Source organism: Paenarthrobacter ureafaciens (genome assembly GCF_004028095.1).
Classification (GTDB): Bacteria; Actinomycetota; Actinomycetes; order Actinomycetales; family Micrococcaceae; genus Arthrobacter; species Arthrobacter ureafaciens.
Genome location: NZ_SBHM01000006.1, coordinates 1 through 688,108, shown reverse-complemented (window position 1 = coordinate 688,108; position 688,108 = coordinate 1). Strand labels below are relative to the sequence as shown.

606 protein-coding genes, 16 tRNA genes, 2 other RNA genes, 3 pseudogenes and 3 riboswitches are annotated in these 688,108 nt (G+C 63.5%); of the genes and pseudogenes, 397 read left to right on the top strand and 230 right to left on the bottom strand.

All coding sequences use genetic code 11. The annotated features are described in order from the left end of the window. Window positions 1-76 precede the first annotated feature (76 nt). Entirely contained in the window at window positions 77-988 is a 912-nt protein-coding gene (locus tag AUR_RS04220) for a YflT domain-containing protein (RefSeq protein ID WP_241650857.1), read from the top strand. Window positions 989-1,080: 92 nt separating this feature from the next. Here AUR_RS04220 and AUR_RS04215 read toward each other — a convergent pair whose 3' ends face one another. Next, window positions 1,081-2,658, bottom strand: a complete 1,578-nt coding sequence (locus AUR_RS04215; RefSeq protein WP_062099262.1) for an aminopeptidase P family protein — start codon at window positions 2,656-2,658, stop codon at window positions 1,081-1,083. A gap of 149 nt (window positions 2,659-2,807) precedes the next feature. Between AUR_RS04215 and AUR_RS04210 the strand changes: the two genes are divergently transcribed. Next, a complete protein-coding gene (locus tag AUR_RS04210) occupies window positions 2,808-3,653 on the top strand; it encodes a PHP domain-containing protein (RefSeq protein WP_062097339.1) in 846 nt (281 codons plus the stop codon). Continuing rightward, the gene (locus tag AUR_RS04205) at window positions 3,653-4,261 is read left to right on the top strand and encodes a MarC family protein (protein ID WP_021471793.1); all 609 of its coding nucleotides are present in this window, start codon (window positions 3,653-3,655) and stop codon (window positions 4,259-4,261) included. The genes AUR_RS04210 and AUR_RS04205 overlap by 1 nt, the downstream gene beginning before the upstream one ends. Here the strand turns inward: AUR_RS04205 and AUR_RS04200 are convergent. The 3 genes from AUR_RS04200 to AUR_RS04190 form a co-directional block, all read right to left on the bottom strand. Continuing rightward, window positions 4,199-5,161 carry a DNA-methyltransferase gene (locus tag AUR_RS04200; protein ID WP_241650856.1) on the bottom strand — a complete coding sequence of 321 codons (963 nt, stop codon included), beginning with the start codon at window positions 5,159-5,161 and terminating at the stop codon, window positions 4,199-4,201. The genes AUR_RS04205 and AUR_RS04200 overlap by 63 nt on opposite strands. Before the next feature lie 10 nt (window positions 5,162-5,171). Then, window positions 5,172-6,851, bottom strand: coding sequence for a DEAD/DEAH box helicase (locus tag AUR_RS04195; RefSeq protein WP_062097337.1), 1,680 nt, complete (start codon window positions 6,849-6,851; stop codon window positions 5,172-5,174). Between the two features lie 315 nt (window positions 6,852-7,166). Next, entirely contained in the window at window positions 7,167-8,624 is a 1,458-nt protein-coding gene (locus AUR_RS04190) for an RNB domain-containing ribonuclease (RefSeq protein WP_062097335.1), read from the bottom strand. 41 nt (window positions 8,625-8,665) lie between these two features. Here AUR_RS04190 and AUR_RS04185 point away from each other — a divergent pair, with 41 nt between their 5' ends. Next, complete coding sequence (locus AUR_RS04185; RefSeq protein WP_062097334.1) at window positions 8,666-9,331, top strand: ferritin-like fold-containing protein; 666 nt, start codon at window positions 8,666-8,668, stop codon at window positions 9,329-9,331. On the opposite strand, the gene thiE is transcribed toward AUR_RS04185, so the two are convergent. Continuing rightward, window positions 9,328-9,990, bottom strand: coding sequence for a thiamine phosphate synthase (gene thiE, locus AUR_RS04180; RefSeq protein ID WP_062097332.1), 663 nt, complete (start codon window positions 9,988-9,990; stop codon window positions 9,328-9,330). The two genes, AUR_RS04185 and thiE, sit on opposite strands and share 4 nt — an antisense overlap. Before the next feature lie 27 nt (window positions 9,991-10,017). Further along, window positions 10,018-10,135, top strand: a riboswitch (TPP riboswitch). Between thiE and thiO the strand changes: the two genes are divergently transcribed. The 3 genes from thiO to AUR_RS04165 all read left to right on the top strand — a co-directional run bounded on the left by thiO (window position 10,128) and on the right by AUR_RS04165 (window position 12,420). Continuing rightward, window positions 10,128-11,387: a glycine oxidase ThiO gene (gene thiO / locus AUR_RS04175; protein ID WP_062097330.1), complete on the top strand. Its 1,260-nt coding sequence runs from the start codon at window positions 10,128-10,130 to the stop codon at window positions 11,385-11,387. Its footprint overlaps the riboswitch before it by 8 nt. Continuing rightward, window positions 11,384-11,620: a sulfur carrier protein ThiS gene (gene thiS, locus AUR_RS04170; protein ID WP_021471800.1), complete on the top strand. Its 237-nt coding sequence runs from the start codon at window positions 11,384-11,386 to the stop codon at window positions 11,618-11,620. The genes thiO and thiS overlap by 4 nt, the downstream gene beginning before the upstream one ends. Window positions 11,621-11,622: 2 nt before the next feature. Beyond that, window positions 11,623-12,420, top strand: coding sequence for a thiazole synthase (locus AUR_RS04165; RefSeq protein WP_021471801.1), 798 nt, complete (start codon window positions 11,623-11,625; stop codon window positions 12,418-12,420). A 103-nt stretch (window positions 12,421-12,523) separates the two neighbouring features. Here AUR_RS04165 and AUR_RS04160 read toward each other — a convergent pair whose 3' ends face one another. From AUR_RS04160 to AUR_RS04150, 3 genes are read right to left on the bottom strand one after another with little or no spacing between them, the layout of a single operon-like run. Continuing rightward, window positions 12,524-12,826: a hypothetical protein gene (locus AUR_RS04160; RefSeq protein ID WP_062097328.1), complete on the bottom strand. Its 303-nt coding sequence runs from the start codon at window positions 12,824-12,826 to the stop codon at window positions 12,524-12,526. 31 nt (window positions 12,827-12,857) lie between these two features. Next, window positions 12,858-13,082 carry a DUF3107 domain-containing protein gene (locus AUR_RS04155; RefSeq protein ID WP_021471803.1) on the bottom strand — a complete coding sequence of 75 codons (225 nt, stop codon included), beginning with the start codon at window positions 13,080-13,082 and terminating at the stop codon, window positions 12,858-12,860. A gap of 51 nt (window positions 13,083-13,133) precedes the next feature. Then, window positions 13,134-13,865: a TetR/AcrR family transcriptional regulator gene (locus AUR_RS04150; RefSeq protein ID WP_031216330.1), complete on the bottom strand. Its 732-nt coding sequence runs from the start codon at window positions 13,863-13,865 to the stop codon at window positions 13,134-13,136. A 6-nt stretch (window positions 13,866-13,871) separates the two neighbouring features. Between AUR_RS04150 and moeB the strand changes: the two genes are divergently transcribed. After that, a complete protein-coding gene (gene moeB / locus AUR_RS04145) occupies window positions 13,872-15,071 on the top strand; it encodes a molybdopterin-synthase adenylyltransferase MoeB (protein WP_062097326.1) in 1,200 nt (399 codons plus the stop codon). A gap of 68 nt (window positions 15,072-15,139) precedes the next feature. On the opposite strand, the gene AUR_RS04140 is transcribed toward moeB, so the two are convergent. Further along, on the bottom strand, window positions 15,140-16,459 hold the full coding sequence (locus AUR_RS04140; protein ID WP_062097324.1) for a glutamyl-tRNA reductase: 1,320 nt from the start codon (window positions 16,457-16,459) through the stop codon (window positions 15,140-15,142). 159 nt (window positions 16,460-16,618) lie between these two features. On the opposite strand from AUR_RS04140, the gene hemE reads away from it, so the two are divergent. The 10 genes from hemE to AUR_RS04090 all read left to right on the top strand — a co-directional run bounded on the left by hemE (window position 16,619) and on the right by AUR_RS04090 (window position 27,899). Then, the gene (gene hemE / locus AUR_RS04135; RefSeq protein WP_062099261.1) at window positions 16,619-17,734 is read left to right on the top strand and encodes a uroporphyrinogen decarboxylase; all 1,116 of its coding nucleotides are present in this window, start codon (window positions 16,619-16,621) and stop codon (window positions 17,732-17,734) included. Between the two features lie 5 nt (window positions 17,735-17,739). Then, window positions 17,740-19,203, top strand: coding sequence for a protoporphyrinogen oxidase (gene hemG / locus AUR_RS04130; RefSeq protein WP_263884684.1), 1,464 nt, complete (start codon window positions 17,740-17,742; stop codon window positions 19,201-19,203). 72 nt (window positions 19,204-19,275) lie between these two features. Continuing rightward, entirely contained in the window at window positions 19,276-19,977 is a 702-nt protein-coding gene (gene hemQ / locus AUR_RS04125) for a hydrogen peroxide-dependent heme synthase (protein WP_021471809.1), read from the top strand. Further along, a complete protein-coding gene (locus tag AUR_RS04120) occupies window positions 19,974-21,197 on the top strand; it encodes a ferrochelatase (protein WP_021471810.1) in 1,224 nt (407 codons plus the stop codon). Before hemQ ends, AUR_RS04120 begins: the two co-directional genes overlap by 4 nt. After that, entirely contained in the window at window positions 21,194-22,189 is a 996-nt protein-coding gene (gene hemC / locus AUR_RS04115) for a hydroxymethylbilane synthase (RefSeq protein WP_021471811.1), read from the top strand. Before AUR_RS04120 ends, hemC begins: the two co-directional genes overlap by 4 nt. After that, the gene (locus tag AUR_RS04110; protein WP_062097319.1) at window positions 22,176-23,054 is read left to right on the top strand and encodes a uroporphyrinogen-III synthase; all 879 of its coding nucleotides are present in this window, start codon (window positions 22,176-22,178) and stop codon (window positions 23,052-23,054) included. Before hemC ends, AUR_RS04110 begins: the two co-directional genes overlap by 14 nt. Beyond that, window positions 23,051-24,031 (top strand): porphobilinogen synthase, encoded by a 981-nt coding sequence (gene hemB, locus AUR_RS04105; protein WP_021471813.1) that lies wholly within the window; start codon window positions 23,051-23,053, stop codon window positions 24,029-24,031. Before AUR_RS04110 ends, hemB begins: the two co-directional genes overlap by 4 nt. Continuing rightward, window positions 24,031-25,110 carry an LLM class flavin-dependent oxidoreductase gene (locus AUR_RS04100; protein ID WP_062097317.1) on the top strand — a complete coding sequence of 360 codons (1,080 nt, stop codon included), beginning with the start codon at window positions 24,031-24,033 and terminating at the stop codon, window positions 25,108-25,110. The genes hemB and AUR_RS04100 overlap by 1 nt, the downstream gene beginning before the upstream one ends. A gap of 44 nt (window positions 25,111-25,154) precedes the next feature. After that, entirely contained in the window at window positions 25,155-26,474 is a 1,320-nt protein-coding gene (hemL, locus tag AUR_RS04095; RefSeq protein WP_062097315.1) for a glutamate-1-semialdehyde 2,1-aminomutase, read from the top strand. A 114-nt stretch (window positions 26,475-26,588) separates the two neighbouring features. Beyond that, window positions 26,589-27,899: a glycoside hydrolase family 3 N-terminal domain-containing protein gene (locus AUR_RS04090; protein ID WP_128397050.1), complete on the top strand. Its 1,311-nt coding sequence runs from the start codon at window positions 26,589-26,591 to the stop codon at window positions 27,897-27,899. Between the two features lie 164 nt (window positions 27,900-28,063). Here AUR_RS04090 and AUR_RS04085 read toward each other — a convergent pair whose 3' ends face one another. From AUR_RS04085 to AUR_RS04070, 4 genes are all read right to left on the bottom strand, one after another. Then, window positions 28,064-28,801 carry an amino acid ABC transporter ATP-binding protein gene (locus AUR_RS04085; protein ID WP_021471818.1) on the bottom strand — a complete coding sequence of 246 codons (738 nt, stop codon included), beginning with the start codon at window positions 28,799-28,801 and terminating at the stop codon, window positions 28,064-28,066. Continuing rightward, window positions 28,798-29,562, bottom strand: a complete 765-nt coding sequence (locus tag AUR_RS04080; RefSeq protein ID WP_021471819.1) for an amino acid ABC transporter permease — start codon at window positions 29,560-29,562, stop codon at window positions 28,798-28,800. Before AUR_RS04080 ends, AUR_RS04085 begins: the two co-directional genes overlap by 4 nt. Before the next feature lie 12 nt (window positions 29,563-29,574). After that, window positions 29,575-30,525 (bottom strand): ABC transporter substrate-binding protein, encoded by a 951-nt coding sequence (locus AUR_RS04075; protein WP_021471820.1) that lies wholly within the window; start codon window positions 30,523-30,525, stop codon window positions 29,575-29,577. Window positions 30,526-30,849: 324 nt separating this feature from the next. After that, window positions 30,850-31,560: a 3'-5' exonuclease gene (locus AUR_RS04070; RefSeq protein ID WP_062097311.1), complete on the bottom strand. Its 711-nt coding sequence runs from the start codon at window positions 31,558-31,560 to the stop codon at window positions 30,850-30,852. Window positions 31,561-31,624: 64 nt separating this feature from the next. Between AUR_RS04070 and AUR_RS04065 the strand changes: the two genes are divergently transcribed. From AUR_RS04065 to AUR_RS04055, 3 genes are read left to right on the top strand one after another with little or no spacing between them, the layout of a single operon-like run. Continuing rightward, complete coding sequence (locus tag AUR_RS04065) at window positions 31,625-32,041, top strand: MGMT family protein (protein WP_031216334.1); 417 nt, start codon at window positions 31,625-31,627, stop codon at window positions 32,039-32,041. Continuing rightward, complete coding sequence (locus AUR_RS04060; RefSeq protein ID WP_062097309.1) at window positions 32,038-35,418, top strand: ATP-dependent helicase; 3,381 nt, start codon at window positions 32,038-32,040, stop codon at window positions 35,416-35,418. The genes AUR_RS04065 and AUR_RS04060 overlap by 4 nt, the downstream gene beginning before the upstream one ends. Next, window positions 35,415-38,918 (top strand): ATP-dependent helicase, encoded by a 3,504-nt coding sequence (locus AUR_RS04055; protein WP_062097307.1) that lies wholly within the window; start codon window positions 35,415-35,417, stop codon window positions 38,916-38,918. Before AUR_RS04060 ends, AUR_RS04055 begins: the two co-directional genes overlap by 4 nt. A gap of 15 nt (window positions 38,919-38,933) precedes the next feature. Here AUR_RS04055 and AUR_RS04050 read toward each other — a convergent pair whose 3' ends face one another. Next, window positions 38,934-40,178 (bottom strand): macrolide 2'-phosphotransferase, encoded by a 1,245-nt coding sequence (locus AUR_RS04050; RefSeq protein WP_225740011.1) that lies wholly within the window; start codon window positions 40,176-40,178, stop codon window positions 38,934-38,936. 171 nt (window positions 40,179-40,349) lie between these two features. Here AUR_RS04050 and nudC point away from each other — a divergent pair, with 171 nt between their 5' ends. Genes nudC through AUR_RS04035 form a run of 3 tightly spaced genes read left to right on the top strand, consistent with a single transcriptional unit; the run spans window position 40,350 to window position 44,031 of the window. Then, a complete protein-coding gene (gene nudC / locus AUR_RS04045) occupies window positions 40,350-41,336 on the top strand; it encodes an NAD(+) diphosphatase (protein WP_031216337.1) in 987 nt (328 codons plus the stop codon). A gap of 8 nt (window positions 41,337-41,344) precedes the next feature. Further along, window positions 41,345-43,465, top strand: coding sequence for an ATP-dependent DNA helicase UvrD2 (locus AUR_RS04040; protein WP_031216339.1), 2,121 nt, complete (start codon window positions 41,345-41,347; stop codon window positions 43,463-43,465). Then, window positions 43,465-44,031, top strand: coding sequence for a M48 metallopeptidase family protein (locus tag AUR_RS04035; RefSeq protein ID WP_021471828.1), 567 nt, complete (start codon window positions 43,465-43,467; stop codon window positions 44,029-44,031). The genes AUR_RS04040 and AUR_RS04035 overlap by 1 nt, the downstream gene beginning before the upstream one ends. Before the next feature lie 99 nt (window positions 44,032-44,130). Here AUR_RS04035 and AUR_RS04030 read toward each other — a convergent pair whose 3' ends face one another. Further along, complete coding sequence (locus AUR_RS04030) at window positions 44,131-45,558, bottom strand: zinc-dependent metalloprotease (RefSeq protein WP_021471829.1); 1,428 nt, start codon at window positions 45,556-45,558, stop codon at window positions 44,131-44,133. A gap of 212 nt (window positions 45,559-45,770) precedes the next feature. Here AUR_RS04030 and AUR_RS04025 point away from each other — a divergent pair, with 212 nt between their 5' ends. The 5 genes from AUR_RS04025 (at window position 45,771) to AUR_RS04005 (ending at window position 51,522) form a co-directional block, all read left to right on the top strand. After that, window positions 45,771-46,910, top strand: coding sequence for a YlbL family protein (locus AUR_RS04025; protein WP_021471830.1), 1,140 nt, complete (start codon window positions 45,771-45,773; stop codon window positions 46,908-46,910). Window positions 46,911-47,036: 126 nt separating this feature from the next. Beyond that, complete coding sequence (locus AUR_RS04020) at window positions 47,037-50,018, top strand: UPF0182 family membrane protein (protein ID WP_062097304.1); 2,982 nt, start codon at window positions 47,037-47,039, stop codon at window positions 50,016-50,018. Between the two features lie 195 nt (window positions 50,019-50,213). Further along, window positions 50,214-50,287: transfer RNA gene (locus AUR_RS04015), tRNA-Met, on the top strand. 226 nt (window positions 50,288-50,513) lie between these two features. Further along, window positions 50,514-50,587: transfer RNA gene (locus AUR_RS04010), tRNA-Met, on the top strand. A gap of 128 nt (window positions 50,588-50,715) precedes the next feature. After that, a complete protein-coding gene (locus AUR_RS04005; RefSeq protein ID WP_062097302.1) occupies window positions 50,716-51,522 on the top strand; it encodes a GntR family transcriptional regulator in 807 nt (268 codons plus the stop codon). A 110-nt stretch (window positions 51,523-51,632) separates the two neighbouring features. On the opposite strand, the gene AUR_RS04000 is transcribed toward AUR_RS04005, so the two are convergent. After that, the gene (locus AUR_RS04000) at window positions 51,633-52,421 is read right to left on the bottom strand and encodes a PspA/IM30 family protein (protein WP_062097300.1); all 789 of its coding nucleotides are present in this window, start codon (window positions 52,419-52,421) and stop codon (window positions 51,633-51,635) included. A gap of 122 nt (window positions 52,422-52,543) precedes the next feature. Next, window positions 52,544-54,586, bottom strand: a complete 2,043-nt coding sequence (locus AUR_RS03995) for a TPM domain-containing protein (protein WP_206616217.1) — start codon at window positions 54,584-54,586, stop codon at window positions 52,544-52,546. Between the two features lie 333 nt (window positions 54,587-54,919). On the opposite strand from AUR_RS03995, the gene AUR_RS03990 reads away from it, so the two are divergent. The 5 genes from AUR_RS03990 to AUR_RS03970 all read left to right on the top strand — a co-directional run bounded on the left by AUR_RS03990 (window position 54,920) and on the right by AUR_RS03970 (window position 60,039). Next, window positions 54,920-56,608, top strand: coding sequence for a S1C family serine protease (locus AUR_RS03990; RefSeq protein ID WP_062097296.1), 1,689 nt, complete (start codon window positions 54,920-54,922; stop codon window positions 56,606-56,608). A gap of 268 nt (window positions 56,609-56,876) precedes the next feature. Next, window positions 56,877-57,680, top strand: coding sequence for an electron transfer flavoprotein subunit beta/FixA family protein (locus AUR_RS03985; RefSeq protein ID WP_021471836.1), 804 nt, complete (start codon window positions 56,877-56,879; stop codon window positions 57,678-57,680). 13 nt (window positions 57,681-57,693) lie between these two features. Then, on the top strand, window positions 57,694-58,647 hold the full coding sequence (locus tag AUR_RS03980; RefSeq protein ID WP_062097294.1) for an electron transfer flavoprotein subunit alpha/FixB family protein: 954 nt from the start codon (window positions 57,694-57,696) through the stop codon (window positions 58,645-58,647). Window positions 58,648-58,651: 4 nt separating this feature from the next. Then, the gene (locus tag AUR_RS03975) at window positions 58,652-59,431 is read left to right on the top strand and encodes a PIG-L deacetylase family protein (RefSeq protein WP_021471838.1); all 780 of its coding nucleotides are present in this window, start codon (window positions 58,652-58,654) and stop codon (window positions 59,429-59,431) included. Window positions 59,432-59,505: 74 nt separating this feature from the next. Continuing rightward, window positions 59,506-60,039 carry a gluconokinase gene (locus tag AUR_RS03970; protein ID WP_021471839.1) on the top strand — a complete coding sequence of 178 codons (534 nt, stop codon included), beginning with the start codon at window positions 59,506-59,508 and terminating at the stop codon, window positions 60,037-60,039. Window positions 60,040-60,058: 19 nt separating this feature from the next. On the opposite strand, the gene AUR_RS03965 is transcribed toward AUR_RS03970, so the two are convergent. The 4 genes from AUR_RS03965 to AUR_RS03950 form a co-directional block, all read right to left on the bottom strand. Beyond that, a complete protein-coding gene (locus tag AUR_RS03965) occupies window positions 60,059-60,883 on the bottom strand; it encodes an anti-sigma factor (protein ID WP_021471840.1) in 825 nt (274 codons plus the stop codon). Between the two features lie 34 nt (window positions 60,884-60,917). After that, window positions 60,918-61,520, bottom strand: a complete 603-nt coding sequence (sigK, locus tag AUR_RS03960; RefSeq protein ID WP_031216344.1) for an ECF RNA polymerase sigma factor SigK — start codon at window positions 61,518-61,520, stop codon at window positions 60,918-60,920. A gap of 177 nt (window positions 61,521-61,697) precedes the next feature. Continuing rightward, window positions 61,698-62,165, bottom strand: coding sequence for a tRNA (cytidine(34)-2'-O)-methyltransferase (locus tag AUR_RS03955; protein WP_021471842.1), 468 nt, complete (start codon window positions 62,163-62,165; stop codon window positions 61,698-61,700). Between the two features lie 35 nt (window positions 62,166-62,200). Beyond that, a complete protein-coding gene (locus AUR_RS03950; RefSeq protein ID WP_062097292.1) occupies window positions 62,201-63,139 on the bottom strand; it encodes a J domain-containing protein in 939 nt (312 codons plus the stop codon). A gap of 164 nt (window positions 63,140-63,303) precedes the next feature. Between AUR_RS03950 and AUR_RS03945 the strand changes: the two genes are divergently transcribed. Beyond that, complete coding sequence (locus tag AUR_RS03945) at window positions 63,304-63,975, top strand: hypothetical protein (RefSeq protein ID WP_062097290.1); 672 nt, start codon at window positions 63,304-63,306, stop codon at window positions 63,973-63,975. 12 nt (window positions 63,976-63,987) lie between these two features. Here the strand turns inward: AUR_RS03945 and AUR_RS03940 are convergent, their stop codons facing one another. Continuing rightward, window positions 63,988-64,404 (bottom strand): hypothetical protein, encoded by a 417-nt coding sequence (locus AUR_RS03940; RefSeq protein ID WP_062097288.1) that lies wholly within the window; start codon window positions 64,402-64,404, stop codon window positions 63,988-63,990. Between the two features lie 93 nt (window positions 64,405-64,497). On the opposite strand from AUR_RS03940, the gene AUR_RS03935 reads away from it, so the two are divergent. After that, on the top strand, window positions 64,498-65,166 hold the full coding sequence (locus tag AUR_RS03935) for a helix-turn-helix transcriptional regulator (RefSeq protein ID WP_062097286.1): 669 nt from the start codon (window positions 64,498-64,500) through the stop codon (window positions 65,164-65,166). 9 nt (window positions 65,167-65,175) lie between these two features. Beyond that, a complete protein-coding gene (locus AUR_RS03930; protein WP_062097283.1) occupies window positions 65,176-66,402 on the top strand; it encodes a cysteine desulfurase family protein in 1,227 nt (408 codons plus the stop codon). A gap of 36 nt (window positions 66,403-66,438) precedes the next feature. On the opposite strand, the gene AUR_RS03925 is transcribed toward AUR_RS03930, so the two are convergent. Then, window positions 66,439-67,692, bottom strand: a complete 1,254-nt coding sequence (locus AUR_RS03925) for an NAD(P)/FAD-dependent oxidoreductase (protein ID WP_021471848.1) — start codon at window positions 67,690-67,692, stop codon at window positions 66,439-66,441. 176 nt (window positions 67,693-67,868) lie between these two features. Between AUR_RS03925 and mnmA the strand changes: the two genes are divergently transcribed. Beyond that, window positions 67,869-68,990 carry a tRNA 2-thiouridine(34) synthase MnmA gene (gene mnmA, locus AUR_RS03920; protein ID WP_021471849.1) on the top strand — a complete coding sequence of 374 codons (1,122 nt, stop codon included), beginning with the start codon at window positions 67,869-67,871 and terminating at the stop codon, window positions 68,988-68,990. Between the two features lie 82 nt (window positions 68,991-69,072). Then, the gene (locus AUR_RS03915; protein ID WP_062097281.1) at window positions 69,073-70,704 is read left to right on the top strand and encodes a gluzincin family metallopeptidase; all 1,632 of its coding nucleotides are present in this window, start codon (window positions 69,073-69,075) and stop codon (window positions 70,702-70,704) included. Between the two features lie 74 nt (window positions 70,705-70,778). Here AUR_RS03915 and AUR_RS03910 read toward each other — a convergent pair whose 3' ends face one another. Next, window positions 70,779-71,606, bottom strand: a complete 828-nt coding sequence (locus AUR_RS03910; protein ID WP_021471851.1) for a caspase family protein — start codon at window positions 71,604-71,606, stop codon at window positions 70,779-70,781. A 204-nt stretch (window positions 71,607-71,810) separates the two neighbouring features. Between AUR_RS03910 and AUR_RS03905 the strand changes: the two genes are divergently transcribed. The 6 genes from AUR_RS03905 to AUR_RS03880 all read left to right on the top strand — a co-directional run bounded on the left by AUR_RS03905 (window position 71,811) and on the right by AUR_RS03880 (window position 78,854). Further along, the gene (locus tag AUR_RS03905) at window positions 71,811-73,439 is read left to right on the top strand and encodes an ABC transporter substrate-binding protein (RefSeq protein ID WP_062097280.1); all 1,629 of its coding nucleotides are present in this window, start codon (window positions 71,811-71,813) and stop codon (window positions 73,437-73,439) included. Window positions 73,440-73,575: 136 nt separating this feature from the next. Next, entirely contained in the window at window positions 73,576-74,667 is a 1,092-nt protein-coding gene (locus AUR_RS03900; RefSeq protein ID WP_062097278.1) for an ABC transporter permease, read from the top strand. 44 nt (window positions 74,668-74,711) lie between these two features. Beyond that, window positions 74,712-75,680 carry an ABC transporter permease gene (locus AUR_RS03895; RefSeq protein ID WP_021471854.1) on the top strand — a complete coding sequence of 323 codons (969 nt, stop codon included), beginning with the start codon at window positions 74,712-74,714 and terminating at the stop codon, window positions 75,678-75,680. After that, window positions 75,677-77,395 carry an ABC transporter ATP-binding protein gene (locus AUR_RS03890; protein ID WP_021471855.1) on the top strand — a complete coding sequence of 573 codons (1,719 nt, stop codon included), beginning with the start codon at window positions 75,677-75,679 and terminating at the stop codon, window positions 77,393-77,395. The genes AUR_RS03895 and AUR_RS03890 overlap by 4 nt, the downstream gene beginning before the upstream one ends. 41 nt (window positions 77,396-77,436) lie before the next feature. Continuing rightward, on the top strand, window positions 77,437-77,826 hold the full coding sequence (locus AUR_RS03885) for a chorismate mutase (RefSeq protein WP_021471856.1): 390 nt from the start codon (window positions 77,437-77,439) through the stop codon (window positions 77,824-77,826). Window positions 77,827-77,828: 2 nt separating this feature from the next. Then, window positions 77,829-78,854 carry a uroporphyrinogen decarboxylase/cobalamine-independent methonine synthase family protein gene (locus AUR_RS03880; RefSeq protein WP_062097276.1) on the top strand — a complete coding sequence of 342 codons (1,026 nt, stop codon included), beginning with the start codon at window positions 77,829-77,831 and terminating at the stop codon, window positions 78,852-78,854. A gap of 80 nt (window positions 78,855-78,934) precedes the next feature. On the opposite strand, the gene AUR_RS03875 is transcribed toward AUR_RS03880, so the two are convergent. The 6 genes from AUR_RS03875 to AUR_RS03850 are packed head-to-tail and all read right to left on the bottom strand — an operon-like array spanning window position 78,935 to window position 85,163. Continuing rightward, a complete protein-coding gene (locus AUR_RS03875; RefSeq protein WP_062097274.1) occupies window positions 78,935-79,639 on the bottom strand; it encodes a DUF4166 domain-containing protein in 705 nt (234 codons plus the stop codon). Between the two features lie 17 nt (window positions 79,640-79,656). After that, a complete protein-coding gene (locus tag AUR_RS03870; RefSeq protein WP_062097272.1) occupies window positions 79,657-80,949 on the bottom strand; it encodes a DUF58 domain-containing protein in 1,293 nt (430 codons plus the stop codon). Between the two features lie 14 nt (window positions 80,950-80,963). Further along, window positions 80,964-82,028 carry an AAA family ATPase gene (locus AUR_RS03865; protein WP_082694393.1) on the bottom strand — a complete coding sequence of 355 codons (1,065 nt, stop codon included), beginning with the start codon at window positions 82,026-82,028 and terminating at the stop codon, window positions 80,964-80,966. Then, window positions 82,025-83,242 (bottom strand): DUF4350 domain-containing protein, encoded by a 1,218-nt coding sequence (locus tag AUR_RS03860; RefSeq protein ID WP_128397048.1) that lies wholly within the window; start codon window positions 83,240-83,242, stop codon window positions 82,025-82,027. Before AUR_RS03860 ends, AUR_RS03865 begins: the two co-directional genes overlap by 4 nt. Continuing rightward, the gene (locus AUR_RS03855) at window positions 83,239-83,931 is read right to left on the bottom strand and encodes a DUF4129 domain-containing protein (protein WP_062099259.1); all 693 of its coding nucleotides are present in this window, start codon (window positions 83,929-83,931) and stop codon (window positions 83,239-83,241) included. Before AUR_RS03855 ends, AUR_RS03860 begins: the two co-directional genes overlap by 4 nt. Beyond that, a complete protein-coding gene (locus AUR_RS03850) occupies window positions 83,928-85,163 on the bottom strand; it encodes a DUF7847 domain-containing protein (protein ID WP_241650855.1) in 1,236 nt (411 codons plus the stop codon). Before AUR_RS03850 ends, AUR_RS03855 begins: the two co-directional genes overlap by 4 nt. A gap of 223 nt (window positions 85,164-85,386) precedes the next feature. On the opposite strand from AUR_RS03850, the gene mtrA reads away from it, so the two are divergent. The 7 genes and pseudogenes from mtrA (at window position 85,387) to secA (ending at window position 95,967) form a co-directional block, all read left to right on the top strand. Next, entirely contained in the window at window positions 85,387-86,061 is a 675-nt protein-coding gene (mtrA, locus tag AUR_RS03845) for an MtrAB system response regulator MtrA (RefSeq protein WP_021471864.1), read from the top strand. Between the two features lie 148 nt (window positions 86,062-86,209). Beyond that, window positions 86,210-87,961 (top strand): annotated as a pseudogene (gene mtrB / locus AUR_RS03840) (MtrAB system histidine kinase MtrB); the annotation flags it as partial. Between the two features lie 164 nt (window positions 87,962-88,125). After that, window positions 88,126-89,844 carry an LpqB family beta-propeller domain-containing protein gene (locus AUR_RS03835; protein ID WP_263884665.1) on the top strand — a complete coding sequence of 573 codons (1,719 nt, stop codon included), beginning with the start codon at window positions 88,126-88,128 and terminating at the stop codon, window positions 89,842-89,844. Between the two features lie 437 nt (window positions 89,845-90,281). Beyond that, window positions 90,282-90,956: a ComF family protein gene (locus tag AUR_RS03830; RefSeq protein ID WP_241650853.1), complete on the top strand. Its 675-nt coding sequence runs from the start codon at window positions 90,282-90,284 to the stop codon at window positions 90,954-90,956. Window positions 90,957-91,133: 177 nt separating this feature from the next. Then, window positions 91,134-91,862 carry a ribosome hibernation-promoting factor, HPF/YfiA family gene (gene hpf, locus AUR_RS03825; protein ID WP_021471868.1) on the top strand — a complete coding sequence of 243 codons (729 nt, stop codon included), beginning with the start codon at window positions 91,134-91,136 and terminating at the stop codon, window positions 91,860-91,862. A 31-nt stretch (window positions 91,863-91,893) separates the two neighbouring features. Beyond that, complete coding sequence (locus AUR_RS03820; protein WP_062097268.1) at window positions 91,894-93,183, top strand: winged helix-turn-helix domain-containing protein; 1,290 nt, start codon at window positions 91,894-91,896, stop codon at window positions 93,181-93,183. A gap of 42 nt (window positions 93,184-93,225) precedes the next feature. After that, window positions 93,226-95,967: a preprotein translocase subunit SecA gene (secA, locus tag AUR_RS03815; protein WP_021471870.1), complete on the top strand. Its 2,742-nt coding sequence runs from the start codon at window positions 93,226-93,228 to the stop codon at window positions 95,965-95,967. 81 nt (window positions 95,968-96,048) lie between these two features. On the opposite strand, the gene AUR_RS03810 is transcribed toward secA, so the two are convergent. Both AUR_RS03810 and AUR_RS03805 read right to left on the bottom strand, forming a co-directional pair. Beyond that, a complete protein-coding gene (locus tag AUR_RS03810; protein ID WP_062097266.1) occupies window positions 96,049-96,471 on the bottom strand; it encodes an Rv3235 family protein in 423 nt (140 codons plus the stop codon). Window positions 96,472-96,611: 140 nt separating this feature from the next. Further along, window positions 96,612-97,289 (bottom strand): LysM peptidoglycan-binding domain-containing protein, encoded by a 678-nt coding sequence (locus tag AUR_RS03805; RefSeq protein ID WP_241650852.1) that lies wholly within the window; start codon window positions 97,287-97,289, stop codon window positions 96,612-96,614. A 173-nt stretch (window positions 97,290-97,462) separates the two neighbouring features. Here AUR_RS03805 and AUR_RS03800 point away from each other — a divergent pair, with 173 nt between their 5' ends. After that, window positions 97,463-98,029, top strand: a complete 567-nt coding sequence (locus tag AUR_RS03800) for a hypothetical protein (protein WP_031216357.1) — start codon at window positions 97,463-97,465, stop codon at window positions 98,027-98,029. A gap of 23 nt (window positions 98,030-98,052) precedes the next feature. On the opposite strand, the gene AUR_RS03795 is transcribed toward AUR_RS03800, so the two are convergent. Then, a complete protein-coding gene (locus AUR_RS03795) occupies window positions 98,053-98,268 on the bottom strand; it encodes a helix-turn-helix domain-containing protein (RefSeq protein ID WP_021471874.1) in 216 nt (71 codons plus the stop codon). A gap of 151 nt (window positions 98,269-98,419) precedes the next feature. Between AUR_RS03795 and AUR_RS03790 the strand changes: the two genes are divergently transcribed. From AUR_RS03790 to AUR_RS03775, 4 genes are read left to right on the top strand one after another with little or no spacing between them, the layout of a single operon-like run. Beyond that, entirely contained in the window at window positions 98,420-99,064 is a 645-nt protein-coding gene (locus tag AUR_RS03790; protein ID WP_062097262.1) for a CpaB family protein, read from the top strand. Next, window positions 99,061-100,359 carry a CpaE/TadZ family protein gene (locus AUR_RS03785; protein ID WP_062097260.1) on the top strand — a complete coding sequence of 433 codons (1,299 nt, stop codon included), beginning with the start codon at window positions 99,061-99,063 and terminating at the stop codon, window positions 100,357-100,359. Before AUR_RS03790 ends, AUR_RS03785 begins: the two co-directional genes overlap by 4 nt. Window positions 100,360-100,416: 57 nt before the next feature. Further along, complete coding sequence (locus AUR_RS03780; RefSeq protein ID WP_062097259.1) at window positions 100,417-105,273, top strand: NAD-glutamate dehydrogenase; 4,857 nt, start codon at window positions 100,417-100,419, stop codon at window positions 105,271-105,273. Window positions 105,274-105,303: 30 nt separating this feature from the next. Beyond that, on the top strand, window positions 105,304-106,773 hold the full coding sequence (locus AUR_RS03775) for a sensor histidine kinase (protein WP_021471878.1): 1,470 nt from the start codon (window positions 105,304-105,306) through the stop codon (window positions 106,771-106,773). A 116-nt stretch (window positions 106,774-106,889) separates the two neighbouring features. Here the strand turns inward: AUR_RS03775 and AUR_RS03770 are convergent, their stop codons facing one another. Then, complete coding sequence (locus AUR_RS03770) at window positions 106,890-107,138, bottom strand: WhiB family transcriptional regulator (protein WP_003804966.1); 249 nt, start codon at window positions 107,136-107,138, stop codon at window positions 106,890-106,892. Between the two features lie 237 nt (window positions 107,139-107,375). Here AUR_RS03770 and AUR_RS03765 point away from each other — a divergent pair, with 237 nt between their 5' ends. Further along, window positions 107,376-107,885, top strand: a complete 510-nt coding sequence (locus tag AUR_RS03765) for a hypothetical protein (RefSeq protein ID WP_031216359.1) — start codon at window positions 107,376-107,378, stop codon at window positions 107,883-107,885. 21 nt (window positions 107,886-107,906) lie between these two features. Here the strand turns inward: AUR_RS03765 and AUR_RS03760 are convergent, their stop codons facing one another. Next, complete coding sequence (locus tag AUR_RS03760; RefSeq protein WP_062097257.1) at window positions 107,907-112,106, bottom strand: FtsK/SpoIIIE domain-containing protein; 4,200 nt, start codon at window positions 112,104-112,106, stop codon at window positions 107,907-107,909. A gap of 177 nt (window positions 112,107-112,283) precedes the next feature. Here AUR_RS03760 and AUR_RS03755 point away from each other — a divergent pair, with 177 nt between their 5' ends. From AUR_RS03755 to AUR_RS03710, 10 genes are all read left to right on the top strand, one after another. Then, window positions 112,284-112,901 carry an acyltransferase gene (locus AUR_RS03755; RefSeq protein ID WP_062099255.1) on the top strand — a complete coding sequence of 206 codons (618 nt, stop codon included), beginning with the start codon at window positions 112,284-112,286 and terminating at the stop codon, window positions 112,899-112,901. Further along, window positions 112,898-113,989: a DegT/DnrJ/EryC1/StrS family aminotransferase gene (locus tag AUR_RS03750; protein WP_021471882.1), complete on the top strand. Its 1,092-nt coding sequence runs from the start codon at window positions 112,898-112,900 to the stop codon at window positions 113,987-113,989. Before AUR_RS03755 ends, AUR_RS03750 begins: the two co-directional genes overlap by 4 nt. Then, window positions 113,989-114,975, top strand: coding sequence for a Gfo/Idh/MocA family protein (locus AUR_RS03745; protein ID WP_021471883.1), 987 nt, complete (start codon window positions 113,989-113,991; stop codon window positions 114,973-114,975). The genes AUR_RS03750 and AUR_RS03745 overlap by 1 nt, the downstream gene beginning before the upstream one ends. A gap of 183 nt (window positions 114,976-115,158) precedes the next feature. Continuing rightward, on the top strand, window positions 115,159-116,343 hold the full coding sequence (glf, locus tag AUR_RS03740) for a UDP-galactopyranose mutase (RefSeq protein ID WP_062097255.1): 1,185 nt from the start codon (window positions 115,159-115,161) through the stop codon (window positions 116,341-116,343). Beyond that, complete coding sequence (locus AUR_RS03735) at window positions 116,340-118,352, top strand: glycosyltransferase (RefSeq protein ID WP_062097253.1); 2,013 nt, start codon at window positions 116,340-116,342, stop codon at window positions 118,350-118,352. The genes glf and AUR_RS03735 overlap by 4 nt, the downstream gene beginning before the upstream one ends. Window positions 118,353-118,354: 2 nt before the next feature. Further along, window positions 118,355-119,212 (top strand): ABC transporter permease, encoded by an 858-nt coding sequence (locus AUR_RS03730; RefSeq protein WP_021471886.1) that lies wholly within the window; start codon window positions 118,355-118,357, stop codon window positions 119,210-119,212. Next, window positions 119,213-119,944 (top strand): ABC transporter ATP-binding protein, encoded by a 732-nt coding sequence (locus tag AUR_RS03725; RefSeq protein ID WP_021471887.1) that lies wholly within the window; start codon window positions 119,213-119,215, stop codon window positions 119,942-119,944. 73 nt (window positions 119,945-120,017) lie between these two features. After that, on the top strand, window positions 120,018-122,129 hold the full coding sequence (locus tag AUR_RS03720) for a DUF6541 family protein (RefSeq protein WP_062097251.1): 2,112 nt from the start codon (window positions 120,018-120,020) through the stop codon (window positions 122,127-122,129). Between the two features lie 2 nt (window positions 122,130-122,131). After that, window positions 122,132-122,617, top strand: coding sequence for a GtrA family protein (locus AUR_RS03715; RefSeq protein ID WP_062097249.1), 486 nt, complete (start codon window positions 122,132-122,134; stop codon window positions 122,615-122,617). A gap of 3 nt (window positions 122,618-122,620) precedes the next feature. Continuing rightward, complete coding sequence (locus tag AUR_RS03710; protein ID WP_021471890.1) at window positions 122,621-123,577, top strand: glycosyltransferase family 2 protein; 957 nt, start codon at window positions 122,621-122,623, stop codon at window positions 123,575-123,577. A 120-nt stretch (window positions 123,578-123,697) separates the two neighbouring features. Here the strand turns inward: AUR_RS03710 and AUR_RS03705 are convergent, their stop codons facing one another. Further along, window positions 123,698-126,997, bottom strand: coding sequence for a chitobiase/beta-hexosaminidase C-terminal domain-containing protein (locus AUR_RS03705; RefSeq protein WP_241650851.1), 3,300 nt, complete (start codon window positions 126,995-126,997; stop codon window positions 123,698-123,700). A 367-nt stretch (window positions 126,998-127,364) separates the two neighbouring features. On the opposite strand from AUR_RS03705, the gene AUR_RS03700 reads away from it, so the two are divergent. Beyond that, complete coding sequence (locus AUR_RS03700) at window positions 127,365-128,141, top strand: hypothetical protein (RefSeq protein ID WP_164888653.1); 777 nt, start codon at window positions 127,365-127,367, stop codon at window positions 128,139-128,141. Window positions 128,142-128,329: 188 nt separating this feature from the next. Continuing rightward, a complete protein-coding gene (locus tag AUR_RS03695) occupies window positions 128,330-128,767 on the top strand; it encodes a hypothetical protein (protein ID WP_241650850.1) in 438 nt (145 codons plus the stop codon). 71 nt (window positions 128,768-128,838) lie between these two features. Here AUR_RS03695 and AUR_RS03690 read toward each other — a convergent pair whose 3' ends face one another. Together AUR_RS03690 and AUR_RS03685 are read right to left on the bottom strand one after the other, a co-directional pair. Then, window positions 128,839-130,185, bottom strand: coding sequence for a neutral/alkaline non-lysosomal ceramidase N-terminal domain-containing protein (locus tag AUR_RS03690; protein ID WP_021471894.1), 1,347 nt, complete (start codon window positions 130,183-130,185; stop codon window positions 128,839-128,841). A 237-nt stretch (window positions 130,186-130,422) separates the two neighbouring features. Continuing rightward, window positions 130,423-133,146, bottom strand: coding sequence for a GH25 family lysozyme (locus AUR_RS03685; protein WP_321171910.1), 2,724 nt, complete (start codon window positions 133,144-133,146; stop codon window positions 130,423-130,425). A 285-nt stretch (window positions 133,147-133,431) separates the two neighbouring features. Here AUR_RS03685 and AUR_RS03680 point away from each other — a divergent pair, with 285 nt between their 5' ends. The 14 genes from AUR_RS03680 to AUR_RS03615 all read left to right on the top strand — a co-directional run bounded on the left by AUR_RS03680 (window position 133,432) and on the right by AUR_RS03615 (window position 144,924). Continuing rightward, the gene (locus AUR_RS03680; RefSeq protein ID WP_062097243.1) at window positions 133,432-134,655 is read left to right on the top strand and encodes a TadA family conjugal transfer-associated ATPase; all 1,224 of its coding nucleotides are present in this window, start codon (window positions 133,432-133,434) and stop codon (window positions 134,653-134,655) included. Then, on the top strand, window positions 134,655-135,512 hold the full coding sequence (locus AUR_RS03675; protein WP_021471897.1) for a type II secretion system F family protein: 858 nt from the start codon (window positions 134,655-134,657) through the stop codon (window positions 135,510-135,512). The genes AUR_RS03680 and AUR_RS03675 overlap by 1 nt, the downstream gene beginning before the upstream one ends. Continuing rightward, complete coding sequence (locus AUR_RS03670; RefSeq protein WP_062097241.1) at window positions 135,509-136,450, top strand: type II secretion system F family protein; 942 nt, start codon at window positions 135,509-135,511, stop codon at window positions 136,448-136,450. The genes AUR_RS03675 and AUR_RS03670 overlap by 4 nt, the downstream gene beginning before the upstream one ends. 134 nt (window positions 136,451-136,584) lie before the next feature. Next, a complete protein-coding gene (locus tag AUR_RS03665) occupies window positions 136,585-136,773 on the top strand; it encodes a hypothetical protein (RefSeq protein WP_031216367.1) in 189 nt (62 codons plus the stop codon). Further along, a complete protein-coding gene (locus tag AUR_RS03660; RefSeq protein ID WP_062097239.1) occupies window positions 136,773-137,216 on the top strand; it encodes a TadE/TadG family type IV pilus assembly protein in 444 nt (147 codons plus the stop codon). The genes AUR_RS03665 and AUR_RS03660 overlap by 1 nt, the downstream gene beginning before the upstream one ends. Then, on the top strand, window positions 137,200-137,628 hold the full coding sequence (locus AUR_RS03655; protein ID WP_128397047.1) for a hypothetical protein: 429 nt from the start codon (window positions 137,200-137,202) through the stop codon (window positions 137,626-137,628). Before AUR_RS03660 ends, AUR_RS03655 begins: the two co-directional genes overlap by 17 nt. After that, window positions 137,625-138,074, top strand: a complete 450-nt coding sequence (locus AUR_RS03650) for a pilus assembly protein TadG-related protein (protein WP_062097235.1) — start codon at window positions 137,625-137,627, stop codon at window positions 138,072-138,074. The genes AUR_RS03655 and AUR_RS03650 overlap by 4 nt, the downstream gene beginning before the upstream one ends. Window positions 138,075-138,141: 67 nt before the next feature. Beyond that, complete coding sequence (gene prfB / locus AUR_RS03645) at window positions 138,142-139,257, top strand: peptide chain release factor 2 (RefSeq protein ID WP_031216370.1); 1,116 nt, start codon at window positions 138,142-138,144, stop codon at window positions 139,255-139,257. Window positions 139,258-139,483: 226 nt separating this feature from the next. Then, window positions 139,484-140,248, top strand: a complete 765-nt coding sequence (gene ftsE, locus AUR_RS03640; RefSeq protein WP_031216372.1) for a cell division ATP-binding protein FtsE — start codon at window positions 139,484-139,486, stop codon at window positions 140,246-140,248. Beyond that, window positions 140,245-141,159: a permease-like cell division protein FtsX gene (gene ftsX, locus AUR_RS03635; protein WP_021471905.1), complete on the top strand. Its 915-nt coding sequence runs from the start codon at window positions 140,245-140,247 to the stop codon at window positions 141,157-141,159. The genes ftsE and ftsX overlap by 4 nt, the downstream gene beginning before the upstream one ends. Before the next feature lie 50 nt (window positions 141,160-141,209). Continuing rightward, window positions 141,210-142,622 carry a M23 family metallopeptidase gene (locus tag AUR_RS03630; RefSeq protein WP_043426089.1) on the top strand — a complete coding sequence of 471 codons (1,413 nt, stop codon included), beginning with the start codon at window positions 141,210-141,212 and terminating at the stop codon, window positions 142,620-142,622. Window positions 142,623-142,721: 99 nt separating this feature from the next. After that, the gene (gene smpB, locus AUR_RS03625) at window positions 142,722-143,195 is read left to right on the top strand and encodes an SsrA-binding protein SmpB (RefSeq protein ID WP_031216076.1); all 474 of its coding nucleotides are present in this window, start codon (window positions 142,722-142,724) and stop codon (window positions 143,193-143,195) included. Window positions 143,196-143,304: 109 nt separating this feature from the next. Further along, window positions 143,305-143,673, top strand: a transfer-messenger RNA (tmRNA) gene (ssrA, locus tag AUR_RS03620). Window positions 143,674-143,919: 246 nt separating this feature from the next. Beyond that, a complete protein-coding gene (locus AUR_RS03615; protein ID WP_082694403.1) occupies window positions 143,920-144,924 on the top strand; it encodes a S1C family serine protease in 1,005 nt (334 codons plus the stop codon). Between the two features lie 45 nt (window positions 144,925-144,969). Here AUR_RS03615 and AUR_RS03610 read toward each other — a convergent pair whose 3' ends face one another. Continuing rightward, entirely contained in the window at window positions 144,970-145,299 is a 330-nt protein-coding gene (locus AUR_RS03610; RefSeq protein ID WP_062099247.1) for a hypothetical protein, read from the bottom strand. Between the two features lie 69 nt (window positions 145,300-145,368). Here AUR_RS03610 and AUR_RS03605 point away from each other — a divergent pair, with 69 nt between their 5' ends. Further along, on the top strand, window positions 145,369-146,835 hold the full coding sequence (locus tag AUR_RS03605; protein WP_062097233.1) for an MFS transporter: 1,467 nt from the start codon (window positions 145,369-145,371) through the stop codon (window positions 146,833-146,835). A gap of 18 nt (window positions 146,836-146,853) precedes the next feature. Here the strand turns inward: AUR_RS03605 and AUR_RS03600 are convergent, their stop codons facing one another. From AUR_RS03600 to AUR_RS03570, 7 genes are all read right to left on the bottom strand, one after another. Then, window positions 146,854-147,564 carry a metal-dependent transcriptional regulator gene (locus AUR_RS03600; protein WP_021471045.1) on the bottom strand — a complete coding sequence of 237 codons (711 nt, stop codon included), beginning with the start codon at window positions 147,562-147,564 and terminating at the stop codon, window positions 146,854-146,856. A 26-nt stretch (window positions 147,565-147,590) separates the two neighbouring features. Beyond that, window positions 147,591-148,394 (bottom strand): class I SAM-dependent methyltransferase, encoded by an 804-nt coding sequence (locus tag AUR_RS03595; RefSeq protein WP_241650859.1) that lies wholly within the window; start codon window positions 148,392-148,394, stop codon window positions 147,591-147,593. 118 nt (window positions 148,395-148,512) lie between these two features. Next, window positions 148,513-149,922, bottom strand: coding sequence for an aminotransferase class V-fold PLP-dependent enzyme (locus AUR_RS03590; protein WP_062097231.1), 1,410 nt, complete (start codon window positions 149,920-149,922; stop codon window positions 148,513-148,515). Between the two features lie 31 nt (window positions 149,923-149,953). Then, window positions 149,954-150,067, bottom strand: a riboswitch (SAM riboswitch). A gap of 181 nt (window positions 150,068-150,248) precedes the next feature. Beyond that, complete coding sequence (gene hisN / locus AUR_RS03585; protein WP_021471042.1) at window positions 150,249-151,061, bottom strand: histidinol-phosphatase; 813 nt, start codon at window positions 151,059-151,061, stop codon at window positions 150,249-150,251. A gap of 56 nt (window positions 151,062-151,117) precedes the next feature. Then, window positions 151,118-152,233, bottom strand: coding sequence for a ribosome small subunit-dependent GTPase A (rsgA, locus tag AUR_RS03580; protein WP_062097229.1), 1,116 nt, complete (start codon window positions 152,231-152,233; stop codon window positions 151,118-151,120). Between the two features lie 2 nt (window positions 152,234-152,235). Beyond that, the gene (gene aroA, locus AUR_RS03575; RefSeq protein ID WP_062097227.1) at window positions 152,236-153,633 is read right to left on the bottom strand and encodes a 3-phosphoshikimate 1-carboxyvinyltransferase; all 1,398 of its coding nucleotides are present in this window, start codon (window positions 153,631-153,633) and stop codon (window positions 152,236-152,238) included. Between the two features lie 6 nt (window positions 153,634-153,639). Then, window positions 153,640-154,155: a DoxX family membrane protein gene (locus AUR_RS03570; protein WP_021471039.1), complete on the bottom strand. Its 516-nt coding sequence runs from the start codon at window positions 154,153-154,155 to the stop codon at window positions 153,640-153,642. A gap of 179 nt (window positions 154,156-154,334) precedes the next feature. Here AUR_RS03570 and AUR_RS03565 point away from each other — a divergent pair, with 179 nt between their 5' ends. After that, complete coding sequence (locus AUR_RS03565) at window positions 154,335-155,126, top strand: sigma-70 family RNA polymerase sigma factor (RefSeq protein WP_062097225.1); 792 nt, start codon at window positions 154,335-154,337, stop codon at window positions 155,124-155,126. Beyond that, window positions 155,123-155,383 carry a mycothiol system anti-sigma-R factor gene (rsrA, locus tag AUR_RS03560; protein ID WP_021471037.1) on the top strand — a complete coding sequence of 87 codons (261 nt, stop codon included), beginning with the start codon at window positions 155,123-155,125 and terminating at the stop codon, window positions 155,381-155,383. Before AUR_RS03565 ends, rsrA begins: the two co-directional genes overlap by 4 nt. A gap of 104 nt (window positions 155,384-155,487) precedes the next feature. On the opposite strand, the gene AUR_RS20805 is transcribed toward rsrA, so the two are convergent. The 5 genes from AUR_RS20805 to AUR_RS03540 all read right to left on the bottom strand — a co-directional run bounded on the left by AUR_RS20805 (window position 155,488) and on the right by AUR_RS03540 (window position 161,760). Next, on the bottom strand, window positions 155,488-155,562 hold the full coding sequence (locus AUR_RS20805) for a 50S ribosomal protein bL37 (RefSeq protein ID WP_369299106.1): 75 nt from the start codon (window positions 155,560-155,562) through the stop codon (window positions 155,488-155,490). 90 nt (window positions 155,563-155,652) lie between these two features. After that, window positions 155,653-156,279 carry a PadR family transcriptional regulator gene (locus AUR_RS03555; protein WP_062097223.1) on the bottom strand — a complete coding sequence of 209 codons (627 nt, stop codon included), beginning with the start codon at window positions 156,277-156,279 and terminating at the stop codon, window positions 155,653-155,655. Continuing rightward, complete coding sequence (locus tag AUR_RS03550) at window positions 156,279-157,127, bottom strand: DUF4097 family beta strand repeat-containing protein (protein ID WP_062097221.1); 849 nt, start codon at window positions 157,125-157,127, stop codon at window positions 156,279-156,281. Before AUR_RS03550 ends, AUR_RS03555 begins: the two co-directional genes overlap by 1 nt. A gap of 97 nt (window positions 157,128-157,224) precedes the next feature. Continuing rightward, a complete protein-coding gene (locus AUR_RS03545) occupies window positions 157,225-157,824 on the bottom strand; it encodes a GDSL-type esterase/lipase family protein (protein WP_021471034.1) in 600 nt (199 codons plus the stop codon). Window positions 157,825-157,959: 135 nt separating this feature from the next. After that, window positions 157,960-161,760, bottom strand: a complete 3,801-nt coding sequence (locus tag AUR_RS03540) for a multifunctional oxoglutarate decarboxylase/oxoglutarate dehydrogenase thiamine pyrophosphate-binding subunit/dihydrolipoyllysine-residue succinyltransferase subunit (RefSeq protein WP_062097215.1) — start codon at window positions 161,758-161,760, stop codon at window positions 157,960-157,962. A gap of 478 nt (window positions 161,761-162,238) precedes the next feature. Between AUR_RS03540 and AUR_RS03535 the strand changes: the two genes are divergently transcribed. The 5 genes from AUR_RS03535 to AUR_RS03515 all read left to right on the top strand — a co-directional run bounded on the left by AUR_RS03535 (window position 162,239) and on the right by AUR_RS03515 (window position 167,569). Further along, on the top strand, window positions 162,239-163,591 hold the full coding sequence (locus tag AUR_RS03535) for a hemolysin family protein (RefSeq protein ID WP_062097213.1): 1,353 nt from the start codon (window positions 162,239-162,241) through the stop codon (window positions 163,589-163,591). Further along, window positions 163,588-164,661 (top strand): hemolysin family protein, encoded by a 1,074-nt coding sequence (locus tag AUR_RS03530; RefSeq protein WP_021471031.1) that lies wholly within the window; start codon window positions 163,588-163,590, stop codon window positions 164,659-164,661. The genes AUR_RS03535 and AUR_RS03530 overlap by 4 nt, the downstream gene beginning before the upstream one ends. A gap of 90 nt (window positions 164,662-164,751) precedes the next feature. Then, window positions 164,752-165,750, top strand: coding sequence for a metal ABC transporter solute-binding protein, Zn/Mn family (locus AUR_RS03525; protein ID WP_062097212.1), 999 nt, complete (start codon window positions 164,752-164,754; stop codon window positions 165,748-165,750). A 95-nt stretch (window positions 165,751-165,845) separates the two neighbouring features. Further along, a complete protein-coding gene (locus tag AUR_RS03520) occupies window positions 165,846-166,679 on the top strand; it encodes a metal ABC transporter ATP-binding protein (RefSeq protein WP_170828549.1) in 834 nt (277 codons plus the stop codon). Continuing rightward, window positions 166,679-167,569, top strand: a complete 891-nt coding sequence (locus AUR_RS03515) for a metal ABC transporter permease (protein WP_062097210.1) — start codon at window positions 166,679-166,681, stop codon at window positions 167,567-167,569. The genes AUR_RS03520 and AUR_RS03515 overlap by 1 nt, the downstream gene beginning before the upstream one ends. A 73-nt stretch (window positions 167,570-167,642) precedes the next feature. On the opposite strand, the gene AUR_RS03510 is transcribed toward AUR_RS03515, so the two are convergent. Continuing rightward, complete coding sequence (locus AUR_RS03510; RefSeq protein WP_062097209.1) at window positions 167,643-168,110, bottom strand: Fur family transcriptional regulator; 468 nt, start codon at window positions 168,108-168,110, stop codon at window positions 167,643-167,645. A 92-nt stretch (window positions 168,111-168,202) separates the two neighbouring features. Here AUR_RS03510 and AUR_RS03505 point away from each other — a divergent pair, with 92 nt between their 5' ends. Next, on the top strand, window positions 168,203-168,874 hold the full coding sequence (locus tag AUR_RS03505; protein ID WP_062097207.1) for an MBL fold metallo-hydrolase: 672 nt from the start codon (window positions 168,203-168,205) through the stop codon (window positions 168,872-168,874). Here the strand turns inward: AUR_RS03505 and AUR_RS03500 are convergent. After that, the gene (locus tag AUR_RS03500; RefSeq protein ID WP_062097205.1) at window positions 168,871-169,953 is read right to left on the bottom strand and encodes a PLP-dependent cysteine synthase family protein; all 1,083 of its coding nucleotides are present in this window, start codon (window positions 169,951-169,953) and stop codon (window positions 168,871-168,873) included. The genes AUR_RS03505 and AUR_RS03500 overlap by 4 nt on opposite strands. A gap of 107 nt (window positions 169,954-170,060) precedes the next feature. Here AUR_RS03500 and AUR_RS03495 point away from each other — a divergent pair, with 107 nt between their 5' ends. Genes AUR_RS03495 through AUR_RS03485 form a run of 3 tightly spaced genes read left to right on the top strand, consistent with a single transcriptional unit; the run spans window position 170,061 to window position 172,530 of the window. After that, entirely contained in the window at window positions 170,061-170,954 is an 894-nt protein-coding gene (locus AUR_RS03495) for a sulfurtransferase (RefSeq protein WP_062099243.1), read from the top strand. Next, window positions 170,951-172,105: an NAD(P)-dependent alcohol dehydrogenase gene (locus tag AUR_RS03490; protein ID WP_062097203.1), complete on the top strand. Its 1,155-nt coding sequence runs from the start codon at window positions 170,951-170,953 to the stop codon at window positions 172,103-172,105. The genes AUR_RS03495 and AUR_RS03490 overlap by 4 nt, the downstream gene beginning before the upstream one ends. Next, window positions 172,102-172,530, top strand: a complete 429-nt coding sequence (locus tag AUR_RS03485; RefSeq protein WP_062097201.1) for an HIT family protein — start codon at window positions 172,102-172,104, stop codon at window positions 172,528-172,530. Before AUR_RS03490 ends, AUR_RS03485 begins: the two co-directional genes overlap by 4 nt. A gap of 9 nt (window positions 172,531-172,539) precedes the next feature. Here the strand turns inward: AUR_RS03485 and hrpA are convergent, their stop codons facing one another. The 3 genes from hrpA to AUR_RS20230 form a co-directional block, all read right to left on the bottom strand. Then, complete coding sequence (gene hrpA, locus AUR_RS03480) at window positions 172,540-176,523, bottom strand: ATP-dependent RNA helicase HrpA (protein WP_062097199.1); 3,984 nt, start codon at window positions 176,521-176,523, stop codon at window positions 172,540-172,542. A 13-nt stretch (window positions 176,524-176,536) separates the two neighbouring features. Next, on the bottom strand, window positions 176,537-177,529 hold the full coding sequence (locus AUR_RS03475; protein ID WP_062097197.1) for a helix-turn-helix transcriptional regulator: 993 nt from the start codon (window positions 177,527-177,529) through the stop codon (window positions 176,537-176,539). Between the two features lie 165 nt (window positions 177,530-177,694). Further along, window positions 177,695-177,865 (bottom strand): hypothetical protein, encoded by a 171-nt coding sequence (locus tag AUR_RS20230; RefSeq protein ID WP_164888656.1) that lies wholly within the window; start codon window positions 177,863-177,865, stop codon window positions 177,695-177,697. Between the two features lie 81 nt (window positions 177,866-177,946). Here AUR_RS20230 and AUR_RS03470 point away from each other — a divergent pair, with 81 nt between their 5' ends. Continuing rightward, window positions 177,947-178,915 (top strand): GlxA family transcriptional regulator, encoded by a 969-nt coding sequence (locus tag AUR_RS03470; RefSeq protein ID WP_021471018.1) that lies wholly within the window; start codon window positions 177,947-177,949, stop codon window positions 178,913-178,915. A 37-nt stretch (window positions 178,916-178,952) separates the two neighbouring features. On the opposite strand, the gene AUR_RS03465 is transcribed toward AUR_RS03470, so the two are convergent. The 6 genes from AUR_RS03465 to AUR_RS03440 all read right to left on the bottom strand — a co-directional run bounded on the left by AUR_RS03465 (window position 178,953) and on the right by AUR_RS03440 (window position 183,582). Then, window positions 178,953-179,255: a protealysin inhibitor emfourin gene (locus AUR_RS03465; protein ID WP_062097195.1), complete on the bottom strand. Its 303-nt coding sequence runs from the start codon at window positions 179,253-179,255 to the stop codon at window positions 178,953-178,955. A gap of 77 nt (window positions 179,256-179,332) precedes the next feature. Next, window positions 179,333-180,376 (bottom strand): M4 family metallopeptidase, encoded by a 1,044-nt coding sequence (locus tag AUR_RS03460; RefSeq protein ID WP_241650848.1) that lies wholly within the window; start codon window positions 180,374-180,376, stop codon window positions 179,333-179,335. A gap of 198 nt (window positions 180,377-180,574) precedes the next feature. Next, window positions 180,575-180,647, bottom strand: a tRNA-Arg gene (locus tag AUR_RS03455). Window positions 180,648-180,728: 81 nt separating this feature from the next. After that, window positions 180,729-182,228, bottom strand: coding sequence for an FAD-dependent oxidoreductase (locus AUR_RS03450; RefSeq protein WP_062097193.1), 1,500 nt, complete (start codon window positions 182,226-182,228; stop codon window positions 180,729-180,731). Beyond that, window positions 182,225-183,097, bottom strand: a complete 873-nt coding sequence (locus AUR_RS03445) for an FAD:protein FMN transferase (protein WP_128397046.1) — start codon at window positions 183,095-183,097, stop codon at window positions 182,225-182,227. Before AUR_RS03445 ends, AUR_RS03450 begins: the two co-directional genes overlap by 4 nt. A gap of 5 nt (window positions 183,098-183,102) precedes the next feature. Further along, window positions 183,103-183,582, bottom strand: coding sequence for an FMN-binding protein (locus tag AUR_RS03440; protein WP_062097189.1), 480 nt, complete (start codon window positions 183,580-183,582; stop codon window positions 183,103-183,105). 223 nt (window positions 183,583-183,805) lie between these two features. Between AUR_RS03440 and argS the strand changes: the two genes are divergently transcribed. The 25 genes from argS to AUR_RS03315 all read left to right on the top strand — a co-directional run bounded on the left by argS (window position 183,806) and on the right by AUR_RS03315 (window position 211,228). Then, on the top strand, window positions 183,806-185,455 hold the full coding sequence (gene argS / locus AUR_RS03435; protein ID WP_062097182.1) for an arginine--tRNA ligase: 1,650 nt from the start codon (window positions 183,806-183,808) through the stop codon (window positions 185,453-185,455). 3 nt (window positions 185,456-185,458) lie between these two features. Next, the gene (gene lysA, locus AUR_RS03430; protein ID WP_128397045.1) at window positions 185,459-186,931 is read left to right on the top strand and encodes a diaminopimelate decarboxylase; all 1,473 of its coding nucleotides are present in this window, start codon (window positions 185,459-185,461) and stop codon (window positions 186,929-186,931) included. Continuing rightward, entirely contained in the window at window positions 186,924-188,240 is a 1,317-nt protein-coding gene (locus AUR_RS03425; RefSeq protein WP_021471010.1) for a homoserine dehydrogenase, read from the top strand. Before lysA ends, AUR_RS03425 begins: the two co-directional genes overlap by 8 nt. Beyond that, the gene (gene thrC, locus AUR_RS03420; RefSeq protein ID WP_062097178.1) at window positions 188,241-189,344 is read left to right on the top strand and encodes a threonine synthase; all 1,104 of its coding nucleotides are present in this window, start codon (window positions 188,241-188,243) and stop codon (window positions 189,342-189,344) included. Window positions 189,345-189,346: 2 nt separating this feature from the next. Beyond that, window positions 189,347-190,321 (top strand): homoserine kinase, encoded by a 975-nt coding sequence (gene thrB / locus AUR_RS03415; RefSeq protein WP_021471008.1) that lies wholly within the window; start codon window positions 189,347-189,349, stop codon window positions 190,319-190,321. 309 nt (window positions 190,322-190,630) lie between these two features. Next, entirely contained in the window at window positions 190,631-192,760 is a 2,130-nt protein-coding gene (gene rho, locus AUR_RS03410) for a transcription termination factor Rho (protein WP_062097176.1), read from the top strand. Between the two features lie 211 nt (window positions 192,761-192,971). Further along, on the top strand, window positions 192,972-194,045 hold the full coding sequence (gene prfA, locus AUR_RS03405) for a peptide chain release factor 1 (RefSeq protein ID WP_021471006.1): 1,074 nt from the start codon (window positions 192,972-192,974) through the stop codon (window positions 194,043-194,045). 19 nt (window positions 194,046-194,064) lie between these two features. After that, a complete protein-coding gene (gene prmC / locus AUR_RS03400) occupies window positions 194,065-194,937 on the top strand; it encodes a peptide chain release factor N(5)-glutamine methyltransferase (RefSeq protein ID WP_062097174.1) in 873 nt (290 codons plus the stop codon). Window positions 194,938-194,949: 12 nt separating this feature from the next. Beyond that, window positions 194,950-195,840 (top strand): L-threonylcarbamoyladenylate synthase, encoded by an 891-nt coding sequence (locus tag AUR_RS03395; protein ID WP_082694395.1) that lies wholly within the window; start codon window positions 194,950-194,952, stop codon window positions 195,838-195,840. After that, window positions 195,837-196,622, top strand: coding sequence for a WecB/TagA/CpsF family glycosyltransferase (locus AUR_RS03390; protein WP_062097172.1), 786 nt, complete (start codon window positions 195,837-195,839; stop codon window positions 196,620-196,622). Before AUR_RS03395 ends, AUR_RS03390 begins: the two co-directional genes overlap by 4 nt. Further along, window positions 196,622-197,587, top strand: coding sequence for a glycosyltransferase (locus AUR_RS03385; RefSeq protein WP_062097170.1), 966 nt, complete (start codon window positions 196,622-196,624; stop codon window positions 197,585-197,587). The genes AUR_RS03390 and AUR_RS03385 overlap by 1 nt, the downstream gene beginning before the upstream one ends. A 245-nt stretch (window positions 197,588-197,832) precedes the next feature. After that, window positions 197,833-198,945, top strand: a complete 1,113-nt coding sequence (locus tag AUR_RS03380) for an MraY family glycosyltransferase (protein ID WP_062097168.1) — start codon at window positions 197,833-197,835, stop codon at window positions 198,943-198,945. Between the two features lie 119 nt (window positions 198,946-199,064). Further along, on the top strand, window positions 199,065-199,556 hold the full coding sequence (locus tag AUR_RS03375; protein WP_062097166.1) for a Cg1360 family ATP-synthase-associated protein: 492 nt from the start codon (window positions 199,065-199,067) through the stop codon (window positions 199,554-199,556). Then, window positions 199,543-199,878 (top strand): hypothetical protein, encoded by a 336-nt coding sequence (locus AUR_RS03370; RefSeq protein ID WP_021470999.1) that lies wholly within the window; start codon window positions 199,543-199,545, stop codon window positions 199,876-199,878. Before AUR_RS03375 ends, AUR_RS03370 begins: the two co-directional genes overlap by 14 nt. An 81-nt stretch (window positions 199,879-199,959) precedes the next feature. Beyond that, window positions 199,960-200,760 (top strand): F0F1 ATP synthase subunit A, encoded by an 801-nt coding sequence (atpB, locus tag AUR_RS03365; protein ID WP_021470998.1) that lies wholly within the window; start codon window positions 199,960-199,962, stop codon window positions 200,758-200,760. Between the two features lie 78 nt (window positions 200,761-200,838). Next, window positions 200,839-201,042, top strand: coding sequence for an ATP synthase F0 subunit C (atpE, locus tag AUR_RS03360; RefSeq protein WP_009356484.1), 204 nt, complete (start codon window positions 200,839-200,841; stop codon window positions 201,040-201,042). 53 nt (window positions 201,043-201,095) lie between these two features. Then, on the top strand, window positions 201,096-201,650 hold the full coding sequence (locus AUR_RS03355) for a F0F1 ATP synthase subunit B (RefSeq protein WP_021470997.1): 555 nt from the start codon (window positions 201,096-201,098) through the stop codon (window positions 201,648-201,650). Continuing rightward, window positions 201,650-202,477, top strand: coding sequence for a F0F1 ATP synthase subunit delta (locus tag AUR_RS03350; protein WP_021470996.1), 828 nt, complete (start codon window positions 201,650-201,652; stop codon window positions 202,475-202,477). Before AUR_RS03355 ends, AUR_RS03350 begins: the two co-directional genes overlap by 1 nt. 83 nt (window positions 202,478-202,560) lie before the next feature. Beyond that, window positions 202,561-204,198: a F0F1 ATP synthase subunit alpha gene (gene atpA, locus AUR_RS03345; protein ID WP_021470995.1), complete on the top strand. Its 1,638-nt coding sequence runs from the start codon at window positions 202,561-202,563 to the stop codon at window positions 204,196-204,198. Between the two features lie 76 nt (window positions 204,199-204,274). Continuing rightward, window positions 204,275-205,165, top strand: coding sequence for a F0F1 ATP synthase subunit gamma (locus AUR_RS03340; protein WP_021470994.1), 891 nt, complete (start codon window positions 204,275-204,277; stop codon window positions 205,163-205,165). Window positions 205,166-205,247: 82 nt separating this feature from the next. Beyond that, on the top strand, window positions 205,248-206,699 hold the full coding sequence (atpD, locus tag AUR_RS03335; RefSeq protein WP_021470993.1) for a F0F1 ATP synthase subunit beta: 1,452 nt from the start codon (window positions 205,248-205,250) through the stop codon (window positions 206,697-206,699). Between the two features lies 1 nt (window position 206,700). Further along, window positions 206,701-206,985: a F0F1 ATP synthase subunit epsilon gene (locus tag AUR_RS03330; protein ID WP_021470992.1), complete on the top strand. Its 285-nt coding sequence runs from the start codon at window positions 206,701-206,703 to the stop codon at window positions 206,983-206,985. 10 nt (window positions 206,986-206,995) lie between these two features. Further along, entirely contained in the window at window positions 206,996-207,427 is a 432-nt protein-coding gene (locus tag AUR_RS03325; protein WP_021470991.1) for a DUF2550 domain-containing protein, read from the top strand. A gap of 4 nt (window positions 207,428-207,431) precedes the next feature. Further along, window positions 207,432-208,730 carry an alpha/beta hydrolase gene (locus tag AUR_RS03320; RefSeq protein WP_062097164.1) on the top strand — a complete coding sequence of 433 codons (1,299 nt, stop codon included), beginning with the start codon at window positions 207,432-207,434 and terminating at the stop codon, window positions 208,728-208,730. After that, window positions 208,712-211,228, top strand: coding sequence for a bifunctional lysylphosphatidylglycerol flippase/synthetase MprF (locus tag AUR_RS03315; protein ID WP_062097162.1), 2,517 nt, complete (start codon window positions 208,712-208,714; stop codon window positions 211,226-211,228). Before AUR_RS03320 ends, AUR_RS03315 begins: the two co-directional genes overlap by 19 nt. A 192-nt stretch (window positions 211,229-211,420) precedes the next feature. Here the strand turns inward: AUR_RS03315 and AUR_RS03310 are convergent, their stop codons facing one another. From AUR_RS03310 to nucS, 3 genes are all read right to left on the bottom strand, one after another. Beyond that, window positions 211,421-211,624, bottom strand: a complete 204-nt coding sequence (locus tag AUR_RS03310; protein ID WP_017199737.1) for a cold-shock protein — start codon at window positions 211,622-211,624, stop codon at window positions 211,421-211,423. Window positions 211,625-211,898: 274 nt separating this feature from the next. Next, on the bottom strand, window positions 211,899-213,143 hold the full coding sequence (locus AUR_RS03305; RefSeq protein ID WP_021470988.1) for an N-acetylglucosamine-6-phosphate deacetylase: 1,245 nt from the start codon (window positions 213,141-213,143) through the stop codon (window positions 211,899-211,901). Window positions 213,144-213,188: 45 nt separating this feature from the next. Further along, complete coding sequence (gene nucS, locus AUR_RS03300) at window positions 213,189-213,884, bottom strand: endonuclease NucS (protein WP_062097160.1); 696 nt, start codon at window positions 213,882-213,884, stop codon at window positions 213,189-213,191. 48 nt (window positions 213,885-213,932) lie between these two features. Between nucS and AUR_RS03295 the strand changes: the two genes are divergently transcribed. After that, window positions 213,933-214,265 (top strand): hypothetical protein, encoded by a 333-nt coding sequence (locus AUR_RS03295; protein ID WP_021470986.1) that lies wholly within the window; start codon window positions 213,933-213,935, stop codon window positions 214,263-214,265. Between the two features lie 19 nt (window positions 214,266-214,284). Further along, entirely contained in the window at window positions 214,285-215,079 is a 795-nt protein-coding gene (locus AUR_RS03290) for an alpha/beta hydrolase (protein WP_062097158.1), read from the top strand. 31 nt (window positions 215,080-215,110) lie between these two features. Here AUR_RS03290 and AUR_RS03285 read toward each other — a convergent pair whose 3' ends face one another. Continuing rightward, complete coding sequence (locus tag AUR_RS03285; RefSeq protein WP_062097156.1) at window positions 215,111-216,403, bottom strand: AI-2E family transporter; 1,293 nt, start codon at window positions 216,401-216,403, stop codon at window positions 215,111-215,113. 218 nt (window positions 216,404-216,621) lie between these two features. Here AUR_RS03285 and AUR_RS03280 point away from each other — a divergent pair, with 218 nt between their 5' ends. The 8 genes from AUR_RS03280 to AUR_RS03245 all read left to right on the top strand — a co-directional run bounded on the left by AUR_RS03280 (window position 216,622) and on the right by AUR_RS03245 (window position 226,060). Next, complete coding sequence (locus AUR_RS03280; protein ID WP_021470983.1) at window positions 216,622-218,373, top strand: DUF8094 domain-containing protein; 1,752 nt, start codon at window positions 216,622-216,624, stop codon at window positions 218,371-218,373. Window positions 218,374-218,409: 36 nt separating this feature from the next. Further along, entirely contained in the window at window positions 218,410-219,396 is a 987-nt protein-coding gene (locus AUR_RS03275) for a tetratricopeptide repeat protein (protein WP_021470982.1), read from the top strand. Continuing rightward, entirely contained in the window at window positions 219,396-220,496 is a 1,101-nt protein-coding gene (locus AUR_RS03270; protein ID WP_021470981.1) for an NADH:flavin oxidoreductase/NADH oxidase, read from the top strand. The genes AUR_RS03275 and AUR_RS03270 overlap by 1 nt, the downstream gene beginning before the upstream one ends. A 39-nt stretch (window positions 220,497-220,535) precedes the next feature. Then, window positions 220,536-221,402: an ABC transporter ATP-binding protein gene (locus AUR_RS03265; RefSeq protein ID WP_021470980.1), complete on the top strand. Its 867-nt coding sequence runs from the start codon at window positions 220,536-220,538 to the stop codon at window positions 221,400-221,402. Continuing rightward, window positions 221,384-222,955: a hypothetical protein gene (locus AUR_RS03260; protein WP_062097153.1), complete on the top strand. Its 1,572-nt coding sequence runs from the start codon at window positions 221,384-221,386 to the stop codon at window positions 222,953-222,955. The genes AUR_RS03265 and AUR_RS03260 overlap by 19 nt, the downstream gene beginning before the upstream one ends. A gap of 99 nt (window positions 222,956-223,054) precedes the next feature. After that, window positions 223,055-223,837: a glucosamine-6-phosphate deaminase gene (gene nagB / locus AUR_RS03255; RefSeq protein WP_062097151.1), complete on the top strand. Its 783-nt coding sequence runs from the start codon at window positions 223,055-223,057 to the stop codon at window positions 223,835-223,837. 8 nt (window positions 223,838-223,845) lie between these two features. Beyond that, window positions 223,846-224,172 (top strand): DUF3039 domain-containing protein, encoded by a 327-nt coding sequence (locus tag AUR_RS03250; RefSeq protein WP_062097149.1) that lies wholly within the window; start codon window positions 223,846-223,848, stop codon window positions 224,170-224,172. 115 nt (window positions 224,173-224,287) lie between these two features. Next, window positions 224,288-226,060: a DEAD/DEAH box helicase gene (locus AUR_RS03245; RefSeq protein ID WP_062097147.1), complete on the top strand. Its 1,773-nt coding sequence runs from the start codon at window positions 224,288-224,290 to the stop codon at window positions 226,058-226,060. Between the two features lie 231 nt (window positions 226,061-226,291). Here AUR_RS03245 and AUR_RS03240 read toward each other — a convergent pair whose 3' ends face one another. Then, window positions 226,292-226,918 (bottom strand): isochorismatase family protein, encoded by a 627-nt coding sequence (locus AUR_RS03240; protein ID WP_021470975.1) that lies wholly within the window; start codon window positions 226,916-226,918, stop codon window positions 226,292-226,294. Further along, window positions 226,918-228,273 (bottom strand): nicotinate phosphoribosyltransferase, encoded by a 1,356-nt coding sequence (locus AUR_RS03235; RefSeq protein ID WP_375338535.1) that lies wholly within the window; start codon window positions 228,271-228,273, stop codon window positions 226,918-226,920. Before AUR_RS03235 ends, AUR_RS03240 begins: the two co-directional genes overlap by 1 nt. 11 nt (window positions 228,274-228,284) lie before the next feature. Here AUR_RS03235 and clpS point away from each other — a divergent pair, with 11 nt between their 5' ends. From clpS to rdgB, 6 genes are all read left to right on the top strand, one after another. After that, window positions 228,285-228,647 carry an ATP-dependent Clp protease adapter ClpS gene (gene clpS / locus AUR_RS03230; protein WP_021470973.1) on the top strand — a complete coding sequence of 121 codons (363 nt, stop codon included), beginning with the start codon at window positions 228,285-228,287 and terminating at the stop codon, window positions 228,645-228,647. Further along, entirely contained in the window at window positions 228,640-229,206 is a 567-nt protein-coding gene (locus tag AUR_RS03225) for a DUF2017 domain-containing protein (RefSeq protein WP_021470972.1), read from the top strand. The genes clpS and AUR_RS03225 overlap by 8 nt, the downstream gene beginning before the upstream one ends. A 106-nt stretch (window positions 229,207-229,312) precedes the next feature. Continuing rightward, window positions 229,313-230,308: a glutamate racemase gene (gene murI, locus AUR_RS03220; RefSeq protein ID WP_021470971.1), complete on the top strand. Its 996-nt coding sequence runs from the start codon at window positions 229,313-229,315 to the stop codon at window positions 230,306-230,308. Next, on the top strand, window positions 230,305-231,102 hold the full coding sequence (locus AUR_RS03215) for an MBL fold metallo-hydrolase (protein WP_021470970.1): 798 nt from the start codon (window positions 230,305-230,307) through the stop codon (window positions 231,100-231,102). Before murI ends, AUR_RS03215 begins: the two co-directional genes overlap by 4 nt. 42 nt (window positions 231,103-231,144) lie before the next feature. Then, a complete protein-coding gene (gene rph / locus AUR_RS03210) occupies window positions 231,145-231,903 on the top strand; it encodes a ribonuclease PH (protein ID WP_021470969.1) in 759 nt (252 codons plus the stop codon). Next, window positions 231,900-232,562: an RdgB/HAM1 family non-canonical purine NTP pyrophosphatase gene (gene rdgB, locus AUR_RS03205; protein WP_021470968.1), complete on the top strand. Its 663-nt coding sequence runs from the start codon at window positions 231,900-231,902 to the stop codon at window positions 232,560-232,562. The genes rph and rdgB overlap by 4 nt, the downstream gene beginning before the upstream one ends. 103 nt (window positions 232,563-232,665) lie before the next feature. On the opposite strand, the gene AUR_RS03200 is transcribed toward rdgB, so the two are convergent. Beyond that, on the bottom strand, window positions 232,666-233,430 hold the full coding sequence (locus AUR_RS03200) for a DedA family protein (protein ID WP_031216061.1): 765 nt from the start codon (window positions 233,428-233,430) through the stop codon (window positions 232,666-232,668). A gap of 128 nt (window positions 233,431-233,558) precedes the next feature. Here AUR_RS03200 and AUR_RS03195 point away from each other — a divergent pair, with 128 nt between their 5' ends. The 5 genes from AUR_RS03195 to AUR_RS03175 all read left to right on the top strand — a co-directional run bounded on the left by AUR_RS03195 (window position 233,559) and on the right by AUR_RS03175 (window position 237,343). Further along, window positions 233,559-233,960: a GntR family transcriptional regulator gene (locus AUR_RS03195; RefSeq protein WP_031216060.1), complete on the top strand. Its 402-nt coding sequence runs from the start codon at window positions 233,559-233,561 to the stop codon at window positions 233,958-233,960. A gap of 5 nt (window positions 233,961-233,965) precedes the next feature. Further along, the gene (locus tag AUR_RS03190) at window positions 233,966-234,892 is read left to right on the top strand and encodes an ABC transporter ATP-binding protein (protein ID WP_043427314.1); all 927 of its coding nucleotides are present in this window, start codon (window positions 233,966-233,968) and stop codon (window positions 234,890-234,892) included. After that, window positions 234,889-235,575 (top strand): hypothetical protein, encoded by a 687-nt coding sequence (locus AUR_RS03185; protein ID WP_021470964.1) that lies wholly within the window; start codon window positions 234,889-234,891, stop codon window positions 235,573-235,575. The genes AUR_RS03190 and AUR_RS03185 overlap by 4 nt, the downstream gene beginning before the upstream one ends. A 108-nt stretch (window positions 235,576-235,683) precedes the next feature. Continuing rightward, the gene (locus tag AUR_RS03180) at window positions 235,684-236,697 is read left to right on the top strand and encodes a 3'-5' exonuclease (protein ID WP_069695139.1); all 1,014 of its coding nucleotides are present in this window, start codon (window positions 235,684-235,686) and stop codon (window positions 236,695-236,697) included. A 76-nt stretch (window positions 236,698-236,773) separates the two neighbouring features. Then, window positions 236,774-237,343: a DUF4395 domain-containing protein gene (locus AUR_RS03175; protein ID WP_082694397.1), complete on the top strand. Its 570-nt coding sequence runs from the start codon at window positions 236,774-236,776 to the stop codon at window positions 237,341-237,343. On the opposite strand, the gene AUR_RS03170 is transcribed toward AUR_RS03175, so the two are convergent. After that, the gene (locus AUR_RS03170; protein WP_062097141.1) at window positions 237,333-238,391 is read right to left on the bottom strand and encodes an ADP-ribosylglycohydrolase family protein; all 1,059 of its coding nucleotides are present in this window, start codon (window positions 238,389-238,391) and stop codon (window positions 237,333-237,335) included. The genes AUR_RS03175 and AUR_RS03170 overlap by 11 nt on opposite strands. An 80-nt stretch (window positions 238,392-238,471) precedes the next feature. Between AUR_RS03170 and AUR_RS03165 the strand changes: the two genes are divergently transcribed. The 6 genes from AUR_RS03165 to AUR_RS03140 all read left to right on the top strand — a co-directional run bounded on the left by AUR_RS03165 (window position 238,472) and on the right by AUR_RS03140 (window position 245,979). Beyond that, window positions 238,472-238,828: a YidH family protein gene (locus AUR_RS03165; RefSeq protein ID WP_021470960.1), complete on the top strand. Its 357-nt coding sequence runs from the start codon at window positions 238,472-238,474 to the stop codon at window positions 238,826-238,828. Between the two features lie 2 nt (window positions 238,829-238,830). Further along, complete coding sequence (locus AUR_RS03160) at window positions 238,831-239,190, top strand: DUF202 domain-containing protein (RefSeq protein WP_021470959.1); 360 nt, start codon at window positions 238,831-238,833, stop codon at window positions 239,188-239,190. Between the two features lie 105 nt (window positions 239,191-239,295). Then, window positions 239,296-240,201, top strand: a complete 906-nt coding sequence (locus AUR_RS03155; protein ID WP_062097139.1) for an MIP/aquaporin family protein — start codon at window positions 239,296-239,298, stop codon at window positions 240,199-240,201. Between the two features lie 68 nt (window positions 240,202-240,269). Continuing rightward, the gene (locus AUR_RS03150) at window positions 240,270-241,442 is read left to right on the top strand and encodes an exonuclease SbcCD subunit D (protein ID WP_062097137.1); all 1,173 of its coding nucleotides are present in this window, start codon (window positions 240,270-240,272) and stop codon (window positions 241,440-241,442) included. Further along, the gene (locus AUR_RS03145) at window positions 241,439-244,528 is read left to right on the top strand and encodes an AAA family ATPase (protein WP_062097135.1); all 3,090 of its coding nucleotides are present in this window, start codon (window positions 241,439-241,441) and stop codon (window positions 244,526-244,528) included. The genes AUR_RS03150 and AUR_RS03145 overlap by 4 nt, the downstream gene beginning before the upstream one ends. Window positions 244,529-244,614: 86 nt before the next feature. After that, on the top strand, window positions 244,615-245,979 hold the full coding sequence (locus AUR_RS03140; protein ID WP_062097132.1) for an MFS transporter: 1,365 nt from the start codon (window positions 244,615-244,617) through the stop codon (window positions 245,977-245,979). Between the two features lie 21 nt (window positions 245,980-246,000). Here the strand turns inward: AUR_RS03140 and AUR_RS03135 are convergent, their stop codons facing one another. Continuing rightward, a complete protein-coding gene (locus AUR_RS03135) occupies window positions 246,001-246,738 on the bottom strand; it encodes an IclR family transcriptional regulator (protein ID WP_062097131.1) in 738 nt (245 codons plus the stop codon). 125 nt (window positions 246,739-246,863) lie between these two features. On the opposite strand from AUR_RS03135, the gene AUR_RS03130 reads away from it, so the two are divergent. After that, on the top strand, window positions 246,864-248,198 hold the full coding sequence (locus tag AUR_RS03130; protein ID WP_021470953.1) for an MFS transporter: 1,335 nt from the start codon (window positions 246,864-246,866) through the stop codon (window positions 248,196-248,198). Window positions 248,199-248,273: 75 nt separating this feature from the next. Here the strand turns inward: AUR_RS03130 and AUR_RS03125 are convergent, their stop codons facing one another. Further along, a complete protein-coding gene (locus tag AUR_RS03125; RefSeq protein ID WP_128397043.1) occupies window positions 248,274-248,930 on the bottom strand; it encodes a phosphoribosyltransferase in 657 nt (218 codons plus the stop codon). Between the two features lie 88 nt (window positions 248,931-249,018). Here AUR_RS03125 and AUR_RS03120 point away from each other — a divergent pair, with 88 nt between their 5' ends. Next, window positions 249,019-249,432 carry a MarR family transcriptional regulator gene (locus AUR_RS03120; RefSeq protein ID WP_062099238.1) on the top strand — a complete coding sequence of 138 codons (414 nt, stop codon included), beginning with the start codon at window positions 249,019-249,021 and terminating at the stop codon, window positions 249,430-249,432. A gap of 22 nt (window positions 249,433-249,454) precedes the next feature. Here AUR_RS03120 and AUR_RS03115 read toward each other — a convergent pair whose 3' ends face one another. The 5 genes from AUR_RS03115 to AUR_RS03095 form a co-directional block, all read right to left on the bottom strand. Then, window positions 249,455-250,285 carry an alpha/beta fold hydrolase gene (locus AUR_RS03115; protein ID WP_082694398.1) on the bottom strand — a complete coding sequence of 277 codons (831 nt, stop codon included), beginning with the start codon at window positions 250,283-250,285 and terminating at the stop codon, window positions 249,455-249,457. A 1-nt stretch (window position 250,286) separates the two neighbouring features. Further along, window positions 250,287-250,616, bottom strand: a complete 330-nt coding sequence (locus AUR_RS03110) for a biotin/lipoyl-containing protein (RefSeq protein WP_062097124.1) — start codon at window positions 250,614-250,616, stop codon at window positions 250,287-250,289. Next, window positions 250,609-251,664 (bottom strand): alpha-ketoacid dehydrogenase subunit beta, encoded by a 1,056-nt coding sequence (locus tag AUR_RS03105; RefSeq protein ID WP_062097123.1) that lies wholly within the window; start codon window positions 251,662-251,664, stop codon window positions 250,609-250,611. The genes AUR_RS03110 and AUR_RS03105 overlap by 8 nt, the downstream gene beginning before the upstream one ends. Then, complete coding sequence (locus AUR_RS03100; protein ID WP_062099236.1) at window positions 251,657-252,694, bottom strand: thiamine pyrophosphate-dependent enzyme; 1,038 nt, start codon at window positions 252,692-252,694, stop codon at window positions 251,657-251,659. The genes AUR_RS03105 and AUR_RS03100 overlap by 8 nt, the downstream gene beginning before the upstream one ends. Window positions 252,695-252,848: 154 nt before the next feature. Continuing rightward, on the bottom strand, window positions 252,849-254,246 hold the full coding sequence (locus tag AUR_RS03095; protein WP_062097121.1) for an amino acid permease: 1,398 nt from the start codon (window positions 254,244-254,246) through the stop codon (window positions 252,849-252,851). A 173-nt stretch (window positions 254,247-254,419) separates the two neighbouring features. Between AUR_RS03095 and AUR_RS03090 the strand changes: the two genes are divergently transcribed. From AUR_RS03090 to AUR_RS03065, 6 genes are all read left to right on the top strand, one after another. Continuing rightward, complete coding sequence (locus AUR_RS03090; protein ID WP_021470945.1) at window positions 254,420-254,893, top strand: Lrp/AsnC family transcriptional regulator; 474 nt, start codon at window positions 254,420-254,422, stop codon at window positions 254,891-254,893. A gap of 100 nt (window positions 254,894-254,993) precedes the next feature. Then, window positions 254,994-255,713 (top strand): NUDIX hydrolase, encoded by a 720-nt coding sequence (locus AUR_RS03085; RefSeq protein WP_062097119.1) that lies wholly within the window; start codon window positions 254,994-254,996, stop codon window positions 255,711-255,713. Beyond that, a complete protein-coding gene (gene nadA, locus AUR_RS03080) occupies window positions 255,710-257,017 on the top strand; it encodes a quinolinate synthase NadA (protein WP_062097117.1) in 1,308 nt (435 codons plus the stop codon). Before AUR_RS03085 ends, nadA begins: the two co-directional genes overlap by 4 nt. Window positions 257,018-257,064: 47 nt before the next feature. Then, a complete protein-coding gene (gene nadB / locus AUR_RS03075; protein WP_062097115.1) occupies window positions 257,065-258,765 on the top strand; it encodes an L-aspartate oxidase in 1,701 nt (566 codons plus the stop codon). Then, window positions 258,758-259,654 (top strand): carboxylating nicotinate-nucleotide diphosphorylase, encoded by an 897-nt coding sequence (gene nadC, locus AUR_RS03070; protein ID WP_062097113.1) that lies wholly within the window; start codon window positions 258,758-258,760, stop codon window positions 259,652-259,654. The genes nadB and nadC overlap by 8 nt, the downstream gene beginning before the upstream one ends. Beyond that, window positions 259,651-260,814 (top strand): cysteine desulfurase family protein, encoded by a 1,164-nt coding sequence (locus AUR_RS03065; protein ID WP_021470940.1) that lies wholly within the window; start codon window positions 259,651-259,653, stop codon window positions 260,812-260,814. Before nadC ends, AUR_RS03065 begins: the two co-directional genes overlap by 4 nt. Window positions 260,815-260,878: 64 nt before the next feature. Here the strand turns inward: AUR_RS03065 and AUR_RS03060 are convergent, their stop codons facing one another. Then, window positions 260,879-261,376, bottom strand: coding sequence for a GtrA family protein (locus AUR_RS03060; protein ID WP_062097111.1), 498 nt, complete (start codon window positions 261,374-261,376; stop codon window positions 260,879-260,881). Window positions 261,377-261,393: 17 nt separating this feature from the next. Beyond that, on the bottom strand, window positions 261,394-262,242 hold the full coding sequence (locus AUR_RS03055) for a fumarylacetoacetate hydrolase family protein (protein ID WP_062097109.1): 849 nt from the start codon (window positions 262,240-262,242) through the stop codon (window positions 261,394-261,396). A 102-nt stretch (window positions 262,243-262,344) separates the two neighbouring features. Here AUR_RS03055 and AUR_RS03050 point away from each other — a divergent pair, with 102 nt between their 5' ends. Continuing rightward, window positions 262,345-263,547, top strand: a complete 1,203-nt coding sequence (locus AUR_RS03050) for an SLC13 family permease (RefSeq protein WP_062097108.1) — start codon at window positions 262,345-262,347, stop codon at window positions 263,545-263,547. A gap of 10 nt (window positions 263,548-263,557) precedes the next feature. Here the strand turns inward: AUR_RS03050 and AUR_RS03045 are convergent, their stop codons facing one another. Next, complete coding sequence (locus AUR_RS03045; protein WP_062097107.1) at window positions 263,558-264,229, bottom strand: DUF1684 domain-containing protein; 672 nt, start codon at window positions 264,227-264,229, stop codon at window positions 263,558-263,560. A 146-nt stretch (window positions 264,230-264,375) separates the two neighbouring features. Between AUR_RS03045 and AUR_RS03040 the strand changes: the two genes are divergently transcribed. Further along, the gene (locus AUR_RS03040) at window positions 264,376-265,182 is read left to right on the top strand and encodes a transglutaminase-like domain-containing protein (RefSeq protein WP_021470935.1); all 807 of its coding nucleotides are present in this window, start codon (window positions 264,376-264,378) and stop codon (window positions 265,180-265,182) included. Here the strand turns inward: AUR_RS03040 and AUR_RS03035 are convergent. The 7 genes from AUR_RS03035 to bcp all read right to left on the bottom strand — a co-directional run bounded on the left by AUR_RS03035 (window position 265,179) and on the right by bcp (window position 274,307). Next, entirely contained in the window at window positions 265,179-265,673 is a 495-nt protein-coding gene (locus tag AUR_RS03035; RefSeq protein ID WP_062097106.1) for a MarR family winged helix-turn-helix transcriptional regulator, read from the bottom strand. The genes AUR_RS03040 and AUR_RS03035 overlap by 4 nt on opposite strands. Next, a complete protein-coding gene (locus AUR_RS03030; RefSeq protein WP_021470933.1) occupies window positions 265,673-266,797 on the bottom strand; it encodes an LLM class flavin-dependent oxidoreductase in 1,125 nt (374 codons plus the stop codon). Before AUR_RS03030 ends, AUR_RS03035 begins: the two co-directional genes overlap by 1 nt. A gap of 157 nt (window positions 266,798-266,954) precedes the next feature. Then, entirely contained in the window at window positions 266,955-270,176 is a 3,222-nt protein-coding gene (locus tag AUR_RS03025; RefSeq protein ID WP_062097105.1) for an efflux RND transporter permease subunit, read from the bottom strand. Window positions 270,177-270,245: 69 nt separating this feature from the next. Next, complete coding sequence (locus tag AUR_RS03020) at window positions 270,246-271,751, bottom strand: malate:quinone oxidoreductase (protein ID WP_062097103.1); 1,506 nt, start codon at window positions 271,749-271,751, stop codon at window positions 270,246-270,248. 79 nt (window positions 271,752-271,830) lie between these two features. Beyond that, on the bottom strand, window positions 271,831-273,498 hold the full coding sequence (locus AUR_RS03015) for an ABC transporter substrate-binding protein (protein WP_128397042.1): 1,668 nt from the start codon (window positions 273,496-273,498) through the stop codon (window positions 271,831-271,833). Between the two features lie 194 nt (window positions 273,499-273,692). Beyond that, a tRNA-Leu gene (locus tag AUR_RS03010) sits at window positions 273,693-273,774 on the bottom strand. A gap of 59 nt (window positions 273,775-273,833) precedes the next feature. Next, a complete protein-coding gene (gene bcp, locus AUR_RS03005; protein WP_021470929.1) occupies window positions 273,834-274,307 on the bottom strand; it encodes a thioredoxin-dependent thiol peroxidase in 474 nt (157 codons plus the stop codon). Between the two features lie 86 nt (window positions 274,308-274,393). On the opposite strand from bcp, the gene AUR_RS03000 reads away from it, so the two are divergent. Then, on the top strand, window positions 274,394-274,894 hold the full coding sequence (locus AUR_RS03000) for a MarR family winged helix-turn-helix transcriptional regulator (RefSeq protein WP_241650847.1): 501 nt from the start codon (window positions 274,394-274,396) through the stop codon (window positions 274,892-274,894). Window positions 274,895-274,966: 72 nt separating this feature from the next. Here AUR_RS03000 and AUR_RS02995 read toward each other — a convergent pair. The 4 genes from AUR_RS02995 to AUR_RS02980 form a co-directional block, all read right to left on the bottom strand. Next, window positions 274,967-275,042 (bottom strand) — tRNA-Lys (locus AUR_RS02995). Between the two features lie 246 nt (window positions 275,043-275,288). Then, a tRNA-Lys gene (locus tag AUR_RS02990) sits at window positions 275,289-275,364 on the bottom strand. A gap of 116 nt (window positions 275,365-275,480) precedes the next feature. Then, window positions 275,481-276,635, bottom strand: coding sequence for a PQQ-dependent sugar dehydrogenase (locus AUR_RS02985; RefSeq protein ID WP_062097101.1), 1,155 nt, complete (start codon window positions 276,633-276,635; stop codon window positions 275,481-275,483). A 48-nt stretch (window positions 276,636-276,683) separates the two neighbouring features. Continuing rightward, window positions 276,684-277,634, bottom strand: coding sequence for a sunset domain-containing protein (locus AUR_RS02980; protein ID WP_082694399.1), 951 nt, complete (start codon window positions 277,632-277,634; stop codon window positions 276,684-276,686). A gap of 226 nt (window positions 277,635-277,860) precedes the next feature. Here AUR_RS02980 and ilvD point away from each other — a divergent pair, with 226 nt between their 5' ends. The 8 genes from ilvD to metG all read left to right on the top strand — a co-directional run bounded on the left by ilvD (window position 277,861) and on the right by metG (window position 290,626). Further along, window positions 277,861-279,582 (top strand): dihydroxy-acid dehydratase, encoded by a 1,722-nt coding sequence (gene ilvD / locus AUR_RS02975; RefSeq protein WP_021470925.1) that lies wholly within the window; start codon window positions 277,861-277,863, stop codon window positions 279,580-279,582. Between the two features lie 286 nt (window positions 279,583-279,868). Next, window positions 279,869-281,770, top strand: coding sequence for an acetolactate synthase large subunit (locus AUR_RS02970; protein ID WP_021470924.1), 1,902 nt, complete (start codon window positions 279,869-279,871; stop codon window positions 281,768-281,770). A 3-nt stretch (window positions 281,771-281,773) separates the two neighbouring features. After that, entirely contained in the window at window positions 281,774-282,286 is a 513-nt protein-coding gene (gene ilvN, locus AUR_RS02965) for an acetolactate synthase small subunit (RefSeq protein WP_021470923.1), read from the top strand. A gap of 68 nt (window positions 282,287-282,354) precedes the next feature. Next, window positions 282,355-283,413, top strand: coding sequence for a ketol-acid reductoisomerase (gene ilvC / locus AUR_RS02960; RefSeq protein ID WP_255527674.1), 1,059 nt, complete (start codon window positions 282,355-282,357; stop codon window positions 283,411-283,413). Window positions 283,414-283,661: 248 nt separating this feature from the next. Further along, entirely contained in the window at window positions 283,662-285,257 is a 1,596-nt protein-coding gene (gene serA, locus AUR_RS02955; RefSeq protein ID WP_062097096.1) for a phosphoglycerate dehydrogenase, read from the top strand. Window positions 285,258-285,468: 211 nt separating this feature from the next. Beyond that, window positions 285,469-288,279 (top strand): FtsX-like permease family protein, encoded by a 2,811-nt coding sequence (locus tag AUR_RS02950; protein ID WP_062097094.1) that lies wholly within the window; start codon window positions 285,469-285,471, stop codon window positions 288,277-288,279. Then, on the top strand, window positions 288,276-289,031 hold the full coding sequence (locus tag AUR_RS02945) for an ABC transporter ATP-binding protein (protein WP_021470919.1): 756 nt from the start codon (window positions 288,276-288,278) through the stop codon (window positions 289,029-289,031). The genes AUR_RS02950 and AUR_RS02945 overlap by 4 nt, the downstream gene beginning before the upstream one ends. Window positions 289,032-289,066: 35 nt before the next feature. Beyond that, window positions 289,067-290,626 carry a methionine--tRNA ligase gene (metG, locus tag AUR_RS02940; protein ID WP_062097092.1) on the top strand — a complete coding sequence of 520 codons (1,560 nt, stop codon included), beginning with the start codon at window positions 289,067-289,069 and terminating at the stop codon, window positions 290,624-290,626. Between the two features lie 114 nt (window positions 290,627-290,740). Here the strand turns inward: metG and AUR_RS02935 are convergent, their stop codons facing one another. The 4 genes from AUR_RS02935 to AUR_RS02920 all read right to left on the bottom strand — a co-directional run bounded on the left by AUR_RS02935 (window position 290,741) and on the right by AUR_RS02920 (window position 296,014). Further along, on the bottom strand, window positions 290,741-293,224 hold the full coding sequence (locus tag AUR_RS02935) for an ABC transporter permease (protein ID WP_128397041.1): 2,484 nt from the start codon (window positions 293,222-293,224) through the stop codon (window positions 290,741-290,743). Between the two features lie 2 nt (window positions 293,225-293,226). After that, a complete protein-coding gene (locus AUR_RS02930) occupies window positions 293,227-294,021 on the bottom strand; it encodes an ABC transporter ATP-binding protein (RefSeq protein WP_062097088.1) in 795 nt (264 codons plus the stop codon). Between the two features lie 90 nt (window positions 294,022-294,111). Further along, complete coding sequence (locus AUR_RS02925; RefSeq protein ID WP_062097086.1) at window positions 294,112-294,825, bottom strand: response regulator; 714 nt, start codon at window positions 294,823-294,825, stop codon at window positions 294,112-294,114. A gap of 4 nt (window positions 294,826-294,829) precedes the next feature. Next, complete coding sequence (locus tag AUR_RS02920) at window positions 294,830-296,014, bottom strand: sensor histidine kinase (RefSeq protein WP_062097084.1); 1,185 nt, start codon at window positions 296,012-296,014, stop codon at window positions 294,830-294,832. Window positions 296,015-296,131: 117 nt separating this feature from the next. Between AUR_RS02920 and AUR_RS02915 the strand changes: the two genes are divergently transcribed. From AUR_RS02915 to AUR_RS02870, 10 genes are all read left to right on the top strand, one after another. Next, on the top strand, window positions 296,132-297,184 hold the full coding sequence (locus AUR_RS02915) for a 3-isopropylmalate dehydrogenase (protein ID WP_021470913.1): 1,053 nt from the start codon (window positions 296,132-296,134) through the stop codon (window positions 297,182-297,184). 119 nt (window positions 297,185-297,303) lie between these two features. Next, window positions 297,304-298,416 (top strand): branched-chain amino acid aminotransferase, encoded by a 1,113-nt coding sequence (locus tag AUR_RS02910; protein ID WP_021470912.1) that lies wholly within the window; start codon window positions 297,304-297,306, stop codon window positions 298,414-298,416. A 200-nt stretch (window positions 298,417-298,616) separates the two neighbouring features. Further along, window positions 298,617-299,435, top strand: coding sequence for an MBL fold metallo-hydrolase (locus AUR_RS02905; RefSeq protein ID WP_062097082.1), 819 nt, complete (start codon window positions 298,617-298,619; stop codon window positions 299,433-299,435). A 51-nt stretch (window positions 299,436-299,486) separates the two neighbouring features. Next, window positions 299,487-300,263 carry a fumarylacetoacetate hydrolase family protein gene (locus AUR_RS02900; protein ID WP_021470910.1) on the top strand — a complete coding sequence of 259 codons (777 nt, stop codon included), beginning with the start codon at window positions 299,487-299,489 and terminating at the stop codon, window positions 300,261-300,263. 122 nt (window positions 300,264-300,385) lie between these two features. After that, window positions 300,386-301,906, top strand: a complete 1,521-nt coding sequence (gene gltX / locus AUR_RS02895) for a glutamate--tRNA ligase (RefSeq protein WP_021470909.1) — start codon at window positions 300,386-300,388, stop codon at window positions 301,904-301,906. 12 nt (window positions 301,907-301,918) lie between these two features. Then, window positions 301,919-302,659: an HAD family hydrolase gene (locus AUR_RS02890; RefSeq protein ID WP_021470908.1), complete on the top strand. Its 741-nt coding sequence runs from the start codon at window positions 301,919-301,921 to the stop codon at window positions 302,657-302,659. 126 nt (window positions 302,660-302,785) lie between these two features. Beyond that, window positions 302,786-302,857, top strand: a tRNA-Gln gene (locus AUR_RS02885). A 127-nt stretch (window positions 302,858-302,984) separates the two neighbouring features. Beyond that, window positions 302,985-303,060 (top strand) — tRNA-Glu (locus tag AUR_RS02880). A gap of 202 nt (window positions 303,061-303,262) precedes the next feature. Next, window positions 303,263-304,939: a dynamin family protein gene (locus AUR_RS02875; protein ID WP_082694405.1), complete on the top strand. Its 1,677-nt coding sequence runs from the start codon at window positions 303,263-303,265 to the stop codon at window positions 304,937-304,939. Next, complete coding sequence (locus AUR_RS02870; RefSeq protein WP_062097078.1) at window positions 304,936-306,555, top strand: GTPase; 1,620 nt, start codon at window positions 304,936-304,938, stop codon at window positions 306,553-306,555. Before AUR_RS02875 ends, AUR_RS02870 begins: the two co-directional genes overlap by 4 nt. A gap of 6 nt (window positions 306,556-306,561) precedes the next feature. Here AUR_RS02870 and AUR_RS02865 read toward each other — a convergent pair whose 3' ends face one another. Both AUR_RS02865 and AUR_RS02860 read right to left on the bottom strand, forming a co-directional pair. Next, entirely contained in the window at window positions 306,562-307,098 is a 537-nt protein-coding gene (locus AUR_RS02865; protein ID WP_062097076.1) for a DUF1697 domain-containing protein, read from the bottom strand. Between the two features lie 12 nt (window positions 307,099-307,110). Further along, window positions 307,111-307,830 carry an IclR family transcriptional regulator gene (locus AUR_RS02860; RefSeq protein WP_014922101.1) on the bottom strand — a complete coding sequence of 240 codons (720 nt, stop codon included), beginning with the start codon at window positions 307,828-307,830 and terminating at the stop codon, window positions 307,111-307,113. 113 nt (window positions 307,831-307,943) lie between these two features. Here AUR_RS02860 and leuC point away from each other — a divergent pair, with 113 nt between their 5' ends. From leuC to AUR_RS02830, 6 genes are all read left to right on the top strand, one after another. Further along, on the top strand, window positions 307,944-309,395 hold the full coding sequence (leuC, locus tag AUR_RS02855) for a 3-isopropylmalate dehydratase large subunit (RefSeq protein ID WP_021470835.1): 1,452 nt from the start codon (window positions 307,944-307,946) through the stop codon (window positions 309,393-309,395). Window positions 309,396-309,404: 9 nt separating this feature from the next. Further along, a complete protein-coding gene (gene leuD, locus AUR_RS02850; RefSeq protein WP_021470834.1) occupies window positions 309,405-310,004 on the top strand; it encodes a 3-isopropylmalate dehydratase small subunit in 600 nt (199 codons plus the stop codon). A 215-nt stretch (window positions 310,005-310,219) separates the two neighbouring features. After that, the gene (gene murA / locus AUR_RS02845) at window positions 310,220-311,545 is read left to right on the top strand and encodes a UDP-N-acetylglucosamine 1-carboxyvinyltransferase (RefSeq protein WP_021470833.1); all 1,326 of its coding nucleotides are present in this window, start codon (window positions 310,220-310,222) and stop codon (window positions 311,543-311,545) included. A gap of 12 nt (window positions 311,546-311,557) precedes the next feature. Further along, on the top strand, window positions 311,558-312,376 hold the full coding sequence (locus AUR_RS02840; RefSeq protein WP_021470832.1) for a lysophospholipid acyltransferase family protein: 819 nt from the start codon (window positions 311,558-311,560) through the stop codon (window positions 312,374-312,376). Next, on the top strand, window positions 312,373-313,425 hold the full coding sequence (locus tag AUR_RS02835) for an NAD(P)H-dependent glycerol-3-phosphate dehydrogenase (protein WP_021470831.1): 1,053 nt from the start codon (window positions 312,373-312,375) through the stop codon (window positions 313,423-313,425). The genes AUR_RS02840 and AUR_RS02835 overlap by 4 nt, the downstream gene beginning before the upstream one ends. Beyond that, window positions 313,425-314,564, top strand: coding sequence for a D-alanine--D-alanine ligase family protein (locus tag AUR_RS02830; RefSeq protein WP_021470830.1), 1,140 nt, complete (start codon window positions 313,425-313,427; stop codon window positions 314,562-314,564). The genes AUR_RS02835 and AUR_RS02830 overlap by 1 nt, the downstream gene beginning before the upstream one ends. Window positions 314,565-314,580: 16 nt before the next feature. Here AUR_RS02830 and AUR_RS02825 read toward each other — a convergent pair whose 3' ends face one another. Continuing rightward, window positions 314,581-315,075, bottom strand: a complete 495-nt coding sequence (locus AUR_RS02825; protein ID WP_062097072.1) for a DUF3515 domain-containing protein — start codon at window positions 315,073-315,075, stop codon at window positions 314,581-314,583. Between the two features lie 53 nt (window positions 315,076-315,128). Here AUR_RS02825 and thiL point away from each other — a divergent pair, with 53 nt between their 5' ends. The 4 genes from thiL to rsmD are packed head-to-tail and all read left to right on the top strand — an operon-like array spanning window position 315,129 to window position 320,017. Beyond that, a complete protein-coding gene (gene thiL / locus AUR_RS02820; protein ID WP_021470828.1) occupies window positions 315,129-316,142 on the top strand; it encodes a thiamine-phosphate kinase in 1,014 nt (337 codons plus the stop codon). Window positions 316,143-316,164: 22 nt separating this feature from the next. Continuing rightward, the gene (locus tag AUR_RS02815) at window positions 316,165-317,160 is read left to right on the top strand and encodes a DAK2 domain-containing protein (RefSeq protein WP_021470827.1); all 996 of its coding nucleotides are present in this window, start codon (window positions 316,165-316,167) and stop codon (window positions 317,158-317,160) included. Beyond that, entirely contained in the window at window positions 317,150-319,405 is a 2,256-nt protein-coding gene (locus AUR_RS02810; protein ID WP_062099232.1) for an ATP-dependent DNA helicase RecG, read from the top strand. The genes AUR_RS02815 and AUR_RS02810 overlap by 11 nt, the downstream gene beginning before the upstream one ends. A 45-nt stretch (window positions 319,406-319,450) precedes the next feature. After that, window positions 319,451-320,017 (top strand): 16S rRNA (guanine(966)-N(2))-methyltransferase RsmD, encoded by a 567-nt coding sequence (gene rsmD / locus AUR_RS02805; RefSeq protein ID WP_031216031.1) that lies wholly within the window; start codon window positions 319,451-319,453, stop codon window positions 320,015-320,017. Between the two features lie 29 nt (window positions 320,018-320,046). On the opposite strand, the gene AUR_RS02800 is transcribed toward rsmD, so the two are convergent. Both AUR_RS02800 and AUR_RS02795 read right to left on the bottom strand, forming a co-directional pair. Beyond that, entirely contained in the window at window positions 320,047-320,757 is a 711-nt protein-coding gene (locus AUR_RS02800; RefSeq protein ID WP_241650858.1) for a spermidine synthase, read from the bottom strand. Between the two features lie 77 nt (window positions 320,758-320,834). Then, window positions 320,835-322,076, bottom strand: a complete 1,242-nt coding sequence (locus AUR_RS02795) for an aminotransferase class I/II-fold pyridoxal phosphate-dependent enzyme (protein WP_128397040.1) — start codon at window positions 322,074-322,076, stop codon at window positions 320,835-320,837. A 35-nt stretch (window positions 322,077-322,111) separates the two neighbouring features. On the opposite strand from AUR_RS02795, the gene coaD reads away from it, so the two are divergent. The 9 genes from coaD (at window position 322,112) to AUR_RS02750 (ending at window position 328,757) form a co-directional block, all read left to right on the top strand. Then, entirely contained in the window at window positions 322,112-322,612 is a 501-nt protein-coding gene (coaD, locus tag AUR_RS02790; protein ID WP_021470821.1) for a pantetheine-phosphate adenylyltransferase, read from the top strand. A 166-nt stretch (window positions 322,613-322,778) separates the two neighbouring features. Continuing rightward, complete coding sequence (locus AUR_RS02785) at window positions 322,779-323,306, top strand: YceD family protein (protein ID WP_079941228.1); 528 nt, start codon at window positions 322,779-322,781, stop codon at window positions 323,304-323,306. Between the two features lie 33 nt (window positions 323,307-323,339). Continuing rightward, window positions 323,340-323,543 (top strand): 50S ribosomal protein L32, encoded by a 204-nt coding sequence (gene rpmF / locus AUR_RS02780; protein WP_011775139.1) that lies wholly within the window; start codon window positions 323,340-323,342, stop codon window positions 323,541-323,543. A gap of 23 nt (window positions 323,544-323,566) precedes the next feature. Next, window positions 323,567-324,277, top strand: coding sequence for a ribonuclease III (gene rnc / locus AUR_RS02775; RefSeq protein WP_021470819.1), 711 nt, complete (start codon window positions 323,567-323,569; stop codon window positions 324,275-324,277). Window positions 324,278-324,280: 3 nt separating this feature from the next. After that, entirely contained in the window at window positions 324,281-325,228 is a 948-nt protein-coding gene (mutM, locus tag AUR_RS02770; RefSeq protein ID WP_062097065.1) for a bifunctional DNA-formamidopyrimidine glycosylase/DNA-(apurinic or apyrimidinic site) lyase, read from the top strand. A gap of 79 nt (window positions 325,229-325,307) precedes the next feature. Continuing rightward, entirely contained in the window at window positions 325,308-325,757 is a 450-nt protein-coding gene (locus tag AUR_RS02765; RefSeq protein ID WP_062159930.1) for a hypothetical protein, read from the top strand. Continuing rightward, complete coding sequence (locus AUR_RS02760; protein WP_062097061.1) at window positions 325,754-326,446, top strand: hypothetical protein; 693 nt, start codon at window positions 325,754-325,756, stop codon at window positions 326,444-326,446. The genes AUR_RS02765 and AUR_RS02760 overlap by 4 nt, the downstream gene beginning before the upstream one ends. A gap of 8 nt (window positions 326,447-326,454) precedes the next feature. Next, the gene (locus tag AUR_RS02755; protein ID WP_206616215.1) at window positions 326,455-327,732 is read left to right on the top strand and encodes an MFS transporter; all 1,278 of its coding nucleotides are present in this window, start codon (window positions 326,455-326,457) and stop codon (window positions 327,730-327,732) included. Then, a complete protein-coding gene (locus AUR_RS02750) occupies window positions 327,729-328,757 on the top strand; it encodes a PD40 domain-containing protein (RefSeq protein WP_062097053.1) in 1,029 nt (342 codons plus the stop codon). Before AUR_RS02755 ends, AUR_RS02750 begins: the two co-directional genes overlap by 4 nt. 9 nt (window positions 328,758-328,766) lie before the next feature. On the opposite strand, the pseudogene AUR_RS02745 reads toward AUR_RS02750, so the two are convergent. After that, window positions 328,767-333,655: pseudogene (locus AUR_RS02745) on the bottom strand (DUF4082 domain-containing protein). Between the two features lie 349 nt (window positions 333,656-334,004). Between AUR_RS02745 and smc the strand changes: the two are divergent. Together smc and ftsY are read left to right on the top strand one after the other, a co-directional pair. Continuing rightward, window positions 334,005-337,592, top strand: a complete 3,588-nt coding sequence (gene smc, locus AUR_RS02740) for a chromosome segregation protein SMC (protein WP_197521585.1) — start codon at window positions 334,005-334,007, stop codon at window positions 337,590-337,592. A 20-nt stretch (window positions 337,593-337,612) separates the two neighbouring features. Beyond that, on the top strand, window positions 337,613-338,812 hold the full coding sequence (gene ftsY / locus AUR_RS02735; protein ID WP_062097049.1) for a signal recognition particle-docking protein FtsY: 1,200 nt from the start codon (window positions 337,613-337,615) through the stop codon (window positions 338,810-338,812). Window positions 338,813-338,872: 60 nt separating this feature from the next. Here ftsY and AUR_RS02730 read toward each other — a convergent pair whose 3' ends face one another. After that, a complete protein-coding gene (locus tag AUR_RS02730) occupies window positions 338,873-340,093 on the bottom strand; it encodes an MFS transporter (protein WP_062097047.1) in 1,221 nt (406 codons plus the stop codon). Between the two features lie 247 nt (window positions 340,094-340,340). On the opposite strand from AUR_RS02730, the gene AUR_RS02725 reads away from it, so the two are divergent. Then, window positions 340,341-341,678, top strand: coding sequence for an ammonium transporter (locus AUR_RS02725; RefSeq protein ID WP_062097045.1), 1,338 nt, complete (start codon window positions 340,341-340,343; stop codon window positions 341,676-341,678). Further along, window positions 341,675-342,013 (top strand): P-II family nitrogen regulator, encoded by a 339-nt coding sequence (locus tag AUR_RS02720; RefSeq protein WP_017199639.1) that lies wholly within the window; start codon window positions 341,675-341,677, stop codon window positions 342,011-342,013. The genes AUR_RS02725 and AUR_RS02720 overlap by 4 nt, the downstream gene beginning before the upstream one ends. Window positions 342,014-342,135: 122 nt before the next feature. Here the strand turns inward: AUR_RS02720 and AUR_RS02715 are convergent, their stop codons facing one another. Next, the gene (locus AUR_RS02715) at window positions 342,136-343,590 is read right to left on the bottom strand and encodes a glucose-6-phosphate dehydrogenase (protein WP_062097043.1); all 1,455 of its coding nucleotides are present in this window, start codon (window positions 343,588-343,590) and stop codon (window positions 342,136-342,138) included. 168 nt (window positions 343,591-343,758) lie between these two features. Between AUR_RS02715 and ffh the strand changes: the two genes are divergently transcribed. Further along, complete coding sequence (gene ffh / locus AUR_RS02710) at window positions 343,759-345,336, top strand: signal recognition particle protein (protein WP_021470806.1); 1,578 nt, start codon at window positions 343,759-343,761, stop codon at window positions 345,334-345,336. Window positions 345,337-345,454: 118 nt separating this feature from the next. Then, complete coding sequence (locus tag AUR_RS02705; protein ID WP_062097041.1) at window positions 345,455-346,177, top strand: alpha/beta fold hydrolase; 723 nt, start codon at window positions 345,455-345,457, stop codon at window positions 346,175-346,177. On the opposite strand, the gene thiC is transcribed toward AUR_RS02705, so the two are convergent. Beyond that, window positions 346,164-347,996, bottom strand: coding sequence for a phosphomethylpyrimidine synthase ThiC (gene thiC, locus AUR_RS02700; RefSeq protein WP_128397039.1), 1,833 nt, complete (start codon window positions 347,994-347,996; stop codon window positions 346,164-346,166). The genes AUR_RS02705 and thiC overlap by 14 nt on opposite strands. A gap of 187 nt (window positions 347,997-348,183) precedes the next feature. On the opposite strand from thiC, the gene AUR_RS02695 reads away from it, so the two are divergent. The 17 genes from AUR_RS02695 to AUR_RS02615 all read left to right on the top strand — a co-directional run bounded on the left by AUR_RS02695 (window position 348,184) and on the right by AUR_RS02615 (window position 361,515). Continuing rightward, on the top strand, window positions 348,184-349,266 hold the full coding sequence (locus tag AUR_RS02695) for an amidohydrolase family protein (RefSeq protein ID WP_062097039.1): 1,083 nt from the start codon (window positions 348,184-348,186) through the stop codon (window positions 349,264-349,266). 77 nt (window positions 349,267-349,343) lie between these two features. Beyond that, on the top strand, window positions 349,344-350,216 hold the full coding sequence (locus AUR_RS02690) for a VOC family protein (protein WP_021470802.1): 873 nt from the start codon (window positions 349,344-349,346) through the stop codon (window positions 350,214-350,216). Between the two features lie 120 nt (window positions 350,217-350,336). Next, on the top strand, window positions 350,337-350,777 hold the full coding sequence (locus AUR_RS02685) for a hypothetical protein (RefSeq protein WP_062097037.1): 441 nt from the start codon (window positions 350,337-350,339) through the stop codon (window positions 350,775-350,777). Window positions 350,778-350,967: 190 nt separating this feature from the next. Then, complete coding sequence (gene rpsP / locus AUR_RS02680; protein ID WP_031216024.1) at window positions 350,968-351,378, top strand: 30S ribosomal protein S16; 411 nt, start codon at window positions 350,968-350,970, stop codon at window positions 351,376-351,378. 1 nt (window position 351,379) lies between these two features. Next, window positions 351,380-351,622 (top strand): RNA-binding protein, encoded by a 243-nt coding sequence (locus AUR_RS02675; RefSeq protein ID WP_021470799.1) that lies wholly within the window; start codon window positions 351,380-351,382, stop codon window positions 351,620-351,622. A 127-nt stretch (window positions 351,623-351,749) separates the two neighbouring features. Continuing rightward, window positions 351,750-352,289: a ribosome maturation factor RimM gene (gene rimM, locus AUR_RS02670; RefSeq protein ID WP_021470798.1), complete on the top strand. Its 540-nt coding sequence runs from the start codon at window positions 351,750-351,752 to the stop codon at window positions 352,287-352,289. Beyond that, complete coding sequence (gene trmD / locus AUR_RS02665) at window positions 352,286-353,089, top strand: tRNA (guanosine(37)-N1)-methyltransferase TrmD (RefSeq protein WP_021470797.1); 804 nt, start codon at window positions 352,286-352,288, stop codon at window positions 353,087-353,089. Before rimM ends, trmD begins: the two co-directional genes overlap by 4 nt. 250 nt (window positions 353,090-353,339) lie before the next feature. Then, window positions 353,340-353,693, top strand: a complete 354-nt coding sequence (gene rplS / locus AUR_RS02660) for a 50S ribosomal protein L19 (protein WP_014922079.1) — start codon at window positions 353,340-353,342, stop codon at window positions 353,691-353,693. An 82-nt stretch (window positions 353,694-353,775) separates the two neighbouring features. Further along, complete coding sequence (gene lepB, locus AUR_RS02655) at window positions 353,776-354,450, top strand: signal peptidase I (RefSeq protein WP_021470796.1); 675 nt, start codon at window positions 353,776-353,778, stop codon at window positions 354,448-354,450. Then, entirely contained in the window at window positions 354,451-355,317 is an 867-nt protein-coding gene (gene lepB, locus AUR_RS02650) for a signal peptidase I (RefSeq protein WP_062097035.1), read from the top strand. Beyond that, window positions 355,318-356,088 carry a ribonuclease HII gene (locus AUR_RS02645; protein WP_021470794.1) on the top strand — a complete coding sequence of 257 codons (771 nt, stop codon included), beginning with the start codon at window positions 355,318-355,320 and terminating at the stop codon, window positions 356,086-356,088. It begins immediately after the preceding gene. A gap of 67 nt (window positions 356,089-356,155) precedes the next feature. After that, entirely contained in the window at window positions 356,156-356,491 is a 336-nt protein-coding gene (locus AUR_RS02640) for a DUF2469 domain-containing protein (protein WP_021470793.1), read from the top strand. A gap of 108 nt (window positions 356,492-356,599) precedes the next feature. Then, window positions 356,600-356,965: a YraN family protein gene (locus AUR_RS02635; protein ID WP_170828544.1), complete on the top strand. Its 366-nt coding sequence runs from the start codon at window positions 356,600-356,602 to the stop codon at window positions 356,963-356,965. Next, window positions 356,965-358,506, top strand: a complete 1,542-nt coding sequence (locus AUR_RS02630; protein WP_062097031.1) for a YifB family Mg chelatase-like AAA ATPase — start codon at window positions 356,965-356,967, stop codon at window positions 358,504-358,506. The genes AUR_RS02635 and AUR_RS02630 overlap by 1 nt, the downstream gene beginning before the upstream one ends. Continuing rightward, complete coding sequence (gene dprA, locus AUR_RS02625) at window positions 358,503-359,732, top strand: DNA-processing protein DprA (protein ID WP_062097029.1); 1,230 nt, start codon at window positions 358,503-358,505, stop codon at window positions 359,730-359,732. Before AUR_RS02630 ends, dprA begins: the two co-directional genes overlap by 4 nt. Before the next feature lie 62 nt (window positions 359,733-359,794). Beyond that, complete coding sequence (locus AUR_RS02620) at window positions 359,795-360,721, top strand: tyrosine recombinase XerC (RefSeq protein WP_062097027.1); 927 nt, start codon at window positions 359,795-359,797, stop codon at window positions 360,719-360,721. 290 nt (window positions 360,722-361,011) lie between these two features. After that, a complete protein-coding gene (locus tag AUR_RS02615; protein WP_021474391.1) occupies window positions 361,012-361,515 on the top strand; it encodes a DUF3145 domain-containing protein in 504 nt (167 codons plus the stop codon). A gap of 99 nt (window positions 361,516-361,614) precedes the next feature. Here the strand turns inward: AUR_RS02615 and AUR_RS02610 are convergent, their stop codons facing one another. From AUR_RS02610 to aceE, 6 genes are all read right to left on the bottom strand, one after another. Beyond that, complete coding sequence (locus tag AUR_RS02610; protein WP_062097025.1) at window positions 361,615-362,850, bottom strand: beta-ketoacyl-[acyl-carrier-protein] synthase family protein; 1,236 nt, start codon at window positions 362,848-362,850, stop codon at window positions 361,615-361,617. Between the two features lie 133 nt (window positions 362,851-362,983). After that, a complete protein-coding gene (locus AUR_RS02605; RefSeq protein ID WP_011692310.1) occupies window positions 362,984-363,229 on the bottom strand; it encodes an acyl carrier protein in 246 nt (81 codons plus the stop codon). A gap of 107 nt (window positions 363,230-363,336) precedes the next feature. Beyond that, entirely contained in the window at window positions 363,337-364,398 is a 1,062-nt protein-coding gene (locus tag AUR_RS02600; RefSeq protein ID WP_021474394.1) for a beta-ketoacyl-ACP synthase III, read from the bottom strand. Beyond that, window positions 364,395-365,324 (bottom strand): ACP S-malonyltransferase, encoded by a 930-nt coding sequence (locus AUR_RS02595; RefSeq protein ID WP_206616214.1) that lies wholly within the window; start codon window positions 365,322-365,324, stop codon window positions 364,395-364,397. Before AUR_RS02595 ends, AUR_RS02600 begins: the two co-directional genes overlap by 4 nt. An 88-nt stretch (window positions 365,325-365,412) precedes the next feature. Beyond that, window positions 365,413-366,657: a PucR family transcriptional regulator gene (locus tag AUR_RS02590; protein WP_021474396.1), complete on the bottom strand. Its 1,245-nt coding sequence runs from the start codon at window positions 366,655-366,657 to the stop codon at window positions 365,413-365,415. A gap of 202 nt (window positions 366,658-366,859) precedes the next feature. Beyond that, window positions 366,860-369,640 carry a pyruvate dehydrogenase (acetyl-transferring), homodimeric type gene (gene aceE, locus AUR_RS02585; protein WP_206616218.1) on the bottom strand — a complete coding sequence of 927 codons (2,781 nt, stop codon included), beginning with the start codon at window positions 369,638-369,640 and terminating at the stop codon, window positions 366,860-366,862. 383 nt (window positions 369,641-370,023) lie between these two features. On the opposite strand from aceE, the gene AUR_RS02580 reads away from it, so the two are divergent. The 7 genes from AUR_RS02580 (at window position 370,024) to AUR_RS02550 (ending at window position 374,975) form a co-directional block, all read left to right on the top strand. Further along, window positions 370,024-370,443, top strand: a complete 420-nt coding sequence (locus AUR_RS02580; RefSeq protein ID WP_021474829.1) for a DUF3052 domain-containing protein — start codon at window positions 370,024-370,026, stop codon at window positions 370,441-370,443. Next, window positions 370,440-370,934 (top strand): peroxiredoxin, encoded by a 495-nt coding sequence (locus AUR_RS02575; RefSeq protein WP_062097019.1) that lies wholly within the window; start codon window positions 370,440-370,442, stop codon window positions 370,932-370,934. Before AUR_RS02580 ends, AUR_RS02575 begins: the two co-directional genes overlap by 4 nt. 49 nt (window positions 370,935-370,983) lie before the next feature. After that, the gene (locus AUR_RS02570; protein WP_179014305.1) at window positions 370,984-371,913 is read left to right on the top strand and encodes an NAD-dependent protein deacetylase; all 930 of its coding nucleotides are present in this window, start codon (window positions 370,984-370,986) and stop codon (window positions 371,911-371,913) included. A 54-nt stretch (window positions 371,914-371,967) separates the two neighbouring features. After that, window positions 371,968-372,043: transfer RNA gene (locus tag AUR_RS02565), tRNA-Val, on the top strand. A gap of 93 nt (window positions 372,044-372,136) precedes the next feature. Then, window positions 372,137-372,427 (top strand): hypothetical protein, encoded by a 291-nt coding sequence (locus AUR_RS02560; protein ID WP_062099226.1) that lies wholly within the window; start codon window positions 372,137-372,139, stop codon window positions 372,425-372,427. A gap of 252 nt (window positions 372,428-372,679) precedes the next feature. Then, window positions 372,680-373,474: an IclR family transcriptional regulator gene (locus AUR_RS02555; RefSeq protein ID WP_021470736.1), complete on the top strand. Its 795-nt coding sequence runs from the start codon at window positions 372,680-372,682 to the stop codon at window positions 373,472-373,474. 142 nt (window positions 373,475-373,616) lie between these two features. Further along, on the top strand, window positions 373,617-374,975 hold the full coding sequence (locus AUR_RS02550; RefSeq protein ID WP_043427679.1) for an MFS transporter: 1,359 nt from the start codon (window positions 373,617-373,619) through the stop codon (window positions 374,973-374,975). 270 nt (window positions 374,976-375,245) lie between these two features. Here AUR_RS02550 and AUR_RS02545 read toward each other — a convergent pair whose 3' ends face one another. Further along, window positions 375,246-376,313 carry a D-2-hydroxyacid dehydrogenase gene (locus AUR_RS02545; protein WP_062097015.1) on the bottom strand — a complete coding sequence of 356 codons (1,068 nt, stop codon included), beginning with the start codon at window positions 376,311-376,313 and terminating at the stop codon, window positions 375,246-375,248. A gap of 67 nt (window positions 376,314-376,380) precedes the next feature. On the opposite strand from AUR_RS02545, the gene AUR_RS02540 reads away from it, so the two are divergent. The 3 genes from AUR_RS02540 (at window position 376,381) to AUR_RS02530 (ending at window position 379,227) form a co-directional block, all read left to right on the top strand. Beyond that, entirely contained in the window at window positions 376,381-377,340 is a 960-nt protein-coding gene (locus AUR_RS02540; protein WP_062097013.1) for an NAD(P)-dependent oxidoreductase, read from the top strand. Between the two features lie 67 nt (window positions 377,341-377,407). Further along, window positions 377,408-378,178, top strand: a complete 771-nt coding sequence (locus AUR_RS02535) for an SDR family oxidoreductase (RefSeq protein ID WP_021470732.1) — start codon at window positions 377,408-377,410, stop codon at window positions 378,176-378,178. Continuing rightward, entirely contained in the window at window positions 378,178-379,227 is a 1,050-nt protein-coding gene (locus AUR_RS02530; RefSeq protein WP_062097011.1) for an L-idonate 5-dehydrogenase, read from the top strand. The genes AUR_RS02535 and AUR_RS02530 overlap by 1 nt, the downstream gene beginning before the upstream one ends. Here the strand turns inward: AUR_RS02530 and AUR_RS02525 are convergent. After that, entirely contained in the window at window positions 379,224-379,952 is a 729-nt protein-coding gene (locus AUR_RS02525) for a FadR/GntR family transcriptional regulator (RefSeq protein WP_031215998.1), read from the bottom strand. The two genes, AUR_RS02530 and AUR_RS02525, sit on opposite strands and share 4 nt — an antisense overlap. Window positions 379,953-380,209: 257 nt before the next feature. Here AUR_RS02525 and gndA point away from each other — a divergent pair, with 257 nt between their 5' ends. After that, a complete protein-coding gene (gene gndA, locus AUR_RS02520) occupies window positions 380,210-381,646 on the top strand; it encodes an NADP-dependent phosphogluconate dehydrogenase (protein WP_128397038.1) in 1,437 nt (478 codons plus the stop codon). A 166-nt stretch (window positions 381,647-381,812) separates the two neighbouring features. Here the strand turns inward: gndA and epsC are convergent, their stop codons facing one another. From epsC to msrA, 3 genes are all read right to left on the bottom strand, one after another. After that, the gene (gene epsC / locus AUR_RS02515) at window positions 381,813-382,397 is read right to left on the bottom strand and encodes a serine O-acetyltransferase EpsC (protein ID WP_128397037.1); all 585 of its coding nucleotides are present in this window, start codon (window positions 382,395-382,397) and stop codon (window positions 381,813-381,815) included. A 41-nt stretch (window positions 382,398-382,438) separates the two neighbouring features. Continuing rightward, complete coding sequence (gene cysK, locus AUR_RS02510) at window positions 382,439-383,374, bottom strand: cysteine synthase A (RefSeq protein ID WP_021470727.1); 936 nt, start codon at window positions 383,372-383,374, stop codon at window positions 382,439-382,441. Between the two features lie 67 nt (window positions 383,375-383,441). After that, window positions 383,442-383,966: a peptide-methionine (S)-S-oxide reductase MsrA gene (gene msrA, locus AUR_RS02505; protein ID WP_021470726.1), complete on the bottom strand. Its 525-nt coding sequence runs from the start codon at window positions 383,964-383,966 to the stop codon at window positions 383,442-383,444. 135 nt (window positions 383,967-384,101) lie between these two features. Between msrA and AUR_RS02500 the strand changes: the two genes are divergently transcribed. Further along, entirely contained in the window at window positions 384,102-385,013 is a 912-nt protein-coding gene (locus AUR_RS02500; RefSeq protein ID WP_062097009.1) for a Nif3-like dinuclear metal center hexameric protein, read from the top strand. Window positions 385,014-385,068: 55 nt separating this feature from the next. Continuing rightward, window positions 385,069-385,806: a zinc ribbon domain-containing protein gene (locus AUR_RS02495; RefSeq protein WP_062097007.1), complete on the top strand. Its 738-nt coding sequence runs from the start codon at window positions 385,069-385,071 to the stop codon at window positions 385,804-385,806. Between the two features lie 4 nt (window positions 385,807-385,810). Here AUR_RS02495 and AUR_RS02490 read toward each other — a convergent pair whose 3' ends face one another. Then, window positions 385,811-386,575, bottom strand: coding sequence for a YaaA family protein (locus tag AUR_RS02490; RefSeq protein WP_128397036.1), 765 nt, complete (start codon window positions 386,573-386,575; stop codon window positions 385,811-385,813). Window positions 386,576-386,632: 57 nt separating this feature from the next. On the opposite strand from AUR_RS02490, the gene rnpB reads away from it, so the two are divergent. The 4 genes from rnpB (at window position 386,633) to AUR_RS02470 (ending at window position 390,034) form a co-directional block, all read left to right on the top strand. After that, window positions 386,633-387,018: RNase P RNA component class A (gene rnpB, locus AUR_RS02485), an RNA gene on the top strand. Window positions 387,019-387,332: 314 nt separating this feature from the next. Continuing rightward, window positions 387,333-388,820, top strand: a complete 1,488-nt coding sequence (locus AUR_RS02480) for a glyceraldehyde-3-phosphate dehydrogenase (protein WP_079941273.1) — start codon at window positions 387,333-387,335, stop codon at window positions 388,818-388,820. 73 nt (window positions 388,821-388,893) lie between these two features. Further along, window positions 388,894-389,103, top strand: coding sequence for a hypothetical protein (locus AUR_RS02475; RefSeq protein ID WP_062097005.1), 210 nt, complete (start codon window positions 388,894-388,896; stop codon window positions 389,101-389,103). A 130-nt stretch (window positions 389,104-389,233) separates the two neighbouring features. Beyond that, the gene (locus tag AUR_RS02470) at window positions 389,234-390,034 is read left to right on the top strand and encodes an HNH endonuclease family protein (protein ID WP_021470720.1); all 801 of its coding nucleotides are present in this window, start codon (window positions 389,234-389,236) and stop codon (window positions 390,032-390,034) included. A 28-nt stretch (window positions 390,035-390,062) separates the two neighbouring features. On the opposite strand, the gene AUR_RS02465 is transcribed toward AUR_RS02470, so the two are convergent. From AUR_RS02465 to orn, 4 genes are all read right to left on the bottom strand, one after another. Further along, window positions 390,063-390,899 (bottom strand): acyltransferase domain-containing protein, encoded by an 837-nt coding sequence (locus tag AUR_RS02465; RefSeq protein WP_062097003.1) that lies wholly within the window; start codon window positions 390,897-390,899, stop codon window positions 390,063-390,065. Between the two features lie 2 nt (window positions 390,900-390,901). Then, on the bottom strand, window positions 390,902-391,474 hold the full coding sequence (gene def, locus AUR_RS02460; protein WP_062097001.1) for a peptide deformylase: 573 nt from the start codon (window positions 391,472-391,474) through the stop codon (window positions 390,902-390,904). Window positions 391,475-391,606: 132 nt separating this feature from the next. Further along, a tRNA-His gene (locus tag AUR_RS02455) sits at window positions 391,607-391,682 on the bottom strand. Window positions 391,683-391,813: 131 nt separating this feature from the next. After that, window positions 391,814-392,449 (bottom strand): oligoribonuclease, encoded by a 636-nt coding sequence (gene orn / locus AUR_RS02450; RefSeq protein WP_082694561.1) that lies wholly within the window; start codon window positions 392,447-392,449, stop codon window positions 391,814-391,816. Between the two features lie 147 nt (window positions 392,450-392,596). Between orn and mptB the strand changes: the two genes are divergently transcribed. Next, window positions 392,597-394,153, top strand: a complete 1,557-nt coding sequence (mptB, locus tag AUR_RS02445) for a polyprenol phosphomannose-dependent alpha 1,6 mannosyltransferase MptB (protein WP_179014280.1) — start codon at window positions 392,597-392,599, stop codon at window positions 394,151-394,153. A gap of 52 nt (window positions 394,154-394,205) precedes the next feature. Here mptB and AUR_RS02440 read toward each other — a convergent pair whose 3' ends face one another. Then, the gene (locus AUR_RS02440; protein WP_062096998.1) at window positions 394,206-394,892 is read right to left on the bottom strand and encodes a DNA alkylation repair protein; all 687 of its coding nucleotides are present in this window, start codon (window positions 394,890-394,892) and stop codon (window positions 394,206-394,208) included. 88 nt (window positions 394,893-394,980) lie between these two features. Then, window positions 394,981-395,541: a single-stranded DNA-binding protein gene (locus AUR_RS02435; RefSeq protein WP_021470714.1), complete on the bottom strand. Its 561-nt coding sequence runs from the start codon at window positions 395,539-395,541 to the stop codon at window positions 394,981-394,983. 222 nt (window positions 395,542-395,763) lie between these two features. Between AUR_RS02435 and AUR_RS02430 the strand changes: the two genes are divergently transcribed. The 3 genes from AUR_RS02430 to ettA all read left to right on the top strand — a co-directional run bounded on the left by AUR_RS02430 (window position 395,764) and on the right by ettA (window position 398,174). Beyond that, window positions 395,764-395,839, top strand: a tRNA-Arg gene (locus AUR_RS02430). A 66-nt stretch (window positions 395,840-395,905) separates the two neighbouring features. Next, window positions 395,906-396,415 (top strand): DUF6993 domain-containing protein, encoded by a 510-nt coding sequence (locus AUR_RS20465; protein ID WP_241650845.1) that lies wholly within the window; start codon window positions 395,906-395,908, stop codon window positions 396,413-396,415. A 76-nt stretch (window positions 396,416-396,491) separates the two neighbouring features. Continuing rightward, window positions 396,492-398,174 carry an energy-dependent translational throttle protein EttA gene (ettA, locus tag AUR_RS02420; protein WP_031215996.1) on the top strand — a complete coding sequence of 561 codons (1,683 nt, stop codon included), beginning with the start codon at window positions 396,492-396,494 and terminating at the stop codon, window positions 398,172-398,174. 83 nt (window positions 398,175-398,257) lie between these two features. On the opposite strand, the gene AUR_RS02415 is transcribed toward ettA, so the two are convergent. Further along, window positions 398,258-399,163 carry an acyl-CoA thioesterase gene (locus AUR_RS02415; protein ID WP_021470711.1) on the bottom strand — a complete coding sequence of 302 codons (906 nt, stop codon included), beginning with the start codon at window positions 399,161-399,163 and terminating at the stop codon, window positions 398,258-398,260. Between the two features lie 63 nt (window positions 399,164-399,226). Here AUR_RS02415 and AUR_RS02410 point away from each other — a divergent pair, with 63 nt between their 5' ends. Then, entirely contained in the window at window positions 399,227-399,898 is a 672-nt protein-coding gene (locus AUR_RS02410) for a DUF8185 domain-containing protein (protein WP_021470710.1), read from the top strand. Between the two features lie 42 nt (window positions 399,899-399,940). Here AUR_RS02410 and AUR_RS02405 read toward each other — a convergent pair whose 3' ends face one another. Next, window positions 399,941-400,354 carry a globin gene (locus AUR_RS02405; protein ID WP_082038915.1) on the bottom strand — a complete coding sequence of 138 codons (414 nt, stop codon included), beginning with the start codon at window positions 400,352-400,354 and terminating at the stop codon, window positions 399,941-399,943. Window positions 400,355-400,406: 52 nt separating this feature from the next. Then, window positions 400,407-401,084: a mechanosensitive ion channel family protein gene (locus tag AUR_RS02400; RefSeq protein ID WP_079941275.1), complete on the bottom strand. Its 678-nt coding sequence runs from the start codon at window positions 401,082-401,084 to the stop codon at window positions 400,407-400,409. A 121-nt stretch (window positions 401,085-401,205) separates the two neighbouring features. On the opposite strand from AUR_RS02400, the gene AUR_RS02395 reads away from it, so the two are divergent. Continuing rightward, window positions 401,206-402,231 (top strand): NAD-dependent epimerase/dehydratase family protein, encoded by a 1,026-nt coding sequence (locus AUR_RS02395; RefSeq protein ID WP_062096997.1) that lies wholly within the window; start codon window positions 401,206-401,208, stop codon window positions 402,229-402,231. Here the strand turns inward: AUR_RS02395 and AUR_RS02390 are convergent. Both AUR_RS02390 and pepN read right to left on the bottom strand, forming a co-directional pair. Beyond that, window positions 402,228-402,707 (bottom strand): OsmC family protein, encoded by a 480-nt coding sequence (locus tag AUR_RS02390; protein ID WP_021470706.1) that lies wholly within the window; start codon window positions 402,705-402,707, stop codon window positions 402,228-402,230. The two genes, AUR_RS02395 and AUR_RS02390, sit on opposite strands and share 4 nt — an antisense overlap. A 49-nt stretch (window positions 402,708-402,756) precedes the next feature. Then, window positions 402,757-405,318 (bottom strand): aminopeptidase N, encoded by a 2,562-nt coding sequence (gene pepN, locus AUR_RS02385; protein WP_021470705.1) that lies wholly within the window; start codon window positions 405,316-405,318, stop codon window positions 402,757-402,759. A 154-nt stretch (window positions 405,319-405,472) separates the two neighbouring features. Between pepN and AUR_RS02380 the strand changes: the two genes are divergently transcribed. The 3 genes from AUR_RS02380 (at window position 405,473) to AUR_RS02370 (ending at window position 407,941) form a co-directional block, all read left to right on the top strand. Next, a complete protein-coding gene (locus tag AUR_RS02380) occupies window positions 405,473-406,468 on the top strand; it encodes a hypothetical protein (RefSeq protein ID WP_062096996.1) in 996 nt (331 codons plus the stop codon). Between the two features lie 103 nt (window positions 406,469-406,571). Beyond that, the gene (locus tag AUR_RS02375; RefSeq protein WP_031215995.1) at window positions 406,572-407,054 is read left to right on the top strand and encodes a ribose-5-phosphate isomerase; all 483 of its coding nucleotides are present in this window, start codon (window positions 406,572-406,574) and stop codon (window positions 407,052-407,054) included. Then, window positions 407,054-407,941, top strand: coding sequence for an Fpg/Nei family DNA glycosylase (locus AUR_RS02370; RefSeq protein ID WP_021470702.1), 888 nt, complete (start codon window positions 407,054-407,056; stop codon window positions 407,939-407,941). Before AUR_RS02375 ends, AUR_RS02370 begins: the two co-directional genes overlap by 1 nt. A gap of 88 nt (window positions 407,942-408,029) precedes the next feature. On the opposite strand, the gene AUR_RS02365 is transcribed toward AUR_RS02370, so the two are convergent. Next, a tRNA-Gly gene (locus AUR_RS02365) sits at window positions 408,030-408,103 on the bottom strand. Window positions 408,104-408,230: 127 nt separating this feature from the next. Here AUR_RS02365 and AUR_RS02360 point away from each other — a divergent pair. The 6 genes from AUR_RS02360 to AUR_RS02335 all read left to right on the top strand — a co-directional run bounded on the left by AUR_RS02360 (window position 408,231) and on the right by AUR_RS02335 (window position 413,468). Then, a tRNA-Pro gene (locus AUR_RS02360) sits at window positions 408,231-408,305 on the top strand. 71 nt (window positions 408,306-408,376) lie between these two features. Further along, complete coding sequence (gene tig, locus AUR_RS02355; protein WP_021470701.1) at window positions 408,377-409,753, top strand: trigger factor; 1,377 nt, start codon at window positions 408,377-408,379, stop codon at window positions 409,751-409,753. A 220-nt stretch (window positions 409,754-409,973) separates the two neighbouring features. Further along, window positions 409,974-410,588 (top strand): ATP-dependent Clp protease proteolytic subunit, encoded by a 615-nt coding sequence (locus AUR_RS02350; protein WP_021470700.1) that lies wholly within the window; start codon window positions 409,974-409,976, stop codon window positions 410,586-410,588. A 36-nt stretch (window positions 410,589-410,624) separates the two neighbouring features. Then, complete coding sequence (locus AUR_RS02345) at window positions 410,625-411,284, top strand: ATP-dependent Clp protease proteolytic subunit (protein ID WP_021470699.1); 660 nt, start codon at window positions 410,625-410,627, stop codon at window positions 411,282-411,284. A 182-nt stretch (window positions 411,285-411,466) separates the two neighbouring features. Next, complete coding sequence (gene clpX, locus AUR_RS02340) at window positions 411,467-412,756, top strand: ATP-dependent Clp protease ATP-binding subunit ClpX (RefSeq protein ID WP_021470698.1); 1,290 nt, start codon at window positions 411,467-411,469, stop codon at window positions 412,754-412,756. A gap of 82 nt (window positions 412,757-412,838) precedes the next feature. Further along, the gene (locus AUR_RS02335; protein ID WP_021470697.1) at window positions 412,839-413,468 is read left to right on the top strand and encodes a mycothiol-dependent nitroreductase Rv2466c family protein; all 630 of its coding nucleotides are present in this window, start codon (window positions 412,839-412,841) and stop codon (window positions 413,466-413,468) included. Window positions 413,469-413,493: 25 nt separating this feature from the next. Here the strand turns inward: AUR_RS02335 and AUR_RS02330 are convergent, their stop codons facing one another. Continuing rightward, on the bottom strand, window positions 413,494-414,369 hold the full coding sequence (locus tag AUR_RS02330) for an Fpg/Nei family DNA glycosylase (RefSeq protein WP_021470696.1): 876 nt from the start codon (window positions 414,367-414,369) through the stop codon (window positions 413,494-413,496). Window positions 414,370-414,750: 381 nt separating this feature from the next. Then, a complete protein-coding gene (valS, locus tag AUR_RS02325; RefSeq protein WP_021470695.1) occupies window positions 414,751-417,372 on the bottom strand; it encodes a valine--tRNA ligase in 2,622 nt (873 codons plus the stop codon). Between the two features lie 73 nt (window positions 417,373-417,445). Here valS and AUR_RS02320 point away from each other — a divergent pair, with 73 nt between their 5' ends. Beyond that, window positions 417,446-418,213 carry an SDR family oxidoreductase gene (locus tag AUR_RS02320; RefSeq protein ID WP_062096995.1) on the top strand — a complete coding sequence of 256 codons (768 nt, stop codon included), beginning with the start codon at window positions 417,446-417,448 and terminating at the stop codon, window positions 418,211-418,213. A gap of 15 nt (window positions 418,214-418,228) precedes the next feature. Here the strand turns inward: AUR_RS02320 and AUR_RS02315 are convergent, their stop codons facing one another. Continuing rightward, window positions 418,229-419,254 carry an endonuclease/exonuclease/phosphatase family protein gene (locus AUR_RS02315; protein ID WP_062096993.1) on the bottom strand — a complete coding sequence of 342 codons (1,026 nt, stop codon included), beginning with the start codon at window positions 419,252-419,254 and terminating at the stop codon, window positions 418,229-418,231. Between the two features lie 329 nt (window positions 419,255-419,583). Between AUR_RS02315 and ileS the strand changes: the two genes are divergently transcribed. From ileS to ndk, 4 genes are read left to right on the top strand one after another with little or no spacing between them, the layout of a single operon-like run. Next, the gene (gene ileS, locus AUR_RS02310; protein ID WP_062096986.1) at window positions 419,584-422,883 is read left to right on the top strand and encodes an isoleucine--tRNA ligase; all 3,300 of its coding nucleotides are present in this window, start codon (window positions 419,584-419,586) and stop codon (window positions 422,881-422,883) included. A gap of 3 nt (window positions 422,884-422,886) precedes the next feature. Further along, window positions 422,887-424,248 (top strand): bifunctional folylpolyglutamate synthase/dihydrofolate synthase, encoded by a 1,362-nt coding sequence (locus AUR_RS02305; protein WP_062096983.1) that lies wholly within the window; start codon window positions 422,887-422,889, stop codon window positions 424,246-424,248. Between the two features lie 2 nt (window positions 424,249-424,250). After that, window positions 424,251-424,703, top strand: a complete 453-nt coding sequence (locus tag AUR_RS02300; RefSeq protein ID WP_062096981.1) for a DUF4233 domain-containing protein — start codon at window positions 424,251-424,253, stop codon at window positions 424,701-424,703. A 42-nt stretch (window positions 424,704-424,745) separates the two neighbouring features. Next, window positions 424,746-425,162, top strand: a complete 417-nt coding sequence (gene ndk / locus AUR_RS02295; RefSeq protein WP_021470688.1) for a nucleoside-diphosphate kinase — start codon at window positions 424,746-424,748, stop codon at window positions 425,160-425,162. Window positions 425,163-425,255: 93 nt separating this feature from the next. Here ndk and AUR_RS02290 read toward each other — a convergent pair whose 3' ends face one another. Continuing rightward, the gene (locus AUR_RS02290) at window positions 425,256-425,927 is read right to left on the bottom strand and encodes a vitamin K epoxide reductase family protein (RefSeq protein ID WP_021470687.1); all 672 of its coding nucleotides are present in this window, start codon (window positions 425,925-425,927) and stop codon (window positions 425,256-425,258) included. A gap of 476 nt (window positions 425,928-426,403) precedes the next feature. On the opposite strand from AUR_RS02290, the gene AUR_RS02285 reads away from it, so the two are divergent. From AUR_RS02285 to AUR_RS02225, 13 genes are all read left to right on the top strand, one after another. Next, complete coding sequence (locus tag AUR_RS02285) at window positions 426,404-429,775, top strand: ribonuclease E/G (protein WP_062096980.1); 3,372 nt, start codon at window positions 426,404-426,406, stop codon at window positions 429,773-429,775. A gap of 151 nt (window positions 429,776-429,926) precedes the next feature. Beyond that, window positions 429,927-430,025, top strand: a riboswitch (TPP riboswitch). Continuing rightward, window positions 430,016-431,536 carry a bifunctional hydroxymethylpyrimidine kinase/phosphomethylpyrimidine kinase gene (gene thiD / locus AUR_RS02280; protein ID WP_062096979.1) on the top strand — a complete coding sequence of 507 codons (1,521 nt, stop codon included), beginning with the start codon at window positions 430,016-430,018 and terminating at the stop codon, window positions 431,534-431,536. Its footprint overlaps the riboswitch before it by 10 nt. Window positions 431,537-431,879: 343 nt before the next feature. Then, entirely contained in the window at window positions 431,880-432,188 is a 309-nt protein-coding gene (rplU, locus tag AUR_RS02275; RefSeq protein WP_021470684.1) for a 50S ribosomal protein L21, read from the top strand. Window positions 432,189-432,246: 58 nt separating this feature from the next. Next, window positions 432,247-432,510: a 50S ribosomal protein L27 gene (gene rpmA / locus AUR_RS02270; RefSeq protein WP_021470683.1), complete on the top strand. Its 264-nt coding sequence runs from the start codon at window positions 432,247-432,249 to the stop codon at window positions 432,508-432,510. 133 nt (window positions 432,511-432,643) lie between these two features. After that, window positions 432,644-434,230 (top strand): GTPase ObgE, encoded by a 1,587-nt coding sequence (gene obgE, locus AUR_RS02265; RefSeq protein WP_021470682.1) that lies wholly within the window; start codon window positions 432,644-432,646, stop codon window positions 434,228-434,230. Then, window positions 434,220-435,398 carry a glutamate 5-kinase gene (gene proB / locus AUR_RS02260; RefSeq protein ID WP_021470681.1) on the top strand — a complete coding sequence of 393 codons (1,179 nt, stop codon included), beginning with the start codon at window positions 434,220-434,222 and terminating at the stop codon, window positions 435,396-435,398. Before obgE ends, proB begins: the two co-directional genes overlap by 11 nt. Continuing rightward, entirely contained in the window at window positions 435,395-436,759 is a 1,365-nt protein-coding gene (locus AUR_RS02255; protein ID WP_021470680.1) for a glutamate-5-semialdehyde dehydrogenase, read from the top strand. The genes proB and AUR_RS02255 overlap by 4 nt, the downstream gene beginning before the upstream one ends. An 82-nt stretch (window positions 436,760-436,841) precedes the next feature. Beyond that, complete coding sequence (locus tag AUR_RS02250; protein ID WP_021470679.1) at window positions 436,842-437,078, top strand: hypothetical protein; 237 nt, start codon at window positions 436,842-436,844, stop codon at window positions 437,076-437,078. Between the two features lie 55 nt (window positions 437,079-437,133). Beyond that, a complete protein-coding gene (gene nadD, locus AUR_RS02245; RefSeq protein WP_021470678.1) occupies window positions 437,134-437,757 on the top strand; it encodes a nicotinate-nucleotide adenylyltransferase in 624 nt (207 codons plus the stop codon). Between the two features lie 7 nt (window positions 437,758-437,764). Beyond that, window positions 437,765-439,120, top strand: coding sequence for a hypothetical protein (locus tag AUR_RS02240; protein WP_062096977.1), 1,356 nt, complete (start codon window positions 437,765-437,767; stop codon window positions 439,118-439,120). 60 nt (window positions 439,121-439,180) lie between these two features. Then, complete coding sequence (rsfS, locus tag AUR_RS02235; protein ID WP_062096976.1) at window positions 439,181-439,588, top strand: ribosome silencing factor; 408 nt, start codon at window positions 439,181-439,183, stop codon at window positions 439,586-439,588. A gap of 113 nt (window positions 439,589-439,701) precedes the next feature. Continuing rightward, window positions 439,702-439,774, top strand: a tRNA-Ala gene (locus tag AUR_RS02230). 175 nt (window positions 439,775-439,949) lie between these two features. Further along, window positions 439,950-440,022, top strand: a tRNA-Ala gene (locus tag AUR_RS02225). Window positions 440,023-440,091: 69 nt separating this feature from the next. Here the strand turns inward: AUR_RS02225 and AUR_RS02220 are convergent. Beyond that, window positions 440,092-440,469 carry a cupin domain-containing protein gene (locus AUR_RS02220; RefSeq protein ID WP_031215993.1) on the bottom strand — a complete coding sequence of 126 codons (378 nt, stop codon included), beginning with the start codon at window positions 440,467-440,469 and terminating at the stop codon, window positions 440,092-440,094. Between the two features lie 193 nt (window positions 440,470-440,662). Between AUR_RS02220 and AUR_RS02215 the strand changes: the two genes are divergently transcribed. Next, entirely contained in the window at window positions 440,663-441,841 is a 1,179-nt protein-coding gene (locus AUR_RS02215; RefSeq protein WP_241650844.1) for a class I SAM-dependent methyltransferase, read from the top strand. 179 nt (window positions 441,842-442,020) lie between these two features. Continuing rightward, window positions 442,021-443,271, top strand: a complete 1,251-nt coding sequence (locus tag AUR_RS02210) for an ROK family transcriptional regulator (RefSeq protein WP_031215991.1) — start codon at window positions 442,021-442,023, stop codon at window positions 443,269-443,271. Window positions 443,272-443,293: 22 nt separating this feature from the next. On the opposite strand, the gene AUR_RS02205 is transcribed toward AUR_RS02210, so the two are convergent. Further along, window positions 443,294-443,497 (bottom strand): hypothetical protein, encoded by a 204-nt coding sequence (locus AUR_RS02205; protein ID WP_370583580.1) that lies wholly within the window; start codon window positions 443,495-443,497, stop codon window positions 443,294-443,296. A 152-nt stretch (window positions 443,498-443,649) separates the two neighbouring features. On the opposite strand from AUR_RS02205, the gene AUR_RS02200 reads away from it, so the two are divergent. From AUR_RS02200 to AUR_RS02170, 7 genes are all read left to right on the top strand, one after another. Further along, window positions 443,650-444,657, top strand: a complete 1,008-nt coding sequence (locus AUR_RS02200; RefSeq protein ID WP_062096974.1) for an AAA family ATPase — start codon at window positions 443,650-443,652, stop codon at window positions 444,655-444,657. 11 nt (window positions 444,658-444,668) lie between these two features. Beyond that, entirely contained in the window at window positions 444,669-445,565 is an 897-nt protein-coding gene (locus AUR_RS02195; protein WP_062096973.1) for a DUF58 domain-containing protein, read from the top strand. Beyond that, a complete protein-coding gene (locus AUR_RS02190) occupies window positions 445,555-446,010 on the top strand; it encodes a hypothetical protein (RefSeq protein WP_062096972.1) in 456 nt (151 codons plus the stop codon). Before AUR_RS02195 ends, AUR_RS02190 begins: the two co-directional genes overlap by 11 nt. Beyond that, window positions 446,001-447,002 carry a vWA domain-containing protein gene (locus tag AUR_RS02185; protein ID WP_062096971.1) on the top strand — a complete coding sequence of 334 codons (1,002 nt, stop codon included), beginning with the start codon at window positions 446,001-446,003 and terminating at the stop codon, window positions 447,000-447,002. The genes AUR_RS02190 and AUR_RS02185 overlap by 10 nt, the downstream gene beginning before the upstream one ends. Next, window positions 446,999-447,937: a vWA domain-containing protein gene (locus AUR_RS02180; RefSeq protein ID WP_241650843.1), complete on the top strand. Its 939-nt coding sequence runs from the start codon at window positions 446,999-447,001 to the stop codon at window positions 447,935-447,937. The genes AUR_RS02185 and AUR_RS02180 overlap by 4 nt, the downstream gene beginning before the upstream one ends. Further along, a complete protein-coding gene (locus tag AUR_RS02175) occupies window positions 447,934-448,671 on the top strand; it encodes a hypothetical protein (RefSeq protein ID WP_062096969.1) in 738 nt (245 codons plus the stop codon). The genes AUR_RS02180 and AUR_RS02175 overlap by 4 nt, the downstream gene beginning before the upstream one ends. Window positions 448,672-449,025: 354 nt before the next feature. Then, entirely contained in the window at window positions 449,026-450,015 is a 990-nt protein-coding gene (locus AUR_RS02170; RefSeq protein WP_062096968.1) for a methylenetetrahydrofolate reductase, read from the top strand. Window positions 450,016-450,037: 22 nt separating this feature from the next. On the opposite strand, the gene AUR_RS02165 is transcribed toward AUR_RS02170, so the two are convergent. Both AUR_RS02165 and AUR_RS02160 read right to left on the bottom strand, forming a co-directional pair. After that, on the bottom strand, window positions 450,038-450,541 hold the full coding sequence (locus AUR_RS02165) for a DUF2004 domain-containing protein (RefSeq protein WP_021470664.1): 504 nt from the start codon (window positions 450,539-450,541) through the stop codon (window positions 450,038-450,040). 52 nt (window positions 450,542-450,593) lie between these two features. Then, window positions 450,594-451,559, bottom strand: a complete 966-nt coding sequence (locus tag AUR_RS02160; RefSeq protein WP_021470663.1) for a LysR family transcriptional regulator — start codon at window positions 451,557-451,559, stop codon at window positions 450,594-450,596. 393 nt (window positions 451,560-451,952) lie between these two features. Here AUR_RS02160 and nrdH point away from each other — a divergent pair, with 393 nt between their 5' ends. The 8 genes and pseudogenes from nrdH to AUR_RS20460 form a co-directional block, all read left to right on the top strand. Next, window positions 451,953-452,198, top strand: a complete 246-nt coding sequence (gene nrdH, locus AUR_RS02155) for a glutaredoxin-like protein NrdH (protein WP_031215987.1) — start codon at window positions 451,953-451,955, stop codon at window positions 452,196-452,198. Between the two features lie 61 nt (window positions 452,199-452,259). Next, window positions 452,260-452,730 carry a class Ib ribonucleoside-diphosphate reductase assembly flavoprotein NrdI gene (nrdI, locus tag AUR_RS02150; protein ID WP_021470661.1) on the top strand — a complete coding sequence of 157 codons (471 nt, stop codon included), beginning with the start codon at window positions 452,260-452,262 and terminating at the stop codon, window positions 452,728-452,730. A gap of 11 nt (window positions 452,731-452,741) precedes the next feature. Further along, window positions 452,742-454,883: a class 1b ribonucleoside-diphosphate reductase subunit alpha gene (gene nrdE, locus AUR_RS02145; RefSeq protein ID WP_021470660.1), complete on the top strand. Its 2,142-nt coding sequence runs from the start codon at window positions 452,742-452,744 to the stop codon at window positions 454,881-454,883. 15 nt (window positions 454,884-454,898) lie between these two features. Further along, window positions 454,899-455,693, top strand: a complete 795-nt coding sequence (locus tag AUR_RS02140) for an NUMOD3 domain-containing DNA-binding protein (protein WP_082694562.1) — start codon at window positions 454,899-454,901, stop codon at window positions 455,691-455,693. Then, a complete protein-coding gene (nrdF, locus tag AUR_RS02135) occupies window positions 455,690-456,664 on the top strand; it encodes a class 1b ribonucleoside-diphosphate reductase subunit beta (RefSeq protein WP_062096967.1) in 975 nt (324 codons plus the stop codon). The genes AUR_RS02140 and nrdF overlap by 4 nt, the downstream gene beginning before the upstream one ends. A 7-nt stretch (window positions 456,665-456,671) precedes the next feature. Then, window positions 456,672-457,160 carry a hypothetical protein gene (locus AUR_RS02130; protein ID WP_062096966.1) on the top strand — a complete coding sequence of 163 codons (489 nt, stop codon included), beginning with the start codon at window positions 456,672-456,674 and terminating at the stop codon, window positions 457,158-457,160. After that, window positions 457,144-458,169: a serine/threonine-protein kinase gene (locus AUR_RS02125; protein WP_164888655.1), complete on the top strand. Its 1,026-nt coding sequence runs from the start codon at window positions 457,144-457,146 to the stop codon at window positions 458,167-458,169. Before AUR_RS02130 ends, AUR_RS02125 begins: the two co-directional genes overlap by 17 nt. Before the next feature lie 436 nt (window positions 458,170-458,605). Next, window positions 458,606-458,811: pseudogene (locus AUR_RS20460) on the top strand (IS481 family transposase); the annotation flags it as partial. A gap of 19 nt (window positions 458,812-458,830) precedes the next feature. Here the strand turns inward: AUR_RS20460 and AUR_RS02120 are convergent. From AUR_RS02120 to AUR_RS02085, 8 genes are all read right to left on the bottom strand, one after another. Next, a complete protein-coding gene (locus tag AUR_RS02120; protein WP_128397034.1) occupies window positions 458,831-459,433 on the bottom strand; it encodes a DUF4230 domain-containing protein in 603 nt (200 codons plus the stop codon). Window positions 459,434-459,992: 559 nt separating this feature from the next. Next, window positions 459,993-460,247: a hypothetical protein gene (locus tag AUR_RS02115; RefSeq protein WP_128397033.1), complete on the bottom strand. Its 255-nt coding sequence runs from the start codon at window positions 460,245-460,247 to the stop codon at window positions 459,993-459,995. A gap of 44 nt (window positions 460,248-460,291) precedes the next feature. Further along, window positions 460,292-461,439 (bottom strand): IS3 family transposase gene (locus tag AUR_RS02110; protein ID WP_128397032.1). Its coding sequence is split into 2 segments (ribosomal slippage): window positions 460,292-461,166 and window positions 461,166-461,439, totalling 1,149 coding nucleotides; the frame shifts between segments, so codons are not numbered across the junction. Window positions 461,440-461,481: 42 nt separating this feature from the next. Continuing rightward, on the bottom strand, window positions 461,482-462,306 hold the full coding sequence (locus tag AUR_RS02105; RefSeq protein WP_062096964.1) for a GTP pyrophosphokinase: 825 nt from the start codon (window positions 462,304-462,306) through the stop codon (window positions 461,482-461,484). Beyond that, on the bottom strand, window positions 462,303-465,491 hold the full coding sequence (locus AUR_RS02100; protein WP_062096963.1) for a type I restriction endonuclease subunit R: 3,189 nt from the start codon (window positions 465,489-465,491) through the stop codon (window positions 462,303-462,305). Before AUR_RS02100 ends, AUR_RS02105 begins: the two co-directional genes overlap by 4 nt. 82 nt (window positions 465,492-465,573) lie before the next feature. Then, the gene (locus tag AUR_RS02095) at window positions 465,574-466,725 is read right to left on the bottom strand and encodes a restriction endonuclease subunit S (protein ID WP_062096962.1); all 1,152 of its coding nucleotides are present in this window, start codon (window positions 466,723-466,725) and stop codon (window positions 465,574-465,576) included. Next, on the bottom strand, window positions 466,722-468,350 hold the full coding sequence (locus AUR_RS02090) for a class I SAM-dependent DNA methyltransferase (RefSeq protein ID WP_062096961.1): 1,629 nt from the start codon (window positions 468,348-468,350) through the stop codon (window positions 466,722-466,724). The genes AUR_RS02095 and AUR_RS02090 overlap by 4 nt, the downstream gene beginning before the upstream one ends. Then, window positions 468,350-470,407, bottom strand: coding sequence for a hypothetical protein (locus AUR_RS02085; RefSeq protein ID WP_241650842.1), 2,058 nt, complete (start codon window positions 470,405-470,407; stop codon window positions 468,350-468,352). The genes AUR_RS02090 and AUR_RS02085 overlap by 1 nt, the downstream gene beginning before the upstream one ends. Window positions 470,408-470,636: 229 nt before the next feature. Between AUR_RS02085 and AUR_RS02080 the strand changes: the two genes are divergently transcribed. The 4 genes from AUR_RS02080 (at window position 470,637) to AUR_RS02065 (ending at window position 473,844) form a co-directional block, all read left to right on the top strand. Beyond that, entirely contained in the window at window positions 470,637-471,296 is a 660-nt protein-coding gene (locus tag AUR_RS02080) for a hypothetical protein (protein WP_062096959.1), read from the top strand. Between the two features lie 53 nt (window positions 471,297-471,349). Beyond that, the gene (locus tag AUR_RS02075) at window positions 471,350-471,958 is read left to right on the top strand and encodes a DUF4352 domain-containing protein (RefSeq protein WP_062099218.1); all 609 of its coding nucleotides are present in this window, start codon (window positions 471,350-471,352) and stop codon (window positions 471,956-471,958) included. A 154-nt stretch (window positions 471,959-472,112) separates the two neighbouring features. Continuing rightward, window positions 472,113-473,447, top strand: coding sequence for a hypothetical protein (locus AUR_RS02070; RefSeq protein ID WP_062096958.1), 1,335 nt, complete (start codon window positions 472,113-472,115; stop codon window positions 473,445-473,447). A 55-nt stretch (window positions 473,448-473,502) separates the two neighbouring features. Then, a complete protein-coding gene (locus AUR_RS02065) occupies window positions 473,503-473,844 on the top strand; it encodes a YciI family protein (protein WP_062096957.1) in 342 nt (113 codons plus the stop codon). On the opposite strand, the gene AUR_RS02060 is transcribed toward AUR_RS02065, so the two are convergent. Further along, window positions 473,813-475,150, bottom strand: coding sequence for an HNH endonuclease (locus tag AUR_RS02060; RefSeq protein ID WP_206616213.1), 1,338 nt, complete (start codon window positions 475,148-475,150; stop codon window positions 473,813-473,815). The genes AUR_RS02065 and AUR_RS02060 overlap by 32 nt on opposite strands. A gap of 86 nt (window positions 475,151-475,236) precedes the next feature. Here AUR_RS02060 and AUR_RS02055 point away from each other — a divergent pair, with 86 nt between their 5' ends. Beyond that, window positions 475,237-475,548, top strand: coding sequence for a hypothetical protein (locus tag AUR_RS02055; protein WP_062096956.1), 312 nt, complete (start codon window positions 475,237-475,239; stop codon window positions 475,546-475,548). A 25-nt stretch (window positions 475,549-475,573) separates the two neighbouring features. Here AUR_RS02055 and AUR_RS02050 read toward each other — a convergent pair whose 3' ends face one another. Then, complete coding sequence (locus AUR_RS02050; RefSeq protein WP_062096955.1) at window positions 475,574-476,665, bottom strand: PDDEXK nuclease domain-containing protein; 1,092 nt, start codon at window positions 476,663-476,665, stop codon at window positions 475,574-475,576. A 60-nt stretch (window positions 476,666-476,725) separates the two neighbouring features. Here AUR_RS02050 and AUR_RS02045 point away from each other — a divergent pair, with 60 nt between their 5' ends. After that, window positions 476,726-477,217, top strand: coding sequence for a DNA alkylation repair protein (locus tag AUR_RS02045; RefSeq protein WP_021470654.1), 492 nt, complete (start codon window positions 476,726-476,728; stop codon window positions 477,215-477,217). Window positions 477,218-477,319: 102 nt separating this feature from the next. Then, window positions 477,320-478,831, top strand: a complete 1,512-nt coding sequence (locus tag AUR_RS02040; RefSeq protein ID WP_062096954.1) for an FAD-dependent oxidoreductase — start codon at window positions 477,320-477,322, stop codon at window positions 478,829-478,831. Here the strand turns inward: AUR_RS02040 and AUR_RS02035 are convergent. Further along, window positions 478,828-479,814 carry a hypothetical protein gene (locus AUR_RS02035; protein ID WP_062096953.1) on the bottom strand — a complete coding sequence of 329 codons (987 nt, stop codon included), beginning with the start codon at window positions 479,812-479,814 and terminating at the stop codon, window positions 478,828-478,830. The genes AUR_RS02040 and AUR_RS02035 overlap by 4 nt on opposite strands. A gap of 132 nt (window positions 479,815-479,946) precedes the next feature. Between AUR_RS02035 and AUR_RS02030 the strand changes: the two genes are divergently transcribed. The 3 genes from AUR_RS02030 to AUR_RS02020 all read left to right on the top strand — a co-directional run bounded on the left by AUR_RS02030 (window position 479,947) and on the right by AUR_RS02020 (window position 483,897). Further along, on the top strand, window positions 479,947-480,750 hold the full coding sequence (locus AUR_RS02030; protein ID WP_062096952.1) for a thioesterase family protein: 804 nt from the start codon (window positions 479,947-479,949) through the stop codon (window positions 480,748-480,750). Further along, entirely contained in the window at window positions 480,750-481,508 is a 759-nt protein-coding gene (locus AUR_RS02025) for a lipoate--protein ligase family protein (protein ID WP_062096951.1), read from the top strand. The genes AUR_RS02030 and AUR_RS02025 overlap by 1 nt, the downstream gene beginning before the upstream one ends. A 61-nt stretch (window positions 481,509-481,569) precedes the next feature. Further along, a complete protein-coding gene (locus AUR_RS02020) occupies window positions 481,570-483,897 on the top strand; it encodes an FdhF/YdeP family oxidoreductase (RefSeq protein ID WP_062096950.1) in 2,328 nt (775 codons plus the stop codon). Between the two features lie 6 nt (window positions 483,898-483,903). Here AUR_RS02020 and AUR_RS02015 read toward each other — a convergent pair whose 3' ends face one another. The 3 genes from AUR_RS02015 to AUR_RS02005 form a co-directional block, all read right to left on the bottom strand. Then, complete coding sequence (locus tag AUR_RS02015) at window positions 483,904-484,575, bottom strand: MBL fold metallo-hydrolase (protein ID WP_062096949.1); 672 nt, start codon at window positions 484,573-484,575, stop codon at window positions 483,904-483,906. After that, entirely contained in the window at window positions 484,572-485,657 is a 1,086-nt protein-coding gene (locus AUR_RS02010; RefSeq protein ID WP_062099214.1) for an S-(hydroxymethyl)mycothiol dehydrogenase, read from the bottom strand. Before AUR_RS02010 ends, AUR_RS02015 begins: the two co-directional genes overlap by 4 nt. A gap of 168 nt (window positions 485,658-485,825) precedes the next feature. Further along, window positions 485,826-486,083, bottom strand: coding sequence for a mycoredoxin (locus AUR_RS02005; RefSeq protein WP_062096948.1), 258 nt, complete (start codon window positions 486,081-486,083; stop codon window positions 485,826-485,828). Window positions 486,084-486,246: 163 nt separating this feature from the next. Here AUR_RS02005 and AUR_RS02000 point away from each other — a divergent pair, with 163 nt between their 5' ends. Beyond that, window positions 486,247-487,011, top strand: a complete 765-nt coding sequence (locus AUR_RS02000) for an SOS response-associated peptidase (protein WP_082694547.1) — start codon at window positions 486,247-486,249, stop codon at window positions 487,009-487,011. 28 nt (window positions 487,012-487,039) lie between these two features. Here AUR_RS02000 and AUR_RS01995 read toward each other — a convergent pair whose 3' ends face one another. Both AUR_RS01995 and AUR_RS01990 read right to left on the bottom strand, forming a co-directional pair. Beyond that, window positions 487,040-487,438: a hypothetical protein gene (locus AUR_RS01995; protein WP_062099212.1), complete on the bottom strand. Its 399-nt coding sequence runs from the start codon at window positions 487,436-487,438 to the stop codon at window positions 487,040-487,042. A 46-nt stretch (window positions 487,439-487,484) separates the two neighbouring features. Further along, window positions 487,485-488,024, bottom strand: coding sequence for a TetR/AcrR family transcriptional regulator (locus tag AUR_RS01990; protein WP_062096946.1), 540 nt, complete (start codon window positions 488,022-488,024; stop codon window positions 487,485-487,487). A gap of 58 nt (window positions 488,025-488,082) precedes the next feature. Here AUR_RS01990 and AUR_RS01985 point away from each other — a divergent pair, with 58 nt between their 5' ends. The 7 genes from AUR_RS01985 to pdxS all read left to right on the top strand — a co-directional run bounded on the left by AUR_RS01985 (window position 488,083) and on the right by pdxS (window position 497,635). Continuing rightward, entirely contained in the window at window positions 488,083-489,138 is a 1,056-nt protein-coding gene (locus AUR_RS01985; RefSeq protein ID WP_206616212.1) for an FAD-dependent monooxygenase, read from the top strand. A gap of 89 nt (window positions 489,139-489,227) precedes the next feature. Further along, window positions 489,228-489,596 carry a DUF6504 family protein gene (locus AUR_RS01980; protein WP_062096944.1) on the top strand — a complete coding sequence of 123 codons (369 nt, stop codon included), beginning with the start codon at window positions 489,228-489,230 and terminating at the stop codon, window positions 489,594-489,596. Between the two features lie 3 nt (window positions 489,597-489,599). Beyond that, window positions 489,600-493,127 carry a DNA polymerase III subunit alpha gene (locus AUR_RS01975; protein WP_062096943.1) on the top strand — a complete coding sequence of 1,176 codons (3,528 nt, stop codon included), beginning with the start codon at window positions 489,600-489,602 and terminating at the stop codon, window positions 493,125-493,127. A gap of 131 nt (window positions 493,128-493,258) precedes the next feature. Next, on the top strand, window positions 493,259-495,268 hold the full coding sequence (gene thrS / locus AUR_RS01970; RefSeq protein ID WP_021470639.1) for a threonine--tRNA ligase: 2,010 nt from the start codon (window positions 493,259-493,261) through the stop codon (window positions 495,266-495,268). 19 nt (window positions 495,269-495,287) lie between these two features. Further along, the gene (locus AUR_RS01965) at window positions 495,288-495,866 is read left to right on the top strand and encodes an HIT family protein (RefSeq protein ID WP_062096942.1); all 579 of its coding nucleotides are present in this window, start codon (window positions 495,288-495,290) and stop codon (window positions 495,864-495,866) included. A gap of 4 nt (window positions 495,867-495,870) precedes the next feature. Next, window positions 495,871-496,497, top strand: coding sequence for a phosphatidylinositol phosphate synthase (pgsA, locus tag AUR_RS01960; protein WP_021470637.1), 627 nt, complete (start codon window positions 495,871-495,873; stop codon window positions 496,495-496,497). Between the two features lie 211 nt (window positions 496,498-496,708). After that, window positions 496,709-497,635: a pyridoxal 5'-phosphate synthase lyase subunit PdxS gene (gene pdxS / locus AUR_RS01955; RefSeq protein ID WP_031215979.1), complete on the top strand. Its 927-nt coding sequence runs from the start codon at window positions 496,709-496,711 to the stop codon at window positions 497,633-497,635. Between the two features lie 56 nt (window positions 497,636-497,691). Here pdxS and AUR_RS01950 read toward each other — a convergent pair whose 3' ends face one another. Next, entirely contained in the window at window positions 497,692-499,710 is a 2,019-nt protein-coding gene (locus AUR_RS01950) for a M3 family metallopeptidase (protein ID WP_021470635.1), read from the bottom strand. A gap of 83 nt (window positions 499,711-499,793) precedes the next feature. On the opposite strand from AUR_RS01950, the gene AUR_RS01945 reads away from it, so the two are divergent. After that, window positions 499,794-501,041 carry a CapA family protein gene (locus tag AUR_RS01945; protein WP_062096941.1) on the top strand — a complete coding sequence of 416 codons (1,248 nt, stop codon included), beginning with the start codon at window positions 499,794-499,796 and terminating at the stop codon, window positions 501,039-501,041. A 4-nt stretch (window positions 501,042-501,045) separates the two neighbouring features. On the opposite strand, the gene AUR_RS01940 is transcribed toward AUR_RS01945, so the two are convergent. Together AUR_RS01940 and AUR_RS01935 are read right to left on the bottom strand one after the other, a co-directional pair. Continuing rightward, window positions 501,046-501,777, bottom strand: coding sequence for a type 1 glutamine amidotransferase (locus AUR_RS01940; RefSeq protein ID WP_062096940.1), 732 nt, complete (start codon window positions 501,775-501,777; stop codon window positions 501,046-501,048). Next, a complete protein-coding gene (locus tag AUR_RS01935) occupies window positions 501,774-503,093 on the bottom strand; it encodes a Mur ligase family protein (RefSeq protein ID WP_062096939.1) in 1,320 nt (439 codons plus the stop codon). Before AUR_RS01935 ends, AUR_RS01940 begins: the two co-directional genes overlap by 4 nt. 80 nt (window positions 503,094-503,173) lie before the next feature. On the opposite strand from AUR_RS01935, the gene pdxT reads away from it, so the two are divergent. From pdxT to AUR_RS01890, 9 genes are all read left to right on the top strand, one after another. Then, window positions 503,174-503,875, top strand: a complete 702-nt coding sequence (gene pdxT / locus AUR_RS01930) for a pyridoxal 5'-phosphate synthase glutaminase subunit PdxT (RefSeq protein WP_021470631.1) — start codon at window positions 503,174-503,176, stop codon at window positions 503,873-503,875. Window positions 503,876-503,878: 3 nt separating this feature from the next. Next, window positions 503,879-504,634, top strand: a complete 756-nt coding sequence (locus AUR_RS01925; RefSeq protein WP_021470630.1) for a YebC/PmpR family DNA-binding transcriptional regulator — start codon at window positions 503,879-503,881, stop codon at window positions 504,632-504,634. 64 nt (window positions 504,635-504,698) lie between these two features. Further along, complete coding sequence (ruvC, locus tag AUR_RS01920) at window positions 504,699-505,274, top strand: crossover junction endodeoxyribonuclease RuvC (RefSeq protein WP_031215978.1); 576 nt, start codon at window positions 504,699-504,701, stop codon at window positions 505,272-505,274. 61 nt (window positions 505,275-505,335) lie between these two features. Beyond that, window positions 505,336-505,980 carry a Holliday junction branch migration protein RuvA gene (ruvA, locus tag AUR_RS01915; RefSeq protein WP_021470628.1) on the top strand — a complete coding sequence of 215 codons (645 nt, stop codon included), beginning with the start codon at window positions 505,336-505,338 and terminating at the stop codon, window positions 505,978-505,980. Further along, window positions 505,973-507,049, top strand: a complete 1,077-nt coding sequence (ruvB, locus tag AUR_RS01910) for a Holliday junction branch migration DNA helicase RuvB (protein ID WP_021470627.1) — start codon at window positions 505,973-505,975, stop codon at window positions 507,047-507,049. Before ruvA ends, ruvB begins: the two co-directional genes overlap by 8 nt. A 103-nt stretch (window positions 507,050-507,152) precedes the next feature. Continuing rightward, window positions 507,153-507,536, top strand: a complete 384-nt coding sequence (gene yajC / locus AUR_RS01905; RefSeq protein ID WP_021470626.1) for a preprotein translocase subunit YajC — start codon at window positions 507,153-507,155, stop codon at window positions 507,534-507,536. A 114-nt stretch (window positions 507,537-507,650) separates the two neighbouring features. Further along, window positions 507,651-509,420: a protein translocase subunit SecD gene (secD, locus tag AUR_RS01900; protein WP_031215977.1), complete on the top strand. Its 1,770-nt coding sequence runs from the start codon at window positions 507,651-507,653 to the stop codon at window positions 509,418-509,420. Then, window positions 509,420-510,409 carry a protein translocase subunit SecF gene (secF, locus tag AUR_RS01895; protein WP_021470624.1) on the top strand — a complete coding sequence of 330 codons (990 nt, stop codon included), beginning with the start codon at window positions 509,420-509,422 and terminating at the stop codon, window positions 510,407-510,409. Before secD ends, secF begins: the two co-directional genes overlap by 1 nt. Window positions 510,410-510,566: 157 nt before the next feature. Then, window positions 510,567-512,957 carry a RelA/SpoT family protein gene (locus AUR_RS01890; RefSeq protein WP_031215976.1) on the top strand — a complete coding sequence of 797 codons (2,391 nt, stop codon included), beginning with the start codon at window positions 510,567-510,569 and terminating at the stop codon, window positions 512,955-512,957. Here the strand turns inward: AUR_RS01890 and AUR_RS01885 are convergent. From AUR_RS01885 to AUR_RS01875, 3 genes are all read right to left on the bottom strand, one after another. Further along, complete coding sequence (locus AUR_RS01885) at window positions 512,954-513,553, bottom strand: hypothetical protein (protein WP_062096937.1); 600 nt, start codon at window positions 513,551-513,553, stop codon at window positions 512,954-512,956. The two genes, AUR_RS01890 and AUR_RS01885, sit on opposite strands and share 4 nt — an antisense overlap. 96 nt (window positions 513,554-513,649) lie before the next feature. Next, a complete protein-coding gene (locus AUR_RS01880; protein WP_062096936.1) occupies window positions 513,650-515,140 on the bottom strand; it encodes a DUF349 domain-containing protein in 1,491 nt (496 codons plus the stop codon). Between the two features lie 65 nt (window positions 515,141-515,205). Then, window positions 515,206-516,000, bottom strand: coding sequence for a peptidylprolyl isomerase (locus AUR_RS01875; RefSeq protein ID WP_021470620.1), 795 nt, complete (start codon window positions 515,998-516,000; stop codon window positions 515,206-515,208). A gap of 206 nt (window positions 516,001-516,206) precedes the next feature. On the opposite strand from AUR_RS01875, the gene hisS reads away from it, so the two are divergent. The 3 genes from hisS to AUR_RS01860 all read left to right on the top strand — a co-directional run bounded on the left by hisS (window position 516,207) and on the right by AUR_RS01860 (window position 520,400). Continuing rightward, a complete protein-coding gene (gene hisS / locus AUR_RS01870; RefSeq protein WP_062096935.1) occupies window positions 516,207-517,553 on the top strand; it encodes a histidine--tRNA ligase in 1,347 nt (448 codons plus the stop codon). A 104-nt stretch (window positions 517,554-517,657) separates the two neighbouring features. After that, window positions 517,658-519,451, top strand: a complete 1,794-nt coding sequence (aspS, locus tag AUR_RS01865) for an aspartate--tRNA ligase (RefSeq protein ID WP_062096934.1) — start codon at window positions 517,658-517,660, stop codon at window positions 519,449-519,451. A 133-nt stretch (window positions 519,452-519,584) separates the two neighbouring features. Continuing rightward, on the top strand, window positions 519,585-520,400 hold the full coding sequence (locus AUR_RS01860) for a GNAT family N-acetyltransferase (protein WP_062096933.1): 816 nt from the start codon (window positions 519,585-519,587) through the stop codon (window positions 520,398-520,400). Between the two features lie 5 nt (window positions 520,401-520,405). Here AUR_RS01860 and AUR_RS01855 read toward each other — a convergent pair whose 3' ends face one another. After that, a complete protein-coding gene (locus tag AUR_RS01855) occupies window positions 520,406-521,086 on the bottom strand; it encodes an acVLRF1 family peptidyl-tRNA hydrolase (protein WP_241650841.1) in 681 nt (226 codons plus the stop codon). Between the two features lie 42 nt (window positions 521,087-521,128). On the opposite strand from AUR_RS01855, the gene AUR_RS01850 reads away from it, so the two are divergent. From AUR_RS01850 to nusB, 14 genes are all read left to right on the top strand, one after another. Continuing rightward, complete coding sequence (locus AUR_RS01850) at window positions 521,129-522,628, top strand: replication-associated recombination protein A (RefSeq protein WP_062096932.1); 1,500 nt, start codon at window positions 521,129-521,131, stop codon at window positions 522,626-522,628. Window positions 522,629-522,841: 213 nt separating this feature from the next. Further along, window positions 522,842-523,462: a 30S ribosomal protein S4 gene (gene rpsD / locus AUR_RS01845; protein ID WP_021470614.1), complete on the top strand. Its 621-nt coding sequence runs from the start codon at window positions 522,842-522,844 to the stop codon at window positions 523,460-523,462. A gap of 172 nt (window positions 523,463-523,634) precedes the next feature. Beyond that, a complete protein-coding gene (locus tag AUR_RS01840; RefSeq protein ID WP_021470613.1) occupies window positions 523,635-524,009 on the top strand; it encodes a DUF948 domain-containing protein in 375 nt (124 codons plus the stop codon). Window positions 524,010-524,076: 67 nt separating this feature from the next. After that, window positions 524,077-524,289: a hypothetical protein gene (locus AUR_RS01835; RefSeq protein WP_021470612.1), complete on the top strand. Its 213-nt coding sequence runs from the start codon at window positions 524,077-524,079 to the stop codon at window positions 524,287-524,289. A gap of 113 nt (window positions 524,290-524,402) precedes the next feature. After that, window positions 524,403-527,081, top strand: a complete 2,679-nt coding sequence (gene alaS / locus AUR_RS01830; protein WP_062096931.1) for an alanine--tRNA ligase — start codon at window positions 524,403-524,405, stop codon at window positions 527,079-527,081. Between the two features lie 2 nt (window positions 527,082-527,083). Then, entirely contained in the window at window positions 527,084-527,674 is a 591-nt protein-coding gene (gene ruvX / locus AUR_RS01825) for a Holliday junction resolvase RuvX (protein ID WP_128397031.1), read from the top strand. Further along, window positions 527,671-529,386 (top strand): endolytic transglycosylase MltG, encoded by a 1,716-nt coding sequence (gene mltG / locus AUR_RS01820; protein WP_128397030.1) that lies wholly within the window; start codon window positions 527,671-527,673, stop codon window positions 529,384-529,386. The genes ruvX and mltG overlap by 4 nt, the downstream gene beginning before the upstream one ends. Further along, on the top strand, window positions 529,383-530,237 hold the full coding sequence (locus AUR_RS01815; protein ID WP_062099208.1) for a shikimate dehydrogenase family protein: 855 nt from the start codon (window positions 529,383-529,385) through the stop codon (window positions 530,235-530,237). The genes mltG and AUR_RS01815 overlap by 4 nt, the downstream gene beginning before the upstream one ends. 26 nt (window positions 530,238-530,263) lie before the next feature. Continuing rightward, a complete protein-coding gene (aroC, locus tag AUR_RS01810) occupies window positions 530,264-531,463 on the top strand; it encodes a chorismate synthase (protein WP_021470607.1) in 1,200 nt (399 codons plus the stop codon). An 11-nt stretch (window positions 531,464-531,474) separates the two neighbouring features. Next, a complete protein-coding gene (locus AUR_RS01805) occupies window positions 531,475-532,029 on the top strand; it encodes a shikimate kinase (protein WP_031215973.1) in 555 nt (184 codons plus the stop codon). Next, window positions 532,026-533,117, top strand: a complete 1,092-nt coding sequence (aroB, locus tag AUR_RS01800) for a 3-dehydroquinate synthase (RefSeq protein ID WP_062096928.1) — start codon at window positions 532,026-532,028, stop codon at window positions 533,115-533,117. Before AUR_RS01805 ends, aroB begins: the two co-directional genes overlap by 4 nt. Beyond that, window positions 533,114-533,635, top strand: coding sequence for a tetratricopeptide repeat protein (locus AUR_RS01795; protein ID WP_021470604.1), 522 nt, complete (start codon window positions 533,114-533,116; stop codon window positions 533,633-533,635). Before aroB ends, AUR_RS01795 begins: the two co-directional genes overlap by 4 nt. A 164-nt stretch (window positions 533,636-533,799) precedes the next feature. Next, a complete protein-coding gene (gene efp / locus AUR_RS01790) occupies window positions 533,800-534,363 on the top strand; it encodes an elongation factor P (RefSeq protein ID WP_021470603.1) in 564 nt (187 codons plus the stop codon). Beyond that, window positions 534,363-534,773: a transcription antitermination factor NusB gene (gene nusB / locus AUR_RS01785; RefSeq protein WP_021470602.1), complete on the top strand. Its 411-nt coding sequence runs from the start codon at window positions 534,363-534,365 to the stop codon at window positions 534,771-534,773. Before efp ends, nusB begins: the two co-directional genes overlap by 1 nt. A gap of 82 nt (window positions 534,774-534,855) precedes the next feature. Here nusB and AUR_RS01780 read toward each other — a convergent pair whose 3' ends face one another. Continuing rightward, window positions 534,856-536,109, bottom strand: coding sequence for a PrsW family intramembrane metalloprotease (locus AUR_RS01780; protein ID WP_170828604.1), 1,254 nt, complete (start codon window positions 536,107-536,109; stop codon window positions 534,856-534,858). Window positions 536,110-536,263: 154 nt separating this feature from the next. Between AUR_RS01780 and pyrR the strand changes: the two genes are divergently transcribed. From pyrR to AUR_RS01715, 13 genes are all read left to right on the top strand, one after another. Continuing rightward, window positions 536,264-536,848 (top strand): bifunctional pyr operon transcriptional regulator/uracil phosphoribosyltransferase PyrR, encoded by a 585-nt coding sequence (pyrR, locus tag AUR_RS01775; protein ID WP_062096926.1) that lies wholly within the window; start codon window positions 536,264-536,266, stop codon window positions 536,846-536,848. Next, complete coding sequence (locus tag AUR_RS01770; RefSeq protein ID WP_021470599.1) at window positions 536,845-537,855, top strand: aspartate carbamoyltransferase catalytic subunit; 1,011 nt, start codon at window positions 536,845-536,847, stop codon at window positions 537,853-537,855. The genes pyrR and AUR_RS01770 overlap by 4 nt, the downstream gene beginning before the upstream one ends. Then, window positions 537,855-539,210 carry a dihydroorotase gene (locus AUR_RS01765; protein WP_021470598.1) on the top strand — a complete coding sequence of 452 codons (1,356 nt, stop codon included), beginning with the start codon at window positions 537,855-537,857 and terminating at the stop codon, window positions 539,208-539,210. Before AUR_RS01770 ends, AUR_RS01765 begins: the two co-directional genes overlap by 1 nt. Then, a complete protein-coding gene (locus AUR_RS01760; protein ID WP_021470597.1) occupies window positions 539,210-539,731 on the top strand; it encodes a PH-like domain-containing protein in 522 nt (173 codons plus the stop codon). Before AUR_RS01765 ends, AUR_RS01760 begins: the two co-directional genes overlap by 1 nt. Then, window positions 539,712-540,959 (top strand): glutamine-hydrolyzing carbamoyl-phosphate synthase small subunit, encoded by a 1,248-nt coding sequence (carA, locus tag AUR_RS01755; protein ID WP_031215971.1) that lies wholly within the window; start codon window positions 539,712-539,714, stop codon window positions 540,957-540,959. The genes AUR_RS01760 and carA overlap by 20 nt, the downstream gene beginning before the upstream one ends. Next, a complete protein-coding gene (carB, locus tag AUR_RS01750) occupies window positions 540,959-544,267 on the top strand; it encodes a carbamoyl-phosphate synthase large subunit (RefSeq protein ID WP_062096925.1) in 3,309 nt (1,102 codons plus the stop codon). The genes carA and carB overlap by 1 nt, the downstream gene beginning before the upstream one ends. Continuing rightward, window positions 544,260-545,093, top strand: a complete 834-nt coding sequence (gene pyrF, locus AUR_RS01745) for an orotidine-5'-phosphate decarboxylase (protein ID WP_062096924.1) — start codon at window positions 544,260-544,262, stop codon at window positions 545,091-545,093. Before carB ends, pyrF begins: the two co-directional genes overlap by 8 nt. 70 nt (window positions 545,094-545,163) lie before the next feature. Then, a complete protein-coding gene (gene mihF, locus AUR_RS01740; RefSeq protein ID WP_021470593.1) occupies window positions 545,164-545,490 on the top strand; it encodes an integration host factor, actinobacterial type in 327 nt (108 codons plus the stop codon). A 19-nt stretch (window positions 545,491-545,509) separates the two neighbouring features. Beyond that, on the top strand, window positions 545,510-546,082 hold the full coding sequence (gene gmk / locus AUR_RS01735) for a guanylate kinase (RefSeq protein WP_062096923.1): 573 nt from the start codon (window positions 545,510-545,512) through the stop codon (window positions 546,080-546,082). 39 nt (window positions 546,083-546,121) lie between these two features. Next, window positions 546,122-546,382: a DNA-directed RNA polymerase subunit omega gene (gene rpoZ / locus AUR_RS01730; protein ID WP_062096922.1), complete on the top strand. Its 261-nt coding sequence runs from the start codon at window positions 546,122-546,124 to the stop codon at window positions 546,380-546,382. Between the two features lie 30 nt (window positions 546,383-546,412). Continuing rightward, a complete protein-coding gene (coaBC, locus tag AUR_RS01725; RefSeq protein WP_021470591.1) occupies window positions 546,413-547,666 on the top strand; it encodes a bifunctional phosphopantothenoylcysteine decarboxylase/phosphopantothenate--cysteine ligase CoaBC in 1,254 nt (417 codons plus the stop codon). An 87-nt stretch (window positions 547,667-547,753) separates the two neighbouring features. Continuing rightward, window positions 547,754-548,983 (top strand): methionine adenosyltransferase, encoded by a 1,230-nt coding sequence (metK, locus tag AUR_RS01720; RefSeq protein WP_021470590.1) that lies wholly within the window; start codon window positions 547,754-547,756, stop codon window positions 548,981-548,983. Window positions 548,984-549,152: 169 nt separating this feature from the next. Then, complete coding sequence (locus AUR_RS01715) at window positions 549,153-551,276, top strand: primosomal protein N' (protein WP_062096921.1); 2,124 nt, start codon at window positions 549,153-549,155, stop codon at window positions 551,274-551,276. Between the two features lie 4 nt (window positions 551,277-551,280). Here the strand turns inward: AUR_RS01715 and map are convergent, their stop codons facing one another. From map to AUR_RS01690, 5 genes are read right to left on the bottom strand one after another with little or no spacing between them, the layout of a single operon-like run. Then, window positions 551,281-552,063, bottom strand: a complete 783-nt coding sequence (map, locus tag AUR_RS01710) for a type I methionyl aminopeptidase (RefSeq protein WP_062096920.1) — start codon at window positions 552,061-552,063, stop codon at window positions 551,281-551,283. Further along, a complete protein-coding gene (locus tag AUR_RS01705; protein WP_021470587.1) occupies window positions 552,060-553,169 on the bottom strand; it encodes a glycosyltransferase family 4 protein in 1,110 nt (369 codons plus the stop codon). Before AUR_RS01705 ends, map begins: the two co-directional genes overlap by 4 nt. Beyond that, window positions 553,166-554,110, bottom strand: coding sequence for an alpha/beta fold hydrolase (locus tag AUR_RS01700; protein ID WP_062096918.1), 945 nt, complete (start codon window positions 554,108-554,110; stop codon window positions 553,166-553,168). Before AUR_RS01700 ends, AUR_RS01705 begins: the two co-directional genes overlap by 4 nt. A 10-nt stretch (window positions 554,111-554,120) precedes the next feature. Next, window positions 554,121-555,002: an aldo/keto reductase gene (locus AUR_RS01695; RefSeq protein WP_031215969.1), complete on the bottom strand. Its 882-nt coding sequence runs from the start codon at window positions 555,000-555,002 to the stop codon at window positions 554,121-554,123. Between the two features lie 10 nt (window positions 555,003-555,012). Continuing rightward, a complete protein-coding gene (locus AUR_RS01690; protein ID WP_128397029.1) occupies window positions 555,013-555,999 on the bottom strand; it encodes a sugar-binding transcriptional regulator in 987 nt (328 codons plus the stop codon). Between the two features lie 120 nt (window positions 556,000-556,119). Here AUR_RS01690 and AUR_RS01685 point away from each other — a divergent pair, with 120 nt between their 5' ends. From AUR_RS01685 to holA, 8 genes are all read left to right on the top strand, one after another. Further along, the gene (locus AUR_RS01685; protein WP_062096916.1) at window positions 556,120-557,907 is read left to right on the top strand and encodes a glycerol-3-phosphate dehydrogenase/oxidase; all 1,788 of its coding nucleotides are present in this window, start codon (window positions 556,120-556,122) and stop codon (window positions 557,905-557,907) included. Between the two features lie 92 nt (window positions 557,908-557,999). Then, on the top strand, window positions 558,000-558,752 hold the full coding sequence (locus AUR_RS01680) for an MIP/aquaporin family protein (protein ID WP_021470582.1): 753 nt from the start codon (window positions 558,000-558,002) through the stop codon (window positions 558,750-558,752). Between the two features lie 62 nt (window positions 558,753-558,814). Further along, window positions 558,815-560,329 carry a glycerol kinase GlpK gene (gene glpK / locus AUR_RS01675; RefSeq protein WP_021470581.1) on the top strand — a complete coding sequence of 505 codons (1,515 nt, stop codon included), beginning with the start codon at window positions 558,815-558,817 and terminating at the stop codon, window positions 560,327-560,329. 279 nt (window positions 560,330-560,608) lie between these two features. After that, window positions 560,609-563,137: a leucine--tRNA ligase gene (gene leuS, locus AUR_RS01670; RefSeq protein WP_062096915.1), complete on the top strand. Its 2,529-nt coding sequence runs from the start codon at window positions 560,609-560,611 to the stop codon at window positions 563,135-563,137. 77 nt (window positions 563,138-563,214) lie between these two features. After that, complete coding sequence (locus tag AUR_RS01665) at window positions 563,215-564,198, top strand: DegV family protein (RefSeq protein ID WP_062096914.1); 984 nt, start codon at window positions 563,215-563,217, stop codon at window positions 564,196-564,198. A gap of 64 nt (window positions 564,199-564,262) precedes the next feature. After that, a complete protein-coding gene (locus AUR_RS01660; protein ID WP_062096913.1) occupies window positions 564,263-565,141 on the top strand; it encodes a ComEA family DNA-binding protein in 879 nt (292 codons plus the stop codon). Next, window positions 565,134-566,942: a ComEC/Rec2 family competence protein gene (locus AUR_RS01655; protein ID WP_062096912.1), complete on the top strand. Its 1,809-nt coding sequence runs from the start codon at window positions 565,134-565,136 to the stop codon at window positions 566,940-566,942. Before AUR_RS01660 ends, AUR_RS01655 begins: the two co-directional genes overlap by 8 nt. Next, window positions 566,843-567,877, top strand: coding sequence for a DNA polymerase III subunit delta (gene holA, locus AUR_RS01650; protein ID WP_062096911.1), 1,035 nt, complete (start codon window positions 566,843-566,845; stop codon window positions 567,875-567,877). The genes AUR_RS01655 and holA overlap by 100 nt, the downstream gene beginning before the upstream one ends. A gap of 105 nt (window positions 567,878-567,982) precedes the next feature. Here holA and rpsT read toward each other — a convergent pair whose 3' ends face one another. Together rpsT and AUR_RS01640 are read right to left on the bottom strand one after the other, a co-directional pair. Continuing rightward, entirely contained in the window at window positions 567,983-568,243 is a 261-nt protein-coding gene (gene rpsT, locus AUR_RS01645; protein WP_021470575.1) for a 30S ribosomal protein S20, read from the bottom strand. Between the two features lie 167 nt (window positions 568,244-568,410). Then, a complete protein-coding gene (locus tag AUR_RS01640) occupies window positions 568,411-568,959 on the bottom strand; it encodes a type II toxin-antitoxin system PemK/MazF family toxin (RefSeq protein WP_031215964.1) in 549 nt (182 codons plus the stop codon). Window positions 568,960-569,133: 174 nt separating this feature from the next. On the opposite strand from AUR_RS01640, the gene lepA reads away from it, so the two are divergent. After that, window positions 569,134-570,987, top strand: coding sequence for a translation elongation factor 4 (gene lepA / locus AUR_RS01635; protein ID WP_043426564.1), 1,854 nt, complete (start codon window positions 569,134-569,136; stop codon window positions 570,985-570,987). Then, window positions 570,988-572,217, top strand: a complete 1,230-nt coding sequence (gene hemW, locus AUR_RS01630; protein ID WP_062096910.1) for a radical SAM family heme chaperone HemW — start codon at window positions 570,988-570,990, stop codon at window positions 572,215-572,217. It begins immediately after the preceding gene. A gap of 41 nt (window positions 572,218-572,258) precedes the next feature. Here the strand turns inward: hemW and AUR_RS01625 are convergent, their stop codons facing one another. Both AUR_RS01625 and AUR_RS01620 read right to left on the bottom strand, forming a co-directional pair. After that, window positions 572,259-572,672 (bottom strand): DUF4870 domain-containing protein, encoded by a 414-nt coding sequence (locus AUR_RS01625; RefSeq protein WP_021470571.1) that lies wholly within the window; start codon window positions 572,670-572,672, stop codon window positions 572,259-572,261. Window positions 572,673-572,787: 115 nt separating this feature from the next. Next, window positions 572,788-573,639: a DUF3097 domain-containing protein gene (locus AUR_RS01620; protein WP_031215963.1), complete on the bottom strand. Its 852-nt coding sequence runs from the start codon at window positions 573,637-573,639 to the stop codon at window positions 572,788-572,790. A gap of 216 nt (window positions 573,640-573,855) precedes the next feature. Here AUR_RS01620 and hrcA point away from each other — a divergent pair, with 216 nt between their 5' ends. The 3 genes from hrcA to AUR_RS01605 are packed head-to-tail and all read left to right on the top strand — an operon-like array spanning window position 573,856 to window position 576,819. Continuing rightward, complete coding sequence (gene hrcA / locus AUR_RS01615; RefSeq protein ID WP_062096909.1) at window positions 573,856-574,863, top strand: heat-inducible transcriptional repressor HrcA; 1,008 nt, start codon at window positions 573,856-573,858, stop codon at window positions 574,861-574,863. A gap of 49 nt (window positions 574,864-574,912) precedes the next feature. Continuing rightward, entirely contained in the window at window positions 574,913-576,040 is a 1,128-nt protein-coding gene (gene dnaJ, locus AUR_RS01610) for a molecular chaperone DnaJ (RefSeq protein ID WP_062096908.1), read from the top strand. Window positions 576,041-576,042: 2 nt separating this feature from the next. Continuing rightward, on the top strand, window positions 576,043-576,819 hold the full coding sequence (locus AUR_RS01605) for a 16S rRNA (uracil(1498)-N(3))-methyltransferase (RefSeq protein ID WP_021470567.1): 777 nt from the start codon (window positions 576,043-576,045) through the stop codon (window positions 576,817-576,819). 36 nt (window positions 576,820-576,855) lie between these two features. Here AUR_RS01605 and AUR_RS01600 read toward each other — a convergent pair whose 3' ends face one another. Continuing rightward, the gene (locus tag AUR_RS01600; protein ID WP_021470566.1) at window positions 576,856-577,725 is read right to left on the bottom strand and encodes a GerMN domain-containing protein; all 870 of its coding nucleotides are present in this window, start codon (window positions 577,723-577,725) and stop codon (window positions 576,856-576,858) included. Window positions 577,726-578,149: 424 nt separating this feature from the next. On the opposite strand from AUR_RS01600, the gene AUR_RS01595 reads away from it, so the two are divergent. The 5 genes from AUR_RS01595 (at window position 578,150) to AUR_RS01575 (ending at window position 583,639) form a co-directional block, all read left to right on the top strand. Next, complete coding sequence (locus AUR_RS01595) at window positions 578,150-579,235, top strand: PhoH family protein (protein WP_021470565.1); 1,086 nt, start codon at window positions 578,150-578,152, stop codon at window positions 579,233-579,235. After that, window positions 579,232-579,705: an rRNA maturation RNase YbeY gene (gene ybeY, locus AUR_RS01590; protein WP_021470564.1), complete on the top strand. Its 474-nt coding sequence runs from the start codon at window positions 579,232-579,234 to the stop codon at window positions 579,703-579,705. The genes AUR_RS01595 and ybeY overlap by 4 nt, the downstream gene beginning before the upstream one ends. Further along, complete coding sequence (locus tag AUR_RS01585; protein WP_062096907.1) at window positions 579,702-581,033, top strand: hemolysin family protein; 1,332 nt, start codon at window positions 579,702-579,704, stop codon at window positions 581,031-581,033. The genes ybeY and AUR_RS01585 overlap by 4 nt, the downstream gene beginning before the upstream one ends. Then, a complete protein-coding gene (gene era / locus AUR_RS01580) occupies window positions 581,017-581,979 on the top strand; it encodes a GTPase Era (RefSeq protein WP_062096906.1) in 963 nt (320 codons plus the stop codon). The genes AUR_RS01585 and era overlap by 17 nt, the downstream gene beginning before the upstream one ends. Window positions 581,980-582,175: 196 nt before the next feature. Then, window positions 582,176-583,639, top strand: coding sequence for an LCP family protein (locus AUR_RS01575; RefSeq protein WP_241650840.1), 1,464 nt, complete (start codon window positions 582,176-582,178; stop codon window positions 583,637-583,639). Window positions 583,640-583,704: 65 nt separating this feature from the next. On the opposite strand, the gene AUR_RS01570 is transcribed toward AUR_RS01575, so the two are convergent. Next, window positions 583,705-585,657, bottom strand: a complete 1,953-nt coding sequence (locus AUR_RS01570) for a M13 family metallopeptidase (RefSeq protein WP_031215961.1) — start codon at window positions 585,655-585,657, stop codon at window positions 583,705-583,707. A gap of 252 nt (window positions 585,658-585,909) precedes the next feature. Between AUR_RS01570 and leuA the strand changes: the two genes are divergently transcribed. From leuA to AUR_RS01555, 3 genes are all read left to right on the top strand, one after another. Continuing rightward, window positions 585,910-587,649 (top strand): 2-isopropylmalate synthase, encoded by a 1,740-nt coding sequence (leuA, locus tag AUR_RS01565; RefSeq protein ID WP_021470559.1) that lies wholly within the window; start codon window positions 585,910-585,912, stop codon window positions 587,647-587,649. An 85-nt stretch (window positions 587,650-587,734) separates the two neighbouring features. Further along, entirely contained in the window at window positions 587,735-588,490 is a 756-nt protein-coding gene (gene recO / locus AUR_RS01560) for a DNA repair protein RecO (RefSeq protein WP_021470558.1), read from the top strand. A 2-nt stretch (window positions 588,491-588,492) separates the two neighbouring features. After that, window positions 588,493-589,314 carry an isoprenyl transferase gene (locus AUR_RS01555; protein WP_021470557.1) on the top strand — a complete coding sequence of 274 codons (822 nt, stop codon included), beginning with the start codon at window positions 588,493-588,495 and terminating at the stop codon, window positions 589,312-589,314. Window positions 589,315-589,375: 61 nt separating this feature from the next. On the opposite strand, the gene AUR_RS01550 is transcribed toward AUR_RS01555, so the two are convergent. The 3 genes from AUR_RS01550 to AUR_RS01540 are packed head-to-tail and all read right to left on the bottom strand — an operon-like array spanning window position 589,376 to window position 593,148. Continuing rightward, a complete protein-coding gene (locus AUR_RS01550) occupies window positions 589,376-590,449 on the bottom strand; it encodes an alpha/beta hydrolase (RefSeq protein ID WP_021470556.1) in 1,074 nt (357 codons plus the stop codon). Continuing rightward, on the bottom strand, window positions 590,446-591,462 hold the full coding sequence (locus tag AUR_RS01545; RefSeq protein ID WP_062096904.1) for an alpha/beta hydrolase: 1,017 nt from the start codon (window positions 591,460-591,462) through the stop codon (window positions 590,446-590,448). Before AUR_RS01545 ends, AUR_RS01550 begins: the two co-directional genes overlap by 4 nt. 9 nt (window positions 591,463-591,471) lie before the next feature. After that, on the bottom strand, window positions 591,472-593,148 hold the full coding sequence (locus tag AUR_RS01540; RefSeq protein WP_062096903.1) for an FAD-binding dehydrogenase: 1,677 nt from the start codon (window positions 593,146-593,148) through the stop codon (window positions 591,472-591,474). Between the two features lie 66 nt (window positions 593,149-593,214). Here AUR_RS01540 and AUR_RS01535 point away from each other — a divergent pair, with 66 nt between their 5' ends. Then, window positions 593,215-594,294, top strand: coding sequence for a quinone-dependent dihydroorotate dehydrogenase (locus tag AUR_RS01535; RefSeq protein WP_021470553.1), 1,080 nt, complete (start codon window positions 593,215-593,217; stop codon window positions 594,292-594,294). 97 nt (window positions 594,295-594,391) lie between these two features. Here AUR_RS01535 and AUR_RS01530 read toward each other — a convergent pair whose 3' ends face one another. Then, the gene (locus tag AUR_RS01530) at window positions 594,392-594,985 is read right to left on the bottom strand and encodes a DUF3043 domain-containing protein (protein WP_021470552.1); all 594 of its coding nucleotides are present in this window, start codon (window positions 594,983-594,985) and stop codon (window positions 594,392-594,394) included. Between the two features lie 73 nt (window positions 594,986-595,058). On the opposite strand from AUR_RS01530, the gene AUR_RS01525 reads away from it, so the two are divergent. From AUR_RS01525 to AUR_RS01505, 5 genes are all read left to right on the top strand, one after another. Then, window positions 595,059-596,522 (top strand): dipeptidase, encoded by a 1,464-nt coding sequence (locus AUR_RS01525; protein ID WP_062096902.1) that lies wholly within the window; start codon window positions 595,059-595,061, stop codon window positions 596,520-596,522. Window positions 596,523-596,722: 200 nt separating this feature from the next. Next, on the top strand, window positions 596,723-597,112 hold the full coding sequence (locus AUR_RS01520) for a HesB/IscA family protein (RefSeq protein WP_021470550.1): 390 nt from the start codon (window positions 596,723-596,725) through the stop codon (window positions 597,110-597,112). 184 nt (window positions 597,113-597,296) lie between these two features. Further along, window positions 597,297-598,169 (top strand): aa3-type cytochrome oxidase subunit II, encoded by an 873-nt coding sequence (gene ctaC / locus AUR_RS01515; RefSeq protein WP_062096901.1) that lies wholly within the window; start codon window positions 597,297-597,299, stop codon window positions 598,167-598,169. 9 nt (window positions 598,170-598,178) lie between these two features. Further along, window positions 598,179-599,900, top strand: coding sequence for an aa3-type cytochrome oxidase subunit I (ctaD, locus tag AUR_RS01510; protein ID WP_021470548.1), 1,722 nt, complete (start codon window positions 598,179-598,181; stop codon window positions 599,898-599,900). Beyond that, window positions 599,897-600,298 carry a cytochrome c oxidase subunit 4 gene (locus tag AUR_RS01505; protein ID WP_021470547.1) on the top strand — a complete coding sequence of 134 codons (402 nt, stop codon included), beginning with the start codon at window positions 599,897-599,899 and terminating at the stop codon, window positions 600,296-600,298. The genes ctaD and AUR_RS01505 overlap by 4 nt, the downstream gene beginning before the upstream one ends. 103 nt (window positions 600,299-600,401) lie before the next feature. Here the strand turns inward: AUR_RS01505 and AUR_RS01500 are convergent, their stop codons facing one another. After that, a complete protein-coding gene (locus AUR_RS01500) occupies window positions 600,402-600,686 on the bottom strand; it encodes an HPr family phosphocarrier protein (RefSeq protein ID WP_062096900.1) in 285 nt (94 codons plus the stop codon). A gap of 174 nt (window positions 600,687-600,860) precedes the next feature. Between AUR_RS01500 and AUR_RS01495 the strand changes: the two genes are divergently transcribed. Beyond that, window positions 600,861-601,649 (top strand): GntR family transcriptional regulator, encoded by a 789-nt coding sequence (locus AUR_RS01495; protein WP_021470545.1) that lies wholly within the window; start codon window positions 600,861-600,863, stop codon window positions 601,647-601,649. Between the two features lie 86 nt (window positions 601,650-601,735). Here the strand turns inward: AUR_RS01495 and qcrB are convergent, their stop codons facing one another. The 4 genes from qcrB to ctaE all read right to left on the bottom strand — a co-directional run bounded on the left by qcrB (window position 601,736) and on the right by ctaE (window position 606,070). Next, on the bottom strand, window positions 601,736-603,409 hold the full coding sequence (gene qcrB, locus AUR_RS01490) for a cytochrome bc1 complex cytochrome b subunit (protein WP_021470544.1): 1,674 nt from the start codon (window positions 603,407-603,409) through the stop codon (window positions 601,736-601,738). After that, complete coding sequence (qcrA, locus tag AUR_RS01485; RefSeq protein WP_021470543.1) at window positions 603,387-604,457, bottom strand: cytochrome bc1 complex Rieske iron-sulfur subunit; 1,071 nt, start codon at window positions 604,455-604,457, stop codon at window positions 603,387-603,389. Before qcrA ends, qcrB begins: the two co-directional genes overlap by 23 nt. A 98-nt stretch (window positions 604,458-604,555) precedes the next feature. After that, window positions 604,556-605,344, bottom strand: coding sequence for a cytochrome bc1 complex diheme cytochrome c subunit (gene qcrC / locus AUR_RS01480; RefSeq protein WP_021470542.1), 789 nt, complete (start codon window positions 605,342-605,344; stop codon window positions 604,556-604,558). Between the two features lie 87 nt (window positions 605,345-605,431). Continuing rightward, window positions 605,432-606,070, bottom strand: coding sequence for an aa3-type cytochrome oxidase subunit III (gene ctaE, locus AUR_RS01475; RefSeq protein ID WP_079941267.1), 639 nt, complete (start codon window positions 606,068-606,070; stop codon window positions 605,432-605,434). 148 nt (window positions 606,071-606,218) lie between these two features. On the opposite strand from ctaE, the gene trpD reads away from it, so the two are divergent. Beyond that, a complete protein-coding gene (gene trpD, locus AUR_RS01470; protein WP_062096899.1) occupies window positions 606,219-607,283 on the top strand; it encodes an anthranilate phosphoribosyltransferase in 1,065 nt (354 codons plus the stop codon). A gap of 6 nt (window positions 607,284-607,289) precedes the next feature. Here trpD and AUR_RS01465 read toward each other — a convergent pair whose 3' ends face one another. Continuing rightward, window positions 607,290-607,568 carry an Lrp/AsnC family transcriptional regulator gene (locus AUR_RS01465; protein WP_018777675.1) on the bottom strand — a complete coding sequence of 93 codons (279 nt, stop codon included), beginning with the start codon at window positions 607,566-607,568 and terminating at the stop codon, window positions 607,290-607,292. A gap of 71 nt (window positions 607,569-607,639) precedes the next feature. After that, a complete protein-coding gene (locus tag AUR_RS01460) occupies window positions 607,640-608,029 on the bottom strand; it encodes a DUF3054 domain-containing protein (RefSeq protein WP_021470539.1) in 390 nt (129 codons plus the stop codon). Between the two features lie 216 nt (window positions 608,030-608,245). Between AUR_RS01460 and AUR_RS01455 the strand changes: the two genes are divergently transcribed. Then, on the top strand, window positions 608,246-608,671 hold the full coding sequence (locus tag AUR_RS01455) for a VOC family protein (RefSeq protein WP_021470538.1): 426 nt from the start codon (window positions 608,246-608,248) through the stop codon (window positions 608,669-608,671). 7 nt (window positions 608,672-608,678) lie between these two features. On the opposite strand, the gene AUR_RS01450 is transcribed toward AUR_RS01455, so the two are convergent. Then, complete coding sequence (locus tag AUR_RS01450) at window positions 608,679-609,509, bottom strand: hypothetical protein (protein WP_062096898.1); 831 nt, start codon at window positions 609,507-609,509, stop codon at window positions 608,679-608,681. Window positions 609,510-609,708: 199 nt separating this feature from the next. Here AUR_RS01450 and AUR_RS01445 point away from each other — a divergent pair, with 199 nt between their 5' ends. Beyond that, complete coding sequence (locus AUR_RS01445) at window positions 609,709-610,032, top strand: primase-like DNA-binding domain-containing protein (RefSeq protein ID WP_062096897.1); 324 nt, start codon at window positions 609,709-609,711, stop codon at window positions 610,030-610,032. A gap of 72 nt (window positions 610,033-610,104) precedes the next feature. On the opposite strand, the gene AUR_RS20225 is transcribed toward AUR_RS01445, so the two are convergent. Continuing rightward, window positions 610,105-610,284, bottom strand: a complete 180-nt coding sequence (locus AUR_RS20225; RefSeq protein ID WP_144435035.1) for a hypothetical protein — start codon at window positions 610,282-610,284, stop codon at window positions 610,105-610,107. A 498-nt stretch (window positions 610,285-610,782) separates the two neighbouring features. Between AUR_RS20225 and AUR_RS01435 the strand changes: the two genes are divergently transcribed. Further along, the gene (locus AUR_RS01435; protein WP_062096896.1) at window positions 610,783-611,760 is read left to right on the top strand and encodes an aldo/keto reductase; all 978 of its coding nucleotides are present in this window, start codon (window positions 610,783-610,785) and stop codon (window positions 611,758-611,760) included. A 66-nt stretch (window positions 611,761-611,826) separates the two neighbouring features. On the opposite strand, the gene AUR_RS01430 is transcribed toward AUR_RS01435, so the two are convergent. Then, the gene (locus tag AUR_RS01430) at window positions 611,827-614,220 is read right to left on the bottom strand and encodes an ATP-binding cassette domain-containing protein (protein ID WP_062096895.1); all 2,394 of its coding nucleotides are present in this window, start codon (window positions 614,218-614,220) and stop codon (window positions 611,827-611,829) included. A 215-nt stretch (window positions 614,221-614,435) separates the two neighbouring features. Here AUR_RS01430 and AUR_RS01425 point away from each other — a divergent pair, with 215 nt between their 5' ends. The 3 genes from AUR_RS01425 to AUR_RS01415 are packed head-to-tail and all read left to right on the top strand — an operon-like array spanning window position 614,436 to window position 617,415. Then, window positions 614,436-615,572: a type III polyketide synthase gene (locus AUR_RS01425; protein WP_021470513.1), complete on the top strand. Its 1,137-nt coding sequence runs from the start codon at window positions 614,436-614,438 to the stop codon at window positions 615,570-615,572. Next, on the top strand, window positions 615,569-616,279 hold the full coding sequence (locus tag AUR_RS01420) for a class I SAM-dependent methyltransferase (protein WP_021470512.1): 711 nt from the start codon (window positions 615,569-615,571) through the stop codon (window positions 616,277-616,279). The genes AUR_RS01425 and AUR_RS01420 overlap by 4 nt, the downstream gene beginning before the upstream one ends. Then, on the top strand, window positions 616,276-617,415 hold the full coding sequence (locus AUR_RS01415) for an FAD-dependent oxidoreductase (protein WP_128397027.1): 1,140 nt from the start codon (window positions 616,276-616,278) through the stop codon (window positions 617,413-617,415). The genes AUR_RS01420 and AUR_RS01415 overlap by 4 nt, the downstream gene beginning before the upstream one ends. Before the next feature lie 46 nt (window positions 617,416-617,461). On the opposite strand, the gene AUR_RS01410 is transcribed toward AUR_RS01415, so the two are convergent. Continuing rightward, entirely contained in the window at window positions 617,462-617,875 is a 414-nt protein-coding gene (locus AUR_RS01410; protein WP_062096893.1) for a nuclear transport factor 2 family protein, read from the bottom strand. A 38-nt stretch (window positions 617,876-617,913) separates the two neighbouring features. Between AUR_RS01410 and AUR_RS01405 the strand changes: the two genes are divergently transcribed. Next, window positions 617,914-618,636 carry a peptide deformylase gene (locus AUR_RS01405; RefSeq protein WP_062096892.1) on the top strand — a complete coding sequence of 241 codons (723 nt, stop codon included), beginning with the start codon at window positions 617,914-617,916 and terminating at the stop codon, window positions 618,634-618,636. On the opposite strand, the gene AUR_RS01400 is transcribed toward AUR_RS01405, so the two are convergent. Continuing rightward, window positions 618,633-620,684, bottom strand: a complete 2,052-nt coding sequence (locus tag AUR_RS01400; protein ID WP_062096891.1) for a S9 family peptidase — start codon at window positions 620,682-620,684, stop codon at window positions 618,633-618,635. The two genes, AUR_RS01405 and AUR_RS01400, sit on opposite strands and share 4 nt — an antisense overlap. 68 nt (window positions 620,685-620,752) lie before the next feature. Between AUR_RS01400 and AUR_RS01395 the strand changes: the two genes are divergently transcribed. The 4 genes from AUR_RS01395 (at window position 620,753) to AUR_RS01380 (ending at window position 623,854) form a co-directional block, all read left to right on the top strand. Continuing rightward, a complete protein-coding gene (locus AUR_RS01395; protein WP_062096890.1) occupies window positions 620,753-621,607 on the top strand; it encodes a methyltransferase domain-containing protein in 855 nt (284 codons plus the stop codon). An 80-nt stretch (window positions 621,608-621,687) separates the two neighbouring features. Next, window positions 621,688-622,149, top strand: coding sequence for an NfeD family protein (locus AUR_RS01390; protein WP_031215946.1), 462 nt, complete (start codon window positions 621,688-621,690; stop codon window positions 622,147-622,149). Window positions 622,150-622,231: 82 nt separating this feature from the next. Further along, window positions 622,232-623,203, top strand: a complete 972-nt coding sequence (locus AUR_RS01385) for an SPFH domain-containing protein (protein ID WP_062096889.1) — start codon at window positions 622,232-622,234, stop codon at window positions 623,201-623,203. A 303-nt stretch (window positions 623,204-623,506) separates the two neighbouring features. Next, entirely contained in the window at window positions 623,507-623,854 is a 348-nt protein-coding gene (locus AUR_RS01380) for an RNA polymerase-binding protein RbpA (RefSeq protein ID WP_021470504.1), read from the top strand. A gap of 79 nt (window positions 623,855-623,933) precedes the next feature. On the opposite strand, the gene AUR_RS01375 is transcribed toward AUR_RS01380, so the two are convergent. From AUR_RS01375 to AUR_RS01290, 18 genes are all read right to left on the bottom strand, one after another. Then, window positions 623,934-624,677: a polyprenol monophosphomannose synthase gene (locus AUR_RS01375; RefSeq protein WP_021470503.1), complete on the bottom strand. Its 744-nt coding sequence runs from the start codon at window positions 624,675-624,677 to the stop codon at window positions 623,934-623,936. Between the two features lie 159 nt (window positions 624,678-624,836). Beyond that, window positions 624,837-626,486 (bottom strand): amidohydrolase, encoded by a 1,650-nt coding sequence (locus AUR_RS01370; protein ID WP_062096888.1) that lies wholly within the window; start codon window positions 626,484-626,486, stop codon window positions 624,837-624,839. Window positions 626,487-626,571: 85 nt separating this feature from the next. Continuing rightward, window positions 626,572-629,532: a DEAD/DEAH box helicase gene (locus AUR_RS01365; protein ID WP_062096887.1), complete on the bottom strand. Its 2,961-nt coding sequence runs from the start codon at window positions 629,530-629,532 to the stop codon at window positions 626,572-626,574. Between the two features lie 24 nt (window positions 629,533-629,556). Continuing rightward, window positions 629,557-630,393 carry a twin-arginine translocase subunit TatC gene (gene tatC / locus AUR_RS01360; protein WP_043426327.1) on the bottom strand — a complete coding sequence of 279 codons (837 nt, stop codon included), beginning with the start codon at window positions 630,391-630,393 and terminating at the stop codon, window positions 629,557-629,559. Window positions 630,394-630,399: 6 nt separating this feature from the next. Further along, window positions 630,400-630,669: a Sec-independent protein translocase subunit TatA gene (gene tatA, locus AUR_RS01355; RefSeq protein WP_021470499.1), complete on the bottom strand. Its 270-nt coding sequence runs from the start codon at window positions 630,667-630,669 to the stop codon at window positions 630,400-630,402. A 36-nt stretch (window positions 630,670-630,705) separates the two neighbouring features. Beyond that, the gene (locus tag AUR_RS20455) at window positions 630,706-631,068 is read right to left on the bottom strand and encodes a hypothetical protein (RefSeq protein WP_021470498.1); all 363 of its coding nucleotides are present in this window, start codon (window positions 631,066-631,068) and stop codon (window positions 630,706-630,708) included. A 9-nt stretch (window positions 631,069-631,077) separates the two neighbouring features. Next, window positions 631,078-633,099 carry a helix-turn-helix transcriptional regulator gene (locus AUR_RS01345; protein WP_062159999.1) on the bottom strand — a complete coding sequence of 674 codons (2,022 nt, stop codon included), beginning with the start codon at window positions 633,097-633,099 and terminating at the stop codon, window positions 631,078-631,080. Window positions 633,100-633,192: 93 nt separating this feature from the next. After that, a complete protein-coding gene (locus AUR_RS01340; protein WP_021470496.1) occupies window positions 633,193-633,588 on the bottom strand; it encodes an FKBP-type peptidyl-prolyl cis-trans isomerase in 396 nt (131 codons plus the stop codon). An 85-nt stretch (window positions 633,589-633,673) separates the two neighbouring features. After that, a complete protein-coding gene (locus tag AUR_RS01335; protein ID WP_062096885.1) occupies window positions 633,674-634,600 on the bottom strand; it encodes an FKBP-type peptidyl-prolyl cis-trans isomerase in 927 nt (308 codons plus the stop codon). Between the two features lie 136 nt (window positions 634,601-634,736). Beyond that, complete coding sequence (gene pafA, locus AUR_RS01330) at window positions 634,737-636,101, bottom strand: Pup--protein ligase (protein ID WP_021470494.1); 1,365 nt, start codon at window positions 636,099-636,101, stop codon at window positions 634,737-634,739. 1 nt (window position 636,102) lies between these two features. Next, complete coding sequence (gene prcA, locus AUR_RS01325; protein ID WP_021470493.1) at window positions 636,103-636,810, bottom strand: proteasome subunit alpha; 708 nt, start codon at window positions 636,808-636,810, stop codon at window positions 636,103-636,105. A 1-nt stretch (window position 636,811) separates the two neighbouring features. Continuing rightward, window positions 636,812-637,621, bottom strand: coding sequence for a proteasome subunit beta (gene prcB, locus AUR_RS01320; protein ID WP_021470492.1), 810 nt, complete (start codon window positions 637,619-637,621; stop codon window positions 636,812-636,814). 76 nt (window positions 637,622-637,697) lie between these two features. Continuing rightward, a complete protein-coding gene (locus AUR_RS01315; protein ID WP_062096884.1) occupies window positions 637,698-637,901 on the bottom strand; it encodes a ubiquitin-like protein Pup in 204 nt (67 codons plus the stop codon). A gap of 115 nt (window positions 637,902-638,016) precedes the next feature. Further along, window positions 638,017-639,633 carry a depupylase/deamidase Dop gene (gene dop / locus AUR_RS01310; protein WP_062096883.1) on the bottom strand — a complete coding sequence of 539 codons (1,617 nt, stop codon included), beginning with the start codon at window positions 639,631-639,633 and terminating at the stop codon, window positions 638,017-638,019. Window positions 639,634-639,683: 50 nt separating this feature from the next. After that, the gene (gene arc / locus AUR_RS01305) at window positions 639,684-641,492 is read right to left on the bottom strand and encodes a proteasome ATPase (RefSeq protein WP_082694550.1); all 1,809 of its coding nucleotides are present in this window, start codon (window positions 641,490-641,492) and stop codon (window positions 639,684-639,686) included. A gap of 97 nt (window positions 641,493-641,589) precedes the next feature. Continuing rightward, on the bottom strand, window positions 641,590-642,636 hold the full coding sequence (locus tag AUR_RS01300; protein ID WP_021470488.1) for a tRNA (adenine-N1)-methyltransferase: 1,047 nt from the start codon (window positions 642,634-642,636) through the stop codon (window positions 641,590-641,592). Window positions 642,637-642,747: 111 nt separating this feature from the next. Then, window positions 642,748-643,914 (bottom strand): site-2 protease family protein, encoded by a 1,167-nt coding sequence (locus AUR_RS01295; RefSeq protein ID WP_021470487.1) that lies wholly within the window; start codon window positions 643,912-643,914, stop codon window positions 642,748-642,750. Then, window positions 643,911-644,651, bottom strand: a complete 741-nt coding sequence (locus AUR_RS01290) for an HAD family hydrolase (RefSeq protein ID WP_043427827.1) — start codon at window positions 644,649-644,651, stop codon at window positions 643,911-643,913. Before AUR_RS01290 ends, AUR_RS01295 begins: the two co-directional genes overlap by 4 nt. Before the next feature lie 123 nt (window positions 644,652-644,774). Here AUR_RS01290 and AUR_RS01285 point away from each other — a divergent pair, with 123 nt between their 5' ends. Continuing rightward, window positions 644,775-645,680: a PAC2 family protein gene (locus tag AUR_RS01285; protein WP_021470485.1), complete on the top strand. Its 906-nt coding sequence runs from the start codon at window positions 644,775-644,777 to the stop codon at window positions 645,678-645,680. 69 nt (window positions 645,681-645,749) lie between these two features. Here the strand turns inward: AUR_RS01285 and mshC are convergent, their stop codons facing one another. After that, window positions 645,750-647,033 carry a cysteine--1-D-myo-inosityl 2-amino-2-deoxy-alpha-D-glucopyranoside ligase gene (gene mshC, locus AUR_RS01280; protein WP_062096882.1) on the bottom strand — a complete coding sequence of 428 codons (1,284 nt, stop codon included), beginning with the start codon at window positions 647,031-647,033 and terminating at the stop codon, window positions 645,750-645,752. Between the two features lie 15 nt (window positions 647,034-647,048). Further along, window positions 647,049-647,882, bottom strand: coding sequence for an undecaprenyl-diphosphate phosphatase (locus tag AUR_RS01275; RefSeq protein WP_031215942.1), 834 nt, complete (start codon window positions 647,880-647,882; stop codon window positions 647,049-647,051). A gap of 51 nt (window positions 647,883-647,933) precedes the next feature. On the opposite strand from AUR_RS01275, the gene AUR_RS01270 reads away from it, so the two are divergent. After that, the gene (locus AUR_RS01270) at window positions 647,934-648,860 is read left to right on the top strand and encodes an aldo/keto reductase (RefSeq protein ID WP_062096881.1); all 927 of its coding nucleotides are present in this window, start codon (window positions 647,934-647,936) and stop codon (window positions 648,858-648,860) included. Here the strand turns inward: AUR_RS01270 and rfbA are convergent. Then, window positions 648,857-649,723 (bottom strand): glucose-1-phosphate thymidylyltransferase RfbA, encoded by an 867-nt coding sequence (gene rfbA, locus AUR_RS01265; protein WP_031215941.1) that lies wholly within the window; start codon window positions 649,721-649,723, stop codon window positions 648,857-648,859. The two genes, AUR_RS01270 and rfbA, sit on opposite strands and share 4 nt — an antisense overlap. Window positions 649,724-649,776: 53 nt before the next feature. Between rfbA and rfbB the strand changes: the two genes are divergently transcribed. The 3 genes from rfbB (at window position 649,777) to AUR_RS01250 (ending at window position 655,152) form a co-directional block, all read left to right on the top strand. Beyond that, on the top strand, window positions 649,777-650,775 hold the full coding sequence (gene rfbB, locus AUR_RS01260; RefSeq protein ID WP_031215940.1) for a dTDP-glucose 4,6-dehydratase: 999 nt from the start codon (window positions 649,777-649,779) through the stop codon (window positions 650,773-650,775). Between the two features lie 4 nt (window positions 650,776-650,779). Then, complete coding sequence (locus tag AUR_RS01255) at window positions 650,780-652,201, top strand: sugar nucleotide-binding protein (RefSeq protein ID WP_062096880.1); 1,422 nt, start codon at window positions 650,780-650,782, stop codon at window positions 652,199-652,201. Window positions 652,202-652,404: 203 nt separating this feature from the next. Continuing rightward, window positions 652,405-655,152, top strand: a complete 2,748-nt coding sequence (locus tag AUR_RS01250) for a WecB/TagA/CpsF family glycosyltransferase (protein ID WP_082694552.1) — start codon at window positions 652,405-652,407, stop codon at window positions 655,150-655,152. Here the strand turns inward: AUR_RS01250 and AUR_RS01245 are convergent, their stop codons facing one another. The 13 genes from AUR_RS01245 to AUR_RS01185 form a co-directional block, all read right to left on the bottom strand. Next, window positions 655,153-656,484, bottom strand: a complete 1,332-nt coding sequence (locus tag AUR_RS01245) for a hypothetical protein (protein WP_062096879.1) — start codon at window positions 656,482-656,484, stop codon at window positions 655,153-655,155. Continuing rightward, a complete protein-coding gene (locus tag AUR_RS01240; RefSeq protein WP_241650839.1) occupies window positions 656,481-657,833 on the bottom strand; it encodes an O-antigen ligase family protein in 1,353 nt (450 codons plus the stop codon). Before AUR_RS01240 ends, AUR_RS01245 begins: the two co-directional genes overlap by 4 nt. Next, window positions 657,814-658,533 carry a hypothetical protein gene (locus AUR_RS01235; protein ID WP_062096878.1) on the bottom strand — a complete coding sequence of 240 codons (720 nt, stop codon included), beginning with the start codon at window positions 658,531-658,533 and terminating at the stop codon, window positions 657,814-657,816. Before AUR_RS01235 ends, AUR_RS01240 begins: the two co-directional genes overlap by 20 nt. Window positions 658,534-658,535: 2 nt before the next feature. Then, a complete protein-coding gene (locus AUR_RS01230; RefSeq protein WP_082694553.1) occupies window positions 658,536-659,312 on the bottom strand; it encodes a hypothetical protein in 777 nt (258 codons plus the stop codon). Further along, window positions 659,312-660,478 carry a glycosyltransferase gene (locus AUR_RS01225; RefSeq protein ID WP_062096876.1) on the bottom strand — a complete coding sequence of 389 codons (1,167 nt, stop codon included), beginning with the start codon at window positions 660,476-660,478 and terminating at the stop codon, window positions 659,312-659,314. The genes AUR_RS01230 and AUR_RS01225 overlap by 1 nt, the downstream gene beginning before the upstream one ends. Next, window positions 660,475-661,755 (bottom strand): glycosyltransferase family 4 protein, encoded by a 1,281-nt coding sequence (locus AUR_RS01220; RefSeq protein WP_062096875.1) that lies wholly within the window; start codon window positions 661,753-661,755, stop codon window positions 660,475-660,477. The genes AUR_RS01225 and AUR_RS01220 overlap by 4 nt, the downstream gene beginning before the upstream one ends. Next, window positions 661,752-663,218, bottom strand: coding sequence for an oligosaccharide flippase family protein (locus AUR_RS01215; protein WP_062096874.1), 1,467 nt, complete (start codon window positions 663,216-663,218; stop codon window positions 661,752-661,754). The genes AUR_RS01220 and AUR_RS01215 overlap by 4 nt, the downstream gene beginning before the upstream one ends. Then, window positions 663,215-663,877, bottom strand: a complete 663-nt coding sequence (locus tag AUR_RS01210; RefSeq protein ID WP_021470469.1) for an acetyltransferase — start codon at window positions 663,875-663,877, stop codon at window positions 663,215-663,217. The genes AUR_RS01215 and AUR_RS01210 overlap by 4 nt, the downstream gene beginning before the upstream one ends. Continuing rightward, a complete protein-coding gene (locus AUR_RS01205; RefSeq protein WP_062096872.1) occupies window positions 663,874-665,046 on the bottom strand; it encodes a DegT/DnrJ/EryC1/StrS family aminotransferase in 1,173 nt (390 codons plus the stop codon). The genes AUR_RS01210 and AUR_RS01205 overlap by 4 nt, the downstream gene beginning before the upstream one ends. Then, window positions 665,043-666,062 (bottom strand): NAD-dependent epimerase/dehydratase family protein, encoded by a 1,020-nt coding sequence (locus tag AUR_RS01200; RefSeq protein WP_062096871.1) that lies wholly within the window; start codon window positions 666,060-666,062, stop codon window positions 665,043-665,045. Before AUR_RS01200 ends, AUR_RS01205 begins: the two co-directional genes overlap by 4 nt. Next, window positions 666,059-667,168, bottom strand: a complete 1,110-nt coding sequence (locus tag AUR_RS01195) for a Gfo/Idh/MocA family protein (protein WP_031215933.1) — start codon at window positions 667,166-667,168, stop codon at window positions 666,059-666,061. The genes AUR_RS01200 and AUR_RS01195 overlap by 4 nt, the downstream gene beginning before the upstream one ends. Before the next feature lie 42 nt (window positions 667,169-667,210). Next, complete coding sequence (locus AUR_RS01190; protein ID WP_062099196.1) at window positions 667,211-668,890, bottom strand: sugar transferase; 1,680 nt, start codon at window positions 668,888-668,890, stop codon at window positions 667,211-667,213. Between the two features lie 269 nt (window positions 668,891-669,159). Continuing rightward, window positions 669,160-669,417, bottom strand: coding sequence for a hypothetical protein (locus AUR_RS01185; RefSeq protein ID WP_021470464.1), 258 nt, complete (start codon window positions 669,415-669,417; stop codon window positions 669,160-669,162). 39 nt (window positions 669,418-669,456) lie between these two features. Between AUR_RS01185 and AUR_RS01180 the strand changes: the two genes are divergently transcribed. Further along, window positions 669,457-669,690, top strand: a complete 234-nt coding sequence (locus AUR_RS01180) for a DUF5703 family protein (protein WP_021470463.1) — start codon at window positions 669,457-669,459, stop codon at window positions 669,688-669,690. Between the two features lie 9 nt (window positions 669,691-669,699). Here AUR_RS01180 and AUR_RS01175 read toward each other — a convergent pair whose 3' ends face one another. Together AUR_RS01175 and AUR_RS01170 are read right to left on the bottom strand one after the other, a co-directional pair. After that, the gene (locus AUR_RS01175; RefSeq protein WP_062096870.1) at window positions 669,700-670,860 is read right to left on the bottom strand and encodes an acyl-CoA dehydrogenase family protein; all 1,161 of its coding nucleotides are present in this window, start codon (window positions 670,858-670,860) and stop codon (window positions 669,700-669,702) included. A gap of 35 nt (window positions 670,861-670,895) precedes the next feature. Next, entirely contained in the window at window positions 670,896-672,200 is a 1,305-nt protein-coding gene (locus tag AUR_RS01170; RefSeq protein WP_021470461.1) for a M20/M25/M40 family metallo-hydrolase, read from the bottom strand. 262 nt (window positions 672,201-672,462) lie between these two features. Between AUR_RS01170 and AUR_RS01165 the strand changes: the two genes are divergently transcribed. Further along, window positions 672,463-672,548: transfer RNA gene (locus AUR_RS01165), tRNA-Leu, on the top strand. A 121-nt stretch (window positions 672,549-672,669) separates the two neighbouring features. Here the strand turns inward: AUR_RS01165 and AUR_RS01160 are convergent. Genes AUR_RS01160 through AUR_RS01150 form a run of 3 tightly spaced genes read right to left on the bottom strand, consistent with a single transcriptional unit; the run spans window position 672,670 to window position 676,276 of the window. Continuing rightward, window positions 672,670-673,590 carry a MaoC family dehydratase gene (locus AUR_RS01160; protein ID WP_062096869.1) on the bottom strand — a complete coding sequence of 307 codons (921 nt, stop codon included), beginning with the start codon at window positions 673,588-673,590 and terminating at the stop codon, window positions 672,670-672,672. Further along, window positions 673,587-674,927: a 3-oxoacyl-ACP reductase gene (locus AUR_RS01155; RefSeq protein ID WP_062096868.1), complete on the bottom strand. Its 1,341-nt coding sequence runs from the start codon at window positions 674,925-674,927 to the stop codon at window positions 673,587-673,589. The genes AUR_RS01160 and AUR_RS01155 overlap by 4 nt, the downstream gene beginning before the upstream one ends. A gap of 8 nt (window positions 674,928-674,935) precedes the next feature. After that, the gene (locus AUR_RS01150; RefSeq protein ID WP_062096867.1) at window positions 674,936-676,276 is read right to left on the bottom strand and encodes an acetyl-CoA C-acetyltransferase; all 1,341 of its coding nucleotides are present in this window, start codon (window positions 676,274-676,276) and stop codon (window positions 674,936-674,938) included. Between the two features lie 62 nt (window positions 676,277-676,338). On the opposite strand from AUR_RS01150, the gene AUR_RS01145 reads away from it, so the two are divergent. Both AUR_RS01145 and AUR_RS01140 read left to right on the top strand, forming a co-directional pair. Next, a complete protein-coding gene (locus AUR_RS01145) occupies window positions 676,339-677,031 on the top strand; it encodes a TetR/AcrR family transcriptional regulator (protein ID WP_062096866.1) in 693 nt (230 codons plus the stop codon). 47 nt (window positions 677,032-677,078) lie between these two features. After that, on the top strand, window positions 677,079-679,190 hold the full coding sequence (locus AUR_RS01140; protein ID WP_062096865.1) for an acyl-CoA dehydrogenase family protein: 2,112 nt from the start codon (window positions 677,079-677,081) through the stop codon (window positions 679,188-679,190). Between the two features lie 92 nt (window positions 679,191-679,282). On the opposite strand, the gene glgA is transcribed toward AUR_RS01140, so the two are convergent. After that, window positions 679,283-680,479, bottom strand: coding sequence for a glycogen synthase (gene glgA, locus AUR_RS01135; protein WP_062096864.1), 1,197 nt, complete (start codon window positions 680,477-680,479; stop codon window positions 679,283-679,285). A 93-nt stretch (window positions 680,480-680,572) separates the two neighbouring features. Here glgA and glgC point away from each other — a divergent pair, with 93 nt between their 5' ends. Together glgC and AUR_RS01125 are read left to right on the top strand one after the other, a co-directional pair. Beyond that, a complete protein-coding gene (gene glgC / locus AUR_RS01130) occupies window positions 680,573-681,985 on the top strand; it encodes a glucose-1-phosphate adenylyltransferase (protein ID WP_170828541.1) in 1,413 nt (470 codons plus the stop codon). 66 nt (window positions 681,986-682,051) lie between these two features. After that, entirely contained in the window at window positions 682,052-683,503 is a 1,452-nt protein-coding gene (locus AUR_RS01125; RefSeq protein ID WP_062096863.1) for an SDR family NAD(P)-dependent oxidoreductase, read from the top strand. Window positions 683,504-683,509: 6 nt separating this feature from the next. Here AUR_RS01125 and AUR_RS01120 read toward each other — a convergent pair whose 3' ends face one another. The 3 genes from AUR_RS01120 to AUR_RS01110 form a co-directional block, all read right to left on the bottom strand. After that, window positions 683,510-684,361: a transglutaminase family protein gene (locus AUR_RS01120; protein ID WP_062096862.1), complete on the bottom strand. Its 852-nt coding sequence runs from the start codon at window positions 684,359-684,361 to the stop codon at window positions 683,510-683,512. After that, window positions 684,358-685,284: an alpha-E domain-containing protein gene (locus AUR_RS01115; protein ID WP_021470451.1), complete on the bottom strand. Its 927-nt coding sequence runs from the start codon at window positions 685,282-685,284 to the stop codon at window positions 684,358-684,360. The genes AUR_RS01120 and AUR_RS01115 overlap by 4 nt, the downstream gene beginning before the upstream one ends. 64 nt (window positions 685,285-685,348) lie before the next feature. Then, complete coding sequence (locus AUR_RS01110) at window positions 685,349-686,905, bottom strand: circularly permuted type 2 ATP-grasp protein (protein ID WP_021470450.1); 1,557 nt, start codon at window positions 686,903-686,905, stop codon at window positions 685,349-685,351. A gap of 113 nt (window positions 686,906-687,018) precedes the next feature. Here AUR_RS01110 and AUR_RS01105 point away from each other — a divergent pair. Then, on the top strand, window positions 687,019-688,108 hold a 1,090-nt coding region (locus AUR_RS01105), incomplete at its 3' end, for a M1 family metallopeptidase (RefSeq protein WP_241650838.1).

The following is a 688,108-nucleotide window of genomic DNA, read 5'->3' as shown; positions in this document are numbered from 1 at the left end:
ATTTACAGGCTACCGAGTCTGCTCTCTTTTAGCTGAATTCCAGCTCCTGCACATCTCCATGCGACACAATGGGGCTATGTCTAACATTTTTGGTGGTCCAAAAGCCGTCGAAGAAGCCCGGAGCGTCCCGCAAGGTGACACCGTAGGCTCCTACACTTCCTATTTGGATGCCCAGAAGGCGGTGGACTACCTCGCAGACCAGCAGTTCCCCGTGCAGCTGGTATCCATCGTTGGCAACGACCTCAAAATGGTGGAGCGCGTCACGGGCAGGCTCAGCTACCCGCGGGTTGCCCTGTCAGGTGCCCTGAGCGGCATGTGGTTCGGCCTCTTCGTTGGCGTCATGCTGTCCTTCTTCACGCCGGGCGGCGGTCCGTTCTCCATCATCACCTCGGTGCTCATGGGCGCGGCCTTCTTCATGTTGTTCGGCATTGTTACCTATGCCACCCAGCGGGGTAAGCGTGACTTCACGTCCACCAGCCAGGTGGTGGCCACCAACTATGACGTCATTGTGGCTTTCGAGGCTGCCAACGAGGCCCGGCGCCTGCTCCAGCAGTTGCCCATGAATCCGGCGCAGGCCGCAGGACAGGGACAGGGCTACGCTTCGCGCCAGGAACCGTCCCAGCCGTCCCAGCCGTTCCAGCAGCCGGGCCAGGCCCCGGAACGCCCATCCACCTGGAACGACCCCTATGGCCAGCGCGCCCCGCAGCCCGGGGAACCTGAACCGCGTCCTGCGCAGCCCGCCCCGGCGCCTGCACCGTCATCAGCACGGTTCCCGGACCTGCCGGACGGACGTCCCCAGTACGGCATCAGGGTTCCCGAAGGGCAACCGCAGCAGGGCCAACAGCCCCAGCAGAGCCAGCAGTCCCGGCACAGCCACCAGGGCAGCGATGACAATGGCCGGCATGAGGCAGAGCGGCCGCAGCCAGGCCAGAACCAAGCCGGCCATGAGTCACCTGAAGCCTCCGAGCACGACGCCGGCAGGCAGTAAGCATGCAGGTAGTAGCAGGCGGGCAATATTAAAGCGAAGGGGCCACCGGGATTATCCCGGTGGCCCCTTCGGCTTTCTTCCACGCTGGGGAACTAGCCCTCCTGGTAGATTCCCGCCATCCAGGCCTCGACGTCGTCGGCCTTGCGGGGGAGGGCGGAGCTCAGGTTCACCGGGCCATCCGCCGTCATGAGGATGTCGTCCTCGATCCGTACACCGATGCCGCGGTATTCAGCCGGGATGGCGAGGTCCTCGGCCTTGAAGTACAGGCCGGGTTCGATCGTGAAGACCATGCCCTCGGCGAGCTCACCATCCAGGTAAAGTTCCCGCTTGGCCTGGGCGCAGTCATGGACGTCCAAGCCCAGGTGGTGGCTGGTACCGTGCGGCATCCAGCGGCGGTGCTGCTGGCCTTCGGGACTGATGGCTTCATCCACGGAAACCGGCAGCAGGCCCCACTCGGCCAGGCGCTCGGCGAGCACTGTGGTGGCTGCCGTATGGATCTCGCGGAACTTCACTCCCGGACGGGCAGCGGCGAAACCGGCGTCGGCGGCGTCGAGCACTGCTTCGTAGATCTTCCGCTGGATGTCGGTGAACTTGCCGTTCGCCGGCAGGGTGCGGGTGACATCGGCGGTGTAGAGGGAGTCAGCTTCCACGCCGGCGTCGAGCAGGAGCAGATCGCCGGCGTCGACCGTTCCCGTGTTGCGGTTCCAGTGCAGCACTGTGGCGTTGTTCCCTGAAGCTGCGATGGTGTCGTAGCCCAGTTCGTTGCCTTCTTCGCGCGCCTTGGCAAAGAACGCGCCTTCCACGACGCGTTCGCCGCGTTTGTGGGTCAGGGCGCGGGGAAGTGCACGGACGACGTCGGCGAAACCTTCCACGGTGGCCGCGACGGCGATCCGCATCTGCTCCACCTCCCATTCGTCCTTGATGAGGCGGAGTTCTGAAAGGGCTTCGCTGAGCTTCTCGTCCAAGGCATCGAGCTCGCCCAGGTCAAGGTTCTCGGGGTCCTTGGCCGTGTTGTAGCGGGCCGTGTCCACCAGGGCGTCGATGTTCTCGTCCACCTTGCGCACCAGGCGGATGGAAATGCCGCCGATCTCCGGTGCGCCGACGTTCTTGGTGATGGCCACTTCAAGTTCGGAAATGTGGGCTGTGGGCAGCCCCAAGCGGGCCTCGAACTCGGCGAGCGTCGGCCGGGGGCCGATCCAGAACTCACCGGCACGGGAATCAGCGTAGAACTGTTCGGTGTCCCTGCCCGCCAGCGGACGGAAGTAGAGCGTCGCGGTGTGGTGGCCGCCGTCGTCGCCCTTGCCCTCTGCCACCGGCTCAAGGATGAGGACGGCATCCGGCTCGTGGTCCAGGCCGAGGCCGGTGAGGTGGGCGAAGCCCGAATGCGGGCGGAAGCGGTAGTCGCAGTCGTTGGAGCGGACCTTCAACGGACCGGCCGGGATAACAAGCCGTTCGCCTTTGAACTTCTCGGAAATGGCACGACGGCGGCGGGCGGCGTGGTCCGCGACGGCGTCACGCGCAGGGGTCACCTGCGGGGCCGGCGCCCAATTGCTGGCCATGAACGCCTTGAAGGCATCGGACGTGGGCCGCTGCGAGCGGTTGTTGACGCGCTCTTGCAGTGGCTGGGACTCAGCGGAGTCCATGTGCTGGGAGTTTTTGGCATCATTCACCGTTACATCGTCCCACCAGTTCCAAGAGGAGGCCAACGGCTGCGCCATGGCGCGGCCAACGCCTGTTCCGTGATGCGGCCACCGCCTGTTCCGTGGGGAGGCCCACGGCGCAACACGCTGAACAAGCCGGCATCCCATAGGCTGGGAAAGTGAGGATTGACCTGCATACGCACTCGAATGTTTCCGACGGTACCGAAACCCCGGCCGAGGTGATCCGGTCAGCTGCCAAGGCCGGATTGGACGCCGTGGCACTGACGGATCACGACTCCACCGACGGTTGGGACCAGGCGGCGGAAGCGGCAATCCACCATGGCCTCGCGTTCGTCCCCGGCATGGAAATCTCGTGCCGCACGGACAAAGGCATCAGCGTCCACTTGCTCAGCTATCTCCACGACCCCACCCACCCCGGCCTGTTGGAGGAGATCAATAAGTCCAGGGATGCCAGGCTCACCCGCGCCGAGCGCATGGTCACCCTGCTCTCCGAGGACTACCCCTTGACCTGGGACGACGTCATCCACCATGTAGCTCCGGGCGCAACGGTGGGTCGGCCGCATATCGCCGATGCCCTCGTGGCCGCCGGGGTGGTAGCCGACCGGTCAGAGGCCTTCAACAGCATCCTCACCTCGCATTCGCGCTATTTCATCCAGCACTACGCACCTGACCCGGCACTCGCCGTCGGGCTTGTCAGGGCCGCGGGCGGCGTGCCCGTGTTCGCCCATCCCGTTGCGTCTTCGCGTGGCCGCATCGTGGGGGACAAGACGTACAGGGAGATGATCGACGCCGGGCTGTTGGGCCTGGAAATCGATCACCGCGACAATCCGGAAGAAGGACGGAAGTTCCTCCGCGACCTTGCAGCCGAACACGGCCTGCTGATCACCGGGTCCTCCGACTACCACGGCACCGGCAAACCCAACCTGCTGGGCGAGAACCTCACTGATCCGGCCGTCCTGGAAAGGATCGAGGAGCGGGGCACGGGAAGCATTGTGGTCCGCTGATGGACCTGCAGTTGCTGGCGTCCGTGATCGTCACCTTGTTCGTCATCATGGACCCGCCCGGAACCGTGCCGATCTTCATGTCCCTGACGGCACAGATGAGCGCCAAGGACAGGAACCGTTCAGCCCTGCAGGCGCTGCTGGTGGCCACCGGCGTCATCGTCGTGTTCGCGATCTTCGGCCAGTCCATCCTCAACTACATGCACATTTCCCTGGCTGCTTTGCAGGGAGCGGGAGGACTCCTGCTGGTGCTGATCGCCCTGCAGCTGCTGACCGGCAGCACCAGCGGGGAGGAGAACGCCGCCAAGTACAAGAACGTGGCGTTTGTGCCTTTGGGGACGCCGTTAATGGCTGGCCCCGGCGCCATCGTGGCAGTCATGGTGTTCGTGCAGCAGTCCACTGAGCTGTCCGAATACCTGGCCGTGGGCGCGGGGATTGCTGCCGTGCTCGTTTCGCTCTACCTCGCCATGCGCTTCGCCGGAGTCGTTCAACGCGTGCTGGGCGAGAACGGCGTGGAACTCGTGACGAGGATTGCCGGTCTGCTGCTGTCAGCTATTGCCGTGCAGATGATCGCCGACGCTGTGCAGGCTTTCGTCAAGGGCGCTGCCTGACCCGTCAAGGGAGCCGCCTGATCCGTCTAGGGAAGCAGGAGCGGCGTGGAAGACCGCCTTGGTTCCCAGCCGCTTGCGCATGACCTCGATCGCCTGTTCGTTCTGATCCACGCACACGAACTTCCTACCGAGTTTGCCGGCAACAGCGCCGAGCGTTCCGGAGCCGGCGAAGAAGTCCAGGCACCAGTCACCCTTGCGGCTTGAAGCTGTCACTACCCTGCGGATGAGCCCCTCGGGTTTCTGCGTGGGGTAGCCGGTTTTCTCGCGGCCCGTGGGGGAGACGATGGTGTGCCACCAGACGTCGGTCGGCAACTTGCCGCGCTCGCGTTTTGCGGGCGTCACCAGCCCCGGCGCCATGTACGGCTCCCGGTCCACTTCCTCGTTGTCGAAGTGGTACTTGGCCGGGTTCTTCACGTACACAAGTATGTTGTCGTGTTTGGTGGGCCAGCGGTTTTTGGCCCTTGCGCCGTAGTCGTAGGCCCATATGATCTCGTTGAGGAAGCACTCGCGGCCAAAAATGGCGTCGAGCATGACCTTGGCGTAGTGCACCTCGCGGTAGTCCAGGTGCAGGTACAGTGTGCCGTCATCGGCCAGGAGCCGCCACGCTTCCACCAGCTTTGGTTCCAAGAAGGACCAGTAGTCGCTGAAGGCGTCGTCGTAGCTGTGCAGGGCGCCCTTGATGGTGTCATAGGAACGGCCTTTGAAGCCCACCCGGTCACCGTCACCGTCCGCGTTGCGGACCATGCGCGTTTCCTGGCGCCGCTGGACCCGCCCGGTGTTGAACGGGGGATCCACGTAGATGAGTGTGAAGGCGCCGTCCGGCAGCGTGGGAAGGAACGATGCGTTGTCCGCATGTACCACCAGGTTGCTGCCGTCCGGCGCCCAAACAGTTTCAGCCATCGCCGTCCGGTTAGGCCTCGGTGGTGGCAGGCGTGGTGCCTGCGGCCTCGCCGGAAACTACCTCGCCGTTGCGACGACGGGTGCGGGTGCGGCGGGTACGCGCCGGCTTCTCCGATGCACCCTCGGCGGACTCGCGGGGAGCAGCGGTCGCGGTGCCCTCTGCATCGGAGGTACGACGGCGGCGCGTGCGGTTGCGTCCGCCCTCGCCCTTGGAGCCGGCGGAGTCTGCGGACTTTCCGTCACGGGTGCGGCCACCATCGCGACCGGATCCGCCCTGGCGGCCTCCGCTGCGCGAGCGGGAGTTCTTCTTGCCCGTCTCGCCCAGGTCCTCCAGGACCTCGGCGTCCACGCCTGCCAACATCCGCTTGTTGCGGGGCAACCGCCCCTTGGTGCCCTCGGGGATGTCGAGGTCGGTGTAGAGGTGCGGGGAGGAGGAATAGGTTTCAACCGGTTCGGGGACGTTGAGTCCCAGTGCCTTGTTGATCAGCGCCCAGCGGGGTACGTCGTCCCAGTCCACGAACGTCACGGCCGTACCCTTGTTTCCGGCACGGCCGGTGCGGCCTACGCGGTGCAGGTAGATTTTTTCGTCTTCGACGCACTGGTAGTTGATGACGTGGGTGACGTCCTCGACGTCGATGCCGCGGGCGGCAACGTCGGTTGCGACGAGCACGTCCACCTTGTTGTTGCGGAAGGCACGCAGCGCCTGTTCGCGGGCTCCCTGGCCCAGGTCACCGTGGATGGCCGCTGCTGCGAAGCCGCGGTCCACGAGTTCCTCGGACACCTTCGCGGCGGTGCGCTTGGTCTTGGTGAAGATGATGGTGCGGCCACGGTCCTTGGCCTGCAGGATCCGGGCAACGACTTCAGTCTTGTCCATGCTGTGGGCACGGTAGATGAGCTGGCGGATATCGCGCTTGGTCAGGCCCTCGTCATTGGGGTCCGCAGCGCGGATGTGCGTGGGCTGGGTCATGTACCGGCGGGCCATGGCGATGACCGGGCCGGGCATGGTGGCCGAGAAGAGCAGCGTCTGGCGGACCGGGGGAGTGCCGGCGATGAGGGTCTCGACGTCCGGCAGGAAGCCGAGGTCGAGCATCTCGTCGGCCTCATCGAGGACTACCATCTTGACGTTCTTGAGGCTTAGGTGGCGTTGCTTGTACAGGTCGATCAGGCGTCCGGGGGTGCCCACCACGATCTCCACGCCCTTCTGGAGGGCATCGATCTGCGGTTCGTAGGCACGTCCGCCGTAGATGGTGGCAATGCGGGCGTTGCGCTTGCGCGAAGCCGTCTGGAGGTCGTTGGCCACCTGGACTGCAAGCTCGCGGGTCGGGACGATGATCAGCGCCTGGGGTGCACCCTGGACGGCAAGTTTGGCGTATCCGGCGTCGTCGCGGCCTTCGATCCGCTGGAGTACCGGAATGCCGAAGCCCAGGGTCTTGCCCGTTCCGGTCTTCGCTTGGCCGATGATGTCATGGCCGCCCAGGGCCACGGGAAGCGTCATGGCCTGGATCGGGAACGGGTGCGTAATTCCGGCGTCGGCGAGGGACTCGACGATGTCCGCGCGGACGTCGAAGTCGGCGAAGGACTTCTCTTCGATCTCGTGGGGGGTCTCGTCCGAGGTGATCGTTTCCTCGGGTTCGATGGTCTCGGTTCCGGTGGAGTCCGTCAGGACTTCATGGGTGTGCAATTCACTCACAGGGAGTTTCCTTATTCATTTGGGCAGGCGCTGCATGCTCAACGGCGGCAAAGCTGTACCGGAGCACGAACTGGCGCAAGCATTTCCAGTGGAAGCCGATCGCGGGCTATCTAAGTACTGGCACTGGGGACCAGCGGGCACATCTCAAGATCGCGTAGGGGCGGGCTTGTTGAGTTCAAAAATTAACTGAATCAACGACCGGGCATCCATTACTACTGTCCCAGTCTATCCTGTGCCGGACAAAAACCCCGTTGCGGCCGAAATCCCTGAGGCCCATAGCGGCCCGACACCGCGGATTCCCTGGCCCACTAGGTGTCATTCGGCCAGTTCGAACCTGATCACCCGGCCGGTGATGTCGGCCTTCACCAGGCGCACGCGCACCTGGATTCCGGACACCAGCTCACCATCGCATCGGGCAGTGACGGCAGGTTCGGCGATCTGCACGGTGCCGTAGGGGCCATTGCCGTTGCCGTTCCCGTTGGACGGCTTGGACCCGGAAATCACCACGGCGTCGAATACCTGACCTACGTGGTTTGCCGCGAGCGCGGCTTCCACGGTGTCCAGGGCCATTCGCTCCAAGCGGCCTGCCAATGAGTCGGAAGCAGCCATGATCCCGGGCAGGTCAGGCAGCGCTTCCCGTGCCCACACGGGGATCTCCCGGCCGTTGCTGAGGGCTTCGCAGATCACCAGGACAAAGCGGTCAATGAGCCTGCGGAGTGGAGCAGTGGTGTGCGCGTACGGGGCCCCGATGGCGGACTGGACAACGTTCTCCGGTACCTCACCGTCGAACGGGGTGTAGCCGGCGCCCCGGAACAGCATGCCGGCGGAGTGGAGGATGGCCAATTGCTTCGGATCCGAACCATCGAGGGTCCGGAGGTACTCGCCGTAGCTGATGTCGCCGTCCCACGGTTTTCCGAGGGCCTGGGTTTGGCGCTTGAAGTGCAGTAAGGAGCGCTCATCAGGGGCCGGCATGGTCCGCAGGATGCCCACCTTGCCGTCGAGCATCAATTGGGCCGCAGCCATTCCGGTCATCAGGGACATCTGGGCGTTCCAGTCCTCGATCGGCAGCGAGGGAGCAGCCACGATCCGGTAGTCGCCGTCGGTGACCTGGACGATCTCCTGTTCTGGCATGTTCAGGCTCGCCCCGCCGCGTTTGCGCTCGAGTTCGACCCGCTTCAGGCCCACTTCCTTCAGGAGCATGAGGACCTCGGGGGCGGTTCCCGCATCGATCTGCTTCTGTGCACCCTTGTAGCTGAGCTTTGCACGGCTGCGAACGGTGGCCCGCTCCACGGACATGGAGACCACTTCCGCGTTGTGGTCGAGGTCGAAGTCCCACACGAAGGCGCTGCATTCCTGCTCTGCCAGGAGGCTCCCGGCTTGCTCGCTGATGACCTCCGGATGCAGCGGGACCCTTCCGTCCGGTGCGTAGAACGTTTGCCCGCGCCGCCGCGTTTCGGCGTCCAAGGCTCCGCCGGGGGCCACGAAGGACGGCACGTCGGCAATTGCGTACAGGACCTTGTAACCGGCATCGTTACGCTGAATGAACAGCGCTTGGTCCAGATCGGTGGAAGTCGCGGGGTCTATGGTCACGAACGGCACGTCCAGCAGGCTGCGGGGCGGCAATTGCAGGTTTTGAACCGCCTGGCGCGCTTCATGCTCGGCGTCGGCAGGGTAGTCGCCGGGTAGTTCCAGCTCGCTCCTCAAGGCAGCCAGGGAGGCAGCGAGCCGGTCGGAAGAATCGTCGACGTTGGGCGCTATCCGATGATGTGACACGAAAGTCAGACTAGCCCGAAAACGGCGGATAGTCTTGGACCATGGGCACGTCCACTCCTGGCGGAATTCCCGCGGACGTTCTCCCGGCAGAGCTGCTGGGAGCCATGGCCTATGGCGAATTGTCAGCGTTCGGGCGGTTGTCCGCGGACTCCCGCTTCGCTCCTACCCTCCGGGACCGGGCTACCTTTGCCAAGATCGCGGTCGGTGCATTCGGCAACTATGCGTTGATCAGCGGCCGGCTTACCGAGATGGGGCGGGACCCCGAGGACGCCATGCTTCGCTTCCAGCCGTCATTCGATCACTTCCACGAACGCACCCCGCCAGGGGACTGGTACGAGTCTGTTCTGAAGGCGTACATCATCGACACGGTGTCCTCGGACTTCTACAGGACGGTGTCCGCCTTCCTGGATGCCGGGACACAGCAATTCGTCCGGAAAGTCGCTTCTGCGGACCAAGCCACCGAGGCGTTGCGCATCCTCCTCATGCGGGCCCTGAGGGACGATCCCAGGTTGGCTTCGCGCCTTGCCCTATGGGGCCGAAGGCTGGTGGGTGAGGCCCTCACCCAGGTGCAACGGGTGGCGTTGGAGCACCCGGACCTGCGTGCCGTACTTCATGACGGACAGGCCAAGGCGGAGGTAGGCCGGTTGACGGCGGAACTCGCCGATCACCACGGCCGCCGGATGACGGGCCTCGGACTGGCTGCCTAGGCGTCCAGGGCTTCGAGCAGCGACTTGGCCGCCGCCGTCGGGTCTTCTGCTTCGGTGATGGCGCGGACTACGACGATGCGGCTGGCTCCTGCCGCAACCACCTGCTCCACATTCGAAAGATCGATCCCGCCAATGGCAAACCAGGGAAGGGCGGATCCTGCGCGTTCCACAGCTTCGGCGGCATATGTGACCAAGCCCAGGCCTACTGGCGTCCGGCCCGGTTTGGTGGGTGTGGTCCAGAGGGGACCGACGCAGAAGTAGTCCAGTCCTGCACTGCCCGACGAAGCCGCAATGGCCGCGTCCACCTGATCAGGCCCATGCGTGGAGAGACCTATGGCGGTGGTGTCCCCGAGCAGCTGCCGGGCCACGGGCAGCGGAAGGTCCTTTTGGCCCACGTGGAACACGGGAGCCCCGGAAACACGGGCGATATCAGCCCGGTCGTTGACCGCCCACAGCTTGGAATGCCGGGCGGCAACTTTGTTCAGGACCTCGAGCAGCTCCAGTTCCTCGGCGGCCTCAAGGGTCTTGTCACGGAGCTGGATGATGTCCACGCCGCCTTCGAACGCGGCGTCCACAAAGTCTTCGAAATCGCCTTGCCGCCGGCGGGCATCGGTGCACAGGTAGAGGCGGGCGTCGGTGAGGAGATCAGGCTGGGTCATGGAAACCAGAGTAGTTCCTCTAAACTGGGCACGTACTGCGGGAGCCGTGACAGCGTCATATGACCGTCCGGCTGAGAGGGCTTCAGAGCCGACCGCTTGACCTGATCCGGCTAATACCGGCGTAGGGAAGGAAACCAATGGCAGAAGCCATCGAAGCAGACGTTGCCGTCATCGGCGCAGGCGTAGTCGGCCTGGGCATCGCCCACCGGATCCGGGCCACAGGCCGTTCCGTGGCCCTCATCGATCCGAACCCTGCCAGTGGAGCAACCTTTGCAGCGGCCGGGATGCTGGCCCCCGTGAGCGAACTCCACTACCAGGAAGAAGATCTCCTGGAACTGATGCTCGAATCGTCCAGGCTATGGCCAACGTTCGTGTCCGGATTGTCCGGTACCGGCGTCACCACCGGCTACAGCACGACGTCGACGCTCGCGGTGGGTGCCGACGCCGCCGATCGACGGGCGCTCGCCGATCTGCGCTCCGTGCAACAGGCGGCGGGGCTCACAGTGGAGCCGTTGATGCTGCGGGACGCGCGGCAGCGCGAGCCGCTGCTCAGCCCCGGAATTTCATGCGCTTTCGATATCCCGGCCGACCACCAAGTGGACCCCCGCCGGCTGGCGGAGTGCATACTCGCCGGATTGGCCGCGCACACCCCGTCGGATGCCACATGGGTCCCGGGCGCGAGCAGCGGGTTCCAGCTGGCAGCGGAGGCCCGGCGGCTGCTGTGGGAGGGTGACCGCGTTGTGGGCGCTGAACTCTCCACCGGCCAAGTGGTAGCGGCAAGGGAAACCGTGCTGGCCAATGGCTTGGCGGCTGCGGCGACCGGCGGACTTCCTGAGGACCTGCACCTGCCGCTCAGGCCGGTTTACGGAGACATCCTCAGGCTCCGGGTACCGGAGGACCTGCGGCCGTTGCTGACCTCCACAGTCCGCGGAATGGTGCGGGGAGTGCCGGTATACATCGTGCCCCGCGAGGACGGGACCGTGGTGATCGGGGCAACCCAACGCGAGGACGGGCTCTCGACGGGATCGAATGCGGTGTCTGCCGGCGGCGTGTACCAGCTGCTTCGGGACGCCCAGATCCTGGTCCCCGCAGTCGGTGAGCTGGAGCTCATCGAAGTGACAGCCCGTGCACGGCCGGGCACCCCTGACAACGCTCCGCTCCTGGGGCGGGTGGGCGCGGCGGACGGCGCCCTCCGGGGCCTGATCATAGCCACGGGTTTCTTCCGCCACGGCGTACTCCTGACCCCCATAGCCGCACAGATCGTGGCCGGCTTGCTCGACGGTTCCGCGGATGACCGGTGGGTCCGGTTCCGTCCGGATCGTTTTTCTCCGCAAGGCGCCCTCGCCGGGCGCGGCATTCCAACACCATCCATCGCTTCCACCAAGGAAACAGCATGAACATCACACTCAATGGGGCCCGGCACACCGTGGCCGATGGCGCATCCGTCAGCACCCTGGTCACGTCCGTTACCGGACGCGCCCTCGACCCGAGCGGACAGGCGGCCGACGGCGGCAAGCTGGGTGTCGCCGTCGCGCGCAATGCGGAGGTGGTCCCGCGTAGCCAGTGGGCAGCAACGAACCTCGCCGACGGCGATGAACTCGAACTCGTTACCGCAGTCCAGGGAGGCTGAGCATGACCATCCTCAACACCGAAACGACTACTGACACGCTGGAAATCGACGGTGTCGCCTTCAGTTCGCGGCTCATCATGGGCACCGGTGGCGCCCCGAGCCTGGACGGTTTGGGGGCGGCCCTGGTGGCTTCCGGCACGGAGCTCACCACGGTAGCCATGCGCCGCTACTCGCCGGCCGAGACGGGCTCGCTGTTCCAGTTGCTGGTGGACAACAACATCCGGGTGCTGCCCAACACGGCAGGTTGTTTCACTGCCAAGGACGCTGTCCTTACCGCGGAGCTGGCCCGCGAGGCGCTGGAGACCGATTGGGTGAAGCTGGAAGTCATCGCGGACGAACACACGCTGTTGCCGGACGCGGTTGAACTCGTCGACGCCACTGAACAACTGGTCAATCGGGGTTTCAAAGTCTTCGCATACACCAACGACGACCCCGTGTTGGCACTGCGACTGGAAAACCTCGGCGCCACTGCGGTCATGCCCCTCGGAGCACCGATCGGGACCGGTCTGGGCATCCTCAACCCGCACAACATTGAAGTCATTGTGTCCCGTGCCTCCGTGCCTGTTGTCCTGGACGCAGGCATCGGAACTGCTTCCGATGCGGCACTGGCCATGGAGCTCGGTTGCGACGCTGTCCTCCTGGCCACAGCGGTGACGCGTGCCCAGAACCCTGTCCAGATGGGTGAGGCATTCATGCACGCCGTCAAGGCAGGCAGGCTGGCCAGGCTGGCAGGCCGCATTCCACGGAGGGAACACGCGCTGGCATCATCGGCGATGGAGGGCCGGGCAGAGTTCCTCTGAGCCCGTACCAACCTGCGACGGCAGGTACTGCTGACAACTGTGGCCACCACCCCATGCGGGTGGTGGCCACAGTTCTTAGTCGCCCGGTTGAGCCGGGAAGGTGCTACAGGCGGAGTGCTTTGGTGAGCGCTTCAGTGTCCCGCACGGTCCGGGTCCTGCCAAGGAACACCGCGACGCCTGCCGCAGCTGCCGTGCCAAGGACGATCGGCAAGACCCACGGAATCCAGGTCAGCCCCGGCTGGTAGCCGAAGCCGGCGGCAATGAAGGCGATCCAGCTGAGGGCGCCGACTCCGAGGGATACTCCCGCGGGGACGGCAATGCCGTACTTGCCATGCCGTTTGTCGTTTGCCCACACCAGGAAGCCGGTAGCGACGGTAACGAACACCATCACGACGAGGGAAAGCATGGGGTCTCCTTAGCGTTGCGGGCGTTCTGGATCAGAGTGCGCCGAAGCCCACGCGACGAACTTCCTCCGCGCCGATCTCCACGTAGCCCAGGGCACCGCCCGGAACAATGACCTGACGGCCCTTATCATCGGTGAGGCGCAATTCCGAGCCCTTGGACAGGGCGTCTGAAACAAGCTTGCCTACGGCCTCGGCATCGAGCGAGGATTCGAGCACAATTTCGCGGCCAACGTTCTGAATGCCGATCTTTACTTCCACAACAAGGCCTCCAAGCCAATCAACGTTTTAGGTCAGTCCCTTATTTGTAGCCTAGGACTCTTTGGGGAATCGACTGATTCCGCGCCAAGCTAAACGATAGATCAGATCACTGGCCACATCGAGGTCAAGGTTTCCATCCGTTTCCAGCCAGTACCGGGCGCTGACCTGCGCCATTCCCGCCAGGCCGCGGCCCAGCAACTGAGCTTCAAGGGGCGGCAGCTTGGTGTCTTCGGCGATCACATGGGCTACTGCGTCCGCGAACGTCTTGTTGAACGTTTCCAGGCGTGAGCTGACGTCGGGATCGTTGATGAGGTCCGATTCGAAGACGAGGCGGTGGGCCTGGTCGTCATCGGCAATGAACTTGTAATAGGCGCGCATTACCGCCTTGACGCGTTCCTTGTTGTCCGTGGTGGAGTTCAGCGCGCTGAGCATCAGTTCCGTCAGTGCGGCCAGATGGCTGTCCAGCAACGCCATGTAGAGGTCCCGTTTGGAGGGAAAGTGCTGGTAGAGGACCGGTTTGCTGACGTGGGCGGTTTCGGCGATCTCATCCATGGCTGCTCCATGGAAGCCATTGGAAACGAAAACCTCCAATGCCGCGTTCAGTAATTGTGCCCGGCGCTCGTCCCGCGGCAACCTTGCTGAGCGGGTGGAACCGGACCGTTCCTGCTTTGCTGCCCCATCGTTTGCCCGTGCGCCGTCAGCCACAGTCTGCCGCCTTTCCTTTGCAGTTATGACCACTGTACCGGTGGGTAATATGACCGGGCGGCATCGGCAGGCATACATTGGGGTATGGCCTCAATTCTTGCTGCCCCCACTGCGCCCGCGGTCCTGCCGCCACTCGTTGAACCGGCCGACGGACTGACGCCGGCCGAGGTGGAACGGTACTCCCGGCATCTCATCATTCCCGAAATCGGCGCGGTGGGCCAACGCAGGCTTAAGAATGCGAAAGTCCTTGTCATAGGTGCCGGTGGCCTGGGATCTCCGGCGCTTTTGTACCTGGCCGCGGCCGGCGTCGGGACTCTGGGCATTGTGGACGATGACACCGTTGACTTGAGCAACCTCCAGCGCCAGGTGATCCACGGTGTTCACGATGTGGGCACACCCAAGATCGAGTCCGCGCGCAAGGCCATCGCCGAGCTCAATCCGCTGGTCACCATAGTGCTGCACAACCAGCGGCTGGATGCGTCCAACGCGCTGGAGCTTTTTGCGGGCTATGACCTCATCCTCGACGGTGCGGACAACTTCGCCACGCGCTACCTGGTCAACGATGCCGCAGCGATCCTCGGCAAGCCGTACGTCTGGGGCTCCATCTTCCGTTTTGACGGCCAGGTCAGCGTGTTCTGGGCAGAACACGGCCCCACCTACCGCGACCTGTACCCCGAAGCCCCACCCGCCGGCTCGGTGCCCTCCTGCGGCGAGGGCGGTGTCTTCGGCATGCTGTGCGCCGCAGTGGGCTCGCTGATGGTGACCGAGGCAGTGAAGCTGATTACCGGCGTCGGGCGTTCCCTGCTGGGGCGGGTTGCCCTTTTCGACGCGTTGGGCGGCAGCTGGCGCGAAATCAAGGTGTCCAGGGATCCCGAAGCCCAACCCATCACGGAACTGACGGACTACGAGGCATTCTGCGGGGTTACGCCGCCGGCCCCTACCGACGGCGAACATACCGTCACGGCCAAGGAACTCGCCGCGATGCTGGCCGAACGTGCAGCGGGGCAGCGCGATTTTGACCTGGTGGACGTGAGGGAATCAGGCGAGTACAGCATCGTGAATATCGATGGCTCCGTGTTGATTCCGCAGGGAAGGATCCTGGCCGGTGAGGCTTGGGTTGACCTGCCGCAGAACCGGGACATCGTGTTCCACTGCAAGGCAGGGACGCGTTCGGCCGCAGTGCTGGAGGCCGCACGGAAGGCGGGGTACACGCGGGTCAGCCATCTCGACGGCGGTATCCTCGCCTGGGTGCGGGATGTGGAACCGGAGAAGCCCGTCTACTGACATGTAGGCAGAAACAGCCGCCTACCGGTTGCGGTGGGCGGCAGCAGGGTTCAACTGGCGAACTTGCGCTAGGCGCTTTCGGAGCGAAGTTGCTGGTGGTCTACCGGGCACTCCGCTGCGGGAGCTGCCTGGGGCTGCTCCACCTGGATACCGTAGAGCGCATCCAACGCTGCCACGTAGTCTTCCTGACGGCCGTCGGAGGCCAGTTCGCGGGCACGTACGGTGGGGATGTGCAGCAGCTGCTTCACCATCCGGCGAAGGGCGAATTCGACCTCCTCGGCCGCTGCAGTGCACCCGTGCCGGGCGCGGACTTTTTCCATTTCGGAGTCGAGGACGTTCATGGTGTGGCGTCGCAGGGCAACGATGGCCGAATCCACCGAGCGCGATTCGCGCTCTGATTCGAAAGCCGTGGCGGCGCCGCTGACGATCGCACTGGCCTGGGACAGCGACTCGGCCTGCTCCTGCGGCGCAGCCAGGCGGACTGATTCGAGGGTAAGGAGTTCCACGCCGTCGAGTTCGCCGACGGCGGGATCGAAGTCGTGGGTCAGTGCAAGGTCGATCGCAATCAACGGCTTTCCCGAATTGGTCCTGACGCGGGCGAGATCCTCTGCCTCAACCCGGTTGTCGGAGCCGCTGCAGCCGATCATCACGTCGGCGGCTGCCACGGCCCCGGGAAGCGAATCGGCGTCGAGGGCTGTTCCGCCGCGGGTGGCAACGAATGTTTCCGCGCGGCCGGAGGAGGAATAGACGGAGATGTCCGAGCAGCCCCGTTCGCGCAGCAGGGACATGGTGGCTCCCGCATAGGCGCCGGTACCGAAGATCACTACCTTCTTGGTGGACCAGTCCGGATTGTCCGAAAGATCGGTGGCCAGGTCCAGTGCCACGGAGACAATGGAAAGGCCACGGGAACCCAGTGCCGTCTGCGCGCCAACGTCCTTGGCGGTCTTGGAAGCCGCTTGGAAGAGCCGGACCAGCCCCGGACTTGCGGTGCCTTCCTGCTGTGCGGTGATCAGGGCGCGGCGGACCTGCCCCGCGATCTCACGTTCGCCCACGACGGCGGAATCCAACCCGGCGCTCACTGCGAAGAGGTGGCGTGTTACGTCCGGACCCGCGTGGGTGTTGAAGGAACGCGACACGAGTTGCTCATTGAGTCCACTGAGTTCGCTGATCTGGGAAACCAGGGCGGAGCGGGCGGCTTCGACGTCGGCGCCGTTTGCTGTTTCGCCATAGATCTCGTAGCGGTTGCACGTTGCCAGGACCACGGCTCCGGAGACGACCGGTGAGCCCGTCAGGGCGGTGGAGGCCAGCTCGGAGGAACCGTTGCTCAACTGAGCGACGGTTTCGAGGTCGATGTCGGCGTGTGTAGCCACCAATGAGAAAAGAACCACAGCAAACCAATCATAGCTTTTTCGTAGCGCGGTAGAACAACGTGCCGCCGTGGCAATGACCACCAGCTGGAGTGATCCCTGCCACATGGGTATGGCGGCGGGTGGAACGTGACAGCCTGTCGTTATCTTTTGCACCGGATTTTCGGCACAATCGAAGGCATGACTTCTAGCGCGGCACCCTCCAACAATACGGCCATCAATGCCCCGGCAGGCAAGCTTGGGCCGGGCCACCCCCTCAATGATGGCCGCACTGCGGACTCGCCGCTGATCACCGCCTACCGCGGCGGTACGCCTTCGCGCAGGCCCGTATGGTTCATGCGTCAGGCCGGCCGTTCCCTGCCCGAGTACCTCAAGGTACGTGAGGGCGTTGCCATGCTCGATTCATGCCTGCGTCCTGAACTCGCCGCAGAGATCACGCTGCAGCCCGTGCGTCGCCATGATGTAGACGCCGGTATCTTCTTCTCCGACATCGTCATTCCCCTCAAGCTCGCCGGCGTCGGAGTGGACATCGTTCCAGGTGTCGGGCCGGTGTTGGACAAGCCGGTACGGACCGCCGACGACGTAGCCGCGCTGCCCGAGCTGACCTGGGAAGCGCTGGAGCCCATCCGCGAAGCCGTCCGCCTCACGGTGGCAGAGCTTGGCAAGACTCCGCTCATCGGTTTTGCCGGCGCGCCCTTCACCCTGGCTGCCTACATGGTGGAAGGCCGTCCTTCCCGGGACCATCTGGGCCCCCGGACCATGATGCACGCAGACCCTGAAACCTGGACGGCGTTGGCCAACTGGGCTGCCGACGCCTCGGGCCTGTTCCTGCAGGCTCAGTTGGAAGCCGGCGCGTCGGCCGGCCAGCTCTTCGATTCCTGGGCGGGTTCCCTCGGCCTGGCTGATTACACCAGGTTCGTTGCGTCGGCCTCCTCGCGGGCCCTCAGCCACGTTCGCGGACTGGGTGCGCCGTTGGTGCATTTCGGTACCGGCACCTCCGAGCTCCTGGTGGCCATGCGGGATGTCGGCGTGGATGTCGTCGGCGTCGACTACCGCCTGCCGCTGGACGAGGCCAACCGCCGGTTGGGCGGAAGCGTGCCGTTGCAGGGCAACATCGACCCCGCGCTCCTTTCTGCTCCCTGGGAGGTGTTGGAGGCCCACGTCCGGGAAGTCATCGCAGCCGGTTCCGCGGCACCCGGACATGTAGTGAACCTCGGCCATGGTGTTCCGCCCGAGACGGATCCCACCGTGTTGACCCGGGTTGTTGAACTCATCCACTCCATCCCCTCGGAGTAGTCGTCGTGCGCTCGCGAGGTGCCGCGCCCCAAAGCCCCACGGCGGTGGTTGTAGGCGGCGGCGTCTCAGGCCTGGTGGCCGCCCGCGAACTGGCGATGGCGGGCATCGCCGTGACGGTTCTCGAGGCTTCGGAGTCCTGGGGTGGCTGTGTGGGAAGCCACGTCGTGGCAGGTCTGTCCCTTGACAGTGGGGCTGAGTCATTCGCTACCCGCTCTTCCGCTGTTGCCGACCTGGTCCGGGAGCTGGGAATCGGCGGGCAGATCGTCGCACCGCGGCCCGGGGGTGCATGGGTGCAATTGCCCGAGGGCGCCAGGGAACTTCCGAAAACCGGAATCCTGGGCATCCCGGCCAACCCGTGGGACCCCGAGGTCCGGCGCTCGCTGGGCTTCCTTGGTGCCCTGCGCGCATCCATGGACCGGATCCTGCCGGCCGGGCTCGGCACCTCTGCCGAGCTGACGAGCGTTTCCCAATTGGTCCGGACGAGAATGGGCAAGCGGGTCCTTGAGCGCCTGGTGGAGCCCGTGGTGGGCGGCGTCCATTCGGCCGACCCGGCCCTGTTGGACGTTGACATGGTGGCGCCCGGGCTTCGCGATGGCGTCCGCGCCAACGGCTCGCTTGCCGCTGCCGTCGCAGCACAACGAAAGGCTGCGCGCGGTGCGGGGTCCGCGCCTGCCAAAGCCGGCTCCGCCGTCGCGGGGCTGAAGGGCGGCATGCACACCTTGATCGGAGCCCTGGTCAAGGACCTGCAGGACCGCGGGGTAGTGCTGCTGACCCACCAGCGGGTGGACGGCATACGCAAGGCCGGAACCGGTTGGCAGGTTTCGGCTGGTGATTCCACGTACGACGCCGGGCGGCTGGTGGTTGCGCTCGACGGCCCGGCCGCCGTCGGACTGCTTGCGGACTCGGTGCCGGCGCTGGCTGGACTCCGCCCGGAAGCAGGCCCTCTGGTCAGCCTGGTGACGCTGGTGGTGGATCTTCCCGAACTGGACAGCCGGCCGCGCGGTACCGGAATCCTCGTTGCCCCCCAAACTCCGGGAATCAGGGCCAAGGCCCTGACGCACGCCACTTCCAAGTGGGATTGGCTTGCCGGGGAAGCCGGTCCCGGCACCCACGTGGTCCGCCTTTCCTACGGACGGCTGGTCGGTGTGGATGGCTCTGACGGGCAGGCTGCATCGGTCATGGACGACCAGTCCCTGCTTTCGGCTGCAGTGGAAGACGCCTCGAACCTCCTCACGGTTCCCATCACCCGTGCGGACGTCGTGGATTGGGACGTCGTGCGATGGGAAGGCGCCCTGCCGTTTGCCGCCGTGGGTCACAAACAGCGCGTGGCCGAGGTTCGCCGGGTCTGCGGGGCCGTGGAGGGCCTGGCTGTCGTGGGGGGATGGCTGGCCGGGAACGGCCTTGCTGCCGTGGTTGCCGACACCCGGACCCAAGCGAAGAAGCTGGCCCACGACGCCGCCAATATGTGATTTGCGTCACTTCTACGTCTTGTAGAACTGATCCGTTTCGACTTAGCGGCCAGCACGGGGCAAACTTGAACCATGAGCCACACTTCCGCCGAATCTGTCACTAAAACTGCCGAAAACGAAGAACAGTTTTTTACGCTGTGGACCGTTTTCAAGCGCTCTGCCGACGTCTTGCGCAGCGGCGAAGCTGCCCAGGAATTCGAAGCCCTGACCGGGAAACTGGCTGCCGACGGCGTTACGGTGCGAGGGTGCTATGACGTGTCCGCCATGCGTGCCGACGCTGACATCATGGTGTGGTTGCATGGCTCCAAGCCCGAAGACCTGCAGTCCGCTGTCCGCGCCATCCGCCGGAGCAAGCTCTTCGCAGGAACGGAGATCGTTTGGTCGGCCATGGGCGTCCACCGCGAAGCCGAATTCGCCAAGAATCACGTGCCTGCCTACGCCCGTGGCGTCGAGCCCAGCACCTGGCTCTGCGTTTACCCGTTCGTCCGCTCCTACGAGTGGTACATCCTGCCGGCAGAAGAACGCGGCAAGATGCTGCGGGACCACGGCCTCCTGGGCCGGGACTTCCCCCAGGTCATTTCCAACACCGTGTCATCCTTCGCCTTGGGTGACTGGGAGTGGATCCTCGGCCTCGAGGCACCTGAGCTCGTGGACCTCGTGGACCTGATGCGCCACCTGCGCGCCACCGAGGCCCGCAACCATGTTCGTGAAGAAATTCCGTTCTACACCGGGCGCCGGGTCACCGCCGCTGAGATTGCAGAGGTCCTTGCATGAGCACTTTCCCCATCTCCACTGAACCGAACCAGGTGACCGAGCGCGGCAGGCTGGAGCCGAAGAATTACGACGCCGTGCTGCTGGCCTCCTTCGGTGGTCCGGAAGGCCAGGAAGACGTCATCCCGTTCCTTCGGAATGTGACCAGGGGCCGGGGCATCCCTGACGAACGCCTTGAAGAGGTATCGCACCACTACCGCGCCTTTGGCGGTATCAGCCCCATTAACCAGCAGAACCGTGAGCTCAAAGCCGCCATTGAGGGTGAGCTCGCCCGCCGCGGCATCGAGTTGCCTGTGCTGTGGGGCAACCGTAACTGGGACCCGTACATCGCGCCGGTTTTGCAGGACGCCTACGACGCCGGCCACCGCCGCATCCTGATGCTCACCACCAGCATCTACTCCTGCTACTCCAGCTGCCGCCAGTACCGCGAGGACATCGGCATCGCGCTGACGGAAACGGGTTTGGACGGCAAGCTGGAAGTGGACAAGATCCGCCAATACTTCGACCACCCCGGCGTAGTGCAGCCGTTCCTGGAAGGAACCGCGGCCGGACTGGAAGAGATCCGCGGGAAGCTCGTTGCCGCAGGCGAAACGGACCCGGACTCCAAGATCCGTGTCCTGTTCGCAACCCACTCCATCCCTACCCGGGACGCCGAGGCTGCGGGCCGGTCCGTCGACGAGCCCCGCGAATTCGCCGAAGGTTCCGCCTACGCAGCCCAGCACCTCGCCAACGCCAAAGCCATCATGGACCAGGTGGCACCGGACGTTGCCTGGGACCTCGTGTACCAGTCGCGTTCCGGAGCGCCGCACATTCCGTGGTTGGAACCGGACATCAATGACCACCTTGAAGCGATCGCGCCCGAAGGCGTCCGCGGTGTGGTGATCGTGCCGCTCGGATTCGTGAGCGACCATATGGAGGTCGCCTGGGACCTCGACACCGAGGCGCTGGAGACGTGCGGAAACCTCGGAATCGAAGCTACCCGGGTCCCAACCCCCGGCACCCACGCGGCATTTGTCTCCGGCCTGGTGGACCTGATCTGCGAACGCACCGTGGAGAACAACATCTCCGAGCGGCCGCACGTGACGGACCTCGGCCCGTGGTACGACGTATGCCGCCCGAACTGCTGCGAGAACTTCAGGGGTGCCAAGCCCGTGATAGCCGAGAAAGGCGCCACTGTCGGTAGCGGACATGACCCCTATCCGGTGCCGGAGGGCAGCAAGTGAGCGTCCGCATCGGGACCAGGGCCAGCAAACTGGCCCTCACCCAGACCCAGCAGACGGCGGACCGGTTGGCCGCCGTCGGGGGCTTTCCCGTGGAACTGGTCCACATCAGGACCGAAGGTGATGTCCGGACGGGTTCGCTGTCCCAAATGGGCGGCACGGGCGTGTTCGTTGCAGCGCTCCGTGATTCCTTGCTGGCAGAAACCTGCGACGTCGCCGTGCACTCCTTGAAGGACCTGCCGACAGGCGCCGAACCCGGTCTGACCATCGCGGCAACGCCCAAGCGCGTGGACGTCCGGGATGTATTGTGTGCCCGCGACGGCCTGACCCTGGCCGAACTGCCGGGCGGGGCGAAGATCGGCACGGGCTCCCCGCGCCGCGCGGCTCAACTGCGTGCCGCCCGTCCCGACATCGAGGTCCTGGATATCCGCGGAAACGTCGATACCCGCCTTGGCCGCGTCCCGGGGCTGCCCGGCAACGCTACGGACGACGTCGTGGAGGGCAAGTCCAACGACCTCGACGCCGTAGTCCTGGCCGCCGCCGGCCTTGAGCGCATGGGCCGGCTGGACACCGTCACCGAATACTTCGAAACGTCAGTGATGCTCCCCGCTCCCGGGCAAGGAGCGCTTGCCATCGAATGCCGGACATCCGATGCGCCGCAACGGGACCAGACCGGTGGGGGAGAAGGAGTGCTTGCCCAGGCCCTAAGCGCACTCAACGACGACGACACCCGGCTTGCGGTGACTGCAGAGCGTGCTGTGCTGGCCAGGCTCGAGGCAGGCTGCGCAGCCCCCGTGGGTGCCTACGCGTTCCGGAAAGGCAGCATGCTGCACCTTGAAGCAGTGGTGTGCGCCGTGGATGGGACCCGGACAGTCAGGGAAAAGAAGGCCACGGACGGGCTGACGGAAGTTGGAGCCACCCTGCTCGGCATCGAAGTGGCAGAGCAGTTGCTCGCCGCCGGCGCCGCGGAGATCGCGGACCTTGCCGCTTCCTGACCAGCCGGACTTCCACGCCCTGCAGGGCCGCCGCATCCTGATCACCAGGAGCGCGGACAGGGCCCGGCCCCTTGCTGTCATTCTGCAGGGCAAGGGGGCGGAAGCCTTGGTGCTCCCGCTCATCGACTTTGAGCGGGTCGAGGACCAGGGGCCGATGGACGCCGCTTTGGATGAACTCCAGGGCGGCTCCTTCGATTGGTTGGTCATCAGCAGCGTCACAACCATCCGCGTGCTGATTGAAAAGGCCGCCGAACGGGGAATCCAGCCCCGCCAATTGGTACCCGGGACTACCCGGGTTGCCGCTGTCGGTACTTCATCCCGGAGCGTCCTTGAGGCACTGGGAATCGCCGTGGACCTGGCCCCGGTAGGCCAGCAGTCCGCCGAAGGCCTGGTGTCTCTGTGGCCCGCTGGCGGGGGCCGTGCGTTCCTGCCCCAGGCGGACATCGCCGCACGCACCTTGGCCGAGGGGCTGCACGCTAAAGGTACGGCCGTATCGGTTGTCACCGCCTATCACACGGTCGACTACCCGGCCCGGCCGGAACGGCGCCTTGCCGGTGAACTGCCGCCCGCCGTCGTGGCCTCCGGCCAGGAAGCCGGCCGTGAAGTGACCGTCCAGGATGTGCGCGTCGCGCTCGACCACGGCACGCTCGACGCCGTTGTGGCCGCCTCACCCAGCGGCGCCAAGCGCATCGCCGGCAACCTCCTGCCGCTGGGAAAGTGCCGCCTTGTGGCCATTGGACGCCCCACCGCCGCGGAAGCAGCGCGGCTCGGCCTGACAGTTGCGGCCACAGCCCAGGAACCTACCCCGGACGGCATCGCGACCGCCTTGGAATCCGTATTCGCCAATGAAGGGAACACAAGATGAGCTTTCCGAACCACCGTCCACGCCGCCTGCGCACGACACCGGCCATGCGACGCCTCACCGCAGAGAACCGCCTGGCGCCCGCAGACCTGATCCTGCCCGCCTTCATTCGCGAGGGCCTGACGGAGCCAAGCCCCATCTCTTCCATGCCCGGCGTCGTCCAGCACACCACGGACACGCTCAAGCGTGCGGCTGCGGAGGCTGTGGAACTGGGCGTTGGCGGCATCATGCTGTTCGGAGTTCCCGAGGTTCGCGATGCCCGGGGGACCGCGTCTTTGGATCCCGAGGGCGTCCTGAACAAGGCCATCCGCGATGTCAAAGCAGAAGTGGGTGATCACCTCGTGATCATGGGAGACGTCTGCCTCGACGAATTCACCGACCACGGGCACTGCGGAGTCCTGGACTCCAATGGTTACGTCGACAACGACGCCACCCTGGAAATCTACGGCCAGATGGCCGTGGCCCAAGCCGAGGCGGGTGCCCACGTGCTGGGGCCCTCGGGCATGATGGATGGCCAGATTGCCGTCATCCGCCAGGCCTTGGAGGAATCCGGGCACAAGAACACGGCCGTGCTGGCCTACGCCGCAAAATACGCTTCGGCTTTTTACGGCCCGTTCCGTGAAGCCGTGGATTCCCAGTTGCAGGGCGACCGCCGGACCTACCAGATGGACGCTGCCAACCGCCGCGAAGCGATCCTGGAAGTGGAACTGGACCTCGAAGAGGGGGCTGACATGGTCATGGTCAAGCCCGCCATGAGCTACCTCGACATCCTGGCCGACGTCGCGGCGATGAGTCCGGTCCCGGTCTCCGCCTACCAAATCTCGGGCGAATACGCCATGATCGAAGCGGCTGCCGCGAACGGTTGGATCGATCGTCGGGGTGCCATCACGGAGTCCGTCCTGGGTATCAAACGGGCAGGTGCCGATACCATTCTCACCTACTGGGCCTCCGAACTCGCAGGCTGGCTTAAGGAGTCCTGATGACCCCTGTATCGTCCGATCCCACGGCCCCTGTGGGTCCCGGGGAGATCCTGCTCGGCCTCAATACTTTCGGAGACGCGGGGCTGGATGCCGACGGGAACCCCAAGGAACACGCGCAAGTCCTGCGCGACTTGCTGGAAGAAGCAAAACTGGCGGACGCCGTCGGAATCCACGCCTTTGGTGTCGGGGAGCACCACCGCCGCGATTTTGCGGTATCCGCGCCCGAAGTGTTCCTCGGCGCCGCTGCCGCCGTGACCTCACGGATCCGGCTGGGAACTGCGGTGACGGTCCTGAGCTCCGATGACCCCATCAGGGTTTTCCAGCGCTTCGCTACCGTTGATGCGTTGTCCAACGGGCGTGCCGAGGTGATGCTGGGCAGGGGATCCTTTGTGGAATCCTTCCCCCTTTTTGGCCTGGACCTGGCTGACTACGAGGTGTTGTTCGAGGAGAAACTGGACCTGTTCCACAAGGTCCGGGCCCAGAAGCCCGTTCACTGGGAAGGCCGGACAAGGCCCAACGTCAACGGGCTGCAGGTTTACCCTCGGCTCCAGCACCACCTGTTGCCCGCCTGGATCGGCGTAGGCGGGACACCGGAATCCGTGCTGCGGTGTGCGGAGTACGGATACCCCATTATTTTCGCCATCATCGGGGGAGAGCCCCGACGATTCGCGCCCCTGGTCAATCTCTACCGGGAGGCGATGGGGAAGTACGGGCACCCCATGCGCCAGATCGCCACGCACTCACCGGGCTACATCGCCGAAACTGATGAAGCCGCGCGCGAAGAACTCTTTCCGCATTGGTTGGAGCAGCGCAACCGGATAGGATCCGAGCGCGGCTGGGGTCCGGGTAACCGCGGCGAGTTCGAGGCCATGTGCGGTCTGCAAGGTGCCCTCTACGTGGGCTCACCCGAGACAGTAGCCCGGAAGATAGCCCTCCTCAAACGGAACCTCGGGGTTGACCGCTTCGATCTCAAATACAGCAACGGAACGCTGCCGCACGGGTCCATGATGCGTTGCATCGAGCTCTACGGCACCGAGGTGGCCCCGCGCGTGGCGGAGCTCCTCGCCGAACAGGCCTAAGCAAGCGTCATAGCGGCGCTGGAATCACTGGAAGAATAGGAACCATGACCTCATACACCCCTGTGTCCGACCAACTGTTCGATCGGGCCCAATCCCTGATGCCCGGTGGTGTCAATTCGCCTGTTCGTGCGTTCGGTTCAGTGGGCGGTACACCGAAGTTCATGGTCTCCGCCAAGGGTGCCTACCTCACCGATGCTGACGGCCGCGATTACGTGGACCTCGTCTGCTCCTGGGGCCCGGCCCTCCTGGGCCACGCCCACCCCGCCGTCCTCGAGGCTGTCCACGCGGCAGTTGACCGGGGCCTCTCTTTCGGCGCGTCCACTCCGGACGAAGCCAACCTTGCCGCACTGGTTAAAGAGCGCGTTTCCGCCGTGGAACGGATCCGGATGGTTTCCACTGGCACGGAAGCCACGATGACAGCAGTCCGGCTCGCCCGCGGCTTCACCGGCCGGAACCTCATCATCAAGTTCGCCGGCTGCTACCACGGCCACCTCGACGGTTTGCTTGCGTCCGCAGGTTCGGGCGTTGCCACCCTTGCACTTCCGGGCTCCGCCGGAGTGACGGCAGCGGCGGCCGCCGAAACCATGGTCTTGCCCTACAACGATCTGGCCGCCGTGGAAGAGGCTTTCGCCGCCCACGGCAAGGACATCGCTGCGGTCATCACGGAAGCAGCGCCGGCCAACATGGGCGTTGTCACCCCGGGAGAGGGCTTCAACGCAGGCCTCTCCCGGATCACCAAGGAACACGGCGCACTGCTCATCCTTGACGAGGTGCTGACCGGATTCCGTACGGGCTACGCCGGGTACTGGGGTTTGACCGGTCAGCAGGAAGGCTGGGCTCCGGACCTGCTGACTTTCGGAAAGGTGATTGGCGGTGGAATGCCGACGGCGGCCCTCGGCGGCCGTGCCGACGTCATGGACTACCTGGCCCCGGTGGGACCGGTGTACCAGGCGGGAACGCTGTCCGGGAATCCCGTTGCCATGGCCGCAGGTGTCGCCACCCTGACGCACGCCACGCAGGAGGTCTACGCGCACGTCGATGCCCGGTCCTTGGAACTCTCCGCTGCCCTGTCGTCCGCCTTGGACGCCGAGGGCGTGGACCACTCCATCCAGCGCGCCGGAAACCTGTTCTCGGTGGCCTTTGGCACGTCAGCCAACGGTGTGCACAACTATCAGGACGCCCAGGCCCAGGAAGCATTCCGGTACGCCCCGTTCTTCCACTCCATGCTGGACTCCGGCGTCTACCTTCCGCCGTCCGTCTACGAAGCATGGTTCCTCTCCGCAGCCCACGACGACGCTGCCATGAACCGGATCTACGACGCACTGCCGGCAGCAGCCAAGGCCGCCGCCGGAGCAACCGCCTGAGGGCCGGCGCCAACCACCGGCGCCCCATCGGCTTCCATGATGCTGATGGGGCGCTGTTTGCTTAACGGGGGTAGTGTCGTAGGGAACCCAACCCCAACGAATCCACGGTTTACCATGCGCACCACCACGTCCTTTGCCTTCCCCAGCAAGTCCGTCACGGCTGTCAGCAAGACCGTCATGGCTCTTGGTCTCACCGCAGTTCTGGCAACCGGGTGCTCCAACAGCGGAGCTCCCGGGTCCGCCACCCCGACAGCCCCGCACTCAAGCCCCGCTCCGCCGTCGGCGTCCTCCCCGCCGGCCGCGACGCAAAGTCCTGGCCCCGCCTCAGCCTCAAGGGACGCGGGGCCCAGCTTGAGCGCTGCGCCGCCTACTTCGGCCGCACCTGCTGATACTGCGTCCCAACAATTGTCCCGGCTCAGCCTGGATCAGCGGGTTGGCCAGTTGTTCATGGTCGCGGCCAAGGCAACGGGCGCGGATCCGGGCACCATGACGGCCCTGACTACCTACCACACAGGAAATGTCTATCTGAGCGGCCGCAGCAAAGCAGGCTCCGAGGCAACGGCCAAGGTCGTGGCCTCCCTGACCGGAACCGTCAGCCCGGGCACCACCGGGAACCTTCCGCTGTTCGTCGGGACGGACCAAGAGGGCGGCAACGTGCAGGTCCTTTCCGGTCCCGGATTCACAACCATTCCTGCGGCAACAGCACAGGCCGGGCTGGGCGGAACCCGGTTACGTTCCGAGGCAGCCGTGTGGGGCAAGGAACTGCGGAGCGCAGGTGTCAACGTGAACCTCGCGCCGGTTCTGGACACCGTTGCCAGCCCGGAGTTCGCACCGTCCAACGGCCCTATCGGACGGTTCCAGCGTCAGTACGGCTATTCACCCGGAACGGTGTCCGAACTGGGTAACGCCTTCGCCTTGGGCATGGCCGACGCAGGCGTGGCACCGGTGGTGAAGCATTTCCCGGGCTTGGGGAGGGTAGTGCCCAACACGGACGTCAGCAAGGACGTGCGGGATAAGGAAACAACCCGGACCGATCCCGCCTTGGCGCCTTTCCGTGCGGCTATCAGGAATGGAACCCGCTGGGTCATGCTCTCCAACGCGTACTACGACAAGATTGACCCCGCCACCATTGCTCCGTTCTCGCCCGTGATCACGTCAATGCTCCGCGAGGACCTGGCATTCGACGGGATCATTGTCTCAGATGACCTGTGCAGTGCCGCCCAACTGGAACCCTGGGGGAGTGCTGACCGGGCGCTGAACTTCTTCGGGGCCGGGGGAACCATGATGGTCTGCGCGGACCCTTCCCGGATCCCTGCCATGCACCAGGCCGTCGTCGACAAGGCGCAGTCGGATCCTGCCTTCATGCGGAAGATCGACGATGCAGTCCTGACGATTTTGCGGGTCAAAGCCGCGTCAGCCCTTTAGAGCGGGCGCGTCTTAAAGGCCCATCCCGGTCTTCGTGGAAGCCAGGGGATCCACGGAGACCAGGACCCAAGAGGAAAGCCCCGTTTTGCTCCGCTGGTTAGCGGAACAAAACGGGGCTTTTCACTCAGCGGCGGCCCGGGATGGCGGCCGTGAGGGAACGTGCCTTAGAGGACGTCCGAAAGGAATCCTTGCAGCCGTTCGGTGCGGGGGCTGGTGAACAGTTCCTCCGGAGGACCGGACTCCACCACCACACCGGCGTCCATGAAGGTCACCGTGTCCGAGACGTTCCTTGAGAAACCCATCTCGTGCGTGACCACAACCATGGTCATGCCGCCTTTGGCCAAGTCCGTCATCAGGGCCAGGACGCCCTTGACGAGCTCCGGGTCCAAAGCCGATGTTGCTTCGTCGAAGAACATGACTTCCGGCTTCATGGCCAGTGCGCGGGCAATAGCCACGCGCTGCTGCTGTCCACCGGAGAGATTGGCCGGCCGGACGTCCGCTTTGTGCTTCAGTCCCACCAGATCGAGTTGGGCAAGGGCCTCCTCGCGGGCCTGGTCCTTGGACATGCCGCGCAGCTTGCGCAGGGCCAGCGTCACGTTCTCCGCAACTGTCTTGTGCGGGAACAGGTTGAACTGCTGGAACACCATGCCGATGCGGCGCCGGAGCTCATCCGGGTTGTCCTTCAGTACCGACTTGCCGTCCAGGAGGATGTCCCCCTGGTCGGGTTCGATGAGCCGGTTCATGACTCTGAGGAGGGTGGACTTGCCGGAACCGGAAGGACCGATCACGGATGCCGTGGTGCCCTGCGGAACGTGCAGGTCGATGCCCCTCAGGACATGGTTGCTGCCGAAGGAAAGGTGAATGTTCTTGGCCGTCAATGACCCCGAAGTGAACTCGCTCATGCCTGGGCTCCCTTTCCGACGACTGCCGCGGCATCGTCCGGTTCTTTCTTCTCAGGGCGTCCTGAGCGCATCCTGGCGTCGATCCAGTTCACGAAGTGCGTCAGCGGAATGGTCAACGCGAGGTAGAACACGGCCGCAGCGACGTATGGCGACAGGTTTCCTGTGTTCGCCGCTGCGTCCTTGCCGATCTGGAAGATTTCGCGTTCCGAGGCCAGAAGACCCAAGAGGAACACCAGCGAGGATTCCTTGATCAGTGCAATGAACTGGTTCACCAGCGCCGGAAGCACGCGGCGGATACCTTGGGGTACCACCACGAGCCGCATGGAAGCGCCGTAGCCAAAGCCAAGGGCGCGGGAGGCTTCCAGCTGGCCCTTGTCAACGCTCTGGATGCCCGATCGGAAAATTTCACCGATGTAGGCGCCGGACATCAAGGACAACGCAGCGATTGCCATGGGGTACGGGCTGGTGGAGCCGGTCAGTTCCCGGATGATGGGTCCGAAGCCGAACCCGATCACCAGGATGGTCAGCACCGGGGGCAGGCCGCGGAGGATGTCCGTGTACACACGGGCAATCCACCGGGCCACAGGGTTCCGGGAAATCCCCATCAGTGCAAGGGCCATGCCCAGCACCGTCCCGATGATCCCCGAGATGATTGCCAAAACGAGGGTATTCGGCAGGCCTACGGCGAACATCTTGGGAATGACTTCGCCCATCGCCTCCCAGTCAAGGAAGGTGTCTGCGAGTTGCTTGAGGATATCCATGGAACCCCCGGGTTACTTGGCGGGAATCTGGACGGCCTTGCTGCCCGGCTTCCAGCCCTGCGGGGTCTGCTCGGCCGCCGTCGGACGGTCCTCGTACCATTCGGCAGTGAGCTTGGTCCACGTGCCGTCAGCGATGACAGCGTCCAGGCCGGCGTTCAGCGCGTCGATCAGGGGCTGGTTGTCCTTGTTCACGGCGTACGCGGTGAAGTTCTGGGTGTTGACAACCTTTTCGGCGATCTTGGTGTTGTCGCCTTCCTTTACCTGGCCGGTGGCCTGCTGCGAGGGGGCAACCCAAGCATCGATCTGGCCGTTCTTCACGTTGCCGTAGACAGTGTTGTAGTCAGGGAAACGGACGGGCTCAAGCTTGAGGGTGTTGGTGACGTAGTCATCCTGCACGGTGCCCTGGACGACGCCGATCCGGACGCCTTCCTTGAGGTCGGCGAACCCGGTGACCTTGGCGTCATTCTTGGTCACGACCGCCATGTAGCCGAAGTCGTAGCCATTGGTGAAGCCGACCGTCTTGCGGCGGGCGTCCGTGGTGGAGATCGAGGAGGATCCGACGTCGAACTGCTTGTTCGCTACCTGCGACAGGAGTGCGGAGAAGTCGGTGGAAGCGAACTCGACCTTCAGGCCCAGCTTGTCGCCGACCGCGCGCAGGAGCTCATTGTCATAGCCGGTGAATTTGCCGGAGCCATCGATGAAGATGTTCGGCGGAGCGTCGCTGAGCGTGCCGACGCGGAGGGTACCTTCGGTGATGAGGCCAAGCTTCGACTTATCGATCTGGTCGATCGGAGTGACATCCGCGGTGGTGTATTTGTCCAGCGTCTGCTGGTCGCTGCCCGCGAGTGCATCCGTCGCTGAGCTGCTCGACTCTGAGGTTCCTCCGCCGCAGGCCGCGAGGGAGATCACCAGGGCTGCTGCAACGGGAGCAGCAGCGAGCCACTTGGGCGCTTTGAATTTCATCAAGAAATCACTTTCATCGAAGGTCACGTCAGACGTTTGTGGTGGGCGGGGAACGTAACAGCACCAGGTTTCCGGCTGTCCTAGCAGACTTCGACCCGCCAAACTTAATTATGTCACCAACGCCCGGAGGCCTTTTGAATCGAACAGGTGACCGATGTGGTCTTCAAATGCCGAATTATCGGAGGGCGTGGGGCATACCCAGCCCTCTAGCGTTCCGTCGGTAGCAGGGCTTGGGAAATCAGTGGGCGCATCATGGCCCACAAAGGAGTTCCCTGAATGTATGTGAGTTGCATCGCACTCCGTCGCAGGCCGGCAGGGTGGAGGTCAGAAACCTCCGCGGCTGGCATCCTCCGGAGGGAGCACCGGCCACTGGCCTTCGATGACTGCAGCAGGCTTGCTCCGGCGGAGGTATTCCTGGAAGTCGGCAGCCTGGGAAGCTGCCCAGTCCACCTGCAAATGATGCAACTGGGATGCAGGCATGTGCAACTTGGGAAACTTTCCCGCCATGGCGTCCAGGACGCGAAGGGTGGCCAGCGCATCCGCAGCAGAAGTGTGGGCGTTGTCCAGAAGGACACCGTACTCTTCGCAAAGGGCTGTCAGCGTCCGCTTTCCCTTGCGGTACCGGTCCACCTGCTTGTTCATAATGTAGGGGTCCAGGACAGGGAAACGGGTGAGCTGCGGCACGCCGTGCCTGGCCGACTCTGCCGCAAGCACCGTAAAGTCGTAACTGGCGTTGAAAGCGATGATGGGCGTGCCGTCATCGAAAAGACCCTGGAGGACGCCTGCGACCTCGCGCGTCACGTCAGCCGCCGGACGGCCTTCGGCCCGGGCCTTGGCTGTGGTGACGCCGTGGACCTCGCTTGCTTCCAGGGGAATCTCAACACCGGGGTCAGCGAGCCATTCATGTTCCTGGACCAACTCGCCGCGGGAGTCCACAACCGTGATTGACGCCGTGACTATCCGGGCGGAGCGGGAATTCTTTCCGGTGGTCTCGAGGTCGAAGGCAGCACGGGGAAGGGTATTCCAGGAACTCATGGTTTCAAGCTACCGGCCGGCACCGACACTATTGGGAGCGACACTCTGCAGCTACGCTGATCACATGCGGATGGAGTATGTAACTGCGGTGCTCGCCGTTGTTGACCTCATCCCGTCGGGCGCCGCGGTGTCCTATGGCGACGTTGCGGAGCTCCTTGGCTCCGGCGGACCGAGGCAGGTCGGCTCCGTGATGAGCCACTATGGCAGCGCTGTTCCTTGGTGGCGCGTCCTCCGTGCCAGCGGCGAAGCGCCGCCCGGGCATGAAGCCGAAGCATTGCGGCACTACCTCCAGGAAGAGACGCCGCTCCACGGTGCGTATGACGCTTTCCTGCGAACGGGGGAGGGGCGCTGGAGGGTGGACCTGGTGTCTGCCCGTTGGGCACCTTCGGACGAGGAATTTGACCAACTGGATGTGATCTCCGACCAGTTGGAGCGTCAGCTCCATATTTTGTCAGTGCCCGATGATGAAATGACTGTGTGACCGTAACTGCCGCCAAGAAACGCCAAGCCCCGGCCGCGCTGCGCCTGCTCCCTCCGAAGGAAACGCATTACGCGGCACCCGTGTTGTCGCCGGACCAGGAAGCAGTCGTGACCCTTGGGCAGGGCAGCGGCCCGGTTCTGATCCCTGGCGGGCCGGGCACGGGCAAGTCCACTGTCCTGGTTGAATCGGCCGTACGCCGCGTCACCGGGGGCGGAGTGGATCCGGAGAATATCCTTATCCTTGCCCCGGGCCGCCACGCCGCAGCTGCTTTGCGGGACACCTTCACAGGGCGGTTGGACAGGAGCTTGAGTACGACGCCGGCACGCACCTGGGCGTCGTACGCTTTCGATGTCATCCGGCGTGCCAAGGCAGAAGGCGTCCTGCCGCTGCCGCGGCCACCCAAACTGCTTTCCGGGCCTGAGCAGGACCTCATCATCAAGGAACTGTTGGAGGGCCACACCGCGCCGGGCTTCGAGTTGCCGTGGCCTGAAGACCTGTCGGCGGCTCTGTCCACCCGGGGTTTCCGGCACGAGATCCGTCAATTGTTCGACCGTATTATCGAATCCGGACGCACGGCCGAGGACCTGGTGGCGCTGGCGTGGGAATGCGGGCGGCCGGACTGGATGGCTGCGGCCGAACTCTACCGTGAGTACAGGGACGTCCTGGACCTGCGTATGCCGGAGGCCTTCGATCCCGCCGGAATTCTTACCACGGCCCGCCAGATCTTCCAGGATTCGCCGGCCTTCCTGGCAGCCGAACGGGAACGGCTTCAATTGATCCTGGTTGATGATGCGCAGGAATCAAACCCGGCCATCTTTGAACTGTTGGCAGACATTGCCGAGGGCAAGGACGTCCTGGTCACATACTCGCCGGACACCGTAGTCCAGGGTTTCCGAGGCGCGCGCCCGGACTTGGTGGCGGACCTTCCATCCCTGCTGCGGGGCGGGCGGGAGGAAGATGTCCTCGTCCGCCCGTTGTCAGTCACGCATCGCCACGCCCCGCAGGTCGCCGAGGCGTGGACCAGGGTGGCGTCACGGATTTCGCAACGTGCGGGCGGACAGCTGGCCCGTGTTTTAGCGCAGCCGGAAGTACTAGCGCAGCCGGATGTTCCAGCGCAGCCGGAAACAGGCAAGCCGCGCAACGGCCATTCCGTCCCCGGCGTGCAGGGTACGGCTGAGGGCCACATACTGCCCTCTTCCGTCCACGAGATGCGCTACATAGCGCAGCGCATCCTCCTGGCGCAGCTACGGGAGGGCCGGGAACTCAGCGAGATCGCCGTCATCGTCCGCAACGGTGGCCAGATTTCCCAATTGGAGCGGTACCTGAGCGGCCAGGGAATTCCCGTCCGCGTTCCCGTTGCCGACTCCGCAGTCCGGGACGAGGTAGCAGTTCGGCCCCTGCTGGAGGCTTTCGCGGTCGTCCTCGATCCGGAGAAACTCACACCGGAAACCGCAGTCTCCCTCCTGACCTCGCGGATTGGTGGCGCATCGGCCATTGAACTGCGCAGGCTGCGGCAATCTCTGCGGCGCGAGGAGCTCCAGGGAGGCGGAGGCAGGTCCAGCGATGCCCTCCTGGTAGAAGCGCTCCTGCAGCCTGGTGCCCTTGCAACCCTGGGTATCGAGGGAAGCGTTGCACGGAGGCTTTCCCGAATGCTTGCGGCCGGCTCCGCAGCTGCGAATGAGCCCGGGGCCAATGCCGAGTCGGTCCTCTGGGCGCTGTGGAACGCCACCGGACTGGCGTCACGGTGGGCGGAAGCAGCCCTCGAAGGCGGCAATGCGGGTGCGCGGGCCGACCGCGACCTTGATGCGATGATGGCCCTGTTCCATACGGCCGAACGCTACGTGGACCAGCTGCCGGGCTCCGGGCCCGAGCAATTCCTGGAGTACCTGCTGAACCAGGAACTTCCCATGGACACCCTGGCGGCGCGGGCACAACTGGAAGAGTGCGTCGAACTGATGACGCCCGCCAGCGCGGCAGGCCGGGAGTGGCCCGTCGTCATAGTTGCCGGGCTCCAGGAAGGGGTCTGGCCCAACACCCGGCTTCGCGGTGAGTTGCTGGGAAGCACCCTGTTCGCCGATGCCGTAGAGCATGGCGTGGAATACGCGCTGGGGCGCGGACCACTGAGCCGCCTGAGGGACATCCGTTATGACGAGCTACGTAGTTTTTCCACGGCGGTTTCGCGGGCCCGCGAGGTGCTGATCTGCACGGCAGTATCGTCCGAGGACGAACAGCCCTCCTCATTCCTGGACTATGCGGCACCTTTGCCGCAGGGGGAGTACCAGCGGGAGTACACCCCCGTGGACCGGCCCATGACGCTGCGTGCGTTGGTTGCCGAGCTCCGTCAGCATGCACAGTCCGGAGAGCCGGCAGCTCCGGGAGAACCCGATGTCGCGGCCGTTGCAGCGCGTGTGCTTGCCCGCCTCGCCATGGCCGAACCGCCCGTTCCCGGAGCCCACCCGGACTCCTGGTGGGGGTTGGCGCCCCTGAGTTCGGAGGCCGCCATCGTACCGCCCGGCGGAACGGTCAGCGTGTCGCCGTCCAAGGTGGAGACCGTTCACAAGTCGCCTCTTGATTGGTTTGTCCAGGCCGCCGGCGGAGAAGCAGCAACGGACTTTGCCCGAAGCCTGGGGACCCTGGTCCACGGCATTGCCCAGGAGTTGCCGGAGGCCTCGGGAGCCGAGTATGTTGCCGAACTCGTCAAGCGCTGGCCCACCTTGGGCATGAAGGACAACTGGGAAGGCAAGCTCGATTTCCAGCGTGCTGAACTGATGGTCCGCAAGCTGGCCCAGTACGTAGTGGAGATGCGCAGCGAAGGCCGAAGCCTGTTGGCAGTGGAACACGATTTCGAAGTCCGCCTCCCGGACCTCGAACACGGCGAGTCCGGAACCGACGACGGCGCCCGCCACGCAGTCCTGCGCGGACAGGTGGACCGCTTGGAAATTGATGCCGAAGGGAGATTGGTGATCGTGGACCTCAAAACCGGCAAGCGCCAGCCCGGCAAGGCGGACGTTGCCCGCCACCCGCAGCTCGGGGCTTACCAGGTCGCCGTCCTCGAAGGGGCATTTGAGGATGCCGGCGTGGTTGGACCGAATGTCGACGCCGGCTCCTCCACGGATGCTGCATCCGCCCGCGCCCCGGGGGGCGCCGCCCTCGCCCAGTTGGGAACCAAGACCAAAACGCCCGTCATTCAACAACAGGATGCGCTGGAGGAAGAGGACAATTGGGCTGGGCCCCTTGTCAACGAAGCCGCACGTTTGATGGCAGGAGCAACATTCGAAGCCCGGCACGATCCCGGCAAGAGCGGGTTCGGCGGACACGGCTGCCGCCTGCCCGATGTTTGCCCGTTGTGTGCCAGAGGAAAGCAGGTCACGGAATGACGATCGATCTTCTGGACGGGATGGGCACAACTGCTGCAACCGATCCCCGCTCCCATGAACCGCTCCCGGTCCGGTTTACGCCTTCTGAGCTTGCGGGCATCCTTGGCGAGAAGAACAGGCCAACTCCGGAACAAGCAAGCATCATTGAATCCCCGCTGACTCCCCGGCTGGTCATCGCCGGCGCGGGTTCCGGCAAGACCGCCACCATGGCGGACCGGGTGGTGTGGCTGGTCGCCAACGGCTGGGTGCGTCCTGAAGAGGTTCTGGGGGTTACGTTTACCCGCAAGGCTGCCGGTGAGTTGGCCAGCCGGATCCGGGCCAAGCTCGCTACGCTTCAACGCATTGCTGCCGAAGATGATGGCCGGCTTGGCTTTCCGGAGAGCCTGGCCAACGCCGACGACCTCGAGCCCAAGGTATCCACCTACCACTCTTATGCGAGCAGCATCGTGTCCGATTACGGATTGCGCCTGGGCATCGAACGGGACGTCGTCCTGCTGGGGAGCGCCCAGTCGTGGCAATTGGCCAGCCAGACCGTTGAGGCTTACGACGGTACCTTCGAGCATTTCACGGCCGCTAAGTCCACTCTTGTCAATGGCGTCATCCAGCTCGCGGGTGAATGTGCCGAGCATCTCCGGGAGCCGGACGCGGTGCGGGAATGGATCCTGGAAAAGGTCGGGGTCCTGACCCGGTTGCCTTACGTTGCCGGTTCCAAAAAGAATCCAACCCAAGGCGCCTTGGACATGGCAGCGATGCTGCGCACGCGGGCCAGCGTGGCTGATATGGTGGTCCGCTACCAGGAAGCCAAACGGCAAAGGGGCGTCCTGGACTTCGGGGACCTCGTAGCGCTGGCCGCGCGGATTGCCCACGATATTCCGTTGGCAGCGGCCACTGAACGGGCACGGTACAAGGTGGTCCTCCTTGACGAGTTCCAGGACACCTCACACGCCCAATTGGTGCTCTTCTCCCGGCTTTTCGGGGACGGCCATGCCGTGACTGCCGTGGGCGATCCCAACCAGTCCATTTACGGGTTCCGGGGAGCTTCGGCCGGGCAGTTGTTCCATTTCGTGCACGAGTTCCCGGTCCGCCTCACAGCCCCGGCACGCGGAGAGCCTGGCTTGGCTCCGGCGCCCACCTCCTACCTCACTACTGCGTGGCGGAACGGCCGGAACATCCTCACGGCTGCCAACACCATTGCCGCACCGTTGAATCAGGAAGCCTCCAAAGACGGCCCGGCCGGTGACCGTACCAGATCCGGCGGAGTGCAGGTGCCGCCGTTGGTCCCCAGCCCGGCGGCGGTGGAGGGCGCTGTCGTCATGGGCCGTTTCCAGACGGACGAACAGGAGGCCGCAGCCCTGGCCAGGGATGTCCGCCGGTACCAGCGAACCATCTTTGAGGAGGAGAAAGACGGAACGCCGGTCAGGCCCACCATGGCCGTACTTTGCCGGCGTCGAGCCCAGATGGAGTGCCTGCGCCGGGAGTTCGAGGTCCAGGGCATCGATTACCAGATCGTGGGCCTCGGAGGCCTGCTTGATACGCCGGAGATCGTGGACCTGGTGGCTACGCTCCGCGTACTGGCCGATCCCGGACGCTCCGATGCATTGATGCGGTTGTTGGCGGGGGCACGCTGGCGGATCGGTCCGGCAGACCTCATGGCATTCAGTGACTGGTCACGCTACCTGGCGCGTCGCCGGTCAAGCCCCGGGGTGCAGACGGCCTTCCCTGATGACCATGAGGATCCGCAGGCCGTCGTGGTGGAAAGCGATCTCACGGACTCGGCCAGTCTCGTCGAGGCCCTGGACTACCTGCCTCAGGCCGGGTGGACCTCGGCGCAGGGAAGGACCATCAGCGGGGAGGCCCTGGGCCGCCTCGCAAAGCTGTCCGCGGAGTTGCGTGTGCTGCGCAGCTACATCGGTGACGACCTCACGACGCTTTTGGGTGAGGTGGAACGGGCCATGCTCCTGGACATCGAAGTAGCGGCCAAGCCGGGTGTCAGCATTCATCAGGCCCGGCGCAACCTGGACGCGTTCCAGGACGCCGCCGCAGGATTCCTGCAGACGTCGCAGCGGATCGATCTGCTGGCTTTCCTGTCGTGGTTGGAAGCCGCGGCCTCGGAGGAAGGCGGCTTGGATGCAGCTCCCGTAGAGGCGAACCGGGAAGCGATACAGCTGCTGACAGTCCATGCTTCCAAGGGCCTGGAGTGGGACGTGGTCTTCGTGCCGGGCCTGAATTCCGGGTCTTTCCCCAGCAACCGTGACTCGCGCTGGAGCAGTGGCTCGTCCGCCCTGCCGTGGCCGCTGCGGGGGGACCACGCGGACCTTCCACAGTGGGATCTTGACCAGCCTGACCAGAAGGGATGGCTCGACGCAGAGAAGGCCTTCAAAGCCGACGTTCAACACCATGGCGAGGCCGAGGAGCGGCGCCTCGCCTATGTTGCCTACACGCGGGCAAAGTTTGTGCTGTGGGTCTCAAGCGCCGCCTGGAACGGTTCCAGGGCGGGTATTGCAGAGATGTCGCCCTTCTTATCGGAATTGGCCCAACTCGCAGACCACGGCGCAGCGGGGATCCACCCGGAATCAGTGTCCGAGGAAGCACTGCCGCAGTCGAGTCCGCTGACAACCACAGTTGAGGTAGCGCTCTTTCCTTACGATCCCTTGGAAGGGCCGTCGGATCCCCGTAGTGGCAACCGCCTGCGGCTGGCCCCCGGTCGTCGTGCGGCAATGGACAGGGCAGCGGAACTGGTTCGCGGGTTCATCGGGGATCACGGGTCAGAGCCACCCTTGCCACAGGAAAACACGGCGGCGCACGGGCGGTTCCTGCGCTGGTCGGAAGAAGCTGCACTTCTGCTCGCGCGCCATGGCCGGCACTCTTCGGAGCAAGCCGTCCATCTGCCCAGCCATATCTCGGCCTCGCTGTTTGTCGACTTGGGAACCGATCCCGCGGCAGTTCTGGCACAGTTGCGCAGACCGGTGCCACGGGAACCGGGAATGTCCGCGCGGAAGGGAACTGCCTTCCACGCTTGGGTGGAAGAGTACTTCGGAACCACCGGAATGTTGGACCTCGACGAGGCCCCGGGAGCGGACGCCCACATCGACGACGCCTACGGGCTCAAGGAAATGGCTGAGGCGTTCAAACAGTCTGAGTGGGCACACAGGGCACCTGCCTTCGTGGAAGTACCCGTGGAGACGAAGATCGGGGACGTCGTGGTCCGCGGCAGGATCGATGCCGTCTTCCGCGACGCAGACGGCCGCTGGCATTTGATTGACTGGAAAACGGGTCGGCGCCCCTCAGGAAAGCAATTGGAGGCACGGGCGGTCCAGTTGGCTGTTTACCGCCTGGCCTGGGCGAGGCTCCAGCAGGTTCCGCTGGAGGATGTCAGCGCTGCCTTTTATTACGTCGCTGAGGACGCCGTTGTGCGTCCGCATGACCTCGGAACGGCTGAAGAGCTTGAAGGCATCATCGCCAAGGCCCTGCTCCACAACGGTGGCGGGAGAGGGCAATAATCGTGGCGGTGGGGCTCAGGCCCTGTCCGCTGCGTGCACCGGCGCCAGCTTGACGACGTTGATGGCCGTAGTGGAGGTGTCTTCCTTCTCCGAGGTCCCGGTGGCAGGCCCTGCTGCGACAACGGGGATTGTCCCCGTGGCATCGGGGTCCTGTTCGGACTCGACGTCCCCGGCACCGGATGAAGCGGCCTCTGCTTCGGCGTCAGGGATGGCCGCCACACTCACGGCGGGAAGCGCCGGTCCCTGCAGCTGAGCGGCCCCTGCACCTGTCCCGGCGTCCGCCGGAGCAGCGGCGTCCACGCGCTCGTCCGTGGTGCCTTCCTCGGCGCGGGCTGCTTCATCCTTCCGTGCTTGCTCTTCGATGTCATCGGCGAGCGACCGCAGCATGGATTCGGCTTCCGCCGTCATGTCCTGGTGCCCGACGGCCATCGCCTTGACCAAGTACTGCGCTAGCGCGAATTCGGCCAGGAGAGCTGCCCGCCGAAGCAGGTGGGGATCAGGATTCTCGCGGCGGACCTGCGTGTACCGGGCCAGAACCGCATCAATGAACGATGCCTCATTGGAAGCAACCAACCAGGCGAAGTCGTCGGCGGGGTCGCCGATGCGGAGGTCGGTCCACCCGGTGACAGCAGTGACGGCGTCGTGCTGCACCATGAGGTTGTCTTCGTGGAGATCGCCGTGCACCACCGAGGTATTGAACCGCCACAGTGCCACGTCTTCGAGCGCATGTTCCCAACGCCGCAGGAGGACGGCCGGAATCTTTCCCGTCGTCGCCGCCTGGTCCAGTTCGTTGAGTTTGCGTTGCCGGAACTCATTGGCCGAATAGCTGGGGAGGTCGGCATTGGTGACCAGCGCCAAGGGAAGATCGTGGATCGCCGCAAGTGCCGAACCGATCTCGCGTGCCAGGTCCGGACTGCCTTCGGAGAGTTCCTCGATGGAGAGGGTGGAACCCTGCAAATGGGCATAAACGAAGGTCGTGAGGTCGCCTTGGCGGACCGTCCCTGCCACGGTAGGCACATGGAACGGCAGCTCGGCCCGGATGGCAGGCGCGAAAGCGCGCAGGATCATGAACTCCGTCTCGAGCCGTGTGCTGGCCTCCGGGTGGCGCGGACACCTGACGCGCCAGCGCTTGCCCTCGCCATCCATCAGCAACGCGGAGTCGAAGTCGGCGTCGTCAGGGGAGGGGGCTGTGGCCGTCGGCGCCAGCCCGGGCACCGCCGCGGTTGCAATGGCGGCCAATTCAAGCGGTGTTCTTCTCACGTCTTCAACGGTAGATTGAGTCGCGCCCATGGCCATGATGCACTGCGGCGAGTCTCCAGATCTTCCGGAAATCAAGGACGAATCGGGGCCGTACGGGGCCTCCGTCCGTCGGGCGTCCACATCGGGATGCTTGAAATGTTATTTGTCGGTGCGAGTCAGTACGGTAGATACATGAGCTATACGGAGTCTCCAGCCCTGGCCAACCACCTTATGGACACTGTTCTTCCGGTCCGCCCTGCCCTGGTGGATCGCGGCTCCGCAGCACGGCTCAAGCCGGGAATGGTGGAGGAGCTTATTGCCTCGGGGACGGCCAAGGCCATAGTGATTTCACAACGCCAAGCCTTGGTAAACGGCCAAGGCTTGTGGTTCGGCGATGCCCTCACTCTGTGGCAGGGGTTGAACCAGTCCGGGCCGGGGAACGTCCTCCCGATCTACCTGGGCACCACCTTGGGCCCGTCGTCGGTTCCGGAAGGCACCCCCGTTGTCCTCTTCTCCGTGCGTGAACAGTTGACCCTCGGTTCACTGGCTCCGGCGGATACGCAGTGGGCAGGTTTCCGGGATGTCGCGGGGCGGCTGGATGCAAGCGACACCGCGCTTTTTGTTGAGGCCAGTGCCATCAGCAACTGGCATGCCACGCATACGCATTGTCCGCAGTGCGGCACACCTACCGACGTTGAGGCCGGCGGTTGGGTCAGGCGTTGCCCCGCCGATAACTCGGAACACTACCCGCGCACGGATCCGGCGATCATTGTCACGGTGGTCGGGCCTGATGGCCGCTTGCTCCTGGGCGGTGGCGGTCCGGCGGATGCAAAGAACTATTCAACCTTGGCCGGTTTCGTTGAACCGGGTGAGTCGTTGGAACAGGCAGTCGTCCGGGAGATCGGCGAAGAGGTTGGCGTCCGGGTCACCGCCTGCCAGTACCTGGGTTCGCAGTCATGGCCGTTTCCGGCGTCCTTGATGCTGGGGTTCACTGCCACCACGGACGACGCCGTTGCCCGGCCCGACGGCGTTGAGGTTACCCGCGCCCGGTGGTTCAGTCGCGAAGAACTGCAGGATGCCGTGCTGCGTGGCGAGATCACCATTTCCACGCGGCTGTCCATTGCCCGTTCCCTGATAGAGCACTGGTACGGCGGAGTGATCGAAGACCTCCAACCGTGATCGAAGGAATGACGCCGGCCGACGGGACACTTGAGGACAGAATCCTTGGCGGCCTGGACGAGGAACAACGCGAGGTAGCCAGCACCCTGACGGGGCCGATCTGTGTCCTGGCCGGTGCCGGCACCGGCAAGACCCGTGCCATTACGCACCGCATCGCGTATGGGGTGCATTCGGGCGTGTACTCACCACAGCGGCTGCTGGCTGTCACCTTCACCGCCCGCGCTGCTGCTGAAATGCGCAGCAGGCTCAGGGACCTTGGCGTACCCAACGTGCAGGCACGCACGTTCCACGCTGCGGCGCTGCGGCAGCTTCAGTTCTTCTGGCCACAAGCCATCGGGGGCACGCTGCCCAGCCTCCTCGACCACAAGGCGAACATGATTGCGGAGGCCTCCCGCCGCCTTCGCCTGAGCACCGACCGCGCATCCATCAGGGACCTCGCCGCGGAAATCGAATGGGCGAAGGTCTCCATGCTGACGCCAGCCAATTACCTGGAAAACGCGCAGGGCCGCGGTACTCCTGGCGGCTTGGACCTCACGGCCGTCTCGCGCGTGTTCCAGGCCTATGAGGACATCAAAACGGACCGGAACGTCATTGACTTCGAGGACGTCCTGCTGATTACCGTTGGGATCCTGCAGGAAGATCCCAAGGTGGCCGCTACGGTGCGGGAGCAATACCGCCACTTCGTGGTGGATGAGTACCAGGACGTCTCACCGCTGCAACAACGGCTTCTGGATCTCTGGCTCGGCGAACGCGACGAACTGTGCGTGGTGGGCGATGCCAGCCAGACCATCTACTCCTTCACCGGTGCTTCCCCCCAACACCTCCTGGGTTTCAAGGCGCGGTACCCCAAAGCCACGGTGGTCAAGCTCATCCGCGACTACCGGTCAACGCCCCAAGTGGTCAAGCTGGCCAATGACCTCCTTGGCTCGCGCCGGAGCGGCGGCCCTGCGGCCGATGCAGCCTGGGCGCCGCCGCTCAAACTTGTTGCCCAGCGGCCTGTAGGACCCGATCCCCGGTTCGTGGAGTGCCCTGACGACGAGGCAGAAGCAGCAGTCGTGGCAGGGAAGATCCAGGAGCTGCTCAACGCCGGAGTCAAGGCCAGCGAGATCGCTATCCTGTTCCGGACCAACGGCCAATCCGAAGCCTATGAACAAGCGTTGGCCTCGGCAGGAATCGGCTATCAACTCCGCGGCGGAGAGCGGTTCTTTGCACGCAAGGAAGTCCGTGACGCCATCCTCCAGTTGAGGGCGGCTACCCGGGCAGTGGCGGAGGGCCCGCAGGAGACCCTCGGCCAAGTTGTGCGGGACATCATCGCTTCCCTGGGTTATACGGAGAATGCCCCGCACAGCGGCGGGGCGTTGCGCGAACGGTGGGAGTCCTTGGCGGCGCTGGTGGCATTGGCGGATGAGCTTTCCGCCACCAGGGGAGAGAGCTTCACCCTCGCTGAGTTTGTCAATGAGCTCCAGGAACGTTCCGTGGCCCAACACGCTCCCACGGTGCAGGGCGTTACCCTTGCCTCCCTGCATGCCGCGAAAGGCCTGGAATGGGATGCCGTTTTCCTGGTAGGGCTTAGTGAAGGCCTCATGCCCATTTCTTTTGCCGATTCACCCGAGGACGTGGACGAGGAACGCCGGCTGCTGTATGTCGGGATCACCCGGGCCCGCGAACACCTCAACCTGTCCTGGTCCACTGCCCGGACGCCCGGCGGCAGGGCAAACCGCAAGCCGTCGCGGTTCCTTGACGGCCTTCGTCCTGACTCGGTGGCAACCGCCAACGCCCGGAGCAGCGCCGGTAAGCCGCGGCGAAAAGCGGCTGCCCCGGCGTCGTGCAGGGTTTGCGGCAGCATGCTTGCAACCGGGGCGGAACGGAAGGTCGGACGCTGCAACCAGTGCCCGCCGTCGTACGAGGAACAGACCTTCGAAGCATTGCGCCAGTGGCGCCGCGAGGAGGCACAATCAGCCGATGTGCCTGCATACGTCGTCTTCACCGACGCCACCTTGACAGCTATCGCCGAGGCCCGGCCCGGGTCCTTGGAGCAGTTGGCCGGGCTGGCAGGCGTGGGGCCATCAAAGCTGGAGCGGTATGGGGAAGCAGTACTGCAGGTTATTGAACAGAGTTCCGGACACTGATGGCTGACGACATCCCGCTGCGCACAGAGGAAGGCGCCCCGGTGCTCGTGAGGCGCTCCGCACGTCGGCGAAGGACCGTAGCGGCGTTCTGGGAAGACGGCAATGCAGTGGTGGCCATTCCCGCCTCCTTCAGCAAAGCCCAGGAACGTGAGTGGGTGCGCCGCATGCTGGCCAAGTTGAAGACGCAGGGGGAGCGCCGTGCGGGCGGCTCGGGTAAACGCCGTCCGGCCACCGATGAGGCGCTTGCCCAGCAGGCGGACTATCTATCCCGGACCTACCTGGACGGCAGGGCAGTCCCGACGTCGGTCCGCTGGGTTACCAACCAGAACTCCCGGTGGGGATCGGCGACGCCGGCCGATGGAACCATCCGCCTTTCCCACAAGTTGCAGCCCATGCCCCAGTGGGTCATCGATTACGTCCTTCTTCACGAGCTGGCGCACCTCCTGGTGGCCGGGCACACGGCGGATTTCTGGCGTCTCCTGGAGGCCTATCCGCAAACCCAGCAAGCCAAGGGTTTTCTCGAAGGAGTCGCCTTTGCCACCTCGCGTGGCTTGAACCCGGAGTGATCTAAAGAGCCCCGACGCCGGACAAACAAAAAGCAGTGGCCGCCTACGCAGGGCGGCCACTGCCGTAGCTGTTGGCTCAGGGGTTTCTTCGCGGAGCCGTTACTTCGTTGGTCCGGATTCGGAGTCCGGGTCTCCATCCTCAGGGGCCTTGGGCTCGTCCGGGGCCGCGGCATCATCCGGGGTGTCGTAGCCGCCGCTGAGCAGTTTCTGCAGGGCATCGTCCACTTCGCTGTCGCTTGCCTCAGCAAGCCGGCGCCGTTCGGAGAACCCGTTGGGATCGTCCAGGTCCTCGCCCGTGGGCAGGAGGTCCGGGTGGTGCCAGATGGCGTCCCGGCCCTCTATGCCGCGCTCTTGCTTGAGGGTTGCCCACAGTGTTGCGGCATCCCGAAGACGCCGGGGCCGCAGCTCCAGCCCCACAAGGGAAGAGAAGGCGTGTTCGGCAGGGCCGCCGGTTGCGCGGCGTCGCCGAACCATCTCGCGCAGCGCCGTCGCTGAAGGCAGGACCTTCTCTGTGGCCTCGGCGGTGAGCTCGTCCACCCAGCCCTCGACCAACGCCAGTGCGGTTTCCAGTTTCTCCAGGGCTGCCGTCTGCGCCGGGGTCCGTTCGGGAGTGAAGACGCCTTGCGACAGGGCTTCCTGGATACCCTCCGGGTTGCTCGGATCCAAGTCCCTGGCGAGGTCTTCGACCCGGGACATGTCAATGTGGATGCCGCGGGCGTAGGCCTCGATGGCCCCCAAGAGGTGTCCGCGAAGCCACGGTACCTGGACGAAGAGCCTGGCGTGGGCAGCTTCGCGGACGGCGAGGAATAGCCGGATGTCGTTCTCCGGCAGGCTCAGTCCTTCGCCGAACTTCGCTACGTTGGCAGGCAGGAGCGCCATTTCCAGGTCCGCCAAAGGAACGCCGATGTCCGTTGAGCTGACGACTTCGGCGGAGAGCGCGCCGATTGCCTGTCCAAGCTGCATGCCGAAGATCGCTCCACCCATGTTCTGCAGCATCGAGGAAGCGCCGCCCATCATCGACTTCATTTCCTCGGGCATTTGCTGGCTGAGGGCGTTCGACAGGGCGTTTGCGACGCTGTTGGCAACAGGTTCCGTAAGGCGCTTCCACGTCCCCAACGTCGCCTCGACCCATTCGGCACGGGACCACGCGCGGCCGATCAGTCCGGTTGAGGGAAGGTCGGTCACAGGATCCAGCCACAGTTCCGCCAGTCGAAGGGCTTCATCGATCTCGCGCGCCTGCTGGGAGTTCACCGACGGATCGCCGCCGGCAGCCGCCACCCGCCGGGCATTATCGTGGGCGAGTTGCCAGTTGACAGGACCGTCAGAGGTGGAACTCATCATGGCCTGGACCTGTGCGAACATCTGCTGCAGCAGGTTGGGGTCGTTGGGCAGCCCGGCGGCCTTTGCCAGTTCGGCCGGATCGATGTTTCCCATTCCCTGGCCGCCCATCAGGTTCTGCAGCATTTCCGCTAGCGGATCCTTGGGGGTTTCGTCGTCGTTTGACGGATTGCTGGGGTTTGAAGACATGGTGCCGCCGATCGTCGAACTGGCTGGTGATCACTTTCACCGTACCGCGCGCCGGAGGGGCTGTCTGCCTGCGTGGTGCGCCGTTCGCTGTAGGCAAAGAGGCCTTCCGGGTTTACGAACGCGTAGTGTGGATGCTTGGTATGTTCCCTCTGCCGCCGTAGCGGCAGGAGAGAAAATTGGCCGTCAGGCAGTGGCGGCATAGAGAGGCACCAATGCTTACTTCGCCCAGCCCCGAAGGTTCGGTTGACCCGCGTCAAACGCCCGATGCCGATCCCACGTCCGCGGCGCCCGCGCCTCCGGGCGGCTCCAGCCGATACATGATGATGGTTGTTTCGGGCCTGGTTGCGCTGGGCCTCGGTTTGGGAGCCGCTGCCCTTCCGGTTCCTTACGTGGTGGAGTCCGCAGGCCCGACGTTCAATACCCTTGGCCAGGACGGCGATAAACCTGTCATCACGGTGTCCGGCCATGAAACCTACCCGGCCAAAGGCAACCTCGATCTGACCACTGTCCTGATGGCCGGTGGTCCGAAGAGCCCGGCAAGCATCTACGATCTTTTCCGTGCTTGGCTGGATAAATCGAAGGCTGTCTATCCGGAAGAACTGATTTATCCCAAGGGCACCACCGCGGAACAAACCGTTCAGCAGGGCGAGATCGCCATGGAGACTTCGCAGGAGAATGCTGTTGCTGCGGCACTGCGTGAGCTGGACATTCCCTTTGAGCAACGGTTGACGGTCGCGGGGCTCTCTGATGGGTCTCCTTCATCAGGCAAACTGCAGGAGGGTGATCGCCTCCTTGCCATCAATGGCAAAGCCATCACGTCCATGAGCGTGGTCCAGGCCGAACTCTCCGCCGGGGCCGGGGCGCCGGTGGTCGTCGGGATAGACAGGAACGGATCCACGACGTCGGTCACGGTGACGCCAACCAAGAATGCCAGCGACCGTTACGTCCTGGGAGTTCTGCTGTCCAGCGATTTCACCTTCCCTTTCGACGTGAAGATTTCCCTGGACAACGTGGGTGGCCCCAGCGCGGGCATGATGTTCGCACTGGGCATCGTCGACACCCTTACTCCCGGTGACCTCACCGGCGGCCGGCATGTGGCCGGAACCGGCACCATCACTGCGGACGGGGCTGTTGGGCCCATCGGGGGAGTAGCGCAGAAGATGATCGGGGCCAGGCAGCATGGAGCGACGATGTTCCTCGCCCCCGCAGCGAACTGTGCAGACGTCGTGGGAAACGTCCCGGATGGTCTTCAAGTGGTGAAGGTGGAGACCTTGGCGGATGCCAAGGCCGCCGTGGAGCGGCTCGGCTCGGGCCAGGACACATCGGGCCTCCCCACCTGCGCAAACAACTAGACTGGCCGTGGAACTTAGCTCCGCCGCCACTCGTGGCATATATGACGGCTTCACCTGCACCCAGCTGGGACGGCCGTCGAACACCCGCATACCGACTTTCAACTGACGACCAATGAGGTACAGAGTTTGTCCCGTCCCGCCAGCTCCAGCCCACCCGGAAGATCGCCGCTGAGACGAGGTGCCCTGACCCCGACGCTCATTGTCGTGGCCGTGGCGGTCGTCGGGTTCATTTTCTTCGCCAATGTGTGGACAGATGTCCTGTGGTACCAGCAGTTGGGCTTCTTCGAGGTCTACATCCGCGAGAACCTCGCCAGGATCATCACGTTCATCGTCGGCTTTGCCATGATGTTCGCCGCCGTCTTCTTCGCAATCCGGATCGCCTACCGGTCCAGGCCGGTGTATGCCCCGGATGCCGACGCCCGCGACAACCTCAACCGCTACCAGGCGCAGCTGGAACCTGTGCGCCGGGTCGTCATGGTCGGCCTGCCTATCCTTTTTGGGCTCTTCGCCGGCAGCGCTGCCGCCAGCCAGTGGCAGAAGATTCTTCTGTTCTTCAACCAGGAACCCTTCGGACAGGCGGATCCCCTGTTCAACCTTGACATCAGCTTCTACCTGATGTCATTGCCCTTCCTTGGCTTCGTCACGGGATTCCTGATCAGCATCGCGGTGGTTGCCGGTATTGCCGGCATCCTGACCCATTACCTTTACGGCAGCATCCGGCTCATGGAGCGCGGGGTCTTCACCAGCCGTGCAGCCCAGATCCACATCGCCGTCACCGGCGCACTGTTCCTGCTGCTGCTTGGTGTCAACTTCTGGCTGGACCGTTACACGACGGTTCAGAGTGCCTCCGGCCGCTGGGCCGGTGCGCTCTACACGGACGTCAACGCCGTGGTGCCAACCAAGGCCATCCTGGCCGTGGCGGCAGGCCTGGTAGCTATCCTGTTCATCGTCGCCGCAGTCATCGGCCGTTGGCGCCTGCCGGTCATCGGCACCGCCATGCTGATCATCACCGCGATCCTGGCCGGCGGCGTCTACCCCTGGGTGATCCAGCAGTTCCAGGTACGCCCGTCGGAGAACACGCTGGAACGGGAATTCATTTCCCGCAACATCAATATGACCCGTTCCGCCTACGGTCTGGACAAGATCGAGGTATCGGCCTACAACGCCACGACGACGGCGCAGAGCGGTGCGCTTGCCAAGGACGCCCAAACGGCCGCGAACATCCGCCTCCTGGACCCCAACCTTGTGTCCTCGGCGTTCTCCCAGCTGGAACAGTACCGTCCGTATTACCAGTTCCCGCAGACGTTGAACGTCGACCGTTACACGGTGGACGGAAAGGTTCAGGACACGGTGATTGCCGTGCGCGAACTCAACCCTGATGGTCTGAGCGCCAACCAGCAAACCTGGGTGAACCGGCACATCGTCTACACCCACGGTTACGGCGTAGTAGCGGCCAAGGGCAACAAGTTCACGGTCGACGGCAAGCCGGAGTTCCTGCAGTCCGGTATCCCGTCCAGTGGTGTCCTCGGCAACGACACTTCCTACCAGCCGCGCATCTATTTCGGCGAGAATTCGCCTGAATACTCCATTGTGGGCGCTCCGGAGGGATCACCCCACCGTGAGCAGGACCGGCCGGCCGGGCGTGAAGGCACCGGGGAAACCCAGTACACCTTCACTGGAAACGGCGGACCGAATGTTGGCAACTGGCTTAACCGGATTCTCTACTCCATCAAGTTCCAGTCCTCGGACCTGCTTCTGTCCGACGGCGTCAACGAGAAATCCCAGATCCTGTACGACCGCAACCCGCGCGAACGTGTAGAGAAGCTGGCGCCTTACCTCACGGTGGACGGCAATGCCTACCCGGCTGTGGTGGATGGTCGCGTGAAGTGGATCGTGGACGGTTACACCACGAGCCAGTACTTCCCGTACTCCCAGCCGCAGCAGCTGCAGAACGCCACCGCTGACTCCCAAACGACTGCCGGACGAACGGTTGCCTTGCCAAACAGCTCGGTCAACTACATCCGTAACTCGGTCAAGGCGACTGTTGATGCCTACGACGGCTCGGTGACTCTCTACGCATGGGATGAACAGGATCCGCTCCTGAAGGCATGGCAGAAGGTCTTCCCGACGACGCTGAAGCCGTACACGGAGATGTCCGGTGACCTTATGAGCCACGTCCGCTACCCGGAGGACCTGTTCAAGGTCCAGCGTGAACTCCTGGGCCGTTACCACGTGACCGACGCTGACAGCTTCTACCAGAACAACGATGCCTGGAGCGTTCCGAACGATCCCACGGTCTCGGAGCCGGTCAAGCAGCCGCCGTTCTACATGTCGCTGCAAATGCCCGATCAGGACAAGCCAGCGTTCCAGCTCACCTCGTCCTTCATTCCGCAGACCGTCAACGGAAATGCGAGGAACATCCTGTATGGCTTCCTGGCTGCTGATTCCGACGCCGGCAACGTCAAGGGTGTGAAGGCGGACAGCTACGGCAAGTTGAGGCTGTTGCAACTTCCCACTGACACGCAAGTGCCGGGCCCCGGCCAGGCGCAGAACAAGTTCAACTCCGATCCCACCGTGTCCCAGGCATTGAACCTCCTGCGACAAGGAGCCTCGGATGTATTGAACGGCAACCTGCTGACGCTCCCCGTGGGCGGTGGCCTGCTGTATGTGCAGCCGGTCTACCTGAAGTCGACGGGTGAGACGTCGTACCCGACGCTGCAGCGCGTCCTGGTGGCCTTCGGCGACAAGATCGGCTTCGCGCCAACGCTGGATGAGGCGCTGGACCAATTGTTCGGCGGCAATTCCGGTGCGAAGGCCGGGGACTCCGATAACAATGGCCAGACTCCTGCGACTCCGCCGGGTACCACCACGCCTGAGGCTCCGGCGGACGCCAAGGCCGAACTCAAGGCGGCACTGGATGAAGCCAACAAGGCCATCACGGACGGCCAGGCCGCTCTCGCCAAGGGCGACTTCGCCGCTTACGGAACCCAGCAGACCAAGTTGTCGGAGGCCTTGAAGAAGGCACTCGACGCCGAGGCCAGGCTGGGAGCAACTCCCGCACCTGCGGCGACGCCCAGCGCTACGCCGTCGCCCTCCCCAAGTAGCTAGTCTGTATAGCAAGGCCGGTGCCCGCTCCCACCACGAGCGGGCACCGCTTTTTAAGGAAGCCTGTGCCGATTCTTAAGGAAGCCTGTGCCGAAGCGTTTACAGGAGACTGGCGCTGGGCTCCCGGTCAGGGGAGACGCACATCACGGCTCCAGGATTTGGACTGCCGGTCCGCGGACGGTAATGTTGTTGGTGCGACGCGGGGTGGAGCAGTTCGGTAGCTCGCTGGGCTCATAACCCAGAGGTCACAGGTTCAAATCCTGTCCCCGCAACTGGAGAAGAAAGTCCGGATCAGTTTTACTGATCCGGACTTTCTGTTTTCCCCGGGGGTTTTTTGGACCCCATGTTTGGGGTTAGCGGCCCGCATATTTTCATGAACCCCGAATTATTTTGTGACCGCATATTTTTCGCGGACGCAGATCCGCGACGTGATCTCGGGCACTCCGGGGCTATATGGTCATCAGCACCCTGCCGCTTAGGGTATTGTTGTTTGAGCGACGCGGGGTGGAGCAGTTCGGTAGCTCGCTGGGCTCATAACCCAGAGGTCACAGGTTCAAATCCTGTCCCCGCAACTGGAGAAAAGATCCGGATCAGAAATCACTGGTCCGGATCTTTTGTTTATGCGTATCCAGCACCGTCCTGATGCGGTGCTAGCATCGATTCCCGAACAGCTGGGCGCGCCGATCGCCGGGAAGGGCCAATGGTCGAAGAAGACTTCACACAAAAGCTTGAGGGCCAGGTCCTGGAGCGGAACAGTCCCGTGGCCGTGTACCAACAGGTGGCCGATGTCCTGGCGGACCACGTCAGCCGCCTGGAACCGGGTGCGAGGATTCCCACGGAGGAGTCGCTGATGGAAGAGTACGGAATCAGCCGGACCACCGTTAGGAAGGCCATGGAAACCCTCGTAGCCAAGGGGCTCCTTGTACGCCGCCAGGGCAAGGGAACATTCGTCATGGCGCAGCGCCCTGCCCGCATGCTCAACCGGCTGGCCCCTTTCATGGAGACCTTCACGGCTGCCGGGATGAAAACGGTGAAGGGGTTGATCGAGTACAAGTGGATGGAAAAAGACAACACCGTCCCTGCCAAGCTCGTCTCCGCGGACAACCTTGTCCTGGTCATCCGCCGTTCCTACTCCAGCGGAGGATGGCCCTACGCCATAGCGGAAATCTTCATCCCGTCCCATATCGGCCGGCACATCAGCCTTGCTGACGCAGAACGGAACTCCATCTACCAGGTGATCCAGGACAGGACCTTGAAACCCCTGCAACGGGCCGAGATCACCGTGACCATGCACGCACCGCCCGAGCACCTTGCTGACGCCCTGAATGTGCGGGAGTTCCCGGTAGTGCCGCGGCTTGAGAGGACCACCCTGGGTGCCGATGACGAAGTCCTGGAGTGCACTGTGACGTACTTCCATCCCAACGGTTTTGAGATCCGGGCCGAGGTGGCCACCGAAGCGGCCCCGGCCCGGCCCACGACGGACCCGGCAGCGTTTCCGGTTCCCTGAGCACGCGCGGCGGGTAGGGAGCCCAATCATCCCGGCGTTAAGCAAAACTGGCCGGCCCTTAGAGGACCGGCCAGTTACTCGACTCAGTGATCAGTGACCCGAGGCAGTGATCAGAGCTTGTCGAAATCTGCTTCGTCGATGGTTACACCGCTGGAGGCGGGGGCGCCGCTTCCAATGGCAGGCTTGCTGCCACCGGACTTGAGGGCTGCCAGGCGTGCTTCAATCTCAGTCTGCTCTCCCAGATCTTCGAGCTGGTTGAACTGTGCGTCGAGGCTGGAGGCAGCCAGTTCCTGCTGACCGAGGACCTTGGCCTCCTCGCGGCGGATCTTCTCTTCGAAACGGCCCACTTCGCTGGTGGGGTCCATGATGTCGATGCTCTTGAGGGCGTCGTGGACCTGGGACTGTGCGGCTGCGGTTTTGGAACGGGCTACCAACTCGTTGCGCTTGGCGGTGAGCTGGTTCAGCTTGTTCTTCATCTGGTCAAGGCCGCTCTTGAGCTTGTCCACCACCTCGGTCTGCGAAGCGATGCTCGGCTCCGCTGCCTTGGCCTCGGACTCGGCTGCCATCTGGCGCTGGATGGCAACCTTGGCGAGGTTGTCAAACTTCTCGGCATCCACGGTGTCACCGGAAGCGCGGTATTCGTCGGCCTTGCGGGAGGCGGCCAGCGCCTTGTTGCCCCAGTCCTGGGCGTTCTTGACGTCCTCGTTGTAGTCGGCCTGCAGCATCCGGAGATTGCCGATGGTTTGTGCCACTGCGGACTCGGCCTCGGCAATATTGTTCGTGTAGTCGCGGACCATCTGGTCCAGCATTTTCTGCGGATCCTCAGCCTGGTCCAGCAAAGAGTTGATGTTTGCCTTGGCGAGCTGTGCGATCCGACCGAAAATGGACTGCTTAACCATGGTGTTGCCTTTCGTCCTGCTCAGTGGAAGCCACTGAAATCAGTGATCAGTTGTTGTACCGCTTAGGTGAATGGGGCCAGGGGCCCACCTGGTTCGTGGTGGCGGGAACCAGTTTGTGTTGCCTAGAAGCTGCCGGAGTCGCCTCCGCCGAAGTCGCCTCCGCCGCCCCATCCGCCGCCGGAGTCGCCACCGAAGAAGCCTCCTCCGCCGCCGTCGCTGTGGCCACCGCCCCATCCGCCGCCTCCGCCGTTGAGGATGGAGTTGATCAGGATGCCACCCAGGATGGCGCCGCCAAGTCCGCCGCCGCCTCCGCCGCCTCCGAACATGCCGCCACGGCCGTAGCCCTGGTCGGCGTAGCCGAAGTGGTCGACGTCGGCCTGTGCCAACTGTGCCGCCTGCGCCGCGAGCGAGTGTGCCTGCTGTGCGTAGGTCAGTGCAGTGACGGGATCATTGCGGGAGATGGACAATGCGTAATCCAGGTTCCGTTGGGCCTCTGCCAGCCGGGTGCGTGCCTCGGTGCCGACCCCACCGCGGCGTGCGGTGATGTAGTCGCTGGTTGCACTGATCTGGGCTTGGGCAGCCATGATGGTCTGCTGCAACGAGGACTGTGCGCGGCGCGCCTGTTCCTGTTGGTCCCGGATGCCGGAGAGGGCCTGGTCCAGGGCCTGATGCGCCGTTTCCACCCGCGTCAGGGTTGCGATGGGATCGATCTTTCCGCTGCTGATTTCATTCTTGACCTGCGCCAGGGCTGCTTCAACGCCAGCTACCGGTCCGGCGAGCTCGGGGTGCTGTCCGGACTGGATCATTGCCCTTGCCTGCGCCAGGTCCTGGCTGGTTTCGGCCACGGCGCTTTCGAGCGAGTTCCGGGCTTCGTCCAGGCTGCCGGCGGTCTTGGAGATCGCGTCGATCAGCACGTTGGTCTGATGAAGGCTCTCTTCGGCGGCGCGCACCGCAACAGCAGCAAGGCTGTTTTCGCCGGAAGCGAGTTTCTCCTGGGCTGTTGCCGCCGCGTTCTGGACGAACGCGAGCCGCTCCTTGGCCTGCAGGATGTTGTCGGAAACCTGCGCCGACGCGGAGTCCGCGTACTTTGTCCGAAGAGCCTCGAGAGACTGTTCGGCGCTGGCAATTCGTGCGTCCGCTTCCCGTGCCCCGTTCGTTACTGCCGCGAGTGCCTGGGGAGCGTTCTTCTCCAGTTCGCGAAGTGAATCGAAATCGGCTTTCTGGTCACGGAGGGAGGCCAGCGCGGCCTCGGAACGACGGATGATCTCGCCGAGCCAGCTCCGCTGCTGTTCCTCGGTGTCGGGGATATGGTCGTCGAGCTGCTGCTGCAGCTTGAACGACTCCGTCATGTGGTTCTTGGCTTCCTGCAAGGCCTTGGTGAAGTTGCCGATGGCTGCATCGCCATACTGTGCCTGCGCAAAACCGAGTTCCTGCTCGCTGGACTTGATGGCGTCATCCGCCTCGATCAGCAGCGATCCGCTCTTTTGGCGAAGCTCGGGGATGCTGAGGCCTGCCAAGGGGTCCAGCTGCCCGCTCTGGGGACCATAGCCGGCGTCGGAAGACTGGCCGGCCTTTTTGCGCCGATTCCGCAGGTACAGGTAGGTTCCAGCACCGGCGACGGCCACAGCGCCGACTCCCACCAGGACGCCGGCTCCGCTGTTGCCACTGGGAACGGTGCCGCTTCCGCCGCCGGCGGCGTCGCCGATGGCGGCTGCGGTGTCAATGGCTGCCTGGGCGTAGTCCTTCTTGCCGCCGGCAAGGTTCGCGACAATGGCATTCTGTGTGATGTTGGTGCGCTTGGAGTAGATAGAGCTCTGGGAATTCGGGGCGAAGTAGTACTGGCCGGCAGTCGATATCGCCAGGACGACGTCCGCCTTGCCCATCTGCTTCTTCTCGGCCACGGCCTCGCCCCAGGCCTTGGGATCGGAGGGGTTCTCGAAGGAGTTAACCGTCACCACGTAGAGGTTGTACTTGTGGTCCTTGAGCGTCTTCTGAATGGCGTCCTGGACCTCGCCCTTCCGGCTGCCAAGGACGTTGGCGTCATCGACGATGTTTGTGCCGGATGGAATGGTGACCGGGTCCGCAGCCCAGGCCGAGCCGGCCGGGAGGGCCAGCACTCCAGCCACGCCAATCACGGCGAGTACACGTTTCACTATTGACCGCATGTGCAACCCTTCAGCACGTCTGCGACTGGAACAGGGCGAACCAATCGTCACAGAATGCTCAGCGCCCCCACGCATGGTGTAAAGCCGCAGGTCGCTGTGGCAATTCCTCTTGATTCTATGGTGCACCCCATACCCCGTCCACAGGGCTGAATATGCCACCAGCGAAATACAGGAGAAACCCCGAAGTTCCGCGCGTTGAAGCCTTCAGCGCCGGTGGGGACAGCGTGTTCCCGGGAAGGAAAGTGGCCTTTCAGTAAGCTCCCAGCAAACGTCCGAAATTGTTCCAGTCAACGGGTCCATAGTTGAGGTAGGTCAGAACGAAAGGACACCCCCATGACGGAGAACCCAGCTCAGGGAAATGCACCGGAGAACCGCGAGCCTTCGGCGCCACGGGACGGTACGGGCACTTCCGATGCCAACCCCACCCGGCAGCAACCCGCAGCCGGCTCCGGCTACGGAGCTCCTGCCCAGCCCACTGCCCCCTTGCCGGCGTTCCAGCCGGGCGCCGAGGGAGGCCGCCCCGCCGCCGGCCCGCAGTTCGCCCAGCCCCAATACGGACAGGCTCAGCACGGCCAGCCCCAAACAAGCCAGTCACAGCACAGTCAACCCCAACACGGCCAAGCGCAGCCCGGAGGCTACCAGCATTCGGACCGGGCCCCGTACGGCGGAGGCTACCCAGCTACCGGGCAACGGCCCGAGTACCCCCAGCGCCACCCGTTCTACGGCGCACAGTCCACCGGCGGCCACGACCCAAACAGCAGCCACGCACAGCAGGGCCAAGGCACTTACCACGCCCCTGGCCAGCAGCCCTCCGGGAAAACGAAGGCCAAGCCGGTCTTCGGCGTCGGGACGCTGGTTGCCAGCATCCTGGCAGCGGGCCTCGTGGGCGGCGGAGTGGTGGCTGGTACCAGTGCGCTGATGGATGAGCCTGCCACGGCGTCCTCCAGCAGCGGCCAGTCCAGCACCCTGATCGTGAACAACAAGGACGACGTCAACGTCATTACGGCTGCTGCCGCAAAGGCGTCACCCAGCGTTGTCACCATCAAGGCCACCAGCGGTAATGAAGGTGGCACGGGCTCAGGCATCATCATTGATGACCAGGGCCACATCCTGACCAACACCCATGTGGTGACGCTGGACGGCGCTACGTCCAACGCCGCGATCGAAGTTCGTACCAGTGACGGCAAGGTCATGAAGGCCACGATCGTGGGCACTGACCCGCTGTCCGATCTCGCGGTCATCAAGGTATCCGACGCCTCCGGGCTGGTGCCGGCCACGCTGGGTGATTCCTCCAAGATCAACGTGGGGGACACCGCCGTCGCGATCGGTTCGCCGCTTGGACTCACCGGCACGGTGACCGACGGTATTGTCTCAACGCTCAACCGGACCATCAGCGTTGCCTCTTCCGCCGTTCCCGAGGACGGGCCGGACAACAGCCAGGGCAACGACGAGGGCTTCCAGTTCGCTCCGCCGAACGGCGGCCAGAGCCAGCGCTCGGCGAACGAGGGATCGATTGCCATCAACGTGATCCAGACGGACGCCGCCATCAATCCGGGCAACTCCGGCGGCGCCTTGGTCAACAGCAAGGGCGAGATCATCGGCGTCAACGTCGCCATCGCCTCGGCTGGCAGCGGCAATTCCGATTCTTCGACCGGCAACATCGGTGTTGGGTTCAGTGTGCCGATCAACCACGCGAAGCGGATTGCCCAGGAAATCATCGACAACGGGAAGGCCAGCCACGGACAGTTTGGCGTGTCGGTCAGGTCAAAGTCGTCCACGGGCGGCAATTCCGGTTTCTCGGTGGGCGCAGAAGTCGCTTCAGTGACCGCGGACTCGGCGGCCGCCAAGGCCGGCATCAAGGTAGGGGACGTCGTCACCAAGTTCGGCGACTACGCCATCAGCGACCCCAACCAGCTGACTGCCGCCGTCCGCGAACAGCCGGCCGGTGCCAAGGTCAAGGTCACCATCGAACGCAACGGCCAGTCACAGGAAGTCGACGTTACGCTCGACGCCGCCAAGTAGGCCGGGCCCAACGTAAAGCTGGACCCAACGTAAAGTACGACGGCGGGGGGCACCTGCGGTTGGCAACCAACCCATGGTGCCCTCCCGCTCCGGGCGTCGGCCGCGGGCGAGGACCGATCCTGAAACAGGAGTTAACCCCGCAATGGTTTTTTGCGGGCAATATGCTTAGCTAGGGGGAGCCCACGCGTTTGGGCGTTTCACGGCCACGTTTACTGCGGTTGGCCGTCCACAAGCATGGAAGGCTGCTTCGAAGACAGTGGAAGAGACATTGAAGATTGTCGTTCTGGTCAAGCACGTCCCGGACGCCCAGTTCGACCGGCACATCACAGGACCGGGCAACACCACGGACCGTGACGAAAGTATCTTGTCCGAACTGGATGAATACGCCCTCGAGGCCGCGCTGCAACTTGCTGAGGAACGCGGCGGCGCCAAGGCCGGCAACGAGGTCATCGCACTGAGCATGGGGCCCTCCGGGGCCGTGAACTCCGTCAAGAAGTCGCTGCAGATCGGTGCCTACTCCGGAGTGCACCTGAGCGATGACGCCTTGGCAGGATCCGACGCCGCTGCCACGTCCTTGGCCCTTGCCGCCGCCATCCGCCACATCTCCTCCGACGGACGTCCCGTGGACCTGGTCCTGACGGGCATGGCTTCCACGGACGGGGAGACGTCCTTGGTTCCCGCGCAGCTGGCCGAGCGCCTCGGCCTCCCGCAGCTCACCTTCGCCTCCACATTGGAGGTCAACGGCCGCACTGCCGTGGCACGCCGGGATGCGGGGACGCACTCGGAAACAGTGGAAGCGCAGCTGCCCGCGCTCGTCTCTGTCACCGATCAGATCAACGAGCCCCGGTACCCCAACTTCAAGGGCATCCTGGCCGCCAAGAAGAAGAAGATCGCGTCCCTGACGCTGGCCGACGTTGGAGTTGATGCCTCCCAGGTGGGTCTCGCCGGATCCTGGACCGTGGTGGAAACGGCAGAGGCCCGGCCGCCGCGGACAGCAGGCACCATCATCAATGACGAAGGCGACGCCGGCATCAAGCTGGTCGACTTCCTGGCCGCACAGAAGCTGCTCTAAGAGGACTGCACACATGGCAAACGCACTTGTTTTCATTGACAACCCGGGAGCATCGCTCAAGAAGAGCAGCCTGGAACTCCTGACTCTCGCCCGCCAGCTGGGGGAGACCGCCGTGGCGGTCAACGGTGAACTGAACGACGACGCCGCGGCGACCCTGGGCGCCTATGGCGTCACTGCCGTGTACCAGCCGTCGTCGAACGATCTGGGCGATTACCTTGTGGGGCCCAAGGCCGCTTACCTTGCCGCCGCTGTAGCGGCTTCGGGAGCAACCCGCGTGCTCCTCGAAAACTCGCCGGAGGGCAAGGAGATCTCCGGGCGGCTGGGCATCAAGCTCAGCGCCGGAGTCATCACGGATGTTGTTGGCGTGGAAGCCGATGGGACAGCCCATAAGTCTGTCCTGGCCGGCTCCTACAACACCTCCGCCAAGGCCACGACGCCAGTTGCCGTGCTGACTGTCAAGGCGAACTTGATTGAACCGCAGCCTGCAGATACCGCTACCACGCCGGAGGTTGCCAAGGTGGAAGTTCCGGCCGACGCTACCGCGGCGGCAGCGCGCATCTCATCCCGCGAGGCCAAGCCTGCCTCCGGCCGTCCGGACCTGAGCGAGGCCCGGATCGTGGTGGCAGGTGGCCGCGGTGTTGATGGCGACTTCGGACCGCTGGAGGAACTGGCGGACGTCCTGGGGGCTGCCGTTGGCGCTTCACGAGCCGCAACGGATGCCGGTTGGATCGGCCACGACGCCCAAGTGGGCCAGACCGGCGTCACCGTCTCGCCACAGCTCTACATCTCTGCGGGTATCTCCGGAGCGATCCAGCAGAAGGCCGGCATGCAGACCTCCAAGGTAATCGTGGCCATCAACAAGGATGCCGAATCTCCGGTGTTCGAGATCGCCGACTTCGGGATCGTTGGAGACCTCTTCAAGGTCCTGCCCCAGGCTACAGCCGAGATCAAGAAGCGGAAGGGCTAGTTCCTTGGCTTTTGACGTTTCGTCATCGAAGAGCCCGTTCAATGCCTCCACGGAGCGCGTTGAGCGGGTGCTTTGTTTTACTGCCCACCCGGATGACATCGACTTCGGAGCTGCCGGCACCATTGCTGCCTGGACCGCTGCGGGCGTCCAGGTAAGTTACTGCATCATGACCGACGGTGACGCGGGCGGGTTTGATCCCGTGGACCGTGAGCGCATCATTGGGCTCCGGGCCGAGGAACAACGGCACGCGGCTTCCCTGGTAGGAGTGCAGGATATCCACTACCTGCATGAGCGGGACGGGTACTTGGAGCCGACACACGAGGTCATCAGGCGGGTGGTGGAACTGATCCGCCGGATCCGTCCCCAGATTGTCCTGACGATGCACCCTGAACGGAACTGGGACCGGATCCAGAAGAGCCACCCCGACCATCTGGCAGCGGGCGAGGCCGTGACACGGGCAATCTATCCTGCGGTAGAGAACCCGTTCGCCTACCCGGAACTCGCCGAGGCCGGCCTAGAGGCTTACAAGCTGCCCTGGCTATGGTTCATTTCCAGCCCCGGATCGCTGGAAAACCACTTTGTTGACGTCACGGACCACGTGGACTCGAAGCTGGCGGCCATCCGGATCCATGCGAGCCAGCATCCCGACGTGGCGCACATGGAACGCGTGGTGCGGAACAACCTGATCGCGAACGGAGGACGCGCGGGCTTCCCTGAAGGCCGGAGTGCTGAGGCGTTCCACGTGGTGGCTGTCAACGGAAACAGCACCATAGCAGGGTTCTGATATTGCCCTGATGTAACCCCTGCCATATGCTTGACCTCGGTTAAATCATATTTATTTGAGGAAGGCGGACTTTGATGGCGAAGACTGCACAACAGCCCGTTCTGGTGATCATGGGGGTCTCCGGTTCCGGCAAGTCGACGGTAGCGGGCGTGCTCGCAGGCAAGCTTGGCTGGGACCTGGCCGAGGGCGACGACCTGCATCCGGAAGCAAATGTGGCAAAGATGCACGCGGGACAGGCGCTCACTGACGAGGACCGCTGGCCGTGGCTCGGCACCATCGCGGACTGGATCAAAGCGCACACTGCCGCAGGCACTCCGGCCATCATTACGTGCTCCGCCCTGAAGAAGAAGTACCGGGACGTCCTCCGGGGCGAGGGCGTGGTCTTCGTGTTCCTGCAAGGCAGCAAGGACAGGATCTCGGACCGGCTTGCTTCCCGGCACGGTCATTTCATGCCGACGTCCCTCCTTGAATCGCAGTTCGAAGCGCTCGAAGAACCGACCGAGGACGAGAACTACGTTTCGCTGTGTGTTTCGGCCTCGCCCGCCGAAGAGGCGGACGAGGTCATCGAACGCCTTGGTCTCCACCCGGTTGGCGCCGGCGCGGGCTGACGCGGGCGGGTGCCTGCAATCAAGCGGAGCCGAGCGGTACCACCAGGACCGGGTCGCTGGTGGGGGCCTGCGATCCGCCGGTGGGCTCCACCGTAATTGCCACGGAAGACGCCGCGGAAAGTCCCTTCACCACAGCAGGCTTTGAGAGGGTTTCGGCATCCATGGTGCCTTGCGGGACAGGAGCCGAACCGTCCTTGGGGAGGGTCCACAGCTGATACACCTTGCCTGATGGGGCAGGGGCTACGCCGTCCATAAGGACCACGAAGGAGTCTTTCGCAGACGACGCCGAGATGGTGGCGGTGCCGCCGCCGGGAACGTCGGCCGTCTTCTTCTGCACGTCCTGGGCTTGGAGGACCTGGGCGACGGGATCGTTCTGGCCTGCCATGTAGCCGCCGATGCCGACGCCGGCCACGGCGATGACAGCTGCGGCTGCAGCTCCGATCAACCAGCCACGGGCACCCCCAAGGCGACGTCTTTCGGCGCGTTTGGTCCGTGCTTCGTCAAGATCCGCGACGGCGGCCGGTGCTGCAGGTTTGTCAACCACCACAGCTGCGCCCGGCCCTTGTTCGGCGTCAACTCCCTGGGCGCGGGGCTCGTGGGCGATCTTTTCCATCAAGTCGTGGAACAGGCGGGCCGGGGGCTCTTCTTCGGCGGTAAAACTGATGGCCAATGTTTCCCGGGCCTGCCGGACGCGCTCAAGGAACTCAGGTCCTTCGGGAGCGTCCTTGATGTAGTCATCGATCAAAGCACGTTCGGAATCCGTAACAGCGTCCAAGGCATAGAGTTCTGCCAACTCCAGGACACGGCCTTCGGCCAGGTCGGTTGCGATGTCGTTCGCGAACATTTTGCGGATGAATCCTCCACTGCTTTCGCTCAAGTCAGCCCACCCCCAAGCACGTCTTGAGGCGCAGGAGGCCGTCCCGGATCCGGGACTTGATGGTCGGCACGGCTGCGCCGAGTTTTTCTGCGACTTCCCGATACGTGAGGCCGCCGTAATAGGCCAACCGGACAGACTCCTGCTGGGTTTCGGTCAGTGTTCCCAGGCAGCGGCTCACAGCTTCGGCTTCGAGGTTGGTTCCAACTTCCTCGGCCACGACGTCATGGTCGGGATCCTGGCTTGCCGCACTGTACCTGGCTTCGCGGTCCGAGGCGGCCTGGACTGCCCGGACGCGGTCAATGGCCCGGCGGTGGGCGATGGTCATCAACCAGGCCATGGGGCTTCCCGCCGAGGAATCGAACTTGGCAGCGCCCTGCCACACCTGCATGAAAACTTCCTGGGTGGCATCCTCGCTGAGGTCCGGGTCGATCAGGACGCGTTTGGCCATCCCGTAAACGCGTCGGGAGGTGAGCCGGTAGAAATCCGCAAAGGCCTGCTGGTCGCCGTTGGCAACCAACTCAAGCAAACCGGCCAACTGCGAACCCACGTCAGTTGCCGGGGCGGTTTCAAAAACCGGGGGAGCGGGGTTGTTGGGGGTGTCCATCACGTTCAAGCATATGTTGTCCAAGGGCTGACGTGCAGGCCAACCGGGCCCAGATACTGTCGCTGGAACATTGCGTGGCGGCATGCCCCTCTCCAGCGTACTCACATGCGTCTCCTTCCCGGCCTTCGGCGGCTTTTTCCCGCATCAGGTATTCGGAGCCGCAGCCGGTCCGGATGGCTACAGTTTGGCTCCGGCGAAGCCGTTCTGGCGCCATGCCTCGAACACGGCGATGGACGCTGCGTTGGCCAGGTTGAGCGAGCGCAGGGAAGGAAGCATGGGCAGCCGGACGCGTGCGGTGACGTGCGGGTCCTGCTTCAACCACTCAGGCAAGCCGACGGATTCGGGCCCGAAGAGCAGTACGTCGCCCTCTTGGTACGCGATATCCGTGTAGGTTGTGTCGCCGTCGGACGTGAATGCGAAGACGCGTTGCGGCTGGAGTGCAGCCCAAGCGGCGTCAATGTCCTGATGAACGGTCACGACGGCGAGGTCATGGTAATCGAGGCCGGCACGGCGAAGTTTTGCGTCCGAGAAGTCGAAGCCCAGCGGCTCAACCAGGTGGAGCTCAGCGCCGGTGATGGCGGCAAGGCGGATGGCATTTCCGGTATTGCCGGGAATTTCGGGAGTGTGGAAGAGGATGCGGAACACCGTCCCATCCTAGCGATGCCGGGAGCGGCTGCAGGTCAGTGCATGCCCCGCAGCAAGCGTGCCAGGACCGGCACAACCACGGTGTTCGGCGCCGGCCCGGAACTGAGGAACTGCTTGAGCCCCCGGGCCAGGCCTGCACCGTTGACTATTTCTACTCCGCCTCCGGAACGGGATTTGCCGTAGTGGTCGATCACGGGCTCGTGCAGATTGCCGTCGGGGCTGTGCAGGACAACCCACCCGGTGACGTTGAGCTCGGGAAAAAGGTCCTGCATGTGCCTGACGATGTGGGCCAGTTGCGGGGGAGCGATGGAGCGGCCGCCGTGGCGCAACGATTGGCCGTCCCAGGCATAGGCACCCTTGGGGAGCAGCATCGAGCCGACCAGGGCGAGCCGGTATCCGGACAGCACCGCGTGGTCAATGTGGTTGTTGTCCGACGGGGACCGCAGCCCGTTGATGAGCCTGGCCGCAGGAATAGCTGACAGGACCTGTTTGCTGATGAGCTGGACTGTCCGCGTTTCCCGCTGGATACGGGCTTCTGCCCCGAAGATGCCCCGCCTGCGGGGCATGCCATGCACTTGCTGCACGGCCTCTGCCCGGGAAATGAGGGGAACTTCGTTGGGGTCATCGAACGCGGGAACGTACACCGGGGCGTCCCCGGCGGTGTTGCGGGGGGACTGCGGGCGCCTGACTCCTGCGGAAGTGGCGGACCCGCTGGCAGGTCCCTCGTAAGCTGCTGCTCCGGAACGGCCCGGGGCCGGGGTATTGGCGGCGTACCTGCGGTCGTACTCCGCCCGGCGGCGCGGGTCGATCAGGGTTTCGTAGGCCAAGGTAACCCGGCGGAAGATCTCAGCGTCTCCGCCATGGTCCGGGTGTGCCTTCCTGGCGGCCTTGCGGTAGGCCTGTTTGATCTCCTTGTCCGTCGCGGTGACGGACACGCGAAGGACCTGGTAATGCGAACTGTTGCCCTCGGCCAAGCACAGGCCCTTCTCTAGTCTGGTGCGTCCCTCCTTGCATCCACAGAGGAGGGGCGCGGTTCGGCCAGTTTATCCAGCCAACAGTTGAACGTTCGCAGCGGTGGCTCTGGTTCCCGGCAGGGCGGCTAGACTCAGTCGGGCAGGACAGCGAGTGAGGAGCAACAGTGGTACGCAATGTTCGACGACGGCTGCTTGGCTTGGGTGCCGTGGCATCAGCCGCAGTCCTCGGCGCCTGTAGCGTCAACGTACCTGACCCGGCCGCTCCGAAGCCGTCGCCGGTGGAATCCACGTTATCGACACCGACTATTACGCCCGGCCACGATGCAGCTGCTGTCGCGGCGAAGGATCTGCCGTTGAGCGCCGGGGCCAGCCTGGTACCGGGGGATCCGGTGACCATGGAGTCCAAGTTGCAGGAAGTCCCGGGATGGTCGTTGGTCCATGCAGCAAAGCAGGGCGAGGACGAATATAAGAAGTCCGATGGCTGCGTGGCGGTCACCCGCGTCTCGATCAATCAAGGGCCCCTTGTCGAAGCCGGAAACGACGAGGCCTCCACAAAGGCCGTGTTCCAGTACATGAATCCCGCGATCGACCCCGGCCGGCTGACGCCGGTGACACTTCGTTGGGGGCAGGATACGGACAAGCCGCTGAGGAAAGTGGAACTGCTGGCGCTGGAATCCTCAGCGGCAAATGGTGGTGCTTCCGCAGTGGTTTTGGGTCGGCTGTTCAGCGGCCCGGCCGCGTCCGTTTACGTGTCCATCACGTGCCCCGATGACGCCGCCCTGGCCAAGGCGAGGGCCGACGTCGAATCCGGCGTGGTACTGGTACCACCCGCCTGAGCACCTGCCGGACTACTTCCCGTGCCTTGAAGCAAGCCGGTTCAAGGCCAGGGCGCCAACCAGGAGGCCGAAGTCCCGCAGGGCGACGTCGAAGAAGCTGCCCAACACCAGCAGGTTGACGATGATCCCCAGAAGCCACAAGGCCACAATGACCGAGCCTATCCGTGGCCGCAGGGCGACGATGATGCCGGCAATGATCTCGATGATGCCCACGCCATACATGAAGGTCTGGGCCGGAACCGGGATGACGGTGGTCGCCGCGGGCGCCAGATAGGCGGTCCAGTCCGTGAGCAGGTTGGTGAACTTGTCCAAGCCGAACAGGATGGGCGCCACCGTAAAGATGGTGCGCAGCAAGACGAACGCCTGACGGGATGTGCGGTCCTCCAACACCGTGGTGGTGGAGACGGCGTGTGCAGTTGAAGGTTTCATGGCGATGCTCTCTTTCTATAAATAGGTATCTTGATTTTAGAATCGCCGGGATGATGAATCAACGAATGTTGTTTTTAGAGATAGTCTTGAACCATGAGCAAGCAAAAGGCACCGTGGCTCGCCAGGATTGCGGCGCTGGCTTCCATGGACGACGTGAACCGCCGTGCCCTCTTCAGGTATGTTGGCGACGCGGGCGATGCAGTGGGGCGGGACCAGGCGGCAGAAGTACTGGGTATCCCGCGCAGTACCGCGTCCTTCCACCTGGATCGATTGGTCCGTGACGGAGTGCTGCAGGTTGAGTTCCGGAAAACCTCGGCCAAAAGTGGTCCGGGTTCCGGGCGGCCTTCGAAGTTCTACCGGACGGCCGTGGATGAAGTGGGCGCTTCGGTTCCGGACCGGCACTATGACCTTGCCGGGGACGTCATGGCGCGTGCCATCTCCACATCTCTTGGCAACGGCGGGTCCGTTGCGGAGGCCCTTGAAGCGGCTGCCCACGGCAGGGGACGCGAATCCGGACGGCCCGGAGAATTTTCAGCCGTCCTGGCCGATCTTGGGTACGAACCCGTGGAGGACGGCAGCGGTGGATACAGGCTGCTCAATTGTCCGTTTCACCGGCTGTCCCGCGACCATGCGGAGGTGGTGTGTGCCATGAACGGAGCGTTGCTCAAGGGGGCAGCGGAGTCGTCCGGGCTGCCGGCTGACTCCGTGGTGCCCGATCCGGGGCCCGGCCACTGCTGCGCCCGCATCACCGCAGCTCGATAGAATTGCAGGGTGCCCGTATACCTTGACCACGCCGCCACCACCAGCATGTCGGCCGAAGCGCTCGCCGTCATGACCCGCGAACTTGCCCGGACGGGAAATCCTTCCTCCCTGCACAGTGCGGGACGCCGGGCGCGACGGACGGTGGAAGAGGCCCGTGAAACGCTTGCCGCTGCCGCGGGTGCGCATCCTTCCGAAGTCATCTTCACCTCCGGCGGTACGGAGGCCGACAACCTGGCCGTCAAGGGCTTGTATTGGTCCCGGCGGGACGCGGACCCGAAGCGGACACGGATACTCTGCTCCGCCATCGAGCATCACGCCGTCATGGACGCGGTGGAATGGCTCGAGCGGCACGAAGGTGCCGAGGTTGCCTGGCTTCCTGTTGACGCTCAAGGCGTGGTCCGGTTGGACGCCGTTGAGAGCGAAATTGAGCGTGATCCCGGCTCTGTGGCCTTGGTGACCGTCATGTGGGCCAACAACGAGGTAGGGTCCATCCAGCCCATCCCGGACGTCGTCCGGCTGGCGGCCCGCCACGGAATTCCGGTTCATGCGGATGCCGTGCAGGCTTTCGGCGCCGTGCCTTTGGACTTCCGCTCCTCCGGCCTGGCGGCCATGTCGGTCTCCGGCCACAAGATCGGCGGACCCGTAGGTGTGGGCGCCCTTTTCCTGGGCCGGGCCGTCTCCCTGACGCCCGTGCAGCATGGCGGCGGCCAGGAGCGCGACGTGCGCTCAGGGACGCTGGACACCCCGGCCATTGCGGCCTTCGCTGCTGCCGCTGAGGCCGCCGTCGCCAATCTGGACGGCGAAGCCGGGCGGCTCGGCTCGTTGCGTGACCGCCTCATTGCCGGCGTGCAGAAGGTAATTCCTGAGGCAGTGCTGCGCGGCGCTCCGGCTCAAGGTCGCTTGCCCGGCAATGCCCACTTCACGTTCCCCGGCTGCGAAGGTGATTCGTTGCTGTTCCTGCTTGACCTGGCCGGAGTCGAGTCCTCCACCGGTTCTGCCTGCACCGCGGGAGTTCCCCGGCCCTCCCATGTCCTGCTCGCCATGGGCTTGGACGAAGACACCGCGCGGGGCGCTCAGCGGTTCAGTCTGGGCCATTCGTCCACAGACGCTGACGTGGAAGCCCTATTGAAAGCACTGCCGGATGCGTACGCGCGGGCACGCCAGGCGGGTATGGCCGGCCATGAATCGAGCATCCAGACGGCCGCCACCGAAGCCCGGAACGGTATCCGGGCCTAGCTTGCGCGGTCTGCGGATGGGTTGCGGGACCTCCTGCTATGCAGCAGCCGCAAACTCCTCCAAGGGGTTGGCCGGATCCAGGAGTCGCGATACGTCTACGGGGACGCGCCCTGAAATCAACGCCTTGATCGGTTTCTGGACCCGCCTCTGGTTAACGCTCATCCCTGCCACCACCTGACCCGTGCCGCCCTGGGCGTTCCGGATCCAGAATGCGGTAAAGCTCCCGTCCTCCATTGAGCCCCTGATGGCGGGCTCGATGCCGGTAGTGAGTGACGGAAAACCGGAGTATTCCATGCTGAGGGTGAACTGGTCTGTATAGAAGTACGGGACCGCGTCGAGGACGGCGTCCTGGCCCAGCATGGATTTGGCCGCCACCTTTCCCCCGTTGAGGGCGTTGGCCCAGTGCTCGCTGCGGTGGTGCTCACCGGTAAAGGGGTGCAGCGCATTGGCTACGTCTCCGGCTGCGAGGACGTCCGGTGCGCTGGTGCGCAGTGAGGCATCCACTACGACGCCGTTGCGCACCTCAAGGCCCGCCGCTTCGGCCAGTGCCGTGTCGGGAGCGACGCCGACGGCGATGATCGCCAGGTCCGCTGGAATCTCAGCCCCGGTGTTGGTGGTGACGGACGAGGCGTGCCCGCCGCGTCCTTCGATGGAAACCGCACTGGCCGACAGATGGAATCTGACTCCGTTGTCTTCGTGCAGCCCCCGGAAGTAGGTGCCCAGTTCGGGGCCGATGGCTGTGCTCAGCGGGATGTCCTCCAGGCCAAGCAGGGTGACCTCGTTGCCGTAGCTCCGTGCCGCCGCCGCGAGTTCCATGCCGATCCATCCTGAACCGATCATGACCACCCGCCGTCCGCCTTGCTCCAGGAGCGAACGCAAGCGGATGCTGTCGTCGAAGGTCCGGAACGTCATCACGCCTTCAAGTTCCGAGCCGGGGAGGGGGATGCGCCGGGGTTGGGCTCCTGTTGCCAGCAGCAACTTGGCGTACTGCCGGAGGCTCCCGTCGTCCAGGGCGACCGAGTGCTCCCTGGTATCAATGGCTGTCGCGGAAGTGCCCGTGAGGAGTTCCACGCCGTTTTCCACGTACCACTGCGAGGGCATGACCGGCACCGATTCCTCATCGGCCTTTCCCAGGAGGAACTCTTTGGAGAGCGGAGGGCGGAGGTAGGGAATCCGGGGCTCGGCCGCAAGGAGGGTTATGGGTCCTTCGAACCCTTCAGTGCGCAGTGTCTTGGCGGCGGTAGCGCCAGCCAGGCCTCCGCCGGCTATGACCATTGGTTCAGTTGCCATGTCAACTCCGATTCTAAAACTGGTCTCTTTGACTTTAGAAGCGTCGGGGACGGCAGTCAAGGAAAACTGTCCGCTCAAATGAATCGGCTAGAATAGATGGGCGCGCCGACTGATCTGAGCCGGATCCGTGCCACCAATCCCCATCACAGAAAGCCAGCATGCGAGTACTTGCAGCAATGAGCGGCGGAGTTGACTCCGCTGTAGCAGCCGCCCGGGCAGTTGAGGCCGGGCATGACGTCGTCGGAGTCCATCTGGCGTTGTCGCGCATGCCTGGAACCCTCCGGACGGGAAGCCGTGGCTGCTGCACCATCGAGGACTCCCGCGATGCCTGGCGCGCCTGCGATGTCCTGGGGATCCCGTACTACGTCTGGGACTTCTCGGAACGCTTCAAGGAAGACGTCGTCCAGGACTTCATTGATGAGTATGCGGCAGGTCGGACGCCGAACCCCTGCATGCGCTGCAACGAACGCATCAAGTTCGCTGCGCTCCTTGAAAAGGCCATCGCCCTGGGCTTTGATGCCGTGTGCACCGGCCATTATGCCAAGGTCATTGAGGATGCGGACGGCAACCGGGAGTTGCATCGTGCCGCGGACTGGGCAAAGGACCAGAGCTACGTCCTGGGCGTCCTTACCCATGAGCAGTTGAAGCATTCCATGTTCCCCCTGGCTGACACCCCCTCCAAGGCCGAGGTGCGGGCCGAAGCGGAACGGCGCGGCCTTTCCGTGGCCAACAAGCCGGACAGCCACGATATCTGCTTCATCTCCGACGGCGACACCCGGGGCTGGCTTGCCGAAAAAATCGAGATGACCACCGGAGACATCGTTGATGAAACCGGCAAGAAGGTCGGCGAGCACCCGGGGGCCAACGCCTTCACAGTAGGGCAGCGCCGTGGTTTGAAGCTGGGTACCCCGGCAGCCGACGGCAAGCCACGGTTCGTCCTTGAAATCCGTCCCAAGGAAAACAAGGTTGTGGTTGGCCCGGAGGCGTTGCTGGCCATCGATGAGATCCGGGGGATCAAGGTGTCGTGGGCAGGCCTGCCGATCGCGGAGGTCGCGACAGGCGAGCAGTTCCCGTGCCACGCCCAGGTCAGGGCCCACGGTGATCCGGTTCCGGCAACGGCCCGGGTCGAGTCGGTCCAGGACGATGCCGGTGTTGAACGGACTGAACTTGTGGTCACCTTGACCGATTCCTTGCGCGGAGTCGCGCCCGGGCAGACGGTGGTCCTGTACCAGGGCAGCCGCGTTCTCGGACAGGCAACCATCGACGTCGCCCGCTCACTGCAGAGGGCCGCCCTCTAGCTGGTTGCCTGACAGGCGGGCGGACGCCCATACTTGCCTCAGCAGCGTATCCGCTGCGGTGGGGTCCGCAATGGGGACGGCGATGGCGGTGGCATTTCCGAAGAAGAGCCCTGGTGACATCAAGGCGGGGCAGACGGTCTCAGTGACCGTCCTCGCGGAAGGGCCCATAGGCGCAGCGGGATCGCCGCCGCTGACCGCCCAGGTCAGGATACCCGTAGAACGTCTTCGCCGCGGTCCGACAGGCAATCGCTACGCCGTCCACATCCGTAAATGGCGGGGCACGACCGTTTCCCCGGTGACCCTGACCAGCAAAGGCGATCCATGGCAGCTGTTGTCCGAGCCTCCGCCGTCGGACCTTCGCGAACTCCTGGATGACACCCGCTTCCTGGCCCAGCACGTTTACGGGGTGGCCATGCACACCCTGGATATTTTCGAGACCACCTTGGGCCGTCGCATGCCGTGGAACCCGGAGGGCAGGCTGATCCTCAAGGCCCGGGACCTGGTCACGGCAACAGACACCGGCTACGAGCGCGGGAGCAACACCATCCGCTTCGGTTCCGTTGACCGTATGGGTTACAAGGTGCCCACGGCCCTCTACCGGGACATCGTGGCCCACGAGGTGACCCACGCGATCCTCGACGGGTTCAGGCCGGCCTGGGCGGACCAACTGGCTACGTTGGAGCAGCTGGCCATGCACGAGGCCTTGGCCGACCTGGTGGCAATATTGTCCGTTTTCTCTTCCCGGGACATCGTGTACCGCCAGCTGGAGGCAGCTGCCGGAGGCTTCGAAGCGGGCCAAGCGGTGGATGATGCCTTATTGCTGCGCTCGCTGTTCGACTTTGCCCGTGACCTGTTCGCGCGCGGGCCGTTGCGGGAGCCGTTTGTCGGCGCAGTTCCGGAGAATTGGCAGCAGTTCCCGGAGCCCCATGCGAGGGGAGCCGTCGTAGTGGGGGCCGTGCTCCGTGCCGTGCAGAAATTGTGGTCCGAGCGGAACAACCGTTTCGGGGAAGCGCAGAGCCTGCACCAAAAAGCGGAGTCCGGTTCTATTGTTGCCACGAGGGTATTGCGGATGGTGATCAGGGGGCTCTCCTATATGCCTCCCGTTGACGTCGGGTGGCGTGACCTACTGCGCGGGATCATCGCGGCGGACCTGGACATGGTGCCCGAGGACCCGCATGGTTACCGCGAAGCGCTGCAGGCCGAGTTTTCGGCCATCGGCATCCGGCGGGTGTCGTCGAACAACATCAGCGGCGTGGAGAATTACCAAGGGCTCCGGTATCCCGTCAGGCTTTCCGCGCTGGGCTCCGACCCCCAGGAAGTGCAGCGTTTCGTCTGGGAAAATCCGAGGCTCCTGGACGCGGCCCGCTTGGAGCGCCGAACTCCGTTGAGTTCCACCCGCGTCCGGACATCGGAAAGGGTCTCTCCGGACGGGTTCATTGTCTCCGAAATCGGCGCCTCGTTCATCCAGACTGTGCGGATGAGCAGGCGCGAAGCATTCGTCCGGCTTGGCCTCAAAACGCGCAGGGAGTATGTGGACATCCGCGGGGGAGGGCTGCTGAGGTTCGACGCCGGCGGGCGCCTCGTCTATGCGGCCCTGAAGCCGGTCATGGACAGGGAACGGCAGGGGCTGCTGTTCGGCTCGGACGAGGAACACGACATCGAGGAAGCCGCTTCCTCCGGAGTCAAGGCCAAGTTCCACTCCACTGGAGAGTAGGCGTCACCGGGAAAACAAGCGCTGGACGGACCTTCGTGAACCGATGTCTGCCCTCCTGCGGCCTGCCCCCAACGTCAGCTTCCCCACGCTGCCTTGCGGGCCGCCGTCGTGCCTTCCAGTTGCGCCACCTGGTCAAAGCCCCCCGCTTTCAGCGCTTTGCTGACGAGTTTGAGGAGGTCTGCACGTCCCAGCGAGCCGTCACTCTGGAGCGACCTTGCCAGATGGTAGGTGAAGGCACCGTTATACCGGCCGTCGAAGTAGGCATCGGCGGCTGTTTGGTCGGACCTGCAAGCTGCCATCAGCACGGGTTTTGAGTGCTTGGCCGCCTTGACCATGTCCCTGAGCGTCCGGACGTCGCTGTTTTCCGAGGCGATGACGGCCCTGGGCGTGGGTGCCGGCAGGAAGCGCGGGCGCCTGCCGGGCAGCAGGTCCAGGGACTTAAGCCCGGTTCCGCTGTGACAGGTATCAAGGATGACGTCCATGAGGACCCCATCGGGCAGGCGTTCAAAAATTGCCGACAGTTCATCGTCGGAGATCACTGTGTCAGGATCCCAGGCATCGCCGGCATTGTTGATGTCGTAGCAGGCGAAGGCCTCATCAAGGCGGTCGGGCTCGTCGCCGCTGGTGTCGGGTATCTGGGTTCCATGGCTGGAGAACGTCAAGACGATGTGGTCTGCGGTCCCGTCCACAGCCTTGTCGACCAGTTGCGAGAGTTCGGCCATGACATTCTTCTTGGTGGCTTTCGCATCCCGGAGGACCACGACTTCCTTCGGGGGAAAACCGTACGCGGAGCCCAAAAGGCCGGACAGATCCTCGGCGTCGTTGACGCAGCCTTGGAGCCAGCTTGATTGGGGCAGGAATTTGAACTGGTTGATGCCTACGCAGAGGGCTGCCTTGCTCATGGGCCAAAGATATTCCCGGGGCGGGAGCCAGGCAATGGTCCCCGCCCTTCCACCTGAGCTACTCGCAGGTAAATTTTGTATCTCGAATCACAAAATTGCCGCTTTTTCGGGTGGGAAGTCTGATTGAATCGTGGAATCAAGAGTGCGCTCCGTCACATTCATCCCTTGATGGGGCGCCCAATCCATCGAACAGAAGGTTCACAGATGGCAATGAACAAGAAGGCCCTGCATGGCGTTATCGCGCTCGCGGGCGTTTCCGCGCTCGCACTCACTGCATGCACAGGGCCCTCGGGCGGAGGATCTTCTTCCGCGCCGGCGGCAGCCGGACCCATCGCTTATGGCACTACGGACAAAGTCACCTCCTTGGATCCCGCAGGCTCCTACGACAACGGTTCATTCATGGTGATGAACCAGATCTATTCGTTCCTGCTCAACTCCAAACCCGGCGGGGCGGAGCCCGAGCCGGACCTGGCGGAGTCCTCATCCTTTACGGCGCCCACCGAGTACACCGTCAAGCTCAAGCCCAACCTGAAATGGGCCAACGGGCACACCCTCGACTCGAAGGACGTCAAGTTCTCCTTCGACCGGCAGGTGGCGATTGCCGATCCCGCGGGTCCGTCATCTTTGCTGACCAACATCGAGAGCGTCACGGCCCCCGATGCGAACACCGTGGTCTTCAAACTGAAGCTCGCCAACGACCAGACCTTTGCGCAGATCCTGAGCAGCCCCGCCGCGCCGATTGTGGACGACGAAGTCTTCCCGGCAGACGCTGTGCTTCCGGATGAGGACATTATCAAAGCCAAGGCTTTCCATGGGCAGTACACGATTGACAGCTACAAGAAGAACGAATTGGTGAGTTTCAAGGCTTTCCCGGACTACCAAGGAGTCCTCGGGAAACCGGCCAATGACGAGGCGACCATCAAGTACTACGCCAGCCCCACCAACCTGAAGCTGGATATCCAGCAGGGCAACATCGATGTCGCCTTCCGGAGCCTGAGCGCCACAGACGTCGACGACCTCAAGAAGGACTCCAAGGTCAAGGTAGTCACCGGCCCGGGTGGCGAAATCCGCTACATCACCTTCAACTTCGACACCATGCCTTTCGGCACCAAAGCCGCCGACGCCGACCCCGCCAAGGCCACAGCGGTCCGCCAGGCAATCGCACACCTCGTTGACCGGGAGGCCATTGCCGACCAGGTCTACAAGGGCACCTACCTCCCGCTCTACTCGAACGTCCCCAACGGTTTCCTCGGGGCAAACCAGTCCTTCAAGGATGCTTACGGCGAGGACGGCAAGCCCAGCCTGGACAAGGCCAAGAAGGTGCTTGCCGATGCCGGGATCACCGAGAAGGTGGCACTCAACCTGCAGTACAACCCGGACCACTACGGCGGATCCTCGGGTGACGAATACGCGATGGTCAAGGAACAACTCGAGAAGTCCGGGCTCTTTACCGTCAACCTGCAGTCCACCGAGTGGGTCACGTACAGCAAGGCAAGCCGCGCCGACGAGTACCCCCTGTTCCAGTTCGGCTGGTTCCCCGACTTCAGCGATGCTGACAACTACCTGACGCCGTTCTTCCCCGAGGGCGGGTTCCTCAAGAACCACTACAACAACCCCACGGTGAACGAACTGATCAGCAAGCAGCTCACGGAGGCCGACAAGACAAAGCGCGAGAAGGACATCCAAGAGGTCCAAAACGCTTTGGCGAAGGATATTTCCACGCTGCCACTGCTTCAGGGCGCCCAGGTGGCCATCGCCGGAAGCGGCGTCAACGGCGTCGACAAGACGTTGGACGCTTCCTTCAAGTTCCGCCTCGGAACCGTGTCCAAGTAACCACGCCTCTGCGCTGGGAAGGGGGCGGGACACTTATCCGGTGTCCCGCCCCCTTTGCTGAGCCACCTTCTCCTCGAAGCCCGGCAGGCGCTCCAGCCAAACTCCGCTGAACCAAAGCAGGAATCGCAGGTAGCAAATGACAACACTCGTTGACGTGCCTGACGCCGAACCCGGCGTCGTCACACCCAACAGCAAATCCAGGTCCGGGGGAGGACTTGGCAGATACATCGTGGTCAGGTTCTTCCTGATCATCCCCACGGTCTTCATCCTGGTGACCCTGGTCTTCTTCCTCATGCGGGTCATCGGCGACCCCATCACCGCTGCCCAAGGTGGGCGGCTCCCACCGGACGTCCTCGCACAGCGTATCCATGAGGCCGGCTACGACAGGCCGGTGTTGGTCCAATACTTCGAGTATCTTGGCCAGCTGATCACCGGAAACTTCGGCACTACCATTACCGATCGCCGTCCCGTGGTCGAGGTACTTTTCACCTTCGGCGCGGCCACCTTGGAATTGAGCATCAACGCCCTGGTCGTGGCCCTCGCTGTCGGCATTCCGTTCGGACTCATCGCGGCCCAGCATCGGGACAAGGCTTCGGACGCGGTCCTGCGGCTCTTCGCGATCCTCTGCTACGCCACGCCCGTCTTCTTCTCGGGCCTTCTCCTCAAACTGACGTTTTCGGTATGGCTCGGCTGGTTCCCGGTGGCGGGCAGGGCCTCCACCCGGACCGAGTTGGCCATGAGCAACCTTGCAGCGCCATCGGGCATCTATTGGCTTGATGCGATCAGGAGCGGAAACTTCACGGCACTGGGCGACATCGTTTCCCACGCCGTACTCCCGGCCATCGCCTTGGGTTTGTTGACCGCCGGTGTGTTCCTCCGCCTGGTGCGGACGAACGTCATCGGAACGCTGGGCAAGGACTACGTCGAAGCCGGGCGTTCACGGGGTGTCAGCGAGTACCGACTGGTCACCAAGCACGCCTACAAGCCCGCGTTGATCCCCATCATCACGGTCATGGGCCTGCAGATCGCGCTCATGCTCGGCGGCGCCATCCTCACCGAAACCACCTTCGAGTGGAAGGGCCTCGGGTACCAGCTGGTGCAGTACCTGAACGCCCGCGACTTCGTAGCCGTCCAGGGCATCGTGGTGCTCTTGGCCGTGATCGTTGCCGTCACCAACTTCATTGTCGACATTATTGCGGCCCTCATCGACCCGCGAGTGAGGTACTGACCTTGAGTACTCCTGAACTTACTGCGCCCAAACAACCGCTCCTGATGCGGCTGCCCGTGGTATCCCACCTGCGTAAGAGCGTCGGCCTCCAACGGGGGATGCTGATTGCCGGTGTCATCCTGAGCGGCCTCTTTGTGCTGACCAGCATCTTTGCCCCCTTGCTGGCCCCCTATGGCTATTCGCAACTCAGTGATGATTCCGGTTCGTTCCCCACCCAGCAGGCACCGAGTGCCAAGCACCTGTGGGGCACCACCGTGGGAGGCTATGACGTCCTTTCACGAGTGGTGTGGGGATCGCAGACCGCTGTGACCGTGATCGTGGTCTCCGTAGCGATGTCTCTGTTCCTTGGGGTGGCCCTGGGACTGCTGAGCGGCTACTTCGGAGGCTGGCTGGACAGGATCCTGGTGGTGGTGGCTGACGCCATCTACGCTTTCCCCACGCTCTTGCTGGCCATAGTGGTCTCCATTGTGATCAGCCGTGGCCAGTCCAGCTTCTGGGGCGGCATCTTCTCCTGCGCCTTCGCCATCACGGTGGTGTTCGTACCGCAGTACTTCCGGGTGATCCGGGCCGAAACCATTCGCCTGAAAGCCGAGCCGTTTGTGGAGTCGGCCAAGGTGCTGGGGGCCTCCAGCCTGCGGATCATCAGCCGTCACATCTTCAAGAACGCCACCCGGACGCTGCCGCTCATGTTCACCCTCAATGCCTCGGAGGCGATTCTTACCCTGGCCGGCCTTGGCTTCCTGGGCTTTGGCATCGAACCCACTTCGGCTGCTGAATGGGGCTTCGACCTCAACAAGGCCTTGGCGGACACCTCCTCCGGCATCTGGTGGACGGGTGTCTTCCCAGGCTTGGCCATCGTCCTGACAGTGCTTGGACTGACCCTGGTGGGCGAAAGCATCAATGACCTCAACGACCCCCGGATCCGGAGCCGCAAACGGGCCGGCGCCACCAAACCCAACGGTGCACAGTCCGGCACAACCGGGACCGCACCGGCGGAAGGACCCACGCCATGAGCATCAACCTCGGAGAAGTCCAGGACCACGCACCGCAAAGGGAACCGGTCCTGTCCATTGAGAAACTGCAGGTCACCTTTGCTACGGACGGCGGCGACGTCCGGGCGGTCAAAGATGTGAGCCTGGACGTGAGAGCCGGCGAAGTACTTGCCATTGTGGGCGAGTCAGGATCGGGCAAGACCGTCACGGCCAAGACCATTCTTGGGTTGCTTCCCGAAACAGCCATCAGTTCCGGCGCTGTCCTCATCAAGGGCAACAACGTGATCAGCCTCGGCACATCAGCCCTGCGCCGTATCCGCGGACGCGACGTTGCCATGGTCTTCCAGGAGCCTTCCACGGCACTGAACCCGGTCTTTACGGTGGGGTGGCAGATTGCCGAGGGCATCCGGGCCCACAGTACCGACGGGCACCGGGTTTCCGCCAAGGAAGCAAAGGCGCGTGCCACGGAGGCGCTGCGGAAGGTCGGAATCCCCGACCCGGAGACGAGGGTTGACTACTACCCGCATCAGTTTTCGGGCGGACAGAAGCAGCGTGTGGTCATCGCAGCTGCCCTGGCGTTGAACCCCGGGCTGATCGTGGCGGATGAGCCGACCACCGCGTTGGACGTGACCGTCCAAGCCGAAATCCTGCAGCTCCTGCGCGATCTGCGGGACAACTACGGCACCTCGATCGTCCTCATCACCCACAACATGGGAGTGGTGGCCGATCTCGCCGACCGTGTGGTGGTGATGTACCAAGGGGATGTGGTGGAGGAGGCGCCTTCCAAGGTGCTGTTCGCGGAACCCAAAGAGGAGTACACCCGGAAGCTCCTGGCCGCCGTACCCCACCTCGGGCGGAACTCAGCATCCGAGGGAGCCCGGGGACGCTTGCACCAGGACGGCAAGGTCCTGGTTGAGGCGAAGAACCTGGTGATCGAGTATCCCGGACGGTTTGGCAAGCACGGCTTCAAGGCCGTCGATGACGTCAGCTTCACGGTGTCCGAGAACGAAGTCTTTGGCTTGGTAGGCGAGTCGGGGTCCGGCAAATCCACCATCGGACGGGCCATTGCGGGCCTGACCAGGGTAACCGGGGGCAGCCTGAAGGTTCTCGGCTACGAAATGCTCGACTTCAAGGAGCGCACCTTCCGCCCCCTCAGGAAGGACATCGGCTTCGTCTTCCAGGACCCCGCAGCCTCGTTCAACCCCCACTTGACCATAGGGGAATGCGTCGCGGAACCACTGATGATCCATACCAAGCCAAGCGCTGCCGAGGCGCGCAAGCGGGTAGGCGAGTTGCTCGAATCAGTCCAGTTGCCGGCGTCGTACGCGCAGCGGTACCCGCACGAGTTGTCCGGCGGCCAGCGGCAGCGTGCCTCCCTGGCCCGGTCCCTCGCGCTGAATCCGCGCCTGCTCATTGCCGACGAACCTACCTCGGCCTTGGACGTCTCGGTCCAGGCGAAAGTCCTGGATCTCTTCAAGGACATCCAGGAGGAATACGGGTTCGCCGCGCTGTTCATCAGCCACGACCTGGCAGTGGTTGATATGTTGTCGCATTGGGTGGGGGTGCTTTACAAAGGCAAGCTGGTTGAACAGGGGATTGGCAACCACGTCATGGGCTCGCCGCAGCACGACTACACCAAGCGGCTGATCGCCTCGCTGCCGGTGCCGGACCCGGAGGAACAGGCCCGACGGCGGGAGGCCCACCGCGCGCTGCTGGGCGGAGCGACCCCGGGGTAACAACAACGCGGGGCCAAGTGCCACACCCTAGACTGGGAGGCATGACCGAGCAGAACAATGTCCTTCCTGATGACTCCGAATCCTTCGACCCGGCAGCGAGTTCCCTGTCCGGACAAGTGGACCGGGCCATCATGGACGAACTGTTGTCCATCCGCTCCAGCATCGACAACATCGATGCCACGCTCGTGTTCCTGCTCGCCGAGCGGTTCAAGGCCACCCAGAAGGTAGGCATCCTCAAAGCCACGCATAAGCTGCCGGCGGGTGATCCGGGACGGGAAGCCGCCCAGATCGCCCGCTTGCGGCGCTTGGCCGAGGACGCGCACCTTGATCCGGCGTTCGCCGAGAAGTTCCTCAACTTCATCATCAGCGAGGTCATCAGGCATCACGAGGCCATCGCCGAGAACCACCAGACCACCAATCAGCAGGCCTAGGCGTGGCAGAAGTACAGCAACACCGGACCAGCGCAACCGCACTGGGACCGTGGCCGGCGAACGACCCCGCTGAAGCGCTCCGCACCATCCGCGGAGAACTCGGGGACCCGCACGTGCCGTTCCTCCCCGAATTGCCGGACCGGGGCGTCGGCTCGGACCCTATCGGCCGGACGGGGAGCTTGCTGGTTGAGCTCGCGATCGACATCCAGCCACACGGCTGGCGGCTGGTGGACCGCCCGGGAAAGGACCTCCAGCGGGCGCGGTCGGCGCTGGCCTCCGACGTCAATGTGCTGGCCGACGTGGCGGGGGCCGAAGAGAATCCTGCGTCCGCAATCAAGATCCAGTTCGTGGGGCCGCTGAGCCTGGCAGCCGGACTTTACCTCCACAATGGCGAGCGGGCCCTGTTGGATTTCGGTGCGCGGAGGGATATCGCGGAGTCGCTCGCAGCAGGGGTGGCCGATCACCTTGGACGTATTCGTGCGGCCGTTCCTGGCGCAGAAATCGTGGTCCAACTGGATGAGCCGGACATCGCAGCCGTCATGGGCGGGACCATTCCCACCGCCAGCGGGTACCGAACCCTCAGGTCCATTGACGGCGAAGAAGTCACCGCTGCATGGCGGCTGGTCATCGAGGCGATCAAGGCAGCCGGGGCAGTAGAGACCGTCATTTCGGTGCCGGAGATCGAAGCGCCGTTTGAACGGATCATCACTGCCGGGGCTGACGGGATCGCCGTGCCGCTCAAGGCTTTGACCACACGCCAATGGGAACAGCTGGCCGCTGCCGTCGAAGCCGGGAAACGCCTGTGGGCCGGGGCTCTTGGCACGGAGAAGCCGCTGCCGAGGACGGCCGAAGTGGTGGACAGCATTTGGCGGCCTTGGCATCAGCTGGGTCTCCCGGCCGCCGGATTGTCCGGGATGCGCGTCACGCCCGCCACGGGCCTGGCGCACCTGAAACCTGCCGAAGCGCAGGCGGTCCTCACCAAACTGACACACGTTGCCGACGGACTGGACCAACTGGCCCTCGGCTAGGACGGGAACAACCGGCCCACGGTTTGGGCTGGACCGACTGGCCCGCGGCCAGGTTGTCACCGGCCCGGGATCAGATTCGCTCAGATGCGCTGTTCCCAGCGATCCGGTTCAGCGTACCGGGGCAGCGACTGTCCGGCGGCGCTGCCGGGCAAGTAGGGAACCAGCCGGTAGTCGAACCGGCCGGCGTAAACCAGGACGAGGCCTACCTGGGGTTGGATCACCTTCACCTGGATGCGGTGTTTGCCCTCTTCGGCGTCCCACCACTGTTCGGCATACGCGCGGGCATCCATGGCGCTGGGCAGGGGGATCCGAAGTGGTCCCAGGAACAGGCGGCTGTTTTTCGAAACTCCGCGGAGCTTTCCGTCCGGGGTGGCAGAGACCTCGAGGTCGGTGACAAGCCGCCGGTACCTGCCCACGTGGTCCACCAGCCGGTGGGCCCCGGCTTCAGGGATCGCGCTGGTGGTGTCATGAAACAACCGCGTTCCCGAGGGAAAGAAGATCTCTCGCCGTGCTGTCAGCGCGGCACGGTTGAAGGGGTCCACATGGGCGTGGTTTTCGATCCGGAAGGGAATGCCCTCGCCGTACTCCGGGAAGAACGCTTCCTCGCCGGTAGTCAGCGACAGGAAGGGGCGCAACCATATTTGGCGGCAGCCCACAACATCGAAAACACCCTGTCCTACTCCGTAGTGGCCCGATCCCGCGGAAAGGGAGAAATAGTCCTGAAGCTCCGGAGCCAGCTGTTCGAAGGCATCGCCCAGGGCCAGTTTGTAGATGGGTTGATTCATTGTGCAGTCAGTCCTTCCTAGAGTCGGCCGGCGGCTTTGAGCCGGATGTAGGCATCGGCGAGCATGGGCGGCAGCTCGAGCGGGTGCGCATCAACTACTTCAGCCCCAAGTTGGCGCAGCTGGTTTGAAACGGCAGCCCGTTCCAAGAGGGCCCGTTCAGCTGCGGCGGCGCGGAAAACCTGGCTCGCCGTCGTGCGTTCTTCCTTCATCGCGTCCAAAAGCGGATCACGTACGGATGCCACCACCACCACATGCTGCGTGGCCAGCCGGGCCACCAAGGGCAGGAGGCCCTCCTCGGGGGCACCGCCGTCGAGCGCGGTCAAGAGCACCACCAGGGAGCGATGCGCCGAGACGGCCCGCACCTGGCCGGGTATCTGTTGCCAATCGAGCTCGATGAGTTCGGCGTCCAGCGGTGCCATGGCCTGGACGAGCTGCCCCAACAGGTTCCCCTTCGACGCCGATTCGACCCGGGCGCGCAGCCGCCGGTCATACGCGAGGAAGTCCACCCTGTCGCCGCCCCGTTCAGCCAGGACGGCCAGCAGCAGCGCTGCTTCGATGCCCGTATCAAGCCTGGGCTCATCAGCGATCCGTGCTGCAGCTGTGCGTGAGGTGTCCAGCACGATCACCACCCGCCGGTCCCGCTCCGGACGCCACGTGCGAACCACCACGGAGGTACGCCGGGCTGTGGCCCGCCAATCGATGGATCGGACGTCGTCGCCGCGCACATAGTCCCGGAGGGAGTCGAATTCGGTTCCAGCGCCGCGGATCTGGACGGCTGCCCGGCCGTCCAGCTCCCGAAGTTTGCGGAGTTTGGAGGGCAGATGGCGTTTGGAATGGAACGGCGGAAGGACCCTCAGCTTGCCGGGCAGGGGACGGGTCCGTTGCCGGGCGGCGAGCCCCAAGGGGCCAAGGGAACGGATGGTCACGTGCGGCGATTCCAAGTCTCCCCGCCGGCTCGGGCACAACGTCACGGACATTCGACGGCGTTCAGCCGGCGGAACTGCCAGCGACTGGACGGCATAGGCCGCACCTGCCGAGGGTTGCCAGGCATCCCTGACCACGGCGCGGAGCCTGCGCCGGCTTCCGTTAGTCACCGTCAGCGTGGCAGTGACGCTGCTTTCAAGAGTCACATTGGGTGGCTGGCGCCGCTCCAACGTCACTTTGGCCGGTGACGCAGCCAGGACCAGATCGATGACCAGGAAGAGCAGGAGCGCTCCGGTAACGAGCAGCACTGTTGTCCATGCAGGAAAGAGCACCAAGGGAGCCAGCGCGGCGAACGCCAACAGGACAAAACGGCCCGTGATTGCCATTCAGGACGTCCTGGTCATCGGGGCACCGGCACGGAGGCCAGGATGCTGCCCAACACATCATCGACCTTGATACCGTCCATCTGGGCCTCAGGCCGCAACCCCACACGGTGCCGGAGGCACGGCAGGGACAACGCCTTGACGTCATCCGGCGTGACGAACGTCCGGTTCGACAGCCAAGCCCACGCCTTTGCGGAGTTGAGCAAAGCGGTGGCGCCACGGGGCGAGACGCCCAGCTGGAAGGATGGAGCCGATCGGGTGGCGCGGACAACGTCCACGATGTAGGCGAGGATCTCGGGAGCAACGGAAACCGCCGCCACCGCCTCGCGCGCACGGGCAAGCTCGGCGGCTCCCGCCACCGGACGCACTCCGGCCGCGCCGAGGTCGCGAGGATCAAAGCCCGCCGCGTGCCGGCGAATCACCTCAATTTCCTCCATCCGGTCCGGTAACCGCATGGTGAGTTTCAAAAGGAAACGGTCCAACTGGGCCTCGGGGAGGGGATACGTTCCTTCGTACTCCACCGGGTTCTGGGTGGCAGCCACGATGAAGGGTTCGGGCAACCGCCTGGAGACCCCGTCCACGGAAACCTGCCGTTCTTCCATGGATTCCAGGAGGGAGGCCTGGGTCTTGGGCGGAGTCCTGTTGATCTCGTCGGCGAGGAGGATGTTGGTGAACACCGGACCCTCCCTGAAGGAGAACTCCGAAGAGTGGGAATCGTAGACCAGGGATCCGGTGACATCGCCCGGCATCAGGTCCGGCGTGAACTGGACACGCTTGGTCTCCAGGCTCAAAGCGGTGGAGAGCGCCCTCACCAGCAGGGTCTTGGCCACCCCGGGGACGCCCTCCAGCAAGACGTGGCCGTCACACAGCAGGGCGATGAGCATGCCTGTGACAGTCGGGTCCTGGCCTACGACGGCCTTGCCCACTTCACGACGGACATTCAATAAGGCTTCCCGTGCAGGATCTTCCCGATGGCCTTGGTGCGGGTGCTCCGGGGCGACGGCCGGGGAACCACCCGCTGTAACCGCGTTGTCCGGGTACGCGCCGGTAGTTTCCGCGTAGCTGCTCGGCTGGTTGTTCATCGGCCCATGGCCTCCTGTTCGATTTGTTCCATGCGCTGGGCCCATTGGACCAGGTGTCCTTCAGTCTCCGGATGGGTGCTGAGCAGCAATGCTTGCATCTCCGGTACCGGCCTGCCGAGGCGATACGCCAAGGCATCAACAACCGCATCGGGGGTGGCGTCGGCTCCCAGCTTGAAATGCCTGGCCAGCCTGGTGAGGGTGCCGGCACGCAGGGTGTCCGCAGCGAGCCGCAACGCCCGTGAGTCCTGGTAAAGGCGCGCCCTGCCCTCGGCTGTCTCAGCCGCTTTCACGACGACCGGGAGGGGCTCAAAAACCAAGGGCCCCAACCGGCGTGCCCGCCACGCAATGGCAAGCAACGCCACAAACCCAAGCCACGGTCCGGCAACGGCCACCCACGGGGGAGCGAGCTCGCTGAGGGTTGGGGCCGAACGATCTGCTTGGATATCGGCCACGGAGGGCAAGTACCAGACCAGCTTCTCCGTGGTACCCAGCGTACGAATCGCCAGGGCGGCGTTCCCTTGATCGGCGAGGTGTTGGTTGTCCAGCAGGTCGGTGCTGCCCAAGACCACGAGCCTGCCCCCTTCGACCGCCGCATACAGTCCCGGTCCGCCGTCACGGATCGGATAGCAGACGGCGGGACCGGAATACACTGCGCCCCGCGCTGCGACGGGACCGGCAGCCTGCGCATCTTCCACTCCGCAGGCGGGATTCAACGTCGTTATGTCCTCAGGGACCACGCCGCCCGGACGGATATCGGCATCGAGGGCGCGCAGAACGGTCAGGCGGGGAGAAACCACCGTCATCCGGTTGGCGGAGTCCCGCAGCCCGGACAGCTGTTCGCCGTCGAGGAAACCCCGGGGATCATAGAGCAGCAAGCTTGCGTCCGGATCGCGTTCCAGCGCGGCTGTGGTCTCCTCCAGGGTGTCGGTGCTGGTGACGTCCACCCCGTGCTGGCTGAGGATTTCAGCCACGGCCATGGCACCTCCCGGACCGGGGTTGTTGGCGGACAACCGCCTGGAGTCCTGGGCGGCTGCTTGCCGATCCACCACAAGGTAGGTGACGAGCCCGGCGAAGAGCAAAGCCAGGATGATCCACAGTGCGTTTCTCCGGAACCACTGTCCGGCCCGGGGGTGCCGGTCGCGGTGTTGCGGCTTATTGGGCTCGGTCGCGGGTTCTCCCGTCCGGGCTTCGGCCAGGGTTTCCGTGCGGCTCATCGAGGCACCGCGAATCCTGTGGCCGCAGGTGCGCCAAACTCCGGTGCCATGCCAAGAAGCTCGGAATCAACGGCGCATACGGCCTCAAAATCGGCTCTGTGCGCAGGCATTCCGCCGTAGAGGACGGCGTCGAAGCTTCTTGCCGCATCCGTCAGGCGCAGCCTTGCGATAGGGAAGACCCCGCCCAGTTGCACGGCTGCTTCATCGGCCGTGCGGCCGGGCCTCGCCTCAATGATGTCGCGTTCCTCCGAGGACCGGACCACAGCGCGGAACTGTTCGACGACGGCGGCCCGCCAGTCGCCGTCGTCCGCGGCAGCCGCCGCCCGTTGCCGGTATGCCGCAGCGTCCAACACCGGCTCATCGCCGAAGACGTCGGGAACAGGTTTCCTGCGACGCGCGTTCAGCCTGGGACGGACCACGATGACGGCCACCACAATGAGCGCAATGGCCAGGGCGATGATGACGGGAACGGCGATTCCGTTGCCCGGCGACCCGGAGTCGCTGCCAAGGGAAGCCAGCCAGTCCAGGAAATCCTGCCATACCTGCTCCAGCCAGCTTGGCTGCGCGTCCGGGTATTTGGGCTTGGACAGTTCTTCCTCCGCCCATCGCCGTGCTTCGTTCCGGTCCGGACTCACCGGTGGTTCCAAGACAGCGATTGCACTGGGAATCCGCAGGAAAGCTCCCGTCATGCCGACGGCCACCCGGCACTTCTCCCTCGCGGGGCACCGGGAATCCCGTCAGGGTCGGCGCCGGACTCCATGAGCCTCATCAACTCGACGTCCAGTCCTTCCCGGCGCATCCGCAGGTCCATATAGATCAGGGCGGAGACGGAAGTCTGGAAGGCGAAGGTTATGGAACCTACCAGCGTTGAAACGACCGTGGAGATAATCGTGGTTACCAGCAGGGCCGAACTCATGGAAGCGAAATCCGGATGCGGCGAGACCACCGAGCCGACCGCGCCCGAAGCCAACTGCACCGGGATCTGGACGACGTAGCCGATAACCCCAACCAAGAGGTTCACGACGATCGTGATGCCGAAAATCCGCCACCAGCTGTTCTTGGTCAACTGCCAGGAGCGCAGCAGGCCCTGGTAGATTCCCACCCGCTCAACCACGATCGCCGCCGGTGCGAACATGAGCTTGATGGCGATCCAGAGGTACAGGACAAACGCCCCAAGCCACAAAGGAATGACCAAAGCAAAAGCGGCAGGGCCCAAATTCATCAGCAGCACCACGGCAATGCCGGCGACGGCTGCCATAGCCAGGAGTGCTGCGAAGGTCAGCAGGGCAGCCACGCCCAGCAACGGCCAAATCCGTGGGGCGGCCAGCTTCCACATGGCCTTGAAGCCTGTCCTCCGGTTCAGCACCGACCGGGATACCGGGACCACCAGCACGCCTTGGAGTACTGACCCCAGGAATGCCATGAGCATGGTGATGCCAAGCGCCCCGGCCATCATCCCGATGAAAGGGCCAAGGAGGCCGTCCAGTTCGGCACGTGATTCCACGGTATCCAGCGAATCGACCGCTTGGAGCAAGCCCAAGGAAACGGCCCCCAGAAGGGTCTGGCTGATGGCTTGGACGATCAACGCTGAACCGACCATGGCCGCGGCATTGCGGCGGATGGTCTGGAACGCGCCGTCGAGTATTTCCCCGAACTGCAGCGGACGCAACGGGATGATGCCTGGTTTGGGAGGTGCTACATATAGGGGTTGTCCATAGGGTGGCTGTCCGGGGGGCATGCCCGGCTGCGGCCAACCCGTTGGCGGCTGGGCCGGCCAAGGCTGTTGTCCGGCCGCCGGCTGGTGTGCCGGCGGGGATACCGGGGGAGTGGGCCACACCGGGGTGCCTCCCCACTGCGGCTGGGCACCCCAACCCGGCTGGGCACCGGCAGGTGGCTGCTGGCCGTGCTCTGGTTGTGACACGAATTCCTCCCCATCAGACCCGGCCCGCCGCTTATCGACGTCCCCCAAACGGACCTTCGGACCCCAGCCTATAGTCACGGCGCCATACCTCCTAGCATGACCTTCCGGCCTTTCGTGGCGGCCCTGTTGAAGGCTTTGCAGTACGGTGGAAGAGGCCTGTGGGGCGCCATGCCGTGCGCCCGCCCAGCAGGACAAAGGCATGTGGATAAGGGAACATATAACTATGAAGGCACGCATTCTGGTAGTTGACGACGACGAGGCACTCGCGGAAATGATTGGCATTGTGCTGCGCAACGACGGCTTCGAACCGGTGTTCTGCGCAGACGGCGGCCAGGCCCTCGATGTCTTCCGTTCGTCAAAGCCGGACCTCGTGCTCCTGGACCTGATGCTTCCGGGATCCGACGGCATTGAGGTGTGCCGGCAGATCCGTGGGGAATCGGATGTTCCGATCGTCATGCTCACCGCCAAGTCGGACACCTCGGATGTGGTTCGCGGCCTGGAATCCGGCGCGGATGACTACGTGCCGAAGCCATTCAAACCTGCCGAGCTCGTGGCGCGGGTGCGGGCCCGCCTCCGTCCCGGTGAGCAAAAGGCACCTGAAACGCTGCGGATCGCCGATGTCACCATTGACGTGGCCGGACACATGGTCACCCGCGGTGGTGAGAGGATTTCGCTCACGCCCCTCGAATTCGATCTCCTGGTGGCTTTGGCCCGCAAGCCTTGGCAGGTGTTCACGCGTGAGCTGCTCCTGGAACAGGTCTGGGGTTACAGGCACGCCGCGGACACCCGGTTGGTGAATGTTCATGTCCAGCGTTTGCGCTCCAAGATCGAGCGCGATCCCGAAGCGCCTGAGGTTGTATTGACGGTTCGTGGTGTCGGATATAAAGCAGGTTCCTGAGTCGTCCCCCGGTAAGGCCGGCCAAGAGGAAACCGAACAGCCTCCCGCCGGCACCGGTACACAGCCGGACGTCCCGCCTGCGGAACGTCAGACGTCGGAAGGGGCCTCTTCCTCCAGCCACCGCCAAGAGCGGAACGTGCGGTGGCTGATGTCGCGCGCGCGTATCTGGACGCGCCGTGGCCTCATACTGGTGCTCAGGGTGTCGCGGCTGGTTTCCATCGGCATTCGGCAGATCCGGCCGGGACTGCGCTTCCTCTGGGGCTCACTGCTTAAGAGGTGGCGGCGGTCCCTTGAGTTCAGGACTGTCCTCACCACGTTGCTGCTGGCGGTGACGTCCTTTGCCATCGTCGGGGCATACCTCTCGAACCAGATCGCCAACAACCTCTTCCAGGAACGCCTCGCCCAAGCGGAATCGGAGTCCCGTTACAACGTCAAGCAGGTCCAGGACACTTTCGACGGCGCTCAGGTCACGGATCAGTCCAGCGTCATCACGCTGGTGTACGACACCCTCACTGCGGTGGAAGGCCGGGGTTCGGTCATCCAGCGCCGCTACGTCTTCGAAGCCGTCCCGGAACAGACCAAGCCCCGCAACCGATGGGTCGAGTCACGCGCTTCGGACCAATTGACTGTCCGCGTCATCCCTCCTGAACTCCGCAAAGCGGTGCAGGAAGGAGGGAAGCAACAATTCTGGGCTTCGATGGAGTTCCCGGTGGGCAACGAGGACCGTCCCGGCATCGCCGTGGGCAACAAGGTCACGTTCAACGGGACCATGTACGAGCTCTATCTCATCTATGACCTCAACACGGCGCAGAAGACGTTGGACGAGATCCAGAACGTCCTGCTGGCCGGTGGCGCAGCACTGGTGCTCATGATCGGTGCCGTCGCCTGGTACGTCACCCGGAACGTCGTCAGCCCAGTCAGCCATGCCGCCGTCGTTTCCGAAAAGCTCGCGGCAGGCCAACTGCAGGAGCGGATGGTGGTCAAGGGGGAAGACGAGGTGGCCCGCCTCGGAGCATCCTTCAACCACATGGCTGCGAGCCTGCAGGAGCAGATCACCCAGCTTGCCACTCTCTCCCAGATGCAGCAGCGCTTCGTCTCAGACGTTTCGCACGAATTGAGGACCCCGCTGACCACGGTGCGGATGGCCGCGGAAGTCCTGTACGACGCCCGCGAAGACTTCGATCCCATGAACAAGAGATCGGCCGAGCTCCTCTACAACCAGGTGGAACGATTCCAGTCACTGCTTTCGGACCTGCTGGAGATCTCGCGCTTCGACGCGGGAGCGGCCGTCCTGGACGCCGAGCCGCAGGATATATTCCAAGTCCTGGGCCAAGTTATTGAAGGCGCAGCTCCGGTGGCTGAGGAGTATGGTTCCGAGGTCCTCCTGCACGCCCGTGAGAAGAGCATCATCGTGGAAATGGACTCGAGGCGCATCGACCGTATCCTTCGGAACCTGGTACTGAACGCCCTCGAGCACGGGGAAGGCCGGCCGGTCCACATTTCCGTTGCAGCCAACCAGGATGCTGTGGCCATCGCAGTCCGTGACCACGGAATCGGGATGACCCCCACAGAGGCGGCCCGTGTGTTCGACCGCTTCTGGCGGGCCGACCCCGCCCGCGCCAGGACAACCGGGGGGAGCGGCCTGGGCCTGTCCATCGCCGCCGAGGACACCAAGCTGCACAATGGTTGGTTGCAGGCGTGGGGCCGCAAGGGCGTTGGTTCGAACTTCAGGTTGACCTTGCCGCTGCGGCAGGGAGGGACAATCCTCAAATCACCCCTCCAACTGGAACCCGCGGAATTCGCCGTGAGCGGCATAGAGCCGGGGGCAGTGCTCGAACGGCAAGTGCTGTTGCTCAGCGCAGCAGCGGACGACCCCACGGCCTGGCCGGCTTCGGATGAGTTGGGTGCGCCCCTTGGGGACGCCGGCGTGGTACCTGCCGAACATCAAAACCCGGGTGCGGTTGACGACGCCGGACAGGGCACCCGCGACGACGACGTCGAGGCAGGGAACCATGACGTTCCCGGCGCTGAAGACCGGCCGGAGCAAGGGAAAGGACCGACGTCGTGAATCGCCAACAAGCCCGCAAACGCGCCTTCGTGGCCATGCTGGCGATCCTGATGGTCCTGCTGGCTTCCTGTGCGCAGATTCCCCGGTCCGGACCGGTTGGCAAGAGCAAGGATGAGGGCGCCGGAAACGCCAACGCCCCCGTCTTCTTTCCGGCGGCACCTCGCGCCGGAGCAAGTCCGGAAGCCGTGATCGAGGACTTCTACATGGCGGGCAGCGGCTACGAGGACGACTACCCTGTAGCACGCCAGTACCTCACCCAGGCGCAGTCCGTCACCTGGAAGCCTGACAAACGTGCCTTGGTGTTCCGTGAGGCGCAGGTTGTTAAGACGGCCATTGAAAACGAATACGTCTACCAGCTGGATGTTGCCTATTCCGTGGATGCCGACGGCATAGCAACCCAGTACCCGGCTGGAACCAAGGAATCCATTCCCGTCACCCTGGACCAAGTGGAAGGGGAGTGGCGGATTTCCAAGGTGCCGGACGGGACAGCCATACCCGAGGAAACCTTCAAGGTCATCTACGGTGCCTATCCCATCTACTTCTACGACCCCACCTTCACTTATGCGGTGCCGGACTACCGCTGGTTCATTAAGAAGAAGACCGTCAAGTCGATGACCAGCGCCTTGCTCGCCGGTCCCGCACCCTACTTGCGTGGCGCCGTCGTCAGCGCTTTTCCGTCCGGGATGAAGCTGGCCCGTGAGTCGGTCCCCGTCGTGTCCGGGTCCGCGCAAGTGGACCTCTCGGCGAAGGAGCTTTTTGACGCCTCGGCCGAGGACCGCCAACGCATGCAGAACCAGTTGGCTTTGACATTCAGGAGCCAACCGGACGTGATAAACGTCCAACTGCGTGCAGACCAGGACCTGGTCCGGGTGGACGATGACGGTTCCGTCCTCCCGCCTGTGGTTGACCGAAGCGTTCCCGCCCGCCAAATAGCCATCAACAACGGGGAATTGGTCCGCTACGAGAACAACAGGATCTCACCCTTGCCTGACATTCGGTCGGTGGCGGGCCTGGGGCCGCATGCACCGGCCGAGTCGCCCGTGTCCCAAACCATCGCGTTCCTCAACGGAGACAAGACCACCCTGTACGTCATAGAGCCCGGACAGGAAACGGCCAGGCAACTGACCACCAGGAGCACCCTCACCGGGCCTTCTTTCAGTCCCGGTGATTGGGTTTGGACTGCCGGTCCCGGTGCCAGCGGTGCCACGGAAGTGGTCGCCTTCAAACCCACGGGCATTGCAGCAGGCATGGCTATGCCGTCAGTGACCATGACCCCGGCCTGGTTGTCGGGCAGGACGGTCAAGGACTTCCGTGTTTCCAGGGAAGGAACCCGGGCGCTGGTTATTTCCGAAGCCAACGGAAAGACGGCGGTACAGGTGGCCGGCATAGTGCGCAATTCCGACGGGACTCCGAAGGACCTTACGGTGCCCGTAAACCTGGTCACCTCTTCCGAACCGGACCAGGGCGTGTGGGTCAACGGTTCTTCGGTGGCAGTGATGGCGGGGTCCGCCACGGCAACCGTGGTTCCGGAACTGCTGTCCTTGGCATCAGGGGATCCCCAGCAGCTTGCGCCCTGGGACGGTCTCACGAGCCTGAGCGCCGGCAATGGCCCGGAGCAAATATTCGGCCAATCCGAGGCCGGGGTCTTCCAACGCGTAGGAAACGGTTGGGAGCTACAACTCAAAGGACCTACGGAGCCTTCCTTCCCGGGATGAGGTCCGCCGCTTCAAGGTTATTCACGCTCAAGGTTATTCACATAGCCGCGCGGGTGGCTGCCGACTAAGCCACCCGCGCGTCAGGCTTGGGACATGCTAAACACATACGCCATCCGTGGGCGGTGGCTGCTGTGACGTCCGCGGTCCGCAGTCCCCGCAATCCCCGGAGTCCGGCCACGTCTTTGCTTGCCCGCCGCGACCCTGACCTGGACTCCCGGGATCCCGGAGTTGCCCGCAGGCGCGGCGAATACCGTGCCGTGCGTGCCAGGTGCGCCGCGGCCTTTCAGCGCGCTTGTGGCGAGTTGCTCGTGCTGCTCGTTCCTGTTGAGTGTGTTTGCTGTGGAGTGGAGGACGCCGTCATTTGCGGCGTGTGTGCAAAGAAAATCAGGCTGTTGTGTGCCACGCCTTTCCGTGCGGAGCAACAGGCGCCGGCATTAGTGGACATCGATGGGACCGCGACGTTGGAAGTCGTGGCAGCGGGCCCGTACCGTGAGGAACTCAGCCAGGCGTTGTTGTCGTTCAAACGGCTTGGCCAATGGCGCTTGGCGAATGTCCTGGGCGCGTGCCTGGCACGGGCGGTGGGAGCTGCCGCCGGTGGAAAAGCAAGCTACTGCCTTGTTCCGGTGCCCAGCAGCGGAGCAGCTTTCAGGAAGCGTGGTTTCAGCCCCGTGCAACTCCTCCTGGCCAGTACGCGGCGCCGCCGATTGCTCCCGGACTTTCCGGTAGTGGACGTCCTGCGGAAACGCCCCGAACCTGTGCTGCTTATCCGTAGGGGAGCTTCGCCGCGGAGTATCCACCAGTACCTCGCCGGCGTTCTCGGAAGAAGCGGCGGTATCAGGAAAGCCGGAGGACAGAAGGGCTTGGGGCGCGGAGAACGGGCCAGGAGGGTCGCCGGCTCCATGCAGGTGCCGTCCCGGTCCACGAAGAAGATCAACGGGCAAAAGCTCTTGATCATTGACGATGTTCTGACCACCGGGGCGACGCTCGCCGAATCAGCCAGAGCGCTGTCCGCAGCCGGCGGCATCGTGTGCGGAGCCATCGTGTTGGCGGCCACGAGGCCACCAGCCTACGCCTCCGGGCCGGTCGGCGACGAGTCCCCGGAGTCCTTGTGACCAAATCAAAAAATAAGTTGCCAAAGGATGAATAACTCGTGCCGATGAACTAACGTCGGTTGTGGGTACCAAGAACAGATGTACCTGTCGATAGCGGCTCGGAAAGGGGCTCGACTGTCTGTCAGACCGGCCCCAAGAAGCGTCGTTGTCGTGTCACCTGAGTTATTGGAGGGCACCATGGAGTTCATGATCAGCGGACGAAATCTGACAGTTTCCGACCGCTTCCGCGAATATGCCGGCGAGAAGATCTCAAAGATTGAATCCCTGGGGGACAAGGTCCAGCGGGTTGACGCCAAGGTTTCCAAGGAGACCAATCCCCGGCAGACGCCCGGCCAGCTTACCGTTGAAGTGACAGTCTTGGGCCGAGGCCCTGTTATTCGTGCCGAAGCCACAGCCGCTGACAAATTTGCTGCCTTCGATCTCGCCTACAACAAGCTTCTTGAGCGTCTGCGGCGGGCGAAGGACAGGAAGAAGGTGCACCACGGGCGCCACACGCCCAAGGCCGTTCGCGAAGCAACGGCATCCCTGGAGCCTGCCAGTACAACGGCTCCCATTTACGAGGTGGCCGGTAACAGCGAAACCGCTGCAGCCGAACCCGACGAGCGGTCGCCGTACGAGATCGAAAACGATATTCCCGCCGGTGATTCCCCCGTGCTTATCCGCCGGAAGGTTTTCCCGGCAGCCTCGCTCACGCTCGACGACGCCGTCGACAACATGGAACTCGTGGGTCACAACTTCTACCTGTTCCTTGATAAGGAAACCAACGCACCCTCCGTTGTGTACCGTCGAAGCGGCTGGACCTATGGTGTGATCTCCCTCGATTCCACCTGTGAGCCCGGCCAGGAGGCCGTCGAAGAGAAGATCCACGCGTACCGCTCGGACGACCAAGCAGCAAGCGCACGGTAATCGGCGCGCTGCTTGTAGTGAAAGGACTCCCATGACCGTTTCGCTGAGCCTGTCACAGGCGCGGCGGATGGCTTTGGAGGCCCAAGGATTAGCAAGGGTCCGGCCCACCACCCCCGTAACAGCGAGGGCGGTGGGCCGGACTTTTGCCCAATTGCAGTTGGTGCAGATCGATTCGGTCAATGTCCTTGCCCGCAGTCACTACCTGCCCTTCTTTTCCCGGTTGGGTAACTATGACACCGCGATCCTGCAGACGATGGCAGGGAGGGCGCCTCGAAGAATGATGGAGTACTGGGCCCATGAAGCCAGTTTCATCAGGCCGGAACATTTCCCCGATCTGCTTGCCTGGCAGAAGCGGTACTGGGTGGGCGCCCACTCGTTGGACGAGGAGGTGCGAATTGACATGGAAAACCGCATCCTCGCAGTACTGGCGACGAGCAGGCCGATGACCGCCTCGGAACTGACAGCCAAGTTGGGACATGATGAAGTCCAGGACCGGGCGAACTGGGGTTGGAACTGGAACGTCGTCAAACGCGTTCTTGAACATCTCTTCGAGGAAGGGCGCGTTTCAGCCGCTGCCCGAACCGCCCAGTTTGAACGCCGGTACGCCCTGACGTCCCGTGTGTACCCCGGAGGAACACCGGAGTGGATGGATCCCGACGCATCCATGGACCGCTTGATCGAAGCAGCGGCGAAGGCTCATGGCATTGGTACGGTCCGGTGCTTCGCAGACTACTTTCGTACGCCGACCAAAGCCGGACAGGCCTCCGTGGAACGGCTCCAGAGGGCCGGCCGACTCGAGCGCGTCACCGTGAAGGGCTGGGACCGCGACGTTTTCCGGCATGTTGACGCAAAAATACCGCGCCGGGCAGAAGGGCGCGCGCTCCTCAGTCCCTTCGATTCGCTGGTTTTCGAACGGCGCCGCCTTGAAGAACTCTTCGGCTTCCACTACCGGATCGAGATCTACACGCCTGCGGCCAAGCGGCGTTTCGGCTACTACGTGTTGCCATTCCTACTTCGCGAAGGGATCGTTGCGCGGGTAGACCTGAAGGCTGACCGGCCAGGGGGCAGGCTGTTGGTTCGCTCTGCCCATGCCGAACCCTCGGCGCCCTCGGATACTGCTGAGGAACTGGCAGCAGAGCTGTGCCTCATGGGGGATTGGCTTGGGCTTCAGGAAGTGGTGGTGTCACCTGTCGGAGACTTGGCCCGGACGCTCAACGAGGCCATAGCGGCCCGTCGCCACTCCCAAGATCCGCTCGGCGGGCGCGTCAATCCGCTGACAGGGGAAACAGGCTACGTGGCCTTGGTCTCTCCCGTAGACTGAAACAGCCAGAATTCGGCAGCATGAGACTGGGAGCAATTTCACGTGGCATCACTAATCGAAAAACTTCTCCGCACGGGTGACAAAAAAACCCTGAAGCAACTGCGGAACTATGCCGATTCCATCAATGCCCTTGAAGACTCATTCAAGACGTTCTCAGATGCCGAACTCCGTGAAGAGACCGACCGGCTCCGCGCCCGTCACCAAGACGGAGAAACCCTCAACGATCTTCTCCCCGAGGCCTTCGCTGCAGTTCGGGAGGCTTCGTCCAGGACCCTGGGAATGCGCCACTTCGACGTACAGCTCATGGGTGGCGCCGCACTCCACCTGGGCAACATTGCCGAAATGAAGACCGGTGAAGGTAAAACACTCGTCGCAACGGCGCCTGCCTACCTGAATGCTTTGACCGGCAAGGGCGTCCATGTTGTGACGGTCAACGATTACCTTGCCGAGTACCAATCCGAACTGATGGGCCGCGTCTACCGCTTCCTGGGCCTCACCAGCGGATGCATCCTGTCCAACCAGGATCCGGCCTTGCGCAGGGAACAGTACGCTGCGGACATCACGTACGGCACCAATAACGAGTTCGGATTCGATTACCTGCGCGACAACATGGCCTGGGATGCCAGCGAGCTCGTGCAACGAGGACACCATTTCGCGATTGTTGATGAAGTCGACTCCATCCTGATCGACGAGGCACGTACACCGCTGATCATCTCCGGCCCCGCCCAGGGGGACACCAACCGCTGGTACAGCGAGTTCGCCAAGGTTGTTCTTCGCCTCCAGCCGGACGTTGACTACGAGGTCGACGAAAAGAAGCGCACGGTAGGCGTGCTGGAATCCGGCATCGAAAAAGTCGAGGACTACCTCGGCATCCAGAACCTGTACGAATCAGCCAACACTCCTTTGATCGGTTTCCTCAACAACGCCATCAAGGCCAAGGAGCTTTTCAAGCGGGATAAGGACTACGTCATCCTGGACGGCGAAGTGCTGATCGTTGACGAACATACCGGACGTATCCTCGCCGGGCGCCGCTACAACGAGGGCATGCACCAAGCGATCGAGGCCAAGGAAAACGTCGAGATCAAGGCAGAGAACCAGACTCTCGCCACCGTCACCCTGCAGAACTACTTCCGCATGTATTCCAAGCTGTCCGGCATGACCGGCACGGCTGAGACGGAAGCCGCAGAGTTCATGAGCACCTACAAGCTGGGCGTAGTAGCCATCCCGACCAACCGGGACATGCAGCGCATCGACCAGCCTGACCTCGTCTACAAGAACGAAATCGTGAAGTTCGACGCGGTGGTCAAGGACATCGCCGAGCGGCATGAGAAGGGCCAGCCCGTCCTTGTGGGCACAACCAGCGTGGAGAAGAGCGAATATCTCTCCAAGTTGCTGGGTAAAGAGGGCATCCGCCACGAGGTACTCAATGCAAAGAACCACGCCCGGGAAGCCTCGATCGTGGCACAAGCGGGTCGTAAAGGCGCAGTGACTGTTGCTACCAACATGGCAGGCCGCGGCACGGACATCATGTTGGGCGGAAACGCCGAGTTCACTGCGATTGCCGAGTTGGCCAAGCGCGGACTCGACCCCGAGGAAAACTCGGACGAGTACGAGGCCGCTTGGCCGGAGGCGCTCGCCGCGGCCAAGCAAGCCGTCAAGGATGAGCATGAGGAAGTGTTGGATCTGGGCGGTCTCTACGTCCTGGGCACTGAGCGCCACGAATCCCGCCGCATCGACAACCAGCTTCGCGGACGGTCCGGCCGTCAAGGTGATCCCGGTGAGTCCCGCTTCTACCTCTCCCTGACCGATGACCTCATGAGGCTGTTCAACTCCGGTGCAGCCGAAAGGCTCATGAACAGTTCGGTCCCGGACGACGTTGCCCTGGAATCGAAGCTCGTGTCCCGAGCCATCGCCTCGGCCCAAAGCCAAGTGGAAGCCCGCAACGCGGAACAGCGCAAGAACGTCCTCAAATACGATGATGTCCTGAACCGCCAGCGCGAGGCTATCTACGGTGACCGCCGTCGGATCCTTGAGGGGGACGATCTCCACGAAAAGGTTCAGTTCTTCCTGGAAGACACCATTAACGCCCTGATTGACGCCGCGACTGCCGAAGGTACCGGCGACGATTGGGACTTCAACCAGCTCTGGTCGAACCTTAAGACCCTTTACCCGGCAACGGTCACCGCCCAGGACATCATTGATGAGGCTGGAGGCAAGTCCAAGGTTACGGTCGAGTTCCTGAGGAATGAGATCCTCTCCGACGCGAAGTTGGTCTACCAGGCACGCGAAGAAGCTATCGGCTCTGAAAGCATGCGTGAGCTTGAACGTCGCGTCGTCCTTTCGGTCTTGGGACGGAAGTGGCAAGAGCACCTTTACGAGATGGATTACCTCAAGGAAGGCATCGGCCTGAGGGCGATGGCGCAGAGGGACCCGTTGGTGGAGTATCAGCGCGAGGGCTATGTCATGTTCCAGAGCATGATGGAGGCCATCCGCGAAGAGAGCATTGGGTTCCTCTATAACCTCGAGGTAGAGGTAACCCCGGCGGAAGACGTTGTGGTGGCCGACGACTCTGTTGGTGGCACGCATACCGAGCACCACGAGCCTCAAATCCGGGCAGCAGGCCTCGAAGCGCCTGAGAAGCCGGCTCAGCTGCAGTACACGGCGCCCGGCGAAGACGGAGGAACCCAGACGCGCATTGAGGGAAGGTCTTCAGGCCGTTCGGGAAACCCGGCGAAGGCAGCCACCCAGGAACCGCGGAAGCCCGCTAAGAAGAAGCGGCGTTAGTTCGGTTCGTTCGAATCGTGAGAGTCCGGGATCGTTCAATGCGAGCGATCCCGGACTTCTTCTTGCCTGATCGCGAGCGGTTCATCCAATCTCGAGCGCGGTCACCTGCCACACATCGTCCATCAGTTCCAGCCGGATTGCCAAAGCCCGGCAGCGTTGCTCTTCCGCCACCACGACTGAGGCCTCACAGATGGTGTCGGAAATGCTGCACACACGTACCGAGCGCACCATGGGGCTGAGGTGGATGCGTTGTGATGCGCGCGATTTCGCGGCGTGTTCACGGGTCAAGGCAGCTCTGTGTTGAAGCGAAAAATAGCAGTCATCAGACAAGGAAACTGCCAACTGTTGTATAGGACGCGTTCCGGCAAGCACCTCCACGACTGCCTGGGCTATGCTGCGGGCAACCAACCGGACATCGATACTGTTGCCGCCGGAGCCGCGGACCGGCAGCCTGCGTTTCGGTTTTGGCCTGGCGCCCAGTCGTTGGGTAGTGCTTACGCTCATGGTCCATCCTCAGAAAGTTGCTTGAGGGAGCCGGGCATGGGGTTTGCCTGGCTCCAGTGCTATCTGGGATGACCCTGAAAGGGGTGAAATTGGATCTAAATGCCCCTGAGCGGGCAGATTTGCTGGAGTGGGACGAATGGTCAGGTTCGCGGCGGAGGTTTCAGGACCTGTCCGGGATGGAGGACCGCAGGGTCCTCGCCGATCGTTGTTTTGTTGGCCGCGTACCACTTGGGCCACTCGAGGGCGATATCGAGATCACTGGCGAATGGTCCTGACCTGCTGGCCGCGATGGACCATAGGGTGTCGCCCGGCATGACAACAACGCCTTCATCGTCCGAAGCTCGTGGCGTTGCCACGCGTGCAGAAGACCGACTGAGTAAACCCGGGTCGATGATTGGAGCCTTGGGCTTCCACCCGGGTGTCACGTTCAGGCCTGTCTTCGTCCAAGCGGCATCGGGTGACTGTGCTGTGGACGTGCTTCTCCACCCCGGATCGGGAACAGAAGCGGCGAAGGCCGCGGTGCCTCCTAGAAGATTCACGCTCAGAACGGCTGCTCCGATGCGAATCATGAAAGCAGGGGTGGCTTTGGAGGCGACTCGCGCGGCAGTACTTTGGCCGGTTCGTTTCAAGACATTCGCCATGAGGCCGAGAACAAAGGAAAGTAACCACCAGGACACGACAGCCAGACCCGCGAGGTTCGCGCCGAGGCCGAAGAGCTGGTCAAACGTCAGTGCGTCAATCGGCACCGCTTTTATACGTGGCCAAGGGCCGCCGACAACCACCAAAAGGCAACCGATGAACAAGATGGCAATGGCCAACGCGGCGTCGTTCCGAAGTGGTCTTAGTTCCTGGCTCATCGGACTCGTGCTCCCCACAGCAGTTTGATGTCATTTGATGCAATTAGTTCAGTTTGAACTTCTTTGATGCACTATGTCCAATTGTTACGCGCCGTGGTGTTGCTGCTTGTTTCTTCAGAGCCTAGCCTGAGCAGATGAGATGGGACTCTCTTTTCGGTGACATGGAGGCGCAATTTTTTGCTGACCGCACGTTGGCGCGGGAAGCAGAGGTTGCCGAACGTGCCCGCGTGGAGGTCGCGCAGTTCGAACTCGCCGACAGGCTCCGCGGCGCCCTCGGGCGCGAAGTCTCGATCACGCTAAACAATGGCAGCAAGGAAGCCGGTTCATTGGGGCGGGTCGGGGCGGACTGGTTGGTGCTCAACACTGCCACCCGTCAGTGGCTCATTCCGTTGCATTCCGTGAGCTATTTCGAGAATCTTGGCAGGCTGGCCCGGAAGCCTGTGAATGGGCCCGCTTTGGTATTTCCCTTGGCCAGTGCCCTTCGGGGCCTCGCCCGCGAAAGGCAGAGTGTTGAGGTCCATGTGGCGGCAGGCGCTGCGGGGCGTGTGCTCAGCGGAGTCATCGACAGGGTGGGCAAGGACTTCCTGGAGATCGCTGTCACAGGAGGAGAGGCGCGCCGTGCCACCGCCGTGACTGCTGTAGCTACCGTGGCCTTTAGGTCTCTGCTCGGGGTGCGCTCTGCTTCGCGACGCGAGTATTAGAGGAAGGTGGACCACTGCCGCTTTCAGGCAGATTTGGACCTGGATTTCTCGATCATCCGGCTCGCCTCGGCATAGCGCTCTTCGATGTACTGCTCCAACATCTTTTCTTCGATCCGCCACTGGCCGCGGCCGCCTACTTGTATGGCCTTGAGTTCTCCGCTCCTAACGAGCGCGTAGGCCTGGGGCGAGTTGATCTGGAGTTGTTCGGCAACGTCGGCCAAGGTCAAGAAACGGGGCATGGGACCATTTTGCCATCGAAATGCAGGCTTTGGTGCAGTTATCCACAGTTTCATGCTTTTCATGGCTCTTCGGTTGGGCTTGGTGCTGGAATCCCCGGACAATGAGGTGGCGGAACAGCCGCATGTCACAACTGACGGGGGAGCATGAATGATGGAGCAGGGGTCACCTACCGGAACGGCGCGATTGAAAGCCCCTTCATGGAAGGACCCCAGGCTCCTCATCGGGATTCTGTTGGTCTTGCTGTCCGTGTCAGGAGTCGTGGCCGTTATCGGCTCCGCTGACAAGACCAACAAGCTGTACGCGGCTAAGGAGCCAATCGCTGTGGGCCAGTCCATAAGTGCCGATGACTTCGAAGCGGTTGATGTGCGTTTGGGAGATGTGGAGGCGTTCTACCTAACGGTTTCAGCCGGCCTTGCAGAAGGCGACGTGGCGCTTCAGCGGATCGAAAAGCACCAGTTGGTGCCTCGTCAAAGCCTCGGGCGGGCCGATGCTTTGGACCGCAAACCCGTGGCCATCCCTGTGGAGACAGCGCTGCCGGACCAAGTAGTTCCCGGGGCCAGGGTGGACGTCTGGGTTTCGAAACCGGACTCTGCACGCGGCTTCGACAGGCCGGTCCTGTTGCTCCCCGGGGCGGAAGTGACCGCGGTTGCGCCCGGTTCCAGTGCTTTGGGGGCGTCCAAGTCAACAGTTCTCCTGGTCCTTGTGACAGATCAACAGATGCCCGAGCTGCTGGGCGCGCAGGCTAACGGCGCAAAGGTATCCGCGGTCTGGAACCCTTCAGGCGCTCGGCAATGAGCATTCCGGTAGTCACCTTCGGCCCCGACCAACAGTTCGTGGTGGGTGGGCTTGAGCGATTGCACGGTCCGGTCACCGTCGTTCGGCGCTGCACGGAACTGACGGAGCTGCTCGCAGCATGCGAAAGTGGCTTGGCCATGGCCGCCGTCATTTCGGCCGACACCTCGGACCTCTCGTCCAGCCTCGTGGAGAGATTGGACGCCGTGGGTGTCTCCGTTGTCGTGCTGACAGATGACGCTGAGGAAATGCTCCGACTGGAAGCGATCGGCGTGCTGCCGGAGCGGGCGGACATAGCCGCCGCCGACCTTGCCGACCGCATTTCCCGTGCGGTTGACCGGCAGAGGGAGAGCCCCCGTGCTGCTGCGGGAACGGCTTTCGCCGGGCTCTTCCCGGATGCGGAGGTGCAGCTGCCTGCAGCTGAGGTGGTCCGGGAGGGCGCAGGGCGGGTCATCGCAGTGTGGGGACCGGTGGGAGCGCCAGGGAGGACCACGGTTGCGGTCAATGTCGCTGCCGAACTGGCTGCCCGGGGAAGCTCAGTCATTCTTGCGGATGCGGACAGCTATGGTGCCAGTGCATCAGCCATGCTGGGTCTGCTTGATGAATCTGCTGGGCTTGCCCAGGCGTGCCGCTTGGCAGATCAGGGTGTCCTTGACGTCGCTGGACTCACCCGCATAGCGGAGGTGGTGCATGTGCGGGGTAACAGCTTCCGTCTCCTTGGGGGCGTTACCCGCGCTGATCGATGGACCGAACTCCGGCCTTCTGCCCTGTCAGCCGTAGTGGAGCGGGCCAAGCAGCTTGCGGACGTTGTGGTGGTGGATGTCGGGTTTTGCCTGGAGGCTGACGAGGAATTGAGCTTCGACTCCATGACCCCGCGCAGGAACGGAGCCGCATTGAAAATCATGGAGCTCGCAGACGAGGTCATTGCAGTCGGAGCGGCGGATGCCGTGGGCATCCCGAGGCTCGTCCGAGGACTTGGGGAGCTGAAGGACACCGCTGAACAGGCCAACATTCGGGTGGTCCTCAATAAGGTCAGGCAATCTTCGGTAGGGCGGGGACCAAGGCAACAACTGCTGCAAGCCTGGGAACGGTTCGGGCCGGGCATGGCCATTTCCGCTTACCTGCCCTCAGACCCTGCTGCCTGCGATGCGGCGCTCCTGTCGGGAACGGTGCTCCTGGAGTCCGCCCCCGACTCCGCACTCCGTAAAGCCATTGCGGAGCTGTCCTGTGCAGATATCCAGCATAATCGAGAATCCGCTGGACGAAATACCAGAGCCCTTGGGTTCCTTAAGCGCTAGGCTCATTTTGTGGGCTGCAGAGTCGCAGCAATCAACAGGTGATGGAGGCGTTTGTAGATGTCGTCAGGGTCCAGTGTGGAGGATCGGTCCGATGCAGCAGTTGTCCGCGAAGGTTTCTTCGGTGACTACTACGAGCACCTCGCAGAGGAGGATTCCCGAGGCTACTCTCCTGAGGTCCTGATTGCCCGGGCCAACAAGCACAAGGAGCTGGCGTCCTCCCGCCTGCCAGGAAATGCAGTAGTAGAAGTCGTTGGGGAGGCGGATCGAAGCGTCGTCTACATTGTCACGGACGATATGCCTTTCCTCGTCGACTCGGTCAACGCTGAACTGGTGCGGCAGAACTGCGCCATCCGCCTGGTCATGCACCCCCTGTTCGTGGCTACCCGCAACCGTGAAACCGGGGATCTGGCCAGCGTTTCGCGCGTCCCCTCCAACGTCGGAATCTCCAGCGGCGACACCGCAGCATTGCCCAGCGTGGCGCACTTGCTGGGGAACGGCGACAACGCCTCGCACATGGAATCCTGGATCGCCGTCGAAATTGACCGCGTGAATGACGACGCGCGGAAAGAGCTGGTCGAGGGCCTGCAGCGCGTCTTGGGGGACGTCCGCGCCGCCGTCGAGGACTGGCCGAAGATGCGGAGCAAAGCCCTGGAACTTGCCGAGGCTTTGGGCACCGTTTCGCACCCGGAGCAAATTGCCGAACTCCGCCAGGCCCAGGACCTCCTGCGATGGTTGGACAAGGGCAACTTCACGTTCCTCGGATACCGGGAGTACGACCTCATCAATGAGGACGGCGAGGATGTCCTGGAGCTTCGCGAGGACAGCGGCCTGGGCTTGCTGCGTGCAGGCGACAATACCCGGCAAATCCAACACCTTACCGACGCCGGCCGTAAGCGTGCGCGGGAGAAGCGGGCGCTGGTCATCACCAAAGCCAACTCCCGATCGACCGTTCACCGTCCGGCATACCTTGACTACATTGGCGTGAAGAGCTTCGATGCCGCCGGCAACGTCAACGGCGAGCGCCGCTTCATTGGCCTTTTTGCCACGAGTGCGTATACAGGATCCGTTCGGAACATCCCCATCGTCCGGGACAAGGTGGATGCCGTGCTTCGCAACGCGGGGTTCCCCATTGACTCCCATTCGGGCAAGGACCTCCTGGGCATCCTGGAGACCTACCCGCGCGACGAACTCTTCCAGATCGAGGTTCCCGACCTCGCCGCCACAGCGACGGGAATCCAGCGGCTGCAGGAGCGCCGCAGGACCAAGCTCTTCCTGCGCCCCGACATCTACGGCAGATTCATGTCTGCCGTGGTGTACCTGCCGCGCGACCGCTACACCACCAGCGTCCGCCTCAGGATCGAGCAGGAGCTGCGGGAAACCTTCCAGGCCGAAAGCATTGACTACGAGGCAAGGATCACCGAGTCGGCCCTAGCCCGTGTGTTCTTCCGGATCCGGCTACCCCGAACAGCCGAATTGGCAGAAGTGAACGTTGCGGAGCTGGAACACCGGTTGATGCGCGCCTCCCGTTCATGGAGCGAAGGCATAGCCGAAGTCCTCCGCGAGAACCGGCCCGCAGAAGAAGCGGACGTACTGTCAGGGTTGTGGGCCGAAGCTTTCCCTGCCGGCTACCGCGTGGACTACGAGGTGGAGGACGCCCTCGAGGACATCGAACGCTTCGAGAAGTATGGCGCCCAGGCGGAACGCAACGGGGAAACCAACGCGAACCTGCGTCCGGGTGTCCATGTCTACCTTCCGGAGGGGGCGGGAGAGTCCCTTGAAGAAGACGCCCGCGTCAAGCTGTACCTCATGGAGCCTAAGAGCCTCAGTCAGATCCTTCCTTACTTCCACAACCTGGGCTTGGAAGTGCTCGATGAACGGCCCTTCGAAATCGAAACCGCCGACCACCGCGACTTCTTCCTCTATGACCTTGGCCTGAAGTACCCCACAGGTATTGATCCTCTCGCCACGGGCAACCTCTTGGCTGATTCCTTCGGCGCCGCGGTGACAGGTGCAGTCGAGTCCGACGACTTTGACCGCTTGGTGCTCCGGGAAGGGATGCACTGGCGCCGGGTCACGGTGCTTCGCGCGTATGCCAAATACATGCGCCAAATGGGCAACACGAACTCGTTCGGGTTCATTGCCGACACCTTGTTGTCCAACCCTGAAGTCGCCCGCGGACTGACTGTACTCTTTGCTGCACGGTTCGATCCCGAGGTTTCAGACGACGAACGCGAGGAACGCCAGGCTGCCGCCCGCACCGCCCTCGCCGAAGCAATCGAAGACGTTGCGACGCTGGATGCTGACCGTGTCCTGCGGACCTTCGTCAACCTGATCGAGTCGACGCTTCGCACCAATTACTTCCAGAACAAGGGCTACCTCAGCTTCAAACTTGATCCGACGAGCATCGAGGGATTGCCCTTCCCGCGGCCGATGTACGAAATCTGGGTTTACTCGCCACGGGTCGAAGGTGTCCACCTCCGCTTTGGCAAGGTGGCGCGTGGCGGCCTCCGTTGGTCCGACCGCCGGGAAGATTTCCGAACGGAGATCCTCGGTCTCGTCAAAGCCCAGACCGTAAAGAACGCCGTCATCGTGCCCACGGGTGCAAAGGGAGGATTCTTCGCCAAGAAGCTTCCGAATCCCACCGTGGACCGCGCCGCGTGGATGGCAGAAGGTATCGAAAGCTACAAGACCTTCATCCGTGGGCTGTTGGACATCACCGATAACCTCGTCACCTCGCCTGAAGGCGAAAAGCTCGTTCCGCCGTCGGACGTTGTCCGGCACGACGGCGACGACTCCTACCTGGTGGTCGCTGCGGACAAGGGAACCGCGACGTTTTCCGATACCGCCAACGGGCTGGCGGCAGAGTATGGTTTCTGGCTGGGTGACGCCTTCGCTTCCGGAGGCTCGGTTGGATATGACCACAAAGCCATGGGCATCACCGCCCGCGGCGCCTGGGAGTCCGTCAAGCGGCACTTCAGCGAACTGGACCTGGACACGCAGACCGAAGAGTTCACGGTGGTGGGTGTCGGGGATATGTCGGGCGATGTTTTCGGCAACGGCATGCTCCTTTCCCGGCACATCCGCTTGGTGGCTGCCTTCGACCACCGGCACATCTTCCTTGACCCGACGCCGGATGCGGCGGCTTCATTCGCCGAGCGGCAGCGCCTGTTCGAATTGCCCAGGTCATCGTGGGACGATTACGACCGCGCGCTCATCAGCGAAGGCGGCGGTGTCTTCCCAAGGCAGGCGAAAACGATTCCTGTCTCCGAGCAGGTCCGCCAGTCACTCGGACTGCCCGACGGAACAACCCAGCTGAGCCCGCCCGAGCTGCTCCGCGCCATCCTGTTGGCACCGGCGGATCTGCTGTACAACGGCGGCATCGGCACCTACATCAAGGCGAGCACGGAGACCAACGCGTCCGTAGGGGACAAGGCAAACGATGCCATCCGCGTCGACGGACGGGACCTGCGGGTCAAGGTCGTCGGTGAAGGCGGAAACCTTGGCCTGACGCAGCGTGGCCGCATCGAGGCCGCCTTGCAAGGCGTCATTCTCAATACGGACGCAATCGACAATTCCGCCGGCGTTGACTGCTCCGACCACGAAGTAAACATCAAGATCTTCGTCGACCGGATGGTGTCCGCCGGGAAGTTGGAGGAGTCCGAACGCTCCCGGTTCCTTGCGGACATGACCGAAGAAGTAGGGCGGCTCGTCCTGCAGGACAACATCGACCAAAACATCCTGTTGCTGAACGACCGCACGCGGGTGGCGGAGTGGAGCCCCAGTTACGAACGGCTTATGGACTGGTTGGAGAAGTCGGCCGACCTCAAGCGGGATCTTGAGGCGCTTCCCTCAACGGACACGCTGAGGCAGCGTCTCGACCAGGGACAGGGACTGACTTCTCCCGAGCTTTCGGTCCTTGCTGCTTACGCAAAGATCGAGCTGGCATCCGCGCTGCGTGAGAGCGACCTTTCAGAAGATCCTTGGTTCAAGGACACCATCCGCCAGTACTTCCCCAAGCAACTGCGCGAGCGTTTCGATGCGGAACTGGATACCCATCCTTTGCGTCGGGAAATCATCGCGACTGTGGTGGCAAACGACATCATCAACCTCGGGGGCATCACGTTTGCCTTCCGTGCCATTGAGGAGACGTCCGCCAACGAGGCCGCCGTCGCCAAAGCGTTCGTTGCCCTTCGGGAAATCTATGAGCTCGATTCGATGGTGGACGAGCTGAACGCGTTGCCGGCATCCTTCCCCACGGAGCATTGGAGCGAGATCCACTTGGACATCCGCAGGCTCCTTGACCGGGCCGTTCGCTGGGTGCTGGGGCAAGGTATCGCATCCCAACCGATCGCCGACGTCGTGGATTCCTTCAAACCGATGATGGTGCCGCTGCGTGCCCGGCTCCTGGACTACCTTCGTGGAGACGACAAGGCCCGCGTGGCCGAGTGGTTGGAGAAGGCCCTGTCCTGGGACCTCCCGGACCACCTGGCACACCGTTGGGCGGAACTGTTCGAGAGCTACGCCCTCCTGGATATCTCCCGTATAGCCACCTCGCGTAGCGCCGACGTCGAGGACGTGGCCAATGTCTACTACACGGTGTTCAACCGGTTCCATGTGGACGCCCTGCTGGAGCGCATCAGCGCCTTGCCCCGGGATGACCGCTGGCAGGCCCTGGCGCGGGCTGCGTTGCGGGATGATCTCTATTCCACAGTTGCGGACATGACGACGTCGGTGCTTGAGTCGACGGAAAAGGGCGCCTCTGCGGAGGACCGGCTGAAGGCCTGGGAAGGGCAGAATGCTGAACAACTCGGGCGGGCGAAGACCATGTTCGACGAAGTGAACGCACTCGAGGCCGATGACATGGCCTCACTGTCGGTAGCATTAAGGCTCTTGAGGTCAATCGTCCGACGCTAGCTGTCAGCCGGCGTCGAAAATGGAGGTGCAGTGGCAATCTTTACGGACCCCATCAGGGAACACGCTGATTTCGGGCCTGGAGATGCCGAATGGCTGCACCTCCTGGTCGGTGACTGGCAAATGGTCGCCGACTTGGCATTCGCGGACCTCGCACTGTGGTTTCCGCATCCGGAGCTGGGCTACATTGCCCTCGCCCACGTCCGTCCTTCGACATCGCATACGGTGTTCCATGCGGACTTCGTGGGTGAGGGCATCCGCTCGGATCTGAGGCCCCTCGTTGAGAAGGCCTGGAACAGCCGCTCGATCGAACGCTCCAGCGAGACCAGCTGGAGCAGCGAGATGGCATTGCGGGTAGAAGCGGTTCCCATGGTCCGGAACGGCAGGACACTTGCTGTGGTTACGTCGCACATGGACCTGTCCAGTTCCAGGATGCCTTCCAGGCTTGAGCTGACGTATCGTCAGTGCGCCTACGACCTCCTGAGGATGGGAACCCTGGGTCTTTGGCCGGATTTCGCATCGCCCACCGGGTCACGGCGTGGCGCGCCGCGCGTGGGCGACGGACTCATCCGACTCGACGCGGACGGAGTGGTCCAGTACGCAAGCCCGAACGGAGTCTCCGCCTTCCGTCGTCTCGGAGAAGTGGAGTCCCTGGAGGGAAGGTCGCTGGCCGAGGTCACGGCAGGGCTGCTCAAGGACCGCCGGATGGTGGACGAGACGCTCCCGCTGGTAGTAACCGGCCGGATGCCTTGGCGGAGTGAGATCGAATCCCGGGGCGTCAGCCTGTCCCTCCGGGCTATCCCTTTGCGGGATGAGCAGCATCGCTTTGGTGCCCTGGTCCTGTGCCGGGACGTCTCGGAATTGAGGCGGCGAGAGATGGAACTCGTCACCAAGGATGCCACCATTCGGGAGATCCATCACCGCGTCAAGAACAACCTCCAGACTGTTGCTGCCCTCCTGCGGATGCAGTCCCGGCGGATGGTCAGTGATGAGGCGAAGCAGGGACTTGAGCAAGCCATGAGGCGCGTAGCCACGATTGCGCTTGTCCACGAGACCTTGTCGCAGGGACTGACCCAGAGTGTCGACTTCGACGAACTGATTGGCAGGCAGTTCCGGCTTTCAGCCGAGGTCGCTTCGCCATCGCAACATGTCCGCACGGAGCGTTCAGGCATGTTCGGGGAGCTTCCGAGCGATTTTGCGACGCCGCTGGCGTTGGTGATCAACGAATTGGTCACCAACGCCGTGGAGCACGGGCTGGAGGGCCGAACCGGTACCGTGTGGCTCTTGGCCGACCGCACTCCCGGCGAAGGCAACGATGAGTTCTTGACGGTGACCGTCGCCGACGACGGTGTTGGACTTCCCGAAGGGCAATACACGGAAGGGCTGGGTTTGCAGATTGTTCGGACACTCGTCACGAGCGAGCTTGGCGGCTCTATCCAGTGGAGCCCGCGGGACGGCGGCGGTACCGCCGTCGAGATCGTGTTGAATCTGGCCAGGGGATAACTGACACCGTTTCCCGAAAAGCACTGATTCCCCACCGTGGTGGGCAAGAGCGGATCAAAAAGGCTCAGGCCGCGGACCATTCGGTCCGCGGCCTGAGCCTTACGTATTTCCTGTGCTTATGAGGCGCGGCGGGCGCGGGCGGCGCGTCGCTTGAGCGCGCGGCGCTCGTCTTCGCTCATGCCTCCCCAGACGCCGGCGTCCTGGCCGGACTCCAAGGCCCACTGCAGACACGTGTCCACCACGGGGCACCTGCGGCAAACGCTCTTTGCTTCCTCAATTTGGAGAAGTGCAGGTCCCGTGTTGCCGACTGGGAAGAAGAGCTCCGGGTCCTTGTCGAGGCAGGCTGCGCGATTACGCCAATCCATGCTGATCAGTCACTCCATTCGTGAGAACTAGGGGGCCCCTTGTGAAAACATTCACGAGAGGCTTCAAAGGAAAGGGGCCCGCATGGGCCCCCTTGGTCGTCTGAGTCAAGCGTTTCATGTTAACGCCTTGTAAACAAGGGGTATTCGTCGTTGAAATGCCCGGAATCCGTGAGCGATGCATCACACCAGCCGCCAGTGCCCTCACTGCTAAACGACTATCTCGGGTAGTGTGCCAGTGTGTCAAGACCTCCCGCTAACCCCGCCCAGCCGTCCCCTGACAGCAACGGAAACGAGGACCGGTCAGCTGCGGCTCCCGTAGGCCGTCCCGCTGATGGTTCCCTCCCGAAAACCAAGCGTCCTCCGGGAATCAAGGTGATTTCCGTTGTTGTACTGCTGGAAGCTCTTGCGTTGCTGACTGCAGCTGCGTGGTACGCGTTCGAGTTGCTGACGGGAGCGCCTGTGCTCACCTTCTGGGGAGCAGTGTTCACTTTGGGTCTGCTGCTGGCCTTCTCAGCATGGCTCTTTGCGGTGGGTCATTTCTTGTTCCGCGGCTACCGTTGGACGAGGGCCGCTGCCTTGGTGGCGCAGTTGTTCGTCCTGACCATTGGGTTTCCCACGGCGACGAGCGGCTTGATCCTGCCGGGACTTGCCATGATTCTGCCTGCCCTTGCTGCCATCCTCTTCCTGTTTCAGCCAAACGTTATTTCGTTCGCGTCCCGGACAGGTGGCACCGAAGGCGCCCTCTAGCCAGTGTTCCGGCCCCTCGGGTCAAGCCCGCCCCTCGAAACGCCCGCCGGCGTAGGCCGCTTGAAAGGGTATTTGGCTGGCCCCCTGGATGAGGATGCCGCGGCCGGCAGGGGGAACAGATGACTCAACGTTCAGCCGTACTCCAAAAACATCGCCATCCAAGGGTGTGCGGGGACTGAGGACAAGGCCCGACCTGGTGGCTTGCACAACCTCGGCGAACGGAAGACGGTGCAGGAGCGTTGGGGAAGTGGTAGCTGTCATGACAATCGCGCCTACTGAACCCGCCAAGCCGGCCAAGGACTGGCGCGCTTGGGGGTTCAAGGTGTCGGCGTTGTCCACCAGCAATACGGTGTCCTTATCCAAGGCTCCAAGCGACGCCGCTTCCGCCAGGTCGGTCCAGAATGCGCCATCTCCGACGTTCTCTACCGGGGAGAGCCACGGCACAGCGGAGTTGACCGACATGAGTGTTCGCAATAGTGAGGTCTTGCCGGAGCCCGGCCCGCCAAGGACCAAGGTAATGCCCCCGCGGCGGAGGGGAATAGCCAGTGGCGCGGCGTCGTCACCGCCTACGCCAAACCATGCTGCCGACACCGCGTCACCGCAGGTAGGCGGTTGCTCCGGTAATTCCTTAGTCCCAAGGAAGGCAGGAAGAGGCTGAAGGCGCAGAGGGGCAGGGGATTTTGCAGCCAGGGGGCCGTACGGCCAGTCCTTCCCGCCAGGTGTGTTTTGGAACTGGGCGACGGCACTCTTCCCCTGAACGAAGCTGCCCAGAGCCACCGCGCGTCCCGGGAGGGGATCGACGGGGGGAAGCTTCGGCCAGTGGAAAGTGGATTCTTCGGTGGCGCCGGCCGGAAAGAAAGCACGGTTCGGGATGGTCGCAAAGAACCGCGAACTGACGAGTTCGCGTTCACCGCAAATCAATACCGTCACGCCCAGAGGCGTTCCGTCCCGGACGATGTCGCGTAAGACGTCTTCTGCCCAGGCGTAAGGGCTGTTTCTGATGGCAGAGACCCACGTGCACCATCCAGCGATGATGAGCAGGATTCCCGGGCTCGCAACGGGCCCGTCGCTTGAACTGCGCCGGTCCGCCATGAAGCTCTTTATCCGCTCAAGGACCCGTACAGCGAACGCCAATTGGTGCAGGTGTGCCACCGCGCCGTACCGGTCGGATTCAGGCAGTCCCTGGAACGTGCCAGTGGCGTCGAGGATGTAGCTGTGGACTGTGGGGTCCGTAGTGACGATCCGTGCCGAGACGGCCCTGAATGCTTCAGGCATGCCGCTGCCCGTACTGCCGATCATCGCGAAGTGCCCATGCACTGACGGCGTCCACGACAACAGCTCAACAGTCTGGGACCCGGGACGGTCGACCAGGCCAAGACCGATGCCATGGCCGGTGCCGTGCCCACTGTGAACATCCTTGGGGGCAGCGGTCACGCTGTCACAGGTAGCGGGCCCCGGGTCCCAGGGAATCTCCGCCGGGAGGGGCGGGGCAATGATTCGGCGGGGAGCGCTGCCAGCGCCCATGGTGGTTGCCGCCGCTTGAATCATTGCCACAAACGCCGGCAGACCCTGCTCCGCCAATCTGCCGCGGGGTGCCCGTTGCGGGGTGTTTCGGCCGACTCCCGGATTGTCCGACCCCGAGGCAGCTTCCTCCCAGGCATCCGAATCATCGCCGTCCCGGGTGTCAGGGCCATCGAGAGCGGGCTGCACGCATGTCTCATCCAAGTGACCGCGATGTGCAACCAGAACGGACGCGGATTGGAATTCTTCCGGCGCACCAAAGGCCCTGGCCAGGAACGCCCGACCCGGGAGGCGCACAGGGATCCCGGCAGCGACCCCTGTCTTGATGATGTCTGTTGACTCCGCCTCTGATTGCACCCGAAGGGCAATGCTTGTGGTTACGTTGGCGCGGATGTCGGCCGTCAGTGCCCCTTGGGGGCGCTGCGTGGCCATGACCAGGTGGAGGCCCAAGGAACGGCCGACGGCTGCTATCCGCATCAGCTCCCGGAGGGCTGCGGGCTCTTCATCCACCAGCATCCGGAACTCGTCTATGACCAGTACCAAACGGGGGATCGGTCCAACGGATCCCGAAGCGGGAGGGCGGTAGTCCTTGATATCGGCAACGCCCCCGGCGTGGAATGCTTCTTCGCGGTACCGGATTTCACTGCGCAGCGATTCCAGGACGCGCTTCATGCCCTGACCGCCAAGGTCGGTGACCAACCCGGCGCAATGCGGCAGGCGTTCCAGCGGCCCCAAGCCGGATCCTCCTTTGAAGTCAATGAAGAGGAACACCAATTCCTGGGGTGGGTAATTCATTGCCAGTGAAAGCGACAGGGTCCGCAAGAGTTCGGACTTGCCGGCGCCAGTGGTCCCGGCTACCAGCAAATGGGGACCGTCCATAAGGAAGTCGAAGGCCACCTGACCGTGGCCGTCCTTACCCAGAACGGCTTTCAATGTGCCGGACCCGCTGTTTTTGTGCCATCTCGAGGCAAGGCTGCGTGGACCCCTTGGGACGATCTCCTCCAAGGAACACTCATCCGGCAGCAGGTGCGGGCCGCCCTCGGCTGATGTGGCTTGTCGCGCGGATAACGCCCGGCAGAAGCGGTCAAAGACCGGCTCGGTTACCAGGTCGGGAATGAATCTTTGCCGCGCGCCGGGAGAACCCAGTGTGGCCGATATTCCGGACGGATCCATGTCGATTGTCCACGCACTGGAACCGGCGGGGTGGGCTCTTTCGTGTCTGACCACCTGCCAGTCCGCTCGAACGGCCGCCTCCACCAATGCTTCCACCCCGGAGGAACCGGCGGGAGGGGCGTTGAACACGAAGAGCCTTCCCGGCAGCCTGCCACTGCAGGCATGCAAGCCCGCCAGTGCAGCTTCAGAAGTGGCCGCCACAAGGCAGTCCTTCAGGAACCGGGCAGCAAGAGGCACGTTCGCGCCGCTGCCCAGGATGATCACGGGGACACCAACGGCTGCGGGATACGCGGCAAGCTGCATAAGCATCAAGCGGACCAGACCAGCGAAGTGGAGGGGGTCGCCGGTAACCGGAATCTGCCCCGCGGAAGGAGGCAGAGTCAGGGGAACGCCTGCCAAAGTGGGAGGGCGGAACTGAGGGTCCTCTGGAAGCAGCCGGATGTTGGCCGGAACCGAGGCCAAACCAAGGCGCAGCCAGATACCGGATGTTCTTGGACCGCCGGAACCTGGTTTCGCAACGCGGGCCAGGGCACGGCCTTCACTGTCAGCAGGGGCCGCGGCGCCACAAGCGGAATCGCCGGGACCAGCAGCAGAGGCCGGGGGCCGGGGCGTCTCCAGGAGTATCGCCGTCGCAATCCCGGCAGCGGACGGCGACGAACGATTCCGACGTTTTATGTCCTCACTCACGGCTTGGCCGAGGGCGCGGCGAAACTCGCGGCGGGCTTGTCTTCCGGAGAATGCCGCCACTGACAGGCTGACGGCCGAGATCGCGGTGAAACCCAGGAACATCCATGATCCTGTAGCCAAGGCAAGTCCGACGCCGAGGAGCAAAGGCAGAAGGCCAGTGACAAGGCCCGCCCATCGGTTGCCGCCGCCCGTGGGCCGGTGAACCTCCAATGGCTGGTGCACTGAACAGCCGGCCTCCGTACCGGGCAGTGGCACCGGTGCTTTTGAGGCGAGCAGGGAGAATATCGAATTTCCGCATTGGATGGTTGATGACGTGTTGACGGGGCCGAGGTTCGTGGGTTTCCCGTCGATCATGAGCGATGGTTCCGGGGTGGCCGGGCGGCAATTCGGCTCCGGGGAACGATTCGCCGGCAGGCGGGTCAGCGTCAAGTCCGCAAAAGAGACGTCCAGTGCTGCATGTTCGCGGGAAATGTCAGGATCGGGGACTGAAATGTGGGCCGTGCCGCGGCCTATGAGGTTCCGTCCGCGGAGAACGGGATACATTGCCCCTGCCGCCGGGCCGGAATGCGCCACGAGAAGCATGGCCGGCGGGCTGGCCTGTGCATGACCGCCCTGACCTCCGTCCACAAGGACCGAACCGTTCACCAATGGAGGGACACCAACTACCAAGGTCCTCAAGTCTTCCCCGGCAACATGGATCCTGCCGGTTCCGTGGGTATCGGCGAGCAGCGCCGCCAGCTTCCTTCCCGGCGTCCCCTCCGGAAGGTGGATCGTGAGTTCCTTGGGCGGCCCGTGCGTGGCAGCCAGGGGACCCCGGGCCAAAGTGCACTGCAAGGGCATTGGCCGATCCTTTCGTAGTCCGGAGCAGGTTCGCCTGCTCGTCCCGACGCTACGCGGACAGCCGGCAGGCCACTACGGACGACATCTGCTATGTGGAAAACGAACGGCGGCACCGGCGGAGCTACCTTGATACGAACGCTGTGTACGTCTCCGCTAAGATGAAACTCGTTGTCCCGTGTGCTCAATGAGGAAGGACCTTCACCGGTGATAGTGGTTGCAGAGACCGCCGATGTTTCAGACGAGGCGGTAATTGGTGATGGATCCAAGATCTGGCATCTGGCCCAAGTCCGCGAGAAGGCCGAACTCGGTGCCAACTGCATCGTTGGGCGCGGCGCCTACATTGGTACCGGAGTAAAGATGGGGGATAACTGCAAGGTCCAGAACTATGCGCTGGTTTACGAGCCGGCTGAGCTGGAAGCGGGTGTCTTCATAGGCCCTGCAGTGGTGCTCACCAATGACACCTTTCCGCGCGCAGTCAGCCCGGACGGAAGCCTGAAAAGTGCCCATGACTGGGAACCCGTTGGAGTCACCATCCGTGAGGGTGCCTCCATCGGTGCGCGCGCCGTATGCGTGGCTCCGGTAACCATTGGGCGCTGGGCTACCGTCGCGGCCGGGGCAGTGGTGGCCAAGGATGTCCCCGACTTCGCCCTGATGGTAGGTGTTCCTGCCAGGCGGCGCGGATGGGTTGGCAAGGCCGGCTTCCCGTTGGAACGCCGCGGTGAAAACTGGGTCTGCCCCGAGACCGGCGCCACGTATGTTGAACAGAACGAAACCCTTCGAGAGGTAGAGGCATGAGCCCCGAATTCATTCCCCCGGCCAAACCGATCATCGGTGACGATGAGGCCAAAGCCGTGCAGGCGGTGCTGGCCTCCGGGCAGCTGGCCCAGGGCTCCGAAGTTGCATCCTTCGAGCAGGAGTTTTCCCAGGTTCTCTTGGACGGGCGGGCGGCCGTAGCGGTCAACTCCGGAACTTCCGGCCTGCACTTGGGACTCCTGGCTGCGGGAATTGGTCCCGGTGACGAGGTAATTGTTCCCTCGTTCACGTTTGCGGCCACCGCCAACTCCGTCGCCCTGACCGGAGCTACTCCGGTTTTCGCGGACGTTGACCCTGACTACTACACCCTGGACGCAGCCTCCGTTGAGTCCAAGATCACCGATCGCACGGCGGCAATCATGCCCGTGCACCTCTACGGCCACCCGTTCAACGTTGATGCCATTGGGGCAGTCGCCGAAAAGCATGGAGTAAAGGTATTCGAGGACGCCGCCCAAGCTCACGGGGCATCGGTGAACGGCCGTAAGGTAGGCACCTTCGGTGACTTCGCCATGTTCAGCCTTTACCCCACCAAGAACATGACCTCCGGGGAAGGCGGCATGGTCAGCACAGGCCTGGCCGACGTCGAACGTCGCCTTCGCCTTCTGCGGAACCAGGGCATGGAACGCCAGTATGAAAACGAGCTGGTGGGCTTCAACTGCCGTATGACCAACATCCACGCAGCGATCGGCCGTGTCCAGCTGACCAAGGTTGACGGCTGGACCAAGACCCGGCAGGACAACGCAGCCTTCTTCGACGCCAATATTGAAGGCGTCACCACGCCGAAGGTCGCCGAAGGATACGCGCACGTCTACCACCAGTACACCATCCGGATTGCCGATGACCGCGACGGTTTCGCCAAGGCCCTTCGCGAGGAGTACCAGGTTGGTTGCGGTGTGTACTACCCCATTCCCAACCACCGCCTTGCGCCGTTCCAGACGTCGGACGACCTCCCGGTCACGGAAGAGGCTGCGTCCCACGTGCTCTCGATCCCCGTGCATCCCTCCCTGAGCCAGGATGACCTGGAACGCATCGTTGCTGCCGTCAACGCTGTGGCGAAGGCAGGCAGCTAGTGGCTAATCTTCGCGCAGGCCTCATTGGCTTGGGCATGATGGGCCGCCATCATGCCCGGGTTATCCGCGAGCTCGAAGGCGTCGACCTCGTCGCGGTGGCAGATTCATATGGCGATCCGCACAACGTAGCCGACGGCTTGACAGTCCATGGCTCGGTCGAGGAACTCATTGCGCAGGGGATCGACATGGCAGTTGCCGCCGTCCCCACGATTTTGCATGAGGAAGTTGCCCTGCAGCTGGCTGAGGCCGGAGTCCACTGCCTCGTCGAGAAGCCGATTGCCAATGACTCGGCGTCCGGACGCAGAATTGCTGAAGCGTTCGAGTCCAAGGGCCTCATCGGTGCCGTTGGTCACATCGAACGCTTCAACCCCTCGTTGCAGAGCCTCCGCGAGCGGCTTGAGAACGGTGACCTGGGCGAGGTTTACCAGATCAGCACGCGCCGGCAGGGACCGTTCCCGGCTCGTATTGCGGATGTTGGCGTCGTGAAGGACCTTGCCACCCACGACATCGACCTCACGGCTTGGCTGGCACAGAGCAACTTCGTCAACGTCGTGGCGCACACAACTTCCCGAAGCGGCCGTGACCATGAAGACATGGTGACCGCGATCGGCCACCTCAAGAGCGGAGTGGTCACCAACCACATCGTGAACTGGCTCTCGCCCATGAAGGAGCGCACCACCGTTGTCCTCGGTGAGCGGGGTGCTTTCATTGCCGATACGATCTCGGCAGACCTGACGTTCGTGGAGAACGGCACGTTCCAGACCGACTGGGATTCCATCGCCGCCTTCCGCGGCGTATCGGAAGGTTCGTCCACGCGCTTTGCGCTTGCCAAGCGCGAGCCGCTGAAGATGGAGCATGAAGCGTTCCGGGACGCTGTTCTGGGCAAGTCCCTGAACATCGTGACCATGGCCGAGGGTCTTGAAACCCTTCGCGTCGCGGAGGCCGTTTTGGACTCCGCAAAGTCGGGTACCGTCGTCGCGCTTTAGCGATTATCCCGGGTTCGGGTTGTGGGGGAGGCCGGCTGTTGCCGGCCTCCCTTTCCCGTTCCGGCACTGCGCCCGTGAGCGGCCGGCAGGGCCGCGGATACGGGGAACCCGCGGCTCGTCGGGTAGCCTTGACCAGTAGACGTGGGCACTTCTGTGCCCGCACGCCAATACACAGGAGAGTTTGTGAACGCTGATCTCGTCGTCGTCGGCTCGGGTTTCTTTGGCCTGACCATTGCAGAACGCGCCGCTACCGAGTTGGGGCTGAAGGTCGCGGTTCTTGATCGCCGCCACCATATTGGAGGAAACGCCTACAGCGAGAACGAAGCCAAGACAGGAATTGAGGTCCACCGCTACGGGGCGCACCTCTTCCACACGTCGAATGAGCGCGTTTGGAACTACGTGAACCAGTTCACCAAGTTCACGAAATACCAGCACAAGGTCTACACCAGCCACAAGGGCGAGGTGTACCCCATGCCGATCAACCTCGGCACGATCAACCAGTTCTTCCGCTCGGCAATGAGCCCGGCCGAGGCCAGGGACCTGATCACGGAACAGGCCGGCGAACTCGCAGGCACCGATCCGCAGAACTTGAACGACAAGGGAATCCAGTTGATTGGACGCCCGCTCTATGAGGCGTTCATCAAGCACTACACGGGCAAGCAGTGGCAGACGGATCCGAAGGACCTGCCGGCTGAAATCATTTCCCGGCTGCCCGTGCGCTACAACTACGACAACCGGTACTTCAACGACACCTACGAGGGCCTTCCCGTGGATGGCTACACGGCGTGGATCGAACGAATGGCGGACCACCCGAATATCGAGGTCATCCTGAAAACGGACTTCTTCGATGACGGAGAGTTCGGCCGCTCGTCCGTGCTGGGACAGGTACCGGTCATCTACACCGGCCCCGTGGACCGTTACTTCGACTATGCCGAAGGTGATCTTTCCTGGCGCACTATCGACCTCGAAGAAGAAGTCCTTCCGATCGAGGACTTCCAGGGTTGTGCCGTCATGAACTACCCCGACGCCGATGTCCCCTACACCCGCATCCACGAGTTCCGTCACTTCCACCCGGAGCGTGACTACACCAAGGACGCCACCGTCATCATGCGCGAGTTCTCCCGGTTTGCGGAGAAGGGCGACGAGCCGTACTACCCGGTAAACACTTCCGATGACCGCAGCAAACTGCTGGCCTACCGTGACTTGGCGCGCGGCGAGAAATCAGTGCTGTTCGGCGGCCGCCTGGGCACGTACAAGTATCTGGACATGCACATGGCCATCGGTTCGGCCCTGTCCATGTTCGACAACAAGATCAAGCCGCACTTCAGCGGCGGCGCAAAGTTGGAAAGCGGTGGAGTGGACGCATGACCGCCACGACGAACGAAAGCCAGGAGACGAACATGACGGCGACGCAAGCCGAGGCTGAAGCAGCACCCCGGGAGAGCGATCTTCGCATCGTCCAGCGGGTGGTTTTTCCTGCTAACCGCGACCTCGATACCTTGCCGCTGTACGTGGACCCGGATACCAATAAGATCCGGAAGCAGGAAGAAAACGGTCCAGCCGTCGTGCAGGCCGTGGGCATGGCCCGCAAACTCCACCCGGAAGACATCCTGGACCGCGGCTCGGTCCAGGTCCGCAGGGGCGAGCGACTCTCCTTCGGCTCCTACTTCAATGCCTTCCCGGCAAGCTACTGGCGCAAGTGGACCATAGCCACCAAAACCGTGCTCCACATCGAGACCGAGGGCGAAGGCACAGTCATCGTCTACCGCTCCAACGCCAGGGGCGCTGCCCAGCGCGTTGATTCGATCCTGGTGGAGGGCAACGCTTCGAACGACTTTGAGCTGACCCTCGCACCGTTCGGTGACGGTGGCTGGTACTGGTTCGACCTGATTGCCGGCGGCGACGGGATGACTCTCAAGAAAGCCCACTGGGCCGTTGCTTCCGAAGGCCGGCCGCAGAGTAAGGTCACGCTCGGCGTGACTACCTTCAACCGTGCCGACTACTGCTTGGAAACCATCAAGGCGATTGACGCCGATTCGGGCTTGCGCGGGATCCTCGCTGAGCTGATCATCGTGGACCAGGGCAACAAGAAGGTTGCCGACGAGGATGGCTTCGACTCGGTGGCAGCCTCAATGGGTGACCAGCTGCGCATCATCAACCAAGGCAACCTGGGCGGTTCCGGCGGCTTTGCACGCAACATGTACGAGATGCTCGTCTCGGACAAGAGCGACTACGTCATGCTCCTCGACGATGACATTGAGCTGGAAACCGAAGGCGTCATGCGCGCGGTCGCCTTCGCGGACCTTTGCCGCAAGCCCACGATTGTGGGCGGCCACATGTTCGACATGTACAACAAGTCCGTCCTGCACGCGTACGCCGAGGTAGTGAACTTCTACAGGTTCCTCTGGGGACCGGTGGAGGGCCTGGGCAACCATGATTTCTCGGCTGAAGGGCTCCGCTCGACGCCGCTCCTGCACCGCAGGTGGGATGCGGACTACAACGGCTGGTGGATGTGCCTCATCCCCAAGGCGGTCGTGGAGGAGATCGGCCTTTCGCTGCCGGTATTCATCAAGTGGGACGACGCAGAATATTCGCTGCGTGCCCGTGCCGCTGGGTACCCCACCGTCACGCTTCCCGGTGCTGCCGTGTGGCACGTCTCCTGGGCAGACAAGGACGACTCGGTTGACTGGCAGGCTTATTACCACGAGCGGAACCGCCTGATCGCCGCACTGCTGCACTCTCCTTTCCCCAAGGGTGGACGGATCTTCCGGGAAAGCCTGAACACGGACATTAAGCATCTTGTGTCCATGCAGTACTACCCCGAGCAGGCACGCATCATGGCCCTGCGCGATGTTCTTGAGGGCCCGTCCAAACTGCATGAGCAGTTGCCCACCACCATGCCCAAGCTCAGGACGATGCGTGAAGACTTCGTCGACTCGCAGGTCAAGACCGATCCCGGTGCATTCCCGGAGGTCTTCAGGAAGCGCCCGCCCAAGAAACCCCAGACGTACAAGCAGCCGGGTGCCCTTGGACTTCTTCCATGGGCAGTAAAGACTGTCCTGAAGCAGACCATCGCACCGGTGCGTGAATCGGCACACAGCAATCCTGAGGCACATGTTGCACACCAGGACGGCAAGTGGTGGAGCCTGGCGCACTTGGATAGCGCAGTGGTCTCAAACGCCGATGGAACGGGCGCATCCTGGTACCGGCGCGATCCGAAACTCGTTCGCAAAATGCTCGCCGAAACGGCACAGTTGCACGCGCAGCTCTTCTCCAATTGGGAAACGCTTCGTGGCCAGTACCGCGATGCCTTGCCGGAGATCACCTCCATGGATTCCTGGCGTGAAACATTTGAAGCTTCGGAGCCCAAACAGTAGCAATGGCCGACTCGACTGATACATATGCTGTTCCCGGGGTTGGTGCCGGGCTGCTGGACGTTTTCCGGCGCCGGTACCTCCTCAAACTGATTGTCCGCAAGGAACTCCGGGTCCGATACCGGGGTTCGGTACTGGGGTTGGCCTGGTCCTACGTCAAGCCACTCGTGCAGTATGTGGTGCTCTTCCTGGCATTGGGCATCGTTCTCCGGGTGGGCGACCAGATCCCGAACTATGCGCTGTATATGTTCTCCGGCGTGATTGTGGTCAACTTCTTCACGGAGGCCTTCTCCAACGCAACGCGTTCAATCGTGTGGAACGCGCCGTTGGTGAAGAAGATCTACCTTCCCCGGGAGCTTTTCCCGGTGGCATCAGTGTGGGTTGCAGCGGTGCACTTCCTGCCTCAGTTGGTCGTCCTGCTTGCCGCGGCCCTGCTCAACGGGTGGCGACCCGACGCGGTCCAGCTGTTCGGGGCCGCTCTGGGCTTTGTGATTGTTGCCGTCACGGCTACGGGCCTTGGCTTGCTGGCAGGTGCCATCAACGTTTTCTTCCGTGATGCCGAAAACATCGTCGACATGCTCATGATGGTGGTTACGTGGACTTCTCCGGTCCTTTACGACTGGACCATGATCCGTCGCCTGGCTCCTGACTGGGCGCTGACGATCTACCAGCTGAACCCGGTGACGGTGGCCGTGGAGCTGTTCCACTGGGCATTCTGGTACCCGACGGTGACCAAGCCTGTAGAGCTGCCTCCGCACCTGTTGCTGACCGGCTTCGCCGGTCTTGGCATGGCGGCCCTGTTCCTTATCATCGGCCAGCTGGTGTTCCGCCGGCTTGAGGGCCACTTCGCGCAGGAGGTCTGAGTGGGCGCCGCAATTATCGTCAAGAACCTGAAGAAAACCTTCAATCTGCGGCACTCGCATTCCATGAAAGAGACGCTGGTGTGGCTCGCCAAGGGGCGCAAGGGGGACCTTTCCAAGAAGTTTGACGCCCTTCACGACGTCAGCTTCGAGATCCAGTCCGGCGAGACAGTGGCACTGTTGGGGTTCAATGGTTCAGGCAAGTCCACGCTGCTGAAGCTGATCTCCGGCGTCATCCTTCCGGACAAGGGCACAGTCCGAACGAAGGGAAGGGTCGCGGGCCTCATTGAGGTCGGCGCTGGATTCCACCCTGATTTGTCCGGTCGCGAGAACGTGTTCCTGAATGCAGCCATCCTTGGGATGACCGAAGACGAAATCAACGCCAAGTTTGATGAAATCGTGGCGTTCTCGGAAATTGAACAATTCATCGACACTGAGGTGAAGTTCTACTCCTCGGGTATGTTCCTCCGCCTCGCGTTTGCGGTGGCGGTGCACACCCAGCCGGATATCTTCCTCGTGGACGAAATTCTGGCCGTCGGTGATGAGCCCTTCCAACGCAAGTGCCTGGCCAAGATCAAGCAGTTATCTGATGAGGGACGCACACTGGTGGTGGTGAGCCACGACCTGGATATGATCTCCCGCATTTGTGACAGGGGAGTGGTCCTTTCTTCCGGTACCGTCCAGTTCGAAGGTCCAGCGGACCAGGCCGTGGCCTGGCTGAGGGATCGTAACTAACCGGCCTCCAAACGCCAAAAGTCGTCTGTCAACGGATGGCTAGTGGAAGCATCTAAGAAAGGCGACCGTAGGAATGGGTATCGGCCCGCTGCTGTTGTGTGTACTCCTGATTGTCGTGTTGTGGTGGGGGCCGGGCTGGCTGCTTGGTGAAGCACTGGGAATTCGTCGCACCGTCCTGCCCGTCGTGGCGCCGTTGCTTGGAATGGGGGCCCTGACAGTCATTGGCGTCACCGGCCATTCCCTGGGAATGAGCTGGCAGCTCCTGCCCGTTGCCGGAGTCCTGCTGCTGTTGGCCGTCGTGCTTTTCGCCCTTCGGATCTTCCTGGAGCGAAGATTCCCGGAAAGGTTCGGCACGCACGATCCGGGTCGCGCCGGGCTCTTCGGGAAGCACCACATCGCCGGGGCCTGGTGGATCCTGCTGGCCGGTCTGGTAGCCGGCGGTACCGTTGCCGCGGTCTCATGGACCGTGGGTACGGAAGGCCTCCTGGGCATCAACCAGGACTGGGACATCCCGTGGCACGCGAACATGATTCGTTTGATTTCGGTAAACCATGAATGGGACCCGGGGATTGCCGGCAACTTCGCCTACTACGACACCTCCATACCGGAGGCTCCGATTCGAAGCTATCCCATAGCTTTCCATGCACTGCTTTCTTTGGTATGGCCGTTTACCGGGGTCAGCCTCCCCGTCTTCCTCAATGTGTTCGTCCTGGTCATGATGGCCGTGCAGTTGCCTTTGAGCACGATGGCGCTGACCATGGTGCTGACCCGGCGGCCGATCGCGGTTGCTGCAGCAGGCGCGGTGTCAGGCTGGTTCACCGTCTACCCGTATGACCTCCTGTGGCGTGGGCCGTTGATTCCTTTCTTTGCCGGAATGGTCCTGGCGGGTCCCTTCGCGTTCCTGGCCATCAAGGGCGCCCTTGAGCGCCGCTACTTCTGGATCCCGGGCATCTCCTTCGGGGCCGTGGGCCTCATTGCGGTCCACCCCTCCTTGGCGTTCGTAGTCCTGCCGCTCCTGATTTTCTGGTTCTTGTCAGCCTTGGTCAGGAGAAAGGGCCGGGTTCTGGGGATCACGGTCTACCTGGCCGTCGCCGGGGTGCTGGCTGTTGTGTTGGGCTTGCCCATCATCCAGCAGATGCTCAAGGAGTCCGAACGCGTCTCCAAGATGATGTGGGCCCCGGATACCGACCGTAATGGCGCCATCCAAAACATCATCTTCCTTCACCACGGCTCCATCGCCATGCCCGTCCTGACTGCACTGGTGGCGTTGGGGTGTCTTGCGGTCGTTTTCAGGATCCGCATGTGGTGGTATTTCGGACCCGTTCTTGCTTTCGCTTTCCTTTCGGTTTACACGATGGGTAGCGAGAGCCCCCGCTTCCTGAACCTGACGGCGCCGTTCTATGACGACCAATGGCGGATCTTCGGGATTCTGGTCATGCTGCTGGTTCCTTTGGCGGGGTTGGGTGTTGCCCAGGCCGCGGAGGCAACTGAGTGGGTGGTCCGCAGGGTCCGCGCTCGCCGGCAGTCCCCTGAGGCCGGACGTGATGCTCGACGGCGGCCCAGTCGCCTCGTGGCTGTGGCAGCGGCGTCGGTGGTCCTGCTGGCAGCAGGTATTGCTGCCATTCCATACTTCAAGCAGAATGCCGAACGTATCAATCTCAACACCAAGGTGGACGGTCCCACGTTGAGCGTCGACGAAGTGGATCTGTTGAGCAGGATGGACCAGTACGTGCCGGAAGAGGCCACTGTCCTCAACGACTCCTGCGACGGCTCCGTGTGGATGTACGCCCTCGGAAACCGGATGCCCATGATCCGGCACTTCGAGATCTTGCCAACCAACCGGCAGTTGCTGGTGCTGCAGAAGCTCCCGGAGCTGGCCACGGATGCAGCAGCGCGTGAGGCTGCGGCTGAACTCGGCATCGAATGGGTCTACATTGCCGATGGCCGGATCCGCGCGTGGGATGAGCCCAAAGAGGGTTTGACCCAGCCGGACTCTATTCCGTACCTGCAGCTCGTTGCCCGCGAGGGCAATGCAGCACTGTACAAGATCGACTGGGCCCAGCTGCCCGGTGGCAAAGAAGCCTTCGATGCGGCCGCCAAGGATCGCGTCCAAGTCGATGGCGTTCCGGGAATCCTTGAGAACCGGAACCCTGACGGCATCGCCCCGCTTGGAAGGATCTGCTGACAATGAAGGCTTTCATCACCAAGTTCTTCACCTCCAGCCTGTTCCGGTTCCTGCTGATCGGCGGGCTCAGCTTCCTGGTTGACCTGGGGCTGCTGGCTCTGTGCTTCCAGGTCTTCGGGTGGCCGCTGTGGCTCGCCACAGGCGCAGGTTTCTGGGGAAGTTTCTTCTTCAATTACTTCTTGCAGCGCCACTTCGCCTTCGGCGGAGGCGGGACGGCCTTGGGCGGGGTGCTCCGGTACTCGGTCCTCTTGGTTTTCAACACCCTGGCCGTCATGGGAATCGTTGAGCTTTTCCAGTTCCTGGGAGCCGGCTACGTCATCGGTAAAGTAGTGGCGACCGCTGTCACCATGGGCTGGAACTACTTCATCTACAAGCACTGGATCTTTCCGCACAAGAAGCCTGTGCCGGATGCCGGCCACAAGTCCGGTGGAGTGTCCGAAACCGACGCACCACCACAGAACCTCACACCAAAGAGCAGCGAAGGATAAGCGATGTATCGAGGCGTTCGAATAGCCGCGGTCGTACCGGCCTACAAAGAAGAGAACCACATCGGGCAGGTCATCAAGACCATGCCGGATTTCGTCGATCACATCGTCATTGTCGATGACTGCAGCCCCGACGACACTTCGGGAGCTGCCCGGCGCGCCGATGACGGACGCGTGACGCTCATCCGCCATGAAGTGAACCAGGGTGTTGGCGGGGCTGTCCTGACGGCCCACAAAGCCGCAATGGAATTGGGCTCGGACATCAACGTGGTCATGGCCGGCGACGCGCAGATGGATCCGGAGTACCTGCCCCAGCTGCTGGACCCGGTGGTTGACGGCTACGGGTTCGCCAAGGCCAACCGCTTCTTCTCCGGCGAGTCCTTTGCCGGAATGCCCGGTTACCGGATCTTCGGCAACATCGTGTTGTCCTTTATGACCAAGTTGGCTTCGGGGTACTGGCACATCTTCGACCCCCAGAACGGTTACACGGCTATCCGGACCGAGGTCCTCCGCAGGCTTCCGATGAATAAAGTGGCGGCCCGCTACAGCTTTGAGAACGACCTCCTGATCCACCTCAACATCCTTGATGTCCCGATCGTCGACGTTCCCATCCCGGCTGTGTATGGAAATGAAGTTTCCAGCATCAAGCTGCGGAAGGTCATTCCCGAACTTCTGGCCATGTTGTTCGGCGGCTTCTGGCGCCGTGTCTGGTGGAAGTATATGGTGTGGTCCTTCTCAGCCGTTGCCTTGCTTCTCATCGCAGGCCTGGCGCTGATCGTCATGGGTCTTGGTGTCGGTGCCTGGGTGCTCGCGGCCAGCGTCGGTTCTCCGACGGCGGGGTCGGTGATGCTTGCTGTGGTGCCCTTTGTGCTGGGTGTCCAGATGTTGCTCGTTTCCTTGCAACTGGACATTCAGGCAAGTCCCGACAGGCCAACGATGCATCCCATGAAGGAACGTGCCTGACGCCCTAACAGGCTCCACGACAGCGAAAGGCCCGGACACACTGTGTGTGTCCGGGCCTTTTCCTATCCGCCGGGTAGTCCCCGCCGGGTTACGGATCGGCGGGAACTGCCTGCCAGGGCGTCATGGAAGGGAAGTAAATCCTCCCCAGCCCCAACCGACCTGGCTCCTTGAGAGCCAGCCGGAGGTTCCATTTCCGGGGTAGAGGAAGAGGCTGCCGCCGGAATCACGGGCCAGGACGTCGTTCTTGCCGTCCCCGTTGAAGTCGCCCGGTCCGAGGATCGCCGTCATGGAATTCCAACCGCTTCCCACTTGTACACGGCTAAGCCAGCCTCCGGTGCCGTTGCCCGGGTAGAGCCACAGCAGTCCGGACGTATCCCTTGCGAGGACGTCGGTTTTGCCGTCCCCGTTGAAGTCACCCGTGCTCAGGATGGCTGACATGACGTTCCATCCCGTGCCCACCTGCGAGACAGTACCGAAACCACCGGTGCCGTTCCCCCTATAGAGCCTCAGAATGCCCGACGAGTCCCTGGCCAGCAGGTCGGCCTTCCCATCGCCGCTGAAATCACCGGGAGCGATGATCATGGTCATTCCGTTCCACGCCGTCCCGGCTTGGACGCGTGGCTGCAGACCGCCGCTGCCGTTGCCGGGGTAGAGCCACAGGACGCCGTTGGAATCCCGCGCCAGGATGTCGCTTCGGCCGTCGCCGTTGAAGTCTTTGGTGGGCACAATCGACGTGAGCGAGTTCCAACCGGTCCCGATCGAACGCTGTGTGAGCCAACCGCCGGAGCCGTTTCCGGGGTAGAGCCACAGCGTGCCGCCATTGTCGCGTGCCACGACGTCGTTCTTGGCGTCGCCGTTGTAGTCCTTCCATGTATTGGCGGGAGGCACGGTCACTGTGTAGGCCTGGGTGACGATCGCGGAACTGTTGTTCGCTGGATCAACCGCAAAGTACTTCAGAGTCATCGACGACGTTAGCGTGATGGGGCTGGAGTACTTGTTGGCGGCCGTGGCCGTGGGATTCGTGCCGTTCGTGGTGAAGTAGATGCTCGATCCTGCTTCGTTGGCCGTCAACGTGATCTGCTGGTTTGCCGGGTAGCTTCCAGCAGGTGGGTTGACGGTCACCACGGGAGGCGTGGTATCGAGGACCGTGTAGGTCCGCGTGGCCACCGCTGACGAGTTGCCGAAGGCGTCCACTGCCAAGGCTTTGACCGTTGTGTTCCCGGTGATCGCGAACGGTGCAGTGTAGGCCTTGGTGCTGCCACCTGCCGCCGTTCCTGGGTTGGACCCATCCGTTGTGTAGTAGATGGTGCTGCCGGACTCACCGGCCGTCATGGTGACCAGCTGGCCCGAGGCGTAAGCTCCGTTAGCCGGGGTGATGGTCAACGACGGAGCAGTGTTGTCCAGGACGTAGGCCTGCGTAGCCACTGCTGACGAGTTGCCTGCCGTGTCCCGCGCAAAGTACTTCAGGGTCATGGTGGTCAGGGGGATTGGTCCTGAGTACACGGGACTGGAAGCTGTTGGCGTGCTTCCGTCCGTGGTGACGTAGATGCTCGCGGCTTCGTTGACCGACAGGGTGATGGTCCTGTTTGGACCGTACGTTCCTGCCGAGGGGTCCACCGTGACAACCGGCGCCGCAGTATCCGGCGCGAAGACGGTCACCGTTCGGGTGGCCGTGGAGGTGTTCCCTGCCTGGTCACGGGCTTCGACCGTGAACGTCGCCGGGCCACTCGGAACATCCGTGTACGTCTTGGGCGAGGTGCACTCCGTGAAGGCGTTCGATCCCAGCTTGCACCTGAAGCCTGCCACGTCGCTTGATGTGGAGGCAAAGACGAACGACGGCGAAAGGCCCACCGTTGCTCCCTCTGCCGGCGAGGTGATGCTCACCTGGGGCGCCGTCAGGTCCGCCGTGACCGTCACAGCGGCATCTGCGCTGACGTTGCCGGCCCTGTCCGTCGCCCGGACCCTGATGATGTGCTGGCCGGCAGTGGAGAGGGTCAACGTCTGCGCGTTGGCGCAGGGCGTAAACGTAGTTGTGGAATCGATGGAACAAGTCAGGACGGAGTCAGCTTCCGAGGTGACCCCGAGGACCGGCGATCCATTGACCGTTGCTCCTGCAGCGGGGGATGTGATGACGGGGGCTGCAGGTGCCGCCAGGTCGATGGTGAATGACCTGGAGACCGGCGTCCCCGACGGAGCGGCCCGGACGGAGAACGTGTAGGCGCCTGCCGCCAAGGCGGTAGGGGGCGTAAACGTTCCGTTGGTGCAAACCTGCCAGACCGGGGTGGCAGTGCTCAACTGGAGGCTGCATTCCAGTGCTCCTCCCGGCGGCGTCGAGGCCACAGTGAAGGTAGGCGTGGAGTCGTTGGTGAAGGCCGGGTTCGGTGCCTGGCCGCCGTTTGCGGCGGTCGGACCGCTAACGATGGACGGAACAACGCCGCCAAGGCTCAAGAGCCTGCCTTTTTGGGTCGGCTTGGCCGTCTCCAGCTGACCGGGGTCTTCCATCACCAGCAGCTTCCCGTCACGAATGTGAAGCCCGCCGATCTTGCTGAAGCCCAAAGCCCACTGGTTGTCCACCGTGTCTGTGCTCAGGTCGATCCGGGAGATCGTGTCTTTGCCCGCATCAGCTGTTGTGGTGCCGCCGCCCGTACCGGTGTACAGGACGAGGGGTGACTCCCAGTCGTAGTAGATGGCCGTCGGCTTGCCGACGTTGTACAGCGGCGAGGGGATATAGTTGGTGAGATCCCCGTCATCGGGTGCGGTGAAGACTGTCAGCCCCGAGGTTTCAGCGACATAGACCACGACGTTACCGGCGCTGTTGCGGTGCGTGGCGGCCAGTCCCAAGGCACTTGAGTTAACGGAGGCTATGTTTTCGATACTCGGATGCAGCGCCGTGGGGTCCACGATCTTGAGGATCATCCGGGCGTTGGCGAACGACAGGTAGATATTCCCGTCAGGGCCGTCGCTGGCCGCATTCGGGCGAAGGTCGCCGTCGAAAATGGTCAGGCGGCTGTCGTACTCGAAGACACTGCTTCCGGAGTTCCACGAAGCACGCACCACTTCGGAACTTCCGACGGCGGCATCAGGAATGAAAGCGATCTCGTCACCGCTGCCCGGATTCCCCGGCGTCGGGTCCACCATGGCAGGGGCTCCCGGAAGCTTCGGTCCGTCATCGCTTCCGGCCAGGGTGCCTCCAAGGCAGGTGTTGGTTTCCAATCCGCCCGTAACAGCGCCGGAAGTCTCCGTGACACGGCAAAAACCGGCCCTGGCATCGGAGACCCAGATCCGGCCATCCGGATCGACGATGGATCCGGCTGCCTTGGTGAGGCCTACTGCCAGGGTCTGGCGCGCCTGGTCGGCTGCCGCGGGTCCCGCCCCCGCCAAGCCGGCAAGGCTCGCGGTGGCGAGGCTGGCCGCGGCCACCAGAGCGGTGAGCCTGCGACGGCGGTGCCCGTAGCCGCGGTTGGCCCGATCAGGGCGCGGGAGGGTTTTATGAGAGGTTCTTGAGCGACCGGCGAGTGCAAGACATGCCAAACCAAGCTGAAGAACACTGCGATTGCGCGTGTCCACCGAGGGATCCCCACTTCATTCGGATGCTCCCCAGCTCCGCATGCATTGGTTATTCGCCCCACGCCGTTTCCGGCTGCGTCTTAGTACATCTTCGACTCAATTTTCACATTTGTCACTACCGCATTTTCTGTGGACTTCGGTAAGCCCCGTCACGGCCGCGTCTTGACCCCTCGATGTACCGCCACGCACGATGGAGGTGGAGGTCACAATGCGCCGGCTCATGCCACTAACTGCTCTATCCCTTTTGCTGCTGACAGGCTGTGTGGTCCCGTCGCCGCAGCCATCGGAGAGCCCAACGCCGTCGGGATTCACCCAAGGGGAGACGACGACGCCGCCCGCATCGTCGCCGTCGTCCGTACCGCCCCCCGACGGCGACGGAAGCGACGACGGGCCGGGGGAGGATACTCCGGGCCGGTACGCGTACCGGTGCACCAGCCTCGATTCCTCGCCGGAGGTTCAGCTGTCGAGCCTTGCCGAAGTCTGGGCAGCAACGAACTACACCCGTATGGATTCCTGCGAAGTCACTTATCAAGGGCCGCAGCCGTTTCAACCTACGGAGCGTGAAGCCGAAGCAATCCAGGTGGCTTCCCGGGACGTCGCCGCAGAGGACGAAGTGAACGTGATGCTGCGGGTCCTGGGTCTCTGCACCAGGGTCAGCGACGAAGCCGGACCCGACGGTTTTGCCGGAGCTTCCAGGGAATCGCTGAAGGCTGCGGCCGACTTTTGCCCCGACGCACCGCAGGGCAAAATCATCGCCGCGTGGGCAGAGGGCACTCGTGTGGGGGACGGCAGCCACCGCGTTGGGGAGGGCCTGCAATCCGGCACCTACCAAGTGGTCAAGCCCGGTCCTTCTTCGGGGGAATGCGAGTGGTCGGTGAGGACAGACGCCGGCGCATTGACAGCCAGTGGAGGCTCCACAGACGCGGCGCAAGGGGTGCGGGTGGAGGACGGCCAAAACTTTACTAGTGACAAATGCGGAATTTGGGGGAAGATGTAGGGAGACGCAGCCGGAAACGGCGTGGGGCGAATAACCAATGCATGCGGAGCTGGGGAGCATCCGAATGAAGTGGGGATCCCTCGGTGGACATGCGCAGGCGCAGTGTTCTTCAGCTCGGCGTTGCAACGATTGCTTTGGCCGGTTGCTCAGGAACCAAAATTGATTCGTCCCAAACCTCCGCCCTTGACATGGCACCGGTCGTGGCAGGTGATGACAAAGTTGCCAAGGAGAGACCGGAACCGCTGGTGAGATACCAGTTCACATGCACGGCCGCTGACGGGAGCCTGATCGGCAAGTTCTCCAGCTTGGAAGAGGTGTGGGCGTCTACCCGTTACCTGCGCATCACTGACTGCTTGGTGGCTTACGTCGGTGCTGGGGCCCATGTCCTGACGGCGGAGGAAACTGCGGCAGTTAACGTCGCTGTGGCGGCGGGGGCTCCCGCCGGACAACAGACCGAATTGTGCCTCCGGATCATCCGGGCGTGCACCCGAACTGACCCGCGCACCCTCAATGCGGCACTGGCCGCCTACGGCGTCCCGATAGTGAAAGGTGCCCTGGCCTTGGCTCCTTTGGCGCCGCAGGCTGCCGTCTTTACCAAGTGGCTAAAAGCTGCCGGAGCGAAATAGAGGTAATTCCTGTCAGCGCAAAAGGGCGCGAACCCCTTTCGAGGTGCGCGCCCTTTTAGGCTGCCTGGAATTCAGGCCAATAATGAATTCATTGCATTGATGAGCGTGGTTTCCACCCCGTTGGCTCCTGCCTTGAAATGGGCCAGATGACCGTAAACGGTCATAGAGCCACCGGCAATTCCAGGAAAGTCCGGTTCCCACCCTCCCTCGTAGCTGCCCAAGGGCATAAAGGGCGGAAAGAATTCGTTGCTGGGGATGTAGCAGCAGGACTCGTTGGCATAGCCGCCCACGATGATTCCGTTGGTGCCGCCGTTCCGGCTTCGGAAATAGGCCGCGTAGCCGCTGACCAGTTCTCCACCGATCATGGCGATCTTCAGCTGTGGGCTGCCGTTGAACTTCCACACTTGGAATGGGGACGGGACCGCGGTCTTGTAACTGTTGCTGTCGATGCGGCCGATCATCACCTGCGCGTGGCGCTGATACCACTGGGGCTGCCCGTTCGGGTTGCCCAAACGTGCCACGTAGGCGGCCCTGACTGCGGCCAGGTTCCCCGCCGTCGCGGTGATGTCCAGCGGCAGCTGGACCTCCTGGTACCTGGTCACCATGGGACCGCTGAGGGCCCGGCCTGCCGATTGCATCGCGGAGTTGACGGTAGCGCCCAAAGCGTCGCCGTGCTGGTCCCGCAGTTCCCAGCTGCGGACACCGCCGGGATCCTGGTCCCCGGCCGGCCCCTGGATAAACATGGCGAAGCAGTTGGGGTTGCGGTTCTCGATGTAGTTGCAGGCTCCCGCTGCAAAATCTCCGTCGAAAAGGGTACGCAGGCCGGCGCTGATCGGGTGGCAGCCATAGCTGAATATGACTGCGGCCGGGGTGCCGTTCCCACGCCGGGCGACGAGGACCGGCACTGCCGTTTCAGTGTAGGGGAGGCCCACCCGGTTGGCGGAGAAATTCTGTGTGGAGACCTTGTAGTCGAAGGTCACGGGCGTTTCATCGGCGTCCAGGGCTTCCTGCGCGAGGTCCACGATAGTGTCCTCAAGGTCGTCGCTGTAAGAACGCACCAAGCCAAGGTCCGACAACCCGTAAGCCATGTAGGGGTGCAGGGTATCAATCAGTGCGGGACCGTTGTGGGTATGCGTGGCCTGGATCAGGATGTCGCTGCTGGACCAGTCGGCCAATGCAAGGATCCTGGTCCTGATCCGCTGGTGCATGGCCCGCGGCAGCGCCAGGACATCCAGGCTGATGATGATGTGCGGGTGCGTGTCTTCCCAGATGAGGATGGCCCGTGCGTACAGAGGTTCGAAAGGGGAGCTGCTGGTGGCTTCCCGTCCGCCGTCCGTTGTCCCGTATCCCGCCATGTACGGATTGGTGCTCAGGGACGGCGTTATGTCAGCGCTGGCAGTTCCTATCCTAAACGCCATAAAAATCACTCCTTGATTGCGCGCTGCGGGATGATCTTCGTTTGCCCCCAAACAAAGCCCGTTTCCCGAATGCACTGAACAGCCAAAACGTGAGACCACCTTTATTAGACCACGCAATACCGGAAATTTGGCGGTTGAAAGGAGATTAATGCCGGGCCCTTGGATGGACCCGCTTTAAAAGGCGAAAGGCCCGTCCCTGGAGCTAATCCCGGGACGGGCCTGCACGGAGCGCCGGTGTTACCTGGCCGCAGCGGAGAAGATCGTCAGGCCATTCCAGCCGGTGCCGATTCTGCTGGGTGTTCCCCAGGAACCTTTGGCTCCGACGGGGTAGTACCGCAGTTCGCCGTCGGTGGTGCGGGCGATGATTCCGGTTGAACCGGCGCCGGCAAAGCTGCGGACCCCGCTGTAGCTGGAGATGATGTCCCAGCCCGTCCCCACGACGCGCGGAGCTTCGGCGGCGAAGGCGCCGGCGCCGTTGCTCCGGTACAGCTTAAGGTCCCCGCTGGGGGTCTTGGCCAGGAGATCCACGTTGGAGTCCTTGTCGAAATCCAGTTGTGCGATATCCAGGCCTGACCAGCCGATGCCGATGGAAACGCCCGTGGACACAGTCTTCCCGCCCGGGTTCCTGAAGTAGTGGAGGCGACCGGTCGCGTCGTAGCCGACGATGCCCGGGTAGGGATCGGCCTTCTTCCAACTACCGACGGTCAATGTCCAGTTCTTCCAGTTGCTGCCGAGGGAGATCGGGTCACCGAAACCGCTGCCGTTTCGTCCCGGATAGACGGTCAAACGACCGTCGGACCACTGCGCCACGATGTCCAATGCCCCGTCCTTGTTCCAGTCGGTGACGAAACCGGCTTTGAGGCCGCTCCATCCCGTCCCTATGAGGTCTTGGGGTGACAGCGCCGTGGAGCCGGTTCCTTGGTACCGGTAGAGGTTGGCGTCCGGCCTTACGGCCAGCACGTCTTCCTCGTCGAGGCCCTGGGTTGTCTCAACGTCCAATGCAGCCCCGCTGATGAGGCTCGCATCGTTCCAGCCCAGGCCGATGAGACTGCGGGTGCCCCACGTTCCGGACGACACGGGGTAGTAATAGAGGTCTCCATTGCCGGCACGTGCATGCAGGCCTTGGGAACCCGAACCGCTGAAATTGGTGGCGGAGCTGACAGCGCTCATCCCGGACCAGCCGCTTCCGACGACCCTTGCCGTTTCATTGAGGAAGCCGCCGACTCCGTTGGATCGGTATAGCCGGAGGGCGCCATCGGCAGTACGGGTGACCATGTCCTGGCTGCCGTCGCCGTCGAAATCAAGCTGGTTGAGTTGGTGCCCCCTGAAGCCTGTGCCGATCAGCGTTCCGTTGCCAAGCGCGCCGCCCCGGGTGTTCGAGTAGCGGTAGAGGTTGCCCAGATAGTCTTGGCCGATGACTCCGGGATAGGGGTCCTTCAGGTTCCACCAGCCCACCGTGAGTGACATTTCCTCCCAGCCTGAGCCCACCTGGACTGCTCCATAGAAGCCGCCGCCCGGGGCTCCGCGGAAGACCTTCAACGTCCCGTCGGACCATTGGGACAAGATGTCCTGGACGCCGTCCTGGTCCCAGTCCACGACGTATACGGCTGTTGCATCCGACCATCCCGACCCAATGGTGTACGGGCCGGTGATCTTGCCCGTACCGCTTGCCCTGAATGCGTCAAGCCTTCCTGAGGCGTTTGTGGTCAGGATGTCCGCGCCGGACTTGATGGCGGGGTTGGACGGGTAGGAGACACCTCGGGCGAAAGTCCGCAGTTGATCGTAGCTGCCGTTGAAGATGTTGGAGTCGCCCTCGAAAGGCCCGGTGCTGCTGTATTGCCACATCGTGTAATTGCCCCAGCTCAGCGGCATGGAACCGGGAGAGTTGGTGGGGTTGGACCAGTAGGAGGCAATCCACAGCGGGTAGCTGCCGAAGGTGGAATTGCCAACGCACGTATTCCACCAGTCCGTGGTGCTGTAGATGACCGGAAAACGTCCCGTCAGTGCCTTCACCGTATTGCCGAAGTCCGCTGCCCACTGTCCGAGTTGGGCCTTGGACATGTCATAGCAGGTGTTGCCGAAGTAAAAGCCGTTGATGGTCCGGCCTGCGTAGGGGTTGTACTCGATGTCCAGCACCGGCGGAAGCGTGTAACCGTCGGCCGTCCACCCGCCACCGTTCGCCACGAAGTACCTGGCCTGGTCGGCGCCGGAGGACCAGTTGGGGATCGCGAAGTGGTAGGCGCCCCGGACCATGCCAACGTTGCGGGAACCGTTGTATTGCTGTGCGTAATTCTCGTTGAGGTAGTAGTTGCCTTCTGAAGCTTTGACGTAAGCCCAGCGGGAACCCATGTTCCATTGGCTCTGCCAGTTGACGTTGCCTTGGTGGGCGCTGACGTCCTGGCCTTGCACTCCGATCGTTGGACGCCAATGTCCGGGATCCGGAGCCATGGGGACGATGCTGCCGACTCCCCGTGACCCCGATGGGGTTGACGTGCTGCCCTGTTCCTTCGCCGCTGCCACGCGGGGCGATCGCTGGCCCATCTCCGCGCCTCCGGCGGGAATGGCTGCCCGCATGGCCGCTTTCATGGCTTCAGGGTCCACAGGGCCGCCAGGCTGGCCCGGGTTTACTGCCTGCGTCCTCGCGTCCCGCTTGTGTCTGGCGGCAGAGTCCGGGGCTTCAGCGGCAGAAGGTTCGACGGCGGTGGAAGCCGCCGGTTCTCCGCCGACGCTTGCCCCCGGCCGAGGCGCGGCTTGCTCAGGGCTGCCTGGCCCGATGGGCGGATACTCCTGGTTGACTGCGGCCGACTCCGTGGTCTGCGAGGGGGGAGCAGGCCGGGGGCCCGGCTCAACTGCCTTAACGGGGCCCACGAGGAAGGTCCCGGCCACGATGGCCAAAGCGAGGCCTATCCCGGTCCTGGCCAGAGACCTGCGTGGAAAAGAGCGTACTGAGTTACTCGTCATATCCATTTTTCCGGCCTGTACCGCGGTTCCGCGGTAAGTAGTGGCTTTGCCAACAGGCTCCGGGGCGGGCGCCTGCATAAGGGACCAAAGGCCAGCTCCTATCGGGCATTACCCTAACACTCGGGAAACTGGAGTGACTAGTGGGACTGATGCTGCACATGGGACGGCCGCAGCCACTTATCCACAAGCTCCACCACGCCCCTTTTGAGCCGGTCCGCCGCTGCCCTAGCGTAAATATCTCGAGATACGCCTCTCGTTTATACGTTCCTGGTTGATGGGGGTTCCATGGATGCGCTGCGCATTATTGAAGGTGAGGTCCGCGAGCTCGTCCGGAGGCAGGGGCTGGATCCTTTCGAGGAAGCCGGAGAAGTGCGGCTGCTAGTTGACGCGGCCATCAATGACTATGGCCAAAGATCGCTTCTGGCCCCGTTGCCCCATATGGGTCCTGTGGACGTGGCACGCCGCCACATTTTCGATGCCGTGGCAGGATTCGGGCCGCTCCAACCACTGCTGGACGACTCCAGCGTCGAGGAGATCTGGATCAACGCTCCACACGAAGTCTTCGTTGCACGCAACGGTGAATCCGAACTCACTGATATAAGCCTGACCGGGCAGCAGGTCCGGGACCTTGTGGAGCGGATGCTCAAAACCTCCGGGCGCAGGTTGGACGTGTCCTCGCCTTTTGTTGATGCCGCCCTTCCCGACGGCTCGCGGCTGCACGTGGTCATCCCCGACGTCACCAGGAAGCACTGGGCAGTGAATATCCGGAAATTCATTGCCAAGGCGCGCAGGCTCGAACACCTCGTGGAACTGGGCAGCCTTAATTCCCAAGCGGCCAAGTTCCTCGGAGCAGCTGTAGCGAGCGGACTCAACATCCTCGTCTCAGGGGCCACCCAGGCGGGAAAGACGACGATGCTCAATTGCCTGGCCTCCGGCATCGGTCCCCGTGAGCGGGTGATCACGGTGGAGGAGATCTTTGAGCTTCAACTTCCCCTTCGGGATGTCGTCGCCCTCCAATGCCGGCAGGCGAACCTGGAAGGCGAGGGCGAAATTCCCATGCGGAAGTTGGTCAAGGAAGCCCTGCGGATGCGTCCCGAACGCCTGGTGGTGGGCGAAGTCAGGGAGGCCGAAAGCCTGGACATGTTGATAGCCCTGAATTCCGGCCTTCCCGGAATGTGCACCGTCCATGCCAATTCGGCGCACGATGCCGTGACGAAAATCTGTACCTTGCCACTCCTTGCGGGATCGAACATCTCCAGCGCGTTCGTTGTTCCTACGGTCGCTTCCTGCATTGACCTTGTGGTTCATTGCAGCCGCCACACTACGGGACGCAGGCAAGTGACCGAGATTTTGTCTCTGGGCCGGCGGGTTGAGAACGGCGTGATTGAATCTTCGCCGGTTTTCCAGATGAGCGAGGGACGGTTGCGCCCCAGGGGGACCTCCATGCCCGCGCCGGAAAAGTTCGCGAGAGCAGGCTTCGATGTTGCCGAACTGCTGGAACTGAACTGATGGCGGCGTTGCTGGGGCTGTCATGCGGGGTGGGAGTCTTCCTGATGTGGTGGTCGGCGTGGTCCGTCCCCGGAACCGGAGTAGCCGCCCCCAAGGGGCCGGGTCGATTGGAACTCCTGCTGCTCTCTGCGGGGATTGAGAAGGTTTCGGGAGCAGGCCTCATCATCAGCTGCGCAGGGTTGGGCTTGGTGGTCATGCTCCTGTTCTTCGCAGGGACGGGCTCGCCCGCTGTTGCTGCATGCTTCGGATGTTTTGGCGCATGGCTACCCGTTGCGGTGGTTCGGAGACGGGCCAAGAGGCGGCGATCCAGCCTGCGGCAGGTTTGGCCCGACGTCGTAGACCACCTGCGTTCCGGCATCCGGGCAGGTCTGTCCTTGCCCGACGCCTTGGTTCAACTCGGCTACAAGGGGCCCGAAGAACTACGGCACCTGTTTGTTGATTTCGCCGCAGATTACAGGTCGGGCGGACACTTTGAACCTGCATTGGACAAGCTCAAGGAGCGGCTTGCGGATCCGGTTGCGGACAGGATTGTCGAAGCACTGCGGATGACACGGGAAGTCGGTGGCTCGGACCTGGGCCATATGCTGGGCACCCTTGCTGCTTTCTTGCGCGAAAGCAGCCGGACCCGGGGTGAGCTTGAAGCCAGGCAGTCGTGGACCGTGAACGGAGCAAGGCTCGCCGTGGCGGCTCCTTGGATCGTGCTGGTGGTGATGGCCGGGAGGCCGGAAGCAATGGCGGCGTACAACTCCGGCACCGGAGCCGGAGTGCTTCTGGGCGGACTGGCAGTGTCGGTGGCCTGTTACTCACTCATGCTACGGATCGGTGCCTTGCCAGAAGATGTCAGGGTGCTTCGATGACGGCCGCTTTGGGTCCAGCGGTCGCTCTTGGCTTCCTGTTGGGGGCAGGATCCTGGCTTGTCATGGTGAGGTTGCCTTTCATGCGGAAGCCAACTTTCCAGGACAGGGTGGAGCCGCAACTAAGGGCCCATAATCTCCACTCCCGTCTCCTTCGCCCGATCGGCCGGGATGTTGCACCCTTTGGGCCTTTGGAGCGCATCCTGCGGCCGGTGGTTCGCGAGGGGCTCGGCTTGCTGGCTCGTTTCGATCCCGGCGGGACCGCCCTTGCGCGCAAGCTGGCCCGGGCAGGTGCCGCGAAGTCAGTGGTCGACTTCAGGGCCGAGCAATTGCTGTGGGCGGCCGGCGGAGTCCTGCTTGCGGTGCTCGGGGTCCTGGCGAGCGCGGTTTCCGGAAGGTTCCTCCCCCTCGCAGCGCTGATTGCCGTTGCGGGCAGTGCTGCGGGCGGGTATTTGCTGCGGAGCTTTGTCCTGGACCTGAGGATAAAGAGGCGCGAGGCGGCGTTTTTGGCGGAGTTCCCGGGTGTTGCCGAGCTGTTGGCACTTGCAGTGGCGGCGGGTGAAAGCGCACTCAATGCGATGGAAAGGATCTGCAGGACGTCCAACGGGGAACTCGCCAAGGAGTTCGCTGAGGTGTTGGCCGACGCACGATCCGGCAAACCCTTCACTGAAGCGTTGCAGGCTTTCTCCGCAAGGACCGAGGTGCCGGCGGTAGTCCGCTTTGTGGACGGTCTGGTGGTGGCTGTGGACCGGGGCACGCCTCTGGCCGAGGTTTTGCGGGCCCAAGCGGCCGACGTCCGCGATGCAGCCAAGCGGGAGCTCATGGAGTCGGCCGGGCGCAAGGAAATCGGCATGATGGTCCCCCTGGTCTTTGGCGTCCTGCCCCTGACCGTCATCTTTGCGGCCTTCCCGGCCGTGGTCGCCTTGGACATCAGTCTTTGACGAGGCCCCACGACTCCAGCCGCAGCAAACAGAACTGATCACCATCACAACCAACTCATAGGAGTGACATGAAAAGAATCGAAGAGAACCACGCATCGGACCCTCGTGCACCGTGGACCCCGGCGGCCCGCCTTATGGTTGCGGCTACGACCCTTGGACAAAAGTTGGTCGGGTACGAGGAAGACCATCCCGAACGGGGCGACGTTCCGGGTTGGGTCATGATCACCTTGATGTCAGCGATCTTGGTTGCAGGCCTCCTGGCCTTGGCGTCTCCGGCACTTGAGGGCCTCTTCAACCAGGCCATCGCCAAAGTAGGCAAGTGATGGTTTGGGCGACGGGCGGGTCTCCTCCCACGGACAGCGGAGCGCGGGAACGCGGATCCGCCGTCGTCGACTTTGTCCTTGTGGGGGGAGTGCTGACGCTTCTGTTCATGTCGGTCATCCAACTGATGCTGGTCCTGCATGTCCGAAACCTGCTGATTGACGCTGCTGCCTCGGGGGCCAGATATGGCGCACTGGCGGATCGGACCCCGGCTGACGCCGTAGCCAGGACGAACGAACTGATCGGCACGAGCGTCAACAGCGGGTTCGGATCCGATATCAGTACCAGGGAAGTCGACATTGAGGGTCGGTCCACACTCGAGGTGACCGTCAAGGCTCCATTGCCGATCTTCGGCCTGATCGGTCCTGGCCACGCATTACAGGTCACGGGCCATGCGGTCATCACGGCTCCACGTTCCAAGGCGGGGAATGCTGCGGCTGGTTGAGGATGAGACCGGCAGTGCGGCGGTTGAGTTCCTGCTCTTGTCTGTCATGCTCATGGTTCCTGTTGTCTACTTCATTGTCACCATCGGCCAGATACAGGCGGGCATGTTCGCAGTCGTGGCCGCTGCCGACCAAGCGGCCAAGGTCTTTGTGTCCGAACCGGAGCCCGGGCAGGCGCTGGCAGCTGCCGAGGAAGCGGTGGCCGTCGCGTTGAGCGACTATGGCTACACGGCAGAGGCAGTAACTGTGGATGTCTCGTGCGACAGGCCCCAATGCCCCTCGCCCGGGGCAACGGTGTCCGTTTCAGTCCACCTGTCAGTACATCTGCCCATGGTGCCGTTTGGGGATGTCTTGAAACTCGATGCTGCCCACTTGGATGCCTCTGCAACACAGAAGGCCGGCCGCTTCAGATGAGCCGGCAGGAAACCCATCCCAAAGAGGAGGGGCAGATAGCAGTGCTGTCCATTGGATTTGTCCTCCTGGCGCTGTTGACGGCCTCGGTAGTCATGGCCGTTTCCGCGGTCTATATAGAGCACAAGAAGCTTCTGTCCCTGGCCGACGGTGCCGCGCTCGCAGCGTCGGACACTTTCATGGCCGGAGACATGGAAGGTGGCGCCGCGCCTTCCGTGTCATTGGGCGATGAACGGGTGTCCGCTGCTGTCCAGACGTACTTGGCAGCCAGTGACGCCTATGCCCATCATGACCAGCTGCACATCGAACCGGGGACACGAAGCAGTCCTGGAGGAACTGCGCTGGTGACACTGTCCGCTGTAGCCCATCCGCCGGTGGTCAGCTTCCTGCTTCCTGAAGGCATCTACGTGGAAGCCACGTCAGCCGCGAGGTCACGGTTGACACAATGACGCCCGAACCGGGCCCTTCTTCAACCGCACAAGGCGTGAGCCGCCAATAGCGTAGGCTTGAATGACCATGGCTGAGATTGACTTTCCCGCAGAAATCCGCGCGCTCCGCGCCACTTACAGCTCCATCGAAGACGTCAGCGATGTCGAAGGCCTCAAGGCCGAAATCGCGGAGTTGAGCGAGCAAGCCGGAGCCCCGGACCTATGGGACGATCCCGCGTCAGCCCAGGTAGTGACGTCACGCCTGTCCCATCGCCAGTCCGAGGTGGAACGCCTCAGCAAGCTTGCCGCGAGGATTGACGATCTGGAAGTCCTCGTGGAACTGGGCCAGGACGAGGGCGACGAGGCCTCGATGGCCGAAGCGGAAAAGGAGCTCGAATCCATCCGCAAGGCGCTCGCGGAACTCGAGGTCGTGACACTGCTGTCCGGCGAGTATGACGAACGTGAAGCCGTCGTGACCATCCGTGCAGGAGCGGGCGGTGTGGATGCCGCCGACTTTGCCGAGATGCTGTTGCGCATGTACCTGCGGTGGGCAGAGCGCCATGGCTACCCGACCACTGTCATGGACACCTCCTATGCCGAAGAAGCGGGACTGAAGTCGGCCACGTTCGAAGTGAAGGCTCCATATGCTTTCGGGACCCTGAGCGTCGAGGCAGGCACGCACCGCCTGGTCCGCATCAGCCCCTTTGACAACCAAGGCCGGCGGCAAACGTCATTTGCTGCAGTGGAAGTCATCCCGCTGATTGAGCAGACCGACTCGATCGAGATCCCGGACAATGAGATCCGCGTGGATGTCTTCCGCTCTTCCGGCCCGGGCGGACAGTCCGTCAACACTACCGACTCGGCCGTCAGGCTCACCCACATTCCCACCGGAATTGTGGTGTCCATGCAGAACGAGAAGTCACAGCTGCAAAACCGTGCTGCCGCGCTGAGGGTACTCCAGTCGCGTTTGCTGTTGCTCAAGAAAGAGCAGCAGGACGCCGAGAAGAAGGCCCTGGCCGGCGACGTCAAAGCATCCTGGGGTGACCAGATGCGCTCGTACGTACTGAACCCGTACCAGATGGTGAAGGACCTCCGGACCGAGCACGAGGTAGGAAATACGTCCGCGGTGCTCGACGGCGACATCGATGACTTCATCGATGCAGGCATCCGCTGGCGTACCGGCAACCGCAACGCTGCCGAGTAGGTCCGGTCCCCCCTCGCCCGTAGCAGTGCGGCAAACGGGAATTGTCCGTGATGGGGGAGCGCCCCAGTGGGTGCGGTTTTGGCGACACGCCCCTCAAACCGGCCGAATCGCCACCTGCCCCTGCGTATAGTCGAGAGGCCGGTGCTCTCACTTCCCCCATTCGAAAGCCCGCGCTCCGGCTGTTGGACTGGGCCAAAAAGTCATGTCCGGCGGGGTCAAAAGGGTCATGATCAGATTTGAGAATGTCACCAAGGTCTACGAGCAGAACGCGCGACCGGCGCTCGATGCTGTCAGCCTTGAGATCAACCGCGGTGAGTTTACCTTCCTCGTGGGCGCCTCGGGCTCGGGTAAGTCCACTTTCCTGAGGCTGATCCTGAAGGAAGACAAAGCGACGTCCGGCTCTGTCTACGTGGCCGGCCAGAACGTAGCCAACATTTCAAGCTGGCGCGTCCCCAAGCTTCGCCGCGGCATCGGGGTGGTCTTCCAGGATTTCCGCCTCCTGCCGCAGAAAAACGTCTTTGCCAACGTGGCTTTCGCCATGCAGGTGATCGGCAAGAGCCGCTCCATCATCCGCGAGACAGTCCCGGAAGTCCTCAAGACCGTGGGCCTCGAAGGCAAGGAGCGCCGCATGCCGCATGAACTGTCCGGCGGTGAGCAACAGCGTGTTGCCATTGCCCGGGCGGTCGTCAACCGGCCTGGAATCCTGCTGGCCGATGAGCCCACCGGCAACCTTGACCCCATCACGTCCATGGGCATCATGGGCGTACTGGACAAGATCAACCAGAACGGCACCACCGTGGTCATGGCCACCCACGACGACGACATCGTCAACGAGATGCGCCGCCGCGTGGTGGAACTGCAGAACGGCAAGATCATCCGCGATGAAGCCAAGGCCCTTTACACGTCCATGATTCCCGTGGTGGGGGAGTCGCGGAGGCTCCGCGATGCAAGCGACGAAGAAATCAACCGCGCCCAGGGGGCCCAGCTGTGAGGCTTCTGTTTATCCTCGGGGAAATCGGCAGCGGGTTGCGCCGGAACCTGTCCATGGTGATCTCCGTGGTGCTGGTGACCTTCGTGTCGCTGACGTTCGTGGGAGCAGCCGGGATGCTCCAAATGCAGATCAACCAGATGAAGGGCTACTGGTACGACAAAGTCCAGGTTGCCGTCTTCCTGTGCAACGATGGCTCCACCACCGTTGGTTGCGCCTCCGGACCCGCCACGAAAGAGCAGCAGGACAATATCCGGGCAATGCTCGAGTCGCCGGCCGTAAAGCAGTACGTCAACGACTTCCAATTCGAGTCGCAGGCCGAGGCCTACAAGCACTTCAAAGACCAGTTCTCCAACTCGCCGATCGTGGATTCGGTCACCGAGGACCAGTTGCCGGCTTCGTTCCGGATCAACATGAAGAACCCGGAAAAGTACCAGATCATCAGCGAGACCTTCTCATCCCAGCCGGGCGTCGAGACAGTCAGCGACCAGAGGCAGGTCCTGGAGAGGATCTTCTCCTGGATGAACGGTGCTTCCGTGGTGGCGGTTGGTGTCGCAGCCGTGATGATCTTCTGCGCAGTGCTGCTGATCACCACCACCATCAGGCTTTCGGCGTTCAGCAGGCGGCGGGAAACGGGCATCATGCGGCTTGTGGGCGCGTCGAAGACAGTCATCCAGCTGCCGTTCATCCTGGAAGGGGTGATAGCCGCCGTCGTGGGTGCTGTCCTGGCCTCCCTCACGCTGTGGCTGATGGCGCACTTCTGGCTCAACGGCGATCTCTCCAGGCAGTTCTTGAATACACCGTTCATTTCGTCGACGCAGGTTCTGGTACTGGCACCGGTGCTCATTGCACTTGGCGGCGGCCTTGCCGGGATATCCTCGTTGTTGACCCTCCGGCGCTACTTGAAGGTTTAGCCGTGGATCGAGAACAAACCCCCGACGCCGGCAAACGCAAAGGAACCCCCATGAGCACGATGGACCGGACATCTCTTCGCCGGCGCCTCGCGTCCGGACAAGCAAGGATTCTTGGTGCCGTCGTAGCGGCCGGCCTGGCTGCAAGCCTCCTTTCGGGCGTTCCGGCCGCGCAAGCAGACAATCTGGACGACCAGCAGGCAGCCCTTGAGGCTGAATCTGCCCGGGTACAGGCATCCCTCGAATTCGTCGACGCAAAGATCGCGAAGGCGGCCGGGGATCTGGTGATCTACCAGGGCCGCCTTCCCGGTGCCCAGCAAGCGCTCCTGGAAGCCCAGGGCAGAGTAGCCAGTGCCGTCAAGGAAGTCGAGGCATTGGCGGCCAGGGTTGAGCTGGCGCAGCAGAACAAGGCCAAGATCACCGAGCAGCTTGAGAGCGACAAGCAGAAGATCACCGATACCAAGAAGTTGATCGGGCAGATTGCTTCCCAGGCCTACAAGTCAGGCGGGGTGCCGACCAACATTGCCTTGCTCTTCGGCTCGGATGAATCGGGCAGCCTGACAGAGTCCATGGACCTTGCCGATCAGGCAATGCGCAGCCAGAACGCTGCGATGACCAAGCTGACCCAGCAAAACGCCACCAACGTCAACTCGCAGGCGCGGTTGGCAGCAGTGGAAGCTGAGATTCAGGACCTCAAGGCGAAGGCTGACGCAGCCCTCGAGCGCGAAAAGGCCGCTCGGGACGAAGCGGCCAGCAAGAAGGCCGAGGTCGACAAGCTTATTGAGGACACCACCCGGCTCAACAGCCAGCTCCAAGCAGCCAAGCCCGGCATCGAGGCGGACCTAGCACGGGTCAAGGCCGAGCAGAACACCGTGGCAGCCGAAATCGAGGAGCGCGATCGAAAGTTGCGCGAGGCGTGGGAAGCCGAGCAGCGCCGGCTCGCCGCCGAAGCGGCTGCGGCAGCTGCAGCCGCCGCTGCGGCGCAGGGCAAGCCGGCCCCGCCGGAGCCGGTGTACGTTCCGCCGGTAGGGTCGCCGTCGGCCTTTGGCCTGCGACACCCGTTTGCCAACTACGTGCCCATCACTTCCGGCTTCGGCTGGCGAGCGACCCCGCCGGGTACCATCGACTTCTACGGCACGGGAGGCTACATGCACACGGGCATCGACTTCGGTGCATCGTGTGGCACGCCGGTCTATGCCGCGGCGGCCGGCGAGGTGTTCAACTCCGGGTGGAATTCCGCTGATGGTGGCGGTTGGCGCGTCAAGCTCTCCCATGGGGTTGTTCAGGGAAACTCGTTGACCACCATTTACTACCACAACAGCAGCATCGTGGTGGCAAACGGGCAGCGGGTCTCGCAAGGCCAGCTGATCGCCTACTCGGGAAGCACCGGCAACTCAACCGGCTGCCACGCGCACTTTGAGACGTGGCTGAACGGTGCAGCCGTGGATCCCATGACCCTCCTGTAGCGTCTTTTCCCCTGAGCGAACTGATTCCGCCACGGCACAGAGCCGGCTCATCCCTGGCGTACACTGGGTTGGAATCCGCAACCAGCAAGGAGTTCTACCGTGCCCAAAGAAAGTGGCCGTAAGGTAGTGGCCACCAATCGGAAGGCCCGGCACAACTACCTGATCCTCGATACCTACGAGGCAGGCATTGCCCTGATGGGTACCGAGGTGAAGTCCCTCCGTGAAGGCCATGCCTCCATGGTGGACGGCTTTTGCACCTTCTATAACGATGAGTTGTGGATGGAGGGCATCCACATCCCGGAGTACAACCAGGGGAGCTGGACCAACCACGCCGCGCGCCGGCGTCGTAAGCTCTTGCTGCACCGGGAAGAACTGGACAAGATCTCGCACAAAATCCGCGAGTCCGGGTTCACGGTGGTGCCCCTTCAGTTGTACTTCCTGGATGGGCGGGCAAAAGTGGAAATCGCGATCGCCCGCGGTAAGAAGGACTACGACAAGCGCCAAACGCTGCGGGAGCAGCAGGACAAGCGCGAGTCGTTGCGCGAATTGCGGGAACGTAACCGACGCTCGTAGCGGGTCGCGGAACCCGCGCGGGTTCCCGGGAATGATCTTCGGGGAACATGCGTTATGATTGGTAGTCCGGCGGGAGTGATGAGCAAACGCCGGTTTGGTAACAAAATACGGGGATGATCGGTTTCGACGATGTTAGTCGCGACAGGTGAAGCGGGCCGAGGATGCAGAATTATCTCGTTAACGCTGTCTGCAAACCAATAAGTGCCGAATCTAAGCGCACTGACTTCGCTCTTGCTGCCTAAGCAGTAAGACAGTCCGTCAGCCCGGGGTTGCTATCGCCCCGGTTCCTGGCGTCATTTAGATAGCCACTGCTGTTTGCCTTCGTCATTGGGGTAAACGGGACTTTTAGATGACTGGGCCTGGATCAGCCACCTGTTTGCAGGATGGCTGGGGCCGAGAAAATCCGACGCAAACTGCGCCCGGAGAAGCCCTGACAACACGACATCGGACGGGGGTTCAATTCCCCCCATCTCCACCCTTGAAAGCCCTCGGACACTCGTCCGGGGGCTTTCTTTTGCCCTCCTGCAGCCCGGCGGTGCCGTGCTGGGGAAGCCCGGCGGTGCCGTGCTGGGGAAGCCCGGCGCTGGGGCAGGGGCCACACCGCGGCCGGTACATCGCAGCAGGTTCACCCACGGCGTAGCCGGGACAGGACTAGGGGACCCGGCGCATCGGTTGTAGTGGATAGGCCCGCAGGGGCATCGGCCGGGTGGCAGGAGGCAACATGATGGACGTCGGGCGCGAGTTTGCATTCGAAGACAACAATCCGGGAGCGGGCAACGGGACCGAAACCGACGACGACGACGTCCTGGACGCGTACTCGCAAACGGTCATCCGCGTGGCCGGCTCGGTGACGCCGCATGTGGCCGCCATCGAGATGGTCAGCACCCGGCGCAACGGCCGGGTTCGGGTGGGCAGCGGCTCGGCTGTGGTCTTTACCGTCGACGGCTACCTGCTCACCAACGCCCACGTCGTTGCCGGGACCGAGTCCGGCCGGGCCGTCTTCGCCGACGGCAAGCAAAGCGACGTCCAACTGGTGGGTGCCGATCCGTTGTCCGACCTCGCCGTGGTTCGGGGACTGGGCAGAACCCCGCCTCCCGCTGTGTTGGGGAACGCGGAATTCCTGCGGGTGGGCCAGTTGGTCATCGCCGTCGGTAATCCCTTGGGGCTGTCCGGCTCCGTGACGGCGGGTGTTGTCAGCGGGCTCGGAAGGTCCATTCCAGTGCGTGCAGGGGAGCACAGGCGGGTGATCGAAGATGTGATCCAAACCGACGCAGCACTGAACCCCGGGAACTCCGGGGGAGCGCTGGCTGACACCAAGGGACGCATTGTGGGCATCAATACCGCCGTTGCCGGGCTGGGACTTGGCCTGGCGGTTCCCATTAATAGGACAACCCAGCGGATCATCTCATCACTTCTCAAGGATGGTCGCGTCCACCGGGCCTATCTGGGGCTGGTGAGCACACCCATACCGCTCGACGCGGGCGCGGTGGTGCGCACGGGCCAGAAGGAAGGGCTGCGCGTCGTGGAAGTGATCGCCGGTTCCCCGGCCGAGTTGTCCGGGTTGCAGCCGGGGGATGTGGTTCTCCAAGCCCAAGGACGGGCCGTTTCCAGTGCCGAGAGCCTGCAGAAGCTTCTCTTCGAGGAGGCGATCGGCCAGCCGTTCCCCTTGACGGTTCTGCGGGAGGGAAAACTGGTGGGGCTGGTTGCGGTTCCGTCGGAAATGGGCTGAGGCGGCCTTGGCTTCCCGGTCAGATGCCAGGACGACCGGAAGAGGTTATTGGTCTTCGGCGCGGACGTCCACGACGCCCACGAAGCGGCTGCCGATACCCTCATACTCGGTTCGTACGTCCCCGGCGAACAACTCGGGCAGCTCCCTGCTGCGGTGATGCCCGCAGTAGACGAATGAGAACTCCGGCCACCATTTCTTGGGCCTGACTGCCTCGGAATAGTTGCAGACCGCGCAGTCCAGGTGCACCCACACCGGACGTTTGCCGGTACGGTTTGCGCGGGACTGGACCAACCATGGCGGCGGGTTGTCCTGGAGATCTCGAAGGTCCGATTCCGACAGCCGGGGCGGGATGCCGTGGCGCTGGGCCATTTCCATGGAGATATCAAGGGCCAAAGCGGCATCACGTCTGCTGATCACCACTCAACGATACGGCAAGCGTAGGCTGTGCACATGACGGCTGAAGCGGCCCTGCCACCCAGCACACCCTTGCAGCGGCGGGTCTTGGTGGTGGCGATCGTGGCATCTTTCATCGCCATCCTGGATGGCTTTGTGGTCAATCTCGCGCTGCCGGCGATCGGGCGCGAATTGGGCGGCGGCCTGGTGATCCAACAATGGGTGGTGGATGCCTATCTGCTGACCTTGGGTTCCCTCATCCTTGTTGCCGGTTCGCTGTCGGATCATTTTGGCCGGGCGAGGATCCTCGAATGGGGCCTCGCAGGGTTCGCAGTCACCTCGGTTCTGTGCGGCTTGGCATGGAACGGTGAAATGCTGGTGATCTCCCGCGCCCTGCAGGGGATTGCCGGCGCGCTCCTGGTACCAAGTTCCCTGGCGATGATCGTGACGGTGTTCTCCGGTCCGGCCCAATCCAAGGCCATTGGCCAATGGTCCGGTTGGACGAGTGCGGCGGCGATCGTTGCGCCTTTGATCGGGGGCGTCTCCGTTGACCTGCTGTCCTGGCGTGTCATCTTCTTCATCAACGTCATTCCCGCCGCGGTGATCTGGCCGATGCTGGTGCGGCTGCGAAGTTCCGATGCCGCAAGGGACAAGAGCAAGAAGATCGACTACACAGGAGCTGCCCTGGCGATGGTGGGGCTTGGCGGCCCGGTCTTTGCCTTCATTGAGCAGGGTCGCCTGGGGTGGTCGGCCCCGCAGGTTTGGCTGCCGTTGGTGGTGGGCGCCCTCGCCTTGGTGCTTTTCCTGCTCCATGAGAACAGGACCGCAGAACCCATGCTGCCGCTGCGGCTGTTTGGCATCCGGAATGTCGGCTGGGGCAACCTGGCCACGCTGGCCATCTACGGTGCCATTTCCCTGGGATTCTTCGTCCTGGGCATTTACCTTCAGCAGGTGGGCGGCATGGGTGCCACGACGGCGGGGATCGCCCTGCTGCCCGGAACCGTGATCCTTATGCTGGCTGCCTCGTACTTCGGCGGACTGGCCGGTAAGCACGGGCCCCGGTGGTTCATGACGGCGGGCCCTTTGCTGTGCGGTGCCGGGTTCCTCATGTCGCTGTCCATCCAGGAACCGTTGGATTATTGGACGCAGGTCTTCCCCGGCCAAGTGGTGTTCGGCGTGGGGCTCGCCACCTTGGTTGCACCGCTCACCGCAGCCATTCTCGGTGCTGTGCCAACGGAGGAGGCAGGCATAGGATCTGCCGTCAACAACGCAGTGGCCCGCATAGCCGGCCTCATTTGTATTGCCTTCGCAGGTCTCATCGTCGGTCCCGCTTTCACCAGGGAGGGCCTCTATGCCGCTCTCTGGGTCACAGCGGGACTGTTCTTCCTGGGTGGCCTGGCCTCCGCCGTCGGAATCCGGAACGAAGTACCTCCTGCGGGGGGACAGCCGGCGGATGCTTCGGGCAGCGAAGGCGGAAAAGCGGCCGACGACGGCGGCACGGCCCACCAGCCAGGCTGACCGCCAGGCCCGCTTGAGTCAGCGCGTGAGGACACAGCCTTCGTGGGTGCCGGTGCTCTGGACCCAGAGTGCTGAGGTTACTTCGTCGGCAAGGTCGAATTCGCGCCGGGCGGACCCGCTGCCCACGCGGACCACCAAGGCCCCTCCGAAGGGCTTGCGCCCCACCACTTCCACGCGGGCATCCAGGGAAATGTCCTCGGCGGCCAAGTAGCGCAGCAAATCGGGATTCTCATCGCTGATGCGGGTGATACGGCCGGAATGGCCCTCGTCGAGTTCGATCAGGCGGTAGGCATGCGGCAACTCCACCGATCCGTCCGACGCGGGGATCGGGTCACCATGCGGATCCCGCACGGGATGGCCGAGCTTCGCGGACATCCTTTCGATGAAGGTGTCGGAGACGGCATGCTCCAGCATCTCGGCTTCATCGTGGACCTCGTCCCAGCTATAGCCCAGTTCTTCAACGAGGTACGTCTCAATCAGCCGGTGCCGGCGCACCATGGATAGTGCCAGCCGCATGCCTTCAGGGGTCAACCGAATGGCGCTGTAAGGCTGGTGGTCTACCAGGCCCTGGTCCTTGAGCTTGCGGACCATCTCGGACACCGACGAGTTGGCAACCCCCAACCGCTGGGCAAGTTGCGAGGAAGTGATCGGCTTGTCCTGCCACTCCGTGTAGGAGTAGATGACCTTGACGTAGTCCTCGATCGAGGAGGAGGGCGTGCTGGTCTTCACGTTCCAAGCCTACCGTGGCCGCCGGCTCAGGCCTTGCGGGCCCGCCAGGTGTGCGTCACGTACGGCAAGGCGAGGAGCTCGCCGCGGGCATGGTGCAAGTGCTCGTAGAGGTACCACTCCAGGTTGCCCATCACGTTCTCCCGGGTGGCCTGATTGGCGCGCAGGTAGTAGCTGCGGGACTTGGTCAGTTCCATGATGTCCTCGGGGGACACTGCGTCCTGCCAGCTGGTGACGTGGCTTTCGAGGTTCTCGAACTCCGGGCCCACCACTGGCCGGAACCCCGGCTTATGGACATCACCGGCATGCATGATGCGTGAAAGGCGATGAACCCAGGCCACGGAGGTGTCCAGTTGGTTCCAGATGAGGCCGAGCGTTCCGTGCGGACGGAGGATCCTGGCAATCTCGGTACTTGCCTTGAGCGGATCGCACCAGTGCCAGGCCTGGGCGACACTGACGACGTCGAAAACTGAGTCCGCCAGTCCCGTCACTTCGGCAGTACCTTCAACGGCGTGCGCCTGCGGGCAGTTCTTCCGCAGCTGGTCCAGCATGTCCGCGGAAGGGTCGACGGCGCTGACCTGCAGGCCCCGGTCGAGCAGCAGTGCTGTGAATTTGCCTGTCCCTGCGCCAATATCGGCCGCGGTCCGTGCGTTCGGGGGCAGCAGCCAATCGACGGAATCCGCCGGGTACCCGGGGCGGACCCGATCATAATGTTCGCCGCCGTCCTGGAAGCTCTGCCCCAGTTCCCGACGTCGGTGCGCGTGCAGCTTTGGGCCGCCGGCGCGTCCGGCGCGTCCGGCACCTCCGGAAGAAACCGGCAGGCCGGAGGGCAGTGATCCTCCGGATTCGTTGCTTGAACGCGTGGACACGCGGGGGACTCCTTCAGCGGCAGTAGTCAGGGATACCCAAAGAATCTACCGCAGCAACGTGGCGCCAAGGCCGGGAAGGCTCCTAGTCCACGGTGCAGGGAGCGGCCCCGGCGGTTCCGGGCGTATTGGGCGCCCACTCCGGGTAGCTGCGGTGATCGTTTGCGGGGACCCAACGGCCCTCGTCCACGACGTAATCCCAGCCAAGTCCGGTGGTCTTCAGTTGCCGGATGCCGGCCAGCAGCCTGGCAGCGTCCTCAAGCCGGGAGCCGACGCCGAAGCTGGCGCGCAGTGAACCGGACGGCAAGCCGAGGCGCTTCAGGAGCGGGTGGGCGCAGAAACGGCCATCGCGCAGGCCCACGCCGTGCTCGGCGGCCAGGTAAGCCGCCACCAGTCCCGCGTCGAAGCCTTCAACGGAGAAGTTGACGACGCCGATGGTGTCGGTGGAATCACTGAAGATCCGGTGGACGGTGACCCCTTCAATGGATTCCAAGCCCTCAACCAGGAAGGATCGGATTGCCACCTCATGGTTGTGCCAGTCCTGTTGGTCCAAGCCGGCCAGCACCTGGGTAGCCCGCGCCAAGGTGGCTGCCCCCAGGACGTTGGGGGAGCCGCCCTCGTGCCGGGCCGGACCAGTTGCCCAGCTCACCGAATCCAGGCGCGCTTCACGAACGGCGCCGCCGCCGGCAAGGTGGGGGGTTCCGGCGTCGAGCCAATCGGGACGGCCGACCACGACGCCTGCGCCGAAGGGCGCGTAGAGCTTGTGCCCCGAGAAGACGACGTAGTCCACGTCGCTCTCGGAAATGTTGATGCGCCGGTGCGGGGCGAGCTGGGCTGCATCGACGACGATCCGCGCGTCGAACTCATGCGCCAACGCTGCGAGCTCTGCAATCGGCAGGATTTCGCCGGTGACGTTGGAAGCGCCGGTCACAGCGAGCAGGGATATTCCGCCCTGGCTCAATTCATCGCGCAGGTTGGCGATGGTGGCAGACAACGTGGGGGAGGCGATGACGCTGCGGTGCGGTACGCCCTGCCAGGGAAGCAGGTTGGCGTGGTGCTCAATGTCGAGGTACAGCACTTCACCGGCCGGTGCGCCGTCAAGCTGGGGGAGGCATCCGGCGAGGAGGTTCAGCGAATCGGTGGTGTTGCGGGTGAAGATGACTGAATCATCCGGCCGGCCGCCAACGAAGTCCCGCACGATGTTCCGCGAGTTTTCATAGACGGACGTGCTGATTTGGGATGCGTAACCGGCGCCACGGTGCACACTGGCGTAATAGGGCAGGATTTCATTCAAGTAGGCAGAGACGATGGTCAGTGCCGGGGCCGACGCTCCGTAGTCAAGGTTTGCGTACCTGACGTGGCCCCCTTGGATCAGGGGAGCCTGCAGCTCTGCTCCTGTGACGGCGGCCAGCGGTCGCGCTGCGAGGGCTTCGTGGGCCGCGTGGTCATCTCCGAAAGCGGGCAGGACGGTGGAATCGAACGTAACAGTGCTCATGGGACCTCACTCAAGAAGGACCCCTCCAAGGGATCCGCGCTTGCCGTATCCGTTCCGGACCGGCCTGGTCGTCACCCGGGGCACCCCACCGCGAATGGAGGGTTGCCGGCCAGCAAACCGGGGTTTAGCGCTGGCACTCGTGACCTGTAGAAGAGACTAGGACACCTTCCGTGGACGATTCAAAGCGGGAGGAGTTTGTTAAGCGGTTTGTTACGGAGAGAGCCGAATCCCGTTTTGGTCGAATAATCGACGGCGATGGCACCCTGAAGTGGGTTTGTCGCCGTCGATTATTCGCAGCATTACGGTTCGGCTGTTGCCGGAGCGCGCTAAAGGAGATCGTCGATCTCCGGGTTGAGACGCTTCAGGACCTCTGAGTGGAGGATGGAATTGGTGGCCAGCGCGTTGCCGCCGAAGGGGCCGTCTTCGCCCTCAAGCGAGGTGAACCTGCCGCCGGCCTCCGTGACGATCGGCACCAAGGCAGCCATGTCGTACAGGTTTAGTTCCGGTTCGCAGGCGATGTCCACGGCACCTTCGGCCACCAGGCAGTAGGACCAGAAATCCCCGAAGGCGCGGGTCCGCCAGACGTCGTCAGTGAGGGAAAGGAATTCGTCCAGGTTTCCGCGCTCCTTCCATCCCGAAAGGCTCGAGAAGGACAGTGACGCGTCCGCCAACGAAGAGACATTGGAGACTTTCAAACGGGTGGCCGACGCGAGGGACCGCCCTGTGTAGGCTCCCATGCCCTTGGCGGCCCACCAGCGTTTGCCGAGTGCCGGCGCGCTGACCACACCCACCACGGGCTCGTCCTCGTCAACGAGGGCGATCAAGGTCGCCCACACCGGCACCCCTCGAACAAAGTTCTTCGTCCCGTCGATGGGGTCGATGATCCAGCGCCGCGATCCATGGCCGCTGCTGCCGAACTCTTCGCCCAGCACGGCGTCGCGGGGACGCGAACGCGAGAGCTGGCCGCGGATGGCTTCCTCGGCGGCCTTGTCCGCATCGGTGACCGGCGTCAGGTCGGGTTTGGTTTCGATCTGCAGGTCCAGGGCCTTGAACCGGTCCATGGTCTGGGCGTCCACCGAATCGGCCAGGACGTGGGCCAGCCGCAGGTCATCGTTGTAACTGGAAACGGGTTGGGTCATGCCACCAAACTATCGCGAAACAATCCCTGCACCCGGGAAGTGGTGCTTTTCCCGTCTCAGTTGACGGTGCCGAGTTCCTTGGTTTCCTTCGCCTCCAGGCGTGGGTCCGCTCCGAGGAGCCGGCGCAGGGACGCCAGCCTTGCGGTGCCGGAAGGTCCGGCATGCCCTTCGTTGACCCAGGCGTCCAGTCCGCAGTTGACGGCGTTGGCGTCGTGTTTGCAGCCCCGTTCGCAGTCTTCGGTACCGGGCTCGAGGTCCGGGAAGGAGTGCAGGATCCGGTCCGGGTCGACGTGGGCCAATCCGAAGGAACGGATGCCGGGAGTATCGATGATCCAGCTGCCCGAAGGAGCGTCGGCCAGCTTGAGGGCCAGGGCCGACGATGAAGTATGCCGGCCGCGGCCCGTCACGGCGTTGACTCCGCCGGTTGCCCGTTCCGCGCCCGTCAGCGCATTGACCATGGTGGACTTGCCGACGCCGGAGTGCCCCAGCATGACGGTCACTTTTCCATCGAGGTGGTCCCGCAGGCGGGACACCGCTTCGCTGTCGAGCCGGGCGGACAAGCCGTCGTCCGAGCGGGCATCGATGCCGGATGCCTGTGAATCCGCCGTGCGGCTGATGATGACCGGAAAGTCCAGGCTGAGGTAGTTCGAAAGAAGTTCCGCCGGATCCTTGACGTCCGCCTTGGTGATGAGCAGCAGCGGCTCTATGCCGGCGTCGTAGGCTGCCACCAAGGCGCGGTCGATGAAACCTGTACGCGGCTCCGGGTTGGCCGCGGCCACCACCACTACCAGCTGGTCGGCGTTCGCCACCACTACCCGCTCGATCGGGTCCGTGTCATCGGCGCTGCGACGCAACAGGGTCCGGCGTTCTTCGACGCGGACCAGCCGCGCCAGGGTATCGGGGCTGCCGGAGACATCGCCCACCAAGGCAACGAAATCGCCCGGAACCACCGGCGTGCGGCGGAGTTCGCGGGCCCTGGCTGCAATGACTACGCGTTCGTTGTCAGAGTCCTCGCCCACGATCGCCGTGTAGCGCCCGCGGTCGACCGTGATGATTCGTCCCACCACGGCGTCGTCGTGGCTGGGACGGTCCTTGGTGCGGGGCCTGGAACCCTTCTTGTTCGGACGGATGCGGACATCCGATTCGTCCCAGGAGCGTGCGTCGCGGCCCATGGTCAGCGGTTGCCCCCGGTTGTGCCCGCCTGTGGGAATTCGCCGGAATCGCGGGTAGCCTGCCCGAGCATGGCTGCCCACATGTGCGGGAATTCGGGCATCGTTTTGGAAGTCGTGGCGATGTCTTCCACTTCCACCCCTTCCACGGCGAGCCCGAGGATGGCACCCGCCGTAGCCATGCGGTGGTCCGCATAGCTGTGCACGACGCCGCCGTGCAGGGCAGCCGGACGGATGATGAGACCGTCCGCGGTTTCTTCCGCGTCCCCGCCGAGGCGGTTGATCTCGTTCACCAACGCGGCGAGCCGGTCCGTTTCGTGGCCCCTGAGGTGGGCGATCCCGGTCAGGCGGGAGGGTCCGCTGGCCAAAGCGCACAGGGCGGCAACGGTGGGAGCCAGTTCGCTGGTCTCGTCAAAGTCCGCCCCCTTGATGTCGGGACCGCCCGTGACGGTGAGCGTGCCGTCTTCCAGCGTGACGGTTGCCCCCATGGTGGTGAGGATGCTGCGCCAGAGGTCACCCACCTGGGTTGTCCGGAGGGGCCAGTTGGGGATTCTGACGGTGCCGCGGGTGGCCAGCGCGGCGGCCAGGAAGGGACCGGCGTTGGACAGGTCCTGTTCGATGCGCTGGTCGAAGGCACGGATGGGGCCGGGAGCCACGCGCCAATGGTTGGGCACCGAATCGTCCACGCTGACCCCGACGCTGCGGAGCACGGATACTGTCATGCTGATGTGGTCGAGGCTTGGCACCGGCTTGCCGACATGTTCAAGATGCAGGCCTTCGGTGAAGCGCGCGCCCACCAGCAACAACGCCGATACGAACTGCGACGAGGCACTGGCATCGATCACGAGATGCCCGCCGCGGACTTTGCCGGTGCCTTCCACCGCGAAAGGCAGGGCCGACGGCGTCCTGCCGCCTTCGGCGCGAACCGGAACCCCAAGGGCTACGAGCGCCTCGATGATGGTTCCCATGGGGCGCTTGCGGGCATGGGGGTCGCCGTCGAAGACAGCAGTTCCCCGGCGGAGGGCCGCCACAGGGGGAACAAACCTCATGACCGTTCCGGCAAGGCCGCAGTCGATGGAGGTGTCGGAGGGAGTGTCCGTCGAACTGATGGGGCTGATCTCGAGGTCGGGACCGTAGTCCCCGTCGCCCGGCACCTCGGTGACGGTCGCTCCCAAGTGGCGCAAGGCCTGGACCATCAAGGCGGAGTCCCGCGAGTGCAGGGGAGCCCGCAACCTTGACGGCCCATCAGCCAGGGCCGCCAAGATCAGGAACCTGTTGGTTAAGGACTTGGAGCCCGGTACCGTTACCGTGGCATCGACCGGCTGCTTGGCAAAGGGCGCCGGCCAGAGGGATTGTGCTGCGGCGCTTTCCGTGCCGGTGTTTGCTGCGGTGGTACCAGTCATGCTTCCTTATGCTCCAACTGCGTGGTCGACGGCCTTGCGTACTGCTTTGTCTGCGCGCTTGATCTGCTTCCCGGTGACTTTCTTTGCGTCGGCGGCAAGGTGTTCGGCGCGCCATGCCAGGCTGGGGCGTCCGGCAGTGTCCACGGAAGCGAGCAGCACGCCTCCGGTCAGGGAAATGTTCTTCAGCAGCTGGGCACGGCGTGCGTTACGGCCTTCCTTGGTGCTGATATCCGCTGAGCGCCACTCCACGTAGGTGTTTAGCGCCGAGGTCAAAGCGAGCACGGTGGCAGCGAAACGGGACATTTTTCCCAGGCCGAGGAGGGCACCTGCTCCCAACTGCGCGCCACCGATGACGCGGGCCAGGACTTTCTCGTCTGTCTGGAAAGGCAGGGACTCGGAAGCCCGGCGAAGTACCGGCGATAACTGCCTGGCAGTGTCATCCGCGTTCTTCAGTTTGTCCAGCCCGGTAATGACGAAACTTGATGCGAGCATGGGTCGCGCGAGGAAACGGATTACAGACATGTCTTGCCTCCTGGATGATTGGCCACAGGCGTCGTTTGACGTCGTGTTCAAGGGGTGCAGTCTGCTCTAGTCTTGCACCTTTGCGGAATATTTACCCACCGGTGGCCGTTGTGAACAGAAGGCGCGGTGAAGACCGGGCCGCGGCATGGTGTTGCCGCTTCACGAACGGAGTTGGTTTTTTGACCTTGGTGAGGGACCGCACGGATTTACCAGGGCCCACGTCGCCCGCGCAGCTGGATTCACTGCAGCTGACAGTAGACTTGGCATCGATGAGCACCATTGAACCGGCCGCAGCGGCCACGGACCAGGCAGCCGGCGACGACGCTCAGGCCCCGGCCGCCGTCGATCCTTCCACCGAAACCGCCGAGCAGCGCCGGGCACGCTTTGAGCGCGACGCCATGCAGTATGTGGACCAGCTTTACTCGGCGGCGATGCGCATGGCGCGCAACCCGTCCGATGCCGAGGACCTGGTCCAGGAGGCTTACACCAAGGCCTTCTCTGCGTTCCACCAATACAAGCCGGGCACGAACCTCAAAGCCTGGCTGTACCGGATCCTGACCAATACCTACATCAACCTCTACCGGAAGCGGCAGCGGGAACCCCTGCAGTCCAACTCGGACACGATCGAGGACTGGCAGCTGGCCAAGGCGGAGTCGCACACGTCCGCGGGACTGCGCTCCGCAGAAGCCGAGGCCCTCGACCATCTCCCGGATTCGGACGTCAAGAATGCCTTGCAGTCCATCCCGGAAGAGTTCCGCCTGGCCGTCTACTTCGCGGATGTCGAGGGGTATGCGTACAAGCAGATATCAGAGATCATGAATACCCCGATCGGCACCGTCATGTCGCGCCTGCACCGCGGCAGGAAGATGCTCCGGGACATGCTGGCGGACTACGCCGCCGAACGGGGCTTCCGGGCCCAGACAGAAGACCAGGCCACGGCCGGTAGCAACAATCAGGAGAAAGAGAAATGAGCGACTGCCAGGGATTGGGCGATTGCGACGATACGCGCATGCAGCGTATCTACGAGTACCTCGACGGCGCACTGACCCGTGAGGACCTCGGCGAGATCAAGCAGCACTTGGACGGTTGCGAGGAGTGCTCCGAGCAGTACGATCTCGAGTGCCTCATCCGCACCATGGTCAAGCGCTCCTGCACCGAATCTGCGCCGGAGAACCTCAAGAACTCCATTCTTGACAGGATCCACTCGATCAAGCCCGTGGAGGCCTGAACCGGCCGCAGGTCCGCTGACCAAAGCCGCTTAAACGCGAAAGGCCCTGGAAACCGCATGGTTTCCGGGGCCTTTGCTTTAAGCCTTGACTCCAAGCCTCTGGCTTAGGTGTTGGGGCGCTTGCCGTGGTTTGCGCCGCCGCGCTTACGGTCACGACGCTTACGTGCACGCTTGCTCATAGCTGGCCTCCTTCAATGATTGATTCACAATAAAGCTGCCCTCCAGTTTCGCACATCCGGGCAGGGCCTCGCGAACCGGGAAGTCCGGACTCAGCTTCGAAGCGAGTTCCGGATGGAGATGCGGGCTTGGTCCAGGACAGTCCGGACTGTCTCCAGAGCCATCGGTGACAAGGGATGCGCCGCGCCTTGTTTCCGCAGCTCCATCCGGATGTCATCGCGGAAGGACTGGACCATCAGTTCGGCTTCCTTGAGGATCCGCTGTCCCTCGGGGGAGTAGGCGTACGTGCTTTCGCCGGCGGTCGGGGTGCGTGCAGAGGTTCGCGCAGTGGTTCGTGCCGCCTCGGCAGTAGCGGCAAGATCAGCCCTGAGTCCGCGCATGTTGCTCCGGATATCAGCCCTCAGTCCGTCAGCCAGCCTCCGGACGGAGGCGGAGATGGTCTCCTCGACGTCGGCCAGTTCCTGGCGTCTGCGGTCAAGTTCGGCACGGCCCGCGTCAGTGATGGAGTATGTGGTCCGCCTGCCCTCTGATTCGGTGGCCACCAGGCCTTCCTCCTCCAGCTTGGCCAACCGCGGATAGATGGTTCCGGCGCTGGGTGAATAGGTTCCACCGAACCGTTCGCCGAGTGCCTTGATGAGTTCGTAGCCGTGTTTCGGCGCGGACTCGAGCAGCGCCAGCAGGTAAAGCCTGAGCGCCCCGTGGGCGAAGACCGGAGGCATCAGAGCCCCGTTCCGCCGGACACCGGGCTGTCGGTTTCCGGAGCAGGCGCGGGGGCGTGCATGATGTACGTCTTGCCGGAGACGGTGTTGGTGCGCAACAGCATAAGCTTCTCGTCAGGGCCCACAATGGTATGGACGTTGCTTCCCGGCTGCGCGTACAGGCGGTCATCAATGACCACAGAGCCGCTGGCCGACTTGGCCACGACGTCAAGCCCGACGTCGTGCGGCAGCCGGATGGTGAGGTCACCGGAGACGGAATTGGCCCCGAAATCGTTAGTGAAATCCTGGAGCTCAAAGGTGAGGTCCCCGCTGACGGTGGATGCACGGACGTTCGAGAACGTGCCCGAGGCGGTTACTTCACCGGAAACGCTCTTGGCGGTCAGGACGCCGTCGTGGTTTCTGGCGATGACTTCGCCGCTGACGGTGTTGACGTGCAGTTCTCCATTGGTGCCGTCGGCCATGACCGATCCGGAGACCGTATTGAGCCGGATGCGGCCGCTGATGCCTGCCACCAGTCCGTCACCGCTGACCGTTCCGGCCTCTACGTCCACTCCGGGAGGCAGCGCTACGCCGACTATCACCGAATTGGTGCTGGTGTTGTTGACGGTCCCCATCAGGTTACGGAACCAACCCTGCGGTCCTTGGAGCTGGTGCCTGATCTCCAAGCGGCCGTTGACCAGGGTTATGGTGAGGGGATCCCCGCTGATTTCGCTCACCTCGATCCGGACGAACGGCTGATCGTGGGTCACCACGTCGAAGCGGCCTTTCACGATTCCAAGCTTGAGCGACCGGACGTCGTCCACCTCGATGGTTTGCGGGCCGGTCACGGTCCATAACTCGTCTGACATGATCCCTCCAATTGCGATATATCGCGTTTGATGAAAACACGATATATCGCGATTTGGCGGATGGCAATGGTTGCCGGGGCCGGAGCCGGGAGACCGCCTACTCGGGCTGCGCGATGTTAAGCCACTGGAACCACCCGCGGTGCAACACGAGCCAGGCGATCAATCCATAGCCGGCCTGTCCGGGCGTGCCTCCGTTTGCTGCGAGGTCGGTACGCCATTGCTCATGATTTAGCAGCGGGGAGAACGTGTCCACGTAGTGATGGTTCCGCCGGGTGGTCACGTCAGCGAAGGCGGTGTTCAACTCGGCCAGGCGCTTGTTGCGTGCCGGATCAAGCGTGGGCGGGGGACCAACCACGAAGACTTCCACCCCGCTGTGCGACGCACCGTCAAGGATGTTCGCCAGGTTCAGGCGGCTGCGGGCTGTGGAAAGACCGAACTCAAGGTCCCGTCCCGAGAGGCCGATGACCAGCCGGTTCTCGTGGGTATCGCTGAACCGCCGTCCGGCCTCATCCTGCCACCGCGCCGCCAGGCCCTCAGTGCCCTCCATGGGGCAGGGGAGCGCGAAGGACTCAACCGCAACCGCCTCCTGCGGCGTACGCGCCAGGACCCGGCCCAACCAGCCCAAAGCACGCGGGTCACCGAGCCCCGCCAGCAGTTCGTCTCCCACGGCTGCTATGCGCAGCTTCCTGTCTTCCACGGTTACCTCTTCACACTCGTTACGGTCCATGCCCGGCTTACGACGGCGCCGGTTTGCGAACCGGGTATCTGTCCCATTAAACAGAACTGCCCGGCCTGAGACGCACAAGGCGCCTCGGGCCGGGCAGGTTTCCTTCTACTGACGTTCGAACACTTGCTTGATCAGGGCATCCTGTTCAGCGGCGTGACGCTTCATGGAACCGGCCGCGGTGGAAGCCGATGCCGGACGCGACACCAGGCGGACCTTGCGTTCCAGCTGCGGTGCCAGGTTCAGGCCCATGAACGGCCACGGACCCTGGTTGGCAGGCTCATCCTGTGCCCACACGACATCGGCGTTCGGGTATTTGGCGAGCTCAGCTTCGATCTCAGCCATGGGCAGCGGGTAGAGCTGCTCCACGCGGATGATCGCAGTGGAGGTGTCGCCGGACTTCTGGCGGTTCGACAGGAGGTCGTAGTACAAGCGGCCGGACACCAGGACTACGCGGTCCACATTGGCCGGCTGGAGCTCGTGCTCGCCGATGACCGGCCGGAATGCACCGGTGGTGAAGTCCTCGACGGCGGACGCGGCGCCCTTGAGGCGCAGCAACTGCTTCGGGGTGAAGATGATCAGCGGCTTGCGGGGCCGGCTGTAGGCCTGGCGGCGGAGCAGGTGGAAGTGCGATGCGGACGTCGTCGGATTCGCGACGATCATGTTGTCCTCAGCGCACAGCTGCAGGAAGCGCTCAATACGGGCCGAGGAGTGGTCCGGGCCCTGGCCTTCATAGCCGTGCGGCAGCATCAGGACCAGGGAAGAACGCTGGCCCCACTTCTGCTCTGCCGAGGAGATGAACTCGTCAATGATGGTCTGCGCACCGTTGACGAAGTCGCCGAACTGCGCCTCCCACAGCACCAGGGCATCCGGACGCTCCACGGAGTATCCGTATTCGAAGCCCATGGCTGCGTATTCGGACAGGAGGGAGTCGTAGATCCACAGCTTGGCTTGGTCGTCAGAGAGGTTCGCCAGGGGCAGCCACTCGTTGCCGTTGGCGCGGTCGTGGAAGACTGCGTGGCGCTGGACGAACGTGCCACGGCGCGAGTCCTGGCCGGCCAGGCGGACGGGAACGCCTTCCATGATGAGCGATCCAAAGGCTGCGATCTCGCCAAAGCCCCAATCGATGCCGCCCTCACGGGACATCTGCTCGCGCTTCTCCAGCAGCTGCTTGAGCTTGGAGTGCACGGTGAAGCCATCGGGGATCTCCACGTGGGCCTTGCCGATCCGTGCAAGGGTTTCGGCCGAGATGGCCGTGGACGCGGGGGAGTTGGTGCCAAAGTCCGCCTGCTGGGCAATGGGACGCTCGATGTCCGATACAGCTGCAGAGTCCGCAGTGATGATCGGGATAGGCGAGGTCTGCGCTGCATGCGTCTCCGCGAAGACCCGCTCCAGGCGCTCCTGGTAGTCGCGGAGCAACTGCTCGGCTTCTTCCTCGGTGATGTCGCCACGGCCGATCAGGGATTCGGTGTACAGCTTGCGGACGGAGCGCTTGGCCTCGATGAGGTTGTACATCAGCGGCTGCGTCATCGAGGGGTCGTCGCCCTCGTTGTGCCCACGACGGCGGTAGCAGACCATGTCGATGACGACGTCCTTGTGGAAGCGCTGGCGGAACTGGTACGCCAGCTGCGCCACGCGGACAACAGCCTCGGGATCGTCACCGTTCACGTGGAAGACCGGTGCCTGGATCATCTTCGCGACGTCCGTGGAGTACGTGGACGAGCGCGAGGAGGACGGAGCCGTAGTGAAGCCCACCTGGTTGTTCACGATCACGTGGATCGTGCCGCCGGTGCGGTAGCCGCGGAGCTGGGAGAGGTTGAGGGTCTCAGCAACAACACCCTGGCCTGCAAAGGCGGCGTCGCCGTGGACCATGATGGGCAGGACGGGGAAGGACTCGCCCTGGTCCAGGCGGTCCTGCTTCGCGCGGACAATGCCTTCCAGGACCGGGTCGACGGCTTCAAGGTGGGACGGGTTGGCCGCCAGGTACACCTTGGTCTGCTTGCCGTTGTCCGAGGTGAAGGTGCCTTCGGTACCCAAGTGGTACTTGACGTCGCCGGAACCCTGCACGGAGCGCGGATCCTGGGTGCCTTCGAACTCACGGAACACCTGGGCGTAGGTCTTGCCGGCGATGTTGGTCAGCACGTTCAGGCGGCCGCGGTGCGCCATACCGATGGCCACCTCGTCCAGTCCGTCGTCGGCAGCATCGGAGATGATGGCGTCCAGCAGCGGAATCAGGGACTCGCCGCCTTCAAGCGAGAACCGCTTCTGGCCGACGAACTTGGTCTGCAGGAAGGTTTCGAAAGCCTCTGCGGCATTGAGCTTGGAGACGATGCGCAGCTGTTCTTCGCGGCTGGGCTTGGAGTAGGGGTGCTCCAGTTCGTCCTGGAACCACTTGCGCTCGGCAGGTTCCTGGATGTGCATGTACTCGATGCCGGTGGTGCGGCAGTAAGCGTCGCGAAGGACGCCGAGGATGTCACGGAACTTCAGCTGCGGCTTGCCGCCGAAACCGCCCGTGGGCCATTCGCGGTCCAGGTCCCACAGGGTCAGCCCGTAGGTGAGGACGTCAAGGTCCGGGTGCTTGCGCTGGACGTACTCCAGGGGATCGGTGTCGGCCATCAGGTGGCCGCGGACCCGGTAGGAGTGGATGAGCTGCTGGATCCGGGCAACCTTGTTGATTTCGTCTGCCGGATCAACCTGGAGGTCCGGGCTCCAGCGGACGGGTTCGTACGGAATGCGCAGCGCTTCGAAGATCTCGTCGTAGAAGTTCTGGGCGCCCAGGAGGAGCTGGTGGACCAGCTTGAGGAACTCGCCGCTGCCTGCACCCTGGATGACGCGGTGGTCGTAGGTGGAGGTCAGCGTGAGGATCTTGCTGATGGCGTTCTGGGCGATGATCTTCTCGCTCGCGCCCTGGAACTCGGCCGGGTAGTCGAGCGCGCCGACGCCGATGATCGCAGCCTGGCCCTTGGAGAGGCGGGGAACCGAGTGGACAGTGCCGATGCCGCCGGGATTGGTGAGGGACACGGTGGTGCCGGCGTGGTCGTCGGCGGTGAGCTTGCCGTTCCGGGCACGCTTGATGAGGTCCTCATAGGTGTGCCAGAACTCCGCGAAGTCCATTGTCTCCGCCTTCTTGATGTTGGGAACCATCAGGAGGCGGGTGCCGTCGGGCTTGGGCATGTCAATGGCGATGCCGAAGTTGACGTGGGCGGGCTGGACTGCGCTGGGCTTGCCATCGATTTCGTCGTAGTAGACGTTCATCGACGGGAACTGGGAAAGCGCGCGGACCACGGCGTAGCCAATGAGGTGCGTGAAGGACACCTTGCCGCCGCGGGCGCGGGCAAGGTTGGAGTTGATGACTACGCGGTTGTCAATGAGCAACTTGGCCGGTACTGCCCGCACGCTGGTGGCGGTGGGCACTTCGAGGCTGGTGACCATGTTGGAGGCGATGGCCTTTGCGGGGCCGCGGAGGACTGAAACGACGTCCTCTTCCGGCGCCGTGGGCGCCTTGGTGTTCTTGGGCAGCTGGGCCGGGATCGGCTGTGCCGCGTTGCCGCCGGTGGGCTTCTTTGCCCCGTCCCTGGCAACCGTGGCCGGTTCTTTCTTCGCCGGTGCCGGTGCCGGAGCGGCAGCAGCAGGGGCAGGAGCAGCCTTGGGCGCGGCCGGCGCCGGTGCCGGAGCCGCTGCAGCCGGGGCAACTACGGGAAGTACTTGGGTAGGGGGATTGGCAGCCGTGGCGGCTGCAGAATTTCCGTTGGAAGAAGTGCCCTCGCTGGTATTGAAGGACTCGAAAAGCGGCCACCATTTGGCGTCAACCGAATTCTTGTCCTGCTGGTACCGCTCGTACAGTTCGTCAACGAGCCACTCGTTTCCGCCAAATTCCTCTGGTAGACGGTGGCTGGGCTGCTCTGGCACTTGAAATACGCCTCTTCCATGAGTGTTATTTTCCCGCTGGCCACAGTTGCTGTTCCGCAACGATGTGCCAGGGTCCGCGTCCCGCGAACTCAGACCTTTGCCAGTCTAGTTAGGATCATTGGTTAACTGCCAATAGTGGTGACCTAAATCATGTCGGCTTTCGTGAGCGATGCTCAGGCACCTGTGATTGCGGGAAGGAGCGCGGGTCCCGCGGCTTCCCGGGCTGTAGACTAAAACCCTTATGGACAGTAAATCCAGGTGCCGGCCTGGGTACTGCCGGGGGAGCCTGGACGGCACCTCCGCACACCGTACCCAGCACGCCGGCAGCACCCGTTCACATGCCCATCATGAACCGGCGGCCCCTGCCGGTGGACCCGCAGAGTCGTCTCCTGCTGCGCCCGACCAACCTCCGCCGGACCCTCACCCCGCCAATGCGCTGACCGTATTCAGGTCCGCGCTCCGTGGAGGGATGCGGTAGATGGAATGGATTCTCCTCCTGGCCGGTTTTGCCTTGATCCTGGGGACCGGCTTCTTCGTGGCCGTCGAGTTTTCCCTGGTAGCGCTTGACCAAGCCAGCGTGCAGCGGGCCGTGGACGACGGCGACCACGCCGCCGCAGCCCTTCTTAAATGCCTCAAGTCTCTGTCCACGCAGCTGTCCAGCTGCCAACTGGGCATCACGCTCACCACTTTGCTGACGGGTTTCGTCATGGAGCCTTCCGTGGGTCATCTCCTGAGCGGACCGCTGGCACTGCTGGGCCTGAGCCCGGAAGTCGCTGCCTCCGTAGCGTTGGTTGTGGCCATGGCGCTGGCCACGCTTCTGTCCATGCTCCTGGGTGAGCTAGTGCCCAAGAACATGGCCATAGCCCTCGCGTTTCCTTTGGGCAAGCGCCTTGCCCCTGCGCAACTGGTCTTCACCGCGGTCTTCAAGCCGGCCATTGTGGTGTTGAACGGCTTCTCGAACAAGGTCCTCAACGTCTTCGGCCTGGAAGCGAAGGAGGAGATCTCCGGAGCGCGGACGCCCGCGGAGCTCGCTTCCCTGGTCCGCCGGTCAGCCGAACTGGGAACACTTGACGCAGGTACGGCGAACTTCGTGGCCCGAACGCTGAACTTCTCCGGCAGGACCGCGGCGGATGTCATGACCCCGCGTATCCGGATGGAGACGATCGACGCCGACCAGCCCGTGTCGGACATTCTGGATGCCGCCCGGCGGACCGGCTATTCGCGCTTCCCCGTGATCGGCGATTCAGCGGATGACATCCGTGGGGTTGTCCACATCAAGAAGGCGGTAGCTGTCCCGGCCGACCGCCGCGGCAAACTGGAGGCCGGTGCGATCATGACCGACGTCCTGCGTGTCCCTGAGACCATCCACCTCGACTCCCTGCTGGCCGAACTGCGGGAGGGCAACCTCCAACTTGCGGTGGTCCTTGACGAATACGGCGGCACGGCCGGAATCGCCACCTTGGAGGACCTGGTGGAGGAAATTGTGGGCGAGGTTGCCGATGAACATGACAAGGTTCGTCCGGGATTGCTGCAGAGCGCTTCGGGGGATTGGTATTTTCCCGGTCTCCTGCGGCCGGACGAAGTCTCGGAGCAGATTCCTGGGCTGAAAGTTCCTGACGAATCGGCCTACGAGACCGTTGGCGGCTACGTCATGAGCAAGCTGGGACGCATCGCCACGGTGGGAGACACTGTGGAGGTCGACGGCGGAACGCTGACGGTCACGAGGATGGATGGTCGAAGGATCGACAGGATCTGTTTCCATCACATAGCTGAACCGCAGGACAACCCGGCGGGGACCGACGAGCGCAACCATGAGGCAGGTGCCCTGTGAACGATTGGGTTGGCATCATGTGGCTCGTTGTCCTTCTGATCGGCAACGCCTTCTTTGTCGGCGCCGAGTTCGCCGTCATGTCCGCGCGCCGCAGCCAGATCGAGCCGCTGGCCGAAAGCGGCTCCAAGCGCGCTCAAACTACCCTGCTCGCCATGGAAAACGTGTCTCTCATGCTTGCTTGCGCACAGCTAGGCATCACGGTGTGCTCGCTGTTGATCCTGCAGGTGGCAGAGCCGGCCATCCACCACCTGCTGGCCGGGCCCTTGGAAGTGGTGGGTGTTCCGGTCGAACTGGCCGATGTGATCGCTTTTGGGATCGCCTTGTTGTTCGTGACTTTCCTGCACGTGACCTTCGGCGAAATGGTGCCGAAGAACATTTCGGTGTCCGTGGCGGACAAGGCAGCACTGCTGCTGGCGCCGCCGCTGGTGTTCATCGCCAGGATGGTCAAGCCCGTGATCTGGACCTTGAACTGGCTCGCCAACCACATCCTGCGCCTGATGCGGATCGAGCCCAAGGACGAGGTTTCCTCTTCCTTTACCTTGGAGGAAGTGCAGTCGATCGTGCAGGAGTCCACCAGGCACGGCCTGGTGGATGACCAAGCCGGTTTGCTGACCGGCGCGCTTGAGTTCTCCGAACACACCGCTTCCAGCATCATGGTGCCCCTGGACAAGCTGGTGATGCTCAAGACCTCGTCCACTCCCGTGGAGTTGGAAAAAGCGGTCAGCCGTACCGGCTTCTCGCGCTTCCCGATGGTGGACGACGACGGCGAACTCGCCGGGTACCTGCACGTCAAGGACATCCTGTCCATCCCGGAGGAAGGGCGCAGGCACCCCATTGCCGAGGGGCGCATCCGTTCCTTTGCCAACCTCTCGCCCGATGACGAAATCGAAAGGGCCATGTCCGTGATGCAGCGGACGGGCTCCCATTTGGCCCGCGTGGTTGGCCCCAAGGGGAATATCCAAGGTGTCCTCTTCCTTGAAGATGTCATTGAGCAGCTCGTGGGCGAGATCCGGGACGCTACGCAGGCCACGGGCATCCGGAGGCTGGGCGGACCGCACCCGCAGCAGTAAGGGATTCAGCATCCCTGTTTTCTAAATAGGAATCATTCCTATTAGCAGCTACACTGGACACATCCATTTGTTGTTGTGCCCCATTCTCGAATGAGTAGATCCGAGGTTTCCGTGCGTCGCTACGCCGCCCGTCTGTCCGTTGCCGCTGTTTCCGCCATCGCTGCCCTGGCCCTTGCGTCCTGCTCCGGAAGTACCGGTGCGGGCGGCGGCGGGGAGTCGCCGTCGGCGTCGTCCGGTGTCCTGCACGTGGTGACTTCCACCAATGTCTACGGGGAGATCGTCAAAGCCGTAGGCGGTGACAGGGTGGACGTGAAGGCGATCATCACCAAGACGAGCCAGGACCCCCACTCCTACGAAGCCAGCGCCCAAGACAAGCTGGTGGTCTCCAAGGCGCAGCTCGTCGTGGAAAACGGAGGAGGCTATGACGGATTCCTCCACAAAATCGCCGACGACACCAACATCGGCCACGAAAACATCGTCAGCGCAGTGGAAGTATCCGGGCTGGCTCCCGAAGGGGAGAACCACAGCGAGGACGCACACGCTGAAGACGGCCATGGCCACGACCACGGCGAGTTCAACGAGCACGTTTGGTACAGCCTGGGCGCCATGGGCAAGCTCGCGGACAAGGTGGCGGAGAAGCTCAGTGCCTTGGATGCCGCTTCTGCTCCCACCTTCAAAGACAACGCCGCCGGCTTCAAAACCGGCCTTTCGGAGTTGGCTGGAAAGCTGGAGTCATTGAAAGCCAGTCAACAGGGCGCCCCGGTAGCCATCACGGAGCCCGTTCCCCTGTACCTCCTTGAAGCCGCAGGGCTGGTCAACAAGACGCCCGAGGCCTACAGCTCGGCGGTGGAAGAGGGGACGGATGTGCCCGCTTCCGTCCTGAAGGAAACCACAGACATCGTGGCCGGAGTCCGCCTGCTGGCCTACAACGGCCAAACGGAAGGTCCACAGACCGAGTCCGTGAAGAAGGCTGCCGAAGCTGCGGGCGTGCCGGTGGTTGACTTCACCGAGACCGTTCCCGAGGGCAAGGACTACCTCCAGTGGATGACCGCCAACGTTGAGGCAATGTCGGCCGCACTGGCGAAATAGCATCGCCTAAGATAATCAGGTGGCTGTCCGTCCAGGACAGATGCCGCCAGGCAAACTGCCCACCACTGACTGAGTTGCGCCCACCCAGGATGCGCATGGATCGAGGACAACTTTTGACACCGGTAGTGAGCCTCCGCGAAGCGAGCCTTCAGTTCGGCAAGCGGACACTCTGGAAGGGCCTTGACCTCGACATCAGCCCCGGCGAGTTCTTCGCGGTCCTGGGGCCGAACGGAAGCGGTAAGACCAGCTTCCTCAAGGTCCTCCTCGGACTCCAGGAACTGCAGTCCGGAACGGTGACCCTTGGCGGACGCCCCGTGGAGCGCGGGAGCCGCACCATCGGGTACATTCCGCAGCAAAAATCTTTTGCTGCCGATACCCCGCTACGTGCCAGGGACCTGGTAGCCCTGGGCATCGACGGCCACCGCTGGGGAGTCCGGCTGGGCTCCGGAAAAGTCAATCGGCGCGTTGATGAACTGCTGGAACTCGTCGGGGCCTCCGACTACGCCAAGGTCCCCGTGGGGCAATTGTCCGGCGGGGAGCAGCAGCGCCTGCGCGTTGCCCAGGCGCTGGCCACCGATCCCGCTGTGCTGCTGTGTGATGAGCCGCTGCTCTCGCTGGACCTGAACCACCAGCAGGGCGTGAGTGCCCTTATTAATGAGCAGTGCCACAAGAGGAACAGCGCCGTGGTGTTCGTGACGCACGAAATCAACCCCGTGATCGACTACGTGGATCGTGTCCTCTACCTGGCCGGTGGACGTTTCCGCGTAGGCACCCCGCAGGAAGTCATGACAACCGACGTGCTCTCCGATCTGTACAACAGCCACGTGGAGGTCATCCAGACCAACGGCAGATTCGTCGTCGTCGGGCTTCCGGACGCCACCACGCACTTCCACGACGATGCGCACACAGCTGCCGGGGAGGAGTTCTGATGGACCTCGATGGCATCCTGCAGACCATCTTCAATTTCGAGAATTACGGCGAACTGCTGGCACTGGTCCAGAACTCCATCTGGGCCGGAGCGGTCCTGGGCCTGCTCGGCGGCCTGGTGGGCACGTTCGTGATGAAGCGCGATCTCGCCTTCGCGGTCCACGGCATTTCGGAGTTGTCCTTTGCCGGTGCTGCTTTTGCGTTGCTCATCGGAGCCGACATCATCCTGGGCTCCCTGGTGGGCTCGGTGGCAGCGGCGGTTCTACTGGGCTTCTTGGGCGTCAGGGCCAGGGACAAAAACTCGACCATCGGCGTCATCATGCCGTTCGGCCTGGGCCTGGGAATTCTTTTCCTGGCCCTCTATGAGGGACGTGCCGCCAACAAGTTCGGACTGCTCACGGGCCAGATAGTGTCCGTGGATACCGTCCAGCTCCAGACCCTGGCGGGAACGGCGGTTGTGGTCATGGCTGCCCTGGTTCTGATCTGGCGTCCCCTGGGCTTTGCGAGCGTGGATCCTGAAATGGCAGAGGCCCGCGGAGTCCCGGTGCGCGGGCTCGCCATCGGCTTCATGGTGTTGTTGGGCATCACCGTGGCACTGTCCATCCAGATCGTGGGAGCCTTGCTGGTGCTGGCCCTGCTGATTACGCCGGCGGCCGCAGCGCTGAGGGTAACGACGTCGCCCAAGCTGATTGTCCTCCTGAGTGTCCTCTTCGCACTCACGGCCACGGTGGGCGGAATTCTCCTGGCGCTGGGCAGCCGCATCCCCATCAGCCCTTACGTCACAACCTTGTCATTCCTGATCTACGTGGTGTGCCGGGTGATCGGCCGGGTCCGGGCCAACCGCGGCCTCAACGGCAGGGTGTCGCGGGACCAGCCTGCACGCGCCGTCTAGGTACAGTTTCCCGCCGGACTGGAGTGTCCCGGCAGCCGCGTAGTGACCCGCCGGACTGGAGTGTCCCGCCGGACTAGAGTGTCCCGGCGGCCTTCCGGGCCGTGCATTCCGGGCAGAGCCCGAAAATCTCCACGGTGTGCGCCACTTCGGTGAACCCGTGTTCCGCCGCGGTCCTGGCGGCCCAGGTCTCCACGGCGGGAGCCTCCACCTCCACGGCCTTGCCGCAGTTGCGGCACAGCAGATGGTGATGGTGGCCGGTAACGGCGCAGCGCCGGTATACGGCCTCGCCGTCGCCATTACGGAGCACGTCGATCAGGCCGTCGTCTGCCAGCGACTGCAGGATCCGGTAGGCCGTGGCCAGCGATACCGAGATGCCCTTGTTTTGGAGCAGCCGGTACAGCTCCTGCGTGCTGACGAAGTCATCCAGTTCATCCAAGGCGGCGCTGACGGCGAGTCGCTGCTTGGTGACACGTTGTTCCTTGACGCCCCCGGTAGTGGGTGTTGACCTGCCACCGGTGGCGGATTGGGTGCCCTGTGGCATTGAAAAACTCACTTCCCTGGGGTGCTGGCCAACCCTGATTTTACCGCAGGGGGTGCTTGGAATCGTTCTACGGCCGCCCCTAGGCTGTGACCATGAAGCTCACCAAGTACACCCACGCCTGTGTCCGCCTGGAGAAAGACGGGAACGTCCTGGTCATCGATCCCGGTATTTATTCGGAATCGAAGGAGGCCTTGGAAGGCGCGCAGGCCGTACTGGTCACCCACGAACACCCGGACCACATCGACCAGGCCGTGCTGTTGGAGGCGCTGACGATGAACGAACGCCTGGTGGTCCATGCACCGGAGGGGGTGGCGCGGACCCTCACCAAGGCAGCCGCTGAGGCATCGGTTGACTCCGTAGAGGAGCGCGTTCGGGCCGTGGACCCGGGCTCGGCTGTGGACATTGCCGGGTTTGATGTCAAGACATTCGGGGGGCAGCATGCCCTGATCCACGGGCAGATCCCCGTGGTGGCCAACATCGGCTACCTCATTGACGGCAATGTGTTCCACCCCGGTGATTCCTTCGTGGTGCCGGACGGCATCCAGGTCAAAACCCTCCTCGTTCCGATCCACGCTCCGTGGTCGAAGGTGGGCGAGGTGGTGGACTTTGTCATCTCCGTCCGGGCCCCGCAGGCCTACCCGGTCCATGACGGGTTGCTCAATGAGGTGGGCCGTGGCTTGGTGGAGGGGCATGTGACACGGTTTGGCGCCCGCTACGGCACGACGTATTCCAGCCTCGCGCCCCGGCAGACCGTGGAGATTTAGCCGTTCCACGTCCCGGTGTCGATAAAGTTGTCCAGCACCTGCTCATAACCGGCAGGTTCCAGGCCCTGCCGTGCCAGCCAGCCGGCGTCGTAATAGCTGCCCGCGTACCGCTCACCTGAGTCGCACATCAATGACACGATGCTGCCGCGCCGTCCCTCGGCGACCATCCCGGCGATCAGCTGCCAGACCCCCCACAGGTTGGTTCCCGTGGATGGCCCGGCATGAAGGCCTGCGAGCTTCGCCAGATGCCGCATGGCGGCAATCGAAGCGGCATCCGGTACTTGGATCATGTGGTCGATCACCGCCGGAACAAAGCTGGGTTCCGCGCGCGGACGTCCGATTCCTTCGATCCGTGAGGGCAGCCCGCTGGCGGATCCGCAGTCCCCGTCGAGCCAGGCAGGGTAGAACGCCGAATTCTCCGGATCCACCACGGCAAGCCGTGTGCTGTGCCGGTTATAGCGGAGGTAGCGGCCGATCGTCGCACTGGTTCCTCCCGTGCCGGCGCCCACCACGATCCATTCAGGCACGGGGTGCCGTTCCAGCGCCAGCTGCTGGAAGATCGATTCGGCGATGTTGTTGTTGCCGCGCCAGTCCGTGGCCCGCTCGGCGAAGGTGAACTGGTCCATGTAGTAGCCGCCGGAGGTGCGGGCGGTCTCCTCGGCCACTGCGTAGACTTCCGAGGCGTGATCCACCAACAGGCAGGCACCCCCGAAATCTTCGATCAACGCGATCTTCTCCGGACTGGTGGTTTTAGTCATGACGGCGATGAAGGGCAGGCCGATCAGGCGCGCGAAGTATGCCTCGGACACGGCGGTGCTTCCGCTGGATGCTTCGACGATGGTGGTTCCCTCGGTGATCCAGCCATTGACCAAGCCATAGAGGAACAGCGAGCGTGCCAGGCGGTGCTTCAGGCTGCCGGAGCGGTGCGTGGATTCATCTTTGAGATAGAGGTCCACGCCCCAGTGTTCGGGGAGCGGCACCGCGTAGAGGTGGGTGTCCGCGGAGCGGTTGTTCTCCGCCTCGATCTTCCGGATGGCCTCGTGGGCCCATGCCCTGTCCTGAATGCCTGAATTGCTCACCGGACAAGACTACCGGCGCGGCCCGGCAGGCTCTGGAAGGAGGCAGCCGGGCTGCCGCACTAGGCTGGGTGCGGAGCAACGGCAAGGACGCAAGCAAGGGAGAACTGATGGCCATCCTCATGGACGCAGCCGAAGTGAACAGACGACTCGCGGCGGGGGAGCGGCTTGTGCTGCTGGACGTGCGCTGGGTGCTGGGCCGGACCGACGGGCATGAGGAATATCTGTCCGGGCACCTGCCCGGAGCTGTCTTCGTGGACCTCCCGTCCCAGTTGGCCGACCACGCGAAGCCGGACCGGGGCCGGCACCCCCTTCCGTCCACGGCCCGCTTCCAGGAAGCTGCCCGCAGCTGGGGAATCAACGACGGCGACACAGTGGTCGCGTACGACAACAGCGGCAGCATGGCGGCGGCGCGCGCTTGGTGGATGCTGCGGAATGCGGGCCTTGAGGAGGTGTACCTGCTCGACGGCGGACTGGCCGCCTGGCGCGCGGCAGGTTACCCGGAGGAGACAGGCGAGGTGTCCGCCGCCGTCGGAAACGTCTCTTTGGGCGAGGGCCTCTTGCCCACCATCTCCGAGCGTGAGGCCGCGGCGTGGCACGGTGACCGGATTCTCCTCGATGCCCGCGCCAGTGAACGCTACCGGGGCGAGGTTGAGCCGATCGATCCGCGGGCAGGGCACATTCCCGGCGCTGTCAGCGCACCAACCACCGCCAACGTGGACGACGCCGGACGCTTCCTGCCGGCCGGGGAACTGCGGCGACGCTTCGGCAGCCTGGGTGTCACCGAGGGCGCGAAGGTTGCCGTCTACTGCGGTTCCGGGGTGACGGCAGCGCACGAAATAGCGGCACTGGGCATCGCCGGCTTCGAGGCAGCCCTGTTCCCCGGCTCGTTCTCCCAGTGGTCCAATAACGGAGCGAATCCCGTGGCAGTGGGCGCCGAGCCCTTCGACGGAGCGGGCCCAAGTGGCACTAGCCGCGTTTCCGGGAGTAGCGTCGAACCATGACCCCTGGACGACCTGTACCCCCGCCCCTTGCCAAGCCGATCACCGTCGAGGAAAGCGGGGCCGCGCCGGTAGGCGGGGCCCTGGCAGCCGCGTACGGGGCTACCTCGCCGGAGAGCGGATTGGTACCCCTGACCGTTGCCAGGCGGGCGCCCAAGGACGACGATGTCGAGATCGCCATTGAGTTCTGCGGCCTCTGCCATTCCGACGTCCACGCCACCCGCGCCGAATGGCGGGTGCCGCACTACCCGTTGGTACCAGGCCACGAAATTGTTGGCCGGGTGACCCGGGTGGGTTCCGCCGTGGCTGATTTCGCTCCCGGCGACCGTGTGGGCGTTGGCTGCCTCGTGGACTCCTGCCGGGAATGCGAAAGCTGCCTTGAGGGCCTTGAACAGTATTGCGAACGCGGCAACGTGGGCACTTACGGTGCGAAGGATCCCCGCAACGGCGATGCCGTGACGCAAGGCGGATACTCAACACTGGTAGTGGTTGACCGCCGCTTCGTGCTCCGCATTCCCGAGGCGCTCGACCCCGCCGCAGCCGCCCCCTTGCTGTGCGCCGGCATCACCACCTACTCGCCCTTGCGATACTTCGAGGTGGAAGAGGGCGATTCCGTCGGCGTCGTAGGGCTTGGCGGATTGGGGCACATGGCCGTCAAGATCGCCAAGGCCATGGGCGCCGAGGTCACCGTGTTCACCACCTCGGAATCCAAATTCGAGGCCGCCCGTGAACTCGGGGCGGACCGTGTGGTGCTTTCGAAGGACCCGGAGGCAATGGAGGCCGCCGACAGGAGCATCGACGTCATCATCGACACCGTCGCGGCCCCGCACGACCTCAATCCCTATTTCCGCACCCTGCGCTTGGAGGGAGCACTGTTCCAGCTGGGCCTGCCGGCTGAGGACATGCCTCCCGTCAGCCCCGGCCAGCTCATCCGCCGGCGCCTCGCCTACGCGGGATCCCTCATCGGGGGCATCGCGGAAACCCAGGAGATGCTCGATTTCTGCGCCGAGCATGGCGTGGCCAGTGACATCGAGATCGTTGAAGCCACCGGACTCAACCAGGCATACGACCGCATGGTGGCCGGCGACGTGAAATACCGTTTTGTCCTGGACACCTCCACTCTTCAGGAACCATCGGAAAGGGCTGACGCATGAGCACGCTGTTCACCAGGATCATCAACGGAGAAATCCCCGGGCGTTTCGTGTGGAAGGACAGTGACGTAGTTGCCTTCCTGACCATCGCGCCCATCACCCCCGGCCACACCCTGGTGGTACCGCGGGAAGAAGTGGATTCGTGGACCCATGCAAGCCCCGAACTGCTGGGCAAGGTCATGGACGTGGCCCAGAAGATCGGCAAGGTCCAGGAAGACCTCTACGACGCCAAGCGTGTAGGCGTGCTCATGGAGGGCTTTGAAGTGGACCACCTGCACGTCCACGTCTGGCCGGCATATTCGATGGCCGACTTCGAGGTGCACAATGTGGACCACAACCCGGATCCGGCGGTCATGGACGCAACAGCCGTGAAGCTTCGGGCGGCACTCCGTTCTGCCGGCCATGCCGGGTTCGTGCCGGAGGACTGAGTCCGGCGGCTAGGCCGGTGCCAGGGCCTGGTTCAGGACCGTCCGGATCCGTTTCTCGGAGACCGAGTAGGCGGTCCCCAATTCCACGGCGAACAGGCTCACCCTCAGCTCCTCGATCATCCAGCGCACCCGGGTTAACTCCGGCCCCACCCGACGGCCGGGCGTCAATGCCGCCACGGCGTCGTCGTAATCGTCCTCGAGGCCTTGGATGACTGCCATGTTGAGGGCATCGCGCTGCACATTGCCGGGCAGCTTGTCCAACCGCTTCTCCATGGCCTGCAGGTAGCGGGGCAGCTGGCTCAGCTGGGCGTAGCCCGTCTGTGCCACAAAGCCGGGGTAGACCAACTGCTCCAGTTGGCTCTTCATGTCGTTGAGCGCGCTGATCAACGGCAGGCTGGTACTGGCCTTAAGCTGCTTCTGGATCCTGCGGGTACTGGAGAGGATGCGTTCGACGACGGCCGTCACCGTGAAGACGGTATCGATCAGTTCCGCGCGGACCAGTTCGTACAAGGCATCGAAAGCAGTTCGGTCCCACGGAAGTTCCGCGGGAGTCAGCTTGTCAATGGCGGCCAGGGCGCAGTCGGCGATCAGCGCACTCACGGAACCATGCGGGTTTTGGCTGAACGTCAACTTCTCGGTGTTGCTGAGGTGCTCCAGCACGTATCGGTCCGGGGACGGGATGCGCAGTGCCAGGAGCCGGATGACGCCGCCACGCATGGCAGCTTCCTGTTCCTGCCGGGTTTGGAACACCCGCAAGGCCACCGACTTTCCCTCGTCCACCACTGCCGGGAAGCCGGTCACTGCGTGGCCTTTGACGGTGCGGGTGACCTGCCGTTCAACGGTTCCGAAGTCCCACTCGGTGATACCCGAACGCTCGGCAACTACTCCGTCACCGGCGGCCGCACCTGCCCCTGCATGATTGCCGTGCGGGGTGTTCTCCAGCGGCGTCTCCGGCACCTTCGCTTTGCGGGTGCTGGCGGGCGTGGCTCCAAGTGATTCTGCGATGGCACGCCGGGTTGCCGGCGCCAGGGTCTCCTGCAGTTGGGCAAGGTTTTTGCCCTCGCCCAGCACTTTGCCCCTGCTGTCCACTACCTTGAAGCTCACGCGGAGGTGCTGGGGGACGGCATCCCAGTTCCAGGAACCGGGCGGAATGATGTGGCCACGCAGCCGGCGCAGAACCAGCTCAAGGGATGGCTCAAGTTCGTCCGTGGCGGGATCAAAGTCCTTCTCCAACGCGGCAGTGGCCTGCCGGGCGACATCCGGAGCCGGGACGAAGTTCTTGCGGATCTGCTTGGGAAGGGACTTGATCAAGGCAGTGACCAGGTCCACGCGTTGGCCGGGGATCTGCCAACGGAAGGGGGCATCATCCATTTGGTTCAGGAACAGGACCGGAACCTCGGCGGTGACGCCGTCGGAGGGGTTGGGCGCCGATCCCGGTGCCACAGGGTGGAACTCGTAGCTCAGCGGCAGTTCGAAGCCTTTGTGGCGCCATACCTTGGGATACGCGGATTCGTCGAGGCCCTCGGCGTCCTCGTTCATGAGGAGCGATTCGTCGAAGTCCAACAGCGCGGGATCGGCCTGGCGGGCCTCTTTCCACCACTTGTCGAAATGGCGCTCGGACACAACGTCCGGACCCACCCGGGCATCGTAGAACTCAAAGAGCGTCTGGTCATCCACCAGGATGTCACGCCGCCTCATGCGGGTCTCCAGCTCTTCGACTTCCTGGAGCAGTGCGCGGTTCCGGTGGAAGAACTTGTGGTGGGTCCGCCACTCACCTTCAACCAAGGCGTGACGGATGAACAGCTCGCGCGAGAGTTCGCGGTCAATGCGGCCGTAGTTGACCCTGCGGTCCGGGATGATCGGCACGCCGTAAAGGGTCACTTTTTCATGGGCCAGAACGGCGCCTTGGCGGGATGACCAGTGCGGTTCGCTGTAGGAGCGTTTGACCAGGTGCGGGGCAACGAGCTCTGCCCACAACGGATCGAACTTCGCCGCGACGCGTGCCCATAGCCTGCTGGTCTCCACCAGTTCGGCCGCCATGACGAAAGCCGGCGACTTCTTGAACAAGGCCGATCCCGGGAAGATGGCGAAGCGGGTGCCGCGGGCCCCGGCGTATTCGCGCTTGCGCTCGTCGAGGACGCCGATGTGGCTCAACAGACCCGACAGCAAGCTGATGTGGATATCGTCGTGGTGGCCTACGGGATCGGCCTCGCGTTTGGTGTCGAGGGTGATTCCCAACGGTTTCGCCAACTGGCGAAGCTGGGTGAAGAGGTCTTGCCACTCCCGGACCCGCAGGTAGTTGATGAACTCGGTGCGGCACAACCTGCGGAACTGCGTGGAGGACAACTCCCGCTGCTTTTCCTGCACGTAGTTCCACAGATTCAGGTAGCCGGTGAAGTCGGAGTTCTCGTCACGGAAGCGGGCGTGCTTTTCCGCCGCGAGCTGCTGCTTATCGGTGGGGCGCTCGCGGGGATCCTGGATGGTCAGGGCAGCTGCGAGGATCATGACTTCGCGCACGCATCCACGTTTGCCGGCCTCCACGATCATGCGCCCAAGGCGGGGGTCGACCGGGAGCTGCGCAAGCTTTTGCCCGATGGCCGTCAGGCCGCCGCCATCACGGCCCGGGCCGCGTCCGCCCCGGTTCTTGCCTTGCTTTCCGGCTGACGGGGCCGCAGGTCCCTCGGGCTTGGCAACGCTGAGGGCGCCCAGCTCGCGGAGGAGGGTGACGCCGTCGTTGATTGCCCGCGACTCCGGAGGCTCCACGAACGGGAAGTTCTCCACATCCTTGGGGCTGCGGGCAACGCCCATGGCGGTCATCTGAAGGATGACGGCGGCGAGGTTGGTCCGCAGGATCTCCGGGTCCGTGAACTGCGGACGGGACTCGAAGTCCTCTTCCGAGTAGAGCCGGATGGCAATACCTTCGGACACTCGCCCGCAGCGGCCGGACCGCTGGTTGGCCGAGGCCTGCGAAACACGTTCGATCGGCAGGCGTTGAACCTTGGTCCGGTGCGAATAGCGGGAAACTCGCGCTGTTCCGGTGTCGATGACGTACTTGATGCCGGGGACTGTCAGCGATGTCTCGGCGACGTTCGTGGCCAGGATGATGCGCCGTTTGCCACCGGGGTTGAAAACCCTGTGCTGTTCCTGCAGGCTCAACCGCGCATACAACGGCAGTACTTCCGTCCCGGCAAGGCGGCGGTTGCTTTGGATACGGCCGTTGATGGCCTCGGCGGCATCGCGGATCTCGCGCTCGCCGGAGAAGAAGACCAGGATGTCTCCCGGAGCCTCTTGGGCGAGTTCATCCACGGCGTCGCAGACCGCATCCAGCGGATCCCGGTCCTCTTCGAGTTCGTCGTCCGACTCTTCGGCATCGGGGTTCGCCGGCTGGGACAGGGGACGGTAGCGGATTTCGACCGGATACGTCCGCCCGGAAACCTCGATGATCGGGGCGGGGGCGGTGTCGGTGCCAAAGTGGCTCGCGAAGCGTTCGGGATCGATGGTTGCCGAGGTGATGATGACTTTCAGGTCCGGCCGCTGGGGGAGTATCCGCTTGAGGTAGCCGAGAATGAAGTCGATGTTGAGGCTCCGTTCATGGGCCTCGTCAATGATGATCGTGCTGTATTTGCGCAACAGCTTGTCCCGCTGGATCTCCGCGAGCAGGATGCCGTCGGTCATCAGCTTGACCTTGGTGGCGGCACTGACCTCGCCGGTGAACCGGACCTGGAAGCCCACTTCCTGGCCGATCTCCACGCCGAGTTCGGAAGCGATGCGTTCGGCAACCGTCCTGGCCGCGAGGCGCCTGGGCTGTGTGTGACCGATCAGGCCCTGCTCGCCCAAGCCCAGTTCAAGGCACATTTTGGGGATCTGGGTGGTTTTGCCCGAACCGGTCTCGCCGGCAATGATGGTCACCTGGTTTGCGGCGATGGCCGCCATCAGATCCTCGCGGCGCTCGGATACCGGCAGCTCAGCGGGGTAGGAGATATGAATTGTCATGGCTCAGGCCAGTCTACTGCCGGGGGAGAGTGTCCTCTGCGGCGTCAGTCACGTTCCCGGCCGCTGCTTTGAGCCGGCGGGACAGGCGCAGGGCGAACGATGTGAACTCGACGGGTTCGATGATCTCGAAATCCATGTCCAGGGCTGCCAGCTGGGCTACCGGTGCGGCCAGGTTGTCCCAACCGGCGCGAAGGATGGTGCTGGTGGGACTTTCTGCCGTAAGGGAAGCAAGGTGCGGACCGACGACGGCGGCAACCTCGGCGAGCGGCGCATGCAGCCGCACGACGACGTCGAACCTGTACGGCGAACGGGTGATCGACTGCTGGACATAGGCGGCCAAGTCCTCAGCCGGTAGCGGCCGAGGTTCATAGCGCTTGCGTTCGCTGGGCAGGGAGGCAATGCGGTCTGCACGGAAGGCTCGCCAGTCCTCGCGCCCGACGTCCCAGGCTACGAGGTACCAACGGCGTCCCGTGTCAACCAGCCTGTACGGTTCCACCAAGCGGCTGGACGATTCGCCCTCGGACGTGACGTAGTCAAAGGACACCTGGCGGCGGTCGGCAATCGCCGAGGACAGGACCGTCAACTGCTGGGGGTCCACGGAAGCGGCGTTGCTGGGAAGCGCGGTGACGGCGCCCTTGAGCATGGCGAACCTCGAACGGAGCCGGGAGGGCAACACCTGCTCGAGCTTGGTCAGGGCGCGCACCGAGGCTTCGCCGATGCCGGCCACCGGCCCGGCAGCAACGGAGTTCAGGCCAAGGGCAACCGCCAATGCCTCATTGTCGTCAAGGAGCAGTGGAGGCAGTTGCGCACCGGCGCCGAGTTGGTAGCCGCCCGCGATGCCGGGCGAGGCGTGGATGGGATAGCCGAGGTTCCGCAGCTTCTCGATATCCCGGCGCACGGTACGTTCCGTGACGCCCATGCGCTCAGCCAGCGCCGGCCCGGTCCATTCGCGGCGCACCTGCAACAGGGACAAGAGTTGGAGGAGCCGGGCGGAGGTTTGGATCATGCTCGTGAATCTAGCCGAAGCCGCGCCGGCCCGCACAAGGGCGTCCCACGCTTAGGGGTGCCGCTGGACATAGGAACGCCCGCCTTCCGGAAGTCTGCAGTACTCCGGCCATGGCGGGCGTTGGGTGGATCGGGCTGTGACCTGTTGCCAGGGACGGCCGGCAGGTCAGTAAATCCGCGGGTTCCAGTAGGGGCTGCTGGGAGCGTCGACGGCGCTCCAGGGCTCCTTGGAGTTGACCGGAGGATAGTGTCCGCGGCCGTCCCGGAGCAGCGCGCTGACGGTCGCTGCGACTGCGGTAACGAGGACTACGAAGAGGATGATTCCGAAGATTTCCATGACTCAATCCTGCGCTTGGCGAGGACCAAGAAACAGTGGCAGAAATGCCCCAAAAGAACAAATTTCTGCCACACTGGAAATATGTTGAAATCAGTAGCAGTGATCGTGGTTCCCAACTTTTCACTCTTTGAGTTCGGGACTGCATTCGAGGTCTTCGGCATCGACAGGTCGGACCGCGGAGCGGGGGTCCCGGCGTTTGATTTCAGGGTCTGCGCGCCGGAGCCTGGCGATGTGCGGATGAAATCCGGATTGTCGCTGCACGTCAATCTGGGCTTGGAAGCGGCAGCTGATGCGGACCTCGTGATCATGTCGCCCTTTGGTGCGGACCGCGATGTTCCTGAGTCCGTCCATGAGGCGCTCCGTGCGGCACAGGCACGCGGTGCTTGGGTGATGTCGATCTGCTCGGGGGCGTTCGCCCTGGCCAAAGCGGGTCTCCTGGAAGGACGCCGTTGCACCACGCACTGGCGCTACTCGCAGGAGCTCGCTGCGAAGTACCCAGGGGCCAAGGTGGACGAGAACGTCCTTTACGTCCAGGACGGGAACATCATCACCAGCGCGGGAACGGCCGCCGGCATCGACGCGTGCCTGCACCTGGTCCGGGTGGAGCTGGGCGCCAACGTTGCGGCGGCCATCGCCCGGGACATGGTGGTTCCTCCGCACCGTGACGGCGGCCAGGCGCAGTTCATTGACCGGCCCATGCCCACGTGCGGTTCGGCGCCCATGGAGGCGCTCCTGCGCTGGATGGTGCAACACCTTGACCAGGAGCACAGTGTCAATGACCTCGCGGCACGGCTCCACATGTCACCGCGGACTTTTGCCCGTAAGTTCAGGGCTGAGACAGGTGCCACTCCCGCTGCCTGGCTCAACTCCCAAAGGGTTCTCCGGGCCCAGGAACTGTTGGAGACCACGGAGTTGAATATCGACGAAGTTGCCCGCGAAGCAGGGTTCGGCCATTCCGTCCTGCTGCGGCACCACTTCGCCAAGGTGTTGGACACGAGTCCGCAAAGCTATCGCAGGGCCTTCCGCGGCCAGTTGGCAGGGGTTGTCTAACCCGGGGCCGATCAAAGCGCCCGGCCATTCAACTGATTCAGCGGCGGGTACCCCGGTGCCCCGTGGACTCGGAGCCCTCCGCCTTGGCGCATTCCACCAGTTCCTGCCAGGGGCCGGTGACAGCGCCCTCCGGCAGGGTGGCGCGGTGTTGGCCCGCGCGGATTGAGTACATGAAGCGGTCGGGTTCGTTGCTTGTCAGTGCCCGGCTCTTGGCTTCTTCCCACGGGCAGGCTTCCACGATCGGGAGCCAGCGTTCCTTCTGGTCGGGGGAGGCCGCGTTCACGCTCCAGACGCGGGTCATGGCTGCAATGCCCCCACTGCGTTGGACGGTTATCTTCATGTCCGGCTGATCCTGCTCCACGGTCCGGTGGTTGCCCAGGCAAGACTGCCGCAAGGATGGAAGTCCCGCCGACTGGGCTAAACCCTGACCTTCACAGTGTCCCACGCCTTGCGGACGGCGTCATGCTCCGCCGACCCCGCACCGAACAGTTCCTCCGCCGTTGCCAGCGTGGTCCGTGCGAACTTGCCGAAGGTGCAGGCAGGTGGCAGGGTGCCGCTGGTCAGGGTCCCGTACCAGATCTGGCCCGGAGCCTCCCAGGCGTTGCCGCCGAGCTCCGAAGCGACCACGTAGAACGCCTTGTTGGGAATGCCCGAATTGATGTGAACCCCGCCGTTGTCCGCGCTGGTGCGGACGTAGGTGTCCATGGAATCGGGTTGCGGATCCTTGCCCAGAACGTCGTCATCGTATGCCGTGCCGGGAGCCTTCATGGACCGCAGCGCGACGCCCTGTACGTGGTTGGTGAACAGGCCCTCGCCGATCAACCAGTTGGCTTCCGAAGCGCTTTGCTTCTTGAAGTACTGTTCCACCAGGACCCCGAAGACATCCGACATGGACTCGTTCAGGGCACCGGCCTGGTTGCGGTAGGCCAAACCCGCGGTGAACTGGGTGACGCCGTGGGCCAGTTCGTGTCCGATGACGCTGAGGGACTTGGTGAAACGCTGGAAAACCTCCCCGTCACCGTCGCCGAAAACCATCTGCTGCCCGTCCCAGAAGGCGTTGTCATACAGCCTCCCGTAATGGACAGTGGCGTCCAGTGGGAGCCCTGCGCCGTCGATTGAGTCCCGGCCAAAGACGTCCGCATAAAGGCTGTACGTGCTGCCCAGGCCCTCATAGGCTTCGTCCGCCGCTACATCGCCGGTGGCGGCAGCGCCTTCCTTTCGGACCAGCTTTCCCGGCAGCTGCTCCACCCCTTGGGCATCGTAGATCGTCCGGTGGGGACCACCCGGGCGGGCTTGCCGGGCCGCCGGGCGGGCTGCGGGCGCGGGCGCCGACCTGACTGCCTGCAGCTCCTTGATGTGCAGCAGGGATTCCTTGGCTGCCACAGCTACGGCACGCAGCCGCGGTTCATCCTGGGCCGCAAGGCGCCTAAGCAGGTAAGGAGGGACGATGGAACAGATCACGGTATACCCCTTTGTTGTCAGCGGCCCGCGCGAGGCGGTTGGCTACTGTGATCAGCCTAGGTTCGGGCGCTGACATTTTCTTCGGGTGCGCTCCGGCAAGCCTTGAAGTGATAGCGGCCACCCGGGTTGTCTTCCGCCGGGGATCACCGCGGGAAAAGAAAAAATACCCCGCCAGCTGCACTGGCGGGGTATTGATTGTGCCCTCGATAGGATTCGAACCTACGGCCTTCTGCTCCGGAGGCAGACGCTCTATCCCCTGAGCTACGAGGGCAACCGGGGTTCCCTCCGTTGCCGGTGGGACGTCCTAGAGCTTAGCAGTACGCGCGTCGCAAAGGAAAACCGCCGCCCGGCCTCAGTATCCGGCAAAGGAATCCACGTGGATCTTCCTGGCCCCTGCTGCCCGGGCCACCGCCCGCAGGTCCTGGACGTTCTTCGGGGAGCCGGAAATATAGACGGCGCGGTCCCGGATATCCGGAACCAGCTCCTGAAGGCGCCTTGCGTCGATGCGGGGCGTACCGGCGTCGTCCATGAACTCCGGCGGAGCCGAACCGTCCGCAAGCCGCGCAACCACCCGGGCCCCGGACTTTTCCAACTGTTCACAGGCGGCCAGCTCGGCGCGGCTCCGGGCCAAATACAGCACCACGGTATCCCGCTCCCCGCCGGACGCCAGCTGGGACAGGAAAGGGGTGATCCCGATGCCCGCCGCGATCAGGAGGACCGGGGCTCCCGGGTCGCGCGGCAGCAGGAAATCGCCGCCGACGGCGGTGGCGCCCACCGTGTCGCCGGGCTGCAGGCCCAGCAGCGTCTTCTTGGCCGGGGACAGCGGTTCTCCGGTGCCAACGCCGAACGTTACTTCAGGCGCCCCGGGAGGGCTCGTGATGCTGAAGACCCGACGCATGCCCTTCCCATTGCGGTCCGGATGCGGGAGGTTCAGCTCCATGAACTGGCCTGCGGCGTACCGGACGGGACGTTGCGGCTCGAAACGGAACTCGGTGGTGCCCGGAGTCAGCGGTTTGGAACCCTTGAACACCAGTTCCACGCGGCCCCGCTGGCCGAGGAAGAAAGCTGCGAGGTTACCCAACAGCAGCGCCAGTTCCGGAGAGTTGGCCACGAAACCAAGGTTGTAAGGCACAGCGAAAACAATCCCGACGACGGCGGCGAGGCCGAGTTGCTGCCACCGGCGCGGGGGCAGCGTGAGCGGCTCGGAGAGCATGAAACCGGCAAAGAACAGCAGGGGCCGTTGCGCCAGGGGTTGCCACAACGCCTGACCGACGGTCATGCTGCGGCTCACCAATTCCGCAAACACGACGCCTGTTGCCACCACCATGAAAACGCCGGCCATTAACAATTTCCGGATGCGGTACAGAACAGCCAGGACTCCCGGAACCAAGAGCCAGAGCATCGCCGGGGTTGCCGCCCACCACGTGGCGATATTCAGTCCGGTCAGCCCGGTGAGGAACGCACCTGCGGCTGCCGGGTTGAAGATGTGCCGCCCCCGGAACGCCAGGGCGAACTTGGACGCGCTGGCCAGCACGCAGGCGAGCGCAACACCGGCCATGTCCGTGGGGACGAACGTTGGCCAGAAAAGGAAGTAGATCAGCAGCCCGGTAATGAGGGAGGAATCCGGATGGGCCTTCGTCCGGAAAAGGAGCGCGAGCAGGCGGCTGGAGCCGTAGCTCAGGGCCAGGCACAGCACCAGGTGCACCAGCATCTGCGGAAGGCCGAAGGTCAACCATCCCAGCACGTTCAACAGGAGGCTGTACGCCACCAGGGTTCCCAGGACCCACAGGATCAGGCGGTACATGGTGAAGCGGCCCAGCCAGGTGTCCAAACGGGCCTTCATGGTGTTCATGTGAACAGTCTCCCCTCGAAACCGGGTGAAAACGTGGCACTCCCGGTGGAGAACACACGGAGCCATTCGAAGTCGAAGGAATCCTCGAGTGTGCCCGGTTCCACCATGAAGAGCGCCGTGGCCAGCGCATCAGCCTCCATGGCCGTTGCTGCGATGGTCCAGGAAGCAACGATGGTCCTGATGGGTTGCCCCGTTCTTCCGTCGAGGACGTGGTGCAGTCCGTCCCCCCAAGCCCTGCGGTTGGCAGCCGAGGCGCAAAGGGCGGCATTGTCCAGTTCCACGGTGCCGATCGCCTGCCTGGGGTTGTATGGATGCTCAAGCGCCACTGTCACGGGCCGGCTTCCGCCGTGCAGCATGTCGCCGCTTCCATCGACCAGGAAATCGGTGCGGCCATGAGAACGCAGGACCCCGGCCAGGAGATCAACCAGCTGTCCCTTTCCCGCCGCACCGATATCCAGGATGACCGGTTCCTTGGCGGTCAGCGAGGTTGCATTCCATTCCAGGAGTTCCTCCCAACCACGGGCGGCAACGGGACTCCCGGAAGGAACCAGGCTGTAGCCGGCGCCATAGCCCAGGCGTTCCAGGCTGGGACCGATGAGGGGAGTCATGGCACCGCGGCTGAGACGATAGAGCTCCGAGTACAGGTCACGAAGCCCGGCGGCATGCCGGGGGAGGGCGATGGTGCCGGGGGCCTGTGCGAGTTGCGACACAAGCGAGTCCGCACGGAACCTCGAATATGTCCGGTCATAAACGGCGACGGTTTCCAGTAATTCGTCCCTGAGCTGCTCCGGCAGATGATCCGGCGTAGCAATCTCCCACGAGGTGCCGATCCCCTCAAAGCGGAAAACGCTCCAGCCAGGGTGTGGCATGGCCCCTACTTGGCCTGGGACTTGATTTGCTGGACGGCGTCGTTGAATCCCCCGGAGGTCAGGGACGAACCGGCCACTTTTGAAACGTTGAGCTTGTCAATGTCCTTGCCGACAATCTGAGCGGCAATCCCGCCGGCGAATTCACCCTGGAACTTCCTGGTGTTGGGGTTGGACGGATGCTCCGTGATGTTGACAGCAGAGACTTTGCCTCCTGCAAGGGTCAGCTCCACACCCACCGTTTCCTGTCCGTTGGGGGAGGTGTACGTCCCGTCGGCCTTGTACGTGCCGTCCTTATAGGGTGAACCGGCAGTGCCCGCGGAGCTGCCACCGGAACCCGAAGGAGCTGGCGTGCCGGCCTGTCCGCCGTTCTGGGTGGCCGGAGTCTGGGCGGGCGCTTCGGTGGCCGGGGCGCAGGCCGCTGCCGTGCCTGCGATTGAGATACCGGCCAGGCCGACGTAGATGGTCTTGCGGAGGGGCGTGGTCATGGTCTGCTCATTTCGTGTGGACAAGTTCTGGATTCGCGGGACCGCTCGTGCTGCTGGGTGACCCAAAAGGCCACGTGCCTACGGTTTCAACAACGTCGAAATCAGCGTAATGGTTCACGTTGTGCCGCCGCCCTGAAGGAACTGTGTAGCGGCTGTGCGTCGGGTTGCCCACATAAGCGCCCTCGAATTCCGCGACTTTGCGGGCCCCCGGTAGGCTAGATGCGTGACTCCCGAAGAACTCTCTGCTGCCATATCCACTTGCCTGAAGGACGCTGTTGCCGCCGGTGAAATCGCACTGCCCGAATCCGCCGTCCCCGATGACGTCAGGGTGGAGCGACCCAAGAACCGGGATCACGGAGACTGGGCCACCAACATCGCCCTGCAACTTGCCAAGAAGGCCGGCACGAATCCCCGCGAATTTGCCGGGCTCCTGAGCCGCAGGCTGACTGAGATTCCGGGCGTAACAGCGGTGGAAATCGCGGGCCCGGGGTTCCTGAACATCACAGTGGACGCCGCTGCGGCGGGAGTTTTGGCGAAGGCCATCGTTGAGGCCGGTGCCGAATACGGCACCAACAAGGCGCTCGCAGGCCATGTCATCAACATGGAATTCGTTTCCGCCAACCCCACAGGCCCCCTGCACATCGGGCACACCCGCTGGGCCGCCCTCGGTGATTCGATTGCCCGTGTCCTGCGCGCGTCCGGAGCGGATGTGACGGCTGAGTACTACATCAACGACGCCGGCTCGCAGATGAACGTCTTCGCCCATTCCGTGCTGTCCCGCCTCCACGGCAGGGACGTGCCGGACGGCGGTTACCCGGGCGAGTACATCCGGGAACTTGGCGACGAAGTTCTGAAGGCGCACCCGGGAATCAGGGAGCTCACGGACGAGGCCGCACTGCCCGTTATCCGGGCGGCCGCCTACGAGGCCCAGATGGCTGACATCAAGAGCACCCTTGCCGATTTCGGCGTGGAGTTCGATGTCTACTTCTCCGAGAAGGACCTCCACGACGTCGGTGCGATCGAAGCTGCCGTCGCGCGCCTCCGCGAGCAGGGCCATGTGTTCGACGACGGCGGTGCGGTGTGGCTGCGGACCACTGACTTCGGCGATGATAAGGACCGTGTCATGATCCGCGCCAACGGGGAACCCACGTACTTCGCTGCCGACGCCGCCTACTACCTCTCCAAGAAGGACCGCGGCTTCATTGAGAAGATCTACCTCCTGGGTGCGGACCACCACGGCTACATCAACCGCCTGAAGGCCATTGCCGCCTGCGCAGGGGACAATCCCGACACCAACATCGAGGTCCTGATCGGCCAGTTGGTATCGGTCAACGGCGCCAAGCTGTCCAAGCGTGCAGGCAACATCATCGAACTTAAGGACCTTATTTCCTGGCTTGGAAAGGACGCAGTCCGCTACTCGCTGGCCCGGTTCCCTGCCGATTCGCCGCTGACGCTTGATCCGGAGTTGCTCAAGAAGAACAGCAATGAGAACCCCGTGTTCTACGTCCAGTACGCGCACGCCCGTTCCCGTGGAACAGCCAGGAACGCAGCCGAGGCGGGCGTTGACCGGTCCGTTTTCGATGCCTCGCTGCTGGACCACGCGACCGAGAACGAGTTGCTCTCCTACCTTGGCAGCTACCCTTCGATCGTTGCCAAGGCAGCCGAGTTGCGCGAACCCCACCGCGTAGCACGCCACCTCGAAGTTATTGCCGGCGCCTATCACCGCTGGTACGACGCCTGCCGCGTCTCGCCGCAGGGCGAGGAACCCGTACAGGACGTCAACCGCACCCGTTTGTGGCTCAATGACGCCACGAGCCAGGTGCTGGCCAACGGACTCGAACTGCTGGGCGTTTCGGCGCCGGAACGGATGTAAGCGATGACCACCAAGGCTTCACACGCGTCCCCGCTTGCTCCGGAGTGGCTCGCCGTGCCGGAGGACCTGAACGCCCTGCAGGCACCCCTGTGGGCGGCGGGCGTCGACCGTACTGCGGAAGGCGAGGTTGCCATTGACGGTATTACCGTCAGCGAACTGAAGGAACAGTTCGGCACACCGCTCTTCGTCATGAGCGAAACGGACTTCCGCGTTCGCGCACGCGGGTTCAAGGACGCCTTCGATGCGGCTTTCGCAGACATTTGCGGGGGAGTGGACGTTTACTATGCCGGCAAGTCCTTCCTGTGCACGGCCGTTGCCCAGTGGGTTGCGGAGGAGGGCCTCCGCCTGGATACCTGCTCCGGCGGTGAACTGGCGGTTGCTGCCAGGGCCGGGATTCCCGGCAGCAAGTTGAGCCTGCACGGCAACAACAAATCCGACACCGAGATCAACCGCGCGCTGGACATGAAGGTTGGCCGCATCGTGGTGGACAGCCTCGATGAACTCCAGCGGATCGCGCGGATTGCCTCCGGACGCGGAGAAGCAGCCAAAATCATGCTGCGACTCACTCCCGGGGTGCACGCACACACGCACGAGTTCATTGCCACGGCCCACGAAGACCAGAAATTCGGCTTGTCGATGGCCGGGGACACCACCGGTGAAGCAGGGCTGTCTGCGGCGGAAGAAGCAGTCGCCGCTGCGGACTCCGCTCCCGGCATTGAGCTGCTGGGCCTGCACTGCCACATCGGTTCGCAGATCTTCGAACCGGACGGATTCGCCCTGGCGGCGCAGAAGCTGCTCGCCTTCCAGGCCGCCATGCAGGGCAAGTACGGCATTGTCATGCCTGAACTTGATCTTGGCGGCGGTTACGGAATCGCCTACACGCCCGTGGACACCCCGCGGCCCGCGGCGGAGATCGCAGAGGCAATGGCCGCCGTCGTCCGCGCTACGTGTGCCGAACTCGGCATGGAAGCCCCGCGGATTTCCATCGAGCCTGGCCGGGCCATCGTTGGCAGCACAACCTTCACCCTGTACGAGGTGGGTACGCTCAAAACCGTCCGGGTCGATTCCGGAAACGGCCAGGACGGGGACGGAAACGTTACGTATCCGCGCCGCTATGTGTCGGTGGACGGGGGCATGAGCGACAACCCCCGCCCGGTGCTGTACGACGCGGATTATTCGGCAGTTTTGGCGTCCCGCGGCTCTGTGGAGGAGCCGCAGCTGTCCCGCGTAGTGGGCAAACATTGCGAGAGCGGCGACATAGTTGTTAGAGATGTATATCTGCCCGCGGACGTGGCAGCCGGTGATTTGCTCGCAGTACCGGGTACCGGCGCCTACTGCTGGGCCCTCTCCAGCAACTACAACTACCTTGCCCGGCCGGGCGTCGTCGCAGTGCGCGATGGAGCCGCCAGGCTGATTGTCCGCGGGGAAACCGAAGAAGATCTCTTGAACCGCGACATGGGAGTGGCGAATGTCTGAAGTGCGAAACCTGAAGGTGGCCCTGCTGGGCTGTGGCAACGTGGGGGCCCAGGTCGCGCGGATTCTTATTGACGACGCCGACGCCCTCGCCGCCCGCAGCGGCGCCCGACTGGAACTGTCCGGTATTGCCGTGCGGAACATCGATACCCCGCGCGACGTCGAGTTGCCGAGGGAGCTCTTCACAACCGACGCAGAGACCCTCGTCAAGGACGCGGACCTTGTCATTGAACTCATGGGCGGGATTGAGCCTGCCCGCTCGCTGATCCTGACTGCCGTCCGCAACGGTGCCTGCGTCGTGACCGGCAACAAGGCACTCCTGGCGCAGGACGGACCTACGCTGTACGAAGAAGCGGACAAGGCAGGCGTCCAGCTTTCCTATGAGGCCGCCGTGGCCGGAGCCATCCCCATCCTGCGCCCCATCCGGGACAGCCTTTCCGGCGATCGCATCACGCGCGTCCTGGGCATCGTCAACGGCACCACCAACTTCATCCTGGACCAGATGGACACCACGGGTGCCCAGTTCGCCGACGCCTTGGCCGAGGCCCAGCGCCTTGGCTACGCCGAGGCCGATCCCACGGCCGACGTCGAAGGGCATGACGCTGCCGCGAAGGCCGCGATCCTTGCATCGTTGTCCTTCCACACCCGCTTCTCGCTGGACGACGTCTATTGCGAAGGCATCACCAAGGTCACGGCCTCGGACATCGCCTCCGCCAAGGAAGCCGGCTTTGTCATCAAGCTCCTGGCCATCGCCGAAAAAATCGAGTCCCCGGACAACGGCAGCGGCATCTCAGTGCGCGTGCACCCCACGCTGCTGCCGCGCGAGCATCCGCTGGCAGCCGTCCGCGGTGCCTTCAATGCGGTATTCATCGAGGCTGAAAACGCTGGAGAGCTGATGTTCTACGGCCAGGGGGCGGGCGGAACGCCAACCGCCTCCGCCGTACTGGGCGACCTCGTGTCGGCCGCGCGCCGCCTCGTCCTGGGCGGCCCGGGCCGCACGGAGACGACAACCGGTTACGTCCAGCCCCTTCCCGTGGAAGCCTCGACTACCAGCTATTACATTGGCCTCGACGTCGCCGACCAACCCGGGGTCCTGGCCCGCATCGCCCACATTTTCGCGGAGAACGGCGTCTCCATCGAGATCATGCGCCAGACGATCCACCGGGACGCTTCGTCCGCTGTGGAGTCGGCTGAGCTGAAGATCGTGACGCACCGTGCATCCGAAGCTGCACTTGCAGCAACCGTCGAGGCCGTGAAGGGCCTTGACGTTATCAATTCTGTGACATCCGTACTGCGGGTAGAAGGGGTCTAAGTGGCTCACCAATGGCGCGGAGTAATCCGCGAATACGCTGATCGTTTGCCTGTAACGGAAGCCACGAAGGTCATTACCCTCGGCGAGGGCGGTACGCCGCTTGTCCACGCGCAGAAGCTTTCCGAGCTCACCGGCTCCGAGGTCTACCTCAAGGTCGAAGGCATGAACCCCACCGGCTCCTTCAAGGACCGTGGCATGACCATGGCCATGACGGCTGCGGTAGAGGCCGGGGCCAAGGCCGTTGTGTGTGCTTCCACCGGCAACACCTCCGCTTCGGCAGCTGCCTACGCTACGGCCGCCGGCCTCAAGTGCGCTGTCCTGGTTCCCGAGGGCAAGATTTCCATGGGCAAGCTGAGCCAGGCCATCGCCCACGGTGCCACGCTGCTGCAGGTTGACGGCAACTTTGACAACTGCCTGGACATCGCACGGAAACTGGGCGAGTCCTACCCGGTGTTCCTGGTGAATTCGGTGAACCCTGCCCGTATCCAGGGCCAGAAGACCGGTGCTTTCGAAGTGGTGGACTCCTTGGGCGACGCACCGGACATCCACGTCCTGCCCGTAGGCAACGCCGGCAACATTAGTGCTTACTGGAAGGGCTACAAGGAGTACTCCGCCCCCTTCGAGACCCCCAACGGCACGCTGGCCGCAGTCTCTACCAAGACCCCTGCCATGTGGGGCTTCCAGGCTGCCGGTGCCGCCCCCTTCGTCGCCGGCCATCCCATCACCGAGCCGGACACCATTGCCACGGCCATCCGCATCGGCAATCCGGCCTCGTGGGAAACCGCTGTTGCGGCCCGCGACGAATCGGGCGGCTTGATCGAGGCCGTGACGGACGAGGAAATCCTCGCCGCCCACCGTTGGCTCTCGTCCAAGGAAGGCGTCTTCGTTGAACCCGGCTCGGCCGCAGGCGTCGCCGGCCTGATCAAGAAGCACGCCGCAGGTGAGGTGCCGTCCGGCAACAAGATCGTCATCACCGTCACCGGCCACGGCCTGAAGGACCCGCAGTGGGCCCTGCGTACCGGGGACGGCAGCGATGTCCAGCCGGTCAAGGTGCCCAACGACGTCGTCACTGTTGCAGCAGAACTGGGACTGGAAGAAAAGTAAGAGTGGAAACAACGCAGCCCACCGCGACTGATCGAACAGAGGTCGCGGCCGGCCAGCGCCTGACGGTCAGGGTGCCCGGTACGAGTGCCAACCTTGGCCCCGGCTACGACAGCCTCGGCCTGGCCTTGTCCATCTACGACACCCTGACCGTGGAAACCCTTTCCTCCGGAGAGCTCGAGTTCGAGCTCTCCGGAGAGGGAGCGGAAACACTTCCCCGGGACTCCTCCCACTTGGTGGTCCGCGCCATCGACCTGGCCCTGGACCGGCTCGGGTTCCAGCGCAACGGGTTGAAGATCATTGCCGAGAACGTCAACCCGCATGGCCGTGGCCTGGGTTCTTCCGCCTCCGCCGTGGTTGCTGCCGTGACCGCTGCCAACGCCATGGTTCCGGACGAGGCCCGCCAGGACCGTGACTGGATCCTGCAGTTGACCAGCGAGATTGAAGGCCACCCTGACAACGTCGCACCCGCAATTTTCGGCGGGTTGGCGCTGTCATGGCAGGACAGCGAGCAGTACAGCAGCACGCGCGCGGACGTCGCGGCATCAGTGGTTCCCGTCGTGGCCGTTCCGGATTTTGAGCTCTCCACCGAAACTGCGCGTGGCCTTCTTCCCGCCTCGGTGGGCCACCATGCCGCAGCCATGAACTCGGGACGGGCAGCGTTGCTGGTCCATGCCCTGACCAGCAAGCCGGAGCTGCTGCTCCCGGGTACTGAGGATTACCTCCACCAGAGCTACCGGGCGGAGGCAATGCGTCCGAGCGCCAACCTGATTTCCTCCTTGCGCTCAGCCGGGTTCGCCGCCGTCGTGTCCGGTGCAGGACCCACTGTCATGGTGCTCGCCAACGGCGAGGCCGAGGCCGCAGCAGTCACCGCCCACATCGACGCCTTTACTTCGGCCAACACACCCGACGTTGCTTGGCGCGTGATGACGCTGGCTGTGGACGTTGAAGGTGCTAGAGTGGAAGTGCACCGGCGGTAAAGCCGCGGGCAGTTCCCTGATTTTGGATCTCGGCAGTATCGCCGTACCCTTTCGTCAACTGCACCAACGTCTGGCGGTGCCGTCTCTTTCCGGCCTGTCTCAGGTGCCGCAGAACTCTCTCTGTTCCCTGATTAAGTCAGCCGGTTGTCCGGGCAACTGGATCCAGTGAAGACGATCAGTATCCGGCCCTGTTGGCCACAATCCATCAGGCACGGCCGAAACCATAGGCTGCAGATCTGAACTGCAGCCCGGAACAAATCATCGCGTCCGGCTCTCGCTCCGGACGCCGTCGAGGGGGAAGGATCCTTCGTGACAGAAACCACTGAGCTGGCTTCAGCTGTGGACACCACATCTTCTGCTGCCGAGTCGTCAACGGCCGCAACCACCAAGAGCAGCGGCCTTGCCGGCTTGAAGCTCGCCCAACTCCAGGCTCTTGCCAGCCAGTTGGGCATTTCCGGGGGATCACGGATGCGCAAGGGTGACCTTGTCAACGCAATTTCCGCCCACCGTGCCGGCACGCCAGCCACCAAGGCGCCTGCCAAGGCACCGTCGAAGGGAAGCGCTGCAGCTGCCCCCAAGGAAGCTCCTGCCGTTGAGCAGCAGCCGGAAAAGTCGGCTCCCGCAGTCGAAACCGCCGGCGAAGCAGCTCCCCAGGAAGCACCGCGACGCGGACGTGGACGCAGCCGCCGGGCAAGCAGCGATGGCGTCGTGGCTGCGGCCGAAGCCGCCGCTGCGGCAACGGCAGAGGCTGGATCGGCTCCCGCCGCTGAAGCCGCACGTACCGAAGAAACGGCCGCTCCTGCGGCCGAAACCGCGGAAGCTCCTGCCGAGCGCCGTCAGCCCCGCACCCGCAATCGCCGTCGTGGTGAAGCCGCCGCTGCAGCCGAGGCGGCAGAGGCACCCGCTGCCGAACCGCGTACGGAGCAGCAGGCCGAGCAGCGGTCCGCTGAACAGCGCACTGAGCGTGAAGGCCGCGAAAGCCGCGCCGACCAGCGTGAAGGCCGTGCCGAGCAGCGCGAACAGGCTGAAGCCGGTGAACAGCCGCAGCGTGAACGCCGCGACAACTCCCGCAACCGCCGTGACGACAACGACGGCGAAGACGGCGGCAACCGCCGTAACCGCCGCAACCGTCGCGACCGCAACGAGCAGAACGACCGCCGAGGCCAGGACAGCCGCGACGGCAACAGCCGCAGCGAACGCTTCCGTGACCGCAATGAGCGCCGCCGCGGACGTTCCCAGGGACCGGACGTAGACGACGTCGAGGTCACTGAAGACGACGTGCTGCTGCCCGTCGCAGGCATCCTGGACGTCCTGGAGAACTACGCGTTCATCCGCACCTCCGGCTACCTTCCGGGAGCCAACGATGTTTACGTATCGCTCGCCCAGGTCAAGAAGTACAACCTGCGTAAGGGCGACGCCGTGGTCGGTGCCATCCGTGCGCCGCGCGAAGGCGAAGACCGCAACCAGCAGTCGTCCCGCCAGAAGTTCAACGCCCTGGTCCGGGTCACGTCGGTAAACGGCAAGACTCCCGAGGAGCTCAAGGACCGCGTTGAATTCGCCAAGCTTGTGCCGCTCTACCCCTCGGAGCGACTCCGCCTCGAAACGGACCCGAAGAAGATCGGCCCCCGTGTCATCGACCTCGTGGCTCCCATCGGCAAGGGCCAGCGTGGCCTCATCGTCTCCCCGCCCAAGGCCGGCAAGACGCTGATCCTGCAGTCCATCGCGAATGCCATCACCACCAACAATCCTGAGGTCCACCTCATGATGGTGCTGGTTGACGAACGCCCTGAAGAAGTCACCGACATGCAGCGCACCGTCAAGGGTGAGGTCATTGCCTCCACCTTCGACCGGCCTGCAGACGACCACACCACGGTCGCCGAACTTTCGATCGAACGTGCCAAGCGCCTCGTTGAAATGGGCATGGATGTTGTTGTCCTCCTCGATTCCATGACCCGACTCGGACGTGCGTACAACCTCGCAGCACCGGCCTCCGGACGCATCCTGTCCGGTGGTGTGGATTCCGCAGCCCTGTACCCGCCCAAGCGCTTCTTCGGCGCCGCCCGCAACATCGAAAACGGCGGTTCGCTGACCATCCTGGCAACGGCCCTCGTGGAAACCGGTTCCAAGATGGACGAGGTCATCTTCGAAGAGTTCAAGGGCACGGGCAACATGGAACTGCGCCTGTCCCGCCAGTTGGCTGACAAGCGCATCTTCCCGGCCGTGGACGTCAACGCCTCCGGTACCCGCCGCGAAGAGAACCTGCTCTCCCCGGAAGAGGTCAAGATCATGTGGAAGCTGCGCAGGGTCCTCTCCGGCCTGGAACAGCAGCAGAGCCTTGAACTGCTGACCAACAAGATCCGGGAAACGCAAAGCAACGTCGAGTTCCTCATGCAGGTCCAGAAGACGACGCTTGGAGCGAAGTCGGACAACGACAAATAGCTGCTCCAATGAGCCGCTGATACTGCTGCCCCCGCCCCTTCGCCGGGCGGCTTGCGATCTTCGATCCCAAGCCGCCCGGCTCCGGCAGGCCCGAAGCCACTCCCGGGGCAGCAGAATCAGCGGCTCGTCTGCGTTCGGCCCACCCTCCATGGGCTGTCAGTGACCACACGATGCAGTTATTAGACTTGTACAAGTCGAAAGAGGTTTGAGAATGTTTGAGTCCGTACAGGGACTTCTGGATGAGCATGCTGCCATCCAGGCCCGGTTGAGCGATCCTGCTGTCTACGCCGATCAGTCGCTGGCCCGTAAGTTGGGGCGGCGGTCTGCCCAGCTTCAGGGCATCGTGGAGGCGTACAACAAGTGGCGCGGACTCAATGATGACCTCGAAGCGGCCAAGGAAATGGCTGCCGAGGACCCCGACTTTGCTGCCGAGGTGGACCAGATCGAGGAGCAGATCCCCGCGGCCCAGGAGCGGCTGCGCCGGTTGCTGATTCCCCGCGATCCTGACGACGCCCGCAACGTCATCCTCGAAGTAAAGGGCGGTGAAGGCGGCGACGAGGCAGCGTTGTTCGCCGGGGACCTCCTGCGCATGTACATGCGTTACGCCGAATCCCGAGGCTGGAAGACTGAAATGATTTCCGCCACGGAATCGGACCTGGGCGGCTACAAGGACGTTTCCGTGGCCATCAAGGGCAACTCCAACGATCCCGCTGAGGGTGTCTTTGCCCGCCTCAAGTTCGAGGGCGGCGTCCACCGCGTGCAGCGTGTTCCGGTCACGGAGTCCCAGGGCCGCATCCACACGTCCGCCGCCGGTGTCCTGGTGCTTCCCGAAGTGGACGAGCCCGAGGAAATCGAGATCAACCAAAACGATCTCAAGATCGACGTTTACCGTTCGTCCGGACCGGGTGGACAGTCGGTCAACACCACCGACTCCGCTGTCCGCATCACCCACTTGCCGACGGGCATCGTTGTGGCCATGCAGAACGAGAAATCGCAGTTGCAGAACCGTGAAGCCGCCATGCGCGTGCTCCGTGCCCGCCTCCTGGCCCACCAGCAGGAGCAAATCGACGCTGCCAACTCCGAACAGCGCAAGTCCCAGATCCGCACCATGGACCGTTCCGAGCGCATCCGTACGTATAACTTCCCGGAAAACCGCATTGCCGACCACCGCACCGGCTACAAGGCATACAACCTTGACGCCGTCATGAACGGTGACTTGGAACCGGTCATCCAATCCGCCATTGAGATGGATGAACAGTCGCGCCTGGATGCCATCGGCGAATAGCAGCCGGACGCAGGTAACCATGTCGTTTCACCCTGGCCAGAGCCTCGCGGACGCGGTTCGCGAGGCCACAGCCGTTCTGGCCGATGCCGGAGTCCCCAGTCCGCGCGTCGACGCGGAATTGCTTGCCGACCATCTGCTCGGTGTCGGTTTGGGGCGGCTCCGGGCCATGCTGTTGGGCACCACCCCGGCGCCCGAGGGCTACGCCTCCCTGGTGGCCGAACGTGCCTCGCGCGTCCCGCTGCAGCACATTACCGGCGTCGCCTATTTCCGGCACCTGGAGCTGCACGTCGGCCCCGGCGTATTTGTTCCCCGGCCAGAGACTGAATCCGTGGTGCAGCTGGTCATCGACCGGATCGCCTCACTTGACCGTCCCAAAGTAGCGGACCTCGGCACCGGCTCAGGTGCCATCGCGGGCTCCATTGCACACGAAGTGCCGGGTTCGGAAGTCCATGCGGTGGAGTTCAGCCACTTGGCTTTTGCCTGGGCCGCAAGGAACCTCGCGCCTTTGGGAGTCATCCTCGTTGAAGGAGACCTGCGGGATGCCTTGGTCGAACATGACGGAACCTTTGACGTCGTCGTCTCCAATCCGCCCTACATACCCGCCGAAGCTATCCCGAATGAACCGGAAGTGGCGTTGCACGATCCCCCTGAGGCCCTGTACGGCGGGGGAGCGGACGGCATGGAACTTCCGACGGCGGCAGCGGCCTCGGCGGCCCGCCTGCTGAAACCAGGGGGGTACTTCGTCATGGAACACGCCGAAGTCCAAGCCGGGTGGATAGCCGGCATGTTGGGGCGTGCCGGCAAGTGGCAGGACATCACCACGCACTTCGACCTCAACGGCAAGGAACGGGCCACGAGCGCGGTGCTGGCGAAGACGGCCACCGAAGAGTGAAAGAATAGCGCTGTGACCACAACCTACAATTGCACTTCCGATGACCAGCGGGCTGAGGGACTTCAGCATGCACAGCGTGCCATCAGCGAGAAGAAGTGCATCGTCCTGCCGACCGACACCGTTTACGGGATCGCAGCGGACGCTTTCTCGCCCCTGGCTGTGACCATGTTGCTTGCTTCCAAGGGCCGCAGCCGCCAGATGCCGCCGCCCGTACTGATACCCAGGATCAACGCCTTGGACGGACTGGCCACCGACGTCCCGGCAGACGCCCGTGCGCTGGCGCAGGCTTTTTGGCCTGGCGGACTGACGCTTATCCTGCACGCACAGCCTTCCCTCGATTGGGACCTCGGGGATACCAAGGGCACGGTAGCCCTCAGGATGCCCGATGATGAGCTCGCCCTGAAGTTGCTTGGGCTGACGGGTCCCTTGGCGGTTTCATCGGCCAACCGCACTGGCCAGGAAGCAGCGCAGACGGCTTCCGAGGCACGAATGCAGCTGGCCGAGTCCGTTGAGGTCTACCTTGAAGGCGGCTTCCGGCCCCTCCAAGGCACAGCCGCAGTTCCGTCCACCATCGTGGACGCAACCCGGACGCCGTTCCGGGTGGTGCGCCAAGGCGCCGTCCCGCTGGAAAGCCTCCGGGAGATTGTGCCTTCCGTGCTGGGCTTCGGCGAAACAGCACCTGAGTCGCCTGCCGAAGCAGAAGCCGGGAGTACGGCGCCGGAGGCGGAGCCTGTAAACGCGGCGCCTGCAGATGCAGAGCCCGTAGAAGCAGCGCCTGTGGACGCAAAGCCCGTAGACGCAGCGCCCGTGGACGCAGCGCGGCCGGACGCTGGATCCGCTGAAGCGGACACCGCGAACGTAGCGCCACCGTCCAATGCAGCCGGCGAAGCCAAGTCCGAATGATCCCGGCCCGTCAGCGCGTCCCCGTCCTCGACGTCGACGCAACACCGCTGCGCGCGGATGACGTCGTCCAAGCACTTGAAGGCCTGATCAGTGACGGCACTACGAGCACGGTGCTCGGCCACAACCTGCACAGCGTCACCCTTTTCCACACGCGCCAGGATTTCCGGACGCTCTATGACGGGAGCGCGGTTGTCCTGCTCGACGGAGCGCCCGTGGCGATGCTCTGGGGAGCGGCGCGCCGGCCGCACTTGAAGTCACGTGGACAGCGGAGCATGGACTATCGGCTGGGTTCCATGGATTGGATTCCGGAGCTCGGCAGGGTCAACAACCTTGAACGCGTCGCCGTGGTTGGAGCAGGACGGGATGCCAATACAAAAGCCGTGGCGCGGATCCGTTCGATCATTCCGACGGCGACTGTCGACGGCATGCCCGGGGAGGACTGGGACCATGCCCTCGAAACTGCCGTGGTGGACTGGCTTGGCGATTTCCGTCCCCAGCTGGTGCTCCTCGGGCTGGGGATGCCCCTGCAGGAAAGCGTCCTCAATCGCAGGCTCCACCAGTTGCCCCCCGCCGTGTACTGCGCGGTGGGCGGGGCGATTGAACAGGTGGCGGGTGTTCAAAAGCTCGCGCCGCGCTGGCTGGGCCGCTTGGGGCTCGAGTGGGCGTGGCGGCTCGTCCTGCATCCCGGACGGGTGGCCTACCGCGTATTTGTCGAACCGTGGAAGTTGGCAGGCATCTTGCTGCGCCGCCGCTTCCAACCGTCCCCGAGCGAAGGGAAGTAATGTCTAATCCCGTTGTGGTGGCCGTCGTGGTCACCTATAACCGGCGAGAGCTCCTTGAGACAACGTTGGCGGGTATCGCTGCCGGCACCCAAGTGCCCGACGTCGTCGTCATTGTGGACAATGCTTCGACGGACGGAACCGCAGAATACCTGCGCGCCTACGGCGGGCCCTTGAAGACGGACCTTGTGACGTTGAACAGCAACGTCGGCGGCGCCGGAGGGTTCGTTGTTGGCATGGAGCGCGCCGTCCTCGACCACGCTGCGGACCACGTCTGGATCATGGATGACGACACTGAGCCGCAGGCCAACGCACTCCGGGAAGCCCTGGATGTCTCCGAAGGCTACGGCGCCGCGACGGGAGTACTCCCTGCCTTCATCGCGAGCCGCGTGGTCTGGACCGACGGTCGCGACCATCCCATGAACCGGATGCGGCCCCGCATCGGTGCCAGTGAAGCCGCGCGCGCCGCAGCATCCCGCGTCGGGGCGACGCAGATCCGCAGTGCGTCGTTTGTCTCCGTCTTGATCCGGGCCGAAGAGATCAGGCGGCACGGGCTGCCCATTGCGGACTACTTCATCTGGAATGACGATCTTGAGTTCACGGCGCGCATCTCACGGCACGGCGTGGCCCTCGCCAGCGGCGCGTCCGTGGCCAACCATCACACCAAGGTGTTCGGGGACGCCGGAGCAGATCCAGGTCCCCGCTTCTACTACGAGGTCCGGAACAAGCTGTGGGTCTATACCCGGTCGAATGCCTTGACTCCGTGGGAGAAGGTCTTGTTCACCGGAGCTTCGCTGCGCAACTGGGCACGCACCATCGCGTCATCGCCCAACCGCAGGATGCTGTTGGGCGGGTTCGCCAAGGGCGTTCGCGACAGCTACAGGCCGCCGCGCTCCAACGCGTCGGTGCTTGCGGGAATCTACCCGCTGCGGGACGTCCAACAGGACCTCCAGCGCGGCCCCCGCTAAGGGAACAGCGCCGCGGGCGATCCCCGAAAAGTCACCAGGTTCCGGCTGCGTCACGCCGACGCCCGGAGCCGTTGGCATTAGTATCGTCTACTAGAGTCCACGTAAAACCAGCAACATTCGGCACAGCCGGTGCAGGCATGGCGACGGAGTAGTTCCATTTATCCAAAGACAGCAATCCCCACACCGAGCTGCCCCGAACCCCACCATTTTCCGGCGTCGATGACGCTGCGTTCCGGAGCCGCATCATGATTATGTACCTGCTGATGGCCCTCACGGCTGCCGTGGTGGCCTACGCGGGCACCTGGGGTGCGCGGGTCCTGGGCAATAAGCTTCGCCTGTACCAGCCCATCCGCAGCAGGGACATGCACTCGGCGCTGATCTCCAAGCTGGGGGGCCTGGGGATTTTTGCGGGGTTCTTCGCTGCCCTGGTGGTGGCCGGTAACTCCTTCTTCGTCAAGGACATTTTCCGGCAGAACGATGCCCCGTGGGGGATCCTGGCCGGCGCGGTGGTCATCGTGGCGGTCGGAGTTGCCGATGACATCCTGGACATCCGCTGGTGGATCAAGCTGCTGGGCCAGGCCGCGGCCGCTTTGATCGTGGCCATCTGGGGCGTCCGCATGTCCGTGGTTCCCTTCATTCCGGAACCGGTCTTCATCCAGTCCGAACTCGTCCAGATCGCCCTGACGGCCGGACTGATCGTCACCACCATGAACGCGGTGAATTTCATCGACGGACTGGACGGCCTTGCCGCCGGAGTAGCGACGATCGGCGGGGGCGCCTTCTTCCTCACCGCGTACTGGGTCCACCGGAACAACCCCTCCACCGACAACTCCGATCTGGCAACGCTCCTGATGGCCATCCTGGTGGGCAGCTGCATCGGCTTCCTCCCGCATAACTGGTTCCCGGCGAAGATCTTCATGGGCGACTCCGGGGCGATGCTGATCGGGCTCCTGATGGCCTCTGCCGGCGTCGTGGCCACCGGACAGATCGAGTCCGGCCTCTATGACCGGGCCAACGGTATTCCGACCATCATTCCGATCCTGTTGCCGTTCGCCGTGCTGTCATTGCCGCTGCTTGATTTCGGCATGGCCGTGGTGCGCAGGACGGCCCGCGGCCAATCGCCGTGGTCTGCAGACCGCGGGCACCTCCACCACAAGCTGGTGGACCTCGGCTACTCGCACCGCACCGCCGTCGTGATGCTTTACGTCTGGACCTGCATTCTTGCTTTCGGCGGCGTGGCATTCGCCGTCTTTCCCTGGCAGATCGTCCTGATCGTGGACATCGTTGCGGCCCTGGTCATGGCGGCCATTACCGCGTGGCCCTACTTTACCCGTCATACGGCCCGGCCGGGGGAGTAGTCCATGACGTCCGGTTAGGGCCGAAGTTCTATCTCATGTAGAATTCTTGGTGCGGACAGTCACTCGCCCGTATCCCCGCTTTGAGAATCTGGCTCCCTGCCACAAGGATTGGTTTCCCCATGACATCCAACGCCCGATCCGGACATGCCTCCGGCCGCCGCGGCGATGGAATTTTTGGTGGGATCTCCTCTCTTTGGCTTCGGTTGCTGGTGCTGAGCTCCCTGGCTTCCGGCATCGCTGCCGCCGTGACGTTGGTTGTGGCAGCAATGATCGACGGCGGGCAAGGCGCGCTTTCGACGGCGGCCGGTGCCTTGCTGGTGATGCTCTTCTTCGCCATCAGCCTCCTGATAGGGCACTTCGTCGGCCGCGCAAATCCTTCCGGCGCCATTGGCCTTTTTGTTGCGACGTATTTCGTCAAGGTCGTGGGCTTCGCCGTGGTGCTTTTTGCCCTCGGCAGGCCTGACTGGATCATCGGCCGCTGGTTCCTCATCGGGGCCGTCGTGGGCGTAGTGGCATGGCAGGCTGCAGAACTCTACGGATTCAGCAAGGCACGCCTGCAGATTTTCAACGACCCCACAGAACCGAAGGGCGGCCCGGATGCCACTGCGTAAGCGCAAGCCCTCTCCGGACAACACCTCATCCGTTTCCCATGACGCCGGTGACCCGGCGGAAGCCTCGAACGACGGCGGATACAACGCCGGCATCGCGGTCTTCAGCTACATCATTGGCGGGATCATTGTCTGGAGTTTGATAGGCTGGGGACTGGATAATCTGTGGGGGACCCGCTGGATTGTGCTCCTTGGCGCTCTGCTTGGAGCCGCAGGAGGGTTCTATCTTTCCCATATGCACGGCCTCACCAAGCAACGCACTTCTGCTGGCGAGAGTAGCGCAGACCGCGGTCCGTCCAAGGACGGGAACAGTAATGCCAAATAATTTCACATGGAATGGGGATGCATTGAGTGTGTCCGCTTTCCGCCCAATGCCCAATGATGGACACAGCAGAGAGGAAACGCGTTGATCGCGCTTGCGCTCCCAGCCCAGGATTCGGGGTCCTTCACCCCACCCGGAATCGAAGAAATGCACCTGCCGGCAATCCTGCCTTGGGGTGCTGCGGACGGCTTCTCCAAGCAAATGCTGCTGGTGATCCTGTCGGTCGTCATTATCGCCGCCTTCTTTGTGGCCGCCGCGCGGAAGCAGCAGCTGGTCCCCGGCAAGCTGCAGTTCGCAGGCGAGATGGCCTACGGCTTCGTCCGTAACAGCATCGCCAAGGACATCATCGGCGGCAAAGACTTCATCAAGTACGTGCCCCTGCTGTTCAGCTTGTTCTTCTTCATCCTGGTGAACAACATCTACGGCGCCATTCCCGTCATCCAGCTCCCGAGCTTCTCCCACGTCGGCGGCGCCTACGTCCTCGCGGGCATCGTGTACTTCACCTGGATCATCATCGGCATCAAGAAGAACGGCCTGAAGTACTTCAAGCTTGCGACCGTTCCTTCGGGCGTGCCGTGGTACATCCTCCCGATCGTCGTACCGATCGAAATCATCTCCAACTTCCTGGTCCGCCCGGTAACGCACAGCCTCCGTCTGTTTGCCACCATGCTGGCCGGCCACCTCATCGTCATGCTCGCCGGCTCCGGCATCGAGTTCCTCGTCATGCAGGAGAACATCCTGCTCAAGGGAACCTCGGTCCTGGTGCTCGTCGGCGCGATCGCCATGTACATGCTCGAAGCACTGATCATGGCGCTGCAGGCTTACGTGTTCACCCTGCTGACCGCGATCTACATCGAAGGCGCCCTGCACGCCGACAGCCACTAAGGCACACAGTCTTCCCCTGATGGGGATTGAAGTAAACCAAACAACCTGCCACACGGGTGGCATCTTGAAAGGAAAAAAATGGAAGGCAATCTCAACCTCGTAGGTTACGGTCTGTCCGCAATCGGCGGTGGTATCGGTGTGGGTCTCGTGTTCGCGGCTTACATCAACGGTGTTGCTCGTCAGCCGGAAGCTCAGCGCGTGCTGCAGCCGATCGCATTCCTTGGTCTGGCACTGACCGAAGCTCTTGCCATCCTCGGCCTCGTCTTCGCTTTCGTTCTCTAGTTTCAACTTCAGAACAGCGAATTCCGCAACCGAGTAGATAGGACGGGTGAAATATGAATCAGCTGATCATCTCAGCCGCCACTGAAGGCGAAGAGGCAAACCCGCTCGTTCCCAACGTCTGGGAAATGGGCGTTGTCCTCGTCGGCTTCGCAGTCCTTCTGTTCATCGTGGTCAAGTTCATTGTCCCGATGTTCGAGAAGACGTTCGCTGAGCGCGCCGAAGCGATCGAAGGTGGCATCGCAAAGGCGGAGCAGGCCCAGGCCGAGGCTTCCGCAGCTCTTGAGGAGTACAAGCAGCAGCTCACCGATGCCCGTGCCGAGGCCAACCGCATCCGCGAGGAAGCACGCGCCGAAGGTGCCCAGATCCTGGCGGACCTGAAGGCAAAGGCAGCTGCCGAGTCTGCACGCATTACCGAGCAGGCACACGCAGCCATCGAGTCGGAGCGCGCAGCTGCTGTTGTGTCCCTCCGCTCCGAGGTCGGCACATTGGCTACCACGCTGGCAGGTCGCATTGTTGGTGAAGCACTGACGGATGACGAGCGTGCCGCGCGCGTTGTTGACCGCTTCCTGGCTGATCTGGAGACCCAGAACGCAGGTGCAGCTAGCTAATGGCAGGTATATCGAGCGAATCGCTGACCACGGCGCTGGCGGACTTGGAAGCCAAGCTTCCTCTGGCCTCGCTGCAGTTGGCTAAGGACCTCTTCGGAATCCTGGGAACGGTGGACAGCTCGGCTGGCTTGCGCCGCGCCCTGACTGATCCGTCCCGCAGCGGAGACGAGAAGTCGGCGCTGGTCAAGCAGCTGGTTGGCGGAAAAGTCTCCGCTGATGCTGCTGAGATCGCAGGCGGACTGGCCAGCTCACGCTGGGCATCTGCTCGTGATATCGGCGATGCACTCGAGACGCTTGCCGCCACGGTCGTCATTGCCGTAGCTGAAAAGAAGTCGGCCGTTTCTGCCTCCGGAATCACGGGGCTGGAAGAGCTGGAAAACGATCTGTTTGCCTTCAACCAGGTTGTCGCTTCCAGCCACGAAGTACAACGTGCCTTGTCTGAGCCGCAGGCAACGGACGCAGCCAAGCTCGCACTTGTCGGGAAGCTGCTTCCAGGCATCAGCGAGGAGGCCAAGGTCCTCATCGGCCAGGCCGTTACGGCGCCGCGCGGTGTTAAGCCGAGCAAGCTCGTCGAATCCTTCGCGAAGCTTGCAGCCAAGCGTCAGCAGCGCTGGATTGCAACCGTCAGCGTTACCCGTCCGTTGACGGAAACGCAGGCCAGCCGACTGCAGGCCGGGCTGAACGCGCTGTACGGCCGCGAACTGAAGGTCAACGTCAACGTTGAACCATCGCTGATCGGCGGAATCCGGGTACAGGTGGGAGACGAAGTGCTGGACGCTTCCGTTATCGCCCGCCTGACCGAACTCCGCCGCCAGCTCGCCGGCTAACCAGGCAAAGCACAACTAACTGATATAAAACCCGGTCATCGTGAGCAACGATGATCACGAAAACAGGAGAGCAGGGACTGCAGATGGCCGAATTGACCATCAACGCCGACGACGTCCGTAATGCGTTGAACGAGTTCGCGGCGTCCTACGAACCCGGTAACGCAGAGCGCGTAGAGGTTGGTCGCGTGACCACCGCCAGTGACGGCATCGCCCGTGTTGAGGGTCTTCCCTCGGTCATGGCGAACGAGCTGCTTCGCTTCGAAGACGGCACCCTGGGCCTCGCCCAGAACCTCGACGTCCGCGAAATCGGTGTGATCGTACTCGGTGACTTCACCGGAATTGAAGAAGGCCAGGAAGTTCACCGCACCGGTGAGATCCTGTCCGTGCCCGTTGGCGACGCCTTCCTGGGCCGTGTGGTTGACCCCCTGGGCCAGCCCATTGACGACCTCGGCGAGATCAAGGCCGAAGCCACCCGCGCCCTGGAGCTCCAGGCTCCGGGCGTAACCGAGCGCAAGTCGGTTCACGAACCGATGCAGACCGGCCTCAAGGCTATCGACGCCATGATCCCGATCGGCCGTGGCCAGCGTCAGCTGATCATTGGTGACCGCCAGACCGGCAAGACCGCAATCGCCGTTGACACCATCATCAACCAGAAGGCCAACTGGGCTTCCGGCGATGTCAACAAGCAGGTTCGCTGCGTTTACGTCGGTGTCGGCCAGAAGGCTTCCACCATCGCTGCCGTCCGTCAGACGCTCGAAGACCACGGTGCACTGGAGTACACCACCATCGTGGCTTCCCCGGCATCTGACCCGGCCGGCTTCAAGTACCTGGCACCGTACGCAGGTTCGGCCATTGGCCAGCACTGGATGTACGGCGGCAAGCACGTCCTGGTGATCTTCGATGACCTGTCCAAGCAGGCCGAAGCTTACCGCGCCGTGTCCCTCTTGCTGCGCCGTCCGCCGGGACGTGAAGCATACCCGGGTGACGTCTTCTACTTGCACTCCCGTCTGCTGGAGCGTTGTGCAAAGCTCTCCGACGAGTTGGGCGCAGGCTCCATGACCGGTCTTCCGATCGTCGAGACCAAGGCGAATGACGTTTCCGCCTACATCCCGACCAACGTGATCTCCATCACCGATGGCCAGATCTTCCTCCAGTCGGACCTCTTCAACGCCAACCAGCGTCCCGCTGTTGACGTTGGTGTGTCCGTCTCCCGCGTGGGTGGTTCGGCACAGGTCAAGTCCATGAAGAAGGTCTCCGGTACCTTGAAGCTGGACCTGGCGCAGTACCGCGACATGCAGGCATTCGCCATGTTCGCCTCGGACCTTGACGCTGCTTCCCGTCAGCAGCTGACCCGTGGCGCACGTCTGATGGAGCTCCTCAAGCAGGGCCAGTACTCGCCGTTCCCGGTCGAGGACCAAGTTGTCTCCATCTGGGCCGGTACCAACGGTTACCTGGACGACGTTCCGGTTGAGGACATCAGCCGCTTCGAAGCCGAGTTCCTGGAGCACCTGAGGCACCAGTCCTCCATCCTGACCACGCTGGCCCAGACCAACGTCCTGGATGACGACACCACCGCAGCGCTGAAGGAAGCCATCGTTTCCTTCAAGAAGGGCTTCTTCGGTGAAGGCGACAACCGTCTGGTTGGTGCCGGCCACGAAGAGTACGAAGCGATCTCGGGCGGCGACGTCGACCAGGAAAAGATCGTCAAGCAGAAGCGCTAGTTTCGATGACCTGCTCTGCCGGGGTCCGCAAGGGTCCCGGCAGGGCAGTACGTCGGGAACTTAGGAAAGGATAAGTATGGGAGCCCAGATCCGGGTCTACCGTCAGAAGATCAGCTCGACGACGTCGATGCGCAAGATCTTCAAGGCGATGGAACTGATCGCTACCTCGCGCATTGGCAAGGCCCGTGCCCGCGTAGCAGCTTCACTGCCGTACGCGAACGCCATCACCCGCGCCGTTTCTGCTGTCGCGACTCAGAGCGAAATCGACCACCCGCTGACCACCGAGCCGGAGCAGATCCGTCGGGCCGCAGTCCTGGTTATCACCTCGGACCGTGGCCTTGCAGGATCCTACTCCGCCAGCGTGCTCAAGCAGGCCGAAGGCCTCACCGAGCTGCTTCGCGAAGAAGGCAAGGAAATCAAGTCTTACCTGGTCGGCCGCAAGGCGCAGGCTTACTTCGAATTCCGCAACCGTGAATACGCCCGCGTTTGGACCGGCGGCACGGATGCGCCGGAATTCGGGACCGCCCGTGAAATCGGTGCTGCCCTCCTCGAAGACTTCGCCACCGCGTATGAAGAGGGAGGCGTGGACGAGATCCACGTCGTCTACACCCGCTTCAAGTCCATGGTGACGCAGGAGCCGACGGTCATCCGTCTGCTCCCGCTCGAGGTCGTGGAAGAGGAAGCAGCCTCGGAGTCCGAGCTGCTGCCGCTGTACGAATTTGAACCGGAAACCGAGCAGGTCCTTGATGCCCTGCTTCCGCGTTACATCGAATCCCGCATCTTCGCAGCCATGCTGCAGGCCGCAGCTTCCGAGCTCGCAGCCCGCCAGCGCGCCATGAAGTCGGCCGGTGACAACGCAACGGAACTGATCAAGAAGTACACGCGCCTTCGCAACACGGCCCGTCAGGCCGAAATCACGCAGGAGCTTTCCGAGATCGTGGCCGGCGCAGACGCCCTCGCGTCCTAGCCGGTAGGGATGCGGCCCGAAGCCGCACCTGCACCAAACAGATAAACTTAACCCACGCCATCTACTGAGTGAAGTGAGAGAGATGACTGCCACTGCTACCGAACACGTAGCAACGGCCGGTGCAACCGGTCGTATTGCCCGTGTTATTGGTCCGGTTGTCGACGTCGAATTCCCGGCTGACGCAATCCCCGAGATCTACAACGCGCTGACCACCGAGGTTACCCTCAACGGCCAGACCAAGACCATCACGTTCGAGACCTCCCAGCACCTGGGTGACAACCTCGTCCGCGCCATCTCCCTGCAGGCAACCGACGGCCTCGTCCGCGGCACCACTGTCCAGGACACCGGCGCTCCGATCTCCGTGCCCGTTGGCGACGGAGTCAAGGGCCACATCTTCAACGTCCTCGGCAAGCCGCTTGACGTCGACGAGTCGGAAATCAAGGCGGACGCCTACTGGCCGATCCACCGCAAGGCTCCGAGCTTCGCTTCGCTCGAGGGCTCCACGGAGATGCTCGAAACCGGCATCAAGGTCATCGACCTCCTGACCCCCTACATCAAGGGTGGAAAGATTGGTCTGTTCGGTGGCGCCGGTGTGGGCAAGACCGTTCTGATCCAGGAAATGATCACCCGTGTTGCCCGTAACTTCGGTGGTACCTCGGTATTCGCCGGTGTTGGCGAGCGTACGCGTGAAGGTAACGACCTCTGGGTTGAAATGGAAGAGGCAGGCGTCCTCAAGGACACCGCCCTTGTCTTCGGCCAGATGGATGAGCCGCCGGGAACGCGCTTGAGGGTCGCACTGTCTGCGCTCACGATGGCGGAGTACTTCCGCGATGTCCAGAACCAGGACGTGCTGCTCTTCATCGACAACATCTTCCGCTTCACGCAGGCAGGTTCGGAAGTTTCCACGCTGCTCGGCCGTATGCCGTCCGCCGTGGGCTACCAGCCCAACCTTGCTGACGAGATGGGTCTGCTCCAGGAGCGCATTACGTCCACCAAGGGCCACTCGATCACGTCCATGCAGGCAATTTACGTGCCCGCTGACGACTACACGGACCCGGCTCCGGCAACGACGTTCGCCCACTTGGATGCCACCACGGAACTTTCCCGTGAAATCGCATCCCGTGGCCTGTACCCGGCTGTCGATCCGCTGACGTCCACGTCCCGTATTCTGGACCCGCAGTACATCGGCAAGGACCACTACAACACGGCTGTTCGTGTTAAGCAGATCCTGCAGAAGAACAAGGAACTCCAGGACATCATCGCCATCCTCGGTGTTGACGAACTGTCCGAAGAGGACAAGATCGTCGTGTCGCGTGCACGCCGTATCCAGCAGTTCCTCTCCCAGAACACCTACACCGCCAAGCAGTTCACCGGCGTCGAGGGCTCCACCGTTTCCATCAAGGACACGGTCGAAGGCTTCACCGCCATCTGCGACGGCGAGCTGGACCACATCGCAGAGCAGGCGTTCTTCAACGTCGGCGGCCTGGATGACGTCGAGCGCAACTGGGCCAAGATCCAGGAACAGACCAAGTAATATGGCTGAGCTTGAGGTTGAGATTGTCGCGGAGGACCACTTCGTGTGGTCCGGCGCGGCCAAGATGGTGAAGGCTCGCACCAGCGATGGTGAAATCGGAATCCTGCCGGGCCACTCGCCCCTTCTGGCCATTTTGGCTGAGGGCGAGTTGGCAATCCAGCCGGTTTCCGGTGACCGGATTGCGGTAGTGGTCGACGGCGGGTTCTTCTCCGTCGACAACGATCGTGTGGTCATTGTTGCTGACAACGCCAACTTGGGCGAAGCGGCTACAGCGGGGATCCGATAGCTAGACCTTGATGGACGATTCCCTTATTCCGTTCATCGCCTTGGCAGCGGCGTTTGCGTTGCTTGTTTTTTCACTGTGCCTTTTCGGGGTGCGCCGCTTCAATCTGCGGCGCGCCCTGGGCACGGTCGACGCCTCCATTTGCATTGCTGGAAACAGCTGGCAGATGGGGGTTTGTCGTTATCAGGACATGGAACTCGAGTGGTTCCGTTTAATGTCCCTCAGCGTGGTACCTAAGTACCGTTTCAAGCGCAGCTCGCTTGAGCTTCTTGGCAGGCGCAAGCCCACTGAAGAAGAGCTTGTCCAAGTACAACCCGATGTGGTGGTGGTCGAGCTTCAGTACGAGGGCAAGAAGTTCCTGCTGGCCATGAAGTTCGAAGCCTACGCGGGGCTTTCTTCCTGGCTGGAGGCCGGTCCGGTCATCGGCGTCGGCACCTGGCGATAGAAGCATGGACTTCCTGTCCGACCTCCGCCTCGTGGATGGTCCGTTCTTCTGGTTTGCATGGTTGTGCGGCCTTGCCGGTGGAATAGTCCTCCTGTGGCGCCGGCAACGTACGTGGCCCGTCGTCGTGCTCGGAGCAGCTGTCCTGGCTGTCGTTATCCTGGCCCTGGTGCACTGGGTTCTTGTCGACCTCCTGGCCACCTTCTCCGAAAATCTTCCCTTTGAGGTGCTGGCGTGGTCCGCGCCCGGAGTGGCGGCCGTCTTGCTGTGTGCAGTACGGCTTCGGCATTCTTCGTGGAAAGGACGCGCGGGAAGTGTCCTGGCTGCCTTGGGCGTGATTCTCCTGAGCGCGGTCCAAGTGAATCAATACTTCGGACTCAACAACACGGTGGCCGACCTTTTGGGCACGGCTGTCGCCCGGATCCAGCCGCTGGAAGCCAGCCTGCAACGAGCGCCCGGCAGCGCACCGGGTCCGTCCGTCACCTCGTGGAAGGCCCCCGACGGCATGCCGGAGGGCGGCATACTTCGTCGCGCGAGCATTCCGGGCACCGAGTCAGGCTTCAACGCGCGCGAGGCCTATATCTATCTACCGCCTGCCTACCTGGCGTCACCCCGTCCAAGCCTTCCTGTACTGGTCCTGTTTTCCGGCCAGCCGGGTGGTCCCTCGGATTGGCTGACGGGCGGTCAGCTACGTGCGCAACTGGACAGGTTTGCGGAGCATCACGGCGGTATCGCGCCGGTGACCATAGTTGTTGATCCCAACGGCTCCGGCAATGCCAACACCATGTGCATGGACAGCCGTATTGCCCAAGCCGATACCTACCTTTCCAAGGATGTCCCTGCATGGATCAGTAAAACCTTGGATGTCTCCACGGCTCCCGGGCAGTGGGCTGTGGGAGGCTTCTCCTTCGGCGGAACCTGCGCCGTCCAAATGGGTACAGCCCATCCGGAACTCTTCACCTCCGTGCTCGGTTTTTCAGCCGAGCAGGAACCGGCCCTTGCCAAGGACCGAAACAAGACGATCGCTGACTCGTTCGACGGCGACGCCGCAGCTTTCGAATCCCGGACGCCTTTGGTACTCATGCACGAGCGACAGTACGAAGGCAGCGGTATGTACCTCACCGCCGGTGCCACTGACAACGAATTCCTCGGCTACATGCAGGTGCTTGCGGAGGCTGCCCGTTCCGCGGGCTTCGACGTGGAGGACCACTCCATTGAACACGCCGGGCATTCCTGGGACAGTGTTGTCCGCGGGATGCCAGGTGCGCTCGATTTCCTTGCCGGCCGCTGGGGTCTCACCCCGTGAGCCTGGCAGTCCAGGGTGTCCTTCAACCGGTGATCCGTCAAGCGGTGAGGCATGTGCAGTCCACACCGTTTACCTTGTTCGTCGTGGCTGTCTTCCTCACGGTCGCCGCGTTGTCGGGGAGTATACTTTCCGGGCCGCCGGAGTCTTTGCTGCCGATAGCCGGAGTCACCCTGGAGGGTTTGAAAGCGGGGGAGTGGTGGTCCATCTGGACCTCCCTGCTGTTCACGACGAACGTTCCCGCGTTCATCGTGGCGGTGCTCATGGTGTTGATTTTTCTCGGCTTCTCGGAACGCCATCTAGGCTCCCTGCGGACCGCGGGCCTGTTTTTGGGATGCCAGTTCGCGTGTGTCACGGCCTTCCTGCTGGTGACCCAGGTGGCACAGTACGTCAACGACGGTTGGCTCTCGGCAATGGTGGATCATCGGCTCATTGGTCCGTACGGGGCGGTCCTGGCCACCGGCCTCGCCGCGAGTGCCAAGCTCACGGCGCTCTGGCAGCGCCGTTTTCGCACCGTTGCTTTGTCCTTGACGTTGCTGTTGGTCCTGTACGTGGGGCATCCGGAAACTGTGGTGGGGTTCCTGGGCGCGTTGGTGGGCCTGGTGGTTGCCTGGTGGGCCCAAAGCAATGAGGGCAGCCTCCATTTGCACCGTTCCACCGCACGCGAGGTCAGGACCCTGCTCTCGTTGACCACTGCCATCTTCGCTGTCGGACCCCTTCTGACGACGGTAGCGAAGGGTCCGTCCGGTCCGCTGGCGTTGCTGCGGGACGTTATCCTCAACCCTTTGCCCACGCTGAGCCAATTGGAGACCAATTGTGGAGGGAGCATCGATGTTGCCTGCCTTGAACTGGCCCGGCAGGGGTACACGGGGCCTTTTGGATTGGCTTTGGCGGTGGTTCCCATGGCCTTGCTGCTCATCTGTGCCGACGGCATGCGCAGGGGACGTCGGCTGGCCCTGGGCATAGCCATAGGCGTCCAAGTGGTGGTGGTGGCGCTGTCCACGGTCTACCTCGCACTGTTTGCGAGCATGCCCTTGAACATCGCCCGTCCCCGGACCGGGCTGCTGGGGTCAGCGGTGGCGCACATCGTCCCGCTGGTGTTGGTGCCGTTGATCCTCGCTGTCCTCCTCTTTGCCTACCGTGGCCACTTCCGCGTGGACTCTTCCGTGCGGCTCCGCCGCAGGATCTTCTGGGTGGTGGGCGTCACCGGAGGAGTACTTGTGCTTCTCTACGTCGCGGTATGGTTCGCATCCGGCGGGATGACGCGCGACGGCGGCCTGCTGGGTCTGGGTGCCGAGCTCGCACGTCAGTACCTGCCGGTTCCGCTGCCCGGGGTCTACCGGAGGGTTTTTGCCGAGCGCGATGCCCTGGAAGCTTTCCTGTTCTCGTACTCCGGAACAGTCTTTTGGCTGGTGGCTTTGCTGGGCGTGTGGGTTTTGCTGGTCCGGGGACACCACGCCGGTGGCCTGGACCGGGAGTCCCGGGAACGCGCCAGGAAACTGGTGAAAGCAGGCGGCGACTCCCTGTCATGGATGACCCTGTGGGAGCCCAGGAAGTACTGGTTTACTGACGACGGCCATGGGGCTGTGGCCTTCCAGCAACACGGCAATGTGGCTTTGACCCTGGCTGGGCCCATCGGACGGTCGGAGCACCACAGGGATACAGCCCTCGGTTTCCTGGATTATTGCGCGCAGCACGCGTTGGTCCCTTGCCTCTACTCGTGCACGGAGGAGTTGTGGCCTGTGCTGCGGACCAGGGGTTTCCGGCGTGTGGCGGTAGCCCAGGAGACAAGGCTGAGGATCCGGGGCCTGGAGTTCCGCGGCAAGGAATGGCAGAACGTGCGCACGGCCCTCAACAGGGCGGCCAAGATGGGAATTACTGCGGTATGGGGCAGCTACCCGACCCTGCCGCACGGGCTGCGGGCGCAGGTCGGCGAAGTCTCCGAGGAGTGGGCTGCACAGAAGCGGGTGCCTGAAATGGGCTTCACGCTGGGCAGCCTTGACGAGCTGGACGACCCCGAGGTCCTGTGTTGCGTGGCCGTGGATGAAAACGGCCTGGTGTACGGAGTCACCAGCTGGCTGCCCGTGTACGACGACGGAAGGGTGGTGAGCTGGACCCTGGACTTCATGAGGCGCCGTGGCGATGCCTTCCCGGGAGTCATGGAATTCCTTATCGCCTCGGCCGTGCTGCATCTCAGGGATTCCGTGGAGGTTATTTCGCTGTCAGGTTCTCCACTGGCAAGGGAGAAGGAAGAGATGGACCAGCGGCCGGAAGGGCTGGCCGGAATCCTGGACTTGGTCGGACAGGCTTTGGAACCGGTTTATGGCTTCCGTTCCCTGGCTTCCTTCAAATCACGCTTCCAGCCCGACTATCGCACGCTCTACATGTATTACCAGGACCCGTTGCACCTCCCGGCCATGGGAAGGGCACTAAGCCGCGCTTACCTTCCGGGTTTATCAGTGCGGCACACTGCAAGGCTGTTGCGTACTTTGGTTGGTTGAATTGTCAACACCCATTCCCGGTGCGCAAGCTATTCCACGCAGTTTGTGACCAGGTTTGTTGAGATCGGACATATCCGGCATTAAAGGTGCTGTCTTAAAACAGCTTGGCCCCGGTACGAAACCGGGGCCAATCTGGTGTGAAACTGCGTTCGGCCTGTCCTAAAACGGGCCCCGGCAGATTTCGGTGGCTAATTAGACAACGGTAACGCCGGTTGCCTGCGGGCCCTTGGCGCCCTGGCCGATCTCGAACTGAACGCGCTGGTTCTCATCGAGGGTCTTGAAACCACCGGTCTGGATCTCGGAGTAGTGAACGAAAACGTCGCCATCCGCGTCATCCGGGGTAATGAAGCCGAAGCCCTTTTCAGCGTTGAACCACTTAACGGTTCCCAGTGCCATGTATTTCTCCTCATTATGGAACTTCAGTCCGATACACCTCGTACCGGCTTTGTTACTCCGCGAGAAGATCCGCAAACCGACTGGGGCACAGTTGGATTTGCAGGAGCTTCACGCTCGCAACCCGTCTTGCGAGCATGAAAACCACCTACACAAAGACTGCTACAACACTTTCATGAGCGCTGCCGGAGGTCAACGGTCTTTTAGGCAATTTGGCGAAAATTTTCGGTAAAAAGGAGGTAACGCGACACCCTAATTCGCGGGGCGCCGTTTGGCGTCACGACAACCATTCACCATTACGCATCACGCCGGTCAGGCCCAGTTCCTGGTCTGTCGTCACAACGTCGGCACGGAGCCCCCGCCGGAGACCCCCGATCTCGTCGGAAAGGCCCAGGACGGCGGCAGGTACCGAGGTGGCTGAACACACGGCCTCGGGCAAGCCGACCCCGGCGGCGACAGTCCTTCGCACTACACCCAGCAGGGTAGAGGTTCCGCCGGCGATGGACCCGGTGGCATCCAGCGTGGCAACGCCGTTGGTGACGGTCACCGGGGACGGGCCCAGCATGTAGTTGCCGTCCGCCAGCCCCGCAGCGGCCATGGAGTCGGTGACCAGGAGGATGTTCGGAGCGCCGATCAACTGGAAGACCGTGGCCACCATGGCGGGATCAAGGTGGGTGTCGTCGGCAATGAGTTCCACCACCGCTTTGCCTTCCTGCGCCATCCGCAGGCAGGCGGCCACAGGACCCGGCGCGCGGTGGTGCATCGGAGGCATGCCGTTGAAAAGGTGGGTGACGGTGGGCAGCGAGCTGACGCCGTCGAACCCTGCCGACTCCAGGCCTTCCTTGGCCGCGGCGAGGGAAGCGGCCGCAACGGCGTAGTCGCAGTCGGTGTGACCCAGGGATGGGGTCACCCCGTGGGAAGTCATCAGGTCAACCAAGGCAGCAGCGTCGGGGAGTTCCGGCGCGTAGGTCATGGTGGCGAGCTTGCCGGCGGCAGCGAACACCAGTTCCTCCATCAGGTCCAGGTCCGGATCCAGCAGGTAGTCCGGGTTCTGTGCGCCGCACCTGGCATGCGACAGGAAGGGTCCTTCGAGGTGGATGCCGCCAACAAGACCTTCGTCCGCAAGCTTCACGTAAAGCTCTATGCCGCGCAGCAGATCCTCCCGCGGAGCGGTGACCATGCTGGCCAAGAACGTGGTGGTTCCCGAACGGTGGAGGAAAGCGGCTGCCTTCCGGGCGGACTCTTCCTCGCCCGTGGGAAAGTCCCCGCCGTCTCCGCCATGGCAATGGACATCCACCAGGCCTGGAAGGATCAGGTGGCCGGTTGGCACTCCGTGCCGGATCGCGGTGGCGAAGCCGGGGAAATCCTCGGCGTCGAAGTCGGCGGCGGGTCCGGCGTAAGCGATGCGGTCGCCGTCGATGGCCAGGAGGCCGTCCTCGATGACGGAGCCGTCCGTGACCAAAGTTCCCGCGAGAATCTGGAGGCTGGGCGCGGGAGGGGCAGTGTGCTCTGCGGCAGTCATGCTTTCGATTCTAGTGGCCTGCGGCACAGCACCCGGGAAGGGGCGTCAGAAGAGCCGGGACTCACTGTCATCCACGCCGCGCATGGCGTCATAATCCAGGGTGACGCAATCAATGCCGCGGTCGTTGGCCAGGACCTTGGCTTGGGGCTTGATCTGCTGGGCGGCAAAGATGCCCCGTACGGGAGCAAGAAGCGGATCGCGGTTGAGCAGTTCCAGGTAACGGGTCAACTGTTCCACGCCGTCAATATCGCCGCGGCGCTTCAACTCGATGGCTACCGTGCCTCCGTTGGCGTCCCTGGCAAGGATGTCTACAGGCCCGATTGCCGTGAAGTACTCCCGCCGTATCAATGAATAGCCCGGTCCCAACGTCTCGATCTGCTCGGCGAGCAGGCGCTGGAGGTCGGCTTCGACGCCGTCCTTGATGAGGCCCGGGTCCACTCCCAGTTCGTGGGAGGTGTCATGGAGGTGTTCATAGATGTTGATGATGAGGCGGTCATCGGTTTTAGCGGACTGGACCGTCCACTGCTCCACCACGCCTTCCTCCACCTCGGTCTCTTCCGGGGAGATAACCCGGAGGGTGGCCGGCGGGCTCATCCAGTTCAAGGGCTTGTAGGAGCCGCCATCGGAATGCACCAGGACGGAGCCGTCAGCCTTCACCAGCAGGAGCCTTGTGGCCAGCGGCAGATGGGCCTTAAGGCGGCCAACATAATCAACAGAACAACGGGCTATGACAAGTCGCACCCGCCCCACATTACCGCTTGGGTGCCAGCGGCAGGGCAGAATGGATGCATGCCCCGCTCCAACAGGCCCCGTCGCAACGCGTCCGGCATGCGTTCCAGCAAATGGGCCGGCGAGCCTCCTGATCTGGACCTTGAAAGGGCCCGGGCAGGTATCGCGAGGCGGGAAAGCGCACCCGACGGCGACTGGATGGTCCGGACGATGACCGCCCGGAAAGCGGAGAAACAATACATCTGCCCGGGTTGCTCCACCGCCATCATGCCCGGCATCGCGCACCTGGTGGTGTGGTCGGACAGCCACCTGTTCGGTGAAGCTGCGGGCCTGGCCGAGCGGAGGCATTGGCACACCAATTGCTGGACTACCCGGACCTACCGCTACCGCTGATTCCCTTAGGCTGGATGCCATGACTTTCGATCCCGCCAGCTTCGTCTTCACGCCCCAGGATGCTCCATCGGAAATCCGTGCTTCCACTGTGCTTCCCGCCCGTCGGGAGAATGTGGAGTTCACCACAGAGGACGGAAAAGTCTTGGTTGGGGAGTTGGCGCTGCCGGAGTCCGGGGAGATTGCGGCCACGCTCATAACCCTCCACCCGCTGCCCACCCATGGCGGATTCATGGACTCCCACGTGTACCGCAAAGCCTCCTACCGCTTGCCGGCGCTCTCCGGGGTGGCGGTCCTGCGGTTCAACACGCGCGGCACCAGTTCCCCGCGGGGTACCAGCGACGGCGGGTTCGAAGAGGGGATCGGGGAGCGCTACGACGTCGAAGCCGCGGTCCGCTTCGCCGTGGAGCGCGGGCTGCCGAACCGCTGGTTGGTGGGGTGGTCCTTCGGAACCGAGCTGGCGCTGATGTACGGGGCCGTGGAGCCGGTTGCCTCACAGGTGGAAGGGGCAATCCTGTTGTCGCCGCCCCTGCACCGTGCCACCGATGTGCATCTGAAGGAGTGGGCTGCAGCCGGCAAACCGCTGACGGTGCTTGTCCCGGAGCATGACGATTACCTCCAGCCTGCCGAGGCCGCCCGGCGCTTCAGCCTGGTGCCGCAAGCGCGGCTGGTGGGAGTCGACGGCGCCAAGCACCTCTGGGTCGGAGAGAAGTACGCGGCGCGCGTCCTGGATGAAATCGTCGACGACGTCACGGAAGCGGGTGCGGGCGCGGACGGATTGCCGCGGACCTGGGCGGGGCCGGTAGCGCAGGGTTAGGGCCCGGCAGCGCTCAGCGCGACAGTGCCCGTCAGTGCCGGTCTTGCCGGACGATGAACACTTCCTTGATCAGCAGCATGATGGCCGCCGCTGTCGGGATGGCGATCAGGGCGCCCAGGACGCCCAGGAGGCTGCCGCCGGCGATGACGGAGATCACGGCAACGGCCCCCGGCACGGCTACGGCCCGCTGCATGATGCGCGGGGAGATGAAGTATGCCTCGAACTGCAGGTAGGCAAAGTAGACGATCGCGTAAATCACGGCCGTCTGCCATCCGGCGGTGAGTGCCACCAAGATGACCACGACGGCGGCGATCATGCCGCCGACCAGCGGAATGAACGCCAGCAACGCCACCACAAAGGCCAGCAGGACGCTGAAGGGGATGCCCAGGATAGTCATCACGATGAACGCGAACAGTGCATTCAGGAGTGCGACGCAGGCCTGGCCTATGACGTAGTTGCCCACGGAATCGGTGATGGCCTCCGACAGGGCTTCGACCCGGGGCCGGCGTGAACGCGGAGCCAGGCGGTAGGCCCACCGCTTCATGGAGGGAAGCGCGGCCAGGAAGTAGAGGCTGAGCACCAGGACGATCAGCGTGCCGAACAGGCCGTTGGCCACGGACGAGCCGAAGCCCACTACGCCGCCGAAGATTCCGCCGACTGCCTCGGAGTTTTGGCCGAACTTGTCCAGTTCCGTGGTGATCCTCTCCCGGAGGCCAAACTGGTTGTCCACCGTCCGGAAGAAGTCGGAGTTGAGGAAATCGCGGATCCAGTCGGGAGCCTGGCGCACAATCTCCGATACCTGGCCCACGATGGTGGGGATCAGGGTGGCGAAGAAACCGGCGACGGCGAGGACCAGCACGGATACCGAGATGAGGATTCCGGCAGGGCGGGGAATCTTGCGGGATTCGAGCCAGCGCACCACGGGGTCGAGCCCCAGGGCTATGAACAGTGCGGTGACGATCCACAACAACAACTGCGTCGTATTGCTGGCGATGTAGTACACCAGCAATGCGACCCCGACGCCGGCAGTACCCATGAACCCGACGTACAAGGGATGCTGCGAGGACATCCTGGGGCCGGGGGCCCCGAAGTTGCCTTCGTCCTCTCCCTTTAAGCGCTCCGCGTAGTCATCGGATTCGTCCTCGGGCGGCATTTCGAACCGGACGCGCGTCCGGGCGCCGGGTATGGGCTGGCGCAGCCTACGGCCCAAAGCCGCCCAGCGTCCCGTCCGCACCGGGACCGTCACGGAGGTCCCCTCGGCGGGGGCGTCCACGCCGGGCGTACCGGATCCGTCGACGGGCCGGGGGTCCAAGTGGTCTTTCACGCGGGTCGGGTTCCTTTGCTCGGTAACGACGGTTATGTCATCTCGGCGGCATTTCCGGGCCTAAAAGCAGCCCGGGTACCATGATGATCGCCACACTATCAGGAGCCTGTATTTGCGCTTTGACAGCGCCGTTACGGGGATTCGGGTGTGTCCGGGGCCGAGGCCCGATCTGACTCTTTGATAACAAAACGGTTACCCTTGAAGTTCAACGACCGCTGATGATAGGTGATCCTGTGCGTTTGAAGACTGCAGCCACGCTGGTGCTGCTGGGCCTGCTGACGATGCTGGCCGGCATTGGCCAGCTGACTTTCTGGGCCCCCTCCGAGACCGTGACGGCCTCGGTACCCAGTGACACTAAAGCTGCCCCGTTGACGGTAATCGACCAGAAGTTGATTGCCCTCCACGAGGGTCCGGTGAAGATCAAGATCCAAGGTGAAGGAAACTTCATCGTCGCCACGGGACGGCCCGACGACGTCGAAGCCTGGGTGGGCGAAACCGCCCACAACACCCTCACCGGGGTATCGCAGGACCAGAAGTCGCTGGAAGTCACCGCGGAGGACGGCGAGGCTACGGCCCCCACGCCGGTAGGTTCGGATCTTTGGGTCAACACCGAAGAAGGCAGCGGCGAGCTCGACTACACGTGGAACCCGCCGGCCGGCGGCGAGTGGTCGCTGCTGGTAGCCAGCGACGGAACCAAGCCCGCGCCGTCGTCGATCTCCATGACGTTCCCGAACAACGCCACCACACCGTGGGCTGTTCCGCTCATCGTCCTGGGCATCATCATCATCCTTGTCGGCGCGGCACTGCCGTTTGTCGCCAGGGCACTGGCCGCACGCCGCAAGGACAACGACGACGATGCCCCCCGTGATGGCGGAGAGACCACCGCTCTTCCGGTGCAGTCGCCCGCAGACGGCGCCGACCGCCGTCGTACGCCAGGTACAGAAGGGTCCGCCCTCCGCGTCACTGCCGTTGCCGGCGCCCTCGTGGCCACGCTGGTGGGCGGAACGGCCGTCGCGGCCCAGGCCGTGCCGGCATCGAACCCGGGTTCCCCGAGCGCCCCGGCCGCCGAAGGCGGCGACGCGCAACCCGTCATGCTCGAGTCCCAGCTCCAGCGCATCCTCGAACAGGTGGCCAGCACTGTGGATGCAGCCGATGCCGCCAAGGACGCCGCCAAGCTGGCACCGCGCGTGGACATGATGGAACTCCAGGTCCGCACGGCCAACTACAAGATCCGTTCCGCGGTTTCGGCCTACGAGGCACGCATGCCTGTCCGCGCCACCAAGCTGCAAAGCAGTGTTATCAGCACCAAGCGCGACTGGCCGCGTACGGTCTTCGCACTGACCCAGGGCGACGGCAACGTGGTCCCGCAGGTGCTGACCTTGGTCCAGCTCTCGCCGCGCGAGAACTACAAGCTGTGGGGAACGGCTCCCCTTCAGCCCGGCACCAACTTCCCCTCGTTCCCGGTGCCCCGTGAAGGAACCGCCCCTGCCGCTGCCGATGACAAGACGGGCCTTGCCTACAGCGGCAACGAAGCTTTGGGCATCCTTGGTGAGATGCTGACCACGCCGGACTCGCCCAACCGCAGCAAGCTTGCTGACGGGCAGTCCTCGCCTTACATCGCCGGTGCCCTGACGTACCAGGCGGAGACGGTCAAGAACGGTACCAGCGCCAACTTCAAATTCACCCATACCCCGGTCACCAACCAGACGGTAGTGCTTCGCACGGCCGACGGCGGTGCCCTGGTGGTCGGCCGCCTGGACTTCTCCTTCGAGGGAACTCCCAAGGCCGCCGGTGACAAGCTGATCCTTGAAGACGATTCAGCCGTCTTTGCCGGTGGCAAGGAAACCACGACGGGTATGTCGCTGAACTTCGCAGAGTCGGTGGCGGTCTACATTCCGCCGGCCGGTTCCTCGGATCCGATGAAGCTCGTGGCTGCGACCCGCGGCCTCGTGGGAGCCAGCTTCAAGTAGCCTTCCCACGGCATGGCAGCGGCTAGAGTGGTCGGTATGAGTTCGCCCGGATACCGTCCCACTCCAGCCGCTGCCAGTCAGCTTAACCTTCGTGGCGCCGTCGACCTCTCGTCGTTGCGCCGGCCTCCCGCACCGCCGCAGCCGCCTGTCGCGGCCGCCTCTCCGGAGCCCACGGAGAACGGAGAAGCTGCAGCCGGAGGCCCGTCGCTGCGCGTCGACGCCACGGAAACAAATTTCCAGGACCTGGTGCAGCTGTCCGCCCAGGTGCCTGTGCTCTTCCTTTTGTGGTCGCGCTACGCGGCCGATTCGCCCGGCGTGCTTGCCGCAGCGCAGCGCGTCGTGGAAAGCTTCGGGGGCAGGCTGGTCCTCGCTGCTGCGGACGTAGACACCTTCCCGCAGCTTGCCCAGGCATTTCAGGTACAGGCCGTTCCCACGGCCGTTGCCGTGGTCAAAGGCCAGCCGGTTCCCCTCTTCCAAGGGCCTGCCGACGACGCCCAAATCAAGAGCCTTGTGGAGGAACTCCTCCAAGTGGCAGCCGCCAACGGCGTGAACGGAAGCATCGGCGACGGCACCCAGGGTGCTGAAGCAGAGCCGGAACCCCTTCCGCCGCTGCACCAAGCCGCAATCCACGCGATTGAAGCCGGCGACTACGCCGGTGCAGCCGCGGCCTACAAGCAGGCGCTCCTCGAACAACCGGCTGATGCTGATGCGAAGGCGGGCCTGGCCCAGGTCGAGCTGATGGCCCGACTGGAAAAACTGAGCGCGGCAGATGCCGAAAGCCTCAGGGAACTTGCCGCACAGGAGCCTGATAACGTCCACGCGCAGCTGGGCGTCGCCGATCTTGATGTGTCCGGCGGGCACATCGAGGACGGCTTCAACCGCATCATTGCCTTCATCGGGCGGAACTTTGGCCAGGAAAGGGAAGCAGCCCGTGTTCGGCTCCTTGAGCTGTTCGAGGTAGTGGGTGTATCCGACGAACGTGTTGCCAAGGCGCGGCAAGGGTTGGCGAGGGTGTTGTTCTAGTGCCCTCCGCGCTGTTCAGCCCGCTCCAGCTGCGTTCGCTCACCATCGCGCATCGCGGCTGGGTTTCTCCCATGTGCCAGTACAGCTGCCTGCCGGAGACGGGGGAGGGGGTGCCCAACGACTGGCACCTGATGCATCTTGGTTCCTTTGCGTCCGGAGGTGCGGCCCTGATCATGAGCGAGGCGGCAGCGGTCAACCCCGCCGGACGGATCAGCCCGCGCGATGCCGGCCTGTACTCTGACGAACAGGCGGCTGCGTGGGAGCGTATCGTCGGATTTGTCCATGCCCACGGGGCCGTGGACTGCAAGATCGGCGCACAGCTGGCCCACGCCGGGCGGAAGGCCTCTACTTACTGGCCCTTCTCCGGGAAATCCGGGACCGTTCCTCCTGCAGACGGTGGTTGGCCAACGGTGGGGCCCACAACGGATGCTTTTGACGGCTACGCAGCGCCGGCGGCGATGACGGAAGAAGAAATTCTTGGCGTTGTGGCCGACTTTGCAGCCGCAGCGCAACGAGCGGTGTCGATCGGCTTCGACACCGTTGAGATCCATGGCGCCCACGGCTACCTCCTGCACCAGTTCCAGAGCCCCCTGATCAATACCCGCTCGGACGCGTGGGGCGGGGACGAAGCCGGCCGCAACCGCCTCATGCTCGCCGTGGTGGACGCCGTCCGGGCTGTGATCCCCGATTCGATGCCGTTGCTCCTGCGGATCTCCGCGTCGGATTGGGCCGACGGGGGAGTCGATGTGGAGGCCTCGGTCCGCCTCGCCCGTGCGGCCGCAGAGCGCGGCGTGGACCTTGTTGACGTTTCCAGCGGCGGCGCGGTTGCCCACCAGTCCATCAAGGCCGTGCCCGGCTACCAGGCCGGCTTCGCCGAGCGGGTAAAGCACGACGCCGGTGTTCCCACCGGAGCTGTGGGGCTGCTGACCAGCCCCACCCAGGCAGAAGACATCGTCGCCAACGGGCGGGCCGACGCCGTGTTCATGGCCCGCGCTGCACTACGCGACCCGCACTGGTGGTTGCGCGCTGCATACGAGATCGGGCACGAAATTTCGTGGGTTCCACAATACGAACGGGCCATTCCGCGCCACGGCTTTTAGCTCTGACGGAGGCGGACAGTGCCCGGCTAGGCTGGAGGCATGAGGGAACCAGACCATGAAAACAGCAGCCAGTCCCTGCCCGCTCAGGAGCCGTCGGTAACGGCCCACCCGCAGGAGGTATTCGGGGCGACACAAACTCCCGGGGTCCAGCAGCCTTCTGCGTTGTCCATCCGCGGACTCGCCAAGCGCTTTGGTGACAAAATCGCCGTCGACGGTGTGAGCCTCGAAGTTCCGGCCGGGTCGTTTTATGGAATGGTTGGCCCCAACGGGGCCGGCAAAACCACCACCTTGTCCATGGCCACCGGACTGCTCCGTCCGGATTTCGGCACCGCACTGGTACACGGGGTGGACGTGTGGGCGCGTCCCTTGGAAGCCAAGAAGCTCATGGGAGTGCTGCCGGACGGTGTCCGCTTGTTTGACAGGCTCACCGGCGAACAATTGGTGACCTACGCAGGTCTGCTGCGCGGTATGGACCGGGACGTGGTTAAGTCCCGGGTGGGTGAGCTGCTGGCAGCCTTCGACCTGCAAGCTGATGCGGGTTCGCTGGTGGTGGACTATTCAGCGGGCATGACCAAGAAGATTGCGCTGGCCTCTGCCTTGATCCATGCGCCCCGGCTCCTCGTCTTGGACGAGCCCTTCGAGTCCGTGGACCCTGTTTCCGCGGCCAACATCAGGGGAATCCTGGACGGCTATGTAGCCTCCGGGGGAACCGTCATCGTCTCCAGCCACGTCATGGACCTCGTGCAGCGCATGTGCAGCCACGTAGCCGTGGTTGCCGGTGGCCGGGTCCTGGCTGCCGGTTCCGTGGACGAGGTCCGCGCAGGCTCCACCCTGGAAGAACGCTTTGTCCAGCTTGTGGGTGGCGGTCACCGGACGGAGGGGCTCGAATGGTTGCGCACCTTCTGAGGCTCAAGTGGCGGCTGCTGCTGAACGGCTTTAGACGCAGCCCGCTTCAATTGATTGGTATGGGCCTTGGCCTGCTTTATGCCCTCGGCATGCTGTCGCTCCTTATCGGAGGCCTGATTGCACTTCGCTGGGCTGATGCCGGGATTGCCCACACCGTGGTGGTGTTGGGAGGTGCGGCGGCCATCCTCGGCTGGGGAATCATCCCGCTGGTGGCTTCCGCTGCGGACATGACGCTGGATCCGGCGCGGTTCAGCAGTTACGCCATACCGCCAAGGCAATTGCTCGCGGGCCTGGCATTGGCCGGGTTCATCGGGATACCGGGACTGGCAACACTGTTGGCAGCCCTGGGCACGGTAGGGACATGGTCCCGGAGTTTTCCGGCTGCCGTGGGAGCCTTGATCGGTGCTCTCCTGGGTGCCCTGACGTGCATAGTGCTGTCCAAGGTCGTCACGACGGCGACGGCCGGGCTGGCGTCTTCGCGCCGGTTCAAGGACGTTAGCAGCATCATCGTCTTCATTCCCCTGGTGCTTTTGGGGCCCATCATGATGGGGATCGTGGAGGGCATCCGTGGCAGTGGGGATTACCTGCAGGCACTTGCCCGCTCTGTGTCCTGGACGCCGTTGGGTGCGGCATGGTCCCTTGGCGGCGACCTGGAAGCCGGGAACTTCGCGGCTGCAGGACTTAAGGCCGTCGTTGCCCTGTCCACCCTTGCGTTGTTGCTGTGGTGCTGGCACGTCCTGTTGCAGCGGGCGCTGGTCACGCCTCCGTATTCCGGCGGCTCCGCAAAGAAGGGCGGCAAACTCGGCCTGTTCGGGGTGCTTCCCGGCACGCCCGCCGGAGCGGTGGCCGCGAGGGCACTGGTGTACTGGTTGAAGGACCCGCGATACGCCGGCTCCTTGGTGGTGATACCGCTGCTTCCGGTGATCTTCTTCTTCAGCGGAAGCCAGACGGGCAGCTATGGCATGCTGATGATCCTCGGCCCGCTGACGGCGTTCATGATGGCTTGGTCCATTTCCGCCGATGTCTCCTACGACAACACGGCTTTTGCCTTGCACCTGGCTTCCGGGGTCCGTGGCGTGGATGACCGACTGGGCCGCGCGCTGGCTTGCCTTGTTATTTCCTTGCCCGTAGTCCTGGTCTTCACCATTGGCCCTATCGCCGTCACCGGAGACTGGATCTGGCTCCCGAATCTTCTGGGGCTCGCTTTGGGAACGTTGTTCACCGGCCTTGGATTGTCGTCGGTCATATCTGCCCGCTATAACGTCGCTGTTCCCCTGCCCGGCGACAGCCCGTTCAAGAAGCCGCCCGGCAATGTGGCCCAGACACTCGCGGTGCAGGGCGTGGGCATGCTGGTCCTTGCCGTCCTGCTGCTGCCCGAGTTGGCATTGGTACTGGTTCAAGTCATCGCAGGCGGGCCGGAGGCGGGATGGGTCAACCTTGCCATAGGACCGTTGCTGGGGATCGCCCTCTTCATAACAGGTGTGCGGTTGGGCGGGAGATGGCTGGACGTCCGTGGTCCTGAACTGTTCGCGCAATTGAGCGTGAACCGGTGAGCGCATGTCACAACCCTGCCAGCACCATGATTAGTTATAGGACATGGGATATCCTCGAGAGTAGTTTGTTAGCATCCGCAACCGTTGAAAGGCCCGACGATGGAAGTTGTCATTCTCCCCGGCACCAAACAGATAGGCGCTTTGGCTGCCGACGCCATCGAGGCGCTGGTCAGGAGGAAGCCCAACGCGGTGCTGGGCTTGGCCACGGGATCTTCGCCGCTGCCCATCTACGACGAACTTGCCCGACGCTACGAAGCCGGCAACCTGGACTTCAGCCAGGCCCATGGGTTTGCGTTGGACGAATACGTCGGGCTTGAGGCTGGTCACCCGGAGTCTTACCGCGAGGTTATTCGGCGCGAGTTCACCAACCGCGTGAACATCAAGCCTGAGAATGTCCACAGTCCGGACGGTACCGCGGCGGATCTGGTGGCCGCCTGCCAGGCGTACGAGGATGCCATCAAAGCGGCCGGTGGGGTGGATCTGCAGATATTGGGCGTGGGGACTGACGGCCACATCGGGTTCAACGAGCCCGGCTCCTCGCTTGCCTCGCGCACCCGCATCAAGACCCTCATTGAGCAAACCCGTAAGGACAACGCCAGGTTCTTCAGGAACATCGATGAAGTTCCGCACCATGTGGTCACCCAAGGCCTTGGCACCATCATGGACGCCAAGCATGTGATCCTGGTGGCAACGGGTGCCCAAAAAGCCCAAGCCGTGCGGGATTTCGTCGAGGGGCCGGTGGCGGCGATCTGTGCCGCGTCCGTGCTTCAGATGCACCCCCATGCCACCATCCTGGTTGACGAAGCCGCGGCGTCCTCGCTGAAGTTGGCCGATTACTATCGCCACACCTACGACAACAAGCCGGAGTGGCAGGGGCTTTAGCCGGTAGGATGGATGGCATGACTACGCTTCCTCCGGATCCATTCGAGAACGACCCCATGCGAGAGCTTTCCGGAGCCGGAACGTCCACTGCCACCATTGAGCGCGAGGAAACGCGCCAGGAAGTGGAACCCGGCGATCGTGAGCGGTTTGCGCACTATGTGCGGAAAGAAAAGATCATGGAGTCGGCAATGACCGGCGAGCCCGTCATTGCCCTCTGCGGCAAGGTCTGGACGCCGGGCCGTGATCCCAAGAAGTTCCCTGTCTGCCCGGAATGCAAGGAGATCTATGACGGCCTCCGTCCGGGCAATGACGGCGGCCCGGGCGATTCCAAGTAGTGGCCGGAAAGTCACACCAAGCCCTCTTTGATCACTGCCGCTTAGCGGCTTGCCGCCCCGTTCCGGCCGTGAGGCCGGAAGCGCCGGGCGCTGCCATTTGCCTGGGGGACCTCGCATGACAGAAACACTTTTTGGTGGCCCATCCCTGCCTCCCGCCTATCCGGAACGCGCAGCGTGGGGCACCGCCCCGAAGCTGCGCGCCTGGCAGCAGGAGGCCCTGGACCTCTACATGACCCGCAGCCCCAAGGACTTCCTTGCCGTTGCTACGCCGGGTGCCGGTAAGACGACCTTCGCGCTGCGGATTGCCACCACTTTGCTCGACACCGGCGTGGTCAACCGCGTGACCATCGTGGCGCCGACCGACCACTTGAAGAGGCAGTGGGCAGATGCCGCCGCCCGTGTCGGAATTGCCATTGATCCCAACTTCAAGAATTCCGATGGCCAGCACGGCCGCGGATTCGTTGGTGTTGCCGTGACCTACGCCCAGGTGGCCAGCAAGCCCATGTTGCATCGGGCCAAGACCGAAGCCGCACGCACGCTCGTGATCCTGGACGAGATCCACCACGGTGGCGAAGCGCTGTCCTGGGGTGACGGGCTTCGCGAAGCCTTTGATCCGGCCGCGCGCCGCTTGTCCCTGACGGGTACGCCCTTCCGCTCGGATACTTCCCCGATTCCGTTCGTTGAGTACGCGGAGGACCGGGACGGAATCAGGCGTTCCAAGGCCGACTACACCTACGGGTACGGTGACGCACTCCGCGACCACGTGGTGCGTCCGGTACTCTTCATGGCCTACTCGGGCCAGATGCGCTGGCGCACCAGTGCCGGTGATGAGATGGCGGCCTCGCTCGGCGAAGCGGCGGTCACTAAGGACATCACGTCCCAGGCATGGCGAACAGCACTGAACCCGGCAGGTGAATGGATTCCTGCTGTCCTCGCTGCGGCTGACAAACGCTTGAGCGAGGTCCGCCGGACCGTTCCCGACGCCGGGGCGCTGGTCATTGCCACGGACCACGAGGATGCGCGCGCTTACGCCGGGCAGTTGAAGAAGATCACCGGCGAATCGCCCACGGTGATCCTTTCCGATGATTCCAAGGCATCGAGCAAGATCGAGGAATTCTCCGCAGGAAACCAGCGATGGATGGTTGCGGTCCGCATGGTGTCGGAAGGCGTCGACGTTCCCCGCCTGGCGGTGGGTGTCTATGCGACGTCAACGTCCACGCCGCTCTTTTTCGCCCAGGCAGTAGGTCGCTTCGTGCGTGCCCGCAAGCGGGGCGAGACGGCGTCGGTCTTCCTGCCGTCCGTACCGCCGCTGATGGTCCTCGCGAACTCGATGGAGGCCGAACGGGACCACGCGCTTGACCGGCCGGAGAAGGACGACGACGGCCTTTTCAACCCTGAGGAAAACCTCATGGCGGAGGCCAACCGTGAGGATAAGGCCTCTGACGAACTCACCAAGGGGAAGTTCGAGGCCCTGGACTCCCAGGCCTCGTTTGACCGTGTGCTGTTCGACGGCGGCGAGTTCGGCACCGGGGGAGACATCGGTTCGGACGAGGAGCTCGACTTTCTGGGCATACCGGGGCTCCTCGACGCCGACCAGGTGGGCATGCTCCTCCGCCAGCGCCAGCACGAACAGCAGTCGCGCAGGAATCGGAAGGCTCCGGCAGCGGAAGCAGCCCCCGCCATACCGGATCACCGCATGCTGATGGATCTGCGGAACGAATTGGCCAAGAATGTCTCCGCCTGGTCCGCGCGGACCGGAACCCCCCATGGCGTGGTGCACACAAAGCTGCGGGAATTGTGTGGCGGCCCGGCCGTGGCGCAAGCGAACGAAGAACAGCTTCAGGCTCGCCTGCGCAAGCTCCAGGACTGGTTCATCGGACGCAAGTAGCCCGCCCGGCGCTTCCTCTATCACGTCCCGACGGGTTGGGGCCCTTCCTCTATCACGTCCCGACGTGTTGGGGGGTTTCCTCTATCACTGGTGCCTTCAAGAAAATGAACGAAACGCACCCCAAAAGGGGAGCGTTTCGTCGTCTGACAGCTGATAGGCCGGTGATAGGGCGTTGGGGGAGGTGGGATGTGATGGAGCGTTGGGGGAGGTGGGGTGGGATGTGATAGAGCGTCAGGGGCGTTCGACTTCGACCCCTGCGGCTTCCAGTTCCTCGAAGACCTCCTCCGGGTCCTCGGCTATCCCCGCTGTCAGCTCCGCAATGACCGTGGTGTTGTACCCCGCCTGCACGGCATCCAATGCCGTGGCCCGGACGCAGTAATCGGTGGCCAGTCCTACCACCACCACGTCTTCCACATCGTGGCTTTGCAACCAGTCATCCAGGCCGATCGCGTCCTCATCCAGCACTTCAGTGACCGCCTGTCCCGCTTTCAAGTCACCGGAAGGAACGTCGTCTTCCGGGGCGAGCACTCCCTCGAATCCGGAATAGGCGGCGGTGTACTGCCCCTTCCGGAAATACGCTTGGATGAATTCGGGGTCGAGGTCCTCGTGGATTTCGGCGCCCTTGGTCCGCGCGCGGCAGTGCGGTGGCCAGGAGTCCACCATGTCCGGAGTATCGGAGAAATGGTCGCCGGGCTCGATGTGCCAGTCCTGCGTTGCCACAATGTGGTCGTACTGCTGCTGGTTCGCGTCAAGGTATTCGCTGATGGCGGCCGCCACTGCGGCTCCGCCATTAACAGCCAGTGAGCCGCCCTCGCAGAAGTCGTTCTGGACGTCGACGATGATCAGTGCCTTGGACATCAGTTCTCCTCGTACACGGTGGGGATCGCTGCTTCGCCACGCTGCAGCCGGTTCACGACGGGGGGCAGTTCAGCCATGCTGGCGGCATGGCGCTCCTTGGCCCGGATGACGCCTTCAGGACCTGTCCAGCCGGGGAGGACCTCGCCGTTTTTCACGAACTGCTGCAGGAGCGAACGGTCGTTTCCGTCATCCTCGGGCCTGTGTCCGATGCCCACGACCTCCTGCGTTGCCTTGCCGCGTTCATTGAGTTTGCGCAGCGCATATTTGCGTCCGCCCACGCTGGTCTTGTTCTTGGCGGCTTTCGCAACCGAAATGAACTCGCCGGCGTCGTTGGTGCGGCTGACCAATTTGTAGACCATGCTTGCCGTGGGTGCTCCGGAACCGGTGACCAGCGAGGTGCCCACACCGTAGGAGTCCACGGGTGCGGACTGGAGGGCGGCAATGGCGTACTCGTCCAGATCGGAGGTCACCACGATCCGGGTGTTGACGTTCCCCAGGTCATCCAGCAATTGCCGGACCCACTGGGCCTGCGCCACGAGGTCTCCGGAGTCCAGGCGCACGGCGCCCAGTTTGTCGCCCGCGAGCTCGACGGCGGTGCGGACCGCCGTCTCGACGTCGTAGGTATCCACCAGCAGGGATGTTCCCGGGCCGAAAGCCGCGATCTGGGCCTCGAAGGCCTCCCGCTCGGTGTCGTGAAGAAGCGTGAAGGAGTGGGCCGCCGTGCCCACGGTCTTGATCCCGTAGCGCCTGCCGGCTTCCAGGTTGGAGGTGCTGGCAAAGCCGGCGATGACAGCGGCACGTGCTGCCGCCGTCGCCGATTCCTCCTGGGTGCGCCGGGAGCCCATCTCGATGCACGGGCGGTTCCCGGCCGCCGAGGTCATCCTCGAGGCGGCCGAGGCGATGGCGCTGTCGTGGTTGAGGACCGAGAGGATGTAGGTCTCCAGGATGCAGGCTTCGGCGAACGTTGATTCAACAATGAGGATGGGGGAGTTGGGGAAATAGGCGTCTCCCTCCGCGTAACCCCAGATGTCTCCGCTGAATTTGTAGTTGGCGAGGTAATCCAGTGTTTCCGGGTTGACCACCTTGTTCTTCGCCAGGAATTCAAGCTCGGCGTCCCCGAACCGGAAATTGGCGATCCCCTCGAGCAGGCGTCCGGTCCCGCCGACCACGCCGTACCGGCGTCCGTCGGGGAGGCGGCGGGCGAATGCCTCGAATACCGAACGGCGGTGCGCGGCCCCCGAGTGGAGTGCCGCCTGCAGCATCGTCAGTTCGTAATGGTCTGTGTACAAGGAAGTTGCGGGGTGGTCCCACGACGTGGCTCTACTCACGAAATTCACTCTAGTGCGAGCCGCCATAGAATGGACAGATGAGCCCTAGCGTTGCGTTTGGTACGGATATTGATGAACGGACGGAAGCTTCAGAGCTGGCTGCCACTGATGTCCTGACCGCCCCGGACATCCCCTGGAACCTTGTGATCTGGAACGACCCCGTCAACCTCATGAGCTACGTCAGCTATGTTTTCCAGAGCTACTTTGGCTATTCCGAGTCCAAGGCACACAAACTCATGATGGAAGTTCACCGGAAAGGCCGGTCCATTGTGGCCCACGGGAGCAAGGAGCAGGTTGAGCAGCACGCTGTAGCCATGCATGGCTTCGGCTTGTGGGCCACCGTGGAAAAGGCCGCCAGCGGCAACGAAACACCCGGAAAGGGCGGCCGCCAGAGTGGCTAAGGCATTCAAATACGGACTCAAGGGCATCACCGGCTACCTCGAACCGGCCGAACGGGATCTTCTTCGCGGGCTTCTGGACGACGTCATTTCCATGCTCGAGTCTGAGGCCAAGGAGAATGAAGATCCGTTGGCGGCCATGATCGGCCTGGACATGGACGTGAAGAAGCCTGCCGACCGCGCCCTCCTGCGGCTGCTGCCCAACGTGATGAAGGACGACGACGCCGGCTCGCTCGAATTCCGGCAACTCACCGAGCGCTCGGTGCGGGAAAGCAAAATCGGTGCCCTGCGGGCAACGGCAATGGGGTTGGACAAGGACGACCTCGTCCTGACGCCGGCCGATGCCCAGCGTTGGTCCATGGCGCTGAACGATGTCCGCCTTGTCTTGGCCGAGCGCCTCGACATCCGGGACGAGGCTGACGCCGACCATGTCCACAGCATGCAGGACTGGAGCCAGGCCGAGGATGTTGAGAGCTACCTGGCCTTGGTCTACAACTTCACCACGTGGCTCCAGGAGTCGTTGGTTCAGTCGATGTTGGCCGCGCGGCAGGCGAAGCCCTGAGCCGCGCGGACGGACGCTGCCGCCGCTCCCGTGTGACAAATCAGACACGGGCGGGGAGACGCAGCTAATGGCCGCGCACCAAGGGAAGCCTTATTCTCGAATAATCATGACTTCAGCATCGGGCAACTCAACAGGCGTTTCCACTGAGCTTATGGGCGCGCGTCCGATCGGTGTTTTCGATTCCGGTGTTGGTGGCCTGACGGTGGCCCGCTCCATCATCGACCAGCTCCCCAACGAGTCAATCCTGTACGTGGGGGACACCGCCCATGGACCCTACGGGCCGTTGCCTATTGCCGAGGTCCGGGCCAATGCCCTCGGCGTCATGGACGAACTGGTGGATTCGGGCGTCAAGCTGCTCACCATCGCCTGCAATTCCGCCTCGGCCGCGGTGCTTCGGGACGCCCGGGAGCGCTACACGGCCCGTTACGGAATTCCGGTCATCGAGGTGATCCAACCGGCGGTCCGGCGCGCAGTGTCCGCCACCCGGACCGGGCGCATCGGAGTCATCGGGACATCTGCCACCGTGGGTTCCAGGGCCTACGAGGACACCTTTGCCGCGGCTCCGGACCTTTCGATTACGTCCGTGGCCTGCCCCTCGTTCGTAAACTTCGTCGAGGCGGGAATCACCACGGGCCCGGAGCTCCTGGCGGCAGCAAACGAATATCTGGAACCACTCAAGCAGTCCAACGTGGACACCGTAGTCCTGGGCTGCACGCACTATCCCTTGCTCACCGGCGTGATCTCGTTCGTGATGGGTGAGGACGTCACCCTCGTCTCCAGTGCGGAGGAGACCGCCAAGGACGTCTACCGGGCCCTGGCGAACGGCGGCATCCAGCGGACTGAGGCAAGTGCGCCCAGCCATGAGTTCATTGCCACCGGTGACGCAGCCCAATTCGAGACCCTTGCCCGCAGGTTCCTTGGGCCGGAAGTTCTCTCGGTCAAGCATGTCGACCATGTCTCCGCCCAGTATCCAACAGGTAGCCTTGCCCGTATTACGCCGGAGATGCTTGCAGCGGCCAGGGCCGGGGCGGGCTTGGCCCGCCGGTCCTATTTCGTCCAGCCGGACAACGGTACGCGGGCTGCGACGGAGAGTGGACTATGAAGCTGACGATCGTGGGCTGCACGGGCTCATTCCCGGGACCCGGCTCGCCGGCGTCGTGCTATTTGGTGACCGCCCACGACGGTGAGCGCGAGTGGAAAATTGTCATGGATCTCGGCAGTGGCGCCCTGGGGGCCATCCAGCGGTACACCGACCTGGAGGACATCGACGCCATTTTCCTGACCCACCTGCACCCGGACCACTGCATGGACCTCTGTGGCCTGCATGTTGCTGTCCGATGGAAGCCGGGCGGTTGGGGCCGTGACCGTCTTCCCGTGTGGGGTCCCGCTGCGACGGCGGACCGGATGGCAACCGCGTACGGGCTCGACCTTGATCCCGGTATGCACGAGGAATTCGACTTCACCAACTGGGCGGAGCAAAAGCCCGTGACGGTCGGACCCTTCACCGTGACCCCGTACGGCGTGAACCATCCGGTGGAAGAGTGCTACGCATTGCGTGTCACCGCAACAGAGCCGGGCAAGGACGGCACGCCGGTGACCCGGGTGTTGACGTATTCCGGGGACACCGATTCCTGCCAAGGCCTGGAAGACGCGGCGCAGGGAGCGGACCTTTTCCTGTGCGAAGCGGCCTTCGAGGAAGGCCGCGATGACGCCATCAAGGACGTCCACCTCACCGGGAAGCGTGCCGCGGAGGCTGCGGTGAACGCTGGAGCCAAGCGGCTGCTGCTGACCCACATCCCCGTCTGGACGTCCCAGACGAAAGTGATGGCTGAGGCCAAGCCGGTGTTCAGCGGTGACGTCGCTGTGGCTGTTGCAGGGGTCCACTACACGGTCTAGCCCAACTGGGCCGCAGCCCTGCATCCTCGATAGGCTGGGGGCATGACTTCAGAAGCAACAGCCGCCCCCGTTATCCGTGCCGATGGCAGGACCCCCGATCAACTCCGCCCCATCAGCATCACCAGGGGATGGTCCAAGCAGGCCGAAGGGTCCGCGCTTATCGAGTTCGGCAACACGCGTGTGCTGTGCACTGCTTCCCTCACGGAAGGCGTCCCGCGGTGGCTCAAAGGCGAAGGCCGCGGTTGGGTCACCGCCGAGTACGCGATGCTGCCCCGGGCTACGAACACCCGGTCCGACCGTGAATCCGTCAAGGGCAAGATCGGCGGCCGCACCCATGAGATCTCCCGCTTGATCGGGCGGTCGTTGCGCTCCATCATCGACACCAAGGCCTTGGGCGAGAACACCATTGTCCTTGACTGCGATGTCCTCCAAGCCGACGGCGGAACCCGCACCGCGGCGATCACCGGCGCCTACGTTGCGCTTGCCGAAGCCATCCGCTTCGCCCGGGAGAACAAGCTCATCTCCCGGCACGCAGAACCCCTGGTGGACACCATTGCAGCTGTTTCCGTGGGGATCATCGACGGCGTTCCAATGTTGGATCTTCCCTACGTGGAGGATGTCCGCGCAGAGACGGACATGAACGTAGTGGTCACCGGCTCCGGTAAGTTTGTGGAAGTCCAAGGCACTGCCGAAGGCGCTCCTTTTGACCGTGATGAACTCAATGCCCTTCTGGACCTTGCCTTGATCGGGACGGGCCAGCTGGCAGCCATCCAGCGCGAAACCCTGGCGGAGGCGCCGTGAGCGGCACCAACCCGCAGGACGGTGGCCCGGTGCTGGTTCTGGCCACGCACAACAAGGGCAAACTGAGGGAGCTCAGGGAACTGCTCCGCGGGCAGGTGCCCGGCGTGGACGTGGACACCCAAGTGGTGGATGCAGCTGCCGTAGGTGCCCCTGACGTTGCCGAGACGGGCGTTACCTTCGCGGAGAACTCACTCCTGAAGGCCCGGGCCGTTGCCGAAGCCACCGGACTGGTTGCCATTGCCGACGATTCCGGCCTTGCCGTGGATGTCCTGGGCGGGGCGCCGGGGATCTTCTCTGCGCGCTGGTCGGGCAAGCACGGTGATGACGCTGCGAACCTGCAATTGCTGCTTGCCCAACTCTCCGACGTTCCCGATGCCTCCAGGGGCGCTGCGTTTGTGTGTGCAGCAGCGTTGGCAGTGCCCGGCCCGGCCGGGATCTCCCGTGAAACGGTTGAGTACGGCCAGCTTGAAGGGACCCTGCTTCGCGAACCCCGCGGCGACGGTGGTTTTGGTTACGATCCCATCCTGCAGCCCAAGGGCATGGACCGCAGTTGCGCAGAGCTGGGCTTCGAGGAGAAGAACGCGATCAGCCACAGGGGACAGGCGTTCCGCGCCCTTCTTCCTGCGATCGTTGAGGCCCTCTCCGAACCCCGCGGTTAGTTTCAGGGCATAGACAAGAAAGGCGCCCCTCGGGGCGCCTTTCTCGTCTGTACTGCTCTTGTCTGTGCTGCTCGCTTCTGTGCCGGCGAGGCCTGGCTGCCGCTTAGTGCTCGCCGTGCTTTTCGGGTTCGTGTTCTTCGATGAATTCTTCTACAGGGTCCGTGCCCTCGGCTTCGGCCTTGCGCTTTGCGATGAAGCCACGGCCTACTTCGATGAAGACCGGAATCACCGAAATCAGGACGATGACGATGAAGATGATGTCAAGGTTGTCACTGACCCACGGCACGCGGTCGCCGAGGAGGTAGCCCAGGAGCGTCACGCCACCGCCCCAGAGGACGGCGCCAATGACGTTGAAAAGGAAGAACTTCCGCTTGTCCATCTGGGCCACGCCGACGATCACGGGGACGAAGGTCCGGATGATGGGGACGAAACGGGCCAGGATCAGCGCTTTGCCGCCATGCTTTTCGAAGAAGGCATGGGCGCTTTCGACGTTTTCCTTCTTGAAGAGGCGGGAGTCCGGCCGGTTGAAGATTGCCGGGCCCGCTTTGGAGCCTATGAGGTAACCGGTCTGGTTGCCGACGATCGCGGCCACGATGATCAGACCGGCCAGTGCCCAGATATTGAACTTGATGGTGTCCGTTGCCACGAGGAGACCCGCCGTGAAGAGCATGGAGTCTCCGGGCAGGAAAAACCCGACCAGCAACCCGGTCTCGGCAAAGACAATGCCGCACACCAGCAGCACAACCCACGGGGCAAGTGCGGGGTCGGCAAGGAAGATCTGGGGGTTCAGCCAGTCCGGCAGGAATGACGCCATGGGTGGCCGTACCGGTCCCGCGCCTCCAAAAGTGGATACGGCAAAGTCGCTCATCGCAGTAAAGATCACCCATTAAGCCTACTGGAACTGCGGTGGGCTGTTTTTCAGGAAGCCCTTGACGTGTGGTCTCTCGCTTGTATGGTTAGTTACATGAGTAATGAACCAAAGATGGTGTGCCGCCGGTGATCGACGACAGCAAGCCGATCTTCCTGCAGATCGCGGAACTCATCGAGAACGGGATCGTGGACGGAACCATGCCGGAGGAGTCGCAAGTGCCCTCCACCAACGAGTTCGCGGCCTTCCATCGCATCAACCCGGCCACAGCCGCCAAAGGAGTGAATGTGCTGGTGGACTCCGGGATTCTTTACAAACGCAGGGGGATCGGGATGTTCGTTGCCACAGGGGCCCGCGCGCAACTCATTGCGCGGCGGACCGAAGAGTTCTTTGAGCAGTACGTCAGGCCGCTGACCGTTGAGGCCCGCAAATTGGGCATTTCGGCCGAGCAGCTGAACCACATGATTGAACGCGGCGCCAGGCTGGCTCCTGATGCCGGAAACGACAAGGAAAGGAGCGCGGCCCTGTGAACGAGATGATCGTCGAGGCCCGTAACCTGAGCAAGCGCTATAAAGACGTCAACGCGTTGGAGGACGTCAACCTAAGCCTGGCCGCCAACCGGATCTACGGTCTCCTGGGCCGCAACGGCGCTGGGAAGACCACGCTGATGTCCATCCTGACGGCCCAGGCCTTCGCCACTTCCGGGGATGCGCTGGTTTTTGGAAAAGCGGCTTATGAGAACGACGCCGTACTTTCACGGATCTGCTTCATCCGCGAGTCGCAGAAGTACCCTGATGATTTCCAACCCCGCCATGCGTTCCGTTCCGCTGCGCTGTTCTACAAGAACTGGGACCAAGGCTTTGCGGAGCTGCTGGCCGAAGAGTTCCAGCTCCCGATGAAGCGCCGGATCAAGAAGCTGTCCCGCGGCCAGCTCTCTGCCGTGGGGGTCATCATAGGCCTGGCATCACGGGCGGAGCTCACGTTCTTTGATGAGCCCTACCTCGGCCTCGATGCTGTTGCGCGCCAGCTGTTCTACGACCGGCTGGTACAGGATTACGCGGAATTTCCCCGCACGATCATCCTCTCCTCGCATCTGATCGACGAGGTGGCAAACCTCTTGGAGCACGTGGTGGTCATTGACCGCGGACGGATCATCATGGATGCCGACGCCGACGACATCCGTGGTTCGGCCGTCACCGTGTCCGGGTCCGCGGACAAAGTGGACGCTTTCCTCGCCGGCCGCCCCGTCCTGCACAGGGAAACCTTGGGATCCCTCGCCTCGGTCACCGTGGACCAGGCGCTGGACAGGCAGGCAAGGGCAGAAGCGGAGGAATTGGGGCTCGAATTGTCCCCGGTTTCGCTGCAGCAACTGGTGGTACGCAAGACCATGGCCCGCACGGGATCAACGGCTTCACAGCCCCAATCCGAATTCTCAGATGGCACGATGGAGGCAACCCGATGAGCCGGACAATGGCAGTTGCACGAATGCAACTGATCAACAGATGGACGTTTATCGGCTGGCCCTTGGTGATCCTCGCCTCCTCGTTCCTGATGTCATTGGCCATCTTTGCCCTGATTCCTGTCGACGAGGCAAAGTACGGCGGCGGGAGCCAGGCGCCACTGTGGTACTTCATGGTCCTTGGAATCCAGAGCATGACGCTGGTGTTCCCCTTCTCCCAGGGCCTCAGCATCAGCCGCAAGGCCTTCTACGCCGGTTCCTTGGGCCTGTTTGCAGTGATCGCCCTGGGCATGTCGGTGCTGTACCTCCTTGGCGGGGCTATCGAGAAGGCAACCAATGGATGGGGGGTCTCCGGATACTTCTTCAACATCCCGTGGATCACTGACGGGCCTTGGTACTCCACCGCCGCGTTCTTCTTCGTCGTGATGATGCTGATGTTCATCGTCGGTTTCTGGTTCGCCACGATCTTCAAGCGCTGGGGGACCGCCGGAGTGCTGATCTCCACCTTGGGGACGGCCATGGTGCTCGTGGGCTTCGTGGCCCTGGCTACCGTCCAACAATGGTGGGGCTCGGTTGGTGCGTGGTTCGCCCAGCAAAGTCCGTTGAGCATCAGCGGGTGGACGGCCCTGCTGTGTGTAGTCCTGGCAGCCGGTTCCTACTCCACGCTTCGGCGTGCAACGCCCTAAGCCTCCATCGCGCGCTTGATGTAGCGTTCGCCACACTCGCAGGCTGGAAGGGCCGCCCCGCCGGGAAATCGGCGAAAGGGCGGCCCTTCCCGCCTGTACCCTTGTCCAGTGGCATTGGACTTTACGGCGATCGACTTTGAAACGGCCAACGGCTTCAGGGGCTCTCCCTGTTCGGTCGGGCTCAGCAAAGTCCGCAACGGAGTGGTGGTGGAAGAAGCCTCCTGGTTGATGCGGCCGCCGGAGAACCATGACCACTTCGAGTACCACAACACGCGGATCCACGGCATCCGCGCCGAAGACGTAGCCGGCATGCCCAGGTTCGGTGAGTTGTTCCCGGAGATCGGCGCCTTCATCGGCGATGACATCCTCGCAGCGCATAACGCAGCATTTGATCTGGGTGTCATCCGCTCCGGCCTGGAAGTCTCCGGGTTGCCCGGACCAGCGTACGAGTACGTCTGCACGGTGATGTTGTCCCGCCGGTGCTACTCGCTGGTTTCCAACTCCCTGCCCTACGCTGCCGAAGAGGCCGGCGTTCCATTGGTCAACCACCACGACGCCACTGAGGATGCCCGCGCGTGCGCCGGAATCCTCATCGACATTGCACGGCGCAACAGTGCCAACAGCATCGCCGAACTCTACCTTTCGTTGGGCCTGGCACTCCCGCGGCAACCGGCCTTTGACCCGGCCTTCGGACTGTCCAAAGCCACTGCGTCCGCGCTCGCGGCACGTTTGGTGGGAACCGGGGTGTCAGGGCCGGGCTCGCCAAACCCGCCGGCCAAGCGTGCGTGGTCGCCCTGGCCCGAGGAAGGTCCCAACCCGCTGCCCAACCCCGGTGCTGAACCAGGCCACCCGTTGTTCGGCCAGACAGTGGTCTTCACCGGCGATTTGGCAATGCCCCGCCCCGAGGCGAAGGCACGTGCCGCGGACCTGGGTGCCAGTCCCGAGAGCAGGGTGACTGCCCGCACTACGGTGTTGGTGGTGGGGGACGGTTTCGTCGCCGGGGACCTTCGTGCCGGCAGGCTCACGGGCAAGGCAAAGCGCGTCCTGGAACTCCACGCCAAAGGGCAGCAGATCGAAGTGGTGTCCGAGGGAGAATTCCTCCAAATGGTGGGCGGCAACTAGGCGGCAGGCCCGGGCGGGCATTCATACTGCGCAACATTGCTTCCGGCCCGGCAACCGGCGCTCGTAGCCTTGGGGCATGACCTCCAAGCTACCCGTTGCCGCACCGGATGCGCCCCGTGCTTCCACGAAGTCCGGGCAGGGCACTGTTCAAAGGCGGCTCTTCGACTTTCCGAATCCGGTGAACGAATACGCGGCCCGTATCACTGCCGGGCTGGTGGTGGTGCTGGCCGTCGTGACCCTGGTGTCCGGATGGGGGTGGGGCCTGGTTGCCTTGGCCGTCGGTTTCTGGCTCCGGGTCCTGTTTGGTCCCCGTGTCTCTCCGCTGGCACTGCTCTCCGTGAAGGTCCTCGCGCCGCGCCTGGGCCGCACCAAGCTGGTGCCGGGTCCGCCCAAGCGCTTCGCCCAAGGCATCGGAGCGGCGTTGACGACTGCCGCTGTCGTGCTTTTCTTCCTCGGCGCGCAACCGGCTGCCTGGGTCCTGCTGGCGTTGCTGATTGTTGCGGCATCGCTGGAAGCCTTTGCGGGATTCTGCCTCGGCTGCGCCATATTCGGCTTCCTCCAGCGCCGGGGCCTCATCCCCGAAGACGTGTGCGAAGCGTGCAATAACATCGCCCTTCGGCCCGCGGCGGACGCAGTCAGCCGGTAGTAACCGCCAACAGGCGCTCCGCCATGCCCCGGATAACGTCGGGGGCTTCGAGGGCGTGCATCCAATCGGCCGGCAGGCAGCGTTCGCCGTAGAAGGCACCCAGGAGGTTGCCGGCAATGGAGCCGGTGGAGTCGCTGTCGCCGCTGTGGTTGACGGCCACGGCCACTGCCTCGCGGAAGTGCTCTTCCGGATCGCCGCCCGCAGTGGACAGGACCGCATAGAGCCCGACGGCGAGGGCTTCTTCTGCGATCCAGCCCTCGCCAAGGGCGGTGGTCAGTTCTTCCGGGCCGAGGCCGGGGGCTTCCGTGGAAAGACGGAGGGCGTCCTGGAGCCTGTCCACGAGCTCGGGGGCCTTGAGCGGCAGGCCTTCCACATGACCCAGGGCGTTGGCCGCGGCATCACGGAGTTCCTGTCCGGCCACGAGGTTGTGAATCATGAGGCTGAAGGCGGCGGCGCTCAAGCGGGCCGATGGATGGCCGTGGGTCAGGGATGCCGCGTCCATGCTGAGCTTGGCCACGGCTTCCGGAGCAATGTGGGGTACCAGGCCAAACGGCGCCGACCGCATGACTGTCCCGCACCCTTTCGATTCCGGGTTGATGGGCCGGGCCGCAGTTCCCATTTCACCGGTGGCGAGGCCGCTCAGGCAGGCATTGCCCGGAGCGCGGCGTTGGTGCAGGACGTCCTGCAGGTCGATCCAGCGCGGCTGGGGGACCGGCGCCGAAGGGGAGGCAGCTACCTCCTGGGTTGCCAGCCAGCGCAAATAGGCGAGCCACAAGCAGGCGACCTCATCGGCGGCGACTCCGTCATTGGCCCATTCCAAGGCTTCCACGAGGCCGTCGACCGTGTAGAGCGTCATTTGGGTGTCGTCCGAGAAGTGCGTGCCGCCGTCGAGCTGTCCGAAAGTCTTCAGGCCGCCGTCGCCAAAGCGCGCGCGGATTGCTCCTATGGAGTCGAATTCCACTGCATAGCCAAGGGAATCGCCTAAGGCTCCCCCCAGCAGGGTGGCGTGGACACGGGACTCGAACGAAGGGCCGGCTGCAACACTCATGCCAGTAACTTACCGTGCCCCGTGGTGGCGCGTTGGTATGGTGGGGAAGCTGCGCAGCCTGAGGAAACCTGGAGTACAACGTGCGTGAACCGGATTGGCGACGAACAGGCAAGACGCCTGACTACAGGTTTTCGCTCGCCAACGAGCGCACTTTCCTGGCATGGATCCGGACCTCCCTGGCGCTCTTGGCGGGTGCGGTGGCCATCGACCAACTGGCGCCGAACATCGCACCGCAACCCGTTCGCCTGGTCCTTTGCGTGCTGCTCGCGCTCATAGGAGCCGGCCTGGCGGTCCTGTCCTACCGCCGCTGGAGCCAGATGGAAGCTGCGATGCGCAACGACCAAGCGCTCCCGTTCTCACGCGTCCTCTTGTTCATGACCATCGTGGTGGCCGTGGCAGCGTTCGGCTTCGCCGTCTTGATCCTGGTAGTGCGCTGAGCATGGATGCGGAGGCCGCAGATGTTCGGGACCCCGGCCTGCAGCCGGAACGCACGACCCTTGCCTGGCGGCGGACCTTGTTGTCGCTGGTGGTGGTGGATCTCTTCATCTGGCGGAGCTGGCTGACCAGCGAACCGACGTCCGCCCAGCTTGTGCCCGGCCTGCCCGGGCTCGACTACCAAGGTGTGTGCGCCTTGATGGCCGCCGCGGCCACGATCATCCTGGCGTGCGTCGTGTGGATCCGCTCACGCCAACTCCACACGGGAAATGCCGCGGTGCCGGCGTCTTTGCTTGCGGTGTGCACGGTGGCGGTGGTGGGCCTCGGTGGTACTGCGATCGCGGCCATTGCCGTAGGCGGCTAAGCTCGGAGATAGGCCCCGGGACGCCCGTCATGCCCAGCAACTCCCCAGACTACGTTGGCAAGATACTGAGCGTCTCCATCCCCACAGCGTAAGGACCCTTCAGCCATGACCTCTTCCGTGCAAGCTACCGCCGAGCACCCGCCGGGACTGATTGCGCGGCTCGGGGCTGAGGCATTGGGGACAATGTTCCTGGTCCTCGTGGCAGTGGGCGTCAAGATTTTCTCCACCCAGCAAGGCGGACCCGCGACCGCGTTGGCCATCGGCCTGTCGGTGACCGCAGGCATGATCGCTTTCGGTTACGTCTCGGGCGGCCACTTCAATCCCGCGATTACGCTGGGTAACCTCATAGCCGGCCGTATCCGGGCGGTTGCCGCCCTGGCTTACGTTGTGGCCCAGGTTATCGGCGCCGTGGTTGGTGCAGCCCTGGTCTACTTCGTGGTCCTTGCCTCGCCGGTGCTGGCCGACGCCCGGGCTGCTCTGGGCACGGCCGCGGCCGGCTACGGGGAGCACTCCGCTGCCCAGACCCAGCTGGCCGGCGTGCTGCTGGCGGAAGTAATCGGCACTGCCATCCTGGTGGGCGTCTTCCTGGGTGCAACTGCGGGACGCCGCGCGATTGCAGCCCTCGCACCCATCGCTGTCGGGCTGGCCACCGCGGTGTTGCTGCAGTTCGGCGAGATCGTGGGCAATCTGCCGTTCAACCCGGCCCGTGCCACAGGCCAGGCCTTCTTCAGTCCGTCCTGGGCCCTGGAGGGGCTGTGGTTGTTCTGGGTGGGGCCGTTGCTGGGCGCAGCCCTGGCCGGTTTTGTCTTCCGTGGTTTCAGTAACTTTCCGGCGGCCGCTCCGGTAGCCGGTGATGTGCCGGAGGCCGGCAACGACGGCGGAGCTGCCGCAGCCGGTGCCGTTCAGGCCCCCGCCGTCCCGGCTACTGCCGAGGCGCCCGTTGACAGGAGCCGCACGGCAGACACGGCAGATGAAGCCCGCGACTTTTTTGATGGGAAGAAGGGCCAGTAACGCAACGGGAACGACGACGGGGGGCCCACCTGCCCTTTTTTGTCGGTGCCCGCCGTTAGCTTGAAGATATGCGGTTACTCCACACCTCGGATTGGCATCTCGGCCGGTCCTTCCACGGCGTTGGGATGCTCGATGCCCAGCGCAGCTTCATTGACCAACTCGTCTCCTGCGTTGGCTCGGAGGCCGTGGATATCGTCCTGATCGCCGGTGACGTCTATGACCGCGCCTTGCCCGGACTGGACGTCGTGCAGTTGCTTGACGAGGCTCTGGTCCGCATTACGCAGGCCGGTGCGTCGGTGGTCCTCACCAGCGGCAACCATGACTCCGCCATCCGCTTGGGATTTGCCTCGCGGCTCATGGAACAAGGCGGCGTCCATCTCCGGACGCGCATCGAAGACCTCGATGTTCCCGTGCTGCTTCCCGCAGGGACCAGCGAGGGGAGCGGGCACGTCGCCATCTATGGCATTCCCTATCTGGAACCACGGCTGGTGGCCGAACGGTTGGGCGTTGAAACGGCAAGCCATTTTGCCGTGACCAAGGAAGCCACGGACCGGATCCGGCGGGACGTCGAACGTCGCCGAGAATCCGGACCCGTCCACCCGGTGGTCCTCGCCCACACCTTTGCCAGCGGCGGCATCACCTCGGACAGTGAACGGGACCTGAGCATCGGTGGATTGGGCGCCGTTCCGCTGGACCTCTTCGAGGACTTCACCTACACGGCTTTGGGCCACCTGCATGGCCGCCAGGAACTTGCCCCGAACGTCCGGTACTCGGGTTCCCCTTTGGCATATTCCTTCTCTGAAGCCAAGCACCGCAAGGGAGCCTGGTTGGTTGAGCTGGACAACGCCGGCATGTGTGAGGTTCGCGAGGTGCTGTGGGAAGCGCCGAGGTCCTTGGCGGTCCTGCGGGGCACCCTGAGCGAGCTCCTGGAATCCCGGGATCATGCCTGGGCTGAATCGTCGTTCTGCCAGATCACACTGACCGATGCCCAGCGGCCGGCCCAGGCCATGGAGCAACTACGTACCCGGTTCCCGGACACCCTTGTACTGACCTTTGACCCGCAGGGCGCTGCTGCACAGGAGGAATCCACCTACAGCAGCCGTCTTGCCGCGGCCGCGGATGATCTTGACGTGTGCTGCGGGTTCCTCGAACACGTTCGCGGCCGTGGACCGGAAGGCACCGAGGAAGCTGCCCTCCGGGAGGCCCTCGAAGCTGTCCGGTTGGAGGAGGCGGAACTGTGAGAATCCACCGCTTGGAAATTGAGGCCTTCGGTCCGTTCGCCCAGCCGCAGCACATTGATTTCGACCAACTCGGCGCCCAGGGGCTTTTCCTGCTCAACGGTGCCACGGGGGCAGGCAAAACCAGCGTGTTGGACGCCATCTGTTTTGCCCTCTACGGGTCTGTTCCCGGTGCCCGGCAGGACGGCAAACGGCTGCGCAGCGACCACGCAGCGCCCACAGCCGAGCCCCGGGTGGTCTGTGAGTTCTCCGCCCGCGGCCGCAGGTTCGAAGTCACCCGGTCTCCCGCGTGGGACCGGCCGAGCGCGCGTGGACGCAAGGGCTTCACCACCCAGCAGGCCAAGACGCTCCTCCGGGAACGGGTGGCCGGTGAGTGGGTGGAGAAGTCGTCGCGGAACGACGAAGCCGGCGCCGAGCTTTCAGAGGTCCTGGGAATGGACCGCGAGCAGTTCACCCGGGTTGTCATGCTGCCGCAGGGCGACTTTGCCGCCTTCCTGCGTTCCAAAGCGTCAGACCGCTTGGACCTCCTTCAGAAGCTCTTTGGTACCCACCGCTTTGAGTCGGTCGAGCGGCAGATCCAGCTTCAAGCGGCGGAAGCTGCCCGGGCAGTCGAGGACAATGCCGCTGAGCTGAAGATGTTGCTGGACCGCGTGTCCGCCGAGGCCGCGCACCTGGGGCTGGAAAGCACCGGGCCTGCAGCCACGGGATCCACCGGCACGCCGGGATCCACCGGCACGCCAGGATCCACCGGAACCCCGGGCTCAAGCGTTGCGGTGCCTTCGGAAGAGACCGGACTGGCGCCCGAGGACTGGCTCGGGGCAATAGGTGATGCTATTGCCACGGAGTGTCGTCGACGCAGGGAACAAGCTGACGCAGCCGAGGCCCGCTCGGCCAGGTTGGCAGCCGCGTTGCAGGAAGACCGGGACAAAGCGCAGCGGCACGCGCGGTTGGCTGCTGCCACGCAGCGCAGGGTACTCCTCGAACTGGCAGCCCCGCGCGCACTGGAGGACCGGGACAGGCTCGGCCGGCATCGTCGCGCATCAGTCCTTGGCGGACACCTCGACGCCGTTGAGAATACCGCGCGGAAACACCGGGCCGCCGTCGCGGCCATGGAGTCCCTCCGCGAAAAACTCGCCTCTGCAGGATTTTCCGAAGCCACGCTTGCCGAGGACCTGGAAAAGGTGAAGAAGAACGTGGCCGTGCTGGAAGCGCGGCTTCCGGACGAGCGCCGCTTGGAAGATCTTGGAGTCCGGATTCAGGAGAAACTCCGGGAACAGGCTGCCGCAGGGCTGGCCGTGGAATCCTTGGCACGCTCATTGGAAACCCTCCGCGCCGAAGATGCCGCCCTCCTGGCGGACATGGAGCCGTTGGAGCCCCTCGCGGGCCGGAGGGAGGTTGCTGAGCGTGAAGCGGCAGCCGCGGCGGAGGTAGTGGACCTCGTCGCCCGGTACCAGGCCGCAGCCCGAGACCGGGATGGCTTGGAAGCCCTTCACGCGGACGCGCGAACAAAGACCCAGGATCTCCGCCAAGCATGGCTGGACCTTCGGGAAGAACGGCTCGCCAATGCCGCGGGAGAACTCGCCGCAGCGCTGGCTGACGGTGATCCATGTCCTGTCTGCGGCAGCCAGGACCACCCGCATCCCGCTGAAGCCGCGCGGAGCGCACTCTCCCTTGCCCAGGATGAAGAGACTGCGGCCCTGCACTTTGAAACGAGCGAAAAAGAACTCACAGGCATTGCGGCGAAGCTGACATCTGCCGGGCAATTGCTGGCCGGTTTGGCTGCCCAAGGCGGAGCGGTGGACCCTGCGCTCGCGGAGGAAGCAGCGGCGAACGCAGCGATGGAGCTTGCAAAAGCACGGGATGCGGCCGCCCGCCTTGATTCCCTGCGTTCCCGGCACGCCGGGCTCACGGCGAGGATGGAGAAGCTGCAGGAAGACCACAATGCCGCTGAGGCAACGGCCGGCGAGGCCGCCACTCTGTCGGGTGTTCTTGGGGAACAGCACGCCGAACTCGAAGCGGACTTGTCCGGACTTCGGGCCGGTTTCACCAGCCTGAAAGCGCGCCTCGAAGAGTTGACCGGACAGCATGGGCTGCTGCAGACGGCAGCAGCCGCCGCACGTGAGGTGGACGGGACAGAGCGGGCCGCGAAGGAGGCCTTGGCTGTTTTGGAGAGGGCCTTGCCGGAAGCAGGGTTCAGCACCGCGGATGAAGCCCGCCGGGACGTGCTGTCAGCGTCGGATGTGGTGGGACTGGAGAAGAGTCTTTCGGATTACGACACCGAGGCTGCCCGGCTGGATGAGTTGTTTGCCGCCGAAGACCTTGTCCTCGCTGCCAAGGAAGCCACTATCGGAGAACTGCCGAAGGACCAGGACCAACTCAAGAACTCGACGGCTGAAGCGCTGGCCGCTGCAAAGTCCGCCAAGGATCTTGCCCTTGCGGTCGGTCTGGCGGATAAAGCTGCGCAAACGGTGACCAGTCTGCGCGGACGTTACCTCAATCTCGCCGCGGACGGCAGGGAACCGCGGGAGCGTTCCAGGTTACTCAGTGGATTGGCCGATACCCTCCGCGGCGCCGGTGACAATACCTACCGGATGAGCCTCAACAGTTATGTCCTGGCCGCACGCCTGGAGCAGGTTGCCGCTGCAGCTTCGGAACGGCTTGTTGCCATGAGCGATGGCCGCTACACCCTCCGGCACACTGACGCGAAAGCCGCCCGCGGGGCCAGATCCGGCCTGGGGCTTGAAGTCGTTGACCAGTGGACGGGCCAGCGACGCGACACCTCCACGTTGTCTGGTGGCGAATCGTTCATGGCCTCGTTGTCATTGGCTCTCGGTCTGGCAGATGTGGTCCAACACGAGGCCGGCGGTGTGGACATCGAAACGTTGTTCGTGGACGAAGGCTTTGGAAGCTTGGACGAGCAGGCCCTGGAACAAGTGATGGATGCTCTGGAGGGCCTGCGTGACGGCGGCAGGGTAGTGGGGTTGGTCAGTCACGTTGCCGAGATGAAGCAGCGCATCAGCAGCCAATTGCAGGTGGTGAAGGGCCGAAGTGGCTCCACCGTGCGAGTGGTCGAAGCGATGCCTGTCTGAGGTCCTATCCTATAGAATTGAAAAGTTATACCGGGTCGCGCGCATCGGGAGGAGGGACGATGCGCACACTTAGCGAACCCGGAATAATGAAAGAAACTTCTTTGGCCTCCCAGCCCACGCCTGTCGCGTCGCCCCAAGCCAGCCCACGGCCCAACCCACGTCGGTCCCGGCTCCCCGGGCGTTTCGCCCGTTTGCCCGAACTGGCAGGCGCCGGATTCCTGCCGATCGGCCTCTTTGCCCGCCTCCCGTTGGCAATGCTCACGGTGGGCACCCTGACCCTGGTCACAGCTGTCAGCCACTCCTACGCCATCGGCGGCATGGCAGCCGGGGCGGTCGGCATCGGATCGGCCCTCGGCGCTCCCGTAGTGGGGTCCCTCGCGGACCGCGCAGGCCAGCGCATCGTCCTGCCGACGGCTGCCGTGGTGAATGCACTCGCGGTGGCAGCGGTGATCGCGGCTGCGTATTGGACCCCCTCCTACACTTCGGGCCTTGACGCCCTGGGTGTGCTGGTTGCCGCCTTCATCGCAGGAGCCAGCTCACCGCAAGTGGGGCCCATGGCCCGCGTTCGCTGGATGGCCCTCACCACGCACAACCTGCGGGCGGGGCAGGGCGGCGGCCGGAGCGTAGCGGCCAACCGGGCCGATCTGGATACGGCATTGTCCTACGAAGGGACCGCGGACGAGATCACGTTCGTACTGGGCCCGGCCCTGGTGGGTCTGTTGGCCAGCCTCATCACTCCTTGGCTTCCGCTGGCGCTGGCGGCGCTGTTGACCAGCATCCTGGTCCCTGCGTTCGCTGTCCATCCCAGCCACCTTGCCGTGGTTCCTGCGCCGCGGAACGCTGCCACCGGCGTCGTACGTCCCGAGGACTCCGGAGACCGGAATCGCTGGGCCGCGGCCGTGGTGGCCGTCCCCGTGGTGGCCATGGTTTGCATGGGGACCTTCTTCGGCGCCACCCAAAATGCCCTCAGTGCCTTCTCGGCGGACTACGCCACCGCCGAGCTGGCCGGCCTGCTGTATGCGGTGATGGGCCTCAGTTCCGCGGTGGCGGCGTTGTCCGTTGCTTTCTGGCCGCAGAGGTTTGGTCTGGCGGCCCGCTGGGTGGTGGCAGCCTTTGCCATGTCGGCGTTGTCGCTGCTGCTGGTGGTTCCGGCCGGCATTTGGCCCATGGTGGCTGTCCTGCTGATCCTGGGCATTCCGGTGGGACCGGTGATGGTGACAGTGTTCAGCATCGGCGGCGTGGTGGCTCCCGCCGGACGCATGGCTACTGTCATGACAGCTTTGGCCAGCGGGATCGTCGCCGGTACGGCCCTGGGCGCGTACCTCGCCGGCCAACTGGCTCAGACCCAAGGGGCGGCAGCCGCCTTCACCGTGGCGATGGGTGCGGCCGCCGGCCTGCTCGTCCTCGGACTGGTGACGTGGCTCGTCATGCGCGGACGGCAGCAGGGGTAGCAGGCCACATCGGGGAAGGTCTCAGGCCAGTTGGCTTTCGATCCGTGCGGCGCTTGCTGCCAGCGCCTGGCCTACCCGGTCTGCGTCCTGGTCCATCCGGATGTAAACCACGGCGATGGCTGCGGGCCTGCCCCCGGGGATGTGGATGGGTGCAGCAAGGGACGACACTCCCGCGATGACTTCGTCATGGCTTGCGGCGTAACCCAGTCGCCTGGCTTCCAGCGCTTCAGGACGGTAGGGGACCCCCGGGCCCAGTTGCTGCCAGCGTTCCTCCGTCATGGCGGACTGGATGGCTATCCCGGGTGCTCCCGACGTGATGGGATGCCGGGTGCCGGGATGCTGGGCTACCGCGGGTCCTGAATGTCGTGGTTCCACCGTCAGGAGGGTGACGCATTCCTGGTGGTCCCATACGGCGATGAAGGCCGTCATGTGCAGCGTGTTGGCCAGTTGCGTGAGTTCGGGCAAGGCGGCACCCTGCAGGTTCCGGGAGACTCCCCGCGCCAGGACGGCCAGTCCCGCGCCCGGTTGGACCCTGCCCGATTCGTCACGGACCACCAGCGAGTGGTCTTCCAAGGTGCGCAGGATCCGGTAGGCGATGGAGCGGTGCACGCCCAGCGCCTCGGCCAGTTCGGCAATGCTCAGGGGGCGATCGGCAGCCGCCAGAATCTCCAGTGCGCGGATGCCCCGGGACAGAGTTTGCGACGGCGGGGCCTGGGTGGGTGCCTCCAAAGGGCCTTTGACACCGCTGCTGGAATTCATGGCTCCAATCCTATGTCCACGGGGGGCTGTGCTTTTGATCACAGCGTGTAGTACAGTTTCCTAACTGACCGTTCTGTCGGTAAAGAATGTCGCGCCGAACAGACACCCGCACCTTTGGAGTTTCAATGACCGCAACTTCCTCTGTCGATTCCCTGTCCGGGCCCAGCAGCAAGCGCGAAGAGCGCCGGGTACTGGCGGGAACCCTGGTGGGCACCACCATCGAGTGGTACGACTTCTTCATCTTCGCCCAGCTGACGGCGACGCTGTTGTCGCCGTTGTTCCTGACGCCGCTCGAACAGTCAAACCCCGGCGTGGCGCAGATCCTCTCCTTCGCCACCATTGGCATCAGCTTCCTGTTCCGCCCCCTGGGAGCCACCATTGCCGGCCACCTGGGCGACCGCGTTGGCCGCAAGGCAGTCCTGGTGATGACCTTGGTGATGATGGGAGCCGCTACGGCCCTGATCGGTCTCCTGCCGACCTACGAAACCATCGGATTGTGGGCTCCGATCCTTCTGATCACCCTCCGCGTGGTGCAGGGCTTCTCGGCCGGTGGCGAATGGGGCGGTGCGGCGTTGATGGCTGTTGAGCACGCTCCCATCAACAAGCGCGGCCTCTTTGGCGCCTACCCGCAGATCGGTGTGCCGATCGGCATGATCCTGGCAACGGGCCTGCTGTTCTTCCTGCAGTCGGGAATGTCCAAGCAAGACTTCGCGGCGTGGGGCTGGCGTGTACCCTTCCTGCTCTCCGTCGTCCTGATCGTTGTGGGCTACCTGATCCGTCGGGCTGTCGGCGAAAGCCCCGTCTTCAAGGAAATCGCCCAGCGCAAGGCCGAAAGCAAGGCTCCCCTTGGTGAGCTGTTCCGCCACAACACCAAGGAAGTTGTCTTCGCCGCACTGATCTTCATTGCCAACAACGCCGCGGGCTACCTGCTGATCGCCTTCTTCATCTCTTACGCAACCAAGGCACTGAAGATGCCTGCGCCGCAGATCCTGCTCGCAACCACCGTCGCGTCCTTTGGCTGGCTGATTTTCACCATGGTCGGCGGATGGCTTTCGGACAAGATCGGCCGCGTGAAGACATTCCTGTTCGGCTATGCCCTGGTCTTCGTATGGATGATCCCGCTGTTCGCGCTCATCGATTCCAAGGACATCATTCTCTACGGCGTGGCCCTGTTCGTCCTGACCATCGGCCTTGGCCTGTCCTACGGCCCGATGTCAGCCATGTACGCCGAGATGTTCCCCCCGCAGGTGCGCTACTCCGGTATCTCCATCGGTTATGCACTGGGCGCCATCCTCGGCGGAGCCTTCGCTCCCACCATTGCGCAGGCCTTGCTGGACCAGACCAAATGGTCCGGTTCGGTGGGCATCTACATCATGGTGCTGTGCGTCATCTCCGCCGTGGGCGTGATCCTCGCCAAGGAAACCAAGGGACGTCCGCTCGGTTTCAGCACCCACCACTAAAGAACTCACGCGCACGCCCAGCGGCGCACTGCAGAAGGCTTACGGGTCCGGGGTCCAACCCCGGGCCCGTGGGTTTTAAGCCCGTGGGTCTTTAAGCAGGTCCATGACGTCGGCGTCCGTCAATTGATCGAAGTGCTCGTAGAAGGCCCCGACGGCGTGGAACGTGCCCGGTATATGCAAGCAGAAGACCCAATCACAAACACGGCCCAGCGATGTTGAGGCCTCAAGCGAGGCCACTGGAGCGGCGGCGATGACGGTGGTGGCGCCTGCGGCCCGTACACTCTCGACGGCGGCACGCATGGTTGCGCCGGTGGCCAGGCCGTCGTCCACCAGGATGACGGCCTTGCCCTGCAGATCGTGGTCGATCCCCGGGTACTCCTTGGCCCGCCTGCGCAGTTCGGCCCTTTCCGCAGCCTCCACGTCATCCATGGCAGCTGCACTGATGCCGCGGGACAGAAGAAGCTCCCTCAAGGGCTTGTTGAGGATCCGGACTACCTCGCCCCGGCACCACGCGAGTGCGCCGAAAGCGGTTTCGGCCCGGCCCGGGATGCCCAGTTTGCGGACAAGCACGGCACCGACCGGCACGTAGAGAACAGCTGCAGCTGCGGCGGCCAAGGGGACTCCGCCACGCGCCAGTCCAAGGATGATGGTGTCAGGCCGTTCCCTGAACTGGGGAAGGCCCTCGGCCAGGCGTCGCCCGGCTTCCTCCCTGTCCTTGAAACGCATGCCCATCCGACCCCGTTCCTCCTCAATCCGGCGCTGGTTCCAACCCTACAGTTCAAAGCTTGCCCGGTGGTGCCTCCGCTGCAAGCATTGCCTTGTGAGTAAACCGATCGGGTACTGGGTCAAACGCCTGGATGCAGCACTGGAAGCGCAGTTGGACCACACCTTGGCCAGGGTCCGCTTGAGCCGCCGGCAGTGGCAGGCGCTTAACACGCTAGCGGAAGATCCCCTGCTGCCGGCTGAACTCGAAGAAGCCCTGCGGCCCTTGTGGGGCGGGGATGTACGGCTGCGGGAGCGCGAACTGGCGGCCTTGGTGGGGCACGGGATGATCACCATGGTCGATGACCGGCTCACGCTCAGCGGCAAGGGCAGGGAGACCTACCACCAAGCGCTCCGTTTGGTGGAAGAGACGCGCATTGACCTTTCCATGGGCATCGGCCTGGATGAATACGCCATGGCCGTCAGCGTCCTGGAGCGCATGAGCCGCAACGCGGAGCGACTGTCCAGATAGCCGTGCCTATACGGGTAGCCGGTTACACCGCGAGGAACTCGACGGCGGCTTCCTTGAACGCCCGGCTGGTGACCACGTTCGTGTGCGTGCGCCCGGGAACAACCAGGGTCTCCACCATTGCACCGCGTTTGCCCGCGATCTCCGCCAGCACCGGCATGGTGCCCGCGCGTTCGTCCTTCTCTCCTGCCACCAGGAGCAGCGGCATGTGGGGCGCGGCCTCGGCGGGGTCGAAGGGCTCGCCCTTGATGGCCTCGATGAGGGAAAGCATGGCGAAGAGGTTGTTGCTCGGAATGAGTTGCGCCATTTTCAGCAGCCCGGCCGTCGACTCGTCCTGGATCGGAGTGCCGTCGGCAAGGTATCGCTGCGCGGCTGCAAGATCGAAGGCTGCCAGCGGGTCGGCAGCACTGGGTCCGCCCAGCACCACCCGGTGCACCAGGTCCGGCTGCGTGGCGGCGAACTCCCAGGCCAGCCGCGAACCCAGTGAATACCCGATGATGTCCAGGCCGGAGACCGGGTTGCCGTCCTGCAGGGGCCGCGCACCGGCGTCGTAGACCATCTGCAGGAGGTCGGCACGGATCCTGCTGGGCGTGTAGGAATCAAGGTCCTCGGGGGCGTGGCTCCGGCCATGCCCGGGGAGGTCAACGGTGATGACCCGGCGGCCGGCGCCCTGAAGCGTGGCAATCCAGCCGCTGTCCACCCAGTTCAGCTTGCTGGAGGAGGAAAAGCCGTGGATCAGGAGGACCGGACGCAGTCCGGCGTCATTGGCAGGCTCATGGACTTCCACGAACAATCCGGGATCGGTGCCTTCCACGGTGTGTCTCTGCTGTTCCACGGTGTGCCTGCCGGTCATCATGTCAGTCCTCATCGAGTACGGCGCTCAGGCGGACCCGGCGCTTGGGTGCTTCGTCTTTTGGAACAGTGCCCACGATCCCGGCCGTTTCATCCGGTACCTCGAACACGATCAGCGGTTCGCCGACGTTGATGGTCCCGCCCGGCTCGCCGTGAATACGCACCACTCTACCCGCCTGCGGGCTGGGCAATTCGAGGGAAGACTTCGTCGTTTCGAGCTCCACCAAGGGCTGGTTCCGTTCCACTTGTTGCCCCGGTTCCACCAGCCACTCCAGCACGGTTGCCTCGATGAGACCTTCGCCCAGATCGGGGAGGGGGAAGGAAATTTCAGCCACGGCGGTACTCCAGTACTCGTTGGATCCCATAGAGGATGCGATCGATGTTGGGAATGTATTCGTCCTCCAGGTCTCCGGAGGGGTAGGGCACGTCAAAACCGGTGACGCGTTCCACGGGCGCCTTCAATGTGTCGAAGCACTGCTGCGTGATGAGTTGCGCGACTTCGGCGCCCAGGCCTGAGGTCAGCGGCGCTTCATGGACGACGACGGCGCGACGCGTCTTGGCAACCGAGGCCGCCAACGCCCCGGCGTCGATGGGCTTGAGCCACCGCAGGTCCAGGACTTCGACGTCGATCCCGTCTTCGGCGGCGAGCTCGGCTACCTGCAGGCACCGGGCAACCATGGCGCCCCACGCGACGAGGGTCAGGTGCCTGCCTTCGCGGGCCACCCGCGCCCCGGTGAGGCTGCCGCCGTCGTCGTCAGTTCCCTGTGCCGGGACCGCGGTGGTGACGTCCACCGGGCCTTTTTGCCAGTAGCGCGACTTCGGCTCCATGAAGATGACCGGGTCCGGACGGGAGGCCGCGTATGTGAGGAGGTGGTAGGCCTCATGGGGCGTGGAGGGGGACACCACCTTGAGCCCGGGCACGTGGGCGAACAGCGCCTCAAGGCTTTCCCCATGATGCTCGGGAGCCCGGATCCCGCCGAAGCTGGGAACCCGCAGGGTGATCGGCATGGGCAGCGTTCCGCGGCTGCGGTAGTTCATCCGGCCGATCTGGCAGACGATCTGGTTGATGGCAGGGTAGGCGAAACCGTCGAACTGGACCTCGGGAATCGGGTGGAAACCGGCCATTGCCAACCCCACGGACATGCCGAGGATGCCGGACTCGGCCAGCGGAGTATCGAAGACGCGGTCTTCGCCATGACGGGCTTGCAGTCCGTCGGTGACCCGGAAGACTCCGCCCAGCCGGCCGCAGTCTTCGCCGAAGACAACGGCTTTGGGGTTTTCCGCCAGGATGCGGTCCAGTGCCCGGTTGAGGGCTTGCTGCATGGACAGGTGCTCCACGGTGCTTGCCGCTTCGGGGCTTGTTTCCATCAGCGTCTCAGACATGGTCGGACTCCTTGCGCCAAGCGGCAGCTTGGGATTGAAGGTCGGGGGTGGGCTCCTGGAACACGTAGCTGAACATCTCCGCACCGGGACGCGGCCCCAACGCTTCGATACCGGCCCGGATGGTTTCCTCTTCCCGTTCAGCGCTACGCTGCGCCTCGGTAAAGAAGGGTTCATCGGCCGTGCCGTCAGCCAGCAGGCGCGTGCGGAACCGGACCAGGGGATCCTCCCCGGCGTCGGTGCGTTCCTCGTCCAGGGTGCGGTAGCGGCCGGGATCGTCGGCCGTGGAATGTGGTCCGCGGCGGTAGGTCATGGCTTCGATGAGGACCGGGCCGCTTCCTGCGCGGCAGTGGGCAAGTGCCCACTGCGTGGCATGCAATACGGCCTCGACGTCGTTGCCGTCTACCTGGCGGGACGCCATGCCGTAGCCGGCGGCCCGCGCAGCTACCGAACCTCCGGCTACCTGCCGCTCCGTGGGAACGGAGATGGCCCAGCCGTTGTTCTGCACGAAGAACACCACCGGCACTTTCATGACGGCGGCGAAGTTCATGGCTTCATGGACATCACCTTGCGACGATGCGCCATCTCCGAAGTAGGTAAGCGCAACGCCGCTTTCGCCGGACAGGGTTTGCCCGTGCGCCCAGCCGACCGCGTGCAGCACGGAGCCGGCCACCACGGCCTGGATGGGGGCGAACCGGGATTCCAAGGGGTTGTACATGCCGCCGTGCCACGTGGCCTTGTGGGTGGCCATGTAGTCCACCATGTCCAGGCCCATGGTCCGGGCCACTCCCATTTCGCGGTACGTGGGGAAGACGAAGTCCCGGCTGCGGTCAACGGCATAGGCGCTGCCCACCTGTGCTGCTTCCTGGCCGAGTTGGGGGGCGTAGCCAGGTATGATGCCTTGCCTCTGCCAGGCTATGGCGGCGGTATCAATGTGGCGGACGGCGGCCATGAGTGTGTACAGCTCGCGCAGCTGCTCAGGCGTGGTTGGGCCTGCGTCAGCGTCGGCGGGGAGAACCGAAGTGGATGTCATGGCTGTGACACTAATCACCAGCAGCGCCCATGCGCAATCAGCAACGTCCAAGCCAAACACTTTGTACAAATTGGCAAGAAAAAGAGGCTCCTTGCGATACAAAATGCAAGGAGCCTCTTTGATGTGCTGAGCAAGCGGCTACACCGCCTGTCGGTTACACGGCGCCGTCAGTTTCTTCGGCCCGGGCTTTTCCCGCCTTGGACCGGGCGTTGAGGTAACAACCCAGCGCAATGACCAGGATCAGCGCGGCAGTGCCGAAGAGCTGGGCCGCGCTCTCCGGGTTGGCAAAGCCGACGGCGAAGATAATGCCCAGGAGCACCAGGCCCACGATGGTCAGGACCGGGAAGCCCTGCATGCGCAAAGGCAGCTCAGTTCCCTCACGGTCCGCCCTGCGGCGCAGGATCAGTTGCGAGACGAGGGCAATGCCCCAGACCACCAGGCAGGTGGAACCAACCAGGTTCAGCAACGCAGGCAGGACCAGGTCGGGGAAGAGCAACTCCAGGACGGTGGCAATGAAGCCGAAAGCGACGGAAACTCCGACGGCGGCCACCGGCACCTTGGCCGGGCTAAGCCGGGACAGGAAGCGCGGAGCCTCACCGCGCCTGGACAGCGAGAACACCATGCGGGACGCGCCGTAGAGGTTGGCGTTCAATGCTGAGAGCAGCGCGACGACTGCCACCAGGGTGATGGCTGCACCTGCCCCGGGAATGCCGGCCAGGTCCAGTACTCCGGCGAACGGGGACTTCAGGCCCTCGGACCCCACGGGCAGGATGGCGGCGATGACGAACACGGAGCCGATGTAGAACACCAGGATCCGCCAGACCACCGTGCGGATGGCCTTGCCTACGCTGTGGGCAGGATCTTCGGTTTCTGCTGCAGCCACACTGACGATTTCCGTGCCGCCAAAGGCGAAGATCACCACGAACAATGCCGCCGCAATGCCGCCGATGCCGTTCGGAGCGAAGTCGCCGAATGCTGACAGTCCGGGGGAGGGGGCGCTCGGGAGCAAGCCGAGCAGCAGTGCTGCGCCAATGAGCAGGAAGATCACGATCGCGGCCACCTTGAGGATGGCGAACCAGAATTCGAACTCGCCAAAGTTGCGCACGCCCACAAGATTGATGCCGGTAAAGACCACCATGAAGATCAGGGCCAATGCCCAGACCGGCACCACCGGCCACACGGAGAACAGCAGCCCCGCGGCGCCAAGCGCTTCGGCTGCGATCACCACTACAAGCTGCAGCCACCAGAGCCAGCCGATGGTGCCGCCGGCGGTCTTGCCGAGGGCTTTCTCCGCATACACCGAGAATGCGCCGCTGTTGGGATTCGCGGCTGCCATCTCGCCCAGGGCCCACATGACCAGGATGATCAGTGTTCCGGCAACAAGGTAGGAGATCAGGACGGCCGGGCCTGCCGCTTGGACGCCCGCTCCCGAGCCAAGGAAGAGGCCTGCGCCGATAGCGCTGCCCAGGCCCATCATGGTGAGCTGGCGGGGCTTGAGTGAATGGCCGAGGCCGGAAGTTGGAGCAGGAGCCGTCATGGACTTCATTGTCATACGTGTCTACCTTCTATGGGTTTCATCAGGTTTGGCGTGCTTTCCTCTTGGGATGGCACGCAGGCGTCGACGACGCGGCAAGAGCCGTGGAATAATTCTCGCAGTTTGTAAGATACATCACTTTTTGCCGTAGCGAAGTGATGCGTAATGATTCCCCGGGGACAGGAACTTTGATGCTGGTCGATGATCTTGATGCAAAAATTGTACGTTTCTTCACTGACTCGCCGCGATCTTCCGTGCTGGAAGCGTCAAGGGTTCTGAAGGTAGCGAGGGCCACCGTGCAGTCCCGGATCGACCGGATGATCGAGAACGGCGTCATTGGTTCCTGGGTGCCGCAGCCCGATCCGGCCAACTTCGGCTTCCCCGTCGTGGCCTTTTGTTCGGTGACCATCACCCAGGAAATCGGCCATGACGCGATCATCGAGAGCCTCAGTGCCATTCCGGAGATCATCGAGGTTCACACCGTGACCGGAAACTCGGACCTCATGGTGCGCATAGCGGCCCGTTCCAACCCGGACATGCAGCGGGTGCTCGATGCCATGATCGCCACCAAGTCAGTGGTCCGCTGCTCCTCGGTTATCGTGCTGAACAGCCACATCCAAGGCCGCACCCTGCCGCTGATGGAGGCTGCCGCGAAAGCTATGTGACGCAAGGCATTTTGAGCCTGGGCCGGCGAGTCGTACCATTAGTTCTAGTCAATCTGACTTTAACTAAACGGAGCCCGGCTCCGTACGGCGATGAAGCGAGGTGAACGCCGTGAACGTCAACTCCGCGAACGTCGCCGAACGGCGCCTTGCACCGCCGTCGTTGGCTATTTCAACGGTGATTTTTGCGCTGCGGCCCAGCGAAAAGTCCGGACGCCCCACCCTCTGGCTGCCCCTGGTGCGCCGGATCCGCGAACCCTACAAAGGTCAGTGGGCGCTCCCCGGCGGACCCCTCGCCCACGACGAATCCCTCCAAGATGCGGCCTCGCGGAACCTGCGGGAGACCACAGGCCTGGCTCCGCAGTACCTGGAGCAGTTGTACGCGTTCGGGGGGCTGCACCGGTCTCCGAGCCAACGCGTCGTCTCGATTGTCTACTGGGCGCTGGTCCGCCCGACCGAAGCTGCGCTCGCCGACGAATCGGAAAACGTGCGGTGGTTCCGGGCGGACAGGCTCGGGGAACTGGCCTTCGACCACAACGCGATTGTGGACTACGCCCTGTGGCGCCTTCGCAACAAGATGGCCTACGGCTCCATCGCCTACCACCTGCTGGGCGAGTTCTTCACGCTGGCACAAGTCCGCGAGGTCTACGAGGCCGTCCTGGACCGCCAACTTGATCCGGCCAACTTCCGCCGGCAAATCAAAAGCACACCGGACATTGAAGAGACCGGTGAATACCTGCAGGGCGGGAAACACCGCCCACCCCGCCTCTACCGCTTCACCGGAACGCCCGGCCTTGGGCCAGATAACAGGAGTACACCATGAGCAGCGTCAACACTGCCGTCCAGCTGATCACGCGCGAGGAAGCCGAAAAGGGCTCATCGGGCGCAGGAGCCACTTGCAGCCCGGCGTTGGCGAAGGGTCCCTGGGAGTACGACCTCGCCGAATCCCTGGCCGGTGTCCCCGCATACGGCCCGGGTGCCTCCAGCGCCGACGTCGCCCCCTTGGCAACCCCGCGCCAGGGCCAGCTGCCCGAAGAGTACAAGCTGGCCTCCGAGGCCGAGCTGGACCGGCGGATCCGTGCCGCCAGGGAAGCGCTGGGGGACAGGGCAGTGATCCTGGGCCACTTCTACCAGCGTGACGAAGTGGTTCAGTACGCCGACTTCGTGGGCGACTCCTTCCAGCTGGCCAACGCGGCACTCACCAAGCCGGATGCAGAAGCCATCATCTTCTGTGGCGTTCACTTCATGGCCGAGACCGCGGACATCCTCTCCACGCCTGAACAGGCCGTCATCCTGCCCAATCTTGCTGCCGGTTGCTCCATGGCGGACATGGCGGACGAAGATTCCGTGGAGGAATGCTGGGAACAGCTGGAGGAAATCTTCGGCACCGACACCGACGAACACGGCCGGGTCCCGGTCATCCCTGTGACCTACATGAATTCCTCGGCTGCGCTTAAAGCCTTCTGCGGCCGCAACGGGGGCATCGTCTGCACGTCCTCCAACGCCAAAATCGTGCTGGAGTGGGCCTTCGAGCGGGGTCAGCGTGTCCTGTTCTTCCCGGACCAGCACCTGGGCAGGAACACAGCGAAGGCCCTGGGCGTGCCGCTGGAACAGATGCCCATGTGGAACCCCCGCAAGGAGCTGGGCGGTAACGACGCACAGACGCTCGTGGACTCCCGGGTGATCCTCTGGCACGGTTTCTGCTCCGTGCACAAGCGCTTCAATGTGGCCCAGATCGAGAAGGCGCGCCAGGACTTCCCGGGCGTCAACGTGATTGTCCACCCGGAGTGCCCCATGGAAGTGGTGGACGCCGCCGATTCGGCAGGTTCCACCGACTTCATCAAGAAGGCCATCGCTGCCGCGACCGAACCCACCACGTTCGCGATCGGTACCGAGATCAACATGGTGAACCGGCTCGCAGCGGAAAACCCCCAACACACCATTTTCTGCCTCGACCCCGTCATCTGCCCGTGCTCCACCATGTACCGGATCCACCCCGGCTACCTCGCCTGGGTGCTTGAGGAACTCGTGGCCGGGCGGATCGTCAACCGCATCACCGTGGACGACGCTGTGCAGGACAACGCCAAGATCGCGCTCGAGCGCATGCTGGCAGCCAAGCCGGCCTGACCAGGTGCAGACCACCGGATTCCCGGACTAGCCGAATCGAGACCCGCATGACCTCGAACCCCATCTCCGCCGCGCATCCCGCGGACGCCCGGACGTTGATCGTCCTCGGCAGCGGCATCGCCGGACTCTACGCAGCCCTCCTCGGAGCCGAGGCCGGAGCCCAGGTGACGCTGCTGACCAAAGGCGGGCTGGAGGAAAGCAATACCTGGTTTGCCCAGGGCGGCATCTCAGCCGTCCTGGAGGAGCCTGCCCCCGGAGATACCGTGGCAGCCCACATCGAGGACACCCTCAAGGCCGGTGCCGGGCACTGCGACCCTGAAGCGGTCCGGGTGTTGTGCACCGAGGCGCGGGAAGATATTGCCGGATTGGTCCGGTTCGGCGTGCGCTTCGACAGCGACGACGACGGCGACCCCGCCTTGGGGCTCGAAGCCGCCCACTCCGCGCCGCGCATCCTGCATGCCGGTGGCGACGCGACAGGCGCCCGGGTGGCGGCTGCGCTGATTGGCAGCGTGCTCGAATTCCGGTCTGCCGGGCGGATCCGGGTAGTGAGCCGGGCCCACGCCACCTCCCTGGTCCAAACGGATGGCCGGATCTCCGGTGTGGCCTACGTGCAGGATGGTCAGCCGGTCACCGTCCAAGCCGATGCCGTCCTGCTTGCTACCGGGGGAGCCGGGCAACTGTTCGCCCAGACCACGAATCCGTCCGTGGCTACTGCCGACGGACTTGCGTTGGCGTGGCGGGCCGGAGCAGCCGTGTCCGACCTGGAATTCTTCCAGTTCCACCCCACCTGCCTGGCCCGTCCAGCCGGAGCACCGGGTGGGACGGAGCCGTTGCTGATCTCGGAAGCCGTGCGGGGCGAGGGTGCGCTCCTGCTGGACGCCTTCGGTCAGCGGTTCATGCCTGACTACCATCCCGACGCCGAACTTGCTCCCCGTGACGTTGTCTCCCGCAGCATCGCCCTGCACCTTGCTGCCCTGGGGGACCCCAACGGACACGTGTTCCTTGATGCCACAGTCATCGAAGCCAAACGCGGCAGCGGCTTCCTCGAGAAGCGCTTCCCCACCATCTCCCAACGCACCCGTGAAGCGGGCTTCGATTGGACCAGGGAACCCGTTCCCGTGGCGCCCGCGGCCCACTACTGGATGGGCGGCGTGGTGACGGACCTGCACGGGCAGACCTCTGTTCCCGGTTTGTATGCCGCCGGTGAAGTTGCCTGTACCGGTGTGCAGGGGGCTAATCGCCTGGCAAGTAATTCGTTGCTTGAGGGGCTGGTGTTTGCGCGGCGGGCAGTTAGGGCAGCGGTTGATGCGGTCCCTCTGCGTGCTGGCTCGGCCGCGGGCGGCCTCCCCTTGACGCACGCTGCCGGGACCCCCTCACCCGCGGACGGGGCTCGGCCGCCGTCGGAATATGCGGGGACTGAGCCGTTTTCCCGGGGCGCCTTGCAGCGGCTCATGACGGCCAAGGCCGGGGTTCTTCGCAGCGGAGTGCTGCTGGCCGAGGCGGAGGCCGCCCTGGATGCCTGGGCCGACGGCCCGCTTCCCGCAGCCGGCGTCGCTTCGACCGATGTCCGCGCGCACGAGGATGCCAACCTCCTGTTGGCCGCCCAACTGCTGGTGCGGGCGGCACGGGCACGGCGGCAATCCCTGGGAGCGCACTACCGAAGCGACACAGCGGCCGCACCCGCCGTCGTCGACCATTCTGACAAGCCACACTCCATGAGCCCGAAAGCGAGCCTCGTCCATGACTAACCTCACCCTCCCCGCGGCGGCCGTCCGGGACATCCTGGAGCGTGCCTTCGCCGAGGACGCGCCCAACGGAGACATCACCTCACAGCTGTTGATCCCCGCGGACGCCCGCGCAACCGCAGTCCTCAACGCCCGTGTCCCCGGAGTCTTGAGCGGTGGAACCGTCTTCCGCGACGCGATGAAACTCATCGACCCGGACACTGACGTTCAGCTCCTGCTCGGGGACGGTGACACGTTCGACGCCGGCACCCACCTGGCGCGGGTCAGCGGCAGCGCGCGTTCAGTCCTGATGGCCGAACGGGTGGGACTCAACCTGGTCCAGCGCATGAGCGCAATTGCTACGAAAACCGCCGAATTCGTCCGTCTGGTGGAGGGAACCCGGGCCCGGATCACCGACACCCGCAAGACCACCCCAGGGCTTCGTGTCCTGGAACGGTACGCCGTCCGCTGCGGCGGGGGAGCGAACCACCGTTACAGCCTCTCCGACGCCGTGCTGGCCAAGGACAACCACCTCGCCGTCATGACGGGCGGGGATCCGAAGAAGCTCACCGCACTTCTGGCGGCAGCGAAAGCACAGCTGGGCCACACCACCCACTTCGAAGTGGAGGTAGACCGGGCAGACCAGATTGAGCCCGTCCTGGCAGCGGGTGTGGACACCATCATGCTGGACAACTTCACTCCCGAGGAACTTCGTGCCGGGGTGAAGCAAGTGGACGGACGGGCGATCGTCGAAGCAAGCGGCAACGTCAACCTGCACACGGTGGCGGAAATCGCCGCGACGGGAGTTGACGTCGTCTCGATCGGTGGACTCACGCACAGCGTGGCCGCGCTGGACCTGGGGCTGGATGTCGAGCTGGACATCGCGCCGGGAACCGACCCCGTCCGGCCATGATCTTCCTGGACGCAGCCTCCACCACTCCGGTCCGCCGTGAAGTGTTGGAAGCCATGTGGCCCTATCTCAGCGGCGAATTCGGCAACCCATCCAGCCACCACAGCCTGGGTGAAGCCGCTGCCTCCGCGCTCGCAGACGCCAGGTCCGCCGTTGCGAAGGTCCTTGACTGCCGCGCCGGAGAAATCACCTTCACGTCCGGCGGCACTGAAGCGGACAACCTTGCCGTCAAAGGCATCGCCCTGGCACGGCAGGCAGCAGACCCGTCCCTGAACCGCGTGGTCATCAGCGCCGTCGAACATCCGGCAGTGGAGGAATCGGCGCGCTACTTGGAACGCGTCCACGGTTTCACCGTTGACGTGGTCCCGGTGGACGGCGACGGGCTGGTGACCGTGGAAGCCCTCGGCGCGGTCCTCCGCCGGGAGACGGCTTTGGTCAGCATCATGTACGCCAACAACGAGGTGGGCACTGTCCAACCCGTGGCGGACCTTGCCCGGGCGGCTCACGCGTTACATATCCCGTTCCACACGGACGCCGTCCAGGCCGCGGGCTGGTTGCCCCTCGATGTGAAAGCCCTCGGTGTGGATGCCCTCAGCCTGTCCGGGCATAAGCTCGGTGCGCCCAAGGGTTCGGGCGTGCTTTTCACCAAGGGGCGCTTGCGTCTGGAACCGCTGATCCACGGAGGAGGGCAGGAACGGGGCCGGCGTTCGGGAACCGAGAACGTTGCCGGTGCCGTTGCGGTCGCGACAGCATTGAACCTGAGCCACGCCGAAGCCGCTGCCGCATCTGCGGACGTGGCTGCCCTGCGCGACAACTTCATCGCCGCGGTACGGGAAGCAGTGCCGGGAGCCGTCCTCACCGGCCATCCGTCCCGGCGCCTGCCCTCGGTTGCGTCGTTCTGCTTCCCGGGAACCAGCGGGGAATCCGTGCTCCTGGAGCTTGAACGGCTCGGGGTGGTGTGCTCCAGCGGCTCGGCCTGCGCAGCTGGTTCCGATGCTCCGTCACCGGTGTTGCTGGCACTGGGCATCAGCCCTGAAACGGCACAGACTGCCGTACGCTTCAGTTTTACCTCTGCCGTCACCGCTGCCGAACTGGAGCATGCAGCCGCAGCGGTGGCTGCCGCCGTCGGGCGTGTCCGCAACCTGGTAAACCACCCCAAGTAGGTCGCAATTGTGCACGTTTTGACCCGTCAAAACGTGCACAATTGCGACGCAGTTGGGTGCGCTGCTAGACGTGGCGGGCGCGGCGGAAAATCCAGTGCCGCAGGAGGGTGAACCGGACGGCGGTGGCAACAAAGCCGGAGAGCGTCGTTGTCCAAAGTTCCTCGCTGACGGTCGCCTCGGGCCGGAGGAGATGCAGGATGCCGAGGCTCCCGCCGGTGATGAGCAAGGCTACGAGGATCACAATGACGCCGCTCAAATGGTCATTCGCCCGCCGCTTGCTTCCCGTGATCTTGAAGGTCAGCCTGCGGTTCAGCGCCGTATTCAGGAGCGAGGTGAGGACCAGCGCGATTGCGTTGGCGATCTGCGGATCAACCCAGGGACGCAGCATCGCGTAGATGGCCAGCGAACTCGCGGTGCAAATGATCCCGACGCCGGTGAAGCGGATGAGCTGCCGGATCACCGGGTATCGCAGGAGCCCTTTTCGCCTGTTCAGGCGGTGCCGTACCGCGGGGGTTCCGGAGGTGGCGTGCCGCGGCTCAGTGGTTTCCGCGGCAGTCTCCATGGCTTAAGCCTTGCACACTATGCGTGCGGACCTTCCCATCGTGCGGCGATGACAGGGTTCCGGAGCTCCCCGATGCCCTCCACGCGGCACGCCACCGTATCCCCGGGTTGGATGCGGGCGCACTCTGCCGGGAAACCGGTGAGCACCAGGTCGCCCGGCCGCAATGTCATGAAGGACGTCAGGTAGACCATGATCTCCTCCACCTTCCAACCGAGGTCGGCGGAACTGGCCGGCGTCAGTTGGTTGCCGTTGTGGACGATGCTGATTTCCAGGTCCGAGTCGTCGAGTGCGGTGACGATCCACGGGCCGGCAGGAGTGAAGGTGTCCTGGCTCTTGGCGCTGATCCACAATTCATCGGTCTTCTGGAGGTCGCGGGCGGAAACGTCGTTTCCGATGGTGTAGCCCAGGATTGCCGACCTCGCCGTTTCCAGGGTCAGGCCCCGGGCGGTGGAACCCACGACGACGGTCAGCTCGGCTTCGGGGTCGACGTAGCCCACTGCGGAGCTCAGCTGGATGGCATCGCCTGGCCCGATCACGCTGGAAGCCGCCTTGTGGAATGCCTGCGGAGGCAAGTCCCGGCCGGGCTGGCCCGTGTTGTGGGCCATGCCGAAAACGTTGACAGGGACGGACGGTGCCAGGAAGCGGAATGATGCTTCCTCCACCACTGCGCCCACTTCCCAGCCGGGCCTTCCGGGACTCGCTGCGTTGGCCCTGGATCCCGGGAACGGGGACTGCACCAGCGTCCAGCGCTTTCCTTCGTCGGAGTCGAAGTCGGGCGCATCGTTGGCGGCGAAGAATTGCTCGTCGGGGCTGTTCGGTTCCAAAGGTTGGATGCGGGCGATGCGCCGGGGAAGCGGGGAAGTCATGAAGACATCCTACGTCCTCTGCGGGGCCGGCCCGAACACTCCCCAACGGGACCCGCACGTGGCGCGTAAAGAAGCCGGCAGCACATGGATAGAATCCAGTTCATGCGCCTCGCGATCATAGGGGCGGCCCTGCTGGCAGCCGGAGCAGTGGCCGTAGTAACAGGGATTCTTCCGTGGTCCGAAGTGCAGGTCCTGGTTGCCCGCGTGGGGCCCATCATGGGTTTCGTCGCGGCGATGACCGTGGTCACCGACCTGGCCAGCGATGCCGGTGTTTTCCAATGGGGTGCTGACCGGATCCGTCGATGGGCCAGCGGCCGCAGTTACGTTTTGTGGCTGCTGTTGGCGGCCATGGCCGTCCTGAGCACCATCTTCCTTTCCATCGATACCACGGCGGTGCTGCTGACTCCCGTGGTGGTCACGGTGACGCGGCAGACAGGATTGCCCGTCCTTCCCTTCGCACTGGCGACCGTATGGCTGGCAAACACAGCGAGCTTGCTCCTGCCGGTATCGAACCTGACCAACCTCTTGGCCCAGCACAACCTTGACGGGATCAGTCCTGCCGGGTTCGCAACGCTGATGTGGGCCCCTTCGCTGGCGGCCATCATCATTCCGCTAGCCTTCATCGCAGTAGTCTTCCGGCGTGACCTGCAACGAAGGTATGCCCCTGGTCCAAAGAAGATGATCGACCCCGGTTCCCGGACCTCCATCCCTGGAAAGCACCGGGCGGACCGCATCCTGCTGCCGGGGACGGCCGCGGTACTGGTACTGCTGCTACCGGCTTTGGTGTCGGGGCTTCCAGTGTGGCTCCCGGCTTCCATCGCCGCCGTCGCTCTGCTGGCCCTGTTCGGGTTCCGTCGGCCCCGCTCACTCACCATAAATCTGGTCCCGTGGTCCTTGCTGCTCTTTACCTCAGGGCTGTTCCTGGTGATGGAGGCCGCCCGCTACCTTGGATTGCCCGAGCTGGCAGGCCAAGTGGCCGGCAGGGGTGAGGGTTTTCCCGAACTGCTGCGGCTTGCTGCCACGGGCGCCCTGGCGTCCAACGTCGTGAACAACCTCCCGGCCTACTTGCTGGTGGAACCGCTCGCGGACACACCACTGCGGACGGCGGCCCTGCTCATTGGGGTCAATGCCGGGCCTCTTATTACTCCGTGGGCCTCGTTGGCCACCCTGCTGTGGCATGACCGCCTGCGCAAGATGAACGTGCTGATCAGCTGGCGGGGCTTTGCGCTGTACGGGATGATCGTCGCACCCGTGACCCTGGTGGCCGCAGTGGCCTTGCTGGCCCTCACGGCTCGAGTGGCATGACGTTGAGGGACTAGGCCGGAAGATATAGCTCGCCCACCGGCACTTCCGCCGCCAACCTGTTCGCCGGTCCCGCCAACGGGCAGGCCCACGCTTCGTCATACGCACACGACGGGTTGTAGGCGAAGTTGAAGTCGAGAATGAATTCCTGCTCCACACCAGCGTGGCGGAGTCCGTGAAAGGACCCCTTGATCGTGTCCAGGAGATAGCGTCCAGCGCCGTAGCTGCCCCCTTCCTTGCCGGCAGTGGCATCACGGAACGGCACGAAGATGCCGCCACCGTAGCTGCGCAGCCGCCAAGCCGCCAATGAACCCAGGCCCGGCAACTCGAACGTGCCGATCCGTACAAACGGGACCACGCCGTCCGTTCCCGTGGAGACGTTCATTTCCTCGCCGACGCCTTCCGGCAGCAACGGGGCGTACATCCGGAAGGAGGGATCATAATCGGCGGTCCGTAGCCCGGCGAAGGAAGCTTTCATCGCGTCCGTCAGCGCTGAGGCGGGATGCGTGGCGAACATGCGGTCACGTTCGTGCCGCCAGTGGTTATGGGCATCGAAAGGGTCCGTCGCTGCAAGCTTCCGGACCTCGTCATACAGGGCGAAGGTCCGCAGCCGCCAGTCCACGATGTCCACAGCGGAGATGGTGGAGACGCCGTCGTCGAATTCTTCGTTTTCTTCGGGAGCCATGACCACAGCCTAGCCCCCGCCGACGGCGGTGAAAGCCCGGTGCCCGGTAGGTGCTACTGTCGCTGGAGGCCAACCCGCAGCCCTGCGTTGGCCCCTGACCCCAACAGCGGCACTACACCCAGCCCGCCGCGACCTTCCGGAGACCAATGGAACGCCACGTATCTGCCCAACTCGTCTTCAAGACAGCAGCGAACACCAAAGTTGCCATGGCCATCGCCGTAGCCGCCAACCCTGGCTATGAGTCGCTGAGCGAGACCCTCGCCATCGAATGCGGGGGGACAGAAGTGCCCTACAAGGAATTGCAGGACCATCACGGCGGGCGGTTCCAATACATGGAATTCAGCGAGCCCAGTGAAGTCACGGTGAACTACAGTGCGGACGTGGTTGGCCGGGGAATAGCGGACAGTGCGGACCCGATGGAACTTATCCGCTATGTCCGTCCCAGCCGCTACGCGGAGTCGGACCGTTTGCTGCCCACTTCCTATGCAGAGTTCGGAACGATGCAAGGTGCCGGATTGCTCGAGGCCGTGCGCAACTGGGTGAACGGTGAATTGCGCTACGTCAGCGGGTCCTCGCGGGGCACGGACGGGGCTGTAGAGACCCTGCTCCACAGGCGCGGCGTGTGCCGGGACTTTGCACACCTCGCCATCGCGCTCCTGCGGTCCAAGGACGTGCCTGCACGCCTGGCCGCCGTCTACGCCCCCGGCCTCAGCCCCATGGACTTCCACGCAGTCGCGGAAGCGTACATCGATGGCGCGTGGCACGTGATCGACCCCACAGGGTTGGCTCCGCGCGAAGCCATGCTGCGCATCACCGCCGGAAGGGACTCCTCGGACACCGCGTTCCTTTCAACGGTCGGCGGCAGCCTCACGCTCAAGACCCTGAAGGTCGCCGCAACCGTGGAAGGTGAGCTGCCCGTGGAAGACCCCGGGCAGCTGATAACCCTCGGCTAGGCCAGCGGCCGGGCGCCCGTGCCGGATTGCTGGTGCCCGGCGACGGATGCCCGCAGCTTGTCCGTCAGGCGAAGCAGCTCGCGTTGCTCTTCGGCCGTGAGCGCCGGTGCTACCAACTGGGCGATTTCCCGCACGTGGTCGCGGCCGATCGACTTCTGCAACTCGCGCCCGGCCTCCGTGAGGGACAGCAGGACTCCGCGGCCGTCGTCGGGGGCTGTTGTCCGCTCCACGAGTCCCCGCTTTTCAAGGCGGTCCACCAAGCGGCTCAGGCTCGACTGGCTCAGCAGCACTTTGTCGTTGATCTCGTTCAGCCGCAGTTGGCCCGAAGGGCAGCGCGATAGCGTGAAAAGGACGTCGTACTCGTTGACCGGCAACGACTTGAACGCCGAACCGGCTTGGAGCTTCCGCATCACCGCCACCTGGGAGCGGAAGAGCGACTCCCAGGTTTCGGCGGCAAGTCGGACTGTGGAGGAAGCCGAAGGGCCGGACATCAGGACTCCCGACCAGCGGTTCCGGCGGCAGCGGACTCGCTGACGTTGGCCTCCAGGGCTGCGGCCACGCGGGAGGCGTGCGTCGGGGCGTCCGGAACGTGGGCCGGCTTCAAGGCAGCGTACTCCTTGCGCAGGACCGGAAGGACTTCCTCTCCGAAGAGGTCCAGTTGCTCCAGGACCGTCTTCAACGGCAGGCCGGCGTGGTCGATCAGGAACAGTTGGCGCTGGTAGTCACCGAAGAACTCACGGAACGTCAGGGTCTTCTCAATGACTTCCTGCGGGCTGCCGACGGTCAACGGCGTTTGCGAGGTGAAGTCCTCCAGCGACGGGCCGTGTCCGTACACGGGTGCGTTGTCGAAGTAAGGGCGGAATTCCTTCACCGCGTCTTGCGAGTTCTTCCGCATGAAGAACTGCCCGCCCAGGCCGACGATCGCCTGGTCTGCCTTGCCGTGCCCGTAGTGCTCGTAGCGCTCGCGGTACAGGCCGATCAGCTGCTGGTAGTGCTCTTTGGGCCAGAAGATGTTGTTGGCGAAGAAGCCGTCTCCGAAGTAGGCAGCCACTTCCGCGATCTGCGGCGTGCGGATGGAGCCGTGCCAGACGAAGGGGGCGACGCCGTCGAGCGGGCGCGGTGTAGACGTGAAGTTCTGCAGCGGGGTGCGGAACTTGCCGGACCAGTTCACCGTGTCCTCGTCCCACAGCTTGCGCAGCAGGCTGTAGTTCTCGATCGCCAGTTCGATCCCGTCCTGGATGTTCTTGCCGAACCAGGGGTAGACGGGGGCGGTGTTGCCCCGGCCCAGGACCAGGTCCACCCTGCCGTCTGCCAGGTGCTGCAGCATCGCGAAGTCCTCGGCGATTTTCACCGGGTCATTCGTGGTGATCAGGGTGGTGGCCGTGGAGAGCGTGATGCGTTCGGTCTGGGCCGCGATGTAGGCCAGGGTGGTGGTGGGGGAGGAGGAGAAGAACGGCCGGTTGTGGTGCTCGCCCAACGCGTAGACGTCCATGCCGATTTCTTCGACCTTCTTGGCAATGGCTACGGAGGCCTTGATGCGCTCGTGTTCGGTGGGGGTGCGGCCCGTGGTGGGGTCAGTGGTGATGTCACTGACGCTGAAGACGCCGATCTGCATGGTGTTGCCTTTCTCCCTGCCCGTGGTTCAGGCCTCCGGATTGAGGGGGGCCATATGTCACAGTGTAGCTGAAAATAGATGCATTTGCATGTATCGCTGTGTGTAACAGGGCAGGGCCGGGAAATGTTCCCGGCCCTGAGAGATGGGCAGTGAGGCGCTATTCGGCGGGGTTGTGGGCCGCCCGGCGCCCCGAGATCCGGGGCACGGCCCCCGTGGTCCAGTCGGCGAAGGCATCGCTGCCGCCGTTCCCGGCAGGAACATCGGGCCGGACCTGCAGGGCTTTCTGCAGGTCCTTCTTCTCCCTGCGGCCCTCCACGAGCTTGTACAGGACGGGAACCAGGACCAGCGTCAACGCCGTGGAGGAGATCAGCCCGCCGATCACCACGATCGCCAAAGGCTGGGAGATGAACCCGCCGCCGCCGGTCAAACCCAGCGCCATGGGAGTCAGGGCGAACACGGTGGCCAAGGCCGTCATGAGGATGGGGCGCAGGCGCTGGCGGGCACCATGGGTGATCGCCTCGGCAACGCTCATGCCGGCCCTGCCGTCATGCGGTTTGCGGTACTGGTTGATGAGGTCGATCAGGACGATTGCGTTGGTCACCACGATGCCCACGAGCATCAGCATGCCGATCAGGGACGGCAGTCCCAGGGGAACTCCGGTGAGCAACAGCAGTCCCACCGCGCCGGTGGCCGCGAACGGCACCGAAACGAGCAGGATCAGTGGCTGGATGAGGGACTTGAAGGTGGCCACCATGATCACATAGACGATCGCGATGGCAGCCAGGAGCGCCAGGCCAAGTTGCCGGAAGGACTCCGCCTGCTGGGTGGTGGCACCACCGATAGTGGCTGTGACTCCCGCGGGCAGCTCTACGGAGGCGAGACGTTCCTGGACCGCAGTGCTGACGCTGCCGAGGTTTGAGCCCGACGGCGTCACAGTCACCTTGGCCGTGCGCTGGCCGTTGCTGCTGGTGATGGAAACCGGCGTGTCAACCTGCTCGACGGCGGCTATGGACTCCAGCGCGATTGGACCGCGCGCAGTCGGCAGCTGGAGGGCCCGCACCGCAGCGATGCTGGTGAAGCGTGTTCCCTTGCCGATCCGGACCGGATAGTCATTGGTGTCGATCCGCACTGTTCCGGCCGGGATCGGGCTGACTGTGGACGCCAGGAAGCCACCCACCTGTTCCTCGGTGAGGCCGGCGGCCACGGCCTTTGCCCGATCCACGCGTACCTGGACCACGGCTTGGCTGGCTGCAAGGTTCGTAGCCACTTCGGTGCTGCCCGGAACGCCTTCCATGGCCTTCACCATGGCATCGCTGGCCGTTTGCAGGTCCGCCGAGTTCGCAGCCCTGATGGTGATGTCAACGGTGGAGGATGTGCCGAACCCGCCCTGCTGGGATCCTACGGTGATCTTTCCCGGCAGGCCTTCAAGCTTGCTGCGGACATTGTCCTGGAGTTTTTTCTGGTCCACCTTCTCGTCCGTCACCACGGTAAACGTTGAGTTGGAAGCGCCCGTGGAGGTCAGCGCGGCAAAACCCGTTTGGGCGTTGCCGGAGGTCACCTGGACGTCCTTGATGCCCTCCGTGCCCCTGAGGAGGTCCTCCACCTTGGCAGCTTCCGCGCTGGTGGCGTCCAGGCTGGTACCGGCAGGCAGGACCTGCCGGACGGTCATGCTGTTTTCCCCGGAACGTCCCAGCAGGTCCGTAGCCAGCAGGGGAGAAACAGCCACGGTGGCGACCAGGATCAGTGCCGCGGCGCTCAGTGTGATCACAGGGTGTTTCTGCGTTGTGGCCAGGATCGGCAAGTAACCGCGCTGGAGCCTGCTCTTTTGCTCGGCTTCCCTCGCCCGTGCGGCAATGGTCTTTGCATCGGGGATTGCAGCGCCTGCGGCAGGCGGCGTGCTCTTCGCTGACGGGGACGCCAGGAACCAATAAGCAAGTACGGGGACGATGGTCAGCGAGACCAGCAAGGAAGAAAGCAGCGCGATGGTGACCGTCAAGGCGAAGGGCCGGAACAGCTCGCCCGCCAGGTCTCCGACGAAGGCGATCGGAAGGAACACGGCAACTGTGGTGAGCGTCGAGGCAGTGATGGCTCCGGCCACTTCGCGGATGGAGGTGACGATGGCCGTCAGCTTGTGCTCGCCGTAGCTCAGGTGCCGTTTGATGTTCTCAATCACGACGATCGAGTCGTCCACCACCCGGCCGATCGCGATGGTGAGCGCACCCAGGGTCAGGATGTTCAGTGAATAGCCGGTTGCGGAGATGCCGATGAAGGTGACCAGCAGCGACAACGGAATGGAAACCGCGGTCACCAAGGTGGACCTCACGGACATCAGGAACACCAGGATCACGGCCACCGCAAAACCGAGCCCGAGAAGTCCCTCGGTAGTGAGGTCCTTGATGGACTTCTCGATGAAGGGTGCCTGGTCAAAGACGGGGGTGAAGGCGGCGTTGCTGCCCAGCTCCGCTTCCATGGGCGCCAGGGCCTCACGCACGGCATGGGAGATCGCCACGGTGTCGCCCTCAGGCTTCTTCGTGACCGACAGCGCCAGTGTCGGTTTGCCGTTGGTGCGGGTGATCGAGGTGGCGGGGTCGTCCTCGATGCTGACATCGGCGACGCTTCCGATGGTGGCCGCTCCCTTTGCGCTCTCCAGTGGCAGTGCCTTGATGATCTCCAGGGAATCGACAGGGCTGCCCAGCTGGAGGGACAGCGTCTTGCCCTGGTCCTCGATGGTGCCTACCGGAACCAGGGTCCCGTTGTTCTTCAAGGCCGCGCTGATGGACTGCACCGACGCGCCGGAGCCGGCAAGGTCTGCAGGGCGGGGCTGGACCAGGATGTGCTGGGTCGCTCCGCCCGTTACGTCGGCGCCCCGGACGCCGTCGATTTTCTGCAACCGTGGAACGCTGAGGCGCTGCAGGTCAGCGTTCAGCTCGCTCAGCGGCTTATCCGAAGACACCGCCAGGTACACGATCGGAAAGTCGCTGATGTTGCCGGCGATTGACTGCGGTTCCACATCGGCCGGCAGAACTCGCTTCGCATTGGAGATGGCACGGTCGATCTGGTTGCGTGCCCTGTCCAGGTTGGAACCGTAGGTGAACACCATGGTGATCTGGGAGACACCGTTGCGGGACGTCGACGTCGTCGACTCGAGCCCCTCGACGCTGTTGAGGGCTGTCTCCAGCGGACGGCTGAGCTGCTTGTCCACCACTTCGGGAGAGGCTCCCGGCATGGAGGTAACCACCGTTATCTGCGGGAACTCAATCGACGGAATGAGTTCCTGCTTGAGCGAGCCCATGGTGATCACGCCGAACACCGCTGCAAAGACGGTGATCAGCGCGATCAGGGCCCGGTTTCCCAGGGACAACGTGGCCAAGCGGAACATTGCAAAGTCTCCTGAGATCTACGGAGTATTCGATTGGCGGGAACGGGTTCCCGTGGGGCGGTGCGGAGATCAGCTCCGAAGTGCCGGTGCGCTGTCCAACTGCAGGGACCGCGCGGTGCCCGCCTCAAGTTCTGCGGCAAGCGCCGGGTTGTCGTTCAGCTTTACGCCGTAACCGGGCATCATGTCTTTCAGCTTGGACTGCCAGCCCTTGAAGTTCTTGGGGAAGGACTTCTGGAGCAGCTCGATCATGATCGGTACTGCCGTTGATGCTCCCGGGGAAGCACCCAGCAGGGCGCCGATCGAGCCGTCCCGTGAGGCAATGACTTCCGTGCCGAACTGCAGGATGCCGCCCTTTTGCGGGTGTTTCTTGATGATCTGAACACGCTGGCCGGCCGTGATAAGTTCCCAGTCCCCGCCCGTTGCCTCGGGGTAGTACTCGCGCAGGGCCTCGACCTTGGCGTCGTGGCGCTTGGCTACTTCCTTGATGAGGTATGCCGTGAGGTCCATGTTGTCCTTGGCAACCGCAAGCATGGGAATGATGTTGCCCGGGCGGATGGACAAAGGTAGGTCCAGGTAGCTGCCGGACTTCAGGAAGTTCGTGGAGAAGCCTGCGTACGGTCCGAACAGCAGGGAACGCTGGCCGTTGACGTAGCGGGTGTCCAGGTGGGGAACGGACATGGGCGGCGCGCCCACGGAGGCCTGGCCATAGACCTTGGCATTGTGCCGGGAGGTGATGGAGGAATCGTTGCAGCGGAAGAACTGGCCGGAAACGGGGAATCCGCCGTAGCCCTTGCTCTCCGGGATGCCCGAGGCCTGGAGCAGGTGCAGTGCGCCGCCGCCGGCGCCCACGAAGACGAACTTGGCGTGGATCTTGCCGTGCTCGCCGGATTTGGCGTGCTTAATGGACAGATCCCAGCCACCGCCGGACGCGCGGCTGATGTTGGTGACATCGTGCCCGAAGTTCACTTCGGCACCGCTGCTGCGCAGGTAGCCGGTGAGCTCACGGGTCAATGCACCGAAGTCGACGTCGGTTCCTTCCGCTGCGCGGGTAGCCGCCACGCGCTGCTTCGGGTCGCGGCCCTTGACGATCAGCGGAGCCCACTTGGCGATCTGGGCCTGGTCCTCGCTGTATTCCATGCTGCGGAAGAGGGTGTTGGGCTTGAGTGCTTCGTAGCGTGTCTTCAGGAAGTTGGCGTGGTCATCGCCGATCACGAAGCTCATGTGCGGGACCGTGTTGATGAAGCCCTTGGGCGAGCCGATCACCTTGCTGTCCACCAGGTGGGACCAGAACTGGCGGGACAACTGGAACTGTTCGTTGATGTGGATCGCCTTGGTGGGATCCACGGAGCCGTCCTTGGCTGCGGGGGAGTAGTTCAACTCACACAGGGCGGCGTGGCCGGTGCCTGCGTTGTTCCATGGGCCGGAGCTTTCCAGGCCGGCTTCGCCGAGGCGTTCGAACATGGAGATGGTCCAGGTGGGTTCAAGTTGCTTGATGAACGCACCGAGGGTGGCACTCATGATTCCGCCGCCAATAAGGACGACGTCGGCATGTTGAGTCTTGGAAATGAAGGTCACGATCAATCTCCGTTAGCGGCGGCACTGGCTGTCACAGAATATCCCCGTGCGAGTCCAATACTGAAATTGCAGGGAATCGTCAAGGCTTTAAGCGGACGTTCGTAAAAACTTCATTGAGAACCGGGGAAGCGGGATAGCTTTCCACCTTGTTGGAGAGCGCCAGGGCGGAGATGGGGAAGGCGATCGGAACTGCCGGGACGGAAGCGGCGATCGCGGCATTGATCGACTGGTACTCCGTGTTGCGGCCGTCACCGGAGGGCAAGGCGCGGGCACGTTCGATCTTGTGGAACACGTCTGCGTCGAAGTAGTTGAACTCGGCACGCTGCTCACCGAAGAGCGGACCCAGGAAGTTGTCTGCGTCGGCATAGGAACCGTTCCAGCCGAGAAGATGCAGGGCATGGTCGCCCGGGGACTGGACCTTCTGGAGGTAGCCGTCTTCCCAATCGATCGGGACCGGTTTGACGTTGATGCCCACGGCCACCAGCTGCCGGCTGATCTCTGCATAGATCTTCTCGGGCGTAGGGAGGTAGGCCCGAGTGGCATTGAGCGGATAGTGGAACTTCAAAGGCTCGCCGTCGTAGCCGGCTTTCTTGAGGAGTTCCTTTGCCTTCTCAGGGTTGTAGCCCAGGGAAGGAGCGTTGTTGTTGAAGCCGCTGAGTTTCGGCGGGACGAACTGGGAGGCCTGGGCGGTGTTGTCGATGAAGAAGCGCCGGATCAGCGTCTCTTTGTCGATGGCCATCTCGATTGCCTGCCGGACCTCGAGTTTCTCCAAGGGAGCTACGGCTTGGTTGATTCCCAAATACATCACGGAGAAGGGGTCCCGCTGGATGATCTGGACTCCCTTCTTCACGAGCTGGTCGAACGTCCCGGGGGTCACGAGGTCGTAGGCGTCGATCTTCCCGTCCAGCAGCGCCTGCTGCCGCGTTTCGGCACGGTCATACGGGATGAAGTTGATGGTGGCAATTTGCCCGCGGTTTCCCCAATAGGCCTCATTCGTGGTCAGGGTGACCTTCTGGTCATCCCATGAACCGAACTTAAAGGGGCCCGTGCCAACCGGGTGGGCTGCGTAGGCGGACACCGCCTGACCGTTTCGAACGGTGTCAAGGATGTTGGCTTTCTGTGCTTCCAGGGCCGTTGGCGATGAGATCGCAAAGGCCGGCAACGTCAGGGCCTGGAGGAAACCGGTGAAGGGACGGGTGAGGTTGATCTGGACTTTGTTTGGCGCTTGGACCGCACAGTCCTTGTAGATGGAAAAGACCGGTTCGTCGGAGTAGGCCTTGAAGACGCCCTGGAAGGAGATCCCCGGTGCTTGCTTTCGCAACGCGGCCGGGAACGTGAACCACCGGTTGAAGTTGGCACAGACCGCTGCTGCATCAAACGGGGTGCCGTCGTGGAACCGGACGCCTTCGCGCAGGGTGAAGTCGTAGCTCAGGCCATTGTTGCTGTCCTGCCATTCGGTGGCGAGCAGGGCAGTGGTCTGCCCGGTGGAGCCGTCCACGCCCACCAGTCCTTCAAGGACTTGACGGGTCACCCGGTAGGCCTCGGAATCCGCGGTCATCGCCGGATCCAGGCCCAGAGGCATGGAAGCGGTCCCGAAGTTGAACGTTTCGGTAGGGGCAGCGGGAGTGGAACTGCTGGTGGAAGAGGACGGTGCGGGCCCGGGTGTTCCCGTGCACGCTGCGAGTCCCATCACCAGGAGCAGGGCGCCGCACTGCTTCGCCAGACGCCGCGTCTTGCTGCTTGCCACTCTTGTCCCCTCAAGCTGGTGTGAATTGGTGCCGACTTTGCCGGACAGCATTTCAGTCTAGTTGAACGTCCTGCAGGCAGAATCCGTTGCCAGGCGGCACACGCCCGTGGAACACGTTCCCCGTCTTCTTGAGGAAGGACACCCCAAGCTTTGAAAGCCGGGGGTGTCCTCAGGGAGCCAAAGCTCCAACACTGTGCGCAAGGGGGGACTTGAACCCCCACGCCCGAAGGCACAGGAACCTAAATCCTGCGTGTCTGCCAATTTCACCACTCGCGCTTGCCTGCGGTTCCAGCCCTCAGGGGCAGTACCGGCGGCATCGGGGTCCAGTGTACCTGCTACTGATCGAGTTTGAGGTCCTTGCGCAGCTTGGCCACGTGACCTGTTGCCCGGACGTTGTACTGGGCCAGAGCCACTTTTCCTTCGGGATCCACCACGATCGTGGAACGGATAAGGCCCATGTAGGTTTTCCCGTAGTTCTTCTTCTCGCCCCAGGCTGCGTAGGCCTCCGCAACCGAGTGGTCCTCGTCGGAGAGCAGGGGAAAGGTGAGGCCCTCCGTGTCGGCGAATTTCGCCAGTGCCTTGGCGGAATCCGGGGAGATGCCGAGGACTTCGTAGCCGGCTCCCTGCAGGGACGCGAGGGAATCGCGGAAATCACAGGCCTGTTTGGTGCAACCCGGGGTGGAGGCCGCCGGGTAGAAATACACGATGGTATTCCGGCCGCGGAAGTCCTGCAGGCGTACTTCCTTGCCGTCCTTGTCCTGAAGAATGAAGTCCGGGGCCTGGTCGCCCGGGGTGAGTCGCTCCGCCAAGATTTGCTCCTTGAAATATGTGCGCAATCACCCACTTTAGTGCGGAGAAGCAATGTAAGCATGCTTAGCGCGCATATACTATCGACATGCCTGATATGGAGAGATGGCCCACGACGCGACTACTTTCGACCGCTGCGCGGCTCGTGGAAATCTCATGGAACGAGAAATTGAAGTCGATTGGCCTGACGCACGCCGGCGTTATCGCCATGCAGGTCCTGGCTGCCAAGGGTCCCATCACTCAGGCCGCTTTGGCGGAGGTTGCCAGGGTCAAGGCCCAGACCATGGGTACCACCCTCGCGCGGCTCGAACTGCATGGGCACGTGACGCGCCACCGCAGTGATTCAGACCGCCGGAGCCATGTGGTGACCCTTACGCCCGCCGGTAGCGAGGCGCTGACCGAGGCCGTGAAGTTGGAGCAGGACGTCCTTGCACCGGTTGCGGTTGACACTGCGCGGCTCCGCGACGAACTCCGCATCGTGGTCAGCGGACTCATCGGGGTCCCGTTGGCTGAAGAGGTGGGTATCCGGCCTGCTCATGAAACTGCTGCGCCAGGGGTGGATAAGCCCTCGGGGGAGACCACCGCATAAGACTGGCCCCGTTCCTGCAGGGGCGGGCAAAAGGAAAGGCTCCGGATCGCATCAAGCGATCCGGAGCCTTTTTGGTGCACCCCCCGGGACTCGAACCCGGAACCCATTGATTAAGAGTCAATTGCTCTGCCAGTTGAGCTAGAGGTGCAACTATTGCTTTCAGCCTGGCGGGAATTTCTTCCTCAGCGGCCTCCGCAACGACAGATAACTCTACACCACTTCCAAGGTCGCAATGTCCACTTGTGCCGATCAGTGATGCACTCCACAGTCCGGCGATCGAAGCGGTGCCGGCTCCCGGCTGGGACATGCAAAACAGGGACACGCAAAACAGGGGACAGGCAAAACGGGGACACGCAAAAAGACCCCGAAGCATTGGACGCTTCAGGGTCTTTCTTGGTGCACCCCCCGGGACTCGAACCCGGAACCCATTGATTAAGAGTCAATTGCTCTGCCAGTTGAGCTAGAGGTGCAGCTGTTGTTTTCGATCATTCCGACGAGGTTTATTTCCCCGGCGATCTCCGCAACGACAAGTAACTCTACACGACTTCAGCCGAACTGCAAATTCGCGGACGGCTGGCCCCGGCGCCTACCGTTCCAGCCTCAAAACCAGCGCAAAATCGGGGTTTCTGTTGTTGCTGAGTACCCACAAAGCACCGTCGGGGGCTGCCGCCACGTCCCGCAGCCGCCCGAAGTCTCCTGTGAGAAAGGCCACAGGAGTGCCGGCAGACTCTCCGTCCAGGGGAACGGCCCATAGGCGCTGCCCCCGGAGGGCGCCTGTGTACGCCACGCCGTCCACAATCTCCAAGCCACTGGGTGACGCCTCGCCCGTTGAAGGCCACACGACTTTTGCGTCGAGGAAGCCCTGCCGTCCAGGGGCTCCCGTCACCGTGGGCCACCCATAATTCCCGCCGGGCGTGATGAGGTTGAGTTCATCATCGACGTCCGGCCCGAACTCGCTCGCCCACAGGCGTCCCCCTGAGTCCCAGGCAAGGCCTTGAACGTTGCGGTGCCCGTAGCTGTACACGGGGCTGTCGCCAAAAGGGTTGCCCGGTGCGGGCCGTCCCTCCGGTGTCAGCCGGAGGATCTTGCCGCCCAGTGCCTCCAGGTCCTGGGGCTGCTCCCGTCGCTGCGAATCGCCCGTTCCAACGTAGAGGAGTCCATCAGGGCCGAAGCGGATCCTTCCGCCGTTGTGGGTGGACGCTTTGGGGATCCCGGAAAAGACCACTTCTGCCGGGCCCAGCCTCAGGTCCCCGGACCCGTCCCGGGTCAGCTGCATCCGGGCTATCCGGTTGTCCGAGCTTGAGGTGAAGTACGCATAGAGCCAACGGTCCGTGGCGAAGCCGGGCGAAAGCGCCAGGCCAAGGAGGCCGCCTTCACCACCGGGCACGACGCCGGGAACCTCACCGACAGCGGTGGCCTGCCCGTCCCGGATTGCCTTGACGGTTGCCGAATCGCGTTCAGAGACCACCGCAGTACCGTCCGGGAGGAACACGACCGACCACGGCAGTTGCAGGCCGACGTCGAGCTTCTCTTCAACCTGGACGCCGCGGGGAACGGTGGTTTGGGTCGTTGGCGGCGGGCCGGCGGTCGCAAAAGTCGTGCTGTTTTGGGGAACCGGGCTGCTGCCGGACGTGGACGTTCCGGCCGGACCTGACGGGCTTCCCGTGCAGGAAGAAAGCACCACGGCCAGCGCGCAGAGCACAGGCAGTGCGCGGGTGGCCGGCTTCCTGGTGTTCGTCATGGCGATCGGGAGAACAGCAAACGACGGCGGTTCGGCAGCAGATCCGGCTCAGCGGCGGCTGCGTCGTGGCGGACGGAAGCCTGCCGCCTCAGCGTGGGCGGCTGACTCGAACCAGACGTCCGCAGGGGCGTCGGCGTAATCCGCGGAGTCGTCGTCGTAGTAGGTCATGGTGGCAGCTTCCCCCTTGACCGGGTATCCGTCCGGGGCACTGCCATCAGCTGCCGCGCCGGCGGAACCAGCGCCGTAGGGGTGATCGGCCGCCAAGTGTCCGGACGGCGCCTCGGCCTCCACTGTTTCGGCGGCAGCAGTTTCAGCGCCGGGAAGCGTGGGGGAGTGGGGGTCGGTGTACTCGTGGTGGTGGACCGGTTTTCCCGAGGAATCGGTCCACGAGGATTCCCACTCGTTCTTATCCGCCGCGTCCTGGCCGGTTGAGTCGGCGCGGGTGACGTCGTCTGCTGTCACTTCCCCGGTGCCTCCCACCCGTGCGTTCGTGTCCACTACGGGCTCGTCCACCACCGGCTCATCCAGGACGGGAGCCTCGATGACGGGTTCGTTCCCGACGGTCGCTTCGGTGGTTCCAGTGCGCTCAGTGCCGGCGCCGGCAGGTTCAGCGTCGCTACCCGCTCCGTCCGTACCGGCAGCAGGAGCAGGTTCGCCGTCCGTTGATGAGTGCCTGCCATGCCCGTGCGGTGCTGCGGAAGGGGCAGTCCCGGCCGTGGCGGCGTTGGAGGCGAGGTCCGGATCTTGTTCTTGGACGGCGGCGGGCTCCGGCGCTCCGGGACGGCCGTCTGCGGCGGGCTCCCTGCCCGCGGTGGTAACTCCTGCGAGACCGGCTACTCCCGCTGCCGCGGCAGCGGTCTCCGGAACGGCGGAAGTATTGCCCGGCTCCGTGGCGGCAGGCGGAGCGGCCGCCGGTTTGCGTGTGTTGTTGCGGCTGATAAGCCACCAGGCAACCGCAATCACCAGCACAATAACAATGACCCAAATCAACCAATCCATGGTGACGCCCTTCCGCTTTGGGGGTTTGAAGTCTTTCCAATGAGCCGTGTTTCCGACGTTACGTGCCTGCTCAGGGGCTGTCCAGCATCCGGACCGGGCTGCGGGCGACGAAAGGAAACCATGGGTATTTCCGGTGTTATCCGGACTTTGTGTCTTTTATGGTTTTTTTGATTTTTCCGGGACGGGCAAGGGACTGCGGGCAAGGCTGCCACATAGACTGTGGGGCATGAGCGAGGACACCCGGACTTCCACAGAGAATACGCCTGACATCAAACCCCGTAGCCGGGTTGTCACGGACGGCATTCACGCCGCTCCCGCACGCGGAATGTTCCGCGCCGTGGGCATGGGCGATGACGATTTCGCAAAGCCGCAAATCGGCGTCGCGAGTTCCTGGAACGAAATCACACCCTGCAATCTTTCCCTTAACCGCCTGGCCCAGGGCGCCAAGGAAGGCGTCCACGCCGGCGGGGGATTTCCCATGCAATTCGGCACGATTTCCGTCTCCGACGGTATTTCCATGGGGCATGAGGGCATGCACTTTTCCCTGGTATCGCGGGAAGTCATTGCCGATTCCGTCGAGACGGTGATGCAGGCCGAGCGGATCGACGGTTCCGTGCTCCTTGCCGGTTGCGACAAGTCTCTGCCCGGCATGCTCATGGCAGCCGCCCGCCTGGACCTGGCCAGCGTGTTCCTTTACGCCGGTTCCATCATGCCGGGGTGGGTAAAGCTCGAGGACGGTTCGGAGAAGGAAGTAACCCTCATCGACGCCTTCGAGGCAGTCGGAGCCTGCGCCGCCGGCAAGATGAGCCGTGAGGACCTGGACCGCATCGAAAAAGCCATCTGTCCGGGCGAAGGTGCCTGCGGCGGCATGTACACGGCAAACACCATGGCGTGCATTGGCGAAGCCCTGGGAATGTCGCTTCCGGGTTCCGCAGCTCCGCCTTCGGCAGACCGCCGTCGGGATGATTTTGCCCGGAAGTCCGGCGAGGCGGTGGTCAACCTCCTGCGGCTGGGCATCACGGCGCGGGACATCATGACCAAGAAGGCCTTCGAAAATGCCATTGCGGTGACCATGGCCTTCGGCGGTTCCACCAACGCTGTGCTTCACTTGCTGGCCATTGCCCGCGAGGCCAACGTGGACTTGACGCTTGATGACTTCAACCGGATCGGTGACCGCATACCGCACCTTGGCGACCTGAAGCCGTTCGGCCGGTATGTGATGACCGACGTCGACAAGATCGGCGGGGTTCCGGTCATCATGCGCGCTCTGCTCGACGCCGGACTGCTGCACGGCGATTGCCTCACCGTGACCGGCAAAACGCTTGCCGAAAACCTGGCTGCGATCAACCCGCCGGACCTGGACGGCAAGATCCTGCGGGCGCTGGACAATCCGATCCACAAGACGGGCGGCATCACCATCCTGCACGGCTCGCTGGCTCCCGAGGGTGCAGTGGTCAAGAGCGCAGGCTTCGACGCCGACGTTTTCGAGGGCACCGCCCGGGTGTTCGAGCGCGAGCAGGGCGCCTTGGATGCCTTGGACAATGGCCGCATCCAGAAGGGCGACGTCGTGGTGATCCGCTACGAAGGTCCCAAGGGCGGCCCCGGCATGCGGGAAATGTTGGCCATTACCGGCGCGATCAAGGGTGCCGGGCTCGGCAAGGACGTCCTGCTCCTCACTGACGGCCGCTTCTCCGGCGGGACCACCGGCTTGTGCATCGGCCACGTCGCGCCGGAAGCCGTCGACGGCGGTCCTATCGCCTTCGTCAAGGACGGGGACCGGATCCGTGTGGACATCGCTGCGCGTTCTTTCGACCTCCTGGTTGATGACGCTGAACTCGAAGCCCGCAAAGTGGGCTGGGAGCCGCTGCCTGCCAAGTTCACCAAAGGCGTTCTTGCCAAGTACGCCAAGCTCGTCCACAGCGCCTCCACCGGGGCTTATTGCGGCTGAGTTTCCTGCCGGGCTCCGCGTCCCCTACGAGGGTGGAGTCCGGCAGATGGACATTGTTGTCCAGATATTGAGATACGATGTTGCTTGATTGACACGTATCTCGTTTAGAGGGAACACTGAACGCATGATTTCATTCGTTACCGTTGGCGTCGTCGTCCTTACCAAGCGCGTGGCATAGCCCGACTGGTAACGAACTGTCACGCGCAAACCCCTCGAAGAGCCGTAAGGCTGAGGGGTTTTTTTATTTGCAAGACCCACCAATGAAGATCCACTAAGGAAGAGTCCGATGAGCAAAGGATCGCCGATCAGCCCCTCGCTGATGGCTGCAAAGTCCGCTGGAGCCACCAAGGCTCCGGAAAAGATCGACCGAACGGCTGACACCGTCGTCGACGCTGCTGCACCTCTCTCTCCTGTACTTGGGCCGAACAACGTTGTACCCCCAACGGTGATGACCGGCTCGCAAGCAATTGTCCGCTCGCTCGAAGAACTCGGCGTGGACGATATTTTCGGTTTGCCCGGTGGCGCGATCCTGCCCACCTACGACCCCTTGATGGCCTCCAGCATGAATCACGTCCTGGTCCGTCACGAACAGGGAGCCGGCCACGCCGCGCAAGGCTACGCCATGGTTACCGGACGGGTTGGCGTGTGCATCGCCACCTCGGGCCCCGGTGCCACCAACCTCGTTACCGCCATCATGGATGCCCACATGGACTCCGTGCCGATGGTGGCCATCACCGGCCAGGTCTCCAGTGGAGTCATCGGCACCGACGCCTTCCAGGAAGCCGACATCGTAGGCATCACCATGCCCATCACCAAGCACTCCTTCCTGGTGACGGATCCCAATGACATCCCGCACGTCATGGCTGAAGCCTTCCACCTTGCCTCGACCGGCCGCCCCGGCCCGGTCCTGGTGGACATCGCCAAGGATGCCCAGGTTGGCCAGATGACGTTCTCATGGCCGCCCAAGATCGATCTTCCCGGCTACCGTCCGGTTGTCCGCGGCCACAACAAGCAGGTCCGCGAAGCCGCCAAGCTGATCGCGGCCTCCAGCAAGCCCGTTCTGTACGTCGGCGGCGGCGTGGTCAAGGGCCACGCATCCGCCGAACTCATGGAACTGGCACTGGCCACCGGCGCGCCCGTGGTCACGACGCTCATGGCCCGCGGAGCCTTCCCCGATTCGCACCCGCAGCACGTTGGCATGCCCGGCATGCACGGTGCCGTCTCGGCAGTCACCGCACTGCAGCAGGCTGACCTGCTCATCACGCTCGGTGCGCGGTTCGATGACCGCGTGACCGGTGTACTGAAGACCTTCGCGCCAACCGCCAAGGTGATCCACGCGGACATCGATCCCGCGGAGATCTCCAAGAACCGCACGGCGGACGTGCCGATTGTCGGCTCGGTGAAGGAGATCATCCCCGAACTGACCGAAGCCGTAAAGGCCCGGTTTGAACAAGTCGGTACTCCGGACCTGGGCTCCTGGTGGGCCTTCCTGAACAACCTGCGCGACACCTACCCCCTGGGGTGGACCGAGCCGGAAGATGGACTCACGGCTCCGCAGCGGGTCATCAAGCGCATCGGAGAACTCACCGGTCCTGAGGGAATCTACGTTGCGGGCGTTGGCCAGCACCAGATGTGGGCTGCCCAGTTCATCAAGTACGAACGTCCCCACGCCTGGTTGAACTCGGGCGGCGCAGGAACCATGGGCTACTCCGTTCCCGCCGCCATGGGCGCCAAAGTCGGTGAACCGGACCGGGTTGTCTGGGCGATCGACGGCGACGGCTGCTTCCAGATGACCAACCAGGAACTGGCTACCTGCGCCATCAACAACATCCCCATCAAGGTGGCCATTATCAACAACTCGTCGCTGGGCATGGTGCGCCAGTGGCAGACGCTGTTCTACGAAGGCCGCTACTCCAACACGGACCTGAACACCGGCCACGACACCATCCGGATCCCGGACTTCGTCAAACTCGCTGACGCCTACGGTTGTGCCGCCCTGCGGTGTGAACGCGACGAAGACATCGACGCCACCATCCAGAAGGCCTTGGAAATCAATGACCGCCCGGTGGTGATCGACTTTGTCGTCAGCCCCAACTCAATGGTGTGGCCCATGGTGCCCGCCGGCGTCAGCAATGACCAGATCCAGGTTGCCCGCAACATGACCCCGGAATGGGAAGAGGAAGACTAGGCCATGACCCGTCACACACTGTCCGTTCTGGTAGAAGACAAGCCCGGCGTGCTGACCCGCGTGGCCAGCCTCTTCGCCCGGCGTGCCTTCAACATCAACTCCCTCGCCGTGGGGCCGACTGAGGTCCCGGGCATGTCCCGCATGACGGTCGTCGTCGACGCCGACGGCGACCTGATCGAGCAGGTCACCAAGCAGCTCAACAAGTTGGTCAACGTGATCAAGATTGTTGAACTGACTTCCGAATCTTCCGTACAGCGCGACCACATCCTGGTCAAGGTACGTGCGGATGCCGCGACACGTCTGCAGGTTACCCAGGCTGCAGACCTGTTCCGTGCCGCCGTCGTCGACGTGTCTACAGACTCGTTGGTGATCGAGGCAACCGGTACCCCGGAGAAGCTCGCTGCGCTGCTCTCAGTGCTCGAGCCGTTCGGCATCCGTGAAATTGTGCAGTCCGGCACCTTGGCCGTTGGACGGGGATCCCGCTCCATGAGTGACAGGGCGCTTCGCTCCGCCTAAAGCACAGGCAGGGACTGCTCTTGCATGCCCTGCCCTGCGTTGCGCCCAGTACCGCAGCACCACCTTCAATATCTAGAAACCACTCAAGAGGAGTTACGCAAGTGACTGAAATGTTCTACGACGACGACGCAGACCTGTCGATCATCCAGGGTCGCAAGGTCGCAATCGTCGGTTATGGCTCGCAGGGCCACGCCCACGCGCTTAACCTGCGCGATTCCGGCGTCGAGGTTGTCATCGCGCTTAAGGAAGGCTCCAAGTCGACCGCCAAGGCGCAGGACGCGGGCTTCACCGTCAAGAACGTTGCCGACGCCGCCGAATGGGCAGACGTCATCATGATCCTCGCGCCGGACCAGCACCAGCGCTCGATCTACAACGACTCCATCAAGGACAAGCTGACCGAAGGCAAGGCCCTCGCCTTCGCCCACGGCTTCAACATCCGCTTCGGCTACATCGAGCCCCCCGCAGGCGTTGACGTCATCCTCATCGCTCCGAAGGCACCGGGCCACACGGTCCGCCGCGAATTCGAAGCCGGCCGTGGCATCCCGGACATCATCGCCGTGGAGCAGGACGCTTCCGGTTCCGCTTGGGAACTGGCCAAGTCCTACGCCAAGGCCATTGGCGGTACCCGCGCCGGTGTCATCAAGACGACCTTCACCGAAGAGACCGAAACCGACCTGTTCGGTGAGCAGTCCGTACTCTGCGGCGGCGTTTCCCAGCTCGTCCAGTACGGCTTCGAGACCCTGACCGAAGCCGGCTACCAGCCGCAGATCGCCTACTTCGAGGTCCTGCACGAGCTCAAGCTCATTGTGGACCTCATGTGGGAAGGCGGCATCGCCAAGCAGCGCTGGAGCGTTTCCGACACCGCTGAGTACGGCGACTACGTCTCCGGCCCGCGCGTCATCACCCCCGAGGTGAAGGAAAACATGAAGGCTGTGCTGGCTGACATCCAGTCCGGTGCCTTCGCCAAGCGCTTCATCGACGACCAGGACAACGGTGCCGTCGAATTCAAGGAACTGCGCGCCAAGGCAGAGCAGCACCCGATCGAGGAAGTCGGCCGCGAGCTCCGTTCACTCTTCTCCTGGCAGCAGCAGGACGAGGACTACGTCGAAGGTTCCGCAGCACGCTGATCCTTTGCAGCAATGCCCGTCCGGCACCACAGCCGGGCGGGCATTGCCCGTTTTACGCGTCCTTCGATCCCGTTCCGAGGACTGTGAACTTCTTCACAACCGGCGTGTCCGGCCCGTAACATCCCTGAGCGGGCGCCGGATTAGCCGTTCCGATTCGATATTCTGGGCCTGTCCGGAGTAGTGCCCGGGCCCCGCATCCGCTCCTTGTCCAGTACTGTTCCCAAGTTGTCCAAAGTAAGGTGCCACCCGTGTCAGCCACCAAACCCGTCGTCCTCCTCGCCGAGGAACTTTCGCCCGCCACGATCGAGGCACTGGGCCCGGATTTCGAGATCCGCCAGACAGACGGTGCCGACCGCTCCCAGCTGCTGTCCGCCATTGCCGACGTCGATGCCATCCTGGTGCGTTCGGCCACCCAGGTGGACGCCGAAGCGATCGCCGCAGCGAAGAACCTCAAAGTGATCGCGCGCGCCGGCGTAGGACTGGACAACGTAGACATCAAGTCTGCTACCCAGGCAGGCGTCATGGTGGTCAACGCCCCCACCTCCAACATCGTCTCTGCGGCGGAACTTACGGTGGGCCACATCCTGAGCCTCGCCCGCCACATTCCGCAGGCCAGCAGCGCCCTGAAGAACGGTGAGTGGAAGCGCTCCAAGTACACCGGCATCGAACTGTTCGAGAAGAAGATCGGCATCATCGGCCTCGGCCGCATCGGCGCTTTGGTTGCTGCCCGCCTCCAGGGATTCGACACCGAGATCCTCGCGTACGATCCCTACATCACTTCGGCCCGCGCAGCGCAGCTCGGGGTCAAGCTGGTAACGCTCGACGAACTCCTGGCCAACGCCGACTTCATCACCATCCACATGCCCAAGACCCCGGAGACCGTGGGCATGCTGGGCGCCGACGCGTTCCGGAAGATGAAGGAATCGGCCTACGTCATCAACGTTGCCCGTGGCGGCCTGGTTGACGAAGAAGCACTGTTCACCGCGCTGAAGGAAGGCCAGATCGCCGGCGCCGGCGTCGACGTGTTCGTCAAGGAGCCCAGCACGGACCTGCCGTTCTTCGAATTCGACAACGTGGTGGTCACTCCGCATCTGGGTGCTTCCACGGACGAGGCCCAGGAGAAGGCCGGCGTGTCTGTAGCGAAGTCGGTACGGCTCGCCCTGGCAGGGGAACTCGTTCCGGATGCCGTGAACGTCGCCGGCGGTGTCATTGCCAGCGACATCCGCCCGGGCATCCCGCTGATCGAGAAGCTCGGCCGCATCTTCACTGCCCTCACCCACGCGTCCCTGACGCAGATCGACGTCGAGGTTGCCGGCGAAATCGCCGCCCTGGACGTCAAGGTCCTGGAGCTTGCCGCGTTGAAGGGCGTCTTTGCCGACGTCGTCACGGAGCAGGTGTCCTACGTCAACGCGCCGGTGATTGCTGAGCAGCGCGGTATCAACACGCGCCTCATCACCACCCCCGACGCCGAGGACTACCGCAACGTCCTGACCATCCGCGGTGCGCTCAGCGACGGCTCGCAGATTTCCGTGGCCGGTACCCTGACAGGACCCAAGCAGGTCGAGAAACTGGTGGGCGTCAACGGCTACGACGTCGAAATCCCCATCAGCGAGCACCTCGTGGTGGTTGCCTACGCGGACCGTCCCGGCGTCATCGGCACCATCGGCCACATCCTGGGCATGAACAACATCAACATCGGTGGCATGCAGGTGGCCCGCCAAACCGAAGGCGGCCAGGTGCTGGCGTTGCTGACCATCGACAGCTCCGTGCCGCAGCAGGTACTGGAAGCCATCAAGGCCGGCATCGGCGCGGACATGGTCCGCGAAGTCGACCTGGAGGACTAAGCACGGGCTTAGCCAGATGAATTCGGCGTGCCCGGGAACACACCCCTGACGCGCATGCGTGGCCGGTCTGCTTACAATGGCTGGGTCCGGAATTCGGACCCGGCAGCAGGCCGGCCACTACTTTTTGCACACCAAACCCGCGGCTCCTTTCTGTTTTCGAAGGGTCGCGGTCCATGTGTGCGCGCCCGCAATCAAGGTCTCAGGGAGCCCAATGAACGCCGTCCAAAGGTTCATCAGAAGCCGTGTGCTGCTGCTGACCGCGGCCATTTTGATCGTCGCCATGTGCTTGTCCGTCGTCGTCCAGAGCCAGTCGCAGGCGGCCCTGAACAGGACTGTGGATGAGAACTCGCGGGGTCTTTACGACATCCTGGTCCAGGCAAAGCCGGACCAGGAGGGGGACGGCGAGGGCGGCGCCCTGATCCAACCCGAAATTGCCAACGGCCAGGGTGGCATCAGCTTTGAGCAGCTGGAAAAAATCAGGAACATGGCCAACACGGCAGTTGCCGCACCCATCAGCCTTGTTTCCCGCGTATCGCAGAACCTCGAGGCGCCGCGCCTGAATGCCATGGACTACCTCGGCTACAACTCGGGCCTTGCCGGGGCCATCACGGCAGGCGATCCCTCGGCGATGGACTCCGCCAAATGGCCGGAAGCCGAATCGGTATTGTCGGACACCCCGAAGAAGTACCGCTTGACGGCCACGGCCACCAGCTCTGATGGCGTCAACCAGCAGACACTCTTCAAGACCAGCGCGGAAGGCACCTTGGGCAAGGGCCGCCTGGTTGAGGAAAAGACCACCGGTGGCTCCAACGTCCGCATCGCCGGGCCGGAAGGGGAGACGGGCATCAAGTTCCCGGCCCCCGCGCTCGGCTCGGAGCACAACTTGTTCAACCTCTCGGTGGCCCTTCCCCTGGCCCCCGAGGTGACGGAGTCCGTCGTCGCCGTCGATCCCGCGGCCGAACGGGCGCTGCTTGGGACGGCAGGAGACTTCCTGGCACCGCTTGAAAAGGCCCCGCCGGCCGATGCCCGCAACGCGGGCGCAATCGGACGCCACTTCGAAAGCCTCTTCACCACCGGCTTGAGCATGGAGCAATTGGAGGAAGGCCCGGACTTCCTGGGCGTCAAGCTCAAGTACTGGGCCCCCTTGATGACCCAGTACCAGCAGGCCAAGCGTGACGGCCTGCTGACGGACGAGTCACAGGCGATCCCGTTGATTGTCCGCTCGGGCACGTCCCTGGACCTGCAGTACTCGGTGAAGATCGAGGAAATCGACTCCAACGGCAAGGTCCTTAAGGACGTGGGCACCGTGAGCCGTTCCCTGGACAAGGACTACCTCCCGTTCGTATCGAAGTCCCCGTTCGCCCTGGAATGGCCGGGTTCCACCGATCACAGCAAACTGCTTGGCAGCACCGCTTCCTTCAGCCAGGGCCTCTACAACCCGGCCACCTGGAGCACCGCTTTCGCTGCTGCACCGAAGTACAAGGACGGCGACGACGCCGCCAACGGTGCTTCCGACAAGACCGCCACGCCGGGGGACTGGGTGACGGTCAACCGCCTGCCGGAGAAGTCTTCATTCGGGGCAGCGGTCGACCAGACGCAGCGCAAGCCCGTCGAAGAGCGCGCGTACCGCGAAGACCTGGCGACCGGCAAGAAGCCGGCTACTCCGATGCCCATGGTCTACGGCACCTTCAATCCCGGTGACGTCCAGGCAGCAGCCGGCGACGTGAACAAGCTTCCGCTGGGCGGCTACGATCCGGCACCGATGACCCTCACCAAGGACGCGAACGGAAAAGACGTCGAGGGTACCGTGCTCAAGCCTTCACTGAGTGCCACCGGCCTGGTGAGCCAGTCGGCCGGCGCGATCACCGACTACTACGGCCTTGCCGCCGCACGCGGCTACGACTCCAATGCCAACGTCATCGACGCCATCCGTGTTCGTGCCAATGCCCCGGGAAACTGGAAGCAGGCTCAGCCGGATGTCGAGAAACTGGCTTCGGAGATCCGCGCCCTCGGCCTGGAGGCAACCGTGGTGGCCGGTTCCGCCCGCGAGGACGTCAACATCTTCGTCCCCGGCTACAGCAAGGACGACTCGGGCAAGGAATCGGCCCTCGGGACGGTCCAGCAGTCGTGGGTACGGCAGGATGCCGCCGACGCTGTGTCCGGTTCCCTGACCGGTACCAACATCACCCTGCTCTTCCTGACGTTGCTTGGAGCCACGCTCCTGACCGGCGCCTCGACCGTGAGCTACATCCGCCAGCGCAGAAGCGAAGCAGGAATCCTGCGCGCCATGGGGTGGACGCAGAAACGCATCAGGTCCTGGGTGCTTGAGGAGTTCGCCGTCGGTGCGGCTGCCCTCGCCGCTGCCGGAATCATCCTGAGCTTGCTGAGCTGGAACCTGGCGACGGTCATTGTGTCCGCCACCATGCTGGTCATCTACGCGGCAGCTGCCCTGCTGGCCGCACAGCAGCTGCGTCACCGCGTGGTGATTGACCAGGAGCCGCAGCACGACGACCGCCTCGTGACCGTGGACTCACCCCTGACGTTCGCCAACCGGCAGTTGACCACCAACAAGTTCAACTCAGTCTCGCTGGCAGTGGCAGTGGGAGTGTTCGGCGCAGCCGTCGGCGCGCTGATCGCCCTGCTGATCGACATTCCCCGGGCAGCCGGTGCCAGTGCCCTCAGTGGCCTGGCGGCTGCAAGTGTCGCTCTGCCCAGCGTGATCCTGGCTGTGTTCGGCGTCTTGGTCGGCCTGCTGCTGACACTTGTCACCGGGCGGTTCGAACTCCATGCCAAACGCGAATACCTGGGCACCCTCCGGGCCATGGGCTGGAACCCGGACATGCTGGGCCAGGTCCGCTTCTTCGAAAACGCTTTGGTAGGTACCGTGGCCCTTCCCCTCGGTGTCCTCGGGGCGCTGGGACTGGGGCTGCTCCTGGCCCCGTATGCGGCCCTCTGGGCCGGGCTGGCCGGCCTGCTGGCCGTAATTTGCTGGATTCCGATTGCAACGAAAGTAGTCAAATGACTGACAACCTCAACACCGAGCTGACGGCCACCCCGGAGTCCACGGAAGAGTCGCTGCAGACCCGGGCCAACACCATCGTCAAGGCCACGGACCATGCCACTCCGCTGGAACTGCGCAAGGTGACCATCCACTATGGCGGAGACAAGGGCGGGGCCGAGGAAGTCGACGTCGTCGATGACTTCAACCTGACGCTGCACGCAGGCGAGATGCACTGCATCGCCGGTCGAAGCGGCTCCGGCAAGACCAGCATCCTGACCGTCAGCGCGGGACTCACCCTCCCGACGTCGGGCCAGGTTTTCTGGGAAGGCACGTCGCTGGAATCGATGGGCGACGACGAGATCGCCGACCGCCGCAGGGCGCTCATCGGCTATGTCGACCAGGGCGGTGCCTTGATCGAGGGCATGAGTGCCCTGGAGAACGTGCTGCTTCCCGCCGTACCGGACGGCGAAGTGGAACAACGCACCGAAATGGCCAAGGACCTCCTGGACCTGGTGGGCCTGGGCCGCCGGATGCGCCACCGTCCCGCCCAGCTGTCCGGCGGTGAGCGCCAGCGCGTCGCGATCGCCCGCGCCCTGATCCTGGGCACCCGCGTCCTGGTGGTTGACGAACCGACGGCGAGCCTTGACCGCGCAGCGGCCAACCGCATCATCGGGATCCTGAAGGACACCACCAGTGACGGCATCGCCGTCCTCGTGGCGTCACACGACCACGAGCTGGTCCGGCTCAGCGATACGCTGACCGAGCTTAACTAAGCTTCTTCCGCTGAAAATAAAGGTAACTTCTTAGAGTGACGTCTGCAGAGAAATCCCCGTTCTACATCACCACGGCCATCAGCTACCCCAACGGCGTGCCGCACATCGGCCACGCCTACGAGGTCATTGCCACCGATGCCATGGCGCGGTTCAAGCGTCTGGACGGCCATGAGGTGTTCTTCATGACCGGAACGGACGAGCACGGACTCAAGATGCAGCAGTCCGCGGAGAAGGAAGGCCTGACGGCCAAGGAACTGGCCGACCGGAACTCTGCTGCCTTCAAGCAGATGAGCCAGGACCTCGGCATTTCCTACGACCGGTTCATCCGCACCACCGATCCGGACCACTACGCCGCTTCGCAGGCCATCTGGAAGAAGATGGAAGCCAACGGCGATATCTACCTGTCCAAGTACGAGGGCTGGTACTCCGTCCGCGACGAGGCGTACTACGTCGAGGACGACACCGTGGTCAAGGAAGACGGCCTCCGCTACTCCAAGGAAACGGACACGTTGGTGACGTGGACGGCGGAGGAAAGCTACTTCTTCAGGTTGTCGGCCTACCAGGAGAAGCTGCTCGCCCTCTATGAAGCCCACCCCGACTTCGGCGCGCCGCAGTCCCGGTTCAATGAGGTCATCAGCTTCGTCAAGCGTGGCTTGGAAGACCTCTCCATCAGCCGGACCACCTTCGACTGGGGTGTCCCGGTTCCCGGGGATGAGAAACACGTCATGTACGTGTGGGTGGATGCCCTCACCAACTACCTCACCGGCGCGGGCTACCCGGACACGGAGTCGGAATCGTTCAAGAAGTTCTGGCCGGCGGACGTGCACATCATCGGCAAGGACATCTCCCGGTTCCATGCCATTTACTGGCCGGCATTCCTCATGAGCGCGGGGCTGGAGTTGCCCAAGCGCGTCATGATCCACGGCTTCCTGACCAACAACGGCGTCAAGATGTCCAAGTCCCTCGGCAACGTCGTTGCCCCACGGGACTTCGTGGAGCGTTATGGCTTGGACCAGTGCCGCTTCTTCTTCCTCCGCGAAGTACCGTTCGGTGCCGACGGCAGCTACAACCACGAGGCAATCGTGGGCCGCATGAACTCGGACCTGGCAAACAACTTCGGCAACCTCGCGCAGCGCTCCCTGTCCATGGTGGCCAAGAACTGCGAGGGCAAGGTGCCCGTGCCGGGTGCTTTCACGGCCGAGGACCAAGCCTTGCTCGAACAAGCCGGAAAGTTGCTGGAGACGGCACGCGGCGCGTTTGAGAAGCAGGAGTTCAGCCGCGCCCTCGAAGCCATTTGGATGGTGCTGGGGGATACCAACGCCTACTTTGCCGAGCAGGCGCCCTGGGTGCTGCGGAAGACCGACGTCGAGCGCATGAACACGGTCCTCTACGTCACCTTGGAGGTGGTCCGGATCGTGGCGATCCTCGCCCAGCCGGTCATGCCGTCGTCGTCGGCCAAGTTGCTTGAGGTGCTGGGACAGCCGGAAGGCCCTGCCCGCCTGTTTACCGCGATCGCGGCGCCCATCCAGCCTGGCACGGAGCTTCCCGCACCCGTTCCGGTGTTCCCGCGCTACGAGGAACCCGCCGAAGCCTAGGTGAACGCTCTTTCACCTACCGCCACCACACGGCAAACGCTCTTCCACCTCCCTCCGTTGATCCGGGGAAGATGGAAGAGCGTTTTCGTTTAAGCGTGGTGATGTGACAGAGCGTCAGGCGGTGGCGAGTCCCTCCACCGGGGACAACCGCGCTGCCCGGCGGGCCGGCACTACCGAGGCCAGGAGCCCTGCGACCACGGCGACGCCGAACACGGCCGCCAGCTGTCCCCACGGAACGGAAGGAATGACGTCGGCCATGCCGCCCAGCGTCGCCTGGGCACCGAGCCAGCCGTAGACAATGCCGAGGCCACCACCCAGGACGGCTGCCACGCCGGCCACCAACACGGCTTCGATGGCGAGCATCCCACGGAGCTGGCCCTTGGTCAGGCCGAGCGCCCTAAGCAGCGAGTTTTCCCGGGTGCGTTCCAGGACGGACAGAGACAGCGTGTTGGCGACGCCGATCAGCGCGATCACCACCGCGATCCCCAACAGCCCGGTGACCACCAGGAGCAACACGTCGATGATGCTGTTGAACGTCGCCCGCTCTATGGCCGCGCCGCTGACCGTCCGCTCAGGTACGCCCAAGGCAGCTGCGATGTTCTTTTGGATTGCCTGCACCTGCTCGCCGGACACGGAGTCCGCCACCTTGACCCAGACCATCCCCGGTGCTTCCGTGAGCGGACCGGCGGTGATCGTGGAATCGGCCACGAAGGGCGGGATATGCCGCGTCGTGAGGACCGTAGCGTCGAGGGTTACCGTGCCGGCCGCCGTCGTGATGGACGCCGGGCCGGTGGGCGAGTCCTCGGGCAGGTAGACCTTCGCGGGTGCGGGTCGAAGTTTTTCGTCCCGGAGCACGGCAGAAGCGTCGGCGCTGCCGAGGGCGTAGATGGCGCCGCCGCCGTCGGGCGCCGACCCGTCGGCGAGGCGGCCCACCGGCTGAAGGAGGGCAGCTGCGCTGACACCGTCCAGAGCGCGGATCTTGTCCAGGGCCTGCTGCGCATCGCCGGCATCCGGACCCACGGCGGTAGGGGCGGCCAAGTCCACGGGATACGTCTCGCCCAGGGTGCTGTTGAATGCCTGCCTGGCTGTTGACGCACCGGTCATCATGAGCGACACGAGCGTCACTCCGATCAACAAAGCAGCAGCCGTGGCCGAGGTCCGGGCCGGGTTGCGCGTGGCGTTGACGGCGGCAAGCTTGCCGGGCACCCCGGCCGGCGAAGCCAACCGCCCTGCCCAGGACACCACAGCCGGAATGAAGAGGCTGGAGCAGAGCAAAACTCCAATGAAGGAAGCGGCGCCGCCAAGCAGGGCGACCTCCAAGGAGACCGAGGCGCTCCCAAACGCCAGCAAGGCACTTCCGCCGGCCAGGACCACCGCGCCCAGTACCAACCGCACCTTGCCGCGACGGGTCCGGACAGACGCGTCATCGGCCGGACGCAAGGCAGCAAGAGGTGCGACGGCGGTGGCCGCCTTCGCGGGGACCAGCGCGGCGATGACGGTCAGCAGGGTACCGGCAAGCAGCCCCGCAATAACGGCCGACGGCGGCACGGCCAGCGTGGCGAACGTTTGCCCGGGCTGGGTTGCAGCCCACGCGACGAGGCCGGACATGACCCCTACCGCGGCGGCGACACCGAGCACCGAGGCAAAGAAACCAACCGCCAGTGCTTCCACGATCACCGAGCCGCGGATCTGCGGGCGCCCCGCCCCCAGGCAGCGCAGCAGAGCCAATTCCCTGGTGCGCTGGGCAACCAGCACGGAGAACGTATTGGACACCACCAGCATGGACACTAGGATGGCCACACCGGCAAAGGCGAGCAGGACGATGGTGAGCTGGTCCTGGCCTCCGCTTAACATCGCAACGGTGGCGGTGACCTTTTCCTGTGCCGTTTGCAGGACCGGCCCCTCGGCTCCGGCCGCTTCCATGCGGTGTGTGATGTACTCCTTCGCGGCAGCAACGTCCTCGCCGGGCTTCAGAATGAATTGAACCCCGCTGAATTGGGCCCCGCTATGTCCTGTCCCCGCGCCCAGGACAGCATCGAGGACGGTCCCACCGGCAGTCAGTTGTGCGGCGGAAGAGGCGAAGGGATCATTCGTGGGTTGGACCAGGCCGGAAACCGTGACTATGGCTTTCTCTTCCGGTCCGGAACCCCGCAACTCCATCGTGCTGCCGGGGTCCAGGTTCAGGTGCCGGGCCGTCTTGGCGTCCAAGAGTACGTCGAAGGGTTTCAGGGGCATTGTGCCGGATACCAGCTCGGCCCCTTCAAGTCCGGCGGGCGCCGCGTTCCGCAGCCGGCCGAACTGCTCGCCGTTTGCTTCGAAGGTCACGTAGGTGGACCGTTCGGCATAGCTCTGGTCAACGGCCGGCGACGACGCGGCGGCGTCCACCGCCGCTTTGCTGAACGGGTTCCCGTTCCTGGGCGTCGCCACCAGATCGGCGTTCCGGTAAGCCTCGCCAATGCTCGCCCCGAGCGAGGCATTGGTGCTGGCACCCACCATCAGGGTGGCCGACAGGAACATCACGGACAACATCACGGCCAAGCCGATGGCGATGAAGCGCCGGTAATGGGTCTTGAGTTGGGACAGGGCTACTCGCAGCACGCTCAGGCCCCCAGCTTGCCGAGAGCGGCCAGGACGGAGTCCGCGGTGGGCTGGTGGATCTCGCCCACCAGGCCACCGTCACTCATCAACACCACTCTGTCCGCATAGCTTGCGGCGACGGGGTCGTGGGTCACCATGATGATGCTTTGCCCCATCTCCCGGGTACTGCGCCGCAACAGCGCAAGGACTTCGCCGCCGGCCTTGGAGTCCAGGTTTCCGGTGGGTTCATCGCCGAAAACGACGTCGGGGCGCGTCAAGAGCGCGCGGGCAACGGCGACACGCTGCTGTTGGCCTCCGGACAGCTCGTGGGGCCGGTGCCGCAACCTGTCCTTCAACCCAAGGGTGGCGACGACACTTGCCAACCACCCGGCGTCGACGTCTTTACCGGCCAAGGCGAGCGGGAGGGTGATGTTCTGTTCAGCAGTGAGCGTTGGCACCAGGTTGAATGCCTGGAAAACAAAGCCGATCCGCTCGCGACGGAGGGCAGTCAGTTGTTTGTCGTTGAGCCCGGTCAACTCAGTGCCGCCAAGGAGGATCCGTCCGCTGTCTGCAGAGTCCAATCCGGCGAGGCAGTGCATCAGTGTCGATTTGCCGGACCCGGAAGGGCCCATGATCGCGGTGAACTTGCCAGCGTCGAAGCTGACACTGACGTCCTTCAACGCGATGACCTTGGTATCGGCGCGTCCGTAGCTTTTACTCAGCGAGAAGGCCTCGACGGCGGGACGCCCGGGAGCGGCGTCGGCAGGGGTCGGGTGGTCCGGTGTTGAAGGGTGTGGCATGGACGTGAAAGTTGTCATGCTCCCACGCTATGCAGCAGCTGGTATCCGGCAGATCGGGCCACGGGTCCAAAGGTTGGCACCTGCTCTCATACCGTGGTCTGAGGGGAGTTACAGCCCGGGGGACACCACTCCGGTTTCGTACGCGATCACCACGATCTGGACGCGGTCACGGGCACCAAGCTTGGCGAGGATGTGCCCCACGTGGGTCTTGACGGTCGCCTCCGACAGGAACAATTCCGCCGCGATCTCCGGGTTCGATTTCCCCTGCGCGATCAGGGTGAACACTTCGCGTTCGCGGGCCGTTAGCCGCTCAACAGCCGCCGCGTGCTCGCTTTGCTCCGGGGTTTGCATGCGCAGCAGGGGTGCCACGTGGTCCAGCAGGCGCCGCGTCGTGGAAGGCGCGATGACGGCATCTCCGCGGTAGACGGTGCGGATAGCTTCGAGCAGTTCCTCCGGCGGGGCGTCCTTCAGCAGGAAGCCGCTGGCACCTGCGCGGATGGCGGCCAAGGCATATTCATCAAGGTCGAAGGTTGTGAGGACAACGATCTTGACCTCGGCCCGTTGCGAGCCTTCCGGCTGGGTTGCCGCCTGTTCCAGGATCCTCCTGGTTGCCTCGATCCCGTCCATGCCCGGCATCCGGACGTCCATGAGGACGACGTCGGCCGCCGTGGCGTTCAAGGCCTGGACTGCTTCGATGCCATTGCCCGCTTCGGCCACGACTTCCAAGTCGGGTTGGGAGTTGATGAGCATGCCGAAGCCGCTACGAACCAACTGCTGGTCATCGACGAGTGCTACGCGGATAGGGGGAGAAAGGTGGGGCAAAGGATCAAGCCTCCGAATACGGAATGAAAGCGGACACACGGAATCCGCCGCCCTGCTGCGGGCCGACGGACAAAGAACCATCGTAGAGGGCTATGCGTTCGCCCATCCCCGGAAGGCCGTTGCCGCCTCCCGGCACGGGCGGATCGGCTGCGGCGCCCCGGCCGTCGTCACTGATATCAATCTCCAGTCCGCGGTTTTGCCACGTCAACACCAAGGTTGCGGTGGCGCTGGGGCCTGCGTGCTTAATGACATTGGTCAGGGCTTCCTGGATGGTCCTGTAGGCGGTCAGTTCGGCACCGGCGGGCAACTGCCGGCGCGGTGTTCCGTTCTGTTCGAAGGACACCTGCAGGCCGGCCGCCCTGAAGCCGAGGAGCAGCTCGTCCAGGTCCGAAAGGCGCGGTTGCGGACGAGTGGGGGAGCCGTCGTCGGAACGGAGCACACCAAGGAGCCGCCGCATCTCGGCGAGCGAGTCGCGGCCAGTAGCGGCGATGGTGGCCAGCGCTTCGGTGGCGAGTTCGGGTTTCGTCGCTGCCGCATACCTGGCTCCGTCCGCCTGCGTGATGATCACGGACAGTGAATGGGCAACGATGTCATGCATTTCCCGCGCGATGTGGGAACGCTCATCGGCAGCTGCCAGCTGGCGCTCCTGGTTGTGCTCGATCTCCAGGCGGCGGGTCCTGTCCTCCAACGCCTGCAGTTGCAGCCGCCGCACGCGCGTCAGGTCGCCCAAGGTCCAACTCACCAGCACCAGCATCCAGATCAGTACGGTGTACAAGGCTCCGATGGTAAGGCCCAGGATGCCTGAAGCTGCCGACCCCGAATACTCGCGGGTGGTCAGCATCACGCCTCCCAGCAGCCCCAGCAGCAGCACGACGCGGCTGGCCCACGCCGGTCCGTAGGCCGCGGTCGCATAGATCACCAGCGGCACCGCTATCTGCCCCGCCACCGGCTCGGCCCCCGCCGCCCATTGGACAAGGCAGACCAGAACCACGACGCCCGCCGCCACCTCCGGGCGGGTCCGTCGCCACGCGAGGGGCAACAGGAGGCAGCACGACAACAGGAAGAGGAAGGGTCGTCCGGCGAGCAGATACACAGGGCCGAAGAGGAGGACGAGGATGATGGCGGCAGTGAGGTCCACTGTGAAGCGGTTGGTGCGGAACCATTCGTATATCGCGTGCCTTCTATCCACTCCATGACTCTAAGTGCTGCGCCGGGCCGCACACATCATGCCGTGGTCTGACATCGCGGCTGTTCAAGAAGTGAGACGATTTTGACCAGCATGTGGATTGCTTGGCTAGATAGACCTATGAATGCATCGTCCATCAATCTCGCTGTCATCCCCGGCGACGGCATCGGCCCCGAGGTCATCGCCGAAGCCGTCAAGGTTCTGGAAAAGGCTCTTGCCGCCGAAGGCGTCACCCTTGAGCAGACCCATTACAAACTGGGCGCCCAGCACTGGCTTGAAACAGGAGAGACCCTCCCGGACGAAGTACTCGACGATCTTCGGACACGAGACGCAATCCTTTTCGGCGCCGTCGGTGCAGCCCCGGGGGACACCCGCATTCCCTCAGGCATCATCGAACGCGAAATGCTGCTCAAGCTGCGCTTCAGCCTGGACCACTATGTCAACCTGCGGCCCTCGCGTCTCTACAGCTCCGTGGGCAGTCCGCTGGCCAACCCCGGCGAGATCGACTTCATTGTGGTTCGTGAAGGAACAGAGGGACCGTACGTCGGCAACGGCGGAACCTTGCGCGGCGGAACCGCGCATGAGGTAGCCACCGAAGTGTCGCTGAACACCGCCCATGGGGTGGAGCGGGTGGTCCGTGATGCCTTCCGTCGTGCGAGCGCGCGTCCCCGAAAGCACGTGACATTGGTCCACAAGCACAACGTCCTGGTCTACGCGGGCCACCTCTGGAAGCGCACTGTGGAAGCCGTGGCCAAGGAGTTCCCCGAGGTCACGCATGACTACCTGCACATCGATGCCGCCACGATCTTCATGGTCACGGACCCGTCCCGCTTCGACGTCATCGTCACGGACAACCTGTTCGGCGACATCCTGACCGACCTCGCAGCTGCCGTCACCGGCGGTATCGGCCTGGCGGCATCAGGCAACATCAACATGGACCGCACCGCACCGTCCATGTTCGAACCCGTCCACGGCTCGGCCCCGGACATCGCAGGCCAGCAGAAGGCTGATCCCACTGCTGCGATCCTGTCCGCAGTGCTGTTGTTGGAGCACCTCGGCTACACCGGGGCAGCCCGCAAGATCGAAGCGGCAGTGATTGCCGACGTCGAAGCCCGCACCGGCGAGCCGCGCAGCACCGCTGCGATCGGCGACGCCATTGCGGCAGCACTTTAGGCCCAATACTCAGGCGTAAGCTTGTCTTGAATTATTTACCTGCTTCCCTGGTCCATCGCTGAACCACCCCTTTTGGGGGCCGCGGTTCGCACTGCCAGGTAGCTGACTGTGGAGGAAACATGACTCAGACTGCCCATGGCGTCGAATTCAGCCAGCAGCTTTCGGCCAACCCGAAATCTGCTGAGGAGCGTGCAGCCATCCTGGCAAACCCGGGATTTGGCGACTACTTCACCGACCACACCGCCGTCGTCGACTACAAGGTCGACGCCGAAGGCAATGGCGGTTGGCACAACGCCCGCATTGAACCGTACGGCCCCATCATGCTGGATCCCTCAGCTGCCGTGCTCCACTACGGACAGGAAATCTTCGAAGGGCTCAAGGCGTACCGCCACGCCGACGGTTCGGTCTGGACGTTCCGCCCCGAGGCCAACGCCGCGCGCCTGAACAAGTCCGCCCGCCGCCTGGCCCTGCCCGAGCTGCCTGAGGAGTACTTCCTCGGGGCCATCCGCGAGCTGGTCCAGGCGGACAAGGACTGGGTGCCCTCCGGAGACGGGGAAGCGCTGTACCTGCGTCCGTTCATGATCGCCACGGAGGCTTTCCTGGGTGTCCGGGCAGCCCGTGAGGTCTCCTTCCGCGTGATCGCCTCCCCGGCCGGCAACTACTTCGGCGGGGAGCTGAAGCCGGTGTCGATCTGGATTTCCCGTGAGTACGCCCGCGCCGGCCGTGGCGGAACCGGTTCGGCCAAGTGCGGCGGCAACTACGCTGCCTCATTGATCGCGCAGCAGGAAGCCGAAGCGAACGGGTGCAAGCAGGTATTGTTCCTGGACCACTTCAACGACGACGCCGTGGAAGAACTTGGCGGCATGAACGTCTTCTTCGTGTTCAAGGACGGTTCGCTGGCCACTCCGGCCCTGAGCGGCACCATCCTCGAAGGCGTCACCCGTTCCTCGGTGATCCAGGTGGCGAAGGACATGGGCCGCGAGGTCTCAGAGCGGAAGATCACCCTTGACGAGTGGCGCGACGGTGTTGCTTCCGGCGAGATCACCGAAGTCTTTGCCTGCGGCACCGCAGCCGTGATCACCCCGATCGGTGTCCTCAAGGACGCCACCGAGTTCATCGGTTCCGAGGACGCCAAAGCGGGCGAGACCACCATGGCCATCCGCGAACAGCTCCTGGGAATCCAGACCGGCAAGGTCGAAGACCGCCACGGCTGGCTGACCCGCCTGGTCTAGCAGGTACTGCCGGTACTACCGGTACGGCCGGAATTACGACGACGGCCCCCGCTTGAGGTGACAACGCCTCGCCACGGCGGGGGCCGCCGTCGTCCCCGCGTTCCTCTGTCACGTCCCGACGGTTTTCCCGCGTTCCTCTGTCACCTCCCGACGGATTTTCCCGCGTTCCTCTGTCGCGTCCCGGATGCGAAGATGGACGGGTGACTTCCACTGACCCGGCTTCGACTGACCAGCCCTCCACGCACCCGGCGCCATCCCCGTTGACCCGGAGCAGCGAACTGACGCGCTTCAGGCTGGCGCCCAACCCGGGTCCGATGAGCCTGGACGGAACCAACTCGTACGTGATTGCCGCTGAGGGTTCCGGGCACGTGGCGATCGTTGACCCCGGTCCCGAGGACGAGGAGCACCTGGCAGCGCTTGCAGCTGCGGGCGTTGTGGACGTTGTCCTGATCACTCACCGGCACGCCGACCACACCGAGGCATCGGCACGCTTCCATGAGCTGACAGGCGCGCCGGTCCGCGCGGCCCTTCCCGAGCATTGCCACGGGGGCGAGCCCCTCAGTGATGGCGAGGTCATTTACGGCGGCGGTGTGGAAATCAGGGTCATCGCTACTCCCGGACACACCTCGGATTCACTTTGTTTCCACTTGCCGACGGATGGTCCCACGGGCTCGGTACTTACCGGCGACACCATCCTCGGTCGCGGCACCACCGTCCTGGACTACCCGGACGGCCGGCTGGGGGAGTACCTTGCCAGCCTGGATCGGCTTGAAGCACTGGGCCCGGCCACGCTGCTCCCGGCGCATGGCCCGGTCCTGCCGGCGCTGGACGAGAAATGCCGTGAATACCGGGACCATCGGGAACAGCGCCTGGCGCAGATCAGGGCTGCCCTGATCCAAGTAGGCGGGTCCGCTACCGTCGCCGAGGTCACCGACGTGGTTTACGCCGACGTCGATCCGTCCGTCAGGTGGGCGGCCGAGACCTCCGTTGCTGCGCAGCTGGACTATCTGCGCAGCTGAGCCTGCCCTGACCTGCCGGATCCGGCTGCCCCGGACGGTAGGCTTGTGCCCATGCGTATCGCCCGGTTTGTAGTAGATTCTGATCCCCTTTACGGCGTCGTCGACGGCGAGCCCGGCAGTGAGGAAATTACTGTCATCAACGGCGACCCGTTCTTCAACGGCGTCGAACGTACCCACGTCAAGCACAAGCTTGAAGACGTAAGGCTCCTGGCACCGATCATCCCGCGCAGCAAAGTCATCGGCGTGGGCCGCAACTTCGCCGAGCACGCAGCCGAACTTGGCAACGAAGTTCCCCAGCACCCGCTGCTGTTCCTCAAGCCCAACACCGCCGTGATCGGCCCCAACGATCCGATCGTGCTTCCGGAGTTTTCCGAGGAAGTTTCCTTCGAAGCCGAGCTGTGCGTCGTGATCGGCCGTATTTGCAAGGATGTACCGGAGGAACGCGCAGAGGACGTTATCTTCGGCTACACCTGCGGCAATGACCTTACGGCCCGCGACGTCCAGAAGACCGACCTCCAGTGGGCGAGGGCCAAGGGCTTTGACACTTCCGCTCCGCTGGGTCCATGGATCGAGACCGAACTGGATCCGGACGACCTCGCAGTCCAGGCCCGCCTCAACGGTGAACTCCGGCAGGACGGCAACACCACACAAATGATCCGCGGCGTGCGTGAGCTGGTTTCCATCGTTTCGCAGGCGTTCACACTCCTCCCCGGCGACGTCATCATGACCGGCACGCCCGCGGGGGTCGGCCTCATCTCCGAGGGCGACCGCATCGAGGTCGAGGTCGAAGGCATTGGCCGCTTGTCCAACCCGGTGGTCCGCCGCTAGGCGACCACCACCGTAGGTGGCCACCTCCTGATGGAAGGCCCGACGGCGGCACGCGGCTGTCGTCGTCGGGCGCTTCCTGGCGGGAAACCAGGGCGTCGGCAAGCGGTAAAGTTGGAAGCACTATGACTACTGCTTCTGCGTCGACCCCTGCCTCCAGCGCCATCCCCGCCGTCAATGCCGAGACCCCCGTCCGGGTCCGTTTTTGCCCGTCGCCCACCGGAACGCCCCACGTGGGGCTGATCAGGACGGCCCTCTTCAACTGGGCCTATGCGCGCCACACCGGCGGCAAGCTGATCTTCCGCATCGAGGACACGGACTCAGCCCGTGACAGCGAAGAAAGCTACCACCAGCTGTTGGATGCGCTGAAGTGGCTGGGCATCAACTGGGACGAGGGCGTTGAGGTTGGCGGCCCACACGAGCCGTACCGGCAGTCGCAGCGTGGCGGGATCTACCAGGATGTCATCGCCAAGCTCAAGGCCGGGGGACACGTCTATGAGTCCTACTCCACTCCGGAGGAAATCGAAGCACGCCACCGGGCTGCAGGGCGCGATCCAAAGCTCGGGTATGACGGCTTCGACCGCCACCACACCGAGGAACAGCTGGCCCAGTTCAAGGCGGAGGGCCGTGACGCTGTCCTGCGCTTGAGGATGCCGGACGAGGACATCACCTTTACCGACCTCGTCCGTGGCGAGATCACTTTCAAGGCTGGATCAGTTCCCGACTTTGCTGTGGTGCGGGCCAACGGGGCGCCGCTGTACACCCTGGTCAACCCCGTGGACGACGCACTGATGGGCATCACCCATGTCCTTCGCGGCGAGGACCTCCTTAGCTCGACACCGCGCCAGATCGCCCTGTACCGCGCCCTCTACGCCATTGGGGTGGCAGAGTACATGCCGGAGTTCGGCCACCTTCCGTACGTCATGGGCCAGGGCAACAAGAAGCTTTCCAAGCGCGATCCCGAATCCAGCCTGTTCCTGCACCGCGAACGTGGCTTCATTCCTGAAGGACTCCTGAACTACCTGTCCTTGCTGGGCTGGTCGTTGAGCGCGGACGAGGACATCTTCACGGTGGAACAGCTCGTGGCGAACTTCGACATCCACGACGTCCTGGGCAACCCTGCCCGGTTCGACCTCAAGAAGGCCGAGGCCATCAACGGAACGCACGTGCGCATGCTGGCTCCCGAGGTGTTCGAAGAGCGGCTGGTTCCGTATCTGCGGGCTGCCGGTTTCGTAGGCGAGATCCTGACGCCCAGGCAGGAAGAGATTCTGAGGGAAGCAGCCCCCTTGGTCCAGGAACGTATCGCCCTGCTGGGCGAAGCTCCCGAGATGCTCGCCTTCCTTTTCAAGGCGGACGACGCAATCGACATCGCCGACGACGCCCGGAAGGGCCTTCCGGCCAACCTCGAGGAAGTCCTCGACGCAGCGCTTGCGGCCCTTGAGCCCATCCAGGAGTGGACCGCGGAAAACATCCAGACCGCGTTGAAGCAGGCGTTGGTCGAGGACCTTGGCATCAAGCCGCGTGCAGCCTTCGGTCCTGTGCGCACAGCCATTTCCGGGCGTCGGATCTCGCCGCCGTTGTTCGAGTCCATGGTGATCCTCGGCAAGGATTCCTCACTGGCACGCGTCCGGGCTTTCCGGGGCTAGCAGGGGGCTGACATGGCAATCTCACGTTCCTTCGGCACCATTCGCGGTGTGCTTTTTGACATCGATGACACCCTGGTGGACCTTGAGTACGCCATGACCACGGCCCTGCGCGAGGTCAGCGAACATCTCCTGCCCGGCCTGGACCAGGCCGGGTGGGCGAAGTTCGGCCGGATATTCACTCACGAAACCACGCACTTCTACGACCGGTACCTGGCCGGCGAACTAACCTTCAATGAACAGCGGCTGCTCCGGGGCCGGGCCGCCCTGGGTCATTTCGGGGTGGAACTGGACGAGGGCGAGGCATCGCAGGCCTGGGTAGCTGACTATCATCAGCGCCAGGTTGCCTATGTCCGCGCTTTTTCCGACGTCGCGGGTGTTCTGGACGCCCTGGATGCTGCGGGTGTCCCTTACGGCGCGGTGAGCAACAATGTCCACGATTACCAGCGCGCCAAGCTCGACGGTGCCGGGCTCGATCGCATCAAGATCCTGGTGGGGACGGACACGGTAGGCGCCGCCAAGCCTGAGCCGGCGATTTATCTTGAGGGCGTGCGCCTGCTGGGCAGCACGCCGGGGGAGACCCTGTACGTCGGAGACAACAGGCTGCTCGACGCCGAAGGTGCGACGGCCGCCGGCCTGGTGGGCGTATGGCTCAACCGCACCGGGGAAGTGGTGGAAGACTTTGCCGGACGGCAGGTGGACTCTCTGTCTGCGCTGCTGCTCCAGGCGCCTGCCTTGGAGCCCAACTCGTTGTGACGCAGCTAACGCCTCCGCGATTTGTGCAGGTGAAAAGACTCGGGTAGAGTAATTACTCGTGCTGAGGGGCACGGAGGGAAAATCCAAGGGAAACCGAGGATTGGAGGTCCGGCCCGAAAGTCACTTTGGGATATGGTGTAATTGGCAACACTACGGTTTCTGGTACCGTCATTCTAGGTTCGAGTCCTGGTATCCCAGCTCTGGAATTCATTACGAAAGTATTGAAAAACGCAGAGAATTCAAATCGTTTAGACGATTTGGAAACAAGCTGAATGTATGAAATACTCATTCAGCTTGATCGCCGGAAACGGGGATAATAGTGCAAGGCCCCATCGTATAGCGGCCTAGTACGCCGCCCTCTCACGGCGGTAACGCGGGTTCGAATCCCGCTGGGGTCACCACCGAATTCCCCCGGAACATGGTTCCGGGGGAATTCTTTTTTCCACAACGCACCCTGCTTGCAAGGATGGCAGCCTTCGGGGCTGGCATGATGAAGCAGTGACCGCAGATCAAGAACCCACCTCACCGAGCGCCCTCCCGGCAGGGTCTGCGACGGAGGGACCCGCGGACACCCTCGAGGCAGCCCGGAACGAACTCGCAGTCATGACGCTGCCACTCGCGCTTTCCGACGCCGACGAGGGGCGCCGCTGGATCACGGCAGCCCTCGCGCAACTGGACGATTACGTCCTTCCCCGCTACCGCAGCCTGGACGCGCCGCTTCTCGCCGTCGTCGGCGGTTCCACCGGTGCCGGCAAATCGACGCTCGTTAACGCGCTGGTGGGGTATCCCGTGACACGGTCAGGGGCAATCCGGCCCACAACCCGGCAACCCATCCTGCTGCACCACCCGGCGGATGCTGCGTGGTTCGAAGGCAGCCGGATCCTCCCAGGCCTCGAGCGCATTCGCGGCACTGTGGCCGCACACCCGGTCCCCGCCAGCCAGGCAGGGGCAACCCCGGACGCCTCCGCGATGACTTCCTTGGTACTGCTGGAGCAAGAGCAGGTGCCCCAAGGCGTGGCCCTGCTCGATGCCCCCGATGTCGATTCGATTTCCGATGAGAACCGCCGGCTCGCAGGCCAGTTGCTCGCGGCGGCGGACCTTTGGGTGTTTGTCACCACCGCAAACAGATATGCCGACGCCGTACCTTGGCGTTTGCTGCTGGACGCGGCTTCCCGGGACATCACCGTGGCGGTGGTGTTGGACCGCGTACCGCCCGAGGCGGAAGCGGTGGTCCGCGAAGACCTGCAGGCCATGCTGACCGCCCAAGGACTGGGCGGGGCCATGTTGTTCGTGATCCACGAATCCCCGCTGGATGCCATGGGGATGCTTCCCGCCGGCTCGGTGGATTCGCTGCGCAGCTGGCTCCAGGGATTGGCTGCGGATGCCGGTGAGCGGAGTGCGGTTGCCCGCCGGACCCTCAACGGCGCCGTCAAAGCCGTGGGAACCAGGATGGAGGCCATCGCTGACTTTGCCGATGCCCAGGAAGCCGCTGCCCGCGAACTCCGCGAGGGCGCCGTGGCGGAGTATTCGGAAGCTCTAAAGCGGATTCTCGACGCCACCAAGGATGGCGCGCTGCTCCGGGGTGAGGTCCTGGCCAGGTGGCAGGACTTTGTTGGCACGGGTGAATTCTTCCGTGCCGTGGAGCAAAACGTGGGCAGGATCAGGGATCGCATCGGAGCCTATTTCCGCGGGGAGCCGGCCCCGGCGGTGAAAGTGGAGACAGCCATTGAGACGGGCCTTCAAGCAGTCATCCTTGATGAGGCGGCGAACGCCGCGGAAAACGTGGACCGGCGGTGGAGATCGCAGCCTGCCGGCCGCCAGCTGCTGGGAACCGACGATCTTGCCGGGACTTCGCCGGATTTCGATGTCCGCGCCGCAGCGGCAATCCGGAAATGGCAGGAAGGGCTCATGGAACTGATCCGTGAGCAGGGTCAGGGAAAGCGGACCCAGGCCCGGTGGCTTTCCTTTGGCATCAACGGACTCGGGGCGGCGCTGATGGTGGTGGTCTTTTCCATGACGGCCGGATTGAGCGGGCTTGAGATCGGCATCGCCGGCGGTACCGCAGTGGTGGGTCAGAGGCTGCTTGAAGCGGTGTTCGGCGAGGACGCCGTCCGTCGCCTGGCACATCAGGCAAGGGAGGATTTGCACGTGCATTGCCAGCGGCTCCTGGATAGTGAGCGGGCGCGTTTCCTCGACCGGCTGGACGACGCCCGGCCGATCAGCGGAAGAAGTTTGCGCCAGCACGCGCGCACACTGCGCCGTTTGGCGGGATCAGCATGAGCCGGCACAGCCTTGTGCGGGAATCCTCAGCCCTGCAGACGCGCCTGGAAGCGCTGAACACAGCCAGGGAATTGGCCGAAGGGGTTTTGCCGGGGTCCGCCTTGCAAGCCGTCCTCGAGGTCTTGGAGAGGGCAACGTCACGGCGTTCACTGTCCGCCGGGCACACTGTTGTGGGTTTCTTCGGTGCGACCGGCAGCGGTAAGTCCTCGCTGTTCAACGCAGTTTCCGCCAGCAGCCTCGCCACGGCGGCAGCACGAAGGCCCACCACCTCGGCCCCCCTTGCCGGCATCTGGGGCGTGGACGGCAGCGGCCCGCTCCTTGATTGGCTGGGTGTTCAGGAGCGGCACAGCCTCCCCTCCGTGCCGGGACTGGCGGATGACAGTACGGGACTGATCCTGCTGGACCTGCCCGACTTCGACTCCACCAAGGTGGAAAACCGTCAACTGGTGCAGCGCCTGGCCGGGATGGTCGACGTCCTGGTGTGGGTGCTGGACCCGCAGAAATACGCCGACGCCGCGGTCCATAATGATTTCCTGCGTCCCATGGCGTCCCATGGTTCGGTCACGCTGGTGGTCCTGAACCAACTGGACAAACTCAACCCGGACGACGCCGCGCTGGTCATCGAGTCGCTGCGCGGAATCCTTGCGAGGGACGGGTTGCCGGGAGTTCCCGTGATGGGTGCCTCCGCGCTGACCGGCGACGGCGTTGTCACGGTCCGCGGGGCCATCAAGGACGTCGTGGTGCGAAGGGAAGCTGCAACGCGGCGTCTCTCCGCCGACGTTTCGGCCGCTGCGGCCGGGCTTCGCCAGGTGTCGGGAACAGGCGAGGCCCGCGGGATCTCTGATGGCGCGACCAAGACTCTGGCCAAGGAGCTGGCCATCGCGGCCAATGTTCCCGTGGTGGTGGATGCAGTGGCCCGTTCGTTCAAGCGCGAGTCGGCCCGGCGCACAGGCTGGCCGGTGACGCGTTGGTTGTTGCGTTTCCGTCCGGATCCATTGCGTCGGCTGAACCTGGGCAGAACAGACACCAAAGCCGAACTGAACCGCACATCGTTGCCGCCGGCCGGAGCTCCTGAACGTGCCAGGACGGATGCTGCGGTGCGGAACTTTGCCGATGACGTCTCGGAAGGAGCGCCCGGCCCATGGCGGGCTGCCATCCGCAGTGCGGCGCGCGAGGGCCGTGAGCAGTTGCCCGATGCGCTGGACCAGGCCATCGCCACAACGGACCTCAAAGCCTCCACACGTCCCCTGTGGTGGGGGATATTCAACGCGCTGCAGTGGCTCGCGTTCCTGCTGGCCCTTGGTGGGCTTGGTTGGTTGGGCGTCCTGGCGGTGCTCGGCTATTTCCAGATGCCTGTCCCTGAGGTGCCGCGTACGGAAGGATGGCCTTGGCCGACCCTGATGGTCGCCGGGGGAGTGGTGCTGGGACTCGTCCTGGCTGTGGCCGGCCGTGTACTTGGGGGCTGGGCTGCCCGCATCCGTGCCCGCGGCGTTGCCCGACGACTCAATTCCGCTGTGGCCGAGGTAGCAGGCCAACGCATTGTGGAACCCGTCAAGGCCGGGATCGGGAAGCTGAAATCGTTCAACGCGGCGCTGAAGGCAGCCCTGAAGAGCTGATTGAACCTAGGGGGCGGCGGCGGCGTCCCGGACTTTGATCAGCGTCCGGAGGTTACGGGTGGTGGTCGTCGCTTTATAGCGGGCCTTGGCGGACAACTTGCTGAAGGGGCTGTCCAAGGTGCCCCCTGCCGGAGCCAGCCACGAGGACGCCTCTGGTCCCAGCCGGGTCTGCTCGACGCCGCCAAGGGCCTCACCCGCGTCGAAGAGTTCGTCCAGCATGGCATCGTCCGAGGCGAGGGTGACGTAGCTGTGGGTGGACTTGTCATCCGCGGGGTAGGGGCAAGCCTCCACCAACTCGGCCACGCGGGCAGCGGTCAGGACCACCACCCACGCATCGTAGCCAAAGGACTCGCGCAGGCATTCCTCGAACCGGGACTTCACCTCGGCAGGGCCAAGTTCGCTTTGCAGTACCACGTTGCCGCTGGCCAGCACGGTCTTGACCTTGGTGAAGGGGTAGTCCTTCAATGCAGCCTTGAGGTCAGCCATCTTGATGTTGATGCCACCGACATTGATTCCGCGAAGAAACACTGCATAGTTCTCCATGGCCGTCCTTGGTTAGTCGTTGTTCTTCCGGAGCGCCTCGGTCAGCACCCTGGCTGCATTGCAGACTACCTCGGCGTGCAGGCGGCCGGGTTGGCGGGTGAGGCGCTCAATCGGGCCCGAGATGGACACTGCGGCAATGACGCGGCCGGAAGGACCCCGTACCGGCGCGGAAACCGAGGCAACCCCCGGCTCGCGCTCGCCGAGGCTCTGGCCCCAGCCCCGGCGTCGTACTCCTGCCAGGACGGTGGGCGTGAACCGTGCGTTCTGCAGGCCTTCCAGGAGACGGTCGTGGTCTTCCCACGCGAGGAGCACCTGCGCGGCGGACCCGGCCTTCATGGACAATTGGGTGCCTACGGGAATGGTGTCGCGCAAACCTATGGGCCGCTCGGCGGAGGCGACGCAGACACGCCAGTCTCCCTGGCGGCGGAAGATCTGGGCGCTCTCGCCCGTGGCATCGCGCAATTGGATCAGCACGGGTCCGGCAGAAGCGATGAGCCGGTCCTCGCCCGCTGCGGAGGCCAGTTCCACGAGGCGGCTGCCCAGGACGAACCGCCCTTGGATGTCCCGGCTGACCAACCGGTGGTGGACCAAGGCAAGCGCGAGCCGGTGAACGGTCGGCCTGGCCAGTCCGGTGGCCGCTACCAGCTGGGCCAGCGTGGTGGGCCCGGCCTCGAGGGCGTCCAGTACCTGGGCCGCTTTATCAATGACACCGACTCCACTAGAATTGTCCATGTAATGATATTGCCGTCTCAATATCTGAGATGCAAGTTGTTTCGCTGGCCTACTTTGCAGCCGTGCTGCTTGAGTGGGTGTAGATCAATCAACAGTTTCGAAGGGAGCAGGCCGTGGGAAAGACACTGGCCGAGAAAGTCTGGGACGCGCACGTGGTGCGCAAGGGTGAAGGCGAAGGAGCCAATGCCCAGCCAGACCTTCTTTTCATTGACCTGCACCTGGTTCACGAGGTCACCTCGCCACAGGCATTCGAAGGCCTGCGGCTGGCCGGCCGCAAGCTGCGCCGCGTTGACCTCACCATTGCCACCGAGGACCACAACACGCCGACCTTGGACATCGACAAGCCGATCGCGGACCTGACCAGCCGCACGCAGATTGAAACCCTCCGCGCCAACTGTAAGGAGTTCGGTGTCCGCCTGCACTCCCTCGGTGACAAGGAACAGGGCATTGTTCACGTCGTTGGACCGCAGCTCGGTTTGACCCAGCCCGGCATGACAGTGGTCTGTGGTGACTCGCACACCTCAACCCATGGCGCATTCGGCGCGCTGGCAATGGGCATCGGCACTTCGGAAGTCGAACACGTCATGGCAACCCAGACGTTGTCCTTGAAGCCCTTCAAGACCATGGCCATCAACGTCGAGGGCACGCTCCGCCCGGGGGTCACGGCCAAGGACATCATCCTGGCCGTCATCGCCAAGATCGGCACCGGCGGCGGCCAGGGCTACGTCCTGGAGTACCGCGGATCGGCCATCCGTGCCTTGTCCATGGATGCCCGCATGACGATCTGCAACATGTCCATCGAGGCCGGAGCCCGTGCCGGTATGGTGGCCCCGGACCAGACCACCTACGACTACATGCAGGGACGCCCCCACGCGCCCCAGGGCGCCGACTGGGACGCCGCCGTCGAATACTGGAACACGCTGCATACCGACGACGACGCGACGTTCGACGTCGAGGTGGACCTGGACGCCAACACCCTTGAGCCGTTCGTGACCTGGGGTACCAACCCGGGCCAGGGCGTTTCCCTCTCGGCCAAGGTGCCGTCCCCGGAGGATTTCGGTGATGAGAACGCCAAGCTGGCCGCCGAACGTGCACTGACCTACATGGGCCTGGAAGCCGGAACTCCCATGAAGGACATCAGGGTGGACACTGTCTTCCTGGGTTCCTGCACCAACTCCCGCATCGAGGACCTGCGCGCCGCGGCAGATATCATCCGTGGCCGCGAAAAGGACCCGAACGTCCGCATGCTCGTGGTCCCGGGTTCCGCCCGCGTCCGCCTCGAAGCCGAGGCAGAGGGGCTGGACAAGGTCTTCAAGGACTTCGGTGCCGAGTGGCGTTTTGCCGGATGCTCCATGTGCCTGGGCATGAACCCGGACCAGTTGGAGCCGGGAGAGCGCTGCGCGTCCACGTCAAACCGCAACTTCGAAGGCCGCCAGGGCAAGGGTGGCCGCACGCACTTGGTTTCACCCGTGGTTGCCGCAGCTACCGCCGTGCGCGGCACTCTGAGCTCGCCGTCGGATCTTGAATCCGCCCCCGCCGCCACGCTGACCGGAACCGCAGTCTAGGAGGATCCCATGGAAAAATTCACCACCCACACCGGAATCGGCGTTCCGCTGCGCCAGAGCAACGTGGATACGGACCAGATCATCCCGGCTGTCTACCTCAAGCGCATCACCCGTACCGGCTTTGAGGACGCCCTGTTTGCCGCGTGGCGCAAGGATGAATCGTTCATCCTCAACCAGGCCCCGTTCAACGCAGGTTCCGTCCTGGTGGCGGGACCGGACTTCGGCACGGGTTCCTCGCGTGAACATGCCGTGTGGGCCCTGAAGGACTATGGCTTCAAGGCTGTCCTGTCCTCCCGTTTTGCCGACATCTTCCGGGGCAACTCGGGCAAGCAGGGGCTCCTGGCGGCCGAGGTTGCCCAGGATGACATCGAGCTCATCTGGAAGGTGCTGGAGAACAATCCCGGTGCCGAGGTCAAGGTGGACCTCGTGTCCAAGACCGTCGAATGCGGCAATGTGGTTGCCCCGTTCGAGATTGACGATTACACGCGTTGGCGGCTCCTGGAAGGCCTCGACGACATCGGGCTCACCCTGCAGCACGAGGCGGACATCACTGCCTACGAGGCCACCCGGCCATCTTTCAAGCCGACGACGCTTCCTGCCAGGAGCTGAATTAGCAGACGCATAAAGGGGCAACATACGCCCATCGAAAAAGACCGGAAGTCCCTTTCACCAGGGCCTCCGGTCTTTTTTCGCAGGGAGCCCGGGGCCATGCGATGAACCCGGCGCGCGGGGGCTGCATTTCGGTTAGGTAACGCGAGCTTCTATGCTTAGCAGGAGCCTTTGAAAGTATTGGGGGGCGAGTAGTCGTGAGGAAACCGGTATAGATGAGTAGTGTTCTGACAATCCGCGGTGGCGTCCCTTTGACCGGACGAGTAACCGTTCGGGGGGCCAAGAACCTTGTACCCAAAGCCATGGTTGCGGCACTGCTGGGCAGTGAACCTTCCGTGCTGCGGAACGTGCCGGAAATCAAGGACGTCGAGGTTGTCACCAGCCTCCTGCAGCTCCATGGCGTGACGGTGGTGAAAGACCCGGCGACGGGAGACCTGACGTTGGACCCCAAGGACGCCAAGACCGCGTCCAGCACCGCCATTGACGCCCACGCAGGCGATTCCAGGATCCCGATCCTGCTTTGCGGGCCGTTGATCCACGCGATCGGCGAGGCCTTCATCCCGGACCTGGGCGGCTGCAAGATCGGGGACCGCCCCATCGACTACCACTTGAACGTGCTTCGCCAGTTCGGTGCCGTGGTGGAGAAGCGTCCCGGCGGCATCCACATTTCGGCACCGAACGGACTCCACGGCGCCAAGATTTCCCTGCCGTATCCTTCCGTGGGTGCTACCGAGCAGGTTCTCCTCAGCGCTACCCGCGCGGAAGGAATCACCGAGCTCTCCGGCGCAGCAACGGAGCCCGAGGTGGTTGACCTCATTGCCGTGCTCCAAAAGATGGGCGCGATCATCAGTGTCCAGACGGACCGCACCATCAGGATTGAAGGCGTCAAGGACCTCGGCGGCTATAACCACCGGGCCCTGGCAGACCGCAACGAATCCGCTTCCTGGGCCTCGGCCGCGCTGGTCACGCGGGGTGACATCTTCGTTGAAGGTGCATCCCAACGCGACATGATGACGTTCCTGAACACGTACCGGAAGGTGGGCGGCGGGATGGACATCGGCGACGACGGCATCCGTTTCTACCACCCCGGCGGAAAACTGACGCCGTTGGTGCTGGAAACCGACGTACACCCCGGGTTCATGACGGACTGGCAGCAGCCCCTGGTGGTTGCCCTGACGCAGGCCGAAGGTGTGTCGATCGTGCACGAAACCGTGTACGAGAACCGCTTTGGCTTTACCGATGCCTTGGCGCGCATGGGGGCGAATATCCAAGTCCACCGCGAATGCCTTGGCAGTGTTCCGTGCCGGTTCGGCCAGCGGAACTTCCTGCACTCCGCCGTGATTTCCGGCCCCACTCCGCTCCGCGGCACCGAAATTGACATCCCCGATCTCCGCGGCGGTTTCAGCCACCTGATCGCCGCCCTGGCAGCAACCGGTACCTCGCGGGTCACCGGCATCGATATCATCAACCGTGGCTACGAGCGCTTCACTGAGAAGCTCGCGGGCCTTGGTGCCGATTTCGACATCACCACTACCAAGTAGCAGGGGACCCCTTTGAAGGAATCGGCCAAGAGCCGTGCCACATTCGTGTTTCTGGCAGGCATCGCGCGTCCGCTGATGAACGTCCTCATGGCGAAGAAATGGGAGGGAACGGAGAAGCTCCCCGAGGGTGGCTTCATCGCCGTGCCCAACCATTGCACTGAGATCGACCCCATCGTGATCGGCCACATGCTGTACAACCAGAAGCGCCCGCCGCACTTCCTTGCCAAATCGGGCCTCTTCAAGGTGCCCGTACTAGGCTCTCTGTTGCGTGCCACCCGGCAGATACCGGTGGAACGTTCGACGGCGGGTGCGAACCGCTCGCTGCAGGTCGCCAAAGAGGTGGTTGATGCCGGCGGGTCCATCATCATCTACCCGGAGGGGACCCTCACGAGGGATCCCGATCTGTGGCCGATGAAGGGCCACACCGGGGCAGCCCGTTTGGCGTTGCAGACCGGCGCGCCCGTAGTGCCGATGGCCCATTGGGGCGCCCAGGAAGTGTTCCCCCGCTATGCAAAGCGGTTCCACATCTTTCCGCGGAAGACGGTCCGGGTCCTGGTAGGAGAACCCGTGGACCTGAGCGCTTTCAGGGACAAGCCCATGGACCGTACGACGTTGGCTGAGGCCACGGAGTTGATCATGGACGCCATCACCGGGCTCCTGGAAACACTGCGGGGCGAGCAGGCACCGGCTGAGCGCTGGGATCCGGCCAACCACCAGCAAGCCAAGCACGGACGTTTTGTGGAGCGCGGCCTGAAACCGGGCTCCGCGGCGTCGACCGAAGCAAACCCAACGGGAGCGTCCGAGGCTCCGGATCTTGAGGGCGGCAAATGACGCTGATCGAAACTGGCGTGCCGGCTGCGGACAAGGTGGCCGTGCTGGGTGCCGGGTCGTGGGGAACCACCTTTGCCAAAGTCCTTGCCGATGCTGCCGACGCCACAGGGGCGGATCGGAAGATCCACCTGTGGGGTCGCCGTGCCGAGGTAGTGGACCAGATCAACTCCGTCCATCGGAATGAACAGTACTTGGACGGCATCAGCCTCCCGGCCACGATCACCGCTTCCACCGACGTTTCCGAGGTCCTCAAGGGAGCAGGCCTGGTTGTGCTGGCCGTGCCCGCGCAGTCCCTGCGGCCCCAGCTCAGCGAGTGGAAGCCGCTCCTGGAGCCCAATGCCATAGTGGTCTCCCTGATGAAGGGCCTTGAGCTCGGCACCGACGCTCGCATGAGCGAAGTGATCGCCCAGGAGCTGGGTATCCCGGCCTCGCGGGTTGCCGTGGTGTCAGGACCGAACCTTGCCATGGAGATCGCACGGGAGCAGCCCACCGCATCCGTGGTGGCGTGCAGCGACGCTGAAACTGCTGCGGCCATCGCCCTCTGCTGTACTGCGCCGTACTTCCGGCCGTACACCAGCACTGACGTGGTTGGCGTCGAGATCGGCGGGATCGTCAAGAACGTCATTGCCTTGGCCGTCGGCATCTGCGAAGGCAAGCAGATGGGGGACAACACCAAGGCCTCGGTGATTACCCGTGGCCTGGCCGAGACGTCCCGGCTCGCTTTGGCGCTCGGGGGAGAAGCCCATACGATGGCCGGCCTGGCGGGATTGGGAGACCTCGTGGCGACGTGCTCTTCCGCGTTATCGCGCAACCACACCGCCGGGCGCCTCTTGGGTGAAGGCCTCAGCCTGGATCAGGTAGCCGCCCGCATGACCCAAACAGCCGAAGGCATCAAGTCGGGACCGGCCGTGCATGAGCTTGCCGGCAAGCTCGATGTTGAGATGCCCATTACCGCTGCCGTGGTGGCGGTGCTGGAAGGCAAGATGTCCGTTGATGACCTGGGGCCACGCCTGCTGGCCCGGGCACTGAAGTCCGAAGGCGACTACTGATGGTGACAGAAAATTCAACTCCCGCTGCCGGACGGCGGCCCCGGGTGGCGATCCTGTTTGGCGGGCGCTCCAGTGAGCACGCCGTCAGTTGCGTCACCGCCGCCGGCGTGATGGGTGCCATAGACCGGGAAAAGTACGACGTCGTGCCCATCGGCATCGCCAAGTCAGGCCAGTGGGTGCTCGCTTCAGGCGATACCAGCCAGTGGTCGCTGAGTTCCTCGGCCCTGCCTGAGGTTGCCGCATCTGAGAAGACAGTCACCCTGGCAGAAATCGGGGGAGAGCATCAGCTCGTTGTCACCGAACCCAACGCCGTACCTCAGGAGCTGGGCTCCGTGGACGTCGTGTTTCCGCTGCTCCACGGCCCGTGGGGCGAAGACGGGACCATCCAAGGACTTCTGGAGTTGTCCGACACCCGCTACGTGGGCGCAGGAGTCCTGGCCTCCGCCGTAGGCATGGACAAGCACTTCATGAAGGTGGTTTTCGAGGCCGCGGGGTTGACCGTGGGCCCGTACATCGCTGTGACGGACAGGGAATGGCTGACCGATCCCGAAGCTGTCCGCAAGCGCGTGGACAAGCTGGGATTCCCGGTCTTCGTTAAGCCTGCACGCGCGGGCTCCTCGATGGGCATTTCCAAGGTCGACTCCCTTGATGGCCTTGACGCCGCCATTGAAGAAGCCCGCCGGCACGACCTCAAGCTGGTCATCGAAGCAGGAATAGACGGCCGCGAAATTGAGTGCGCCGTCCTGCAGGGGCGCGGAACGGATGCCCCGCGGACGTCCATGCCCGGCGAAATCGCCGTTGCGGCCGGTGAGCACCAGTTCTATGACTTCGCGGCGAAGTATGTGGAGGACGGTGCCGCGGCCCTCAGCTGCCCGGCCGACATGCCTGACCAGGACATAGCCCGCGTCCGAGAACTTGCCGCAGTCGCCTTTGATGCGGTGGGCGCGGAAGGCTTGAGCCGGGTGGACTTCTTCTACACTCCGTCAGGTGACTTGATCATCAACGAAATCAACACCATGCCCGGCTTCACGCCCAAGAGCATGTATCCGCAGATGTGGGCCGCCTCGGGGCTTGCTTACGGTGAGCTGATCGACGAACTCATCCACCTTGCGCTGACTCGAAAGACCGGGCTGCGCTAGCAGACCTGCCGTCCCGCTACTTGTCGGACGGCAGGTTCTGCAGGTCTTCCTGGCCGATGCACTGCCGCGTTGTCTTGATTTTGCCGGCTGCGGCGGCAAGGTCCGCCAGTACTGTCGCGGAGCTGATCTTGTCCGGATCCATGAGGATCTCAGTAGCCGGCTCCCGGCCGTACGTGGTCAATGTGTAGTAGGGATCGCCTTCCTTGATCACCCAGTCGATGTCGTTCACAGTGACGCAACGGTCCGTGGTGGGGCCCGGTACGTTGACCCCGCACCGGAGGATGACCTGCGATGGGTCGCCCCAAGCCGCGGTTGCCTGACTGTTGGTCTTGCGGAGGCCCGCGTCGCCGATCTTGTCAGGCAGTGCCACCATCATGGGAGCGCAGGCCGGATTGGCGGCATCGTTCGCGGCCGTGACGTCAACGGCGGGAGAGCAGGCAGACAGTGCAAGGACGGCCGTTCCGGAGACGGCGAAGGCCGCAACCGTCCGGCGGAGGGTCTTTCGGTGCATCACTCCAGCCTATCCCGCATTATTCTGTCGGTCGCTCGCGATAGCGTAGGACCGTGCTTGAAGAACAGTTGACCGTTGCCCACCTCTCTGAATCAGAGTTGCTGGCCCGGATTTTTCCCCGCCTGAACCGGACTTCCGCGGTCCTTCTGGGCCCCGGCGATGACGCCGCGTTGGTTGCTGCTCCGGATGGCAGGACCCTCATCTCCATCGATACCCAAACGCAGGACCAGGACTTCCGGCTGCAGTGGAACAACGGTTACCGGACCACGGGCTTTGACGTCGGCTGGAAGGCGGCCGCCCAGAACCTTAGCGACATCAATGCCATGGGCGGACGCGCCACCTCCCTGGTGGTCAGCCTGACCATGCCTCCTGCCACGCAGGTTTCCTGGGTGGAGGATTTCGCCGACGGACTCACGGCCGCCATCAGGGACCTCGGGGCAGCGGACTGTTCGGTGGCGGGCGGCGATCTTGGCCGCGGACGGGAGCTTGGGGTGACTGTCGCCGTCGTCGGGACGCTTGGCGGGCTCCCTCCGGTGGTGCGCTCGGGTGCGGAAGCGGGGGACGTCGTGGCCGTCGCCGGAACGTTGGGCCGGGCCGCAGCAGGCCTGGCGCTGCTTGAAAGCAGTGTGGCCATGGCCAGCCTGACGCCGGAGCAGAAAGCACTGGTCGAAAACCAATGCAGGCCCATACCGCCCCTGGCCGCAGGACCTTTGGCGGCGAACAGCGGTGTAAAGGCAATGATGGATATTTCCGATGGCCTGATCCGGGACGCCGGCAGGATGGCGGCAGCCAGCACCGTGGTCCTGGATTTCGATCCCGTAGCGTTGAAGGCACACGCCGCTCCGTTGGAGGCCGCTGCCGGACTGCTGGGCATTGACCCCATGGCGTGGGTCCTGGGCGGGGGAGAAGACCACGGATTGCTGGCCACGTTCCCGGCTGGAATTCAGCTGCCGGCGGGCTTTACTGCGATAGGCTCGGTTCAGGCCGTTGACGAGTCACCGGGCGGCAGCGTCCGGATTGCAGGGCAGCCTGCCGACACCGTGGGATGGGATCATTTTGCAGACTAAGATCGCAGCGAACGCGCACGCAATGAAGCGTTGGCTCAACAAAGCCGAAGTGGTTCTGGGAAACCACAGCGACCGCCTCAATGCGATCAACATTTTTCCTGTGGCTGACGGTGACACGGGAACAAACCTCTATTTGACCATGCGGGCGGCTGCCGCAGCCTTGGGCGGCCCTGCTGACTCAGTCGAAACCGGGAACGACGTCGGTGCGGTGCTGGCCCGCGCGGGACAGGCAGCCATGGAGCGGGCCAGGGGAAATTCCGGCACGTTGATCGCCGTTTTCCTGTCTGCCGCGGCCGAACCCTTGGCCGGAAAACCCCGGTTGAACGCTCCGTTGCTTGCAGCGGCCTTGCACCGTGCGCAGATCCGCGCATGGTCGGCACTCAGTGAACCCGTGTCCGGAACCATGTTGTCCGTGCTTGAAGCAGCCGCGCACGCGGCGCAGGCTGTGGACGCAAACCAGGAGGGAGACCAGAGCAACCACGCCTTGGGCCTTGCCCTGGATGCCGCGGTGGAAGCTGCTTTCCAGGCAGTGGTTCGGACGGAGGACGAACTGGCTCCCCTGCACGAGGCCCATGTAGTGGATGCCGGCGGGGTTGGCATGCTGCTGGTCCTGGACTGCCTGAGGTCCGCCGTACTGGGCGAAGAACTCCAGGATGAACTTCTGGATGGCCTGCATGGCTACAAGCTGCAGGATCCCCACATCCATCAGCACATGCCGGCAGATGACGGAGTTGAAGTCATGTGCACCATCGATCTTTCGCCCCTTGATGCCGCCGTGCTTCGGCAGCGGCTGGACGAAATGGGTGACTCCGTCATTATGAGCCAGGTGGGCGGAGCAGCCAGGGCGGAAGACGATGACGATTCGCCCATGGACGTGAGCTACCGTTGGCGGATCCACGTCCACGTTCCGGATCCCGGACCGGCAGTTGAGTTGATTCGCTCCCTGGGAGAACCGGCGGATATCGCCGTCAGCCAGTTGGCCGTTCCGAGGGATGCCGCAGGCGGGCATGACGACTGAACTTGAACTTCCCCTTGAGCGCCGGATCGGCAAGCGGTCAGCCGGGGTCATCGAAAAGCACCTGGGACTACGGAGCACCGGTTCCTTGCTCAACTACTTTCCCCGCCGGTACCTCAGCCGCGGCGAACTGACCCCCATCAGTAAACTGCCGCTGGACGAAGAGGTGACCCTGATTGCCAGGGTGGTTTCCAACAGCACACGGCAAATGCGTGCCCGCCGCGGCACCATCACCGACGTCGTTGTTACCGATGAGGTAGGCGGAAGCAGTGCTGCAGGGACCCTGAAAGTCAGCTTCTTCAACGGTTTCCGTGCAAAGGCCGAGCTGCTCCCGGGACGCCGGGCCATGTTCTCGGGGAAGGTCTCGCGGTACGGGGGCGCCCTGGGGCTGACGAATCCGGACTTTCTCCTGCTGGATGAGGATCCGGAGGCAGAGGGGTCCGTGGATCCCGGGAAGCTTGCGGCCATGCCCATCCCGGTATATCCCGCAACGGCGAAGTTGACCAGCTGGTCCATCCACAAAGTGATCAAGGCCTTGCTTGAAACGCTGGATCTGGACGCACTGGCTGATCCTTTGCCCGAAGAGGTGGTCCGCAGGGACGGGTTGCTCAGTGTGGCGGAGGCCTACCGGCTGATCCATTCTCCGGAGACTGCGAAGGATTGGCAGCGCGCACAGGAACGTTTCCGCTACCAGGAAGCGCTGGTGCTCCAGACGGCCTTGGCACGCAGGCGTGCGCAGTTGGCTGCAGAGGAAGCAACCGCCCGCCGTCGCGTGAGCGGGGGCCTGCTGGAAGAATTTGACCGCAATCTCCCTTTCACCCTGACGGCAGGCCAGTCCGCCGTCGGTAAGACGTTGTCGGAGGAACTGGGGCGGGACACGCCCATGAACCGCCTGCTCCAGGGCGAAGTGGGCTCCGGCAAGACCATCGTCGCCTTGCGTGCCATGCTGCAGGTGGTGGATTCCGGCGGCCAGGCGGCGTTGCTGGCGCCTACTGAAGTGCTCGCAGCGCAGCATTACGACTCCATCCGCAGGACGCTGGGCCGGCTGTCCCGCGACGGACTCTTCGGCGGAGCAGGGATGCTCGGCGGCGGATCCGCAGAGCCCGGCGTGCAGGTGACTCTCTTGACGGGGTCGATGCCAACGTCCGCCCGTAAACAGGCCATGCTGGATGCCGCGTCAGGCAACGCCGGAATCGTTATCGGGACCCACGCGTTGCTCAGCGACAAGACCTCCTTCCAGGACCTGGGCCTCATCGTGGTGGACGAACAGCACCGGTTCGGTGTTGAACAACGCGATGCCCTCAGGGCAAAGGCACAGCGGCCGCCACACCTCCTGGTCATGACGGCTACGCCTATTCCCAGGACCGTGGCGATGACCGTGTTTGGTGACCTCGAAACCTCCGTATTGGATGAACTGCCCGCCGGCCGCGCGCCAATCTCAACCCATGTGGTTGGTCTGGCGGAAAACCCCGGTTGGGCGGACCGGATTTGGAAGCGGTCCCGCGAGGAAGTGGATGCGGGCCACCAGGTCTACGTCGTATGCCCCAAGATCGGTTCGGACGACGACGGCGATTTCAGTCCCGGGGAGGCGGAACCCAGCGACGCGGAGCTGTCGGACGAAGGGCCGGCCCGTGAGCTCGCCTCCGTCAACGCCGTCGTCGAATCCCTCCTCCAGGAGCCATCGCTAAGTGGCGTCCCGGTGGCGCCGCTCCACGGCCGCCAGGATCCCGACGTCAAGTCCGGCACCATGGCTTCCTTCGCTGCGAACCAGACCAAGATCCTGGTCTCCACCACTGTCATCGAGGTGGGCGTTGACGTCCACAACGCCACGCTGATGGTGATATTGGATGCAGACCGCTTCGGAATCTCCCAGCTCCATCAGCTGCGTGGACGCGTAGGCCGCGGCGGGCTGCCGGGTACCTGCCTGCTGGTCACTACCTTGGAGCCGGGCCATCCCAGCCGCCGGCGGCTCGATGCCGTGGCTTCCACCACGGATGGATTCGAGCTGTCGCAAGAGGACCTTAAGCTGCGGCGCGAAGGCGACATCCTGGGTGCTTCACAGTCGGGCGGGCGCTCCACCCTGAAGCTCCTGCGCGTCTTGGAGCACGAGGACCTTATCGCCCGGGCCCGAGCAGACGCCCAGGCCTTGGTTGCCGGGGACCCCACCCTTACGCACCAACCGTCGCTGGCAGCTGCTATCGACGACTACTTGAACCCGGAGAAGGAGGCGTTCCTTGAACGCGGTTAGTGCAGGCCGGAAGCTTTTGGCATGGTTGTTGTCCGGTGGATGCCCATGAGCCGCATCATTGCGGGAGCAGCCGGCGGTAACCCGCTCACATCCGTTCCGGGCACTGCGACGCGGCCAACCACGGACCGCGTCAAGGAAGCGCTCTTCTCCCGGCTGGAGTCCTTGGCCGTGATTGACGACGCCCGCGTGCTGGATCTCTACGCAGGCTCCGGTTCGCTGGGAATCGAGGGGGCAAGCCGTGGCGCCCGCAGCGTTGAGCTGGTGGAGTTTGATGCCCGTGCCAGCGATGTTTGCCAACGTAATGCGGACATGGTCAACCAGGTCCTGGGCAGGAAGACCGTCTCCGTCCACCGGTCCAAGGTGGAATCATTCCTCGAGCGCGCCGGTGGGGACGTCCTGTGGGACCTCGTGTTCCTGGACCCGCCGTATCCCTTGGACGAGGCAGCCCTGAGCGCAGTGTTGGGGAAACTGGCCCCGCACTTGGATGAAGGAGCAGTAGTTGTTGTGGAGCGGTCTTCACGCAGCGCCGAACCAGGGTGGCCTGAGGCCATGGAGTGCTTTTCGGACAAGAAGTACGGCGAAACCAAACTGTGGTTCGCCGAACCGGCCTAATCGGACTTGATCGGACATGCCGAACCGGCCTAATCGGAGATCTTGTCCAGTTCCACTCCGCTGAGAACGGCGGCCGGATGCGGTCCACGGGCCAGGAGTTCGCGTGACCAGTCCGCAGGCCACGGCGCCTGCGTGCCTACCAGGATGATGTTGCCGGGATATCGGCCTTCAAACATTCCGGCCTCGGCAACCGCCGCGACATCAGGCATGGCCTGGCGCAGGGCTGCTACCTGGCTCCGCACCAAGGTCAGGGCGGGCTCGTCTCCCACGTTGATAATGAGGACACCGCCGGGGGCCAGCCGCCGGGCAGCCTCTTCATAAAACTCCCGGCAGGCGATGTGCGGGGGAGCGTCGGGGCCGGAGAAGATATCGAGGATGACGACGTCGAATCCCAGTCCGGCGGGAAGGGCAGCGAGTGCTTCGCGGGCATCTGCGATGTGGGTGGTCAGGTGGGTGCCTCCGGGCATCGGCAGCTTCTGGAGCACAAAGTCCAAGAGCTCCCGCTCCAACTCGACTGCGTGCTGCACGGAACCGGGCCTCGTCGCCTGGATATAGCGGGCGAGCGTCAGCGCGCCTGCCCCAAGGTGCAGGGCCGAGACCGGGGCCGCCGGCTCGGCAACCAGGTCAACCACGTGGCCTATCCGGCGGAGGTACTCATAGAAGATCTCATTGGGATGGGCAAGGTTCACGTGCGACTGTTCGGCGCCGCCAATGCTCAGGATGTAGCTTCCCGGTACCAGTGGATCGGCATCGATCGTGGCGTGCTGGCCGGTGGTGCGAAGGAACCGTGACGCGTCGTGCCGGACGCCCTTGGCGCTCAGAGCTTGTCCTGCAGGGTAGCGAGGCGCGAAGCGGCTTCATGCAGGAGAGCGGTCTTCTTGCAGAAGGCGAAGCGCAGCAGGCTTCGCGTCCGTTCTGCTCCTTCCGCGTGGCAAAAGACGGGGACAGGGATCGCAGCTACTCCCACCAGGTCCGGGAGGCGCCGGGCCAGGGCCACCGAATCGGTGATGCCCAGCGTTGCGGTGTCGACGTTGATGAAGTACGTTCCGCCCGGTACGTAGACGCCGAATCCCGCCTCACGCAGCCCCGCCGCGAGGATGTCCCTCTTCTCTTTCAGCGTGGCCGCAATATCCGCGTAGAAGGCGTCCGGAAGGCCGAGTCCGATCGCCACGGCTTCTTGGAACGGGGTTCCTGAGCTGTAGCTCAGGAACTGCTTGACCGTACGGGCGGCGGCGACGAGGTGGGCCGGTCCGCTGAGCCAACCGATCTTCCACCCGGTGAAGGAGAACGTCTTTCCGGCAGAAGAGATCGTGATGGTCCGTTCAGCGGCTCCGTGGATCGTCGTGATGGGGATATGGGCTTCGCCGAAGGTCAGGTGTTCGTAGACTTCGTCGCTAACGATGATGGCGTCGTACTTTTCCGCCAGTTCCACCACCTTGGCCAGGACGTCGCGCGGGAAGACAGTACCCATGGGGTTGTGTGGATTGTTCAGCAGCACCACCTTGGTCCGGTTGCTGAACGCCTCCTCCAGGACGTCCAGGTCCGGCAGGAAGTCCGGGGCCACTAGGGGAGCGGTGACGTGTTTGGCGCCCGCCATCGCAATGATGGCCCCGTAGGAATCGTAAAAAGGCTCGAACGTCAGGACCTCGTCGCCGGGCTGGACGAATGCCAGCAAGGAAGCGGCGATCGCTTCGGTGGCACCGGTGGTGACGATGACCTCAGTGTCCGGATCCGGGGTGAGGCCGTAAAAACGTTCCTGGTGTGCAGCTACTGCCTCGCGGAGCCGGGGAAACCCTTTGCCGGGCGCATACTGGTTGGCCCCTGCCTGGATGGCCGCCCGGGCGGCCTCCTTCATTTCGGCGGGGCCGTCCTCGTCCGGGAACCCCTGGCCGAGGTTGATGGCTCCCTTGGCGACAGCAAGGGTTGTCATCTCCTCGAAAATGGTGACGCCCAGGCCGCCATCGGGGGACAGGAGGTTGGCTCCGCCAGCCGCCCGTTGCCAGGGCAGGGACGTGTGGACGGGTGGGGCGCTGCTTCCTGCCGGTGACATGTCAGCCATGGTATCCCGGCGAAGCTTTGGGGTAGGTTCGTGTCATGAGACGTGCGGTTTGCCCCGGATCCTTTGACCCCATCCACAACGGACATCTTGAAGTCATTGCCCGCGCGGCCGGGCTGTTTGACGAGGTCATTGTGGCGGTATCCACCAACTACGCCAAGAAGTACCGCTTCAGCCTCGAGGACCGCATGGAGATGGCCAGGGAAACCTTGGCGTCCTTGCGTGGCATCATCGTCGAACCCATGGGTGAAGGCCTGCTGGCGGAGTACTGCCGCCACAGGGGCGTCTCGGCCATCGTGAAGGGACTGCGGTCCTCCTCGGATTTCGATTACGAGTTGCCCATGGCCACCATGAACCGGCAGCTTACCGGCGTCGAAACGGTCTTCCTGCCCGCCGAGGCGCACTACGTCCATCTCTCCTCGACGCTCATCAAAGAGGTCAACGTCCTGGGGGGCGACATCTCGGATTTCGTGCCCAAATCCGTCCTTCGACGACTGCTCGCGGGCGAGCCTTCGGCAGAACAGCAACGTAAGGGGTAGGCTTTAAGCCGTGCCCGCAGCCGTTCGCGCGCAATTCCCAAACTGAACACGTTGGCGCATTTACGCGCCCGTCGCCGGTTTGAGTCCTCGCACGTGATCAGGCTAAGATGGTACGTCGGTCATATGTTCTACAGGAGTTCTCATTAAGCGAGATGCAAGTTCGCCCTTGGCGCTGGTAGTCAAGGACCTTGGACGCAGTCCAGGAACCATGCGGACACTCAAGGAGCATGTGCCTGCACCAAGTGACCTTGGTGTGGCACTCATTGGCGTGGAGGAAGGCTCGGATGTCGAGCTCGATCTCCGGCTTGAGGCCGTACACGAAGGAATTCTGGTATCCGGAACCGCAATCGTCGGAGTAACTGGCGAATGCGGTCGATGCCTGGATCCCCTTGCGTATGACCTTGAGGTCAATGTGCAAGAACTTTTCTTCTACGAAGGCGAAGAGCTTTCGGACGGGGAAGACGATGAAGAGCAACGTCGAGTCGAGCACGATCTGATCGATCTTGAGCCGGTGTTGCGGGACGCAGTAGTCACCATGCTGCCGTTCCAGCCGGTGTGCCGGGAAGACTGCCAAGGCTTGTGCTCCGAATGCGGGGCGCGCCTGGAAGACGAGCCGGGGCACCACCACGAGGTCCTGGACCCTCGCTGGGCTGCCCTAGCTGATCTGGCTAAGACTGACCGGCAAACTGATTAGTAACTGTTGGACTAAGAGAGAAATGAGATAGCTGTGGCTGTTCCCAAGCGGAAAATGTCTCGCGCAAACACGCGCGCACGCCGTGCCCAGTGGAAGGCAACTGCCCCCAACCTGGTCAAGACCATCGAAAACGGTCAGGTCACCTACAGCCTGCCGCACCAGGCAAAGGTCGTCACCGACTCCGCCGGCACCGCGCTGTTCCTTGAATACAAGGGCCGCAAGGTCGCAGACGCCTAATCTGCCGCCCAGGCTGACAAAGGATGTCTTCAACTGAAGAGCTTCTGAAGCGTCTCGGTGTCTCCATTGACACCGAGACGCTTCGTCTTGCTCTGACACACCGCTCATACGCGTATGAGAACGGCGGTATCCCCACCAACGAGCGCCTCGAGTTCCTCGGCGACTCCATCCTGGGATTCTCCGTCACCGATTCCCTGTACCGCGACCATCCCGAGCTCCCTGAAGGTGAGCTCGCAAAGCGGCGTTCCGCCGTCGTGAGTACGCGCGCCTTGGCAGGTATCGGCCGCAAGCTCGGCGTTGGCGAGTTCATTTACCTTGGCCAGGGCGAAAAGATCACCGACGGCAAGAACAAAGCCTCTATCCTCGCGGACACCATGGAAGCGCTGATCGGCGCCACCTACCTTTCCAATGACATGGAAACCGCGCGCCAACTGGTGATGCGCCTCGTGGGTCCGCTGCTCAAGGACGCCGGTGCGCTCGGCGCCGGAACCGACTGGAAAACCAGCATCCAGGAGCTGGCAGCCAGCCGGCAACTCGGCACCATCCACTACGCCGTGGAAGGTTCCGGGCCGGACCACGCCCGCACCTTCGAAGCCGTGCTCAACATTGGCGGCACCCCCTATGGGCGGGGTTCGGGCCACTCGAAGAAGGAAGCGGAACAGGAAGCCGCAGCGGACGCTTGGCGTGCCTTGAATTCGCTGGACACAGCCTCCACCGAACCGGCTTCTTCCTGATCCATGCCCGAACTTCCCGAGGTAGAAGTGGTGCGCCGCGGCCTCGCGCGCTGGGTTCGCGGCCGCACGGTCACCGGCGTCGAGGTCCTGGACCCCAGGTCCATCCGACGCCATGCACTGGGTACCGAGGACTTCATCGGCAACCTTGAAGGCGCTACGGTGCTGGACGTCGTGCGCCGCGGGAAGTTCTTGTGGATGCCCTTGTCCATGGCAGGCTCGGACACCGCTTTGCCCGGTACGGCCCTGATGGCGCATTTGGGGATGAGCGGGCAGTTGCTGATGCAGGATCCCCAGGTGCCGGATGAAAAGCACCTCAAGGTCCGGATCCGGCTGAGCGCGTCCGATGGCATGCCCGGGCAGCTCAGGTTCGTGGACCAGCGGATCTTTGGCGGCTTGTTCGTCACGTCCCTCATCCCGACGCCCGACGGCGGCCCCGGCGGTTTGGGCGAGACGCCCCTGCCCGAAATTGCAGAGGAAGCGGCGCACATAGCCCGCGACCCCCTGGACCCCAACTTTTCCTTCGATGAGTTTTACCGGAAGGTCAAGGCGCGCAGGACGGGACTCAAACGGGCCCTCCTGGACCAGTCCGTCATATCCGGAATAGGCAACATCTACGCTGACGAAGCCCTGTGGAAGGCACGACTCCACTACGCCCGGCCCACCGACAAACTGCGACGCGGCGACGCGGAACGGGTCATCGAAGCCGCCCGGGACGTCATGAACGCAGCCTTGGCCGCCGGCGGCACGAGTTTCGACTCCCTGTACGTCAACGTCAACGGGGACTCCGGTTACTTCGCCCGCTCGCTGAATGCGTACGGCCGGGCCGGGGAACCATGCAGCCGCTGCGAGGCGACGGGCCTTGGCGGGATCATCAAACGCGAGCAGTTCATGAACCGTTCTTCCTATACCTGTCCCATCTGCCAGCCCCGGCCGCGTAACGGCCGCTGGTAACCGGTTTTCACGCCGTCGTAACCGGTTTTCACAGGGGAAAACTGTTCCGGATTGGCGGGCTCGATGGTTTACTGTCCCCATGAAAAGCTTGGCGGTCAAAATCGCCATCGCACTTGTTTTCAACGCCATCACCTTGTGGGTGGCGTCGGTGCTACCCGGGGTCCGTTTGGGGTCCGGGTTCCTCTGGGCCGTCGTGGTGTTCACGGCCGCCACCCTTCTGGTGAAACCGTTGGTTGCCGGGCTGCTGCGCAGGCGGTGGGACCACCGACAGCAAGCCGGCGGGCAGGAGCGCAGGACCTGGCTGATGACCAAGGCGTCCACCCTGGGCGCAAGCTTGCTGGCCACGCTGGCCGTCCTGATCCTGACCAGCCTCTTCTCGCAAGGGTTCGCCATCACAAGCCTGTTCGGCTGGATTGCCGCCACGATCGTCATCTGGCTCGCGTCCTTCATCTACGACTTCGTTGACGACGGTCTTGAAGCGAGGGCGCACCAGCTCCTTGGCGGCTCAGCCAACCCGGGGAAGCCATGAATGCCCGGCGGCTGGTCATCGCGGGCCTGGCCCTTGCCGTGCTGATCGCGGTCATCGCGGTGGTCTTTGACCAACTGGCCGTGCGTCCGGCCCAAACGACAGCCCAAAATTCCAGCCCTGCCAGCCCCTCTGCGGCGGGTTCCTCGCCCACCGGAAGCGGGGAAGCAGGCTCCGGCCCGCAATCCTCCGGAAGTCCGACGTCGGGCCCTTCCGCAGGCGGCGACGGCAACGGCGGTGCGTCCCCGGGTGCCAAACCCCTTGAAGTCCTGCCGCCTGTGACGTTGACCCCTACGGGCCTGCCGGAACCATCAGCTGCAGCGCCCCTGCTCAAGGGGAAACTGCCGGACCCTGGAAACGCTACAGGCGCCGTCGTGGACGGGTGGCCGAGCAGCGTCCTGACGTTGCCGGAAGGCACCACGATCGGGTCCACGAGTGTTTCGGGTTCAGGCGACGTCCTGCAGGTGACTGCCGACGGGGTGGTGGGCAAGCCGCAACAAGCCGTGATCGAGGATTTCAGGGCTTCGTTGGTTCCCCATGGTTTCTGGTCCGAAGAAGCACCTGCCCCGGACGGCGCGACGGCTGCCCGGTTCGTCCGCGGCACCGACACGATTACGGTCTCCGTGGCCACCACCGGAACCGGTAACTCGCGCTTCCAACTGCTGGGCAGTCTGCACTCGGACACGGAGTAGGGGTAGGCATGTACATTTCGCTTTCGGACCGCAGCGGCGGTAAGCGCGGAAAGTCTCCCAGCGAGCAGACGGCACTGTCGAAGGTGCCGTTTCGTTTGTCCCCGCTCATCGTGTGGCTTGGAATCGTCAGCATGGTCACGGATATCTCCTCCGAGTCGGTCACGGCCATCCTGCCCTTGTACGTCACGGGCTTCCTCGGTTTGTCGACCATAGCCTTCGGCTTCATCGACGGAATCAACCAGGGCGCGAGCGCCATCGTCCGGATCGCCGCAGGCTGGGCGTCAGACCGCAGCGGCCATCCCAAACGGATCGCCCTGGCCGGTTACGGACTGTCCATGCTGGCAAGGATCGGATTCCTTTTCGCCGGGGGCTTCTGGGCCGTAGCGGCGATCGTCACGGGGGATCGGATCGGCAAGGGAATCCGGACGGCGCCCCGGGATGCGCTGATCACGGTGTCGGCGCAACCGGAGCATCTGGCGCGGTCCTTCGGTATGCACCGGATGCTGGACAACATCGGTGCAGCGGCAGGGCCTCTGATTGCTTTCCTGATTCTGCTGGTCATCCCCAATGGCTTCAGCACAGTCTTTGTGGTGTCTTTGGCGTTTGCCGTGATCGGCGTGGCCGTCCTGGGATTGGTGGTTCCCGACCTCCGCGCACGGAGCGCGAAGGATGCACCGAAGGGCCAGCGGCTTCTTGCTTTTTCCTGGCGCCACTTCAAGGAACCGGGGTTGGGGAAGCTCCTTGTCGCTGCGGGACTCCTCGGGCTGGTGACCATCGGTGACGGCTTTATCTACCTGGTGCTCCAGGACCGGGACTCGTTCGCCGTCCAGTGGTTTCCGTTGCTGTTCGTGGGCACCAATGTCGCCTTCCTGGTGATGGCCGTCCCCTTGGGCCGCCTCGCCGACCGTTTAGGCAGGGTACCGGTCTTCATCGCAGGGCACGTGGCACTCCTGGCCTGCTACTTCCTGGCTGCGGCTCCGCTTGGTGGTCTCTGGGCAACGTTGACGTGCCTGCTCCTGCTCGGTGCGTTCTATGCGGCAACCGACGGGGTGCTGGCCGCGTTGGCGAGCCAACTGACGCCGGAGGGAAAGCTTGCCACCGGCATTGCCGCGGCCCAGACGGTCGTGGCTTTGAGCCGGATGGCGGCTTCGGCAGGGTTCGGTGTGCTGTGGTACGCCGTGGGGGCATCAGCTGCCGTCACGATCGCCGGCATCCTGCTGGCCTGCGTTGTGGTGGCAGTGATCTTCATCCTTCCTGGAGCCCGGCCCGGGCGGGCCGGCGCATGAGCGGAAGGATGGCTGGCGCAAAGCTTCGTTGGGGCATCCTGCTGGCTGTTACCGCCCTCATGCTGACGGCGGCGGGGGTTTACGCCGTCGGCGCCTACCAAAGATTTGAGCAAAGCCGGACGGCTGCCCCTTCCGTGGGGGTGACTGCGGGACAACCCTTGCCGCAGGCTCCCTTCGTCCTTTTCCGCAACACCGCGGCCGGCCAGGGTTATGGCAACGCGGCAACGGTACCCCTCGCCGATCCGAAGGGCGAACGTGCCGTCAGCGAAAAGGCGTGCGACAGGGTCTACGGAACGTCAGCCGAAGTGGTGTGCTTGAAAGCGAACAGGGGACTGGTCACGGCATTTGAGGCCACGGTCCTGGACCGGAACTGGCAGCAGCAAAGATCGTGGGCCTTGCCCGGCATTCCCAGCCGGACACGCATCAGTGCCGATGGCTCCCTGATCGCCACCACAGTGTTCGTGACCGGGCACTCCTACTCAACCTCCGGGTTCTCCACCGCAACGGAAATCAGCCGTGGAACCAGCAACCTGGGAAACCTCGAAGACTTTGCCCTCATGGTCAACGGCGAGCGCTTGGTGGCTGCGGACAGGAACATCTGGGGCGTGACGTTCGTCCCCGGCCAGGAGGATTCCTTCTACGCCACGGCCGCGTCGTCGGGTCGTCTGTGGCTGGTCAAGGGCAGCCTCTCCGGCAGGACGCTCACTGCGGTGCATGACAACGTTGAGTGCCCGTCCATCTCGCCGGACGGTACCCGGATTGCGTTCAAGAAGAACGACGGCGGTGCGCTGGGGACGCATTGGAAGGTGGCCGTTTTGGACCTCGCTACCGGGGCGGAAACGGTCCTGTCGGAAAAGCGGAGCGTTGACGATCAGATCGAATGGCTGGACGAGGATACGTTGCTGTATGGCCTGCCTGACCAGGCTGTTGAGGGCGACAGCAACATTTGGCAGCTGGACATCGAACCCGCGGCACAACCGGAGTTGTTCATCGCCCACGCCTGGTCACCGAGCGTCGTCCGCTGACAGCGAGGCTCAGCAGAGCATCAGAAGACCGCACAGGAGTCCACCTACTGCGTGGCTGTCGGTGTCGGCGTCGGTGTGGGTGTCGCCGTCGTCGTTGGCGTTGCAGTGGCTGTTGAAGTCGCCGTTGGCGTCGGCGATGCCGTAGCCGTCTGCGCTTGTGTCTGGGTGGCTGTCGAGTAGACCACGTCCACGAAGTAGTTGGTGGCATTCCATGAATTGGCTGGCATCACGCCCCCGCTGCCGTAACGGTAGAGGCCGTTGTTGGGGCCCGAGGCCGTGAAGACACCGCTTGTCCAGGTGGTGTTGAAGAAGCCCTGGGTGTACGAGTAGCGGCCATTGGGAGCGCGGTAGGACACCACGTATGTCTGGCCCGTAGACAATGCCACCGGGGTGGACAACGTGGCGGTCTGCCAGCCCGTTGCGGTCTCGTTGGTGAACGTCACCTGGGCCAGCCTGGTGCCTGCGGAGTTCCACAGCGAACCTACGTGGGTGCCGGTGTTGCCGGTGCCCTTGTAGAACCGGATACCCGTGACGCTTCCGGCCTGGGAAACCGTGAAGGCAGTTCCCAGTTCCACCGACTTGGTTTCCGGTGCCGCAAGCACCTGCGGAACGAGCGAGCCGAAGATGGTGCTCTGCTGGACGGAGGCGCTCGCGGTCGTGAATTGCCACGTGGTGGTCGGCAAGGTCTGCCCCTGTTGGTTGGCCACCCCGGAAACGCTTGCCGTGATGACGGTGCTCGCGGGCAGTGCGGAGGTCGGTGTGAAGGTGATGACCCGGGCGTCGGCGGACAACGCCGCCGACCCCGCCACCGGGCTTCCGTTGGCCGACAACGTGAAGGTAGCGCCCGGGTTAATGGCAGTGGAGAAGGTCATCGATGGCCTCACGTCGGTGGGTATCGACGTGGCTCCCGGCGCGGGCACCTGCGCAGTGATGCTCAGGGGTTGTGCAGGCTGCTGGAACAGCAGGTCCACGAGGTAACTTGCCGTGGAGCGGGTGCCGGGGAAGTCACCGCTGTAGGTGTACATGCCGGAGTCGGCGTCAACGCGCAGGGGGCCGCTGGTGAAGCCTTCGGGACCGAAGCCTCCGCTCGTGTAGGAGTACTTGCCGCCGGGCACCTTGTAGGCGGCAATGTACTCGGTGTCCGCCTGGATGCTGACGGGTTGGCTGAACGTTGCCGTTTGCCAGCCGCTGGTGGACTCGTTGGCGAAGGTAACCGTGGCCAGCAGTTGGCCCGCAGCCGTGTACAGCGAGCCCGTGTGCGTTCCGGTGTTACCACTGGATTTGTAGAACCGGACGCCGGTTACCTGCCCGGCCGTGTCACTGCTGAAGCGCACACCCAGGGTCAACGGAACGGCGTCATCCACTTCCATCGTGCCGGGGGTCACGGTGTCCTGGTAAAGGGTGCAGGGGCACACTCCAGGCGTCCTGGCCGGCGGGACTGTGGTGAAAGTCCAGGTGTTGCCGGTGATGGGAGTGCCGGATACCGCCGTTGCGGTCACTGTGGCCGTGTAGCTTGTGCCTTCGGCCAGTGGAGCGGACGGAGTGAACGTGACCTTGCGTGTTGCGTCAACGTAGGCGCTGGTTCCCGCAACGGCGGTGCCACTGGCGGTCTTGAGCGCCAGTTTGACGCTGGAAGCCACTGCTGCCTCGGACAGCACTCCACTAACAGTCGTCGTCAACGGAACGCTGGAGGCGCCGCTTGCCGGTGACTGGCTGCCGACGGTGAATGCCGGAGCGGCGACCATGACCACGACGTCCACCAGGTAGCTGGCCGTCGACCGCGAACCGGGGAAGTCGGAGTTGTAGGAGTAAGCCCCTGCGTCCGGGCCTGTCCGCAGCGGCCCGACGCTGAGGCCCTGTCCAAATCCGTTGCTGGTTGCCGAGTACGCTCCGGTGGTGGATTTGTAGGCAGCGATGTATTCGGTATTGGCAGCCATTTGCACCGGTTGGCTGAACATCGCAGTTTGCCATCCTGCGCTGCTCTCATTGGCGAACGTGACTGTTGCCAGCAATTGACCCGAGGCCGTGTACAGGGAGCCGGTGTGCGTTCCCGTGTTGCCGGCCGACTTGTAGAACCGGACGCCGTTGACAGTGCCGGCTGAAACGCTCGTGAAGCGCACACCGAGTGTCAGCGGTACGCCGTCCTGGATTTCCGCGATCCCGGGAGTGACGCTGTCGTCATAGAAACTGCACGGGCAGGCGCCGGGAGAGGGGGCGGTTGCGGCCGTGGTGAATGTCCAGGTACCGCCGGAGGCGACTTGGCCGCCCACGGCATCGGTGCCGGCCAGGGTTGCCGTGTACTGGGTGCTGAAGGCCAGCTGGGATGACGGGGTGAACGTAGCCTTCCGGGTGGTGGCGTCATAGGTGGTGGTACCGGCCACCGGACCTGCCGCCGAACGAAGTGTCAGTTGCACGCTGGCCGCCGTGACGGGCTTGGAGAAGACTCCACTCACGGTGGTTGCGACCGAAACGCTGGACGATGACGGGATGGGGGTCTGTGAGCTGACAGTCAGGGGCGAATTGTCCGTTGTGCTGAAGATGGCATCCACGAAGTAGTTTCCACCGTTGAAGCTGGCTGTTGGGAAACCCTGGGACGTGTTGTAGACACCGGCGGGTTCCGCGCCGAAACCGCCGGCAACCTTCATGGGCGCGTCGTTGAAGCCCGAATACGCCCATTGGAAGTCCTTGGTGGCGTAGTGGCCTCGGGGTGCCCAGTAGGAGACCGTGTACTTCTGCCCGGCCGCCACGGGCACGGGTTGGCTGAAGAGGACGCTCTGCCAGCCCGAAGCGGTTTCATTGGCGAACGTTGCGGTGGCAAGGCGGGTGCCTGCGGAGTTCCAAAGGGACCCAATATGGGTTCCCGTGTTCGCGGTGCTCTTGTAGAAGCGTGCACCGGTGATGAAGCCGTCCACGGACGGTGTGAAACGCAGGCCCATCTCGTACGCGCCGCCGTCGCCGGAGTCAACCACCGGTGGAACCGCCTGGCCGAAGACCGTGTACGGGCCGTTCACGGTCAGGTTGCGCGTGGCCACCGCGCCGATGTTCGCGCTGTCGTCCACAGCCCGCACTTGGATGGTGGCAGTCGCCAGGCCCTTCTGCACATAGCTGTACGTCCAGTTCGCCTTGCCGGTGGCAGGGTGCCAGGATGTGCCGCCGTCGGTTGAAACCTCGACGCCGGCAACCACGCCGCCCGCGTCCGTTGCCGTTCCGCTGACGGTGACGTTGCTTCCGTGGGCCACAGCGGCATTGTTGGCAGGGGCGTTGATGGTGGTGGTGGGGCCTGTTTTGTCGCCGCTGGCGGTGGTCGCCACCAGGCCGGATGCCAGGGTTGCCGGTTGGGCACCCATGTCGGCAAGCAGGTTCACCTGCGCCTGCCGCATCCGGATATCGGCAGGGGCGCCGTTTCCGTCGTGTTCCTGGTCAAGGCCCCATGTCCACTGCACGCTGCCGGCGGAGAAAACCAATGCACCGCTCGCCGCCTTGTACAGGGTGATGCTGTGCTTGGTGGTGCCCGGCGCCACCGTGTTCCCGAAGTCCTGCAGGTATTGGCTGACACTGCCGGTGGTTGTGGACAAGCGGATGAGCCCGGCCGGCCGGAAGCCGTTGTCCAGGTCTTCGTTCGATTCGTAGCCGATCGTATGGGGCGCCAACGCAGCGGAGGTGCCTGCCGACATCGATGCCAGGGAAGTATTGCGCCAGAGCCGGGTCTTGCCCTCTTCGGCGGAAACTGTCACGGGGAGGTCCGTGTAGTTGGACATGTAGAGGGTTCCCGTGAGGCCGTTTTCGGGCAGGCCTCCGCCGTTTGCCTGGGAAGCGAACCGCGGATCCCGCCAGGTGCCCGTCCACTGGGTGGTGGGATCGATCTTGGCGTTGGACCACGTTTCCTTGTAACTGGTCAGCGTCCGGCCCGGCGTACCGTCCACGCTCGAAGGCTCGAACCGGGTTCGCCAGTACATCTCATTGCCGGAAAGGAACTGGAGGTTTACCCCCGCATCCCGCGCTGCCGTGACATTGGCGCGCTGGTTTCCGGACCAGTACTCGTCGTGCCCTACGGACAGGAACACCTTATGGTTGAGCAGTTCGGCGCCGCGGGTGTCCGTATCCAGTCCGCTGATGTAGCTGACGTCATAGCCGTTCTGTTCGAGGAACCGGACCATGGGGTATTCGTTGGCGAAGTAGAAATCGCGGCCGTCCGGTCCGCTTCGGCTGGCCATGGGGCGGTTATAGCTGATCTTGTAGGCACGCCCGTTGACGGCACCTTGATAGAAGTCCGCGCCCCCGTAGGTGTTGTAGGCCTGCCACGTCGTATCCGACGTCTGGAAGAGCACGCTTGACCGGTTGCCGTCATTGCGCACCACGAACGTGATGTGGCTTTGCCCGCCGGTATCCGGCCGGGTCAGCAAAGCAAAGTAGACGCCGGACACTGCCGTTGCCGGGACCTGCCACGTTGCCGATACCGCCCAGGTGCCGCAGTCATAGAGTTCAGTGGCCAGGTCGGTACGGCACGCCGGTTGGTTCTGCCGGAAGGCCGAGGGTGTCACGGTGGCTATCTTGCGTGCCCCGTTTCCGCCGTACCAGCCGCTGCGGTAAATGGCGATCGTGTAGTTGGATGCCGAGGTATCGACTTTGAATTGGATTGATTGGCCGGCGTTGACACTCATGGCTGTGGAGAAGCCTTGGATACTGTCATCGCCGGCGCCGTCGATGTCCCATTCCGACGGCGGGCTGCCCGGTTTTGAGTTCTCGCACACCACGGGATTCACCACGGGGTCGCACGGGCCCGCTGCGAAGGCGGCAGGTACCGTCAAGGGCAGCAAGGACGCAACCATCGCAACGACCAGGGGTACAAAGAAACCTTTGAAGAACCGTGGTGGCCGGGTAGCGGAAGGACCGGGCATCAGAACTCCTGGGTGGTACGCCGATTGCTAAACAAAGGTCCGCGCACATGCCCGGTCCCTGCTCACCGCTCCCCAGCCAGGGTAAAACCAGATCTTCAGTTGAAAACCATCACAGCCACAGCCACCATGCCCATGTATTCCGAATTTCGGACCGCGACCCGGCGGACCCGGCAAACCGGGGATCCGGCCGGATCACCGGAACGCATGCGCCAGGTAACCCTAGGCAGGAGTGTAGGGATGCGGGCGGGTGCCCGCAAGGCTTTCCCGCCATGGATCCCGGGTTTTCAACAAATCCGCAGTAGATTTAGTGGGATACCGCCACCGGGGCCATCCAGGAGAACCAACCACCTTGCATTTGAAGAGTTTGACCGTCCGCGGGTTCAAGTCGTTTGCGTCGGCCACGACGTTCGACTTCGAGCCGGGAGTCACTGCGGTGGTGGGGCCCAACGGCTCCGGCAAGTCCAACGTCGTTGACGCCCTGGCGTGGGTCATGGGCGAACAAGGGGCCAAGACCCTGCGTGGCGGCAAAATGGAAGACGTCATCTTCGCCGGCACGTCCGGCAGGCCGCCCCTGGGCAGGGCACACGTGTCGCTCACCATCGACAACACCGACAACGCGCTTCCCATCGAATACAGCGAAGTCACCATTTCGCGCACCCTGTTCCGCACCGGCGGCTCCGAGTACGCCATCAACGGTGCGCCGTGCCGCTTGCTGGATATCCAGGAGTTGCTGTCCGATTCGGGACTTGGCCGCGAGATGCACGTCATCGTCGGCCAGGGCCAACTGGACCGCGTGCTGCACGCGACTCCGGAGGACCGCCGGGGCTTCATCGAAGAAGCCGCCGGTATCCTCAAACACCGGCGGCGCAAGGAAAAGACAGTCCGCAAGCTGGAGGCGATGCAGGCCAACCTTTCGCGGCTGGGAGACTTGACCGCCGAGATCCGCCGCCAACTGACGCCCCTGGGCAAACAGGCAGAAATCGCCCGCCGCGCCCAAACGGTCCAGTTCGACGTCCGCGATGCCAAAGCAAGGCTTTTGGCCGACGACCTGATGCAGCTCACCAGCAGCTTGGAGCAGGACGTGGCCGATGAAGCAGCCCTCAAGGAACGCCGTCAGGTGGTTGAAGCGGAACTCGGGCACGGGCGGCAGCGGCAGGCAGAGCTGGAACAGCGCGCCGCTGAAGCAACGCCGCGCCTCAACGCCGCACGCGATCGCTGGTACCAGCTCTCGGCAAACCGGGAACGGCTCCGTTCCCTGGCCTCGCTGGCGGGTGAGCGCCGGCGTCTCCTGGGGGCCTCGGAAGCCTTGCCGGACTCCGGCCGCGACCCTGAACACCTTGAACGCCAAGCGGCCAAGGTGCGTCAGGAGCAAGCAGCCTTGGAACACGATGTCCTCGCCAAACAGGCGGCCCTCCTGGAAGCAACCGTGGCCAAGGACAGCGCGGAGGCGCTCGCAGCCGCCGAGGACAAGCGCTTGACCGCCATGCTGCGGGCAGCGGCAGACCGCCGGGAAGGCTTGGCCCGGCTCGCCGGGAAAGTGGCCGCGGCCCGTTCGCGGGTGGATGCTGCCGAAGCCGAACGCGGACGTATCCGGGAATCGCTCGCAGCTGCCGATGAGCGGCGCCGTTCCGCACACAGCGAGTTCACCGCCCTCGAATCCCAGGTTGCCGGAGTCGAGGACGGCGAGGAAAGCCTCGACGCCGATTACGAGGAAGCCAACCAGATCCTCGATGCAGTCACCGCCGAGATCGAAGAACTCAAGGCCGCCGAGCGCGGCGCCCTGCGGGAACGCGACGCGCTGGTTGCCCGACGCGACGCACTGCAGCTGGGCCTGAACCGCAGGGACGGTTCGCAGAGGCTGCTCGGTGGGGACGTTACAGGCATCCTCGGGCCCTTGGCCGGGATGCTCGCCATCGAACCCGGCTACGAAACAGCGGTATCTGCAGCCTTGGGTGAGGCATCCGATGCCTTGGTCGCCGCCGATACCGCAGCAGCCCTGGCTGCGTTCAGCACCCTCAGGGCGGACGACGCGGGACGTGCCGTCCTGCTTCTGGCTAGCAGCGACGGGCCGGAGACCGCCAACGACGGCGCGTTGCCGCAGGGCTGCCGGTGGGTACATGACGTCGTCAAAGCCACTGAAGCGCCGGCCCAGAGTGCGCTTGCCCTACTGGCCGGGGCCGTCGTCGTCGAGGACCTGGCAGCAGCGGCGGAACTGATCGCTGAGCGCCCCGGGCTGAGGGCGGTCACCAGGTCAGGCGATGTGTTGACATCATTGGCCGCGCACGGCGGATCAGCGACCGTGCCGTCGTTGATCGAGGTCCAGGCCGCCGTCGACGACGCCGTTGCCAGGCTCCAGGACGTTACCGCCGGTTTGGAGCGCAACCGTTTCCGCCTGGCGGCAGCGAAGGCGCGGCAGGCTGAAGCCCGGGACCGGGCAGACGCTGCGCTGGAGAAGCTGCACGAATCCGATGCCCGGCTGGCGGCCGTGGCCGAACGGTTGGGACACCTGAACTCCGTCCTGCGTGGCGCCGTAGGGGAAAGTGAAAGGCTTGCGGCCACGCTGGCCAAAGCCGAGGCGAACATCGCCGAAGCCACCATGGATCTGGACGTGGCCTCCGAGCGCCTGGAAGCAGCCCAGGAAGCCCCCGACGATGAACCCTCCACCGATCTCCGGGACGAACTTGCCGAACAGGCCCGCACCGCACGGGCCAAGGAAATGGAAGCACGGCTGGCGCTCAGGACCGCAGAGGAACAGCTCGGCGCCGTGGGCAACCGGGCCGCCTCGCTGGAAAGGGCTGCAGCAACCGAACGCCGGGCCCGGGAGGAGGCCGCACGCCGCGCGCAAAGGCGCCGTGCCCAGGCAGCCCGGGCAGCAGCCGTCCAGGCGGGAGCCACGCACACGCTCCGGTTCCTGGACATCTCCGTGGAGCTCGCTGCGGGCGAACGGGACCTGGCCGAGGAAATCCGCGAAAAACTCGACAAGGAACTTGCCCACGTCCGTTCCGTCAACGAGGAACGTGCCAAGGAATTGGCGGAGCTGACCGATTCGGTGCACAAGGACGAGCTGGCCCGTGCGCAGCAGCGACTGCGTATTGAGGCGCTTGAAGCCAGGTCAATCGACGAACTTGGGATGTCCGCAGGGCAGTTGGTGGCGGAGTACGGTCCGGACCAGCCGGTTCCGGTGCCCGCAACTGCAAGTACTGGAAAAACGGACAAGTGGGCGGAGCTCAGGGCGCCCGTTGACGAGGACGGGCAACCCCTTCTCCACGGTGTTCCGTTTGTCCGTGCCGAGCAGGAGAAGAGGCTGAAGAAGGCTGAACGGGACCTCGCTTCGCTGGGCAAAGTCAACCCTTTGGCCTTGGAAGAATTCGCGGCCTTGGAGGAACGGCACCAGTTCCTCAGCTCCCAGCTGGAAGACCTCAAAGCCAGCCGGAAGGACTTGCTGGACATCATCAAGGAAGTCGACAACCGCGTCCAGCAGGTGTTCACTGAGGCCTTCGCCGACACCTCCGCTCAGTTCGACCACGTCTTCGCTCGCCTCTTTCCGGGCGGCGAGGGCCGCTTGGTGCTGACCGATCCGGACGACATGCTGACCACAGGGATCGAGGTCGAGGCGAGGCCTGCCGGCAAGAAGATCAAGAGGCTCTCCCTCTTGTCAGGCGGCGAGCGGTCGCTCACCGCAGTGGCGTTGCTCGTCGCGATTTTCAAGGCGCGGCCTTCGCCCTTCTACGTCATGGACGAGGTGGAAGCCGCGTTGGACGACACCAACCTTGGCCGCCTCATCACGATCTTCGAGGAATTGCGTGAGTCCAGCCAGCTGATCGTCATTACGCACCAGAAACGGACCATGGAAGTGGCCGATGCCTTGTACGGGGTAACAATGCGCGGGGACGGTGTGTCCACGGTTATCAGCCAACGCCTCGGGGACGGGGCCTAGCTGTGTGAGAAGGTAGGGGAGTGAACGATTTCCTACCCATAATCCTGTCCATAGTCGCTGCGCTCGTGGTGATTGGCGGACTGGTCCCGGTCCTGCTCAAGGCCCGTAAGTCCGGCTCCAAATACCCCGGGACCCGCGACGCCAACGACCCCCTCCAGTCGCCGGCAGCAAGCGGCGGAACCTTGGTGGAGGACCGGCCGGAGCCCGCCCCCGCGCCCGGCCGTCACGGCTCCCTCGAAGAGACCTTGGTCCCGGACGATGCCGCCGGGCTGGAAACCATTGCCGTGGAGACCCCGGCACCCGTGGAGGGCCGCCTTACCCGTCTTCGCGCACGCCTGGTCAAGTCCAACAACATCCTGGGCAAGGGCCTGCTGGCCCTGCTTTCGGGTGACAAGATCGACGAGAACGTGTGGGACGAGGTGGAGGAGACCCTTCTCCTGGCAGACCTTGGAACAGAACCGACCATGGAACTCGTGGAGTCCCTGCGCGAGCGCGTCAAGGTCCTGGGAACCCGCGATCCGGAGCATGTCAAGGCCATGCTCCGGGAAGAACTCATCAAGCTCGTTGACCCGTCCATGGACCGTTCCTTGAACGTCGCCCGCCAAGGTGACCGTCCCGCCGTCGTGCTGGTGGTAGGTGTCAACGGCGTCGGCAAGACCACCACGGTGGGCAAGCTGGCGCGTGTCCTGGTGGCTGAAGACAAGGACGTCCTGCTGGGAGCAGCGGACACCTTCCGTGCGGCAGCGGCCGAACAGCTCGCCACGTGGGGCCAGCGCGTGGGCGTGCCCACGGTGAAGTCGGACATCGACGGCGCGGACCCCGCTTCGGTGGCCTACGAGGCAGTCAAGGCCGGCATCGACCAGGAAGTCGATGTTGTCATGGTGGATACCGCGGGCCGCCTGCAGAACAAGACCGGCCTGATGGACGAGCTTGGCAAGGTCAAGCGCGTCATCGAAAAGCTGGCCGAAGTGGACGAGGTCCTGTTGGTGCTGGATGCCACCACCGGCCAGAACGGGCTGAACCAGGCCCGGGTCTTTGCCGAGGTGGTCAACATCTCCGGCATCGTCCTGACCAAGCTCGATGGCACCGCCAAGGGCGGCATCGTGGTCGCGATCCAGAAGACGCTGGGCGTGCCGGTCAAACTCATCGGCCTGGGCGAAGGGCCCGACGACCTCGCGCCTTTCGAAGCCGAGGGGTTCGTGGACGCACTGCTGAACTAGTTCTTCAACTGACTGGCAATAGGGGTTGTTCTGAGCGTTCAGAGCAACCCCTGTTGCCAGTCAGTTTTGTTTAACCGCGGGTTCGCGGGCGGGAAGCCACGCTGCCGCGGTCACCAGGAGCACCCCGCCGGTGATTCCAAAAGCCCAGCCGTAGCCCAACTGGTCCGCCAGGAGCCCGGCAACCACCGGGCCGATGATGGCTCCGGTATCGGCCGCCATCTGGAACACTGCCAGGACGCGGCCACCGGAGCGGCCCCGGCCAATCACATCGGCGACGGCGGCCTGCTGCGCCGGGCCCAGCAAGCCGGAGCCGAAACCCGCCACGGCGGAGGCAACGAGGAACCACACCAGGTCACCGGTCACGCCGATGAGCCCCGTAGCGGCTCCCGTGATGACCAATCCCGGGATAAGCAGCGGCTTCCGTCCCCAGGAGTCCGAAAGCCGGCCGGAGAACGTCAAAGCGAGTGCGTTACCCATGGCGAACACAGCAAGCGCCCACGCCGCCGTTTCCGGACGTGACTGCAGGACGGCCGTGGCAAACAAGGGGATGGTGGCCATGCGCACACCGAAGGTGACCCAGCCGTTGCCGAAACTTGAGAAGACGGCCGCCCGGTAGGCCGAATCGGCGAGTGCCTCTTTCAGCGTCATGGCAGGCGCGTGCCGTGCCTCCTCACCCAGATGGTTCGTGCCGGTCAGCATCGTCCGCACAACGACGGCGGCGAGCAGCAGGGCAGCGGCGTACACCAGGAACGGCACGCGCAGGCCGAAACCGGCCAGGAGTCCGCCCACCACGGGCCCCAGGACGCTGCCGATCAGGAAGGCCGAAGCGTAGGCTCCCGAAACCTGGCCCCTTCGCTCCGGCGGCGCCAGCCGGATCAGCAGGCCCATGGCGGCGACGGTGAACATCACCGAACCCGCTCCGCCCAGGCCGCGGAAGATCAACAACTGCCAGTAGTTTTGCGCGAAAGCGCAGGCCGCAGTCGATGCGGCAACAATCAGCAGCCCGCTCACATAGACGCTCCGCTCCCCGAAGCGGACGATCAGCTGCCCGCCCGCCGGCGCGAAGACGAGGCGCATGAAGGCGAAGATACTGACGATCACCGCGGCGGCCGTCGCGCCGACGTCGAAGGTCGTGGCAAATTGCGGCAGTACCGGGGCCACCAGCCCGAAACCCAGGGCGATGAGGAAGGCGGCGGCCAGCATGACCTTCACGTCGCGGGGAAGCGGCTCCCTCTGCTGCCTGATCCTTGGTGGCTGGGTGGATCGGGGCGACTGTGGCATCCGGGGTGGTCCTGTCAGGGTCGAAGGTTTTTGCGTGGGCGCGGTACTCGTCCCGGGCCTGTGTGACGCATGAAACATATCCGTAACAACGAGGTTATGCATCATTTACGTTGGGGAGGTTGATGTAACAGGCCCGCAATCTAAATCCCGCGCAGGTGAAACACTGCGGCACAAAACTTTATTGCAGGACGCAAAAGGCGTCAGGACAGCGGACGAACCGCAGTACTAGCAAGAGAGGACGTGCACCATGGAACTTACCGCAGGTCACGTATGGGTCATGGTGGCGGCAGCGCTTGTGCTGTTCATGACACCGGGATTGGCATTCTTCTACGGTGGTATGACACGGGCCAAGGCCGCCCTGAACATGATGATGATGAGTTTCATCTCCATCGGCATCGTGGGCGTTGTATGGGTGCTGTGGGGGGCATCCATGAGCTCCGGCGAGGGCTTCATGGAGATCGTGGGGAACCCGTTCGCATCATTTGGACTGGCTGGAATGGACGCCACTCCTGACGGTTACATCAAGGTAGGCTTCGCAGCCACGTTCGCCATCATCACGGTGGCCCTGATCAGCGGCGCGATCGCCGACCGTGCCAAGTTCGGCGCCTGGAGCCTCTTCGTTCCCGTTTGGGTCACGCTGGTCTACTGCCCCTTGGCCTACATGGTGTGGGGCGGCGGCCTGTTCGGTCCCGAGGGTGCCATCGGCAAGGCGCTCGGCCCGGCCATCGACTTCGCCGGCGGAACGGTAGTGCACATCAACGCCGGCGTGGCCGCACTCGTCCTGGTGCTGATCATCGGCAACCGCCGCGGCTTCGGCAAGGACCCCAACCACCGCCCGCACAACATTCCCTTCGTGATGCTCGGTGCAGCCATCCTGTGGTTCGGCTGGTTCGGGTTCAACGGCGGCGCGGCAACCACCGCTGAGCAGGGCGGCCTCATCTGGGTCAACACCCTCGCAGCTCCGGCCGCAGCAATGATCGGCTGGCTCATCACCGAACGCATCCGCGACGGCCACCCGACGTCCCTCGGCGCTGCGTCCGGCGTCGTGGCAGGCCTCGTTGCCATCACCCCGGCTTGCGCCAACGTCGATCCCATCGGCGCCCTGGGCCTGGGCTTGGTCGCCGGTATCGCGTCCGCCCTCGCCGTAGGCCTGAAGTTCCGCTGGGGCTTCGACGACTCCCTGGACGTGGTGGGAGTACACCTGGTCTCCGGCATCATCGGAACCGTAGCACTGGGCTTCATCGCAAAGCCGGTGGACGGCGTGGGCGGCGGCCTCTTCTACGGTGGCGGCATGGCCCAGATGTGGGCGCAGCTCGCAGCGGCCGGCATCGCCATCGCCTTCTCCGCCATCATGACGGCGATCATCGCCCTGGCCATCCACAAGACCATGGGCTTCCGGGTCTCCACTGAGCAGGAGAACGTCGGCGTTGACCTCAGCCTCCACGCCGAGACGGCCTACGAGTTCGGTGTAGGCGGCCACGGTGGAAGCTTCCAGCCGCTGCACGACGTGATGACCGGCAAGAACGACGCCGCAGTGGAATCCAAGGCCCCCGCAGCCGAAGGCAAGGAGAGTGTCCAGGCATGAAACTCATTACAGCGATCGTCCGTCCGGAGAAGCTTGAAGCAGTCCGGGAAGGCCTGGAAGCGTACGGCGTCCAGGGGTTGACGGTCAGCGCGGCCAGCGGCTATGGCCGGCAGCGGGGCTACACGGAGGTGTACCGCGGTGCTGAATACAACGTGGACCTGCTGCCCAAGATCCGCATCGAGGTTCTTGCCACCGACGAACAAGCGGACGACATCCTGGATGTCCTCATTGCAAGCTCCAACACCGGCCGGGCCGGTGACGGGAAAGTCTGGACCGTGGACGTCTACGAAGCAGTCCGCGTCAGGACCGGGGAGCGCGGCGCGGCGGCCATTTAGGCGGACATCCGAGCCCCGGCTGTTGATCCGGGAAACGAACAGCGGGTCGGGTACCGAAAAGGTACCCGGCCCGCTTGGCCGTTAACAGTCAGCCGCCCCGAAACAGTCAGCCACTGGGATAGTCAGCCCCCGTAACTTGCCGCCGTAGGACTGTTACTGCCGGTGTGCCCGCTGTCGCTGCGCCCGCCGCTGGTGCCCCACGCTGCCGGCCCCTGGCTGCCGGCGTCGTACTCCTCCAACGGGACCGCATCCTGCGCCCAGGCACCGAGCACGGGTTCCATGATCCGCCAGCAGTCCTCCGCAGTGTCGCCGCGGACGGAGAGGAGCGGATCGCCGGTAAGGATGCCCTCCAGGACTTCGCCGTAAGGCAGCATGCCGGCAGCGTTGAGCTCGGTGATCAAGCTCGCCCGGTCCAGGGTGAACACGTCGCCAGGGCCGTTGACGTCGACGTCGAGCTGCAGGACGTCGGGACCGAAACCGATCCGAAGGTGGTTGGGGGAGTCGACGCCGGAGAACCCGACCGGCAAATGCGGCACGGGACGGAAGGTCACCACGGCTTCCTTCCGTTTGTGGCCCATCGCCTTGCCGGAGCGCAGGATGAACGGGACGCCCTTCCAGCGCCAATTGTCGATCTCCACCGTGACCTGGGCGAGGGTTTCGGTGTTCCTGGCGGGGTCCACGCCCGGCTCGGCCGCGTAGTCGGGAATGGTGCGCTCGCCGAGCTTCCCGGCTGTATAGCGGGCCCGGCGGGTCGAATCCTGGAACGGGGCCTTGATGCTGCTGGCACGCAGGACCGCGGCCACGGCGTCACGGAGATCGCGTTCGTCGATGGAGGCGGGGGCGTCGATGGCCAGGAAAGCCATGATGTGGAGCAGGTGGCTTTGGATCATGTCCTTGAGGGCGCCGGCATGGTCGTAATAGCGGGCACGGCCTTCCAAAGCCAGGTCTTCGTCGAAGATGATCTCGACTTTTTCGATGTGGTCGCGGTCCCACACCGGTTCCAGGAAGCGGTTGGCGAAACGCAGTCCGAGGATGTTCAGCACCGTGGCCTTGCCGAGGAAGTGGTCCACACGGTGGATGTGGTCTTCCGGGACCAGCGCGGCAAGTACCTTGTTCAGTTCCCGGGCCGATTCCAGCCCCGCGCCGAAAGGCTTCTCCAATACCAGCCGGGTTCCGGCCGGAAGCTGGTCACGGCGCAGGAGGGCACAGGCTTTCTGGCTGACTTCCGGGGGGAGGGCGAAGTAGATGGCAACCGGCCCTTCCAGTCGCGTCAGCAAGTCGGCGAGCCTGCCGTCCGCCGTGACGTCGACCTGATGGTATTCCGTGGATGCGGCCACCGAGTCCAGTACTGACCGGCCTGCGCTTTCCGCGGCGCCGGCTGCCGCAGCGAAGGATGTGTCCACCCGTTCTTTCCACTGCCGCGCGGTCCAGGGATCGGACCCGGCCCCGACCAGTCGAAGCCCGCCAACCCTGCCTGTGGCAAGGAGGCCGGCAAGTCCCGGAAGGAGCAGGCGGCCGGTGAGGTCGCCTGAAGCGCCGAGAATGAGCAACGTTTTCACAGTTGTTTTGCTGGTCACTGTGCCAGCATGCCATCTTGTGGACGCGACTTGGTACCCTAGATAGTCGAGTCCCCTAGTTGACGCTGATTTATTAGGGTTGAGACACATTGTTGGGGCAGGAACGTCAAAGACTCCGGTGAGCCGCAAGGCCGCCATTCGCAGACCATCGAAAGAAGTGCACGGCGCGTGTTCAATTCACTCTCTGACCGGTTGACAGCAACCTTCAAGAACCTCCGTGGCAAGGGCCGCCTGTCGGAGGCCGATGTCGACGCCACAGTCCGGGAGATACGCCGCGCCCTGCTGGATGCCGACGTCGCGGTTCCCGTGGTCCGTGAGTTCACGTCGCGGATCCGCGAGCGTGCGCTCGGCGCTGAAGTGTCCGGGGCGCTGAACCCGAGCCAGCAGATCGTGAAGATCGTCAACGAGGAACTCGTGGAGATCCTCGGCGGTGAAACGCGGCGCATCAGGTTGGCCAAGACCGGCCCTACCATCATCATGCTGGCCGGCCTCCAGGGTGCGGGTAAGACGACCCTCGCGGGCAAGCTGTCCAAGTGGCTTAAGTCCCAGGGCCACAGCCCCATGCTCGTTGCCTGCGACCTGCAGCGGCCCAACGCGGTCACCCAGCTCCAGGTGGTGGGCCAGCGCGCAGGCGTGCCGGTGTTCGCTCCGCACCCGGGCGCCACCTCTGAACTTGAACACCCCGCAGGCGATCCCGTGGCCGTGGCCAAGGCGGGCGTGGAGGAAGCCCGCCAGAAGCTTCACGACGTCGTGATTGTTGACACCGCCGGCCGCCTTGGCGTCGACGCCGAAATGATGGACCAGGCGCGGCGCATCCGCCAGGCGATCATCCCGAACGAAGTCCTCTTCGTCATTGACGCCATGATCGGCCAGGACGCCGTGAATACGGCAATGGCCTTCGACGAAGGCGTCAACTTCACCGGCATCGTCCTGTCCAAGCTCGACGGCGACGCCCGCGGTGGTGCCGCGCTGTCCGTAGCGTCCGTGACGGGCAAACCGGTCATGTTCGCTTCCACGGGTGAAGGGCTCGACGATTTCGAGTTGTTCCACCCGGACCGCATGGCCTCGCGCATCCTGGACATGGGCGATGTCCTGACCTTGATCGAACAGGCTGAGAAGGCCTGGGACAAGGAAGAAGCTGCCCGGATGGCGAAGAAGTTCGCCGACCAGGAAGACTTCACGCTGGACGACTTCCTGGCCCAGATGCAGCAGATCCGCAACATGGGCTCCATGAAGAAGATGCTCATGATGATGCCGGGTGCGCAAAACATCCGGCAGCAGCTGGAGAACTTCGACGAGCGGGAAATTGACCGCGTTGAGGCGATTGTCCGGTCCATGACCCCGCATGAGCGTGTGGCTCCCAAGATCATCAACGGTTCCCGCCGTGCCCGTATCGCCAAGGGCTCCGGCGTCCACGTCTCCGAGGTCAACGGCCTGCTGGAGCGGTTCGCCCAGGCTCAGAAGATGATGAAGAAGATGGCGCAGGGCGGCGGCATGCCCGGTATGCCGGGAATGCCCGGTCTGGGCGGGCCCGGCGGCGGCCGCAAGGGAGGCAAGAACGCGCCCAAGAAGAAGGCACGTTCGGGCAACCCCGCCAAGGCTGCGCAGGAGTTGCGCGAGGCTGAGGCCAAGCGCGCAGCTGCCGCGGCTGCTCCCAAGGGTGCAGCGTTCGGCCAGGGCGCCGCTGACTTCGATCCGTCCTCGTTGAACCTGCCCAAGGGCTTCGACAAGTTCCTGGGTAAATAAAGCCCAAGCAAATAGAGCCCAGGGAAGTAGGGCCCGGCAATCAGAACCAGGCCTCCGGTCAGCCCGGCATGCGCCGTCGTCCTCCCGTGATGTCGCAGCCCTCGCATAGGCTGGTCCAATGCACAAACAGCGCGTAGTTTTTGTCCACGGCCTGGGCAGTTTCGGCGCTGCGGCCTGGCCAAAACAGCATGGCCTTGCCCTGCGGTATGACTGCCTTTTCCTGAGGCGGCACGGTTTCGATCCCGTGGCCGAGCCCCTTGAGTCGGACATTTCCGCGGATGTGGCCATCCTTGTTGACGCGCTGGCCGACTCGGGCGGGGGACACGTGGTTGCCCACGAACAGGGTGCCATTTCCGCCATGCTCGCCGCGGTGGAGCGCCCGGACCTGGTGTTTTCGTTGTCCTTGGTGGAACCGGCGTGCTTGTCCTTGACGGCCGAACTTCCCGCTACGGCGTCGCACCGCGCCCTGATGCAGCCCTTGTTCGATGTCCGTAGCCAACTCGGCGACGCCGACTATGAGCGTGAGTATTTCCGGCGGGCCTACGCTGCGGAGGCGGGCGGCCTGCAGACACCGGAAGCGCGGCGCTCAGCCCGGCGTTTGAGGTTGCAGGCCCCGCCGTGGGAAGCGCCCCTGCACATTGTGCCCGGTGTTCCCACGCTGGTGCTGACCGGCGGCTGGGAGCCGTTGTACGAGGAAATTGCCGGGTATTTGAGGGATACCGGTGCCCTCCACCGCGTAGCTGCTGGAGGGCACCGTCCCCAGGATTCCGCCGACGGCGACCGGTTCATCCGGTCCTTCATTGCCGACGTCGGGCGGGGTATGTCGGTCAGGGCGTCGTGAGTCGCTGGTCACCGCGGGCCGGCATCTGGAGTTCGGGCAGGTAGACCTTGCCTCCGGTTGCCAGGAACTCCTCGCTCTTTTCGCGCATTCCGTTGTACATCTCCGCTATGGCCGCCTGGGCCTCGGCGGAACCGTATTCATCCCGGATGTCCTGGCTGATGCGCATGGAGCAGAATTTCGGCCCGCACATGGAACAGAAGTGCGCGGTCTTGGCGGGTTCAGCGGGAAGCGTCTCATCGTGGAAGGACTCCGCGGTCACCGGGTCCAGTGAGAGTGCGAACTGGTCCCTCCACCTGAACTCGAACCGCGCCTTGGACAGCGCGTCGTCGCGTTCGTGCGCGCCGGGGTGGCCCTTGGCCAGGTCTGCGGCGTGGGCTGCAATCTTGTAGGTGATGACTCCGGTTTTGACGTCGTCCTTGTTAGGCAGCCCCAGATGCTCCTTGGGGGTCACGTAGCAAAGCATCGCTGTGCCGTACCGGGCGATTTCCGTGGCACCGATGGCCGAGGTGATGTGGTCGTAGCCTGGCGCGACGTCAGTGACCAACGGGCCCAGGGTGTAGAACGGCGCGCCCTTGCACAACCGCTGTTGCCGTTCCACGTTTTCACGCACCAAGTGGAACGGAATGTGGCCCGGGCCTTCGACCATGACCTGGACGTCGTACTTCCAGGCCCGCTCCGTCAGCTCCGCCAGGGTATCCAGTTCCGCGAACTGTGCGGCATCATTGGCGTCTGCGGTGGCGCCGGGCCGCAGTCCATCTCCGAGCGAGAAGGCAACGTCGTACTTGGCGAAGATTTCGCACAGTTCGTCGAAATGCGTGTAGAGGAAGTTTTCCTGGTGGTGGGCAAGGCACCAGCCGGCCATGATGGAGCCGCCGCGGGAAACAATTCCGGTCACCCGGTTGGCTGTCAGCGGCACGTACCGGAGCAGGACGCCGGCGTGGATGGTCATATAGTCCACACCCTGTTCGCATTGTTCGATCACGGTGTCCCGGAATATTTCCCACGTGAGCTTGTTCGCCTCGCCGTTGACCTTCTCCAGGGCCTGGTAGATGGGGACGGTGCCGATGGGAACGGGGGAGTTCCGGATGATCCATTCACGGGTGGTGTGGATGTCATCTCCCGTGGAGAGGTCCATGACGGTGTCCGCTCCCCACTGGGTGGCCCACTGCAGCTTGTCCACTTCCTCGGCGATCGAGCTCGTCACAGCTGAGTTGCCGATGTTGGCGTTGATCTTCACCAGGAATGCCTTGCCGATGATCATGGGCTCGGACTCGGGGTGGTTGATGTTGCTGGGGATGATGGCGCGGCCGGCGGCCACCTCGCTGCGGACCAGTTCAACGTCGCAGTTCTCCCGCAAGGCCACGAAGCGCATTTCCGGGGTGACCATGCCCTGCCGGGCATAGTGCATCTGGGTGACCCTTTTGCCGTCGACGGCGCGGCGGGGCACGGGCTGCGCTCCCTTCCATTCCGCTGAAGCCGCACCGCGGCGCACGGCTGACTTGCCGTCGTCGAGCAGGTTGCGTTCCCGGCCCGTGTAGCTTTCCGTATCGCCGCGCGCCTGGATCCATGCGGCCCTGAAGGGTTCAAGCCCGACGACGGGATCGCTGCCCGGCCCTGCCGTGCGGTACACCCTCAGCGGATCGTTGGCCTTCCCGTTGGGGGAGGGCTCCAAGGCAATCTCGGTCACCGGGACGCGGATGCCGTGGCCAGGGTCCTCCACCCAGGCAAGCGAGTGGGATTTCAGCGACTGCGTGACGGCGTCCCCGCCGGGAGCTGTCAGGTTTTGGGCAGGGCTGTGCTGTGTTTCTGTGGTGCTCAAGGATTACTCACTTCCTTCGCCGGCATTACCCGGACAGGTTCAACGGTCGCAGACTGCTTCAGTCCTTTTCTCAGCCCCTGCAAGGGCTCCCGTGTGGTCAGGGACGAAGCTACCACAGCTGCGGCGGGTGCTCCCAGTCATATGCGGTCCGGATCCGGACTGTGGCCGCCGGCACTAAGCTTCTGCCATGCCGAACATCGTTGAATTCAGCGGTCCGGTGCTGGTTTCCGCGCATGAGGAACGCCGGGGCCTGTGGTCCGTGGACGGCCGCCTGACCTTCAGCCGTCCGGAAGCTGCCCCGGATACCGTGCTGGAGGGCTGGGTCCTGCCCGGATTCGTTGATGCCCACTGCCACATTGGCCTGGGAGCCGGCGGGGCAGTGGATGAGGCCACCACCCTGGAGCAGGCCCGTACCGATTTGTCCGCCGGGACGCTGCTGGTCCGTGATGCCGGCTCCCCGGCCAATACGAGGTGGGTCCAGCAGCGTACGGACCTGCCAAGGCTGATCCGGGCGGGACGGCACATTGCGAGGAGCCGGCGCTACCTGCGCGGCCTCGGACACGAGGTGGAGCCGGAGCAGCTGGTGGAGACCGTTCGAAAGGAAGCGCGCGACGGCGACGGTTGGGTCAAGCTGGTTGGCGACTGGATCGACCGCGGCGTGGGAGACCTGGCGCCTTCTTTTCCGGCGGCGGTGGTCAAGGACGCCATCGCTGCAGCCCACGACGAGGGCGCACGGGTAACCGCGCATTGCTTCGCGGAAGAAACCTTGGATGACATGCTCGATGCCGGCATCGACTGCATCGAACATGCCACCGGGCTCCTGCCGCGGCACATCCCGCGGCTTGTGGAACAGGGTGTCCCGATCGTTCCCACCCTGGTCAACATTGCCACGTTCCCCGATATCGCGGCCCAGGCCGGGCCCAAGTTCCCCGACTACGCGCAGCACATGACCGCATTGTGGGAGCGCCGGCGCGAACGGGTCCTCGAGGCCTATGAAGCCGGTGTTTCCATCTATGCCGGCACTGATGCCGGGAGCGTTATCAAGCATGGCCGCATAGCCGACGAGATGCAGGAACTGCACGACGCCGGCCTGCCGCCTTCAGCGGTCCTCGAGGCTGCTGCGTGGGGCGCCCGGAGGTGGCTGGGAGCCGAGGGCGTCAGCGAAGGGGCGAGTGCCGACGTCGTGCTTTGCAGGGAGGATCCCCGCCGCGCCCTGGCTACCGTGCGTGAACTTAGCCACGTGGTTCTGCGGGGCACCATCGTTCGTTAGGAATAAATTGAAGCTTCAAGTAATTTAGTAAGGTAGAACGTGCCGAAAGGCGGCCGCCGAACTACCGGGAGCATCACATGACCACGCCATCCAGCCAGGACCTCCTGCCAGCCGAACTCACCATGGGCACTGTCATGCTCAGGGTCGGCGACATGAAGGTGATGAGCGACTATTACCAGCGCGCCCTCGGCCTGCAGGTCATAGCGGAGCAGGACGGCGGCCTGTACCTGGGCCGCCTGGGGAAGCCGGTGGTCCATCTGGCTCCCGCAGCGGGCTTGCAGCTGCCCGGGCGCGGGGAAGCGGGGCTGTTCCACACCGCAGTCCTGTTCGAGGACCAAGCGTCCCTCGCCGCCACCATTGCCACGGCCGCGCAGTACGAACCCCGCGCGTTCGTTGGCAGCGCTGACCACTTGGTGAGCGAAGCCTTCTACTTCACCGACCCCGAAGGCAACGGCATCGAGTTGTACTACGACAAGCCGAGGAACGTCTGGCAATGGGACGGCAAGAACGTGGTCATGGACAACGTGGCGCTGCCTCCGCAGGCGTACCTCCAGCAACACCTGAGCGAGGCCGCCATCGTGGGGCAGCAGGGGGCCGCAGCCGGGATCGGGCACGTCCACCTCCAGGTGGGCGATGTTTCCACAGCGCAGAAGTTCTACGTTGACACCCTTGGCTTTGAAAAGACCGCGGGGTGGCATGGCCAGGCGCTGTTCGTCTCGGCGGGCGGCTACCACCATCACATGGCCATGAACGTCTGGAACAGCAGGGGAGCGGGCCCGCGCAAGGACACTCTGGGCCTGGGTGAAGTGCTCATCGAAGTCCCGTCGAATGATGACGTCGCAGCGCTCGCCGACCGTCTCCGCGTGGCCGGCCTGCAAAGCCACCACACCGGCCTTGAGCTCCGCTTCGAGGATCCGTGGCGCAACCAGCTGCGGGTTGCCGTCCGCTGAGGCGGCATCCGCCGGCGCGTGGCTGCATTAGGCTAGGCGATGGCGGTGCCGGTTCCATGTCCTGCGCAGCCTCCCGCGGTTGGGCGGGGCATGTCAGCACGAAGGAAATGAGTACGTTCCATGGGCTTTGCCGAAATCTTTGTAGCCACCCACGATGAAGCCCTCAAGCGGGCAGCTGCACTCGAACGCGGCGCCGATGTGGCCGGTTCTGCTGTGCGCATCGAAGGCATCACCGATTTTGAGGTGGAGCAGCTCGGTGATCTTGCAGGGCAGGCAGTGCACGCCTCCGGCGCTGATTATGAACTCGCCCTGGTGGACGTCACCAGCGATTCGCTGCTGGGTGTTCCGGAAGCAATGGTGCGGGCCCTCGCCGAGCTGCTGACCTACCAGAGCGAAGGCGACGGCAACGTGCTGGACGACGTCGCAGAGGCCTGGGCTTCCCAGGAGGACATGCCGTTCGGCGCTGCGGAATCCCGCGGGTACGTCCAGCAGTTGGCTGCACTTGCCAGCGATGTCGAAAAAATCGACCGCGCCGGCCTGTATGTGTGGTCAATTTCCTGAACCTCGCAGGCAAGTGCGCGGGGCGAAGTCGTAAATACTCCTGTCATCTGGCACAATAGACAGGTACTCGATCGGTGCGGCCCCTCTCTCCGTGCTCGTATCTTGTCCTTCGAACCCCCTAGTATGGCCCGCCCCACGGGTGCAGAACGTCGGGTTCACCCTCGTTTCAGAAACAGGAGTGACCACAAAAGTGGCCGTAAAGATTCGCCTTAAGCGCTTCGGTAAGATGCGCGCACCGTACTACCGCATTGTCGTCATGGATGCCCGCGCCAAGCGCGACGGCCGTGCCATCGAAGAAATCGGCAAGTACCACCCCACCGAAGAGCCGTCGTACATCGAGGTCGCTTCCGAGCGTGCCCAGTACTGGCTGTCCGTTGGCGCCCAGCCGACCGAGCAGGTTGCCGCGATCCTCAAGATCACCGGTGACTGGCAGAAGTTCAAGGGCCTGCCTGGCCAGGAAGGCACCCTGAAGACCAAGGCTCCGAAGGAAGCTTTCGTGGCTCCGGAGAAGGGTTCCGTCATCATTCCGGAAGCCATCACCAAGAAGGCCAAGAAGGAAGAAGCCGTCGAGGCTGAAGCAGAGACCACCGAGGCTGAGTAAGTTGCTGGCAGAAGCGCTCGAACACCTGGTCCGTGGGATTGTTGACAGTCCGGACGATGTCAAGGTCAGTGCCAAGAACAACCGCCGCGGGGAATCCCTCGAGGTGCGTGTTCACCAGGACGATCTCGGCCGGGTAATCGGTCGCCAAGGACGCACCGCACGCGCACTGCGCACGGTGGTTGCGGCTTTGGCCGGTGGCGATCAGGTCAGGGTTGACGTCGTCGACACCGACCGCCGCCGGTAACGCGCTCAGCATTATTTGCCTTTGGTCCGGCCCCTCCACCGAATATGGTGGAGGGGCCGGATTGCTTTATCAACCAAACACCCCCGCGGCCACGGCCCGCGGATGAAACCAGAATTCAGAGGAACCCATGCAGCTCCAGGTGGCCCGGATCGGCAAACCCCACGGCATCCGCGGCGAGGTCACGGTCCAGGTACTGACCGACGCTCCCGCTGAGCGGTTCGTCGCGGGAACAGAGTTCGTAGTGGAGCCGGCCTCCTCCGGACCGTTGACCGTCCGCAGCGCCCGCTGGAACAAGGACATCCTCTTGCTCGGTTTCGAGGAAGTGGCAGACCGCAACGCAGCGGAACTGATCCGCGGAGCCAAGCTCTTCATCGAAACCGAAGACCTTGATGAGGATGACGACGAAGGCTGGTATGAGCACGAACTGCTGGGCCTCCAGGCCAGGGTCGGCTCCCAGGTAGTGGGGAAGGTCGCGGCGCTCAATACGATGCCGGCGCAGGACCTGCTCGTGGTCGAAACCGGAGACGGCAAGGAAATCCTCATTCCGTTCGTGGATGAGATCGTCCCCGAAGTCAACATTGAGGCGGGCTACATCCTCATCACTCCGCCCGCAGGGCTCTTCGAGATCAACGACGACGCCGAACCCGCCGAGGGGTCCGCTGAATGAGGATCGACGTCGTCAGTATCTTCCCGGAGTACCTCGCGCCCCTGGAACTCTCGCTCATCGGCAAGGCCCGCCAGGACGGGATCCTGGAACTGAATGTCCACGACCTCCGGACTTTCACCTCCGACAAGCACCGGACAGTGGACGACACCCCTTACGGCGGCGGTGCAGGCATGGTCATGAAGCCCGAGCCGTGGGCCCGGGCGCTGGAGTCCGTGGCCCCGGACGCGCAGAAGAAGCCGGTCCTGATTGTGCCATCCCCGGCCGGAGAGCGTTTCAACCAGGCACTCGCCTACGAGCTCGCCGAGGAGGAGCACCTCGTTTTCGCGTGCGGCCGCTACGAAGGCATTGATGAACGGGTTATCGACTGGGCGCATGAGCATTTCACGGTACGCCCGGTCAGCCTGGGGGACTACGTCCTGAACGGTGGCGAAGTGGCGGTGCTTGCGATGGTGGAAGCAATCGGCCGCTTGTTGCCCGGTGTCGTGGGCAACCCGGAGTCCCTGGTTGAGGAGTCCCACTCCGATGGGCTGCTGGAGTACCCGGTCTACACCAAGCCTTCATCCTGGCGGGAGCATGACGTGCCGGACGTCCTCCTCAGCGGCAACCACGGAAAGATCGCGCAGTGGCGCAAGCACCAGCAGTTCCGCCGCACAGCGGAACGCCGGCCGGACCTCCTTGCCGGTTTTGACGCCTCCGGATTGAGCCGCGCAGACCGAACCGCACTGGCTGACCTGGGCTACGACGTCGTTGACGGGCGCCTGAGCCCCCGCCCTGGTGCCGTCCCGGACGAAAGGTCCTGACCGCCGTCGAGCGCTGACCGGCCTGATTGGCTCGTTGGTGCCGCTTATGGCAGAATTAACCCTTGTGTCTACTGGGCTGCCACCTGCCACAGGGGGAGTTCAGCCAACAGTCGGACAAACGGTGGCGCCAATCAGCGGCGGCACCGTTCACAAAGAATCTTCGGCGGAAATTTCCGTGGGCCTCACTGCCCCGGGCTTGTCCGCCGTGACCCAAAGTGAATGACCTGTGGCGTTCACCAGGAGTGGATTAATGCATATCCTCGATAGCGTAGATGCAGCCTCGCTGCGTAACGATGTTCCGGAGTTCCGCGCGGGCGACACCCTCAAGGTTCACGTCAACATCATCGAAGGCAAGAACTCCCGCGTCCAGGTATTCCAGGGCTTCGTCCTGGGTCGCCAGGGTGACGGCGTTCGCGAAACCTTCACCGTACGCAAGGTTTCCTTCGGTGTCGGCGTAGAGCGTACCTTCCCGGTACACTCCCCGATCATCGACAAGATCGAGGTCGTCACCAAGGGTGACGTCCGCCGCGCCAAGCTTTACTACATGCGCGCACTGCGCGGTAAGGCTGCGAAGATCAAGGAAAAGCGCGACTTCGCCAAGTAAGTCCACCAACTTACGCAACGGGTCCAGGATTCGTGCCCGGAGGGTTCCGGAGCAATCCGCAACGCAACACAGGATACGAGTCATGGACACAGCAGAACGCCAGCCCCGGAAACAGGGCTGGCGTTTTGCGTTGCTGGCGCTGGTGCTCGCGGTGGCCATCAGCGGCCTGGTCCGGTCGCTGTGGATCGACGTCTATTACATCCCGTCCGAATCCATGGAACCGCTCCTGGAAACAGGCGACAGGATCCTTGTATCCAGGACGGCCTTCAGCGATGAACCCATTGCCCGGGGCGACGTCGTGGTTTTCGACGGCCGCGGTTCCTTTGCCCCGCTCAGCAGTGGAAAGGGTCCCTTGGTGGACGCCGTCAACGCCGCCGGGCAGTGGTTCGGCCTGATAGGCAGCGATACCACCTATGTGAAGCGGGTCCTGGGTATTCCCGGTGACCACGTGCAGTGCTGCGATGACGCCGGACGCGTGACGGTCAACGGCCAGGCCGTTGAGGAGCCCTACCTCTTTCCGGGCGACGAGCCGAGTAAGCAAAAGTTCGACGTCGTTGTGCCCGAGGGGCGCTTGTGGCTGATGGGCGACCACCGTTCCCGTTCCGCCGATTCCAGGGCGCTGCTGGGGGCGCCAGGTGGCGGTATGGTTCCGATCGACCGGGTTATCGGTAAGCCGGTCCGGATTATCTGGCCACTTGATAGATTTGCAGAGATGCCTCGCTACCCGCAGGCCACCCCGACAAAGAACGGACACTAAATGCCGGACAGAGTTCCAGAAAATCCCGAGCGGCACGACGACGACGCGCGGCTCTTGGATGGAACCCCCGGCACCGAAGGTGCCACTGAACGGGAAACGGGTACCGAAGGTGCCACTGAACGGGAAACGGGTACCGAAGGTGCCGACGACACCCGGGCTTCGCGTAACGCACGGGGAGGCAAACGCACGCAGAACGTGGCGATTGTGTGGCTCAAGGAAATCGTCACGGTGGTGGCCATCGCGTTGGTGCTGTCTTTCCTCCTGAAGACATTCCTGTTCCGTGCGTTCTGGATTCCGTCCGAGTCGATGGAAGCTACCTTGGACGTCAACGACCGGATCTTCATCAACCTGCTGGTACCGGGGCCCTTCGACGTGGCCCGCGGGGACGTGGTGGTCTTCAAGGACTCCCAGGGGTGGTTGACGCCGATCGAGAAGAAGCCGGCGGGCCCCATGGACTGGGTCGGTGACACCCTTGAGTTCGTTGGCCTCATGGCCGATGACAGCGAACAGCACCTGGTCAAGCGTGTTATTGGACTGCCCGGAGACCATGTGACGTGCTGCGACGCCGGGGGACGGGTGAGCATCAACGGCGTTCCCTTGGACGAGACCTACATCAATCCCGCAGAGGTGCCCACCCCGGACACCTTCGATGTGGTTGTTCCCGAGGGCAAGGTCTGGGTGATGGGGGATAACAGGAACCACTCGGCGGACTCACGCTTGCATCAGGAGGCCAACGGTGGCTTCATCAATATTGAGGATGTGGAGGGCAAAGCGGAAGTCATCGCGTGGCCCATCAGCAGGTGGAGCGTCCTGGACAGCCACTCCGACGTTTTCAAGAATGTACCCGCCGGCACAACAGGTAAGTAGATGGCAACGGCAGCAAACCGAACCAAAGGCACGGCCCCGGCCAAGGCAAAGGCGAAACTCAAAGGCGGCCTGAAGGCCAGGGCGAAGCAGGTTGTGGAATTTCCCACTCTGGACGTCGAACGCACCTTCCTGGCCTCCGGTGCCCGGCTCCTCGCCGGCGTTGACGAGGTGGGCCGGGGTGCGCTGGCAGGTCCGGTAAGTGTTGGAATTGCCGTGGTGAACCTTGAGGATCATCCGCTGCTGGCCGACGTCCGGGACAGCAAGCTCCTCAAGCCCGAGGACAGGGACAGGTTGGAGCCCTTGGTCAGGGAGTGGGCTGTTGCCAGCGCGGTGGGGCATGCCTCGTCGCAGGAAATCGACTCGATCGGGATCATCGCCGCCCTTCGCCTTGCCGGCACCCGGGCATGGTGCGAGATCCTCTCCGGAGGCATCACGCCGGATGTGGTGTTGTTGGATGGCAGCCACAATTGGCTTTCTCCTGAAGTCCAGGTTTCGCTGTTCGACGCGGCGCCGGAGGGGCCCGGCTGTGAGGCTCCGGTCCACACCCGTATCAAGGCGGACATGAGCTGCTTGAGCGTGGCCGCAGCCAGTGTCTTGGCCAAAGTCGCCAGGGACCGCATCATGGTTGATTTGCACGCCGAGGTTCCGGCGTACGGATGGAATGAAAACAAGGGCTACGCCACTCCCGCGCACCGTGAGGTTATCCGGACCCGGGGCCCAAGCGCGTACCACCGGACAAGCTGGCATCTGACGGGCCCGGAGGTCTCTTGACGAGCCGCGGAGTGCCGGCCCGACGCTCCTGGCTTTGTGGATCCGGCCAATGGTGCAAGATGGAACTATGAGCGCCGAAGACCTTGAGAACTACGAAACCGACATGGAGCTGCAGCTCTACCGCGAGTACCGGGATGTGGTCGGGCTGTTCAGCTACGTGGTTGAAACGGAACGGCGTTTCTATCTGGCCAATCACGTGGACCTGCAGGCCCGGAGCGCCGATGGTGAAGTCTACTTCGACCTGACCCTCCAGGATGCCTGGGTTTGGGACGTCTACCGTTCTGCGCGCTTCGTCAAGAACGTCCGCGTGATCACGTTCAAGGACGTGAATGTGGAGGAACTTCCCCGCAACGAGGACCTGGCGCTGCCCAAGGATGGCGACCTGGGGGATCTCGGCAACTAGCTCCCGCTCCACTTTTCCTCCACATTCGTCCCGTGTGGATGGATTGTCCACATAGACGCATCATGAGCTGCCCTCAAAGGTCGCCAGCCGGAAGGCTTGGTGGCGGAGGTGGTGCTCATGCGAGCAAAGGACGTTCTTGGCCGCGAAGGCGAAAGCGTGGCCGCTGCATTTCTTGAAGGCCAGGGAATGCAGGTTGTCGATCGCAATTGGCGGTGCGGGGAAGGCGAAATAGACATCGTCGCCCTTGACGGCGACACCCTGGTCATCGCCGAGGTGAAGACCAGGCGAAACGTGGCCTTCGGCCATCCCTTTGAAGCAGTGGGACCGGAGAAGCTGGCCCGGCTTCATCGGCTGACATCCTCATGGTGCAGGGAACGCGGGGTGAACCCGTCGCGCCGCCGCGTGGACGTCGTGGGCGTTATCCACGACGGCGTGGGGTCACCGCACGTCGAACACCTCCGGGATGTGTGCTGATGGCCGTCGGGCGCAGCTACGGAGTAGCCCTCGTGGGGCTGAACGGCTACATCGTGGAAGTCGAGGCCGATATCGGCCAAACGCTCCCCGCCTTTGTGATCCTGGGTCTTCCGGACGCTGCGTTGAATGAGGCCAAGGAACGGATCCGGTCTGCTGCCAGGAACTCCGGGATTCCCTTGAGCAGGCGGAAGATCACCGCCAACCTGATCCCCGCATCGCTGCCGAAACGGGGTTCGGGGTTTGACCTTGCTATTGCCATGGCGGCATTCCAGGCTGCCGAGGACGTCAGGTCAACCAGCGGCACGGTGTTCATCGCCGAACTGGGCCTGGACGGCAGGCTGAGGCCCGTGAGGGGTATCCTGCCCGCCGTCATGGCTGCGGTGAATGCGGGCTACCCGGACATTGTGGTGGCCGAAGCAAACGCAGCAGAGGCCAGGTTGGTGCCGGGCGCGCACGTCCGCGGGTACACCACGCTCGCGCGGCTGGCCTACGATTTTGGCGCAGATCCCAAAGAGCTGGCTTTGGACTTTGACCCACCAGCGGAGGACGCGCCTGAGGGAGACGGCTGCACGGAAGCCCTGCCGCCCGACCTGAGCGACGTATCCGGCCAATCCGAAGCGCGGCAGGCATTGGAGGTCGCAGCGGCCGGTGGTCACCACATGCTGCTGACCGGACCTCCGGGGGCCGGTAAGACAATGCTCGCAGAACGTCTCCCGGGCCTTCTTCCGGACCTTGGGGACACAGCTGCCATGGAAGTGACGGCAATCCATTCCCTTGCGGCTGTGCGGTCTTCACCCGTGACGTTGATTCGGCGGCCGCCCTTCGAGAGTCCACACCACAGCGCTACAGCAGCCGCGATCATCGGCGGCGGATCGGGCCTGCCCCGCCCCGGGGCGGCTTCGCGGGCACACAGGGGCGTGCTGTTCCTTGACGAAACACCCGAGTTTGAACGCAGGGTCCTCGATGCCCTTCGCCAACCGTTGGAGAACGGGGCCCTCGTCATTCATCGCTCCGCCGGGACAGCTGCCTATCCTGCGCGGTTTCAGCTGGTCTTGGCGGCCAACCCCTGTCCCTGTGGCAATGCTTCCGGCAAGGGCAAAGACTGCACGTGTACGCCGTTGATGCGCAGGAGGTACTTTGGCCGGATGTCCGGCCCCCTGTTGGACCGGGTGGACATCCAGTTGCAGGTGGACCGTGTCTCGATGGCCGATTTCGGGCACAGCGGTACCGAGGAGAGCACATCCGATGTGGCCCTCCGGGTCATGGCGGCCAGGCAGCGTCAGGTGGACCGGCTCCGGGAGTACGGCTTCGAGACCAACGCGCAGGTGCCGGGGCGTGTGCTGCGCGGCGGACTGCGCCTTCAGCCAGGGACCACCAGGATTCTGGACACGGCGCTGGAACGGGGGATCCTGACGGCCCGGGGGTATGACCGCGTCCTCCGTTTGGCATGGACTTTGGCCGACTTGGACCACGCGGATGCGCCGGCACCGGACCACGTCGGGCAAGCCTTGGGCTTGCGCCAAGCGAACGCAATGCCATGAACGGAACATCGAAGGGAGCAACGGAGTTGGCGGAACTGACCGTGCAGGAGAAGGAGCGCATCGCCAGGGCGGCGCTGTCGCGTTTGATGGAACCGCAGGACATCGTCGGGCTGGCGCTGGTGAGGGCTGTAGGCGCCCTTGATGCTCTTGGCATCGCTACCGGAGAGCTCTCAGCGGGTGCCTCAGTGGAGCGGGAAATTACGGCACTCCTCTCGCAGGATGGCACCACCCCAACGTGGACTGGCATGGCCACAAGCCAACGACGCTGGGCGCCGCGCGTCCGTGATCTGGCGCCCGAGCGTGACCTTGCGACGATGAGTAGACTGGGCGGGCGACTGGTCATTCCCGGAGACGAACTGTGGCCTGGACAGCTGGCGGACCTGGGACTTCAGGAACCGTTGTGCCTGTGGTGGCGCGGCCCCGAGCGCCCGATTCCTTCGCCCCGGCGGATCATTGCTGTGGTGGGTTCCCGTGACAGCACCAGCTACGGTGCTTCTGTGGCCGGGGACTTCGCCCATGGCCTGGCCCAGCGCGGCTACTCGGTTGTGTCAGGTGGTGCCTACGGCATCGACGCCCATGCGCATCGGGGTGCTTTGAGCGGCGGCGCCTCCGACATGCCGACCATTGCCGTGATGGCCGGGGGAGTGGACCGCTTCTATCCGGCGGGCAACGAAGATCTGCTGCGGACTGTCACCCATCAGGGAGCGCTGATCGCCGAGGTGCCACCCGGTTCAGCCCCCACCAGATACAGGTTCCTCCAGCGCAACCGTCTGATCGCAGCATTGGCTTCGGTGACGGTCGTGGTCGAGGCCAGATGGCGTTCGGGGGCCCTGAACACCGCCCATCATGCCGAATCCATCGGAAGGATCGTCGCCACCGTTCCCGGTTCCATCCATAGTGCCAACTCCGCCGGATGCCACAGGCTCCTGAGGGACGGCGGAGCGGTGTGCGTCACCGACGTGGGAGAGGTTGCCGAACTGTCCGGCAGGAGCGGCGAATGGATGGCTGCCGACAAAGAGACTCCGGCGGAGCCGCAGGACGGGCTGTCACTTGAGGACCTTATCCTTTTGGATGCGCTGCCACTGCGCTCAGCCAGCTCCGTGGACAAGCTTGCCACCGTGGCAGGGCTGAGCCCCGATGCAGTTCGGGCGGGTTTGGGGCGCTTGGGACTTCTTGGGCTCGCGTCCTCGGAAAGGGGGGCGTGGAAACGGAGCGGGAACGCTTGATGGTCAGAGGCTAGTGCCACGTCCTGCAGCGATCCCGCACCGGACAGTGGCAAAGTGGAAAGGTGGATGGACAATCACTGCCCCCGGAGTTTGGAAGAGCGGCCGAGGGCTTCAGGCGTTATCTGGAAGCGGAGCGGGCCAGGTCGGCCCACACGGTACGGGCTTACATGTCGGATGTTGAGAGCCTTCTTGGCTTCGCGGCACAGGAGGGGACCACTGATCTTCGCTCGGTGGACCTTGGAACGCTCCGCCGTTGGTTGGGTGCGCAAAGCGAATCGGGCATGGCGCGGTCCACCTTGGCCCGCCGGGCCGCGACTGCCAGGTCCTTCACGAAGTGGGCTCTTCGCGAAGAACTGATCCAGAGTGATCCCGCCCTGCGCCTGCAGGCTCCAAAACGCAGCAAGTCATTGCCCGGGGTCCTTCATCAGCGGCAAATCAGCAGGGTGGTCGATGAACTCGATGCCGCCGCCGCGGAGGGGGACCCGCTATCGCTGAGGAACCGTGCCATGGTGGAGTTGCTTTACGCCACTGGCATCCGTGTGGGTGAGCTGACCGGCTTGGACGTCGACGATGTAGACCCTGACCGGCGGACCTTGCGGGTGCTGGGCAAAGGCAATAAGGAGCGCACGGTTCCTTTCGGGGTCCCCGCTGCCGTTGCCCTGGACGACTGGTTGCGACGCGGACGCCCGGACCTGGTTGTCCCCCTGAGCGGTCCCGCGCTTTTCCTGGGGCAGCGCGGCAAGCGCGTGGACCCGCGGCAAGTCAGGAGCGTCGTGGGCAATCTTCTCGAAGCCCTCGGCGACACCGCCGCTACCGGTCCGCACGCCCTGCGCCACAGCGCGGCCACCCATTTGCTGGACGGCGGCGCCGATCTCAGGGCAGTGCAGGAGATCCTCGGTCACAGCAGCCTTGCCACTACCCAGATCTACACACATGTCTCCGTGGAAAGATTGCGCAACAGTTACCGGCAAGCGCACCCGAGAGCCTAGCGCCCGGCAAATGTTGCACTGGCGGAAAAGTGACGTGTACGGCAAAATGTAAGCACCACTGCGGAACCTTCAATTTCAAGTTGAGGGTTCCTTGTTTGCCACAATGAACTCGTGTGCCACAATCGAGCAAAGCGATTCCATTGTGGAAGACTGGTTCTTAATAGCGGCGACCATCGGGTTTGGATCGTCTTCAAATAACTGAATATCCCGCAGGGTTCACGGCATAAGTCAGTGATGTCGTCCATGCAGAGGTCGTTGGGGAAGACGTACCTACAGCTATGGAGGATGGAATGTCTATTGCAACAACCCGCGGTGTCCTGTTCGTGCACTCGGCTCCGACTGCCTTGTGCCCGCACGTGGAATGGGCCATTGGATCGGTCGTGGATAAGCGAACCGATCTTGAGTGGACCCCGCAACCAGCTGCGCCCGGAATGTTCCGGGCCGAATTGTCGTGGGTTGGCCAGCCGGGCACGGGTGCCCAACTGGCCTCTGCGCTCAGGGGCTGGGCACACCTGCGGTACGAAGTGACCGAGGAGCCGAGTCCCGGGGTGGACGGTGCCCGATGGTCCCACACGCCCGAACTCGGAATCTTCCACGCCGTCACCGATGTCCACGGCAACGTCATGGTCAGCGAAGACCGCATTCGTTACGCCTACGAGTCCGGTGCCGGCGATCCTTCGGCGGTCTATCATGAGCTTTCCCTTGCCCTCGGCGAAGCGTGGGACGAAGAGCTCGAACCGTTCCGCCATGCCGGCGAAGGCGCACCTGTTCGCTGGCTGCACCAGGTGGGCTGACTACCTCAAGCCTCCAACGTTCCCATAGCAACCAGCAGGGCCCCCACCATATGCGGTGGGGGCCCTGCTGGTTCTGCGCGTCCTGTTCAAGGACCCGCTTTAGACGTTACGGACCGCGATGACTGCGTTGTGTCCGCCGAATCCGAAGGAGTTGCTCAAGGCCACGATGTCCCCGGCAGGGAGGTCCCGCACCGACGTCACGACGTCAAGGGGGATTTCCGGATCCTGGTTCTCAAGGTTGATGGTTACCGGTGCCTTGCGTTCGTAGACAGCCAGGACCGTGAGGACAGCTTCGACGGCGCCGGATGCACCCAGGAGGTGGCCCATCTGGGACTTCGTGGCCGATACTGCGACGTTGTCCACGTGGGTACCCAGGGCAGCGCGGAGCGCCGTGTACTCCGGCTTGTCGCCCACAGGAGTGGATGTGGCGTGGGCGTTGACGTGAACCACGTCCTCGGCCTGGATGCGGCCGTCGAACATGGCTGCTTTCAGCGCACGGGTAGCACCGAGGCCCTCAGGGTCCGGAGCCGTGATGTGGTAGGCGTCTGCCGTGACCGACGTTCCGGCCAACTCGGCGTAGATGCGTGCGCCACGGGCGATCGCGTGCTCTTCGGCTTCAAGCACCAATGCTCCGGCGCCTTCACCCATCACAAAGCCGTCGCGGTCGATGTCGTAGGGCCTGGAGGCGCGCTCCGGCTCATCGTTACGACGGGAAAGGGCCTGCATGGAGGAGAAGGCAGCCAACGGCATCGGGTGGATAGCCGCTTCGGCACCGCCGCACATGACCACATCGGCCTTGCCCGAACGGATCAGCTCCAAGCCAAGGTGGAGTGCTTCCGTGCCGGAGGCGCAGGCCGAGACGGGCGTGTGGGCTCCGGCGCGGGCCCCCAGGTCGAGGCTCACTGCGGCGGCAACGCCGTTCGGCATCAGCATGGGAACGGTCATGGGCAGGACCCTGCGGGGTCCCTTTTCCTTGAGGGTGTCCCAGGCGTCCAGAAGCGTCCAGACGCCGCCGATGCCGGTGGCGAAGGCCACTGCAAGGCGGTCGTGGTCAATTCCTTCGATTCCTGCGTCTGCCCAGGCCTCGCGCGCGGCGATGACGCCGAACTGGGTTGAGGGGTCCATGCGCTTGGCTTCAACGCGCGTCAGGACGTCCAGTGCGGGTGTCGAGCACCTGGCAGCAAAGTGCACGGGGAGGTCGTACTTGGAAACCCACTCGTCTTCGAGGGTGTGGGCTCCTGAGACCCCTTTCAGCGCGTTCTGCCACATTGTGGGAACATCGCCGCCGATGGGAGTGGTGGCCCCCAGACCGGTTATGACTACTTTGCGTGCCATGCGATCACTCTCTGTCGGATGTGCCGTCCCGCCTGCAGTTCATGCAGGGGCGGCAGAAAAAAACTTTGGGCGGTAATGCGGCTGTGCCGGGCGCAGGATCAGCAACCCCGGCCCGGCACAGCTGGTGCCAGGACTAGGCCTGTGCGTTTGCGATGAAGCTGACGGCGTCGCCCACGGTCTTGAGGTTCTTGACCTCTTCATCCGGGATGCGGACGCCGAACTTCTCTTCGGCGTTGACCACGATGGTCATCATGGAGATGGAGTCGATGTCCAGGTCCTCGGTGAAGGACTTGTCCAGTTCCACGGCTTCGGTGGCAAGGCCGGTCTCTTCGTTGACGATTTCAGCCAGGCCGGCCAGGATTTCTTCGTTGCTAGCCATGATTGGCTCCTTTTCTTGTTGTGCCGGCTGCTGCCGGAAAGGGGGCAAACCGCGATTACGGTTTGGGTTTTGACTGCGTATTCAGTTGGCTGGAGACACGGCTCCGGTTACGGCAGCACGATCACTTGGGCGCCGAAGACCAAGCCGGCGCCGAAACCGATCTGCAACGCCAGGCCTCCGCTCAGGCCCGGGTTCTCCTGAAGGAGCCGGTGGGTGGCCAAGGGGATGGAAGCCGCGGACGTGTTGCCTGCTTGGGCGATGTCACGTGCAACGACCACCGACTCGGGCAGCTTCAGCTTCTTGACCATCTCGTCGATGATGCGCATGTTCGCTTGGTGGGGGACAAAAGCAGCCAGGTCGCTTGCTTCGATGCCAGCGGCATCCAGCGCCTGCTGGGCTACCTTCGCCATTTCCCAGACTGCCCAGCGGAAGACGGTCTGGCCGTCCTGGCGCAGGGTGGGCCACACGTCCTGGGTGGCGGAGAGGATGGCGGGATCGTCTGTCTCGTCCGAGTGGCGGGCTGATTCGCCCAGCTTCCTGACTTCGTCCAGCGAGTGGGTCATGCCGATGGCGTTCCACTTGCTGCCGTCCGATCCCCAGACAGACGGGCCAATGCCCGGAGTGTCCGAAGGTCCCACCACGACGGCGCCGGCGCCGTCGCCGAGGAGGAACGAGATGGTGCGTTCATGGTTGTCGATGACGTCCGAAAGTTTCTCGGCACCAACCACCAGGACGTAGTCGGCGGCTCCGGACCGCACCAGCGCATCCGCCTGGGCAACCCCGTAGCAGTAACCCGCACAGGCGGCGGAGATGTCAAAGGCAGGTGCCGGCGTCGCGCCTAAACGGTCGGTGAGTGCAGCAGCCGCCGACGGCGTTGCGTACGGGTGGGTGACCGTGGAGACAATGACGGCGCCCAACTGGGATGCCTCAATGCCCGCCTGCTGGAGGGCGTCGCGGGCGGCGCCCTCGGCCATGTCGATCACGCTGACATCGGCAGCGGCGCGATGGCGGGTGATGATGCCGGTGCGCTGGCGGATCCATTCGTCCGAAGAATCAATCCACTGGCAGACGTCGTCATTGGTGACGATGACGTCGGGCCGGTAGGCGCCGATCCCGAGGATACGGCTGTTTTCGTGAACCGGAGCCTTCTTCAATACGGGCGTGCTCATGCTTCTCCCTCCAGTTCGGCAAACAGGGCAAGGGCGGCAGACAGGTCCTCGGGCGTCTTGACTGCCACGGTCTTGACGCCCGGCATGCCGCGCTTTGCGAGACCGGCGAGGGTTCCCGCGGGGGCCAGTTCGATGACGCCGGTAACACCGCGCTCAACCAGGTTCTCCATGCAGAGGTCCCAACGGACCGGCCGGGAGACCTGGGCGATCAGGCTGTCGACGACGGCGGAACCCGCCTTCACTTCCTTGCCGTCGTAGTTGGATAGCAGGGGAACCGTAGGGTCCTGGGGCGAAAGCGAGGGCTTGAGTGCCTCAAGTGCGTCCACTGCCGGTGCCATGTGGGAGGTATGGAAAGCGCCGGCGACCTTGAGCGGGATGACGCGGGCCTTGGCAGGCGGGTTGTCCGCAAGGGCCTTCAACTGCTCGAAGGTGCCGGCAGCGACGGTCTGGCCTGCGCCGTTGACGTTGGCCGGAGTAGCGCCGGAAGCCTCGATGGCTGCGAGGACGTCAGCCGGGTCCCCGCCCAACACGGCACTCATGCCCGTGGGAGTGACGGCCGCAGCGGCTGCCATGCTGTTGGCGCGTTCGCGCACGAACGTCATGGCTTCCTCGTCCGTAAGGACGCCCGCAAGTGCGGAAGCGGTGATTTCACCTACCGAGTGCCCCGCAAGAATAACGGGAAGGGTATTGAGTTCAACGTCGAACAAGGATTTGGCGGCGACGAGGCCCGCGGCCACAATCAGCGGCTGTGCCACGGCAGTGTCCTTGATGGTTTCTTCGTCAGAGGTGGTGCCGTGGGCCTTGAGGTCGATGCCTGCGATCTCGCTCAGCTTGGCCAATTGGCCTTCGACGGAGGGGAGTTCCAGCCAAGGGGCCAGAAAACCTGGGGTCTGGGAGCCCTGTCCAGGGCAGACGATTGCAAGCACGTATCCAGCTTTCCAAATTGCCACGTGATCCACTGGTGTTTCGGTACACCAAGCTCACTGGGTCAGTTTGTAGGAAGTCTACAACGGTTCAGTTCTGTGAACGCGATGCGTGACGGTCGGCAGCGGCCTTCGGTTGGGCTGAAAGGCGCCCCACCACCAAGGCGGTTTGGAGCACGAAGGCTTCCCTCGGCAGCAGGGGATCCCAGCCCGTCACGTCGCAAACACGCTTCAAACGGTAGCGCACCGTGTTGGCATGGACGAACAATTCGCGCGCCGTGGCTTCCAGCGAATGTCCCAGCTCAAGGTAGGTGCCCAGGGTTTCAACCAGCCCGTTCGAGGCGGCCAGCAGGGGGCGGTAGATGTTCTTGATCAAGGACCTTCGCGCTGCGTCATCTCCGGAGACAACACGTTCAGGCAGCAGGTCGTCGGCGGCTACCGGCCGGGGAGCGGACGGCCATGCACGGGCCGCGGTCAGTCCCGCGAAGGCGGCCTGGGCGGAACTGCTGGCCTCGAGCAGGGAGCTGGCCTCGGGGCCGTACACCACCGCGCCGGGGGCAAAGAGTTCGCTCAGTTTTACATAGGCGGTGTCCCGGTCCTGGACTCCGCCGAGAATGAGGATCAAACGGTCGCCCTGGATTCCCACCAGGGCGTCCTCCGCGAAACGTCCGGCCGTGCGGCGGAGTTCGCTGACATAGCTGGCGCTCGGTTCTGAAGGGGAATTGCCCACCATCACCGTGAACCTCTCCTGGGCTTTCCAGCCCAGCGCCGCGATTCTGGAGCGCAGGGCGTCCGTGTTCTCGCCGCGGAGGATGGCGTCCACGATCAGCGCTTCCAGCCGGGTATCCCACGAACCGCGGGATTCGGCCGCGCGGGCATACACGTCGGCTGCAGCGAAAGCCACCTCGCGGGAGTACCTCAGCACTGCTTCGCGCAGGGAAGGCTGGTCGGACTCCGGTGCGATGACCGGAACCTGGTCCTCCACTACCTCCACCACTATCCGGATCAGCTGCAGCGCTTTCTGCAGGCTGATGGAGCGAGTCAGTTCGGTAGGCGCGTTGCCGAAGACGTCGGTCAGGATCCAGGACGGGGAACTCGGCCGCTCATACCAGGTCACAAAAGCCGCGATGCCGTTTTGCGCAACAAGTCCCAGCGCGGAGCGTTCGTCCGAGCTCAACCGGCTGTACCAGGGCAGTGATTTCTCCAGCTGTCGCATGGTGCTGGTGGACAGTTGTCCCACGTTTGCGCGGAGCTGGCGCAAGGTCTCGGCCTTCTCCGGGGACACCGCCGGCGGGGCTGCTTTGCGCTTGGTAGTGGTCTTGGTGGGCTCGGCCATGGAATGAGCATACGGTGCATCAAGACCAAGCTCCATTTGTGCGAAGGCTACAACTTCGCATGGTGCGGCTCACGTCACCGCGTGGCGCTGCAAACGGCGTGCTTAAAGCCCGACGGCGGCCCCCACCTTCCGGTGGAAGCCGCCGTGCGGATTGTTGCCGGGCTTGGCCAGCCGGGGGACTGGCCTGGGCCTTGGCGAAAGGTCAGGCCTCCCCGCCTGCGCCTCCGGTGGTGCCGGCGTTGACGTCAAGCAGCCGGTACTTCGCGATGGCCTTCTCCGTGGCGTCTTCTGCGACTTCGCCCTTGGCGGCGAGAAGTTGCAGGGTTTTGGTGACGATGGAGTGGGTGTCGTTTTTGAAGTAGCGGCGGGCGGCTTGGCGGGTGTCGGAGAAGCCGAAGCCGTCTGCTCCGAGGGAGGCGAAGTCGTTGGGGATGTATTGGCGGATTTGGTCGGGGATGGCTTTCATGTAGTCGGACACGGCGATGACGGGTCCGTTGTGGCCGTGGAGTTGTTCGGTGATGAAGGGGGTGGGTGTTTCCTGGCCGGGGTTGAGGAAGGCGTGTTCTTCGGCGGCGAGTCCGTCGCGTCGGAGTTCGTTCCAGGAGGTTACTGACCAGACGGCCGCGGCGACGCCCCAGTCCTCGTTGAGGATGCGGGCGGCTTCCAGGGCCCAGGGCACGGAGACGCCGGAGGCGAGGATTTGTGCGGTGGGCCGGTTCGGGTCCCCTTCGGGTGCGGGGGCGAGTTGGTAGATGCCTTTGAGGAGTCCGTTGATGTCCAGGTCGGCGGGTTCGGCCGGTTGGGTGATGGGCTCGTTGTAGACGGTGAGGTAGTACATGACGTTCTTATCCGCGTCAGCGTCGTCGCCGTACATTTGTTCGAGTCCGTGGCGGATGATGTGGCCGATTTCGTAGCCGTAGGCGGGGTCGTAGGTGCGCACGGCGGGGTTGGTGGAGGCGAGCAGGGGGGAGTGTCCGTCGGCGTGTTGGAGTCCTTCGCCGGTGAGGGTGGTTCGTCCTGCGGTGGCGCCGATGATGAAGCCGCGGGTCATTTGGTCTGCTGCGGCCCAGAAGGAGTCTCCGGTGCGTTGGAAGCCGAACATGGAGTAGAAGACGTAGATCGGGACCAGGGGTTCGCCGTGGGTGGCGTAGGAGGTTCCGGCGGCGGTGAATGCTGCGACGGCTCCGGCTTCGTTGATGCCGGGGTGGATCAGTTGTCCGGCGGGGGATTCTTTGTAGGCCAGGACGAGGTCGCGGTCCACGGAGAGGTAGTTCTGGCCTTTGGGGTTGTAGATTTTCGCGGTCGGGAAGAACGCGTCCATGCCGAAGGTGCGTGATTCGTCCGGGACGACCGGGACGAGGCGGTGGCCGAAGTTTTTATCGCGCATGAGGTCTTTGAGCAGGCGCACGAAGGCCATGGTGGTCGCGGCTTGTTGTTTCCCGGATCCGCGTTTGGCGATGTCGTAGGATTTGGCTTCGGGCAGGGTCACGGGGGTGTGGCCGGGGCGGCGTTCGGGCAGGAATCCGCCCAGTGCTTTGCGGCGTTCCATGAGGTACTGGATTTCCGGGGCGTCCATGCCGGGGTGGTAGTACGGGGGCCGGTAGAGGTCCGCGTCGAGTTGTTCGTCGCTGATCGGGATGCGCAGGTGGTCACGGAAGGCTTTGAGGTCTTCCATGGTCAGTTTCTTCATTTGGTGGGTCGCGTTGCGGCCCTCGAAGTGCGGGCCCAGGCCGTAGCCCTTGACGGTTTTGGCCAGGATGACGGTGGGTTTGCCCTTGAACTCGGTCGCTGCCTTGTACGCGGCGTAGACCTTGCGGTAGTCATGGCCGCCGCGTTTGAGGTTCCAGATCTGTTCATCGCTCAGGTCCGCGACCATGTCCTTGGTCTGCGGGGTGCGGCCGAAGAAGTGTTCGCGGACGAACCCGCCGGATTCGGCCTTGTAGGTCTGGTAGTCCCCGTCGGCGGTTTCGTTCATGAGTTTGACCAGCGCACCGTCGTGGTCCGCTTCCAGGAGGGAGTCCCATTCCCGGCCCCAGACGACCTTGATCACGTTCCAGCCCGCGCCGCGGAAGAACGCTTCGAGTTCCTGCATGATCTTGCCGTTGCCGCGCACCGGCCCGTCCAGGCGCTGGAGGTTGCAGTTGATCACGAAGTTCAGGTTGTCCAGGTTCTCGTTCGCTGCCAGCTGCAGCAAACCCCGCGATTCGGGCTCGTCCATTTCCCCGTCACCAAGGAACGCCCAGACCTGCTGGTCGGAGGTGTCCTTGATCCCGCGGTTATGCAGGTACCGGTTGGACTGGGCCTGGTAGATCGCGTTCATCGGGCCGATACCCATCGACACGGTCGGGAATTCCCAGAACCCCGGCATCAGGCGCGGGTGCGGGTAGGAAGACAGGGCATGGCCTTCCTTGGACTTCTCCTGCCGGAACCCGTCCAGATCCTCCTCGCTCAACCGCCCTTCCATGAACGCACGCGCGTACATGCCCGGGGACGCGTGGCCCTGGAAAAACACCTGGTCCCCGCCCGAAGGATGGTCCTTGCCGCGGAAGAAGTGATTGAAACCCACCTCATACAACGTCGCCGCGCCCGCGTACGTGGAAATATGCCCGCCCACCCCGATATCGGAGCGCTGCGCCCGGTGAACCATCACCGCCGCGTTCCACCGCATATACGCCCGGTACCGGCGCTCGAACTCCTCATTACCCGGGAACTCAGCCTCCTGATCCACCGGAATCGTGTTCACGTAATCAGTAGTGGTCACCATCGGAACACCCACGCTCCGGGCACCGGCACGCTGGAGCAACGAACGCATAATGAACTGCGCACGCTCAGTACCCTGCTCAGCGATCAACGCATCAAGGGACTCAATCCACTCCGCAGTCTCTTCCGGATCACGATCAGGCAGCTGGGCAGTCAACCCGCTGAGGATGTGTGAGGTCTCTTCTCCTGCAGCCACGTCCAACCTTCCTTTAGGCGCATCCATCGGCGCCTCAGGTCCGGCAGGGTAACTGCCCGTCATGAACGCGTCGTGTGCGACATCTCGGTTTCAACAGCCCGGTCGGATGCGCCGGGCAGGTCTTGTGAGCGAATGGCTGTCCATAGTGGATTTCTTCGGGGCGGTCGCCCTGCAGCCAAAGCGCTCATGGCCACTCTAGCTTTCGCGGCGCTGGTATGCGTAGCCGCACCCGTTCACAGGCGTTGTATGTCACACCCGGACGTGTGGCATGGCCGGATACACGGAGTTTCCGCGCGGGCAAAAGCCCTCGGAGTAAGGTGGAAAGTGGCCGCCCGCAGCTGCGACGGCTTGAAGCGGGCGCCCAAAGGGTGTTGGCTTTAGTAATGGAAGTCACTTCAAAAGGAGGAAACGTGAGCGAGGCCGACGCCGCCACATCGGTAAATGTGGCGGAAAGATTGGGTTTCAAAGATGGGGATCTGATTCAGGAACGCGGCTATGACGACGACGTCGACTTCGACTTGCGTGACGATATCGAGGATTTCACCGGATCAGAACTCTTGGATGAAGACGATCATGACGTCGTCGATGCCGTGATTTTCTGGTGGCGCGACGGCGACGGTGACCTGGTGGATGCCCTGATGGACTCGCTCACCACTTTGAAGGAGGGCGGAGTGGTTTGGGTCCTGACGCCCAAGTCCGGCCGTCCCAATTACGTCTCCCCGGCCGATATCCAGGATGCAGCGCCCACGTCCGGGCTCCACCTGACAACCTCGGCCGGAGTTTCCAAGGACTGGAGTGCCACCCGGCTCGTGGCAAAGAAGAACAAGTGACGGAAGTACGCGAATCCCTCCCGGCGACTGTACCTGCGGCCGGGGAACCGGCGCCGGACTTCGAGTTGTCCAACCAATACGGCGAGCCCATCCGGTTGTCGGACTTCAGGGGCCGGAACGTGGTCCTGGTTTTCTATCCCTTTGCTTTCTCAGGAATCTGCACCGGTGAACTCTGTGAGCTCCGGGACAATATCGGGGCCTTTGACGACGCTGACGCTGCAGTGCTCGCCATCTCCGTGGACAGTAAGTTTTCCTTGCGCGCCTACGCCGAAAAAGAGGGCTACGGGTTTGATCTTCTGGCCGACTTCTGGCCCCACGGGGAAGTAGCCCGTCAGTATGGCGTTTTCGACGAAGACAGCGGGATGGCTCTTCGGGGAACGTTCATCATCGATGCAGATGGCATCGTCCGCTACGTGGTAGTCAACCCCCGGGGGCAAGCACGCGACCTCGAAGAATACCGTGCCGCGCTGTCTGCCTTGGCGGAGCAGTAGCAGTGCACCTCCCGGGCCGGCTGTGAGCAACGTGACGCCCGGCGTGGGCATGACAGGCTTCGCCAGCCAGGACCCCGCACCCATGGAAGCTTTGGAACCAGCCGAGGTTGCCGGGCTGCAAGAAGCGCATGGGGTCCTGGCAGGCAAGCGACTGGCTGTCCTCACCGGCGCAGGCCTCAGTACGGATTCCGGAATACCTGATTACAGGGGACCGGGATCGGCGCCAAGAAAGCCCATGACCTACCAGGAGTTCGTCCGCAGCGCGGCAAACCGCCGGCGGTACTGGGCCCGCAACCACATCGGATGGTCGCATCTGCGCCGCGCCAATCCGAACGTGGGCCATGCCGCTGTGGCAGCCATGGAACAGCGCGGCCTCCTGAGCGGACTCATTACGCAGAACGTCGACAGGCTCCACGAAGACGCAGGCAGCGTCAACGTGGTGGACCTCCATGGACGCTTCGACCAAGTCATCTGCCTGGAGCAGGGCCACACCTTTTCCAGGAAGTTGCTCGCCGCCATCCTCGAGGAGCTGAACCCGGGCTTTGTCCAGAAAGCCGTCGAGGCCGGCGTGGTGGAGATGGCTCCTGATGCGGATGCGACCGTGGAAGATCCGGAACTCATCACGTCCTTTGTGGTGGCCGTCTGTCCCGTCTGCGGGGCAACCCTCAAACCTGACTTTGTCTATTTCGGTGAAAACGTCCCCAAGGATCGTGTTCAGCGGGCTTATGGCATGGTTGACGACGCCGGCGCCCTTTTGGTGGCCGGATCGTCTCTAACCGTCATGAGCGGGCTGAGGTTCGTCCGCCATGCTGCCAAGGCGGGGAAGCCGGTGGTCATCATCAACAGGGGCATCACCCGTGGCGATGAGTTCGCAACGCTGAAGCTGGACCTGGGCGTCAGCGGAGCGTTGAGCTATTTGGCGGGGCATTTGCCCGATCTGGATCAAGCGGAACGTTCGATTGGTCATTCTGCCGGATGATCATGTAGAGTCGTTGTTCGTTGGTTGACGTGCTGAACGTACGGAACCAAGCAAGGGTCTTTAGCTCAGCTGGTAGAGCGCCACGTTTACACCGTGGATGTCATCGGTTCGATCCCGGTAGGACCCACCACATAAAACCCCCGGCATCTTCCCATTGGAAGAAGCCGGGGGTTTGTTTTTGCCGGCAGCAATCCTGTCAGTACCTGCCCCTAGTGTCCTCGGTATGGAGCACGTCTATATACGTAACACAGCTGACGGCACCCCCGAGTCGGTGGTGCGGGGAGCCAGGGAATGGCAGATAGCGGTCGAGCCCGTTCGCTGGTTTGAACGGGTGGCCTGGTGGGAGACCGCCAAGCGCATGCCTCGCGGGCAGGGCAGGGTGGACATTGAAGTGTGCCAGGTCCAGGTCCGCCTCGGTGGCAACCCGGGTTCGGCCCTGGCCACATGGGAACTCGTGCGCGACGGCGCCGGCGGAGGGTGGTGCATCAGGGAAGAAATGCACGCTGTCGCCTAAGGCAGGACCCGCTGTTTCCCTGGAAATGGCTGAGCTCTCCACCGCGACTATTGGGGGATGCCGCGGTGGAGAGCTCGAAAAAGAATATACAGCGAACTCCGGATGAATGGAAAGCAATCACGGCAATGGGCAGTTCTGTGTCTTTTGCCGGAACCGCCGGGACGGGAATCGTAGGTTCTCACTCTCCAAAACCCACTATGATGGGATCTGTTCAGCAGACTGAACAGCAGGATCCAACGACGAAGGAGAATCATGGCTGATTCCCGAACCGCCCGTTCAGAAGGGTTGGGAGCATCGTCGCCGGCTCCGGCCGTGACCCGGGCTGCCGCAGTGCTGGACGCCCTCGCCGGGTCCCCTTCGGGGAGACTGACCTTGAGTGACCTCGCCAGGGAGCTGGGGATTCCCAAATCTTCCACCTCGAATCTGCTGCTTGCCCTGGAAGAGGCGCGACTTATCACCCGCCAAGGAGCCGATTTCGCGTTGGGGCGCAAGCTCGTTGAACTCGGCGCTGCGTATCTGAGCCGTCTTGATGAGGTCCAGGAGTTCTACAAGTACTGCGAGCAAGCGCCCACCCTCTCCGGGGAGACCGTGCGCATCGCCATGCTCGACGGTGACCACGTCATCTATCTGGCCCGCTATGAGGGCCACCCCGCTGTCCGGCTGACATCCAACATCGGCGACAAAATGCCCGTGTCCCTGTGCGGCGTGGGCAAGGCGCTGATTGCCCAACTCCACGACCACGACATTGAGGCCATGTTCCCGGACGGCATGGCACTGCCGGTCATGACGGCAAATTCCCTCAGGACGGCCGAGGAGCTAAAGGCCCAGATTGCGACCATACGGAAGCAAGGCTTCGCCTTCGAGGATGAGGAGTCGACCGTCGGCGTCGTTTGCCTGGCCGTGCCGGTGCCCACTCACGGCGCCCATGGACCCAGCCTTGGACTGTCGGTGACAGCACTGAAGGCCACTTATTCCGAAGAGCAGGGCGCGCTCATGGTCAAAGAGCTGAAAGAATTGGCCCGATCCCTGGGCAACCCTATGGGCTGACAAGCTCCGACCTGCAAATAAATCTGATTTCAATATTGGCATGTGATTCAACTCGCTGTACGCTGTTCAGTATAGTGACCTTGGCGGTTGAAGCCATCACTATCTCGCCGGGCCAACGGGGGCCTCGCGTGATGTTGAGGGAGTGCTTGTGATTACTCAAACCAATGCAAAGCTCGCAGCGGAGGCTGACGACGCGGTTGTAGAACCGGACCAGCTTCGAAGGGCAACGCTGGCCAGTTCCGTAGGTTCCGCTCTGGAGTACTACGACTTCTACATCTACGGCTTGGCTTCGGCCTTGATCTTCGGGCCGTTGTTCTTTGCTCCTCTGGGGCCGGACGGCGCCCTCATCGCGTCCTTCGCGACGTACGGCGTCGGATTCGCGGCGCGTCCCTTCGGCGGGCTGATCTTCGGCTTCATCGGTGACCGGTTCGGCCGGAAGATGGTACTGATCCTGACCATCGCCTTGATGGGCACCGCCAGCTTCGCCATCGGATTGCTCCCCACGTTCGAACAGGCGGGCATGCTGGGCGCAGTTCTGCTGGTGACCCTCCGGATCATCCAAGGCCTCGGTGCCGGCGCGGAGCAGGCCGGCGCAACGACGCTGATCTCGGAAGTGGCCCCGCGCCGCCGTCGTGGGTTCTTCGCCTCCCTGCCGTTCGTGGGTATCCAGCTCGGCACGCTCCTGGGCGCCGGCACGTTTGCCCTGATTGCCATGGCGGACACCTCGGTCCTTCAAGGCTGGCTGTGGCGCGTTCCCTTCCTGGCCAGCTTCATCCTGATCATCGTTGCGGTCTTCATTCGCCTTAAGCTCAAGGAAACTCCGGCTTTCCAGGAACTTGAGAAGCACAAGAACGTCGTCAAGAACCCCATCGGTGCGCTGTGGAAGCATTCCAAGAAGAACGTCCTGGTGGGCATCGGGCTCCGTATGGGAGAAAACGGCAACTCTTCCATCTACTCGGCCCTGCTGGTGTCGTTCATGAGCATGCCGGCCGGTGTTTTCGCGGGCAATAACTCCATTGGCCCTGTCGGCCTGCTGATTGCCGCAGGTTTCGCAGCCATCCTGGTGGTTACCTTCGGTGCTTTGTCCGACAGGTTCGGCCGTGTTCCGGTCTACCGTTACGGTGCCCTCTTCCAGGCGATCATTGCTGTTCCGGCCTTCTACCTGGTCACCCTGGGCAACGTCACGTTGGTATGGATTGTCATGGCAGTGGGCATCGCGATCGGCGTACAGTCCATGCTCGGCCCGCAGTGCCCCTTGCTTCCTGAGCTCTTTGGTTCGCAGTACCGGTTTACCGGCGTGGCCATGAGCCGGGAAATTTCCGCAGTCATCGCCGGCGGCATCGCCCCGCTGCTTGGAGCAGTATTGCTGGCGGCCACCAACCATTCGTGGCTGGTCCTTGCCATCTACTCGCTTGTCCTGGCGCTGATCTCCTTCGTCACCACCTTCTTCACCCCGGAGACGGTGGGACGCGACCTCGTCAGCACGGAGGACGCCAAGTAGGGCTGTAAACCCCTGAAAGGGCGGCTTCGCACGGCGAAGCCGCCCTTTCGCGTGTGCCATTGCTTTCCACGGGAGCCGGCCCACGCGTTCGCGGGAAAGCTGGCGTTCGCGGGCCCACGTGTTCGCCGGAAAGCTGCCGTGCGGCGCGAAGTTTCCCTGGGTGCCCGCAGAATTCCCGCGAACCCGCCGCGGTGGGCCACACAGCAAAAGGCCCCAACCCCCGGCGGCCGGTTCAGTCCGGGGGTTGGAGCCTTTGTTGGTGGCGCGGGTTTAGTAGAAGTGCACCGGATCCACGAGGTGCGGGAGATCCTCCCCGTCGATGAACTTGCGGAGGTTGCTGCAGAAGCGTTCTGCAATGAGGCGGTTCTCGGCAGCGCTGAGTGCTGAGGTGTGCGGGGACACCAGCACCTTGGGGTGGCTCCAGAGCGGGCTGTCCCGGGGGAGCGGCTCAACAGCAAAAACGTCGAGGCAAGCATAGGAGACCTGCCCGTTGTTGAGGGCTTCGAGCAGCGCGTCCTCGTCCACTACCGTGCCGCGCCCAACGTTGACGAACACTGTCCCGGGCTTCATTGCGGAGAAGATCCCGGTGCTGAAAAGCTTCTCCGTGTAGGGGGTGCCGGGCAGGGTGTTGACCACGGCGTCGGCGTCGGCAACCAGGCCGGCGAGTCCGTCGTTGGTGGTGACCTCGTCGATTCCTTCAATGGCTTCGACATTGCGCTTGGTGCCGCTGACCTTCATGCCAAGGGCCCGTGCGATCCGTGCCGTCTCCATGCCGATCTCGCCGAGGCCTGCAATGACAACCTTGGAGCCATTGGCAAGCCTGGTGGGGGTCCGCAGCTCAGGCCACACCTTGGCAGCCTGGTCCTGGGCCAACTCAGCACTGCGCTTGAACCCGTTCAGGATGCCGAAAGCGGAGAATTCAGCGAGGGGGAGCGCGTGCACGCCCGCTGAGGTGGTGACGTGGAACTTCCGGAGGGTTTCGGGATCGAGGCCCGATGCCTTGACGGCGCCGCCTGCTCCCGCGGCCATGGCGTGGATCCATTGCAGGCGGGGGTTGCTTTCGGCGATCCTGGCCAGGCCCGCCGGGCTCTCGTTCGGGAAGCCGTACAGAACCTGGGCTTTGTTCAGCATCGACCAGTAGCGCTCGTCCTGCTCAGGGGTGCGCTCGAAGCGGGGGTCGCCGGCGTGGTCGGCCGGGAAACGCTCGGGGGGCAGCAGGTCCGGCTCGTAGAGGACGGTCACGGAAGGGTCAACAGCACGGATCTGCTCTACGTACTCAGCTTCGAGGGGCACAGCGATCGCGATGGTAAGTTCATCAGTCGTCATAGTGTTCATCATACTGAATGACGGCTAGGATATTGAACAGATTTCTCCGATATGACCACGAAGAAGTGAGGGCGAACCCATGAACAGCACCGGATCGGCTCCCGGCAGGCGGGCAGGCTTCGTAGGCCTGGGCCTGATGGGGGCTCCGATGGCCGCGAACCTGGCTGCGGGCGGCTGGGACGTGACGGGATGGAACAGGTCCGAAGGCGCCTTCGACGCGGTTCCGGCCATTAAGCGCGCGGCCAGCGTCGGCGATCTGCGGGATGAGCCGGTCATCGTGTTCATGCTGCCTGACCTGCCCTTCATCGAGGACGCAGCCACTGGCCTGCTGTCCGCGTGGCGGGCCGTGCCCCCGGCAGCAGGTACCGCCGTCGTCATCATGAGCAGTGTCTCCCCGATCGAAGTCCGACGGTTCGGTGACACCGTGGCCGAGGCCAGTGCCGGGAAAGCCGTAGTGGTGGATGCGCCGGTCAGCGGCGGCACGGTGGGCGCGCAGCAGGGGACGCTCGCCATCATGGTGGGCGCATCCGAGGCGGACTTCGAGCGGCTTCACCCGCTTTTTTCGACCATGGGTTCCACGGTCCGGCGCATGGGCGGACTGGGATCCGGGTCGCTCGCCAAGGCGTGCAACCAGTTGATCGTGGGAAGTACGACGGCGGCACTCGCCGAGGCGGCGGAACTCGCCGAACACTCGGGCATGGATGTGGAAGCCCTGTTTGACGTCCTGTCCGGCGGCTTGGCGGGAAGCCGTGTCCTGGAGGTCATTGGACCCCGCCTCGCAGCCAAGGACTACCACCCCACGGGTCCCGCTAAATTCATGCACAAGGACCTCGGCTTTGTCCTGGACAGCGCCCGGGCAGCCGGGACCGCTGTCCCTATCGCGACGGCCGCCACTGAGCTTTACGCCGAACTGAAGCGCCAAGGGCTGGGTGACCAGGACCTGGCCGTTGTCCGGCAAACCGTCGCCAACCTGGGCGCCATTCCCGCCTGGTCACCGCCGGCCGGGTCACCGGCCGCCGGGTCGCCGGCCAACAGCTAACAAATCCCATCCGACCGGCACGAACAAGCCCTTGCCGGACCCGAACACGAAGGAAATCAACATAACCATGAGTGGACTATTCGATCTGACCGGCCGCGTTGCGCTGGTCACCGGTTCAAGCCGGGGGATCGGCAACGCCCTCGCCCGGGGCCTTGCCGATGCCGGGGCGACGGTGGTGCTGAACGGAATCAACAGCGAGCGGCTTCAGGCTGCGCAGCAGGCAATGGCCGCCGATTACCCCGAAGGACGGGTCCAAAGCCGGGCTTTCGATGTCACCGACGCTGCCTCCGCCGCTGAGGGCGTGGACTGGGTCGAGAAGAACGTCGGCCCACTGGACATCCTGGTCAACAATGCCGGCATCCAGCACCGGGTTCCCATGCTCGACCTTGACGTCAAGGACTGGGAACGCGTCATCACCACCGACCTCACCAGCGCCTTCCTGGTGGGCCGTGAAGCTGCCCGGCACATGATCCCCAGGGGCAGCGGCAAGATCATCAACATCTGCTCGGTGCAGACCGACCTCGCCCGCCCCACCATCGCGCCCTATGTTGCGGCCAAAGGCGGCTTGCGGAACCTGACCCGCGCCATGACCGCGGAATGGGCAGCTTCCGGGCTGCAAATCAACGGCATTGCACCGGGATACATCCACACGGAAATGACCCAGAACCTGGTTGACGACCAAGACTTCAACTCGTGGATCCTGGGCAGGACGCCCGCCAACCGCTGGGGCACGGTGGCTGACCTCGCCGGACCCACTGTTTGGCTGGCGTCGCAGGCCTCCAACTTCGTCAACGGCCAGACGATCTTCGTCGACGGCGGAATGACGGTGGTGGTCTGATGGGCATCACGCTTCCAGCATCCGGACCCGCTGTGGTGGCCCACGGCAAGGGCGACCTGCGTATCGAAGACCTTCCGCTGACCCGCCCCGCACCCGACGAAGCGATTGTTGAGATCGCCTACGGGGGAATCTGCGGATCGGACCTGCACTACTGGCTTCATGGCGCAGCCGGTGAGTCCATCCTCAAGGAACCAATGGTCCTTGGCCACGAAATCGTCGGGGTCGTCCTCCAGCAGGCGGCGGACGGCAGTGGTCCGGAAGCCGGCACGCCGGTGGCTGTCCACCCTGCCACTCCCGCCCCGGGTGACGTCCGGTATCCGGAGGACAGGCCGAACCTTTCTCCTGGCTGCACCTACCTGGGCAGTGCTGCGCGGTACCCGCACACTGACGGCGCCTTCAGCCGCTACTCGAACCTTCCGTCCAGGATGCTGCGGGCCTTGCCGGAAAACCTGGATCTCCGGACGGCCGCCCTCGTGGAACCGGCGAGCGTCGCCTGGCACGCCGTAGCGCGCGCCGGGGATGTTGCCGGGAAGACTGCCCTGGTGATCGGCAGCGGGCCGATCGGCGCCTTGGCTGTTGCGGTGCTGAAGCGCAACGGCGCGTCGCGGATCGTCGCCGTCGACATGCATGACAAGCCTCTGGAGATAGCACGCGCGGTAGGCGCGGATGCGGTTCTGAAGGGCGACGACGCCGAGGCCATTGCCGCCGTCGACGCCGACATCGTCATCGAGTCCTCGGGCAGCCACTTCGGGCTGGTGTCGGCCATCAAGGGGGCCACCAGGGGAGGCAAGGTGGTGATGGTGGGCTTGCTGCCCTCAGGTCCCCAGCCGGTCTTCATTTCGTTGGCCATTACCCGGGAACTGGAACTGCTCGGTTCCTTCCGCTTCAACGACGAGATCGACGAGGTCATTACGGCGTTGGCCGACGGCTCGCTGGCCGTGGACCCCGTGGTTACGCACGAATTCGACCTCAACCACGGCCTCGAAGCGTTTGAGGTGGCAAAGAACTCAGCAGAATCCGGGAAGGTACTGCTGAACTTCCGGGATTAGGTCCTGGCTACGGGAACGAACACGCGGGGCTGGCTTTCCCAGATGGGGGCCAGCTCCGCAATGGTGTGCCGCATGATCTGATCCGAGGCCTCCCGGGCCCGGGGGCCGTCTCCTGCATGGATCGCCTCGGCAACATCGATGTGCCATTGCAGGGCCTGTTGCTGCGGGTGCTCAGGCATCAGGCCGTGAACGGTGCGGCCGGTCAACGTTTCAGTAACCTGGCCGATCAAGTTGGCGAACATCTCGTTGCCTGAGCCGGACAGCACCAAGGCGTGGAACCGGATATCCAGTTCCAGGAAGCGGGCTGTGTCCCCGGCGTCGCCCGCTTCCCGCATGGCAAGGGAGATGTCCATGAGCTCTTGCCGCAGGGCGTCCGGTGCGTTGCCGGCGGCCAGTTCGGCAGCTACGGGCTCGACGGCGGAGCGCAGCTCAGCCAGCGACCGCAACTGGGCGCCACGGGCTTCACCGGCCAGCCGCCAGCGGATGACCAGGGGATCGAAGGGGTTCCAGCGGTGGGCAGGCAGGACCCTGATGCCCACCCGCTTGATGGTTTCCACCAGTCCCAGCGATTGGAGCACCCGAACTGCTTCGCGCACGACGGAACGGGAGACATTCAACTCTTCTTCCAAGTGCTCGGCCAGCATGACGTGGCCTGTGGGGAGGGTGCCACCCACGATCCGGGTTCCCAGATGCTCGACGGCGCGGTGGTGGAGGCTGGTTGACATAGTGGTAAGCATAGTGGCGCATAGTCCGCCCGGAAGGCAGGCCGCCTGCTTCGGCCCTGTTCGGCACGTACGGCACGTTCGTGCCGCCCGCACCGGAAAGCCGCGTCATCTTAGACTGTTTTATGACGCGGCGCTGTCCCACAACGTGAGCCAGGCTACCGGCCCGCGAATTTAATACGTATGGTTTATTACAGCCCCTGTTAACGAAATCGCTTCCTGCTGCCTGCAGGACTATGCACGATCGAATTGGAGTTTTGATGTCAGCACACATCGGTGTCACCGGCCTCGCGGTGATGGGCGCCAACCTTGCCCGCAACCTTGCCCGCAACGGCTTCACCGTGGCACTCCACAACCGTTCCGTGGAGAAGACCGACGCGCTCCTTGAAAAGCACGGGTCAGAGGGCGATTTCATCCGCACGGAGACGCTGCAGGAGCTTGTCGACTCGCTGGAGAAGCCGCGCCGTGTCCTGATCATGGTCAAGGCCGGTGCCCCCGTGGACAACGTCATCGAACAGCTTGAGCCGCTGCTCGAAGCCGGCGACATCATCATCGACGCCGGTAACTCGCACTACGAGGACACCCGCCGCCGGGAAGCCGCGCTGGCCAAGAAGGACCTCCACTTTGTGGGCGTCGGTGTCTCCGGAGGCGAAGAAGGCGCGCTCAACGGCCCGTCCATCATGCCCGGCGGTTCCCGCGAGTCCTACGACGCGCTCGGCCCGCTGCTGGAAAAGACCTCCGCCAAGGTCGACGGCGAACCGTGCTGCGCCTGGATCGGCACCGACGGTGCAGGCCACTTCGTCAAGATGGTCCACAACGGCATCGAATACGCCGACATGCAGGTCATCGGCGAAGCCTTCGATCTCCTGCGCTCTGGTGCAGGCATCGAACCGGCCGAACAGGCCAAGATCTTCGCTGAATGGAACAAGGGCGATTTGTCCTCCTTCCTGATTGAAATCTCCGCCGAGGTCCTTGGCCACGTGGACGCCAAGACCGGCAAGCCTTTCGTGGATGTTGTGGTTGACGCCGCAGGCCAGAAGGGCACCGGCCGCTGGACTGTTATCTCCGCACTCGAGCTGGGCTCGCCGGTGTCCGGCATCGCCGAGTCCGTCTTCGCCCGCGCACTGTCCTCGCAGGCTGAACAGCGCAAGCTAGGCCAGGAGCTGCTGGAAGGGGCGGAAGCCGCCGTCGAAATCCCCGAGACGTTCGTCGAGGATGTCCGCCAGGCGCTGTACGCTTCCAAGCTGGTTTCCTACGCCCAGGGCCTGGACATGCTGACCTCTGCCGCCAAGGAATACGGTTGGGACCTGAAGCTGGACGAGATCGCCTCGTTGTGGCGCGCAGGCTGCATCATCCGCGCTGAACTGCTCAAGGACATCACCAACGCCTACGCCGCCGAGGAAAAGCCCGCCAACCTGCTCTTCGCGCCGGCTTTCACCAAGGCCATCGCTGAGGCACTGCCGGCATGGCGCCGCGTTGTGGCCACCGCCGTTCAGCTGGGTATCCCGGTACCGGTCTTCTCCTCCTCCCTGGCCTACTACGACGGCCTGCGCCGCAAGCGCGTCGCCGCTGCCCTGATCCAGGGCCAGCGCGACCTCTTCGGTGCCCACACCTACGGCCGCGTCGACGCCGAGGGCACGTTCCACACGCTGTGGGGCGAGGACAAGTCCGAAATCTCGGCAGTGGACACCCACTAACCACGTTCAACGCAAAGGCCGGTTCCTCCCGCACACACCGGGAGGAACCGGCCTTTGCCGTCCCAGGGCGCATCGATCTCCCGGGCCGTGAAGGCACAAACGCCCCGGGATCCCTGCCGTGGGGCGAGGGATCCCGGGGCGCCGGGATTCTTCCGGACCGTGCTTGCTAGATCCGGTATTCGATGTAGTACTCGGCGGGGTCCACCGCCGGCTTGGTCTCCGACCTTGCATCCCTGTGCCGCCACGTGGCGGGGATGCCGGTGATGATGGACTCCGGGGGAGCGTTCTTCACCACCACGGCGTTGGCGCCGATGGCGCTGTCCGCACCGATCGTGATGGGACCCAGCACCTTTGCCCCCGCGCCGATGGTGACCCGGTCACCGATGGTCGGGTGCCGCTTGACCTTGGCCAGTGAACGGCCGCCCAACGTTACCCCATGGTAGATCATGACGTCGTCACCGATCTCAGAGGTCTCTCCGATCACCACCCCCATGCCGTGGTCAATGGAGAAACGGCGCCCGATCGTGGCACCGGGATGGATCTCGATACCGGTCATGAACCGGGCCAGCTGTGATATCAGCCGGGCAGGAAAACGGAGGGCCGGATTCTGCCACAGCTTGTGCGTCAGCCGGTGGGCCCAAATGGCGTGCAGGCCGGAGTAGGCGAAAAAGTTCTCAAAAGAACCTCGAGCCGCCGGGTCGTGGGACCGGGCGGCGTCGAGGTCTTCCTTAAGCCTTGCGAAGAAACTCACAAAGACCTTTCTACAGGAACGGGGTGGGTGCGGGCGAAGGATCAGCCGCGGATATCGTCAAACAGCACGGTGGAGATGTAACGTTCGCCGAAGTCGCAGACCACAGCCACAATCAGCTTGCCGGCGTTTTCGGGGCGCTTGGCCAGTTCCAGTGCGCCCCACACGATCGCGCCGGAGGAGATGCCGCCCAGGATGCCTTCGCGGGCACCGAGTTCGCGGGCAACACGGACGGAATCTTCGAGCGTGGCGTCGAGCACCTCGTCGTAGACGTTGGTGTCCAGGATTTCGGGAACGAAGTTCGCTCCAAGGCCCTGGATCTTGTGCGGGCCCGGGGCGCCGCCGTTCAGGATGGGGGAGTCCTTGGGTTCGACGGCCACGATCTGGACGCCGGGCTTGCGTTCCTTCAGGACCTGTCCGACGCCGGTGATGGTGCCGCCGGTGCCGACGCCCGCAACGAAGATGTCCACTTCGCCGTCGGTATCTGCCCAGACTTCCTCGGCCGTGGTGTCACGGTGCACCTGGGGGTTGGCCTCGTTGGCGAACTGGCGTGCCCAAATGGAGTTCTCGGTGTTGGCTACGATTTCCTGGGCCTTCTCCACCGCACCGCGCATGCCTTCGGAACCCGGGGTGAGGACGATTTCGGCGCCGTAGGCGCGGAGCATGACACGGCGTTCCGTGGACATGGTCTCCGGCATGGTGAGGATGACCTTGTAGCCGCGGGCTGCGCCCACCAAAGCAAGGGCGATGCCCGTGTTTCCGGAGGTTCCTTCGACGATGGTGCCGCCGGGCTTCAGGGCACCGGACTTCTCGGCGGCGTCGATGATGGCCACGCCGATGCGGTCCTTGACGCTGTTGGCCGGGTTGTAGAACTCCAGCTTGACCGCAACAGTGGCGTCAAGTCCTTCGGTAAGGCGGTTCAACCGGACAAGCGGGGTGCGTCCGACCAACTGGGTGACGTCGTCGTAGATCCTTGCCATGAAAATGTATGCCTATCTCTGAAGAGGGATTGCTGAGGTCAGCCTAACCAGCGGGGCGGAAACCCCGCTAAGCAATTAGCCATGCGGAGTAATATTTCCTGGCCTTGGCCAGCTTCGGGTTAATAATCACCTGGCAGTAGCCCTGGTTCGGGAATTTTGCGTAGTAGTTCTGGTGGATATCTTCTGCATCGTAGAAATGACCCAGCCTGGTAACTTCCGTAACAATCGGATTCGACCACAATGCCTGGGCGCGCTCAATGGCTTCCTCGAAAAGGATCTTCTCCTCTGTGGTGGTGTAGAACATCGAGGAGCGGTACTGCGTGCCCACGTCGTAGCCCTGGCGGTTCAACGTGGTGGGGTCGTGCAGGGCGAAGAACATGTCGAGGATGACCTCTTCCGGAACCGAGGCTTCGTCAAAGGTCACCGCCACCACCTCGGCATGCCCGGTGGTTCCGGAGCACACCTCGTAGTAGTCGGGATCGGGCAGATGGCCGCCTGTATAGCCGGAGACAACCGAGCTGACACCGCGGGTCTTTTGGTAAACGGCATCAAGGCACCAGAAGCAGCCGCCGCCAAGTACGAAAGTTTTCATGATCTCTTCAATGGCTCGCAGGGCGTGATGATTCCCGCAACACCTTACGGGACGGTGACGGAATCGAGCAGCCTCCTGCACCTTGGCCCGTGGCCGGACCCTGACTGATCCGGCTGCGTAGGTAAGAATAAGAGCATGGAAGCAGTAGACACCGCCCATTCCAACGGGGACACCGGCGATGAAGCCGGCACGATCGACGCGAACGGGGAACCGACCCTGGGCCAGGTCCTGCTGGCAGTGGAGGAACTCTGGCCCGAATCCCTCGCGGAGGACTGGGACGAGGTGGGGCTGGTTGTTGGCCGCCCCGATGTTCCGGTCACCAAAGTCCTCTTCGCTGTTGACCCCACCCTGGATGTCATTGATGAAGCGATCGAATGGGGCGCCGAACTCCTCATAACCCATCACCCGCTGTTGCTCAAAGGGGTGAACTCCGTCGCTGCCACCTCGGCCAAGGGCCTGGCCGTGCACCGCCTCATTGAGGCCGGAACGGGACTGCTCACTGTGCACACCAACGGGGACTCGGCCGTAGGAGGAGTATCTGATGTGCTGGCCGATGCCATGGGCCTGGACAACGTCACGCCGCTGGCAACCGCGGCGAACGGCTTGCCTGAAGAAGGGATCGGCCGCGTGGGGGACCTGCCCGAGTTGATGACGCTCGGCGACTTCGCCGCAAGGGTGTTCGGGATGCTGCCGGCAGTGGCCGGCGGTGTTCGGGTGGCAGGCGACAAGGACGGCCTGGTGCGCCGGGTCGCCGTCTGCGGCGGGGCAGGTGACAGCCTGTTCGACACCGTCCGCGCCAACCACGCCGATGTCTACGTGACCGCGGACATGCGCCACCACCCTGCCTCTGAAGCCCGCGAAGGTGCGGTGAATGGCAGGCCTTACCTCATTGACGTCTCGCATTTCGCCAGCGAATGGCTGTGGCTTCCCGTCGCGGCCGAAGCGCTTGGCAACGTGCTCATGGACCAGGGCTTCGACGTCGAGATCCGCGTCAGCAGCACCAACAGCGATCCCTGGGACTTCATCCTGACTCCCGGCGGGGACTAGAGTCTAGGAACATACGGGCAAACCGTAGGGAAAACACAGACCAGCGGAGGTAAGCGTGGCGAAAGCAGCACCGGCAGAACAACTGAAATTGCTTGATCTGCAGGGACTAGACGCCAAGCTGAAGTCGCTGGCCGGACGCCGGAAGGTCCTGGAGACGGATCCCCGGATCGTGGACCTGACTGATGCCCTCACCGTGGCCAACGGCGAACTCGGTGCGGCCAAGCTGGCCGTGCACGACGCCGAAGCGGAGCTGCGCCGCGCGGAAGCTGACGTGGAGCAGGTGGTTTCACGGATTGACAGGGACGAGGCCCGGCTCAACAGCGGAACAGGACTTTCCAAGGACTTGGTTGCGCTGCAGAACGATATCGCCTCCCTCAACAAGCGCCGCTCGGACCTGGAAGACATCGAGCTGGAGATCCTTGAACGCCTGGACGGACTGCGGGAACGGCAGGCAGCGCAACAGGCGATCGTGGACGACATCCAAGGATCTTTTGGTGCCATCAGGGCCGAACTCGATGAAGCCATCGCGGAGGTTGCCGCGGAAGAGGCGGTTGTCCGCGGGCAGCGGGCAGCTTTTGCGGAGACCCTGGACCCCACCATGCTCGCGATCTACGAAAAGACCATTGCCAAGCGCGGCGTAGGTGCGGCCCGGCTCTTCCACGGCAAGTCCGAGGGGTCCGGCATGACACTCAGCCCCGGCGACCTCGCAGAAGTGAAAGCAGCCGCCGAGGACGAGATCGTCTTCTGCCCGGATTCGGGATGCATCCTGGTCCGGTCCGCCGAGTGGAACTAGTCGACTAGCCCCTCAGAATGATGTTGAGCGCGTGCGGTTTGCGTGCAGTGCCCTCAACAAGTTCGGCGGTCCACGCCTCCTGGGTGGCTTTGAGGAGCTGAACAGGTGTGGCCGGTGTTTTTCCGCGACGTGTCAGCAGGTGCCTGGCCAGTTCGCCGCGCGTGTGCTTGGCGAAGTGGCTTACCACGGTCCTCTTGCCGTTGGCCTCCGTGAACACGTTGACAGAGACGGTCTGCGCCGGCGGGGGAGCCCAGGCAGCCGCGTAGGTGCTGGAGCGGCAGTCCACCAGCAGTTCCCCCTCGGTGCGGCCGGCGAGGGCGGCCGTCAGTTGGGGTTTCCAGTAGGAGGCGAGGCGTCCGACGTCGGGCAGTGCGGTTCCCATGGACAGCCGGTAGGCGGGCACATGGTCGCCAAAGCCAATGGCGCCCCACAGGGCGGAGACCACCAGGATGGACTCCGTTGCCTTCCGTCGCTGGGTCGGTGTCATGGTGCCAAAGCCCAATGCGTCATACAGCACGCCCGAATAGACCTGGTGGGCAGGCGCCGCCGGTTCGGCGTGCAGCCGGGTATTGCGTTCGACGTCGTCCCGCAAGGAGGCGCCGACGCCCAGCAAGGCGAGGGCGTCCTCGTGGGCGCTGACCGTTCCCAATGCGTCCAGCACCTTGGCCCGGTAGGGGTTCAGTTCCGGGAAGCTCAACGCCTCCCAATCAATGGCAGGGCCTTTGGCAGCGGGGGTCTTGCCTTCGGAAGGCGGCAGGGGAATCAGCACCCGTCGATATTACCGGTGACAGGGCGGGCGCCTGACGCCGGTAGACTGAAGGGCGGATGGGTTGGCCAGGCGGTCGCGCGCCACGCAAGTGGCTCGAGGAACGTCCGGGCTCCGCAGAGCAGGGTGGTGGGTAACGCCCACTCGGGGTAACCCGCAGGCCAGTGCCACAGAGAACAGACCGCCCGCGTTCTGGTGCCCGCACCAAGCGCAGGTAAGGGTGAAACGGTGGTGTAAGAGACCACCAGCTCCCCGGGTGACCGGGGAGGCTAGGTAAACCCCACCCGGAGCAAGGCCAGACAGGACACGTTCGAGGGCTGCTCGCCCGAGTGTCCGGGTAGGCTGCTGGAGGGCGTCGGCAACGGCGTTCGTAGATGGATGGCCGCCACTCCTCTGCCGGCAACGGCAGGGGATGACAGAACCCGGCGTATCGGCCAACCCATCCACTCTCTCCCTGCACTTCCTGCAGCGGTGGCTGCACCTTTTCGGTTGTGCCTGCCCTGCTTTCCGATTGTGACGCCGCTGTGAGTGATTTCACGCCCCTCGGCGAGGAAGTGGCGCCTGTGGCGCCCTAGAATGGTTAGCGAACGTAGAGGTTCTGCCGCTGGTCTGCGTTCGCAGCCGGCGGATTTTCTTTGCTCTCGTTCAAGGCGCTGCGGGTGGACCGAAGCCTGCGGCGCATGTGCCGCAGGACTACTCCGGGCGGCCGACGCCATCTGCATACGAGGACGTATGTGGTTGACCCAAGGAAGGTAGTTCTGTGAGCCAGACGTCAGATTCTTGTCTTGATAAGTGGATGGGCCGGGAGGCCCTCGCCGAAGCCATGATTCCGGTGATCGGCCGGCTGTACCGGGAAAACAACGTGGTCACCAGCATCCACGGCCGTAGCCTGATCAACAAGTCCACCATGAACATCCTGAAGGCCCACCGCTTCGCGCGTCGGATGAGCAACACTGAGCTGCAGTTGGAAGAGACTGCACCGCTGCTGAATGCATTGGCTGAGCTGGAGCTCGGCGCGGCAGCAATCGACATCGCACGCCTCACCGAGAAATACCGTGCCGAAGGTGAAGGTGCGTCCCTGGACGCTTTCCTCCGTACCGAACTGGCGGACATCGTCGGCAAGCGCGGCGCTGACAACCGCACCAGCACGGACGTCGTACTCTACGGTTTCGGGCGCATCGGCCGCCTCCTGGCACGCATCTTGATCGAGAAGGCCGGGGGTGGCCACGGCCTGCGCCTGCGCGCCATCGTGGTCCGCAAGGGCGCGGACAACGACCTCGTCAAGCGTGCCAGCCTGTTGCGCCGCGACTCGGTCCACGGTTCCTTCGAGGGCACGATCCGCGTGGACGAGGAAGCCAACACGATCACCGCCAACGGTGTCCAGATCCAGGTCATCTACTCGGACAACCCCGCCACGGTGGACTACACGGCCTACGGCATCAAGGATGCCCTGGTAGTGGACAACACCGGCCGCTGGCGCGACGCCGAGGGACTGTCCCAGCACCTGCAGAGCAAGGGTGTGGCCCGCGTGCTCCTGACTGCTCCGGGCAAGGGCAACCTGAAGAACATCGTGCACGGCATCAACCAGGGCGACATCACTGACGAAGACAAGATCGTCACCGCCGCTTCCTGCACCACCAACGCCATCACTCCGGTCCTGAAGGCCATCAACGACAAATTCGGCATCGTCCACGGCCACGTTGAGACGGTGCACTCCTTCACCAACGACCAGAACCTGATCGACAACTTCCACAAGGGCGACCGCCGCGGACGTTCCGCCGCGCTCAACATGGTCATCACCGAAACGGGTGCTGCCAAGGCCGTTGCCAAGGCCCTCCCGGAGCTGCAGGGCAAGCTGACGGGCAACGCCATCCGCGTTCCTACCCCGGACGTGTCCATGGCTATCCTGAACCTCAACCTCTCCACGAGCACCACGCGCGACGAGGTCAACGACTACCTCCGCGAGATGTCGCTGCACTCCCAGCTGCGGAAGCAGATCGACTACATCGACTCCCCGGACGTCGTTTCCACGGACTTCGTTGGTTCCCGCCGTGCGGGCATCGTTGACGGGCTTGCCACCATCTCCACCGACAAGAACCTCGTTCTTTACGTCTGGTACGACAACGAATTCGGGTACTCCTGCCAGGTGGTACGCGTGATGGAAGAGATGGCAGGGGTCAACCCGCCGTCGTTCCCTGCGCGTGACGTGGTCGCTCCCATTGCGGTGCTTGAGGCAGCCAACGCCTAAGCATCGGTACTTAGACAGGGGTTTCCCGGCCGGATCACTGGAATCGGCCGGGAAACCTGCCCACAATGGGTGCATGGAAAACGAATCGACGCTGGAACACGAAACCACGCTGGAACACGCGCTGGATGTCGCGAAGGCAAACCACAAGCAGGCACAGAAACTTCTGGACCAGGCAGTCAAGGCCAACGCCGCCGGGGACGTCTCCGATGAACGCGTTGCACAATTGCGGACTCTCCTGGAAGTTGCCGCCGACGACCTGCGGCGCGTCATGCGCGAACAGTAGCCACGGCGACAACCACCCCATGGCTTGCTCCACCGTGTGACTTCTCCTGCACACTGTGGATACAGGCTCCGATGTCGGTGCTTTGTCCTAGTCTCAAAGGGCAATACGTCACCAACCGGATGGAGCCTCCTTGAGCCGCACTTGGCCTGCCTACACGCGGGCTCGCCGCCGGAACCGCCTGGCCTGGGCCATTCTCGCAGCGGCGTCCGCGGCTCTCGCGGCAGGCCTCGGCTGGTTCTTCACAGCAGGGCAGTTCGAAGCCGCGGGCCCCTGGAACACCGGACCCAGTGCCGCCCCGGTCTTCAATCCGGACTGGATGAAACCCCTCCCCGGAGCGGCACGCGTACCGGCCCGGAGCGCGGTTGCAGCGCTTGAACAGCTGGAGGTCAAAGGCCGCGGGACAGCCAACGACTACGATCGGGCAGCCTTTGGGCAGGCATGGCTGGACGTTGACCGGAACGGGTGCGATACCCGCAACGACGTCCTCCGCAGGGATTTGAGCGCCGTGGAGTTCAGCGCTGGATCACCATGCAAGGTGACGGCAGGGCGCCTTCAAGAGCCCTACACCGGGGTAGAGATGGCGTTTCGGCGCGGACCTAAAACCAGTGCCGCCCTGCAGATCGACCATGTGGTGGCATTGGCTGACGCGTGGCAGAAAGGCGCCAAGCAGCTCTCCGCAGGACAACGGCAACTGCTGGCCAACGATCCCCTGAACCTCATCGCCGCCGACGGCCCGCAAAACGTCAAGAAGGGGGCCGGCGACGCCGCAACCTGGCTTCCGCCCAACAAGAACTTCCGGTGCCACTACGTAGCGCGCCAGATCTCGGTCAAAGCAGCTTATCGGCTGTGGGTCACCCAGGCGGAGAAAGACGCCATGAAGCGGGTGCTCGGTTCCTGTCCGGATCAGCAAACTGTGAGTCAGCCCAGATGACGGCTTCGCTGCCGGCCGTCCGGGCGGCCTAAAGGGCCAGCCGACCGTGGCCGAGCTGCCAATTTCCGCCGTCGTCGATTCTTTCCAGGACCACACGCTGCAGGGAAGTCTTCCGCGGCAGGGCCTCCAGGCCCTCAAGGCCACGTTGCCGGAACGTGAAATACACGGCGTCGGCGGGGGCATCGGTGCAGTGGCTCACCGTGAAACGCCGGGCAAACGAGGCAATGTTGCCCGCGGAAAGGTGCTCCGCGAGATAGGGGTCCAGCATCCATGAATCGCAGGTGGCCTCAGTCACCGGTTTGTCCGGGAAGTGCTGGGCGAAGAAGGTACGGGCTTCAGCAAAGGCCTGATCGACTACCCCGGGGGAGAGGCTCCCGTCTTCGGGAATGTGCACGCCCAGTTCCCAGCCGGAAGCCGCAGTGGATGGCGATGGGGATTCGCTGCCATTGCTGCGGACAAGGTGGAACTGCAACCGTCCCAGGCGGAACATATTGCCTGCCATATGCAGCGTCATCCAGCCCCAGGTGTCCAGCCCGAACCGGCCGTGGACGCGCCGGTTGACGCGCAGTTGCAAACCGAGGTCCGCCAAGGACGCCCAGGACGTCGCTGCGTTGATGCCCAGGCCGAGGTGGTAGTCGTGAACGGTCGGTGCGAAGCGGAGGAAAGCCTCGATCCACGCTGCTTCGGTCTGGCCCGCGGTTGGAATGCCCTCCGAAGGGAATGTCCCAAGCCTATGTTCCATGGCGGTGATGGCGTCGCTGACTCCCGGTGAAGGTTTTGACGCGAGCAACCCGGCACACTCAAGCGCATCCTCACCCCTGATGTCCAGGTGTTCGAGGAGTCCTGTGAGGTGTGCGGCGTCCACGGTCAGTGTCCGAACGGATCCGGATCCACGCCGGGCATCCAGGTCAGGCCCGGGACACCCCAGCCGTTCTTCTTGGCCTGCTTCATGGCTTTCCTGGCATAGCGGTCCACCAGCCTGTTGACGTACAGTTTGCCATCCAAGTGATCGTACTCATGCTGAATTACCCGGGCGAACCAGCCCGTCGCCACGAAATCAAGCGGCTTGCCGTGGCCGTCGAAGCCTTGGACCCGTGCCCAGTCGGCCCGCTGCAAGGGATAGTGCTCGCCGGGAAACGACAGGCAGCCTTCCACATGTTCGTCGGGATCGGGGAGGGCGCCGGACACTTTTGAAAGTGTCAGGACCGGGTTGACCACCACGCCTTCATCCGGGGCGTCGTCATCGTTGGCGTACTTGAAGACAAAGATCCGCTTCCCGACGCCCACCTGCGGCGCTGCCAGGCCAACCCCATTGGCGGCCTCGTTGGTCTCGAACATGTCGGCGATCAAGGTGCGGAGCTCGTCGTTGAAGGTTTCCACTTCGCGGGCCCGGCGATGCAGGACGGGTTCGCCCCAGATGGTGATCGGCAGGACCGTCATGTCAGTTCTTCCTTGTCAGTCGCTGGACGCCTTCGACCGGACCGCTGGAGCCGGCCGGTCCCAAACAAAATGAAGGCCGCACCGGATAACCGGTGCGGCCTTCATGGAAACCGGCTTTCCAGCCAATCTCGGTGGGGTGAGCGACGGGGGTTGAACCCGCGACCTCCTGGACCACAACCAGGCGCTCTGCCAACTGAGCTACGCCCACCATGTGCCTCGGGGATTTGACCGTTTGACCGGCTTTCCGTGAAGGCAACGACAAATAGCTTACCTGCTGTTTTCGGGTTCAAAGTCCACTTTTGCCGGTTTCGCCGAAAAAACCTTTAAAAATGGCGCAGATCACACTCCGGTGGAGGTGGTTAGTGTCTCGGCGGAAGCGGTTGTCTCCTTGGAAATGCGTTGCGCGGTGGCCGTGTCCGGGCCCGGTGCCGGAACGAAGACGGCCTGGCGGTAGTACCGGAGTTCATCAATGGAGTCCTTGATGTCTCCCAGGGCCCGGTGTCCGCCGTGCTTGGCGGGTGCTTGGAAGTAAGCGCGGGGGAACCAGCGGCGGGAGAGTTCCTTGATGGTGCTGACATCGATCACGCGGTAGTGCAGGTGCTCAATGACGTTGGGCATGTCCCGTGCGAGGAACATGCGGTCCGTGCCGACGGAGTTTCCGCCCAGCGGCGCCTTGCGGGGATCCGGAACCCATTTTTCGATGTACTCGAGCACCAGGGCTTCGGCTTCGGCCATCGTCTTGCCGTGCGGCAGTTCGTCCAGGAGCTTGGAACGGGTGTGCATGTCGCGGACGAAGTCGTTCATCTGCTCCAAAGCGGCGTCGTCGGGTTTGATGACCACGTCCACGCCGTCACCGAGGATGTTGAGCTCGGAATCCGTGACGAGGGCGGCGACCTCGATGAGGGCGTCGTTCACGAGGTCCAGGCCGGTCATTTCGCAGTCGATCCAGACGATGCGTTCATTAGTAATAGGCACGCGCCTAGCCTATCGTTCAGGCTGATCCAAGTGCTCCGATGGTACGATTTTTTGGACATGGCGGTGACTTTTTCCCGCTGTGACCTGCCCTTGAGACTCGAAACTTCGTCCCGAAACATGCCGGGCAAACGATTGGATGCAAACCACATGACGGTGCCCGTACCCGCCGCCTCGAAGGCAGGGAAAATTGCGCCGACGCAAGATGCGGCCACCGGGGAAGTGGACAACGCCAGGTCCCCGCTGATCGCCGGTTTCATCGGTTCCATGTTCCTGGTTGTTGGTTCGCTCGGGGTTGGCTGGCTTGCTCCGGTTTCCGAACTCCGCCGCCTGCCCCTTTTCATTTGGATGCGGACCGAGGGCGTCGGCGTCGGACTGTCGATCGTGCTCCTTGCCGTGGGCGGCATGCTTCTGGTGAGGGCATGGCTCCGGTTGGGCCAGAGGGTCCGCGTGTGGGGCTTGGAAGCCCGGAAAGCCACCCTTCAGGCCGTGGTTGCCTGGGGACTGCCAATGATGTTCACTGTCCCGTTGTTCAGCAGGGACGTCTACGCCTACATCGGCCAAGGCCGGCTAATGGTCGAGGGGATGAACCCCTACGAGAACGGGATTTCCGCCCTTCCCAACTACTTCCAGCTGGGCGCGGACAAGATGTGGACCGAGGCGCCCGTTCCTTACGGTCAGCTCTTCCTGTGGATCGAACAGTTCGTGGTGTGGGTGACCAACGTCCAGCCGGAAGCGTGCATCATGCTGTTCCGCCTGGTGGCAGTGGTTGGAGTAATCCTCTGCATTATCTACGTACCAAAGCTGGCGGAACTTCACGGCGTCAACCCCCACCGTGCGCTGTGGTTGACGGCCGCCAACCCGCTGTTCCTCACCAACTTCATTGCCAGCGTCCACAACGATTCGCTGATGATCGGTCTGGCCCTGGCAGGCCTTTACTACTGCGCCACGCGCCGGGTAGTGCTCGGCATCGTGCTGGTGGCGCTTTCCATCTCGGTCAAGCCCATCACTGTGGTCTTCCTTCCCTTCATTGGCCTCCTGTGGGCCGGTAAGGGCGCTTCCTGGCCGCGGAAGTTCCTTTTCTGGTTCCTGACTGCTGCCCTGACGTTCGGGTTGCTCTATGCCATGAGCCTGGTCAATGGCTTCGGCTTCGGGTGGATCAAGGGCCTCTCGGCACCCGGCAGTGTGTGGATTTGGTATGCACCCGTTGGCCTGATCGGACTGGTGGTTGCTTCCATTTCGAACGTGTTCGGGCTCGACGGCTGGGGCATGGCCAAGTGGGTGTATGACGCCGGCAAGGTACTCATGCTGGCCGCGGTGGCATGGCTCGTCTTCCGGGGTGAGCACGACCGCCTCATGCGCCGGTTGACCCTTGCTTTCGCAGCGATCGTCCTGTTGGCCCCCATGATCCAGTCCTGGTACGTGGTGTGGCTGATACCGCTTTTCGCGGTGACCGGAATCCGCAACGACTGGCAGGTCAAGGCGCTCTACTTTGTGGTCTCCTTCTTCATGGTCTATGCCATCTCCGATCAACTCGACGTCTTCCCGTACCTGCAGAGTGAAGATCTTGGGCTTGCCCTCACCTTGGCCAGGAACGCCGCGGCCATCATCGCTTTGCTCTTCGCCGTGTACCTGATTTTCGTAGACCCCAAGACGAAGACCCTCTTCCGGAAACGCGACGAGCCCGGGACCCGCCCCATTATCTAAGACGAGCCAGGGACCCGCCCCATCATTTAGGGGGCGACCGCGTCTCCCGGGGTCATGGCGTGGACAGCAAGCGCAAAGCCTCCCGCGCGGACAGGGGACTGAGCCGGGATGCATTCTCCTCGGCGAAAGCTTTGACCCAGCCCGGATCGGTCTTGCTGTATTCGCGCAGCGCCCAGCCGATGGCTTTGCGGATGAAGAACTCCTTGTTGTCCATGTTGGGACGGATAACCGCGGCCAGCAGGGAGGTGTCCGTGGCTGCCTTGGATCCCAGCTGGGCGGTGATGGAGGCCCTTCGGATCCACATGTCGCTGTCTTTGGACCACTGGAGAAGGAGCGGCGTCATGGTCTCCGGATGCTTGCGGAGCAAGGTCCCGAGGCGGTGGGCCACACCATCGACCAAGTCCCACCAGGCTCCTGTCCGGATGATTTCTTCGTAGACAGGCAGCATGCCGGGATCGTCCCTGACTATGCGGATGCCGGTCAGATCGATGGCCGCATAACGTTCCTCGCGCACTTCCGCATTCCGCCACAAGTCCAGGACGGCTTCGCGAAGGTCCTCCGCCGAACGCGGCGGGAACTGCTTGATGGCTTCCTTGACGATTCGGCGGACCTCGGGGACGCGGACTCCCAAGGACGGCATGTCGGACTTCATATAGGCCTGTGCATCGCGCCCGCGTTCGGCGTCGGCCGAAGAACGAAGGGTGGAACGAATAGCCTTGGGGAGGTCGCTGTTGTCCATGCCTCAACTCTAGGGCGGGGACGGTCACCGTTCCGGGGAGGGCGGCCGCCATTGCGGTGCATCGCCCGTGCCCCGGAACTCGCAGCTCTCAGGCGGTGGCATCCACGAGCTCTCCTGTCCGCGGGTTCACTGACATGCCCTCGCCGGTCTCAACGTTCACCACAACGTCGTCATCTTCCGGCGGAGCCGCGGACTCGGGAGTTGATTCCCACTCCGCCTCGGAGGCCGGAGGTGCAGGAGCCTCAGCCGCGTCCTGAGGCTGGAGCGCAACTGACTCCGCCGGCGCTGAGGTGCCGTTCATGCGTGTGAAGTTGGCTGAGCCCCACATGAGATCGTGCCCCACCGCCTCGGCATCCACCTCGGCAACGTGGTACACCTTGCCCTCATGCTCCCACTGCCTGAGCCGCAGCCTTCCGAGCACGATCACCCGCTGGCCCTTCTTCACGCTGCAGCCCACATGCGCGGCCAGGTAGCGGAATGATTGCACGGTGTACCAGTTGGTATTGCCGTCCACCCATGTGTTGCTGGCCCTGTCGTACCGCCGCTCCGTTGTTCCCAGCCGGAAGGAAGCTGTGGAGGTTCCCCGGGCCGTGGTGGAGGTTCTGACCTCAGAGGCTACGAAGCCGCGGAGGGTGAGGATGTCGTTCATGGTGATCCTTTTGACGTAGGAAGCTGCCTGTCCGGCTTTTTCAGCTTCAACCAGCCACGTGGAAGGGTCGATGCCCTTTTGGCGCTATGTGCATAACCGGAGCGGGGGCAGCATGTTGAGGAGCAGTGGACCGTTGGTGGCGGGTGTCTTGGCAGGGGCCGGGAGGAATGCACTGTAAACTCTTTGTGGCGCCAGCAGCTTCACCTGCGTGGCAGCCGGTATGCCCCAGTAGCTCAGGGGATAGAGCAGCGGCCTTCTAATCCGCCGGTCGGGGGTTCGATTCCCTCCTGGGGCGCCAGTTACCCCCGGAACTCCACAGGGGTTCCGGGGGATTGCTGTCAGTGCGCAATGAGTGGGGGAATTGATGACACGGAGCGGGACAACGCCGGGCAGGCATACTCTTGGGCCTCTGAAGACCCATAGACGCCGCAGCGTCATGGTGTTGGCGTGCGTCGCAGCGGCCATGGCACTTGCCTCCTGCACGCCGCCTGCACAGACCACTCAGACCGCATCGGAGCCCACCGGGTCCGAGCCGGCGGCCATAACCGGGACAGCATCCCCCGGGCCTACGCTCGCGCCGGAAGTTTCTGCGGCAACAAAGACTGTCGAAGCCACGCTCAAGAAAATAGTCGCCACGACGTCCAAACCGGAACGGGAAGCGGTTCGGAGCGCCCTGGTTGCTGCCGGCATACCGGCAAGCAACGTGGAGGTATCAGTGAGCCGGACGCCCACCGGGCTCGATGTCGACGCAATGGAAGCTGCCGCCTTGGCCGGAGGCAGCTGCGTCGTGGGGCAAATCCGCGACGGCGGGGTGGTGATGACGGTGCTTCCCGTCCTCGCCAGCGGGAAATGCTTTGTTGGTGACGTCCGGTAGGCGCCAGACCACCGCCGGAATGTGAGTTCCACGTCCAAATGTGAGTTCTGCCCGCCTAGCCACTAGATTTAACGGCATGGCGGAATTCATTTACACGATGACCAAGGCCCGAAAGGCCGTTGGCGACAAACTTATTCTGGACGATGTCAGCATGTCGTTCTTCCCCGGTGCCAAGATTGGCGTCGTGGGCCCTAACGGTGCTGGCAAGTCCACCATCCTGAAGATCATGGCCGGACTGGACACCCCCTCCAACGGCGAGGCCCGCCTGAGCCCCGGCTACACCGTGGGCATCCTCCTGCAGGAACCGCCGCTGAACGAGGAAAAGACGGTCCTTGGGAACGTCCAGGAAGGCGTTGGCGAGATCTACGGCAAGATCCAGCGCTTCAACCAGATCTCTGAAGAGATGGCCAACCCTGACGCTGATTACGACACCCTCCTTGAGGAAATGGGCAAGCTGCAGGAAGCCATTGACGCCGCTGACGCGTGGGACATCGATTCCCAGCTGGAGCAGGCAATGGACGCGCTCCGGTGCCCGCCGGCGGACGCGGATGTGACCGTGCTTTCCGGTGGTGAGCGTCGCCGCGTGGCGTTGTGCAAGCTCCTGCTGCAGAAGCCTGACCTCCTGCTCCTTGACGAGCCCACCAACCACCTCGACGCCGAAAGTGTCCTGTGGCTTGAGCAGCACCTGTCCTCGTACCCGGGCGCAGTCCTGGCCGTCACCCACGACCGCTACTTCCTGGACCACGTAGCCGAGTGGATCGCTGAAGTCGACCGCGGCCACTTGTACCCGTACGAAGGCAACTACTCCACCTACCTGGAGAAGAAGAAAGCCCGTTTGGAAGTCCAGGGCAAGAAGGACGCCAAGCTGGCCAAGCGCCTCACGGAAGAGCTTGAGTGGGTCCGGTCCAACGCCAAGGGCCGCCAGACCAAGTCCAAGGCCCGTCTGGCCCGCTATGAGGAAATGGCTGCGGAAGCCGAGCGCACCCGGAAGCTGGACTTCGAGGAAATCCAGATCCCGCCGGGACCCCGCCTGGGCAATTTGGTGATTGAGGCCAAGAACCTCAAGAAGGGCTTCGACGATCGCGTCCTCATCGAGGATCTGTCCTTCTCGCTGCCCCGCAACGGCATCGTGGGCGTCATCGGCCCGAATGGCGTGGGTAAGTCCACCCTGTTCAAGACCATCGTCGGAATGGAGTCCCTCGACGGCGGCGAGCTGAAGATCGGCGATTCGGTCAAGATCTCCTACGTGGACCAGTCCCGTGGCGGCATTGACCCCAACAAGACCCTGTGGGAGGTCGTTTCCGACGGCCTGGACCACATCCAGGTCGGCCAGGTCGAGATGCCTTCGCGTGCCTACGTTTCCGCTTTCGGATTCAAGGGCCCGGACCAGCAGAAGAAGGCCGGCGTCCTCTCCGGTGGTGAGCGCAACCGCCTTAACCTGGCACTGACGCTGAAGCAGGGCGGAAACCTCCTGCTCCTCGACGAGCCCACCAACGACCTCGACGTCGAAACCCTGAGCAGCCTTGAGAACGCACTTCTGGACTTCCCTGGCTGTGCTGTTGTGGTCTCGCACGACCGCTGGTTCCTGGACCGGGTGGCAACCCACATCCTGGCCTACGAAGGCGATGACGAGAACCCCTCCAAGTGGTACTGGTTCGAGGGTAACTTCGAGTCCTACGAGGAAAACAAGGTGGAACGGCTCGGTCCTGACGCGGCAAAACCGCACCGAGTCACGCACCGCCGCCTGACCCGCGATTAATCGCAATCGCGACTAACCGCAAAATCGACTAAGCGTAATATCGACGAATGGCCGCCCCGAAAGGGACGGCCATTCGTCGTTGGTCACGGAATCCGGACCATGCCCTCCTGCGCGACTGTGGCGACGTGCAGTCCTTCCCGGTTGAAGATCCGCCCCGTGGCCAAGCCCCGGGCCCCTTGTGCACTGGGTGATTCCTGCACATAGAGCATCCATTCATCCACCCGCACCGGTCGGTGCCACCACATCGCGTGATCCAGGCTGGCCACGCTCATGCCCGGAGTCATCCACGCGAGGCCGTGCTTGCGCAGGATGGGTTCCAGCAAGGTGTAGTCGCTGGCGTACGCCAGGGCAGCACGGTGCAGGTTGGGATCGTCAGGGAGGGGGCCTATTGTTTTCATCCACACGGCATTAGTTGCCACGTGCCGGGTTGGCGCGGTGACGTAGAGTGCAGGGTCGACGTGCCGGACGTCGAACGGCCGCTCCGAGGACATGTGCCGTGCCAACGGGTGGTCGAAGGAGGACAGCAAATCCGCCGTGCTGGGCAATGACTCGGGATCCGGGATGCCTTCCGGCATGGCAGTCTGGTGATCCAACCCTTCGTCCGCAACTTGGAACGAGGCAATCATGGACAGGATCGGCACACCGTCCTGGTAAGCATGGACCCGCCGCGCGGAGAAGGAACGCCCGTCGCGCAACCGCTCGACTCCAAAGGTGATGGGCTTGTTGGCGTCCCCGGGACGGAGGAAGTAGCCGTGCATCGAATGGGCAACGCGGTCCGCGTCAACCGTGCGCATGCCGGCCATCATGGACTGTGCCAGGACCTGTCCGCCGAAGACGCGGTGCCTGGGCTGCCTTTGGGACGGGCCCAGGAAGATGTCCTCGTTGGTCCGTGCTCCGTCGAAGTCGCCCAGGTCCAGCAGGCCGATCAGTACTTCCATGGGGTCTTCTGCGGGTGCCTCCGCGTCCGGGTTGGCCTTCGTGTCAGTCATGGTTCGACTCTAGACGGCGCCCCAACCCCTCTCAACCGAAGACATGCCGGTAGAGTCGATGCTGTGACAGACGTCTTGACCCAGTCCTTCCGTTTCGCCGACCCCCACGATCTCAGCGACCTGCGGACCTACGTGACACGCGCCAAAACCATCGATGACGGCGCCATCCGCCTGCAGGCTGCCGGCAAGGTTCTGGCCGCCTATGTGTGCGTCCTCAGGCCGCGGATCCTGGGTGAATCCACCCCCACCATCCTCGGGTTGCGGACAATGGCCCTCGCCGAGGAAGCCCAGGCGGACGCCACCGTGACGCTTGCCTCCGTCCTGGATCGGCTGGCCCGCTCGCGTGCCGGGGACGTTGAGCTTCCCATCCCGCCGTCCACAGTGTCGGAGTCGTGGGCCGGCGTCGGGGCTCCGCGCTCCGGTTGGGAAGCCTTGGGCGCGATGGCCGACGTCGAACTTAAGGCCGCAGCCGAAGCCGGTATCGCCGAGGTGGCAGAGGCCGTACCCGCAGTGGCAGGCGCTGCCGTGGTCAACAGTGCCCGCGCCGCCGTCTGGAGCCGGCCCCTGCCGGGGCTTGAAGAGCTCCCGGCAGGGGTGGCCTTTGCCGCTTTTGCTTTGGGCTTCCTTGCTGGCGGAGAGCAGCAGGTATTCCGCAACGGCCGCTGGTTCCGGCTGAGCGGATCGCGCGGACACGTTCTGGTGAGGACGGCCGCCGGCCTCGGCTTCCGGAACTAGCAGCGACGAACCCAAGAACCGAAGAACGGAAGAACCGAAGAACTACTGTGCGGACGGACTGTTGACCATGGTCAACGCTGCTCGCTCCATGTAGTCCCACAGGGTTCCCTCGTGCAGGGGTGACAGGCCCAGCGAGTCCACGGCCGTACGCATGTGGAACAGCCAGCGGTCTTTCGCTTCCGGCGTTACACGGAAGGGCATGTGCCGCATCCTCAGCCTTGGATGGCCGCGTTCCTCGCTATAGGTGGTGGGGCCGCCCCAGTACTGCTCAAGGAACATGAGGAAGCGCCGCTTGGCGGGCCCGAGGTCCTCTTCGGGGTACATCGGCCGCAGCAGGGGATCCCCGGCCACACCGTCATAGAAGACGTCGATCAGCTTCACGAAGGTGTCGTGCCCGCCGACTGCCGCGTAGAAGCTGTCCGTGTAGGCAGGCTGGCTGAAGGGGTCGTTTTGCATCAGCTGGCGTCGCGGCCCGGCCTGCGGTGCGCCCGGTTGCCCGGAATTGGCATCATTCACTTGACTTCTCCTCAGGCTTTGCGGCCGTGCCTGCGGGGGCTCCGGCGCTCACTTTGGTTTCTCCGTCGTTGTCCGGCGAAGGCGTGTCGATGGGTACGTAGTCTCCTTGGGAGCGGTTGCCTACCCGGAGGATCTCGCCGTTGCGGAGGTACCAGATGGCTCCGTCCTCCGCCCGGACGCGGGTGATCCGCAGGCCGACGGATTCCACCGTGCCAATGACTTCGCTGGTGACGATCACGTCGCCAATGCCGTATTGGTCTTCGATGGTGATGAAGATGCCGGCGAGGAAGTCCCGGATGAGCTGTTGGGCACCAAAGCCGATGGCCACACCCAGGATGCCCACACTGGTCAGCAGGGGTGCGACGTCGACGTTCATGTACTTCAGGACGTAGATGATGACGATCACCACCACGATCACGCTCACCAGGCTGGTCAGCAGCGAGCCGATGGTTTGGGCCCGCTGCGAGCGGCGCTCATGGTCCAGTGCCCGGATGGCAGGTTGCACCCATTTGAAGTGCGGTTTCTTGAAGAGCGAACTGCCGGAGGCGACCCTTCGGGTGATGCGAAGGATGATGAAGCGTGCCACGGTCCATACCAGCAGGCCCACGCCTACGGTGATGAGGATTGAGACAACGTCGATTTTTTCCGGTTCGATCGTGAGGGTTTCCATCCAAGAGATGAAGGTCAAGGTGTATTGGCTCCTTGTCGTCGGCCCGTGTTCTCCCTGGGGTGAACACTCTGTCCACCATTAACCCTAGCGCCGTTGCGTGATCGCGCCGTAGCGTGGCCGCATGCGAATCCTCGTCCTGGGTGGTACGGCTTTCCTGTCCGCTGAAATCACGCGGCAAGCCCTCGCCGCCGGACATGAGGTCACCTGCGTGGCGCGCGGTACTTCCGCGGCAGTGCCCGACGGCGCCACCTGGGTCCGTGCGGATCGCGCCACTGGCGTGGCGGCCTTCACGGACCTCGACGGTCACTGGGATGAGGTCGTGGAGGTGGCCCGGGATCCCGTCTTCGCGAAGGCAGCCCTTGACGCCCTGGCCGGCCGGGCGGGGCATTGGACGTTCGTTTCGAGCTGCTCCGTCTATGCCGATCCGTCCGTTCCCGGCGCAGCAGAGGACGCCGGGTTGCTCCAACCCTTGCCGGAAGGAGAACACGGAACGCCGGAGACGTACGGCGAGTCAAAGTCAGCCATCGAGGAGATGACGCGCCGGGCAGCAGGGGAGAAGGCCCACATTCTCAGGCCCGGCCTGATCGGAGGTCCAGGGGATGCTTCGGACAGGTACGGTTATTGGCCCGCCCGGTTTGCCGCGAAGGCGGACCCCGTCCTGGTCCCGGACATACCGGACTCACCGACCCAGATCGTCGACGTCAGGGACGTTGCAGCCTGGGTTCTTTACGGTGCGGCCCGGGGACTGTCGGGAACCTTCAACGTTGTGGGGGAAGTGGTTCCCTTTGCGGGGTATATTGCTGCGTCACGGAGTGCGTCCGGGGCTACGGAAGAAGTTGTCCCCGTCAGCGAAGACTGGCTGGTGCAGCAGGGGATCGACTACTGGGCCGGCCCGGACTCGCTTCCCTTGTGGTTGCCGCCAGGGCACGAAGGGTTCCAAGCCCGGAGCAACGCAGCCGCCGTCGCGGCAGGCTTTGCGCTGCGGCCTTGGCAGGAAACGCTCAAGGACACCCTTGAGGACGAACGCAGCAGGGGCCTGGAGCGTGAACGCAGGGCGGGCCTGAGCCGCCTGACGGAACGAAGGCTGCTCTCCCGCTGGAAGGGCGGCCGTCCTGCCGGTGCGCGAAGCGGCGGGCCACCCGGCTAGGCAGCCGCCGTCGTCGTGGTTGGTTCGTGAAGCACGGGGAAATTGACGCTGCGCGCGATGAAGCAGACTTGGTTGGCTTCGTGGTGAAGCTGCGACATGAGGCTTTCATCAACGGCATCGGCGATGGTGACGCGGGGCTTGAGGGTTACCGACTCGAATTGCCCGCTGCCGTCCCGGTTGAGCTTCATGAGCCCCTCGGCATTGTCCTCGTATCCGGTGACCACCACACCGTGCTTGACCGCGACGTGCAGGAAGGACAACATGTGGCACTGGGCCAAGGCGGCCAGCAGCAGTTGCTCAGGGTTGTAGCGTGTCCGGTCACCGTGGAACGTGGGATCGGCTGAACCTTTCAACGTCGGTAGTCCGGGAATAACGACGTCGTGGTCCCGGGAGTAAGCCCGGTAGCCCGCCGTGCCGTCACCGCGGTTTCCGGTCCAGCGGACGGTCAACGCGTAATGGTGTTCATTCAGGCCCATGCGGACAGTCTAGCCAGCGCAGACTGTCCGCATGGGAGGAGGCGAACGGCTAGTCGACGTCGGCGGCCCGCGCGCGCAGGGCGCGTGCCACGGCGTCGCGGTTCTCCAGCATCATGCGCCTGAGTGCCGCGCTGTCTTCCGGCAATGCCGCCAGGAACTCGTCCGTCCGGTCGATGGTGGCCTGGGTGGTCAGCTGGGCGGGGTAGAGGCCCACCACGATTTGCTGGGCCAGCGCATGGGTCCGTTCCTTCACTATTCCAGGTACTGCCTGGAAGTACTTCTCCGCGAACGGTTCCAGCAACGCGGTGTCCGGAACACGGGTGAAGCCGGCAACGGCTGAGGACTGGAGTGCATTGGAGAGCTCGCCCTTGACCACGATCGACTCCCATGCAGCGTCCTTGGCCTCTGCCGTAGGGATCGCAGCCTTGGCGAGGGCTGCTGCGTTCTGGCCGTTGGAGGTGTTGTCCCGTTCGAGTTCTTCCTCGATCCGGTCCTGCCCGTGGCGGCCGCCGACTACCAGTGCTGTCAGCAGTTCCCACCGCATGTCCTGGTCCACAGTCAGGCCTTCCAGGGTTGACGTGCCGTCGAGGAGCGCCTGGATCCGGTCCAGTTGGGAGTCGCTGCGTGAGATCTGGGCGTAGGACTTCACGAACTGCAACTGGGCATCGGATCCGGCTTCCACGCTGGAAGCGAGCTCCCACAATCGGTCGGCGGCCCTGACTGCCGTTTCCTCCTTGTGCTCTGCGGCCACGTAGTACGTGAGGGTCGTGGCCAATTGGCGGAGCTGGACGAGGATCACCGACGAGTCCGTCTCGTGGGCGATGTTGGCCAGGATAAGGTCCACGTAGCCGCGGGCGGGAGTCTCGCCGTCGCGGGCCGCATCCCACGCCGAACCCCACACCAAGGTGCGGGGAAGGCTTGAGGTGAAGTCCTTCAGGTGGGCCTTCGCGGTGGCGAGCGACGCCGGGTCAAGCCTTACCTTGGCGTAGGCGAGATCGTCATCGTTGAGGAGGACAAGGTCGGGCCGCGTCTTGCCCACCAGGGCGGGGACGTCCGTGCGGGGGCCGTCGACGTCGAGCTCTTCGCGGTGGACGCGCTCAAGCTTGCCGTCGACGACGTCGTAGAAGCCCACCGCCAGGCGGTGCGGGCGGATGGTGGGCTGTTCGGCGATGGCGGTCTGAAAAATGGCAAATCCGGTGATGACGCCGTTTTCGTCAACGGTGACCTCGGGGGCGAGCGTGTTCACGCCCGCAGTCTCAAGCCACAACCCGCCCCACTGGTCCAGGTCACGGCCGCTGGCGGCTTCGAGCTCCTGCATGAGGTCCGAAAGCTCCGTGTTGCCCCAGGCATGCTTGGCAAAGTAGGTCCGGACCCCGGCCATGAACTGTTCCGGGCCCACCCAGGCCACCAGTTGGCGCAGCACTGAAGCGCCTTTGGCGTAGGTGATGCCGTCGAAGTTGACCTCCACGTCCTGGAGGCTGTTGATGTCCGCGAAGATGGGGTGCGTTGTGGGCAGTTGGTCCTGGCGGTAAGCCCAGGACTTCTCCACGGAGGCGAACGTGGTCCACGCGTGGTCGAACTCAGTGTTCTCCACCGCCGCGAGGTGGGACATGTATTCGGCAAAGGACTCGTTCAGCCAGAGGTCGTTCCACCAGCGCATGGTGACGAGGTCCCCGAACCACATGTGGGCCAGTTCGTGCAGGACGGTGATAGCACGGCGTTCCACTTGGGCGCCGGTAACCTTGCCGCGGAAAACGTAGCCTTCGAGGATGGTGACGGCACCGGCGTTTTCCATGGCACCGGCGTTGAACTCCGGCACGAAGAGCTGATCGTACTTTTCGAACGGGTACGGGCAGCCGAACTGCGCCTCGAAGAATTCGAAGCCCTGCCGGGTCAGCTCGAAGATGTTGTCGGCGTCGAGGTACTGCATGAGGGACTTCCGGGCGAATACTCCCAGCGGGACCACCCGGCCGTCCGAACTTGTCACTTCCGAGCGTACGGATTGGTACGGGCCGGCGATCAGTGCGGTGACGTACGACGAGAGCCGGGGGGTGGGGGCGAACTTCCACACTGAGCGTGCGCCGCCGTCGTCCCCGGCCTCAATGGGTTCCGGGGCAGGCGTGGGGGAGTTGGAGACCACGTCCCAGTGTGACGGAGCCGTCACGGTGAAAGTGAAGCTTGCCTTCAGGTCGGGCTGTTCAAAGACGGCGAACATGCGCCGGGAGTCGGGTACTTCAAACTGCGTATAGAGGTATACCTCGCCGTCCACGGGGTCCACGAAGCGGTGCAGGCCCTCGCCGGTGTTCATGTAGGGAGCATCGGCAACAATGACGAGTTCGTTGTCTTCGGCGAGGTCGGGGAGCTGGATCCGGACGCCGTCGGAGACGACCGCCGGGTCAAGTTCCGTGCCGTTCAGGGTGACGCTGTGGACGGTGTCGGTAATGGCATCGATGAAGGTCGAGGCTCCGGCGCGGGCCGAGAAACGGACTGTGGTGGTGGAGCCGAAGACGGTCGGCCCCTTGGTCAGGTCCAGGGTGACGTTGTACGACTCGACGTTGAGGAGTTCAGCGCGGCTCGCGGCTTCCCCGCGCGTGAGATTAAGGCCTGGCAAATGTGCCTCCGGAAGTTGGACTGGGCGGCCGGTCGGTTCTCCCGCCGCTGGTGTGAAGTCATTCTTTCACTCTCTGCCGCGATCGCAAGGGATGCCCATGCGGTGTCGTGGAGTGCACTCCCTGCATGTCGTTGCTCCGGAGTAGTTTGGAACCATGGGAACGTTCCGCGACTCTCTTGACACCCGCGCCTTGCGGTTTGCGCTGTTTTTTCCGCTACTGCTGGCCATCGGCTTCGTTGTTTGCGCCCAGATGTTGAGGAACAGCCTCCCGGACCCGGTGGCTGTCATGTGGAATGCCGACGGCGGAAGCGCTTTTGCGCCCTTCGGCGCCTATGTTGCCGGCGGCGCAGCCATGATCACCTTGTTTGGCTGGCTCGCCTTCATGCAGGCGGTTCCGCTCTCCCGGCCCGTTGTCATGCGCCGGGTCATGATGGGGCTGGGCCTCATGGTCAGTCTCTTCGTCACCACGGTCCTCGCTGCCGGGCTGGTCGGCCAGTCGGGGATCGGGGAGGCCCGGCTGTCGCATGTGGACCCGATCGTCCTGGCTATGGGAAGCGGCGCGGCCCTGGCCCTGGGTGTCGTCATGATGTTCGCCTTCAAGCCCGATGCCCGCTGGACCCCTGAGGACGACCAGGCCCTGGAAACCGAACGGATGCTGCTTGCCGATCCGGACCTGACCCGGGACACCCTCCGGATCTGGGTCCACGCCCGCAGTTCAGTGTTCATCATGATCATCGTTTCTGCCCTGTTCCCGGCAGCCCTGATTGCCGTGGCGCTGCCTTGGCTCGGAGCCCTGGTGGCCGCCGTGGCGCTACTGGGTGCGGGCTTCCTTTTCGCCCGTGTCCGTGCGGACAGGGGAGGACTTCGGGTGCTGGCCGGCGGACTCGTCCCGGTGCTGAGGGTTCCCGCCGTCGATATTGCCGCAGCGGCACCCGCCGACGTCAAAGCTGCCGACTACGGCGGCTGGGGCCTTCGGCACCACGACGACGCGACCGCGATGCTGGTGAGCAGCGGGCCCGCCGTCGTCGTCAGGAAACTCAACGGAGGCCGGGTGGCCCTGAGCGCCGGAACGGCGGCAACAGCTGATACGTTGGCCGGAATCCTCAACCGGGCCGCTGCCCGGGCCCATGACGACGGGCAGCCCCAATGAAGCCGGTCACGGTAATCTAGGTAAGCATCCCTCCCCGCCGCGCCTGGCCCGGGCTGTGCACCTGCCCAGCGGCTTACCGGCGCTCCACAAAGAACGGACTACAGTGACTACTCCCCGCGTCCATATCGCTACGGACCACGCAGGCATGGAACTCAGCGCACACCTGGTCAGCTACCTCACGGCCAAGGGCTATGAGGTTGTGGACCACGGGCCCAAGGAATATGACGCCCTGGACGACTACCCGTCGTTCTGCATCAATGCCGGGGAAGCCGTCGTTGCCGACCAGGCAGCCGGAGTCCATGCGCTGGGCATCGTGCTGGGCGGATCGGGCAACGGCGAACAGATTGCCGCCAACAAGGTCAAGGGAGTCCGCGCGGCCTTGGCATGGAACCTCGCCACCGCCAAGCTTGCTCGTGAGCACAACGACGCGAACGTCGTGGCTGTCGGCGGCCGGCAGCACAGCGTCGACGAAGCCACCGAAATCATCGAAGCGTTCCTGCAGGAACCGTTCAGCAATGACGAGCGCCATGTCCGCCGCATTGGGAAGATCGCCGTGTACGAGACCACGGGCGAGATCGTCGAGTAGTGCCTGAAGGTCATTCCATCCACCGGCTGGCCCGCCAGTTCCAGGATGTCTTCGTCGGCCGGCGCCTTCATGTCAGCAGTCCGCAGGGACGCTTCACCGAAGGCGCCGCGCTGTTGGACGGACACGTGCCGGTGGAGGCGCTCGCCCACGGAAAGCAGCTGTTCCTGGCCTTCGACCACGGGCTCTACCTCCACGTCCACCTGGGCTTATACGGTGCGTGGAGCTTCGGCGGAGACAGTTCCTTTACGGGCGCTTCGAGCATCGGAGCACCGCGCAGGATCGGTGAGCGTGAATCCGGGCCTGCCGGTGAGGACGCGGAATACTCCGGGCCGCCGGAACCGGTAGGGGCCGTGCGCGTCCGCCTCGTGTCTGACCATGGCTGGGCCGATCTCCGAGGGGCGACCACCTGCGCGGTCGTGACGTCCGATGAGGCGGCCAAGGTACTTGACCGCCTGGGGCCGGATCCCCTCCGTAACCTGCCGGGGGACCGCGATGAGTTCATCCGCCGGCTGCGCAAGCGGAAGACCGCCGTCGCGCTCCTGATGATGGACCAGTCCGTCCTCGCGGGAGTCGGAAACATCTACCGGGCGGAAGTCCTCTTCCGGCAGGCCGTGGATCCCTGGACGCCCGGAGCGGCCGTGGATGCCGAAACTGCCGGCCGCCTCTGGGACGATGCCGTGACCACCATGTCCGACGGCGTCCGCGACGGCAGGATTGTGACGACGCCCCCGGACCTATGGACCGAAGGGGCACCCCTGGTGCCCGACGCCGACGCCCACTTTGTCTATAAGCGGCACGGATTGCCCTGCCGGGCGTGCGGGACAATCGTGGGCATGGCGGAAATAGGAGCCCGCAAACTCTATTGGTGCCCGGGCTGCCAGGTCTGAGCTTCGCCGCCGGGCCTGAGCCTCCGGGAACGATGGTCCGGCACAACGCAAGAAGGCCTCCGATCCTGGGATCGGAGGCCTTCTTCCATGGAGGGGACGACGGGAATCGAACCCGCGTAATCAGTTTGGAAGACTGAGGCTTTACCATTAAGCTACGTCCCCAGAAGGATTCCCTGTTCAGGGCTTCTTTCCGGTTGGCTGTTCAAGCCGGATATAACTAAACCTAATTCGGGCGGCGCTGTCAAATGTGCATTCGCGGCGCTCTTGCCCGTAGACTGTCCTGTGCATTCGGGGTGTAGCTCAGCTTGGCTAGAGCGCCTGCTTTGGGAGCAGGAAGTCGCAGGTTCAAATCCTGTCACCCCGACTCTGTGTTTCGCATTCGTTTCCTCGAGTGCGGCAGAACCCCATACCCACCAATTCAGGAGTACTTAGACTGTGAAGAGCGCTGTCGAGAACCTCACCGCAACGCGGGTCAAGCTCAATGTTGAGGTTCCCTTTGAGGAACTGAAGCCGAGCATCGATGCCGCGTACAAGACCGTTGCTTCGCAGATCCAGGTGCCCGGATTCCGCAAGGGCAAGGTTCCTTCCAAGCTCATCGACCAGCGCGTCGGCCGCGGCTACGTTCTGGAGACGGCTATCAACGACGGCCTCAATGGCTGGTACCAGGCCGCTGTCCAGGAAACCGGAGTGCGCCCGCTGAGCCGTCCCGAGGTCGAAATCACCGAGGTTCCGGATCCGTCCGCTACCGACGGCGAACTCAAGTTCCAGGTCGAGGTTGACGTCCGTCCCGAGATCGAACTGCCCGACTACGCCGGCATCAAGGTAGAGGTTGCTGCAGCCGAGTCCTCCGACGCTGACGTTGACAAGGCCCTGGATGAACTCCGTGGCCGCTTCGGCACCCTCAAGTCCGTTGAGCGCCCGGCGCAGAACGATGACTTCCTCACCATCGACATCACCGCCTCGATTGACGGCGAAGAGATCGATTCCGCTTCGGGCCTGTCCTACCAGGTTGGTTCCGCCACCATGCTCGAAGGCCTGGACGAGGCTGTTTCCGGTCTCTCCGCCGACGAGGAAGCGATCTTCGACACCACCCTCGTTGGTGGCGAGCACGCCGGCGAAGCCGCCCAGGTCAAGGTAGTAGTCAAGGCCGTCAAGGAGCGCGAGCTTCCCGAGGCAAACGATGACTTCGCACAGCTGGCATCCGAATTCGACACCCTGGCTGAACTCCGCGAGGACCTCGCCAAGCAGGCCGCTGAGTCCAAGGTTGTTGGCCAGGGCGTAGAAGCCCGCGACAAGGTCCTGGACAAGCTCGTCGAGCTGGTTGAGGTTCCCGTCCCGGCATCCGTCGTCGAAGAGCAGGTCGAGGCCCACTTCACCCAGGAAAACTCCCACGGCGAAGGCGACCACGACACCGAGGAGCACCGCGCTGAGGTGAAGGCAAACACTGAGCGCGCCTTCCAGAACGAGGTCATCCTCGACGCCATTGCGGACAAGGAAGAAGTCAACGTCAGCCAGAACGAGCTGATCGACTACATCGTCACCACCGCCAGCCAGTACGGCATGGACCCCAACCAGTTCGCCCAGATCATCGATCAGAGCGGCCAGGTCCCCATGATGGTTTCCGAGGTTCGCCGCCGCAAGGCACTGGCAGTAGTGCTTGGCCAGGCCGAGGTTGTGGACTCCGAAGGCAACAAGGTTGACCTGACCGACTTCGTGCGCCCTGCCGGTGAAGTTGCCGCTGAAGAAACTGCAGAGGCCGAGGCTGAAGCAGAGACCGTCTCCAGCGACGACCCCGCAGCAGTGAAGTTCTGATACGGCTTCAACCGGCCCCGGATCCTTGGATCCGGGGCCGGTTCGCTTTAAGGGCAGAACACAAGGCCGGGGCCCTCCCGTGCGCCGTCAGCGAACAGTGCGATTCCGGCGAACAAAACGCCGGCCAAAGCGGTTAGTGTCCAATGTAGTGAAGTTCAGTGAGGTCACTGGCACCAGCGAGAGGTAAGTACTTATGTCACAGCAATCAGAGGCTCCCCGGATGGCAACTGTCGATCCCGCGGCCCAGGACAACTACATCTACAACCGCCTGCTGAAAGAGCGCATCATCTGGCTCGGCTCCGAGGTCCGCGATGAGAACGCCAACGCCATCTGCTCACAGCTTCTCCTCCTCTCGGCAGAAGACCCGGAGAAGGACATCTACCTTTACATCAACTCCCCGGGTGGCTCGGTGACCGCCGGCATGGCCATCTACGACACCATGCAGTTCATCCCGAACGACGTCGTCACGGTCGCAACCGGCCTTGCCGCGTCCATGGGCCAGTTCCTGCTTTCCTCGGGCACCAAGGGCAAGCGCTACGCCACCCCCAACGCCCGCATCCTCATGCACCAGCCTTCCGGCGGAATCGGCGGCACGGCGTCGGACATCAAGATCCAGGCTGAGCTGATCCTCCACATGAAGAAGGTCATGGCCGAACTGACGGCTGAGCAGACGGGACAGACTGTCGAAACCATCCTCAAGGACAACGACCGCGACAAGTGGTTCACGGCCACCGAGGCACTGGAATACGGCTTCTTCGACAAGATCTCGGCGCACGCCGGTTCCGTGGCCGGAGGCGGCGGAACGGCAAACCAGTCGGATTCCAACAACAACTAGCCGGCATTAGAACCACTGAAACCAGGAGCAATTGACATGAACTACAACTTCGGATGGTCTGCCGGCAATCTTCCTACCAGCCGCTACGTCCTGCCCCAGTTCGAAGAGCGCACGCCCTACGGCTTCAAGCGCCAAGACCCGTACACTAAGCTCTTCGAGGACCGGATCATCTTCCTCGGCGTGCAGGTTGATGACGCATCGGCCGATGACATCATGGCCCAGTTGCTGGTCCTTGAGTCCACCGACCCGGACCGCGACATCACGCTGTACATCAACTCGCCCGGCGGTTCGTTCACGGCCATGACGGCTATCTACGACACCATGCAGTACATCCGGCCGGAGATCCAGACGGTCTGCCTTGGCCAGGCTGCCAGTGCCGCAGCTGTGTTGCTGGCGGCCGGCACGCCGGGCAAGAGGCTGGCCCTTCCGAACGCCCGCGTGCTGATCCACCAGCCGGCGCTCTCCGGTGGCCAAGGCGGCCAGGCATCCGACCTGGAAATCCAGGCAGCGGAGGTCATGCGTATGCGTACCTGGTTGGAAGACACCCTGGCCCAGCACTCCGGTCGGACCTCCGAGCAGGTCAACAACGACATCGAGCGGGACAAGATCCTTACCGCCGAGGAAGCCCGGGCCTACGGCCTGATTGACCAGGTCCTGGATTCCCGGAAGATCAAGCCCCAGGCTATCGCCCGGTAGCACACGGAAATCGACGCCGGTGCGGTTCGCGAAATATGGACCGCACCGGCGTTCTGTTTCCACGCAAGCGGCACATTGTGACCTAGAGTGGAAGAAGTCACGGTGGTGCCAACCGCGGCAAGGCCGCACACTTGAGTACGGCGCGGAGCCGCATCACCCGTATGCAACGAAGGGATTCCCACATGGCTCGGATTGGCGAGAGCACGGATCTGCTGAAGTGTTCTTTCTGCGGAAAGAGCCAAAAGCAGGTTCGGAAGCTGATTGCCGGGCCCGGCGTGTACATCTGCGACGAGTGCATCGAGCTCTGCAACGAGATCATCGAGGAAGAGCTGGCTGAAGTTTCGGACTTGGGCAGCTTTGAACTCCCCAAGCCCCGGGAGATCTTCGATTTCCTCCAGGAGTACGTCATTGGCCAGGAACCGGCCAAGCGTTCCCTTGCCGTGGCTGTCTACAACCATTACAAGCGGATCCAGGCAGGCCACGCCCCCAAGAGCGGCAGCCTTGGCGACGGCGCCCACCACGAGGACGTGGAGATCGCCAAGTCCAACATCCTGCTCATCGGCCCCACGGGCTGCGGCAAGACGTACCTGGCCCAGACCCTGGCCCGCCGCCTTAATGTCCCCTTTGCCGTTGCCGACGCCACGGCCCTGACCGAGGCCGGGTATGTTGGCGAGGACGTTGAGAACATCCTGCTCAAGCTCATCCAGGCTGCGGATTACGACGTCAAAAAGGCTGAGCAGGGAATCATCTACATCGACGAGATCGATAAAATCTCCCGCAAGAGCGAGAACCCTTCGATTACCCGCGATGTGTCCGGCGAGGGCGTGCAGCAGGCACTGCTGAAGATCCTTGAAGGCACCGTGGCCTCGGTTCCGCCCCAGGGCGGTCGCAAACATCCGCACCAGGAATTCATCCAGATCGACACCACGAACGTCCTTTTCATCGTGGCCGGTGCTTTTGCCGGGCTGGAGGACATCATCGGTTCGCGGTCCGGACGCAAGGGCATAGGCTTCGGAGCCCAGCTCAACGAGGTCCGGGACAACGTGGACTCCTACGGGGAGGTCATGCCTGAGGACCTGCTGAAGTTCGGCCTCATCCCTGAGTTCATTGGTCGCCTTCCCGTCATCACCACGGTGTCCAACCTGGACAGGCCGGCATTGATCCAGATCCTGTCCACGCCCAAGAACGCCTTGGTCAAGCAGTACCAAAAGATGTTCCAGCTCGACGGTGTGGAGCTGCAGTTCGACGACGACGCCTTGGATGCGATTGCGGACCAGGCGTTGGAGCGCGGGACGGGAGCCCGCGGACTGCGGGCCATCATGGAAGAAGTCCTGCTTCCCGTCATGTTCGATCTCCCCAGCCGCGACGACATCGCCACGGTGGTCATCACCGCCGATGTCGTGGCCAAGAAGGCGCAGCCGACCATGATCGCCCACGACGTCGTGGCCAAGCGCCGGAATAAGTCGGCGTAAGCGCCGGTTGCAGCCCACAGGAGGTTGATCCTCCGCATCTCACGTTTCCGCGTGCCGTTTTCACCCTTCCGAGGAGTTTCCTGTGCCTGAAAAGACATCGACAGATCAAGCAGTCAACAAAGCCGACTTCTGGTTCGACCCCGCATGCCCTTTCGCTTGGATCACCTCCCGCTGGATCGGCGAGGTTGAACAGGTCCGCGGCATCGAGACCGAATGGCACGTCATGAGCCTCTCCGTGCTGAACGAAGGCCGCGATCTGCCGGAAGACTACCGGGCGCTGATGGATCAGAGCTGGGGTCCTGTGCGGGTGATCATCGCTGCGCAGGAACTCCATGGCAGTGAATACGTCAAGCCCCTCTACGACGCCATGGGCGAAGAAATCCACCATGAGGGCAACAAGGACCGCCCGTCCGTGATCCGTAAAGCCCTGGCAGAAGTGGGCCTACCGGCGGAACTGGCCCGCTTTGCCGATTCCGACGAATACGATGCCCAACTGCGGGCCAGCCACGAGGCCGGGATATCACTGGTGGGCCAGGACGTGGGAACGCCTGTGGTTGCCTTCAATGGGACGGCATTCTTCGGCCCGGTACTGACCCGGATTCCCCGCGGCGAAGATGCGGGCAAGCTCTGGGACGCCACGGTGGCCTTGGCTGGTTTCCCACATTTCTTCGAGCTCAAGCGGAGCCGCACTGAAAGTCCTGAATTCAACTAGCTCACGGTTGACCAGCCACCCCCGGCTACTTCAGGAACCGTGAGGTCCTCCTGTCGGCAAGGATCTTGCCGTTGGTCTGGCAGGTAGCGCAATACTGCAGGGAGGTGTCCGCGAAGGACACCTCCCTTACTGCGTCCCCGCACACGGGGCAGGGCTGGCCGGTCCTGGCATGAACCCGGAAGTTGCTTCGCTTGGTGTCCTTCAATTCGCTCGACGGCTTGCCGGAGGCAGCGGTCACCGCACTCACCAGGACCTCCTGCATGGCGTCGTAGAGCCTGGAAATGTGCTCCTCGTCCAAGGACTTGGCGATGGCGAAAGGTGAGATCTTCGCGGCGTGCAGGATCTCGTCGCTGTAAGCATTGCCTATTCCCGCAATGACACTTTGGCTGCGCAGCAGGCCCTTGATTTGCTGGGAACTGGACCGGACGATCGCCGCCAGGGCGTCGACGTCGAAATCCGGGCTGAGCGGTTCCGGCCCCAGGCTGGCGATGCCTGGAACGTCCTGCGGATCACGGACCACGTATATTGCGAGGCTCTTCTTGGTTCCGGCCTCCGTCAGGTCCAACCCGATGTGGGTGTCATCTGCTGGCCGGTGGAACAGCAAGCGCGCAGCGATGTTGCTCTTGCCCATGCGCAGGGCTGCAGATGACGGGTGCTCGGTGTAGCGGACCCATCCGGCCTTGGCCAAATGAAACACGAAGAACATGCCGCCGGCGTCGAGGCACACGAATTTGCCGAACCGTTGGACGCCTTCGATCGTGCGGCCCTCAAGGGCGTAATACGGAGGATCCGCAGTCTTGAGCGCGGCAATGGAGTTGATGCGCACGCCCGTCAGTTCGGCTCCGCGAAGTTGGGTGTCCAGGTAGGTGCACAGGCCGTGCACTTCGGGCAGTTCCGGCATGGCATAACTCTGCCACAAACACTGTGGAAATGATCCCGGCAGCGAGTCTGGAACGATCCCGGAAACTACAATCCTGTAGTTCCCGCGAAGGCCTTGCGCAAGCCCAAACGCGGGACAACAATAGTTCTTACCAACTTCGAAAGAAGCTGGACACGGAAACCGAAGATTCAGTGATTGCGACCAACGCAGCCTTTGGCAAAGTTGGAAACAAGCTACCAGTGACGTGGTAGGACGACCTGAAATTCCAAGGATTCCGCCAGACTGTCAAGCCGTCACCGGACAGCCGAAAAGTCGAAGCCCCACCAACGGCAAAACGCTGATGGGGCTTCCCCTTTGCCCGAAAACTGCTGGGCTGCAACCGGCTACGACGCCGCTGCCTGTTTACGTGGCCGGCGCTTCTTCCGGCTGGGCCAGGACAACGTCGCTGACAGCCAGGTCGCCTTCACCCGACTGGAGGCTGATCTCCTGGGCGTTGGCGGCGGCCTTCAGGTCGCCCAAACCGGCCTTCAGCTGTGCAATAAGCATCTCGTTGGCCGTGATCGAGGCTGAAAGCACCTCGGTGCGCTGCTTGACCTTGGCCTCGGACTTGGCCTTGCGGATGCCGCTGAGCGCCAAGCCGACCGTGCCCAGCATGGTGGTGTCGCCGTCGGCGATTTCCAAGGCTGCCGGCCAGGCTGCGCGGTGAACCGAACCGGTCCGCCACCAGCTCCACACCTCTTCGGTGGCGAAGGGCAGGAAGGGGGCGAAGAGGCGCAGGAGGGAATCGAGCGTGGTTGCCAGGGCCGCCAAAACGGAGGCCTGCTCTGCGTCGCCGGCCGCTCCGTACGCGCGGTCCTTGATGAGCTCGACGTAGTCGTCCGTGAACTGCCAGAAGAACGATTCGGTGATCTGGAGGGCGCGGGCGTAGTCGTAGTTGTCGAACGCCTTGGTGGACTGGGCCACCACGTCGGCGAGCTGCGCCAGGAGCGCCCGGTCCAAGGGGTTGGTCAGGACCGAGAGATCGGAGGAGACCACGGAGTTCTCGGTCGCTCCCAAATTGAGGACGAATTTGGAGGCGTTGAGCAGCTTGATGGCCAGGCGGCGCCCGATCTTCATCTGGGCGATCTCGTAGGCGGTGTCCGCGCCGAGCTTTGCGGAAGCGGCCCAGTAGCGCACGGCATCGGAGCCGTATTCGTTGAGCACATCGGTGGGTACCACCACGTTGCCCTTGGACTTGGACATCTTCTTCCGGTCCGGGTCGAGGATCCATCCGGAAATGGCGGCGTGCTTCCACGGTGCGCTCTTCTGCAGGGCATCGGCCCGGACAGCGGAGGAGAAGAGCCAGGTGCGGATGATGTCGTGGCCCTGGGGGCGGAGGTCGAACGGGTAGACCTTGGAGAAAAGGTCCTCGTCCCGGCTCCAGCCGCCAACGATCTGCGGGGTGAGCGAAGAAGTGGCCCAAGTATCCAGGACGTCCGCGTCACCGGTGAAGCCGCCCGGCTGGTCGCGCTGCGACTCGTCGTAACCCGGGGCGGCGTCGGCGGCAGGATCCACGGGAAGGATGTCGTCGGAGGGCAGGACCGGGTTGTCATAGTCCGGGTTGCCCTGGGCATCCAGCGGGTACCACACAGGGATGGGCACGCCGAAGAACCGCTGGCGCGAGACCAGCCAGTCGCCGTTCAAGCCGGCAATCCAGTTCTCGTACCGGGAACGCATGAAGGACGGGTGGAAGTTGATTTCCTGGCCGCGGGCGATCAGGCGTTCGCGGCGGTCCTCGTCGCGGCCGCCGTTGCGGATGTACCACTGGCGTGAGGTGACGACCTCAAGGGGTTTGTCGCCCTTTTCGAAGAAGTTCACGGGGTGGGTGATCTTCTTGGGCTCGCCGTCCAGGAGGTCCGCGGCCTTCAGGAGTTCCACGACGGCTTCCTTCGCGGAGAACGCCGTCTTGCCGGCAATGGCGGCGTAGGCTTCCTTGCCTGCCTCGGTGGTGATCCACTCGGGGGTTTCGGCAATGATGCGGCCATCGCGGCCCATGATGGCCCGGGTGGGCAGCTGCAGCTCGCGCCACCACGTGACATCGGTGAGGTCGCCGAAGGTGCAGACCATGGCGATGCCCGAGCCCTTGTCAGCCTTGGCGAGGGGGTGGGCCTTGACTTCGAGCTCGACGTCGAACAGCGGAGACGTGACCGTCTTGCCGAAGTAGGGCTGGTAGCGCTCGTCGTCGGGGTTCGCCACCAACGCGGCGCAGGCGGCCAGGAGTTCGGGACGGGTGGTCTCGATGAAGATCTTTTCCCCGTCCTCGGTGAAGAAGGGGTAACGGTAATAGGCGCCCGGGACTTCCCGGTCCTCGAGCTCGGCCTGGGCCACAGCCGTGCGGAAGGTGACATCCCACAGCGTAGGGGCTTCTGCCATGTAGGCGTCACCGGCGGCGAGGTTCGCGAGGAAGGCACGCTGGGATACGGCGCGGGAGGTGTCGTCGATGGTCCGGTAGGTCAGGTTCCAGTCAACGGACAGGCCAAGGGTCTGGAAAAGGTTCTCGAAGACTTTCTCGTCCTCGACGGCGAGTTCCTCGCACAGTTCGATGAAGTTCTGGCGGGAAACGACGTCGAAATCGCGCTGGTTCTTGGCCGGCTGGGCAGGTGGCCGGTAATCGGCGTTGTAGGGGATGGCGGGATCGCAACGCACACCGTAGTAGTTCTGGACGCGGCGCTCCGTAGGCAGGCCGTTGTCATCCCAGCCCATGGGGTAGAAGACGTTCTTGCCCGTCATGCGCATGTAGCGGGCCTGGACGTCCGTCTGGGTGAAGGAGAACATGTGTCCCACGTGCAGCGAGCCGGATGCGGTGGGCGGGGGAGTGTCGATCGAGTAGACCTGCTCCCGGGTGGTGTCCGGGTTGAACTTGTAGGTTCCTTCCGCGAGCCAGCGCTGCGTCAAGGCAGCCTCCAGGCCTTCAAGGGCCGGCTTGTCGGGAACGTTGATCGGGGCGGTGGCGGGCGTGTCTGTACCCTGCGTTGATTCAGCCATGGCTCAATTGTTTCATGGTCCGCCGTTACAGTTTGCCTTCGGCTGCGGCGGGATCGCTCTGTAGGGTGGTCCCATGACTTCGGCAGCACAGACGCAGAACAAAACCGCAGTAGTAACGGGCGCCAGCACGGGCATCGGGGAGGCCACGGTGCGGACCCTCGCCGCCGATGGCTGGAAGGTCTTCGCCGTGGCCCGCCGCGCCCAACGCCTCGAGGCGCTGGCCGCCGAAACAGGGGCAGTGCCGTTCGCTGCCGATGTCACCAGTGACGACGACGTCGCGGCCCTCCTTGCGGCCGTGGCTGACACCGGGGGAGCAGGCACGCTCATCAACATCGCCGGGGGCGCCCGCGGGGCCGACACCATTGCCAACGCCAGCACAGAGGACTGGGAATGGATGTACCAGGTCAACGTGCTGGGAACCATGAAGATCACCAGGGCCTTCCTGCCCATGCTCCGGGCCACGGGCGAGGGCACTGTCCTCAACCTGACGTCCACCGCGGGGCTTTCGGCCTACGAAGGCGGCGCCGGCTACAACGCAGCCAAGTTCGCCCAACACGCCATGACCAATGCTTTGCGGCTTGAAGAAGTGGCGAACAACGTCCGGGTCATCGAGGTAGCGCCCGGCCTGGTCCAGACCGAGGAATTCGCCTTGAACCGCCTGGGGGACAAGGACGCGGCGGCCAAGGTCTACGCCGGAGTGGAGAAGCCGTTGACGGCGGCGGACGTAGCGGACGTCGTGAAGTACGCGGTATCCCTGCCCCACCACATCAACCTTGACCACATCACCGTCCGCCCGGTGGCCCAGGCCGCCAACCACAAGCTCATCCGCAAAGAGAACTAGCTGAGCCGGGCTGCGCTACCCGGCAGGGACCTGCAGCGTAGCCACAATGGCAGCGTGATCCGTCCCCGCAACCCTGTGCACTGCGTAGCCGGTGCTGCTGATCTGTGGAGTAGTGACCACGTGGTCCAGGACGATGCCGGGCAGGGCCGGGCCTTCCATGGGCCACGTGGGGGAAAGACGACCCCACGACGCCACACCCGCATCCACCAAGGTTGACCCGTCACGTCCGGAAGCCAGGAAGTCGCGGAATTCCCGGTGATCGTACGTGGCGTTGAAGTCACCCATGAAAACCTGCCGGCCCGCAGCTCCGGCTTGCCGGGCGGCCGCCTCGAGGTCGCTTCGCCACTGTGCCAGCCGCTCGTCCACAGGCGGCAGGGTATGGACACTCGTGAGGGTGAAAGCTGCCCTGAGTCCGTCCAGGCGCGCGTCTACCCTCACCACTGGCATGTGGAAGGGTGAGTCCGGCAAGCGGCCGGCGTACTCAAGGGGAAACACCGAGTACACGGCGTTCCCAGCGGCGTCGTCGGTTGGATCGCTGACCAAGTGCGGCAAAGCCCTGGGCAGCCCGGCCTGCTCAAGCCGGTCCTGCAAGGCTTGCGAGAACTCCTGCACTGCCAGCACCTGGACGGATTTCTCCCGGACCAGGCGAACCACCTCATCCGCATCAGCCTGGCCGAACTCCGAGTTGAGCGTCATGACCGTCACCGGAACCGCCTGCCGTCCCTCCGGAATGGCTTCCGGACGGCCGTAGTCCAACGGAAACAGCCAGAACAATTGAACCGCCAGCACAACCGCCGTCGTGAGCACCGCCCAAGCCCGCCGGCCGGCCACAGCAAGCATCAGCGCCAGCCCCGCCGGCACCACAAGCCACGGCGTGAACGCCACCAACTGAACAACCAGTAACGGCCACTCTGCCGGGACAGCACGGAAAACCGACAGAACCACCACTGGCAACACCAACAGCAGCGCCAATACCGTCCAAACACGCGGCGCCCCCGGCCGCCGGGAACGGACAACCGGCAGGGCAGCAGCTTCAGTCATGCGGTCGAGTCTATGCAGCGGCTCCGGCAAACACGGTCCTCCCAAGGGATGAACCTTCAAGTGGAGCATGGGGCTTCGCTGCCGCTAGACTGATGGAAGCAGCTTTGACCCGGCCATCACCGGTGAGCTTCCGGAAGAACGGCACTGCAAGCCCCACAGCCAACAGTGCCCAGTAGAACCGGACGGGTAAGCCCGTCACAGCAGTAATGAGCGGCCGGGAAATCATTTCCGGTAAGTGAGGTGGTACCGCGGTACCTGAGCTGTCGAAAAAACAGCATGGGAGCCGTCCTCGCATCCTGACAGTCAACCAGCTATCACCAGGATATGAGATGACCCACTACCCCAAGGCCTCAGCATCGCCTTCCGGCACGCACGGCGTGTCCGCCTCCGTGAAATTTCCGGAAATCGAAGAGCGCATCCTCAAATACTGGGACCAGGACGGCACCTTCCAGGCAAGCATCGACCAACGCGAAGCCGACCTTCCCGGGGGGACAGCCGGCAGCAACGAGTTCGTCTTCTACGACGGCCCGCCCTTCGCCAACGGCCTGCCCCACTACGGCCACCTCCTCACCGGCTACGCCAAGGACCTCGTAGGCCGCTACCAGACCCAGCGCGGAAAGCGCGTCGAACGCCGCTTCGGCTGGGACACCCACGGACTCCCCGCCGAGCTCGAAGCCATGAAGCAACTGGGCATGACGGACAAGACCCAGATCGAAGCCATGGGCATCGACAAATTCAACGACGCCTGCCGGGCATCCGTGATGAAGTACGCCAACGAATGGAAGGCCTACGTCACCCGCCAGGCCCGCTGGGTGGACTTCGACAACGATTACAAGACGCTGAACGTCGAATACATGGAGTCCGTGCTCTGGGCCTTCAAGCAACTCCACGAAAAAGGCCTGACCTACAACGGCTATCGCGTCCTCCCGTACTGCTGGAAAGACGAAACCCCGCTCTCCAACCATGAGCTGCGCATGGACGACGACGTCTACAAGAACCGCCAGGACCAGACCGTCACGGTCACGTTCCCCATCAAGGCGGGGGAGTCCGAGGTCTCGCAGGCGCTCGCAGGTGTCCAGGCGCTCGCCTGGACGACCACGCCCTGGACGCTTCCCACCAACCTGGCGCTCGCCGTCGGACCCGACATCTCCTACGCAGTCCTGCCTGCCGGCCCGAACGGCATCAAGGCCGCTGCTGCCGAAGCGCCGGTCACGGGTAGCTTCCTGCTGGCAGCTGACCTTGTGGCGTCCTACGCCAAGGATTTGGGGTACGACGACGCTGCTGCCGCGGCTGCCGCCGTCACCGCTACGTACACAGGCTCCCAGTTGGCGGGCCTCGAGTACGAGCCGTTGTGGAACGACTTCGCCGACGCCGAAAAGTACGGTACGCAGAATGCCTGGCGCATCCTGGTGGCTGAGTACGTCACCACGACGGACGGTACAGGCATCGTCCACCAGGCTCCGGCCTACGGCGAGGATGACCAGAAGGTGTGTGAAGAGGCCGGCATCCCGGTTGTCCTCTCCGTTGACGAGGGCGCCAAGTTCCTGCCTTTGTTCGCCCACGGTGAGCTCGCGGGCATCGTTGGCCTGCAGGTCTTCGATGCCAACAAGCCCATCACCCAGGTCCTGCGCGCCGATGGCCGCCTGGTCCGCCAAGCCAGCTACGAGCACAGCTACCCGCACTGCTGGCGCTGCCGGAACCCGCTGATCTACCGCGCCGTATCTTCCTGGTACGTGGAAGTCACCAAGTTCAAGGACCGCATGTCCGAACTGAACCAGGACATCAACTGGATCCCGGGCAACGTCAAGGACGGCCAGTTCGGCAAGTGGCTTGAGAACGCCCGCGACTGGTCCATCAGCCGCAACCGTTACTGGGGTTCGCCCATCCCCGTGTGGCAGTCGGACGACCCCGAGTACCCCCGCACGGACGTGTACGGCTCGCTGGCTGAACTGGAGGCCGACTTCGGGCGCCTTCCCGTCAACAACGAAGGCCAGGTGGACCTGCACCGGCCGTTCATCGATGAACTGACCCGCCCCAACCCGGACGATCCCACAGGCAAGTCCACCATGCGCCGTGTGGAAGACGTGCTGGACGTGTGGTTCGATTCCGGCTCCATGCCCTACGGCCAGGTGCACTACCCGTTCCAGAACGAGGAGTGGTTCAACACCCACAACCCCGCTGACTTCATCGTGGAGTACATCGGCCAGACCCGTGGCTGGTTCTACATGCTCCACATCCTGTCCACGGCGTTGTTCGACCGCCCGGCCTTCCGCAACGTCATCAGCCACGGCATCGTGCTGGGCTCGGACGGGCAGAAGATGTCCAAGAGCCTGCGCAACTACCCTGACGTTTCCGAGGTCCTGGACCGCGACGGCTCCGATGCCATGCGTTGGTTCCTCATGTCCAGCCCCATCCTTCGCGGCGGAAACCTGATCGTCACCGAGCAGGGCATCCGCGACGGCGTCCGTCAGGTCATCCTGCCGCTGTGGAATGTGTACAGCTTCTTCACGCTGTACACGAACGCTGCCAATGGCGGTTCGGGCTACGATGCCAAGCTGCGTTACGACGGATACTCCGACACCCTTGACCAATACCTCCTGGCCAATACCGGCGACCTCGTCCGCAACGTCACCGAAAGCCTGGACACCTACGACATCTCCGGTGCTTGCGATGAGCTGCGCAGCTACCTGGACATGCTCACCAACTGGTACGTCCGGCGCAGCCGCCAGCGTTTCTTCGACGAGAACGTTGACGCGTTCGATGCCCTCTACACGGCTCTGGAAGCGGTGTGCCGGGTGGCAGCCTCGCTGCTCCCGCTCGTCACTGAGGAGATCTGGCGCGGCCTGACCGGCGGCCGTTCCGTGCACCTGGCCGACTGGCCTGATGCTGCACTGTTCCCGGCAAACCCGGAGCTCGTGGAGGCCATGGACCGCGTGCAGCAAATCTGCTCCACCGGCTCCAGCCTGCGTAAGGCAGCGAACCTGCGCGTCCGCTTGCCGCTGCAGGAACTGACGGTCGTGGCACCCGGTGCTGACGCGCTGGAAGGCTTCGCCGCCGTCGTCGCCGATGAACTCAACCTTCGCTCCGTGCGCTTGCTGGACACCGCTGCGGCTTCGCCCGAAGAGTTCGGCATCCAGCAGAAGCTGGTGGTCAACGCCCGTGCGGCCGGTCCGCGCCTGGGCAAGAACGTCCAGCAGGCCATCAAGGGCTCCAAGTCGGGCGATTGGTCGGTCAACGACGCCGGCGTGGTGGTGGCAGGTGGACTCGAGCTGGAGCCCCAGGAGTACACGCTCGAAACCGTCGTGGCTGAAACGCCCGACGGCGGAGCTGCCGCGGCTGCCGTTCTACCGAGCGGCGGTTTCGTGGTGCTCAACACCGAGGTCACACCCGAGCTTGCCGCCGAAGGCCTGGCACGTGACATGGTCCGTGCAATCCAGCAGGCGCGCAAGGACGCCGGATTGAACGTGAGCGACCGCATCAAGACCACGGTGGAGGCGCAGCAGGATGTGGTTGAGGCGCTGCAGGCCAATGCCGGGCTCGTCAAGACTGAGACCCTGACCCTGGAGCTTGAGGTGCTGGTGTCCGGCGCCGACGAGCCGCGGGTCACAGTAACCAAGGCAGGGGCCTGATCCATGACTGACGAATTCTCGGTCGAAAGCGTCTATGCGGAACTGCTCGGCCGCGCACCGGAGAACAAGATGGAACCCCGCCTTGCTCCGCTGTTCCGTGCCATGGAGGTCCTGGGCGAGCCGAACAAGGCCTTTCCGATCATCCACATCACGGGAACCAACGGCAAGACCTCTACTGCCCGGATGATCGAGGCGGGACTGCGCGCGCACGGGCTCAGCACCGGCCGGTACACCAGCCCGCACCTTTCCAAGGTGACCGAACGCATCAGCATCAATGGCGAACCCGTCTCCGACGAGACCTTCGTCAGGATTTGGGACGAGATCCGGCCCTACCTGGAGATCGTGGACAACGAACTCGTCGCCGAGGGCCAGCCTCGCCTGACCTATTTCGAGTGTGTCACCATCCTTGGCTTCGCGATCTTTGCCGATGAGCCGGTGGATGTTGCGGTCTTCGAAGTGGGCCTTGGCGGCATCACCGATGCCACCAACGTCGGCGACGGCCAAGTATCCGTGATCACGCCCATATCCCTGGACCACACGGACCTCCTCGGCGATACCACGGAGGACATCGCCTACGAGAAAGCCGGAATCATCAAGCCCGGCGGCTTCCTGGTCAGTGCCGCGCAACCCGTGGATGCCGCCCAAGTGCTCCTGGACAAGGCCCGTGAAGTGGACGTTCCGTTCCGTTTCGAGGGCGTCGAATTCGGCGTGGAATCCCGCAGCGTGGCCGTTGGCGGGCAGGTGCTGACAATCCAGGGACTGGCTGGACGGTATGAGGAGCTGCTGCTTCCCCTGCACGGCGCCCACCAGGCGGAGAACGCTGCGGTGGCAGTTGCCGCGCTGGAGGCCTTCTTCGGCGGGGGAGAGAAAGAGCTGAACGCCGATGTCCTCCGCGAAGCGTTCGGCAACGTCACCTCCCCGGGCCGCCTGGAGGTAGTGCGGACCGCGCCGACGATCGTGGTTGACGCTGCCCACAACCCCGATGGCATCAAGGTCTCTGCCGAGGCCATCCATGAGGCCTTCAGTTTCAGCAAGCTCGTGGTGGTGGTCGGCATCCTCCAGGAGAAGGACGCCGAGGAAATCCTCAAGACACTCCAGGAACAACTGGGCGGCCTGGCTGAGGAGTTCTGCTTTACGCAGTCCAACTCTCCCCGGGCGATTCCCGCGGCGGAACTGGCGGAAATCGCCGTCGACCTCGGTTTTGGCGAGGAGAACGTCCACATTGCGGAGAAGCTCGACGACGCCCTCGAATGGGCGGTCGAACGTTCGGAATCCAATGACGACCTTGCCGGGGGAGTCCTCGTGACAGGCTCCATCACCTTGGTAGCCGAGGCCCGTATCCTCCTCGGAAAGGCCGGTGCCTGACCATGGCCAAGCTGACCAAGGCACAACGCGAGTGGCGTCCCGGCATGCCCAAGAAGCGTCGTTCCACCAAAGTGATGTTCGGTTCAACCGTGCTGTTGCTGGAGGCCTTCGTCGCCTTCTTCGGCACGCTGGTGGTCTTCGGGCTGAAGCGGGGAGAGGTTCCTCCGGCGATCATCCTCAGCGTTGGCATTGCCCTGAGCGTCGTGTTGGTCCTCACCTGCGCCGTGCTCTCCAAGCCGTGGGGCATCGGGCTGGGCTGGGGACTGCAGATAGTCCTCATCCTCACGGGCTTGGCCGAACCGACGATGTTCATTGTGGGCATCCTGTTCGCCATCTGCTGGTGGTACGGCATCCGGACGGGTATCCGGATTGACCGGGAGGTTGCCCAGCGCGACCGTGAACAGGCCGAGTGGGATGCTGCGCACCGTGACGAGCCCGGCGCCCCAACCCCGTAAACTGGCAGGGAAACCCCACCAAGAAACCACATTGGAGCAACTGTGAGCATTGAACGGACCCTCGTCCTGGTCAAGCCCGACGGCGTCGCCCGCAACCTGAGCGGAACCATCCTCGCCCGGATCGAAGCCAAGGGATACACCTTGGCGGAGCTGAAGAAGGTCAACGCGACCCGGGAGCTCCTGGAGCAGCACTACGAGGAGCACGTCGGCAAGCCGTTCTACGAGCCGCTGGTTGAGTTCATGCTGAGCGGGCCGGTTGTGGCAGCTGTCTTTGAAGGCCACCGCGTCATTGAAGGCTTCCGTTCGCTGGCGGGAACCACGGACCCGACGACGGCGGCGCCCGGAACCATCCGCGGCGACTTCGGCCGTGACTGGGGACTGGCTGTCCAGCAGAACCTGGTCCACGGCTCCGACTCGGTGGAGTCTGCCGAGCGCGAGATCAAGATCTGGTTCGAGTAAGACCTGGCGCACCTACAGCGAAATGACAGTTAAGGCCAATGTTCATCACGAACATTGGCCTTAACTGTCATCCCGCGGTGTTTGAGAAAGTGCTTAGTAGCCGGACGTTCCGGCGAAAACATGGAGGAACGCGAAGAAGATCGTCGCGATGACTGCCACGTAAAGCAGTGCCACGATGATCCACCCCGAATCGCCCAGCACCTTGGTCAGCCTGGCAGGCGCCTTAATGACCCCGTGGCTGATGTTGCGGATGGTGACCCACACAAACATGGGAATCATGGCTGCCCAGACCACCATGCAGAACGGGCACAGGACGTTGATCGCGTACAAAGCCTGCGACCACAACCAGACCACGAACGCGAAACCGAGCGTCACTCCAGCCTGCAGGCCCAGCCAGTACCCCCGGGAAAACCTGGCACCGGCAAGGATTCCCATGGCCGTGGTGATGATCACGGCGAAGGCGACGATGCCAATGAACATGTTCGGGAATCCGAAAAGGGAACTTTGCCACGTCTTCATCACTGTTCCGCAGGAGACCCATGGATTTACGTCGCATGCAGTGACGTGGTTTGGGTCCTGGAGCACCTGGAGCTTTTCCAGCACCAATGCCCCCGAGGCCAGCCAACCGACAACGCCTGTCACCAGGAGCAGCCAGGCAAACGGCTTGTCCCGTACGGCTGCGGGCAGCGTATCCCTGTGCGGTGCGGGTCCGGCAGCAGGGGGCGGGGCGTGGTGGTCCAGGTTTCCCCTGGCAGTGCTTGGCATCGCGGATGCATCCTCTTCCAACGGGTGGCCCCGGTCTGGCCGGGATGGGTTCTTTGGAGGATTCTAACGCCGCATGCTGAACCCTGCGCCCAGCTTTCCCTTCCACAACCGGTAGGCGACACGGTTCCTACCCCGTGAATGTGCGGGGGTGTGAGAGAATGGACATGGCCGGAAGCCGATCCACATTCGTCATCCGGTCCGGTGACTTGTTCCCAAGACCGCCAGCATGAGCAGGGCCTGCACGGATCGACTGATCCGCTACAGGCCCGCCATGACAATGGACGGCACCTGGTTGTGGCAGCTGAACAACGGGTTTTAGAACCAAGGCACTGGCCTTCCAGGGCTGCCGCACCCCAAGGATGGTGCGAACCGGAAGGCATACTACTGACTTCTGTCAACGCCTGCGGGTTTTGACAATATTTGCCCCATTGGGTGCCGGATGTGGCGGCGCTTCCGGGGCAGGAGTGTTGCCACATATGGATAATGACCAGGTTGTAGCCGTAAATGATGGGGCGGAACCCGCGGAAGCAGCGGAGGCGCCCAAGAAAACCACCCGCGCCAGGACCGCCCGCGCGCCCCGCAAGACTGCCGCCAAGGCAGCTGCCGACAGTGCGGCAGAGCCGGTGACCGCCGAAGAAGCTGCCGATGCCGCTGCGGCTGTCCAGGCCCCCGATGCCGCTGCCGGCGCACCGGCTACTGAAGAACCAGCTGCGCAGGCTCCGGCACGTCGAAGCCGTGCCCGCAAGAAGGTTGAGCCTGCTGAGCCCCTTCCCGGCTTCGATGGGACCCCTGCGCCGGACGCGCGGGCAGAGACCACCGAACCGGCAGTGGCCACAGAACCGGCAGGATCTTCCGCTGAGGCCGCAGACGCAGCAGCAACCGCCGCTGAGCCCGCAGAAGCGCAAGCCGAGGCTGCACCGGAAAAGCCGGTCCGCCGTCGTCGTACTGCAAAAGCAAAGGTTGAAGCTCAGCAGGCCGAAAGCGCCGAAGCCGCTGCCGAAGCCACAGCCGGTGCCACGGATGCAGAGCCCGTCGCAGAAACCAGCCAGGAAGCTCCGGCCGCAACAGCGGAGGAGCAGGCTGAAACGGACGCTGCCGGTTCGTCCTCCTTGTTCCTGGAGCCGGTCTCCATCACCTCGATGATCTTCCAGGCGCCCGACCTCAGTGCTGTTGTCCGCCCGGCCGAAGAAAAAGACGCTGAGGCCGACGATGAAACCGAGGCCGGCGGTGAAGGTGAGTCGGAAGATGCCGGCAGCCGCCGCCGTCGCCGCAGCCGGGGCCGCCGCGGACGCCGCGGCAACGAACGCGATGACAACGATGCCGAGGGCAGCAGCGAAACCGAAGACGACGAAGCTCCGGCTGCGGAGGCCTTGGAAGAGGGCGTCACTTCGCGCCGTCGCCGTCGGCGCCGTCGGGGGGACCAGGACCTCGAACTGACCGGCGGATCGGATGACGATCCGCCCAACACGGTCACCCGGGTCCGGGCGCCCCGCCCCATCACCGAGACCGCTGCCTCCAACCGGGTGGCGAGCGTCAAGGGTTCAACCAGGCTCGAAGCCAAGAAGCAGCGACGCCGCGAATCGCGCGAAACCGGTCGCCGCCGCCAGGTCATCACCGAGGCCGAGTTCCTGGCGCGTCGTGAGTCCGTCGACCGCCAGATGATCGTCCGCCAGCGCGATGACAGAATCCAGATCGGCGTCCTGGAAGACGGCGTGCTGGCTGAACACTTTGTTTCCAAGACCCAGCAGGACTCCCTCATCGGAAACGTCTACCTGGGCAAAGTACAGAACGTCCTGCCGTCCATGGAGGCAGCGTTCGTCGACATTGGACGCGGCCGCAATGCGGTGCTCTATGCCGGCGAGGTGAACTGGGACGCGGTGAACCTTGAGGGCCAACCGCGCCGGATCGAGAACGCGCTCAAGTCCGGAGACTCCGTCCTGGTGCAGGTCACCAAGGACCCCGTGGGTCATAAGGGTGCGCGCCTGACCAGCCAGATCTCCCTGCCTGGCCGCTACCTCGTCTATGTTCCGGGCGGTTCCATGACCGGAATCTCCCGGAAACTGCCCGACGTCGAACGGAACCGCCTCAAGCGGATCCTCAAGGACCGTTTGCCGGAGAACGCAGGCGTTATTGTCCGCACGGCCGCCGAAGGCGCGTCGGAAGAGGAACTGACCCACGACATCAACCGCCTCCGGGCGCAGTGGGAAGGCATCGAGAGCCAGGCGTCCTCAACCAAGGTGCTCGCACCGGAGCTGCTGTACGGCGAACCGGACCTCACCATCAAGGTGGTTCGGGACGTCTTCAACGAAGACTTCTCCAAGCTGATTGTTTCCGGCGACGAAGCCTGGGACACCATTGAGGCCTACGTTACGTACGTTGCACCTGACCTGGTGGGTCGCTTGGAAAAGTGGACCAAGGACCAGGACATCTTTGCTGCCTGGCGCATTGACGAACAAATCCACAAGGCTCTGGAACGCAAGGTTTTCCTGCCGTCCGGCGGCTCTTTGGTGATCGACCGTACCGAGGCCATGACTGTCGTGGACGTCAACACCGGCAAGTTCACCGGCAGCGGCGGCAACTTGGAAGAGACCGTCACCAAGAACAATCTGGAAGCGGCCGAAGAGGTAGTTCGCCAGCTCCGCCTCCGTGACATCGGCGGCATCATCGTCATCGACTTCATCGATATGGTCCTGGAGTCCAACAGGGACTTGGTGCTGCGCCGGCTGGTGGAGTGCCTTGGCCGCGACCGCACCAAGCACCAGGTGGCGGAGGTGACGTCCCTGGGCCTCGTCCAGATGACGCGCAAGCGCATGGGCACAGGCTTGCTGGAGGTCTTCGGTGAGCAATGCGAGCACTGTGCCGGCCGCGGCGTGGTAACGCACGACGAGCCCGTGGAGCACCGCCGCGCGAATGTGGTGGCTGCCGAGCAGCACCGGTCCCACACCGAAGCACAGCAGCCGTCCCAGCGCAGTGAGCGTAAGCGTCGCCGCGGCAAGGGGGGCAACCAGGCACCGGAAGCTACGACGCCGGTCCAGCCGGCCGCTGCCCCGACGGCACCCGCTCCGGCTGAGTCCGTGGATCCCGCCCAGAAAGCCAAGGCAGAGGCTACCCGGGCCGCATTGGCGACGATCGCCGCTGCTGCGCACGCTGCACACCTGCACGATGACGAGGTGCACCGCGCCGAGGAAGCAGCACGCGCCGCCGGCAAGGCGGAAGCAGGCCAGTCGGGTCCCGCCCAGGCGGATCCTGCCCGGAAGGCTCCTGCGCAGTCGGCTCCTGCCCAAGGGGATGCCGCCCAGGCCCCTGAGCAGGGCGGGCAGACGCAGGGCTCCACCCCGGCAGAAACTGCGGCCAGGGAGGGCCGTCCGGCTCCGGTACTGCGCTTCGGCGGAGAGGAAGTGGCTCTGCCCTTCGTGGAGCATCACGACGAACCTGCCAAGAAACCTGCCATGAGCCTGGATCTGCTGGCTGAGGCCTTCTCGCACTTGGGTGGCACACCTGAGGTTGTCCCCGGGTCTGAGGTTGCCGGGTCTGGGCAGGACGCGCCCGGGAATGTTGAATCTGCTGAGGCTCCCGGGAGCGCCGACCCCTTGGCAGTCACGTCCGCTGGTACCGAACCCGTGGAGTCCCGGTCCGGCGCCCGTGGCCGGCGCGGCAGGCGGAACCGCAGCGCCAGCAGGGCCCAGGGCGCTGCCAACGAGACCAACGTTGAGCACCACGACGTTCGGGCCGCCACAGGTGGCGGGACCTCGCACGAAGCGAAGGCGCCGGCTGAGCCGGCAAAGAAGCCAACTGCAGCATCGGAGCCGATCATCCTGGGGGTGGGTGTTCCGGCGTCGGAGCTGTAAACAGGCACTGAAGACACAGGTGGAACGAAGGCCGCGCAGCGCATGCTGTGCGGCCTTCGTCGTGCAACGGGTCATCATCCGCCCGCTGGGGTCATATCCAGGCCGTTAGCCGCCGGGGTTCCCGGCGTGAGGGGCTTCCGGGCTAGGCTAGGACACTGACACGGGGTGCCGGGCATTGGGCCGGGCTGAGATCCAGACCCGTTGAACCTGTCCGGTTAGCACCGGCGAAGGGATGTCTCCATGACTTCAATGTCGTCTTCTGCTGTTTATCCGTTGCCAGCGGTCATCCGTACACATCCGAGGGTGTTGAGCATTGCTGGTTCGGACCCCTCCGGCGGGGCGGGGATCCAAGCGGACCTTAAAAGCATTGCTGCGCACGGCGGCTACGGTATGGCCGCCATCACCGCGCTGACGGCCCAGAACACGCGGGGCGTCAGCGGTGTGCATGTGCCGCCGGTGGAATTCCTCCGCCAGCAGTTGGAAACCGTCAGCAGCGACGTCGCTATCGACGCCGTGAAGATCGGGATGCTCGGTGATGCCGCCGTCATCAACGAGGTCCGGACCTGGCTTGCCAAGGTACGTCCCGCCGTCGTGGTCCTGGACCCGGTGATGGTGGCCACCAGCGGTGACCGGTTGCTGCGGGAATCAGCCGAGGCAGCCTTGCGTGACCTTCTGCCGATGGCGGACCTCATTACACCCAACCTTCCGGAACTGGCCATGCTGCTGGGGGAACCCGAAGCGGAGGACTGGCCTGCGGCGCTGGACCAGGGCAAACGGTTGGCCGGGGAGTGCGGCAATACGGTGCTGGTCAAGGGAGGCCACTTGCCGGGGGCGCAGTGTCCGGATGCGCTCATCAACACCAGCGGTTTGCTGCGTCAGGACGTGATCGAAGTCGGGGGACCGCGTGTTCAGACACGGAACAGCCACGGCACTGGCTGCTCGTTGTCCTCGGCCCTGGCCACTGTCCAGGCAAGAACAGGAGATTGGGAGGCGTCCCTGCGGGAAGTCAAGCCCTGGTTGCGCGAGGCTCTGATGAGGGCTGACGATCTTGAAGTGGGCCAGGGGAGCGGTCCGATCCACCATTTCCACCATCTCCGGGAATCATCCCGGCCCGGGGCCTTCGCTGCCCTCCTGTGGAAGGAAGCCGCCGTGGAGCTGGAAGCCATCCAAGGGCTTGCCTTCATACGGGACTTGGGGTCCGGGGAGTTGCCGGAGTCCGAGTTCAGTTACTACCTGGCCCAGGACGCCCTTTACCTCAACGGGTATTCCAGGGTGCTTGCCCGGGCAGGTGCCCTCGCCCCGACCGAAGAAGAGCAGCTGTTCTGGGCCCGGGGTTCCCAACAGTGCCTTGACGTGGAATCCGAATTGCACCGGAACTGGCTGAGCGGCCGTGAAGCGACGACGCAGAGCGGCCCAGTCACCAAGGCCTACGTGGACCATCTGGTGGCGTCATCTGCTTCGGGAAGCTACGGCGTCCTGCTTGCTGCGGTCCTGCCCTGCTACTGGCTGTATGCGGAAGTGGGGCAGCAACTGCACGCCGACTTCGTCCAAGCCGGTTCCCCGGAGAACCATCCCTACGCGGATTGGCTGAGGACCTATGCGGACGAGGATTTTGCGGAGGCGACGCGGAAGGCGATTGCTCTCACGGATGCCGCAGCAGCTGCGGCATCCGGCCGTGAGCGGGCTGCCATGAAGGAAGCCTTCGTCCAGTCCTGCCGCTACGAGACCGCGTTCTTTGATGCCCCAAGACTGCATTCGTAACACGGACGCCGCGCGTCGGACGGGAAATCAACGGCAAGGCCACGTAGAGGCTGTAAGCTGTATGGGCACGGTGCCGGGAACGTCCGTTCCTACTGGTGACAAGCGTCACGTGGTGGCTTCCGGACCCGGCCTCATTTGCAGCTGAAGGTCAAACTAGCGTAATCTTGATCTTCGGTGCTTACGCCAACACTTGGGTTATGCCCCTTGGAATTGTTCATGGGATGACTCGCGGGCTTCGATCTGAAGTCCACGGCGTTGAGGCACAGCGTGAACCAGGCCTGATTCCGGTTCGGGGTTCCGCACGCAAATTTAGTAAGAAACGTCGAGAGAAGTGAGTACCCAAGTGGTGTACGCGATTGTCCGCGCAGGCGGCCGCCAAGAAAAGGTTTCCGTTGGAGACTACGTAACTCTGAACCGCGTCCCCGGTGGAGCCGGCAGCACGCTTGAGCTGCCCGCCTTGCTCCTGGTTGACGGCGACAAGGTCACCTCCGCTGCTGCGGACCTGGCCAAGGTGAAGGTCACGGCTGAGATCCTGGAAGACCTCCGCGGTCCCAAGATTGTCATCCAGAAGTTCAAGAACAAGACCGGCTACAAGAAGCGCCAGGGTCACCGTCAGGAACTGACCAAGATCAAGATCACGAGCATCGCGTAACGTCCGTTACGTAGTTCAGATTTCAGTTTCCCCAGAAATTTAGAGGCAGGCATTTCACATGGCACACAAAAAAGGCGCGAGCTCCACTCGCAACGGTCGTGACTCCAACGCACAGCGCCTCGGCGTCAAGCGTTTCGGTGGCCAGGTAGTTTCCGCAGGCGAAATCATCGTTCGCCAGCGTGGCACCCACTTCCACCCCGGTGCAGGCGTCGGTCGCGGTGGCGACGACACCCTGTTCGCCCTCGAAGCCGGTGCGGTTGAGTTCGGTACTCGCCGTGGCCGTCGCGTGGTGAACATCGTTGCTGCTGCTGCCGCAGAGTAACAACACTTTCTGAACCGGTGGAGCGGGCCAACAGGTCCGCTCCACTGTTCTTTTAACCGCATTACAATCGTTCAGGGCGCCAGGCGCACTGGGCAAGGCGTTCGCGCTGTTGACAGCAATAGAGGAGATTCACGTGGCGAGCTTTGTAGACCGGGTAGTCCTGCACGTATCAGGCGGTACCGGCGGCCATGGCTGTGTCTCCGTCAAGCGCGAGAAGTTCAAGCCGCTGGGCGGGCCCGACGGCGGCAATGGCGGCAATGGCGGCGACGTCATCCTCCGTGTCTCGAGCCAGACCACCACGCTCCTTGATTACCACCATGCCCCTCACCGCCACGCCACCAACGGCGGCCCTGGCATGGGTGATTGGCGTGACGGCAAGAACGGGGAAACACTGGTTCTTCCCGTTCCTGACGGCACGGTAGTCAAGACCAAGGACGGAAAGGTCCTGGCAGACCTGGTCGGAGAAGGCACCGAGTTCGTTGCAGCTGCCGGTGGCATCGGGGGACTGGGCAACGCAGCACTCTCCTCGCAAAAGCGCCGCGCTCCGGGGTTCGCCCTCCTGGGAATCGAGGGAGAATCCAGCGACATCGTCCTGGAGCTGAAGTCCATCGCCGACATCGCCCTGGTCGGTTTCCCTTCTGCCGGAAAATCAAGCCTGATTGCCGCGATGTCGGCAGCCCGGCCCAAGATTGCCGACTACCCCTTCACCACGTTGGTGCCTAACCTGGGCGTGGTCCAGGCCGGCGACGTGCGTTTCACCATCGCGGACGTGCCCGGGCTCATCGAAGGCGCCAGCGAGGGCCGCGGCCTTGGCCACAACTTCCTCCGCCACGTCGAACGTTGCGCTGCGCTGGTGCACGTGCTGGACTGCGGAACGCTCGAATCGGACCGGGACCCGCTGTCCGACCTCGCCATCATTGAAGCGGAACTTGAGAAGTACGCCGTTGACATGAGCTACGCGGGAGTGGACGGGGAAGTGGTTCCCCTGAACGAACGCCCCAAGCTGGTGGTGCTCAACAAGGTGGATCTGCCGGACGGCAAGGACATGGCCGAATTCGTCAGGCCGGACCTCGAAGCCCGCGGCTACCGCGTCTTCGAAGTATCGGCCACCAGCCGCGAAGGCCTGCGCCCGCTCAGTTTCGCCATGGCCGAGATCGTCAAGGCTGCCCGTGACGCCGTCAAGGCTGCACCGCCCAAGGTTGCCCCGCAGGTCCTGCGGCCGCGCGCCGTCAACGAGGCCGGTTTCCGGATCCGCCGCGAGGAGAAGAACCTTGAGCCGCTCTTCCGCGTCCTGGGTGAAAAGCCCGTGCGCTGGGTCAAGCAGACCGATTTCACCAACGAGGAAGCTATCGGCTACCTCGCCGACCGCCTTGCCAAGCTGGGCGTGGAAACCGAACTCTTCAAGGTCGGGGCCAAGCCCGGAGACACCGTGGTGATCGGCGAAGACGACGGCGTCGTCTTCGACTGGGAACCCACCATGATGGCCGGTGCCGAACTCCTTGCCACTCCGCGCGGCACGGACATCCGCATCGCCGACATCGGCGATCGTCCCACCCGTGCCCAGAAGCGTGAGGAGCAGCTTGAGCGCCGCGAGGCCAAGGCTGCCGCGCGCGCCGAACTGGAAGCCGAGCGGAAGGCGGGCATCTGGACGGAATCCGCCAGCCGCCGTCGTGCCCAAACCGTCAAGGAAAGCAACCTGGACAACGGTGATGACGACTAGCACTTTCGAAGCACCGGAAGCAGGCCTCCACCAGCGCCGCGAGCTTGCCGAAGCCAAGCGCATCGTCGTCAAGGTGGGTTCCTCGTCGCTGACCAGCATCAAGGGCGGTATTTCCGAGAAGTCGCTTACCGCTTTGGTGAATGCCCTGGCAGGGAAGCGCAATGCCGGTGCGGAGATCATCCTGGTTTCCTCCGGTGCCATCGCGGCGGGGCTGGCGCCCCTGGGCCTGGCCAAGCGTCCCAAGGACCTGGCCACCCAGCAGGCTGCCGCGAGTGTTGGGCAGGGGCTGTTGATGGCGCGGTACACGCAGGCGTTCAACGCCCACGGAGTCACCGTCAGCCAAGTCCTGCTCACCGCAGACGACCTGATGCGCCGGACCCAGCACACCAATGCTTTCCGTGCCCTGAACAGGCTGCTGAACCTCGGAGTCGTTCCGGTGGTCAATGAGAACGACACCGTCGCAACGCACGAAATCCGCTTTGGCGACAACGACCGCCTTGCGGCCTTGGTGGCCCACTTGGTGCGCGCCGATGCCTTGGTGCTCCTGTCCGACGTCGACGCCGTCTATGACGGGCCGCCCGCCCACGGTGCGAAGCGCATTTCCCTGGTGCGCGGAGCGCAGGACCTGGAAGGCATCACCATCGGCAAGGCCGGCAAAGCCGGAGTGGGTACCGGCGGGATGATGACCAAGGTTGAGGCTGCCTCCATCGCCGCAAGCTCCGGAATCCACGCCTTGGTGACGTCCACCGCCAACGCCGCAGCCGCCCTCGCGGGCGAGGACGTTGGAACCTGGTTCGCGGTGAACGGCAACCGCAAGCCGGTCCGGCTTTTGTGGCTGGCCCACCTTGCCACTGTCCGGGGACGCCTGGTGCTCGACGACGGCGCAGTGAAGGCCGTGCGCGACAGGCACAGGTCACTCCTGCCCGCGGGCATTTCGAACATCACAGGCGAATTCGAAGCCGGCGACCCCGTGGAGATGGTGGGCCTGGACGGAACAGTCGTCGCCCGTGGCCTGGTCAACTATTCCTCCGAGGAGCTTCCCCGCATGCTCGGGCGCACCACGCAGGAACTGGGTCAAGCCTTGGGCCGCGGCTATGACCGTGAAGTTGTTCATGTTGATGACTTGGTGCTCGTGCGCGCGCCCCGCTCATCTAAACTTGGAGCATGACTGAAGCGCTGACCCCTGATGCCCTTGTGACTTCCGACGTTTCCGGTGCTTCCGGCCAGACGCCGGCAAGCCCCGTGGCAGGCGCTGTCCCGGTTACGCCCGAAGATGTCCAAAGCGCGGTCTACGCGATCGCCGACCGGTCCCGCAAGGCTGCCCGCCGCATGAGTCAAGCCAACCGGGCCTGGAAGGACCGCGCGCTCCGTGCCATCGGAGCAGCCTTGCTGGAGCAGCAGAAGCAGGTCCTGGAGGCCAACGCCAAAGACGTCGCCGCAGGCAAGGCCAACGGCACCTCCGCTGCCCTCCTTGACCGGCTTACCCTGACGCCTGCACGCATTGAGGGACTCGTTGCGGCTTTGGAGAACCTCGCAGGCCTCCCGGATCCCGTGGGCAACGTGGTCCGCGGCCAGACCCTGCCCAACGGTTTGCGCCTGCGCCAGGTGAACGTACCCATGGGGGTTGTGGCCGCAATCTACGAGGCCCGCCCGAACGTCACCGTGGACATTGCCGGATTGGCCCTCAAGAGCGGCAACGCCGTGATCCTCCGCGGTGGCTCGGCCGCTGCCCATACCAACGAGGCGCTTGTGCGCATCTTGCGTGAAGCCCTGGATTCCGTAGGGCTTCCGGCGGATGCTGTCCAAACCGTGGACCAGTTCGGCCGCGAAGGCGCCAACGTCCTGATGCGTGCCCGTGGCAAGGTGGATGTACTCATCCCGCGTGGTGGGCGTGACCTCATCCAGACCGTGGTGACCAACTCTTCCGTGCCTGTCATTGAGACGGGTGAAGGGAACGTCCACATTTTCATCGATGAATCCGCCTCGGAAAAGATGGCGGTGGAGATCCTGCTGAACGCCAAGACCCAGCGGCCCAGCGTCTGCAACACGGTGGAAACGCTGTTGGTTCACTCGGGCGCCAGTGTGCTCCCTGCTGTGGCGAAGGCGCTGCGGTCAGCCGGCGTCAGGCTTCATGTTGACGAACGCATTGCTGCTGCCTTGGGCCCCGACGTCGAAACGGTGCCCGCGGACGACGAGGACTGGGCTACCGAATACATGGATCTGGACCTGGCCGTTGCCATGGTGGACTCCCTGGACGAAGCGGTCAAGCACATCCGTACCTGGACCACGGGGCACACGGAGGCCATCCTCACCAATAACCTCGCCAATGCCGAGAAGTTCATTGCGGAAGTGGATTCTGCTGCAGTGATCGTCAACGCGTCCACGCGGTTCACCGACGGCGGGGAACTCGGCCTTGGTGCCGAGGTAGGCATTTCCACCCAGAAGCTGCATGCCCGCGGACCCATGGGCCTGACGGAACTGACCACCACCAAGTGGATCGTCCAAGGCGAGGGCCAGGTCCGCAGCTAGCAACGCTGTAACATAGAACAGAAGTCCGGAACGGCGGGAACGCCCGCCGTCGTCATTTCTTGAGAACCAACTAGGGGAGAAGATGCTGTTTCAGCAGATCGCCACGTCCATTGCCGCCCAAACTGAAGGCGGCCACGAGCCCGCTCCGCTCTGGGCCGAGCCGTGGGTCTTCGGGATCGTGATGTTCGCCATCCTGCTTGTCCTCATGTTTGTGACTCTTTCCTACACCAACCTCGGTAACCGCCACGAGGCCGTCGAGGAGCACGCGGACCCGCACCGCCAGCACCCCAACAAGCACACCCACCACGCAGGCCACTAACATCATCGCTGCAACACCGCGCGGGGATTCGGAGCGCAGGCTCCGCTTGGGCGTGATGGGTGGAACGTTTGATCCCATCCATCACGGTCACCTTGTGGCTGCCAGTGAGGTTGCGGCCAAGTTCGCTTTGGACGAAGTCGTGTTCGTGCCTACGGGACAACCGTGGCAGAAGTCGAACAAAGAGGTCAGCAAGCCTGAGCACAGGTACTTGATGACGGTGATCGCCACGGCATCCAATCCCCGCTTCACGGTGAGCCGGGTGGACGTTGACCGGCCCGGTCCGACGTACACCATTGACACCCTCCGTGACCTCCGCGAGCAGCGCCCCGATGCCGACCTGTTCTTCATCACCGGCGCGGACGCACTGGCGCAAATCCTGTCCTGGAAAGATGTGGACGAACTGTGGTCCCTGGCGCACTTCGTGGGCGTCACCAGGCCGGGGCACGAGTTGCACAACCTTGGACGGGATGAGGATGTCAGCCTCCTTGAGGTACCTGCCATGGCCATCTCGTCCACCGATTGCCGAAACCGCGTGAACGAGGGCAACCCGGTCTGGTACCTGGTACCTGACGGGGTTGTACAGTACATCGCCAAGTACGGGTTGTACGCACCGCACCCGGACGCAGCAGAGTTGGCACCAGCACTGACCGGATCAGACGACCAAGCACGTACTGAATGAGTTTTTAATGAGCAGCCAGGAACAGCGACCCATCCGCAGCAGGCGCGAACTTCGACGTGCCCGGGAAGAGCAGGCGCAAGCTTCGGCGCCGGCTGAAGCCCAGCCTGCCCAAGCTAAGCTTGCTCAAGCCCAACCCGCTCAAGCCCAGCCCGCTAAAGCCCAGCCTGCCGTGGCCAGTCCTGCCCGGGCCCAGACGGCTGAAGCGAAGCCCGCCCAGCAGCAACAGGCCAACCGCCCAGCAGGTGTTGCACGGAATCGTCGGGCCGCCGATGCCCCGGTTGATGCCGTCTCGTCGGCCGCGGCCGAACGTTCCTCGCAGATCCGCGCCCGCGACCGTGCAGCGTTGCGCGCCATCAAGGAACTGGCTGACAAGGAAGAGCAGCTTTCCGGCGGTGGTCCGCCCACGCGTAGGCAGCTTCGCCTGCAACAGTTGCAGGCCGAGATGGCGACGTCGGCCAACCCCATTGTTCCGCCAGCGGGTTCTACGTCCGCAGGCGTAGCCAAGGAAGACGTGAAGGGCATATCGGCCCCTGGCGCCCCGGCCAAGCCGGGCGCTGCCAAGCCGGGCGCTGCGACGTCGGGAACTGCGACGCCGGCCGAGGAAAAGCCAGGGGTTGGAAAACCAGCGCCTGAAACGCCCGGATCCGCGCCGGCCGAGGCGGATATGTCGGTCGAACAGGCCCTCGCCGTCCGCGAGTTGATTGCCGCGCAGGTGCAGAACCAGACGTCCAAACTGGAGCACATCGCCGAGCAGGACCCCCTTGCCGTGGATCCTGAGGTTCTGGCGCAGCAGATCGCTCTGGCGGAGCGGGCTGCCGTCCTCAATAAGCGTGCCGCCGCCAAGCAGAAGCTGGCTGAACAGGCACGGCAGGAGAAATCCGGGGACCAGGGCAAACCTGCCGCAGCTAAGCAATCTGCGGCAAAGTCTCCGACCCTCGATTCCGGGCCGTCGACGGCGAACAACCTGGCCATGGTCACCCCTTTGGAATTCGTGAAGGTTCCGGGAGTGGAACGTCCGGTGATGAAGCGGCCGAACACCACTTTCGTGCCGCTCGTTACCTCTCCCAACCCGACGACCGAAACCAAGCAGGGGCCCGCCCGGAATCCCCGGGGCCGTGCAGGTGTACTGGCCCGCGCGGAGGCTGTGGCGCGGAACGCCCGCAAGCGCACTTCCGTCGTCGAATCCGGGCAGGACGCCGAGCGGGCGCCGGTGTCCGCGAGCACAGCCTATGGGCTCGACCCCCTCGATGCCGGCACCGCAGGTTTGGCCCGTGCGCAGCGCAACAGGTTGTTGCAGTACGGCGTCCTGGCGGCTGGGCTTATCGCCCTGATCGTCGGCATCATCATGATCACCAGCGGCTAGACCCGCTGACAACGGCGTTTGCCACAAATAGCGGCCGTTCGGCCACAACAAGGAGTACCTTTGTCTGCACACGAACAATCCATTACCCTCGCCCGCCACGCTGCGCGCGCCGCGGCCGAGAAGCTGGCCGAGGACATCGTTGCCCTGGACGTCAGTGAGCGCCTGGCGCTGACCGATATCTTCCTGATCGCTTCCGCGCCCACGGAACGCCAGGTCAATGCAATCGTTGACGGGATCGAAGAGGAACTGCTGAAGCAGGATCTCCGCCCGGTGCGCCGCGAGGGCCGTTCCGAAGGCCGTTGGGTGCTGCTCGACTACGCGGACATCGTCATCCACGTCCAGCATGCCGAAGACCGCGTGTTCTATGCTTTGGAGCGCCTCTGGAAGGACTGCCCTGTGGTTGACCTTGAACTCGGCGACGACGCATCGGCTAAGGCTGCATCGGGTGACGAGTCCGAGCTCAGCTAACGCTTTCACCTCGGAATATGCCCGATTTGGAATTACCGAAAACGCTGTTCTAAGATATTTGAGTTGCTTCGGCCGGAAGAGCTGAAAGGCCTGAAACCGAACAACGCGAATATGGGGCTGTGGCGCAGCTGGTAGCGCACCTGCATGGCATGCAGGGGGTCAGGGGTTCGAGTCCCCTCAGCTCCACAAACAAATCCTCCCTACCGCGGACTGAGTCCGGGGCAGGGAGGATTTTTCTGTATCAGGATCAATCTGCCTGTGTGATCCACATCAACTTCCCTGATTTCGCATCTGGGAAACTTGTATGTAGTATTGACGAGTTGCTTCGGCAGGAAGGGAACTTCCAAGAGGCAATCAGTCCGGGGCTGTGGCGCAGCTGGTAGCGCACCTGCATGGCATGCAGGGGGTCAGGGGTTCGAGTCCCCTCAGCTCCACTTCGGACAAAGGCTTCGCTCATTTGAGCGGAGCCTTTTTCGTTCGTGCCGGATACACAGGACGGTTCGTCACTCCGAGGGGCGGGCGAAGTCGGCTGCGCTGAGGAACTCGATGCCTTGGAACGGCTGGTCGCCTACCACCCGGGCGTTGTGGCCTGGGGGAATGGTGTAGGAATCACCGGCGGAGATACTGATTTTCCCGCCGTCGGTAGTTTCGACGTCCAGCGCCCCGGAGACGCAATACCCAACGTGGCTCATTTGGCAGGTGTCCGTCCCCACCACGGGTTTGATGCATTCGGCCCAGGTCCACCCCGGCTCGAACGTGTATCTTCCGACTGTGTAGTCGCCAACAGTAACGACGTCCACCGTAGTCTTGTCAGGCCGGCGTGATTCGTCGGGCGAGTTGTGGGATTTCACTTGGAGTTGCGTGACAACATTGACACTCATGGCTTGCTCGCAGGGGAGGGGAGCCGTTTTGGTGATGGACCCGGTGCCGGGCTCTCGGGCTGGCCGGGACCAGTGCCCAAGGATGGGCGATAGTCGGTTGCAGAACCAACCATCCTCCCGCCCGGCGTCGAAGTCGAGGGGCATGGCACAGGAATTTCCTGTTCAACAACTGCAGGACCAATCATGAAGGAAAGTGGGTAAGGACGTGGCCGTGGCCGACCTCGAGGCACTGTTCAGCAGCCTTGGCAGGTTTCCGGATGTGGAAGCGCCCAACCTCTTGGCGTATGACGCTACTGACAGGCTGTTGTTGGATCACGCTGCTGAGTTCGTGGGCGAGGGGATTGACGTTGCCGTCATTGGCGACCGCTACGGGGCCCTGGCCCTGGGTGCAGTGGAGACTCTTGATGCAGTGGCGACTCTCGGCACAGTGGCGGGACCCGGCGTCGGGCACGTCAGTGTCCATCAGGACCTGTACACGGGCAGGGTGGCCCTGGAACGCAACGCCGCTGCGGCCGGCCTGGAAGGCCGCTACGAGACCTTCGAGCTCGTTCCCGAACTGTTCGCCGGGGTCGGGCTGGTACTTCTGCAGTTGCCGAAGTCGCTGGCTGAGCTGGAGGAAATCGTCGACGCCGTTGCGCGCCATGCAGCCAAAGATGCGGTCTTGCTTGCAGGCGGAAGGGTCAAACACATGTCCCTGTCGATGAACGCTGTGCTGGAGAAGTACTTCTCCAGTGTCCAGCCCCAATTGGCGCGCCGGAAGTCGCGGGTGCTCTTGGCTACGGACCCCAAACCCCCGGCAGGACCTGCGCCGTATCCCGTGACGCAGCACCTCCCCGAACTTGGCATAGACGTTTGCGCCCATGGTGCTGCGTTCTCCGGAGCGCGGCTGGACAGCGGAACGCGGTACCTCCTGACGTTCCTGGACAAAATGCCGGAAGCGGCGAGAGTGGTGGACCTGGGCTGCGGAACCGGGATCCTTGCCACGATGTACGCCCGGAAGCACCCGGTGGCCCGCGTGCGGGCTACGGACCAGTCGGCCGCAGCAGTGGCCTCGGCGCGGGGAACCGTTGAGGCGAACGCCGTCGGCGGCCAGGTTACGGTCATCCATGACGATGCCATGTCCACCTTCGAACCGGCCAGTGCCGACCTCATCCTCCTTAATCCGCCTTTCCACCTTGGAACGAGCGTCCACGCCGGTGCAGCGTTGAAGATGTTCGAGGCCGCCGCACGGGTTCTCGCCCGCGGTGGAGAGCTCTGGACCGTCTATAACTCCCATCTGCAGTACCGCGCTGCCTTGGAGCGGTTGATCGGGGACACGGTGGTGGTGGGCCGCAATCCCAAGTTCACGGTGACCCGCAGCGTGAGGGGGTAGTACGCCGCGCCCGGCGGTGTCATGAAACACAGGAGTGCGGGGGACGTCACATAGAATTCAATGTCGTCGTACCCGTTTCCCATTCAGTTCAAGGCGTGCATATCCCTCTGAAGGGGGCTGACGTACGATTCTGACAAACGTCAACATCAATGAGTTGTTTCTCTAGACAAGGGGAATCCGTGACTGAGACCCGGACGCCGGCACCGAGGCGCGGAACGAACCTACCCCGCATGGGTGACTTCAACCTGACGGTCATCCTTGAAGCAATCCGACGCTCCCCGGGCGGGCTTAGCCGTGTGGAACTGGCCAAGGTCGTGGGCCTTTCCCCGCAGACGATCTCCAACATTTCGCGGCGCCTGCTGGACCAGGAACTCATTGTCGAAGCCGGCAAGGAAGGCTCCGGTCCGGGCAAGCCCAGGACCATCCTGCGGCTGAATCCTTCCGGCATGTATGCCGTGGGAGTCCACTTGGATCCCGCAGTCATCACGTTCGTTGTGCTGGATCTCTTGGGTGATGTTGTCCGGCATTCCCGGATGGCCACCCCCGGCGGCGACCCGGCCCTGGTGATCACCGGGATCGCGGAGCAGATCAGGGGCCTCATCGACGAGTCCGGGGTGGATGAGTCCAAGATCGCCGGCCTGGGCGTAGCCGTTCCTGGCCCGATCGATCTCAATGAAGGCTCGGTGGTGGAGCCGCCGTTGTTGACCCGCTGGGACAGGGTAAGCATCCGCGAAGCCCTCGCTGAAGCCACAGGCCTGGAAACCCTCGTGGACAAGGATGTCACCAGTGCCGCGGTGGCGGAGACCTGGGCGGGCGGGGTCAGTGGCGCCGGCAGTTTCGTGTTCATGTACATGGGAACCGGCATCGGTTGCGGGCTGGTGCTCAACGACGAAGTTGTCCGCGGCACGTCCGGAAACGCCGGCGAAATAGGCCACATCATCGTGGATCCCGATGGTCCTGAGTGTGACTGCGGACTCCGTGGTTGCGTGAAGTCCTCCTGCATCCCGCAGGTGCTGGTGGCGGAGGCTGAAGCGCAGGGTGTGCTGGATGGGCACGCTGAGGGCGCGGACGCTCCGGCCGTGCAGGAACGCTATGCAATGTTGTGCGACAAAGCCGATGCCGGCGATGAGCGGGCTGTGGCCATCCTGGAGAAGTCGGCGGTGCTGGTGGCCAGGGCCGTTTCCGTGGTGACCAATACCCTCGATGTCGAGCGTGTGGTTTTCGGCGGACCTTTCTGGGGGAGGATGTCCAAGTACTTCCTGGACCGTGTCCCTGCCCTTATTACCGAGAACAGCGCTGCCCGGATGATCCATGGCATTGACGTGGTGGGCTCGGGCGTGGGTGAGGACGTGGGCGCCATTGGAGCGGCGTGCCTGGTCCTCGAGCACACGCTGGCCCCGAGGGCGCAGAGGCTGTTGCTGGAAGGCTGATGCCCACCGCAGCGTCAGGAAACTAGTCGATGTCCTCGACGATTTCGCCGTAGGGGATGGACTCGTCCAAATGGGCCTGGTGCCCGGTTGGGCCGTGATTGTACGTGATGCGGACCCCATGCCTTTGGTCGGCGGCTGACTGCAGCAACACGGGACGCACGGCATCAATGACGTGCTGGTTCTGGCTGTCGAGGTACCTCTGGTAAGCGGCTGGTAGCTGATGCATGGCAAAAGGATAGACCTCCGGCGTCCGCATGGGGAGGGGTCCCCATTGCAAGCATTCAAGGCGGCGGCTTGGATAGAGTGGCCAAATATCGGGACCCGTGGCGTTACGCCGGGACCCGGTACGGACATTGAATGCCAATGAGGGGACCACACGTGCTTCAGAACACAGCCACGGCCGGAATCGAAGCACCGGAAATGGCCCGGGCACAGCAACTCGCGGGCAGCATAAGCCGCAGCTTCGACGCCAAGGTGGTGGGCCAGGAACGGCTCCGTGAGACCCTCCTGATCGGACTCATGACGGGCGGCCACGTACTCCTGGAAAGTGTCCCGGGACTGGCCAAGACCACCGCAGCCCAGGCCTTGGCGGACGCCGTCAGCGCCGATTTTCGAAGGATCCAGTGCACCCCCGACCTCCTGCCGAGCGACATCGCCGGGACCCAGATCTTTGATGCCGCCAAGGGAACCTTCATCACGCAGCTCGGTCCGGTGCACGCCAATATTGTGTTGCTCGACGAGATCAACCGCTCAAGCGCCAAAACCCAGAGTGCAATGTTGGAGGCCATGCAGGAACGGCAGACGTCCATCGGCGGCCAGTCCTACCCCCTTCCGCAGCCCTTCCTGGTACTGGCCACCCAGAACCCGATTGAACAGGAGGGGACCTACAGGCTGCCCGAAGCCCAGATGGACCGCTTCATGCTCAAGGATGTCCTGGACTATCCCTCTCCGGCTGAAGAAGCCGAAATTATCCGGCGGATAGACGCCGGCGTGTTCGACCCCGCAGGCAAACCTCCGGCCGCTGCGTCCCTTGACTCGGTGGTTCAGCTCCAGACGCTGGTGGGACGCGTCTACATCGACCCCGCGATCGTCCGCTACATCGTCGGGTTGGCGTACGTCACACGCAACGCTTCCCAATATCTTGAACCCAGGCTGGCTCGGCTGGTTGAGTTCGGCGCGAGCCCCCGGGCAAGCATTGCGTTCAGTCAGGCCGCAAGGGCGCTGGCCCTCCTCAACGGACGTGACCACGTCCTACCCGAGGACGTCAAGCAATTGGCGCACCGGATCCTTCGCCACCGCATTGTGTTGGGCTTCGACGCGGTTGTGGAGGCAGTCTCCGTTGAGACGGTCATCGACGCCGTCCTCGCTGCTGTGCAGACCCCTTAGCGGGCAACAAGGTGCCGAGCCTGCTTCAACGCGTGAAGTCGAAGATGTTCATCTTCGCCCACCGCAAGACCATGACCCTCCTGGACGGAGAATACGGCTCCGTGTTCAAGGGCCGAAGCCTCGACTTCGATGACCTGCGATCCTACGTCCCGGGAGACGAAATCCGGGATATCGACTGGAAGGCAACTGCCCGGCACGGATCACCGCTGGTTAAGCGGTACACGGCCGTGCGCCGGCATTCAGTCCTGCTGCTGGTGGACACAGGCCGGGCCATGGCAGCCGAGGCCGCCTCGGGCGAAACCAAACGGGACATCGCGGTGGATGCGGCCGGCGTGCTGGGATACCTCGCGGTGCGCCACGGTGACGACGTCGGCCTGCTGCACGGCTCAGCGGAAGGCACGCACTACGTGCCGCCCAAGAGGGGCGAAGACCAGCTGGAACGACTCCTCCGCCGGGTGTACGATGCCGTGACCCCGGACGCCCCTGCGAGCGCCATGGCAAAACACCTCGACTACGCACTGAGGTACTTGAAAGGGCGCCTGCTCATTGTGGGGGTGGCTGATGAGTTCATGCCCGATGCCCGTGCCCAGGACCTCCTCCGACGGCTGGCGGGCCGGCATGAGGTTCTGTGGTTCACCGTCAAGGACGCTGTGCTTGCCTTCGAGGGGCCCGCCGCCACGAGCAGGGACGTGGAGGAGGGGTCCACCATCCCCGCCGGCCTCGCCGCAAAACCGGAGGTCAGGGCCGCCTACGCCGCTGCCATGCTCCGGCGCGAGGAGGAGCGCCGGGAGGTCTTCCGACGTCTTGGAATTGCCGAGGAGCAAGCGGGCAGCAGCGGGGAAGTCCTTGCTGCTGTCTTCTCGCTGTTGGAACGCCACAAGGCCGGAAGGGGGAGACATGCAGGATGACTCCGGTTTCTACGGGCCGCTCCTCTACCAGGACGTCTGGTTGTGGCTGGGTGTGGTGCTGCTGGTGGTGGTGGCCGCGTGGTACGCCTGGCTGTTCCTGCCCTCCCGACGCAGGACCGCAACCGCAGCGGCGCTTCCCGATGTGGAGGGGCTGCGTGCATCGTGCCTTGCGGCCATAGACGCCGTGGCAGCCGACGTCGACGCCGGAACCCTCGGTGAGCGCGACGCCCACCAGAGGCTGAGCTTCCTTGTGCGCGACTTCGCATCAGCGGTCACGAAGCAACCGGCCACGCACATGACGCTTGCCGAACTGGAAGGCGGCGGCCTCGCGCCCTTCACCAGGGCGGTTGCAGGCATCTACCCGGCAGAGTTCGCGCCAACAACCAGTGCGTCCATCCGTGAATCCGCGGACGCAGCGCGCCGGGCGGTGCTGGAATGGAACTGACATTCTGGTGGATGGTGCCGCTCGCCGCAGTTGCCGCGGCCATTGCCTGGCTGCTGCACCGGCGCCGGCGCCCCGGAAAGGACCGGCCCGTTGCGCACGCGGACCGGCTCACCGCCCTGCCCGAATACCAGCGGGCGCTGCGCCACCACCGACGCGGACTCACCAGTGCGCTGGTACTCAGCGCCATAGTCCTTGCCGGCGCAGTGACCGCCGCCGCCAGACCGACACACCGCACCACCGACCAACCCGAAGTACGGAACCGCGACATTGTGCTGTGCCTCGATGTCTCCGGATCCATGACCAGCACGGACGCAGCCTTGGTTGGGGTCTTCCAGCGGCTCGCGGAAGAGTTCGACGGCGAGCGCATCGGGATGGTCATTTTCGACAGCAGCAGCGTCCAGCTCTTTCCATTGACCGACGACTACGACTACGCCGTTGAACAACTGGGCGAAGCCCGCAAAGCCTTGGACAGCGGAGCCGGAGCCTTCTTTGACGGCACGTGGAACAGGGGCGGCTCATCATTGATCGGTGACGGGCTGGCCTCGTGCGTCCAAAGCTTCCCCGACGCTGAAGCCGACCCCAGCGCAAGCTCCCGTACAGGCGAAGCACAGCGTTCCCGGTCAGTGGTCCTGGCGACCGATAACTTCCTCTCCGGGAACCCCATCTTCACCCTCGAGGAGGCAGGCGCCCTCGCGCAGCAGAAAAACATCAAAGTCCACGCCATCAACCCCGGTGATTTCGATTACGGTGATGACGCCGAGCAACCCGGTGCCCGGCTCAGGGCAACAGCCCAGTCCACCGGCGGCGGCTACTACACGCTGGACAGCCCGGAGGCCGTGCCCGGCATCGTCACCAAGGTCCAGGAAACCGAAGCCACGAGCTACCGCGCGGCGCCCGTATCCATCATTACGGACAACCCCGCCTGGCCCCTCGGTATCGCAGCGCTCGCCGGCATGGGGCTGCTGGTACTGGGATGGAGGCACGGGCTATGACCTTTGCCCCCATCGTTCCGTGGCCCTACCTCGCAGCCGCGGTGCTCCTCGTCCTTGCATTCGGTACCTGGCTAACTCTGTACGGCAAGCAACCCAAGCAACAGGTACCCTCCACCATCACCCGCACCGCCGCCGTCGTACTCCTGCTCCTGGCTGCTCTCCGCCCGGGGTGGGCCGGGGCAGGAGGCACCACGGCGGCCGCCGACCTGGACGTGTTCATCCTGGTGGACACAAGCACCAGCATGGCCGCCGAGGACTACCACGGCAGCGAAACCCGGCTGGCCGGTGCCAAACAGGACGTGGCAAGCATGGCCAAGGAACTGGCCGGAGCCAGGTTCTGCCTCATCACCTTCGACAACCAGGCAACCGTCCGAATGCCACTCAGCAGGGATACCACCGCACTCCAAACCGCCATGGCCACCCTGCAACCCCAAGCGCCCCGATTTGCTGCGGGCAGCAGCATCACCAGCGCTGGCAGGCTGCTCAAGGACAGGCTGGCCGCCGCACAGATGCAACAACCGGGAAGGCCCGCCCTGGTCTTCTACGCCGGCGACGGTGAAAACACGTCCGCCACGCCCCCCGAACGGCTGCCCGTTGACGCTACCGGCATCAACGGGGGAGCGGTACTCGGTTACGGCACCGCCCAGGGCGGGCGCATGAAAGACGTCGACGGCGTCTCCCGGCTCGACGAAGGCGCCCTCAGGAACATCGCCGCGCAGCTCAACCTGCCCTATGCGCACCGCAGCGGGGACGAAGGTACCGCCGAATTGCTCACCAAAGCAGAGCCGGGAGCGCTCGCAGGCACAACGGTAGGCGGCCCGGGCAGGGCGGAGCTGTACTGGCTGGTGGCCTTCGGGGCATTCCTGCTCCTCCTTCACGAGCCCATGCGGCACGCCGCCGCCCTGCGGAGCCTACGCCCGGGGAGGACACAATGACCCGTGACGCCGGCACCCGTGAAGGGAGCCGCCACAATGCCCGACGGCGGAAGAGGCGGCTCGCGCTGTGGTCCGCGGTCCCTGCCCTGGCGGGGCTCGCCGTGGCCGCCAAGCTTCTGAGCGTGGGTGTGCTGGGCGGAAGCGCATCCGAAGCATTTGCCGCCCGACAGGAGGAGAGCCTGGGCAGGGCTTCCGGGTGGTTGCTTTACGCCAACGTGCTCGAACCGCATAAGGCGTATGTCGCATCCGGTGACGCCCATGCCTTGGCCGGTGACTTTGCTGCGGCGAGGAAGGACTTTGCGTCCGCGCTGTCCGCGAATCCCGGATTTGATGAGTGCAAGGTCCGGGTGAACCTTGCCTTGAGCATTGAGAAGTTGGGAGATGCGGCAGTCGAAGCGCAGACGCCGGATGCCGGGACGCTTTTCGCTGAAGCGCTGGCGGTAGTGCAGGAGTCTCCGCCGGCGTGCCGCCACGAGGGACCGGCCAACGCCGACGGTGAGGGCGATGCCTTGGATTCGGCCGAAGCGCGACTGGTGCGCAAGAAAGCGGGCAGCGGCGCATCGGAGGCGGCTGCGTCTCCTCCACCCGGGCAGTCGCCGGCTCCTCCGCAACAGGAACAGCTTCGGAAGCTGCAGGAGTCCGCTGAGCAGGCACAGCGTGAGCGACAGGAGGGCCAGGACCGGGACAGGTACCTCAACGGTCCCGACAATCCGGGAGTGGACAGGCCTTGGTGACCATTTCGGCGAATAAAGTTCACGAAGTATCAAGGGTAAGGCGTAAAAGTGCGTCTTAATTCGGAGCCCGAGTTGAAGAGTCCCGGGCTGCCGTCCTAGAGTCGTCATCAAGTTACCGCGGTAACGTGTCAGCGATCCTCCGTTGGATCCGCCCCGCAAGGGTGGTGAGGAGGGTGTGGGTGCCCCCATGTGGGCCTGACATTTGCACACGGAAAGCTTCACTCCAGGCGTAACAGTCGCGGCTGCGGCCTGCTGGGGCCCTTTTCGTGTATCCCAAACTCAATTCACCGAACATCTACCGACGGCCCCTTGGCCCGGGGGTAGACGTTCGTGGACGAACAGCCGAGGACGCAAATGTCGCCACCAACCCTTACCGACACTCATTCAAACCTTTCCGCCGCAACCGCTCCCGTCGCACTGTCCTACGAGCTGTTCCCGCCGCGTTCCCCGAAAGCCGCAGAAACCCTGTGGACCACCATCCGCGAACTGGAAGCCACCGATCCCGACTACGTTTCGGTGACCTATGGTGCCAGCGGTTCCAACCGGGACACCGCCGTTGACCTGATCAACCGGCTGCTGCTTGAAACCACGCTACGGCCCTTGGCGCACTTGACCTGCGTGGGCAACACCCCGGCCGAGCTGGCCGACATCATTGCCGAACTTCTTGACCACGGCGTTCGCGGAATCCTCGCGCTGCGGGGGGACCTGCCCCAGGACGGCACGCTTCCGCCCAGCGGTTCGCTGAGGTACGCGCAAGATCTCATTGAGCTCGTCCGCCACGTAGAGCAACGCCGCACCGCGTTGCTCTGTGCGGGAAAGATCGCCGTGGGGGTTGCTGCGTACCCCGCCAAACATCCCGAGTCGCCCAGCGTTGAACATGATGTTGAAGTACTCTTGGCCAAGCAGCGTTCCGGCGCGGACTTTGCCATCACGCAAGTGTTTTTCCAAGCGCACGAGTACTCGAACCTGGTGAGCAGGGCACGGCGGGCCGGGGTAACCATTCCCATCATTCCCGGGGTCATGCCCTTCACGAGCCTCAGGCGCCTGAAGCGCCTTGGTGAGCTGGCCGGCGTCGACCCTTCAGCGCACCTGATGGAGCGCCTGGCCGCGGCGGACACCGAAGCTGAGCAGCGCCGGATTGGTGTGGCCGCCACGGTGGACCTTGCCAATGCGGCACTGGACGCTGGTGCGCCCGGCATTCATCTGTACACCTTCAACGAGCACGCCCACGCGCTGGACGTCCTGGACAAGCTCGCCTTGCCACGCCCAGCGAGGCCGACGTTCCGTGCGCAGCCCGTGTCACCTACCCCTGAGCCGGTCCGCCACGAGGAATTCGCTATCTGACACACCCTTCGCGGTGAGCAGTTTATTCCCAAAGAATCTCGTCATCCACCACGCCGTCCTCATCCGCGGCCACTACCAGCACTTCATCCGTGAAGTGCGAGCCCAGCGTGAAATCAAGCACGAAATAGCGCTCGGGTTGACCCGGATAGATGGCCACGTGGCCCAGTTTCAGGGCTTTGAGGAAAACGTCGTTGGTGAGCTGGGACTTGTCGCGCACGCCGAAGACGGACTCCAACTGCTCTTCCTTGAGCTGGGAGCAGTGGAAGTGGAGGAACTGCTGGGGGTTGGTTCCGTCCTGGTCGAGTTCCTCGGCGATCATTTCCCGGACCTGGTCCACCAGTTCCGGCAGGAACCTCAGTCGGTAGTCCATTTTGCGCAGCGCGGCCTCGTCGAAATGGTCGTGCGCCGTGACATTCAAGTCCAGCCGAAGCGGAGCGCCACTCAGGTCATGTTTGGCCTCAAAGCAGTGGTCCCGCCCGTGGTTGAGCTCTATCTCCCCAAAATATTTGCTCGCTACCTTGCCCATGTGATCAATCTAACCCCGATCAAGCAGAGGGTTCCAGCAACTTGTGGATATTTCACCGTCGACGCGGGGAAGCCTTGGCCGGTACGGATTTCAACGGCGCCAACCCGCTCCTGCCGGTGGTCCCGCGAAGAGTATCGGCCAGGAGCTGGGTGAAGAGTTGCACTTGCGCCGTCCGCTTTTCATTGATCAGCAAAGCGAAAACGTTACGGGCCAGCCGGATGTCCGGGACGTCGAGGACCACGACGCCGGACGGCCGGTTGCGCAGCGCCAGTTCCGGAACCAGCGACGCGCCAAGACCGGCAGCGGTCATTTCGAGGCTGGCGTGGAAGTCGTCACTGTAGGCCACCACGCGCGGGTGCAGGTTGCAGCTTGCGAACAGGCGCTCAATCACCAACGCGTCACTTGTTCCGGGGTGGTGCACGATCCACGGCATATCGGAAAGGTGCGCGGCCTCGATGTCGGCGTCCTCGCGGATTTTCCACGAGGCCGGAAGGACTACGCGGAAGTCGTCGTCGCCGATCCACTGGCGTTCCAGCGAATGCGGCCAGGCCAGGCCGGACTGGCCCACTTGATAGACCAAAGCCACGTCCAGCTCGCCACCGCTCCTGAGACCCTGAATGGTTTGGGCGGGTTCGGCTACTGAGACTTTGAGTTCGATGCCCAGGCCGTTCCAGCGTTCGTTGCGGAGGATGTCGGGCAGGACGTAGGTGGCCAGGCTGGGAAAAATGCCGAGCCGCAGTTCCTGGGCGGGGGAGTCGTTGGTCCGGGATGCGGCAGCCATCAAGGCTTCGACGTCGGTCAGGACCTTGGAAGCATGGCGGGTCATGGTCAGGGCGGCTTCCGTCGGCACTACGCTGCGGGCTGACCGCTGAAAGAGCTCAACTCCCGTGTCCCGTTCCAGCGCCGCCATCTGCTGTGACACGGCGGAGGCTGTGTAGCCGAGCTGTGCTGCTGCTGCCGCGAACGAACCCAGCCGGGTGACCTCCAAAAGCGTTCGGAGATGGAGAAGGTTGACCATCAGCTGTCCTTTTGCTCGTTCTGCCCCGGCTTTGCTGGGGAGTGCACGCCTGCGGGCACCTCGGACACCGTACTCCCGATGTCTACCGACAGCAAAGCTTGCTGTTGCCCGGACCACAGTTTTCAAAGTGTCACGACACGCCGTGTGGCGGCGACACGCTGGAGATTAAATGTGGCTAAGTACTCCACAGCTTGTGGATTTCATCTCTCACTTCGGCGGAATCCCGGACATTTTGAGGGCCTCTGCCTGTGGACTACCGGTGGATTGAATGACATACTTGTAATACATCATCTTGGGGTCCCGGTGGGGCGCATGCACTACATGTAGTATCGATTTACGGATTGAGCAGGAAGCCAGCCCAAGCAACAGACTTTAACTAAGGGGACAGTGATCATGACCGTTACGGTTTACACGAAGCCGGCCTGTGTTCAGTGCAACGCGACGTACCGTGCGCTCGACAAGAAGGGTATCGCCTACCAAAGCGTCGATATCTCACAGGATGCAGAGGCCCTGGAACGCCTGAAGGCACTGGGTTACATGCAGGCTCCGGTCGTGGTCACCGAGCAGGACCACTGGTCCGGATTCCGCCCGGACAAGATCGAGGAACTGGCCCAGTCCGTGTCCTCTTCCGTGGCCTAAAGGTCTTTGACCTACACCACTGCAACACACTAAGAATTCCTATGTAGTCGAGGTGACTCCCATGGCACCGCTGGCAGCGGCAACCGTACGCAAAGCGACGGAAGCTGTCACCACGAGGAGTCACCTCATCTACTTCTCCTCCACTTCGGAAAACACCAAACGCTTTGTTCAAAAGCTGGGCAGGGATGCGGCGCGCATTCCCCTCTACGCCCAGGACGCCCCGCTCGAAGCCCTTGAACCTTTCGTCCTGGTACTGCCCACGTATGGCGGTACCAACGGCGAGGGGTCTGTGCCCAAGCAGGTCATCAGGTTTTTGAACAACCCGCGGAACAGGGAACTGATCCGCGGTGTTATCGGTGCGGGGAACACCAACTTCGCGGACAACTATTGCGCAGCCGGGGACATCGTCGCCGCCAAATGCAAGGTGCCGCATCTATACAGGTTTGAACTCATGGGGACGCCGGAAGACGTCATCCGTGTCAACGACGGATTGGAAAAGTTTTGGACACGACTGTCGCAGAAACAGATGTAGCCGGAAGCGCCGTGGAATCGGCCAAGAAGCCACTGCCCGAGGCTTATAAGGGCTTGGGCTACCACGAGCTCAACGCCATGTTGAACCTGTACGGCCCGAACGGAGAGATCCAGTTCGAAGCCGACCGCGAAGCCGCGCACCAGTACTTCCTGCAGCACGTGAACAACAACACCGTGTTCTTCCACGACCTGGAAGAGAAGCTCGATTACCTGGTGAAGAACCAGTACTACGAGCGTGAAACCCTCGACCAGTACACGATGAATTTCATCCGTGACCTCTTCAACCGCGCCTACAAGAAGAAGTTCCGCTTCGAGACCTTCCTTGGCGCCTTCAAGTTCTACACGTCCTACACGTTGAAGACTTTCGACGGCAAGCGCTTCCTTGAGCGGTATGAAGACCGCGTCTGCATGGTTGCCCTGCACCTCGGCCGGGGCAACGAAGAGCTCGCCACCCGCCTGGTGGACGAGATCATCGACGGCCGCTTCCAGCCGGCCACCCCCACATTCCTCAACGCCGGCAAGGCCCAGCGCGGCGAGCTCGTCTCCTGCTTCCTCCTGCGCATCGAGGACAACATGGAGTCGATTGCCCGTGGCATCAACTCCGCATTGCAGCTTTCCAAGCGTGGCGGCGGTGTTGCGCTGTCCCTGACCAACATCCGTGAACACGGTGCCCCGATCAAGCAGATCGAGAACCAGTCCTCCGGCGTCATCCCCGTGATGAAGCTTCTCGAAGACAGCTTCTCCTACGCCAACCAGCTCGGTGCCCGCCAGGGTGCCGGTGCTGTGTACCTGCACGCGCACCACCCGGATATCTACCGCTTCCTGGACACCAAGCGCGAGAACGCGGATGAGAAGATCCGTATCAAGACCCTGTCCCTGGGTGTCGTGATTCCGGACATCACGTTCGAGCTCGCCAAGAAGAACGAGGACATGTACCTCTTCTCCCCGTACGACGTCGAGCGCGTTTACGGCGTGCCCTTCTCCGACATCTCCGTCACGGAGAAGTACTACGAGATGGTGGACGATTCCCGGATCAAGAAGTCCAAGATCAACGCCCGCGAGTTCTTCCAGACCCTCGCGGAGATCCAGTTCGAGTCCGGCTACCCGTACATCATGTTCGAAGACACCGTGAACCGGGCCAACCCGATCGACGGCAGGATCACCATGAGCAACCTCTGCTCCGAGATCCTGCAGGTTTCCACCCCGTCCATCTACGGCGAGGACCTCAGCTACGAGACCGTTGGCAAGGACATCTCCTGCAACCTCGGTTCCATGAACATCGCCAAGACCATGGATTCCCCGGACTTCGGCCTCTCCATCGAGACCTCCATCCGTGCACTGAGCGCCGTGTCCGACATGTCCTACATCAACTCCGTGCCGTCCATCGCACAGGGCAATGCGCAGAGCCACGCGATCGGCCTCGGCCAGATGAACCTGCACGGTTACCTTGCCCGCGAGCGGGTCCACTACGGCTCCGAAGAGGGCCTGGACTTCACCAACATCTACTTCTACACGGTGCTGTTCCACGCCCTCCGTGCTTCCAACAAGCTGGCCATCGAGACCGGCCAGACTTTCGGCGGTTTCGAGAAGTCCAAGTACGCTTCCGGTGAGTTCTTCGACAAGTACACCGAGCAGGAATGGGTTCCGGCTACCGAGCGCGTCCGCGAACTTTTCGCCGGCCACCACATCCCCACCCAGGATGACTGGCGCGAGCTCAAGGCCTCGGTCATGGAGCACGGCATCTACAACCAGAACCTCCAGGCGGTTCCGCCTACCGGTTCCATCAGCTACATCAACAACTCCACGTCCTCCATCCACCCGGTGGCCGCCAAGATCGAAATCCGCAAGGAAGGCAAGATCGGCCGCGTCTACTACCCGGCTCCGTACCTGACCAACGACAACCTGGAGTACTACCAGGATGCGTACGAGATCGGCTACGAGAAGATCATCGACACCTACGCCGCTGCCACGCAGCACGTGGACCAGGGCCTGTCCCTGACGCTGTTCTTCAAGGACACCGCCACCACGCGTGACATCAACAAGGCGCAGATCTACGCATGGCGCAAGGGCATCAAGACCCTTTACTACATCCGTCTCCGCCAGATGGCCCTTGAGGGCACTGAGGTGGAAGGCTGTGTTTCATGTGCGCTATGACGGTGGTGCTCTGAGTTGAAGGGAACTACGACGGCGACAGGCGGCTTGGTCTATGGCATCAGGCTTCGCCGCGAGGTTGAGTACCGCTATGTCGGAATCACGACCAAGACCGCCAGCCGTCGGTTCCACCAACATCTCAGGGTTGCAGCTCAAGGCCGCAAAACTCCGTTCTACGACTGGGTCAGAAAACAGAATCCCGCAGACCTGATAGCCGATGAACTCGGTTGGCTCGAAGGATTGGATCAGCTTGGACAGGCCGAGGTTGACTGGATCGCATACTTGAGAAGCCAAGGTGATCGTCTGCTGAATCTCTCAGATGGTGGGCTGGGCCCGACCGGAGTGGTCTGGACGGACGAAATGCGTGATGCTGCTCGTCTACGATCTAAAGGGCGCAAAGGTCTGAGTCGATTCGGTGAGGATAATCCATTCTTTGGCATGTCGCATTCACCGGAGCAGCGTCAGAAGTGGGCAGAGCAGCGCAAGGGCACGTTTGTGGGACCAGACAATCCTAATTTTGGGAGGTTCGGTCCGGATCATCCAGGTTTCGGCCACACCATGTCGGCAGAGGCACGTAAGGCGCTTTCCGAAGCCTTCACGGGTGAAGGCAACCCAAACTACGGAAAGACAGCCAGCGCCGAAACGCGAGCCAAGATGTCAGCGGCACGGAGAGGTGTACCAAAGCCATCCAGCCGCCGAAGCGCCCACACCCGCCATCACACTAACAAGGGCATCGTGAAGCCCACCTGTCAGCATTGCATCGACGATGCAGCACAAGCCAAGCTCATGCGAGAAAGTGAAAACGACAAATGACTGAGAAAGTGAAGCTCCTGAGCCACGTCGAGGCCATCAACTGGAACAAGATCCAGGACGAGAAAGACGTGGAAGTCTGGAACCGCCTGGTCAACAACTTCTGGCTGCCGGAGAAGGTGCCGCTGTCCAACGACGTCCAGTCGTGGCACACGCTGACCCCGGAAGAGCAGCAGCTAACGATGCGCGTCTTCACGGGCCTGACCCTGCTGGACACCATCCAGGGCACCGTGGGCGCTGTCTCCCTGATTCCGGATGCACTGACTCCGCACGAAGAAGCCGTGTACACCAACATCGCCTTCATGGAGTCGGTGCACGCGAAGTCGTACTCGTCCATCTTCTCCACGCTGTGCTCCACCAAGGAGATTGACGACGCTTTCCGCTGGTCGCTCGAGAACGAGAACCTGCAGAAGAAGGCGCAGATCGTCATGGACTACTACCAGGGCGACGATCCCCTCAAGCGCAAGGTTGCCTCCACCCTGCTGGAGAGCTTCCTGTTCTACTCGGGCTTCTACCTGCCCATGTACTGGTCCTCTCGCGCCAAGCTCACCAACACGGCCGACCTCATCCGCCTCATCATCCGCGACGAGGCCGTGCACGGTTACTACATCGGCTACAAGTTCCAAAAGGGCTTGGAGAAGGTTTCCGAGGCACGCAAGCAGGAAATCAAGGACTACACGTTCGAGCTCCTCTTCGAGCTGTACGAAAACGAAGTCCAGTACACGCACGACCTCTACGACGGCGTCGGCCTGGCCGAGGACGTCAAGAAGTTCCTGCACTACAACGCCAACAAGGCGCTCATGAACCTGGGCTACGAGGCCATGTTCCCGGCATCCGTCACCGACGTAAACCCGGCCATCCTCTCCGCCCTGTCACCCAACGCCGACGAGAATCACGACTTCTTCTCCGGCTCGGGCTCCTCCTACGTGATCGGCAAGGCTGTGAACACGGAAGACGAGGACTGGGAGTTCTAGGGCCAACATGAGCACCTTCTACTTGGGTATAGTTCCCGCTAAGAATGAGTTTCTGTGGGTATTGCTGGATGGCTCTAACAACGAGCATTTGCGGATTCACGACAGCAAAAAGGCTGTGATCCCTGACTTCGGGAGCCGAGATCGAGAACTGGATTGGGTGCACACGAACGTCACTGAGTCCTTCATCGACCTTGATCTAGAAGGGGCCAGTGTCGTTCAAGGAGCTCTAGCGCGCACGAACACGGACGCCGTACTTTTTCGAGCCCAGGTGGAGGGTGTTGTGCTGGCCGCGTTAGGAGCCCGAAAAGTCAGCGTCACGTCGATAAAGAAGGCATCGATGCCAACTGAATTCGGACTCAAACGGGGCGCCAGTGTTGCCGATATCCCTGGTCTGCCGGCGTTGAGGACTTCGAGGAACTTGCCCAAGTATTTCGACGAGGCTATTTCTGCAGCCTTGGTGGCCCGGCGACAGGTGCAGCTTGCTCAGGCAGCTTGAGTGTTTAGGCCGTGGGAACTTCGGATCAGTTTGGAAGGAAGTCGATTCTTATACTGGCCGAGTGTATGCAACAAAACGTATCCCTCTTGGAAGAACAGGGTTCAATGACAACCTTGACGAGGCGAAGCTCATGGTGGCATCAGAGTCCCGCTACACCGTAAAGGTTTTTAGCGCTGCTAAAGATGGTGAGGATTTTGTAATACGGACAGAGTATATGCCAAACGGAAGCTTGGAGGTTGCCTGCAGCTCGGGACCCGTAAACCTACGGGATTTTTATGATTGGTTTCCTGATATATGCCGGGGCGTGGGTCATCTACACAGTAGGGGAGTCCTCCACCGGGACCTTAAGCCTGCAAACGTCCTGCTAGATGAGCTAAGATCCATAAAAATTGGTGACTTTGGCCTTGCTCTTATTAAAGGAACACAGCCAAGCCACGGTCAGATTGCCTACATTCCCACGCTTACCCCTGAATCTGACGCCGTCGAGTCAGCATCGGGTGATATCTATGCCCTTGGATGTCTAGCTTATCGTCTGCTCAATGGTGAACCAGCTTGGAGCGAGCAACTCCTGCAGGTTGCTCAGGGGCCGGACCCGATGTCTGGAATTCGTCAGGCAGCCAAACAAGGACTGTTCCCTGACCGGAAGGTATGGCCGCCATATGTGTCTAGTGCTTTGAAAAGGGTTATCTCCCGGTCTCTGGATACTGACCCTTCCCGAAGGTATTCCACGGCTTTCGCACTTTGTGAGGCTGTCGAAAAGACGATGCCTAAATATTTCTGGGAAGCCAGCAGCAGCGAGGGCTCTGTGTGGCTTGGGAGCCCAAAAAGTAGCCGTGAGAATCGTTCATGGCGGATAACAACCGGGAACGGTGTTGTGACGGTGAGGAAATCGATCCAAGGCGGCCCATTCCGAAAAGTGCAAAAGGCCTGTGTTAGGTATGACGGCATGGAGGCAATGTATGCCGTAGCGGAGGCCATCCGAATGATTGAAGCTGGGGAATCCGGATAGTTGCTCCCTACCTCACTGTTCTCGATATTTAGGGTCGAGTCGCGGCGGTACTCACTGTTGAGCGGGATTGGTGATTCGAGTAGCCCGGATCTTTACCAGTACAAAGCAACACAGTCCCGACTCTTGAGCCGCGATCAATCGTCGAAGAATCTAGGGGCGTTCGGGCAGCACGCTCGACGCTGAGTGCGGGCTTTCTTGTAATCAGCGGCTACCTGGTCTGGCTCGCGGGGGCGGCCTTCCTGGTCCAATAGAAGAACTGCGGGCTAGGTGTATTGCTCGCGGACGTCAGGAACGCTCGGCGTGGTTAGGTGGCAAAAGAGAAGGCCTGCCACCTGTTCCAAACGATTTCGGTGGGTGATCACACTGGAGGATTGGCGCTTATTTCGCGGTTTCATCTTGCCGAGGGTGTGTCGATGAGCTCGATGGCGGCGCGCTAGCAGCCCGTTGCCGGGAGCACGGCGGGGCAGGCATACAGGATCGTTCCAGCCGGCGGTCAACTCCCCTCAGCGGGAGCTGACGCGGCGATGGACGCGGATCATCGCGATCCGCGTCCATCGCCGCTGGGGACCTACGTGGAGCGGCTTTCTGCTGGGCATCCATACGCCCACGGTGCACCGGGTATTGTCCCGGTCCGGGCTGGCGTAACGGATGGGGATATCTTTCAACGGAAGATGGCTTGGATCCCTAGAGAGCTGAACATCCCGGTCAACATGGTCCTGGTGTTCTCGACAGCCTGTTCCCGGAGTCTGGATTCCTGCGCAGCAGAAGTCAGCTTCGTCTCTGCAAGTTTGAAGAACTCCGCCTGTGGGGGAGTCTCCATGGCGTCGGCGATCCGGTCGATGAGCCCGCGGTCTTGGCTGAACACGTAGGACCGATCGTGGTCCAAGTTAGGTTTGTCCAGCACCGCTTCCGGCAGCCGTACAGTGACCGACTTCCCATCGGCAGACAACTTCAGGTCGTCATCCGCGAAACTGGATAGATCCACATAGGCGTTTACCGTGCCCGCGGCAACGAACAGAGTGCGACGTCCTGCAATAGCGGAAGGAAGGCCTGGGACGTTATCGTCGATATCAACCACGGTTTCAAAGTTTCCCACGGCGGCATGGTACTGGCTGATGTCTTTGATCGACTTCAAGAGAGCGGGCTGGCTTCGGTCGTTCCGCTGCGATACAAATGGACTGACTCCGGTCAGATTCGATAAGCCGACTACGGCTATGGCCCCGATGATGACGCTAACCAGGACCATGACCACGCTCTTGACCATTAAAAGGCTCCCTGCGGCGAGTCGGACTTCGCAGAGGAAAGCCGTGCACGTTCAAGGCCTCGGAGAATCAGCTCACCGGCAACTCCTAGGCCGAGCAGCATCAGGAGGGCGCCGTTTCGGGCGGAACTGGCTGCGATATAAGTATTCTGCGAGGCTGTAACAGCTGCGATGTCGTTTGCGTACCATCCGTTGACCACGGATTGCTGGGGAGCTCCCTTAGTCTCCCCGTTGTTAACCTCGTTCTTGACGCTTGCAGCAGCGAGCTGCGACTTCCAGTCCGAAGGACTGCCAGCGTCCACAACAACGGGCCCCGTGGCGAGCCAAGTCAATATGAACAGCAACCCAAGAATTGCGCCCAGAACAACTCGTGCCAGCTGGACCGGCCCAGCATTTGCGGCGAACGCTCTGAATGGTCCTTGCTTCTTGCCGGTGTTGGCTTGCGGAGCCGACTGCGGGACAGTCGGTACAGCTGGGTTGTACCCAGTAGACGTATTGTGTGCTGACATTAGTTCCCCATTTGTGATTGATGACTTACTGCCCCACGGCAGAAGATTGTATGTTAGGCGAAGCCCGGGCCCGGCTCCGGTTGATGTTCAAATTTCTTGAGGCGGAAACGAAGTTTCGAACCGCGAGCAGGATCGTCGCCCAATGACTTCGTTTCATCAATGTAGCGTTCCCCGAATTCCTTAAGCAGAAAGTCGTCGACAATTCGCACGTGCCCGGCTGGGAACTTATAAGACATCCTTTCCCGCACAAAGTTCCAATCTGCGACGTCCAGCAAATTTAGAGCATCGGCTACTGTGGTTATGCTCATGGACTTGAGTAGATCTGATTGGGCCCCCGTTAGCAGTCCAGCGTCTATGCGATAGCTAATTGGTTTTCTTGCGTCCAGGTTTCCCAGTAGCGTTTCGGCGTCATGCCGTCCAGGGATCCGTGGGGCCGTTCATGATTGTAGATAGTCTTCCATTCCTCGGCCAAATACTTCGCTTCGGCCATGGTGTCCATGATCTCTCCGGAGAGTTGTTCCCTTCTGAATTGGGCGTTGAAGGATTCGATGAAGCCGTTCTGCCAAGGTGAGCCCGGGTCGATGAAGGCGGTGTCGACTCCGGCGGTATCGCACCAGTCGATCAGTGCGGCGGCGGTGAATTCGGGGCCGTTGTCACACCTGAGGTATGTCGGTGCGGTGCCGGTTTCGGCGATGATGTTCTCCAGCACCGCGACCACGTCAGTGGCTTTGAACGACCTTCGCGGGATGACGGCCAGCGCCGTGCGGGTGTATTCATCGATGACGTTGAGGAACCGGATGTGCCGGCCGCAGGAGGTCACGTCGGATTGGAAGTCGAAGCTGACCACGTGCATCGGATACTGGGCTGTGAGGCGTTTCTGTTCCCCGGCGCCGGGCCCGGTGCGGCGCTTCTTCCGGGCTCTGGGTTTGCAGGTCAGGCCTTCGTCGCGCCAGAGCCTGCGGATGCGCTTCCTGTTCAGCGCTACCCCGTCCCACGCCGGCTGGGCCAGCAGGTGCCAGCGGGCCTTCCGCCAGCCCCACGCCGGGTGCTTCATTGCGATGGCACGCAGCTCCGAGCGGAGCTGCGCCTCTTCGAAGCCCATGTCGGGTTTCTTTTTGCGGAACGCGGACCGGTTCTGCCCCAAGACCTTGCAGGCGAAGCGTTCGGATGCCCCGAACTTCTCCACCGCCATGCGCACGGCACGGCGACGTGGTTCGGGGCTCAGAATTTTCCCTTCGCCACCTCGTTCAGGATGTCGATCGCCAGTTCCTTCTCCGCCAGCAACCGCTTGAGCCGGGCGTTCTCCTTCTCCAGCTCCTTGGTCCGCTTGGACGCTTCGGCGTTCTTCTCAGACCCGTACTGGTTCAGCCAGCGGTACCAAGTCGCCTCGGTGACCTGGAGCTCCTTGACGACCTCGACCATCGGACGGCCATCGTTGAGCATCTTTTGGCCCTGCCGGACCTTGGCGATGACCTGCTCCGGGGCGTGTCTGCGTGCCATGATTCGTGAATTACCTCCTGTGTCCATTCTCGGACACGAAACTCACACAAACACTGGACTACTCTCCGGGGACCCAACCAGATCCACCAACCAGTCATACTGCTCTTTACGGCTCCGAGGATGATCTGGGAGCTCGGCCGTAAGCACCTCCGCCAACGTATCGGAGGTTATAGGCTCATCAGAATGACCGTCAGGATCGGGTGAAAGATTCGCCTCTTCCTTGGCAACTGCTTTCTGTATCTTTACGAACTCGTTGTCCGCTAACTCAATGAGACCCGAAGCCAACGTGAACGCGCGGTTGATTGCTGGAGGTATCGTGCCCGGAGCTTTGTAGCAAATGTCGTGCTCAAATTCCGCCCAGGCGTGCTGAAGAACCGTCTTAATCTGAACCTCGAAGCGTTGTCCTATGCATCCTGCGCATCCTGCCGGAGTTTGAATGTCAGGGACTTCCAACACCAGGTGATGCGCCGCGTAGCCGAGAACACCTTTATTGACTTGCTGTGCCTTTTTGTCAGTGTTCTCCAATACCTTGAACTGCCCGGTCAGAGCGGACACGACGTTAGTGACATCAGGCTCAATATAGGTGATGACGCGAACGCCGAGAATGTCGTCGAGATCATCCAAACCATTCTGGTACTTGGGATTGCCTTCGTGGTCGAGCTTGCTCAATTTTCCCCGCACAGATTCGGCACTTTTCACCCGACTTTTGACGAGGTGGTAGTTAAGGCCGTCGTCCCGTAGGCGGGCTTCGATCGCCGTTTGAATTGCCGAGAGAGAGGCAGCGAGGTGAGCTTGCCGGTCTATCAGGCTGGTTACTTGCAACTCGACACCAGCTGCAAATCGTGCGCTATCGAGCGGTGCACTCATGACCGTGCCTCCACAAACCGAGGCGCCATGGACTCCATCTGCTCCATGACCAGTTTGATGGCCTCTGGCTGTTTATCTGGTGGGTAGCCGAACCGAACCAAGAGCCGTTTGATCGAGGAACGCAGCTTCGCCCGGACGTCGTCGCGAACGGTCCAGTCAGTGCGGACGTCGCGACGCATGACAGCGACCAGTTCACGGGCGATGTCAGCCAAGATGCCTTCGCCCTGAACCTCAACGGCTGCCTCGTTCTGGGCCACTGCGTCGTAGAAGGCGAGTTCGTCTGAGTTGAGCGGGGGAGTGAACTGCTCACCACGCTTGCCCTCCGCGGCCACTTCACGGGCCAACTCCACGAGTTCGGCGATGACCTCGGCCGAGGTCAGCTGCTGGTTCGTGTACTTCTTCATCAGCTCGGTGATCCGCTCGGAAAAGGCACGCTGACGGATCACATTGTTCCGGGTGGAAGAGACAGATTCATCGGCAATCAGTTTCCGCAGAGCCTCGATAGCTAGTTGTGGGTTCCGGGCCTTCTGCGTCTTGGCGATGAACTCCGGCGTCAGGTCATCCAACGACGGCTTGGGCATGCCGGCAGCATCGTAGATGTCCAGGACTTCGCCGGAGGACGTGGCGTAAGCAATGAGGTTTCCCAGCAGGCGCTGGATTTCCTCTGGCACCGGTTGGCCGCTTGCCTGCCGATCGGCGGCGTCGTACTTCGCCATCCAAACCCGGATTTCCTCGTAGACCTGGATCTCTGGGCGCAGCTCTGCAAGGGTCTCCGATCCGGAGCAAAGCGCCCACGCACGGGACAGCTGACCGGAGAATTTGCGGTATTTCGCGGCGAGTGACTCTTCCCCGTCTGCGGGCTGATTGCCAGGAGTAGCCGGATTCCTCAGGTAGCTGACAGCTCCGGTTACGGCGTTGAGGAAGGCCTTGGATCCGCCCTTCATCAGCACGGATTTCCAGTCATGGCCGGCCAACAAAGAACGCAAAGTCCCTACCAAGGAAATCGTCAGCCCGACGGCCTCGTCGATGTTTTTGCCCACGGGCTTGTTCGCCTGGTCGGACTGCGTGTACTCGCTCAACGCCTTGGACAGGTTCTCGGCAAGCGGGGCATACGCCACCAGCAGACCGTCTTCTTTGCCCCGGAACGTGCGGTTAACCCGGGCAAGTGTCTGCATCAACAGCGCGCCCTTGAGCGGTCGGTCCAGATACAAAGTGTGTAGCGGTGGAGAGTCGAAGCCGGTAAGCATCATGTCCTTGACGATCACCAGTTCAAGCTCGTCGTCGACGTCCTTTAGCCGTTCCTTCACCTGGGCATTCAGCGAATCGCGACGCACATGAGTAGACACCGGCGGCACATCAGTCGCATCGCCCGAGTAGACCACCTTGATCATGCCCTTTGACAGGTCGTCCGAATGCCACTCCGGTCGCAGAGCCACGATGGCCGAGTAGAGGTTCGCGCAGATCTCCCGCGTGCCACCCACGATCATTGCCTTTCCAGGCGCCTCAATAAATTTGAGCATCCGTTCGCGGCGGTTCTCCCAGTGGGCCACGAGATCTTCGGCCAAGGCAGCGACGCGTTGCGGGGCACCGTACACAGCGTTTACGACGGCGACACTTGCCTCGATGCGGGCGCGTTCAGCATCGTCCAGCCCGAGCGTCAGTTCATCTGCGGACTTGTCCAGGTCCTCCTCGGTGACGCCGTCGGACAGACCCACCTTGATCAGCCGCGGCTCAAAGTACACGGGTACGGTGGCGCCGTCTTCTACTGCACGGGACAGATCGTAGATGTCGATGTAGTCGCCGAAGACTTCCTGGGTGTTCCGGTCGTCAAAAGAGATCGGAGTTCCAGTGAAGGCAATCAGGGTGGCGTGGGGGAGTGCATCCCGCAGGTGTCGAGCGTATCCGTCCAGGTCGTCGTAGTGCGACCGGTGCGCCTCATCAACGACGACAATGATGTTGCGCCGGTTGGACAAGAGCGGGTGGTCCGCGCCTGCTTCCTTCTCGGATTTGCTGCGGCCGAACTTCTGCAGTGTCGTGAAATAGATGCCGCCTGTTGTCCGGTTACTCAGCTCGTCCCGCAGCTCGGAGCGCTTCTTGATTCGCTTGGGTGACTCAGCGAGGAGCAGGCTGCGATCGAAGCTTTCGAACAACTGCCCATCCAGTTCGTTACGGTCGGTGATCACCACGACGGTCGGGTTCTTCAGCTTTGGTTGGCGGGCCACCATGTTGGCGTACAGTTCCATTTCCATCGACTTGCCGGACCCTTGGGTGTGCCAGACGACGCCGGCTTTGCCGTTGCTCTCGACGGCCAGGATCGTGCTGGCAACAGCCTTGGTCACTGCGTAGTACTGGTGCGGCTTGGCAATAAGTTTGGCCAGACCGCCCGAGCCCTGGTCGAACGCCGTGAAGTTACGGATCAGCTGCAGGAAACGTTCCTGGTTGTAGAGCCCATCCAGGGCAGTATCCAATGCGGTGACGGCATCGCCATCAACCATGTGGCCCTGCGGAACGGGGACACCGTCATCATCCACATTCCAAGGTGAGAAGTGGTTGAAAGGGGTAAACGGAGTTCCGTATTTGGCCTGGATTCCGTCACTCGCGAGCGTAAAGACGCAGAAACGGAAGGCCAATGGAAATTCGCGGAGGTAAGTCTGGAGTTGGGCGTGGGCACCGGGGAGGTCGGCGTGGGCACTGCCCGCCTTCTTTAGTTCGATGATGCTGATGGGCATGCCGTTGCAATAGAGCACGATGTCGAAGCGCCGCTTGTAGTCCCCCTGCACTACTGTGACCTGATTAACGGCCAGCCAATCGTTCTCATCCGGTGACTGGCTGAGCAGGCGGATGGTCGGATTAGCTTCGTTTCCGTCCGAATCGATATAGGTCAGTCGATATCCGTCGACGAAATAATTATGGATTCGATGGTTCTCGCTCATGGCATCGTTCGACTTTGGGGATGCGATTTCCGACAATGCCTGCTGCAGGTACTGTGCAGGGACATAGGGATTGAGCCGCTGAAGCGCGGCAAACAAGCGGGGTCGGATCAAGAGCTCTGACCAGGACTCGCGCTCCCCGCTGCCGGGCGCAATCGCCTGGCCGTCCATCGGCCGCCAGTCCAACTCGCCCAGCCGCTCCTTCGCGGCGCCTTCCCAGTCGGCTTCCGAAAAGGCTACTGCGGGTGCTGCCATCTTGATTTCCCCAATTTTATCTCTTTTCAATGGTCTTCTTTTGGAGTGCATGCCCGGCTCGTACAATCATGGGGCCGGGCATCTACACCCTGACGTCTTCAAGAACTTTCTGAGCCTCTTTGACTCGAAGCTTGCCGGACATGAGTTGGGGGAGGAGGACGTCGCGAGTGGCAGCGAGAGTTCGGCTCTCTTCAATTGCGGCGCGCTTTACTGCAGTCTCCGTCTTCACGATTTGCTCCAAGCGGCCGAGCCTGTCCACTGATGGAGTCTCCAGCGTCAGCCGCTTCAGGTTACCCATGTTGATCTTTGGCTGGACTGCTCCCGTGACCAAAGTAATAACCTGCGTTCGCTTTATGGCGAGAAAGAGCAATTCAGTCGAAATTCCTTTGCCTGTCAATACATGTGCATGGTTGTTGACCCACGCTGGCCCCCAAATGTACTGGCATACGGGGGTTCCGTCGCCGTTGATCACAGTGCCGTCCTCTCCCACCAGAACTAACGGCTCATCGAAAATTGCTGTGTCGACTGTGCCAAAGACTCCGCTGGCGCCGTAGTACGGCACGTCGCCGGGCCGTTGCTCGCGTTCACGAGAAGATAGGGGGACTCGCTTCCGATTGTGAAATTCTGCAACCTCGTTGAGGTGCGAAGCTGAAGCCGACCCAAGGACAGCGGCTGAGTATTCAAGACCCATATGATCGTCCACCAAGGAAACGAGTTTGGTGTTGGCGGCGATCTTGTCGTCGAGTGCCCCCAGCGCCTCAGCAATGGCCTGTTGTTCGTGCAATGGGGGAAGGTTCAGCATAATGTTCTTTGCCGCGCCCACATTGAAGTGCTGTTGGACTGCACCGACTAATTGTGAGTTTATATAACCCGCTGCAACGCTGTTGATGTAGTAACTCAGCCAATAGGCGTTGATTTCGCTACCTGGTCTCGTAATGATTAAGTCTGAACAGTTTGCCTCCGCCCAGTGCATAGGGACCACAGCCGTTGCCCCGGGCTTGCCCGTTCTAACCGTGACTACATCGCCGGGTCGGAGTGCCGACTTTTTTAGTCGGGCATGGAAGTCACGGTCGATGTATTTGACATCCTTAAGGTCGAAGTCGTGAGGGAGTACGTTCTGGGAACGTAACAATGGGATTCCCTCGGAGCGATACTCGTGGACCATAGATCCAACATGTCCCACAGTCACTTCGTCCGCGATGTCGCCAAGTTTCACCTGACACCAGTCGATCACGAGACCCTCCCCAACTGCTCGCGCACAACAGCAGCCAACCGCTCGGCTTCTTCAAACTGCTCAAACAGTTCCTTCGAGAGCCGTGCGATCTTCTCCTCGATCGGCTCGCCGTCGTCCTCAACCTCAGCTGCGCCGACATACCGTCCGGGCGTCAGCGCATAGTCCGCGGCCTTGATCTCCGCAAGTGAAGCAGAGTAGCAGAAGCCCGCTTCGTCGTCGTACGTCAGCCCAGCCTCAACGGCGGAGGCGGTGCCACGCCACGAGTGGTAGGTGTTGGCGATCTTGGCGATGTCCTCGTCGGACAGGGCACGCTCGGCGCGGTCCACCATGTGGCCAAGGTTCCGCGCGTCGATGAAGAGTACGTGACCAGTCCGATCCACCGAGCCGCGCGGACCCGCGGTCTTGTCCCTGGCGAAGAACCACGTGCACACCGGAATGCCGGTGCTACGGAATAGCTGGGTGGGCAGGGCAACCATGCAGGAGACGAGGTCGGCCTCCACCAACTGGGCGCGGATCTCGCCTTCGCCGCCGGAGTTGGATGACATGGAGCCATTGGCCATGACCACGCCGGCGCTGCCGCCGGGTGCCAGTTTGGAAATGATGTGCTGAATCCAGGCGTAGTTGGCGTTGCCGGCAGGGGGAACGCCGTACTTCCAGCGCGGATCGGACTCGGAGCGGGCCCAGTCCTTGATGTTGAACGGCGGGTTGGCCATGATGAAGTCCGCGCCGTTGTTGCCCGTCAGCTCCGGGTGCTGATCGCGGGCGAAGGTGTCGCCCCATCGCGAGGCCAAGTTGGCGTTGAGGCCGTGAATGGCGAGGTTCATCTTGGCCATCCGCCAGGTGCGCTCGTTGAGCTCCTGGCCGTAGACGGAAATGTCCGAGCCCTCCATGTTGTGGGCCTCGAGGAACTTCTCGGCTTGGACGAACATGCCGCCCGAACCACAGCAGGGGTCATACACGCGCCCACGGTGCGGTTCCAGTACTTCCACGAGTACGCGGACTACGCCGGCCGGCGTGTAGAACTCCCCGCCGCGCTTACCCTCGGCCTTTGCGAACTTTTCCAGGAAGTATTCGTACACCTCTCCGAGGAGGTCGCGTGCCTTGCTGGCACCCTGACCCGTGAACCGCGCGGAGTTGAACAGGTCCAGCAACTCGCCCAAGCGGCGCTGGTCCACATTGTCCCTGTTGTAGATCTTGGGGAGCGTCGCGGCCAGGGACTTGTTGTCCATCATGATCATGTCCATGGCCTCGTCGATGAGCTGGCCAACGGACTTCGGGTGCTCGCCCATGGCTGCAGGCAGGCCCTTGGCGTTCTCTGCAAGGTAGGTCCAGCGCGCGCGTGGTGCTACCCAGAACACGCCGCGTCCGGTGTACTCGTCCACATCGTCGATGAGCTGGCTGATCTGCTCTTCGTTGAGTCCTTCGGCTTCCAGCTCAGCCTGAATCTGTTCGCGACGTTCCTCGAACGCGTCCGACACGTACTTAAGGAACACCAGCCCAAGGATTACGTCCTTGTACTGTGACGCATCCATCGAGCCGCGAAGCTTGTCCGCCGCTTTCCAGAGTGTGTCCTTGAGTTCCTTCATAGTGGACGGGGCGAGGTCCACCTTGGCTTTCGGGGGCATTATTTAGTTCCTTCTTCTGGTACGGCGGTGGAGATGGGGTCTGTCAGGGTGAGGCTTCCGCCCGCTACGCCGTCCGTAATCAGGGTAGCGAGTTCTTCAAGCTGTTTGAGTCGTTCGAGGGCCTTGGCCTGCTCGTGTTGCAGCCGCTGAAGGGCGTTGCTGAGTGGTTGGCGTTGGGCTTCTCCCGTGCGGCGCAGTTGCCAGTTGCGCCAGGTCTTGTCTGCCGGGTGGAGCTTGTTGATGTCACGGGCGACGACGGCGGGCAGCAGGCCGCCCGGGTCACCCTGGTCAATCCTCAGGATTCGGGCTGGAAAGACCACGACGGCGCCACCCTCCGCGTCAACGACCGCTGCGGGCCGTGGGCTGGTGCAGAAGACAACGTCTCCTGGCTCGGTGAGCCGGCCAGCAGGGTAGTTGGCTGCGAAGTCCATCAGGGTGACGAAGCGCGGCTTGGCGTTGTGCTGGTCCTGCAGTTCCTCCCGGCCTATGATCCTGCTTCCCGCCGTCGTATTGAGGTCCGTTTCCTGGATCCGAATGCCTTTGGCGTATTTCACATGGCCGGAGCGCATGAGTTCCTGTACTGAAGCTGGCGTCGAGGCGGATCGGTGAGCTACAGGCTGAACACTTAGAAGCCCATGGTCGTCTGTCCCTGGCCCAAGGTTCCTGACAAGGTCGTCGATGCGCAAAGCCGTCTCGGCGCCGGATGTAGCCAGCGGCGTCCGCTTGGACGGTGCTCTGACCAGAGCGCCCGCCCCGGCGAGCAGAGCCCGGGTATTAACGAGCCGGGCAAAACGGAAGGAATGAGCTCGGATAGTTGCCTGGTCGCCCATGGACGCAACCACATCACTGATCAGGTCCTGACTCACGTCGAGAGTCAACTCGGCAGTACTAAGGTCTGCGACCATGGTCCACCGGTCTGCAATGGGTACGTCGGCAAACGATGGCCCCAACACCCACAATGCTTGCGGCTCGCGCGGTTTCGCCCGGAGGAGTCCGACAGTGAGACGAATAATTGCCCGCACACGCCCGGACCGCAACAGGTCTGCGCGGACGTTGCCCGCTTCACCGCCAAGAGGGTCTGTCAGGACCCGGGAAGGTGCGATCACCACGGCTCGCTGGTAGTCGTCCATTTGCAGCACGATGTTCTCAATGCCCGAGAGGATGCCTTTTGTGCCTAGTTCAAGTTCACCGGGCGCTGGATATTGCGCCACATGAACGGCGGAGCCCGTGACGGCGAAGGCACCTTTGGCGTCAACCCTGACGGGCGCGCTGTCCGTACCATGCACCGCCAGCCGCCGACGCGCCAAACGTGAGGCACCGCCGTCGTGATCAGCTGCCAGGAAGGTGACCGACCCCTTCTCGCCGAACTGCTGGGCAATGCTCAGCATCACGTCGCTCCCGCCCGGAGTGGCATCCACGAAGACGGGCGTACTGTCGAGCGTTGCAGCGAGCTCTACGGCGGTTGCTCCGACGAGATTGAGGGCGGCAGTGGTCAGCGCCGTGCCCGCATGCTCCCTTAGGCCCTCCTTGAAGCGGTTGGTCAGGAGTTTCTCAAACGCCGCTGGGGCGCTGTAGGCGCTGTCCGCCAATCTGTCTGCGAAGCTGGCCAACCCCTGAAGAGCGGCGCCCAAGGACTCCAGTTCGGAATAAAGGAACAGATCGTCCGGGTCAGCCTCGTCGGCGTCGTCCAGTAGAGCGGTTGCATTTCTGTTACCCAACACTTGGCCGGTAATGACCTTCAACGCGAGTAGTGCGGTCAGGCCTTCGAAGATCTTGCGGTTGTCCTTTGACTCGCCGGTGAGGGGCACTGGTTTTGCATAGGCAGCCACGTCATTTATCGCCTCGGGATTCTTACCTCGGCCGGTGGCCTGCAGCCACGAGGTGACGTCGTCTGCGTCAAAGAGTTCGACGCCGTTCGCAACTTCCGCCGGCGCCGGGAAGGGCAAGGGTCCTTCGCTGCTTCGCTTCCGCCACATGGAGACAACGGGGCGTTGAACGTGGGAAAGGGCTGCCACATCCGACAGCGTCATGCGTAGGGGTCGCGCTGTTGCTTCCATTGCTAGTCCTTCCGACGGGTGTTCACAGCCTAGTTGCTAACGGGCGCATGCCACTTCGATCCATTGATAACCCCCCATATCAGAAGCTCCAGCTAGTTGACGAGTAATTCGCCGTAGCTTTGCCATGCAGCCACGAAAGCAGCATTCCGAGGCTGTGGTGGTGGTGGGAAACCACACATTGGGGGAGGTATCCCGCCACCTCCCATGAGCTGAGGAATGAGGAGCAACTATGTCGAACGTCGAAGGTCCACCGGCAGTGATCCCCGATGACGAGCACGTGTCCCAAATCGGGGACGATGCTCCTACCCGGACAAGCAAGCGAGGCTGGAAGCTTACCGTTCAGCTTGTGGCCGCAGGTGTGGTATTTGCCGGAGGAACAGCGCTCGGAACGACGTTGCCGGAGCCTAAAGACAGTACGGCATATAAGTCGCTGGCCGACGATAAGGCCACAGTAGAGATTCAGCGTGACGCAGCACTCTCCAGTTACGCCTCCGTGAAGGGCAAGTACGACACTCTCGAGAACGGCATCGCGTCCCGTGAGTCCAAGGTCGCAGCCAGGGAGACCGAGGTCGGCAAGGCCGATGGAGCCGTGAAGACGGCCGAGGCGGCGGTCAAAGCCCGTGAGGACGCCGTGACCGGGGCCGAAAAGGCGAAGGCAGCACGCACTGTAGGCGACGGCACCTGGACTGTGGGGACCGACATCGAAGCCGGCACCTACCGGGCTGCGGCGGAGGTGGGGTCCACCTGCTACTGGGGGATCTACCGCAGCGGCAGCAACGGCAGCGACATCATCGAGAACGATATCCCCGGTGGCGGACGTCCAGTAGTCACACTCTCCACAGGGCAGGACTTCAACTCGACTCGCTGCGGTAAGTGGGAAAAACAGTAGCCGGAATATTACGCAGCATCATCCAAACCACATCACTGAAAGGCATCATCATCATGACTAACCAGAACTTTGCACCGGTCTCGCCCGCCGTCCAGGCAACAGCTGTTCGGCCGTTCCATAAGCAAAAGCGCTACGTTGTCCCAGCGGGGCTTCTGGTTGCGGGGATTCTCCTAGGCGCCTGTTCCGGCACCGGCAAGCAGGCAGCGGATTCCAGCTCCGTCCCTTCCACGGCGGCGTCAGCCGCGCCAGCACCGCCGTCGTCTGCCCCTGCTGCGCCGACAGTCGGCGTTCCCTTCTCCGTGAAGCTGGGCAACGACAATGTCGCCAGAATCACTATCGTTTCCGCTGTCCGCACAGACACCGTGACCGCCGGGGCATTTGCGACCGCGCCGAAGAACGGCTCTTATCTGCTCTTGGATGTGCTTTGGGAAACTGAATCGGGCAAGACGAACTCCAACCCCCTCTACTTCTCGGCCAAGGATGCTGAAGGAAGGAAGGCAGACATGAGTCTCTTCGCCGACAATCAACTGGGCTCCGGTGAGGTTCTGCCCGGCGATAAGGCCCGGGGCAACATCGCCTTCGATATTGCCCCGGGCCTTGCAACGGTGATGATCTCCGATCCGTTGCTGAGGGAGGCCGCACGGATCCAGATCCCCGGCTAAGGCACATTCCCCTCGCCACGTTGCACCGGCTTGCTGCAGCGTGGCGGGCATTGCCTTGCATCATCATGCGGGACACTGATGACGGCACAGCAAGCAGGGGGAGCCGCCGGCTCTCGCGGCACTCAGCAGACCTACACAAGCCTTGGAGATACCCATGGATGGCGAGATTCAACTGATCAGTGATGGAGACGGTTTGGCTGTGCTGGGCGAACCGGCTGCCGTCGAGAAGTTCCTCAGCTCCGAAGGCCTTGAGTCAAAGGAACTCGGACTTCAACGCCTCAGTACAGCTTTGGGAACTGCGGCTGGAGTGCTTCAGTCCGGCTCGGAAGTCGCGGCTAGTTCGGGCCGTTGGGTCAAGATGACCAAGGAATCAGCCGAGCTCGTAAATAGGTACGGGCTGATGCAAAGCAAGACGACGGGCCTCGGTCTAGGGGTCGTGCAGGCAAAGGGCGGCCAAATCAAGGGGATAGTCCAGTTCGCGAAAGTGCCTGGATCAATAATCACCAATCCGGCAGTACTTTCTGGCGCTGCAGGCATCATGTCCCAGATCGCTATGCAACAGGCTATGGATGAAATCACCGATTACCTCGCCTCTATCGAGGGGAAAGTCGACGATCTGCTTCGGGCCCAGAAAGACGCTGTGTTCGCTGCCATGATCGGAGTAGACATGGAGATCGAAGAGGCGCTGACCATACGGGAACACGTGGGTCGGGTCTCAGAGACCACTTGGTCAAAAGTCCAAGCCACTTCAGCAACTCTTAAGAGCACTCAAGGTTATGCACTTCGTCAGCTCGATGCGCTCGCAGAAAAAATCGAGGTCAAGACCAAGCTAGGGGACCTGGCCGAAACACTGAGTGAAATTGAGCCCAAAGTGAGGGAATGGCTGGCCGTTCTGGCACGGTGCTTCCAACTTCAAGATGCCCTCGCAGTGCTTGAGCTCGACCGGGTGCTGGACGCTTCGCCAGAGGAACTCGACGAGCATCGACTCGGCTTGAAAGCTGCCCGTGACCAACGCCTGAAGGTGATATCGCAGTGCTCAGAGCGCCTGCTGGCGAGAATGGAGACATCGGCTCAGACGGCAAATTCCAAAGTGTTGTTGCACCCTGCCACCAGTCGAGCCGTTGTTCTCTCCAGCAATCAGATTGCGGTGGGTGTTACTGACTTCAACGGGACTCTCGGTTTACAAGAGGTACGCAAAGAATTGGAAGCCAAAACATGGACGGAGGCGGCAACTGAGCTTCGGGACAGAGCCCTCGAAACTGGCGCCGAGGGGGCGAGCGCCGTACAGCGTATGGGCGTCGAAACCGCTGGTCGGGCCAGGTTAGTGACGGATAGAGCTCTGGAAGCTGGAGCAGGAGGCGTCGGAGCTGCTCGGCGTGTGGGCTATGAAACTCTTGAACGCACAAAGTCGATTTCAGACAAGCTGACCGACGGCCTTTCGGGTCGGGTTCTGCGCCGTCGGAACCAAGGCGACGAAGAAGAAGACTAGAAGCTCGATAGTGACGTCTAGCTGCTGCCGAGCACGTTGAACGGAGGCGATCCCCATGACCAAGTACCTGATCTCATTCCCCGGCGAAGCCATGATGATTCCGGAAGGGGAGTTCCAAGCCGTCGCTGATGCTGCCCACGCCGTCATCGAGGAAGCCAAAGCAGCAGGAGTCTACGTCTTCGGTGGCGGCATCAATGAAGACATTGAACCCGTGCGGATCTCGGGCGATGGCATGGTGGAGCCCGGTACGTATCCTGGGCACACGGTTCCCAACGGTGGGTACACCGTCCTGGAATTGCCGTCCCGCGAAGATGCGATCGAGTGGGCGGCAAAGATCGCTGTGGCATGCCGCTGTCCGCAAGAGCTCAGGGAATTCCAGTACGATCCCGCGAGCTGACGCCCTCGTGTCCCGGTGGCGGCGGAGCGGTGGAATGGTAGGTGTGGCCGGTCGGGGTGGTGATGTGAAAGCTGTGTCTGGCCCCCGGGACAGGTGCGGTGGCCCAGCCGGGGTTTTGTTTGGTGTGGTTGCAGTTCTCGCAGAGCCCTGCGGCGTTGGCAAGGGTTGTTTTGCCGCCTAAAGCCCACGGGATGATGTGGTCGTAGTGGCGGATAGGCGCGTCGCAGTAGGGGGTGGCGCAGAGGTGGTCCCGGGTGTCGATAAAGCGTCGCATGCCTGCGGGAAAGAATCTGGCCCGTGAGTCCATGGCGAGGAGTTCGCCGGTCGCGGGTGCGGTGTAGAGACGCCGGAGCCAGATGTTGAATTCGGGATCCGGGTTGCTTGTCCCTCCGCCGGAGGTTTGGTCGGTGGGTCTTCTTTCGGTGGTGAGCAGGTTCCTGGCCCATTCGGCGGGGACAGTGCCGTAGCCGGTGAGGCGTGCAGGTGTGGAGTCGCCTTGGAACAGGGTGCGGTCCGTCATGATCAGATGCAGGTCGATGCCGGTGTATCCGTGCCGTGTGCCGGTGAGTTGTTCGGTGAGGGTGTCAGCCATGACTTGCCCTTTGGTGCGGGTGTCTCCGTTGCTGCGGGCAGTGGCGGCGGCTTGGGTCAGGGCCTTGTAGGCGGCAACTCCTTGGGCGACTGGCAGCAACGCGGTGAGGTAGGTCATGGTGTCCGGTGCTGGCCGGAGGCTGACATGGCGTTCGGTGGCGGCGTGGGCTGCGCGTTGGGTGATGGAGCGGGGGTCGCGGCGGTAGGCAGCTGCCCTGGCGGTGCTGATGATGGTTTTGTCCCCGGCGCCGTCGAACGTGCCGGTGTCCGCGGCGAGTTCTCCGTCCACGGCGCAGCGGTCCTCGGCGGAGAGACAGGCAGTTTCCTTGACGAGGAGCGTAGCGCGCCATTCGTTGAGTTTCCCGGTATGGAGGGCGGCCAGCGTGCGTGGCATTTCAGTGACGAGGGCTTTGGCCAGGCCGAGGAGCCGGGAGCCTTTGTTGGGTGATTCACGGCGGGCGAGGGCCACCTGGGCAGCGGTGCTGCGGCCTTGTTCGTTGGCCGGGACTCCGGCGTCGGCTTGTTCCTGCCGCTGGGCAAGATCGAAAGCCACCGCGATTCTGGCCTGCAACGCCGAGATCGCCGACTTCATATCCTCCAAAACACGAAGCTGATCTATCAGGTCCTTGCTGATGACGCCGGTGCTGAGAGAGTCCTGAAAATCGGACAGCACAAGGGCCGGTGGTGTGGTTACCAACTCCCGGCCGTCGCTCATATCTTTACGATGACACGAGGCACTGACATTTTTGGATTGATGGCTGAGAGGCGGAGGGGCGGGTAGAGTCCCACCATGACAGCGCCATGGACGCGGCCTTCACGGGCACATTGAGCGTGGATGCGAATGGCTGCGTCTACGCACATCCCGGCGATGGGTCCGAGGTCTACACGCTTGTATGGCCCCAAGGCTATTCCGCTAAGGGAGACGGCAAGGCCTTCGAAGTCGTCGACGCGGACAAGCATCCTGTGGTCCGGTCCGGATCCGAGTTTGAGCTCGGCGGCGGGCACGTCAATGCGCCACGTGACAATTGGACGGAGAAGGACTGCATCAAGGGCAGTCTGTGGCTGGTCGCACCACCGGACTTCAGCCAGGTGAGCCAGCCTCCGGGCGGCTGATCGTCTGAGCCCGGGCGCCAGCCCCCTAGCCACCCAGCCGCTCGGCTTCGCTGGCCAGCTCAGCCTCCAGGGTTTCGATGCTGGGCAGGCTTGAGACGATCTCATCCGGCAAAGAATCGGCCAGCGAGGTGCGCCATTCAGCAATGCCAATGGGGGTGTTGAATCCCCGTAACGCGTACTCGGCCACCACGCTGTTCTTTTCCTTGCACAGCAACAGGCCAATGGTGGGTTTGTCGTCCGGGTGTGCCATCAGGTCATCAACGGCTGCCATGTACATGCCCAATTGCCCAAGGAAACCAGGCTCAAACTTCACGGCTTTGAGCTCAATGACCATGTAGCAACGCAGCTTGAGATGGTAGAAAAGCAAGTCGGCAAAGAACTCATCCCCGTTGATCTCCAACCTGACCTGTTCGCCCACAAACGCGAAACCCTGCCCCAGCTCCAGCAGGAACTTCTCAACGTGCTTCACCAATTGCAGCTCCAGCTCCCGCTCCGAATGCCTGTCCGTCATGGCCAGGAAGTCAAAGACGTACGGATCTTTTGTGGCCTGCTGTGCGAGGTCCGAATCAGCAGGAACCATGGTGGCAGCGAAGTTGGTGATGGCTTGGCCCGACCGCTCGTGCAAGCGCGTTTGGATCTGGTGGACCAGGACGTTGCGCGACCAACCGTGTTGGGCAGCTGCCGCCGCGTACCAAAGCCGCGTGGCGCCGTCGTCGAGCTTTTCCAGCAGGGCGATCTGGTGGTACCAGGGCAATGTTGCAAGCGGCGCTTGCAACATCGGGAAGTCCGGCCAGGCCTGGGCGAAGCTCTTCATGTATCGGAGGTTCCTGGGGGAGAAGCCTTTGGCCTCGGGAAAGCGGGTGCGGATATCCGCCGACAACCTCGTAACGACCTTGGCGCCCCAACCTTGCTCCGTTTCCCGCTCGGCAAGGTGCCGCCCGATACTCCAGTAGGAGCGCAGTAGTTCACTGTTAGCCGCCGCTGCCGCGCGCGTCCGCCCAACGTGCACCTCCTTGGCAACGGTCTGCAGCAGAGCCGGGTACCAGCTGGGCATGGATGAGGCCGGGGGTACTCCCGGGAAGGATGCTTCGGTTTCGGCAAGCTCCTGCGAGGGCATGATTCTCCTGTCGGTGGCTGGTGGAACCACGCTAGGCGGAGGCACTGACAGAATAGGCGTGTGAGTGATGCCGGTGAATTCATCGACTACACCCTGCAGCGCGAGTCCTCGTGGGAAAAGGCCTTCGCGATCCGCGAGCGGGTAGGTCCGGGCCTAAACGTCTACGGTGCCTCCGTGGGTGCTGTCCGCGGAACCGTGCGGGACGCACTCAAACGCTACAAAAGCCTGGACCACGACCAGATCACGGCGCTGAGCTCGGAACTCTGGGCTGAGCCCGTGTTTGAGCGGAGGCTTGCGGCGGTGGTTCTGCTGCAGTCGAAGGCACCGCTGCTGGACAACACGGACCTGACCCGCCTGGAAGGCTTCTTTCGGAACGCCGGCAGCCAGGAATTGACGGAACCGTTAGCCCGGGACGTCGTGCTGCCCCTGATTCAGCGCCTTGCTGGACAGAACCGCCTCCGTGCCGAGCGGGTCCTCGCCCGATGGGCTGCCGATCCGGACCCGGCACTGAGGAGGGCGGCCGCCCTGGTGGCGGACTGCCGCACTCCCTGATGAACGACCCCGCCCCCTTGATAAGCGATGAGGACACGCCTAGCGTTTCCAACAACGCATGCCAAAGGCAATTTTTTGTGAATTGAAGGGGCAGGTTGTTCGATGAAGTCACTCTGGTTGGACCGTGTATCCGCATTCCGTTCTGATGATCTTCCCGAGGACAAGCACTTCGACACGATAGTGGCGGGAGCCGGCCTCACCGGTCTGGTGGCCGCGCTCTTGCTCTCCAGGGCCGGGCAGAAGGTGGTGGTCTTCGAAGCCCGGACGCTGGGTGCCGTCACCACCGGCAATACGACCGGAAAACTGAGCCTCCTCCAAGGCGGTGCCCTGTCTGCCCTGAGAAACCAGTACTCACTGAAGGTGGTCCAGGCCTACGTCGAAGCAAACCGGACCGGCCAGGCCTGGCTGACACAATATATGGAGCAGCAAAGCATCCCCTTCCAGACCCGGACGGCGGTGACTTTCTCAACCAGCGACGACGGCGGCCAGCGGCTCCGGAAGGAGGCTGCGGTTTCGCGGGACGCGGGTTTGGATGTCCATTTCAGCAAGGATGCCGGCCTGCCGTTCCCCGTGGTGGAGGCACTGGAACTCGAAGACCAGGCCCAAATCAATCCCATGGACGTCCTCGAGACGCTGGCCAAGGACATCCGCGAGCACGGGGGCCTGATTGTCGAAGGCGTCCAGGTCCAGAACGTTGGTTCCGGCCAGCCCATGGACGTGACCACCCGGAAAGGCACTTTCACAGCGGACACGGTGGTGGTGGCCACGGGAACTCCGGTCCTGGACCGCGGCCTGTACTTCGCCAAACTTGAGCCCAACCGCTCCTACGCGGCGGCCCTGCGCTTGCCGGGAGACGCGACGATTCCCACCGGGATGTACCTCTCCATGGATCCGCCCACCCGCTCCCAGCGAACCTACCCAACACCCGAGGACGATGAGTTGCTGCTGGTTGGCGGGTACGGACATCCGGCAGGGCGGGCGAAGTCTCCCCAAGCACACCTGGATGCGTTGCTGGGCTGGGCCAGGGAAAACTACCCGGGAGCCGAGGTAACGCACACCTGGTCTGCGCAGGACTACCAGGCCACCAACCTGATGCCCTTCTTCGGCAAGCTGCCCAGGGGCCATGGCCGGATCTTCTTCGGCACGGGCTACAACAAGTGGGGCATGAGCAACGGGGTGGCCGCAGCGTTGTCCATCACCCAGGACATCCTGGGCGGCCAGTCGGATTGGGCCACTGTCATCCACCACCGCGTGACGTCCCCGCAGGGTGCGGCCCAGGCGGTCCGGCTCAACGCCGGGATAGCCAAACGCATGGTGGAAGACAAGGCAAAGGTGCGGAGCAACCCGGAGATCACGGACGAAACCCGGCCGCCGGAGGGGAGCGGCGTCGTCGGCCTGTACAAAGGTGAGCCTGCAGCGGTCTCCACAGTAGACGGCAAGGTGTGCAGGGTTTCTGCCAGTTGCGCCCACTTGGGCGGCCTGCTGACGTGGAACGACGCCGAGAAGTCCTGGGACTGCCCCCTGCACGGCTCAAGGTTCACGCCGGACGGGACCTACCTTGAAGGTCCGGCCACCCACAACCTGCAGAAAACAGTGGGCAAGGAGCAGAGCTAACCCAACCGTTCGACGCGCCGCCGGGCCTGGTCCGCGGCGCGTCGCTGTTGGGTAGCGGCCCGTACCGCGCGCTTCTTGTCGGACTCGGCCGCTTCGGCGTCCCTCGTGATCCCAATGAGTTCGGCCTCCAGGGAAGCAAGGCGCTTCTTGCACTCCTCGATGTCCGCTTGCACGGCCTTGCGCCTGCGCTCGATCTCCTTGACCGCGTTCCACGCTTGTGTCGCCGCCTCGTCAGCTTCCTTGGCTTCGGACTCTGCGGCGTCGAATTCCGCCTGGGCTTCCTCGAGGGCGGCCTTCTTCTTGGCAGCACGACGCTCAGCCAAGGAGGTGGCTTCGTCCCCGGGTTTCTTCTCTTTCGTTTTGGGCTCGCGCTGGGCCCCGGGTTTGGACGGGTCCTCGGGTTTGGACTGGCCCTTGGGTTTGGCCTGGCTCTTGGGTTTGGCCTGGCTCTTGGGTGGGGACGTCGGCTCGGGTTCGAACTCCCCGCCTGCCACGGCACCGTCCAGGTCAACTTCTTCGAATCCACTGCCGCTTAGCCCCCGGACCAGCCGCCCTGTGGCAACGGCGGCGGCAGCACCGGCGTCGGCCATCGCTGCCCGGAACGTCCGTTCGACGTCGGCAGCTGCCGCCGCACTCAGCGGGAAACCCAGCTCCGCTGCCAGGTCTTTGGCATCGTGCACGGCGCCCGTCAGCTCGCCCTGACGCTGCAGGCCCAGTTGCCGGAAAGCGTCCGCGTCGCCGTCCTCCTGCGCGGCCCGCAGGGAAGCTCCAAAGCGCACGACGCCGTCAATCACCTCGGGCTTGTGAACGGCCAAGGCGTTGATCGCCCACGCGCCGGCGGCCGGTTTGCCCAGCTTTCCGATGTCCTTGGCAAGCTCCTTGTCGCCTGCGTCCTTGGCTTCGCGGACCAGTTCCGAACGGCGGGCGGTGAAGTCGCGGGGCAACACGGCGTACAGCTCCTGGGCGGCATCACGAAGGTCCATGCCTTCATCCTAGGAGCCCCGAACTCCCGCACCGCGGTTATGACCCGAGTGCGGACTCCAAGCGGCAGATACAGGGCCAATCAGCGGATACAGTGGTCTGAGTTCACATGCGATATTGGCGAAAGGCTCGGCTTGTCTACTGCATTACCGGAACTGGCGCAGGGGAATTTCTACTACGAATCGCTGGGCAACGGCCTGTATCGTTCAACGATCCACGCGCAGGGCGCCTGGAACCCGCACGAACAGCACATGGCACCCGCGTCCGGTATCATGGCCGATGCCCTCCTGAAGCACGAACCGCGCGACGACGTCCGAATGGCCCGCATCAGCTACGAAATCCTGGGCCTGATCCCCGGAGGTACTTTCGAAGTCACTACCTCAACCCTGCGCCCTGGGCGGACCATCGAGTTGATCCAGGCAGAGCTCACGGCTGCCGGCCGGGTGGCTATCAGGGCCACAGCATGGCGGATCATCACCAGCGACACCAGCGCCATAGCCGCCGTCGAAGACGAACCGATGCCTGCGCCGGATGAATGCAAGCCCTGGGACGGAGCCAGCGTCTGGCCCGGCGGGTACATCAGCTCCCTGGAAATGCGCATTGCTGAAGGACACCGGCCGGGTTCGGGCAGGGTCTGGATCCGGACGGCCCATCCGCTGACGGACAGGGAGGACAGCTCCGACGTTGCCCGCCTGATGGGCCTGGTGGACACAGCCAACGGCATCGCCGCACGCGTGCCTCCGGGCAAGGACAGCTACATTTTCCCCAACGTGGACCTTCAGATCCATATGTACCGGGAACCGGCCGGTGAATGGCTTGGCTTGGATAACAGGGTGTCCTTCGGTTCTGACGGAATCGGCCTGACTTCCTCGGTGCTGCACGACCACTCGGGCCCGTTTGGCAGGGCAGAGCAGATCCTGACGCTGAGGAAGAGCTGATGACTGAGCAGGAGCTCTCAACGCCGCAGCTGCCTCGTCTTACTGTCTACCGGCAGCCGGAATCGCTGGGTGCAGCGGAGGACCTCGACTTCGCGCTTGAACTCCTGCAGCGCGCGCGGAGCGGCCGCCTGGGGCCGTCGCTGAGGCTCTACCGGCCACTTCCCACGGTGGCGTTCGGCCAGCGGGATGCGAACCTCCCGGAATTCGAAGCGGCAGCAGATGCCTGCCGGCGGTTGGGCTTCGAGCCTCTGGTCCGGAAGGCCGGCGGGCGGGCGGCCGCCTATCATCAAGGCACGCTCGTCATTGACCATATTGAGCCGCACCCGGACGCGATCGTTCACGCGAAGGCGCGGTTCTCGCAGTTCGGTGAGCTGTTGGCCGGCGCGTTGCGCAGTGTTGGCGTCCATGCCGCCGTCGGCGAAATCGCGGGCGAGTACTGTCCCGGTGAGTTCAGCGTCCATGGACAATCACCGGATTCGCCGGAGCACCGCATCAAGCTCATCGGCACGGCACAGCGCGTGGTCTCAGGCGGATGGTTGTTCAGTTCCGTGATCGTTGTGGAGGATTCCGCGCCCATCCGTGAGGTCCTTACGGCCAGCTATGCGGCCTTGGGCCTTGAGTGGGACCCGGCGACGGCGGGAGCTGCGAACGATCTCCTGCTCGGTCTTGACGTAAAGACAGTTGAAGACGCGGTGGTCGAGGCTTACCAAAGTTACGGGCACATCGTCGACGGCGACTTCCGCACACTGCTCGCCTGAACGACGGCACAGGCATAGATTGAAAACGTAACATCGCCAAGACTGAAACTCCGGTGGAACGATGGCACGGAAGAAGCACCCACTTCAGGACACCGACGCTGAACTGACGGTCGGCCGGCCCAAACGCTCGGCGGCAGGATTGCCCAGCCTCAGCGAAACGTTGCCCCATGCTCTGGCCGGGATGGGACCTGCCCGGGCCTGGAAGACCTTGACCGCGGTGAACCAGAAGGACGGCTTTGATTGCATGAGCTGCGCCTGGCCCGATCCGCCGGAACGGAAAGCCGCCGAGTTTTGCGAAAACGGAGCCAAAGCCATCGGCTGGGAAGCCGAACCCCTGAGGATTCCTTCTTCGTTCTGGGCAGAGAATTCCTTGGCTTCCTTGGATTCACGGTCTGAGTATTGGCTGGGCCAGCAGGGCCGGCTGATGGAGCCGGTTTTCAAGGCGGCCGGCTCGGACCATTATGTTCCAGTCTCCTGGGACGAAGCTTTCAAGGTCATTGCCCAGGAGCTCAACGGCCTGGATCATCCGGACCAAGCCACCTTTTATACGAGTGGCAGGACCAGCAACGAAGCTGCTTTCTTGTACCAGCTCTTTGTCCGCGCTTTTGGGACGAATAACCTTCCGGACTGTTCCAATATGTGCCACGAATCCACCGGCGTGGCCATGGGGGAGACCATCGGCGTGGGCAAGTCAGCCATCACCTACACGGACTTCGCGAAATCGGACCTGATCATCATCATGGGCCAGAATCCGGGGACATGCCATCCGCGCATGTTGACCGCGCTGGAGGAGGCAAAGCATGCGGGTGCCTCGATTGTTGCGGTCAATCCTTTGCCCGAAGCAGGTTTGATCAACTTCCGGAACCCGCAGAAGCCCCGGGGGCTCATGGGCAGGGGGACGGATTTGGCCGACCAGTTCCTGCAAATACGGCTTGCCGGTGACATGGCGTTGTTGCAGGCCGTTTCCAAGCGCGTCCTGGATGCTGAACGAGCGGCACCCGGAACGGTGCTCGACCGCGCTTTCATTGACCGTCACTGCAGCGGTTTTGTGGGTTTCGCCGCCCAGTTGGCTGCATTGCGGGAAGAGGACGTCCTTGTTGCCACAGGGCTGACGAGCGCAGAGATTGACGAGTTGGCACAGAGATACATCCGGGCTGAGCGGGTGATCATCACGTGGGCCATGGGATTGACGCAGCACAAGAAGGCCGTTGCGACCATTAAGGAAATCATCAACCTCCTGCTGCTCCGCGGAAACATCGGTAAGCCCGGAGCCGGTCCTTCACCCATCCGCGGTCACAGCAACGTCCAGGGTGACAGGACCATGGGCATTTGGGAGAAAATGCCTGCCTGGTTCCTGGACGCGCTGGGGGAGGAATTCGGATTCGAACCGCCACGGAAACCCGGGGTGGATTCGGTGGACAGCATCAAAGGAATGCGGGATGGCAGCATCAGGGTGCTGGTGGCTTTGGGCGGGAACCTGGTCCATGCGATCTCGGACACTGAGGTAGCCGAGGACGCTGTGCGGAAGACGCGGCTGTCAGTGCAGATCTCCACCAAGCTGAACCGTTCCCACGCGGTGACGGGGGAGCGGGCCCTGATTCTCCCGGCCTTGGGGCGTACGGAGATCGATGTACAGGGCGGAGTGGAGCAGTTCGTCACGGTCGAGGACACGGTGTGCGCAGTCCATCGTTCCGCGGGCCGGCTGGCGCCGATCGGGGAACAGGTCCTGTCCGAAGTTGCGATCGTCACCAGGATGGCCGAGGCGGTTTTGGGCGACAAAGTGCCGGTGGATTGGGCCGGCATGCGGCGGGACTACGACTCCGTCAGGGAACACATTTCCCACGTTGTGCCCGGCTTCGAAAACTTCAACACGAGGATCCGCGCGGTGGACGGGTTTGTCCTTCCGCATGGGCCGCGGGACAGCCGGACCTTTCCCACCGCCACAGGCAAGGCGATGTTCACGGTGAACGCCTTGGAAACCATCACGGTGCCCCAGGGGCGGCTGATGCTGCAAACGGTCCGTGCCCATGACCAGTTCAACACCACCACCTACACCATGAATGACCGGTACCGGGGCATCAAGAAGGGGCGCATGGTGTTGATGGTCAATCCCGGTGATTTGGCGGAGTTGGGTTTCGCGGATGGCGCGTACGTTGACGTTCACAGCGAAGCCGACGACGGCGTTGACCGTGTGCTGCGCGGGTTGCGTTTGGTGGCGTACCCCAGTGCCAGGGGTTGCGCGACGGCCTACTACCCCGAGGCCAACGTGCTTGTGCCCTTGGAGTCGACGGCCGAGGGCAGCAACACCCCGGCTTCCAAGTCGGTGATTATCCGGCTGGAGCCGGCTGCCGCCCCGGTGTTTGGAGCGGCAGCCGGCCTCCGGCCGTGATGGGGGCTAGTGACCCCGTGCGATCCATTCGTCCAGGTGCGGCTTTTCGGCGCCGATGCTGGTGGACTCGCCGTGGCCGGTCAGAACCACGGTGTCCTCAGGAAGGGAGAGGAGCCGTGTGCGGATGGATTCGATGATGGTGGGGAAGTCGCTGTAGGACCGTCCGGTAGCGCCGGGACCACCTTGGAAGAGGGTGTCTCCGCTGAAAACGGTGTTGACGCTGGCTCCTGCTTCAGTGGGTTTTCCGTGGCCCGGGAGGAGGAACGACACCGATCCGGGGGAATGGCCCGGAGTGTGGAGAGCCTTCAGGGTGGCACCGGCAACAGTGAACTCCTCACCGTCCTCGATCGCCTTGTCAGGGTCGGTGTCAGGGAAGACCGCGTGCCACAGCATCCAGTCGTCCCGGTGCAGGTGGACGGGTGCCTTGACCAGGTCGCGGAATTCTCCGGCGTAGCGGATGTGGTCGTCGTGGCCGTGGGTCAGGAGGATCGCGGTGACGTTCCGGCCATGAACGGCCTCTGCGATTTCTGCCGGGTTGTGGGCCGGATCGATGACGAGGCATTCGGTGTCGTTGCCGATGATCCAGACGTTGTTATCCACCTCCCAGGTTCCCCCGTCCAGGGAGAAAGTTCCTGAGGTGACGACGCGGTCGATCCTGACGTTGCTTCCGGTAGTCACAGTTCCACCACCGATCGCAGGACGGCGCCCTCATGCATCTTGTCGAAGGCCTCTTCCACCTGGTTGATGGTGATGCGTTCGGTGACGAAGGCGTCGAGGTCGAGCTTGCCTTGCTTGTAGAGGTCCACCAGCATGGGGAAGTCGCGGGAGGGCAGGCAGTCCCCGTACCAGGAGGACTTGAGGGAGCCGCCCCTGCCGAAGACGTCCAGCAACGGAAGTTCGAGCTTCATCTCCGGGGTGGGCACGCCTACCAGGACGACTGTTCCGGCGAGGTCGCGGGCGTAGAAGGCTTGCTTGTAGGTTTCGGGGCGTCCGACGGCGTCGATGACGACGTCCGCGCCGAAGCCACCGGTCAAGGCCCGGATTTCTTCCACGGGGTCCCCTGCCGATGAGTCCACGGTGTGGGTTGCGCCGAGGTCCTTGGCGCGTTCGAGCTTCTTGGGGTCGATGTCCACGGCGATGATTGTTGTGGCCCCGGCAAGCGCGGCACCGGCGATGGCGGCAACGCCAACACCACCGCACCCGATGACGGCCACCGAGTCGCCGCGCTTGACGCCGCCGGTGTTCAGTGCCGCGCCCAAACCGGCCATGACGCCGCAGCCGAGCAGTCCGACGGCGGCGGGATCGGCGTCGGGGTCTACTTTGGTGCACTGGCCTGCGGCCACGAGGGTCTTTTCGATGAAGGCGCCGATGCCCAGGGCGGGGGAGAGTTCCGTGCCGTCCTCGAGGGTCATCTTCTGGGTGGCATTGTGCGTGTTGAAGCAGTACTGGGCCTCGCCGCGCTTGCAGGCCCGGCAGTTGCCGCAGACGGCACGCCAGTTCAGGACGACCCGGTCACCGGGTGCCACATCAGTGACGTCGGGGCCGACGGCGCTGACCACGCCGGTTGCTTCGTGGCCGAGCAGGAACGGGAAATCATCGCTAATGCCGCCGAGCTTGTAGTGCAGGTCTGTGTGGCAGACGCCGCTGGTCAGGATGTCCACCAGGGCTTCTCCAGGCCCGGGTTCGGGGACCAGGACGGTTTCGAGGGTTGCGGGCGCCCCTTTTGAGCGTACGACGACGCCTTTGACTGCGTGAACCATGAACATTCCCTTCGGACTGGCGGAGCGCGGGCCTGTCCCATGCGGCATGTTAATGCAGCAAGGCCCGCTACGGATTCCCATTCTGTCTATCACACGTGGCAGACAGGGAAGGGATTGTTCCGTGGCGGGCCTGTTGCGTGGTCCTACGCGGTCAACGACTGGCGGGCTTTAGGCCGCGAGGCGGTTTTCCACTTCGGCAGCGGATGGGTTGGTGGCTGCAGTGCCGTCAGGGAAGAGAACGGTGGGGACGGTGCGGTTGCCTCCGTTGAGCTGCTCAACGAGTTCGGCGGTGCCTTCGACTTCCTCGACGTTGATCTCGGTGTAGCCGATGCCCTTGGCGTCAAGCTGCTTCTTCAGGCGGTTGCAGTATCCGCACCAAGTGGTCGAGAACATGGTGATGGTGCCGGAGTCGGGGGTGAAATCCACAGAGCTCTCCTAAGTATTGTTCGTTTTCACGCTGGCTGGTTCGTTGGTATCAACGGTAACGTGACGGCGAATAATTCCCTGCTCCGTGCGAACGCCGGTTACGGACGGGCAGCTCCGGCCGCGGTGCTGGTGTGCGGGGCGTGGACAAGGCAGACTGAGTGGCATGTGTGGACGCTATGTCATGGCCCGTGCCGTGGGTGACCTTCTGGCCGAGTTCGACGCCGAACTGGAGAAGGAAGTCGCACTCGAAAAGTCATGGAATGTTGCTCCGACGGACACGGTCCCGATTGTTCTGGAACGCGTGGTGGAAGAGTCCGTCAAGCGTCAGCTGCATGTGGCGAAGTGGGGCTTGGTACCGTCGTGGGCGAAGGATGCCAAGGGCGGCGCCCGCCTGATCAACGCCCGCAGCGAGACGCTCCTTGAGAAACCGTCATTCCGCAAGGCTGCGGTTGCCAGGCGTTGCGCAGTGCCTGCCGATGGCTACTACGAATGGAAAAAGGGCGAGGCCAAGAACAAGCAGCCCTACTATGTCCACCCCGGAAACGGTGGGGGCGTGGTCTTCGCCGGCCTGTATGAGTGGTGGCGGGATCAGTCGCTGCCCGAAGACGATCCCGCACGGTGGCTGCTGTCGATGTCGATCATCACCGCAGACACCCCGACGGCGGAATCAGCGCGAACGCGGCGCAGTGCTTCCGTTTTCGATGAATTGACGGCACTTCATGACCGGGTCCCGTTGCCCATGAGCAAAGACACAATGGAAGCCTGGTTGGATCCCAAGGAAAAAGACGCCGAAGAACTCGTCCGGATGGTCCGCTCCCGCGCCCATGATGCCGCAGCGGACTGGACGCTGGATGCGGTGGGCGCCGCCGTCGGAAATGTCCGTAACAACTCACCGGAACTTATCGAACCGGTCCAGGCTCTTTTCTAAGTACTGCCCTCTTCTGAGTACTGCGCCCTTAGGATTCGTGGAACTCTTCCTTGACGGGTACGCCGGACTGGAAGTCACGCCCGTCGGCTTCACTGAAGGCAGTCATTACATGCCCTTTGGGAAGGCCTTGGATGGCGGAGGCCGGAAAGCTTCCGGTAATCACGTTTCCCGAATGTTCCACACCTTTTATGTCGTAGTTTTCCTCCGCGCTCAGGGCGTGGTTGAAGGAGAAGAACGAGATCGCCTCACCATTCATGAATTCGATGCCCAGTCTTCGCTGATTGGAGTAGTCTTCGTTGGCGGCTACCAGTCCCACGACGTAGGCGCCGGAATCAGGGACGTTGCCGTCCAGTTCGAAACGCGCCACCAGGTTTTGGTCCGTGGCGGTGATGCTGACCTGCTTCAGGAGTGCGTCTTGGGTGCTCATGCCACCATGTTGCTCTGCGGACCGGCTTGCGTCCACCCCTTGCAGGTCATCCTTCCAGAAGGCGCCGGACGTTGTCCGCCACGGTTGAATGCTCCATTTCCTGTCCGTGCCGGGCAGTCAGCAGATGCAATGCCAAGCCGTCACTGTAATCGGCAACAGCTTCTGCACGGGATCTGGCATCGTGCAGTCCCATCGCCTGGAGCAGGTGCTCCAGGCCGGAAACCATGCGTTCGTGACCGGCGGAGACCACCTCGGGACGGTCCAGGGCAAAAGCGAACCTGGCCCGGGTCAGGTCGGCGTGTTCACCGGCAAGCGCAAGGACCGCGCCGGCGAGTTGGTCTGCCAACTCCGGCACCGTCGTCGGGAGCCCTTCCATTCCTTGACCCCGCAGGAGCCGGGCGTCGCGCGCTTCCACATGATCGACGGCGGCAGCCACCAAAGCGGCGCGGCTGCGGAAATAGTTGGACGTGGTTCCGACGGCGAGGCCCGCTTGGGCGTCAACTGCCCTGTGGGTGAGGCCTTTGAGGCCCTTGGCCGCGACGATTGCCACGGCGGCGTCGGCTATTTCGGTGCGTCGGTCCGGCATGGTCGAAGTCTAGCCTTGAACCATGGTGTTACTACAAATGTAGTAGTAGAGTGTGGCCATGGAAAAAGTGGACATCATTGGGGGTGGAATTGCCGGTTTGGCACTCGCGGCCCGGCTTGATCCCGGACGGTTCGACGTCACCATCCACGAGCAACGGCCCGAACTGCCCGGCGTGGGAACAACCTTGGCCATGTGGTCCGGCGCCCAAGCGGCTTTGGCGGAACTCGGGTTGCTGGAAACGCTGAAGGCGGCAGGAGCCCGGCTGGCTTCAGGCGCCCTCCGCGACCCCTCGGGCCATCCCATGCTCGCCATGCAAGGCAACGTGCTCATGGGCATCTCACGGCCCGGCCTGCTCCGCATGCTTGACTCCGCTGTTCCGCCGTCGGTCACCCGAATCACCGGAAAAGTGGCAGAGCTGCCGAACAATGGCGCGCTGCTGGTGGGCGCCGACGGAGTCCACAGCATCGTTCGCCGGACAGCTTGGGGAAGCCGCACCCAAGCACGTCCCACGCCATTCCTGGCCGTCAGGGGTGTCATCCCCTCCCAGCCGTCACCGTCCGACGTCGGAGAATACTGGGGGAGCGCCACGCTCTTCGGGCTCGCCCCCACGGGATCGGGGACCAACTGGTACGCCTCCTTCCGGTCCGGCCTCGGGCCTGACCAAGTTGACGTGGAAGAAGCCCTGGCATTGACCAGGCACATCTTCCAACACCATTCGCCGGCGGTGCAGCACGTCCTTGGGGAGGCAACCCCCGAAACATCCCTCGCCCAAAGAATCTGGACAACCCCGCCGATGGCCCGCTACGCCAAGGAAGGCATCGTGCTGCTGGGGGATGCCGCCCACGCCATGACGCCGAACCTTGGCAGGGGAGCCTGCGAAGCCCTGGTCGACGCAGTCACCCTGGGAAGGCTCCTCAACGAACTGCCCCGCAAACAAGCGCTTGCGGCCTACAACAAGCAACGAGTACTGCCCACCCAGCAACTTCGGATCGCATCATCGCTGATGGGGAGGGTGGCGCTCGCAGAAACCATGCATCCGCTGCGGGACCTCTTGCTCAAAAGCGCAGGACGACGAGTCGCCACAAGGCGGAAGAAGGTGCCAACCCCTGAGTAGGTTTTGCCGTTCCGGCGTCGTAAACTAGCTATTATTCGAACATACTTTCGAATAACGGTTATCTGTCTTGCGGTGTAAGGAGCGTGCACATGGGACTGTTCAGCGAGTCCGTAAACGTCATCTGCACTGAGGATGGCCAACCACAGGACGTCAGATGGCAAGGCCGCGACTACCAGGTCTGTGCAGAACCCTCCCGCTGGTATGAAAGACGCCAATGGTGGCTCGAAGAGACCCGGGCGCCACTAGGCACAGGAGCCGGGCTCGTGGACCACGAAATCTGGCGCGTCCAACTGGTGCCGGCCCCACACTCGGGGACCCACCCCGGCAGGCAAACCGAAGACACCGGAAAAAACATCACCCTTGACCTCGTCCGCCACCTCGGAAGCGGCCGATGGCGGGTCATCCGCATCCACGACGCCGCACCAAGCAGTGCAGCGGAACCCGAGGAAGCGGCCTGACCCTTGAGCTTCACCCACCTCCACGTCTCAACAGCCTTCAGCGCCCACTACGGCGTCTCCTGGCCCGAGGAACTTGCCCAAGCAGCAGCTGCCTACGGCGCCACCGCCCTCGCCTGCACTGACCGCGACGGCCTCTACGGAACCATCAAACACCTCAAAGCATGCATGGATGCAGGCATCGACCCCATAGTCGGCGTCGACCTCACCATCCTCGATGACGACGGCGACCACCGAACCCAAACAGCCGGCAGGGTGGTAGTACTTGCCCACGGCCACAACCAAGGCGCCGGCTACCGTGCCCTCTGCCGCCTCATCTCCGATGCCCATTCCCGGACCTCCGGAAAAGCCGGGGGAACAGTCCCCGTGGCAGTCACCAGGGCAGAACTCGCCTCAAGGACCCTGGACCCTCAGACACTCAAGCCTGTCCTCACAGTCCTGATAGGCCCCGACTCGGACGTTGGCAAAGCCATGGGCGGCAGGAAATACCTGCGCCCCCGGACACTCTTCAAACAATGGATAGATGCCATGCCCCAAGGCACCATCGTCGCCGAAACCGTCTCCCACCTCAGCCCCCCGGGAGAACCCCTCAGCACCTCCCACGCCGTCCGCATGCTCAAACTCGCCCTCGAATACAACATCCCCGCCATCCTCACCAACGCCGTCCGCTACTGCGCACTGGACGGCGCAGCCACGGCAGATGTCCTGGACTCCGCCCGAACCCTGAAATCACTTCCCGAACTATTCGACGCACCCCGGCTTCAACCGGCACCCCAGCTTCAACCAACAGGGCAGGGATGGCTCAAACCCGCCGGGGACATGATGAAACTCGGCAAGGAAATCATGTCCTCCGCAGGGCAAGGAAGCGCAGAACTGGCCAAGCTCCTTGCCAACACCGAGGCGCTCGCAGACAAATGCAGGATAGATCCGGTGCAGGACATGGGCTGGAAGAAACCGGTGGTGCCCGAAGCCTCCATCATTGGCATAGACCAGGACCCCATGATCGAACTGGCCAGACGCTGTGAAGCAGGAATCGGCCGACGCTACCCGGGAATCACCGGCAAGGCCCATGAAAAGATGCGCTCGCGGTTGGAGCACGAGCTCAGAATCATCGCCACGTTGGGTTTTGCCTCCTACTTCCTCACTGTCGCCGAAGTTTCAAAGATGATCCTCGATATGGGAGTTCGCGTGGCAGCTCGCGGTTCAGGAGCATCAAGCCTGGTTAACTACCTCATTGACATCAGCCAGGTGGATCCGCTCCGTCACGACCTCATTTTCGAGCGCTTCCTCTCAGGCCACCGGTCCACCCTGCCGGACATTGACATAGACGTGGAAAGCGCTGAACGCCATAACGTCTACCGCAAGATCTTCGACCGTTTTGGTGCCGAACGGGTGACCCTGATGAGCATGCAGAACGGATACCGTGCCCGTGGAGCCGTCCGGGATGCAGGGATGGCCTTGGGGATGGATGAAGGCGAAGTCGGGGAAATCGCCAAACAGCTGTGGAGATTTTCGGCCCGAAAATTCAGGGAAGCATTGGTGGAAAAGCCGGAATTGCGCCAGTTTGCACAACGGATCGAGGCCGGCAGGGACCACGGCTCCTTGGACACGAACCAACAGCTGGACTTGCTGGTGGACCTCACCGAGCGTTTGGACCGCTTGCCCCGGCACATCTCCATGCATCCCTGCGGCGTGATCCTGGGAGACGCCGGACTCCTGGACAGGACACCCGTTCAGCCGAGCGGACTCGGTCTGCCGATGAGCCAGTTCGATAAACACGACATGGACCCCATGGGCATGCTGAAGCTGGATGTCCTGGGTGTCCGGATGCAAAGCGCCATGGCGTTTGCAGTGCGCGAAGTCATCAGGATCCATCCCGGAAAGGCGGAAGTCGTTGCCGCCGGCGGCCATCAAACCGGACCTGGGGGTGAAGGTCCGGACTACATTTCCAGCGACGGCAGAATCGACCTCAACGCCGTACCTTTCGATGATGAGGCAACCTTCGAATTGATCCGGAGCACCCATACTCTGGGCTGCTTCCAGATCGAGTCTCCGGGGCAACGTGAACTCATCGGAAAGATGGCGCCCCGGGAATTCAACGACCTCATCATCGATATCTCATTGTTCAGGCCCGGGCCCATGAAATCGGATATGGTCCGGCCCTTCCTTGAACACCGGCACGGCTTTGCCCCCGAGTCCTACCCGCATCCTGATTTGAAGCCGGTTCTTGAGGAAACCCACGGCGTGACGGTCTTCCATGAGCAAATCCTGAAGACCTTCGACGTCATGACGGGATGCGGACTGGCCATGGCTGACGAGTTCCGCCGGGCGTTGGGGGATGAGGCCCGGGAACCCGGAGTTGAAGCCTATTTCCGGAAGGAAGCCATCAAAAAGTATTCCCCGGACGTAGTGGACAAAGTCTGGGGGACGCTGAAAGCCTTCGGAAGTTTTGGGTTCTGCAAGGCGCATGGAGCCGCTTTTGCGGTACCCACCTACCAATCAGCGTGGCTGAAAGCCCACCATCCGGAAGCTTTCCTTGCCGGCCTCTGGGAGCACGATCCCGGGATGTATCCGAAGCGGCTGTTGGTTTCTGAGGCCAGGAGACTCGGCATTCCCATCCTTCCCTTGGACATCAACAGGAGCCAGGCCGAGTACCGCGTTGAAAGAATCCAGGAAGGTCCCCAGGACGGCAAGCTGGGGATCCGCTTGAGCCTGACCGGGATCTACGGCTTGTCCGGTGCTGAGCTGAAGCGGATCGTGGTGGGCCAGCCCTTCGATTCGTTAGCGGATCTCCGGACGCGGGCCAGGATCAGCAAGCCCAACATCAAGAGGCTGGCCCAATTGGGTGCCTTCGACCATCTCCATAAAGATTCGGGGAGCCGGGCCAACCGGGCCGATCTGGTGCAGCATCTGCAGGCCCTGCAAAGTTCCCCCGCCAAAAAGCCCGAGGTCATCGACGGGCAGTTGGCTCTTCCCCTGGGTGATGTGGAGCTCCGGAACCTGCCGGCGGCATTGCCTGCACCAACAATGGTGGACAATGTCCGCGCTGAATTGGACCTGATGGCAGTGGACGTCAGCGAGCACTTGATGGAGAGCCACAGGCCATTGCTGGACAAACTGGGAGTAACCACGGCGGACAAGCTGCTGGGGCTGCGGAACGGTACGGAAGTCCTGGTAGCCGGGGTCCGGGTCGCGACCCAAACGCCACCCATGCGGGGAGGAAGGCGTGTGGTGTTCATCAGTATTGATGACGGCACAGGTTGCATTGACAGCGTCTTCTTCCATGAGGCCCAGGAAGAGTCAGGGCCCCTCCTGTTCGGTACCAGGTTGTTGCTGATCCGCGGAACAACACGAAGGACCGGACCCAAGGGGATCAGCCTCAGTGCCACCAAAGCCTGGGACCTGAGCCGCCCCGAAACCCTGCCGTTCCACGAAAAGCCAGGTTCCGGCGTCGTGGATCCACGGGAAAGATTCCTTCCCGGGCCGCTTGACGGCATCAGTCGAAACCTTGCCATCACGGGTCTTGGAAGCTGAGCGGCAGTTGGTTCCGGGACCGGCGTGCTGCTTTGGCCGCCCTCGACGGGAACCGATACGATTGACGATGGCTGGCTGTGGTCCCCGTACGCCACAAGCTATGAAGCCTTCACTATGAATAGGAGACACCCGTGTCAGATGCCCAGCAGATCACCCTCATCGTCGATGGCGAAGAGACCAAGGTGACGGAGGGGACTACAGGCGCGGAACTCTTCTTCGAGCGCCGCGATGTTGTTGTAGCCCGTGTTGACGGTGTGCTCAAGGACCTTGACCAGCCCCTCGCGGACGGCGCCAGCGTCGAGGGCGTCACCATCGAGTCCCCTGATGGCCTCAATGTCCTCCGCCACTCCACCGCCCACGTCATGGCCCAGGCTGTGCAGCAGTTGCGCCCCGATGCCAAGCTCGGCATCGGCCCCTACATCACCGACGGTTTCTACTTCGACTTCGACGTCGCTGAACCGTTCACTCCGGAAGACCTGCGCCAGCTGGAAAAGATGATGCAAAAGATCATCAACCAGAACCAGAAGTTCGTCCGCCGCGTGGTCACCGAAGAAGAAGCCCGCCAGGCCATGGCCAACGAGCCCTACAAGCTTGAACTGCTCGGAAAAAAGAACGACGCCGGCGACTCCGCCGAAGGCGTCAACGTCGAGGTCGGCGCAGGCGACATCACCATTTACGACAACGTGGACCGCAAAAGCGGCGATACCGTCTGGTGCGATCTCTGCCGTGGTCCGCACCTTCCCAACACCAAGCTGATCTCGAACGCTTTCGCGCTGACCCGTTCCTCTTCCGCTTACTGGCTGGGAAACCAGAACAACCAGCAGCTCCAGCGTATTTACGGAACGGCCTGGCCCACCAAGGATGCGCTGAAGGCATACCAGGAACGTATTGCCGAGGCCGAGCGCCGCGACCACCGCAAGCTTGGCGTGGAACTGGATCTTTTCTCCTTCCCGGACGAACTCGGCTCCGGCCTGCCCGTTTTCCACCCGAAGGGCGGAATTATCCGCAAGGCCATGGAGGATTACTCGCGCCAGCGGCACGTGGAGTCCGGCTATGAGTTCGTCTACACCCCGCACATCACCAAGGGACACCTCTACGAAGTATCCGGTCACCTGGACTGGTACAAGGACGGCATGTTCCCGGCCATGCAGGTGGATGCCGAACTCAATGAGGATGGAACAGTCCGCAAACCGGCCCAGGACTACTACCTGAAGCCGATGAACTGCCCCATGCACAACCTGATCTTCCGTTCCCGCGGCCGGTCCTACCGCGAACTGCCGCTGCGGCTGTTCGAGTTCGGCTCCGTGTACCGGTACGAGAAATCCGGTGTCGTGCACGGCTTGACCCGCGTCCGTGGCATGACACAGGACGACGCCCACATCTACTGCACCCGCGAGCAGATGAAGGACGAACTCACCACCACCCTGAACTTCGTCCTGGGCCTCCTCAAGGACTACGGCCTTGACGACTTCTACCTGGAACTTTCCACCAAGAACGAGGAAAAGTTCGTTGGAGACGACGCCACCTGGGAAGAAGCAACCCGGACCCTTGCAGAGGTTGCCGAAGCCTCAGGTCTGGAACTGGTGCCGGATCCCGGGGGAGCAGCTTTCTACGGCCCCAAGATCTCCGTCCAGGCCAAGGACGCCTTGGGACGTACCTGGCAGATGTCCACCATCCAGTTGGACTTCAACCTCCCCGAGCGGTTCGAACTCGAGTACCAGGCCGCCGACGGTACCCGCCAGCGTCCCGTGATGATCCACCGGGCACTGTTCGGCTCGGTTGAACGCTTCATGGGCGTGCTCACGGAACACTACGCCGGCGCTTTCCCGGCGTGGCTGGCTCCGGTCCAGGTAGTAGGTATTCCCGTGGCCGAAGCTTTCAACGACTACATGTTCGACGTCGTTGACCAGTTGAAGGCTGCCGGCATCCGGGCAGAGGTTGATATCTCGTCGGATCGCTTCCCGAAGAAAATCCGTACGGCCAGCAAGGACAAAATTCCCTTTGTCCTCATCGCAGGTGGCGAGGACGCCGAGGCTGGCGCCGTGTCCTTCCGCTTCCGCGACGGCAGCCAGGACAACGGCGTGCCGGTGGCTGAGGCCGTCCGCAGGATTGTCGACGCCGTGAAGAACCGCGAGAGCTAACGGAACGGATGTAGATACGGTGCAGGAGAACACAGGCGCGGAAGCCGGGTACCCCGGCGACTCAAACGTAACCGACGAGTTTGGGCTCGCCGGCGTCCCGGACGCTTTCCAGCGCCTGTGGACTCCGCACCGCATGGCCTACATCAAGGGTGGGCAGGACCAGTTCAAGAACAAGGACGACTGCCCCTTCTGTGTTGGTCCAACGCGTTCGGATGAGGAATCGCTCATCGTCTACAGGGGCAGGACGTGCTACGTCGTGCTCAACCTTTTTCCCTATAATCCGGGGCACTTGCTGGTCTGCCCCTATCGTCACGTGCCTGACTACACGGACATCACTGTTGAAGAAACAGCGGAGTTCGCAGAGCTTACCCAGACGGCAATGCGTGTGCTGCGGAAGGTTTCCAACCCGAGCGGATTCAACCTGGGCATGAACCAGGGCGTGACCGGCGGGGCCGGCATTGCCGCGCACTTGCACCAGCACGTGGTTCCACGATGGGGCGGCGACGGGAACTTCTTCCCGATCATTGCCCAAACCAAGGCCATCACGCAGACTCTCGATGAGGTCCGCAAGCTCGTGGCCGAAGCCTGGCCAGGGTAGTCGAATGCTCAATAGGCATGCGCGCGGTTTCTTCACATCACTCTTCACCCCCTTCGCCCGTTGGCTCCTCAAGATGGGCGTATCGCCCGACGCCGTGACGATTGTCGGCACCGCAGGCGTCATTTTCGGCGGCCTGGTCCTCTATCCCCTGGGGCATCTGTGGTGGGGGTCGCTGATGATCGCAATCTTTGCCTTCTCCGACGTCGTGGACGGGATCATGGCGCGGCTTCACGGCAGGAGCGGTGGATGGGGCAACTTCCTGGATTCCAGCCTCGACCGGCTGGCCGACGGCGCGATCTTCGCCGGCATCACTATCTGGTTCTTCACTGGTGGCGGCGATCCCGCCATCGGATTCGCCGCGGTCATCTGCCTTGTGCTGGGAATGGTGGTTTCCTACGTCAGGGCCAAGGCCGAGTCGCTTGGGTACAGCGCCAGCGTGGGCATCGCCGAGCGGGCTGAAAGGTTGGCTTCGGTCCTCCTGGTCACCGGTTTGACGGGACTGGGTTTGCCGCAGGTGGTTCTCTTCGCCACCTTGGTCCTGCTTGCCATTGCGAGCGTCATCACCATCGTCCAGAGGATGGCCGCGGTTCACAGGCAAGCGCTGGCCGACACCAAGGGAACTGGCATCTGACCAGACCTTGCCTGCGGCTTTTGTGCAGCTGTCCTGTTGAAGCCCCATTAAGGCGATCCTGCCGGGTAATACAAGTACTGCGCGCCTGCGTGGTGCGACTAGTATTACTAGTACTTGGTCACCTTGACCTGAAAACCCGGTGTGCGCTGATTGCGGTCCTCTGCTGTGTGCTGCCGGTCAGAAGGTCGTTTATCTACCCATAGGGGTTTTTGTGTCTACACCAGATGTAAGCAACGAAGCCGGTTCGTCCGCGAACAGCGTCACGGGCAGCAACCGCGTTAAGCGGGGTATGGCTGAGATGCTCAAGGGCGGCGTCATCATGGATGTCGTTAACGTCGAGCAGGCCCGTATTGCCGAGGACGCCGGCGCCGTCGCCGTGATGGCCCTTGAGCGTGTTCCTGCCGATATCCGCGCCCAGGGCGGCGTGTCCCGTATGTCCGATCCGGACATGATCGATCAAATCATTGCCGCGGTGTCCATCCCCGTGATGGCCAAGGCCCGCATCGGCCACTTCGTCGAAGCGCAGGTCCTGCAGTCGTTGGGCGTGGATTACATTGACGAGTCCGAGGTCCTGACCCCGGCCGATTACATCAACCACATCGATAAGTGGAACTTCACCGTCCCGTTCGTGTGCGGTGCCACCAACCTGGGTGAGGCGCTGCGCCGGATCAACGAGGGTGCGGCGATGATCCGTTCCAAGGGCGAGGCCGGCACCGGCGATGTTTCCAACGCCACCGGTCACATGCGCAAGATCCGTGCCGAGATCGCGAAGCTCTCTTCCCTGCCCGAGGATGAACTGTACGTTGCGGCGAAGGAACTGCAGGCCCCGTACGAGCTGGTCAAGGAAGTTGCTGCCACGGGCAAGCTCCCGGTGGTGCTGTTCACCGCCGGTGGCATCGCGACCCCGGCTGATGCTGCGATGATGATGCAGCTCGGCGCTGACGGCGTGTTCGTCGGTTCCGGTATCTTCAAGTCCGGCAACCCGGCCCAGCGCGCCGCCGCCGTCGTCAAGGCAACCACGTTCCACGATGACCCGGACGTGATCGCGAAGGTCTCCCGCGGCCTCGGCGAGGCGATGGTCGGCATCAACGTCGACGAAATCCCCGAACCCCACCGCCTGGCCGAACGCGGCTGGTAAAGCACCCCGACGACGCCGGCTGGCCACCTTAACGGTGACCAGCCGACGTCGTTGTTTTAAGCCTCCTCCAGGCCGCGGCGTTTCAGCAGCGGTTCCAGGTGCGCGTCGCGTCCACGGAAAATCCGGAAGGACTCGAGGGGGTCGCGGCTGTTGCCTCGGGAGAGCAGTTTCTGACGGAAGTGGTCACCGTTTGCCCGTGTCAGCCCGCCGTTGTCCTTGAACCATTCGACGGTGTCCGCGTCCAGGACTTCACTCCAGATGTAGGAGTAGTACCCCGCTGCATATCCTGCGCCCGCGAAAATGTGCTGGAAGTAGCCGCTGCGGTAGCGGGGCGGGATCAGCGGATGGGCGATCCCGGAGTCCACGAGGGACCGGCTTTCGAAATCCATGATGTCTTCGGGGATTTCTTCTGCCCCCAAAGCGTGCCACGCCATGTCCAACAGCGCGGCGCCGAGGTATTCCGTGGTCGCAAAACCCTCACCCCAGAGGAGCGATGCCTCGAGTTTCTCCACTGTTTCCCCGGGCAGTGGCTGGTCCGTGACATGATGCCGGGCATAGTTTGCCAGCACTTCCGGCCACGTGAGCCACATCTCATTGACCTGGGAAGGGTACTCGACGAAGTCCCGCGGTACTGATGTCCCGGAGAACCGTGGGAAGGCCACGTCGGAGAACAAGCCGTGCAGCGCGTGCCCGAACTCGTGGAACACTGTGCGGACCTCGTCCAGGGTCAGCAGCGCAGGTTCGCCGGGCGCCGGTTTGCTGACGTTGAGGTTATTGATGACTACCGCCCGGGTTCCCAAAAGGTGGGACTGGTCCACGAGGGAGTTCATCCACGCTCCGCCACGCTTGGTCTCCCTGCTGAAATAGTCGCCCAGGAAGAGACCGAGGCTGCTGCCGTCCCCGTCCCGGACTTCCCACACCCGGACGTCGGGGTGGTAGCCCTGAAGGTCGGACCGTTCGTGGAACGTAACCCCGTAGAGCTGCGTGGCGGCATGAAAAACCCCGTTCACAAGTACCGATTCCAGGGCGAAGTAGGGGCGCAGGGCTTGCTCGTCCACCTGGAACTTTTCCTTGCGTACCCGGGCCGAATAGTAGGCCCAATCCCAAGGTTCCAGGCTGTGCCCGGCTTCTTCGGCCAAGGCCCGGGCTTCGGCGTGTGCGTTCCGCATCGCCGCAGGGGCGAGCTTGGTGAGCATGCCTTGTACTGCTGCCAAGTCCGGGGCGGTCTGCCGGTCCACCATCAACTCCGCGAAGTTGGGGAATCCCAGGAGGCTTGCTTTCTCTGCCCTGAGGCGGACGGTGCGCGCAATGAGGTCCCGCACATCCAGGGGCCCGGCTTCGATTCCACGGGAAACGGAAGCCTCGTAAAGCCGGCGCCGGACCTCACGATCCTCAAGCGAAGCCAGCACAGGTTGGTTGCTGGGCTGGATGAGGCCGAGCAGGTACTTGCCGTCCGCTCCTGCCTCCCTCGCGGCCTCGGCGGCAGTTGCGATGTCTTCGGTGGAAAGGCCCGCCAAACCGGCAGGGTCCTCGACCAGGACGGCGGCCGCTTTCATTCCTTCTTTGACGCGCTGCCCATAGTCAGTGCCCAGCCTGGAGAGTTCGGCGTTGATGGCACGGAGCCGGTCCTGGCTGGATTGGTCCAGCTGGATGCCGGACTGCCTGAACTCTTTCAGGTACTCCTCCACCAAGCGCGCGGAGGCGGCATCCAGCGAAGAAGTGTCGATAGCGAGGAACCGTTCGTAGAGGCCGCTGTTCAAGTAGATGGCATCCTGGTGTTCAGCCAGCTTGGGGGACACATCAGTCTCGATCTCCCGGATTTTCTCGGAGGCATCGGCCGAGACCAGCGTAAAGAAGGCCGCGGCAGCGCGTGCCAGGAGCTGTCCTGAGCGTTCCATGGCAGCGGCAGTGTTTTCGAAGGTCGGGGGTTCGGAGTTGCCCGTAATCGCCGTGATTTCCTGCAGCTGCGCAGCGAGCCCGGCGTCGATCGCTTCTGCATAGTGTTCGGGGGAGATGTCCGCGAAGGGTGGAAGCCCGAAGGGCAGCTCGCTGGGAGACAGCAGGGGATTGGTCATGAAGTGACTCTTTCACTTAACAAGCACGTCCTCAAGGGTGGCACGCACCCTTCTTCGCGGGGCGCGCCCATAGGATTGGCCCTATGGGGAACATCACCTTTTTCCGGGTCCGCTCACTGGCGAAGCCGGCGGCCGTGCTGGCGATTGCCGCCGCCTTGTTGCTGTCGCTGAACTCCTGCGGCGTGCTCGCCGAAGAGCCCGATCAATCAAGCAGTACTGCGGCAGCGCCGGAGACGGTCACGCCCACTCCGACGCCCACCCCGACCCCGACCCCCGGCAAAGGGCCGGCGTGCCCAACGCTTCGCTGCACGTCCGTCACGGTCACCGGAGACATGCTGGTTCACACCCAGCTCTGGCAACAGGCGCGCGCTGATGCGGCCGCGGCAGGACAGCCCGGCTACAACTTCGTCCCGCTCCTGGAGGGCCAGCGCCGCTACATCAGTGCCAGCGACCTTGCGATCTGCCATCAGGAAACTCCGGTGGCCACCTCTGAGGGTCCGTTCTCCGCTTACCCGTCGTTCAACGTGCCGCCGCAGATCATCGCGGCCTCGAAAGACGTGGGATACCAAGCCTGCACAACAGCAAGCAACCACACCATCGACCGCGGAACCGAAGGTCTCTTGCGGACCTTGGATGCCCTGGATGCGGCCGGCCTGAAGCACACAGGCTCCTACCGTACCGAGGCGGCCTCAAAAGAAATCCTGCTGCTCAAGACCCCTGCAGCCACCGTGGCCGTCATCGAAGGCACCTATGGCCACAACGGCCAGATCCCCGAGTATCCGTGGCTGGTCGACGAGCTTGACCCGGCCGTGATGATTGCCAAGGCCAAACAGGCGCGCGCCTCGGGAGCGGATATTGTGCTGGGCGTCATGCACGCAGGAGACGAATACGCCAATGAGCCGAACGCGCAGCAGCAGGAGACTGCCCATGCGCTGGTGGACAGCGGGCAGTTCACCATGATCTACGGCCACCACACCCATTCCGTGCTGCCGATCGAGAATTACAAGGGCACCTGGATTGTCTATGGCCTGGGCAACGGCGTCACCGAGTTGTCACCGTGGTACGTGGTCAACAATGAAGGACTGCTGGTACGCGCCCAGTTCAGCCAGAACGAGGCCGGTCAGTGGACCGCATCCGATCTTGCCTGGGCGCCCTCGGTGATCGTCCGCGACCCCTACCGCTGGTGCTCCGTGGCCAGTGACGCGCCCCAAGGTGTCTGTGCGTCGCCGGCTGCCGACGCCGAAACCCGCCTACGTACCCGGACGGTAGTCGAGTCCATGGGTGCAGCGGCCGCGGGAGCCCGCGAGCTGCTGGTCACCCAGGAGAAGTAGCGCCTTACCGCGGGCGGCGGGCAGCGTGTTCGCGGGCGAGGCGGGCGTATCCGTCGTCGGGCTTTCCCGGAACAAACTCACCGAACTTGCGTTCCGCGGCGGTCTTGATCAGGAAGTCGGCGATGGCAGGGTTCTTGGGCAGCAGCGAGCCGTGGAGGTAGCTGGCCACCACGTTCCGGTAGCGCGCCCCCTCGTGGCCGTCCTTGCTGTTGTTGCCGGCGCCTTTGGTCACCGTGCCAAGAGGTTCGACGCCGGGTCCCAGGGTGGTCTGCCCGCTGTGGTTCTCGTACCCAAGGATTTCGCCGAATTCGGGGGACTTCAGGGTCACGTTGCCGATCAGGCGTTCATCGGTGCCCTGGGTCTCGACGTCAAGGATGCCGATTCCCGGAATGACGGGACCGGCGCTGGTCTTGAAGAATTTGCCGAACAACTGGTACAGGCCGCAGATAACCAGCATGGGCGCGCCGTCCTCGGCCACGGCGCGCAATTGTGCGGCCCGGGCCTGAAGATCCTCCTGGATGACTACCTGGCCGCTGTCCTGGCCGCCTCCGCCCACAATAAGGTCCACGTCGTCGGGGAACTCGTCGCCGACGTTGTATTCAAGGAGTTCCGGGGTATAGCCGTGCCACTTGATTCTTTGTTGGAGAACCAGTGCGTTGCCCCAGTCCCCGTAGATGTTCATGTCCTTCGGATAGAGCTGGAGGACCCGAAGGGTTCCTTTTGATTCCGATGTCATGAGACCACCTCAACAATGGTGATTTTGGCCAGTTCGCGGCGGATGGCGAGCATGGCCGTGTAGGTGCAGAAGATCCTCTTGGGTTTGCCGCGGGATCCGTCAATGAACTTGCGCAGCGCAGCCGTGATGTCAGTTTCGACGGCGCCGAAGGGCACCTCGTCGTACTGGAGGCGAAGCGCCATGTCGTAGGCGCGGACGCCCGTGAGGACTTCCACGCCGTCTTCGCGCAGCGATTCGAATTCAACGTCCCACAGCCACGACATATCCCTGCCGTCCGCGTAGTTGTCGTTGATGGCGATCATGGTTGCGTACCCGCCCGCCGGGAATGACTTAAGGCCCAGCCGGAATCCGCTGGGGTTCTTCACCAGCACCAGTTCCAGCGGCTGGCCGTCAACCGTGAGGCTCTCACCGCGGCCGAAGGCCGGCGCTACTTCACCCAGGGCCTTGACCAGCTTGGGGGTGTCCACAGCGCCGGTTCCCAGGATTGCGCGGGCCAGCGACAACGCTGCAGCAGCATTGAAGATGTTATAGACGCCACGGAGCTTCATGGGGGTGGTCACCGTTTCGCCGTCGAACTCAAAGTCGGCGTCGCGGGCACCTACGCGGCGCAGTACGACGTCGGCCTCCGGTGCCGCAGGCAGCTCGCCTGCGGGGGTGGTGCCGGGGGAAGCGGTTCCGGTAGCCGTGCGCATTTCGTCGTCGTTGGGGAAAGTACTCCGCAGCGACTCATCGAGGCCGAAGTAGCGGACCGCGGCATGGTGGACGGACCCGAGTCCCTGCACGCTGCCGGCAATCCGGGCTACCCGCGGATCTTCCCGGTTCAACACCACGGTGTCCGTGGTCTTCATGGCGATGTGTTCCAGGAGGCGGGCGGTCTTGTCGATTTCGCCGAACCTGTCCAGTTGGTCACGCAGCACATTCAGCAGCAGGCTGAAGCGCGGCGAGACCTTGTTGACGAAGTGCACGGCGTGCGCCTCATCCAGTTCCAGCACCGCCACGTCGGCGTCGAGTTTTCCGCGCCAGTCCACATCCCCCAATAGGGACGCAGCCACGCCGCGGGTGAAGTTGCTGCCGCTGCGGTTGGTGAACACCTTCAGGCCTTGGCTTTCGAGCAGTTCCACCACCATTTTGGTTGTGGTTGTCTTGCCGTTCGTCCCACTGACAACGGCCACCCCATGGGGCAGGGAAGCCAGGGTCCGTTCCATGAAGCCGGGGTCGATTTTTTCCACTACGAGGCCGGGAAATGCCGAGCCTCCGCCGCGGAGCCGGGACAGGCCGCGGACCAGCTTGCCGAGGGGGACGCTGAAGGAAAACATGCTCTGTAATATATCCCAGTTGCGGCATGGAGCCTTGTCCCGTTGCCGCCCGTGGGGTCTGCGGACACTATGATGGTCCAATGACCAAAACCCTTTCCGACGCTTCGTCGCGCGTTGGTGCCGGACTCCGGATCGGCGTGCTGGCGCTCCAAGGCGACTTCCGCGAGCACATCCACGCGGTGGAAGCTGCAGGCGCCACCGGTGTCGGGATCCGCAGGGCCGGGGAACTCGATGACATTGACGGCCTGATCATCCCTGGCGGCGAGTCAACGGCAATCGACAAGCTCGCCAGGATATTCGACGTAGCTGATCCCTTGCGCCAACGGATCGCCGACGGACTTCCCGTCTACGGTTCGTGTGCAGGCATGATCCTGCTCGCCAACGACATCGCGGACCCCGCCACAGACTTGGCCGGAAACCCCCAGCAGACCTTCGGTGGGCTTGACATCACGGTCCGCCGCAACGCCTTTGGGCGCCAACGGGAATCATTTGAAACGGACCTGGACTTCAAGGGCCTTGATTTCAGTGCCGGCGAGTCCGGCGTGGACCCGGTGCACGCGGTATTCATCCGCGGACCGTGGGTGGAACGGGTTGGTCCGGACGTTGAGATCCTGGCGCAGGTGGATCCCGACCACGCCAGCCACACGGCCACCCTGCACGGGATGGCTAGAATTGTTGCAGTGCGCTCCGGCCGTTTGCTGGCCACTTCCTTCCATCCGGAGGTAACAGGGGAGAAGCGCGTGCATGAACTCTTTATTCGAATGATCAGAGGAGAAGCGTAAAGCATGTCAGGCCACTCCAAATGGGCGACCACCAAGCACAAGAAAGCCGTCATTGACGCCCGCCGTGCAAAGTCGTTCGCCAAACTGATCAAGAACATCGAAGTTGCCGCCCGCATGGGTGGTCCGGACCTCGCCGGCAACCCTGGCCTGGAACTGGCAGTCACCAAGGCCAAGAAGACCTCGGTGCCCAACGACAACATCGACCGCGCCATCAAGCGCGGCGCCGGCCTCACCGGTGAAGTGGTGGACTACACCGAGATCATGTACGAAGCCCGCGGTCCGCAGGGTTCGGCGTTGCTCATCGAATGTTTGACGGACAACAAGAACCGTGCAGCCTCCGAGGTCCGGTTGGCGATTTCGCGCAACGGCGGCACCATTGCCGATCCCGGATCCGTGAGCTACCTGTTCACCCGCAAGGGTGTCGTGGTCCTGCCCAAGAATGGATTGTCCGAGGACGACATCCTTATGGCCGTCCTCGACGCCGGCGCCGAAGAGGTCAAGGACAGCGGCGACAACTGGGAAATCCACTCCGAGCCTTCGGACCTTCAGGCCATCCGCGATGCCCTGAAGGAAGCCGGAATCGAGTACGAGTCGGATGAGGCAGAGTTTGTGCCGTCCATGCAGGTGGACCTCGATGTCGATGGTGCCAAGAAGTTCATGAAGTTGGTGGACGCGTTGGAAGACCTGGACGATGTCCAGAACGTCTACAGCAACGCCGACTTCAGCGACGAGGTCCAAGCAGCCCTCGACGCCGACTAACAGCCGTTCACGCCGGCAGCCTCACATCCGCTGAGGCGTTACATTCACTGAGAAAGGCCCGGATTTGACTCTTCGCGTATTGGGAGTCGATCCGGGCCTTACCCGTTGCGGGATCGGCGTCGTGGATATCGAACGGAACCGCCGCGCAACCATGGTGGCTGTCGGCGTCGTCGGTACCTCGGCGGAACTCACCCTGGACAGGCGCCTGCTGGTCATCGCCCAGGCAATCGATGAGTGGCTGGACCTTCATCAACCCGATGTGGTGGCCGTGGAGCGCGTCTTCTCCCAAATGAACGTCAGTACCGTCATGGGCGTGGCGCAGGCGTCGGGAGTGGTGATTGCGGCTGCCGCCCGGCGGGACATACCGGTGGCACTGCACACGCCATCCGAAGTCAAGGCGGCGGTCACGGGCAGCGGAAGTGCCAACAAGGACGCCGTCACCAAGCTGGTCACCAAGATCCTTCGCCTGGACGCCCCGCCCAAGCCGGCCGATGCCGCCGACGCCCTCGCCTTGGCGCTCACCCACGCCTGGCGGGCGGGAAACGGGACGGGAGCTCCCGGTGCAAAGGGCAGCTCTGCCCTGACGCCCGCCCAGAAAGCATGGGCAGAAGCTGAAGCGAAGGCGCGGCGCGCGCGCTGAATGCCGGCTGCGCTTGCTAGGGTATTCGTAGATATGTTCGGATAGTTACAGGAGCCCGGTCTTGATCAGTTTTCTTCGTGGCACGGTTGCCCACGTCGGGTTGTCGACGGCAGTGATCGACCTCAACGGTGCAGGCATGAGCGTCTACGCCACACCACAGACGCTGAGCCACCTGAAGCCCGGCGATGAAGCCAAGCTCTTTACGTCCATGATCGTCCGTGAGGATTCGCTGACGCTGTTTGGCTTTGCCGATGACGACGAACGTGAGGTCTTCGATGTCCTTCTCAGCGTCAGCGGAGTAGGGCCGCGGCTGGCGTTGGCCGTCCTTGCCGTCCATGAGCCGGAGGCCATCCGCGTGGCCGCGCACACCGGAGACGGCAAGGCGTTCACCAAGGTGCCGGGCATCGGGCCGAAGGTCGCTGGCCGGATCGTCCTGGAGTTGGCAGGCAAGCTGGTTCCCCATGGCACAGGCACCGCCAGCGCCCCTGCCGCACAGGTAACCGCTGAGTGGAAGCCACAGGTAGTTGCGGCCATGACCAGCCTGGGATGGTCGGAAAAAGACGCTACGGGCAGCATCGACAAAGCCATGGCCGACTCACCCGAGCTCGTGGACTCGGGCAACGTCGCCCAGATCCTTCGCGCGACCCTTCGCTGGCTGGGCCAGGACGGGGCCCGTGCGGGCAACCGCGTAGGCAGCCGTGGCTGAGCAATCCCTGGTCGCCGGGGGCGAGGAACCGGAAGAGCGTGTCATCGAGGCCGCCCTCCGGCCCAAAAACCTTCACGACTTCGTGGGCCAGCACAGGGTCCGGAAGCAGCTTTCGCTGGTCCTGGAAGCCTCACGCATGCGTGATCGGAGCGCCGACCACGTTCTTTTGTCAGGGCCTCCGGGACTCGGCAAGACCACCCTTGCCATGATCATCGCTGCCGAGATGAATGCCCCCCTGCGAATCAGCAGTGGCCCGGCCATCCAGCACGCCGGGGATTTGGCTGCCATCCTCTCCTCCTTGTCGGAGGGCGAAGTCCTGTTCCTGGACGAAATCCACCGCATGTCCCGGCCCGCCGAAGAAATGCTGTACATGGCCATGGAAGACTTCCGCGTGGACATCGTGGTGGGCAAGGGCGCCGGAGCCACCGCCATTCCACTGGAGCTCCCGCCGTTCACCTTGGTTGGTGCCACAACCCGTGCCGGGCTCCTTCCCGGGCCCCTGAGGGACCGCTTCGGCTTCACGGGCCACTTGGAGTTCTATTCGGTCGAAGAACTTGAACTCGTCCTCCGCCGTTCCGCAGGCCTGTTGGACCTGAAGGTCAATTCGGCCGGCTTTACGGAGATTGCGGGCCGTTCACGCGGCACGCCGCGTATCGCCAACCGCTTGCTTCGCCGTGTCCGCGACTGGGCCCTGGTACACGGCATCGAGCAGATCGACGCGCGGTCAGCCGCCGCAGCCCTGGATATGTACGAGGTAGACGCCCGCGGGCTCGACCGCCTGGACCGCGCTGTCCTGGAGGCCCTGATCACCAAGTTCAACGGTGGCCCGGTGGGTCTTTCCACGCTGGCCATCGCCGTCGGCGAAGAGCCGGAGACAGTGGAGACCGTGGCAGAGCCGTACCTGGTCCGTGAAGGCCTGATGGGACGCACGCCGCGGGGCCGCATCGCCATGGCGTCAGCCTGGACCCACCTGGGGTATGCCGTCCCTGCCGGGGTGTTTGGCCAGGAAGCCTTTCCCTTGTTCGAAGAGGATGAAAACCACGCTGAGAGCGTAGACAGCATCGGTTAACACGCTGCACCCGGAATTTCCCACTAGACTGGTATGACGCTCGGCACAGGACGCTGCCGTGAACGCAAACGTAAGTACAGAACGGAACTTCCCTGTGGATCCAATGACCATATTGCTCTTCGTCATGCTGGGACTCTTTGTCTTCATGATGTTCCGCCGCAACAAGAAGACCCAGCAGCAGCAGGCTGAAATGCAGTCGAAGTTTGCTCCGGGCGTTGACGTCATGACCAGCTTTGGCCTGTTCGGCCGCATTGTCTCCATCGACGAGGCCGAGAACAAGGTAGTTTTGGAGCTTTCCCCGGGCAACGAAGCCACGGTGCACCGCCAGGCAGTAACCAAGGTCATCGACCAGCCGGCAGAGGAAACCCCGGTTGTTCCGGATGATGCGTCCTCGCTCACCGTAACCGGCACGGAGGCCCCGGCTGCTCCGGAGACTCCCGAGGAAACCATTGCGCGCCTCAACAAAGAGGACAAGAAGGACAACTAGCACTGTCAGCCGCGGTACCACCGCGCAAGATAACTTCTACGGCAGCGGAGAGCCGCCGGCGGACGCCCACCGGCGTCGGCCGGCGGCTGTCCGGCGATAACAGGAAGATCGATAATGGCACGGACCGGCCCTAGGAATTCAGCGCGCAGAGTGCTGACTTGGCTTGGAGCAATATTCGTCGTACTAACCGCAGTTCTGGCCGGGGGTGTCATCACCGGCAACGCCACGTGGGCTCCCAAGCTTGCGCTGGACCTTGAGGGCGGAACCCAGATGATCCTGGCGCCACGCGTCGAGGGCTCCAGCGAGATCAACGAAGAACAGCTCAACCAGGCCGTGGCGATCATTCGCCAGCGCGTTGATGGTTCCGGCGTAGCAGAAGCCGAGATCAGCACGCAGTCCGGCCGCAACGTCGTGGTCAGCCTTCCGGGAACACCGTCGAAGGAAACCCGCGACCTCATCCAGGCTTCGGCGGATATGAACTTCCGCCCCGTAATTGCCGCGGCTGACCCGGCGGCAATTCCTGCCGAGTCCCGCACTCCGGATGACCAGCTGAACAAGCCCACGGCCGAGCCGACGAATGCCAGCGACACCAACTGGATCACCCCGGAAGTCCAAAAGGAATTCGAGGCTCTGGATTGCGTCAATCCGGCTGCGGAGAAGCGCGAGCGTTCAGACCCGGCCAAGCCGTTGGTAACCTGCGAACCCGCTACGGACAAGACCCCCGCCATCAAGTACATCCTTGGTCCCGTAGAGGTCAAGGGCCAGGACATTGCCGATTCTTCCTTCTCCCAGGTCCAGGGAGCCCAGGGTTCCGTCACCAACTCCTGGGGCGTCAACATCGAGTTCAACGGTGACGCTACGGAGAAGTTCAAGAAGGTTACCGAACGGCTCAACCAGTTCTACAACGCCTCCCTGGCGCAGGGCGGCAACGATCCCAAGGCACAGTTCGCCATTGTCCTGGACGACCAGGTCATTTCCGCCCCCCGGGCACTGGCGGTCATCACTGACGGCAAGCCGCAGATCACGGGCAACTTCACGCAAGCATCCGCCAAGGCACTTTCCGAGCAGCTCCGCTACGGCGCGCTTCCGATCTCCTTTGAGATCCAGTCACAGGAACAGATTTCCGCCACCCTGGGTGGCGACCAGCTGCGCCTGGGTCTCCTGGCCGGCATCATCGGCCTCGTCCTCGTGGTGGTCTACTCGCTCTTCCAGTACCGCGCCCTCGGGTTCGTCACCATCGCTTCACTCCTTGTCGCCGGCGCGCTGACCTATCTCGCGATCGCCATCCTTGGCTGGACCGAAAACTACCGCCTGTCGCTGGCCGGTGTCGCGGGCCTCATCGTGGCCATTGGCCAGACTGCGGACTCCTTCATCGTGTACTTCGAACGTATCCGTGACGAGCTGCGCGAAGGCAGGGGCCTGGTGTCCGCCGTCGAGAACGGCTGGAAGCGCGCCAAGCGCACCGTTCTGGCCTCCAAGGCAGTCAACCTCCTTGCAGCCGTGGTGCTGTACTTCGTCGCCGTCGGGAACGTCCGTGGCTTTGCCTTCACGCTGGGCCTGACCGCTGTGGCCGACCTCATCGTCGTGTTCATGTTCACCCACCCCATGCTGCAGGTCCTGGCCCGCACCAAGTTCTTCGGAGAAGGCCACCGCTTCTCCGGACTGTCTCCTGACCGCCTTGGAGCGGTGCCGTTGTACCGGGGTGCCGGCCGGATCCGGACAGCCGAGGAGAAGCCCGCCAACGTCAGGCCCCGCAACGCCGGTGCCGTGGCGGAAGCCGAACGGCGCATGACCATCGCCGAACGACGCCTTGCCGAGAAGGGGCAGCTCACCGGCTCGTCCAACGGCAACAAGTCATCCAACGCCACCAGCGAGGAGAAGTAATGACTACCAGCTTCGCGACCTTCGGCTATGAGCTCTACACGGGCAAGCGGTCCTACAATTTTGTGGACTCGAAGAAGATCTGGTTCATCATCGCTGCCGTGGCAGTGGCGTTGTCCATCCTCATCCCGGTGCTCAAGGGCGGCTTCAACCTGGGCATCGAGTTCCGCGGCGGTTCTGAGTTCACCGTGTCCAATGTGTCCACCACGGATGCCGGACTCGGAGAGAAAGCGGTCCACGACGTCGTTCCCGGTGCCGTGCCGCGCGTTGCCAACGTTGCCGGCAACACCATGCGAATCCAGACGGACCAGTTGACCGATGATGAGACCAACCGCATCAAGGAAGGCCTCACCAGCGCCTACGGGGTCACCGACAACGAAGTGACATCCAACTTCGTCGGCCCCACGTGGGGCCAGGACGTGACCCGGCAGGCATTGATCGGCCTGGTGGTGTTCGTCGGCCTGGCTGCTGTCCTCATGGCGCTGTACTTCAGGACGTGGAAGATGTCCCTGTCCGCCCTGGTGGGCATGCTGGTGACGATGTTCGTCACGGCGGGTGTGTACGCCCTGAGTGATTTTGAAGTAACCCCGTCGGCCATCATTGGCTTCCTGACGGTCCTTAGCTATTCGCTGTACGACACCGTGGTGGTCTTCGACAAGATCCGGGAGAACACCTCGGACATTTCCACTTCCACCCGCCGGACGTTCGGCGAAGAGGTGAACCTCGCGGTCAACCAGACCTTGGTGCGCTCGATCAACACCATGATGGTTGCTGTCCTCCCCGTGGCAGCGATCCTCTTCATTGGTGCCGGACTCCTGGGGGCCGGAACCCTCCGCGACCTGTCCCTGGCGCTGTTCGTCGGGATCCTCATCGGTACCGCAGCCACCATCTTCATTGCCGCTCCGCTGTACGCCTGGCTCCGCCAGGGCGAACCGGAACTCGTGAAGCAGGCGAAGAAGGTGGCCCACCGGAGGGCTGAAGCCGCTGCCTGACGAAGGCGCCTGAACAACGGAAAGAGCCGGCCCCTGCCAGGATGCAGGGGCCGGCTCTTTGACTTGCCGCTGTTCGCGTCATGTGCGTCGCGGTTGCGGAAGCATTCGTTGGCGGGAATAGACTGGAAGAATTAAATCGGTCGTGAGGGGTACTTCTGTGGAAGAGCGTGCGACGTCGGCACCACCGGCGGGCGGAGAAGACGGTCACAGCGGTGTGGCGGTTCCAGCAACAAGCGTGGCTGGGCGGTCTGCTGCTGTGCCGGTTGACGCCCCGGGGGCGCGTCCAACCTTCCCCGGACGGCGGGAAAGGACCCGTTCGCGGCTTGCCCGGCTTACCGGACGTGGGGTAGCTCCGTATTCGCCCATCCTGGAGCCGCTCCTCCGCACTGTCAGGGCCAACAACCCCAAAGAGGATTTCGACCTCATCCAGCGCGCCTTCGCAGTGGCCGAGCAGAGCCACCAGGGGCAGAAGCGCAAGAGCGGCGACCCCTACATCACCCATCCCGTCGCCGTCGCCACGATCCTGGCCGAACTGGGCATGACCGGCACCACCTTGGCTGCGGCGCTGCTCCACGACACCGTGGAGGATACGCCGTACACGCTGGCAGACCTGACCCGTGACTTCGGGCCCGAAGTGGCCATGCTCGTGGACGGGGTGACCAAGCTGGACAAGGTCAGCTTCGGTGAGGCTGCCCAGTCCGAGACCGTCCGCAAAATGGTCGTGGCCATGGCAAAGGACATCCGGGTCCTCATGATCAAGCTCGCGGACCGTCTGCATAACGCCAGGACGTGGCGTTTCGTCTCTGCGGAATCTTCCTCCCGCAAGGCTCGGGAGACCCTGGAAATCTTTGCCCCGCTGGCGCACCGCCTTGGCATGAACACCATCAAGTGGGAGCTCGAGGATCTCTCCTTTGCAGCCCTGTATCCCAAGGTGTACGAGGAAATCGTCCGGATGGTGGGGGACAGGACCCCCGAGCGGGAGAAGAGCCTCAGCGTCATCCGCAACCAGATCGCCGACGATCTTCGGACGGCGCGCATCAAGGCCACCATTACCGGCCGTCCCAAGCACTACTACTCGATCTACCAAAAGATGATCGTCCGGGATAAGGACTTCGACGACATCAACGACCTCATGGGCGTGCGCGTGCTGGTTGATTCGGTCCGCGACTGTTACGCCGCGCTGGGCACACTGCATTCGCGGTGGAACCCCTTGCCCGGGCGTTTCAAGGACTACATCGCCATGCCGAAGTTCAACATGTACCAGTCCCTGCACACCACCGTGATCGGTCCGGGCGGCAAACCGGTGGAGATCCAGATCCGTACGCATGAGATGCATCGCAGGGCCGAATACGGTGTGGCCGCGCACTGGAAGTACAAGGATCAGCCCAACCGTACCGCTGTCGGCCCCGGCAGCCCCCGGGACGGAGACATGGGCTGGCTGAGGTCGCTGGTGGACTGGCAGCAGGAAACATCGGATCCGGGCGAGTTCCTGGACTCTTTGCGGTACGAGATCAACGCCCGTGAGGTGTTCGTCTTTACCCCCAAGGGTGAAGTCATGGCTTTGCCCGCAGGCTCTACTCCCGTTGACTTCGCCTATGCCGTGCACACGGAAGTGGGCCACAGGACCATTGGTGCCCGCGTTAACGGCAAGCTCGTTCCGCTTAACAGCGAACTGAACCACGGCGACTGGGTCGAAATCTTCACCTCCAAGGCCGAAGGTGCAGGTCCCAGCCAGGACTGGCAGCACTTCGTCAAATCGGCCCGTGCCCGCAACAAAATCCGCCAGTGGTTCACCAAGGAACGCCGCGAGGAAGCAATTGACCGCGGCAAGGACATGCTGACGCGGGCCATGCGGAAGCAAAACCTTCCCTTGCAGCGGCTCATGACCCACGACGCGCTGTCTGCTGTGGCCGAGGAGTTCCACTACGTCGATATCTCCGGGCTCTACGCGGGCGTGGGCGACGGACACACGTCCGCCCAGTCGGTCATGGAGAAACTCGTCGAGCACCTGGGCGGCCAAGAGACGCCGGACGAGGACCTTGACGAGGTCAGCATCCCCACCCAGGTGGCCAAGTCCAAGTTCTCCGATTCAGGTGTGATCGTGCGTGGGGTCGGGGATGTCTGGGTGAAACTCGCCCGGTGTTGCACTCCGGTGCCGCCGGATCCGATCCTTGGCTTCGTGACGCGTGGTTCGGGAGTCTCTGTCCACCGGACGGACTGCACCAACGTTTCCGGGCTCCGGGACCAGCCGGACAGGATCGTCGAGGTCGAGTGGGCGCCGACGCAGTCGAGCGTGTTCCTCGTGGAGATCCAGGTCGAGGCATTGGACCGGAAGTCGCTCCTCTCCGACGTCACCCGTGTACTTTCGGAAAACCACGTAAACATCCTGGCTGCTTCGGTGCATACGTCCAGCGACAGGGTAGCCATCTCGAAGTTTGCCTTCGAGATGGGGGATCCGAAGTATCTCCACCATGTCCTAAGCGCTGTTCGTCGCATTGACGGTGTGTTCGACGTGTACAGAACTACCGGCAACCGTCGCCGCACCTAGCGTTCAGCCAGCGCGGCGAGTGTCGTCAAGGCCCGTTTCTTGTGGGGAACGCGCGGTGCGGCCTCGACGGCCAGTGTGAGTAACCGCAGGCGAACGCCCAGGTCCGGACGTGCCAGCAGCGAGAACAAGGCCGGCAGTGCCCGTTCTTCCTCGATATGCAGTGCGATGTCCGCTGCCGTCCGCAAGGGACTGCTGACGAGCATGCCGCCGAGGCTCACGACGTCCATTTGGCCCAGCCTGACTTCGTGGAGGCTGCAGTCCCGGGCGCCGCGGAGACTTGAGATACGGTGCTTCGCGTCGACCAGGAGTGACAGCCGCTCCGGAGGAGCCGCGCAACCGTAGATCCAGGCTGCTGTCAGGCGCCCCGCCACGACCTTGGTGCGCATCCTGGCGGGAACTGTGAGGGCCGCCGCACGTGCGCGCAGCCTCGGGGTTGTTGCCACTCCAGGGGCTGCGTAACTCTTTCCGTAGAGCGGGCGCAGGATCCCGTCCAGTGCCATGCTTTGAAGCTCCGGCCACGTGAATATCCGGCTGGGGGAGTACAACTCTTGGAGGGCGGGCTCCTGCAGGTGCGCGGCGGGATCGAAGGAGTGCATGCTCTGATCATTTCCCGCAGCCCTTAAATGCGCACAGGCCCCGGTTCGGTTATGTGGATAACCAAACCGGGGCCTGCAGCCACGCGGTAAGTCTGCCTACGCGAGGTCGCTCGCGGACCGCTGGATCTGGTCCAGCCAGGACTGACGGGCGTCAAGGGCTTCCCGCGCTTCCTTGATGCGACGCTGGTCTCCGGCTATTTCTGCCTTTTCCAGATCATCCTTCAGGTTGGCGATGGCCGACTCCAGTTGGCTCAGGGCGCTGTTGGTGCGCGCCTTCGTTTCAGGATTGCTGCGGCGCCACTTTTCCTCTTCGGCTTCACGCACGGCATCTTCAACCTTGCGGAGTCCGGCTTCGATGCGGCCCATGTCGGCGCGCGGAACCTTGCCGGCCTCCTCCCAACGGTCACGGATGGACTGGAGCGCCTTCTTGGCCAGGTTGAGGTCATTGATGGGAAGGAGGGCCTGGGCCTCGGCAACCAGCTGTTCCTTGACGGCGAGGTTGGCGGTGTACTCCTGGTCGATTTGCTCGTTGGCGGCCTGCCGGTTGCTGAAGAAGACATCCTGCGCAGCGCGGAAACGGCCCCAGAGAGCGTCGTCGTCCTTACGGCTGGCCCGAGGCGTCGCCTTCCACTGGTCCATGAGCCGGCGGTACTCGCCTGCGGCATAGCCCCAGTCAGTTGAGGAAGACAGCGCTTCGGCCTCGGCAATCAAGGCCTCCTTCGCGGCCTTGGCAGCGGAGTTGTTGCTGTCCAGCTGGGAGAAGTAGGCCCGACGGTGACGGTCGAAGACCGTGCGCGCGGAACGGAACCGCTTCCAGAGCGCATCCTCATTGCTACGGCCGAGCCGGACGCCGCTCTTTTGTGCGGTCTTCCACGACTCGAACAACTCGTTCATGCGTGCGCTGGAGGTCTTCCACTGGATCTGGGCCGGATCCTGCCCCGCAATCGCTTCGGCCTCTGCAACAATCGCCTCGCGTGCAGCGAGCTCGTTGGCCCGCACTGCCTCGTGGGCGGCCTTCTCAGACTGTTCGAGTTCAGCGATCTGCGCTGAGAGGGTGTCCAAACGGGCCTCGGCGGAGCGGATGTCACCCACCATGTTGCGTTCGGCCAGCTGCTCACGCAGGTGCGCGACGGTTTTCTGCATGTCCGTGGCCGGGGCCTTTGATGCCACCCGGTGTTCCAGCAGGACTACCTGGGCAATGACGTCGTCGAACTTCCTGGCGAAGTAGCCCAAGGCCTCGTCGGGGCTGACGCCCGGGTACTGGCCCACGGGAATTTCCTCGCCGTCCAGCGTCAGGAAGACGTGGCCGTCCCCTTCCGCGCGCCCCCATTTGGCCGCTTCAGCCAAGGACGCCGCGGAAACCGCAGGAGCGGCGGGCACGACGGCGGCGGGCGCCTTGGGGCGGGCAGCGAAAGCCGCGGGGGACGGGGCCGGACGGGGCGCAGCAGGCTGTTCAGCTGCCGGGGAAGGTTCGACGGCGGGTGCCGCCTCCGGGGCGGCGGTTTCGCCGGCCTTTGGCTCGGCAGCCTCGACGGCTTCCTGGTTGCTTACTGCTGCTGTTTCGTCGGATTTCTGACTGTCTGTCACCGCTAAAAGTCTTTCGCTTGGAGGGACTGCTCAGGTAATGCACCCTAGGCGGGGCCTGGAGTTGGTTACTTCAGTGAAAACGAGTCTATCGTGACAGGTGCCACAGGGGCGCCGTCGTTGTTGGTGGCGTCTGCCTTCAGCCCCGCCGCGGCGATCTTGGACACGACATCCAGGCCACTGGTGACCTGGCCGACCACCGTGTAGCCCCCGGCCGAGTCTGCCGGGATGGTTGTGTCCTTGTAGACGATGAAGAACTGGTGCCCGTTCCCGTAGGCGTTGTTGCCGGTCCGGGCTACAGCAATGGTTCCGGCAGGATACGTGTTGTTTGACGGGGTGTTTTCCAGCGGACCCCATCTGTAGTTTGCGTCGTCCGCTCCGTCTTCCGACTTGGCGCCGCATTGCAGCAGGCCGAAGGTTTCGGAGGTTGTCAGCCGGTGGCAGAAGGTGCCGTCGTAGTAGCCCGAGTCGCTCAGGGATTTGATGACGGCCGCGGCCTGCGGGGCGGTTGTTCCGTCAATCCGGACACCAAGTACGCCGCCGTTCAGGGCAAGCTCGCCTGTGAAGGTCTTGCCCGCAGCAGTGTCCGCAGCCGGAACGTCGGCGCTGTTGGATGCCTGCGGTGACGCGGACGGCGAACTCAGCCCGGCCTGGGCCGCGGCGTACTCTGCCTCGGTGGGGTTGGAACTGAAGACCGTTAATTGGAGCACCGCCGCCAGGACCAAAGCCGAGGCTCCGGCGCCCACCGCCACGATGTTGTCCCGCCTGCGCCTTTTGGTCTGTTGCTGCCGCAGGGCACGCTTGGCCTCCATTTGCCGGATGCGTCGCCGGGCTTCGCGGTCGTCCCGCGATCTTGTTGCCAAGAGTCCTCCTGATGGTGTCCACGTCAACGGCAGTCATGCACCCGGGCGTGCTGCATTAGAACTGCGCGCGGGGAGAGCATAAACTGGCTGCCGCACATAGTTTATGCATGACCGTCCGGACTCCTGCCCAATAAACGCTGAATGCATCTTAATTGCAGTGGCGCGGGCTTCCCGCGGTCAGCCTTCTTCGAGGAGACTCTTCCACCATGGCACGTACCGCCTCCCTGTCCGGATTCCCCGAGTGGCTTCCCCAGGAACGGTTGGTGGAGTTGCATGTGCTCGATACGCTGCGCAAGACCTTCGAACTGCACGGGTTCTCCTCCATTGAGACCCGTGCGGTGGAGACGGTGGGGCAGCTGCTGCGCAAGGGAGAGATCGACAAGGAAGTCTACGGCCTGAGCCGCCTGCAGGACGACGACGAAGAGACTGCAAAAACAGGCAAGACTGATCCGAACGCCTTGGCGCTGCACTTTGACCTGACCGTTCCCTTTGCGCGCTACGTGGTGGAGAACGCCGGCTACCTGGCGTTCCCGTTCCGCCGTTACCAGATCCAAAAAGTCTGGCGGGGGGAACGGCCGCAGGAAGGCCGTGCCCGTGAGTTCACCCAGGCCGACATCGACGTCGTGGGAGACGGCGAGCTGCCGTTCCGTTACGACGTCGAAATCGCACTGGTGATCGCAGAGGCGCTGAGCGCCCTGCCCATCCCGGATTTCCGGCTGCGGATCAACAACCGGAAGCTGGCCGAAGGTTTCTACCGCGGCATCGGATTGACGGATACTGCCGGTGTCCTGCGAAGCATCGACAAGCTCGAGAAAATCGGGGCCGGGAAGGTGGCCGGGTTGCTCAAGAGCGAGCTCGGCGCCACGGACGAACAAGCCGGCCTCGCCCTGCAACTCGCCACCATCCGGGCCGAGGACACCTCGTTCGTCGAGCAGGTACGCGCATTGGGCGTCAAGGATGAGCTGCTCGATGAGGGCCTCAATGAGCTGGAGCAAGTGATCGAAGCGGCGATTCAGCGCGCTCCCGGGAAGGTCGCGGCGGACCTCAGCATTGCCCGCGGGCTGGATTACTACACCGGGACAGTAGTGGAGACGGTCCTTGTAGGACACGAGCAGCTGGGGTCCATCTGTTCGGGCGGCCGGTACGATGCCCTCGCCAGCAAAGGCAACCGGAAGTTCCCCGGCGTCGGACTCTCCATTGGTGTTACCCGCCTCGTCTCCCGGATCCTGAGCCAGGAGCTGGCCACGGCCTCGCGATCGGTGCCCACGGCAGTCCTGGTGGCTCTGAACCACGATGACAGCTGGTCCGCTGCCCAGGATGTGGCAGCCCAGCTGCGCAGCCGCGGCATCGCCACCGAGGTGGCTGCCAAGGCAGAGAAATTCGGAAAGCAAATCAAGTTTGCCGACCGCCGCGGCATTCCCTTTGTGTGGTTCACCGACGACGACGGCAAGCACCAAGTCAAGGACATCCGTTCGGGCGAGCAGGTGGACGCGGACCCTGCGACCTGGACGCCGTCGGAAGAAGATTTGTACGTTCGGGTGGTTACCGCCTGATTTCCCTCTGACGTCCCTCAGGGAGCAGCGCTGCCGGGGGCGGGTAAACTCGGACGGGATTGTCTTTGCGGACATCCATCAAAAATTCATGCGAAAGGAATGCTGTGCTGCGCACACATGACCTCGGATCACTTCGTTCCGAGCACATTGGACAAACCGTTACCCTGGCCGGCTGGGTGGGCCGCCGCCGTGATCACGGTGGTGTTGCATTCGTCGACCTCCGTGACGCGTCCGGCGTGGCCCAGGTGGTTGTCCGCGAGGAAGAAGTGTTCCACGGGCTCCGGAACGAATACGTCCTGCAGGTGACGGGTACCGTCAGCAAGCGTCCGGAGGGCAATGAGAACCCTGCGCTGGCCACGGGAGAGATCGAAGTCATCGCGGACAAGGTGGTGATTCTTAACACCTCCGATCCCTTGCCGTTCCAGATTGACGAGCACGTGGAGGTCGGTGAAGAAGCCCGCCTGAAGCACCGTTACCTGGACCTCCGCCGTCCCGGTCCCGCCCGCAACCTGCGGCTGCGTTCCGAGGCCAACCGCGTGGCCCGCGGAATCCTCCACGAACAGGGCTACGTTGAAATCGAGACGCCCACCCTGACGCGTTCGACCCCTGAAGGTGCGCGCGACTTCGTGGTGCCGGCACGCCTGGCTCCCGGATCCTGGTACGCGCTGCCGCAGTCCCCGCAGCTGTTCAAGCAGCTCCTCCAGGTCGGCGGTTTCGAGAAGTACTACCAGATCGCGCGCTGCTACCGCGATGAAGATTTCCGTGCCGACCGTCAGCCTGAGTTCACGCAGCTGGACATCGAAGCCAGCTTCGTCGACCAGGACGACATCATTGCCTTGGGCGAAGCGATCGTTAAGTCCCTGTGGCAGCTGATCGACGTCGAGGTTCCCACGCCCATCCGCCGCATGACCTACCTGGACGCCATGGCCAAGTACGGCTCCGACAAGCCGGACCTTCGTTTCGGCCTGGAGCTGACGGAGCTGACCGAGTTCTTCAAGGACACCAACTTCGGCGTGTTCAAGGCCCCTTACGTTGGCGCCGTGGTCATGCCCGGCGGTGCTTCCCAGGCCCGACGCGCCCTGGACGCCTGGCAGGAATGGGCCAAGCAGCGCGGCGCCAAGGGGCTGGCCTACGTCCTGTACAAGGAGGACGGTGAGCTTGCAGGTCCCGTCGCCAAGAACCTCACGGAGCAGGAACGCGCCGGACTGGCGGACGCCGTCGGTGCCAAGCCCGGCGACTGCATCTTCTTCGCTGCCGGCGAGAAGGGCGCTTCCCGGTCCCTGCTGGGTGCCGCGCGCGTGGAGATCGGTCACCGCACCGGCCTGATCGATCCGAACGATTGGGCTTTCGTGTGGATCGTGGACGCTCCGATGTTCGAGCCGGCCGCGGCCGCCGTCGCCTCCGGTGACGTAGCCGTGGGCGCCGGCCAGTGGACTGCGGTCCACCACGCCTTTACCTCGCCGAAGCCGGAGTTCATGGAGACCTTCGACAAGGACCCCGAGTCGGCCTTGTCCTACGCCTACGACATCGTGTGCAACGGCAACGAGATCGGCGGCGGTTCCATCCGTATCCACGAGCGTGAAGTCCAGGAGAGGGTCTTCCAGCTCATGGGACTGGACAAGGAAGACGCTGAAACCAAGTTCGGCTTCCTGCTGGAAGGCTTCAAGTTCGGAGCACCTCCGCACGGTGGAATCGCCTTCGGCTGGGACCGCGTTGTGGCCTTGCTGGCCGGCGTGGAGTCGATCCGCGACGTCATCGCCTTCCCCAAGACCGGCAACGGCTTCGACCCCCTGACGGCGGCTCCGGCACCGATCACCGCGCAGCAGCGCAAGGAAGCCGGCGTGGACTTCAAGCCCGAAGCCAAGCCCGTTTCCAAGCCGGCTACCCCGTCCGAGTAAGCAAAAGCCCGGACGACTCCGCAGGCCCCCTGTCACGTGCAGGGGGCCTGCGGCATTTCCGCCACCCTCATCAGGCAGACCGTAACCAGGCGGACCCCACCAGACAGACAGTAACCAGGAAGAGCGGGCCACCATGCTCAAGGCCGGAGAGCCAATAGACCAGGAGTCCCTGGAAGAACTCATGGATGCGGCGTGGCCGGCTTTGGAACATGCCGAAGCAGGGCCGTGGATCTTGCGGGCATCGGAAGGGGTGACCCAGCGGGCCAACTCCGTGTGGCCCCGCGGTGCAGTCGCCCATACCGGGGAGGTCGCGGACGCGCTCCGCAGCGCCGCCGACTGGTATCGGCGGCGAAAGCTCCCGTTGATCCTCCAGACCTTCGATGACGCCCGCAGCGAAGCCCTTCACGACGTCCTGGATACGCAGCGGTTTACGCGGCAATCGGAAACGCTGATCATGGTCCGGGGTGCGGAGCCCTTGGCCCCGGTGCCGCAAAGTCCGGCCCAGCAAGGTCCGGCCCGGCCCGGCGTAGAGTTGTCCGGGGTACCGACGGAGGATTGGCTTCGGCTGTGGTGGGCCGTGGATGGCCGGGGCGGGGAACGGGAACTCGCCGTTGCCCGGGAAATCCTTTCCGGTTGCCCGTCCATTTACGCTTTGGCGAGGGACGACGACGGCAACCCGGCCGCCGTCGGACGCCTTGCCTTGGTTGGCGGTCGGGGCGGTATCTACTGCATGGCCACGGCGGCGGGCCGGCGCAGGCAAGGTCTTGGTTCGATAGTGCTTGCCGCTTTGCTCGAGGAGGGGACCAGAGTGGGCCTGGACGGGTTTTGGCTTCTGGTGACGTCGGCAAACACAGGCGCCCGGCGCCTCTACGAAACGGCGGGCTTTCTCCGGCAAGGCAGCTATCTTTACCGTCAGGCACCCTTGCGGCGCGCTCCCGGCGGTTGCTGAGTGGGCTAACGCGGGGGATCAGTTACGGTGATCCGTATCGAGCAGGCATCGGTGGCCGCCTTCGCCAGAACAGCGGTCTTGGGTTCCTGCACGTCCAGCAGGGCAAGGCGCGTCCTGGTGGCGAATGGCTTGGCCGGCCCTTGATTCAGGACCTGGTCCACCAGGGTCTTGTCGCCCCCCGGGACGATGTATTCGATGCGGTGGGCTGCGAAGATCGCGCCGATGTGGAGTGCTGCCGCTTCAACCAGGGCATCTGCCTGGTTGGACCGGCGACGGGCAAAGCGTTGCTGGGACTGTCCGCCGGCAGACGTGCGTGACTGCACATAGCGGTTACCGCTTTTTGACGCGAGGATCCGTGACCCCGATGCCGCGGCGACGGCGAAACCGCCCCGCCGGATAAGCACAATCCCGAGCCCGCGTTCCTGGCTGGCCAAAGCCGCCAGCCGATCGAGGTCCGTGGCGCCGCGGCCCGGGCGTCCGTCCACCGGCCACGGGGCCCTGAGCAACGCCTCGGCTCCATCGGCTGCGCGCAGAAGGAGGCCGTCGTCGTCGAAATCCTCCTCCACCTGGCCGTGGCTGGCGGAAAAGCGTTCCACCCAACCGTGGAGTCGGGATGCGGGTACCAGGGCGGTGCGGATGGTGGTTTGGGAATCCCTGCGTTGCGGGCCGGGGGTTTGGGGCTCCACGCGAAATGTCTCCTTTATTGGAACTATGAGTAGCCTATCCATGTGGAAGATCTCTTTGGTTCCGGCGCTGCCAGTGATGACGAGTCAGAGGACTCCGCCGCCGCGGGACCTCTCACCGACGCCGGCTGGATGGCTTCGCAGCGTAGCCCCCTTGCCGTGCGGATGCGGCCGCGGACCTTGGACGACGTCGTGGGCCAGCAACATTTGCTGGGTCACGGATCGCCGCTGCGGCAGTTGGCGGCCGGAGCCGAGGCCTCAGGTCCCGCCGGCCCCAGTTCGGTCATCTTGTGGGGACCTCCCGGAACAGGAAAGACCACCTTGGCGCACGTGATCGCCAGGGGGCCCGGGCGGAAATTTGTTGAGCTGTCCGCGATCACTGCCGGCGTCAAGGACGTCCGGCGCGTGATGGACGAGGCTTTGACCGCAAGGGACCTCTACAAGAAGACGACCGTCCTGTTCCTTGACGAAATCCACCGGTTCAACAAAGCGCAGCAGGACGCCTTGTTGCCCGGCGTCGAGAACCGCTGGGTAGTCCTCGTGGCCGCAACTACGGAGAACCCATCCTTTTCAGTTGTTTCGCCGCTGCTCTCCCGGTCGCTCCTTCTGACCCTGAAACCCCTGACGGATGACGACATTTCAGGTTTGCTGCAGCGTGCAGTCGCGGACGCCCGCGGACTTGCAGGCCGCGTGGAACTCAGCGAAGAAGCCTTGGAGCATTTGGTCCGCCTGTCCGGCGGCGACGCCCGCAGGGCCCTGACCGCTTTGGAGGCGGCCGCGGGAGTAGCGTTCGGTGACGCTGACGCCGTCGGGCCTGAGATGTCCGCCACCGACGACGGCGAACGTGGGGTCGGCGAACCCGGCGAGGGCGAACCCGGCCTCGCCGGCGACGGCGCACCGGATGCTCCCGTGCTGGTGGAACTGCGCCACACGGAGCGGGCCCTTGACGCCGCAGCGGTCCGTTATGACCGTGCCGGTGACCAGCACTATGACGTCGCCAGCGCATTCATCAAGTCCATCCGGGGCTCGGACGTCGATGCTTCGCTGCATTACCTGGCCCGCATGCTCGAAGCGGGGGAGGACGCGCGCTTCGTGGCGCGCCGCATTGTGATCTCGGCAGCGGAAGACATCGGCATGGCGGATCCCACCGCGCTGCAGACGGCTGTGGCAGCAGCCCAGGCGGTTCAGTTGATCGGCATGCCGGAGGGCCGGATCATCCTGGCCGAAGCGGTGGTCCACCTGGCAACCGCGCCCAAATCCAATGCGGCGTATATGGGCATCAACAAGGCCATAGCCGATGTCCGGGCAGGATACGGTGGAAGCATCCCCATGCATTTGCGGGATGCCCACTACCCGGGCGCCAAGCAACTCGGCCATGGCAAGAGCTACAAGTACGCCCATGATGAGCCGCACGGCGTGGCAACGCAGCAGTACCCGCCGGACGACCTCGTCGGCAAGGACTACTACCAGCCCACGGCCAACGGGGCTGAGCGGGACATCGCCGCGAGGCTGGAACGCTTGCGCCGGATAGTGCGGGGGCAATAACCCCCAAGGCCCGGCGCCGGCTCCGGGTTCCTGCGGGGTAGGCGCTGCGTGGTAGGATATTTCTTTGTCTGGCATGACCCGACGCACAAATCCCTGAAGATTTCTTCGATGGTGCTGTGCCGTGGGCCAGTAGCAAGTGGCAGCGGTTGGCCGATGCTCTCCCTGATGGAGGCCAGTAACACCAACACACCGCAGTAATTTGGAAGGACACAAGTGGCTAACAACACTCGTGCTCGCCGTACCGCACGCCTTTCGCGTGCACTCGGCATCGCTCTGACCCCCAAGGCCGCCAAGTACATGGAGCGCCGCCCGTACGGCCCCGGTGAGCATGGCCGTGCCCGCAAGAAGCAGGATTCCGACTACGCCGTTCGTCTGCGCGAAAAGCAGCGCCTGCGCGCCCAGTACGGCATCCGCGAAGCCCAAATGACCCGTGCCTTCGAAGAAGCACGCCGCACCAAGGGCCTGACCGGTGAAAACCTCGTTGAGCTGCTGGAAATGCGCCTCGACGCCCTCGTGCTCCGTGCAGGCTTCGCCCGCACCATCGCACAGGCCCGCCAGCTGGTTGTGCACCGCCACATCCTGGTTGACGGCGTCCGCGTTGACCGCCCGTCCTTCCGCGTCGGCGAAGGCCAGCTCATCCACGTCCACAGCCGCTCCGAGGTCATGGCTCCGTTCCAGGCAGCAGCTGCCGGTGCCCACGTCCTGGCCACCACCCCGCCGTACCTGGACGTCAAGATCGACGCCCTGCAGGCACGCCTGGTTCGCCGCCCGAAGCGCTCTGAGGTCCCCGTGATCTGCGAAGAGCAGCTCGTCGTCGAATTCTACGCACGCTAAATTTCAGCAGCGTATCCAAAGAAGCCCGTGGCCAAGCCGCGGGCTTCTTTGTCTTTGAACTCCATGCTTCGCAGGTGAGGCGAGGCTTCCTTTGTCTGTAATGTACTGGGGGAGGCCTTGGCCGCCGCGAAGGCGGGTTGAGGCAGTGCAACGATCCTAGGAGATGAGTTCTATGTCTGGTGGCGACATCGCCGGCCTGATTGCAGCAGGGGTTTTTGCGCTCCTGGTTCTGTTGCTGGCAGTGCCTATCCTGAAGCTGGGCGGCGTCTTTGACGAAGTCCGTACGTCCATCCGTTCCATCAGCGACGGCGCGACGCCCCTCATGGACGAGGTGACAGCGACCGTTTCCACCACCAACCAGCAACTGAAGAAGGTTGATGGCATCGCGTCGAACGTCTCGGACGCCTCCGCGAACATCTCTGCCTTGTCGTCGCTGGTTGCGGCCACTGTGGGTTCTCCGCTGATCAAGGTAGCCGCTTTCAGTTATGGCGTGCGCTCTGCTCTCGCATCCAAGCGCACAACGTCCTCCGGCCGCCGCAGCCGCTGAATCCGCACGGCCGCTTGACTGCAGCCTGAATACTCAAGGGAGACACGTCGTGAAGAGAATTGTTTGGATGGGAATCGGCGTTGCCATCGGTGTCATTGCCTTCCGGAAGGTCACCGAAGCGCAGGCGAACATCGGTCCTGACGGGCTGAACCGGGCTGTCGGACGCTTGGCCGATGGCTTGTTCGATTTCGCCGATGCTGTCCGTGCAGGCATGCACGAACGGGAGGCGGACCTGAGGTCGGCCCTGGGTATCGACGCCCCGGACTCCGGCAAGCGGTAGCGGCAGGTTCGCACGCGGGCCCGCAACAGGGCAGAATGGATAGCTGCGGAACGGCACCGGCCGGAACCGCGCACAACATGTGCAGTGAATTGAGAAGGGTAAGTAATCAGCCAATGAAGTCGCAGGAGATCACCAAGCGCTGGGTGGACTTTTTTGTCAGCAAGGGTCACACAGCCGTTCCCTCCGCGTCGCTCGTTTCCAGCGACCCGTCACTTCTCTTCACTGTGGCCGGAATGGTGCCGTTCATCCCTTACCTCACCGCGCGCGAAGAGCCGCCCTACAGCCGGGCAACGAGTGTCCAGAAGTGCATCCGCACAGGCGACATCGAAGAAGTCGGCAAGACCGCCCGCCACGGCACGTTCTTCCAGATGTGCGGCAACTTCTCCTTCGGCGACTACTTCAAGGAAGACGCCATCAAGTTCGCTTTCGAGCTGCTCACCAAGAGCGTCGACGACGGCGGCTACGGACTTCCGGCCGAACGCCTCTGGGTGACTGTCTACGAGGAAGACGACGAAGCCAAGGAGCTGTGGCTCAAGAACACGGCCATCCCTGCTGAGCGCATCCAGAAGATGGGCAAGTCGGATAACTACTGGCACACCGGCCAGCCCGGTCCTGCAGGTCCCTGCTCGGAAATCTACTACGACCGTGGTCCGGATTACGGTGTCGAGGGCGGCCCTGTTGCCGACGAGAACCGGTACATCGAGATCTGGAACCTCGTTTTCATGCAGTACCAGATCGAGAACGTCCGCTCCAAGGTGGACTTCGACATCGTTGGCGAACTGCCCAACAAGAACATCGACACCGGCCTGGGCATGGAGCGTCTTGCGATGATCCTCCAGGGCGTCGAGAACATGTACGAGACCGACCAGGTCCGGCCCGTGATTGACAAGGCAGCCGAACTCTCCGGCAAGGAATACACTTCCGCCGAAACGGATGAAGATCCGCACCACACCGACGACGTCCGTATGCGTGTTGTTGCAGACCACATCCGTTCCGCCCTGATGCTCATTGCCGACGGGGTTGCCCCGTCGAATGAAGGCCGTGGCTACGTTCTTCGTCGTTTGATCCGCCGCGCCGTCCGGGCCATGCGCCTGCTGGGTGTGGAGTCCGCCTGCCTCCCCGAGTTGCTCCCGGTCTCCCGCGATGCCATGAAGGGTGTCTACCCCGTGGTCGAGACGGACTTCGCCCGGATCAGCCGCATCGCCTACGCCGAAGAAAAGGCATTCCTCCGCACCATCGCCTCAGGTACCGCACGGCTGGAAGATGCCGTAGCGGAATCCAAGGCTGCCGGCGTTCCGCTGTCCGGCGCCGAAGCCTTTACCCTCCATGACACGTACGGCTTCCCGATCGACCTGACCTTGGAGATGGCCGAGGAAGCGGGCCTGAAGGTTGATGAGGCCGGATTCCGTGCCCTCATGCTCGAGCAGCGCCAGCGTGCCCAGGCAGATGCCAAAGGCAAGAAGGGCGGCCACGCCGACCTCAGCGCTTACCAGGAAATGCTGGGTGAAGGTGAAACGGTCTTCACCGGGTACGAAGAACTGGAAGGTGAGTCGAAGGTCCGGGGCATAGTCACCGGTGGCCAGCGGGTTGCCCATGCCTCCACCGGGGACGAGATCGAGCTGGTCCTCAACGAAACGCCGTTCTACGCCGAGGCCGGCGGGCAGGCAGCGGATACGGGCCTGATCACCGGCGACGGCTTCGTCGTCGAGGTCCTCGATGTCCAGCGTCCCGTCAAGGGACTGAGCGTCCATAAGGCGATTGTTCGTGAAGGTGAAATTGCCGGCGACGCCGTGGTTCGTGCCGCCGTCGACCGTGAACGCCGCCACGCCGCTGAGCAGGCACACACTGGAACGCATATTGTGCACGCCGCCCTGCATCAGATCCTGGGGCCGGAAGCAACCCAGCGCGGTTCGTTCAACAAGGCCGGCTACCTCCGCTTTGACTTCGCCTGGGGCGAAGGGCTGAGCGCTGCCACGCGCTCGGAGATTGAGGAAGTTTCCAACATCGCGATCCGCAATAACTTCCGCGTCGACACCAAGGTCATGGGCCTTGCCGAAGCAAAAGCGCTGGGCGCCATGGCGCTGTTCGGCGAGAACTACGGCAGCGAAGTCAGGGTTGTGGAGATCGACGGCGCCTGGTCGCGCGAGTTGTGCGGTGGTACCCACGTCTCCAACACCTCGTTGATCGGCAGCCTCTCGCTCTTGGGCGAGCAGTCTGTCGGTTCCGGAAACCGCCGCGTTGAGGCGTTCGTGGGCTTGGATGCCTTCCGGCACCTGGCTGCCGAGCGCGCCCTCGTCACCGAGCTCACCGAGCTGCTGAAGGTACCGTCCGGACAACTGGCCGACCGTATCTCCAGCACACTGAACAAGTTGAAGGCGACCGAGAAGGAACTTGACCGGCTCCGCAAGGAACAGCTGGCGGCTGCAGCGGCCAACTTGGTGGGTTCGGCCCGCGACGCCGCAGGCGTACGCGTGGTTGCCCACGACGCCGGCCAGGTCGGCGGCGCGGATGACCTCCGCAACCTGGCCCTTGACCTTCGCAACCGCCTGGGTTCGGAAGCCTCAACGGTGGCCGTGGCCGGCGTGAGCAACGATCGTCCCATCATCCTCGTTGCCACCAATGAGGCAGCCCGCGAAGCCGGTGTCAAAGCCGGTGCGCTGGTTCGCCTCGCCGCCGGGATCCTCGGTGGTGGCGGCGGCGGCAAGGACGACGTTGCCCAAGGCGGCGGCACCGACGCTGCAAAGGTCTCCGATGCCCTTGCAGCCGTGTTTGACGCGATAGCCAAGCGCTGATTGTGAGTTCCACTACCGATGCCGGCGTCTATCCCCGCGGCACCAAGCTGGGGGTGGACGTCGGCACCGTCAGGGTTGGGGTTGCCGTGTGCGATCCCGATGGAATCCTTGCCTCCCCGCTCAAGACCCTCAGCCGTGACCTCAAGAAGAACTCGGATGTACGGGTCCTGGTGAAGCATGTCATCGAGCAGGAGGCAGTCCAGGTTTTCGTGGGCCTGCCACGGACCATGAAGGGCGAGGAGCGCGGCTCCGCTCAGATGGCTGTGGAGTACGCCGAGCTGCTCGCGGACGCGTTGGTCCAGGCGGGTGTGAGGGTGCCGGTCAACTTGGTCGACGAGCGCTTGACCACCGTGACGGCGCACCGCAACCTGCGTGAAGCTGGCATGAGCAGCAAGAACCACCGTAAAGTGGTTGATCAGGTTGCTGCTGCTGGAATACTGCAGCACGCGATCGACATGCAAAAAGCCAGAGGAACGGACGTTGGCCGCCGCGTGCAGGCGCCGTCGCAGTCCGATGCATCAGGCGGTGCCCCAACACTGCCGGCCTCCTCAGGCAGCCAACCTGATTCTTCTACGAGGGGACTGCAACTGTGAGCCCGGTCAATAACGACCCCTCCAGCACCGGTGGCGGCAGTATGCCGCTGACCCGCAAAGAACTGCGGGCACGCGAGCGATTCCTCGCCACGCAGAACCAAAACGTCGTACCCGTTCCGGAAGCGACTCCAGGAGCGGCCGGTGCCCCGGCTGCGGATGAGCCGGACCTTCCCCGTCCTGTACCTGCGGTCCCCAATGCCGCAGCTGTACGACGGGATGTCCAGGCGGCGCCGGCGCCCCAGCGCGAGCCAGTGGTGCCTCCCGCCCCGGCAGCCGCACCTAAGGTCGCTCCAGCAGCCCCGGAGCGCGAGCCCGAGCCGCACGACGAGACCCAGGCCCATGGTGCGGCCACTACGAGCCTTCCGGCGGTTCCCGAAGCAGCCCCGGGCCAGGACCGCGCTGGGCACGATGGTCCTGTGCATCAGGATGGCGCAGCCCACGATGGCGCGGACCACCATGCGGATGCTGCCCACCACGACGACGCAGCCCACCACGACGACGCAGCCCACCACGGTTACGCAGAGCACCACGACGGTGCAGTCCACCACGGTTACGCAGAGCACCACGACGACCATCATGACGCGCACGCCCATGATGACCACGCGCATGAGCTCATCACCACGGTGGAAACCCCCGTTTCCAAGGCCGCTGCCCGCAAGGCCCGCCGCCGCCGTCGGGTTCTGGCTCTGCTGATCACGCTGGCTGTCTTCGTCACCGCCATTGTGGTGGGTGCGCAGTTCCTCAAGCCGCTTCTGGGTATGGACAAGGTGACGGACTACCCCGGACCGGGCACCGGCTCCGTCACCATCACCGTTCCCGAGGGAGCCGGCCCCAAACAGGTGGCCGCGGAACTCGCTGCGAACAAGGTGGTTGCCGACCCGGATACCTTCGTGAAAGCGTTCCTCAGCGAAGGCGGCGAATTGTCGCCGGGCGAGTTCACCTTCCGCACCGAAATGAAGAATTCCGACGCCGTGGCGGTCCTGTCCAACAAGGACGCTTCCAAAGTCATCTACTTTGCTTTGAGCGCGGGCCTGCGTATCAACGAGTCCCTCGAGGCCATTTCCAAAGGCTCCGGAATTCCCCTTCAGCAGCTGAACGGTTTCAACCAGGCGCCCAGCCAGTTCGGGCTCCCTGCCAAGGCAAAGAACCTTGAGGGCTTCCTGGCCCCCGGTGAATACCGATTCCCCCTGGGAACCTCCGGCAAGGACATCATCCAGACGCTGGTCACTGCCACGTTGGATGAGCTCAAGGCCCAAGGAATCACCGATCCCGCCAAGCAGTATGACGTTGTGACGATCGCCAGCATCGTCCAGGCCGAGGGTGGCCAGGCGGACTACGGAAACGTCGCCGGCGCCATCTACAACCGCTTGAAGCCCAATAACACGGAAACGAACGGCCTCATCCAGTCGGACGCCACGGTGACTTATGGGCTGGGCAAGAAGTCCTTCCACCTCACCGAGGAAGAGAAGGCGGACAAGTCCAACACGTACAACACCTATGCGAATACGGGCCTGCCCGCCGGGCCGATCGGTTCGCCGGGCAAGACTGCCATCGACGCGGCCGCCAAACCCACGCCCAACGATTACCTCTACTGGGTAACCATCAACCTGGACACCAAGGAGACCAAGTTCTCCAAGACGCTGGCCGAGCACAACACCTACGTTGAGCAGTACAACGCATGGTGTGCGGCCAACGCGGGTCGGTGCGTGTGAGCCGCCGGGCAGCAGTCCTCGGGCATCCGATTTCACATTCAAAATCCCCGGCGATGCATACTGCGGCCTACGCAAAGCTGGGCGTGGACATTGGTTACACCGCAATAGACCTGACGGCGGACATGCTTCCGGTATTCATGGAATCGGTCCGGGCGGACGAGTCATGGTGCGGCCTTTCGGTCACCATGCCGTTGAAGACCGCAATGGTCAGGGAAGTTGACGAGGTCAGGGGAGCGGCAGCCCACCTGGGCGTCCTCAACACCGTTGCTTTCGAGAACGACGGCGGCTCGGTCCGGCGGGTCGGGTACAACACCGACGTTGCGGGGATCGTGGAGGCGGTCAGGTACGCCGGCGTCGCGACGAGCCCACATGGCGCGGTGCTTGGCGGCGGTGGAACCTCTGCAGCCGCGATTGCGGCACTCCGCGGGTTGGGGGCCGACCACGTTGACGTCTTTGTCCGCGATGTCTCCCGGGCCAGCGACGCCGAAGCCGCTGCTGCCGCCGTCGGAATCGGCTTGTCCGTCAGGCCGCTGGTCCAGGCGGCAACCGCCATAGCCGGTTCGGACCTGGTGATTTCCACCTTCCCGCCGCGGGCAGCGGATGGCCTGGCAGATGAACTTGGCGCCCTGCCCGGAACCTCGGGCGGGGTGTTGCTGGATGTGGCCTACGATCCCTGGCCCAGCCGGCTGGCCGAGCAATGGCACCGGCATGGGGGAGTCGTGGTCCCGGGCCTGGAGATGCTGATGTACCAGGCGGCAGAGCAGATCCGGCTTTTCAGCGGCTGCACGGTGGATAGCGCCGTCATAGATGTGATGTGCGACTCAGTCGGACTTCCCCGACGAGTCTTCTAGAGGCCTTACATGGCAGGATTGGTTATATGTTGCGTTGGTTGACAGCCGGTGAATCCCACGGTCCGGCTCTGATCGGAATTGTTGAAGGCGTGCCGGCCGGTGTTGAGCTCACCAGCGGGCAGATCCGTGACGCCTTGGCCCGCCGTCGGCTTGGCTACGGCCGCGGTGCCCGCATGAAGTTCGAGCAGGATGAAGTAACGATCGTCGGCGGTGTCCGCCACGGCATCACCCAGGGCGGTCCGGTTGCCATCCAGGTCGGCAATACCGAATGGCCCAAATGGGAACAGATCATGTCGGCCGACCCCGTGGACGCCGGGCTTCTGGCGGACCAGGCACGCAATGCGCCCCTGACCCGTCCCCGTCCGGGGCATGCTGACTTCACCGGCATGCAGAAGTACGGCTTCGATGAGGCCCGTCCGGTCTTGGAACGAGCCAGTGCCCGGGAAACGGCCACGCGCGTAGCCCTTGGAACCGTCGCCGCCCAGTTCCTGAAGCAACTGGGAATTGAACTGGTCAGCCACACAGTCTCCATCGCCAGTGTGTCCGTTCCTGAAGGCCGTCCGTTGCCGTCGCCGTCCGATGTCATTGCTTTGGATGCGGATCCGTTGCGTTGCTTTGATCGTGAGACGTCCGACGCCATGGTGGCCGAGGTGGACGCAGCCCATAAGGAAGGCGAGACCCTTGGCGGTGTCGTCGAAGTACTGGCCTACGGACTTCCGCCGGGGTTGGGCAGCTACGTCCATTGGGACCGCCGCCTCGATTCCCGGTTGGCTGCCGCCCTGATGGGCATCCAGGCCATCAAGGGCGTCGAAGTGGGCGATGGTTTCCTCACCGCTGCCCGGCGGGGCTCCGCCGCGCACGACGAGATCGTCAAGGATGAAGACGGCAAGATTGTCCGCCGGACGAACCGTGCAGGTGGCATCGAAGGTGGCATGAGCATCGGCGAGGTACTCCGTGTCCGTGCGGCCATGAAGCCCATTGCGACTGTTCCTCGTGCCCTGCGCACCATCGACGTGAGCACCGGCGAGCCGGCCAAGGCGCATCACCAGCGTTCTGACGTCTGTGCCGTGCCTGCTGCAGGCGTCGTAGCCGAAGCAATGGTGGCCCTGGTGCTCGCGGAAGCCGTCATGGAAAAGTTCGGTGGTGACTCGGTGGCGGAAACCACGCGCAACCTCCAGGGCTACCTGAACAGCATCCCGGCAACCTTGGACTCGGTCGGACGCTAGTGGCTCCCGTCATGGCGGGCGGCACTTTTGCGCGCCCACTTGTCCTCATCGGACCAATGGCGGTAGGGAAGTCAGCCATCGGCCAGCAGTTGGCGCAGCAGCTGGACATACCGTACGTGGATACCGACGCGGTGGTGGTTGCTGCCCATGGCAGCATTGCCGATATTTTCGCGGGTCGGGGAGAGCATGCCTTCCGCGAAATCGAAGCCCGGACTGTGGCAAAGGCCATAGAAGCCGCCAAACAGCGCCAAACCGTCATATCCTTGGGTGGTGGCGCCGTCCTGGATTCCGGGACTCAGCAGTTGCTCGAAGAATGCACTGTTATCTACCTGGAATGTGACGCTGCCACAGTTGCGGACCGGATTGCCAGGAATACGGCAAGGCCACTGCTGCAAGGCGATGCAATGTCCCGTTGGGAAGCGTTGTTTGCCGCGAGGCAGCCCGTCTATGAGCGCCTGGCAGATATCGTCATGGATGTTCGTTCCGGATCCGTAGCGGAAATCGCCCTCCGGCTGGAGGAGCGGCTGCGCGAGCACGCAGCCCTGGAAAAGGAAGCTGAGAAGTGAGCAACGAAGCAACTGTCATCAAGGTCACGGGAGAATCCGCGTCGGAGAACTACGACGTCGTGGTGGGCCGCGGGCTGTTGGAAACGCTGCCCGAAAAGCTGGGGGAGCGGGTTCGCCGGGTCCTGGTGATCCACCCTCGTGCCCTCAGGCTGACCGGCGACACTGTCCGGGACGAACTTGAGTCTGCCGGCTTCACCGCCCTGACGGCCGAAATCCCCGACGCCGAAGAGGGAAAGCACATTCAGGTTGCCGCCTTCTGCTGGCAGGTGCTGGGACAAAACGACTTCACCCGTTCCGACGCGATCGTGGCTGTTGGCGGCGGAGCCGTAACGGACCTCGCCGGTTTCGTAGCGGCTACGTGGTTGCGGGGTGTCAAAGTCATCCACATGCCGACCTCGCTGTTGGGCATGGTCGATGCAGCCGTTGGCGGCAAGACCGGAATCAACACCGCCGAAGGCAAGAACCTCGTGGGCTCCTTCCACCCGCCTGCCGCCGTCCTGGCTGACCTGGATACGCTCCAGACCCTCCCTAGGAACGAACTTGTTTCCGGCATGGCCGAGGTCATCAAGTGCGGGTTCATTGCCGATCCCGCCATCCTTGACCTCCTTGAGAAGAATACGGACGCCGTCACTGATCCCGGGTCCGAGGTGGTCCGTGAGTTGATTGAGCGTGCCATTGCGGTCAAAGCCAACGTGGTGTCGCAGGACCTGAAGGAATCCGGACTCCGGGAGATCCTTAACTACGGCCACACCCTGGGCCACGCGATCGAGCTTGTGGAACGGTACTCCTGGAGGCACGGCGCAGCTGTGTCGGTCGGCATGATGTTCGCGGCAGAGCTGTCGCGCAGCGTTGGCCGCCTTTCAGACGCCGACGCTGACCGCCACCGCACCATCCTGGAAAGTCTTGGCCTGCCGATCACCTACCGCAGGGACCGCTGGCAGGGTCTCCTGGACGGAATGCGCCGGGATAAGAAGTCCCGCGGCGACCTCCTCCGCTTCGTTGTCCTTGATGGCATCGCCAAGCCCGGCATCCTCGATGTTCCGGACACTTCGCTGCTCTTCGCCGCCTACCAGGAGATCGCATCATGACCGCCACTTTGGCTGAAGGCATCAGCGATTGGCCTACTGCCGGATTCCCCGGGGTACGGATGAATCCGGACACGTTGTTGCCGGTGGTTGTCAATGAGGATGCGCTGGAGACGGCGCTGGCTGCCTCGGTGGACCCCGCGGACCGCATCATGGCTTTGCTCCTGGACAACCAGCCCAAGGAAGCAGCCGAATTGTTGGCAGAAGCCCGGTACAAGAATCCCGAGTCGTTCCGTCTCCGAATTTTCGAGGCAGAGGTCCACCGTGCCACCAACCGCATGGACCGGGCGATCCAGCTGTACAAGCAGTTGCTTCATGAAGTGCAGGGCAGCTCAAAAGAGGCCGTCGTCCATCAGTACCTTGGGCGCGCGTACTTCGTCAGCGGCAATGCGCTTGCCGCGTCCGAAGCCTTTGCAAAGGCCCTCGACCTCCGCGTGGCAATGTCCGCCGACGCGGCCTTGATCTACTCCTCGGCAGTGGCCCTGCAACGGGCACGCAATGTCCTGGAGCTCGCTTCCTAAGCATCGTTGTGGAAACCCCGCGCGTGCCGCCCTCCGTTTGCCGGTAGAATGGTTCATGGATTTTTGATAAATACGCGCTGGCCGGCCAAAGTGGCGTGCCGGCTTGGCATACGGCTGGAAGCTGGACATCAGCCAGGACCAGTGAAATTAACCAGAGGATACGAGTGGCAACCACAAACGACATCAAGAACGGAACCGTACTGAAGCTCGAGGGCCAGCTCTGGAACGTCATTGAGTTCCAGCACGTCAAGCCGGGCAAGGGCGGCGCCTTCGTTCGAACCAAGATGCGGAATGTTATGTCCGGCAAGGTAGTGGACAAGACGTTCAACGCCGGCCTCAAGATCGAAACCGCAACTGTCGACCGGCGCGACTACCAGTACCTGTACCAGGACGGCGAAGACTTCGTCTTCATGGACACCAGCGATTACGACCAAATCCACGTTTCGGGCGCGACAGTCGGTGACGCCACCAACTTCATGCTTGAGAACCAGATGGTCAACATCGCCATCCACGAAGGCACCCCGCTTTACATCGAGCTTCCGCCGAGCGTCGTGCTGGAGATCACCTACACCGAGCCGGGTCTCCAGGGTGACCGTTCCTCCGCAGGCACCAAGCCTGCAACTGTGGAGACCGGTTACGAGATCCAGGTTCCGCTGTTCGTCGAGCAGGGCACCAAGGTCAAGGTTGATACCCGTGATGGCAGCTACCTGGGCAGGGTCAACGACTAGTGAGTGCCCGCGGTAAGGCCCGTAACAGGGCACTTGAAGTACTTTTTGAGGCTGAGCAGCGCTCGGTTTCAGCTTTTGATGCGCTCAAGGCGCGTCGGGAGAAGACTGACCTTGTTGTGAATCCGTACACGGTCGAAATCGTGGAGGGGGTTGTCTCCATGCAGCCCACCATCGACGAGTTCCTGCAAACCTATGCGCAGGGCTGGACTCTTGAACGCATGCCGGCGGTGGATCGCATCATCCTCCGCATTGGTACGTGGGAACTTCTTTACAACGACGACGTTCCCGATGGGGTCGCTGTGAGCGAGGCCGTAGCCTTGGCGAAGACCATGTCCACGGACGAGTCCCCGGCCTTCATCAACGGTTTGCTGGGCCGCTTGCAGAAGCTCAAGCCGTCGCTGTTGGCGTAAGAACCGATTTACTTCTGCATACTTGGTGCCCCTTGGAATCCGGCCAGTCCGGACTCCAAGGGGCATTCTGCGTTATGAACGGTTACAGGAGCACCGCTGACCGTAGCCCGGGTATCCGGCGCAGCTGTTCAAGTTCATCGTGTTGGTGGACATGGACGTCCCTGCCGCTGAGGATGCGCTGGCGGGTGAAGGCGAGGGACGTCGCCGCCTTGATGAACGCCCGCATCTGTGCGGCCCGGCCGCGTGAGGATGCCCAGCCAAGGGCCTGGCGCCTGCCCCGGGGTGTAGCCAGCATGTCCACCTCCGCCGGCGTGAACCACCCGGCGCGGGCATATTCCAGCAACCGTTGACGGGTCAGTTTTCCTTCGGCCATGCGAAGGAAGACTATTCCAAGGACGGCCACCAGGAAGATGGGGACCTGGACGACGAAGTATTCAACCAGGAATCCCTGGCCCATGCTGTTCCAGCGGTTATGCAGGAACATCGCAGGCAACAGGCCCACGAAGAACGCCAGAACCGCGTACCCCGAGTGCCACTTCCTCGCCGCGAAACCCATGATCAAGCCGGTGGTTCCCGTGAATATTGCGTGCGCAAAAGGAGACATCACGCCGCGGAGGATGAAGATCCGGACAAGGTCGGTCCCGGGGTCGGACGAAGAAGCGATCTCCCGTCCGAAATAGAGGATGTTCTCGGTGAACGCGAAACCCGCGGCGATGGTGAAAGCGAACACGACGCCGTCAACGGGTCCGTCGAAGTACTTCCGGGCGGCGAATATCAACAGGAGGAGTCCCAGCGACTTACTGAACTCCTCGACGATCGGTGCCTGCACGGTGGCCATGAAGTAGCTGTAGGCGTCCTCGCTGGTGGTGGGCGCCGCGAGGGCAAATAGCGGTTGGATCAGGAGCGTCGCCGCAATGGAGACAGCCGCTCCCCACGTGAAGGCAAACCACAGAAGCCGTTTGGGTTCCGGCTCCCAGCGGTCGATCCACCGGACCGTCAGCAGGACTATGGACAGCGGAATCAGCGATGCGATGAAGCCGATGATGAAGCCCGCCAACCCGGTGTTGCCCAGGAGGAACGGAACAACCAGGAGAAGGCTGCCGAAGGCCAGGATGCCGCCGACAAGGAGCAGTGGCAGCAAACCGGCAGAACGGCGCTGCATGCCTTGGGGTGCGACTGCCCACGATTGGTTTCCCAACGGTGCGGGGTTGCCCGGAGCGGGCTGGTAGTTGCCGGGCTGGATGTGGCCGATCCAGGTGGGGTTGGCCCCGGGCTCCACGAACGGCCGGGGATAGGGCCGTTGTCCATCATGGCGGCCTGGTTGGTTGCTGCTCATGGGTCCGAGCCTATGCCACGCCTGTGGTGTGACCTTAAACTCACCCATGGCCGCGGACGCGGCAGGTGGCCGGCGCTGTGGCTGTGATAGTTTTGGAAGGCAAATATTCCTTTTTTAATTCCGTCCTGTGAGGCGGGGAAAGGGGAGACGAGCGATGACTGAAGCTACTTCAGCGCAGGTTCCGTCCAGGGTTGTCCTCAACCAGGCGGATATCGATCGTGCGCTCACTCGTATCGCCCACGAGATCCTTGAAGCCAACAAGGGATCCCGGGACCTGGTCCTGCTGGGTATCCCAAGCCGTGGTTATCCCCTGGCTGTCCGGCTGGCCCATAAGATTGCCGCCGCTGATCCTGCCGTCAACGCCGAAACAATAGTGGGCCAACTGGATGTCACTATGTTCCGCGACGACCTCTCGCACCAGCCCACCCGACCCCCGCACCATACACGCCTGCCGCTGTCCGGGATCGATAACAAAGTTGTTGTCCTTATTGACGACGTCCTCTACTCGGGTCGGACCATCCGCGCAGCTTTGGACGCCTTGGTGGACCTCGGGCGCCCCCGCATCGTCCGGCTGGCTGTCCTGGTGGACAGGGGGCACCGTGAACTCCCCATCCGCGCAGACCATGTGGGAAAGAACCTTCCTACATCGTCCTCGGAGAAGGTCCGCGTACATCTTGAAGAGACCGACTCCGTGAACGGAACTCCGGTCAACGAGGTAGTCATCGAGGCAGGCAAGTGAAGCATCTCCTCTCAACGGAAAACCTCAGCGGCTTCGACGCAATCCGGATACTTGATACGGCCGAGGAAATGTCTGCCGTCGGTGAGCGCGAAGTCAAGAAGCTGCCCGCGTTGCGCGGCAGGACGGTGGTGAACCTCTTCTTCGAAGATTCCACCCGCACCCGCATCTCCTTCGAAGCAGCGGCGAAGCGGCTCTCCGCCGACGTCATCAACTTCGCGGCAAAGGGCTCCTCGGTCTCCAAAGGTGAGTCCCTCAAGGACACCGCACAGACCTTGGCCGCGATGGGTGCAGACGCCGTGGTCATCCGGCACTGGGCTTCCGGAGCGCCGCACCGCCTGGCTGCCACCGACTGGATCGATGCGGCGGTGGTCAATGCCGGTGACGGCACCCATGAACACCCCACCCAGGCCCTGCTGGACGCCTTCACCATGCGCCGCCATTGGTCGCGCATCAAGGGCGTCGCATCCACCGGCGCCGACCTCAAGGGCATGCGCGTCGCGATCGCCGGAGACGTCCTGCACTCCCGCGTGGCGCGTTCAAATGTGTGGCTCCTGCGAACCCTCGGCGCGGAGGTCACCCTCGTGGCACCTCCCACGCTGCTGCCGGTCGGCGTCGAACAGTGGCCCTGCAAGGTCAGCTACAACCTGGACGAGACCCTTGAAGCAGGTGTCGACGCGATGATGATGCTCAGGGTCCAGGGGGAGAGGATGAATGCGTCCTTCTTCCCGTCCACCCGTGAATATTCCCGCCGTTGGGGCTTTGACGACGCCCGCCTGCGGACGCTGGACGACCTCGGCATGAAGGACACCATCATCATGCACCCCGGTCCCATGAACCGCGGCCTGGAAATCTCGTCCGCCGCGGCGGATTCACCCCGTTCCACCGTGCTCGCCCAGGTCCGGAACGGCGTATCGGTCCGCATGGCCGCCCTGTACTTGTTGCTTTCGGGGGATTCCCGTGAAGCGACCGCCCCCGTAAGCAACCAGCCCACCAAGGAGAACAACTGATGGCCGCGAACACGTACTTGATCCGCGGAGCCGCCATCCTGGGCGGTGCAGCCGAGGACCTCCTGATCCGGGACGGCGTCATCGCGGCCAGGGGCAACGGACTTGCTGCCGGGGATGCCACGGTCATCGACGCCGCAGGCCTGATTGCGCTGCCCGGTATGGTTGATGTCCACACCCACCTTCGCGAACCGGGCCGGGAAGATGCGGAGACCGTCGAAACCGGTACCCGTGCGGCCGCGTTGGGTGGTTTCACCGCCGTCCACGCCATGGCGAACAGCAATCCGGTGGCCGACACCGCCGGTGTGGTGGAGCAGGTCCACAGCCTGGGAAGGGCATCGGGCTGGGTGGACGTACGGCCCGTCGGCGCAGTGACGGTGGGACTCGCCGGGGAGCAACTCGCCGAACTCGGTGCCATGGCCGACTCCCGCGCCCAGGTGCGCATGTTCTCTGATGACGGAATCTGCGTGCATGATCCCGTCCTGATGCGCCGCGCGCTGGAATACGTCAAGGCGTTCGACGGCGTGGTGGCCCAGCATGCGCAGGAACCCCGCCTGACCGCCGGGGCACAAATGAACGAAGGCGCCGTTTCGGCCGTTCTCGGGCTGGCCGGCTGGCCGGCGGTAGCCGAGGAAAGCATCATTGCCCGCGATGTACTGCTGACCCAGCACGTCGGTTCCCGCCTGCACATTTGCCACGTCTCCACTGCGGGAAGCGTTGAAATCGTGCGCTGGGCCAAGGCCCGCGGCATCAATGTCACTGCCGAGGTCACCCCGCACCACCTGATCCTGACCGATGAACTGGTCCGCAGCTACGACCCCGTCTACAAGGTGAACCCGCCGCTGCGCACGGACGCGGATGTGCAGGCACTTCGGGAGGGCCTTGCCGACGGGACCATCGATGTGGTGGGCACCGATCACGCACCGCACCCCAGCGAGCACAAGGAATGCGAGTGGGCCCAGGCCGCCATGGGCATGACCGGGCTGGAAACTGCGCTGTCCGTGGTCCAGGAGACCATGATCGAAACCGGCCTCATGACGTGGGCGGATTTTGCCAGGGTCACATCCTTCACTCCGGCCCGCATCGGCAGGGTGGCGGACCAGGGCCGTCCGTTGGAGGCCGGGGAGCCGGCCAACGTCATCCTGGTGGACCCGGCTGCGCGCTGGACCGTTGATCCCCATAAGATGGCAACCATGGGCCGCAATTCACCGTTCAAGGGCAGGGAACTGCCCGGTTCCGTGGTGGCAACCTTCTTCAAAGGACACCCGACCGTCCTCAACGGCCGGCTCAACACCCCGTACCGCTACACCGAAACCGTTCCGGCCCCGGATTCCACCGGGGCAGTCAGCGGCGCCTAGTGGACACCCAACTGCTCTCGGCGCTCGTCACCGCAGGCTTGATCGCAGTCGCCCTGGCCATGATCGGCCTGGGGTGGCGGAACCGCCTCCGACGACAATCCGACGTCGAACGCCTTCCGGAAGTGCCACGGCAACTGACGCCGGCCACAGTGGTGGCCGACGGTCAGTACGTCAGCACCACCACGGCCGGTGACTGGCTGGACCGCATCGCTGTCCAAGGCCTTGGAATCCGGACCAACGCGGAACTGAGCGTTCACGCCGAAGGCGTGTTGTTCGACCGCCCCGGAGCAGCCCCGGTGTTCATACCGCGGGAAGCCCTGACTGACAGCCGCTCGGCCTCCGGGATGGCAGGGAAGTTCGTCGAAAAGGACGGGCTCCTTGTTATCAGCTGGAAACTGGGCAGCCGTGAACTGGACACAGGATTCAGGTCGAGGAACTCCGCCGACCAGGACCGCCTCCGCCAAGCCATACAAGAATTGACCTCCGCAGCCCCTCAGGCAGATGCCGATAGTGGAAAGTAATAAAGTGACGGACAGTAACGCAGCCACCTCACCAACCCCCTCAGCAGCCGTATTGGTGCTGGAAGACGGCCGTATTTTCCGCGGCCGGAGCTACGGCGCCCAGGGCACCGCGCTCGGCGAAGCGGTCTTCGCCACCGGCATGACCGGTTACCAGGAGACCATCACCGATCCCTCCTACGCCCGCCAGCTCGTGGTGCAAACTGCGCCGCACATCGGGAACACCGGCGTCAACGGCGAGGACGCCGAATCGCGCAAGATCTGGGTTGAGGGCTACGTCGTCCGCGACGCCGCACGACGCCCGTCCAACTGGAGGTCCGAGCGGAGCCTCGACGAAGAACTCGTCGCCCAAGGCATCGTCGGTATCCAGGGCGTTGACACCCGTGCGATCACCCGGCATCTCCGCGAGCACAAGACCATGCGCGCCGGGATCTTTTCCGGCGAAGCCGCCAACGCGTCCGACAAGGAACTGCTGGATACCGTGCTGGCAAGCGCCCCCATGGAAGGCTCGGCGCTTGCCGAAGAGGTAAGCATCGACGAAGCCTACGTGGTGGACCCCAAGGACCACGGTTGGGAAGGCGAACCGCGGTTCTCCATTGCCGCCGTCGACCTCGGTATCAAGGCGATGACCCCCGTCCGGTTCGCCGAGCGCGGCGTGCGGGTGCATGTCCTGCCGGCAACCGCCACGCTCGAGGACGTCAACGCCCTCAACCCCGACGGTTTCTTCATGTCCAACGGCCCCGGGGACCCCGCCACTGCCGACCACCAGGTCAAGTTGCTGCGCTCCGTCCTGGACGAGAAGCTGCCGTACTTCGGCATCTGCTTCGGAAACCAGATCCTGGGGCGCGCCCTTGGGTTCGGAACCTACAAGCTGCGGTACGGCCACCGCGGCATCAACCAGCCGGTGATGGACCGCCGCACGGGCAAGGTGGAAATCACCTCACAGAACCACGGCTTCGCTGTTGATGCGCCCTTGAACGGCGCCACCGTGGCACCCGAAGAGCGCTACGGCCGGGTGGAAGTCAGCCACGTCTCGCTGAACGACGACGTCGTTGAAGGACTTGCCTGCCTCGACATCCCTGCGTTCTCGGTCCAGTACCACCCCGAAGCGGCCGCAGGGCCGCACGATGCCGCGTACCTCTTCGACCGCTTCATCGACCTCATGGCTGAAACGAAAGCCGGCGGCGCCACCGCAACCAAGAACCAAAACAAGACTGAGGACAACAAGTAATGCCGAAGCGTACAGATCTCAAGAGCGTCCTTGTCATCGGTTCCGGGCCGATCGTCATCGGCCAGGCGGCCGAGTTCGATTACTCCGGTACCCAGGCCCTGCGCGTCCTGAAGGACGAAGGGCTGCGGGTCATCCTGGTCAACTCCAACCCGGCCACCATCATGACGGACCCCGAGTTCGCCGATGCCACCTACGTGGAGCCGATCACGCCGGAGGTGGTCGAAAAGATCATTGCCAAGGAGCGTCCCGACGCCGTCCTGCCCACCCTTGGTGGACAGACGGCCCTGAACACGGCCATCGCCTTGGATAAGAACGGTGTACTGGAGAAGTACAACGTGGAGTTGATCGGTGCGAACATCGCCGCGATCGAGCTCGGCGAAGACCGCGAGAAGTTCAAGGGCGTTGTTGAGCGCTGCGGCGCCGAGTCCGCCCGCAGCCACATCATCCACACCATGGACGAGGCCTTCAAAGCCGCCGAGGACCTCGGCTACCCGATGGTTGTCCGCCCGTCCTTCACCATGGGCGGCCTGGGTTCCGGACTGGCGTACAACGAGGACGACCTCCGCCGGATCGTCGGTCAGGGCCTGCAGTACAGCCCCACCACCGAGGTGCTGCTCGAAGAGAGCATCCTTGGCTGGAAGGAATACGAGCTTGAGATGATGCGGGACAAGAACGACAACGTCGTTGCTGTCTGCTCCATCGAGAACTTCGATCCCGTGGGCGTCCACACCGGCGATTCCATCACGGTGGCCCCGGCCCTCACGCTGACGGACCGCGAGTACCAGAAGCTGCGCGACGTGGCCATTGCCGTGATCCGTGAGGTGGGCGTGGACACGGGTGGCTGCAACATCCAGTTCGCCATCAACCCGGATACCGGACGCGTCGTCGTCATCGAGATGAACCCGCGCGTGTCGCGTTCCTCGGCCCTGGCATCGAAGGCCACCGGCTTTGCCATCGCCAAGATCGCCACCAAGCTTTCCCTCGGCTACACGCTGGACGAAATCCCCAACGACATCACGCAGAAGACCCCGGCGTCGTTCGAGCCGACGCTGGACTACGTCGTCGTCAAGGTCCCGCGTTTCGCTTTCGAAAAGTTCCCGGCAGCCGACAACACGCTGACCACCACCATGAAGTCCGTGGGCGAGGCCATGGCCATGGGCCGCAACTTCACAGAAGCCCTGCAGAAAGCCCTGCGTTCCTTGGAACAGAAGGGTTCGCAGCTGGACTTCAGCTCCGTGCCCGAATATGAGGTCGCCGAACTCATTGAGAAGGCCAAGCGTCCCACCACCGAACGCCTGTACCAGGTGCAGCGGGCGCTCCTCGGGGGTGCCACCGTGGAGGAACTCTACGAAGCCACCAAGATCGACCCCTGGTTCCTTGACCAGCTGCAGCTGCTCAACGAGACCGCGCACGGGATCCGCAAGGCCGGTGTCCTCAGCGAGGACATGCTCCGCAACGCCAAGCGCCACGGTTTCTCCGATGAGCAGATCGGTGCCCTGACGCACAACTCCGAGGCCGTTGTCCGCGGCGTCCGCCAGGCTCTGGGCATCCGTCCCGTCTACAAGACCGTGGACACCTGTGCAGCCGAATTCGCGGCCTACACGCCGTACCACTACTCGGCATATGACGAGGAAGATGAAGTGGGCCTGCACGCCAAGCCCTCGGTGATCATTCTCGGTTCCGGGCCCAACCGCATCGGCCAAGGCATCGAGTTCGACTACTCCTGCGTCCACGCCTCCATGGCGCTGCGCAAGGCCGGCTACGAGACCGTCATGGTCAACTGCAACCCGGAGACGGTCTCCACCGACTATGACATCTCCACCCGCCTCTACTTCGAACCCCTGACCCTCGAGGACGTGCTGGAGGTCATCGCGGCCGAGGAACGCACCGGCGGCGTCATGGGCGTCTTTGTCCAGTTGGGTGGCCAGACCCCGCTGAAGCTTGCCCAGCAGCTTGCTGACGCGGGCGTGCCGATCCTGGGCACTTCCCCGGAAGCGATTGACCTTGCCGAGCACCGCGGTGCCTTCGCCCGCGTCCTGGACGAAGCCGGCCTGACGTCCCCCAAGAACGGCACCGCCGTTTCCTTCGAGGACGCCAAGAAGATCGCCGACGAGATCGGCTACCCGGTGCTGGTCCGTCCGTCCTACGTCCTGGGCGGCCGTGGCATGGAGATCGTCTACGACGAGGCCAACCTCTCCCGCTACATCGCCAACGCCACGGAGATCACCACGGACCACCCCGTGCTGATCGACCGCTTCCTGGAGGACGCCGTCGAAATCGACGTCGACGCGCTCTTCGATGGAACGGACATGTACCTTGGCGGCATCATGGAGCACATCGAAGAAGCCGGTATCCACTCCGGTGACTCCGCTTGTGTCCTGCCTCCGATCACCCTGGGCAACAACGTGATCGAGCGGGTCCGGACCGCTACCCGCGCCATCGCCGAGGGCGTCGGCGTGCGCGGCCTCATCAACATCCAGTTCGCCCTGGCCTCCGACGTCCTGTACGTCCTGGAAGCCAACCCGCGTGCCTCCCGCACCGTCCCGTTCGTCTCCAAGGCGACGGGCGTGCAGATGGCCAAGGCTGCCGCGCTGATCGGCACCGGCGTGACCATCAACCAGCTCCGCAGCGCCTACAAGATGCTGCCGGAAACCGGCGATGGCTCCACCCTGCCCCTGGATGCTCCGGTAGCCGTGAAGGAAGCCGTGCTGCCCTTCAGCCGCTTCCGTACGCCCGAGGGCAAGGTCGTTGATTCGCTGCTCGGCCCTGAAATGCGCTCGACCGGTGAAGTCATGGGCATCGACAAGCACTTCGATACCGCGTTCGCGAAGAGCCAGTCCGGTGCCAACAACGCCCTGCCCACCGAAGGCAAGATCTTCGTGTCGGTAGCCAACCGCGATAAGCGCTCGGTGATCATGGGCGTCAAGCGGCTCTCTGACCTCGGCTTCGAAATCGTCTCCACCGGCGGCACCGCGGACGTCCTGCGCCGCAACGGTATCCAGGCGACGCCGGTCCGCAAGGTGGCCGAGGGAAGCAGCGCAGAGGGCGAAGGCACCATCGCGGACCTTGTCATCGCGGGTGAAATCGACATGGTGTTCAACACCCCGTCCGGCGGCGAAGCCCGCAGCGACGGCTACGAACTCCGTGCGGCCGCGACGTCCATCGGCATCCCGTGCATCACCACGGTGGCGGAGTTCAACGCCGCTGTGCAGGCCATCGAAGCACTCCGTACTTACGAGTGGTCCGTGACCAGCCTGCAGGAGCACGCCGCCAACCTGACCGCCTCTTTGGAAGCTGCACATGCCTGAGTCGTTCGGCTCCCGGCTGTCTGCGGCCATGGAAGCCCGGGGGCCGCTGTGCGTCGGCATCGATCCGCACCCGCAGTTGCTGGGCTCCTGGGGACTGAACGACGACGCCGCAGGACTGGAGCGTTTCTCGCTCACCGTGGTGGAGGCGGTGGCTTCCCTCGCTGCCGCGGTCAAGCCCCAAGTGGCGCTCTATGAGCGCCACGGGTCGGCCGGCATGGCCGTCCTGGAGCGGACCCTGGCCGCAGCAGCCGAAGCAGGCGTGCTCAGCATCGCCGATGCCAAGCGCGGGGATATCGGATCCACCATGGCGGCCTACGCCGATGCCTGGCTTCGTGACGGATCTTCCCTGGCCGCCGACTCGGTGACGCTGAGCCCGTACCTCGGTTTTGAGTCCCTGCGTCCGGCCTTGGACCTCGCTGCCGAACACGGCAGGGGAGTCTTTGTCCTGGCGCTGACGTCCAACCCTGAGGGCCGGAGCGTCCAGCACGTCGGCGGCGGGGATTCGGTGGCCCGCCGCATCGTGGCTGCAGCTGCTGCGGAGAACCAGCGTTACGAAGGGCCCTTGGGCTCGGTGGGCTTGGTGGTCGGCGCGACCATAGGTTCGGCCCTTGGCGATTTGGACATAGACCTCGGCCCGGTGCGGGGACCGATCCTCGCCCCGGGGCTCGGGGCCCAGGGGGCCACTCCGGCTGATCTGCGGGAGACCTTTGGACAGGCCTACCCGATGGTCCTGGCAACGTCCAGCCGTGGCATCCTGGCTGCGGGTCCGGACATTGCCGCGCTGCAGGCAGCCACCCGGGAAACCCTGGATGGCTTGCGCGGCTGACCCCCTGCAGGTAGGTTCAGCATCAGCCGCGTGATCGGTGTCACAATTCCGACTTGACGGGAGTTTGGCCATGGCCCTAAAAGAGCTGACACCACAAGAGCGTTCCGACGCCTTGGAGAAGGCTGCCAAAGCGCGGGCCACCCGTGCGGCAGCCAAGGAGCGGCTCAAGCGGGGTGAAGTCAGCATCGCCGAGCTCATCTCCTCGGGGACAACCGACGAGGCGATCGCACGCATGCGGGTGGTCGAACTCCTTGAAGCCCTTCCCGGCATCGGCCCGGTCCGCGCCGCGGCCATCATGGCTGAGATCGGGATTGCCGGATCACGGAGGATCAGGGGGCTGGGAATCCACCAGGCCCGCGCGCTGGTAGATTTTATTCAGACCCAGCAAAGCGTCTAAGCATCTTTCGAAGGAATCCGTGAGCACGAAACCTGGACTGACTGTCCTTGCAGGACCCACTGCCGTGGGCAAGGGAACCGTATCCACCTATATCAGGGACAACTATCCAGAGGTGTGGCTGTCTGTTTCAGCCACCACCCGTGCTCCACGGCCGGGCGAGAAGGACGGCGTCCACTACTTCTTCAAGACGGCCGAGGAGTTTGAATCGCTGGTGGCCGCCGGGGAGTTCCTTGAATGGGCCGTGGTGCACGGACGGAACCGGTACGGCACCCTTCGCAGCACCGTGGACGCCGCCATCGCCGAGGGCAGGTCGGTGCTGCTGGAGATCGATCTCCAGGGCGCCCGCCAGGTCAAAAAGGCTGTGCCGGAGGCAAAGTTCGTCTTCCTGGCGCCCCCGACGTGGGACGAAATGGTGCGCCGGCTTGTGGGCCGGGGCACTGAAACGGCCGAGGAACAGCAGCGCAGGCTGGAAACCGCTAAACTGGAACTTGCTGCTGAACCGGAGTTTGACCACACCGTCATTAATGACGACGTTCGCCGGGCAGCGGACGAGCTTGTTTCACTCATGGGGCTTACCCCGCACGAGCGCTAAGCGCTTGCACTTGTCGGCCCGCTAGAATTTGGAGATTTCGTGTCCACGAACCTTGAAGGCATCATCAACCCGCCGATCGATTCGCTGCTTGAGGCTGCCGATTCCAAGTACGGCCTGGTCATCTTCGGCGCCAAGCGTGCCCGCCAGATCAACGCCTACTACGCCCAGCTGCACGAGGGGCTGTTCGAGTACGTCGGTCCGCTGGTCGACACCAAGCTGAACGAGAAGTCGCTCTCCATCGCCCTGCGCGAGATCAATGAAGGCGTCCTGGTTTCGACCCCCATCGAGCCCACGGAATAAACAAGCAGACTGCCTGTTGACGGAGGTCACGTGCGCATAGTCCTCGGAGTCGGGGGAGGGATCGCAGCCTACAAGGTTGCATCGCTCCTCCGGCTTTTTACTGAAGCCGGTCATCAAGTCACGGTCATTCCCACCGAGTCCGCCCTGCGGTTCGTAGGTGTCGCGACGTGGGAGGCGTTGTCCGGCAATCCTGTGAGCAACAGCGTTTTCGACGACGTCGAGAAGGTCAACCATGTGCGGTTGGGCCACGAGGCAGACCTCATTGTGATTGCCCCCGCCACCGCGGACCTCCTGGCGAAGGCAGCAACGGGCCAAGCCGGCGACCTCCTGACCAACACGCTGCTCATGGCGCACGGTCCGGTCCTGTTTGCCCCGGCGATGCATACGGAGATGTGGCAGCACGCGGCCACCCAGGCCAACGTGGCGACGCTGCGAAGCCGCGGGGTGACCGTACTGGACCCCGCAGTCGGCCGCCTCACCGGCGCTGATTCCGGCCCGGGGCGCCTGCCTGAGCCCGACGTCATTTTCGAGGCCGCGATCGCCTTGGCGGGAAGCCGTTCACCCGTTGGTCCAGCGTACGGCGCCGGCCCTGGCCCGTTGGCCGGAAAAGTGGTGACCATCTCCGCGGGCGGTACACGGGAAGCGTTGGACCCTGTCCGCTTCCTGGGCAACCGGTCCTCGGGCAAGCAGGGAGCTGCCTTGGCCTCGGCAGCCCTGGCAGCAGGTGCAACCGTCCGGTTCCTCGCGGCCCACATGGACATCGAACCTCCGGCCGGCGTCGAGTTGGTCCGCGTTGAGTCCGCCCTGGAGCTGCGTGAGGCAGCCCTGAAAGCGGCAGTGGACTCCGACGTCGTTATTATGGCTGCTGCGGTAGCGGACTTCCGGCCGGCGGATGTCTCGGACACCAAAATCAAGAAGGTCGACGGCGAAGAAGCGCCGGTCGTCCGCCTGGTCCGGAACCCCGACATTTTGCAGGAGCTCGTAGAAGCCCGCAATGCCGCGGACCGGCAGCAGCTGATCATCGGATTTGCCGCCGAAACAGGCGACGCCCATGGCGATGTGCTGCAACATGCCACCGCCAAACTGAAGCGGAAACGGTGTGACCTTCTGGTTGTCAACCACGTGGGCGTTGGAAAGGTATTCGGCCAGGACGACAACTCCGTGGTCATCCTTTCCGGACATGGTGCCGAACCGCAAACGGCGTCCGGCTCGAAGGCCGACGTCGCCGCCGCCGTCGTGGACCGTGCCGCCGTCGAACTGTCCGCGGCCTTCCCCGCACCATAGCTCCCTGCAGGCGAGCCCTGCTGTGAAATTCTTAGCAAAGGGACACACGGCAAATGCCGTCGTCCCGCAACCCAGTAAGGTAGTCGAGTGACTTTACCGCTGCACCACCAAACGCATGGCCACCCGTCCAAGCTCCGGCTCTTCACCTCAGAGTCGGTCACTGAAGGGCACCCGGACAAAATCTGCGACCAAATCAGTGACGCCATCCTTGACGCGCTGCTGGCCGCCGATCCCGAATCCCGGGTGGCAGTGGAGACCATGGCTACCACCGGACTGGTGCATGTGGCCGGCGAGGTCACCACCGACGCCTACGTGGAAATTCCCCAGATTGTCCGCGAGACCATCCTTGGCATCGGCTACGATTCCTCGGCCAACGGTTTCGATGGTGCCCGATGCGGTGTGTCCGTTTCCATCGGCCAGCAGTCCAATGACATCGCGGGTGGCGTTTTCAACTCCCTGGAAGCCCGGGAGGGGCGGCAGGAAGATGATTACGACCTCCAGGGCGCCGGTGACCAGGGGATCATGTTCGGCTACGCCAGTGATGAAACTGCGTCCTACATGCCCACGCCCATCTGGCTTGCGCACCGCCTGTCCGAACGCCTCACCGAGGTCCGGAAAAGCGGCGAACTTGCGTACTTGCGGCCCGACGGCAAGACGCAGGTGACGGTAGGGTACGACGGCGACCGGCCGGTTTCGGTCGAAACCGTGGTGATCTCCAGCCAGCACGCCGAGGAAACAGGACTGGACCAGTTGCGTGCGGACCTTGCCAGCCACGTGATCGAACCTGTGCTTGCAGCCTCCAACCTGGACCTTTCCCGGGCCACTAACATCCTCAACCCCGCGGGAGCCTTTGTCATCGGCGGACCCGTGGGAGATGCCGGCCTGACCGGCCGCAAGATCATTGTGGACACCTACGGCGGATTCGCCCGCCACGGCGGCGGCGCGTTCTCCGGCAAGGACCCGTCCAAGGTGGACCGCTCGGCAGCCTACGCGATGCGCTGGGTAGCGAAGAACGTCGTGGCGGCCGGCCTCGCCAAGCGGGCAGAGATCCAAATCGCCTACGCGATCGGCCAGGCCCGCCCGGTGGGTACGTACGTTGAGACGTTTGGAACGGAAACCGTTGATCCGGCCAGGATTGCGGAGGCAATCGACGAAATCTTCGACCTCCGTCCCCGGGCCATCATCGATGCCCTCGACCTCAAGCGGCCCATCTATGCCAAGACGGCCGCACATGGTCACTTCGGCAGGGAAGAGCCGGACTTCACGTGGGAACGCCTCGACCGCGTGGCCGACCTCAAGGAGTTCTTCAACGCCTGACACCCGGCCGCGCACGTGCCGCCAGGTCCACATAATGTCAGCGGCTCATGATTGGCTTGAGCCAGAGATGCCCGTGGCGGGTTGATCCCGCTGCGGGCATCCGTCGTTCAGGCGGGGCTCAAAGCCAGTGTCCACTCTGTGGTGGCGTTCCAAGAAGGAGGTGAAGTGCATGGCGGAGCATGAATCCCGGCCTGCCTTGGTGCAACCTTCGTTGTTGCAGGGTTTCCCTGCAAAAGCCCCCGTGAAGGGGCCGCCGTTGGCAGCAGCGGATCCCGTTGCCCGCGTAGTGCTCGAATCTCCGCTCCCGCATTTGGACCGGCCTTTCGACTACAGCGTGCCCGCTGAACTTGAAGGCAAGGCCCTCCCCGGCGTGCGGGTGAAGGTGAAGTTCAACGGGCAGGAACTCAGCGGATACATCACGGAGCGACGCCAAACCTCCGAGGCCGGGCAGGAGCTCAGCACCCTGCACAAGGTGGTGTCGCCGGTGCCCGTGCTGACGCCGGCCGTCCACGCCTTGGCCGCCGCGGTGGCTTCACGGTACGCCGGAACTTTGAGTGATGTACTCCGCACGGCCATTCCGCCACGGGTGGCAAAGGTGGAGAAAGAAGCCCAGGCGGGCACCTCGCCTGGGCCTGTCTCCACATCTGGCGTTGGGCCCGATGTTGGGCCCGGGCCGGAGTGGAGCGCGTACAGCAACGGCCCTGCCTTCCTCCACCACCTGGCCGGGGGCGGTGCGCCCAAAGCCGTCCTGACAGCGCTGCAGGGATATGGCCGGCACGGTTGGCCCGCCATGCTGGCCGCGGCCGTCGCTGCGGTCCGCAGCTCAGGCCGGGGCGCAGTCGTGGTGGTGCCCGACTACCGGGACCTGGACCGGGTGGAAGCTGCCCTTGCCGCTGTCTTGCCTGAGGGTGATGTTGCCCGGCTGACGGCCGACGACGGCCAGACACCGCGCTACCGTAATTTCCTGCGGCTGCTGCGGGGTGAAGCGGGGGTTGCCGTTGGAACCCGCTCCGCTGCCTATGCGCCGGTGGCGAACTTGGGCCTTGTGGTCTGCTGGGATGACGGGGACGACCTCCACATTGATCAGCGCGCCCCTTACGCCCATTCCCGGGAAGTCCTGCTTCTGCGCAGCGAGCAGGAGGGCGCCGCGTGCCTGCTCGCATCGCACACGCGCAGCACGGAACTCCAACGGCTGGTGGACCTGCGCTGGGCGGTGGCCGTCGAGGCCCCGCGCACTGTCGTCCGGTCAACCGTGCCCAGGGTCGTGAACACCGCGGACAGCTTCGAACAGGAACGGGATCCGCTCGCACGTATTGCACGTTTGCCCGGTGCTGCTTGGCGTGCCGCCAAAGCGGGCCTGGAACGGGGCCCGGTCCTGGTCCAGGTGGCACGGGCCGGGTACGCACCGTCACTGGTGTGCGAAACATGCCGTGAGCCTGCCAGGTGCAATGCCTGTCAGGGACCCCTTGCCATGGCAGGCGGGTCAGCGATGCCGGCTTGCCGGTGGTGTTCCACTCCAGCGCCCCAGTGGCGTTGCAGCCATTGCACGGGGACCCGGCTGCGGCGTGGTGCAACCGGGGTCATCAGGACCGCCGAGGAATTGGGCCGGGCATTCCCCGGCCATGCTGTGGTCACCTCGTCGGGGGAGCACGTCAAGGCCGGTGTGCCGGACGCTCCTGCACTGGTGGTTGCCACGGTTGGTGCCGAACCAGTGGCCGACGGCGGTTATGCCGCCTGTTTGCTGCTGGACGGAAGCTCCTTGCTTCGCCGCGAGAACCTGCGTGCCGGTGAAGACACTGTGCGCCGTTGGTTCAACGCCGCAGCGTTGGTCAGGCCGGCCCGCGAGGGCGGCCTCGTGGTTGTCACGGCGGACGACACCACAGCTACTGGAGCGTTGGTGCGGTGGGATGCGCCCGGCTACGCCTCGCGGGAACTGGAACTCCGGAAGGAACTGCAGCTCCCACCAGCGGTCCGGGTGGCTTCCGTCACGGGTCCCCGGGCCGACGTCGGGCACTTTTCCGATGCTTTGGACGCGTTCCTCGGCCAGTCCGGCCAGCCAAAGCTGCGGAGTGTAGGCCCGGCCCCCTTGGCGATGTCCGGGAGCCAGCCCGCCGGCCCCGCAAGGGAGGACGGCCCTGCAGCGGAAGACAGGGACGTCCGTACGCTGTACTTCATTCCCTACGCCGAGGCCGCCAACGCCACCCAGGCCATGCGGGCCGTGAAGGCGGCCAACGCGGCCAAGCGGGTGGCCGGTCCGGTCCAACTGCGTTTGGACGGCGTGGACGTTCTCTGATTGCCTACAGCAGCGTGCCCGTGGGGAGCGTCAGTATCTCGGCACCCGAATCCGTGATGGCAATGGTGTGTTCACTGTGGGCGGTCAGGCACCCGGTAGCACTCCGGAGCGTCCAGCCGTCTGCGTCCGTGACCAGCTTGGCGGTGTCTTCCATGACCCAGGGCTCCAGGGCGAGCAGCAGCCCTGGCCTGAGTTCGTAACCGCGCCCGGGCCTGCCGGTGTTGGGAACGTGCGGGTCCTGGTGCATGGTGGAACCGATGCCGTGCCCGCCGAACTCCACGTTGACCGGGTAGCCGGCAGCACCCAGGACCGAACCTATGGCATGGGAGATGTCTCCGATGCGGGCGCCGGGGACCGCCGCAGCTATGCCGGCACTGAGTGCCCGTTCGGTGGCCTCAATCATGGCAACCCCTGACGGGGGAGCTGATTCGCCAACCACGAAGCTGATGGCGGAGTCGGCGGCTACTCCGTCTTTCAGCACGGCCAGGTCCAGGGTCAGCAGGTCACCGTCCGCCAGTTTGTAATCGTGGGGGAGGCCGTGGAGCACAGCATCGTTGACACCCGTGCAGATGTAATGCCCAAAGGGACCCCGTCCAAAGGAGGGCGCGTAGTCGACGTAACACGATTCGGCGCCGGCCTTGAGGATCATCTCCTTGGTCCAGCGGTCGATGTCCAGCAAGTTGGTGCCGACCGTGGTCCGGCTCTTCAGGGTGTAGAGGATATCGGCCACCAAGGCGCCGGTTACCCTGGCTTTGGTAACTTCTGAGGGGCTCAGGATCTCGATCATCGGGCGTCCTTCCTGGGGGAGGTGCGGCGTTTGCGGGAGCGCAGGGCAATGGCTTCTTCGGCTGCAGCCAGAAGCTGGCGTGCAGAGGCGTCCCAATCAAAGTCGGCGGCACGTTCCACGGACCTGAGTGAGCGCCGCTGCCAAGCTCCGGGCTCGTCCAAAGCGGTTACGGCGGCCGCGAATTCCGACGGTGATTCCGGATGGACGAAGCTCACGGCGTCGGCGCCCACTTCGCGGAAGATCGGGATGTCACTGGCAATCACCGGAGTGCCCACAGCCATCGCCTCCACCAAGGGAAGCCCGTACCCTTCGGCCCGCGACAGGCTGATGAGGGCCGTGGACCGCCTCAGCAGATCCTCGTATTCGTCGTCGGTGACCCCGTTGTGGAATTCCACCTTGGCGCCGTCCGGTATCAGGGCCTCCAGTTCGGCCCGGCGTCCGGGGGTAATGCGGCTCAACAAATGCAGGGTGTAGTCGGGCAGGCCGGCCATGCCGCGGATCATCGTTTCCACGTTCTTATACGGCATGAAGGAGCCCATGTACACGAGCGATTTTTCAGCGCCGTCCGCCGGATTCCGCGGTGTTTGGCCGCCCTGCGGGGCGTTGGCCACGATGCGGACCGGCCTGTTGGTCAGCCGGTACTTTGCCATCAGCGCTTCGGTGGTGCGGCTGATGGTCGCCACGACGTCCGCGCGGTTCAACAGCATCCGCTGCGGCCAGAACGCCTTGTGGTAGAGCCGCCACAGCAGACGCACGGGTGCGGGAAGGAACCCCGGGGGAGCGGGGTGTTCGTAGTAGATCAGGTCATGCAGCGTCAGGATCAAGCCGTACCGCCTGCCCCACGTGCCCATGGTCTGCATGGGGCACACGACGACGTCCGCGCCCAAGGGATTGACCTTCCCCGCCACGAACAGCTCCATGGGGGACAGCGGGCTGTTGATCATGACGTAGGGAACATCGGGAAGCAGCGCGAGTTGCCGCTGGTCGCTGATGAGCATGGTGACATCGGCGATTTTGGAGACCGCGGCGATCAGGCTGGAGCCGTACCGGCTGATGCCGTCATGGTGCTCTGTCCTGGTGAAGCGGGCATCAAAAACGATTTTCACGCGGGATTGTCCTTCAGGAAGTCGCGGATGGCGGCGGCGGCCGGGGCGGGGGTTTCGTAGTGGATAAGATGCCCGACGCCGGGAATCACTTCCAGCCTCGCATCCGGCAGGAGCGCCATCAGTTTGTATTGGTCCGGCAGCGTGGCGATTTCGTCTTTCTCACCGGCGATCAGGAGGACCGGCAGGTTGAGCCTCTCTGCGACGTCCCCGACTGTCCCGGAGACCGATGCTTTGAATGACTCCAGGAGGCTTTCCCGGTTGGCGAAGGCACTGAAGTAGGCGTCGTGCTGGCCGTGGATGAAGCGGCGGAGTTGTTTGTCCTTAGTCTTTGCCATGGTCACGCTCATGACACGCACCACCACCCGGTTGCGGAGGAGGGCGAGTCCCGGAGCCTTGGGCAAGCGTGCAGCAGCCCAGTAGTAGAAGACCGCCAGCTTGGTCATCAAGCCTTTGGGACCCTCCAGTGCCGGCGAAGCTATGGGGTTGACCAGGATGAGCGGGTTGACGGCGCCCGGGTAGTCGGCTGCGAAGTGGCTGGCCACGATGGATCCGAAGGAGTGGCCAAGGAGGACGGTGTCCGGGCCCAGCCCGAGGGCCTCCATGAAGTGCTTGATGAACATCCCATAGCGCGCTACGGAGTGTTCATCGCCAACAACGGGCTCCGAGCTGCCGAATGCCGGTAGGTCCGGCATGATCAGCCTCATATCGGGAAGTTGGTCCGCCACCCGCAGGAGTCCGTGATGGTCCCCGCGGAAGCCGTGGATGACAAGGATTGTCCTCGCGTTCTCCTTCGCCTCCACAGGCTCGTATGTCCAGTACGCTACGTTGCTTCCATCGACGTCGATGGTTGAGGCAGAGGTCCGTCCCGGCAGGGACTTGCTGAAGAATTCGACCGGGGCCTGTGCACCTTCAGGGGTGTGCGCGGTGTCCACATTTTCCATTCAGTTGTTCCTAGTTCACGGTGTCCGGATGCGAGCCTGTCCGGTGATGTCTTTCGAGGGCGGCCATGCCGTCCATGTCGTCCTGGTCCAACTCGAAATCGAAAACTGCAAAGTTCTCCTTGATGCGCCCGGCCGAACTTGCCTTGGGGATCACCAGGTTACCCAGCTGGAGGTGCCACCGGATGATGACCTGCGCCGGGGTGCGCCGGTGCTTGTCGGCCAGCTCTGCGATGGCCGGGTCGGCCAGGACCTGTCCCCGGCCGAGGGGGCTCCAGGCCTCGGTGCGGATTCCCAGCTGTTCATGCAGGGTGCGGAGCCTGGCCTGCTGCAACCACGGGTGAAGCTCGATCTGGTTAACCGCAGGAACGACCTCGGCTGATTCCATCAGCCGTGCCAGGTGCTCCGGCTGGAAGTTCGAAACGCCGATTGCCCGGACTTTTCCTTCGCGGTAAAGGGTCTCGAGCGCCTTGTAGGTTTCAGTAAAAAGTCCGCGGCGGGCGCAGGGCCAGTGGATGAGGTAGAGATCCACGTAGTCAAGGCCCAGATTGGCGATGGAGGTGTCGAAGGCGCGCAGGGTAGCGTCGTAGCCCTGGTCATCGTTCCAGACCTTGGTGGTAACAAAGACGTCCTCCCGGGCCAGGGCATGAACCGCCTCACCGGAACCACCGGTCCCGACGTTCGCCTCGTTGGCATCGCCGATGGCCCCGCCGATCGCGCGTCCGACGCCTACTTCGTTGCCGTACATGGCCGCGGTGTCGAAGCGACGGTAGCCTTCCCCCAGTGCGGTGCTGACCAGGGACTCGGCGTCCTTCGGGGGAACTTTGTACAACCCGTACCCCACGGAGTCCATCATCACGCCGTTGTTCAAGCTCTGCCGCGCCGGGATTCTCATGACAACGACTCTACCCATTACCGGCAGGAATACCCGCTGGCTGGCCGGTAAAGCTGACCAGGCGGCGGGCCGAGGCTTCGTCAAGGATCAGGTCCGTGGCCAGGCCCGCGGCCAATGCGCCTTGGAGGCCGTTGATCTTGGAAGCTCCGGACACCACGCAGATCCGGCGACGCACTTGGCGAAGCTGGTCGTGGGTAGGACCTGTTGACCGCTCGTTCAGGGTGATGCCGTCCGAGGAGCCATCGCTCCGGAAGAAGACAGTGGCCACGTCGCCCACGACGTCATCAGCAGCCAGTTCAGCAAGGTCTTGTTCGTCGAGGTAGCCGCCGGCATACACGTGACTGGGATAATCCGAATCCACGGATCCCACGCCGAAGATGGCAATGCTCATCCTCGCCTGCAGGTCCAGGATGCGTTGGACGCTACGTTCATTCCACATGGCCGTCTTGGTGGCGGCGTGGTCGAAGAAGGCAGGAACCGGAAACTGTTCCACCCGCGCCCCGTAGGCATTGCCGAAACGGCGCATGATGTCGCTCGCGTAGGTGATGCCGGTGGTCTGCATGTTGCCCGCACCGTTCAACTGGACCACGATGCTGTCGTGGGTGACTTTCCGGGTCAAGTGCCGGCTGACCGCGCTGAGGGTGGCACCCCATGCCACCCCGATGATCGCGTTCGAATCCACCAACGGCCCGATCGTCCTGGCGGCCTGCATTGCCACCCGGTCAAGGGTTTCGGCTTCGTTCAGCGTGTCCAGCACGGGAACCACATGGACATCGACGCCGAACCGGTCCCGGATCTGGCCTTCCAACTCCGGCGCCGTATCGAACGGGCTGCGGATCTGCACCTGTACCAGCCCGGTTTCGCGTGCCGATGACAGCAGCCTTGAGACCGTGGACCGCGAGGTTCTCAGCTCCCGGGCAATGGCGTCCATGGTCAGGTCCTGCAAGTAATACATTTGTGCGGCCCGAAGCGCATCCGAGTGACGTGATCGTCCCATCTCATTTCCTTGCTGCACGTTTGTGCAAATAGCTTGACTCCATTTTCCACCTTCGCCAGATTAGTGGTGACAGGTGCCGTGACAAAAAGTTGCGCACAAGCCGAGCCCAAGGGAGCAGTTTTGGGACACAACAGGAATTCCGGACAGTCAGCTGGAACGCAGCGACGTGGATCTGCGGCGGCCTTGCAGGAACGGCCGTCAGCGCAGGTCCTCATCATCGGTGGTGGGATCAACGGCGTCGGGACTTTCCGTGATCTGGCACTCCAAGGCGTGGATGTGGCCCTCGTGGAGCGTGGCGACTACTGCCAGGGCGCCAGCGGCGCCTCGTCGCACATGATCCATGGCGGCATCCGCTACCTCGAGAACGGTGAGTTCCGGCTGGTCAAGGAATCTGTCGTGGAGCGGAACCGGTTGCTTCGCATCGCGCCGCACTACGTCAAGCCTTTGCAGACCACCATCCCCATCTTCAGCACGTTCTCCGGAATCCTGGCTGCACCTGTCCGCTTCCTCAGCCACAAGCAGGGCAAGCCGAAGGAGCGCGGTGCTTTCCTCATCAAGCTCGGCTTGACCATGTACGACTTCTTCTCCCGTGACGGCGGCACTGTACCGCGCCACCAGTTCCTCGGCCGTGACAAGGCGCTGGCTGAGCTGCCGCGGCTCCGCCAGGACATCAAGTACTCGGCCACCTACTTTGACGCATCGGTCCACAATCCGGAGCGCCTTACCCTTGACGTGCTGCAGGACGGCGAAAAGGCCGGCCTTTCCTCCGGCAAACAGCAGGGCGGAACAGCGAGGGCCAGCAACTACGTCTCGCTTGCAGGCATGGGCCCACACGGCGCCAGGCTCCGGGATGAGCTCTCCGGCGAAGAGTTCGATTTCCAGGCTGACGTCATCGTCAACACGACCGGCGCTTGGGTGGACCTCACCAACCAGGCCATGGGTGCTGCCAGCCGTTTCATGGGCGGTACCAAGGGATCCCACATCGTCCTGGACCATCCTGAGCTCCTGGAAGCCTGCAACGGCCGGGAAATCTTCTTTGAGCACACCGACGGCCGCATTGTCTTGATCTACCCCATGGGCGACCGCGTCCTGGTAGGCACCACCGACGTTGACGCGGACATGGGCGAAGACGCAGTATGCACCGACGCCGAGGTGGACTACTTCTTCGACCTGGTGGGGCATGTGTTCCCGACCATTTCCGTGAACCGCGACCACATCGTCTACAGCTTCTCGGGGGTGCGGCCACTACCGCGGCACGATGAAACGCAGCCCGGCTTCGTGTCCAGGGACTACAGGATCGAACGGAGCGTCCGCACCGGCGATGCCGCAGTGGCCACGCCAGGCGGCAAGGCCGCCGTCGTACTCAGCCTGGTTGGCGGCAAGTGGACTACCTTCCGCGCGCTGGCCGAACACATGACCAACGACGTCCTCCGCGAACTGGGACTGGCACGCAAAGTCTCGACGGCGAAGCTCCCCATCGGCGGTGGCGCCGGCTATCCGGCGACGGCCGAAGGCGAGCAGGAGTGGATCAAGAAGCACATGGGACCCGGGCTCGACGCCGGCCGGGTGGAAGGCCTGCTGACCCGCTACGGCACCCGTGCCGAGGACGTCATCGCCTACCTCAAGGCCGGAAATGACGCTTCGCTGCGTTCAACCCGGGAGCTGAGCGTCCGCGAACTCGAATTCATGGCACAGAACGAGCAGGTTGGCCACTTGGTGGATGTGCTCATCCGACGTACTTCCCTGGCGTTCCGGGGGCTGGTCACGGGTGAGCTGCTCAATGAGCTCGCCGCGGTACTGGCCGGCCCCATGGGATGGGATGAAGCGGCCCGGCAAAGCGAAGTACGCCATGCACAGGAGGTCCTGCAGCGTTACCACAGGGTCAACGTACACAGCTTGGTGGACTAAACCCACCATCGGAACGGCACCGGCGACGGTGCCATTCCAACAGCCTCTTCAACCCGCGAGGAGGCTGACAACAGAAAAATGAGGAGTCAAAGATGTCTCTTGGAATTGTTTTCCTTTCCGAAGTATTCGGAACCATGATGCTGACCCTTCTGGGTTGCGGCGTCGTGGCCAACGTTGCACTCAAAGGCACCAAGGGCAACAACGCTGGATTCTTGATGGTGACGTGGGGCTGGGGTATTGCGGTCTTCGCGGGCGTCTTCGTGGCTGCAAAGTCCGGCGCGCACCTGAACCCCGCAGTCACCCTCGGCCTGCTGGTCAATGGGAAGGGCGAATACGCGCCCGACGTCGCTGTGACCTTCGGTTCCACGCTGACCTACTTCGGCGGCGAACTGCTGGGCGCCTTCCTCGGCGCTGTTGTGTGCTGGCTGGCTTACAAGCAGCACTTCGATGCCGAACCGCTGGCTGCCAACAAGCTGGGCACCTTCTCCACCGGGCCGGCTATCCGCTCCACCCCGTGGAACCTGATCACTGAGATCATCGGCACGTTCGTCCTCGTCTTCGTCATCCTGACCTTCGGCGGTACCCCGTCCGGCCTGGGGCCGTTGGCCGTAGCGCTTTTGGTCGTCGGTATCGGTGTATCACTCGGTGGTCCCACGGGCTACGCCATCAACCCGGCCCGTGACCTTGGACCCCGCATCGCGCACGCAATCCTTCCGATCAAGGGCAAGGGCACCAGCGACTGGGCGTATTCGTGGATTCCCGTCGTCGGGCCGCTGGTTGGTGGCGGGCTGGCAGGGCTCGTGGCGCTCTGGGTCCCCGACATCATGCCCGCGATCGCCGGCTAGCAATCCGTTCCACACAAGGCTAGAACTCCCTATCCAACAAGAACCAAGACAAGGACGTCACCATGAACCAATACGTCATCGCCATTGACCAGGGCACCACCAGCACCCGCGCCATCGTCTTCGACCACTCCGGCAGCATCGTGTCGTCCGGGCAGATGGAACACGAGCAGATTTTCCCGCAGGCCGGCTGGGTGGAGCATGACGCGGCTGAAATCTGGAACAACACCCGCGAGGTCATTGGCTCGGCCCTGTCCAAGGCGAACCTGACCCGACACGACATCGCGGCCGTGGGCATCACCAACCAGCGCGAAACCGCGGTCGTCTGGGATAAGAACACTGGTGAGCCCGTCTACAACGCCATCGTCTGGCAGGACACCCGCACGCAGCCGATCGTGGACGAGCTCGCCAAGGACGGCGGGGGAGACCGCTTCAAACAGAAAGTCGGCCTGCCCCTGGCAACGTACTTCTCCGGCACCAAGATCAAATGGATCCTGGACAACGTCGACGGAGCCCGCGAACGTGCTGAGGCCGGCGATCTGCTGTTCGGCAACACGGACGCATGGGTCCTGTGGAACCTGACCGGCGGCACCGACGGCGGCGTGCACGTCACGGACGTCACCAACGCTTCACGCACGCTTTTCATGGACCTCGAAACGCTGCAATGGGACCAGGAAATCCTGGATATCTTCGGCGTTCCGGCATCCATGATGCCGGCCATCAAGTCCTCCTCCGAGGTCTACGGCCACGTCCACACGTCGCAGTTGCTTCGCGAAACTCCCGTGGCCGGCATCCTCGGTGACCAGCAGGCGGCCACCTTCGGCCAGGCGGCGTTCCAGGCCGGCGAGGCGAAGAATACCTACGGCACCGGTTGCTTCCTCATCTTCAACACAGGTGAGGAAATCGTCCACTCCAAGAACGGGCTGCTCACCACGCTCGGTTACAAGCTTGGCGACCAGAAGCCGCACTATGCGCTGGAAGGTTCCATTGCAGTGACCGGTTCGCTGATCCAGTGGCTGCGCGACAACCTCGGCATGATCAGTTCCGCACCGCAGGTCGAGGAACTGGCCGCCGCTGTGGAGGACAACGGCGGCGTCTACATTGTTCCTGCGTTCTCGGGCCTCTTCGCGCCGTACTGGCGTGCTGATGCCCGGGGTGCCATCGTGGGCCTGACCCGCTACGCCAACAAGGGCCACATCGCCCGGGCCGCGCTGGAGGCCACGGCTTTCCAGACCCGCGAGGTGCTGGACGCCGTCAACGCAGACTCGGGCGTACCGCTCACCGAGCTGAAGGTCGACGGCGGCATGGTCGCCAACGATGCCCTGATGCAGTTCCAGGCGGATATCCTCGGTGTCCCCGTGGTACGGCCGAAGGTCATCGAGACTACGGCCCTGGGTGCTGCCTACGCCGCCGGCCTGGCAGTCGGTTTCTGGAACGACCTCGGCGAGCTCAGTGCCAACTGGGGCGAGGACAAGCGCTGGGAACCGCAGATGGACAAGGCTGAGCAGGAGAGGCAGTTGCGGCTGTGGAAGAAGGCAGTCACCAAGTCCATGGATTGGGTCGACGAGGACGTTAAGTAAGTAGTACGGAAAGGGGCCGGCAACTACCGCCACACCATGGCGGCAGTCACCGGCCCCTTTCCTGCGAGCCCGCCGTCGCCGCACCAACCGCAGTGGCTTGGTGCGGTAAGGTATGTGTATGCGTGCGAACCTTCTGCTTAGTTAGCCGCCCGGCAGTTACCAGCCGAGCGGCCGCCCCTCCTTTGCTGAGGGGCTTTTGTGTGTCCGGGGCATTTTGGTCACGGTGCGAGTAACAGCAGCAGGGGACTATTCCGCCATCAAGAACAGAAGAGGGCAGCAGTGAGCGTTCAGCCGGAGACAGAGACCGGAACAGCACAGTCAGCCGCAGCCGCGGCGCCTGAAGAAGGCGTCTACAGCTTCGCTGCGATGGAAGCCAAGTGGCCGCAGGTCTGGGAAGACCTCAAGGTGTTCACTCCGGCCGATGACGGCTCACGGGAACGCCGCTATGTGCTGGACATGTTCCCGTACCCTTCCGGAGACCTTCATATGGGGCATGCGGAGGCGTTTGCGATGGGCGATGTTGTTGCCCGCTACCTGCGTCAAAAGGGCTTCGACGTCCTGCACCCCATCGGCTGGGACTCCTTCGGGCTGCCGGCGGAAAACGCCGCCATCAAGCGGAACGCCCACCCCAGCGAGTGGACCTACGCCAACATCGACACCCAGGCCGCGTCCTTCAAGAGGTACGCCATCTCCGCGGACTGGTCGCGTCGCCTGCACACCTCCGATCCTGAGTACTACCGCTGGACGCAATGGCTGTTCAAGCGTTTCTACGAGCGTGGACTGGCCTACCGCAAGGACTCGCCGGTCAACTGGTGCCCGAAGGACCTGACCGTCCTGGCGAACGAACAGGTTGTCAACGGAGCCTGTGAGCGCTGCGGTACCGCCGTGACCAAGAAGTCGCTGAACCAGTGGTACTTCAAGATCACCGACTACGCGGACCGCCTGCTCGAGGACATGGACCAGCTCCAAGGCCACTGGCCCGAGCGCGTCCTGGCGATGCAGCGCAACTGGATCGGACGTTCCGAAGGCGCACACGTCCGCTTCGTCATTGAGGCTGCGGACAGCCGCCCGGAACGCGAAGTCACGGTCTTCACTACCCGCCCGGACACCCTGTACGGGGCAACGTTCTTCGTTGTGGCTGCAGACGCCCACCTCGCCCTGGACCTGGTCACCCCTGAGCAGCACGACGAACTCATGGCTTACCGCGAGAAAGTCAAGGCGCTCTCGGAAATCGAACGCCAGTCCACCGAGCGCGAAAAGACCGGCGTGTTCACGGGCCGTTACGCGATCAACCCGCTGAACGGCGAAAAGCTTCCCGTGTGGGCCGCCGACTACGTCCTGGCGGATTACGGCACCGGTGCCATCATGGCCGTCCCTGCCCACGACCAGCGCGACCTCGACTTCGCCAAGGCCTTCAACCTGCCGGTGCGCGCAGTCCTGGACACCGGCGAGGACGATCCTGCCGAAACCGGCATCGCGACGGCCGGCGAGGGGACGCTGAAGAACTCCGGCGACCTTGACGGCCTCAGCAAGGCCGAAGCAATTCCCGCGGCCATCGAGGTCCTGGAAAAACTGGGTACCGGCGAGAAATTCGTCAACTTCCGCCTGCGTGACTGGCTGTTGAGCCGCCAGCGTTTCTGGGGCACGCCCATCCCGATCATCCATTGCGGTGAGTGCGGCGAGGTGCCCGTTCCGGACGATCAGCTTCCCGTCACCCTGCCTTCGGATCTCCGCGGCGAGGCACTGGCGCCGAAGGGCACCTCGCCCTTGGCCGCCGCCGTCGAATGGGTCAACGTCGAATGCCCCAACTGCGGCCGCGCAGCCCAGCGGGATACGGACACCATGGACACGTTCGTCGATTCCTCGTGGTACTTCCTGCGTTTCGTTTCTCCGGATTACACCGAAGGTCCGTTCGATCCCGCAAAGATCAACGACTGGATGCCCGTCGGTCAGTATGTGGGCGGCGTGGAGCACGCGATCCTGCACCTGCTCTACGCCCGCTTCTTCACCAAGGTCATCAAGGACATGGGCCTGATCGAAACCAACGAGCCATTCAGCGCCTTGCTGAACCAGGGCCAGGTGCTCAACGGCGGCAAAGCCATGAGCAAGTCCCTCGGCAATGGCGTGGACCTGGGCGAACAGCTGGACAAGTTCGGCGTGGACGCCGTCCGGCTCACCATGGTGTTCGCCTCCCCACCGGAAGACGACGTCGACTGGGCTGACGTTTCACCGTCCGGCTCGGGCAAGTTCCTGGCACGCGCCTGGCGCCTTGGCCAGGACGTCACCAGCGAGCCCGGAACGGATCCCGCCACCGGTGACCGGGCCCTGCGCACCGTCACGCACAAGACCATCGCTGACGCTGCCGAGCTGCTGGACAACAACAAATTCAACGTTGTGGTGGCCCGCCTCATGGAGTTGGTCAACGCCACGCGGAAGACCATCGACTCCGGCGCAGGCGGAGCCGACCCGGCTGTCCGCGAAGCCGTGGAAGCGGTGGCAGTGATCCTGAGCCTCTTTGCCCCGTACACGGCTGAGGACCTGTGGAGCGCCCTCGGGCACGCCGCTTCGGTGGCCAACGCCGGATGGCCCAAGCATGACGATGCGCTCCTCGTCCAGGAAACCGTGACTGCCGTGGTGCAGGTCCAGGGCAAGGTACGCGACCGCCTCGAAGTTTCCCCGGACATCTCCGAGGATGAACTCCGGGAGTTGGCCTTGGCTTCTGAAAACGTCCAGCGTGCAATGGACGGCCGTGGCATCCGCACGGTCATCGTCAGGGCGCCTAAACTGGTGAACATCGTTCCGGCCTGACAATCGTTCAGGTTTTTGGACATTGCGGCCGCCGGCTCCGATTGCCGGCGGCCGCGCACCGTTAAAAGGAGGTCCGGGTGCCGGATCGAGAACCGCCCGCCTGGATGTGGCTGAAGGAGCGCCTCTCCCGCTTGCGGCTGCCCACTGTGCCTGTGCCGGTCGCGCAGGACCCGGGTGACGCCGTCGTGCGCACAGCAGTGGTGACTGATTCCGCGGCGGCACTGCCGGCCGACTGGGTTTCCGCGTTTGCCGCCGATGGCCGCCTCGCCGTGGTCCCCATGCCGGTGATGGTGGGGGAGGAGATCTACGGTGAGGGAGAGGACGACATCATGCAGACCCTCGCGGTCGCCCTCGCCTCCGGATCCCCGGTGAAAACATCCCGGCCTTCGCCCGGCCAGTTTGAGCAAGCCTATGCGGCCGCCAAGCGACGCGGCTTTGAAGCCGTCGTGTCTGTACACATCTCCGCCGAACTCTCCGGCACTGTTGACGCCGCCCGGCTTGCGGCCGAACGGGTGGACATCCCCGTCGAGGTGCTGGACTCCCGGACCGTCGGCATGGCACAGGGCATGGGAGTGCAAAGTGCCGTTGTTGCTGCCGCTGCCGGTCAGGCGGCCGGGGAGGTGCGCGCGTTCGCTGAACGGCGCCTGGAGCGCACACGGGTCTATTTCTACGTTCCCAGCCTCGAACAACTGCGGCGTGGCGGCCGCATTGGGGCCGCGGCGTCGCTGCTGGGGACGGTCTTCTCCATCAAACCGATCCTGGCGGTCGACGACGGCAGGATCGTTCCGCTGGAAAAGGTGCGGTCCGCGGTCCGGGCTGTAGCCCGGCTCGAGGAAATCGTGGCCGCGGATATTGCCACGCGGCCGACCGGTCAGGCCAGGTTGGCGGTGCATCACTTCGGAAACCCCGGGGAAGCGGAATCCTTGGCGGCTCGGCTTGCCGAAAGATGCCCGGAATGCCCGCCCGCGCAGATCAGTTCCCTGCCGGCTGTCCTCGCGGCACACGCCGGCCTGGGGGTCCTGGCCGTCATTGTCGGAGAGAGCAGTACGCCCGGCAACTGATGGGTTTTCCACATAGCCTGATATGCCCGGCAGGGGAGTGCTGAGTCGACCCTAGGCTTGCTGTATGCCACGCCGGAAAAGGGACGCGTCCACGGACGCTGCAGCCGAGGCATTCCGGCACCGGCTCTCCCGGCACGTCGGGCCGGGAACCAGCGACGAGGCCCCGCCGGGTACGCGCGGCGAGGCCCTGTTGACCTTTGCGGAGCCTGACTCGGAGGGTCCCGGAGAAGATTCGGCCCCGCCGTCCCGGATACGGTTCCGCACCTCGCGGCGGGTGGCGCTCCTGGTGGCCGGCGCTTGCCTGGTCTTGCTCGTCGTGCTGATGTGGCAGGCTTCGGCAGAACCGACCACCAGCACACCCCTTGAGTCAGCTGGAAGCATCACGGACGGCGCCGGACAGCCCGTGGCAGATGAAAACGCTGCGCCCACCAAGGCGCCCGCGGGTGCCGGCCCGAAGGTCACCGTGCATGTCGCCGGAGCCGTCAACAGGCCAGGAGTCGTGTCCTTGCCTGAGGGAAGCCGGGTGTTCGAAGCCCTGGAGGCGGCAGGGGGAGCCACACCCGAGGCTGCCACGGACGCTCTGAACCTTGCGGAGCTGGTTGCCGACGGGGCGAAAATTACGGTACCGGTGGCAGGGGCCGTGCCCCACATCCCCGAAACTGCGGTGGGGTCCGGTGGTGCTTCCGGCGGCGACGGCTCCAACAGCGACGGCTCCGGCAGCGACGGTTCCGGCGCGTCAGGTGGCAAGATCAACGTCAACACGGCGTCGGTGGAAGAACTCTCCACCCTTCCGCGCGTTGGGCCGGTCATGGCGCAACGGATCGTCGCGTGGCGGAAAGACCACGGACCGTTCCTGTCCGTTGATGACCTGGACGCCGTGGACGGTATTGGTCCCAAGCTGATGGAGTCACTGCGGCCCCTTGTGACGGTGCAAGGTGGCTGAGAGTAGCGACGACGGCGATGACGGGCGCCTCGACGTCCGCCTGGTGCCGGCTGTCATCGTGGTCTGGGCGACCGCGCTGGCCGGGACCACCTTCCTGCGGGAATCGGGGGCCGCTCTCACGGCCTTGCTGTCGGCAGGGGCTGCTGCGTTGTTGCTGGCAGGTCCGCTTCGCAGGAAGGCCGGGGGAATGCGCGGGAAGCAAGCCGGCCGGGGCCGGACGCTCCCGGTCACCCTCGCGGTTGCTTGCCTCCTTGGTGCTGCGGTTGCCCTCCACTGCACGGTGGACGCCGCAAAGCGGGAATCCGGTCCGTTGGCCGCTGCCGTCAGCGAGGGGCACCCTGTGGTCATCCAAGTACGGGTGGCCGGGATTCCGGCGCCTGTTCCTGCGCCGGGTGGCAGCGGCGAGGGGCGTTGGATGTTGCAGGCTGAACTTGAGAACCTCACCGCGCACGGCAGCAAAGTCAGCGGAACCGCCACACTTACGGTCCTGGGGAATGATGCATGGAAAGATGTCAGGCCGGGTCAATCCGTCAGGACGACGGGGATTCCCAAGGAGCCAAGGCCCGGAGAGCCCGATGCTGCCACGCTGTCAGCATCCACCGGGCCCACTCAGGTGGGTACCGCGTTTGACCCCAAGGAGTCGGCAGCCCGGGCACGGGAACGGTTCAGCCAGTCCGCCGCGGAGCTGCTGGAACCGGACCCGGCGGGGCTGCTGCCGGGGATGGTGGTCGGGGACACCAGCACCCTGCCCGCGAGCCTGAAAGCAGCGATGGAAACCTGCGGGATGACACATCTAACCGCTGTAAGCGGTTCCAATTGCTCGTTGATTTTGGCCGGCTTTATCCTGCTTGCCCGTTCGCTGCGGCTGTCACGGCCTCTGGCAGCCATCGTCGCTGTTGTGGGCCTGGCTGCATTTGTCCTCCTGGTGGGACCCGATCCGAGTGTGCTACGGGCGTCAGTGATGGGCTCTGTGGGTCTAGTAGCCCTCACGACGGGCCACCGTGGGAGGTCACTGTCGTTCCTTTGTCTCGCCACCACCGCCCTCCTCTTGATCAGCCCGGGCCTGGCCGTCAGCTTCGGATTTCTTCTGTCCGTCCTTGCCACCTTGGGCATCGTGTTGCTGGCCCGGCGCCTGACGTCGTGGTTTCCCCGTTGGGTGCCCCGGTGGCTGGCGGCGGGAGTGTCCGTTCCGTTGTCCGCCCAGCTGGCGTGCGGGCCCGTGATCGTCCTCGTTCAACCGCAGCTGTCGCCGTACGCCCTCGCGGCAAATGTTGTGGCTGGAATTTTCGTGGCGCCAGTGACCATCCTCGGGACGTTGGCCGTCCCTGTTTCAGCACTGGTTCCGTGGCTGGCGCCCGTCCTCTTCTTCGTAGCCGGGAACGCCGCGGCTGCCGTAGCGGCAACAGCCCGGTACTTTGCCGGCCTGCCCGGTTCCGGCCTCCCGTGGGCAGACGGCCCGGTGGGGGTCAGTGCCATGGTGCTCTTGTCGGCTCTTACCCTCTTTGGAACGTGGGCTGTGCTTCATCCGACCGGCGTCATGGTGGGTGTTCGTGGCGTTCATCAACGCCTTGTGCGGCGTCTAAAGGATTGGGAGGTGCGCAATGGTGCCCGCCCTGGCGGTCCCATCACGTTCCATAGGAAGCGCCGGAGCAAACGTGGCAGACTTGAATCCTGCAAACATCCCTCCGGAAGGAACCCCCAGTGGCTGCTGCCCAAAATTCCCGGAACAAGAGCGAGGCCCGGGCCAAGGGCGCTGCGGCGAACAGCGTCGGCTGGCGTGACGCGTCGCCCGCCCCGGTAGTCCTCATCGCAGGGCCCGAGGAGTACTTGGGAATTCGTGCCATGGACCGTATCCGCGCCGAAGTGCGTTCGGCCACCCCGGATGTTGAGCTCACCAAACTCAATGCGGCTTCCTATGAGGCCGGTTCCTTGGCCATGACTGTCGCTCCGTCGCTTTTTGGCGAGGGGAAGTTGGTGGAGGTGGAGGGCCTGGAATCCATGAACGACGCTTTCCTGGCCGATGCCATCAAGTACCTTGCGCAGCCGGAAGATGATGTGGTCCTGGTCCTTCGCCATGCCGGCGGAGTCCGGGGGAAGAAGCTCCTGGATGCCGTGAAGGCGGGGGGCTGGCCGGTCGTCGATTGCCAGCCCCTGAAGAAGGACGCGGACAAGACGTCCTTCGTGGTTGCAGAGTTCAAGGCGTCCGGGCGGAGGATCCAGGGTGACGCGGTCCAGGCATTGGTCAACGCCGTGGGCGCCAACCTGTCCGAGCTTGCCGCGGCATGCAGCCAATTGATCGCTGACGCCACCACGGCCGTCACGGCCGAGACGGTGGATCGCTACTACGGGGGCCGGGTGGAGGCCACGGCCTTCAAGGTGGCAGACGCGGCTATGAGCGGAAATGGACCACTGGCCCTCTCCACCCTCCGTCACGCGTTGTCCACGGGTGTGGACCCTGTTCCCTTGGTGGCAGCGCTGGCGGCGAAGCTGCGGACACTTGCCAAGGTCGCGGGCGCCAGGGGGTCTTCGGCGTCCATTGCCAAGAATCTCGGAATGCAGCCTTGGTTGGTGGAGCAGGCGCAGCGGGATGTCCGCCGCTGGACTCCCGAGGGGCTGATTCGTTCAATCCAGGTCATCGCCGAAGCAGATGCGCAGGTAAAGGGCCTCTCCCGCGATCCCGTTTATGCCGTGGAGCACGCCGTGACAGTGATTGCGACGTCCGCCCAACGGCGGTAGCAGAAGCCGGGCCGGCGCTACGGGGCCCAGGATGACGCTTAAAGCCAGGAGGCCGGCACCCTGGGGTGCCGGCCTCCTGTTCAGCTCAGTCGAACTGGAAAAACCTTAGAGTGCGTTGACCTTCTTGGAGATCGCCGACTTGCGGTTTGCAGCGTTGTTCTTGTGAATAACGCCCTTGCTGACAGCCTTATCCAGCTTACGGCTGGCAGCAACAAGTGCAGTTGCAGCAGCATCCTTGTCAGCAGACGCAACGGCGGTGTTGACGGCGCGGATGGCCGTCTTCAGCTCGGACTTGACGGCGTTGTTACGCAGCCGAGCCTTCTCGTTGGTGAGGATGCGCTTCTTCTGGGACTTGATATTAGCCACGTATGAACTCTCTTTTTAATGCGGAAATGGTCTAGAGGGTTGTCAGGTTGGCCATCGACTGAGCGGCGTGGGGATGCCTATGGCAGCCAACCATGTATGGCCGTCGACCTGCACGGACACACAGCTATAAAGGATAGCAGAAAGACCGTCGTGGCAGGAATTACCGCTCAACGCCGCATGGATGAGTCCGCCAGGGCCCTGATGACTTCCTGGAAAGCCTGCCGGCCGAGCACCGCCCCTTCGCGTCGGATGGCGTTCGGATCCAGTCGGATGACCCTGTCCAGCTTGACCTCGCTGGGCCGGCCCTGACGGTCCCACGGACCCGTGCCGACATCGACGTAATCGTCGGCGCGCGCTCCGTTGTCATGGTCCTTGGAAGTCAGCATGAGTCCGAGGAGCCATTGGCCGTCACGCCCCACCAGGAGAACCGGGCGGTCCTTGCCGCGGGAGTGGTCTTCCTCATAGGGGACCCAACTCCACACGATCTCCCCCGGATCAGGCTTGCCGTCAGGCTTGGGGGAGTAGCTGGCGCGCACGCTTCCGCGGTAGTCGCCGGGGTAGGTCCCGGTTTTAGGCACAACGCCGGAGGGCCGGGTTGCTTGCCGGGTCCCGCCTGGCCGGGGACGGGGAGGAGTCGCCGTCCTGCTTGGGGTACCACCCAATGCCCTCAGGGATCGCAGGAGTGCTTTGCCGAGTGGTCGTAAGTCCAGAGCCATAGGACCAAGCTACCGTCCCCATCCCCGCCGGATGGTGATGGCCCCGCCCTGCCCTGATGTACGGGGAACGGCTGGTTCATGGGACACTGGAGGATCAGATGTGCGGTATCTCCTCAGCTGGCCCCTGCCCGGCTTGCGGAACTGCCGCTTGAATGCCGACAGTTAGGACCCTGCGTGTCTCCCATGGCCCGCACCGCACCGGTGCCCGCCGCAACAGATCCGGCCATCATCCGGAACTTCTGCATCATTGCCCATATCGACCACGGTAAGTCCACCTTGGCCGACCGCATGCTGCAGTACACCGGCGTCGTTCAACAGCGCGACATGAAAGCCCAGTATCTGGACCGCATGGACATCGAGCGTGAGCGCGGCATCACCATCAAGTCACAGGCCGTCCGCATGCCCTGGGAGGTTGACGGCACAGCCTATGCCCTGAACATGATCGACACCCCGGGCCACGTGGACTTCACGTATGAGGTATCCCGCTCCCTGGCAGCCTGCGAGGGAGCAGTGCTGCTGGTTGACGCTGCCCAAGGCATCGAAGCCCAGACCCTGGCCAACCTCTACCTGGCTATGGAGAACAACCTCACCATCATTCCGGTGCTGAACAAGATCGACCTCCCCGCTGCGCAACCGGAGAAGTACGCGGCTGAGCTTGCCAACCTCATCGGTGGAGATCCGGAAGATGTCCTCAAGGTTTCCGGTAAGACGGGCGTAGGCGTCGAGGCTCTGCTGGACAAGATCGTCCGCGACCTTCCGGCACCTGTTGGCAATCCGGACGCTCCCGCGCGTGCCATGATCTTTGATTCGGTCTATGACACGTACCGTGGCGTGGTCACCTATGTTCGTGTGGTGGATGGCAAGCTCCACCCCCGCGAACGCATCCAGATGATGTCGACCCGTGCAACCCACGAACTCCTCGAAATCGGCGTGAGCTCTCCTGAGCCCACCCCGTCGAAGGGCCTGGGCGTAGGCGAGGTGGGATACCTCATCACCGGCGTGAAGGATGTCCGCCAGTCCAAGGTCGGCGATACTGTCACCAACCAGGCCAAACCGGCCTCGGAATCGCTCAGCGGGTACGCCGATGCGAAGCCGATGGTCTTCTCCGGCCTCTACCCCTTGGACGGCACGGACTACCCGGTACTCCGCGACGCCTTGGAAAAGCTGATGCTCAACGACGCCGCCCTGGTCTACGAGCCTGAGACGTCAGCTGCGCTGGGCTTCGGTTTCCGCGTCGGCTTCCTCGGTTTGCTGCACCTCGAGATCACGCGCGAACGTTTGGAACGCGAGTACAACCTCGACCTCATCTCTACTGCTCCCAACGTGGAGTATGAGGTCACCTTGGAAGACAAGCGGGTTGTCCACGTCACCAACCCCAGCGAGTACCCCACAGGCAAGATCGCCGAGGTCCGCGAACCGATGGTCTCCGCTACCGTCCTGGCGCCCAACGAGTTCGTCGGCGCCATCATGGAGCTGTGCCAGAGCCGCCGCGGTCAGATGAAGGGCATGGACTACCTGTCCGAGGACCGTGTCGAACTCCGTTACTGGATCCCGCTGGCCGAGATCGTGTTCGACTTCTTCGATCTCCTGAAGTCCAAGACGCGCGGGTACGCCTCGCTGGACTGGAAGGCCGACGGCGAGCAAGTGGCCGACCTCGTCAAGGTCGACATCCTGCTTCAAGGTGAACAAGTGGACGCGTTCAGTGCCATCACGCACCGCGACAAGGCCTATTCCTATGGTGTGATGATGACCGGGAAGCTCCGCGAGCTCATTCCGCGGCAGCAGTTCGAGGTGCCCATCCAGGCTGCCATTGGCTCCCGCATCATCGCCCGCGAGAGCATCCGGGCCATCCGCAAAGACGTTCTTGCCAAGTGCTACGGCGGTGACATCACCCGTAAACGCAAACTGCTGGAAAAGCAGAAGGAAGGCAAGAAGCGCATGAAGATGGTGGGCCGCGTCGAGGTGCCGCAGGAAGCCTTCATCGCTGCCCTCACCACTGACGAGTCGAAGGACAAGGCAAAGAAGTAAATGCCAAGCGTCCTGCCTTTGGGCGATCCGGCACCTGCTGACGGCTTGCTGCCGTCGCAGGTGCTCGCCGACGTCGGACGCCGGAAGTTCGGCTTGTACGTCCACATACCGTTCTGCGCGGTGCGGTGCGGCTATTGCGATTTCAACACCTACACCGCGACGGAACTGGGCGGGGGAGCCTCACAAGCTGCCTACTCAGGTACCGCAGCGTCGGAGGTGGACTTCGCAGCGAAAGTGCTTGAGGATTCAGGCCTGCCGCGGCGTCCCATGAGTACCGTTTTCTTTGGCGGTGGCACGCCCACGCTGCTGCCGGCCGAAGACCTCGCGGAGATCCTGCGGACCGCAGTGGGGCATTGGGGGCTGGAAGAAGGCGCTGAGGTCACCACGGAGGCCAACCCGGATTCGGTAACCCGTGAATCGTTGCAGGTCCTCAAGGACGCTGGCTTCACCCGCGTCTCCTTTGGCATGCAGTCGGCAGTCCCGCACGTCCTCAAGGTACTGGACCGGACCCACACGCCACGCCGTGTCCCCCAGGTTGTCCAGTGGGCCCGGGAAGCAGGGCTGGCCGTCAGCCTGGACCTGATTTACGGGACGCCGGGGGAGTCCATGGCCGACTGGCGGGAGTCGTTGGAGACCGCGCTCTCCTACGAGCCCGACCACATCAGCGCCTACGCCTTGATCGTGGAGGAGGGGACCAAGCTTGCCGCCCAGATCCGCCGTGGCGAGGTGCCCGGCATCGACGACGACGACCACGCGGCCAAGTATGAACTTGCCGACCAGCTGATCTCGGAAGCCGGCCTGGGCTGGTATGAGGTCAGCAACTGGGCCAGGACACCTGAGCAGGCCTGCCGCCACAACCTGGCATATTGGCGCGGCGACGACTGGTGGGGTATCGGCCCCGGAGCGCATTCCCATGTGGGTGGCGTCCGGTGGTGGAACGTGAAGCACCCCGCTGCCTATGCTTCCCGCCTGGTGGCCGGAGAGTCTCCGGCTGCGGGCAGGGAAACGCTCGACGCCGGAACACGGGACGTGGAGCGGATCATGCTGGAGGCGCGGCTTGTGTCAGGCCTGGCAATAGACGGCTTGGACAAGGACGGCAGGCGTGCTGTGGCGGGTTTGATAGCCGATGGCCTGGCCGAACCTGCTGCGGCCTTCCAAGGTCGCTTGGTGCTGACCCTTAAGGGACGTTTGTTGGCCGATGCGGTAGTGCGGCGCATCCTGCCGGACTGACTTACGGAAAGATCGGCCCTGCGGAAAGATCGGCGTCGCCGCTACTTGATCCAGCGAAGGTTGAAGCGGTAGCGGTGCGGCTGGCCGTGGTTCACGCGGATGCCGGCGGAGACGGAGAAGCACGTGAGTGCCACCCAGATTGCCGTGGCGATGACGGCAAAGATGTTCCCTACAACCGGTAGCAGTACGAGGATGTTCGCTACGGCCGCTGCAATGGTGGGCGGCAGCGTGAAGTTGAGCGCTTCCTTGGATTCCTGCGCTGTAAAGGGACCCCTGTCGCGGAAAATCAAGTAAATCAGCAGCGAGGGCAGGCACCCGAGGATTCCACCGAAGTGCGCCAGGGTTGCCCACTGGCGGTCCTCGCTGGCTGTGAGAGGGAGTGCGTTTGCAGGCGCGCCATGGTACTGGGGCTGACCTGCGGCCCTGCCCGGTTCTTCTGGGGCGTTCTCTGACACGTTGGTTCCCTTTGCTATAAAAAATGCTGCGGTGTTGCTGTCCCAGAATATAGGGTCCGGGGCTGTTCCGGGACCAACCCGCCGCCCGCCGCCGTCGGACGCCCGGGCGCTGGAGTCAGGGCGCGGTGAGGAAGTCGATGACTTCCTCGACGCGGCCCAGGAGGGAGGCTTCAAGGTCGGCGTAGGTGCGGACCGCGCCCAAAAGGCGCTGCCAGCCGATTCCGATGTCCTCCGCAGTCTCGTGCGGCCAGCCAAAAGCGCGCAGGATCCCCGTCTTCCAGTCCGTACCGCGGGGAACATCGGGCCATTGGGCGATGCCAAGGACCTTGGGCCGGATCGCCTGCCAGACATCCACGTAGGGGTGTCCCACGATCAGGACGTTACGGGCAGCGCCCGGCAAGGTCATCGCTTCGGCGGCGATCCGCGATTCCTTGGAGCCGGCTACGAGGTGGTCCACGAGGATTCCCAGTTTGCGCCCCGGGCCGGGGTTGAAGGCTGCTATCGCGGCTTTGAGGTCATCCACCCCGTGCAGGGGCTCGACGACGATGCCCTCCACGCGGAGGTCGTCACCCCATACTTTTTCCACGAGTTCCGCATCGTGCTTGCCCTCCACCCAGATGCGGCTCGCTTTGGCCACCTGGGCCCGTTGGCCACTGACGCGCACGGAACCCGAAGCTGTCCGGGTGGGGGAGGCTGCAGTGGCGGGCGCCTTGGGCGCGGGAGGCAGGAGCCGGATGGGCTGACCTTCCAGCAGGAAGCCGAAGCCCAGCTGGAAGGACTTGGTTTTTCCGCGCCGGTCTTCGAGGGCCACGATGTGCATCCCGCCGGACTTTTCCACGCGGGTGACCGCACCCACCCAACCGGATTGGGCATCCTCCAGCACCATCCCGCGCTGCACGGGTACCTCCGGGAGCCGCTGTTGGGCAGGAGCGGTCAGGTCCTGTGGACCCCAGGTGTCATAAGCCAAGGAATGACCTACCTCTTCGGGCTTGGACGGCTGCCGGGCCGCAGTCGCCGCCAGGCCTGCCATGGATGTCTGCGCGGGCGGTTTCAATGCTAGCAACGCGGTGGCTCATACTAGACTTGTTAGCACTTGGGCATGTCGAGTGCTAAGCAAAAGGGTCAGCTGAAGGTCCCTCGTGCATCAGTGCATGGGCCGGATGGTCTGTCAGGAGGTGTTGGAATGAGTGAGCCACGCAAACTCGAAGTGCTGCGTGCCATTGTTGAGGACTACGTACATTCGCGGGAGCCTGTTGGTTCCAAGGCCCTGGTAGAACGCCACCACCTGGGCGTATCCAGTGCGACCATCCGCAACGACATGGCGGTGCTTGAAGAAGAGGGGCTGATCGCAGCGCCACACACCAGCGCCGGCCGTATTCCGACGGACAAGGGCTACCGCCTGTTCGTCGACCGGATCTCCCAGGTAAAGCCCTTGTCGGCCGCTGAGCGTCGTGCCATCCACTCCCTGCTTGAGGGGCCGGATGATATGGACGACATCCTTGAGCGGACCGTGAGGCTCCTGTCGCAGCTGACCAACCAGGTAGCCGTCGTGCAGTATCCGCACTCCAAGCGCGCCGTGGTGCGCCATGTTGAGTTCGTCCTCCTCGGGCCAAAGCAAGTGCTCGTGGTGCTGATTGCCGACACTGGAAGCGTTGGGCAGAAGGTCATCGATGCCGGTGCCGACGTTGCCAACGAGGCCCTCATGGCGCTGCGTTCACGGTTCCTGGGCAGCATCGCCGGCACGCAGATGGACCTCCTTCCGCAGGTCTTGCCGTCCGTGGTGGCGCTGTGCCCGCCGGAGCTGCGGGGACTGGCCCAGATGCTGGCCAACGGACTCCAGGCCCTCAGCGATACCAGTAAGGAAGAGCGGATCCTGATGGCCGGCACGGCCAACCTCGCCCGTTCCAACGTGGACTTCCCCCTGAGCATAGGGCCGGTGCTGGAGGCCCTTGAGGAACAAGTTGTCATGCTCCGGTTGTTGTCGGACATGGGGGATGATCCGCGCGGCGTGACAGTGAGCATCGGCCGGGAAAATCCCTACGACGGGTTGGCCGAGGCCTCCGTGGTGGCTACCGGTTACGGTTCCGGCGCCAAGGTTGGAGTCCTCGGTCCCACCCGTATGGACTACCCCACCACCATGGCGGCAGTCCGCGCCGTAGCGCGCTACCTTTCCCGAATTCTCGGCGGCTGAAACCGGCCGTCACCAAAGACCGCAGTACAACAAGGAAGAGATACCGACTTTGAGCAGCCACTATGACGTTTTGGGAGTCTCGCCGGAAGCCACCGGGGAAGAGATCAAAAAGGCGTACCGCAAGTTGGCGCGCAAGCTCCACCCGGATGTAAATCCGGGGGAGGATGTCGCCGAACGCTTCAAGGCCGTGACCCACGCTTACGAAGTCCTGTCAGACCCGCAAAAACGCAGGGTGTACGACGCCACGGGCAATGAAAACGGAACGGACAACGGCTTCGGCGGCGGCTATTCCGGGCAAGGCTTTGCCTTCCAGGACATTTTCGACACCTTCTTTGGCGGGGGCGGGGGTCACGGAGGGCCCGCGTCCCGCGTGCGCCGTGGCCAGGACGCCCTCATCAGCGTGCGCATTGATCTCAAGGACGCCGTGTTCGGCGTCAACAAGAAGCTCGAAGTGGACACCGCTGTTGTGTGCCCCACCTGTGACGGCAGCTGCTGCCGTCCGGGTACCCACCCGGAACGCTGTGACATTTGTGGCGGCAGTGGCCAGGTCCAGCGCGCTGTGCGCTCCATTCTGGGTCAGGTCATGACCACCGCGCCCTGCGGATCCTGTGAAGGATTCGGCACCATCATCAAGGATCCCTGCAACGAGTGCAGCGGCCAGGGCAGGATCCGCAGCCGCCGGTCCCTCACCATCAAAGTGCCCGCCGGTGTGGCCACGGGGACCCGTATCCAGCTGTCCGGCCAGGGCGAGGCAGGCCCCGCCGGTGGTCCGGCAGGCGACCTGTACGTGGAGATCCGCGTCAACAGCGATTCCACCTATATCCGCGAAGGGGACGATCTCCACGCCACGCTAAGTGTTCCCATGACTGCAGCCGCACTAGGCACGGAGTTGACCCTGGAGACCTTCGACGGTCCGCAGGAGATCGATGTGACGGCCGGTACGCAGTCCGGCGAGATCATCACCCTGCGCGGGCTCGGCGTGACGCATCTTCGCGGTTACGGCCGCGGCGACCTCAAAGTGCACCTGCACGTGGAGACGCCAACCAAGCTGGACGCCGCCCAGGAAGACCTGCTCCGTCAACTCGCCAAACTCCGCGGAGAACAGTTCACGGACGGGAAGCTCGTTGCCAGCGGCGGGATGTTCGCCAAGCTGCGGGACAAGCTCGGTAACCTGTAGCGGTGAGCAACCCCGTATTCTTCGCCCCCGCCGGCAGCCTTGGCGGATTGGTGTCTGGTTCCGTCTTTGTCCTGGAGGGCCCGGAGGCGCGGCACGCCGTGACAGTGAAGCGTCTGTCCGCGGGCGAACCGGTGGATATTTCCGACGGTGAAGGTGCCAGGCTGACGGGTAGGGTCTCCGAGGCAGGGCAAGGCTCGCTGTCCGTGGTTGCGGAAGAAGTAGCCTTTGAGGAACGTCCCGCTGTCCGGTTGGTGCTCGTGCAGGCGCTTGCCAAAGGAGACCGCGACGAACTCGCCATCGAAACGGCTACCGAGCTCGGCATTGATGCTGTGATCCCCTGGCAGGCGGAGCGCTCCATTGTGCGGTGGAAGGGCGATCGCGCCGCGAAAGCGCACGCGAAGTGGCAGTCCGTGGTGACTGCAGCAGCGAAACAAGCACGCCGGGCCTGGATTCCTGAAGTCAGGGACCTGGTGGACACTACAGCGTTGGCCAAAGCGGCCGCCGCGGCGGATTTGGCGGTGATCCTCCACGAGGACGCCAAGAACTCCCTGCGTTCGGTGATTGAGGAGGCCGGGTTCCTCTCGAACAGCGGCCCGGACGCCGCGAGGGAAGTCCTCCTGATCGTCGGTCCAGAGGGTGGGATGGCTCCCCGTGAGGTGACCAGGCTCAGTGATGCCGGCGCGGTGACGGCGCTTTTGGGGCACCACGTGTTGCGATCGTCAACGGCCGGACCGGCCGCCGTCGTTCTGTTGAGCGATATTCTGGGCCGCTGGCGTTAGCAGACGGCGGACCGGCCCAACCGCCCGGGCCAGGGCTCACTCGACCTTGAAGAGGCGGGTGTCCAGGGTGGTCTCGTCTGCGCGGCCGGATTCATCCACCTGAACAACCCGGAGTTCATACTTGCCGGGCTTCAGCGTGGCCCCGAAGGAGAAAACCCCGTATTGTCCGGGATCTCCGGTTGGCTTCGCCTGGCCGGTAAGCTTGCTGGTCCGCGTTCCGGAGCCGTTGTCCTGGAGGATCTGCCAGTTCACGGGCTTTGAACTGTCGGTGCTGCGCCCGTTGAACTTCACCGCACCCGCGGGCACCGAGGCATCTTCCTGAGGATCGATGATCCACAGCGGCGCCACCAGTGAGGCATCACGTGCCATGGGCTGGCCCAGCTTCACCTGCCCGAACGCCATGAAGTCCGTGTGCCCGTCCACCAGGATGACTACCTGGATTTGCTGGCCCGAGTTGATCAGGCCCGAGGAGGACGCCGCCGCCGACGCCGTGTAGACCAGCTGCTGTACGGCTCTTTGGGCCATCCCGGCGTCGAGGTTGGCGTTGAACGCATCCCGGGAGATGTCCACTGTGATGACGTTCTTGCCGGAGATGGAAGTGGCCAGGCTCCCGGGGTCCTGCCATGGCGTGAAGAAGTCGTGGTCCAAGGGCTTCTGCGCCATCATGATCCGAAGCGCCGTGGTCACCGGGTTCTCATCGCCGGAGATGTCCCTGAACTCTCGGTACAGGTAGACGTTGTCCTTGCTGCGCCCGATCCAATAGACGGGAATTTTGGTCGAAGCCTGGGTTGTCTCAAGGGGGGCATTGCTCGCGGGAGCGTCCTGGACGCTGATGGGAGGTCCCGAGGTGGCCGGTGTGTTGCCGCCGTTGGCTATGCAGCCCGTCAGCAATAGGACAGCAAGCATCGCAGGCGCCGCTACTGCGGATTTTCTCCGCCGCTGTGCGCCTTGCTGGTTGTTTGCCGGCTTGGTGATGGGGGTTCCTTGCCTCGCGGCCGACGTTTCCGGGCGGCCGGTAGTGCGTACAGTGTTGTTCCTGTTTCTTCCTGCTTTGCCAGCTTGGCACATGTACGACGGCGTCCTGCCGGCTTTTGGGGGTACCGGGGCAACTGCAACAGGATTGATATCGGCCCGATGCCGAGTTGAGACAAATTCGTAACGGCCTTGATTCGATGCTGTGAAAGCCCCCACGGAAAGGGGCCGGGCTGCGGTCTGCTGGCGTAGGATTGGAGGCATTCCCGCAGGCGGGCATCCGTGAGGATGGGCGCACCACGGACATATGGATAATGACTGAACCAACCGGAGGAGATCAGGCCGTACGGCCAGCACTATGAGTGAATCCCTGAATGGGCGGTTGCGGACCGGAAACGGAAACGCCGCGGCCACCGAGTTCCCGCACACGCTACCGGGCACGCGCACGGAAATCGTCACGTTCGACAACTCCGATCAAATGATTCACTCGCTGGGCAGCCATGATGAGGCCTTGCGCTACATCGAGGATCAGTTTCCCGACGTCAATTTCCACGTTCGTGGCAACGAGCTGTCCATGTCCGGGCCTTCGACTGTTATTCCGAGGATCATGCGGCTCCTGGAGGAAGTCCGGGGGCTGGTGGCCAAGGGAACAGTGGTCACTCCGGACGTGCTGCAGCAGCTGGTTTCCCTCTTGCGGTCCCAGTCCGTGCAGAACCCCGTGGACGTGCTGACGCACAACATCCTTTCCAGCAGGGGCAGGACCATCCGGCCCAAGACCCTGAACCAGAAGAACTATGTTGACGCCATCGACGGGAACACGGTGATCTTCGGCATCGGTCCGGCGGGTACCGGCAAGACGTACCTGGCAATGGCGAAAGCCGTGCAAGCGCTCCAGAACAAGGAAGTCAGCAGGATCATCCTGACCCGGCCGGCGGTGGAAGCGGGGGAGCGGCTCGGCTTCCTGCCCGGAACCCTGAGCGACAAGATCGATCCCTATCTTCGGCCGTTGTATGACGCTTTGCACGACATGATGGACCCTGAATCGATTCCGCGGCTCATGGCGGCAGGGACCATTGAAGTTGCCCCGCTCGCCTACATGCGTGGCCGCACCCTGAACGATGCCTTCATCATTTTGGACGAGGCACAAAACACCACGCCCGAGCAGATGAAGATGTTCCTCACCAGGCTTGGGTTCGGCTCGAAGATGGTTGTCACCGGCGATGTGACCCAGATCGATTTGCCGTTCGGTGCCACCTCCGGCCTGCGCATTGTCCGGGAAATCCTCACGGGGATCGACGACGTCAATTTCTCGATCCTTGAGGCCGGCGACGTCGTCCGGCACCGCCTTGTGGCAGACATCGTTTCCGCGTACAGCAAGTGGGATGACGCCCACCGGCCCGCAGCAGCGGCCGGCGCACAACACAAACGTGGAGAACGCAAATGAGCATTGAAGTCAACAACGAGTCCGGCGTGGAGGTGGACGAGGAACAGCTGGTAACACTGTCCCGGTTCATCTTCGAACGCCTGTATATCCACCCGCAGGCCGAACTGTCCATCCTTTTGGTGGATGAAGCTGCCATGGAAAAGCTGCACATCGAACTCATGGACGAGCCCGGAGCAACCGATGTCCTCTCGGTTCCGATGGATGAGCTGACGCCGGGGACTCCGGACAAGCCCACGCCGCAGGGCATGCTCGGGGATATCGCCATCTGCCCGCAGGTGGCCGAAGTGCAGGCCCGCAACGCAGGCCACGCCACCCAGGATGAGATGTTGCTGCTCACGACGCACGGCATCCTCCACCTGCTGGGCTTCGACCACGCCGAGCCCGAGGAAAAAGAAGAGATGTTCGGCTTGCAGCGTGAACTGCTGTCTGAATTCCTGGGCAAGGATGCCCCCATGGAGACCATGCAGTGACCTCGCTCATCCTGGTTGGCATGGCGCTGGTTTTTCTCAGTTTCGTCGCCCTGCTGACTGCAGCGGAGGCTGCCTTCAACTTCCTGCCCAGGCACGAAGCTGAACAATCGGTGCTCCGCAGCAAGGGCAAAGCCCTGGCGAGCATTCTGAAGAATCCTGTTGCCCATATGCGGGCGCTCCGTTTTTGGCGCGTCTGGTTCGAGATGGCAGCCGCGGTTGCAGTCGCCGTCGTGCTTCACAGCCTGTTGGACAACGTGTGGCTTGCCGGGCTGGCAGCCACCGGCATCATGGCTGTCATCGGCTTTGTGCTGGTGGGTGTTTCGCCACGGCAACTGGGCCGGGCGCAGTCGGGTCCGGTCGTCCGCTTCACTGCTCCGCTCATTCGGTTTCTCTGCTGGGTGCTCGGTCCCGTTCCCGCCTGGCTGGTGTCCTTGGGAAGTGCCGTTGCTCCCGGGGCGCCCGCAGGCGATGACGCGTTCGTCAGCGAGGAAGAGTTCCGTGAGTTTGTTGACCGTGCTGCCGAGTCGGACATGATCGAAGACAATGAGGCTGAACTGATTCAGTCGGTCTTCGAATTCGGTGACACTTTGGTGCGTTCCGTCATGGTTCCCAGAACGGACATCGTCAGCATCACCACGGGTTCCAGCCTGGAAGAAGCAATGGCCCTGTTCCTGCGGTCCGGGTACTCCCGTATCCCGGTTATCGGCGAGAACACGGACCAGATCAAGGGGATCCTCTACCTCAAGGACGTGGCGGCCGCACTGCACCGGCGGGAGCCCGGACTGCAGCCGCACGACGTCGACTCCTTGTCCCGGGAGGTCCGCTACGTTCCCGAGTCCAAGCTTGTCAGCGACCTGCTCAAGGAGCTGCAGAAAGAATCGACGCACGTCGCGATCGTCATCGACGAGTACGGAGGGACGGCCGGTCTTGTCACCCTGGAGGACCTCATTGAAGAAATCGTCGGGGAAATCGTGGACGAGTACGATGCAGCCGCGGAAGAGGCGGTTGACCTGGGCGATGGAACATACCGTGTGAGCGCCCGGATGAGCATTGACGATCTTGGCGAACTGTTCGACATCGACCTTGACGATGACGAAGTCGATACGGTGGGCGGCCTGCTGGCCAAGGCCCTCGGACAAGTCCCTATTGTGGGTAGTTCCGTGGAAGTGGACGGCGTCTCGCTGCGCGCCGATAGGCTTGAGGGTCGGCGAAACCGGGTAAGCCACATCATTGCGGCGGCGATGCCAAAAGAAGAAACTGACCTTGAAGACCTTCTTGACGAATCAGATACAACGCAACAGGGAGTTCCACGTGAGCAAGCAAAGTAAGAACCGCGACGCCGAGGATGCCTTCGGCGGCTTCCACGCAGGATTTTCCGTCCTTGTTGGCAGGCCCAACGCAGGCAAATCAACCCTGACGAACGCCTTGGTGGGGCAGAAGGTCGCGATCACCTCCGCCAAACCACAGACGACGCGCCACACCATCCGCGGTATTGTCCACCGGGAAGACGCACAGTTGATCCTCGTGGACACCCCGGGACTGCACCGCCCCAGGACCCTGCTCGGCAAACGCCTCAACGAGCTCGTGGCCGACACCCTCGCCGAGGTGGACGCGATCGGGTTCTGCCTCCCCGCCAACGAGAAAATCGGCCCCGGTGACAAATACATCGCCGCGCAACTGGCCGCCGTCGGACGTAAACCGATCGTCGCGATCGTCACCAAGACCGACCTCGTGGACCGCAAGGCCCTCACTGAGCAGCTGATGGCGGTCGAGGCACTCGGCCGCGAGGTGCTGGGAGAGCAGGGCTGGGCGGACATCGTTCCCGTATCCGCAGCTGACGGTTTCCAGGTCACCACTGTTGCCGACGTCCTGATCAGCCACATGCCGCCGTCGCCTCCGTTGTACCCGGACGGCGAACTCACGGACGAACCTGAAGCGGTCATGATCGCCGAACTTATCCGCGAGGCCGCGCTGGAGGGGGTGCGGGATGAACTACCCCACTCACTGGCAGTGGTGGTGGAAGAGATCGTTCCCCGCGAAGGGCGGACCGAAGAGAACCCCCTCCTCGATGTCAGGGTCAATCTTTACGTGGAAAGGCCGTCCCAGAAGGCCATCATCATCGGCAAGGGCGGCAGCCGCCTGCGGGAGGTCGGAACCAATGCGCGCAAGGGGATCGAAACCTTGCTGGGCACCAGGATCTACCTCGATCTGCACGTCAAGGTGGCCAAGGACTGGCAGCGTGATCCGAAACAGCTGGTGAAGCTTGGCTTCTGAGCCTGTGCCCGCGTCGGCGTGGCCGAAGGCAGGATAAGGAACTTCCCAGAATCGGCCATTATGATTGCGGGAATTCGAGCGTTTGAGGAAAGGTAACCGAATAGTGCGACGTCGTGAAGCCCGGCCCCAGGGCACCGGCACCGCTGCACCCGGTGAGGCGCGTCACGGGGGAGACCCCGAAGGGACTCCCCGCCACATGAACGCGCCCAAAGGGCTGCCGCTGTGGCTGAAGATTGTCACGGGTGTCGTCTCAGTGGCCCTCGTCGCCGGAGTTGCCTTCGCCGCTTTCTGGTTCATCCGGTTGCAGAACAACATCACCAAAGCGCCCTTGAGCGCAGGGGATTCCCGGGACACCGGTGAGGCCGTGGTCAACGACAAATCGGACCGGCTGCAGATCCTGATCCTCGGCTCGGATACCCGCGATGGCAAGAACTCCCAATACGGCTCATCCGAGGACTCAACAGGGTACGGCCACTCCGACGTGATGATGCTGCTGGACATTTCGGCCGACAATAAGCGGGTCAGCGTCATGAGTTTCCCCCGCGACCTGCTGGTGGACGTGCCGCAATGCACTGATCGCACCACCAACCAGACGTTCCCGGCGCGCAGTGGCGTCATGATCAATGAGGCCATGGCCGAAGCCGGCATCGGCTGCGCAGTGGACACCATCAACAAACTCACGGGCCTCACCGTGGACCACTTCATGATGGCGGATTTCAATGCCGTGAAGGAACTTTCCAAGGCAATCGGCGGGGTGGATGTCTGCGTCAGCGATCCGGTCTTCGACCCCGACTCCGGCCTGCGGCTGGCCAAGGGAAATTCCCAGGTGGAGGGCGAGCAGGCGCTGGCATTCCTCCGTACCCGCCACGCTTTTGGAGACGGTGGAGACCTGGGCCGTATCAAGGGCCAGCAGGCGTTCCTTTCCTCCCTGACCCGAAAGTTGAAGGACGAGGGAACCCTTGGCAACCCCCAGCGCCTTCTCCAGATTGCGGACGTTGTGACGCAGAACCTGACCGTTGATGAGGGTCTGGCATCCGTGCCTACCCTCCTGACCATCGGCGGGAGGCTCAAGGACATCGACGTTTCCAAGGTGGCTTTCGTTTCGGTGCCCACTCAGGCCGCTGCCATCGATCCGAACAGGCTTGAATTGGTGGAGCCGCAGGCGTCGCAGCTGTTTGCAGCGCTGCGCGCCGATCTGGACCTGACGAATCCAGGGGCCACCGCCACGCCTGCGCCCGGTGACCCGACGGCCGCTCCCACCAGTGCACCTCCTGCCCCACCCGCGTACGATATGGCGCTCCAGCCTGTAGCCGTCGCCAACGGCAGCGGGATCGGCACAAGGGCGCAGGAGATCCTCGGAGTCCTGACCAGCAACGGTTTTGCCCAGTCCGTCTCCTACTTGGCCAACCCCGTTGATCAGACCGTGGTCTATTACGGTCCCGAATTCGCTGATGTCGCCACCGATGTCGCTACTTTGTTCGGGATCCCGGCGACGCAGGTCCAACAGGCGCCGGGCGTGACCGGAGTCCAGCTGTACATCGGTACGGACTTTGGCACGGGAACCGCCTACGGTGCGGCCTCGGTCCCCGACGACGTCGTCAACCAGACGGCCAGCGATGCGGTCTGCCAGCAGGTCAACCCGCTGTACATCACCCAATAGGCAAATTCTTTCGTCAACAAAATCGGCCGGGCCCACGAGGGCCCGGCCGATTTTGTTGGACGTCCTTACCAGATGCTGACACGCTCGGCCGGGTCCATCCACATCCTGTCCTGTTCCGTCACTGCGAATGCCTCGTGGAAAGCGTCGAGGTTACGGGCAATGGCGTTGGTACGGAATTCGTTGGGGGAGTGGGGGTCCGTGGCGAGCCTGCGGATCGCTTCTTCGGCCCTGATGACCTGGCGCCAGCCCGCTGCCCAGGACATAAAGAACCGCTGCTGGCCTGTGAAGCCATCGATGACCTCCGGCTCCGCCCCGTCAAGGCTCAGCTGATATGCCTTGTACGCGATCGTCAGACCTCCAAGGTCGCCGATGTTCTCGCCGAGGGTCAGCTTGCCGTTCACTGTGTGGCCGGGCGCGGCATAGGGGGAGAGTGCGTCGTACTGCGCCACGAGCTTGGCCGTGCGGGTCTCGAATGCTGCGCGGTCCTCTTCGGTCCACCAGTTGCGCAGCGCCCCGCTGCCGTCGAACTGAGAGCCCTGGTCGTCGAAACCATGGCCTATTTCGTGACCGATGACGGCGCCGATGCCGCCGTAGTTGACGGCATCGTCGGCCTCGGCGTTGAAGAACGGAGGCTGCAGGATGGCTGCCGGGAAGACGATCTCGTTCAGCATGGGGTGGTAATAGGCGTTGACGGTCTGGGGGGTCATGAGCCACTTGTCCAAGTCGACGGGCTTGCCCACCTCGTCAAGGTGCCGCTCGACGTCGGCGTCATGCGCACGCTCCACGTTGCCGAGGAGGTCGTTGGGATCGATCTCGACCGAAGAGTAGTCGATCCACTTTTCCGGAAAACCGATCTTGGGACGGAAAGCATCCAGCTTCTTGAGGGCTTCAGCCTTGGTAGCCTCACCCATCCACTCCAACGAGGTGATGCTTTGCCGGTAGGCCTCGATGAGGTTTGCTACGAGGGTCTGCATCCGCGCTTTGTGGCCCGCCGGGAAGTGGCGCTCCACGTAGATCTGGCCTACAGCCTCGCCGAGCGCGGCTTCCACGACGGCCACGCCGCGCTTCCAGCGCTCCTTGTTTTGGGGCGTACCGCTCAACGTTGTCCCGTAGAAGTCGAAGTTGGTGTCAACGAAGTCTGCTGAAAGGTAGGGCGCTGCGGAGGAAAGCACACGCAGCGTCAACCATTCCTTCCACGTGCTGAGGTCTTCGGACTCCAACAAAGCCGCAGCGCCGGTGAAGAAGTCCGGGGTGCTGACTACGATTTCGCTGCGCTTGGCCGCGTCGATGCGGGCAGCTTCGAACCAGTCATCCAGCAGCGGCAGCAGGCCCGCAGCTTCTTCGGCGGTTTTCAAGTTGTAGGTCTTCCGGGGATCGCGCAACGTGACGTTGTCCCAGTGGTGGGATGCGATGGCCTTTTCCAGCGCCACGATCCGGTCCGCAGCAGCGCCGGCGTCCGGAATGCCCGCCAAACCGAAGAGCTTGGCGATGTAGGCGTTGTAGGCGCTGACGATCGGAGCGAACTTTTCTTCGCGGTAATACGATTCGTCGGGGAGCCCGAGTCCGCCTTGGGCGATGTAGAGCAGGATCCGCTCCGGGTTGCCGGCGTCGGGTGCCGGATAGATCCCGAACAGTCCGGAGACGTCAGCGCGGAACAAGCGTCCGATGAGCCGCATCAACTCCTGCACTGATGTAACTCCACGCACTTCTTCGAGCCGGTCCCTGAGAGGGTCAAGTCCTTTGGCTTCGGCTGCCGCTTCGTCCATGAAGCTGGCGTAGAGCCCGCCGATTTTTTGTTCAACGCCGCTAGCCCCGGCGCCTTTGGCCGCGGCTTCCTCGATAATTGCTTTGACTGCCAACTCGGCTTCATCGCGCAAGGACGTGAAAGTACCTTCCAAGGGCCGGTCGTCCGGAATGGCAGTGCTGTTCAGCCAGGCTCCGTTGACGAACTGGTAGAGGTCGTCCTGAGGCCGGACGTTGCGGTCGATGTTGGAAAGAGTGATCCCCGACTGTGGCACTGTGGCTCCTTGAAGGGACGCTGCTGCCGGCGTTGCACCGCGCAGCGTCTGCATAGTGGACGTTGCATTGGGTGTTGCAATGTCATCATACGCACCGTGTTACTGTGATCATGTGCGTGCGGAAATGCTTCTTCTTAGCTGCCGCGGCGAGGCCTGAAAGCTAACTGAAAGCTGGGCCATCCTCGCCGCGGAGTTTCGTTGTGCCCGGCTAAGCTTTCACTTAGTTCTTACAGAAAGAAAAGGCCACACGTCATGCGTAATGCACAAAAGCCGTCCGGAATGCCCGTCCACCGCTACATTCCGTTCCAGGACCAAATCAAGGTTGAGGTTCCCGACCGCACGTGGCCGGACAAGGTCATCACCAAGGCCCCGCGTTGGTGTGCAGTAGACCTCCGTGACGGCAACCAGGCGCTGATCGATCCCATGAGCCCCGCACGCAAGCTGAAGATGTTCCAGCTGCTGGTGAAGATGGGCTTCAAGGAGATCGAGGTCGGTTTCCCGTCAGCTTCGCAGACAGACTTCGATTTTGTCCGTCAGCTGATCGAGGGCGGCCATATCCCGGATGACGTCACCATCCAGGTCCTGACCCAGGCACGCGAACACCTGATCGAACGCACGTATGAGTCTTTGGTAGGCGCAAAGCAAGCGATCGTCCACCTCTACAACTCGACGTCGGTCCTGCAGCGCAGGGTGGTCTTCAACCAGGATGAGGACGGAATCCTGGACATCGCCCTCCAGGGCGCGCGGTTGTGCAAGAAGTATGAGGAAACCCTCACCGATACCCACATCACTTACGAGTATTCGCCGGAGTCCTTCACCGGAACCGAACTCGAGTACGCCGCGCGTGTGTGCAACGCCGTCGCCGATGTCTTTGAGGCATCCTCCGACAAGCAGGTCATCATTAACCTGCCCGCGACGGTGGAGATGGCCACCCCCAACGTCTACGCGGACTCCATTGAATGGATGGACAGGAACCTCCACCCGCGCGAAGGCATCATTATCTCCCTGCACCCGCACAACGACCGCGGCACCGGCGTAGCTGCGGCGGAACTCGGTTACCTGGCCGGAGCAGACCGGATTGAGGGTTGCCTGTTTGGCAACGGTGAGCGGACCGGCAACGTGGACCTGGTGACCCTGGGCCTGAACATGTTCGTCCAGGGAGTCGATCCCATGATCGATTTCTCGGACATCGATGAGGTCCGTCGGACGGTGGAGTACTGCAACCAGCTGCCCGTGCCGGAGCGTTCTCCCTACGGCGGAGACCTCGTGTTCACGGCCTTCTCCGGGTCGCACCAGGACGCCATCAAGAAGGGCTTTGAGGCGCTGGAGAAGGACGCCGCGGCAGCCGGCGTGCCCGTCAGTGACTTCACGTGGCAGGTACCGTACCTGCCCATCGATCCCAAGGACCTGGGCCGCAGCTACGAAGCCGTCATCCGGGTCAACTCCCAGTCGGGCAAGGGAGGCGTGGCCTACCTGCTGAAAAATGAGCACAACCTCGACCTGCCGCGCCGTGCACAGATCGAATTCTCCGGCGTCATCCAACGCCGGACGGATGCTGTGGGCGGAGAAGTCAGCGGAGCCCAGCTCTGGCAGATTTTCCAGGACGAATACCTGCCCTCGGAAGAGGAGCAGGCACAGTGGGGCCGTTATTCCCTGGGCAGCGTCAGCACGGAGACAGACGAGTCCGGCGCCATGACCATGACTGCGAACCTCCGCATTGAAGGCGCCGAGGTCCGCCGAACGGGGCACGGCAACGGTCCGATCGCGGCCTTGCTGGACATCCTGCACCAGGACGGCGTTGACGTGCGCGTCCTGGACTACAGCGAACACGCACTGTCCGAGGGCGGCAGCGCCAGTGCCGCAGCATATGTTGAATGCGCCGTGGGGGATCGGGTTCTGTGGGGCGTCGGTATCGATCCCAGCACCACCACGTCATCCCTGAAGGCCTTGATTTCGGCAGTCAACAGGGCCGTCCGGGACGCCCAGGCCTAGGCTCCGGGGCCGTGCAGTGATGGGAAATATATCCGCTGCACGGCCCGGTGGTCTCCCCGCAGCCGTGTCGGTGCGAAGATAGGGTGTGGCCAATCAGTCCTCGTTCGCAGCCCGTTCCTACCGGGACGATGCCGTGGTGCTCCGCACCCATAAGCTCGGTGAGGCTGATCGCATCATCACCTTGCTGACCAAACATCACGGACAAGTCCGTGCCGTTGCCAAGGGCGTCCGCAGGACAAGCAGCCGGTTCGGCGCACGCTTGGAACCGTTCATGGTGGCAGACCTGCAACTGGTCTCCGGCCGGACCCTGGACATCGTGACACAGGCAGTGGCGAAGGGCGCTTACGGAAGCAGTATTGCCGCCGACTACAGCCGCTTTACCGTGGCAGCAGCCATGACGGAGACCGCGGAAAAGCTGACCGACGCCGACGCTGAGTCCGGCACGGCCCAATACAACCTGCTGGTGGGCGCCCTGGCGGCGTTGAGCCGATCGGATCATCCGCCGGAATTGATCCTGGATTCATACCTTTTGCGGGCCCTGGCCACGGGCGGATGGGCGCCGAGCTTTACCGATTGCTCCCGCTGCGGCAGGCCCGGCCCGCACACGGCTTTCTCAGCACCTTTGGGCGGCATGGTGTGCGGAGACTGTCGTCCGCCGGGTTCGCCGGCGCCGGCACCGGAGACTGTGGTGTTGCTGGCGGCCCTCCTGACCGGAGACTGGGCTGTTGCCGATGAATCGGATCTGCGGCATCGCCGGGAGGCCGCCGGGTTGGTGGCCAGTTACCTGCAATGGCATCTGGAGCGTGCCGTTAAATCCCTCAAACACGTGGAGCGAAGCTGACAGTGGCACTTGGAAAGAAAAGCAGGATTGCAGCACGGACCGCGCCTGTGGTTCCCCCGTACAAGCATCCTTCCGGCGCGCTCCCTCCCGATATCCCCCGGGAACTCATCCCACAGCACGTGGCGATCGTCATGGACGGCAACGGCCGGTGGGCCAACCAGCGGGGCCTGCCCCGCATCGAAGGACACAAAGCCGGCGAGCCGGCCCTGTTGGATGTCATGGCCGGAGCCATCGAGCTCGGAATCAAGTATGTGAGTGTCTACGCTTTTTCGACGGAGAACTGGCGGAGGTCACCGGAGGAAGTTCGCTTCCTCATGGGTTTTAACAAGGACGTGCTGCGCCGGCAGCGGAACCAACTGGACGAATGGGGTGTGCGGATCCGCTGGGCGGGTCGCCGGCCCAAGCTGTGGGGCTCGGTGATCCGGGAGCTTGAAGAGGCCGAGGAGTACACCCGCGCCAACGACACCTGCACGTTGACCATGTGTGTTAATTACGGTGGCCGCGCGGAAATCGCGGACGCCGTCTCGGCCATCGCACACGATGTTGCGTCCGGCGTGCTCAAGCCGGGATCCGTGAATGAGCGGACCATCCAGAAGTACTTGGATGAACCCGATCTCCCGGATGTGGACCTCTTCCTGCGCAGCTCAGGTGAGCAGCGCCTTTCGAACTTCCTCTTGTGGCAGTCCGCTTATGCCGAGTTTGTTTTCTTGGATACCCTTTGGCCCGATGTTGACCGGCGCACGCTGTGGGACGCCGTCGAAATCTATGCCAAGCGCGACCGGCGCTACGGGGGAGCGGTGGACGCGGCACCTGGGGCTAAATAGCGCAGGCGTGCTTCTTCCGCGGAGTCCTCATGTCGCCGTCGGGCCCTAACGCCGTCGGGCCTTAGTAGGGGTAGGACTGAAGCCACACCGCTACGTCCCGGTAGGCCTGTTCCCGCACGCTCCTGCGGGAGAGGAACACGTCATGCAACGCACCCGGGTACCGGAAGACCGCGGTTCGACGGCCCAGCCCCAACGCGCGTCTGGCCGTCTCTTCAACATCGATCACCGCGTCTGCCCGCATGAGGTCTGCTGTCCATTCGGCCTGGATCCTGGTTCGCCCGGACAGCAGCACCAGGACGGGTGAGTCGATGTTGAGTTTGCGTTCAACAGCGCTGTGGCCCGCCAGGACTGCCTTGGTCCAGCCGGCGCGGATGGGGAATGACGTTCGTGGCCGCCACACGGGATCGAGTGACCACTCACCATGGGCTTCGCTGCTGACACTTTCCCAATAGGCTGGCATGTCCGGAAACCGGAAGGGGCGCTTGGGGTCAGTGCGTGCAAAAGGCTCGATGAGATGCACGGCCACGCTGCGGACCAGGCTGCTGCCCTGCAGTTCCAGCCACGGGGAGTTCAGTACCAATGTGCCGATCCGTCCGGGATTACGGTCCGCCCACAGGGAAGCTATGAGGCCGCCCAGGCTGTGGGCCAACACATGGATGGTTGGTGGCGCCGTGTCTCCGGTGCGCTCGGCTATGTCGCGTTCAATGGCGGCCAACGCAACGTCCAGGTCTTCGTCGTAGACGGCAAGGTCAGCTGTGTATCCAGGAGTCTGCCCGGGTAGAAGGCTGCGCCCGAACTTGCGGAGGTCCACTGCATAGAAGTGGAAGCCGGAAGCTGTGAGGTACTCGGCGAGCTCAGTCTGCAGGAAATAGTCCGCCCAGCCGTGCAGATAAAGAACGGCCCGTGGTGCTCCGGACGGGTCGGCAGGAACGTGGCGGCGGCGACGCTTGGCGAATGCGGACAAATAGTCCAGGAGGCCGTGCGGGGCCGGGGAAGCGGGCGCAGGATGATGCCGGACGAGCGTGGCTTTGACCTCGCCCTCCTCGTCCGGCGTCAAAGGAAGATCGAGGCGTTCGTATCCGTAGCCCAAAAAGTCCGGCTGCCACGTCGCAACAGCTTCCCCCGTGGTAGTCATGTGTCTCCCTTCTCCTGAGTTCCCAACGGGCCGGTTTCCATGTAACCGTGGATCCAGCGTGCCAGCCTGGCGTAGGCGTCTTCCCGTACTTTGGGGGCAGAAAGGAACACGTCGTGCAGCCCGCCTTCCACCCTTTCCAAGGTCACGCTTCGGCCCAGCGCCATGACCCTCGCCGCAATGACGTCCACATCGAGCACTGCGTCCGAACGGCGCATGGACTCCTGCCAGACCATGCCGTTCGCGCTGGCAGCCGATGTCAGCACCAACACGGGAATGTCCAGTTCCAACCCGCGGTCAACCTTCGCATGACCGGCGAGGACTGCCCGCAGCCAACCGGCCCGGACAGGGAACGCAAACGGTGGCCGGTACCGTTCGTCCAGCGGCCACTCTCCTTCAGCGGTAATGCTGATACTCCGGAAGTAGAAGCCCCGTTCGGGAAGCCTGAGGACCATCTCGGGGCGGAACCGGGCCAATGGAGTCACCATGGCCTGGGCGGCCCGCCGTCCAAACCTGTTCCCGTGCATCTCCAGCCAAGGGCTGTTCAGGATCAGATACTGGACGCTGCCGGGGTGGCGGCTGGCCCAGAGGGCAGCGACGAGGCCCCCGGTGGAGTGGCCCATGAGGGCAATGCCGGGCTGTTCCGAGCCGGTGTGGTCCGCCTTGATGATGTCCAAGGCCATGGTGATCTCGGCATCATAGTCCGCAAGGTCGGCGACATAGCCGCCGGTGGTTGCTTCGTCCAGGTTGCGTCCGTGATTGTGCATGTCGAGCGCGTAGAACTCGTAACCCATGCGGGCCCAGAACCTGGCGAGGTCCTTGTTGAAGAAGTAGTCGCTCCAGCCGTGCAGGAAGAGCACTGCGCCGTGCACGGTGCGCGGTTTCCCGGTTCCTGCCGCGAGGGAGTCCGGGCGGTATCGAACTACGGTGGCGCGACGCATGGTGCCGTCGGCTCCGGATGTTTCTATGGTGCAGGACTGGAAGTCCGCGCCGAGGATGTCTGTAGCCCATTCCATGGCTTCAGCTTAGACATTCAGGGCTGCGTCCCGCGCGGCAGCCCGGCCGCTGAACAGGCAGCCGCCGAGGAACGTTCCTTCCAAGGCGCGGTAACCATGTATTCCGCCTCCGCCGAAGCCGGCGGCTTCGCCTGCTGCGTAAAGACCGTCGATCGCCTGGCCCCCGTCATTGAGCACCCGTGAGCGAAGATCCGTTTGGAGTCCGCCGAGGCTCTTTCGGGTAACGACCGAGAGGCGGACGGCAATGAGCAGACCGTGCGCGGGGTCCGCCAGGCGGTGTGGGGGAGTCACCCTCATGAGCCTGTCCACGGAGAATCTGCGGGCGGCGTGAATGGCGGCCAGCTGCGGGTCTTTGCCCAGGCCGCTTTCCACCTGCCGGTCCCTTGCCAGCACAATCCGGCCAAGAGAGTCGGCATTGATGAGTCCGGAGCCCGCCAAGTCGTTCATCCGTCCAGCCAATTCAGCTACGGACGCGGCCTGGACAAAGTCTGCACCGCGCTCAAGGAAGCGCTCAATAGGCGTATCGCCCCGGGGCTTCAAGCGGGTCAGCAGCAGCCTGACGTCCTTGCCCGTCAGGTCGGGGTTTTGCTCCGAGCCTGAGAGAGCCAGCTCCTTGAGCGCGATGGTCCGGTTCAAGACGAACCACGAGTACCCGTGTCCCGTGGACACGATATGCCGTAATGCCCCTTGGGAATCGAAACCCGGGAACAGCGGAGCGGGCAGTTGCCTTCCGCGGGCGTCCAACCATAGGGATGAAGGACCGGGAAGGATGCGGATGCCATGCTTTGGCCAGACGGGATCGTAGTTGTGAATGCCTTCGGGGTAGTGCCACATCCGGTCGCCGTTGATCAGCGAAGCGCCAACGCGCTGTACGACATCGAGGAACTCCCCGTCGACGGAGGCAGGCACGCCACTGAGCATTTCCCTCGGCGGGGTGCCCGGCCACTGCCGGCGGACGGCCTCGTGATTGCCGCCTATGCCCCCGGTGGTCACCACGGTCGCGCCCGCCTCGGCCTCGAAGTGCCCGACGACGGTACGCGTCGAACGCTGGCCGCGGACCGCCGTCGTAGGTTCCAAAACGTCACCGGAGACTCCGGTGACGCTGCCCGATGACGTCAGGAGGGCTGTAGCCCGATGCCGGAAGTTAAGGGACACCCTGCCCTTTTCCACGCCTTCACGCACCTTGGCCGCGAAAGGCTCGACGACGGCGGGTCCGGTACCCCACGCGACATGGAACCTCGGAACGGAGTTTCCATGCCCTTGTGGCCCGTACCCGCCACGTTCAGCCCACTGGACGAGCGGAAAGAAGCCGACGCCCAGGCTCCGGAGCCATGAGCGTTTTTCACCGGAGGCGAAGTCCACATAGGCGGCTGCCCACTGACGGGCCATGGCATCTTCGGGCCGGTCGAAGGCGGCTGACGCCATCCAGTCGCCGAGGGCGAGTTCGGTACTGTCCCGTACGCCGAGGCGGCGTTGTTCCGGCGTGTCGACCATGAAGAGTCCGCCAAAGGACCAGGGTGCCTGGCCGCCCAGCGAAGCGGCCGGCTCCTGGTCGAAAATTGCCACCCGTTTACCTGCGGCATAGGCGGTAGCGGCGGCCACGAGCCCCGAAAGGCCGGCGCCGACCACCACCACGTCAGCGGTGAACCGCCCATTCTGGTGTGCGCTGCTTCCCTGTACCGGCATGGCTACATGCTAGCCCCGGCAGGTCATGGGTTTGGCGAGCAGTGCGGAAACCGGAAAACTAGGAACATGCGTGTTTACCCCACCTTCTTCAAGCTCGCCTTCTCCTGGATGGATGCCGAGAAAGCACACAAGATCGGCTTCACTGCCATCCGGACGGCGCACCGTACCGGAGCAGGGCGGATCCTGGCCAAGCTGACTGCTCCGGATCCCTCCCTCCGCACTCAGGCGCTGGGTCTGACGTTTCCCTCGCCCTTCGGCCTCGCTGCAGGTTTCGACAAAGAGGGCCATGGCATTGAGGCTCTCGCCGAGCTTGGGTTCGGACACATCGAGGTGGGCACCATCACGGGGCAGGCGCAGCCGGGAAACGAGAAGCCGCGGCTATTCCGTTTGATTGAGGACAAAGCGGTCATCAACCGGATGGGCTTCAACAACGACGGTGCCGCCGCCGTGGCCCCCAGGCTCAAGTCCGCGCGGGCAGCCCTGCAGCGGGTACACGCAGGCGTCCGGCCGGTGATCGGGGTCAACATCGGCAAGACCAAGGTGGTGGAACTGGACGACGCTACCGAGGACTACTTGATCAGCGCACGCAGCCTCGCACCAGCCGCGGATTACCTGGTGGTCAATGTCAGCTCGCCCAATACTCCGGGCCTGCGGTTGCTCCAGAACGTGGAGACCCTTCGTCCTTTGCTCAGGGCCGTCGGCGATGCCGCGGACGAGGCCGCCGGCAGGCACGTTCCGCTGTTGGTCAAGATCGCTCCCGACCTCAGTGATGAAGACATCGACGACGTCGCACGGCTGGCGCTTGACCTCAAGCTTGACGGCATCATCGCCACCAACACCACCATCGGGCGGGAAGGCCTGGTCAGTGATCCGGAAAAGGTCGCGGCACTTGGCGCCGGCGGTCTATCCGGAGCCCCCCTGAAGCAGCGGTCCCTTCAGGTCTTGCGGCGCTTGAAAAAGGCGGTGGGGGACCAGATTGTCCTCATTGCCGTCGGCGGCGTGCAGACGGCAAACGACGTGCAGGAACGTCTTGACGCCGGAGCGACGCTGGTCCAGGGTTACACAGCTTTCCTCTACGAAGGACCGTTCTGGGCTGCCCGTATCAACAGGGATCTCGCAAAGCTCCGCAAGCGGGCCTCCCACTAAGACCGGCGGCTTCTGGGCAAGCAATTCAGGGCAAGGAAAAGGCCCCGGACCATTGGCTGATTGCCAGGGTCCGGGGCCACGTCTTAATGGCGGTCCGCTAGGAAGGGTACTGTCCGCGCTTGACCTGCGGTTTGGGCAGGCGCAGTTTGCGGAACTGGAGTGCGCGCATGCACCCATACCAGACACTGCCACGCTCCACCTCGCCGAACTTGGCCATCAGGCGCTTGCGGAGTTGGCGGGAAAGAATAAAGACGTCAACGAACACGGCCAGGAACATGATCCAGAAGCCCACCAGGACATAGGTGATCTGCGCACTGTTGGTCGGCACCACCAGGGAGACCACTACGAACAGCAGGGCACCGAACATCAGGTACTCGCCCAGCGTGAAGCGGGCATCGACGTAGTCCCGGACAAAGCGCTTCTGCGGTCCCTTGTCCCGCAGCGGCAGGTACTTCTCGTCGCCGGTGTCCAATGCCTGGCGCATCTTTTGGCGCTGGTCCTGAATCGCCACACGCTCGGCTTCCTTGGAAGCCTTGCGGTCGGTGGGTACCAGAGGGCGCTTGCGGGCGGCCTCCTGGACTTTCCGCTTGGGCGTAGGGGCGCCCTTTCCGACAACCGGCTCCGTGGAGGCGGCGTGGGCCTGGTCTACTACTGATTGAGCGCTGGGCTCTTCCTTTTTGCGTCCGAACACCACTCAAGAATACAGCGCGGGCAGGTGGCGCAGGTTACGTTGGCCGCAAGGCCCCGGCGGTAAGGTGAGCAGCATGACTTCAGCACACGCGGAGATCCCGCAGAACCAGCAAGGGAACGCAGGCCACACCGGGGTCGCTTCCCCGGCAGTCGACGGAGTGGACGGCCACGCATTGTCCGAGGCCGTCAACGCCGCCTTTGACGCAACAATCTCATCACTTAAGGAACTCGTAGCCATCCCCGGAATTGCCTGGGCCAGCTTCGATCCCGCCGAACTGGACCGGAGCGCAGAGGCAGTTGCGGCCATGGTCCGCGCTGCGGGTATGCAGGACGTCCGCATCCTGCGGTCGGCCAAGGCCGATGGCACCAACGGGGGTCCCGCCGTCGTCGCCCGTCGCGAAGCCCGGGACGGCAAGCCCACCATCCTGCTGTACGCGCACCACGATGTCCAGCCGCCGGGAGACCGCGCACTGTGGAATTCGGAACCGTTTGTCGCTGAGGAGCGTGACGGACGCCTTTACGGCAGGGGAGCGGCGGATGACAAGGCCGGCATCATGGCCCATTTGGCTGCGTATGCAGCTGCAGTAAAGGTCCTCGGCGATGAGTTCGGCCTGGGCGTGACCTTCTTCTTCGAAGGAGAGGAAGAAGCCGGTTCGCCCACCTTCCGGACGTTCCTGGAAGAACACCGCGAACTCCTGCGTGCCGATGTGATTGTGGTTGCAGACTCCAGCAACTGGAAAGTAGGCGTCCCGGCACTGACCACCAGCCTCCGCGGCCTCGTCGACGGTACGTTCGAAGTGCGGGTCCTGGAGCACGCCGTGCACTCGGGAATGTTCGGCGGTCCCGTCCTGGACGCGCCAACCCTTCTTGCCAGGCTTATCGCTACCCTCCATGACGACGACGGCACTGTGGCCGTTGCCGGACTTGTATCCAAGGACGACGTGAAAGTGGACCTCACCGAAGAGGACTACCGGGCTGACGCTTCAGTGCTCGACGGCGTTCGGCTCGCCGGCAGCGGGACCCTGGCTTCCCGGCTGTGGACGAAACCCGCGCTCTCCATCATTGGCATGGATGTTCCGGCTGTGGATGTGGCCTCCAACACCCTCATCCCGGCAGCCCGGGCCAAATTCAGTATGCGGCTCGCACCGGGCCAGGACCCCGACGATGCCATGGAGGCTTTGAAGGCCCACCTTGAAGCCAATGCTCCCTTCGGTGCCAAGGTCACTTTCACCCCGGGGGAGCGGGGCAACGCCTTCTCAACGGATACAGGCTCTGCTGCGGCCCAGGTAGCCCTGTGGGCGTTGGGTGAGTCGTGGGGTGTCAAGCCCGTGGAGATGGGCATTGGCGGGTCCATACCCTTCATCGCCGACTTGATGGAGGTATATCCCGAGGTGCAGATCCTGGTGACTGGCGTGGAGGACCCGGATTCGCGGGCCCACAGCGCCAATGAGTCCCTCCACATTGAGGACTTCCGCCATGCAGTGCTGGCCGAGGCCCTGATGCTTGCACGCCTGAATGTCGAAGGCCTGGGGTCCTAGCCGCAACGTTTGTCCGGCGAAGCCCGGCGGGCGCCCAGAGGGGTCCGCCGGGAACAAGTCCGTGCATGGCGCGGTTACGTCAGGGAGTTATAGCTATGCGTCCGCGCGACGTAGCATGGAGCTATAACCCGTACGTAATTGGGTAAGGGCAGGCTGCGTCCCCGGCGCCGCTGCCAAGCGCGTTATAAGAAGGTAGGCCAATGAGCACTGCAACCAACGAAAACAGCACTGGAGCCGAGCTCGCCCCGAGCGATGAGCTTCCCACGCACGAGGTCAACCTGACCGAGGTCGCAGCAGGCAAGGTCCGCAGCCTCCTCGAGCAGGAAGGGCGCACCGATCTGCGGCTTCGTGTTGCAGTCCAGCCCGGTGGCTGCTCCGGTCTGATCTACCAGCTCTACTTCGACGAGCGTCTGCTTGATGGCGATGCCGTCCGTGACTACGACGGCGTCGAGGTGGTAGTAGACAAGATGAGCGTTCCTTACCTCAGCGGAGCGAGCATCGACTTCGAAGACACCATTTCGAAGCAGGGGTTCACCATCGACAACCCCAACGCCGGCGGCTCGTGCGCCTGCGGCGATTCGTTCCACTGATCCGAGCTAGCAGCCTCATGTCGGCGCCGTCCCGGTCGCGTTTCATCGCGTTCGGAGCCACGGCGCCGACATGTGCGCGAAAACCGCTTCATAGCGGTAAGCTCTACATCGGGTAGTAAAACTTTTAGTGTGCCCGGAGGGCCTTCGGCCTGCCGGGAGACAGCAACAAGAGGAAGGGCCGTCTGTGAGTTCGCAGAACCGAACCGGCAGCCGACGCATAAAGATCACTTCGATCACTGGCTTGGCACTAGCCGGCGCGTTGGTTTTGACCGGATGTTCACCAGAGGTAGAGAAGGGTTGGCTGCCTACAGAGCGCGGCACCACCAACCACACTGACCGGATCATGGACCTCTGGGTCAACTCATGGATCGCCGCCTTGGCAGTCGGTATTATCACGTGGGGCCTGTTGGTCTGGTGCATCATTGCCTACCGCCGCCGTAAGGGCACCACCGGTTTCCCGAAGCAGCTCAGCTACAACCTGCCGCTCGAGGTCTTCTACTTGACCATCCCGCTGTTCATGGTGCTGGTGTTCTTCTACTTCACCGACCAGGACCAGCGTGCGATCGATGACCGCTCGCAGCCTGCCGACGTCGTTGTTGATGTCCGTGGCAAGCAGTGGGCTTGGGACTTCAACTACAAGCAGGGCCAGGTCATCACCGAAGATGTTCACGAGGCCGGCGTGCAGGCGCACCTTACTGGCAATGAAGTCAACAAGGAACTGCTCCCCACCCTGTACTTGCCGGTCAACAAGTCCGTTGACCTGGAGCTCAACTCCCGCGATGTCATCCACTCTTTCTGGGTCCCCGCCTTCCTTCAGAAGCGCGACATGATCCCGGGTAAGACCAACCACATCCGGTTCACGCCCACCAAGGAAGGCACCTTCGACGGCAAGTGTGCTGAACTCTGCGGTGAGTACCACTCCGAAATGCTTTTCCGCGTCAAGGTTGTGTCCGAGTCTGAGTTCAAGGCTCACATGGACCAGCTCCGCCAGGAAGGCAACACTGGCCTGCTCGGTGCGGAATATGACCGCAACCCGAACCTGAACGCAACCAAGTAAGGGAGCGAAGTGGCTACGTACACTCAATCCGCCGGGGTCCTCGAGACTCCCGTTGTTCCTAAATCCAAGGGGCGAATCGTCGTCAACTGGATTACCTCCACGGACCACAAGACCATCGGGTACATGTACCTGATCGCCTCGTTCGTGTTCTTCTGCCTCGGTGGCGTCATGGCGCTGCTGATCCGTGCTGAACTGTTCGAACCCGGTATGCAGATCCTGCAGACCAAGGAACAGTACAACCAGATGTTCACCATGCATGGCACGGTCATGCTCCTGATGTTTGCAACGCCGCTGTTTGCCGGCTTCGCCAACGTCATCATGCCGCTCCAGATCGGTGCTCCCGACGTCGCGTTCCCGCGACTGAACGCCCTGGCTTTCTGGTTCTTCCTGTTCGGTTCCACCATCGCGGTGTCCGGCTTCATCACCCCGCAGGGTGCTGCATCCTTCGGTTGGTTCGCCTACGCTCCGTTGTCGAATACAACCTTCAGCCCCGGCGTGGGCGGTGACCTGTGGGTCTTCGGCCTCGCACTGTCAGGCTTCGGTACCATCCTTGGTGCGGTTAACTTCATCACCACCATCATCTGCATGCGTGCCCCTGGCATGACCATGTGGCGTATGCCGATCTTCACGTGGAACACCCTGGTGACGGCAATCCTGGTTCTGATGGCATTCCCGCCGCTGGCAGCTGCACTGTTCGCCCTCGGTGCTGATCGTCGCTTTGGCGCACACATCTTCGACCCCGAGAACGGTGGCGCTGTACTCTGGCAGCACCTGTTCTGGTTCTTCGGACACCCCGAGGTGTACATCATCGCCCTGCCGTTCTTCGGCATCGTCTCTGAGATCTTCCCTGTCTTCAGCCGCAAGCCGATCTTCGGCTACAAGGGCCTTGTGTACGCGACCATCGCCATTGCCGCATTGTCGGTAACGGTGTGGGCCCACCACATGTACGTCACCGGTTCCGTCCTGCTGCCGTTCTTTGCCTTCATGACGATGCTGATTGCGGTACCCACCGGCGTGAAGTTCTTCAACTGGATCGGTACGCTCTGGCAAGGTTCCATCACGTTCGAAACTCCGATGCTCTGGAGCATCGGGTTCCTGGTGACCTTCCTCTTCGGTGGCCTCACTGGCATCATCCTGGCCTCCCCGCCTCTGGACTTCCACGTTTCGGACTCCTACTTCGTGGTGGCGCACTTCCACTACGTGGTGTTCGGCACCGTTGTGTTCGCAATGTTCGCCGGCTTCTACTTCTGGTGGCCCAAGTGGACTGGAAAGATGCTCAACGAACGCCTGGGCAAGATCCACTTCTGGCTGCTGTTCCTTGGCTTCCACGGCACCTTCCTCATCCAGCACTGGCTCGGTGTTGAAGGCATGCCCCGCCGTTACGCCGACTACATGCCGCAGGACAACTTCACCTGGATGAACCAGTTCTCCACGATCTCGTCCTTCGTTCTTGGTGCGTCACTCCTGCCGTTCTTCTGGAACGTCTACATCACCTGGCGGAGCAACAAGAAGGTTGAGGTTGACGATCCCTGGGGCTTCGGCGCTTCGCTGGAGTGGGCAACTTCCTGCCCGCCGCCCCGTCACAACTTCACCTCCCTGCCCCGCATCCGCTCCGAGCGCCCGGCTCTGGACCTGCACCACCCCGAACTGGCACAGGTCCACACTGCCCAGGCTCCGGACCCGGCAGCCGTAATTCTCGGCAACGCTGACCAGAAGGACGTGCGTAAGTGAAAATTGAATCGTGGCTCTTCGGAGCAGGAGTATTCTTCTTCATCCCCGTGACCATCATTTACGGATTCCTGACGGAATGGTCCGAATGGGTCGGTATCCTGGGCATCCTCCTCGTGGGTGGTCTTGCAGGCATGATAGGTGCTTACCTCGGCTTCACAGGCCGCAGGATCGGCATGCGCCCGGAAGACCGTCCGGACGCTGAGATCCACGAGGGTGCCGGCGAGCAAGGGCACTTCAGCCCGTGGAGCTGGTGGCCGTTGGTCCTCGGCCTTGCATGCGCAGGCGGATTCCTTGGCTTGGCTATTGGTTTCTGGGTGACTTACGTTGCCGGTGGCCTAGCCATCGTGGCCCTTATTGGCTGGGTCTTCGAGTACAGCCGCGGCGACCACGCACACTAGGTCAATTTCCAACAGCAAAGGTCCCCACCATGGATGGTGGGGACCTTTGCTGTTTAACCAGATGGCGAGGCCCGCGGGTCTTGGTGGCTGTGGGCCGGCAGCCCTAGGAGGCCTCCAGGACGGCTGACAACCTCTCCAAGGCCTCGGATAGCTCCTGAGAGGATTCATCGCCTGAGAGCTCGTCCTGGTCCACTTCCAGCACCACCTGGCAGCCGTGGGCAAAGTCCTCGGTCATGACCTGCAGGAGGGAGCGGGCGTCGACGGGGAGGCCGTCGGGTTTGCGGATGGTGACAGGAAGGCCGGTTTCGTTGACGGCCCGGACAAAGACGGCAGCTGCTCGGGCGTGAAGCCCGATCTCGGCTGCGACAAAGGAATGCTGCTGGGGCAAGCCTGCTCCTAGAATGGGTCCCGGCTGGTCTGTTGGAGAGCGGGATGGGAACGGATCATTCCTAGGGTAACCGCGTCTTCGGTCCTCCGCCCATTCCTATAGCCGTAGTGGTCTAGACCGTGCTGCCGTTGATTTACCCTTGTTCTATGAGCCAAACGAACTTGGGGACGGGACATGCCTGAGGCGGCCAGAATCGTCGGTGAAATAGACCGGACCAGCAGTACGCCCATCTACATCCAGCTGAGGGAGATCCTCAGGGCCTTCATCGGAGAGTCGTGTCCTCCCGGTTCGTCGCTTCCTTCCGAGCGGGATCTGTCTCTCAGGTTTGGCCTTGCTCGAATGACTGTGCGGCAGGCCATCGATGCGCTGGTCGGCGAGGAAGTGTTGGAGCGGGTGGTCGGCCTGGGCACCTTCGTCAAGAAGCCCAAGCTGGACCTGCAGGTGAAGCTCACCTCGTACAGCGAGGAAATGCAGCGCCGTGGCATGGTGCCGGCAGCCAAGGTTCTGAGTTTCGAACAGATTGGCGCCAGTGCCTTTCTGGCGAGGGAGCTTCAGTTGGACGAAGGAACGCCCCTTGTGCGCTTTCGCCGGCTGCTTCTTGCTGACAACGAGCCCATGAGCGTGGATGAGAACTTCATACCCGCCCACCGTGTGCCTGGCCTCCTTGACGAGGCACCACCAACGTCGCTCTATAACGTTCTCAGCGAGCGGTACGGGCTCGTCATGGAGTGGGGCGAGGACATGATCGAGGCCACCGCTGCGTCACCGTCGACTGCCAGGCTGCTCAATGTCGACGTCGGTGCTCCGCTCCTCAAAATCCAGCGCCACGCGTTTGTGGCACGGGCCATGGTGGACTACTCCGTGTCCTATTACCGGGCCGACCGGTACAAGCTCTGGGTACCATTGCAGCGCCCCGGCGTGCGTCCGACCAGGAACTACTCTTCCGGGTATCGCGTCCAATAACGCCTCGGATGCTGATGAGGCCGAGCACGCAAAAAGCGGGCCCGATCCATTGGATCGGGCCCGCTTTTACTGTCTTTGAACCTTGACTAGTGGCTCAGGCTCTTCTGGTCTTCGCCTGCTTCGATGGCCTCGTGGTGGCCATGTGCGTGCGCCGCCTCGAGCTCGGCCGGAGTCGCCGGGGCAACGCGGTCCTCGAAGAACCACTTGGAAAGAGCCGCGCGGCGCTTTTCCTTGCGGGTTACAACACCGTGCTCGTTGGGCTGAGCCGGAATCGGTGCAGGGGACTCGAAGCCAACGAGCTTGTAGCGCTTGTACTCGTCGAGAGGTGCATGCACTTCGATGAACTCGCCGTGGGGGAGTCGCACGATACGTCCGGTCTCGCGGCCATGGAGTGCGATTTCACGATCCTTGCGCTGCAGAGCCAAGGCAATGCGCTTCGTCACGATGAACGCGATGACCGGTCCGATGAAGAACAGGGCACGCAGCCAGTAGGTGACATCGTTCAGCGAGACGTGGAAGTGGGTGGCGATGAGGTCGGAGCCTGCAGCAGCCCACATCACGCAGTACCAGGTGAAGCCTGCTACGCCGATTGCGGTACGGGTCGGAGCGTTCCGGGGGCGGTCGAGTACGTGGTGCTCACGATCGTCCTTGGTGATCCAACGTTCGATCCACGGGTACATGAACAGAACGGTGAAGATGATACCGGCCGGTACCAGGGCCGGCAGCAGGACGTTCAGCGTCAGCGTGTGGCCGAAGATGACGTACTCGAAGTGGAAGTCATTGATGACACCCGGCATAAGTCGGAGTGCGCCGTCAACAAATCCGATGTACCAGTCAGGCTGGGTACCAGCAGACACCGGTGAAGGGTCGTAGGGACCGTAGTTCCAGATCGGGTTGATAGTGAACGCGGCTGCCATCAGGGCAACGACACCGAAGACGATGAAGAAGAATCCACCGGCCTTGGCAGCGTAGACCGGACCAAGGGGGTAGCCGACGACGTTGCCGTCATTACGGCCGGGGCCGGGGTACTGCGTGTGCTTGTGAACAACAACCATGAAGAGGTGGATGACGATCATCAGGAGGATGAGCGCAGGCACCAGCAGGATGTGGAGCACGTACAGACGGCCGATGATTGCCGTGCCCGGGAACTCTCCACCGAAAAGGAAGAAGGAGATGTACGTTCCGATGACCGGGATGGATTTGATGACGCCGTCGATGATGCGGAGGCCGTTACCGGAGAGGAGATCATCGGGGAGGGAGTAGCCGGTGAAGCCTGCTGCCATTGCAAGGATCAACAGGACACCGCCCACAACCCAGTTCATTTCACGCGGCTTGCGGAAAGCGCCCGTGAAGAAAACGCGCAGCATGTGTACACCCAGGGACGCCACAAAGAGGAGGGCAGCCCAGTGGTGCACCTGGCGCATGAACAAACCACCGCGGACATCGAATGAGATGTTCAGGGAGGAGTTGTATGCGACGGACATTTCGACGTTGTACAGCGGCGTGTAGGAACCCTGGTAGTGGGTCTCAGCCATGGACGGGTCGAAGAAGAACGTCAGGAACGTTCCGGAAAGCAGCAGGATGACGAAGGAGTACAGCGCCACCTCACCGAACATGAATGACCAGTGGTCCGGAAAGACCTTGCGGCCAAATTCACGCAGGATGCCGGAGCCGCCTACACGCTGGTCAACAAAGTCAGTAAAGCGTCCTACCTTGGTCTTCGCTACGAAGGGGGCTTCAGCTGTTGATGAGGCGCTCATGCTCGTCACGCTCCCAGTAACTCGGTCCTACAGGTTCTTTGAAGTCGCTGGTGGCGACGAGGTAGCCCTCTGCGTCAACTGCGATCGGCAGCTGGGGAAGCGGACGGCTTGCCGGTCCAAAGATGACCTTGCATTCCTGCGTGAGGTCGAATGTGGACTGGTGGCACGGGCACAGAAGGTGGTGCGTCTGCTGCTCGTAGAGAGCAACGGGGCAACCAACGTGGGTGCAGATCTTGGAGTAGGCAACGATTCCGTTGTAACCCCAGTTTTCACGGCCCGGTGACGGGTTGAGCGAGTTCGGATCGAGGCGCATCAGGAGGACGACGGCCTTGGCCTTCTCGTTCAGCTTGCCCTCGTGGAGTTCGTTCAGGCCTTCCGGAATCACGTGGAACGCGGAACCGATGGTGACATCCGATGCCTTGATCGGGGTTCCGTCGGGGTCGCGGGTCAGTCGCTTGAGCTTGCCGCCCTCGGGGGCCCACATGGTGTGTGCGAGCTTGTCGTCGGGGCGGGGACCCAGGTCGCCGAAGATGGCCAGGGCCGGCAGGGGAGCAAGGGCCACAGCACCCAGGAGGGTGTTGCGGATCAGCGGGCGGCGCTTGATTCCCGTTTCCTCGACGATGTCGTCGACGATCCGGACCGCGGCCTGGCGGTCATCCTCGGTCCGAATTGCGTGGCGTTCTTCCGAGACTTCGTGATCGGGCATCAGGGCTTTGGCCCAGTGCACGATGCCGGTGCCGATGCCCAGCATTGCAAAGGCCGTTCCCAGACCCAGAAGCAGGTTCTGCGTACGAATCGTTGCGATGCTCGTGTCATCGCCCAGATCGATGGCGAAGTACGCCACCAGGAAGACCAGCGTTCCGATGACGGAAATGCCAAACAGAATGGCTACCTGACGCTCGGCGCGCTTTGCGGCTACCGGGTCCGTGTCAGCCAGGCGCAAACGATGCGGAGGAAGACCAGGATCCTGGAACTTCTCCACCTCATTCTGACCAGCCGTAGCTACGGTGCCCGAGTGGTTCGGACTGCCGTCACTATGGTTGCCCATAATTCGCCTCATCCTTCTCTCGTTGTCTCGGTCTGAGCCGAGTTAATTTTCAGTTCCAAACTGCTGACCGTGCAGCAGAAGTTTTGAGTCCGTGAGGACTAGGACGTGCGGGACGTCAGCCAGATGGTGAAGGCGATGATGACGCCCAGGCCGGCAACCCATACGAACAGGCCTTCAGCTACGGGGCCCAGGGAGCCAAGCTCCGCGCCACCCGGGGAGCCGTTGGCTTCGATCGTCTTCAGGAAGGTGATGATGTCGCGCTTGTCTTCGGGGGTGACGTTGGAGTCATTGAACACGGGCATGTTCTGCGGACCCGTGGCCATTGCCTCGTAGATGTGCTTGCCTGTGACATCGGCAAGACCGGGAGCGAACTTGCCGCGGGTCAACGCACCGCCTGCTGCTGCAGCGTTGTGGCACATTGCACAGTTGACACGGAAGAGTTCGCCACCCTTGGCTGCGTCACCCTTCTCGTCCAGGAGGTGCTCCTCCGGAATGGCCGGGCCTGCGCCGAGCGATGCGACATAGGCGGAGAGCTGCTTGGTCTGCTCGTCATTGAACTGAACGGGCTTCTTCTGAGCCTGCGGGCCATTCATCTGCATGGGCATACGGCCGGTGCCAACCTGGAAGTCAACTGCTGCAGCACCCACGCCGACCAGCGAGGGGCCGTCCTGGGTTCCGCTTGCACCCATGCCGTGGCAGGTGGCGCAGTTGGCAGCAAAGAGTTTGCCGCCTTCTTCTACGTCACTGGCGCTGAAGCTCGTGGTGTCGGCCTTGGCCTGGTTGACGGATGTGGCAATGGCGTAAAGCCCACCAGTGAGGAGGAGGCCCATCAGCAGCAGCGCAATGGCTGCCAGTGGGTGACGTCGCTTCTGCGAGAGTGCCTTCACGTGGTGGTTCCTTTATTCGATCCTGCGTCGGCTCCGTGAGCCGCTTCTTGAAATTCTGCCTCTTGTAGAAAAAGAGTCAAAGCCGGGCTACTTGAGGACGTAGATGACCAGGAAGAGGCCGATCCACACAACGTCAACGAAGTGCCAGTAGTAAGAGGTGACGATCGCCGACGTCGCTTCGAAGTGTCCGAACTTCTTGGCGGCGAAAGCGCGGCCAATGATGAAGAGGAAGGCGATGAGGCCTCCGATGACGTGGAGGCCGTGGAAGCCGGTGGTCATGTAGAAGGCGGAGCCGTAAGCGTTGGACGACAAGGAAACGTGCTCGGAGACGAGCATTGCGTACTCGGTCGTCTGGCCGGCAACGAAGAAGGCGCCCATGACGAATGTGAGGATGAACCATTCGCTCATGCCCCAGCGGGTGAACTGCAGTGGTCCACCCGTCCGGCGGGGTTCGAGCCGCTCGGCAGCAAACACACCCATCTGGCAAGTAAAGGAACTTGCCACAAGGACGATGGTGTTGACGAGCGCAAACGGGAAGTTGAGCTTGGCCGTCTCTTCCGCCCACATCAGTCCAGACGTGGAGCGCAGAGTGAAGTACATGGCAAAGAGGCCGGCGAAGAACATCAACTCACTGGACAGCCAAACTACGGTTCCTACAGAAACCAAGTTGGGGCGGTTCAGCGTCGGGTGCGCCGGGGTACTGGGGGCATGGGTCGCAGATGTCACAAGGACATTATGTCTGTAAAAGTCCAGACTTCCCAATGCAAACCACCGAATCGGGAGACTTTTTCTACAAAGACGCGAAATCGCGCGGAAAAGTTCCCGGCCTCGTTCACATTGGTCATCGGCGTGGCTCGGTCGATAGCATCAGTGGGTGACTTCTCCGGCATCGGCACCTGCAGCCAGCAACACCTGGCCAGGGCTCATCTCTGCACTGATCAACGGCGACGACCTGGCTGCGGATAACACCGAGTGGGCGATGAACACGATCATGGCCGGCGATGCGACGCCAGCGCAGATTGCAGGCTTCCTGGTGGCCCTGCGCGCCAAGGGCGAAACCGTGGAAGAACTGGCCGGGCTTGTGGCGGCCATGATCCGCAATGCCAACCCCATCGAGATTTCGGGGGAGAAGCTGGACATCGTCGGTACGGGTGGCGACCGCCTGAACACCGTCAATATCTCCACGATGGCCGCCCTCGTTGCTGCCGGGGCGGGCGCGAAGGTAGTAAAGCACGGTAACCGTGCTGCGTCATCGACGTCGGGTTCAGCCGATGTCCTGGAAGCCCTTGGCGTGCGTCTGGACCTCCCGATCGAACGCGTGGCCCGCAACGCTGAGGAAGCCGGAATCACGTTTTGCTTCGCGCAGGTATTTCATCCATCCTTCCGGCACACGGCCGTGCCCCGCCGTGAGCTCGCAGTGCCCACCGCCTTCAATTTCCTGGGTCCCATGACCAACCCGGCGCATGTGCAGGCCTCGGCCGTGGGGGTCGCAAATGCCAGGATGGCACCTCTAGTGGCGGGTGTGCTGGCTCGCCGCGGCAGCCGCGGGCTCGTGTTCCGTGGTGACGATGGCCTGGACGAACTCACTCCCACGGGGCCTTCCACCGTCTGGGAGATCCGTGGGGGAGAAGTGCATGAACAAGTATTTTCACCCGCGGATCTTGGCGTAGCTGCATCCACAGTGGCCGACCTGCGGGGCGGAGACGCTGCTGCCAACGCCGTTGTCGTGCGGGAGATACTCAACGGAAAGACCGGTCCAATCCGGGATGCCGTGCTGTTGAACGCTGCAGCAGGGCTGGTTGCTGCTGATCTTAGGGCCGTGGGCCCTTTGGTGGATCGCATGCGGGCAGCCTTCGAGCGCGCAGCCGAATCGGTGGATTCCGGCAAAGCTGCGGCAGTCCTTTCCAAGTGGACTTCACTCAGCCAAGATCAGGCCTAGGGCCGGCTATTCGAACCCCAGGGCAAACGCGGCGTCGAGGTCGTGCTGGGAGTAGGCCCGGAATGCGATGTGCGTGGTGGTGTGGACCACTGAAGGGACTTTCGACAACCGGTCGGCAATGACATCGGCCAGGTCCTCGTGTTTGCTCACGCGTGCGACTGCGATCAGGTCCCATTCTCCTGTGACCGAGTAGACCTCGCTGATGCCTTGGATCGCCGAAATCTGTTCGGCTGTCTCCGGAATGCGTGAAGCGTCGGTCTTGATCAGGACAAAGGCGGTGATCACGTGAAGCCCTTCCGGAAGTCGTCAGTGCGGACGCAAACAAGCCTAGTGCATGTGCTGTGCCAAATGGCCGATCAGGCTGGTCGACGGCCGCGGGCGTAGAGGCGTACTGCGATGCCGACCACCAGGCGGAATCCGAGCAGCAGGGCGGCCAATGCGGCAAATGCGACAATGAAGAACGGCAGCACCACCACTTGCCCGGTAAGGGCTCTCAGCAACATGCCCACAAGCAGGGCTCCGGCCCAGATGACAATTCCCGACGGCCAGAGCGCAAACGGTTTTCGCCATGCGCGCCCGGCCAACCATCCCGCCGCGGCTCCCACCAGGAAGGGCCAGGCAGTCAAGAAGACCCCGGTGATGATATCCCCACGGCTGTGGGCGTCGCGTCCGATTGCGGCGAAAGCAAGGATGAGCAGCAAGTCGCCGGCGGCAGCCGGAATCCAAGATCTTTTTGGGGAGGGCATGACTCCGACAATATCCGGGGACGGCCCAATGGGCGAAGCCGGCGAAGCGAAAGTCCTGTGGATCTTTGTCCGCGGGGATGACCGGCTTGGCCCTGCAACGGGCTCCGAGGGGCTTACCACGGCGCCTGGGAAATCAGGGGACAGGCCGTTGGTAGCGCTGTTACCATATCCGCACGGTGACGCGCGCACCATCCACAACCTGAGGAGTATTCACCCATGACTTCCCGCCTCAACCCTTACCTTTCCTTTCGCGACAATGCCCGCGATGCGATTACTTTCTATGAGTCCGTTTTTGGGGGAGAGCTGAACATCAGCACGTTTGGCGACTATCAGGCCAGCCAGGATCCAGAGGAAGCAGACAAGGTGATGCACGCCATGCTGGTGTCACCCCACGGCCTTACTTTGATGGCGTCAGATACGCCCAACGGCATGGAGTACAACCCCGGCAACAATATTTCGGTTTCCCTCAGCGGCGACTCCGCGGACGAAGCGGAACTTCGGGGCTACTGGGACAAACTCGTCGACGGCGGTACGGTCACCATGCCGCTTGAAAGCGCGCCGTGGGGTGACACCTTCGGGATGTGCGTGGACAAGTTCGGGATCGCCTGGCTGGTAAACATCGCCGGCGCGCAACAGCAATAACTGCTGTTCAGCGGACGCCGTCTCCGGTCGCAACCGGAAGTACCAGCATGTATCCCGTTGGCAATGCGCTGCTCCACCTCCTTGGTTCGCGTACTACGAACTGCCTGGCCAATTCATCGGGGCTCTGGAGAGTATTGGGGGCCGGAGACGGCCCCCATTGGCCGCTGCCGTAGGGATACAAGGGATCCAGGACGTTAACTCCGGTCACCTCGAAGCGGGGGTGGATTCGGGGGTCGCCAACTGATTGGAAGCCGCTCATGACCCATGCGTGCCGTCCGCTCCACATCACAAGTCCAACGGGACGGCCGGTTGCTGCCAAGGCGTTGGCCGCGGTACGAAGTGCCTCGTTGTAGTCGGCGATGCTGACCACCTCGTAAGGGCCCACGCCAACCTCATTCAGTACCTGGGCCCACCCAAGGGGGTTGGCACCGTTGAAGGCGTTGGAGGAGCGTGCACGCGCCATGTCCCACAGCTCGTTCTGCTGCTCGCGACCTGCCCACGTGCCCGAACTGTTGGGTCGGGTAAGGTTGTACGCCATTTGGATGCTCGCTGCGACGCACCAGTCGAACGTGTACTGCGGGACGAAGTCACCTTCCTCGTAGAGGTTTAACACGAAGGGTTGGGGAGCTGGTGCCGGTGCTTCCGGAGCGGGCGGTTGCGGGGGAGAAGCGGTGGGAACTGCAGTAGCAGAAGCTTCCGGGGACGTTCCCGCCGCCGAAATCGCCGGCGCGGCAACCACGCTGGGGGAGGAGTCTTGAATTCCAACGCCAGGGGTGCAGCCAGCCAAGAGGGTCGCGGCGATCGCGATCCGTACAACGTGGACTGGGGCGCGGGTCATTACTGCATAATTTTAGTCCCGACGGGCGTGGAAAATATGGCCGTCCGTCCCGTAGGAGCGGCGCACGTCCTGGAAGGCAGCGGGGGAGCGCAAACCGAACCCCTTGTGGAGAGGGTCCTGCATGCGTAGCGTGGGCCTATAGGCTCCTTCGCCGATGCAGCCCGGCGTTACATGCCTTGTTTACCCATTGGAGGCCATCATGGCCACTGACAATTTCGCACGCTTCCTCCAGGAATGCCTGGTTGTGGAAGAAGATACTGAAGAGGGCTTGGACCTCGATACCCTTTACGGCCTATACATCAGTTGGTGTCGGCTGGAAAACCTGGAAAAGATACCTGAGAGGACCTTCGGGTCCATGCTCCGCAGGCACCATCTGCACTGGGGCCGATACGAGGGAAACTGGGTTCTGGTTGGCCTGAGGATGGTGGGGCCGGCGGCGCGTGACTACGTGCTTTCGGGCTCGGCTCCCATGCGTTCCATCGGAGCCCCTGAATTCCTGGAGGTTCCGAACGCCGTCGCCTGACAAAGGTGCGACAAAGAGCAAAAACAGGTGTGGCCCGATCTTTTCAGATCGGGCCACACCAGTTTTTCGTTATCAGACGGGTAGTGCGTCCGGCTTATCCGCGACGGAATCACCAGTCGTGAGGTCGATCTTGAGTGGATTTTCCGGGGTCGCAAGCGTGGCGGAAGGATCCAGCATCGTGATTCCCGGGTAGAAGCGGACGCTTCCGCGGTTGTCGTCATGCTCCAGGCCGTAGTGCCTGAGCGCCGTCACGAATGCACCATTGTCCATCGGCTGGTGTCCGTTTGTGAGACTCCAACTCACGTACAGGCCGTAAAGGGCTGTAAGGTCCAGGCCGTCATCCGTCGAAGTCTTGACAGTGCTGTGCGTTAGGAAATCGTGTATGGAAGTGTCGTTCATTGCAGAGGCCTCCGGCCATAGCTATAGAATCGCCGGTCTGCAAGGGCGAACTGCTCACTATTCCAGTGCCGGGGTTGCATGTCAAAGACCCTGGTGCCGGCGAGGCGTCAAGGGGAGTCCGTGGGGGATCCTTAATCCTGCACTTTACATAATGTGGATTATCGGCGTTTCAACAGGGTGGGCAGAAGGGGTTGGAGGGATAAAGCAAACACCCGGGCCTGCGTTCCCGGGTTTGCAGGGATCCTCGGGTTGAATGGGAGCAGCGTGGTCCCGCACCGCGAGGCTCGGACTTGCCGGATGCACGGCCACCAACGTCCCACGAACCGGCATTCAACCAGAGGTGAACGTCATTTGAAGTACAGGAAGATTGGCAACAGCGGACTCGAAGTCTCCGCCGTGACCCTCGGCTGCATGAGCTACGGCGATGCTGACCGTGGCAACCATGGGTGGACGTTGCCGGAAGAAGAAAGCCGCAGCTTCATCAAAAATGCCCTTGAGCTCGGCATCACGACCTTCGACACGGCCAACATCTATTCGATTGGCAGCAGTGAAGAAATCCTGGGTCGGGCACTGAAAGACTTCGCCAAACGCGAGGAAGTCGTCGTTGCCACCAAGGTCCATGGAACCATGCGTCCCGGCCCGAACGGCGGCGGACTGTCCCGCGGGCACATCATGGAGCAGATCGACGCCAGCCTGAGACGGCTCGGCACCGATTATGTGGACCTCTACCAAATTCACCGGTTTGATCCGGCCGTGCCAATTGAAGAAACCCTTGAGGCCTTGCACGATGTAGTGAAATCGGGCAAAGCGCGCTATATCGGAGCCTCGTCAATGTGGGCGTGGCAGTTTGCCAAGCTCCAGTACACGGCCAAGCTCAACGGGTGGACGCAGTTCATCTCCATGCAGTCCCAGTACAACTTGTTGACCCGCGAAGACGAACGCGAACTGCACCCGTTCTGTGTGGACCAAGGCGTTGGACTGCTTCCGTGGAGCCCACTGGCACGCGGGAAGCTTGCGCGCCCTTGGGATGTTGGCAGCGAACGCGTCAAGTCGGATCCGCTTGCCCAGGTCCTCTACCAGCAGTTTGAGTCGGAGGATCGCAAGATAGCCGACCAGGTAGGTGCCATCGCCGAAGAACGTGGGGCGAGCCGCTCCCAGGTTGCGTTGGCGTGGCTCCTGCATCGTCCGGGGGTCTCCTCCCCCATCATCGGTGCCACCAAGCCGAACCATCTCGAGGATGCTGTTCGCGGAGTCGATCTTGAACTGAGCGATGACGAAATGCGCAGGCTGGAAGAGAATTACGTGCCTCACGCCGTCGAAGGTTTCTAGCGGCCGGCCCGGGGGCCCGAACATCCTGATTCGGGTCCCCGGCGCAACCCCATGGTGCTGCCGTTGTCAGGCCCCTACGTAAGCTGCGAGGTGTTTGCCCGTCAGCGTATCCTTGCCCGACACCAGCTCAGCCGGCGTGCCGGCGAAAACTATGCGTCCGCCGTCGTGCCCTGCCCCGGGGCCCAAGTCGATGATCCAGTCCGCATGAGCCATGACTGCCTGGTGGTGCTCGATGACGATGACCGACTTGCCGGAATCCACCAACCGGTCCAGCATGCCCAGAAGGTTCTGGACGTCGGCCAGGTGCAGGCCTGTGGTGGGCTCGTCCAGGATGTAGATTTCGCCCTTCTCGGCCATCTGGGTGGCCAGCTTCAGCCGCTGGCGTTCGCCGCCGGAGAGCGTTGTCAGAGGCTGGCCCAGCGTGAGGTAACCGAGCCCGACGTCGGCAAGCCGACCGAGGATCTTATGCGCAGCAGGCGTGCGTGCATCGCCTTCGGAGAAAAACTTCTCCGCCTGCTCGACGGACATTGCAAGCACTTCTGCAATATTGCGGCCGCCCAGAGTGAACTCCAGAACCGATGCCAGGAAGCGTTTGCCTTCGCACTCTTCGCACGTGGATTCCACCGTCGCCATGACGCCGAGGTCGGTGTAGATGACGCCCGCACCGTTGCAGGTGGGGCAGGCGCCTTCCGAGTTGGAACTGAACAAAGCTGGTTTCACGCCATTGGCTTTGGCGAAAGCTTTTCGGATCGGTTCCAGCAGCCCTGTGTAGGTTGCGGGGTTGCTGCGCCGCGAACCGCGGATGGCGCCCTGGTCGATAACTATCACGCCGTCACGCTTGGCCACCGAACCATGGATCAGTGAACTCTTGCCGGAGCCTGCAACGCCCGTGAGGACGCACAGGACGCCCAAAGGAATATCGACGTCGACGTTCTGCAGGTTATTCGTCGATGCCCCCCGGACCTCGAGCTGGCCGGTAGCTGACCGGAGATCCGCCTTAATGGACGCGCGGTCGTCGAGATGACGCCCCGTGATGGTGTCACTCCCCCGCAGGCCGGCCAGATCGCCCTCGAAGCACACCATGCCTCCGCCGGTTCCGGCGCCGGGACCGAGGTCCACCACATGGTCAGCGATCGCAATGGTTTCAGGTTTGTGCTCAACCACCAGGACCGTGTTGCCCTTGTCCCGCAACTGGAGCAACAACTGATTCATTCGCTCAATATCGTGCGGATGCAGCCCAATGGTTGGTTCGTCAAAGACATACGTGACATCGGTCAATGATGAACCGAGGTGCCTGATCATTTTGGTCCGTTGGGCTTCTCCCCCGGATAATGTGCCGGCTGGCCGGTCAAGGGACAGGTAGCCAAGACCGATCCCGGTGAAAGAATCCATCAGATGCTGCAGCCCTTTCAGCAGGGGCGCCACGGACGGCTCTTCAAGACCGCGGATCCACTGGGCCAGGTCGCTGATCTGCATTTTGCAGACATCGGCAATGCTCTTGCCGTGGATCTTGGACGAACGTGCCTCCGCGCTGAGGCGCGTCCCTTCACATTCGGGGCAGGTAGTGAAGGTAATGGCCCGTTCAACGAAGGCGCGGACATGGGGTTGCAGCGCGTCGACGTCCTTGGACAGCATCGACTTCTGGATCTTGGGGATGAGTCCCTCATATGTGAGGTTGATGCCCTCAACCTTCACTTTGGTGGGCTCGCGGTATAGGAGGTCGTGCAGCTCCTTCTTGGTGAACTTGGCGATCGGCTTGTCCATATTGAAGTAGCCGGTTCCGCTGAAGATGCGCCCGTACCAGCCGTCCATGCTGTAACCGGGGACCGTGAGGGCGCCTTCGCTGAGCGACTTTGTTGCGTCATAGAGTGCCGTCAGGTCGAAGTCGCTGACCGAGCCCATGCCTTCGCAGCGGGAGCACATGCCGCCCAAACGGTTGAAGGTAGCCTTCTCGGTTTTGGTCTTGCCCTCCCCGCGGTCCACAGTGATTGCCCCGCTGGCTTTGACTGTAGGGACATTGAACGAGTACGCATTGGGCGATCCGATGTGCGGCTCGCCCAGGCGGCTGAACAGGATTCGAAGCATGGCATTGGCATCGGTGGCCGTCCCCACCGTGGACCTGGGATTGGATCCCATCCGCTCCTGGTCCACGATGATCGCCGTCGTCAGCCCTTCCAAGACATCCACGTCCGGACGCGACAGGGAAGGCATGAACCCTTGCACGAAGGCGCTGTAGGTCTCGTTGATCATGCGCTGCGATTCGGCCGCAATAGTGCCGAACACGAGCGAACTCTTGCCGGACCCCGAAACTCCCGTGAACACCGTCAGGCGTCGCTTTGGGATCTCCAGGCTGATGTCCTTCAGGTTGTTTTCCCTCGCACCTTGCACCCGGATGAGGTCGTGGCTGTCAGCGACGTGCGGCGTTTGCGGTTCCGTGTCCGTGCCCGCGGCTATGCTCATGGTTTCTCCATCTGTAGGCGGCGCTGCCCAACAGTCCCCCGTCGGCGTCACCTGTCCCCGTGCCGGACGGCCCTGGCGGCTACGTCCGATTCTCGTTCGTTGGCGCCGTAGCGGCAACGATAGTTCCAGAGTAATGGGCCGCGGTGGAGCTGCCCATGAAGGAGCAGGCGGAGATGCGCCATTGTCTTCCCGACGATCCTCGCTAAGAATGAAGCATGCCGGTATACATGAGGTCCCTGGAAACCGCAGTTCCGCCAACTATCCTCGTTCAGTCCCAAGCCCGCGACGTTTTCGCAGCTCAACCGGGCCTCACGCGGCTCGGGTCGCGTTTGGTCTCCACCTGTTTCGACTCAGCTGCCATTGACACCCGGTACACCGCCGTAGCGGAACTGAGCCTTGACGCACATCCGGAGAATCCGAAGTTTTTCGATCCCGCCAGCAACCGTGTCCTCAGCCCCAGCACCAAGGTGCGGAACGAGATCTTTGCGACCGAAGCGACCAAGCTGTTCATCGAGGCCGGGAAGGCAGCCGTCGCCGGTGCGCCAGGGCTCGGGTTGGAGGACATCACCCACGTCATCACAGTTTCCTGCACCGGGTTCTTCAACCCGGGCCCAGACTACAAGGTGGTCCGTGCCCTGGGACTTCAGCCTTCTGTCCAGCGCTACCACCTGGGATTCATGGGATGCTACGCCGCCTTCCCGGCCCTGCGCGCCGCCAGGCAGTTCTGCCTCTCGGACCCGGAAGCGGTGGTCTTGGTCATCTGCGCCGAACTTTGTTCACTGCATGTCAGGACTTCCAACGATCCGGACACGATCATGGGTTCTGCGATCTTCGGAGACGGAGCGGCGGCAACGATCGTCACGGCACGGGAGCCCGAAGGCCCGGAACCGGTCATCCGGCTGGACCACTTTGAAACCGTCCTCACGCCTGTAGGCGAAGAAGCCATGGCCTGGAACATCGGTGATGAAGGATTCGAAATGGTCCTCGGCACTTACGTTCCGCACATCATCGAGGAGCACATCACCGGAGCTCTCGAACCGCTGCTGGCCAAGGAACCCGGCCTCCCGGAGAAGCCCTACCGGGACATCACGCACTGGGCCATCCATCCCGGCGGCCGCAGCATTTTGGACAAGGTGGAGTCCAAGCTTGAATTGACTCCCGAGCAGCTCGTGCCTGCCCGCGAAACCTTGCGCGAATACGGCAATATGAGCAGCGCAACAGTCCTCTTCGTGCTCAAGCACATGCTCAACCGCCGCGCGGCCGAACGGGAAGAACGCATATGCTCCATGGCATTCGGCCCGGGCCTCACCGTGGAGACGGGGCTCTTTACGCTGGTCTCCCCCGACCTGTGAGCCCTTGGGGGCCGCTGCGGGAAAGGGACCCCCACGCCGTCGAGGACATGGACCGCCCTGACTGCGACCTGCAAAGGCTCAACCGAAGCTATGCCCGGTTTCCGGTGGTGAACTACCTGCTCTCGGGCTGGCGCCGGACTTATTTGGAGCGGCTGCGGCCGATCCTGGAAACACGCGGTTCGGCCACGGTGCTTGATGTGGGCTGCGGTGGTGGAGATGTTGCCCGCAGTCTGGCCCGTTGGGCAGCGAAGGACGGCTTTGAAATGCAGGTGACCGGCATAGACCCGGACGAACGGGCATACGGTTTCGCAGTCCAGGCCCCTGCCGTGAAAGGCGTCAGCTACCGGCGTGCCCATACCTCCGAACTGGTGGCCGAAGGGCTGGCATTCGACGTTGTCCTGTCCAACCACGTGCTTCATCACCTGAATCCGGAGCAACTGGCCGGCATGCTCCGTGATTCCGAAGCGCTGTCCTCCGGCATCGTCCTGCACAATGACCTCAAGCGCAGCAACCTCTCCTATGCACTGTTCGCCGCCGGCTTCTGGCCTCTGGGCCTGGGCTCCTTTATCTGCGGCGACGGGCTGATCTCCATCGCCCGGAGCTACACAGCCCCGGAACTGCGGAACGCAGCGCCGGCCCGGTGGACAGTGGAGGGCAACGGGCCCTGGCACCACTTCCTTGTGTATCGACGGGATGAACCACTGTGACGGCCGGGCCTGATGTGGTGGTGGTTGGCGCCGGCCCCGTCGGGTTGTTCACGGGCTTGCTGCTCCTTCAGCGCGGCCGGTCCGTGCGGATCCTTGAACGACGCGTCGGTAGGAGCAACCGTTCCCGGGCCATAGGGATCCATCCGCCGGCCTTGCGGGCACTGGATCGGGCCGGGATTGCGGAATCCCTGGTTGCCGCGGGGGTCCGGATCGATAGAGGCCTGGCGTACAGCAGGAGCAAACGGGTTGCCGAGCTGCCCTTCCGCAGTGATCCCGATTTTCCCTTCATCCTGGCAGTTCCGCAGCCCGTAACGGAGCGGACCTTGGAAGAAGCGGTCGCCGCACTGGACCCGGCCGCCGTCGTGCGTGGGGCAAGGGTCGTGGACGCCACGGACGACGGCGGTGGAGTCACCGTTGTTGCGAAGTCGCCGGAAGGCGCCGTGGAAATGCGGGCACGCCTTGTGGTGGCAGCCGATGGTGCCCACTCGTCCTTCCGTGAGCGGCTACTGCCGTGCCTTCATTCAAAGGGCTATCCGGACAGCTACCTGATGGGCGATTTCGCGGATGATACGGGACACGGCCCCGCAGCAGTCCTGTACCTGGAGCCCGACGGCATCGTCGAATCCTTTCCCTTGCCCGGCGGCGTCCGCCGATGGGTGGTGCGTCTGGGGTCCCCGGCCATCACTCCGACGGCGGATGGCCTGGCAACGCTGGTGGGGGCCAGGACAGGCGTGTTCCCGGATGAAAGTTCCAACAGCATGCTCAGTGCCTTTGACGTGCGGGCGCGCCTGGCTCCCCGCATGGTGCATGGCCGTATTGTCCTTCTGGGCGACGCGGCGCATGAGATCAGCCCGATCGGAGGCCAGGGGATGAACCTGGGATGGCTGGATGCAGCCGCTGTGGTGCCACTCATGGACGCGTCCATGGCTGGACAGGATGTGGGAGGCAGGCTCCGGCTCGTTGAGAAGGATCGGCGTCGTGCCGCGATAAGGGCCTCGCGCCAAGCCGGACTGAACATGGCCTTGGGAAGGCCGCTGCCGCCGGCCGTCATGACTGCCAGAAATGCAGCTTTTGCCCGCGCCTTGCAGCTGGGACCTGTCACCGAACTTGTGGAGCGCCGCTTCACCATGCGGTAGCGACAGGCCGTGCCGGGCGGGCTTGACCTTCGTCGGCCGCGTTCCGTTACTGCTCGGGCTGCGTGTAGTAGCAGTCGTAGGTGTCCTGGCTGGCGATGCGTCCATCGCGCAGTTCGAACACTGCGGTGCTCCGCGCACGGATCCTTTCGCCGGCATCCCAGTGCGGCAGGTCAAGCAGTAGCGTGGCGGACCAGTTCATTTCCAGCACCACGCGGTTTCCCTCGGTGGTGCTGCGCACAACCTCGAAGTGTTGGTCGGAGACAATTGATTTACTGTCGTCGGCCCCGGACAAAGTCTCTTGCAGCGTTCGTGTGGAACCGTTCTTGGATAAGGCGTGAGGCCACTCCGTCAAGGTGAAGTCCTCGGTGAGAAACGGCTCGATGTCGGCGGAGCCACCGCCTGCTTCGACAGTCCGCACGAAGCCCAGTACTACATCCAAAGGGTTGGTATCGCTGCTCATCGTCACGAGCCTATCCCACGTGCCCGTAAGCTCGACCCATGACCCATCTTTCCGATTCCGGTGCAACAGCCCCTGCCACTGATTTCACTCCTGTCCGGATCAGGGACGCCGTCCGCCGCATTCTGGACGCTGAGGCCATGCCACCAATCGTCCAGGCCGGCCACCCCGTTCTCCGGCAGCTGGCCGCTCCCTTCGATGGCCAGCTCGACGCGGCCGAACTTGGAGCTTTCATTGCCAGGATGCGTGAGGTCATGCACGCTGCACCCGGTGTTGGCCTTGCTGCGCCGCAACTCGGTATTCCCCTGAGGGTGGCTGTCCTGGAGGACCAATACACCATCGACCCGGCGTCGTCCGCTGCCCGGGACAGGGAGCCACTCGAGTTCCTTGCTGTACTGAACCCCCGCTATCGGTCCGTGGGGACGGAGACGGCTTCCTTCTATGAAGGGTGTTTGTCCGTCAGCGGGTACCAAGCCGTCGTCTCCAGGCACAGGCAGATCGAATTCACGTACCTGACACCGGAAGGGCAGCCGAACCGACAACGGCTCTCCGGCTGGCAGGCCAGGATCGCCCAGCATGAAACGGACCATCTGGACGGAACGTTGTACCTTGATCGGGCAGAGTTGCGTTCGCTATCCAGTAACGCCGAGCACTCTGCGCGTTGGGCGCAGCCGGGCATCGATGAAGCCAGGCATACCTTGGGGTTCCTGCCGGACCAGGACAACGGAACCCATGCTCCGTCAGCCCAGCGGTCAGGGTCTTAGCGGTCAGAGGCGGCTTGGCGGTCCGGGTCGCTTGCCGGAGAAGGACGGTTCTTCGGGGTAGGAAGGTACCGCGCCCACCACGCGAGGATGTGGTCAAACCGTTGCCTGCGGTGGTGCGGCGTACCGGACCGCGAGAGCTCGTGGTCCTCGCCGGGGAAGACCAGGAGTTCCGTATCAACCCCCTGGGCCTGAAGTTTGCCGAAATACCGCTGGCCCTGCTCCAGCGGGCAGCGGAGGTCGTTTTCGCTGTGGATGACCATGACGGGAGTTCTCACCTTCCCGACCACCGCCATGGGGCTTTGGGCAATCAACTGTTCTTCTGAGGTGCCCAGGTACTCCTGGCTGAAGTACCAACCGATGTCCGCCGAACCGGTGAAGCTCACTGGGTCCAGAAAACCGCGCTCCACGATCGCGCCCTTGAAGCGGTGGTCGTGCGCGATGGTCCATGCCGTGAGGTAACCGCCGTAGGATCCGCCCATGATGCCCAGGTGTTCGGCATCCAAAGCGGGAAATTCCTTCGTTGCTGCGTCCACGAAGGCCAGGACGTCCTGCATGTCCAAGCTGCCCAGGTGCGCGCGGATGGCCCGTCCGTGCGTCTGGCCGTAGCCTGCGGAGCCTCGTGGGTTGCACATCACAACTGCGTAACCCGCGGCCGCATACACCTGGGCCTCGTCGAAGAATGCGCCTGTGTACTGGGCGAAGGGTCCGCCGTGAATGTTCAGCAATACGGGATGGGGTCCCGGCCCGTCAGGGAGGACCACCCAGCCTTGCACGGGATAACCGTCAGCCGAGGTTGCCTCCACTTCCAGGGGCTCGGACAGTCGGGAGTTGTTGCGCAGTTCCGCCGAGAAGTCTGTCAGGTGACGCAACTCGTCCCGTTCCAGGGATGCCACGTCTCCAGCGGTAGACGCATCCGTGAAGGTGAGGGCGATTTCTCCGTTGGCGGCCATTGTTGCGCCAAGCACTACCCTCGCCCCGTGTACGAGGGGTTCGATGGGGCCGTCGGCCGGTACCCTGAGCAGTTCGACGGATCCGAGCGCCGTGTTCAGGACCAGGACGCTCTCTGCGCCTCCCTGCTCCAGCGGACCGGAAACATCCAGATGTTCACTGTCCGTAAGCGCACGTGCCTCTCCCCCGTCGGTCGGCATGACGTACAGGACTGAGTTGCGGGCTACGAAATCCAGGCCGGTTTCGCCCAGGTCCTGCGCGGTGAAGAAGATCCATTGACCGTTCATAGAAGGCTTGATCGCCGTGACAGTCCGTTTGGTGCCGTCTGCCGGCAACACCGGCTGCGGCTCCCCTCCCGCGGCGTTCAGGCGATAAATGGAGCGGACCAGATCGTCGTCGCGCCCTTCGTGCAATGACGCGACGAAATAGATGGACTCGCCGTGCGCCGAAAAGCACGGTGAGTCGTGATCGGCGTCCCCGAAGGTGAGCTGCTTGGAATAGGGAACGCCGGTGAACGTTCCCGGCGCCAACTCACGGGCAGCGCGCCCTGTCGGTTGGACTGCAGGCTCACCCCCAAGTTCCGGCACTTCCACCAGGAACAAGTGCTTCCGATGGTCGGCAAGGTAGCCGATGCCGTTGAGCCTGTATTGCTTGGCGCGGATAAGCCGCGCATCCTCACGTCCGGAGGTGACGCCGTCGACCGTTCCGTAGCGTCCCGCCTCCGGGACCCGGGCGGTGTAAACCACCCTGTGTGAATCCGGCGCCCAGGTGAAACTTTCGACGCCGGAGTGAACGTCGGTGATGCGCTGCGGTTCACCGCCGGCCGACTCCACGACGAAGAGCTGTGGTTTGCCGTCCGGTTCGCGCCGAAGGAACGCCAGGACGAGGCCGTCCGGAGAGAAAGCAGGTGCCGTGTCATGGAATCCCCGCGTAATGCGTCGCGGGTGTTTTGTGGTGTCCAGCGGAACCGTCCACAACTGTCCAACGTAGGCGTCGCCGTCGAAATCGGGCCTGCTGACTGACACCACGGCCCTTGACCCGTCCGGGTGGATCGCAGGGGCGGAGACGGAGTTCACCAAGGGCAGCTGTTCGGGTTTCACGTTGGTGAGCCTAGCCGTCCCCGGTCACGGGCGCGGGCCGGACACTCCGTCCCCGTAGGATTGGACCCATGCTTGAGGATGCCATCGCTGTGCTTCGTTGTCCTGTGTGCGGGGCGGGCTTCCAAACCGGCGTTGGGCAGGTGCGGGGTTTGCTCTGCGCCTCCGGCCACGCTTTCGACGCCGCCAAGCAGGGTTACTTCAACCTCCTGACCGGCAAGGGCACTGTGTTCGAAGCCGATACTGCGGACATGGTTTCGGCCCGGCAACGCTTCCTTGACGGCGGGCACTATGCGCCACTTTCCAACGCCGTGGCCGACCTTGCAGCACAGTTCCTCGATAGCCCCGACGCGCTGGTGCTCGATGCCGGGACCGGTACCGGCCATTACCTGCATGCCGTCCTTCAGAAACGGCCAGTGGACGCCATTGGCTTGGACATCTCCAAATTCGCCCTCAGGCGTGCTGCCCGGGTGAATCCGCAGGTTGCCAACATCGTCTGGGACATTTGGCGGCCGCTTCCCGTGGCTGACGGTTCCGTGGACGTCATCCTCGTGGTCTTTGCTCCACGCAATGCTGTCGAATTCGCCCGCGTCCTCCGCCCGGGAGGACGCCTGGTCATTGTCACCCCGCGGCAGGGGCACCTGGCCGAAGCTGCCGGGCGTACGGGCATGCTTTCCATCCAGCAGGACAAAGAGGAACGGCTCGCCGGCTCGCTCGGCGGTCACTTCAGCCTGGAACATTCCGAGGAGCTGGACATACCGCTCACTTTGGACCCAGGTACGTTGGCAGACCTTGCCTTCATGGGGCCCGCGGGACACCACCGCGACCCCGTGGAACTTGCCGGACAAGCACGCGCAGGCGGACCGGTATCCACCACCGCGAGGTTCAGCATCAGCGTCTTCACATTGGGCGACATGCCGTCCTGACGTGGGCCTCCGCCTCGGGCTAGGATGGAATAACAGCGCGATTGATTCCGTCTCCGGAGTCCGGGACCAAGGGGGAACCGATGTTCGAATGGCTCGGCGAGAACTGGTGGGCACTATGGCTCACCGTCTTCCTCGCTTTCGCAGTGGTGGAGATGCTCACCCTCGACCTCTTCTTCATCATGCTGGGCGGCGGCGCGCTTGCCGGCCTGATCGCCGACTTCGCCGGTGCTGATTTCTGGCTGCAGATCGTAATTTTCAGCGTCGTTTCCCTGCTGATGATCGCCTTCGTCCGCCCCGTTGCGCTGAAGCACCTCCGTAAAGGGCCCGCAGAACAACGGACAAACATTGACCGCCTTATTGGACAGTCCGCCGTCGTCATCGAAGCCGTCAACGGAACCAGCGGTTTGGTCAAGATCGGGGGCGACGTGTGGACTGCCCGCAGCACTTCGGGAACGCTCGATGCCGGCGCCACAGTTCAGGTGACCAAGATCGACGGCGCGACGGCGGTAGTGGCCTCCACTGCCGGAGACAGCCCGCACTGACTACGCACTTTTGCCGAGGGGCGGCCGTTGCCTGCCCCTCGTCGCCGCACCAAACCACTCAATTGGGGAATGAAGGAGATGTATGGACGGCCTGGGAGGAACAGCGGCAGCAATTGTGCTGATTGTTCTCGTTATTTTTGTCATCATCGTGTTGGTCCGTTCGGTGAGGATCATCCCGCAAGCGCGCGCCGGCGTCGTTGAAAGGCTCGGCAAGTACCAGCGGACGCTCAACCCGGGACTCACCATCCTGATTCCTTTTGTCGACCGGCTCCTGCCGCTGCTCGACCTCCGCGAACAAGTGGTCTCCTTCCCGCCGCAGCCGGTCATCACCGAAGACAACCTCGTGGTCTCCATCGACACCGTGGTCTATTTCCAGGTGACGGACCCTCGGGCTGCCACGTACGAGATCGCCAACTACATCCAGGCCGTGGAACAGCTCACCACCACAACGCTCCGTAACGTGGTGGGTGGGCTGAACCTTGAGGAAGCCCTGACTTCCCGTGACCAGATCAACGGCCAGCTCCGCGGAGTCCTGGACGAAGCCACGGGCCGCTGGGGCATCCGGGTCTCGCGGGTTGAGCTGAAGGCCATCGATCCGCCCCACTCCATCCAGGATTCGATGGAGAAGCAGATGCGGGCCGAACGTGACCGCCGCGCCGCAATCCTCACTGCGGAAGGCACCAAGCAGTCCCAGATCCTGACGGCCGAGGGTCAACGGCAGGCAGCAATCCTTGCGGCCGAAGGTGACGCCAAAGCGGCCATCCTGCGCGCCGACGGTGAAGCCCAAGCCATCCAGAAGGTCTTTGATGCCATTCACAAGGGAAACCCGGACCAGAAACTCCTGGCCTACCAGTACCTGCAGACCCTCCCGAAGCTGGCAGAGGGTACGTCCAACAAACTGTGGATCATTCCCAGCGAAGTGGGCGAGGCCCTCAAAGGCATCGGAGGCGCACTGGGTGGGGCCAACGGAGACTCCCCCGTCCAGGGGCTCTTTGACGGTTCGGGTGCGTCCAGCCAGCCGGAAACCGCTGAGCAGCGACGGCCTGCCGAGTAGCAGCTGAAGAAAGGGAGCAGCCGGTCAAGCGCCGGCTGCTCCTTTTTTTCTGCGCTGTGTTCGTTTCTGCTCTGTTGTTCGTTTCTGCGCTGGCTTCTTTTCGGCCCTGTGTTCGGGCAGCCCCCCAGCGCGGCGTATAATGAGATATTTGTCCGGCTGTTCAGCGCGGATGGAACATAAAAGCTTGGCCAGGCGTTGCAATATGTGATGCAAGGTGTGCAGAAGTAGTCCGCAGGCGAACGATGTGCCGGCCTGCGGCTAGCGCGGGGTTGACGGCCCTGCGAACAGACAGAGGGAGTAATCATGAGCGATCGCAGCTTGCGGGGCATGCGTCTTGGCGCCCAAAGCATGGAAACCGAATCCGGTGTAGAACCGGCACCGCGCCAGCGGGTCGAGTACCGTTGCGAGGACGGCGAGCAGGTCTTCGTGACTTTCTCCGCCGAGGCCGAGATTCCCCCTGTTTGGGTTTCCAAGACCGGCAAGGAAGCGTTGCTGGTGGACGGCGAACGTCCTGTCGATGCGAACGAGAAAGCCGTGCGTACCCACTGGGACATGTTGCTGGAACGCCGCAGCCTTCCTGAGCTGGAGCAGATTCTTGAGGATCGTTTGAACATCCTCCGCGAACGTCGCGGCGAGCGTCGTTCGGCGTAACCGAAGCCCACAGCAAAAAGTCCGGGTCTGGTTCCTTTCGGAACCGGACCCGGACTTTTTTGGTATCAGAAACTTCCGCCTACTTGGTGACGCCGGCTTTCTTTCCGGTGAGTTTCGCCCAGCGGGCAGCCAGGCCCCACTTGGTGACGTTGATCATGGCTTCCACCACGATGTTTCCGCTCATCTTCGAGGCGCCCAATTCACGCTCCACGAACGTAATGGGGCGCTCCTCAATGCGCAGGCCCAGCTTGGCCACACGCCACGCAAGGTCAACCTGGAATCCATAGCCGACCGACTCGACTTCATCCAGCTTCAGTGCCTCCAAAGTGGTCCGGCGGAAGGCCCGGTAGCCCCCGGTCACGTCCTTGATCTTCACTCCGAGCATTAGTCGGGCGTAGGTGCTGCCGATCCGCGAAATCGCCTGCCGGTACAGCGGCCAGTTGACGACGCTGCCGCCGGGAACCCATCGTGAACCCATGGCGAGGTCGGCGCCGTCCTTGACAGCATCCAACAGCAACGGCAACTGCTCAGGCTTATGGGAACCGTCGGCATCCATTTCCACCAACACGTCATAACCAGCCGCGAGGCCCCACTTGAAACCGGCGATGTAGGCAGCGCCCAAGCCTTCCTTGCCCTTGCGGTGCAGGACATGGACCTGGCTATCCTCGGCGGCGATGCCGTCCGCGAGTTGCCCCGTTCCGTCCGGGCTGTTGTCGTCCACCACGAGGACGTCGGATTCCGGAACTGCTGCACGCAGGCGGCCCAGTGTCTTCGGGAGCGATTCCAGCTCGTTGTAGGTGGGGATGATCGTCAGGACACGCAAGAAGAGGCCTTTCCTTGATGGAGCGGTCGGTGTGCCGGACCAGCGTTGGTGCTGGCGTTCTGGCGCAACTCTCCATTATAGGGTGACGGTTCTGAAGCTCCCTGCCTTTGTGGCGCCGCGCACATCACGGCACAGGGAACTGAACCAGGTTACGGGCAATCAGGCACGAAGGGACTCGTGGGCAAAGAGTTCCCGGCCTTCCCGCACCGTCTGGAGACACACAGGGTCGGTGCCAGCATCCAGTGCCGGAAGCAAGGGAGTACGCGCCCTCGGATCGGTGCTCCATGACTGCACACGGGTGTCCGCTACCTGAACCATGAGCTCCTCCACCTCCCATACCGCGAAGCTCGCGGGGGCGCCCGGGACCAGTTGCCCCATGAGCGGATTCCGGTGCTTGGTGGCACGCCAGCCCGCGCGGGTATGCCCCAGGAAGGCTGCCCTGGCCGATATCCGCTGTTCCGGGTTGCTGTGTTCCAGGCAGGCGCGGATGCTTGACCACGGGCGGAGCGGGGTTACCGGGCTGTCGCTGCCGAAGGCAATGGGTACCCCGTTGGCATAGAAGGAGGCGAAGGGGTTCATTGCCCGGCTGCGTTCACCCAGCCGCTGTTCGTACAGCCCGCCGTGCTTGCCCCATGCGGCATCGAAGCCAGGCTGAACGCTGACGGTAACGGAGTGCTTGGCGAGGCGTTCAATGGCGGCCGCATCTGCGAGTTCCACGTGTTCCAGGCGGTGGCCGGCTGCCCTGACGCGCTGCTCGCCGACCTCTGACGCGGCTGCATCCAAGGCATCCAGCACGGCGGCCAGTCCGGCATCACCAATGACATGGAATCCGCCTTGGATTCCCAACAATGAGCAAGCGGCAAGGTGTTGGGCGGCCTCTTCCACGGAAAGGTAGAGGTTTCCGCTGTTGCCTTCGGCGTCGGAGTAGTCAGCGCTCAAAGCCGCGGTCCGCGAACCAAGGGAGCCGTCCATGTTCAAGTCCCCGGCGAGGCCAAGCACCTCGGTGCCCAGGCTGTCCAGGATCTGCCGCCCCTCTTCAGCTGAGGTGGCCAGCTCACCCCAGTACGGCAGAACAAGGGGATGTACGCCGGAGGCGTTCCATGACGCTGCGAGCCGTAGGTCTTCCGGGCCGCAGATATGGGGTGCGGCCATCTCCGCCAGCGCGACGTAGCCGTTCTTCGCGGCCTCTGCCAGGGTCTTTTCCTGGTAGGTCCGGCGGGTGCCGTCATCGAATGTCCGCGCGTGGATCCTTGCAGCTGCGTGGGCCGTCCGCAGGACGTGTGCAGTGCCTTGGAAACCGTCGAGTCCGCGCAGTCCTGCCGCCTCTGCGAGGGAAGAGGACACCAACGCCGAGTGCACATCGATCCGGGACAAGTAAACCGACCTGCCACCCGATGCCCTGTCCAGTTCCTCAAGGGTGGGCAGGCTTCGGTCACCCCAGGTTGACTCATCCCAGCCATGTCCCAGAACCGGGCCGGTCCCGGGGGCCGCAGCGACCGCATCCAGGAGTTCCGGCGCTGAGCGCACCGAATCGAGCGCGAGCCCCTCGAGCGCAATTCCCGTCTCGGTCAAGTGCACATGCGAGTCCACGAATCCCGGGGCGAGCAGCGTTCCGTGGAGGTCTATGATCTCCATGTTTGCGTCGGCGATGGACGTCGCGGCCTGCTCTGAACCAACCCAGGCAACCGTGTCTCCATCCACCACCATGGCGGTGGCAAAGGGGTCGGCCGCCGTGTAGATGGAACCGTTGCGGTACAGGGTGACCTTGCGGTCGGGTGTGTTGCCGGCGGGCACGCCAAGCTGGTTCATTCGCTAAGCTCCTTGCTGTTCTGGCATTGCAGGGTGTTCTGGCACTGCAGGGTGTGTTCCGTGATGGCAGGCGTTTCGGGTTGCCTCAGGCAACAGTCGAGTACGCCACTACCCCGCGGCGGACCAGGTCTATGGACTCGCGGCAAATGCGTGCGAGCCGGGGGTCGAGCTGCGGAATCTTTGCCAGCTGGTCCAGCAGGTCCACTACCTGCTTTGCCCACCGGACAAAGTCTCCGGCTGCAAGGTCGGTCCCGCTGAGGACCTCCTGGAGGTGGCGCCCCTTGGCCCACTTGTACATCGGCCACATGAGGCCCAGCTCGGGCTCAGCGGTCAATGGCAGCCGGTTCTGTTCCTCCGTGTCTTCGAGCCTGGACCATTCGCGGATGACGATGTCTACTGCTGTTTCCAGCGAAACGGACGGCATCCGGGGCCGCAGGCCGCGGTCTTCACGCTTGGCCTGGTAGACAAGGGTGCTGGCCAGGGACGCGAGCTCGGCGGCATCGAGGTCGTTGATGGCACCCTGCCGGATCGATTGCGAAATGAGCAGGTCCTTCTCGCCGTAAATCCGGCGGAGACGTTGGCCGTCGGCACTGATGGTGACCCGGCCGTCGTCGTGCGTGTCCAGGTAACCGTAGGTCGACAGGACGTCGCACACGCGGTCGAAAGTCTTGGCGATCGTGTTGGTCCTGCCTTGGATCTGCCGTACCAGTCCGTCGGTTTCCTTCCGGAGTTTCCACCAGCGCTCGGACCATCTGGCATGGTCCTCACGGTCGCTGCATCCGTGGCACGGATGCGCCCTCAGGGCACGCCGGATTTCCGCAATCTTGCGTTCCTGGTCCTGTGCGCGCGAACCCAGGCCAAAGTCTTCGTGCCGGCTGTTGCGCCGCTGCCGCGAAGAGTCGCCGTTGACCGCGTTCCGCATGGAGGCGGCCAGGTCGCGGCGCGACTTGGGAACCTTGGCGTTGAACGACTTGGGGATCCGGATGCGCGTCACGGCAGACACCGGCGCGTCGATGTCATGGACGCCGAGCCGGCGCAATTGATTGTCCGCTGTCAGGACCGACGGACGCGGTTCGCGGGCGTTGGGGTCTACTTCCAGGACGACGGCGTAACCCGCCAGCCTGCCACCGGAGACGCTGATGACGTCCCCCGGAATGAGACGCGTCAGGGAATCGGACACCCTGGAACGTCGCGCGCGCTGGTGGTCGCGGGCCGCGTGCTGCTCGGCATCGCTCAGTTCGCGGCGAAGCTTCGAGTATTCGCTGAAGTCGCCCAGATGGCACTCCATGGCCTTCGCGTAGCCGGCCAGGGACTCTTCCCGCCCGCGGACCTGGCGGGCCAGCCCCACCACCGAGCGATCGGCCTGGAACTGCGCGAAGGACGATTCAAGAATTTCGCGCGCCCGGGCCCGGCCGAACTGGGCGATGAGGTTGATGCTCATGTTGTAGGTGGGCCGGAAGCTGGAGTTCAGCGGATAGGTACGCCGCGACGCGAGACCGGCCACCGCTGCGGGATCGGTGCCAGGTTGCCAAAGGACCACCGCGTGGCCCTCCACGTCGATCCCGCGGCGTCCGGCACGGCCTGTGAGTTGGGTGTACTCCCCCGCCGTGATGTTGACGTGCGCTTCGCCATTGAACTTCTCAAGCTTCTCCAACACAACGCAGCGGGCGGGCATGTTAACCCCCAGCGCCAGGGTCTCCGTCGCGAAGACAGCTTTGACAAGGCCGTCCGCGAAGAGCTTTTCCACCACTTCCTTGAAGGTGGGCAGCATGCCGGCGTGATGTGCGGCGAAACCCCGGATGAGGCCATCCCGCCAACCCCAGAAGCCCAGGACATCGAGGTCGTCGGCGGGGATTTCGTGGCTGGCTTCGTCAACGCGCTGGGCAATGATCTGCTGCTCACGTTCAGTGGTCAGCCAGAGCCCGGAAGCAGCACACTGGGCCACGGCGGCGTCACAGCCGGCCCGCGAAAAAATGAAAGTGATGGCGGGCAGGAGACCCTGGCGGTTCAGGCTGTCAATGACCTGGGGCCTGCTGGCCCGGCGGACAGGGCTGCGCTGTGCGGTCTGCCGGTCCTCACGCTGCCGGTCCTGGCGACGGCGGCTCCTCCCGCCGTGCGAGTAGCGGGCGTTCACATTCATCCGGCTCTCGGAACGGGCCATGGCAAGGAGGTCGGGATTGACCTCGAACTCAGGGCCGGTCACGGCGTGGCGGACGGTGGCTTCCACAGCACGCTTGGCCGACTTCCCGGAGACGGCCCTCGATTCCGACGGCGGGGTTTCCTCCGATTCGCCAAGGTCGGGAACTTCCGTATCCGGAAGGGCCGGAGCGATCTCATCGAAGGTGGTGTCCCCCGCGAAAAGGTCCACAATTTCGCGTCCCACCATCACGTGCTGCCACAACGGCACGGGACGGTGCTCGGACACGATGACGTCGGTATCGCCGCGCACCGTGTCCAGCCAGGCCCCGAACTCTTCGGCATTGGAGACCGTGGCGCTCAAGGAAGCCACCTGGACCTCGCTTGGAAGGTGGATGATTACTTCTTCCCACACGGCTCCGCGGAAACGGTCAGCCAAGTAGTGGACCTCGTCCATGACCACGAAGCCCAAGTCGCCCAGGGTTTCGGAATCGGCGTACAGCATGTTCCGCAGGACTTCGGTGGTCATGACCACCACGGGAGCATCACCGTTGATGGTGGTATCGCCCGTGAGCAACCCGACGTTGGGTGCTCCATACTTGGCGCTCAGTTCGGTGAACTTCTGGTTGCTCAGTGCCTTGATGGGCGTGGTGTAGAACGCCTTGAGCCCACGCTGGAGCGCCAAGTAGATGGCAAACTCGCCGACGATCGTTTTACCCGCACCGGTGGGAGCCGCAACCAGGACTCCCCGCCCTTCCTGGAGGGAACGGCACGCCTCGCGCTGGAAGTCATCCAGTTCAAAGTCGAGGGTGCGTGCGAAGGAGCCCAGGTAGGTCTTGGCTTCCGCTGTCCGGTTGGCGGCCGCACGGTAGCGGTCCGATGGCGATGGTGGGCCGGAAATCGAGGACATGCCTCAAGCCTAGTAGCCCGGTGTCTACAGATTCTCCAGATCGGTCGCCGGGGTGGCAATATCTGCCGTGGCTTCCGTCTCAGCAGCTCGCTTAATGGCCCGGCGTTCACGCCGGCGGTCGTTCCACAGGCAGACCCCGATGGCCGCAAAGAAGAGAAGAAGCATGGGAGCTGCGAGGTAGAACATGCTCATGGCGTCGGCTCCGGGAGCGGCCATGGCTGCGAACAGGCACACCAGGAAGATCGTGATTCGCCAGCTTTTGACCAGTTGCTTGCCTTTGACGATTCCCGCAAGGTTCAGGCCGACCAGGACCACCGGCACAAGGAAAGCGATTCCGAAGGCGAGCAGCAGCCGCAGGACGAAGGCCAAATAGATTTCGGCGCTGATGAAGTTCGAGGCACCGGACGGAGTGAAATCCGTGAGGACGCGCACCGCATTCGGCAAAACCAGCCATGCCAGCAACACGCCGCCAATGAACAGCGGAACGGCCGCTGCCACGAAGGACAACGCCAGGTTCCGTTCCTTCTTGTGCAAGCCGGGCACGATGAATGCCCATAGTTGATAGATCCAGACCGGGCTCGAAACGAGCACGCCGAGGAACACCGACACCTGGACCATGAGGTCAAAGGAGCTTGCCACGCCGTCGAAGTTGAGGGTGGCCGCGCGGCCCTCTTTCTCGTTGAGGTCCTTGATGGGCTTGATCAGGGCCTCGAGGAGGGGCTGGTAGATGATGAAGCCCACCACTGTGCCCAGAATGACGCCAATGGCTGCCTTGAAGAGCCGGTTCTTAAGCTCCTTCAAATGGTCAAGCAGCGCCATCCTGGCTTCGGGATTGGCTTTGCGCCCCTTCGTCTGTACCACTTCTCTTTAGACGCGGTTGGAGGGCGGAACGTCCGTTTCGCCGTTGTTCTTTGCCTTTGCGTCCGGGTGGTCCACAACCCTGCCTTCGACGGCGTCGGAAGAAGCCTGAGTGTCCTTCGTTTCGGATGCACCGTCCTTCTTCATCTCCCGGACCTCGGACTTGAAAATGCGCATCGACTGTCCGATGCTGCGTGCCATGGAGGGCAGCTTGGGCGCGGCAAAAAGCACCAGGGCCAAGACGATGATGATGATGAGATGCCAGCCTTCAAGCCTCATGTGTGGAGGTCCTTTCCTTTTGGATACATCCTACGTCTATCTGAATTCTATGTCGTGCAAGGACTGGGGTTGCCCACGATCGGCTTTGCGCTGGACGCGCTTGAGGCGGCGAATTTCCCGCCGGGCGGCCTTGGCCGTCACGTAATCATGACGCATCTGTTCCGGGGAGGCAAAAACCGCGGACCCCGGTGCAGGCCGTTCCCCGGTCGCTTCCGCTGCCGACACCAAAGTGTTGCTTTCTGTTGTTTTCGGCAGCGTACCGAAGCGCCTTCCGGCCTCCCCCAATTCGCGGACGGTGGCCATGAACTTCCGGAACAAGCGGTACCCCAACGTCAGATGAAGCAGTAGGGACAGCGCTATCAGAGCAATCCACAAAAGGATCCAAAACCACCAAGGCATCTGAGTATTCTAGCCAACTTCCCGGGATTGCACCGACGAAGGACCGCTGTACTGCCTCAGGGCCGCCAGAAGCCAGGCCTGGGCCTCGTCCCTGAGCTGCAGGGGATCGATGATCCGTGCCGATCCCCCATGCTGGGCCACGAGCATGGGCAACCAGTCCGTGCTGCCGAACCTGACCTCGGCGAGCAAACCGCCGTAGGGCATTGGTGCCGTGCGTTCGGCGTAGTAGTCATCGGCCAGGCCGGCTCCTTGGCGGGTCAGCTGGAGCACCACCACCGCGTCGTCGTCGCCCGGAGTAAAAAGCCTGGCCGGGACGTCGGTCTCCGGTGTGCTTGCCATTGAAACAGGCCGGCCGTTGGGCTCGAGCGATTCAATCCGATCCAGCCGGAAGTTCCTGATCCCGGACTTGCTATGGCAATACGCCTCGAAATACCACGTGTTGTCCATGGAAAAGAGCCTCAGCGGGTCCACATCGCGTTCGCTGACCTCGTCGCGTTGCGGGGACAGATACCTCAAGCGCAGTTGGCTGCCGTCCCGCAAGGCCTGCGAAATGGCGGCAAATGCCTGGGATTGCTGCGGGGCAACGGACGCCCCGGCCACCGAACCGGCCAGCCTCGCTGCGTCCCCGGCTGCGCCGGCAAGCTTGATGGTCACCGATTCCAAGGCGCTCCCGGCGTCACCGTCCGGCAGTCCCGCCAGCGCAGGGAGGTCGCCCAACATGGCCAGGCCGGTCAGCAGCGCTGCTGCTTCTTCCTCGCTGAAACGGACCGGGCGGCTCAAGTCCAGGTGTTCGGTGATGTAGACATGGTCGTTCTCCCATTGGATGTCCAACAAATCGTCGGGGTACCCCTCGGGAAGTCCCGAACAGATGAGGATCTTCAGGTCGTCGATGAGGGCCTTCCGCGTGATCCCGAAGTGGTCCGCCACCTCCTGGATATGCAGTCCCTGATGGTGGACCAGGAAAGGAACGAGCTGCAGCATCCTGGCCAGTTGATCCTCGGATGTCCGCTTGCGGGCCCGTGTGGCGGGCGCAGCGTCCGGGAAGGACACCGGAACCGGCGGGGCGGCGTTGAAGGCCGCTGCTGCTTCCAGCCGACGCACGACGGCGGTGCGCAGGTCTGCAGGCTCCCTCACCGCCACGTGGGGGCCGTAGGAGGCGAGTTCCTCGGCGAATTGTTCCGGGTCGCGGAAGGGCACCGACAACAGGTCCCGTCCGATGCCTGCGCCCTCGGTGACGGCCGTGGCGCGGTGGCGCAGGGCGAGGACCCGGCCGGGCTTGACGTCGAGCGTGGCCGTCCGCAGGGGAAGTTCGCGCAGGGAATCCAATTCGGCCCGGGCGTCAAAGCCAGCCGGCGGGTCAAAGGAACGGTTGGTGAGGACGGTGACCGCCGTGGTCATCCTGGAGAGCCGGTAAAACCGCTTGGCTCCGCGGCCCAGGTCGAACCCCACGAGGTACCACTGGCCGAACCGGCTGCCGAGTCCCCACGGTTCGACGTCGCGGGTTTCTTCCCTGTTCGTGCTTCCTGCCAGGTAGCCGAAGCGGATGGGGTGCCTGCCATGCATGGCCGCAACGACGTCGTCGAAGGCCTGTCCCGCGGGCTTGATCCGCGGCTGTACGCCCGCAGGGAGTTCTGCTTCGCTAAAGCCTCCTGCCGCATGGAGCTTCCGCACGGCATCTGCGGCCGCCTTGCCCAGTGCCGCCCTCTCCCAGAGCTGGGCCGCGAGGAGGAGGACCGTTCCCTCCGCAGGTGTCAGGTGCACGTCGGGGAGCCTGTTGGAGTCCTTGCCGATCCGGTACCGGGTGGAGGCGGGATCGTCATTGCCGAATCCGGTGTCCATCAGGGTCTCGATCTCGAAGCCGAACTGCTTGAGGTCCACCTTGTCGCGTTCAAACATGCGGCCGAAGGCTGCGTCATTGTCTGCGGCGCCCCGGTACACCTTCTCCCTCAGGACGGCGCGGCTCAACCCCACCTTGGTATTGAGCAGGGCCAGGAGCAGGTTCAGGAGGCGTTCAGTACGGGATGCGGACACGGTTGCTACGTTACTAAAGTCGCGGCTTAAAACCGCAAGGGCGCGTCACCGCCGGTTGAGCCGGAGGTGACGCGCCCTTGCAGGAAGCAGCGCCTAGCGGACTGCTACGAGGTCAACAACAAAGATGAGGGCCTCGTTGGGCTTGATGGCTCCACCGGCGCCGCGGGAGCCGTAAGCCAGCTCGGAGGGAATCTCCAAACGGCGGCGGCCGCCGACCTTCATGCCGAGCAGGCCCTGGTCCCAGCCCTGGATAACCTGGCCCACGCCAACGCGGAAGTCCAGCGGAGCGCCGCGGCCCCAGGAAGCGTCGAATTCTTCGCCCGTCGACCAAGCAACGCCTACGTAGTGGGTTGACACGGTGTCGCCGGCCTTCGCCTCGGCGCCGGTGCCCTCAATGAGGTCGGTGATGCGCAGCTCGGTGGGTACATCGCCTTCCGGGAACTCAATCTCCGGCTTGGTGCGGTCGTAATCGCGCTGTCCAAATGACATGGTTGCTCCTCTGAATGTGTGGGGTGTCAGGTTCAAGCCTAAGCCAGGTGTCCGGCGAAGTGCCCGGCAGGCTCTTCGGTGGCTGTTACTTGACGCCCAGGATGTCGACGACGAACACGAGGTCGCCCTTGGCCTCGCCTTGGCCTTCGGCGCCGTAAGCAAGATCCTGCGGGATGACAAGGAGGACCCGGGAGCCTACGGTCTTGCCGGCGAGGCCCTGCGTCCAGCCCTTAATGACGCCCGTCAACGGGAAGCTGGTGGGCTTGCCGCGATCATAGCTGGAATCGAACTTGGTGCCGTCCTTCAAGGTGACACCCACGTAGTTGACGGTCAGGGTGTCGCTTTCCTTCACCACGGGGCCATTGCCCTTGATCAGGTCCTGCGAGACGAGTTCCTTGGGAGCGGCGACGCCCGCCACGGAGATTTCCGGAATGCCCTGCTCGTTCTCCTTGACCGTGGGCAGGCCTGCGGGCGGGGTCACGGTTTCGCCTTCAGGCTTCTCAAGGGCCTTGGGGGTCTCCTTGGCACCAAGCAGTTTGAACACGACGATCTGGGTGCCCGCTTGTCCGCTGGCGGAGGCGTTGCCGGGAGCCGCGAAAGCAACGTGCGAGCCGACCTTGGCGCCGACAATAGCGTTGTAGATGGCCTCGTTGCCTGCCTTCAGGTCCTCGCCCAGCTCGATCGGCTGGGGGCCGGAAGGGTAAGTATCCTCAATGGTCTTGCCATCGGTACCGTCGACGGCGATATACGCCAGTTCGGCGGTCTGGCCGGCCTTGATCGTTTCCCCGTCGCCTTCGTCCACAACCTTGACGGTGGGTTCGGAGACAGCCAGGGGCTTGGTGAAATCAAGCCCCGGGGCCTTGTCGTCACCGTTGTCGGTTACCTTCAGGGAGGACAGCTTGGAGATGTCTCCCGTGGACTTGCTCGTGGGCTCTGATTCGGGGGCATCCCCGCCTCCGCACGCGGTCAACAGCAGCAGGACAGGAAGGAGTGTGGCTAGGAGTCGTCGCACAAAAAGACACTTTCGTCGGGACAATGGATATTGGAGCAGCGGACGGATATTCGAGCAACGGACATTGCCGTGCCGCATCCAATCAGGTGCCTCTTGGAAAGAGACCAACATCCAGAGTAACCGCCGAAGCTGGGAGTCAGCTCATAGAGTCAAGGAGGGCGTCGACCCTCTCATCCACGCTGCGGAACGGATCCTTGCAGAGAATGGTCTGGTGCGCCCGGTCATTGAGCTTGAGATGGACCCAGTCCACGGTGTAGTCACGGCCCAGTTCCTGCGCCCGACGGACAAAGTCTCCCCGCAGCTTGGCCCGCGTCGACTGCGGCGGAGCGTCCACGGCATCCTTCACCTCGGTCTCCGTGACCAATCGCCGTGCCGCTCCCCTTGACTGGAGGAGGAAGAACAGGCCCCGCTGCCGCGAGATGTCGTGGTAGGTGAGGTCGAGTTGGGCAATCCTCGGCGAATCCAGGCCAATGTCATGGCGCTTCATATAGCCTTCCATGAGTTTCTTCTTGATGGCCCAGTCAACTTCGGTGTCGATGCTGCTGCTGTTCCCGCTCTCGATCGCGTCGAGCGTCCTGGTCCAAAGATCGATGATCAACGGCACGTGTGGATTGTGGGCCCCGTTGGCTGCAACAAACTCTGTGACTTTGGCCAGGTACTCCCTCTGGATGTCCAGTGCTGAGAGCTGCCTGCCGTTGGCCAGGCGGACCAGCGCCCTGCCGCTGAGGTCATGGGAAATTTCGCGGATGCTCCGGATGGGGTTTTCCATGCGCATGTCGCGCATGATAACGCCCGCCTCAATCATGCGGAGGATCAGGTCCACTGTGCCCACTTTGAGCAGGGCGGAAGTCTCCGACATGTTCGAATCGCCCACGATGACGTGCAGACGGCGGTAGAACTCGGCGTCCGCGTGAGGCTCATCACGGGTATTGATGATGGGGCGGGACCTTGTGGTGGCCGAAGAAACGCCTTCCCAAATGTGGTCCGCCCGCTGCGAGAAGGCGAAGGTGGCCCCGTGCGGGGTCTTAAGCACTTTTCCCGCGCCGGCGATCAGTTGCCGCGTCACCAGGAAGGGAATCAGGATCTCGGCCAACCGGGAGAACTCACCGCGCCGCGGTATGAGGTAGTTCTCGTGGCTGCCGTAGGAGTTTCCTGCCGAGTCCGTGTTGTTCTTGAACAGGTACACGGTTCCGTTGAAACCTTCGGCGGCCAGGCGCGCCTGGGCCTCGTCCACGAGGTCGTCCAGGATGAGTTCCCCGGCGCGGTCATGGGCAATCAACTGAGCAAGATCGTCGCACTCGGCTGTGGCGTATTCGGGATGCGAGCCGACGTCCAGGTACAGCCGTGAACCGTTGGTCAGGAAGACGTTGGAAGACCTGCCCCAGCTGACTACTTTGCGGAAGAGGTACCTTGCTACCTCTTCCGGCGCCAAGGGCCTGGAATCGGGGCTCGAATATGAGATCCCGAACTCAGTTTCGATGCCGAATATCCGCTTGTCCATTTCAGGCCTCCTCAACGAGCAACTGGGCAAGATCCTCGGGGAGCAGGCGACGGAAAGCCCGGCGTGTTCCGCGGCTGCTTTCGGATGCGCGCTCCAGGACGGCGGCTTCGACGGCCGTCGGTGGCAGGGCATCCACGTCCTTGTCCGCGGCGAGGGCACGCAGGGCCAGCCGCAGCGCGCCTGGAAAGTCCAGGCCGGCGTCCCAGGTGTCCTTGACGACGTCCGAAATCTGGTCCGCGACACCGCCCATCACCACAAAGCCGTTTTCGTCGGCAATCGAGCCGTCGAAGGTGAGCCTGTACAAGTGGTCCAGCTCCTGCCGGGGGCCAACCTCTGCTACGGCCAGTTCCACCTCGAAGGGTTTCTGTTCGGCAGTGAAGACGGCGCCGAGGCTCTGGGCGTAGACGCTGGCCAGGCCCCGGGCGGTGACGTCCTCGCGGTCGTAGGAATAGCCGCGCACGTCGGCGTAGCGGACCCCTGCCTGCCGCAGGCTCTCAAATTCGTTGTACTTCCCAACGGCAGCGAACGCTATTTTGTCGTATATCTCGCCGATTTTATGCAGCGAAGGAGAGGGATTCTCAGCCACCAAGGCGATCCCGTCCGCGCAGCTGATGACGATGACCGAGCGGCCGCGGGCGATGCCCTTCCGCGCAAAGTCCGCGCGGTCCTTCATCAGCTGCTCAGGTGAGACATAGAACTGCTGCGTCATCTCAGGCCTCCCGTCCGGCGATAGCGCGTGATTCGACAATGGCCGCCGAAATCGCAGCGAGTTCCCGTTCCGGAATCCTCCTGTGACCGGCGCGGTTAACGGCGTACACCACCGGCCACAGCTGCCTGACGGGGTCCGGTCCCCCGGTTGCGGAGTCGTCGTCGGCGGCGTCGTAGAGGGATTCGACGGCGACAGCCACGGCTTCGTCCTCGCTAAGGTTCGGCCGCCACAGCTTTTTCAGGGCACCCCGGGCAAAAACGGAACCCGAGCCGACCGAGTGGTGCTCGTACTCCTCGTACCGGCCACCCGTCAGGTCGTAGGAGAAGAGCCTGCCGGTGGCGGATCCGTGGTCGAATCCGGCAAAGAGCGGTATGACGGCCATCCCCTGCATCGCCATGGGCAGGTTGCCCCGGATCATGGCCCCCAATCGGTTGGCTTTGCCCACCAGGCTGAGGAGCGTGCCTTCGATCTTCTCGTAATGCTCCAGCTCGACTTGGAACAGCCGGGTGATATCGATCGCGAGGCCTGCGGTGCCGGCTATGCCCAGCACGGAGTACTGGTCTGCGGGAAAGACTTTCTCAATGTGCCGGCTCGCGATGACATTGCCCATGGTGGCCCGCCGGTCGCCGGCCATCAGCACGCCGCCGGCATAGGTCATGGCCACAATGGTGGTGGCGTGCGGTGCAGCCGGAGCTGCGCCGGCGGGAAGTGTTTGGTTGAACGGAAGGAGTTCGGGACGCGAGCGTTGGAGATGCTCTGTGAATGAAGACGTTGCCTGGTTGGCCAGGGGGCCGATTGATGGGTCCTGCATTGCTGCACTCCTTCGACTCGCATTCCGATGCCCGGCGGCCTCGCGCCGGCCGGGCAGTACATCCTGTGGTGGTTCGTTACTGGCCGCCCTTTTGGACGAAAGCCCTCACGAATTCCTCGGCGTTGGATTCCAGGACGCCATCGATTTCGTCGAGGAGATCATCCACGCCTTGCGTAGCTTCCGAGGCCTGGGCCTCAGGAGCGGCGGGAGGTGCCTCCGGGACGTCGACTTCAGTCTCAGTTTCCCGCGCCTGGGGTTGCTGCTGCTCCTGACCTGCCATTTCTTTCTCCCTACTGTCCGTCCGCGGGATGCGGACTTCCTACTGCCATATTGCCACGCGATGGGCTGCTCCGCCCGGCTTCGGCCGGGCTGTTTCCGCAGGTGACTGCTGTTGGTTAGTCTCGGGGCGCCGCAGGTTTCCGGCCAAGCAACTCGGCAAGGAACGGGCCTGCTTCCTGGTGCTTCCGGAACAGTGGTTCCGTGAGCGCCTGCGTACCGCGCAATGGCTCCCTGGTGGGTACGCGCTGCAGTTTTCCCAGTCCCGGGACATCGAAAATAACCGAGTCCCAGCTGGCTCCCACGACGTCCTTGCCGAAGGTGGAAACGCATTTACCGCGGAAGTACGCACGGGTATCCACCGGCGGTTCGCTGACCGCCCTGGTGACATCGGCGTCGTCGACTATCCGCAGCATGCGGTTCCTGGAAAGCAGCCGGTAGTAGAGGCCTTTCTCCGGCCGGATATCTGACCACTGCAGGTCCACGAGGCCAAGCCGGGCGTCATCCCACTCCAGACCGTCGCGGCTGCGGTAGCCCTCCAGGAGCGACTTCTTGGCCACCCATTCCACGGACGTTGCCGTCGCCGGGTCCGTGCCCAGCGCCGTCAGCGTGGACTCCCAGCGCTCCAGCACCTCATGGGTGTGGCCGTCACCGCTGATGGCGTCCGCGACGCCGGTTTCCTGGGCGAGCTTCGCCGCCGCCTCGAAGTACATCCACTGCAGGTCCAGGGCTGTCACGTGACGGCCGTCCATGAGCCGTACGGTGGCGGTGAGGCTCGTGTCGTGGCTGACCGCCTGCAGGGCGTGAACCGGCTCATGGACCTCGATCCTGGGCGCCTGGCCGGCCTCAATGAGGCTTAGCACCATGGCAGTGGTGCCGAACTTAAGGAAGTTCGACAGCTGGCTGAGGTTGGCGTCGCCGATGATGACGTGCAGGCGGCGGTACTTGTCCGCCGTGGCGTGCGGTTCGTCCCGGGTGTTGATAATCGGCCTGCGGATGGTCGTCTCAAGGCCTACCTCAGCCTCGAAGAAGTCCGCCCTTTGGCTGATCTGGTAGCCGGGGGTGGAGCTATCCTGCCCCAGGCCCACGCGGCCCGCCCCGCAGACCACTTGCCGCGAGATGAAGAACGGAGTCAGCCCGCGGATGATGTCGCCGAAAGGAACCGATCGCGGCATGAGGTAGTTCTCGTGCGAGCCGTAGGATACGGCCTTGTTGTCTGTGTTGTTCTTGTAGAGGTTAATCGGCGGCAGGTTGGTATCTGCGGCAACCTTGCGCACCGTGGCCAAGGCAACCAGGTCCCCTGCTGCGTCCCAGGTCACGGCATCGCGCGGGTTGGTGACTTCGGGGCTGGAGTACTCGGGGTGGGCGTGGTCTACGTACAGCCTGGCGCCGTTGCCGAGCACCATGTTCATCAGGAGGGAGCCGGATTCGTCCGCGCCGTCAAGCTCCAGTTCCTGGCGCCCGTACGCCAAGGCGACTGCCTCGGCGTCGAGCACCGGCGGCTGGTCGGTGAGCTGGCTCGGATCCGCGGCCGAACGTTCCAAGGTCCAGCCCCGGGCGTCGTGGAGTGGTTCCTCGTCGGTGTAATCCCAGCGCGTCTCCGCTCCCCCGGCAGCACGCTGCCGCGTGACGGTCGCGTACGCCTGGATGATCCGGGCAGACATCATGGTGGCGTTGGCGCCGGGCGCAGACGGAGCATGGATCCCATACTCCGTCTCCGAACCCATGACGCGCATTGCCCCGCCTGCAGGCAGTTTCTCCTGGGGCAGGTTGTCGTCTCGTGAGGTCACAGGTATTGGCCCGTATTCGCCGTAGTTTCAATTGACTTGCCGGGTTCCTGGCCGGCCTTGCCCTGGACGATGGTGCGGATGTACGTGATGCGTTCACCCTTCTTGCCCGAGATCCGGGCCCAGTCGTCCGGATTGGTGGTGTTGGGCATGTCCTCGTGCTCGCGGAACTCATCCACTACCGCCTTGAGCAGGTGGTCGATCCGCAGGCCCTTTTGGTGGTTGGTGAGGAGGTCCTTGATGGCGTACTTCTTGGCGCGGTCAACCACGTTTTGCACGACTGCCCCGGAGTTGAAGTCCTTGAAATACAGCATCTCCGTATCACCGTTGGCATAGGTGACCTCGAGGTATTCGTTCGACTTCTCCGTGGAGTACATCGCCTCCACGGTCCGCTGGATCATCGCATCCACCGTGGCCTGGACATCTCCGCCGTATTCGGCGAGGTCCTGGGCATGGAACGGCAGGTCGGTGGTGATGTACTTGCCGAAGATGTCAGCTGCTGCCTCAGCGTCGGGCCGCTGGATTTTTACCTTCACGTCCAGGCGGCCCGGCCGCAGGATGGCGGGGTCGATCATGTCCTCGCGGTTTGAGGCACCGATCACGATGACGTTGTCGAGCCGTTCCACGCCGTCGATCTCGCTGAGCAGCTGCGGGACGATGGTGGTCTCGACGTCGGAAGAGACACCGGTGCCGCGGGTGCGGAACAGCGAATCCATCTCGTCGAAGAACACCACGACGGGGCTGCCGTCCGAAGCTTTCTCGCGGGCCCGGGCGAAGATCAGGCGGATGTGCCGCTCGGTCTCGCCGACGTACTTGTCCAGGAGCTCCGGCCCCTTGATGTTCAGGAAGTAGCTCTTGAGGTCGGTGTTGCCTGCCCGCTCGGCAGCCCGGGCAGCCAGGGAATTGGCCACGGCCTTGGCGATGAGCGTCTTGCCGCAACCCGGAGGACCGTAAAGGAGGATTCCCTTGGGTGCCTTGAGGCCATGCTCCCGGTAGAGGTCGGGATGCAGGAACGGCAGTTCAACGGCGTCGCGGATTTGTTCGATCTGCGGACCGAGGCCGCCGATGTCCTGGTAGGTGATGTCAGGGACTTCCTCCAGCACGAGGTTTTCAACCTCGGCGCGGGGCACCTTTTCCAAGGCGTAGCCCGTCCGCGAATCCAGCGACAGTGCGTCTCCCACCTTCAGGTGGACGTTTTGGAGGGCACCCGAGAGCCGGACAACGCGTTCCTCGTCAGCGCGGCCGACCACCAGGGCACGGTCCTTGCCCAGAAGCTCCTTGAGCGTTACCAGTTCGCCGGCGCGTTCATAGCCGAGCGCCGCAACAACCAGGAGTGCCTCGTTGAGGAGGACTTCCTGCCCGACTGCGAGCTGGTTGACGTTAACCAACGGGCTGATGCCAACCCGCATCTTCCTGCCGGCGTTGAAGATGTCCACTGACTCTTCAGTGGCCGCCTGGCCGGAATTTCCTGCCGTCGGCCGGCGGCGGGGATTGATCTGGACAACGGTGCCGAAGCTGTACGGCGGTTGGCCTTCCTGCTCGAGGGCACCCTTGAGCCGGAGGATCTCAGCCTTGGCTGTTTCCAGCATGTTGACCAGTTTGCTGTTGTTCTGGGTGGCGGCTGCGAGCTGGCGGTCGATGTGGCGGAGTTTGTCCCTCAGGATGTTGATCTGCCGCTCAGCCACAGTCAATTCACTGGAAGGGTCCGGCGGTTGGATGGCGCCCCGCCTTTGGCGGGCAGCCTCTTCCGCTGCGGCATTCGCTTCTTCCGGCGTCGGCCGTCCAATGTCGTTGTTCGACGTATCCACGATTCATCAGCCCCTTCCTGCGCTTAACAAGACCATAGTCCCGAAAAGCTCAGGGGGCTGTGTGACATCCGGAATGCGGACCCTATTGTGACCTTTGTCAGTTTGTGACCGGGGGATCATCCTGGACGTTGGTTCCGGCAATGGCGTCCCTTGCGGCCCGGCGAAGCTTCTTGTCGGAGACCGAACGCTCCCCCACGGCACCCGGTGTCCAGGCGTTGAGGTCCTCTTCGCTGAATTCCGTCTTGGACGGGCGGCGCTTGACCGAAATTCCGGTCACGCCGTCGGCCAGGCGGCGGGTCACCAGAAGGAACCCCGTGTGGGCTACCATGCGGTGGTCCGGTCGGACAGCCAAGCCTTCAAGGTGCCAGCCGCGGACCATGGATTCCCACGCATCCGGTTCAGTGAAACGGCCATCGGCCCTGATGGCTTCGGCAGTGCGCGAAAGCTGGGTGACGGTGGCAACGTAGTTGATCCACACCCCGCCCGGGGCAAGGACCGTGGCGACCGCGTCGAGGCATTCCCAGGGCGCGAGCATGTCCAGCACCACGCGGTCGACGGAACCGGGTGCCTCGGCCTTGACCACTTCCTCCTGGAAATCCCCGAGGGAGATCTGCCAGGCAGGGTGCGGTCCGCCGAAGATGGTCTCCACGTTTCCGCGCGCGATGTCCGCGAATTCCTCGCGCCGTTCGAACGAGTGGAGGTAGCCGCCGTCGCCGATTGCCCGAAGCAGCGAGATGGACAGCGCGCCGGAGCCGACACCGGCTTCCACTACCCGGGCGCCGGGGAAGATATCGGCCATGGTGACGATCTGGCCGGCGTCTTTCGGGTAGACCACTGCAGCGCCGCGGGGCATGGACAGGACGAAGTCCGAAAGCAGCGGACGCAGGGTCTGGTACTGCTGGCCGATGTTGTTGCTGACAACGGAACCATCAACCTTGCCGATGATCTCGTCGTGGTTCAGGAATCCGCGGTGGGTGTGGAAGGCGCCGCCGACTTCCAGGGTAATGGTGTTCATGCGTCCACGCTCATCAGTGAGCTGGACGCGTTCCCCCACCCGGAAAGGTCCCCGACGGCGGGCTGCCCCGGTTGGCTGGGCAGCGCCCGTGGCTGCGCTTGTCTCCGTGGCGGCGGTTTCGCTGCTCATCTGGTTTTCCTCGCTCCTGTGCGGCTGGACTGCAATGGCTTGCTGCCCATGGACGCTAAAAATCTGTTTGTTCTTATTGCGGGCCGGCAGGTAACTCTACCGGCAAGAGTGTCAGGCGCGCCCGCTCCGGCGGGCCTCTTTACCTGTTATAGCCGTCACTACTGCTTCTTGCCGGAGCAGGCCGGTGACATATCCGTTGTGGTCCACCACCGCGTACTCACCGCCGTCGAGCTTGGCCAGGTACTGGATGAGCTCCTGGCCCTTGGACCATTCAGGGACGTATGCGCCGGCGGCCAGCGGGTGCGCAACGGCGGTGACCGGCGTCCTCGAATGGACCTGGGGTGGCACCGCGGCTGCGGCCCCGGGATTGAGGACGCCCTGGGGCTTGCCGTCCGGGCCGCAAATGACGACGGCGGGAGTTCCGCCGGGGGCCAAGGCCAAGGCATCGGCGACCGTTGCGGTGTTCGGAATTCCGACGGCGGGATCGGCCAGGCCGGCGGCACTGACGAGGTAGAGGCGGCTGCGGAGTTTACCGTGCTGGATGGAGCTGGAAGCGCCTACCCAGAGGAATCCGCAAACGAGGACCGTGATCAGCGTCAGGTTCAGATCCAGCCGCGAACCGCTGAAGAACGGCAGCGCGATGAACCAGATGAACAGTGCCACGGCAATGGCGCGACCGGACCATCCTGCGGCGATTGCGCCCTTCTCCTGGCTTCCGGTGGCCTTCCAGACGGCGGACTCCACCAGCCTGCCGCCGTCCAGGGGGGTGCCGGGAAGGACGTTGAAGATGCCTATCAGGAAGTTGGCCCACATGAGGATGTTTGCCAGCATCTCGATGACGCCCTCAAAAACCCCGCCAAAGACAAATGGTGCCAAGGCCCCGGCCAGGATGAAGTTCGAGGCCGGGCCCGCCATGGCCACCACCACGGCACGGCCTGGCGATGAGGTGAAGTTCTGGAACTGTGTGTGCCCGCCCCAGAGGTTGAGCACGATCCTGTCGGTGGGCCACTTGAACGCTTTTGCGCTCAGTGCGTGGGCAAGTTCATGGACCAGTACCGAAACGGCCAGAAGCAGGGCATATCCGAACGCCACGAAGTATGCGCCGATGCCCAAGCCCGGAAACTGGATGAGGACGGCAGGTCCGTAGACGATCACCGTGAAAGCCGCGATCAGGAACCAGGAGTAGGCAAGGTAAACGGGGATCCCGGCAATTTTCCCCAGGGGGATGCCGTCCTTCTTGGGGGCAGCGTGGTGATGGGGCGCGGAGGGACTGCTCACTTATAGGCCCCTTCGAGCGTGTTTCCGGTGGGGGTCGGAACGGACTGAAGATGACGGTCGGTCACCAATTGCGCCAGATCGGCTGACGTCCGTCCGCTCAGCGTTTCCCACAGAATCATGCGGGCATCATCAGGCAAGGGGACCTGGTGCGGAACTCCCACGGTGATGACGCCCGAAGCCATGGCCGCGGTGGCGCCGGGAACAGAGTCTTCCAACGCCACGCAGTGCTCGATCCCCAGGGAAGGATCGTCGCGCCGGAGTCGATCGACAGCCGTGAGGTAGGCCTCCGGATGGGGTTTGCCGTTGGTGACGGTGTCTCCCGTCACCAGGAACTCGAAGTAGGGCTTGGCCAGGCTCTCAACCACCACTGACGCCAAGGGTCCTTCAGACATGGTGACGAGCGCGCACCGGACTCCGGCGCCGTGCAGGTCATCCAACAACTCCCGGGCGCCGGGACGCCACGGCACTTGGTTCCGGACCTGGGCGATGACCTCGCTGCTCAGCGTATCGATGATGTGGCGGGCTTCCATGCGCACGCCTGCCGCCTGCAGGATGCCTGCGGAATGGAGGAGGGATTGGCCCACGAGCTGCATGGCCTGCTGGTGGGACCAGGTTCCGCCATGCGCTTCAACCAGCGCCCGTTCCGCGGAAATCCAGTAGGGCTCCGTATCCACGAGAGTGCCATCCATGTCCCAGAGCACGGCTTTCAGGGAGGGCTGGCTGGGTGAAGAATGCATGGGTTCAAGTCTACGTGGAACCGGGGCCCGCCCTTGCCGGGTCATTTTGCTGTCCGCGAATCCGGGACACGCGCCCGCGTAAATGCCATGCATCGGCGAGGGTCTTGGACGTAGGGTGAATGGATGAACAGTGTGGACGGGAACCCGGATGGACACGATGGTGCGGCTGAGGTTGAGCGTTTCCTCAAGGAACCTGCTGAGGGCCAGCGCGTCACCGTAATGATCGCTGCGTTCGAAGGATGGAACGACGCCGGGGAAGCTGCCAGCGATGCTTTGCACTACCTGAACAAACTGTGGGACGGCAAGAAGGTTGGAACCGTAGATGCCGAGGAGTACTACGATTTCCAGTTCACCCGCCCCACCGTTCGCCGCACATCATCGGGTGCGCGGAAGGTGAAATGGCCCTCCACCCGCATCTATAAGGCGGCGGTCCCGGACAGCAACGTGGACGTGGTTTTTGTCCTCGGCACGGAACCGTCCTACCGTTGGCGGGCGTACACCACCGAGCTTTTGGTCCATGCCGAGGCCCTCAAGGTGGATGCAGTAATCCTGGTGGGCGCCCTCCTGGCCGATGTGCCCCACAGCCGGCCCATCCCCGTGAGTACTACTACCGAGGACGACTCACTGCGCGAACGCCTGAATCTGGAGGCATCGCAGTACGAAGGCCCGGTAGGCATCGTTGGAGTCCTGGCGGAGTTTGCCATGCTCGCCGGGCTCCCGACCGTTTCTCTTTGGGCAGCAGTTCCGCATTACGTCGCCCAGCCGCCGTCCCCTAAGGCCCAGCTGGCCATCCTCCACCGGATCGAGGACCTGCTCCAGGTTCCGGTGGACAGCCAGGCGCTGGCCGAGGAATCGGAAGCCTGGGAACGCGGCGTGGACGAGCTCGCAACCGAAGACCCGGAAATCGCGGCCTATGTCCGGCAGCTTGAGGAAGCAAAGGACACAGCAGACCTCCCGGAAGCCTCCGGCGAGTCGATTGCCAGGGAATTTGAGCGCTACCTCAAGCGGCGGGGCAAGGACCGGCCCTGACGCCGTAGCTGCACGAACGAACGGCCCCGGCGTCTGGTGGACGCCGGGGCCGTTCGTTTCAGCAGGGGCCTAGAGTTCGACGCCGAGCAAGGCGTTAACGGCATCGCTCACCAAGGCGCCATCGGCAGAAGACACGGCGCTGCCGGTTTGGTTGCGGAGCGATTCTGCCGCCCAACGGTCGACGGCGGCGAGGGCACCGGGAGCGTTGAGGTCCTCCGCCAGCTCGGTGCGCATGGCGGCGATGAGCGGCGCGGCCGATCCGGCAGCCGCCCGGGTTGCAGCTTTGCGCCACGTGGCCAGCCGGTCCTTCGCCGCCGCGAAGCCGTCGTCGGTCCAGGACCAGTCGGAGCGGTAGTGGTGGGCCAGGATGGCCAGCCTGATGGCAGCCGGCTCCTCCCCCGCGGCCCGCAGCTTTGAGACCAGCACCAGGTTGCCCTTGGATTTGCTCATCTTCTCGCCGTCAAGCCCTACCATGCCGGAATGGGCGTAGTGGTGGGCCAAAGGAACTCCGGCCAACGAGTAGGCATGTCCCGCCCCCATCTCGTGGTGGGGGAAGACGAGATCAGAGCCACCGCCCTGAACTGTGAACGGGGCAGGAAGGTACTTCTGTGCGATCACGGTACATTCGATGTGCCACCCCGGGCGCCCGTCACCCAGGCTTGCTCCGGGCCAGCTCGGCTCGCCCTCCCTGGCAACACGCCACAAGAGCGGGTCCAGGGCCTGCCTCTTACCGGGCCGGGCAGGGTCCCCGCCGCGTTCGGCGAAGAGTTCCATCATCTCGGCCTCGCCGAGGCCGGAAACAGCGCCCAGCGTCCAGGCGTCCGTCGCCGAGGAGTGCTTTCCTGCCGCCTCGACGTCATAGTAGACGTCGCCGTCGGGCTCCCCGTCGGTTCCGTGGACGCGGTAGGCGACTCCGTCGGCAATGAGTTTCTCGATGGCGGGCACGATGTCCGGGATGGCTTCGACGGCGCCGATGTAATGATCCGGAGCCAGGACATTGAGCGCATCCATGTCCGTGTGGAACAGCTCGATCTGGCTGGCTGCCAGTTCACGCCAGTCAACGTTGGTGGCGTTGGCGCGCTCCAAAAGGGGATCGTCGATGTCCGTCACGTTCTGGACGTAGGAAACCTTGGATCCGGCATCCCGCCATGCCCGGTTGAGGAGATCAAAAGCTACGTAGCTCGCAGCGTGCCCCATGTGCGTGGCGTCGTACGGCGTAATGCCGCACACATACATGGACTGTTCCGGCTGCGGCGCAATGTCAACGACGCGGCCCAAAGCGGTGTCGAACAGGCGCAGGGGCGGAAGGCTGCCGGGCAGCCCGGGAACAGGGCGGGAGATCCACGATTTCACGACTCAACCTTAGTGCTAGGCGCTGATCACACCGAAACCGAGCAGGACATACAGGGCCAGGCCCAGCAGGATGCGGTACCAGACGAACAGCCGGTAGCTTCGCGTGGAAACGAACTTGAGGAACCATCCGATGATGACGTAACCCACCACGAACGCGATGACGGTGGCCAAGGCAGTCTCGCCAAGTCCGTAGGGCCCGGCGATGCCGTCATTGGAAACGGTCTTGTACAGCTGGTAGAGCCCGCTGCCGAAGACGGCCGGAATGGCAAGCAGGAAGGAATAGCGGGCGGCTGCCTCACGGGTGTAGCCCATGAGCAGGCCGGCCGTAATGGTGCCGCCGGAGCGGGATACCCCCGGGATCAGGGCCATGGCCTGGGCAAATCCGTACAGGATGCCGTGCTTGTACGTCAGTTGGGTGAGGTCGCGCTCCTGGCGGCCGATCGCGTCGGCCACGGCGAGGATCATGCCAAAGACGATCAGCATGGTTGCCACAATCCACATGCTGCGGAACACCGACTCGATCTGGTCCTGGAAGAGGAGGCCGAGGACAACGATGGGAAGGCTGCCGAGAATGACCAGCCAGCCCATGCGGGCATCGGGATTGTTCCTGGCTACTTTCCCGGTCAGTGAGCCGAACCAGGCTCCGATGATCCTGACGATGTCCCGCCAGAAGTACACGATCACCGCTGTCTCCGTGCCCAGCTGCGTGATGGCCGTAAAGGCAGCGCCGGGGTCGGCGGCATTCGGCAGGAACGAGCCGACAATGCGCAGGTGGGCGCTCGAGGAGATCGGGAGGAATTCGGTGAGGCCCTGCACCAGGCCCAGCAAGGCTGCTTCTATCCAGTTCACGTGAATAGACCCTACGTCATGAAGTATGGGAACTCCCCGTAAGCTATCAGCATGCAGCAGCGTTATGTCGGAAACAGCGGGTTCCGGGTGTCGTCATTGTCCCTCGGAACGATGTCCTGGGCACAGGAAACTGATGAGCAGGATGCCTCCGAACTGCTTCATGCGTTTGTGGATGCCGGCGGCACGACGATCGACACGGCTGCTTCCTATGCGCAAGGGCAGGCCGAAGCGTTGCTTGGTTCCATGCTCGGCGTAGTTGTTGCACGCTCCGAGGTGGTGATCTCCACCAAGGCAGGGGTATCCCTGTCCGACTCCAGGCGCAGCATCAATGCCTCCCGGGGGGCCATGCTGGCAGCCCTCGACGCGAGCCTTGCCAGGCTCGGTACCGATTACATCGACATCTGGTTTGCGCACGAGTGGGACCCGAACGTGCCACTCGACGAAACGCTGTCCGCGTTGGAACTGGCGCAACGGACGGGCCGTGCCCGTTACGTAGGTATCTCCAATTACAACGGGTGGCAGACCGCAAAGGCCGCAGCGGTGGCCGGCTTCACGCTGGTGGCCAACCAGTCCGAGTACTCCCTCCTGCAGCGCAAGCCCGAAGAAGAGCTGATTCCCGCGATCGAGGATGCGGGCCTTGGGCTCATGGCCTGGGCACCTCTGGGTCGCGGCGTCCTCAGCGGAAAGTACCGCGGCCAGATTCCAGCCGATTCCCGGGCCGCGCAAGGGCGCCTCACAGCCTACGTTGAACCGTACCTGGAGCCCCGGGGATCACGGGTGGTGGAAGCTGTTGCCATGGCGGCCCGCGGACTGGGGCGCTCACCCCTGGATGTCTCATTGAGTTGGCTGCTGTCCCGTCCCGGGGTCTCCGCGGCAATTGTTGGACCCCGGAACGCGGTCCACCTCAAGGAGCTTCTGGACGCTCAGCTCGCCGTCCTGCCTGCCGAGATATCGCGGGCTTTGGAAGACGTTTCCTAGCGACGGTCCAGGATGTCCAGCAGGTAGCTCCCGTAGCCGCTTTTGGCGAGCTTCGCTGCTTGCTGGCGAAGACCGTCGTCGTCGAGGTAGCCCATCCTCCACGCCACTTCCTCGGGTGCACCGATCTTCAGGCCCTGCCTGTTCTCGGTGGTGCGGACGTAGTTCGACGCGTCGTTTAGGTCACTGAAGGTTCCCGTGTCCAGCCATGCCGTGCCGCGGGGGAATTTCTGCACATGTAGTTTTCCCAGCTTCATGTATTGGCGGTTGATATCGGTAATTTCCAATTCACCCCGCGCGGACGGTTTCAACTCTTTAGCCATGGCAACGACGTCGTTGTCGTAAAAGTACAGGCCCGGAACTGCGTAATTGCTCTTAGGCTCGGCTGGTTTCTCCTCGATGGAAATGGCGAGGCCGTCGTCGTCGAACTCCACAACGCCGTAGGCGCTGGGGTCCTTGACCCAATAACCAAAGATTGCTCCGCCGTCGACGTCGCTGTAGTGGCGCAGTTGGGCGCCCATGCCGGGGCCGTTGAAGATGTTGTCGCCGAGGACCAGCGCCACTTTGCCTCCGGCAATGTGATCTTCGCCAAGGACGAAAGCCTGGGCCAGGCCATCAGGTGTGGGCTGCTGCGCGTAGCTGAGCGAGATGCCGAACTGGGAACCGTCGCCCAGCAGCTTCTGGAATTGGTCGGCGTCCGTGGGAGTGGTGATCACCAGAATGTCCCGGATGCCGGCCAACATGAGGGTGCATAAAGGGTAATAAATCATTGGCTTATCAAAGACGGGAACCAATTGTTTGCTGATTCCGAGCGTAATGGGGTGAAGCCGTGAACCTGTTCCACCGGCCAGGATAATTCCTCGCATAATTGTTGTCCTCTCCCCTGCCGTGGCGCGGCGTGCGCGGCTACGCTATCGCCATGCAGAGAATCCTTGTCACCGGCGGGGCCGGGTTCATCGGATGCAACTTTGTTCACTACATCATGGGCCACAGCCGCCTTCATGTCACCGTCCTGGACAAATTGACCTATGCAGGCAACCGCGCGTCGTTGGCGGGTTTACCGCCGGAGAGGTTCGAGTTTGTCAAAGGCGATATCTGCGATGCGGCGCTGGTGGAAAAGCTGACGGGGCAAGTGGATGCCGTAGTGCACTTCGCCGCCGAATCGCACAACGACAATTCACTGGAGGAGCCGCGGCCGTTCGTGGACACGAATCTCGTGGGCACTTTCACCCTTATCGAGGCGGCCCGCAAACACGGAACGCGGTTCCACCACATTTCCACCGACGAGGTCTATGGCGACCTCGCCTTGGATGATCCCGCCCGGTTCACGGAGGGGTCCGTGTACCGGCCCACGAGTCCGTACTCGGCCACCAAGGCGGGATCGGACCTGCTGGTCAGGGCCTGGGTCAGGTCGTTCGGGTTGCGGGCGACCATCAGCAACTGCTCAAACAATTACGGACCGTACCAGCACGTGGAGAAGTTCATTCCGCGCCAAATCACCAACCTCCTGGACGGCATCCGGCCCCGGCTGTACGGGGAAGGCCGGAATGTGCGGGACTGGATCCATGTGGAGGACCATTCCTCGGCAGTGGCGGCCATCCTCGAACGGGGCAGGATCGGTGAGACGTACCTGATCGGAGCGGACGGTGAGCTGTCCAACCGTTCCGTCGTGGAGAAGCTGCTGGTTCAGGTGGGCCAGTCCCCCGATGCCTATGACCTGGTAACGGACCGCCCCGGCCATGACCTCCGTTATGCCATCGACTCGGGCAAGCTGCGGAGGGAATTGGGATGGACACCGCGCTACGGTGACTTCGACGCCGGGCTGGCTGCCACCGTGCGCTGGTACCGGGACAACGAGGCATGGTGGCGGCCAAAAAAGGCCGAAACGGAACACAAGTACGCAGGACAGGGCCACTGAGGCCATGGCAGCAGCAGCGTCAGTGACCTCCCGGACCACACCGATCCCGGGCCTGCTGGTCTTCGGGCTGCCCGTGCACGGCGATCAGCGGGGGTGGTTCAAGGAGAACTGGAACCGGAGCAGCATGGGCGCCCTCGGCCTCCCGGATTTCGGTCCCGTCCAGAACAACATTTCTTTCAACGCCCGCCGCGGAACCACCCGGGGAATCCATGCCGAGCCGTGGGACAAGTTCATCTCCCTGGCATCCGGAAAGATATTCGGGGCATGGGTGGACCTGCGGGAGGGGCCTTCCTTCGGGGCAGTGTTCCACTGCGAGATGACGCCCGGGGACGCGGTGTTCGTGCCCAGGGGCGTCGGAAATGCGTTCCAGACCCTCGAGGACAACACTGCGTACACCTACCTTGTCAACGACCATTGGAGCGCCGGCGCGCAGGATGAATACACCTTCCTGAATCTGGCGGACCCCCACGCCGCTGTACCTTGGCCCCTGCCATTGAACCAAGCCACCCTGTCCGAGCAGGACAAAAATCATCCCCGCCTTGAATCCGTGGTCCCGGTGAAACCCCGCCGAATCCTGGTTCCAGGGGCCAACGGGCAGTTGGGCAGGGCACTCCGGGAGGCTTTCGCCGACGCCGATTACGTCGACTTCGCCACCCGGGATGAATTCGACGTAACTGACGAAGACGCCTACCGGAGCATTCCCTGGCGCAAGTACTCCACCATCATCAACGCCACGGCCTTCACTGGCGTCGACGCGGCGGAGACAGCGGCGGGACGGATCGCTGCGTGGAGGGTCAACGCAGGCGCCGTGTCCCGCCTGGCGAGAACCGCCGTCGAACATTCCCTGACTTTGGTCCACGTCTCCAGCGACTACGTTTTTGACGGCTCGGCGGAGATCCATACAGAGGATGAGCCGCCGAGTCCGCTCGGCGTGTACGGGCAAAGCAAGGCCGCCGGTGACACAGCCGTGGCAGCCATTCCAAGGCACTACATTGTGCGAAGCAGCTGGGTGGTTGGCGACGGGCCGAATTTCGTGCGGACGATGGCACAACTGGCTGAACGGGGCGTGCGGCCCTCCGTGGTGGACGACCAGTGGGGACGGCTGACATTCGCGGCCGATATTGCTGCCGGCATCAAGCATCTGCTGGCGTCGGGCGCCCCCTACGGCACGTACAACCTCAGCGGTGGAGGGGAACCGAAATCGTGGGCCGGGATTGCCCGTGAGGTGTACCGGCTGTGCGGTTCGGACCCGGACATGGTGGTGCCTGTGAGCACTGAGCAGTATTCCAAACCCGGTACGGCACCCCGCCCGCGCAACAGCACCTTGGCTCTGTCAAAGATCGAGGCTTCCGGATTTGTTCCGGCGCCCGTGGAATCACGGCTTGCCGGCTACGTTTCCAAGCTCAAGGAGTCCCGCGTGCCCTAGCGGCCGGGGCCTATTGGGCCTAAAGTATCCCTACGGCAACCTCGAACAGACGGGGCCGGGAGACAACTCAAATAAACAAGTTGGTCAGGGTGGCATCGGCCGCCCACGGCGATCCAAGGCGGTGCAGCAGCCCGGGATCGCCGGTCATTGTTTATGCCTTGAGTTGGCGCGCTTGCGCGAACCCGGAGTCTGGAGAGCCGATAATGCTGCTGCCGCGCATCTTTTCCATCGCAGCCCTGTTCCATGTGCTGGTGTCACGGCACCGCAGGTCTGTCCCGGGCCCCCGGGTCCGGTCGGGCAAGGCGGCCACCGCCCCGTCCAAGAGCCCGGACCCCTCCCCCAAGCCTGCCACGGACAGGTTCCGTAGCGCGGTGAACCTCGGCGGCGTTCGCGTCGATCTCTTGGATGCTGCCTCGGCATTGGAAGCCATAGCCGCGAGGGCGGCATCGGCCGGTGCACCCGCATTGGGAGTCTGCTCCGCAAACCTTGATCACATCCGCCATTTTGGTGTCGGCGGCAGGTGGTCCGGCACGCTGGAATCGCCTGGCGTGGAGTGGCTGACCCTCATCGACGGTTCTCCACTGGCCAGCGAAGCCCTCCGCCTCACCGGAATCCCGTGGCCACGACTGGCCGGCAGCGACCTCGTGGAACCGATTCTTGAAGAAGCGGAACGTCGTCGGTTGCGGGTGGGTTTCCTGGGCGGCTCGGAGCAAGCACACCACATGATCAAGGAGCGGTTCGCAGTGGAGCGGCCCGGGCTGACGGTGGCCGGATGGTGGGCGCCGGACAGGGAGGTCGTCACAGACGACGACGCATCCCGCCGACTTGCGGCGGATATTGCCGGTAGTTCGGTCGACATCCTGGTGGTCGGGTTGGGCAAACCACGCCAAGAATTATGGATCCATCAGTACGGTGCACTGACGGGGGCCAAAGTCCTGCTCGCTTTTGGCGCAGTGGTGGACTTCCTTGCCGGTCACATCAAGCGCGCCCCCGCGTGGGTCAGTGGCCACGGCATGGAGTGGGCGTGGCGGCTGATGTTGGAACCCCGCAGGCTCGCCCGCCGTTACCTTGTTGACGGTCCGGAAGCTTACTGGAGGCTTCGGCGGGACAGCGGCACAACAGGCGCGTTGGACCACCGACCGCTCAACGGTGCGCCGCATGAAAGTGCCGCCTTCAGTCATAGCGCGGGTTCATTTGTGCCTGCGCGCGAATTCGCGGACGTTGCCGTCATCGTGGTGACCTACAACAACGCGGACGACGTCGGCCCACTGATCACCAGCCTCAGGGCCGAGACCGCCGATCAGTCGATGAAGGTGGTCGTAGCGGACAATTCCCCGGACGGCAGGACGATGGCAGCATTGGCGGCTTTCCCGGACGTGATCGCGCATGGCACTGGTGGAAACCTGGGCTACGCCGGCGGCATCAATGCAGCCCTGCGGGAAGCCGGACCGGCGGATTCCTACCTTGTGTTGAACCCGGACCTGCGGGTGGAGCGGGGATCGGTCCATGCACTGCGCCGCCGCATGGAAGCATGCGGCGCCGGCGTGGTGGTGCCGGTCCTGTTGGATGATGACGGCAGCGTGTATCCCTCCCTCAGGCGCGAGCCCGCCCTCCTGCGGGCCCTGGGCGACGCTGTCTGCGGCAGCCACTTTAGCGGCCGGCCGGGCTGGTTGTCGGAAATGGATTACGAACCGGAGAGCTACAAGCATGCACACTGCGTTGAGTGGGCTACCGGTGCTGCGTTGCTGATCGACGCGGGTACGGCTCGGGTTGTGGGTGCTTGGGATGAACAGTTTTTCCTGTATTCGGAGGAAACGGATTATTGCCATCGTGTTCGTGGGGCCGGCTTTTCGATCTGGTTCGAACCCACTGCCCGGATGTGGCATGAACGAGGTGGGTCGGGTACGTCCGCGCAGTTGGCGGCGTTGATGGCGGTCAACCGGGTTCGTTATGTGCAGAAGCATGTGGGTGCCGGGAAAGCGGGGCTGTTCCGTGCGGCTGTAGTGGCCGGCGAAGTGGCGCGTCTGGGCTTGCCCGGTCACCGTGAGGCGATGCTGGCGTTGTTGAACCGGCGTCGTTGGTCTTCCCTGCCCCATGCGACGACCCGTGACAGTGTTCACCACGTGCCCGCCGCCGGTGCGGTGGTCATCCCGGCCCATAACGAGGCCGCTGTGATAGGGCGTACGTTGGAGTCTCTTCGCGGGGTGTTGAGGTGGGGCACTGTGGAGGTTGTTGTCGCCTGCAACGGCTGTACTGATGGGACCGAGGAGATCGCGGCCGGATTTGCCGGTGTCCGGGTGCTGCGCGTTGGCCAGGCATCGAAAACGGCGGCTTTGAATACTGCCGATGAAGTCGTGGAGGGTTGGCCCCGGTTGTACCTGGATGCGGATATCGAGGTAAGTCCGGAGGCTGTGGCTGCCGTTTTTGCGGCTTTGGGCGGGGAGGGGTTGTTGGCTGCCCGTCCTGCGTTTCGATATGACACCGCGGGTGCCTCCTTGCCCGTCCGGGCCTACTACCGGGCCCGGCTGAGGATCCGGGGAAATTCGGAGGCGTTGTGGGGCGCGGGGGCGTATGCGCTTAGTGAGGCTGGGCACGCGCGTCTGGGAAAGTTTCCCCCATTGACCGGTGACGACTACTACGTTGACCGGTTGTTTTCGCCTGCGGAGAAGGCTGTGGTGGGTACAGTCCCTGTAGTGGTGAGGACGCCGCGCTCCGTGAATGGATTGATGGCGGTTCTGCGGCGCACTTACCGGGGCAATGCGGAGCAGGACGCACACGACGGAGGTGCTTCCATGCGCCGGACGGTGCGGCAGTTGGCGGCCTCGGTGCGGGGGCCTGTCAGCGTTCTTGATGCTGTGGTGTACGCGGCGTTTGCCGGTGCTGGCCGGCGTCGTGCTTTCTTCTCCGGCCGCCCGCCCGTGGCGTGGGAGCGGGACGAGACCAGCCGCTAGCTAGAAGCCGCAGCTTCCGCCGCCTTCGATGCGGTAGAGGTGGACGGCGTTGCCGTCGGCGAAGGTGTCGGTGAATTTACCGTCACTGACGGAGAGGGTCCGGTTTTCATCGATAACGACGGCGGAGCTGCCGCCACAGGAGGTGTGAAATTCGACCTGTCCGCCGGTGTGCTTGTTTGCGGCGCTGAGGATGTACAGCTTGCCGTCGTGGAGCTTGGTGGCATGGTCAACGGGACCGGTGCCAGTAACCGCTCCATCAAGGAAGGGGGCATTGAGCACGGGCGCGAGCTCCTTGATTTGTCTGTTCACGGCGGTTACCGCGGGGCGGGCGTCACCCGGGCAGTCGCGCAGGACATGTTGGGTGACGCAGGTACCGCCGAAACTGTGGTTGAAGTACACGATGCCGCGTGCACCGTGGATGAGGCTGCTCCAGACGGCTGCGCGTATTTGCGGTCCTGTGATGGTTCGGGCCGAGGGGGCGTCTTCAAATGGGTGTCCAACTTCGACGAAAGCCCACACTGGCGAGTCCTTGCCGGCCAGCTCGCGAACACGTTCAACCGTCCATCCGTAGTTTGCGGCCAGGCGGCATTCTTCCTCGGTGAGGTCCCGGAGGTGGCCGTTGAGGGCTCCGCCTTCTGATATCGCACAGATGTTGGGGTCGGTGAACCAGTAGTTGTCTGCTGATGCGACGTCTTGGTAGTCGTTGATGAAGGTGCGTGCTTGGTCGTCACCCAGCCAGAAGGTGACGCCCTTGCCGTAGTTGGCATACTTCATGACTCCGGGAGGAGCTTCGGCTTTGAGGCGACGTTGAACGGTGTGGCCGCACTTGGCCTGTTCGGGCTCGCAGATAGGCCCCTCGCCCGGGTACCTTCCGGTCCATATGGCATCTCCTCCTCCGGCCCACATGTCCACCTCATCCCCCAGGGCGAAACCTGATGCACGGGCGGCCGGGAAGGTCGGGATGGCGTACATATGAGAGTTTCGGACAAGTTCGAGATCCGAATCGGGCGTGAGAACCACGTAGACGTTCAGGCCAGCGGCGGCGTCCTTTGCGACGTAATCCTTCTCGAGGGCGCTTTCGAACCAAACACCCACAGGGAAGTAGTCCTCCGTGCCGGGGAGCGGATTGGTGAACTGGGCGTAGAACGCTGCTCCGCCGTCGATGTTGCGCAACGTTGTTCCGGCGGGGTGGCTGGGTGTGATCAGTGGCTGGGCTGTTTCGCCGGACTGGTTGCCATGGAAAGAGATGGGCGCGGCACCGCTCACAGCAACTGCGCCCAGGAATCCCAGCAACGCCAGAGCGCCGAGGGCTGCCGCTGCATTCTTCTTCATGCCCGGTCGGCGGTGTGGTTTGTGGTTGGCGGGATGCTTTGCGGCATTCGCGCCAGCCGCCGCTGAGCCCCGGCTATGCCCAGCATGACGAACATCAGGTTGGCCGACATCGTGAAGGACAACGCATCAAAGAAGGCGTACGTTACGGCGATGGCTGCTACGGAGGCCAGCACCGCTTGGGCGGTTTGCTGGGGATCAGGAGCGGTGGCCAGCCTCCGGGCCCGCCAAGCGGCGATGAGTGCACAAGCGATCAGGGCAAGGAAGGATAAGAGGCCGAGGAATCCCAGCTCCACGAGGATGCCGAGGTACTGGTTGTCCACGATCACGTAGTCCGGAAGGAAGGTGCCGAAGCCGCGTCCGATCACGGGGTTGTTGGCCAACATGCCAAGTGCTGTGGTGTAGGCACTGGTCCGCGAGCTGATGCTCGGGTCTGCAGCGCCCACGGTGAACAAGCCGCGCAGGGTTCCGAGCATCCCGGGGGTAAGGACGTACATAGCCACGGCCAGGACCACGGCCAGCACCATGGCACCGCGGCGGAGCTTCTTGGGCCAGGCGGGAATCAGTGCCGCGACCGCTACGGCAAACGCAGCCAGTGCCGACCGGGACACCGACATGACTGCGGCGAAGGAGATGACTGCCGGAGGGAGCCAGCGCAAAAGCCAGCTTCGGGCACGGTCAGTAACCGCGAGCGCGATGGCGACCGGAAGGGTGGCTACGAGGACCACCCCGTACTCAAGGGGGTGGCTGGCCAGACCCGCGGCGCGGATAAATCCGCCCCTGGACTGCACTCCGGTCAATTCCGTGGCTGCGCTGAATCCCGGGAGGCTGATCCAGTCCACCAGCGATGACCCTGTGGCGAACTGCAGAAGGCCGAGGAGGGCTGTTCCGCTGCCCACCCAGACCAGAGCACGCAGTACTTTTGTCAGGGTCTGCTGACTGGCTATGCCGTCATTGAGGAGGAGGAAGATGCCTGCCCAGCCAGCCAAGCGAATCAAACCACTGTCAGCGGGACTGGTCTCTGGCGCCGGCACACCATGCAACAAAGCCAGTGCATAGCTTGCGAGCGCCACTCCGAGGAAGACGGCCATGGCGGTGCGGACCATTTGTCGTCCGGCGCGGGTGGGGTTGGTTCGCTGAAGTTGGTAAAGGAGCCACCATGCGAGCGCCAGGAGTCCACAGAGTGTGGAGGGCTTGCCGACCGACCCCAACGCGGAAATGGTCAGGTTCGAAGGGAAGGCGCAGGTGAGCAGCAGGTAAGCGACGACGAACCTGGAAACGTCGCGCCGTTCCGTTCGCTCCGGGAGAGCGGCGGCCGGGAGGGTCATGGTCTCAGGCGCGCGATAGGTCATGGGACATCTCCTGGCGGCTCTTGGTCTTGGGGCTCGCGGAATGCTTGGCGTGCCGGCTCGCCCGGCGGCGCAGCAGCAGCCTGTCCACGAAGACGGTAGCGACGCTGGTTACGGCCAGGCACAAGCCCTCCAACACCACTGCCCCCTTGAGCCGGGTGACCGGTGTGCCGCCGCCGAAGACGACCTCGGACTTCGACGGTGTTGTTTGTGTTGTGATGAGGTCTCCCTTTACCGATTGTTCGGCTTGGAGCTCCTTGGTGGCGTTGTTGATCCGCTCCAGGAGGTCGTTCAGTACGTTGTTGACTGCTTCGGCGCTTGAGTCGACTACCTGGACCTTCAGGACCGGCTGTGTAAACGTCTTGTTCCATTGCCCTCCGTTGTTGGGCAGCGTCACGGAGAACCCATTTTGGACGCCGGCCCCATAGAGGGTGCCATTTGTCAGGGAAAGGTCCACCGCCTGTTGGTCCTGGTTAACGCGTCGTTTGACTATGTCCGCAAACTCCACCAGGGTCATGGCGCTGCCGCCTGAGATCCAGTAGGCCGGCTCCCGCTCCGGGGCAAGGAATGTGACGTCAGCTTCGGTCCAGAAGACCGGTTCGGACGATCGGATGGCTCCTAGTGCTGCTATTCCGAGGACGAGGCCCAAGGCGACCAGGTACCAACGGCGTAGGAGGATCCCCAGAAATGTGGCCGCTGTCATGGCTAGCTTGGTCCGGACGGAAGGGGTATGACCCCGTCGGTCCGCCGGGCGTCGTCGGCTGGCTGTTTGGCGGTGGTGCTGACGGTGGTCCCTTTGAGGACGTCGTCGATGTTGATTGCCTCCATAAGCACCGCACCGGTGGGTGGCGTGGATTCGTCTGTTGGGACCTCCTGCTTGCGGCGTTTCCTGGTGAGTAGCAGTCCGTCAAGGAGGACTGCTACGAGGAGTGTCAGGGCTGCGCCTCCTGCGCCGGATATCAGGACCAACTGCGTGCGGGCTTTCACCTCTGGCGTGGCTTGCCGGTCAACGAGGAGGCTCATGGTGGTGATCCTTGCGGGCGCAGCTACGTTGAGTGCTTCTTGCATCTCGTTGAGAGAGCGCGGGGCCTCGTCCATGACTGCTTTCAGAAAGGACATGGTGAGCTCCGGTGTGTCTGCGTTGGCGGTGATGACGAGGATGGCCCCGTTGGTACCGCGGTCGGGTTCCACGGTGTAGGTGGCGGTTCCGAAGTTAGCCGTGACACGCTCCTTGACCGGCTGGGAGGATAGCTTCCGAATAAGGATGTCCAGGGCTTCGCTCATGCCGCCAAGGTAAAGATATGGGTTTCCGGCTTCCCCGATGCTTTGGCTGGATGGCATCAGCACCAGGCTGGCTTGGGCTTTGAACTTGTCCGGGGCGTTCATTTGCACGGCAACGCAGAGCATGGCGGTCACCAGCAGGCCTGCAACCACCACATACCACCGCCGCGCGACGCTCGCTAGAACCGTACGAAATTGCATCATCTGCTCCCAACTTGATGTGGACCGCTCGAAGTGCCCGGTTCCGTGGTTTGCCGGCCCTCGATGAGGGCAAGCATCTGTTCGGCCCGGACACACCAGGTGTGGGATCGGGCTGTTGACTGGATGCGCAGCCTCTGCTGGTGGGCAGGCGGAATCTGCAGAGCATCCCTGACACCATTTACGAACTCTGTTGGCGACCCTGTGATGCGAACGTACGGATTACCTAGCCACCTCGCGGCCGGCAGGTCTGTCGCGACGACGGGAAGTCCGAACGACAAGTATTCAAGGGTCTTCAGTGGGAAGCTGGAGACGTTGAATTCGGATTCAGCATAAGGCGTCAGTCCAACGCGGGCTGTTGAGAGCAGATGGCTGACTTCGTCAGGACCGACCGGGCCGCGCCATTGGATGGTTGGCCGGGATAGGAAGCGATCCAAGGCGCGGCGGGTCGCTACTTCTTTTTCGGTACGGGGACCTAATACAACCAGGGGAAGTCCCGATTCGCCGAGTAATTCCAGTATGCGGGCGTCCAGCCGCTCATTCAGCTGACCTACCAGAGCCGCGACGGGCATCGTTTTCCCGTGTTGCAGTGCCTTGGGCGTCCTGCAGCCGTTGGGAAGCAAATTCACCTGCCGGCCAGAAAATGCCTGGATTTTGTGCGCCAAACCTGGAGAGACGGCGGTGACGGTGTCCGCTAGGGCGAGGTTCTCCCTCAGGACGCGTTCCACATGCCTTGGCGCAAGTCCGAGGAGCGGGGCGGACCCCAACCAGTCGTCCGTTACGTGAAGGACCCTTGGTGCGTGGACTTCGCGGGGAAACACGACCAGGGGCGAAGCGTTGATGACTCCTTTGATGCGGCCGTTGTGGTCCCCGGCCAGAGCCCGCAGGGAGCAACGGCTGATTGCTTCGGTGCTGCGACGTATGAAGGGGCGGCTGAAACCGGGCAAAGCGGGTAAGCGCAGGCGTCGGAGTCCTGGTTGAACCATTTCGGTGCGGCCACGGATGCTCGCCAGGGTGCTGCGGCGGACATCGGCATGCCGCGCTATCGAGACAGGCTGGTCAACCCACAGGACGGGCGAGGCTTCAGCCAGCGCCTCTGCCAGCAGCCGGTCCGTTCCCGGGATGCCGTCCCATCGGCCGCCGGAGATGTACATGATGGCCCCGGTCATGGCCTGGACACCGCTGGAACGTGTATGTGCGCAGCAGCGACGGGCCGGGCATTGAAGTCGTCCGTGGCGGCCCGGCCCGTCAGTCGTTGCCAGCGCCTGGCGGCGACGTAGGAGCAGTACCGTGCAAAAGCGACCGCCTCCGCACGTGCGGCCTCGGCTGCCCCGGGGCGGGAGACGGTGAACTGCCCGTACAACTCCACTTGGCGTTCGGCGGCGCCGCTCAAGGAGAACCTGTCCTCAACCACATTCCGCCCAAGCGACCCCAACGCCCGTCGGAGGTCCGGGTCGTCGAACAGGCGGGCCAGGATAGCCGTAAGGGCCGGAATGCCTTCCCCGGTGGTGCCCGGACCTGAGCCATACCAGCCTTGCCAGAGGAACGTCGGCAACGTCTCCGGGGTGAGGAGCTCCCAGAAGCCCTGCTCCCCCTGCACTACCAGTGGCTTTCCAAACGCCAGCCCCCGCAGCGCCGAACCCCCCATGCCCAACACCACATCGGCGGCGGCGTAGGCGGGTCGGGGATCGGCCAGTTCACCGGTGAGGATCACAAGCCTGCGGCCCGCGTCGTCGTTGATGCGGCGGGCATGGTGGTGCACTATCTCGGCAGCCGGCCCCGAGCCCGCAATAATGAGCCGCACGGGCCACTCCCGGGAAAGAGCCCGTACAGACTCCATCGCTGCCAGTATTCCTTCCAGCTTCAGCTCCTGAGCCAAGCGCGTAACGCACACGACGGCCAAAGCGTCATCGCCCAATCCCCAGTGGCTGCGGAAAGTGCCGCCGCCGACAGTTGCCGCACTGACTGTTGCCACACTGTTGACGGAGGTGTCAACCGGCGGTTCCATGAGCGCCACACGGCGGCGTCCGGCGGCGGTCTCCACCTGGCGGATCTGTTCCGTGCCGACCACCAAGGGCATTGTGTACGGAATGAACGGCGCCACAGCCATGGACATGACCGTGGACACGGCCGTCGTGCCCGGGACGAGCCTGGCGGCGGCCAGGCATTCCAAAGCGGGCGGCCATTCGTAACCGTGGAGCACCTCGATCCTGCGCTCGCGGACGGTCTTTGCCAGGGCGCGGACAACACGGGGAGAAGGACGCTTGCCCGGCAGGGGCGCCTCCACGTAGTCCAGGCCGAGTTCCGTCGCGTGCCGCACCAAAGCCCCCGGCTGGCCAAACAGCACCACGTCGTGTCCCAAAGCCTGAACGGCGGCACCAAGTTCGATCGCGTTAAGCTGGCTGCCACCCAGCCCAAGGTCGTGGGGGTAGATCAGGATCCTCATGCCATTGCCTCCTCACGTCCCTTGCCCCAACGGCGCACGTCCCGCAGCTCGGCGCGCTTGAGGGCCAGGGTGGCGGCGATCGCAACCAAGCCGATTCCGGATCCGGCGAGGACCGCCACAACCGGCGAGCGCAGTTCCTGCGCAGCAAGGAAGGACCCCGCTCCGGTCACGACGGCGGCCCCCACCGGAAGTGCCAGGCGTCCGGCCATGTCCTTGGTCCGGACCCCTGCCCGCCGCAGGGTGCGCAGGTACATCGGGGTGGTCACCGCCACGGCAACCGCGAAGGGTGCAGCGGCAAGCCCGGGCATTCCGCCCCATGCAGCGCCCGCGATGAGGGCTGGAATCAGGGCCACCAGAGCTGCCGCCTGCACGTTGAAGATGGACATCGAAAGGCCAAGGACCACCAAGTAGTCATAGAGCAGTTCATGGATGATCCGCAGCGCAGCCAGCGGAGCCAACCACACCAGGGCCAGGCCCGCCGGTGCCCAGGCATCCCCGTACACGAAGGTCACCAGGGCCACGGAGCATCCCATCATGACCGCGCAGACCGGAAGGAGCACGGCCGAAAGGACGCCCAGCAGGGACAGCAACGCGGCACGCATGTCCTCCGGTCTGTCCTGCAGCCTGGCGAACGTGGCCGGAGCGACACTGCGCAGGGGCTGCGACAGGAGGGCCGCCGGCCAGCCCGCCATGTTGAACGCCATGACGTACAGGCCCAGGGTCACCGAACCGAGCATGTTGCCGGCCGCGAACTGGTCCACGTAGCCCACCCCGAAAGCCACCAGGCTGGCACCTGCCAGGGGCAGCCCGAACAGGAGGAGTTCCTTGGCTGATTTCGCGGAAAACCCGAAACGGAAAGGCAACGGGGAGAAGGCCACGAACAAGATCCCCGACACGACGCTTGCCGCCACGCGCCCCACGGCAAGGCTCATTGCGCCCATGCCGGCGATCACCAAGGCAAGGGATACCCCTGCCCCCAGCCACACGTTGACCTGGTCCACGGCCATGCGTTGGCCTTGCCGGAAATACCGTTGCAGCAAGGCAGCAGGGGTTGCCACCAGACCGTTGAGGACGATGCAGGCGGCCATGACACGGACAACGTCAGTGGCGGCGGGGTTCCCCATTGCTGAGGCAAAGTACGGCGCAGCGAAGTAAGTAGCGGCAAAAAGGATGACACTGCATCCCGTGGAAATGGTGGTGACCGTTGCAGCGATGGCCTTTGGATCCCCGGGCCAGCGGACTATGGCAAGGCTGACGCCCAGTTCGTTGAAGCTCAACACGGCAATAAGTGCCACGAAGGCCACCGCGTACGTGCCGAACTCAGCAGGACCCAGCAAACGGGCAAGGGCGATGCCAATGCCGATGGTTCCCAAGCGGGTCACGAACGCGTTGATGACACCAAGCCCGAACGCCTTTGATGGCGTGGGCCGGCCCCGCGTCGCGGACTGCTTGGAAAGGGTCACAAGATCCCCTCCAGCGCCGGAAAGTTGCCTCTCCGGATCACCCGTGCCGGCACGCCGGCCCAGGTCTCCTCGTCGGGAACATCGCTGAGGACGGCGGCGCCCATGCCGATGGTCGCCCCCGCACCGACGGACCGGCGCTCGCGGACACTGGCGTTCATCCCGATGTACGCTCCGCGTCCGATGCGGACATTCCCGCCAAGTGACACGCCGGCGGCGAAGGTGGCGAAGTCGCCCACGACGTCGTCGTGCGTGAAAGTCACTCCGGGCATTGCCACGACATGGTTTCCCAGGGTCACCGACGCCGTCATGGTGACGTGGGCCAGGATGATGCTTCCGTGCCCGATTTTGCAGCCTTCAGGAACGTGGACCGAGGTATCGATCGCCGTGGCGTACCGGTCTTCGGACAATCCGAGGGCGCGCAGGCGCATCACCACGCTTTCGCGGCCGGTTCCGGAGCCTATGCAGACGAGGAGTTTGGCATGCGGGAACTTCAAAGCGTCACGGATCGGTCCCAGCACATGGGCGCCGTCCACCACGCGCCCGAGTTTGTCCTCGTCGTCGTCGAGGATGCCGATGATGTCGAACGGGCCACTGCTGCGCACCATCGCCAGCACTTCGCGGGCCAGGCCGCTCGCGGCGATGAGGAGGAGCTCGCTCATCGTCCCCGCCCCGCTGCCCTGAGGATTGAATCGATAACCCGCAACTGGTCGCCCAGGGTCAGCTGGTGGTAGAGCGGGAGGATCAGCGTGTGGTCGGTCAGCCATTCCGTGGCCTCCAAGGTGGCGCTGCCGGTGTCCCGGGCGGAGTAGGCGGGCTGCCGGTGGGCCGCCATGATGCCGCGGCGGGCAGAGATCCCGTCACCTGCCAGGCGCGCCATCAGGCCATCGCGGCCCAGCGGGAAGGCTTCGCCGACCTCCAGCCAGCATGACTGGTAGTTACCGGTGCCGTAACCGGGGTCGCCCACCAGCCTCAGTCCCTCCACGTCGGCAAACGCATCGGCGTAGTTCGCCGCAAGATGACGACGGCGGGCTACCGCAGCGTGCAGGCGCCCCAGCTGGACCAGCCCGACGGCGGCCTGGAGGTCGGTCATGCGGTAGTTGTAACCGATCTCGAGGTACTCCTCCGCTGGTGCGAGGAGGCTCGCGTGCCGTTCAGCCGCGGAGACGCTCATGGCATGTTCGCGCAGCCGCCGCGCCCGCCCGGCGAGTTCTTCGTTCGGGGTGGAGAGCATGCCACCTTCCCCCGTGGTCAGGATCTTGCGCGGATGGAACGACCACGCAGCCAGCTCCGCTCCGGCCCCCAGCGGCCTCCCGCGGTACCGGGAGCCGATGGCGCAGGCCGCGTCCTCGATCACCGTGATACCCAGCGGGTCGCACAACGCCCGGATGGGGTCCAGGTCCACGGGAACGCCGCCTTGGTCCACGGCGATGACCGCCCGGGTGTCCGGGGTCAGGGCGGCGGCGACTGTCCCGGCCGTCACGCAACCGGTCACGCGGTCGACGTCGGCGAACACCGGACGCGCGCCCACGTACGTCGGCGCGTTGGCCGTGGCGATGAAGGAGAAAGAGGGAACCACCACGTCCTGGCCCGGTCCCACCCCGGCTACGGCGAGCGCAAGATGCAGCGCCGAAGTGCAGCTTGAGACCGCAACCGCGCACGCAACATGCTGTTCCCCGGCGAACGCTTCTTCGAACTCCCGCACCTTGGGGCCTTGTGCCACCCATCCGGAGGCGATGACTTCCGCGACGGCCCGGGCTTCTTCTTCGCCGAGCCACGGTTTCATCACATCGATGCGTGCCACCGCCGCCTCAACACCGGAAGTGGTCATGGGGCCACCGCCTGTGCGGCGTCGGGGCGAGCAACGTGCCGGGCCGCGGCGATCTCTTCGCGCAGGGGCCGCCACCATTGGACCAGGGACCGCAGCCCGTCCTCCAACCCGACCGCGGCCTCGAAACCAAGGTCCCGGCGCGCCGTCGTGACATCTGCCAACCGGCGGACCACGCCGTTGACCGCCCGATCGGGGCCGTGCTCCACATGAAGGGGCGACTCCATGACCCGCAGCAACGTCCGGGCCAGTTCGGCCAGGCTCGTCTCCGTCCCGCTGGCCACGTTGTAGACCCCTTCGGTGACGTCACTCGCCGCTGCCAGGACGTTTGCCCGCGCTACGTCTGCCGTGTGGATGAAGTCCATGGTCTGTTGACCGCTGCCGAAGATGAGCGGCGGCATACCGTCCACAATCCGTTCCATCCAACGGACCAGCACCTCGGTGTACAGGCCGTGGACGTCCATCCTGGGCCCGTAGACGTTGAAGTAGCGCAACAACACGTAATCCAGGCCGGACATCGCCCGGAAGCTGCGTGCCATCCCTTCGTTGAAGGACTTCGCCGCTCCGTAAAAGGTGTCGTTGTTGTGGTGGTGGTGCCTTTCGGGGGTGGGGAATTCCTCGGCCATCCCGTACACGGAAGCGCTTGAGGCGGCGATGAGCTTTCCCACGTTGTGCTCGGCAGCGGCTTCGAAGACGTTGAAGCTGCCGTCCACCAGGACTTCGAGCGCAAGCCGGGGTTCCTCTGCGCACTGGGTGATGCGGATGGCGGCCTGATGGAAGACCACGTCCTTATCCTTGGTCAGATCATGCACCAAATCCCGGTCACGCAAGTCCCCCTCGACCAGCCTGACCCGGCCCGAGGCGAGTGCGTCGTCAAGGTTTGCCCGGCGCCCGCGAACCAGGTTGTCGAGGACGTCCACGTGCGCCGCACCGGCGTCGAGCAACTGGTCCACCAAGGTGGAGCCGATGGTCCCGGCTCCCCCGGTCACCAGCGCCGTAGCGCCGAGCAGGGCATTCATTGGGAAACCTGCAAGGAAGCGTCGTTACCTGCCACGACGGCGGACTGACCGTCGGTGCCGAGGCTGCGGGTTACCGCTTCGAGCACGGACAGCACCCTGAGCCCCGATTCGCCGCTGGTGCGTGGTGTTGTCCGGTTGCGGATGGACGCGGCAAGTTCAGCGACCACTTGGGTGAGCGGTTCACGTTCCTGCAGCGCCGGGGACCAGGTGTCTCCCAGCCGGTAGGAGATGGCGCTCGCCTTCTTGTCCGCGGTGGAGCGGGGCTGGTGTTCCAGGCTGACCCCGCGATCGTAAACGCTGATCCGCTGCTGCGGGTTCAAGTCGTCCCATACCAGTGTCCGCTTGGAGCCGCCGATGATCATCTGGCGGATCTTGGTGGGGCTGAGCCAGTTCACGTGGATGTGCACCATCGCATCGTTGGGTAGGCCGAAGGTCAGGTGTCCCACGCAGTCCCTGCCGGTTCCGAGGGGGTCTGCGCCGTGGGCCGATATTTCCGTGGGGTGCAGTCCGCCGGGCAGGACAAAGTCCAGGATGGAGAGATCATGCGGGGCCAGGTCCCAAAAAACGTTCACATCAGGTTGCACCAGGCCCAAATTGATCCGTACGGAGTCCACGTAGAGGATGTCCCCCAAGGCCCCGCTGGAGACGAGCTCCTGGATCTTCAGGACCGCCGGGGTGAAGCAATACGTGTGGTCCGCCATGAGCACCAGCCCGCGGGACCTGGCTTCTTCCACCATTTCCAGGCCCTTGCTGCGGCTGTCAGCGAGCGGCTTCTCCACCAGGACATGCTTTCCCGCACGCAGCGCCGTCATCACTACGCCGTGATGGGTGTGCGCCGGTGTCGCCACGGCAACGGCGTCGAGGTTGTAAGTGTCCAGCAGTTCGTCCAAGGATTCGACGACGGCCACGCCGCCTACCGTCTCGGCCAGCCGCAGGCCCCGGTCGACGTCCAGGTCGCAGATCGCCACGAGTTCCCAGTCCGGGCTGGCTTTGAGGTTCCGGGCCAGATTGGGTCCCCAGTAGCCCGCTCCGACGACGGCGATCCGCAGCTTGGGCAGCAGGGCGCGGCCGTTCAGGTGGCCTGAGGGAATGGTTCTCATGCTCATTTTCCACTCGGATTCTGTGATGGTGACTCGGATAGGGAGGTGTCAGTAGGCCCCGGACGGTTGCATCATCGCCCGGAAGGTCCGCCACATGATGATCAGGTCGCCCGCGATGGACCAGTTCTCCACGTAGTAGAGGTCCAGACGGACCGCCTCTTCCCAGGGGAGGTCGGACCGGCCGTTGATTTGCCATAAGCCTGTGATGCCGGGCTTGATCAGCAGCCTGCGGTGGGTGTGTTGTTCGTAGCCGTCCACTTCGCGGAGCAGGGGCGGGCGCGGGCCTACGAGGCTCATGGAACCGGTGAGGACGTTCCAGAACTGCGGCAATTCATCCAGGGAGTACTTGCGCATCCACCGCCCGCACTTGGTGATGCGGGGGTCGTTCCGGAGTTTGAACAGCACCCCGGCCCCTTCGTCCTGCGCGGTGAGCTCAGCCAGCCGTTCCTCGGCATTGACCACCATGGAACGGAACTTGAGCATCTTGAAGGTTGTGCCGCGCTTGCCGATCCGCTCCTGCCGGAACAGCACGGGGCCGGCGCTGTCCGCTTTCACGATCATCGCCAGGACCAGAAGCAACGGTGCCAGCGCCAGGAGCGCCATCGTGGCGATGCAAATATCCATGAGCCGCTTCAGGGTGTGCTTGCCCCCCGAATAGTGCGGGATATCCACGTGCATCAGCGGTAGGCCTTCCACCGGGCGCCAGTGGATCCTTGGGCCGGCCACGTTGGTCAGGGTGGCCGCGAGGACCAGTTCGGCGGCATCTTCTTCGAGCCGCCAGCCGAGTTCCCGGATGAACTGGTTCCCGCCCGGCACCGGTCCTGCCACGATGACCGCATTTGCCCCGGTCTGGTGGACGGTGTGCGCGACGCCATAGATGGAGGAAAGGACCGGCACCCGCACTGCGTCCACTACCAGCGATGCCCCGCGACGCGCTCCCGGAAGGCACGCGCCAACTATGTCATAGGGCGCACAGGACCTTCGGTTGATCTGCTTGATGACATACCGCACGTCCTCCGGTTCGCCGACGACGACGGCGCGGGACAGGCAAAGGCCCCTCGCCTTTTGGCGTCCCAGCCAGCGCCGGAACGCCCACCGGCTCAACGACAGCATGGTGACGCCCAGGGGCAGGGAAACGAGAACGAACGTGCTCGCGGATTCGATTCTGAGCACCAGTGCCGCCACGGCCAGGAAACCGAAGACCCTGAGGCTCGCGGAGATGACGCGTTTGTACTCTTCGGCGCCGATCCCCAGCACCTTGGGGTCCCGGGTGCGGTAGGCCTCAAGGGCCCCTATCCACGCCAAGGCAATCACCAGGGCCAGGACAGTTTGACGGGTGCTTCCCTGGCCTGCAGCGGTGAGAGCGAGTCGGTCGGTGTTGATGAGGTAACCGGCAAAGACCGCTGCGGATACCAGCGTGCTGTCGGCGAAACGAAGGGTGTTGACCAGCATCCGGGTCCACGAACCACGGTCACGGGGTGGAGCTTCGCCTATGGTCATCCGGTGGGTGACTGGCGGGACGAGGTCAGGGGTGACATCCGACCTCGGCGCCGCCAGCCCCGCCTTTTCGGTCCGCTGTGCAGCAACGGACCCGCCAATCCAGGGAGACGCCGGCGGATTGACGTGGTCGGCAACAGACTGTTCGGCGAAAGCTCTTCCACCGTGGTGGGCATCCACGGTGCGGCGTAGTGCTCCCTTGCTTTGACGCAAGACTGGAACTCGTACCATGGAAGCCTTCTTCGCAAACTCTGCCAATTGCCTACCACCCAGTGAAGCCACGCGGTGTCGGGGGCGCACCAGTAGTCAGTACTCAACTTTGCTCAGTTTTCCCTCAGGGCCTACTCGCGGGTACACCCCTGCGGTACTCAGTACGGTGCGGTGGGACACTTGGTATTCGAAGCCGGTTTGCGCCCGTTTTCAGGCTCCCGCCGGTACAAAGCGGCTGATGGACAGCACAAAAACGGCCACCCTTTGGGGTGGCCGTTGTGGAAACTGAGTTACTCTTCCAGACTCTCCAGGTCTTCATCGAGGACTTCGTCGTCGTCCTCTTCATCATCGTCGAAGACCTGGAGGGGAGTAACCTCGGAATAGGCCTCGTACAGCGCATCCTCGTACACTTCGAAGGCGTCGGCGACGGCGAAGAATGCGGCCTCGACGGTGGGATCACCTTCCCCGCGACGGGCGGAAGCCGCCGCCAGATGTTCCTCAAGGGCGGCGGTCAATGACTGCAATGCGACACGCGGATCGATGGTCATGACTTCACGTTAGCCGGAAAAGGACCAAAATGGAGAGGGATGAAGGAACAATTTAGGGGCGTCTCCGTAGAGCGCCAACGTGACTATGCACGTCAGTACGAATACCTCGTACTGACGATAGGTCCTGAGGATTCCTTGCCCGAGGCCCGCCGCCGGCTCGCGGAACACTCTGAGTACGGCAAGTGGGAATTGGAACGCAGCCGCCTCTACATGGGCGGAAGCAGGCGCTTCTGGCTGCGCCGCAAGGTTTACTCCGTTCAACGGACGGTGTAGCTGCCCGGCTCAGGCCTCCAAGGGGCCCAGCCACGCGCTGGCCACCGTGTTATGCGCCGACTCGTCATTGGACGGGTGGAAGATCCCGGCCAGGACGTCGCGGTAAAGCCGTTCAAGTTCGGAGCCGCGGAAGTAGCTTGAACCACCCGAGACCCTGATGGCCAGGTCCACCACGTAGCGGGCGTTTTCCGTGGCCCGGGACTTCAGGCCAACAAGCTTGGGAAACCATTGCGGACCGTGGTCCACCATCCGGTCCACGTCCCGCGTGATGGCGGACAACTGGGGCAGCATCCCGTCCATCGCCATGGCAGCGTCGGCAATCTTCCACCGGATATCCGGGTCCTGGGCGAAGCTGCGTCCACCGTACTTCGCCGAGACACGGCGCTTCACGTTATCAACGGCCAGGGCGAAGGCGCGCTCGGCCAGTCCGGTGTAGACGGCAGCCAGCAGCGTTTCGAAGCACGCAAAGATGGCGAAGATCAGCAGGTCTTTATTCGGCCCGACGGGAAGCTTGCGGAAGATCCTCTCTGCCGGGATCACCGCGTCGGTGAGCAACGTCGTGTTGGACGCGCTGGCACGCATGCCCAGGGTGTTCCAGTCGTCCAAGGTTTCATGCCCGGGCTCGTCGCGGCGGAGGAAACCGAAGACCAGCTCGCCCTCCCCGTTGCGTGCGTCCGCATCTTTGCCGAACGTCCCCAGCCGGGTCCAGCCGCGTGACAGGCTGGTGAAAATCTTCCGCCCGGTGAAGCTGTAGCTGCCATCAGGCAACGGCCTCGCCACGGTACCGGAGTCGAACAGCATGGAGTCGTTGCCGGCCTCCGAAATCCCGAAGGCAAAGATCTCGCCCTGCCCGGCGTCCTTCAGGACGAAGTCCAGCGAATCGTCGCCGCGTGCGGACATGGCATGCGCGACGCCGGTCCACACCAGGTGCATGTTCACCGCCAGCGCCGTGGCCGGGGCCGCCGTTGCGAGCCGGCGCTGAAGCTCCGCCACCGCTTCGAGGCCCAGTCCCCTGCCGCCGTCGGCCTCGGGAACAAAGACTTTCAGGTAGCCGGCGTCGGCGAGGTCCTGGAGGTCTTCGTGGAAGAATCGGTTCTCCTGGTCGTAGCCGGCCGCGCGGCTCCTCAGCAGCTCCAGCAGTTCCTCAGGAAGGATGTCTTCCGGTGCCATGCCTGTCTCCCCTGTCTGCGCGTGCTTCACGGTGCCTAGTAGTTGGTGAGGAGACGGTTGAGGACCCGTGCACCGAACTTGAGGGAGTCCGCGGGAACGCGTTCATCCACCCCATGGAACATGCCCGTGAAGTCCAGCTCGTCGGGGAGCATCAGGGGCGCAAAGCCGTACCCCGTGATCCCGATCTTGCTGAGCGACTTGTTATCCGTCCCGCCCGAGAGGGTGTAGGGCAGGACCTTCGCTCCGGGATCTTCGGAGTGGAGGGCATCGATCATCGAATCCACCAGGTTGCCCGCGAACGGAACCTCAAGGGAGATGTCCTTGTTGTCGTAGCTGATCTCGATCCCGTCGCCGGCGAGCTCCCTGATGATGTCGAAAACCTTTTCCTGCTGGCCCGGCAGTGTCCGGCAATCAATGAAGGCCTCAGCGGACTCGGGGATGACGTTGTGCTTGTAGCCGGACCGCAGCAGTGTGGGGTTCGAGGTGTTCTGCAGCGTCGCGCCGACAAAACGCGCAACGGTTCCGAGTTCCTTGAGCAGGATGTCGGGGTTGTCCGGGTCGAACTCGACGCCGGTCAGTTCGGTAACACCGTCCAGGAACTGCTTGGTGGTGGGCGTCAACTCGATGGGCCACTGGTACTCGCCAATCCGGGTGACGGCGGCCGCCAGCCGGGTGACAGCGTTGTCGGTGTTGATCTGCGAGCCGTGGCCTGCCCGGCCATGGGCCACAAGGCGCAACCAGGACAGTCCCTTTTCCGCGGTCTGCAGGAGATAGGTGCGCTGCCCGCCAATGGTGGCGGAGAATCCGCCGACTTCGGAAATGGCTTCGGTGGCGCCGTCGAAGAGTTCGCGACGATGTTCGACGGCGTAGCGCGCGCCGTAGGTGCCGCCGGCCTCCTCGTCGGCGAAGAAGGCGAAGATGATGTCACGCTTCGGTTTGCGGCCGGTTCGGGCGAAATCACGCAGGACCGAAAGGATCATGGCATCCATATCCTTCATGTCCACCGCGCCGCGGCCCCAGATGAGGCCGTCCTTCAGCTCGCCGCTGAATGGATCCACGGTCCACTGCTCTTTCATGGCCGGCACCACGTCCAGGTGACCGTGGACGACCAACGCGTCAGCTGAGGGATCTTCGCCGGCCATGCGGGTCACTACGTTGGCGCGGCCCGGAGCGGACTCGAAGATTTCAACATCCAGTCCGACGTCGCTGATGAGCGCTGCCGTGTATTCGGCGGCGGCCCGCTCACCCGGACCACTGCCATCTCCGAAGTTGGACGAATCGATGCGAATGAGCTCCTGGCAAATCCGGACAACTTCGTCTTCGGGGCGGATGACAGACATGGATATTCTCCTTGCGTGGCTGGGCTTGCAGGTGAGGCGGACAGGCAGTGCGGGTTCCGCTGCTGCTGCGTCCCCTACCTCAGCCTACTCACCGGAGCCGTGAACCGGGACCGGAAAAGTCCGTCCGGGTAGCAAAGGAACGCCCGGCGGTTTTAGCCTTCTCCCGGATTTTTTAGTTCCTTGAAACCGTGTTAGAGTTTTTCTCGCTGCTTCGGAGCAGAGAGAAGCGTCAAACGCGGAAACTCCCTCTGAAATACCACCTGCGCGGGTGGCGGAATGGCAGACGCGCTAGCTTGAGGTGCTAGTCCTCGAAAGGGGGTGGGGGTTCAAGTCCCCCTCCGCGCACCAAGGCAAGGCCCGGAATCCACGGATTCCGGGCCTTCTTTGTTCCTGATCCCCTGCGGCAGCCATGGTGGCCGGTGGCGGCGGCAAGCACCCGTGGTGATTGCCGCCGTCGTATGTTCCTGCGTCAGTTGAGGGCAGCCACGGAACCGGTAAAGTGCCGGCGCCCGCTGCGCGGATTCCACGCCACATAGTCCGAACGCTGCCACGCCCCTGTTTCGGTCTGCACAGTGGAGATGTCCAGCGCCACGCGGCCGGGCAGGAAGACGGGTGCCTCGAAGGCCACCTCCCACACAAACGCCTCTGCTTTCACGGAACCCACGTCTGCCAACGCACGCGATGCCAGATACATGCCATGGGCAATCGAACCGCGAAGGCCCAGGGCTTTGGCTGACAGTGTGCTGAGATGAATCGGGTTGAAATCGCCGGAAACGGCTGCGTAATTGCGGCCGGTGTCCACGCCGAGCTGCCACAGCGCGGTGGGGAACGGCGGAGAGAAATCCGGCTTGGCAGCGCCGTTGGGACTGCCCGGCTTGTCGATTCCCGGCAGGAAGACTCCCTTGGACAGGTAGGTGGAAACGCCCCGCCACAGCAAGGAGCCCGACCCGCTGGAGCGGACTTCGGCAACGACGTCCACCTGCGTCCCCACCCGGTGACCGGACAGGTTTTCCGTCCAGGCGCGGATGTCCAGTGCGTCCTGGAAATGGATGGGGCTCAACTGCTCGATCCGGTTCCGCACATGGATCATGCCCAGCAGCGGAAGGGGAAAATCTTCCCGGTTCATCACGCTCATGGCCACCGGGAACGCCAGGGCATGGACAAACCCGGCGGGGAGGACGTCGCTGGCCGTCTCCCCTATCAGGTGCTGGTACGCCGTGAGGTTTGCGACGTCGGGCACGACTGCCCGCACTTCGTGGCTGACTTCAGGGAGCTTCCCTTCGGGCATTGATCCCAGGACGCGCCGGCGGGCTGCTGTCGCAGCGGCGTTGACATACAACTTGGACAGCGACGGAAGATCGCCAAGGATGATGGGCTGCGTCTGGATCATGCGCCCACCAGCTGCTGCCCGCAGACGCGCAGTACTTCCCCGGAGACACCGCCGGCTGAATCGCTGGCGAGGAATGCTATGGCTTCGGCAACATCCTGCGGTTTGCCGCCCTGCTTCAGGGAGTTCAGCCGGCGGGCGGCTTCGCGTACTGCCATCGGCATCCGTGCAGTCATCTCGGTTTCGATGAATCCGGGAGCCACGGCATTGATGGTGCCACCGAAAGGTTCCATCAAGGGCGCTGTGGCCCTGACCATACCGATGACGCCGCCCTTGGAGGCGCCGTAGTTGGTCTGGCCCCTGTTGCCGGCGATGCCGCTGGTCGAAGAAACGGAGATGATGCGGGGTGAGTCCTTGAAGTGGTCGGAGGCAAGCAGTGCCTCGTTGATCTTCAACTGTGCGGCGATGTTCACGTTGATGACCGATTGCCAACGCCCCGGGTCCATGTTCGCCAGCAGCCGGTCGCGGGTGATGCCCGCGTTGTGCACCACGATGTCCAGCTTCCCGTGGCGTTCGACGGCGTGCTCGATGATGCGTTGGCCGGCATCGCTTCGGCTGATGTCCAGCTGCAGGGCAGTGCCGTGGATTCCGTTGGCCACAGCCGCCAAGTGGTCGCCCGCGACGGGGATGTCCACAGCGACTACCGTGGCGCCGTCACGGTGCAGCGTTGCAGCGATGGCCGCCCCGATCCCCCGTGCCGCGCCTGTAACCACCGCGACCTTGCCCGCCAGCGGCTTATCCATGCTGCTTGGCAGCTTTCCGGCCGGCGAAGAAACCGTGAGGAACTGCCCGTCGACGTAGGCGGAACGTCCGGAGAGAAAGAACCGTACGGCGCCCAACGCTGACGGGCTGGTGGTAGCCAGCTCTTCGCCCAGCAGAATGCCGTTGGCCGTGGCGCCGTTCCGCAGTTCCTTTGCCAGGGAGCGTAGGAAGCCATCGATTCCCTGGCGGGCGGCGGAAGAGGCCGGCGTGGGCGCCGTCCGCGGAGTCCGGGAGACAGTGATGACGCGGCCGTTCGGAGCCAGGTCCCGCAACGACGTTCCGACGCTCAGCACCGGCTTGCCCAGGTCCTCGGGGTGTTGCACTGCATCAAGGACGACGATGATGGCTCCCAGCTTTTCCTTGGGAAGCGCGTTTCGCCGCACATCCAGCCCCCACCCCAGGAGCGTGGTGGCGAGGTCGTCGGCGCCTACACTGTCGCCGTTGACCAGCACGGGTCCGGTGATGAGCGGATCTCCAGGGTGGTACCGGCGCAGGATGGCCGGCTGGGGCAGGCCGAGCCGCTTGGCGACATCCCGGCCGATGCCGCTGTTGACGAGCTGAGTGTATTTGTCCGTCACGGTTCCCCCTACGCTGCTTCCAAAATAGCGACGACACCCTGGCCGCCGGCCGCGCAGACGGAAATCAGTCCGCGGGCCGGCCTGCCGTCAACCTTGCCGGTCCCGTGCAGTTGCTTGGCCAAGGAGGCCACGATCCGGCCGCCCGTCGCGGCGAACGGGTGACCTGCGGCCAATGACGAACCGTTGACGTTGAGTTTCGCCCGGTCCACCTTGCCAAGCGCGCCCTCGAGGCCGAGGCGCGTCTTGCAGAAGTCCTCATCCTCCCAAGCTGCGAGTGTGCTGAGGACCGTGCCGGCGAAGGCCTCGTGAATTTCGAAGAAGTCGATGTCTTCGAAGGTCAGGCCATGGCGGGCCAGGAGCCGCGGGACGGCGAACACCGGCGCCATGAGCAGGCCGTCCTTGCCGTGGACGAAGTCGACGGCGGCAGCCTCGCCGTCGAGCACGGTGGCGAGCTTGGGGAGACCATGGTTGTCCGCCCATTCTTCGCTGGCCAGCAGCACGGTGGAGGCACCGTCGGTCAGCGGCGTGGAGTTGCCGGCGGTCATGGTGGCTTCGGAGCCGAGGTTTTTCCCGAAGACGGTCTTTAGGGACGCGAGCTTGTCGAGGCTGGTGTCAGGGCGCAGGTTGGAATCGCGGCTGAGTCCCCGGTACGGGGTGATGAGGTCGTCGAAGAAGCCGCGTTCGTAGGCCGCTGCCAGGTTGCGGTGGCTGTTGAAGGCCAGTTCGTCCTGCGCTTCACGGGAGATCTTCCACTGGGCGGTGGTCAGGGCCTGGTGCTCCCCCATGGAAAGGCCCGTCCGCGGCTCCGCCGTGGAAGGAGCGTCGGGCGTGAGGTCCTTGGGGCGGATCTTTCCGAGGAGGCGCAGTTTCTGGACCGGGGTCTTGGCGCGACTGAGGTCCAGGAGGATTTCCCGGAGTCCTTCGCTGACGGCGATCGGTGCGTCAGACGCGGAATCGACGCCCCCGGCGATCGCTGAGTCCAGCTGTCCCAGCTTGATCTTGTTGGCCAGGCCCAGGACGGTTTCGAGGCCGGTGGCGCAGGCCTGCTGCAAGTCATAGGCCGGTGTTTCCGGCGACAAGGCGGAGCCCAGCACCGCCTCACGGGTGAGGTTGAAGTCCCGCGAGTGCTTGAGTACGGCTCCTGCGGCGACTTCGCCGATCCGTTCCTCCTGGAGGCCGAACCGTGCAATCAGGCCATCCAGGGCGGAGGTGAGCATGTCCTGGTTGGAGGACTTCACGTAGGCCCCGCCGCTGCGGGCGAAGGGTATCCGGTTTCCGCCCACGATCACGGCGGGCCGGACCGCCTGTACGTCACGTGCGGCATCGGCAGGGCGGTCGGTTGCAGCCATGGTTGTCTCCTTCGGCAAGGGGCTAGTTACTGATACCCAGCGTACCTGATACGCTGGGTATCGTGAACATCTCCCCAGCAGATTCCCGCGTCGGCCCGTCGGAAGATCCTGCCGGCGCCATCGACGGCAGGGCTGCCCGCTGGCAAACGCACCGCGAAGAGCGTCGGCGGGACCTCATCAAAGCCGCCCGCAAGGCCGTCCATGCCTTGGGCAGCGATGCCTCCATGGAGGACATCGCCGGAGCTGCGGGAACGTCCAAATCCGTGTTCTACCGGTATTTCGGGGACAAGGCGGGGCTGCAGCAGGCCATGGGCGAGGTGGTCCTCGGCCAGATGCAGCGACGCATGAAGGAAGCCGCCCAGTCTGCCCAGACTCCACGCGAGGGTCTCTTTGCCATGGTTTCCGCATACCTGCAGATGGCTGAATCAAGCCCCAACGTCTATGCCTTCATTACCCGGCTGACTCCAGGGGAAGCGTCGGCCCAGGACGCGATCGCAGCGTCCGGGGCTTTGGGCAACTTCTTCGAGCAAGTCACTGAGATGATCGCGACTCCGATGCGCCAGTACTTGGGCGAGGACAAGGAAGCGCTGATCGAGTACTGGCCCACCGCGGCTATTGGCCTGGTCCGGAACGCCGGCGAAATGTGGCTGGGAAGCCCGGCCAGCGACACGAAGCCCAACCAGGCCGCCATGGCCGCCAACATCACCGATTGGCTTTGCCTGGGCATCGCTCCGATGCTCGCCACCACCACCTGACACCAGCAATGACGCATTAGTTGTCCGGACTCACAGAAGGAAGAACCATGACAGAAGTAGTGGACCGCGCATCATCACCTGCATCGCCCGGTAGTACAACCGCCGCGGCGGATGGCGCCAAGGTCGCCGTCGAACCCCGGGTAGACGTTGCAGCCCTGGGAGAGCAGCTTCTGGGACGATGGGCGGACATCCGCCTGCATGCACGGGACCTGGCCGGCCGTGAAGTGGTGCAGAAGGTCGAGGGACTGACGCATACCGAGCATCGGAGCCGTGTCTTTGGGCAATTGAAGTACCTCGTGGACAACAACGCCGTACATCGTGCGTTCCCTTCCCGCCTGGGTGGGTCGGATGACCACGGGGGCAACATCGCCGGCTTCGAGGAACTCGTCACAGCCGACCCCTCGCTCCAAATCAAGGCGGGCGTGCAGTGGGGCCTGTTCGGTTCCGCCGTGATGCACCTCGGAACCAGGGAGCACCACGACAAGTGGCTCCCCGGAATCATGAGCCTCGAAATTCCCGGATGCTTCGCCATGACCGAAACCGGGCATGGGTCCGACGTCGCCAGCATTGCCACAACGGCCACTTACGATGAAGAGACCCAGGAATTCGTTATCGACACGCCCTTCCGGGCGGCGTGGAAGGACTACATCGGCAACGCCGCCAACGACGGCCTGGCCGCCGTCGTTTTCGCCCAGCTCATCACCCGGAAGGTCAACCACGGCGTGCACGCCTTCTACGTGGACTTGCGCGATCCGGCAACGGGCGACTTCCTTCCGGGCATTGGTGGCGAGGACGACGGCATCAAGGGCGGGTTGAACGGTATCGACAACGGACGCCTCCACTTCACCAACGTCCGGATCCCCCGCACCAACCTGCTGAACCGTTACGGTGATGTCGCTGTCGATGGAACCTACTCCTCCACCATCGAGAGCCCCGGCCGCCGGTTCTTTACGATGCTCGGCACCCTCGTCCAGGGACGCGTATCGCTGGACGGTGCTGCCGTTGCGGCCAGCAAGGTGGCCCTGCAATCGGCCATCCACTACGCCGCCGAACGTCGCCAGTTCAACGCGACATCACCCACCGAGGAAGAGGTGCTGCTGGACTATCAGCGTCACCAGCGCCGGTTGTTCACGCGTCTGGCCACCACCTATGCGGCCAGTTTCGCGCACGAACAACTGCTGCAGAAGTTCGACGACGTCTTTTCCGGAGCGCACGACACCGACGCCGACCGGCAGGACCTGGAAACCCTGGCCGCGGCCCTGAAGCCGTTGAGCACCTGGCACGCCCTGGACACACTCCAGGAATGCCGTGAGGCCTGTGGCGGAGCCGGCTTCCTGATCGAAAACCGTTTCGCTTCCTTGCGGGCAGACCTGGATGTCTACGTCACCTTTGAGGGCGACAACACCGTCTTGCTGCAACTGGTGGCCAAGCGCCTCCTGGCCGATTACGCCAAGGAGTTCCGTGGCGCCAACTTTGGCGTCCTGGCCCGGTACGTCGTGGACCAGGCTGCGGGCGTGGCCTTGCACCGGACAGGCCTGCGGCAGGTCGCGCAGTTTGTGGCGGACTCGGGTTCGGTCCAGAAGTCGGCCTTGGCACTGCGCGATGAAGAAGGGCAGCGCACCCTGCTGACGGACCGGGTCCAGTCCATGGTGGCCGAAGTCGGCGCTGCCCTCAAGGGCGCCGGAAAGCTCCCGCAGCACCAGGCGGCGGCACTGTTCAACCAGCACCAGAATGAGCTGATTGAAGCCGCCCAGGCCCACGCTGAGCTCCTGCAATGGGAAGCCTTTACGGAGGCATTGGCCAAAGTCGATGATGCGGGAACCAAGGAAGTGCTGACCCGGCTTCGCGACTTGTTCGGGTTGTCCCTGATCGAGAAGCACCTCTCCTGGTACCTCATGAACGGGCGGCTCTCGATGCAGCGGGGGCGCACGGTTGGCACTTACATCAACCGGCTGTTGGTCAAGATCCGGCCGCACGCACTGGACCTCGTGGACGCCTTTGGCTACGGCGCGGAGCACCTTCGGGCAGCCATTGCCACCGGAGCCGAAGCGACCCGCCAGGATGAAGCGCGGACCTACTTCCGCCAGCAGCGCGCCAGCGGCAGTGCCCCGGCAGACGAGAAGACGCTGCTTGCGATCAAGGCCGGCAAGTCCCGCTAGGCGTCCGTTACAAACGCCTTAAGCGCTCGACGGCGCCGTTCCCGATTTTCGGGGGCGGCGCCGTCGTGTGTTTGTTCCGTGGACTCCGGAGCTTAGGAAAGGACCGAGCGGTAGACCTCAAGGGTGGTTTCGGTGATCGATTCCCAGGAGAAGTGCTCCTCCGCCCGGCGCCGTCCGGCAGCGCCCATTTCCCGGGCCCGGGCAGGGTCGGAGACAACCTGGTTGAGCGCGGCGGCGAAGTCCGCTACGAACTTCTCCGGATCGAGCGGCGTTCCCGTGCCGTCGGTGACCTGCTCGAGTTCGACCAGGAGGCCGGTCTCCCCGTGCTGGACAACCTCGGGAATGCCACCGGTGGCACTGGCAACCACTGCCGCCCCGCACGCCATGGCTTCCAGGTTGACGATTCCCAGCGGTTCGTAGATGGACGGGCAGGCGAAGGCAGTGGCGTGGCTCAGGACCTGGATCAGCTCATGGCGGGGCAGCATTCGCTCGATCAGGATGACGCCGTCGCGCTTGGACTGGAGTTCCTCGATCAGTTGGGCTGTTTCGGCGGCCAGTTCAGGAGTGTCCGCAGCGCCCAGGCAAAGGACCAGCTGGACATCCTCGGGCAGGCTGGACGCTGCACGCAGGAGGTAGGGCACGCCCTTCTGGCGCGTGTTGCGGCCCACGAAAACGACGCTTGGCTTGCCGGGATCGATCCCCAACGCCCGGACTGCGTCCTCTTTTTCGTCCCGCTCCCACAGGGAGACGTCGATTCCGTTGTGGACCACCCGCACCTTGCCGGGATCCACGTTGGGGTAGCTGCGCAGGATGTCCTGCCGCATGCCTTCGGACACGGCGATGATCGCCGCCGCTGCCTCGTAGGCGGTCTTCTCCACCCAGGAGGACAGGGCGTAGCCGCCACCAAGCTGCTCGGCCTTCCAAGGGCGCAGCGGCTCAAGGCTGTGCGCGCTCAGCACATGCGGGATTCCGTGCAAGAGCGAAGCCAGGTGGCCTGCCATGTTGGCGTACCACGTGTGCGAATGGACCAGGTCCGCTCCAGCGATGTCCGGCACTATCCGCAGGTCCACGCCGAGTGTCTGGACAGCGGGGTTCGCATCGCCCAGATCCTCCGGGGTTGAGTAGGAGTCAACGGTAGCCCCGTGGTAATCGGCATCACGCGGCGCACCAAAGGCGCGGACGTGGAGATCAACGTGCTTTGCAAGCACCCGGCTCAGTTCGGCTACGTGGACTCCGGCACCACCATAAATTTCCGGAGGGAATTCTTTAGTCACAATGTCTATACGCACGCTAACCAACGTAGTCGTTCCGGCGTATGTGTTCTAGTGTGAAAGGGTCCGGAAAATCGGACTTTTGGGGGCTACGAAGTCGTACGGGGAGCTGTGACCATGGCGTTGAAGAAAGTATTGGCTATCGTGCTGGCGGGCGGCGAAGGCAACCGCCTGATGCCGTTGACGGCGGATCGGGCCAAGCCAGCCGTGCCGTTTGCCGGGGGGTACCGGCTGATTGACTTTGCATTATCCAATCTGGTCAATTCCGGATATTTGAAAATCGTTGTGTTAACCCAGTACAAATCGCACAGCCTTGACCGCCATATTTCGGAGACCTGGCGCATGTCCACGCAGTTGGGCCGCTACGTCGCCTCGGTGCCGGCTCAGCAACGCGTCGGCAAGAGCTGGTTCCTGGGCAGTGCCAACGCCATTTACCAATCCCTGAACCTCATCCATGACGATGCGCCGGACATCGTGGTGGTGGTCGGTGCGGACCACGTGTACCGCATGGACTTCTCGCAGATGGTGGAACAGCACATCGCGAGCGGCGCGAAGGCCACCGTGGCTGCCGTCCGCCAGCCGCTGAACATGGCCAACCAGTTCGGCGTGATCGAAGTCGACCAGGACGATCCCCAAAAGATCGCCGCCTTCGTGGAGAAGCCCGCCAGCACTCCCGGCCTGGCCGCTGATCCAACCCAGTTCCTGGCGTCGATGGGCAACTACGTCTTCGACGCCGATGCACTGGTGGAGGCGCTCCACGTGGATGCGGAGCGCCTGGACACCAAGCACGACATGGGCGGGGACATCATTCCCTACTTCGTGGACAAGGGCCAAGCCGGAGTCTACGACTTCACGCTCAATGACATCCCCGGAGCCACCGACCGGGACCGTACCTATTGGCGCGACGTGGGCACCATCGATTCGTTCTACGACGCCCACATGGACCTCATCTCCCCTGTCCCCATCTTCAATCTGTACAACTCCGAGTGGCCGATCTACACGCGGCAGAGCATTTCCCCGCCGGCCAAGTTTGTTCGCGGCGGAAACAGCACCGTCGGGACCGCCCTCGATTCAATCGTGGCCAGCGGCGTCGTGATCTCCGGCGGCATCGTGGAGGGGTCCGTATTGTCCAACGACGTCTTCGTCGAGGCCGGCAGCCGCATCCAGGATTCGGTGCTGATGGACAAGGTCCGGGTTGGTGAAGGAGCCGTCATCAAGCGGGCCATCCTGGACAAGAACGTCAAGGTGCCTGCCGGCGCAGCCATCGGCCTCGACCCGGCACTTGACCGGGCCCGCGGCTACAAAGTCACGGAGTCCGGCATTACCGTGCTGGCCAAGGGGCAAATTGTTCCCGAACCTGACGAAGCGGAACTGGCATTGTCCTCCGAGTACCGCCGGAGCCTTCCGGAAGCACTCAAGGCCGCCACCCAGGACGATCCCGTCATCCGCGATTCGGCGGAGAAGGTCGTGGCAAGCGTTCAGGCTCGCGTGATCGACCCCGCATCACAAGGCGCATCCAGCTAGTCACCCGCACCGGCATGACGGAACCGGAGGCAGGCCCAAGGGTCCCAAGGCTGTAAAATCAGGTCAATGAGCTCCACCGATCTGACGCCTGAGGAGATCCAGGCCTGCCTCAAGGTTTTAAGCACCATCCACGCCTATGACGAGGAACACCCCGATTACGTAGCCGTGCGTCGTGCCACCGGCAAGATGTTCAAGGCAGTCAAGCGCCACCGCCGTGTCACCAAGAGGGACCAGATCGCCGAAGCCGACAAGGCAGTGATTGCCCTGACGGCCACGGCAGCGCCGGACCGGATCGACGACGAGACCCGGGGCAACAAGCTGGCCCCCTCCGCTACGGGCGAGATCGCAGGCCACCTCATCCGTTCGCGTCCCTGCTACATCTGCAAGCAGCACTACACGCAGGTAGACGCCTTCTACCACCAGCTCTGCCCTGATTGCGCTGCCTTCAGCCACAGCAAGCGGGACGCCAGGACCGACCTCACGGGACGCCGCGCACTGCTCACCGGCGGGCGCGCGAAGATCGGCATGTACATCGCCTTGCGGCTGCTTCGCGATGGAGCCCACACCACCATCACCACGCGTTTTCCCAAGGACGCCGCCCGTCGCTTTGCCGCCATGGAAGACAGCGCCGAGTGGCTGCACCGGCTGAAGATCGTGGGCATCGACCTCCGGGACCCGGCCCAGGTCATGGCCCTGACCGACTCGCTGAACGGGGCCGGTCCCCTGGACATCATCATCAACAACGCGGCCCAGACCGTGCGCCGCTCGGGCAACGCCTACAAGCCTCTGGTTGATGCCGAGGATGAGCCGCTGCCTGTCGCACTCGAGGCGGCGAACGGCGGGCCGGAACTCGTCACGTTCGGGCACGCGCATGACAAGCATCCCCTTGCTTTGGCGAGCAGCGTCACGGAGCACCCGGTCCTGGCGGGCGACGCCATTACGTCTTTGGCACTTTCCACCGGCTCGGCTTCCCTGCAGCGGATCGAGTCGGGGACGGCCATCGACGCCGGAGGCCTGGTTCCGGACCTCGCCACCATCAATAGCTGGACCCAGGTGGTGGACGAGGTGGACCCCCTGGAGATGCTCGAAGTCCAGTTGTGCAACGTCACGGCGCCTTTCCTCCTGGTCAGCCGGCTGCGCGGCGCCATGAAGCGCTCTACCGCCCGCCGGAAGTACATCGTGAACGTTTCGGCCATGGAGGGCCAGTTCTCCCGTGCTTACAAGGGTCCGGGCCATCCGCATACCAACATGGCCAAGGCTGCCTTGAACATGATGACCCGCACCAGCGCCCAGGAAATGCTGGACTCCGACGGCATCTTGATGACCGCCGTCGACACCGGCTGGATCACGGACGAACGGCCTCATTACACCAAGGTCAGGCTCATGGAGGAAGGCTTCCACGCTCCCCTGGACCTCGTCGACGGCGCAGCCCGCGTCTACGATCCCATCGTCATGGGCGAGCTGGGAGAGGACCAGTACGGCGTCTTCCTCAAGGACTACAAGCCCTCCCCCTGGTGATACCACCTACGCCAGGCGGGTGATCTCCACCGAAACGGACAATGTGGATCCGCCGCCTCCGGAGAGGATGCCTTTGAGCGGCGGGACGTCCCGGTAGTCGCGGCCCTTGGCGACGGTCACATGGTAGTCGCCGGCCGGCTTGTGGTTGGTGGGGTCCCAGCTGCGCCATTCGCCGTCCCACCATTCCAGCCAGGCGTGGGACTGCCCGGCGACGGTCTCGCCGATGGCCGCCGAGGATCTGGGGTGGATATAGCCGGAGACGTAGCGGGCAGGTATGCCGCAACTCCGCAACGCACCTATGGCCAGGTGGGCGAGGTCCTGGCACACGCCCTGGCGCTGTTCCCAGGCCTGTTCAGCATTGGTGGTGACTCCGGTGGTGCCCTTCATATAGGTCATCTCACTCGCCATCCACGCGAACACAGCCATGGCTGCCTCGTGCGGATTAAGGCCCTCCACGACGCCGGGAATGATCCCCAGCACTTCCGTGCCCGGTCCCGTCAGCCTGGATTGGGGCAGCCAGTCGCTGAACTCGTCCTGGATCCTTGCCGAACGGATCTCGTCCCAGCCAACAATATGGTCGTCGCTGGGCAGGCGTTCGCTCCGGTGCACTTCCACGGTAGCCGTGGCAAGGACTTCGAGGCTTTCGTGCGGGACCTGCATATCGAAGGCCGTGACACGCGTACCCCAATAATCCCGGTAGGTGCTGACCGAAGCGTGGGCAGGAGAAACCTTCAGGGACGATTCCAGGACCACCTGCTGGCTATCCGTCAGCGGCGTCATCCGGGCCTCGTTGTAGCTCAGCGTCACTCGGCGGTTGTACTTGTAGGCCGTCTTGTGGACGATGCTCAGCCGGGTCATGAAACTTCTCCCACCCAGGCGTGTTCGTCAGCCTGATTGAAGTACTTACGGGAAATGGCGTCCGAAGCCTGGGTGACTGCCTTTTGCACACGCTCCATGTGCTCCGGAAGTTCGGACATGAGGTCATCGGTGCGGTGGAATTCCAGGAAGGTACGGGCCTGGCCGACGATCCGGCGCGCATCATTGATGAACCCCACGCGTTGCGCCGAGGGGTCCAGCTTGGCGAGGCACTCGTCGGCATCGCGGAGCGCATAGACGATGGAGCGCGGGAAGAGGCGGTCCAGCAGCAGGAACTCGGCAGCATGCTGGTCTCCGAAGGCGGCCCGTCGGGTGCGGATGAAGGACTCGTACGCTCCGGCGCAACGCAGCATGTTCACCCAGGACATCCCCGCGGACTGGACATCACGCGTCGACAGCATGCGGGCGGTCATGTCCGCGCGTTCCAAGGACCGCCCCAGGACCATGAAGAGCCAGCTTTCATCGTGGCTCACTGTGGTGTCCGCCAGGCCCCGGACCATGGCAGTACGTTCCAGTACCCAGTTGCAGAAGCGGTAGGTGCCCACCACGTCCTTGCGGTGCTGGTTGAGCCCGTAGTAGGTGGTGTTGAGGCTTTCCCAGAGGGACTGGGAGACAGTTTCCCTGGCCCTCCGGGCGTTCTCCCGCGCCGCCCCGAGCGACCCGGCGATCGAGGAAGCGCTCTGCTTGTCGTAGGCCAGGGCGTGCAGCAGCTCGGGAAGCCCGAAGTCGTCATTCTGCGGCTTGGCGCCCATGACGGCCAGGAGGTCCCGCGCAACGCTGCGCTGTTCCTCCAAGGGAAGGTGGTTAAGCCGCTCGAGGTGGACATCCAGGATCCTTGCGGTCCCGTCGGCCCGCTCGACGTAGCGGCCGATCCAGAAAAGTGATTCGGCAATACGGCTCAGCATGGGGCTGTGCCTCCTTCGCATGGTGCATTTCGAAGTTCTGGGGAATGGTCGGAGATGGCCGGGATCACTGCTGTTGTTCCGTTTGGCGGTCCCGCCAATTGCTTTCAACCGGCCATACGGATACCTGTTCGCGCACAGTTACCGACTGGCGGGGGATTACTTCCGCCGGCAATTGTGGCGAGTCGGCAAGGACCCAGGTGTCCTTGGAGCCTCCGCCCTGGCTGGAATTGACGATCAGCGATCCTTCCTTAAGGGCCACCCGGGTCAGTCCGCCGGGCAGGACCCAGACGTCGTCGCCGTCATTGACGGCAAACGGGCGCAGGTCCACATGGCGGGGCCCGAACTTGTCCCCGGACAACGTCGGCACAGTGGACAGTTGCAGGACCGGCTGGGCGATCCACCCGCGGGGGTCCTCGATCACGCGCTTGCGCAGGGCATCAAGTTCCTCCTTGGACGCATCGGGACCGATCACCAGGCCCTTGCCTCCGGAACCGTCAACGGGTTTGACCACCAGTTCGTCCAAGCGGTCCAGGACGTATTCCCTTGCTTCCTTTTCCTCGAGCCGGAACGTGTCAACGTTGGCAATCACGGGCTCTTCGTGGAGGTAGTAACGGATCAGGTCAGGGACGTAACTGTACACGAGCTTGTCGTCGGCGACGCCGTTGCCGACGGCGTTTGCTATGGTCACGCCCCCTGCGCGCGCTGCGTTCACCAGACCGGGGCAACCAAGCATCGAATCGGAGCGGAACTGCAGCGGGTCCAGGAAGTCGTCGTCGATGCGCTTGTAGATGACGTCAACGCGCTGCTCACCAGCCGTGGTCCGCATGTAAACGCGGTTTCCACGGCAGATCAGGTCCCGGCCCTCCACGAGTTCGACGCCCATGAGCCCGGCCAGGAGGGTGTGCTCAAAGTAGGCGCTGTTGAAGACGCCGGGGGTCAGTACAACAACGGTCGGGTCATCGACTCCGGCGGGGGCGGTCTTGCGGAGCGCGGACAACAGCCTGCGCGGATACTCCTCCACCGGCCGGATGTGCTGCTGCCCGAACGCTTCGGGCAAGCCCTTGGCCATGGCCTGGCGGTTCTCCAGGACGTAGCTGACGCCCGACGGCACGCGCACATTGTCCTCAAGGACGCGGAAGGTGCCGGCTGCGTCACGGACGACGTCGATGCCCGAGACGTGCACGCGGACCCCGCCTGCGGGCTCGAAACCGTGGACGGCCCGGTGGAAGTGGGCGCTCGTGGTCACGAGCTGGCGCGGAATGACGCCGTCGGCGACCACCGACATGCGGCCGTAGACATCGTTCAGGAAAGCTTCCAGCGCCTTCACCCGCTGGGCGACTCCACGTTCCAGCACGTCCCACTCGTCAGCCGGGATCACGCGGGGAACGATGTCGAGCGGGAATGGCCGTTCCTCCCCCGCGTAGTCGAACGTGACGCCGCGGTCCAGGAAGCTGCGTGCCATCGAGTCGGCCCGGGCGGTGACGTCGGCCAAGGAAAGTTCCCGGAGGGCGCCGGCTACCTGACCGTAGGATTTCCGGGCAACGTGCCCGCTGGTAAACATCTCGTCGTAGGCACCGCTGCGCGCAGCGGCCTCCGAATAATCCTGGAAGAGGTCAGACATGGGAATTAGACAATCACCTTTTTGGGTTGAGCGCATTTCGGGCCGTTCGTGTCGCGGGTTTCCGGGCCTTCGAGCGGGCCGGGCGGCCGCACGGAGCATGATTAGATAGCTGTGTGTCGAATCACAACCTCTCACGCGACGAGGCCGCTGCCCGTTCAGCCCTGATTACCACCCACAGCTACGACGTCACCTTGGATGTCCGCGCGGCGGCCGATCCCGCCGTCGAAGGTTATCCAAGCACCAGCACCATTACCTTCACCGCCGCGCCCGGGTCCGCTACTTTCCTGGACTTCATCAGCGGTGGAGTGCAGTCGGTGGTCCTCAACGGCCGCTCCCTGGACGTCAATGCCGTTGTTGACCGGGACAGGATCCTTCTTGAGGACCTGGCCGGGCGGAATGAGGTCACTGTCACCGGGATGGCCTTGTATAGCCGCTCCGGCGAGGGCATGCACCGATTCTTCGATCCCGCTGACGGCCAGTGCTACCTCTACACCCAATACGAGCCTGCTGACAGCAGGCGCGTCTTCGCCAACTTCGAGCAGCCCGACCTCAAGGCCTCCTTCACCTTCCATGTGATCGCTCCCTCCAGCTGGGAGGTTGCCTCCAACGGCGCCGCATCGGCCGGCACTCCGCTCGAGGACGACGGCGTGACCCTGTGGGACTTTGCTGCAACCAAACCTATGTCCACGTACATCACTACAGTGCTTGCCGGACCGTACTTCAAGGCAACGGACCGTTGGGAAGCAACGCTCGACGACGGCACCCGGCTTGAGGTGCCGCTGGCACTGTATTGCCGCGCGTCCATGCGGGACTCCTTCGACACGGACGAGCTGTTCAAGCTCACCAAGAGCGGCCTGGAGTTCTTCAACCGGCTCTTCGACTACCCCTATCCGTGGGGTAAGTACGACCAAGCCTTCGTCCCCGAATACAACCTTGGTGCCATGGAGAACCCCGGGCTGGTGACATTCACCGAAAAGTACGTCTACACCTCCCGGGCAACGGACGCGCAGTATCAGGCGCGGGCGAACACCCTCATGCACGAGATGGCCCACATGTGGTTTGGCGACCTGGTGACCATGACGTGGTGGGATGATCTCTGGCTGAAGGAATCCTTTGCCGACTTCATGGGCACGCTCGGCGTTGACAGGGCAACCGACTGGGATAGCGCGTGGATCAACTTTGCCAGCAAGCGGAAGGCGTGGG

What these genes read in the sequence shown, in the direction of transcription:
- AUR_RS03025 (WP_062097105.1), bottom strand. Translation starts at nt 270,176, where the DNA reads ATGTTCCGCTTGGCCACGTTGTCCCTGGGAAACCGGGCCCTGATCGCG.
- aroC (WP_021470607.1), top strand. Translation starts at nt 530,264, where the DNA reads ATGTTGCGTTGGTTGACAGCCGGTGAATCCCACGGTCCGGCTCTGATC.
- hemW (WP_062096910.1), top strand. Translation starts at nt 570,988, where the DNA reads ATGCCAAGCGTCCTGCCTTTGGGCGATCCGGCACCTGCTGACGGCTTG.
- thiD (WP_062096979.1), top strand. Translation starts at nt 430,016, where the DNA reads ATGACTTCAATGTCGTCTTCTGCTGTTTATCCGTTGCCAGCGGTCATC.
- AUR_RS02755 (WP_206616215.1), top strand. Translation starts at nt 326,455, where the DNA reads ATGTACATTTCGCTTTCGGACCGCAGCGGCGGTAAGCGCGGAAAGTCT.
- AUR_RS03385 (WP_062097170.1), top strand. Translation starts at nt 196,622, where the DNA reads ATGTCTAATCCCGTTGTGGTGGCCGTCGTGGTCACCTATAACCGGCGA.
- mutM (WP_062097065.1), top strand. Translation starts at nt 324,281, where the DNA reads ATGCCCGAACTTCCCGAGGTAGAAGTGGTGCGCCGCGGCCTCGCGCGC.
- AUR_RS01300 (WP_021470488.1), bottom strand. Translation starts at nt 642,636, where the DNA reads ATGAGCAGCGAAACCGCCGCCACGGAGACAAGCGCAGCCACGGGCGCT.
- prcB (WP_021470492.1), bottom strand. Translation starts at nt 637,621, where the DNA reads ATGCAGGACCCATCAATCGGCCCCCTGGCCAACCAGGCAACGTCTTCA.
- AUR_RS03925 (WP_021471848.1), bottom strand. Translation starts at nt 67,692, where the DNA reads ATGGCAACTGAACCAATGGTCATAGCCGGCGGAGGCCTGGCTGGCGCT.
- thiS (WP_021471800.1), top strand. Translation starts at nt 11,384, where the DNA reads ATGAACATCACACTCAATGGGGCCCGGCACACCGTGGCCGATGGCGCA.
- AUR_RS03870 (WP_062097272.1), bottom strand. Translation starts at nt 80,949, where the DNA reads ATGGCAATCACGGGCCGTTTTGTCCTGTTGGCGTTCGCCGCGCTGGCT.
- mtrA (WP_021471864.1), top strand. Translation starts at nt 85,387, where the DNA reads ATGAAGGCACGCATTCTGGTAGTTGACGACGACGAGGCACTCGCGGAA.
- AUR_RS02615 (WP_021474391.1), top strand. Translation starts at nt 361,012, where the DNA reads ATGTCTATTGCAACAACCCGCGGTGTCCTGTTCGTGCACTCGGCTCCG.
- AUR_RS03275 (WP_021470982.1), top strand. Translation starts at nt 218,410, where the DNA reads ATGAGTTCGCCCGGATACCGTCCCACTCCAGCCGCTGCCAGTCAGCTT.
- map (WP_062096920.1), bottom strand. Translation starts at nt 552,063, where the DNA reads ATGATCGAGATCCTGAGCCCCTCAGAAGTTACCAAAGCCAGGGTAACC.
- AUR_RS20465 (WP_241650845.1), top strand. Translation starts at nt 395,906, where the DNA reads ATGACACGGAGCGGGACAACGCCGGGCAGGCATACTCTTGGGCCTCTG.
- AUR_RS04185 (WP_062097334.1), top strand. Translation starts at nt 8,666, where the DNA reads ATGGGCACGTCCACTCCTGGCGGAATTCCCGCGGACGTTCTCCCGGCA.
- AUR_RS01980 (WP_062096944.1), top strand. Translation starts at nt 489,228, where the DNA reads ATGGGACTGTTCAGCGAGTCCGTAAACGTCATCTGCACTGAGGATGGC.
- AUR_RS03510 (WP_062097209.1), bottom strand. Translation starts at nt 168,110, where the DNA reads ATGCCACAGGGCACCCAATCCGCCACCGGTGGCAGGTCAACACCCACT.
- AUR_RS03710 (WP_021471890.1), top strand. Translation starts at nt 122,621, where the DNA reads ATGTATCGAGGCGTTCGAATAGCCGCGGTCGTACCGGCCTACAAAGAA.
- AUR_RS01250 (WP_082694552.1), top strand. Translation starts at nt 652,405, where the DNA reads ATGCTGCTGCCGCGCATCTTTTCCATCGCAGCCCTGTTCCATGTGCTG.
- AUR_RS03995 (WP_206616217.1), bottom strand. Translation starts at nt 54,586, where the DNA reads ATGCGGTCAATAGTGAAACGTGTACTCGCCGTGATTGGCGTGGCTGGA.
- AUR_RS02170 (WP_062096968.1), top strand. Translation starts at nt 449,026, where the DNA reads ATGTCGCCACCAACCCTTACCGACACTCATTCAAACCTTTCCGCCGCA.
- AUR_RS02865 (WP_062097076.1), bottom strand. Translation starts at nt 307,098, where the DNA reads ATGGAGAACTATGCAGTGTTTCTTCGCGGAATCAATGTCGGTGGCATC.
- AUR_RS02900 (WP_021470910.1), top strand. Translation starts at nt 299,487, where the DNA reads ATGCGTATCGCCCGGTTTGTAGTAGATTCTGATCCCCTTTACGGCGTC.
- AUR_RS02025 (WP_062096951.1), top strand. Translation starts at nt 480,750, where the DNA reads ATGACTGAGCAGGAGCTCTCAACGCCGCAGCTGCCTCGTCTTACTGTC.
- AUR_RS02795 (WP_128397040.1), bottom strand. Translation starts at nt 322,076, where the DNA reads ATGGCTGACATGTCACCGGCAGGAAGCAGCGCCCCACCCGTCCACACG.
- AUR_RS01680 (WP_021470582.1), top strand. Translation starts at nt 558,000, where the DNA reads ATGTCTCTTGGAATTGTTTTCCTTTCCGAAGTATTCGGAACCATGATG.
- AUR_RS01425 (WP_021470513.1), top strand. Translation starts at nt 614,436, where the DNA reads ATGCCGGTATACATGAGGTCCCTGGAAACCGCAGTTCCGCCAACTATC.
- AUR_RS04055 (WP_062097307.1), top strand. Translation starts at nt 35,415, where the DNA reads ATGACGATCGATCTTCTGGACGGGATGGGCACAACTGCTGCAACCGAT.
- AUR_RS01235 (WP_062096878.1), bottom strand. Translation starts at nt 658,533, where the DNA reads ATGACAGCGGCCACATTTCTGGGGATCCTCCTACGCCGTTGGTACCTG.
- AUR_RS01185 (WP_021470464.1), bottom strand. Translation starts at nt 669,417, where the DNA reads ATGACCATCGATCCGCGTGTCGCATTGCAGTCATTGACCGCCGCCCTT.
- moeB (WP_062097326.1), top strand. Translation starts at nt 13,872, where the DNA reads ATGGCCTCAATTCTTGCTGCCCCCACTGCGCCCGCGGTCCTGCCGCCA.
- AUR_RS03095 (WP_062097121.1), bottom strand. Translation starts at nt 254,246, where the DNA reads ATGACAATGAAGTCCATGACGGCTCCTGCTCCAACTTCCGGCCTCGGC.
- AUR_RS01445 (WP_062096897.1), top strand. Translation starts at nt 609,709, where the DNA reads ATGGCCACTGACAATTTCGCACGCTTCCTCCAGGAATGCCTGGTTGTG.
- AUR_RS03000 (WP_241650847.1), top strand. Translation starts at nt 274,394, where the DNA reads ATGCCTGATATGGAGAGATGGCCCACGACGCGACTACTTTCGACCGCT.
- AUR_RS02645 (WP_021470794.1), top strand. Translation starts at nt 355,318, where the DNA reads ATGGCAACGGCAGCAAACCGAACCAAAGGCACGGCCCCGGCCAAGGCA.
- AUR_RS03100 (WP_062099236.1), bottom strand. Translation starts at nt 252,694, where the DNA reads ATGACATCCACTTCGGTTCTCCCCGCCGACGCTGACGCAGGCCCAACC.
- AUR_RS03115 (WP_082694398.1), bottom strand. Translation starts at nt 250,285, where the DNA reads ATGATGACCGGCAGGCACACCGTGGAACAGCAGAGACACACCGTGGAA.
- AUR_RS03190 (WP_043427314.1), top strand. Translation starts at nt 233,966, where the DNA reads ATGATCGTCGAGGCCCGTAACCTGAGCAAGCGCTATAAAGACGTCAAC.
- AUR_RS01205 (WP_062096872.1), bottom strand. Translation starts at nt 665,046, where the DNA reads ATGACCACTTCCGGTGTTGAGGCGGCGGTGGCACGCATCGATGTGATG.
- lysA (WP_128397045.1), top strand. Translation starts at nt 185,459, where the DNA reads ATGACCACCAAGGCTTCACACGCGTCCCCGCTTGCTCCGGAGTGGCTC.
- AUR_RS01455 (WP_021470538.1), top strand. Translation starts at nt 608,246, where the DNA reads ATGACTTCCCGCCTCAACCCTTACCTTTCCTTTCGCGACAATGCCCGC.
- AUR_RS01595 (WP_021470565.1), top strand. Translation starts at nt 578,150, where the DNA reads ATGAGTGAATCCCTGAATGGGCGGTTGCGGACCGGAAACGGAAACGCC.
- AUR_RS03720 (WP_062097251.1), top strand. Translation starts at nt 120,018, where the DNA reads ATGGGTATCGGCCCGCTGCTGTTGTGTGTACTCCTGATTGTCGTGTTG.
- AUR_RS01640 (WP_031215964.1), bottom strand. Translation starts at nt 568,959, where the DNA reads ATGGCTCTGGACTTACGACCACTCGGCAAAGCACTCCTGCGATCCCTG.
- rpmA (WP_021470683.1), top strand. Translation starts at nt 432,247, where the DNA reads ATGGCACACAAAAAAGGCGCGAGCTCCACTCGCAACGGTCGTGACTCC.
- msrA (WP_021470726.1), bottom strand. Translation starts at nt 383,966, where the DNA reads ATGAAAACTTTCGTACTTGGCGGCGGCTGCTTCTGGTGCCTTGATGCC.
- AUR_RS02165 (WP_021470664.1), bottom strand. Translation starts at nt 450,541, where the DNA reads ATGGGCAAGGTAGCGAGCAAATATTTTGGGGAGATAGAGCTCAACCAC.
- atpD (WP_021470993.1), top strand. Translation starts at nt 205,248, where the DNA reads ATGACTGCCACTGCTACCGAACACGTAGCAACGGCCGGTGCAACCGGT.
- AUR_RS01690 (WP_128397029.1), bottom strand. Translation starts at nt 555,999, where the DNA reads ATGGGACGATCACGTCACTCGGATGCGCTTCGGGCCGCACAAATGTAT.
- AUR_RS02320 (WP_062096995.1), top strand. Translation starts at nt 417,446, where the DNA reads ATGACTTCGGCAGCACAGACGCAGAACAAAACCGCAGTAGTAACGGGC.
- AUR_RS03065 (WP_021470940.1), top strand. Translation starts at nt 259,651, where the DNA reads ATGATCTTCCTGGACGCAGCCTCCACCACTCCGGTCCGCCGTGAAGTG.
- AUR_RS02305 (WP_062096983.1), top strand. Translation starts at nt 422,887, where the DNA reads ATGACTGACGAATTCTCGGTCGAAAGCGTCTATGCGGAACTGCTCGGC.
- AUR_RS03905 (WP_062097280.1), top strand. Translation starts at nt 71,811, where the DNA reads ATGGCAATGAACAAGAAGGCCCTGCATGGCGTTATCGCGCTCGCGGGC.
- AUR_RS04160 (WP_062097328.1), bottom strand. Translation starts at nt 12,826, where the DNA reads ATGCTTTCCCTCGTCGTGATGGTGTTCGTTACCGTCGCTACCGGCTTC.
- AUR_RS02240 (WP_062096977.1), top strand. Translation starts at nt 437,765, where the DNA reads ATGAGCAGCCAGGAACAGCGACCCATCCGCAGCAGGCGCGAACTTCGA.
- AUR_RS01255 (WP_062096880.1), top strand. Translation starts at nt 650,780, where the DNA reads ATGGCAGCAGCAGCGTCAGTGACCTCCCGGACCACACCGATCCCGGGC.
- AUR_RS03885 (WP_021471856.1), top strand. Translation starts at nt 77,437, where the DNA reads ATGACCGAGCAGAACAATGTCCTTCCTGATGACTCCGAATCCTTCGAC.
- AUR_RS03590 (WP_062097231.1), bottom strand. Translation starts at nt 149,922, where the DNA reads ATGAGCACTGTTACGTTCGATTCCACCGTCCTGCCCGCTTTCGGAGAT.
- AUR_RS03780 (WP_062097259.1), top strand. Translation starts at nt 100,417, where the DNA reads ATGTCGTCAGGGTCCAGTGTGGAGGATCGGTCCGATGCAGCAGTTGTC.
- AUR_RS03055 (WP_062097109.1), bottom strand. Translation starts at nt 262,242, where the DNA reads ATGACTTCCCCGCTTCCCCGGCGCATCGCCCGCATCCAACCTTTGGAA.
- AUR_RS03915 (WP_062097281.1), top strand. Translation starts at nt 69,073, where the DNA reads ATGGCGGTGGCATTTCCGAAGAAGAGCCCTGGTGACATCAAGGCGGGG.
- AUR_RS03445 (WP_128397046.1), bottom strand. Translation starts at nt 183,097, where the DNA reads ATGCCACACCCTGGCTGGAGCGTTTTCCGCTTTGAGGGGATCGGCACC.
- AUR_RS03890 (WP_021471855.1), top strand. Translation starts at nt 75,677, where the DNA reads ATGAGCATCAACCTCGGAGAAGTCCAGGACCACGCACCGCAAAGGGAA.
- AUR_RS03340 (WP_021470994.1), top strand. Translation starts at nt 204,275, where the DNA reads ATGGGAGCCCAGATCCGGGTCTACCGTCAGAAGATCAGCTCGACGACG.
- ettA (WP_031215996.1), top strand. Translation starts at nt 396,492, where the DNA reads ATGGCGGAATTCATTTACACGATGACCAAGGCCCGAAAGGCCGTTGGC.
- AUR_RS02830 (WP_021470830.1), top strand. Translation starts at nt 313,425, where the DNA reads ATGGTGACAGAAAATTCAACTCCCGCTGCCGGACGGCGGCCCCGGGTG.
- atpA (WP_021470995.1), top strand. Translation starts at nt 202,561, where the DNA reads ATGGCCGAATTGACCATCAACGCCGACGACGTCCGTAATGCGTTGAAC.
- AUR_RS03650 (WP_062097235.1), top strand. Translation starts at nt 137,625, where the DNA reads ATGAGCCGGCAGGAAACCCATCCCAAAGAGGAGGGGCAGATAGCAGTG.
- AUR_RS02285 (WP_062096980.1), top strand. Translation starts at nt 426,404, where the DNA reads ATGGATAATGACCAGGTTGTAGCCGTAAATGATGGGGCGGAACCCGCG.
- AUR_RS03250 (WP_062097149.1), top strand. Translation starts at nt 223,846, where the DNA reads ATGGATGGCATGACTACGCTTCCTCCGGATCCATTCGAGAACGACCCC.
- AUR_RS02810 (WP_062099232.1), top strand. Translation starts at nt 317,150, where the DNA reads ATGACGACTGAACTTGAACTTCCCCTTGAGCGCCGGATCGGCAAGCGG.
- AUR_RS01860 (WP_062096933.1), top strand. Translation starts at nt 519,585, where the DNA reads ATGCTCAAGGCCGGAGAGCCAATAGACCAGGAGTCCCTGGAAGAACTC.
- AUR_RS02765 (WP_062159930.1), top strand. Translation starts at nt 325,308, where the DNA reads ATGAAAAGCTTGGCGGTCAAAATCGCCATCGCACTTGTTTTCAACGCC.
- AUR_RS02055 (WP_062096956.1), top strand. Translation starts at nt 475,237, where the DNA reads ATGGACGCGGCCTTCACGGGCACATTGAGCGTGGATGCGAATGGCTGC.
- nadD (WP_021470678.1), top strand. Translation starts at nt 437,134, where the DNA reads ATGGGTGGAACGTTTGATCCCATCCATCACGGTCACCTTGTGGCTGCC.
- AUR_RS03475 (WP_062097197.1), bottom strand. Translation starts at nt 177,529, where the DNA reads ATGATCCAAACCTCCGCCCGGCTCCTCCAACTCTTGTCCCTGTTGCAG.
- AUR_RS01395 (WP_062096890.1), top strand. Translation starts at nt 620,753, where the DNA reads ATGCTTGAGGATGCCATCGCTGTGCTTCGTTGTCCTGTGTGCGGGGCG.
- nadA (WP_062097117.1), top strand. Translation starts at nt 255,710, where the DNA reads ATGAGCAGCGTCAACACTGCCGTCCAGCTGATCACGCGCGAGGAAGCC.
- AUR_RS01210 (WP_021470469.1), bottom strand. Translation starts at nt 663,877, where the DNA reads ATGAGCGAGCTCCTCCTCATCGCCGCGAGCGGCCTGGCCCGCGAAGTG.
- AUR_RS03535 (WP_062097213.1), top strand. Translation starts at nt 162,239, where the DNA reads ATGGAATGGATTCTCCTCCTGGCCGGTTTTGCCTTGATCCTGGGGACC.
- ftsE (WP_031216372.1), top strand. Translation starts at nt 139,484, where the DNA reads ATGATCAGATTTGAGAATGTCACCAAGGTCTACGAGCAGAACGCGCGA.
- AUR_RS03295 (WP_021470986.1), top strand. Translation starts at nt 213,933, where the DNA reads ATGCCCCGCTCCAACAGGCCCCGTCGCAACGCGTCCGGCATGCGTTCC.
- AUR_RS03685 (WP_321171910.1), bottom strand. Translation starts at nt 133,146, where the DNA reads ATGACGAGTAACTCAGTACGCTCTTTTCCACGCAGGTCTCTGGCCAGG.
- AUR_RS03200 (WP_031216061.1), bottom strand. Translation starts at nt 233,430, where the DNA reads ATGAGCGACTTTGCCGTATCCACTTTTGGAGGCGCGGGACCGGTACGG.
- AUR_RS01405 (WP_062096892.1), top strand. Translation starts at nt 617,914, where the DNA reads ATGACCCATCTTTCCGATTCCGGTGCAACAGCCCCTGCCACTGATTTC.
- AUR_RS03490 (WP_062097203.1), top strand. Translation starts at nt 170,951, where the DNA reads ATGACCCCTGGACGACCTGTACCCCCGCCCCTTGCCAAGCCGATCACC.
- AUR_RS02180 (WP_241650843.1), top strand. Translation starts at nt 446,999, where the DNA reads ATGACCTTTGCCCCCATCGTTCCGTGGCCCTACCTCGCAGCCGCGGTG.
- AUR_RS02860 (WP_014922101.1), bottom strand. Translation starts at nt 307,830, where the DNA reads ATGGACAATTCTAGTGGAGTCGGTGTCATTGATAAAGCGGCCCAGGTA.
- AUR_RS03680 (WP_062097243.1), top strand. Translation starts at nt 133,432, where the DNA reads ATGGATGCGCTGCGCATTATTGAAGGTGAGGTCCGCGAGCTCGTCCGG.
- AUR_RS03470 (WP_021471018.1), top strand. Translation starts at nt 177,947, where the DNA reads ATGTTGAAATCAGTAGCAGTGATCGTGGTTCCCAACTTTTCACTCTTT.
- pyrR (WP_062096926.1), top strand. Translation starts at nt 536,264, where the DNA reads ATGACTGAAGCTACTTCAGCGCAGGTTCCGTCCAGGGTTGTCCTCAAC.
- AUR_RS03215 (WP_021470970.1), top strand. Translation starts at nt 230,305, where the DNA reads ATGAAGCTGACGATCGTGGGCTGCACGGGCTCATTCCCGGGACCCGGC.
- ileS (WP_062096986.1), top strand. Translation starts at nt 419,584, where the DNA reads ATGACCCACTACCCCAAGGCCTCAGCATCGCCTTCCGGCACGCACGGC.
- AUR_RS02400 (WP_079941275.1), bottom strand. Translation starts at nt 401,084, where the DNA reads ATGGAAACCCTCACGATCGAACCGGAAAAAATCGACGTTGTCTCAATC.
- AUR_RS02930 (WP_062097088.1), bottom strand. Translation starts at nt 294,021, where the DNA reads ATGACAACTTTCACGTCCATGCCACACCCTTCAACACCGGACCACCCG.
- AUR_RS03550 (WP_062097221.1), bottom strand. Translation starts at nt 157,127, where the DNA reads ATGTCAGACGAGTTATGGACCGTGACCGGCCCGCAAACCATCGAGGTG.
- AUR_RS01150 (WP_062096867.1), bottom strand. Translation starts at nt 676,276, where the DNA reads ATGGCTGCAACCGACCGCCCTGCCGATGCCGCACGTGACGTACAGGCG.
- AUR_RS02890 (WP_021470908.1), top strand. Translation starts at nt 301,919, where the DNA reads ATGGCAATCTCACGTTCCTTCGGCACCATTCGCGGTGTGCTTTTTGAC.
- rnc (WP_021470819.1), top strand. Translation starts at nt 323,567, where the DNA reads ATGTCTTCAACTGAAGAGCTTCTGAAGCGTCTCGGTGTCTCCATTGAC.
- carB (WP_062096925.1), top strand. Translation starts at nt 540,959, where the DNA reads ATGCCGAAGCGTACAGATCTCAAGAGCGTCCTTGTCATCGGTTCCGGG.
- AUR_RS03980 (WP_062097294.1), top strand. Translation starts at nt 57,694, where the DNA reads ATGGCAAACGCACTTGTTTTCATTGACAACCCGGGAGCATCGCTCAAG.
- AUR_RS03380 (WP_062097168.1), top strand. Translation starts at nt 197,833, where the DNA reads ATGATTATGTACCTGCTGATGGCCCTCACGGCTGCCGTGGTGGCCTAC.
- AUR_RS03185 (WP_021470964.1), top strand. Translation starts at nt 234,889, where the DNA reads ATGAGCCGGACAATGGCAGTTGCACGAATGCAACTGATCAACAGATGG.
- AUR_RS01540 (WP_062096903.1), bottom strand. Translation starts at nt 593,148, where the DNA reads ATGCCGGTACAGGGAAGCAGCGCACACCAGAATGGGCGGTTCACCGCT.
- proB (WP_021470681.1), top strand. Translation starts at nt 434,220, where the DNA reads ATGACGACTAGCACTTTCGAAGCACCGGAAGCAGGCCTCCACCAGCGC.
- AUR_RS01835 (WP_021470612.1), top strand. Translation starts at nt 524,077, where the DNA reads ATGGGAATCGGCGTTGCCATCGGTGTCATTGCCTTCCGGAAGGTCACC.
- AUR_RS04035 (WP_021471828.1), top strand. Translation starts at nt 43,465, where the DNA reads ATGGCTGACGACATCCCGCTGCGCACAGAGGAAGGCGCCCCGGTGCTC.
- AUR_RS02760 (WP_062097061.1), top strand. Translation starts at nt 325,754, where the DNA reads ATGAATGCCCGGCGGCTGGTCATCGCGGGCCTGGCCCTTGCCGTGCTG.
- nagB (WP_062097151.1), top strand. Translation starts at nt 223,055, where the DNA reads ATGGAAGTTGTCATTCTCCCCGGCACCAAACAGATAGGCGCTTTGGCT.
- AUR_RS04205 (WP_021471793.1), top strand. Translation starts at nt 3,653, where the DNA reads ATGGACCTGCAGTTGCTGGCGTCCGTGATCGTCACCTTGTTCGTCATC.
- AUR_RS01170 (WP_021470461.1), bottom strand. Translation starts at nt 672,200, where the DNA reads ATGTCTGTCATCCGCCCCGAAGACGAAGTTGTCCGGATTTGCCAGGAG.
- AUR_RS02980 (WP_082694399.1), bottom strand. Translation starts at nt 277,634, where the DNA reads ATGGATTGGTTGATTTGGGTCATTGTTATTGTGCTGGTGATTGCGGTT.
- prfB (WP_031216370.1), top strand. Translation starts at nt 138,142, where the DNA reads ATGGCTGAGATTGACTTTCCCGCAGAAATCCGCGCGCTCCGCGCCACT.
- AUR_RS03235 (WP_375338535.1), bottom strand. Translation starts at nt 228,273, where the DNA reads ATGGCGGCTCGCACTAGAGTGAATTTCGTGAGTAGAGCCACGTCGTGG.
- pgsA (WP_021470637.1), top strand. Translation starts at nt 495,871, where the DNA reads ATGCTCAATAGGCATGCGCGCGGTTTCTTCACATCACTCTTCACCCCC.
- AUR_RS03800 (WP_031216357.1), top strand. Translation starts at nt 97,463, where the DNA reads ATGAGATGGGACTCTCTTTTCGGTGACATGGAGGCGCAATTTTTTGCT.
- AUR_RS03855 (WP_062099259.1), bottom strand. Translation starts at nt 83,931, where the DNA reads ATGACGGGAGCTTTCCTGCGGATTCCCAGTGCAATCGCTGTCTTGGAA.
- AUR_RS03910 (WP_021471851.1), bottom strand. Translation starts at nt 71,606, where the DNA reads ATGAGCAAGGCAGCCCTCTGCGTAGGCATCAACCAGTTCAAATTCCTG.
- prfA (WP_021471006.1), top strand. Translation starts at nt 192,972, where the DNA reads ATGTTTGAGTCCGTACAGGGACTTCTGGATGAGCATGCTGCCATCCAG.
- mnmA (WP_021471849.1), top strand. Translation starts at nt 67,869, where the DNA reads ATGAGCGGCGGAGTTGACTCCGCTGTAGCAGCCGCCCGGGCAGTTGAG.
- AUR_RS01660 (WP_062096913.1), top strand. Translation starts at nt 564,263, where the DNA reads ATGCCACGCCGGAAAAGGGACGCGTCCACGGACGCTGCAGCCGAGGCA.
- AUR_RS02010 (WP_062099214.1), bottom strand. Translation starts at nt 485,657, where the DNA reads ATGGTTCACGCAGTCAAAGGCGTCGTCGTACGCTCAAAAGGGGCGCCC.
- AUR_RS02075 (WP_062099218.1), top strand. Translation starts at nt 471,350, where the DNA reads ATGACTAACCAGAACTTTGCACCGGTCTCGCCCGCCGTCCAGGCAACA.
- AUR_RS02395 (WP_062096997.1), top strand. Translation starts at nt 401,206, where the DNA reads ATGCGAATCCTCGTCCTGGGTGGTACGGCTTTCCTGTCCGCTGAAATC.
- AUR_RS01695 (WP_031215969.1), bottom strand. Translation starts at nt 555,002, where the DNA reads ATGAGAATCCCGGCGCGGCAGAGCTTGAACAACGGCGTGATGATGGAC.
- AUR_RS04070 (WP_062097311.1), bottom strand. Translation starts at nt 31,560, where the DNA reads ATGAGTTCCTGGAATACCCTTCCCCGTGCTGCCTTCGACCTCGAGACC.
- AUR_RS03990 (WP_062097296.1), top strand. Translation starts at nt 54,920, where the DNA reads ATGACGGAGAACCCAGCTCAGGGAAATGCACCGGAGAACCGCGAGCCT.
- clpX (WP_021470698.1), top strand. Translation starts at nt 411,467, where the DNA reads ATGGCTCGGATTGGCGAGAGCACGGATCTGCTGAAGTGTTCTTTCTGC.
- AUR_RS01935 (WP_062096939.1), bottom strand. Translation starts at nt 503,093, where the DNA reads ATGTTTTCCTTCAGCGTCCCCCTCGGCAAGCTGGTCCGCGGCCTGTCC.
- AUR_RS03050 (WP_062097108.1), top strand. Translation starts at nt 262,345, where the DNA reads ATGCGCCTCGCGATCATAGGGGCGGCCCTGCTGGCAGCCGGAGCAGTG.
- AUR_RS04080 (WP_021471819.1), bottom strand. Translation starts at nt 29,562, where the DNA reads ATGGATATCCTCAAGCAACTCGCAGACACCTTCCTTGACTGGGAGGCG.
- AUR_RS01120 (WP_062096862.1), bottom strand. Translation starts at nt 684,361, where the DNA reads ATGACCCGGCTGAGCATCGTCCACAAGACGGCCTACAAGTACAACCGC.
- AUR_RS03105 (WP_062097123.1), bottom strand. Translation starts at nt 251,664, where the DNA reads ATGTCTGAGACGCTGATGGAAACAAGCCCCGAAGCGGCAAGCACCGTG.
- AUR_RS01315 (WP_062096884.1), bottom strand. Translation starts at nt 637,901, where the DNA reads ATGGCAGGTCAGGAGCAGCAGCAACCCCAGGCGCGGGAAACTGAGACT.
- AUR_RS02535 (WP_021470732.1), top strand. Translation starts at nt 377,408, where the DNA reads ATGAGTGGACTATTCGATCTGACCGGCCGCGTTGCGCTGGTCACCGGT.
- AUR_RS04220 (WP_241650857.1), top strand. Translation starts at nt 77, where the DNA reads ATGTCTAACATTTTTGGTGGTCCAAAAGCCGTCGAAGAAGCCCGGAGC.
- AUR_RS02190 (WP_062096972.1), top strand. Translation starts at nt 445,555, where the DNA reads ATGCAGGATGACTCCGGTTTCTACGGGCCGCTCCTCTACCAGGACGTC.
- AUR_RS03140 (WP_062097132.1), top strand. Translation starts at nt 244,615, where the DNA reads ATGAAAGAAACTTCTTTGGCCTCCCAGCCCACGCCTGTCGCGTCGCCC.
- AUR_RS02000 (WP_082694547.1), top strand. Translation starts at nt 486,247, where the DNA reads ATGTGTGGACGCTATGTCATGGCCCGTGCCGTGGGTGACCTTCTGGCC.
- lepB (WP_062097035.1), top strand. Translation starts at nt 354,451, where the DNA reads ATGCCGGACAGAGTTCCAGAAAATCCCGAGCGGCACGACGACGACGCG.
- AUR_RS03690 (WP_021471894.1), bottom strand. Translation starts at nt 130,185, where the DNA reads ATGGCGTTTAGGATAGGAACTGCCAGCGCTGACATAACGCCGTCCCTG.
- murI (WP_021470971.1), top strand. Translation starts at nt 229,313, where the DNA reads ATGACTTCAGCATCGGGCAACTCAACAGGCGTTTCCACTGAGCTTATG.
- AUR_RS01885 (WP_062096937.1), bottom strand. Translation starts at nt 513,553, where the DNA reads ATGCACTCCTTCGATCCCGCCGCGCACCTGCAGGAGCCCGCCCTCCAA.
- AUR_RS01390 (WP_031215946.1), top strand. Translation starts at nt 621,688, where the DNA reads ATGTTCGAATGGCTCGGCGAGAACTGGTGGGCACTATGGCTCACCGTC.
- AUR_RS03130 (WP_021470953.1), top strand. Translation starts at nt 246,864, where the DNA reads ATGACCGCAACTTCCTCTGTCGATTCCCTGTCCGGGCCCAGCAGCAAG.
- AUR_RS03390 (WP_062097172.1), top strand. Translation starts at nt 195,837, where the DNA reads ATGATCCCGGCCCGTCAGCGCGTCCCCGTCCTCGACGTCGACGCAACA.
- AUR_RS04040 (WP_031216339.1), top strand. Translation starts at nt 41,345, where the DNA reads ATGACGCCGGCCGACGGGACACTTGAGGACAGAATCCTTGGCGGCCTG.
- AUR_RS02725 (WP_062097045.1), top strand. Translation starts at nt 340,341, where the DNA reads ATGGAACTTACCGCAGGTCACGTATGGGTCATGGTGGCGGCAGCGCTT.
- AUR_RS04065 (WP_031216334.1), top strand. Translation starts at nt 31,625, where the DNA reads ATGCGGATGGAGTATGTAACTGCGGTGCTCGCCGTTGTTGACCTCATC.
- aroA (WP_062097227.1), bottom strand. Translation starts at nt 153,633, where the DNA reads ATGACTGGTACCACCGCAGCAAACACCGGCACGGAAAGCGCCGCAGCA.
- AUR_RS03035 (WP_062097106.1), bottom strand. Translation starts at nt 265,673, where the DNA reads ATGTCCGGCCCTTCGGCTTCCTCCACAGTCCGACTTGCCGCCGAAACC.
- AUR_RS20230 (WP_164888656.1), bottom strand. Translation starts at nt 177,865, where the DNA reads ATGGAAATCTTCGGAATCATCCTCTTCGTAGTCCTCGTTACCGCAGTC.
- AUR_RS03060 (WP_062097111.1), bottom strand. Translation starts at nt 261,376, where the DNA reads ATGGAGACTGCCGCGGAAACCACTGAGCCGCGGCACGCCACCTCCGGA.
- AUR_RS04030 (WP_021471829.1), bottom strand. Translation starts at nt 45,558, where the DNA reads ATGTCTTCAAACCCCAGCAATCCGTCAAACGACGACGAAACCCCCAAG.
- AUR_RS02610 (WP_062097025.1), bottom strand. Translation starts at nt 362,850, where the DNA reads ATGGCACGCAAAGTAGTCATAACCGGTCTGGGGGCCACCACTCCCATC.
- AUR_RS03245 (WP_062097147.1), top strand. Translation starts at nt 224,288, where the DNA reads ATGACAGAAACACTTTTTGGTGGCCCATCCCTGCCTCCCGCCTATCCG.
- hemL (WP_062097315.1), top strand. Translation starts at nt 25,155, where the DNA reads ATGACCTCATACACCCCTGTGTCCGACCAACTGTTCGATCGGGCCCAA.
- rfbB (WP_031215940.1), top strand. Translation starts at nt 649,777, where the DNA reads ATGCAGAGAATCCTTGTCACCGGCGGGGCCGGGTTCATCGGATGCAAC.
- AUR_RS03320 (WP_062097164.1), top strand. Translation starts at nt 207,432, where the DNA reads ATGGACTTCCTGTCCGACCTCCGCCTCGTGGATGGTCCGTTCTTCTGG.
- secF (WP_021470624.1), top strand. Translation starts at nt 509,420, where the DNA reads ATGACTACCAGCTTCGCGACCTTCGGCTATGAGCTCTACACGGGCAAG.
- AUR_RS03515 (WP_062097210.1), top strand. Translation starts at nt 166,679, where the DNA reads ATGGACCTCGATGGCATCCTGCAGACCATCTTCAATTTCGAGAATTAC.
- mptB (WP_179014280.1), top strand. Translation starts at nt 392,597, where the DNA reads ATGACGGTGCCCGTACCCGCCGCCTCGAAGGCAGGGAAAATTGCGCCG.
- AUR_RS02590 (WP_021474396.1), bottom strand. Translation starts at nt 366,657, where the DNA reads ATGGCCGAGCCCACCAAGACCACTACCAAGCGCAAAGCAGCCCCGCCG.
- AUR_RS02685 (WP_062097037.1), top strand. Translation starts at nt 350,337, where the DNA reads ATGGGCTTTGCCGAAATCTTTGTAGCCACCCACGATGAAGCCCTCAAG.
- alaS (WP_062096931.1), top strand. Translation starts at nt 524,403, where the DNA reads ATGAAGTCGCAGGAGATCACCAAGCGCTGGGTGGACTTTTTTGTCAGC.
- AUR_RS02870 (WP_062097078.1), top strand. Translation starts at nt 304,936, where the DNA reads ATGAGCCGGCACAGCCTTGTGCGGGAATCCTCAGCCCTGCAGACGCGC.
- nrdH (WP_031215987.1), top strand. Translation starts at nt 451,953, where the DNA reads ATGACCGTTACGGTTTACACGAAGCCGGCCTGTGTTCAGTGCAACGCG.
- hemQ (WP_021471809.1), top strand. Translation starts at nt 19,276, where the DNA reads ATGAGCCACACTTCCGCCGAATCTGTCACTAAAACTGCCGAAAACGAA.
- AUR_RS02630 (WP_062097031.1), top strand. Translation starts at nt 356,965, where the DNA reads ATGGCCGTCGGGCGCAGCTACGGAGTAGCCCTCGTGGGGCTGAACGGC.
- AUR_RS04000 (WP_062097300.1), bottom strand. Translation starts at nt 52,421, where the DNA reads ATGGTTAAGCAGTCCATTTTCGGTCGGATCGCACAGCTCGCCAAGGCA.
- AUR_RS03265 (WP_021470980.1), top strand. Translation starts at nt 220,536, where the DNA reads ATGAGGGAACCAGACCATGAAAACAGCAGCCAGTCCCTGCCCGCTCAG.
- AUR_RS02315 (WP_062096993.1), bottom strand. Translation starts at nt 419,254, where the DNA reads ATGACTGAAGCTGCTGCCCTGCCGGTTGTCCGTTCCCGGCGGCCGGGG.
- AUR_RS03900 (WP_062097278.1), top strand. Translation starts at nt 73,576, where the DNA reads ATGACAACACTCGTTGACGTGCCTGACGCCGAACCCGGCGTCGTCACA.
- hemB (WP_021471813.1), top strand. Translation starts at nt 23,051, where the DNA reads ATGAGCTTTCCGAACCACCGTCCACGCCGCCTGCGCACGACACCGGCC.
- AUR_RS03700 (WP_164888653.1), top strand. Translation starts at nt 127,365, where the DNA reads ATGCCACTAACTGCTCTATCCCTTTTGCTGCTGACAGGCTGTGTGGTC.
- AUR_RS01270 (WP_062096881.1), top strand. Translation starts at nt 647,934, where the DNA reads ATGCAGCAGCGTTATGTCGGAAACAGCGGGTTCCGGGTGTCGTCATTG.
- leuD (WP_021470834.1), top strand. Translation starts at nt 309,405, where the DNA reads ATGGAAAAATTCACCACCCACACCGGAATCGGCGTTCCGCTGCGCCAG.
- AUR_RS01365 (WP_062096887.1), bottom strand. Translation starts at nt 629,532, where the DNA reads ATGTCCTCGATTTCCGGCCCACCATCGCCATCGGACCGCTACCGTGCG.
- AUR_RS01715 (WP_062096921.1), top strand. Translation starts at nt 549,153, where the DNA reads ATGGCGGAGCATGAATCCCGGCCTGCCTTGGTGCAACCTTCGTTGTTG.
- AUR_RS02415 (WP_021470711.1), bottom strand. Translation starts at nt 399,163, where the DNA reads ATGACTGACACGAAGGCCAACCCGGACGCGGAGGCACCCGCAGAAGAC.
- AUR_RS01765 (WP_021470598.1), top strand. Translation starts at nt 537,855, where the DNA reads ATGGCCGCGAACACGTACTTGATCCGCGGAGCCGCCATCCTGGGCGGT.
- AUR_RS01110 (WP_021470450.1), bottom strand. Translation starts at nt 686,905, where the DNA reads ATGTCTGACCTCTTCCAGGATTATTCGGAGGCCGCTGCGCGCAGCGGT.
- AUR_RS03450 (WP_062097193.1), bottom strand. Translation starts at nt 182,228, where the DNA reads ATGAACACCATGAAGGCCCGTTTGGACACCTGGCTGGGCCGCTTCACC.
- tatA (WP_021470499.1), bottom strand. Translation starts at nt 630,669, where the DNA reads ATGAGGCTTGAAGGCTGGCATCTCATCATCATCATCGTCTTGGCCCTG.
- AUR_RS04085 (WP_021471818.1), bottom strand. Translation starts at nt 28,801, where the DNA reads ATGAGCGAGTTCACTTCGGGGTCATTGACGGCCAAGAACATTCACCTT.
- AUR_RS01525 (WP_062096902.1), top strand. Translation starts at nt 595,059, where the DNA reads ATGACTTCAGCACACGCGGAGATCCCGCAGAACCAGCAAGGGAACGCA.
- coaD (WP_021470821.1), top strand. Translation starts at nt 322,112, where the DNA reads ATGAGACGTGCGGTTTGCCCCGGATCCTTTGACCCCATCCACAACGGA.
- AUR_RS01450 (WP_062096898.1), bottom strand. Translation starts at nt 609,509, where the DNA reads ATGACCCGCGCCCCAGTCCACGTTGTACGGATCGCGATCGCCGCGACC.
- AUR_RS03965 (WP_021471840.1), bottom strand. Translation starts at nt 60,883, where the DNA reads ATGTTCGCGAACGACATCGCAACCGACCTGGCCGAAGGCCGTGTCCTG.
- valS (WP_021470695.1), bottom strand. Translation starts at nt 417,372, where the DNA reads ATGGCTGAATCAACGCAGGGTACAGACACGCCCGCCACCGCCCCGATC.
- hemE (WP_062099261.1), top strand. Translation starts at nt 16,619, where the DNA reads ATGACTTCTAGCGCGGCACCCTCCAACAATACGGCCATCAATGCCCCG.
- AUR_RS20455 (WP_021470498.1), bottom strand. Translation starts at nt 631,068, where the DNA reads ATGCCTTGGTGGTTTTGGATCCTTTTGTGGATTGCTCTGATAGCGCTG.
- prcA (WP_021470493.1), bottom strand. Translation starts at nt 636,810, where the DNA reads ATGACGCAGCAGTTCTATGTCTCACCTGAGCAGCTGATGAAGGACCGC.
- AUR_RS01200 (WP_062096871.1), bottom strand. Translation starts at nt 666,062, where the DNA reads ATGAATGCCCTGCTCGGCGCTACGGCGCTGGTGACCGGGGGAGCCGGG.
- AUR_RS01535 (WP_021470553.1), top strand. Translation starts at nt 593,215, where the DNA reads ATGCGTGTTTACCCCACCTTCTTCAAGCTCGCCTTCTCCTGGATGGAT.
- AUR_RS03325 (WP_021470991.1), top strand. Translation starts at nt 206,996, where the DNA reads ATGGACGATTCCCTTATTCCGTTCATCGCCTTGGCAGCGGCGTTTGCG.
- AUR_RS02440 (WP_062096998.1), bottom strand. Translation starts at nt 394,892, where the DNA reads ATGGACAACAGCGACCTCCCCAAGGCTATTCGTTCCACCCTTCGTTCT.
- pafA (WP_021470494.1), bottom strand. Translation starts at nt 636,101, where the DNA reads ATGGACAAGCGGATATTCGGCATCGAAACTGAGTTCGGGATCTCATAT.
- AUR_RS01990 (WP_062096946.1), bottom strand. Translation starts at nt 488,024, where the DNA reads ATGCCGGACCGACGCACCGAAATAGCCGACGCCGCCGTGGCAATCGTC.
- AUR_RS03615 (WP_082694403.1), top strand. Translation starts at nt 143,920, where the DNA reads ATGGACGTCGGGCGCGAGTTTGCATTCGAAGACAACAATCCGGGAGCG.
- AUR_RS04150 (WP_031216330.1), bottom strand. Translation starts at nt 13,865, where the DNA reads ATGTATGCCTGCCGATGCCGCCCGGTCATATTACCCACCGGTACAGTG.
- AUR_RS01945 (WP_062096941.1), top strand. Translation starts at nt 499,794, where the DNA reads ATGGGGAACATCACCTTTTTCCGGGTCCGCTCACTGGCGAAGCCGGCG.
- thiE (WP_062097332.1), bottom strand. Translation starts at nt 9,990, where the DNA reads ATGACCCAGCCTGATCTCCTCACCGACGCCCGCCTCTACCTGTGCACC.
- AUR_RS02345 (WP_021470699.1), top strand. Translation starts at nt 410,625, where the DNA reads ATGAACTACAACTTCGGATGGTCTGCCGGCAATCTTCCTACCAGCCGC.
- AUR_RS01230 (WP_082694553.1), bottom strand. Translation starts at nt 659,312, where the DNA reads ATGCAATTTCGTACGGTTCTAGCGAGCGTCGCGCGGCGGTGGTATGTG.
- AUR_RS03355 (WP_021470997.1), top strand. Translation starts at nt 201,096, where the DNA reads ATGAATCAGCTGATCATCTCAGCCGCCACTGAAGGCGAAGAGGCAAAC.
- AUR_RS01380 (WP_021470504.1), top strand. Translation starts at nt 623,507, where the DNA reads ATGAGCGATCGCAGCTTGCGGGGCATGCGTCTTGGCGCCCAAAGCATG.
- AUR_RS02390 (WP_021470706.1), bottom strand. Translation starts at nt 402,707, where the DNA reads ATGGGCCTGAATGAACACCATTACGCGTTGACCGTCCGCTGGACCGGA.
- AUR_RS03935 (WP_062097286.1), top strand. Translation starts at nt 64,498, where the DNA reads ATGAGCAAGCAAAAGGCACCGTGGCTCGCCAGGATTGCGGCGCTGGCT.
- AUR_RS03305 (WP_021470988.1), bottom strand. Translation starts at nt 213,143, where the DNA reads ATGACTGCCGCAGAGCACACTGCCCCTCCCGCGCCCAGCCTCCAGATT.
- AUR_RS01925 (WP_021470630.1), top strand. Translation starts at nt 503,879, where the DNA reads ATGTCAGGCCACTCCAAATGGGCGACCACCAAGCACAAGAAAGCCGTC.
- AUR_RS03135 (WP_062097131.1), bottom strand. Translation starts at nt 246,738, where the DNA reads ATGAATTCCAGCAGCGGTGTCAAAGGCCCTTTGGAGGCACCCACCCAG.
- hisN (WP_021471042.1), bottom strand. Translation starts at nt 151,061, where the DNA reads ATGACCCAACCCGTTTCCAGTTACAACGATGACCTGCGGCTGGCCCAC.
- AUR_RS03375 (WP_062097166.1), top strand. Translation starts at nt 199,065, where the DNA reads ATGACATCCAACGCCCGATCCGGACATGCCTCCGGCCGCCGCGGCGAT.
- AUR_RS03555 (WP_062097223.1), bottom strand. Translation starts at nt 156,279, where the DNA reads ATGCCTCCGGTCTTCGCCCACGGGGCGCTCAGGCTTTACCTGCTGGCG.
- ilvD (WP_021470925.1), top strand. Translation starts at nt 277,861, where the DNA reads ATGAGCGAGGACACCCGGACTTCCACAGAGAATACGCCTGACATCAAA.
- AUR_RS04165 (WP_021471801.1), top strand. Translation starts at nt 11,623, where the DNA reads ATGACCATCCTCAACACCGAAACGACTACTGACACGCTGGAAATCGAC.
- AUR_RS03440 (WP_062097189.1), bottom strand. Translation starts at nt 183,582, where the DNA reads ATGACCACGCCCCTCCGCAAGACCATCTACGTCGGCCTGGCCGGTATC.
- sigK (WP_031216344.1), bottom strand. Translation starts at nt 61,520, where the DNA reads ATGGACACCCCCAACAACCCCGCTCCCCCGGTTTTTGAAACCGCCCCG.
- AUR_RS01460 (WP_021470539.1), bottom strand. Translation starts at nt 608,029, where the DNA reads ATGCCCTCCCCAAAAAGATCTTGGATTCCGGCTGCCGCCGGCGACTTG.
- AUR_RS03795 (WP_021471874.1), bottom strand. Translation starts at nt 98,268, where the DNA reads ATGCCCCGTTTCTTGACCTTGGCCGACGTTGCCGAACAACTCCAGATC.
- AUR_RS03735 (WP_062097253.1), top strand. Translation starts at nt 116,340, where the DNA reads ATGACCGCCACGACGAACGAAAGCCAGGAGACGAACATGACGGCGACG.
- AUR_RS01430 (WP_062096895.1), bottom strand. Translation starts at nt 614,220, where the DNA reads ATGAGCATAGCCGCGGGCACGGACACGGAACCGCAAACGCCGCACGTC.
- AUR_RS03030 (WP_021470933.1), bottom strand. Translation starts at nt 266,797, where the DNA reads ATGCAGATCGGCGTCTTCAGCGTCAGTGACATCACCACTGACCCCACC.
- AUR_RS03820 (WP_062097268.1), top strand. Translation starts at nt 91,894, where the DNA reads ATGACCGTTTCGCTGAGCCTGTCACAGGCGCGGCGGATGGCTTTGGAG.
- trmD (WP_021470797.1), top strand. Translation starts at nt 352,286, where the DNA reads ATGAGGATCGACGTCGTCAGTATCTTCCCGGAGTACCTCGCGCCCCTG.
- AUR_RS04100 (WP_062097317.1), top strand. Translation starts at nt 24,031, where the DNA reads ATGACCCCTGTATCGTCCGATCCCACGGCCCCTGTGGGTCCCGGGGAG.
- leuA (WP_021470559.1), top strand. Translation starts at nt 585,910, where the DNA reads ATGCGTAATGCACAAAAGCCGTCCGGAATGCCCGTCCACCGCTACATT.
- thiO (WP_062097330.1), top strand. Translation starts at nt 10,128, where the DNA reads ATGGCAGAAGCCATCGAAGCAGACGTTGCCGTCATCGGCGCAGGCGTA.
- clpS (WP_021470973.1), top strand. Translation starts at nt 228,285, where the DNA reads ATGAGCCCTAGCGTTGCGTTTGGTACGGATATTGATGAACGGACGGAA.
- AUR_RS01195 (WP_031215933.1), bottom strand. Translation starts at nt 667,168, where the DNA reads ATGAGCATGAGAACCATTCCCTCAGGCCACCTGAACGGCCGCGCCCTG.
- AUR_RS02405 (WP_082038915.1), bottom strand. Translation starts at nt 400,354, where the DNA reads ATGCAAAACGACCCCTTCAGCCAGCCTGCCTACACGGACAGCTTCTAC.
- secD (WP_031215977.1), top strand. Translation starts at nt 507,651, where the DNA reads ATGGCACGGACCGGCCCTAGGAATTCAGCGCGCAGAGTGCTGACTTGG.
- hrpA (WP_062097199.1), bottom strand. Translation starts at nt 176,523, where the DNA reads ATGACAATTCATATCTCCTACCCCGCTGAGCTGCCGGTATCCGAGCGC.
- ilvN (WP_021470923.1), top strand. Translation starts at nt 281,774, where the DNA reads ATGACCCGTCACACACTGTCCGTTCTGGTAGAAGACAAGCCCGGCGTG.
- AUR_RS02815 (WP_021470827.1), top strand. Translation starts at nt 316,165, where the DNA reads ATGAAGCGTTGGCTCAACAAAGCCGAAGTGGTTCTGGGAAACCACAGC.
- AUR_RS02105 (WP_062096964.1), bottom strand. Translation starts at nt 462,306, where the DNA reads ATGAGTGCACCGCTCGATAGCGCACGATTTGCAGCTGGTGTCGAGTTG.
- AUR_RS02115 (WP_128397033.1), bottom strand. Translation starts at nt 460,247, where the DNA reads ATGAGCATAACCACAGTAGCCGATGCTCTAAATTTGCTGGACGTCGCA.
- AUR_RS02720 (WP_017199639.1), top strand. Translation starts at nt 341,675, where the DNA reads ATGAAACTCATTACAGCGATCGTCCGTCCGGAGAAGCTTGAAGCAGTC.
- AUR_RS04075 (WP_021471820.1), bottom strand. Translation starts at nt 30,525, where the DNA reads ATGAAATTCAAAGCGCCCAAGTGGCTCGCTGCTGCTCCCGTTGCAGCA.
- AUR_RS02065 (WP_062096957.1), top strand. Translation starts at nt 473,503, where the DNA reads ATGACCAAGTACCTGATCTCATTCCCCGGCGAAGCCATGATGATTCCG.
- AUR_RS03465 (WP_062097195.1), bottom strand. Translation starts at nt 179,255, where the DNA reads ATGAAGATAACCGTCCAACGCAGTGGGGGCATTGCAGCCATGACCCGC.
- AUR_RS03785 (WP_062097260.1), top strand. Translation starts at nt 99,061, where the DNA reads ATGAGCATTCCGGTAGTCACCTTCGGCCCCGACCAACAGTTCGTGGTG.
- rph (WP_021470969.1), top strand. Translation starts at nt 231,145, where the DNA reads ATGACTTCAGAAGCAACAGCCGCCCCCGTTATCCGTGCCGATGGCAGG.
- AUR_RS03160 (WP_021470959.1), top strand. Translation starts at nt 238,831, where the DNA reads ATGGATGCGGAGGCCGCAGATGTTCGGGACCCCGGCCTGCAGCCGGAA.
- AUR_RS02730 (WP_062097047.1), bottom strand. Translation starts at nt 340,093, where the DNA reads ATGCCACAGTCGCCCCGATCCACCCAGCCACCAAGGATCAGGCAGCAG.
- AUR_RS01995 (WP_062099212.1), bottom strand. Translation starts at nt 487,438, where the DNA reads ATGAGCACCCAAGACGCACTCCTGAAGCAGGTCAGCATCACCGCCACG.
- AUR_RS02555 (WP_021470736.1), top strand. Translation starts at nt 372,680, where the DNA reads ATGGCTGATTCCCGAACCGCCCGTTCAGAAGGGTTGGGAGCATCGTCG.
- AUR_RS01840 (WP_021470613.1), top strand. Translation starts at nt 523,635, where the DNA reads ATGTCTGGTGGCGACATCGCCGGCCTGATTGCAGCAGGGGTTTTTGCG.
- AUR_RS01175 (WP_062096870.1), bottom strand. Translation starts at nt 670,860, where the DNA reads ATGGCACCGGAAGACATCCTTCCTGAGGAACTGCTGGAGCTGCTGAGG.
- AUR_RS04090 (WP_128397050.1), top strand. Translation starts at nt 26,589, where the DNA reads ATGCGCACCACCACGTCCTTTGCCTTCCCCAGCAAGTCCGTCACGGCT.
- AUR_RS01140 (WP_062096865.1), top strand. Translation starts at nt 677,079, where the DNA reads ATGACAGAAGTAGTGGACCGCGCATCATCACCTGCATCGCCCGGTAGT.
- AUR_RS02435 (WP_021470714.1), bottom strand. Translation starts at nt 395,541, where the DNA reads ATGAACGACATCCTCACCCTCCGCGGCTTCGTAGCCTCTGAGGTCAGA.
- AUR_RS03260 (WP_062097153.1), top strand. Translation starts at nt 221,384, where the DNA reads ATGGTTGCGCACCTTCTGAGGCTCAAGTGGCGGCTGCTGCTGAACGGC.
- AUR_RS03860 (WP_128397048.1), bottom strand. Translation starts at nt 83,242, where the DNA reads ATGAGCCGCACGGAAACCCTGGCCGAAGCCCGGACGGGAGAACCCGCG.
- AUR_RS01520 (WP_021470550.1), top strand. Translation starts at nt 596,723, where the DNA reads ATGAGCACTGCAACCAACGAAAACAGCACTGGAGCCGAGCTCGCCCCG.
- AUR_RS03865 (WP_082694393.1), bottom strand. Translation starts at nt 82,028, where the DNA reads ATGAACAACCAGCCGAGCAGCTACGCGGAAACTACCGGCGCGTACCCG.
- aceE (WP_206616218.1), bottom strand. Translation starts at nt 369,640, where the DNA reads ATGGATGCGCCTAAAGGAAGGTTGGACGTGGCTGCAGGAGAAGAGACC.
- AUR_RS03280 (WP_021470983.1), top strand. Translation starts at nt 216,622, where the DNA reads ATGATAGGTGATCCTGTGCGTTTGAAGACTGCAGCCACGCTGGTGCTG.
- yajC (WP_021470626.1), top strand. Translation starts at nt 507,153, where the DNA reads ATGACCATATTGCTCTTCGTCATGCTGGGACTCTTTGTCTTCATGATG.
- rimM (WP_021470798.1), top strand. Translation starts at nt 351,750, where the DNA reads ATGCAGCTCCAGGTGGCCCGGATCGGCAAACCCCACGGCATCCGCGGC.
- AUR_RS02560 (WP_062099226.1), top strand. Translation starts at nt 372,137, where the DNA reads ATGGAGCACGTCTATATACGTAACACAGCTGACGGCACCCCCGAGTCG.
- AUR_RS02825 (WP_062097072.1), bottom strand. Translation starts at nt 315,075, where the DNA reads ATGCACCGAAAGACCCTCCGCCGGACGGTTGCGGCCTTCGCCGTCTCC.
- AUR_RS03730 (WP_021471886.1), top strand. Translation starts at nt 118,355, where the DNA reads ATGGCCGACTCGACTGATACATATGCTGTTCCCGGGGTTGGTGCCGGG.
- AUR_RS02175 (WP_062096969.1), top strand. Translation starts at nt 447,934, where the DNA reads ATGACCCGTGACGCCGGCACCCGTGAAGGGAGCCGCCACAATGCCCGA.
- AUR_RS02600 (WP_021474394.1), bottom strand. Translation starts at nt 364,398, where the DNA reads ATGAGCACGCCCGTATTGAAGAAGGCTCCGGTTCACGAAAACAGCCGT.
- AUR_RS01225 (WP_062096876.1), bottom strand. Translation starts at nt 660,478, where the DNA reads ATGACCGGGGCCATCATGTACATCTCCGGCGGCCGATGGGACGGCATC.
- AUR_RS02945 (WP_021470919.1), top strand. Translation starts at nt 288,276, where the DNA reads ATGACTGACAACCTCAACACCGAGCTGACGGCCACCCCGGAGTCCACG.
- AUR_RS03505 (WP_062097207.1), top strand. Translation starts at nt 168,203, where the DNA reads ATGAAGCTCACCAAGTACACCCACGCCTGTGTCCGCCTGGAGAAAGAC.
- AUR_RS03520 (WP_170828549.1), top strand. Translation starts at nt 165,846, where the DNA reads ATGGATCGAGGACAACTTTTGACACCGGTAGTGAGCCTCCGCGAAGCG.
- AUR_RS02525 (WP_031215998.1), bottom strand. Translation starts at nt 379,952, where the DNA reads ATGTCAACCAGCCTCCACCACCGCGCCGTCGAGCATCTGGGAACCCGG.
- AUR_RS01985 (WP_206616212.1), top strand. Translation starts at nt 488,083, where the DNA reads ATGGAAAAAGTGGACATCATTGGGGGTGGAATTGCCGGTTTGGCACTC.
- AUR_RS04005 (WP_062097302.1), top strand. Translation starts at nt 50,716, where the DNA reads ATGGTCGAAGAAGACTTCACACAAAAGCTTGAGGGCCAGGTCCTGGAG.
- AUR_RS03655 (WP_128397047.1), top strand. Translation starts at nt 137,200, where the DNA reads ATGCTGCGGCTGGTTGAGGATGAGACCGGCAGTGCGGCGGTTGAGTTC.
- AUR_RS03630 (WP_043426089.1), top strand. Translation starts at nt 141,210, where the DNA reads ATGAGCACGATGGACCGGACATCTCTTCGCCGGCGCCTCGCGTCCGGA.
- AUR_RS02970 (WP_021470924.1), top strand. Translation starts at nt 279,869, where the DNA reads ATGAGCAAAGGATCGCCGATCAGCCCCTCGCTGATGGCTGCAAAGTCC.
- nrdF (WP_062096967.1), top strand. Translation starts at nt 455,690, where the DNA reads ATGACTGAGAAAGTGAAGCTCCTGAGCCACGTCGAGGCCATCAACTGG.
- AUR_RS01575 (WP_241650840.1), top strand. Translation starts at nt 582,176, where the DNA reads ATGAACGCGCCCAAAGGGCTGCCGCTGTGGCTGAAGATTGTCACGGGT.
- rfbA (WP_031215941.1), bottom strand. Translation starts at nt 649,723, where the DNA reads ATGCGAGGAATTATCCTGGCCGGTGGAACAGGTTCACGGCTTCACCCC.
- AUR_RS02205 (WP_370583580.1), bottom strand. Translation starts at nt 443,497, where the DNA reads ATGCATCAGCTACCAGCCGCTTACCAGAGGTACCTCGACAGCCAGAAC.
- AUR_RS02640 (WP_021470793.1), top strand. Translation starts at nt 356,156, where the DNA reads ATGAGCGCCGAAGACCTTGAGAACTACGAAACCGACATGGAGCTGCAG.
- AUR_RS02910 (WP_021470912.1), top strand. Translation starts at nt 297,304, where the DNA reads ATGACTCAGACTGCCCATGGCGTCGAATTCAGCCAGCAGCTTTCGGCC.
- AUR_RS01795 (WP_021470604.1), top strand. Translation starts at nt 533,114, where the DNA reads ATGACCGCCACTTTGGCTGAAGGCATCAGCGATTGGCCTACTGCCGGA.
- AUR_RS01180 (WP_021470463.1), top strand. Translation starts at nt 669,457, where the DNA reads ATGAAGGAACAATTTAGGGGCGTCTCCGTAGAGCGCCAACGTGACTAT.
- AUR_RS03240 (WP_021470975.1), bottom strand. Translation starts at nt 226,918, where the DNA reads ATGTCCAAGGCACTGATCATCGTCGACGTCCAGAACGACTTCTGCGAG.
- hisS (WP_062096935.1), top strand. Translation starts at nt 516,207, where the DNA reads ATGGCACGTACCGCCTCCCTGTCCGGATTCCCCGAGTGGCTTCCCCAG.
- AUR_RS03155 (WP_062097139.1), top strand. Translation starts at nt 239,296, where the DNA reads ATGACCTCTTCCGTGCAAGCTACCGCCGAGCACCCGCCGGGACTGATT.
- AUR_RS02350 (WP_021470700.1), top strand. Translation starts at nt 409,974, where the DNA reads ATGGCAACTGTCGATCCCGCGGCCCAGGACAACTACATCTACAACCGC.
- AUR_RS02605 (WP_011692310.1), bottom strand. Translation starts at nt 363,229, where the DNA reads ATGGCTAGCAACGAAGAAATCCTGGCCGGCCTGGCTGAAATCGTCAAC.
- AUR_RS02290 (WP_021470687.1), bottom strand. Translation starts at nt 425,927, where the DNA reads ATGCCAAGCACTGCCAGGGGAAACCTGGACCACCACGCCCCGCCCCCT.
- AUR_RS01220 (WP_062096875.1), bottom strand. Translation starts at nt 661,755, where the DNA reads ATGAGGATCCTGATCTACCCCCACGACCTTGGGCTGGGTGGCAGCCAG.
- AUR_RS03810 (WP_062097266.1), bottom strand. Translation starts at nt 96,471, where the DNA reads ATGAGCGTAAGCACTACCCAACGACTGGGCGCCAGGCCAAAACCGAAA.
- AUR_RS03940 (WP_062097288.1), bottom strand. Translation starts at nt 64,404, where the DNA reads ATGAAACCTTCAACTGCACACGCCGTCTCCACCACCACGGTGTTGGAG.
- murA (WP_021470833.1), top strand. Translation starts at nt 310,220, where the DNA reads ATGAGTAGTGTTCTGACAATCCGCGGTGGCGTCCCTTTGACCGGACGA.
- AUR_RS02985 (WP_062097101.1), bottom strand. Translation starts at nt 276,635, where the DNA reads ATGACGAACACCAGGAAGCCGGCCACCCGCGCACTGCCTGTGCTCTGC.
- AUR_RS02750 (WP_062097053.1), top strand. Translation starts at nt 327,729, where the DNA reads ATGAGCGGAAGGATGGCTGGCGCAAAGCTTCGTTGGGGCATCCTGCTG.
- AUR_RS02120 (WP_128397034.1), bottom strand. Translation starts at nt 459,433, where the DNA reads ATGGTCAAGAGCGTGGTCATGGTCCTGGTTAGCGTCATCATCGGGGCC.
- gndA (WP_128397038.1), top strand. Translation starts at nt 380,210, where the DNA reads ATGTCAGCACACATCGGTGTCACCGGCCTCGCGGTGATGGGCGCCAAC.
- AUR_RS01550 (WP_021470556.1), bottom strand. Translation starts at nt 590,449, where the DNA reads ATGACTACCACGGGGGAAGCTGTTGCGACGTGGCAGCCGGACTTTTTG.
- AUR_RS01245 (WP_062096879.1), bottom strand. Translation starts at nt 656,484, where the DNA reads ATGAAGAAGAATGCAGCGGCAGCCCTCGGCGCTCTGGCGTTGCTGGGA.
- AUR_RS03715 (WP_062097249.1), top strand. Translation starts at nt 122,132, where the DNA reads ATGAAGGCTTTCATCACCAAGTTCTTCACCTCCAGCCTGTTCCGGTTC.
- AUR_RS03750 (WP_021471882.1), top strand. Translation starts at nt 112,898, where the DNA reads ATGAGCCCCGAATTCATTCCCCCGGCCAAACCGATCATCGGTGACGAT.
- hpf (WP_021471868.1), top strand. Translation starts at nt 91,134, where the DNA reads ATGGAGTTCATGATCAGCGGACGAAATCTGACAGTTTCCGACCGCTTC.
- AUR_RS02250 (WP_021470679.1), top strand. Translation starts at nt 436,842, where the DNA reads ATGCTGTTTCAGCAGATCGCCACGTCCATTGCCGCCCAAACTGAAGGC.
- AUR_RS01340 (WP_021470496.1), bottom strand. Translation starts at nt 633,588, where the DNA reads ATGTCATTTGGACAGCGCGATTACGACCGCACCAAGCCGGAGATTGAG.
- AUR_RS02705 (WP_062097041.1), top strand. Translation starts at nt 345,455, where the DNA reads ATGCACAAACAGCGCGTAGTTTTTGTCCACGGCCTGGGCAGTTTCGGC.
- AUR_RS01950 (WP_021470635.1), bottom strand. Translation starts at nt 499,710, where the DNA reads ATGACCAATCCCCTGCTGTCTCCCAGCGAGCTGCCCTTCGGGCTTCCA.
- AUR_RS02070 (WP_062096958.1), top strand. Translation starts at nt 472,113, where the DNA reads ATGGATGGCGAGATTCAACTGATCAGTGATGGAGACGGTTTGGCTGTG.
- hrcA (WP_062096909.1), top strand. Translation starts at nt 573,856, where the DNA reads ATGAGTGAGCCACGCAAACTCGAAGTGCTGCGTGCCATTGTTGAGGAC.
- AUR_RS03660 (WP_062097239.1), top strand. Translation starts at nt 136,773, where the DNA reads ATGGTTTGGGCGACGGGCGGGTCTCCTCCCACGGACAGCGGAGCGCGG.
- AUR_RS04025 (WP_021471830.1), top strand. Translation starts at nt 45,771, where the DNA reads ATGCTTACTTCGCCCAGCCCCGAAGGTTCGGTTGACCCGCGTCAAACG.
- nudC (WP_031216337.1), top strand. Translation starts at nt 40,350, where the DNA reads ATGAGCTATACGGAGTCTCCAGCCCTGGCCAACCACCTTATGGACACT.
- AUR_RS01290 (WP_043427827.1), bottom strand. Translation starts at nt 644,651, where the DNA reads ATGCATTCTTCACCCAGCCAGCCCTCCCTGAAAGCCGTGCTCTGGGAC.
- AUR_RS03495 (WP_062099243.1), top strand. Translation starts at nt 170,061, where the DNA reads ATGGCCATCCTCATGGACGCAGCCGAAGTGAACAGACGACTCGCGGCG.
- glpK (WP_021470581.1), top strand. Translation starts at nt 558,815, where the DNA reads ATGAACCAATACGTCATCGCCATTGACCAGGGCACCACCAGCACCCGC.
- AUR_RS03675 (WP_021471897.1), top strand. Translation starts at nt 134,655, where the DNA reads ATGGCGGCGTTGCTGGGGCTGTCATGCGGGGTGGGAGTCTTCCTGATG.
- prmC (WP_062097174.1), top strand. Translation starts at nt 194,065, where the DNA reads ATGTCGTTTCACCCTGGCCAGAGCCTCGCGGACGCGGTTCGCGAGGCC.
- AUR_RS03485 (WP_062097201.1), top strand. Translation starts at nt 172,102, where the DNA reads ATGAGCACGCTGTTCACCAGGATCATCAACGGAGAAATCCCCGGGCGT.
- AUR_RS03610 (WP_062099247.1), bottom strand. Translation starts at nt 145,299, where the DNA reads ATGGAAATGGCCCAGCGCCACGGCATCCCGCCCCGGCTGTCGGAATCG.
- pyrF (WP_062096924.1), top strand. Translation starts at nt 544,260, where the DNA reads ATGCCTGAGTCGTTCGGCTCCCGGCTGTCTGCGGCCATGGAAGCCCGG.
- AUR_RS02475 (WP_062097005.1), top strand. Translation starts at nt 388,894, where the DNA reads ATGGAAAACGAATCGACGCTGGAACACGAAACCACGCTGGAACACGCG.
- AUR_RS02695 (WP_062097039.1), top strand. Translation starts at nt 348,184, where the DNA reads ATGCCGAACATCGTTGAATTCAGCGGTCCGGTGCTGGTTTCCGCGCAT.
- AUR_RS01160 (WP_062096869.1), bottom strand. Translation starts at nt 673,590, where the DNA reads ATGATCCAGACGCAGCCCATCATCCTTGGCGATCTTCCGTCGCTGTCC.
- AUR_RS03290 (WP_062097158.1), top strand. Translation starts at nt 214,285, where the DNA reads ATGACTTTCGATCCCGCCAGCTTCGTCTTCACGCCCCAGGATGCTCCA.
- atpE (WP_009356484.1), top strand. Translation starts at nt 200,839, where the DNA reads ATGGAAGGCAATCTCAACCTCGTAGGTTACGGTCTGTCCGCAATCGGC.
- AUR_RS01545 (WP_062096904.1), bottom strand. Translation starts at nt 591,462, where the DNA reads ATGGAATGGGCTACAGACATCCTCGGCGCGGACTTCCAGTCCTGCACC.
- AUR_RS01285 (WP_021470485.1), top strand. Translation starts at nt 644,775, where the DNA reads ATGAACAGTGTGGACGGGAACCCGGATGGACACGATGGTGCGGCTGAG.
- AUR_RS02040 (WP_062096954.1), top strand. Translation starts at nt 477,320, where the DNA reads ATGAAGTCACTCTGGTTGGACCGTGTATCCGCATTCCGTTCTGATGAT.
- rsgA (WP_062097229.1), bottom strand. Translation starts at nt 152,233, where the DNA reads ATGGGCCGCGACGCACGCTCCTGGGACGAATCGGATGTCCGCATCCGT.
- AUR_RS03090 (WP_021470945.1), top strand. Translation starts at nt 254,420, where the DNA reads ATGCTGGTCGATGATCTTGATGCAAAAATTGTACGTTTCTTCACTGAC.
- rplS (WP_014922079.1), top strand. Translation starts at nt 353,340, where the DNA reads ATGCATATCCTCGATAGCGTAGATGCAGCCTCGCTGCGTAACGATGTT.
- carA (WP_031215971.1), top strand. Translation starts at nt 539,712, where the DNA reads ATGCCGATAGTGGAAAGTAATAAAGTGACGGACAGTAACGCAGCCACC.
- rsrA (WP_021471037.1), top strand. Translation starts at nt 155,123, where the DNA reads ATGAGCGACTGCCAGGGATTGGGCGATTGCGACGATACGCGCATGCAG.
- AUR_RS02915 (WP_021470913.1), top strand. Translation starts at nt 296,132, where the DNA reads ATGAATGCATCGTCCATCAATCTCGCTGTCATCCCCGGCGACGGCATC.
- AUR_RS01240 (WP_241650839.1), bottom strand. Translation starts at nt 657,833, where the DNA reads ATGACCTATCGCGCGCCTGAGACCATGACCCTCCCGGCCGCCGCTCTC.
- AUR_RS02255 (WP_021470680.1), top strand. Translation starts at nt 435,395, where the DNA reads ATGACTGAAGCGCTGACCCCTGATGCCCTTGTGACTTCCGACGTTTCC.
- AUR_RS02330 (WP_021470696.1), bottom strand. Translation starts at nt 414,369, where the DNA reads ATGCCGGAACTGCCCGAAGTGCACGGCCTGTGCACCTACCTGGACACC.
- pdxT (WP_021470631.1), top strand. Translation starts at nt 503,174, where the DNA reads ATGACCAAAACCCTTTCCGACGCTTCGTCGCGCGTTGGTGCCGGACTC.
- AUR_RS01495 (WP_021470545.1), top strand. Translation starts at nt 600,861, where the DNA reads ATGCCTGAGGCGGCCAGAATCGTCGGTGAAATAGACCGGACCAGCAGT.
- AUR_RS02530 (WP_062097011.1), top strand. Translation starts at nt 378,178, where the DNA reads ATGGGCATCACGCTTCCAGCATCCGGACCCGCTGTGGTGGCCCACGGC.
- AUR_RS02690 (WP_021470802.1), top strand. Translation starts at nt 349,344, where the DNA reads ATGACCACGCCATCCAGCCAGGACCTCCTGCCAGCCGAACTCACCATG.
- AUR_RS03670 (WP_062097241.1), top strand. Translation starts at nt 135,509, where the DNA reads ATGACGGCCGCTTTGGGTCCAGCGGTCGCTCTTGGCTTCCTGTTGGGG.
- AUR_RS02060 (WP_206616213.1), bottom strand. Translation starts at nt 475,150, where the DNA reads ATGAGCGACGGCCGGGAGTTGGTAACCACACCACCGGCCCTTGTGCTG.
- AUR_RS02035 (WP_062096953.1), bottom strand. Translation starts at nt 479,814, where the DNA reads ATGGACCTTCGTGATGCCGCCCAGGAGCTGTACGCCGTGTTGCCCCGC.
- AUR_RS04200 (WP_241650856.1), bottom strand. Translation starts at nt 5,161, where the DNA reads ATGGCTGAAACTGTTTGGGCGCCGGACGGCAGCAACCTGGTGGTACAT.
- AUR_RS02540 (WP_062097013.1), top strand. Translation starts at nt 376,381, where the DNA reads ATGAACAGCACCGGATCGGCTCCCGGCAGGCGGGCAGGCTTCGTAGGC.
- AUR_RS02160 (WP_021470663.1), bottom strand. Translation starts at nt 451,559, where the DNA reads ATGGTCAACCTTCTCCATCTCCGAACGCTTTTGGAGGTCACCCGGCTG.
- AUR_RS03525 (WP_062097212.1), top strand. Translation starts at nt 164,752, where the DNA reads ATGAGTAGATCCGAGGTTTCCGTGCGTCGCTACGCCGCCCGTCTGTCC.
- AUR_RS03695 (WP_241650850.1), top strand. Translation starts at nt 128,330, where the DNA reads ATGGCACCGGTCGTGGCAGGTGATGACAAAGTTGCCAAGGAGAGACCG.
- AUR_RS03310 (WP_017199737.1), bottom strand. Translation starts at nt 211,624, where the DNA reads ATGGCACTGGGAACCGTTAAGTGGTTCAACGCTGAAAAGGGCTTCGGC.
- AUR_RS03760 (WP_062097257.1), bottom strand. Translation starts at nt 112,106, where the DNA reads ATGCCCTTGCAGTGCACTTTGGCCCGGGGTCCCCTGGCTGCCACGCAC.
- AUR_RS03175 (WP_082694397.1), top strand. Translation starts at nt 236,774, where the DNA reads ATGACCTCCAAGCTACCCGTTGCCGCACCGGATGCGCCCCGTGCTTCC.
- AUR_RS01125 (WP_062096863.1), top strand. Translation starts at nt 682,052, where the DNA reads ATGAGCTCCACCGATCTGACGCCTGAGGAGATCCAGGCCTGCCTCAAG.
- AUR_RS03425 (WP_021471010.1), top strand. Translation starts at nt 186,924, where the DNA reads ATGTCTGAAGTGCGAAACCTGAAGGTGGCCCTGCTGGGCTGTGGCAAC.
- AUR_RS02500 (WP_062097009.1), top strand. Translation starts at nt 384,102, where the DNA reads ATGGAAGCAGTAGACACCGCCCATTCCAACGGGGACACCGGCGATGAA.
- AUR_RS02130 (WP_062096966.1), top strand. Translation starts at nt 456,672, where the DNA reads ATGAGCACCTTCTACTTGGGTATAGTTCCCGCTAAGAATGAGTTTCTG.
- cysK (WP_021470727.1), bottom strand. Translation starts at nt 383,374, where the DNA reads ATGGCAAGGATCTACGACGACGTCACCCAGTTGGTCGGACGCACCCCG.
- AUR_RS01385 (WP_062096889.1), top strand. Translation starts at nt 622,232, where the DNA reads ATGGACGGCCTGGGAGGAACAGCGGCAGCAATTGTGCTGATTGTTCTC.
- AUR_RS01940 (WP_062096940.1), bottom strand. Translation starts at nt 501,777, where the DNA reads ATGACATCGGAATCAAAAGGAACCCTTCGGGTCCTCCAGCTCTATCCG.
- AUR_RS02020 (WP_062096950.1), top strand. Translation starts at nt 481,570, where the DNA reads ATGGCACGGAAGAAGCACCCACTTCAGGACACCGACGCTGAACTGACG.
- AUR_RS03125 (WP_128397043.1), bottom strand. Translation starts at nt 248,930, where the DNA reads ATGGGCATGCGTTTCAAGGACAGGGAGGAAGCCGGGCGACGCCTGGCC.
- AUR_RS02835 (WP_021470831.1), top strand. Translation starts at nt 312,373, where the DNA reads ATGACGCTGATCGAAACTGGCGTGCCGGCTGCGGACAAGGTGGCCGTG.
- AUR_RS04120 (WP_021471810.1), top strand. Translation starts at nt 19,974, where the DNA reads ATGAGCACTTTCCCCATCTCCACTGAACCGAACCAGGTGACCGAGCGC.
- rsmD (WP_031216031.1), top strand. Translation starts at nt 319,451, where the DNA reads ATGAGCCGCATCATTGCGGGAGCAGCCGGCGGTAACCCGCTCACATCC.
- AUR_RS02950 (WP_062097094.1), top strand. Translation starts at nt 285,469, where the DNA reads ATGAACGCCGTCCAAAGGTTCATCAGAAGCCGTGTGCTGCTGCTGACC.
- lepB (WP_021470796.1), top strand. Translation starts at nt 353,776, where the DNA reads ATGGACACAGCAGAACGCCAGCCCCGGAAACAGGGCTGGCGTTTTGCG.
- AUR_RS01700 (WP_062096918.1), bottom strand. Translation starts at nt 554,110, where the DNA reads ATGGAAAATGTGGACACCGCGCACACCCCTGAAGGTGCACAGGCCCCG.
- AUR_RS03970 (WP_021471839.1), top strand. Translation starts at nt 59,506, where the DNA reads ATGGCGAAGACTGCACAACAGCCCGTTCTGGTGATCATGGGGGTCTCC.
- AUR_RS02100 (WP_062096963.1), bottom strand. Translation starts at nt 465,491, where the DNA reads ATGGCAGCACCCGCAGTAGCCTTTTCGGAAGCCGACTGGGAAGGCGCC.
- AUR_RS01190 (WP_062099196.1), bottom strand. Translation starts at nt 668,890, where the DNA reads ATGGTACGAGTTCCAGTCTTGCGTCAAAGCAAGGGAGCACTACGCCGC.
- AUR_RS03150 (WP_062097137.1), top strand. Translation starts at nt 240,270, where the DNA reads ATGCGGTTACTCCACACCTCGGATTGGCATCTCGGCCGGTCCTTCCAC.
- AUR_RS03045 (WP_062097107.1), bottom strand. Translation starts at nt 264,229, where the DNA reads ATGGCTCCCGAAGAAAACGAAGAATTCGACGACGGCGTCTCCACCATC.
- AUR_RS03330 (WP_021470992.1), top strand. Translation starts at nt 206,701, where the DNA reads ATGGCTGAGCTTGAGGTTGAGATTGTCGCGGAGGACCACTTCGTGTGG.
- AUR_RS02875 (WP_082694405.1), top strand. Translation starts at nt 303,263, where the DNA reads ATGACGCTGCCACTCGCGCTTTCCGACGCCGACGAGGGGCGCCGCTGG.
- AUR_RS01410 (WP_062096893.1), bottom strand. Translation starts at nt 617,875, where the DNA reads ATGAGCAGCGATACCAACCCTTTGGATGTAGTACTGGGCTTCGTGCGG.
- AUR_RS03170 (WP_062097141.1), bottom strand. Translation starts at nt 238,391, where the DNA reads ATGAGTGTTGCAGCCGGCCCTTCGTTCGAGTCCCGTGTCCACGCCACC.
- dprA (WP_062097029.1), top strand. Translation starts at nt 358,503, where the DNA reads ATGAACGGAACATCGAAGGGAGCAACGGAGTTGGCGGAACTGACCGTG.
- AUR_RS01370 (WP_062096888.1), bottom strand. Translation starts at nt 626,486, where the DNA reads ATGAACCAGCTTGGCGTGCCCGCCGGCAACACACCCGACCGCAAGGTC.
- AUR_RS02085 (WP_241650842.1), bottom strand. Translation starts at nt 470,407, where the DNA reads ATGGAAGCAACAGCGCGACCCCTACGCATGACGCTGTCGGATGTGGCA.
- AUR_RS01115 (WP_021470451.1), bottom strand. Translation starts at nt 685,284, where the DNA reads ATGCTGAGCCGTATTGCCGAATCACTTTTCTGGATCGGCCGCTACGTC.
- AUR_RS03370 (WP_021470999.1), top strand. Translation starts at nt 199,543, where the DNA reads ATGCCACTGCGTAAGCGCAAGCCCTCTCCGGACAACACCTCATCCGTT.
- AUR_RS03790 (WP_062097262.1), top strand. Translation starts at nt 98,420, where the DNA reads ATGGAGCAGGGGTCACCTACCGGAACGGCGCGATTGAAAGCCCCTTCA.
- nadC (WP_062097113.1), top strand. Translation starts at nt 258,758, where the DNA reads ATGACTAACCTCACCCTCCCCGCGGCGGCCGTCCGGGACATCCTGGAG.
- gltX (WP_021470909.1), top strand. Translation starts at nt 300,386, where the DNA reads ATGACTACTGCTTCTGCGTCGACCCCTGCCTCCAGCGCCATCCCCGCC.
- AUR_RS03895 (WP_021471854.1), top strand. Translation starts at nt 74,712, where the DNA reads ATGCGGCTGCCCGTGGTATCCCACCTGCGTAAGAGCGTCGGCCTCCAA.
- AUR_RS01600 (WP_021470566.1), bottom strand. Translation starts at nt 577,725, where the DNA reads ATGCTTGCTGTCCTATTGCTGACGGGCTGCATAGCCAACGGCGGCAAC.
- AUR_RS02080 (WP_062096959.1), top strand. Translation starts at nt 470,637, where the DNA reads ATGTCGAACGTCGAAGGTCCACCGGCAGTGATCCCCGATGACGAGCAC.
- AUR_RS02380 (WP_062096996.1), top strand. Translation starts at nt 405,473, where the DNA reads ATGGGAACGTTCCGCGACTCTCTTGACACCCGCGCCTTGCGGTTTGCG.
- AUR_RS03570 (WP_021471039.1), bottom strand. Translation starts at nt 154,155, where the DNA reads ATGTCTGTAATCCGTTTCCTCGCGCGACCCATGCTCGCATCAAGTTTC.
- qcrB (WP_021470544.1), bottom strand. Translation starts at nt 603,409, where the DNA reads ATGAGCGCCTCATCAACAGCTGAAGCCCCCTTCGTAGCGAAGACCAAG.
- AUR_RS02300 (WP_062096981.1), top strand. Translation starts at nt 424,251, where the DNA reads ATGGCCAAGCTGACCAAGGCACAACGCGAGTGGCGTCCCGGCATGCCC.
- nadB (WP_062097115.1), top strand. Translation starts at nt 257,065, where the DNA reads ATGACCTCGAACCCCATCTCCGCCGCGCATCCCGCGGACGCCCGGACG.
- AUR_RS01780 (WP_170828604.1), bottom strand. Translation starts at nt 536,109, where the DNA reads ATGAGCAGCAACCAACCAGGCCGCCATGATGGACAACGGCCCTATCCC.
- AUR_RS03770 (WP_003804966.1), bottom strand. Translation starts at nt 107,138, where the DNA reads ATGGATTGGCGTAATCGCGCAGCCTGCCTCGACAAGGACCCGGAGCTC.
- AUR_RS02220 (WP_031215993.1), bottom strand. Translation starts at nt 440,469, where the DNA reads ATGAGTGTCAATGTTGTCACGCAACTCCAAGTGAAATCCCACAACTCG.
- qcrA (WP_021470543.1), bottom strand. Translation starts at nt 604,457, where the DNA reads ATGGGCAACCATAGTGACGGCAGTCCGAACCACTCGGGCACCGTAGCT.
- AUR_RS02050 (WP_062096955.1), bottom strand. Translation starts at nt 476,665, where the DNA reads ATGCCCTCGCAGGAGCTTGCCGAAACCGAAGCATCCTTCCCGGGAGTA.
- AUR_RS02185 (WP_062096971.1), top strand. Translation starts at nt 446,001, where the DNA reads ATGGAACTGACATTCTGGTGGATGGTGCCGCTCGCCGCAGTTGCCGCG.
- AUR_RS01805 (WP_031215973.1), top strand. Translation starts at nt 531,475, where the DNA reads ATGGCGGGCGGCACTTTTGCGCGCCCACTTGTCCTCATCGGACCAATG.
- AUR_RS03665 (WP_031216367.1), top strand. Translation starts at nt 136,585, where the DNA reads ATGGTTGCGGCTACGACCCTTGGACAAAAGTTGGTCGGGTACGAGGAA.
- AUR_RS03350 (WP_021470996.1), top strand. Translation starts at nt 201,650, where the DNA reads ATGGCAGGTATATCGAGCGAATCGCTGACCACGGCGCTGGCGGACTTG.
- ybeY (WP_021470564.1), top strand. Translation starts at nt 579,232, where the DNA reads ATGAGCATTGAAGTCAACAACGAGTCCGGCGTGGAGGTGGACGAGGAA.
- nrdI (WP_021470661.1), top strand. Translation starts at nt 452,260, where the DNA reads ATGGCACCGCTGGCAGCGGCAACCGTACGCAAAGCGACGGAAGCTGTC.
- mihF (WP_021470593.1), top strand. Translation starts at nt 545,164, where the DNA reads ATGGCCCTAAAAGAGCTGACACCACAAGAGCGTTCCGACGCCTTGGAG.
- AUR_RS03875 (WP_062097274.1), bottom strand. Translation starts at nt 79,639, where the DNA reads ATGAATCAACCCATCTACAAACTGGCCCTGGGCGATGCCTTCGAACAG.
- AUR_RS02570 (WP_179014305.1), top strand. Translation starts at nt 370,984, where the DNA reads ATGACAGGCTTCGCCAGCCAGGACCCCGCACCCATGGAAGCTTTGGAA.
- dop (WP_062096883.1), bottom strand. Translation starts at nt 639,633, where the DNA reads ATGCGCGTCATGGGTTCGGAGACGGAGTATGGGATCCATGCTCCGTCT.
- AUR_RS02090 (WP_062096961.1), bottom strand. Translation starts at nt 468,350, where the DNA reads ATGCCCCCGAAAGCCAAGGTGGACCTCGCCCCGTCCACTATGAAGGAA.
- AUR_RS02545 (WP_062097015.1), bottom strand. Translation starts at nt 376,313, where the DNA reads ATGATGAACACTATGACGACTGATGAACTTACCATCGCGATCGCTGTG.
- AUR_RS03040 (WP_021470935.1), top strand. Translation starts at nt 264,376, where the DNA reads ATGGAACGCCACGTATCTGCCCAACTCGTCTTCAAGACAGCAGCGAAC.
- def (WP_062097001.1), bottom strand. Translation starts at nt 391,474, where the DNA reads ATGACGGTCCTGCCGATCACCATCTGGGGCGAACCCGTCCTGCATCGC.